Source organism: Xanthobacter pseudotagetidis, assembly GCF_043194795.2.
GTDB lineage: Bacteria > Pseudomonadota > Alphaproteobacteria > Rhizobiales > Xanthobacteraceae > Xanthobacter > Xanthobacter tagetidis_A.
In genome coordinates this window covers 3,861,252-4,760,195 of record NZ_CM195534.1, presented here as the reverse complement: position 1 = coordinate 4,760,195, position 898,944 = coordinate 3,861,252, and the positions used below count along the sequence as shown (strand labels likewise).

Sequence of the window (898,944 nt, the reverse complement as noted above, 5' to 3'; positions counted from 1 at the left end):
TCCTGCCGTTCCCCGATCTGCCGCGCTTCTGACGCCGCGGCTTTCCCCTCTTTCGAACTTCGGACGGCGCGGCTCGACCATGGAAACCACGTCTGGCGACACCAGCGGCGACATCATCACCCCCTATGACGAGGCCGGCGTCGCCGACGCGGTGCGGGCCGCGCTCGCCGACGCCAAGACGCTGGAGATCGCCGGCCGCGGCACCTTGCGCGGCCTCGGCCGGCCGATCCAGACCGCGCGCACGCTCGACCTCTCCCAGCTCGCGGGGGTCACGCTCTACGAGCCCGAGGAGCTGGTGCTGTCCGCGCGGCCGGGCACGGCGCGGGCGGAGATCGAGGAGATCCTCGCCGCGCGCGGGCAGATGCTGGCGTTCGAGCCCGCCGACCTCGGTCCGCTGATGGGCGGAGCGCCCTGCGCCGGCACGCTCGGCGGTATGTTCGCGGCGAACCTCGCCGGCCCGCGCCGCATCAGCCACGGCGCGGTGCGCGACCATGCGCTCGGCGCGCGGGCGGTGTCGGGGCGCGCGGAGCCGTTCAAGTCCGGCGGCCGGGTGGTGAAGAACGTCACCGGCTACGACCTGCCGCGGCTCCTGTGCGGCTCGTTCGGCACCCTCGCCGTGCTCACCGAGATCACGCTGAAGGTGCTGCCGCGCCCGCCGGTGGAGGCGAGCCTGCTGGTCGCCGGCCTCTCGCCCGCCCGCGCGACCGAAGCCATGAGCGCCGCCATGGGCTCGTCCTGCGAGGTCTCGGGCGCGGCCTACCTGCCGGAGGCGGTCGCCGCGCGGATGCCGGGCATCGCCGCCGGCAGCGCCGTCTTCCGGCTGGAGGGCGTGGGGCCATCGGTGCGGGCGCGGCGGGAGATGCTGGCGGCGGTGCTCGCCCCGTTCGGCGCCTGCGCGGTGATCGAGGAGGAGGCGTCCGCCGCGCTCTGGCGCGCGGTGCGCGACGCCGCGCCCTTCTGGGGCACCGGCGAGCGCGCGGTCTGGCGCATCTCCACACGGCCCACCGCCGGCCCGCTGCTCGCCGCGGACCTCGCCCGCGACCTCGGCGCCGAGACCTATTGCGACTGGGCGGGCGGCCTCGTCTGGGCGCTCCTGCCCGGCGCCGCGAGCCATGCGGACGCGGTGCGCGCGGCGCTGGCGCCCCACGGCGGCCATGCGACGCTGGTGCGGGCCGAGGCGGCGGAGCGCGCCCGCGTGCCGGTGTTCCAGCCCGAGGCGCCGACGCTGGCGGCGCTCTCGGCGCGGGTGAAGGACAGCTTCGATCCGGCGCGGGTGCTCAATCCCGGCCGCATGCATGCGGGGGTGTGAGATGGCGTCGACCATGGCCAGCGCCGTGACACCCCCCACCCCATCCCTCCCCCACGAGGGGGGAGGGGGAGCGTTGTGCAAGTGGTGGGGCGCGGCGATCCCTTGCGCCGCAGAACCCTCCCCCCCTGTGGGGGAGGGATGGGTGGGGGGTGCCGCCCCCGCGACCTTCCGCGCCCCGACCGCCTCCTCGTGCCACGGCTGAGTCATGCAGACCCACTTCTCCCTCGCCCAGCTCGCCGATCCGCGCGTTTCGGAGGCGAACGACATCCTGCGCAAGTGCGTGCATTGCGGCTTCTGCACCGCCACCTGCCCCACCTACGTGCTGCTCGGCGACGAGCTCGACAGCCCGCGCGGGCGCATCTACCTCATCAAGGACATGCTGGAGGGCGGCCGCGCCGCCACCGAGGAGGAGGTCAGGCACATCGACCGCTGCCTCACCTGCCTGTCCTGCATGACCACCTGCCCCTCGGGCGTGAACTACATGCACCTGGTGGACGGGGCGCGGGTGCATATCGAGACCACCTACCGGCGCCCGTTCGCCGACCGCGTGATCCGCGCTCTGCTGGCGAATGTGCTCCCCTATCCGGCGCGGTTCCGCTTCGCGCTGCTCGGCGCCGCCTTCGGCAAGCCGCTCGCGCCGCTGCTCGAGAAGGTGCCGGGCCTGAAGCCGCTCGCCGCCATGCTGCGCCTCGCCCCCGGCATGCCGCACGGGCCGAGCCGGAGCGAGCTGCCCGGCGCGACGCCGGCCGAAGGGCCGCGCCGGGCGCGGGTGGCGCTGCTGAAGGGCTGCGCCCAGCCGGTGCTGCGCCCCGGCATCGATGAGGCGGCGACGCGCCTCCTCACCCGGCACGGCGTCGAGGTGGTGCGGGTCGCGGGCGAGGGCTGCTGCGGCGCGCTCGTCCACCACATGGGCCGCGAGGAGGAGGCGCTCGACTTCGCGCGCCGCAACGTGGACGCCTGGATCGCCGAGATGGATGGCGAGGGCCTCGATGCCATCGTCGTCACCGCCTCCGGATGCGGCACGCCGATCAAGGACTACGGCCACATGCTGCGGCTCGACCCGGCCTATGCGCAGAAGGCGGCGCGGGTCTCGGCCATCGCCCGCGACGTGACCGAGTTCGTCGCCACCCTCGACCTTCCCGCCGCGCCGACGCCGCTCGGCCGCCGGGTCGCCTATCACGCCGCCTGCTCGCTCCAGCACGGCCAGAAGGTGAAGGCCCCGCCCGCGCTGCTCAGGCGCGTCGGCTTCGAAGTGGCGGAGCCGTTCGAGAGCCACATCTGCTGCGGCTCGGCGGGCACCTACAACATGCTCCAGAGCGACATCGCCGCCGGGCTGAAGGCGCGCAAGGTGGGCCATATGGAGGCGCTCAATCCCGACATCATCGCCGCCGGCAACATCGGCTGCATGACCCAGATCGGCTCGGGCACCCATATCCCGGTGGTCCACACGGTGGAACTGCTGGACTGGGCCACCGGCGGTCCGGCGCCGGAAGGCGTCGCGGACGGCGGCGCGGCGGCGCGGGCGGCCTGACCATGCGCGCGGCCGCGACATTCTTGCCATTTCGATGGAAGCCATGTTCCGTCCGGACAATAGATGTCGCCGCGTGCGGTGTTTTCCGCCGGCGGGGGTTCGGCTAGAGCACGCGCCGATCGGCTCGCACCGCAAGCTGACCGGATAACGCGTTCTCTATCCTTAAGTTAGAGGGCGGGACGGGAACCCTCTCCCCGACGGGGAGAGGGCAGGGTGAGGGGACGTCGGCCGGGCATGGACGCGCCCGGCTGCCTCGGCTCCGAACCCTCACCCCACCCCTGTCCCCCGGGAGAGGGGGCAACGCCGGGCCATGGGACGCCTCCTTCCCGGTGGGGAGAGGGCGCAACGGGGCTCAAGCGGGCGTGCGAAGCGCGCTCCGGCAGGCGAGGAATTCAGGAGCCGATCATGCCCCACGCCTTCGACCTCACGCTCTACCTCGTCACCGATCCGCGTCAGGTGGCCGCGCGCGGTCTCGCGGCGACGGTCGAGGCGGCCGTGGCCGGCGGCGCGACCCTGGTGCAGCTGCGGGACCCCGACGCCCATGGCCGCGACCTGGTCGCGCAGGCGCGCGCGCTGAGGGCGCTGCTCGCCCCGCGCGGCATTGCGCTGATCGTCAATGACCGGGTGGATGTCGCCCATGCCGCCGGCGCGGACGGGGTGCATCTCGGCCAGGATGACCTGTCGCCCCAGGCGGCGCGCGCCATCCTCGGGCCGGATGCCATCGTCGGCCTCTCGGTCGGCACGCCCGCCGAGTTCGCGTCCTCGGACCTCTCCGGCGTCGACTATCTCGGCGTCGGCCCGGTGCGCGCCACCGGCACCAAGGCCGATGCCGGCGCCGCCATCGGGCCCGAGGGCGTCGCCGCGGTGCGCCGGCTCACCGCGCTTCCCATCGTCGGCATCGGCGGCATCGACGCGGCCATCGCCGGCGCGGTGATCGGCGCCGGGGCGGACGGCGTCGCCGTGGTGTCCGCCGTCTGCGCCGCCGCCGATCCAAAGGCCGCCGCCGAGGCTCTGCGGGCCGCCATTTCCGCCGCCCGGGCCGGCGGATGATCGCCCGCCGCGGGCGGCGCCTGGCCGGGCGGCCCGCCGGCCCTCACGCGGCGCAGGCGGCGCCGCGGCCCGAGGCGATCTCGCCTTTCATCGCCGCGATGACGGCGCCATAGTCGCGCGCGCCGAAGATGGCGCTGCCGGCGACGAAGGTGTCCGCGCCCGCCGCCGCGATGGCGGCGACGTTCTCCACCTTCACGCCCCCGTCCACCTCCAGGCGGACGTCGCGGCCCGAGGCGTCGATCAGCGCCCGGATGCGGGCGAGCTTGCCGAGCGCGCCGGGAATGAAGGCCTGCCCACCGAAGCCGGGATTGACCGACATGACCAGCACCAGGTCGAGCTGGTCCAGCGTGTGGTCCAGGACCGAGAGCGGCGTCGCCGGATTGAGCACGAGGCCCGCCTTCACGCCCCGGGAGCGGATGAGCTGGAGCGAGCGGTCCACATGCTCGGACGCTTCCGGATGGAACGAGATCAGGTCCGCGCCGGCCTCCGCGAACGCCTCGATCATGGCGTCCACCGGCTTCACCATCAGGTGCACGTCGACGGGGGCCGCCGTGAGCGGCCGCAGGGATTTGAGCACCAGCGGGCCGATGGTGAGGTTGGGCACATAGTGGTTGTCCATCACGTCGAAATGGATCCACTGCGCCCCCGCCGCCAGCACGGCCTCCACCTCGGCGCCGAGCCGGGCGAAGTCCGCCGAGAGGATGGAGGGGGCGATCACTGGATCGAGCCGGGCCATGGTGCTTCTCCTGGGGTCTTGGTCCCGGGGGACCGTCATGCCCGGGCGCGTCCCGGGCATCCGTGCCGTGCCGCTTGCGCGGCGTGGGCGGTCCGGCGCCCGGCCGCCTGGCGTTCATGGCCGGGCCATGACGGCGCGCGGGCCGTGGCCTTCCGCAAGCCACCTGGATCGGTGCTCCATCTGGCTTAGTGCACCACCTGGCTGAGCGATCCGGAGGCGTAGCGCCTCGCCATGTCGTCGAGGTCGATCGGCCTGACCTTCTCCGCCTGTCCCGCGGCGCCGAACGCCTCGAAGCGGGCGATGCAGACCTTCCGCGCCTCCTCCATGGCGGCGGCGAGGAACTTGCGCGGGTCGAACTCGGAGCCGCTCTTCGCCGCCACCCGGCGCATGCCGGCGGTCATGGCGAGGCGGATGTCGGTGTCGATGTTCACCTTGCGCACGCCGTGGCGGATGCCCTCCTGGATCTCCTCCACCGGCACGCCGTAGGTCTCCTTGATGTCGCCGCCATGGGCGCGGATCTCCTCCAGCAGCTCCTGCGGCACGGACGACGAGCCGTGCATCACCAGATGGGTCGTCGGAATGCGCTGGTGGATCGCCTTGACGCGGTCGATGGCGAGGATGTCGCCGGTGGGCTTGCGGGTGAACTTGTAGGCGCCGTGGGAGGTGCCGATGGCGATGGCGAGCGCGTCGCACTGGGTCGCCTTCACGAACGCGGCCGCCTCGTCCGGGTCGGTGAGCAGCTTGTCGCGGGAGAGCGCGCCCTCGGCGCCATGGCCGTCCTCGGCCTCGCCTTGGCCGGTCTCCAGCGAGCCGAGGCAGCCGAGCTCGCCCTCCACCGAGACGCCCACGGCGTGCGCCAGCTCGGCGACGCGCGCGGTCACCTGGACGTTGTAGGCATAGTCCGCCGGGGTCTTGCCGTCCTCCTGCAGCGAGCCGTCCATCATCACCGAGGAGAAGCCGGAGCGGATGGCGCCGATGCACACGGCGGGGGAGGCGCCGTGGTCCTGGTGCATCACCACCGGGATCTCGGGATAGGCCTCCACCGCGGCGGCGACGAGGTGGCGCAGGAACGGCTCGCCGGCATATTTGCGCGCGCCCGCCGAGCCCTGGAGGATCACCGGCGCGGCGGCGGCGCGGGCCGCGTCCATGATCGCCTTGATCTGCTCCATGTTGTTCACGTTGAAGGCCGGCAGGCCGTAGGAATGCTCCGCCGCATGGTCGAGCAGCTGGCGCATGGAGACGAGGGGCATCGGTTCTTCCTCCTTGGGGTCGCGTGCCGTGTCGGCGCAGCGCGCGTTTCCGCCCGCTGTCGTGGTCTCCCTCTCCCGCTCGCGGGGGAGGGCCGGGGAGGGGGAAAGGGCGCTTGCCGTCTCCCTGCGGCGGCTTGGTCCTGGCGGGCCGGTCCCCTCCCAACCCTTCCCCGCAAGCGGGAGAGGGCTTGGCGCAATGTCCTGGCCGGCCGCGCCCCCTCTCCCCGACGGGGAGAGGGGGCATCCAGGCAAGAGGCGACGCGCTCATCCCAGCGCCCGCTTCACGGCCTCGACGATCTTCTCAACCGTCAGGCCGAACAGCGGCCACAGCTCCTTTTCGGGGGCGCTCTCGCCGAAGCGGTCGATGCCGAGGGCGATGAGGCCGTCGCCGCGGGTGCCGCACAGGCCGCGCCAGCCGCGCGTGACGCCGGCCTCCACCGTCACCACCGGCACGCCGCGCGGGAACAAGGCGGCGCGCGCGGTCTCCGGCAGCGCCTCGAAGCGCTCGCGGCAGGGCATGGAGACGATGCGGGTGGCGATGCCCTTCACCTCCAGCTCTTCGGCGGCGGCCACCGCGAGGCCCACCTCCGAGCCGGTGGCGACCAGGACGCAGCGCACGCAGCCCTCGCCCTCGCGCAGCACATAGGCGCCGTCGGCGATGGCGGCGGCCTGAGCGGCCGTGCGGGGCTGGCCGGGCAGGTTCTGGCGCGACAGGATGAGGGCGGACGGCCCGTCCCGGCGCTCCAGCGCGGCGCGCCAGGCCTCCAGCGTCTCCACCGCGTCGCACGGGCGCCAGACGTCGAGATTGGGGATCAGGCGCAGGCTCTCCACATGCTCCACCGGCTGGTGCGTCGGCCCGTCCTCGCCGAGGCCGATGGAATCGTGGGTGAGCACGTAGACCACCCGCTGGCCCATGAGCGCGCTCATGCGGATGGCGTTGCGGGCATAGTCGGAGAACACCAGGAAGGTGGCGGCGAAGGGGATGAAGCCGCCGTGCAGCGCCACCCCGTTGGCGATCGCCGCCATGGCGAACTCGCGCACGCCGTAGAGCACCTGGTTGCCGGCCGGATCGCGCGTCACCGGCCGGGAGCCGGGATAAAGGGTGAGGTTGGAGTGGGCGAGGTCCGCCGAGCCGCCGAGCAGCTCGGGCACGATCGGCGCGAGGGCGGCGAGCGCCTGCTGGCTCGCCTTGCGGGAGGCGATGGTCTCGCGCTTCTCCATGGCGGCGTCGCGCGCCGCCGCGAACACGCTCGCGAAGCCCTCCGCGAGGTCGCCCGACAGCCGGCGGCGGAGCTCCGCCGCCTCGGCCGGATAGGCGCGCTCATGGGCGGCAAGGCGCGCCTCCCAGGTCGCCTGGCGCGCGGCGCCGGCCTTGCGGGCATCCCACTGGGCATAGACCTCGGCGGGCACCTCGAACGGCGCGTGGTCCCAGCCCATGGCGGCGCGGGCGCGGGCGATCTCGTCCGCCCCGAGCGGGGCGCCGTGGGTGTCCTGGTGGCCCTGCTTGGTCGGTGCGCCGCGGCCGATGGTGGTGCGGCAGCACACGAGGGACGGCCTGCCGGTTTCGGCCAGCGCGGCGGCGATGGCGGCGTCGATGGCGGCGGGGTCGTGGCCGTCGACGCGGATCACCTGCCAGCCATAGGCCGCGAAGCGCGCCGGGGTGTCGTCGGCGAACCACTCCTCCACCTTGCCGTCGATGGAGATGCCGTTGTCGTCCCAGAACGCGACCAGCTTGCCGAGGCCGAGCCGGCCGGCGAGCGAGCACGCCTCGTGGCTGATGCCCTCCATGAGGCAGCCGTCGCCCAGGAACACGAAGGTGCGGTGATCGACGATGGCCAGCCCCGGCCGGTTGAACTGGGCGGCCAGCGTCGTCTCGGCGAGCGCCATGCCGACCGCGTTGGCGAGGCCCTGGCCGAGCGGCCCGGTGGTGGTCTCCACCCCCGGCGTCAGGCCGTGTTCCGGGTGGCCGGGCGTGCGCGAATGGAGCTGGCGGAAGCGCTTCAGCTCCGCGACCGGCAGGTCGTAGCCGGTCAGGTGCAGCAGCGCGTACAGCAGCATGGAGCCGTGGCCGTTCGAGAGCACGAAGCGGTCGCGGTCGGGCCAATGGGGATCGGCGGGATTGTGCCGCAGATGACCGCGCCAGAGCGCGGCGGCGATCTCCGCCATGCCGAGCGGGGCGCCGGGATGGCCGGACTTCGCCGCCTCCACCGCGTCCATGGCGAGCGCGCGCAGAGCGGCGGTGACGGGCCAGCCGAGCGCGCCCGGCGCGCGGTCGACGGCGGGGGGCGGGGCGGCGAGGGCCTCGGCGCTCGATGCGGTCATGGCGTTCCTCCTCCTGTAGGTCCGTGCGGGGGAGGGACACCCCCACCCCTGCCCCACCCCGCAAGGGGGAGGGGTTCTCGTTGCGCTGTGGTCTTCCCTCCCCCTTGCGGGGAGGGGCGAGGGGGTAGGGGTGCCGCGACGCCGGGCGCGCGCGACGTGCTCGCCTCACCCCGCCCGGTGCTTCCGGTCCATGAGCTTCAGGATCAAAGGCGTGAGCAGGAGCTGCATGGCGAGGTCCTGCTTGTTGCCGGGGATGACGATGGAGTTCGCCCGCGACATGAAGCTGTTCTGGATCATCGACAGCAGGTACGGGAAGTCGATCCCGCGCGGGTTCTTGAAGCGGATCACCACCATGGACTCGTCCGGCGTCGGTATCCACCGCGCCACGAACGGGTTCGACGTGTCCACCGTGGGCACGCGCTGGAAGTTGATGTCGGTCTCGGTGAATTGCGGGCAGATGTAGCGCACATAGTCCGGCATGCGCCGCAGGATGGTCTCGGTGACGTCTTCGGTGGAATAGCCGCGCGTCGCCTTGTCCCGGTGGATCTTCTGGATCCATTCGAGATTGATCACCGGCACCACGCCGATCTTCAGGTCCGCGTGCCGGGCGACGTCCACGCCCTCGGTGACGGAGGCCCCGTGCAGGCCCTCGTAGAACAGGAGGTCGGTGCCGGCCTCGATGTCGCGCCAGTCGGTGAAGCGGCCGGGCTCGGCGCCGTAGAGCTTCGCCTCCTCGGCGTCGTGGATGTAGTGGCGGGTGCGGCCGGTGCCGCCGGCGCCGTAGTCGGCGAACAGCGCCTCCAGCTCGGGGAGGAGGTTGGTCTGCGGCGAGAAATGGCTGAAGTGGCTGTTGCCCTTCGTGCCCTCCTCGGCCATGAGCGCGCGCATCTCGAAGCGGTCGTAGCGGTGGAAGCTGTCGCCCTCCACGAAGGCGGCCTTCACGCCCTCGCGGCGGAAGATCTGCTCGAAGGTGCGCTTCACCGACGTGGTGCCGGCGCCGGACGAGCCGGTGACGGCGATGATGGGGTGCCGGACGGACATGGGGCTCTCCTTCCGGCTCAGATGAACAGGCCGCGCCGCGCGAACAGCGGCGCGCGGTCGGCCTCGCCCGCGGGGGCGCGGTGATAGCGCACCACGCGCTCCACCTTGTCCTTCGAGCCGAACACCAGCGGCGTGCGCTGGTGGACGGCCCCGGCGGTCAGGTCGAGGATGGCGGTGCCGCCGTCGCTCGCCGCGCCGCCCGCCTGCTCCATCAGGAAGGCGACCGGGAAGGCCTCGTAGATGAGGCGAAGCCGGCCCTGGCCGTAGCCCTTCCGGGCGTCGCCCGGGTAGAGATAGACCCCGCCGCGGCGGAAGATGCGGTGCGCGTCCGCCACCATGGAGGCGACCCAGCGCATGTTGAAGTCGCGCTCGCGCGGGCCTTCGCGGCCGGAGATGCAGTCGTCCACATAGAGCCGCACCGGCGCATCCCAGTGGCGGTAGTTGGACATGTTGACCGCGAACTCCGCCGTGCCCTGGGGCACCCGCGCCGCCGGGTCGGCGAGGCGGAAGACGCCGTCGGCGTCGAGCACGAACTGCCAGGTGCCGGCGCCCACCGTGAGCATCAGCGCCACGTGCGGGCCGTAGATCACATAGCCGGCCGCCAGCAGGCTGCGCCCGTTCTGGAGGAAGGCGGCGGGGGCGGCGCCGTCGATGCCCTCCGGGCACGGCAGGACCGCGAAGATGGTGCCCACGGAGAGGCAGGTGTCGATGTTGGACGAGCCGTCCAGCGGGTCGAGCGCCACCAGCAGCGGCGCGCCGGCCTTCAGCGGCACCGGCAGCTCGTCCTCCTCCGAGGCCACCGCCGCCACGGGCGCGGCATGGAGCGCGGCGATGATCAGCTCGTCGGCGATCACGTCCAGCGCCTTCTGCCCCTCGCCCGCCTCGCCCGCCGACAGCGTCGCCCCGAGATCGCCGCCGAGCGGCCCCTCGGCGATGCGCCGGGCCAGCGCCGTGCAGCCCCGCGCCAGCGCGGCGATGGTCGAGGCGACATCCTGGCGGCGGGCATCCTCGCCGGCCCAGTCGTCGAGCGCGGCGGCGAGCGTGATGCCCCGGCACAGGCCGGGCGCGGCACGGGTCTGGGCGGTCTTCTCCAGCATGGCGGTCTCCCTGAGGGTTGTCCTCCGCGCGGCCCGTTCGGCGGGCCGTCGTGGTGTTCGGGCGACGGCCCGCCGGGCGGCGGATCGTCGGGGATCTGGCGGCCGGGCTCAGCCCGGCGCGGCCGGCGCATCGATGCCGCCCGCGAACACGCGGCTCGCGCGCACGTCCTCGGCGCGGATCGCGGCGAGGACGGCGCGGTCCACGCTGCCCGCCTGCTCGAACAGGCGCAGCGACTGGCGCAGGCGCATGCGGTCGAAGGCGTTGCGGATGGACCGGGCGTTGGCGAAATTGGGCTGGCTCCGGCGCAGCCGCACATAGTCGGCGAGCGCGGCCTCGGCCTCGGCCTCGAAGGCGTAGCCGGCACCCTCGGCCATGGCCTTGGCGATCCGGACCAGCTCATCGTCGGCATAGTCCGGGAAGTCGATATGGTGGGCGATGCGCGAGCGGAAGCCGGGGTTGCTCTCGAAGAAGCGGTCCATGCGGTCCTTGTAGCCGGCGAGGATCACCACCAGGTCGTCGCGCTGGTTCTCCATCACCTGGAGCAGGATCTCGATCGCCTCCTGGCCGTAGTCGCGCTCGTTCTCCGGCCGGTAGAGGTAGTAGGCCTCGTCGATGAACAGCACGCCGCCCATGGCCTTCTTGAGGATGTCCTTGGTCTTGGGCGCGGTGTGGCCGATATACTGGCCGACCAGGTCGTCGCGCGTCACCGAGACCAGGTGCCCGCGCCGCACGTAGCCGAGCCGGTGGAGGATGCCGGCCATCTTCAGGGCGACCGTGGTCTTGCCGGTGCCGGGATTGCCGGTGAACGCCATGTGGAGCGTCGGCGCGCCGGAGGCGAGGCCGACCATCTCGCGCGCGCGGCTCACCACCAGATGCGCGGCGATCTCGCGGATGCGGCGCTTCACGGGCTTCAGGCCGATCAGGTCGCGCTCCAGCTCCTCCAGGAACTGCGGCACCTCGCTCTGGGTGAAGAGAGCGCCGAGGTCGAGCCCTGCCGGCGCAACGCTTGCCGGCGCCGCAGCGGTCGGAGCGGAAAGGGTTGCGGTGGACATGGCTCGAACCTCGGCAAGGTTGCGCGGTGGGAACAGCCGCGCGGGTGAAGCTCTCGAAACCGCGGATGCCTGGACTGCTGCGCGCAGTCCCGCATCCCTTGGGCGTCATGGCCGGGCTCGTCCCGGCCATCCGTGCCATCCGACCGGGCGCAGCCCTCGCAACGGGGCGCCAGCGGCCCGGCGTGGATGCCCGGCACAGGGCCGGGCATGACGCCCTTTCCTGATCATGCACCGGCGCCGGCGCGGTGGCGCAGGGCGTAGCGCTGGGTGCGGCCGTCCCACTCGGTGCGGTCGAGGTGAAAGCCCCGCTCCTCGGCCGGCCGCTGGACGATGAAGGAGAGGCGCACCGTCTCCCAGCCGCGGGTGGAATCGAAGGCGTTCACGCGCACATAGGCTGCTGGGTGCGCCGCCTTGCAGGCCTCGATCTCGCCCATCACGCCGGCGGCGTCGGCGAGGTCGAACATGGGCGGGCCCCACATCTCCCAATAGGTGTTGCGCGGGTGGGGATCGTCGGTGTGCTCCACCGAGACCGCCCAGCCGCGGTCGAGGCAGTGCTGCACCTGGGCCGCGACCTGCGCCGTGGAGAGGTCCGGCAGGAACGAGAAGGTGCCCTGGGTGATGCGCATGGTGTCCTCCTCAGGCGACGGACGCGGTGGGGACGAAGTCGGACGTGTCGGTGGAGGCGTAGTCGAAGGTGACCTCGCCCCAGGTGTCGAGCGCGGCGCGCAGCGGCCTGCACCATTTGGCGGCCTCGATCAGGATCTCCGGGCCTTCCTTGGCGATGTCGCGGCCCTCGTTGCGGGCCAGAACCATGGCCTCGAGCGCGACGCGGTTGGCGGTGGCGCCGGCCTGGATGCCGTCCGGATGGCCGATGGTGCCGCCGCCGAACTGCAGCACCACGTCGTCGCCGAACAGGTCGATGAGCTGGTGCATCTGGCCGGCATGGATGCCGCCCGAGGCGACCGGCATCACCTTGCGCAGACCCGCCCATTCCTGGTCGAAGAAGAGACCGCGGGTGTAGTCGGTCTTGGTCGTCATCTCGCGGCAGACGTTGTAGTAGCCCTGCACGGTCATGGGGTCGCCTTCCAGCTTGCCCACGGCGGTGCCCGCGTGCAGGTGGTCGACACCGGCGAGGCGCAGCCACTTGGCGATGACGCGGAACGAGATGCCGTGGCCCTTCTGGCGCGTGTAGGTGCCGTGCCCGGCGCGGTGCATGTGCAGCACCATGTCGTTCTCGCGGCACCAGTTGGAGATCGACTGGATCGCGGTCCAGCCGACGATCAGGTCCACCATGACGATGCAGGAGCCGAGCTCGCGCGCGAGCTCCGCGCGGCGGTACATCTCCTCCATGGTGCCGGCGGTGATGTTGAGGTAGTGCCCCTTCACCTCGCCGGTCTCGGCCTGGGCCTTGTTCACCGCCTCCATGCAGTAGAGGAAGCGGTCGCGCCAGTGCATGAAGGGTTGCGAGTTGATGTTCTCGTCGTCCTTCACGAAGTCGAGGCCGCCCTTCAGCGCTTCGTAGACCACGCGGCCGTAGTTCTTGCCGGAGAGGCCGAGCTTCGGCTTGGTGGTGGCGCCGAGCAGCGGGCGGCCGAACTTGTCGAGGCGCTCGCGCTCCACGACGATGCCGGTGGGCGGGCCGCGGAAGGTCTTCACGTAGGCGACGGGGAGGCGCATGTCCTCCAGCCGGCAGGCCTTCAGCGGCTTGAACGAGAACACGTTGCCGATGATCGAGGCGGTCAGGTTGGCGATGGAGCCTTCCTCGAACAGGTCGAGGTCGTAGGCGACCCAGCAGAAATACTGGCCGCTCTGCCCCGGCACCGGCTCCACCTTGTAGGCCTTGGCGCGGTAGGCGTCGGCGGCGGTGAGACGGTCGGTCCACACCACGGTCCAGGTGGCGGTGGAGCTTTCGCCGGCGACCGCGGCGGCGGCCTCCACCGGGTCGACGCCCGCCTGCGGGGTGACGCGGAACAGCGCCAGGACGTCGGTGTCCTTCGGCTGGTAGTCGCCGTCCCAATAGCCCATCTGGGCGTATTTGAGCACGCCGGCGGCGTATCTCTTCTTGGCGTCCTTGATCTGCCCGATGGCGGCGTCGGCACCCATGACGGAGGCCCTCCCTCGTCGTTGCTGTCTTGTTGGACGAAGGTTGCAGGGCGCAGGTCTTCAGGTAAATTTCAATGATGTGAACTCTTGCTTCAGGAAATCTGAACTTGCCCGTCCACTGGACCCTCCGCCAGCTCAAGATCGTGGCCCTGGCCGCGCGCTCCGGTTCCTACGCCAAAGCCGCGCAGGACATGGGTTTGAGCCCGCCCGCGGTGACCGCGCAGATGAAGCAGCTGGAGGAAGGGCTCGGCCTTCCCCTGTTCGAGCGCCGCGACGGGCGGCTGCGACCGACTGCCGCTGGCCGGGAGCTGGTCGCCGCTTTTGGCCGGGTGGAGCTGGCGCTCGCGGAGGCGGAGCGCTCCATCGAGGCGATCCGCAAGCCCGGCGAGGGCTCGGTGGTGGTGGGCGTGGTCTCCACCGCGAAGTACTTCGCCCCCATGGCGCTCGCCGCCTTCCGCGCGCGCCAGCCGCGGATCGAGCTGAAGCTGGTGGTGGGCAACCGCGAGGACATCGTCGCCGGGCTCGAAAGCCTGGAGCTGGACCTCGCCGTCATGGGCCGCCCGCCGGCGGCGCTGGAGGCGGAGACGCTGGTGATCGGCGACCATCCCCATCTCATCATCGCCCCGCCGGGGCACCGCCTCACGGCACGGCGGCTGAAGCCCGCGAACCTCACCCGCGAGCCGTTCCTCATGCGCGAGGAGGGCTCGGGCACGCGCATGCTGATGGCGCGCCTGTTCGAGGAGCGCGGCGCCAAGCACCCGCCGCGCGCCATGGAGATCGGCTCCAACGAGACCATCAAGCAGGCGGTGATGGCGGGGCTCGGCCTCGCCTTCATCTCCGCCCACACGGTGGCGGCGGAGCTGGCGGACGGGCGCCTGGTGGCGCTCGACGTGGAAGGCCTGCCCATCGTGCGGCAGTGGCTCTGCGTGCGGGCGAAGGAGAAGCGCCTGATGCCGGCGGCGCTGGCGCTGATGGAGTTCCTGGCGCGCGAGGGCGGCACCTTCCTGCCCAAGGTGCCGTAGGACCGCCGGTTGCGAGAGGAAGCCACACGGCGCTGCGGGAAAACCCTCTCCCCGCGGGGGAGAGGGCAGGGTGAGGGGGGTGCGGCGGTCGCCCATTGGCGGCGAGCCCCTCACCCCCCGCCCTCTCCCTCAGGGAGAGGGAGCCCGCTTATGTCCGGCCACCAACGGGCGCGCGCCACGTGGCGCTTCGGGAGAACCCTCTCCCCGTGGGGGAGAGGGTAGGGCGGGGGGTGAACGCGGCGGGAGAAGGGGCGCCCTCAGCCGGGGTCGACGATGGCCCGGCCCGCCGCGTCGAAGAACGGGAACGGCCCGGGATAGGCGCCGATCTGGCTCACATGGCTCACCAGCCGCCCGCCCGCCCACAGGTGGAGCGCCAGGGCCGGCGGCTCCATGTGGAAGGTGGCGGGGCCGTCCGGGGCCAGGTCGAGGCTCACCACATGGGCCGGGGCGGGGGCGATGGTGGCGGCGACGCCGGCGAACGTCGTGGTGATCGCCCGGTGGACGTGGCCGCAGGCGAGCCCCACCACCTGCGGATGGCGGCGGATGACGGCCTCCAGCGCCGCGCCGTCGCGCAGGTTCTGCGCGTCCATGTGGGCGATGCCGGTGAGGAAGGGCGGATGGTGGCCGAACAGCAGCGTCGGACGCTCCGGCGCCTGCGACAGCGCGGCGTCGAGGAAGGCGAGGCCCTCCGCGCCGAGCTCCCCATGGGGGGCGCCCGCGACCGAGGTATCGAGCATCAACAGGCGCAGCGGGAACGCGTCATCGACATGGTTCGCCCGCGGCCCGCCGGCGCGCGCGGCCACCTCCGGGAAGGCGGCCAGCAGCCCGGCGCTGGAATCGTGATTGCCGGGAATGGGCAGCACCGGCATGGGCAGGCGCGCGGCGAGCGCGCGGAAGCGGGCATATTCCGCGGGCAGGTCGAAGTCCGTCAGGTCGCCGGTCACCACCACCACGTCCGGGCGCGGATCGAGCGCCAGGATGTGCGCCACCGCCGCCTCCATGTGGCGGGCGGTGTCCACCCGGCCGTAGGCGAGCGCGCCCTCGGGGCGGATATGGGTGTCGGTGAGCTGGGCGATGAGCATCGGGGTCACGCGAGGCTGAAGCGGTTGGGATCGAGGGCGAGGCCGAGCAGCATGCCCGGCGCGAGGTCGAGGTCGGGCGGCGTCTCCACCACCACGCGGGCGCCGTCCGGGCTCAAGAGCGTCACCTTCTGGCGCGCGCCCTGGAACTGCGCCTGCTCCACCTTGAGCACCAGCCCCGCGGCCGGATCGGGGACCAGGGAGGCCGCTTCCGGGCGGAACAGCAGCGCCGCCGCCGGATTGTCCGGCGCGTCGAGCGCCGGGGACAGCTCCATGACACCCGCCGCGCATTCGAAGCGTCCGTCGCGCACCACGCCCTCGATGCGGTTGGTGGTGCCGACGAAGGAGGCGACGAAGGCATCCGCCGGCTGCTCGTAGACCTCGCGCGGGGTGCCGAGCTGGGCGATGGCGCCCTCGCGCATGACGGCGATGCGGTCGCCGAGCGCCAGCGCCTCGGCCTGGTCGTGGGTGACGTAGACCGCGGTGATGGAGAGGCGGCGCAGCAGCGCGTCGATCTCGCCGCGCAGGTGCTCGCGCAGCGCCGCGTCGAGCGCCGCCATGGGCTCGTCGAGCAGGATCGCCTTGGGCCGCACGGCGAGCGCGCGGGCGAGCGCCACGCGCTGGCGCTGGCCGCCGGAGAGCTGGGTGACGCGCCGCTCGGCCAGCGCCTCGATGCGCATCATCTCCAGCACCGCGCGGGCCATGCGCTCGCGCTCGGCGCGCCCGACGCCGCGCACCCTGAGGCCGTAGGCGACGTTCTCCAGCACGTTCATGTTGGGAAACAGGGCGTAGGACTGGAACACCATGCCCACGTTGCGCCTCTCGATGGGAAGGGTGGTCACCTCCGTGCCGTCGAACAGCACCCGCCCGCCCGCGTCCGGGCTCTCCAGCCCGGCGATGATGCGCAGCAATGTGGTCTTGCCGCAGCCCGAGGGGCCGAGCAGCACCAGCGTCTCTCCCGCCGCCACCGCAAGATCGAGCGGGGCGAGGGCGCGGGTGCCGTCGGCGAAGGTCTTGCCGCAGGCGGACAGGGTCACGGCGGCGCCGGTGCGGCTGGTCATGGCCGGGCTCCTTTGGCGGCGGCGGCGGGCAGCGCGCGCCCGAACATCTGCAGCGCCACCAGCAGCGGCACGATGAGGACGAAGAAGATGAGCGTGTAGGCGCTGGCGATCTCCAGCCGCATGGAGGCGTAGCTGTCGGCGAGGCCCACGGGCAGGGTCTTGGTCAGCGGCGTGTGCAGCATCCAGGTCAGGTTGAACTCGCCGATGGAGAGCGTCACCACCATCAGCGCGCCGGCGAGGATGCCGCCCTTCGCATTGGGCACCACCACGTGGAAGAAGCGCTGCAGCGGCGTCGCGCCGAGCGAGGCCGCGCCCTCCTCCAGCGCCCTGATGTCCACCGCCGCGAGCACCGCCATCACCGCGCGCAGCATGAAGGGCAGCGTGTAGAGCACGTGGCCGACGAGGATGAAGAGCGGGCTCATGCGGAACTCGCGGATGCCGCCATAAGCGAGGATCAAGGCGAGGGCGAGCGCGAGGCCGGGGATGGCCACCGGCAGCGTCACCACCTCCTCGACCAGGCGCGAGAGCCGCGAGGGCTTGCGCGCCAGCGCCCAGGCGGCGGGCACGCCCAGCGCCAGCGTCACCGCCAGCGTGCCCAGCGCAATGGCGATGGAAAGGCCGATGGTGCCCGAATAGAGCGCCAGCACCTCGCCGATCCAGCGCAGCGTGAGGCCGGAGCGCAGGCCCTGGAAGTAGCTGGCGGTCACGCCCGCCAGCATGGAGGCGAGCGCCGGCACCAGCAGGAAGGCGGCGCAGGCGAGCGTCACCAGGAGCTGAAGCAGGAAAGTGAGGCGGTGCGGGATCATGGCGCTACCCCGCCGCCGCGACGCCGGAGCCGGCCATGTTGCGGGTGAGCGCCAGCACGCCCCAGGTGATGAGGCCGAGCGCCAGGGAGAGCGACGCCGCGGTGGCGAAGTTCGCGTTGAGGGTGAACTCGGTGTAGATCGTCATCGCCAGCACGTCGATGCGGGTGGCGAGCGTGAAGGCGGTGCCGAACGCGCCCATGGCGGTGGCGAAGGCGATGGCGCCGGAGGCGATCAGCGCCGGCGACAGGCCGGGCAGCGTCACGTCGCGCAGCACCGCGAGCCGGCTCGCGCCCAGCGAGCGGGCGGCCTCCTCCAGCGCCGGATCGAGCTTCTCCGCCGCCGCCATCAGCGTCACCAGCACGCGCGGCAGGGAGAAGTAGAGATAGCCCGCGAACAGGCCCGCCATGGAATAGGCGAAGACGATCCTCTCCATCCCGAGCGACTGGGAGAAGGCGCCGAGCAGTCCCTGCCGGCCGGCGAGCAGGATGATCATGAAGCCCACCACCACGCCGGGAAAGGCGAGCGGCAAGGTGAGCGCGGACACCAGCAGCGCCCGGCCGGGAAAGCGCGTGCGCGCCAGGAACAGCGCCACCACGGCGCCGAGCGCGAGGGTCGCGAGCGTCACGCCCGCCGACAAAGCGAGGGTCGCGGCCAGGGTCCGGGCATGGCGCGGATTGGCGAGGATGGCGAGATACTCCGCCGCCCCGTTCGGCCCCGATCCCGCCACCAGCACCAGCTCCGCCATGGGCAGCACGAAGAACGCCGCCGCGAACGCGAACAGCGGCGCGAGGAAGAGGACGGCGAGGCGGTCGGCGCTGCGCATGGCTGAGGTCCGGTCGGGTGAGGTCTCCCCTCCCCCTTGCGGGGAGGGGCGGGGGAGGGGGTGTCGCATCGCCGGGACATCCGCCGGGGCGGTCACACCCTTTGGCTCGTCGGCTTCGTGGCCCTCTGGTGCTGGTCGCATCGCCGGGACATCCGCCGGGGCGGTCACACCCCCCACCGCCGGGGCGGTCACACCCCCCACCCTGTCCCTCCCCCACAAGGGGGGAGGGGATCGCGTTGGGCCACGCCTTACTTCACCTCGTTGAGATAGGCCTCGGCGAAGCCCTTCTGGGCCTGCTCCATCTTGGCGTAGTCCACCGGCTTGGCGCGGGCGTAGTCGGCGGCCGGCAGGAAGCGCTCGGCCACGTCCTTCGGCAGCTCGATGGCGCGCGCCGGGCGCAGATAGGCCTTCGCCCACATGGCCTGGCCCCTGTCGGAGAGCACGTAGTCGAGAACCTTCTTCGCCGCCTCGGGGTGGGGCGCGTTCTTCACCATGGTCATCACGTAGGGCACCACCACCGTGCCCTCGCAGGGGACGACGAACTGGAAGTTGCCCATGTCCGAATAGCGGGCGCGGTAGGCGTTGAAGTCGTAGTCGAACAGGATCGGGATCTCGCCGGAGAGCACGCGGGCGTACGAGGTCTGCTTCGGCACGATCGGCTGGTTCGCCTGCAGCTTCTTGAAGAAGGCGATGCCCGGCTTGAAGTCGTCGAGCGTGCCGCCCATGGCGCCGTTCACCGCCACCGCGCCCACATAGCCGACGAAGGCGGAGGTCGGGTCGAGATAGCCGACGAGGCCCTTGTATTCCGGCTTCAGCAGGTCCGACCAGCAGGCCGGCACCGGGGTCTTGCCGAGCGCGTCCTTGTTCACGAACAGGCCGAGCGTGCCGGAATGGATGGTGAACCAGTGTCCCTCGGGGTCCTTGAGGCCCGTGGGAATCTCGGCGAAGCCCTTGGGCTCGTAGGCCTGGGTGACGCCGGCCTCCTTCGCCTTGATGCCGAAGGTGACGCCGAGATAGGCGACGTCCGCCACCGGGCTCGCCTTCTCGGCGATGATCTGGGTCAGCGACTGGCCGGAATTCTTGTTGTCCTGCGGCACCTCGATGCCGGTGTCGGCCTTGATGGCCTTCAGCATGGAGCCCCAGTCGGCCCATTCCGGCGGGCAGTTGTAGCAGATGGCGTCGGCCGCGCGGGCGGGGGCGGCGGCGCAGAGCGCGGCCGCGAGCGCGCCGGCGAGAAGCACGGAATTCATCAGGCGAGGCATGTGCTTGGTCCTCATTCGGATGGCGTTTCAGGAGACGCGGATTGAGACGGACGCGCATCGTCTTGCCGGCGCGCGGGCGCGCCGGGGGAAGCGTCCGGGGCCGCCGCGAGCGTGCCGCCGGGACGCAGCTCGAAGGGCAGCCGCTCCAGGGTCGGCGCGGCCGCTCCGTCCAGCAACTCGAAGATCTTCTCCACCGCCCGCTCGCCCATGCGGCGGGTCGGCGTGTCGACGGTGGCGAGCGCCGGGAACGCGGCGCCGGCGAGGGCGATGCCGTCGAAGCCCGCCACCGAGACGTCCTCGGGCACCCTGAGCCCGAGGACGCGCAGCGCCCCCATCACCGAGAGCGCGAGCAGATCGTTGGAGCACAAGGCGGCGGTGGGCCGGCCGGGGGGGCCGAACACGCCGGCGATCGCCGCGCCGTGGCCGGCGGGGTCGGCGAGATAGTCGAGCTCCAGCGGCGGCTCGGGGGCGAGCCCCGCCGCCTCCATGGCCGCAAGATAGCCGAGATAGCGCGTGCGGGCGCGGTCCGAGGTGGCGAAGCGGCCGGCCAGATAGACCAGGCGGCGGTGGCCCTGCGCGATCATCGCCTGGGCGAGGGTGAAGGTGGCGCCGGCATTGTCCACAGAGACCGCGGCGCGCTCGGCCCGGCGCGGCTCGTTGTAGACCAGAACGTAGGGGATGCCCTCGGCGTCGAGGCGGTCGAGGGTGGGGTTGTCGTCGGCGTCGGCGACCGTGAGCACGAGGCCGGCGACGCTCTGCGCCACCAGCGTCTCCACCACCTCCGGCTCGCGGGCGGCGTCGTAGTCGGTGGCGGTGAGCAGCAGGGTATGGTGGCGCCGGCGCGCCTCGGCCTCCATGCCGGCGACGGAGGCGGCGAACACCGGGTTGGTGAGGCTCGGGATCACCACGCCGAGGGTGCGCGTGCGCAGGGTCTTCAGCGAGCGGCCGATCTCGCTGGGGCGGAAGCCCAGTTCCTCGACCGCCGCGCGCACCCGCGCCTCCACCTCCGCGCTGGTGCGGGCCGAGCCGTTGATGACCCGGCTCACCGTGGCGATGGAGCAGCCGGCGCGCTCGGCGACGGTGCGGATGGTGACGACGCGCGACAATGGCATCTCCTCCGACGCACCTGTCGGCGCGTCGATCCCTGTCGTCCGGAAACGCTGAGAACGGGAGCCCTGGCGGACCTGAAACCGTTTTCACGGCTGTTCTAGGGGCCGCGTGCAACGCGCGTATGACAGGGAGCGGGAGGCGTGCCGGCAGAAAAGGAAACGGCGGGCGCCGAAGCGCCCGCCGCGGGGAAGGGAAGATCAGGGCGGCGAGTTTCCCTTCCTTCCTGGAGCCTCGGCGGAGCCGAGGCGATCGGGGCTCAGCCGCGCGAGCGGGGCCGGGAGCCGGGGCCGGGCGCGCCGGTAGGGACCGGTCCCGGCGGAGGCGGCGGCATCAGCAGCGGCTCGATGTGGGCAAGGCGGGAAAGCTGGTCCGGGGTGAGGCGGCCCTTCAGGGCCTCGACCGCGGCGGCGAGCTTGCCGCCGGCCTCTCCATTGGCCTTGGCACGGGCGGCGACGTCCGCCGACCAGGCGAGCGGCGCCGGCGGGTCCTTGGCATCCTCGGGCGGCGGCGGCGCCATCACCGCCTGGAGGGCGTCGGTGTAGGCGCGCCAGATGTCCAGCTGGTCGGCGCGGATTCCCACCGCGGTCTCGGCGACCGTGAGCGTGCGGGCGAGCCGAAGCGGGTCGGGCGGACCCATGAAGGGTCCCATCGGAGGCTCCCGGGGCGGCCCGCCGAACGGCGGCCCCATGCCCACGTCGAAGCGCGGGCCCGTCGGCGGCTCGCCGGGCGGCCCGCGCCGGTCATGAGGCGCGCCCATCGGCGCGCCGGCCACGGGCCGGTCGAGCCAGGCGACCTTGACCGGCCGTCCGGGCGCGGGCGAGGTTTCCGTCTGCGGCAGACGGTCCTGGATCTTGTCGGCCGGGCCACTCGCTCCGATCGCCGCCGGGACGGCAAGGGCGAGAAGGCCTCCGGCGAGCAGAGCGGCCTTGAGCATGGGGCGCGACATGGCGGTGTCCTTCTGGACGGTTTCGATGGCGCCACCATCGCCCGGCCATGTTGCCTCCCTAGGTCGCGTTGTATCTGAAGTTCGCGTCGTCACGGCAATTTGTATCCCAATGTTGCCGCGCGGGCCGGAGAAACCGGCGGTCACAGGCCAGGTGTCCTCGCGCGTGCAAGCGCGCTCTATGTGGTCGGCGAAGGAGCAAGAGGCGCGTGGAAGGCGGTCCCCATATTCTCGTCGTCGACGACGATCAGGAAATCCGCCGGCTGCTGGGGCGCTATCTGGTGGCCCAGGGCTTCCGCGTTTCCTTGGCCGCGAGCGGGCGGGAGATGGAGGAACTGCTCGCCACCCACCGCATCGAGTTCGTCGTGCTCGACCTGATGCTGCCGGACGCCTCGGGGCTCGACCTGTGCCGGGCGCTGCGCGCCCGCTCTTCGGTGCCCATCATCCTGCTCACGGCGCTGAAGGAGGACGTGGACCGCATCATCGGCCTGGAGATCGGCGCCGACGACTATCTCGGCAAGCCGTTCAACCCGCGCGAGCTGGTGGCCCGCATCCGCGCCGTGCTGCGCCGGACTGCCGGAGCGGAAGCGGAACGCAAGCCCGCCGAGGTCCGCGCATTCCGCTTCGCCGGCTTCCGCGCCGAGCCGCAGACCCGCACCGTCACGGACCCGGCCGGCGCCGAGGTGCCGCTGACGGGCGCCGAGTTCGACCTGCTGATGGCGTTCCTGGAGCGGCCGGGGCGCATCCTCTCGCGCGACCAATTGCTCGACATCACCCGTGGGCGCGAGGCCGGGCCGTTCGACCGGTCGGTGGACGTCCTCGTCAGCCGCCTGCGGCGCAAGCTCGGCGACAGCACCTTCCACATGCTTAAGACCCTGCGCAACGGCGGCTACCAGTTCTCGGTGAAGGTCGACGCGGAGGAGGAGGCGTGAAGCTCTTCCGGTCGCTCCGCGCCCAGGTCTCGGGCCTGCTTGTGCTGGCCATGCTGGCGGTGGTGCTGGTGGCGAACGGGGCATCCTTCTTCCTCGTCGGGCCGCCGGGACCACCCCCGGACGCCGCGGTCGACCTGGCGGCGCGGCTCGCCTTCACCGCCGACCTCGCCGCGCGGCTGCCGGATATCAAGGAGGCCGGCGGCCGGGACAGGAGCATCCGGCCCGACCCGCCGGAAGGGCGCCTGGAACCGGAGGCGACGCGCCGGCTGGCCGAGGCGATGGCGCGCATCGGCGCCCGCTACGAGGTTCGGGTGATCCTGCCGGAGGGCGGCGGCCTGCCCGTGGTGGCGCTCGCCTTGCCTGGGCGCCGCTGGCTGGTGGAGCGCGGCGGCATGATGCCGGTCTTCGGTCCGGGACCGGGTCCCGGACCGGCATCGCCGCGCTTCACGCTCGGAATCGCCACCTGGATCGCGCTCATGGGCGCCGGCACCACCCTCGCGGTGGTGCTCTCCGTGCGGCGCCTCATGAAGCCGCTGGCGCTGATCGAGGAGGCGGCGGCGCGCATCGGCCCGGACGGCGAGCCGCCGGTCCTGCCGGAGGAGGGGCCGGCGGAGGTGCGCGCCGCGGCCGCCGCCATCAACCGCCTGTCGGCGCGCCTCAAGGGCGCCATGGACAGCCGCATGCGCATCGTCGCCGGGGCGGCGCACGATCTGCGGACCCCGCTCACCCGCATGCGCCTGCGGGCCGAGTTCATCGCCGACGAGGAGGAGCGGGTCCAGTGGCTCGCCGACCTCGCCGAGCTCGACCGCATCGCCGACAGCGCCATCCGCCTGGTCCGCGAGGAGGTGGAGGGCGCGCCCGAGGAGCAGGTGCGGCTCGATCGCCTCGCCCGCGCGGTGGTCGACGAGGCGCGCGAGATGGGCCTTCCGGCGCGCCTCGTGGCGGCCGAGGGGGCGCTGGTGTCCGGCCGGCCCCTCTCGCTGCGGCGCGCGGTGCGGAACCTGGTGGTGAACGCGGCCACCCATGGCGCGGGCGCGCGGGTGGCGGTGCAGCGTGCCGGCGATTTGGCGGTGCTCGCCATCGAGGATGACGGGCCGGGGATTCCCGACGCGCTCATGGGGCAGGTGTTCGAGCCCTTCTTCCGCGTCGACCCGGCGCGGCAGGCCAGGATCGGCGGCGCCGGGCTCGGGCTCGCCATCGCCCACGAGATCGTCACCCGCCATCACGGGCGCCTGACCCTCACCAACCGGCCGGGGGGCGGGCTGCTCCAGCGGGTGGAGCTGCCGCTCGCCGGGACGGACGAGGCGTAGGCGCGATCGCGCTTCAGGGCCACTCCCGACGCTCGAGGTGCGCGAGGAGCGTGTGTGCAGGGAGATGCCGTCATAGCCGGGCTTATCCAGGCCATCCGCGCTCCGCGGCGTGGCGTGGACATCGCGAGCGTGGCGCGAGCGGCACGGCGTGGATGCCCGGCAGGAGGCCGGGCACGACGGCGCGAAGCGCGCCTCCCGCATGACAGAGCGGAATGCCGTCTCGCCGCGCCGGCCCTGATTGTCGGTCCGTCCCCGGCGTCGTCCACAGGGCGCCGTGACAGCGCCGCGCGCCTGCGCTAGAGCACGCGCCGATCAGCTTGCGCTGCAAGCTGGTCGGATAACGCGTTCTCTATCCTTAAGTTAGAGGGCGATTCGCCGATCAGATTGTTTCAATTTGATCGGATCGCGCTCTAGGACCTGCGACCCCTTGCGAGGAGAGCGCCCATGGCCGCCGAGGACATCGCCCGCATCATCGCCGTCGAGATCGGCGCGCGGTCCGCCCAGGTGACCGCTGCCGTGGGGCTGATCGACGAGGGCGCCACCGTCCCCTTCATCGCCCGCTACCGCAAGGAGGCGACCGGCGGCCTCGACGACACCCAGCTGCGCACCCTGGAGGAGCGCCTCGCCTACCTGCGCGAGCTGGAGAGCCGCCGCGCCAGCGTGCTGTCCTCCATCGAGGGCCAGGGCAAGCTCACCGAGGATCTGAGGGCGAAGATCGCGGCCGCCGCCACCAAGGCGGAGCTGGAGGACCTCTACCTCCCCTACAAGCCCAAGCGCCGCACCAAGGCGGAGATCGCCCGCGAGAAGGGGCTCGGGCCTCTCGCCGAGGCGATCCTGGCGGATCGCTCGATCGTCCCGGCCGAGCGCGCGGCCGCCTTCCTCACCGATCAGGTGGCGGACATCAAGGCGGCCCTCGACGGCGCCCGCGACATCCTGGTGGAGACCTTCGCCGAGAATGCCGAGCTGGTGGGCCGCTTGCGCGCGCACCTGAAGGCCAATGCCGTGCTCAAGGCGAAGGTCGCGGAGGGCAAGGAGGAAGCGGGCGCCAAGTTCCGCGATTATTTCGACCATTCGGAGAAGTGGGCCACCGCTCCCAGCCACCGCGTGCTCGCCATGCTGCGCGGGCGCAACGAGGAGATGCTGACCCTCGACCTCGTGGTGGACGAGGACGCGACCACCCCGGTCAAGCCCGCCGAGCGCATCGTCGCCCAGGCCTACGACATTCCCCTCGCCAATGGCGCGCCGGCGGACGGCTTCCTGCTGGATGTGGCGCGCTGGGCGTGGCGGGTGAAGCTCTCGCTGCACCTCACCGTCGAGCTGATGGGCGAGATGCGCGAGCGCGCCGAGGAAGAGGCCATCCGCGTCTTCGCCCGCAACCTCAAGGACCTGCTGCTGGCGGCGCCGGCCGGCTCGCGCGCCACCATGGGCCTCGACCCGGGCATCCGCACCGGCGTGAAGGTGGCGGTGGTCGATGGCACCGGAAAGCTCATCGCCACGAGCACCGTCTATCCCTTCCAGCCGCGCAACGACGTGCAGGGAGCGATGGCGGAGCTGGCGAGCCTCATCCGTCGCCACCATGTGGAGCTGATCGCCATCGGCAACGGCACGGCGAGCCGCGAGACCGACAAGCTCGCCGCCGACCTCCTCGCCGCCCTGCCGCCGGACGCCGATGGCAGGAAGCCCATCAAGGTGGTGGTGAGCGAGGCCGGCGCCTCGGTCTATTCCGCATCCGCCACCGCCGCCGCCGAGATGCCGGACATCGACGTGTCGCTGCGCGGCGCCGTCTCCATCGCCCGCCGGCTCCAGGACCCGCTGGCGGAGCTGGTGAAGATCGAGCCCAAGGCCATCGGCGTCGGCCAGTATCAGCACGACGTGGACCAGGCGCGCCTCGCCAAGGCCCTCGACGCGGTGGTCGAGGACGCGGTGAACGCGGTCGGCGTCGATCTCAACACCGCCTCCGCCTCCCTGCTCGCCCGCGTCTCGGGCCTCGGCGCCTCGCTCGCCGAGGCCATCGTCGCCCACCGCAACGCGGTCGGCGCGTTCAAGACTCGCAAGGAATTGCTGAAGGTCGCCCGCCTCGGCCCGCGCACCTTCGAGCTGGCGGCCGGCTTCCTGCGCATCCCGGACGGCGCCGAGCCGCTGGACGCCTCCGCCGTGCATCCGGAGGCCTACGAGGTGGCCAAGAAGATCGTCGCCGCCTGCGGGCGCGACGTGCGCCAGCTCATGGGCGACACGGCGGCGCTCAAGGCGCTGGACCCGCGCGCCTTCGTCGACGAGCGCTTCGGCCTGCCCACCGTGCGCGACATCCTCACCGAGCTGGAGAAGCCCGGCCGCGACCCGCGCCCGGCCTTCAAGACCGCCACGTTCGCGGACGGGGTGCACGAGATGAGCGACCTCAGGCCCGGCATGGTGCTGGAAGGCACCGTGACCAACGTCGCCGCCTTCGGCGCCTTCGTGGACATCGGCGTGCACCAGGACGGGCTGGTGCACGTCTCGGCGCTCGCCGACCGCTTCGTGAAGGACCCGCACGAGGTGGTGAAAGCGGGCGACGTGGTGAAGGTGCGCGTGCTGGAGGTGGACGTGAAGCGGAAGCGCATCGCCTTGTCCATGCGCAAGGACGACGGCGCGGCGCGGCCTCCGGGCGGGCGCGGCGACGCGCCCCGCAGCGACGACGGACCCCGCGGGCCCCGGCCGGGCGGGGGACCGTCTGGCCGCGGTCAGGACTCCGGCAAGGGCGGCAGGCCGGGTGCCGGCCAGGGGGCCTTCGGCGCAGCGCTGGCCGAGGCCATGCGGCGCAAGGGCCAATAGCGCCCCTCCACGGGACGCGATGCCGCGTCCCGCGCGCCATTCCGGCGGCGCGCGGGAAGTGCTAGCCTTGAAAAAAGAGCACAGGAGGCGGCGCGCATCATGAGGCTGCACCGGCACATGCGGGGCGTCGTCGGCCTGCTGGCGGCCTATGGCCTCGTGGCGCAGGCGTTCGTGCTGGCGCTTGCCCTGGGCGCCAGTGCCGCATCCTCAGCCGCCCCGACGCTGTGCATGCCGTCCCGCGTCGTCGCGGGCGACAGTGGCGTGCCGTCGAACGACGCCGCGCACCTGCCCGATTGCTGCGTGGTCGGGAACTGCGGCGTGGCCGGGGCGCTCAATGGATCTCCCGCGCCTGCCACGGCGGCCCCCGTCGCCTTCGTGCCGGCCGACTACGGGCGTGCGGGCCGTGCCGACGCGCCCCGCGGATCGCGCCTGGGCGCGTGGCAGGCCCGGGCACCGCCCGTCGCCTGATCTCCTGCATTCCTTTTGATCGAGGCGGCGCCCCGCGGGTCGCCTGCTCGCCGCCTGTCCATGGCGGCCCGTCGGCGTCGCGCGCCGGCTCCTCTTTCGCCGGCCGGCCGCACCGCGGCCGGGGCAAGACCAATCCTCAAGGAGACCGTTCCATGATGCTGTTCCGTCGCTCCCGCACTCCTTTGGCCAAGGCTGGCCGTCCGGCCTTCGGCTCGTTCGAGGAAAAGCTCGCGCTCGCGGTGTTCGCCGCGGCGCTCGCCCTGTTCACCGCGCAGGGCGCCCGCGCCGACGAGGTGAAGATCGGCAATCTGTCCATCGACGATCCCTTCACCCGCGCCACGCCCGACGGCGCCAAGGTGGGAGCGGGCTACATGGTGGTGAAGAACAAGGGCGCCACCGCCGACCGCCTGATCGCCGCGACCGCCGATGTCGCCGGCCGGGCGGAGATCCACGAGATGGCCATGAGCAACGGCGTCATGACCATGCGGCCGCAGCCGAACGGCGTCGCCGTTCCGGCCAACGGCGAGGTGGCGCTGAAGCCGGGCGGCTACCACATCATGTTCCTGGACCTGAAGGCGCCCATCGCGCTCGACAAGCCGGTGACGGGCACGCTCACCTTCGAGAAGGCGGGCACGGTGAGCGTGACCTACAAGGTGGTCCCGGTGGGCGCGTCCTCCGCGGGTGGCGGCCATTCCGGCGGCCACGGCAAGTAGCCCCGGAGCCATGCGCCAGCCGACCTGAGCGCGCGCCGGAAATGGCGCCTGATCAGAAGCGTGCGGTGCCAAACAAAAAGGGAGGCCGCGCGCCTCCCTTCCCGGGCGATCCGCGATCGTGCCCGTCCGGATCGTGCCCGTCCGGATCGTGCCCGAACGGCTCAGCGCCGGGCGCGCACCCGGACCGGAGCCGGACGGAGCCGCGCGAGCGGGGCGCGGCGGCCCTTCGGCGGCTGGTCGTCGTCCCCCATCAGCATCACGGCAAAGCCCATCTGCACGCTGCCGAAAGTGATGCCGAGCGCGCAGGTGAGCACGGCAAGCGCCAACAGCCCGTCGGGCGAGCCGCGCATCAGCGCGCCGAGATGGAACACGTCGAAGGCGGCGAGCACGCCGACGAACATGGCGGCGACACCGATGCCGATGGCGGCATGGCGCAGAAGAAAGCGGACGAGAACGGGCATGGCCACAAGCCCTCCACTCCGGCGACGCGAGCGGCAGCCACCGCGCGCCAGCGCGCATCAGGTTCGTCAAATCGTCTCATGGGCCGGTCGGGCCGGCAATAGCTCCCTCATGGTCAATGCGTCGCATTCACACTCTTGCATGCGCGCCGAACCGGCACACCTTTAGGAGAGGCCGCCGCGCCTTGAGCGAACGCAAGGCGCGCCGTGCCCGCCGGTCCATGGTCGAGGCGCGGCGAAACCGCCGAGACGGCAGGAGCGTTTCCCGTTTCGAAGCCGTCGGGCCGATGCGCCGGGGATTTTGTCGGATGCCTGGAGGTTCACAAATGCCGAATGCGGACAAAGCCAATCGCCTGGTGCTGGTGTGCGACGGCGCGAGGGCGCTCCTTCTGGCCGACAGCGGCATCGCGCCGAAGCCGCGGCTCAAGGTGCTGGAGACCATCAGCGCGCCGAGCGCGCCCACCGCGCAGCTTGGCACCGACCGTCCGGGCCGCGTGCATGAATCGAAGGGCGCCGCCCGCAGCGCGGTCGAGATCACCGATCTCCATGCGCTCGCCGAAGCCGAGTTCCTGCGCGGCCTTGCCGGCCGGCTCTCGGAACTGGTGCAGGGCGGCGCGGGCCGCATTCTCATCGTCGCGCCCCCCAAGGCGCTCGGCACCCTGCGCGAGGCCCTGAGCGCGCAGGTCAAGGCCGTGGTGGACGGGGAAATGGCCAAGGACCTCGTGAAGATGCCGATCGACGAGATCGAGCGCCACATCGCCGCCTGAGGGATTGAAAGGCACGGCGACGGACAGCAAAGCGCCAACCGTGAGTGGGGAGCATGCCATGGCGTCTGGCGTTTCCGGATCGGCGTCCTGGCCGCTGCGCCTCGCCGTCTGCGCCGTGCTGGTGGCCGGGGTGGCGGCGCTCGGTTCGGCGGCGACGGCGCCGGAAATCCCAACGTGGTACCGGGGCCTCGCCAAGCCGTTCTGGACGCCGCCCAACTGGCTCTTTCCCATCGCCTGGACCACGCTCTACGCGCTCATGGGCGTGGCGCTGTTCCGCCTGTGGGGCCGCCCGCCCGGCACGCCGGGATGGCGGCGCGCCATCGGCCTGTTCCTGGCGCAGCTGGCGCTCAACGCGGCGTGGTCGCCGGTATTCTTCGCGCTCCATGCCCCGGTGCCTGCGCTGGCGATCGTGCTGGCGCTGGTCGCCGTGCTGGCGCTCGCTTTCAGGGCGGCGCTGAGGGTGGACCGGATCGCGGGCTGGCTGCTGCTGCCCTATCTTGCCTGGGTGTGCTACGCATCCACGCTCAATGCCGCCATCACGGTCATGAACTGACGATCGCGCCCCCCCCCCCGGCAAGCGCCGCGCAGGTGCCTCATGCTCCACTGGTCCATCTATCTCTTCATCCCCTTCGCGCTGTTCCTGGTCGCGGGGGTGCTGCTGCTCGGCCTCTTCAACTTCGCCTCCGGCGGCTCGCCGCAGCGCTCGCAGACGCTCATGCGCCTGCGCGTGCTGTTCCAGTTCCTGGCGCTGGTGCTGGTGATGATCACCATCTACGCCATGCGGCATTGAGGCCGGGGCCATGGTGAAGCTGAACAAGATCTACACCCGCACCGGCGACGACGGCACCACCGGGCTCGGCACCGGCGCGCGGGTGCGCAAGTACGATCTGCGGGTCGCCGCCTACGGCGCGGTCGACGAGGCCAATGCCGCCATCGGCATCGCCCGGCTGCACCTTGCGGGCGAGCCGGCGCTCGCGCGCATGCTGGAGCGGGTGCAGAACGACCTGTTCGATCTCGGCGCCGATCTGTGCACGCCGCCGGACGACACCGACGCGGTGGGCGCCGCGCTGCGCATCGTCCCGTCCCAGGTGGCGCGCCTGGAGGCCGACATCGACACGCTCAACGCGGAGCTTTCGCCGCTGACCTCGTTCGTGCTGCCCGGCGGCAGCGCGGCCTCGGCCTACCTGCATCTGGCGCGCACCATCTGCCGGCGGGCGGAGCGGGACATGGTGGAGCTCTCCCACTCCGCCCCCAATGCCGTCGGCGCCCCGGCCATCGCCTATGTGAACCGGCTGTCCGACCTTCTGTTCGTGGCCGGCCGCTACGCCAACGATCGCGGCAAGGGCGACGTGCTCTGGGTGCCGGGGGCGAGCCGGTAGCGTCCGGCGGCGGCGCGTGCCCGGCGGCAAGGGCCTTGGCGCCGCGACCGCGCTTCCGGTAGATTGCGGCGAGATGGGTCTTCAGGGCGCGGTGCCGCAGCCCGCCGGGATAAGCCGCGCCGATGTTCGTTCCCCTGCACGACACGAATCCGCTCGAGCACGTGGTGCGTCCCTACGTCACATGGGCGCTCATCGGCGTGAACCTGTTCGTGTTCCTCGCGTTGCAGCACGGCGGCTTCGGCGAGGTGAGCGAGGCGGGGGTGCTCGCCTACGGCACCATTCCCGCGGTGGTGACGGGGGCGGCGGTTCTGCCCGAAGGCTATGAGCGCCTGCCGGCCGAGCTCACGCTTCTCACCTACATGTTCCTGCATGCCGGCTGGCTGCACCTGATCGGCAACATGGCCTTCCTGTGGGTGTTCGGCGACAACGTCGAGGATGCGCTCGGCCATGCGCGCTTCCTCGCCTTCTATCTTCTTTGCGGCATCGTCGCCGGCGCCGTGCACGTGTTCGCCCAGCCCGGCTCGGAGGCCCCGCTCATCGGCGCCTCGGGGGCGGTGGCGGGCGTGATCGCCGCCTATCTGGTGCTTCACCCCCATGTGCGCCTGTGGGCGCTGGTGTTCATGAAGCTGCCGCTCAGGGTGCCGGCCTTCTGGGTCATCGGCCTTTGGATCGCGCTCCAGGTCTACCAGGTGGTGGTCGCGGCGGACGAGGAGACCGCCTGGTGGGCCCATATCGGCGGATTCGTCGCCGGAGCGCTGCTGGTGGTGATCATGCGCCGGCCGGGCGTGGCGCTGTTCGACCGCGATCCCTCGGGCGTGCCGACGCCGCGCGGCATGCGGGAAGGCGAGCGTTGACACTCATTCTAGCCGCTCCTACGTTGCCGGCCCCAAGGTTTTGCTGCATTGCAGGGAGCCTTGAGGACACGAGGGTTCCGCCCTGGAGCGCGGGTCCCTCGGATGCCGGAGCGACTGCCGGCGTCCGATGGTCCGGCCCGCCCCTCCCCAAGACCAGACGACCGCCCCCGGCGCGCCGATGCCGGACGAGCGGACGCGTGGCCTGGGGCGCGGTGCCCGCGGCGGGCCGGAACGCCCGCAAACTAGACGCGGCGGGCACAAAGCCCGCAGGCATATGTTCGGCGCATGCACGCAGCCGGACCTCAGGTCGGGAGATGGGGAGCACGCCTCGATGAAGATCCTTGTGCCCGTGAAGCGGGTGGTGGATTACAACGTAAAGGTCCGGGTGAAGTCGGACGGGTCGGGCGTGGAGCTCGCCAACGTCAAGATGTCCATGAACCCGTTCGACGAGATCGCCGTGGAAGAGGCGCTGCGCCTCAAGGAAGCCGGCAAGGCCACCGAGGTGGTGGTGGTCTCCATCGGTCCGGCCCAGGCCTCCGAAACCCTGCGCACCGCGCTCGCCATGGGCGCCGACCGCGGCATCCTGGTGAAGGTGGACGGCGTGGTCGAGCCGCTGGCGGTGGCCAAGATCCTCAAGGGCGTGGTGGGCGAAGAGGCCCCCGGCCTCGTCATCCTCGGCAAGCAGGCGATCGACGACGACTGCAACCAGACCGGCCAGATGCTCGCCGCCCTGCTGGGCTGGCCCCAGGGCACCTTCGCCTCCAAGGTGGTGGTGGAGGACGGCGGCTTCGCCGTGACCCGCGAGATCGACGGCGGCCTCCAGACCGTGACCCTGAAGGGCCCGGCGATCGTCACCACCGATCTGCGCCTCAACGAGCCGCGCTACGCCTCGCTGCCCAACATCATGAAGGCCAAGAAGAAGCCCATCGACGAGAAGGCGCCCGACGCCTACGGCGTCGACGTCGCCCCGCGCCTCACGGTGCTCAAGACCGCCGAGCCCGCGGGCCGCAAGGCGGGCGTGAAGGTGGGCTCGGTTGCCGAGCTGGTGGCGAAGCTCAAGGACGAGGCGGGGGTGATCTGATGGCGACCTTGCTCATCGCCGAACACGACAATTCGGCTCTCAACGGCGTCACCGCCAAGGCCCTCACCGCCGCGAGCGCGCTCGGCGCGCCGGTCCATGTCCTGGTCGCCGGCCAGGGCGCGAAGGCGGCGGCGGATGCCGCGGCCAAGCTCTCCGGCGTGGAGAAGGTGCTGCTCGCGGACGACGCGCTCTATGCTCACCGGCTCGCCGAGCCGCTGGCGGCGCTGATCGTGTCGCTCGCGGGCTCCGGCTCCTACGACGCCATCGTCGGCCCCTCCACCGCCATGGTGAAGAACGTGCTGCCGCGCGTCGCCGCCCTGCTGGACGTGATGCAGATCTCCGACATCATCAAGGTGGACGCGCCCGACACGTTCGAGCGGCCGATCTATGCCGGCAACGCGATCCAGACCGTGAAGTCGGGCGACGCCAAGAAGGTGATCACCGTGCGCACGGCCTCCTTCGCGGCGACGCCGGAAGGCGGCGCGGCGCCGGTGGAGGCGGTCTCGGCCGCCGCCGACCCGGCGGTGTCCACCTTCGTCGAGGAGAGCATCGCCGCCTCGGACCGTCCGGAGCTGACGGCGGCGAAGATCATCGTCTCGGGCGGCCGCGCGGTCGGCTCGCGCGAGAAGTTCGCGGAGCTGATCGAGCCGCTGGCGGACGCGCTCGGCGCGGCGGTCGGCGCCTCGCGCGCGGCGGTGGACGCCGGCTACGCGCCGAACGACTGGCAGGTGGGCCAGACCGGCAAGGTGGTGGCGCCCGAGCTCTACATCGCCCTCGGCATCTCCGGCGCGATCCAGCATCTCGCCGGCATGAAGGACAGCAAGGTCATCGTCGCCGTCAACAAGGACGAGGAGGCCCCCATCTTCCAGGTGGCCGACTACGGCCTCGTCGGCGACATCAACACCGTGATCCCCGAGCTGAAGGCGGAAATCGCCAAGGTTAAGGGTTAGGATCATTCTGGCTGCGGCCGGCGGTTTCGGCCGGCCGCAGCTTCGGGGACGCCCGCCCCGGTCACCGGCAACAAGGCAGAACGAGAGAACCATGCCGCTCGAGATCAAGAAGGTCGGGGTCATCGGCGCAGGCCAGATGGGCAACGGCATCGCGCATGTCTGCGCGCTGGCGGGCTACGACGTGGCGCTCAACGACGCCGATCCGGACCGTATCCGCTCCGGCCTCGCCACCATCAACGGCAACATGGCCAAGCAGGTGTCCAAGGGCACCGTCTCGGAGGAGGACCGCCAGCAGGCCCTCGGCCGCATCGCCGCCGCCGACAGGATCGAGGACCTCGGCGACTGCGACCTCGTGATCGAATCCGCCACCGAGCGCGAGGAGGTGAAGCGCAAGATCTTCTCCTCGCTCTGCCCGGTGGTGAAGCCGGAGGCGCTGCTCGCCTCCAACACCTCCTCCATCTCCATCACCCGCCTCGCCGCCGCCACCGACCGGCCGGAGCGCTTCATCGGCATTCACTTCATGAATCCGGTGCCGCTGATGGAGCTGGTGGAGCTGGTGCGCGGCATCGCCACCGACGACGACACGTTCGAAAGCTCGAAGCAGTTCGTCACCCGCCTGCACAAGACCTACGCGGTGGCGGAGGACTTCCCGGCCTTCATCGTCAACCGCATCCTGCTGCCGATGATCAACGAGGCCATCTACACGCTCTATGAGGGCGTGGGCTCGGTGGACTCGATCGACCGCGCCATGAAGCTCGGCGCCAACCATCCCATGGGGCCGCTTCAGCTCGCCGACTTCATCGGCCTCGACACCTGCCTCGCAGTGATGCAGGTGCTGCACGAGGGCCTCGCGGATTCCAAGTACCGCCCGTGCCCGCTGCTGGTGAAGTATGTCGAGGCCGGCTGGCTCGGCCGCAAGACCCAGCGCGGCTTCTACGACTATCGCGGCGAGAAGCCGGTTCCCACCCGCTGAGCCTTGAGCCCGCGCCCGCGGGCTGCGATCGGAACGCGCGAAAGCCCTGTCCTCCGGCCGGAGGACAGGGCTTCTTGCATTCCCGGCTTTCGCATTCGTGGGACGGCCCCGGTCCCCAGGCTTTACTCCGCCGCCGCGCCGAGCGGGGCCGGCTTCACCCAGCGCAGCACCGGGGTGCGGGCGGCGCGGGTCTCGTCGAGGCGCCGGCGCGGGGCGTGGTAAGGCGCGCCGAGGAAGCGCGCCGTGTCGCCCGCCTTCGCCGCCATGGCGAGGTCGCGCAGGGTGGCGATGAACAAATCGAGCGCGGCCTTGGATTCGCTCTCGGTCGGCTCGATCAGCATCGCCCCGTGCACCACCAGCGGGAAATAGACCGTCATGGGGTGGTAGCCCTCGTCGATCAGCGCCTTGGCGACGTCGAGCGTCGAGATGTCGGTGCCGGCGAGCCAGGTGTCGTCGAACAGCGCCTCGTGCATGGCCGGGCGGTCCGGGAACGGCACGCTCATGAGGTCCTTGAGGCTGGCGCGGATGTAGTTGGCCGAGAGCACCGCGTCCTCGGAGGCCTGGCGCATTCCGTCCGCCCCGTGGGAGAGCATCCAGGCGAGCGCGCGCACGAACATGCCCATCTGGCCGTGGAACGCGCTCATGCGGCCGAGCGCGCCTTCGGCGCCGGCCGCTCCCCCGTCCTCCACCAGGGTCAGCGCGCCGTCGCGCGCCGCCACGCACGGCACCGGCGCGAACGGCGCCAGCGCCGGGGAGAGCACCACCGGCCCGGCCCCCGGCCCGCCGCCGCCGTGCGGGGTCGAGAAGGTCTTGTGCAGGTTGATGTGCATGGCGTCGACGCCCAGGTCGCCGATGCGCACCTTGCCGAGGATGGCGTTGAAGTTCGCCCCATCCGCATAGAAGTAGGCGCCGGCGGCGTGCACCGCCGCGGCGATCTTCACCACGTCCGGCTCGAACAGGCCGCAGGTGTTGGGATTGGTGAGCATCAGCGCCGCCACCTCGGGCGAGAGCGCCGCCTTCACCGCCTCCACGTCCACCGTTCCGTCGGCGCGGGCGGGGATCGCGCGCACCTCGTAGCCGATCAAAGCGGCGGTGGCGGGATTGGTGCCGTGGGCGCTCTCGGGAACCACGACGATGTGGCGATGGCCCTGGCCGGCGGCCATGTGGGCGGCCTTGATCGCCATCATGCCGCACAATTCGCCATGGGCGCCGGCCTTGGGCGGCAGCGCCACGGCGGCCATGCCGGTGAGCTCCAGCAGATAGCGCGACAACTCCGCCATCAGAGCGAGCGCACCCTGGACGGTGGAGACCGGCTGCAGCGGATGCAGATCGGCGAAGCCGGCAAGGCGCGCCATCTTCTCGTTGAGGCGCGGATTGTGCTTCATGGTGCACGAGCCGAGCGGGAACAGGCCGCTGTCGATGCCGTAGTTCATGCGCGAGAGGCGCACGTAATGGCGCATGGCCTCGGGCTCGGACAGGCCCGGCAGATCGGGCGCCACCTTGCGCTCCAGGCCGCCCAGGCGGGCGCGGAACTCCGGCGGCTCGGGGATGTCGACGCCGGTCACCTCGGCGCGGCCGATCTCGAAGATCAGGCCCTCCTCCAGGTCCAGGCCCCGGTTGCCGGTGAAGGTGGCGGGCGCCTGCGAGGCGCTCCCGGTGGTTGGGGCAGTGGCGCCCCGGCCTTCGCGGTTCATGCCAGCACCTTGTCGAATGAGCGGACCATGGCGGCTGCGCGCACGCCGATTCCCTCTCCCGCTTGCGGGGGAGGGCTAGGGAGGGGGAAGAACAGGGGAGGGCTAGGGAGGGGGAAGAACAGGGCAGAGCTAGGGAGGGGGAAGACTATCGAAACGGCGTCGGCGCCGCCGTGGGGATGGCGCCATGCCCCCACCCCGACCCTCCCCCGCAAGCGGGAGAGGGAGGCCGCGCTGCCAGCGCTCGGAAGGATCCGGTTCATGCCAGCACCTCCTTCAGCGCGGCGGCGAAAGCAGCGCGGTCGTCCTCGGTCGTGGTCTCGGTGGCGGCGACGAGGATCAGGTCGTCGAGGCCCGCCTTCGGCGCGAGGCGCGAGTACGGCACGCCGCCCAGCACGCCCTTCCGCGCCAGCTTCTCGATCACGTCCGCCGCCTTGCCCGGCACGCGGATGGTGAACTCGTTGAAGAACGTCGCATTCAGCACCTCCACCCCCGGCACCGCCACGAGGCGGTCGGCGAGGTCGCAGGCGCTGGCATGGTTGAGGCGGGCGAGCCGCGTCAGCCCCTCGCGACCGAGCAGCGACAGGTGGATGGTGAAGGCGAGCGCGCAGAGGCCTGAATTGGTGCAGATGTTGGAGGTCGCCTTCTCGCGGCGGATATGCTGCTCGCGGGTGGAGAGCGTGAGCACGAAGCCGCGCCGGCCCTCCGCGTCCACGGTCTCGCCGGCGAGGCGGCCGGGCATCTGGCGGATGAATTTCGGCCGGGTGGCGAACAGGCCCACATACGGGCCGCCGAAGTTCAGCGCGTTGCCGATGGACTGGCCCTCGCCGACGACGATGTCGGCGCCCTGGGCGCCCGGCGGCTCGACGAGGCCGAGCGACACTGCTTCCGTGAACACCGCGATCAGCAGCGCCCCCTTCTCGTGCGCCCTGGCGGCGATGGGCTTGAGGTCGACGAGGTTGCCGAACACGTCCGGCGACTGCACGACGATGCAGGACACGGTCTCGTCGATGGCCGACAGCAGGTCCTCCCCGCCCGCCGGCACCGGCGCCAGCGCCGTCACCTCGTCTTCGGCATAGCGCGAGACGGTCTCGATGGTGGCGCGATAGTGCGGATGGAGGTTGCCGGCCAGCACCGCCTTGCGCCGCCGGGTGACCCGGTGGGCCATGAGCACCGCCTCGGCGGCCGCGGTGGAGCCGTCATACATGGAGGCGTTCGCCACCTCCATGCCGGTCAGTTCGGCCACCTGGGTCTGGAACTCGAACAGGTATTGCAGCGTGCCCTGGGCGATCTCGGGCTGATACGGCGTGTAGGAGGTGAGGAACTCCGAGCGCTGGATCAGGTGGTCGACGCTCGCCGGCACGTGATGGCGATAGGCTCCCGCGCCGACGAAGAACGGCACCGATCCCGCCGGCACGTTCTTCGCGGCGAGGCGTGCGAGCTGCCGCTCCACCTCCAGCTCGCCTTTCGCACGCGGCAGGTCGGGAAGCTCGGTCTCGCGCTTGTCCTTCGGAATGTCGGCGAACAGCACGTCCACGGACGCGATGCCGATCCGCGCCATCATCTCGGCGCGGTCGTCGGCGGTCAAAGGCAGATAGCGCATGATGCGTCTTTCTCGATCGAACGGGGCCGGCGGGGGCGCGCCGGCCTCAGCCCAGCGTCTCCAGGAAGGCCTTGTAGGCGTCGGCGTCCATGAGGGCGTCGAGCTCGGACGGGTCGGCGAGCCTCAGCTTCAGGAACCAGCCCTGGCCCTCGGCGTCGGTGTTGACGAGGCCGGGATTGCCCTCCAGCTCCGCGTTCACCTCCACCACCTCGCCGGAGAGGGGGGCATAGACCTCGCTCGCGGCCTTCACGCTCTCGACGACGGCGGCCTCCTTGCCCTTCTCCACCGTCTTGCCGATGTCGGGCAGCTCCACGAACACCACGTCGCCGAGCTGGCTCTGGGCGTAGTCGGAGATGCCGACCACCGCCACCGCGCCGTCGAGGCGGATGTATTCGTGGTCCTTGGTGTAGCGCACGCTGGTCATGTCTTGAGGCCCCCGGTTCAGGATTTGCGGTGGTAGCGCGTCGGCACGAAGGGCAGGGCGACGACCGAGGCGGGAAGCGCCTTGCCGCGCACCAGGACCTCCAGCGCCGTGCCCGGCGCGGCATAGGCCGGCGGCACGTAGCCCATGGCGATCGGCGCGTTGAGGCTCGGCGCGTGGCCGCCCGAGGTCACGGTGCCGACCACGGTGCCAGCGGCGGCGATCTCGGCCCCCTCGCGCGCCGGCTGGCGGCCCTCGATCCTCAGGCCGACGCGGATGCGGCCCGTGCCCTCGGCAAGCTCGCGCTGGATGCGCGCGGCGCCGGGAAAGCCGCCCTCCAGCCGCCGGCGCTTCTGGATCGACCAGGTGAGCGCGGCCTCGACGGGGGAAGTGGACAGGTCGATGTCGTGCCCGTAGAGGCACAGCCCCGCCTCCAGCCGCAGGCTGTCGCGGGCGCCGAGGCCGATGGTCTTGACCTCCGGCTCGGCCATGAGGCGTGCCCAGAGAATGGGCGCCTCCAGCGCCGGCAGCGAGATCTCGAAGCCGTCCTCGCCGGTGTAGCCGGAGCGCGACACCTGCATGGGGAAGTCGTCCACCAGCAGCACGCTTGCTTCCATGAAGCCGAGCAGCAGCGCGTCGGGGCAGTGGCGCTCCATCACCATGGCGGCCTCGGGCCCCTGGAGGGCGATGAGGGCGCGGTCCTCCACCACGTCGAGGCGCACGGAGGAGGGCAGGCGCGCGGCGATGTGGGCGAAGTCCACTTCCTTGCGGGCGGCGTTCACCACCAGCAGCAGGCGCCCGTCATTCTCGTGGCCCGCCGGACGGGTGACCATGAGGTCGTCGATGATGCCGCCGTCGTCGGCGGTGAGCTGGGAATAGCGCTGGCGGCCCTCGGCGAGGTTCAGGATGTCGGCCGGGACCAGCGCCTCGAGTGCGCGGGCGGTGGCGGCGTGGTCGCGCCCCTGCAGGATCGCCTGGCCCATGTGGGAGACGTCGAACAGGCCCGCATGCTCGCGGGTCCAGTTGTGCTCGGCGATGATGCCGTCGGCATACTGCACCGGCATCTCGTAGCCGGCGAACGGCACCATGCGGGCACCGAGCTCGATGTGTTCGAGGTGAAGCGGGGTCTTCTGGAGGGGACCCGCATTTTCGTCCGGCTGCGCCATAACAGGCTCCCGACAGGATGCGCCAATCTGGCGGCCCCGTGTCCGGGTCCGCGCGGCGCCCCCTCTGTCCGGGAAACCTGAGAGATTTCGCCTCGCCTCGTGGAAGGGCGCGGCTTACTCCTTCGGTGAGCGCGAAATCCCGCTCGCGCGGGGGGCGCTGCTTTCCAGAGGCTCGTCCCCCTGCGGCCCTTTTGCCTGAGCGGTTCCGGGGCGGTTGCGCCTTCGGCGCCGGCCGCGCCCCGAAAGGCCGCCGGTCTCTCCCGCAGGGATCGTCCGATGGCCGCGCCACCCCTGAAAGGCGAGTCGCACGGCCGAGGCGCAGCATAGGCGATAAGGCGGGGGCGTCAATGAGCCGGGGCGGGGGCAGCCCGACGCCGTCCGCCGTCCGGGAGCAACACGCGCCGCCTTTCTGTGTCATTCTCGGTCAAGTCGCCTGATTTGGAAGGCGCTGCGGTGGCGCCAACGTAGTTATCCGCGCGCCCGTGGCATCAAGCGGATAGGGACATGGACATGAGGAAATCTTCGTCTTTGAGGCTGTGATTCTGGTTGCAATTCTATTCACGGAATGGCTCCTTCCCCGGCGCGGGGTTCGAAGTGGTCGAACGGGATAGAGATTCAGCATGCGCCTGAGCCGTATTCTTCTCATGTTCCTCTGCGTCGTATCGGCGCCCGCGCTCGCCGCCGAGCGCACCATGATCGTCCTCGATGCCTCCGGCTCCATGTGGGGCGCCATCGACGGCAGGCCGAAGCTGGAGATCGCCCGGCAGGCGCTCAAGCAGACGCTGGCCAAGCTTCCGCCCACCGCCGAGGTCGGGCTCATGGCCTACGGCCACCGGGAGAAGGGCAACTGCGCGGACATCGAGCTGGTGGTTTCCCCGGCGGCGGGCAGCGGCGCGGCCATCGCGGCCGCCGCGGACAAGATGCGCTTCCTGGGCAAGACCCCGCTCACCGAGAGCGTCCGCCAGGCCGCCGCGGCGTTGCGCTCGACCGAGGACAAGGCGACCGTCATCCTTATCACCGACGGCGTGGAGACCTGCCAGGCGGACCCGTGCGCGCTGGCGGCCGAGCTGGAGAAGACCGGGGTCGACTTCACCGCCCATGTGGTCGGCTTCGGGCTGACCCGGGAGGAGGGGCGGCAGGTGGCCTGCCTCGCCGAGCGGACCGGCGGGCGCTACATCCGCGCCGGCAACGAGGCGGAGCTGAAGGACGCCCTCGCGCAGACGGTCGCCGCGCCGCCCGCGCCGAAGACCACCGCGCCGAAGACCGCCGCGACCCAGGCGAGCGTGAGCGTGCCGCAGGCGACCATATCCACCCCGGCCAAGCCCGGCATCGGCGCGGGCTTTCTGGTGAAGTGGACCGGCCCGGCCGCCACCAACGACTATGTGGATCTCGTGCCGGCCGGCACGAAGGAGATCGGCGGGGAGCTGTCCTACGCCTATGTGGAGAAGGGCAAGGACGCGGAGCTGCGCGCGCCGGGCACGCCCGGGACGTACGACATCCGCTATGTCTGGAACGGCCCCGACAAGCGCCGGGTCCTGGCGACCGGCAAGGTCGAGGTCGTCGACAGCAAGGTGGCGCTGGTCGCGCCGGCCAGCGTGCCCGCGGGCTCGGCGTTCGAGGTCACCTGGAAGGGACCCGGGCAGGCGCGCGACTATGTGGACCTCGTCCCCGCCGGCCATAAGGAGGCGGCGGGCGAGATCGCCTATGCCTATACCGAGCAGGGCAACCCCGCGACGCTCAGGGCGCCGGGCGACGTCGGGAAGTACGCCCTGCGCTATGTCCTGGAGGCCGCCGGCGGCCGCCAGGTCCTCGTCACCGTGCCGCTGGAGGTGACGGCCGCCTCGGCCGCGCTCGCCTTCCCGCCGAAGGCGCCGGCCGGCTCCGCGCTCACGGTGAACTGGCGCGGGCCGAAGGGCGCCGGCGACTATGTGGACCTCGTCCCGGCCGGCCACAAGGAAACGTCGGGCGAGACCGCCTATGCCTATGTGGACCAGTCGGAGGACGGCGAGACCGTGGAGCTGCGGCTGCCGGTGAAGCCCGGCGCCTACGTGATCCGCTACGTGCTGGAGGGGGCGGGTGGCCGCCGCGAGCTGGCGCGCGTGCCGTTCACCGTGGAGGAGGTGGCGCCCGCGACCCTGACGGCACCGGCGCACGTCGCGCCCGACGCAGCCATCGCGGTCGAATGGTCGGGGCCGAATGGCGACGGCGACTATGTGGACCTCGTTCCCGCCGGCAAGGCCGAGACCAGCGATGAGCTGTCCTACGCCTATACCCGTCACACCGACGGCAAGACCGCCTCCCTCACCGCGCCTGGGACGCCGGGGCGCTACGAGATCCGCTATGTCCTGCAGGGGGTGGATGCGCGGCGGGTGATCGTCCGCATTCCGGTGGAGGTGCGCTGAGCGGCCCATCGGGCGGGCGCGGCCTGCCCGCCCGATTGGGGTGCCCATCGGCCCCGCCTCTGATATATGCCCCCTCCGATCGAGGCTTCAGACGAAGGGGCGCAACCCATGGCGAACGTCACCGCTTTTCCCGACAAGGCCACCATCGCCAAAGAGACCGCGCGCATGCTGATCGAGGTGGAGGCGGTGCGCTTCTCCTCGGGCGAGCCCTTCATCTTCACCTCGGGCTGGGCGAGCCCGGTCTATGTGGACTGCCGGCGCCTGATCTCCTTCCCGCGCGTGCGCCAGACGCTGGTGGACTTCGGCATCTCGACCATCTTCCGCGAGGCCGGCTACGAGAAGTTCGACGCGGTGGCGGGCGGCGAGACCGCGGGCATCCCGTTCGCCGCCTGGGTGGCGGACCGCCTCATGCTGCCCATGCAGTACGTGCGCAAGAAGCCCAAGGGCTTCGGCCGCAACGCCCAGATCGAGGGCCATATCGAGGAGGGCCAGCGGGTGCTGCTGGTGGAGGACCTCACCACCGACGGCAAGAGCAAGGTCCTGTTCGTGAACGCGCTCCGCAACGCCGGCGCCGAGTGCGGCCACTGCTTCGTGTTCTTCTATTACGACATCTTCGCCGAATCGGCCGGCATCCTGAAGGACGCCGGCCTCACGCTGCACCGCCTCGCCACCTGGTGGGACGTGCTGGCGCAGGTGAAAGAGATGAACACCTTCCCCACCGAGCAGGTGGCTCAGATCGAGGCGTTCCTCCACGATCCCCACGCCTGGTCGAAGGCCCACGGCGGCGCCGCGACCACCGGAGAATGAGCGCCACGTGATGGACCTCTACGCCCTGCTGCGGCCGGCGCTCGGCCTCGTCTCCCCGGAGCGCGCCCACGAGCTGGCGCTGGCGGCGCTGAAGCGCGGGCTGGTGCCGCCGGCGCCCCAGGGCGGCGACGACCCGATCCTGGCGACCACGGTCTGGGGCCTCCGCTTCCCCAACCCGGTCGGGCTCGCCGCCGGCTTCGACAAGGATGCGTCTGCGGTGGACGCCATCCTCGGCCTCGGCTTCGGCTTCGTGGAGGCGGGCACGGTGACGCCCCGCCCGCAGCCGGGCAACCCGAAGCCGCGCCTGTTCCGCCTGGACGACGACGAGGGGGTCATCAACCGCTTCGGCTTCAACTCGCAGGGGCTCGACCCGTTCGTGCGCCGGCTGAAGGCGCGCCGCGCCGCCGGCCGGCCGGGTATCGTCGGGGCGAATGTCGGGAAGAACAAGGAAACGGAGGACGCCGTCGACGACTATTCGGCGGGCATCGCGGCCACCTGCCGGCTTTCGGACTATCTCGTCTGCAACATCTCCTCGCCCAACACGCCGGGCCTGCGCTCGCTCCAGGCCAGGGTGGAGATGGAGACGCTGATCGCCCGCGCCATCGCGGTCCGGGACGCCGCCGTCGCCGATCCCGCCGCCCGCCCGCCGCTCCTGGTGAAGGTGGCGCCGGACCTTGACGATCAAGGGCTTTCAGACGTGGCGGAGGTGGCCTTGGAGACCAGGGTGGACGGCCTCATCATGGGCAACACCACGCTCTCGCGCCCCGGCTCGCTGAAGAGCCGGTTCAAGGGCGAGACCGGCGGCCTGTCGGGCAGGCCGCTGTTTTCCCTTTCCACGGAGCGGCTTGCCGCGCTTTACCGGCTTACCGGAGGCCGCATTCCTCTGGTCGGGGTGGGCGGCATCGCCTCTGGCGCGGACGCCTATGCCAAGATCCGCGCCGGGGCGAGCCTGGTCCAGCTCTATTCGGCCCTGGTGTTCGGCGGCCCGTGCCTGGTGGCGCGGGTCAAGGCCGATCTTGCCAAGCACCTGAAGAGAGATGGATTTTCCTCAGTCGCCGCCGCGGTGGGTGCCGACGCCCGGTGAGGCGGCCTCCGCCTTCAGCAGGTCGCGGATCTCGGTCAGCAGCACCTCGGTGGCGGTGGGCGGAGGCGGTGGGGCCGCCGCGGCGCTCGCCGCCTGCTGCCGGCGCAGATGGTTGATGCCCCGGACCAGCAGGAACAGGATCGCCGCGACGATCAGGAAGTTGATGGCGATGGTGATGAAGGAGCCGTAGGCCAGCACCGCGCCCTGCTTCTTGGCGTCGGCGAGGTTCTCCGCCGTGACCGTCGAGGACAGCGGGATATAATAGTTGGAGAAGTCCAGGCCGCCGGTGACGGCGCCGATGACAGGCATGAAGATGTCGCCCACCAGAGAGGAGACGATGTTGCCGAAGGCGGCGCCGATGATGACGCCGACCGCGAGGTCGACGACATTGCCCTTCACCGCGAAATCCCTGAATTCCTTCAGCATGTTTGTCAGCATGGACCACCTCCGTGTCGCCTCGGCGCGGGTCCCCGGATGGGCGGCCGATGCCTGGCTGGAGCCGCGATTCACCGGCTCCCCGGCGCCAGCTTAGCCTGAATGCGGCGGGAAGACGCCCCGGGGGCGCGACTTATCGTGCGCGTGACGCTTTCATGACTTTGAGCGCGCCCCTGCCTATGTTAGGGAGTGCCGCCCTCGTCCGCGGGGGCGGGCCTTCGGGCTCGATGGAAACGACCCTTCACGGGCCCAACGACCCTTCACGGGCTCTCTTGGCCGATATGACGGGCAGCATGGCGAAACCGGCGAGAATGGCGGAACGGCAGACCAGCTTCGGGTATGAGGATCTCCTCGCGTGCGGACGTGGCGAGCTGTTCGGGGCCGGGAACGCGCAATTGCCGCTGCCGCCCATGCTCATGTTCGACCGCATCTCCGAGATCTCGGAAACCGGCGGCGAATTCGGCAAGGGCATGGTGCGCGCGGAGCTGGACGTCAATCCGGACCTCTGGTTCTTCCCCTGCCACTTCAAGGGCGACCCGGTCATGCCCGGCTGCCTCGGGCTCGATGCCCTGTGGCAGATGGTGGGCTTCTTCCTCGGCTGGCTCGGCTCGCCCGGGCGGGGGCGGGCGCTCGGGCTCGGCGAGCTCAAGTTCTCGGGCCAGGTGCTGCCCAGCATGAAGAAGGTGGTCTACGGGGTGGACCTCAAGCGCGTCATGCGTTCCAAGCTGGTGCTCGGCATCGCCGACGGCTGGCTCGAGGCCGACGGCACCGTGATCTACCGGGCCAAGGACCTCAAGGTCGGCCTCTTCCAGACGGACATGGCCCCGGGGTCGGCAGGGGCCTGACAAGGCCTCGCCACGATCCCACGCCATAACGTCTCAAAAGCAATGGGGGACGGGTGACATGCGCCGCGTCGTCGTAACCGGGATGGGCATCGTCTCGTCCATCGGCAATTCCACGCAGGAGGTGCTCGCCAGCCTGCGCGAGGCCAAGAGCGGCATCTCCTTCGCGGACGACTACGCCAGGCTCGGCTTCCGCTCGCAGGTCCACGGCGCTCCGACGCTCAATGCGGAAGAGGTGGTGGACCGGCGCGCCATGCGCTTCCACGGCGGCGGCACCGCCTGGAACCACGTGGCCATGGACCAGGCGATCCGCGACGCGGGGCTGGAGCCGGCCGAGATCTCCAACGAGCGCACCGGCCTCGTCATGGGCTCGGGCGGCTCGTCCACCAAGACCATCGTCGACGCCGCCGACATCACCCGCGAGAAGGGGCCGAAGCGCGTCGGCCCGTTCGCGGTGCCGAAGGCCATGGGCTCCACCGCCTCGGCGACGCTCTCCACCTGGTTCAAGATCAAGGGCCTGAGCTATTCCATCTCGGCCGCCTGCGCGACCACCAACATCTGCATCGGCAACGCCTACGAGCTGATCCAGTACGGCAAGCAGGACATGATCTTCGCCGGCGGCTGCGAGGACCTGCACTGGACGCTCTCGGTGCTGTTCGACGGCATGGGCGCCATGTCCTCGGCCTATAATGATCGCCCGGCCATGGCCTCGCGCGCCTATGACAAGAACCGGGATGGCTTCGTCATCTCCGGCGGCGCCGGCGTGCTGGTGCTGGAGGAGCTGGAGCACGCCAAGGCGCGCGGCGCCCGCATCTATGCCGAGGTCGCCGGCTATGGCGCCACGTCCGACGGCGCCGACATGGTGGCGCCCTCGGGCGAGGGCGCGGCGCGGGCCATGAAGCTTTCCATGGCGGGCATCAAGGCCCCCATCGACTACATCAACCCGCATGCCACCTCGACCCCCATCGGCGACCTGAAGGAGATCGAGGCCATCCGCGAGGTGTTCGGCGCCAAGTGCCCGCCCATCTCGGCGACCAAGTCGCTCACCGGCCACTCCCAGGGCGCCACCGGCGTGCACGAGGCCATCTACTCCATCCTCATGATGCAGAACGGCTTCATCTGCGAGAGCGCCAACATCGAGGAGATGGACCCGGCCTTCGCCGACATGCCCATCGTGCGCGAGCGGGTGGACAATGCCAGCCTCGGCCACGTGCTCTCCAACGGCTTCGGCTTTGGCGGCACCAATGCCTGCCTGGTGCTGAAGCACATCGACGCATGAGCGCGGGCGAGGGACGTTTAGCGGTGGTGGCGCCACCCGGCGAGGTGTGCGAAGGGCGCCGACGAAGCTGCTCTAAGGGTGGGCGATGCAGGATGTGATGAAAGGCAAGCGTGGTCTGGTGATGGGCGTCGCCAACGACCACTCCATCGCCTGGGGCATCGCCAAGGCGCTGGCGTCGCAGGGCGCCGAGCTCGCCTTCACCTATCAGGGCGAGGGCATGGCGAAGCGCGTGCGCCCGCTGGCCCAGGGCCTCGGCTCCGACTTCCTGATGCCCTGCGACGTGGAGGACCTCGCCAGCGTCGACCAGGTGTTCGCGACCCTCAAGGAGAAGTGGGGCTCCATCGACTTCCTGGTGCATGCAGTCGCCTTCTCCGACAAGTCGGAGCTGAAGGGGCGCTATGCCGACACCAGCCGGGAGAACTTCTCCCGCACCATGGTGATCTCCTGCTTCTCATTCACGGAGGTCGCCAAGCGTGCCGCGGCGCTGATGCCGAACGGCGGCTCGCTGATCACGTTGACCTATGGCGGCTCCACGCGGGTGATGCCAAACTACAACGTGATGGGCGTCGCCAAGGCGGCGCTTGAGGCCTCGGTGCGCTATCTCGCGGCCGATTATGGTCCCTCCGCCATCCGGGTGAACGCGATCTCCGCCGGCCCGGTGCGCACGCTGGCAGGCGCCGGCATCGCCGACGCGCGGCTGATGTTCAACTACCAGAAGCGCCACGCCCCGCTGCGCCGCACGGTGAGCATCGAGGAGGTGGGCGGCGCGGCGCTCTATCTCCTATCGGACCTGTCCACCGGCGTCACCGGCGAGGTCCACTTCGTCGATTCCGGCTACAACATCATCTCGATGCCGCATCCCGACGTGCTCAAGACCCAGGAGGACGCGGAAGCGAAGCTCGCGGGGGAAACCCCTGGCGAGGCCGCCGAGTAGGCTGCAAGGAGGCCCTCGCGATGTCCGGCGATGACCGAAATGCCGGGCCTTCGCGCCGGTTCCTGCTGCAATCCGCCGCCGCGGTCCTGGCTGCCGGGCTGCCCGCCGTAGCCCGCGCGCAGGCCGTGGTGCCGCGCCCGCTGACGCCGGAGGCCGCGGCCAAGCTCAATGCCCTGCCGGGCAAGGCCGTTCTCGGCGCGCCCGGAACTCCGCCCCGCATCACCGAGCTGGTGGATTTCAACGCCGCTGACTGGCGTCGCTCGGCGCTCGACATGCGCGAGCTGCTCGCGGCCGACGCGCGGCTCGCCTACGCGGTGGTCCAGGCGCCGCGCTTCGATGTCCGCTCCCTGGAAGCGGCGCGGGTGGCTCTCGCGGTGCTCGGCAAGGGGCTCGGGCCGTTCGAGACCTTCTATCTCGATCTGGCGGAAGGCACGGGGCCGATCGACGGCGTGGTGGCGCTGGCCGCGGCCCAGCGCGCCGAGCTCGACCGCTCTCAGGTGTTCAACCTCTCGATCCAGCCGCAACACACCGAAGACCTTTCGCGGGCGGCGGCGCTCGCCTCCGCGCTCGGCATCATCGACACGCCCGTCTATGTGATCGGCGGGCAGGTGTTCGCGGGCTATCTCGATCTCGCCCGCAAGCGCGCTCTGCTTTCCACTGCGAAACCTTGAGCGGCGCGCCAGTCTCTGCTTAAGGAGTGGATATTCCCTCCGTCAGTCCTGATTCCATCTCGGATGCCCGGCGAGCTGTTCCATGTCCTCCGTCCTGGTCGCCCTGATCGTCTTTCTGTCGCTGTTCGGGGGCGCCATGCTCGGCATGTGGGTCGCGCGACGGCTCGCCGAGCACCATCTCGCCAAGGAAACGCAGGATGCGGTGAAGCTTGGCGTCGGCATGGTGGTGGCGGTATCGTCGCTCATTCTCGGTCTGATGACGGCATCGGTGAAGGGCAATTTCGACGCCACCTCCCGCGACGTGCAGCAGTTCGCGACCTATCTCATCACCCTCGACGGCACCCTGCGCGACTACGGACCGCCAGCCGAGCCCGCGCGCGCCGCGCTCCTCGGCTTCACGCGCCACCTTTTGGCGGCGTCCTGGCAAATCACCGATCCGCTCGCGGACGGGCGGCCCAAAGTCGTGCTGGACAAGCCGGACCCCTGGGCGCAGGTCGCGTTCTCCGGCGTCATCAAGGCGATCCGGGCGCTGGCGCCGGGCACGCCGCTCGAAGTCGACCTGAAGGCGGAGGCGCTCGAACGCGGTCGCACGCTCTCCGTGCTGCGGTGGACCGTGATCGAGGAGAGCGTGACCACGGTGCCGCCCATCTTCACGGCGGTGCTGATCGTCTGGCTCACGCTCATCTTCATGAGCTTCGGCTTGTTCGCGCCGGTGAACCGGGTGTCGGTCGTCGCCTTCATGCTCTGCGCCGTGTGCCTTGCCGGGGCGATCTTCCTCATCCTGGAGATGAGCTCGCCGTTCGACGGGCTGATCTATGTCTCGCCCGCCTCCATGGAGCATGCGCTGGCGCAGATGATGAAGCCGGCATAGGCCGGTGCCCGCCGCTCAGCCCTTCCTGCGACCGGTTGCCTTGCGCGGGCCGTCGGGCAGCGGCGCGGCGGCGGCGGCGAAGCCGCCCCAGGGATCGGCTGCGGCAAGCCGCGCCGGCGCGTTCGCCACCGTGAAGTAGGCCGGGCCGATGGCGGGGCCGAGCTCGTCCCACGCCAGCGGCATGGAGACCGCCGCGCCCGCCCGCGCGCGCGGCGAGTAGGGCGCGACGGCGGTGGCGCCGCGCTGGTTGCGCAGATAGTCGATGAGGATGCGTCCGCGCCGCTTGGCCATGGCGATGGTGGCCACATAGCGTTCCGGGCTGTCCGCCGCCATGGCGTCGGCGATCATCTTCGTGAAGGCCTTGGCCTGCGGCCATTTCGCCTTCGGCGCCAGCGGGGCGACCACGTGCAGGCCCTTGCCGCCGGTGGTCTTCACGAACGGCACGAGGCCGGCCTGCCTCAGGCGCTCCGCCACCTCGGCGGCGGCGGCGAGGGTGGCCTCCCACGGCACGCCTTCCCCCGGATCGAGGTCCATGACGATGCGGTCCGGCGCCTCCCAGTCCGTGAGCGCCGACCCCCAGGGATGGATCTCCAGCGCCGCCGCCTGGACAAGGCCGAGAAGGCCGTCGAGGCGGTCGATGCTCACCAGCGGGCTGCCGGACGGGTCCTTGGGGTCGCGCACCGGCACGATGGCGCGGCGCGCGCCCTGCCACAGGTGCTTCTGGAAGAAGCGCTCGCCGTCGATGCCCTCCGGGCAGCGCACCAGCGCCAGTGGCCGGCCGGTCAGATGGGGCGCGGCGCGGGGGTAGGCCTCGGCCCAGTAGTCGGCGAGGCCCTGCTTGGTGACGCCGGCGTCGGGCCAGTAGATCCGGTCGGGATGGGTGAGGGCGATGGCCGCGCGGCGCGGCGCCCTGTTGTCGGTCTCGGTCGGCATCTCGCGCACCACCTCGCTTGCCGGCTTGTCGTCGCGCAGCCCCCGGAAGGCGGCGTGGCGCAGGTTGCCGTCGGCCGTGAAGCCGCGGAACTCCACCTCCGCCACCAGTTGCGGATCGACGAAGCGCACGCCGCGCGCCGCCTCAGGCGCCAGGGGCACGGCAAACGGGCTCCTCGCCACCGCCAGGGCGGAAAGGGTGCGGAAGAGCGCGCGCGCCATGGCGGCGGAAAAGCCTGTGCCGACCCGCCCCACGGGCGCCAGCCGCCCGTTCTCGTAGACGCCGAGGACCAGCGCGCCGATGGCGTCCTTCGCCACCGAGGAGAGGGTGAAGCCCGCCACCACGAATTCCTGCCGCGCCGTGCACTTGGTCTTGATCCAGTCGCGCGAGCGCCCCGACCGGTAGCGGCCGTCCGCGCGCTTGGAGACGACGCCCTCCAGCGACAGGCGGCAGGCATGGGCGAGCACGGTGGCGCCGTCGTCGGCGAAATGGGCGCTGAAGCGCAGGACCGGCGCGGCCTCCTTGAGCAGGGCCTCAAGCAGGCTCTTGCGCGCCGTGAGCGGGACGTCGCCGAGGTCCGCGCCGTCGAGATGGATCAGGTCGAAGGCGTAGAGCACCAAGCGGTCGGCGCGGCTCTCGGACAGGTCCTGCTGGAGGGCGGAGAAGTCGGACGCGCCCGAGCCGGTCTCCGCCACCACCTCGCCGTCGATGAGCGCGGCGCGCACGGGCAGGCGGGCGAGGGCTTCCCTCAAGGCTGGACCGAAGCGGTCGGTCCAGTCGAGCCCGCCGCGGGTGAGGAGCCGCGCCTTGCCGTCTTTGATGCGGGCGAGGACGCGGTAGCCGTCGAACTTGATCTCGTGGACATAGGCGTTCCCCTTCGGCGGGGCGGCGGCGAGGGTCGCCAGCATGGGCGGGACGAAATCCGGCAGCGGGCCGGGCTTCGCGCCCGGCAGGGCGAGCGGGTCCGCGCCGGGCGGTGGTGCCGTGACGGCATCGGCCGCGGCCGTCCGCTTGGGCCGCGCCCTGGTCTTCGTGGGGGATGCGGGCGCCGGGTGAGCTTCCGGCTTCTGCTTTCGCTTGGCCGCCGGCGTCGCCTTCGGCTCGGAAGCCGGATCACCGATCGGCCCGCCGGTCCTGGAGGACCAGCCCGGCGCCTCGCCTTCAACCGCCTCGATCGGGCGGCCGGTCGTCACCGAGAGCGGCTCGCGCTCCACCAGCGGCGGCGCGTCCGGCGCGCGCGCCTGCGCATCCTCGCCCTTGATGAGCAGCCAGTTGACGCGCTTCTCCCGCGTCCGCGGCGCCATGCGCACCAGATGCCAGCGGCCCTTGAGCTTGTCGCCGTGGAGGGCGAATTCCAGGTGGCCCTTCTTCAGTCCCGCATGGGGATCGCCGATCGGGCTCCAGGTGCCGCGATCCCAGACGATGACGGTGCCGCCGCCATATTCGCCCCTTGGGATCGTCCCCTCGAAATCCCGGTAGTCCAGCGGATGGTCCTCCACCTCCACGGCGAGGCGCTTGTCCGCCGGGTCGAGGCTGGGCCCGCGCGTCACCGCCCAGCTCTTCAGCACCCCGTCGAGCTCCAGGCGGAGATCGTAATGGAGCCGCCGGGCCGCGTGCTTCTGGATCACGTAGGCGGCGCCCTTCGCCTTGCCCGCCGCGCCGCGCGGCTCCGGGGTGCGGGAGAAGTCGCGCTTCCTGCGGTAGGTGGCGAGCGGCATGGCTCAGCCCGCCTTGCGCCGGGGCTTTGAGGTGGAGCCCTTTGCGGCGGCCCCCTTTGCGGCGGCCTTGCCCTTGGCGCGCGCAGGCGCGGCCTTCCTGCTCCCCTTGGCGGCGGGCTTGCCGCCGGTGGCCTTGGCGCTGCGGCGGAGCGCGTCCATGAGGTCGATCACCTTGCCGCCGGACGCCGCCCGGGCGCGCTTCAGCGGCTTGCCCGCCTGCTTCGCCTTCACCAGCTCGGCCAAGGCGGCCTCGTAGCGGTCCTCGAAGCCGGCCGGGTCGAAGCGGCCGCGCTTGGTGTCGATGATGTGCCGGGCGAGGTCGAGCATCTCGCCCTTCGCCTTCATCTGCGGGACGTCGGAGAAGGCGTCCGCGGCGGAGCGGACCTCGTAGTCGAAGTTCAGCAGGGTGGCGATCAGCCCCTCGTCCTGCGGCCGCACCAGCACCACCCGGAAGCGCCGGAACAGCACCGCATGGGCGAGCGCCGCCGTCCTGGCCTTGCGCAGGCCCTCGCGCAGCGCCACGAACGCCGCCTGGGCGCCGGCGTCGGCGGGGGCGAGGTAATAGGAGCGGTCGAGATAGATCTCCTCCACCTGGTCGCAGGGCAGGAAGCCGGTCACGTCCAGCGTCTTGTCGCTCTCGGGGACGGCGGCCGCCACCTCCTCCGGCTCCAGGGTCACATGGCGCCCGTCGGCGATCTCGTAGCCCTTCACCTGGTCTTCCGCCGGCACGGCGTCACCGGTAATGGAATCCACGAATTCGCGCCTCACGCGATGGCCGGTGGCGCGGTTCAGGGTGTGGAAGGCGATGCGCTCGGAGGTGGAGACGGCGGTGAAGAGCGCCACAGGGCAGGTGAAGGCGCCGATCCTGAGGACACCCTTCCATTGCGCGCGCGGTGCCATCTCGCCCCTCCGCCCCTATCGCCCCTCCGGGGCGCAAAACGCCGCCCGCCCTGCTTTCGTTCCCAAGCTGTCACGCCAGCCCCGCCTCTGCCAGCGCCGCCTGCTGCCGCGCGGCGAGGGCGGCCGGATCGAAATCGCCGATGGCCGCCTCGAACAGCCGGTGGAAATTGAGCTCCGCCTTCAGGTGCAGGAACACGGCGCCGAGGCCGATGGCGGCGCGGTCCATGAACACGAATTCGCGCGGCACCGTCACCGGACCGAGCGCCTTGAGCGCGGTATGGACCTGGAACGCCTCGCGGCGCCCGTACTGGCCCGGCGCGACGCCGTCGGCGATGGTGCGCACCCGGTCGTCCATCAGCGGGCCGTAGATGAAGCGCGCCCAGATGTTGAGGACGTCGATGACCTCCCGCCCGAGGCCCCTGAAGCCCCAGGTCTCGTAGGCGCCGACGATGCGCGCCTCGTCCCCCGCCATCAGGCCGCGATAGAGCTCCACCACGCCGGCGACGAAGCGCGGCGGGAAGATGCGGATGCAGCCATAGTCCAGCAGGTTGATCCCGGCGGGACGGTCCTGGTCCCGGAACACGGTGTAGTTGCCGAGATGGGGATCGCCGTGGATCACGCCGAAGCGGCTGAACGGCACCCACCAGGCGGCGAACATCGCCTCGGCGAGGCGGTTGCGCGTCTCCAGCGGGTCGTCCACGAAGGCCAGGATGCGCTCGCCCTCCAGCCATTGCAGGGTCAGCAGACGCCCGGTGGACAGGTCGGCGCGCACCCGCGGCACCCGGACCCGCGGCTCGTCGGCGAGCATGGCGGCGTAGAGCGCGGCGTGCTTCGCCTCGCGGCGATAGTCCAGCTCCTCGCGCACCCGCGCGCCGATCTCGACCGCGATCTCGCGGGTGTCGATCACCGCGCTCAGGCGCCGGTGGAGCGAGAACAGGAGGTCGAGCTGGGCGAGGTCCGCCTCCACCGCCGCCTGCATGTCGGGATACTGGAGCTTCGCGGCCACCTCCTGGCCGTCGAGGGTGGTGGCGCGGTGGACCTGGCCGAGCGAGGCGGCCGCGGCCGGCTGGTGCGAGAAGGCGGCGAACCGGCTTTCCCAGTCGCGGCCAAGCTCGGCGCTCATGCGCCGCTTCACGAACGACCAGCCCATGGGTGGGGCGTCGGCCTGAAGTTTCTGCAGCTCGGCGGCATATTCGGGCGGCAGCAGGTCCGGCACGGTGGCCATGAGCTGCGCCACCTTCATGAGCGGGCCCTTGAGGCCGCCGAGCGCCGCGGCGAGCGCGGCCGCGTTGGCTCCGCTCTCGCCGCCGACGAGCCGGCTCGACGCCATGCGGGCGGCGACGCCCCCCATTCCCGCGCCCACCCGCGCATAGCGCAGCGCGCGGGCGGAGAAGCGGTTCCTCTCCTGGTCGCTCATGTGTGCGGACAATCCTCGTTCACCCGTTTCCCGTCAGGTGGGGTCGCGGCGCCCTGAAGTCCAGGTGAGCGCGAGCAGCACCAGCAGCGCGAGCGGGGTCAGCATGTCGGTGTAGAGGATGGGCCCGGCATTGCCGCTCGCGAGATTGCCGGTCTTGGCGATCTGCACCAGATGGCCCACCGCCGCGCCGCCGAGGAAGCCGGCGCTCACCACGGCGACCGCCGCCCGGAAGCCCCAGCTGCGGTAGAAGGCGCCGATCACGCCTGCGAGGCCGATGCCGAGATTGGCGACGCCCACCTCGAACTGGAACGGGCTCGTGGCCCAGCCGATGGATTGCGCCGACTGGACGGGAAAGGCGATGTGGCCGAGCGCGGCCCACAGCCCCATCAGCCCCACCGGGAACAGGCAGATGCCTGCCGCGAGGCGTTCCGCCCAGAGCGCGGCGGGGCGCGGCGCCGGAGCCTTCAAGGCGGTGAGGAGGGCGAACAGGAGGGCCGCGCCCCAGCTCAGGATGGGAACCCAGAACACCATGGCCGTCTCCTCGGACCGCGCGCCCTGGGGGCGGGCCGGGAGCCACGGTGCCAGAAGGCGGCGGCGCGCGGAAGGCCCCGATGCGCCTGTCCCGGGCGCGGATCAGCGCGGCTCGACGCCGTCGCGGATGGCGCGCAGCCGCGGGTAGAGCTCGGGGAAGCTGTCGAGCGGCGTCACGCCCACCATCCGCATGTAGCCGGTGGTGCCGAAGCGCATCCACTGGACCACCTTCACGGGAGCGCCGGTGCGCATGTCCACGCCCTTGGCCATCACCTCGTAGCCCATGTGGTTGGCGAGCCGCAGCGGCTCGGCGCGCTCGACCTGGATGTCCTTCACGCCGGGTGTGCCGGCCAGCGTGCGCACCGCGAAGCGGCCGCGCTCGTCCTCGCGCGGCGCGCCGCCGGCCACCGTCACCACGAAATAGGGCTGCTCGGCGCCGTCCACCACATTCTTCGGCCCGTCGGTGAGGATCACGGTGGAGCCGCCCAGCGTGCGCACCACCCGGAAGCCGGCGAGGTCGTTGAGGGTGTAGGGCAGCGCCTCCACCTGCTCGCGGGCGGAGCGGAAGGCGAGGGTGGAAAGCGCCGCCCGCACGGTGGCGTCGGGATAGGCCACAGCCGCGCTCTCGGGCACCTGGAAGGTCACCAGCGCGGTGAGCATGTCGTTGCCGGCGAGCAGCACCCACTTGCGCAGCGTCACGGCGCCGGCGGCCTGGGTGCCGGTGACGAGAATGCCCTTGGCGCCGGTCACGGGGAAGTTCACGCGGGTCTCGACCTTGATGCCCTTCTCGGCCAGCGCCGCGTCGGTGAAGCTGGCCTCCAGCTGCGGGAACGCCTCGGCCGGCATGTCGACCAGCAGCAGCGCGGCGTTCTTGTCGCGGTCCTCGAAGCCGGAGAATGTGCGTCCCTCGCTCATGCCCTCCGGCGGCACGAGGCCGATGATGGAGCCGCGCGGAAACTCCACCTCGGCGGCGGCGGCACCGGACAGCGCCGCGGAGAAGGCGAAGAGCACGGCGGCAAGGGCAAGGCGCATCAGGCAGGCTCCGCTGGGGACCGGACCGGGGGCCGGGACATTCGGCTTTTGTGGTTCAAAGGGGGCCGAAGCGTGACGAATCAAGCGGAAACCGTCACCCGGCGCAAGGTGAGGTTGATGCGCCCGCCGCCGTCGAGAAGGCTGGATGAGCCGGCGATCACCCGGTCGACGCCATGGAAGGCGAGCCGGCTCGCGCCGCCGAGGCGCAGCACGTCGCCGGACGAAAGGCGCGCCGAGCGGGTGGGATCGGTGCGCGCGGCGCCGCCGATGCGGAACACGGCGGTATCGCCCAGCGAGACGGACAGCACCGGCGCCGTGAGGTCGTCCTCGTCCCGGTCCTGGTGCAGGCCCATCCGTGCGCCGGCGTCATAGACGTTGACGAGGCAGGCCTCCGGCGGCGGCGCGCCCGCCGCATGGGCCGCCCACAGGGCGAGGAGCGAAGCGGGCATGTCCGGCCAGGGCCGGCGGGTGTCCGGATGGAAGGACTGGTAGCGGTATCCGGTCTCGTCCGACACCCAGCCGAGCGGACCGCAATTGGTCATCCGCACCGAGAACGGCTTGCCGGTGCGCGGCATGCGCGGGGTGAAGAGCGGCGCCTGAGCGATCACGGCACGGATGTCGGCAACCAGCTGTTCCTGCGCCGCCCGGTCGAGCGCGTCGCGGAACCACAGGCATCCCGGTGCAATCTCCAGGCTGTGGTCAGAAGCTTGCATCAGAGACATCGGCGATATCCATGTCCGTGAGGGGTATTCGAACGGTCCAAGCCGTCCCTCTATCATGGTGCCATTGCCGCGAAATCGCGGCAAACTTCTGTCGAATAGCGTTCGTCATACTTGAGCATGGCCGCGGTCTGGAACTTTTTCTTCGCTCGGCTGTCCTTGTCTTCAGGTGGGCAGCCAAGAGGAGTTTGGATTATGAGACATGGCAAGGCTCTCGGCCTTTCGTTGTTTCTGCTGGCCGCCGGCACCGGCGGCGCGCTGGCTCAGGCGACCATCGTCACTCCCGTCCAGCGGGAATACATCACCGCCTACGTGGCGCAGAACCCGGTTCCGGCCGCCACGTACGGGTCCGACTACGACCCGGTCGTGGGCTCCGTGGTTCCCGAAACCGTGGTCCTGAACCAGTTCGTGGTGCGCCAGGAGCAGAACGGCAACTGGGACGGCGGCCAGGACGCGGTGCGCTCCATGCTGTACTTCGTCACCCCCGCCGCGCAGACCGTGCTCGTGGAGCCCGGCTCGCGCCGCGTCGTGTACGTGGTGCAGTAGGCCTCCCCCTAACTTTTGTCGGCAGAACGCGGTATCCGGTCAGCTTGCCGCTGCAAGCTGGCCGGCGCGTTTTCGGTGCGCGCCACGAACGGGAGGTCTCATGGCGCCGCACGGAAAATTCTACTGGAACGAGCTTCTGACCGACGACGTGGAGAAGGCCAAGGCCTTCTACGGCGCGACGCTGGGCTGGAGCTTCGCCGAGATGCCGATGGAAAGCGGCGGCACCTACTTCATCGCCATGCTGGGCGACGAGGCGGTGGCCGGGATTATGGACAAGACCGACATCGTGCCGCCTTCGGTGCCGCCGCACTGGTTCAGCTACATCAATGTGGACGACCTGCCGGCGCGCCTCAAGCTGCTGGAGGCGGAGGGCGGGCGCATCCTGCGGGCGCCGTTCGAGGTTCCGGGGGTCGGAGCGTTCGCCATCGTCATGGACGCCACCGGCGCCCCGCTCGGCTGGATGAGCGCGCAGGACGCCTGAGGCGGAGCGGGAGCGGGTCCGCCCGTGCCCGGGCTTGCCGTCATCCCCCGCCTTGTGCGGGGGGCCACCCTGCGGCAGGGCCGGCGCCCTCCGTCCCAGGCGCGCGGCGCGGCCCGGTGGATGCCCCGGACGAGCCGGGGCATGACGGAGGAACCCCGAGGCGGATGATGCAGCCGTGGACCGCGGCGGCGGGCGAGCCATGGCCCGGCAGCCTCCGGCCGCGCGTCAGGCCGCGAGGTCGTCGAGGCGCACCCGCCGCACGCCGGCCGCGGCCATGTCGGCCCAGGCCTTGTCCAGCGAGCCGTCGAGGTCGATGGCGCGGCAGCAGTCCTCCACCACATGGGTCGAGAAGCCGTGCCGCGCCGCATCCACCGCCGACCAGGCGACGCAGAAGTCGGTGGCGAGGCCGGCCAGATAGACCGTGTCGATCCCCCTGTCCTTCAGGTAGCCGGAGAGCCCGGTGGGGGTGGTGCGGTCGGCCTCGTAGAAGGTGGAATAGCTGTCGATGGCGGCGTGCACGCCCTTGCGGATGATCAGCTGGGCGTGGGGGATGTCCACATGGGCGGAGAAGCGCGCCCCCGGCGTGTCCTGGACGCAGTGGTCCGGCCACAGCACCTGCGGGCCGTAGGGCAAGGCGATGGTGTCATAGGGCGCGCGGCCGGGATGGCTGGAGGCGAAGGAGGCGTGGCCCTGCGGATGCCAGTCCTGGGTCAGCACCACGTTGCGGAAGCTGGCGGCCGCGCGGTTGCACAGGCCCAGAACCTCGTGGCCGCCCGGCACGGCGAGCGCGCCGCCGGGCAGGAAGTCCACCTGCAGGTCCACCACCACGAGGACGGAGCGCGGGTCGGAGCCCGGGGCACGGCCCCTCGGGTGGCGGTCGGTCATGGCGTTCTCCTCGCAGCAATGTGAAAAACGACGGAAGCGGCGCAGTGGACGCCTTGCGGCGCCAAAAGGCCCCCCCTATATGCGCCTTCGATCGTCGTTTTCGCGACGAACCCCAATTTCGTAAAGGGGGCCGGCGGATCGCCGCGGGAGGGGCCCGTGGGTATCCCCAGCGGACGCCGAAAGGGTCCGGCCGGTCTGCCGGCAAGGAGAAACTATATGGCCAAGATCATCGGCATCGACCTCGGCACCACCAATTCCTGCGTCGCGGTGATGGAGGGGGCCACCCCCAAAGTCATCGAGAACGCCGAGGGCGCGCGCACCACGCCCTCCATCGTCGCCTTCACGGAGGACGGCGAGCGTCTGGTCGGCCAGCCCGCCAAGCGCCAGTCCGTCACCAATCCCGAGCGCACCTTCTTCGCGGTGAAGCGCCTCATCGGCCGCCGCTACGACGACCCGACCGTCGAGAAGGACAAGAAGCTCGTGCCCTATTCCATCGTGCGCGCCGACAATGGCGACGCCTGGGTGGAGGCGGACGGCAAGAAGTATTCCCCCTCGCAGATCTCTGCCTTCATCCTCCAGAAGATGAAGGAGACCGCCGAGGCGTTCCTGGGCGAGAAGGTGGAGAAGGCGGTCATCACCGTCCCGGCCTACTTCAACGACGCCCAGCGCCAGGCCACCAAGGACGCGGGCAAGATCGCCGGCCTCGACGTGCTGCGCATCATCAACGAGCCCACCGCGGCGGCGCTCGCCTACGGCCTCGAGAAGAAGAATTCCGGCACCATCGCGGTCTATGACCTCGGCGGCGGCACGTTCGACGTGTCGGTGCTGGAGATCGGCGACGGCGTGTTCGAGGTGAAGTCCACCAACGGCGACACGTTCCTCGGCGGCGAGGACTTCGACATGCGCCTGGTGAACTACCTGGCGGATGAGTTCAAGAAGGAGCAGGGCATCGACCTGCGCAACGACAAGCTCGCGCTCCAGCGCCTCAAGGAGGCCGCCGAGAAGGCGAAGATCGAGCTGTCCAGCGCGACCCAGACCGAGATCAACCTGCCCTTCATCACAGCGGACGCCTCCGGTCCGAAGCATCTCACCATGAAGCTCACCCGCGCCAAGTTCGAGGCGCTGGTGGACGACCTGATCCAGAAGACCGTCGAGCCCTGTCGGCTCGCGCTCAAGGATGCCGGCCTCACCGCCGGGCAGATCGACGAGGTGGTCCTGGTCGGCGGCATGACCCGCATGCCCAAGGTGCAGGAAGTGGTGAAGCAGTTCTTCGGCAAGGAGCCTCACAAGGGCGTCAACCCGGACGAGGTGGTCGCCATCGGCGCCGCCATCCAGGCGGGCGTGCTCCAGGGCGACGTGAAGGACGTGCTGCTGCTCGACGTGACCCCGCTGTCGCTGGGCATCGAGACGCTGGGCGGCGTGTTCACCCGCCTCATCGACCGCAACACCACCATCCCCACCAAGAAGAGCCAGGTGTTCTCGACGGCGGAGGACGGCCAGACCGCGGTGACCATCCGCGTGTTTCAGGGCGAGCGCGAGATGGCGGCGGACAACAAGCTCCTCGCCCAGTTCGACCTCATGGGCCTGCCGCCGGCGCCGCGCGGCGTGCCGCAGGTGGAGGTGACGTTCGACATCGACGCCAACGGCATCGTCAACGTCTCCGCCAAGGACAAGGGCACCGGCAAGGAGCAGCAGATCCGCATCCAGGCGTCGGGCGGCCTCTCCGAGGGCGACATCGACAAGATGGTGAAGGACGCCGAGGCCCACGCGGCCGAGGACAAGAAGCGCCGCGCCGCGGTGGAGGCGAAGAACCACGCCGAGGCGCTCATCCACTCCACCGAGAAGGCCCTCGCCGAGCACGGCGAGAAGGTCGGCGCGGCGGAGAAGGGCGCCATCGAGGCGGTCGTGGCGGATCTCAAGGGCGTGATGGAGGGCGGCGACGCCGAGGCCATCACGGCCAAGACCAACGCCCTGGCCCAGGCCTCCCTCAAGCTCGGCGAGGCCATGTACGCGGCCCAGCAGGGCGGCGAGGCCGGCGCCTCCAAGCCGGCGGACGACGTGGTGGACGCCGAGTTCACCGAGGTCGACGACGACAAGAAGAAGTCGGCGTGACGCGATGCAAGGCGCGCCGCTCTTCCCTGGCGGGACGGGCGGCGCGCACGATTGTTTTGACGGGGTGGGTGCGCTGAGATCGTTGGCTTCGACGTGGCCCGATTCCCGCAGTCGCCCTCCGGCTTGACCGGAGGGCCCATTTCCCTGGCGTGGCGGATGGATGCTCCGGTCGAGCCGGAGCATGACGGCTTAAACCTGAAAGGACGCTCCCTTTCGCGGGACCGGCGGCGGGTGAAGACGCAAGATGGCGAAGCGCGATTATTACGAAACCCTGGGCTGCGACCGCGGCGCCGATGAGACGGTGCTGAAGACCTCCTACCGCAAGCTGGCCATGAAGTGGCATCCCGACCGCAACCAGGGGGATGCCGAGGCTGAGATCCGCTTCAAGGAGGTCAACGAGGCCTACGAGGTCCTGAAGGACCCGCAGAAGCGCGCCGCCTACGATCGCTTCGGCCATGCCGCGTTCGAGAATGGCGGCGGGGGAGGCCCTTCCGGCTTCGGCGACATGGCGTCCACCTTCGCCGACATCTTCGACGATCTGTTCGGCGGCGGCATGGGCCGCGGGCGCGGCGGCGCCGCCGGTGGCGGGCGCGGGCGCGGCGCGGACCTGCGCTACAACATGGAGATCACGCTCGAAGAGGCGTTCTCCGGCAAGACCGCGCAGATCAAGATACCCACCTCCGTCACCTGCGAGGCCTGCTCGGGCTCCGGCGCCAAGCCCGGCACCCAGCCCAAGGCCTGCCGCACCTGCGGCGGCGCGGGCAAGATCCGCCACGCCCAGGGCTTCTTCACCCTGGAGCGCACCTGCCCCACCTGTCAGGGCCGCGGCAGCGTGATCGAGGACCCCTGCGGCGCCTGCGGCGGCGCCGGCCGGGTGACGCGCGAGCGCACCCTGTCGGTGCAGATCCCGGCAGGCGTCGAGGACGGCACCCGCATCCGCCTCGGCGGCGAGGGCGAGGCCGGCGTGCGCGGCGGCGCGGCCGGCGACCTCTACATCTTCCTGTCCATCGAGCCGCACGCCTTCTTCCAGCGCGAGGGGGCCGACCTCTATTGCCGCGTGCCCATCTCCATGGTCACGGCGGCGCTGGGCGGCCAGGTGGAGGTGCCCACCATCGACGGCGACAAGACCAAGGTGAAGATCCCCGAGGGCACCCAGTCGCAGAAGCGTTTCCGCCTCTCCGGCAAGGGCATGCCGATCCTGCGCACGCGCTCCCACGGCGACATGTATGTCCAGGTGGTGGTGGAGACGCCGCAGAAGCTCACCAAGCGCCAGAAGGAACTGCTCGCCGAGTTCGACAAGGAGAGCTCCGGCGAGACCCATCCGGAATCCGCCGGCTTCTTCTCGAAGGTGAAGGAGTTCTTCCAGGGCGCGCCCGGCGAGGGCGCCTGAGGCGCATCGTTTGCCCTGCCCCAGCGACAGCCTCGGGGAGGCGGTCGGGGACATGTCCGGGAGCGGCTATTCCGTTACGACGCCTTTGCCGGTGGGGCGAGGGAGATGTGCTTCGGCCGCCAGCCCAGCTTGACCCCCACTGGTTTCCCGTCTAATCGCCTGCCATCCCCCCGGGGGCGCCGAGGTATCCATGCTTCATTCTCACGACCAGCGCAGGGCGAGCCGCAAGCTGACGCTCGGGAAGCCGCCGCTGAAGGACGAGGTCCGCTTCCTCCAGTCGTGGTTCCAGAACCCGCTCAAGACCGGCGCGGTCTCGCCCTCCGGACCGGCGCTGGCGAAGATGATGGCGCGCTATCTCGACCCGTCCCACGATGGTCCGGTGATCGAGCTCGGCCCGGGCACCGGGCCGGTGACGAAGGCGCTGCTGGAGCGCGGGTTCGCGCCCGAGCGGCTCTATCTCATCGAGTACAACCCCGATTTCTGCGCCCTGCTGCGCCTGCGCTATCCCGGCGTCACGGTGATCCAGGGCGATGCCTACGCGCTCGGCAGGACGCTGGCCGGCAAGCTGCCGGGACCGGCGGTGGGGACCATCTCCTCGCTGCCGCTGTTCACCATGCCGCAGCCCGAGCGCCATCGCATGGTCAACGAGGCGTTCGACCTCTGCCAGCCCGGCGCGCCGTTCGTGCAGTTCACCTATGCGGTGGTCTCGCCGGTGCCGCTGCTGCCGGGCAAGATCGAGGGCGAGGTCTCCCCGCGCGTGTGGCGCAACCTGCCGCCCGCCCGCGTGTGGGCCTATCACCGCCCGTGAGGGCGAGCGCGCGGCCCCATCCTCTCGCCCGCGCGGCGGGGTGCCGGCCGTGACGCGCTTTGTCTATCTCACCCATCCCCAGGTCCGGGTCGATCCGGCGGTGCCGGTGCCCGAATGGGGCCTCTCCGAGATCGGCGCGGCGCGCACCCGCGCCTTCGCCGCCCAGCCGGGGCTCGCGGCCTTCCGGCGCGTCGTCGCCTCCACCGAGGTCAAGGCCAAGGAGGCGGCGCAGATCCTCGCCGGCGCGCTCGGTATCGTGGTCGAGGTGCGCGGCGGCATGCACGAGAACGACCGTTCCGCCACCGGCTATCTGCCCGAGCCCGAGTTCCAGGCGGTGGCGGACGCCTTCTTCGCCAATCCGGAGGTGAGCGTGCGCGGCTGGGAGACGGCAGCGGACGCGCAGGCGCGCATCGTCGGCGCGGTTCAGGCGGCGCTCGCCGCGGCGCCGGGCGTGCCGACCCTGTTCGTCGGTCATGGCGGGGTGGGGACCTTGCTTCTGTGCCACCTGGCGGGCTACCCCATTTCCCGGGTCCACGATCAGCCGCCCGTGGGCGGCGGCGGCTGGTACGCGGCCGATGCCGGCGCGCCGCCCCGCGGCTGGCGTACCATGGAGGAGGGGCTGAGCCCGTGAGCGACGCTGAAATCTCTCCCCGCGACCGCCTGATCGTGGCGCTGGACTTCCCCAATGTCGCCGCCGCCGAGGCCCTGGTCTGGCAGCTGGGCGACGACGTGGCCTTCTACAAGATCGGCCTCGAGCTCACCATCGCCGGCGGCCTCGACTTCGCGTCCGAGCTCATCAAGTCCGGCAAGAAGGTGTTCCTGGACCTCAAGCTGCACGATATCGGCAACACGGTCGAGAAGGCCACCGCCGCCGCCGCCGAGCGCGGCGTCAGCCTGCTCACGGTCCATGCCTATCCGCAGACCCTGAAGGCGGCGGCCAAGGGCGCGCAGGGCAGCGCGCTGAAGGTGCTGGGCGTCACCGTCCTCACCTCCTATGACGATGCCGACCTCGCCGCCGCCGGCTATGCCGCCGGGGTGGAGGAGATGGTGCGCCGGCGCGCGGCGAGCGCGCGCGAGGCCGGCGTCGCCGGCGTCATCTGCGCGCCCACGGACGCGGCCATGGTGCGCGCGATCGTCGGTCCGGCGGGCCTGGTGGTCACGCCCGGCGTGCGCCCGGCGGGCGCCGACGTGGGCGACCAGAAGCGCATCGCCACGCCCGCCGATGCGCGGCGCGCGGGCGCGGACATGATCGTGGTGGGCCGGCCAGTGACGGCGGCAGCCGACCCGTTGGCGGCGGCGCGGGAGATCGTTGCGGAGCTGGCCGGCGCTTGAGCGGCAAGAAGGGGGGCGAAGGGATGGCGAAGGGCTACTGGTTCTTGAACCTCGACGTGGTCAACCCGGTCGATTTCATCACCTATCGCGACGCGAACCTCGATTACGCGCAGCGCCACCACACTCCGTTCCTCGTGCGCGGCGGCGACTTCGAGCAGATGGAGGGCATCAAGCGCCACCGCAACGTGCTGGTGGAGTTCCCCTCCTTCGAGGCGGCGGTCGCCGCCCATTCCTCGCCCGAATACGCGCCGATCGCCAAGCTGCGCGGTTCGACCGCCATCTGCGACCTGGCTGCGGTGGAGGGGTTCGACGGGCCGCAGCCTTCGCCCGCGCCGCCGAAGCCTGTGGCCGGCCGCCCGCTCGGCTACTGGATGGTGCGGATCGATGTGAGCGATCCGGAGCGCTACAAGGACTATGCGGCGGCGGTGGCCGAGCCGTTCGCCGCGTACGGCGCCTGGTTCGTGGTGCGGGGCGGGCGCAACGCGCTGCTGGAGGGCAAGGGCCGCCAGCGCTACGTGGTGCTGGCCTTCACCGACGTGGAGACGGCGCGCGCCTGCTACTTCTCGCTCGGCTATCAGCGCGCCCTCGCCATCCGCAAGGAGGCCGCGGAGGCGGACTTCGTCATCATCTCCGGCTTCACCGGCCGCGAGACCTTCTCCGCCTGACGGACGGCGCGCCCGTCCCGCAAAACCCGGAGCACCAGTCCTTGTCCGATCTGCGCATCGTCATCTCGGGGGCCGGCGGCCGCATGGGCCGCGCCCTGATCTCGGCCATCCTCGACACGCCCGGCCTCGCCTTGGCCGGGGCGCTGGAATATGCCGGCAGCAGCCATCTGGGCGAGGATGCCGGCCTCATGGCCGGCGGCCGGGCCACCGGCGTGAAGGTGACGAGCGTCGATGGGGACCTGCCCTCAGCCGACGTGGTGGTGGACTTCTCCACCCCGGCGGCCTCGGCCGGGCTCGCCCGGCGCCTCGCTGCCGCCGGCACTCCGCTGGTGATCGGCACCACCGGCTTCTCGTCCGAGGACGTTGCGGCGCTTCGCGAGGCGGCGGGCGCCATCGCCATCGTCAAGTCCGGCAATATGAGCCTCGGCGTGAACCTGCTCGCGGCCCTGACCCGGCGGGTGGCGCAGACCCTGGACGAGAGCTTCGACATCGAGATCGTCGAGATGCACCACAACAAGAAGGTCGACGCGCCCTCCGGCACCGCGCTGCTGCTCGGCGAGGCGGCGGCCGAGGGCCGCGGCCGCGATCTGGACGACTGTTCCGATCGCGGCCGCGACGGCGTCACCGGCGCCCGCAAGGCCGGCAATATCGGCTTCGCAAGCCTGCGCGGCGGCTCGGTGGTGGGCGAGCATGTGGTGATCTTCGCCGGCCCCTACGAGCGCATCGAGCTCGCCCACAAGGCGGAGGACCGCCAGATCTTCGCCCGCGGCGCGCTCGCCGCGGCGCGCTGGGTCAAGGGCCGTCCGCCAGGCCTCTATTCCATGGCCGACGTGCTCGGCCTCGCCGATTTCTGAGGAGCAAGAAAAAGATGTCCGACCGCGTCCTCGTCCTCGTCCGTCACGGGCAGAGCGAGTGGAACCTCAAGAACCTGTTCACCGGCTGGCGTGACCCCGGCCTCACCGAGCAGGGGGTCGCCGAGGCGAAGCGCGCCGGCGCGCTGCTGAAGGCCGAGGGCCTGGCGTTCGACGTCGCCTTCACCTCGGCGCTCACCCGCGCGCAGAACACCTGTCAGCTGGTGCTGGGCGAGATGGGCCTCGACAGACTGAAGACCATCCGCGACCAGGCGCTGAACGAGCGTGACTACGGCGACCTCTCCGGCCTCAACAAGGACGATGCCCGCGCCAAGTGGGGCGAGGAGCAGGTGCATGTCTGGCGCCGCTCCTACGACGTGCCGCCCCCTGGCGGCGAGAGCCTGCGCGACACGGTGGCGCGCACGCTGCCCTTCTACATCCAGGAGATCCTGCCCTGCGTGCTGCGCGGCGAGAAGACCCTGGTGGCGGCCCACGGCAACTCGCTGCGGGCGCTGGTGATGGTTCTGGAGCGCCTGTCGCCCGAGGGCATCATGAAGCGCGAGCTCGCCACCGGCGCGCCGATCCTCTACCGCCTCGCCGCCGATTCCACGGTGATCGAGCACCGCGACCTGATCGCCTGAGGCGGGTAAAGGGCGCGGTCTGGCTCTCCGGCAGTTCGGAACTGGTGGCGACGGTGCGTCATGACGGCGCGCCCGCGGCGGCGCCGGACGGCGGGGCGCCGCATCCGGGGGAGCACAAGGTGCTGCGGTCGGGAGGCGGGATATCAGGCGCCTTCGCAGACATCGCCGCTATCGACGGCAGCCTCGAGGCGCGGGCGCGCATCAGCGGCGGGACGGTCATCGTCTCTCTCGTCCCGCGGGCCGACGCCGCCACGCCGCCGGCGAAGTAGCGCGGGCGAAGCCGGCCGTCCCGACGCCTCGTCTCAGGAACTGCGGACCGATATCTTGGGCGGCGGATGTCTTCATTTGGAAATACGCTTGCTATGCGTTCTGTTTACGCTTCGACAACCAAATGTTCATCGCCCATTAAGAGAAGTAAAAACTCTTTTCTCTCCGCCCTTTAGAAAATTTTCATGCGCTGCTGTCACGCTCATTCCGGGTTGGGAACGAGTAACAGGTGGCGTACCGATGACCGATGCCTATCGGGCCAGAGTTAAATACGTGATCGGGCCGGACGGGGGACCGCTGACCATTGCGGATCTGCCGCCGCCGGATACGCGACGCTGGGTCATCCGTCGCAAGGCGGAAGTGGTGGCGGCCGTGCGCGGCGGCTTGCTTTCCCTGGAGGAAGCGTGCAAGCGCTACACGCTCACCGTGGATGAATTCCTTTCCTGGCAGGCTTCCATCGACCGTCACGGCCTTCCGGGCCTGCGCACCACGCGCATCCAGCACTACCGGCAGTAGGCGACGCGCTCCAGCGCCGCGGCGATGAAGGCGCGGAGCACCTCGCCCCCGGCCTCGGGCGATCCCACATTCTCGATCACCAGGTCCGGCGCCACCTCGGCGTCCGGCGCATGGGCGAGGCGCTCGGCGATCTGCGCCGCGCTTTCGCGCCCGCGCCGGGCCAGCCGCGCCGCCCGCACCTCGGCAGGGGCTGTGACCAGCACCACCCGCACCCGCGCGAAGCGTTCCCGCGCCAGCGGCAGGCTGGCGCGCGAGCCGTTGGCCACCACCACGCCGCCGTCGCGGATCATCGCTGCCACCTCCGGCCCCAGCGCATAGCCGAGCCCGTGGGCGCGCCAGGAGAGCGGGAAGCACCCCGCCGCGCGGCCGGCCTCGAACTCCGCCTCGTCAAGCCTGCCATGGGCCTCGCCCTCGCCCGGCGGGCGGGTGACCAGGCGGCGCGCGAACAGCACCCGCCGCTCGCCTGACAGGCGCGAGCGCGCCACGTCGATCAGCGTGTCCTTGCCGGCCCCCGAGGGGCCGACCACCAGCACCAGCGTGCCGGGACCGATCGGCGGCCCGCTTGCTTCGGTTCGGTCCGTTCCTGGCATGCTCATGCCACCCTGATCCCCTCGCGGCGGACCTCGCGCGCCACCGGCATGTCGCCGACGAGCCGCACGCGGACGAGGTCGGCGCGCTGGCCCGCGGCGATCTCGCCGCGGTCGTCGAGGCCGGTGGCGCGCGCCGGGGTGCGGCTCACCATGCGCACCGCCTCGGGCAAGGCGATGGATGCCACCCGACGCGGCAGCTCGAAGGCGGCCCACAGCAGGCTGGAGGGCACGTAGTCCGACGAGAGGATGTCGAGCATGCCCTCGCGCGCCAGCGCCTCGGCGGCGACGTTGCCGGTGTGGGAGCCGCCGCGCACCAGGTTGGGCGCGCCCATCAGCACGCGCACGCCGGCGGCGTGGGAGAGCTTCGCCGCCTCATGGGTGGTGGGGAACTCGGCCAGCGCCACGCCCTCGTCGACCGCCTGCGCCACATGGTCGGCGGTGGCGTCGTCGTGGCTCGCCAGCACGCAGCCATGGGCATGGGCGAGCGCGACGAGCCCCTGGCGGTTGGCGCTCGCATAGCGCTCCTGGAAGGCGAGGCGGTGGGCGATGATCTCGTCCATCTCCTGCGGGCTGATGCCGCCCTTCTGCATGTAGTAGCTGGCGAACTGCTCCACCGAGGCGAACTGCCGCTGGCCCGGCGTGTGGTCCATGAGCGAGATCAGGCCGACGGGCGCGATCTTCATGACGGCGGCGGCGTCGTCCACCACGGTCTGCGTCGGCACCTCGCAGCGCAGGTGGATCAGATGGTCGGCGCGCAGCACCCCGGCCGCGCGCGCCTCGCCGAGCGCCGCCACCACCCGCGGCAGGTCGCCGTCGAGGCTGGAGACGCCCCTGTCCGGCCAGATGCGCAGGCTGTCGAACACCGTGGTGATGCCGGAGGCGGCGATCTGCGCGTCATGGGCCATGGCGGCGGCGAGCGGGTTCCAGCGCACCTTGGGGCGGGGCGAGAGGTGGCCTTCGACGTGGTCGGTGTGCAATTCGACGAGGCCGGGCAGGAGGAAGTCGCCCTCCAGGTCCTGCGCGCCCGAGGGAACGGCGCCCGTGCCGACGGCGACGATGCGCCCGTGCTCGATGGCGACGTGGCCGTGGACCACCTCGTTCGCGAGCACGAGGCGGGCGTTGGCGAGCACCTGTTGCGTCATGTCGTCCCCGTCTGGTCTGGAGCAGGCGCTGCGGCCATGTGGACCGTGCGGTCGGCGACCGCGGCGCGCGTCTCGGCGTCGTGGAAGATGCCGAGGATGGCGCAGCCCTCCCGTCGGCGTTCGCGGATAAGCTCCACCACCACGGCGCGGTTCTCGGCGTCGAGGGAGGCGGTGGGCTCGTCGAGCAGCAGCAGCTTCTGGGCGCCGAGGAAGCCGCGCGCCACGTTCACCCGCTGCTGCTCGCCGCCGGAGAAGGTGGCGGGCGGCAGGCCCCACAGGCGCTCCGGCAGATTGAGGCGCGCCAGCATGGCGCCGGCGCGCGCCTTGGCCTCGCGGTCGTCCGTCCCGGCCGCGCGCAGCGGCGCGGCGACGATGTCGAGCGCCGACACGCGCGGGATCACGCGCAGGAACTGGCTCACATGGGCCATGCGCTCGTGCCTCAGGCGCAGCACCAGGCGCGGCGCGGCGCCCGCCATCTCGGCGAAGCCGGCGCCGTCGGCGATGCGCACCGAGCCGTTCGCGATCCGGTAGGCGCCGTAGATCATCTTCAGCACCGAGCTCTTGCCCGCCCCCGACGGCCCGCCGAGCGCCACGCACTCGCCGGCGCCCACCATGAAGGAGAGGCCGGCGACCGCCGGCAGCCGGGCGCCGCCCTTCAGGTGCAGGGTGAAGGTCTTGGCGAGGTCTTCCACCGCCAGCAGGGGCGGGTGTGCCGGTTCGGCGCGGGCGGTCATGGCGTCAGCACCGAGGATACGAGGAGCTGGGTGTAGGGCGCCTGCGGGTCGTCCAGCACCTGGTCGGCCAGCCCCTCCTCGATCACCCGTCCGTGGCGCATGACGATGATGCGGTGGGCCAGCAGGCGCGCCACCGCGAGGTCGTGGGTGACGATCGCCACCGCCAGCCCCATCTCCTCCACCAGCGCGCGGATGAGGTCGAGCAGGCGCGCCTGCACCGAGACATCGAGGCCGGAGGTGGGCTCGTCCATGAAGACGAGGCGGGGCCGGCTGACGAGGCTGCGGGCGATCTGGAGCCGCTGGCGCATGCCGCCGGAGAAGGAGCGGGGGTCCTCGTCCATGCGGGCGGGATCGATCTCCACGCGGGCGAGGAAGTCCGCCGCCTCGGCGCGGATGGCGCCGTAGTTGCGCCAGCCGGTGGCCATCAGCCGCTCGCCCACGTTTCCGCCCGCGGAGACCGCCATGCGCAGCCCGTCCTCGGCGCGCTGGCGCACGAAGCCGAAATCGGTGCGCATGAGGAGGCGCCGCTCCGCCTCGGGCATCAGCGCAAGGTCGGCGAGCACGCCGTGGCGGCGGCGATAGAGCACGCGCCCCGCGCTCGGCGCGTGCGCGCCGGAGAGCAGGCCGAGCAGCGTCGACTTGCCGGAGCCGGATTCGCCGACGATGGCCAGCACCTCGCCCTCGTGCAGCGCGAGGTCGACGCCCCGGCAGCCGATGCGGGCGCCATAGTCGCGGCCGAGCCCCTCGGCGACGAGAAGGGGTTCGTCGGCGGTCATGGCGCGTCCCATCCGGTGGCCCTGCCGCGCCGGCTTGCCTCTCCCTCAGCCGCGACGCTCGCCACCGGGCCACCCTCCCCCCTTGCGGGGGAGGGCAGGGTGGGGGGTGGGGCCTCAGCGGTTGGCGCGGCGACGGGATCGGCGGCGGCCTCACCCCCCACCCCAACCCTCCCCTGCAAGGTGGGAGGGGGTGCGTCGCTCAGGGTGGCGGGAGCGCCCAGTTCGCCCACATGCCCGGCCTCGCGACGGCTCGCGCAGTGGTCGGTGTCGGAGCACACGAACATGCGCCTGCCGGCGTCGTCGAGGATCACCTCGTCGAGATAGGCGCCGGTCGCCCCGCACAGCGCGCAGGGCGAGGAGAAGCGCTGCACCTGGAACGGGTGGTCCTCGAAATCCAGCGAGCGCACCGCCGTGTGCGGCGGGATGGCGTAGATGCGCTGCTCGCGCCCGGCGCCGAACAGCTGCAGCGCCGGGGAGCGGTCCATCTTCGGGTTGTCGAACTTCGGGATCGGCGAGGGGTCCATCACGTAGCGGCCCGCCACCTCCACCGGATAGGCATAGGTGGTGGCGATGTGGCCGTGGCGGGCGATGTCCTCGTAGAGCTTCACGTGCATCAGCCCGTAGTCGGCGAGCGCGTGCATGCGCCGGGTCTCGCGCTCGCGCGGCTCCAGGAAGCGCAGCGGCTCGGGGATCGGCACCTGGTAGACCACCACCTGACCCTCCCGGAGCGGCGTCTCGGGCAGGCGATGGCGGGTCTGGATCACGCTCGCCTCGCGGGTGCGCGTGGTGGTGGCGACGCCCGCCGTGGCGGCGAAGAAGGCGCGGATGGAGACCGCGTTGGTGGTGTCGTCGGCGCCCTGGTCGATCACCTTCAGCACGTCGTCGGCGCCGAGGATGGCGGCCGTCACCTGCACCCCGCCGGTGCCCCAGCCATAGGGCATGGGCATCTCGCGGCTGGCGAACGGCACCTGATAGCCGGGAATGGCGATCGCCTTGAGGATCGCCCGCCGGATCATGCGCTTGGTCTGCTCGTCGAGGTAGGCGAAGTTGTAGGAGAAGGCCGGCAGGCTCATGGCTCGTCCTCCCCGGCTGGCGCGGCGGCCGCATGCTCGGCGCGCATGCGGCGGATCAGCTCCAGCTCGGCCTGGAAGTCCACGTAGTGCGGCAGCTTCAGGTGCTCCAGGAAGCCGGTCGCCTGCACGTTGTCGGCGTGGGCGAGCACGAACTCCTCGTCCTGCGCCGGGGCGCGGCGCTCCTCGCCCAGCTCTCCGGCGCGCAGCGCGCGGTCCATGAGCGCCATGGCGATGGCCCTGCGCTCGCTCTGGCCGAAGGCGAGGCCGTAGCCGCGGGTGAACTGCGGCGGCGTGGTCGGCGAGCCTTTGAACTGGTTCACGCTCTGGCACTCGGTGAGGGCGATGTCGCCGAGCGGCACCTCGAAGCCCAGCTCCTCCGCGAACATCGACACCTCCACCGCGCCGAAGCGGATCTCACCGACGAAGGGGTGGGTGCGTCCATAGCCGCGCTGGCTGGAGTAAGCGAGCGACAGCAGGAAGCCCTCGTCGCCCCGTGCCAGCGCCTGCAGGCGCAGGGCCCGGTCGGCGGGAAAGGCGAGCGGCGCGCGGGTGAGGTCGGCGGGTGGCGTGCCGTCGTCGGCGGGCGCGGGCTCGATGAGGCCGTCGGCGGCGATGAGGTCGGTGACGCGCGGCATGGGGGTGGACGCTCGGTCCGGGAAACCCTCCCCCCTTGTGGGGGAGGGCAGGGTGGGGGGTGTCCCACCCATGGCCGTTGGGGCAGCGGCGGCTTGACCCCCCTCCCCATTCCTCCCCCACAAGAAGGGAGGGGGCGCGTCCTGAGTGGGAGGGGGCGCCTCGTGCGGCGGCGCTGCGTCGCCGGCGCGCGTCATGAGCCGCGGATCCAGCAGGCGGTGGGTGTAGTCGAAAGTGGGGCCGAGCACCTGGCCGCCCGGCACGTCCTTGAAGGTGGCGGAGACGCGCCGCTCCGCCGCCATGGCGCCGGTGTTCACCGGCACGCTGGCGCCGAAGCGGGGCAGGGTCGCGCGGAAGGCGCGGGCAAGGAACACCGCCTCGATCAGGTCGCCGCGTGCCTGCTTCAGGGCCAGGGCCGCCAGCTCGCGGTCATAGAGCGAGCCTTCCGCCATCACCCGGTCCACCGCAAGCGCGAGCTGCTCGGAAATCTGGTCGAGCCCGATCTCGGGCACGGCCGGATCGCCGCGCCGCCGGTCGTCGAGCAGCGCGTGCGCGGCGCGGATGGCCTTCTCCCCGCCCTTTGCCGCCACATACATCAGCCGCCCTCCACGAGCCGCACAGAGCGCGGCAGCGCCGCGATCCGTCCCGGCGCCGTGAGCACGATGTCGACGCCCAGCGGGAAAAGGCACCCGTTGGCGGCAAGGCGCGCGGAAAAGTCCGCCGGCAGGGGCGACGCGCCGAAGTGGCGCCGGCCGGGGATGCCGGGGCCTTCCAGCTGCAGCGGGCCTTCCTTCAACTCGTCCATCGCGACGATCAGCGTCGCCGACCGGTCGGGATAGTCCGGCTCGCCTTGGGCGAAGGCGGCGAGGTTGGGCAGGTTCGCGCCGTCGCGCAGCAGGGCGAAGCTGGCGGCCGCGGGGTCGGCGGCGATCGGCGCGCCGGTGTGGAAGGCGAGGAAGCCGCGCACGTCATCGCTCGCCGCCAGCGGCGGGTCGAGGAACAGCGGGGTCTCGAAATCCGCCAGCGTCAGAGCGAGCGCCGCCAGCTCGGGCGTGAGCGGCGCGGGCGGGGCGAGCGGAGCGGAAAAAGCGAAGACGCGTCCCGGCTCGGCCATGGCCGCCATGAGCGCGCGGAAGGCGCGCTGGGTCTGGTGCACAGGGTCGGAAAAGCCGGGCGCGAGAAGGGCGGCGGCGGACATCAGTCCTCCCCCCGCGCCAGCGTGAAGAAGTCCACCTTGGTGGCGGCGGTGCGCGCCCCGCGCTCGGCCGCTTCCAGCGCCAGGCGCCCGGCGAGCGGCGCCAGCGCAGCCTCCACCGCGTCGCGACGGGCGGTGTCGTGCCACAGCGCGTCGAGGATGGCGGCGGCGCGGGTCTCCTCCGGCGCCCGGCCGAGCCGGTAGCCGAAGCCGGTGGCGCCACCCTCCAGACGCACCGCCGCGCGGGTGGCCGTGGCCTCTCCGAGATTGAACGGCGCGCCGTCGCCGCCGATACGCCCGCGCACCATGACGAGACCGATCTCCGGCGTGCGCAGGTCCTCCACCGCCGGCACTGGCGCGAGGCGTGCCAGCGCGGCATCGAGCTCCGCGCGCCGGGCACGGGCAAGAAGGCCCATCACGGCCTTGCGGCGCCGGGCGGCATCGGGCGGGGAGGCGTGGTCCGGCATGGCGTTCATGAGGCGGCGGCCCTGACGGCGGCGGCGCGGGAAGCGTCGCAAAAGGTGTACATGATTTGTATAGTGTTCTATACAAATGTACAAGGCCGTCTGGGGAGCCATCGATGTCGGAGACGCCGCGCAGCCTGCACGCCGAAGGTCACGCTCCTGTGACGGAGGAGGCGGCCGGCGTGGAAAGGGGCAGCGGCATCACGCTGTGGCGCCAGATCGCCGAGCGCATCGAGCAGGAGATCGCCACCGGCGAGCGCGCCGCCGGGGCGCGGCTGCCGGTGGAGACCGAGCTTGCCGCCACCTTCGGGGTCAACCGCCACACCTTGCGCCGGGCGCTCGCTTATCTCACCGAGCGCGGCCTGATCGAGGCGACCGCCGGGCGCGGCACGTTCGTCAAGGAGCCGCCGCTGCGCTATCCGATCGGCCCGCGCACGCGCTTCTCGGAGATCGTCGCGGCGGGCGGGCGAGAGCCGTTCGGCCGTTTCCTGGGCTCGGCCGTGGAGCCGGCGGATGCGGAGGTGGCGCGCGAGCTGGGGCTCGCCGAGGGCACGCCGGTGCTGCGCATCGAGAGCGCCCACGAGGCGGACGGGGTGCCCATGTCGGTGGGCTCGTCCTGGTTCCCGCACGGGCGCTGCCGCGACCTCGACCTGGTCTATGCCGCCACCGGCTCGCTCACCCGCGCGCTCGCCACCCTCGGCATCGCCGACTACCGGCGGCGGGAGACGCGCGTCACCGCCCGCCCGGCGACGCCGCAGGAAAGCGATCTGCTGAGCCTGCCGCCCGGCCGCGCGGTGATGGTGCTGGAGCGGCTCGACACCGAGCTGAGCGGCGCACCGCTCCAGTTCGGCCGCTCCTCCTTCGCCGCCGACCGGGTGCAGCTGATCCTCAAGCCCTGAGCGCGGACTTTGCCTCCTCCCCGCGCGCGGGCTACATCGCAAGCGGGCTGGCGTCGTCGCGCACGGCCTCAGCGCGGAGGACATCATGGCGGAGACGGCGGACGGACGGACCTATGACGACGTGAACGAGAGCGTGCACGCGTCCACCGGCATCGTCGCCGCGCCCCACCATCTGGCGGCTGAGGCGGGCCGTGACGTGCTGGCCGAGGGCGGCAACGCCGTCGAGGCGGCGCTTGCCGCGGCCGCCGCCATCGCCGTGGTCTACCCCCACATGAACCATCTGGGCGGCGACGGCTTCTGGCTGGTGCGCGAGCCGTCCGGCAAGGCGCGCTACATCGAGGCCTGCGGCTTCGCCGCCGGCGGCGCCACCATCTCCCATTACCGAGATCTCGGCTATGACGCGTTGCCGACGCGCGGGCCGCTCGCCGCGCTGACCGTGCCCGGCGCGGTCTCCGGCTGGGCCGCCGCCGGGGCCATTGCCCGCGCCCATGGCGGTCGCATGAGCCTGCCGCGCCTGCTGGAGCGGGCGGTCCACCATGCCCGCGAGGGCGTTCCGGTGTCGGCATCGCAGGCGCGCCTTTCGGCCGAGAAGAAGGCGGAGCTGGAGAACGTGCCGGGCTTCGCGGACGCCTTCCTGCCGGGCGGCAAGGTGCCGGAGGCGGGGACGATCCAGCGCCAGGCGCGGCTCGCCGACACGCTGGACCATCTCGGCCGCGCCGGGCTGCGCGACTTCTACGAGGGCGACGTCTCGCGCGAGCTGGCGGCGGACCTGGAGCGCATCGGCAGCCCGCTCCGGCGCTCCGACCTTGCCGCTTTTGCCGCCGTCGAGCGGGCGCCGCTGAAGGTGAAGGTGGACGCCGCCACGGTCTACAACGCGCCGCCGCCCACCCAGGGCCTCGCCTCGCTTTTGATCCTGGCGTTGTTCTCCCGGCTTGGGGTGAAGCGGGCGGAGGGCTTCGAGCACCTGCACGGCCTGATCGAGAGCACCAAGCGCGCCTTCATGATCCGCGACAGGGTGGTGTGCGACTTCGACCATGTGCCGGAGGACCTCGCCGCCATCCTCGCCGACGCGCGGCTCGACCAAGAGGCCGCCGCCATCGATGCGCGCCGGGCGCTGCCCTGGCCGCGGCCGGCGAAGAAGGGCGACACCATCTGGCTCGGCGCCGCCGACAAGAGCGGGCTCGCGGTATCCTACATCCAGTCCATCTTCTTCGAGTTCGGCTCGGGCTGCGTCCTGCCGGCGACCGGCGTGCTGATGCAGAACCGCGGCGCCAGCTTCTCGCTCGATCCCAAGGCGCTCAACCCCTTGAAGCCGGGGCGCCGGCCGTTCCACACGCTGAACCCGGCGCTCGCCGTGCGGGGCGATGGCCGGGTGATGGCCTACGGCACCATGGGCGGCGAAGGCCAGCCGCAGACCCAAGCCGCGGTATTCTCGCGCCATGCCCTGTTCGGCGTGCCGCTGGGCGAGGCCATCGCCCGGCCGCGCTGGCTGCTCGGGCGCACTTGGGGGAGCACGGTCACCAACCTGCGGCTGGAGAGCCGGTTCGACCCCGAGGTGGTGGACGCGCTGGCGCGCGCCGGCCACGATCTGGAGGTGCTGGGCGAGCCGTTCTCGGACACCATGGGCCATGCGGGCGCGGTGGTCATCCACACCGACGGCCACCTGGAAGGCGCGCACGACCCGCGCGCCGACGGCGGCGCGGCGGGGGTGTAGCTCGCCGGGAAACGCCGGCCTGGACGGGCGGGCGACAGGGAGCATGGCCGTGATCCGACGTCGAACTCTCGTGGCCGGTGCCGCCGGCCTGCTGCTCGGGGCGGCGGGCCTGAGGCCCCGCTCCGCCTCCGCACAGCCGGCGACGCCCACCGCCGGGGCGGTGCAGATGACGCCCGACCGGGTGCTGAACCAGAACGCCGTCCCGGTGTTCGGCTATCGGGTGGTGAAGGTCCACCCGCACGATCCTTCTTCCTATACCGAGGGGCTGGTGAGGGTCGGCGGATCGATCTTCGAGGGCACCGGCCTCTACGGCCGCTCGCGCCTGCTGGAATGGGACCTCGAGAGCGGGCGCGTCCTGCGCCGGCTCGACCTCGATCCCAACTATTTCGGCGAGGGCGTCACCGTGCTCGACGGGCGCGTCTACCAGCTCACCTATCTGGACAACCGGGCCTTCGTCTACGACCAGGCGACGTTCCGCAAGGTCGACCAGCTCGACTACGGCACCCAGGGCTGGGGTCTGACCCATGACGGCGCCCACCTGATCATGAGCAACGGCTCGTCCATGATCGAGTACCGGGACCCGAAGACCTTCAAGCGGCTGCACCGCTTCTTCGTGTCCGACGCCGTGGCGCCGGTGGGCTTCCTCAACGAACTGGAATTCGCGCGCGGCCGGCTCTACGCCAATGTCTGGCAGACGCCCTACATCGCCGTCATCGATCCCACCGCCGGCAAGCTGGCCGGATGGATCGATCTCAGCGGCCTCAACCCGGACCCCAGGTCGCTGAAATATCCCTATGTCCTGAACGGCATCGCCTTCGACGAGGCGAGCGGCAACCTGCTGGTCACCGGCAAGTGCTGGCCCCATGTGTGGGAGATCGCCTTGGTGCCGCGGGGACAATGACCCCTCGATGGCAAGGGGCGCTCCCGGCCGGAACCGGGAGCGCCCCGCAACAAAGGTGGGATCGAAGTCATCCGGCCATGTCAGCGGCCGGCGCGGGGATCAGCGGATCGTTCCGCCGCCGTGCCGCGTCGATCCGGTTCAGCGCTGCCGCTCGTCGCGGCGCTCGCCGTGCTGACCCTGCTGGCCGCCCTGCTGCTGGCCGCTGTGCTGCGGGTTGCCGTGCTGGCCGCCGTGCTGACCGCCCTTCTGGTTCTGGCCCGGCATCTGCGACTGCTGCTGGTCGCTCTTGTGCTGGTCGCTCCGGCCCGGATTCTGCGGCTTCTGGCCGGGCGTCTGCTGGTGGCGTTGATCCTGATCGCGATTGGTCATGACCTGGTTCCTCCAACCAGCCCCGCCCGCTTAACGTCCAGGCTGCGGGAAGGTTCCGGCGGGGCGGCTCCGACAGGACCGGCGCGGCGTCGCAAAAAGCAAAGGCCCGGCGCTGGGGCCGGGCCTTGACAGGGGGGGCGCTCTGGAGAAGGGGCCGCTCAGGCCGCCTCTTCCGCTTCCATGTCGCCGTCGAGGTCGGCCTCCTCGGCCGCCTTGGCGGGACCGCGGCGCGGGCCCTTGAGCAGGTTCTGCTCGATCAGCTTCACCGCCTCGGTCTCGGTGATGTTCTGCACCGCCGACAGCTCGCGCGCCATCCGGTCGAGCGCGGCTTCATAGAGCTGGCGCTCGGAGTAGGACTGCTCGGGCTGGGCGTCGGAGCGGTAGAGGTCGCGAACCACCTCGGAGATGGCAACGAGATCGCCGGAATTGATCTTTGCTTCGTATTCCTGCGCGCGGCGGCTCCACATGGTGCGCTTGATGCGGGCGCGGCCCTGCAGGGTCTCCAGCGACTTCTCGACGATGTTGGTCTCGGAGAGCTTACGCATGCCGACGTTGGCGATCTTGGACAGGGGTACCCGCAGCGTCATCTTGTCCTTTTCAAACGAGATCACGAAAAGCTCGAGCTTGAACCCGGCGACTTCCTGTTCCTCGATGGCCATGATGCGGCCCACGCCGTGCGACGGGTAAACGATATGCTCGCCCGTCTTGAACCCGAGACGGGCCTGCGCGCTCTTCTTCGTCGACATGCTCTGTGCACTCCTGATCCGGCCCAGAGATATGAAGCCCAGGGCCGAACCTGTTGGCGCGGCGTTCGCCCGGTCCGGTTACCGGGGCGAGGCGCGCCTTGCGCTGCGGACTAGGATCGCGGCCGGAACGCCCGTCGATCCCATGATCCAGTCGATGGCGACGGAAAGCCGTCATGCCGAGCCGGTATTACCGGCGGGCACGCAAATTCTCGCCCCTGTGTTCCCGAGAATGCGCCACTGGCGGGCACGATGCGGCTGAGGTGGAAGCAATCGACTGTAAAGGTTCATATATCACAATTTTCATCAGAATCAAAGCATCCGACTTGTAAACCTTACCGGACGACATCTTACCCAACGATAGATGGGTGCGGCTGCGCCCAGGCGCAACCTCAAGCGCGCCGGGGCCGACGCGCCTGGTGGCGCGGCGCATCGGCGCAGGCTGCCAGTGGCATATAAGGATTTCTTTATATCATTATTGCCGCTGGCCTGCGTCCGTGCTAGAGGCTGCGCGCCCGGAGCGCATCGCGGCCCGGCGGATGACGCGGCCTTGCGCGGCGCGGCCTTGGCGGTCCCGGCATGGCCTGGCGGTCTCAGCGGAGAGGATCCATGAGCAACGATTACGTGGTCAAAGACATCAACCTCGCCGATTGGGGCCGCAAGGAGCTCGACATCGCCGAGATCGAGATGCCCGGCCTCATGGCCACCCGCGCCGAGTACGGCCCTTCGCAGCCGCTCAAGGGCGCCCGCATCGCCGGCTCGCTGCACATGACGATCCAGACCGGCGTGCTGATCGAGACCCTGAAGGCGCTCGGCGCCGACGTGCGCTGGGCCTCGTGCAACATCTACTCCACCCAGGACCACGCGGCCGCCGCCATCGCCGCCGCCGGCACCCCGGTGTTCGCCGTGAAGGGCGAGACCCTGGAGGAATACTGGGAGTACACCCACCGCATCTTCGAGTGGGCCGACGGCGGCGCCCCCAACATGATCCTCGACGACGGCGGCGACGCCACCCTCCTGGTCCACCTCGGCAAGCGCGCGGAGGAAGGCGACACCGCGTTCCTCGACGGCGCCACCAACGAGGAGGAGGAAGTCCTCTTCGCCGCCATCAAGCGCCGCCTCAAGCACAAGCCCGGCTGGTACTCCAAGCTCGCCAAGTCGATCCAGGGCGTGACCGAGGAGACCACCACGGGCGTGCACCGCCTCTACGAGATGCAGAAGAAGGGCATTCTTCTGTGGCCCGCCATCAACGTGAACGACAGCGTCACCAAGTCGAAGTTCGACAATCTCTACGGCTGCCGCGAATCGCTGGTGGACGGCATCCGCCGCGGCACCGACGTGATGATGGCCGGCAAGATCGCCATGGTCGCCGGCTTCGGCGATGTGGGCAAGGGCTCGGCCGCCTCGCTGCGCAACGCCGGCTGCCGGGTGATGGTCTCCGAGATCGATCCCATCTGCGCCCTCCAGGCGGCGATGGAAGGCTATGAGGTGACGACCATGGAGGATGCCGCGCCGCGCGCCGACATCTTCGTGACCGCCACCGGCAATCTCGACGTGATCACCGTCGATCACATGCGGGCCATGAAGGACCGCGCGATCGTGTGCAACATCGGCCACTTCGACAGCGAGATCCAGGTCGCGGCGCTGAAGAACTTCAAGTGGCACAATGTGAAGCCGCAAGTGGACGAGGTGGAGTTCACCGACGGCAAGCGCATCATCCTGCTCTCCGAAGGCCGCCTCGTGAACCTCGGCAACGCCACCGGCCATCCGAGCTTCGTGATGTCGGCGTCGTTCACCAACCAGACGCTGGCGCAGATCGAGCTGTTCACCAAGCCCGGCCAGTACGAGAAGAAGGTCTACACGCTGCCCAAGACGCTCGACGAGAAGGTGGCGGCGCTGCACCTCGACAAGATCGGCGTGAAGCTCACCAAGCTCTCGGACCAGCAGTCGGCCTATATCGGCGTCGGCAAGCAGGGCCCCTTCAAGCCCGAGCACTACCGCTACTGATCCGTTCCGAGCGGGGGAACGCGAGAGGGCCGGCCGTGAGGCCGGCCCTTTTCGTTTGGGGCGACCCGGGGGGCGACGGTAGGGGAAGCAGGGCGCGGCATGGGAGCACGCGGCGGAACGGAAAAGCCGGCGGTCCCCTGCCCAAGCCGCCGTCATCCCCCGGCTCGTCCGGGGCATCCACCCCGCCGTCTGCGGGTGGCCCTGAAAATGAAGCCCTGGACCGGCCGCTGTGTGGATTCCCCGGACAATCCGGGGGATGGCGGCGGGTGGGAGGGCGAGCATGGGAAAAGACCCTACGTCAGCCAAGAAAACCGCCGCCATGCTTCGGCTTGACCGAAGCATCCATCCGCCTCCCGGCGCTGCGCCTGGCCGGACGGGTCCTCGCGTCGAGCCGGAGGGCGACGGTGGGTGGGGATGGCGGCGGTCTCCGCGCACCCGATCCCCCGCCGCCCCATCCCGCGCATTGTCTTCCCTCGCGATCAGAGCTAGGTGTTAGCGGATCTGGCGTGGTGACGCTGGGGAATGTGCTGCGGGGGCTGCCTTGGCAAGTTCGGAGCGAGGGTCCCGGGACGCCCGGCGTGCGGACCGTTGCCGGCGGCGTCGCCCCGTCCGTGTCGTCCCGCCGGGCATCCGGCGCCGCGCCCGACCGGCGCGCTGAAGGGCCGCCCCGCGCCATGCTCGCCAGCCTCCGGGACCGCACGCGCGTTGTGCCTTTCGCGGCCGAGATCGGCGCCCTCGGCGTCGTGTTCGGCGATATCGGCACCAGCCCGCTCTACGCGCTCAAGCAGGGCGTGCTGGCGGTGGGCGGCACCAATTTCCTCGCCACCGACGTGCTGGGCCTGCTCTCGCTCATCACCTGGAGCATCATCCTCTCCGTCACGGTAAAATACGTGATGCTGGTGCTGCGCGCGGACAATGACGGCGAGGGCGGCATCCTCGCCTTGGTGACGCTGCTCGACCTGCACCGCTCGGCCATCGGCCTCAGGTGGTATCTTCTGGCGGCCGGCCTCCTGGGCGCCGCCATGCTGATCGGCGACGGCGTGCTCACCCCGGCCATCTCCGTGCTCTCCGCCATCGAGGGCCTGCAGGTGATCGAGCCGGAGCTGGAGCACTGGGTGGTGGCGCTGACCGTGCTGGTGCTGGCCGCGGTGTTCCTCTCCCAGCGGCTCGGCACCGAGCGCATCGCGTCCTTCTTCGGGCCGATCATGCTGGCATGGTTCGGCTCGCTGGCGGCGCTCGGCATCCACGGCATCGCCCAGGCGCCGCAGGTGCTGGCCGGGCTCGACCCGCGCCACGGCATCGTGCTGATGCTGGATCATCCCGGCCTTGCGGGCGTGATCCTCGGCGCCTGCTTCCTCGCCATCACCGGCGGCGAGGCGCTCTATGCGGACCTTGGCCATTTCGGCCGCAAGGTGATCGCGCGCGCCTGGCTCGCCATCGCCATGCCCGCGCTGCTGCTCAATTACTACGGCCAGGGCGCAATCCTGCTGGTGGACCCCAACGCCGCCCGCAATCCGTTCTACGACCTGTCGCCGGACTGGTTCGACGTGCCGCTGCTGTTCCTCGCCACCGCCGCCACCGTGATCGCTTCGCAGGCCATCATCACCGGCGTGTTCTCGCTGGCGAAGCAGGCCATCGAGCTCGGCTACCTGCCGCCCATGCGCATCCGCTACACGTCCGAGCACAACGAGCAGCACATCTATGTGGGGCGCCTGAACTGGCTCTTGATGATCGCCTGCATCGCCGTGGTGCTGGGCTTCGAGGCGTCCGAGAAGCTCGCCTCCGCCTATGGCATCGCCGTCGCCTTCGCCATGGTGACGACCACCATCCTGTTCATCGCCCAGGTGCACCGCGCCTGGAACTGGCCCGCGCCGGCGGTATGGGCCATGGCGGTGGCCATGCTGGCGGTGGACCTCTCGTTCGCCGCCGCCAACATGACCAAGATCCACGACGGCGGCTGGCTGCCGCTCTCCATCGCCGCGCTCATCATCCTCGTCATGGTGAGCTGGCGGCGCGGCCTGGAGGGGGTGGTGGCGCAGCAGGTGCGCTTCACCGAGCCCCTGGACGGCTTCGTCTCCCGCAAGGACCGTTCCGGCGACGTGGAAAGCCCCCGCACGGCCATCTTCCTGTCGCGCGCCGGCGCCATGACGCCGGTGGCGCTCTCGCGGCTGTCGGAGCTGCTGAAGATCCGCTTCGACAAGTCGGTGATCGTCTCCGTGTGGATCGCCTCGCGCCCGCGCGTGTCGGTGGAGGACCGGGTCAAGGTCACCACCATGGATGCGAGCTTCGTGCGGGTGGACCTGCGGTTCGGATACATGCAGCAGATCGACGTGCCCTCCGTGCTCGGTCCGGCCCTTTCGGCGCGCGGCATCGACCCGGAGGCGGCGGTCTACGTGATCGGTCACGAGCGCATCATCCCGCCCGACGAGGTGACGCGGCCCAAGGACGTGCTGGCGCACGCCTTCGCCTTCCTGGCCCGCAACGCCGAGCGCTCGGTGGACCGCTTCGGGCTGCCACGCGCGCGCACGGTGGAGATCGGCTATCCGGTCAAGCTTTAGGTCGCATTTCGGCTGGAACGGGGCAGGAGGCTGAAGGCCGATGTCCCTTCCTCGCCGGCATTGGAACAAGGAAAAGCTTTCACCTCATGCGAAAACCGTGCTGAGGTGCCGGGAGCCCGGGGGCGGCAATGGGCGGTCCTTCTTAAAGGGAGCGTCCTAAATCAATGGGGTTCGAGGGCGATCTGCCGGAGGAAGGCGCGCGGCCGCGGCCAGCGCCGGTAGAGGTCGTGCTCTGCGGGGGGAACGGTGGCGCATGGGACTGAAAGAGGGAGTTTCGAAAGCGTGGGCTTTTCTGCGTGATCGCGTCGGCCTGCATGGCCTCGGGTTTATCGCCAGTCTGGCCGTCATCGCGTTCGCGGCGGTCGTGCTCTACAACATGTTGCACGATCTCAAGCTGTCGGACGTCACGGACGCGCTGAAGGAGAAGAACCCGGCGCATGTGGTGGCCGCCTTCTTCCTGGTCGCCGGCGCCTATGTGACCCTCACCTTCTACGACTGGTTCGCGCTCAGGACCATCGGCAAGGACCACGTGCCCTACCGCATCGCCGCGCTGTCGGGGTTCTGCTCCTACTCCATCGGCCACAATGTGGGCTTCACCGTCTTCACCGGCGGCTCGGTGCGCTACCGCATCTATTCGGCCTGGGGGCTCGGCGCCATCGATGTCGCGAAGATCTGCTTCGTGGCCGGCCTCACCTTCTGGCTCGGCAACATCGCCGTGCTCGGCCTTGGCATCACCATCCATCCGGAAGCGGCCACGGCGGTGGACCGGCTGCCGCCGGCGCTCAACCGTGCCATCGGCATCGGCGCCTTGTGCCTGCTCGTGGGCTATGTGGCCTGGGTGTCCGCCCGCCCGCGCACCATCGGCCGCTCCTCCTGGTTCGTGACCCTGCCCAAGGGCCGCTCGACCCTGGTGCAGATCGGCATCGGCATCCTCGATCTGTCGCTGTGCGCGGCGGCCATGTACATGCTGATGCCAGCCGAGCCCTATATCGACCCGATCTCGCTGGCGGTGATCTTCGTCACCGCCACGCTGCTCGGGTTCGCGAGCCATGCGCCGGGCGGTCTCGGGGTTTTCGACGCGGCGCTTCTGGTGGCCCTGCCGCAGTTCGACAAGGGCGAACTGGTGGGCGCGCTGCTGATCTTCCGGCTGTTCTACTACATCGTGCCGTTCGCGCTTTCGCTGACGCTGCTCGGGCTGCGCGAGCTGACCCTGCGCGGCGTCGGCGCGCCCGCCGGCGCGGGCGAGCCCGGCGAGGCTGCATCGCCCGGCCTCGGCGTCGCGCCGCCTGCCCGCGAGGCTCCGCCAACGGCGGGGCCGGCCAACGACCGCGCCGTGGCCAAATAGGAGCGTGCGGCCAAACTCGCCCGGAAGGCTGCCCGGTGGCTCAGCGCGGCACGGCCATGGCCGGAGCGCCGCCGCCGAGGCCCGGCAGGCCGAGGGCCCCGCCGAGCTTGCCCTTGGGCACCTTCACCACCTGGGCTCCGGCGGGCAGCGTGAACAGCTTCGGGTCCTGCGGCGCGCGAGCCAGCTCGGTGACCTCGTAGATGGTGGACTTCTTCCCATCCACCTCGACCTCGGTGCGCAGGGCGATGCCGTCGGCGGTGATGCAGGCATAGGTGGTGGCGCTGGTGAGGTTGGCTTGCGGGTCCACCTGCCACACGTCGCAGGTCTCGCCCGCAGCCTGCGACTGTCCCACCTTGGTCCCGCTGCCGGCGAGCGCGCCCACCGAATATTCCTTGGGGATGTCTATCTCCATCGCCATGTTCGGGACGCTGGGCAGCATCATCACCATCTTGCGGGCGTTGAGGTCGATGAGCCCGAGGATCGGCGTCGGCACGTTGGGGTTGGTCATCTCCACCCGCATGCGCGACTGGCTGTGGGCGAGCGAGAGCGTGCCGCCCCGCTTCATGCTGGCCGTCAGCGCGAAGTCGACGCTCGGCATGGGCAGCGGGTCCGCCAGCGCCGGGCCGCACAGGGCCGCTGCCGACAAGGCGGCGCCGGCGAGCGCCGCGACGTTGCGCGCGGGCAGAACGGGAGCGGGCAGGAGCATGGGCCTTGTTCCTCAGGTTCGGCCGTTCATAGCAGATGATGGCGGCGGATCATCCCCTTCGCGGGCGGTCGTCCGGATCACATCCGGTTGCCCGAATGATAGGTTCATTTCGGAAGGCAAGCTGGGGGTGCGGTCGCTGGCGGCCCTTGAATGCCGCATGCAGGGGCGCCGCGTCGGCGCCGGCATGGGGCGCGGTCAATGCCGGGTGGGCGCAACGCCACTTCCAAGACCTCTCCGCGGTTTGGCGGCGTGGCGGCTTTGTCGTAATGGCTTCGTTAAGGCGCACCAGCATGGCCGATCAAGGCTTGGCGCAGCGATTCGCCGCACCGGGCGAGGGGCAAAGGACGGAAAGGTCATGGCCGGGGAGGAAGGCGCCAGCACCGCGCGGCCGGGCAAGCGGGAGCGGGGAGGGTGATGAGGCGGCTGTGGTCTCTCCTCCATGGGCAGGCTGCGGAGCGGCCTGCTGGCGGGCGCGTGCTCGCCTGGGGCCTGTTCGCCCTGGCGCTCCTGTGTGCGCTCGGCATCAGTTTTCAGCTCATGAACCCGGTGCTCGCGCTCGCCATAGGCGCGGTGCTGGTGGCGCTCGCGGCGCTGGTTCCCTCCACGCCGCTGCCGCCCGCGAGCGAAACCCTCTTCGAGCCGCTGCTTCCGGCAGAGCCGGCCGCGATCCGCGACCGGCGCGTGGAAGCGCTCGTCTCGGCCCTGCCGGAGCCGGCGCTCCTGCTCACCCCGGAGGGCGAGATCGTCACCGCCAACGCCCGTGTCGCCCTTGCCATCGGCCCGGCGCGGGTGGGCGATCCCCTCTCCTTCCTGGTGCGGGTGCCGGAGGTGCTCGACGCGGTGCGTGCCGCCGCCAGGGATGGCTTGCCGCGCCGCGTGGAATTCGCCGAGCGGGTACCGCTCGACCGCTGGCTGGAAGCCCATGTGGTGCCTTTGCACCTCGAACCCGGAGCGGAGGCGCGCGGCGGGCCGGACGCGGTGCTGCTCACCTTCCGCGATCTCACCCAGCAGCGCCGGGTGGAGCAGATGCGCGCCGACTTCGTCGCCAACGCCAGCCATGAGCTGCGCACGCCGCTCGCCTCGCTCTCCGGCTTCATCGAGACGCTCCAGGGCCCGGCGCGCAACGATCAGGCGGCACGCGAGCGCTTCCTCGCCATCATGGCGGCGCAGGCGCGGCGCATGTCGCGCCTGATCGACGACCTGCTCTCGCTCTCCCGCATCGAACTCAATGCCCATGTGCGGCCGGAGACGCCGGTGGAGCTGGGCGCCATCCTCGCCCATGTGCGCGACACGCTGTCGCCGCTCGCCAGGGATCGCGGCGTCGCCATCGAGATCGTCAAGGACGCGCCCGAGGTGAGCGTGCGTGGCGACCGCGACGAACTGATCCGCCTGTTCGAGAACCTGGTGGAGAATGCGCTCAAATATGGCGCCGACGGCAAGAGGGTGACGGTGAGCCTCGCTCTGGAGGGGCCGCCCGCCGCGCCGTCCGCCGTTGTGGCGGTGCGCGACTACGGTCCCGGCATCCCGCCCGAGGACCTGCCGCGCCTTACCGAGCGGTTCTATAGGGTGGACGTGGCGGCGAGCCGGGAGCAGGGAGGTACCGGCCTCGGCCTGGCCATCGTCAAGCACATCGTGGTGCGCCATCGCGGCCGGCTGTCCATCGACAGCGTGCCCGGCGAGGGGGCGGTTTTCGTGGTGCGTTTGGACGCTTTGCCGGAAAAGGAAAAAAGTGTAGACTTATCCGTCAGTTGAGCTGTCATCTCTGTGTCACCGGTGCGTCATAGAACCTTGGCGCGCGGGGGCTATGACTCCCCGGCCCAATGTTGCGTCGCGGCCGCAAGCCGTAAGGGCGCTGCGAAATTGGCAAGGAGAGATATCGTGAAGCTCACCACCGCTCTCGGCGCGATCGCCGTGGCCACCCTCATGGCCGGCTCCGCCCAGGCCGTCGACTTCAACGGCGCAGGCGCCTCCTTCCCGGCCCCCGTCTACCAGTCGTGGGGCGCGAAGTATAAGGAGAAGACCGGCAACGCCCTGAACTACCAGTCCATCGGCTCGGGCGGCGGTCAGAACCAGATCATCAACCGCACTGTGGACTTCGGCGCCTCCGACGCCGTGGTGCCGAGCGAGAAGCTCGCCGCCAACAAGCTGCTCCAGTTCCCGACCGTGATCGGCTCCGTGGTCGCCACCGTCAACCTCGACGGCGTCGAGACCAAGAAGCTGAAGCTCACCGGCCCGATCCTCGCCGACATCTATCTCGGCAAGATCACCAAGTGGGACGATGCCGCGATCACCAAGCTGAACCCCGACATCAAGCTGCCCTCGCAGGCGATCGTGCCGGTGTACCGCTCGGATTCCTCGGGCACCACCGCCATCTTCACCGGCTACCTCAACGAGGTCAGCGCGGACTGGAAGTCCAAGGTCGGCTCCGCCACCTCGGTCCAGTGGCCCGTCGGCGCCGGCGCCAAGGGCAATGAGGGCGTCACCGGCACCGTCAAGAACACCAAGGGCGGCATCGGCTACGTGGAGTACATCTACGCCTCCGCCAACAACCTGATCGTGACGCAGCTGCAGAACAAGGCTGGCAAGTTCGTGGCCCCCGAGGTCGCCGGCTTCCAGGCCGCTGCCGCCTCCGCCGACTGGAAGGGCGCGAAGGACTTCGCCGCTTCCATGATCAACGCCCCGGCCGAAAACGCCTGGCCGATCGTCTCCCCGACCTACGTCCTCCTCCCGAAGGACCCGAAGAACATCGAGGCCTCGCGCGAGACCATGAAGTTCTTCCTGTGGGCCTACACCAAGGAAGGCGCCGAGATCGCCGAGAAGCTGCACTACATCCCGCTGCCCGCGGACGTGGTGAAGCAGGTCGAGGAGGCCTTCAAGGCCGAGATCAAGACTCCGGACGGCAAGCCGGTCCTCTGATCTGACAGGTTGCGGCGCCTCGTCCCTCCGGGCGGGGCGCCCGCCATCTCCGGCTCGGCCGGACAGCACGGAATACCGGGCCGCGCTCAAGGCGCCGGCTCGCCGATACATCTGATTGACGTAACCGGTTGACGCGGGGCGTGAACCGGCGAGGGTTGGCCGGCAGGGCCGCCGCATCGGACACTTCAGCCGCTCGGCGCGGCGCGCGGGGGAAAGGCATCCGAATGGACGCGACGATGGACACGATGGGGTCCGGCCAGATTGAGCCCATCACCAAGGCCAAGGCGACCGGTGCGGTCTCCGACCCGATCTTCATCGGCCTTTTGTGGGCGAGCGGCATCTTCGTCCTGATCCTGCTCGGCCTGATCATCGCCCAGCTGTTCCTCGGCGGGCTGCCGGCGCTGCGCCATTTCGGTCTCGACTTCATCTGGACCGCCAGCTGGAACCCGGTGACCGAGAATTACGGCGCCCTGGTCATGATCTACGGCACGCTGTTCAGCGCCGTGATCGCGGTCGTGGTGGCGCTGCCCTTGTCGTTCGGCATTGCCTTCTTCCTCACCGAAATCTGCCCGCAGGCGCTGAAGCGCCCGATCGGCGTCGCTGTGCAGCTGCTCGCTGCCGTGCCCTCCATCATCTACGGCATGTGGGGCTTCTTCATCATCGTCCCGCTGATGGCGGCCTACGTGCAGCCGCCGCTGATCGAGACGCTCGGCCAGCTGCCGGTGCTCGGCCTCCTGTTCGCGGGCCCGCCGCTGGGCTCGGGCATGCTGACCGCCGGCCTGATCCTCGCCGTGATGATCCTGCCCTTCATCACCGCCATGTTCGTCGAGACCCTGGAATCGGTCCCGCCCATGCTGAAGGAATCGGCCTACGGCGTCGGCGGCACAACCTACGAGGTCTACAAGAACGTCTCCATTCCCTATGGCCGCACCGCCATGGTGGGCGCCATCATGCTCGGGCTCGGCCGCGCGCTGGGAGAGACCATGGCGGTCACCTTCGTGATCGGCAACGCGACGCGCCTGTCCGCCTCGCTGTTCGCGCCCGGCGCGACCATCGCCTCCACCATCGCCAACGAGTTCCCGGAGGCGCCGATCGGCTCGCTCAAGCTCACCTCGCTGCTGCAGCTCGGCTTCATCCTGTTCGTGATCTCGTTCATCGTGCTTGCCCTGTCCCGTGCGCTCGTGCGCTCGCGGCTCGACTGAGGGGAACCCTGAAGCCATGGCCTCTCTCGCCGCCCGCCGCGCCAAGGACACCACCGTCAAGGCGATATCCACCATCTTCGCGATGTTCGCCATCTTCCTGCTGGGCTGGATCCTGTGGACCCTGCTCGCCCGCGGGCTTCCGGCCCTGAGCCTCGGGGTGTTCACCAACGTGACCATGCCGCCGGGCCAGAACGGCGGCCTCGCCAACGCCATCGTCGGCTCGCTGATCCAGATCGCCATCGCCATGGCCATCGGCGGACCGATCGGCATCTTCGCCGGCACCTTCCTGGCGGAGAACGGCAAGGGCACGAAGATCGGCGCCGCCGCCCGCTTCGTGAACGATATCCTGCTCTCTGCGCCCTCGATCCTGGTGGGCCTGTTCATCTATGGCTTCCTGGTGGTGCCGTTCGGCGGCTTCTCCGGCTGGGCCGGCGCGCTGGCGCTGGCGATCCTGGTGATCCCGGTGGTGGTGCGCACCACCGAGGACATGCTGAACCTCGTGCCGGTGGGCCTGCGCGAGGCCGCGTTCGCGCTCGGCGCGCCGCAGTGGAAGGTGGTGATGCTCGTGACCTGGCGCGCCGCCAAGGCCGGCATCGTCACCGGCGTCCTGCTCGCCATCGCCCGGGCGGCGGGCGAGACGGCGCCGCTGCTCTTCACCTCGCTCGGCAACAATTCCTGGTCCCTGGACCTCTCCAAGCCCATGGCCAGCCTGCCGATCGCCATCTACCAGTATGCCGGCAGCCCGTTCGACGACTGGGTGGCGCTCGCCTGGGCCGGCGCGCTCATCATCACGGTGGGCGTGCTGGTGCTGAACGTTCTCGCCCGCCTGTTCCTGGCGCGCACGAAATAGCCTCCGCTCCGGGGCCGGGCGCCCGCCGCGCCGCCCGGCCCTGGAACGGAAAGACCCAAGGAATCGCTCGCGGCCGGGACGCAAGCCGGGCGCTTCAGGATCCAAGTGAGGCTCAGATGAACTCTGCCGTCGATCCCACCTTCAATCTCGCCTCGGCCGTCGCCGCCAAGCCCGACGCCCCGCAGGCGCCCGCCAAGATCAAGGTGCAGAACCTGCAATTCTACTACGGGCAGAACCATGCCCTGAAGAACATCAACTTCGAGATTCCCGAGAAGCGCGTGACCGCGATGATCGGACCGTCGGGCTGCGGCAAGTCCACGCTGCTGCGCGTGTTCAACCGCATGTACGACCTCTATCCCGGCCAGCGCGCGGACGGCCAGGTGATGTTCGATGGCGTGAACATCGTCGGCAAGGAACTGGACGCCACCATCGTGCGCACCCGCATCGGCATGGTGTTCCAGAAGCCCACCCCGTTCCCCATGTCGATCTACGACAACATCGCCTTCGGCGTGAAGCTGCACGAGCGCCTCTCCAAGGCGCAGATGGACGAGCGCGTGGAATGGTGCCTGCGCAAGGCCGCGATCTGGGACGAGACCAAGGACCGCCTGCACACCTCGGCGCTCGGCATGTCCGGCGGCCAGCAGCAGCGCCTGTGCATCGCCCGCACCATCGCGGTGAAGCCCGAGGTGATCCTGCTCGACGAGCCCACCTCGGCGCTGGACCCGATCTCCACCTCGAAGATCGAGGACCTGATCGACGAGCTGAAGCGCGAGTTCACCATCGTCATCGTGACCCACAACATGCAGCAGGCGGCGCGCTGCGCGGACATCACCGCCTTCTTCTATCTCGGCGAGCTGATCGAGGTGGCGCCTTCGGACGTGATCTTCACCAATCCGAAGGAGATCAAGACCCGCGACTACATCACCGGCCGCTTCGGCTGAGCGCGCAAGGAACATCGAGATGCCCGAGCATACCGTTTCCTCCTTCGACGCCGAGCTGAAGGAGCTCGGCCGCAAGGTGGTCGAGATGGGCGGCCAGGCCGAGCGCCTGGTGGCCGACAGCGTCACCTCCCTGATCCGTCGCGACGCCGCCCTGGCGCAGCGCGTGGTGCTCCTGGACGCCACTTGCGACCAGATGCAGCGCGAGATCGAGGAGAAGGCCATCCTCGTCATCGCCAAGCGCCAGCCGGTGGCCGGCGACCTGCGCGAGGTGGTGGCCTCGATCCGCATCGCCAACGACCTGGAGCGCATCGGCGACCTCGCCAAGAACGTCGCCAAGCGCGTGATCGCCATCGAGGGCGAGTATCATCCTCAGAAGCTGGTGCGCGGGGTGGAGCACATCTCCGACCTGGTGCTGGAGCAACTGAAGGAAGTGCTCGACGCCTATGCCGGCCACAACGAGGCCAAGGCGGTCGAAGTGTGGGGCCGCGACGGCGCCATCGACACCATGTACACCTCGCTGTTCCGCGAGCTCCTCACCTACATGATGGAAGACCCGCGCAACATCTCGGTCTGCACGCATCTTCTGTTTTGCGCGAAGAACATCGAGCGCATCGGCGACCACGCCACCAACGTGGCGGAGATCGTCTACTACATGGTCACCGGCCAGAACCTGCCGGAGAGCCGCCCCAAGGCGGACGCCTCCAGCGAGACCACGGTGGCCTTCCCCGGACGGACCGTCCAGGGCTGAAGCCGGGAGCGCCGGGCGGTCCCGCGCGGGCCGCAGGCGCTTCCTTTCGAGGCGCGGCGCCGGGCCACTCGGCTCCTGCGCCTGTTGATGACAGTCGGATGAGAGACCCGTGCCGGCGCGTATCCTGATCGTCGAGGACGAGGAACCGTTGACCCTCCTGCTCCGCTACAACCTGGAGTCGGAGGGCTATGGCGTCGAGGCCGTCGCCCGCGGCGACGAGGCGGAAACCCGCCTGCGCGAGAGCGTGCCGGATCTGGTCATCCTCGACTGGATGCTGCCTGGCCTCTCCGGCATCGAATTGTGCCGGCGCCTCAGGACCCGCCCGGAAACCGAGCGCCTGCCAGTGATCATGCTCACAGCCCGCGGCGAGGAGACCGAGCGCGTGCGCGGCCTCTCCACCGGGGCGGACGACTATGTGGTGAAGCCGTTCTCGGTACCCGAGTTGCTCGCCCGCGTGCGCGCGCTGCTGCGCCGGGCCAAGCCGGAGCATGTGGCGACGCTGCTGCGCGCCGGCGACATCGAGCTCGACCGCGAGACCCACCGCGTCCACCGCTCCGGCCGCGAGGTGCATCTCGGGCCGACCGAGTTCCGGCTGCTGGAATTCCTGATGCAGAGCCCCGGCCGTGTGTTCTCGCGCGAGCAACTGCTCGACGGCGTGTGGGGCCAGGACGTCTATATCGACGAACGCACCGTGGACGTCCATGTGGGCCGCCTGCGCAAGGCGATCAACCGCGGCCGCCAGTCGGACCCCATCCGCACCGTGCGCGGGGCCGGCTATTCCTTCAACGAGATGTTCGCGCGGGCGCACTGAGCGCTACGCTGATAGCCGGCCGCCGTGCCGGAAGGCCGCGAATGCTCCGGTCGAGCCGGAGCGTGACGGTGTTGCTGTTGGATGACGCCGGCCTGCCTCACCCCCGTCGCCCTCCGGCTCGACCGGAGGGCCCATGCCAGTGCCGGGCAGCGCGCGCGCCCCGTCTTTTCAGGCGAGGTAGGCGAGGCGCCGGTCGCGCCGGCGGTCCTGCACCGGCTGGTAGGCGATGCGCGCGTGATGGGCGCAATAGGGCAGGCCCTGCTTGGACTTGCCGCCGCAGAAGTAGAAGCCGTCCGTGCCCGGCTCGCCCATGGGCCAGCGGCAGGTGCTCTCGGTCAGGTTCATGATGGTGCAGCGCTGGCCGATCGGTACCACGTTGTCCGCGGACTGGGGAGCCGGGGCGGGAGCCTCTTCCGCCATCTGCTCCAGTTCGGGGGCGAGCGCCGTGGCGCCGTGGGTCAGGGGACGCTGCGGACGCGCGTCGCGCCGCGGCTCGGCCTCGCGCGCCGGCTTGCGCGGGCGCGCCGCCGTGGGGGCGGTCTTGGCCCGGCCCGAAAGGCCGAGGCGGTGCACCTTGCCGATCACCGCATTGCGAGTCACCTCGCCCAGCTCCGCGGCGATCTGGCTCGCGGAAAGGCCGTCTCCCCAAAGCTTCTTCAAAAGCTCGACGCGCTCGTCGGTCCAGCTCATGGCTCGTCTCCCATCTGCCGCATCTCGAGTGGCGCCGGAATAAGGGCGCCGGACGCTGTGCCGCGGCGCCGCCCGGAAAAGCCGGACTCCTCCCGCGAGCCCCCGCGCGACATTGCGCGGGAGTCGGCCACAATCACCGTCCCGAGGAAGAGTGGCGCACGATATGTCGTGGCCAACTGAAAATTAACCTACAATATGCACGCCCCCGGCGACAGAGTCCCGATTCGGCGCCCGGGTCGTTTTCCCCAGGTCGTTGCACGCGGGACTCACCTTCCTGTGGATCGTCAAGGCCGAAAGGGCACTCTGGCGGCCTGTGTAGGCGCGGCGGCGATGTTGACCTCGCGCGCGCGATCATTAGTATTGCGAAAATTGTCGGGCCGCCCCCGGTTGGGCGGCCCTTTTTAATTTCCGGCCGCCTGCGAGCCGGCTCAGGGGAAGCTCCACCCGCACGGGTCTTGAAGGCAACGTCTCGAACGAAACGGGGTCTGGAAGGCACGGGCGGCGGGTCAGCCCCCCGCACTGGAGGAAGTCGTGATCTCCGCCGTCCTGCCGACCTATGCGCGCATCGACCTCGAATTCGAACGGGGAGAGGGCTCGTGGCTCGTCACGACGGGCGGGCGACGCTTCCTCGACTTCACCGCCGGCATCGCGGTGAACATCCTCGGCCATGCCCATCCTGGCCTCGCGGCCACGCTCGCCGAGCAGGCGGGCAAGCTGTGGCACGTCTCCAACCTGTTCCGCATTCCCGGTGGCGAGCGCCTCGCCGAGCGCCTCACCGCCGTGACCTTCGCCGACACGGTGTTCTTCACCAATTCCGGCGCCGAGGCGCTGGAGTGCGCCATCAAGATGGCGCGCAAGTATCATTACGCGTCGGGCCATCCGGAGAAGAACCGCATCCTCACCTTCGAGGGCGCCTTCCACGGCCGCACCCTGGCGACGCTCGCCGCCGGCGGCAGCGCCAAGTACCTCGAAGGCTTCGGGCCGGACCTTCCCGGCTTCGACCAGGTGCCGTTCGGCGACCTCGACGCGGTGCGCGCGGCGATCACGCCTCAGACCGGCGCCATCCTGGTGGAGCCGGTGCAGGGCGAGGGCGGCGTGCGGGTGCCCCCGCATGCTTTCCTCAAGGGCCTGCGCGCGCTCTGCGACGAGCACGGCCTGCTGCTGGTGCTGGACGAAGTGCAGTCCGGCGTCGGCCGCACCGGGCGCCTGTTCGCCCACGAATGGGCCGGCATCACGCCCGACATCATGGCGGTGGCGAAGGGCATCGGTGGCGGCTTCCCCATGGGGGCTTGCCTCGCCACCGAGGAGGCGGCCAAGGGCATGACGCTCGGCACCCACGGTTCCACCTTCGGCGGCAATCCGCTCGCCATGGCGGTGGGCAACGCGGTGCTCGACCACGTGCTCGCCGACGGCTTCCTCGACCACGTGAACAAGGTCGCCGGTCGCTTCGCCCAGCGCCTCGCGGAGGTCAAGGACCGGCATCCCGCCATCATCGCCGAGGTGCGCGGCCAGGGCCTGCTCATGGGCCTGAAGGCCAATGTGCCCGCCGGCGACCTGGTGGTGGCCCTGCGCGAGGAGGGGCTGCTCGCCCCCGGCGCGGGCGACAATGTGGTCCGTCTCTTGCCTCCGCTCACTGTGAGCGAGGAGGAGGCGATGCTGGCGGCCGACAAGATCGAGGCCGCCTGCGTCAGGCTCGAGAAGAGCTTCGCTCCGGCGAGGGGGGCGGCGGAATGAAGGCTGGGGCGAAGGCCAAGGGCATGGCTGCGGGCGGTAAGGCCAACGGCCACGGCAAGGCCAACGGCAAGGCGCTTGCGGCGCCGGACGGCGTGCGCCATTTCCTCGACTTGTCGGACATTCCCGCCGGCGAGCTCAGGCGCGTGCTGGAGCTCTCCAAGGACCTCAAGGCGCGCCGCCGCGCCGGCGACGAGGCGCGCCCGCTCGCCGGCAAGTCGCTCGCCATGGTGTTCGACAAGCCCTCCACCCGGACCCGCGTTTCGTTCGACCTCGCCATGCGCCAGCTCGGCGGCGAGACCATCATGCTCACGGGCCAGGAGATGCAGCTCGGGCGCGGCGAGTCCATAGCCGACACCGCCCGCGTGCTATCGCGCTTCGTCGACGCCATCATGATCCGCATCCTGGAGCACGGCGACCTGATGGAACTGGCGGAGTATGCCACCGTCCCTGTCATCAACGGTCTCACCCGGCTGTCGCATCCCTGCCAGGTGATGGCGGATGTGATGACCTTCGAGGAGCACCGCGGCCCGATCACCGGCCGCCAGGTGGCCTGGACGGGCGATTTCAACAATGTGCTCGCGTCCTGGATCCATGCCGCCGAGCGCTTCGACTTCGCGATGAAGGTGGCGACCCCCAAGGAACTGCCGCCCAGCCCGGCGATCAAGGACTTCGTCAAGCGCACCAAGGCGAAGGTCACCTTCATGCGTGACCCGGAGGAAGCGGTGGAAGGCGTGGACTGCGTCCTCACCGACACTTGGGTCTCCATGGGCGACGAGGAGGCCGAGCGCCTGCGCCACAATTTGCTGAAGCCCTATCAGGTCAACGCCAAGCTCATGGCGCGCGCCCACAAGGACGCCATCTTCATGCACTGCCTGCCCGCCCACCGCGGCGAGGAAGTGACCGACGAAGTGATGGACGGGCCGCAGTCTGTGGTGTTCGATGAGGCCGAGAATCGGTTGCACGCGCAGAAGGGCATCCTCGCCTGGTGCTTTGACGCGGCCGGCAGGTGAGCTCGGGGTGAGGTCTCGTCATGGGTGCTGATCGGTCTCGGGACGCCTCGGGCGTGGCGACGGACGACATCATCACCCCGTTCCAGGTGGACGCGCTGGATTTGCGCGGCCGCGCCGTGCGGCTCGGACCGACCCTCGACGCGGTTCTGGCGCACCACGATTATCCGCCGGCGGTGAAGCGCGTGGTGGGCGAGGCGGTGACGCTCGCCGTGCTGCTCGGCTCGTCGCTGAAGTTCGAGGGCCGCTTCATCCTCCAAACCCAGACCGACGGGCCGGTGGACATGGTGGTGGCGGACTTCGTGAGCCCGGACAAGATCCGCGCCTATGCCCGCTACGACAAGGAGGCGCTCGCCGAGGCGGAGACCCGCAACGCCACCTCGCCAGCGGCGCTGCTGGGCAAGGGTCACCTCGCCATGACCATTGACCAGGGCATCTCCGCCAACCGCTACCAGGGCGTGGTGGCGCTGGACGGCTCGGGGCTCGAGGCGGCGGCGCACGAATACTTCATGCAGTCCGAGCAGATCCCCACCCGCGTGCGCCTCGCCGTGGGCGAGGAGGTGCGCGCCGGCGGTGCTGCCTCCTCGTGGCGCGCCGGCGGCCTGCTCGCCCAGTTCCTGCCGCAGGACGCCAGCCGCGCCCGCATGGCCGACCTGCCGGGCGGTGACGCGCCCGAGGGCGCCGAGCCCCACGCTTTGGCCGAGGACGACGCCTGGGTGGAGGCGCGTTCGCTCGTGGGCACGCTGGAGGACGTGGAACTGATCGACCGCGACCTCTCCAGCGAGCGCCTGCTCTACCGCCTGTTCCATGAACGCGGCGTGCGCGTGTTCGACACCCTGGCGGTGGCTGCCCACTGCTCCTGCTCACGCGAGCGGGTGTCCGGCGTGCTCGCTTCCTTCACCCGCGACGAGCGGCGCGACATGATCCAGGACGACGGCAAGGTGAGCGTCACCTGCGAGTTCTGCGGCCGTGTCTACGGCTTTTCCGCCGAAGAGGTCCTGGGCGGATCGGACTCCTGAGCCAGCCGCCGCGACCGAGGCCTGACGGCTGCGGGTGCCCGGAGGGGGAGGGGTGGCAACCAGGGATTGAATCGGCCGCCGGATCGCCGGTGTTTCGGGCACATGCCACGGAGCCGGCAGCGGAATTCCCTCTGGCGTCGGCGCCGGGCAGCAGGCACCATTCGCAGGCTGCTTCGTCGTGCCGAGGGTAGATGAGTCGATGATGCGGGGCCGGGACGATCATCGAGACGCCGACGCCTCGTCTACGGCGAGCGAGCCCCGGCTGACGCCGCTGGGCGGGGAGTTTGCCGATCCCGCCCTGGAGCGGCGGTTCCGCTTCGACCGCTTCGCGGATCTCCGCCGCAACGCGCGCCTTCTGTTCGCGCTGTCGACCGTGCTCAACACCGCTTTCCTCTTGAGCGACTGGCGTTTCGCCGGCACGGACCATTTCTATGTCGCCGTCACGGCGCGCCTTGTGGTGGTGGCGGTTTCGCTCCTCTGCCTGGCGCTGGCGCAGGCCGCCGTCACCGTGCGTGCCATCTACACCATCTCCATCCTGTGGCAGTGGGTGACGGCGGCGGGCGTCGCCGTGCTCGTCAGCTCGCGTAGCGACCTTGCCCTGTTCGTGGTCCTGCTGCTGCCCACGGTATTCTACCTGACGGTGCCGCTGCCCTTCGCCTGGACGGTGATCGGCGGTGTCGGCGCCAGCGTCCTGCTGCTCGCGGGCTACATCGATCCGGCCGCGGGGTGGCGCCTGGCCACCGGACTTGCGCTCGCGCTCGCGGTGCTCAACTGGGCGCTGCTGCTCATGGTCCTGCGAGCCAACCGGCTGGACCGGCGCCAGTGGGCCGCGATCCAGGCCGAGCGCCGCGCCAATGAGCGTCTCACCGAGAGCGAGAACGTCCTGGAGAAGACGTTTCAGGCGGTGCCGGTGCCTCTGGTGGTCACGACCCTGAAGGACGGACGCGTCCTGCGCTACAACGACGTCGCGGCGCGTTTCTACGGCGCCCCTGCGAGCGAGCATGTGGGCACCAGCATCCTGAGGGTCTACGACGATCCCAGCGTGCGCGCGCGTCTCGTGCGCCAGCTGGAGGAGGAAGGGTCCCTGAGCGGGTTCGAAACCCGCATCCGGCTGGAGGACGGAAGCGTCCGCGATGTGCTGCTCGCTGCCCGGCTGACCGAGATGGAGGGCGCGCCCTGCATCGTCGCTGCTGTGATCGACCTTTCGGAGCGGCTTGCGGCCGAGCAGAAGGCGCGCCACGCCGCGTCGCACGACGCCCTCACCGGCCTGCCCAACCGGGCCGCGTTCCAGGAGCACCTGGAGCGCGCGTTCAAGGAGCGGCGGCTCGAGCAGGGCGTGTGCCTGCTGATGGTGGACCTCGACGGGCTTAAGGACGTCAACGACACGCTGGGGCATGATGCCGGCGACGTGCTGATCATGGAGACCGCGCACCGCCTGTCCCTCGTGGTGGGCGAGCGGGCGACGCTGGCACGCTTCGGGGGTGACGAGTTCGTGGTGCTGCTGCGCGCCCGCGAGGCGCTCGCCGCCGGCCAGCGCCTGGCCCAGGCCATCATCTCCGACCTGCGCCGGCCGGTGCAGCACGAAGGGCGCCAGCTTTCCACCCGCGCCAGCATCGGCATCGCCGCCTGCCCCGAGCACGACTGCGCGCCGGCGGAGCTGATGAAGGATGCCGACCTCGCCCTCTACACCGCCAAGCAGCAGGGCCGGAACCGCTGCGTGGTCTATGCGCCTGCCATGCGCCACGCGGTGTCCGAGCGCGTCGCCCTCTCGCGCGACATCGGGGCCGCTCTCGCCCACGATCAGATCGTGCCGTATTACCAGCCCAAGATATGCCTCGGCACGGGACGCCTGATCGGCTTCGAGGCCCTGGTCCGCTGGCAGCGCGATGCCCAGACGGTGCTCGCTCCGGCGGCCTTCAGCCTTGCCATGGAAGATGCCGAGCTGGCGTTCATGATCGGCGAGCGCATGGCGCGGCGCGTGGCGGCGGACGTGCGAGGCTGGTTGGAGGCGGGCCATGGCATCGGCCGGGTGGCGCTCAACGTCTCGCCCGCCCAGTTCACCCACCGAGAGCTCGGCACTGCGCTGCTGCGCCATTTCCACGCTGCGGGGGTGGAAGCGCACCATTTCGACGTGGAGATCACGGAGACGGTGTTCCTGGGGCGCAATTCCGACTTCGTGGCGCCGATCCTCGACGAGCTCTACCGCGCCGGGGTGCGCATCGCGCTCGACGATTTCGGCACCGGCTATGCCGGCTTCACGCACCTGAAGCAGCTTCCCATCGACACCATCAAGATCGACCAGAGCTTCGTGAAGGACATCGAGCAGGACGCGTTCGACACCGCCATCGTCTGCGCGGTGATCGAGCTCGGGCGCAATCTCGGCATGCGGGTGGTGGCCGAGGGCGTGGAGACCGTCGGTCAGGCACGCTTCCTCAAGGCGCGCGGCTGCGAGTTCGCACAAGGCTATCTGTTCGCGCGCCCCATGCCCGCCACCGGCGTGTCGGCGTTCCTGCGCGCGGAGTGTTCCGAGACGGCCGCCGCGCGCCTCGCCCTCATCGCCTGAGGGTCGGTCGATTGTCGCGACTGCGACAGGGCTTCCATCGCCCGAAATTCTGAAAATTTATTATTTTCAATTACTTGACCTTTTCTGGTCCAGCGGCCCCGATCTTGCTCGACCGCTCCGGTCCTCGGAACTCGGTCCGCGTGGTCTCTACCGTGCCGCGGTTCCTGGCTCCGTCATCGGGGGAGGTGTCGATCGATATCTCCCTTCGGCCGGACGGCAGACGCTGCGCTCCTCCGCATTCAGTGCAAGAGCGATCGCGTAGTCCTGTCGGACGGCTTCGACTCCGGTCACGCCGTGCAGAGGCCGCAGCGGCCCGGCGGCGTGCGGACGATTCCCCGCATGTCGGCGCGGGGAAGGGGGAGGACGTCCGGGGGGAAGGCGGGGGGCGGCTCACGCGGCCTCCCGCCGGACCGGCAAGCCGTCAGACATTCGTCGCAGGTGCGCCGCCGCTACCCGTGGCCGCAACCCGTTGAAGATGCGGCATTGTGACGTCGCAAATGGGGAATGTTCACGACTGCCGGCGGCCCTAAGCCAAATAAACAAGCAATATCAATATAAGCCCAATTAATAGGCTGGCGTGCTGCTACGATGAGCACGACATGCGAATAAATCTAAATCAAAGTGTCCGTAATCAGACAAAAGCCGACGGAGGGAGCGCACTGGGGTGACGGAGGCCGTGCCATGATCGAGGACAAGACCCTCTCTTCCGCGCGTGATGTCGGCGCCCTTGCGAACGCCCAGGCGGGCGCCTGCTCCAGCGCCACGTCTTCCGGTGGTCACGTGCCGCTGGTCGCCCTGAGCGACGTCGCGCTGACCGGCATCTATGAGATCTCGAAGATCCTGACCGCGCCGAACCGGCTTGAGACGACCCTCGCCAGCGTGGTCAACCTGCTTTCCTCCTTCATGCAGATGCGGCACGGCGTGATTTCCCTGCTCGCCGACGACGGCATTCCCGACATCACGGTGGGCGTGGGCTGGAACGAAGGCACGGACGATCGTTATCGCGCCCGCCTGCCGGAAAAGGCCATCGGCCAGATCGTCGCCACCGCGGTGCCGCTGGTGGCGGAGAACGTGGCGAGCCATCCCGCCTTCAGTCCCGCCGACGCCATGGCGCTCGGGGCCACCGACGAGGTGCGCGTCTCCTTCATCGGCGTGCCGATCCGCGTCGGCGGCCGGGTGATCGGTACCTTGACCATCGACCGGGTCTGGGACGGGCGCTCCGTGTTCCGGCTCGATTCCGACGTGCGCTTCCTCACCATGATCGCCAACCTGATCGCCCAGACCGTGCAACTGCACCGGGTGGTGACGCGCGACCGCGAGCGCCTGATGGCCGAGAGCGGGCGCCTGCAGAAGGAATTGTCGGCATTGAAGCCGGCGGTGCGCGAGCGCCGCAAGGTGCTGGTGGACGGCATCATCGGCGAGAGCCCGGAGATCCGCCAGCTGCTCGACAAGATCATGATCGTGGCGAAGTCGCACTCCCCGGTGCTGCTGCGTGGCGAGAGCGGCACCGGCAAGGAGCTCATCGCCAAGGCGATCCACGAGCTTTCAAGCCGCGCCAAGGGGCCGTTCGTCAAGGTCAATTGCGCGGCCCTGCCCGAGAGCGTGCTGGAGAGCGAGCTGTTCGGCCACGAGAAGGGCGCCTTCACCGGCGCGGTCGGCGCGCGCAAGGGCCGCTTCGAGCTGGCCGACAAGGGCACGCTGTTCCTCGACGAGATCGGCGAGATCTCGCCTGCCTTCCAGGCCAAGCTCCTGCGCGTGCTTCAGGAGCAGGAGTTCGAGCGGGTCGGCGGCTCCCAGACCATCAAGGTGAACGTGCGCGTGGTGGCCGCCACCAACAAGAATCTGGAGGAGGCGGTCTCCAAGAACGAGTTCCGCGCCGACCTCTATTACCGCATCACCGTGATCCCGATCCTCGTGCCCTCGCTGCGCGACCGGCGCTCGGACATCCCGCTCCTGGCGGGGGAGTTCCTCGGCCGCTTCAACAAGGACAACGACCGCGAGTTGTCGTTCGGGCGCGACGCGCTCGAGGTGCTGATGGGCTGCGGCTTTCCCGGCAACGTGCGCGAGCTCGAGAATTGCGTGCAGCGCACCGCCACCTTGGCGCAGGGCGCCTCCATCGGTGCGTCCGACTTCGCCTGCGCCCAGAACGAATGCCTGTCCGCGCTGCTGTGGAAGAGCGCGCCGCCGCCGGCCTCGCGCCGGCCTATCGACATTCCGCTGCCGGTGGTGGCCCGGCCCGGTGTCCGTCCGGCGCCCATCGAGCCCGGCGAGGCCGCACCGCTGCCTTCCGACTCCGGCGCGGCGGTTGTGCGCCTGCCGATGCCTGCCGCCGCGGCGCTTCCAGGCGCGCCGGCGGGAGATGGAGACGCGGGCGAGCGCGAGCGCCTCGTGGATGCCATGGAGCGTGCCGGCTGGGTGCAGGCCAAGGCCGCGCGCCTGCTCGGCCTCACGCCGCGCCAGATCGGCTACGCGCTGAAGAAGCACGACATCGAGATCAAGCGCTTCTGAGCGGGGCGGCTGTTCGCGCCGTCATCTCCTGACTTGTCCGGGGGGGGGGGCGTCGCGGCCTGGCTGCGACTGGCCCTTCAAGAGCGGGACGGCCCCCATGGGGGAATGCCTCGGACCAGCCGGGGCCTAATGGCAAGAGAGCCGATCACCGGCTCCGGCTCTCGGCCTTCTGCTGTCGCACTTGCGACACCGTGTCGGGGCCGCGACAGCGCCACTTTCCCGCAGCTGCACCGTTTTTGTTTTAAAATCAACTAATTACAGTCTGGCACGAGGCTTGAAAGAGGATCTTGTCCGCCATCTTCTGCACATGCGGGGAAAGCCAATGGCCTACAAGATCGTCGCCTCCCAATGCACCGTCTGCGGCGCCTGCGAGTTCGAGTGCCCCAACGCCGCCATCTCGCTCAAGGGCGACATGTACATCATCGATCCGAAGAAGTGCACCGAGTGCGAGGGCGCGTTCGACACGCCCCAGTGCGCCGCCGTGTGCCCGGTCGAGAAGACCTGCATCCCCGCCTGAGCGGAATACCGCACGCCTGAGCCGGCCCGAGCGCGGGCCCGGTCCGGTGCGGGCAAATGGCAGGTTCGGGCAAGTACAGGTCCAGTTGAACGGAGGATCGGATGGCCGCGGTACAAGAGACGATCGAGCAGGTCCGCCTCATCGACGTCGATCAGTACAAATACGGTTTCGAGACCCTGGTGGATACCGACAAGGCGCCGAAGGGCCTCTCGGAGGACATCATCCGCTTCATCTCGGCCAAGAAGAACGAGCCGGACTGGATGCTCAAATGGCGCCTCGACGCCTATGCGCGCTGGCTCACCATGCAGGAGCCCGACTGGGCCCGCGTCGCCTATCCGGCGATCGACTACCAGGACCTCTATTACTATTCCGCGCCCAAGAAGGGCGGCAACGGGCCGAAGTCGCTGGACGAGGTCGACCCGGAAATTCTGAAGACCTACGAGAAGCTTGGCATTCCCCTGCGCGAGCAGGAGATTCTCGCCGGCGTCGAGCGCCCGGAGGGCGAGCAGCGCAAGATCGCCGTCGACGCGGTGTTCGACAGCGTGTCGGTGGCCACCACCTTCAAGGAGGAGCTGAAGGCGGCCGGCGTCATCTTCATGCCCATCTCCGAGGCCCTGCACGAGCATCCTGAGCTGGTGCGGAAATATCTGGGCACCGTAGTGCCCACTACCGACAATTATTTCGCGACGCTGAACAGCGCGGTCTTCTCCGACGGCTCCTTCGTCTACATCCCCAAGGGCGTGCGCTGCCCGATGGAGCTGTCGACCTACTTCCGCATCAACGAGAAGAACACCGGCCAGTTCGAGCGCACCCTCATCATCGCCGACGAGGGCTCGTACGTGAGCTACCTTGAGGGCTGCACCGCGCCCATGCGCGACGAGAACCAGCTGCACGCCGCCGTGGTCGAGCTGGTCTGCATGGATGATGCGGAAATCAAGTATTCGACCGTCCAGAACTGGTATCCGGGCGACGCCGAGGGCCGGGGCGGCATCTACAACTTCGTCACTAAGCGCGGCGACTGCCGGGGCAGGAATTCCAAGATCTCCTGGACCCAGGTGGAAACTGGCTCCGCCATCACCTGGAAGTATCCGAGCTGCATCCTGCGCGGCGACAATTCGAGCGGCGAGTTCTACTCCATCGCCATCTCGAACGGCCGCCAGCAGGTGGATTCCGGCACCAAGATGATCCATCTGGGCAAGAACACCACCAGCCGGATCATTTCGAAAGGCATCTCGGCGGGCAAGTCGCAGAACACCTATCGCGGCCTCGTCTCGGCCCACCGCAAGGCCACCGGCGCGCGCAATTTCACCAACTGCGATTCCCTGCTGATCGGCGACCAGTGCGGCGCGCACACCGTGCCCTACATCGAGACCAAGAATCCGCAGGCGCAGTTCGAGCACGAGGCCACCACCTCGAAGATTTCCGAGGACATGCTGTTCTACGCCATGCAGCGCGGCCTCAGCCAGGAAGAAGCGGTGGCCCTCGTGGTGAACGGCTTCGTGCGCGACGTGCTCCAGCAGCTGCCCATGGAGTTCGCCGTGGAGGCGCAGAAGCTCATCTCCATCAGCCTCGAAGGCAGCGTCGGCTGACCCCGGCGCCCCATTCCCGACAGAGGATCACCGACATGACCCCCCTGCTCGAAATCGAAGACCTGCACGCCGAGATCGAAGGGGGACGCAAGATCCTCAACGGCCTTTCGCTGACCGTGAATCCGGGCGAGGTTCACGCCATCATGGGTCCGAACGGGGCCGGCAAGTCCACGCTGTCCTACGTGCTGTCCGGCAAGCCGGGCTATGTCATCACGGGTGGCTCGATCAAGCTCGCCGGGGCGGAGCTGTCCGAGCTCGCGCCCGACGAGCGCGCCGCGCTGGGCCTGTTCCTCGCCTTCCAGTATCCGCTGGAGATTCCCGGCGTCTCCACCATGGCGTTCCTGCATGCGGCCGTGAACGCGCAGAAGAAGAAGCGCGGCGAGCAGGAGATGACCTCTCCGGAGCTGCTGAAGCGCGTGCGCGAGATCGGCAAGAGCCTCGACATCAATGCCGAGATGCTGCGCCGGCCGCTCAATGTGGGCTTCTCCGGCGGCGAGAAGAAGCGTAACGAGACCCTGCAGATGATGCTGCTGGAGCCGAAGCTCTGCGTGCTCGACGAGACCGATTCCGGCCTCGACATCGACGCGCTCAAGGTGGTCTCGAACGGTGTGAACGCTTTACGCTCGCCGGAGCGCTCCATGGTGGTCATCACCCATTATCAGCGCCTGCTCGACTATATCGTGCCGGACGTGGTGCATGTGCTGGCGGCGGGACGCATCGTCCATACCGGCGGCAAGGAGCTGGCGCTGGAATTGGAGGCCACCGGCTACGCCCAGTTCCAGAACGAGGCGGCCTGAGCCATGGCCGCCGCCGTCCACCTCATGAAGACCCCGGCGGAGCTGACGCTGGCGGAGACCTTCGCTGCCGCTGAGGGCCGCCTGCCGGGCACGGCTGAGATCATCGGCGTCCGCGCCGCGGCATTCGCGCAATTCGCGGCGCGCGGGCTGCCGCACCGGCGGGTGGAGGCCTGGCGCTATACTGATCTGCGCACCCTCATGCGCGAGGCCGCCCCGCTTGCCGCGCCGCCGGACGCGGAGGTCAAAGCGCACGCCGAGGACAAAGGCGCGCTGTTTGCCGGCGTCGATGCGCGCCGGCTCTATGTGGTGAACGGCGTGTTCGTCCCCGAGCTCTCTGACCTTGGCCCCGAGCCGGGCCTTTCCATCCGTTCCATGGCCTCCGCCTTGGCGGAGGGAGATCCGCTGATCATCGCCCATCTCGGTCAGGTGGTGCCCTCGGATGACGCGGTGCTGGCGCTCAACACCGCGCTCATGGGCGACGGCGTGGTGATCCACGTATCGAAGGGCGCGGCGCTGGCGCGGCCGATCCACATCGTCCACGTGGCCGACCTTTCCGCTCCGGCGGCGCTGGTCGTGCGCTCGCTGCTTGTGGCGGAGGAGGAGGCGATCGTCAGCCTGCTCGAGACCCACGAGGGGCCGGACGAGGTGGCTTATCAGGTGAACGGCGCGCTGGAGATCGTCGCCGGCGACGGCGCCAAGGTCTCGCGCGTGAAGGTCACCGCCGAGGGCGCGGGCGCGCTCCACATCGCGAGCCTCAATGCTCGCGTGGGTGCCGAAGCGGCCTTCAGCGAGGCCGGCTTCGTGCTGGGCGGCGCGGTGGTACGCAATCAGATCGCCATCCGCCTCGACGGCGCCGGCACGGTGGCGCATGTCTCCGGCGCGAGCCTGCTCTCGGGCCGCCAGCACGCCGACACCACGCTCGCCATGGAGCACGCGGCGCCGCGCTGCGAGAGTCGCGAGGCGTTCCGCGCCGTGCTCGACGGCGACGCCCGCGACGTGTTCCAGGGCCGCATCAGCGTGCGCCAGGCGGCGCAGAAGACCGACGCCCGCATGATGAGCCGCGCCTTGCTGCTCTCCGACAAGGCGGAGGCGAATGCCAAGCCGGAGCTGGAGATCTTCGCCGACGACGTGCAATGCGGCCATGGCTGCACCGCCGGCGCACTCGACGCCAACCTGAAGTTCTATCTCATGGCTCGCGGCATCCCCGAGAAGGAGGCCGAGGCGCTGCTCATCGAGGCGTTCGTGGGCGAGGTGGTGGACCAGATCGACGATGAGGCCGTGCGCGACGCGCTCATGGGCGCCATGCGCGCCTTCCTGATGGCGCGGCCATGAACAGCCCGGTGGTCCTGCCTCCGGGCGCCCTCGCGCTCCACCCGGCTGTCGCCGATGGCGGCTACGACGTGGAGCGGATCCGCAAGGACTTCCCCATCCTCGACATGGAGGTCTACGGGAAGAAGCTGGTCTATCTCGACAACGGCGCCTCGGCCCAGAAGCCGCTCGCGGTGCTGGACCGCATGCGGTTCGCCGAGACGCGCGAATACGCCAACGTGCATCGCGGCTTGCATTATCTCGCCAATGCCGCTTCCGAGGCCTATGAGGGCGCGCGCGAGAGCGTGCGGCGCTTCCTCAATGCCGGCCGGCCGGAGGAGATCATCTTCACCCGCTCCGCCACCGAGGCCATCAACCTCGTCGCCGCCACCTGGGGCCGCGCGAACATCGGCGCGGGCGACGAGATCGTCCTCTCCATCATGGAGCACCACGCCAACATCGTGCCCTGGCACTTCCTGCGGGAGGAGAAGGGCGCGGTGCTGAAATGGACGCCCGTGGACGAGGACGGCAACTTCCTGATCGAGGAATTCGAGAAGCTCCTCACCGACCGCACCAAGCTCGTCGCCATCACCCAGATGTCCAACGTGCTCGGCACCACCGTCCCGGTGAAGGAGGTGGTGAAGATCGCCCATGCCCGCGGCATCCCGGTGCTGGTGGACGGCTCGCAGGGGGCAGTGCATCTCGACGTGGACGTGCAGGACCTCGACTGCGAGTTCTATGTCGTCACCGGCCACAAGCTCTATGGCCCCACCGGCATCGGCGCGCTCTACGGCAGGTACGACCTGCTCGCCGCCATGCCGCCCTTCAACGGCGGCGGCGAGATGATCCGCACCGTCACGCGCGACACCGTCACCTACGGCGATCCGCCCCATCGCTTCGAGGCCGGCACGCCGCCCATCGTCCAGGCCATCGGCCTCGGCGCGGCGGTGGACTACATCGCCTCCATCGGCAAGGCGCGCATCCGCGCCCACGAGAGCGCGCTCACAGCCTACGCGCACGAGCGGCTCGGCGAGCTCAACACGCTGCGCATCATCGGCCGGGCGAAGGAGAAGGGCGCCATCGTCTCGTTCGAGATGGCCGGCGGCCACGCCCATGACTTCGCCACCGTGATCGACCGCGCCGGCATCGCCGTGCGCGCCGGCACCCATTGCGCCATGCCGCTATTGGAGCGCTTCGGCGTCACCGCCACCTGCCGCGCCTCGTTCGCGCTCTACAGCACGCGCGAGGAGGTGGACGCGCTGGTGGCGGCGCTTCGGAAGGCGCAGGACCTGTTCGGCTGAGGATAGGGGAAGCGCCCGTCCTCCGGGTTCTGCGCGTGCCGTCGATTCCTGGCGCGCCGTCGCCCTGCGGCTCGACCGGAGGGCCCAAGCGGCGGCGGCGTCAAGCGCAAAGCACGGCGATCTCCGGCACTTATGCGCTGCGCAGGGATGCTCCGGTCAAGCCGGAGCATGACGGCGGTTGGGTGCGCCCACCCGGCCTCAGGCCGCCAGCGCCGTGGAGGCGTCGCGGCGGATGCGCTCGACCATGGAGCGCAGGCCGTTGGAGCGCTGGGGCGTCAGGTGCTCCTTGAGGCCCAGCTCGGCGAAGAAGGCGAGGGCGTCGGCGGCGAGGATCTCGCGCGCCGGGGCGCCGGAGAAGCGCGCCAGCAGGATCGCCACCAGGCCGCGCACGATGTGCGCGTCGCTGTCGCCGACGAAGGTCAGGACCGGCCCCGCGCCGGCATCCCGAACCTCGGTGAACAGCCACACTTGGCTGGCGCAGCCCTGCACCTTTGTGACCTCCGTGCGCAGCGCGTCCGGCATGGGCGGCAGCGCGCGGCCGAGCTCGATCACATAGCGGTAGCGGTCGTCCCACTGGTCGAGCAGCGTGAAGTTCTCGGCGATGTCCGCCACCGGCGGCAAGGAGGCGGTGCAGGGGCCGGTGGTGCTCGATGCTGTCATGGTCGCTTTCCCCGGATGCGCGGGCGGCGCGCGAGAATCCGGGATCAGCCAAGCAAGCTCCATACCGTCGCCGCGCAATCCGGCGCGACCTACGTAAATATCCGGAGTTACGCCATTTCTTCTTTAGGACGCGGCGCGCACATCTTGTCCCGTTTCGGACAGGGCCCCGCGGCTCCTGTCCCGCCGCAGCGCCGGGATGTCGGGTTCTGAACATGCCCGCGGAAAGCTGCTGTGGTCTCCTATCTCATTACATTTGAACGATTTTCAAGAACAAAAAATCGTGGCACGCGGGTTGCTTAAGTCCTTCTCGGGTGCTCCGCGACCGCCGGCGCGCCCTGGTGGGGAGAGGAAGATCCGCACCTGCGCCGCGGTCCGGGGACGATCAGGATTTTGCCCGCGCAAGGTTAGCCGCGCCGGGCGCGCATCAGGTCTAAGGAGAGCAAGATGTCGCTGAGACAGATCGCGTTTTACGGGAAGGGGGGCATCGGCAAGTCGACGACGTCCCAGAACACTTTGGCCGCGCTTGCGCAGATGGGTCACAAGATCCTGATCGTGGGCTGCGACCCGAAGGCGGATTCGACCCGCCTGATCCTGCACGCCAAGGCGCAGGACACCATCCTCTCGCTGGCGGCGAACGCCGGCTCGGTGGAGGACCTGGAGATCGAGGACGTGATGAAGGTCGGCTTCATGGACATCAAGTGCGTGGAGTCCGGCGGTCCGGAGCCGGGGGTCGGCTGCGCGGGCCGGGGCGTGATCACCTCGATCAACTTCCTTGAGGAGAACGGCGCCTACGAGGACATCGACTACGTGTCCTACGACGTGCTGGGCGACGTGGTGTGCGGCGGGTTCGCGATGCCGATCCGCGAGAACAAGGCGCAGGAGATCTACATCGTCATGTCCGGCGAGATGATGGCCATGTACGCGGCCAACAACATCTCGAAGGGCATCCTGAAGTATGCGAACTCCGGCGGCGTGCGCCTGGGCGGGCTGGTGTGCAACGAGCGCCAGACCGACAAGGAGCTGGAACTGGCGGAAGCGCTGGCGGCGAAGCTCGGCACCAAGCTGATCTACTTCGTGCCGCGCGACAACATCGTGCAGCACGCGGAGCTGCGGCGCATGACGGTGATCGAGTATGCGCCGGAGAGCCAGCAGGCGCAGCACTACCGCAACCTTGCGGAGCGGGTCCACAACAACGGCGGCAAGGGCATCATCCCGACGCCGATCACCATGGACGAGCTCGAGGACATGCTGATGGAGCACGGCATCATGAAGGCCGTGGACGAGAGCGAGGTCGGAAAAACCGCCGCTGAGCTCGCCGTCTGACACCTGAACGGCCGGCCCCCGACGGGCCGGCCCACGCCCTCTAAAGCGAGAGATCCAAGATGAGCCTGGCTCAGTCCCAGAGCGTCGCCGAGATCAAGGCGCGCAACAAGGAAATCATCGACGAGGTCTTGAAGGTTTACCCTGAGAAGACCGCCAAGCGCCGCGCCAAGCACCTCAACGTGCATGAGAGCGGCAAGTCGGACTGCGGCGTGAAGTCCAACATCAAGTCCATCCCGGGCGTGATGACCATCCGCGGCTGCGCCTATGCCGGCTCGAAGGGCGTGGTGTGGGGTCCGATCAAGGACATGATCCACATCTCCCACGGCCCGGTAGGCTGCGGCCAGTATTCGTGGGCCGCACGGCGCAACTACTATATCGGCACGACCGGCATCGACACCTTCGTGACGATGCAGTTCACGTCGGACTTCCAGGAGAAGGACATCGTCTTCGGCGGCGACAAGAAGCTCGCCAAGATCATGGACGAGATCCAGGAGCTGTTCCCGCTGAACAACGGCATCACGGTGCAGTCCGAATGTCCGATCGGCCTGATCGGCGACGACATCGAGGCGGTCTCCAAGGCGAAGTCCAAGGAGTATGACGGCAAGACCATCGTGCCGGTGCGCTGCGAGGGCTTCCGCGGCGTGTCCCAATCGCTGGGCCATCATATCGCCAACGACGCCATCCGCGACTGGATCTTCGACAAGATCCCCGCCGACGCGGCGCCGCGCTTCGAGCCCTCGCCGTACGACGTCGCCATCATCGGCGACTACAACATCGGCGGCGACGCCTGGTCCTCGCGCATCCTGCTCGAGGAGATGGGCCTGCGCGTGGTGGCGCAGTGGTCGGGCGACGGCTCGCTCGCGGAGCTGGAGGCCACCCCGAAGGCCAAGCTCAACGTGCTGCACTGCTACCGCTCGATGAACTACATCTCGCGCCACATGGAAGAGAAGTACGGAATCCCGTGGTGCGAATACAACTTCTTCGGTCCCTCCAAGATCGCGGAGTCGCTGCGCAAGATCGCCAGCTACTTCGACGACAAGATCAAGGAGGGCGCGGAGCGCGTCATCGCCAAGTACCAGCCGCTTATGGACGCGGTGATCGCCAAGTATCGTCCGCGCCTCGAAGGCAAGACCGTGATGCTGTACGTGGGCGGCCTGCGCCCCCGTCACGTCATCGGCGCCTACGAGGACCTGGGCATGGAAGTGGTCGGGACGGGCTACGAGTTCGCCCATAACGACGACTACCAGCGCACGGCCCAGCACTACGTCAAGGATGGCACCATCATCTATGACGACGTGACGGGCTACGAGTTCGAGAAGTTCGTCGAGAAGATCCAGCCGGATCTGGTCGGCTCGGGCATCAAGGAAAAGTACGTCTTCCAGAAGATGGGCGTGCCGTTCCGCCAGATGCATTCCTGGGACTATTCCGGCCCCTACCATGGCTATGACGGCTTCGCGATCTTCGCGCGCGACATGGACATGGCCATCAACAACCCGATCTGGAAGATGACGCAGGCGCCCTGGAAGGCGGCGCCCAAGCCCACCCTCCTGGCGGCGGAATGAACCTTCCGCCGCGCGGCCCCCGCCCACGGGCGGGGGCCAGCGGGGCGGACCTTCAGGCTTCGAATATCAAAGGGGTTCGTCATGCCTCAAAGCGCTGACAACGTGCTCGATCACTTCGAGCTCTTCCGTGGTCCCGAGTACCAGCAGATGCTGGCCAACAAGAAGAAGATGTTCGAGAACCCCCGCGATCCGGCCGAAGTCGAGCGCGTGCGGGAATGGGCCAAGACGCCCGAATACAAGGAGCTGAACTTCGCCCGCGAGGCGCTCACGGTGAACCCCGCCAAGGCCTGCCAGCCGCTGGGCGCGGTGTTCGTGGCGGTGGGTTTCGAGGGCACGATCCCGTTCGTGCACGGCTCGCAGGGCTGCGTCGCCTACTATCGCTCGCACCTCTCGCGGCACTTCAAGGAGCCCTCCTCCTGCGTGTCCTCGTCCATGACCGAGGATGCGGCGGTGTTCGGCGGCCTCAACAACATGATCGACGGCCTGGCCAATACCTATTCGATGTACAAGCCGAAGATGATCGCCGTCTCCACCACCTGCATGGCGGAAGTGATCGGCGACGACCTCAACGCCTTCATCAAGACGTCCAAGGAGAAGGGCTCGGTCCCGGCCGAGTTCGACGTGCCCTTCGCCCACACGCCGGCCTTCGTCGGCAGCCATGTCACCGGCTACGACAATGCGCTCAAGGGCATCCTGGAGCACTTCTGGGACGGCAAGGCCGGCACTGCGCCGAAGCTGGAGCGCCAGCCCAACGAGAGCATCAACTTCATCGGCGGGTTCGACGGCTACACGGTGGGCAACACCCGCGAGGTGAAGCGCATCTTCAACCTCTTCGGCGTCGACCACACCATCCTGGTGGATAATTCCGAGGTGTTCGACACGCCCACCGACGGCGAGTTCCGCATGTATGACGGCGGCACCACGCTGGAGGAAGCGGCGAACGCGGTCCACGCCAAGGGCACCATCTCCATGCAGGAATACTGCACCGAGAAGACCCTGCCCATGATCGCCAATCACGGTCAGCAGGTGGTGGCGCTGAACCACCCCGTGGGCGTCGGCGGCACCGACCGCTTCCTCATGGAGATCTCCCGCCTCACCGGCAAGGAAATCCCCGAGGAGCTGGCCCGCGAGCGCGGCCGCCTGGTGGACGCCATCGCCGACTCCAACGCCCACATCCACGGCAAGAAGTTCGCCATCTACGGCGATCCGGACCTGTGCCTGGGCCTCGCCGGCTTCCTGCTGGAGCTCGGCGCCGAGCCAACCCACGTCCTTGCCACCAACGGCAACCAGAAGTGGGCGGACAAGGTGCAGGCCCTGTTCGACACCTCGCCGTTCGGCGCCAACTGCAAGGCGTATCCCGGCAAGGACCTGTGGCACATGCGCTCGCTGCTGTTCACGGAGCCGGTCGACTTCCTGATCGGCAACACCTACGGCAAGTATCTCGAGCGCGACACCGGCACGCCGCTGATCCGCATCGGCTTCCCGGTGTTCGACCGCCACCACCACCATCGCCGGCCGGTGTGGGGCTATCAGGGCGGCATGAACGTGCTGATCACGATCCTCGACAAGATCTTCGACGAGATCGACCGCAACACGAACGTGCCGTCCAAGACCGACTACAGCTTCGACATCATCCGCTGATCGAGGCTCCTTGAAGAACGCCCGGGCCGTGCGCCCGGGCGATCCCCCACGGAGAGACCATCCGCCGACCCCGGCCCGCGCGCCGCGGGCGCGACCGACAGACATCCGCGCGCAGCCACCCGTCCGCACGACGCCAACAGCTCGATGAAGGAGTGAGACCCATGAGTTCGCTCTCGGCCACAATCCAAGAGGTCTTCAACGAGCCCGGCTGCGCGAAGAACCAGAACAAGTCCGAGGCCGAGAAGAAGAAGGGCTGCACGAAGCAATTGCAGCCCGGCGGCGCGGCCGGCGGCTGCGCCTTCGACGGCGCGAAGATCGCGCTCCAGCCCTTCACCGACGTCGCCCACCTGGTGCACGGCCCGATTGCCTGCGAGGGCAATTCCTGGGACAATCGCGGCGCCAAGTCCTCCGGCTCGAACCTCTGGCGCACCTCCTTTACCACCGACATCAACGAGACCGACGTGGTGTTCGGCGGCGAGAAGCGCCTGTTCAAGTCGATCCGGGAGATCATCGAGAAGTACGACCCGCCGGCGATCTTCGTCTACCAGACCTGCGTGCCCGCCATGATCGGCGACGACATCGACGCGGTCTGCAAGGCAGCGAAGGAGAAGTTCGGCAAGCCGGTGATCCCGGTGAACTCGCCCGGCTTCGTGGGGCCGAAGAACCTCGGCAACAAGCTCGCGGGCGAAGCCATCCTCGACCATGTCATCGGCACCGAGGAGCCGGAATACACCACCCCCTACGACATCAACATCATCGGCGAATACAATCTTTCCGGCGAATTGTGGCAGATCAAGCCGCTGCTGGACGAGCTCGGCATCCGCATCCTCGCCTGCATCTCCGGAGACGGCAAGTACAAGGACGTGGCCTCCTCGCACCGCGCCAAGGCGGCGATGATGGTGTGCTCCAAGGCCATGATCAACGTCGCCCGCAAGATGGAGGAGCGCTACGGCATCCCGTTCTTCGAGGGCTCCTTCTACGGCATCGAGGATTCGTCGGATTCCCTGCGCGAGATCGCCCGCATGCTGATCGAGCGGGGCGCCGACGCGGAGCTGATGGAGCGCACCGAGGCGCTCATCGCCCGTGAGGAGAAGAAGGCCTGGGACGCGATCGCCAAGTTCAAGCCGCGCTTCAAGGGCAAGAAGGTGCTGCTGATCACCGGCGGCGTGAAGTCCTGGTCGGTGGTGGCGGCGCTCCAGGAGGCCGGCCTCGACCTCGTCGGCACCTCGGTGAAGAAGTCCACCAAGGAGGACAAGGAGCGCATCAAGGAGCTGATGGGCCAGGACGCCCACATGATCGAGGACATGACGCCTCGTGAAATGTACAAGATGCTCAAGGACGCGAAGGCCGACATCATGCTGTCCGGCGGCCGCTCGCAGTTCATCGCGCTGAAGGCCGCCATGCCCTGGCTGGACATCAACCAGGAGCGCCACCACGCCTATATGGGCTATGTGGGCATGGTGAAGCTGGTCGAGGAGATCGACAAAGCGCTCTACAATCCGGTGTGGGAGCAGGTGCGCAAGCCCGCCCCCTGGGACAATCCCGACAACACCTGGCAGGCGCGCGCGCTTGCCGAGATGGAGGCGGAGGCTGCCGCGCTCGCCGCCGACCCGGTGAAGGCGGAAGCCGCCCGCCGGGCGAAGAAAATCTGCAACTGCAAGAGCGTCGACCTCGGCACCATCGAGGGCGCGGTCAAGGCCCATGCGCTCACCACGGTGGAAGGCGTGCGCACGCACACCAACGCCTCCGGCGGGTGCGGGGCCTGCAGCGGGCGGGTCGAGGAGATCTTGGAGGCACTGGGCGTTGTCGCCGCCCCGCCTCCCGCGCAGGCTGCCCCGCTTGCGTCCGAGATCGCGCCCGATCCGCTCGCTGCGGAATTGAAGCGCCGCGCCCGGAAGGCCTGCGGCTGCAAGAGCGTCAGCGTCGGCGCCATCGAGGACCTGGTGCGCGAGAAGGGCCTGAAGAACATCGCCGAGGTGCGGGCGGCCACTGAGGCCAATACCGGCTGCGGCAATTGCAAGGAACGTATCGAGAGCCTGCTCGATGACCTGCTCTCTCCCGCCCTCGAAGCGGCGGAGTAGGGCCATGGCCATCGTCACGGTCCCCAAGAAGTCCTGCGCGGTGAACCCGCTGAAGATGAGCCAGCCGATCGGCGGCGCGCTCGCCTTCATGGGGGTGAGGAAGTCAATGCCGCTGCTTCACGGCTCGCAGGGCTGCACCTCGTTCGGCCTTGTCCTCTTCGTGCGCCACTTCAAGGAAGCAATCCCCATGCAGACCACCGCCATGAGCGAGGTGGCGACCGTGCTGGGTGGCTACGAGAACGTGGAGCAGGCGATCCTCAACATCTACAACCGAACCAAGCCGGAGATGATCGGCATCTGCTCCACCGGCGTCACCGAGACCAAGGGCGACGACGTGGACGGCTACATCAAGCTGATCCGCGAAAAGCACCCGCAGTTCGCCGACTTCCCGATGGTCTATGTCTCCACGCCCGACTTCAAGGACGCGTTCCAGGACGGCTGGGAGAAGACGGTGGCCAAGATGGTCGAGGTGCTGGTGAGGCCGGCGGCCGACAAGGCGAAGGACAAGAGCCGGGTCACCGTGCTGCCCGGCTGCCATCTCACCCCCGGCGACCTCGACGAGCTGCGCACCATCATCGAGGATTTCGGGCTGAAGCCGTCCTTCCTGCCGGACCTCGCCTCCTCGCTCGACGGACACATTCCCGAAGACTTCTCGCCCACCACCATCGGCGGCATCGGCGTCGAGGAGATCGCCACCTTGGGCGAGGCGGCCCACACCATCTGCATCGGCGCGCAGATGCGCCGCGCGGGCGAGGCGATGGAGAAGAAGACCGGCGTGCCCTTCACGCTGTTCGAGCGCCTGTGCGGGCTGGAGCCCAACGACGCCTTCATCATGCACCTGTCGAAGATCTCCGGCCGGCCGGTGCCGCTGAAGTATCGCCGCCAGCGCGGCCAATTGGTGGACGCGATGCTGGACGGCCACTTCCATCTCGGCGGCCGCAAGGTCGCCATGGGAGCGGAGCCGGATTTGCTCTACGACGTGGGCTCGTTCCTGCACGAAATGGGCGGGCACCTGCTCTCCGTCGTCACCACCACCCAGTCGCCGGTGCTGGAGCGCCTGCCCACCGACGAGGTGCTGATCGGCGACCTGGAGGACCTGGAGACACGGGCAAAGGAGCGCGGCTGCGACCTGCTCCTCACCCACTCCCACGGCCGCCAGGCCGCGGCACGCCTCCACATCCCGTTCTACCGCATCGGCATTCCCATGTTCGACCGCCTCGGCGCGGGGCACCTGCTCTCGGTGGGCTATCGCGGCACCCGCGACCTCGTCTTCCACATGGCGAACCTGGTGATGGCCGACCACGAGGAGAACCACGAGCCGACCCCGGATACCTGGGCCGGCGGCGACGCGCACGGTCACGCCGCCGCGCACACCTCCCACTAGTCGAGCGTGAAGGGGACGAGCTTATGAAAGTCGCTTTCGCAACCCAGGACCTCAAGCGCGTGGACGCGCATTTCGGCTGGGCCAAGAACATCGCCATCTACGAGATCGGGCCGGACGGCCATCACTTCGTCGAGGCCATCGAGTTCGACGGCGACCTCAAGGAGGACGGCAACGAGGACAAGCTCGCCCCGAAGATCGAGGCGATCAAGGACTGTGCCATCCTCTATGTGGCCGCCATCGGCGGCTCCGGCGCCGCCCGGGTGGTGGCCAACAACATCCACCCCATGAAGGTCGCCCAGCCCGAGGACATTTCCGACCTGATCGGCAAGCTGGAAGGGGTGCTCAAGGGCAACCCGCCGCCCTGGCTGCGCAAGGTGATGGGCAAGGGCCAGGAGCGCAGCTTCGACTTCGACGAGGAATGAGGAAGACACCATGTCCGACGCGCCGGTTATCGATAAGGACGCTGCCCGGGAAGCCGCCATCGAGGCGGCCAAGGAGCATCCCTTCGTCAAGGAGCTGATCAAGATCTGGCGCGCGCAGGATTCGCACGGCGCCTGGGAGGGCAAGGCGGACCTGGAACTGCTCGAGCCCTATATCGTCGACAAGGAGGCGCGCCGCGCGTTGCCCATCATCGGCGATCCCGATCCGGACACAATCTGGCGCATGGAGCTGTTCTTCAACGCCGTGTGCCTGTCCATCGAGAAGGCCACCGGCGTGATGATCTCGCCCATGCTGAAGATGAGCCACGAGGGCTTCGGCCGCATGGTGCTCATCGGTGGCCGGCTGATCGTCGTCAACAAGCAGCTGCGCGACGTGCACCGCTACGGCTTCGACAATCTCGCGAAGCTGGCCGAGGAAGGCGAGAAGTTCGTCAAGTCGGGCATCGAGATGATCGAGAAGTTCCCGACGGTCGCCAATTACTGATTTGTTCTAGGAAAAGGTGCCCCATGAGCGATGTGGAAGCCCTCAAGGCCGAGCTGAAGAAGCTCTCCGCCAAGGCCACGCAGTCCAAGATGGACCTGCATGACCTGTCCGAGGAGCTGCCGATCAACTGGCAGCAGATCATGGACGTGGCGAAGAAGGCCCATGACGCCTTCGCCGAGCTGGAGCAGAAGCGCGCCCAGCTGAAGAGCCTGGAAGCGGCCTGACCGGTCGGGCCCGGCCGTCGCGGTCCGGCCCGGCCCGCCTCGATCCTGAACGCAAGTCCCCACGGCGGTCCGGACTGGAGCGGACCACCGAAGGCAGAGCTTTGGAAAAGGCTGAAGACCCATGTCAAACGAAACCCGCGACGGGCGCGCCTGGCAGCCCGATTACTTGTTGGACATCGACAAGAACAAGTGCATCGGCTGCGGCCGCTGCTACAAGGTCTGCGGCCGCGACGTGATGATCCTGAAAGGGATCAACGAGGACGGCGACCTCGTCATGCTCGACGACGACGAGGACGACGAGATCGAGAAGAAGGTCATGGCCATGAATGACAGTGGTGCCTGCATCGGCTGCGGTGCCTGCGCCCGCGTCTGCCCGGCCAACTGCCAGATCCACGGCCCGGACCGCGCCGCCGCCTGAGGAGGGAGCCATGGTCGCCGCCGACGTCTATCGCGCCTTGATGGACACGCCGACCGCCTCGGCGTGCGACCCGTTCGACCGACACGTGGTGGCCGCCATCCTGTCGCTGGCGCTCGCCGAAGCAGACGCCGGCGGCAGCGCGCTCGCCGGGCTCGGGATGGAGCGCGGAGCGCTTCTTGCGCTGGTGGGCGAGATGTTTCCCGAGAAGGTCGGATACATCGCCGAACGGGTGCGGGAAGATGCGGTGGACGTGGACGAGGAGGAGCGCAACATCCGCGACATCCTCGCTATGTACGCGTCGAGCGCCGGCAGCCTGGAGCGGGGGCTGGTCTGCCTGATCGCCCGTCGCGCTCGCGCGCCCCATCATCTGTGGCAGGACCTCGGTCTCAGAAACCGCGGCGAGCTCTCGGAGCTGATGGCGCGCCACTTCGCGCCGCTCAAGCGCAAGAATTCCAACGACATGAAGTGGAAGAAGTTCCTCTACCGCATGGTCTGCGGCTCGGCCGGCTTCACGCTGTGCACCGCGCCGGTGTGCGCCGAGTGCGACGACTTCCACGCCTGCTTCGGCGCCGAGGACGGCGAATCGCGCCTTGCCATCGCCCGCAACGGCGCCGCTCTCGGTCTCGCCGCACCCCAGGTCGCCTACGCGGCCCAGGTCGCCCACGCCCCCGAGCGGTGAGGGGCGCGGCGGAGTACATGTCCGGGATTATTCGATGCCCTGCTCGCGCGCCTTCCACATGGCGGCGATGCGGAAGCGCTCGTTGATCGCGGCCGGGCTCTTCAGGATCTCCGCCTCCGCCTGCTTGAAGGCCTCGAGCACGGCCTCCGCCTCGCCCTGCGTCAGCGGCACCCGGCCGGCGATGTGGGTCGCCTCCGGCATCGCCTCCCAGATCCTGCTGCGGTTGGGATGCTGCTTCACCTCGATCAGCTCGAAGGCTTCGAGCTGGCCGTCGAGCAGGATGGCGAGGCCGGCCACTTCGAGCCTGCGGCCGTCCTGCGTGGTCTTGATCAATGTCGGCATGGGCTTGGCTCCTGTCAGGCGGCGATCGGCGTGTCGTCGGCGAGGCCCCATTCGGCGAACGAGCCGTCATAGACCGCCGCTGGCCGGCCGATGAGGTGGAGCGCCAGCGCCAGCACGCAGGAGATGGTGCCCGAGGCGCAGGTGGCGACGACCGGCCGGTCGATATCCACCCCCGCCGCCGCGAAGCGCGCGCGGATCGCCTCCGGGCCGGCGAAGGCCCCGGTCTCGGTGATGAAGTCGCCCCAGGGCACGTTGAGGCTGCTCGGAATGTGCCCGGGCTTCTTCACCGGGAACACGTCCTCCTGGCTGCCGTCGAACTTGGCGGGGCCCCGCGCGTCCAGCACCTGCTCGGCACCGGTAAGGAGGTTGGCCTTCATGTCGGCGAGCGAGCGCACCAGTTCGGGACGGAACGCGGCCTCGAACGCGGCCGGCTCGGGCCGCACCGGCGCCATCTCGGCCGGCTTCTTCTCCGCCTGCCACTTGGCGTAGCCGCCGTCGAGCAGTGCCACGTTGTCGTGGCCGAATACCCTGAACATCCACCAAACCCGCGCCGCCGCCGAGCCGCCGAACAGACGGTCGTAGACGATCACCCGGTCGGCATTGGAGATGCCGAGCAGACCCACCTTCTTCGCGAACTCCGCCGGCGACGGCAGCATGTGGGGCAGGGGGCTCGACTTGTCGGCGATGTTGTCGATGTCGAAATGCACCGAGCCGGGCAGGTGGCGGCCGCGATACTGGGTGCGGCCGTCGAGATTGGTCGAGGCATGGTGCCAGGTGCAGTCCAGGATCTTCACGGCGGGATCGCCGAGGTGATCCGCCAGCCAGTCGGTGCTGACGAGGGTGCCGAGGTCGGCCGTGGCCATGGGCTGGATCTCCTGTCGAATGTCCGACAGCCGCGCGCGCCGGCAGGCGTCGTGCCAGCCCGCGGGTCTGCCGTGAACGCCTGCGCTCAGAACACCTTGGGCATGGAATAGCCGGGCCGCGGATGGGCGTCGTAATAGTCCGGGCGCTCCGGCCAGCCGCCGTCGGTGTCGACCTTCAGGCTCACCACCCGGGTAGGGGCGCCGGGCGAGCAGGAGACCTCGGCGAGCTTGATCTCGCGTGGGCCGGGGCCGACGGAGAAGTCCGCCACCGTGGTGCCGTCCGCCTTGCGGGCGCGGGCGAAGCCGGGCGTGCCGACGCTGTTGGCCGTCACCGGATTGGCGACAAAGGCCGGAGCCTCGAACCCGTCGGCAGAGGGACCGAAGGCGGGTGAGGCGAAGGTGAAGGTGGCGAGCACGGCGCTGCGATCCACCGCGTGGTCGGCCGACACCGGGCGGGCCACCGAATAGATGGTGAGGGTCCCACCGTCGAGCAGCGCCTTGATCTCGTCCAGCGAGGATTGGGCGAATTCCGACGTCACGTTCATTGCAAACTCCTATGGGATCGGGCGTCGGAGCGTGCGGATCAAAAATCGTGCCAAGAGATTACTGGGGGAGAACAAGCAATTCCGGAGGAGAATCGGCGTTGGAACGCCTTGCTCCAGGCCTGGCGGCCACCGGGAGCGACGCCGGGCCGCGCGGAAAGACAGGGCGGCCCCGTCGAACTCGCGCGATTCTTGCACGGCCAGTCTGGAACTGTTCGCCTTTCAGGAAAGAGCCATGCTGGAGACGGCCATCATCGGCGGCGGGCTTTCGGGGCTGGCGCTCGCGCGCCAGCTCGCGCGGCGCGCCCAGCCTTTCCGTCTGTTCGAGGCAAGAAGCCGCCTCGGCGGACGCATTCTCACGGCACGCTGCGCCACCACGGGGGCGATGCTGGACCTTGGTCCCACCTGGTTCTGGCCCGACACGCAGCCGCTCATGGCGCGCCTGGTGTCGGATCTCGCCCTGTCGCGGGTCGAACAGAACGACGGCGGTGTGACGCTCCACCTCAACGAGGCCGACAAGACGCCGAAGCGGATCGAGGGCCAGACCTTCCACGATGGCGCGTTTCGGCTCGCCGGGGGGATGGCGGGGCTGGCCGAGGGGCTGGCGCGCGAGATCGGGCCGGAGCCCCTCACGCTGGGCCATGCGCTGACCGGCGTGCGCGATGCCGGCGATCATCTGGTTCTGACCTTCCGCGCCGATGAGGCCGAAGTGGAGGTTCTCGCCCGCCGCGCGGTGCTGTGCCTTCCGCCGCGGCTCATCGCCGCCAGCGTCGTCTTCGAGCCCGCGCTCGATCCCGAGACCATCGAGGCCATGGAGAACACGCCCACCTGGATGGCGGCCCAGGCCAAGGTGGCCATCGGCTATGCGGACGCCTCCTGGCGCGCGGCGGGCCTCACCGGCAACGCCTTCGTCACCCACGAGCAGGCGGTGCTGGGCGAGATCTACGACGCGAGCGGTGAGGGCGGCGCGCCCGCGGCGCTCGCCGGCTTCCTCGCCCTCGGCCCGCAGACGCGGGAGGCGTTCGAGGCCGGCCTTCCCATGCTGATCTCAAGCCAGATGACGCAGGTGTTCGGCCTGCCGCTGGAGGCGGGCGAACCGCACTACCAGGATTGGGCGCGGGCGCCCTTCACCGCCACCGCGCGCGACCTTGCCGAGCCGCAGGCCGAGCATATCGCGGTCTCCCACCCGCTGCTGCGCCGGTCGCTGATGACGGGAAAGCTGCACCTCGCCGGCTCCGAGACCGCCACCACCGCCGCCGGCTACCTGGAAGGCGCGCTCGACGCGGCCCGCCGGGCGGAGCGCGCGCTCGCCCGCGCTGGCCTGGAGGCCGCGCCCGGTCGCGCCGAGGGCCTTTCGGGGGCAGACCTCAACGGCGCGAGCCTTGCCGCGTTCGGGGCATGGGTCGCGGGGCAGACCGAGGCCGCGTTCGACGACTACCGCGTGCGCCTGGTGCGCAGCCTCTCCGCCCAAGAGCGCGACCAGCTCACCCAGTGGGCCGCGCTCGGCGCCATGGAGGAGCTGTTCCGGCGGGCGCTGGCGCGGCTGGAGGCGGCGGCGCTCGATCTTGCCGGCGTGCCGGTCGAGGAGGGGCGCTCGGGCCTCATGGCTGCGGTGCAGGCGCCCTTCGGCGAGCTGCTGCGGCGCTTCATGGACGATGTCGCGGCGTTCAACCGCGCCTCGTGCGCGCTGTCGAACTTCCCGGAGGAGCACCATCTGTCGAAGGCCTATGAGCAGGCGATCCTGCGCGACATCGCCGCCGCGTGGCGCGAATTCCTGCTTGCCGCCAATGGCGCCCTCCTGGCGCGGACGGCGGGCGCCGCTGAGCGGGCGGGGCTGGCCGCCCGCTCAGCGGTCCAATGACGATGGCCGCCGCGAACGCCGATCCCGCGCCCGAGCCGGGCCGCCCATCGAACGAGGACACCATGGCTGCCGACATCGCCTATGCCATCTGCGCCCTGAGCGACATTCCGAGCCAGAAGGCGCGCGGCTTCCAGCTGGTGCGCCTGGACGAGACCGGCAAGGAGGTGCCCTGGAGTATCTTCGTCGTGCGCTGGGGCCGCCAGGTGTTCGGCTATGCCAACAAGTGCCCGCACGACGGGGTCAATCTCGACTGGGAGCGCAACCAGTTCCTGGACCCGAACGGCATCCGGATCATGTGCGGCAAGCACGGCGCGCTGTTCGAGCTCGGCACCGGCATGTGCCTGGAGGGACCGTGCAAGGGCCGCGCCCTCACCCCGGTGGCGCTGGAGGTGCTGGACGGCGACATCTGCGTCACCGGCGTGACGTTGGCGGAGGACGAGCCGGCGGCGTCGTTCTGCGACGACGAGGAGGCGTGAGGACCTGCGGCCTGAGAGGACGGCGTGAGGGGCTCGTCGCGCCCCTCTGCCGGCGGCGCCTGCGGATCAGACGGGGCGGTTCTCGTTGCGGTTCTTCACCGGCTCCATCACCGAGACGCCCTTCTCGAAGCTGATGGGCTCGTAGTCGGCGCTCCAGTCCAGCGCGGAATCGAGCACGTAGTCCAGCTTGCCGGCGGTATCGAGCTTCTTGATGTCGTTCTTGTCGATGCCCATGAGGTCGAGCATCTCCTTCCACACCGTCGACTCGTCACAGGGCAGCACGTAGAAGGTCAGCCCGCCGTGCGCCACCTTGTATTTCGCCAGAAGGTCGATGTTGTTGCAGAAGATGAAGTACTTGCCGTCCGGCCCGAGCAGCGGGCCGAGCACCTTCGTTACGTCGTCCAGATAAGCGAAGTTGTGCAGGTAGCCGGCCATCACCGGAATGGTGCCGGCGCCTTCGGGGGCGACGGTGAGCACCTGCTCCATGCAGTAGTCCGGCGGGCGCTTCTCGTCGGCGAGCTGGGCTTGGAACTTCAGGGCGATGTCGCCGCGAAAGCCGAAACGCTCGCCTTTGGTGGTGGGGCTCTTCAGAACCGCATTGAGAAGGCGACCCTCCTGGTCCAGCTTGCCCAGGGCGGTCTTCTCGATGGTCGTCATAGGGGGTCTCCGGGGATTGCGCTCAGCCGCGCCCGAAGGCGCCGCACGGCGCTTCATGCAAAGCCCCTGCCGCTTGCCCGCTGCGCCAGGTGGACAGGACGCCGCGCCGCCTGGGCGGACCCGTGCATCCGGCGCGCTCCGGTGCCGGAGAGCGGCGAGGTATGGAAAAATATTAGCTGATACAATTGTTTGGGCGGACAGAGCTGCGGTGGCGGGGCGCGCCGGCCTGCCGCGCCGGCTGTGGGAATGCGACCGCCCGAGCGTGGGCTTGCGACATCGCTCCCGATCCTGTCCGAAACCGGACACGCGTCGCAAACGCAACATCCGCGGCGCGGAAAACCATTATATTCTAAAGCATTATAGTCTGGCACAGCTCTTGCCAGTTGAAGCTCGACCCGTTTTCTCAGTGAAGGTCGAGCGATGATCAATCTGACGGACAGCGCCTTGAACGCCGTTCGCAGCGCCATCTCCGGAGCCGACAAGCCGGTGGGCGGCCTGCGCATCATGGTCGAGGCCGGCGGATGCGCCGGCTACAAATACATGATGGGCCTCGTGAACGACGCCGACCCGGACGACACGGTGATCGAGCGCGACGGGGTGAAGGTGTTCGTGGACAACAAGAGCCACGAGCTGCTCGCCGGCACGGTCATCGACTTCGTGGTGGCGCTCGAAGGCTCGGGCTTCACCTTCGAGAACCCCAACGCCACGTCGAGCTGCTCCTGCGGCAAGTCGTTCGGCTGACGGCCTTTCGGCCCCACCCCGCACCCGAAAAGAGGACCGAGATGCTGCAGGAAACCGAACAGCGCGCCCCCGCGCCCCGTGCCGAGACCGACCGCCTGGCGCTGATCCAGGAGGTGATCGAGGAGATCCGCCCTAACCTCAAGCGCGATGGCGGCGACTGCGTCCTCATCAATGTCGAGGGCTCGAAGGTGTTCGTGAAGCTCACCGGGGCCTGCGTGTTCTGCAAGCTCGCCAGCGCCACCATGGAGGGCATCCAGGCCAAGCTCATCGAGCGGCTCGGCGAGTTCGTGCGCCTCGTGCCCGTGGCCGGTCCCGCGGCGCCGATCAAGGTCGCCCAGTAGCGGCGGGCCTTCGGGCCTCAACAGGGAGGCGTCGTCCCGTGCGGCCGGTCTATCTCGACAACAACGCGACGACGCGCACCGATCCGGAAGTGGTGGCGGCCATGCTGCCCTACTTCTCGGACGAGTTCGGCAACGCCTCCTCCACCCATGCCTTCGGCGCCAACGTGGCCGAGGCGGTGAAGGGCGCGCGCAAGGGTCTCGCCGCGCTGCTCGGCGCAGCCTTCGACCATGAGGTGGTCTTCACCTCCGGCGGCACGGAATCCGACAATGCCGCATTGCTCTCGGCGCTGGACGCAATGGAGGCCGAGGGGCGCAGCGAGATCGTGACGACGCAGGTGGAGCACCAGGCCATCCTGGCGCCGGCGGCGCATCTGCAGAAGACCCGCGGCGTGAAGGTCCACTATGTCGGCGTCGACGCCGCCGGGCGCCTCGATCTCGACGCCTACAGGGCCGCGCTCGGCCCGCGCACCGCGCTCGTCTCGGTGATGTGGGCCAACAACGAGACCGGCACGCTCTTCCCGGTGGCGATGCTCGCCGACATGGCGAAGGCCGCCGGCGCCCTGTTCCATACCGATGCGGTGCAGGCGGTGGGCAAGGTGCCCATGGACGTGAAGGCCACGGCCATCGACATGCTGTCGCTGTCCGGCCACAAGCTGCATGGCCCGAAGGGCATCGGCGCGCTCTATGTGCGGAAGGGTGTGAAGTTCAAGCCGCTGATCCGCGGCGGCCACCAGGAGCGCGGGCGCCGCGGTGGCACCGAGAACGTGCCGGCCATCGTCGGCCTGGGCAAGGCGGCCGAGCTGGCGCTCGCTCATCTTTCCGACGAGGGCACGCGGGTGCGCGGCCTGCGCGACCGGCTGGAGCAGGGCCTCCTCCAGCGCATCGAAGGATGCCGGGTGAACGGCGACGGCGAGAACCGCTTGCCCAACACTGCGAACCTCGCCTTCGACTACCTGGACGGCGAGGCGGTCCTGAACCGGCTCGACCGCGCCGGCATCGCCGCCTCCACGGGTTCCGCCTGCACCTCCGGCTCAACAGAGCCCTCCCATGTGCTCAAGGCCATGAACCTGCCCGCCAAGGCGCTCCACGGCGCGCTGCGCCTGTCCCTGTCGCGCGAGAATGCCGGCGCCGACGTGGACCTTGTGCTGGAGGCGCTGCCCGGCATCGTCGCCGCGCTCAGGGAGATGTCGCCCGCCTGGCAGGCGCGCCAGCCGGAGCCCGCCGCCCATGGCTGATCCCGTCTTTCCCCGACATCGCGCCGTCCGCCGGCGGCGGCGTGCGACCCTTCATCCAGGAGCCCCCTCATGAAAGTCATGATCCGCCGTTCTCCCGAGACCGGCCTGTCCATCTATGTCCCCAAGAAGGACCTGGAGGAGCCCATCGTGGAGTTCGAGCACGAGACCCTGTGGGGAGGCTGGATCAAGATCGCCAACGGCTGGGTGCTCGACCTGCCGGAGATGGCGCCGGGCACCAGCCTGCCCATCACCGTCAACGCCAAGAAGCGCGGCAGCGAGGAGGAGTGACGATGAACGCCCCGGTCTCGACGGCGGATATCCTCAGGCTCGCGGACGCAGAGGCGGTCATCGCCAAGGCGGCCGCCGGGCTCGATGCGGGCGCGGTGGTGCCCTATCTCGGCCCCGGTGTCGCCGCGCTCGGGGCGACGAGCGTGCCCATGACGCCGGAGGCGCTCGCCGCCTTCTTCGGCACCAAGGTGGCGCTGCCGAAGCGCGCCAAGGGCAATGCCTGGGCCTCGGCCCAGCACATCGAGAGCACCAGGCACCGCAACACCGTCTCCGCTTTGATGGCGGAGGCGTTCGCGACCCCGGTGCCGCCGACCGCGCTCCACGCCTATCTTGCCGGCCTCAAGCTGCCGATGATCGTCGACACCTGGTACGACGGCGCCATGCGCGCGGCGCTGGCCGATCGCGCCGATTGGGGCGAGGTGCAGGGCATCACCCGCGCCGGCATCGGCGAGGACCGCTGGTACCGCTTCTACGACGCGGCCGGCACCGAGACCGACAAGACGGTCGCGCCGTCCTGGACGACCTTGCTCTACAAGCCCCACGGCGGCGCGGTGCCGGCGAAGAACTTCCTCATCTCCGATGCGGACTATGTGGAGGTCCTGACCGAGATCGACATCCAGACGCCGATTCCGGACATCGTCAAGGACCGCCGCACCGAGCGGGGCTTCCTGTTCCTCGGCTGCCGGTTCCACGACCAGCTCCTGCGCAACTACGCGCGGCAGATCATCAAGCGCTCCGGCGGCCCGAACTACGCCGTGGTGGACCCGGAGGCGCTGACGAAGAACGAGATGCGCTTCCTGTTCGGCCACGGCATTATCCCCGTGGCGGTGCCGCTCGCCCGGGCGACGGAGATCCTGATCGCCGCCTGACGGCTCCAGCCCCATTGCGCCTTCCCAGCGCCGGCGACCTCCCATGGAGGCCCGCCGGCGTTCGGATTCGGCGCGGCGCATTGATCAAGATCAAGAGACGCGCCGAAAGATCTGTTCCGGGGCCGCGAACATGTAACCTTTCCAACATGTCGGCGGCGTTCCGGTTTGTCCCGTGTGCGCAACGCGACAGCGCAGACTGGTCGATAACTGGCTGATACTAATGAGATAATTTCATTTCGCGCGGGTGGCACGCCGGTTGCTCACGTCTCCTCAGGATGACTGGATCCTGCTCGACACGAGGAGCACCAAACATGGACGCGACGACTGAGCATGTGGGAGACGCCGTCGGGACCGCCGTCGACATGGACGACCTGATGCAGAAGATGGCCGAGCACAAGGGCTGCGGCACGTCCGGCGGCTCGGGCAAGGCGAGCTGCGGCTCGGGCGCGGGCGAGAACGACCTGCCGACCGAGATCTGGGAGAAGGTGAAGAACCATCCCTGCTATTCCGAGGAGGCCCACCACCACTACGCCCGTATGCACGTGGCCGTGGCGCCAGCTTGCAACATCCAGTGCAACTACTGCAATCGCAAGTATGACTGCGCCAACGAGAGCCGGCCGGGCGTGGTCTCCGAAAAGCTGACCCCCGAGCAGGCGGCGAAGAAGGTGCTGGCGGTGGCCTCCACCATCCCGCAGATGACCGTGCTCGGCATCGCCGGCCCCGGCGACCCGCTGGCGAACCCCGAGAAGACCTTCAAGACCTTCGAGCTGATCTCGAAGACTGCCCCCGACATCAAGCTCTGTCTGTCCACCAACGGCCTGGCCCTGCCCGATCACGTGGACACCATCGCCAGCTACAATGTCGACCACGTCACCATCACCATCAACATGGTGGACCCCGAGGTCGGCGCGCAGATCTATCCGTGGATCTTCTGGAAGCACAAGCGCTACACCGGCTACGAGGCGGCCAAGATCCTCACCGATCGCCAGCTCCAGGGCCTGGAGATGCTCACCGAGCGCGGCATCCTGTGCAAGATCAACTCGGTGATGATCCCCGGCATCAACGACCAGCACTTGGTCGAGGTGAACAAGGCCGTGAAGTCGCGCGGCGCGTTCCTGCACAACATCATGCCGCTGATCTCCTCGCCCGAGCACGGCACCGTGTTCGGCCTCAACGGCCAGCGCGGCCCGTCCGCCCAGGAGCTGAAGGCCCTGCAGGACAGCTGCGAGGGCGAGATGAACATGATGCGCCACTGCCGCCAGTGCCGCGCCGACGCGGTGGGGCTCTTGGGCGAGGACCGCTCCGCCGAGTTCACCACCGACAAGATCATGGCGATGGAAGTGAACTACGACATGGAGGGCCGCAAGGCCTACCAGGCCATGGTCGAGGAGGAGCGCGTCGCCAAGGTGGCGGCGAAGCAGGAGGAATTGGAGACCCTCGCCGGCGAGCAGAGCGACATCAAGCTGCTGATCGCGGTCGCCACCAAGGGTTCCGGCCTCATCAACGAGCACTTCGGCCACGCCAAGGAGTTCCAGGTCTACGAGCTCTCGACCGCCGGCGCGAAGTTCGTCGGCCATCGCCGCGTCGACCTCTACTGCCAGGGCGGCTACGGCGACGAGGACTCTCTCGAGACCGTGATCCGCGCCATCAATGACTGCCATGCGGTGTTCGTCGCCAAGATCGGCGGCTGCCCGAAGGCGGACCTGCAGAAGGCCGGCATCGACCCCGTGGACCAGTATGCCCACGAATTCATCGAGAAGAGCGCCATCACCTGGTTCAAGGACTACCTGGACAAGGTGAAGAGCGGCGAGATCGAGCACACCGTGCGCGGTGACGCGGAGATCCGCCAGGGCGCGCTCATCAGCGCGGCCTGAGGCGAAGACAAGGATCACATTCCATGACCCTCAAGATCATCGCCTCCCAGTGCACCTCCTGCTCAGCCTGCGAGCCGGAGTGCCCGAACGTCGCCATCTCCGAGAAGAACGGCACGTTCGTGATCGATCCGAAGAAGTGCACCGAGTGCCTCGGCCACTTCGACGAGCCGCAGTGCGCCGCCGTCTGTCCGGTGGACAACACCTGCGTCATCGACAACGCCTATCCGCGCTACCAGCTTCCGGCCTGAGGAGGAGACGATGAACTTTACCATCACCCCCAAGGCCGAGAAGTTCATGCGGCTCATGGTGATGTCCGACGGCGGGCCGGGGGCGGGCTTTCGCCTCGCCGTCTCGCCGGGCGGCTGCTCGGGCCTCAACGCCGACATCTGCGTGCTGCGCGAGCCCATGCCGGGCGACGCGGTGGTGCAGAAGGGCGCGGTGAAGCTGTTCCTCCCAGCCGAGAGCCGCATCCTGCTCGACGGCGTGACGGTGGACTTCACCGACACCGCCGCCAAGACCGGCCTCGTGTTCCATGATCCCAAGGCAACCACCTGCGCCTCCCACGGCCAGGCGCTGCCCGCGGGCCTGTGAGGAACGGGGCGACCATGGCCGCGCGCCCGCATCAGAGCGAGCCGTCCGCCTTCGCGGAAGACGGCCTGCTGGCGAGCGCGCTCCTGGGCGGGGGCCTGCCGGAGGAGGCCAACTGGCACCTCTGGCAGGCGGGCCTGTCCTATCACCTCGGCGAGGTGGCCGAGGCGCACTTGAGGCAGGCGGAGGCCATCGCGCCGGGCCATGCCGCGGTGCTCATCGGCCTCTATCGCTTCTATTTCTACAAGGGCCGGCTCGCCGAATGCCTGGAGGTGGCGCGCATCTGCCTCGCCAAGGCCCAGCGCGAGACCAACCTGCCGGCGGACTGGCGCGACGTGGCGCCGGAGGACGCGCTGTTCGGCCGCTACGAGGAGCTGATGCCGCGTTTCTTCCTCTTCACGCTCAAGGGCTACGCCTATCTCAACATGCGGCTCGGCAACCTCGATGAGGGCCGGGCGGCGGCGGAGAAGCTGCTTCAGCTCGACCCCACCGACAAGATCGGCGCGAGGCTCCTCATCGACGTCCTGAACCGCGCGGGTGAGGGCGATGACTGACGAGATCGACGAGGCCATCGACTGGCGCGGCCAGGAAATCCAATGCGGCGCCTGCATCCACGACGCCATGCGCGCGGAAGGCCGGTGCCGGCTGAGGCACGCCTGCGTCAACGACCGCTATGCGCGGCGCATCGACCGGTTCTTCAGCTGGAATCCCGAACTGGCGAACACGTACGTTCATCACGAGCATTTCGAGGTGCGCGCCATCGCCGCCAAGCATGCGGACGTGTTCCTCCTGCCGCCGCTGCTCGACGATCCCGAGGAGACGGTGCGATGGAACGCGGCGCGGCGCCTGCCCAAGCGCTTGATCCTGCGCCTGCGCCACGACCCGCACCGGGAGGTGCGCATCCGCATCGCATCGCTGCTGGACGACGCCGAGCTGGTGCCCATGCTGGCGGACCCCGATTACTACGTGCGCATCGTGGTCGCGCGCCGCGTCGCGCCGCCGCTGCTCTCCCGGTTGATGGACGATGCGGAGGTGGAGGTGCGCCGGGTCGTGGCTCAGCGCCTGCCGGCCGAATGGCTGCTCCGCATGGCGGACGACACCGCCGCGAGCGTGCGCCTGGAGGCGGCGCAACGCCTCGCGCCTGACCTCCTGGCGCGCCTGAAGGCCGATCCCGACTGGCGCGTGCGCTACGAGGTGGCGAGCCGCGTGCCCGCCGGCCTGCTCGGCGACCTCGTCGACGACAAGGACGTCATGGTGCGGGAGATGGCGCGTTCGCGCGGGGCCGTCGGCGACGAAGGCGCGGAACTCATGAGGGAGATGCCGAGATGAGCAACATCGTCCGCGACAGCGAGGTGGTGGAGATCACGGAGCCGCCATACTTCTCCTTCGGCGAGAAGGTGAAGGCCAAGCGTACCATCCGCAACGACGGCACCTATGCCGGCAAGGAGATCGGCGAGATCCTCGCGAAGAAGGGCGAGGAAGGATACGTGGTCTCCATCGGCACGTTTCTCCAGCAATTCTACATCTACGGCGTCGAATTCATGGAGAGCGGCAACCGCGTCGGCATGAAGAAGAAGGAGCTCGACCCGGTCATCAGCCGCGACGAGGACATCGATTTGCCCCTGCCGAGCGTCGGAGGGCTGGCGCGATGATGTTCGAGCCGCGTACCCCCAAGTATCAGTGGGGCCAGAGGGTCAAGACCCTGATCGAGCTGCGCAACGACGGCGGCTATCCGGACGTGCCGGAGGACGCGCTGCTGGCGGCCGAGGGCACCACCGGCGAGATCGTCCAGGTGGGCATGCACACCGACAGCAACACGCCGATCTATCTGGTCGAGTTCACTGAACGCCTCGTGGTCGGCTGCCTCGAGGAAGAGATCGAGCCGGTGTGATGGGAGCGAGCCATGGCGGCGACGATGCTCGGCATGTCCATGGGCGGCAAGGCCCAGCCGAACGATCTCGACAAGCGCCGCGTGGAACGGGCGCTGAAGACGCGGCGGCGCTACCGCTACGTGGAGCCGGCGGTGCTGCCGGTGCCCGGCGGCTACCGGATCGAGAGCGCCTGCTGCTCGCGCAACATCGATCCGGATGGCGGCATCGTCGATATCGCGCTGCTGCTGTTCGACGAGGAGCAGGGCCAATGGGACCTGTTCCGCAAGGACCACGGCAAGGGGCTGTGGGAATGGGATTGCCGGCATCTGCGGCTGTCCGCCGTGCTCGACGTTCTGACCTTCGACGAGCACCGCAAGTTCTGGCAGTGAGCCCGCTCCCGCGGGCGCCTTGAGGGAGTTGAAGCCATGGCGCTGAACGAGGACGATCTTGGCGTGATCGCCGGCATGCTGGCGGCGCCGCCGGCGGACGGGCAGGTCTTCCCGGCCCTGCGCGCGCGCTTTCCCGGCTTCACCTTCACGCGCTGCGACGCTTCCGACGTGGCGGAGACGCCGTTCCGCACCATCGGCGCCTACGACCTGCACCTGATGGACGCCCGCGACCACTGCGTCCAGCTCACCGACGATCCCGCGCGGGCCACCGGCCTCGTGCTCGCCAGAAGGAGCGATGCGCCATGAGCGAGCCTGCGGTGATGGGCGACGATCTCGATGAAGCCCCGGGCTTGCCCGAGGGCCGTTTCATTCCGCTCTCCGACCCGGACGTGACGACGGCCGAGCTTGCCGCCATCGACGCGGTAATCCGCTCGCCGCGCCTGTCCGCGGGTCCGGTGATGGAGGCGTTCGAGGCCTCCTTCGCCGCCTATGTGGGGCGCGCCTACGCCGTCGCCGTGCCCTCGGGCACGCTCGGCTTGCTCCTGGCGCTGAAGGCCTACGGCATCGGCCCGGGCGACGAGGTGGTGTGCTCGGCCTATTCCTTCCGCGAGACCACGCATGCGGTGACGCTCGCCGGCGCGCGGCCGGTGTTCGCCGACATCGACTACTGGGCCGGAACGCTGGTGCCGGAGAAGGCGGCGCTTAAGATCACCGACAGGACGAAGGCCATCGTCGCCGCCAACGCCAACGGCCATCCCGCCGCCTGGGACCCGCTGCGCGTGCTCGCCGAGGAGCGCGGGCTGATTCTGATCGAGGATTCCACCGAGGCCATCGGCTCGCGCTACAAGGACCGGCTCGTCGGCTCGTTCGGCGACGTCGCGGTATTCGACTTCTCCCAGCCCGGCCCCCTGGTGTGCGGCGAGGGAGGCATGGTGGTGACCGACGACGTGGACATCGCCATGGCGATGCGCCGCCTGCGCTCCCACCGGCTGGAGGAGCGCTCTTCCGTGGTGGTCTCCATGAACGCGCCTTACCAGGCGCCGATCAGCGACCTCACCGCCGCCTTGGGCCTCGCGCAATTGAACCGGATCGACGAGATCCTGGAGCGCCGGCGCCTCACCGAGCAGCTCTATTACCAGTATGTGCAGTCGTTCGAGGGCATCAAGGACCCCTATGTGGGGCCGGACGTCACCGAGGTGCACTGGTTCCTCTATCTGGTCCATCTCGGCACGCGGTTCTCGAAATCGAGCCGCGACGCCATCGTCGAGGACCTCGGCGTCGAGCGCGTGCAGGCGGCCGCCTACGCCAACCCGCTGCACTTGCAGCGGCACTATTTCGACCTCGGATATCGCAAGGGCGACCTGCTGGTCACCGAGAAGGTGGCCGACCGGGCGGTGGCGCTGCCGTTCCATGCCCACCTCGCCGAGGACGAGATCGAGTTCATCGTCGCGACGATGAAGGACGCCTCGGTGAACGTGGGGGCAGGCGCCGCCATCTACTGAGGCTTCACGGAGCCGACCAAAACGGCAAGTCAAGCCAAGAAGATCGATACAACGGAGCAGGACAATGTCCACGGTTACTGTCACGGTTCTTCCCGCCAGCAAGAGCATCGAGGTGCCTGAGGGCACCAATCTTTGGGCCGCCATCCGCGAGGTGGTGCCGACCCTGCCCGAGCAGAGTCCGGAGAATTGCGGCGACGCGGCGCACATCTTCGTGCTGGAGGGCCGCAAGGGCATCTCTAAGACCACGCGCGAGGAGAACGAGAAGCTCGACACCATCGTCGGCGTCGGCTCGAAGTCCCGCATCGCCTGCTACGCGCAGGTGCTGGGCACCGAGAACGTGAAGGTGGAGCTGCTCGGCGAGTTCTCCGGTTTCTGACGCCCCCAATGCGGGGAGGCGCGGAGCGCCTCTCCCGCTCACCCGACGGAGTGACCCATGGACGCCCAGACGACGGAAATCCAGACCGCGGAAACCAAGGTTCTCGTCCACGCCCGCTTCGCGCCCGATGCCACGGTGGTGGAGATCGGCGAGCGCCCGTCCGGGCTGACGCCGCAGGAATGGTTCTTCTACCTGCGCGAGAAGTCCGACCCGTCCTATTTCCAGCCGCTGTCCGGCGGGCGCGGCGTGTTCCGCATTCCCCGCGCGGAGTTCGACGCGCTGAAGACGGCGGTCTCCACCGGCGTCGCCTGATGATCCGCCCTCAGCCGGCCGCCGCCGGCTGGGGCGCCGCGCCGCCCAGGCGGGAGGGGTCGTAGCCCTCCTCCTTCAGCACGCGGATCACAGCCGGCCGGCCCAGCAGCCGCCGGTAATGGGCCAGCAGCGGCGCCGGCAGCGCGATGCCGGTCTTGTCGGCCCAGAACTCGGCATAGAACAGCACCGCGTCGGCGACGCTGAAGGCGCCGGCGACGAAGTCGCGGCCATCCATCTGGCGCGCCAGGACCGCGAACCCCTTCTCGACGATCAGCCGGCCAAGCGCCTTCACGCTCTCCTGCTCCGACTGCGCACGCGAGAAGGTGGGCGTGGTGAACAGGCGCGCAAAGCCGTGGCCGTGGATCGTGCCCGCCACATGGCTCATCGTCTCGATGGCGCGGGTCTCCCCTTCCAGGTCCTGCGGCCACAATCGCCCACGGCCCCGCGCGCGGCCGAGCCAATAGGCGATGGCCACCAGCTCCGTGAGCGCGCTGCCGTCCGGACGCACCAAGGCGGGAATGGTGCCCTTGGGATTGATGGCGAGATAGCCCGGCTTGAAGTTGTCGCCCGCCGGCAGGTTGACGACGTGGGCCTCGAAGATCTCGTCCAGCTCCTCCAGGATGATGTGGATGCCGGTCGAGCACGAGCCCGGTGTCATGTAGAACTTCATCGCCGCCATGGGACGCCCCTGTGCGCGCGGCCCCTGCGGCCCGCGTCGGCATGCTTCATGCAAATATCGGGACAATCTGTGTTTTCGCGCCTTTGCGCGGACAAGGCGCGCGGTCGCCGTCGCGTTTGCGACAGGCGGGCGGATGCCGGAGGCGAAAGCGGACGCTCCGCCGAACCGAGGGAAGGGGGCCATGACATCGTCCGGCATCGAGGTCTTCGCCATCTGCGAGGCGGAGAGCATTCCACCCGGCGGCGCGCAGGCCTTCAGCCTGTCGCGGCTCAGCCATGACGGCGAGGCGCGGCCCTTCCGGATCGTGGTGGTACGCGTGCGCCCGCGCGAGTTCGTGGGCTACGTCAATGCCTGCCCGCACGGGAAGGTGTGGCTCAATATCGGCGATGGCACCTTCTTCACGCCCGACAAGGCCCATCTCAGGTGCGGCCGCCACGGGGCGAAATTCGACATCGCGAGCGGCCTGTGCCTGGAAGGCCCGTGCGCGGGCGCGAGCCTGGAGCCGATCCCGCTCGCCCTCATGGGATCGGACGTATGCCTGTGCGGCATCGCGCTCGTCGAGGACGACAGCGCGAGCGGCTATGACGGGCACGACGAGACCATGGAAATCATGATCCACCCAGGCTGAGGCGAATGGCTTCCATGTCTTCTTCTTCGGGCAGTGCTTTGTCGATGGCCGATCTGGCCTGCAGGGCCGCCGATTGCCGCTATTTCCTGTCCTACACGGGGGTGCGGCTGCCCTTCAACCTGGTCAGCCCCATCCCCGAGGAGGGGCTTGGCCATCGCAACACCTATATCCGCGCCTATTACGACGACGCCGGCCGGCTGACGGGGTTCGAGAAGGTGGTCTATGGCGAGGTGGAGCTGACCCACAGCTACGGCTATCACGCCAACGGCGTGCTGCGCCGCGCGGTGGTGGCGATGCTGGACGAGGAGCCGTCCGAGCTGATCTACGACGAGGCGGGCCGCCTCGTCGGCGGCGGCTGAGGGGGGCCGTCATGACGGTCGCCCAGCTCCTGGAGGCGCTCGCCAAGCTGCCGCCCGAGGCGGTGGTGCTGATGGAGAGCGATGGCGGGCTCTCGCTGGTGAGCGCGCTCGATTTCGTCGCCGCCCAGGGTCCGGGCGCGCCGGCGGAGGTCATCCTCCTGCCGAACATGGAGGAATAGCGGTGCATCCGGCACCGCGGGAAGGATTGGCATGAGCGAGGCGGTTCAGGAGATCAGCATGTTCGAGCGCCTCGGCGGTGTGGCGGTCATCGACCGTCTGGTCGAGGCCTTCTACGACCGCATGGATCGCCTGCCGGAGGCGGAAGGCATCCGCGCCATGCATCCGGACGACCTCGGCCCCATCAAGCAGGTGCTGAAGCGCTATCTCACGGAATGGACCGGCGGGCCGGCGCTCTACACGCCGCAGAAGGGCCATCCGCGCCTACGCCAGCGCCACCTGGGCTTTCCCATCGGCAACGCCGAGCGCGACGCGTGGCTCCTGTGCATGCGCGGCGCGCTTGACGAAACGGTCGCCGACGCGGCGGCGCGGGACGCCATGTATGCGACCCTCGCCAAGCTCGCCGACTGGATGCGCAACACGGCCGGCAATCCGCACGACGCCGGCCACCGGCCGGGCGGCTGATCGATTCATTCAAGGATTTGCACGAACGTCCCGGTGTCGCGCCCGAGGGCGGCGGCGCTTGCTTGCGCGCCGCCACGGCCGGGTCGTTCCGCCTGACATGTCCCGCAACTCCCGGCGGCCGGGCATGACGGTGGTCGATACGGTTCCGCCATCCGTTGCTTTCACTGGGCCGGGGCGAGAATCCCCTTCTCGGCCAGCAGCGCCTGGAGCTCGCCGGCCTTGAACATCTCGCGCACGATATCGCAGCCGCCGACGAACTCGCCCTTCACATAGAGTTGGGGAATGGTCGGCCAGTTCGAGAATTCCTTGATGCCCTCGCGCACATAGGGGTCGGAGAGCACGTCGAAGCTCGCGAACGGCACCCCCGCCTGCGTCAGCACCTGCACCACGGCGCCGGAGAAGCCGCACTGCGGGGCGGCGGGAACCCCCTTCATGAACAGCACCACGTCGGCGCCGTCGATGATGGACTTGATGCGGTCACTGGTGCTCGCCATGGCAATGCTCCTTGAAAAATCCTGTTGCGGATAAAGACGGGTCCCGCCGACGACCCGGGTCAGGCGGGCGCGATGGTCTCCAAGGCGAGGGCGTGGAGAACGCCGCCCATGTTTCCCTTCAGCGCCGCATAGACCATCTGGTGCTGCTGCACCCGGCTCTTGCCCTTGAAGGCCTGCGAGGTGATGCGCGCGGCATAGTGGTCGCCGTCGCCGGCAAGGTCCACGATCACCACCTCGGCGTCCGGAAACGCCGCCTTCACGAGTTCCTCGATGTCGGCTGCCGCCATGGCCATTCGCTGTGTCTCCCTCAAGATTGCGCTGGCTCATGCAAGGTCGAAACCAACTGGGGCATCCGCGGCGGCGCCGTGGCTTCTTGGCCCGGATGGCGCTCCGCTCGAGGCCGGCGGCAGGGTTGAGCCGGCCGCGGGTGTCGGACATGCGACAGGCGCGGAGGCGCGCTGTCGAAGATGCGACGCGCGCACTGAAAGCGTTCGCTACCGCCGGAAACAGCGCTGGGGCGACGCTCGGCAGCGGGAAGAAGCAAAACGGCCCGGCTCTTGCTTCTCGGCATCAGCCCAGTCGAGGAGCGCACATGAGCGACACGAGACAGGGGAGCCGGCGCGGGCCGCTTCCGCCCTTCGCCGTCATCCTCGGCACAAACGAGATCGCGTCCGCCGTGGCGGTCCACCTGTTCTGGGCCGGCCACGGGGTGGTGCTGTCGCACGATCCCATGCCGCCGGTGATCCGCCGTCGCATGGCGTTCCACGATGCCCTCTACGATGACGCGGCCAACGTCGCCGGGGTGGTGGCCGGCCGGGCGGAGACCAGCATTGAGGTCCGCGACCGGCTGACCGCCGGGGCGGGGGTGACGGTGACCGAGCTGGGCCTGCTCGACCTCATCGTCATCGGCGCCATCGACATCCTCGTCGACGCCCGCATGCACAAGTACGAGGTGACGCCGGACCTGCGGCGCCTCGGCCGTCTGGCGGTCGGCGTCGGGCCGGGCTTCTCCAGCGGCTTCAACTGCGACGTGGCGGTGGAAACCCGGCCTGGCCTCGCCGGCCGCGTGATCGCGCACGGCTCCACCGAGCCGCCGGACGGGGTGCCTTCGAGCCTTGGCGGCCAGCTCGCGGCCCGCTTCGCGCGCGCGGAGGTGGCGGGGCGCTGGCATACGGCGATCGAGATCGGCACACGGGTCTACAAGGATTTCATCGTCGGCTATCTGGGCGGGACGCCGGTGCGCGCGCCGTTCGATGGCTTCGTGCGCGGCGTGGCGCGTGACGGGACCGAGGTGCCGCAGGGCGTGAAGCTGCTGGAGATCGACCCGCGCGGGCGCACCGCCAGCTGGACCGGCATCGACGCGCGCGCCGGCGCCATCGCCAAGGGCGTCGTGCGCGCGCTCGCCCGTCACAAGGCGGCGCGGCGCCTGTCGACCCCACAGGTGCATCTCATCAAATGAGCAGGGGCAACGCCGCCGGGCAGCCACTGATCGAGCTGCGCTTCTCGCCGGACACGATCAATTTCGGCGACCTGCCGGAGGAGATCGACGCCTTGCTCCAGCAGGGCGTGGTCGCCTACCGCAAGGACCGGGCGGCCGCCGAGGCCTTGTTTCGCAAGGCGCTGGACGCGGCGCCGCAGGCCCTGCCGGTCTATTTCTGCCTCTACAAGATCCACACCTACCAGGGCAATCTCGACGAGGCCCTGAGCGCCGCCCGGCGCGGGCTGGAAGAGGCGGCCCGCCAGGCCGGCTGGAGGTCCGACTGGCGCGCCTGGACGCCCGGGCCGCTCGCCGCCGACGGCGCCGCGCGCTTCGCGCTCTACACGCTGAAGGCGCTGGCCTTCATCCACCTGCGCCGCGAGGAGCCCGACGCCGCCGCCGAGATGCTCCGCGCGCTGAGGGTGCTCGATCCCTCGGGCGCGGTGGGCTGGCCGGTGGTGGCCGAGCTGGCCGAGGGGCTGCGCTGAGGCCGCGATCCCGCCGATCCTGCGTCATCCGGTCCCGTATCCGCCGCATGGCATCGTGCTTGCAACGTTTTCGGCACGAGACCGGAGGCGTCGCAGTGTCCTGCCCCGTTGGGATGGCAGGCGCCGCCACGACCGCTCCGGAGCCCATGGACCGGCCCTCGCGGGCGCCTCGCGGCGCCAGAAAGGCTGCAGGATATGACGGAACTCGACATCGCCACGATGGCTCCCGACACGCAAGCCCCAGACACGCAGGCCATGACCGAGCGCGTGATCGCCGCGCTGCGCACGGTGCACGACCCCGAGATCCCGGTGAACATCTACGATCTCGGCCTGATCTATCGGCTGGACTGGCTGAGCGAGAGCTCGGTGGAGATCGATATGACCCTCACCGCGCCGGGCTGCCCGGTGGCGGGGCAGATGCTCACCTGGGTGGAGGAGGCGGTGCGCACGCTGCCCGAGATTGCCGAGGTGAAGGTCAATCTGGTCTTCGACCCGCCTTGGGATCGCTCCCGCATGTCGGAAGAGGTGCAGCTGGAGCTCGGGCTCCTGTAAAGCGGGGGACTTGGCATCGATCATCCCGGCGTCGCCTGCCGTTATATGCAGATTTATATTACGTCTCATGGCACCCAACATGCATGAGATCAGTGTTCGCCAAAGTGGCGCGCGACGGCGCCGGGCGAACGCCAACCCATGAGGGCTGCCATGATCGAACTGACTGCGAGTGACGCCCAGACCTTCTGCGCCTATCGGGCGGACCCCTCCGAGGCGCCCAAGGGCGCCGTTGTGATCCTGCCCGAGGCGGGGGACCGCGAGGACGGCATGCGCAAGATCGCCGACGGCTTCGCCGCCGAAGGCTATGTGGCGGTCGCGCCGGCGCTGGCGCCGGACGCCGACACCGCCTGGTCGCTCTCCGCCGTCCAGGCGACGGTGGACGCGGTGAAGGATGCGGGCAAGGTGGCGGTCGTCGGCTATGACCGTGGCGGCTATCTCGCCTTCCTCGCCGCCAACGAGGTGAAGGGCATCGCCTGCGCCATCGGCTATTATGGCGACGGCGTCTCCGGCACCCAGCGCGGCAAGTGCAAGGTGCCGACCCTGATGCATTTCGGCGAGGCGGACGAGGTGATCCCGCTGGAAGAGGTGACGCAGTTCCGTTTCGTTCGTCCGGACGTGAGCGCCTTCACCTATCCCGGCGCCGGTCACGGCTTCGCCACGGAGGGCGCGCCCGGCTACGACGCCGAGGTCGCCGGCATGGCGCAGGCGCGGACCCTGAACTGGATCGCGCAATATGTGCAGGGCCAGCCGCCCGTGACCATGAAGAATGCCGGCGCCTATGCGCTCGCGAAGACCGACAAGAAGGGCAAGAAGAAGGACGCCGACATGGGCCCGCCCATGGACTGACGGGGGGCATGGACTGACGGGGGCGGGCGCCGGACGCGGAGGGCCGTGGCATGAGCGTGATCGAGCACGATTTCGGCGCCGAGAAGCGCCGCAAGGAACGGCGCTTCCGCACCCTGCTCAGCCTCGATGCCCTGCACGAGCAGAACGTGCGGGCCAATCCGCTGCCCTATCTGGAACGCGCCAGCGAGCGCATCTTCCAGCTGGAGCGCGCCTTGTTCGAGGCTGCGCTCGCCGGCCGCCCCGATGCCGGCGCGCCCGGCCCGGAGCCGGGGACGCTGGTGGTCGAGGCGGGTGAATATGCCCGCCTCAGGGCCTGCCATGCCGCGGTCGAGCAGGCGCTCGCGGCGCTGTGCTCCGACGCGGAGGAGGACGGCGCGCCCTGACCGCCTGTCCGGAAATCGACGCGCCGCCGCGCCGCATGTGGCATTCGCGACGCGTGCCGCCGGACTTTCCATGCTCGCGCCCTTGGCAAGCTCCTTGCTGCGTCCGGCGCGAGAGCGGGACATCGCAGTCCCGGCAGCCGGGGAGGCGCTTGATGTCGAGCGGGTATTTCGTGGATTGGGACGGCAACGTGCGCAGCGTGGATGACCCCGGCGGCGGCTATCTGTGCGAGGCCGACCTGCCGGCGCGCTACGTGGCGATCACCACGAAGACCGGCGCGCTGGTGCACGAGGCGACGTTCTATAAGAGCCTCGCCGACATCGAGAAGGCGGGCATCAAGGCCGGCCTCGTGCCGGGATCGCACCCCTGGGGACGCAAGCAGGACGGCTTCTGAGGCGCGCGGGGAAGGGACCGATGGTCCCGCCCGGCGCCGGCTGCTGGAGGAGAAGGGACCATGCTGCCCACCACCATCCTCGTGGACGAGACGCCCCGCTGCGTGGTGCGTCCCAACGACACCAAGGCGCTGAACCGGTTCCTGCGCAATGCGCGGCCCTATCTTCTGGGCGACCTGGCGGATGGGGCCATCACCCATCGCCAGGCGAGCGAGGCCGAGCTTTCCCGCTGGCGCAGCGCCCTCGCTTTGCACGAGGCCTGGGGCGGGGCGGACGAGGATTTCTTCGGCGTGCCGCTTTAGAGCCCGCGCCGATCGGCTTGCAACGCAAACTGGTCGGATAACGCGTTCTCTATCATTGAGTTAGAGGGCACTTCACCGATCAAATTGATTCAATTGGATCGGATCGCGCGCTAGAGCATTGCGCTGCCTACCTCACTCCGCCGCCGGCCGTTCGTCGTTCGCCGCAACCGGCAGCGCCGGCGTTGGCTCAGGGGGCGCCTCGAACTCCAGCTGCTCCAGCCGCGTGCCGCGGCGGGCGATCTTGTCGGCCGAGACGAGAACCTTCGCAACGTCGTCGCCCGCCTGGGCGAAATGCCTGCCGAGGTCGCCGACGCGCTCGCGCAGGCGCGCCACGTCCTCCACCAGCGCCCCGACCTCGGCGCGGATGCGGTCCGCCTGCTCGCGCATGCGCGCATCCTTGGCGATCGCCTGCACCATCTGCACGGCCAGCATGAGCAAGGAGGGGGAGACCAGCACCACGCGGCGGCGGAACGCCTCCTGCACCACGGCGTCGAAATGCTCGTGGATCTCGCCATAGACCGATTCGGAGGGCACGAAGACAAGGGCGATGTCCTGCGTCTCCCCCGGCACGAGGTAGCGCTCGGCGACGTCGCCCACGTGCTTCATCAGGTCCGCCCGCAGGCGCTGGGCGGCGGCCTTGCGCGCTTCCGTCGTCGTCGCCTCGCGGAACTGGGTGACGCCTTCCAGCGGGAACTTGGCGTCGATCAGCAGCGGGCGCGGGTCGCCGGGCAGGAACACGGCGCAGTCCGGCCGCCGGCCGCTGGCGAGGGTGTGCTGGAAGGCGAAGCTATCCTTGGGCAGGCCGTCGGCGACGATCGCCTCCATGCGCGCCTGCCCGAACGCCCCGCGCGCCTGCTTGTTGGCGAGCGTCTGGCGCAATGACAGCACCTGGGAGGAGAGGTCGGAAAGGCTCTTCTCCGCCTGCTCCACCAGAGCGAGGCGCTCGGCGAGCCGGGCGAGGCTCTCGTGCGTCGCGCGGGCGGCGGAGGACATGCTCTCGCCGAGCCGGTGCGAGGTGGCGTCGAGGCGCTCTGCCACGGCGCGGGCGAGCTCCCCCTGGCGGTGGGCCAGCACCTCGCCCATGGATTGGACCCGCCCCGCCGTCTCCGCCTGGATGCGGGCCAGCTCGCGCATGCGCCGCTCCAGCTCCAGCGCCCGCACGGCATCCTCCGCATGGGCGACGGCGCGCGCGCGGGATTGTCGCCACAGGGCGAAGAGGAGGAGAACGAACAGCACAGCCACCACCGCCGCGCCGGCGGCGAGCGCCTCGGCAGGGGTCACGGCACGGCCGGCAAGGACGAAGAGCACGTCGGACATGATCTCTTCTACTGCATCATGAAGCGTGAACAAAGTGCGAACATATTGACCATCCGCACGGCATCGCTTATCTGCCGCTTATGTCCATCCGGCCCATCCTCATCCTTCCCGAGCCCAAGCTGCGCGCCATCTCCAAGCCGATCGAGAAGATCGACGGCGAGGTGCGCAAGCTGGTGGAGGACATGTTCGAGACCATGTACGACGCCCCCGGCATCGGCCTCGCGGCGATCCAGGTGGGCGTGGAGCGGCGCGTCGTCACCATCGACACCGCGCGCGAGGGCGAGGACAAGAAGCCCATCGCCCTGATCAATCCAGAGATCGTCGCCGCCTCGGACGAATTGTCGGTGTACAGCGAGGGCTGCCTCTCCATCCCCGAATATTACGAGGAGGTTGAGCGCCCGGCCCGGGTGGCGATCCGGTTCATGGATCTTGAGGGCAAGCTGCGCGAGATGGAGGCGGACGGGCTGTTCGCCACCTGCGTCCAGCACGAGATCGACCACCTGAACGGCGTGCTGTTCATCGATCACCTCTCGAAGCTGAAGCGCGACCGCGTCATCAAGAAGTTCACCAAGCAGGCGAAGCGCGAAGCCGAAGGCTGAGCCGGCGCCCCGCCGCCCGTCGCCGCCGCTTCCGGCCATAACGGACGAGACCTGAATGCGCATCGTCTTCATGGGCACGCCCGATTTCGCCGTGCCCACTCTCACCGAGATCGTCGCGCGCGGCCACGACGTGGTGGCGGTCTATACCCGCGCGCCGGCGCCGGCCGGGCGGCGCGGGCTCGACCTCACGCCCTCGCCCGTGCACCGCATCGCCGAGGGCTTCGGCATTCCCGTCCGCACCCCGCGCTCCCTGCGGAGCGAGGAGGAACTGGCCGCCTTCCGCGACCTCGCGCCGGAGGTGGCGGTGGTGGTGGCCTACGGCATGATCCTGCCGCAGGCGATCCTCGACGTTCCCGAGCTGGGCTGCCTCAACCTGCACGGATCGCTGCTGCCGCGCTGGCGTGGGGCGGCGCCGATCCAGCGCGCCATCATGGCGGGCGACGCCGAGACCGGCGTCGCGGTGATGCGCATGGAGGCGGGGCTCGACACCGGGCCGGTGGGCCTCGTGGAGCGCATCCCCATCGGGCCCGACATGACCGCGGGCGACCTGCACGACCGCATGATGCTGGTGGGCGCCGACCTGATGGCGCGTGCGCTCGCGGCGCTGGAGCGCGGCGCGCTCATCTTCACGCCCCAGAAGGCGGAGGGCGTCGCCTATGCCGCCAAGATTGAGAAGGCCGAGACCCGCATCGACTGGTCCCGCCCCGCGCGCGAGGTGCACGATCGCATCCGCGGCCTCTCGCCCTTTCCCGGCGCCTGGTTCCCCCTGGGCGCGGAGGAGGCGCGGGTGAAGGTGCTGCGCTCAACCCTCTCCGAGGGCGCCGGCGAGCCGGGCACGGTGCTGGACGAGGCGCTGACCATCGCCTGCGGCGAGGGGGCGGTACGGCTCCTGGAGGTGCAGAAGGCGGGCAAGCAGCCGGCCGGCGCCCAGGCCTTCCTGTCCGGCAACAAGGTGCCGCCGGGAACGCGGCTCGCTTGACGCGCCGCCGCCCGCCGCGTCCCATCGGTCATGCCCCGCTACAAGCTCACCATCGAATATGACGGCACCCCGTTCTGCGGCTGGCAGGTCCAGGCCGGCCAGCCGACCGTGCAGGGCGTGCTCATGGAGGCATTCGCGCGTTTCTGCGGCGAGGAGGTGACCGTCTCCGGCGCCGGCCGCACCGATGCCGGCGTCCATGCCACCGGCCAGGTGGCGCATGTGGACCTGTCGCGGGACTGGCGGCCCGACCAGGTGCGCGACGCCATGACGGCGCAGCTGCGCCCCCATCCGGTGGCGGTGCTGGCGGCGGAGAAGGTGCCGGGCGACTTCGACGCCCGCTTCTCAGCCGTGAAGCGGCACTATCTCTACCGCCTCGTGAACCGCCGCCCCGACCTCGCGCTCGACCGCGATCGGGCCTGGCGGGTGCCGAAGCGTCTCGATGCCGCCCGCATGCACGAAGCGGCGCAGCGGCTCCTGGGAAAGCACGATTTTTCCACCTTCCGCGCCGCCGAGTGCCAGGCCGCCTCGCCGGTGAAGACGCTGGACCTTCTGGATGTGGCGCGGGAGGGCGATGCCATCCGCATCACCACCTCGGCCCGCTCGTTCCTGCACCACCAGGTGCGCTCCATGGTGGGCTCGCTGGTGCGGGTGGGGGAGGGCGTGTGGAGCCCGGACGACCTGGAGGCGGCGCTCAAGGCCGCCGACCGCCGGCGCTGCGGCCCCATGGCGCCGGCCTGCGGCCTCTATCTGGTCGGCGTCGACTACCGCATGGACGAGGCGCAGGCCGGCTGAGGCCCACGTCAAAAGGGCGCCGCGGCCAAGGCCGGGCGCCCCAATGTGCTCATGATCGGCTCACGCTCATCGCCAACCGGAGTGGCGACGGCGAGGGCTCAGATGGCGGCGTTGATCCACTGCACCAGCTTCGCCTTGGGGGCGGCGCCCACCTGGCGGGAGGCGATCTTGCCGTCCTTGAACAGCAGCAGGGTCGGGATCGACATGATGCCGTACTTGGACGCGGTGTTGGGATTCTCGTCCACGTTCAGCTTCACGATGCGGACCTTCTCGCCCAACTCGCCGGAGACCTCGTCCAGGATCGGCGCCACCATGCGGCAGGGGCCGCACCACTCCGCCCAGAAGTCGACAATCACCGGCGCGGACGACTTGAGCACGTCCTCGTCGAAGCTCTGATCGGAAACCTTTTCCACGGCCATGGCATACCTCGTAGGCGGCGAAGGGGCGAAATACCCGATGTTGATGCCGAACGTAGGGAGGCGCTCCCCATCCCGTCAAGGCACGTCACGCCGAGGTGAGCCCCAAAAGGCGGGAAAGCGCCGCATCGAGCACGGCCTGCGGCACCTCGATCACGACCGGGCCGGCGGTATAGACGAGGCGGGCGGCGATGGTCTGCCCCGGCATCGCCCGGCCGAGGACGGCGGCATAGGCGGCCAGCTGGGCGATGTAGGCCGGCTCAACCGCCGCAAGGCTTTCCGGGGGATTGCGGTCGGTCTTGAAGTCGGCGAGCAGCACCCGCCCGGGCGCCGGCACGAGCCGGTCGATCCGGCCGTTGACGGACAGGCGCGTGCCGTCGGCGGCGGTCAGGACGCCGACCACGGGCACCTCGGGCAGGCCGTCGCCGCCGAACAGGTCCGCGAGCGGCGCATGACGCAGGACGACCAGCGCTTCGTCCAGGATTTCGGCATGGTCGTCGTCCCGGGAGAGGCGGGGGGCGGCGTGGGCGAGGAAGCGCAGCCCCGCCTGCTCGCGCACGGCGTCGGCGACGGCGGGCAGCGCCGCCAGCAACCGGTGGACGAGATCGCCCCGGACCAGCGCCGACAGGGCGGGTGATTCGCGTTCCTTCCCAGGGCCTTGCAGCGCCGGCCTGGCTGCGGTCCGGGACGGCCGCAGGGGGCGTGGGGCGGCTTCCGGCGGCGGCGGGCCGAAGCGCGGGAGCGCCTGCGGCGCCGGCGCCTCCGCGGGTCCCTCGGCGGCATCGGCGCGGCCGAGGCCGGGCCCCCGGCGCCAGCGCAGCACCGTTCCCTCGAAGCCAAGTGCCTGGACTTCCTCGGCTTCATCGACCAGCGCATCCCGCACGAGGTCGTACCAGCACCCCTCCGGCCGGGCATGGGCCTTGCCCTTGGCCGGCTGGCGCGTCTCCGCCCCGCACACCACGAGCGCGTCCTCGGCGCGGGTCAAGGCGACGTACAGGAGGCGGTGAAGCTCCTCCTGGTCCCGTCCAAGTGCGCGAGTCCTGGCCGAGTCCAGTACCGGCGTATCCTCGGCCTTGCGCGGCGCCAGAATCGGGATCGGCGCGCCGCCCCCCGCGGGCAGCTTCAGGAAGCCGCCCTCGGTCCTCGGCTTCGGCATGTCGACCGTGTCGGCGAGGATGACCAGCGGCGCCTCCAGTCCCTTGGCGCCGTGGACGGTCATGACGCGCACCTCGTCGCGGGCGCCCTCCATGTCGCGCTTCACCTCGGCGCCGCCGCGCCGCAGGAAGGCGAGGAAGCCGGGCAGGCTCGCCGCCTCCCACTGCTCGTAGGTCCGGGCCAGCGTCATGAATTCCGAGATCGCGTCCGCCGCCTCCGGGCCGAGCCGGGCGAGGAAGGCGCGCCGGCCGCCGTCGCGGCCGAGCACGCCGGCATAGAAGTCGAACGGGCGCAGCGTCAGCGCCTCGCCGCGCCAGCGCGCGAGGCGCTCCAGCGCGGCCGTGAGCCGCGGATCGCCGCCGGCGCGGGCCGTGAGCGCGTCCATCAGGCGCCCCTGCCGGCCGGGGCACCAGGCCATCAGGTCGTCGTCGGTGAAGCCGAACAGCGGGCTCTTCAGAACGGTGGCGAGCGCGAGATCGTCCTCGGGCGAGAGCAGAGCGTCGGCGAGCGCCATCAGGTCCATGGCGGCGATGTGCTGCGCCACCACCAGGCGGTCCGCCCCGGCGACGGCGACGCGGGGGTCGCCCAGCTCCTTCAGCGCCCGGATCACCGCCTCGAAGATCTTGCCGCGCCGGCGCACCAGGATCAGCACGTCGCCGGCCTTCAGCGGCCGGCCGCCACGCGAGGGCACGCCGACGCCCGCCGCCACCGCCGCCTGCACGAAGCGGGCGATGCGGACCGCGAGCGCGTTCACCGGGTCGTCGGCGGGCACTTGGTCGAGCGGCCGGCGCCAGTCGTCCACCTCGGGCCTCGGCGCGGGCGTGGTGGTGGGCCACACCTCCATCAGAGCCGGCGCCCCGGCGCGGATGGGCGCGTGGGCGGGAGCGACGTTCTCCAGCGTCAGGCCGCGATGGGCGGCCTCGCTCCTGAACACCGCGTCCACCGCCTCCAGCACGCCGGGCGCGGAGCGGAAGGAGTGCGGCAGCTCCACCCGCGCGAACCGCTCGCTCCCGGCCTTGCGCTCGAACGTGGACCGCATGCCGCCGAACGCCGCCGGCTCCGCCCCCTGGAACGAGAAGATGGACTGCTTCTCGTCCCCCACCACGAACACGGTGCGGGTGACGTCCTCGCGCGCGCCGGCGCCGGAGAAGAAGTCGGAGGTCAGCCCCTCCACCACCTTCCATTGCGCCGGGCTCGTGTCCTGCGCCTCGTCCACGAGGATGTGGTCGATGCCCTGGTCGAGCTTGAAATGGACGAAGGAGGCCGGCACCGCATTCAGCAGGCCGGAGGCCTTCTGGATCAGGTCGTCGAAGTCGAGCAGGCCGCGCGCCGCCTTCTCCGCCTGGTAGCGTGCGCAGATGCGGGCACCGAGCGCGTGGGCGGAAAGCGTGCGCTCCAGCGCCAGCGCGCCGCGCAGCTCCTCCTGGAGCGCGGCGAGGCGGGCCTGCTCGTCGGCGAGCTGCCGGGCGAGGTCCGGCTCGGCGGCGGCCGCCGCCTTGGTGAGGAGCGCGGCGCGCGGCTCGCCCTTGTCGGTGAAGAACACGTCCAGATAGGCGGCCAGCGCCTCGGCGTCGGTCTCCGCCTCGGCCGCCGCCAGCAGGGTGGCGGCGCGCTTCCTGTCATTGGCGCTGCCCGCCGCGTCGATGGCCCCGGCCGCGCCCCTCCAGGCGCCGCGCGGCAGGTGCGGGCTCTCCAGCATGGCGGCGCGCACGCCCTCGCTGGAGGTTCCGGCGGGCAGGCCGAGCGCGGCGGCGAGGCCGGCGCGGCGGCTGGCCTCGGTCGGCCCCAGGGCCTCGATGCCGGCGCGGTGCGCCACGGCGGCCTCCAGCATCGCCGTCAGGCTGGCGTCGGACATCTCCGCCATGAGGCGGAACAAGGCGCGGCCGAGCGGCCCCTCGGGATCGGCCGCCGCCTCCATCACCAGGTCGGCGCGCAGCCGGCCCATGATCTCGGCGCGGCCGGCATCGTCCAGCTCGCGGAAACCGGCCGCGACCTCGGCCTCGAATGGGAAGCGATGCAGCAGCGCGCCGCAGAAGGCGTGGATGGTCTGGATCTTGAGCCCGCCCGGCGTCTCCAGCGCCGCCGCGAACAGGCGCCGCGCCCGCGCCCGGAGCGCCGCCGTCACCGGGCCGCCATGGGCGGCGGCGATGGCGGCATCGAGCCCCGCATCGTCGAGGCGGACCCATTCGCCGAGGATCTTCAGCACCCGGTTCGCCATGTTGGCGGCGGCGGCCTTGGTGTAGGTCAGGCACAGGATGCGCCCCGGCGGCGTGCCGGCGAGCAAGAGCCGGATCACCCGGCGCGCCAGCACGTGGGTCTTGCCCGAGCCGGCATTGGCCGAGACCCAGGCGGAATGCGCCGGCCGCGAGGCCAGCTCCTGGCGGCGCGTCGCCTCGGCGAGCGGGCCGCGCGCGCCGTCCTGCGCCTCGGAGCCGGGCGGGGGCGCGCTCATTCGTCCTCCTCCCCGCCCAGCGCCCATTCGCGCACCCGGGCGAGATGGTCGTAGTCGCCGAACCGCCCGCGCCACTGCGGCGCGGCGAGCGAGCGGTAGCCCTGCGCCGGGTCGTCGAAGGCGGCGAGCAGGCCCGTCAGGCCGGCGAGGGCGTCGTCCGCAAGCTCCGCCGCGCCCTTTCTGCCGGTGACGGGCTTCACCTCGCCGCCCGCGGCGCCGCCCTTCAGCTCCACATAGGCCAGCTCGCCCACCTCGGCCGCCGGCACGTCCCTGAAGGCGCCCTTGCGCACCATGGCCGCCTCCAGGGGCAGCTGGGGCGAGAGCGAGGCCGCCTGCCGGGCGGTGGGGGCGGTGCCGGTCTTGAAGTCGAGGATGTCGGCGCGCCCGTCCGCGCGCAGCTCGATGCGGTCGGCGCGGGCGGCGAGCTCGAACGGGCCGGCGGGAAGATCGAGCGTCAGCGCGCCGGATGTCTCCGCCACCACCCGGTCGAGCGCCGGCCTGCGCTCGCGCTCCAGCGCCACCAGGAAGGCGGCGGCGCGCTCGAAGCGCGCCCACCACAAGGCATGCTCGGCGCCGAACGCCTCCAGCGGGCGGAACGCGGCGCGGCCGTGGTCGAGGAGGCGTGCCAGCGCGTCGGGCGGCAGCTCGCGCGGGAAGTCGCGGGCGAAATTGCCCACCGCCTCATGCAGCGCGCTGCCGCGCTCGGCGCCGCCCGGCGCCGCGTCCAGCGGGTCGAGCGGCGCGAGGCCGAGCACGTGGCGGGCATAGATGGAATAGGGATCGCGCAGCAGCGTCTCGATCTCCGTCACCGTCAGGCGGCGCGGGCGCAAGGCCAGCGGCGGCGCGGGCGCGGGGCGGGAGAGGCGCGGCACCGGCGGGGCGACGTCGAGGGCGGCGGCGGCCACGCGCCAGCGCGCGCCGCGCGCCAGCGCCTCTTCCCAGAGCGCGGCGCCGGCGACCGTGCGCAGGCGCTGCACGAAGCGCGAGGGCACGCTCTGCGCGCCCGCGACCTTGGCGGCATAGGTGAGCACCACGTCCTTGGCGGCGAAGCCCTGGACGAAATCGTGCGCCGACAGGCCGATGCGCCGCTCCGGCAGATCGAGCCCCAGCTCCGCGCGCATGGGGCGGCTGAGCCAGGGGTCGGTCTCCGGCAGGGCCGGCCAGGTGCCCTCCACCAGGCCGCCGAGGATCATGCGGTCGAAGGCGAGCAGGCGCGCCTCCAGCGGGCCGAGGATACGCAGGCGCTCCGGACCCCGCGCGAGCGGGCGCACCATGGTGTCGCCGAGCAGGGTGACGGCGGCATCCGCATAATCGGCGAGCGTGAGGTCCGGCCCGTCCGCCGCGCCGTCGGCGATCTCGACGAAGGCGGCGGCGAGCGCGGTCTCGGCGGGGTCGTCGGCATCGGGGTTGAGCGGGCCGGCCACCGCCTCGACGGCGGCGCGGTGGGCGGCGACGAGGTCCGCGAACGGCTGCGGCTCCCGTCCGGCGCGCGCCAGGAGCGGCGCCAGCGCGTCCGCGAGGCGGCGGGCGAGGTCCTTGGCCGGCGCAAGGCGCGCGGCGCCCACCCGGCGGCGCGGATCGCGCGGATGGAGCGTGCCCTGGTCGAAGGCGTCCAGCGCGGCGATGAGGCCTGCGGCGCCGGGGCTCGGGCGCGGGCCGCGCAGCACCGCCAGCTCCAGCGCGGAGAGCGCCTCGGCCTTGGCGTCCGGATCGAGCCCGAGCGTGGCGCGCGGATGGGACAGGAGCGCGAACAGCGGCACCGGCGCGAGGTCCGCCGCCGCGGCGTCGGCCACCAGCCGGGCGAGGCGCCCGAGCGCGGTCTCGCCGAGCGGCGTGCCGGCGGAATCGTCGACCACGACGCCGAACCGCTCCAGCTCGGCGGCGACCCGCCGGGCGAGATCGCGGTCGGGGGTGACGAGGGCGGCGGTCTCGCCGGGCCGCTCCAGGGCGTCGCGCAGGAGGAGGGCGATCGCCAATGCCTCCTCGCGCGGGTCCTGCGCCTCCACCACGCTGACGCCGGCCATGGCCTCGGCCCGCGCCGCCGGCGGCAGGCGCGCGTCGAGGCGCGCCCAGGCGTCGGAGGTCTCCGCCTGCCGCAGCGCCTCGCTGGCGAGCAACTCGCGGGCGGGGCGCGCGGGCGCGGCGAGCGGGATCACGTCGGCGCGCCCGATCTCCAGGAATCCGAGCAGGCGCGCGAGGCCGTACTGGGGATGGTCCGGCGCCCCGTCCCCGGCCCTGGCGAGGCAGGCGAAGGCGGCATCCTCCGCCATCCGGTCGAGGCCGGGCAGCACCACGGCGCCGCGCGGCAGGCGCGAGATCGCCTTCAGGAGCCGGGCGGTGGCCGGCAGCGAGCCGGTGGAGCCGGCGGCGATGACCGGGCCGGCGTCCGCGCCCAGCGCCTGAAGCCGGCCCGCCTCCGCATCCACCAGCGCGTCGCGGCGCTGGGCCGGCTCCACCATGCCCTTTTCGGCGAGATGGGCGGAAAGGCCGGCGCGGGCGATGCGCAGGAAGTCGAGGCTCAGCTCGAAATAGGGGTCGTGCTCGCGCGGCACCAGGGCCTTGAGGCGCTCGGGCGCGATGCCGGCGGTGGTGAGGTCGTCGAACAGGTGCGCCAGCGCGTCGGCGAGCGCGAAGGTGGCCGCCGGCCCCGCCGCCACCGCCGCCTGGCCCGCCCCTGCCGCCAGCGCCGCGCGCCAGCGCGCCACCAGAGCGGCCAGCGCGATGCGCCGGGCGGTGGGGCTCATGGCGTGGGGCGCGGCGAGCAAAGGCGCGTCCTCGGAGAAGGCGAGCGCGTCCTCGTCCACGTCGCCCAGCGGCACGATGCGCGGCAGCAGCAGCGCCTCCCGGCCGGAGGCCGCGAGCAGCGCGTCGGCGAACGCGCGGCAGGCGCGCCGGGTGGGCAGGAACACGGTGGCGCGGGCGAGCGCCAGGGGATCGCCGCGCGGGGCGAAGCCGTCCACCACCGCGCCGTCCATGAGGCCGTGCGCCAGCGCCGGCAGGAAGTCGGCGGAGGGGGGAAGGGTCAGCACCCGGGCCATCGGCGCCGCGCCTCCGCTCAGTCGCTCGAGCGCCGGATCGCCTCCTCGGCGAGGGCGATGGCGTCGGGCGTGCCCACATGCATCCAGACGCCTTCCAGGCGGATGCCGCTGAGGCGCCCCGCGGCGGCGGCGGCGTCGAACACGCGGTTGAGGGAGAAGCGCTCCTCCTTCATGCCGGCGAACAGGTCCGGCGAGAGGATCGCGGCCCCGGCATAGACGAAGGGCGAGACCATGCGCTCGCCGCGCCGCGCGAGCCGGCCGCCGGTGTCCATGGTGAAGTCGCCGAGCCCGTCATAGCCGATGGAGAGCGCGCTCGGCGCCACCAGCAGCAGCGCGTCCATGCGCGCGGGATCGAAGGTGTCGGCGAGGCGCGGGATGTTGGGCTTCAGGCCCTCGATCCAGATGGTGTCGGAATTGATGGCGAGGAACGGCTGGTCGCCGATCAGCGCCAGCGCCCGCACTACGGCGCCGCCGGTCTCCAGCAGCGCGTCGCGCTCGTCCGAGACGACGATGCGCGGCGGCCCCTGACGGGTGGCGAGGTGCGCCTCCATCAGGTCGGCGTGATGGTGCACGTTGACGATGGCGGTGCCGATGCCGGCCTCCGCGACCCGGTCGAGCACGCGGTCGAGCAGGGCCCGTCCGGCGACCTTCAGCAGCGGCTTCGGCATGGTGTCGGTGAGCGGGCGCATGCGCGTGCCGAGGCCGGCGGCGAGCACCATGGCGGTATCGATGCGCGTCACGGGATGAGGTCCCCTCACTGGGTCGGGTCTTTGCCTGCGTCCGTCGTCTGGTCGGCGCCGCCGGTCCGGGTGAGGTCCTTCGCCGGCAGCACCGCCTCGTACCAGGTCTTGAGCGACCTGAGGTCCGGATGACCGAGGCTGCGCGCCAGGTAGCCCCGGATTCGCGGCAGGTGCCTCAGGTAATGGGGCTTCCCGTCGCGCCGATCAAGCCGGGTGAAGATGCCGAGGACCTTGCTCGCCCGCTGCGCCCCCATGGTGGCGTAGGAGCGGGCGAAGCCGCGGGTGTCGAAGTCCGGGTCCTGGGCCCGGCGCTGCTTCACATAGTGGCTGACGAGGTGCAGCTCCAGCGCCTCCGGCACGTCGACGCGCGCGTCCTGGGTGAGCGAGACCACGTCATAGGCGGCGGGGCCGAGCACCGCGTCCTGGAAGTCGATGAGCCCCACCTTGCGCAGGCCCTCGCGCTCTTCCATCCAGATCAGGTTCGGCGAGTGGTAGTCGCGCAGCACCCAGGTCTTCGGCTCGGCCAGCACCGGCACCAGCGCGCCGCGCCACAGGAGGCGGAACTCCTCGCGCACCACCGCGTCCACCGGCATGCCGCGGAACGGCAGGTACCAGTCGAGCATCAGGTCCAGCTCGGCGAGGAAGGCCTCCTTGTCGTAGGACGCGAGCGCGTGGTCGATGCGCGGCACCACGGGCAGGAGGTCCGGCAGCACGCGCCCGTGCAGCTCGGCCAGGACCTCGATGGCGGCCTCGTAGCGTTCCCTGATCGGCGCGGGCGGGGTGCCTTCGACCACGCCCTCCCGGCCGAGGTCCTCGATCACCAGCAGCCCGGCGTCGAGGTCCGCCGCTTCGATGGCGGGGGCCGACAGGCCCTGGGAGATCAGCGCCCGGTCCATGGCGACGAACGGCTTCACGTCCTCGGCGAGGTGGACGAGACGGCTGTAGGAAAGGCCGCGCGCCACCGGCGGGCCGTCCGGCCTCTGGGGGGCGTTCATGAGGATGGCGCGGCGCTCCGGCAGCACCAGCTGGGTGTAGGAGCGCGCCGAGGCATCGCCCTGGAGGAACCGCCATTCGGCCTCGCGGAAGCCGCTCGCCTGCGCCAGATCCTCGGCGATGGCGAGCCGGCGCAGGCGCTCGCCGAACGCGCCGCGGGCGGCGAGACGCGCGCGCCGCGCCTCCGGGCCGAGGTCGGGCGCCGGCTCGATGGTGATGTCGAGGCGCTCGGGCGCGAGCCGGCCGCCGGCGCGATCGGCCCATTCCACCAGCAGGAAGGCGTCGTCGCCGATCTCGTCCCAGCCGATCTCGTCCAGTTCCTCGTCGGAGGAGATGCGGTAGAGGTCGGCGTGCACCACGCGGCCGCGCGGCAGGTCGTAGCCGAGGATGATGGGAAAGGTCGGGCTCGGCACCTCCATGTGGCGCTCGCCCGCGAAGGCGCGCACGATGGCGCGCGCGAGCTCCGTCTTGCCGGCGCCGAGGTCGCCCGAGAGCGTGATCGTGTCCTTCACCCCGAACCAGGCGGCAAGGAACGCGCCGAGGCGCGCGACCGCCGCGACGTCCGGAAGATCGACCTCGTAGACATTGGGCCGGCCGGGGACACGGTGGAAGCGCGTGCTCATTCCGCGGCCTCTCCCGCGGCGTCCGGGCGCGCCGCGCCGCGCGTGGGGAACAGGCAGGCCGCCAGCGTGCCGCGCCCGCCCGCCGCCTTCACGCTGACCGAGCCGCCGTGCAGCTCCACGAACGAGCGCACGATGGCGAGGCCCAGCCCGACGCCCCGGTGGCGCGGGCCGGCGCTGCGGCTCTCGAAGCGGTCGAACAGCGTCTTCTCCACCTCCGCCGGCACGCCCGGGCCCTCGTCGCGCACGCTGAGCACCAGGCCGTCCGGCCGCCGCTCGGCGCAGAGCGTCACGCGCGCGCCCTCGGGCGAGACGGCGATGGCGTTGGCGAGCAGGTTGAACAGGATCTGGCGCACCCGCCGCGCGTCGGCGGTGAAGCGGCCGACATCGGCGGGCGCGGTCACCACGAGGCGCACCTTGGCCTCCTCCGCGAGCGCGCGCACCGCCTCGGCCGCGCCGGCGAGGGCCTCCGCCACGTCCACCTCGGCGAAGTCCAGCTCCATGGCGCCGGCATCGATGGCGGCGAGGTCGATCAGGTCGTCGATGAGCGCCCGCAGGGCGTCGGAGGACTGGCGCATATGGTCGAGATAGTCGCGCTGGCGCGTGCTGAGCGGGCCGGCGATGCCTTCGCGCAGCATGTCGGCATAGCCCACCAGCGTGTTGAGCGGCGTGCGCAGGTGATAGGAGACGTGGCCGACGAAGGCGTTCTTCAGCTTGTCCGCCGCCTCCAGAGCCTCGTTGCGCTCCACCAGCGCCCGCTCGCGCTCGGCGCGGGCGCGCTCGATCTGCGCGCTGTCGGTGACGTCCCGGAAGGTGACCATGGTGCCGCCGTCCGGCAACGGCTGGGCGCTGCCGTCCAGGACCCGCGCGTCGGGGCGCTCGATGCGGAAGCTCAGCGGCTCGCGCCGCTCGATCGCGGTGATCACGCCGCGGATGCGCGAGAAGGCCCGGCTCTCCCCGTGCAGCGGCCGGCACATGGCGGCCACGGTATCGATGTGGGGCTTTTCGCCCAGCACCTGGGCGTCCAGCGACCAGAGGGTCATGAACGCCTCGTTGTAGAGGTCGAGCCGCCCGTCCGAGCCGAACACCGCCACCGCCTCGGCGAGGCCGTCCAGCGTCTCGCCCTGGATGCGGATCAGGCTGTTGTAGCGGCTCTCCAGCGCCATGTGCTCGGAAAGGTCGTCGAACAGGTAGGTGACGCCGCCCTCGGCGTTGGGGGTGATGACGACCCGCAGCATCTGCCCGCCCGGCAGGTGCCAGAAGTCGTTGATCGGCTCGATGGCGCGGTAGGCCTCCTTCAGCTGGGTCCGCCAGGCGCTGAAGTTCGCCTGCTCGGGCACCTTCCGGCGCGCGCGAAGATCGGCCAGGATCTCGCCGTCGGAAGGCCGCTGGTCCAGGAAGGCGGGGGCGAGGTCGAACAGGCGCTCGTAGGCGGCGTTGTGGAACACGAGCCGCTCGTCGGCGCCGAAGATCGCCACCGCCGTGGTGAGCTGGTCGAGGGTGCGCCGGTGGGCGGCGATGGTGCGCGCGGTCTCGGCGCGGGCGGCCTCGGTCTCGGTGGCGTCGACGGCGCAGCCCGAGGTGCCGAACGGGCCGGAAACCTCCAGCACGTCGAGCTGGCAGCGCCGGCCCTCCGCCACTGCCTTCACCCGGCCGCGATAGGTCCCCGTGTCCCGCAGGGCCGCGGACGCTAAGGCGCGCGCCTTGTCATCCAGCAGGTCGAGGCCGGAGGCCTGCGCGGCGTCTGGCGTCGCGGCGCCGACCATGCGCAGGAAGGCGGCGTTGGCAAAATCGAGCGTGCCGTCCGGCCGGCGCTGCCAGACCGGCGTCGGCAGGGCGTCGAGCAGCGCCTTCAGCCCCCCCTCGGACGGCGCGGCGTCCGCCAGGGCGCGCAGCAGCAGCACGCCGGCGCCCGCGAGCGCATGGCCCTCCAGCGCGAGCGGGCGGCCGTCCGCAGCCGCGAGGGTCCGCGCGACATGCGCCGGCCCGGCGGCGGCGCGCAGGGCCGCGAGCGCGGCTTCGGCCTCCGCCGCCGCCTCGGCGCCGAGGAGCGGGGCGAAGGAGGGCTGCTCCAGGCCGAGACCTTCCGGCGCCTCGTCCGGCGCCGACCAGACCAAAGCATGGGGCGCATCGCCCGAGAGCAGGGCCTTCAGCGTGCGCAGCTGGGCGCGCGCCCGCGCCGCGGCGGCGCTGTCCTCGCGGGCCCGCGCCTCGGCCCGCGCCAGCGCCAGACGGCTGCGCCGGCGCAGCCCCAAGGCCACGAGAACGCCGACGAGGACGCCGGCGCCCGCGCCGGCCGCAAGCCACGCGATCCCGTGGGCCGGCGGCACCCATCGGGAGAGCAGCTCAGGCGCAAGACCCTGCGCCGCGGCCTCGGCCGGCGCGGCGGCGAGGCCGGCGAGAAGGGCGGCGGCGCGGCCGCATGGGATTGAAGGGGCGCCGGGCAGACGGCGCCGGGTCGCTTCGGACGCGGGTGGTGGGTTGGCGGCCCGGGGCTTCCGGCCGGTGTCCGGGCCGGTGTTCGGACTGCGCGGTTGCCGCGTGCGCCCCGCCATCAGACCCGGTGTCCTTTCCTCGACGGCGGGCGCGCCGATGGCGCCGCGCGAATCACCGTCCGACTGTAACGGACCCCCCGCCGGCATTGAAGTGGGATGGGCATTGGGTGGTGGGTGCGTTTGAAATCCCGTCGTTGGTCCGGGAACACCACGAACCCTCTCCCGCTCGCGGGGGAGGGCAGGGAGGGGGAAATCCTCGCCGGCAGGCCGGACACCGGTGAATCGCCCGCAGCTTGCTCCCTCCCCAACCCTCCTCGCAAGCGGGAGAGGGAGCAACGCCAGCTCTCAGTTTCCAACCGACCCACGACCGGGCCTTGGCATGCGGGGCGCCGGCGCCGGCGCGTCGGTCATCGCCCTGTCGCCCCGCGCGGTTCCATTTGGGTCCCGCTGTGCCATAGTCGGCGTCAACAGTCGCCGGCGGCTGCCGTTCACAACAGCGGTTCACCGCGCAGGTCCTGATCGATCGGCGTGGATCGCATTCCAGGGAAAGCGGGGAGAGCCCATGGCGCGCGTGGTGGATCCATTCCTGAAGGTATCTTCGCCCCGCATCTTCCTCGTGCGGATCATCGTCTTCCTGCTGCTGTGCGCGGCGCTCGCCGCCGTGCTGCACCGGCAGATCCTCGAAGCCTTCATGAACAATCCCGGCCTCAACGGGGTGATCTTCGGCGTGCTCGCGGTGGGCATCATCCACGCTGTCCGGCAGGTGGCGCGGCTGTTTCCCGAGGTGGACTGGGTCAACTCCTTCCGCCTCGCCGATCCGGGCCTCGCGGTCTCGCGGCCGCCGACTTTGCTCGCGCCCATGGCTTCGCTGCTCGGCGACAGGATCGGCCGCATGGCGATCTCCCAGTCCACCATGCGCTCGATCCTCGATTCCATCGGCACCCGCCTCGACGAGAGCCGGGAGCTGGCGCGCTACCTCACCGGCCTGCTGGTGTTCCTCGGCCTGCTCGGCACCTTCTGGGGCCTCTTGGAAACCGTCTCCTCCATCGGCGCGGTGATCGGCGCGCTGCAGGTGGGCCCCGATTCCGGCTCGGTGTTCGAGGACCTGAAGACCGGCCTCGCCGCGCCGCTCGGCGGCATGGGCATCGCCTTCTCGTCCTCGCTGTTCGGCCTGTCGGGCTCGCTGGTGCTGGGCTTCCTCGACCTGCAGGCCGGCCAGGCGCAGAACCGCTTCTACACCGACCTCGAGGACTGGCTCTCCACCACCGTGCGCGACCTCGACCAGGCGCCGGTGCCCGCCCGCGAGGCGGCGCGCGCGCCGGAGCGCCTGCCCCCCGCCGCCGAGCGTGCCGCCGCGCCCGCGAGCCCGCCGCCGCCGTTCGCGTTGCTGCCGCCGCCGGCGCCCATCGACATGGATCCGCTCATCGCCGCCATGGGCCGGCTGGAGAAGACCATGACCGAGGCCGGCTCGCAGCGCGTCACCACCGCCATGGCGCAGCTCGCCGAGAGCCTCCAGGGCCTCGTCACCCACATGCGCGCCGAGCAGGCGCTGCTGAAGCAGATGATCGAGGCCCAGGGCGGCCAGCAGGAGGAAGTGCGCCGTCTCGTCGAGCGCATCGACGCCGCCTCCGCCGAAGCGCGGCGGAGGGTCTGACGCCATGGCCCTCGGACGGCGCGGCGCGCGCGAGCGCGGCATCGACTACTGGCCCGGCTTCGTGGACGCCTTGTCGACGCTGCTGCTGGTGTTCATCTTCCTGCTGTCGGTGTTCATGCTCACGCAGTTCTTCCTGACCCAGGAGATGTCGGGCAAGGACAACGTGCTCCAGCGCCTGCAGGCGCAGATCCGCCAGCTGACCGAGTTGCTCTCGCTGGAGCGCGCCAGCGGCCAGAACATGGAGGGCGAGCTCTCCGCCCTGCGCGCCGGCCTGGAGGCCGCGCAGGGCGAGCGCGACGCGCTCCAGCGCGCCCAGGCGAGCGCTCCGGCCGCCCCCGACGCCGGCCGCGAGGACGCGCTCCGGCGCGAGCGCGACGCCGGCCTCGACGCCGCCGCCCGCGCCGCCGACCAGATCGCGCTCCTCAACCAGCAGATCGCCGCCTTGCGCCGGCAGATGGCGGCGCTGGAGGAGGCGCTCGGCGCCTCCGAGAAGCGCGACCAGGAGAGCCAGGCGCGCATCGCCGACCTCGGCCGCCGCCTCAACGTGGCTTTGGCCCAGCGGGTGCAGGAGCTGACCCGCTTCCGCTCGGAGTTCTTCGGCCGCCTGCGCGAGATCCTCGGCAACCGGCCGGACATCCGCGTGGTGGGCGACCGCTTCGTGTTCCAGTCCGAGGTGTTTTTCGATCCCGGCTCGGCGGTGCCCAAGCCCGAGGCGCTGCCGCAGCTCGACAAGCTCGCCTCGGCGATCCTGGAACTGGAGAAGAACATCCCGCCCGACATCGACTGGGCGCTGCGCATCGACGGGCATACCGACAACCGGCCCATCGCCACGGCGCAGTTCCCCTCCAACTGGGAGCTGTCGGCGGCGCGCGCCATCGCGGTGGTGCAGTATCTCATCAGCCGCGGCGTCAGCCCGCGCCACCTGATCGCCGCCGGCTTCGGCGAATACCAGCCCCTCGACACCGGCACCTCCGACGAGGCCCGCGCCCGCAACCGCCGCATCGAGCTGAAGCTGACCGAGCGGTGAGCCCTTCCGCCGAGGGTGGCTGAGCCTTAAGCTGGGACCATGAAGAAGATGCTGGAACTTCTGGTGGAGCGCCTGCCGGACTGGCCCGAGAAGGCCCAGGAGGAGGCGCTGCGCCGGCTTGCGGAGATCGAGCGGGCGCAGGTTCCGCCCTATCGGCTGACGTCGGCGGAGCGGACGGCGGTGGACGAGGCCCTGGCCGAGGTGGAGGCCGGCGACTTTGTCGGCGACGCCGAGATCCGGGCGCTGTTCGACCGTTACACCTCCTGACGCGCCGGCGGTGAGCGTCCATGGCGCGCCGGCTGCTTTTCAGCCGTAAGGCCTCGGTCGACCTGCGCTCGATCCTCCAGTTCATCGCCAGGGAACGCCCCGAGGCCGCTCGGCGCGTGATCGGCGCCATTGAACGCGCTGTCTGGATTCTGGTGGACCATCCCGAGAGCCGCCGGGCCACGGACCGCCCCGGCGTGCGCGTCCTCACGGTTCCGCGCCTGCCGTTCCGGGTGTTCTATCTCCTGGAGCGCGATGCGGTCACAATCCTTCCACGTGCGGCACACGGCCCGCCGATCCTGAGCCCGCTGCCATGACCTACGCCCTCGACGACGCCCGCCCGGATCTCCTGCCGCAGATGATCGACCTGTGGGTCGCGAGCTGGGCCAGGGCCATGCCGGAGATCGACTTCGAGGCGCGCCGCCCCTGGATCGTCGAGCATCTGGGAAAGCTCGCGGCGGGCGGGGCGCGCGTGCGGATCGCGCGCGAGCCGGCGACCGGCGCGCTCGCCGGCTTCGTCGTCATCCACCCCGGCACCGGCTATCTCGACCAATTGGTGGTCGGCCCGGACTTCTGGGGCCGGGGCGCGGCCGAGGCGCTGATGGCCGAGGCGCGGGCGATCTCGCCCACCCTGGTCGCCCTCGACGTGAACCGGGACAATCCCCGCGCCGTGCGCTTCTACCAGAAGATCGGCCTTGCCATCGTCGCCGAGGGCGAAAACCCGCTCTCCGGCCGGCGCACCTTCCGCATGGAATGGCGGCCGTGACGGCCGCGCGGCCGCGCCTTACGTGGTCTGGCTGAACTGGAGCGTGGCGAGGCGGGCATAGAGCCCGCCCTTGGCCACCAGCTCCGCATGGGTGCCCTCGTCGACGATGCGCCCATCCTCCATAACCAGGATGCGGTCGGCGGACAGCACGGTCGCGAGCCGGTGGGCGATGACGAGGCTGGTGCGCCCGGCCATGGAATGCTCCAGCGCGGTCTGCACCAGCTTCTCGCTCTCCGCGTCGAGGGCGCTCGTCGCCTCGTCCAGCAGCAGGATCGGCGCCTCCCGCAGGATGGCGCGGGCGATGACGATGCGCTGGCGCTGGCCGCCGGAGAGGGTGACGCCGCGCTCGCCCACCGGCGTGTCCCAGCCCTGCGGCAGCTTGGCCGTGAACTCGTCCACCAGGGCGGCGCGGCCGGCTGCCTCCACCTCGGCGTCGCTGGCCTGCGGGCGGCCGAGGCGGATGTTGGCGCGCACCGTGTCGGCGAAGATCACCGCCTCCTGCGGCACCAGCGCCATCTGCCGGCGCACCGCCTCGGGGTCGCAGCGGCGGATGTCGTCCTCGCCCAGCAGGATGCGGCCGCCCTGCGGGTCGTAGAAGCGCTCCAGCAGCTGGAACACCGTGCTCTTGCCGCCCCCCGACGGACCCACCAGCGCCACCCGCTCGCCGGGGCGGATCGCGAACGAGACGCCGCGCAGCGCCCGCGTATGGGGGCGGGTGGGGTAGGCGAAACTCACCTCGTCGAAGCGGATGGCGCCGGAGACCCGCGCCGGCAGCGCCAGCGGCTGGGCGGGCGCCTTCACCTGCGGCTCGGCCTTGAGCAGCTCGCCGATGCGCTCGGCGGCGCCGGCGGCGGCGGAGACCTCGCCCCAGGTCTCGGACAGGTTGCCGAGCGAGGCGGCGGCGAGCACCGCATAGAGCACGAACTGCGACAGCTCGCCCGAGGTCATGGTGCCGTTCAGCACCGACTGGGCGCCCGCCCACAGCACCGCGACGATGCTGGCGAACACCAGGAAGATGGCGATGCCGGTCAGCCAGGCGCGCGAGCGCGAGGCGGCGAGCGCGGCACCGTAGGCGCGCTCCACCTCGTCCTCGAAGCGGGCGCGCGCGGCGCCCTCGGCGCTGGAGGACTGGAGCGCGCGCATGGCGGAGACCGCCTCCGCCGCATAGGCCGAGGCGTCCGCGAGCGTGTCCTGGGCGAGGCGCGACAGCCGGCGCACCTTGCGGCCCGAGGCCATGAGCGGCAGGACGATGACCGGGATCGCCACCAAGACGAGGCCCGACAGGCGCGGGCTCGTCACCACCATCATCGCCACGCCGCCGAGGCACAGGACGAGGTTGCGCAGGGCGGTGGAGGCCGAGGCGCCCACCGCCGACTTGATCTGCGTGGTGTCGGCGGTGAGGCGCGAGGTGAGCTCGCCCGCGCGGGCCTGGTCGTAGAAGGCGCCATCGAGGGAGACGAGGCGCGCGAAAACAGCGGTGCGCAGGTCCGCCACCACGCGTTCGCCGAGCGTGGTAACAAGGTAGTATCGGGCGGCCGAGGCCGCGGCGAGCACCGCAACCACCGCCACCAGCACCGCGAAATAGCGGTCGATCATGCCCTGGTGGTCGACGGCGAAGCCGAAGTCGATCATGCGCCGCACCGCCACCGGCAGCGCCAGGGTCGCGAGCGCCGCCGTCAGGATCGCGGCGAGCGCCGCCGCCATGCGGCCGCGGCAGCGCGACACGTAGGGCCAGAGGCCGGCGAGCGGCTTCAGGTCGCGCCGCGCCTTGGGCGCTGCGGGGGCGGGGGCTTCGGGCTCGCGCGCGCCGGGCGCGAGATCGGTGGAGAGGCCGGCTTGTGTCAAAGCATGCACTCGGCTATAGACCCGCCACTTCCGGCAGGAACCGAAATTGAGCGTCGCGGCGCCCTGTGAAGGGGCACGACGCGGCGAAAAGGATTGAACCGATGAAGAGCGACATCCATCCCGACTATCACTTCATCAAGGTGGTGATGACGGACGGCTCGGAGTACACGACCCGGTCGACCTACGGCAAGGAGGGCGACACCCTCCAGCTCGACATCGATCCGCGCACCCACCCGGCCTGGACCGGCGGCAGCCAGCAGATCATGGACCGCGGCGGCCGCGTTTCGCGCTTCAAGAACAAGTTCGGCGCGCTTCTCAAGAAGTGAGCCGGCAGGCCCGCCTGCGCGCGCACGCCGCAGGCAGCCGCCTCCGGCGCGGGTCAAGCTAAGCGTCCTCGCTGCCGACCAGTCGGAGCCGCGGGCGGCCGGAGGGCCGCCGTCGCGGCTCTTTGCGTTGGGACAGGGCGTGCTGGGACGGGGCGTGCTGGGACGCGGCGCCCGCAGAGGCGCCGGCGATGGCGTCCTGGGCCGCGAGCGCCCGCCGCAAGCCGGAAAGGCGCGCGGCATCGGCCTGAAAGGCGGCGGGCCACAAGGCGGCTCCGGCGGGGCAGGGGGACAGCCGATCCATCTCGCGCCGGGCGGCGGGCGCGCCGAGGTCGCCCTCGCGCACCGCCCGCAGAAGCAAGGCCGCGAGCGCCGTTTCCTCGACCAGGCGCGAGAATGCGGCGCGCATGCCGCCATGCGGGTCCGGCCCGGTGTCGGCCGCGCCGGCTGGAGCGCCGAGGCGCGCCAGCGTCCGCCGCGCCTCGGCGGCGGCGTGCAGCACGTCGGCGACGAGCCGCGCCAGCCGGTCCGCCTCCTCCCGTGTCGGTCCCGAACGTCCCATGGTCCTTCGCCAGCCCTGCCGCCGGCCAGGGCGCCGGCAGCGATGGCGCAGGCATGCGCCGGGGCACGGCCGGGGTAAAGGCGGCGGGCGGCGAAATAGCGGGGATTGCGGGGGCGGCGCTGCGCGCAGGAGGTGTGCGCCGCAAAGAAGAGCCGCCTTTCGGCGGCTCTATAGTCTGACAGGGAGAGTTGCCAGATGTCCGGGAGAATCACCTTCGTCGGACAGAAGCGATTATGGGCGGCGAAAATTAACGGGAGATTAACGGCTTGGGGATAAAACCCCCGCCCCCGCGCGCGCTGCCGTACCGCGCTGCCGCTCCTGTCCGCATGCCGCCGCCCGCCGGGCCCGTGTCAGAACTTGAAGGCCGCGTTCGCCGCGTCCAGCGACGCCTTCTTGCGGGCGAGCGTCTCCTCCAGGCGTACGATCTCCGCCTTCAGCTGGCCGATGCGCGTCTCGATCTCGGCCACCGAGAGCCGGGACAGGTCGCCGCCGGCCAGGGGCTCGGCAGGGGGAGCGGGACGGTCTTCCTCCATGATCGCCTCCTTCGGATGTCCGGCGCGTCGGCCTGAGCGCCCGCCATTGTGCCGCGACCGCCGGGCCGAGGAAAACCCCGGCCATGCTGCTGTCGCTCGTTCACGGGTTCGTGAGCGGGCGGTGCCCATCCTGCGGCCATGGCGCGCGGCTGCCTATGGGAAAGGCGAAAAAGGGATTCCCGCCGCGGTCCGTCCCGCTTAAGGTGCCGGTCCAAGGACGCACGTCCGCCCCCGGCGCCGGGGGCGGCGCGTCATCGGACGGGGAAGCCGGCCCGGCTCGGGCGGGCTGCCTTGCTTCGGTCCAACCGCGTGGATACAGCACACGCTTCGGCCGGCCGAGTGCGCACCTGTGCGCCTTCGGCCGCGTCTCCATCCGCCGGCGGGTGCTGGCCCGCGGCGGCGGATGGCCGCGCAAGGAGGAAGCGGCCCGGTTCCCGATCGCCGAAGGCGCGGTCGGCCAGGCGCTTCGAGCACGCGGTCCGCCAGGCGCTTCACGGCTGGTGCGGCCCGAAGACTGGTCCGGCCCGTCCGGACGGCGGGTGCGGAGGCCCGGATTTGCAGGTTTTCCTTGTCGTCCTGCTGGCGATCGCCGCTTTGTTTGCCGCGCCCGGCGATGCCCGGGCGGTGGACGCCGTCGCCGTGCGCCTCGACGCGAACCTGATCGACCTGCTGCCCGCGGTGCAGCGCCAGACCACCGACAGCGACCGCATCCAGCTTTCCACCGCCCCCGATTCGGAGGGCGTGGTCCGCCGCATCGAGGTGCGCAGCGCCGACGGGCGCAGCCAGGTGGACTGGATCGCCTTCGCGCTCACCAACAACACCGACGAGCAGGTGGACCGCCTCATCGTCGCGCCCTACTACCGCATGGTGGGCTCGGGCCTGTTCTGGCCGGACCTCGGCAACCGGCGCCTGATCTCGCTCACCCCCAGCCAGGGCTTCAAGCCGGAGCGGCAGGCCTCGCCCGACGCGGACGTGTTCCTGGTGACGCTCGATCCCGGCTCCACGGTGACGTTCGTCGCCGAGCTCGGCGGGCCGAACCTGCCGCAGCTCTACATGTGGAAGCCCGACGCCTACAAGGACCGGGTCAACGCCTTCACGCTCTACCACGGCATCGTCATCGGCATCGCCGGCCTGCTGGCGCTGTTCCTCACCATCCTGTTCGTGGTGAAGGGCTCCGTCATGTTCCCGGCGGCAGCGGCGCTCGCCTGGGCGGTGCTGGGCTATATCGGCCTCGACTTCGCGTTCTGGTCGAAGGTGTTCGGCCTCTCGCCCATCGCCGAGCAGTTCTGGCGCGCGGCGGGCGAGGCGATCCTCACCGCGACGCTGCTGGTGTTCCTGTTCGCCTATCTCAACCTCAACCGCTGGCACGTGCGCTACGTGCACGTGGCCGCCGGCTGGCTGACCTTCCTCGCGGCGCTGGTGGTGCTCGCCATCCTCGACGCGCCGGTGGCCGCCGGCATCGCCCGCCTGTCGCTGCTGGCGGTGGCGGTGGCGGGCCTCGCGGTGGTGGTCTGGCTCTCCCAGCACGGCTACGACCGCGCGGTCCTGATCATCCCCACCTGGTCGCTGCTGGTGGTGTGGGTGCTGATGGCGGGCCTCACGGTGGCCGGCATCGTCACAAACGACCTCGCCGCGGCGGCGCTCTCCGGCGGCCTGGTGCTGATCGTCATGCTGATCGGCTTCACGGTGATGCAGCACGCCTTCGCCGGCATCGGCGGGGTGCAGGGCTCGGCCTCGGAGCTGGAGCGCCGCGCGCTGGCGCTCGCCGGCTCCGGCCTGATGGTGTGGGACTGGGACGTGGACACGGACCGCATCTACACCTCGCCCGAGGCGGAGGAGGCGCTCGGCCTCAAGCGCCATTCGCTGGAGACCGAGGCGGCGGGCTGGCTGGAGGTGCTCCACCCCGCCGACCGCGACCGCTTCCGCGCCACGCTCGACGGCATCATCGACCAGCGGCGCGGGCGCATCGACCAGGACTTCCGCCTCCGGGCCATCGACGGCCACTACCTCACCTTCAACCTCAAGGCCCGCCCGGTGGTGGGCGCCGACGGCGAGGTGGTGCGCTGCATCGGCACGCTGACCGACGTCACCGGCGCGCGCATCGCCGCCGAGCGCCTGCTGCACGACGCGGTGCGCGACAACCTCACCGGTCTGCCCAACGGCGAATTGTTCCTCGACCGGCTGGAGCAGGCGCTCACCTTCGCCAAGCTGGACGAGAAGGTGAAGCCCACCGTGATGGTGATCGACCTCGACCGGTTCAAGGAGGTCAACGTCAAGGTGGGCATGGCCATGGCCGATTCCATCCTGCTGACGGTGGCGCGGCGCCTCATGCGCCTGATGAAGCCGCAGGACACGCTGGCCCGCATGTCCGGCGACCAGTTCGGCCTCATCCTCATGTCCGAGCGCGACCCCGAGCGCATCACCACCTTCGCCGACACGCTGCGCCGCTCGCTGCGCGCGCCCATCACCTTCGCCGACAAGGAGGTGTTCGTGACCGCCTCCATCGGCCTCGTGCTCTCCGGGCCGGAGGTGGGCAAGCGCGACGAGGTGCTGAAGGACGCCGAGCTGGCCATGTACTACGCCAAGCGCATCGGCGGCGACCGCATCGAGGTGTTCCGCCCGGCCATGCGCCAGCAGAAGATCGACCGCGTGGTGCTGGAGGCGGAACTGCGCCAGGCGCTCACGAAGAACGAGATCTCGGTGCGCTACCAGCCGGTGGTGCGCCTGGAGGACCGGGCCATCGGCGGCTTCGAGGCGTTCGTGCGCTGGAACCATCCGCGCCTCGGCGAGCTGGCGGCATCGGAATTCTGGCGCCTCGCCGAGGAGACCGGCCTGGTGCTCGACCTCGGCCTGTTCGTGCTCGACCGCGCCGCGCGCCAGCTCGGCCAGTGGCAGCGCATGCTGCGCGTCGACCCGCCGCTGTTCATGCACGTCAACGTCTCCTCGCGCCAGCTGCTGCGGCACGATCTGATCCAGGACCTCAAGTCCGTGCTCGCCCGCAACGCGGTGGCGGTAGGCTCGCTGAAGCTGGAGGTGGCCGAGAGCCTGGTGATGGAGAACCCCGAATACGCCGCCGTGGTGCTGGCGCGCATGCGCGAGCTGGGGGCGGGCCTGTGCCTCTCCGACTTCGGCGCCGGCTATTCCTCGCTGCCCTATCTCCAGCGCTTCCCGGTGGACGCCATCAAGATCGACCAGAGCTTCGTGCGCGACAGCGCCAAGGGACCGGCGCGGGCGGCGCGGCCGATCATCGTCGGCTCGCTGGTGGATCTGGCCCACGACCTCGGCATGGACGTGATCGCCTCGGGCCTCGAGCGCGAGCAGGAGGCGGTGGAGATGGCGGAGCTGGGCTGCGCCTACGCCCAGGGCCTCGTCTTCGGCGAGCCCTTCACCGCCGAGGAATGCCGCGCCTTGATCGAGCCGGCGCCGGTGGAGCCGAAGAAGCGGCGGGCGGCGGCGGAATAGCCGCGGCACCCCCGCGATTCCGCCCGCCCTCGGTCGGACCGGCCGGCGAAAGAAGTCCGCAGCTCAAGAGGGCGGGGGGGCAAGAGGGCCAGGCTTCACCGGGCCGGCCGCTCGGCGGCCGCGCCGGAACAGCCCGCTCACGCGGCCCGCTCCGGCCTTGGCACTTGAGGCAGTCCGCTCACGCGGCCTGTTGCGCTGTCTTCCTCTGAAACAGCCCGCTCACGCGGCCCGCTCCGGCCTTGGCACTTGAAGCATCCCGCTCACGCGGCCTGCTTCTTGGGCTGCACTTCCGCCGTGTAGGCATCCATCAGCTGGTGGGTGATGCCGGTGGGGGTGAAGGTCCAGTCGGCGATCGAGCCGACCGGGGTCACCTCGGCGGCCGTGCCGGTGATGAAGCACTCCGAGAAGCCCGAAAGCTCCTCCGGCTTGATGTGCCGCTCCACCACCTCCAGGCCGTGGCGGCGCGCGAGGTCGATCACGGTGCGGCGGGTGATGCCGTCGAGGAAGCAGTCCGGCGTCGGCGTGTGGATGACGCCGTCCTTGACGAAGAACAGGTTGGCGCCGGTGCACTCGGCGACGAGGCCGCGATAGTCCAGCATCATCGCGTCGGCATAGCCGCGCCGCTCGGCCCGGTGCTTGGAGATGGTGCAGATCATGTAGAGGCCGGCCGCCTTGGCGCGGCAGGGAATGGTGGCCGGATCGGGCCGGCGCCACTCCGACAGATCGAGCCTGAGGCCCTTCTGGCGCTGCTCGGGGTCGAAATAGCTCGGCCATTCCCACACGCCGACGGCGAGGTGGATCTTGTTGTTCTGCGCCGAGACGCCCATCATCTCGCTGCCGCGCCAGGCCACCGGGCGCACATAGGCGTTGGTGAGGCCGTTCTTCTCCAGCGTCAGGCGCTTGGCGGCGTCGATCTCGGAGATGGTGTAGGGGATCGTGAAGTCCAGCATCTCCGCCGACAGGCGCAGGCGCTCGGAATGCTCCGACGACTTGAAGATCTCGCCGCCATAGGCGCGCTCGCCCTCGAACACGGTGCTCGCATAGTGCAGGCCGTGGGAGAGCACGTGCAGCTGGGCATCGCGCCAGGGCACCAGGACCCCGTCGTACCAGATGTAGCCGTCACGTTGGTCGAAGGGGACAGACGCCACGCTCATGATGAACACTCCTCCTCGGCGCGGAAAACGCGCCGCCTCCCCACCGGACCGCATTTGCTTTGCAGCGGTGCCACATGGAGATATCTTTACGCCCGCTAAGGAAGCTGGCAACACCGCGAAAGGATCGAACGTCTGCGATACCGTCGGCGACCGATCATTTCGCGAAACCGAGTTCCTGCGTAACGATCACACCGAAAAAAGTCAACATGGCTGACATAAACATTCTCGCCGCCCATCCCGCCCAAGCCGAGCGCGCCGCCCCGGCCGAGCGCGGCGACGAGGCGCCGCTGGTGGATCTGATCGAGCTTTTCTTCTTCGCCTACAGGGATTTCGTGGGCGACCCCGACGAGATTCTGGCGCCCATCGGCTTCGGCCGCGCCCACCATCGCGTTGTCCATTTCGTGAACCGGCACCCCGGCATGCGCGTCACCGACCTGCTGGACATCCTGCGGATCACCAAGCAGAGCCTCGGCCGGGTGCTCAGGGAGCTGGTGGACGAGGGCTTCGTGGAGAGCCGCGCCGGCGCCTCGGACCGGCGCCAGCGGCTGCTGTTCCCGACCCCCAAGGGGGAGACGCTGGCGCGCCAGTTCACCGAGATCCAGAGCCGGCGCATCGCGCGCGCGCTCGATGCCTGTGGGCCGAACGGGCGCGAGGGGGCCTACCGCTTCCTTCTCGCCATGATCAACCCCGATGATCGCGCCGCCGTGGAGCGGCTGATCCAGCGCGCCGACCGGGCGCGGCGCGCCTGAGGCCGGCCGTCCGCGCGCATAGACCAGACGACACCCCGCGCGCGGCGCGGGCGCCGGGAGCATCTGCATGTCCGAGACCAGCACCGTCCTCTCCGCCCAGGCGCGCCTGCCGGACGATGCGCCCCATCTCCTGGTGGTGGACGACGACAGCCGCATCCGCACCCTGCTCATGCGCTTCCTGAGCGAGAACGGCTACCGGGTCACCACCGCCGCTTCCGCCGCCGAGGCGCGCGGGCGGCTCGACGGGCTCGCCTTCGACCTCCTGGTGCTCGACGTGATGATGCCGGGCGAGAGCGGCGTTGACCTCGCCCGCTCGCTGCGCGCCACCTCCAGCGTGCCGATCCTGATGCTCACCGCCCGATCGGAGATCCAGGACCGCATCAACGGCCTGGAGGCCGGCGTCGACGATTATCTCGGCAAGCCGTTCGAGCCGCGCGAGCTGCTGCTGCGCATCGGCTCGATCCTGAAGCGTGCCGCCCCGCCGCCGCAGAAGGCCATCGAGAGCGTGAAGTTCGGCGACTTCACCTTCCATCTCGACCGCGGCGAGCTGACCCGCGCGGGCGAGGTGGTGCGCATCACCGAGCGCGAGCGCGACATGCTGCGCACGCTCGCCACCGAGCCCGGCGAAACGGTGCCGCGCCTGGCGCTGGCGGGCGGCGGCGCCATCTCCGAGCGCGCCGTGGACGTGCAGGTGAACCGCCTCCGCCGCAAGATCGAGCGCGATCCCGCCAATCCCGCCCACCTGCAGACCGTGCGCGGCATCGGCTATCGCCTGGTGGTGACCCCTTGAGCACCACCGACATGGGCCTCGGGGCCCTCAAGAGCCTCGGCGCCCGGCTCACGGAGGCCAACGCGAAGTTTTCCGCGTGGCTCAACCGGGTGATGCCGAAGGGGCTCTATCCGCGCTCGCTGCTCATCATCGTCACCCCCATGGTGATCCTCCAGTCGGTGGTCGCGTTCGTGTTCATGGAGCGCCACTACAACACCGTCACGCGCCGGCTCTCGGCCTCGGTGAGCCAGGACATCTCGGCGGTGGTGGCGCTCTACAAGGTGCTGCCGCCGGACCGGGACCACGCCGTCCTGCGCCGCATCGCCTGGCGCAACCTGCTGCTGAACGTCGAGGTGCTGCCGCCCGACCCGCTGCCGCCGCAGGGGCCGAAGCCGTTCTTCTCGATCCTCGACAGCGCGCTCTCGCGCGAGATCGGCAAGCGCGTCAGCCAGCCGTTCTGGATCGACACCGTGGGCCGCTCGGACCTGATCGACGTGCGCATCCAGATGGACGACGCGGTGCTGCGCATCTTCGCCCCGCGGAGCGCCGCCTACGCCTCCAACTCGCACATCTTCCTGTTGTGGATGGTCGGCACCTCGCTGGTGCTGCTCACCGTCGCCATCCTGTTCCTGCGCAACCAGATCCGGCCGATCGAGAACCTCGCCGACGCGGCCGAGGCGTTCGGCAAGGGGCGGGACGTGGAGAACTTCCGCCCCTGGGGCGCGCGCGAGGTGCGCCGGGCGGCGATCGCCTTCCTGGAGATGAAGCGGCGCATCGAGCGCCAGATCGAGCAGCGCACCACCATGCTCGCGGGCGTCTCCCACGACATGCGCACCATCCTCACGCGCTTCAAGCTGGAGCTCGCCTTCCTGCCCGAGGGCCCGGAGGTGGACGCGCTCAGGAAGGACGTGGACGAGCTCCAGGGCATGCTGGAGGCCTACCTCGCCTTCGCCCGCGGCGATCCCGGCGAGCAGACGCAGCTCACCGACATGAGCCAGCTGATCGAGGACCTGCGCCTCAATGCCGAGCGCGACGGCGCGACGGCGCGGGCGAGCTTCATGGGGCCGCCGCTGGTGGAGGTGAAGGCCGAGCAGCTCAAGCGCTGCATCGGCAATCTCGTCGGCAACGCCGTGCGCTACGCCAAGACGCTGGAGATCACCGGCACGCGCGACGCGCGCTGGCTCCTGGTCGGCGTCGACGACGACGGGCCGGGCATTCCGGAGGAGATGCGCGAGGAGGTGTTCCGCCCCTTTCTGCGCCTCGACGACGCGCGCAACCAGGACGCGTCCGGCACCGGCCTCGGCCTGTCCATCGCCCGCGACATCGCCCGCGCCCATGGCGGCGACGTGACCTTGTCCGACAGCCCGCTCGGCGGGCTCAGGGCGACGCTGCGGCTGCCGGTCTGATCGCGCCTCACCCCGCCGGCGGGGTGGCGGCCCCGTCGCCCGCCGTCGCCCGGTCGCGCTCGGCCAGCGCGGCCTCCAGCTCGGCGATGCGGGCGCGCATGGCGTGGACCGACGGGGCGAGATCGGCGGCCGTGTAGCGCGGCGTGATGTGCTGCGGGCAGTTCCAGTCGAACGCCTCGACCGAGATGACGAAGACCCGCTCCACGCGCGCCTTGTAGGCGGCATCGCTCAGCAAGGCGACGAAGTCCGGGTCCGCGCCGGCCTCCACCGCGCGCATCCGCCCGAGCAGCTTCAGGCGGGCGCGGCGCGCATAGTCCATGAAGAACAGCGCGACGCGACCGTCGGCGCTGGCGTTGCCGAGGCTCACATACTGCCGGTTGCCGCGGAAGTCGGCGAAGCCGATGGTGGCCGGATCGATGATCCTCACGAAGCCCGGCGGGCCGCCGCGATGCTGCATGTAGGGCCAGCCGGTCTCGGTGACGCTCGCGAGATAGAAGCTGTCGCGCGCGGCGATGAAGGCGGCCTCCGGCTCGCCCAGGCGGTCCGGTCCGTCGGCGCCGAGCCGCCCCGCGAGGGCCTCGCGGCTGCCATTGGCCGCCTGCGCGGCGCGCACGGCGGGCGTGAAGACGGTTTCCAGGAAGCGTGCTGTCATCGCAGAAGCTCCTCGGGCAGGTCGGCCAGCATCAGGCGGAAGGGCTCCGGGGAGCCGAGGGCGCGGGAGACGACCAGGCTGCCGTGGATCATCATCACGGCGCGCATGGCGCGGCGGCGGGCGATCCCGGGCGGGTGGCCGGCCTCGGCCGCGAGCGCGGCGAAGGCGCCGACGGTGCGCTCCAGCGCCCCCTTGAGGCGGTCCGCGAACGGGCCGTCCTCCAGCCCGCGTGGCGCCAGCATGTTCAAGAGGCAGGACCGGCCGCCGCCGGCATAGAAGCGCTCGAGGCCCGCCAGCGCCGCGTCGAGCCGCGCGCGCGGGGCGCCCGGTCCCTCGAGGGGGGCGAGCACCTGGGCCTGAAACCCGCGCCCGGAGGCATCGAGCACCTGCTCGGCCATCTGCTGCTTGCCGCCCGGAAAGCGGTGATAGAGGCTCGCCTTCTTGAGGCCGGCCTCCTGCGCCAGCCGCTCCAGCGAGGCGCCGGAGAAGCCGGTCTGCCGGAACACCTCCGCCAGCCGCGCCAGCAGCGCGGCGTCATCCGTGGTCTGGGGCCGTGCCATCGTCCCATCTTTTCCGAACGTTCGTTCTGGAACTATCTGCCACCAATCCCGCCGCCCTGCAAGCGGGCGCGGCGGCGCCGGCGGCAGGGGTCCCATGCGCGCGATGCAGGATCGCGCGGCGCCGCGCCCCGAACCGGACGCCGTCGCGGCTCAGAACAGGCGGCCGCCGTCCGGCACCTTCACGGAGGGCGAGATCAGCACCACGGCGCCGTCCGCATCCGGAAAGCCGAGGGTGAGCACCTGCGACATGAATGGGCCGATCTGGCGCGGCGGGAAGTTCACCACCGCCGCCACCTGCCGGCCCACGAGCTGCTCGGGCGTGTAGTGCACGGTGATCTGCGCCGAGGAGCGCCTGGTGCCGATCTCGGGGCCGAAGTCGATGGTGAGCTTGAAGGCCGGCTTGCGCGCCTGCGGAAACGGCTCGGCGGCGACGATGGTGCCGACGCGGATGTCCACCTTCAGGAAGTCGTCGAAGGAGATGGTCCCGCCCGCTGTGTCCTCGTCCGCCATCCTCGCCTCCCGGATTGAAGGCCGCGAATAAGGCGTCCCGCGGCAGCCGGGTCAAGGGGCGGCCCTTCTTCCGTCGCGCTCCCGAACCCCTCACCCCACCCCTCTCCCCGCCGGGGAGAGGGAGCCCATCTCGGGCGCGGAGACCCCTCTCCCCGGCGGGGAGAGGGCAGGGTGAGGGGGAAGCCGCCGGACGTCCCGCCCGCCCGCTCACTCCAGCGCCAGGATGACCCCCTCGTTCGGACGCAGCGCCAGGGCGCCGTCCGCCCTCTCCCCCTCCCGGTCGCAGAAGGTGGAGAGCAGCACTTCGCCCTTCGGCCCGCCGTCCGGAAGGGCGAGCAAGAGCTGGTCGCCGCCGAGATTGAGCGCCACCAGCAGGTGCTCGCCCTCGGCCTCGCGGACATAAGCGAGCAGGTCGCCCTCCGCGCCGAGGCTGCGATAGCTCCCGCGCGCCAGCGCCGGCCGCGACCGGCGCAGCGCCAGCAGGGCGCGGGTAAGGGTGAGCATGGAGAACGGGCTCGCTTTCTCCACTTGGACGTTCACCTCGGTGAAGTCCGCCGCCAGCGGCAGCCAGGGCTCCACCGTCGAGAAGCCGGCGAACGGGCCGCCGTCCCACTGCATGGGCGTGCGCGCGCCGTCGCGTCCCAGGCCGAGGCCGGGCACGCGCTTTTCCCATGGGTCCATCACCCGACCGGGCGGAATCTCCACCTGCGCCATGCCGATCTCGTCGCCGTAATAAAGCGTCGGCGTGCCGCGCAGGGTCAGGAGCAGCATGGCCGCCACCCGTGCCTGGTTGGGTCCGACGCGGCCGGCGACGCGCGGGCGGTCGTGGTTGGAGAGCACCCAGTTGGGCCAGGCGCCCTCGGGCAGGCTCGCCTCGTAGCGCGCGATCAGGTCGTCGAGGGCGCGGGCCGTCCACGGCGCCTCGATCAGCGCGAAGTTGAACGGCAGGTGCACCCCGCCGCCGTGCTTGCCGTGATAGGCGGCGAGGCGGTCGAACGGCAGGTAGGCCTCGCCGATCAGCAGGCGCTCGGGAAACGCGTCAGCCACCTCCCGCATGCCGGCGATCACGCTGTGGACTTCCGGCGTGTCGGCGGTGTGGAGCGCGCGCAGCCGGCGATAGGGGTTCATTCCCTCCCGAAAATCGGGGTCCGGCGGGTTGTCGCGAAAGCCCTCGTCCTTCATCACGTGCCACAGCGCGTCGATGCGCAGCCCGTCCACCCCGCGCGCGAACCAGAAGCGCATCACCTCGTGCATCGCCGCCGCCACCGCCGGGTTGCGCCAGTTGAGGTCCGGCTGCTCGGGCAGGAAGGCGTGGTAGTAATATTGCCCGCTCGCCGCATCGCGCGTCCAGGCGCTGCCGCCGAACTCGGAGAGCCAGTTGTTGGGCGGCCCGCCGTCCGGCGCCGGATCGCGGAAGATGTACCAGTCGCGCCTGGCGCTTGTGGGGGAGCCGAGCGCCTCGCGGAACCAGGGGTGCCGGTCCGACGTGTGGTTCGGCACGAAGTCGAGGATCACCTTCAGCCCGAGGGAATGCGCCGCCGCGGCCAGCGCGTCGAAGTCGGCGAGCGTGCCGAACAGCGGGTCCACGTCCGTATGGTCGGCGACGTCGTAGCCGAAGTCGGCCATGGGCGAGGGATAGAAGGGCGAGATCCAGATCGCCGCGACGCCGAGCTCGGCGAGATAGGGCAGGCGCCGGGCGATGCCGGAAAGGTCGCCGACGCCGTCGCCGTCCGTGTCCTGGAACGAGCGCGGATAGATCTGGTAAATGACGCCGTCCCGCCACCACATGGGCCTCTCCCGGACTCTTTTCGTCCCATCATGGGTTCGCGCTCGCGCAGGCGGGAACCTTGCCGCCGCGCGAGCGTTGGCTCGGCAGTAGCCGGCGCCCGGCGCGCCGGCCGCGTCATCCGTTCCCGCCCCGTCCCGCCAGGAGCTGCCCGATCTTGCCAGCCCCGTTCCTCCGCCCGCCTCTCCGCTCAGCGCCCATCCCTTCCCGCGAGGAGCAGCGCGCCCCGGCCAGCTTCAGCGGAAGGGGGCGCGATCATGGCTGATCCCGTCACCGCCGGCGACGACCCGCTCTGGTACAAGGACGCGATCATCTACCAGCTGCACGTGAAGTCGTTCTTCGATGCCAACGACGACGGCATCGGCGATTTCAAGGGGCTGATCTCGCGCCTCGATTATATCGCCGCGCTCGGCGCCACCGCGGTCTGGCTGCTGCCCTTCTACCCCTCGCCGCGGCGCGACGACGGCTACGACATCTCGCTCTACGAGGGCGTCTCGCCGGACTACGGCACCATGGACGAGGCGCGCCGCTTCATCGCCGAAGCCCATGCGCGGGGGCTTCGCGTCATCACCGAGCTGGTCATCAACCACACGAGCGATCAGCATCCCTGGTTCCAGGCGGCGCGGCGCGCGCCCAAGGGCAGCCCCGAGCGCGACCTCTACGTCTGGGCCGACAACGACGCCGGCTATCCCGGCGTTCCCATCGTCTTCTGCGACGTGGAGCCCTCCAACTGGACCTATGACGCGGTGGCCGGCCAGTATTACTGGCACCGCTTCTACGCCCACCAGCCGGACCTCAACTTCGACAATCCGCAGGTGCTGGAGCGCGTTCTGTCCATCATGCGCTTCTGGCTCGACCTCGGCGTCGACGGACTGCGGCTCGACGCGGTGCCCTACCTCGTGGAGCGCGAGGGGACGGACTGCGCCAACCTGCCGGAGACCCACGCCGTCCTCCACAAGATCCGCGCCCATCTCGACGCCCACTATCAGGGCCGCATGCTGCTCGCCGAGGCGAACCTGTGGCCCGAGGACACGCAGCAGTATTTCGGCGCCGACGCGGACGAGTGCCACATGGCGTTCCACTTCCCGCTGATGCCGCGCATGTACATGGCGATCGCCAAGGAGGACCGCTTCCCGATCACCGACATCCTGCGCCAGACGCCGGAGATTCCGCCCACCTGTCAGTGGGCCATCTTCTTGCGCAACCACGACGAGCTGACGCTGGAGACCGTCACCGACGCCGAGCGCGACTATCTGTGGAACGTCTATGCGGCGGAGCGGCGGGCGCGCATCAATCTCGGCATCCGCCGCCGCCTCGCGCCGCTGATGGAGCGCGACCGGCGCCGCATCGAGCTGATGAACGCGCTGCTGCTCACCATGCCCGGAACGCCGGTGATCTATTACGGCGACGAGATCGGCATGGGCGACAATATCCACCTGGGCGACCGGGACGGGGTGCGCACCCCCATGCAGTGGTCGCCCGACCGCAACGGCGGCTTCTCCAAGGCGGACCCGGAAAAGCTGGTGCTGCCGGTGATCCAGGACCCGCTCTACGGCTTTTCCGCGCGCAATGTGGAAGCCCAGCAGCGCGACCCCTCCTCGCTGCTCAACTGGATGCGGCGGGTGCTGGCGGTGCGCAAGCAGCACCGCGCCTTCGGGCGCGGCACGTTCCATGCGCTCTACCCCGCCAACCGGCGCATCCTCGCCTTCGTGCGCGCCTACGGCGACGAGCGCATCCTGTGCGTCGCCAACCTCTCGCGCACGCTCCAGGCGGTGGAGCTGGACCTGTCCGAGTTCGAGCGCCGGGTCCCGGTGGACCTCATGGGCGGCACGCCTTTGCCGCCCATCGGCCGCGCGCCCTATGTGCTGACCCTGCCGCCCTACGGCTTCTATGCCTTCGCCCTCTCCGCCGAGGCGGCGGAGCCCGACTGGCGCGCCGGGGCGAGCGAGCAGCTGCCCGAGTTCGCCACCCTCGTGGTGCGCGGCGGCCTCATGGACGCGCTCTCCGACCGGCACCGCGCCACGCTGGAGGTGGAGTGCCTGCCGCCCTATCTGGCGCGCCGCTCCTGGTTCCCGCTCCAGGACACGCCGGCGGGCGCCGCGCGCGGCGCGGCGCTGCCGCAGGCGCGGATCGCCTGGGTGGCGGTGCTTCCGAGCGCCCGGCGCCCGGTGGCGCTGACCGAGATCGAGGCCCGGCGCGACGGGCGCACGGAACGCTTCCTGCTGCCGCTCGCCGTGGTGTGGGAGGACGAGGCGCCGCCGGCGCTGGTGCCGCAGCTGGCGCTGGCGCGGGTGCGCCATGGCCGGCGTGTCGGCTACCTCACCGACGGGGTGGCGCTGGAGCGCTTCGCCCACGGCGTCGTCCGCGCGGTGCGCGAGAGCGGAAGCCTCGCGCTGCCGGACGGCAGCGCGCTGGTGTTCTCGGCGACGCCGGGCCTCGGCGCGGCCGCGCCGGACCAGGACGAGCCCTCCGAGATCGTGGAGATCGAGGAGCCGAGCGGAACCCTCGCCGCCGCCGGGGACGTGGCGGTGCGCCTGTTCCGCCGCGCCGATCCGGCGCGCGGCACCCAGGCGGAGATGGCGCGCCGTCTCACGGAGGCCGGCTATCCCCATATGCCCCCTCTGCTGGGAACCGTGCTGAGGTGCCGCCCGGACGGCACCGCGACGCCGGTGCTGCTGATCTCCCGCCGGGTGCGCCACCAGGGCAACGGCTTCGCGTTCGTCGCCAACCAGCTGCGCCGGGCGCTCGACGAGGCGGCGGGCGCGGGCGAGGCGGGGCGCCGGCGCTTCGACGAGGAGGTTTCGGGTCTCGTCCCCTTCCTGCGCGGCATCGGCCGGCGGCTCGCCGAGGCCCATGTCCTGCTCGATCCGGCCGCTTCGGGCGGTCCGGTGGCGGCGGCGGGCGAGACGGAGGCGGAGGCCTGGGCGCTGCGCGCCATGCGGGCGGCGGATCGCGCCGGCGAGCTGCTGGCGCGGACGCCGGAAGGGGCGGCCGCCATCGCGCGCCGTCCGGAGGTGGCGGGCCGCATCGCCGAGCGGGGCGCCGCGGCCCTGGGATCGCCGGTGTTCCCGATCCATGGCCGCTTCGGCCTCGACCGGGTCCTGGTGGCGGCGGGCGAGGCGGTTCTGGTGGGCTTCCAGGGCGCGCGCTCCGACATCGTCGCGGCGGCGCCGCCCGGCGCCCTGCCGGCCGACAGCCCCTGGCAGGACGTGGCGGCCCTCCTTGCCTCCCTGGAGCTGGCAGCCGCCGCCGTGTCCGGCGAGGGGGAGGGAATGGCGGGCCTCGACCGGGCGACGCGGCGCGAGCTGCTCGACCAGTTCCGCGCCCGCGCCGAGCGGGCCGGTATCGCCGGCTATCTGGAGGCCGCGCCCGGCCGCCGGCTCGACCGCCCGCTGCTCGACCTGCTGCTGCTCGGCGCTCTGCTGGACGCCCTGGAGCACGGCGCGGCCGCCTCCGCTCCGGCGGCGGCCGCGCTGGGACGGCGCATCCTGGAGATCGCATCGCGCCTCGCCGACGGACGCAGCGAGGAGGCGGACGCGGAGGCGGCGCCCGAGCCCTCGTAGGGGGCAGGGGGCGGGCGGATGCGCCGAAACGGAGCGTCCTGGCGGCGCCCGGCCTCGCTTGCCGCGCCGTCCCGGCGGGGGCGGGGAACGTCCGCATCCATCGCGCGGGCTGGCCTGGGCAAGGCGGGCGGTTGCGCAGCTGTGGGTATTCGCCTTTGCGCGCATGGATGGCGCAGCCTGGTCGCGCGCCACGTCGAGAGCTTCCTCAGTAGAGCGGCGGCAATGCGATAGTACCTCCGAATCAGCGCTCCATAGCAAAGTGTCCGGTATCCTGCTCTTCCTTTCTACGCATGGAAGGGTTGTCAGAATCCAGTTCTCGGTCCGGGCAATCGCGACTAGGATAACATCGGGATGTCATCTGCCCCGCGTGCGGCAGAGCGATCGTTTCCAAGATGAACAACGGCCGCGTCGGGGGGCGCGACAAGGACGGGATAGGCGAGAGTGGGCGTCAGGTATGCCGAAGAGGCTGGATGTTATCGCGTGGAGAGGGCTCCCGCCGCTGGAGCGGTGACGCTCGGATGCGGGGCGGGAGGACCGGCGCAGGCGGCGACGCGTGCCGTCGTCCGGCGCGGCTGCCGCCCATGAGCCAGCTCTTCAAGATAGACCCCTTTGCGGGGACCGAGGATGCCGAGGGGCCGCTGCCGCTGGGCGCGCCGACCCTCGCGGGCCTCGGCACCGCCGTGTTTCCCACGCCGCTGCTGTGGCGCGACGGGCTCGCCAGCGTGCCGCGCGCGCTCTACCGGCTGCGCTTCCACAAGGGCTTCCCGCTCGAGGCGGCGATCCCGCTCGCGGGCTATCTCGCCGATATCGGCATCAGCCATGTCTGCGCCTCCCCCCTGCTGCGCGCGCGGCCGGGCCGGTGGCAGGGCGCGAACGTGGTGGATTTTTCCGCCATCGATCCGGACCTCGGCGGCGCCCGCTCCCTGGAGCGCCTCGCGGGCGCCCTGCGCCGGGCGCAGGTCGGCCTGCTGATGGACCTCGCCCCGGGCCACATGGGCATCGGCGGCGCCGACAACGAGGCCTGGCTCGACCTCCTGGAATGGGGGCGCGACAGCGCCTTCGCGTCGTGGTTCGACGTGGACTGGCGCGCCGGCGACATCGACCTGCGCAACAAGGTGCTGGCGCCGTTCCTGGACCGTCCCTACTGGGAGGCGATCTGCGACGGCAGCCTGAGCCTCGTTTATGACGCAGGCCTCGCCGGCTTCGTGGCGCGCCACCAGGAGCACGTCTTCCCCATCTGCCCCACGGACTGGGCGACGATCCTGGAGCAGGCCGACACGCCGGCATTCGCCGGCATGCGTGACCTGTTCCGCTCGCTCTCCGGGGTGCGGCCGGACCGGGAGGAGCTGCGGTCCGCCAAGTACCGCCTCCTCGCCCTCGCGGAGACCGAGGAGGGCGTGCGCGCCATGCGCGGCGTCCTGTCCGGCTTCGACGGGCGCGCCGCGGACGGGCGTGCCCGCCTCGACCGGCTGCTGGAGAAGCAGAACTATCGCCTCGCCTGGTGGCGCACCGCGAACGACGACCTCAACTTCCGCCGCTTCGTGGAGACGCCCGGCCTCATCGGCCTGAGGCTCGAGCGGACGGACGTGTTCGAGGCGGTGCACGCTTATGCCTTCCAGCTCTATGCCGACGGGCTGCTGGACGGCTTCCGCGCGGTCGGTCTCGACCTCATGGCCGACCCCGCCGCCTATGCCCGGCGCCTCACGCTGAAGCTGCGCGACCTCTCCGCGCGCCGCCCGCAGGAGGCGCTGCCGCCCGTGGGCTGCGTCGGCCTGCCGCCGGAGCTGCTCGCCGACCGGCGCCCGGCCGGCGCTTCGGCGCCCGCGCCCGAGACCGCCCCCGGCGAGGACGCCATGGCGGAGGCGATCTCGCTGGCGATGCACGACGCGCTGGCGGCCCCCGCGCTCAGCGAGCTCTGGGGCAGCCTGTCCGGCGACCGGCAGCCGTTCGAGGCGGTGCGCGACCATTGCCGCCGCACCCTTCTGGAGGAGACCTTCAGCGCCGAGCTGCAGGCCGCCGCGCGCGCGCTCCACGACGTGGCGCGCGGCGCGCCCGAGGGGCGCGACGTCACCTTCGCGGCCCTGAAGCGCATCGCCCACGAGCTGGCGGTCGCCTTTCCCGCCCGGCGCGCGTTCGGCGACATGGACGGCCGCACCGCCGAGGACGCCGCCCTCTACGCCGCCGCCTTCGCCGGTGCGCGGCGAACCATCTCCCCCGTCGATCTGCCGGTGGTGGACCTGGTGGAGCGCTGGCTCGGCGGCGAGGCGCCGCGCGCGGTGCCGGACTTCGCCCAGAGCGGCGCCCGCGCCCATGCCATCGCCCGCTTCCAGCAGCTCACCGCGAGCCTCGACCGCGCGGTCGATGAGGGGATGCTGGGCGAGCGCTATGCCCGCCTGCTCTCGCGGGTCGAGCGCGGCGCCGACCCGGCGCTGATCGGCCTGCGCGCCGCCGCCGTCCACGCGCGCGTCGGCGCGCTCGGGGAGGCCTGGCCGGCGGCGCCCGTCGTCACCGCCGGCACCGGGCACAAGCGCGGCGAGGATGCGCGCATGCGCCTCGCCGTGCTCTCCGAGGTGCCGGGCGAGTGGGAGACGCTGCTGCGCCAGCTGATGGAAGCGGCCGAGGCCCTGCGCACCCGCACCGAGGCGGGCCCGTGCCCGCTGCCGGCGGACGAGGCGCTGCTCTATCAGGGGCTCGTCGCCGCATGGCCGCTGACCCTGCGGCTCGACGACGCCCCGGCCCTCGCCGATCTCAAGGCGCGGGCGGCGCGCTGGTTCCCCGATGCGGTGCGGCGCGCGCGGCGCGGCACCCGGCCGCTGTTCGGCGACGAGGCCTACGAGGCCGGCTGCGCGCGCTTCCTCGACGCCCTCTTCGACGCCGCCGAGGCGGCTCCCCTGCGCCGGCTGCTGGCGGACTTCGTGGAGCGGATCTCGCTCGCCAGCGTCATCAACGGCTATACCCAGGCGGTGCTGAAATGCACCCTGCCGGGCATTCCCGACTTCCACCAGGGCACGGAATTCTGGGACTTCGCGCTGGACGACCCGGACAATCTGCGCGCGGTGGACTTTCCCGCCCGCACCTCCGCCCTCGGCTCGGGCCTGGCCGCCGAGGTTCTGCTCGGCACGTGGCCGGACGGACGCGCCAAGCAGGCGCTCATCGCCCGGCTGCTGCGCCTGCGCGCCGCCGAGCCGGCCCTGTTCGCCAAGGGCAGCTACGAGCCGCTCCACATCGAGGGCATGCGGGAGGGAAGCGGCTTCGCCTTCCTGCGCCGCCACCAGGGCAAGGTGGCGATCGTGGCGGTGACGCGCCTTGCCGCGCATCTGGTCGGGCCCGATCCGATGCCGCCGCGCGTGCCGACGGTGCGCTGGGGCGATACCGGCTTCGTGCTGCCAGAGGGGCTTGGCGACGCGTTCCGCGACGCCATCACCGGCCGCCGCGCCGAAGCGAACATGGGGCGGCTGGAGTTCGGCGACCTGTTCGCGGCCTTCCCGGCGGCGGTGCTGACGCCGCTTGCCTAAGGGTTGGAACCGGGCGCGGCGCGGCCGCGTTCATTTCCGAGAGTGTGCCCGCGCATCGGGCGCGCATGGCGGGGCGCGGGCGGCCCAATCCGCGCCGCCCCGGCTTGCGCCATTTCAGCCCGCGCCGCCATGACCGGAGACCAGCCGTGACCCGTTCCCCCTCCACCGAGAAGGCCCGCGCCGAGAAGGCGCAGATCGACCGGGAGCTCGACCTGGCGCTGGAGCAGAGCTTCCCGGCGAGCGACCCGCCCTCGCCCGTCCGCGACGCGTCGGCCGAGAAGGCCGCCGACGCCGAGGAGGATGCCGCCGCGCGCGCGGAGGCCGGGCGCCGCGACCGGCAGCTCGATGAGGCGCTGGAGGAGACCTTCCCCGCCAGCGACGCGCCCGCCGTCACCCAGCCCTATGGCGGCGAGACGCCCAAGACCTGAACGCCCAAGACCTGAATGCTCAAGACCTGAGCCTCACCCGGCCCGGGCCCGGACGCCCCGCTCACGGCCGCGGCTTCTGGGCGCGCGGGCGGCCGGGGCCGTCCTCGGGCGCGGGGATGAACTCGTCGTGGTCCATGGGGATGAGGTCGAACCGGCCGCGCCGCCAGGCGTCCTTGGCCTGGTCGATGCGGTCGAGGTCGGACGAGACGAAGTTCCACCAGATGTAGCGCGGCCCCTCCATGGGCTCGCCGCCGAGCACCATCACCCGCGCCGGCTCCAGCGCCTTGACGGAGGTGGCGACGCCGCGCCGGATCACCAGCATCTGGCCCGCCGGAAAGCGGGTTCCGTCCACCTCCACCGCGCCGCCCAAGGTGAAGAGCGCGCGGTCCTCGTGCGTGGGGTCGATGGGCAGCCGCGCGCCGGGCGCCATCTGCGCCTCCACATAGAAGGAGGGCGAGGCGAGGGGTACCGGCGAGGTGGCGCCGAAGGCCGAGCCCAGCACCACGCGGGCGCGCAGGCCGCCATCCTCCACCACCGGCAGCGCCTCGGTGCCGGAATGGTGGAAGCCGGGGGCGCATTCCTCGTCGTCCCTCGGCAGCGCGACCCAGCTCTGGATGCCGAACAGCGGCCCCCCGCGCGCCTTCACCGTGGCGTCGTGGCGCTCGGAATGGACGATGCCGCGCCCGGCGGTCATGAGGTTCACCGCGCCCGGCTCGATCACCCGCTCGGTGCCGAGGCTGTCGCGATGGATCATGGAGCCCTCGAACAGGTAGGTCACGGTCGAGAGCCCGATATGGGGATGCGGGCGCACGTCCTCCGCCTGGCGGGCGTCGAAGCGCACCGGCCCCATGCGGTCGAAGAAGATGAAGGGTCCGATCATCTGCCCCTCGACGGACGGCAGCACGCGCGCCACCTCCATGCCGCCGATGTCGCGGGCGCGGGGGATGATCACGGTCTCCACGGCGGCGCAGCTCGCCGCGTCTCCGGGCACGGGGTCGGGGCAGGGAACGAAGCTCAAGGCAAACCTCCTCGCGGACGCGCCGCGGGCAGAGCCTACCGCGTCCGGACGGCGGGCGCGGCATGCGCCCCCATCAACATGAAGTCATCGTCCAGGCGCAAGGCTCCTGCGCGAACGGCGATGGCGGCAGCCTTGCCAGCCGGGTGCGCCTGGACCACAAGCGTGGCGGCGGATCGCGCGCCGGCGCCGCGGGCGGCCGGCAGGCGTGACCGGGGCAAGGAGAACCGCATCGTGCTCGACATCCAGCAGCAGACCTATATCGAGGCGCGGCTTGCCAATGAGGGGCCGAGCCCCGCGCTGGCCTATTTCTTCTGGCTGTTCCTCGGCATCGTCTCCGCGCACCGCTTCTATCTCGGCCGCACGGGCACGGCGATCCTCCAGATCGTCTCCTATTTCTTCGTGATCGGCGTCTTCTGGTTCCTGCTGGATGCCTTCCTGCTGCCGGGCCTGGTGCGCGAGCGCCAGAACGAAGTCCGGCGCCGCCTCGCGGCCGAGCTCCTGGGCCAGAGCGCGCCGGTGGCGCCGCGGGCGTGAGCCGCGCTCCGGGCGCGTCCTCAGGCGTGCCCGGCCTCCGATGAGAGCATGCCGGGGTCGATGCCGAGCTTGCGCAAAGCGAGGTCGTATTTCGTCTCCGTGCTGCCGCCGAACACCAGGTCGAAGTCGGCCGCGCAATGGAGCCAGCCATTGGCCTGGATCTCCATCTCCAGCTGCCCCGGCGCCCAGCCGGCATAGCCGAGCGCCAGCACCGCGCTCTTCGGCCCGTGGCCGCCGGCGATGGCCTTGAGGATGTCGAGCGTCGCCGTCAGGCAGATGTCGTCGTCGATGGGCAGGGTGGAATTCTCGATGAAATAGTCCGCCGAGTGCAGCACGAAGCCGCGCCCGGTCTCCACCGGGCCGCCGCGCAGCACCCGGATCCCCTCCGCGCGCTTGGGCAGCAGGATGCGGTCCGAGGCCGGCACCACGTCCAGCTGCACCAGAAGCTCGGCGAAGTCGATGTGGCTCGCCGGCTGGTTGACGACGATGCCCATGGCGCCCTCCGCCGAGTGGGCGCACAGATAGATGAGCGTGCGGGCGAACTGCTCGTCGCGCATGGCCGGCATGGCGATGAGCATCTGGCCGTCGAGGAAGTTCGGATCCCCTTCCGACGATCCGGGCCTGGAGATATCGATCATGGGGGAAGGCTACCGTGCCGCGCCCCTTTTGGGAATGCGCCACGTCCGCCATGTGTGCTTCCACGCGCGCTTCGCGCGGGGCCCGGGGCCTTCCGGCGCCGTCCGCGGGCGGCGGCGTCACGGGCTTGTGCTCACGGCGCCTTTGCGCGTGGCGCCGGAAGAGGCTACGCCGCTTGGCCATGATCTGCGCAGGCCTCCGCCCGTCCCGCTCCGTGCTTCCGGCGCTCGGCGCCGTGCTGGCGGCGCTGCTTCCGCTTCCCGCCGCGGCAGGCGAGAGCGCGCCGGTGGCGGTGCAGGGCGCCGAGGTGCGGCTGATCGCCGGATCGGTCACCGGCGAGGTGGCCCAGGCGGGCCTGGACGTCAGGCTCGCGCCGCACTGGAAGACCTACTGGCGCTATCCGGGCGATGCCGGCGTGCCGCCGCAGATCGACTGGGCCGGCTCCCACAACGTGCTCGGGGTGGAGATGGCGTGGCCGGCGCCGCGTCGCTTCGCCGACGGGGCGGGGGTCTATTCCATCGGCTACAAGGGCAACGTGCTGTTTCCGCTGGCGGTGCGGCTCGCCGATCCGAAGGCGCCGGCGCGGCTCCATCTCAAGCTCGATTTCGCCGTCTGCGAGGCGCTGTGCCTGCCGGCCCAGGCGGAATTCTCGCTCGTCATCGACGGCAAGGACGCGGCCGGCGTCGATGCCCGCATCGCCCAGGCGCGCGCATTGGTGCCCCAGGCGGCGGCGCTCGGCGGCGCCGAGGCGCCGGCGGTGACCTCGGTCGCCCTCGACCGCTCCAAGAGCCCCGCCGAGCTGGTGGTGGAGGCCCGCGTCGCCAACCCCAAGGCCGACCTCTTCGTGGAAGGGCCGGACCCGCGCTGGGCGCTGCCGCTGCCGCAGAAGACCGCGTTGCCCGACGGCAAGGCGCGCTTCGTGCTGGCGGTGGACGGTCTGCCGCCCAATGCCGGCATCGAGGGCGCGCGCCTCACCTTCACGCTCGTGGACGCGCCGCGGTCGGTGGCCGTGGAGCACGTGATCCCGCCGCCCTGAGCGCCGGTGCCGCAACGGATGTCGGCGCTTTCCTCCTCCGGAAAACTACGTATTGTCGCGCGGCGGCCGAACCCGCCGCAATCCATCGGAGCGCCCCATGCCCATCTCGGTCGGTGATACCCTTCCTTCCGCCACCTTTCGCCTGATGACGGCCGACGGCCCGGTGCCGAAGAGCGGCGACGAGATCTTCAAGGGCAAGAAGGTCGTGCTGTTCGCGGTGCCCGGCGCCTTCACGCCCACCTGCCACAAGAACCACCTGCCGGGCTATCTGGCCGAGGCCGAGGCCATCAAGGCCAAGGGCGTCGACACCATCGCCGTGGTGTCGGTGAACGACCCCTTCGTCATGGGCGCCTGGGAGAAGGCGACCGGCGCGGACGGCAAGATCGTGTTCCTGGCCGATCCCGACGCCGCCTTCGCCAAGGCGCTCGACCTCACCTTCGACGGCTCGGCCGCCGGCCTCGGCGTGCGCTCCAAGCGCTTCGCGATGCTGGTGGAGGACGGGGTGGTGAAGGTGCTGAACATCGAGGACGTGCCCTCCAAGGCCGACGTCTCCAGCGCCGCCGCCATGCTCGGCGCGCTCTGAGGCGCGGTCCGGCTCAGGGGCGGCTGCGCGAGACGCCTCGCCGACCCGCGCCGGAGGGCCGGGCGCCATAGGCGATGACCCGCCGGGCTTTCAGGCGCTCACCGCCTCCGCTCTCACTACCGTCATCCCCCGGCCTGTCCGGGGGCCACGCGGCGGTTGGGCCGGCGCTTCATTTTCGACCGCCCGCAGGCGGCAGGGTGGATGCGCCGGACAAGCCGGGGCATGACGGTGCTTTTCCGGTTGCCTTGGTGCCACTGCCGCCGCCGCCCCACCCCCCGCCGTCGCCCTCCGGCTCGACCGGTGGGTCCAGGAACGTCGGCCGCGGACGCCACCCCAGGCGCATGGATGCTCCGATCAAGTCGGAGCATGACGGCGGTTTGGGTTTCAGCGTCCTGTCATTTCTGTCACCGCCGTCATCCCCCGGCTTGTCCGGGGGATCCACGTCGCGGACGGGAGGGCGGTTTCGGCGTTTCGCGCGGCCGGCACGGGGCTGGCGTGGATGCCCCGGACAAGCCGGGGCATGACGGCGCGCAAGGGCGGCGGCGCCGGGGCGGGCCGACCCTCAGGCGATGATGTCGGGGAACAGCTCGTCCTCGACCTGGCTGATGCGGTCCTTCAGCTGCAGCTTGCGCTTCTTCAGCCGCTGCACCTGGAGCACGTCGGAACCCGCCACCGCGGTCAGCGCCTCGATCGCCGCGTCGAGATCGCGATGCTCCTGCCTGAGGCGCTCCAGAAGGGCCTTGAGGTCCCGCTCCTGCTCACGATCATCCTGGCTCGTCATGCCCTCATCCGTCGCCCAGCGGCGCATCGCCGCATCCTGATACCTTTGACGGCGGTGCGCCGACTCGACCGGGCGCCGCACCCTGGAAGTCTTCCCGACTATGGCACGGGCGTGCCGCACCGCAAGGCGGCGCTTCGTCCGGGGGTGGGATCAGGCCGCCGGCAGGCTCTCGCCGCCCTCGACGATGCGCCCGTCCACCACCCGGACCTGCCGGTCGGCGCGCGCCGCCAAGGCGAGATCGTGGGTGACGATCACCACCGCCCGCCGCTCCGCGTCCACCAGATGGCGCAGGATGGCGAACACCTGCTCGGTGGAGTGGGTGTCGAGGTTGCCGGTGGGCTCGTCGGCGAGCAGCACGGCGGGGTCGTTGGCGAGCGCGCGGGCGATGGCGACGCGCTGGCGCTGGCCGCCGGAGAGCTGGTCCGGGCGCTTGCCCGCATGGGCTTCGAGGCCGAGCGCCGCCAGCAGCGCCAGGCCACGCGCCGCCATGGCCTCGCCCTTCAGCCGGCCGAGCGCGCGCATGGGCAGCAGCACGTTCTCCAGCGCCGTGAACTCCGGCAGCAGGAAGTGGAACTGGAACACGAAGCCGAGCTTCTCCAGCCGGATCGCGGCGCGCGCGTCCTCGGAGAGCCGGCTCGTCGCCTGCCCCTCCACATAGACCTCGCCGGTGGTGGGCAGGTCCAGCAGGCCGAGCAGATAGAGCAGCGACGACTTGCCGGAGCCGGAGGGCCCGGTGATGGCCATGAAGGTGCCGGGCGCGACCGAAAGGCTGGCTTCCGAGATCAGCGTCGCCGGCACCTCGCCGGCGATCACCCGGCCGAGATTCTCGGCGCGGATCAGAGGCGGCGCGCTCACGAGGCGCCCCTGATGATGTCCACCGGCTGGAGCGAGGCGGCCTTGCGCGCCGGCAGGTAGGCCGCGACCAGCGAGGCCGAGAGCGCCACCGCCCCGGCGAGCGCGTAATGGAGCGGCGAATAATGGATCGGCAGGTGGGTGGCATCCATGAACGGGCTCTTGATCGCCACCTGCCCCATGGCGAGGGAGAGGGCGTAGCCGAGGGCGAAGCCGAGCGCCGTGCCGGTCAGTCCGATCACCAGCCCCTCCAGCACGAAGATGGCGCGCACCAGGGCCTCGGTGAGGCCGAGCGACTTCAGGATGGCGATGTCGCGCGTCTTCTCGTGGGTGATGGTGGAGATGATGTTGTAGGTGCCGAACGAGGCCACCAGCAGGATCGCGCCCACCACCATGTACATGATGAGGTTGCGGATCTCGAAGGCGGAGAGCAGGTCCTCGTGCGCCTCCTGCCAGGACACCGACTTGTAGCCGGTCTCCGCCTCGATCCGCGCGGCGATCTCGCGCGCCGCCATCACGTCCTGCGCCTTCACGCGGATCTCGTTCACGAGCCCGGTCTGGCCGGCGAGGATCTGCGCCGTCTTCACCAGCACATAGGCCTGGCTGTCGTCGGCGGAGGCGACGCCGGTGTGGGAGAAGGCGACCACGGTGCACAGCAGCACCTGGCCGCTGCCGCCGGTGACCGACACCACGTTGCCCACCCGCGCGCCGATCTTGCCCGCGAGGCCGTCGCCGAGAATGATGGCGTTGGAGGCGCGGTAGAGGTCGGCGAGCGTGCCCTCGCGGATCTGCGTCGGCAGCTTGGACACCTCGCCCTCGCGCTTGGGGTCGATGCCGATCACGCTCGCGGTGCGGTCGCGGCCGGCGAAGCGCACCACCGCCTTGGCCTGCACCGAGGGCGCCACCGCCCCGTCCACCCAGCCCGAGATGGCGGCCATGATGGCGTAGGGGTTCTTGATGCCGGGCCGGATCGCCTTGGTGGTGAGGCCCTGGATGACGGCGGCGTCATAGGCCTCCTCGGCCGGCTGCGGCGAGGGATTGCGCCGCTCGTCGCTGACGAGGATGTGGGGCAGCGCGTCCACCAGCTGGGTGATGAAGTCGCGCTGCGAGCCCTCCATCAGCGCCGCCATCATCACCGAGAAGCCGACGCCGGTGGCGACGCCCAGGACGCCCACCAGCGTCTGCCGCGCCCGGCTGCGCACGTGGGTGAGGGCGATGGAGAGCGCGAGGCCGGCGCGGCCGCTCACGGCGCCGCCCCCTTCGGCGCGCCCTCCGTGCCGGTGGCCGCGCCCTGGTCGAGGATCGTGCGGCCGAGCACGCGCACCCGCTCGCCGTTGCGCATGTCGCCGGTGGCGGGGCTCGCCACCAGGTCCCCTTCCTTCAGCCCGGCCAGTACCTCCACCATGCGCGTGCCGCGCAGGCCGAGCCTCAGCTCGGTGCGCGCGAGGCGCCGCCCCTCGACGCGGAAGGCGACGTCGCCGATCAGCGCCTCGCCGGGCACCAGCAGCACGTTGTCGTGCTCGGCGACGACGATGTTCGCCTCCACGCTCATGCCGATCGAGAGCGGCGTGTCGTCGGGCAGCGAGAGGTAGACGCGGAAGGTCTTGTTGACCGGGTCGCCCTTGGGGGTGATCTCGGCAACCGTGGCGTCCAGCAGCTGGTCCTTGTAGCCGTCGTTGCGCAGCAGCACCTTCTGGCCCACCTTCACGCGCGGGATGTCGTCCTCGTTCACGTCGGCGACGATGCGCAGCGGCTTCGGCTCGCCGATCCAGAACAGGGTGGTGTCGCCGGTGGTGGCCAGCACCTCGCCGACCTCGCCGTCCTTGCGCAGCACCACGCCGTCCATGGGCGCGCGCAGCTTCAGCTCCTCGATCCGCTGCTTCTGCGCCTCGACGCGCGCCTCGTACTCGCGCAGCTGGGTCAGCACCTGCTCGTAGGTGGTCTGGCTCGCCACCTGCCGGTCCATGAGGCTCTTGGCGCGGGCGACATCGCCTTCGAGCCGGGCGCGGCGCGCCTCCATCTCGGCGAGCGTCGCCTGCTCCACGCTATCGTCGAGCTGGGCGAGCACGTCGCCCTGCTTCACCCGCCGGCCCTCGCAGTCGCAGATGGAGACGATGCGCTGGCGCTGGAGCGTCGACACCTTGGCCCAGCGGCGCGGCTCCACCACGCCGGTGGCATAGACGATCTCCGCCGCCGTGCCGCGCCGCACCTCCACCGCCCTCACTTCCGTCAGGTGGGTGAAGCGCCACGCCGCCACGCCCGCCGCGGCGACGAGGAGGACCAGCAGCACGCGAAGCCAGCTCCGGGCTTTCATGGGGTGGCGATGCTCCGCATTGGGTTCCTTCCTCAGAGCACGCGCCGTTCAGCTTGCAACGCAAGCTGAACGGACAACGCGTTCTCTATCATCAAGTGAGAGCGCGATTTACCGATCAAATTGATGCAATTTGATCGGATCGCGCTCTAGGGGGACGTCCAGAAGAAAGGTTCGAACCTCGGGTCTGTCCTTGCGCTCGCGCAATGGAGGAATTCGGCCATATCCCCCTTCAGGGATTGTGAAGGGCTTTGCTTGCTAATCGAAGATATGGGCGAAGGCACGTTTCGGTTTGAAACGAGATGCAACGGCTCCGGAGGTGCGGCATGGCCATGAGCGACCAGGAGAAGGCCGCCCGCGCGGAAGGCGCGCTGCTCGCCGCCGCCGCCCCGGACGTGGCGCGCGCCGCGCGCGCCTGGCTCGACCGGCTGGCGCACGAGCGCCGCCTCTCGCCCAAGACGCGCGAGGCCTATGCCCGCGACCTGTCCGTGGTGCTGGCGCGCCTCCGGGAGCATCTCGGCGCGCCGCCGCGCCTTGCCGAGCTTGCCGCCCTCGGGCCGGCGGACGTGCGCGCGGTGCTGGCCGCGCGCCGCGCCGACGGGGTGGCGCCGCGCACCCTGGTGCGCCTGCTCGCCGCCGCCCGCTCCTTTGCCCGCCACCTGGAGCGGGAAGGGGAGGGGCGGGTCGGCGCGCTCGCCGCCGTGCGCGCGCCCAAGGTGGGCAAGACCCTGCCGAAGCCGGTGAGCGTGGACGCCGCCCGCGCGCTCGCCGACCCCGCGACCCGCGCCGGGGAGGACCGCGCGCCCTGGGTCCTCGCCCGCGACGCCGCCGTGCTGGCGCTGCTCTACGGCGCGGGCCTGCGCATCTCGGAGGCGCTCTCCCTTACCCCGGCCATGATCGAGGGCGACGCGGACCAGGTCACCATCCTCGGCAAGGGCGGCAAGGCGCGCATGGTGCCGCTGATCGCCCCGGTGCGGGCGGCGATCGCCGACTACGCGGCGCTGTGCCCCTATGTCCTGGCGAAGGACGGCCCGCTGTTCCGGGGCGCCAAGGGGGCGAAGCTCTCGCCGCGCATCGTCCAGGCGGCGGTGGAGCGCATGCGCGGCGCCCTCGGCCTGCCGGCGAGCGCGACCCCCCATGCCCTGCGCCACTCCTTCGCGACCCACCTTCTGGCGCGCGGGGGCGACCTGCGCTCGATCCAGGAGCTGCTCGGCCACGCCTCGCTCTCCACCACCCAGATCTACACCCAGGTGGACCAGGCGGCGCTGATGACCGCCTACAAGGCGGCCCACCCGCGGGCGTGAGGAGAGCTGCCGGCGGGGGCGCGTGACGGCGACAGCGCCGCGGCCTGGAGCGCGCGCCGCCCAGCCGCCACCGCGGTTGAGCGGAAAGCGCGCTCTTTTTCTTGAAGCCAGAGGGCAATTCACCGGTCAAATCGAGCCGATTTGATCAGATCGCGCTCCAGTGTGCGAACAAGGCGGTCCCAAGCCGCCTCATCACCCGGCCGCCGCCTCACCCCATCCGCTCGAACCACTCCTCCTCGCTGATCACCTCCACCCCGAGCCCGCGCGCCTTCTCCAGCTTCGAGCCGGCGCCCGGCCCGGCCACCACCAGATCGGTCTTGGCGGAGACGGAGCCGGCCACCTTCGCGCCCAGGCGCTCGGCCATGGCCTTCGCCTCGTCGCGGGTCATGCGCTCCAGCGATCCGGTGAAGACCACGGTCTTGCCCGCCACAGGGCTTTGCGCCGCCACCTGCTCCAAAGGCTGGGGCTCCACCTGCGCCAGCAGCGCCGCCACCACGTCGCGGTTCTTCGGCTCGGCGAAGAATTCCACCACCGCCTCGGCCACCACGGCGCCGATGCCGTCGATGGCGGTCATCTCGGCCCAGGCCTCGTTGCCCTTGGGGTGCTCCTCCCCCGGCATGACCGCCGCGAGCGCCCCGTCGCGCAGGGCCTCCACGGTGCCGTAATGGCGCATCAGGCGCCGGGCGTTGGTCTCGCCCACATGGCGGATGCCGAGCGCGAACACGAAGCGGTCCACGGCGACGCGCCGCCGCGCCTCGATGCCGGCGAACAGGTTCCGGACCGAGGTCCTGCCCCAGCCGTCGCGGTTCTCCAGCCGCTGGAGGCCCTCGGCGTTGCGCGCCTCGAGCGTGAAGATGTCGGCGGGGGAGCGGATGAGGTTCCATTCATGGAGCGCGGCCACCTGCTTCTCCCCCAGCCCCTCGATGTCGAAGGCGTTGCGGGAGACGAAGTGGCGCAGCCGCTCCACCGCCTGCGCCGGGCAGATGAGGCCGCCGGTGCAGCGCCGCACCGCGTCCTCCTTGCCGGTCCTCGGGTCCACCTCGCGCACCGCGTGGGAGCCGCAGGCGGGGCAGGTGTGGGGGAAAAGGTAGGGCTTCGTGCCCGGCGGGCGATGCTCGACGAGCACCCGCACCACCTGCGGGATCACGTCGCCCGCCCGCTGCACCACCACCGTGTCGCCGACGCGGATGTCCTTGCGGGCGATCTCGTCCTCGTTGTGGAGCGTGGCCGAGGAGACCACCACCCCGCCGACCGTGACGGGGCGCAGCTTCGCCACCGGGGTGAGCGCCCCGGTGCGCCCCACCTGGATCTCGATCTCGTCGAGCACGGTGGTCGCCTGCTGGGCCGGGAACTTGTGCGCCAGCGCCCAGCGCGGCGAGCGCGAGACGAAGCCGAGCCTTCTCTGCAGGTCGAGCCGGTCCACCTTGTAGACCACGCCGTCGATGTCGTAGCCGAGCAGCGCCCGCTCCTGCTCGATCCGGCGGTAGTGGGCGATCAGCTCCGCCGCATTGGTGGCGCGGATGGTGAGCGGGTTGGTGGGAAAGCCCCAGCGCGCGAACGCCTCCACCATGCCGAGCTGGGTGTCCGCCGGCAGGAAGGAGGCCTCGCCCCAGGCATAGGCGAAGAAGTTCAGCGGCCGGGCGGCGGTGATCGACGGGTCGAGCTGGCGCAGCGAGCCGGCGGCGGCGTTGCGGGGGTTGGCGAAGACCTTTTCGCCCGCTTCCGCCTGCCGGGCATTGAGGGCCGCGAAGTCGGCGGCGGACATGTAGACCTCGCCGCGCACCTCCAGCACGTCCGGGACGGGATCTTGCGGGACTTGCGCGGGATCGGCCGGGATCTGGGCGGGAATGACGGCAATGGTGCGGACGTTGGCGGTCACGTCCTCGCCCTCCTGCCCGTCGCCGCGGGTGGCGGCCACCGCGAGGCGGCCGTTCTCGTAGCGCAACGAGCACGACAGCCCGTCGATCTTGGGCTCGCAGGTGAACGCCAGCTCGTCCTCGTCCTTGAGGTTCAGGAACCGGCGGACGCGCGCGACGAACTCCTCAACCTCCTGATCGGAAAAGGCATTCGCCAGCGAGAGCATGGGGATCGCATGGGTCACCTTGCCGAACTTCTCGGAGGGGGCGGCGCCCACGGTCTCCGACAGGCTGCCCTCGCCCTTCAGCTCCGGGAAGCGGGCCTCGATGTCCTCGTAGCGGCGGCGCAGGAGGTCGTATTCCGCGTCGCTGATCTCCGGCTCATCCTTTTGATAATAAAGGGAATCGTGGCGGCGAATCTCGTCCGCCAGCGCCGCGTGCTCGTTCGCGGCCTCGGACATCGTCAGCGCCGCCACGGCAACGGAGCGCGAGGCGGGGGCGGGTTGGGGCGCGGTCATGGCAGGTCCTCTGGTCCCCCTATGTGGCAAAGCCGGCCCGCCCCGGCAACTCGCTCCAGGCCGCCATCCTCCGCGAAAGTCCGGGCTGCAACGGCGTCGCTATTTTGTAAGATGTCCAAGCTAGGGCTAAGACACGATTCTTTCGCGCCGCGGCCCGGAAGGGCGGGCCAGACAGCCCGGGAGTCGGTACCAAGGGGGCAGGAATGCGCAGGATTATCAATATCTTCAGCGCGCTCGTCGCGGGCGGCATCCTCGCCGCTGGCCCGGCCTCGGCCCAGCCGGCGGACGACGCCGCCCTGATCGCGCGCGGCGCGTATCTCGCCAAGGCCGGCGACTGCATGCCCTGCCACTCGGCCGATCCCAAGTCGAAGCCCTTTGCCGGCGGGCTCGGGCTCAACACGCCGTTCGGCGTGATCTTCTCGCCCAACATCACCTCCGACCGCTCGACCGGCATCGGCGATTGGACCTACGACCAGTTCGTGAACGCGGTGCGCAACGGCATCCGCGCCGACGGCGCCTATCTCTACCCGGCCATGCCGTTCGACGCCTATACCGGCATCTCGGACGACGACATGAAGGCGCTGTGGGCCTATGTGCGGCAGATCCCGCCGATCCCCAACACGCCGCCGGAGAACGGCCTCGCCTTTCCCTTCAATGTCCGCCTCGGCATGCTGGCCTGGCGCGAATTGTTCTTCGACGAGAAGCGCTTCGCCCCCACAGCCGGCAAGAGCGAGGCGTGGAACCGCGGCGCCTACCTTGCCACCGCGCTCGGCCACTGCTCGGACTGCCACACCCCGCGCAACCTGATGGGCGCCACCAAGGCCAAGCACCTGTTCCAGGGCGCCGAGATCGACGGCTTCTGGGCTCCCGACATCGACACCGCGTCGCTGAAGAAGAACGGCTGGACCGACGACAGCCTCTCCGCCTTCTTCAAGAGCGGCTCGGCCACCGGCAAGACCTCGGTGTTCGGGCCGATGGCGGAGGTGGTGCACGATTCGCTCACCTTCCTCACCGACGCCGACCGCACCGCGCTCGTCACCTACCTGCTCGACGCCCCGCCGCCGCCGGACCGCCCGGCGCCGCAGGCGGCCTCGCCGCTGTCGCCGGCCGCCTATGCGCGCGGCTCGACGCTCTATGTGGACAATTGCATCGCCTGCCACCTCGACAAGGGCCTTGGGCGCGCCGGCACCATCCCGCCGCTCGCCGGCAACCCGGCCGTGGTGGCGGCCGAGCCCTACAATGTGATCATGGCGGTGCTCGGCGGCCTGCCGCCTGGCGGCACCTACGGGTCCATGCCCTCCTTCGCCGGCCGGCTCGACGACAGCCAGATCGCCGACCTCGCCAACTACGTGCGCACCTCCTGGGGCAATGCGGCGCCGGCCAACGTGACGGCCGGCATGGTCGCCGCCTGGCGCGCCACCGCCCACGTGCCGGACTACGGCACCCAGGCGGCCTCCGCCTTCTCCTGCCCGGACGTGGGCGGCGCGCCCGGCGCCGACGGCCCCGACCCGAAGGCGGTGGCCGCGCTCTCGTCCATGATGGCGGGGGGGCAGCGCTCCATCCCCATGATGGTGGACACCTACAAGGCCACCAATGCCGACGCCGGCAACGGCACCATCGTCGACGCGCTCACCGCCGCCTATTGCCCGGTGGTGGCCAAGAGCAAGGCGCCGGACTGGCAGAAGTACGCGGAGCTGCGCCGCTTCACGCTCCAGGCGGCGATGGAGGTGTCGCGCCGCACGGTGTCGGGCCCGGTGGACAGCCAGCCCATCATCTGGGCGCTGCCGGTGGGCGCCTCGCTGGTGGTGAAGGAGCCGGCCTCGCTCGCCGCGGCGCTGGCCTGCCCGGCGGACGACGGCAAGGCGGTGCCGGCCGACCTCTCGGCCGCCGCCGCGAAGGCGCTGGGCAAGCCCAAGCCGCCGGTCTCGGGATCGACCGCCTCCTCGCTCGCCACCACGCTTGCGGCGCAGGCACCGACGGCCAAGCGCGCCGACGTGGCGAACGCGCTCATCGTCGCCTATTGCCGCGTCGTGGCGGCGCTGCCGGCGACGTCGGTGGCGGAGCAGAACGCGCTGCTCAACGGCTTCGGCCAGCAGGTGGTGCAGGCGCTCCAGCTCCTGCCGCCGCCGAAGGTGGCGGCCGCCGCGCCCAAGTCCGGCAAGAAGTGAGCGCCGGCAAGACGTGAGCGCCGGCAAGACGTGAGAACCGGCAAGACGTGAGCGGCGGGGGCGCGCTCCGCGAGGCCTCAAACCGCCGTCATGCCCCGGCTCGTCCGGGGCATCCACCCGGCGGCGTGCCCCGCGCGCCGCAATCAGACGCCCGCCCAGCGGCGAAGTGAATCCCCCGGACAAGCCGGGGGATGACGGCAGGACCGATAGTGCACGGCGGGGGAAGCCAGCAGCGCGGCAGGGCAGGGCAAGGCAAGCGCGGCCGGCGGAGGGCATCACTTGCCCCGGCGGGGCGCCTTTTCGGACGCCAGGGAGCGGCGCAGGGCCTCGGTGATGTCGACGACGTTGCCGCCGGCGGCGGGCGCGGCTTCGGCCCTTGCCGCGGGCGCCTTGCGCGGGCGCCGCGCGGCGCGCTTTCGCGCCGCGATCAGGTCCAGGAGGCGGTCCTGCACCGGGTCCTTCACCAGCTGGTCGGACCAATCCAGCATCTGGCCGGAAATGAGCTTGCCGATCAGCGCCATGGCGTCGCGCGACGGGGCAGGGGCCCCCGCGAGGTCGGCGAAATAGGCGTCCTCTGGCCGCACCTCGTTGCCGAAATGCAGGGTCCACAGCACCATGCCCCGGCCCTCGGGCCGCAGCAGCACCGCGCGCTCGCGGCCATAGAGCACGAGGCGGGAGACCGCGGCGGTGGCGGTGGCCGCCATGGCGTCGCGGATGACGCAGAACGCCTCCTCGCCCACCGTGTCGGCCGGGGTCAGGAAATGGGGCCGGTCGTACCAGATCCAGCCGATGCTGCCGGCGTCGACGAAGCGCTCGATATCGATGGTGCGGGTGCTTTCAAGCCGCACGGCGTCGAGGTCGGCGTCCTCGAGCGTGACGTAGGCGTCCTCGTCCACCGGGTAGCCCTTGACCGTGTCGTCCTCGTCCACCGGCTTTCCGGTCACGGCGTCGACGTAGCGGGCCGCGACGCGGTCGCCGGTCTTGCGGTTGACGGTGTGGAAGCGAACCTGGCCGGCGCCGCTGGTGGCGGGCGTCATGGCCACGGGGCAGGTGACGAGGGAGAGCTTGAGATACCCGGTCCAGAAGGCGCGCGCCGCCATGGTGTGACCCTCCGTCCCTCGGGCCGCGCGGCGCGCGGGCCGCCGGCCCCGATACGTGAGCCCCGCCGCCGGGGCAGGCCCTTTGATCGTCAACGGGTTACAGGAGGGCTGGTTCCGCGCTCAGCGGCGCTCGTTCAGCTCCGCCTCGTCGAGGGCGCGCGCTTCGTCCGCCAGCATGATGGGGATGCCGTCGCGGATGGGATAGGCGAGGCGGGCCGGGCGGGAGATCAGCTCCTGGCGCGCGCGGTCGTATTCCAGCGGCGCCTTGGTGAGCGGGCAGACCAGGATTTCCAGGAGCTTGGGGTCCACGTCCTGGCCGGAGCGCGGGGGAATGGCCATGTGTCTCAACCTTGGTCCTGCAGCCGTGAGGCGGGTCGCCGGCACCATAGCCGCCGCGCGCCCGCCCTTCACGCGGTTTTTTCGCCGCCCGAGCCCGGGATGAATCTCCCGCGCGGTGGATGCCGCGGCATGGGGGGAGAGATCCGGCGGGGCCAGGGCGGCTTCAGCCCTTCAGGAGCGCCCCCAGCTCGCCCACGAACCGGTCCGCTTCCGCCGCCGTCAGGCACAGCGGCGGTCGCACCTTCAGGGTGTGGCCGAGCGGGCCGGCGGCGCCGATGAGGATGCCCCGTTCGCGCAGGCCGTTGATGAGGCGGCCCGCCGCCTCGGGGTCGGCGCGGCCGTCCGCCGCCGAGACGATGTCGATGCCGAGATAGAGCCCGGCGCCGCGCACCTCGCCGATGGCCGGGCAGGCGGGGCGCAGCGCCGCCAGTCGCTCGGCGATATGCGCGCCCACCGCCCGCGCATTCTCCATCAGGCCATCCTCGGCGAGCGCGTCGAGCACCGCGCGCCCGGCGGCGCAGGCCACCGGATTGCCGCCGAAGGTGTTGAAATAGCCGAAGGCGCCGGCGAACTGCGCCAGCAGGTCCGGCCGCGTCACCACCCCGCCGAGGGCGATGCCGTTGCCCATGGGCTTGCCCAGGGTGACGATGTCGGGCACCACGCCATGGCGCGCGAAGCCCCACATGTGGGTGCCGGTGCGGCCGAAGCCCGGCTGCACCTCGTCGGCGATGAACAGCCCGCCCGCCCGCCGCGCCGCCGCCACCGCCGACGCCAGCAGGCCCGGCGGGTCGGCATGGACCCCGTCGGAGGAGAAGATGGTGTCCACCAGCAGCGCCGCGAAGGCATGCCCGTCGGCCTCCAGCGCGGCGACGGCGTCGGCGACGGCGTGGGCGAAGCCGCCCGCCACGTCCGCTCCGTAATGAGCGGGATGGGGTGGCGGCACGGCGCGCACGAAGGCCGGTGGCCCGCCTTTCTTGTAGGAGGAGGGCGAGACCTCGGTCACGGCGGCGGTGTTGCCGTGATAGGCCGTCTCGGTGACCACCACGCCGATGCCGGAGGTCGCGAGCCGGGCGAGGCGCAGGGCGAGGTCGTTGCTCTCCGATCCGGTGCAGGTGAGGGCGACCTGGGTGAGCGGCGCCGGGAAGTGCGCGAGCAGCCGCTCGGCATAGTGGTCGACCACGTCGATGATATAGCGCGAATGGATGTTGAGGCGGCCCACCTGGTCGCGCACCGCCTCCACCACCTTCGGGTGGCCATGCCCCACCGAGGGGACGTTGTTGTAGAGGTCGAGATATTGCGTCCCGTCCGAGGCGGTCAGCGTCGCTCCGCGCGCGCCCACCACATGCAGCGGCCGGTCGTAGAACAGAACCGAGGTGGCGCCGAAGCTGCGCCGGCGGCGCGTCACCATCTGGTCCAGCGCTGCGGGCAGCGCCGCGCCGCCCCCTGGCGCGAAGGCGTTGAGGGCGAGGATTTCCTTCTTCCCGTTCGATCCCATGGCCTTCGTCTCCGGGCCTTCTTCTCCAGGCCCACCTTTTTGGCCGGGGCCTTCCTCAGCCGTGCCGGCCGAGGAAGGCCTCCGCGAGGGCGAGCGTTCCGTGCGTGTAGGGGATGCCCATGGCCTGCGCGGTCGGCGTCTCGGCGTGGGAGGCGATCCAGGCGGTGAGGAGGATGCGCCGGAGCATCACGTAGAGGTCGAGCTGGCCGTCCGCCTCGGCCCCGAGCGGGGCCTGCGCGCGGTAGCCGTCGAGCCAGGCCGCGCGCAGCGCCGGCACGTAGGGCTCGTGCTCGATGAAGGAGATGGCGGCGGCGAAGTCGTAGAGGAACCAGGAGAAGCCGCAGTCGTCGAAGTCGATGAGCGCGAGCCGGTCGCCCTCCACCAGCAGGTTGGCGAGGCGCAGGTCCGCATGGATGAGGCCGAAATTCTCCGGCGCCTCCAAGGGCGCGAGCCGGCGCTGGAGCACCTGCGCCGTGCGCTCCAGCAGCGCGCGGCCCGGCGCGTCGAGCCCGAGGCCGGCGCGGAAGTCGCCCCAGAGCGGCGCCGCGCCGAGCGTGCTCTCGAAGTTCCACACCTTGCGGGAAAAGCCCTCCGGCCGCGCCCAGCGCCGGGAATGGGCGTGGAGGCGCGCATGGATGGCGCCGAGCTCGCGGAACCAGCCGTCCAGCCGGTCGCTCTCCTGCGGCTCCCGGCCGGGGAAGAACTCGAACGCCACCACGTGGCGCGTGGTGGAGCCGTCCGTCAGGTCGGCGATGAGCCCGCCGTCCTTCAGCGGCACCGGTCGCGGCGTCGCGACCACGCCCTCGGCCCTGAGCGCGGCGATCCAGGCGAGCTCGGAGGCGATCTCGGCGCGGGTGTGGTAGCCCGGCCGGTGGACGCGGAACACGAGGTCGCCCTGCCCGGTGCCGGTGGCGCGGAAGGTGGCGTTCTCGGAGATGGTGAGCAGCTCCAGCCGCGTGTCCGGCGCCACGTCCCACAGGGGCAGCGCCGCGCCGAGCCCGTGCTGGACGCGCGCCAGGAAGGCGTCGTCATACAGCACGGCCGGCCTCCGGGCGGGGCGTGCCGTTCCGTTTCCGCGCGGGGGTCCGCGTGTCCATCCTCGCTCCTTCACAAGATCGGTCCGGCGATGCACTCTTGGGCATGCCCAATATCGCGCCAGAGCGCGGGGCTGCACAAGAACCGGCCGGCGGGAAAGAGGAGCATCGCATGCTGAAGGCGCTCGAGGGGCGGACGGTGGTGGTCACGGGCGGCAGCAAGGGCATCGGCAAGGGCATCGCCCGCCGCTTCGGCGCCGCCGGGCTCAACGTGCTGGTGGTGGCGCGCCGCCTTGCCGACGCCGAGGCGGCGGCGGCGGAGATCGGCCCCAACGCCTCCGCCTTCGCCGCCGACGTGGCCGACCGGGCGGGGTGCGATGCCTTCGCCGCCGCGGCGCTGGAGCGCTACGGGCGGCTCGACATCCTGTGCGCCAATGCCGGCATCTTCCCGGCCGCCCGGCTCGACGCCATGACGGACGAGGACTTCGACCGGGTGATCGGCACCAACCTGAAGGGCACCTTCCATTCGGTGGCGGCGGTGCTGCCGGCCATGAAGGCGGCGCGCTGGGGGCGCATCGTCGTCACCTCCTCCATCACCGGGCCGATCACCGGCTATCCCGGCTGGGCGCACTACGGCGCCTCGAAGGCCGGGCAACTGGGCTTCATCCGCACCGCCTGCCTGGAACTGGCGCCGTTCGGCATCACCGTGAACGCGGTGCTGCCCGGCAACATCCGCACCGAGGGCCTCGACGGGCTCGGCGCCGACTATCTGGAGAAGATGGAGGCTTCCATCCCGCTGAAGCGGCTCGGCAGCGTCGACGACATCGCCAACGCCGCCTTGTTCTTCGCCTCCGAGGAGGCGGCCTACATCACCGGCCAGACGCTGGTGATCGACGGCGGGCAGGTGCTGCCGGAATCCCTCATGGCGCTGGAGGAGATGGGGAGCGCGGGGTAGGGGGAAGCCGCAAGGGCAAAAGCACGCCCGATGCGGCCAGTGTTCTTCATCGCGGCGGAGATGACGGAAGCCTGACAGTGATATCCCCGGCCAATAACGCTCCCGCCGAAGGCTGCTCAACCAAGTCGGTGGCTGCGGTTCCGGGCAAGCCGAAAGGCGTGGCGGACTGGGCGGGACCGCCGAGGCCAACGGCGCGCGGCTGTGGTTCCTGCTGGACTATGGGGCGGTGTCCGACATCGCTGCGGCGGGCGTCTTCACATGGTCGCTGATGGACAGCGAGGACGACGGCAAGGTGAACCTCGGCAAGCGCGCCGCCGATGCCTGGGAGTGCGTGAACCAGTGCGTGAACGCCAACGGCGGGTGAAGGGGCGGGGGCAGGCTAACACCGCGTAAGTCCCGAACCGCTGCTCCTCAGCCGCCGTCATGCTCCGGCTTGACCGGAGCATCCACGCCCGCCTTCCAGCATCGCGTCCGGCCGCAGGATGGGCCCTCCGATCAAGTCGGAGGGCGACGGCGGTGAGAGGGGCCAGGACGGTGAAGAAGAGCCTGCGACAGCCCGCCCAACCGTCATGCTCCGGCTCGGTCGGGGCATCCACGCCCGCCTTCCAGCATCGCGCCTGGCCGCAGGATGGGCCCTCCGATCAAGTCGGAGGGCGACGGCGGCGAGAGGGGCAGGACGGTGGAGAAGAGCCTGCGACAGCCCGCCCAACCGTCATGCCCCGGCTCGGTCGGGGCATCCGCGTCCGCCTTCCAGCATCGCGCCCGGCCGCAGGATGGGCCCTCCGATCAAGTCGGAGGGCGACGGCGGCGAGAGGGGCAGGACGGTGGAGAAGAGCCTGCCGCAGCCCACCCAACCGTCATGCCCCGGCTCGGCCGGAGCATCCACGCGCCGCCGCTTGTCCAGCGTTCAGAAGCGGCGCGCCCCGGCTGCGGGCCGTGGCTGGCCGGGTCGAGCCCGGCCATGACAGGGTGGAGGCGGTCCGCGTTCTCCGAATGGCACCTGCTTCCGCCGGGGCCATGACGGTGCCTCAGCAGATTCGTGGCAGCTGGTCGCCCACCAGCATGTCCACCACCCGGGCGCCGCCGAACCGCGTCTCCATGACCACGCGGCCCGGCCGCCCGTCGCTCACCCGCCCGATCGCCGCCGCGTCCCGGCCCAGGGGATGCGCGCGCAGCGCGGCGAGGGCCGCCTCGGCGTCCTCGGGCGGCACCACGGCCACCAGCTTGCCCTCGTTGGCGAGATAGAGCGGGTCGAGGCCCAATATCTCGCAGAAGCCGGTCACCTCGGGGCGGATGGGAAGGTCCAGCTCGCGCACGGCGATGCCCACCCGGCTCGCCTCGGCGAGCTCGTTCAGCACCGCGGCGACGCCGCCGCGCGTCGCGTCGCGCATCATGCGCACGCCGGGGGCGGCGGCGATCAGGTCGGCGATCAGGCCGTGGAGCGCCGCGCAGTCGCTCGCGATGGCGGTCTCCAGCGCCAGGTCCCCGCGCGCATTGAGGATGGCGGCGCCGTGGTCGCCCAGCAGACCGTTCACCAGCACCACGTCGCCCGGCCGCGCCTTGTCGATGCCCATGTGGAGCCCGGCGCGCACCACGCCGATGCCGGTGGTGGTGACGAACAGCTTGTCGCACGCCCCGCGCGCCACCACCTTGGTGTCGCCGGTGGCGATGGCAATCCCCGCCGCTTGCGCCGCCCGCGCCATGGAGGCGGCGACGCGGCGCAGCACCTCCACCTGAAGCCCCTCCTCGACGATCACCGCGCAGGAGAGCGCCACCGGCACCGCCCCGCCCACGGCGAGGTCGTTGACGGTGCCGCATACGGCGAGCGTGCCGATGTCGCCGCCGGGGAAGAACAGCGGGTCCACCACGAAGCCGTCGGTGGTGAAGGCGAGCCGGTCGCCCTTCGCGGCGAGCGCGGCCAGGTCGAAGCGCGCCTGGTCCTCCGCCGCCGGCAAGGCGCCGTCCGTCGCCGCGAAGGCGGAGCGGAACACGCCGTCGATGAGGTCGCGCATGGCGCTGCCGCCGCCGCCATGGGCCAGCGTCACGCGCTCCGGCAACGCGCGGCGGGCGGGGGCGAACGGCGCGCTCACGCCGCCGCCCCCCGCACGCCGCCATACTGGTAATAGGCGGCGCAGGAGCCTTCCGAGGAGACCATGAGCGCGCCGAGCGGGGTTTCCGGCGTGCAGCCGGTGCCGAATTCCGGGCAGGCCCAGGGCTTCACCGCGCCGGTGAGCACCTCGCCGCAGCGGCACTGCGCCGGGTCCGCCACCTGTGCCTCGGCGAGGGCGAAGCGCTTCTCGGCGTCGAAGGCGGCGTAGGCTTCGCGCAGCCGCACGCCGGAGCCGGCGATGGCGCCGAGCCCGCGCCACTCGAAGCTCTCGCGCGGCTCGTAGACTTCGTTCACCGCCTTCAGCGCCGCCGGGTTGCCGGCGTCCGGCACCACGCGGGCGTACTGGTTCTCGATCCGCGCGCGCCCCGCCTCCATCTGCCGCAGCACCATCAGCAGGGACTGCAGCAGGTCGATGGGCTCGAAGCCCGCCACCACCAGCGGCTTGCCGAACTCCTCGGCGATGAAGCGGTAGGGCGCGGTGCCGATCACCATGGAGACGTGCCCCGGCCCGATGAAGCCGTCGATGCCGAAGTCCGGCTGCTCCAGGAGCGCCCGCAGGGTGGGGATGATGGTGATGTGGTTGCAGAACAGGGAGAAGTTGGAGGCGCCCTCGCGCGCGGCCCTGAGCACGGTGAGCGCCGTGGAGGGCATGGTGGTCTCGAAGCCGAGGCCGAAGAACACCACCTCGCGCTCCGGATTCCTCTTCGCCAGCGCCAGCGCGTCGAGCGGCGAATAGACCATGCGCACGTCCGCCCCCTCGGCCTTGGCCTGGAGCAGGCTCTTCCTGGAGCCCGGAACGCGCATGGCGTCGCCGAAGGTGGCGAAGATCACCTCGCCGCGCTCGGCGATGGCGACGCAGTCGTCCACCCGCCCCATGGGCAGCACGCACACCGGGCAGCCGGGGCCGTGCACGAACTCCACGAGGTCCGGCAGGAGCCCCTCGAGCCCGTAGCGGAAGATGGCGTGGGTGTGCCCGCCGCACACCTCCATGACCGCGAGCGGCTTCTCGCGCCCACGCTCCAGGCGTGCGCACACGGCGCCGATCTCCTTCACCAGAGCGGCGGCGAGGGCGGGATCGCGGAATTCGTCCACGTAGCGCATGGCGCGTCTCCTCACATGGTCGCTTGATGGTCGAGGCCGAGGCGCAGGGCCTCCATCTCGGCCTCCGCCTCGCCGATCTCGGTGAGCACCTTCAGGGTGGCGGCGGCCTCGTCCTCGTCGATGACGCTCATGGCGAAGCCCACATGCACCAGCACCCAGGCGCCCACGAGGTCGTCGAGCGGCCGGCCGGGCGCGGCGACGCAGGCGACATCCACCGCCCGCCGCACGCCGGAGACGTCGACGGTGCAGAGCATGGCATCGGCGTCGGCGACGGCGACGATCTGTCCGGGAATGCCGAGGCACATGGTCTGGCTCCTAGAGGGTCTTCAAACGGCGTGCTCCCTCTCCCGCGTGCGGGGAGGGCCGGGGAGGGGGCATGGCCGGGCGGCGCGCTCCGGGAAAGAGGGCGCGCCTGCAGTCGAGGTCGCTTTCCCCCTCCCAACCCTCCCCCGCACGCGGGAGAGGGCTTTCGCGCGGGGCTTCGGGAGGCAACGTCATCCATCGTTCCCGCCCCTCAATGCGATTTCGCGAAGGCGCCGCCGCGGGCGATGCCGTAGCGGTCGAGCTTGGCCCGCAGGCCGACGCGAGAGAGCCCCAGCTCCTCGGCGGCGCGGCTCTTGTTCCAGCGGCAGCGCACCAGCGTCTCCATCAGGATGGTCGCCTCCATGCGCTCCACGCGGTCCTTCAGCGGGCCGGTATCCGGCATGGCGATCGCGGCGGCCTCGCGGGTGGCGGCGGCGGCGTCGCGCACCACGTGGGGCGAGAGCAGGTCGGCCGAGAGCAGGTCGGCGCGCGCCAGAACCAGCATGCGCGTCACCTCGTTCTGCAGTTCGCGCACGTTGCCGGGCCAGTCATAGGCCTGCATGCAGGCCAGCGCCTCCTCGGTGAAGCCCCTGGCCTTCTTGCCGTGCTGGGTGGCGAGCGCGTCGAGCAGGCTCTGCGCCAGCACCGGCACGTCGTCGCGTCGCTCGCGCAGCGGCGGCAGGGTCAGCACCATGGCGCACAGGCGGTAATAGAGGTCCTCGCGGAAGCGGCCGCGCGCCACCTCGCCGTTGAGGTCGCGGTGGGTGGCGGCGATCACGCGCACGTTGACGCGCTTCGCCTCGTTGGAGCCCACCGGGCGGATCTCGCCCTCCTGCAGGAAGCGCAGCAGCTTTACCTGGAAGGCGGGCGAGACGTCGCCGATCTCGTCCAGCAGGATGGTGCCGCCGTCCGCCTGGTCGAGCAGGCCGACGCGGGTGACGTGGGCGCCGGTGAAGGAGCCCTTCTTGTGGCCGAACAGCTCGGATTCCAGCAGTTCGTCCGGGATCGCCCCGCAATTCACCGCGAAGAACGGCTTGTCGGAGCGCAGCGAGGAATAGTGGATGGCGCGCGCCAGCAGCTCCTTGCCGGTGCCGGTCTCGCCGGTGACGAGGACCGGCACGTCGAAGGTCGCCACCTGGGCGGCCCTGAGGCACGCCTCGCTCAGCGGGCTGCCGGGCGTGCGCACCAGAGCGTCGAAATGGAAGCTCCGCGCCACCTCGGCCCGGCGCGCGGCGATGCGCGCCTCCGCCGCCGGCAGCGATAGCTTCATCTCCAGGCTCAGCCGCTCGTGCTCGCGCTGGAGGCGGAACAGGTGCGCGGCGTTGCGGGCGGCCAGCAGCAACTGGTCCGGATGCCAGGGCTTGGTGATGAACTGGTAGATGCCGGCCTCGTTGATGGCGCCGATCATGTCCTCGGGCTCGGTATAGCCGGTGACGATGATGCGCAGGATGTCGGGCCAGCGCTCGCGCACCTCGGTGAGCAAGGCGACGCCGGAGGTCTTCGGCATGCGCTGGTCGCAGAAGATCACCTGGATCCATTCCTGCTCCAGGATGCGCCGCGCCTCCTCCGCGCCGGAGGCGGTGAAGACGTCGAACTCCTCCTCCAGCACACGCGCGATCACCTCCACCGAGCGCGGCTCGTCGTCCACCACCAGGATCGCGGGGCAGCGCGTCATCGCGCGCCTCCCGCCGCGCGGAGCGCGCCGGCTTTCGCTTCGGCCGCCGCCGCGAGCCGGGCGAGGCGGGCGGCGCGGGCCTCCTCCAGCCAGCCGAGCCAGGGGGCAAGGCCCCCTTCGGCGCGGCTCGACACCTGGAGGATCGTCGCCTGCGGGTTGATGCGGCCGATGTTGCGCGCCAGCACCTCGGGGTTCGAATCCACATAAGGCGCGAGGTCGGCCTTGGTGATGAGGACGAGGTCCGCGCTCTCGAAGATGTCGGGATATTTCAGCGGCTTGTCGTCGCCCTCGGTGACCGACACCAGCGTCACGCGGTGGGTCTCGCCGAGGTCGAAGTCGGCGGGGCAGACGAGGTTGCCCACATTCTCGATGAACAGCACGCCGCCGGGCGGCAGGGGCAGCCTGTCGAGCGCGTGGCCGACCATGTGGGCGTCGAGGTGGCAGCCCTTGCCGGTGTTGATCTGCACCGCCGGGGTGCCGGTCTCGCGGATGCGGCGGGCGTCGTTGTCGGTCTGCTGGTCGCCCTCGATGACGGCGGCGGGCAGGCGGCCGGCGAGCGCCCTCAGCGTCTCCACCAGCAGCGTGGTCTTGCCGGCGCCGGGGCCGGAGAGCAGGTTGAGCGCGAACACGCCGCCCTCGGCGAGGCGGGCGCGGTTCCTCGCGGCCAGCGCCTCGTTCTTGGCGAGGATCGAGGTCTCGATCTCCACCATGCGCGCCTGGGAGAGGCCCGGCGCATGGGCGCGGGCGGGGCCGGCGCCATAGTCCAGCGTGCGGGGCTCGCCGCGATGCACATGGTCGTGTGCGTGGGCATGGGTATGGCCGTGGTCATGGTTGTGATCGTGGACGTGCGTGGAGCCGTCCGCGTGGGTGTGGGCGTGCCCGTGGCTGTGCGGATGCCCATGGTCGTGGTGATGGCCATGCCCGTGCGCATGATCGTGCGCATGGTCGTGATCGCGGGCGAGCGTCTGCTTGCTCTGCCCGTCGGAGAGGGTGGCGCCGTCACCGCCGCAGCCGCAAACCGTGCACATCAGGTGACCTCCAGGTCCTTGATCTTCATCTCCGTGCCGCCGTTCGGCACCAGCCGCTCGCCGCCGCAGCGCGGGCAGGGGGCGAGGCGGTGCGCCAGCGGCACGGTCTCGCAGCAGTCGAAGCACCAGCCGGTGCCCTCCTCCTCCAGCACTACCAGCTCGGCGCCCTCGGCGGGCGATCCGGCCATGACGATGTCGAAGCCGAAGCGCAGCGCCTCCACCTCGACGCCGGCGAAGCGGCCGATGGCGAGGCGCACCCGCGCCACCTTCGAGAAGCGCTCGCGGACGGCGGCCTCCTCGATCGCGCTGCGCAGGCTCTCGCACAGGGCCATCTCATGCATGGGCCGCCTCCGCCGGAAGGAAGGCGACAGGGACGCACGGATTGACCGCCGACACCAGCAGCGGCGCGAGCCGGGCGCCCTCGGCCCCGGCGGGCAGGGTCGCGAGCGCGCGCTCCAGCAGGCCGCCGGGGGCGAGGTTCCAGGCGCTGGGCGAGACCACGCGATAGGCGGCGACGCGCCCCGCCTGAAGGCGCGCGCCATGGGCCAGCAGCCCGCGCGCCGCATAAGCGAGGCCGACGCCCGCGGGGGCGGGAAGCTCCGGCTCCGGCGCGCCGGCGAGCGCGAGGAGGCAGTCGGCCAGCCGGGCGATGAGGCGGGCGAACAGGGTCGGTCCTTCAGCGGCTAGCAAGGCGCGGCACAGGGGGGTGCCCGCGAGGCGCGCCAGCGCGCCGGTCTCGAAATGGAGAGCGGGCTGTCCAGCGCAGATGAGGTCCCCCTCTCCCGCTTGCGGGGGAGAGATGGGGAGGGGGCCCGGGGGGGAGATGGGGAGGGGGCCAGCCCCGGCATCAGCTTCGCGCGGCGCGCGGGCGGACGAGGCCCTTTCCCCCTCCCAACCCTCCCCCGCAAGCGGGAGAGGGCCTCGCGCGCCGGGCTCCGGGTGCCGGGCGTCTGCCCCGTCCGGCTGGTCGCCGCGCGCCCCCTCCCCCCTTGCGGGGGAAGGCAGGGTGGGGGGTGTCGCGCCCGAAGAGGTCAGGGCGGCAAGGGAGGCCGAGGCAGCTTCACCCCCCACCCCGTCCCTTCCCCACAGGGGAGGAGGGGGCGCGTCGGGGGAGGTGTCTATCATCGTGGCCAGCACCTGCGGCGTGAGGAGCGGCAGTCCGGCGCGGCCGAAGGCGGGATCGGTCTCGTGGCGCAGGCGGGCGAGGAGGCGGACGGTTTCGGTTTCACCGGCCGCGAGCCAAGCGTCCAGCTCCGCGGGAGAGAAGGCGCAGAGCTCGCCGGCGTCCCCCGCCAGAGCGCGCGCCAGGGCCGGGGCACCGTCCGGCCGGGCGAGGAGGCCGAGGCTCGCGCGGTCGGGCGCGGCGCCGAGCGCCTGCGGCCAGTCCACCAGCATGGCGCGGGCATGGTCGCGGGCGCGCTCGCGCGCCGCCGCCTGCGCCGGAGCGTCCCGCTCCGCGGGGAGGCCCAAGGCGGCGGCGGCGGCGCGGGCGTGGGCGGCGCCGCAGAGGTTGAAGATGAGGGGCGCGAGCCGCGCCGCCTCGCCGGGCGAGCGGCCGACCAGCACCCGCGCCGGGTCCGCCGTCATCCGCCGCGCCATGCGCCATCCCCCGCCCGCAACGGCCGGCGCGATGGCGATGGAGGCGAGCACGGCGGGCGCGTGGATCATGGCGTGCCGGCCTCCGGCGCATCGGTGCGGGGGCCGAAGATCATGGCGCGGCGGGACAGTTCGGCGGGCGCGGCGGCAGGCGGTGGCGGCCCCTCCGCGCCGTCCTCCTCCGCCTGCGCCTGCGCCAGCTCGGTCTCGCGGCGGCGGCGGATCTCGCTTTCGCGCGTGCCGTCCGCGCGGTTGGCGGGATCGAGCAGAGCCGGGATCACGGCGACGGCGGTCTCCACCGCCTGCAGCATGGAGGTGAAGCCGAACATGGGCGAGAACAGCGAGCAGGCCCGGTAGGGCCCGGTCTCCGGCCGGTCGGCGGCGAGGAATTCGTAGCCGCCGGAGGGAAAGGCCACCATGCTCTTCTCGCCGGTCTTCGCGCCGGACCAGTCCTCGTCCGGCCCCGGCAGCAGGATCAGGTTCATGAACCAGGGCGTCACCAGCACGCCGAGCCCGCGCCCCTCATGCGTCCGGAAGCCCACGGCCTTCACCCCGAGCGTCTCGTTGACGAACGGCACGCCCTTCATCTTGCCGGCATGGATCTCGCGGAACGCCGCCTCGAAGCGGGCCGGCGCCTCGGCCACCAGGGCCGCGAGGCGCGGGTCAATCTCGGGTACCGCCGGCGCGGGCGCGGCCTCCGGAGGCACGCCGGGATCGAGCACCATGAACTGGGTGCGCTCGCCGTCGCACACCGGGCAGCGCCAGTCATCGGGCAGCGCCGCGAACGGCGTGCCCGGCGGCACGTCCCAGGTGTCGCAGCCCCGGGCCGGGTCGTAGACGTGCCAGCAGATCTTGCACTCCAGCCGGGCGGTGGGGGCGAGGCGGGCGTTGTCGCCCATGTAGGAGCCCTCGAAGCCGCGATGGAGGGCGAGGTTCGCGGTGCCGCTCATGGCGCGCCTCACGAGATCGCCGCCAGCACCTCGGCGAGGCGCTCGGCGGAATCGGCGATGTCCTCTGGCGCGGCCAGCGCCACCTCCGGCACGTCGGAGACCTCGATGGTGTCGAGGATCAGCATGTCGGTGGAATTGTAGTAGCGCACGCGCCAGACATCGCGCGTCGCGGTGGCGTCGATGCGGCAGTTGCCGTAGCCGCGCGAGAGGATGGTGGTCGCCCCCTCGCCCAGCGTCCGCTCGATCAGCGCCAGGTCTTCCGGCGTGTGCGGCAGCAGCGAGAGGTTGATGACGTGCGGCGCCGCGCCCGGCGCCCGCGCGCCTGAGCGGTGGGCGATCTCCACCAGCAGCGGCGGGGCGTTGAAGATGCCGGGCATGGGCGCTTCCAGCGCCTTCAGGTCGATGTCCCAGCGTGGCGGGAAGGCGCGCAGCAGCGCCCCCTTCGGGAACGCGCCCACCTCCACCCGCTCGGCGCCGTCGGCGGCGCGCAGCCGCCAGACGCCGGCGAAGGTCGCCTCCTGGATCTCCACGGCGCGGCCCTCGCCGGCGACCTTCACCGCCACCTCGCCCTCGCCCAGGGTCTCGTTCACCAGCGCCCGGTTGGCGGCGTCCAGATGGGCGAGCGGGACGGTGGCGGTGGTGCCGGGCGTCCAGTCGCGCAGCGCCGCGAGGATGTCGGCGACCGCCTTGAGCGCGGGGGCGAAGCGGGCGCGGTCCTCCACCTCCGGCAGGTGGGCCGAGAAGGTGCGCATGCCCGAGGGCAGCGGCATGTATTCGAGGCCGTCGTCGGCGCCGAGCTGGCTGCCGGGGCCGAAGCCGACCGGCGGCTGGGTGGCGAAGGGGCTGGAGGGCATCGCTCGGTCCTCAGTGGGTCGCGGGGGCGGGCGTGTCGAGGACGGCGCCGAGCCGGGCGAGATAGTCGTCCCAGTCGCGCATGCGGGCGACCGAGCCGATGGCCTCGCCGCGCCGCACCACCACGAGGGCGGGCACGGCGAGCTGGAGCCTGTCGCGCAGCGCCGCCTCCAACTTCGGCCCGGCCACCGCGCCGCCGATGCGCTCGGCGCCGCCCAGGGCGGCGATCAGCTCCGGCAGCACCACGGCGATGTCGGGGGTCTCCAGGTGCGCCTTGCCGTAGGCGGGCAGGAACAGGACATGGTCGCGCCCGTCGAGGCCGGCCAGGGCGTCGTCGGTCTCGGCCAGGGCATAGCCGCGATCCTCGATCAGCCGCCGCACCAGCGGGTGGAGGGCGGTACCGGCGGCCGCGCGGGGCGCGGGGGTGTCGAGGGTGGTCATCAGGCTTCCTTTCGGCCGGCGGCGAAGGCGGCGGCGAGATGGGGCGGCAGCGCGGGCTCGCGCGCCGCGAGGTCGGCGAAGGCGGCGTCGATCGCGGCGGCGTCGGCGGTGCCCGCCATCAGCGCCGCGACGCCTTCGAGCGCGGCGGCGACGAGGCGGGCCTCCTCGGCGTCCATGAGCCGGCGCGCGGCGCCCTGGAACACGAGGACGTGGTCGCCCGGCGCCGCCTCGGGCACCAGGGACAGGTCGATGGCCGCGACGCGCCCGGCGGCGTCGGCGCAGCGGGCCGAAAGGCCGTCCGCCGAGACCACGCGCATGGGGGTGCCGATGCACATGGCCGGCTCAGCCGCGCGCGCCGGCGAGGACGCGGGGATCGCCGATGCGGCACGCCTCCTCGGGCGAGGGGCGGCCGGCCTCGTAGGGCGCGCGGGCGACCGCTTCCGTGATGAGGGCGTCGCGGCCCGGCGCCGGGCGCGGCGCGGGATGGATGGCGAAGTCGCGCGCCAGCACGGCCAGCACCTCGGCCGCCGCCTCCGGCACCCTGGCGGCGACGATGTCGGTGAGGCCGCCGCCGTAATCGTCCAGCAGCGCCGGCTGCACGCCCACCAGCACCATGCGGCGCGGCGAGCGCCCGCGCAGCGCCAGGAGCGCGAGGATCTCCTGGAAGCCGGTCTGGTGCAGGCTCACCTTGCGGGCGGCGAGCACGGCGGGCACGTCGGCGTCGGCGAGGATGTGGAGGGTGCCGGGCGCGAGGCCGTAATCCACCGCGTCGACGATCACGACGCCGTCGGCCTCCTCCAGATAGGGCAGGAGGTAGAGGCCCTGGGTGCCGCCGTCGAGCAGGCTGACGCGGTCGGGAAAGTCGTGGCTGGCGTGGAGCGCCTCGATCACCCGGACGCCGAAGCCCTCGTCGGCCCACAGGATGTTGCCGATGCCGAGCACGAGTATGCGCTCGCCGTCCATGGGCGCTCTCCTCCCTCACGCTTCCTCCGGCGGTCTGCCGCCGCCTGTCTGGAACAGCTCAATTCAAGGAGCGTGCCACAAGCGGAATCGGGCTCCGGGCCGAGCGCAAGGCTTTGACTTCGGCTGCACGCCTTCCACGCCGGCAGCCCGGCAACTCCGTCAAATTTGGAAGAATATTAATCGAAATCCGGAAAAAATGGAAAGTATCCGGTCAAATGGTGCCCAGGTTCCCGGTCGCTGAGCGCCCGGCGCGAACGCCCCCGGCTTCGCCTTGCCGCACCCGTCCGCGGCGGCGGCATCCTCATCCATTCAATCTTTGCCGTGCAACGCATTCCTGCTGCATCGCGAGCCGCGCCTGGATCGATGGGGCTGCGATCCGGTGAGCGGGCGCGGGATTTGTATGCAAAGTGGCATCCGGTGGCGCCGGGCGCGGATCCCGCGCCCGCTGCCGCGATGGCCGGTGCGGGGCTGATGGCCGCCTCAGCGGCCGCTCCACGCCGGCTTGCCCTTCTCCAGGAAGGCGCGCACGCCCTCCTGGAAGTCGGCGCTGCCATAGGCGGCGCGCACCAGGTCCTCGCCCTCGGCGCGGCGAGGAGGCGGCGTCGCCCGAAGGCGCGGTGCGGGTGCGATGTGGCCATCCGGCTTCATATGTGACAGTATGGCGACGGCTCTGGGGGCGGGGTGGCGCGGCGGCGCGGCGGACGGGCCCGATCGCAATCGGCCCGGAGACCCCCCATTGCCTGAGGATTGTCTGCCGTTCGTGCGCGGCATCCTGCGCGTTGCGCTCTATGCCGGCATCACCGCCTTCCTGTTCCTGCTCATGTACATCGATGCCGTGACCACCGGCACGTTCGGCGAGACGTCGCTGGTGGAGATCGCGCAGTCGGTCATCCTCTTCGTCATCACCGCGATCTTCGTCTCGTGCGCGCTCAGGGTTTCCGCGCTGACCCGGTCCGCCTGGCTGCTCGCCACCTTCGCCGCCGCCTCGCTGATCCGCGAGAATGACATCTGGCTCGACATGCTGCATGAGGAGGGCTGGCAGATTCTGGCCACGCCCGTCATCGCCGCGGGCCTGTTCTACACCTGGCGCCACCGCGCGGCCTTCCTGGCCGAGCAGCGGGTGTTCACGGAGAGCATGTCGTTCGGCCTGTTCGTCAGCGCGCTGATGACGACCTATGTGTTCTCCCGCCTGTTCGGCATGGGCCGCTTCTGGCGGTCCGTGATGCAGGACGACTATCTGCGCCCCATCAAGGACATGAGCGAGGAATGCCTGGAGCTGTTCGGCTATGGCCTGATGCTGTGCGCGGCGATCGAGTTCATCGCCTTGGCGCGGCGGCTCGCGGCGGAGGCCCGCGCCGCCTGAGGCGACGGCCGGCCGGGGCATGCACGCCCGGCCGGCCCGCGGCTCATTCCGGATCGTCGTCCTTGAAGGAGCGGTAGCCGCTGGTCATGGCCGAGACCATGGACTGGCGGGACATGATGTCCTCGCGGATCACCGAGTAGACGTGGATGATGACGAACAGGATGATCACCCACATGCCGAGATGGTGCAGCGTGTGCACCTGCATGGAGCCGCCGAGCAGCGGGATCACCCAGCCGAACATCACGTCCTGCCACGAGCCCGGCCCGGCGCCTTCCGAATAGAGGGCGAAGCCGGTGACGATCATGAAGGCGAGGCCCACCACCATCACCCAGAACATGAAGAACTGGGCCAGCGGGTTGTGGCCCACGAACTTCAGGGGCCGCGGCTTCAGGAACGCGTACCACTGGATCTCGGTGAAGAAGCCGCGCCAGAAGTCCGATCGCCAGAAGCGGAAGGTGAACAGCTCGCGCGACCACTGGTTGCCCACGAACGCCCAGGCGATGCGGCCGAGGAACGCCACGGCGAGGATGTAGCCGGCCGAGAAATGCACGAACCGGATGGTGCCCATCAGATAGTGGGAACTCGCCTCGCCCGACAGCGTCGGGAAGGGCGAGCCGATGAAGTAGCCGGTCACGCACAGCACGACGATGGAGAGCGCGTTCACCCAGTGCCACAGGCGCACCGGCGCCTCGTAGACATAGACGGTGGTGAGTCTGCGCCCACCCGCCGCCGCGCGGGCGACGGCATCGGCGCCCGGCTTGGGGCGCCCGTTGGGCCGGGCGGGGGGAGCGGCGTCCGCGGAGGGAAGGGTGGCGTCGGTCATCTTCGCCTCCCTTAGCGCACGGTGACGCGGGCGAGTTCCTCGCCCTCGGGGGACATGACGTGGGTGGAGCAGGCGAGGCACGGGTCGAACGAGTGCAGCGTGCGCAGGATCTCCACCGGCTCCTCCGGGCGCTGCATGGGCGTGTTCATGAGGGAGGCCTCGAACGCGCCGATATTGCCCTTGGGATCGCGCGGGCCGCCGTTCCAGGTGGTGGGCACCACGCACTGGTAGTTCTCGATCCGCCCGTCCTTGATCTTGATCCAGTGGCCGAGGCCGCCGCGCGGCGCCGCCACCGTGCCGACCCCCTTGGCCTCCTTGGGCCAGGTCGAGGGGTCCCACTTCTCCATGTTGGCGGTCGCGGTGTCGCCGGCCTTGATGTTGGCGATCAGGGCGTCGAAGTCGTCCAGCATCATCTTGGCGCAGTAATGCGCCTCCAGCGCCCGCGCCAGGGTGCGGCCGATGGTGGAGGGCAGCGCCTGCTTCGCGGTGAGGCTCGTGCCGGCGAGCGCGTTGAAGCGCCCGAGGCTCTCGTCCACCTGGCCCTTCACGTAGTCGACGCCCTGGGCATAAGCGAGGATGTAGCGGGCGAGCGGGCCCACCTCCACCGCATTGCCCTTCCAGCGCGGCGCCTTGATCCAGGAATACTTGGCGTTCTCGTCCACCGCCTCGATGTTGGTGCGGGTGCCCTTGGCGGCGGGGCCGAGCTTGTACTGCGGGTCGGTGACGCCGTCCCACGGGTGCAGGCCCTTGTCGTTGTTGCCCTCACCGTAGGTGTACCAGGAGTGCGCGACGAACTCCTGCACCTGCGCCGGGTCGCGCGGGTCGATGGGATGCACCTCGTTCCAGTTGCCGTTGAGGATGACGCCGCCGGGCAGGCGGTCGGTCTTCTTCTGGCCCTGGATGGCCTCGTAGTCGCCGTAGTCCATGACGTTCTGGCCGGAGATGCCGCCGCCATAGAGCCAGCCCTTGTAGAACGAGGCGATGGCGATCACGTCCGGCACGTAGACGTTCTTCGAGAACTCGAACGCCTCCTGGAGCTTCAGCTTGACGAAGTTCAGCCGCTCCATGTTGAGCGGCGCGCCGGCGGCCATGTCGCCGTTCATGTTGATGGCGCAGGGCACGCCGCCGACGAGGTAGTTCGGATGCGGGTTCTTGCCGCCGAAGATGGTGTGGACCTTGACGATCTCCTTCTGGAAGTCGAGCGCCTCCAGATAGTGCGTCACCGCCATGAGGTCGGCTTCCGGCGGCAGCAGGTAGGCCGGATTGTCCCAGTAGCCGTTCTTGAAGATGCCGAGCTGGCCGCTCTCCACGAACTTCTTCAGCCGGTTCTGCACGTCGCGGAAATAGCCGGCGGAGGCCATGGGGTGGGCCGGCGAGACCATCTGCTGCAGGTCGGAGGTGGCCTTGGGGTCCGCCTTCAGCGCGTTGACCGGGTTCACCCAGTCGAGCGCGTGCAAATGATAGAAGTGGACCACGTGGTCGTGCCACTGCAGCACCTTGGCCATGATCTCGCGGATCAGGAAGGCGTTGTTGGGGATCTTGATGGCGAGCGCGTCCTCCACCGCCCGCACGCTGGTCAGCGCGTGGCAGCCGGTGCACACGCCGCAGATGCGCTCCACGAACGCCCAGGCGTCGCGCGGGTCGCGGCCCTTGAGGATCACTTCCAGCCCGCGCCACATGGTGCCGGTGGAGACCGCGTTGCGGATGACGTTGTTTGAATCCACATTCACCTCGCAGCGCATGTGGCCTTCGATGCGGGTGACCGGATCGACGACGATGCGCTTGCCGGAGGTGTCGAGGGAAAAGCCGTTCGGCGTCTGGATGGTCACTTGTCGCCTCCCAAGGAAACGTTCTTGTGGGCGCCGTTGTCGCTGTTCTTGGCTTGAGCGCGCTTGAGCGCGGAGACCGCGGCATGCGCCGCCACCGCGCCGCCCACGACCCCGGCGGCGACGAGACCCACCTGGTCGGCGTTGGCCTCGACCCCGAAGCCCGAGCCCTTGAGGTCGGCGAGGCGGGCGTACCAGGAGCCCTTGTCCCAGAAGCCATCCTCCGAGCAGCCGATGCAGCCGTGGCCGGCCTGGATCGGGAAGGAGACGCCGTCGTTCCAGCGCACGGTGGAGCAGGCGTTGTAGGTGGTCGGACCCTTGCAGCCGACCTTGTAGAGGCAATAGCCCTTGCGCGCGCCCTCGTCGTCGAAGTGCTCCACATACTGGCCGGCGTCGAAGTGGGGCCGGCGGTAGCACTTGTCGTGGATGCGCTGGGAATAGAACATCAGCGGCCGGCCCTGGCGGTCGAGCGCGGGGAGCTGGTCGAAGGTGAGCATGTAGGTGATGACGCCGGTCATCACCTCGGCGATGGGCGGGCAGCCCGGCACCTTGATGATGGGCTTGTCGAAGATCACCTCGTGCACCGGCGTGGCGCGGGTGGGGTTCGGCCTTGCCGCCTGCACGCAGCCATAGGAGGCGCACGAGCCCCAGGAGATGACGGCCTTGGCGTCCTTCGCCACCTTCTTCAGCTGGTCGACGAACGGCTTGCCGCCGATGATGCAGTACATGCCGTCCTCGTTGAGGGGCGGGTTGCCCTCCACGGCGAGGATGTAGTTGCCTTTGTACTTCTCCATCACCTCGTCGAGGATGGCTTCCGCCTGGTGGCCGGCGGAGGCCATGAGCGTGTCGTCATAGTCGAGCGAGATCATGGAGAGCACCACATCCTTCACCAGGGGATGGGCGGAGCGGATGAAGCTCTCCGAGCAGCAGGTGCATTCCAGGCCGTGGAGCCACAGCACCGGGGTGCGCGGCTTGGTCTCCATGGCATGGGCGATCTGCGGCGCGAACTCCGGCCCGAGGCCGAGCGCGGCGGCGGTGAGCGAGCAGTATTTCAGGAACGAGCGGCGGGTGATGCCCTGCCGCCGCATGACTTCATAGAACGTCTCGAGGGCCATCTGCGGCGTCCCCCCATGGGTTGCGCTTTGCGTTGCGCCCCGGCGCGCGTCGAGGCGCGCGGGGATGGGGAGAGAATGGCAAGCGCCGTGCCAGGGCCGGCGCGCAGGCTGGAAACGTTCTAGGACAAGGGGTTGGGGGCGCGCCTGCGTGTGGGGGGTGGATGGGGTGTGAGCGGTTGGCGGAGGGAGTGGAAAGGGGGTTGTCGAGGTCGGCGGCGGATCAGCCGCTCGCCTCGGGGCAGGTCCGGACGGAAGCGGTTCCAACGCGCCCGGTCTCGGGTCTTGGTCCGACGTCTCGTTTCCATTCCCCGCCGTGCGCCTGCATCCATTGCGGATGGATGCTCCGATCAAGCCGGCGCATGACGGCGGTTATTGGGGCTGTCGCTGGGCGTTTTCTCCACGGCCGCACGCGCTTCCCCGCTGCCGTCGCCTCCCCTCTCCGCTGCCGTCGCCTCCCCTTCCCGCCGTCGCCCTCCGGCTTGACCGGAGGGCCCATCCTGCGGCCGGGCGTGAGGCGCGGAGGTCGCTTGGATGCTCCGGTCAAGCCGGAGCATGACGGCGGTTATTGGGGGCTGTCGCTGGGCGTTTTCTCCACGGCCGCACGCGCTTCCCCCCCGCTGCCGCCCCTCACCGCCGTTGCCTCCCCTCACCGCCGTCGCCCTCCGGCTTGACCGGAGGGCCCATCTGGCGGCCGGGCGCGAGGCGCGGAGGTCGCTTGGATGCTCCGGTCAAGCTGGAGCATGACGGTGGTTTTTGGGGATGCGGTTGGGCTTCTCCGGCCACCTTCGGCCGCTGTCGTCACTCTCACCGCCGTCGCCTCCCCTCACCGCCGTCGCCCTCCGGCTTGGCCGGAGGGCCCATCCTGCGGCCGGGCGCGAGGCGGGGAGGGGGCGTGGATGCTCCGGTCGAGCCGGAGCATGACGGCGGTGAGGTTTTCACGCGTCCCGTTGACCTTTTCACCACTCTTGCCCCTTTCCCGCCGCGCCCTTCGACTGGAGCGGCCGCGCTCCCGCGCCCTGGCCCCCGCAACCGGGCGCAGGGCGCCGCGCCGCTATTCCGCCGCGCGGGGCAGGGCGCCCTTGGCGGCGGCGGCGAAATGGGCCATGGCGGCGGCGACGCCGCCCTTCCGGTGCGGGATGCCGGCGAGCTCCAGCCCCATCTCCACCCCCGCCAGGGCGCCGAGGATGGTGAGGTCGTTGGTGTCGCCCAGATGGCCGATGCGGAACACCTTGCCGGCGAGCCTGGTCAGCCCGGTGCCGAGCGAGATGTCGAACGCCTCCAGCGCCCGGGCGCGGAAGGCGTCGGCGTCGTGCCCGTCCGGCACCAGCACCGCCGTGAGCGAGGAGGAATAATGCTCCGGCACCCGGCACAGCACCTCCAGGCCCCAGGCCTCCACCGCCGCGCGCGTCGCCGCCGCGTGGCGGTCGTGGCGGGCGAACACGTTCTCCAGCCCCTCCTCGTGCAGCATGTCGATGGCGGCGTCGAGCCCGTAGAGCAGGTTGGTGGCCGGCGTGTAGGGGAAGTAGCCGTTGCGGTTGGCGGGCAGCATCTCCTCCCACGACCAGAACAGCTTCGGTAAGCGCGCGGCCCTGGCGGCGGCCAGCGCCTTCTCGCTCACGGCGTTGAAGGACAGGCCCGGCGGCAGCATCAGCCCCTTCTGCGAGCCCGCCACCGTGACGTCGACGCCCCATTCGTCGTGGCGATAGTCGATGGAGGCGAGCGAGGAGATGGTGTCCACCAGCAGCAGCGCCGGATGGTTCGCCTGGTCGATCGCCTTGCGCACCTTGGCGATGGGCGAGACGCAGCCGGTGGAGGTCTCGTTGTGCACCACGCACACCGCCTTGATGGCGTGCGCCTTGTCCTCGGCGAGCGCCGCGCCGATGGCCTCCGGGTCGGCGCCCTGGCGCCAGTCGGAGCCGATGAACACCGGGTCGAGCCCGAGCTTGCCGGCCATGTTGCGCCAGAGCGTGGCGAAATGCCCGGTCTCGTACATCAGCACCCGGTCGCCGGGGGACAGGCAGTTGGCGAGCGCCGCCTCCCACGCGCCCGTGCCCGAGGCGGGATAGATGACAACCGGCGCGCGGGTCTTGAAGATGGTCTTCACATTCTCCAGCACCCGCCGGCCGAGCTTCTGGAACTCCGGCCCGCGATGGTCGAGCACCGGCATGTCCATGGCGCGCAGAATGCGGTCCGGCACCGGGGTCGGGCCGGGGATCTGCAGGAAATGACGGCCCGCGACGCGGGCGGTGTTGGACGGCATGGACGGCCTCCGAATGCGGGGTGGTTCCCTTCTGGCTTGCCAAAATGAATTATGAATGCAAAAAACAGTCAAGAATACTTTTCTGGGGAGCGCTCCGGCGATGGCTGCGACCGTGGCACGGACAATGGCGCCCGGCCTTGAGCGGCGCCTGAAGGCGGAGCTTGCGGGCGAGGTCCTGTTCGACCGCTTCAGCCGGGGACGCTACGCCACCGACGCCTCGGCCTACCAGCAGATGCCCGCCGGTGTCGTCGTGCCGAGGACGCGCGCCGAGGCCGAGCGCGCCGTCGCCATTGCCCTGGAGGAGCTGGTGCCCGTGACCGCCCGCGGCGGCGGCACCTCCCAGTGCGGGCAGACCATCAACACCGGCCTGATCGTCGACTGCTCGCGCCACCTCACCGCCATCCTGGAGCTGGATGTCGCCGGCCGCCGCGCGGTGGTGGAGCCGGGCATCGTGCTCGACGAGCTGAACCGCCAGCTGCGGCCGCACGGCCTGTGGTTCCCGGTGGACGTCTCCACCGCCTCGCGCGCCACCATCGGCGGCATGGTGGGCAACAATTCCTGCGGCGGCCGCTCGCTGCGCTACGGCACCACGCGCGACAACGTGGTCGCCATCGACGCGCTGCTGGCGAGCGGCGCCAAGGCCCGCTTCGGCGCGGTGAAGGGCGACCTCTCGGACCTGCCCGCGACCGCGCCGCTGCGCCCGCTCGCCGAGGCCCTCGCCGCGCTCGGCGTGCGGGAGGCGCACGAGATCGCGGCACGCTTCCCGAAGGTGCAGCGCCGGGTGGGCGGCTACAATCTCGACGCGCTGGTGCCGGCCGCCGAGATCAATCTCGCCCACCTGCTGGTGGGCTCGGAAGGCACGCTCGGCTTCTCCACCGCCATCGAGCTGAAGCTGTGGCCGCTCATGGGCCGGCGGGCGGTGGGGGCGTGCCATTTCGGCTCCTTCCATGCCGCCATGGACGCCGCCCAGCACATCGTGAAGCTCGGCCCCATCGCCGTGGAGCTGGTGGACCGCACGCTGCTGGATCTTGCTTCCGACATCGCCATGTTCCGCCCGACGCTGGAGGCGTTCGTGCGCGGGCGGCCGGAGGCGATCCTGCTGGTGGAGTTCGCCGAGGACGACGCGGAGAACGCCCGCCGCCTGGCGCGCCTCCACGAGCTGATGGGCGACATCGGCCTCGGCTGGGACCAGGCGGGCGCGCATTGGGGCGGGGTGGTGGATGTCATCGAGCCGGGGCTCCAGGCGGCCATCGCCGACCTGCGCACCTCCGGCCTCAACATCATGATGTCCATGAAGGACCAGGGAAAGCCGGTGTCCTTCGTGGAGGATTGCGCGGTGCCGCTGGAGCACCTCGCCGACTACACCGCGCGCCTGACCGACGTGTTCGAGAGGAACGGCACGCGCGGCACCTGGTATGCCCACGCCTCGGTCGGCTGCCTGCACGTGCGCCCGGTGCTGAACCTGCGCCAGGACCTCGACGTGAGGCGCATGCGCGCCATCGCCGAGGAGGCGTTCGCGCTGGTGCGCGCCTACAAGGGCTCGCACTCGGGCGAGCACGGCGACGGCATCGTGCGCTCGGAGTTCCACGAATTCATGTTCGGCGGGCGCCTCGTCGCGGCGTTCGGCGAGGTCAAGCGCGCCTTTGATCCGCGCGGCCTGCTGAACCCTGGCAAGATCGTCGACGCGCCGAGGTTCGACGACCGGACGCTGTTCCGCTACGGGCCGCATTACCACCCCGTCGAGGTGAGGACCCATCTCGACTGGTCCGCCTTTCCCGGCGCCTCCGGCGGGCTCCAGGGCGCGGTGGAGATGTGCAACAACAACGGCGCCTGCCGCAGGCTCTCCGGCGGCACCATGTGCCCCTCCTACCGGGTGACGCGGGACGAGAGGGACGTGACGCGCGGGCGCGCCAACACGCTGCGCCTCGCCCTGTCCGGCCAGCTGGGCGAGGACGCCTTCACTTCCGACGAGATGATGGCGGCGCTGAAGCTGTGCGTCTCCTGCAAGGGCTGCCGCCGCGAGTGCCCGACCGGCGTCGACATGGCGCGCTTCAAGATCGAGGCGCTGGCGGCGCGCGCGGCGCGCTTCGGCCACTCTGTCAGGGACTATCTGGTCGGCTTCCTGCCGCGCTACGCGCCGTTCGCCGCCAGGGTGCCGGCGCTCCTGAACCTGCGCGATGGGGTGCCGGGCCTGGCGAGGCTCGCCGAGCGCATGACGGGATTTGCCGCCGAGCGGGCGCTGCCGCGCTGGCGCCGCGACGTGTTCGACGATGCCGCCTTCGCCTTCGGTCCGGTGGGCGGGCGGCCGGTGATCCTGCTGGCGGACACCTTCAACCGCTATTTCGAGCGCGAGAACCTGGACGCCGCCATCGCCGTGCTCGCCGCCGCCGGCTACCGGGTGGAGATCGCGCGGCCGAAGGACGGCTCCGCCCGCCCGCTGTGCTGCGGGCGCACCTTCCTCTCCATCGGCGCGGTGGAGGAGGCGAAGAAGGAGGCGCGGCGGGTGCTCGACGCGCTCGGCCCGCGGCTGGAGGAAGGGGTGCCGGTGATCGGCCTGGAGCCGAGCTGCCTGCTCTCGTTCCGCGACGAGGTGCCGGCGCTCCTGCCCGGCAAGGCGGCGGACAGGCTCGCCGCCGCCGCGCTGCTGTTCGAGGAGTTCCTCGCCCGCGAGGCCAAAGCCGGCCGGCTCAGGCTCGACCTCGCGCCGGTGGCGCCGCGCGCGCTGCTGCACGGCCACTGCCACCAGAAGAGCTTCGCCGCCATGGGCGCGGTGGAGCAGGCGCTGCGCCTGGTGCCGGGCCTCGCCGTGGAGACGGTGGAGACCAGCTGCTGCGGCATGGCCGGGGCGTTCGGCTACGGCGTGGAGACGGTGGCGGTGTCGAAGGCCATGGGCGAGCTGTCGCTGCTGCCGGCGGTGCGGGCGGCGGACGCGGACACGCTGGTGGTCGCCGACGGCACCTCCTGCCGCCACCAGATCGCCGACGGCACGCCGCATCGCGCGGTGCACGTGGCGCAGGTGCTGGCGCGCGCGGTCGCCGCCGCCAAGGCGCGGCCGGCGCTGAAGGAGGCGGCGGAATAGCCGCGGGGCCCGGCCCGGGCGCGGAATTCGAGGACCGACGGAAAGGCTGCGCTTGCGGGTCCAAGTCGAAACTGCATAATGAATTCAAATGGCGAGAAACGCCGTATCCAAGGAGAGGAAACATGCTCGGGAGACTTGTCTTCGGTAGTGCCCTCACGCTCGGCCTGGCCATGGCGGCCGTCCCGGCCTCGGCGGCCTGGGAGCCGCAGAAATCGGTGGAGATCATCGTCGCGGCCGGCGCTGGCGGCGCCTCCGACCAGATGGCGCGCATGCTCCAGGCGGTGATCCAGAAGCATGAGTTCATCAAGAAGCCGGTGGTGGTGTCGCTGAAGGGCGGCGCCTCCGGGGCCGAGGCGCTCATGGACATGAAGGCCTCCGCCAACGACCCCCACAAGTTCGTCATCGCCTATTCGCTGATCTACACGCTGCCGCTCGCCGCCAAGATCCCCTTCAACTGGCGTGAGCTCAGCCCGGTGGCGATCGTCGCCTTGGATGAGTTCGTGCTGTGGACCAATGCGGAAGGCCCCTACAAGACGGTCAAGGACTTCATCGACGCGGCCAAGGCGGCGAACCCGCCGCTCAAGATCGGCGGCACCGGGTCGAAGCGCGAGGACCACATCATCGTCGCCTTCATGGAGAAGAAGACCGGCGCCAAGTTCGCCTACCTGCCCTACAAGTCGGGCGGTGAGGCGGCGACCCAGCTGGTGGGCAACCACATCGCCGCCAACACCAACAACCCGTCCGAGAACCTCGAAGTGTGGCGCGCCGGCCAGGTGCGGGCGCTGTGCGTGTTCGCCAACGAGCGCATGGGCTACACGGCGAAGGTGACGGCCACCCAGTCCTGGTCCGACATCCCCACCTGCAAGAGCGAGGGGCTGGACGTCTCCTATTCCATGCTGCGCGGCATCTTCCTGCCGCCGGGGGCGAGCGCCGAGCAGATCGCCTGGTACCAGGACCTGTTCAAGAAGATCAGCGCCACGCCCGAGTTCAAGGAATACCTGGAGAAGCAGGCGCTCAAACCGGTGTTCCTGACCGGCGCGGCGATGACCGACTTCCTCGCCAAGGACGAGGCCCTGCACAAGGACCTTATGACCGCCGCGGGCTTCGTCGCCAACTGAACCCGACCCTGGCGGGCCGCGCCCGGTGCGCGCGGCCCGTTCCGTTCCGAGGGGCCTGCCATGAGCCAGGACGAGATCAACGTGACCCAGGGCGCGCCGGACACGGTGCGCATCGCCGAGCCCGATCGTCCGCTCATCGGCTCGCGCCTGGTGGAGGCGGTGGTGATGGCGCTGCTCATCGGCCTCGCCACCGTGCTCGGCTGGGACAATGTGCGCACCGGCATCAGCTGGCAGCCGGACGGGCCGGAGGCGGGATACTTCCCGTTCTACCTTTCCGTCCTGCTCGGCCTCGCCGCGCTCTACGGCCTCGGCGAGACGCTGCTGAAGTCCGCCGCGGGCGAGGCGTTCGTGACCAGGGCCCAGTTCGCCCGCGTGCTCCAGGTGTTCGTGCCCTCGGTGCTGTTCGTTGCCGCGACCCAGTATCTCGGCATCTATGTGGCGAGCTTCGTGCTGGTGGCGGGCTTCATGCGGATCGTCGGCGGCATCTCTTGGTGGAAGTCGCTCGTGACCGCGCTCGTGTTCGCGCTGGTGATCTTCCTGACCTTCGAGGTCGCCTTCAACGTGATCATGCCCAAGGGACCGCTTGAGGCCGCGCTCGGCTTCTGATCCCGCACCGGGCGGCCCTTCGGGCCGCCCGGTCACGAAGATTCAGGTGGCGGCCCTTTGGGCCGCCCGGCCATGAAGATTCAGGCGGCGGCCCTGCGGGTCGCCTCGCCACGACGACGCAAGCATTCGGGGATTTGGGGCATGGAAGCGTTCGACCTGCTGTTCCAGGGCTTCGGCGTGCTGCTGACGCCGGACAAGATCAGCCTGATGATGCTGGGCCTCGTGCTCGGCGTGTTCGTGGGCGTGCTGCCGGGCCTCGGCGGCCCGAACGGGGTCGCGATCCTGCTACCGCTCACCTTCACCATGGACCCGACCTCCGCCATCGTGATGCTGTCCTGCATCTACTGGGGGGCGCTGTTCGGCGGGGCGATCACCTCGATCCTGTTCAACATTCCCGGCGAGGCGTGGAGCGTCGCCACCACATTCGACGGCTATCCCATGGCCCAGCAGGGGAAGGCGGCGGAAGCATTGACCGCGGCCTTCACCTCGTCCTTCATCGGATCGCTGGTGGCGATCCTGCTCATCACCTTCCTGGCGCCGAGCATCGCCAGCTTCGCCCTCAAGTTCGGGCCGCCGGAATTCTTCGCCGTCTACTTCCTCACCTTCTGCTCGTTCGTGGGCCTCGGCCGCGAGAGCCGGCACAAGATCGTCATCTCGCTGTCGCTGGGCTTCCTGCTCGCCGGCATCGGCATGGACACGGTGTCGGGCACGCTGCGCATGACCTTCGGCACCACCGAGCTCTTGCGCGGGGTGAACTTCCTCGTCGCGGTGATCGGCCTGTTCGGGGTCAGCGAGATCCTGCTCACCATGGAGGAGCGCCTCGCCTTGCGCGGCCATGTGGCGAAGATCAGCCCCAAGGTGGTGCTGAAGGTGTGGCTGGACCTGCCGCGCTACTGGCTCACCTTGCTGCGCTCGTCCGTCGTCGGCTGCTGGCTCGGGGTGACGCCGGGCGGGGCGATCGCCGCCTCCTTCATGGGCTACAACCTCGCCAAGCGCTTCTCCCGCAACCCCGAGAGCTTCGGCAAGGGCCGCATCGAGGGCGTGTTCGCGCCCGAGACGGCGGCCCATGCCGCCGGCACCGCCGCGCTCCTGCCCATGCTGGCGCTCGGCATTCCCGGCTCCGGCACCGCGGCGATCCTGCTCGGCGGCCTGATGGTGTGGGGCCTCAATCCCGGCCCGCTGCTGTTCGTGGAGCAGAAGGACTTCGTGTGGGGCCTCATCGCCTCCATGTATCTCGGCAACATCATCGGCCTGTTCCTGGTGCTCTCCACGGTGCCGGTGTTCGCCGCGGTGCTGCGGGTGCCGTTCGCGGCCATCGCGCCGATGATCCTCGTCTCCTGCGCCATCGGCGCCTTCGCCATCCAGAACGCCATGTTCGACGTGTGGATGATGCTGGGCTTCGGCGTGGTGGGCTACGTGTTCAAGAAGATGGACATCCCGCTCGCCCCGCTCACGCTCGCGCTGGTGCTGGGCTCGCGGGCGGAGGATGCGTTCCGCCTCACCATGATCGGCTCGGGCGGCGACTTCCGCGTGTTCTGGTCCAACGGCCTCGTCGGCACCATCATGACGCTGGCGCTGATCATGCTGTTCTGGCCGCTCATCTCCGCGCTGAAGGACCGGCTGATGCCGCGCGGCGCACACCTCCAGGCCCGCTGAGCGGCCATGGACGAGGTCCCCGCCGCCCGCCCGCTGCCCCTGGAAGGGGTGCGGGTGCTCGACGTCAGCCAGGTCATGGCCGGCCCGGTCTGCGCCATGCTGCTGGGCGACCTCGGCGCCGATGTGATCAAGATCGAGCCGCCGGGCACCGGCGACCAGACCCGCTCCGCCATGGGCTTCAAGCTGAAGGGCTCGGACAGCCTCGGCTTCCTCAACATGAACCGCAACAAGCGCTCGGTGGCGCTGAACCTGAAGAGCGAGGCCGGGCGCCGCGCCTTCTATGCGCTCGCCGACGGCGCCGACATCCTGGTGGAGAACTACCGGCCGGGCGTCACCCGCAAGCTCGGCATCGACTACGAGACGCTCGCCGCGCGCAACCCGCAGCTGGTCTACGCCTCCATCTCCGGCTTCGGGCAGTCCGGGCCGTGGGCGGAGCGGCCGGGCTTCGACCTGATGGCGCAGGCCATGTCCGGCGTCATGAGCGTCACCGGCCATCCCGGCATGCCGCCGGTGAAGGCCGGCGTGCCGGTGGCCGACATCGGCTGCGCGCTGTTCGCCACCTATGCCATCCTCTCGGCCTATATCGGCCGCCAGCGCACCGGCATGGGCCAGTTCATCGACGCCAGCCTGTTCGACGCCGCGCTCGCCTTCTCCATCTGGGACGTGTGCGAATACTGGGGCACCGGCGTGGTGCCGGGTCCGGTGGGCACCTCCAACAAGATGAGCGCGCCCTACCAGGCGGTGCGCTCCAAGGACGGCTGGTTCGTCATGGGCGCCACCAACCAGCGCCTGTGGACGCGCCTGTGCGAGGCCATCGGCCGGCCGGAACTGCTCGCCGACCCGCGCTTCGCCGACAATCCGGCGCGCCTCAGGAACCGCGAGGCGCTGATCGCCGCGCTGGAAGAGACCTTCGTCACCCGCAACTCAGAGGAATGGGTTGGGGAATTGCTCGCCATGGGTCTTCCCGCGGGCGCCATGCACACATACCCTGAAGCCTTCGACAGCGAGCACGGGCGGCACAGGGGGATGCGCATGGAGATCGATCACCCGATCGAGGGCAGGGTGCCCAATATCGGCTTTCCGGTGAAGCTCACCGGCACTCCCCAGCAGGTGCGGCGGCATCCCCCGCTGCTCGGCGAGCACACGCGCGAGGTCCTGGCCGAGGCCGGGCTCGACGCGGCGGCGCTCGCGGCGCTGGAGGAGGCCGGCGCGTTCTCGCCGGATGCGGCATGAGCGGCGAGGCAGCAGCCCGCGCGGAGGGAACCACCCGCCTCGCCATCGCCGACGGCGTCGCCCGCATCACCTTCGACCGCCCGGCCGCCCGCAACGCCATGACCTGGCGCATGTATGAGGAGCTGGCCGAGGCCTGCGCCGCCATCGCCGCCGACCCGAGCGTGCGCGTGTGCGTGCTGCGCGGGGCCGGCGGCAAGGCGTTCGTGGCCGGCACCGACATCTCCCAGTTCGACGCCTTCGCCTCCGGCGAGGACGGCATCGCCTACGAGAAGAAGGTGGAGCGCTTCCTCGCCGGCATCGAGCAGCTTTCCGTGCCGACGCTGGCGGTGGTGGAAGGCGTGGCCGCCGGCGGCGGCATGGCGATCGCCAATGCCTGCGACCTGAGGGTGGCGGCGGCGGGCACGCGCTTCGGGGTGCCGATCGCCTCGACGCTGGGAAACTGCCTCTCGGCGGCGAACCTGGCGCGGCTTTCCGCCACCCTGGGGGAGGCCTGGGTGAAGCGCATGCTGCTGCTCGCCGAGATGCCCACCGCCGAGGAGATCGCGCCCACCGGCTATCTCGCCGCGGTGGTGCCGCCCGAGGAGCTGAACGCCAAGGTGCGGGTGCTGTGCGCGGCGCTGAAGAGCCACGCGCCGCTGACCATGGCCGCCACCAGGGCGGCGCTGCTGCGCCTGCGCACCGACCTCACGCCGCGCGACGAGGACCTGGTGCGCGCGGTCTATGGCAGCGCCGACTTCAAGGCCGGGGTGAAGGCCTTCACCCAGAAGCGCAAGGCCGAGTGGGAAGGCCGCTAGGCGGAGGGAAGGGCGGCCGGGCCGGCCGCCGCGCATGTGTCCACCCGTCCACCCGTCCAGCCGTCATGCCCGGGCTTGACCGGGCTTGACCGGGCTTGACCGGGCATCCACGCCACGCCGCTGGAGACGGCGTGGGCGGACACCCTCGGTCCCCGGCTTCGGGCATCGTGCCGGGCCTGTCTCCCGAGGGGCGCCGCGGGCGCCGCGGGCGCGGCGGACGGCGGCGGGGGCTGCGAAGGCGCCCGGCAAAGGCGGGCCTCGGGCAAGTAAGGTTCAAGTAAGAAATGCTTCCTGATCCTTCGGCGCGCAGCTACCGCCGAAGGCGCCGGCGTACCGCTGGCGCGGCGACGGGATGAGATTTTCGCGATCAGGCGCGAATTGGGTTCGACTCTTTGCCATCTCCGTGACAGTCTTCATGTCCACGCGTTGCAGACAAGGAGAGGCACTTCATGTCCATCCAGTCGCACCTTGACGAACTGAAGCGTCGTCACGCGGCCATCCAGCAGGAAATCAACCGGGAGCTTGCCTATCCGGGCTCCGATCCGCTCCGATTGGCGGAACTGAAGCGCAAGAAGCTGGTGCTGAAGGACCAGATCACGCGCACCGCCGCAACGGTCCACTGACCTCCTCAAAACCGGGTATCGATCGGGCGCAGGCTCCGGTCCCTTGCGGGGCTGGCGCATCGCCCGATGTCGCCCGGCCGGAGCACGATCCGGCGCCGGAGCGTGCGCCCCGATCCGCGCGGCGGGCCGGGGCGCTGCGCTATGCCGGCGCCGCATCGTTCAGGAAGAAGCCCACGGAGAGCGCCGCCACCGGCGGCTGCCAGGCGTGGGGGCCGTGATACTCCATGTAGGTCAGGTCGTAGCCCGCCGCCTTCAGCAGGCGCGCATGGGCACGGCCGCTGCGGTCGATGGGGATCTGCGTGTCCTCGATGCCGTGGGAGAGGAAGACCCGCGGCGCCCCCTCCTGCAGGTGCACCGACATGAAGCCGGCGGACGAGACGATGACGTGGGTCACGAACCGCCCGTTGGTGAGCCCGAGCGAGAGCGCGTAGCTGCCGCCGTCTGAATGGCCGGCAAAGGCGATGTGCGCGGGATCGAGCGTGTAGCGGGCGGCGACCTCGGCCAGCGCCTGGTCGAGCCGCTCGCGGTCCGGGCCGTTGCCGGCGATGACGATGTCCCAGGTGGGAAAGAGCGACTGCGGCACCAGCAGCAGGAAGCCGCGCGACACCGCATGCTGCTCCATCATGGGCAGGATCTTCTGCGCGCTGCCGCCGCCGCCGTGGAACAGCACCATCAGCGGGGTGGGGGCGGCCGGGTCGATGCCCTCGGGCACCACCAGCAGCGCGTCGCGCTCGGCGAACAGGCCGAGGTCGTTCCGTCCGGCCGGCAGGGCCGGCCGGGTGCGCGGCGCGTCGGGCGTGAAGGAGAGGCGACCGGCAAGGCCGGGGTCGAGAGCGCCGTCGAGCATCGCGTTTCCCTGGTCGACCGGATACGGAACACCCGATCCATTGCCGCCGCGAGCCGGGACGTCAAGGGCCTGGACGCCATGCCGAGGATTCGCTGCCGGGACTTCCGGGCGGTCCCGCGGCCACAGGCGCCTCAAGCGCCTGCGGTCGTTTCATCCGCCTCCAAAGCGCGGCGCAGGACGACCAGCTGCCGGCGCAGCCCGACCAGCTCGTCCAGGGACAGTCCCGACGCCGCGAACAGGCATCCGGGCACCGTCGCGGCGCGCTCTCGCAGGGCCAGGCCCTGGTCGGTGAGGCGCACCCGCACCACCCGCTCATCCCTGGAATCGCGGGCCCGGACCACATGGCCCATGGCCTCCAGGCGCTTCAGGAGCGGGGTGAGGGTGCTCGATTCGAGCCCCAGCGCCTCGCCGAGCTCCCCCACCGTCCGCTCCCCCTTCTCCCACAGCGCCACCATGGCGAGATACTGCGGATAGGTGAGCCCGAGCGGGTCGAGCAGCGGCTTGTAGAATCGTGTCATGGCATGGCTTGCCGCATAGAGCGCGAAGCACAGGAAGTCGTCGAGCGGGGGGATGGCGGCGGCCCCTTTGGGGCGGTCCGGCGGCTGAGGGTGCGGCATGGCGGAGGGTCCTGTCCGACCCCGCCGTGACGGCGGGAGCGGCATGGTGGATGCGGGCGGGGCCGCGCGGCACCGAAAATAATTATCGCACGATATAATCGCAAGCATTGACACGCGGGTCGCCATCGAATAGAAAAATCGTGTCCGATTAAATCGCTCACGATTATAAACCCGCGAGCGACCCAAGCCAGGAGAAAATCAATGTCCGTCAACGTCCTGTACTCCACCTCCGCCCGCGCCAATGGCGGCCGCGATGGCCGTTCCGCCACCCTCGACGGGGCGCTGGACGTGAAGCTGTCGCGCCCCAAGGAGCTGGGCGGCGCCGGCGCCGAGGGCGTCAATCCCGAGCAGCTGTTCGCCGCCGGCTATGCCGCCTGCTTCCTGAGCGCCATGCAGTTCGTGGCCTCCCAGGGCGGCACCGCCAAGGTGCCGGCGGACGCCACCGTGACCGCCACGGTGGGCATCGGCCCCCGCTCGGAAGGCGGCTTCGGCCTAGAGATCGCCCTCGCGGTGAGCCTGCCCGGCGTCGAGCGCGCCGCCGCCGAGGCGCTGGTGGAGAAGGCGCACCAGGTCTGCCCCTATTCCAACGCCACCCGCGGCAACATCGACGTGAAGCTCTCGGTGGTCTGATCGCGCGGCGCCCCTCCCGACGGAGGGGCGCATGCCCGCGACTTGAAGGACCTCCGGCTTGCCGGCTTGCCGGCTTGAAGGATTGAACACCGCCCCCGGATGCATTCATAATTCCATCGGGCGAAGCAGCCGGCGCACGGGCGCCGCCGCCCGGCGGAGCGTTCGACGGTGTCCGAAGCGGGATTGATCTCACGGCGCAGCCTGCACGACGAGCTCGTGGACCTGCTCCACGGCATGCTGCTGCGGGGCGAGCTGCGCGCCGGCGACAAGATCAACGAGCAGGCGCTGTGCGCGCGCTTCGGCGTCTCCCGCACCCCCTTGCGCGAGGCCTTGAAGGTGCTGGCCTCCTCCGGCCTCGTGGTGCTCTCGCCCAATCGGGGCGCGAGCGTCGCCCGCATCACGCCGCAGGAGGTGGACCAGCTCTTCCCCATCATGGGCGCGCTGGAGGCGCTCGCGGGCGAGATCGCCTGCGCCCGGATCACCGATGCCGGCATCGCCGAGATCCGCCGCATGCACGACGAGATGGTGCGTCATTTCCGCGAGGGCGATCCCGCCGCCTACATGAAGCTCAACCGCGCCATCCACGACGCCTTCTTCGCCGCCGCCGGCAATGCCGAGCTGACCCAGCTCTACCAGACCCTCCTCGTGCGCATCCACGCGGTGCGCTTCACGGCCAAGAAGTCGCCCGAGCGCTGGGCCGAGGCGGTGCGCGACCATGAGGAGATGATGGCGGCGCTGGAGCAGCGCGACGGCCCGCGCCTCGCCGCGGTCCTGAAGGAGCACCTGAAGCACAAGTCGGGCATGGTGCACGAATCGCTCGGCGAGGACGCGCCCGCCGCCGCCGAGTGAGCATGCCGCCCGCACGGCCCGGCGATCCGGTCGCGGCCATCGACACGCCGGCTCTGCTGGTGGACCTCGACGCGCTGGAGGCCAACATCGCCGCCATGGCCGCCTTCGCGCGGCAGGCGGGCCTCGCGCTGCGCCCCCACGCCAAGACCCACAAATGCGTCGAGATCGCCCGCCGCCAGCTGGCCGCCGGCGCGGTGGGCCTGTGCTGCCAGAAGGTCTCGGAGGCCGAGGCGCTGCTGCCGAGCGGGGTCGGCGACCTCCTGGTCTCCAACCACATCGTGGGCGTGGAGAAGCTGGCGCGGCTCGCGGCGCTGGCGCGGCGCGCGCGGGTGACGACGCTCACCGCCGATGCGGCGCACGTCGCCCTGCTCTCGGCGGCGGCCATCGCCCATGGCGTGACCTTCGAGGTGCTGGTGGAGATCGATGCCGGAGACGACCGCATGGGCCTTTGCGCGCAGGATCTCCTGCCGGTGGCGCGGGCGGTGGCGGCCACGCCCGGTCTCGTCTTGCGTGGGCTCCAGGCCTATAGCGGCCCGCTCCAGCATGTGCGCGACGCCGGCGCGCGGGCGGCGGCCGCCGCCGAGACCGCGCGCCGCGCCGCGCGCGCCCGCGCCATCCTCGAGGCGGAAGGGCTGCCGTGCCCGCTCATCACCGGCGGCGGCACCGGCAGCTTCCTGGATGACGGCACGGCTGGCGTGCTCAACGAGATCCAGCCCGGCTCCTACGTCTTCATGGACGCAGACTATGCCCGCAACCGCGACCGGGGCGGCGGGCCCTACAGGCCCTTCGCCCAGAGCCTGTTCGTGCGCACCGCCGTGCTTCGGGCCCGCTCGGACGGCGTGAGCTACGTGGATGCGGGCGCCAAGGCGCTCAATCTCGATTGCGGCATGCCCGAAGTGGCAGGCCGCGGTGACCTTTCATTCACCAAGGCGAGCGACGAGCAGGGGCGGATCGAGGCCGCGGACCCGGCGCTGGCCCCCGCCCTTGGCGAGGCGCTGGACCTCGTTCCTTCCCACTGCGACCCGACCGTGGCGCTCTACGACACAGTGGTCGCCATCCGCCGGGGGCGGGTCGAGGCGCTGTGGCCGGTCGAAGGGCGCGGCGCCCGGACGTAAGCCGTTCCAACGCTTCCCGAAGGGCAAGTAAAGCGTCGGCTGTACTGTTGTCGCCCTCTGAAGTTGTGGGATTACTCGTATGCGCGAGCTCCACAAAATTCCGAAAAGTAAGACAATGTTTAAAGTCCTCGTCGTATTGTGGTCGCAATGGGGCAAGCATGGTTACCTCGCGTTAAATAATCGCCACAGACACGCCGTGTTTGATTTTTCGGGTGTGGCGCTTCGGTTACAGACGCGGGGGGCTGATCTGGTTAGTTATTGCGCCATCGTCGGGGTCGCCTTTGCGGGGCGGGCCGACACCAACAAGAAGGTAACTGTCATGTTCAAGCGTACCCTTCTCGGAGTTTCCGCCCTCGCGCTGATGGCGGCCTCGGCTTCCGCCGCGGATCTCGCGAACCGCTATCCGGTGAAGGCGGCGGTGGTCCCGGTGCAGGTGTTCTCGTGGACCGGCTTCTACATCGGCGGCAACGTGGGCTATGCCTGGGGCAACAGCTCGCTCGACTACACCCCGTTCCTCGGCCCGACCTTCTCCTACGGCCTCGGCAACGCCGACGGCTTCACCGGTGGTCTGCAGGCCGGCTTCAACTACCAGTTCGCGAACAACGTGGTGCTCGGCCTCGAGGCCGACCTCCAGTTCGCCGACATTGGCTCCAACAACCTGCTGATCGGCGGCCCGGTGGGCGGCGCCTTCGCCTCCCAGAGCCTCGACACCTACGGCACCATCCGCGGCCGCATCGGCTACGCCATGGACCGCTTCCTGCCGTACTTCACGGGCGGCGCCGCGTGGGCCAACACCTCCTACACCGGCCCGTTCGGCTGGACCGCGGACAGCACCCACTGGGGCTGGACCGTCGGTGGCGGCCTCGAATACGCCGTCACCAACAACTGGACCGTCAAGGGCGAGTATCAGTATCTCTCCTTCGACGGCGACAGCTTCACCTACCTGAACGGCGACACGGTGAAGACCAACTACGACATGAGCGTCCTGAAGGCCGGCGTGAACTACAAGTTCTGATCGCCTGCAAGGTCCCAGGCTTCAGGGCCCCCGGCATCGCCGGGGGCCCTTTTGCTTTCCGAAGGGTCGGCACACGCCCTCGTGAGCGGTGCCACCACCATGCCACGGCTTTGCCCTTGACCGGCCATCGCCGCGCCGGCTGCGGCTGCCAGCTTGCCCGCCGATCGAACAAGAGGTGGGTCATGAAGCGTGTCGTGCTCGCGGGGGCGGTGCTTTCGGTGCTTTCGGCGGGTCCGGTCCTGGCGGCCGACCTCGGCCGCGCGCCGGCGCCGGTCACGAAGGCACCGGTCGTGGTGCCCGCGCCGGTCTTCTCGTGGACCGGCTTCTATATCGGCGGCAATGCCGGCTATGGCTGGGGCAGCGGCAAGGATACGCTGGACCTCGCCGGGATCAATCCCTCCGGCTGGTCGGCCGGCGGCCAGGTGGGCTTCAACTACCAGTTCGCGAACAATGTGGTCGCCGGCATCGAGGCCGACCTCCAGGGCGGCGACATCTCGGCCTCCACCGGCGGCCTGTCCAGCAGCCTCGACATGCTCGGCACCGTGCGCGGCCGCCTCGGCTACGCCTTCGGACGCGTGCTGCCCTATGTCACCGGCGGCCTCGCTTATGGCAACAACAGCGTCGACAATTTCGGCTGGAGCCAGTCCCAGACCCATGTGGGCTGGACCGCGGGCGCCGGCATCGAATACGCGCTGACCGACCACTGGACCGCCAAGGCCGAGTATCTCTACACCGACCTCGGCTCGAAATATTACGACAATATCGGCGCCGACGCGGGCGTGACCGCCCAGACCGGAAAGATCGGCATCAACTACAAGTTCTGATCCGCCGAAACGTTGCGGGGGGAGGGGGCCGGTTCCGGAAGGGGCCGGCCTTTTCTCCGTTGGAGCACCGGCCGAATCGGCCTGCCGCCCATCGACACGGCGGCGCCGGCGCGGCATAGCGACAGGAATGTCGCTCCTCGTCCGTACCTCGCTCGTCTCGGCCGCGACGCTCGGCTCGCGCGTGCTCGGCTTCGTGCGCGACGCCGCCACCGCCGCCGTTCTCGGCGCGGGTCCGGTGGCGGACGCCCTGGTCGCGGCGCTGGCGCTGCCGCTGCTGGCCCGGCGCCTCTTGGCGGAAGGCGCGTTCAACCTCGCCTTCATCCCCGCCTTGGCGCAGGCGGAGGAGCGCGGCGACGGCGTCGGCGCGGGGCGTGGCCTCGCCAAGGCCGCCTTCGTGCTCCTCTCCGGCGCCCTGCTGGTCGCGGCGGTGCTGGCGGCGCTGTTCATGCGCCAGGTGATCGGCCTGCTGGCGCCCGGCTTCGAGGCCGGCGGCGCGCGCGCCGAGGTGGCGGTGCTGTGCGGGCGCGTCGCCGTGCTCTATCTGCCGCTGTCGGCCATGGCGGCCGTCTTCGGCGGCATCGCCAACCGGGCGCACCGGGTGCTCCTGCCGGCGCTCGCGCCCATGGCGGCCAACCTGACCGTGCTGGCGGTGATCGCGGCGCTGCTCGTCGAAGGGCTGATGGAGAGCGACACCGCCGCCTTCGCCATCGCCGTGGCGACGGTGGCGGCCGGCCTCGCCCAGCTGGCGCTGATGATGGCTTCCGCGCGCGGCTGCCCGCCGGCCCGCTTCCTCGGCGCCACGGCGGACTGGCGCGGCGGGCTCGCGGTGCTGCGGGCGGCCTCGCCGGCGCTGCTGTTCGCGGGCATGAGCCAGTTCCGCCTCATCATCATCATCGCCCTGGTCTCCGCCGTCCCCGGCGCGGTGGCGGCGCTCAACTACGCGCAGCGGCTGATGGATTTGCCGCTTGGCCTCGTGGGTGCGAGCGCGGGCGCGGTGCTGCTGCCGGCGCTGGTGCGCGAGAAGGGCGAAGGGGCATCGGCCGGCAGGGCGCTGGTGGCGGCGCTCGCCTTCGCCCTGCCGGCGGCGGCGGGTCTTGCCGTGCTCGCCGAGCCCATTGTCGTCACCCTGTTCCAGCGCGGCAGCTTCGATGCCGGGGATGCGCGGGCGACGGCGCTGTTCCTCGCCGTGCTCGCGCTCTCGCTGCCGCTCCAGGGGCTGGAGCGCATCCTCGCCGCCGCCGCCTCGGCGGCGGGCCTCGTGGGTGCGGCGGAAGGGATCGCGCTGCTCTCGCTCGCCGTGTGCCTGGGCGCCGGGGCGGCGCTCGGCGCGGCGTTCGGGCCGGCGGGAGCGGCGGGCGGCGCGGCGGTCTCTGCGGGCTGCTCCATTCTTGCCCTGGGCGCGCTCCTGGCCCGGCGCGGGGCGCTGCAGCTTGACCCGGCTCTGTTTCCCGCGGCGGCCGGCATCGCCGGCGCGACGCTCGCCATGGCGCTCGCTGTCCATCTCGGTGCCGCTGCCTGGCCGGCGCCCGAAGGCGCGGGCCTTGCGGCCGCCTTGCGGCTGGGCGCGCTCATCGGCGCGGGGGCGCTCGTCTACGGCGCCTGCCTGCTGCCGCTGCGCGCGCTCCTGAAGCGGCGCGCGAACGCCTGAGCCCCCAAGGCGCGACCGCGCCGGCCTTGCGCCCGGCGCCACCGGCGTTCTATGACGCGCCACGCCCGGACGGGGCGAACGGTTTTGAGGCGGTGTGCCGCCATCGAGGAGGTCGCCATGGCGGCGGTGGTTGAGCGGGTGTTCTCCGGCGTGCAGCCCACGGGCAACCTGCACCTCGGCAATTATCTCGGCGCCATCAAGCGCTTCGTGGAGCTGCAGAAGACCCACGACTGCATCTATTGCGTGGTGGACCTGCACGCCATCACGGTCTGGCAGGACCCCGAGGAGCTGCGTCGCCACATCCGCGAGGTGACGGCCGCCTTCATCGCCTGCGGCATCGATCCCAAGGCGCACATCGTGTTCAACCAGAGCCAGGTCTCCGGCCATGCGGAGCTGGCCTGGATCTTCAACTGCGTCGCCCGCATGGGCTGGCTGAACCGCATGACGCAGTTCAAGGAGAAGGCCGGCAAGGACCGCGAGAATGCGTCCGTGGGCCTGTTCGCCTATCCGGACCTGATGGCCGCCGACATCCTGCTCTACCGCGCCACCCATGTGCCGGTGGGCGAGGACCAGAAGCAGCATCTGGAATTGACGCGCGACATCGCCATGAAGTTCAACAATGACTTCTCGGCCTCGATCGCCGCCAACGGCCATGCGGACGGCTACTTTCCGCTGACCGAGCCGCTGATCGCCGGCCCCGCGACCCGTGTCATGAGCCTGCGTGACGGCGCGAAGAAGATGTCGAAGTCGGACCCTTCCGATTTCTCCCGCATCAACCTCACCGACGACGCCGACGCCATCGCCACCAAGGTGCGCCGGGCCAAGACCGATCCCGAGCCGCTGCCCTCCGAGGAGGAGGGCCTGAAGGGCCGGCCCGAGGCGGACAACCTGGTCGGCATCTTCGCCGCGCTCGCCGACAGTTCGAAGAGCGCGGTGCTGGCGGACTACGGCAACGCTCAGTTCTCCACCTTCAAGGGCGCGCTGGTGGACCTCGCGGTTGCCAAGCTCGGCCCCATCGGCGCCGAGATGCAGCGCCTGATGGGCGACCTCTCCGCCATCGACGCCATCCTTGCCGACGGCGCCGGCCGCGCGCGGGTGATCGCCGACGAGACGATCCGGCAGGTGAAGGATATCGTGGGTCTCGTGCGGTCCTGATCTTTCCGCTGGAGGCGGGCATGGACGACGACGCCTTCACCGACGCGGAGCGCGCCGCGGTCTATCGCTGCATCGAAAGCCGCCGCGACGTGCGCCGGGAGTTCCTGCCCGACGCGATCCCGGACGCCGTGGTCGCGCGCCTGCTCGCCGCCGGCCATGCGGCGCCCTCGGTGGGCTTCCTCCAGCCCTGGAACTTCCTCCTGGTGCGGCAGGCGGAAACCAAACGGGCGCTCCATGCCGCCTTCACCCGCGCCAATGCCGAGGCGGCGGCGCTGTTCGAGGGCGAGCGGGCGGACCTCTACCGGTCGCTGAAGCTCGAAGGGCTGCTGGAGGCGCCGCTGCTCCTGTGCGTCACCTGCGAGCGGAGCCGCGCCGGTCCGGTGGTGCTGGGGCGCACCCACCAGAGCGAGGTGGATGTCTACTCCACCGTCTGCGCGGTGCAGAACATCTGGCTCGCGGCGCGGGCGGAGAATCTCGGCGTCGGCTGGGTGTCGATCCTTTCGCTCGGGGATCTCAGGGCGATCCTCGGCATTCCGGAGCACATCCTGCCGGTGGCGTTGTTGTGCGTCGGCCGGGTCTCCGGTTTCGCCGGCACGCCGGACCTGGAGCGCGCCGGCTGGCGCGAGCGGCTGGCGCTCGACACGCTGGTGTTCGCCGAGCGCTTCGGCACGCCCTGGCGGCCCGGGCCATGAGCGCCGGCGAAATCGGGTGGGCGGTGATTGCCGGCTCTGCTGGAATGCGCCAAGCTCGCTTGAAGGGAGATGCCCTGTGCTGGCGCTCGATGCCCCGTTTCCGTCCTCGCCGACCGCGCGCCGCCCCATGACGGCGAACCCCGCGACGCAGCTGGAGATCGCCGCCAGCGACTACGCCGTGGTGCGCCAGGCCGTGGCGTACATCTCGCTTCACGTGCGCCGCCAGCCGGAGGTGGAGGAGATCGCCCGCGCCGCCGGCGTTTCCCCGCGCGCCCTCACGGACCTGTTCCGCCGCTGGTGCGGCCTCACCCCCAAGGCGTTCCTCCAGGCGGTGACGCTGGACCGCGCCCGGCGCGTCGTCGCCGAGAGCTCCAACGTGCTCGACGCGGCGCTGGAGCTGGGCCTGTCCGGCCCCGGGCGGCTGCACGATCTGTTCGTGGTGCACGAGGCCATGTCGCCGGGCGAGTGGAAGACCGGGGGCGCCGGGCTCCTGATCCGCTACGGTTTCCATCCCTCGCCTTTCGGCATGGCGCTCGCCATGGCGACGCCGCGCGGCCTGTGCGGCCTCGCCTTCGCCGACGCGGGGGAGGAGGCGGCCGCGCTCGACGACATGCGCGCGCGTTGGCCCAACGCCGCCTTCGTCGAGGACCCCGCCGCCACCGCGCCGCTGGTGGCGCGCATATTCTCGGCCCAGGCGTGCCGGGACGACCAGCCGCTGCGCATCGTCTTCATCGGCACCGATTTCGAGATCAGGGTGTGGGAGACGCTGCTGCGCATCCCCATGGGCCGCGCCACCACCTATTCGTCCATAGCCGAGCACGTCGGCAGCCCCAAGGCGGCGCGGGCGGTGGGCGCGGCGGTGGGCAAGAACCCGATCTCCTTCGTGGTCCCCTGCCACCGGGTGCTGGGCAAGAGCGGCGACCTCACCGGCTATCACTGGGGCCTCACCCGCAAGCGCGCCATACTGGGCTGGGAAGCCGGCAAGGTGGCGCCGAAGGCGGGGTGAGGGGAGGGGGGCTCACGCCCGCTGCTTCGCCTTCACATACGCCTTCAGCACGTTCTGCATGCGCGTGAGGTGACCCTTGCCCTTCGCCTCGGCGAAGAAGAAGTCGAACACCTCGGGGTCGAGCTTCAGGTGCACCGAACGCGGCTTGCGCGGCGGTTCAAGCGTGGCTTCCGTCCAGAAGTCAGGGCCGAGGCTTTCGCCCTCGGGAGCGTTCGGATCGTGAAAAAGCTCACCCCTTTCCTTCATCTTCCGGATTTCCGCGAGCGAGGCTCGCTTGATATGAGGATCGCTCATGGCGACCTCCCTTCCATGCGGTGATAAGGCGAATGCCGCCATCCCGCTCCGTGTAAACGACGACGAAACACTCGTCTTCGATCATGCCAATGGAGATTTTGCGCTCTTCGCCGTAGTCCTTGCGGCTGTCGATCCGCGTCAGGATCGGGCCATCGAAAATCAGCGCAGCGTAGAGAATGTCGACAGATCGTTTGCGAACAACGTCCTGTCGCTTGGATTCATCCCATTCGAAGTCCATGGTGAAAAAATCCTCAAATTAAAGGGTTGCATTGGCTGTCTCCATTTCGATTTGAGATTGATTTCACAAAATAAATCAGAGTTTAGCTTGTCTTGGCTGATTGGTGCTGCTTAGGGCGTATCGTTCGTTGATGCGTCTGCGATGCCTTGTGTGTATCTAAAAAGTGTACACTTTGCAACCTCCTCGCGGATGCACTTTTTCTGGTTGCGCCCCCTACCCCACCCACCCCATCAATTCCCGATCCACCACCGCCTCCAGCACCCGCATGCCCTCGGGCGTGGCGTTGAGGCAGGGGATGGCGGCGAACTTCTCGCCGCCATGGTGCAGGAAGATCTCCTTGTTCTCGCCGCCGATCTCCTCCAGCGTCTCCAGGCAGTCCGCCACGAAGCCGGGATTGAAGATGGCGAGGCGCTTCACGCCGCTCTCGGCCAGCGCCTTCACCGTCATGTCGGTGTAGGGCTGGAGCCACTCCTCGCTGCCGAAGCGGGACTGGAAGGTGAGGCGCAGCTTCTCCTCGCTCATGCCGAGGCGGGCGCGCAGCAGGCGGGCGGTCTTCACGCACTGGCAGTGATAGGGGTCGCCCTTCATGAGGTAGGATTTCGGCACGCCGTGGAACGAGGCGAGGATCACCTCCGGCTCGAAGTCGAGCGCGGCGAGGTGCTGCTCCAGCGCGGTGGCCACCTGGTCGATATAGACCGGGTCATCGTGCCAGGGCGGCGCCACGCGGATGACCGGCTGCCAGCGCATGGCCTTCAGCGCGTCGAACGCCTTGTCGCAGACGGTGGCGGTGGTGGCGGCGGAATATTGCGGATAAAGCGGCACGATGAGGATGCGCTCGCATCCCTGTGCCTGGAGCGCGGCGATGCGCTCGGCGATGGGCGGCTTGCCGTAGCGCATGGCCCAGTCGACGACGATGCGCGGGTCGCGCGCCGCGAGGTGCGCGGCGAGCTTCTCGGCCTGGTCGCGGGTGATGGTCTTCAGCGGGCCTTCGTCGCGCTCGGTGTTCCAGATGCTCGCATAGTCCTTGCCCTTGGGGCCGGGACGCTTGGTGAGCACGATGGCGTTGAGCACGAACCACCACACCACGCGGTTGACCTCGATCACCCGCCGGTCGGAGAGGAACTCCTTCAGGTAGGCGCGCATGGACCAGTAGTCCGTGCCCTCGGGGGTGCCCAGATTGACGATCAGCACGCCGATGCGGCCATGGGCGGCCTGCGGGTGGTCCGGCGGAAAGTGGGAGGCGTCGGGCGTGAAGGCGGCTTTTGGGCTCGTGTTCATTGGTCTCACCTCGGCCGGGCGGGGCTACCCCCATTGGGGCAAGGGGATGGGCGCGTCAATGCGCGGTCGCGGACGATACGCAACGGCGCTGCCGGCAGATGCGCGCGCCGTTGCCGCAGGGCGCCCCGGAAGGGGCGGTGCTTGCCGGCGTCGAACGGGTGGTGAGGGATGGTGGGCGCGACAGGGATCGAACCTGTGACCCCTACGATGTCAACGTAGTGCTCTCCCGCTGAGCTACGCGCCCCTCCGCAGGAGCGGCCTCTATATCGGCTCCTTTCGCCGGAGGCAAGGCGGGGGACGAAGCGAGCGGTGGACGGCTTGCGGCGGCTCCGGTTTGCCCCCGGCGGCCACGCGGCGTATTGCTTTGGCCGCAAGGAGGCGTCCCATGTCGCAGGCCCAGCCGACCGTCGATCCCGCCGAGGTCGCGCGCTTCGACGCGCTCGGAGCGCAGTGGTGGGACGAGAAGGGCAAGATGGCGCCGCTCCACGCCATGAACCCGGCCCGGCTCGCCTTCCTGCGCGACGTGCTGGTGCGCCGCTTCGGCCGCGACCCGCGTGCCCTGCGTCCGCTCAAGGGGCTCTCGGTGCTGGACATCGGCTGCGGCGGCGGGCTTCTGAGCGAGCCGCTCGCCCGCATGGGCGCGAAGGTGACGGGCATCGATCCCGCCCCCGGCAACGTGGACGTGGCGCGGGCGCATGCGGCCGAGGCTGGGCTCGACATCGAGTATTTTCCCGTCACCGCCGAGGAGCTGTTGGCGCGCGGCGCCCGCTTCGATGTGGTGGTGGCGCTGGAGGTGGTGGAGCACGTGGCGGACGTGGGGCTGTTCGTGCGCACCGCCGGCGCGCTGGTGGCGGAGGGCGGCGCGCTGGTGCTCTCGACCCTCAACCGCACGCCGAAGAGCTTCGCCCTCGCCATCGTCGGCGCGGAGTACGTGCTGCGCTGGCTGCCGCCGGGCACGCACCGCTGGGAGAAGTTCATCACTCCGGACGAGCTGGAGGCGACGCTGGCCGGCGCCGGCTTCGCGGTGAGCGAGAAGGCCGGCATGGTCTACGACCCGCTGAGGAGCGCCTTCCGCCTGTCGCCGGACACGGACGTGAACTACTTTCTGGTGGCGGAGCGCATTTGAACTGAGTGCAAGTTCAATTCCGATCCTCCGGCACCACAGGCAGCGGAAACACCTCCACCTCGTCCTCGCGCAGGGCCTTCACCTCGTCGGTGGTCGCCTCGCCATAGATGGAGCGGTGCTCCAGCTCGCCATCGTGCATCTTGCGGGCGAGGTCGGCGAAGTCGGCGCCCACATAGTCCGCGTTCGACACCACATGGTCGCGCAGCCGCCGCAGCAAATCGGCAAGCTCGCCCTCCGGGCGGCCCATGAGCGCCATCGGCGTCGCGCTATCGCGGGCCGGCTCGGCGGGGGCGGCCGCAGCCTGAGGCGCGTCGCGGCCCGGCTTGTCGGTGCGGGCGACGGCGGGCGCCATCACCGCCTTCTCCACCGTCGTGGCGTTGCAGCTCGGGCAGGTGACGAGGCCGCGGGCGCGCTGGCTGTCATAGCTGGCGGAGGAGGGGAACCAGCTCTCGAAGGCGTGGCCGCAGGTGCAGTTCAGGGTGTAGCGGATCACGACGAGGCCCCGACCACATGCAGGCGCCCCGCCTGTCCCGGGCTGGCCACCTCGAAGCGCCGCCCGTGGGTGAGCGAGGGGATGCGCGCGCGGGCGGAGGCGACCTCGGCGAGGTCGATCTCGGCGAGGATCACACCCGGATCGGTGCCGCCCTCGGCGATGACGCGGCCCCAGGGGTCGACGATCAGCGAATGGCCGTAGGTGTCGCGGCCGTTCTCGTGGCGTCCGCCCTGGGCGGCAGCCAGCACATAGGCGCCGTTCTCGATGGCGCGGGCGCGCAGCAGCACGTGCCAGTGCGCCTCGCCCGTGGGGCGGGTGAAGGCGGCGGGAACCGTCAGCACCTTCGCGCCGGCCTCCGTCAGCGCCCGGTAGAGCGCCGGGAAGCGCAGGTCGTAGCAGATGGTGAGGCCGAGCGGCACCGCGCCCGCTTCCGCCAGGACGGCGCGCTCGCCGGGACGGTAGGCGGTGGATTCGCGGTAGCTCTCGCCATGGCCCAGATCCACGTCGAACATGTGGATCTTGTCGTAGCGCGCGGTGATCTCGCCGTCCGGATCGATCAGGAAGGCGCGGTTGACGGCCCGGTTCTCCGACACCTTGAGCGCCAGCGAGCCGATGTGCAGGTGAATCTTCAGCTCGCGCGCGGTCTCGCGCAGGGCGGCGAGCGTGATGTCGTCTCCTTCCGCGGCGAGCTTGTCGAACAGCAGCGCGCGATCGAGCTCCATCAGGTTGGTGGTCTCGGGCGTCTGCACATACTGGGCGCCGTCGCGCGCGGCCTCGCGCACCAGAGCGCGCGCCGCCTCGAGGTTGGCGCCGGCTTCGCGTCCGGAGCGCATCTGCACCAGGCCCACCCGCAGGGTGGGCGGCGTGTCGGAAGAGGTCATGCAGCGATCTCTCGATGGGGAGCGGGGCGCTCGCGCCGGCCGCCTTCGCCCCCATGACTAGCGAAATCGGCGCACCGAGTCACGGCGGCCCGCGCCGCGGCCGGGCGCGTCTGCGGTCAGGCCGCCATCAGCGGATCGAGCTTGCCGGCCTCTTCGAGGGCATAGAGATCGTCGCAGCCGCCCACATGGGTGTCGCCGATGAAGATCTGAGGCACCGTGGTGCGCCCGCCGGCCCTGCGGCTCATGTTCTGCTGGCCCTCGGCGTCGGTGGTGACGTCGATCTCAGTGAAGGTCCAGCCTTTGCGGCGCAGCAGCTCCTTCGCCGCATGGCAATAGGGGCAATAGCTCTTGGTGTAGATGACGATCGGTTTCATGGGGCGGTCACAGGGGTCTCGCGATGACGGGACGAATGCCGTCACGAAAGCGTCGCATCATAGGGACTCAGCCCGTTTCCACAACCCGCGCGAAGGTCAGGGCATCCACGCGCGCCGCGCCGGCGCGGCTGAGGGCGCGGGCGCAGGCGTCCAGCGTCGCCCCCGTGGTGTAGACGTCGTCGACGATCACGACCCGCGCTCCCGCCACCAGGGATGCTGCAGTGCGGCGAACGGCGAAGGCGCCGGCCACGTTGGCGCGGCGCTGGGTACGCGAGAGCGCCGTCTGTGACGGCGTGACGCGCGTGCGGGCCAGGAGATCGGCGCGGACCGGCACACCGCTCTCGCGCGCGATGTGCCGCGCCAGCAGCGCCGCCTGGTTGAAGCGTCGCCGCCACAGGCGGAAGGGATGCAGCGGCACCGGCACCAGCATCTGCGCGTCGGCGAGAAGCTCGCCGCCGGCCTGCCGCATCAGCCGCGCCATGGGCCGCGCCAGGTCGAGGCGGTCGGCGTATTTGAGATTGTGGACGAGGTCGCGGGCCACGCCCTCGAACAGCACCGCCGCCCGTGCCCGGTCGAAGGCCGGCGGGTCGGCTGCGGCCGCGGCGGAAAGCATGGCGCCGGTATCGTAGGGAAAGGGCGCGCCGGTGCGCGCGCAATAGGGCCGGGTGACGAAGGCCATAGTGCCCCAGCACTGGCCGCACAGGCCGCCGGCAACGCCAGTGACGCCGCCGCAGGAGATGCAGGTCGGTGGCAGGGCGAGTCCGAGCACCCCGTCCCCCAGCCGGCGCAGGGCCCAGGCGGCGCGCGCGAAGTGCGACGACGACAGGCCCATGGCCCCCCCTCCCACGGCAACCATGAGTGGAACCGGCGCGGCTGTAAAGCCGAAGGCGACGCGGGAGCCGGCCCGGCGGCTCCCGCACCCCGCTCAGTGGGCGAGATGGCGCGGCAGCGCAGCGGCGCCCCAGGCGCGGATCGAGGCCCAGGTGCGGCGGTCGAGCTGGAACCGGTCCACCGGCACCGAGGCGCCGAGCGCCTTCACCCGGCACAGGCCGACGCCGGACCACTGGAAGCCGCACTTCTCCAGCACCCGCCGCGAGGCCGGGTTGACCACCCGCGCGGCGCCGATGAGCTGCGCGGTCGAGGTCTCGGAGAAGGCGTAGTCGATCACGGCGCGCACCGCCTCGGTGGCGACGCCGAGGCCCCAGAACGGCTCGCCGATCCAGTAGCCGATCTCGGGGGCGGGCTCGGGCGGGCGCCGGCCGAACGAGCACATGCCGGCGAAGGCGAGGTCGCCCTCGCGCTTCAGGAACACGGCGAAGGTGGCGGCATCGGGGGCGGCGCCCAGCGTCTCGACGAAGGCGCGGGCATCGGACGCCCGGTACGGATAGGGCAGGTTCGCGGTCATCTCCGCGATCTTGCGGTTGTTGGCGAGCTCCGCGACGGCGGCGACGTCCTCGATGCGCGGGGCGCGGAGCACCAGCCGCTCGGTCTCGAGGACGGGGATACAGCTTTCCGCGAGCGGCGCTCCGGGCGTGGTCTCGATGGTGGTCATGGCGGGCTCCTGTCGACGTCGGGTGCGACAAAACGAAAGACCGGGAAGGCGTGCCGCCTCCCCGGTCTTTCGGGAGCCCAGATGCGCGATGCGCGGTCCTGGTCAGGCTCCCCCCGGTTCGACGACACCGGCGGGACCCTGCATTTTCAGGTCTCGCCGCTTACTCGGCCGCCTCAGCGGCGGCGGGAATGACGGATACGTAGGTTCGGTCGTTGGATTTGGTGCGGAACTCGACCTTGCCTTGCACCAGGGCGAAAAGGGTATGGTCGCGGCCCATGCCCACATTGAGGCCCGGATGCCACTTGGTGCCGCGCTGGCGCACGATGATGTTGCCGGCGATCACGTCCTGGCCGCCGAAGCGCTTCACGCCGAGGCGCTTGCTCTCGGAATCGCGACCGTTACGCGAGGAGCCGCCTGCCTTTTTATGAGCCATCTTGCTCTCCTAAGTCTTGTCTTCAGGCCTCGTCCGCGGCCGTTCGGCCGGCGCGGCCTCTGGGGAATAAGATGCGGCTCAGGCGCCGCGAATCTCGGTGATGCGCACGGTGGTGAGCTCGGCGCGGAAGCCGCGCTTGCGGCGCGAGTTCTGCCGGCGGCGCTTCTTGAAGGCGATGACCTTGTCGCCCCGGCCCTGCTCCACCACCTCGGCGGTCACGGCGGCGCCGTCCACCAGAGGCGCGCCCACGACGACGCTCTCGCCGCCGAGCATGAGCACCGGGAAGGTCACGGAGGCGCCGGCCTCGGCCTCGATCTTGTCAACCGTGATGACGTCGTTGGCGGCGACGCGGTACTGCTTGCCGCCCGTCTTGATGACCGCGAACATTCTTGTCTCGCTCTGTTCCGCCGCGCCTCGAAGGGCGGGCTTCTTCCGGTCGGAAATTTCAAAGGATGCGGGCGCAAGCGCCCACGCGAAGCGGGGTCCTTACCCGAAACGGCGGCGATTGGCAATGCTGCGGCCATCGCCGGTCGTTCGGCAGCCGGGATTTCGGCCTATTTCACATCCACCGGCATGAAGGTGAACGGCTTGGCCGCCTCGAACTGCGCCGCCGCGTTCCCCGCATAGACCTTGCCGCCCGTGAGGGTGAGCTTCTTCACCGGCGCGCCCGGCTTCAGGTCGAGGTCCGCGAGCGGTACCCAGAAGCTGTTGGGACTGGTGGAGCTATCGAAGTAATAGACCTTGTTCTTCTGGTCGCTCACCGTGCGCCAGATGGTCTGGGCGAGATTGGGCGCGCCGGGCATGGTGAAGCCGAGCGGTACGCTCACCGCCCGCATCACGCTCGCCACCGAACCCACCGCCTGGTTCTCGTAGCTCTGGTCCGGCACCGCCGAGATGATGGCGGGCTCGGCCTTGGTGGGCAGCGACTTGATGAAGAAGCTCGCGCGCGCGAACCGGTCGGCGGCCCGGAAGGTGCCGGGCAGGAACACGTCGCCGCCGATCTGCTGCCAGTAGGCGTCGAGGGCGAGCTGCTGGTCGAAGCTCGGCGAATTGGTCATCACCTGGTACTGCCGGCCGTGATGGATCACCAGCTTGCCGCCCAGATACTCGAAGATGGCGCTGTCGCCCGAGGCGTCCGAGATGGCGAGGTGAAGCTGCGCCGCCCGCCCGTTGGGCAGCACGGCGGTGCGCACCACGAAGGTCTCCTTCGAGAGCGCCGCCACCGCCTCGGCGACGGTGGCGAAATTGTCGAGCACGTATTGCGCCCACAGGGCCATCGACAGCACCGGCTTGCCGTCCGCCGCCGGGTATTCCGATTCGGCGAGGTAGAGCAGGTTGGCGACGAGGCCCTGCTCGTTGATGCCGTCCGCGGTTCCCACGTCGTAGCCGGAGGCGATCAGGCTGCCGTACTTCGAGGTCCATTTCGGCGTGTCGCCGCCGGCGGCGCCGGTGCGCGCGATTCCCGCCGGGAACGCCCAGAGATTGGTGCGCATGTCCTCGGCCCAGTCCATGGTCCGGCCGGTGATGTTCACGCCGCCGCTGCCGAGATAGACCGCGCGGGTGCAGGCTTCCGCCTGGCTGATGCCGAGCATGCCGAGCAGCGCAGCGCCCGCGATCCCGCGCAAGGCGCTGGTCCACCTGCTCCTGCGGTCAAGGACGCGGTGGGCCCGGCGATAGATCATGGCGGTTCTCCTCGGCCAAGGGAGCCGACAGACAGCGTCGTGCGCTCCGATCGGCCTGAACACGTGGCGTCCGGATGGGTGCGCCATCACAAGCATAAACCGAAGGCGTCGGGTTTCCATGTCCCGCCCCCGCGCGATTGCTGCGCGGCGCGGAAGGAAGGAAATTTGGCTGTGCGCGGTCGCGAATTTGTCTAATTCGGTGGGACGACAGCCTCACCGTTCGGAAATCGGCGCCCGCGCCTTCGTGGAGACGTTCATGCACGACAAGGAGTCGAAGATGCCGCAAGGCATTCCGGTGATCCGCACCATCGCCATGCCGGCGGACACCAATCCCAACGGCGACATCTTCGGCGGCTGGCTCATGTCGCAGATGGACCTCGCCGCCGGGAACGTGGCGGCGCGCCGGGCGCGCGGCCGCACCGCCACCGTGGCGGTGGAGGCCATGAGCTTCCTCTCCCCCGTGGCGGTGGGCGACGAGGTGAGCCTGTTCGCCAGCATCGTGAAGGAGGGTCGCACCTCGCTGCGCATCGAGGTGGAGGCCTGGCGCCGCGCCCGCGCCAGCGAGGAGACGGTGAAGGTGACCGAGGCGGTGTTCACCTTCGTCGCCATCGACGAGAACGGGCGCCCGCGCCCCCTGCCGCCTGCGGAGTGAGCCGGGCTCAGCCCAGCGCCACCATGTGGTTGTCGTAGCGCGGGCCGCCGGTGCGCCGGGCGACGATGGCGACGCCGTCGCGCGCGGCGGCTATGCGCACCACCTCGCCATAGCCCGAGGTGGCGACGAAGGTGCTGGCCTCCGGTCCCGCCGCGAGGCCGCAGCCGTCGTTCAGCGGCACGAAGCCGAGATAGCGCCCGTCCGCCTGCCACACCGACACCCGCCCGCCGCGCGGGCTGGCGCAGGCGACGAAGCGGCCGGAGCGGTCATAGGCCACCGAGCCCACATAGCCGCGCAGGGCGCGCCACGCGTTCTCCGGCGCGTCGAACGGGGCGAGGGCGCCCGTGGGGCCGATGGAGAACAGGAGCGGGCGTGCCACGCCGTCCTTCAGCAGTTCCTGCGCCGCCACCACCGTGCCGCCGCGCCCGTCGCGGTCCAGGTGGCGCAGGGACAGGCTCGCAAGGTCGGCGGAAAGGCGGCCCTCGCCGATCGCGGCGCCGGTGGCGGGGTCGAGCAGCGTGATGCTCGACCCGGTGGCCTCCGCGTCGCCCGCCTCGGGCGTGTTCGGCTCGACGCCGCCATTGGCGATCATCAGCGCGGCGCCCGAGCGCATGAGATCGTGCGGGCCGTCGCCGCCGCTCGGCCATTCGGCGACGATCCCGAAGCCGGCGTCAGCGCGCCGCACGGCGACGACGCCGCGCCCCATGGTGGGCATCGGGCCGCCGGCCGGCCGCTCGATCTCGTTGGTGAGGAACAGCGCGCCGTCCGGCGTGAAGCGTCCGTGGCCGGAGAAGACACGGCCGGCCCCGGGGGCGAAGCGCGCCGCCTCGCCGCCATGCCGGCGGTCGAAGACGATGGCGACGTGCCCCGGCCGGCGCCCCACCGCCACCGCGAGGGGGCCGGTGGGGCTCGGCTCGATGCCGTGGAGGCGGTCGGGGGAGGCGGCCCGTTCGGCGGCGGCGAAGTCGCCGTCCACCGCCACAGCGGCAAATCCCGCGTCAGTCCCGGCTGTGGTGATCCAGCCGTCCTCGATGGCGTGGTCGAGGGCATGGAGACCACCTGCGAAGGCCCGCCCCGGCAGGGCGGCGAGCGCCCCGGCGGCAAGGAGGGAACGGCGCGAAATTCCTGCCATGGCGCGCCTCAGTCGCCGTCGAGGGCGTTGAAGCCCAGCGAGATGCCGAAATAGGAGGCGATGGGCTTGTAGACCGTGATCTGCGCGCCCTTGAACGCCTTGATGGCGGCCTGGATCGCCGCCGCGCCGGAAGCGGTCTGCGCCGCCGCGCCGAGGTCGGCGGGGAACGCCGCCGCGGCTTGGTCGGCGGCGCCGGCGGCCTTGTTGACCACGAATTGCGGCCGGCTCGGCAATTGCAGCGCGATCGCCCTCAAGAGCGCGTCGGCGCTCTCGATCATGTTTTTGACCACCCGGCCCGAGCGGCCCGAGCGCCAGCTGTCGGCGAGCGCGGGCTTCGCCTCCGCCGGGCCGGAGCCGAGCACCGGCATGATCTTGGTGTCGGTGACCCGCTGGAAGGCACCCGAAAGGTCGGTGAGGATCAGGCCCGGCAGCGCGCCGACGTCCGCGAACAGGGCCGGGTCGCCCTTGCCGGAGACGATGGCGCCGAGCGCGCCCGAGGCCCGGTCGCCCCAGCCGGCGCGGATGTCGGCGGCGATGGCGGCGAGGTTGCCGGCGATGGCGACCCCGAGGGCGCAGCGCCGCGCGGCTTCGTCGCCGGAGACCAGCGCCGCCTCGGCGCCCTGGTCGAACAGCAGCCGCTCCAGGGCCGGCAGGCCCTGCACCGCCGCGCTCGCCTGGGCGAAGCGCGCGGGGGCGAGCCGGTCGGCATCGTCGTCGCCGATCAGGTCCGCCATGGCGCGGGCGATGGCGTTGCGCCGATCGGGGAAGAAGGAGAAGCGGTCGGCCCTGAGCGACAGCGTCACCGGCCCGAAGGTGATGAACTCCACCGCGTTCCAGGCGTCCGCGGCCCTGCCGTAGGCCTCCCTGAGGGCGCCCACGCCCGCCGCCTCCGGCTTGGCGCAGAAGGCGCCCCAGGCGTCCTTCTGGGTGGCGGCGGCGGCGGCCAGCGCGTCATAGCGCGGCAGCAGCCAGGTCTCGATCAGCGGCACCGGATCGAGGCTCGCGGCGGCGGCCGGCACAGCCGGCGCGCCGATGGCGAGAGCCAGCGCGAGCGCGGCGCGGCGGACGAGGGCGAAGGGGCTTTGCTCGGTCATTCCGCGCGGCTCCGGACAATGGACGCGGCCAGCCAGCGGCCCGGCGTCACCTGATCATTATAGCGACGACACATAGGCGATGAGCGCGGCCTTCTCGCGGCCGGACAGCGCGTTGAAGCGCCGCACGGCGCCGGCCCCCTCGCCGCCATGCCAGGCGATGGCCTCGGACACGTCGCGGGCGCGGCCGTCATGCAGCAGGCCGGTGTTGCGGGCGAGCGCATCGGAGAGGCCGGCGAGCGGCGCGGTGCGCCATTCGGACGGGCCGATGCCGGGCTCCTCCATGCCGTCCTTCAGTCTCTCGCCCATGTCGTGGAGCAGGAGGTCCGAGAACAGCCGCGCCCCGTTCGCCCCGGCGCCGATCTCAGGCCGGTGGCAGGTGGCGCAGCCGGTGCCCGCGAACAGGCGCGCGCCCTCCCTGGAGGCCGGCGCGTCCAGCACCCGCACCGGGAGCGAGGCCACATAGGCGACCACGCGGGAGAGGATCGGCTCGCCGATCTCCAGGGCGTTGCCCTCCGGCCCGCGGGAGCCCTCGCCTTGGCCGTGGGGCGCGTCGCGGCATGCGGTCTGGGCGGCCGTGCAGTCGCCCCAGGGCTCGCCGTGGAGGGGATTGGACATGCCGAGGTCGAGGAAGAAGGCCTCGGCCACCTGCTCGCGCAAGGTGGGGTGGGCGGACTTCCAGCCGAAGCGGCCGATCTCCACCCGCCCGTCCGGCCGGGCGACGCGGCGGGCGCGGCCGGAGACCTCGCCGCCGGCGCGCGCCTGCTCGGCCTCCACCGCCAGGATGTCGGCGTCGGCGACGCGCGCCATGGCGCCGCGGCCGTAGAGGTCCGGCGCGACGCGCAGCGACATCCCGCTCGCCGGGGCGAGCGGGCCGTAGCCGAGATCGCTCAACTGGGGATGCCGCGCGCGGCGGCCGTCGGGGAGGGTTTCGTCGCGCGCGCCGAGCACGCCCTCGGCGCGGATGCCCGGCGCGGCGTCGATCTGGAACCTGCGGCCATAGACCGGATCGCCCGCGCCGTCCGGCGTGCCGATCATCAGCACCACGCCGCGGCCTTCCAGGTGGCCCTCGGCATCGAAGCGGGCGGCGGCGCGCCCGTCCCGCGGATGGCAGGAGGCGCAGGAGCGGGCGTCGAACAGCGGCCCGAGCCCGTCGTCGCCGCGCGTGGAGGCGGGCGCGGGCACCCAGAGGCGCTTGAACAGGGCCTTGCCGATCTTGATGTCGAGCGGGTCCAGCGCGCCCGCCGGCTGCGCCAGCAGCAGGAGCCCGAGCGCGCCCGCGGCGGCGAGGAGGCGCCGCGCGTTCATGCGATCCTGAACCAGCCCATGAGGCCGGAATCCATGTGTTCCAGGATGTGGCAGTGGAACACCCAGTTGCCGCTGGTCGCCTTGAAGGCGATCTCCACGGTTTCGTTCGGCTCCACCAGCACCGTGTCGGCGAGATATTGCGGCATCTTCTTCCGCGACGAGGACAGCACGCGGAAGATGTGGCCGTGCAGGTGCATGGGGTGGGGGTGCTTGGTGACGTTGGCGATGGACAGGATGTAGCTCTGCCCGTCCTTGAGCGTGTCCAGCGGCGGTGGCAGGCGCAGATCCGCCCCCGCGCCCCAGGAATTGCGGTTGATGGCCCAGAAGGTCTTGTCGCCGACGCAGACCGATTCGATCAAGGCCTTGGCGAGCGGGTCGTCCGGCGGCAGCGGCGGCGCGACTGCGATGGCGCCGGCCGCCGTCTGAACGAGGAAATCGAGACGCTGCGCCCGCTTGAGGTCCGGCAGCGGCACCTCCTTGGCGATCGGCAGGGCCAGCGGCTTGAACGGGCGCTTCTTCCGGCCCTTGTCCACGGCCACCAACGTGGTGAGCAGATAGGGCTCGGCGGTGCGGTAGTCGTAGATCTTCACCTCGGCGCCGGGCCCAGGCATGCGCACATGCACGTCGAGCCGCTGGGCGGGGCCCATGCGCCAGATGCCGTCCGGCGCCGTGTCGAGCAGGATCGGCGGGATCGCCTGGCCGTCGCAGGCGAGGATCGCCGCCTCCTCGGTGTCGCAGCCGAAATCGATCACGCGGGTGGAATCGGCGACGATGGCACGCACCCGGACGTCGCCATGGGCGGGCGCCTCGATCCGGGGCGGAACCACCGAGCCGTTGGTGGCGCGCACGGTGCCGAAGGTGCCGGCGGTGGAGGCGCCCTCGTTGGTGAACATCTCCATGAACTGGCCGTCCTCGCCGAGGCGCCAGTCCTTCACCACGATCACGTGCTCCAGGTCGAACGGCACCTTGGCCTCGGCCGGATCGTCCACCAGCAGCAGCGCCACCAGGCCCCGGCCCACCTGGCCGGTCTCGTCGCAATGGGGGTGGAAGAAATAGAAGCCGGGATCGGGCAGCGGCACGTCATAGGCGAAGGACGCGCCGGCCGGGATCGGCTCCTGGGTGATGGGCGCGACCCCGTCCGAGAGGTAGGGCACGCGCACGCCGTGCCAGTGGACCGTGGTGGCGCTTGGAAGGGCGTTGGTGAAGTCGACCCTGAGGCGGGTGCCGCGCGGCGCCCGCAGGCGCATCAGCGGCGTGCCGTTATAGGCGCAGAAATGCCGCGTGACCGGCTTGTCCGCTCCGAGCAGGGGCACATCCATCTCGGCGGCGGTCAAGGAAAGGTGCCGCACCGGCGCATCGGCGGGCAGGGTGTCGACGGGGCGCGGCATCTGCCCCGCGGCGGAGGGGGAGAGCGCCAGCGTTCCCGCCGCCGCTCCCCCGAGAACGAATCCCCGCCGCGTGATCATCAGCGCACCCCCGCCGGCCTCACTTCTTCTCGACCTTGCTCGGGTCGTCGAGGCTGTCTGAGCCCTCCATCTTGATCTGGAGCTTGAGCACCGCGACGCCGCGCTCGATGGCATGGGCCTGGGCGACCAGGGCGTCGACGCCGTCCTGGATCAGCTTGTTGCCGGCGGTGTTCCCCTCGGCGAGCATCATGTCGTAATACATCTCGCCGCTGTCACCCAAGTCCTTGATCTTCTTAAGCGCCGCGAGGGCGGCCTCGGACTTGGCGTCGATCTCGTCGGCGACTTTCGGGTCGGCGGCGCGCACCAGGTCGGCGACCGACGCGCCGGTCACCTCGGTGCCGTCCGCCTTCTTGTAGCGGCCGTAATAGACGTCGCGGATGCCGACCTCGTCGAAGTAATGGGAGTTGTGGGTGTTGTCGGAGAAGCAGTCGTGCTCCTCCTCGGTGTCGTGCAGGATGAGGCCGAGCTTCATGCGCTCGCCGGCCAGCTCGCCATAGGAGAGCGAGCCGATGCCGGTGAAGATCACGGCCAGCCCGGCCTTGTCCTTCTTCTTCAGCAGCGCGGCGCGGGCCTTGCCCTTCGGACCCCAGTCCTTCGCCATCTCGTCGAGGTCGGCGACCAGCGTGTCGGTGGCGACCTTCAGGAACTGGGCGCGGCGCTCGCAATTGCCGTGGGTGCAGGCCTTGGTGTCGTAGTCGGTATAGGGCCGCTCGCCGGCGCCCTTCTCGGTGCCGTGCAGGTCCTGGCCCCAGAGCAGGAACTCGACCGCGTGCCAGCCGCTGGTCACGTTGGCCTCGACGCCGCCGGCGGAGTTGAGGTCATGCAGCAGCTTGGGGGTGATCTTGGAGACGTCGATGGTCTTCTTGCCGACGCGGATCGACTTCGAGGCGATGATGTTGGCGGTGTAGAGCGGGTTCTCGTCCGACGTCTCGCCGTACGACTTCTTCTCCACATAGTCGATCAGGCCCTCGTCGAGCGGCCAGGCGTTCACGTTGCCTTCCCACTCGTCGACGATGGGGTTGCCGAAACGGAAGGCCTCGGTCTGCTGGTAGGGCTCGCGCGCCTTGCGCCAGGCATCGCGGGCGGCGTTGAGGGTGTCCGCGCTCGGCGCGGCGATCAAGGCATCGACTTTCGCTTGCAGCTCCTTGGCGGCGAGCGCCGAGCCTTCATACATGACCTGCGCGAGGTCGGCATAATGGACAATCACGTCGCGTGGCTTGGGAGCCTTCGGCGCCTCAGCGACGGCCGGCAAGGCGAAAGCCGAGGCGCCGATGGCCGCGGCAAGGGCGCCAATCATCATGTGGACGCGCATCGACCTGTCTCCTCGAGAAAGCGCGTTTGAGAAAGGGTGGGCGCAATCGGCCCGCGCCGCGACCTTAGGGAGCGCCCCCCGGCGCGGCAAGACAGGCATTCAAGAATAGAATGGTTCCATATTCTGAATTCGCCGGCCAATCCGTGCATTTGAAAGATGAAATGGGCCCGTTTCACCCGGGTGTGTCAAATTATCATCGCGCCGGGGGCGCAGCGATTTCTTCGGCTTGCGAACCGGTGGACGCTGCAGGGAGCGCTTGTCGTCCCCTGCGCATCCCGGCCGACGGATTTACGCCGTGTGAGCGGCTATAAGATGTAATTATTCCAAATCTAATGAATGCCGCCGGCGATGACAGGTCCATCGCCCAGGTGTAGGACTCGAGACAGAAAGAGCGAGTTTTACCGCTCTTACGCAAGGTCAATTTATTCTGCCATTTGGTTTCCATCCGGCGGACGCGAGTATTCCGCCGCTCCCGGCCGAGTTGATGCCCCGGCGCAGGCCGCCGGGCGGTTCGTGGGAGAGCGTTTCGAGGACCTGAGCCATGCTTGCAGCTTTGCTGATCGTGTTCCGGGAGGTGCTGGAGGCCGGGCTCGTGGTGGGCGTGGTGCTGGCGGCCACCGAAGGCATACGCGGCCGCGGCCTCTTCATCACCGGCGGCCTCGTGGCCGGCGTGCTCGGCTCGGGGCTGCTGGCGCTGTTCGCCGACCAGATCTCGGGTCTGTTCGAGGGCTCCGGCCAGGACGTGCTGAACGCCGCCATCCTCTCGGTGGCGGTGGTGATGCTGGTGTGGACCGTGGTCTGGATGGCGAGCCACGGGCGCGAGATGGTGGCCGAGATGAAGGCCGTCGGCCGCGACGTGAAGGAGGGCCGCAAGCCGCTCACCGCGCTCGCCGTGGTGGTGGGCATGGCGGTGCTGCGCGAGGGCGTGGAGATCGTGCTGTTCATGTACGGCATCGTCGCCACCGGCGCGGAGACGGCGCAGGACGTGGCGCTCGGCGCCGGCCTCGGGTTGCTCGGCGGTGCGCTGGTGTCGTTCGTGCTCTATCGCGGGCTCGTGGCGATCCCGCTGAAGCATCTCTTCAAGGTCACCGCCGTCCTTATCACCCTGCTGGCGGCGGGGCTGTCGGCGCAGGTGGTGGGCATCCTGCAGGATGCCGGCTTCATCCAGTCGCTGGCCGATCCGGTGTGGAACTCCGGCTGGCTGCTCGCCGACGACAGCGCCGTGGGACGGGTGCTGCGCACCCTGGTCGGCTATCGCGCCGAGCCCACCGGCATGCAGCTCATCGCCTACGCTTTGACGGTGGCGGTGATCGTGGCGCTCTCGGCGCTGGTCAACGGCCGTATCGCCCGCGCCAAGCCGCAGGCGGCCAAGCCGGCCGGCGCCGCGCGCGCCTGAGCGCGCGTCCAGCCCGGGAAATCGGTCGGATCAGGAGGTCGTGCCCTCGTCGGCATGGCGCATGGCCAGCGGCATGCACCCCGTGGCCAGCAGCGAGCGGTAGCGGCGCCGCGCGTCGGCGGCGGTGCCGTTGTCGGAGATGGCGGCTTCCTGGAGCTCGGCCAGCGCCCAGGGATTGGGCTCCATCGGCAAGGCGGCGATCTCGGGGGCGTTGCGGGTGGTGATGACGACGATGTCCTGCGGCGTCAGTGCCTGCAGCGCATGGGCGGCGAGCTGGCGCTGATAGGCGCGCCGTTCCGGGGCAAGCTGCTCCCAGGGCTCCAGCAGCGGATAGCGCTGCCGGGAAAACGCGTGCATGGCACGCGCCACGCGTTCCACCATGTCCGCCGAGACCATCCCGCCCTCGCACACGAATTCCCAAACCCAGGGCAAGCATGGCGCGCGCCCCTTTCCCGAACGTTGCTTGCGCCCACTTGTTGGCATCATGGTCAATGAAGCCTTAAAAGGGCCTCGCCGTCCCTCGACGCTTGCGAAGGTGTGGTATGGGGGCAACGGCGGCGCGTTGCGCCGGCCCGACCGGTTCCCTGATGGAGCATCCCATGTCCGTGACGCTGAAGGATCTCAAGGTGAAGCTGTTCACCGACGGCGCCGACAAGGCGCAGATCGTCGAGATGGCCAAGCAGTCCTTCATCGCCGGCTTCACCACCAATCCCTCGCTGCTGCGCAAGGCCGGCGTCACCGATTATGCCGCCTATGCCCGCGACCTCGTCGCCGCGGTGCCGGACCGGCACATCTCGTTCGAGGTGATCTCCGACGACATCCCCGAGATGCGCCAGCAGGCGCGCCTGATCGCCACCTGGGGCGAGAACGTCCACGTCAAGCTGCCGGTATGCACCACCCGCGGCGAGGCCTTGTACGACCTCGTGCGCGACCTGGCGCAGGACGGGGTGAAGGTGAACCTCACCGCCATCTTCTCCGAGCCGCAGGTGGAGGCGGGCGTCGCCGCGCTCGCCGGCGGCGCGCCCTCCATCATCTCGGTGTTCGCGGGGCGCCTCGCCGACCTCGGCATCCCCTACGAGCCGGCGGTCACCAAGGCGGTGACGCTCGCCCGCGCCACGCCGAACGTGGAGGTGATCTGGGCCTCCACCCGCGAGGTGTGGAACGTGATCGAGGCCGACCGCATGGGCTGCCATATCATCACCGCCCCGGCAGACGTGCTGAAGAAGCTGCCGGCGCTCGGCACCAAGACCGCCGAGGACCTCGCCCTCGACGCGGTGAAGGCGTTCCGCTCCGACGCGCTCGCGGCCGGCATCACCCTCGACGCCTCAGGCCGCGCCGCGGCGGAGTAGGCCCGGCGCCGCCCGGGCGCCGGCCCATCCTTTTTCCCCGCGACGTTGCGCCGCCGCCACAGGCTGTTAGACTGACCCCAACGCGGACGGCAGCCGCTGCGCCGGTCTGGCAGCGGCGGCAGCCGTGGCAAGGGGACAAGAATGAAGGACGAGGCGCACGGATCCCTCGCGGGGCCGGAGCCGTCTTGCCGCGAGGGGTTCGGCCGGGACCGCGTTCCATCGGAGCGCGGGCTTCAGGACAGCGGTCGCATCGATCGCGGGCAGGCGCCCGACGAACGGAGCCGCGCATCCGAGGCGACGCGCCCCGGCGCGCCGGCGGGTCCCTACGCGGCCATCGATCTCGGCACCAACAATTGCCGCCTCCTGGTGGCGCGCCCGACCCCGCGCAGCTTTCGCGTGGTGGATGCCTTCTCGCGCATCGTGCGCCTGGGCGAGGGCCTCTCCAGCACCCGCCGCCTCAGCCCCGCCGCCATGGACCGCGCGGTCGCCGCGCTCGACATCTGCGCCGGCAAGATGGTGTCGCGCGGTGTCGCCCGCGCCCGCATCATCGCCACCGAGGCCTGCCGGGCGGCGGAGAACGGCGAAGAGTTCCTCGACCGGGTCGAGACCCGCACCGGCCTGAGGCTGGAGGTGGTGGACCGCCGCACCGAGGCGGGGCTCGCCGCCGCCGGTTGCGCGCCGCTCGTCGACCCCCATTGCGACGGCGCTGTCCTGTTCGACATCGGCGGCGGCTCCACCGAGGTGGTGTGGCTGAGCCGCCGCTCCGCCGGCGACGACGGCCCGCCCCGCGCGCGCATCCGCTCCTGGGTGTCGCTGCCGGTGGGCGTGGTCTCGCTCTCCGAGCGCCACGGCGGGGTCAGCGTCTCCTGCGAGATGTTCCGCGCCATGGTGGACGAGGTATGCGCCATGCTGGAGGGCGTGCGCCAGAGCTGGGGCGTGCGCGCGCCCAACCGCATGCACCTCATCGGCACCTCCGGCACGGTGACGACGGTGGCGGGCATCCATCTCGGCCTGTCGCGCTACGACCGCACCCGCGTCGACGGCGCCTGGCTCGGGGTGAAGGACATCTGCGAGGTGGTGGACCGGCTCATGGGCATGAGCTTCGAGGAGCGCGTCTCCAACCCCTGCATCGGCGCCCAGAGGGCCGACCTGGTGCTGGCCGGCTGCGCCATCATGGAAGCGGTGCGCGAGATGTTCCCGGCCGAGCGGCTGCGGGTCGCCGACCGCGGCCTGCGCGAGGGCATGCTGGTGCAGCTCATGCGCGCCGACGGCGTCTGGCGCCGCGCCGGCCGGCCCGAGGGACAGGAGACCTCTGGAGACACGGCGCAGGATTCCTGCTCGTGAGCGGCGAGACACGCGGTCCGGACGGCCGGCCATTGAAGGTGCGCGTCAAGAATGCGCGCCGGCGCACCACCTCGTCCCAGAAGTGGCTCCAGCGCCAGCTCAACGACCCCTATGTGGCCCGCGCCAAGCGCGAGGGCTGGCGCTCGCGCGCCGCCTTCAAGCTGATCGAGATCGACGACAAGGCCAAGCTGCTGCGGCGCGGCCAGCGCATCGTCGACCTCGGCGCCGCGCCCGGCGGCTGGAGCCAGGTGGCGGCGAAGAAGATCGGCCTCGACCAGGGGCAGGGGCGGATCGTCGCCATCGACCTCCTGGAGATCGACCCCATCCCCGGCGTGATCTTCGAGCAGATGGACTTCCTCGCCGACGACGCGCCCGCGCGCCTGCTCAAGCTGCTCGACGGGCCGGCGGATCTCGTCATGTCCGACATGGCGGCCAACACCACCGGCCACAAGAAGACCGACCACCTGCGCATCGTCGGCCTGGTGGAGCTCGCCGCCGACTTCGCCCGCAAGGTGCTGGCGCCGGGCGGGGCATTCCTCGCCAAGGTGTTCCAGGGCGGCACGGAGGGCGCGCTGCTCGCCGACCTCAAGCGCGACTTCGCCCAGGTGCGGCACATCAAGCCGGCCGCGAGCCGCGCCGATTCGGCCGAGCTCTATGTGCTGGCGACCGGCTTCCGGGGCGCTGCGGGCGATCCGGAGCCGGCCGGGGACTGACCCCTCACGGCGTGTTCGGGACCTCGGCGCGCGGGTCCGGCAGGTCCGGCTTCTTGGCCGAGAGCGAGGCGCCGGCGTCCTTCGGCAGCACGATGAAGAACAGGAAGCTCACAGCGCTCACGCTCGCCACCACCAGGAATGCCATGGTGAAGTCGTCCAGCGTCACCATCTTCTCCCCGCGCGCGCCGCGCATCAGCTCCAGCACGAAGCCGGCGAGCGCGACCCCCATGGAGAGCGAGACCTGCTGCGCCACGCTGGCGAAGGAGGTGGCGCGGCTCATCTCCTCCGGCTCGACGTCCGCATAGGTGAGCGCGTTGAGGGCGGTGAACTCCAGCGAGCGCAGGAAGCCGCCGAGCAGCAGCACGCTCATGATCACCCAGTGCGGCGTGCCGGGCGTGAAGACCATGTTCAGGGCGATGAAGCCGGCGCACAGCAGCGAGTTGACCACCAGCACCCGCTTGAAGCCGAGCCGCCGCAGGATCGGCGCGGCGGTGAACTTCATCACCATCGCGCCCGCCGAGGCGGTGAAGGTGAGCAGGCCCGAGGCGAAGGCCGAGAGCCCGAAGGCGAGCTGGAACATCAGCGGCAGCAAGAATGGCATGGCGCCGATGCCGACCCGGAAGAAGCTCGCCCCCACCACGCCGGCGCGGAAGGTGGGGTAGCGCAGCAGCCTCAGGTCGATCACCGCGTGGGGCGTCACCCGGGCGTGGAACCAGTAGAGCACGAGGCTCGCGAGGCCGATGGTCGACACCACGCCGGCGATCCAGGCGGGCACCAGGTGCTGGCCCATCACCGCGAAGCCGAAGACGAGGCCGGCGAGGCCGACGCCGGAGAGCACGAGGCCCTTCAGGTCGAGCGGCGGCACGTCCTCCTCGCGCACGTTCTCGATGAAGCGGGTGGCGAGGAACACGCCCAGCACGCCGATGGGCACGTTGATGAAGAAGATCAGCCGCCAGTCGAAATAGGTGGTGATGAAGCCGCCGAGCGGCGGGCCGAACACCGGCCCGAGCAGCGCCGGGATGGTGAGCCAGGCGAGCGAGGAGACGAGCTCGGTCTTCGGCACCGAACGCAGGATGACGAGCCGGCCGACCGGCACCATCATCGCCCCGCCGAGCCCCTGGACGATGCGGTAGAGCACGAAGTCCAGCAGCGAGGAGGACAGCCCGCACAGGATCGAGCCCAGCGTGAAGATGACGATGGCGGAGCGGAACACCGTGCGCGCGCCGTAGCGGTCGGCCGCCCACCCGCTCGCCGGGATGAACACCGCGAGCGACAGCAGGTAGGAGGTGAGCGCGAGCTTCAGCGCCACCGGGTCCTCGTTGAGGTCGGCGGCGATGGCCGGCAGCGAGGTGGCGATCACCGTCGCGTCCACCTGCTCCATGAACAGGGCGCAGGCGACGATGAGCGGGATCAGCAGGTGCGGCGGCAGAGACAGGCGGGGGGTGAGGCGGGCCATGGCGGCTCCCATCGGGCCGGCCATCCTTAAGCCATTGCCGGCGCGCGTTGAAGAGGGCGAAGCCGCCATCGCGGCGAGGTGAATGCGGCCACGCTCGCCCCTCTCTCCGCCCTCGCCCCTCTCCCGGCGCGGCCTTCTCTACCACCGTGGCCCCTTTCCCCGCCGTCGCCCTCCGACTTGATCGGAGGGCCCATTTCGCGGCCGGGCGTGATACCGGAAGGTGGCCTGGATGCTCCGGTCAAGCCGGAGCATGACGGCGGTTTGGGTTTTCAGCGCCCTGTCGCCCCTGTCACCGGCGTCATCCCCCGGCTTGTGGCTCTTCCCCCGCCGCCGTCCCAACCCGCCGTCGCCCTCCGACTTGATCGGAGGGTCCATTTCGCGGCCGGGCGTGATGCCGGAAGGTGGCCTGGATGCTCCGGTCAAGCCGGAGCATGACGGCGGTTTGGGTTTTCAGCGCCCTGCCGCTCCTGTCATCGGCGTCATCCCCCGGCTTGTGGCTCTTCCCCCCGCCGCCGTCCCAACCCGCCGTCGCCCTCCGACTTGATCGGAGGGCCCATTTCGCGGCCGGGCGTGATGCCGGAAGGTGGCCTGGATGCTCCGGTCAAGCCGGAGCATGACGGCGGTTTGGGTTTTCAGCGCCCTGCCGCCCCTGTCACCGGCGTCATCCCCCGCTTGTCCGGGGATCCACGCAGCTTTGACCGCGGCGCCGGGCCCCGTCCCTTGCGCGCGGGAGAACCGGGCCCATATGCACGTTCGGGCCTCAAAGGAGGGCCTTCGCGCGCCATGGTCTACATTCTCGCCGCTCTGCTTCCGCCGCTCGGCCTGCTGGTGAACGGGCAGCCGATCTCGGCGCTGGTGAACTTGGTGATGATCGTGCCGTGCATCGTGCTCGGGCTGATCTTTCCTCTGTTCTTCCTGGTGCCGTCGGCCCATGCGGTGATCGCGGTGCACATGAAGCGCACCGATCGCCGCCAGCGGGAGATCGTGGATGCCATCGAGCGTCATGGCCCGCCGCCTCCGGGCTGGCGTCCCTGACCGCAGAAACGAACGCGGCGGCCCGAGGGGCCGCCGGTCGGTCGATCGAAGGCGCGCTCCGTGTCGGAGCGCGCTTTTTTCGCCAGCCTCAGAAGAAGCGGCGGGTCGCCTCGCGGTCTTCCTCGGCCGGAGGAGCGGCCTCGCGCAGGCGGATGGTGCTCTCCTCGCGGCGCACGAAATCGGCGAAAGCGTCGAGCGGATCGGGCTCCTCGGCGGCGGGCTCGCCGTGCAGGGCCACGGGCTCCGCCGGGGCGGGGCGCAGGTCGCGCTCCTCCTCGTCCACCGGGATGGCGCGCGAGGAATCGGTGGTGCGGGTCGCCTTGGCGTCCAGCCACGGCAGAGGATAGGGCGAGGCGATGTAGGCGACGCCGTCGTCCTGCTCCCAGGCGACCATGTAGACGGCCTCGTCCGCCGGCATGCCGGGCAGCGAGAACATCTGCGGCATCTCGCGCGCCCGCCCGCTCCAGCCCAAAGTATGAGCCAGCTGGAAGGCCTCGTCGAGGAAGGCGCTCACCGCCGCCAGGCGATCCGCCCGCAGGCCCTGAAGAAAATCCACGTCCAGAAGGTGGCGCAGATAGGCCTCCACGCTGTCCCCCGCAGCCCACTGGGCTCCGGTGGCGAACTGGTAGACATAGACGCGCGGGCTCTCCATTACGCTACTCCGGCTGTTCGTCGCGACATCGCTCGAGGCAGGCAACGGCACCCGAGGCGCCGCGTTCCCGTCTTTGCGACCAGTCTCTTTATATTTCAATGCCGCCGGTTAAGACAGTGTGCCTTGATTGCAGGCGGAAGCCCGCCGGTGGCGTGCGCCTCCGCATACCGCTGCGGCATTTCTTTTCAAAGGGTTATGACGTTCGCGCCGGCGATCATGGTTAATCATCGGTGCATGCGGTGCGGTATGATGCGGCGCCGATGCCTCATGTCGGCTCACGCGAGCGGCTGCGCATCCCGCAGGATCGCCTCCGCGGCAGCGCTCGGCCGGCCGTCCCCGCCGGCGAGCACGAGGCCGGGAAGCAGCGCCGGCGGCGTGCGCCGGCCCTTCAGCGCCCGCACGATCAGCCGGGCCGCCGGCGCTCCCGGCGCGGGAAAGAGCGGGATCAGCTCCACGGCTCCGAAGCGCCCGGTGAGCGCCGCGAGAATCTCCGCCAGCGCCTGTGGCCGGTGGATCAGGCACAGCGTGCCGCCCGCCGCGAGGCAGCGATAGGCGCTCTTCACCCAGCCTTCGAGTAAATCTGACGTTGCGTCATGCGCCAGCGCGCGCCCGCCATGGGGCGAGACATTGTGCGTGGCGCAAGCGTTGTAGGGCGGGTTCATGAGCACGAGGTCGGCGTCCCCCGCCGCCACGTCCGGCGGGCCGGCGGGGCGGCCGAGCGCGGTCACGTCCGCCGGGACCGCGCGACAGCGTGCCGTCAGGCCGTTCGCGGCCGCATTGGCGCGCGCGAGGTCCGCCAGGGTGGGATCGATCTCCACCAGAACCCCCTCCGCCTGCCGGCAGCGGGTGAGGAAGGCGAGCCCCGCCGCGCCGACACCGGCGCCGAGGTCCATCATGCGGCGCGCCGCGGCGGGGGCGGCGGCGGCGAGCAGGATGGCGTCGTGGCCGACCCGGTGGCCGGCCTTCGGCTGCGTCAGCATCAGCCGGCCGCCGAGCACGGCGTCGTGCGTGGTCTCGCCGGGCGTGGGCTCAGCCATGGCGCCCTCAGCCCGCGTCCAGCAGGGCATAGGCCCAGCCGGCATCGGCGAGCAGGCGCCGAGCCCGGGGGGCGTCCTCGTCCACCACCAGCAGGCGGCGCGGCAGGATGCCTATGGAGCCTTCGAGCGCGCTGATATGCGCGTCCGCCACCATGTGGCCGATGTCGGCGGCCTCCAGGAGGGCTTCCATGGCGCCGAGCAGAACGATGTCGTTGGTCCGCGCCAGCTCCTTCATCCTGGCCCTCTCGCCTCGCCCGCCGGCAGGCTTGCGGCGGTGCGCCGCTTGCACCCGACCCCCCGGCGTCCCTATGGTGCGGCAACTTATCGAATGGAGACGGACCCGGCTTTTAGACGATATCGCCCCGCGATGGCGTCCAAAAGCATCCGGCTCTGAGAAAGACAAGCGGGAGCGCATTTTGGCCCTCGTCCTACCGTTCGAGCCCAACGAGCCGTCCATCGAGGCCCTGGTGCGCCTTGTTTCCGCGGACATGAACCGCGTCAACGCGACCATCCTGTCGCGCACCGGCTCCGACGTTGCCATGATCCCGGAGGTGGCGAACCACCTCATCTCCTCCGGTGGCAAGCGGCTGCGCCCCATGCTGACGCTCGCCTGCGCCGCTTTGTGCGGCTACCAGGGGGAGGGCCATGTGAAGCTCGCCGCCGCGGTGGAGTTCATGCATACCGCCACCCTGCTCCATGACGACGTGGTGGACGAGAGCGACATGCGGCGCGGCAAGCTGGCCGCGCGCAAGCTCTGGGGCAACGAGGCGAGCGTGCTGGTGGGCGATTTCCTGCTCGGCCAGGCGTTCAAGATGATGGTCGAGGTGGGCTCCATGCAGTGCCTCGACATCCTCTCCAACGCCGCCTGCGTGATCGCCGAGGGCGAGGTGATGCAGCTCGCCGCCGCCAAGAACACCGCAACTTCAGAGGACGACTACCTCGCCGTGGTGCGGGGCAAGACGGCGGAGCTGTTCGCCGCCGCCTGCGAGGTCGGGGCGGTGCTGGGCCAGCGCTCGAAGACCGAGCTCGGCGCCTGCCGCTCCTACGGCATGAATCTCGGCATCGCCTTCCAGCTGGTGGACGACGCGCTCGACTATGGCGGCAGCCAGGCCAAGCTCGGCAAGAATGTGGGCGACGACTTCCGGGAGGGCAAGATCACCCTGCCGGTGCTGCTCGCCTTCCGGCGTGGCGACGGGCCGGAGCGTGCCTTCTGGCAGAAGTGCCTGGAGAATGGCGAGGTCACGGACGCCCACCTCGCCCAGGCCATCGGCCTGCTCACCAAGCACCGCGCGCTTTCCGACACCCTGGAGCGCGCGCGCCACTACGGCGCCATCGCCAAGGACGCCTTGGCCCTGTTCCCGCCGAGCGCCGCCAAGGACGCGCTGATGGAGGCCGTCGACTTCTGCCTCTCCCGCGCCCATTGACGGGCGGGCGCCCCTCTCCTTTGGGAGAGGAAGCCGCGTCGTCCGGGAGGAGAACCCTCTCCCCGTCGGGGAGAGGGCAGGGTGAGGGGGCGGGACGCCTGTGAAGCTGGCCCCGTCTCGCCCGGCAGTGGAACCCCTCACCCGAGCCCTCTTCCTCGGGGAGAGGAAACAGCGTCGCCTAAAGGGCGATCCCTCTCACCGCAGAGCCAGCCGGTACCTCTGGGGGAATGGCGTGCCGCCCATGTCCACCGGGCCAAGCGGCCGGGCGCAGGGGTGCTTCAGCACGCTCTTGACGATCTCCGGGATCATCGCCGCGCCCACATAGCGCCCGAGGCATTCGTGGTGGCCGAAGCCGAAGTGCAGGTAGGCATGGCTCGCCCGGTCCGGACGGAAGGCGTCGGGCTGCTCCACGAAATCGGGATCGAACATGGCCGAGAGGCTCAAGGGGAGCACGCTGGTGCCCTTGCCGATCACCTTCTCCCGCCCCGTCCCCTGGGCGATGGTCACCGTGGACGCCGCATGGCGGAACATGAAGGCGACGATGGGCGAGAAGCGCAGCGCCTCCCACACATAGCCGGCCACCAGCGCGTCGTCGTCGGCCTGCGCCGCAGCGCGGGCGCCGGCCAGCGCATCGGGGCGGGCGAACAGCTCGGCCAGCGCGTTCACCACCGCCTCGGCGGTGGTCTCGATGGCGCCGATCAAGAGCCCGCCCACATTGATCACCACCCGGTCCATGCCGAAATGGTCGGCCGCCGGCAGGTTGAGGCTGAGGATGCGGGTGAGCATGTCGTCGGGCGCGGTGCCGGCCTTGATCTCGGCGAGGCGCGCCGGGATCAGAACCGCGAACAGCGCCCTGAGCTTGACGCGCGATTCCTCCGCCGCCTGGTGGATGGCGTCGGCATCCGGGCGCCCGTCGAAGGGCAGGTTGTTGAACTGGTCCATCTGGTTGGCATAGGACCACTCGAGCAGATCCTGGTCCGGCCCGTTGATGCCGAAATAGCGCTGGACGACGCGCATGGGCACGAAGCGGGCGAGCTGCGACACCACCTCGATCTCGCAGCCGGCCGCCTCCAGCGCCGCCTCGGCCACCTCGCGGACCATCTCCCGCACGCGCGGCAGGTCGCCGAAGGCAAGGATCGAGCGCATCACCGCCTTGTCGCGGTAGTTGATCTCGGTCTCGTCGAGGGCGAGCATGAACTCGCCCATCTTCGGCTTGTAGAGGTCCACCGTGAACACGCGCGGCATGGAGAGCACCTCCATCACGTCCGCGCGCTTGGCGATCAGCGTCACCTCGCAGGTCTCGTAGATCGGCGCGTGGGCGCGCAGCTCGGCGAAGAAGGCGCGCGGCTCGCTGGCGATGAGGTCGCGGGCGAGCGGCCAGCGCTGCGCGGGCGGCAGCGCAGCCAGCCGGTCGAGATAGGGCGTGTTCGGCTTGACGTCCGCCTCGGCGCGCGCGGTCATCGCGGTCCCTCCAGGATCTTCAGATATTCGATGATGGCGTACCGGTCCCGCGGCTCCAGCCGCGGCTCGGGGAAGGGGTGGCCGGCGTTGGAGTTGCCGGGCAGCGTGGTGTCGAAGCGGAAGGCCTTGGCCTTCTCGGCGGCGGCAAGCTCGTCGTCCGAGGAGACGAAGCCGAGCTTCTTCGGGTCGTAGCGCGTCGCGCCCACATAGAACGCCTTGGGCCGCTCCTCCTCGGGCGAGAGCAGGTCGTAGACGGTCGGCACCGAGCCGTTGTGCAGGAACGGCGCCGTCGCCCAGATGCCGGCGAGCGGGCCGGCCTTGTAGGCGAGCGGCGCGCTCCAGCCCGCCTGCGGCTTGTCGGAGCCGGGGGCGAAGCGCCAGCCGAAATAGGCCTTGCGCGCATCGCCGGTGATGCCGCGGGCGCGCAGGTCGTTCTCCACCATGGCATTGACGGTCAGCAGCAGGATGCCGCCCGCCGGCACAAGCGGCGCGCCGCCGAAGGCGGGGGCGAGCACGCCGGTCTCGGCGGTGCGGCCGGCGAAGTTGGTGAGCATCTTCGGGTCGGTCTTCACCACCTCCTGCGGCACCATGGTCACGGCGAGCCAGCGCCGCCCGCCCTCGGTCTCCTCGGGGGCGGTCAGGCGATAGTCCGGCCCGCCGTGGCAGCCGGCGCAATGGGCCTTGAACAGCCCGGCGCCGGTGGCGGCGAGCATCGGGTCGACGGGGCCGAGCAGGTTCTGGGGATAAGGCGGCGGCTTCAGCGCCGCCGCCCAGTCCTCCAGCTGCTTCAGGTTGTCGATCAGGGCCGCCGAGGAGAAGGCGGCGACATTGCCGCCGGAAAGGTTCGCATGGCCGAACACGCCCAGCACCTCGCCGACATTGCGGCCGATGGGATTGCCGGCGACCCCGTTCCACTGCACGTAGCGCTGGGCCGGCGTGGTCCACAGGAAGGGATAGCTCACCGGCGCGTCGGGGATGCGGAAGTTGGCGTCCTGCTGCAGCGCCTCGGCCGCCACCGCGTTGAGGATGTGGCCGAAGGCGTCGAGCCGGCCGCGCCCGTAGGGATGCGGCGTGTAGGCCGCGGCCTCGATGCGCCGCAGCTCGGTGGCGGTGGCCTCCAGCAGCGGGCGCACCGCCTTCGGCTCCTGCTTCAGGCGCGCGGCGAAGCGGGCGAACTTGGCCGGATCGGCGAGCGTGGCGTCGAGCGCCTTGGACAGGCGCGTCATCAGCATCTGGAAGTCGCCGAGCGCCGCGCCGCCGTCGATCCACACCCGCGCGCCGGGAAGGGTGATCTCGCCGGTGTGGCAGGCGGCGCAGGTCAGGCCCGCCATGGGGCCGGCCGGGCCGCCCGGCGCCGGGTCCCTGGCGAAGCCGACCGGGAGCCGGTCGGGGTTGCGCGGGGTTGCGGCGGGCGAGGGAAGGAAGCCCATGGCGGCGATGTGCCGGTCGTCGAGGAACAGCGCCTCCTTGTCCGGCTGCTCCAGCGCCAGGAGGAAGGCATAGGGCAGCAGCCGCGAGCCCTGGGGCGTGTAGTAGAACGCTTCGCGCATCTCGCCCGACCAGCCCTGGTCGAGGAAGGTCGGCGGCAGGAGCGCCGTCTGCTCGTCCGGCGGCGCCGGCGGGGGCGGCGACGGGCGCGTGAGAAAGAGCTCGACGCCCGCCACCACGGCGCCGACGAGGAGGATGACGGCGATTGCGCCGAAGATCCGTCTGGCCATTTTCGTTGTTCCCCCCAATTCTTCCCCTCGAGGGCGCCGCGGCCAGGGCGGCGCGCGCCGGACATTGCTGCGGCGGGCGTTGCCGCCGGCCGGCCTTCGAGGGCGCGCCCTGCCGCCTGCGGCCGGCAGGCGGGGATACCGCGGTCCCTTGAAGGGCGTGTTGCGCCGCGCGCGGCGGCGGTCGCCCGCGCTTCAGGCGAGCGTGAGGTCGAGGCTCTCGCGCAGGCGCGCCACCAGCTCGCCCTGGCGGCGGGTGTCGCTCTTCTCGTAGAGCGCCTTGAGCTGGCTGCGCACCGTCGACATGGCGACGCCGCGCTGCTCGGCGAAGTCGGCCAGCGAGGCCCCCACCGCCAGCGCCGCCGCCAGAGCCGCCTCGGCGGGGGTAAGCGAGAAGGTGGTGGCGAGGCGCCGTGCCGCGTCCGCAGCACCCCGTCCCGGGGCGCGCACCACCACGGCGATCTGCGAGCGCAAGGTGAGGTTCACCTTGCCCTGAACCTGCGGCAGGGGATGGAGCGAGACCCGGTAGGGCGCCTCGTCGGGGTCCGCGCGCCCGATCTCCATGTGGTCGGCGTGGGCCAGGTCCGCCTCGCCCCGGCGCGCGGCGAGCGCCTGCGCCACCGATTGCGCCAGCTGGCGCGTGGCGCGGGCGTCGCGCAGAGCGAGCTTGCCGGAGCGGATGGCGATCTCGCCGCCCTTCAGCATCTCCTCGCCGGCGCGGTTCACGTGGGCGATGCGCAGGTCGGCGTCGGCCAGGAAGATGCCGGCGTCGACGATGTCGAGCGCGGCGCCGATGTCGTCCACCTTCGCCTTCGCCTCGTCGAGGATGGCGTAATACTCGAACGCCCGCCGCAGATGCGGCACCACGAGCCCCAGCTTCTGCTTCTCCGGCGCCCCGAACGGCCCCTTGGCCCGCCCGCGCATGGCGCAGATGGTGGCCATGACGTCGGCCTCCTGCGCGAAGTAGGAGACCAGCGAATGCTCGATGTCCATGGGCTCCACCACCTCGCGGAACAGCGCCGAGGCGCGGAACTGGTCGGCGTCCACCCCGTCCTCGCCGCAGATCACGCGGCCGGGGTTGGAGAGGATGTAGGACAGGCGCGGGTCCTCGGTCGCGTGGCGGTAGAGGAAGGTCCGGTAGGCCATATGATCGTGGCCCCATACGCGCCAGGTGGGCTTGCGCTGCTGCTTCAGGCTGAACACCGCCAGCTGGCCGACGCGGCCGTCGATGAAGCGGGTGACGCCCTCCAGCAGGATGCCCCATTGCCCGGGGTCCACGCTGTATTCGTAGACATCGTTGAGAAGACGGGAATATTCATCCAGATCGCTCATGACCGCCCCTGTCTGGCGCACGTCGGAGCCCGCTCTCCGAAGTGCTTCATGGTCGAACGTTAGTCAAATACAATTTCAGGCTGCACCGACGGTTGCCCGCCGTCCGCCGCCGGACCTGCGCGACGCGGATGCCGGCGGAGGATGCCGCTTGGGCCCGCATTGCGCAACGGTCCGAAGGTGCGGAGCCCCGGGCACGGGGTCATCCCCCAAATGCATGATGCCCCCGTGGCCGTCCCCGTGCTCGCTTGGTCATGCCGCGCGATGGCGCCCGCTCCAGGGTGGCGCTCCCCGGCGGAGACAGCGATGACGGTGAAGACGAGGCGGGAGACCATGGACCGCGATCCCCTGCGGCCGACCATCAAGGACACCATCGGCGAGCGCGTGCGCTCGCTGGCCTTGGAGGCAGGCGCGCGGCCGCGCGAGAAGGGCTTCTCGCGCCTGTTCCCGCAGCTCGCGGCGCCGGCGCACCGGCTGCCGGAGGGGCCGCGGACCCTCGACGCGCTGATCGGCCTCGCGGAATCGATGGCGGAAGGGGACGTCATCCACCGCGAGCCGCGGCGCAAGTGCGACGGCGACGGCGATCTGCCCGCGGCCTACACCTATCTGACGGAATTCGTGCTCAACGACCTTGTCTGGCAGCGTCGCTCCGCCGTGCCGCCGGCGCGCCCGTCGGAAAGCGCGCCCATGGAGAGCCTGGACCTGCTGGTGAACCGGCGCGCGGGCGTGCTGGAGCTCGAAAGCATCTATGATGCCCCGCGCGATCCGCAGGACGTGCGGCTGATGCTGCTCGGGCGGGTGGCGCCGGCGCCCGCCGGCCGCGCGCGGCCGCCGCGCAAGGCTGCCGCCAACGACCTGCCGCGCCACCCGCGCAGCATCGATCCCGGCCGCGACAGGATCGCCCGCGCGGGCGATCCGCGCAGCGACGCGATGCTGGTGCTGAACCAGCTCCATGTGGCGTTCCTGAAGGCCCACAACCGGCTGGTGCGCGACGGCCTCGGCTTCCAGGAGGCGCGGCTCGCGCTGCGCGAGCGCTACCGCTGGATGGTGATGAACGACCTCCTGCCGCGCCTGTGCGATCCGCAGGCCCTCGACGAGGCGCGGGCACGCCCGGCCGCCGGCGTCCGGGCGCGGGGCTCCATGCCGGCGGAGTTCGCCGCCGCCGCCTTCGTGCTGGCGCCCGCCATGGCGCGATCGAGCTACGACTACAATGCCGGCTATCGCAACGTGGAGCGCGGCGCGCTGGCGACGCGCCTGGTGCTCGGCGCCGCCGGGCGCGGCTATGACGCGCTGCCGGAGCACTGGATCATCGCCTGGGAAGGCTTCCTGCCGCTGGAGGGGCTGGCGCCGCAGCGCGCCCGCGCCATCGACACCCGCATCGCCGGAGCGCCGGTCACGGCGAGCACGCTGGCGCGCCGGCACCTGCTGGAGGGCTACCGGCTCGGCCTGCCCACCGGGCAGGCGGTGGCGGCCCATCTCGGGCTCGGGCCGCTCGCGGGCGAGCGGCTGCTCGCCGCCTTGCCGGAGGCCCAGCGCGACGCCGCCGCTCCGTTCGCCGATGCGACGCCGCTGTGGTTCTACGTCCTCGCCGAGGCCGGGGACCCCGCGGGCCCCGCCGGCGCGCGGCTGGGCCCGGTGGGCAGCCGCATCGTCGCGGCGACGCTTTATGGCCTGCTGGGTCCGGAGCCGCAGGCGTCCGGCGCGCCGGGCCGGCCGTTCGAGCATTTCACCCTGAGCGACCTGATCCTGCTCGCGGCGGACGAGGACCTGTTCGCGGCCTAGGACCGATCGGCATTCACGGCCGGGGCCGCGGCACGGCCTTTCGCCCTGGCGAGCGAAAGGCCCGTTCCGCTACAGCGCGCTCCGATCAGTTGTATCAATTCGATCGGTGAATCGCCCTCTAACTCAAGGATAGAGAACGCGTTGTCCGATCAGCTTGCGTCGCAAGCTGATCGGCGCGTGCTCTAGCGCGCCGCGTTTGGCCCGCCATAGGTCAGCACGAGGAGGGTGATGTCGTCGAACTGCGCCGCGCCCTGGGCGAACCGCTCCACCGCGTCGAGGACGTGGTCGACGAAGACGGTGCCGGCCGTCTCCCGCGCCGCCTCGGTGACCTCGCGCAGCCGGTCCTCGCCGAACGGGTTGTCGGCGGGGTCCGCGGCGTCCGGCAGGCCGTCCGTGAACAGGAACAGGCGGTCGCCCGGCGCAAGCGTGATGCGCTGGGCGCCGAACCGCGCCCGGTCGAGGATGCCGACCGCCATGCCCACCGGCGGCAGGATTTCGGTGGTCCCGTCCCGGCGCAGCACCATCACGTCCAGATGGCCGCAATTGCAGTAGTCGAGCGTCCCGTCCTCGAGGTTCAGGACGGCGCTGAACAGCGTCACGAACATGCTCTCGCTGTTGGTGGCGCAGAGCAGCTCGTTGACGATGCCGATGGCGGTGGCGAGGTCGCTCTCGCGGCGCAGCACGTAGCGCAGCGCGGTCTGGGTGGCGCTCATGAACAGCGCCGCCGGCACGCCCTTTCCGGACACGTCGCCGACGCTCATGACGAGGCGGCCGTCCGGCAGCAGGAACATGTCGTAGAAGTCGCCACCCACCTCCTTGGCGGGCCGCATGCAGGCCTGGATCTCGCCCCGGTGGCCGAGGTCCGCCGGCTCCATCGGCTCAGGCAGCATGGCGCGCTGGATCGCGGTGGCGCTCTCCATCTCCCGCCGGAGCGCCTGGCGCACCATGATCTCCTCGGCGAGGCGGCGGAACGAGGCGGCGAAATTGGCGAGCTCCGGCAGCGGGTTGCGCAGATCGTCCAGGAGCCGCATGTCGAAGTCGTGGCGCTCCAGAGCGTTCAGCGCCGTGGAATAGAAGCCCACCGCCCGGTTGAAGGTCTCGAGCCGGCCGCCGATCTGCCGGAGCGCGGCCTCCAGGAACGGCGGATGGGCGCGGCCGGCCTCCTTCAGCGCCTGGGCGCCGATGCGCACGGCGCGGATCGCGTTCACCGCCTGCACATGGGCGGTGCGCGGCACGCCGGTGAAGGCGGCGACCTCGCCCACCACCGCCGGCCCGTGGACGTCGGCGAGGTGGACGTCGCCGTAGGGCGTGTCGATGAAGACATGCGCCGTGCCCTCGACCAGGAGCAGCGCGAAGTCGCTGGTCTCGCCCCGGCGCAGCAGGAACTCGCCCGGCGCGAAGGCGGCCAGCGCCCCGCCCGCGACCAGATCGGCGAGCGCGTCCAGGGGCAGGGTTCCCATGATCGGATGTCCGCCGACGAGGGCGGCGACGCGGCGTGCCTCGTCGGGCGGGAGCCGCGGCGGCACGCTGTCCTCGGGCGGTGGAAGGTCCGATGCCTGCGTCATGGTTTTGTGCTTACCGTGCCTGAGCGCCGGCGGCAAACGTCGTCTTGGGCCCGCCCGGCCGTTTCGCTGCCTCCGCCCGTCCGCGTTCGCATTGATCTCCGGGCGTATCTGTGTATTTTGCGCCGCAACACTCCCCCATCGAAGCGGGCCCGAGCACGTCGGACCCGCGTTTTTGTGCTGGACGGCCCATGAAGCTGCGCAACATCGCCATCATCGCCCACGTCGACCACGGCAAGACCACGCTGGTGGACGAGCTGCTGAAGCAGTCGGGCTCCTACCGCGAGAACCAGCGGGTGGCCGAGCGCGTGATGGATTCCAACGACCTGGAGAAGGAGCGCGGCATCACCATCCTCGCCAAGGCCACCTCGGTGGTCTGGAAGGATACCCGCATCAACATCGTCGACACCCCCGGCCATGCCGACTTCGGCGGCGAGGTGGAGCGCATCCTGAACATGGTGGACGGAGCCATCGTGCTGGTGGACGCTGCGGAAGGCCCCATGCCGCAGACCAAGTTCGTGGTCGGCAAGGCGCTGAAGATCGGCCTCAAGCCCATCGTCGCCATCAACAAGGTGGACCGCTCCGACGCCCGGCCCACCGAGGTCATCAACGAGGTGTTCGACCTGTTCGCGGCGCTCGACGCCACCGACGAGCAGCTCGACTTCCCGATCCTCTACGGCTCCGGCCGCAGCGGCTGGATGGCCGAGAGCCCGGAAGGCCCCATGGACCAGGGCATGGCGCCCCTGTTCGACCTGGTGCTGAAGCACGTGCCCGCCCCCACCGTCCACGAGGGGCCGTTCCGCATGATCGGCACGCTCCTGGAAGCCAATCCCTTCCTCGGCCGCATGATCACCGGGCGCATCACCTCCGGCGCCATCAAGCCCAACCAGCCCATCAAGGTGCTGGCGCAGGACGGCTCGCTGGTGGAGCAGGGCCGGGTCTCCAAGATCCTCGCCTTCCGCGGCATCGAGCGCCAGCCGATCGAGGAGGGCGTCGCCGGCGACATCGTCGCCATCGCCGGCCTCCAGAAGGGCACGGTGGCCGACACCTTCTGCGCGCTCGACGTGACCGAGCCCATGGCGGCGCAGCCCATCGACCCGCCCACCGTGACCATGACCTTCATCGTCAATGACTCGCCGCTCGCCGGCACCGAGGGCGACAAGGTCACGAGCCGCGTCATCCGCGACCGCCTGCTGCGCGAGGCGGAAGGCAACGTGGCGCTCAAGATCGAGGAATCCAGCGAGAAGGATTCGTTCTTCGTCTCCGGCCGCGGCGAGCTGCAGCTCGCGGTGCTGATCGAGACCATGCGCCGCGAGGGCTTCGAGCTGGCCGTGTCGCGCCCGCGCGTGGTGTTCCAGAAGGACGAGGCCACCGGCGCCGTGCTGGAGCCGATCGAGGAAGTCCTCATCGACGTGGACGAGGAATATTCCGGCACCGTGGTGCAGAAGATGAGCGAGCGCCGCGCCGAGATGGTGGAGATGCGCCCCTCCGGCGGCAACCGCCAGCGCCTGGTGTTCTACGCCCCCACGCGCGGCCTCATTGGCTACCAGTCGGAGCTGCTCACCGACACCCGCGGCACCGCCATCATGAACCGGCTGTTCCACGAATACGCCCCCTACAAGGGCGAGATCGCCGGCCGCATCAACGGCGTGCTGATCGCCAACGAGCCGGGCGAGGCGGTGGCCTACGCGCTGTGGAACCTGGAGGATCGCGGCCCGATGATCATCGAGCCGGGCTGGAAGGTGTACCAGGGCATGCTGGTGGGCATCCACAACCGGGACAACGACCTGGAAGTGAACGTGCTCAAGGGCAAGAAGCTCACCAACATCCGCACCACGTCGAAGGACGAGGCGGTGCGCCTGACCCCGCCGATCCGCATGACGCTGGAGCGCGCGCTGGCCTGGATCCAGGACGACGAGCTGGTGGAGGTGACGCCCAAGTCCATCCGCCTGCGCAAGCGCTTCCTCGACCCCAACGAGCGCAAGCGCAACGAGCGCAAGAGCGTCAGCGAGATGGCCTGAGGGCACGCGCCCGCGCCGCTCGGCCTACGTCTCACGCCTCCGCCTCGAAGGCCCCCGGCACGTGCTCGGCGGCGCCCGAGCGCGCCAGGAGCACCGCGTCGAAGCGCAGGTTCATCCCGTCGAACTCGGGATGGGCGGCGAGGTAGGCCGCGGCCGCGGCGGCGATGCGCCGGCGCTGGCGCGGCAGCACCGCGAAGGCGGCGTCCTCCAGCCCCGCGCGCAGCTTCACCTCGCAGAACACCAGCAGGTCGCCGAGCCGGGCCACGAGGTCGATCTCGCCGGCCTTGGTGCGCACGCGCCGCGCCAGCACCTCGAACCCCCGCGCCTCCAGCAGGACCGCGGCGCGATCCTCCGCCGCGAGCCCGCTGCGATGCGCGGCGCGGCGCTTCTCGGTGCCGTTCGGCGGCGCCTCAGCCACCGCCGTCTCCGGCCGGATCGTCGTCGGCGCCGTCGCGCGAGCGCGCTTCCGACAGGGCCAGCGCGCGGGCGTAGACCTCGCGCTTGGGGCGTCCGGTGAGCGCGACGACCTCGGCCACCGCGTCCTTCACCGAGCCCTGCGACAGGGCCCGCAGCAGCGCCGCGTCCACCGCCGCGTCGTCGGCGGCCTCCTCGCGCGGCGGGCCCACCACCACGACGATCTCGCCCTTCGGCGCCTCGCGGCCGGCATAATGGGCGGCGAGCGCGTCGAGGTCGCCGCGCCGCACCTCCTCGAACGCCTTGGTCAATTCCCGGCAGACGGCGGCGGGCCGCGCGCCGAGCCCGCTGGCGAGGTCGGCGAGGCTCTCGGCGAGGCGCGGGCCGCTCTCGTAGAGCACGAGGCTCGCCGGGATGCGCGCCAGCTCGGCGATGCGCGCGCGCCGCTGGCCGCCCTTGGGCGGCAGGAAGCCGTCGAACAGGAAGCAGTCGGTGGGCAGGCCCGCGACCACCAGCGCCGCCAGCAGCGCCGAGGCGCCGGGGATCGGATGCACCTTGTGGCCGGCCTCCAGCGCCTCCACCACCAGCTTGTAGCCGGGGTCGGACACCAGCGGCGTGCCGGCGTCCGAGACCAGAGCGAGGCGCGCGCCCTGCTCCAGCCGCGCCAGCAGCTTCGGCCGCGCCGAGGCGCCGTTGTGGTCGTGATAGGGCACGAGCTGGGTCTCGATGCCGTAGCGGTCGAGCAGCCGGCGGGTGATGCGCGTGTCCTCGCAGGCGATGGCGTCGGCGCCGGCCAGCGTCTCCAGCGCCCGCACGCTGACGTCGCCGAGATTGCCGATCGGCGTCGCCACCACGTGGAGGCCCGGTGCCAGAGGCGGCACCGGCACGCGCACGCCGGCGATGAGGAAGCTTTTGGGCGCCTCGCCCGTGCGGGCGGAGGCTGAGGACGGAACGCTCATGCGCCGAACATAGACCCGGCCGCGCGGACGGGAAACGGCACGGCGGCGGCGGGCTTTGGAAATGTCCGCGCCGGCCCGCTTTCCCGCCGCCTTTGCCTTCCCCTCGTCAAATTGCCGCCCCAAGGGGTACGAGGTCCTGCGCGGGGGCGCGGGCTGCGGGGAGACAGGCGTTGAGGCAGGACGGGAACGGGACGGCGGGCGCCGTGGCGGAAGGCGGGGTCTCGCGGCGCGCCGTCCTTGCGCGCTGGGCGCGCGCGGGCGGCGGCTTCGGCGCGCTGGGCCTGCTCTCGGCCTGCGCCGGCGGCGATCTCGGCGACGCGCCGCAGGTGGCGCCCGCGCCGCCGCCGACCACGCAGCAGCTCGGCGCCGGCGGCACGCTGGTCGCGCTGCTGCTGCCGCTCGGCGCGCAGGGCAATGCCGGCATCGTCGCCCAGTCCATGAAGAATTCCGCCGAGCTCGCCGTCGCCGAGGCGGGCGGCGCCGACATCCGCCTCATCGTGAAGGACGACCTCGGCACCGCCCAGGGCGCGCGCATGGCGGCCGAGGCGGCGGTGGGCGAGGGGGCGAAGGTCATCATCGGCCCGCTGTTCGCCCATTCGGTGGCCGCGGCGGCGCAGGTGACGCGGCCCCTCGCCATGCCCATGATCGCCTTCTCCACCGACGCGAACGTGGCCGGCAACGGCGTCTTCCTGCTGAGCTTCCTGCCCTCGGGCGACGTGGAGCGCATCGTGCAGTTCGAGGCGTCCCAGGGCCGGCGCTCGTTCGCGGCGCTGCTGCCGGAGAGCGCGTACGGCACGGTGGTGGAAGGCGCGCTCCAGCAGACGGTGGCCTCCGCCGGCGGCCGGGTGGCGGTGATGGAGCGCTTCGGCACCGACCGCGCCAAGATGGGGGAGGTGGCCCGCCGGGTCGCGCCGTCGCTCGCCCAGGCGGACGTGCTGTTCATTCCCGACACGCCCGACCAGGCGCTGCAGATGGTGCAGATGCTCGCCGCCAACGGCGTCGACCTGAAGCGCCTGCGCCTCGCCGGCACCGGCCTGTGGGACGACCAGCGCCTGTTCTCCGATCCGCTGTTCGAGGGCGCGCAGTTCGCCGCGCCCGACCTCTCCGGCTGGCGCGCGTTCTCGGACCGCTTCCGCGCGCGCTTCGGCGCCGAGCCGGTGCGCACCGCGACGCTCTCCTACGACGCGGTCTCGCTCGTCACCGCCGTGGTGCGCGCCACCGGGCCGGACGGCGTGACGGTGGCGGCGCTCTCCAGTCCCTCGGGCTTCTCGGGCGTCGAGGGCACGTTCCGCTTCCGCGCCGACGGCACCATCGAGCGCGGCCTCGCGGTGATGGAGATCAAGGCCGGGGCGGTGCAGGTGGCGAGCCCCGCCCCGCGCTCCTTCGCCCAGCTCTGAGCGGCGCCGTCAGGCGATCCTGAGGTCCGGCCGGGGCAGCATGGAGCCGGTCTCGCGCGCCCGCGCATGCCAGGAGAGCGCCTCCTCGATGACGTGGGGCGTATGGCCGCCGCGGGCATCGGCGCGCGCCACATAGTCCTCCAGCGCGTCGCGATAGAGCGGGTGGGCGCAATTGGCGATGATGAGCCGCGCCCGCTCGCGCGGGGCGAGCTCGCGCAGGTCCGCGAGCCCCTGCTCGGTGATGAGGATGTCCACGTCGTGCTCGGTGTGGTCCACGTGGCTCGCCATGGGCACCACCGAGGAGAGCGCGCCGCCCTTGGCGATGGACTTGGTGACGAACACCGACAGATAGGCGTTGCGCGCGAAGTCGCCCGAGCCGCCGATGCCGTTCATCATCTGCGTGCCGCCCACATGGGTGGAGTTCACGTTGCCGTAGATGTCGAATTCCAGCGCCGTGTTGATGCCGATGATGCCCAGGCGGCGGATGATCTCCGGATGGTTCGAAATCTCCTGCGGGCGCAGGATCAGGCGCGGCTTGTAGTCGGCGATCCTCGGCATCACCTCGTCGTGCTTCTGCTTCGACAGGGTGATGGAGGAGCCGGAGGCGAAGTTCAGCTTGCCGGCGTCGAACAGGTCGAAGGTCGAATCCTGCAGCACCTCCGAATACATGGTGAGGTCGTGGAACGGGCTCTTGATGAAGCCGTGCATCACCGCGTTGGCGATGGTGCCGATGCCGGCCTGGAGCGGCTGCAGGCGCGAGGTCAGCCGGCCGCGCCGCGCCTCGTGCTCCAGGAACTGCATCAGGTGGCCGGCGATGGCCGCGGTCTCGTCGTCCGGCGGCAGCACATTGGAGGCGCTGTCCAGCTTCCGCGTCACCACGATGGCGGCGATCTTCTCCGGCGGGATGGCGATGAAGGGCAGCCCCACGCGGCTCTCGGGCGTCACCACCGGGATCGGTTCGCGGAACGGCCGGCGGGTGGGAATGTAGATGTCGTGCAGCCCCTCCAGCTCCGCCGGCTGGGTGAGGTTGATCTCGACGATCACCTTCTCGGCGAGGATGGCGAAGGTGGCGGAATTGCCCACCGAGGTGGTGGGGATGATGCCGCCGTTCGCGGTGATGCCCACCGCCTCGACCACCGCCACGTCGATGGGGCCGAGCATGTTCGTGCGCAGGTGCTCCACCGTCTCGGAAAGGTGCTGGTCGACGAACATCACCTCGCCGGCATTGATCGCCTTGCGCAGCGCCGGGTCGGACTGGAACGGGATGCGGCGCGAGAGCAGGTGCGCCTCCGCCATCTGCTTGTCGAGGTCGTTGCCGAGCGAGGCGCCGGTGATGAGGGTGATCTTCAGCGGCTCGCCGCGCCCGTGCGCCTGCCTGGCGCGGGTGGCGAGCGCCATGGGCACCGCCTTGGCCTCGCCGGCGCGGGTGAAGCCGCTCATGCCGACGATCATGCCGTCTTGTATGAGGTCCGCTGCCGCCTCCGCGGAAACGATCTTCTCGTGAAGCTGGCCGAGGCGGATGCGGTCGTGCGGCATGGGGACTCCAAGCAGGGTGCTGGCTTTGCGCGTCGCTTGGGCTGTCGCAATAGGAAGCCCGTCGCTCCATAGGATATTCGACTTAAGGCCGTCCCGCCTCACGCATGGATGGCGAGGCGCAGGCCGAACGGCTCCGCCCCGGGTGGATCGGGAAATCGCAAACCCTTGCCGTTCAATGCCCCGCGCGCGGGCCGGAGGCAGGCGCCCGCGCCCGCCCCATGGCCGAGCCCCGCACGGAACGCATGGGCCGTCCGCGCTGAGTGCGCATCGAAGGCATCCCGGCGGCGGTCCGGCCCGGTCAGTCCTCGCCGGGCTTCGCCTTGGGCAGGGGGATGGTGGAGGCCTGGGGCACGGGGGCGGTGTAGTATTTGCGCGCCGCCACGGAGCCGGTGACCGCGGGGCCGTGATCGCTCGGCGCGTAGGACATGGGCGGCGGGCGCTGACCCTCCGGCCCGACGATCCAGCCCGGCGGGAGATTGCCCGGGGGCGCGGCGCCGCGTGCCGGCACGTCGCGTCCCGGCCGCGGCGGCCCGCCATAGAGTGCGCCGGGCGGCGCCATGTCCGGCGCCGGCTGGCGCACCACGTCGGGCGCGGCGACCGGCGCCGCCGGGGGCGGAGCCGCCGGAGCGAGCGGCGGCCGCAGGCTGGCCGGCTCCGGCGCGGCCGCAGGATAGGCGAGCGGCGGATAGGACTGCGCGGGTTCCGGCGCCTTCACGGCGATCAGCGGCGCCGGCAAGGGCCGCGGCGCGGGCTTGCAGATGGCGCGGCCGGAGGTGCGGCGCATCAGGTCCACATGGATGTGGTCGTAGTGGAACACGTTCGAGCCCGGCGCGAGCACGGTGGTGAACAGCTCGCACGCGCCCGCCTGCACCTGGAGCAGGAAGCCGCGCGCGTCGGCCGGCCCGCGCCAGCCGTCCTTCACCGTCACCCAGCGTCCGTCGGCGAAGCGGAAGGCGCCGATGTCGAGGGCGTTGCCGAAGGCGTGCTCCGAGATCTTGGCGTTGGGATCGCCGTTCATGCCGCGGCAGGAATAGGCCGACATGTGGCGGATGGCGGTCACGGGCTGCCCCATCCAGGCCATGGCGGCGGGCTGCACCACCTGCGCGAGCCAGCGGTCGGTCTCGCGGATCACGGGGCAGGCGAGCTTACCGGTGGGCTCCAGCACCACGTTGCCGTCGGCGAAGGCGTTGACCTGGAACGGATGCTCCATGCCGCAGGCGCCGGAGCCGTTGAGCGCGGAGAGCGGCTCCATGAAGGCGGAGGCGACCACGCCCTTCTCGGCAAGGCACTGCTCCTCGGCTTCCGCACGCCAGGCGTCCCGCGTTTCGAAGTCGAAACGACAGCCGGTGAGCAGCCCCGTGAGGACGAGCGAGGCTACGAGAAACAAGGATACGCCGCGCGCCATGGCGGGCATCCTGGCGCAGTGGCGTTGCGAAGGGGTTAAGGGCGGATCGCGCGGGCGGCGGGCGGCGCGGAAATGCACCCGTCGTCTCGCCCACCCCGGGCCTGCGCCCGTGCGGGCGCGCCGAAACGCACATCGGCCAGCTTGCAGGGCAAGCCGGCCGCGGAAGGCGCGCTCCTCATCCAAGCGCAAACGGGCGAGGTCAGTGGGCCTCTCCCGCCGCGATCAGCGGGCGCGGCGGGCGCGCTTTATTCGCCGTCGGTCTCGCGGCGCGCCGGCTCCGCGGGGCCGGGCTCCGCCGCGGGCGTCGGATCACGCTGCTCGAAGGCGGACTGGAGCCGCTCGGCAAGGCGCATCAGGTCGTCCGGCACCTGCTCGCTGGTGTAGCCGTCGAACAGCTGGCGCAGCTCCCGGCCGATGAGGTCCTGGCGCGCGGAGATGTCCCGTCGGTGAGGCGTTCGCATGCCGCCGGTCTCTTTCTGGTTCTGCGTCGTCGCGGAGGTCGTGTCCAAGGGGAAGGCGCGCACCGTTCGCATGGCTCTTCATCAAGGCAGACGCATGCGGAAGCGCACATGTGGCATCCGCAAGCGTGCGTTGCAACAAGGAAAGGCGGCGCGAGCGCCCCGCCTTCGGCAAAACCGGCATGCCGCGGCCGAGCCGGCCCTCATTCGCGGAACAGCCGCGAGGGCTTCGCCTCGTCGTCTCCCGGTTCCGCGTCCCACGGCAGGTGGCCGAAGGCGTCGACATCGGCGCGCTTGACGTCGGCGCCGACGAAGGTCGCCTCCACCTCCCGCAGGAGCCGTCGCTCCTCGTCGACGATCCGCGGCCGGCGCGCGCGCCCGGACAGTGGTCCGCCGGAGCGTGATGACGAGCCTGGCTTGGCCGTCGATGCCCCGATCTCGGTGTGTCGCGGCTCGGTCATGGGGAGGGTCTCCGCGCTTCCATCCGCCGGTCAAACGCGGGCCCGCGGAATTTGTTCCAGTGGAAAACAGAAGCGGATCGACTCCTGCGCCCGCGGCGGCGGCGCAAAAGAAGAGCGGGCCGGGGGCACCGGCCCGCTCATGAAGTCGAACTCAGAGGTTCGGGAACTCTACAGCCAACAAGGTAAACGAAGCCTTCCCAGGCGGAGGCGGCGGGCCAATGAAAAAGGGGCGCCGGAGCGCCCCTTTCATCACCTCCGGCGCACGGCCCTCAGGGGCACTGCACGCGGTACTGGTTGCCGTAGCGGTCCTTGGCCCAGCAGGCGCGCGGCGTGGTCTCGGCGCCGATGATGGCGCCCGTGCCGGCGCCGATGAGGCCGCCCACAAGCGCGCCGGTGCCGGTGCCGGTGGCCGCCGCGCCGATGAGCGCGCCGGTGCCGGCGCCGATGGCCGCGCCGCCGACCGCGCGGTCGGAGCGCGAATATTCGCTGCACCCGGCGAGAGCGAGCGCGAGGGCGCCCGCGATGAGAACCGCTTTCATCCTGATCTCCTGCCCCTTCTTCCGGCCGGGAGGACCGGAAGAGCGTCCGCGCGATTGCATTTGCCCCGCTGGGCGGCCGGCGGACGACGCCGCCCGACGAGGCGATCCGGACGGCCGCCCCCGCGGCACCGGACCTAAGGTCATATACCATGCAGGTTCCCGGCCGGCCCATCCTTGCACCTCATCAAGCGCGAGCGGGGGCTTCGGGTTCCGGCCGGCGTCGATGGTTCAGGGGCTGCGCGCGTGCGGCCGCGCCGGTCCCTGCGGCCTTGGGGAACGGCGGTTCCGCTTGCCATGTCAGGCTGTCCCGCGGCGGTCCGGGGGCGCATGCGCCCGCGAATCACGCCTGGCCGCTGGCCGGAGGAAGTCGGGAGGTGTGGCTTCCCGGTCACGAAATACGGTATTTAAAGACCGCCGCCGAATGCGGTGATTCGTCCCTGGCGCCACTTTCGCGCCCGACCAGCGACAAACCGGCGCCCAAAAGGGAACCGTCGCCGCGAACCCGGCGTTCTACCGCATAGCTCAAGAGAGGTCGTGTTTGATGCAGCCATCCGCCGCGCGCGTGCGCGCCTTCGAACCCCGCCGCGCCACCCTTCTGGATCCGGGAACCCATGCCCTCTTCCTCGATGTGGACGGAACCCTCATCGACATCGCGCCCCATCCCGATGCGGTGCGGGTGCCCGAGGGGCTGGTGGGGCTCCTCGGCAGCCTGTCCACGCGCTTTGGCGGCGCCCTCGCTCTGGTGAGCGGGCGGACCGTGGCCCGGCTCGATGCGCTGTTCGCGCCGCTGGCGCTGCCGGCGGCCGGGGTCCACGGGGCGGAGATCCGGCTTGATGCGGGCGGGCCGGTCACGTCGGCCGTGCCGCCGTTCCCCGAGCGGCTGCGCCAGGGCCTGAACGATCTCGCGCGCCGCTTCGACGGCGTGTTCACGGAAGACAAGACCTGCGCCGTCGCCGTCCACTACCGGGCGGCGCCCGATGCCGGCCCGCTCCTCGGCGCCGAGATCGCCGCTTTGGTGGAGGCTTGCGGGCGCGGCTATGGGGTGCTGGCGGGGCAGATGGTGTTCGAGGTGAAGCCCGAGGAGCACGACAAGGGCTCGGCCGTCGCCGCCTTCCTCACGCAGCCGGCCTTTGCCGGACGCACGCCGGTGTTCGTGGGCGACGACGTCACCGACGAGGCGGGGTTCCTCGCCGCGCGCGCTTATGGCGGAGCGGCGGTGTCGGTCGGCCGGCGGCTGCCCGACGTGGACACGGTCCTGCCCGATGCCGGGGCGGTGCGCGACTGGCTGGCTGGCTTGGCCGCCGGGACGGTTCGGTGATCGGGCTGGCCGAGGAAGCGATGGGGGGCGGCGCGTCCCGCATCGTCGTGGTGTCGAACCGGGTCGCCGTTCCCGACCCGGCGCGGCGCGCCCAGGCCGGCGGCCTGGCGGTGGCGGTGAACGCGGCGCTGAAGGAACGCGGCGGCATCTGGTTCGGCTGGAGCGGGACGATCTCGCCCACGCCCTCGGACCATCCGGCCGTCACCACGCAGAAGCGCATGACCTACGCGGTGATCGACCTGAAGGAGGACGATTACCAGGAGTACTACAACGGCTTCGCCAACCGGGTCCTGTGGCCGATCCTGCACTACCGCGTCGACCTCGCGGAGTTCGCCCAGGCGGACCTGTCCGGCTATATCCGGGTGAACCGGAACTTCGCCGACCACCTCGCCAAGATCATCGGGCCGGACGACGTCCTGTGGATCCACGACTACCACATGATGCCGCTCGCCCAATACCTGCGCGAGCGCGGGCACAGGAACCGGATCGGCTTCTTCCTGCACATCCCCATGCCGCCGCCCGACCTGATCCAGGCCCTGCCGAAGCACGGGGAGATCGTCGGCGCGCTCGCCTATTACGACCTCGTCGGCTTCCAGACCGAGCAGGACAAGGAGAACTTCGCCCGCTATCTCGACACTCGCGGCGGCCAGTCCTCGGCGGACGGTCGCAGCTACGACGTGAGCGGGCGCAGGGTGAAGCTCGGCGCCTTCCCGGTGGCGATCGAGACCGAGGCGTTCGCCCGCCGCGCCCGGCACGCGAGCCGCACCCAGTTCGTGAAGCGCTTCAAGGACAGCCTGTCGGGCCGCAAGCTGATCGTCGGCGTCGACCGGCTCGATTACTCCAAGGGCATCCCGAACCGGCTGGAGGCCTACGAGCGGTTCCTGCGGAGCGCGGACGACTGGCACGACCGGGTCGCCTATGTGCAGATCACGCCCAAGAGCCGCACCGAGGTGCCCGAATATGCGGAGATGGACCGGTTCGTCTCGCGCAAGGCGGGGCAGATCAACGGCCTCTACAGCGACGTGTCGTGGACGCCGCTGCGCTATGTGAACCGCACCTATTCGCGCTCGGAGCTCGCCGGCATCTACCGGGCGGCGAGCGTCGCCATGGTCACCCCTTTGCGCGACGGCATGAACCTCGTGGCCAAGGAGTTCGTCGCCGCCCAGGACCCGGACGATCCCGGCGTGCTGCTGCTGTCGCAGTTCGCCGGCGCCGCGCACGAGCTCTCCGCCGGCGCGCTGATCGTCAATCCGCACGATCTCGACGGCATGGCGCAGGCGCTGCGCCAGGCGCTGGAGATGCCGCTCGCCGAGCGCTCCGGCCGCTACCGGCGCATGATGGCGGTGCTTCAGGCCAACGACATCGACCGCTGGGCCAAGCGCTTCCTCGCCGAGCTGACAGACGACCGGTCCCTTCCCGCCATGTCGCTGCCCGCGGCGGCGGTGCGCACCGTGCGCGGCCGACCGGACTGGCGGCCGGATCCGGCGCCGCGCAAGGCATGACGCGTTCCGCCCGACGTCCGGCGGATCAGCCGGCCCAGCGCGCCTCGGCGAGGATGGGCATCTCCCGCCGGCCGGCGGCGCGGCCGCGGATGGCGATGTCGCTGCCCTCCCGAAGCGGGCCGGGCGGCCGGTCGAGCGTCAGCGCGATCGCGAACCCGCTGGCGCCCGTGGCGCCGGGATAATGCTCGGGCACGTCGGGGCGGTCGATCCGTTCCACGGTGAAGGCCTCCACCGCCGCGCCGTCCACCACGACCGCGAAGGTGTCGATGGGCGCGCCCTCGGCGCCGAACGCCCAGCCCGTCAGGCGCATCGCGCCGCCCTCGATCTCGCACCGGTCGAGATGTCCCGCCCCCAGGGGCGGGAGTGTCGGCGACCATTCGGCCAGCTGCTGCCGCTGCTCCGGCGTGAGAAGGGGAAAGAGGGCATCGATCCGGGCCAGCAGCGGATCGATGCGCCGGCGGAACAGGCGGCTCCCGAGCCAGGACGTGCCGGCGACGTGGCGCGCGTAGCGGCGCCGCAGCCTGGCCGTCCGCGAGAGCAGGGCTGCGTGCGGGATGTCCCCGACGTCGTTGGTGTCGCGGATCTGGAGATAATGCAGGTCCTTCTGCCGCGACAGCAGCGCGGCGCTGGCCTTCAGCCGCTTGCGGTGGAAGAGCTCCTGCCGCGACTTGACCGGATAGTGGCTCAGCCGCACCGGCGCCCAGACCACGTCCTGCGACGCGCCGGGACCGATCTCGGGGCACGCGCGCATCTGCCGCCCATCGGCATGGACAGAGCGCAGCCCGTCCCGGAGCACGAAGGTGTGGGGGGTGATGCAGGCGAGGCCCGCGTCGCGCCGCAGCAGCGTCTTCCCGTGCGGGCTGATCTCGTGGAGCCGCTCGCTGCGGTGCTGGAAGCGCTCCAGCACCGGGCGCGGGCGGAGGCGATCTCGCCCGCGCTGCCATAGGTGCACCAGTCGAGGCCGATGGCGCCGAGGCCGGGGTCGGCGGCGAGGGCGCCGATCCAGCCTTTCAGGTCGAAGCCGGCGCGCGCGGGATAGATGAACTCGCCGGCATCGATGAAGGCCACGAAGTCCGCCCACGCCGGCCAGATTTCGAGCATGCGCGCATAGGCGCGGGGCTGGGGCGCCGACGTGGCGTCGTCCGGGAAGGGGATGCGGGTCAGGAAGCGAGGGTCGAGAGGCTGTCGAGCAGTTCCGACGTGCCGTCCCGGCTCTCGTTGTCGAAGACGAAGATGTGGTCGAAGCCGAGGGCGCGATGGTGCGCGACCCATTCCAGCACATAGGGCGCCTCGTCCCTGACTATGGCGCAGATGGCGATCTTCAAGCCCGGGCTCCGCGCGCGGCGTTCTCGACCGGAAGGCGCCTTCGGGCTCAGTCGAACAGGCTGGAGACCGATTCCTCGTGCGCCGTGCGCGCGATCGCCTCGCCGATGAGGGAGGCGATGGAGACCACGCGGATGTTGCGCGCCACGCGCACCGCCTCGGTGGGCTGGATCGAATCGGTGATCACCAGTTCCTTGAGCTTGGAGGCGGTGATGCGCGCCACCGCGCCGCCCGAAAGCACGCCGTGGGTGATGTAGGCCGTGACTTCCTTGGCGCCGCGGGCGAGCAGCGCCTCGGCGGCGTTCACCAGCGTGCCGCCCGAATCGACGATGTCGTCCACCAGGATGCAGGAGCGGCCTTCCACGTTGCCGATGACGTTCATCACCTCGCTCTCGCCCGGGCGCTCGCGGCGCTTGTCGACGATGGCGAGCTGGGCATCGATGCGCTTGGCCAGCGCGCGGGCGCGCACCACGCCGCCGACGTCGGGCGAGACCACCATGAGGTTCGAGACGTCGAACCGTTCCTTGATGTCGCGCACCATCACCGGGGCGGAATAGAGGTTGTCGGTGGGGATGTCGAAGAAGCCCTGGATCTGCCCGGCGTGCAGGTCCAGCGTCATCACCCGGTCGGCCCCGGCATGGGTGATGAGGTTCGCCACCAGCTTCGCCGAGATGGGGGTGCGCGGGCCGGGTTTGCGGTCCTGGCGCGCATAGCCGAAATAGGGCAGCACGGCCGTGATGCGCTTGGCCGAGGCGCGGCGCAGCGCGTCGATGATGATCAAAAGCTCCATCAGGTGGTCGTTGGCGGGGAACGAGGTGGACTGCACCACGAACACGTCCTGGCCGCGCACGTTCTCCTGGATCTCGACGAAGATCTCCATGTCGGCGAAGCGGCGCACCACCGCCTTGGTGAGCGGGCTGGCGAGGTATGCGGCGATGGCTTCGGCGAGCGCGCGGTTGGAATTGCCGGCGACGAGCTTCATGGGACCGTTCTCGGATGACATTTCGTGCTCCGCCCGACGCGCAGGGCCTCCGTGCTGGAACGTCCAGATAGGCGGGCGGTCGGGCCTTTGTAAAGGCCAAGTCGGCCGGTGGAGTGCCGCGCGGCGCGTGCGCTAGCGCGCGGCGTAGCCGAGCGCCGCGCCCGAGGGCGCCTCGGCGCCGAGGCTCGCGGACCGCTCGGGGGCGGCGGGCGCCGCCGCGGCGATCGCGGCCGATGCCGGCGCGCCCGATCCGCCGAGCGCCTCGGAGAGGCCCGCCATGGTGGTTTCGGCGATCTGGGCGAGGCAGGCGTCGGTGCAGGCGGCCCAGGCGTCGGACCCGCGCGCGGCCGGGACCGCCTGTTCGCCCGAGACGCGCGCGACCCGCTCGCGATCGCGGCCATAGACGTCCCAGACATAGGCGACCGAGGCCTTGCCGCCCTCCTGGTGGACCGAGAGATAGCCCTTGACGCGATAGGGCGCGTCCTGCTGGCGCGAGACCACCTCGACCTTGCGGGCGTCGGCGGCGCTGGACAGCTGCGTCACCAGCCGGTCGAAGCTCTGCGGCGGCGGGCCCTCGATCCGGTCGAAGGCGAGCGCGCCGCCGCCGGAGGACAGGCCGTCGGTCTGGCAGCCGGCGAGCATCAGGCCCGCGCCGAGCAGGCCGGCACCGGCGAACGCCTTGAGGGCGCGGGCATATCCAGCTCCGCTCGACCGCTGCGCCGTCATCCGTCCCCGCTAAGGTTTCATTAACGCCTCAGGGGTAGCGGCAAACGGCGCGGCGGTCCATGGGAACGGTTAAGGAACGTTTAAGATTCCGCCTTCAGCGCGCGCAGGAAGCCCAGAAGGCGCATGGAGCCTTCCGGCCAGGGCCCGAACCCCGCCTCGGCGTTCACGTGGCCGGCATCGCCCGCATCCACCAGCGCCGCGCCCCAGTCGAGGGCGAAGCCCTCCGCCTGGTCGTAGGCGCAATAGGGGTCGGTGCGGCTCGCCACCAGCACCGAGGGGAAGGGCAGGGGATCGGTGGGCACCGGCGCGAAGGAGGCAAGCTCCGGCGCGCGCGCCGCCGCGAGGTCCGGCGGCGCCACCAGGAAGGCGCCCGCCACCTTGCCCTTCGGGAAGGATGGCGCCGCATGCACCACCGTGGGCACGCCCAGGGAATGGGCGACCAGAACCACGGGACGCGTGGCGCGCGCGACCTCCTCCACCAGGCGGGCGGTCCAGGCGTCGCGGTCGGGCGCGTCGAAATCGGCCTGCGCCACGCGCCGGGCGGTGGAGAGCGCGCGCTCCCAGCGGCTCTGCCAGTGGTCGGGGCCGGAGCCCTGCCAGCCCGGCACCAGAAGGATGTCGACGTCGGATGACTTCATGGGCGGCGGTCCTCAGCTTCAGCCGAGCGCGATGGCGGCGATCAGCCGGCCGTAATCGGGTTCCCGCCGGTGGGTGGCGCGGCGATAGGAAAAAAAGCGCTCGGGGTCGGGATAGGTGTCGAGGCCGAGGTCCTCCACATGGCCGACGCCGGCTTCCCTGAGACGCAGGGCGATGAAGCCCGGCAGGTCGAACAGGGCATGGTGCGCGCGGTCGGCCGGGGCGAAGAACTGGACGAAGGCCTTGTCCGCCTCCAGGAAGCGCTGGACGAAGTCCTCGCCCACCTCGTAGCTCGGCTGGCGGATCAGCGGGCCGATGGCGGCGCGGATATTGGCGCGGCGCGCGCCCTGCTGTTCCATCAGCGCCACGGTCGCGGCGATGACGCCGCCGAACGCGCCCTTCCACCCGGCATGGGCGGCGCCCACCACGCCCGCCTCCGGGTCCGCGAACAGCACCGGTCCGCAATCGGCGATGGAGACGGCGGCGGCGATGCCGCGCGTCCTCGTCACCACCGCATCGGCCTTGGGCGCGTCCTCGCGGCTCCAGGGGGCGGTGGCGAGCACGGCGTCGGGCGAATGCACCTGCCAGCAGGCGACGAGGTGGCCGGCCTCCACCCCCAGCGCCTTGGCCATGCGGGCGCGGTTCTCGGCCACGCTCGCGGGGTCGTCGTTCGAGCCCTGGCCGCCATTGAGGCTCTCATAGATGCCGGTGGACACCCCGCCGCGCCGGGTGAAGAAGGCATGGCGGATGCCCGGCAGGCCCTTGAGCGACGGCGCTTCCACATACATCAGCGGACCTCCTCGGCGGGACCGAACGCGACCGGCGCGCCGAGCCCTTCATGGGCGATCACCATAGCCTTGAACAGCGCGCCCATCTGCCCTTCCTTCGTGCCGGCGAGGCGCAGGGCGGCGGCCTCCACCGCCGCCTGCGCCGCCGTGTCCTTGCCGGCCTTCAGCCGCTCGGCGCGCTGGGCGAGGCCGAGGCGCAGCAGGAATTCCCCCTGGCCGACGGGCCCGAAGGCCCGCGCGCCTTCCCCCCGGGCGAGCCGCGCCAGGGCGGAGAAGTCCACATGCGCCGTGAGGTCGGCTTCGCCCGGATCGGCGAGCGGATCGGCGAAAAGGTGCGCCTTGAGCGCCTGGAGCGTGTCGCCATAGCCGCCCGCATGGCCGTAGTCGATGACCAGCGCCGCGCCGCCCGCGCCGGCGATGCGGCGGGCGAGCGCCTGGGCGGGGCCGGGCTCCATGCGCTCCAGCACCGCGCCCTCGGCGGGCGGCCCAAGCGGCGCGGCCAGGGCGGCGGCCTCCGGCGCCGGCATGGGATGGAGCCCGAAGGCGAGCGCGCCGGCGGCGTCGAGCCCGATCCTGCGCGCGTGCCAGCGGCCGGCCTGGAACACGAACTGGTCGATGGGGAGGGCGTCGAAGAACTCGTTGGCGATCACGATGACCGGGCCGTCAGGCACCTCTTCCAGGCGGTCGTGCCAGAGCGGTTCGGCGGCACCGAGGGCGCGGGCCTGGACGGCGCGCAGCGCCGGGCTGGTCTCCACCAGATGCAGCCGGGCGGCGGCGGCGAAGTCCGGCACGAGGCGCGCGGCACGCAGCGCGTCCGCCATCAGCGTGCCGCGGCCGGGGCCGAGCTCCACCAGGCGGAAGGGGGCGGGCGCGCCCATGGCCTGCCACTGCGCCACTGCCCACAGGCCGATCAGCTCGCCGAACATCTGGCTGATCTCGGGCGCGGTGACGAAGTCGCCGGCCGCGCCGAGCGGGTCGCGGGTGATGTAGTAGCCGTATTTCGGATGGCCAAGCGCCAGCGCCATGAAGCGGCGCAGCGGCATCGGCCCCGAGGCGGCGATCTGCGCCCTGATCTCGTCTTCCAGCTCCCGGCTCACGGCGCGGGATGCCTCTTGAGCGCATAGAGGAGGAGCGCGAGGCCGGCCAGAACCACCGGCACCGAGAGCCACATGCCCATGGTGGTGCCGAAGGCGAGGTAGCCGAGCTGGGCGTCGGGCTCGCGGAAGAACTCGCCGGTGATGCGCCCCAGCCCGTAGCCCATGCCGAAGATGCCGGCGGCGACGCCCGGCCGCTTCAGCCCGCCGAGCCGCACCACGAGGATCATCACGAGGAACAGCACCACCCCCTCCAGCGCCGCCTCGTAGAGCTGGCTCGGGTGGCGCGGGATGTTGCCGCCGGTGGGGAAGATCACCGCCCACGGCACGTCGGCGGGCCGGCCCCACAATTCGCTGTTGATGAAGTTGGCGATGCGCCCGAACAGCAGGCCGAGCGGCGCCACCACGCCCGCCACGTCCAAGAGCGAGAGGATGCGGATGCCGCGGGCGCGGGCGAACAGGACCAGGGCGACGATGGTGCCCGCGAGCCCGCCGTGGAACGACATGCCGCCCTTCCACACGGCGACGATGTCCGCCGGGTTGGCGGCGAAATAGGCGGGATTGTAGAACAGGACGTAGCCGAGCCGCCCGCCGAGGATCACGCCCAGCGTCGCCCAGAACAGCGCGTCGTCGAGGTCCTGCGGGCGCATGGGCGCGGTGCCGCCCCAGAGCGCGGGGCGCGAGACGAGCCAGCGGCCGTAGAGCCAGCCCAGCACCAGCCCGGCGATGTAAGCGAGCGCATACCAGCGGATGGCGAGCGGGCCGATATGGACCAGCACCGGATCGATGGCGGGGAAGGGCAAGGCGAGGGTCGGCATCGGCACCCCGGGGCTGCGGCGGCCGCCATGTGGCAAGCCGCGGGCGTCGCCGTCAAGCCGGCCCGGCGCAGGGCAGGGTCCATTCTCCAGCGGCCCCCGCCGCTGGCGGGACGGCGCCGCGCCCTATAGATAGAGCAACGTTCGCAAGGCCCGCGCCCCGCCGCGCCGGGCGCCGGAGATGGTCATGGCTCTCAAGGTCGCGGTCCAGATGGACCATATCGCCCGCATCAACATCGCGGGGGATTCCACCTTCGCGCTGCTGCTGGAGGCGCAGCGGCGCGGCCACGCGCTCTACCACTACACCCCCGAGCGCATGGCCATGCGCGACGGCGTGGTGTTCGCCACCGTCGAGCCGCTCACCGTGAAGGACGAGGCCGGCGCCCACTTCACGCTCGGCGAGAAGGCGCGCGTGCCGCTCGGCGAGATGGACGTGGTGCTGATGCGCCAGGACCCGCCCTTCGACATGGCCTATGTGACGGCGACCCATCTGCTGGAGCGCATCCACCCGAAGACCCTGGTGGTGAACGACCCGGCCCATGTGCGCAACGCGCCGGAGAAGATCTTCGTCACCGAGTTCCCGGAGCTGATGCCGCCGACCCTGATCTCGCGCGACCTCGACGAGATCAAGGCGTTCCGCGCCGAGTTCGGCGACGTGGTGATGAAGCCGCTCTACGGCAATGGCGGCGCCGCCGTGTTCCGGCTCGCCGCCGACGACCTCAATTTCGGCTCGCTCTACGACCTGTTCGCCACCACCTTCCGCGAGCCCTGGGTGATCCAGCGCTTCCTCCCCGCCGTGAAGCACGGCGACAAGCGCATCATCCTGGTGGACGGCGCGGCGGCGGGGGCGGTGAACCGGGTGCCGAGCGAGGGCGACCTTCGCTCCAACATGGTGCGCGGCGGCGCGGCGCGGCCCACCGATCTCACCGATCGCGAGCAGGAGATCTGCGCCCGCATCGGCCCGTCGCTGAAGCGGATGGGGCTGATCTTCGTCGGCATCGACGTGATCGACGGCAACCTCACCGAGATCAACGTCACCTCGCCCACCGGCCTTAGGGCCATCAAGCGCCTGGGCGGCCCGGATATCGCCGCTGAGATCTGGGACAGGATCGAGGACAAGCGCGCGGCGCGCTGATTGCGGAGCATCACCCCATGGCCCAGCCCTTCACCGCCTCGGTTCCCCACAAGCTCGGCAAGGACGAGGCGACACGCCGGCTCCAGTCCGGGCTCACCACGGTCCGCGACCGCTTTTCGAGCCACGTGGAGATCGTCGAGGAGCGCTGGACCGACGGCCACCTCGACTTCCGCGTCGCCGTCATGGGCCAGCACGCCTCCGGCACGCTCGACGTGCTGGACGAGGCGGTGAACCTCTCGGTGGAGCTGCCCTTCTTCCTTTCCATGCTGGCCAACAAGGCCAAGGACCTGGTGATGAAGCAGGGGCAGATCCTGCTGGAGAAGAAGTAGGTCTTCCCCTTTCGCTCCGCCGGCTCCCCCATCCCCACCGTCATCCCCCGGCTTGTCCGGGGGGCCACCCTGCGGCCGGGAGCGCCCTACGCGCCGATGCGACCCGGCCAGCGTCGGCGTGGATGCCCCGGACAAGCCGGGGCATGACGCGGCTGAAAGGGATGACGGTGGGACAGAGGGGACCCGTGTCAGAGAAAAGCCGACCGCCGCTCACACCGCCTTCAGCACCAGAGTGAGCGTGTCGAGGGTGAAGGTGCCGTCGGCCTCGATCTCGAAGTGGCGCTTCACCTCCTGCGGCGCGCCCTCCTGGAGCGAGCGGATGGCGGCGGCGTGGACCGGTCTGGTGCCGATGCGGGTGATCCATGGCCCGTATTCGAGCCGCAGCCGCCGCGGCGTCTCGCTCTCCACGGTGAAGCCCGCGCCGTGCGCGAAGGCGCGCCACTGGCGCGCCGCATAGTCGCGTACGTGGGAGGGGTCGCGCAGCATCTCGACGGTCTGCAGGAAGGTGTCGAGCAGCGCGTCCTCGGCCGCGACCACGTCCATGAACACGCAGAGGCCGCCCGGCTTCAGCATGCGCCGCGCCTCGCGCACGCCCGCCGCCGCGTCCGCCCAGTGGTGGGCGCTGTAGCGCGAGGCGACGATGTCGAAGCTGCCGTCCTCGAACGGCAGGCGCTCGGCGACGCCCTGCGCGGTGGCGATGTTGCCGAGCCCGCGCCTGGCCGCCTGGCCGGCCACCGCCGCCAGCATCTCGGCGGAAAGGTCGTAGGCCACCACCTCCTTCACGTGCGGCGCGGCGGTGAAGCTCACATGCCCCCCGCCGCAGCCGAGGTCGATGAGGCGCGCCGCGCCGTGGCCTTCGAGCAGGCGCGCGAGCGCCTCGAGGTCCTCGCCCTGGGCGTGGACGGCGCTCGCCACATAGGCCTCGGCCTGGGGGCCGAACTGGCGCGCCACCAGGTCCTGGATGGTGGCGGAAGGACTTGAGGACATGGGCCGGCTCCGGTGCGCGCGCGGGGGCGGAATCTGGGGGCGGGATTTCAGCCCGGCCCGGCGCCGGGCGCAAGGCGCCTGGACGCAGGGCTCCTCAGGGAGCCCTGCGGTCGCGGTCCGGGCGGTGGAAGGCCAGCATCACCACCACCGACGACAGGGCGAGCGCCGCCATCAGCAGGAAGCCGTCCGTGAACGAGCCGCGCAGATGCAGCACCCATCCGGTGAGCGCGGGGGCGAGGAAGCCGGCGAGCGCGAAGGCGAAGTCCATGATGCCGAGCGCGGTGGCCGCCCGCTCCGGCACGATGTCGACGTTGACGGCGTAATAGGCCGCGTTCGCCCCCATGGAGGCGGCCACCGCCACCGTGATGCCGGCGATCGCCACCAGGAGGTTGTCGGCGAACGCCACCGGCACCACCGCCAGCGCCGCCACCAATTGGCTGCCGGCGATGACGTAGGAGCGCGCCACCCTGAGGCGCCCGGTGGTCTTCAGCAGGTGGTCCGACAGGAGGCCGAGCGCCCACAGCGCCGCCGCCGCCGCGAGCCACGGCACCACGGTGAAGGCGCCCACCGTGGTCAGCTCCAGCTTGTAGACGCTGTGCAGGTAGCTCGGCAGCCAGCCCATGAAGAAGAACAGGAAATAGCCGAACACGAAGAACGCCCAGTAGTTGGCGAGCAGCGTGCGGTTGGTCAAAAGGGCCCGCAGCACCGCGCGCTCTGGCCAGACGCTCCTCGCCGGCGGCGGGGCGGAGGCGGTTCCGGCGCGGATCTCCGCAAGCTCCGCCGCGTTCACGTGCGGCGACTGCGCCGGGTCGTTCCGGAACAGGAGGAACCACAGCGGCACCCAGGCCACCGACAGCGCGAACAGCACGCCGAAGGTCCAGCGCCAGTCGAGCAGCGCCAGGAGCTGGGTGACGATCGGCCCGCCGATGGCGAGCGCCACCGGCACCGCCAGCAGCGCGTAGCCGTGCGCGCTCGCCTGCTGCGCGGGCGGCAGCCAGCGCGCCAGGGCGCCCGTCATGGCCGGGAAGTTCGGCCCCTCGGAGACGCCGAGCAGCGTGCGCGCCAGATAGAGCGTGAGGAAGCCCGAGGCGACGCCGGTGAGGCCGATGGACAGGCTCCACATGACCGCGGCGATGGTCAGCACCAGGCGCGCGCCGTAGCGGTCCACCGCGAAGCCGCCGATCAGCGTCGTCACCGCATAGCCGATGCCGAAGGCGCCGAGGATGGTGCCGGCATCGAGCTTGGAGAGGCCGAGCTCGGCCTCCATGGCCGGGATGGCATAGGAGATCGCGGCGCGGTCCACATAGTTCACCACCGTGATGATGAAGAGCAGCAGCACCACCACGTAGCGAAACCGCGTCGCCGCCATGCGTCCCTCCCCCGGCACCACCCGCGCACCCTAGGCGCGGTTGGGCGGCGAGGGAATGGGTCACGGATGTTCTCAATTCGTTCTTGCGCCGCCTCGCGTGCTCCGCTAGCCTTCCGCAATCAGGGGCTTCAGGGGGCGCGCATGATCCAGCGCGTGGCGACGGTGGCGTTCGAGGGGGTGGAGGCGCGCCCCGTGGACGTGCAGGTGCACGTGGCCGCGGGCCTGCCGGCCTTCACCATCGTCGGCCTGCCCGACAAGGCGGTGACCGAGGCCAAGGAGCGCGTGCGCGCGGCGCTGATCGCCTCCGGCCTGGCGCTGCCGGCGCGGCGCATCACCATCAATCTCGCCCCCGCGGACCTGCCGAAGGAAGGCTCGCACTATGACCTGCCCATCGCCCTCGGCCTCATGGCCGCCATCGGCGCCATCCCGGCCGATGCGCTCGCGGGCTTCACGGTGGTGGGCGAGCTCGGCCTCGACGGCACGCTCGCGGCGGTGGCCGGGGTGCTGCCCGCCGCCATCGGCGCCAATGCGCGCGGGCACGGGCTCATCTGCCCCGCGCCCTGCGGCGCCGAGGCGGCCTGGGCGAGCCCGGACATGGACATCCTCGCCCCGGTCTCCCTCATCGCCCTCGCCAACCATTTCTCGGGGCGGCAGGTGATGGCGCGCCCCGAGCCGCGCATGGGCGAGCCGGCGCTGGCGCCGCTCGACCTCAGGGACGTGCGCGGCCAGGAGGCGGCGAAGCGCGCGCTGGAGGTGGCCGCGGCCGGCGGGCACAATCTGCTGTTCGTCGGCCCGCCGGGGTCGGGCAAGTCCATGCTCGCCCAGCGTTTGCCCTCGATCCTGCCGCCGCTCTCGCCGGCCGAGATGCTGGACGTGTCCATGATCGCCTCGGTGGCGGGCACGATCGAGAACGGCGCGCTCATGGACCGCCGGCCGTTCCGGGCGCCGCACCATTCCGCCTCCATGGCCGCCATGGTGGGCGGCGGCATCAAGGCGCGGCCGGGCGAGGTCTCGCTCGCCCACAACGGCGTGCTGTTCCTGGACGAGCTGCCCGAGTTCACGCCCCAGGTGCTGGACAGCCTGCGCCAGCCGCTGGAAAGCGGCGAGGTGCTGATCGCGCGCGCCAACCACCGCGTCACCTATCCCGCCCGCTTCCAGCTCATCGCCGCCATGAATCCCTGCCGCTGCGGGCGCGCCGGCGAGCCGGGCTTCACCTGCAAAAGGGGGCCGCGCTGCGCCGACGAGTACCAGGCGCGCCTCTCCGGCCCGTTCCTCGACCGCATCGACATCCATCTGGAGGTGCCCGCGGTCTCGGCCTCGGACCTCGTCCTGCCGGCGCCGGCGGAAGGCTCGCGCGAGGTGGCGGCGCGGGTCGCCATGGCGCGGGATATCCAGGCCGAGCGCTACGGCGCCCTGGGGCGGCCGGACGTGCGCACCAATGCCGAGGCTTCCGGCCCGCTGCTCGACGCGGTGGCCCAGCCGGACGGGCCCGGCGCGGCGCTGCTGAGGGACGCGGCGGACGCCATGCGCCTCAGCGCGCGCGGCTATCACCGGGTGCTGAAGGTGGCGCGCACGCTGGCGGACCTCGACGGCGCGGACGGGGTGGGGCGGCGCCACCTCGCCGAGGCGCTGGCCTATCGCGTCGCCGCCGAGCGCCCGCGCGCGGCGGCGTAAGCGTCCGCAACGGGGCGGTCGTGACGGCCGCCGTTGGGGCCGCCGTTGGGGCCGCCGTTGGGGGCGCCATGAAGGCCGCCTCGGGACGCGGAGCCGCGGCGGGCGGAGCGGATGCGGGCCGGCGCGCCATGGGCGCCGCCCGGGCGCTCACCGACGCGGCGCTCGCCTTCGCCCGCTCACCTGCGCCCGGTCATCAACGCCCGCTCACTGCACCGCGTTGACGGTCAGGCCCTCGAAATAGGTGATCTGCGCCAGGTCGCCGGGCGAGACCTGCTGCAGGTCGCCGAGCACCTTGGGATTGGTGGAGGCCATGGTGCGCACGGTGCCGTCGGGCGCCTCGAAGGTGACGGTGCCGGCGGCCCTGTCGATGCCGACGAAGATGGTCGTGATCGTCACCTTGCGCACGCCGAAATCCTGCGGCCAGCCGGGGAGTCCCGCGTCGAGCACCTCTTCCGCCAGCACCTCGCCCGGCTTGCCCTGGTGCGCCTTGCCGAGCGCGGTCACCTCGCCGGGCAGGACCCGGATGACGAGGTTCTGCCCGACCGGCATGCTCAGCACGTCGGCATAGAGCGCCGGCACCCGCACCGACCAGCGCCGCCCGTTCGGGGTCTCCAGCACCACCCGGCGTGTCGCCGGATCGCCGGAAACGAAGGCGGCGTTGTAGGTGAGGATGTTCACCGGCCCGACGCCGGGCAGCGTCACCGAGGTCACGTTCGCCGGGGTCGGGCGCGGCTGCGCCTGGGCCGGCGCGGCGAACGCGAGAAGGCCGGCCAGCAGCACCGCGGCGGCACGGACGGAAGAGATGCAGCAGGATGTCATCGGGGATGCCCCATGGAGAATGCGGGTATCAGAGCGCCGGTGCCGCGAAGCAGGCAGGACCGCGCCGTGGCACCAGAGCGCGATCCGGGTAAAATTGGAATGGGCTGCCCGGCGAATTGGCCTCTAACGTCAAGGCAAAGAACGTCTTTCCGACCATCCCGCGGGCCGTGCGGCCGGCGCGTGCTCTAGCATTGGCGCCGCCGCGAGGCAACGCGCGCCCGGGGCGGCCGGGCTTCTCCGGCCCGGCGATCGGTGGTGTCTCCGTTTGGATGTCGCCCGGGCCAAGCTCCCCTTTCCGCTTGCGGGGGAGGGTTCCCCGTGGCGCCCGGCGCGGCATTGGGAATTCAAACTGACCCATCACCCGGCGATCCGGTCGGGCGACATGCCCTTGGGTCAGTGCTAGGATGCGCGCTGCCTGGCCCGCATCGCTGGCCGGGCGGAAAGCGCGTTCTCTTCATGGTCGGAGCGCGTCCGCCGCCATCGGTGGAAGAACGGGCGGGGCGGCAGAGATTGTCACACGGGCGTTGGAAAACTATGGTGTTGCTCTCGATCACCCGGCGCAAGGCGGGTCCCGGGACGGGTTCTGAGGGCAGTGCCGGCCGGGGCATGCGGCGGGATATGGGGATGCCCTCGGAAGCGAGGAGAGGCGAAGGGCGCGGGGCCGCGCAGGTCGCCCGCAGCGGCCCGAGGGAGGGGGCGTTGCAATGAAACGCAGCGGACAGAACGAGCCGGGCTTCGATTTCCCCGCCTTGGTGGGGCGCGGGATCGACGTGGCCAAGGAGAGCCTCGCCAAGTGGCCGGGCCTGAAGCCGCCGGCCGGAAGGCTCGGCGAGGGGGCAATGACGCCCGGCGCGCCCTTGTTCGCGCAACCCTGGTTCGGCAAGGACACGGCATTGCCGTTCCTGTCCGACCGCCACGGCGGCGACGCGCCGGTGAAGCCGCTCCTGCCCGACCCGCAGAAGTTCGTGACCGACCTGCGCGCCTATTCCGGCATCCGCCACCGCGAGGCGGTGCCGCTCAAGGACAGCGTGGTGCTCGGCCGCCTCGGCGCGCTGGAGGTGCGGCTCGCCCGCACCGCGCGCGACGTGCGCCGCGCCCAGCGCCTGCGCTACAAGGTGTTCTACGAGGAGATGGCCGCGGTTCCCGACGCCGCCGCCCGCCTCGCGCGCCGCGACATGGACAGCTTCGACACCATCTGCGACCACATCCTGGTGCTCGACCACGAGGCGGGCAAGATGGTGCTCGGGCGCCGCAAGCCCAAGGTGGTCGGCACCTACCGGCTGCTGAAGCAGGACGTGGCCCAGCGCCATGGCGGCTTCTACACCCAGGGCGAGTTCGACGTCTCCGGCATCATCGCCGCCCATCCGGGCCTGCGGTTCCTGGAGCTCGGCCGCTCCTGCGTGCTGAAGCCCTACCGCAACAAGCGCACGGTGGAGCTGCTCTGGCACGGCGTGTGGACCTACATCCTGCGCAACAAGATCGACGTGATGTTCGGCTGCGCCAGCCTCGAGGGCACCGACCCCGACGCGCTCGCGCTGCCGCTCTCCTTCCTCCACCACAACGCCCGCGCGCCCGAGGAATGGCGCGCCCGCGCGGTGGAGCGCCGCTACACCGCCATGGACCGCATGGCCAAGGCCGACATCAATCCCAAGGCCGCGCTCCACGCGCTGCCGCCGCTGATCAAGGGCTACCTGCGGCTCGGCGGCTATGTGGGCGACGGGGCGGTGGTGGACCACCAGTTCGGCACCACCGACGTGCTGATCATGCTTCCGGTCTCGGCGCTGAGCCCGCGCTACGTGGAGCATTTCGGCCCCTCCGCCAACCGCCACGCCATCTGAGGCGGCGCAGTCCGGCCTACCGGCTGCGAGCAGGGGGACCGGGCGCGGCGCGCATGCGCGATCCGGGCGGACCGCCTATGCTGGCGCGGCCCGGAACCGCCGAATCATGATCGAGATCTCGCCCCGCATCCGCATCCCCGAGGAGGAGATCGTCCTCGCCTTCGTGCGCGCCTCCGGGCCCGGCGGGCAGAACGTGAACAAGGTGTCGAGCGCGGTGCAGCTGCGCTTCGACGTCGCCGCCTCCCCGAGCCTGCCGGAGGCGGTGAAGGCGCGCCTTGCCGCGCTCGCCGGCCGGCGCCTGACGCGCGAGGGCGTGCTGGTGATCCAGGCCCAGCGCTTCCGCACCCAGGAGCGCAACCGCGAGGACGCGATCGAGCGCCTCGTCGAGCTGGTGCGCGCCGCGCTCAAGGTGGACCCGCCGCGCCGTCCCACCCGCCCGACCCTCGGCTCCAAGACGCGCCGGCTGGAGGCCAAGGCGCGCCGCGGGGCGGTGAAGAGCCTGAGGCAGGACAAGCCGGGCCAGGAGTGAGCGCGGGTCGCCGCCGACCTGATTCGCCGGATGCATCCGGCCGGAAGGCATCGGCTGCCAGGCGGCAAGTTCAAGGGGCCAAGTTCAAGGGGCCAAGTTCAAGGGGCCAAGTTCAAGGGGCCAAGTTCAAGGGGCATCCGGCTTGGAGGCTTCCGGGCCCTTCCAGCAGCGCGCCATTCCCTCTCCCGCTTGCGGGGGAGGGCCAGGGAGGGGGCAGCACGGCTCGGGCCGGAAGGGCCGCACGGGCCGGCGCGCGGGCAAATCCGAGCCGCAGGAGAGGCTTGAGCCGTGCCGTGGCGTCCTTGCGCGCGGCCTTCCTCAGCCGCCCAGAATTCCTCCCTCCCCAACCCTCCCCGGTTCCCCCTCCCCAACCCTCCCCCGCTCGCGAGACCTCTGCGAAATGACGTGAGCTTTGGGTTGTGATTCACTGCGTGTGAGGGGGATGCGGTGATGGATCAACAGAGCTTCCTTGACGCATTGTTGCCTGCGGGGTTTGGGCGCAATGCGCGGCTCGAGCGGATCAGCGGTCTGCTCGACTGGACGCGGATCGAGGCGCTGGTGGTGGCGGTGCGGCCCGGCGAGACCGGGCGTCCGCCGTACAGCCCGCTGTCGATGTTCAAGGCGCTGCTGCTGCAGCAATGGTACGGCCTGTCCGATCCGGGCCTGGAGGAAGCCCTGCTGGACCGGGTGTCGTTCCGTCGCTTCTGCGGCCTCGCCTTGGATGCCGCCACCCCCGACGAGACGACGCTGTGCCGGTTTCGCAACGCGTTGAAGCAGGCGGGCCTGGGCGAGGCGCTGTTCTGCGAGGTGCTGCGCCAGCTGGAAGCGGCGGGCTTCGTGCTCAAGACCGGCACCCTGATCGACGCCACCCTGGTGCAGAGCGCGGTGCGCCCGCCGCCCTCCCGCTCCACGCCGCGGGAGCAGGAAAGCCGCTCGCCGCAGGACCCGGACGCGAACTGGACCCGGCGGGGGACGGCGCGCACCCTGTTCTTCGGCTACAAGGTCCATATCGGTGTGGACCAGACCTCTGGCCTGGTGAGAAGCCGGGTCCTGACCCCGGCCAAGGTGTATGAGAGCGAGGTCGCCGATCGCCTGATCCTGGGCGACGAACGGGCGGTCTATGCCGACAAGGCCTACGAGAAGAAGGCGCGGCGGCAGGCCCTGAAGGCGCAGGGCATCAAGGACCGCATCCAGCACCGCCGGAACAAGCACCAGAAGGGGCTGCCCCGCTGGCAGGCGGTGCGCAACACGCTGATCGGCCGGGTGCGCTCCGGCGTCGAGCGCACCTTCTCCCAGCTCAAGGGGCGCTACGGCCTGGGGCGGATGCGCTACACCGGCCTGCTCGCCAACGCCTTCCACCTGGACCTGATGCTCATCGCCTTCAACCTCAGGACCCTGACCGGCAAGGCCGCCTGAGCGCCACAGGCGCTCGCCCGAAGCGTCCGCGCACTCCCATCGCTTCGGTGCGCAACACCCTCGGAACACGCCAAACGCTCAATCCCAGCCGTGACGCGATGTTTCGCAGAGGTCTCGCAAGCGGGAGAGGGAGCGCGGCGGCTTTTCGTCTCGGAGGTGTCCCGGTCTCTGAGGCTTCCCGATCTCTGAGGCTTCCCGGTCTCTGGGGCTTCCTGGCCCGCCGGCGCCTGCCGGCTTCCGGCGGCCCGCTCGGGGCTTGCCTACCGTGCCGTCTTCAGCAGCCGGTCCGCGGCGGCGCGGGCCTCGGCGGTCACGGTGGCGCCGGCCAGCATGCGGGCGATCTCCTCGCGCCGGTCGCGGGTGCCGAGCACCGCGACCGAGGTGGTCACCGGCGCGTCGTGATCGGCGGCGCGCGCCGCGTCCTGCGCCGCCCCCTCCCGCGCGCCCTTGGCGATGAGCAGGTGGTGGCGCGCCCGCGCCGCCACCTGGGGGGCATGGGTCACGCACAGCACCTGCACCCTGTCGGCGAGCCGGGCGAGGCGCTGGCCGATGGCGTCCGCCACCGCGCCGCCGACGCCGGTGTCGATCTCGTCGAAGACGAGCGTCGGCGCCGAGCCCTTGTCGGCGAGCACCACCTTCAGCGCCAGCAGGAAGCGGGCGAGCTCGCCGCCCGAGGCCACCTTCATGAGCGGGCCGGGGCGGGTGCCGGGATTGGTGCGCACCCAGAATTCCACCTGGTCGTAGCCGTCGGGGCCGGCGCTCGCGGGGTCGCTCGCGACCTGGGTGATGAAGGCGGCGCGCTCCAGCTTCAGGGGCGCGAGCTCCGCGCCCACCGCCGCGTCGAGGCGCCGGGCGGCGGCGTTGCGGCCCTGCGAGAGCGCGTCGGCGGCAGCGCGGTAGGCGGCCTCGGCGTCGGCGGCGACCTTCTCCAGGCCGGCGAGATAGGTCGCGCTCTGGTCGAGCCGCTCCAATTGGCCGGCGAAGCGGGCGACCACCGCCGGCAGGTCGTCCACGGGCGAGGCGTACTTGCGGCCCGCCGCGCGCAGGGCGAACAGCCGCTCCTCGATGCGCTCCAGCTCCGCCGGCTCGAAGGCGGCGTCCGCCAGCGCGCTCTCCAGGTGGCCGCGCGCCAGCTCCAGGGCGTTGAGCGCCTCGTCGATGGCCGCCACCGCCGGCCGCACCAAGTCCTGCGCCTCGCCGGCGCGCCGCTCCAGACGGCGCACCGCGGCGGCGAGGGCGGGGATGGGCGAGGCGCCGCCCGAGACCGCGTCGAGCGCCTCGGAAAGGTCGCCGGCGATCTTCTCGGACCGCATCATGGCGGCGCGGCGCTCGGCGAGCTGCGTCTCCTCGCCGGCCTTGGGGGCGAGCGCGCCCAGCTCCTCCACCGCGTGGCGGATGAAGTCGGCCTCCTTCTCGGCGGCGACGATGCGCGCGCGCTCGGCGCGGGCGTTCTCCAGCGCCTCGCGCCACAGCCGCCACAGGCTGCCGAGGCCGGCAGAGGCGCCGGAAAGGCCGGCGAAGGCGTCCAGCAGCGCGCGATGGCTCGCGGCATCCACCATGGCGCGGTCGTCGTGCTGGCCGTGCAGCTCGATGAGGCTCGCGCCGATGAGGCGCAGCGTCTGCACGCTGACCTGCTCCTCGTTGATGCTGGCGCGGGTGCGCCCGTCCGCCATCTGGACCCGGCGGATGACGAGCGGGCCCTCGTCCGGCAGATCGGCGCCGGCGAGGATGTCGTGGGCGGGATGGTCGGCGGAAAGGTCGAAGACCAGGGTCACCTGGCCCTTCTGGGCGCCGTGGCGCACCAGGGCGCCGTCGCCGCGCCCGCCGAGGGCGAGCGACACGGCATCCAGCAGGATCGACTTGCCCGCTCCCGTCTCGCCGGTGAGGACGGTAAGCCCGTCCGCAAGGGAGAGATCGAGCTTCTCGATGAGGACGATGTCCCGGATCGAGAGCGAGGAGAGCATGGACCTTTAGCCGAGCCCCATCTTCTTGAATGCCTGGCTGATCCAGGACGCCTTGTTCTCCTGGGGCGTGGCGCCGCCGGCGGAGACCAGCTTGTAGGCGTCCTTGTACCACGGGCTGTCGGGGAAGTTATAGCCCAGAACCGCGGCCGCCGTCTGCGCCTCGCTCACCACGCCGAGCGCCATGTAGCACTCGGTGAGGCGCATGAGCGCCTCCTCCACCTGGCGCGTGGTCTGGTATTGCGTCACCACCACCTTGAAGCGGTTGATGGCGCCGGTGTAGTTGCGCTGCTCCATGTAGTAGCGGCCGATCATCATCTCCTTGCCGGCCAGCTGGTCGCGCGCCACCTCGATCTTCCTCTTCGCCGTGGCGGCGTATTCCGTGTTGGGATACTTGCGCACCACGTCCTCGAGCGCGTCGAGCGCCTGGCGGGTCTTGCGCTGGTCGCGGGTGATGTCGGGAATGTTCTCGTAGAGCGAGGAGGCGACGAGGTATTGGGCGTAGGCCGCGTCCTGCGAGCCGGGATAGAGCGCCACGTAGCGCCGGCCGGAGGCGATGGCCTCGTCGTACTTGCCGGCCTCGAAATAGGAATAGGTGGCCATCAGCAGCCCCTTGCGGGCCCATTCCGAATAGGGATGGGTGCGGTCCACGTCCTCGAATCGCGCCGCGGCCTGGTCGGGCTGCTGCTTGCGCAGCAGGGTCAGGCCCTCGTTGTAGATCTTCTCCGCCGGCTCGTCGGGGGGGAGCACCTCGTCCTTGTCGCTGGCGCAGGCGGACAGGAGCAGCGCGCAGGCGAGCGAGACGGCGCACAAAGCGGCCCTGAGGCCCCCGCGCAACGTGTGAGCTTCGGTCGAAGATGGCATCACGATCCGTTTCCGTGCCGCGCCGTTCGGCTGCTGCGTTTCTATAGAAGCCCGCGGGTTAAGGAAATCGCGTCGCGATCGCCGCCCCCCGGCTCTGCTCTCGGCCTTCGGCCCGCCCGCGCCTCGCCGCAGATGCGGGTAGGGGATTTTTCGGCCGGTATTGTGGCAGCATCCGGCCGGCAAAGCATTTCCTTTGGCGGGGCGTGTCGCCGGGGCCACACCGGCGCGCCCCGGTTATTCGCGCCCCGGTGATTCGCGCCCCGATCATTCGAGCCCCGATCATTCGAGCCCTGGAGGTGATCGCCGGGACCCCGCGGACGAAAGGGGCTCCGGCGGCCTGAGGGGCCGGACCGGACGGGGCGCAAAAGGAACGCCCGGCGGGAGGACCCGCCGGGCGAGGAGGTTCAAGCAAACAAGATCGGGCGCAAGATCGGCGAACGAGATCGGAACGATCAGACGTCCGGCGCGAACACCGGCACCGGCGCGGCGACGCCGAGGTCCACGCCCACCGTGTCGCGCACCGGCCGGGCGGCCTCCTCGACCACGGCGAAGGCCGAGCGGTCGGCCAGCAGCGCGTCCACCACCGCGAAGTTCAGCTTGTGGCCGCCGCGGAACGAGCGGTAGCGGGCCAGCAGCGGCAGGCCGGCGAGGGCCAGGTCGCCCACCGCGTCCAGCGCCTTGTGGCGCACGAACTCGTCGTCGAAGCGCAGGCCCTCGGGATTGATGATGCCGGCGTCGTCGAGGCAGATGGTGTTCTCGAGCGCCGCCCCGCGGGCATAGCCGGCCGAGCGCAGGCGCTCCACGTCCTTGAGGAAGCCGAAGGTGCGGGCGGCGGCCAGCTCGCGGCGGAACACGCCGGGGTTCATGGTGGCTGCGAAGCGCTGGCGGCCGATCATCTCGTGGGAGAAGTCGATCTCGACCTCGAGGCGGAAGCCGGCGTCGTAGGGGAGAAGCTCGCCGAAGGAGGCGCCGTTCTCGACCCGGATGGGCTTGAGGACCTTCAGATACTTGCGGCGGCCGCGCAGCTCGACCACGCCGGCGTCGTCGATGGCGTCCACGAAGTCGGCGGCGCTGCCGTCGAGGATCGGAACCTCGGGGCCGTCGATCTCGACCGTCGCGTTGTCGACGCCGAGGCCGGCGAAGGCGGACAGGAGATGCTCGACGGTGGAGACGAGGATGCCCGAGCGGTCGCCGAGAACGGTGGCGAGGTCGGTGGCCTGGACGGACTTGTGGGAGACGGCGGCCTTGCGGGGCGACTGGTCGGCGAAGGAACGGACGAAGACGATACCGGTATTGGCGCTCGCGGGCTTCAGGGTGATGGTCGCCTCGACCCCGGCGTGGACGCCGGCCCCCTTCAGGGTAATCTCTCGCGCGAGCGTGGTCTGCATCTTCCGCACCGTTCTTCAGGGAACGGGCCACCCGAAGGCTGCCCACTTCCCTCCCCCAAAACATCACCTTGCGTTCCTACTTTCGCCGATCTTTCCCGAATAATTCGGAAACGGCGGAACCGGGAATCGCCCGAGGCGTTGGGTGAACCGTAGTCGGATGAGGCTGCGGCGCCAAATCACGCTTGCTTACCGCCTGTTACCATCGCGGTAATTGAAATTATCATTAAATATCAATGAATTGGAGCCGCGTTGATGGCGCGGCTCCAGGCCTTTGTTACGTCCGTGACGGGCCGGTCAGTTGGCCTGCCGGCGCAGGAAGGCGGGAATCTCCAGCTGCTCGTCCTCGTCGTGGGGCATGGCGCGCTGGGGCACCTCGGCCGCCGGGCGGGGAGCGGGGCGCTTGGCGAACTCGGAGACCGGGTCGCCAGGGCGCTGGGGCAGGGTCGGGCGCTGGTCGCCCATCGGCCGCTCACCCATCGGCCGCTCGCCCATCGGCCGCTCGCCCTGGGGCCGCGGACGGCGTTCGCCGGCGCGCGGGTCCATGGGGCGGTTCTCGGCCGGCGGCGCCATCGGCGGGCGCTGGCCGCGCGGCTCCATCGCGCGGGCCTCGGGACGGCCCTCCGGGGGGCGGCCGGGGGCGCGCATGCTGGGCTGGTCGCGGCGCTGCTGCGGCTCGGCCTCGGGCTCCTCGCGGCGGCCCACATTGGCGAGGCGCTGGAGCAGGCTCATGCGCTTCTTGTCGCCCTGGCCTTCGGCCGGGGCCTCGCCGCGCTGGGCGCGGATCTGGTTCTGGGCCGGAAGCGGCAGCTCCTCCAGGCGCGGCATGCGCGGCGGACGCGGGCGCTGGCCCTGAGGCGGAATGTAGGGGGCGAAGTCGTCCTCCATCGGCGCCGGCGCCGCGGGCGCGGGCTCGGGCTCGATGAAGAAGGACGGCTTCGGCGCCGCCTCGCGGATGGTCACGTCGTCGATGGCGACGGCGCCGCGCTCGGGCATGCGCTCCTGCCGGGGCGGCTCGGGCGCGAAGGCGTCGGGCTGGCCGAGCAGGCCGGCGGTTTCCGTCTCGAGCCCGACCAGGTCCTCGGCCGAGATGGCGGCCACCGCGCTGCGGATCTGCGCCTCGCGGCTCGCCTCAACGGCGGCGCGGCCGGCATTGGACATCTTGCGGCCCTGGAGATCGGGGAAGCGGTCCGCCGGGATCACCTGCTCGGGGATCACCGCCGGATCGATGCCGGTGGCCACCACGCTGACGCGGATGATGCCCTCCAGGCCCTCGTCGAAGGTGGCGCCGAGGATGATGTTGGCGTCCGGGTCCACCTCCTCGCGGATGCGGGTCGCGGCCTCGTCCACCTCGAACAGGGTGAGGTCCTTGCCGCCGGTGATGGAGATCAGCAGGCCGCCGGCGCCGCGCATGGAGGTCTCGTCCAGCAGCGGGTTGGCGATCGCGGCTTCGGCCGCCTGCAGGGCGCGCTTGTCGCCCGAGGCCTCGCCGGTGCCCATCATCGCCTTGCCCATGTCGCGCATCACGGCGCGCACGTCGGCGAAGTCGAGGTTGATGAGGCCTTCCTTCACCATCAGATCGGTGATGCAGGCGACGCCGGAATAGAGCACCTGGTCCGCCATGGCGAAGGCGTCGGCGAAGGTGGTCTTCTCGTTGGCGACCCGGAACAGGTTCTGGTTCGGGATGACGATGAGCGTGTCGACGCTCTTCTGCAGCTCGTTAATGCCGTGCTCGGCCACACGCATGCGGCGGGCGCCCTCGAAGTGGAACGGCTTGGTCACCACGCCGACGCACAGGATGCCGAGCTCGCGCGCGGCCCGCGCCACCACCGGGGCGGCCCCGGTGCCGGTGCCGCCGCCCATGCCGGCGGTGATGAACACCATGTGGGAGCCGGAGAGGTGGTCGCGGATCTCGTCCAGGACCTCCTCGGCGGCGGCGCGGCCGACTTCCGGCTGCGAGCCGGCGCCGAGGCCCTCGGTCACCGCCACGCCCATCTGCACCACGCGCTGCGCCTTGGTCAGCGCCAGCGCCTGGGCGTCGGTGTTCGCCACCACGAACTCGACCCCGTTGAGGCCCGCCTCGATCATGTTGTTGACGGCGTTGCCACCGGCGCCGCCCACGCCGAACACCGTGATCCGCGGACGAAGCTCACGAATGTCGGGCATCTGAAGATTGATCGTCATGCTGTTGCTCCGTCGAACCCGACCCTACGCGGCCCGCGTTTACGAATCGTGCCTGGGTTAATTTCTACGGCACCGTTCGTTAACCATGTCTAAAAGCTGTCCCTCAGCCAGCGTCCCACGCGGCCGAAATATCCCGGCGCCTCGCCGCTGGCGGCCTGCCGGCGGCGCGGCTCGAAATGCTCGAGCCCGGCCACCTGCGGATAGACGAGCAGGCCCGCCGTGACCGCGAAGGCGGCCCCGCGCGCGGCTTCCGGAAGGCGCGACACGCCCAGCGGACGGCCGATGCGCACCTGCGGCCCGACGACGCGGGCGACGAGGTCCGGCAGCCCCTGGAGCTGCGCCGCCCCGCCGGTGAGCACGATGCGCCGGCCGGCGTCGGAGGCGTGGCCCGTCGCCTTCAGGCGGTCGCGAATCAGCTCGACGATCTCCTCGGCGCGCGGGCGCACGATGGTGACGAGGCGCGACTTCGGCACCATGTGCGGCTGGTCGCGCGGCTCGCCGGAGAGCGGCGGCACGGTGAGCATGTCGTGGTCGTCCGAGGACACCGCCACCACGGCGCCGTGCAGCGCCTTCATGCGCTCGGCGTCGGCGAGGCGCGCGGGCAGCCCGCGGGCGACGTCGTTGGTGATGTGCTGGCCGCCGATGGCGATGCCGTCCACGTGGATGCAGTGCCCGCCCTGGACGATGGAGAAGGTGGTGGTGCCGGCCCCCATGTCGATGAGGGTGACGCCCAGCTCCATCTCGTCGTCGGTGAGCGAGGACAGCGCCGCCGCATAGGGCGCGGCCACCATGGCCTCGATGGAGAGGTGGCAGCGCTCGATGCACAGAACGAGGTTCTTCAGCGCCGTGAGGTCGGCGGTGATGACGTGCATGTCGACGCCGAGCTCGCGGCCCAGCATGCCGCACGGCTCGCCGATGCCGCGCCGGCCGTCGAGCGAGTAGCCGACCGGCAGCGCATGCATCACCGCGCGGCCGTCGCCCACCCCGTAGGTGGAGGCGGCCTCCAGCACGCGGCGGATGTCGAATTCCTCGACCGCCGGGGCGGTGAGGCGCACCGCCGCCTCGTAATGCTGCGAGGCGAGGCGCCCGCCGGAGACGCCCACCACCACGGAGGCGATCTGCACCCCGGCGGCGCGCTCGGCCATGTCCACCGCCTGGCGGATGGCGAGCTCGGCCTTCGCCATGTCCACCACCGCGCCGCCCTTGATGCCGTGGGCGCGGGTGTGGCCGATGCCGAGCACGTCCACCGCATGGGTGCGGCGGGTGAGTACGTCGGAGGCGCCGCGCGGCTTCAGGCGGGCGATGGCGCACACCACCTTGCCGGTGCCGATGTCGAGCACGCCGACGATGCCGCTCTTGCGCCGCGGCAGCGGACGCATCTTGGGCGCGAAGCCCTGGGCGAGCCTGTGCCTGCTCATGTGGCGCCTCCCTTCCTCGCCTTGGCCCTGGCCTTGAGCATCTGCGCCCGCGCGTCCGCCGCGGCGTCGGAGAGGCGCACCGCCACGCGGTCGGGAAGGCGCAGGTCGATGATGGTGATGTCGCGGGAGAGGAGCTTCTTCTCCCGGTCGAGGTCGGCGAGCTGCGCGAGGGCGCCTTCGAGCCCGTCCTCCGGCAGCCGGACGTCGATGCCGTTGCGCATCTTCAGCGTCCAGCGCCGCTCGGCGACGAGGATGGCGGCGCGCACCTGGTCGGCGATCACCGGCATGCGCGCCAGCACGTCGACGATCTCGCCCACCTGCCGGTCGGCGCCCTCGCCGACGACGATGGGCAGGTTGATGTAGCGCGGATCGTCCGAATAGGGGGCGATGATGCGCCCGTCGCGGCCGATCACGTTGATCTCGCGGTTGATCTGCCAGAGCGCGAACGGAACCCGCTCGGTGATGGCGATGTCGATGCGGTCGGGATAGAACTTGCGCACGCTCGCCGACTGGATCCAGGGCATGGCCTCGAGGCGCGCGCGGGTCTCGTCGGCGTGGACGAACAGGATCGAGGTGGAGGGCTTGATGCCGGCCGCCTCCAGGATCTCCGCCGGGGTGACGTGGTTCTGCCCCGACAGGTTCACCTGCACCACCTTGAAGCCGGCGATGTTGGCCGCCGCGTCGGCGATGTCGAGGCCGATCTCCTTGGCCTCCTCCACATGGCCGCCGATGACGGTGCCGTAGAGCGAGAAGCCGCCGATCACCGCCACCGTGAGCATGCTGGCGCCGCGCCGGCCGAGGCTGGAGGCGGCGAGGCGAACGGAGAGGCGGCGCAGCAGCAGGGAGAGGCGGCTCGCGGGCCGCGGCTCGGGCGGCAGGCGCTTGTGCCGGTCCGGCGGCACCGGCGCTGGACGCGGCGCCGCGGGCCTCTTCGGCTTCAGCGTTGGAGCGACGCGTCCTCGACCATCCATTTGACCAGCTCGCCGAACGATATGCCCGCATGGGCCGCCATATCGGGCACGAGCGAGGTCTCGGTCATTCCGGGCTGGGTGTTGACTTCGAGGCAGACGAGGCCGGAGAGATCCCCCGTGCGGTCGTCAAATCGGAAGTCGGATCGCGACACCCCCCGGCAGCCGAGAGCTCGGTGCGCCGTCACGCTCAACATCCGCACATGCTGGTAAACTTCAGGTAAAATCCGGGCCGGAAGGATGTGGACCGAGCCGCCCGGTGCGTACTTGCTTTCGTAGTCGTAAAACTTGTGCGCCGACTCGATCTCGATCACGCCGAGGGCGTCCTCGCCCATGACGCCGCAGGTCAGCTCCAGGCCGGGAATGAAGCGCTCCGCCAGCAGGAGCTCGCCATACGACCAGTCGTCCCGGTTGAGCTCCTGGGGCGGGTGGGCCTGGTCCTCGCGCACGATGAAGACGCCGAAGCTCGACCCCTCGCAGATCGGCTTCAGCACGTAAGGCGGCTCCATGACGTGGCCGGCCGCGGCCTCGGCGCGCGAGACCGTGCGCCCCGCCGCCACTGGCACGCCGGCCGCGGCGAGGGTGATTCGCGCCTGCGCCTTGTCCATGGCGAGCGCCGAGGCGAGCACGCCGGAATGGGAATAGGGGATCTGCAGGATCTCCAGGATGCCCTGGATGGTGCCGTCCTCGCCGGGACGGCCGTGGAGCACGTTGAGGGCGCAGTCGGGCTTGAGGCGGGCCAGCACCTCGGCCACGTCGCGGCCGACATCGACGCGGGTGACGCGGTAGCCCTCGCCTTCGAGCGCGGCGGCGCAGGCCGCGCCGGACCTCAGGGACACCTCGCGCTCGGCGGACCAGCCGCCCATCAGCACCGCCACGTGTTTCGCCATCTCGTCTCGTCCTTCATGCGCCGCGCGGGTGCGGCGGTGCCCGATGCGCCGGGCCTGGCATTGCAGGGGCGTGCGGAAGCGCGCCGAAGCCGGAGCCGGCCGGCGGGAGCATTCCACCGCCGAACCCTCTCCAAATCCATAATGGGCCGCGCGCGGTGTTGCCACTGTTCGCCGGCCCGGCCGTGGCCCTGGCCGCGGAGCGCCAAGATTTCCAGGCCCCGCCCCTCCCGCTTCCGGGGCCACCCTTGTGGGGAGGGGCAGGGGTGGGGTGTCCGGAACGCGCGGAAAAAAGCGCCCCTGAAGCCTCGATGTCGCGCGACCCCCACCCCCGCCCCTCCGGGGAGGGGCGGCGGTTCCATGGGATCGGACGGTGTGGAAAGGGCTTCGGCAGCCGGCAACACCACCGTCATGCTGCCGCCAACACCGCCGTCATGCTCCGGCTCGACCGGAGCATCCACGCCCCCTCCCCACCATGCGCCCGGTTGCAAGATGGGCCCTCCGGTCAAGCCGGAGGGCGACGGCGGGACTGCGGAAGCGGCCCGCCCCATCCCAAACCGCCGTCATGCTCCGGCTTGACCGGAGCATCCATGCCCCCTCCCCACCGTGCGCCTGGCCGCAAGATGGGCCCTCCGGTCAAGCCGGAGGGCGACGGCGGGACTGCGGAAGCGGCCCGCCCCATCCCAAACCGCCGTCATGCCCCGGCTCGTCCGGGGCATCCACCCTGCCGCCTGCGGATGGCCCAAAATGCTGCGCCGGACCAGCCGCTGCGTGGATCCCCCGGACAAGCCGGGGGATGACGGTGGTGACAGGAACGGCAGAGCGCTGAAACCCTAACCGCCGTCATGCTCCGGCTTGACCGGAGCATCCACGCCCCGCGGCAGATCGCGTCGCTCGCCTTGTCATGGGCCCTCCGGTCAAGCCGGAGGGCGACGGCGGGACTGCGGAAGCGGCCCGCCCCATCCCAAACCGCCGTCATGCCCCGGCTCGTCCGGAGCATCCACGCCCCGCGGCCGGGCGCGCCGCGCGCCTTGCCATGGGCCCTCCGGTCAAGCCGGAGGGCGACGGCGGGACTGCGGAAGCGGCCCGCCCCATCTCAAACCGCCGTCATGCTCCGGCTCGACCGGAGCATCCACGCCCCGCGGCCGGGCGCGCCGCGCGCCTTGCCATGGGCCCTCCGGTCAAGCCGGAGGGCGACGGCGGGACTGCGGAAGCGGCCCGCCCCATCCCAAACCGCCGTCATGCCCCGGCTCGTCCGGGGCATCCATGCCCCGCGGCAGGGCGCGCCGCGCGCCTACCCCGCTTTCGGCACGCCGATGCGCTTGATCTCCCACTCCAGCGTCACGCCGCTGGTTTCCTTCACGCGCCGGCGCACCTCCTCGCCGAGGCCCTCGATGTCGGCGGCGGTGGCGCCGCCGAGATTGATCAGGAAGTTGGCATGCAGCTCCGAGACCTGCGCGTTGCCGACCACCAGCCCGCGGCAGCCGGCGGCGTCCACCAGCTTCCAGGCGCTGGTGCCGGGCGGGTTCTTGAAGGTGGAGCCGCCGGTGCGGCTCTTGATGGGCTGCGTCGCCTCGCGGCTCTCGGTGATCTTCGCCATCTCGGCGGCGATCACCTCCGCGTCGCCGGTGCGGCCCTCGAAGGTGGCGCGGGTGAAGATCATGTCGTCCGGCACCGACGAATGGCGGTAGGAATAGCCCATGTCGGCGTTGGAGAGCGTGACCTTCTCGCCCTTGCGGGTCACGGTCTCCACCTCGACCACCACGTCCCTGGTCTCGCCGCCATAGGCGCCGCCGTTCATGCGCAGCGCGCCGCCGATGCAGCCGGGAATGCCGCGCAGGAACGAGAAGCCGGCGATGGCGGCATCCCCGGCCGCGCGGGCGACCTTCACGTCCGGCACCGCCGCGCCGGCGGTGATGCGGGTGCCCTCCACCGCGACCTCGGAGAAGCCGCGCCCGAGGCGGATCACCACGCCCGGAATGCCGCCGTCGCGCACGATCAGGTTGGAGCCGAGGCCGATGACGGTCACCGGCACCTCGCCCGGCAGGCGGGCGAGGAAATAGGCGAGGTCGTCCGCGTCCGCCGGCAGGAACAGCGCCTCGGCGGGGCCGCCGACCCGGAACCAGGTGAGGTCCGCCAGCGACACGCCGGCCTGGAGCGACCCGCGCAGGTCGGGCATCGCCTGCTTGAGGTCGGTTGCGAGATCGGAGGCCGCCAAGCTTTGATTGTCCGTCACTTTGGATCGTCCCGTGATGCCGGCCGGCCCGGCGCGTGCGCCCTCGCCGGGATGCGTGCCGGAAGGGCACGGATGCGCCCGGTGCCAGGCGCATCGCGACAGGGCTGCCCTCTCCCACATGCGCGCCGGAAGGGCAAGCGCGGGGCGGCCGGGCTGCTCCCCTCCCCCTTGTGGGGAGGGGTGAGGGGGCGGGGGCGCCGCGACAGCGCCCCTCCCCGCAAGGGGGAGGGGTTTCGCGCCGCCGCCGGCTCGCCGGGCATTGTGAAAACAAGGCTGCACGCGCCGTGCTACTCTTCGCGGGACACCGCGGCCTTGACCCGGAGGATGCCATGACCGACCTCGTCGACGCCGGCCCGCCCGAGGGGCTGCCGGAGGACACCAAGCTCACCCGCACCAAGCTGCGCTGGGCCAAGGAAGGCCGGTTCCTCACCGGCCGCGTGGCGCGGCCCGAGAGCGAGCGCCTGCCGCCGGGCCAGCATCTGGTGAAGGACTGGCCGGTGCTCGACCTCGGCATCCAGCCCATGGTGCCGCCCATGCGCTTCCGGCTCGACGTGTCGGGAGCGGTGGAGAATCAGGTCTCGCTCGACTGGGACGCCTTCCTGGCGCTGCCGCAGAAGAGCTTCGTGAGCGACATCCACTGCGTCACCACCTGGTCGCGCTACGACAATGCCTGGCAGGGGGTCTCCACCCACGACCTGCTCGACCTGGTGATGCCCGCGCCCCATGCGGCGGCGGTGATGCTGCATTCGTTCGACGGCTATTCCACCAACCTGCTGCTGGAGGACTTCGCCGCCGAGGATGCGCTGCTGGCCCATTCCTGGCAGGGCGCGCCGCTCACCCGCGAGCACGGCGGCCCCATGCGGCTCGTGGTGCCGCACCTCTATTTCTGGAAGAGCGCCAAGTGGCTGAAGTCGATCGAGTTCATCGCCGCCGACAAGGCCGGCTTCTGGGAGGAGCGCGGCTACCACATGCGCGGCGACCCCTGGGCCGAGCAGCGCTATTCGGACGACTGAGGGGCGCCCATTCCGGCCTCCCTTTTCGTGCCGTCATGCTCCGGCTTGACCGGAGCATCCATCTTCTGCGTCGCGGGCGTTTCCGGCGTTCCGGCACCCCCACCCCTGCCTCTCCCCCCAAGGGGGAGGGGGTTTTCACGTCGCGGTTGTCGTTGGCGGCTCCCCTCCCCCTTGTGGGAAGGGGCGAGGGGGGAGGGGGTGTCGGGACCTGAGGACATCGCCCCCCGCCTCACTCCTCCGCCTTGTGCGCCGCCGGCGCCGGCATGGCCGGGGCGCCGTGCCCGGCCGGCTCGGCGGCGATCGGGGCCGGGCCGTGCTGGGTCAGCGGCCGGTTGCCGGAGAGCGCGCGCAGCATCACGTAGAACACCGGCGTCAGGAAGATGCCGAAGAACGTCACCCCGATCATGCCGGAGAACACGGCGATGCCCATGGCCTGGCGCATCTCGGCGCCGGCCCCCGCCGACAGCACCAGCGGCACCACGCCCATGATGAAGGCGAGCGAGGTCATGAGGATCGGCCGCAGCCGGAGCCGGCTCGCCTCGATCGCCGCCTGGATGGGCGTCCGCCCGGCGAACTCCAGCTCGCGCGCGAACTCGACGATGAGGATCGCGTTCTTGGCCGACAGCCCCACCAGCACGAACAGGCCGATCTGGGTGAAGACGTTGTTGTCCCCGCCCGAGAGCCATACCCCGGTCATGGCGGCGAACAGCCCCGTCGGCACGATCATGAGGATCGCCAGCGGCAGCATGAGGCTCTCATACTGGGCGGCGAGCACCAGGAACACCAGGAAGATGGCGAGCGGGAACACGTAGATCGCCGAGTTGCCGGCGAGGATCTCCTGGTAGGTCAGCTCGGTCCATTCGAAGTCGAAGCCCTTGGGCAGGGTCTCGCGGGCGATGCGCTCCACCGCCGCCTGGGCCTGGCCGGTGGAGAAGCCCGGCGCCGCGCCGCCGTTCACGTCGGCGGTGAGGAAGCCGTTGTAGCGCATGGCCCGCTCCGGCCCCGCCGCCGCGCGCACCTTCAGCAGCGCCGAGAGCGGGATCATCTCGCCGCTCTGTGCGCGCACCTTCAATTGCCCCACGTCCTCGGCGCGGGCGCGGAACGGCGCGTCGGCCTGGACGCGCACCGTGTAGGTGCGGCCGAACTTGTTGAAGTCGTTGACGTAGGTCGAGCCCAGATAGATCTGCATGGTCTCGAACACGTCGGTCACCGCGACGCCGAGCTGGCGCGCCTTCACGCGGTCGATGTCGGCATAGAGCTGCGGCACGTTCACCTGGTAGGAGGAGAACAGGCCGGCGATCTCGGGCGCCTGCATGGCCTTGCCGAGGAACGCCTTGGTGGCGTCGTCCAGCGCCTTGTAGCCGAGGCCGGCGCGGTCCTCGATCTGCAGCTTGAAGCCGCCGATGGTGCCGAGCCCCGACACCGGCGGCGGCGGGAACATGGCGATCATGGCCTCGGGGATGGCGGCGAACTTCATGTTCAGCGCCAGCGCCAGCGCGTTGCCCGACAGATGCGGGTCGTGGCGCTCCTCGAACGGCTTCAGCGTCACGAAGACGATGCCGGAGTTCGACGAGTTGGTGAAGCCGTTGATGGACAGGCCCGGGAAGGCGATGGCGCTCTCGATGCCCGGCTCCTTGAGGGCGATCTCGCTCATCTTGCGGATCACCTCCTCGGTGCGGTCGAGCGTGGCGCCGTCCGGCAACTGGGCGAAGCCGACCAGATACTGCTTGTCCTGCCCCGGCACGAAGCCGGACGGCACGGCGCGGAACACGCCGACCGTGAGGGCGACGATGACGAGATAGAGGCCCAGCATCACCACGCGCCGCGTGACGATGCGCCCGACGATGCCGCCATAGCCGCGCGAGGCGGCCGAGAAGGCGCGGTTGAAGCCGCTGAAGAACCAGCCGAACAGCGTGTCCATCACCCGCGTCAGACGGTCCTTGGGCGCGTCGTGGCCCTTCAGCAGCAGCGCGGCGAGCGCGGGCGAGAGCGTCAGCGAGTTGATGGCCGAGATCACCGTCGAGATGGCGATGGTGAGCGCGAACTGGCGGTAGAACTGGCCCGTCAGGCCGCTGATGAAGGCGAGCGGCACGAACACCGCCACCAGCACCAACGCGATGGCGATGATGGGGCCCGACACCTCCTGCATGGCCTTGTAGGTGGCGGCGCGCGGGGAGAGACCCTCCTCGATGTTGCGCTCCACGTTCTCCACCACGACGATGGCGTCGTCCACGACGATGCCGATGGCGAGCACGAGGCCGAACAAGGTGAGGGCGTTCACCGAGAAGCCCATCACGTACATCACCGCGAAGGTGCCGACGATGGACACCGGCACGGCGAGCAGCGGGATGATGGAGGCGCGCCAGGTCTGGAGGAACACGATCACCACCAGCACCACCAGCAGCACCGCCTCCAGCAGCGTGTGCACCACCGCGTCGATGGAGGCGCGCACGAACTGGGTGGTGTCGTAGACGATGGCGTAGTCCACGCCCTCGGGCATGTTCTGCTTGATCTCGGCCATCACCCGCTGCACCTCGTCGGCGATGCGGATGGCGTTGGAGCCGGGCGCCTGGAACAGCGGCACCGCCACCGCCTGCTTGTTGTCGAGCAGCGAGCGCAGCGCGTATTCGGCGGCGCCGAGCTCGATGCGGGCGATGTCGCGCAGGCGCACGATCTCGCCGCCGGTGCCGCTCTTCACCACGATCTCGCCGAACTCCTCGACGCTGGCGAGCCGGCCCTGGGCGTTGATGGAGAGCTGGAGGTCGACCCCCGGCTGGGCCGGCGAGGCGCCCACCACGCCGGTGGCCGCCTGCACGTTCTGGGCGCGGATCTCGTTCACCACGTCGGTGGCGGACAGGCCGTGCTCGGCCACCTTCTGCGGGTCGAGCCACACGCGCATGGAATAGTCGCCGGCGCCGAAGATCTGCACCTGCCCGACGCCCTCGATGCGGGCGAGGCGGTCCTTGACGTTGAGCACCGCGTAGTTGCGCAGGTAGGTGGTGTCGTAGCGGTTGTTGGGCGAGAGGATGTGCACCACCATGGTGAGGTCGGGCGACGACTTCACCGTGGTCACGCCGAGGCGGCGCACCTCCTCGGGCAGGCGCGGCTCGGCCTGGGAGATGCGGTTCTGCACCAGCTGCTGGGCCTTGTCCGGATCGGTGCCGAGGCGGAACGTCACCGTCAGCGTCATGATGCCGTCGGTGGTGGCCTGGGAGGACATGTAGAGCATGTCCTCGACGCCGTTGATGGCCTCCTCCAGCGGCGTCGAGACGGTCTCGGCGATGACGATGGGGTTGGCGCCGGGATAGGTGGCGCGCACCACCACCTGGGGCGGCGAGACCTCGGGATATTCCGAGATCGGCATCGCGCGCATGGCGATCAGGCCGGCGAGGAAGATGAGCACCGACAGCACGCCCGCGAAGATCGGGCGGTCGATGAAGAACTTGGACAGGTTCATGGCACCTTCCTCCGTCGGAGGCGGCTGGACGTTGGTTCGGAACGCGGAACGCGAAGGCTCGGCCCGACCGGGCAGGAGCCGCGAAAGGAGATGGGCGAGGGCCGGCCTCCGGCCGGGGGCGGTGGCCATCGGCCAGCCCTCACCCGACCCTCTCCCTGGGGGAGGAGAGGGATTGGGAACTCAGCTCTTTCCCGCCGTCGCCCTCCGGCTTGACCGGAGGGCCCATGCTGGTGGCCGGTATCCCGGCCCCGGGGAATGGATGCTCCGGTCAAGCCGGAGCATGACGGCGCTTCTTTCTGGCGCCGGAGGGGTCTCGCCCTGCCGTCGATCCTTCCCGCCGCCACCGATCCTTCCGACCGTCGCCCCCCGGCTTGACCGGAGGACCCATGCCCGGCCGGGCGTCCTGGGCATCGGCGCCGCTCGCCACCCCTTCCCACAAGGGGGAGGGGAGATGCGCCCGGAGCAGCCGGCGGCCCTATTGTCCCCGCCTCGGGAATGGATGCCCCGGACGCGCCGGGAGCATGACGGCGATGGTTATTTGACGGCGGCGCCGGTCGCGGCCTGCGATACCTGCATGGGCACCGGCTGCGGCGTCACCTCGGCGCCCGGGCGCACGCGGTGGAGGCCGTTGACCACCACCCGCTCGCCGGGCTGGAGGCCCGCGGTGACGACCCTGAGGCCGTCGGCCGCCGGCCCGAGCGTCACCTCGCGCCAGACCGCCTTGTTGTCGGCGCCCACCACGAACACGAACTTCTTGTCCTGGTCGGTGCCCACCGCCCGCTCGCTCACCAGCAGCGCCGGCTCGGGCTTCACCTGCCCCATCTTGAGGCGCACGAACTGCCCCGGGATGAGGATGCCGTCCGCGTTGGCGAACTGGGCGCGCACGCGCACCGTGCCGGTGCGGGCGTCCACCTGGTTGTCGATGAGCTGCATGCGGCCCTCGATGGGGCTGCCGGCGCCGGTGCTCATGAGCACCGGGATGCGCTCGATGCCGCCGTCGGCGCCGCCGAGCGCGGCCAGCGCCTTCAGCACCACGCCTTCGTCGGCCGAGAAGCTGGCATAGATGGGATCCACCGAGACCAGCGAGGTGAGCACCGGCGCGCCTGGGCCGGCGGCCACCAGGTTGCCGACGGTCATCTCCAGGCGGCCGACCCGGCCGGCGACCGGCGCGCGGACCTGGGTGTAGGACAGGTTCAGCTTGGCCGAGCGCAGCTTCGCCTCCGCCGCCCGCAGGGCCGCGCGGGCGGCGCGCTCGGCGTTCACCCGCTCGTCGATGTTCTGCTGGGAGATGGTGCGCGAGTTGATCAGCCGCTCGCCGCGCTCCAGCTCGTTCTTGGCCAGCTCGACCCGCGCCTCGGCGGACGTGACCTGCGCGCTCGCCTCGTCCACCTCGGCCTGGAACGGCTCGGGATCGATGGTGACCAGCAGGTCGCCGGCCTTCACCAGCGCGCCTTCGCGGAAGTGCACCGACTTCACCTGTCCGGCGACGCGAGAGCGCACCTCGACGCGCTCCACCGCCTCCAGGCGGCCGGAGAACTCGTCATAGAGCTGGGTCTGGCGCGGCTCCACCGTCGCCACCGAAACCGGCGGCGGGGGCGGGGCGCTCGCCGAGGCTGCGGCGGGGTCGGCCTTCGCGCCGTGCTCGGGCAGGAGGGTGAGGCTTGTGGCGCCGAGGGCGCCCACGGCGATGCCGAGGAAGAGCAGGCGCTTCAGGGACAAAAGGCGGGTCATGGGTCGTTCCTGGATGCGTTCGGTCAGAGGACGGACAGGGCGGCGGCTTTCCGACGCCCGGTCGCGGATTTGAAGAAGGCGGCGAACAGCGCGGTGAGGCGCGCTTCCCAGGCCGGCGGCGCGGCGGCCTCGCCGTCGAGGCCCTCGGGCCATTCGGTGGGGGCTTCCAGCACCTGGATGGTGGTCGCCACGCCCGCCTTGGCGAGCGCGCGGGCATAGGCGACGCTCTCGTCGCGCAGCGGGTCGTCCTCGGCGCTGACGATCAGCGCCGGGGCAAGGCCGGCGAGCCGGGACGAGGCGAGCGGCGCCGCATAGGGGTGGGACGCCTTGTCGGCGGTGCCGAGATATTTCTGCCAGCCGTCCGCCCACTTGCAGCCGGAAGCGCCGATCTCGGCGTCGCGCCAGGAGGCGGTGGCGAGCGTCGGGTCCAGCATCGGCGAGATGAGGATCTGCCCGGCGAGCGGCGGCTGCTGCTGGTCGCGCGCCATCATGGCGAGGCCGGCGGCGAGGTTGCCGCCCGCCTCGACCCCGGCCACGAACAGCTTCGAGGACTTGCGGGCGATCTCGCCGCGCTGGGCGTAGAGCGCCGCCAGCAGGCCGGCCATGGCGGTCAGCGCGAACGGGAACGGATGCTCGCAGGCGAGCGGATACTCGGCCGAGACCACCACCGCGCCCGCCGCCGCCAGTAGGCGGGCGACGAGGTCGCCGCATTGGCACGACCCCTCGGTGAAGGCGCCGCCGTGCAGGTTGAGCACCAGCGGCGCGCCGGCCGCCGGCCGCCCATAGACCCGCACCGGCACCTCGCCGGACGCGGTGGCGATGCGCCGCTCGGTCCAGGACGGGCAGGAGAGGGGAGATGGGATGGTGCTCATGGTCCTTCGGCCTCGACCCCGCTACGGCAGGGGGGATTTGTGCGATGCACCAAGCTAGTTCCCGCTTTGGATTGGATAAACCGGCTAACTGCGATATCATTATTCACCAATGTGAATAATATGACGAAAATCACAGAGACGGATAGCGTTATGGATCAGCTTGCTGCGATGCGGGCCTTCATGGGGGTGGTGGAGACCGGCAGCTTCACCCGCGCCGCCGAGCGGCTCGCCATGCCCAAGGCGACGCTCACCAAGCACATCCAGCAGCTGGAGGCGCACCTCTCCACGCGGCTGCTCAACCGCACCACCCGCCGCGTCACCGTCACCCCCGACGGCGCCGCCTATTACGAGCGCGCGCTGGCGCTTTTGAACGAGCTGGAGGAGCTGGACGGCTCCATGTCGGCGTCGCAGGCCAACCCGCGCGGGCGGCTGAGGATCGACCTCTCATCCTCGCTGGCCGTCGACGTCCTGATCCCGGCGCTGCCGGATTTCCTCGCCCGCTATCCCGACATCCGCGTCGACGTGGGCTGCACCGACCGGCCGGTGGACCTCCTGGGCGAGAACGTCGATTGCGTGATCCGGGTGGGCGAGATCCGCGACCCGTCGCTGGTCGCGCGGCGCATCGGCCAGATGCCGTTCCTCACCTGCGCGGCGCCGTCCTACATCGCCGCCCACGGCATCCCGCGCCACCCGCGCGACCTCGAGACCGACCATTTCATGATCCGCTATTTCAGCGAGGCGAGCGGGCGCTACTACGACCACGAGTTCCGCCGCAGCGGCGAGGTGGTCGAGGTGGCGGGCCGCTACCGCATCGCCTGCAACGACGGCGTCGCCTACCTCGCCGCCGGGCTCGCCGGGCTCGGCGTGATCCAGGCCCCCGCCTTCATGGTGGGGCCGCACATCGCCAGCGGGGCGCTGGTGGCGGTGCTCGAAGGGTGGGACTTCGAGCCGATGCCGATCCACGTGGTCTACGCGCCGAACCGCCACCTCTCCAACCGGGTGCGGGTGTTCGTGGACTGGGTAGCGGACCGCTTCGCCCGCGCGCAGCTGGCGTGACGGGACCACCCGGGACGACAAGGCGGGACGGCGGCGCGGGACCTGCGCGCCCGGTCCCGTGCCGATCCGGCGTCTATTCCGGCACCATTCCGTTCTGCGCCAGCACCGCGCCGGCCAGATACAGCGATCCCGCGATCAGGACCCGCGGCGGCGGGAATTGCGGATGAAACGACAGTCCGTCCAGCGCCGCGCCCACGTCCGCGGCCACCGAGGACGGGATGCCGAGCGCCTGGGCGGTGGCCGCCACCTCCTCCGGCGACAGGCCCTTGTGATCGCCCGGAACCGGCACCGCCACCGCCGCCCGGGCGAGCCCGGCGAAGGGCGCGAGAAAGCCGCCCACGTCCTTGGTTCCCAGCATCCCGACCACCAGCACCAGCGGCCGGGAATAGCGTTCCTCCAGCTCGCAGACGGCATGGGCCAAGGCCTCGCCGCCGGCGGCGTTGTGACCGCCGTCGAGCCACACCTCCGCCCCCGCCGGGGCACGCGCCACCAGCGGTCCCGCCCCGAGGCGCTGGAGCCGCGCCGGCCAGTCGGCCTTGAGGATGCCCTCCTCGAAGGCGGATGCAGGCAGGGCAAGGCCCGGCACGGTCCGAAGCGCCGCCACGGCGAGGCCGGCATTGGCGATCTGGTGCGGGCCGACGAGGCGCGGCCGCGGCAGGTCGAGCAGGCCGTTCTCGTCCGCATAGGCAAGGCGCCCGGCGTCGTCGGTGATGCTCCAGTGCTGGCCGCCCATGAAGACGGGCGCCCGGGCGCGCGCCGCCGCGCGCTCGATCACCGCCTCCGCCTCGAAGGCCTGGGCGCCCGACACCACCGGGACCAAGCGCTTGATGATGCCCGCCTTCTCGCCGGCGATGGCGGCGAGCGTCGCGCCGAGGAAGTCCACATGGTCGATGGAGACCGGGGTGATGACGCTCACCGCCGGCTGTTCCACCACGTTGGTGGCGTCGAGCCGCCCGCCGAGGCCCACCTCCAGCAGCAGCACGTCCGCCGGCGTCTCGGAAAACAGGATCAGCGCCGCCGCCGTGGTGATCTCGAACAGGGTGATGGGGGCGCCGGCATTCGCCGTCTCCGCCCGCTCCAGCGCCTCGGCGAGCGGGGCGTCCTCCACCAGGCGCCCGGCGAGGCGGATGCGCTCGTTGAAGCGCACCAGATGCGGCGAGGTGTAGACGTGGACGCGCTTTCCCGCCGCCTCCAGGATGGCGCGCATGAAGGCGATGGTGGAGCCCTTGCCGTTGGTGCCCGCCACGTGGATCACCGGCGGCAGGCGCCGCTCGGGATGGCCGAGCGCCGCCATCAGCCGCTCCATGCGCGCGAGCGACAGGTCGATCTTCTTGGGATGCAGCGCGGACAGCCGGTCCAGGATGGAATCCGGCGCCCGCATGGGCTGGGCAAGAGCCATCGTTGTCTTCTTTCGAGGCCCCGCGGCGGCGGGGACCGTCAGGCCGCGGAAGCGGGCGGCGCGGCCTCCGGCGCGGACGGGCGCGGCAGGCGCGCCCTGGGGGGAAGGGCCGGCGCGCGCATGAGCAGCCGGCACAGGCGGCCCAGCGTCTCGCGCATCTGGTGGCGGTGGACCACGAGGTCGATCATGCCATGGTCGCGAAGGTATTCCGCACGCTGGAAGCCCTCCGGCAGCTTCTCGCGGATGGTCTGCTCGATCACGCGCGGGCCGGCAAAGCCCACCAGCGCGCCGGGCTCGGCGATCTGGATGTCGCCCAGCATGGCGTAGGAGGCGGTGACGCCGCCCGTGGTCGGGTTGGTGAGCACGACGATATAGGGCTTCTTCGCCTCGCGCAGCTCCTGGATCGCCACCGTGGTGCGCGGCAGCTGCATGAGCGAGAGGATGCCCTCCTGCATGCGGGCCCCGCCCGAGGCGGCGAACATGATGAAGGGCGTGCCCTTCTGGGCCGCGGTCTGGAGGCCGGTCACCACCGCCTCGCCGGCGGCCATGCCCAGCGAGCCGCCCATGAAGCCGAAGTCCTGCACCGCGATGGTCACCGGCAGCTCCTCGAGCATCCCGGTCGCGACCTTCACCGCGTCCTGGTAGGAGGTCTTGGCGCGGGCGTCCTTCAGCCGGTCCACATAGCGGCGCTCATCGCGGAACTTCAGCGGGTCGATCGCCACCTCGGGGAGCGCGACCTCCTCATAGGCGCCGTCGTCGAAGGTGTTCTTCAGCCGAGTCACCGCGTCCATGCGCATGTGATAGCCGGAGCCGGGGATGACGAACTGGTTCGTCTCCAGGTCCTTGTGGAACACCATCTGCCCGGTCTCCGGGCACTTCACCCAGAGGTTCTCGGGAACCTCGCGCCGCGCCAGGAAGTCGCGGATCTTCGGGCGGACGACGTTGGAAATCCAGTTCACGGGCATCTCCGGCGGATCGGCGCGGCGGCGTGTTGCAGCGCGGCGTGCCACGGCACACCTCTAAAGGCAAGCCGAGCGCGGCGAAAGTGCGGCGTGGACCGCGGCACAGGCTCTACGGTGTCTGGCGGAAGTAGGGCAGGCCCCGCAGGTGCAGGAAGGCGATGGGCAGCGCCATCAGCACCGCCCCGAGCACGAGCGAGCCCGCGAGAAGCCCGTCGGTCAGCACTCCGTCCGCCGCCGCGCGGGCATAGACGCCATAGGCCATGGGATAGAACAGGAGGACCGCGGTGATGGCGCCGGGCGAGAAGCGGCCGCGGGTCCAGATCACCGGCGCCACGTGAAAGAACGTGGCGTTGACGAGCATCAGCGCCGCGAAGACGAGCGGCGCCAGCGGGAAGGTCGCGGCCAGCTGCGCCTGGACGATGCCGAGCACCACCACCACCGAATTGGTGATGTAGAAGTCGCCCCAGTCGACCGGAAGCTTGATGACGGCGCGCGCCCAGTCGCGCCAGTCGAGCATGAATTCCTCGACCATATGGATCGCGTAGGCGGCCAGCGACAGCCACGCCAGTTCGGTCAGCGTCATGATACACCCCCGCTTCAGCCGCCAGAACGGTACCTGAAGCGGGCCGGGCGGAACAGCGTGCCTTCAGCGGCGCACCCCGCGCACCGCGCCGGCCAGCGCGCCGGCGAGCGTCTCCACGGCGGGGAGCGTCTCGGCGGTGGCCTTGCCGTGCGGGTCGAGGCTGGCGCGCACCGCCTCCACCAGGGCCGAGCCCACCACCACGGCATCGGCGCCCTTGGCAATGGCGGCCGCCTGCTCGGGGGTCTTCACGCCGAAGCCCACCGCCACCGGCAGCGCGGTATGGCCCTTGATGCGCTTGACCGCCGCGCCCACCACGTCGGCGTCCGGGGTGGCGGAGCCGGTGATGCCGGTGATGGAGACGTAGTAGACGAACCCGGCCGTGTTCTTCAGCACCGCCGGCAGGCGCTTGTCGTCGGTGGTCGGGGTGGCGAGGCGGATGAAGTCGATGCCGGCGGCGAGCGCCGGCAGGCACAGTTCGTCGTCCTCCTCCGGCGGCAGGTCGACGACGATGAGGCCGTCCACGCCCGCCGCCTTGGCATCCGCCAGGAAGCGGTCGACGCCATAGACGTAGATGGGGTTGAAATACCCCATCAGCACGATCGGGGTGGTCCCGTCGCCCTCCCGGAAGGCCTTCACCATGCCGAGGGTCTTGGCGAGGGTCTGGCCGGCGCGCAGCGCCCGGAGGCCGGCGGCCTGGATCGCGGGCCCGTCCGCCATCGGGTCGGTGAAGGGCACGCCCAGCTCGATCACGTCCGCGCCCGCGCCGGGCAGGGCCTTGAGGATGGCGAGCGAGGTGGCGAGGTCGGGGTCGCCAGCGGTGATGAACGTGACGAGGCCGGGCCGGCCCTCCTTGGCGAGGGCCTTGAAGCGGTCGTCGATGCGGGTCGGGCTGGTGTTCGGGCTAGTCATGAAAGGTCGCCGGATTTTATTGGCCTGCCGCAGGGCAAGCGGGCGCCGCGGGGCGCCGGGGACGGGGCGGCGCGCCGCCAAGGCGGCGCGGTCGGAATGGCGTCAGGACTTCGGGCTGGTGATGGCGCAGTCCGCCGCGGTGGCGCTGACGCCGAACAGGCGCACCTGGTCCTGGCCGGTAACGCCGGGAACGGTCGCGAACAGCGTCGTGGACGAGGTGCCCACCGCCTTGCTGCCGTTCCTGAAGGCGCAGGTGACGACGATCTGGTCGATCACCTGGGAAGAGTTGTTCTTCACCGAGACCGAGATGAAGGCGCCGCCGCTGTCGGAGCGCACCTTGTCGGTCGAGAGGATCAGGCCGGCCGGATCTGCAGCCGCCCCGCCCGCGAAGGCGGCCATGGCGAGGGTCGGGACGGCGGCCGCAAGGCGGAGCTTCGGTCTCATATCTGTGCCCCCAGATGCTCGGCCACCGTGAAGATGTCCTTGTCTCCCCGGCCCGAGAGATTCATCACCATCAGATGATCCTGCGGCCGCTCGGTGGCGAGCTCCAGCACCTTGCCGAGCGCATGCGCGCATTCGAGCGCCGGGATGATGCCTTCGAGCTTCGAGCAGATCTGGAACGCGGCCAGCGCCTCGTCGTCGGTGCAGGTGATGTACTTCACCCGGCCGATATCGTTGAGCCATGCGTGCTCGGGGCCGATGCCGGGATAATCGAGGCCGGCCGAGATGGAATGCGCCTCGGCGATCTGGCCGTCGCCGTCCATCAGCAGGTAGGTGCGGTTGCCGTGCAGCACGCCCGGCCTGCCGCCGGTGATGGAGGCGGCGTGCTGGCCCGAGGCGAGCCCGTGGCCCGCCGCCTCGACGCCGAACATCTCCACCGAAGCATCGTCCAGGAACGGGTGGAACAGCCCCATGGCGTTGGAGCCGCCGCCCACCGCCGCGATCAGGCTATCGGGCAGGCGCCCTTCCATCTCCATGATCTGCGTGCGGGTCTCGCGGCCGATGATGGACTGGAAGTCGCGCACCATCCCCGGATAGGGGTGCGGCCCCGCCACCGTGCCGATGCAGTAGAAGGTGTCGTGCACGTTGGTGACCCAGTCGCGCAGCGCCTCGTTCATGGCGTCCTTGAGGGTCTTGGAGCCGGACTGCACCGGCACCACCTCGGCGCCCAGCATCTTCATGCGGAACACGTTGGGCTTCTGCCGCTCCACGTCGACCGCGCCCATGTAGACGACGCACTTCAGGCCGAAGCGCGCGCAGAGCGTGGCGGTGGCGACGCCGTGCTGGCCGGCGCCGGTCTCGGCGATGATGCGATGCTTGCCCATGCGGCGGGCGAGCATGATCTGGCCGAGCACGTTGTTCACCTTGTGGGAGCCGGTGTGATTCAGCTCCTCGCGCTTGAAATAGATCTTGGCGCCGCCGTCCTTGCCCGCCTTGGCGGCGACCTCGCGCAGATACTCGGTGAGGCGCTCGGCGTAATAGAGCGGGGAGGGGCGGCCGACATAGTGGGCGAGATAGCCGTCCATCTCCGCCTGGAAGGACGGGTCGGCCCTCGCCGCCTCGTAGGCCTTCTCCAGCTCCAGGATCAGCGGCATCAGCGTCTCGGCGACGAAGCGCCCGCCGTGGATGCCGAAATGCCCGCGCTCATCGGGGCCGGTGCGGAAGGAGTTGGGGGCGTTCACGAAATCTCGGCTTTCTCAAGAGGATGCGGTTGACGGGGCTGCACCCTTCATCGCGGCCGCACGGCGCGCCGCTGCGATGAAGGCGAAGATCTTGTCCGGCGACTTGACGCCCGGAGCATCCTCGACCCCCGAGGAGACGTCCACGCCGTCGACCCGCGCCAGCGAAAGGGCTTCGGCCACATTGTCCGCGTCGAGCCCTCCGGAAAGCATGGCGGGGCGGGAAACGTCAAGGCCGGCGAGCAGGCGCCAGTCGAAAGGCCGCCCGTTGCCGCCTGGCAGCGCATCGTCCGGCGCGGGCTTGGCGTCGAACAGCAGACGGTCCGCCACGGCCGCATAGGCCGGAATGGCGGAAAGGTCCTCGCGGCGGGCGATCGGCAGCGCCTTCATGACCGGCCTGCCGAAGCGGGCACGGATGGCGGAGACCCGCTCTGGGCTCTCCTTGCCATGGAGCTGGAGGATGTCGGGGTCGAGGGCCGCCACGAGGGCCGCGAGGGTCGCATCGTCGGCATCGACCGTGAGCGCCACCTTCAGTGCCCGGCCGCGCACCCGCGCCGACAGGGCGGGCAGCTCGGCGACCGTCAGGTGGCGCGGGCTCTTGGGAAAATGCACGAAGCCCACGAGATCGGCGCCTGCCTCCAGTGCCGCCTCGAGTGTCGAGGCAGTCTTGAGGCCGCAGATCTTGATCTCGATGCCCATGGTGTTCCGAAACGTTGTGGCGCGGCCCGGTGAGACGCTGCGCCGGCGCCCCTTCAGGTGGCGAGGCGGGTGAATTGCCCCCCCTTGCGGAAGCGCCAGAGATAGGTGGGTAGCACGGTGGCCAGGGCGGACGGCGCGACGCCGAGGCCCTCAAGCGTGAGGCCCGCCTTCGCCGCCGCCTCGCTCACCACGTTGTCCGAGCGCAGCATCGCCACCTGATCGCGGGTGAGCGGCGCGCCGGGCGCCCAGTCGGTGAGGTAGGCCATGGCATGCGCGAGGCCGAAGGGCAGGTCGATCAGCAGCCGCCTGGCGGCGATCTCGTGCAGCATCAGCTCCATGAGCTCGCGGAAGGTGCGCACCTCCGGCCCGCCCAGCTCGAAGGTGGCGCCGGCCTTGGCCTTGCCGTCGACGGCCGCGAGCACCGCCTGGGCGACGTCGCCCACGAACACCGGCTGGAACCTGGTCGCGCCGCCGCCGATCAGCGGCAGCACGGGGGAGAACTGCGCCATGGCGGCGAAGCGGTTGAAGAACTCATCCTCCTGGCCGAACACCACGGAGGGCCGCATGATCACCGCGTCCGGCGTCAGCTCGCGCACGGCGGTCTCGCCTTCGGCCTTGCTGCGCCCGTAGGCCGAGGGGGAGGTGGCGTCGGCGCCGATCGCCGACATGTGCACCAGCGGCGCGCCCACCGACCTGGCGGCGGCGGCGATGGTGCGGGCGCCGAACACGTGGACCGCATCGAAGCTCTGCCGGCCGCTCTCGGCCAGGACGCCCACCAGATTGACGATCGCCTCCGAGCCCTCCGCCGCGCGGGCGACGCTGTCGGGGAAGCGGACGTTGGCCTGGCTGACCTGAATCTGGCCGACGAAGCCGAGCGGCTGCAGGAAGCCGGCGAGGTCGGGGCGGCGCACGGCGACGCGCACCCGGTAGCCGCGCTTGGCGAGGGCGCGCACCACATGGCGCCCGAGGAAGCCCGAGCCGCCGAACACCGTCACGAGGCTGTCGCTCACCGGACGATCGGTCACCGCCACATCGCTCATGCCACTATCCTCGCTCGCGCGGGGCGCGTGCCCGCTTCGCCTTCAGGCCCAGCACATACGCGAAGGCGCCCTTGGCCGTAAAGCTTTCTCATGGTCGCGCGGCCGGGCGTTCACTCGCGCCCTATATATAGAGAGCGTGTGCCCCAGCCATAAGGCGGCGGGGAGCGGGAAATCGTCGATCGGCGGTCGCCCGTATTGACGCCGTCTCGCTTCCCTCCTATAAGCCCGGCACTTCGCTGGCGGCCAACGCTGCCCGCGTGTTCACCCATTCCAGCGCAGGGCAACGGAGCTGCTAGGGCTCGCATCGCCGTTTGCGCGAAACCACAAGGACGGCCGATGGCCAATACGCCTTCCGCCAAGAAAGCGGCCCGCAAGATCGAGCGCCGCACCGAAGTGAACCGCTCGCGCCGCTCCCGCGTGCGCACCTACCTGCGCAAGCTGGAGGATGCGATCGCGGCCGGCGACGCCACACAGGCCCAGGCCGCGTTCCAGGCCGCCGAGCCGGAGTTGATGCGCGCCGTGACCAAGGGCGTGATCCACAAGAACACGGCCTCCCGCAAGGTGTCCCGCCTCGCTGCCCGGGTGCGCAAGCTTTCCGCGTGAGCGGCAAGTAGATAGATAAGACAATATTTCTGTCTTATGGATGAAGGCCCGAGCGATCGGGCCTTTTTCTTTGCGCGTGCCCGGCAAGCCTTGAGCGCGGCGCGCGGCGATTCGGGTGGCGCGCGCCCTAGGCCGCGGATGCGGTCGCGTCAACTCCACCTTTTCGTGCGGCCAAATTTTGCCGTTGAACCGCCGCTCCAGACCGATCAGGAAAAGAATTGGGCGCTGAACCACTTATGGGCCAAGCGAGAGCGCCGGCTCCGGCGGTCTTCGCGCGGCAGTATCATCCTGCCGACGGGCGGTCGCGGCCCGCTTTCCGTGGCCCGCGCGCGGCGACCTCGAATCTCGTTGGCGGGACAGAGGTTTGCCGACTGACGGAATGCCGAACGTCGCAAAGCGCCCTGCGACGCTTGTGCCCGTTATCCCAAGCGACCGGGAAAGGCGTTGCACCCCCATCGGCCCCTGTGTATGTTCGATCTCACTCCCGGGGCGACACCGGGTCTTCACCGACAGGCCGAAGGTTTTCACGCTCTTCGTGGAAGAGGAGGAGTGTATCATGTTCTATTGCATTGATAACACTCCCGCGTGTGGTGTGCCCTTCCACTGGCGTACTCTGCCTTTGGTCAAAGTTCTGCTCGGATTAGACGAGTAAAGTTTTTCTCCGGCAGCGAAAGAACATAAAATATTCTTGAAATTCTAATGGTCCGCATGGTCTTTTGCACCTGCGGCAGATGGGGCGGCTATGACTTTAGGCACCGAAACGGCACAAGGCGCGGCACCCTTCGCTTCCCTCAAGCCCTTTGTGTGTCTGGTCCCTCCCGCCTTCCGATCCCGTCCCGTGGCCGCGCTGGATGCCGGCCCTTCGTCGGGGTCAGCGGTGGGCGCATGATCGCGCACTGACACCGTCGGCGCCGCTCCGGCGCCTCGCCTCCATCACAACCTCGCGCGATGGCCGCGCAGCCCCAATTTCGGGCGCGACCGGCCGTTGCGCGACAACCAGGGAGCCGCTTCCCCCGCGGCCGGGACCCCTATGTTCAAGTCGCACAATTCCGATGGATCAGAGCCTGGCAAACGCCCCTTCCGTCCCGGCCTCGCCGAGGCGGTGGGCGCGGACGCGGGCGCGAGCCAGTGGGAGCGGGTGCGCCAGCGCCTGCGCGAGGAGTATGGCGAGGAGAAGTTCAGCAGTTGGTTCGTGCGCATGGAGCTGGAGGCGCTCGCGAGCGATCTCGTGCAGCTCTCCGTGCCCACGCGCTTCCTGAAGTCCTGGATCCAGGAGAACTATCTGCCGCGCATCACCGAGCTGTGGGCAGAGGAAAGCGGGGTCACGCGCCGCGTCGACCTGGCGGTGCGCAGCGCGGTGAACCGCACCATTCCGCTCAAGGCCAGCGAGCCCCGCGAGGCGGTGAGCGAGCGCACGGTGGAGCCGCGCGCCGCGGTGGCTGCGCCTGCGCCTGCCGCTGTTCCCGCCGGTGGTGCCGCAAGCCTTGCCGCGCGCGACGTGGCGTCGGGCTCGCCGCTCGATCCGCGCCTCACCTTCGAGACCTTCGTCGTGGGCAAGTCCAACTCCCTCGCCCATGCTGCGGCCCGCCAGGTGGCGGACGCGGCGAGCGGGGCGAGCCCGGTCTTCAATCCGCTCTATCTGCATGCGGCGGTCGGCCTCGGCAAGACGCATCTCCTCCAGGCCGTGGCCTGGGCGGGCGCGCAGAACGGGCGCCGCACCACCTACCTGACGGCCGAGCGCTTCATGTACGGCTTCGTCGCGGCGCTGAAAGCGCATTCGGCGATCGCCTTCAAGGACACGCTGCGCACCATCGACACGCTGGTGATCGACGACCTGCAATTCCTGAAGGGGAACAACCTGCAGCAGGAATTCTGCCACACCCTCAATGCCCTGCTCGATGGCGGACGGCAGGTGATGGTGGCGGCCGACTGTCCGCCCGGCGAGCTGGAGCATCTCGACGAGCGCGTGCGCTCGCGCCTTGCCGGCGGCCTCGTGGTGGAATTGGGCCCGCTGGAGGAGGATCTGCGCCACCAGATCCTGAAGGCCCGCTACCAGACGCTCGCCGAGCAGCACCGCGGCTTCACGGTGCCGGCTGCGGTCCTGGAGTTCCTCGCCCGCTCCGTGGGGCAGAGCGGCCGCGACCTCGACGGCGCGCTCAACAAGCTGCTCGCCTTCAACCAGCTCACCGGCGAGCCGGTGACATTGGAGATGGCCGAGAGCGCGGTGAAGGACCTGGTGCGTCCCTCCGACCCCAAGCGGGTCCGCATCGACGACATCCTGCGCATCGTCGCCAAGCACTACAACGTCTCGCGCGCGGACCTGCTGTCCCAGCGCCGCACCGCCAACGTGGTGAAGCCGCGCCAGATCGCCATGTATCTCGCCAAGGTGCTGACGCTGCGCTCGCTGCCGGAGATCGGCCGGCGCTTTGGTGGCCGTGACCATACCACGGTACTCCACGCGGTGCGCAAGATCGATGGCCTGGTGGCCACGGACCGGGCGTTGGCGGACGAGATCGAGATGCTCAAGCGCCTGGTCCTGGAAGGCTGACCGTCGCGCCGCAGGAAATGCGGGGACGGCGCGTGGGGCGGGTGCGGGTTCTTGTGGATGGGGTCATCCACAGTCCTGTGGAGCGTGCGCGCCCTGGCGCTTGAACGCTGATCGAACGTGATTTTCCATTCCGCCGCCTGTGGAGGGCTGGGCCCTGCACCGGGTGCAGCCTGTGGATGATGCCCGTGGGGCGTCGCGTCTGCCTGTGGACGGATGCGCGCCGGCGCTTCGAATCCTTGTGGATGAAGGCGCCGGGAGGCGTTTCAGCGCACATTTTTTGCTCCTGCCCTTGCTTTGGGCCGGCGCGGGCGGCAATGTCGGCGGCCCGGCGCCCGCCCCAGGGGCGCCCGTCCGCGGCGTGCGCATCGCCGCGAGCGTGAAAATTCCAGAGCGAAGAGTGAACGGGCCAGGGCCATGAAGGTGACCGTCGAGCGCGCCGAGCTTCTCAAGTCGCTCAGCCATGTCCACCGCGTCGTCGAGCGGCGCAACACCATTCCGATCCTCGCCAACGTCCTCATCCGCGCCGGCAAGTCCGGCCTGGAGCTGAAGGCGACCGATCTCGACCTCGAAGTGGTCGAGACCGTGCCGGCCGAGATTGGCCAGGAGGGCGCGACCACCGTTCCCGCCCACGTGCTCTACGACATCGTGCGCAAGCTGCCCGAGGGGGCGCAGGTGCAACTCGAGGTGGGCGGCGAGCGCGGCACGCTGACGGTGCGCGCCGGCCGCGCCCGCTTCCAGCTCCAGACCTTGCCCGAGGCTGACTTCCCGGACCTCGCCGCCGGCGAGTTCTCCCATGCCTTCAAGCTGAAGGCCGCCGACTTCCGGCGCCTCGTGGACAAGACCCAGTTCGCCATCTCCACCGAGGAGACGCGCTATTATCTCAACGGCATCTACCTGCACGTGGCGGAGCCCGCCAAGGGCAAGTCCATGCTGCGGGCGGTGGCCACGGACGGCCACCGTCTCGCCCAGGCGGAGCTGGAGGCGCCGGACGGCGCGATCGGGATTCCCGGCGTGATCGTGCCGCGCAAGACCGTCGCCGAGATCCAGAAGCTGCTGGAGGACAAGGACGCCGAGGTCGCCGTGTCGCTCTCCGCCAGCAAGATCCGCGTCCAGGTCGGGCAGGTGGTGCTGACCTCCAAGCTGATCGACGGCACCTTTCCGGACTATGGCCGGGTGATCCCCCAGGGCAACGACAAGACCCTGTTCGTGGACAAGGGCGACTTCGCCGCCGCGGTTGACCGCGTCTCCACCGTGTCCTCCGAGCGCGGCCGCGCGGTGAAGCTCTCGCTCGCCGACGGCAAGCTGACCTTGTCGGTGACCAACCCGGATTCGGGCAGCGCCACCGAGGAGCTGGAGGTGGACTACGCTTCCGAGCCGCTCGATATCGGCTTCAACTCGCGCTACCTGCTGGACATCACCTCGCAGCTGGAAGGCGACACGGCGGAGCTGAAGCTCGCCGATCCCGGCTCGCCGACGCTGGTGCGCGATTCCACCAAGACCGACGCGCTCTACGTGCTCATGCCCATGCGGGTGTGAGGCTGCGGTGCGCGGCGAAGGGTGAGAGGGCGCGGCGCGTAGCCTGTTGCGCCCGTGGGGTGGCGTGTCCTAACTCTGACCGCCCATGCTCCCCGCCGCGCGAATCCTGAAGCTCCAGCTCACCCGCTTCCGCTCCTATGAAGCGGCGCAGGTCAGCGTCGGCGCCGGCCCCGTCGTGCTCACCGGCCCTAATGGCGCGGGCAAGACGAACGTCCTCGAGGCCATCTCCTTCCTGTCGCCCGGCCGCGGGCTTCGGCGGGCGCAGCTGCCCGATGTGGCCCATGCCGAGGCTGGGGAGGGAACGCCGGCGTCGGGGGGCTGGGCGGTCTCGGCCCTGGTCGAAGGCGCGCTCGGCGAGGCGCGGCTCGGCACCGGCATCGACGGCGGCCCGGACGGCGCCCAGCGCCGCTTCCGCATCGAGGGCGAGACCGTCTCCTCGTCCGCCTTCCTCGACCATCTCAAGGTGGTGTGGCTGACGCCGGAGATGGACGGCCTGTTCCTCGGCCCCCCTTCCGACCGCCGGCGCTATCTCGACCGGCTGGTGCTGGCGGTGGACAGCGCCCATGGCACGCGCGTGAACGCGCTGGAGCGGGCGCTGCGCTCGCGCAACCGCCTGCTGGAGGAGAACGGCGCGCCACGCTTCCTCGACGCGGTGGAGCACGAGACGGCCGAGCTGGCGGTGGCGGTCGCCGCCGCGCGCCTGGAGACGGTGGAGCGCCTCGCCGCCGAGATCGCCGCCCACCGGGACGAAGCCTTGCCCTTTCCCCACGCGGAGATCGCGCTCGACGGGGCGGTGGAGCGACTTGTCGCCGAGCATCGGGCGGCCGGCGCCGAGGACCGCTACCGCGCCCTGCTTGCGGACAATCGCCCCCGCGACCGCGCGGCGGGCCGCACCCTGGAGGGGCCGCATCTCACCGATCTGCTGGTGAGCCACGGCACGAAGCGCCTGCCGGCGGCACGCTGCTCCACCGGCGAGCAGAAATCGCTGATGATCGGCCTCACCCTGTCCCACGCCCGCCTGGTGGCGGCCATGAGCGCGCTCGCGCCGGTGCTGCTGCTGGACGACGTCGCCGCCTATCTGGACGCCGAGCGTCGCGCCGGCCTTTTTGCCGCGCTGGACCGGCTGGGCGCCCAGGTGTGGATGACCGGCGCCGACCCCGCCGCCTTCGCCGCTCTGGAGCAGGCGGAGCGGTTCGTTGTCAGCCCTGGGCGGATCGCGCGGGAAGGATAGCGCGCGGCCGCTCGGGGCCGCTGGCCCTGCCGGTTCTCACAATCCCGCGATGTCCTTTCGTGAAATCCTGTGGCGGCCGCGCCACCCGCGCGGTGGATGCGGGTGCTACGACATTTCGCATCTGCGAAGGCGGCACTGGCCGCGTTTTGCGGCGTTAACCTTAACGCCACCCAAACGCGCTTCAATGTGCGGCGAGAGGGGCGGCGCTGCCGTCCGATGCGTGCTGTGCGCGCGATGGCAAACCCGGAGTTCAGTTGGGCACCATGGTCAGCGATGATCCCATAACCTCCCTGCGTCTTTCCCGCCGCCTTTTCATGCTGGGCGCTCCGCTCGCTCTCGCCGCGTGCCAGACCACGCAGCAGGCGGCGCGTGCGCCGTCCCACCCGGCCTATCTGGTGAGCATGTACGGTCCGGTCGAAGGGGAGCCGCATCCGGTGGACGCGGTCGACCTCGACGAGGTCGATCCCCGGTTCCTGCGCCAGGAAGTGGACTATGACGGCGGCTACGCGCCCGGCACCATCGTCGTCGATATCGACCGGCGCTATCTCTATCTGGTGCAGAAGAACGGCCGTGCCCTGCGCTACGGCGTCGGCGTCGGCAAGCAGGGGTATTCGTTCAAGGGCTGGGCCACCATCCGGCGCAAGGAGAAGTGGCCAGGCTGGACCCCGACCGCCAACATGATCCGCCTCCAACCCGAGCGCTACGGCCCCTATGCCGGCGGCCTGCCCGGCGGCGAGGACAACCCGCTCGGCCCGCGCGCGCTCTATCTCTATGACGGCGACCGCGACACCATGTTCCGCATCCATGGCACCATCGAGCCGTGGAGCATCGGCAAGCAGGTGTCCTCCGGCTGCATCCGCCTGCTGAACCAGGACATCATCGACCTCTACGAGCGCGTGCCGCTCGGCACGCGGGTGATGGTGGTCGGCAGCGGCAGCGCCGGCGCCTGACAACCCCGCTTTCGAACCTGCGCGCCGGGCTGCACGCCGGGCGCGTGATCTCCCGGAGTTGCGCGCTGGACAAGCCTTCCGGCTAATGGTGAGCTTGCGCCAACCAAAAGGCACCTGCGCGCGCCGCCGGTAGGGAGAGATGGTCCAGGCCTCCGTCGTCATCTTCGCGGCCCTCGGCTATATCGGGCTGCTGTTCGCCATCGCGAGCTTCGGAGACCGCATCCGGCCCGCCTCGGCAAGGCGCGCGCCGCGCCCGCTGATCTATTCGCTGTCGCTGGCGGTCTACTGCACCTCCTGGACCTTCTTCGGATCGGTGGGCTTCGCCACCACCCACGGCTTCGACTTCCTCACCATCTATCTCGGCCCGGTCATCGTCATGACCGTGGGCGCGCCGGTGTTCCTGCGCATCGTGCGGCTGGCGAAGGCCCACAACATCACCTCGGTGGCCGATTTCATCGCCGCCCGCTACGGTAAGAACCAGGGCATCGCCGCGCTGGTGGCGCTGGTCGCCATCGTCGGCGCCATCCCCTACATCTCGCTGCAGCTGAAGGCGGTGTCGGCCTCGCTGCTGGCGGTGCTCGGCCATTTCGCGGGCGATGCCTCGCACTTCTCGGTGGTGGGCGACCTGGCGCTGTTCGTCGCCTGCGCCATGGCGGCGTTCGCGGTGCTGTTCGGCACCCGCCACGCCGACGCCACCGAGCACCAGGACGGGCTGATGCTCGCCATCGCCACGGAATCGCTGGTGAAGCTCGCCGCCTTCCTGGCGGTGGGCATCCTCGTCACCTTCTTCCTGTTCGGCGGCCCCGTGGACTTGTGGGACGCGGCGCGCAACGCCCAGGTGGTCGGCCCGTTCGCGCAGGGCCTGTCGCTGGAGAACTGGATCACCATGACGGTGCTCTCCGCGGGCGCCTTCGTGCTGCTTCCGCGCCAGTTCCACGTGGCGGTGGTGGAGAACAAGGGCGAGAGCGAGATCCGCCGCGCGCGCTGGCTGTTCCCGCTCTATCTCGTGCTCATCAACCTGTTCGTGGTGCCGCTGGCGCTCGGCGGCATGACGCTGTTCCCCACCTCCATCGTCGACAGCGACGTCTACGTGCTGGCGGTGCCGCTCTCGGCCGGGATGGAAGGCCTGGCGCTGTTCGCCTTCGTGGGCGGCCTGTCCGCCGCGACCGCCATGGTGATCGTGGAGAGCGTGGCGCTCTCGATCATGATCTCCAACGACCTCGTCATGCCGCTGCTGCTGCGACGCCGCGCCGAGCGGGCGGAGGAGGCCGGCCAGCCGCAGGACATGATGGGCATCGTGCTCCTGGTGCGGCGCACGTCGATCTTCCTCACCTTGCTGCTGGCCTATCTCTATTACCGCACCACCGGCGAGGTGCAGCTGGCGCAGATCGGCCTGCTCTCGTTCGCCGCCATCGCCCAGGTGGGGCCGGCCTTCGCCGCCGGGCTCGTCTGGCAGCGCGCCACCGCCAAGGGCGCCATGGCGGCGATCGTCGCCGGCATCGCCATCTGGGCCTACACGCTGCTCCTGCCGAGCCTCGCCGATGCCGGGCTGATCCCCCGCGGCTTCGTGGAGCACGGGCCGTTCGGGATCGCCTTGCTGCGGCCGACGGCGCTGCTCGGCATCCATGCGGGCTCGCTCGCCCATGGCGTGACCTGGAGCCTCGGCATCAACGCCTTGGTGCTGATCGTCGTCTCCTTCCTCACCCGGCCGAGCCAGATCGAGCGCGTGCAGGCCGGCCTGTTCATGATCCAGAACGCCGACAAGCTGCCGCTGCGCCCGGCGTTCCGGCGCTGGCGCTCGTCGGTGACGGTGGGCGAGGTGATCGCCACCGTCGAGCGCTATCTGGGGGAGGCGCGGGCCAGGGCCGCGTTCGAGAACTTCGCCCGCATGCAGGGCATTCCCCTCGACCTCTCCCGCGAGGCGGACGCCGGCACGGTGCGCTATGCCGAGCACCTGCTCGCCTCGGCGGTGGGCGCGGCCTCCTCGCGGCTCGTCCTGTCGCTGCTGCTCAGGAAGCGCGCGGTCTCCACCAAGGCGGCGCTGAAACTGCTCGACGACGCCTCCGCCGCGATCCAGTACAATCGCGAGCTGCTCCAGAACGCCATCGATCACGTGGGCCAGGGCATCGCCGTGTTCGACAAGGACCTGCGCCTCGTGTGCTGGAACCGGCGGTTCGGCGACATGCTCGATCTGCCTGCGGACTGCTACGCGGTGGGCGTGCCGCTGCACGAGATTCTCGCCAGCGCCCCGGCGGAACGCGAAGGCGCGGTGCTGCGGCCGGAAGAGCGCGTGGCGCGCTACGCCCACGCCAGCACGTCCTTCTCCGAGCGCCTGCACCAGCGCGGCACGGTGATCGAGGCGCGCTCCGATCCCATGCCCGACGGCGGCATCGCCGTGACCTATACCGACATCACCGCCTCGGTGGAGGCCGCGCTGGCGCTGGAGCGTGCCAACGAGACGCTGGAGCGCCGGGTGCGCGAGCGCACCAAGGAGCTGGAGCGCCTCAACCATGCCCTGGAGAGGGCCAAGGCCGAGGCCGACGAGGCCAACATCTCCAAGACGCGGTTCCTCGCCGCCGCGAGCCACGACATCCTGCAGCCGCTCAACGCCGCCCGGCTCTACGTGACCAGCCTCGTGGAGCGCTCGAAGGGACCCGAGGACCAGCGCCTCGCCGGCAATGTCGACGCCTCGCTGGAGGCGGTGGAGGAGATTCTCGGCGCGCTGCTCGACATCTCGCGCCTCGATTCCGGCGCCATGCGGCCGGAGATCGCGCCGTTCCGCATCGCCGACGTGCTGAAGCAGCTGGAGATGGAGTTCGTGCCCCTGGCGCGCGAGAAGGGCATCGACCTCGCCTTCGTGCCCTGCGGGCTTGCGGTGCGCTCGGACCGGCGGCTGCTGCGGCGCCTGTTGCAGAACTTCATCTCCAACGCCATCAAGTACACGCCCAAGGGCAAGGTCCTGGTGGGCTGCCGGCGCCACAGGGGGAAGCTGCGCATCGAGGTCTACGACACCGGCGTCGGCATTCCGAAGTCGAAGCACAAGCTGGTGTTCCAGGAGTTCCAGCGCCTCGACCGCGGCGCCCGCGAGGCGCGCGGCCTCGGGCTCGGCCTGTCCATCGTCGAGCGCATCGCCCGCGTGCTCGACCATCCGGTCGCCATGCGCTCGCAGCCGGGCAAGGGCTCGGTCTTCACCGTCGAGCTGCCGATCGCCGTGCAGGTCCCGGAGGAGGCGCCGGTCCCCGCCGAGCCGGTGCGCGGCGGTGCCCGCCTCGACGGCCTCACCATCCTCGCCATCGACAACGAGCCGGCGATCCTGGAGGGCATGGAGCTGCTGCTCTCGGGCTGGGGATGCGAGGTCATCAAGGCCGCCGACGCGGTGGAGGCGCTGGAACGGGTTCGGGACCTGCGCAAGCAGCCCGACTTCGCGCTGGTGGACTACCACCTGGACGACGGCAACGGCATCGATGCGGTGATGGCGCTGCGCTGGAAGCTCGGCAAGCTGCCGGCGGTGCTGATCACCGCCGACCGCTCCCGCAAGGTGCGCGAGGCGGCCAAGGCGGCCGAGATCACGGTCCTGAACAAGCCGCTGAAGCCCGCCGCTCTGCGCGCGGTGCTGGCGCAGGGACGGCTTGCGCGCACGGCGGCGGAATAGCGGGACGTCTCCGGGCGCGTCCGTCCCGGCTTCGGCTCAGTCGCCCACCACGACCTGCGGCTCGCGGCCGATGAGCTTGGCGAGCTGGCGCAGGCGGCTCATCACCCGCTCGTTGATGAGCGCGGAAAGGTCCTGCGGGACGCCGAGCACCAGCTGATCGCCGTCCACCTTCAGCGGCGTGCGCGGCAGGATGCCGGGCATGGCGGCCGAGAGCAGGTAGGCGACGCGCATGGCCGCGCCGAGGATGCGCGCGCGGTCCAGCATGCCGGTGGAGACCAGCTCCAGGACCCGCGTGCCGTATTCGTCCTCGCCCAGGCCCATGTGGCGGAAATAGACCGCCAGCGCGATGTAGCCGCGTCCGGGATGGTCCACCCCCACGAAGGCGGCATGGGCGATGATGTTGAGGCTCTGCTCGCCGCGATAGTCGGGATGGGCGCGCCAGCCGATGTCCGCCAGCAGGCACGCGGCGCGGCGCAGGCGTGTCTCCTCCTCGCTCTCCTCCAGCACCAGGGACGAAGCGAAGAAGCCGTCGGTCCAGGCCACCAGTTCCTCGCCGTGGCGCGGGGCACGGGAGCGCAGCAGGTTCAGCTCGCCGGCGGCGGCGATGAGGGGGTCCTCCCGCCGCGCCTCGGGGGTGAGCAGCGAATAGAGCAGGCCCTCGCGCACGCCCATGGCCGAGATCACCACCTCGGAAGGGCGGCCGAGCCGCACCACGTTCTCCAGCACCAGCGCGCCATAGGTGAGCAGCGGCCGGCGGGCGTCGGAGACCATGTCGATATGGGCCAGCGCCTCCGGATCGGCGCGGTGGACGATGCGCGAGAAGTCGAGCGCCTCCTTGGCCGGCAGGGTGTAGCCGTGCATCACGTGCAGCGGATAGCCCTTCTGGAACATGTGGAGGCGCGCCAGCGCGCGCCAGGTGCCGCCGACCGCGTAGAAGGTCCGCCCGGCGAGCTGGCTCAGGACGCCGGCCTCGGGCATGGTCTCGCGCACGATCTTCTCGGCCTTGCGCGGCGACTTGGACGAGCGGTCCTCGAGCGCCAGGCCGCCGAGCGGCAGGGTGATGCCGGTGCCGATCTTCTGGCCCTTCACATCCACCAGCTCCAGCGAGCCGCCGCCGAGGTCGCCGACGATTCCGTCCGGCTGGTGCACGCCCGAGACCACGCCGCAGGCGGCGAGCTCCGCCTCGCGCTTGCCGGTGAGCAGCTCGATCGAGACGCCGCAGATGGCCTCGCACTCGGCGATGAAGGCCGGGCCGTTCTGCGCGTCGCGCGCGGCGGCGGTGGCGAGCGCGAGGATGCGGCCGACGCGCATGGCGTCGCAGAGCGCACGGAAGCGCTTGAGCGCCGCGAAGGCGCGTTCCACCGCGTCCTGCGCGAGGCGGCCCGTGGAGAGCACCTCGCGGCCGAGGCCGCACAGGGCCTTCTCGTTGAAGATCGGTGTCGGCGCCCGCGTCAGCCCTTCGTAGACCACGAGGCGCACGGAGTTGGAGCCGATGTCGATCACCGCGATCGGCGGGCCGGAGGCGAGGCGCCCCGGCGCGCCGTGCAGGTCGTCCGGCGCCTCAGCGGCGGACGAGGAGACTGCGCGGCGAAGAATCTTTGAGAGACTTTCCACGTCCAGACAAGCTCGGGTTCGTCATGAAATACTGGTGGGCGTTGAAGCGTTCCTCGCCCGGGCCGGGGACGATGCGCTCGGATGACCCGTCCGGCAACACCCGCCAGCTCTGTTCGTTGTCGATCAGGTTCGCGACCATGATCTGGTCGAGAACCTGCTCATGCACGGTGGGGTTGGTAATGGGGCATAGTGTCTCGACGCGGCGGTCGAGGTTGCGCTGCATGAGGTCCGCCGAGGAGATGTAGACGATCGCCTGCGGGCTCGGCAATCCATGTCCGGCGCCGAAGCAGTAGATGCGCGAGTGCTCCAGGAAGCGCCCGACGATGGACTTCACCCGGATGTTCTCGGAAAGGCCGGGAATGCCGGGCCTGAGGCAGCAGATGCCGCGCACCACGCAGTCAACCTTCACGCCCGCCTGGCTCGCCGCATAGAGCGCGTCGATGATCTCCGGGTCGACAAGCGAGTTGCACTTCAGCCAGATGGCGGCCGGCCGGCCGGCCCGGGCGTGCGCGATCTCCTCGGCGATGTTGCGCATCAGGCGCGGCTTCAGCGTGGTGGGGGATACCGCCATCACGTCCAGCTCGCCCGGCGTGGCATAGCCGGTGATGAAGTTGAAGATGCGCGCCACGTCCTGGGCGATCACCGGGTCGGCGGTGAAGAAGGAGAGGTCGGTGTAGATGCGCGCGGTGATCGGGTGGTAGTTGCCCGTGCCCACATGCACGTAGGTGGCGAGCGCGCCGCCCTCCCGGCGCACCGCCATGGAGAGCTTGCCGTGGGTCTTCAGCTCGATGAAGCCGAACACCACCTGCACGCCGGCGCGCTCCAGGTCGCGCGCCCAGCGGATGTTCGCCTCCTCGTCGAAGCGCGCTTTGAGCTCCACCAGCGCCGTCACCGACTTGCCGGCCTCGGCGGCCTCGGCGAGCGCCTTCACGATCGGGCTGTCGGAGGAGGTGCGGTAGAGGGTCTGCTTGATGGCGACGACGTTGGGGTCGCGGGCGGCCTGGCGAAGGAACTGAACCACCACGTCAAAGGATTCATAAGGGTGGTGAACAATAATGTCCTTCTCACGAATAGCGAGAAAGCAGTCTCCGCCGTGGTCCCGGATGCGTTCGGGAAATCGCGCATTGTAGGGCGGAAACTTGAGGTCCGGCCGATCCACAGAGACGAGCTGCGAGAATTCGTTCATGGCGACCACGCCGTCGATGACGAAGATTTCGTCGTCGTTCACGCCCAGCTCGCGGGCCACGAATGTGCGCAGCTCGTCCGGCATGGCGGCGTCGGCCTCCATTCGGATCACCTCGCCGTAGCGGCGCTGCTTGAGCGCGGTCTCGAACAGGCGGACGAGGTCCTCCGCCTCCTCCTCGATCTCGAGGTCGCTGTCGCGGATGACCCGGAACACGCCCTGCCCCTTCACCGCGTAGCCGGGGAACAGGCGGGTGATGAACAGGCCGATCATCTGCTCCAGCGTGATGAAGCGCGTGGCGCCCGCCTCGTCGGGCAGGCGGATGAAGCGCTCCACCTTGGCGGGCACGCGGATCAGGGCGTTCATGCCCCGCCCATCGCTCTCGCGCACCAGCTGGAGCGCCAGCGAGAAGCCCAGATTGGGGATGAAGGGGAAAGGGTGGGCCGGGTCGATGGCGAGCGGCGTCAGCACCGGGAAGACATGGTTGAGGAAGTGCTTCTCCAGCGCCTCCCGGTCGGCGCCGGTGGCCTCCGCGCCGTCCACCAGCACGATGCCGGCGCCGGCGAGCTCGGTGCGCAGCTCGCGCCAGCGCACCTGCTGGTCGGCGATCAGCTGGGCCGCGCCCGCCATGATCTTCACCAGCTGCTCGGAGGGGGTCAGCCCGTCCGGGCTCGGCGTCTGCACGCCCTCGCGCACCTGCTCCTTCAGGCCGGCGACGCGGACCATGAAGAACTCGTCGAGGTTGTTCGCCGAGATGGACAGGAAGCGCAGCTGCTCCAGCAGCGGGTGGCTGCGGTTGGAGGCCTCCTCCATCACCCGGCGGTTGAAGTGCAGCCAGGAGACCTCGCGGTTGATGAAGCGCTCCGGCGAGGCGGCGAGGGAAATCTCCTCGCGGGCTTCGTCCCCGGCGAATTCCTCCACCTGCGCCAAGGCTGCGACGTCGTTTGCGCTCATGCTGGGTCCCCTTTGCTCGGCCGGACCATGGCCGCCTTGCATGACCACTCTATGACGGCTGGCGGCGTCAGTCCTCGTCTTCGTTTGGCACCAGTTCACCCTGCTCCTTCAGCACCTGCGCGGCGAGCGCGCGCGTCACCGGCCGGGCGGCGGCGAGCGCCGCGGCGTCGATCGCCTCCACCACCCGCTTCGCCCCTGCCACCGAGCGTGGTACCCGCAGCAGGAGGTATTGCACGGTGGCGTCGTCCACCAGGATCTGCCGGTCCGCGAACAGCTTCACCAGCACCGCGGCGAGCAGCGCGTCGTCGGCCGGGGCGATCTCGAACACCGGTACGGTGCGCAGCCGCGAGGCGAGGTCGGCGGTGGCGAGCTTGAGCTGGGCCGGCGGGGTGCGGGCGGTGAGCAGCAGGACGGCATTCTGCTCGCGGGCCAGGTTGAGGAGATGGAATACAGCCGCCTCCTCGAAGCCGCCCGGCTCCAGGTCCTCCAGCACCAGGGCGCCGGTGGCGAGCGCCTCGGGCACGCCGGCCCGGTCGAGCGCCCGCGCCTCGACGATGCGCGCACCCGCCCGCTCGGCGAAGATCGCGGCCAGATGGCTCTTGCCGGCGCCCTCGGGGCCGACGAGGCACACCACCCGCGCCGGCCAGTCGGGGAAGGCGTCGATGAGCGCGAGGGCCGCGGCGTTGCCTGGCGCGGCGAGGAAGTCCTCGCGCCGCAATGCCGGCCGGCCGGGAAGCTGGAGCGGCAGCTGGCGCGGGCGGGACGGGCGGGGCATGGCGCTCAGGGTGCCCCCGCTGGCGGCGGCAGGAGGTCGTCCTCCTCGCCCCGGTAGAGCGTCGAATGCAGGTACTGGCCGATGGCGAACCGCGTCAGCACGCCCACGGCGGCGGTGAGCGGCACCGCCAGCAGCAGCCCGACGAAGCCGAACAGGTAGCCGAAGGCGAACAGGGCGAACATCAGCCACACCGGATGCACGCCGATGCTGTCGCCCACCAGCTTGGGATAGAGCACGTAGCCCTCGATGGTCTGGCCGGCGATGAAGATGGCGACCACGGTGCCGATCATCCCCCAGTCCGGGAAGAACTGCACGATAGCGACGCCGATGGCGAGGATGAAGCCGGTGAGCGATCCCACATATGGAATGAAGGAGATGATCCCCGAGACGATGCCGATCAGCAGGCCGAAATTGAGCCCGACCATGGACAGCGAGACGGCGTAGAAAGTGCCGAGGATGAGGCACACCACCGCCTGTCCGCGCACGAAGCCGGCGATGGCAAGATCCATGGAGCGGGCGAGGTCGTGCACCACCGGGCGGTGCGGGACCGGGACGAGACGGTCCACATAGCCGACCATCGAGTCCCAGTCGCACAGGATGTAGAACATCACCACCGGCGTCACCACCAGCAGCGCGAACATGGAGATCAGCGCCTGCCCGCCGGACCACACCGAGGACAGAAGCCCGAGAAGATAGGTCACGCCCTGGGACATCAGGTCGGAGATCGAGCGCTGCATGTCCGGCAGCCGGTCGCCGACGATGTGGGAGAGCCACTCCCGGTTCTCCTCGGTGACGAGGCCCTGGAGGCGCGTGACGTAGGAGGGCAGGCGCTGGATGAAGTCGAACAGCTGGCTGGACAGCACCGGCAGCAGCACCAGGAAGAACAGCATCACGAAGAACAGCATGATGCCGACGATGACGAGGCTCGACGGCATGCGGCCGATGCCGAGCTTCTCCAGGCGGATCACCACGGGATTGAGGAAATAGGCGAGCACGATGGCGGCGACGAACGGCAGCAGGACGCCGCGCAGCAGCCAGAGGACGAGGATGGCGGCGAGCAGCGCGCCGATCCAGAAGCCCACCTGAACCCTGACGGCCATCGCGCCTCCTTGGGTCATGTGCCGAACCGCATCGATTGTTCCGTATCATATGCCGATACGTCCGGCGCGCGCATCCCCGCGGAATTGCCCGGCGCCGGCTGCCTCGGGACGCGGGCACCCGGCACGGCGGGGCAGATCATTTCGCCATGTGACGCGTCCATTCCGCGAGATAGGCAGCGGCGGAAACGCCCGTCAAGAGACCGACGGCCACCAGGCCGAGCTCCAGAAGCTCCGGAGCCTCGACGCCGAAGCCGGCGCTGGCGAGCACCAGCGCGGCGAAGCAGATCTGCGCCAGCGTGTTGACCTTCGAAACCAGCAGCGGGGCGATCGCCACCGGCCGGCGGAGCACCTGCGAGAGCAGCACCGCGCCGACGATCAGCACGTCGCGCGTCACCACGGCGATGGCGACCCAGCTCGGCACCAAGGCGGTGGCCGCGAGAGCCACGTAGATGGAGACCAGGAGCGCCTTGTCGGCGAGGGGGTCGAGGTAGGCGCCGAGCTCGGTCTGCATGCCGAACTTCTTGGCGATCAGGCCGTCGAGCGCGTCCGAGATGCCCGCCGCCACGAACAGCCAGAAGGCGAGCTGCGCGCGCCCGGAGGCGATCGCCCAGATGACCACCGGCACCAGCAGGATGCGGATGAGGGTGATGATGTTCGGCAGGCTCACGCGGCGCTTCCCGGTTTTTCTCTTGCGGCCAACATAGGGAAGGCGTCGGCTTGGCGGTAGGGCAGGTGGGGCGCCTCAATCCCGGCGGACGGTCATGTTGCCGAAGGTCTGGCGGCTGGGCATGGCCTGGATGCGGTTGATGTTGACGTGGCGCGGCAGGGTGCAGGCGAAGAACACCTGCTCGGCGATGTCCGCCCCGGTCATGGGCTCGGCGCCGGCATAGACCTTCCGGGCGCGCCCCGCGTCACCCTCGAAGCGCACCATGGAGAACTCGGTCTCCACCAGCCCGGGCTCGATATTGGTGACGCGCACGCCGGTGCCGGCCACGTCCGCCCACAGGTTGAGCGAGAACTGCTTCACGAACGCCTTGGTGGCGCCGTAGACGTTGGCGCCGGGATAGGGGAACTCGCCGGCGATGGAGCCGGTGAGCACCACGTGCCCCTGCTTGCGGGCCACCATCGCCGGCAGGCTGGCGCGCACGGTGTAGAGCATGCCGTTGATGTTGGTCTCCACCATGGTATCCCAGTTGGACAGGCTCGCCTGCTGCGCCGGCTCCAGCCCGAGCGCGAGGCCGGCATTGGCGAACACCACGTTGTAGTCGGCGAAGGGGGCCGGCAGGCTTGCGAACGCCGCCTCGGTCGCCGCCGCGTCGCGCACGTCGAGCTCCACCGGCAGGATGTGCTCGCCCAGCTCGTCGCGCAGCGCCTGAAGGCGATCCTTGCGCCGGCCCATCACCACGACGAGGGCGCCGGCGGCGGCAAAGCGGCGCACGGTGGCCTCGCCGATGCCCGAGGTGGCGCCGGTGACGACGACGGTGAGGGAACGGGGGTCGAGCATGGCGGACATCAATGGCTCCTTGGTCGGCGCCTGGGCGGGGTCCGGCCGGCGGATGCTTCGGACGGCGCCCGGCCGGACGCCGCGCGTCGGCTGCGGCCGGTGCGGGAGATGGAGCTGGGATAACGCGCATTAACCACTGCGTCCATCTATGTCAGGATATAGGTAGCAGGGTGGTAATGCGGTCATGCTGATGCCATGATCTCGGAAAAGGGTCATGACCTTGCACCGGAGTGCGGGCGATACGCGCGTGGCGCGTCACGAGCCGAACGTTGTGAATGGCCATGGAAGGGTTCCGATCCCGCCCTCGGGCGGTGGCGGTTCGGAATTGAAGTGGCTAGGGTTGCGGGGAACGTCCGGAGAGTGTGGATGAAGGTGGTCTATCTGGGGGCGGCAGTCGCTTCGGCGGTCGCATTGGGCGGCTGCAGCACCGAGCTTGACGGGTTCGGCGCGAAGCCTTCCGCCATGGACAGCAACCGCGCGATGACGGCGCCGACCGGCGCGGTGGAAAGCTCGTCCGCCCCGGTTCCCGTGTCGGCGGCCGCGACCGGCGCCATCACCACCCGCACCGCCGCCACCGTGCCCCTGACGCCGCCACCCGCCAATCCCGGCGGCACCGCCTATGCTCCGTCCGCCGCCAAGGACCAGATGTCCGGCGCCTGGAACTTCAGCTGGGACAACGGCCGCAACACCTGCCCCTTGACGCTCTCCAACACCCGCGGCCTCAACGGCCTCGCCGCGCAGGCGGACGTGTCCTGCCCGAGCGAGATCTTCATGACCAAGGGCTGGGACATGATGGGGGCCGACCTGGTGCTGCAGAATCACCAGGGCAAGGTCACGGCCCGCCTGCAGCCCGCCGGCCCGAACATGTATGTGGGCACCATCACCGACACCAACCAGAAGGTCGCCCTGGTCCGCTGAGGCGCTCCGCTGAGGCCCCGCGTGAGGCCCCGCGCCCGCGATCCTGACATCCCCCGGCTTTCCGGCCTGCCTCCTGAGGGCTGGCACCCCGCGGCGTCTTCGAGAGATTTCTTTCACGCGCACCGTCATGCGCGGCCTTAATGCCGGGCCTCCACGCCGTGACGGCGGCGCCTCGTTTCGGATATCTGCGCCACGCCGCAGCGCGTGGATGGCCATGACAAGCCCGGCCATGATAAGCCTGCCGTGACAAGCCTGCCATGACGAAGGGCCCGGAACACCGACCCCGGCTGACGATCCGTCCGGGACCCCGGCGGCGCCTCAGTGCGCCTCTTCCCAGTTCCGAGCGGCCCGACCGTCCACCTTCAGCGGCACGGAGAGCTGCACCGCCGGCGCCGGCGCGGTCTCCATCACGTGGCGCACCACGGGCAGGGTCGCCTCGGCCTCGGCCTCGCTCACCTCGAACACCAGCTCGTCGTGCACCTGGAGCAGCATCCGGGCGGATAGCCGCGCCTCGGCGAGCGCGTCCTCCATGCGCACCATGGCGCGGCGGATGATGTCCGCCGCCGTGCCCTGGAGCCGGGCGTTGATGGCCGCGCGCTCGTTGAAGGCGCGGATGGAGGGGTTCTTCGCCGCGATGTCGGGATAGTGGCAGCGCCGGCCGAACAGCGTCTCCACGAAACCGTGCTCGCGGCAGAAGGACTTGGTCTCCTCCATGTAGTCGCGGATGCCGGGGAAGCGCTCGAAATAGCGCTTGATGTACTGCCCGGCCTCCTCGCGCGGGATCGACAGCTGGTTGGCGAGCCCGAACGCCGAGATGCCGTAGATGATGCCGAAATTGATCGCCTTGGCGCGCCGGCGGATCTCCCCCGGCATGTCCTTCACCGGCACGTTGAACATCTCGGACGCGGTCATGGCGTGGATGTCGAGGCCGTCCTGGAATGCCTGCTTGAGCGCGGGAATGTCGGCGATCTCCGCCAGCAGGCGCAACTCGATCTGCGAATAGTCCGCCGAGATGAGGAGATTTCCCTCCTCCGCCACGAAGGCGCGGCGGATGCGCCGGCCCTCCTCGGTGCGCACCGGGATGTTCTGGAGGTTGGGGTCGGACGAGGACAGCCGCCCCGTGGTGGTGGCGGCGAGCGCGTAGGAGGTGTGCACGCGCCGCGTCTGCGGGTGGACATAGTTCGGCAGCGCGTCGGTATAGGTGGAGCGCAGCTTCGCCAGCTGGCGCCATTCGAGGATCTTCTGCGGCAGCTTGTGGCCGGCCTCGGCGAGATCCTCCAGCGCGCTCGCCTTGGTGGACCACATGCCGGTGGCGGTCTTGGTTCCGCCCGGCAGGCCCATCCGGCCGAACAGGATGTCGCCCATCTGCTTGGGCGAGCCCACGTTCAGCCGCTCGCCAGCGAGCTCCGCGATCTCGTCCTCCACCCGCGCCGCGCCCTGGGCGAACTCGGAGGACAGCCGCGCCAGCATGGCCTTGTCGATGGCGATGCCGCGGCTCTCCATGCGCGCCAGGACCGGGATCAGCGGGCGCTCCAGGGACTCGTAGACCGTGGTCCTGCCCTCGGCGGCAAGGCGGGGCTTGAGCACCTGCCACAGGCGCAGCGTCACGTCCGCGTCCTCGGCGGCGTAGTCGGTGGCCGCCTGCAGCTCCACCTTGTCGAAGGTGATCTGGCCCTTGCCCTTGCCCGCCACCTCCGAGAACGCGATCGGCTGATGGCCGAGATGGAGGACCGAAAGCTCGTCCATGCCGTGGCCGTTGCGCCCGGCGTCGAGCGCATAGGACATGCACATGGTGCAGTCGATGGGGGCGACGTCGATGCCGTGGCGCGCCAGCACCAGCTGGTCGTACTTCACGTTGTGGCCGATCTTGAGGACGCCCTTGTCCTCCATCACGCCCTTGAGCGCGGCGATGGCCTCATGGCTCGGGATCTGCCCCGGCAGCAGGCCCTCGCTGAACAGGCCGTCGCCTGCCCCTTGGTGGAGCAGGGGAATGTAGCAGGCCTCGTTGGGCGACAGCGCCAGCGAGACGCCCACGAGGTCCGCCTGCATGGGGTCGAGCGAATTGGTCTCGGTGTCGAAGGCGAGATAGCCCTGGTCCGCCGCCTTGGCGCACCAGGCCTTCAGCTCGGCGATGTCGGTGAGGGTGCGGTAGGCCTTGCGGTCCACCGGCGTCGCGCGTGCCGCCTGGGCGCGGCCGCTCGCCAGCGCGGAGGGGGTCGGCGTGCCCGGCGCGGCCTTCGCCTGCGGCGCGGCGCCCTCCTGCGCTGATGCGCCTTCGGACGGCGCCGCCGCACCCTCGACGCCCGGCTCGGCCCCTGCGGCGGGCTCGAACAGGCCGCCCGAGGGCGCGAGCCGCGGGTCGGCCTCAACCGCGCTTGCCTCGACGCCGTAGGCCTCCGCCACGCGGCGGGTGATGGTGGTGAACTCCATGGCCTTCAGGAAGGCGATCAGGCGCGCGGCGTCCGGCTGCTCCAGCACCAGGTCGTCGAGAGGGACCTCGACCGACACGTCGCGCACCAGCGTCACCAGTTGCTTGGAGATGCGCGCCGCCTCGGCATTGCCGATCAGCGATTCGCGCCTTTTGGGCTGCTTGATCTCGCCGGCGCGGGCGAGGAGGGTTTCCAGGTCGCCATATTCGGCGATCAGCTGGGCGGCGGTCTTGATGCCGATGCCGGGGACGCCCGGCACGTTGTCGGTCGAATCGCCGGCCAGCGCCTGAACGTCGGTCACCTTCTCCGGCGGCACGCCGAAATACTCCAGCACCTCGCCGACGCCGATGCGCCGCTCGGGCCGCGCCCCGCGCCCGCCGCTCTCGCCCGAGGCGGGATCGTACATGGCGACCCTGGGGCCGATGAGCTGCATCAGGTCCTTGTCGGCGGAGACGATGAGCACCTCCGCCCCCGCCTCCACCGCCTGCTCGGCATAGGTGGCGATCAGGTCGTCCGCCTCGTAGCGCGCCTGCTCCACCGGGATCAGGCCGAAGGCGCGCACCGCCTCGCGCATGAGCGGGAACTGCGGGATCAACTCATCGGGCGGGTCTGAGCGGTTGGCCTTGTAGGCGGGGTAGAGCTCCTTGCGGAAGCTGTCCTCCGACTTGTCGAAGATGATGGCGAGGTGGGTCGGCTTGATGCCCACGGCCCCGTCGCGCACGAACTGGAACAGCTTGGTGCAGAACAGCCGCACCGCCCCGGTGGGCAGCCGGTCGGAGCGGAAATTGTACTTCCGGTCCTGGTTGATGGACTGGAAATAGGCGCGGAAGACGAAGGAGGAGCCGTCCACCAGGAACACGCGGTCACCGGGCTGGACGGGTCGGGGCGAAGGAGACATGGGCTTCCGGCGCAAATGGGGATCGACGGCGCGCACGATGCCCGAGGGGCGCGCGGCGAACAAGCCTGCTGGGTAGGCGCGCGGTTCCCCTCCCCCTTGCGGGGAGGGGGGCGCCGCCTTCTAAAGTCCTTGGCCCATGCCGCAGCCATCGCGGCGTCGCGCGACCCCCACCCCCTCGCCCCTCCCCACAAGGGGGAGGGGAACCGGCGCTTGACCTTTGGCGCGCGCGAGTGCTGCTTGTCGGCGCGAAACCCCACCGTTGCGCACGAGGCGAGAATGACCACCGAAGAGCCGCCGCGCATCATGCTGCTCACCGGCGCATCCCGCGGCATCGGACACGCCACGGTGAAACGATTCTCGGCTGCGGGCTGGCGCGTCATCTCCTGCTCGCGCCACGCCTTTCCCGAGCAGTGCCCGTGGGGCGCCGGGCCCGAGGACCACATCCAGGTGGATCTTTCGAGCCCCGTCAGCACCAAGGCGGCCATCGCCGAGATCAAGCGCCGGCTGCCGGACGGCAAGCTGCACGCGCTGGTGAACAACGCCGCCATCTCGCCCAAAGGGGAGGGCGGCTCGCGCCTCGGCACGCTCGATACCGACCTGGAGACCTGGGTCGACGTGTTCCAGGTCAACTTCTTCGCCCCCATCATCCTGGCGCGCGGGCTGGCGGCGGAGCTGGAGAACGCGCAGGGCTCGGTGGTGAACGTCACCTCCATCGCCGGATCGAAGGTGCACCCGTTCGCGGGCGCCGCCTACGCCACCTCCAAGGCGGCGCTGGCGGCGCTGACGCGGGAGATGGCATCCGACTTCGGTCGGCGCGGCATCCGCGTGAACTCCATCGCCCCCGGCGAGATCGACACCGCCATCCTGTCGCCGGGCACCGAGAAGATCGTCGCCCAGATTCCCATGCAGCGCCTCGGCACGCCGGACGAGGTGGCGAAGATCATCTACGTGCTGTGCACGGAGACCTCGTCCTACCTCAACGGGGCGGAGATCCACATCAATGGCGGCCAGCACGTCTGAGGCCGCCGCCGGGGCATGAGTCCGTCGGCTCCGCAGAATTAATAGCTTGTTAACCAAGCTTCTTGCGGGCAGGGGATGCCGTAATTGGCCCCCACATAATCCCATCGTCGTCAAATTCGCGCCCGCTTCTCCGGGCTTCCTTGCCGCGTGCCATAGATGCACGCCCCTCAGGCGGGGTTTGTTTCAGCTTTGTAAAAGTCTGTAACGAGTTCTGCTTGAAATGCGCCGTTTATATTGATGGAGCGTGGCTATGACGATCACCATCAACCTCCCGATCTTCCCGCTCCGCCGGGAGATCGCGGCCCTCAAGCGGCGCCTCGGCCGCAGCCCGTCGAACGCGCCGGCCACCGGCTCTTCCGCCCCGGGCCGCCGGGAGGCGCGCTATTCGCTCGACGGGTTCGAGTTCGACGTCGCCGCTCTGGCGCAGCCGCCCCGGGGCTCGCGCTCCGTCCGCTGAGCGCCCTGCGCGGGCGCGCCGCATGCGGCGCGTCATTCCTGCCGGCGCCGTTTGTGGCGCCGCGCGCCGTCATCCGATAAGGTCCGCCGCCAACACGAACGGATCGTGGCGCCAAGACGGCGCCAAGACGATGACGGACCGACCATGACGGACCCCACCCCCGACACCTTCCGCGACGCGCCCCCCGCCGGCGGGGCGGCCGAGACCCACTTCGGCTACCGTACCGTGCCGCTGGAGGAGAAGCAGTCGCTGGTGGACGACGTGTTCCACAAGGTGGCGCGCCGCTACGACATCATGAACGACCTCATGTCCGGCGGCCTCCACCGGGTGTGGAAGGACGCGCTCCTCTCCAAGGTGCGCCCGCCCCAGAGCGCGCGGGCGTTCCGCCTGCTCGACCTCGCCGGCGGCACCGGGGACGTCTCCTTCCGCGTGGTGGAGGCCGGCGGGCCGGGCACCACCGCCGTGGTCGCGGACATCAATGCCGAGATGCTGGCGGTCGGCCGCGAGCGGGCGGAAAAGCGCGGGCTCGCCGAGCGGGTCGAGTTCGCCGAGGCCAATGCCGAGGCGCTGCCCTTCCCGGACCGCAGCTTCGACGCCGTCACCATCGCCTTCGGCATCCGCAACGTGCCGCGCATCCCGGTCGCGCTCGCCGAGATGCGGCGCGTGCTGAAGCCGGGCGGTCGCGCCTTCGTGCTCGAATTTTCCAAGGTGGACGTGCCGGGACTGGACACAGTCTACGACGCCTATTCCTTCCGCGTCATCCCGGCGCTCGGGCGCGTGGTGGCGGGGGATGCGGAGCCTTATCAGTATCTCGTGGAATCCATCCGCCGCTTCCCCACCGCCGAGGCGTTCGCGCAGCTGATGCGGGCAGCAGGGTTCTCCCGCGTCGACTTCATGCGCATGACCGGCGGCGTGGTCGCCCTCCATTGGGGCTTCCGCATCTGATGGGCCGCCGCGAAGGGCTTGCGTCGTGATCTTCGTCCTCGCCGATGCCGCCCGCCTCGCCCGCGCCGGCTACGTGCTTGCGCGCGAGGGCGTGCTTTCGCTCATGCCGATCGAGCCGGCGCCGCCGCTGGCGCGCCCGTTCCTGCGCCTCGCCCGGATGATCGCCCGGCGCGACGCCGGCAGCCGCGCGGCCCGATTCTCGGCCGCCTTGTCGCGGCTCGGGCCGTCCTATGTGAAGCTCGGCCAGTTCCTCGCCACCCGTCCGGACGTGGTGGGCGCCGCGGTGGCGCGGGACCTGGAGGTGCTCCAGGACCGCATGCCGGTGTTCGGACAGGACGTGGCCGAGGCGACCGTCGCCGCCGCCTTCGAGCGGCCGCTTAGCGAGGTGTTCCCCGTGTTCGGTCCGGCAGTGGCCGCCGCCTCCATCGCCGAGGTCCACAAGGCCGAGGTGCGGGACGAGGACGGGACGAGGCGGGACGTGGCGGTGAAGATCCTGCGTCCCGGCATCGAGCGCCGCTTCGGCGCCGACATGGCGAGCTTCGCCCGCCTCGCCCAGTTCGCCGAGGAGAACTTCCCCGAGGCTCGGCGCCTCCGGCTTGTGGCGGTGGTGGAGACGCTCGCCCGCTCGGTGTCCATGGAGATGGACCTGCGCCTTGAGGCCGCCGCCTATGCGGAGCTGGCGGAGAATACCCGCGAGGATGCGGAGATTCATGTGCCGCGGGTGGACTGGGACCGCTCCGGCCGCGAGGTGCTCACCACCGAGTGGATCGACGGCATCAAGCTCTCCGACAAGGACGCGCTGATGGCGGCGGGGCACGACCTGAAGGCCATCGCCCGCATCGTCATGCAGTCCTTCCTGCGCCAGGCCATGCGCGACGGCTTCTTCCACGCCGACATGCACCCCGGCAACCTGTTCGTCGATGCCCAGGGCCGGCTGGTGGTGGTGGACTGCGGCATCATGGGGAGGCTCGGGCTCAAGGAGCGGCGCTTCCTGGCCGAGATTCTCTACGGCTTCATCACCCGCAACTGGCGCCGCACCGCCGAGGTGCATTTCGAGGCGGGATACGTGCCCGCGCACCATTCGGTGGATGATTTCGCGCTCGCCATCCGCGCCATCGGCGAGCCCATCCACTCGCGCCGCGCCGATCAGATCTCCATGGCCCGCCTTTTGGCGCTGCTGCTGGAAGTGACGGCGCTGTTCGACATGCGCACCCGTCCCGAGCTGATCCTGCTGCAGAAGACCATGGTGGTGGTGGAGGGCGTCGCCCGCTCGCTCGACCCGAAGCTCGACATGTGGAGCACCTCCGCTCCGGTGGTGGAGGAGTGGATCGCCGCCAATCTCGGTCCCGTGGGGCGCCTCCAGCAGGCCGGCGCCGGCATCGGCGAGGTGGGCCGCTTCGCCGCCGACATCCCGGCCCTCCTCTCGCGCACCGCCCGCGTCGTGGAGCAGATGGACGAGGCGACGCGCGACGGCCTGCATCTGTCGCCCTCGACGCTCGACGGCATCGGCCGCGCCGAAGCCAGGCGGGCCTTCTGGGGCAACCTCGCGCTCTGGGCCATCGCCGCCGGGCTGCTGCTGAACTGGCTGCGGTAAGCTTATCCGGGTGACCTCACCGGGAGGTCTCCCCGGGCGACCTCGCTCCACGGCGGCGATTGGGCTAGGATGATTGAATTGCAATCATCGCGGAGGGAGGCGATGGCCAGCATCACCATCCGCAACCTCGACGACGAGACCAAGCGCAGGCTGAAGCAGCAGGCGGCGCGCCACAACCGTTCCATGGAGGAGGAGGCGCGGCAGTTGCTGCGCAGCGCGCTCGAGCTTCAGCCACGCAGGAGCGGCGGGCTGGCCAACGCGATCCGCCGTATCGTCGATCCCATCGGTGGGGTCGAGCTGGCGTTGCCGGTGCGTCTCGAGACGCGAGAGCCTCCGGATTTCAGCGGCCCGGAGTACGATCGATGATCGTGCTCGACACCAACGTCGTTTCCGAGCTGATGAAGCCCGTATTCGACAGCAAGGTGTTCACGTGGGTCGAACGCCTGCCTGTGGAGACTGTATTCTGCACGGCGATTACAAAAAGCGGAGATTCTCTACGGGGTCGAGATCCTTCCCGACGGGCGGCGCAAGCGCGAGCTGCGCGACGCGGTCGCTGCCGTTTTCGAGCGCGAGCTGCGCGGCCGGATACCGCCCTTCGACGATCGGGCTGCCGACCAGTTCGCCGTCCTGCTTGCGGCCCGCAAGAGATCCGGGCGGCCGATGTCGCTGCCTGATGCGCAGATCGGCGCCATCGTCCTGGCGAACCACATGACGTTGGCCACGCGAAATGTCGCTGATTTCTCTCCCAGCGGCCTCACCCTCGTCGACCCCTGGCAGGACACGCCCTGATGCTCGCCGAAAAACGCATCCTCCTCGTCATCGGCGGCGGCATCGCCGCCTATAAGTGCCTGGAGCTCATCCGGCGGCTGAAGGAGCGCGGCGCCAGGGTGCGCGCCATCCTCACCAAGGCGGCGCAGGAGTTCGTCACGCCGCTGTCGGTGGGCGCCATCACCGGCGAGCGGGTGTTCACCGATCTGTTCGACCTCACCGCCGAGCACGACATCGGCCATATCCGCCTGTCGCGCGAGGCCGACCTGGTGGTGGTGGCGCCCGCCACCGCGGACCTCATCGCCAAGATGGCGAACGGCTTCGCCGACGACCTCGCGTCGACCGCCCTCATCGCCACCGACAAGCCGGTGCTCGTCGCCCCCGCCATGAACCCGCGCATGTGGGGCCACCCGGCGACGCGGCGCAATGTGGCGCGTCTGAAGGAGGATGGCGTGCTGACCATCGGTCCCAATTCCGGCGCCATGGCCGAGCGGGACGAGTTCGGCGCCGGCCGCATGGCCGAGCCCATGGAGATCCTCGGCGCCATCGAGGAGGTGCTGAGCCCGCAGCAGCAGATCCTCAAGGGCCGGCGGATGCTCGTCACTTCCGGGCCGACCCATGAGCCCATCGATCCGGTGCGCTTCATCGCCAACCGTTCGTCCGGCAAGCAGGGGCATGCCATCGCCGCCGCCGCCCGCGCGGCGGGGGCCGAGGTGGTGCTGATCTCCGGCCCCGCCGAGGTGGCGGACCCGCAGGGCGTCCGGACGCTGCACGTGGAGAGCGCGCGGCAGATGATGGCGGCGGTGGAGGAGAACCTGCCGGTGGACTGCGCCATCTTCGCCGCCGCCGTCGCCGACTGGCGGGTGGCGGACGCCTCCGAGCAGAAGATCAAGAAGGGCGCGGGCGGCGCGCCCACGCTCCATCTGGTGGAGAATCCGGACATCCTCGCCGCGATCGCCCGGCATCACACCCTGCGCCCCCGCCTCGTGGTCGGGTTCGCTGCCGAGACCGAGCAGGTGGTGGCGCACGCCAAGGCCAAGCGCGAGAAGAAGGGCTGCGACTGGATCGTGGCCAACGACGTCTCGCCCGCCACCGGCATCATGGGCGGCGACCTGAACACCGTGCACCTCGTCTCCGCCGACGGGGTGGAGGACTGGCCTTCCGCCTCCAAGGCCGAGGTGGCGCGGCGCCTCGTGGCGCGCATCGCCGCCGCGCTCGGGGAGGCGGCACGGTGAGCGCGCCGGTCCTGCGCCTCCAGCGCCTGCCCCACGGCGCCGACCTGCCGCTGCCCCATTATGCGAGCGCCGATGCGGCCGGTCTCGATCTGGTCGCCGCCGTGCCTGCCGATGCGCCCCTGGTGCTGGCGCCGGGCGCCTTCGCGGCGGTGCCGACAGGGCTCGCCATGGCGCTGCCGCGCGGCTTCGAGGGGCAGGTGCGCCCGCGCTCGGGCCTGGCGCTGAAGTTCGGCGTCACGGTGCTGAACGCGCCCGGGACGGTGGATGCCGACTATCGCGGGGAGGTGAGGGTGATCCTCATCAATCACGGTCCTGCCGCGTTCACCGTCGAGCGGGGGATGCGCATCGCCCAGCTGGTGGTGGCGCCGGTCGCGCAAATAACGCTGGAAGATTCCGGGGATTTGGGCCAAACTGCACGTGGAGCCGGTGGTTTCGGGTCGACGGGGATCGGCGGCGCCTGAATTCTCAACAAGTCACAGTGCCATGCCGCGTTTATCCGACAAGAGCCTTCTCGCCATTGCCGCCGTGGTGGACGTCGCCGTCCATGCCCGCGGCACGCCGGTTGCCGCCAAGGCGCTGGCCGCGCGCCATGGCCTGCCGCCGCGCCGGCTGGAGCCGGTGCTCCAGGCGCTGGTCCACGCCGGAGTCCTGAAGGGCGTGCGCGGTCCGCGCGGCGGCTACGAGCTTGCCCGCGAGCGCCGCCGCGTTTCCGTCGCCGAGATCGTGCGGGTGGCGGAAGGCGCGGAGGAGGAGCGGGAGATCGTGCTGCCGCCCCTCGTCACCGAGGTGGTGCAGCCCGCCGTCGCCGCGGCCGAGGAGACCTTCGACGCCGCGCTCGACGGCGTGACGCTGGAGGACCTCTGCCGCGCCGCCGACCGCAACGGCCACGGCTCCGAGAACGACCGCATAGATTTCGCCATCTAAAGGACGGGTGCCGCGCCACGCGCCCCCGAACCACAAGAACAGGAGAAACCCCCATGGCTGATGCCGCCGTGAAAGTCGTTCCCAATGCGGGGCCGCGTCCCGGGCGGGGCCGGGTCTATGACTCCATCACCGAGACCGTCGGCAACACGCCGCTGGTGCGCCTGAAGCGCCTGCCGCAGCTGCGCGGCGCCAAGGCGGAGATCCTCGCCAAGCTCGAATTCTTCAACCCCATCGCCTCGGTCAAGGACCGCATCGGCGTCGCCATGATCGACGCCATGGAGGCGGCCGGCGCCATCGACCAGGACACGGTGCTGGTGGAGCCGACCTCCGGCAACACCGGCATCGCGCTCGCTTTCGTCGCCGCATCGCGCGGCTACCGCCTGATCCTGGTGATGCCGGAGAGCATGTCGGTGGAGCGGCGCAAGATGCTGGCGCTGCTGGGCGCCGAGCTGGTGCTGACCCCGGCGAGCCTCGGCATGAAGGGCGCGGTCTCGCGCGCCGAGCAGCTGCTTCGCGAGCTGCCGAAGGCGGCGATGCCGCAGCAGTTCAAGAACAAGGCGAACCCCGAGGTGCACCGCCGCACCACGGCGGAGGAGATCTGGAACGACACCGACGGCAAGGTGGATGCGGTGGTGGCCGGGGTCGGCACCGGCGGCACCATCACCGGCATCGGCCAGGTGCTGAAGGCGCGCAAGCCGTCGCTGCGCATGATCGCGGTGGAGCCGGAGGACAGCCCGGTGCTGTCCGGCGGCCAGCCGGGGCCCCACAAGATCCAGGGCATCGGCGCCGGTTTCGTGCCGGAAGTGCTTGATCGCGCAGTGATCGACGAGGTGGTGACGGTCGGCAACCAGACCGCCTTCGACACCGCCCGCGCGCTGGCGCGCTACGAGGGCATTCCCGGCGGCATCTCCTCCGGCGCGGCCGTCGCCGCGGCGCTGGAGGTGGCGGTGCGGGACGACATGGCCGGAAAGACCATCGTCGCCATCGTCCCGTCCTTCGCCGAGCGCTACCTGTCGACCGCCCTGTTCGAGGGGCTCTGACGCTCCGGCCGCGGGGCGCGCACACCAAAGCGTGAAGGCCTTGGGCTGACCTCCCGGCAACGGGAGCGGTTACTTTCGCGTGCGCGAAAGGACGCTGCTTCCGCCATGCCCTTGACCCGCCGCCGCTTTCTCGAACTTGCCCCTGGCGCGGCGCTGGCCGCGCTGCCGACGGCGTCGTCCGCCCAGCCGTCCGTTCCGCTGGCGCGGGTGATCCCGTCCAGCGGCGAGGCGGTCCCCGCGGTCGGGCTCGGGACCTGGATCACCTTCAATGTCGGCGATGATCCCGTCCTGCGCGGCGAGTGCGCAGAGGTGATGTCGGCATTCTTCGCCGCCGGCGGGACCATCATCGATTCCTCGCCCATGTACGGCTCGTCCCAGCCGGTGGTCGGCTACGGCCTCGCGCAGCTGAAGCCGCAGCGCCTGTTCACGGCCGAGAAGGTCTGGACCAGCGGCGCGAGCGCCGGCGCGGCGCAGATCGAGCGCTCGCGCCAGCTCTGGGGCGTGCCGCGGTTCGACCTCCTCCAGGTGCACAATCTTTTGGACTGGCAGGTCCAGCTGCCACGGCTCCAGGCCATGAAGTCGGCCGGGCAGGTGCGGTATGTGGGCATCACCACATCGGAGGGCCGGCGCCACGCCGAGCTTGAGCGCATCATGCGCGGGCAGCGGCTCGACTTCGTGCAGTTGAGCTACAACGTTCTCGACCGAGAGGCGGAGGCGCGCCTGCTGCCGCTCGCCGCCGAACGGGGCATCGCCGTGCTCGTCAACCGCCCGTTCCGCCAGGGCGCGCTGACCCGCGCGCTGGCCCGCGCGCCGCTGCCGGGATGGGCGGGGGAGATCGGCGCGACCAGCTGGGCGCAGGCGCTGCTGAAGTTCATCCTCGCCCACCCGGCTGTGACCGCGGCGATCCCCGCCACCACCCGCGTCGACCATGTGCGGGAGAACCTCGCTGCCGCCTCCGGACCTCTGCCCGACCGGGCGCTACGCGAGCGCATGTCGGCATATGTCAGGGCGCTGTGATGGGCGAGTGGTGGACCTACAGTCCCGAGGATTTCCTGATGTTCTCGCCGCGCGCCTACTGGCGCATGTTCGCGCTCGCCAACGGCGCGTTCTGGCCGCTGCCGCTCGCGGGACCGGCGCTCGCGCTGGCTGCCGGGCTCCTCTGCCTGCGGGCGGGGGGCAAGCGGTTCGCGCTCGCCATGCTCGCGGTGCTATGGGCGTTCGTCGGCTGGGCGTTCCTGTGGAACCGCTACGCAGTCATCAACTGGGCGGTGTTCTATATCGCGCCGCTGTTCGCGCTTCAGGCCATGCTGCTGGCCCTTGCGGCGAGCGGCCCGGCCGCACCGCACCCGCCGGCGCCGCGGCGGGTGGTCGGCGGGGTCCTGGTGGCGCTCGCCGCCGCCTATCCTCTGTTCGCGCCCCTGGCGGGACGTCCGCTGTCGGAGGCGGAGGTGTTCGGGTCGGCGCCCGACCCCAGCGCCATCGGCACGCTGGGCGTCCTGCTGCTCGCCGGCGGCCGGGCGGTGCTGTGGCCGGTTCCGGTGCTGTGGTGCTTGTTCAGCGCCGCAACGCTGTGGACGCTCGGCACCGCGCAGAGCGCCCTTCCCTTCGCGGCCGCGGTGGCCGCCCTCGCCGCCGCGCTGTTCCGGCGCGGCGGCCCGGCGCGGAGCTGAGCGGCGCCCGTCAGCCGCGCGCGAGGTCGGACAGCAGGCTCGCCGCCAGGGTGAGCTTGGAGAGGCTGAGGCCGGTGGCGGCGATGTCCTTCACCGTCGCCCGCATCCGCTCCACCTCGGTGCGGCGCGCGGACACATAGGCCTCGACCGCCTCCTCGCCGGCGCCGCCGGTGGCCAGCATCTCCACCGTCGCCCGGCGCAGGAAGGTCTCGATCTCGCCCAGCGCGCGGTCGAGGGCGAGGCGGTCGTAATAGTCGGTGGTGGCGATGATGCGCGCCTGGGTGACGAGGTCGTCCACGGCGAAGTAGCGGCCGGCGGCGTAGAAGGTAGAGGCGGCATCGGTGATCGCGCGTCCCGTCGCCTGCGCCACCAAAGCGATGTCGGTGGCGGCCGCGAGCGCGGGCATCAGCACCAGGCGCCGGGCGAGGCCGGCCGGCACCTCCTTCGCCTCCAGCTCGCCGGAGCGCAGGGCGCGGCGCTCGCGCCAGGCTTCCGGCAGGCTCTCCTCGATGGTGTCCACCACCGCGGCGATGCCGTCCGCATACTGCGCCACCACCGCTTCGGCGCCGTCGGCGAACGAGGCGTTGCGCAGGAACCAGACGATGCGGCCGACCAGGAGGTCCTGCACGCTGGTGTAGAGGTCGAGCTGGATCGCGCCCTCCACCTTGTTGTCCAGGGCATCGATGGCGGCCGTCAGCTCCGGCAGGCGGTAGACGTCGCGCACCGTGACGTAGGCGCGCGCCACCGCGCCGGCATCGGCGCCGGTCTGGTCGGCGATGCGGGCGAAGGCGGTGGGCCCGCCCTCGTTGATGAGCCCGTTGGCGAGCCGGGTGGCGATGATGTCGCGCCTGAGGCGATGGTGCTCCACCGCCTCGGGGAAGCGCCGCTCGATGGCGTCCGGGAAATAGGCGGAGAGCTCGCGGGCGAAATAGGGATCGTCCAGCGCCGGGCAGGCGAGCAGGTCCTCGTGCAGCGTGAGCTTGGCATAAGCGAGCAGCACCGCCAGCTCCGGCCGGGTGAGCGCCTCCCCGCGCGAGCGGCGGTCGGACAGCTCCATGTCCGAGGGCAGGAACTCCACCGCCCGGTCGAGGTCGCCGCGCAGCTCCAGCATCTGCATCAGGCGCTGGTCGAAGGCCAGCTCGCCGACGCCGCGCCGCTCGGCCAGCGAGAGCGCCAATGTCTGGCGGTAGTTGTTGACGAGCACGAGCCCCGCCACGTCGTCGGCCATCTCCTTCAGGAGCGCGGCGCGGTCGGGCCGGGTGAGGGCGCCCTGCTCCAGCGGCAGAGCGAGCGCGATCTTGATGTTCACCTCCACGTCGGAGGTGTTCACGCCGGCCGAATTGTCGATGGCGTCGGTGTTGAGCCGCACCCCGCGCCGCGCCGCCTCGATGCGCGCGCGCTGGGTCATGCCGAGGTTCGCGCCCTCGCCGACCACCCGCGCGCCGAGGTCGCTCGCGGCGATGCGCACCGCGTCGTTGGCGCGGTCGCCGGCCTGGATGTCGGTCTCGGCGGAGGCGCGCACATAGGTGCCGATGCCGCCGAAGAACAGGAGGTCCACCTTGGCCTTGAGGATGGCGTTGATGAGCTCGGCCGGCGCCATCTCCTCCCGGTCGACGCGCAGCAGCGCCCGCACCTGAGGCGACAGCGGGACGCTCTTGGCCGAGCGCGCGAACACGCCGCCGCCGGGCGAGATCAGGCTGGCATCGTAGTCGGCCCAGGAGGAGCGCGGCAGGTCGAACAGCCGCTGGCGCTCGGCATGGGCGCGGGCGGGGTCGGCGGGGTCCGGATCGAGGAAGACGTGGCGGTGGTCGAAGGCCGCCACCAGCTTGATGGCGGACGACAGCAGCATGCCGTTGCCGAACACGTCGCCCGACATGTCGCCGACGCCCGCAACCGTGACAGGCGTGGTCTGGATGTCGATGTCCAGCTCGCGGAAGTGGCGCTTCACCGCCTCCCAGGCGCCGCGGGCGGTGATGCCCATGGCCTTGTGGTCGTAGCCCACCGAGCCGCCGGACGCGAAGGCGTCGTCGAGCCAGAAGCCGTGCCGCGCCGAGATGGCGTTGGCGGTGTCGGAGAAGGTGGCGGTGCCCTTGTCGGCGGCGACCACCAGATAGGGATCGTCGCCGTCGAGCCGCACCGTGTCGGCCGGGTGCACGACGGCGCCGCCCTTCAGGTTGTCGGTGATGTCGAGCAGCGCGGAGACGAACACCTCGTAGGCGGCCGTGCCCTCGGCCATCACCGCCTCGCGCGGGCCGGCCGGCAGGCGCTTCGGCACGAAGCCGCCCTTGGCGCCCACCGGCACGATGACCGCGTTCTTCACCTGCTGCGCCTTGACGAGGCCGAGCACCTCGGTGCGGAAGTCCTGCGGCCGGTCGGACCACCTGAGGCCGCCGCGCGCCACCGGGCCGAAGCGCAGGTGCACGCCCTCGACGCGCGGCGAATAGACGAACACCTCGTAGAGCGGGCGCGGCAGCGGCAGGCCCTCCACCTCGGCGCTCTTGAACTTGATGGATATCGCCTCCCGCTCGCGGCCCTCCGCGTCGCGCTGGTAGAAGGTGGTGCGGATGGCCGCGTCCACGAGGTTCACGAACCGGCGCAGGATGCGGTCGTCGTCGAGGCTGGAGACCTTGGCGAGCTCGGCGTCGATGGCCGCGCGCAGCGGCGCCTCGCGCGCCGCCCGCGCCTCGGGCGCGCCGTCGAGCGCCGGGTCGAAGCGGGCGTGGAACAGCGCCACGATGTGGCGGGCCAGCGGCTCGTGGGCGGCGAGCGCCGTCCACAGATAGTCCTGCGAGAACGGGATGCCGGCCTGGCGCAGATAGCGGCCGAGCGCGCGCACGAGGGCCGCCTCGCGCCAGCTCAGCTCGGCGTCGAGCACCAGGGTGTTGAAGCCGTCATTCTCCGCCGCGCCGCGCAGCACCGCGTTCAGGCAGTCCTCCAGCCGCGCGGGCGATGCGGCCATGGAGATGGCGCCGCCGTCGGCGCGCTCCAGCGACATGTCGTGCAGCCAGGAGCGCGCCATGCCAGGGCCCGCCGGCTCGATGCGGTAGGTGCGCTCGTTGATGGCCTTCAGGCCCATGTTCTCCAGCATCGGCACGCGGGTGGACAGCGGCAGCGGCTGGCCGAAGGACAGCAGGCGCAGGGAGATGCGCCCGGCCCCGTCCTCGGGGCGGCGGTAGAAGTCGATGGCGATCGGCCGCTCGTCCGACATCCGCTCCAGGAGGTCGATGTGGGAGAGGGCGGTGTCGATGTCGTAGGCGGCGACGTAGCCGGGGCCGAAGGCGTCGGCATAGCGGGCGGTGAGCGCGTCGGCGGCCTCCGGCGCGTGGCGCCCGGCGATCGCCGCGCCGAGCTTTTCGCCCCACGACATGACGAGGCTCGAAACCTCGGCCTCCAGTCCGGCGCGGTCCACCTGCGGGATGCGGCCGACGCGGCGGCCGATGATGAAGTGCACGCGGGTCAGCGGCACGTCCGGCAGGAACACCGGCGTGAAGGTGGAGACGTGGCCGTCATAGGCGGCGGCGAGCAGCGCGCCCACCGCCTCGCGCACCGCTGAATCGTAGCGGTCGCGCGGCAGGTAGACGAGCACGGACGCGAAGCGGTCGAACGGATCGAGGCGCGGCAGCACGCGCACGCGCGGCCGGTCATAGAGCGAGAGGATGTCGCTGGCATAGGCCAGCAGCGTGTCGGCGTCGATCTGGAACAGGTCGTCGCGCGGATAGGTCTCCAGCGCGGTGGAGAGCGACTTGCCGGAATGGCTCTGCGGATCGAGCCCGGCGCGCTTGAGCACCGCCTCGGCCTTCAGGCGCAGATAGGGAATCTCGCGCACCGAGTGGGTGTAGGCGGTGGAGGTGAGCAGGCCGATGACGCGGAGCTCTCCGGAAAGCCGGCCTTTCTCGTCGTGGATCTTGATGCCCACATAGTCCATGAAGGCGCGGCGGTGCACCCGCGAGCGCAGGCTCGCCTTGGTGAACAGCAGCGGCTGGGGACCTTCCAGGAAGGCGCGCACCTCGGGCGTCGTCACCACCGGGTCGGCGCCGAGGCGCAGCTCGTGGACGGACGGGTCGCGCAGCACGCCGAGCCCGCTGTCGGGGACGGCGACGAGGCCGCCGTCGGCGGCGAGGTCGTAGCGCCGCACGCCGAGGAAGATGAAATTGTCGTCGGTGAGCCAGTCCACGAGGTCGGCCGCCTCCTCGCGCGCGTCCTCGTCGTAGCTGTGCTTCTCCTTCTTGAGGCTCTTGCCGAGCGCGCGCACCTGCTTGCGCATGGCCTGGAAGTCCTCGTTGATGGCCCGCACGTCGGCCAGCGTCTGCTCCAGGGCGCCCTTCAGGTCCGCCCGCGCGGCGGCGCCGAGCGCCCGCACGTGCAGATGGATCAGGCTCTCGTGGCGCTCCCCCTCGTCCTTGCGGGCCTTGCCGGACTGGAGGGTGACGGCGCCGTCCTTGCCGCGCTCCAGATGCAGGATGGGATGGGCGACCAGCGTCAGCTCGACGCCCCGGTCGGCGAGCTCGCCGGCGAGCGAGTCGAACAGGAAGGCCATGTCGTCGTTCACGGTCTCGATCACCGTGACGGCGCCGCCCAGCGCCTCGGGATTGAACACCCGCACATCCGTGGCGCCGGGCGCGGCGACGCGCGCCAGCACGTGCGCCCAGGCGTCGCGCACCAGAACGGCGAGGGCGGAGGCCGGCAGGGGGGCGATGTCCTCCGGCGCGGGGGCGCCGAGGAACAGGTCCACGAAGGCGTCGGGGACCGGCGGCCTGGCGCCGCCGAGAAGCTCGCGCACCCGGTCGGCGCGGGCCTGGGCGTCGATGTCGGTGCCGGCGGCTTGAAATTCGCGGACGTTCATGGCCATTCCCCCTGAGGCTGCCGCCACCCTTGGGGAGGGGTGCGCGGTCGACCCGTCCTTCGGACCCCCGAAGGTGGTCAGCATGTGGTGCGTCACCGCGACGCGAAGATGACGAGGCAAGGCTGATGGCTACGAAAATGCGTGCATCCGGCCGCAAGGGCCAGGAAAACAAGAGCGGCGCCGAAAAAACGCGCACGCCCGAAAAGAAGGCGCCCGCCGGCAAGCCGGCGAAGGCGCCCCGCGCGGCGGCGGCGCAGGCCGCCGGGGCCCCGGCCAAGGCCGTGAAGTCCACCGCGAAGCCGGCCGCCAAGGCCGCTCCCAAGGCCGCTCCTAGCCCCGGCCCCAGATCCGCCGCCGCGCGTGGACGCGACGACCTGCCGGCGATCGCGCTCGGGCTCGCGCCGGCGGAGCTCGACGTGCCGACCCAGGCCTATTTCGACAAGTGTGTGGAGAAGATCGGCTTCGTCCCCAACGTGCTCGCCGCCTATGCGTTCGACATGGCGAAGCTGTCGGCGTTCTCGGCCATGTACAACGATCTCATGCTGGCGCCCTCGGGCCTGTCGAAGCTGGAGCGCGAGATGATCGCGGTGGCGGTCTCGAGCGTGAACCGCTGCTATTACTGCCTCACGGCGCATGGCGCGGCGGTGCGCCAGCTCTCGGGCGACCCGATCCTCGGCGAGCAGATGGTGATGAACTATCGCGCCGCCCGGCTCGATGCCCGCCAGCGGGCGATGCTCGACTTCGCGGTCAAGCTCACCGAGCGCCCGCACGAGGTGGAGGAGGCGGACCGCGACGGCCTGCGCCGCGTCGGCCTCTCCGAGCGCGACATCTGGGACGTGGCCGCCGTGACCGCGTTCTTCAACATGTCGAACCGCATCGCCGCCGCCACCGACATGCGCCCGAACGAGGCCTACCACGCCCAGGCGCGCACGCCGGCGGCCTGAGCGGCCCGGTCTGCGGCGGGGCGGTCGGGTGCCGCGCCCCGTCTCGGCGCCCGGAAGTGGCGGCGCTGTACAGGATCGAAGGTAGCCTATACCTTCGATCCTAAAAAAAATTCATAAGGCAGCCGTGGAATTTCAGGGTGTCGCGGGCGGGTGGTTAGACTAAGGCAGCATGACTTCCAGAATTGCTTCATGCGGCCCGACCGCCTATTGACGTCGGCACGGCGCACCGTGCTACGGTGCGCCGCAATCAGAAGCGCGCCGCTCAAGGTGCCGATCCAGGGATGAGTGCCGTGCGCGCGAGAGCTGCCGGCCGGAACAGCGAGGGCGTACCGCGATCATGGACACTGTCTCAGACGTGCCCTACATCGTTGAAGCAGCAGGTCTCACCAAAGAATTCAAAGGATTTGCGGCGGTCAAGAACGTCGACCTGCGGATTCGACGCCACACCATCCACGCCCTGATCGGGCCCAATGGTGCCGGCAAGACCACCTGCTTCAACCTCATCACCAAGTTCCTGGAGCCGACGCGCGGGACCATCCGCCTGAACGGGCGCGACATCACGCGCACGCCGCCGGCGGACGTGGCGCGGCTCGGCATGGTGCGCTCGTTCCAGATCTCCGCGACCTTCCCGCACCTGAGCGTGCTCGACAACGTGCGCATCGCGCTGCAGCGGCCGATGGGCAACTCGTTCCATTTCTGGAAGTCCGAGAGCGCGCTCGACGGCCTGAACGACCGCGCCATGGCGCTGCTCGCCGACGTCGACCTCACCTCCTATGCCAACCATCTGGCGGTGGAGCTGCCCTACGGCCGCAAGCGCGCGCTGGAGATCGCCACCACGCTGGCGCTCGACCCGGAGATGCTGCTGCTCGACGAGCCGACCTCGGGCATGGGCCGCGAGGACATCGCCCGCACGGCGGAGCTCATCAAGCGCGTGTCCAAGAACCGCACCATCCTGATGGTGGAGCACAACCTTTCCGTGGTGGCAGACCTGTCCGACATGATCACCGTCCTGGCGCGCGGCGAGATCCTCACCGAGGGGCCCTATGCGGAGGTGTCGAAGAACCCGCAGGTGATCGAGGCCTACATGGGCACGGGCGGAGCGCACTGACGATGGCCACCGACGCAACCGCCCTTCTCGACGTCAAGGACCTGCACGGCTACTACGGCGAGAGCCATGTGCTGCACGGCATGACCTTCGAGGTCCATCCCGGCGAGGTGGTGACGCTGCTCGGGCGCAACGGCGCCGGCAAGACCACCACCATGCGCGCCATCATGGGGCTGCTGCGCAAGCGCGCCGGCTCGATCCGCTACGAGGGCACCGAGACGGTCGGGCTTCCGCCCAACAAGATCGCCCGCCTCGGCATCGCCATCTGCCCGGAGGAGCGGGGCATCTTCTCCTCTCTGTCGGTGCGCGAGAACCTGCTGCTGCCGCCGGTGGTGCTGCCGGGCGGCCTCAGCGTCGACGAGATCCACGAGCTGTTCCCGCGGCTCGAGGAGCGCCGCAACAGCCAGGGCACCAAGCTCTCGGGCGGCGAGCAGCAGATGCTGGCGATCGCGCGCATCCTGCGCACCGGCGCCAAGCTGCTGCTGCTCGACGAGCCGACCGAGGGCCTCGCGCCGGTGATCGTCCAGCATATCGGCGAGATCATCCGGACCCTGAAGCAGAAGGGTTTCACCGTGCTGCTCGTGGAGCAGAACTTCCATTTCGCCTCGACCGTCGCCGACCGCCACTACGTGGTGGAGCACGGCCGGGTGGTGGACATGGTGGAAAATGACAAGATCGCGGAAAACGCGGCGCGTCTTGAAGCTTTCCTCGGCGTCTGAGCCGGGCTTCCTTGCACAATCATGCCGGCGGTCAGCCGGCGGGAGGAGATAAGATGCGTCTTGCAGCCATTTTCCTGGCGGCCAGCTGCCTTGCCGGCGCCGGCGCCGCTTACGCGGCCGATCCCATTCCCGTGAAGATCGGCGTGCTCAACGACCAGTCCAGCCTCTATGCCGACCTCGGCGGGCAAGGCTCGGTCTGGGCCGCCAAGAAGGCGGTCGAGGACTTTGGCGCCGCCGCCAAGGGCCTGAAGGTGGACGTGATCTTCGCCGACCACCAGAACAAGGCGGACGTGGGCACCTCGGTGGCCCGCCAGTGGTATGACGTGGACGGCGTCGACGTGATCGTCGACACCCCGAACTCCGGCGTCGCGCTCGCGGTCTCCGGCGTCACCAAGGAGAAGAACAAGGTCTTCATCAATTCCGGCGCGGCGACCTCCGACCTCACCGGCAAGGCCTGCACCCCCAACACGGTGCACTGGACCTACGACACCTGGGCGCTCGCCAACGGCACCGGCAAGGCGATCGTGAAGACCGGCGGCAACACCTGGTTCTTCCTCACCGCCGACTACGCCTTCGGCCACGCGCTGGAGCGTGACACCGAGGCGGTCGTGCTCGCCAACGGCGGCAAGGTGGTCGGCAAGGTGCGCGTGCCGCTCAACAACGCCGACTTCTCCTCCTTCCTGCTGCAGGCGCAGTCGTCGAAGGCGAAGATCATCGGCCTCGCCAATGCCGGCGGCGACACCATCAACTCCATCAAGCAGGCGGCCGAGTACGGCATCGTCGCGGGCGGCCAGAACCTCGCCGGCCTCCTCATCTTCCTCACCGACGTGCACTCGCTCGGCCTCAAGACGGCGCAGGGCCTGAACCTGACCGCCGCCTGGTACTGGGACCAGACCGACGCCAACCGCAAGTTCGCCGACGAGTTCGCCAAGGCCAACGGCGGCAAGCGGCCGACCATGGTCCAGGCGGGCGTCTATTCGGGCGTGCTGCACTATCTGAAGGCGGTCGAGGCGCTGAAGTCCGCCAAGGACGGCGCCGCGGTGGTGGCGGAGATGAAGAAGCTGCCCACGGACGACCCGCTGTTCGGCAAGGGCGAGGTGCGCGCCGACGGTCGCCACATCCATCCCATGTATCTCTACCAGGTGAAGACCCCGGCCGAGTCGAAGGGCCCGTGGGACTACTACACCCTGAAGGCGACCATCCCGGCCAACGAGGCGTTCCGCCCGCTGTCCGAAAGCGAGTGCCCGCTCGTCAAGAAGGGCTGATCCCCTTTGTCCCGGGCCGGCCTTCCAAGGCCGGCCCGCCTTTCCTGAAGAGACGCTCGCGATGTTCGAACTCCTCGGCATTCCGCCTCAGGCGCTGTTCGGCCAGCTTCTGCTGGGCCTGATCAACGGCGCGTTCTACGCCATGCTGAGCCTCGGGCTCGCGGTGATCTTCGGCCTGCTCAACGTCATCAACTTCACCCACGGCGCGCAGTACATGATGGGCGCGTTCGGGGCGTGGATGCTGCTGAACTATCTCGGCATTCCCTTCTGGGGGGCGCTGGTGCTCTCGCCGCTGATCGTCGCCATCATCGGCATGGTGATCGAGCGAACGCTGCTGAGAAGGCTCTACCATCTCGACCATCTCTACGGCCTGCTGCTCACCTTCGGCCTCGCCCTCATCATCGAGGGCCTGTTCCGGCGGCAGTACGGCTCGTCCGGCCTTCCCTATGACAACCCGCTGCCGGGCGGCACCAATCTCGGCTTCATGTTCCTGCCCAACTATCGCGGCTTCGTGGTGGTGGCCTCCCTCGTGGTGTGCCTCGTGACCTGGTACGTGATCGAGCGCACCAAGCTCGGCTCCTACCTGCGCGCCGCCACCGAGCGGCCGGACCTTGTGCAGGCGTTCGGCATCGACGTGCCGCGCATGATCACGCTCACCTACGGCTTCGGCGTCGGCCTCGCCGCGCTCGCCGGCGTGCTCGCGGCGCCCGCCTACCAGGTGAGCCCCACCATGGGCTCGAACCTCATCATCGTCGTGTTCGCGGTGGTGGTGATCGGCGGCATGGGCTCGATCATGGGCGCCATCGTCACCGGCTTCGGCCTCGGCATCGTCGAGGGCCTCACCAAGGTGTTCTACCCCGAGGCCTCTTCCACAGTGATCTTCGTCATCATGGCCCTCGTGCTCATGGTGAAGCCCGCCGGCCTCTTCGGCACGGCCAAGTGAGGGCGTCGAGATGAGCTCTACCCCTGCCACCGCCGCGCCCGCCGCCACCGCCCGGAGCCCCAGCTCCGGCCTGCTCGCCGTGTTCGGCATCGCCGCCGTCGCGGTGATGCTGGTGGCGCCCTTCGGCGTCTATCCCGTGTTCCTGATGAAGGTGATGTGCTTCGCGCTGTTCGCGTGCGCCTTCAACCTGCTGCTCGGCTATACCGGGCTCCTGTCGTTCGGCCACGCCATGTTCTTCGGCGGCTCGGCCTATATCTGCGCCCACACCATCAAGGTGCTGGGCTTCTCGCCCGAGCTCGGCATCCTCGCCGGCGTCGCCTTCGCCGCGTTCCTCGGGCTGCTCGCCGGCCTGCTCGCCATCCGCCGCCAGGGCATCTATTTCGCCATGGTGACGCTGGCGCTGGCGCAGATGTTCTTCTTCTTCTGCCTCCAGGCGCCGTTCACCGGCGGCGAGGACGGGCTTCAGGGCGTGCCGCGCCGGCCGCTGTTCGGGCTGATCGACATCACCAAGGACATCAACCTCTATTACGTGGTGCTGGCGATCTTCGTGTTCGGGTTCCTGGTGATCTACCGCACCATCCACTCGCCGTTCGGGCAGGTGCTGAAGGCGATCCGCGAGAACGAGCCGCGGGCGATCTCGCTCGGCTACCGGGCGAACCAGTACAAGCTGCTCGCCTTCGTGCTCTCGGCCGCGCTCACCGGGCTTGCCGGCTCCACCAAGGTGCTGGTGTTCCAGCTCGCCTCGCTCACCGACGTCGCCTGGCAGATGTCCGGCGAGGTGGTGCTGATGACGCTGGTGGGCGGCATGGGCACCATCCTCGGCCCGATCGTCGGCGCCGCCATCATCGTCACCATGCAGAACTACCTCGCCGGCCTCGGCGAGTGGGTGCTGGTGATCCAGGGCGCCATCTTCGTCGCCGCCGTGTCGCTGTTCCGCCGCGGCATCGTCGGCGAGATCATCGCCATCGTCAGCTACTACAAGAGCGGCAAGCAGCAGCCCTGAGGCGCAGGGCAGGGGGGCGGACAGAGCCCCGCCACCGGGACCGGGGACGCGTCCCCCCTTCCCCCCTGGGCCGGCAGGCGTCGCCGGCCTCCGGCAGGTGCGGCTCGCGGACGCCCTCGCGCTCCGGCCGCGTGACTCTTTTCGTGCGATGCGCTCTGCTGCGACCCCACCGGGACCTTCTGCGCGTCGGCCTCGGCTGGCAGGACGCTTCAGAGGCCACCTTATGAGTCCGACCCATCGCCCGCGCCCGTTCCCGCGCCCATCCTTGCGCGTGGCCCTCGCCGCGCCCGGTCTGGCGCTTGGCCTGGCGCTCGCCGCCTGCGGGCAGAACGGCGCGCAGGTCTTCTCCGGCTACGTGGAGGGCGACCTGCTCTTCGTCGGCCCGGAGGAGGCCGGCCGGCTCACCGCGCTCGACGTCAGCGAGGGCGACAAGGTGACGGCGGGGGAGGTTCTGGCGCGGGTTGAGGAGGACCTCCAGCAGGCCGAGGTGCGGGCCGCCGAGGCGCAGATGAAGCAAGCGCAGGCGCAGCTGGAGAATGCCCGCTCGCCGCTCCAGCGCCCGGAGGAGATCGCCATCCTGGAGGCGTCGGAGATGCGCGCCAGCGCGGCGCTCGACCTCTCGCGCATTGAGCTCGCCCGGCAGAAGCAGCTGGTGCCGAAGGGCGCCTCGTCCCAGGCCAATCTCGACGCCGCCCAGCACGATTACGACGAGAAGCAGGCGGCCCTCGACGAGGCGCGCCGGCGCATCTCCGCCGCCCGCATCGCCTCGCGCGTCCAGGAGATCGACGCCGCCGAGCAGGCCGCCGATGCCGCCAAGGCGCAGCTGGAGGCGGCGCGCATCCGCCTCGCCCGCCGCACCCTGAAGACGCCGCGGGACGGCGCGGTGCAGACCGTCTACTACCGCGTCGGCGAGCTGGTGCCGGAAGGCCGCCCGGTGGTCTCGGTGCTGCCCCCGAGCCTCGTCAAGGTGCGCTTCTTCGTGCCCGAGGCGATGCTGCCCAAGGTGGCGCTCGGCCAGGAGATCGACGTCACCTGCGACGGCTGCCCGCCGATGAAGGCCAGGGTGTCCTTCATCTCCGACGCGGCGGAATATACTCCGCCCGTCATCTACAGCCGCGAGGAGCGCGCCAAGCTGGTCTATCTCGTGGAGGCGCGGCCCACCGACCCGGCCGCCGCCCGTCCCGGCCAGCCGGTGAGCGTGACGCTGGGGCCGAAGCCGTGAGCGTGCCGGCGGCCGACGTCGCCATCGAGGTGGAGGGCCTCAGCAAGCGGTTCGGCGCCAACCTGGTGGTGGACAGCCTCACCATGACGGTGAAGCGCGGCCAGATCTACGGCTTCCTCGGCCCCAACGGCTCGGGCAAGACCACCACCATCCGCATGCTGTGCGGCCTGCTGACGCCCGACGCCGGGCGCGGCACCTGCCTCGGCATGGACATCCTGACCCAGGGCCGGGAGATCCGCGCCCATGTGGGCTACATGACGCAGCGCTTCTCGCTCTACCAGGACCTCTCGGTGAAGGAGAACCTGGAGTTCGTCGCCCGCCTCTACGGGGTGCCGAAGCCGGAGGCCGCCGCCCAGGCGGCGCTGGAGCGGCTCGGCCTCAAGGGGCGCGGGCGCCAGCTCGCAGGCGAGCTGTCGGGCGGCTGGAAGCAGCGCCTCGCGCTCGGCGCCTGCATCCTGCCGGAGCCGGACCTGCTGCTGCTCGACGAGCCCACCGCCGGCGTCGACCCGCAGGCGCGGCGCGAGTTCTGGGCGCAGATCCACGCGCTGGCCGCCGAGGGGCTGACGGTGCTGGTCTCCACCCACTACATGGACGAGGCCGAGCGCTGCCACGAGATCGCCTACATCGCCTATGGCCGCCTGCTGGCGCAGGGCACGGTGGCGAGCGTGATCGCCGCCTCGGGCCTCCACACCTACACCGTGGACGTGAAGGGAGAGGGGGCGCGCGCGGCGAGCCAGCGCATCGCCGATCTGTCGCAGAAGCTCACCGCGGCGCTGGGCGTCGACATGGTGGCGCCGTTCGGCACCTCGCTCCACATCTCCGGCCGCGACGCCGCGGCGCTGGAGGCCGCCATCGCCCCGTTCCGCGCCGAGCCGCACCTGGTCTGGCGCAAGGATGAGCCGACGCTGGAGGACGTCTTCATCGACCTCATGCGCGGCAAGGATGCGCGGCGATGACGGCGCGCACCGGCATCGCCGGCTTCCTCGGCCGGGTCACGGCCATGATCGTGAAGGAATACATCCAGCTCACGCGGGACCGGGTGACCTTCGCCACCATGATCATGATCCCGCTGCTGCAGCTGGTGCTGTTCGGCTACGCCATCAACACCACGCCACGGCATCTGCCCACCGCCGTATTCTCGCACGAGAACACCGATGTCTCGCGGGCGATCCTCGCCGCGCTGCGGAACACCGCCTTCTTCGCCTTCGTGCGCGAGGCGCGCAGCGCCGAGGAGGCCGAGCACCTGGTGCGGGCGGGCGAGGTGCTGTTCTTCGTCGAGATCCCGGCCGGCTTCGAGCGCAGCCTCCGGCGCGGCGACCGGCCGCAGATCCTGGTGGCGGCGGACGCCACCGACCCGGTCGGCTCGGCCAACGCGCTGGCCGCGCTCTCGGGGGTGGTCGGCACCGCGCTGGCGCGCGAGCGCTTCGTCGGCGCCATCGCCCAGGAGGCGCAGGGGCGCGAGGCCACGAGCCAGGACGCGTTCGAGATCGTGCAGCACCGGCGCTACAACCCCGCCGGCACCAGCCAGCTCAACATCGTGCCGGGCCTGCTCGGCACCATCCTCACCATGACCATGCTGATCTTCACCGCGCTCTCGGTGACGCGCGAGATCGAGCGCGGCACCATGGAGAGCCTGCTCGCCATGCCGATCCACCCGGTGGAGATCATGCTGGGCAAGATCATCCCCTACGTGATGGTGGGCATCCTCCAGGCGGTGCTGATCCTCGGGGCGGGCATCCTGCTGTTCTCCGTGCCGGTGGAGGGCAGCGTCATCGTGCTCTCGGCGGCGACGCTGCTGTTCATCACCGCCAACCTCTCCATCGGCTACACCTTCTCCACCCTGGCGCAGAACCAGCTCCAGGCGGTGCAGATGTCGTTCATGTTCTTCCTGCCCTCGATCCTGCTGTCGGGCTTCATGTTCCCGTTCTCGGGCATGCCGGAATGGGCGCAGTGGATCGGCGAGGGGCTGCCGCTCACCCATTATCTGCGCATGGTGCGCGGCATCCTGCTGAAGGGCTCCGGGCTTCCCGACCTGGTGCGCGACGGCGCGGCGCTGTTCGCGCTGATGCTGCTCGCCATGGGCATCGCGGTCGCCCGCTTCCGCCAGACGCTGGACTGACGCCGCGCGGGGCGCCAGGGCGCTTCCCTGTGGTCAAGATTGGAATCGTGATAGGCTGACACGACCGAAGGGATGATTCCCGGCGGGGTCCAGGGGCTGGACTGCGGAGGCGCAATTGCCGCGCGGCAAGATGTCGCCAAGCTGTCGGGACAAAGTCGGGGCTGCCGAGCATGAATATTTTCGGACAGCGGAGAGGCATGTCTCCTGAGCCGGGGCAAGTTCGCCCGACATCGAAGTATGTCCGAAGAACAATCGTCACAAAGTCGTAGCGAAACCGCGACGCGCCGCCGCAGTGCGCATGCGCCACGCGGCCTCACGTACCTTTGACCTGTATCAAGGTGAAAATGGGGCCGCCGCGCATGGTGCGGCCAGGGTTCCAGCGGCCGAGATTCCATTGCTGCGGAGCGAGGGGTTCTGCAATGTCAACCATACAAGATCCGATCCAGGCCCCGGCCAAGTCGATGACGTTCGGAGAGATCGTGGCGCTGGTGGGCTTCTCCGCCTTCGCCTTTCTCTCGATCATCATCGCGGCCAAGGCGTACACGCCTGAGTACGCCTTCCACGCCTATTTGTTCGCGGCGGCGAGCATCGCCAGCGTGTTCGCCATCGGCAACCGCTACATGAACCGCCCGGCCGGACCGGTGCCGCAGTTCATCGACGGCAAGCCGAACTACAATTTCGACGTGGTGAAGGTGGGGACCATCTTCGCCGTGGTGTGGGGCATCGCCGGCTTCCTGGTGGGCGTGATCGCCGCGCTCCAGCTCGCCTTCCCCATGTTCAACTTCGACCTGCCCTGGATTTCCTTCGGGCGGCTGCGGCCGCTGCACACCTCGGCGGTGATCTTCGCCTTCGGCGGCAACGTCCTGATCGCCACCTCCTTCTATGTGGTGCAGCGCACCTCGCGCGCCCGGCTCGCCGGCGACCTCGCGCCCTGGTTCGTGGTGCTGGGCTACAACTTCTTCATCGTCATCGCCGGCACCGGCTATCTGCTCGGCATCACCCAGAGCAAGGAATACGCCGAGCCCGAGTGGTATTCGGACCTGTTCCTGACGGTGATATGGGTCACCTACTTCCTGGTGTTCCTGATCACGGTGCTGAAGCGGACCGAGCCGCACATCTACGTGGCGAACTGGTTCTACTTCGCCTTCATCATCACCATCGCGGTCCTGCACCTCGGCAACAACGCGACGATCCCGATCTCGCTGTTCTCGTCGAAGTCCTACATCCTGTGGTCGGGCGTGCAGGACGCCATGTTCCAGTGGTGGTATGGCCATAACGCGGTTGGCTTCTTCCTGACCGCCGGCTTCCTCGCCTTGATGTACTACTTCATCCCGAAGCGGGCGGACCGGCCGGTCTATTCCTACCGGCTGTCCATCGTCCACTTCTGGGCGCTGATCTTCATCTACATCTGGGCCGGCCCGCACCACCTGCACTACACGGCGCTGCCGGACTGGGCGCAGACGCTGGGCATGACCTTCTCGGTGATCCTGTGGATGCCCTCCTGGGGCGGCATGATCAACGGCCTGATGACGCTTTCGGGCGCCTGGGACAAGCTGCGCACCGACCCGGTCATCCGCATGATGGTGGTGGCGGTCGCCTTCTACGGCATGTCGACCTTCGAGGGTCCGATGATGTCGGTGAAGGCGGTGAACTCGCTCAGCCACTACACCGAGTGGACCATCGGCCACGTGCATTCCGGCGCGCTCGGCTGGGTCGCCTACATCTCGTTCGGCGCCATCTACTGCCTGGTGCCCTGGCTCTGGCACAAGAGGGAGATGTACTCCGTGAAGGCGATCTCCTGGCACTTCTGGGTCTCCACCCTCGGCATCGTGCTCTACATCTCGTCCATGTGGGTGGCGGGCATCCTCCAGGGCCTGATGTGGCGCGCCTACACCAAGCTCGGGTTCCTGGAGTACTCGTTCATCGAGACGGTGGAGGCCATGCACCCGCTCTACGTGATCCGGGCGGCGGGCGGCATCCTGTTCCTCGCCGGCGCCCTCATCATGGCGTGGAACGTCTGGAAGACCATCACCATGCCCGAAGCCGCCGCCGAGCCCAAGCTCGCGCTGGCGCCGGCGGAATGACGGAGGCAGACATGGCGTCCCAAGGAACCTCCACCGGCACCTCGATCTGGTCCAAGCACCAGATCTTCGAGAAGCACTCCTACTGGCTGATGCTGGGCATCCTGGTGATGATCTCCATCGGCGGCCTGGTGGAGATCGCCCCGCTCTTCTACCTGAAGAGCACCATCGAGAAGGTGGAGGGCATGCGGCCCTACACCCCGCTGGAGCTCGCCGGGCGCAACATCTATGTGCGGGAGGGCTGCTACAACTGCCACTCGCAGATGATCCGCCCGCTGCGCGACGAGGTGGAGCGCTACGGCCACTACTCGCTGGCGGCCGAGAGCATGTACGACCGCCCGTTCCAGTGGGGCTCCAAGCGCACGGGACCGGACCTCGCCCGCGTCGGCGGCAAGTATTCGGACCTGTGGCACCTGGAGCACCTGAACAATCCGCGCGCGGTGGTGCCGGCCTCGATCATGCCGTCCTACCCCTGGCTGGCGCAGACCCGCCTGAACGCCAAGCACATCGCGGAAGACATGCGGGTGCAGCAGATTCTCGGCGTGCCCTACACGGACGAGATGATCGAGAAGGCGCAGCAGGACCTGAAGACCCAGGCCACCGGCGACGCCGAGGACGCGGACGGCCTGGAGAAGCGCTACCCCAAGGCGCAGGTGCGGGACTTCGACGCCAATCCTGGCACCCTCACGGAGGCGGACGCGCTGATCGCCTACCTGCAGATGCTGGGCACGCTCGTGGACTTCAAGCTCTACGACAACAAGGCCAACGTGAGGTGAGCCATGAGCGATACCTATAACGCCCTCGCCGCCTTCGCCCAGACCTGGGGCCTCGTCCTGTTCGTCGCCGCCTTCGCGGCGGTGGTGGCCTACGTCTTCTGGCCGTCGAAGAAGCGCAAGAAAGACTTCGACGACGCCGCCCAAATTCCTCTCAAGGAGGATTGATCCGGTGAGCACGACACACGATCACCATGGTTCCGTGGACCCGGCCACGGGCGTCTCCACCACCGGGCACGAGTGGGATGGCATCTCGGAGCTGAACAACCCGCTGCCGCGCTGGTGGCTGTGGGTGTGGTACGCCACCATCGTCTGGGCGGTGGGCTACTGGCTGCTGTTCCCCGCCTGGCCGCTGATCTCCGGCGCGACCCCCGGCCTTCTGGGCTGGAACTCGCGTTCCTCGGTGCAGATCCAGATCGCCGACCTCAACGCGCTGCGCGCGGAGAGCGCGGCCCAGCTCGCCAACGCCTCGCTGGAGCAGATCGAGCAGACGCCGGCGCTTCTGAACCTTGCCCGGGCGCAGGGGCGCGTCGCTTTCGCCGACAATTGCGCGCCCTGCCACGGCGCAGGCGGCGGCGGCGCCACCGGCTATCCCAACCTCAATGACGACGACTGGCTGTGGGGCGGGTCGCTGCCCCAGATCCAGCAGACCATCGAGCACGGCATCCGCTCCGCCGATCCCGACGCGCACCAGGGCAACATGCCCGCCTTCGGCAAGGACGGCATCCTCCAGAGGCCGGAAATCTCGGCGGTGGCGGACTATGTGCGGGTGCTCGCCGGCCTCCAGAAGCCGGGCGCCGACGAGGCCAAGGGCAAGGAGGTCTTCGCCGCCAACTGCGCCGCCTGCCACGGCGACGACGGCAAGGGCAACCAGGAGCTGGGCGCGCCGAACCTCACCGACGGCATCTGGCTCTATGGCTCCGACAAGGCGACCATCGAGCAGGGCATCGTCAACGGTCGCGGCAACGTGATGCCGGCGTGGCACGCGCGTCTCGATCCCACCACCATCAAGGCGCTCACCGTCTACGTCCACTCGCTGGGCGGCGGACGCTGAGCGCCGGTGCCGGCCGGGCCGCAGGGCCCGGGCGGCATTCGGGGGGGGCGCGGCTGGAGCATGCCGCACGCGGCGCTTTCGCCAGGGGCGAAAACGGATGTCAAAAGGTCGCGCGACCAATCGTGGCGCGACGAGATGGCGGCCTGACCGGGACAACATTCTGGTTCATGAATGTTGGAAGAGCCTCAAGGTCTCGGGGTCGTTTCCGGTCGGGTTCCGCCGGTGTCCGCAAGGACATCGGCGAGGCTTTTGGAGCGGTCGTCCCAGGGGGCACGGAGGGCGGCCCGGCCGCGCATGACGGCCAGGATGCGGATCGTGACTGTCCGCAGGTCCACCATGGCACCGCTCCGGCCGATGCGCGGCGGGAGCCAAATTCGGCGATCGACGAAATGACGGCCCTGTCAACCAAGCCCACCCAGAAGAGCGCGACCGAGGTCGCGGTGCTCAAGCAGCCCGCGTCGGACGTGGACGACATTCCGCTCTACGAGGCACGCAAGCAGATCTATCCCCAGAGCGTCCATGGGCGGTTCCGCACCATCAAGTGGATCGTGCTCATCGTCACGCTCGGCATCTACTACTTCCTGCCGTTCGTGCGTTGGGACCGCGGGCCCGACGCGCCCAGCCAGGCGGTGCTGATCGACTTCCCCAACCGGCGCTTCTACTTCTTCTTCCTGGAGATCTGGCCGCAGGAGTTCTACTACGTCGCCGGCCTGCTGATCCTCGCCGCCCTGATCCTGTTCCTGATGAACGCGGTCGCCGGGCGCGTGTGGTGCGGCTACATGTGCCCGCAGACGGTGTGGACCGACCTGTTCATGGCGGTGGAGCGCCTGATCGAGGGCGACCGGCGCGAGCGCATCCGCTCGGACGCGGCGCCGTGGACGCTCGACAAGTTCGCCCACAAGACGCTCAAGCACTCGGTCTGGCTGCTGATCGCATGGTGGACCGGCGGCGCCTGGGTGCTCTACTTCGCCGATGCGCCGACCCTGGTGGTGGAGCTCGCCACCTTCCAGGCGCCGGCGATCGCCTACATGTCCATCGGCGTGCTCACCTTCACCACCTACGCGCTCGCCGGCCACATGCGCGAGCAGGTGTGCACCTACATGTGCCCGTGGCCGCGCATCCAGGCGGCGCTGACGGACGAATACGCGCTCAACGTCACCTACCTCTACGACCGCGGCGAGCCGCGCGCCTCGGTGAAGAAGGCGGCGGTGGCGCGCGCCCACGGCGACAAGGCCGGCGACTGCATCGACTGCGACCAGTGCGTCGCCGTGTGCCCGACCGGGGTCGACATCCGCAACGGGCTGCAGCTCGCCTGCATCCAGTGCGGCCTGTGCATCGACGCCTGCAACAACGTGATGGCGAAGGTCGGCCGCCCCGGCAACCTCATCACCTATGAGAGCGAGGCGAACCTGGAGGCGCGCATCGCCGGCAAGCCGTTCGTCCAGCGCATCATCCGGGCCCGCACGCTGCTCTACGTGGCGCTCATCGTGCTCGCCTGCGGCCTGATGCTGACGGCGCTGGTCGGTCGCTCCACCGAGGGCGTCGCGGCGATCCACGACCGCAACCCGCTGTTCGTGCGCCTGTCCGACGGCGCGATCCGCAACGCCTACACGGTGCGCCTCACCAACAAGCAGCTCGCCGAGCGCACGTTCGCGCTCTCGGTGGAGGGCCTGCCGGGCGCGACGCTGGAGGTGATCGGCGACGAGGCCGACCAGCTCGTGGTGGGCCCCGACCAGACGCGCGAGCTGCGCGTGCTGGTGACCACCCGCGACAAGCTGCCGCCCGGCGCCTCGCTGCCCATCACGTTCGTGCTGAGCGACAAGCACGCGGCCCTGGGCGCCAAGGTCGCAGATCACTTCATCGGGCCTTGAGGAGGGCTTATGAGGAAGCAGGCCATGACGGCAGACCTGGGGCGCGGCCGGCGCCCCCGCGAGATCACCGGCCGCACAGTGCTGTTCGCGCTCCTCGCCTTCTTCGCCGTCGTGATCGGCGTCAACGTGGTGATGGCGCGCCTCGCGGTCTCCACCTTCGCCGGGGTCGAGACCGAAAGCTCCTACAAGGCCGGCCTCGCCTTCAAGGGCGAGGTGGCGGCGGCGGAGCGGCAGGAGGCGCGGCACTGGACCGTGGACGTGGGCCTCAATTCGGCGGGCGAGGACCGCACGGTGCTGGTGCGCGCCACCGATGCCGCCGGCCGGCCGCTCACCGGCCTCGTTGCCGACGGGCGCTTCGCCCATCCCACCGACGGGCGGCGCGACGTGGAGCTCGACCTCGAGCCGCTGGGCGAGGGGCGCTACCGCGCCAAGGCGGAGGCAGGACCGGGCCAGTGGGATCTGGTGATTGATTTCTCGCAAGGCGGCGAGCGGGCCTTCCGGTCCAAGAATCGGGTGCAGCTTCCGTAAGCCCCCGAGGGCGAGCCGGCCCCGAGCCGTGATCCCGAGGGAGCGTCGAGACTGTCGGACGGCACGTCCAGTCACCGGCCGTCCGGGCCTTGGAGTACGATAGGACGGCCGGTTCGTCGCGCCGGCGCGCTATCGTACTCCATCTCTATTTCCCGGCGGCGGGTGCGCATGCAACGCTTCCACCGGGCCGGCCGCCGCAGGCGCGGGCCGCACGTGCAGGAAGGATGCCCGCAGTGGGTATGTCCCAGGCCGCCGACTACTCGATGTTCGTCGCCAAGGGGGAGGACGGCCTTCCCCAGATGAGCCTCGCCGTCGACGGCATCGACTGCGCCGCCTGCATCGGCGACATCGAGAACGGCGTCAGGGCGCTGCCCGGCGTGGTGCGCGCCCGCCTCAACTACTCCACCCATCGCCTCACCGTCGCCTTCGAGGAGGGCGCATCGCCCGCCGAGGTGGTGGGGCGCCTGGAGGCGCTCGGCTATCGCGCCCACCCGTTCGCCGGCCGCGCCGAGGAGAGCGAGGCGCGGCACGCGCAATGGCTGCTGCGCTGCCTCGGGGTGGCGGGCTTCGCGGCCATGAACATCATGCTGCTGTCGGTCTCGGTGTGGTCCGGCAACGTCACCGACATCACCCCCGAGACGCGCGACTTCTTCCACTGGATCTCGGCGCTCATCGCCCTGCCGGCGGCGGCCTATGCCGGCCAGCCCTTCTTCCAGAGCGCCATGCGGGCGCTGCGCACGCGCTCGCTGAACATGGACGTGCCGATCTCCATCGGCGTCATCCTCGCCCTCGGCATGAGCGTGGTGGAGACCGCGCTGAGCCAGGAGCACGCTTATTTCGACAGCGCCATCATGCTGCTGTTCTTCCTGCTGGCGGGCCGCTACCTCGACCACGAGGCGCGCCGGCGCACGCGGGCGGTGGCGGGCAACGTCGCCGCGCTGCGCGGCGAGATGGCCCAGCGCCTGGACGCGGACGGCAGCCCGGTCCGGGTGCCGGTCCAGGCGCTGAAGCCGGGCGACCTCATCCTGGTCGCCGCCGGCGAGCGGGTGGGCGCGGACGGCACCGTGGTGTCCGGCACGTCCGCGGTCGACGAGGCGCTGGTGACGGGCGAGACCCTGCCGCGGGCGCTGAAGGCGGGCGACCAGGTCTATGCCGGCAGCCTGAACGGCGCCGGCGCCGTCACCGTGCGCGTCACCGCCGGCGGCGAGAACACGCTGGTGGACGACGTGCAGCGCCTGCTCGACGGCGCGCTCGCCGCCAAGAACCGCTATGTGCGCCTCGCCGACCGGGTGTCGCGCCTCTACGCGCCCGTGGTGCACCTCACCGCGCTCCTGTCCGCCATCGGCTGGCTCGCCTTCGGCGCCGGGCTGCACCAGGCGGTGATGATCGCCGTCGCGGTGCTCATCATCACCTGCCCCTGCGCGCTGGCGCTGGCGGTTCCGGCGGTCCAGGTGACCGCCACCGGACGCCTGTTCCGCGCCGGGCTGCTGGTGAATGCCGGCGACATGCTGGAGCGCCTCGCCGGGGTCGACACCGTGGTGTTCGACAAGACCGGCACGCTGACCCTGCCCGACCCCGCCTTGCGCCTTCCGGCCGGCGCGGACCCCGCGCTTCTCGGCCTCGCCGGCCGGCTCGCGAGCGCGAGCCGCCATCCGCTCGCCCGCGTGGTGGCGGCGCATGCGGACGGCCCGCCGCTCGCCGACGTGCGCGAGGACAGCGGGGAGGGCGTGCGCGCCATGGCGGACGGCGTCGAGGCGCGTCTCGGCAGCCTCGCCTTCTGCGGCGCCCAGGCGCCCGCCGACCTGCCTGCCACCTGCTCGCTCATCGCCGTCCGCCACGGGGCGCGCACCCTGGTCATGGGCGTCGACCAGGAGCTTCGGCCCGACGCCAAGCCGGTGGTCGACGCGCTCAAGGCGCGCGGCCTCGATGTCATGATCTTCTCCGGCGACCGGCCGGCGGCGGTGGCGCCGGTGGCCTGCGCGCTCGGCATCGCCCGCTTCGAGGCCGGCATGAAGCCGGCCGACAAGATCGCCGCGCTCGACCGGCTCAAGGCCGCGGGCCGCAGCGTGCTGATGGTGGGCGACGGGTTCAACGACGCCCCCGCGCTCGCCGCCGCCGCCGTCTCCCTCTCGCCCGCCACCGGCGCGGCGGTGACGCAGGCGCATGCGGATGCCGTGTTCCTCGGCCGGCGCCTGCTGCCGGTGCTGACGGCGGTGGACGGGGCGCGCGTGGCGGCACGGCTGATGCGCCAGAACCTCGCGCTCGCCGTTCTCTACAATGTGATCGCGGTGCCGCTGGCCATCGCCGGGCTGGTGACGCCGCTCGTGGCCGCGCTCGCCATGTCCGGCTCCTCCATCCTCGTCACGCTGAACGCCTTGCGTGCGGCGCGGCCAGGCCGCAAGGATGAGGCCACCGACGCCACGGCCCTCGAGGAGGTGCCCGCATGAACGTGCTCGTCTATCTCGTTCCGCTCGCGCTGATGCTCGGCCTCGGCGGCCTCGCCGCCTTCCTGTGGAGCCTGAGGAGCGGCCAGTACGAAGACCTCGACGGGGCCGCGGTGCGGGTCCTGTCCGACGACGATCTGCCAAAATGAGACCGGCCGCAGGCGCCGCCCAGCCGCGCGCGGGCATGCTGGTCTGCGTCTGCGACCCGCAGCTTGACGCGCCCGCCAACGACAATGCCCGCGGACCGGCGGGCATCCTGCCGCTGGCGCTCGGCTTCGCCTTCGCGGTGCTGGCGCAGACGGTGGCCTCCGCGGCGCTGCCGCTGGCGGGCGCGCAGCTCGCCCCGCGCGCGGGGCTTGCGACGGTGCCGTTCGCCGCCATGCTGCTGGGCGCCGCGCTCGCCTCCTTTCCGGCATCGTTCCTGCGCGACGCCTTCGGCCGGCGCACCGGCTTCGCGCTCGGCGCCTCGCTGGGCATCGCCGGCGGCGTGCTGCTCGCCGTCGCGCTGGTGCAGCGCCAGTTCGCCTGGGCCTGCCTCGGCGCGCTGTGGCTGGGCATGGCGCAGGGCTTCTCCTTCTTCTACCGGCACGAGGCCGCCGCCGCCTCGGGCCGCCCGGCCGCCGCCACCGCCGGCGTGCTGGCCGGCGGGCTGCTGGCCGCGGTGGCCGGGCCGACGCTGGCGACGGTCGCGGAAGACCTGGTCGCCCCCTTCTTTCTGGTGGGCGCGGCGGTGCTCGCGGCGCTCGCCCACACCGCCTCGCTGGGCGTCGCGGTGCGCCTCGCGCCCGATCCGCTGCCGGTGTTCCGCGCCAAGGAATGCGTGCCGCTCTCGGCCATCGTCGTGCCGACCGCGCTCGGCGCCCTCGCCTGGTTCGGCATGAACGCGGTGATGTCCGGCGCGCCGCTCGGGCTCGTGGGCTGCGGCATCGGCGAGGCGGCGGTGTTCGGCTTCATCGCCCTGCACGTGGCGGCCATGTACGCGCCCGCCGTGCCGCTGGCGCTCGCCGGCGACCGGGTGCCGCCCTACGTCCTCGCCGGGCTCGGCGTGGCGCTGGTGGCGCTCGCGGTGCCGCTCAACCTGATGCGCACGCCGGAAGCGATCACGGCGGCCCTGGTGATGGTGGGCGCCGGCTGGTCGGTGGCGACCGTGGGCGCGACCTCCGCCATCTACGCGGCCGGGCCGCCGGGCCGTCTTGCCTTGGCGCTGCACGACGGCGGCCTGTTCCTCGCCGCCATCCTCGGCGCCCTCGCCGGCGGCCTCCTGGCCTGACGCCGGGGGCGGCTTGCGGTGTGGCGCCCGTCGCTATCGTGGCATCGGCTCCGGTCTGCGACCGGCGTCAGGTGGGCTTGCTCAAGCGCCGGGCGGGCTTGACCAAGGTCCCGTGAGTCGAACTCGCAGGCCCTTGGTATAAGCTGGCCCCGATCCGAAGGGCGCTCCGCCGCCCGCCCCAGCGAGGCGCCCGATGCCCCATCCCTTCTCCCTGTCCGGGCAGACCGCCCTCGTCACCGGCTCGGCCGCCGGGCTCGGCTTCGAGATCGCGGCGGCGCTGGCGCAGGCCGGCGCCCACGTGCTGGTCAACGGGCGCGACGCGGACCGCCTTTCGGCCGCCGTCACAGCCATCATGCGCAAGGGCGGCCATGCGGAGCCGTTCCTGCTCGACGTGTTCGACGCCGAAGCGGTGACGGCGCGCATGGTGGGGGCGCCGCCGATCCACATCCTGGTCAACAATGCCGGCGCGCGCGACCGCCGCGGCTTCCTCGACATGGAGACGGCGGACTTCCGGGCCCTGATCGAGCTCGACCTGATCGCTCCCGCGCACCTGACCCGCGCGGTGGCGCGCGCCATGGCGCAGCGCGGCGAGGGCGGGCGCATCATCAACATCACCTCCATCGCCGGGCCGCTCTCGCGCGCCGGTGACGCCGCCTACACCACCGCCAAGGGCGGCCTGGAGGCGCTCACCCGGGCGCTGGCGGCGGACCTCGGTCCGCACGCCATCACCGTGAACGCCATCGCGCCGGGCTATTTCCTCACCGAGCCCAATGCGGAGCTGGCGCGCGACCAGGCGGTGGGCGAATGGCTCTCGCGGCGCACCTCGCTCGGGCGCTGGGGGCGGCCTGACGAGATCGCCGGGGCGGCGGTGTTCCTCGCCTCGCCCGCGGCCTCCTACGTCACCGGCCACGTCCTGGCGGTGGACGGCGGCTACCTCGCCCACTTCTGAGGCGCTCGCCCGGCCGTCGACCCCGCGGCTCAGCGCATCCAGAAGCGCGGCAGCACCAGCACCAGCACGGTGAGGATCTCGAGCCGTCCCAGCATCATGGTGAGGGTGAGCAGCCAGATGGCCGGGTCGGGCAGGCCGCCGAAGTTGGAGGACGGCCCCACCACGGGGCCGAGCCCCGGCCCCACATTGGCGAGGCAGGCGATGGAGGCCGAGAAGGCGGTGACGATGTCGAGCCCCATGAGGTTGAGGCCGATGCCCGCCACCAGGAAGGTGAAGATGTAGAGGAACACGAAGCCCAGCACCGAGGACACCACGTCGTCCGACACCGGCGCTCCGCCATAGCGCACCGGGAACACGCCGTTGCGGAACGCGACGCGCTTCAGGTGCTGGCGGATGGCCTTGCCGGTGATGGCGATGCGCAGCGCCTTGAGCCCGCCCGAGGTGGAGCCGGTGCAGCCGCCGAGGAACATCACCACGAAGAAGATCGCGTCCGAGAGCGGGCCCCAATTGGTGTAGTCCACCGCCATGAGGCCGGTGGTGGTCATGAGCGAGACTACGGTGAACAGGGCCCCGCGCAGCGCGGTCTCGCCGGAGGCGATGCCCTGGAACACCTGCTGGACGAACGACAGCGCGGTGAAGAACACGATCAGGCCGAGGAACACCCGGACCTCGGAATGGGTGATGAAGCGCCGCGCGTCGCCTGAGAGCGCCCGCACATAGAGCGGGAAGGGCAGGGCGCCGACGATCATGAAGACGATGGCCACATAGTCCACCGCCGGGTTCTTGAACACGCTGAGCGAATAGTCGGAATTGGCGAAGCCGCCGGTGGAGAGCGTCGACATGGCGAGCGTCACCGCGTCGAACAGGTCGAGCCCGGCGATCGCGTAGGCGATCGCGCACAGGAGCGTGAGCAGCAGGTAGGCGGTGAGCAGCCCCTTGGCCACCGCGCCGGCGCGCGGCAGGAACTTCTCCGACTTGTCGGAGGATTCCATGCGGAACAGCTGCATGCCGCCGATGGACAGCACCGGCAGGACGGCGATGGCGATGGCGATGATGCCGACGCCGCCGAACCAGTGCAGCAGCGCCCGCCACAGCAGGATGCCCGGCGCCTGGGCATCGAGGCCCGACATGGTGCTGGCGCCGGTGGTGGTGAGGCCGCTCATGGCCTCGAACATCGCCTTCGTGAAGGTGAGCTGCGAGGGGCCCCACATGAGCGGCAGCGCCGCGAACAGCGTCAGCACGATCCAGACGCTGGTGGTGAGCAGGAACGCCTGGCGCAAATCGAGCTTCTGCACCTTGCGCTCGCGTCCCGACATCCACAGAAGGACGCCGACGAAGATGGTGACGGCCGACGCGCCGATGAAGGCATTCTGGCCGCCCGAGCGGGTCGCGAAGTCCACCAGCGCCGGCAGCAGCATGCTGCCGCCGAGGATGGAGAGCAGGATGCCCAGCGTCGCCGCCACCGGGCGCAGGTTCAGCGTCGAGAGCGCCTGCGCCTCGACGGAGGGAATGCGGGCGGACTGCATCGGGCCCCGCTCCTGGATGGTCAGTTGAGCACCCGCCGCATGTCCGGCACGTCGAGCGAGAACGCCGGCACCTCCACCGAGAACGCCTCGCCGCCCTCGGTGACCATGTCGTAGCGCCCGCTCATGATGCCGGTGGCGGTGGTGAGCGGCACGCCGCTGGTATATTCGAACCGTCCGCCGGGTGGCAGCACCGGCTGCTCGCCCACCACGCCCGGCCCGTGCACCTCCTCGGTGCGGCCGTTGGCGTCGGTGATGGTCCAGTGGCGCGCCTTCAGCTGGACCGTCTCGGTGCCGAGATTGGTGACCTCGATGGTGTAGGCCCAGAAATAGCGCCCCTGGTCCGGCTCCGAGCGCTCGGCCACGTAGCGCGGCGTCGCTGTCACCTGGATCTGGCGCGTGGTCGCCCGGTACATCCCCGCCTCATCCCCCTGGCACGCGGGCATCCGCCCCGCCTGGCGACAGTGGACCGGCGGCCGCCCGGGCGCAATACGCCCGGGCGGCGTCTCAGAGCGCGGCGATGGCGGCCTTCAGGTCGTCGATCAGGTCGTCGGCATGCTCCAGCCCCACCGAGAGCCGAAGCAGGCCGTCCGAGATGCCCATCTCGGCCCGCGCCTCGGGAGTGAATCGCTGGTGGGTGGTGGTGGCGGGATGGGTGATGAGGCTCTTGGCGTCGCCCAGATTGTTGGAGATGCGGATCAGCCTGAGCGCGTTGGCGAAGCGGAACGCCCCCTCCTTGCCGCCCTCCACCACGAAGGTCACCAGCGTGCCGCCGCCGGACATCTGCCTGCGGGCGAGCGCGGCCTGCGGATGGTCGTCGCGGCCGGGATAGATCACCTTGGCGATCTTCGCCTCGCCCGCCAGCGCGTCGGCGATCCTGCCGGCGCTCGCCTGCATGCGCTCGACCCGCAGCGCCAGGGTCTCCAGGCCCTTCAGCATCACCCAGGCGTTGAACGGCGAGATCGAGGGGCCGGTCTGGCGCAGGAAGGTCTGCAGGTGCTCGGTCATGAACTGCTGCGAGGACAGGATGATGCCGCCGAGGCAGCGGCCCTGGCCGTCCACGTGCTTGGTGGTGGAATAGACGACGATGTCGGCGCCGAGCTTGAACGGGTGCTGGAGCAGCGGGGTGGCGAACACGTTGTCCACCACGAGGCGCGCGCCCGCCGCGTGGGCGATCCCGGCCACCGCTTCGATGTCGATGATGTCCAGCGTCGGGTTGGTGGGGCTCTCCAGGAACAGCACCTTGGTGTTGGGCCTGACCCCGGCGCGCCAGGCGTCGAGGTCGCAGCCGTCCACCAGCGTGGTCTCGACACCGTAGCGCGGCAGGAAGTCCTCCAGGATCCAGCGGCAGGAGCCGAACAGCGCCCGGGCGGCGAGCACGTGGTCGCCGGCGGAGAGCTGGCACAGCAGCGCGGCATTGACCGCCGCCATGCCGGAGGCGGTGGCGCGCGCGGCTTCCGCCCCTTCGAGCAGCGCCATGCGCTCCTCGAACATGGCGGTGGTGGGATTGGAATAGCGCGAATAGACGAAGCCGGGGTCCTCGCCCTTGAAGCGCGCCTCGCACGCCTCGGCCGTGTCGTAGACGAAGCCCTGGGTGAGGTAGAGCGCCTCGGAGGTCTCGCCGAACGGCGAGCGCGTGGTCCCCGCGTGCACGAGGCGGGTCTCCGGATGGAGGCTCGCCGGGTCCTTGGGGACGAAGCTGGACGAGGGTTTGGACGCCACCGACATGTCTGCCTCCACGGCAGGCCGGGAGCGTAGACGGGGCGGAAGGCTTGCGCGCGACCTCAAAGTCGCGGCAGATGCCGTGCGCCGCACCGCTCGTCCCCGGCCTTTTAGCTCAAAGTTGTTTAACGTGGCTGCAAGCCGGCCGGCCCAAATTCACCACGAACGGGACCGAGATAAGGTGGGGGCGGCCTTGGCGTCAAGGGATTTGTTCGTTAGATCGAACGAATGAGACCGGGAAAACGGATAAGGGGGCGACCGTGGCCGAGCTTTCCAAGCCAGGGATCCTTCCCGCCGAGGCGATCTCGGCGCTGGTGACTCAAGGCGCCATCGCGACCAAGCGGCCGCTGGACGCCGATCAGATCCAGCCGGCGAGCCTCGACCTGCGGCTGGGCCGAACCGCATGGCGCATCCGCGCGAGCTTCCTGCCGGGCGCCGGGCGCACGGTGAAGGAACGCTTGTCGGAACTCGCTCTGCACGAGCTGGACCTCGGCTCCGGCGCGGTTCTGGAGACCGGCTGCGTCTATCTCGTCAAGCTGTCCGAGCAGCTGAAGCTGCCGTTCGATCTCGCGGCGGCCGCGAACCCCAAGAGCTCCACCGGGCGGCTCGACGTGTTCGTGCGCGTCATCACCGACGGGGCGCGGGCGTTCGACACCATTCCGGCGGGCTATTCCGGCCCGCTCTACCTGGAGATTTCGCCGCGCACCTTCCCGATCCTGGTGCGCACCGGCTCGCGCTTGTCGCAGGTGCGGTTCCGCCGCGGCGTCGCCCGCCTGTCCGACCTGGAGCTGCTCAACCTCCAGGAAAGCGAGCGGCTGGTGGACGCGGCGTCGCCGGACGTGGCCGCGGGGGGCATCGCGCTCGGGGTCGACCTCGCGGGCGAGGCGCTGTCCGGCTTCCAGGGCTTCCGCGCCAAGCGCCATACCGGCGTCGTCGACGTGGACAAAGCCGGGCTGCTGGACGTGGAGGATTTCTGGGAGCCGATCCGCGTGCGCCGCGACGGCGGCACGCCGAGCCTGGTGCTCGATCCCGACGCCTTCTACATCCTCGCCTCGCGCGAGGCGGTGCACGTGCCGGCGGACTATGCCGCCGAGATGGTGCCGTTCGACCCGCTGGTGGGCGAGTTCCGGGTGCATTATGCCGGCTTCTTCGACCCCGGCTTCGGCAGCGCGGTCGCCGGCGGCGTCGGCGCGCGGGCGGTGCTGGAGGTGCGCTCGCGCGAGGTGCCGTTCATCCTGGAGCACGGCCAGACCGTGGGGCGGCTCGTCTATGAGCGCATGGCGGGGCGGCCGAAGCGGCTCTACGGCGTCGATCTCAAGTCCCACTATCAGGGCCAGGGGCTCAAGCTCTCCAAGCACTTCAAGCCGTTCGCCGGGCCCGACGACGGGGCATGAGCCGCCCGGCGCGGGCGCCGGGCGGCAAGGCGCGTTCCCCGTGTGGCGGAGAACGGCAGGTCCGGCCGGATGACCCCCGCGGATCCGGCCGGCGCGTGCCCGGAGCTTTTGCTCAGAGCTTCTCGAGACAGGCGACGGCCGCCTCGGCGGCGGGGCGCGCGTTGCCCATGGACAGGGCGCCGGCCGTGACGAGGCCGCGCACCTTCTCGGTGACGAAGCCGCGCTTGTCGGCGGCGGCGGCGAAGCCCGAGGCGGTCGCCTGGTAGACGGCGCTGGCCTGCGCGTCGAGGCCGGCGGCGCACGCGTCGGCGGCCGCCTTGTCGGCGAGGGCCGGGGTGCCGGCCATGCCGAGCGTCGCGAGGGCGAGCAGTGTCAGGGGGAGCTTGGTCTTCACTCTCTCGTCTCCTTCGGTTGAACGGTGTCTCAGCGCACGCCGACGCGGTTCACGGGGCCGCCGAGATTGGCCGGGGCGACTCCCGGTCCCGGCGCGACGCCAACGCCGGGCGCGCCGACGCCGGGCACACAGCCCACCGGATATCCCGGCCGAGCGCAATAGACCGCCGCGCGGGCGGCGGGCGCCGCCGGACGCGCCACGCAGCCCTTGGGCACGCCGACCGTCTTGCAATAGACCACCGCGTTGGCGGGCTGCGGCGCCGCGCCGAGGAACAGGGCGGCGGCCGCGCCGGCCAGCGCGAGATGCGCGATCTTGATCATGGCTTCTTCCTCCTTGGGCGCCGATGGGCGCCGAGGCCCGCACGCCCCTCGGCATGCCGTGAGGGCGGGCCGGGGGCCGGATACCGACATTGCACGCAGGACGAATCGGGGCAGACCCATCCAGCCGCTGCACTATGGGGCGCCCCCCGGTGGGGCCAATGGCGAACATTTGCTGCATCTGCCGCAGGGCCATTCCGGCCGCCGCCCGGTCGGTAGCGCGGGCGGGCCGGATGGCGCGTTCTCCTTGCTCGGCGCGCGAAGGGAGATTCTCGGAGCAAACGGATTCAATTTGCCCCGATCGCGCTCTAGAATGATCCGACAGGAACGGCGCTTGCCGCCATGCAAGACGGACCGCGCGGCATGCCCCAGCCGACCGGGGCCATGCTCGCCCCCTCCACCGACGCAGCCGAAGGATGGCCGGACTGGCTCGCGGACGGAGCGGGGCCGGGGGCTTGCGCAGCGGTGAAGGCCCATCCGGGTTTCGCGGCCGCCATGCGGGCGTCCGCGCGGGGCACGGTGGAATCCTACGACAACCACCCCCTGCTCAACCGCGTGCTCAGCGACCGGGGGCGGCTGATGTTCAGCTTCCTCGCCCTCTATCTCGATGCCTTGCCGGAGGGCGGCGGCATCACGGCGGCGCGCATGACCGCCTTGTGCCAGGAGACGCGGCTGTGCAGCCACGGGCGGGCCAAGGCCCTGCTCGCCCTCATGCGCTGGAGCGGCTATCTCGCGCCCGCCGAGGGCACGGGCGACCGGCGCGAGCGCCCGCTGGCGCCCACCGAGCGCATGTGGGGCTCGTTCCGCGAGCGCTGGCGCGGTCACTTCATGGCCATGCGCTCGCTTGGCGGCGTGGGCGGCGATGCGGCGGCGGCGCTGGACGGGCTCGGCTTCTGCCGCGCGCTGGCGCTGGCCTTCGGCGAGGCGTTCCGCCACGGCTTCCGCATGCTGGAGCATGCCCCGGCCCTCATCCCCTTCGCCGACCGCGACGGCGGCGTGGTGATCCTGTTCGCCCTGCTGGTGGCGGCGGACCAGGACCGGCCGCCGCCCACGGTGGCGGAGCTCGCGCGCCGCTTCCACCTCTCGCGCACCCATGTGCTGCAGGTGATCCGCGACGCCATGGAGGCGGGCCTGGTGGCGCGCGAGGCGGGCCCGCCGGGCGAGCATCCGGGCTACGGCCTTTCGCCGGCGGGACGCGCCGCGGCGGCGGACTTCTTCGCCGCCTCGTTCGCGCTGCTGGACTGCACGGCGCGGCGGGCCTTCGCGCCCTGCGGGCAGGCGCCGGAGGACGCGCCCACGGTCGCCCGCAAGATCTGAGCGCGGCCGGCAGGCCGCCCGTCGGGCCGTGGCGCGTTTCTCAGGGTCTCGCGGCCTGAGGGGCGCCTCCGCCGACGGCCAGCGCCCGCGCCCGGTTCCAGGGCGCCTGGTCGGAGAGCGCGATGCGCAGCTCGGCGAGCGGGCGCAGCACCGCGTCCGAATAGGCGAGATAGTCGGCCACCAGCGGCAGCGCCTGCTTCACCTGGGGATCGTCGGCGAGCGCGAGCACCATGGAAACCGCCGCTTCCACCGCCGGGGCGGCGGCCGCGTCCTGGTCGGCGCTGGCCTCGCCCAGCGCCAAGGCGAGGGCGTTGAGGGTGCGGGAGCGCGCGGTCTCGGCGAGCGAGACCACCTCCGCCTGCGGCGCCGCGAGGGCCAGGCGCTGGGTCACGTCCTCCAGCAGCGCGAGATAGGTCATCAGCACGTCGAGGGTGGAGGCGATGTTGACCACGTCGCCCGCGGAATGGCCGAACACCTGCTCGGCGCCGAGCTGCGGCACGCGCAGGTCGAGCTGGCGCACCTCGCGCGCCAGCGGCGCCATGCTGACGCGCTGGCCCTGGGCCCGCGGCCACCAGCTGGCGAAGCTGTCGCGGCAGCGCTTCAGCAGCGCGCGCACCTCCGGACGGAACTGGTCGGTGAGATAGACCGGCAGCACGGCGTAGGAGACGACGAGCGCGATGCCGGCGCCGATCACGGTTTCGTAGATGCGCGCGATCATGCCCTGCGGCCCGAGCCCGGCGATCAGATGCAGCCCGAGGATCACCGCGAAGCCGGTGGCGGCGGAGGCGACGTCGTAGCGGTCCTTCTGGGTGACGATGCCGATCATCTGGGCGAACACGCACAGCGCCGCCAGCAGCCAGACATGGGCGTCGAGCACCAGGAACAGGCCCATGCCCAGCGCCACGCCGATCAGCGTGCCCACGGTGCGGTAGCGCACGCGCATATAGGTCTCGCCGACGCTGTTCCCGAGCACGAACATCACCGTCATGGTGGCCCAGTAGGCGTGCTCCAGGTGGAAGGCGAGGTCGAGCGCGGTGGTGATGGTGGTGGCGACCAGGCCCTGGCATGCCACCTTGAGCGGGGCCGAGAACACGCGACGGCCGTCCCGGCCGGGGACGAGCAGGGGAACCGGCGCCGGCGGGGGCGGCAGGTCCTCGTCCGGGTGCGGCGGCGGGAACGGCGCGGTCTCCTGCGCGGCGATGCCCGTGACCACCAAGGAGAGGCGCTCGAAGGCCGTCACCGCGCGCATCAGCGCGAAGCGCGCGACCGGTTCGAGGCGGGGATCGAAGGCCGCCGCCCTGAGCTCCTCGATGGCGCGCTCGAACCGCTCCTCCGCCTTGTCGTCGATGCGGTCGAGCACTTCCAGGCGGCGGGCGATGTGGTCCGCGGCGTTGGCGAACGGGCCCCGCCAGTCGGGCGTGTTGCGTCCGGAGGCGGGGATGCAGCTCGCCAGCAGCAGCACCGCGACGCGAAGCCGGTAGATCTTGGCCCTGAGCTGCTCGAAATCCAGGCGCGCGCCGGGGTCCTCGGCGGAGGCGTTGGCGAGCGCGTTCCACACCCGCGCCCGCGCGGCGCCCACCTCGGGCCCGAGATCGGCGGGGAAGGGTCGGCCCGCCCGCACCGCCTCCGACATCTCGCGCAGATAGGCGGCGAGCATCTCCTCCACCTGGTGGGCGGAGTTCACGAACGCCTTCACCGCCGAGGGCCGCCAGGGGGAGAGCCGCAGGGCCACCATCACCGCCGCCCCCTGGCAGAAGGCGAGCAGGAAATAGAGCGCGTCGGCCCGTGTCGGCGCGAGGATGGTGCCCACCGTCGCCACCACGATCAGCGACAGGCCGAGCCGCTGCCCGTCCATGCCCGAGCGGCGCAGCACCAGAGCGAGGAAGGAGAGCGGCACCAGCAGCAGCTTCTGCACCATCTCGTTGGCGGGCCCTTCCCCCGGGCCGACCGCGATCAGCGTCAGGAGGAATGCCATGGCGAGCGCGAAGATGCGCCCCATGGTGCGCGCCTCGGTGCGCCGGCTGGCGGCCGGGGTGAAGGTGACGAGCACCAGCGCGCCGGCGCCCGCCATCAGCGGAAACGACACGTCGAGCCCGAGGTCGAAGGCGCGCGAGGTGGACACGCCGAGGGTGATGACGATGACGAAGGCGACCGCGAGCTGGAGCGCGCGGGTGGTGTCGATGCCGCCGGGATCGTGGATCGAGAGCCATCGCGCGACCCGGCTGGCGTAGGGGCCGCCGACGGGGGCCTCGCTGGTGCCGGGGGCGGGGGCGGTGGGATCGCTCATGGAGTGCGCGCTCGGGCTCGGGCCGGACGGCGCACCAAGTCATGCTTCGCGCGAGGTGTCCAGAGGCTGGGCCCGTGGGACCGCCGGCCGCTCGCTTGTTGCAGGCGCGGATTGGCTCTAGAAGGAAGCCGCCGGTTCGCGCATCCGGTGCCGCGCCAGGCGGTCGAGACCCCGCCCATCGGATGGTTCATGCCCGAGACGCTTTGCCCGTTCCAGAACATCGCCTTCGTGGCGAGCGCGACGCCGGAGGCGGAGACCGCGCGGCTGACGCTGTCGGAGCGATATGGCGCCGCGGGCGAGGACGAGGCGGACGTGATCGTCGCCCTTGGCGGCGACGGCCTCATGCTCCAGACGCTTCACCGCTTCCGCGACCGCGACATCCCCATCTACGGCATGAACCGCGGCACGGTCGGATTCCTCCTGAACACCTACCGTGAGGACGGGCTGAAGGATCGCCTCGCCAGGGCGGAGCGGGTGCGCATCCATCCCCTCATCATGGAGGCGGTGGACGCGGCCGGGGTGCGCCACCGCGCGCCGGCCTTCAACGAGGTGTCCCTGCTGCGCCAGACCTTCCAGGCGGCGAAGCTGCGCATCTCCATCGACGGCCGGGTGCGGCTCGACGAGCTGATCTGCGACGGCATCATCGTCGCCACGCCGGCGGGCTCCACCGCCTACAACCTGTCCGCCCACGGCCCCATTCTCCCGCTCGGCACGCCGCTCCTGGCGCTCACCCCGATCTCGCCGTTCCGGCCGCGGCGCTGGCGCGGCGCGCTGGTGCCCGACCACGCCCGCATCGACATCGCCGTGCTGGAGGCGGAGAAGCGCAGCGTGAGCGCGGTGGCGGACCACCAGGAGGTGCGCGACATCATCGCCGTTTCCGCGCGCCTCGATCGCACGTCGTCCGTGGATATGCTGTTCGACCCCGATCACGGGCTCGACGAGCGCATCCTGCGCGAGCAATTCGTGTATTAGCGGCAGCACCGGCTCGACATGGTCTTCTCGTCCGTCACCTTCCTCTATTATTTCCTGCCGGCCTTCCTGCTGTGCTACTTCCTCGCGCGCGGCACGCGGACACGCAACTTTGTCCTGCTGGTCTTCTCGCTGGTCTTCTACGCCTGGGGCGGGCTCGCGAACGTCGCCGTTCTCGCGGTCTCGATCGTCGCCAACTACCTGCTGGCGCTGATGATCGACGCGCGCTCGGAGCGCTGGCGCCTGAAGGCGCTGGGGCTCGCGGTGGCGGTCAATCTCGCCGGCCTCATCGTCTTCAAATATGCCGGCTTCCTGGCGCAGAACCTCAACCTGCTGCTCGCGCCCGCCGGAATCGCCTTGCCGGTGGTGCACCTGGAGCTGCCGCTCGGCATCTCCTTCTTCACCTTCCACGCCATCTCCTACCTGGTCGATGTCTACCGCCGCCGGGTGAGCGCCAACGCGCGCTTCGAGGAGATCGCGGTCTACATCACCATGTTCCCGCAGCTGGTGGCGGGCCCGATCGTGCGCTACTCCACCATCAACCGGCGCATCGCCGCGCGGCGCACCACGCTCGGCCGCGTCTCGGCGGGCCTGCGCATCTTCGTCATCGGCCTCAGCTGGAAGGTGCTGATCGCCGACGAGGTGGCGCCGGTGGTCGCGGCCGTGTTCGATTCCCAGGCCGGGGCGGCGCCGAACCTGTTCGAGGCGTGGATCGGCCTGCTGGCCTATGCGCTGCAAATCTATTTCGACTTCGGCGGCTATTCCAACATGGCCATCGGGCTCGCGCTCGCCATGGGGCTGAAGTTCCCGCGCAACTTCAACCTGCCTTACGGGTCGCGCTCCATCACCGACTTCTGGCGCCGCTGGCACATGAGCCTGTCGAGCTGGTTCCGGGACTATCTCTACATCCCGCTCGGCGGCAACCGGCGCGGCCACCTGCGCACCGCCGTGAACCTGTGGACCGTCTTCCTTCTGTGCGGCCTGTGGCACGGGGCGAGCTGGAACTTCGTGATCTGGGGCATCCATCACGGCACCTTCCTGGTGCTGGAGCGCACCCGCTTCGGTGCCGTTCTCGCCCGGGCGCCGCGCGTCGTCTCCCATGCTTATGTGCTGCTGGTGATGCTCACCGGCTGGGTGTGGTTCCGCGCCGACGATCTGCCGCGCGCCGGCGGCATGTTCGCCGGCCTCGTCGGGCTGAACGGGGTGGGCGCCATATCGGCCGGCATCGTCACCACGCTGCAGCTGAGCACCATCGTCGTCATGATCCTGGGCTGGCCGCTCGCCATGTTCGGCTGGCCGCGGCCGGGCGGGCGGCGCCTGCCGGAGCGGACGCGGCTCGCGCTCTACGGCGCCGCCGACACGGCGATGATGGCGGTGCTGTTCTTGCTGTGCGTCATCTCGGTCGGGGCGGCGGCCTACAGCCCCTTTCTCTATTTCCGGTTCTAGGGGAGGTCCGTGCCATGCCGCTGCTGATGGCCTTCCGCCGCTACTGGGCGATCGTCTTCTTCGCGGTGCTGACGCTGCCGACCATCGGCCTGCTGACGCCCGACCTTCCGGCGCCCATGCGCACCGTCATCGCGCCCGAGGCGCGTTGGTGGACCAAGGCGACCGAGCGCCTCGATCCCTACATCAACAACGTCTTCGGCTTCCGCGGCGCGGTGCTGTCGGCCCACAACACCTATGAGAAGTGGATCGGCGGCAGCGGCAGCGCGCGGGTGATCAGCGGCGAAGGCGGCGCGCTGTTCCTCGGCGAGAACCAGGCGCTGGAGCAGTCCATCGGCCAGCTCGTGCGGCCGCAGAAAGTGGAGATGGCGGTGGATCTCGGCGCGCGGCTCGATGCCGAGATGCGCCGGCTCGGCGGGCGCTTCGTCTTCATCATCCCGCCCAACGGCCACACCGCGAACTTCGACCTGCTGCCGGCCTATGCCCGCCACCACAAGCGCACGCCCACCGAATACGACCTCGTCGCCGAGGGGCTGAAGACGCGCGGCGTGCCGTTTGTCGACCTGCGGCCCCTGATCGAGGCCGGCAAGGCCGGCGGGCCGGTCTATTACATCCTCGATACCCACTGGAACCAGCGCGGCGCGCTGATCGCCTTCAACGCCGCCATGGCTGCCGTCGGCCGGCCCGATCTGGAGATCGCCGCGAAGGACGCCATCGGCGCGCCCCGTCCCCGCCTCCAGGGCGATCTCCTGCGCATGAAGGGCGAGACCCGGTCCGACACGCCGGATGTCCTTTATCCTCCGAAGGCGCCCTATGCCGGCGCTACCGACGGCCTCAAGCCGCTCGCCGGCATGGTGAAGGAGAACTCCGCGCGCGACACCGGCGAGAGCGCCACCGGCCGCGACCCGTTCGTCTCCCACGGCTTCGAGACCGGCCATGACGGCCCGCGGATCATGGTGATCGGCGACAGCTTCACCCAGCATTTCTGGGACGGCTACCTCGCCGCCCGCGCCTCCGCCTTCCTGTGGATGCACCACCGGCTCTGCCGCTTCGACTGGGAGGCGATCCAGCGCTTCAAGCCGGACATCCTGGTCTATGCGCCTACCGAGCGCTTCCTGCCGTGCGCCGGCCAGCCGGGCGCGAAGTAGCGCGCCTCCGGCGGCGCCTGGCGCTCACTCCGCCGCGCGCTTCGCCCTGAGGGCCTCCACCATGCCGGGCAGGCTGGCGCGGCTCGGGCGCGGGCGCTCCACCAGGTGCTCGATGGCGGAATAGTCGAGATAGCCGCAGCGGGCGAGCGACTGCACGCGGGCGGCGTCGAAGCGCCCGTCGACGATGGCGGCGTCGTCGATGAACACGCCGACCACCTCGCCGATTACCATGTACTGGTCCGCCTTCCGCCCGTCGCGGCCCTTGAGCTGGATCGTCTCCACATGGACGCATTCGAGCGCGGCGGGGGCGGCGGCGACGCGCGGCGGCTTCACCAGCCGGGACGGCGCCTTGGCGAGGCCCGTGAGGTCGAACTCGCTCACGTCCGGCGGCACCGCCGCCGAGGAGACGTTCACCTCGTCGATCAGGCCGGCGATGGCGAGCGAGCATACGAACTCGCCGGTGGCCTCGACGTTGGCCACCGAATCCTTGCGCGAGGTGGAGGAGAACATGACCAGCGCCGGGTCGTCGCCGATCATGTTGAAGAAGGAATAGGGGGCGAGGTTGGCGACGCCCTCCGGCGACAGGCTGGAGATCCAGCCGATGGGGCGCGGGGCGATGATGGCCTTGAGCGGCGAATGGGGCAGGCCGTGATCGTTCTTTGCGGGCTCGTAGAACATGGGGGCCTCGGCAGGAAGGGGGTGGCGCGCGGCGGTCCGGCGCGGACGGGGGCGCACGATCCTAGAGCGCGATCTGATCAAATTGAAACAGTTTGATCGGTGAGCAGCCCTCTAACTTTAAGCGGGAGAACGCGTTTTCCGCTCAGCTTGCGGCGCAGGCCGGACCGTACCGCGCTCCGGAGCATTCTCGCGCGAGGCGCGTGCCGGCTCCAAGGACCGGTTCCAATGGAAGGCACATGCCCGGAACAAAAAAAGGCCGTTGCGACACTGTCGCAACGGCCCACGGGAGGAAGCGTCTCGCCGCGCGGCGCGGCCTCAGGAGGCCTTGAGGCTCACCACGGCGGCCTCGGTCAGCTCCGGCAGTGCGTCGCGCAGCCTGTCGCGCAGCACCTTGCCGCGGTCGCTCTTCGGCAGGCTCTCGGCGAGGTAGATCTTCTTCGGCACCTTGGGCAGCGGCAGGCGGGCGCGCAGATAGGCGGCGATCTGGTCGCCGGTGACATCCGGGGTCTTCGGCACGACCACGCACACCACCTCTTCCCCATAGATGGGGTCCGGGACGCCGAGGGCCGCGCCCTCCAGCACCAGGTCGGAAGCCATGAGGATGTTGTCGATCTCCACCGGGGCGATGTTCATGCCGCCGCGGATGATGAGGTCCTTGGTGCGGCCGGTGACGGTGATGAAGCCTTCCGCGTCGCGCACCGCGAGGTCGCCGGTCTTGATCCTGAGGCCGCGCACCGGCTCGATGGTGCCGTCCTCGCGCAGGGTGCCGAGCGCGGTCTGCGGGCCGCCGATGGTGACCTCGCCCTCGACCCCCACCGGGCACTCCTTGCCCTCGCCGTCGACGATGACGAACTCCTGGTGCTTGGCGGGCAGGCCCACGGTGCCGAGCTTGGCCTTGTAGTGGCGGTTGCCGCAGATCCAGCCCGCCTCCGACATGCCGTAGAGCTGGAGCAGCTTGATGCCGTACATGGTCTCGAACTTCACCCACTGCTCGGCGCTCAGCGGCGCGGTGGAGCACGTCATGAGGCGCAGGGTGGGGATGTCGTCGGCGGTGTAGCCGAGCGGCTTGTTGAGCAGCATGTTCAGCACGGTGGGAACGCCGGCCGAGAAGGTGATGCCGTACTTCTGGATCCACTCGAAGAAGCGCGAGTGCGAGAAGCGCTTGGCGATGTGGAGCGTGGTGCCCCTCTGCAGGAACGGCATCAGCGACAGGACCTGGGCCGAATTCCAGCCGAAGGAACGGTATTCCAGCGTCCGGTCGTCCTCGGTGAGCCCCAGCATGTCGAGCGTGGAGAGGCCGCTCAGCCAGTAGGCGGCGTGGTCGTAGACCACCGCCTTCGGCCGGTCGGTGGTCCCGGACGTGCAGAAGATCCCGGCCATGTCGGTCGGGCCGTAGCCGTCGGGCAGCGTCGCCGGATCGACGCGCGCCGGAAGGCTGCGGAAGAAGTCGTCGGCCGGATCGCCGGCGCCGTCCTTCTTCCAGGCGCCGAAGCGGATGGTCGGTCCGTCGCCGGCGATGGCGGCGTAGTCGAGGCCGTTCTGGTAGAGCACCGCCTTGGGCTTCAGCAGCGCGGCGAAGTCGCCGATATATTCGTTGTTCAGCTCGATGTTGAGCGGGCACGCCACGGCGCCGATGCGCCAGGTGCCGAGCCAGATCAGGAGCTTCTCCAGGCACTCGTCGGAGAGCAGGAGCACCTTGTCGCCCTTGCCGACGCCGAGCGCCACGAGCTTGGCGGCGATGCGGTCGGTGAGGTCGGCCAGCGCGCCGAAGGTGATGGCGCTGTCCTGGTCGAGGTCGACGATGGCGAGCCGGTCCGGGTCGCGGTCGCGATAGCGTGCCAGAAGCACCGGCACGGACGCGAAGGGGATATCCAGCTGGTGGCCGCTGAAGATGTCGTCCATGGGGGGCCTCCCGCGCCCGAGAATGTCGCCGCACTCGCAATTGGTTTGGAGAAGCGGGCGGCGCGGCCCAGTCCGCCGCGCCGCCCGCCTCCCGAGGCGACGGGTGCGGCTGAGCCGCGCCCGTCCCCGATCCCGGTTTCCGTGGCCTGGACCGGCTCAGTGGCCGGTCTTGGCCAGCAGCTCGGTCCAGCCGCTCATGCGGGCCTGGACCTTGGTGATCTGGTCGCGCGAGAGGAAGTCCTCGAGCTTGACCTTGGAGACCGGATACTGGGGCCGCAGGAAGTCCTCCTCGTAGCCGTAGGGCACGGTGGCATCGATGCCCATGCCGCCCTCGTAGGAGGTGTTGGTGGCGGTCCATTCCTTGTCGCCGGCGGTCATGCGCTCGGCCGGCATGAAGGTCTGGCCGCGCCCGCCGGGGGTGGGATTGAGGATGTCCGTGCGCGGGTTCACGCGGGTGGTAATGCACCACATGATCTCGTCCATGGAGTAGATGTTGGTGTCCTCGCTGACCGCGATGGCCACCCGCATGCCCTGGGAGGTGGAGAGCAGCGCCGAGAGGAAGTTGCGCTGCCAGCCCTCCTCGATGCGGTTGCGCTTCTTCACCTGGATGATGACGCCGCCCCAGTCGGTCATGCAGTAGGGGATGTTCACGTCCTGCACGATGCCGGGCTGGAGCCGGTTGCACAGCTCGAACATGGCCGCCTCGCGGATCGAGGTGTCGATGTTGTGCTCGTCCAGCGTATGGGCGCCCAGGGCGAACACGATCGGCTTCGATTCCGGCTTGCGGGTGGTGATGCCGGTGACGTGGAAGGTGGGGGCGCGATAGGCCTTGCCCATGTAGCCCGCCCACTCGGGATGGAAGTGGTGGCGGCCCTGGGTCTGGTCGGCCTCCGCCTCGGCGGTCTCGAAGCGCTTGTCGCGCGGGTCGATATAGCCCTCGATCACGATCTCGGCGTCGGCGAGCGCGTAGGCGTCCACGGTGCGGGCCTTGACGAGGCGCACCGGGAAGCCCTGCGCGGCGCCGGCGACGCCAATCTCGTCGCAGCCATAGGGCAGGATCACATAGTCGAACGCGGCGCCGGCCAGCAGGGTGCAGGCGGCGGGCACGCCGAAGCAGAAGGTGAGCGGCACGCGCTCATTCTTGCGGTAGGCCTCGCTGACCACCTGCCACATGTGGGAGCCGGGCGAGATCTGGAACGTGCCCACATTGCCCCAACGAAAATTCATGCGGTTGTAGCCGACGTCCGTGCCGCCGCCGAAGGCGGCGCCGGTGACGCAGCGGATGCCCGAGCCGATGGTCATCTCGCTTTCCAGCTCGGTGTGCCGGATCGCCACCAGGAACGGGTTCACGTCGTCCGGATTTTCGATCACCACCTCCTGGCAGGGCGCGTCCGCCTGGGCGATCTCCACCGGCGGCAGCGGGTGGGAGAGGGCATAAGCCAGCTTCTGGGTGCGCTCCTTGTCGGAGGCCCAGCCGAACATCCGGTTCACGGCGCTGATGTCGCCGAACAGGTTGGTGAGCAGGCGGTGGTTCGGCTTGCCCTTCACATTGTTGAAGAGCACCGGGCAGGCGCCGTCCATGAGCTTCTGGAGGCCGGTGAGCTCCAGGTCCGGATTGACCTCCTTGTCGGTCACCACCAGGTCGCCCTGCCGCTCGAGCCACGCAAGCGTCCCGCGCAGGTCCAAAAGGTGCCGGTTGGGGTGGTCCTGGATGCTGGCGGCGTCGCCGGTCGGCTTGTGGGCGATGGTCATGAGCGGCTCCTGATTGATTTGGTAATTTAGCGCGTATTTACGCGTACTCGTAACTCAGCTCTGTGGCTCTAGTGAACGCTTCCGGCGGAACCGGCGCATTGAAATTTCTTCATAGCCCAATGAGCTAATGTGCATTATCGGTAATTTAGTGTGTCAAATCGCCACTCTCCAGTTCATTGGCCAGATAAAATGTATTCAACCTTCGGCTGGACCTATCATGAATTTAGGTATAGGTATGCGATAAATAAGATTTACCAACGGGAAGGCACGCATGGGAGCGGTTCGAACAGGGCTTCAGGTGGTTGCGGGCACGAACGGTCCTGATCAGCAGGCGGCCGTGCGGATCGCCGGGCTGAGCTATCGCCTGCTGGACAGGCAGAAGCGCCAGCTCCAGATTCTCGACCATGTGGACCTGACCCTGAAGGAGGCGGAGTTCGTCTCCATCGTCGGCCCTTCGGGATGCGGCAAGAGCACCCTGCTCAACTTCATCGCCGGCCTGACGCCGGTGCAGAGCGGCGCCGTCGAGGTGTTCGGCGCCCCGCCCGGCGGCGAGGCGGCCCCGATCGGCTACGTGTTCCAGCAGCATGCGCTGCTGCCGTGGCGCAACGTGCTCCAGAACACGGTCATCAGCCTCGAGGTGAAGGGCGTCGCCAAGGCCGAGCGCGAGCAGCGCGCCCGCGAGATGCTGGGCGTGATGGGCCTCGACGGCTTCGAGGACCATTTCCCGCGCGAGATCTCCGGCGGCATGCGCCAGCGCGTCTCGCTCGCCCGCACGCTGGTGGACAATCCGCGCCTCATCCTCATGGACGAGCCGTTCGGGGCGTTGGATGCCCAGACCAAGCTGCTGATCCAGGAAATGTTCCTCAAATACTGGGAGGAGCATAGGAAGAGCGTGCTGTTCATCACCCATGACCTCGGCGAGGCGATCGCGCTCGCCGACCGGGTGCTGGTGATGAGCGCGCGCCCGGGCCGCATCCTCGCCGAGTACGAGGTGGGCATCCCGCGCCCGCGCACCCTCGACCAGGTGCGCCACATGGCGCGCTTCACCGAGCTGCACGACGCCATCTGGGAGGATCTGCGCGGCGAGGCGCTCAAGGCCATGCAGGGGAGGGCTTGATGGACCAGGACAACTCGCGTCAGGTGGCCATCCTCAAGGTGGTGCTGCTGATCGTCATCGTCGGCGGCTGGGAGCTCTCGGCCCGCCTCGGCATCATCCCGGTGTTCTGGACCTCCAGCCCGTCGCTGATCGCGTCTGCCTTCTGGGAGTCCCTGAAGGAGAACGAGATCACCTACCACACCTACATCACCATGCAGGAGGCGCTCGCCGGCCTTGCCGCCGGCGCGGTGGTGGGCGTGCTGCTCGGGCTGGTGCTGGGCGTGAGCCGGGTGCTCGGGGCGGCGCTGGAGCCGTTCGTGATCGCCATGAACAGCCTGCCGCGCGTGGCGCTGGCGCCGCTGATCGTGATGTTCGTCGGCATCGGCTTCGCCTCGAAGTTCCTGCTCGCCTTCTCGCTCGTGGTGGTGCCGATCATGCTGAACACCTACGAGGGCATCAAGGCGGCGGACCCGCAGCTCATCAACATGATGCGGGTGATCCACGCCAAGCGCTACCAGGTGTTCTACAAGGTGCTGCTGCCCAATTGCGTGCCGTGGATCTTCTCGGCGCTCCGGGTCTCCATCTCCTTCGCCATCATCGGCGCCATCGTCGGCGAGTTCATCTCCGCCCGCGCCGGCATCGGCTACATGATCGACAGCGCCGCCGGCGCCTTCGACACCACCGGCATGATCATGCCGCTCATCGTGCTGATGGTGCTCGCCTTCAGCATCGACCGCGCGTTCGTCGCCACCTCGAACCGTCTTCTGCGGTGGCGCGACGAGGCCCTGCACTGAGCCGGCACCGGCCCGCTCCCGCGGGCCGGCCGGATCGGGCGCCGGGGCGCCAGACCAACCGACCAAGCAAGATCAAACCTTGAGGGACAACGCCATGATTGGGGAACACACCCGGCGCCGGTTCGCCGCCCTTGCCATCGCCGCGCTCGGCCTCGCCGCCGCGGTGCCCGCCTCCGCCCAGGAGACCAAGCTCAACATCGGCATCTCGGTGAAGTCGATCTTCGGCCTGCCGCTGGTGGTGGCGCGCGACAAGGGCTTCTTCAAGGACGAGGGCCTCGACGTCACGCTCGAATACTTCGCCGGCGGCCCGCCGGCCACCGCCGCGCTCATGGGCGGCTCGCTCCAGTTCCTCAACGGGGCGCTGGAGAACAACGTGAAGACGGCCAAGGCGAACCAGCCGATCGTCACGATCATGAACATCCAGTCGAACTATGCCGGCGCGATCATCATGCGCAAGGACCTCGCCGACAAGCTCGGCCGCGCGCCCAAGGTCGAGGACCTCAAGGGCCTGCGGATCGGCACGCTCTCGCGCGGCGGCTTCACCGACGTGTCCACGCGCTACATCCTGAAGACCGCCGGCATCGACCCGGAGAAGGACGCGACGCTGGTGCCGATCCGCGGCGCCGACCGCCAGCTCGCCGCCGGCAAGGCGGGGGAGATCGACGCCGCCATGGTGACCGAGCCGTGGGGCCCGATCGCGGTGGAGGGCCTCGGCGAGTGGGTCTATGTGGTGAACACCACCGTGGGCCAGGGTCCGAAGCTGTTCCAGGACATGGGCTACGTGGTGCTGCAGACCACCCGCGACTATCTCGCCAAGAACCGCCCGATCGCCGAGAAGGTGGTGCGGGCCATCGTCAAGGCGCAGAAGTTCATCGCCGACCCGAAGAATGTCGACGAGGTGACCAAGATCGCGCTGAAGGAGTATGGCGACAGCCAGCCCAAGGCGATGCGCATCTCGGTCGAGACCCAGGCCAAGACCTACGTCCCCTACATGAACGAGGCGATGATCGGCAAGACCATGGACCTGCTGGTGCCGAACGGCCTCATCAAGGAGCCGGCCCCCGCCTACAAGGACGTGGTGGACGCCTCCTTCGAGCCGCTGTGGAAGGACTACGGCCCCGCCAAGTAAGGCACGGCTGGCGATCGGCCGGGCCCCCGGAGCGGGGGCTCGGCGCATAAGAGCTGCAAGGCGCCCATCGGCGCTCCTGGGCCGCCGTCTCCGGTTTCGGAGCGGCGGCCTTTTTTCATCGCGCTCTAACTTCATGGGAGAGAACGCGTTATCCGTTCAGCCTGCAATGCGGGCTGACCGGCGCGTGCTCTGGCGGCTCAGCCGACGACCGGCACCTGGCGCTCCACCTCGATCCCGTCCGCGTCGAGGCGGCAGACGAGGCCGATCGCCTCCACGCCGAGCGCCCGCGCCTTGTCGAAGGCGGCGCCGTAGTGGGGATCGAGGTCACGCGCGAAGCCGATCTGCCGCGCCGAGCCGATCTGGCTCAGATAGACCATCACCGCCCGGCTGCCCGTCTGCGCCATGTCCCCCAGCTCGACGAGATGCTTGGCGCCGCGTGCCGTCACGCAGTCAGGGAACTCCGCCTGGCCCGGCCGGCGCATGAGGTGGACGTTCTTCACCTCCACGAGGCATGGCGGGCGGGCGTCGTCCTCCAGCAGGATGTCGATGCGGCTGTTGCGGCCGTATTTCACTTCGCGGCGCAGGCGCTGGTAGCCGGACAGTTCCGGCACGAGGCCGCCCGCGATGGCCTCCGCCACAAGGCGGTTGGGATGCATGGTGTTGACGCCCACCCATTCCGGGCCGGCGCCGAAATCGGCCTCCACCAGCTCCCAGCCGAACGGCAGCTTGCGCCCCGGCGCGGTGGCGGGGGAGAGCAGGACGCGCGCGCCTGGCGTCATGAGCCCCAGCATGGCGCCGGAATTGGCGACGTGGACCGTCACCTCGGTTCCGTCCTCCAGCGCCACGTCGGCGAGGAAGCGCTTGTAGCGGCGCAGGAGCCGCGCCGGCACGAGGGGCGAAGGGAAGCGCATCGCCGGCCCTCAGGCCTTGCCGTCGCTTCGGCCGTCGAGGCGGATCAGCGTCTGGGTGCCGCTGGCGCAGTGGATGCGGGTCCCGCCGGCCTCCGCATGGACGTCCACCCGCACCACGGTGAGGGTGCGCCCCGCGCGCAGGACCACGCCCTCCGCCACCAGCCGATCGCCCTTGCCGGGCGCCATGATGTTGATCTTGTACTCCACCGTCAGCACCGTCGCGTCGGCCGGGAACAGCGAGAAGGCGGCATAGCCGCCGGCCACGTCGGCGATAGCGCCCATGGCGCCGCCGTGGAAGAAGCCATGCTGCTGCGTCACCTTGGCGTCGAACGGCAGGATCACCTCGACCCGGCCCGGGGCGACGGTGCCGAGCGTGGCGCCCATCGTCGCCATGAAGGGCTGGCGCGCGAAGCTGTCGCGCACGCGCGGCTCGAAGCCGGGGTCGGCAGGAACGAATGTGGCGGGGCGCGCGGCGGCATCGGCCATCGGGGCGGGCTCTCCAGGAACGGGGAGGAAGGGGCCGCGAGGATAGCGCATCTCCCGCGCCGCGCAGCCCGCCCCGGCGCGGGAGATGGACGCAGGCGCGCCGTTGACTTCGCCCCCCGCCCGCGCCTCAGTGGTCGATGCGCGAACCGGGGGGACGGCGCCATGAGCTACGCCTATCTGTTCATCGCCATCGTCGCCGAGGTGGTGGCGACCTCGGCGCTCAAGTCGGCCGAGGGCTTCACCCGGCTCTGGCCTTCGGTGATCGTGGTTCTCGGCTACGGCACCGCCTTCTATTTCCTGTCGCTCACGCTCCGGGACATCCCGGTCGGCATCGCCTATGCGATCTGGTCCGGGGTGGGCATCGTGCTCGTGGCCGGCTTCGCCTGGGTGTTTTACCGTCAGGCGCTGGATCTGGCGGGGCTTGTCGGGCTCGGCCTCATCATCGCCGGCGTGCTGGTGGTGAACCTGCTCTCGAAGACCGCCGCCCACTGAGGGCGCGAAGGGGCGCGGAGCGCCGCGCCCCGTGCTTCACGAGCCGGCCAGCTCCGGCTCGGCGCTCTCCGCGTCGGCGGGCAGGAACAGGTCGAACATGCGACCGGTGGCGAGCCTTTGGGCCTGGAGCACGGCGCCGGCGACGCCCTGCGCATCCGCCGCCACCTCGCGCGCCAGCGACAAAGCGGTGGGGAAAGGCGCGGCGAGCGAGGCCACCACCTCGTCGGAATCGAAGCTCAGGTCGGCGTCGAACTTGCGGGCGATCTGCTGCATGCGCCGGTTCTGCGCCAGGCAGTTGAGGCAGAGCGTGCGGATGCCGCGGTTGCGGGCGGTGAGGATGACGCGCTCCAAGAGAAGCGTGCCGAGCCCGTGATTCTGGTAGTCGGGCTCGACGCTGAAGGCGGCCTCGGCCTCGCCCGGCAGCACGTCGCCCATGGGATAGAGCTCGGCGGCGGCGCGCAGCACGCCATCGACGAAGCAGCCGTGCACTATCGCGCCGGAACGGAAGGCGCGGGATGCATAGCGCGTGACGAATTCATCGGATACGGCCGAGCCGAACCGAAACCGGCGGCTCTCCACATCGAGGCGCAGGAGGTGATCGCGGAAGATCTCCGCCTCTCCCGCCCACAGCTTGCGGATGATGCCCGGTGCGACCTGATCGGTCATGGTGGTCTCCACGTTTGGCGTCGTCATCCGGCGCGAGCGGTTTGCTCTCTGCCGGCGGCTCCTCGCCAACGACACCCTGGCCGCGGCGCATGCGCCTCGGCTTCCTCGGATGCCCCCGGGGTTCCTCCGCGGCCGAACTTAGGTGCGTTGCAATAAAGGTCAAGAGAGTTGACCTGAATCAACGAGTGGAAACCCCGGTGCTGACTCTGTGAATCTTACATACAGAATTGATTTATATGTAAAAATTCCATGCCATGCGCGGGGCGCGGCTCTGCTGCGTCGCACAATCGTGGCTTGGCCCTCATTCGGCCGCGATCCGCCGGAGGGCGAATCGGGCGCGCCGCCGGTCGCAGGGCCCAGCCTTGCCGCACCGGCGGGGGTCCTCTAAGACGCCCCCAGCCTTTGAACATCAGGACTCCCGCTTCGCGGGCGCGAGCAGCCATGGCCAAGACCGACAAGCCGAACGACAACAAGCTGAAAGCGCGCCTGCCGCGCGGCCTCGCCGACCGCACCGGCGCCGAGCTGTCCGCCACCCGCGCCATGCTGGAGAAGATCCGCGCCGTCTACGAGCTTTACGGCTTCGAGGCGCTGGAGACCCCGGCGTTCGAATATACCGACGCGCTGGGCAAGTTCCTGCCCGACCAGGACCGGCCCAACGAGGGCGTGTTCTCGTTCCAGGACGATGACGAGCAGTGGCTGTCGCTGCGCTACGACCTCACCGCCCCGCTCGCCCGCTACGTGGCGGAGAACTTCGACAAGCTGCCCAAGCCCTACCGCTCCTGGCGCGCGGGCTATGTCTACCGCAACGAGAAGCCGGGGCCGGGGCGGTTCCGCCAGTTCATGCAGTTCGACGCCGACACGGTGGGCGCGCCCTCGGTCGCCGCCGACGCCGAGATCTGCATGATGGCCGCCGACACGCTGGAGGCGGTGGGCATCCCGCGCGGCGCCTATGTGGTGCGGGTCAACAATCGCAAGGTGCTCGACGGGGTGCTGGAGGCCATCGGCCTCGGCGGCGAGGATAATTTCGGCCGCCGCCTGATCGTGCTGCGCGCCGTGGACAAGTTCGACAAGTTCGGCATTCCCGGCGTGAAGCTGCTGCTGGGCGCCGGTCGCAAGGACGAGAGCGGCGACTTCACCAAGGGCGCCGGCCTCACCGATGCCCAGGCGAGCCTCGTGCTCGCCATGCTGGACGGCGGCATCTCGGCGACGCCCGCGGGCGTCAGCTTCGAGATGGAGGGGCGCGACATCGAGATGGTGGCGCGCCTCGTCTCCAGCGCCGTCTTCAAGGAGGGCATGGACGAGCTGGCGGAGATCGCCGCTCTGGTCGCGGCCGCCGGCTATGGCGACCGCGTGAAGGTCGACCCCTCCGTGGTGCGCGGGCTCGAATATTACACCGGCCCGGTCTACGAGGCCGAGCTCACCTTCGAGATCACCGACGAGGACGGCCGCCCGGTGCGCTTCGGCTCGGTGGCGGGCGGTGGGCGCTATGACGGCCTCGTGGCCCGCTTCCGCGGCGAGAAGGTGCCTGCCACCGGCTTCTCCATCGGCGTCTCGCGGCTGCTCGCCGCGCTGGCGGCCCTCGGCAAGCTCGATGCGGCAGCCGAGATCGGCCCGGTGGTGGTGCTCGCCATGGACAAGGAGCCGGCGCGCATCGCCGACTACATGAGGATGGTGGCGGACCTGCGCGCCAACGGCATCCGTGCCGAGATGTATCTCGGCGGCGCCGGCATGAAGGCGCAGATGAAGTATGCCGACCGCCGCGGCGCCCCGGCGGTGGTGATACAGGGCTCCAACGAGAAGGCGGCCGGCGAGGTCCAGATCAAGGACCTGGTGGAGGGCGCGCGGATTGCCGCCTCCATCGCCGACAATGCCGAGTACCGCGCCGCTCGCCCGGCCCAGCTGGCGGTGCCCGAGGCGGAGATGGTGGCCGCCATCCGCGACATCCTGGAGCGGCGGGCCGAGGGCACGCTGGGGTTGGCGGACTGAGGGCAACGTCGGCGCCAGCCGCGCTTTCCTCCGGATGCTCCGGCTTGACCGGAGCATCCATGCGCGGCCGATGGCGATGCGGCAGGCGGCCCTTGGGCCCTCCGGTCAAGCCGGAGGGCGACGGCGGGAATGCCGAAGCGGCCCGCCCCATCCCGAACCGCCGTCATGCCCCGGCTTGACCGGAGCATCCATGGGCCGCCGAGATCAGGCCGCGCCTTGCGTCGCTCGCGAGCGCCTGGGCCCTCCGGTCAAGCCGGAGAGCGACGGGGACGCGAGAGTGGATGGCTCTGGGGGCAAGGCGCCAGCCAGCCCCCAAATGCTGCACCGCCATGTGTTCGGTCACGATTCCGTGCTATCGGCACATCCGCGACACATTCTGCCCGCGCGGAGAAGCCCTCTCATGTTCCCCACGCCCAAGCCCGTCCTCGTGCCCAACACCTATGCGTACGAATCCGAGCCCATGGTGAAGCCGACCGGCTTCCGTGAATATGACGCGCGCTGGCTGTTCCAGAAGGAAATCAACCTCATGGGCGTGCAGGCCCTCGGCATGGGCCTCGGCACGCTCATGCACGAGATGGGCGTGCGCCCCGAGATCGTCACCGGGCACGATTTCCGCTCCTATTCCTCCTCCATCAAGCTGGCGCTGGTCTCCGGCCTCATGGCGGCGGGGGTGAAGGTGCACGACATCGGCCTCGCCATGTCGCCCATGGCCTATTTCGCCCAGTTCGCGCTCGACGTGCCGGCGGTGGCGATGGTGACCGCTTCCCACAACGACAATGGCTGGACCGGCGTGAAGATGGGCGTGAACCGCCCGCTGACCTTCGGCCCCGACGAGATGACCCGCCTGAAGGAGATCGTGCTCGGCGCCAAGTTCGACCTGAAGGGCGGCGGCGCCTACCACTTCGTGGAGAATTTCCCGGAGGTCTACATCAAGGACCTCACCGACCGGCCGAAGCTGAAGCACCCGATCAAGGTCATCGCCGCCTGCGGCAACGGCACCGCCGGCGCCTTCGCCCCGCGCATCCTGGAGGCGCTGGGGGCGCAGGTGATCCCGCTCGACTGCGAGCTCGACCACACCTTCCCGAAATACAACCCCAACCCCGAGGACATGGAGATGCTCCATGCCATGCGCGACGCGGTGCTGGAGCACAAGGCGGACCTGGCGCTCGGCTTCGACGGCGACGGCGACCGCTGCGGCGTGGTGGACGACGCCGGCGAGGAGATCTTCGCCGACAAGATGGGGGTGATGCTCGCCCGCGATCTCGCCAAGCTCCATCCCGGCGCGACCTTTGTGGTGGACGTGAAGTCCACCGGCCTGTTCGCCACCGACCCGGAGCTGATCAAGCTCGGCGTGAAGGCCGACTACTGGAAGACCGGCCACTCCTACATGAAGCGCCGGGTGAACGAGACCGGCGCGCTGGTGGGCTTCGAGAAGAGCGGCCACTACTTCTTCAACAAGCCGGTGGGCCGCGGCTATGACGACGGCCTCGTCAGCGCCATCGCCGTGCTCGACATGATGGACCGCAACCCCGGCAAGAAGCTCTCGCAGCTGCGCGAGGCGCTCCCCAAGACCTGGTCCTCGCCCACCATGAGCCCCCACTGCGCCGACGAGGCGAAGTATGGCATCGTCGCCCAGGTGGTGAAGTATTACGAGGACCTCGCCGCCAAGGGCGCGCTCGTCACCGGCCAGAAGATCCGCGACATCGTCACGGTGAACGGCGTGCGCGTCACCTGCGAGGACGGCTCGTGGGGCCTGGTGCGCGCCTCCTCCAACAAGCCCGAGCTTGTGGTGGTGGTGGAGAGCCCGGTCTCCGAGGCGCGCATGCGCGAGATGTTCGCCGAGGTGGACGGCGTGCTGCGCACCCACCCGGAAGTGGGCGCCTACAACCAGACCATCTGAGGGAAGCGGTCGCCGTGCTGCGCGCCGGCGGCCGTCCTTTCCGGCACCGGCCTTTCCCACCGTCGCCCTCCGGCTTGACCGGAGGGCCTATCCTGCGGCCGGGCGCGAGGCGGCGAGGGGGCTTGGCCTGGGGCCGTAGGAGGCTGGAGACCACGCAAGGCGCGGCCCGGCATCCGAGGCGCGTGGATGCTCCGGTCAAGCCGGAGCATGACGGCAGTGAGGCTTTCCCGCGCGCCGTCCCCCTTTTCCCCCACCGTCGCCCCTTTTCCCCACCGTCGCCCCTTTCTCACCGCCGTCGCCCTCCGGCTTGACCGGAGGGCCTATCCTGCGGCCGGGCGCGAGGCGGCGAGGGGGCTTGGCCTGGGGCCGTAGGAGGCTGGAGACCACGCAAGGCGCGGCCCGGCATCCGAGGCGCCTGGATGCTCCGGTCAAGCCGGAGCATGACGGTTGGGACATGTGCGCGCGCCGGCAGGCCGGCACGCGCTCTCAGGCGCCGGCGTCGAGGGCCTCGACGATGGCGGTGCCCATCGCGCTGGTGCTGATCGACGGCGTGCCCTTGGGGGCGATGTCGGCGGTGCGCTTGCCGGCGTCGAGCACGGCGGCGATCGCCTTTTCGATGCGGTCCGCCACCTCGCCCTGGCCCAGCGAATAGCGCAGGGCCATGGCCAGCGAGCCGATCATGGCGATGGGGTTGGCGATGCCCTTGCCGGCGATGTCGGGCGCCGAGCCGTGCACCGGCTCGTACATGGACGCGCGCCGGCCGGCCGCGTCGGCCGCGCCGAGCGAGGCCGAGGGCAGCATGCCGATGGAGCCGGTGAGCATGGCGGCGAGGTCGGACAGGATGTCGCCGAACAGGTTGTCGGTGACGATCACGTCGTACTGCTTGGGCCAGCGCACAAGCTGCATGGCGAGGCTGTCGGCGAGCTGGTGGTCCAGCTCCACGTCCTTGTAGGCGCGGGCGTGCAGCTGGGTGACCACTTCCTTCCAGAGCACGCCGGACTTCATCACGTTGTGCTTCTCGGACGAGGTCACCTTGTTGCGCCGGGTGCGGGCGAGCTCGAAGGCGACCGCCGCGATGCGCTCGATCTCGAACGTGTCGTACACCTGGGTGTCGATGGCGCGCTTCTGGCCGTTGCCGAGGTCGGTGATGGTCTTCGGCTCGCCGAAATAGACGCCGCCGGTCAGCTCGCGCACGATCAGGATGTCGAGCCCCTCCACCACTTCGGGCTTCAGCGAGGAGGCCTCCGCCAGCGCCGGATAGCAGATGGCGGGGCGCAGGTTCGCGAACAGCTCCAGGTCCTTGCGCAGGCGCAGCAGGCCGGCCTCCGGGCGCACGTCATAGCCCACGTCCGCCCACTTCGGGCCGCCGACGGCGCCGAAGATCACCGCGTCGGCGGCCTTGGCGAGCGCCATGTCGGCCTCGGAGATCGAAGCGCCGTGCGCGTCGTAGGCGGCGCCGCCCACGAGCCCTTCCTCGATGGCGAAGGAGGCGAGGCCGGCCTTCTCCAGCCAGGCGATGACCCGCTTCACCTCCTCCATCACCTCGGGGCCGATGCCGTCGCCGGCGAGCAGGAGCAGCTTGTGGGTGGCCATGGCGGGTATCCTCGTATCCTTGGGGTCGATGCGGCGTCGTGCCGTCTTCGTGGGGCGTCCGTCCTGAGGGCGGGGTGGGGCGGCGCGGGAGCCCGCGCCGGCGGAAAGGCGCTTCGGCTCTAAGGCGTCGCCGCCGCGAGCGCAAGGGTGCCGCAGGGGTCAGGGCGGGAGAACCCTCTCCCTGGGGGAGAGGGAGCACCAACGCTGGTGTAAGGGCGCCTTATGGGGCAAGGGCCGCGCCGGCCCGGCCGCATCATGCCTGCTTCACGAAGGCGGCGAAGGCGTCCTGGTAGTCCTTGTGCCAGCGCGAGAGCGGTGGGCGGTTCTCGATGATGTCGCCGGCGGCCCAGGCGATGCGCTTCTCGTCCAGGGCGCGCGGCACGTCGTTGTCCGGGCACAGGATGTAGAAGTCGCCCGCCTCCAGCCGCTCCAGCATGAAGGCGACGGTCTGGTCGGCCGTCCAGGCGCCCGCCGGCTTCTCGGCGCGCCCGCCGCCGGCGAGCGGCGTGAACACGAAGCCGGGAATGAAGAGATGGGCCGAGACCGGGCTTCCCGGCGTGTTGCGCAGCTCGTGCTCCAGCGCCTCGGTGAAAGCCTTCAGCCCGGCCTTCGAGACGTTGTAGGCGGGGTCGCCCGGCGGCGTGGTGATGCCCTGCTTGGAGCCGGTGTTGACGATCAGGCCCGGCCGGCCGCGCGCCAGCATCTTCGGTCCGAACACCCGCGCGCCGTGGATGACGCCCCACAGGTTGACGGCCATCACCTTCTCCCAGTTCGCGAGCGGGCCGAACAAGGCGCTGCCGGGCTGCACGCCGGCATTGTTCATGAGGAGGTCCGTGCCGCCGAAGCGGGCGGCGACCTCCGCTTCCAGGCGCTCGATGTCGGCGAGGCGGGAGACGTCGGTCGCGACCGCGAGAACGTCCGCGGCCCCGCCTCGGGCAAGGCCGGAGACGTCGGCGGCGGCGGCCTCCAGCTTCTCGCCGGGAAGGTCGGCGATGACCACCTTCAGGCCGCGCTCGGCGAAATGCCGGGCGGCGGCAAGGCCGATGCCGGACGCGCCGCCGGTGACGACGGCCACGGCGCCGGATGACAAAGCGGGATGGGACATGGCGCTACTCCGTGCAGGATGGCTCAGCGCCGCGTGGCCACATAGGCGCCGCCGACGATGAGCAGGCAGGCAACGGCAAGCGACCATGTGGGGGCGGCAAAGCCCGTCAGGACCAGTAACAAGGTGGAGAGCACCGGCGCCGCATAGGAGGCGACGCCGAGCAGGCGCACGTCGCCCTTCTTCATGCCGATGTCCCAGGCGTAGAAGGCGATGCCCACCGGGCCGATGCCCAGCGCCGCCACCGCCGCCCATTCGCCGATGCCGGAGGGCCACACGGTCTCCTCCCAGGCGAGGTGGCACGCCCCCGCGAGCAGAGCGGTGACGAGGCAGAAGCCGGCCACCGCCTCGGTCGGCACGTCGGCGAAGCGGCGGGAGAGCACCGAATAGGACGACCAGATGAAGGCGCAGGCGAGGGCGGCGAGATAGCCCGGCGCATAGCGCGCCTCGATGCCGCCGAAGCCGCCCTTGCCCATCAGCAGGACCACGGTGCCGGCGAAGCCCATGAGGGCGCCGACGACGTGGACCCGCCTCAGCCCGCCGCCCGGCAGCAGCGCCGAGAGCAGGACGATGAGCAGCGGCCACAGATAGGAGATCAGCCCCGCCTCGGCCGGCGGCGCCCATTTCAGCGCCAGGAAATAGAGGAAGTGGTAGCCGAACAGGCCGCCCACCCCATGGAGAAAAGCGAGCGGGCGCTGCGCCAGCACGCCGAGCCCCGGTCCCCGGAGCGCCGCGCCGAGCCCCACCAGGCCGCCGAGCGCGAAGGTGAGCGCGGTGAGCAGGAACGGCGGCACCTGGCCGGTGGCTGCGGTGAGCAGCGCCAGCGTCGCCCACAGGGCGATGGCGGCAAGGCCGATGCGCGTCGCGCTCGCGGAGGACATGTCAGGCTCTGGGGCGTCAGGGGCCGAGGAGGTCGATGAGCGGCGGGATCAGCGGCGCGTCGGCGGGCGGCATGTCGAGCTCGCGCAGCTTGCCGGCGCGCACCCATCTCAGCGCCTGGTGCTCCTTGCGCTGGACCGCGCCGTCCCAGCGCCGGCAGACCCACAGCGGCATCAGCAGGTGGAAGGTCTCGTAGCCGTGGCTCGCGAAGGTGAGGGGGGCGAGGCACGCCTCCTTCACGGTGATGCCCAGCTCTTCCGAAAGCTCGCGGATCAGCGTCTCCTCCGGCCGTTCGCCGGGCTCCACCTTGCCGCCGGGAAACTCCCACAGCCCCGCCAGCGCCTTGCCCTCCGGCCGCTGGGCCACCAGCACGCGGTTGTCCGCATCCACCAGCGCGCAGGCGACGACGAGAGTGAGCTTCACGAGCGGTAGTCCCCGTTGATCGCCACGTATTCCTTGGTGAGGTCGCAGGTGAGCACGGTGTCGGAGCCGCGGCCGAGGCCGATCTCCACGGTGAGGTCGATGACGTCGTTCTTCATGTAGTCCGACACCGCCGCCTCGTCATAGGCGGGGTCGCGCGCGCCGGCGTGGGCGACGCGGATGGCGCCGAAGGAGATGGAGAGCAGGTCGCGCTCGGCCGGCTCGCCGGCCTTGCCCACCGCCATCACCACGCGGCCCCAGTTCGCGTCCTCGCCCGCCACGGCGGTCTTCACCAGCGGCGAGTTGGCGATCGACATGGCGATGCGCCGCGCCGACTTGTTGGAGGCGGCGCCGTTCACGTGCACCCGCACCAGCTTGCGGGCGCCCTCGCCGTCGCGCGCCACCTGCTCGGCGAGGTCCGCCATCACCGCCCGGAGCGTGCGGCGGAAGGCCCGCAGGCGCGGGTCGGTGGGGTCCTTCGCCGGGCGCACGCCGCGCGCCTTGGCGGCGCCGGTGGCGAACGCGAGCAGCGTGTCGGAGGTGGAGGTGTCGCCGTCGATGGTGACGGCGTTGAAGGTGGTCTTCACCGCCTTGTCGAGCATGGCCTGCAGCACGCCGGCGGCGAGCGGGGCGTCGGTGAAGATGAAGGAAAGCATGGTCGCCATGTCCGGCGCGATCATGCCGGCGCCCTTGGCGATGCCGGAGATGGTGACCGGCACGTCGTCGATCAGCACCTTGGCGGTGGCGAGCTTCGGGAACGTGTCGGTGGTCATGATGGCGCGGGCGGCGTCCTCCCACGGCCCGTTCGACAGGCGCGCGGCGGTGGCCTCCAGCACACCGGCGAACTTGGTCGCGTCCAGCGGCTCGCCGATCACGCCGGTGGAGGCGAGGAACACCTCGTTCGGCTTGCAGCCGAGCGCCTTGGCGGCGATCTCGGCGGTGAGCTTCGTCGCCTCGCGGCCCTTCTTGCCGGTGAAGGCATTGGCGTTGCCGGAGTTCACCACCAGTCCGGTGGCCTTGCCCCGCTTGAGCAGCTCGCGGCACCATTCCACCGGCGCCGACGGGCAGCGCGAGCGGGTGGTGACGCCGGCCACCGTCGTGCCGGGCGTGAACGCCATCAGGAGCACATCCGTGCGGCCCTTGTAGCGGATGCCGGCCTCGGCGGTGGCGAAGGCGACGCCGGGCACGGGCGGCACCTCGGGCAGGCTCTTGGGCGCGAGGGGAGAGACGGTGGTGGACATGATGGCTCCCGGGATCGGCGGCGTCGCGCCACCCTGCGCAGCGGCCGGGCCGGCGGGCGACGGCGAGGGTGTGCCGCAGGATCGGGGCGGGCGCAAGGGCGGGCACAAGGGCAGGCGCGAGAGCGGCCGCTTCGGGCGCCCCACGGCACGGAGCGGTTCCATCCGGCGAGACGTTCCTTTCCCGCCGCGCGAAGCATCCTTGTCGGGTCGCGCATTGATGGCGCGGCCGGGGCGGTCTAGTGATCGCGGCGCCAGAACGAGACCCGCGACCCAGGAAACGCCCGAGCCGGATATGCCCGAGACCAAGACGCCCGCCGCCGCGACAGCCGCCACGATGACCGACCGGGACATCCTGATCGCCTTGTTCGAGAGCGCGCTCGCCGCCGCGCTCCCCGAGGGCAAGTTCAAGCGCCGCCTTCCGGAACCGCCGAAAGGCCGGACCATCGTCATCGGCGCCGGCAAGGCCTCGGCCCGCATGGCGCGCGCCTTCGAAGAGGAGTGGGGACGGCCCTGCGAGGGGTTGATCGTCACCCGCTACGGCCATGGCTGCGAGACCAGGCACATCGAGATCGTGGAGGCCGCCCACCCGGTGCCGGACCAGGCGGGGCTCGACGCGGCGCGGCGCATCCTGGAGATCGCCCGCTCGGCGGGGCCGGACGACCTCGTGGTCTGCCTCATGTCCGGCGGCGCGTCCGCGCTCCTCACCTTGCCGGCGGACGGGCTGACGCTGGAGGACAAGCAGGCGCTCAACCGCGCGCTGCTGAAGTCCGGCGCGCCCATCGGCGTCATGAACAAGGTGAGGAAGTCGGTCTCCGCCATCAAGGGCGGCCGGCTCGCCGCCGCCATCGCCCCGGCGCGGTGCGTGACCTATCTCATCTCCGACGTGCCGGGCGACGACCCCGGCGCCATCGGCTCCGGCCCCACCATTCCCGAGGCGTCCGACCCCGAGGCGGTGCTCGGGCTGCTCAAGGCCTGGAAGGTGGAGGTGGACCGGACGATGGAACAGGTGATCCGCGCCAACCGGGTGGCGGGCGATGCCATCCCCGGCCAAGAGGTGCACATGATCGCCACCCCGCTGATGGCCCTCGAGGCCGCAGCCGTGAAGGCGCGGACGCTGGGCATCGCGCCGATGATCCTCGGCGACGCCATCGAGGGCGAGGCGCGGGAGGCGGGCATCGTGTTCGCCGGCATCGCTGCCTCGGCGGCGCGCCACGGCCTGCCGGCGGCGGCGCCGTGCGTGCTGCTCTCGGGCGGCGAGACCACCGTCACCGTGCGTGGCAAGGGGCGCGGCGGGCGCTCGGTGGAGTTCCTGCTCTCGCTGGCGGTGGCGCTGAAAGGGATTCCCGGGGTCTCGGCCGTCTCCTGCGACACCGACGGGGTCGACGGCACCGAGGACAATGCGGGGGCCTGGTTCGACGCCGCCATCCTGGCTGAGGCCGAGGCGAAGGGAATGAACGCCGAGACCTTCCTCGCCAACAATGACGGCTACAGCTTCTTCTCCGCCCTCGACCGGCTGGTGGTGACAGGGCCGACGCTCACCAACGTCAACGATTTCCGCGCCATCCTGGTGCGGTAGGACCGCGCCGAGGTGCCGGCCGGACGCCGTGCTCAGGGAACGTCATGCCCCCGGCTCGTCCGGGGCATCCACCCAGCCGCTCGCCTTGCGTTCGCAAGCCAAGAGCCAGCCCAGCCGGGCCGTCATCGCCCGGACGAGCCGGGGGATGACGGCGCCGCAGGGGCCCGCGCCTCAGATCCGCACGTTCTCGGCGAGGAAGTCCACGAACGCGCGGATGCGGGCCGAGAGCGGCCCGGCGCCGCCCACATGCACCGCATGCACCTCGGACAGGTCGCCGGGGTTGAGATGCTCCAGCACCGGCACGAGGAGGCCCTGCGCCACCTCGGCGCGGACCTGGAACTCGGACACCCGCACCAGCCCGAGCCCGGCCAAGGCCAGCGCCTTGATGGCCTCGCCGTCGCTCACCAGCGCATTGCCGTCCGGCGGCACGGTGACGATGCCGCCGGCGCCGTCCAGGAACGGCCATCCCTCGACGATGCGGGTGAAGCAGAAGCGCAGCCGGTTGTGGCGCTCCAACTCCCGCGGGGTGCGCGGCATGCCGTGGCGGTCGATGTAGGCGGGTGACGCCACCACGATGTTGCGGCTCTCGCCGAGCTTCTTCGCCACGAGCCGTGAATCGCGCATGGGCCCGACGCGGATGGCGACATCGGCGCGCTCCTCCATCAGGTCGACCACCGTGTCGGTGAGCGCCACGTCCACGCTCATCTCCGGGTGACGGTCGAGAAAGGCGGGCAGAAGCGGCAGCAGGTACGCCATGCCGAAATGCACCGAGGCGTTGACCCGGAGCCGGCCGCGCGGGGCCGCGCCGGCGGCCGCCTCCTGCTCGGCGGCGCCGATCTCGTCGAGGATGCGCGCGGCCCGGGCGTAGAAGGCGGCGCCTTCCGGAGTGAGCTGGAGCTTGCGGGTGGAGCGGTTGAGAAGCCGCACGCCGAGCCGCCGCTCCAGGCGGGCGATCAGTTTCGACACCGCCGAGGGGGTCATGCGCGCGCGGCGCGCGGCGGCCGAGAAGCCGCCCTCTTCCACCACGCGCGCGAACACCTCCATCTCGCCCGAGCGGTTGATGTCCTGGGCCATTGGTGATCTCAATTCATGAATGATGTGATCGGCGGCATGCTAGTTCACGGTCGCCGCGCGGTCCATGTTGCACCGCACATCATCCCTTCGCGGACCACGGACCGAACCACCATGCCCGTCGCACTCTATGCGCTCGCCGCCGGCGCCTTCGGCATCGGCGTCACCGAATTCGTCATCATGGGCCTGCTGCTGGAGGTGGGCGCCGACCTCGGCGTCTCCATCTCCTCGGCCGGCCTGCTCATCTCCGGCTATGCGCTGGGCGTGGTGGTGGGGGCGCCGCTGCTCACCGGCCTCACCGCGCGTTGGCCGCGCAAGAGCGTGCTCGTGGGCCTCATGGTGGTGTTCACCCTCGGCAACCTCGCCTGCGCGCTGGCGCCGAGCTATGGCTGGCTGATGGCGGCGCGGGTGCTCACCTCGTTCGCCCACGCCACCTTCTTCGGCGTCGGCTCGGTGGTGGCCACCGGCCTCGTGCCGGCCAACAAGAAAGCCTCGGCCATCGCCATCATGTTCACCGGCCTCACGGTGGCGAACATCCTCGGCGTGCCGTTCGGCACCTGGCTCGGCCAGATGGCGGGCTGGCGCGCGACCTTCTGGGCCGTGACCCTGATCGGCGTCGCCGCGGTGGCGGTGATCGCGCTCCTGGTGCCGCAGGACCGTCAGGCGCCGGAAGCCACACGCCTTGCCGACGATCTCAAGGTGCTGCGCCGCCCGGCGCTGCTGCTGGGGCTCGCCACCACGGTGCTGAGCTGGGTCGGCGTGTTCGCCGCCTTCACCTATATCGCGCCCATGCTCACCCGCCTGTCGGGCTTCTCCGACGGGGCGGTCTCGCCGATCTTGCTGGTGTTCGGCGCCGGCCTCGTGGTGGGCAACCTCGCCGGCGGGCGTCTCGCCGACCGGTGGCTGGTGCCGACCGTGTTCGGCTCGCTGGCGGTGCTCTCTGTGGTGCTGTTCGCCATGACGGCCGGCATCCGCCACCCGGCGAGCGCGGTGGTCTTCGTCGGCGTGCTGGGCGCCGCCGCCTTCGCCACCGTGGCGCCGCTGCAAATGTGGGTGCTGGAGAAGGCGAAGGGGGCCGGGCAGTCGCTGGCCTCGTCCTTCAACATCGCCGCCTTCAACCTCGGCAACGCGCTGGGCGCGGCGCTGGGCGGGCTCGTGATCGACCACGGGCCGGGCCTGTGGGCGCTGACCCTGGTAGCCGGCATCGTGCCGCTGCTGGCGCTCCTGACCGCCTACGGCGCGGTGCGGGTGGAGGCGGCGGGCGCCGGCGCGCCGGCGCTCACACCCTCGGGACGATGATGAGGCGTTCCACGAGCTTGCCGCCCACCAGATGGGACGCGACGATCTCGTCGATGTCCTCGGGGGAGCGCGGCTGGTACCAGACGCCCTGGGGATAGACCACCATGATCGGCCCCGCCTGGCAGAAGGACAGGCAGCCCGAGGCGGTCATGGCGATGTCGCGCCGGCCGGTGGCCTCGATCTTCTTGCCGAGGCGCTCCCAGAGGGGCTGGGCGCCGTTGGCGCCGCAGGAGCCGCGCGGATGCTGCGGCGGGCGCTGGGTGAAGCAGCAGAAGACGTGGTGCGTGTAGACCTGGGGGATCTCCAGCGCCTCGTCGGCGGCATCGGCGGTCAGGCTGTCGGTCATGGAGGCTCGCGCGGCATCAGGGACGATGCTGGAATGATTCAAGTCCCGTGCCGCCCGCGCGAAATCAAGTTTATCTTTAAATTTCAGTGTTTTGCAAAATAACGGCCAATGGCGCGTATGCGACATCCGTCGCTCGTCCGGCGCAAACACGACAGCCGGCCCCGCGCCGCCGGACGCGCGAAGGGGGACCCGGAAGCCGAAGCAGTGACAGCGGCGGGAGCGGGGGCAAGGCCGACCGCTTCGCTTCGGCGGGCGCTCCGGGCCGGGACGCGCCGCTCCGCGTCATCCCGGCCGCCGCCCTTCTCCGTGCGGGAGAAGGGCGGCGGAAAGGCCTCAGGTGATGTATTGGGCGCCGTTCACCGTCATGGTGGAGCCGGTGATGAAGCCGGCGTCGTCCGCGGCAAGGAACACCACCACGCGGGCGATGTCCTCCGGCTCGCCGAGGCGGCCCACCGGGATGGTGGCGACGATCTTGGCCAGAGCCTCCGCCGGCACAGCGCGCACCATCTCGGTGGCGATGTAGCCGGGGGCGATGGCGTTGACCGTGATGCCCATCCGCGCCGTCTCCTGGGCGAGCGCCTTGACGAAGCCGATCTCGCCGGCCTTGGCGGCGGAATAGTTGGTCTGGCCGAACTGGCCCTTCTGCCCGTTGATGGAGGAGATGCAGACGATGCGGCCGAACTTGCGGTCGCGCATGCCCTCGATCACGTTGCGGGTCATGTTGAAGGCGGAGTTGAGGTTGGTGTTGATCACCGCGCTCCACTGCTCCAGCGACATCTTGTGGAGCTGGCCGTCGCGGGTGATGCCCGCATTGTTCACCAGCACCTCCACCGGGCCGACCTCGGCCTCCACCTTGGCGATGCCGGCCTTGCAGGCCTCGAAGTCGGACACGTCCCACTTGAAGGCGGGGATGCCGGTCTTCTCGGTGAAGGCTTTGGCGGCCTCCTCGTTGCCCGCGAAGTTCGCCGCCACCTTGTAGCCGGCGGCCTTCAGCGCGATCGAGATCGCCTCACCGATGCCGCGGGTGCCGCCCGTGACCAATGCGACGCGCCCCATTGTCTCCTCCTCACCTCTGTTGGCCCGACCTGAAGACAAACCACCAGCCTTCCGAAGCGGATCGGACCACGTCCGGAAGTTGTCTAAGCAATGCTCACTGAAGTTTCGAGCATTCGGAGCCGCGACCTTGCGGCGCGGCCCCGAGCCTCGTTCGCGCCCGGGCGATCAATCCCGCTCGAGGCACATGGCGATGCCCATGCCGCCGCCGATGCACAGGGTGGCAAGGCCCTTCTTGGCGTCCCGCTTCTGCATCTCGTGCAGGAGGGTGACGAGGATGCGCGCGCCGGAGGCGCCGATGGGATGGCCGATGGCGATGGCGCCGCCGTTGACGTTCACCTTCGAGGTATCCCAGCCGAGGCCCTTGTTGACCGCGATGGCCTGGGCGGCGAACGCCTCGTTGGCCTCGACGAGGTCGAGGTCGGCGGCGGTCCAGCCCGCCTTCTCCAGGGCCAGCTTCGAGGCCGGGATCGGGCCGGTGCCCATCACCGACGGGTCGACGCCCGCCTGCGCCCAAGAGGCGATGCGCGCCAGCGGCTTCAGGCCCTTGGCCTTGGCGGCCTCGGCGCTCATCAGCACCACGGCGGCGGCGCCGTCATTGATGCCGGAGGCGTTGCCGGCGGTGACCGTGCCGTCCTTCACGAACGCCGGGCGCAGCTTCGTCATGGCGTCCATGGTGGCGCCGTGGCGGATGTATTCGTCCTGGTCGACGACCACGTCGCCCTTCTTGGAGGCGATGGTGACGGGGACGATCTCGTCCTTGAACTTGCCCGCCTTCTGGGCCGCCTCGGCCTTGTTCTGGGAGGCGACGGCGAACTCGTCCTGCTCCTGGCGGGTGATCTGGAACTCCTTGGCCACGTTCTCGGCGGTGTTGCCCATGTGGTAGCCGTTGAAGGCGTCCCACAGGCCGTCCTTGATCATGGTGTCCACGAATTCGAGGCCGCCCATGCGCTGGCCGTTGCGCAGGTGCGCGGCGTGGTTGGACTGGCTCATGGATTCCTGGCCGCCGGCGACCACGATCTCGCTGTCGCCGTTGGCGATGGCCTGGGCGCCGAGCGCCACGGAGCGCAGGCCGGAGCCGCACACCATGTTCACCTCCCACGCCGGGCTGGTGATCGGCACACCGGCCTTCAGGGAGGCCTGGCGGCCCGGATTCTGGCCCTGCGCGGCGGTGAGCACCTGGCCGAGGATGACCTCGCTCACGGCCTCGGCCGGCACGCCCGCGCGCTCCAGCGCCGCCTTGATCGCGATCGCGCCAAGCTCGTGCGCGGGAAGCGATCCCAGTCCGCCATTGAACGAACCGACCGGGGTGCGCGCCGCACTGACGATGACGACGTCGTCCTTCATGGTGCTCTCTCCTGGGCCTTGGCGGCCTTGGCCTGCCTGTCGCGGCGTGCGCTCCGGCGCCACCGCGTTCGGATGCTAAAGTGGTTATGCCGCCGGCATTGTGTCAATGACCCATGTCAAGGCAACCCGCGAGCTGGAGTTGCCTTTACGTGAGCCGTTGGAGCCGTGCTCCGGCCACGCGCGCGCCATGCGGCGCGACGCGCTGCACATTCCATGCGCGCGGCGCACACAAATTGGTAGCTCTATGTTTGGAAAGGCCCTAACGTGGGTCACCCCAAGGAAAACGGATGACCGGACAATGGCAAAATCGCAAGAGCCAGTCACCATTAAGAAATACGCCAACCGCCGTCTCTACAACACCGGCACGAGCACCTATGTGACTCTCGAAGACCTCGCCAACATGGTGAAGGATGGCGAGGATTTCGTAGTATACGATGCCAAGAACGGCGATGACATCACCCATTCGGTGCTGACGCAGATCATCTTCGAGCAGGAAAACAAGGGCCAGAACCTTCTGCCCATCACCTTCCTGCGCCAGATCATCCGATTTTACGGCGACAGCATGCAGATGCTGGTGCCGCGCTACCTGGAAGCGTCCATCGACAGCTTCACCAAGGACCAGGAAAAGTTCCGCGACCACGTGACGAAGACGCTCACGGGCACGACGCCTTTCGTCGGCCTTGACGACCACGTGCGCCGCAACATGGAGATGTTCGAGCGCGCCTTCCACATGTTCCTGCCGTTTCCCAAGACGGAAACCGGGGAAGGGGCGCCGGCTGCGGGCGCCGTCGGCAGCAGCCCGCCCGCGCCGAGCCCGGCTCCGGCCCCCGAGCCGCGCCCGGATGAGTTCGACGCCATCCGCCGGCAGATGGCGGAAATGCAGGCCAAGCTCGACCAGCTCATGAAGAAGCCCGAAGGCGAGGGCGAAGGCGGCGCTTCGCAGACCTGAAGATCTGGGCCGCGCGACCGCCGTTGCTGCGTCGGTTCCTTGGCCGGTGGTCCACCTTCTGCGTCGCGGGAACCGCGGCGCAGCGGCGATGGCCCCCGCGGATAGCGAGACGTGCCGGGATGGCGCGAGAGCGTCCTATGCGTTCTCGCGTGGCGCGATGGCGAAGTCGCGCTGGGCGACGCGCACCGAGATCGAGAACCCGGCCACCACGTCGAACAGCATGATGCACAGCAGCAGGGCGAACACCGAATTGCCCGCCTGCGGCACCAGCAGGAACTCCGCGAGGCCGATGGCGAACAGCAGCATCGACAGCATGTGATCGATGATCGAGCGCGAGGTGATGCGCGTCGACTTCAGGACCTCGAAGAACAGCACCACCAGGCTGAAGGCGATGAACGCCTCGGCAAGGCTGATGTCCCATTTCGCTCCGGACAGCATCTCGACCATGGTGAGCGAGGTGTCCCAGTCGAGGCCGGGCGTGAGGAAAGCGAGGATGTTGAAGATCGCCAGCGGGATGATGAGCAGCGGAATCGGCGTCAGCATCACATTCTCCTCGACCGGACCTGCCTGCGGCCGGCCGCGCCGCGGCTGCCGATGGGGTCTCAAATCGTGCCAGGAAAGTCACCGCCACCGGTGAAAGGGCGGCAACGGAGAAAACGCTACGCGGACCTCATCCGGAACAGGCCGGACGGGCGGCCGGCGCGTTCCCCGTCCCGCAGCGAGGATACTGCCCGCGCCCCATTTCAATCTCATGTCCCTCGGCGCCGCGGTCCCGGGGCGCGCAGGCGAATCGGCCGCGCGCCGGGGGGCGAAGCACCAGGCCGGCCGCGCTGCGCGGCCGGCGCCCGCTCAGGCCTCGGCCTTGGGCTTCAGGATCTGCCGGCCCTTGTACATGCCGGTCTTCAGGTCCAGGTGGTGCGGACGGCGCAGCTCGCCGGAATCCTTGTCTTCAACGTAGGTCGGCTGCTTCAGCGCGTCGGCGGAGCGGCGCATGCCGCGACGCGACGGCGAAGTCTTTCTCTTGGGGACGGCCATGTCCTAAACTCCTCAAGGCGAGCCTTCTGCCCGCTGCGGTGGTTCGCGCAGGTTATGCCAAACCAGCGATCGAATTGAAGGCGCGCCTTATACAGTCTCTTTGGCGGGAGCGGAAGCCCCGCGCCGGCTGAATCGCCACGCCGCGCCGACGCGGCCCTTCGCCCAGGTCACGATCATGTTGCGGCCGGGGCCTTGTATTGCCAATCGAGGTAAGCGAGGGTGCGCCGCGCTCGCCCCGGCGGGACTTTTTCTTGGCTGGCGCCGCGCCGCCACGGAAAAGCTCCATCCGCCCGCGATGGATGGGCGCAGGCGGCCCCTCCGGGGCCGTTCGAGGGGCACACCCACTTTCCGAGGAAACCGGACCCATGAAGCGTTCCGCCCAAACCGCCGCTCTCGCGCTTGCCCTCGTTGCGGCGACGGGCACGGCCGTCTTCGCCCAGGCCACCGCCACGCCGCCGGCCACCGCTCCGGCTGCCGCCGCGCCCGCGCCCGGCGGCGATCCCGTCCTGGTGACGGTGAACGGCGCCCCGATCCGTGCCAGCGACCTCGCGCTCGCGGCCGAGGAAATCGGCCCCAACGTGCCGCCCGAGCTCCAGGGCCCCCAGCGCCTCGAATATGTCCTGTCCTACCTCACGGACCTGACGCTGCTCTCGCAGGCCGCCGCGGCTGAAAAGCTGGACCAGACGCCCGAGTACAAGCAGCGCATGGCCTATGCCCGCACCAAGGCCCTGGTGGACGCGCTGCTGACCGAGGCGGCGAAGAAGGCCATCACCGCCGAGGAGAAGCGCAAGACCTACGAGGAGTTCGTCAAGCAGCGCAAGCCCGAGACCGAGGTGCACGCGCGCCACATCCTGGTGGACGACGAGGCCAAGGCCAAGGAGATCGCCAAGAAGGCGAAGGCCGGCGCCGACTTCGCCAAGCTCGCCAAGGAGAACTCGAAGGATTCGAGCGAGGACGGCGGCGACCTCGGCTACTTCACCAAGGAGCAGATGGTTCCCGAATTCGCCGAGGTCGCCTTCAAGCTCGACAAGGGCCAGGTCTCCGACCCGGTGAAGACCCAGTTCGGCTGGCACGTCATCAAGGTCGAGGACAAGCGCGAGAGCGCGGTGCCGCCGTTCGAGCAGGTGGAGAACGAGATCGAGCGCTTCCTGGTGCAGAAGTCCCAGGCCGAGCTGGTCACCAAGCTGCGCGCCGAAGGCAAGGTGGAGAAGACCGCCGCGCCCGCAGCTCCGGCCGCTCCTGCGGCCCCCGCGGCCCCGGCCGCGCCGGCGCCGACCAAGCCCTGAGCAGGCCGCCGCGGGGCCTCGCCGCGCGGCAATAGATGACACGCCGGTCCGGACCGTCCGGGCCGGCGTTTTCGTCTGCGCCGCGGCGCGTGCCTCAGCCCTGCGGCACCAGCTCTGCCAGCACCGCGCGCACGTCGTCCGGGATCGGCACGGGCCGCTGGGTGGCGCGGTCCACATAGACATGGACGAAGGTGCCCTGCGCGGCGCAGCTGCCGTCCTCGCCCTGGAACAGGGCGATGTCGTAGCGCACCGAGGAGGTGCCGAGCTTCGCCACCCTGAGGCCGGCGATCACCGGCGCCGGGAAGTTGAGGCTGCGGAAGTAGGTGCAGCGCGTCTCCACCACGAGGCCGATCACCGGGCTGGTCGCCGGGTCGAGCACCCCGGCGCGGATCAGGCGCTCGTTCACCACCGTGTCGAAATAGGCATAATAGACCACGTTGTTCACGTGGCCGTAGACGTCCACGTCCGCCCACCGCGTGGTCAGCGGCAGCAAATGGGTGAAGTCCGCGCGCGTGAAGGGGCTCTCCCGTCCGCCCGATGCGCCCTGTCCGCTCATCGTCTCTCCCTCGTCACCCGAAGTCGTCCGAAGGCCGCGTCCCGCGGGAGCGCGGCCGCTCCCGCAATACGTCGCCGGGCGGCCGGGCTCAAGGCCGGCGCGTCGCCTTCGGGGCGAGCGCGTCGGCGAGGCTCATGCGGGCGGAACCGGGCTTGAGCGGCTTCTGCTGGCTCGCATGAGGCGTCCAGCCGGACAGCCACAGGATCTCGAATGTGGCTCGCACGCGCCCGTCCGGATCGGCGAAGCGCTGCTGGTAGATCTCGGCCGCGCGCAGCAGCGTGGCGCGCTTGAGGGGCACGCGGCGGCGCTCGGCGAGCGCGTTGGTGGCGCCCATGCGGCGCAGGTCGTCGAACAGGGCGAAGGGCGAGCCATAGCGCACCACCACCTTGTCCACGTCCGTCACCGGCAGCGCGAAGCCCGCTCTCTGGAGCAGGCCTCCGAGGTCGCGCACGTCCGCGAACGGGGCGACGCGCGGCGAGAGGCCGCCGGTGGTCTCGCTCTCCGCCTCGGCGAAGGCCTGGCGCAGCTCCGCGAGCGAGCGCCCGCCGAGCATGGCGGCGAGGAACAGCCCGTCCGGCCTCAAGGCGCGGCGCACCTGGGCGAACACGCCCGGCAGGTCGTTCACCCAGTGCAGCGCCAGCAGCGAGACCGCGAGGTCGAGCCGCTCGCCGGCGAAGGGCAGCGCCTCGGGGTCCGCCACCACGTCGCCGGGAGCGAGGCCGGCGGCGATCGGGGCGGCGCGCAGCACCCGTCCCACCGCCGGATGGTCCGCGAGGGCACGGACGGCGGCATCGGTCGGGGTGGCGAGGTCGAGCGTCGTCTCGAAGCGCCGGCTCACCGCGCCAAGCCGGTCGGCGAGGTCCTCGGCGGCGCGGTCGAGCAGGAAGGTCGCCGGCCCGATCGCGCCGGCGCGCGCCAGCCGCCGGCGCAGCAGCGCACGGTCGAACAGGCGCGGACCGGCTTCGGCGGGCGGGGCCGGCGCGGAGAGGGACGCGGAGGCATCGTCGGTCATGCCCCCGCATATAGGCGCTCCGCGCTGCCGGCGCATCATGGGGCATGTCGGCGGTCCGCCGCCGCCCTCAGCCCGGCTCGTCGGGACACAGGGCCAGCGTGACCGGGTCGGCGTCCGCCGGGATCATCCCGCCCATGGGGCGGCAGCGCCCGTTTATGCAGATACGCCAGTCGGCGGTGGCGCCCGAGCGGCGCAGCACCACCTCCTTCAGGGGCATCGCCTGCGGGCGGGCGACGTAGCGACCGCCTTCCATGACCGCGCCCTCGGGCGGCTCCATGCCGGCGCCGGAGCCCTCCACCCGCATCTCCACCACCACGAGGCCATCGGGCGTGGCGCGCCAGTCCTCCTGCCATTCGCTCTTCTGCACCGAGTGGGTCCAGGCAAGCGTGAACGCGGCGCCGAGGCGCACCACCGCGCCGCCGGCGACCAGGCAGGCGAGCGCGCCCACGGACGGCTCAGGCCGCCGCCGCGCGGGCGGCGCGGGTGCGCCAATAGTGCCAGCCGAGCAGCAGAGCGGCGGCGAGGAAGCCCACCTCGTCGGTCAGCCGCAAGGACAGGATCAGCAGCGCCGCCGCTCCGAACGCGATCAGGCGCTCCAGCACGTTCAGCGGGCCGAGCAAATAGCCGGTGGCGGCGCCCGCCCACAGGACGATGGCAATCACCGCCTTCACGAACACATAGACCACCGCCGGCCAGAAGCCGATGGCCGCCGCCATGGGATCGCCGTCCTGGAGCATGAGCGCCGGCGCGTAGACCGCCATGAAGGGCACCACATAGCCGGCGAGCGCGATGCGCGTCGCGATCCAGCCGATGGTCTGCCCGGACGCGCCGGCGATGGGCGCCGCCGCGAAGGCCGCGAGCGCCACCGGCGGGGTCAGGTCCGCCATGATGCCGAAATAGAACACGAACATGTGGGAGACGATGAGCGGCACGCCGAGCTCCAGCAGCGCCGGCCCGGCGATCGAGGCGGTAATGATGTAGTTGGGAATGGTCGGCAGCCCCATGCCCAGGATCAGGCAGGCGATCATGGTGAGGATGAGCGACAGGAACAGCGAGCTCTTGCCCACCTCCACCACGAAGGTCGCGAAGGTGGTGGCGACGCCGGTCAGCGTGAAGATGCCGATCATGGTGCCGACCAGGGCGCAGGCGATGCCCACCGGCAGCGCGTTGCGGGCGCCGTCCGCCATGCTCTCCAGGCTGATGCGCAGCGTCTCGCGCCCGCCCTTGATAAAGAACAGCAGCACGACGAGCGCTAGCACCGCGAAGGCGACGCCGTTGATGCCGTATTCCAGGAAGCTCGCCGCGGCGAGGCCGAGCGCAATCCAGAACGCGACCCGCAGGCCGTAGGGGCCGATCAGCCGTGCAATCGGCGTGCCGAGCACGATGAGGGCGGTGAGGGCGAGGCCGACGGTGCCGGCGAACAGCGGCGTGTAGCCGGAGAACAGCAGCCACACCAGCGCCGCCAGCGGCAGTAGCAGGTACCAGCGCGTGACCAGCGCCTTCAGCGCGTCCGGGCATTCCGCCTTGGGCAGGCCGAGCAGGCCGTATTTGCCGGCCTCCAGGTGCACCATGGCGAACACGGTGAAGAAATAGAGGAAGGCCGGGATTACCGCCGCGGTGGCGATGTCGGCATAGGGAACGTCGATGGTCTCGGCCATGATGAAGGCGACTGCGCCCATTACCGGCGGCATGATCTGCCCGCCCATGGAGGCGGTGGCTTCCACTGCGCCGGCGAAGGCGGGCCGGTAGCCGAACTTCTTCATCAGCGGGATGGTGAAGGCGCCCGTGGTCACCACGTTGGCGACGCCCGAGCCGTTGATGGTGCCCATGAGCGCCGAGGAGATGACCGACACCTTGGCCGGGCCACCCCTGGTGTGGCCCACCGTGCCCATGGCGAAGTCGTTGAACAGCTGGATCATCCCCGCGCGCTCCAGGAAGGCGCCGAACAGGATGAACAGGAAGATGAAGGAGGACGACACATAGGTGGGCGTGCCGTAGATGCCCTCGGTGCCGAGGAACATCTGGTCCACCACCTGCACGAAGTCGAACGAGCGGTGATCGAGCGGCGGCGGTAGGTACTGCCCGAACAGCCCGTAGAGGATGAAGACCCCGCAGATGATCGGCAGCGAGGCGCCCATGAGCCGCCGCGAGCCCTCGAACACCAGCGCGACCGCGAGCACGCCGACGACGACGTCCATGGTGCTGGGGTCGCCCGCCCGCACGATCAGGTCGGCATAGAACACCCAGTGATAGAGGCCGACCACGAAGGACAGGATGCCGAGCCCCCACAGCGCCAGGCGTTCGGTGCCGCTCTTGTGGTTGGCGGCGATGGCGAACACCACCAGCAGCAGGAAGCCCACATGCACCGAGCGCACGATCTGGCTCGCGAGCGGGCTCCAGGCGGCGGTGATGATCTGGAAGGCGGAGAAGGCCACGGCGATCCAGAACACCGCCCGGCCCCAGGCGCCCGGTCCCCAGGTGAGGTCGAGCAGGGCGTCGTCCACCACCACCGCCGCGCCGTGGTTCGGAGCGTTGATGTCGTGGCTGACGGGGGGGATCGTGTCGGGGGTGTGGAGCGATGAGGTCATGAGCGGGCCAAGGCGCTGAAGGTCGGTGAGGCGGCGGCGCGCGCCGGGATGGAGGCGGTGCGGACGGGGCCTGCCGAAACGGCGCCCGCGACCCGTTCGAGAGCAAGCCCGCAGCCCGTGCCGGCTTGGTCGCCGGGCGACCTGCCCGGCATGGCCGCTCAGGCCGCGCGGCGCGCCCGTGCCGGGGGGCGGGGCGGGGAGGGCGCCCCCATCCCGCCCGCCGCGGCGCGCCGGTCGCGCCTCAGGGCGTCACGCCCTTTTCCTTGAAGTACTTCTCGGCGCCGGGATGGAACGGCACCGGCGAGCCCTTCATGGCGTTCTCGACCTTGATGCTCTTGGCCGCCGCATGCGCCGCCGCCAGCTCGGGCAGATTCTCGTAGATCGCCTTGGTGATGGCGTAGACCTCGTCGTCCTTGAGGTCGGCGCGGGTGACGAGGAAGTTCGGCACCGCGGCGGTGGCAACGTCCGCGTCCTGGCCCTCATAGGTCTTGGCCGGGATGGTGGCCTTCAGATACGGCGCGCCGATCTTGTCGATCACCGCGCCCGGCACCTCCACCACCACGATCGGCACGGAGTTCGCGAGGTCCTTGATGGAGGCGACGCCGAGGCCGGCGGACTGGAGCGTCGCGTCGAGCTGGCGGTTCTTCATCAGCTCGACCGACTCCGCGAACGGCAGATACTCGATCTTGCCGAGGTCCTCGTACTTGATGCCGGCGGCGTTCAGGATGGCGCGGGCGTTGAGCTCGGTGCCCGAGCGCGGCGCACCCACCGACAGGCGCTTGCCCTTCAGGTCGGCGATGGTCTTGATGCCGGAATCCTTCGAGGCGACGATCTGGATGTAGTTGGGATAGATGCCGCCGAGCGCCCGCACCTTGGTGAGGGGCGCCTTGAAGCCGGCCTCTTCCTTGCCCGCCGCGCCGTCGGCGAGGCTGTCGGCGAGGGTGAAGGCCACCTCGCCCTTGCCCTGCTGGATCAGATTGAGGTTCTCGACCGACGCCTTGGTGGCCTGCACCGAGGGCCGCGCCCCGGGCACCTTCTCGCCGATGACCTTGGAGATGGCGACGCCGAGCGGATAGTACACGCCCGAGGTGCCGCCCGTGAGGACGTTCACGAATTCCGCATTGGCGGCGACGGGCGCGAGTGCGATGGCCCCGGCGAGCGTCGCCATTACGAGCTTTTTCATTGGCGTCCCTTCCTGCTGATGTGGTTGGCGAGAAGCTACCTGCTTGCCTCACAAAGGCCAGCAGCTTTTTCCTTTCCCGCGACTAAAGTCTATGTGTTTGCCCTCGAAAACGCGAACCATCCGGTGCAGGCGGGCGGACCTGCACCGGATGGTTTTAGTCCACCGGGTTGCCGATGGGGAAGAGATCATTCCGGCTCGATGCCGGCGGCCTTGGTGATCTCGGCCCATTTCTTGGTCTCCGCCGCCACCAGCTTGGCGAGGCCTTCCGGCGTCGAGGAATTGGGTTCGATGCCGGCATTGAGCAGCGCCGTCTGGACGCTCTGGTCGCCCATGGCCTGGACCATCGCCTTGTTGAGCGTGGCGATCACCGGAGCCGGCGTCTTGGCCGGCACGAAGGCCGCGAACCAGGCGGTGAGCTCGTAGCCGGCGATGCCCGCCTCGCGCATGGTGGGCAGCTCGGGCGCGAGCTTGGAGCGTTCCGCGCTCGACACGCCGAGGGCCTTCAGCTTGCCGGCGCGCGCCTGCGGCAGGGTGGTGGAGATGTCGGCGAACATCACCTGGATCTGTCCGCCGAGCAGGTCGCTCACCGCCTGCGGGTTGCTCTTGTAGGGCACGTAGAGGATGTCCACGCCCGCGCCGGTCTTCAGCATCTCCACCGCGAGGCGCGAGGAGGTGGAGCCGGCGCCGAAGGAGAGCTTGCCGGGGTTCGCCTTGGCGTAGGCGACGAAGTCCTGCGTGGTCGCGGCCGGCACGGACGGGTTCACCACCAGCGCGAGCGTGATGGTGCCGAGCGTGGTGACGGGCTCGAAATCCTTGATGTGGTCGTAGGAGAGCTTCTTGTAGAGCGCCTGGTTGGAGGCGTGCGTGGAGTTCGAGGTGATCAGCACGCTGTAGCCGTCCGGCGCCGAGCGGGCGACGTTGCTGGCGGCGATCTGGCCGGTGGCGCCGGGCAGGTTCTCCACCACCACCGGCTGGCCGAGGATGGACGACACCTTCTCGCCCAGCACGCGGGCGAGCGTGTCGGTGGCGCTGCCGGCCGAAAACGGCACGACGAAGCGGATCGGCCGGCTCGGATAGGCCTCCTGCGCCGCCGCCGGAGTGGCGGATGCGAGGAGCGGCGCGGCCGCGAGCGCGGCCAGGGCCGCGAGGATCAGGCGGCGCGGCGGCGTGGGGACGGGGGTCGTCTTGCTCATGGCGGTTCTCATGGCGGTTCTCCCGGAATGTCAGGGTCTTGGTGTTGCCGGGGCGGCCGTGGCCGCCGCCGGAGGCGCGAGCGCCCGGACGAGGTCCGCGGGCACGCGGACCTCCAGGGCGAGGAGCAGGAAGGACAGCGACTTGCCGTGCCCGTCGAGGCCGAGCGAGGCGTTCACCCCGCCGTCCAGCACGTCGTCGAGCACGAAGTTGAAGGCGGCGAGGTTCGGCAGGTCGTAGCGCAGCACCCGGCTCGGCCGGCGGGCGGCGAACAGCGCTGCGACCCGCTCGGCCGTCACCTGCGCGGCGATCAGCGGGACGGCCTCGGGCGTGCGGCAGACGAGCGCGAGGTTCAGCCGGTTGCCCTTGTCGCCCGCCCGCGCATGGGCGAGGAGCCGCAGAGGCACGCGCGCCTCGGCCGGGGCCGGCGGCGCGGCCGTGTCGGGGACGGCCTGTGGGCTCATGGCGCGGCCTCCGGGCCGAGCAGCGACATCTTGGGCGCGACGAGGTCGCGCTCCACCAGGCAGGAGGCGCTGGCGAGCCGCGGCGTCAGGTGCCGCCGCACGCCTGCCCCGCCTGCCGGGCCGGCGCAATAGAGCGCCTCCACCTCGTCGAGCAGCAGCGACAGCGCGGCGGCGTCCGTGCTCTGGGCGGAAAAGCGCAGGCGCACATCCTCGGCGCGGCTCTCGGGAAAGGCGGCGGCCAGCGTCGCCCCGGCCGTGTCGTTGAACAGGCTGGCGATGCCGACGGCGTCCACCCGCACGGCGAGGCCCGGGGCGCGCCGCGCGAGGCGCGCGAGAACCACGTCCGCCGCGAGCCGCGCGCGGCCGGCGGCGCCGGGGCCGGCATAGGATATCTCGGCTTCGGCGAGGACGCCCGCTTCCACGCAGACGGTGGCCTTGAGGGTCTCGGGTCTCGGGCGCCCCCGCGCGCCCGAGACCCGCACCCGGTCGGCCCCCACCTCCGCGACCCGGACGCCGGTGACGTCCAGGACCACGTCGGGTGTGAGATAGGCGGCGGGATCGTGGATCTCGTAGAGGATCTGCTCGGTCACCGTGAAGCGGTCGATGCGCCCGCCGGTGCCGGGCGGCTTGCCGATGACGAAGGTTCCGTCGGCGGCGATCTCGGCCACCGGAAACCCTACTTCGTCGAGGCCGGGCACGTCCTTGATGCCGGGATCGGCGAAATAGCCGCCGCTCACCTGGCTGCCGCACTCCAGCAGGTGGCCGGCGAGCGTGCCGGCGGCCAGAAGGTCCCAGTCGTCGTCGCGCCAGCCGAAGGCGTGCATCAGCGGCCCTAGCGCGAGGGCGGGATCGGCCACCCGGCCGGTGACGACGATGTCGGCGCCGGCGTCGAGCGCGTCGGCGATGGGACGGGCGCCGAGATAGGCGTCGGCCGAGACCGGGGCCGACAGGCCGGCGAGGATGCGCCCACCCACCTCACGCGCGGCGAAACCTTCGGGATCGAGGCGCCCGGCGAGGTTCGCCCCGTCCACCACGGCGATCACCGGCGCATGGCCGAGCGTGCGGGCCATGGCGGCGACGCGGCGCGCGGCGGCCGTCGGATTGGCGGCGCCGAAATTGCCGACGATACGGATGCCGGACTTCAGGCACCGATCGAGAACCGGCGCCAGGAAGCCTTCGAGCGCGGGACTGTAGCCCGCCTCCGGATCGCGCCGGCGCGCGAGCTGGCACAAAGCGAGGGTGCGCTCGGCAAGGGTCTCGAATATCAGGAAGCGCGGGCCGTCGAGGGTGGACAGCATCTCCACCACCGGCACGGCGGCGTCGCGCCGGTCGCCGGCGAACCCGGCCCCGCTGCCGATGCGCACGATCCCGCTCGCGCCTGCTCCCGCTCCCATGCGTCTCCCCGATGTCACGCCCGTCTGGCGCGGGCATGGGGAGAGGCTAGACAGCGGCAATTCATCAAGTCAAATAGCTAAATACGATAAATTATTAGGTTAGAATTATGAATATCACCGTCCGCCAATTGGAGGTGTTCGCCGCCGCCGCCCGCGCGCCGAGCTTCACCGAGGCTGCCGGCCAGCTCGGCATCTCGCAGCCGGCGCTGAGCGAGACCATCCGGCGCATCGAGCAGGAGCTGGGCCTGCGCCTGTTCGAGCGCACCACCCGCAAGGTGGCGCTCACCGCCGACGGGCGCGCGCTCGCCGGCCTCGCCGAGGAGGTGGTGCGCGACGTGCGCTCGGGGCTGAAGGATCTGGCCGAACGCGGCGCCCGGCGCCCGCGCATCGCCATCGCGCTCCTGCCCTCGGTCGCCGCGGCGATCCTGCCGCAGGCGGTGGCGGGGCTCCGGGCACACTATCCGGAGGCGGAGGTCTCGGTGTTCGACGTGCTGCACGAGCGCGCCGCCGCTCTGGTGGAGGAGGGCGTCGCCGACGTGGCGGTGACCATGCGGCCCGCCGGCGACGCGCTCGCCTTCGAGCCGCTGGGCTCCGACCGCGTGCACCTGCTGATGCCGAAGGGCCACCCGCTCGCCGGCCGCAACCCCCTGCCCTGGGCGGCGCTGGCGCCATTCCCGTTCGTGGCGCTCGCCCGCACCACCTCGGTGCGTCGCATGGTGGACAATGCCATGGCGGCGGCCGACCTCGCGCTCGCGCCGCGCTACGAGGTGGAGCAGATCCCCTCCGCCGTGGCGCTGGTGGCGGCGGGGCTCGGCATCACCGCCTTGCCCGAGCTCACCTTCGCCATGTTCCCCCGCAAGGGCGTCGCCGTGCGCCCGCTCCAGGCACCGGTGGTGGCGCGCGGGCTCGGCCTCATCACCCGCGCGGGGCGCGAGCTTCCGCCTGCCGCGACGGCGCTTGCCGCCGCGGTGCGCGCGGCGTTTCGCTCCGCCGGCATCGAGCGCGCCGGCGCGCCGTGACCGTCCGCCCCACGTTCCGTTGAGGCCTCGTCCCCGCCGCGCCGGTGCCTTCGCCTTGCTTAGCGGGAGAAGGGGGCACCGTGCCGCCCTTGGGCGCGCGCTTGCCAGCCGGGCCGCGGGACGGCAATGTCAGGCTGGAAGGACATTCATAGGTTGCATGCCGGCGCGCGCTCTCGCCGTGCGGAAGCCATGGGGAACGGGTAGATCATGGACATGGACGCTGGGAAAGCCGCAGCCGGCGCACGTGACGCGGCCGCTTTGCCGGAGCTTCGGCTGGGGTCCCTCAGCCGCCGGTCGTTCCTCATGGGCTCCGCCCTCGGGCTCGGCGCGCTCTCGCTCGCCGGCTGCGCCGACGGCCTGAGCCTCGCCGAGGCGGAGAAGCTCTATGGGCCGCTGCCCAACGAGAAGTTTCCGATCCCGGCGACGGACATCAGCAAGGTCAACCCGAAATACTTCCGCCGCACGGTGAAGTACGAGACCAAGGAAGCGCCGGGCACGATCATCGTCGATCCCGGCAACTACTATGTCTACCGCATCGAGGATGAGGGCACCGCCACCCGCTACGGCGCCAATGTCGGCCGGGCCGGCTTTCTGTGGCACGGCGACGCCTATGTGGGGCGCAAGGGCGAATGGGCCACCTGGACCCCGCCCAAGGAGATGATCCAGCGCCAGCCGGAGGTCGCCAAGTATGCGGGCGGCATGCCGGGCGGCCTCGAGAACCCGCTCGGCGCCCGCACGCTGTATCTCTACCAGGACGGAAAATACACGCTCTACACGATCTATGCGAGCAGCGACCCGGAATCGATCGGCTCCGGCATCACCAGCGGCTGCGTCGGTCTTCTGAGCCAGGACATGATCGACCTCTACGACCGCACGCCGGTCAAGACCAAGGTGGTCGTGCTGCCAGCGTAGCCTTGGGCGACCGCATCGCCCGTCACGACAGTTACGCTGCGTCCCATCCCCCGCCGGCCGGCGCCGCAGCGCATCGACACGCCAAGGGCGATCGGTTTAGGGAGCATGGGGTTCCTCGCTTCGCTGGCATAGTCAGCGGCCGGGACTCGCGTCATAGTTGAGCTCTCTGGGGAGGGGGCTCCACATGCGACGCATCACCGTGGGATTGCTCGCGGCTGGCTTGGCTGGCTGCGCACCAACGCTGCTGCCGACGCCGATCGACGATCTCGTTCCGGTGGACGTGATCGTGAATACGGTGAAGTGCGAGATCGCGATGGTGGTCACGAACTTCGAGACCCAGAAGCAGGGACGCCTTGTTCCGCTGGGTCAGCCCTTCACGGTCACCTTGAAGCTGAAGACCGTGAACAAGGCCAATGTGAGCGTCGAAGCGGGCGGCGATCTCTCGATTCTCGCCCTGAACAGCTTTGTGCCGTCGCTGACGCTGGGGGCCGGCATCGAGCCCACCGCCACCGTCGACACCACAACCAAGCTCACCGTTCTCGGAACTGCCGACGACATCAGCATCTGCCGCCGCGCGGCCGCGGAGGACAGCATCCTCTCGAACGGCATCGGCTATTTCGCCTATGTGGATGCGCTCGCCCGCAACATAAACCAGGTGGTGGCGGGCAACCCGAAGATGATCACGGACAAAGTCATCTATGATGCGACGTTCGGCGTGACCGTGAGCGGCAGGGGCTCGCTGAAATACGGCTTCGTGCCATTGGCCGTCACGGGCAAGACCGAGGCGAGCTCGAGCCGGACCCAGCAGGTGACGATCGAGTTCGACAACTGGAAGGCGCCGCCCCCGGCAGCGGAGAGCGCCGGAAGCGCGAGCGCTGCGCCGAAGCCGCCGCAGCGCTGCGCCGGAGGCAATTGCCCGGGGGGCGCGGCGCCGGCCTCTGCCGACGAACCCATTCTGATGGAGACCATTCGCAAGCTGCAGCAGAGGGACAGCGCGCCGACGAATTAGGCAGCAGAAGGGCCCCGGCGTCCACTCACCCCTCCAGCTCCTCCTTCAGGATCTCCAGGCGCAGCCATTCCTCCTCGGCGGCGTCCAGCTCCCCCTGCGCCTTCGCCAAGGCGGCCGAGGTCTTCTCGAACTTGCCGGGATCGCGGGCATAGAGGCTCGGGTCCTCCAGGAGGGCGGACAGCTTTCCCATCTCCGCCTTCAGCTTGTCCATGGCGGCGGGCAGGGATTTCAGCGCGTGCTGCTCGTGGAAGGAGAGGCGGCGCCTCGCCTCCTTCGGCGCGTCGTCCCTGGCGCCGACGCGCGCCTTCTCCCGCTCCGGCGCGCCCTTGGTCGCGGCCGCCTTGGCCTGCACCCCGTGGCCGCGCTGGGCCACCATGTCGGCATAGCCGCCGGCATATTCGCGGAAGGAGCCGTCGCCTTCCGCCGCGATCACGCTCGACACCGTGCGATCGAGGAAGTCGCGGTCGTGGGAGACCAGGATCACGGTGCCGGGGAAGTCCGCCACCATCTCCTGGAGCAAATCGAGGGTCTCGAGGTCGAGGTCGTTGGTGGGCTCGTCCAGCACCAGCAGGTTCGCCGGCATGGCGAGCGCGCGCGCCAGCATCAGGCGGCCGCGCTCGCCGCCCGACAGCACCGACAGCGGCGCGTTGGCCTGCTCGGGGGTGAAGAGGAAGTCCTTCAGATACCCCATCACGTGCTTCGGCACCCCGCCCACCATCACCTGGTCCGATCCGCCGCCGGTGAGCGCGTCGCGCAGGGTGGTCGTGGGATCGAGCGCGGCGCGCTTCTGGTCCAGCGAGGCGATATCCAGGTTGGTGCCGAGCCTCACCGTGCCGGTGTCGGGTTCGAGCGCGCCGGTGAGCATCTTCAGCAGCGTGGTCTTGCCGGCGCCGTTGGGGCCGACGATGCCGATGCGGTCGCCGCGCAGGATGCGGGTGGAGAAGTCCTTCACCACCGGGACGCCGCCATAGGATTTCGAGATGCCCTTCGCCTCTATCACCAGCTTGCCGGAGGCCTCAGCCTCGGTGACGGCCAGCTTCACGTTGCCGGTGGCCCGGCGCTCCTCGCGGCGGTCCTTGCGCATGGAATGCAGCAGGCCGAGCCTGCGCACGTTGCGCTTGCGCCGCGCGGTGACGCCGTAGCGCAGCCAGTCGAGCTCGGCGACGATCTTGCGGTCGAGCTTGTGGCGCTCCAGTTCCTCCTGCTCCAGCACCCCGTCGCGCCAGGCCTCGAAGGCGCCGAAGCCCTGGTCGAGCCGACGCGTCGCGCCGCGGTCGAGCCAGACCGTGGCGCGCGAGAGGTTCTCGAGGAAGCGCCGGTCGTGGCTGATGAGCACGATGGCGGACTTCAGGCCCTTCAGCTCGGCTTCCAGCCACTCGATGGCCGGCAGGTCCAGGTGGTTGGTGGGCTCGTCCAGCAGCAGCACGTCCGGCTCGGGGGCGATGACGCGGGCAAGTGCCGCGCGCCGCGCCTCGCCGCCGGAGAGGATCGCGGGGTTCTCCTCGCCGGTGAGGCCGAGCGCCTGGAGCAGATAGGCAGCGCGATAGGCGTCGTCGCCGGGCGCAAGGCCGGCCTCGACGTAAGCGAGCGTGGTGGGAAAGCCGGTGAAGTCGGGCTCCTGCGGCAAATATCGCACGGTGGCGCCGGGCTGGAAGAAGCGCGAGCCGGCGTCGGGCTCGACCAGGCCGGCGGCGATCTTCAGCAGCGTCGACTTGCCGGAGCCGTTGCGCCCCACGAGGGCGAGCCGCTCGCCGGCGGAGACGGAAAGCTCCGCCCCGTCGAGCAGAGGCATGGCGCCGTAGCGCAGGTGGATGTCCTGGAGCAGGATGAGGGGTGGGGCCATGGGGCCCCGCTTATCGTGCCGCGGCGCGGAAGGCAAAGGGGTGGCGTGCGCCCCGCTTGGCCGCTGCTCGCTCTCCCCCCCTTGCCCGGGCCCACTCCCCCTTGTGGGGCAGGGCAGGGTGGGGGCGCTCCGTGAATGGGGAGGGCTCCGCCACAAGGGGAGGTGCGGTGCGCAAAACCGCGCCCTTGCATCGCCCGCGTCGCGGCGCCATGTAGCAGGGGACGGCGCCCGGCGCCGATGGAGGCACCCATGACCCAGACCACGGGCCGCATTTTCGACGAGATGGCCCGCCTCGTGAACGACGCCGCCGGCGTCGCCCAGGGCGTCCGTCGCGAGGCCGAGACGGTGATGAAGGCCCAGATGGAGCGCTTCCTGCGCGACATGGACCTCGTCAAGCGCGAGGAGTTCGAGGCCGTGAAGGACATGGCCGCCAAGGCGCGCGAGGAGAACGAGGCGCTTGCCGCCCGCATCGCGCTGCTGGAGGAGCGGCTCGCCACGCGCTCGTCCGCCGCCGACGAACTGGAAGGCTGAGCGCCCGGCACGGGCGATCGGGCGCGGGGGATGACGCAGACGGCACCCACAATCTGTCGTAGCCCCGCAATGATTCCCCGCGATATACTGATTTTCGTGGCGATTCGTAGCCGGTTCGTCGCGCCGGGGCGCGACGGGGCGTAGCCTTGCCACGGCGGGCCGGTCCGCCGGCGCGCCTTGACGGCACGCCGCGCCGCGCATGCCTCCCCGGGCCTGAGTTGCCGCCCGTGCCGCGTTCGACCCTCTCCGCGTTCCTCACACCGCGAGGTCGAGGCCATGTCTCTCATCGACATCGAAGCCGATGCGCCGGCGAACCCCGTGGACCTCGTGGAGCGGCTCGCCGCCGTCCATGACTGGTCCTTCGAGCGCTCCGACGAGGACGAGATCACCCTTTCGCTCTCCAGCCGCTGGACGGACTGCCATGTCTCGTTCCAGTGGATGGACGAGCTGGAATCGCTGCATCTCGCCTGCGCCTTCGACTTCAAGGTGCCGGAGGGGCGCCGCAACGAGGTGCTGAAGCTCCTGGCGCTGGTGAACGAGCAGATGTGGCTCGGCCATTTCGACCTGTGGTCCCAGGAAGGGGTCATCATGTTCCGCCACGCGCTGCCGCTCTCGGGCGGGGCGACGGCGTCGAGCCGCCAGTGCGAGGCCATCGTCGATGCCGCGCTCGACGCGGTGGAGCGGTATTATCCCGCGTTCCAGTTCGTGGTCTGGGCCGGCAAGAGCGCCCGCGAGGCCATGGACACCGCCTTGTTCGACACGGTCGGCGAGGCCTGAGACGGGGCATCCGCCTTTCGTCGCTGGGCCCAGCCGCCGCAATTCGTGCGCTTGCCCTCCGGCTCGACCGGAGGGCCCATGCCAAGCTCATCCTTCCGCCTTGCGCTGGAGGCGCTCGACGATGCCGCGGGCGATGATGGTGGCGACGCCGATGAAGGTGAGCACCGAGGCCGCGGCGAACGCCCCCGCCACGTTGTAGTCGTGGTACAGCAGCTCCACCTGGAGCGGCAGCGTGTTGGTGACGCCGCGGATGTTGCCCGACACCACCGAGACCGCGCCGAACTCCCCCATCACCCGCGCGTTGCACAGGATGGCGCCGTAGATGAGCGCCCAGCGGATGTTCGGCAGCGTCACCGTGAGGAAGGTGCGCAGCCCCGAGGCGCCGAGCGAGAGCGCCGCCTCCTCCTCGTCCGTTCCCTGCGCCTGCATCAGCGGGATCAGCTCGCGCGCCACATAGGGCGCGGTGACGAACATGGAGGCGAGGAAGATCGCCGGCAGCGCGAACATGATCTTGATGCCCGCCGCCTCCAGCATCGGCCCGAACAGGCCCTGCGCGCCGTAGACGAAGAGGTAGGCGACGCCAGCGACGATGGGGGAGACCGAATAGGGCACGTCGATCAGCGCGATCAGGAGGCTGCGGCCGGGAAAGTCGAACTTGCCCACCGCCCAGGCGGCGGCGATGCCGAAGGCGATGTTGACCGGCACCACCACCAGCGCCACCAGCACCGTGAGGAAGATGGCGTGCAGCGTCGCCGGATCGGCGAGCTTGCCCACATAGGCCGAAAATCCGCCCGAGAAGGCATTGGTGAAGATCACCGCCAGCGGCCCGCCCACCATCAGCGCGGTGACGAGGCACACGAGGGCGATCAGCGGCCCCTTGAAGGCCGGATGTCCGCCCACCGGGCGGCTGGCGCGCCCGGCGCCGTGGTGCTGCTCGCGCGCCATGGCTCAGTCGACCCCCGCGCGGCGCACGTGCCAGGCCTGGATGGTGTTGGTTGTGACCAGCAGCACGAAGGCCGCGGCGAGCATCACGGTGGAGATCGCGGCCGCCGCCGGATAGTCGAACTCCTCCAGGCGGATGAAGGTGAGCAGGGCGACGATCTCGGTCTTCATGGGCTGGTTGCCGGCGATGAAGATCACGGCGCCGAACTCGCCGAGGCTGCGCGCGAAGGCGAGCGAGCAGCCGGCGAGGAAGGCGGGGAAGATGGCCGGGAAGATCACCCGCCGGGCGATGTCGAGGTCGCTGGCACCGAGCGAGCGCGCCGCCTCCTCCACGTCATCGGCAAGATCCTCGATCACCGGCTGCAGGGTGCGCACCACGAAGGGCAGGCTGGTGAAGGCCATGGCGATGGCGATGCCGAGCGGCGTGTACGCCACCTGGAGGCCGAGTTCGGCCAGCGGCGCGCCGAACCAGCCGTTCTTCGCGAACAGCGCGGTGAGCGCGAGGCCGGCCACCGCCGTGGGCAGGGCGAAGGGGATGTCCACCACCGCGTCGAGGATGCGCTTGCCGGGAAACTCGTAGCGCGCCAGCACCCAGGCGAAGGCGAGCCCGTAGACCGCGTTGAAGAGCGTCGCCCACAAAGCGGTGGTGAGCGTCACCGAGATCGCCGAGAGCGTGCGCGCGCTGGTGATGATGGCGACGAACCGCTCGGGCCCGATCTCGGCAGCCTTGAGCATCAGGGCGGCCAGGGGCAGCAGCACGATCGTCCCCAGATAGAGGACGGTGGTGCCGAGCGCGAGGGAGAAGCCGGGAAGAGCGCGGCGACGCATGGACCTTCAGGGGCTTGGAACGGGATGGAGGCGGCGGCCGGCGGCGAGCCGGACGCCGCCGCATGGGCGACCGGGGCGTGGATGCCCGGGACAAGCCCGGGCATGACGGCGTGACGCGCGGCCGGCGACGCTTGACGCTCGGGTCGGCGCTCAGCGCTTCTCGAACAGCTGGTCGAGCTTGGCGCCGGAGGCGAGGTGCTCCTTGTTGATCCTGTCCCAGCCGCCGAACGCCTCCTCGACGGTGACGAGGCGCACCGGCGGGAACTGCTCCTTGTAGTGCGAGACCACCTCGGGATTGTGCACCCGGTTGTGGAACTTCGCGAGGATGTCCTGGCCTTCCGGGGTGTAGAGGAAGTCGAGATAGGCGGTGGCGGTGGCGCGCGAGCCGCGCTTGTCCACCACCTTGTCGACCGCCGCCACGGGGAACTCGGCGAGCAGGCTCACTTCCGGCACCACCACCTGGAACTTGCCGGGATACTGGTCGCGGATGCCGTTGGTCTCGGCCTCGAAGGTGATGAGCACATCGCCCACCTCGCGCTCGACGAAGGTGGTGGTGGCGGCGCGTCCGCCGGTGTCGAACACCGGCACGTTCGCGAACAGCTTGCGCACGAAGGCGTCGGCCTTCTCTTCCGAGCCGAGCTTCTCCTTCGCGAAGGCGTAGGCGGCCAGGTAGGTGTAGCGCGCGTTGCCCGAGGTCTTGGGGTTCGGGAACACGAGCTTCACGTCGTCGCGCACCAGGTCGTCCCAGTTGCGGATGTTCTTGGGGTTGCCGGCGCGCACCAGGAAGGCGGGCAGGGAATAATAGGGCGAGGCGTTGTTGGGCAGGCGCTTCTGCCAGTCGGCGGCGACCAGATTGCCCTTGTCGTGCAGCACCTGGACGTCGGTCACCTGGTTGAAGGTCACCACGTCCGCCTCCAGCCCCTCGATGATGGCGCGCGCCTGGCGCGAGGAGCCGGCATGCGACTGGTTGACGGTCAGGTCCTGCCCGGTCTTCGCCTTCCACTGCTTCACGAAGGCGGTGTTCACCGCCTGATAGAGCTCGCGGGAGATGTCGTAGGAGACGTTGAGGATGGTGCTCGGGCCGGCGGCCTGCTGGGCCGACGCGGGCAAGGCGGCAGCGGCGGCGAGGGCGGCGGCGAGGAGAAGGCGTCGCATGGTGGGGGTCCTTGGCGCGCACGGCGCGAGTTCGGAAGGGATGCCGCGCGTCCCTCCGGCCCCGCCGGAGCGGCTGCGAGGTGGAGGGGAACGCGGCCGGGCGGCTGCTCCAACTAATTCACATAATTTATACGTTTTAATGTCAATTAAAACAATAAATGCACGGTATATTCTATTCGTCAATCCTTTGGCGCGAATTATGCGTACGCCGCATCCGGTCCCGGATTAGCCGACCTTCCGTCCGGCGCCGTCCGGCACTAGAACCGGTGCCGGCGCGTTCCGGGCGCCCCGTTCTTCGATCTTCAAACCCTTGAGGCCTTCCATGTCCGAGCGCGCGCTGTCCTCCCTCACCGGTCCCGTCGTGCTGGTCGGGGCGGGCAAGATGGGCGGGGCGATGCTGGAGGGCTGGCTCAAGCTCGGCCTGCCGGCGCGCCTCGCCGTGGCCGTCGATCCGCACCTGCCGGCCGAGCCGACGGCGGCGCTTGCCGCCAAGGGCGTGCAGGTGAACCCGCCGAAGGACGCCATCGCCACGCCCAGCGTCCTGCTGCTGGCCGTGAAGCCGCAGGTGGCGCCCGAGGTGCTGCCCCAGGTGGCGCCGCTGGTGGGGCCGGGCACGCTGGTGGTCTCGGTGATGGCCGGGCGCACCCTCGGCTTCATCGCCGGCGCCATGCCGGCGGGCACCGCCATCGTCCGCGCCATCCCCAACACCCCGGCCGCCATCGGCCGCGGCGTCTCGGTGGCGGTGGCGAACGGCGCGGTGACGGCGGAAGGCCGCGCGCTCGCGGGCGCGCTGCTGGGCGCCATCGGCATCGTCGAATGGGTCGAGGACGAGGACCTCATGGACGCGGCCACCGCCGTCTCCGGCTCCGGCCCGGCCTATGCCTTCCTGCTCGCCGAGGCGCTGGCCGAGGCGGGCGCCAAAGCCGGCCTGCCGGCGGACCTGTCGGCGCGCATCGCCCGCGCCACGGTCTCCGGCGCCGGCGCGCTCATGGACCAGTCGGACCTGCCGGCGGCCACCCTGCGCCAGAACGTGACCTCGCCCGGCGGCACCACGGCTGCCGCGCTCGCGGTGCTGATGGACGAAAAGGCCGGCTTCGGCCCGCTGCTGACCGATGCGGTGGCCGCCGCCACCCGCCGCGGCAAGGAGCTCGCCGGCTGAGGCCGGGGGGAACGCGCAGACCCCTCACCCCGAGGGAGGGGGAGAAGCGGCAAGGAAGGGCAGGACACCGGTTGGCCTGCCGCCGCGATTGCGCGCTAGACTGCGCGCCGCCCGTCGCCGCGCCGGGCGCGCATGGGACGCAGCCGATGACTTCTGAGACCAGCCGCGAGGCCTGCCTCCACGCCTTCCTCCAGCTTCTGGCGGAACAGCCCTACGGCGCGATCGACCTCGCCGCCGTCGCCGCCCGCGCGGGCGTGCCGCTCGCCGAGATGCGCGCCGCCTTCGCCTCGCGCGCGGACCTGCTCGCCGCCTTCTTCCGCGCCACCGACCGCCGCGTGCTCGCCGAAGGCGGCCCGGACAGCGACGATCTCGCCGGCGAGGGGCCGAAGGAGCGCCTGTTCGAGGTGCTGATGCGCCGGCTCGACGCGCTGGAGCCCCACAAGGAGGCCGTGCGCAGCCTGGTCCGCTCCGCCCGGCGCGATCCGGGGCTGGCGCTGGCGGTCCTGCGCCTGTCCGAGCGCTCGCAGCGCTGGATGCTGGCGGCGGCCGGCATCGGCTGCACCGGGCTTGCGGGATCGGTGCGGGCGAAGGGGCTGGCGCTGCTGTTCGCGCGCATCGTCGGCATCTGGCTCGACGACGAGGAGGAGGGCCTCTCGCGCACCATGGCGGCGCTCGACCGGGAGCTGGACACCGGCGCCAAGCTGCTGGGCATGCTCGACGACCTCGCCTTCATCGCCGTGCCGGGGCGCAAGCGGCGCCCGCGCGGCGCCGAGGCCGAAGCCGAGGCGGCGCCGCCCGCCTGAGAGCCCGTCAGAGCAGGCCGATGGAGATCCACGGCACGGCGGCGATCACGATCAGGCCGATGAACAGCGCCACGAGGTACGGCCAGATGGCGCTGAGCGCCTCGTCGGGCGAGACTTGGCCGATCTTGCAGGCGAGGTAGAAGCCGATGCCGATCGGCGGCGTCATCAGGCCGATGTTCATGGCCGTGACGATCACCATGGAATAGTGGATGTCGTTGATCCCGAGCTTGCGGGCGATGGGATACATCAGCGGCGCCATGAGTACGATGGCGGGCAGGCCTTCCAGGATGCAGCCCAGCACCAGGAACACCAGGATGCTCACCGCCAGGAAGCCCCACGCCCCGCCGGGGAGCGAGCCCATGAAGGAGGCGAGGTCGTTGGCGATGCCGGCCTGGGTGATGGCCCACGCCATGGCGACCGCGCAGGCGAGGATGACCAGGATCGCCCCGGTGAGCGCCGCCGTCTCCACCAGCATGCCGTAGAAGGCGCGCAGGCTGATGCCGCCATAGAGCACCATGCCGACGATGAGGGCGTAGACCACCGCGAAGGTCGATACCTCGGTGGCGGTGGCCGCACCGCTCGACACCGCGCTGCGGATGAAGAAGGGCAGCAGCAGCGCCGGCGCCGCCACCAGCATGGTCTTGACGATCAGCCCGGCGGGTGCGCGCCTGACGCCCTCCATGTCCTCGTGGCGCGCCTTGAAGCGGGCGAGCGCGGCAAGGGCGACGAGCAGCACCATCGCCACCACGAAGCCGGACGTGAACAGCGCGGCGATGGACACGCCCGCCACCGAGCCGAGCACGATCAGGACGATGGAGGGCGGCACCGTGTCCGCCATGGCCGCTCCGGTGGCGAGCAGCGCGATCATCTCCTTCGGCTTGTGGCCGCGCCGCTTCATCTCCGGGAACAGGGCCGGCGCCACGGTTGCCATGTCCGAGACCTTCGAGCCCGAGATGCCCGAGACAACGAACAGCGAGCCCAGCAGCACGTAGGACATGCCGGCCTTCACATGGCCGAGCAGGGAGGCGAGGAAGTCGACGATCGCCTTGCCCATGCCGGTGTGGTCGAGCACGCAGCCGAGCAGCACGAACACCGGCACCGACAGCAGCACCAGCGACGACATGCCCTCGTCCATGCGGCCGATCATCACCAGCAGCGGCACGTGGGTGGAGAAGGCGAGATAGCAGATGGTGCCAATGCCGAAGCAGAAGGCGATGGGCACGCCCGCCACCAGGCACGCCGCCACGAAGCCCACCAGGAACAGCAGGATCGTCACGTTGCCGGCCTTGATGAGCGCCGGCGCGGCGAGCCACAGGGCGCCGAGCGCCGCGGCGACGACGGCGAGCGAGATCAGGATGTCGATGAGCTTCGAGCGCCGGACCGCATGCGCCACCGCCAGCGCCGCCATGCCACAGATGCCCACCGGCAGCGCCGCGGCGCGGAACGAGCCGGCGATGCCGAGCGCCGGCAGGGTGATGTAGGCCTCCTCCGACGCGTAGTCGTAGGCGGGATAGGCGAGCGCGAGCAGGAAGGCGGCCACCAGCAGCAGCGCCAGCGTATCCACGAAGCGCTGCAGGCGCTCGGGCATGGCGCGCACGAACAAAGTGAGGCGCAGGTGCTCGTTGCGGTCGATGGCCACCAGCGAGCCCAGCATGGCGAGCCAGATGAAGGCGATGGAGGCGACCTCGTCGCCCCAGATGATGGGCAGATGCAGCAGATAGCGCGACAGCGCGTTGGCGAGCAGCTGGAGCACCACCACCATCAGCAGGGCGGCGGCGAGCGCCTCCACCGGCCGCATGAAGCGCGAGCCCGCGCGGGGGGCGTCGCTGTCGGCGACCAGCGGCAGGATTTCGTCGGCTGCGGCCATGGCGGAGGTCCTGAATTGGAAAACGCTTGTCGCCCCCCGCCGTGGGGAGGTGTTGGCACCGATTCCCCTCTCCCGCTTGCGGGGGAGGGGCGCAGGGCAAGGGTCAACGGGAACCCCTCCCCCTTGTGGGGAGGGGCAGGGGAGGGGGCGTCAGCGCACAGCGGAGCTGACGCCCCTCGGCACGCTCAGGAGAGCGGGCCGGTATACTTCTCCAGCGTCGCCCAGGCCTCGTCGCCGTACTTGCCCTTCCACTCGGCGTAGAAGCCGGCCTTGCGCAGCTGCTCGCGGAAGCTGTCGACCTTCGGCTCGTTGAAGGCGAGGCCCTTCTCCGCCAGCTCCTTGCGCAGGGTGGCGTTGAGCTCGACCACGTCGGCGCGCTCCTTGACGCCGGCGGCGTTCACGTTCTTGGCGACGATGGCGCGCAGGTCCTCCGGCAGGCGCTCGAACGCGCGCCGGTTGGCGAGGAACCAGAAGCCGTCCCACATGTGGTTGGTGAGCGAGCAGTACTTCTGCACCTCGTAGAGCTTCGCCGTCGAGATGATGGCGAGCGGGTTCTCCTGGGCGTCCACGGCGCCGGTCTGCAGCGCGGTGTAGACCTCGGAGAAGTTGAGCGAGGCCGGGGCGCTGTCGAACGCCTTGAACATGGAGGTCCACAGCGGCGACACCGGCACGCGGATCTTCAGGCCCTTGAGGTCGGCGGCGGTCTGGATCGGCTTGGTGGAGGTGGTGATCTGGCGGAAGCCGTTGTCCCAGATCTTGTCCATGGCGACGATGCCGGACTTGGCGATCTGCCCGCGCACATAGGCGCCGAGCTCGCCGTCCATGGCCTTCCACACCGCGGCATAGTCCGGGAAGGCGAAGCCGATGCCGCTGATGGAGGCGTTCGGCACCAGGGTGGAGAGGATCAGCGGCGAGAGGGTGAAGAACTCGATGCCGCCCGAGCGCAGCTGGCTCAGCATGTCGGTGTCGCCGCCGAGCTGGCTGGAGGGGAACACCTTGATCTCGACCCGCCCGTTCGTCTCCTTCTTGATGGCTTCCACCATCTCGTTGGCACGAATGTTCATGGGGTGCGTGACGGGCAGGTTGTTGGCGTACTTGTAGCTGAATTCGGCGGCCTGGGCGCGGGCGACGTGCGGCGCGGCGATGCCGGCCACCAGAGCGCTCGCGGCGCTCGCCTTCAAAAGGGTGCGACGGGTCAGCGACATCCTAGGGCTCTCCTCCTGACAGGGTCCATCCGGACCACATTATCATTTACGGTCCATGATATGGACCTTGGTTCATGTCCCAATGCTGGCCCGCTTGTGGCGGTTAGGCAAGGGAGATATGGTCTCGCGCCGAACGGTTTGGCCGATCGGCGACAAGAAATCAAGAACTAGGTCCACATGCTGGATCACCATATGCTGGATCGCAGGGAGCAGACGTGGACACGGGTATGCGAACGGGCCGGGCGAAAGGCCTGGCTGGCGAGAGCAAAGCCGCAAAGGCCGGGGCAGTAAAGCCCGCGGTTGTGCGGCCCGCCGCGCCGCGCGCCGCAGACGAGCCCGGTGCAGGGGGCACGCAGTCCATCGAGCGCGCTATCGCGGTGCTGCTGCTGGTCGGCCGCGCCGGGCCCGAAGGGGGCCGTCTGTCCGACATCGTCGAGCGGTCCGGCCTGCCCAAGCCCACCGTGCGGCGGGTGCTGCTGGCGCTGGTGCGGGCGGGCCTGGTGGACCAGGACGAAGCAAGCCGGCGCTATCACATCGGGCCGGAGGCCTATGTGCTGGGCACCCTGGCGTCGGCGCGATACGGCATCCATGCGCTCTCGCTCGGCGCGCTCTCGCGCATCGCCAGGGAGAGCGGCGACTGCGCCTTCCTCACCGTGCCGCGGGATATCTTCGCCGTATGCCTGCACCGGGAGGAGGGCACCTATCCCATCCGCACCCACGTGCTCCAGGCGGGCGACCGGCATCCGCTCGGCGTCGGCGCGGGCAGCCTCGCGCTCCTCGCGGCGCTGCCGGACACGGAGGTGGAGCGCGTCCTCGCCGCCAATGCGCAGGCGCTCGCCGCGCACTACCCCGGCTATGCGCCCGAGCGCCTTCGGCAGGGGGTGAGCGAGGCACGCCGGCTCGGCTACGCGCTCAATCCGGGGCTCTATGTCTCCGGCTCCTGGGGCATCGGCGTCGCGGTGATGGATGCGGAGGGGCGCCCGGCGGGCGCGCTCTCCATCGCTGCCATCGATACGCGGCTCACGGCGGAGCGCCAGCCGGAGCTCGCGGCCCTGCTGCTGCGTGAGGCCCACGCTCTCGAAGCCGCGCTCGGCGCGGCGGCCAGGAGCCGCGGCCCCGTCAGGGCGGCGACGGTGCGCGCCACGGCCAAGGCCGCGTCGGCATGAGCCGACGCCCCGAATTCGTCAGCGCCCGCGCACCCGCGCCTGGCGCTACCTCATCCCTGGAGACCCTCAGATGACAGCCACGGCTCCCGGCACACCCCGCGGCGGCCTCGCCCGTGTCAGCAACCGGGTGATGAACCTTGCCCATTTCCTGCGCCAGGCCGGCCGGCGCTTCCCGCGCGAGATCGGCTTCGTGCACGGCGCCCATCACATGAGCTGGGGCGAGATGGACGCGCGGGTGGACGCCATGGCGGCGGCGCTCGCGGCCAAGGGCGTCGCCAAGGGTGATCGCATCCTGGTGCAGTCGAAGAATTGCCTCGAAATGTTCGAGAGCATGTTCGTCGCCTTCCGCCTGGGCGCGGTGTGGGTGCCGACCAATTTCCGCCAGACCCCCTCCGAGGTCGCCTATCTCGCTTCCGCCTCCGGGGCGCGGGCGATGATCTGCCACGCCGATTTTCCCGAGCACGTGGCGGCGGCGCGGGCCGAGGCGCCGACGATCGATATCCTCGTCGCCATCGGTGCGGCCGATTTCGGGCCGGACTACAACGCCGTGCTCGCGCCTTATCTCGGGACCAGCTTCCGCGACGCGGACGTGGAGCGGGATGACCCGTGCTGGTTCTTCTTCACCTCCGGCACCACCGGGCGGCCCAAGGCGGCGGTGCTCACCCACGGCCAGATGGCGTTCGTGGTCACCAACCATCTGTGCGACCTGATGCCCGGCACCACCCACGCGGACGCCTCGCTGGTGGTGGCGCCGCTCTCCCATGGGGCGGGCGTGCACCAACTGGTGCAGGTGGCGCGCGCGGCCAAGACCATCCTCCTGCCATCCGAGCGCTTCGACGGCACCGAGGCGTGGCGACTGGTGGAGGAATGGGGCGTCACCAACCTCTTCACCGTGCCCACCATCACCAAGCTGATGGCGGAGCACCCGGCGGTGGACCAGTTCGACCACTCCAGCCTGCGCTACGTGATCTATGCCGGCGCGCCCATGTACCGGGAGGACCAGAAGTTCGCGCTGAAGAAGCTCGGCAAGGTTCTGGTGCAGTATTTCGGCCTCGGCGAGGTCACCGGCAACATCACCGTGCTGCCCTGCGCCCTGCACGAGGCCGAGGACGGCCCGCAGGTGAAGCTCGGCACCTGCGGCCATGAGCGCACCGGCATGCAGGTCCAGATCCAGGACGAGGAAGGCACCGAGGTCGCGCCCCTCGCCACCGGCGAGATCTGCGTGGCCGGCCCGGCGGTGTTCGCCGGCTACTACGACAACCCCGAGGCCAATGCGAAGTCATTCCGCGACGGCTGGTTCCGCACCGGCGACCTCGGCCACATGGACGCGGAGGGCTTCGTCTACATCACCGGTCGCGCTTCCGACATGTACATATCCGGCGGCTCGAACGTCTATCCGCGCGAGGTGGAGGAGCAGGTGCTCACCCATCCGGCGGTGGCGGAGGTGGCGATCCTTGGCGTGCCGGACCCCATGTGGGGCGAGGTGGGCGTCGCGGTGTGCGTGCTGCGCGACGGCGCGCGCCTCACCGAAGAGGAGCTGATCCAGTTCCTGGACGGCAAGGTCGCCCGCTACAAGCTGCCCCGCAAGGTGTTCTTCTGGGGCGAGCTGCCCAAGTCCGCCTACGGCAAGATCACCAAGAAGATGGTGCGCGAGGAGATCGAGGCCCGCGGGCTGCTGGAACCGCAGGCCTCGGCGCGGGCGGGCTGAGGGCGGCACGCGGCGCAAAAGCCTTCTCCCGCTTCGGGGGAGGGGGCGAACGGTGGAGCCGGCGCGCGTAGCGAACAAGCGACACAGAACAGGGAGAAGCATCGTGTCTCAGGCAGGAAGCGTGATCGTGACGGGCGGAGCCTCGGGCATCGGGCTTGCGGTGGTTGAGGCGCTCATCGCCGAGGGCTGGCGCGTGGTGGCCGCCGACGTGGTCCAGGACAGCCTCGACACCGCGCGCGCCGCGCTCGCCGCCCACGGGGACAAGGTGCGCTTCGCCCGCGTCAACGTCACCGACGAGGCGGAGGTCGCCAACCTGGTTAAGGACGTGGAGGCGGATTTCGGTCCGCTCATGGGGGTGGTGAACTCCGCCGGCATCGCCGCCGATATCCCGGCGCTCGAGACCACGCCCGAGCTGTTCCGCAAGATCCTCGACGTGAACGTGGTGGGCTCGTTCCTGGTGGCGCGCGAGGCGGCGAAGGCGATGGCCCCGCGCAAGGCCGGCTCCATCGTCAACATCGCCTCGGTCTCCGGCATGCGCGGCAACCTCGGCCGCACCGCCTACGGCTCCTCGAAGGGGGCGGTGATCCAGCTCACCCAGATCCTGGCGGTGGAGTTCGCCCCGCTCGGCATCCGCGTCAACTCCATCTCGCCCGGCCCCATCGAGACGCCCATGGTGAAGGCGCTCCACACCGCCGAGGCGCGCGCCGGCTGGATGCAGACGGTGCCCATGCGCCGCTATGCCAGCCCCGCCGAGGTGGCTGGCGCCATCGCCTTCCTGCTCGACGAGGCGAAGTCCTCCTTCGTCACCGGCCAGAACATCGCCGTGGACGGGGGCTTCGCGGCCGGTGGCCTGATCGGGCTGTAGGACCGGCGCGCGCTCGCGCTTCCTCCGCTCGTGGGTCCAAGGCATGAACCCGATGCGTGATACTCGACGTTCCGTAACGTTCCGGGCATTGTCTGCCGGCGGGCAGAACGGAGAGAGTCGTTTTGGATCAACTAGATACCTCCACCATCCCTATCCATGACTTGGCGGTGATCGGTGGCGGGATCAATGGCTGCGGCATCGCGCGCGATGCCGCCGGCCGCGGCCTGAAGGTGGTTCTGTTCGAGAAGGGCGACCTTGCGTCCGGCACCTCCTCGGCCTCCACCAAGCTCATCCATGGCGGGCTCCGGTATCTGGAGCAGGGCGAGTTCCGTCTGGTTCGCGAGGCGCTGGCCGAGCGCGAGGTACTGTGGACCATCGCCCCGCACGTGGTGCGGCCCCTGCGCTTCGTTCTGCCCCACCATGACGGGCTGAGGCCGGCCTGGAAGCTGCGCCTCGGCCTGTTCTTCTACGATCTTCTGGGCGGGCGCCGGCTACTGCCGCGCAGCGCCGCCGTGACGCTGGCGGGCGGCCCGCTGGGCGCGCCGCTGAAGCCGGAATACCAGCGCGGCTTCGAGTATTCCGACTGCTTCGTCGACGATGCGCGCCTCGTGACGCTGACCGCCCGGGACGCGGCCGACCGCGGCGCGGACATCTTCACCCGGACCGAGGTGGTGGCCGCGCGGCGCGAGGGCGACCTCTGGCGGCTCACCGCGGCGCGGGGCGGCCGGCGCGGGCAGGTGCTGGCGCGCGCGTTGGTCGATGCGGCCGGCCCCTGGGCGGGCGATGTCCTGGGGGCGCTTCAGCTCGACGCCGCGGCCCGGCTGCGCCTCGTGCAGGGCAGCCATATCGTGGTGCCCAGGCTCTACGCGCACGAGCGCGCCTACATCTTCCAGAATGCGGACGGGCGCATCGTCTTCGCCATTCCCTACGAGGGCGATTTCACCCTCATAGGCACCACCGACCGCGATTTCTCCGGCCGGCCGGAAGAGGCACGCGCCAGCCCCGAGGAGATCGCCTATCTGTGCGCGGCGGCGAGCGAATACTTCGCCGCGCCGATCATGCCCTCCGATGTGGTGTGGAGCTATGCCGGCGTGCGCGCGCTCCAGGACGACGGCGCGGGCGCGGCGCAGGACGCCTCGCGCGATTATGTGCTCGCCCTCGATGCCCCGGCCGGGGCGGCGCCGCTGCTCGCCGTGCTCGGCGGCAAGATCACTACCCATCGGCGCCTCGCCGAGGCTGCGCTCGACAAGCTCGCCGGCCACCTTCCCATGACCGCGGGCTCCTGGACCGGGACGGCGGCTCTGCCCGGGGGCGACTTCCCCATCGCCGAGTTCGACACGGTGCAGATGCTGCTGCGCACGCGCTTTCCGTTCCTCGACAAGCGGATCGCGCGCCGCATTTTCCGCGCCTACGGCACGCGGGCCTTCCGCATCATCGGCGATGCGCGCACGCTGGACGATCTCGGGCCGTGGTTCGGTCCCGATTTGTGCCGGCGCGAGGTGGATCACCTGATGGACCGGGAATGGGCCATGAGCGCGCAGGACATCTTGTGGCGGCGCACCAAGCTCGGCCTGCGCATGACGCCCGCGGACGCGGCTGCGCTTGGCGCCTATATGGACACCCGCAGCAGCGGCGTGGCCGTCTGAGGATCGTCGTTCGGAGGTCGACGCTTTCCGGTCTCGGCTCAGGGGATCACGGGGAGGGATTGAGGATGCGGGTTTCTGCCGGAAAGTGGGCGCCGCGGGGGGGCGGGCGCGGCGCGGGCTGGCGTGCGCGCCTTGTCGCGGGGGTCTTTGTCGCCGGGCTCCTTGTCGCCGCGCTTCCCGCCGGGCCGGCGCGCGCCGATGCCGCCATGGCCGCGCGCGCGGCGGCGCTGGGGCCGCAGATCGAGGCCTACGCCATCGCGGGGATGAAGGGCTTCGACGTGCCGGGCGCGGCGATCGCCGTGATGGTGGACGGCAAGGTCGCCTACACCAGGGCGCTCGGCGTGCGCGCCAAGAGCGACACCCGCCCGGTGGACGCCGGGACGGTGTTCCAGATCGGCTCCACCACCAAGGCCTTCCTCGCCGCCACCATGGCCATCGCCGTGGACCGGAAGGCGTTGAAGTGGGACGATGCCATCGTCGACCGGCATCCGGGCTTCGCGCTCAAGGACCCGTGGGTGACGCGCGAGATGCGGGTGTTCGACATCATTGCACAGCGTTCGGGCCTCACCCCCTATGCGCACGATTTCATGACCATGCTCGGCTATGGGCCACAGGCGCTCGTCGCCTCGCTGCGCCATGCCGAGCCCGTCACCTCGTTCCGCTCCAGCTTCGCCTACACCAACATCACCCATCTGGTGGCGGGCGACATCGTCGCCGGCGCGCTCAAGGGCGCCGACTGGAACGCGGTGGCGAAAAAGGAGATCGTCGAGCCCCTCGGCATGGCCTCCACCAGCTTCACCGCCGAGGCCATCGCCGCCGCGCCCAACCATGCGGTGGGCCACCGCTTTGAGCTCGGCGGGGCGGTGGAGGTGCCGTTTGATCCCGTCTTTCCGTATTCGCTGGGCGGGGCAGGGGACATCAATTCCAGCCTCGACGACATGACGCGCTGGCTCGCCTTCCAGATGGCGGGCGGCGTGTTCGGGGACAAGCGCCTGGTCTCGGAGGAGAACCTCAAGGTGACGCGCATGGCGCGCGTCGCCATGAGCGACGTCTCGACCTACGACACGGGCATGGTGACGACGCAGACCGCCAACGGACGCGTTATCTGGCACAATGGTGGCACGATCGGCTTCGGCGCCCATCTCGGCTTCGCGCCGGAGCACGGGGTCGGCGTGGTGGTGCTCTCCAACGCCCAGAACAACGGATTTCCCGACGCGCTCGCCTTCTGGATCTACGGCAAGATGCTCGGCGATGCCGACCTCGACCCGATGAAGGACGCACTCGAGCGGGCAAAGGCACAGGCGGAGACGGCGCAGGCCCGCTTCGTGCCGCCGAAGGCGCCGCGTCCGTCCGGCGACCTCGCCGCGCTCGCGGGCACCTATCGCGGCCCGGTGCTCGGCGCGGCCACGCTGCGGGCGGAGGCCGGCGCGCTGGTGCTGGCGCTGGAGGAAACGGGCGCCCAGGTGCGGCTCGATCCCTTCGACGGCATGGTCTTCACCGCGCGCCTCCTGCCCACAGGGCGCTTCGCCGACGTGGTGAGGCTCAACGGCGACACGCCGCTCGGCTTCGCCCAGTTCGAGGCCGGCGGCGACGGCAGGCTCGGCGCGCTGGTGTTCTCGATCGAGGACCAGACCGTGCGGCTGGAGAAGGAATAGGGCGGAGCGGCTCCATCGCCGCGACCCCGCTGTGGGGTGTTGCTTGCCGCTGGGGTTTGGCGCGGACGGTGTGTTCCGGGAAGCGTCGTCATGGCCGGGCTTGCGCCGGCCATCCACGCTCGGCACCGTGGCGCACACTTGCGGAAACGGGGCGCTGGCGGTTCGGCGTGGATGGCCGTCACAAGGCCGGGCATGACGGCGCGCGGATCGAGGCTTCACCCGTCGCTCGGGGCCCCTCGCTCAAGCCCCGGCGGCGGGCAGGAGGCCGGCGCGCTTCAGGCGGACGATGGCGAGGTCCAGCGCCGAGAGGAAGGCCGAGCGCTCGCGCGGCGAGAACGGCTTCGGCCCGCCGGTGATGGCACCCTGGGAGCGCAGGTCCTCGAACAGGTTCCGGGTGGCGAGCGCCATGCCGATGGAATCGGGTGTGAAAGGCTTGCCGGACGGGGCGATCACGTCCGCTCCTGCCTTCACGCAGCGGGCCGCCAGCGGAATGTCGGCGGTGACCACCACGTCGCCCCGCCGGGCGCGCGCGGCGATGAAGTCGTCCGCCGCGTCGGGGCCGGCCGGCACTACCGCGCGGTGCACCAGCGGATCGCGCGGCACGGCGATGGGCGCGTTCGCCACCACGATCACCGGCACCAGATGGCGCAGCGCCACCTTGTAGGCCTCCTGCTTCACCGGGCAGGCATCGGCATCGATGAACAGGCGGATGCCTTCCGCAGCGGCGGCCGGGGGCGCGGGATCGGTGCTCTCCATGCCCCTGTCTTGGCAAAGGCGCGGGCGCGGTGCAAGGCAGGCGGCGAGCAGCCTCGCCGCGCCGGTGCCTCAGCGCAGCTTGCGGCGCTCGACCGAGAGATCCGCGAGCAGGCTCTCGATGCGCTCCGCATTGCCGCCGAGGTCGTGCTCGCCGTAGCGCGAGGCCGAGCGGGCATCCACCCGCGCGCCCTTGGGGGTCGAGCGGATGCGGATCACCACGTCGGACCGGAAGCCCATGATGGGCGAGGTGGACACCGCCTCGATGCGCCCGTCGCGTCGCGCCCCCCGGGGCGGCGTGGCGTCGATGATGCGCCAGCGCCGCTTCTGGATCAGCCCCAGCAGCGCGTTGAACGCCTCCTCGGGCGTCGCGTTGAGGTCCTGCGGCTTGATGCCGGGATAGGCCGCGCGCTGGGCACCGGGCGGGCTGGTGGGCTGGTAGGCGACCGGGTTCGCCTCGCGCGGGCGGGCCAGGGCCAGCGCATGGAAGCGCGGCGGATCCTCGATATCGGTGGTGATGTCCGTGAGGCGCGGCAGCATCAGGCCGCGCGCCAGCACCGCCGCCGGACCCGCCACCAGCAGGAAGGCGATGGCGACGCTCGCCATGGCCTTGCCGATGCCGCGCCAGCCGCTTTCCCAGATGATGAAGAAGGCCACCGTGCCGAGAACGCCGCCGGCGAGGGCGAGGCCGAGCCCCACCAGCAGGGTCGTCACAGCGGGACGGAACTCCAGCAGGCCGAACCGGTAGAGCGCCGCCGCAAGGACGATCACCGGCACCGAGAATATGACGAGCCGGAAGCTCCACTGCGCGAGCGGAGACTGGCGCTCCTCCTGGTAGAGCCGGCGTTTGATCATCGCGTCCCTGCATCTGGCGGCGTCCGGGCGCCCGGACGATGCCGCCTCCGAGCCAAGGTTTTGCGCGCCGGGGCGGCCACTTGGCAAGTCCTCTCGACAAGTCCTCTCGACAAGCCCGCAGGCCTCCCGCCCGCGGGCTTGCGCTCACCGGGGGAGCAGTGCCGGCAGATCGTCGATGCTGTCCACCACCACGTCGGCATCCCGGTAGAGGTGTTCCACAGGCGCGGGACCCGAACGCACAAGGATGAAGCGCGCGCCCGCCCCGCGCGCCGCGGCGAGGTCGTGGGCGCTGTCGCCCACCACCGCCATGGCATCGGGCGCATGGCCGAGCGCCTCGGCCGCCGCCAGAACCATGCCCGGCGACGGCTTGGAGCCGAAGCCGGAATCGTAGCCGTGCACCAGGGACAGGAACGGTGTGAGGCCGAGCGCAGCGGCCTGCTGGCGCGCGTTCGCCTCGGCGTCGTTGGTGACGATGGCGAGGTCGATGCCCTGGCGGTGGAGGTTCTCCAGAACCGTCCTTGGCCGGCCGATCGCCGTGAGGTGCCTGAGGCCGGCTTCGGCGAAGAGCTGGTCCACGAGGCCCAGGAAATCCGCGCTCGCGTCCCGGCCCAGAGTCTGAGCCCAGAGGGCTCCATAGTGGGCGGAGGAGCCCGCCACCAAAGGCGAGGTGGGCAGGAAGCGCTGTTCGGCGGGCAGAAAGTGGCTCACCGCCTGCAGACGCGCCATGGCGGCGGCATCGCCGTCCGCGAGGGTGCGGATGACGTATCCGGCGGCAGGACCCCAGGTTCGGTCGAAATCCACCAGGGTGCCGTCCTTGTCGAACAGCAACGCCTTCAGGTCCTGCATGGTCGCGCTCTCCGCCTCGGCTCGCGCCGCGCGCGTGTCCGCGTATGGAATAACCCACCGTCCGTGGTTCGTGTAGCGTAGAGGAAGCAATTTGCCGGTGGCCATTCTGCCGCTTCCGTGGCAGTGACCCGCCCTCGCTCCGCCCGCCGTCCGGTCGGCGGCACGGCGGCGCGGGGCCCGCGGGATGCAGTTCGTGTGCGGGGGAAACGGATCGCCGTTTTCCACCGTTGTGGTCTTCATGGATCGGCTTCAGGTTTTCCGCATGGCGCCAGCGACATCGCGATATCCCGGCGGCTTTCGCCGCGCCGCCGCGCTTCGGGTGGTGCTGGCCGGGGTGCTGGTCTGCGCCGGTGCGGGAGGCGCTCCGGCCCAGTCGCCGGCACCCCTGCCACCCGTGAAGCCGCGTCCGCCCGCCGCCGCGCCCGCGGATCCGTACGCCGCGCCGCGCGCTGCGGCCGCGGTGGGGCAGGCGGCCCGGCCGCGCCAGCCGGCCGCCGTCGCTCCGTTGCCGCGTCCGCGCCCCCCGGGGCTCCTGGAGCTTGATGCCGAAGCCGAGCGCCAGCGGCAGGCGAGCGTCGCGCCGGCGCCGCCACCCGAGCCGCCGCCGTTCGCCTTTCCGTCCCTGTTCGGGCCCCCGCCGGCGCCGGCCAGCTTGGCGGATCCGCCATCGGCACCCGCGGCTCCCGAGTCGGCGCCCCTGCCGCCCCCGCCGCCGGGTGCCGGCACGCCGCCGCCGGCCCGGCCAGCCCGCCTTCCCCCAGCTTGCACCGCCTTGGTCCAGTCGGGCGCCATCGCCGCCGAGATCGACGCGGATTTCGTGCCCAAGCCCGGTTGCGGCCTCTCCGAGCCGGTGCGGCTGACCGCCATCCGCCTCGGGGATGGGCGCATGGCGGCGCTGAAGCCGGCCGCCATCCTGCGCTGCGAGACGGTGCTGGCGGTGGCGGCGTGGGTGCGCGAGGACATCGCCCCGGCGGTCGCCGCCCTCGGCACCAAGGTGGAGGCGGTGAAGGTCGCAGCCTCCTATGATTGCCGTTCGCGGAACCGCGTGTTCGGCGCGCGCATGAGCGAGCACGGCTATGGTAACGCGCTCGACGTGGGCGGCTTCGAGGTCGCCGATCGGCGCAAGCTGGAGGTGGAGGGCGGCGGCTTTCCGCTCAGCCTGCGCAACCTGATGAAGGACAGCGCGTGCCGGCGCTTCTCCACGGTGCTCGGGCCGGGCTCGGACGGCTATCACGAGGATCACATTCACGTGGACATCGCCCAGCGCCGCAACGACTTCAAGCTCTGCCGGTGGGAGACCGCCGATAAGCCCAAGGTGGCGGCGCCCGTGCCCCAGCCCAAGCCCGCGGACGGGGCGCAGTCGCCAGCCGCACCGTCCGCACAGGGACAGGCCGCCGTGGCGCCGGTAGACGGTGGCAATGACGCGAAGGTGGCGCGGGAGCCGGCGACCATCGCTCCTTCCCCGGCGAAGGACGCCGCAGGCGAGGGCGCGGCCGGCTCGCCCGCCAAGGGACAGGCGGGGGCCAGACCAGGGGGTGGCAAGTCCCAGGCCGCGCCTGCGACCGGCGCCAAGTCGACTGGCGCCAAGTCGACTGGCGCCAAGTCGTCCGGTGCCAAGTCGTCCGGTGCCAAGTCGTCCGGTGCCAAGTCGTCCGGTGCTGAGCCTGCCACCGGCGCCAAGCCGCCCGCAGGCACGTCATCAGAGGGCAAGTCCGGCGGCGGGAAGACGGGCGGAGACAAGAGCGGCTGACGCAGTCGCCCGCAGCTTGGGGCAGTCCCATGCCGGCCGCTGGTGGCGGAGGCGCCGGCCAGGACGTTCCTGTCGCGATGCAGCCTGAAAGGGCTGCTTGCAGCGCGTGCGGTTGGCGCCGTGCTGCTCCCGTCCCCATTCTTCCGGCGGTTCGGGTGGCGCCGGCCTTGGGGCCACGAACGGTGCGGGAGCTGCACCTGAAACGAAAAAGGGCGCAGCCGATGCTGCGCCCTTAACTTTCGCTTCCGCCGGGTTGGATCAGAGAACCACCACGTCGGCACCGACCGGGGCGCGGTTGTAGAGGTCGATCACGTCCTCGTTCAGCATGCGGATGCAGCCGGAGGAGATGGCCTGACCGAGCAGCTCGGGCTGGTTCGTGCCGTGGATGCGGAACAGGGTGTCGCGGCTACCCTGGTAGAGGTAGAGCGCGCGGGCGCCCATGGGGTTGTGCGGCCCCGGGCCCACATAGGCGGGCAGACCGGAAATGCGCTGGTGGATTTCCGGAGTGGGGGTCCAGCTCGGCCATTCGGCCTTGCGGCCCACCTTGGCCTGACCACGGAACGCCAGGCTCTCCTCGCCCACGGTCACGCCGTAGCGGATCGCCTTGCCGTCCTTCTCAACCAGGTAGAGATACTTGTTGGGCGTGTCGACGACGATGGTGCCCGGCTTCTTGTTGGAAGGATAGTCGACGAAATGCCGGGCGAGCCGGCCTTCCGGCCGCACCTTCGCGTAGGGAGCGGAGGCCAGAAGCTGCTTGTCGCGCGGCTTCAGAACCGATTCCGGCGTGGGAGACATTGTTTCCGACACGCAGCCGCTGAGCATCACGCCGAGCAGAAGTGCCCCAACCGCCCGCCAAATCATCTGTGCCTCTTTATGTCTGTTCCTCCCCGCGGAGGAATCAAAAGGATCGAGAAATCAATTAACCCAAGCCTTCCCGCTCTTGAAGGGGATGCCGTTGGGTCGGCTGCGTCTTCTCAATCAGCGTTGCAGAAATGCCGCACGGCTTAGGTTTTATGCAAAGAATTCGCGAATCCTCAAGCATTTGGCGTCTTGATCGTGGAATGACCTCGTGGGGGCCGCAGCGATTGCACAGTTTTGACGCAGTCGATGGCCATCTAGGTGAGGTCTTGCAGTAAGCGCCTCAGGTTTCGAGGCGTCGGATCAGGAGAGGGACATGTCGACCGAACAGCCGTCGCAAGGGCTCAGCCAGCGTAGCGAGGCCGAACTGAAGCGGGCGCAGCAGCAGCAGGTGCCGCAGTGGGGCGCGATCGGGATTTCCGCCGTGGCCGCCGCCGCGCATCAGAGCAGCGAGAAGCGCGCCGCCGACACCAAGGACGCGGAAAAGCGCATCGTAACCCTTCGCGACATCGAGTATTTCGCCGCCTGATCAGGCGTGTGAACCGCCATATGCCCGAGGCGGCCCGGCCGCTGCGCGGGCATGATCGGACGGAGGCGAAGCGTGCGCGGGGGCGCCGCCAGCCGATTTCCTCCGGACCGGGAGCGAGCTAGTAAGAAGCGCTCCCTGCGGCCCGAGGTCCAGCCATGCTCACAGCCTATCTTCCGGCGAACGGAAGCCTCAACGCGGTCGTCGTGCCCGATGCCGCCGCGCTGCCGCAGGGATTCGTCTGGCTCGATCTGGTCTCCCCCACCGAGGGCGAGGACAAGATCATCGAGCAGGCGCTCGGCATCGAGGTTCCGACCCGCGAGGAGATGGGGGAGATCGAGCAGTCGAGCCGCCTCTATTCGGAAGGTGGCGCGCGCTACATGACCGCCTCGGTCCTCTGCGGCGCCGAGACCGAGGCGCCCTTCGTCGCCGCCATCAGCTTCATCCTCGCCGGCAGCCGGCTGGTGACCGTGCGGTATGGCGATCCGCGGCCCTTCACCACCGTGAAGCACCGGCTCGGCAAGGCCTGCGCCCCGACCATCGACGGCGAGAGCGTGCTGGTCCAACTCCTCGACGCGGTGGTGGACCGGGCGGCGGACGTGCTGGAGCAGATCGGCGCCGACGTCGAGCGCATCTCGCACAACATCTTCCGGCGCGAGCACGGCGGGCGGGAGAGCGCCAACCAGCGCTACCGCGCCATCCTGTCCCACATCGGCCGCAAGGAGGGCCTCGTCTCCTCCGCCCGCGAGAGCCTCGCCTCGCTGCAGCGCCTGCTCTCCTTCCTCGGCACCGAGACCGACGGCGCGTCGGTGACCAAGGACCACCGCGCCTCCATCAAGTCCATGAGCCGCGACGTGTCCGGCCTCTCGGACTACGCCGCCTTCATCGGCGACAAGCTGCAGTTCCTGCTGGACGCCACCATCGGCATGGTGGGGCTGGAGCAGAACAACATCATCAAGATCTTCGCCGTGATCACCGTGGTGCTCATGCCGCCAACCCTGATCGGCGCCATCTACGGCATGAACTTCAAGGACATGCCCGAGCTGGACTGGGGCCTGGGCTATCCCATGGCGCTCGGGCTGATGCTGTGCTCGGCCATCTTCCCCTATCTCTTCTTCAAGTGGCGCGGCTGGCTCTGAGGGCGGCGAGACGCCCGGCATCCTCCCGCATTAGACTTGGCCGCGCGGCCGAGGATTCGCGAAGGCCGCCGGGGAGGCGGCGCATCCATGGCCAAGCGTGATCAGACGAGCTTCGCCTGCCAGGCCTGCGGGGCGGTCTATACCCGCTGGCAAGGCAAGTGCGACGCCTGCGGCGCCTGGAACACCATTGCCGAGGAGGCTGCGGCCGTGGCGCAGGCTGTGCCCGCGGCCCAGCGCGCCGGCCGCAAGGGGCGGGCGGTCGCGCTCGAGAGCCTGGAGGGCGCGGGCAAGCCGGCGCCGCGCCTCGTCTGTGGCATCGGCGAGCTGGACCGGGTGGCGGGCGGCGGCTTCGTGCCCGGCTCGGTGCTGCTGATCGGCGGCGACCCCGGCATCGGCAAGTCGACCCTGCTGGTCCAGGCCTCCGCCGCGCTCGCCCGGCGCGGGCTCAAGGTGGTCTACGTCTCCGGCGAGGAGGCGGTGGATCAGGTGCGCCTGCGCGCCCAGCGGCTCGGTCTCGCCCAGTCGCCGGTCGGCCTCGCCGCCGAGACCAACGCCGAGAACATCATCGCCACGCTGGCCGCCGGGCCGCCGGTGCACCTGGCGGTGATCGATTCGATCCAGACCATGTGGTCCGACAGCGTCGAATCTGCCCCCGGCACGGTGACGCAGGTGCGCACCTCGGCCCAGCTCCTGGTGCGCTACGCCAAGCAGACCGGGGCGTGCGTGATCCTCGTCGGCCACGTCACCAAGGATGGCCAGATCGCCGGCCCGCGCGTGGTGGAGCACATGGTGGACGCGGTGTTCTCCTTCGAGGGCGACGGCGGCCACCAGTTCCGCATCCTCAGGGCGCAGAAGAACCGCTTTGGTCCCACCGACGAGATCGGCGTGTTCGAGATGACCGGCGCCGGCCTCTCCGAGGTGCCGAACCCCTCCGAGCTGTTCCTCTCCAACCGCGACGCCGGCGCACCCGGCACCGCGGTGTTCGCCGGCATGGAGGGCACGAGGCCGGTGCTGGTGGAGATCCAGGCGCTGGTCGCCCCGTCCTCGCTCGGCACGCCGCGCCGCGCCGTGGTGGGCTGGGACCCGGCACGCCTGTCCATGGTTCTGGCGGTGCTGGACGCGCGCTGCGGCGTCCGTCTCGGCGGCCATGACGTCTATCTCAACGTCGCCGGGGGCTTCCGCATCGCCGAGCCGGCGGCGGACCTCGCGGTGGCGGCGGCCCTGGTCTCGGCGCTCACCGGGGCCCCTCTGCCGGCGGATGCCGTCTATTTCGGCGAGGCGAGCCTTACCGGGGCGGTGCGCCCGGTGGCCCAGGGACCGGCGCGCCTCAAGGAGGCCGCCAAGCTCGGCTTCGCCCAGGCGGTGGCGCCGACGGGCGGCGCCGAAGGGGTCGACGGCATCGCCGTGACGCCGGTCGGCTCGCTGGCGGCCCTGGTGGCGCAGATCGCGGCCCGCGCGCCGCGCCGTGCTCCCATGCGCGAGGCGCAGGACAGCGGCGGCCGGCCGGGGCTTCCCCAGCGGCCGGCGCGCGCCGATCCGGAGGCGGGGCAGGGATACGAAAGCGAAGGACAGATCGGGAGATGACGCGGCCGGCCGCGCGGGCTATATGACCCGCGCGGCTCGTCCTTTCGGGGGGCGTGAGGTCGTGTCCCGCGTGGGCGCCTTCGGGGTCCGCGCCCACCACGGATCATAGCACCGATGCCTGTGACCTTGCTGGACATCATTGTTATCTCGGTGATGCTGCTTTCGGGCATCCTCGCGATGGTTCGCGGGCTGCTGCGCGAAGTCTTCAGCATCCTGTCCTGGGTCGTCGCTGCCGGCGTAACCCTTTATTTCTATAAGTCGACCTTGCCTTTCGTGAAGCCCTACATCACGCAGGACATGGCCGCGACCGCGACGACAGTCGCAATCCTGTTCCTCGGCACGCTGCTGATCGCCTCCATCATCACCGCCCGGATCTCGGACATGGTGCTCGACAGCCGGATCGGCCCGGTCGACCGCTCGCTCGGATTCCTGTTCGGCCTTGCGCGCGGCCTTCTCGTCATGGTGGTTGCGTTCATGTTCTTCAACTGGCTTGTCCCGGCGAAGAGCCAGCCGCCGTGGGTTCTGGACGCCAAATCGCGCCCGGCGCTGCAAAGTGCGGGGGATTGGCTCATGGCCCAGTTGCCGGACGACCCTGAAAACACCATTTTGAATAAGCTTAAGAAGTCGCCCGCCGGCGACGAGGGCGACGCGCCTGCCGCGCCGGCCGCCCCGAATGCGCCGGCTCCCTCGGGAGGCGGGCGCAACTAGGGCGCATTCCCTTCGCCCGCGTGCGGGGAGGGACGGCCCGGGATTCTGGGCACGGGGCGCGTCCGGCCGGATTTCTGCGATCCGGCCGCGCCGGCCTCGCCGTGGGGCACCACGATGGCAGCGGGACCTGTCCGGCTGCCGAACGATGCGCGGCGCCGGCCGAGGGCCGCGGAGGTTTGGAATGGACGCGCGATACGAGGCGGCGTCGGACGGGGCGGACCATGTGTCCGCGTCCTATCCGGCGCGTTCGGATTTGGATCTCGACCTGAATGGCGACCGCCTGCGCGAGGAGTGCGGCGTTTTCGGCATCTACAACCATCCCGAGGCGGCGGCCATCACCGTCATCGGCCTGCATGCGCTCCAGCACCGGGGCCAGGAGGCGGCGGGCATCGTCTCCTACGATGGACGGCGCTTCCATTCCGAGCGGCGGCTCGGCCTCGTGGGCGACACCTTCTCCGATTCCCGCGTCATCGCCCGCCTGCCGGGCGACATGGCGGTGGGCCATGTGCGCTATTCCACCACCGGCGAGACCCTGCTGCGCAACGTGCAGCCCTTGTTCGCCGAGCTCGATGCCGGCGGCTTCGCGGTGGGCCACAACGGCAACCTCACCAACGGCCTCACGCTGCGCCGCCAGTTGGTGCGCGAGGGCGCCATCACCCAGTCCACCACCGACACCGAGGTGATCCTCCACCTCGTGGCGCGCTCCAAGAAGCCGCGCTTCATCGACCGCTTCATCGACGCCATCCGGGCGCTGGAAGGCGCCTATTCCCTGGTGGCGCTCACCAACAAGAAGCTGATCGGCGCCCGCGACCCGCTCGGCATCCGACCGCTGGTGCTGGGCTCGCTCGACGGCGCGCCGATCCTCGCCTCGGAGACCTGCGCCCTCGACATCATCGGCGCGCGCTACGTGCGCGACGTGGAGAACGGCGAGGTGATCGTCATCGACGAGGACGGGGTCACCTCCTACAAGCCGTTTCCCGCCATGGCGCCGCGGCCCTGCATCTTCGAGTACATCTATTTCGCCCGCCCCGATTCGGTGGTGGGCGGGCGCTCCGTCTACCAGGTGCGCAAGACCATGGGGCAGGTGCTGGCGCAGGAGAGCCCGGCCAATGCCGAAGTGATCGTGCCGGTGCCGGATTCCGGCGTCCCGGCGGCGATCGGCTTCTCCCAGTTCTCCGGCATCCCCTACGAGCTGGGCATCATCCGCAACCATTATGTGGGGCGCACCTTCATCCAGCCGACCCAGTCGGTGCGGGACCAGGGCGTGCGCATGAAGCACTCGGCCAACCGCTCGGTGGTGGAGGGCAAGAGCATCGTGCTGGTGGACGACAGCCTGGTGCGCGGCACCACCTCGGTGAAGATCGTGCAGATGATGCGCGACGCCGGCGCCAAGGAGGTGCATTTCCGCATCGCCTCGCCGCCCATCACCCACCCCGACTATTACGGCATCGACACGCCGGACCGGGACAAGCTGCTCGCGGCGACCCACGACCTCGAAGGCATGCGGCGCTATATCGGCGCCGATTCGCTCGCCTTCCTGTCGGTGAACGGCGTCTACCGGGCCATGGGCTTCGAGGCGCGCGACCCGGCGCGGCCGCAATTCACCGACCACTGCTTCACCGGCGACTATCCGACGCCGCTCACCGACCGTTCCAGCCAGGTCTCTTCCCAGCAGCTGTCTTTGCTGGCCGAGGCGAGCTGAGCCTTGGTGGAGCTCACCACCTGGCACCGCGGCCGCCTCATCGACCACGTGCAGCTGGTGGTGGGCGACCTGGAGGCTTGCCGGCGCTTCTACGGCGTCGTGTTCGAAGTGCTCGGCATGCCCGTGGTGGACGGGGACGGTTATTTCTTCGCTGACGAGCTGTTCGTGAGCGCGGGCGCGCCCACCACCGGGCGAGCGCACCTCGCCTTCCAGGCGAAGGACCGCGCGGCGGTGGACCGGTTCCATGCCGCCGCGCTCGCCGCCGGCGGGCGCGACAACGGCGCCCCTGGCGTGCGCGGCTATCATCCCGATTATTACGCTGCCTTCGTGCTCGATCCCGAGGGCAACAACATCGAGGCGGTCTATCACGGACCCGCCCGCCGCTCGGCGCCCAGCGTCGAGATCACGGCGGACGGCTGACGGCCGCCCACAGCGCGAGGTAGACGTGCCCGACCGGCCGCTTTCCGAGAAGATCGCCCTCGTCACCGGCGCCACGCGCGGCATCGGCGCCGCCACCGCGGTGGCGCTCGCCGCTGCCGGTGCCCACGTGATCGCCACCGGCCGCACCGAAGGGGCGCTGGAGGAGCTGGACGACGCCATCAAGGCGGTGGGCGGCAGCGCCACGCTGGTGCCGCTCGACATGAAGGACTTCGACGGCATCGACCGGCTCGGCGGCGCGCTCTACGAGCGCTATGGCCGGCTCGATGTGTTCGTCGGCAATGCCGGCGTGCTCGGCCCTCTGACCCCACTCGGCCACGTCTTTCCCAGGGACTGGGACGACATCGTCGCCGTGAACCTCACCGCCAACTGGCGCTGCGTGCGCTCGTTCGACCCGCTGCTGCGCCTGTCCACCACGCCGCGCGCGGTGTTCGTCTCCTCCGGCGCGGCGCACAAGGCGCGCGCCTATTGGGGGCCGTATGCCATCACCAAGGCCGGGCTCGAGGTGCTCGCCCGCACCTGGGCGGCCGAGCACGTGAACGCCAACCTCAAGGTCAACCTGTTCAATCCCGGACCCATCGCTACCCGCATGCGGGCCAAGGCGTTCCCGGGCGAGGACCCGGCCTCGCTGCCGACCGCGGAGGCGGCGGCCGCCGCCATCGTGCCGCTGTGCCTGCCGGCGTGCGAGGAGACGGGGCGCCTCTACGACTTCCCGACCGGGCGCTTCCTCGACTTCCAGATGCCGGCTTGAGGCCCACACCGCGAAATTCCGCACTGCGATTTTGAAGCGGCCGGGCCGCCATGCCATGATCCCGCGAGCACGGGGGCAGGCATGGCGCCGATGAGGGACACGGGCACCGAGGTGGTCTCGCTGGCGCGCGGGCTCGCCATATTACGGGCCTTCCGGGCCATCGACGCGCCGCTCGGCAACACCGAGATCGCCCAGCGCACCGGTCTTCCCAAGGCGACCGTGGCGCGGCTCGCTTATACGCTCTGCGCCATGGGGTATCTGCGGCAGGTGAGCCCGCATGCCCAGTATCATCTCGGGGACAAGGTCTCGACGCTGGGCTACGCGGTGCTGCGCGCGCTTCCCGTGCGGCAGGTGGCCGGCCCGCTGATGCAGGCCATGGCCGACAGGCACGAGATGTCGGTCGCGCTCGGCATCGGCGACGGGCCGGACATGATCTACCTGCACGTCTGCTCCGGCCCCGAGACCATCGCCATGCGGCTGCCGGTCGGCGCGCTGGTGCCCATCGTCAGCTCGGCCATGGGCCGCGCCTACATGTGGGCGCTGCCGCCGCAGGCGCGGGAGGCGCATATGGCGGCGATCCGGGCGGCGGCCGGAGCGTCGGCGGATGCGGCCGAGGAGGGGTTGCGCGCCGCCTTTGCCGAGGTGGAGCGCCGCGGCTTCGCGGTGTCGTTCGGCGACTGGCGGCGGGAGGTCTACGGCGTCGGCGTGCCGGTCTGGCTGGATCGCGGCGAGACCGTGCTGGGGCTCAATTGCGGCACCCGGCGGCGGGACCTCGACCCGGCCCGGTTCCAGGACCAGATCGGGCCGGAGCTGATGGCGATGGCGAGCGAGATCGGCCATCGCATGGACCAGCTCGGCGCAAGCGTCTGGGGCGACTGAGCGTTCCATGAGCGACCAGACCGGAGAAAATCCCGCCTCGTCCCGTCCCGGCGATCCCGCGGCGGCGCCGCGCGAACGCGTGCGCCAGCGCCGCCGGAGCGGCGTGGTCGCCCAGGACCGGGATTTCGTGAACGCGCTGGCGCGCGGCCTTGTCGTCCTGGAGGCGTTCGGCGCCAGTTCCTCCGTCTGGCTCGGGGGCGCGGAGGTCGCCGAAAGGGTCGGCCTGCCGAAGCCCACCACCTCCCGGCTGCTGCAGGCGCTGGCCGGCCTCGGCTACCTGCACTACGCGCCGCGCCGGCGGCAGTACCGCATCGGCGCTGCCGCGCTGGCGCTGGGCTTCGCCGCGCGCGAGCCGTTCAGCCTCGCCGATCTGGTGCGGCCCTACCTGAAGCAGCTGGCGGACACCTTCGCGGTCCATGCCTCGCTCGCCGCGCGCGACCGACTCGACGTGATCGAGCTCGAGGTGTGCCACTCCCTCAACACCCTGGTGACGCTGCGCCTGGAGGTGGGCTCGCGCATCCCGCTCGCCGGCACCGCCACCGGCCACGCGCTCATCGCGCCGCTGGCGGAGGCGGAGCTGGACTATCTCCTGGGCCTGCTGCGCGAGCGCCACGCCAAGCACTGGGACAGCCTTCTCGCCAGCATCGAGACCGGGCGGCGCGAGGTGGCCGCGCAGGGCTTCACGACCGCATCCGCCAGCTGGAACACCGACATCAACGGCGTGGCGGTGCCGCTGGTGGCGCCGGGCGGCAGTCAGGTCTACGCGCTCGCCTGCGGGGCCCCGGCGCGGCATCTGCCGGCCTCGAAGCAGCGCCGGATCGGCGAGCGCCTGGTGGAGATCGCCCGCGAGATCGAGCAGCGCCTGCTGGAGGGGGATGTCCTGGCGTCTCGCGACGAAAAATAAAATTCCGTTCCGCATAGCGGACAAATTCTCGACTCCTCCCCCAAACTCCGCTACCCGTCCCGATGGGTCACACAGCGAGCCGGGGAGGGCGCCGCATGGCGCTGGATCAGGAAACCTTCACGCTCCTCAAGGACGCCGTCCGCCGCTTCGTGGACGAGCGGCTGATCCCGGCCGAGGCGGCGGTGGCGGAGAGCGATGCCATCGATCCCGCCATCCTCGCCCAGATGCGCGAACTGGGGCTCTATGGCCTCTCCATCCCCGAGCAATGGGGCGGCCTCGGCCTCTCCATGGCCGAGGAGGTGGAGATCGTCATGGAGCTCTGCCGCGCCTCCCCCGCCTTCCGCTCGGCGGTGGGAACCAATATCGGCATCGGCTCGCAGGCGATCGTGCTGGCGGGCACCGAGGCGCAGCGCGCGCGCTACCTGCCGCGCCTCGCCAGCGGCGAGCTCGTCGCCTCGTTCGCCCTGACCGAGCCCGATGCCGGTTCCGACGCCGCCTCCCTGCGCACCCGCGCGGTCAAGCGCGACGACGGCAGCTGGGTCATCAACGGCGCCAAGCGCTACATCACCAACGCGCCCGAGGCCGGGCTCTTCACCGTCATGGCCCGCACCTCGGATACCCCCGGGGCGGGCGGCATCTCCTGCTTCCTGGTGGAGCGCGCGGCCCCCGGCCTCTCGCTCGGGCCGTGGGACCGCAAGATGGGCCAGCGCGGGGCACACACCTGCGACGTGCTGTTCGAGGATTGCGTGGTGCCGGCCGATGCGCTCGTGGGCGCCGAGGGGCAGGGCTTCCGCGTCGCCATGCGGGTGCTCGACAAGGGACGCCTGCACATCTCGGCGGTCTGCGTCGGCGCGGCGACGCGGCTCATCGAGCTGGGCGCGGCCTATGCCCGCGAGCGCCAGCAGTTCGGCCGGCCGATCGCCGAGTTCCAGCTGGTCCAGGCGCTGCTCGCCGACAGCTATGCGGAGACCTATGCCGCCCGCGCCATGGTGCTCGACGCCGCGCGCCGGCGGGATGCGGGCGAGACCGTCACCATCGAGGCGTCGGCCTGCAAGATGTTCGCCTCCGAGATGGTCGGCCGGGTCGCCGACCGCGCGGTGCAGATCCACGGCGGCGCCGGCTACATGGCCGACTATGCGGTGGAGCGCTTCTTCCGCGACGTGCGGCTGTTCCGCCTCTACGAGGGCACCACCCAGATCCAGCAGCTCATCATCGCCCGCGAGCTGCTGAACAAGGCCAGGAACTGACGCGCGGCACCCGCGCAGGGAGAAACGGATGACCGACGCCTTTATCTGCGATTTCGCGCGCACGCCCATCGGCCGCTATGCCGGCGCCCTGAAGGACGTGCGGGCGGACGACCTGGCCGCCCATCCCATCCGCGTCCTCGCGGCGCGCAATCCGGGGGTCGACTGGGAGGCGCTGGACGACGTGGTGTTCGGCTGCGCCAACCAGGCGGGCGAGGACAATCGCGACGTCGCCCGCATGGCGGCCCTTCTGGCCGGCCTGCCGGTGAGCGCGCCGGGCACCACCGTCAACCGCCTGTGCGGCTCGGGGCTCGATGCGGTGGGCATCGGCGCCCGCGCCATCATGACCGGCGACGCGGACCTCGTGATCGCCGGCGGGGTCGAGAGCATGACCCGCGCGCCCTTCGTCATGGGCAAGGCGGGCGAGGCGTTCGCGCGCCAGAACGAGATCTACGACACCACCATCGGCTGGCGCTTCGTCAATCCGCTGATGAAGGCGCAGTACGGCGTCGATTCCATGCCGGAGACCGGCGAGAACGTGGCCGCCGACTTCCAGGTCTCGCGCGCCGATCAGGACCTGTTCGCCTACCGCTCGCAGCAACGCACCAAGGCGGCCCAGGCGGCGGGCTTCTTCGCCCGCGAGATCGCGCCCATCGAGATCAAGGGCAAGAAGGGCGCCGTCGTCCGCGTGGAGGCCGACGAGCACCCGCGCGGCGACACCACCCTGGAGCAGCTCGCCGCGCTCAAGGCGCCGTTCCGCAAGGAGGGGGGCACGGTCACCGCCGGCAACGCCTCCGGCGTCAATGACGGGGCGGGCGCGCTGATCCTCGCCTCGGCCGAGGCGGCGAAGAAATACGGCCTCACCCCGCGCGCCCGCGTGGTATCGGTGGTGCAGGCGGGCGTGCCGCCGCGCATCATGGGCATCGGCCCGGCGCCGGCCACCACCAAGCTCCTGGCGAAGAACCGGCTCGCGCTCGCCGACATCGACGTGATCGAGCTCAACGAGGCGTTCGCCTCCCAGGCCCTGGCGGTGCTGCGCCAGCTCGGCCTGCCGGACGACGCCGAGCATGTGAACCCGCACGGCGGCGCCATCGCGCTCGGCCATCCGCTCGGCATGTCCGGCGCCCGCCTCGCCATGACGGCGGTGAGCGCGCTGGAGACGCGGGGGCAGAAGCGGGCGGTGGCCACCATGTGCATCGGCGTCGGCCAGGGCATCGCCGCCCTCATCGAGCGGGTGTGAGCATGGCGACGACCCCTCCCGTGCGCATCGAGCGCCACGGCGCGGTGGCGGTGGTGGTGATCGACCATGCGCCGGTGAACGCGCTCTCGAAGGGCGTGCGCGACGGCCTCGCCGCCGCGGCGGCCTCGCTCGCGGCGGACCCGGGCGTCGCCGCCGTGGTGCTGAGCGGCGGTCCTGGCCGCTTCGTCGCCGGCGCCGACATCCGCGAGATGAACCTGCCGCCGGATGAGCCTTTCGTGCCCGACGTGATCGCGGCGTTCGAGGCGCTGGACAAGCCCGTGGTCGCCGCCATCGACGGGCCGGCGCTGGGCGGCGGCTGCGAACTGGCGCTCGGCTGCGACCTGAGGCTCGCCAGCCCGAAGGCGCTGGTGGGCCTCACCGAGACCCGGCTCGGCATCATTCCCGGCGCCGGCGGCACCCAGCGCCTGCCGCGCCTCGTCGGCATCGCCGAGGCCATCGCCATGATCAGCGAGGGCCGCATCCTCAAGGCGCAGGACGCGCTGGCCCTGGGCATCGTGGACGAGGTGGTGGAGGGGGACCTTCTCGCTGCCGCCATCGCCCGCGCGCCCCATGCGCCCAAGCGGCGGCTCTCGCAGTGCGCCGTGCCCGCGGGCGATCCGGCGCGCGAGGCGGCGGCGGCCGCCGCCGCGCTCAAGGGCGCCAAGGGCGTGCCCGCCATCGCCGAGGCGGTGCGCGTGGTGCGCGCGAGCCGCACCGCGGCCTTCGCGGACGCCATGGCGGATGAGCGCGCCACCTTCCTGCGCCTGCGCGAGAGCGACACGGCGAAGGCGCTGCGCCATCTCTTCTTCGCCGAGCGCGAGGCCGGCAAGGTGCCGGGCCTCGACGGCGCCAAGGCGCGCCCCATCGCGCAGGCGGCCGTGATCGGCGCCGGCACCATGGGCGCCGGCATCGCCGTGGCGCTGGCCGATGCCGGCGTGCCCGTGATGCTGGTGGAGCGCGACGCCGAAGCCGCCGCGGCCGGCATCGCGCGCGTGCGCGAGCTCTATGAGCGGCCGGTGAGGAGCGGGCGCCTCACGCAGGCGGAGGCGGACAGGCGCCTCGCCGCCATCGGCGCCACCGCCGACTGGCAGGCGCTGGCCCAGGCCGACCTGGTGATCGAGGCGGCGTTCGAGGACATGGCGGTGAAGGAGGACATCTTCCGCCGGCTCGATCGGGTGGCGAAGCCCGGCGCGGTGCTGGCCAGCAACACCTCCTATCTCGACCTCGACGCCATCGCCGCCGCGACCGCGCGCCCGCAGGACGTGGTGGGGCTGCATTTCTTCGCCCCCGCCAACGTCATGCGGCTGCTGGAGGTGGTGCGCGGCAAAGCGAGCGCGCCCGACGCGCTCGCCACCGCGCTCGCCTTGGCGAAGCGCATGGGCAAGCAGCCGGTGGTGGCCGGCAATTGCGACGGCTTCATCGGCAACCGCATCTATGCCGTCTACCGGCGGCACGCGGAATACATGGTGGAGGACGGGGCATCGCCGCAGGAGGTGGACGCGGCCCTGGAGGCATACGGCTTCGCCATGGGCGTGTTCGCGGTCTCCGACTTGTCCGGCCTCGACATCGCCTTTGCCATGCGCCAGCGCCGGGCGGCCTCCCGCGATCCTGCGGAGCGCTACGTGGTGGTCGCCGACCGGCTGGTGGAGGCGGGCCGGCTCGGCCGCAAGACCGGCGCCGGCTGGTATGCCTACGACGCGGCGGGCGCGAAGTCCGTCGATCCCGCCGTCTCCGGGATCGTCGCCGCGGCGCGGGCGGGGAAGGGGATTGCGCCCCGCGCCTTCACGCCCGATCAAATCCAGCGCCGGCTGCTGGCGGCGATGGCGAACGAGGCCGCCAAGGCGCTGGAGGATGGCATCGCCTTGCGGGCCTCCGACATCGACCTCGTCTTCGTCAACGGCTACGGCTTCCCGCGGCTCAAGGGCGGGCCCATGTTCGCGGCCGACGCGATGGGCCTTGGCGCGGTGCTCGCGGAGGTCGAGGCCGCCCACGCGTCCGGCGGCGCGGGATCTGAGCCGGCGCCGCTGCTGGTGGAGCTGGCGCGAAGCGGCCGCGGCTTCGCGGACTGGAAGGGCTGACGGGGCATCGCGCCCGCCGCGTCGGCGGGCGCACATTTGGCGTTGCCTCGCGGGCGCGAATGGGCATGTTGCGGGGCAGCGAATTGGCCCCGGGTGGCTGTCACGACCGCTCCTCGGCCGCGATGGCGTGGAGAGGCGGGACGACGATGACGGTTTCGATTGAGGCGCCCGAGCTCAGCACGGTCGCGCCCGGCATCCTCAGGGTCGAGGTGCCCTTGCCCTTCCCGCCGCGCGAGGTGAGCGCCTGGCTGCTCTCGGGCGACGACGGCTGGACGCTGATCGATTCGGGCGTGGACGACGCGCCGACGCGGGACATCTTCACCCGCGTGCTGGCCGACCCGCGGCTCGGCGGAGCGCCGGTGGCGCGGCTGCTCGTCACCCATTTCCATCCGGACCACATCGGCCTCGCCGGCTTCCTGCATCAGGCGACCGGCGCCGAGCTGCACATGAGCCGGACCGAATGGCTCCAGGCCAACGTGTTCCTGCGCGAGGACGCGGACGCCGAGATGGCGGCCCTGATCGCCCATTGCCGGCGCGCCGGGGCGCCGCAGGACTTCCTCGACTTCCTGCCGAAGCGCGGCATGCTCTACCCGAAATGGGTCGGCACCCTGCCGCGCCGCTACATGCGCCTCGCCGAGGGCGACGTGCTCGAAATGGCGGGCACGCAGTGGCGGGTGATGATCGGCGAGGGGCACGCGCCGGAGATGGTGTGCCTGCATTCGCCCGAGCGCGGCCTGCTGATCGCGGCCGACCAGATCCTCGGCCACATCTCGCCCCATATCGGCGTGCAGCCGGCGGACCCGCGCGCCGACAACCTCGCGGCGTTCCTGCGCTCGCTCGCCACGTTCGAGGCGCTGCCGGCGGCGACGCATGTGCTGCCGTCCCACGGCGCGCCGTTCGACGGGCTCCATGCGCGCATCGCCGTGCTCAAGGCCCACCATGCGGAACGGCTCGACCGGCTGATGGCGTTCTGCGCCGAGCCGCGCACCGCCATGGACACGCTTCAGGTGCTGTTCCGCCCGCTGCCCCTGGAGCAGACCGGCTTCGGCCTCAGCGAGGCGCTGGCGCACCTGCGCCACCTGGTGTTCAAGGGCGCGCTGGTTGAGGGCGAAGACGGCGGGGTCTGGACCTTCGTGCGCGCCTGACCGTCACAGGCCGAGGCGGGCCGCCTCCGGCGCCGCGTCCGCGAACGCCGCGGCCTCCGCCAGCGCATGGCCGTAGAGGATGAGGCAGGGCCCTTCCGCCCCTTGCGCGACCGCCTGCTCCACCGCTTCGGCCAGGGTGCCGAGCCGGGCCGGGACGATCCTCTCCTGCGGCCGCGTCACCGAGAACACCGCCACCGCCGGGGTCGAGAGGTCGGCACCCGCCGCGGCGAGGTTCGCCACCAGGTCGGGCAGAGTGCGGCGGGGCATGTAGACCACGGTGGTGGCGGCCGGGTCGGAGAGCGCCTTGAAGTCGAGGTCCTTCGGCAGCTTGCCATCGCGCGCGTGGGCGGTGACGAACTGCAGCCGCCGCGCATGGTCGCGGTGGGTGAGGGAGGCCACCAGCCGGCTCGCCGCGCCCTGGGGCGAGGAGATGCCCGGCACCACCTCCACCTCGACGCCGGCGGCGCGGCAATGGGCGATCTCCTCGCCGGCGCGGCCGAAGATCATCGCCTCCCCGCCCTTGAGGCGCACCACCCGGCGGCCCTCCTTGGCGAGGTCCACCATCAGGGCGTTGATGTCGTCCTGCTTGCAGGAGGGGCCGTAGCCGGTCTTGCCCACCAGCATCTTGCGCGCCTCGCGGCGGGCGAAGTCGAGGATGGCCGGGGAGACCAGGTCGTCATAGAGCACCACCTCGGCCGATTGCAGCGCCCGCACCGCCTTGAGCGTGAGCAGCTCCGGGTCGCCCGGCCCCGCGCCCACCAGCACCACCGAGCCGCGGTGGGGCGCGGCGTCGGCCTTGATGCCGGCGAGCAGCGCGTCGCGGTCGGCCTCGGTCGGCGCGCGGTTCGGCTCCAGCAGCGCGCGGGCGGCGAAGCGCTCCCAGAAGGCGCGGCGGGCGGAGAACGGCAGATCGAGGGCAGAGACGGCGCGGCGCCAGGCCTTGGCCGCCTCCGCCCAGGCGCGGAAGCCGGCCGGCATCAGCGCCTCGATCTTGGCGCGCACCGCCTGCCCGAACACCGGGGCGGCGCCGTCGGTGGAGATGCCCACCACCAGCGGCGAGCGGTTGACGATGGCGCCGAAGGAGAAGTCGCAGAAGTCCGGCTTGTCCACCACGTTCGCCGGCACGCCGGCGGCGCGGGCGGCGGCGGAAAAGCGCTCCGCCTCCTCATCGTTCTCCGCGTCGCAGACGGCGAGCGCGGCGCCTTCGATGTCGTCGGCGTGCCAGGGCCGCACGTGGATCGCCACCGGCCCCGCCGGCGCCGAGCCCGCAAGGCGCCACATGTCCTCGCAGACGTGGGGGGCGACCACCTCGACGCGCGCGCCGGCGGCCGACAGAAGCTCGGCCTTCCAGACCGCCGGCTCGCCGCCGCCCGCCACCAGCACGCGCCGGCCGTGAAGCCCGAAGAACACCGGCAGCCGCGCCAGCGGCTCCATGCGGGCATGCGCCGTCTGCCGCGGGGCGCGGGGGGCGGAATCGGTGGGGCCGGCCTCGGCCATGGGTCAGCGCGCTCCTTGCGGCGGCGCGCCTCCGCAGGGGACCGCGCCGCGCCGTGTCTTCAACCGGCAATCTAGGGTGCGCGCCCGGCGTCTTCAACGCAATGTCGGGGCGGGGTGGAACGGCCTGCCTCCCCTTGCGGGGGAGGGGGCGCGGACCGCTTCCGGCCGTCGCCCCCTTTCCCCACCGTCGCCTCTTGTCCCCACCGTCGCCTCTAGCCCCGCCGTCGCCCCTTGCCCCGCCGTCGCCTCTAGCCCCGCCGTCGCCCTCCGACTTGATCGGAGGGCCCATCTTGCGGCCGGGCGCGGCGCGGGGAGGTGGCGTGGATGCTCCGGTCAAGCCGGAGCATGACGGCGGTTTATACCGGGTGTGTCGGGGCTTCCCCGGCTGCCTTGCGCCGCCTCCGAGCGCGCGGACCGCTCCCGGCCGTCGCCCCTTTGTCCCCACCGTCGCCCCTTTGTCCCCACCGTCGCCTTTTGCCCCGCCGTCGCCCTCCGACTTGACCGGAGGGCCCATCTTGCGGCCGGGCGCGGCGCGGGGAGGTGGCGCGGATGCTCCGGTCAAGCCGGAGCATGACGGCGGCTTATGCCGGGTGTGTCGGGGCTTCCCCGGCTGCCTCGCGCCGCCTCCGAGCGCGCGAACCGCTCCCACGAGGGGGAGGGGAGCGACCGGAGGGATCGCGCCCTCAGGCCGTGCGCCGCCTCCGCGCGCACGCTGCCGCGGCGCGGCCGCTGCGTCTCGGGCCTATCCCCCGCTCACTCCTCGACCTGGGCCTCCGCCACCGCCACGGCGGTCATGTTGACGATGCCGCGCGCCGTCACCGAGGGCCCGAGGATGTGCGCCGGCTTCGCCGTGCCCATGAGGATCGGGCCGACCGGGAGCGCGTCGCCCAGCACCTTGATCATGTTGTAGGCGATGTCGGCGGCGTCGAGGTCGGGCATCACCAGCACGTTGGCGACGCCTTCGAGGCGCGAGTTCGGCAGTGAGCGCTTGCGGATGTCCTCCACCAGCGCGGCGTCCGCCTGCATCTCGCCGTCCACCTCCAGCATCGGCGCGCGCTCGCGCAGCAGCTCGACCGCCATGCGCACGCGCTTGGCCGAGAGCGTCTCGTGGCTGCCGAAATTGGAGTGCGAGAGCAGCGCGACGCGCGGCTCCAGGCCGAACCGGCGCACATGGGCGGCGGCGAGCACCGTCATCTCGGCGAGGTCGGCGGCCGAGGGCTCGGTCTGGATCTGGGTGTCGCAGATGAAGAAGTTGCCCTTGGGCGTGATGAGCAGCGACATGGCCGCCAGCTCCTTCACCCCCGGCGCCAGGCCGATGATGTCGCGCACCTGCCGCAGGTGGCGGGTGAAGCGGCCCTCGATGCCGCACAGCATGGCATCGGCCACGCCGCGATGCACCGCCAGGGCGGCGATCACGGTGGGGTGGGTGCGCACCAGGGTGCGCGCCGCGTCGGGCGTCACCCCGCGCCGGCCCGCCACATCCATGTAGGTGCGCACGAACTCGCGGTAGCGCGGGTCGTCCTCGGGATTGATGATCTCGAAGTCCGTGCCCGGCCGGACCGACAGGCCGAAGCGCTTGACGCGGCTTTCCACCACGCTCGGCCGGCCGACGACGATGGGCTTGGCGATGCCTTCCTCCACCACCGCCTGGACGGCGCGCAGCACGCGCTCGTCCTCGCCCTCGGCATAGATCACGCGCTTCATGGACTGCTTCGCGCGGGCGAACAGCGGCCGCATGATGAAGCCGGAGCGGAACACGAAATAGTCGAGCTTGTCCTCGTAGGCCTCGAAGTCGGTGATGGGCCGGGTGGCGATGCCGGTCGCCATGGCCGCCTTCGCCACCGCCGGCGCGATGCGCAGGATCAGGCGCGGGTCGAACGGCGAGGGGATGAGCGAATCGGCGCCGAAGGCCCGGGTCTCGCCGCCATAGGCGCGCGCCACCACGTCGGACGGGGTCTCGCGGGCGAGCGCGGCGATCGCCTCCACCGCCGCCATCTTCATCTCGGCGTTGATGTCGGTGGCGCCCACGTCCAGCGCCCCGCGGAAGATGTAGGGGAAGCACAGGACGTTGTTGACCTGGTTCGGGAAGTCCGAGCGGCCGGTGCAGATCATGGCGTCGGGACGCGCCGCGCGGGCCTCCTCGGGCATGATCTCGGGCGAGGGGTTGGCCAAGGCGAGGATGAGCGGCTTGTCCGCCATCTTCTTCACCATCTCCGGCTTCAGCACGCCGCCGGCGGAGAGGCCGAGGAAGATGTGGGCGCCCTCGATCACCTCGTCGAGGGTGCGCTTGTCGGTCTTCTGGGCATAGACCTCCTTGTAGGGGTCCATGAGGGTGTTGCGGCCGTCATAGACCACGCCCTCGATGTCGGTGACCCAGATGTTCTCCTTCTTCGCGCCCAGCGTGACGAGAAGGTTGAGGCAGGCGAGCGCCGCCGCCCCGGCACCCGAGGTGACGATCTTCAGGTCGCCGATCTTGCGATTGCCCACCTCCAGCGCGTTGCGCACCGCGGCGCCGACGATGATGGCGGTGCCGTGCTGGTCGTCGTGGAACACCGGGATCTTCATGCGCTCGCGCAGGCGCTTCTCCACCTCGAAGCACTCGGGCGCCTTGATGTCTTCCAGGTTGATGCCGCCGAAGGTCGGCTCCAGGGCGCTGATCACCTCGACCATGCGGTCGACGGTCTCGGCGTCGATCTCGATGTCGAACACGTCGATGCCGGCGAACTTCTTGAACAGGACCGCCTTGCCCTCCATCACCGGCTTGCCGGCGAGCGGGCCGATATTGCCGAGGCCGAGCACCGCGGTGCCGTTGGAGACAACACCGACGAGGTTGGCGCGGATGGTCAGCTCGGCGGCCTGGAGCGGATCGGCGGCGATGGCCTCGCAGGCGGCGGCAACACCCGGGGAATAAGCGAGCGCGAGGTCGCGCTGGTTGCCCAGCGGCTTGGTGGCCTGGATCTCAAGCTTACCGGGCTTCGGCAGCCGGTGATACACCAGCGCGCCGGAGCGCAGATCCTCGGAAATGTTCGACGCCATACCTTCCCCCGTTCGTGTCTTTCCGCTCGCCACCGGTGCGGCGGGAAAGTAGCCGCCACGCTTGCCGATGTCACGGCTCGCGCGCGTTTTCGTCATGCTGCACCGCGGGGAAGCGGGGGCGCGGGCGCGCCGCCGACCGCGCAGAGAGAGGCGCCTTCCGGCACCGAGATGGGCTATGGTGGCCGGGCGCGACGCGTCGCCGCGCACCATGATGCGCGCGCCGCGGGTGCACGCGCCATGGGCCTGCTCTTCAGCCGCCGGCTCCGGGGCCGGGGGTCTCGCAGCCGGAGGTTCTCTTAAATGGGCAAGAAGCTGGCCATCGGCCTCGTCGCCGTCGTCCTGCTGGGGATCGCGGGCTATTTCGGCGTGCGCGCGGTCGGCGAGCGCTCCGCCCGCGCCGAGGTCGAGCGTGCCTTCGAGGAGATCCGGCGCCGGGGCGCCACCGCGCGCTTCGCCGAGGCGAGCGTGGACCCGGCGGCAAGGGCGATCGTCCTGACCGGCATCGAAGTGGGCGCCGCCGATGCCGGCGCCACGGTCAGGATCGGCCGGCTCACGGCCACCGGCGCCCAGCCGCCGCGCGACAACTACGCCGAGGCCGAGGCGCTCGACCTCGAAGGGGTCGAGATCACGCTGACCGGTTCCGCGGCCTTCGGCGGCACGCTCGTCTACGCCATTCCCAAGGTGATGATCGACCGCTACCGCGGTCCCGTGGTGCCCGTGGCCGCCCCGGCCGGGGAGGCCGGGCCGTTCGGCGCCGCGCGCTTCGCGCTGCGCCAGTTCGCCGCCACCAGCGCCGCCAAGATCACCATTCCCGCCATGACGCTGCGTCATCAGCCGGCCGCGGCCGGCGCGGTGCCGATCGAAGCCACCTACGAGGGGATCGCCGCCGAGCAGGTCGCCGCCGGCAAGGTGCGCAGCCTGCTCATCGACAAGCTGGCCTTCTCCGGCCCGGACGAGGTGCCGGCCCGGGATGGGCTGGGGGGCGCCGCTCCCGCCGGCGGCGCGCGGCAGGCGGGCGAGCTCAGCGGCATCGTCGCCGCGCGCATCGACACCGCCCCCTTCCTCGCCGTGCTTGCCGGCGCCGCGCCGGGCGCCGCGCCGGACGACTACCAGGCGATCTACGGCAAGGTCGTGACCGGCCCCTACAAGGTCAGGCACCATGACGGCAGCACCGCGGGCGCCGATTCCCTGCTTCTGGAGCACGTGGGCATCAAGCCTTCCGCCATCGCCCTCGACCGGCTGCTCGAACTCGACGCGCTTTCCCGCAAGGGGCCAGATCTCTCGGTCGCCGAGCTCGGCGAGCTGGTGGAGGAGACCCGGCGCATCATCGACGGCCTCGCCTTCCGCACCTTTTCCATGACCGGCCTCACCGCCGCCAGCGCGGACGAGAAATTGCGCATCGCCGCCGTGCGGCTCGACGGCTTCGCGGCGGGCGTGCTCGACACCTTCGAGCTCGAAGGCCTCGACGGCACCGATGCCGACAAGCGCGCCGTCAAGGCGGGCCAGCTGGTGGTGCGGCGCCTCGATCTGAAGGCGCTCGCGGACCTGGCGCGGGATGCCGACGCGCCGACGCCCGTGGGCCTGCTCGGCCTGTTCAAGGTGGTGTCGGGGATCGAGGCCTCCGCCATCGAGGTGCCCTATGACGGCGAGAACGGGTCGGCGCCGGGCCAGGCGCTGCGCATCGGCGCGCTGACGCTCGGCTGGGGCAGCGTGCTCGGCGAGCTGCCGACCACCGTGCGTTTCGAGATGAAGGACGTCAGCGGGCCGATCAGCGCCGCCGACGGCGAGCCCTTCGTCTACCTCGCCAATGCCGGCATCACCTCGGCGACGATGAGCACGGCGCTCAACATCGCCTATGACCCCGCGAGCGGCGACCTCCAGATCGGGCCTTTGGGCGCGCGGCTCGAGAAGGCCTTCTCGGTGTCGCTCGACACCAGCATCGGCAACGTGCCCAAGGAGGCGTTCGCGGATGCCGCGGCCGCCTTCGGCGCGCTCGGCGACATCACCGCGCGGCCGCTCAAGCTGAAGGTCGAGAATCTCGGCCTCGTGGAGCTGATGCTCCAGCAGCTCGCCGAGGCCGCCGGCGTGACCCCGGACGAGATCCGCAACGATCTCGCGGCGCAGGTGGACGAGATCGCCGCGGTGCTGGCGCAGGTCAATCCCGACGTGGTCGCGGTGGCCGACGCGGTGAAGGGCTTCCTCGCCGCGCCGCGCACCCTGACGATCCAGGCGACGCCCAAGCCGGACACGCCGCTCCTGCCGCTGTTCCTCGCCGACGCGCCGTTCGGCGCGCTCTCCGCCTTCAGCCTGTCGGCGACCGCCGGCCCCTGAGGGCCGCGCCCGGCGGTGCGCGGATGCCGGGTTCCGCCCCACCCAATTGGGTGATGTGCGGGCCATGGTGCCATGCCAGGTTGCGTCAGCAGAGATGTCCCTTGAGGGGATGAATCGATGGCTGGTGCGGCCCGGGAGTTGATCATGGCGTTCCTACCCTTCCGCCTCCCGGGCTTCGGCTTCCGGGTGAAGACGCCCGTGTTCGGCGCGCTCGACGCCTCCAAGACCGTGCGCGAGGCAGCGGTCAATGCCGGGCCGGTGCAGCTCGATCCCAACGTCACCCTCACCAATGCCGACGGCACCGGCTTCGGCGGCGGGCGGCTCACGGTCGCCATCGCCGGCGCCACCGCGGCCGACAGCTTCTCCATCAAGGAGACCGGCGGCATCACGGTGTCGGGGAACGAGGTCTATTACCAGGGCGCGCGCATCGGCACCGTGACCTCGAGCGGGGCCGGCGGCAGCGCGCTCACCGTCGCCTTCGATGCCGGCCCGGTGAGCAACAGCGCGGCGACCGCGCTCGCCCGCGCGGTGAGCTATTCCTCCACCGCCGACGCGCCGGGCAGCGCCGCGCGGGCCGTCACCTTCCTGGCGGTGGATGCGGAGAACACCAGGGGCCCGGGCAAGATCAACCTGAAGATCGCCGCCGACCGCGACGCGCCGGTGGTGTCGGACCTTGACGCCCATGTGACCCGCACGCCGGAGGAGGCGCGCACGCCCAAGGCGGTGGACGCGGACGTGACGGTGCGCAACCCGGACGGCACGGGCTTTTCCGCCGGATCGCTCAGCGTGCATCTCGACGGGGCGACCTCGGGCGACGACCTGACGCTGGCGAACGGGCCGTTCCGCATCCAGGGCACGAAGGTGTATCTGGGCGCGACCCAGGTGGCCAACATCACCTCGAGCGGGCAGGACGGCAAGGACCTGACCATCAAGTTCAAGGGCGCGGCGAAGATTTCCGACGCGCAGATGGCGCAGCTGGTGGAGCAGGTGGCGCACAGCACGTCGGATGCCGCGCCGCCCGAAGGCGAGCGCGCGCTGACCTTCACGCTGACCGACAAGGAAGGCGACGTCACCCGCGCCTCCGTGGGCCTCACGGTGGTGGAGCCCAACCGCGCGCCGGTCGCCACCGCCGACGCGGCGACCACCGCGGAGGACACGCCGCTGGCGATCGCCGTCGCCGACCTGCTGGCGAACGACGCGGACATCGACGGCGACACGCTCTCGGTGACCGGCGTCGGCGGCGCAGTCGGCGGAACCGTTGCGCTGGATGACGGCGAGATCACCTTCACGCCGGATGCGGACTTCAACGGCGCCGCCTCCTTCACCTACACGGTGTCGGACGGCAATGGCGGGACCGACACGGCGACGGTCAACGTCACCGTCTGGCCGGTGAACGACGCGCCGCTGGTCAGCTCCGACGCCACGGCGACCTTTGCGGAGAACGGCACCGGCACCGCCTATCAGATTGCCGCGAGCGACGTGGAGGGCGATGCGCTCACCTACACGCTCTCGGGCGCGGATGCGGACCTGTTCACGGTGGATGCGGACGGCAAGGTGACCTTCAAGGCCGCCCCCGACTTCGAGGCGCCAGCGGATGCGGGCGGCGACAATGTCTACGACATCGGGGTCGAAGCGAACGACGGCACCACCACCACCCGCAAAGCGGTGGCGATCACGGTGACGGACGTGGCAGAGAACGCCATCCCCCGCATCGTCGCAGTGTACGATCCGGCCGTGACCTCGGTTGAAGCGGCGCGGGTCGGCAATGGATACAGCGCCGATTCTCAGTTTTCGCCGGACGGCACCAAGGTGCTGTTCCGGTCCCATGCCAGCAATCTTGTAGAAGGCGACACAAACGGGGACTACGACGTCTTTGTGAAGGATCTTGGAACCGGCGCGGTGACGCTGGTGAATTCCTCCAGCTCCGGGACGCCCGGTAACGCCTGGAGCGCCGGCTACCAGTTCTCTCCGGACGGCACCAAGGTGCTGTTCTCGTCCGCCGCCAGCAACATCGTAGAGGGTGACGCCAACGGAGCCCAAGACGTCTTTGTGAAGGATCTTGAGACCGGCGCGGTGACGTTGGTCAGTTCCTCCGGCGCCGGTGCGCCGGGCAATAGTAACAGCTATGGCCATCAGTTCTCACCGGATGGCTCCAAGGTCCTTTTCCAGTCCTATGCCAGCGATTTGGTGGAGGGTGACACCAACGGATTCCAAGACGTTTTCGTGAAGGACCTTGAGACAGGGGCGGTGACGCTGGTGAGTTCGTCCAGTTCCGGCGTGCCAGGCAATGAATGGAGCAACGGGTACCGGTTCTCGCCGGACGGCACCAAGGTGCTGTTCGAGTCCTATGCGGCCAACCTGGTCGAGGGCGACACCAACGGGACCACCGACGTCTTCGTGAAGGACCTGGAGACGGGAGCGTTGACGCTGGTGAGTTCCTCTGGCTCCGGGACGCCGGGCAACGGCTTCAGTTATGAGGCCCGGTTTTCGCCGGACGGCACCAAAGTGCTGTTCCAATCTTCTGCCAGCAATCTTGTTGAAGGCGATACCAATGGGCGCGACGATGTCTTCGTGAAGGATTTAGAGACGGGTGCGGTGACGCTGGTGAATTCGTCCAGCTCTGGCTCACCAGGCAATGGCTACAGCTACGGCTATCAGTTCTTTTCGGATGGTGCGAAGGTGCTGTTTTCTTCCACGGCCAGCAATCTGGTGGAAGGTGACGCCAACGGGGTCGACGACGTCTTCGTGAAAGACCTTGAGAGCGGTGCGGTGGCCCTGGTGAATTCGTCCAGCTCCGGCACGGCAGGCAACGGTAGGAGCTATGGATACCAGTTCTCACCAGACGGGACCAAGGTGCTGTTCGTGTCGGCTGCCGGCAATCTGGTGGAAGGTGACGCCAATGGAACCGACGATGTCTTCGTGAAGGACCTTCAGACCGGCGCAGTGACGCTGGTGAGTTCGTCCAATGCTGGCGCGCCAGGCAATGGCTGGAGCAGCGGCGTTCAGTTTTCACCAGACGGCACCAAGGTATTGTTCGAGTCCAGCTCAACAAATCTAGTGGATAGCGAATCCAACAGAATCCAAAATATATTTGTAAAGGATCTAAATTCTGGTGAAGTGACGTTAGTCAACTCGTCCAGCTCTGGTGAGCCGGGCAGCGATATGGCCAGTCAATTTAAATTTTCGCCGGACGGCACCAAGGTCCTATTCGTGTCCCGCGCCAGCAACCTGGTGGATGGCGACACGAACGAAACCTACGACGTCTTCGTGAAGGACCTTGCCACGGGCGAACTCACCCTCGTCTCGGCCAGTGCGGACTACGGCAAGCCCCTCGGCCTGTCCGGCTTCCTCACCTTCGAGGACGATGACGCCGCCGACATCCACACCGTGAGCGTCACGCCGGCGGACGGCACCATCGGCACCCTTGTCGCCACCGTCGTGCCGGTGGCGGATGGGCCGGACCGGGTGGAGTATGTCTACCAGGCGGACCGCGACGCCTTCCTCGATCTCCAGGTCGGGGAGACCAAGACGGAAACCTTCACCCTCCTGATCGACGACGGGAACGGCGGCACGGTCTCGCATGACGTGGTGGTGACGCTGGCCGGCACCAACCGCGCGCCGGACGCGGCCGATGACGCCTTGGCGGTGGATCAGGACTACGAAGTGGTGTTCGGGAGCGGCGGCGGCAGCGCCGGCTCGGGCGGCGGCGGCGACCGCATCGCTTTGCCTGCCGGCACCAGCTATTTCAGCCTGGCGTCGCTGCTGGGCAACGACACGGACCCGAACGGCGACCTTCTCACGATCACCGGTGTCGGCGGCGCCGTGAACGGCGTCGTCACCCTCGACGACCAGGGCCGCATCCATTTCCTGCCCGACGACGGCTTCTATGGCGCGGCCTCCTTCACCTACACGGTCGCGGACGGCCGCGGCGGCACCGACACCGCCACCGTGACGCTCGACGTCATCAAGGCGAACACGGCGCCCACCGATCTCGTGCTCTCCAATGCCACCGTGGTGGAGAACCTCGCGGGCGAGACGGTCGGCGTGCTGAGCGCCACCGATCCGGATGGGGATGCGCTTAGCTATTCCATCCAGCCGGGGGGCGACGGCGCGCTGTTCACCCTCGAAGGCAATGAACTGCGGGTGGGCAATCAGAGGCTCGACTTTGAGGCGGCAGCGACGCGCTCCGTCACCGTGCGCGCCACCGATTCCAAGGGCGCCTACACCGAAGAGACCTTCACCATCGACGTGCTGGACCGGCCGGAGACCGTGCTCACCACCGGCACCGACGTGTTCGAGGGCACGGCGGCGGATGAGCAGGTGTTTGCAAACCAAAATACCCTCAATCCCCAAGACCAGCTTTCGGGCGGAGACGGCTACGATATTCTGTTCGTCGATGCGTGGGACGGTGTCGTGAATCTCGCGACGCCGTCGGCCTTCTCTGGCTTCGAAGAGGTGCGGCTGGGCGGCTTTTGGGGTGGCCTGCGGCTTCGGGATGGAACAGACATTCGTGTCGTCAACACCGGTTGGGACAATTCAATCTATCTCTCCACCGGCCGGGAAAACATCAGCGGCGGCGCGGGCTCGGAACGTTTCGAAGCGGATCGCGCCGCGGAGCTTTCCGATGGCGATGTCCTGGACGGGGGAGGAGGAAGCGATTCCTTACGGCTGTCCGGCGGGGGTACTTTCGACCTGACGGTGCCTGACATCCGCAACATTGAAGTCCTGTATATCGACTCATCGACCACCGTGCGCGCGGAAGACGAAGCTCTCTCCGGCTTTCTGGATATATACGGATCGGCCGGCGCCCTGGTCGTCACCGGTGCCGACAGCCTCGACCTTTCCGGCAAGACACTCCACACCGTTTCTGTCACCAGCGACAATGCGTCGGGCACGGTCTTCACCATCGACCGTGCGGCGAACAGCTTCCTTATCCAGGGCGGGTCGGGTAACGACACGCTGGTCGCGAACGGCTTCGCCTACACGGACGAGCAGCGGGCGCTGATCTTCGCCACCACGTCCATCGAAACCATCCAGGACAGCAGCGGAACGCATCCAGGGGCGCGAGACGCGGGAGCCCTTTCCCTCACCCTCGCCAGCGACACCGTCTTTGCCAGCGCTAGCGATCTCACCGTCTACGGCACGGCCGAGACGCTCAGTCCCGGCGATGCGCTCGCCGCCGGCGAGGGGGACGACACGCTGGTGCTCGCCGGCACCGGCACGTTCGATCTTTCCACGCTCGCCGAATTCAGCGGCTTCGAGGAGGTGCAGCTTGTCAATGACTTCGATAGTTCCAATTCCAGTCTTATCCTGCGCGATGGCGCCGACCTCACCGTAACCGGCGGCGCCCACTTCACGTCCTTCTATCTTTCGACCGGCGCTGAGAAAATCTTCGGCGGCAACGGCGGAAACACGTTCTATACGGCGGCACCGGAGGATCTGACAGCCGCCGATGAACTCCACGGTGGTACGGGATCCGATACCCTCTATCTGAGCGGTTACGGGACGACCTACGACCTGCGCGGCATGCAGATCGAGGGAATTGAGCAACTGGGGATTGCAGGTGGGACCGTGATCGTCGACAGTGACGTGCTGGCCTCCGTCACATCCATATACAGCTATGACGGAGGCACCCTCAGCACGCCAGACGCGGAACTCGATCTGAGGGGCGTCGATATGGATCGGGTCTTCGGCGGGGTCACAATCCTGAGCACCAACGCCACCGGCACCACTTTCACAATCGACAACGCTGATATCGCATGGTTTGTCGATGGCGGCGACGGTGTCGACACCCTGGTCGTGTCCGGCCTCAGCCTCACGGACAGCCAGCGTCGGTCCACTTTCACCTACCGCTCCATCGAGATCATCCGCGACGCCAGCGGCGTCTATGGCGATGAGACTGCCAATACGCTCGTCGGCACCGCCGCCGCCGAGATTGTCAGCGGCGGTGGCGGCGCGGACGTGCTAACGGGCGGAGCGGGGGCGGATACGTTCGTGCTCGCCACCGCGGCCGGGGCGCGGATCACCGACTTCAACGCGGTGGGCGGGCTGGTGGCCGACGACGACATCCTCGACATCGGCGCGCTGATCTCGGCCTCCAGCTTCGTCGCGGGCGACGACCTCGCGGACTTCGTGTGGTTCGAGGACGCCGACGGCGACGCCGGCACCTCCGGCGCCTACCTCATGTACGACGCGGACGGCGCCGGCGCCGGGGCGGCGGTGCAGCACACCCAGCTCGACGGGCTGAATGCGGGGGACACGCTGCACCTCGCCTATAACGGCGCCACCTCGGACCTGATGGTCATCCTCTGAGCGGGGGGAGGATGGGGGGAAGGCGAGGCGGGGAAGCCCCGCTTTGCTTGCCTCGCCTTTCCTACCCGGCCCGGAAGGTGCGACGCAGCTGGTCGGCGAGCGGCTTCATGAGATAGGACAAGGGCGTGCGCTCCTGGGTGGCGAGGTGCGCCTCCACCGGCATGCCGGCCACGAGGTCGAGCCCGCCGAGGCGCGCGAGCGCCGCGGGATCGGGCACGATCTCCACCACGTAGTAGCTCGCGCCCGTGCGCTGGTCCCGGGTGACGTCGGCGGACACGCGCGTCACCGTGCCGTCGATCTCCGGCGTCGTCTCCTGCTGGAACGCGCTGAAGCGCAGGCGCGCCGGCTGGCCGGTGCGGACCTGGTCGATGTCGGTGGGCTCCACCTGCGCGTTGACCACCAGCAGGTCGTCCCGCGGCACGATCTTCATCACCTTGTCGCCGGCCGCCACGTAGCTCTTCAGGGTGTGCACGGCGAGCTCGTGCACCGTGCCGGCGCTCGGCGCCCGCACGTCGAGCCGCGAGAGCTGGTCGAGCGCGGCGACGCGGCGCTCCTGGAGCTCGGAGAGCTTGCCCTCCGCCTCGCGCAGCTCGCCCAGCGCGTCGCCCCGCATCTTCTGGTCGATGGCGAGGATCTGCAGGCTGATCTCGGCGATCCGGCCGCGCGCGGCGGCGCTGGAGGCGCGCAGCTGGCCCAGCTCGCCCTCGATGCGGGCGGCCTCGCGGCGCACCGCCGTGGCGCGGCTGATGGAGACCAGCTTCTTGTCCGCCAGTTCCTCCATGGAGGCGAGCTCCACATGGACCAGGGCGATCTCCTTCTCCTTGGCCGCCGATTGCAGCTCCAGCCCCTTCACCTGCTCGTGCAGCTGGTTGATCTGCTCGGAGAGCTGCGACTTCTGCCCTTCCCTCATCTCCTCCCGCGCCCGGAGCAGGCTCGTCTCCCCCGCCCAGACGGAAGCGAGGACGGGGCTTAGCTGATGCTCGGGGGGAAGGTGCGGCTGCGCGGCCATGGCGGCGGCGAGGCCCGCCTCCACCTTGAGCCGGGCGATGCGGGCCAGAAGCTCGTCGATCTGCTGGGTGACGATGGCGAGGTTGGCCTTGGCGAGGGTGTCGTCGAAGCGCAGCAGCAGGTCGCCGGCCTTCACGCTGCCGCCCTCCGCCACCGCGATCTCGGCGACGGTGCCGCCGATGGGCGGCTCGATCGACTTGACGCTGCCCTGGAGCGTCATGGCGCCGCCAGCGATCACCGCGCCGGACAAGGGCGCCAGCGCCGCCCATGCGCCGCCGCCCACCAGGAAGACCGCCACCACGGCGCCGCCGATCGCGAGGTCGCGGCGGGCGCGCTGGAGCGGGCTGGGCGAACGCGGAACCGGCTGCTGCTCCGCGCTCATGGCCGGCCTCCCGCGAGCGGCACGAGCGTGGGCGCGGCGGCGGCCTCGCCATCCCCTCCGGCGCCCTGACGGCCGAGGATCTCGTCGCGCGGCCCGAAGGCGGCGAGGCGGCCGTCGCGGATCGTCGCCACATGGCTCGCGGCGCGGATCACGCTGGCGCGGTGGGCCGCGACCACGACGATGCCGCCGCGCGCCTTCACCCGCTCGATCGCCGCCAGCAGCGCCGCCTCGCCCTCGGCGTCGAGGTGGGCGTTGGGCTCGTCGAGGATGACCAGGAACGGCGCCCCGTAGAGCGCGCGGGCGAGGGCGACCCGCTGGCGCTGGCCGGCGGAGAGGGCGAGGCCGGCCTCGCCGATCCGCGTGTCGTAGCCCGACGGCAGGCGCAGGATGAGGTCGTGGACGCCGGCCTCCCGGCCCGCCGCGATCACCGCCTCGGAATCGCGGTCGGCGTCGAAGCGGGCGATGTTCTCCGCCACCGTGCCGTCCAGCAGGGCCACGTCCTGGGGCAGATAGCCGAGATGGCGGCCGAGCCGGTCCGGCTCCCACTGGTCGAGGCGCGCGCCGTCGAGCCGCACCGCGCCCGCCGCCGGCGCCCACAGGCCGGCGAGCACCTTGAGCAGGCAGGTCTTGCCGGCGCCGGACTTGCCGACGAGGGCCAGCGCCTCGCTCGCGTTGAGGGTGAAGGCGACGCCCTGGAGGATCGGCCGCGCGCCTCCCGGCGCGCCGACGGCAACCGCCTCCAGGTCCAGCCGCTCGACCGGCGCCGGCAGCGCGGTGCGCTCGGTGGCCCGGTCCGCGCGCAGGGCCGCCAGCCGGGGCGCGAGGCGGCGCCAGGCCTCGCGGGCGGCGAGGTAGCCCTTCCAGTGGGCGGCCGCCAGCTCCACCGGCGCCAGCGCCCGGCCCATGAGGATGGAGGCGGCGATCATCACGCCGCCGGTCGCGTCGCCGCGCAGCACCAAAAGGGCGCCGATGCCGAGCAGCAGCGATTGCAGCAGTGCCCGGAAGGCGCGCGACAGCGCCGCGAGGTTGACCGAGGACACCGCGAGCCGCTCGTGCCCGGCGCGGCTCTCCTGGTCCAGCTGCGCGAAGCGCGCGCGCATGTTGCCGACCATGCCCAAGGCGTGGGCCGCCTCGGCGCCGCGCCGCGCGCCCTCGATGAAGCCGGCGCGGCGGGCGGCGACCTCGGTCGCGGCCTTCACGCGGGCCTGCGAGCGCGCCTCGCCGGCCAGCGCCAGGCCGACGATGACGACGGCGCCCGCCAGCGCCGTGAAGCCCAGCCAGGGATGCAGTAGGAAGCACAGGCCGACGAACAGCGGCACGAACGGGGCGTCGAACAGCACCGTCGGACCGGGACCGGACAGGAAGCCGCGCACCTGGTCGAGGTCGCGCAAGGTGGCGGCGAACTCCCCCGGCGCGCCGAGGCGCGCGGTGCGGTGCAGCCCATCCGCGAACAGCTCCGGCGCGAGGCGCTCCTCCACCGTCGCGCCGAGGCGCGCGAGCAGGCGTCCGCGCGCGGCGTCGATCACGCCCTGCACGGCATAGGCGGCGATCACCAGCCCCGTCAGCGCCGCCAGCGTCGGCAGCGAGCGCGAGGGCAGGGCGCGGTCGTAGACCTGGAGCATGTAGATCGCCCCGGCCAGCATCAGGATGTTGACCGCCACCGAGAACAGGCCGATGCCGGCGACGAGCGGGGCAAGATCGCGCAGGCTGAGCGCCGCCGCGCCCCGCCCGCCTTCTCCCATTCCGCCCCGGGCGCGCCGCGTCATGACCCGCCCCGCGCGGGAGCGGTGCCCAAGGGGAGAAAGGAGGCGCCCGGATCATCCATGGCCGCACCCGCCATCAGCCGATCCGCGCCAGGAACCTCAACCTGGATTGCCATGGGGGAAGGCTTGCATGGCCGCCAAGCGCCCGCATCACCCAATTGGGTGGGGTCGCGTCAGGCCGGGCGGCCATGTCATTGCGGCCCGGCGGCGCGCCGGCGTTCGAGCGCGCCGGTCGTGGGATCGCGGGCGCATGCACCGCCTCAGCGGAACAGATCCGCGAGCAGAGGCGCCGCGCCGGCAAGGAGGAAGGCCGCTCCCAGGGCGACGGCGATCACGCCCGCCGCCTTCGACAGGATGGCGCCATGCGGCAGCAGCTTCTCGGCCGCCACATAGATGGCGAGGGCGGCGGTCCAGCGCAGGTCCATCATGGACACCACCAGCATCAGCAGCATCAGCGCCCAGCAGCAGCCGACGCAATAGAGGCCGTGGCGGAAGCCCATCACCATGCTGCCGAGATAGCCCTCGCGCCATTCCGAGAGGATGAAGCCGGACGGGGAGCGGCAGTGGGTGAGGCAGGCCTGCTTGACGCTGGTGAGCTGGTAGAGCCCGGCCAGCACCAGCACGCCGCCGCTGAGCAGGCCGCTGCTGAGCGCCATGTCCGGCCCCACCAGACCGGCATTGGCCATCAGCCAGTGGCCGGCCGCGCCGGCGAGGCTGAAGCCGCCCCACACCGCGAGATAGCCGAGCACGAACACCAGCGTCGGCACGTAGGGATCGCGCCGGGCGCGCCGGCGCTTGGCGATGGTGGCGAAGGCATCGATCATGGGGGCGGCGGAGGGCAGCATCATCGCCACCATCATGGCGTTCCACATGAGGAAGGCGTTGGCGAAGTCCGCGGCGGACCAGGGCCGCGCGCACAATTGGGCGAGGAAGGTCGGGTCGATCGCCTCCATGCCGGCGGTGATCGCCCAGGAGCCGAGCCAGGCGGAGAGCGTGACGAAGGCGAGGGCCGCGGCGATGACGGCGCGTTCGGGGAGGGTGAGCATCGCGCGCCCCGCCTCACTGCTGGTCGAGCGGGCGGCGCCAGGTGAAGGCGCCCGGCCCCTTGTGCTCGAACGGGATGTGCTTGGCCGAATAGGACGACCAGTCCCACTTGAACCCGAAGGCGTCGAGCACGTTCTTGCGCGCCTGGCCGACCGTGATGTCGCCGGGGCCCACCTCCGGCCGGGGGGCGTTGGAGATCTTGCAGACCTGGGCGTTGGGCACCATGAGATCGCGATACGGGCCGCCCTCGCCGTCGATCATTCCGGGCACCACCACCTTCCAGGTCTCGGCGTCGAAGGTCAGCTCGATCGGCACGAACATGACACCGAGCTGGCGGATGGTGAGGTCGCGCCAGGCGGCGAAGTGGCCGCCCACCTGGCCGGTGAAGATCAGCTCCAGCGCGTGGCGCTGCGCCGGGGTGGCGCGGTCGTCCAGCAGGAAGCCGAAATTGCGGTTGCGCTCCAGGACGCCGCCCTCGAAATGGCCCACCAGGATGCCGACGAGGCCGTCGAGCGGCACGTCGCCGTAATGGCCCTCGCGGATGATCCAGGTGAGCACGCCCTCGCAGATGCCCGACGTGGGGTTGGCGCCGAACACGCAGGGGCAGCCCACCGCGCAGCTGCACAGGTCGAACCAGTCGCCGGCGATCCGCCATTGCGGGATGCGTTCACGCTCCTCGGTCATCGGTCCTGCTCCTTTCCGTCCTGGCCGGGCCTGCCGCCGGTCATGACAATCGGTTGATTGGGTGTGGATTGACTTGAATAAAAGGATCGCGCGCCGGCGACCGCCTGCTCCTCGCGCGATGGGTCAGAAGGTTGCGGGGGTGTTGACCCACAGGATGCGGGCGACGCTCGCGCCGACGTTGCGGTAGCCGTGGGGCAGGTTCGAGGGGAAGAAGAAGGAATCGCCGCCCTTGACCACGTACATCTTGGCCCCGACCTGAAGCTCCACCTCGCCCTCCAGCACGTAGCCGACCTCCTGGCCGTCATGGACGATGGTGCCCTCCGAGCCCCCGCCCACGGCGATGATGTGGATGTTGGCGTCCATGAGCGCCGTCTCGCGGTCGCTGATGAGGCATTCGAGGGTCACGCCGTGGCCCGGCCGCACCGAGCTGACCGAGATGTGCGGGCGATCCTGCGGATGGGACACCACGTGGTCGTCGCTGAGCGGCGGCGCGAGCAGGCTGGCGATATTGGTCTCCAGCACGCGCACCATGGCGTGCAGCGTGTGGAGCGAGGGCACCGCCTGGTCGCGCTCGATCTTCGAGAGCATGCTCACGGAGATGCCGACCTGCTCCGCCAGCTCGGCCAGGGTCATGCCCTTCACCTTGCGGGCATGGCGCAGCTTGACGCCGATGGGCGGGGCTTCCCTCACCTCGGACGGCGGGCGTCCGGGCGCAACCTTGGCGCTGTTCTTCCTCGAGGTCTGCCCGCGCGCGCTCATGGTGCGATCCGTCCGTCGGCTGGGTGTCCGGCGACCGGCGCCGGACCGCGTAATGCCTCATTATACCAGTCCCTCAGGATGGCGGCGTAGAGGGCTGTCGCCTCGTCGATGCGATCGACGAGGCAATATTCGTCGGTCTGGTGGGCGAGATCCGGCTCGCCCGGTCCGAGGATCATGGCGGGCGGCGCGCCGAGGGCGGCGGCGAGCACCGAGCCGTCGGTGAAGTAGCACACGCCCTGGGGCGCGATGCTCGCGCCCGCGATGTCGCGCGCGAGCGCGCAGACGCGGCGCACCCAGGGGTGCTCGGGCGAGGTCCAGACGGCGGGCAGGTCCAGCAGCGTCGAAAGCCGCGTCTCGGCGCCCAGGAAGGCGGACATCTGCGCGCGGAGCGCGTCGTGGGACTGTCCCGGAAGCGTGCGGATGTCGAGGCTGACCACCGCGCGGTCCGGGACCGAGTTGATGTTGATGCCGCCGTGGAAGGCGCCGACGCTGAGCGTCGGCGCGCCGAGCACCGGATGGCGCGCGTGGTTGAAGTCGAAGTCCTGGAGCCGCATCACCAGCTCGGCGGCCTTCACCACCGCGTTCACGCCGTTCTGCGGCATGGAGCCGTGGGCGGTGACGCCCTCGGCCGCCGCCTCCAGCCAGAGCGCCCCCTTGTGGCCGACCAGGGGGACGTTGGCGGTGGGCTCGCCGATCAGCAGCGCATCCGCCCGGCCGGGCAGCCCCGATGCCTCGACCACCGCGCGCGCCCCGTCGCAGCCGGTCTCCTCGCCCGCCGTGATGACGAGGGCGAGGCCGTTCTCCCCGTCGCCCCGGCCGCCGTAGTCCCGCGCCGCGGCGACGAAGGCGGCGACGCCGCTCTTCATGTCGCTGGACCCGCGACCGTAGAGGCGCCCTCCGATGATGGCGCCGCCGAACGGATCGACGCTCCAGGCCCGCGAGCCGAGCGGCACCGTGTCCACGTGGCCGGTGAAGGCGAGAACATGCCCGGTGCCGCCCGCTTGCGCCACCAGGCTCGACCGGCCCGGCCCCAGCGGCACCTCGGCGCAGCGGAAGCCCATCGGCTCCAGCTCCGCGCGCAGGAGGCCGATGGCCCGCGCCTCGTTGCCGGGCGGGTTGACGGTATCGATCCGCACCAGGGCGCGGGTCAGTTCGACGGCATAGGAATTGGTCACGACGCGATCACCATGTCTTCTCATTGCGCCGCCCGCGCGAAGGCGCGGACGGGTCGTTCATCCGAAATAGGCCCGCTTCACGTCCTCGTCGGCGGCAAGCGCGGCGCTGGTCCCGGAGGCGGTGACCCGCCCCTGGGAGAGCACATAGCCGGCGTGCGAGATGGCGAGCGTCTGGCGCACGTTCTGCTCGATCAGGAACACGCTCGCGCCCTCGGCATTGAGCCTGTGGATGATGGCGAAGCTCTCCTTCACGAACAGCGGCGAGAGGCCGAGCGAGGGCTCGTCGATCACCAGGAGACGCGGCTCCGCCACCACGCCGCGGCCGATGGAGACCATGGCCTGCTCGCCTCCCGAGAGCGTGCCCGCCATCTGCGCGCGCCGTTCCGCGAGACGCGGGAAGAGGGCGTAGACCCGGTCGAGCCCGCGCGAGAGCCGTCCGCCCTTGGCGTAGGCGCCGAGGCGCAGGTTCTCCTCCACCGTCAGCTTCGGGAACATGCGCCGCCCCTCGGGGATGCAGGCGATGCCGGCGCCGACGATGCGGTGCGTCGGCCAGCCCGCGATGTCCGCGCCCTCGAACAGGATGCGGCCGGCGCGGGCCGGGGTCAGGCCCATGATGGCGCGCACCAGGGTGGACTTGCCGGCGCCGTTGGCGCCCAGCAGGCAGGTCACGGCGCCGGCCCCGATGTCGATGTCGACGTCGGCGAGCACGTCGGCATGGTCGTAGCCGGAGCGGATGCCGCGCAATGAGAGGATGGCGCTCATTCGTCCCCCAGATAGGCGCGCTGGACCAGCGGGTCGGCGACGACCGCGCGGTACGGCCCCTCGCAGACCTTGCGGCCGAAGTTGAACACCACGCACCGGTCGGTGACGCGCTCGATGGTGGCCATGTCGTGCTCGACGATGACGATGGCGAGGTCGCTCATCCCGGCGCGGACGGCGAGGATGTCGTCCATCAGGCGGCGGGTCTCCTCGTGGGTCATGCCGGCGGAAGGCTCGTCGAGCAGCAGCAGGCGCGGGCTGGCCATCAGGGCGCGGCAGACCTCGATGCGCCGGCGCTGGATCATCGGCAGGCCGGCGGTCGCCTGGAGCGGGTCGCGGGCCAGCTCCGGGTCGAACCGCTCCAGCAGCGCGCGGACGTGGGCCAGCTGCGCGTCCATCTCGCGCGCCAGCGCCCGCCTGCGGAACAGGGCGTGGAAGATCCCCCGGTCGAGGTTCTTGCCGTTGCCCAGCACCACGTTCTCGAACACCGACAGATCGAGGCATAGGCGCGAGCGCTGGAAAGTGCGGGCGATGCCCTTCTCGTAGACCTTCTGCGCCGAGGCGGCGGTCAGGTCCTCGCCCGCGAACCGGACCGTGCCGCCGTGGGGCGCGAAGATGCCGGTGACGACGTTGAAGAAGGTGGTCTTGCCGGAGCCGTTGGGGCCGATGAGCCCCAGCACCTCGCCGGACCGGACCGTCACGTCCACGCCGTCGAGGGCGACGATGCCGCCGAACCGCCGCGAGAGGCCCTCGGCTTCGAGCAGCGCGGTCATCGGGCCGCCCCCGCCGAGAGCCGCGCGCCGCGCGGGATCAGCCCCTGCGGGCGGAACAGCAGCACCAGCACCACCAGCGCCGAGAAGATGAGGAAGCGGTATTCCTGAAGCACCTGGAGCTTCTCCGGCACCAGCACCACCACCAGGCAGGCGACCAGCGTGCCCCAGTGGTTGCCGAGCCCGCCAAGGAGCACGATGGAGATCAGGATCAGCGAGTCCTCGAGCGTGAAGTTGGACGGGGCGATGAAGCCCGCCATGAAGGCATAGAGCGCGCCTGAGAGCCCGGCGAGCACGCTGCCGAACACGAAGGCGATCGCCTTCCACACCGCGGGGCGGATGCCGAAGCAGGCGGCCGCGGTCTCGTCGGCGCGCACCATGTCGAGGGTCAGGCCGGCCCAGGAGCGTTCCAGCCGCTGCGCCAGCACCAGGGAGGCGGCGAGCAGCGCCAGCGCCGCCACCAGGTAGACCGCGTATTGCGACACGTCGTACCCGAGCATCTCGAACGGGCGGTTCGGCCGCCAGCCGAAGATGTCGATGCCGCGCACCTGGAGGCCCTGGGGGCCGCCGAGGGCGTCGTTCACCTCCAGGAAGCCCTTGAACAGCATGGCGAAGGCGATGGTGACCACGGCCGCGTAGTGGCCGCGCGCCCGGCACAGAGGCAGCACCAGGACCGCCCCCATCGCGCCCGCCACCAGCGCCGCGAAGGGAAAGGCGAGGATGTGCGGCAGGCCCGACTGCACCACCATCGCCGCCGCATACGCCCCGGCCCCGTAGAGCGAGGCGCCGGCGAAGTTGACGACGCCCGCATCCCCGGTCTGCACGTTGAGGCCGATGCAGACGGTGGCGGTGAGCAGCACGCTCGCCAGCATGAGCAGGTTGAAATGGTCGTCGAGGAACACGAACGCCACGGCCAGGGCGGCGACGATCGCCGCCGCGCCCATGACACCCTCGTGGGCGGTGAAGGCCGTCGCCAGCGGGCGGGCGAGCGCCGGGCGGCGCAGCAGCCAGCCGAGCGCGAGCGCGAGCGCGCCTGTCGCGGCCACCTCCCACTGGTGCTCGCCCTTCAGCAGCAGCACCACCCATGCGGCGCTCGCGGCGATGGCGCCGAGGCCCACCGCGCGCGGATGTCTTGCGAGAAGCTCCGGCATGGTCAGACCCTCTCGCTCGGGGCTTCGGCGAGCAGGCCCGTGGGCCGCCACGTCATGATGAGGATCACCACCGCGAAGGTGAACACGTCGCGGTAGGCGCTGGGGATGGGCAGGGCGACGGTGCCGATGGTCTGGAGCGCGGCGAACAGGAATCCGCCAAGGAGCGCGCCGTAGAAGTTGCCCATGCCGCCGATGATGGCGGCCGAGAAACCGGCGACGCCGAGGAACAGGCCCATGCCGAAATTGATCTCGTTGTAGTAGAGCCCGTTCATCACGCCGGCCACGGCGGCGAGCGCCGAGCCGAGCGCGAAGGTGCCGAGCACCACCAGGTCGAAATTGACGCCCATCAGGCGGGCGGTCTCCGAATCCTGCGCCACCGCCTTCATGGCGAGGCCGTAGCGGGTGCGGTTGATGAAGACGTGCACGGCGATGATCACCACGAGCCCCGCCGCCAGCAGGATGAGGCTGTCATAGCGCAGGCTGACGGCGCCGAGCTCCATGCTGCCCGAGGGCAGCAGGCGCGGGAACGGCTTGGGGTTGGCCCCGTCCGGATAGAACAGGCGCACCGCCTCGCGCAGCAGCGTCCCGGCCATCAGCGTGATGAGCAGCACGTTGAGGGCGGGCGCTTGCCTCAGCGGCAGCACCAGCACCCGGGCGATGAGGATGCCGAGCAGCGCGGTCACGAGGATCGCCCCGGCGAGCGCCAGGGCGATCACCGCGAAGGAGCTGGCGGCGATGCCCGACGCGCTGAGCGCGGCGGCCACGGTATAGGCCGCGAACGCACCCACCATGAGCACGTCGCCGTGCGAGAACTTGATGACGTCGAGGACGCCGAAGAACAGGGTGAAGCCAACCGCCACGAGGGCGTACATCATGCCCAGCATCAGGCTGTTGGTGACGTGCTGGCTCAGCGCCGCCATGTCCATGGAGAAACCGGCTCCGGTGTGAATGCGGGAAGGGTCGGGGCGCCGCCCCCCGCGGGGGGCGGCGGCAGGCTCACGGGCGCTTCTTCAGCTTGCGCTGGCCGGTGGCGTATTCCGATTGCTCCCAGGGAATCCACTTGCCGTCCTGGACGATGTAGGTGGTGATGAGCGCCAGCTCGTTCTGGCCGTCCTTGTCGAAGGTGATCGGGCCGACGATGGAGGCGGCGTCCTTCACGTCCATCAGCGCCTTGACCACAGCCTTGCGGTTGGGGCCGACCTTCTCGATGGTGTCGAGGAGCAGGTTCATGGCGGCGAAGGAGAACGGGCCCCAGATTTCCGGCGGCTCCTTGAAGCCGGCCTTCTCGTACTCGGCCATGAAGAACCGGCCGCCCGGCAGCTTGGCGATCGGTACGCCGGCATGGAAGGCGAGGGCGCCCTCGGCGAGCGGGCCGAGCGTGGCCGCGAAGGTGTCGGAGACGATGCCCGAGGCGCCCTCGAACTGCACGTCGCCGAGGCCGAGCTTGTCCATCTGCGAGCGGATGCGGATGCCGAGCGGGGCGAGGCCGGCGAAGTAGATCACGTCCGGGTTCAGCGCCTTGATCTGGGTGAGCTCGGCGGTGAAGTCCTGCTGGTCCGAGGAGACGCCGAAGCTGCCGAGGATCTTGCCGCCGGCATCGGTGATGAACTTGGTGAAATACTTGTTGTGGCCCTTGCCGTAGTCGGTGGTGTCGTGGATCACGGCCCAGGTCTTGAAGCCCTGCTGCGTCATGAACTTCGACGCGGTGAATTCCTGGCTGAGCATGGTGCCGTTGACGCGGAAGACCTCGTCGAAGTCGTTGCCGCTGGTGATCTCGGGCAGCACCGCGCCCCAGACGATCGCGGGCAGGCCGAACTCGTGGAACACGTTCACGGTGCCCATGGCGACGGCCGAGCAATAGTGCGCCACGGCGCCGATGATCTTCTTGTCGGTCGCCGCCTTGGTGGCCACCTGGATGCCCACGTTCGGCTTGCACTCGTCGTCCAGCGCCACGAGGTTGTAGGTGTATTTCGCCTTGGGGTCCTGGTTGCGCAGGGCGACCGCGAGGCTCGCGGAGTTGCGCGCGCCGATGCCGATGGCGGAGACGCCGCCCGTGAGCGGGCCGATGAAGGCGACGGACACCTCGTCCTTCGCCTGGACCTGGGAGGCGCCGAGCGCAAGGCAGGCGACGGCGCACGCGGCTGCCCGTCGCAGCCGGTCGAGAGCTACGTTCATTGTTCCGATCCTCTGGAAAAGGTGCCCCGTTGGACGGGGTCTGGAAGAACCGGATGTGAGGATAGACAATCATTTTCATAAAAGTCAAACGACTTGAATAAAATTTTCATGGACCGTGGATCATGTAGCTTCAAGCCTTTGCGAGGCCATGTGCCCACATGCGCGGCGGCGAGGCCGGCGGCCGCTGTTGCGCCGCAATGCGATCTCTGGGACAAAGGCGCGTCCGACCATGTCGCGTGGGAGAGACCGCTCGGGCGCCTGCCGCCGGGGCGGCGCCGACGGAGCAAGCGCCCCAGGAAACTCTCAGGCAGAAGGACCGCGCGGCAGGACGATCTGGAGAGAGGCGCTGGCGGGACAATCTCCCGCGGGGCGCCCACCGAAGGGGAAATCTTCCGCCAGGAGCCGCGCGCTCCCGGCGGCGGATTAAGCTCTCAGGTGCCGGGACAGATGGGGCTCGCCGGGGCGCTTCGGCGCTCCTCCTGTCCCCGTGCGCTTCGAGAGGAAGCCATGTCCCATCTCGCCGTCATCGGCGCCGGCATCACCGGCGTCACCACCGCCTATGCGCTCGCCCGCAATGGCCACCGCGTCAGCGTCATCGAGCGCGAGCGCTATCCCGCCATGGACACGTCGTTCGCCAATGGCGGCCAGCTGTCGGCCAGCAATGCCGAGGTGTGGAACCACGCCTCGACCATCGCCAAGGGCCTCAAATGGATGGTGCGCAGGGACGCGCCGCTGCTGCTGAACCCGATGCCGTCCTGGCACAAGTATTCCTGGATCGCGGAGTTCCTCGGCGAGATCCGCAACTACCGCGCCAACACGGTCGCGACCGCGCGGCTCGCGGTCCTGGCACGGCGCCTGCTGATCGAGACCGCCGCGCGCGAGAACATCGACTTCGACCTGGAGCAGCGCGGCATCCTCCACGTCTACCGCGACCGCGCCGGCTTCGAGCATGCGGGCCGGGTCAACGCGCTCCTGGCCGAAGGCGGGCTGGAGCGCCGCGCTGTGACGCCGGAGGAGATGCGCGCCATCGAGCCGGCGCTGGAAGGCGCGTTCCATGGCGGCTTCTACACCCCCTCGGACGCCACGGGCGACATCCACAGGTTCACGCGCGGCCTCGCCCATGCCTGCCGCAGGCAGGGCGTCGCATTCCTGCACGAGGCGAAGGTGGAGGCGGTCACGGCCGATGGGGCGGGCGTGCGCATCCGCTGGTCCCAGGCCGGCCCGCAGGCGGGCGCCGCCGAGGTGCTGGAGGCGGACGGCGTGGTGATCTGCGCCGGCATCGCCAGCCGCGCCCTCGCCGCGCAGCTCGGCGACCGGGTGAACATCTATCCGGTGAAGGGCTATTCCATCACCGTTCATCTCGACGACGCGGAAAGCCAGGCCGGGGCACCGTGGGTGAGCCTCCTGGACGACGCCACCAAGATCGTCACCAGCCGGCTCGGGCGCGAGCGCTTCCGCGTCGCCGGCACCGCCGAGTTCGCGGGCGAGAACCGGGACATCCGCGCGGAGCGCATCGCCCCGCTGGTGCGCTGGGTGCGCACGCTGTTCCCGGGCGTCGGCACCGGGCGCATCCAGCCCTGGGCCGGGCTGCGGCCGATGACGCCGTCCATGATGCCGCGCGTCGGACCGGGCCGCCGGCCGGGCGTCTGGTACAACACCGGCCATGGCCATCTCGGCTGGACGCTCTCGGCCGGCACCGCGCACCTGATCGCAGAGGCCATCGGCGCGGCGCGCTGAAGGCGGCGCGGCCTCGGCGCTCACCCCATGCGGCACGCGCCTGCGCGCGCCGCACCGAGGCCACCGCTGCGCTTTCTGGCCGGTCATGGCAAGCGCGGGGGCGCCGCAGCCGGAGGGGCAGGCCCGGCGCGCTCGTCTTCGAGGCGGCGCGGTGGGGACGGCCCCGATGGGCCGCCACTCCGCCTCGCGGCTCCAAAATCGCATCGATTTCAGGGGGATAAGTGGTGGGCGCACTAGGGCTCGAACCTAGGACCCGCTGATTAAGAGTCAGCTGCTCTACCAACTGAGCTATGCGCCCGTTCCGGGTGGCCCCGGAAGGAGGCGTCCGTTTAGCAAAACGCCCCCGCCCTTACAAGAGCGGAGGCGCACTTTTTTGCCGGTCGTCGGATCGGTCCAGCCGGCACGGCGACGGTACGCCGCCGCGCCGCAAGGCTCACTCCTTGAAGGCCTCCTCACGGGTCTTCTGCACCGAGGGCAGCAGCACCATCACCAGCGCGACGACGGCGAGGATCAGCAGCACCGCCGAGATCGGGCGGGTGAGGAACACCATCGGGTCGCCGCGCGAGATCAGCATGGCGCGCCGCAGGTACTCCTCCAGCATCGGCCCGATGACGAAGCCCAGCAGCATGGGCGCGGGCTCGCAGTCGAGCTTCACCAGCGCGTAGCCCAGCACCCCGAACAGCGCCATCGAGTAGACGTCGAAGGCGTTGTTGTTCACCGAGTACACGCCGATGCAGCAGAAGGCGATGATGGCCGGGAACAGCAGGTGGTAGGGCACGGTCAGCAGGCGCACCCACATGCCGATCAGCGGCAGGTTGAGCAGCACCAGCATGGCGTTGCCGACCCACATGGAGGCGATGATGCCCCAGAACAGGTCCGGCTTCTCCGTCACCACGTTCGGCCCCGGCGTGATGCCCTGGATGATGAGCGCGCCGATCATGAGCGCCATCACCGGGTTCGACGGGATGCCCAGCGTCAGCATGGGGATGAACGAGGTCTGGGCGCCGGCATTGTTGGCGCTTTCCGGACCGGCGACGCCGGCGATGGCGCCCTTGCCGAACTCCTTCGGGGTCTTCGAGACCTTCTTCTCGATGGAGTAGGAGGCGAACGAGGACAGCATGGCGCCGCCGCCCGGCAGGATGCCGAGCACCGAGCCGACCGCGGTGCCGCGCAGCACCGGGGCGATGATCGCCTTGAACTCGTCCTTGGTGAGCAGGAGGCCCTTCACCTTGGCGGCGACCAGCGAGCGGCCGTGCTCGTCCTCCAGGTTGCGGATGATCTCGCCGATGCCGAACATGCCCATGGCGACGGCGACGAAGTCGAAGCCGTCGGCCAGTTCCTGCATGTCGAAGGTGAAGCGCGGGGTGCCGGTGTAGATGTCCTGGCCCGACAGGCCGAGCAGCAGGCCGAGGACGATCATCGCCAGCGCCTTGACGATGGAGCCGGAGGCGAGCGTCACCGAGGCGACGAGGCCCAGCACCATCAGCGAGAAGTATTCCGCCGGGCCGAACTGCAGCGCGAGGTTGGCGAGCGGCGGGGCGAACAGCGCCAGCAGCAGGGTGGCGACCGAGCCGGCGAAGAACGAGCCCAGCGCGGCGGTGGCGAGCGCCGCCCCAGCGCGGCCCTTCTTGGCCATCTGATGGCCGTCGATGGCCGTCACCACCGAGGATGATTCGCCCGGCAGGTTGATGAGGATCGCCGTGGTGGAGCCGCCATACTGCGCGCCGTAATAGATGCCGGCGAGCATGATGAGGGCGGAGACCGGCGGCAGGCCGAAGGTGATCGGCAGCAGCATGGCGATGGTGGCGAGCGGGCCGAGGCCGGGCAGCACGCCGATCAGCGTCCCCAGAAGCACGCCGATGAAGCAGTAGAAAAGGTTCTGGAGCGAGAGCGCGACCGAGAAGCCGAGCTCGAGATTGCTGAGAAGTTCCATGGCGCGCTCCTCAGTATCCGCCGAGCCAGGGGCCGATGAGCTGCAGCGGCAGGCCGAGCCCCTTGATGAAGACCGCCCAGCAGAAGACCGTCAGGATCACGGTGTTGATGATCGCCGACTGGAAACGGAACTTCTGGCTCGCCAGCGTGGAGGCGAAGACCGAGATCGCGAGCGCGGGCACGAAGCCGAGCGGGCGCATGGCGAAGCCGAAGAAGACGATCGCGCCGGTGAGGATGATCAGCGCCCGCCAAGCGATGCCGGAGGGACTTTCCCCGGTGGTGCGCAGGCCGTTCACCAGCACCACCGCGCCCAGGAAGGCGAGGGTGCCAGACAGCACCATGGGAAAGTAGCCCGGACCCATGCGGCTCGATGTGCCGAAGGGCAGGTCGAGCGCCTGCCACGCGAACAGCGCCGCAAGGGCAATGAAGAGGAGTCCCGCAAGGACATCCTTGGGATTTCGCACCAAACTCATAGCCTCCCCTCAGCCACTGGTCGTTCTTGTGATCTTGGGGGCGATGTTGCCCCATGTCCGCGACGTGACGCCGACGCGACGATCACATGCATAAACAATGCGGCTCCCGAGCGCGAGCCCGGAAGCCGCATGACTAAGCGTCAATCTGCAAAGACGCCCGCCGCCTCGATGATCGGCTTCCACTGGGCGATCTGGTCTTGCAGGAACTTCTCGTGGACGGCCGGGCTGCGGCGGTCCTTGGGCTCCGGCTCGGTGCCGAGGTCGGCCATGCGGGCGATCACCTTGGGGTCGTCGAGCGCGGCGTCGAGGGCCTTGTTGAGCTTCTCGACCACGTCCTTCGGCGTGCCCTTGGGGGCGTAGATGCCGTGCCACACCGCCACCTCGACCGGCAGGCCGCCCTCGGCCGTGGTCGGGATGTCGGGCAGCGACTTCACCCGCTCCTTGGTGGTCACCGCATAGGGCTTCACCTTGCCGCCCTTGATCTGCCCGGTGGTGTTGGTGGTCTGGTCGCAGAGCAGGTCGATCTGGCCGCCGACCAGGTCGTTCATGGCCGGGCCCGTGCCGGGATAGGGCACGGTGGTCATGGGCGTGCCGACCTTGGACATGAACAGCATGCCGCACAGGTGCGAGGCCGAGCCGACGCCGGCATTGCCGTAGGTGACCTTGTCCTTGTTGGCCTTCACGTAGTCGACCAGCTCCTTGTAGGTCTTCGGCTCGAAGCCGTTCTTGCCGATGATGGTCATCGGCACGGCGGTGACGAGGCCGACCTCCTCGAAATCGCTGCCGGGCTTGTAGGGCAGCTTGCGGTAGAGCGTGGCCGAGGTCGCCTGGCCGATGTGGTGGAGCAGGATCGTGTAGCCGTCGGGCGCGGCCTTCGCCACCTGGCCCGCGCCGCGGGTGCCGCCGGCACCGCCCACATTCTCCACCAGCACCTGCTGGCCGAGGGTGCGCGACATGCTCTCCGCGATCAGGCGCGCCACGGTGTCCGTGGGGCCGCCAGCGGTGAAGGGCACCACCATGGTGACGGGCCGGGTGGGATAGGTCTGGGCGCCGGCTGCGGACGACAGTCCGACGGCGGCGGCGAGGGCGAGCGCCGCTTTGAAGATGCGCATGGTGTCCTCCTCAACTCCCCTGGGAGCGTTCTGGGCCGTTGCCGGCTACAGCCTTTGAAACGGGCGCGGTGGCGAGCGTCAAGTCTTGCGCCACGCAACGGAGCAAGTTTTGCAGTGCAGCATTGTGTGCGCAGCAGAAGAAAACGGGCTGATCGCCACCTTGGCGTGTGTAGAGCGGCCAAAGACCGGTCAAACGTCGCGGGATTGCGGACTTTTGCCTGTTTACGCGCCAGACAGGCCGCGCGGAAAAGACCACGAACGTTGGACGCCCGGCGACGGGGGAGGAGTGATGCCGGCAGCCGGCGCGAACGGCTCTCGGGGCAAGCCGTCCGCGATGCGCCCTCCGTGACCGGCGCGAGCCGGACGGTGGCTGCGCGCGGCGGCGGCCCCTGCCGGTCCCGGGGAGACGGGCAGGGGCGCGTTGCCGGTCAGCCTGCCGCGCTCTGCGGGTTGAGCGTCTGGCGCTTCATCTGCAGCTTGTTGAGGGCGGTGATGTAGGCCTGCGCCGAGGCGACCAGCGTGTCAGGGTCGGCCGCACGGGCGGTCACGGCCTTGCCGTTCTCCTCCAGCCGCACCGACACCTCCGCCTGCGCGTCGGTGCCCTCGGTGACCGCGTGGACCTGGTAGAGGTCGAGCTTCACATTGTGGGGCACCAGGGCCTTGATGGCGTTGAAGGTGGCGTCCACGGGCCCGTTGCCCTCGGCCTCCTCGGTCCGCACCTCGCCGTCCACCGACATCTTCATGGTGGCGCGCTGCGGCCCGCGGGTGCCGGCGATCACCGACAGGGAGATGAGCTTGATGCGGTCGTGGGCGGCGGCGATGCCCTGGTCCACCAGCGCCTCGATGTCCTCGTCGTAGACCACTTTCTTGCGGTCGGCGAGGTCCTTGAAGCGGGCGAAGGCGTCGTTCAGGGCGTTCTCGCCCAGATCGTAGCCCATGGTCTTCAGCTTGTCGCGGAACGCCGCGCGCCCGGAGTGCTTGCCCATCACCAGGGAGGTCTTGGAGACGCCGACGCTCTCCGGCGTCATGATCTCGTAGGTCTGGGTGTGCTTGAGCATGCCGTCCTGGTGGATGCCGCTCTCATGGGCGAAGGCGTTCCGGCCGACGATGGCCTTGTTGTACTGCACCGGGAACGAGGTCACCGCCGACACCAGCTTGGAGGCGCGGGTCAGCATGGTGGCATCGATGCCGGTGCGATAGGGGAGCACGTCGGCGCGGGTGTTGATCGCCATGACGATCTCCTCCAGCGCCGCATTGCCAGCGCGCTCGCCGATGCCGTTGACCGTGCACTCGATCTGCCGCGCACCGCCGGCGAGGCCGGCCAGCGAGTTGGCGACCGCCATGCCGAGATCGTTGTGGCAGTGCACCGAGAACACCGCCTTGTCGGAGTTCGGCACCCGCTCGATCACGGTGCGGAACAGCCGCTCATACTCGGCCGGGGTGGTGTAGCCCACGGTGTCGGGGATGTTGATGGTGGAGGCGCCGGCCTTGATCGCCGCCTCCACGCAGCGGCACAGGAAGTCGATCTCGGTGCGGGTGCCGTCCTCGGACGACCACTCCACGTCCTCCACGTGGTTGCGGGCGCGGGTGACCGAGGCGACGATCATCTCCAGCACCTGCCCGGGCTCCTTCTGGAGCTTGTACTTCATGTGCACCGGCGAGGTGGAGAGGAAGGTGTGGATGCGCCCGCGCCGCGCGTGCTTCACCGCCTCGGCGCAGCGGTCGATGTCGTTCAGCGCGGCGCGCGACAGGCCGGCGATGGTGGCGTTCTTCGTGCGGCGGGCGATCTCCGCGACGCTCTCGAAGTCGCCGATGGAGGCGATGGGAAAGCCGGCCTCGATAACGTCCACGCCCATCTCGTCGAGCAGGTCCGCGACCTCCAGCTTCTCCTCGAAGGTCATGGAGGCGCCGGGGCACTGCTCGCCGTCGCGCAAGGTGGTGTCGAAGATGATGACCCGGTCCGCCTTGCTCTGGGGCGCGGGTACGGGGGGCGTGGTGGTGTCGGTCATCGCTGCGGTCCTTCTGGCGATCCGGCGGGCCGCCCATCGGCGGGGCGAGGCATGGTGCGGATCATAAGCCGAATGGGGCGCCGGGTCTTCCCGGCGGCGGCGTCAACCCCTGAGTGCCCAGGCGCATGCCCGGCCGGCCCTCAGGGGCGGCTAAGGAGAAGAAGCGCGCGCAGAATGAGAGCGTTGCCCGGAAACCGATCGGTCCGGGGGGCAGAAGCGGCGGTCTTGGTCGTGCGGGACGACACGGGGGCGCTCTACTCTTCGCTCAGATGCTTGGAAGGCCGCTCATACCGGAGTGAAGGCCGAAGCGCAAGGGTCGCGGCCGCCGCCTACCGCCCCGTGGCGAACGAATTCGCAACCCGCGCGGCATAGGCTCCCCTCAACGCGGCCGGGCGGCGATGCCGGGTCCTGCACGCAGGGCTTCAGAGGATCGACCGAACCGGCGCGCCGTCCGGCACGTTCGAACTGGGGAATGACGATGGTATTCGAATTGTCCTTGGGCTTTGTCATGATCATCCTTGCGATGATGCTTCATCTCGGGGCGACGATTCTGATCGTGCGCACGGTCCGCCCGCTTGAAGTTCTGATCAAGTCCTCGCCTTATGTTTTTATTGCCGCCACATTGATGCTGACGAATTTGATCTTTTTCGTAACCCATCTCATCGGCGTGGCCCTGTGGGCGCTCGTTTATCTGTATCTGAACCTGGCCGCTGACTTCTCGTCCGCGTTCTATTCCGCCTTCATCATGAACACGACGCTGGGGCTGGGCCTGATCAACGCGGAGATCGGGACGCGCCTGCTGGCTCCGCTCACGGCGTCCAGCGGAATCATGATGATCGGCTGGTCGACCGCCGTGTACATCTATGTGGTCCAGTCGTATCTGCCGCATATCGCGCGCCACGATTAGGGGCGGCGTCGAAGGGTGCCGGCCGCGCCCTTCGGGATCGGGTGCGGCGTGCAACCGTTTTCATTGCGCCGCACACAACCATCGACGATCCAGCAAACCGGCGGTATAGCTTGCTTCCAAGAGGAGCCGCCGCCCTTTGCTGTCCGTCGTCATCCCCACCCACAATTCCGAGCGCCGCCTGGTGCCCGTGCTGTCCGCTTTGGTCCAGGGCGTGACCGCCGGCGTGCTGCGCGACGTGACGCTTGTGGACAACGGCTCGACCGACGGCACCGCCACCATCGCCGACGGCGCCGGCTGCGCCTTCCTCCAGTCGGTGGGCGACCTCGGCGTGCGGCTGCGCCAGGGGGCGGCCGCCTCGCGCGGGCGCTGGCTGATGTTCCTCACCGACCAGTCGTTCCTGGAGGAGGGCTGGGCGCGGGAGGTGGCGCATTTCATCGAGGCCGCCGAGCGGCGCGGCCAGGCCGAGCGGATCGCCGCCACTTTCCGCCTGGCGGTGGACGGCTACGGCTTCGGGCCGCGCATCGGCGAGGCGGTGGCGGCGGCGCGGCTCGCGCTGCTCGGCCTGCCGAAGCCGGGGCAGGGGCTCATCATCTCCCGGCGGCACTATGACCGGCTCGGCGGCCACCCCTCCGGCGTCAAGGCGGAGCAACGGTTCCTGGCGCGCATCGGCCGGCGCCGCATTCATGTGCTGCGCGCCCGCATCCTGCTCGACGCCGGCTTGGGTGAGGACGAAGGTGCTTTCCACCCCAAATAAGCCCCAGTGTCGGATAAGGTCTTGGCGCGGCCGCGGCGATAGGGCTTGATCTGCCCGCGGCGGAGTGCCGAGGGAGGGGTCCATGGTGCTGGGGCGTCGTCTCGTTCGCGTCGGGTTTGCGTTCGTCCTGGCTCTCTCTTCGGCGGCGGCGCTCGCCCAGACCCCGCCACACCGGCCGCCGGTGCGGCCCGATGCGCCCGCCCCGCTGCCGCGGCCCCAGCCGGCGCCCGCCGCCCAGGCGCCGGCTCCGGCCGCGCCGGTCCGGCCGGCCTCGGCCAAGACCTTCCAGCGCGCGGACCTCTCCACCAATGCGCGGCGCTACGAGCGCTTCCTGCGGCGCGGCGCGGCGCCGCTGGCGCAGCCGCTCGACAGGGTGCGCCGCGACGCGGATGCCGCCTACCAGCGCAACGACGCGCGCGGCGCCGCCCAGCTCTATGCCGCCGTGGTGGTGGCGAGCCCGGACGACGCGACCTCCTGGATGCGGCTCGCCCGCGCGCTCGCGGCCATCAAGCCCACCGAGAAGGAAAGCGCCTTCACCTTCGCCGACAACGCGCTCGGCGCCGCCTATATCGCCTACCGCCGCGCCGGAACGGCGGCCCAGGAGGGCGACGCGCTCGCCTTCATCGCCCGCATCGATGCGAGCCGCGGCACCTGGCGCTCGGCCATCGACACCATGAAGGCGGCGCTCGATCTGCGCGACAATGCGGGCGACCGCGCCTTCTTCGAGAAGCTGAAGGAGGAGCACGGCTTCCGCATGCTCGACTATACGGTCGAATCGGACGCCGCCGCGCCGCGGGCCTGCCTCCAGTTCTCCGAGGACCTGAAGCCTGCCACCGACTTCTCCGCCTTCGTCCTGGTGGAGGGCATGGACAAGCCTGCCGTCACCGCCGAGGAGCGGCAGCTGTGCGTGGAGGGCCTGAAGCACGGCGAGCACTACGAGCTGCGCGTGCGCCCCGGCGTTCCCGCCGCCATCGGCGAGACCACCCGCAAGGGCGCCGAGCTCTCCATCTATGTGCGCGACCGCCGTCCCTCCGCCCGCTTCGGCGGCCGCAACTACGTGCTGCCCAGCGTCGGCCAGAAGGGCATTCCCGTCACCACCGTCAACACCAAGGCGGTGAAGGTCTCCATCCTGCGCATCGGCGACCGCGGCCTCGTGCCCACCGCGCTCGACGGCGAGTTCCGGCAGGCGATCGAATATTATGTGCGCGAGCGCCTGAAGGAGGGCGCGGCGATCCCGGTGTTCGACGGCATCCTGGAGGTGGACAACCCGCTGAACGGCGAGGTGACGACCGCCATCCCCGTCACCGAGGCGCTCGGCCAGCTCCAGAGCGGCGTCTATGTGATGACCGCCGCGCCGGACCCCGCGCCGACCTCGTCGGAGGACGGCGACTACGAGACCGTCTCCACCCAGTGGTTCATCGTCTCCGACCTCGGCCTCACGGCGGTGTCGGCGCGCGACGGCGTGCACGTGATGGTGCGCTCGCTCGGCGGCGCCGAGCCGGTGGCGGGGGTCGAGGTGCGCCTCGTCGCCAAGTCCAACGAGGTGCTCGGCACCCGCACCACCGACGCGAGCGGCCTCGCCCGCTTCGATCCCGGCCTCGCGCGCGGGCCGGCGGGCCTGGAGCCAGAGGTGGTGGTGGCGCAGACGAAGGCGGGCGACTACGCCTTCCTGTCGCTCAAGGACCAGGGCTTCGACCTCACCGACCGCGGCGTCGCCGGGCGCGAGGCGCCGGGGCCGCTCGACGCCTTCCTCGCCGCCGAGCGCGGCGTCTACCGCTCGGGCGAGAGCGTGCATCTCACCGCTCTGCTGCGCGACGCCAAGGGCGATGCCGCCCCCGGCCTGCCCATCACGCTGGTGCTCCAGCGCCCCGACGGCGTCGAGGACCGGCGCCTCGTCTCCGAGGATGGCGGGGCGGGCGGGCGCACGGTGGACCTGCCGCTGCTCAAGGGCGCCATGACCGGCACGTGGCGCGTCAAGGCGTTCAGCGATCCCAAGGCGGCGCCCATCGGCGAGACCACCTTCCTCTTGGAGGATTACGTTCCCGACCGGGTGGAGTTCGAGCTCTCCACCGCCGCCACGGCGGTGCCGCGCGCCGGCTCGGTGGAGGTGCTGCTGAACGGGCGCTATCTGTTCGGCGCCCCCGCCGCTTTGCTCGACGTGGAGGCGGAGAGCGAGCTGCGGCTCGCGGCCGGCGGCCGCAAGGGCTTCACCGGCTTCCAGTTCGGCAATTCCGAGGACGAGGTGCTGGCGGACCGCAACCCGGCCCCCGACGCCCCGCGCACGGATGCCAACGGGCGCGCCAGCATCCGCCTCGGCGCCGGCACCCTGCCGCGCACCGACCGGCCGCTGGAGATCGAGGCCATCGTGCGCCTCGTGGAGGCGGGAGGGCGCGCGGTGCAGCGCACGCTCACCATCCCGGTCGCCCCCGCCGGCAGCCAGATCGGCGTGAAGCCGCTGTTCGACGCCCGCGTGCGCGAGGGCGAGCCGGCGGCGTTCGAGGTGGTGGTGGCCGCTGCCGACGACAAGCCGCGCGCCGCGAGCGGGCTCACCTGGCGTCTGTCGCGCCTGGAGACGCGCTACCAGTGGTACAAGGTGGACGGCGCCTGGCAGTACGAGCCGGTGAAGATCGTCACCCGCGTCGGCGAGGGCCGCTTCGACGTGGCGGCGGACGCGCCCGCCCGGCTCCAGCTGCCCACCGATTTCGGCCGCTACCGGCTCGACGTGACCGGGCCGGGCCTGCCGCTGACCTCGCTGCCGTTCGAGGCCGGATACGGCGGCGGCGCCAGCGCCGACACGCCCGACCGCCTGGAGCTGACGCTTGGGGCGGACGCCTATGCCGCCGGCGACACGCTGGAGGCCACCATCACCGCCCGCGCCCCCGGCGCCGCCACCGTCATGGTCATGAACGAAGGCGTGCTGGCGACCCGTACCCTGAAGGTGGAGAAGGGCGCCAACAAGGTGGCGTTCAAGGTGGAGCCCGGCTGGACCCCCGGCGCCTACGTGGTCGCCTTCTATCATCGCCCGCTGGACGTGGCGGCCGGCCGCATGCCGGGCCGCGCCATCGGCCTCGGCTGGTTCTCGGTCGACCGCTCTGCCCGCACCCTCGGCGTGGAGCTGGGCGGCCCGGCGGAGATCCGCCCGGAGACCGCGCTCGACATCCCCGTCACCGTCACCGGCCTCAAGCCCGGCGAAAAGGCCTATGTGACGCTGGCGGCGGTGGACGTGGGCATCCTCAACCTCACCGGCTACAAGCCGCCGAACCCCGACGCCGCGATCCTCGGCCAGAGGCGCCTCGCGCCCGAGATCCGCGACCTCTACGGGGCGCTGATCGACGGCATGCGCGCCAATGCCGGGCGCCTGCGCTCCGGCGGCGACGGCGGCGAGGAACTGACGCTTGCGAGCCCGCCCACCCAGCCGCCGCTGGCCCTGTTCTCCGGCATCGTCACGGTGGGGCCGGACGGCAAGGCTGCCGTCTCCTTCCCCATCCCCGCCTTCGACGGCACCGCGCGGCTGATGGCCATCGCCTGGAGCGCGGACAAGCTCGGCCACGCCGCCCGCGACGTGCTGGTGCGGGACAAGGTGGTGCTGCTGCCGACCCTGCCGCGCTTCCTCGCCAACGGCGACCGCGGATCGATCCATCTCGACGTGACGCCGATCTCCGCCCCGGCGGGCGACTACCGCCTGGAGGTGACGGGCTCGGGGGCGGTGGCGACGCCGGTGCCCGGCCCGACGCTGAAGCTCGCCGCCGGCGAGCGCCAGTCCGTCCGCCTGCCGGTGGAGGGCAAGGCGGTGGGCGCGGGCGAGGTGGCGGTGCGCCTCGTCGGCCAGGGCATCGAGATCCGCCGCACCTATGCGGTGAACGTGCGCCCGGCCTATCCGGAGATCGAGCGGCGCACGGTGCGCACCCTCGCCCCCGGCGAGAGCATCACGGTCAACGCGGCCCTGGTGCAGGACCTCGTGCCGGGAACCGGATCGGTGGCGGTGAGCGCCGCCCCGCTCTCCACCATCGACGTGCCGGCGCTGCTCTCGGCGCTCGACCGCTACCCCTATGGCTGCTCCGAGCAGATCACCAGCCGCGCGCTGCCGCTGCTCTATTTCAACGAGCTCGCCCAGCTCGCCGGCAAGGACACCGACCCCGGCGCCGAGGACCGCATCCGTGACGCCGTCGCCCGCGTGCTGTCGCGCCAGGGCTCGGACGGCTCGTTCGGCCTGTGGGCGCCGGGCGGCAGCGACACCTGGCTCGACGCCTACGTGACCGACTTCCTCGGCCGCGCGCGCGAGAAGGGCTATGCGGTGCCGGATATCGCCTTCCGCCTCGCGCTCGACCGGCTGCGCAACGTCGTCAATCTCGCCGGCGCCCGGTTCGACGACGCCAGCGAAGGCCTTGCCTATGCGCTCTACGTGCTGGCCCGCAACGGCCGCGCGCCGCTCGGCGACCTGCGCTACCTCGCCGACGCGCGGCTCTCCGACATCTCCTCGCCGCTCTCGCAGGGCCAGGTGGGCGCCGCCCTCGCCTTGCTCGGCGACCGCACCCGCGCCGAGCGGGTGCTGAAGGTGGCGCTCGACGGCCTGCCGACGGCGGCCGCCGCGCCCGAGGCCGGCCGCGCCGACTTCGGCTCAGCCCTGCGCGATGCCGCCGCGCTCGCCGTCCTGGCGCGCGAGGCGGACCTGCCGCGCCTCGCCGACGTCGCCCTCAACCGGGTGGACGTGGCGCGCACCCTCACCGCCCGCACCTCCACCCAGGAGAACGCCTGGCTGCTGCTCGCCGCCCGCGCGCTCGCCGCCAGCGCCTCCGGCATGGCGATCGAGGCGAACGGCTCCCCCCGGCGCGGCGCCTATGGGCGCACGCTCTCGCGCCAGGAGCTGGAGCAGGGGCCGCTGACGCTGCGCAATGCCGGTCCAGAGCCGGTGAAGGTGGTGGTCGCCATCAACGGCGCGCCGGCCCAGCCCGAGCCGCCCACCGCCCACGGCTTCGCCCTGGAGCGGCGCTACTACACGCCGGACGGCAAGCCGGCCGATCCCTCCAAGGCGGTTCAGAACCAGCGCTTCGTGGTGGTGCTGAAGGCCAAGGAGGACGACACGGTGCTCGCCGACGTGCTGCTGGTGGACTATCTGCCCGCCGGCTTCGAGATCGAGAACCCGAACCTCCTCTCCGGCGAGGCGGACGCGTTCGCCTGGCTCGGCGAGACCAGCGAGGCGGGCCATCTCGAATTCCGCGACGACCGCTTCGTCGCCTCGGTCACCCGGCAGGAGGACGATGCGCCGTTCACGGTCGCCTACATGGTGCGGGCGGTGGCGCCGGGCCGCTACGCTCATCCCCCGGCGATGATCGAGGACATGTACCGCCCCGACCGCTTCGCCCGCACCGCCGCCGGCACCCTGGAGGTCGCGCCCGCGCGATGAGCGAGGAGACGCCGCGCGATCCGCTCCAGGCGGGGCCGGGGTCGGCGCCCGCCGAAGACGCGGCCGTCGCGGGCTCCAGTCCCCATCCGCGCCGCGCCGTGCGCGCCGCCGGCTGGGCGGCGATCCTCGCGGCGTTCCTCACCGGCGGCGCCTATGCGGGCCTCGCCGGGCTCGGGAGCGGCGGACCGCTGGCCGACCCGGAGGTCTCGCGCGAGGTGGTGGACCGCGCCGGGGCGCTGCTGCGCCCGTTCGCGCTGAAGGACGGGCGCTGGCGCCTCGATGCGCGGGCCGAGGACGTGGATCCGCGCTTCCTCGCCATGCTGTTCGCCTATGAGGACAAGCGCTTCCGGGAGCATGGCGGGGCCGATCCGCTGGCGCTCGGGCGTGCCGCCCTCCAGGCGCTGGGAACGGGCCGCGTGGTCTCGGGCGGCTCCACCCTCACCATGCAGGTGGCGCGCCTCACCGATCCGCCGCACGCCCGCACGCTCTCGGCCAAGCTGCGGCAGATGGCGCGGGCGCGCGCCATCGAGCGCCACCGCACCAAGGACGAAATCCTCTCGCTCTATCTCACGCTCGCACCCTATGGCGGCAATATCGAGGGGGTGCGGGCGGCTTCCCTCACCTATTTCGGCAAGGAGCCGCGCCGCCTCACCCTCGGCGAGGCGGCGCTCCTGGTGGCGCTGCCCCAGTCGCCCGAGGCGCGCCGGCCGGACCGCAATCCCGACGCCGCCCGCGCCGCCCGCGACCGGGTGCTCGACCGCCTCCTCGCCCAGGGCGCGCTCAAGGCCGACGAGGTGCGCCTCGCCAAGATCGAGCCGGTGCCGCGCGCCCGCCTGCCGCTGCCGCAGCGCGCCCCGCACCTGGCCGAGCAGATGGCGGCGGAGCGCCCCGCCGTCCGCCGCCACGCGCTGACCCTGGAGCGCGACCTCCAGGCGCGCCTGGAGGACCTCGTGCGCGAGCGCACGGCGGCCCTCGGGCGCGGGCTCTCCGCCGCCTTGCTGGTGGTGGACAACGCCAGCGCCGAGGTGCGCGCCTATGTGGGCGGCGCCGATTTCTCGGACGCGAGCCGGGCCGGCGCGGTGGATCTCGCCCGCGCGGTGCGCTCGCCGGGCTCGACGCTGAAGCCCTTCATCTATGCGCTCGCCTTCGACGACGGCATCGCCCATCCGCAGACGCTGATCGAGGACGCCCCCGCGCGCTTCGGCGCCTGGCGGCCGGAGAATTTCGACCTCACCTATCAGGGCGTCCTGCCGGTGAGGAAGGCGCTGCAATTGTCGCTGAACGTGCCGGCGGTGCGCCTGCTGGAGGCCGTGGGGCCGCAGCGGCTCGCCACCCGCCTCAAGGAGGCCGGCGCGCGGCTGGAGTTGCCCGAAGGGGCCGCGCCCAGCCTGCCCATGGGGCTCGGCGGCGTCGGCATCCGCCTCACCGATCTCGCCATGCTTTATTCCGCCTTGGCGCGGGGCGGGCAGGCGCAGCCGCTCAGGCTGCGCGCCGAGGGCGCGGTCGCCGGTCCCGCCAGGCCGCCGCGGGCGCTGGTGGGCGAGGTGGCGGCCTGGTACGTGGCGACGAGCCTCCTCGGCACGCCGGCGCCCGACAATGCGCTTGGCGGGCGGATCGCCTTCAAGACCGGCACCTCCTACGGCTATCGCGACGCCTGGGCGGTGGGCTTCGACGGCCGCCGGACGGTGGCGGTGTGGGTGGGGCGGCCCGACGGGCGGCCGGTGGCCGACCTCACCGGCCGCAACGCGGCGGCCCCGCTCCTGTTCGACGCCTTCGCCCGCATCGTGCGCATGCCGGCCCCGCTGGGCGCGGCGCCGCAGGGGGCGCTGATGGCGGTCAACGCCCGCCTGCCGCCGCCGCAGCGGCGCTTCGGCGCCGACGGCGCGGCCGACCGCTTCGCCGTGATCTACCCGCCCGACGGCGCGCGGCTGGAGGCGGCGGCGGACGCGGACGGGGCGGACGAAGCCGGCCTCGTCATCAAGGTGGAGGGCGGCGCCCTGCCGCTGACCGTGCTGGCGGACGGGCGGCCGGTCGCCCGCTCGCAGGACCGGCGCACGGTGTTCTGGACCCCGCCCGGCCGCGGCTTCGTGCGCCTCACCGTGATCGACGCCACCGGCCGCGCGGACAGCGTGACGGTGCGGGTGGAATAGGACCGGCGCGCTGCGGCGCCTTCCGGGCCGCCTACGATTGCTTTTTGGCCCGCCCGCGCTGGGCCGACCGACCGGAGAACGCAAAAAAAAACCGCCGCGCCGGTAAGGCGGGCGGTTTGGAGGCCCCGGGAGGGGTCGGGAGGAAAGGATGGGGTTTCAGGACGGCAACGCCATCGCCCCTTCACGCCGCGCAGCGCTCGAACTCTATCGCTCGCACGCATGCCGGCACAGAAACCGAAGATGCGGAAAACGAGATCACATGGCGGGACTTAGGGCGGGACCAGCCCGAACGTCCCCTTGTCCGCGCGAAACTCGAGCCGGTCGGCGCCCTGCGTCGACCGGCCTTGAACTTTGACCCTTCGGCCCTCACATCCGCTCCGTCTCCCGCCAGGGTGCGATCAACGGATGGCGGCCGTCGTGATCAGCGGCCGCGAGCGACGACCTGGGGAATGTCCTCGCGGACGAGACCCATCTGGGCGAGCTCGGTGTTGCTCAGGCGGCTCAGATAGTCGTAGCGGTCGGCCATGCGGCGCGCATCGGCGACAGCCGCGAAGAAGTTGGACACGGCCGCGGCAAAACGCCCGAAGAAGCCGGTATCGCGCAGGCCATTGGCAGTGATCGTGGTCATTTTTCCCTCCATTCGATGAGGTGAATATAAGGCCATCGCGTGCGCTGCAACATGGCCGATTGTGCATAGCACCAATGCGAATGCCGTATACCAGCGCGGGTAAGGGAGGGACGCGAATTGGCTCTGGACCGGCGGCGGCGAATTGCGTATAGAGCGCGCCTGCCCGCGCTGGCGGGGCGCCAGCCGCCTCCGTCCCGCGCCGCCGCCGCCCGCTCCGAGGCGGATTGGTGGGGGATAGTTCAACGGTAGAACAGCGGACTCTGACTCCGTTAATCTAGGTTCGAATCCTAGTCCCCCAGCCAAGCAGTTTCCTCTCCTAGAGATTTTGGCGCGTACGGTGATTCCTGCGACGGTGTCGTGGGTTAGCCGGGCGTTGGCGCGACCGCAGACCCGATAGGGGTGATCACGCGCGATTCCTGGGGCGGATATCTCGGTCCGTCTGAGGCCGGGCCTTTCCGAGTTCCGGCCGCATCGTCTTCGGGCGTTGAGGCAGAGACGGGCGTCACCCGTGAGGTCCCATGCTCATCAGGTTTTTTTGGAAGACGTTGGTGGATCAGGCGCCGAGGATGCGCTGCTCCTGCGCGGCCCAGTCGTGGGGCAGCGCTGCGGCCAGGCTGGTGACCGTCAGGTCGGCAGGCGCGTCGCCATCGGCGATGGCCTTGATGAGCTTCGGCGAGAGGCAGGCTAGATAAGCGGTGATGGTTTTCCTTGTCCCATCCGCCATTCATGGCGAGCTTGTTGTCGGCCAGCACATAGGCGCGCTGAACCGCCCCGGGTTTGCGGGAGGCTCCAACTCCTGAGAAGGTGGAGGCATGACGGGCAAGAGGAACAAGTTCTCCCCCGATGTGCGCGAGCGGGCGGTGCGGCTAGAGCATATCGACATTCATCGCAGCCAGATCATGGCTGCGGCGATGTGGATGAAGCCGGTGAAGTGGATTGTCCTGCGGTCATATCTGGTCGCGAAGCGTCGGAAGTGCTTGAGGCGGTTGAAGCAGCGCTCGATCCGGTTGCGCCGCCTGTAAGCCATGACATCGTGGGCGATGAGCACCTTGCGGGTGCGGTTGGAAGGGATCACCGCCGTCGCGCCGATGCCGGTCACGATCTTGCGGAAGGCATTGCTGTCATAGGCCTTGTCGGCGAGCACGGCGCCACCGACCCGGCCCTCCACCAGGGCTGGAGCGGCGGTGACATCGCCTTTCTGGCCGGCCGTGACGATGAAGCGCAAGGGCCGCCCCAGCGCGTCGGCCAGCATGTGGATCTTGGTGGTCAATCCCCCTCGGGAACGCCCCAGCGCCTGATCCTTGGCCCCCCTTTTCCGCTCGCGGCCTGCTGGTGGGCGCGGACGATGGTTGAGTCGATCATCAGATAGCGGTTGTCGTGATCGGCTGTCAGAGCCTCGAACACGCGCTCCCAGACCCCGGCGTGGCACCAGCGGCTGAAGCGCTTGTGGATGCTCTTCCAGCGGCCATAGCGCTCGGGCAGGTCGCACCAGTGCGCGCCGGACCGTAGAACCCAAAGACACCCGTTGACGAACAAGCGGTTATCCGAGCCCGTCCGCCCGGGATCCGTCGCCTTGCCGGGCAACAGCGGCGCGATCTTCTCCCATTGAGCGTCGCTCAATTCATACCGTTTCGCGGCCATGCCGGGGCTCCGTGCGGAAAACACGGTTCCCTATGAATCAGCATTTCAGCGCGCTGGGAATCCTGAATGTCGATCCCGCCTAGGGCGGGATCACATGTGTGAGTTGAACCGCCCCATTGCGGTGTTCCCTGCCCGGCTCTCGATTCCAGACGTTGCAGGCACACTCACCGCGTCCAGGTGGCCAGTCCCTCATCGTTCAGATAGTCGATGCGCATCGACTTGAGCGCGCCGCCACGCCCCTCAAAACGGACCGAGGAGAGCGAACCGTAGGGCGCATTCTCGCTGCGGGGCGCGATCGAGAAAACGTCGCCGTCCCAATGGGTCATCGGCATTGTGATGGCAGCGGGACCCAAGGTGAGGACAAGGCCGTTCTCGCCTTGGGAGATCCGCGCCGGGCCGAAATACGGGCTGTCATAGGTGCCGACATAATCCGCCAGCGGGCGCGCCGGTGCCGGGCGCGCCGGGGCGGTCTCGCCGACGAGATCGCCCACCGGAGCGTAGTTCTGCATCAGCAGCGGATGCATGAGCGCGTACCAGTCGCGGGTCGGCGCACCGTACTGGGCGATGTCGAGGAAATGGCCGGTGATGGCCTCCGCCGCGCCCACCGGCCCGGCATTGGTCAGGACGATGATGGCGAGGCGGGCGGAAGGCAGGAACTGCACGTTGGTGGCGGCGCCGGTCACGAAGGCCCCGGAGTGGCTCATGTCTGGCCGGCCATTGGCATTGACCGACACGTTGAAGCCGAAGCCGTAGAAGCCCGAGCGCGAGCCGATTGTGCCCGCGGGTGCGCTGAATGCCTGAGCGCGCAGGGCCGGCAGCAGAGCGGCGGGCGAGATCATCTCGCGGCCATCGTGCTGACCGTTCGCCAGTATCAGCTTCGCCCATTCGGCGAGGTCGGTCACGTTGGAGGTCACGCCACCAGCAGGAGACTGCTGGTCCGGATCGCGCTTGAGGCCTGCCACGAAGCGGCCGTTCTCCAGCGTGTGCAAGGTTGCCCGGTTCTCTCGCGCCAGGAAGTCGGCATAGCGCGAGCTGGTGGAGGTCATTCCGAGCGGGCCGTATAGCGCCTCCTGCGCGAGGTCGGCCCATGGCTTGCCGGCAGCCGCCGCGACGGCCTTGGCACCCGTGGTGAAGCCGAAATTGGCGTAGTTGTAGCTGACGCGGAACGGATCGAGCGGCAACATCCTCAGCCGTTCGAGAATGGTCTTCCGATCGAAGCCGATGTCTTCCAGCGTGTCTCCCGCCGCGTGCGGCAGGCCGGAGCGATGAGAATAAAAATCGCCCACTGTGCCGTTTGCGGTCACATAGGCGTCCCCGACGGCGAAGGTCGGAAGGTGCCGGATGATCCTGTCGTCCCACTTCACCTTGCCGGCGGTCACCTGCGTGGCGGCAATGGTGGCGGCGATGGGTTTCGACATCGAGGCGATCTGGAAGACAGTAGCGGTGTCGACCTTGGTATTCTTGCCCAGCTCGCGCACGCCGAACCCGCGCGCAAATACTGTCTTTCCATTGTGAACCACGGCCACGGCCGCGCCGGGAACGCCGCTGCGTTTCAGCACGTTTTCGATCTCTTCGGGCAGGTCCGCCAATGCCCTTGCGAACCCATCCCCGGCCAGCGGTACAACGTCTTCGGGCGGAATGGCGCCGAGTGTCAGCGGCACGGTCTGCGTCTGCGCTTGCGCCGGCACGGAAATTGCCGAGCCGAGAAGCAGCACGGCGGAGATCGAAAGGCAGCTAAATCTTGGTCGCGCCGCTGATCCCGCCATTTGCGCTGGTCTCCGTAAAGCGGCTTGCCGAAGAGCCGCGCAAGGATCGGCTAAACTGTAGGCGCGTCCGGCGGATCGATATACCCTCCGGAACTGACCTCTCGGCGGCAGGCTATCGCGCCGCTCGCGACCACCGCAATCGTCCACCCGTCTCACGGCCAGGCATAGAGTGCCGACAACATGACCGATCGTTCTGCTCCCGACGGCGAAGACGATGCAGGACCCAGGATGAATGCCGGACTCTATCGGCTGCGGCGCGTGTCGACGACCGATTTCGATCCGGGTGACCGGTTCGATGCGTGGCGCGAGGCCGCTTACACCATTGCCGATCTCGATGTGCCCCGTGCCGGCGAGGTAGAACTATTCGGCACCAAATATGCCGTGCACGGCGCGAGAGGCAATTTTGCCAGCCATGCGGGATCGATGCACCGCACCGTCATCACGCCGGCAACACGGCTCAGTGGCGCCCTCGATGCCATTATCATCTCGCTGATGGCGGAGGGCAGCGTTGGGCTCGAGAGCCCCCGGCGGCGAGCAACCGATCAGGCCGACCGGCCGTCTCGTCGCCTATGATGCGACGAAGGCGATGCGCTACCACTGGAGCGTCGGCAAGGAAATCTACGTGGTGCTCCCCCGGGCCAAGGCGCTGGAAGCCTTCGGCGGTGAACTGCCCGGCCTCGTGCTGCCGCTCGATACCATCCCGCTCGGGGTGATGGTTCGCGACCACATGGCGGCGTTGGACCTGCAGGCGGAGCACCTCGACCGCAAGGAAATGGCGATTGCGCTCGACGCGCTGCTTACCTTGGCGCTGCTTCTGCTCCAGCGCATCGGGCGCGGCCTCAGCGACCGGGACGAGCCGGATCCGAACGCGCTTTTCCTTGCCGCCAAGCGCTATATTCACGCGAACTACAACGTATTCGACCTGTCACCGGAAGCGATCGCCCGTGCGGTCGGCTGCTCGCGAGCGACCCTGTACAGAGCTTTCACGCATAACGACGCAACCATCATGGACACGGTTCGCGACGTCCGACTCGCCATGTCGCGCAGGCTGATAGAGGCCGGCACGGGACGCAGCATATCCGTCATCGCTTATGATTGCGGTTTCAAGGACGCTTCATCGTTCGGAAAGCTGTTTCGTCGCCGATTTGGCGTCTCACCCAGCGTATGGCGCGAGCAGTTCAGCTGAGCCCGCGCGGCCGGCGGTGTGGCGGGCCGACCTAAGGTCCGAGTGGTTCAGGCGTCTCAACATTGGTCGTGATGTATCAGCGAGCCGTGGATGGCGAGAAAGCTGTTGCGGGTCACGTGACCCTCATGCTTCTCCAAAGATCAGAGGTTGCGGGATACGTGCGACGCCAGGGGCTCAGGCCGCTCAGGCACGCCGGAGGATGCAGACGATGCCGGCTGTTGCGACGCCCCCGATGAAAACGCCGCGATTGACCGTGCGACTGCTCAGAGCGACGGCGCTGTCGACCTTCCTCGGCATGGGGATGACGATCCTCACCGGCCCCGTCCATGCCGCGAACTTCAATGTCGGCAGCGATGCGGATTTGCGCAGCGCAATCAGCGGCGCCGGCAATCGAGGAGCCTTGGGCGGTATTCGACACCACCATCGAGGGCTGGCCCTATTCGCATGAGGCAAACTACGTCTATTTGGACGGGCCGCCAATCATCCTCACCGCGCTGCCCGATGAGCGCTGGCGTGTTTATCTCCGGCCGAGCTCTGAGCAGTCCGACCTGGAGGAGGATGCGACGGGCACCCTCGGTCGGTACGTACCAGATGCGCGTTTCGCGGCGGTGGCGAACCCGACGCGCTTCCGCTGCCACACCAAGGTGGCGGAGAAGTACCGTTCCGGACGCCTGCTGCTCGCGGGGGATGCGGCGCATACCTGCAGCCCGATCCAGGGTCACGGCATGGATAGCGGCCTGCAGGACGCCGTCAATCTCGCCTGGAAGCTGGCACTGGTCTGCAAAGGTTTTTGTTCTGACACGCTGCTGGACAGCTATGAGGCCGAACGTCGCCCGGTTGCGCAGAAATTCACCGCTTCGGGAGATGAAGCCGATCACGCCCAGGTCCTGAAGAGCCCGGATGATCGTCGCGCGCGTGATGCCTTCATCCGCGAGATTTTCGCCAACCCGGCCACGCGCTACCAGGAAGCCGTCGCCGAGGCCGAGTTGAATATCGACTACGGCGCGTCACCTATCGTGATGGGTGCACGGAGCGACGCGCTCGCCCCTGGCCAGCTTTGGCCGAGCGATATCGAAATCCGGTCCGCCGAGGGGATACCTGCCGTGTTCGATGCCGGCGCCCATCCTATGGGGCATATCGCCATCGTCATCGGTGGCGACAAGGCGGAGCCGGACGAACTGAGCGGTCTCCCTGGCATCCTCGAAGCCTACGCCGGAATCCCTATTCTGGAGGCCAGCTTCCTGCTCGCTACGGCCACGGCTCGTGGATTTGCCCGCATCGACCGGACGATCGCGGAGAGACTAGGCGTCAGTGGTGTCGCGCTCTTCGTGGTTCGTCCCGATGGATATCTCGGCCTGCGCGCCGATCAGCACCACGGAGAGGCGCTGGCTGCGTATGCAGACCGGCTCGGCTCGCCTGCGACGCGGGCCTAGGAGCGACAGGCATGGGTGAATTCGAGGTTCTCGCTGCGCTTTATCTGCCCTGATCCAATGACCGGGTGCTTTTGGCAGTGCAGGCAGGTTCGCAAAATGCCGTGCGTCCGGTTCGAACTTTGACACTGCGAATAGTCGGTTGATGCTTGCCCGTCCGGTTTTCGGAGCGGGGGGCGGGCAGAAGCTGTCTCTAACGGTTTGTCTTATGATCCTAGTGCGACAACCGATCGCCAGTGACGGTGTAGAGCCGAGGTGTCCCCGCTGTTAAGAATGGGCATAGCATCCCGCAGTTCTTCATCGCTCCAGTCCCACCAATGAAGTTCCAAAGTCTCGCGATGTCCGCCTCGCCGAAGCGTTTTCGGATTATCTTGGCCAGGTTGCCGCCAATGACGGCGTAGGGCTCCAAATCCTTCGTCACGAGCGCCCAGCGTTCCGATGACCGCGCCGTCCCCAATCGCGATCCCAGGCATGACGATAGCCTCGGAGCCTATCCAGACATCGTTGCCGATCACCGTGTCGCCCGCCCTTGTATCCGTTCTCCGCCCCGGCGAAGGCCGCTGGTCCTCTCGATGGCCGGAACGAACTTCAAGCTGGACTAGCCAGGAGGGGCAACGTCAGACCGGTACGCCTCAGACTGCCTCGTCAGCCAAAATTCGTTTTGAAAATCAATCAATTGATGCGACTGCACAACCCGCGGGGGCGATCCGCCTCCCAGCCCGCGCCGTTCCGCCCGCGTCAGGCGCCCGAGTGCCTTGCCGGCGGCCGCACCGTGCCGCACTCCCGGAAGGCGCGCACGGCGCAGCCGGCGCAGATGTCGGGGTCGAGCTTGGGGTGGATCGCCGCCAGCGCCTCGGCCTTCGAATCGAACACGTGGTCCCGCCCGAGGTGGTCCTCGAAGCCGGTCCGCCGCCACAGCGAGCGCACGTCCTGGCGCGGCTGGTGGAAATAGAGGTCGCCGCCGAGCTGGCGGCGGGCGAACAGCTCGTGCTCCCACACGTCGGAGCCGGCGAGGTCGATGAAGTTCATGCTCTTCACCATGACCAGCATGTGCTTCTGCCCGCCCGAGCGCATCTCGTGGAGGCGGCGGGTGACGTAGCCGGCGGCGCCGAAATAGACCGAGCCCTCGATGCGCACCAGCTTGAGCTGCGGGCATTCGCGCCCCACCCCGCCGATCTCCTCCACCGGCTTGAAGGTGCGCCGCTCGGTGCTGGGGTCGGGCGCCAGGGTGCGCACCGCCGGGTGGGCGGTACGGTTGAGGTAGAGCAGCAGCGACAAGGCGCTGCCGATGATGATCGCCTGCTGGAACGGCAGGAACAGCATGCCGCCGAAGGTCACGAGCGCGACGCCGAGATCGGCGCGGTGGAACCGCGCCAGCCGGCGGAATCCGCCCACGTCCACCAGCCCGTAGGCGATGTAGACCAGCAGCGCGCCGATGGCGGCCATGGGCAGGCGCTCCAGCAGCGGCCGGGAGACGAAGGCGAGCGCCACCAGGAACAGCGACGACAGCACCGCCGCCATGGGCGTCTTCGCGCCCGCGAGGTAGTTCGGCAGCGAGCGGTTCAGCGAGCCGCACGAGACGTAGGAGGAGAAGAAGCTGCCGGCGATGTTGGACAGGCCCTGGCCGACGAATTCCCGGTCGACGTCCAGGTGCTGGCCCGAGCGCTGGGCGATGGCCTTGGCGATGGACACCGACTGGCCGAGCGCGACGATGGAGAGCGCCCCGGCGATGGAGATGAACTGCGGCAGCATGGTCGGCTCGATCCACGGCACCGAGAAGGGCGGCAGCACCGAGGGAATGTCGCCGATGCGCGCCACCTTCTGCCAGGCGGGAAACAGCGCCAGCAGCTCGGCCGCGCCGAAGCCGGCCATGATGCCCATCAGCATGTAGGGCAGGCGGCGCGAGATCTTCGCCAGCGCGAAGCTGACGAGAAGCGTGGTGGCGCCCACCAGCAAGGCGCTGATGTTGATCTGGTCGAGGTGCGCGGCGAGCTTGGTCAGAAGGCCGATGACGCCGCCGCCGGCCTCGATGGCGATGCCGAGGAAGTCGGGCAGGGCATAGAGGCCGATCAGGATCGCGGCGCCGCTGGTGAAGCCGATCAGCACCGCCGGGGAGATGAAGTCCGCCACCCAGCCGAGCTTGAAGCCGCCGACAGCCAGCTGCATCAGGCCGACCAGCGCCGTGACCGCGAGCGCGAAGGCGATGTATTGCGCCGAGCCCGGAATGGCGAGCGGGCTGAGGGCCGCGAACAGCGCCAGGGAATTGGCGTTGGTGGGGCCCGAGACCACGTGGCGGCTCGACCCGAACACGGCGGCGACGATGCAAGGCACCACGGCGGTGTAGATGCCATACTCCGGCGGCAGGCCGGCGAGCGTGCCGAAGGCGATGCCCTGGGGCAGCGAGAGCACCGCGCCGAGCAGGCCCGCCAGCACGTCGGCCCGCAGCGTCGCCCCGGTGAGGGGAAAGTTCAGCACCGGGAACTTGCCTGCCGACAGGAACGCCATCAGGCGCGGCCGTAATAGAGGGTGACGGTGTGCTTCGCCTCGGCGAAGAACAGCCAGCGCTCGACCAGCAGCCCCGCGAGCTGGCTCGCTGCCGCCAGCACCGACACGGCCGCCGCCGCCGGGCCGCCACGCAGGAGGAGGGCGATCACGAGCAGCGCGCCGGGCAGCGCGAAGGCGAGGACGACGGCGATCATCCGCAGCCGCGCGGCGTGCTTGCGGGCGACGCGGTAGCCCATCTCCTTCAGGAGATAGTTGTCCTCCGTGTGCGGCCATTCCACCGAGCGCACGGTGCCGCCCTTGAGGCCGGTGGCGGAATTCAGCGTCGCCGGCATGCCGAGCGCGTCGTTGTGGCGCCAGACCACGACCTTGAGCACCCAGGCGAGCGCGGTGAAGACGAGCGCGGCGGCAAGCCAGGGCAACGAGGGGCGGCCGAACACCTGCGTCAGCGCGTTGAGGAGCACGAGGCCGCTGGTGGCGGCGAACATCAGGTAGGCCGGCAGCGTGAAGCCGCTGTGCCACTGGGCGATCGGCTTCAGCGAGGCATAGATCATCGCCGTCGAGCACACGGTGACGACGGCGCAGGCCGCCGCCAGCAGCCCGCAGACGACGATCCAGGCGCCGGATTGTCCCATCACCGCCCATCCGAGCGCCAGGAGGCCCGCCGGCACGAAGGTGACGACGGCGGCCACGCCCTCGCGCGAGAGCCAGGAGGAGCGCCACTGCGAGAAGGCGCGCCACGCCCGCTCCGGCCGGCCGAGATGGCCGGTGGACGAGAGCAGCCCGCCGCCGATCAGCACGAAGGCGAGGCCGAAGCTCACGAGGCCCGGCACCAGCGCCGGCGGCGTCGCGCCGCTGGCGGCCAGCAGCCCGAGCAGGGCGAGCAGCCCGTAGCCGGCGCCGGTGGCGGTGGTGAAGACGATGACGGAATAAGCGGGATGCATGGCTCGGCCTGTCCTCAGCGCGACAGCACGCGGTCGACCCAGCCGAAGAAGCCGCCGGCATCGCCGACGCTCTCCAGCGCGGGGGCCGCCACCTTCGGGCCGTGGCCGGTATTGGCGCGCGGCGGCAGATAGCGGTTGGTGGGGGCGTAGCCCAGTTCCGGCATCAGCTCGGTGCCGCCGCGGGCGGCCACCAGCTGCGAGACGGGGGAGCTCGGGTCGCCCAGGTCGCCGAAGTGGCGCGCCCCCGGCGGGCAGGCGGCGACGCAGGCCGGCACCCGGTCCTCTTCCTTGAGGTTCTCGTTGTAGATGCGGTCGACGCAGAGCGTGCACTTCTTCATCACGCCCACGTCCAGGTCGAACTCGCGCGCGCCATAGGGGCAGGCCCAGCTGCACAGCTTGCAGCCGATGCACTTGTCCTCGTCCACCAGCACGATGCCGTCGGCGGTGCGCTTGTAGGAGGCGCCGGTGGGACAGACGGTGACGCAGGCCGGCGTCTCGCAATGCAGGCACGAGCGCGGGAAATGCACCGTGCGGCTCGCCCCGTCCACCGCGTGCTCATAGGTGTGGACGCGGTTGAACCATACGCCGTCCGCCGTGCCGCCATAGGGGTTCCGGTCGGTGAGCGGGGCCATGTGCCCCCCGGTGTTCCACTCCTTGCATGAGGTGACGCAGGCCTGGCAGCCGACGCAGGTGTCGAGGTCGATGACGAGGCCGAGGCTCTTCTCGGTCTTGGCGGGCAGGCAGGTCATCGCGCCGCCTCCTTGAACTGGGCGCCGAAGCGGAGCGTGTCCGGCGCGGGCTGAAGGTTGGGCGGCAGGGGCAGCCGGGCGAACTGCGGCTCGGTGAAGCCGGCTTCCTCGGGCAGGCACTTGCGCAGCCGCACGCGCAGATCGAACCAGGCCGCCTGGCCGGTGATGGGGTCGGAGTTGGAATAGCGCTTGCCGTTCACGTCCGGCGGCAAGAGGTCGCCGATGGCGTGGTTGAGCAGGAAGCCGCGGTTGCTCTCGGCCGCGTCGTCCTTCAGCGCCCAGGCGCCGCGGCGCTTGCCGATGGCGTTCCAGGTCCACACGGTGGCCTTCTCCACCCCGTCCACGAGGCGGATCTGGCCCTTCACGCGGCCGTTGATGCTCTCGATCCAGACCCAGTCGTCGTCGGCGAGCCCCAGCTCGGCGGCGAGCTGGCGGTTCACGAACAGCCGGTTCTGGCTGGTGATCTGGCGCAGCCACGCATTCTGCGAGCCCCAGGAATGGTACATGTGCATGGGGCGCTGGGTGAGGGCGTGGATGGGATAGTCGGCGGTGGCGATGGCCGCCTCCTCCAGCGGCGCGTACCAGAAGGGCAGGGGGTCGAAATACGCTTCGATCCGCGCGCGGTCGCCCGGCGGCGGCACCACCGGCCCGTGCCCGCGCGCGGCGAGGCGGAAGCGCTGGAGCGGCTCGGAATAGAGCTGGAACACGATCGGGTCGGCCTTCGGCACGAAGCCCATATGGACGGCGAAATCGAGGTAGGAGCGGTTCGCCATCTTGTAGTAGCGCTGGTCCGGCGACAGCTCGTGGTGCCAGAAGCCGCCATTCTCGATGTAGCGGTCGAGCTGGCCCTCATTGGCCTCGCCGCGGCCGATCTTCTCGCCCTGCGTGCCGCGCCAGCCCGCCAGCGGTCCGACGCCGGGCGCGCGCTCGTGGTGGACGATGTAGTCGGCATAGTCCTTGTACTTGGCCGCGCCGTCCTCGTTCACGAAGCCGGGCAGGCCGAGCCGCGCGCCGAGCTCGATCAGCACGCTCTGGAACGGGCGCACGTCCCGGTCGGGCGTGACGACGGGATGGCGGATGGCGTCGCCCGGCCCGTCCGCATGGCTGATGGGGCGGTCGAGCAGGCTGATGCAGTCGTGCCGCTCCAGATAGGTGGTGTCGGGCAGCACCAGGTCCGCATAGGGCACGGTCTCGGAGAAATAGGCGTCCGAATAGATGATGAAGGGGATGCGGTAGGCGCCGTCCTCGTCCTTGTCGGTCAGCATGGCGATGGTCTCGTCGGTGTTCATCGACGAGTTCCAGGCCATGTTGGCCATGTACATCATCAGCGTGTCGATCCGGTAGGGATCGCCCTTCCAGGCATTGCGGATCACCATGTGCATCATGCCGTGGGCGGCGAGCGGGGCGTCCCAGGAATAGGCCTTGTCGATCCGCACCGGGCCGCCGTCCGCGTCCACGAGCAGGTCTTCGGGGCCGGAGACGAAGCCGAGCGGCATGCCGGAAAGCGGCGTCATGGGCCTGCCGCCGTCCTTGCCGGCGGGCTTGGGGCCGGGCGGGATCGGCTTCGGGAACGGCGGCTTGAAGCGCCAGCCGCCGGGCACGTCCACCGAGCCCAGCAGCACCTGCAGCACATGGATCGCGCGGCAGGTCTGGAAGCCGTTGGAGTGGGCGGAGATGCCGCGCATGGCGTGCATGGCGATGGGCCGGCCGGTCATGGTCTCGTGGCGGCGGCCGGCGGTGTCGGTCCAGGCGACCGGCAGCTCGATCGCCTCGTCGAACGCGACGTGCGCCAGCTCGGCGGCGATGCGGCGGATGGTATCCGCCGGCACGCCGCAGCGCGCGGCGGCGGCCTCGGGGGCGTAGGAGGGATCGAGATAGCGCTCGGCGAACAGCTGGAACACCGGCGTCGCGGTGCGCCCCTCCACCTCGAAGGTGCCCGACAAGGCCGGGCTGAGGCCGGGGTCGTCGGCGGGCGTGGGGCCGCCGGTCGCCTTGTCCCAGGCGAGGATGCGGCCTTCGGCGTCGCGCAGGAGGAGACCGTCCTCGGCGGTGCCGGGCGCCTTGATGACCAGCGCCGGGGCGTTGGTGTGGCGGGCGAGATAGGGCACGTCGATCCGCCCCGCCCGCAGCAGCTCGTGGATCAGCGCCATGACGAACAGGCCGTCGGTGCCGGGGCGGATGCCCACCCACTCGTCGGCGATGGCGTTGTAGCCGGTGCGCGCCGGATTGACCGAGACGAACTTCGCCCCGCGCGCCTTCAGCTTGCCGAGGCCGATCTTGATGGGGTTGGAATCGTGGTCCTCGGCGACGCCGAACAGCAGGAAGTACTTGGCGTGCTCCCAGTCCGGCTCGCCGAACTCCCAGAATGCCCCGCCCACGGTGTAGAGGCCGCCCACCGCCATGTTGACGGAGCAGAAGCCGCCATGGGCGGCGAAGTTGGGGGTGCCGAACTTCGCCGCCCACCAGCCGGTGAGCGACTGGGACTGGTCGCGCCCGGTGAAGAAGGCGAGCTTCTTGGGGTCGGTCGCGCGGATGTTTCCGAGCCGCTCGGCGGCGATGGCGAGCGCCTCCTCCCACTCGATCTCGCGGAACTCGCCGGAGCCGCGCTCGCCGGTGCGCAGCAGCGGCTTCTTCAGCCGTGCCGGGCTGTAATGCTGCATGATGCCGGCGCTGCCCTTGCCGCACAGCACGCCGCGATTGACCGGGTGGTCCTTGTTGCCGTTGATGTAGCGGACCTTGCCGTCCCGCAGGTGCACCTCGATGCCGCAGCGGCAGGCGCACATGTAGCAGGTGGTCTTGGCGACCTCGTCGCCGATCTTCGGCGAGGTCTCCACATGGTCCGGCTCGGCGGGCGCATGGGGGTGGGGCAGGGGCCGCTGCGTGGGCGCGGAATTCGCCCCTCGATAACCGTTGTGCATCATGTGAAATAGATGGACCCCGCCGCGCGGCGGGGTCCAATAGATGTTTTAGATCAATTCCATCTTGCAATGAGATTGATCGCGACGCCCGGGCGGAACCGCAAGGCCGCGTCAGCGCAGCGGGAAGCCGAGCGCCTGGAGCACGCCGGCGAGCCGGTCGCGCCCGCTCAGCGACTGGGGGCCGCGCACCCGGTTGAGGGCGGTGGAGGTCCAGCCCACCTCGGCCATGCCCTCCGCCTTCTGGAACGCGGTGAGCGTCGCGTCATAGTCCGCCACCGCGGCGGCGGGCAGGCGCGCATCGTAGCGCTCGCGGTGGAGCACCAGGGCCTGCGGCAGGCGCGGCTTCACCCGCGCCGGGCGCGCGGGGTCGGGATGGCCGACGCTGAGGCCGAACACCGCCATCACGTGCGGCGGCAGGCCCAGCAGCTCGGCCACCTCCTGCGGATGGTTGCGCAGCGCGCCGATATAGCAGCTGCCGAGCCCGAGGGATTCCAGCGCCACCACCGCGTTCTGCGCCGCGAGCGCGGCGTCGATCACCCCGACCAGCAGCATCTCCAGATAATCGAGCCCTTCCGTGGGCGCCGCGTCTCGGCGGCCGAGCTCCGCCAGCCGCGCGAGGTCGGCGAGCCAGACCATCACCAGCGGCGCCTGCGCCACATGCGCCTGGCCGCCGGCGAGCCGGGAGAGCGCGTGCCGGGTCTCGGCATTCTCCACCGCCACGATGCTGAAGGTCTGCAGGTTCGAGGAGGACGCGGCGGACTGGGCGGCCGCCGCCAGGGTCTCGACGGTGCCGGGGGGCAGGGGGCGGTCGGCGAAGGCGCGGACGGTGCGGTGCGCCAGCAGCCCGGCGATGACGGCGTTCAGCCGGATGTCGGCCGGTCCGCCGGCGGCGCCATAGCGGGCCTGGAGCAGGGATGTGGCGTCGGAAGCGGCAGGCGCGGCGGAAGGCGTGGACAAGGGGCATGCTCCTTATCGTTCGCGAAGAGCGGGCGATCTCGTCCGGCCCGAACGACGGCACGGCCGCGCGCCGGTCGGCGGACCGACGGCAAAGGTACAGCCCGGCCCCGCCCGGCCCAAGTGGTGCGGACGGATCAGCGGTGCATATATAAGAAGATACGGAGGCGGGGTGGTCCTTCACGGCAGGCCGGTTTCGTGACGGCGGCGCGCCGGCGCGAAACCGGAAGGCTGCGAGCTGTGGCTGCCTCGCCCCAGGTAGACATCCGGTGGGAGCCTGTGCATGTTAGCGCCGCCCTCGCCGGGGCGGCCGCAGGAGGGCCGGACGGCGGGATCGGCGTGGAGGTTCGCGTGGTGGATGTCGAGGCGCGCAAGAGACAGGTCCTGGAAGTCATCGCGGAAGAGGCCTCCGTCGACCCGGCCGTCGTGGACGAGAACACCACCGTTTCCGACCTTGGAATCGGCTCGCTCGACCTGGTGGAGCTGATCTTCAAGATCGAGGACCGGTTCCAGATCGAGGTCCCCTCGGAAGGGCCTCTGGAGACCACCGACGTGCCGGTGTTCACCCTGGTCGACCATGTGATCAAGCTCGTCGACGCCAAGGCCGGACGGGCCTCCGCTTCGTCCGCCGGCTGATCGCGAAGCGGGACATTTCCATGAGCCGGCGCGTCGTCATCACGGGCCTTGGGGCGATCTCGTCCATCGGCGCGAACGTCGCCGAGCACCTTGCGAGCCTGAAGGCGGGCAAGGTCGGCATCGGCCCGACCCGCCTCATGGACGGTGCGCAATTGCGCGTGAAGTGCTTCGCCGAGGCCGCCGACTTCAATCCCGACGCCTTTCTCGAGCCGCGCCAGCGCGGTCTCATGGACCGCAATTCCGAGCTCGCTCTGGGGGCCGCCCGCGAGGCGGTGGCGGCGGCCGGCGACGCGCTCGAAGGCGTGGCGCCCGAGAAGGCGGGCGTGATCTACGGCGCGTCCGTCGGCTTCCAGTCCATCGAGGACGGCTATCAGCGGCTCAATGCCACGCCGCCCGGGCGCCCGCATCCCTTCACCGTGCCGCGCTCCATGCCGTCCTCCTCGGCGAGCCAGATCTCCATGGCGCACAGGGTGCTGGGGCCGTCCTTCGCGGTGGCCTCCGCCTGTTCTTCGGCGAGCCACGCCATCGGCCTGTCGTTCCATATGATCCGCTCGGGGCTTCTCGACGTGGCGCTCACCGGCGGCAGCGAGGCGCCCCACACGCTCGGCTTCCTCAAGGCCTGGGAGGCGCTGCGGGTGCTGAGCCCGGACGGCTGCCGCCCGTTCTCCGCCGACCGCAACGGCCTCGTGCTCGGCGAGGCGGGCGGCGTGGTGGTGCTGGAGGAGATGGAGCGCGCGCGGGGTCGCGGCGCCGAGATCCTGGCCGAGGTGGTTGGCTTCGGCATGAGCGCCGACGGCAACGACCTCACCGCCCCCGACGGCACCAGCACCGCGCGCGCCATGCGCCTCGCCTTGGCGGATGCCGGCATCGCCCCCGAGGCGATCGACTATGTGAGCGCCCACGGCACCGGCACGGTGCTCAACGACAAGACCGAGGCCGCCGCCCTGCGCGCCGTCTTCGGCGAGCGGCTCGCCAAGGTGCCGGTCTCCTCCACCAAGTCCATGCACGGCCACTGCCTCGGCGCGGCGGGCGCTTTGGGCGTGCTCGCCACGGTGCTCGCCATGCGCGAGGGCTTCGTGCCGCCGACCATGGGCTACCGGGTGCCGGACCCGGACTGCGCCATCGACTGCGTGCCCAACGCCGCGCGCGACCACGCGGTGGACCACGCCCTGGTCAACGCCTTCGCCTTCGGCGGCCTCAACGCCGTGCTGGCGCTCAAGGCCTGGCATTGACCCCAGCGCTGTTCGAGGTCGACTTCCGGCGCCCGCTCCTGGTGGCGCGCTTTTCCGCGCCCCAGCGCATGCTCTCCTGGTCCATCAGCAGGCCCGGCTTCGTCACCGCCCACGCGGTGGCGATGCTGGAGGTGCGGGACGGCGACCTCGCCCCGGACGTGGACCCGCGCGCGCTTCTGGCCGACCGCCTTGCCGCGGAGGGGCTTCAGGAGGCGGTGGGGCTGATGACGTCCCGCGACATCGCCCGCCACCACCGGGCGACGCGGCGGGTGGACGGCGTCGGCGCCGGGGCGCTGGTCACGCTCGGGCTCAACAATGGCGAGCGCGTGGGCATGCGCGTGCCGTCGCGGCTGCCGGAGCGGGTGGGCACGGTGAACATCCTGGCCGCGCTCTCGGTGCCGCTCACGAATGCGGCGCTGGCGGAGGCGCTGTCCATCGCCGTCGAGGCGCGCACGGTGGCGATCCTGGAGGCCGGCTACCACCGGGAGGGGCAGGACGCGCCGGTCACGGGCACCGGCACCGACTGCGTGGTGGTGAGCGCGCCGGCCGCCGTGCCGGGAACGGCGCCGCACGAATATGCCGGCCTGCACACCGCGGCTGGCGAGGCGCTCGGCGCCGCCGTGCTGTCGGCGACGCGGGAGGCGGCGGCCCAATGGATCAGGGACCAGTCCGCCTCCTGAGCGGCCCGCCCCTCAGCCGATGGTGAGGCGGATCTCGCCCACATTGTCGACGCCGCCTTCCAGCACGTCGCTGCGGGCGATGGCGCCGACGCCGGCGGGCGTTCCGGCGAAGATCAGGTCGCCGGGCGCGAGCCGGAACAGGGTGGAGAGGATCGCGATCATCTCCGGCACCTTCCAGATCATCTGGTTGAGGTTTCCGTCCTGGCGCGTCTCGCCGTTGACCTTCAGGAAGATGCGGCCCTGGTCCGGATGGCCGCAGATGCCGGTGGGCACGATGGCGCTGCAGGGGGCCGATTCCTCGAACGCCTTGGCCACCTCCCACGGGCGGCCGAGCTTCTTGGCCTCGGCCTGGAGGTCGCGGCGGGTGAGGTCGAGGCCCACCGCATAGCCGAACACGTGGTCGAGGGCGCGGGCGACCGGGATGTCCTCGCCGCCTTCCTTCAGCGCCACCACCAGCTCCACCTCGTGGTGCACGTCCGTCGAGCCCTTGGGATAGGGGATGGTGGCGCCCGAATGCACCAGCGTGTCCGGGTTCTTCTGGAAGAAGAAGGGCGGCTCCTTGGAGGGGTCGTGGCCCATCTCGATGGCGTGGTCGGCGAAGTTGCGGCCGACGCAGTAGATGCGGTGGACTGGGAACAAAGCGTCGCTGCCGACGATGGGCAGGGTCGGAACCGCGGCGGGCGAGAAGGCATAAGCGGGCATGGGAGGCTCCGGCGGATGGTCGCCCCTCCATAGGCCTCGCCGCCGCGGGAGGAAAGGGCGGCGGCATCACGAACCGCGGCAGCCCGGCGCCGGGCGGAAAAAGGAGAGCCGGGCCGCATGGCCCGGCTCTCCCAACGTTATTCGGCGGCCACCCCGGTGCCGATCTGGCAGGCGACGCCGGTGCCGCCGAGCCCGCAATAGCCGTGCGGGTTCTTGGCCAGATACTGCTGGTGGTAGTCCTCGGCGAAGTAGAACGGGCCGGCCGCGGCGATCTCCGTGGTGACGGGCCCGAAGCCCTTCGCCTTCAGCGCCGCCGCGTAGGCGGACTTCGCCGCCTCGGCACGGGCGAGGTCGGCGGGATCGTCCAGATAGATGCCCGAGCGGTACTGGGTGCCGATGTCGTTGCCCTGGCGCATGCCCTGCGTGGGATCGTGGGCCTCGAAGAACACCTTCAGCAGCTGGTCGAGCGACACCGCGGCGGGATCGTAGACCACCAGCACGCCCTCGGTGTGGCCGGTGCGGCCGGAGCACACCTCCTCATAGGTTGGGTTCGGCGTGTGGCCGGCGATGTAGCCGGCCGCCGTCACGAACACGCCCGGCACCTGCCAGAACTTGCGCTCCGCGCCCCAGAAGCAGCCGAGGGCGAACACGGCGCTCTTCAGGCCCGCGGGATAGGGGCCCTTCAGCGGATGGCCATTCACGAAATGGTCGCGCGCCGTGGGAATGGCGGCCTCGCGTCCCTGCAGCGCCTCCTCACGGGTGGGAAGCTCCGGCGACTTGCGGAAAAAGAGCATGGCACGGCTCCTCGCGCGCAGCGCCCCGTGCCCGGAAGCGGGGCAGGGCGGTTCGGCGCATCATGAGACAGGACCTGCGGCGCGGCCATCGCAAAGGCAAGGGACCAGATGGCCGGCCAGGACCCCAGATATGGGGAGCCCGGCGCGATTGTGCGAGGGGGAGGGATCAGCCGACCTCGAAGCGCGAGCGCTCGCGCACCCGGCCGAGGGTCATCAGCACGATGCCGAGGACCAGCAGCAGCAGGAAGGCCGGCGCCGACAGCACCGAGGTGAGCACGTTCTCCCAAAGCGCCGGGGACTTCGCCCGCGCCCAGGATTCGAGCGCCGCGAGGCTGCCGGGGGCGAGGGCGTACCAGGCGTCACCCGCCGACATCAGCAGCAGCGAGGAGGCGGCGATCGAGCGCGTGCCGTCGACGATGAGGGCGACGAAGCCGGCGGCCAGCAGCCAGAAGCCGGTGAAGCGCAGGAAGAAGCGGATCATGAGCGAAGGCTGGTCCCTCGGGTTGCGCCGCGGGCGCCATGTCCCGCCGCCGGTCCTGCCCCTTATGTCATGGCCGGCGCCGCGCATGTAGCCCCCGGCGCGCGCGGCCGGCCAGCGCTGCGCGTCGGGATTGGCGGCGGGCCCGGTCGCACGCACCGCCAAACCTGGAATTGGTGCATCTCCGTGCGATGCCCCTTGAAGGGCGGCGCCGGGTTTGCTTCCATCAGGGCATGAGCACGGGCCTGATCGAAATCCGCAGGGCGAAGCCCGCCGACGCGACGGCGGTCGCGGCGGTGCATGACGCGGCGTGGCGCGCGGCCTATCGCGGCCTGATCCCCGGCCTCGAGCTCGAGCGCATGGTGGAGCGGCGCGGCCCCAAATGGTGGGACGCCGCGATCCGGCGCGGCAGCCGCATCTCGGTGCTCCTGGTGGGCGACGACGTCGCCGGCTATGTGAATTATGGCGGCAACCGCGCCAAGAGCCTGCCGTTCGGCGGCGAGATCTACGAGATCTACCTCCAGCCGCTGTACCAGGGGCTCGGCTTCGGCCAGCGCCTGTTCGCGGCGGCGCGGCGCGACCTGGCGCTCGCCCGGCTCGAGGGCCTCGTGGTCTGGGCGCTGGCCGACAACGAGAACGCGGTCGGCTTCTACAAGGCCCTGGGAGGGCAACCGGTCGCATCCTCCACGGAGCAGTTCGGCACGAAATCGCTGGACAAGGTGGCCTTCGCTTGGCAGCGGTAGCCCCGCATGGGCGCGGGCGCCGATCCTGCCCGGGGGCGGCGCCATGCGCCGATCAGCTAGCTTTGCAAGCGGCGCGCCGCGTGCTCTAGCTCATGCGCTCCTGGAGCGCGATCCGGGCGGATTGAGCCAATCTGCCCGGGCCATCGCCCTCTGAATTTCAGGGAGACCGCGCGTTCCGACCGGCCGGACATGCCAGCCGTGCGGCGTGCGATCTCGGCCCAAATGCGAGTGTGACATGCGCATCGATGCGATCCCGATCGGCAAGAACCCGCCCGAGGACGTCAACGTGGTGATCGAGGTTCCGATCGGCGGCGAGCCCATCAAGTACGAGATGGACAAGGCGGCGGGCACCCTGTTCGTCGACCGCTTCCTCTATACCGCCATGCGCTATCCGGGAAATTACGGCTTCATCCCGCACACCCTCTCGGGCGACGGCGACCCGTGCGACGTGCTGGTGGCCAACACCCGCGCCATCGTGCCCGGCGCCTATATCAGCGCGCGCCCGGTGGGCGTGCTGCTGATGGAGGACGAGAGCGGCCTGGACGAGAAGATCATCGCCGTGCCGTCGCACAAGCTCACCAAGCGCTACGATCGCGTGCAGAACTATTCCGACCTGCCGGACATCACGCTGAAGCAGATCGAGCACTTCTTCGAGCACTACAAGGACCTGGAGCCCAACAAGTGGGTCAAGATCGTGCGCTGGGGCGATGCCGCCGAGGCGCAGAAGCTGATCCTGGAAGGCATCGAGCGGGCGAAGCAGGAGGGCTGAGCCGGCCTGCCGCGAAATGACGTAACGGGAGACGACGCAGGGCGCCGCCTCCCGCCACCCCCAGCCCCCCAGCCGGGGACCTCAGGCCGCGACATCGGCCTTCGGTCGGGGTGCGGGCGCCTCAAGGGACGCCCGCGAAAGCAGCGCGCGGATCTCCGGCACGCAGGAGCCGCAATTGGTGCCCGCCTTGAGGGCGCGGCCGACCGCCTCGACATCGGCGCAGCCGGAGCCGATGGCGGCCTCGATCTCCCCCTTCGACACGCCGAAGCAGGCGCACACCAATGGTCCGCTTGCCGCCCCGTGGCCGGCGCGCCGGCCCGCCAGCAGCACGCGGCGGTCCTCCGGCGAGACCGGATCGGCGCCGAGGAGGCCCTTCAGCGCGTCGGCGTTCGGCCGTGTTCCGGCGGGAGCGACGAACAGAGCGGCGGCCAGCCGGCCCGCGGCGTCGAACGCCGCCGCCCGATAGGCGCCGCCGGCGGCGTCGGTCATCTCGATGATGTCGCCGCCGCCCATGCCGCGGAACCAGGACGCCCACGCCTCGGGCCCGACCGTGCCGGAGAGGCGCCAGGCGAAGCCGCCCGCGAGCGCCGCGCGGGCCCACCAGACGCCTTCCGGCGGCGCCAGCTCCGACCGCGCCAGCAACACGCCCTCGAAGGGCGCCGGCACCGGCGCGAGCGACACCGGCGTGGCCTTGGAATCCGGCTGGCCGGAGAAGGGATCGGTGCGCGCCTGCACCACCTGGCCGATGGGGCCGTGGGACGCGTTGGCGAAGCTCCAGTGGATGGGGGCGAAGGCGGTGCCCGCCGGCTGGCGCGGATCGGCGCGCACCTCCAGCACGGTTTCCCCCTCCGCGCTCGTCACGCGCGCGAGGCCGCCATGGGCGAGGCCGAGCCGCGCCGCGTCGTCCGGATGGACGGCGACGAACGGCGCCGGCTCGTGGGAGGACAGGCGCGGCGAGAGGCCGGTGCGGGTCATGGTGTGCCACTGGTCGCGCAGGCGCCCGGTGTTGAGGAGCAGCGGCAGGCCCTCCGCCCCCTGCGGCGGCGCCACCGGCGCCGGCACCACGAAGCGGGCGCGGCGGTCGCCGGTGAAGAAGCCGCCGTCGGCGAACATCCGCGCGGTCCCGGCTGCCGTGTCCGCGGGCACCGGCCATTGCACTGGCTTCAGCGCGTCATAGGCGGCGTCGGACAGCGTCGCGAGGCCGGAGATGTCGAAGTCGCGGGTGCCGCCATTCTCGAAGCCGGAGAGCGCGGCGTGCTCGCGGAAGATGGCCGCGGGCGAGGTCCAGGCGAAGGCATCGCCGAAGCCGAGCCGACGCGCCACCTCGGCGAGCGGCCACCAGCCGTGGCGGACCTCGCCGGGCAGGGGCAGGAAGGCGCGCTGGCGCGAGATGCGGCGCTCGGAATTGGTGACGGTGCCGTCCTTCTCGCCCCAGGCGGCGGCGGGCAGCACCACGTGCGGGCGGCAGGCCGAGGTGTCGTTGGCGGCGACGTTCTCCGACAGGACGAACAGGTCGAGCCCCTCCAGCGCCGCGCGCACCGCGCCCGCCCGGGGCAGGCTGACGGCGGGGTTGGTGCCCATGACCCACAGCGCCCGGATCTCGCCGCGGCCGATGGCGGCGAACATGTCCACGGCCTTCAGCCCCTCGCGCTCCGCCATGCGCGGCGCGGACCAGAAGCGGCGCACAAGGTCCACCTCGGCGGGGGAAAATCCCATGTGGGCGGCGAGCTGGTTGGCGAGCCCGCCCACCTCGCGCCCGCCCATGGCGTTGGGCTGGCCGGTGAGGGAGAAGGGGCCCATCCCCTCGCGGCCGATGCGCCCGGTGGCGAGGTGGCAGTTGAGGATCGCGCCCACCTTGTCGGTGCCCTGGGCCGATTGGTTGACCCCCTGCGAATAGCAGGTGACCGCCTTTTCGGTGGCGGCGAACAGGCGGAAGAAGGCGGCCACGTCCGCCGCGTCGAGGCCGCAGCCGCGCGCGGTGGCGGTCGCATTGGGCGCGAGCGCGCGCGCCGCCGCGAGGGCTTCGGGAAAGCCCTGCGTGTGCCGGTCGAGGAAGGCGGCGTCGAGCCGTCCGGCATCGGCGAGGTGGACCAGAAGGCCGGAAAACAGGATCGCGTCGGTGCCGTGCGCGAGCGGCAGCACCATGTCCGCCTCGGCGGCGGTCTCGGTGCCGCGCGGATCGATGACGACGATCCTGGTGCCGCGCTTCGCCCGCGCCGCTTCCATGCGGCGGAACAGCACCGGATGGCAGAAGGCGGCGTTGGAGCCCACCAGCACGATCAGGTCCGCCGCCTCCAGGTCCTCGTAGCAGCCGGGCACGGTGTCGGAGCCGAAAGCGCGCTTGTGGCCGGCGACCGAGGAGGCCATGCAGAGCCGGGAATTGGTGTCCACATGGGCGGTGCCGAGGAAGCCCTTCGCCAGCTTGTTGGCGACGTAATAGTCCTCGGTCAGCAACTGGCCCGACAGGTAGAAGGCGACCGCGCCCGGACCGTGGCGGTCGATGACGGCGGCGAGGCCGCTGGCCACCCGGTCGAGCGCGGCGTCCCAATCGGTGCGCGCCAGGGGGCCGTCGCCGGCGCGCATCAGGGGATGGAGCAGGCGGGTGCCGAGCCCCAGCGTCTCGCCCAGCGCCGCGCCCTTGGAGCAGAGCCGGCCGAGATTGGCGGGATGGGCCTTGTCGCCTTCCACATGGGCGCCGCCGGCCCCGTCCGGCGCCACCGCGACGCCGCAGCCGACGCCGCAATAGGGGCAGGTGGAGTTCACCGAAGGGGGCGAGGTGAGGGGGCCGTTCATGCCGGTCTTGCCTGAGGCTTGGCCCTGATCGATCCATGCAGGGCGTCGTTTAACACCAGACCTGTCATCCCCCGGCGTGCCCGGGTGATCCACGCCGTGACCGGACCCGGCCTTCACGCGCACAGCTTGCGGCCGGGTGGATGCCCCGGACAAGCCGGGGCATGACGGCGCGCGGATGAGAGCGGGCTGCAGTCCGGAGATGAGGCATCGCATCCCCCATCAGTAGACGTCCGCCTGGAAGCGCCCGGCCTTCTTCAGGTCGGCGAGGAAGGTCGCCGCCGCATGCGGGCCGAGCCCGCCATGGGCCGCCGCCACGTCGGCGAGCGCGCTCTCCACGTCCTTGGCCATGCGCTTGGCGTCGCCGCAGATGTAGAAGTGGGCGCCCGCGTTCAGCCAGTCCCAGAGCTCGGCGCCGGCGGCGCGGATCCGGTCCTGGACGTAGACCTTCTGCGCGCCGTCCCGCGACCAGGCGGTGTCGAGCCGGGTGAGCACGCCCTGCGCCTGGAAGGCGGACAACTCCTCCTCGTAGAAGAAGTCCGTGTCGCGCCGCTGGTGGCCGAAGAACAGCCAGTTCGGGCCCGGCGCATTGGTCGCGGCCCGCTCGTGGAGGAAGGCGCGGAACGGGGCGATGCCGGTGCCCGGCCCCACCATGATGACGCCCTTCGCCGGGTCCTGCGGCAGGCCGAAGCCATGGGCCTTCTGGATATAGGCCTTGAGCTTGGTGCCCTCGGGGATGCGCTCGCCCAGGAAGCTGGAGGCCACGCCCAGCCGCTCCCGGCCGAAGGCCTCATAGCGCACCTTGTCCACGGTCAGCGACAGGCGGCCCGGCGTCGCCGCGGGGCTGGAGGAGATGGAGTAGAGGCGCGGCTGGAGCGGCTCCAGGGCCTCGACGAAGGCTTCCGGATCGGGCCTTATGCCGGGGAACTTCTCCAGCGCCGCCAGGACGTCGAGGCGCGCGGCGTCGCCGTCCGGGTCCTCGCCGGCGGCGAGGCGCTTGGCCGTCTCCTTGCGGGCGCCGCCGACCAGATAGGAGACGAGCTGGAACAGCGCGTCGGGCGGCGACTTCAGGCACGCCTCGTGGGTCAGCACCTCGCGCAGGGTCTTGCCGGCGATCGGGAAGTCTTCCGGCGCGTGGATCGCCGCGATCACCCGGTCCACGAGGGCCGGATCGTTGGCCGGGAAGATGCCGAAGCTGTCGCCCGCCACATAGTCGAGCCCCGAGCCTTCGAGATCGAAGTCGATGTGGAAGGTCTCCTTCTCCGAGCCCTCCCTGTTGAGCTGGCGCCGGCCGAGGAAGGTGACGGTGCCGGGATTGTCGCGCGTGCCGAGAGGTGCGGGCGCGGCCTCGGTCTTGGGCGCGGCCGCAGCGGGGGCGGCGGGCGCCGTGGCGGCGCCTTCGCCCTCGGTGAGCTGCTTGAGCATGCGCAGCGTCTCCTTGCCCCCGGGGGCGCAGAGATTGAGCTTCGGCTCGGCGCCCGCCGCGATGGCGGCGGCGTAGGTCTCGCAGACATAGCCGCACTGGCCGCAATCCTGCTGCGCCATGGCCGCCATCAGCCGGCGCGGCAGCGCCTTGCCTTCGGCGAGCGCCATGCGCTCGGCCATGGGCATGGCGGGATCGTGCCAGGGCGCGCCATCGTCCTCCGGCGCGTCGGCGGCCTTCAGCTCCGGCATCAAGGCGGCGGCGTCGCCGGCCGAGAGCGCGGTGGCGCCGGCCGGCGCCTCGCCGCTGAAGATGCCGGCGAAGAAGCCGTTCAGCCAGGCGCGCTGTTCCGGCGTGAAGGGCGCGCTTTCGGGCAGGAAGGGCACGAGGGGCGGTCGGCTCTGGAGGCTCATGGCGCGACCTCCCGGTCGGCGAGGGTCACGAGGGTGCCGGCATCGAGCCGGCGGGAGAACTGGGCGAAGGTCTCGCCGTCCTCGCGGTGGGCGAGCCAGGCCTTCAGCAGGCCCTCGACCACGCGCGGGGCGTCCTCGGCCTTCACGTCGCGCTTCAGCTCGGTGGCGATGGCGGCATCGGCGCCGAAGCCGCCGCCCACCAGGAGGTGGAAGCCGTCCACCGTGTCGCCGTCGTCGTTGATCGGCACGCGGGCACCGATCAGGCCGATGTCGCCGATATAATGCTGGGCGCAGGAATTGTGGCAGCCGGTGACGTGGATGTTCACCGGCGCGTCGAGCGTGACGCGGCCTTCGCAATGGGCCTGGATGGCGCGGGCGGTGCCCTTGGTGTCGGCGGCGGCGAAGCGGCAGCCCTTCGAGCCGGTGCAGGCGACGAGGCCGGCCTGGAGGGGGCTCGCCTCGACGCTCAGGCCGAGCGCCGCGACGGCCGCCTTCGCCGCCTCGATCGCGGCATCGGGGATGCCGGAGATCAGCAGGTTCTGCCAGACCGTGAGGCGGATGTCGCCGTCGCCGTGGCGGGCGGCGATGTCGGCGAGGCCGCGCATCTGGGACACGCTCATGCGGCCCACCGGCAGGCCGACGCCGAGATAGCTCAGCCCCGCCTGCTTCTGCGGGTGGACGCCGAGATGGGCGAGGCGGTCCGGCTCGGCGCGCGGCGCCACCGCCTCGGCCGGCACGCGGGTGAGGGGGGCGCCGAGCTTCTCCTCCACCTTCGCCAGGAAGCCGTCGAAGCCCATGGCGTCGAGCACATATTTCAGCCGCGCCTTCTTGCGGTCGGAGCGGTCGCCGGTGTCGATGAAGACCCGCACGATGGCGGCGGCCACCCGTGTGGCGTCCTCCGGGCGCACGATCGCCCCGGTGTCGCGGGCGAAATCCCGGTGGCCGGTGATGCCGCCGAGCGCGAGGCGATACCAGACGCCGGGGGCGACGCCGAAGCCGTCCTTCACCTCGATGGCCTGGAAGCCGATGTCGTTGGTGTCCTCCAGCGCGCCGATGCGGCCGGCGCCGTCGAAGGCGACGTTGAACTTGCGCGGCAGGCCGTACATGTCGCGGGCGTTCAGGATGTAGTGGTGCCATTCGCGGGCGTGGGGCCGGGTGTCGAGCAGCTCCTGCGGGTCGATGCCGGCGGTGGGCGTGCCGGTGACGTTGCGGATGTTGTCGGCGCCCGAGCCCTTGGCGGTGAGGCCGAGATCCACCAGCCCTTCCAGCACCGCGACGGCGGCGGTGGCCGCGATCTCGCGGATCTGCAGGTTGGCGCGGGTGGTCACGTCGGTGTAGCCGCCGCCGTGGGCCTCGGCGATCCCGGCGACGCCGCGCAGCTGCCAGTGGGTGAGGATGCCGCCGGGAATGCGCAGGCGGCACATGTAGCTGTCCTGCGCCGGGGCGACATAGAACAGGCCGTGATACTTCCAGCGCAGCATGTCCTGGCCCTTGGGGAATTGGCCATCGCGCGCGTAAGCCTTGATCTTGTCGTAGGAATCGAGGCCCAGCTCCTCGCGCTTGGCCTTCTCCTCGGGGGTGAGCCTGCGCCCCTCCGCCTCCTGTCGCGCCATGGCGCGGTGGCTGGCGGCGTCCGGGCCGGTGGGCTCGGCGGCGGGGGCCGGGGCGCCGGCCGGCGCGAGGCCACGCCCGGCGCGGGCCGCCTGCGCGCCGGAGACGAAGCCCTCCAGGTAGCGCTTCTGATCGAGGCTGAAATCTCCGCCCATTGTCCTGCTCTTTTCCGTTCTCTTGCGGTGTTCGCCCGGTCGCCCCTCAGGCGGCCGCCGGCATGGGGCGGCCGAAGGCCAGCTCCGCGCGCAAGGGGCCGATGGGTGTGCGATCCGTGATCAGTTGAAGGTAATATTTTCCGTCCGCCGTATCGCCGAACAGCACCGCCCCCGCGAGGACGCCGTCGCGGATCACCAGCCGGCGGTAGAGGCCGAGGCGGCGGTCGGCGAGGACGATCTCCTCGGCGCCGTCGCCGCCGATGACGTCGCCGGCCGAGAACACGTGGACGCCGGAGACCTTGAGATTGGTGGAGACCACCGAGCCCTCGTAGCGCGCGTCCTCCCCCGCGAGGCGGCGGGCGAGGACGGCCGCCTGCTCGTAGGCCGGGGCGACGAGGCCGTAGGTGACGCCGCGATGCTCGCAGCATTCGCCGATGGCGAAGATCGCCGGATCGCTGGTGGCGAGCCGGTCGTCCACCTTGACGCCGCGCCCCACCTCCAGGCCGGCGGCGCGGGCGAGGTCGCCATTGGGGGCGACGCCGCAGGCCACCACCAGCAGGTCGGCGGGCAGGGTGCGCCCATCCTTCAGCTTCAGCCCCTCGACGCGGCCGTCGCCGCCGACGGCCGCGCTGAAGGCGGACAGCTCCACCTTCACGCCGCGCGCCTCCACCGCCTGCCGCAGCAGAGCGGCGGCGGGGGCGTCGAGCTGGCGCTCCATCAGCCGGTCCATGAGGTGGACGAGCGTGGTGTCGACCCCGGCGCCGGCGAGGCCCGCGGCGGCTTCGAGGCCGAGCAGGCCGCCGCCGATCACCACCGCGCGGGTACCGGCGATGCGGGCGGCGGCGAGCAGCGCCGTCACGTCGGCAAGGTCGCGGAAGGCGTGGACGCCGGGAAGGTCCATGCCCGGCAGCGGCAGGCGGATCGGATGCGAGCCGGTGGCGAGCACCAGCTGCGCGTAGGGCAGGCGCCGCCCGTCCGCCAGCGCCACCGCGCGCGCGGCCCGGTCGATGGCGGCGACGGCGGTGCCGTATTGCAGCGTCACGCCCCTGTCCCGCCACCATCGGGCGGGCCGCATCTGCGCCTCCTCGGCGCCCATGCGGCCGGCCAGGACCTCGGAGAGCAGCACCCGGTTGTAGGCGAGGTGCGGCTCGGCGCCGATCACGCACACCGCATGGCGCCCGAGCGCGCGGGTGCTCAGCTCCTCGCAGAGCTTCGCTGCGGCCATGCCGTTGCCGATGATGAGGAGCGGCGCGCCCATGGGGGTGGGGTTTCCTCGGGTCTTTGGCGGCGCCGGGCAAGCCGGAACGCCGTGCGGATCGGAAAGGGCCGGGGTGGCGGGTCCGCCTCCCCGGGGGGAAGGCCCCGGCGCGCGGCCGGGGCCGGCGGCTCAGGCGGCCTCGACGAAGCGGTGGCGCTCGTGGAGGAACTTCAGCACCGCCTCGCGGGCCTTGAGGTAGGTGGCGTTGGTCACCAGGTCGAGGCGCTTGCGCGGACGGGCGAGCTTCACCTCCAGCACCTCGCCGATGCGGGCGGAGGGGCCGTTGGTCATCATCACGATGCGGTCGGAAAGCAGCACCGCCTCGTCCACGTCGTGGGTGATCATGAGGATGGTGTTGCCGAGGCTCGCGTGGATCTGCATCACGCTGTCCTGGAGGTGGGCGCGGGTCAGCGCGTCGAGGGCGCCGAACGGCTCGTCGAGCAGCAGCACCTTCGGCTCCATGGCGAGCGCGCGGGCGATGCCGACGCGCTGCTTCATGCCGCCGGAGATCTCCGAGGGGCGCTTGTCCTTGGCATGGCCCATCTGCACCAGGTCGAGATTGTGCAGGGTCCAGCTGTGGCGCTCGGCCTTCGAGCGGGTGCCGGAGAACACCTTGTCCACCGCCAGGCGCACGTTCTCGTAGACCGTGAGCCAGGGCAGCAGCGAGTGGTTCTGGAACACGACCGCGCGGTCCGGGCCGGGCGCGTTCACCTCCCGCCCGTCGAGGATCACGCCGCCGGCGGTGGCGCCGGTGAGGCCGGCGACGATGTTGAGCAAGGTGGACTTGCCGCAGCCCGAATGGCCGATGATGGAGACGTACTCGCCCTTCTCGATGTCGAGCGTCACCTCCTTCAGCACGTTGGTGGAGGCGGACCCGCGGGTGAACGTCTTGTCGATGTGATCGAGCTTCAGATAGGCGCCCATGTCGGCCTCCTCAGGAAGCGGCGGTGCCGCGGGTGACGAAGGCGCCGATGGCGGCAATGATGCGGTCGAGCACGAAGCCGACGATGCCGACATAGATGAGCGCCACGATGATGTCGCCGATGAGCGACGAGTTCCAGGCATCCCAGATGAAGAAGCCGATGCCGACGCCGCCGATCAGCATCTCCGCCGCGATGATCGCCAGCCAGGAGAGGCCGATGCCGATGCGAAGACCGGTGAAGATGTAGGGTGCCGCCGCCGGGATCATGATCTTCAGGAAGAATTCGATCGGATTGAGCCGCAGCACCGCGGCGACGTTGCGGTAATCCTGCGGGATGTTGCGGATGCCGACCGCGGTGTTGATGATGATCGGCCAGATGGCGGTGATGAAGATCACGAACACGGCGGCCGGCTGGCCGTCGCGGAAGGCGGCGAGCGAGAGCGGCAGCCAGGCCAGCGGCGGCACCGTGCGCAGCACCTGGAACAGCGGGTCGAGCCCGCGCATGGCCCAGGTGGACTGGCCGATGAGGGTGCCGAGCGCGACACCCACCACGGCGGCGAGGCTGTAGCCCACCGCCACACGCTGGAGCGAGGCGAGGATGTGCCAGAACAGGCCCTTGTCGAGGCCGCCCCGGTCGTAGAACGGATCGGCGATCAGCTCCCAGGAATTCTGGATGATGGACGAGGGCGGCGGCAGCGAGGCGCCGGGGGCGCTGCACAGCATCTCCCACAGCGCCACCAGGAAGGCGAGCACCAGGAAGGGCGGGATCACGTTCGCCGCGACCATCTTGAGATAGGCCAGTAGCTTTTCGCCCGCCGGAGCGCGCTTCGGCGCTGGGAGCGCGACCACGGCGGCGGGGGCCACGGCGGCCGGCGCCCCCTCGTGCAGTTTGCGGACGGTCATGTTCATCGGGCTCGCTCCGTGTGGCGGCGATCAGGGTGCGGCCGCCCCCCGCGCGGGGGGCGGCCCGGCGGTCACGCGATGCGCTTGATGTCGAGGGTGGCGAGATAGGCGCCGGGGTTCTCGGGATCGAACACCTTGCCGTCGAAGAAAGTCTCCTTGCCGCGCGAGGTGGAGGTGGGGATCTCCGCCGCCGGCACCGACAGGGCCTTGGCCGCCTCGCGCCACAGGTCCTCGCGGTTCACCTTGGCGATCAGCGCCTTGGCGTCGTAGTCGGGCTCGAACTTGCCCCAGCGCTGGTCCTCGGTGATGAACCACAGATCGTGGCTCTGCCAGGGGTAGGACGCGTAGTCCTGCCAGTACTTCATCCACACCGGGCTCTTCTCGACGATCCGGCCGGTGCCGTAGTCGAAGCGGCCCTTCATGCGGTCGATGACGTCGGCGGGCGGCACGTTGATCCACTGGCGCTTGGCGCAGATCCTGGCGACCTCCTCGCGGTTCTCCATCTTGTCGCACCACATCTGCGCCTCCATCACCGCCTTCAGCAGCGCCATGGCCGCCTTGGGGTTCTTGTCGACGTAGGCGGCGCGCATGCCGAAGGCCTTCTCGGGATGGTCCTTCCAGAGCTCGCCGGTGTTGATCGCGGTGTAGCCGATCTTCTGGTTGATGAGCTGGGCGTTCCACGGCTCGCAGACGCAGAAGCAGTCCATGGTGCCCACCTTCATGTTGGCCACCATCTGGGCCGGCGGGACGACGATGGTCTCGATGTCCTTGTCGGGGTCGATGCCACCGGAGGCGAGCCAGTAGCGGATCCACAGGTCGTGGGTGCCGCCCGGGAAGGTCATGGCGGCCTTCACCGGCTTGCCGGAGGCCTTCTTCTTCTCCAGCGCCTCCTTGAACGGCTTGGTGTCGAGGCCGATCTTGAGGTCGATATATTCCTGGCCCACCGAGATGCACTGGCTGTTCAGGTTCAGCCGGGAGAGGATGTACATCGGCGTCGGCACGTTGTTCTGCGTCACCTTGCCGGCGGAGATCAAATACGGCATCGGCGTGAGGATGTGGGCGCCGTCGATGCCGTTGCCCTCGGAGCCGAGCACGAGGTTGTCGCGCGTGGTGCCCCAGGAGGCCTGCTTGGCGACGTTCACATCGGTCATGCCGTACTTGTCGAACAGTCCCTTCTCCTTGGCGACGAACAGCGGCGCCGCGTCGGTGAGGGCGATGAAGCCCAGCGTCGCCTTGGTGGTCTCCGGCGCCTCGGAGGCATAGGCCGCCGGCACGCCGCCGGGGAATGCCATGCGAATGCTCTCGAACAGGGCGGCCGTGCCGAGCGCCGCGGCGGAGCCTTTCAGCAACGAGCGGCGGGACACGCCGTCATCGGCGGAAACGGAACCGGACTTCACCTTCACGTCGTCGCTCATTTCTTTCCCCTCTGGATGGGCTGGCGATCGCAGGACCCGAAACGAAAAAAGCCGCGGACAGCGCGACGGCCTTCGGCCATCGGTGTCAGCGGCTCTGCTGCGGGTCCCGTCATTGGGACGAATTGGGCGGCGCAGTCGTCGTTGACCGCGCTCGGCACTCAATATTCAAAAGGCGTGCCAAACGAGCGGTCAGCCTAAGTATTTGGAATTCATCAATTCCATGAATGATGAAATCTTAGGCGCGAATGAATGTTGCATTCTTTTGCGGCGCACCCTGGCGCCATCTGCCGCGCTATTGTGCGCCGCGCAACGGCGGGAGAAGCGCGGCCGGGGGCTTTTTCGCCCTGTTTTCCGCCGTCATGCCTCCGCCTGACGGAAGGTCCCCCGCGGGGGACGGGCGTCACCCGGCCCGCTCGTCCCGCGCCCGCGCCGCCTCCACCAGCCGGAACAGGCGCTCCGGCGTCGCCGGCAGGGTATCGATCTCGATACCGAGCGGGGCGAGCGCGTCGGAGATCGCGTTGGCGATGGCCGCCGGGGCGCCGATGGTGCCGCCCTCGCCCATGCCGCGGAAGCCGCCGAGATTGTTCGGCAGGTCGGCCTCGATATGGACGATGCCGATGTCCGGCATGTTGGTGGCGACCGGCACCAGGTAGTCGGCGAGGCTCGCGGTCAGCAGCTGGCCCGCCTCGTCGTGCACCACCTCCTCCAGCAGCGCCGCGCCGATGCCCTGCGCCACCGCGCCGTGCACCTGCCCCTCGACGATCAGGGGGTTGATGATGCGCCCGCAATCCTCCGCCACGACGAAATGGGTGACGGTGACGCCGAACGTGTCGCGGTCCACCTCCACCATGGCGAGGTGGGTGGAGGCGCAGGCCGTGCCGAGATAGGGATCGTAGGTCTCCTCGGCGACGAGGTCCTCGCGCTGGTCGTAGGGGATGCGGCCCATCTGCGAGTAGACCGCCCGCGCCACCTCCTTGAAGGTCATGGTGGCGTTGGACGTGCGGGCGCGGATGAGGCCGTTTTCGGCCTCCAGGTCCTCCATCGGCACGTCCATGAGGTGGGCGGCGGCCTTCAGCACCTTGGTCTTCACCACGCGGGCGCTCTTGGTGGCGGCGCCGCCGCCGAGCACCGCCGAGCGGCTGGCATAGGTGCCGGTGCCCATGGGCACCAGGGCGCTGTCACCGTGCTGGATCTCCACGTCCTCGAACCGGCAGCCCAATTCGTCGGCGACGATCTGGGCCAGCGTCGTCTCCAGGCCCTGGCCATGGGAGGAGATGCCGAACGCCGCCGTCACCGCGCCGGTGGCGTCGATGCGGATGGACGCGGTCTCGGTGCCGGTGTTGATGGGCATGCCCGGCGCCACCGCGATGCGCGAGCCGATGCCGGTCAATTCCGCGTAGCTCGCGAGGCCGATGCCCACCCAGCGGCCCTCGGCGCGGGCGGCATCGCGCGCCTTCACCAGCGCCGGATAGTCCGCGCACGCCCCTTCCAGGCACTCCTGGAACGCCGACTTGTCCCAGATGATGCCGGAGCCGGTGCGATAGGGAAATTCCTCCGCCGTGACGAGGTTGCGCCGCCGGATCTCCGCAGGGTCCAGGCCGACCCTGCGCGCGGCCATGTCGATCAGCCGCTCCATGGCGAAGGTGGAGGAGGGCCGCCCGACGCCGCGATAGGGCCCGGTGGGCGGCTTCGGCGTGAGCACGCCGCGCACCCGGCCGCGATAATGCTGCATGCGATAGGGGCCGGGCAGGAAGCTCACCACCTGCACCGGCTCCAGCGCCCCGGTCCAGGGATAGACGGAGTAGGCGCCGATATCGCCGATCACGTCCGCCCGGAGGCCGATGAGCCGGCCTTCGGCGTCCACCGCCAGCTCGGCGTCGATCAACTCGTCGAACGCCTGGCTCATGGCGGTGAGGTCCTCCATGCGGTCGGCGGTGAACTTGATCGGGCGCTCCAGCTTCTTCGCCAGCACGCAGACCAGCATCTCCTCGTGGTTGAGCGAGCCCTTGCCGCCGAAGCTGCCGCCCACGTCCGGCGCCACCACGCGCAGCCGGTTGCCGGGGAGGTCGAGGCACTCGGCGAGCACGTCGCGGACGATGCCGGGGATGTTCGATGAGGTGTGGAGCGTGAGCGCGCGCTTGCGCCTGTCCCACTCGGCGAGATAGCAGCGGTTCTCCATCGGCACGGGCGTCTTGCGCGTCATGCGGAAGCGCGCGCGCACGGTGACAGGCGCCTCGGCGATGGCCGCGTCCACGTCGCCGCGCTGGAACTGGCGGGCGATGATGACGTTGCTGCCCGCCTCCTCGTGGAGGAGCGGCGCGCCGGGCTCCACCGCGTCCACCTGCCTTATGGCGAACGGCAGGGGCTCGTAGGCGATGGCGATCTGCTCCAGCGCGTCCTCGGCGGCGTAGCGGCTCTCCGCCACCACCGCCACCACCGGCTCGCCGGTGTAGCGCACCTTGCCGTCCGCCAGCGGGCGGATGGGAGTCGCGTAGTAGCCGTCCATGCGCGAGGTGGGGATGGCGGGGCGGATGTCGCCCTCGATGTCGCGCGCATCGAAGATGGCGACGACGCCGGGGATGGAGAACGCCTCGCCCACGTCGATGGAGAGGATGCGGGCATGCGGCTGGTCCGAGCGGCGCACCGCCACGTGCAGCATGCCGGGCAGGGCGATGTCGTCCACGTAGCGTCCCGATCCCGTGAGCAGGCGCGGGTCCTCGGTGCGCTTGATGCGCTGGCCGACGAGCTTGGGGCGCAGCTCGACCGAGGCATCGACGCTTTTCGCCGGACCGCTCACTTCAGCGGCCCCCGCTCGCGCGCCAGCTCGCGCACGGCATTCACGATGTGCTCGTAGCCGGTGCATCGACAGATGTTGCCGGAGAGCGCCTCGCGGATCTCCGCGTCGCTCTCCAGCGGATGGTGCCGCAGCATGTCGGTGATGGTCATGAGGAAGCCGGGCGTGCAGAAGCCGCACTGGAGCGCGTGGTTGCTGCGGAAGGCCTCCTGGACCCGGCCGAGCCGGTCCATGGCGCCGAGGCTCTCCACGGTCTCGATGGCGGCGCCGTCGAGCTGCACCGCCAGCAGCAGGCAGGAGCGGGCGCTGCGCCCGTCGAGCAGGATGGTGCAGGCGCCGCACACGCCGTGCTCGCAGCCCACATGGGTGCCGGTGAGGCCGATCTCCTGGCGCAGGAAGTCGGACAGCAGCAGCCGCGGGTCGACCGCGCGGGTGTGGGCCATGCCGTTGACGGTGACGGTGATGGTGATCTCGGTGCGCGCGTTCACTGGGCCGTCTCCCTGGCGCGGGACCAGGCGTCGGCGAGGGCGCGGCGGGCGAGCGCGCCGACCAGGTGCCGGCGGTAGTCGGCCGATGCGTTGAGGTCGGAATTGGGCGAGACCGCCGCCCGCAGCAGCTCGACGGCGCCGTCGATGGCGCGGTCGTCCAGGGCGGTGCCTTCGAGCGCGCCTTCCACGCCGTCCATGCGCGCGGGCATCTCGCCCACCCCCATGGTGGCGACGCGCACGTTGCGGGCGACGCCGCCCTGCCGCTCCAGGACCACGGCGACGCTGGCGAGCGCATAGTCGCCGTGGCGGCGCGCGAACTCCTCGAAGCCCCAGCCGGCGCCGGGCGGCACGGCGTCGACCGCGATGGCGGTGACCATCTCGTCCGGCTCCAGCGCCGTGACCAGCGATCCGACGAAGAAGTCGCGCGCCGGAACGGTGCGACGGCCGCGCGCGGAGGCGATGTGGATCAGGCCGTCGAGCAGCAGCGCCATCATCGGCATCTCGGCCGCCGGGTCGGCATGGCAGACGCTGCCGCAGAAGGTGCCGCGGTTGCGCACGGTGAGGTGCGCCACGTGCTTCATGGCGTGGTGCAGCACCGGCGCGTGCCGCTCCACCAGCGGGTCCTCCGCCGTCATGCGGTGCCGCACCAGCGCGCCCAGCGTGAGCCTGCCGTCCGCGAGCGCGATCTTATCGAGCCCGGCGATATGGTTGATGTCCACCAGCACCGAGGGCTTCACCAGGCGGAAATTGATCATGGGCATGAGGCTCTGCCCGCCGGCCAGCACCTTGCCGTCGCCCCCCGCGCGCGCCAGAATCTCCGCCGCATGGGCGATGGTCTCGGCGCGGACATAGTCGAACCGGGCAGGCTTCATGCGTCGGGTTCCGGCATCTGCGCTTTCATTCCAGAGTTACTTGCATTATTGAACTATGTTAGAGGGTGTCAAGCCGCCGGCCCGCTTCCCGCAGTGGGCCTGCATGCGGAATCCACGGAGGAATTCGCCGCGATGAAGATCAGAGCCGCCGTCCTGCGCCAGATGGGCGCGGAGCATCCCTACGCCAAGAGCGAGCCCCTCAAGATCGAGGAACTGGAGCTGGATCGGCCCGGCCCCGGCGAGGTGCTGGTGAAGATCGGCGCCGCCGGGCTGTGCCATTCGGACCTCTCGGTCATCAACGGCTCGCGCCCCCGGCCCATGCCCATGGCCATCGGCCACGAGGCCGCCGGCACGGTGGTGGAAGTGGGCGAGGGCGTCGAGGATCTGGTGCCCGGCGACCACGTGGTGATGGTGTTCATGCCGAGCTGCGGCCACTGCCTGCCGTGCGCGGAGGGCCGTCCGGCTTTGTGCGAGCCCGGCGCGGTGGCGAACGGCAAGGGGCGGCTGCTCACCGGCGCCATCCGCCTGCACCTGTGCGGGCACGACCATTCCGAGATCCATCACCATCTCGGCTGCTCCGCCTTCGCCGACCACGCGGTGGTCTCGCGCCGCTCGCTGGTGAAGATCGACCAGGACATTCCGCTGCCCATCGCCGCGCTGTTCGGCTGCGCGGTGCTCACCGGCGTCGGCGCGGTCATCAACACGGCGCGGGTGCAGCCGGGCGAGAGCGTCGCCGTGATCGGCCTCGGCGGCGTCGGCCTCGCCGCCGTGCTGGGCGCCATCGCCGCAGGGGCGACCAAGGTGGTGGCGGTGGACCTCTCGCCGGAGAAGCTCGAGCTTGCCAAGGCGCTCGGCGCCACCGCCACGGTGGACGCGCGCGCCCCCGACGCGGTGGAGCAGGTGCGCGCCCATGCGGGCGGCGCCGGGGCCGACTTCGCCTTCGAGTTCGCCGGCTCGGCGCGGGCGCTGGAGAACGCCTACAAGATGACCAAGCGCGGCGGCACCACGGTCACCGCCGGACTGCCGCCGCCCGAGGCGACGCTGCCGGTGAACATCGTCAGCCTGGTGGCGGAGGAGCGCACGGTGAAGGGCAGCTATATCGGCACCTGCGTGCCGGTACGCGACCTGCCGCGCTACGTGGACCTCTACAAGTCCGGCCGCCTGCCGGTGGACAAGCTGATGAGCGGCGCCATCCGGCTCGACGAGATCAACGAAGGCTTCGACCGGCTGCACGACGGCTCGGTGGTGCGCCTGGTGGTGGATTTCGCCGGCTGAGGCCGGCGCCGCGAACGGGAGACGACCTTCATGGACATGACCGGCGAGCAGCGCATTCCGGCCCCGCGGGAAGCCGTGTGGCGGGCGCTGAACGACCCCGAGGTGCTCAAGGCCTGCATTCCCGGCTGCCAGGAGCTGAACAAGCTCTCGGACACCGAGATGACCGCCACCGTGGTGCTGAAGGTGGGGCCGGTGAGCGCGCGCTTCTCCGGCGCGGTGACGCTGCTCGACCTCGACCCGCCCAAGAGCTACCGCATCTCGGGCGAGGGGCAGGGCGGCGTCGCCGGCTTCGCCAAGGGCGACGCCAGGGTGAGCCTGGAGGAGGACGGCGCCGAGACCATCCTGCGCTACGAGGTGGAGGCGCAGGTGGGCGGCAAGCTCGCCCAATTGGGCGCGCGCCTCATCGACGCCACCGCCAAGCAGATGTCCGGCGCCTTCTTCAAGCGCTTCGCGCAGGAGGTGCTGGCCCGGCAGGCCCAGGACGCTGCGCCGAATCAAGCTGCTCCGAATCAAGCCACACCGAATGAGGCCGCGCCCCAGGCGGCTCCTGCTGCCGCGGCTTCGGCTGCTGCCGCGATCCCGCCCGGGCCGGCGGCCGCGTCCGGCGCTCCGGCGCAGCCGCCGCGCGCCGCTCCCCCGGCCGCGCCCGCGTCCGGGCCGCTGCGGCCGCTGGCGATCGGCGTGCTCATGGGCGCCTTCGCCGTCGCCGGGTTCCTGTTCGGCGGCATGTCGCAGGCGGCGGGCGGGGGCTTTCCGGTCTCCGGCGAGTTCTTGCTCGCGGTGCTGCTGATCGTCGTCGCCGCCATCGGCTACCTGTTCGGCCGGCTCGACGGCCGGCGCGGCTGAGCGCGCCGGCTACCTGAACCAGGCGCCGGACCGCACAGCTGCGAGGATGGTCAGGCCGTAGGCGACCAGCGCCACGGCCAGCGCCGCGAACAGCGCCGGAAGCGAGCCGGTGAGCGCGAGCGCGAGCCAGCCCCCGCCCAGCGCCAGCGCGACGCGCAGGAAGCCGCTCGCCAGCGGCCAGAACAGCCGTCCCGCGCCCTGCGAGGCGAAATAGAGCGCCATGCCGAGGCCGAAGAAGCCGTAGGCCGGCCCGACGATCCGCAGATACTGGCTGCCGGCGGCGATCATGGCCGGGTCGTCGCTGAACAGCGACAGCCACGCCTGAGGCCACAGCGCCGCGGCGATGCCGATGGCCTCGGTGACGAGGAAGGCGAGGCCGCCGCCGAGGAGCGCGATGGACAGCGCCCGGTCGCCGCGCCCGGCGCCGATATTGGTGCCCACCAGCGCCACCAGCGGCGCGCCGATGCCGAAGATGAGCGGGATCAGCAGGTATTCGAGCCGCGCGCCGGTGCCGAACCCGGCCACCGCCTCGACCCCGGCCGCCGCGGCGACGAGGGCGGTGGCGCCGGCGATGGTGAGATTGGTCTGGATGGAAGCGATGGCGGAGACCGCGCCGACCTTCAGGATGCCCTTCATCAGCGCCCAGCGCAGGCGCACCCACTTGAAGCGTGCCGGATTGCGCCCGGAGGCGACGCGCCAGGCCATGGCGAGCGTGCCCACGGCGTAGAACAGCGTCAGCGCCACCCCGCCCCCGGCGACGCCGAGGCCGGGGATGGGGCCGAGCCCGAAGATCAGCACCGGCGAGGCCGGGACCAGGAACGTGACGCCGGCGCAGATGACGATGGCGGGAAAGAGCATGTCCCCCGTGCCGCGGATGACGCTGGCGAGCGCGTTCATCACCCACACGAAGACGATGCCCGCGAACACCGTGTTGGAATAGACGAGGGCCGCCTCCAGGGCGCCGCCGGTGCCGCCGAGCGCGGTGTAGATGGGGCGCCCGAACAGCAGGAAGACGAGCGAGAAGGCGGCGCCCAGGCCGGCGTTGATGACCACGGCGTGGAGCACCAGCGCGTCCGCCTCCTCGCGCCGTCCGGCGCCCAGCGCCCGGGCGACGGCGGAGGAGATGCCGCCGCCCATGGCGCCGGCGGAGATCATGGTCATGAGCATCACCGGCGGAAACACGAGCGCCATGCCGGCGAGCGCGTCGGTGCCGAGGTGCGAGATCCACCAGGTCTCGATCAGCCCGGTGGCCGCCTGCGCCACCATGATGAGCATGTTGGGCCATGCCATGGACAGCAGCAGCGGCAGCATGGGCGCCTCCACCAGGCGCCGGGTGCGGCCTTCGAGCGGCTGGGCGGCTGCCGCGCGCGTGGAGGCGGTCGCATCGGTCATGGCTGGGGCCTTTCGTGACGGCTCAGGCGGCTTCGAGGGCAAGGGCGATGCCCTGGCCGCCGCCGATGCACAAGGTGACCATGCCCCGGCGGATGCCGTCGCGCCGCATGCCGTGCAGCAGCCGCGTCACCAGCACCGCGCCGGTGGCGCCGATGGGATGGCCGTGCGCCACCGCGCCGCCCTCCACGTTGACGATCGCCTCCGGCAGGCCGAGCGTGCGCGCCACGGCCAGCGGCACGGCGGCGAACGCCTCGTTGATCTCGATCCGCTCGATATCGCCCAGCGTCCATCCGGCACGGGCCAGCGCCTTGCGCACGGCCGGCACCGGGCCGAGGCCGAACAGGCCCGGCTCCACCGCCGCGACGCCGTGGCCTGCCAGCCGGCCGAGCGGCGCGAGGCCGTTGGCATCGGCGAAGCCCCGGCTCGACACCACCATGGCCGCCGCGCCGCTGTTCAGGCCCGGCGCGTTGCCGGCGGTGATGGTGCCGTCTGGCCGGAAGGCGGGCTTCAGCCGGGCGAGCACATCCAGGGTGGTCTCCGGGCGCGGCGCCTCGTCGGCCTCGAAGCTTTCCACTCCCTTGCGGCCCTTCACCTCCATGGCGACGATCTCGTCCGCGAACCGGCCCGCCGCCTGGGCGGCGGCGAACCGCTCCTGCGAGCGCGCGGCGAAGGCGTCCTGATCGGCGCGGGTGATCTGCATCTGCGCCACGAGGTCCTCGGTGTGCCAGCCGGAATGGGCGCCGGAGAAGGCGTCGTTGAGGCCGTCGGTCAGCATGCTGTCGAGGATGGTGGCCGGACCCATGCGATAGCCCCAGCGCCCGCCGTCCATGAGGTACGGCGCGCGGTCCATGTTCTCCATGCCGCCGGCCACCGCGGCCGCGATGTCGCCGGCGCCGATCTCCTGGGCGGCGGTGAGGATCGCCTGCGCCCCGGAGCCGCACACGCGGTTGACGGTCATGGCCGGCACCGAGACCGGAAGGCCGCCGCCGATCGCCGCTTGGCGTGCCGGGTTCATGCGGTTGCCGGCCTGGATCACGTTGCCCATGATCACCGACCCGATGCCTTCGGCGGCGAGGCCGGCGCGGCGCAAGGTCTCGCGCACCACCACGGCGCCAAGCTCGGTGGCGGGGATGCCCTTCAGCGATCCGTTATAGGCGCCGATGGCGGTGCGTACCGGCTGCGTGATGAGGATGTCGGAGGCGGTCATCGGAAGGTCTCCTTGGTTGCGCGTGCGAGGGGCCTCAGGCGACGGGAAGGGCGCCGGCCTGCGGGCGGTCCGCGAACTGGGCGGCGACCTCGGGCAGGAGCGATCCCTGGTGCGCGCTGGCGGCGTCGAGGCGGGCGAGCTCTTCGCCGGAGAGCGCAAGCGCGAGCGCGGCGAGGTTGCTCTTCAGCTGGTCGAGCGTGCGCGGCCCGAGCAGAGGCACGCTGGGATGGCGCGCCGCCCACGCGATGGCCACCTGGTCCGGCGCCACGCCGCGGGCGCCGGCGATGTCGAGCACGGTGTCGACGACCGCGGAGCGCTGGGCCGTGTTCTCGGCCTGGAACACGCGTCCGCCGAGCGCTTCGGCGCGTCCGGTCTCGCCGCGCCGGTACTTGCCGGTGAGCACGCCGCCGCCGAGCGGCGACCAGGTGACGATGCCGAGCCCGAGCGCGCGGGCGGCGGGAAAGAGGTCGGCCTCGGGTGCGCGATGGACCAGGGAATGCTCGAACTGGGCGGCGGCGATGGGCGCCGCGCGGCCCATCTCGGCGAGCGTCGCCGCTCGGGCGAGGCGCCAGGCGGGAAAGTTGGACAGGCCGCCGAACAGGATCTTGCCGGCGCGGGCGAGGTCGTCGAGGCCGCGCACGATCTCCTCGGCCGGCGTCACGCCGTCCGGATGGTGGACCCAGAGCAGGTCCACGCGATCCGTCCTGAGGCGCCTGAGGCTCGCCTCGATCGAGGCGATCATCGCCTTGCGGCTGTTGCCGGTGACCAGCCGGTCCGCGCCCGCTGCGGCGCCGTTCGCGAACTTGGTGGCGAGCACGAACCGCTCCCGGCGGCCGTCGAGCAGGGTGCCGAGAATCTCCTCCGACTGGCCGAACTGGTAGACATCGGCCGTGTCGATGAAGTTTCCACCCGCCTCGTCGTAGGCATTGAGGATCGCGGCGCCGGTCGCGGCGTCGGCGCCGTAGCCCCAGCCGGTCCCGAAGGTCGCGGTGCCGAGGGCGAGCTTCGAGACCATCAGGCCGGTGCGTCCGAAGGGGATGTGGTCCATGTGTCTGCTTCCACTGGTCCGGGCGTGCGGCGGAGCGGCAGGCCGGCGGTGATGACGGGGGCGGCCCGCCCGGCCCCGAGGCCGCGCGGGCTTGCGAACTGAAGGCGGGCATATACCCGCAAAGCCGTTCGAAACGATGCGTCAGAGGGCTTCGAGGGCCTCTCGCAGCACTTCCAGCTTCTCCGGGCCGAGGCGTTCCTCCACTTTCTTCTGGCAGGCCTGCCAGAGCGGCGTCGCTGCTGCGAGCGTCGCCGTTCCGGCCTCGGTCAGGGAGACCACCGCCTCCCGCTGGTCCTTTCCGCGCGCCGATTTGACGAGCTTCATCCGCTCCAGCACCCGCACGTTGCGGCCGATGGTCGAGCGGTCGAGCCCGGCCGAGGCGCCAAGCTCGGTCAGGCTCATGTTCTTGGCCGCGATTCGGCGCAGCAGCCCGTATTGGGCGACGTTGATCCCGGACGGCGCCAGGCCCTCGTCGTAGAACGCCGAGATCTTCCGTGTCGCCATCCGCATGCGGGCGCAATAACAGGGCGATGTCATGGATGCGGGTATATGCCCGATAACCGCGCTTGTCCAGTCGGCGCGAGGATGTTTCGGCTGAACGCAGCGATCGCCGGCCTGCTCGCGCTCCGCCGGGTGGCCGCGTCCCGCACGCCACCCGGGCCGTCGCCTCAGCCGGGGCGGGTCGCCAGCAGCCGCAGCGCGTTGAGCGTCACCAGCACCGTCGCGCCGGTGTCGGCGAGGATGGCCGGCCAGAGGCCGGTGATGCCGGCGATGGTGGTCACCAGGAACACCGCCTTGAGGCCGAGGGCGATGGCGATGTTCTGGTGGATGTTGCCCATGGTGCGGCGGGAGAGGTCGATCATCGCCGCCACGTCCGTCACCCGGCCGTGCAGAACGGCGGCGCCCGCCGTCTCCAGCGCCACGTCGGTGCCGCCGCCCATGGCGATGCCGATGTCGGCGGCGGCGAGCGCCGGGGCATCGTTGATGCCGTCGCCCACGTTCGCCACCACGGCGCCTTCGCGCTTCAGCGCGCCGACGGCGTCGAGCTTGTCCTGCGGCAGCAGCTCGGCGCGCACCTCGATGCCGAGCGCCGCGCCGATGGCCTCGGCGGTGCGCCGGTTGTCGCCGGTGAGCATGAGGGTGCGGATGCCCTGCGCGGCGAGCGCGCGGATGCCGTCGGCGGCGTCGGGGCGCGGCTCGTCGCGCATGGCGATGACGCCGGCGACGGCGCCGTCCGCCACCACCACCGAGCAGGTCTTGCCCTCGCCGTTGAGGCCGGCGATGCGCGCCTCCAGCTCCGGGCCGAGCGGCGCCAGCGCGGCGGCGGCGCGGGGCGAGACCAGGAACACCTCCCGGCCGTCCACCAGGCCCGAGACGCCCTTGCCGCCCAAGGCCTTCGCCGCCTCCGCGGCGACCGGGGCGATGCCCTCGGCCTCGGCGCGGGAGAGGATGGCGTGGGCCAGCGGATGGCTCGATCCCGACTCCAGCGCGGCGGCGAGCGCCAGCACCTCCGCCTGCGGCCGCGCGGCGGCGAGGATGTCCGTCACCTGCGGCTTGCCCTCGGTGAGGGTGCCGGTCTTGTCGAAGCACACGGCGGTGACCTTGCGCGCCGTCTCCAGCACCGCGCCGCCCTTCATCAGCAGCCCGCGCCGGGCGCCGGCCGCGAGGCCCGAGGCGATGGCGGCGGGGGTGGAGATGACGAGCGCGCACGGGCAGCCGATCAGCAGGATGGCGAGGCCCTTGTAGATCCATTCGTCCCAGCTGCCGCCGAAGGCGAGCGGCGGCACCACGGCCACCAGCGCCGCCACCGCGACCACCGCCGGGGTGTAGTAGCGCGAGAAGCTGTCGATGAAGCGCTCGGTCGGCGCGCGCGCCTCCTGCGCCTCCTCCACCAGGCGGACCACGCGGGCGATGGTGTTGTCCTGCGCCGCCGCGGTGACGCGGATGCGCAGCGCCGCCTCGCCGTTCACCGTGCCGGCGAACACGGTGGCGCCGGGCGCCTTCGCCACCGGCGCGCTCTCGCCCGTGACCGGGCTCTCGTCGACCCCGCTCTCGCCGGACAGGACCACGCCGTCGGCGGCGATGCGCTCGCCGGGACGGACCAGGACGACTTCGCCCAGGACGAGGCTGTCCGCCGGGACTTCGACGGTGGTCGTCCCGCGCTCCAGCAAAGCGGTCTTGGGCACCAGCGCCGCCAGCGCGCGGATGCCGGCGCGGGCGCGGCCGGCGGCAACCCCTTCCAAAAGCTCGCCCACCAGGAACAGGAACACCACCGCCGCCGCTTCCTCCGCGGCACCGATGATCACCGCGCCCACCGCGGCGATGGTCATCAGCATTTCGATGGTGAATGGCATTCCATTACCCGCCGCGGCGATGGCGCGGCGGGCGATCGGCACGAGGCCCACCAGCATGGCGACGATGAAGATCCAGTCCTTCACAGCCGGCAGCAGGAACCCGGCGCCGAACGCCGCTGCCAGAGCCGCCCCGCTCGCCAGCGTCAGGCGCGCCTTGGCGGTGCTCCACCAGCGCCCGTCCACCGGCGCGGCATGCGCATCGCCGCCGGGCGGGTGGGCATCGCCAGCCGCCGCCGTGGCGGCGGCCGGAGGCGTCGCGCCATGGTCGTGGCCGTGATGATCGTGCCCGCAGCAGGCGCCGGCGCCGTGCTGGGCCTCCACCGGGGCGCCGGCGGCGGGGAGGGGGGCAAGCGTGTAGCCCATGGGCGCGAGGCGCCGCGTCAGCGCCGTGAGGTCGAGCCCCTCCGCGTGCCGCACCGAGACCGTGCCGGCCGCCACCGATACGCTGATCTCGGTGATGCCTTCCACCCGCTGGCCCGCGCCCTCGATCTTGGCGGCGCAGGACGCGCAGTCCATGCCCGTGACGCGGAACCGGCTGAGAACCTGCGGAGCGTTCATCCTGCGGCCTTTCTGCTCGCCCTTCCATTCATTCGGCCGGCACCCTAAATGCTCTAGCGACTAGAGGAGCAAGCCCCATGTCCAACCGCACGGCGCGAGCGGCGCACCCAGGCAGAGCGAAGGGGCCACCGGATGCGCTCCTGAGCATCGGCGCGGCGGCGCAGGCGAGCGGCGTGAAGGTGCCCACCATCCGCTTCTACGAGGAGGCCGGCCTCCTGCCGCCGCTGCCCCGCACCGAGGGGAACCGTCGCCTCTACGGGGCGGACGCGGTGAAGCGCCTGGTCTTCATCCGCCATGCGCGCGAGCTGGGCTTCGAGCTCGATGCCATCCGCACGCTGCTGCATCTCCAGGACCTGCCGGACCAGTCCTGCGCCGAGGCCGATGCGATCGCCGGGGCGCGGCTTGTGGAGGTGCGCCGGCGCATCTCGGCGCTCAAGGCGCTGGAGGCGGAGCTCAAGCAGATGGTCCATGCCTGCGCGCATGGACGCGTGGCCGACTGCCGGGTGATCGAGACGCTGGCCGACCATGGCCAGTGCCGCTTTCACGAAACCGGCGCAGCCGCAGGCGCAAGGACCAGCGGGCAGGGCAGGTCCGGGCGCCGGACGCGGGGCTGAGCGCGTTCCGAAGCCGGCGGCTGCGGGCGAAGAGGCGCTATTCCGGCAGGGTGCGGCCCAGCTTGCGCGCGGCGTCCTTCAGGTGGGGCACCAGGGTCAGCGCCTTGTCCAGGGTGAAGCGCGGCAGGGGGCCATGGCAGGCCACGGCCGCCACCACGCCGCCCTTGGCGTCCTTCACCGGAACGGCGATGGCGACGAGACCCTCCAGGAATTCCTGCTCGTCCATGCTGTAGCCGTCGGCGGCAATGCGCTCCAGCTCGGATTCCAGCGCCGCGACGCTGGTGAGCGTGTTGGGCGTATGCGCCTTGAGGTGCAGCGTCTCGATGATGCGCCGGCGCTGCGACGGGCGCATGGTGGCGAGGAAGAGCTTGCCGCTGGCGGTGCAGTGCATGGGCACCCGCGAGCCGACGTCCAGGTGCATGCGCAGCGGCCAGCTCGCCTCCACGCGATCGAGATAGATCGCCTCGCTGCCGGCGCGGGTGACGAAGTTGCAGGTCTCGCCCGCGACCTCGACCAAGGCTTCAAGGATGCTGCGGCGCTCCGAGCTCACGGTGTTGCGCAGCATGTCGAAGCCCATGCGCAGGAAGCGCGGGCCGATGGCGAAGCGGCGGCCATCGGGCTCGCGCACCAGATAGTTCTCCGCCTCCAGCTTCTGGCAGAGCCGGTGCACGGTCGGCTTCGGCAACGGCAGGCGCGCGCACAGATCGGGGACGCTCAAGGCGACCTCGGAGCGCGCCACCTCGCTCAGGAGATCGAGCGCCCGCAGCATCGCCGAGGCGTTGTCCCGCTCCTCGATCCGCGGCGCCGGCACTTCTGCCGCCTCCGCCTCGGGGAGGCCGGCCTGAAGCTCATCCGCTTTGCGCGCCGCTCGTCTCTGCGCCATGTCCGCCGCTGCCATCCGCCGTCTGCGATCCGCTTCCCGGCCACCCTTATCGGCTTGAGGAGGCAAGTCAAATGCAGCCGGGTCCGGTGCAGGTGCAGCATGAAGTCTTCTGCGGCGCACAACAAAAATCTCATTTAATGAGCTATTGTAGCTCAAAATATGATTTGACTCGTCTCATCCCTTCGTCGCATCGTCAGTCCCGCAGAGAGGAAACTGCCAATGCAAGGCGAGGAAACCTTCGACTTCGTCGTCATCGGCGCGGGGTCGTCCGGATGCGTCCTGGCCAACCGCCTGAGCGAGGACGGCAAAAGCCGCGTGGCTCTGGTGGAGGCCGGACCGAAAGACAGCAATCCCTGGATTCACGTGCCGATCGGCTACGGGAAGACCATGTGGAACGACCGCCTGAACTGGCGGTTCCACACCGAGCCGGAGCCCACCATGGGCGGCCGGCGCATCTACTGGCCGCGCGGGCGCGTGCTCGGCGGCTGCTCGTCCATCAACGGTCTCATCGTCATCCGCGGCCAGAAGGAAGACTATGACGGCTGGGCCCAGGGCGGCGCCGACGGCTGGTCCTTCGACGACGTGCTGCCCTATTTCGTGAAGCTCGAGGACAATGCCCACTTCGCCGGCGATCCGCTGCACGGCACCGGCGGGCCGGTGACGGTGAGCTCTATCCCGCGCAAGCACGAGTTGATCGAGGTCATCAAGCAAAGCGCCAGGAAGCTCGGCGTGCCCGAGACCGAAGACTTCAACGGCGCCGACCAGGAGGGCGTCGGCTATTATCAGCTGACCACCCGCAACGGCCTGCGCGTGAGCGCGGCCAAGGCCTATCTCGCCCCCGCCGCCGGCCGCTCCAACCTCAGCATCCTCACCGAGACGCAGGCGCGCCGCGTGCTGTTCGAGAATGGCCGCGCCGTCGGCGTCGAGGTGAGCGTGGGCGGTCAGGTCAAGGCGCTGAAGGCGCGTCGCGGGGTGGTCCTGTCGGCGGGCGCGGTGCAGTCGCCGCAGCTGCTGATGCTCTCGGGCATCGGGCCGGCGGAGCACCTGCGCGCCAACGGCATCGGCGTCTACGTGGACAGCCCCGGCGTCGGCGGCAACCTGCAGGATCACCTGCAGCTGCGCCTGCTCTATCGCTGCACCAGGCCCATCACCACCAACGACGCGCTGAATTCCATTGTCGGCCGTTTGCGCATGGGCCTCGAATACGCCCTGTTCCGGGGCGGCCCGCTCGCCATCGGCATCAACCAGGGCGGCCTCTTCACCAGGGTGCTGCCGGAATCGAAGACCCCCGACATCCAGTTCCACATCGGCACGCTCTCCGCCGACATGGCGGGCGGCAAGGTGCACGATTATTCCGGCTTCACGCTCTCGGTGTGCCAGCTGCGGCCGGAGAGCACCGGCGCGGTGCGCCTCGGCTCCGCCGATCCGCTCGACGCGCCGAAGATCACCGCCAACTATCTCGCCACCGAGACAGACCGCCGCTGCGCGGTGGAGGGCATGAAGTTCGCCCGCCGCCTCGCCGCCACGGCGCCCTTCGCCGACTACGTGGCGGAAGAGAAGCTGCCGGGACCGGGCGTCACCGACGACGACGGCCTGCTCGCCTTCGCCCGCGAATACGGCGCCACCATCTTCCACCCGGTCGGCACCTGCCGCATCGGGCGGGAGGATGACCGCGAGGCGGTGGTGGACCCGCGCCTGCGCGTGCGCGGCGTCGACGGCCTGTGGGTGGTGGACTGCTCCGTGATGCCGCGGCTCGTGTCCGGCAACACCAACATTCCCGCGATCATGATCGGAGAAAAAGCCGCCGACATGATCCGCGAGGACACGCTGAACAACAGCATCGGGCGAGACAACGCCCAGAATTCGATCAATGATGGGAGGACACAACAATGGCTGGGCAAGCGGGAGCTTCAAGTCGTGAACTGAGGCGGGTGGTCGGCGCCAGCGTCATCGGCGCGACCATCGAATGGTACGACTTTTTCCTTTACGGCATCGTCGCCGGCATCGTGTTCAACAAGCTGTACTTTCCGGCCGACGATCCGGTGATCTCGATCCTTCTGGCCTACACCACGTTCGCCATCGGCTTCGTGGCGCGTCCGGTGGGCGGGCTTATCTTCGGCCATTTCGGCGACAAGCTCGGCCGCAAGAGCATGCTCATCATCACGCTGATGATCATGGGCGTCGCGACCGTCGCCATCGGCCTGCTGCCGACCTACGCTCAGATCGGCATCGCCGCGCCGATCCTGCTGCTGATCCTGCGCATCGCCCAGGGCATCGGCATCGGCGGCGAGTGGGGCGGCGCGGTGCTCATGGCGTATGAATACGCGCCCGAGAACAAGCGCGGCTTCTTCGCCTCCATCCCGCAGATCGGCCTCGCGCTCGGCCTGTGCCTCGCCTCCGGCGTCACCGCCATCGTCTCCATGCTGCCGGAAGAGCAGTTCATGAGCTGGGGCTGGCGCGTCGGCTTCATCGGCTCGATCATTCTGGTCTTCGTCGGCATGTACATCCGCCTGAAGGTGCACGAGACGCCGGAGTTCGAGCAGGTGAAGGCCGCCAACAAGGCGCAGGCCATCCCGTTCGTGACGATGATCAAGGAGTATCCGCGCAACATCCTGCTCGGCATGGGCGTGCGCTACATCGACGGCGTGTTCTTCAACGTCTTCGCGGTGTTCTCCATCGTCTATCTCGCGAACTACGTGAAGGTTCCGCGCACCACGGCGCTGTGGCTGGTGACGCTCGCCGCCTTCGTGATGGTGTTCACCATCCCGATGTTCGGCAAGCTCTCCGACAAATGGGGCCGCCCGCGGACCTACGCCATCGGCTCGCTGCTGCTGGCCCTGGTCGCGTTCCCGGCCTTCTGGCTGTTCTCGACCGGCTCGCTGCCGTTGATCGCGCTCGGCATCGTGGTGCCGTTCGGGGTGCTCTACGCCATGTGCTACGGGCCTGAAGCGGCCCTGTTCTCGGACCTGTTCGACGCCCGGGTGCGCTACACCGGCATCTCGTTCGTCTACCAGTTCTCGGGAATCTTCGCGAGCGGCATCACCCCGATCATCGCCACCTACCTGCTCGCCCGCGGCGACGGGCAGCCCTGGCAGGTCGCCGGCTACGTGGTGTTCGCCGCTTTGGTGTCCATGCTTTCGGCCATGGCCATCAAGGCTCCGGCGCCACGCGCGTCGGACATCGCGCAGCGCTCATCGGCGGAAGCCGCGCGCCAGCCCGCACAGTAGCGCTTGTCCGGATCGGAGGCGGCGCGCGGCCGCCGCCTCCTTCTCCCCATTCGTTTCCGAGAGGATTGCTCCGTCATGAAGATGACCACCGAAGAGGCGTTCATCAAAGTCCTGCAGGCGCACGGCATCAACGAGGCTTTCGGCATCATCGGCTCCGCCATGATGCCGGTGTCCGACCTGTTCCCGAAGGCCGGCATCCGCTTCTGGGACTGCGCCCACGAGACCAATGCCGGCCTGATCTGCGACGGCTACACGCGCGCCACCGGGCGCATGGCCATGGCCATCGCCCAGAACGGCCCGGGCGTGACCGGCTTCGTCACCGCCATGAAGACCGCCTACTGGAACCACACCCCCATGCTGCTGGTGACGCCCCAGGCGGCCAACAAGACCATCGGCCAGGGCGGATTCCAGGAAGTCTCGCAGATGGCCATGTTCCAGGACATGGTCTGCTACCAGGAAGAGGTGCGCGACCCCTCCCGCGTGGCCGAGGTGCTCAACCGCGTGATCGAGAAGGCCTGGCGCGCCAGCGCGCCCGCCCAGATCAACGTGCCGCGCGATTTCTGGACCCAGGTGATCGACATCGAGCTGCCGCAGATCGTGCGCCTCGAGCGCCCCGCGGGCGGCCGCCAGGCCATCGCCGAGGCGGCCCGCCTGTTGTCCGAGGCCAAGTTCCCCGTGGTGCTGAACGGCGCCGGCGTGGTGATCGGCGACGCCATCGGCGAGGCCATGGCGCTCGCCGAGCGCCTCGAGGCCCCGGTCTGCTCCGGCTACCAGCACAACGACGCCGCCCCCGGCAACCATCCGCTCTCGGTCGGGCCGCTCGGCTACAATGGCTCGAAGGCCGCCATGGAGCTGATCGCCAAGGCTGACGTGGTGCTGGCGCTCGGCACCCGCCTCAATCCCTTCTCCACGCTGCCCGGCTACGGCATCGACTACTGGCCGCGCGGGGCCAAGATCATCCAGGTCGACATCAACCCGGACCGCATCGGCCTCACCAAGAAGATCACGGTCGGCATCTGCGGCGACGCCAAGGAAGTGGCGAGCCAGATCCTGGCGCAGCTCGCTCCCGGCGCCGGCAATGCCGGGCGCGAGGAGCGCCGCGCGCTGATCCACCAGACGCGCTCGCGCTGGCTCCAGCAGCTCGCCTCCATGGACCACGAGGACGACGACCCCGGCACCCGCTGGAACGAGGAGGCCCGCGCCCGCGACAGCCACCGCATGTCGCCGCGCCAGGCCTGGCGGGCGATCCAGTCGGCGTTGCCGAAGAACGTCATCATGTCCACGGACATCGGCAACAACTGCGCCATCGGCAACGCCTATCCGAGCTTCGAGGATGGTCGGAAGTATCTCGCGCCCGGCATGTTCGGGCCGTGCGGCTACGCCTTTCCGGCCATCATCGGCGCCAAGATTGGCTGCCCCGACGTGCCAGTGTTCGGCTTCGCCGGCGACGGCGCGTTCGGCATCTCCATCAACGAGATGACCTCCATCGGCCGCGAGGAGTGGCCGGCCGTGACCATGGTGGTGTTCCGCAACTTCCAGTGGGGCGCGGAGAAGCGCAACACGACGCTCTGGTACGACAACAACTTCGTCGGCACCGAGCTCGACCCGAAGCTTTCCTACGCCAAGATCGCCGAAGGCTGCGGCTTCAAGGGCGTGAGGGTCGAGACCGTGGAGAGCCTGAAGGAGGCCATCCACACCGCGGCCGAGGACCAGAAGAAGGGCGTCACCACCTTCATCGAGGTGGTGCTGAACCAGGAGCTGGGCGAGCCGTTCCGTCGCGACGCCATGAAGAAGCCGGTCCCGGTGGCCGGCATCGAGCGGTCCGACATGCGCCAGCAGCTCGCGCGCTGACCCCAGTTCGGGCGGGGCGCGCGTCCCGCCCGATCCTTCGTGTCTACCGGGAGGTCCGCCATGCTTGCCCTCGACCGGATCATCGCCGCCGCCCGCGCCGCCCCCCGCGCCATCGTCCTGCCGGAGGGCGCGGACCCGCGCATCGCCGCCGCGGCGCGGCGCGCGGTGCGCGAGGGCATTGCCCGGCCCGTCCTCCTCGGCCCCATGGCCGAGGTGATGGCGGCCCTCGGCGGGGATGCGCGGGGCATCGCCGTCGAGGATCCCGCGACCTCGCCGCATCTCCAGGCCTATGCCGAGGAACTGTACCTGCTGCGCCACGACAAGGGCATGGACCTCGCTGCCGCGCACCGGCGCATCCGCGAGCCGCTGGCCTTCGCCGCCATGATGGTGCGCATGGGCGATGCCGACGGCACGGTGGGAGGCGCCGTCGCCACCACGGCCGAGACCGTGCGCGCGGCGCTCCAGATCATCGGCCTCGCGCCCGAGGCGAGGCTCGTCTCCAGCTTCTTCCTGATGCTCCTGTGCGAGGATCACCACGTCCAGAAGGGCGCCTATGTGTTCGCCGACTGCGGGCTGGTGATCGATCCCGACGCGGAGGAGCTCGCCGACATCGCCCGCGCCTCGGCGGATTCCTTCACCGCGTTGACCGGCGAGCGGGCGAAGGTCGCCATGCTCTCCTTCTCCACCGCCGGCAGCGCGCGCCATGCGCGGGTCGACAAGGTGGTGGAGGCGGCCCGGATCGCCCGCGCGGCGCGCCCGGATCTCGTCATCGAGGGCGAGCTGCAGTTCGACGCCGCCTTCGTCGCCGCCGTGGGCGCGGCCAAGGCGCCGGGCTCGGCGATCCGGGGCGACGCCAACGTGTTCGTCTTCCCGAACCTCGACGCGGCCAATATCGGCTACAAGATCGCCCAGCGCATCGGCGGCGCGCGGGCCATCGGCCCGGTGCTCCAGGGGCTCGCCAAGCCCGCCAACGATCTCTCGCGCGGCTGCTCGGAGGAGGATGCGTTCCACATGATCGCGCTCACCTGCGCGCAGGCCTCCGCGCGCTTCGCCGCCGGCGCGGAAGGGTGCCCCGCGTCGCTGCCCGGCGCGGCGGGCGCCGCCTGGCCGGCGACGTCGGCTGCACCGCTGCCTCCGGCGCCGTTCAGCGAGCCGGACGCCCGTCGACCCCCGGCCTGACCATCCGTGGCGCGGGCCGATCACGTTTGCGCGAAGCGGGGGCGTGGCCGATGGGGAAGGAGGGGCACGGCCCCAGGCGGCTCAGTTTCCGAGCCCGAGCAAGGGCTGGGCGTCCGCATAGGCCTCGCGCCAATAAGCGAGGCTCTGGTCGTCGAGGCGCGGCAGCGGCGCCGGCTTCATCATCGGCCCGGTGCTCGCCGCCGAGGCCAGCAGCGCGGTCAGGAGGATGAGCGGCAGAACCAGCTTCCTCAAGGTGTCATCGGGATACATCGCGCGTCACGTTTCTTGCCAGCCCGCCAGTCGGGGCCCCGGCACGGAGCCCGCTTCGCGCCGGTGCGGGCCGCTCCGAAGGGCAGGCGCGTCCCGGCGCTTCCGTTGAGGCACGATTTTTATCCCAGTTCCAATCGGCCGCCAAAGCGACCAGAGGACGCTGCTGCAGCGATTAGGGTATTATAATACTAGGACATCCACAATATACGTCCCGCGCCGATGCTGGATCGGGGCTCCGGCTCAACCGGCCGGCAGCCCGCCCGCCGCTGCATCCCGCTCCATCACCCGCTTCATGGCGGCGATCAAAGCCAGCATGCGCGGCTGGCCCTCCTGCGCCTTGCGGTAGACGAGGCAGACGGGCGGCACCTCGGGCCGCGGCACCACCGGGATCTCCTGAAGCCGCGCGGCCATGCCCATGCCGTCATAGAGCGAGCGCAGCATCGCGCCGACGCCGTGCCCGTCGGCCACCAGCATCATGTTGGTGGCCGGATGCACCGACATGACCTTGGGCACCGGCGGCACCAGCCCCTCGGCGAGGAAGCGGGTCTCGATGGCGCCGCCGATCAGGCTCGGCGGCCGCGGCAGCACCCAGTCGCAGCCGGCGAGCTCCTCCCAACGGTGCGGCACCATCTGGCCGCGCCCGGCCACCACCAGCAGGTCGTCGCGGAACAGGCGCAGGTGGGAGAACGGCGCCGGCGGCCGGTTGGGCAGCGGATACATGGAGACCACCACGTCGAGATCGCCGCGGTCGAGCGCGTCGAGCAGCCCCGGCACCGCGCCCTCGGTGATGCTCGCGGGGCGGTCGCCCAGCGCCTTCAGCCAGCGCGGCAGCAGCACCAGCGCCACCACCGAGGTGGCGCCGACGCGCAGCGGAGGGTCGAGCGCGGCACGGGCGGTGGTCCGCGCATTGGTCAGCTCCGCCAGCATCACCTGCGCGGCCGAGATCAGGCGCGTGCCGGCCGCCGTGGCCAAGAGGCCGCCGCTGCCGCGCTCATAGAGCGCCACCCCGAAGCCGTCCTCGATCTCGCGCAGGGTCTTGCTGAGCGCCGGCTGGCTCACGCCCAGCTCCTGCGCCGCCCGGCGCAGGCTGCCGGCGCGCGCCAAGGTCACCAGGAATTCGAGGTCGCGAAACCGGAGGCGGCCGAAGCGGTGATCAAGAATCATGATCGGATGATATCAACTTATAACTTTTCGGACTATCCCGCCTTCCCTTAGCCTCCCCTTCGGGTGGAAACGAAAAACAACCCGAAGGGCAGCGATATTTCCATGAAGACAGGCCCCCTGAAGGGCCTGCGCGTGCTCGACCTGTCGACCGTGTTCGCCGGCCCGCTCTGCGCGGCGCTGCTGGGCGACTACGGCGCCGACATCCTGAAGGTCGAGATGCCAGGCTCCGGCGATCCCCTGCGCGCCTTGCCGCCCCACAAGGACGGCATCTCGCTCTGGTCGAAGGTCACCAACCGCAACAAGCGCACCATCAGCCTCGACCTGCGGCAGGCGCGGGCGAAGGAGATTCTCGCGCCCATCATCGCCGCCCAGGACGTGGTGATCGAGAACTTCCGGCCTGGCACGCTGGACCGCTGGGGGCTGACCGGGGCGTGGATGCACGCGCTCAACCCGCGCCTGACGATCCTGCGCATCTCGGGCTTCGGGCAGGACGGTCCCTACCGGGACCGGCCGGGATTTGCCCGGGCGTTCGAGGCCCTGTGCGGCTTCACCCACCTGTGCGGAGAGGCGGACGGGCCGCCGCTGCATCTCGGCTTTCCGGTCTCCGACGCCGTGGGCGGCCTGTTCGGCGCGCTCGGCGTGCTGGCGGCGCTGTTCGAGCTCGCCCAGTCGCCCGACCGGCCGGGACAGGAGATCGACTGCTCCATGTCCGAGGCGATGCTGCGGGCGATGGACTTCGTGATCATCCAGCAGGATCAGCTGGGCCAGTCCCCGCGCCGCTCCGGCAACATCAACACCTATGCCGCCCCGAGCAGCATCTTCGAGACCGCCGACGGCCAGTGGGTGTCGGTGCCGGCCTCCTCGCAGAACCTGTTCGAGCGCCTGTGCGAGGCCATCGGCCGGCCCGAGCTGAAGAGCGACCCGCGCTTCGCCACCAACCCGGACCGGGTGCGCCATCGCGGCGAGATCAACGGCATCGTCGCCGACACGCTGCGGGCGCTGCCCTTCGCCGAGCTGGAGCGCCGGCTCGACGCCCACGGCATCGCTTTTGCGCCGGTGAACGACGCCAAGGCGGTGATGGAGAATCCCCAGTTCGTCGCCCGTGGCGCCATCGTCACGGTGCCGGACCGCGAATTGGGCCAGGTGCGCATGCAGGGCGTGGTGCCGCGATTTTCGCGCACGCCCGGCGGCGTCCAGCACGCGGGCGAGGCGCCCGGCTTCCACACGGAGGAGGTGCTGCGCGAACTCGGCTTCGGCCGGGACGACATACAAGAACTAAAGAATAGGGGGGTGATCTGATGCACCGCTTTCTCTTGACCCTCGCCTTCGCGGCGATGCTTCCGTTCCAGCAGGCATGGGCCGACGCCAAGCCCCTGCGCATCCTGGTGGGCTTCCCGCCCGGCCAGGCCACCGACATGGTGGCGCGTATCCTCGCCGAGAAGCTCCAGGCAAAGCTCGACCGGCCGGTGGTGGTGGAAAACAAGCCGGGGCAGGGCGGCAGCCTCGCTTTGTCCCAGCTCTCCCGCGCCGAGCCGGACGGCTCGCAGATGGTCTTGGGCGCGCTCGCTTCCTATGTCGCCAATCCGCACATCTACAAGTCGGTGAGCTACGACACGCTGACCGATTTCACGCCCGTCGCGCTGGTGGCCGATCTGCCCATGGTGCTGATCGTCAATCCCCAGGTGCCGGCCAAGACGCTGGCGGAGCTGGTCGCCTACGCCAAGGCCAATCCCGGCAAGCTGTCCCATTCCTCGTCCGGCATCGGCACGCTGTCCCACCTCGGCATGGAGCACCTGAAGCGCGCGGCCGGGGTCGACATTCTTCATGTGCCGTATCCGGGCAGCGGTCCGGCGATGCTGGACCTTGCGGGCGGGCGCATCGATGTCGCCATGGATACCCTGGCGGTGGCCATGCCGCAGGTGGAAGCCGGCAAGGCACGGCTGATCGCAGTGTGCACCGAGAAGCGGCTGGCGTTCCTGCCGGACGTGCCGACCATCGCCGAGCTGGGCTATCCCGGCTTCCACGCCTCGGCGTGGCTCGGCACCGTGTTCCCCAAGGGCACGCCCCAGGCGGCCGTGACGCAGATGAGCGATGCGCTGATGGAGATTCTCAAGGACCCGGACGTGCGCAAGCGCTTCAATTCCATCGGCGCGGTGCCGTGGCCCCTGCCGTCGGCGGAGTTCGCGGCGTTCCTCGCGAAGGAATATGCGCGCTGGGGCGAGCTCATCCGCGTCTCCGGCATCCCGCGCCAATGACGGGTGAGGCGGCCCGGCGAGAGCATCGCCGGGCCGCCTCACGCGGCGTCGAAGGCGCTACGGCTGAAACAGCTCGGGCGCGACTTCGGACAGCGCGCCGCGCGTCGCCGCCATCGCCCTCAGGGCGACCTCGGCCGGATCGCTCGCCCGGCAATGGGCGTTGAAGACCTCGACCGAATAGCAGCCCGCATATCCCGTGGCCCTAACGCGCCGCACGAACTCCGCCATCGGCGAGAGGCCCTCGCCCGGAAACAGGCGGTAGTGCCGCGCGATGTCGATGAAGGGCAGGGCGCTGCGCGCAAAGTCCGACAGCTCCACCAGGAAGATCTTGCTCCCGTCGATGTCCGACAGCGCGGCGAGGGGCGTATCGAGGATGAAGCTGTGAAATGAGTCCAGCAGCAGCCCGACCTGGGGATGGTCGGCCGCCCGCACCACCGCCCACCCGTCTTCGAAGCTGCGCACATGCCGGCCCCAGGCGATGGGCTCGTAGGCGATCCTGACGCCGCGCGCGGCGGCAAGGTCGCCGAGCCGGGCGAGGTCGTCCACCATCCGCGCGCGGTCGGCGCTCGCATCCTCGGACGTGTTGGAGGCGACGACCAGAAGCTCCGCCCCGAGCAGCGCCATCTGGTCCATCATCTGCGCGGCAATGCCGCTCTTGTGCGCGCGCTCCTGCGGCGGCGCGCCTTCATAATTGCGCAACGCCTGATAGGCGCTGACCCCAAGCCCGCATGCACGCAGCTGCGTCACGGCGGCATCCGGACCGTCGGGGTGCTCGAACAGGTCCTTGGGCCAGAACTCGGTGGCGCCAAAGCCCGCCGCCGCCATGGCGCGCAGCTTGCCGTCGAGCGCGCCGCCGAAGGTGGAGGTGGTCATGCCGAGCCGCGGCAGGCGGGGCGGGCGGCTGTCGCGGTGGCTCACGGCAGGATCCCCGCGCTTCGGTATCGGGCGAACAGGCGCGCGAACATCTCTCCGGTGTCGACCACCTCGTGGAAACCGTGGCGGTGCGCCTTGACGAGGGAGGGAACAACGTCCCAGGCGAGGCCGAACACGTTGTTCTGCGCGAAATGCCAGTCCGCCAGCTGGTCCAGCGGCAGGGGCTTGAGGCCGCGGCGCGCGGCGAGCCGCTCCCAGACCGGCCCCTTGTCCGCCATGTAGGCGGGCAGGTCGGTGATCCGCACCGGCCCCGGCCGCAGGCCGAAGGTCTCGGCGATCAGGGGCCACACGTCGCGCCAGCGGAAGACGTCGCCGTTGCCGATGTTGAAGGCATTGTTCGCGCAGCTCTCCTCGGACGCGGCCCACAGCATGGCGGAGGTGACGAGGTCGATGTCGGCGCATCCCGTCACGGCATCGAACGCGTCCTGGGAGCCGGGAAACCAGAGGTCGTCCCCCATCTCCTTCAGCAGGCTGGCGAAGGTTCCGAGCATGAGGACGAGGTTGCTCGGACTGCCGGTGGCGAAGGCGCACAGGAAATGCGGGCGGATGGTCGACCAGGTCCAGCCGGAGCGCGCGCAGCGGCGGATCAGGTCCTCCTGCTGGCGCAAGTAGAAGCTCGAATCCGCGTGCGCCGGGTCGTCCTCCCGCGCGGGAATGCGCACGGGACCGACATGGGTTCCGTACCATTTCAGTCCATGCATCAGCTGCACATGCCGCAGATGCGGGGCGCCGTCCGCCAGCGCGTCCAGGAGGTTGGCGAGCATCTCGCCGTTGACGTCGACGTCGATGCCGTAGCCCTTGGAGAGCTCGCGGGCGCAGAAGAAGACATGGGTGATGTCGGCCAAGGCGCTGGCGTGCGCGAGGCAGTGGTCGTGCGCCTTCAGGTCAAGCGACACGTGCGCCGAGCCGGCCACCGCGGGCGGCCGGCGGGACAGGGTGGTCAGCTGCCACCCCGGCGTTTCGGCGACCCGCCGGCAGAGGTTCTCGCCGAGCAGGCCGGAGGCGCCGACCACCAGGGCGCGCCGCGGCGCCTCCGGCCGGATCGCCGTGGCCGAGGCAGCGGTGGCGTCCCGCTTCCGATGCGGGGCGGCGAGGGTCGAGACGACGTCCGCCATGGCTCACGCTCCGACCGGGTCGGGATCGTAGTTGGGCATCGGCCCGGCGATGGGCGGCATGTCCCAGCTGCCCGCGGTCATGCGGGCGGCGTCGGCGGAGACCGCCGCGTCGATCACCGTCGGCCCGCCGGCGCGCAGCGCCTCGGTGATCGCCGCGCCGAGATCGGCGGGTCCTTCCGCCCGCACGCCCTGCGCGCCCATGGCACGCGCTAGAGCGGCAAAGTCGGTGCTTCGGAGGTCGCCGGTGCGCATGTTGCGGAAGCGCGTCAGGAACTCGGCTTGGGGGCCGAGGAAGCCGCGCTGCAGGTCGCGGATGGAGACGTAGCCGCAATTGTTCCACACCACCCAGACGATGGGCAGCTCGTATTCCACAGCGGTGGCGATCGCGCTCGCATGCATGAGCATGCCGCCATCGCCCACCACCGCGACCACGGGGCGATCCGGCATGGCGAACTGGGCGCCGATGGCGCCGCCCACGCCGAAGCCCATGGTCGCTCCGCCGCCCGATTGCAGGAAGCGCCCGCCGCGCCGCATGGGCATCTGCTGGACGCACCAGGAATGGTGCGCGCCGATGTCGGACAGGAGCACGGTGTGATCCGGCACCGCGGCGGCGATCTCCGCCACCACGCGGGCCGGATGCATGGGCGCGCGCTCCTCGCTCGCGGCCTGTCCGCGCACGTCCGCCTGCCAGCGCGCCTTCCAGGATTGCGCTCGCGCGCGCCAGGCGCGGCGGGCGGGGCTGTCGGCGAGGGGACGGGCCTGGGCGCGCTCGCGCAACAGGCGGCAGAACAGCGCCGCGTCGGCCACCACGCCGAGGCTGGTGGGATAGTTGCGGCCCAGCGCGGCGGGGTCGCAATCCACGTGGATCAGGCGCGCCGGCGGGAAATCGTGGGTCACGCCGGGGTGCCAGCTGCTGGTGCCGCGGTCGCCGAAGCGGGTGCCGATGGCGAGCACGAGGTCCGCCTCGCGGGCGGCCCGGTTGGCGGGATAGACGCCGTCGCGTCCCGTCGGCCCGAGATGGAGCGCCTCGTCGTCGGGCAGGACGCCCTTGCCCTGGGGCGTGGTGGCGGCCGACACGCCTAGCACCCGCACGAGTGCCGCGAGTTCGGCGCCGGCGCCGCCGGTGAGGCAGCCGTGACCGGCCAGGATCAGCGGGCGCTCGGACGCCTCCAGGAGATCGAGCGCCCGGTCGAGCGTCTCCGGCGGCGGCGCCGATCGGACGTCCACGCCCCCACGCCAGGCCTGCATGTCGGGCGTGGCGGCGGGCGCGGTCTCCAGGAACACGTTGAACGGCACGTCGAGATGCACTGGTCCCGGCCGTCCCGCCAGCATGGTCCCGAAGGCGTGGCGCATCATGGCGGGCAGCATGTCGGGCCGCGTCGCCTGATAGCTGCGCTTCACGTAGGGGCGCATGGCGGAGACGAAATCCGCCTGGTGGTGGTGGCCGAACTCCTGGAACGGCCCCTTGTTGAACTGCTGGGTGGGGATGTTGCCGGTGATGGCGAGCACGGCGGAGGAATCGAACATGGCATTGGCGATGGCCATCTGGATGTTCACCGAGCCCGGACCACACGAGGTGAAGGTGGCGCCGGGACGGCCGGTGAGCCGGTAATGGGCGTCCGCCGCGAAGCCCGCGATCTGCTCGTTGTGCACGGTGACGGTGGCGATGCGGTCGGACCGCGTCCGGGCCGCCTCCATCAGGCCGACGATGCCGTGGCCGCAGAGGCCGAAAAGATAGGGCACCTGCTCGGCGATCAGGTGCTCGACGATGATCTCCGCGCCATTGCGCTCTGCCAGATTGAGGTCAGCCATGGGCGCGCTCCCCGGATGTGTCTTGTTCGGACGATGACGAAAGTTCCGCCGCGCGCGCCGCCAGCGCATCCAGCGAGAAGAACACCTCGGCGCCGGCGGCTTCCAGGTGCTTGCGCTTGGAATGCAGCGTCCCGGCCTCGCCGAAGGTGAGGGCGCCGGCATGCCCCATGGCGACGCCCTGCTTGCTCTCGCGGCCCGCGAGCAGCGCCACAACCGGTTTCGCGAAGCTTTGGCGGACGAGGGCGTCGGCGAACTCCTCCTCCTCGGTGCCGCCGACCTCGCCCACGAGCAGGATGCCGCGGGTGGCGGGGTCCGCGGCCAAGGGCGCCACGAGGTCGGCGAAGCGCACGCCCTTCACCACCTCGCCGCCGACGCCGATCCAGATGCTCTGGCCGAGGCCCCGTGCGGCGAGCCGGTAGCCCACTTCATAGGACAGCGTCCCGCTCTTGGTGAGCATCGCCCAGTCGCCGGGGTGAAGCGAGATGTCCGGCAGGAAGCCGAGCTTGGCGATTCCCGGCCGCGCCATGCCTGGGGTCGACGGTCCGATCCAGACCGCGCCTTCCGCATCGGCTATGGCCTTCAGCTTGAGGGCGTCGTGCACCGGCACGCCCTCGGCGATGGTCACCACCACGCCGATGCCGGCGGCGATCGCCTCACTGGCGGCGTCGAGCACGTCTTCCGGCGGCACCATGACCACCGAGGCGCGGGCGCCGGTGGCGGCCACCGCTTCGCCGCAGGTGGCGAACACCGGCACCGGCATCTCGTCGATGCCGCCGGCGCGGGCCGAGGTTCCGCCGGCGATGTTCGTGCCGTAGGCGCGCATGAGCGCGGCATGGCGGCGACCCATGCGGCCGGTGATGCCCTGGATGATGACCGGCGTCGACCGGTCGATGGCGAACAGATCGGAAATCATGGGCGGGAGACCGCAATCACGTGCTGGAGGGCCTGGTCGAGATCGGCATAGGTGGCGAGGTCGGGTCGCACCGCCGCGAGATGCGCGCGCGCGGCGGCCTCGCCGGGACCGACGAGCCTTGCGACGACGGGAATGTCGGGTCGCGGAAACCGCGCCAGGGCCTGGGTAAGCAGGCGGGCGAACTCGGAAAGGTCGGTGATGCCGGCGAAGATGTTGACGAACAGCACCTTGAGCCCCGGCTTGGCGGCGAGCCAGTCGAGCACCCGGATCAGGCGATCCGGACGCCCGCGCATCTGCCCCGTGCGCAGGTCGCAGAAATTGAGCGGCCGCCCGCCCCGCGCCGTCAGCTCGTCGATCAGCATCATGGAAAGGCCGGCGCCGGTGGTGACGAGGCCGATGGCGCCGTCGGGATCGAGATCGATGAAGTCGAAGCCCTCGTTCATCTTGCGCCACACGTCTGGATAGACCTCGGGGCGCGCCTCGACGAAGCGCCGGATCTCGCTCTGCCGCGAGATGGCGTTCGCGTCCACGACCACCTTGGCATCGCCGGCGACGGCGCGCCCGGCGTCCAGAAACAGCGGGTTGATCTCCGCGAGCAGCAGCTCGCGCGCGAAGAACAGCTCGGCGAGAGCCGGCGCCACCGTCCGCAGGGCAGCCGCGCTCTGCGGCTCCAGTCGTGCGGCGAGCCGGTCGATCGCCTGTCCGACCGCTTCGGGGTCGGCGGCGCAGACCTCGGTGAGCAGCGCACCGGCATTCCGCGCGGCCGCCTCCACGTCCATGCCTCCCGTGTCGCTGAAGGACAGCCGCGCCGCGCCCGCGGCGGGGTCCACCATCAAGGAGAGATAGGCCTCGACGCCGCTGGCTGCCTGCTCCACCAGGCAGGCATGCACCACATGGCCCAGCAGCGGCTGGTCGAGCAGGCGGGCAAGCGCCTGGTCGACCTCCTGCGGCGTGGCGCAGAAGACCACGCCTCCGGCCTTGCCCCGCCCACCCGCCGGCACCTGGGCCTTCACGAGCCAGGGGCCGTCGCCGGGAAGAGCGGGATGCGCCCCGCCGGTGACGACGGTGCCCTCCGGAATGGGAATGCCGCTGGCCTCGAACAAGGCCTTGCCGTCGCATTCGATCAGCAACATGTCCTGGTCCTCAATGATTGATGACGACGAAGCGCTCTTCCGTCATGTCGCGGATGGCGTAGCGCGGACCCTCGCGGCCGGAGCCGCTGTCCTTGACCCCGCCGTAGGGCGCCTGGTCCGAGCGCCAGGTGGAGGAGCCGTTCAGGATCACCCCGCCGACCCTGAGCGCGCGCGCCAGCTTCATGCCCACGGCGAGCGAGGCGGTGAAGACGCCGGCCTGGAGCCCGTAGCGCCCGCGGTTGATCCACGAGACCGGCTCGGCGAGGTCGTCATAGGCGACGAGGTTCAGCACCGGGCCGAACACCTCCTCGTCGAAGGTCGGCCCGCACGCCGCGTCGAGCCGCAGCACCGTCGGCTCGACCAGCGCGCCGGTGCGTCCGCCGCCGCGCAGGACCTCGGCTCCGGCCTTCGTAGCGGCCGCGATCCGCGCGGCGATGGCCTCGGCCGCCGACACGGAGATCACGGGACCGACGTCGGTCGCCTCGTCGAGGGGATTTCCGGCCTTCAGGCGGTCCACCTGCGCGAGCACCATCGCCGTGAAGCGATCGAACACCGGCCGCGCGACGCATACGTTCTGCACCGAGATGCAGCTCTGGCCGGCGAGGCGCATGGCGTTTGACGCGCACAGGCCGGCGGCGGCCTCGAGGTCCGCGTCGGCGTGGACGATGGTGAAGCCGTTGCCGCCAAGCTCCAGCACCACCGGCTTCAGCGGCACGGCGGCGCGGATGCGCGCGCCGACGGCGGTCGAGCCGGTGAAGGAGACGGCGTCGATGCCGTGCGCTTCCACCAGAAGGCGGCCGGCGGCGTCGCCGTAGATGGTGTTCAGCCAGCCGTCCGGGAGCTCGGCCTCGCGCAAGGCGTCCACCAGCGCCGCGACGGTGGCCGACGCCTGGGGCGCCGGCTTGAGCACCACCGCATTGCCGGCCGCAAGGGCCGGTCCCACCTTGTGGCAGACGAGGTTGAGCGGGGCATTGTAGGGCGTGATGGCCGCGATCACCCCAAGCGGGAAGCGCAGCACCACGCCGAGCTTGCCTGCGCCGATGTCGGTCGCGTCCATGGGAATGTGGGCGCCTTCGATGCGCACCGCCTCCTCGGCGCACAGCTCCAGCGTCTCCGGGCAGCGCGCCACCTCGCGGCGGGCGTCGCGGATCGGCTTGCCAGTCTCCTGGGCCATGGTGAGCGCAAGGCTCTCGGCGCGGGCCCTGACGGCTTCCGCGGCGCGCCGCAGCAGCACGGCCCGTGCGCGGGCCGGCGTCGCCGCCACCTGGGGCGCGGCGGCTCGCGCGGCCGCGACCGCTGCCTCGACCTCGCGCGGGCCCGCCTGCGCCACCTCGGCGAAAGGGGTCTGGCGATAGGGGTCCACGGTCTCGAACACGCCCTCGCCTTCGGTGGGGCGGCCTCCGATCAAGGCGCGCACCCGCCGAACGCCCCCGAGAGGAGCCGGATCTGGCGCTGAAGCTTCCGGCATGGGATCACTCCGCCGGCATGGCGAAGCCCGCCGCCTCGGCTGGGCTGGGCATGCGATGGCCGGGCGCGCTGTAGTTCAGCAGGTCGTCGCCGAAGGTGGTCGCCTCCATGATCTTCTTGCCGATCAGGTCGCGCAGCGTCTCGGAGGTGCCGCCGCCGAGCGAGCCGTAGCGCGCGCCGCGATAGAAGCGCGAGACCGCATATTCGTCGGTGAAGCCGACGCCGCCATGCAGCTGGATCGCCTCGCTGGTGACGCGCACCGACATCTCGTTGCAGGTGATCTTCGCCACCGCCGACAGGAAGGGATCGGGGAACGGATTGGCGCTGGCGCAGGCGCGGTAGAGCAAAGCGCGGCCAGCCTCGATCTCGCGGTACATGTCGGCGAGCTTCCAGCGCACGCCCTGGAAGTCGCCCACCGCCTTGCCGAACACCGTGCGGTCGCGCACGTAGCGGCACGCCTCCTCGAATGCCCCCTCGGCGAGCCCGAGCGAGATGGAGGGGTTGAGGCAGCGCTGGGTGTTGAAGGCGGACAGGAGCTTGCGGAACCCGTCCTCGCGGATGGCGAGGTTCTCGATCGGCAGTTCGCATTCGTTGAACTGCACCTCGTGGAGATTCTCCCCGCCCATGGTGTGGAAGGTACCGGTGACCTCGAAGCCGGGCGTTCCGGGCTCCACCAGGACGCAGCCGATGCCCTCCCGGCCCGGCCGTCCGTCGATGCGGGTGAAGACCACGAACATTCCCGCTTCCGGCGCGCGGCTGATCAGGGTCTTCACGCCGTTGAGCACCACCTTGTCGCCGATCACGCGCGCATTGGTGCGGTAGTTGGCGACATCGGTTCCGGCATGAGGCTCGGTCATGCAGATGGCGAGGATGCACTCGCCGGTCACCACCTTCGGCAGGATGCGCTCGCGGATGGACTTCGGGGCGTAGTGGGCGATCACCCGCGTTTGGACGCCGGCCTCGCCGAGCGCCGCCATGGCCGTGACGTAGCAGCCCTTGGCGATCTCCTCGAGCACCAGGGCGCTGTCGAAGACCGAGAGGCCGAGACCGCCATATTCCTGCGGGACGGACATGCCCAGCACGCCGATCTCGGCGAGCTTGCGGATATTGTCCCAGGGGAAGGTGCCGTCCATGTACCGCTGCGCATTCGGCTTGAACTCCGACTGGACGAGGTCCCGCACCGTCGAGACCATCTGCCTTTGTTCGTCACTGAGGTTCGGATGCATGTGGGGGTCCTTGTGCGCCTGGACGTTCTATTCGGCGGCCCATCGGATGAATCGGAGAGCTCAGCCGGTCTTTGGGGTCGCATGATAAAAACGCTCATCATCCAGATGTGCCTGCTGTCTGAGTTTTTATCATTGAGCGAAGATTTCCATTGTATATAAATAGTTTGTCGGCGTTTCCGGGGCGCCACAAGTCATTTTTCCTCCCGCCACCACGTGAGTGAAACTCATGAGCAGACCGCATCGCCGGCTTTTGCCCCTGAACCAGCTTCGGGCGTTCGAGGCGGCGGCGCGCCATTGCAGCTTCACCAAGGCAGCGGAAGAGCTCGGCGTCACGCAGGGCGCGGTGAGCCGGCATATCCGCGCCTTGGAGCTGCGGCTCGGCTTCCCGCTCTTCACCCGCACCGCGCAGGGGCTCCAGCTCAGCCATGGCAGCCGGGTCTTCGCCCAGTCGCTGGAGGACGCCTACGCGCGCATTGCCCGGGCCACCGACAACCTCATCGCCACCCACACCCATTCCGTGCTCACCGTGCGCGGCTACACCACCTTCTTCATCCGCTGGCTGATCCCGCGGCTGCCGGAGTTCCAGCGGCGCCACCCGGAGATCGAGGTACGCCTGGTGGCGGCATCAGGTCCGGTGGATTTCGACCGTGACGCGGTCGACGTGGGCATCCGCTACGGCCGCGGACAATGGCCTCATTGGAACTGCGACCTCCTCTTCCTCGACGAACTGTCGCCCATCTGCAGCCCGGACTATTTCGCGCAGCGCGACGGCTCGTCACCGCAGGCGCTGCTGCGCGGGTCGACGCTGCTGCACCACAATCTGCGCCCGTCCGACTGGGCCGAATGGTGCCGCTGCGCGAACCTTGCCGAGGAGCAGAGGGACAACCTCTATTTCGAGGACCTCAGCATCGTTTACGAATGCGCGCGGGCCAATCTCGGCATCGCCATCGGCCAGCGCTCATACGTGGAAGATGACCTGCGCAGCGGCAGGCTGGTGGAGCCTTTCGGAACGGTGCTGCGGCGCGATCTCGGCTACTACCTCGTCACCCCGCGCGAGCGGGCCGACGCGCCCAAGATCCAGGTGTTCCGTGCTTGGCTCGCCGAGACGTCGCGCCGCTCCGCCGATGCCGTTCCTCAGGTGGAGGCCTCATCCCCGAGCTTGTAGAGGTAATCCGTGTCGAGCGGCTCCAGCGTGGACAGGTCGATCCCTTCCTGCTCCAGCACGTGGCGGGCGATGCGGAACATGTCGGTCCCGGTGGGGATGCCGCAATACTGGGCCACGTGCAGCAGCAGCTCGCGCAGCTGCGGCAGCGGCACCTTCGTGCGCACCAGGGCATTGTGGAAGTGGTGCTCGAATTCCTTCATCTGCCCCGAGGCGGCAAGCATGGCGAGATTGATCAGGCTGAGCTGCTGCTGCGGAATGATGTTGCGCGACCAGGTGCCGGCCCAATTGATGTTGGTGACGTACATCTGCCAGGCGCGGTCAAACTCGGTCGTATTCTGCAGATTGCGATCGACCCAATCGGCGCCCAGAACATCGCGACGGGTCTGCGTCCCCCGCTCCGACAGCAGCGACTTCATCTATTTCCTCCCGATGACGCCGATTCCCGGCGCGACTTCTTAATTTTCGGCGGCGTGCGGCATTGTGAGCCGGGGGACGCCGCCGATGCAACGCTGATCCGCGATGAAGGCCGCCTGGCGCGCCTCTGTGGCGTCGGTCTGCCGCCTCAGTTCACGCTCGCCCCGGAGATCTTGACCATTTCCGCCCAGCGGCTGGTCTCGGTCTTGACGAAGGCGGCGAACTCCGCGCGCGCGTTTCCGGCGGCCTGGGTCCCAAGTTCGAGGAAGCGCTCCTTGATCGCCGGCTCCGCCAGGATCTTGCGTACCTCGGCGGAGAGCTTGTCCAGGATCGGCTCCGGCACGCCCTTCGGCGCGAACAGGCCCTGCCAGGAGATGCCGACGAAGCCGGGAATGGTCTCGGCCATCGTCGGCACGTCGGGAAGGGTCGGCCAGCGCTCCGGGCTGGTCACGGCCAGCGCGCGCAGCTTGCCGGCCTTCACCTGCGCCAGCGCGGTCGGCATGTTGTCGAAGCTCAGCTGGACGTGCCCGGCGGTGAGGTCCACGGTCATCGGCCCGCTGCCCTTGTAGGGCACGTGGGTCATCGAGGTGCCGGTCACGGTCTTGAAGCGCTCGGCCAGGAGGTGGACCGAGGTTCCCACCCCGGTCGAGCCATAGCTGTACTGGTTCGGGTTGGCGCGCAGCAGCGCGATCAGCTCGGCGACCGTGGTGGCCGGCACGCTGGGGTTGACCACCAGCATGTTGGGGCCGATGGCCACCAGCGAGATCGGCTCGAAATCGCGGATGTTGTCGTAGCGCAGGTTCTTGTAGAGCGAGGCGTTGATGGCGTTCGAGCTCACGGTCCCCATGAGGAGCGTGTACCCGTCCGCCGGCGCGCGCGCCGCCGCTTCCGCGCCGAGGGTGCCGCCGGCGCCGACGACATTGTCCACCACCACCTGCTGGCCCCAGTCGCGGGTCATGGACTGGGCGATGAGGCGCGCCACCATGTCGGTGACGCCGCCGGGGGAGAGCGGCACGATGAGACGGATCGGCCGGGTGGGGTAGGCGTCCTCCGCGTGCGCGGCGGAGCCGATGAGCAGCGTCGCCGTCGCCAGGGCGGCCGCGGACTTCGCGAGCCAGGAGCGGATCATGTTTCCTCCGATGCTTCTTCGCGGGCTCGTGTCGTGGCCCTCGGTTGTCGCGGCAGGCCGCGCTGCGGCCGGCTCTGCGTGCGCCGACTGTGCGCGCGTCCCGGAGCCGCTTCAAACGACCTTTGCGGCCGGCGGGACATGAGAAATTGTAATGGAGAACCTGCGGCTATATCGGCGATGGCGGCCTTTCGCCGATGCCCGCCGAAGGGATGGCCCGTCGTAGCCGGTGGCGCCGCTAGGTGCTAACAATCAGGCCAAAGCGAAAGCTGCGCGTTCCAGCGGGACGGGTACCGGCCTCTTAATCGAAGCGCTGGCGCAATGGCGCGTCACCTGGGGAGGATTGCATGCTGCGTGTCACCATGGCGGGACTGATGGTCCTGGCTTCGCTTCAGCAGGCGCTTGCCTGCACCGCGGTCGACATCGTCGCCGCCGACAGGACCGTCATCGCCGGACGCACCATGGAGTGGGCGTTCGACATGAAGTGGACGCTCAAGAGCCTGCCGAAGGGGACCGAGCTGCCCCTGACGGCGCCGGCCGACCTCGGCTTGCCACCGGTGAAGGTCGCGACGAAGCAGGCGGTGGTGGGCATCAGCGCTGAGATCATTCCCGGCGGCGCGATCCTGGAAGGCCAGAACGCCGCCGGCCTCGGCATGAGCGGGAATTTCCTGCCCGGATTCACCGAGTACCAGACGGTGACCAAGGCGGACAAAAGCTACGTCTCCATCCTCGGCTTCGGCGCCTGGGCGCTCGGGATGCACGCGAGCGTCGCCGAGGTGCGCGCGGCGCTGCCGGGCATCAAGGTGTGGGCGGACCCCTCGCTGCCGAGCGGTCCGACGCCGCCGACCATCCACATGGTGTTCACCGACCGCACCGGGGCCGGCATCGTGGTGGAATATGTGGGCGGCGAACTGCGCATCCACGACAATGTCGCCCACGTGCTGACCAACGCGCCGACCTACGACTGGCATCTGACCAACCTGCGCAACTATCTGAACCTGTCCACGGTCGGCGTGTCAGAGCGGAACGTGGGCACGGCGAACGTGACGGCCATCGGCCAGGGCGGCGGCCTGCTCGGCATGCCCGGCGACTATTCTCCGCCGGCGCGCTTCGTGCGCGCGGCCTTCCTGCGCCACTTCATCACCCCGCCCAAGACCGGGGCCGAGGCGCGGCAGGCGATCGGTCACATCCTCAACACGGTCGACATCCCGATCGGCATCGCGCAGAGCAAGGCGGACGGCCAGCTCATCTCCGACTACACCCAGTGGGTGGCGATCAAGGACCTGACCAACAACACGCTGACGATCACCGACTATGCCCATCGGCTCACCTACCTGACGATCGATCTCGCCCCGATCTTCGCGCAGACCGCGCCGAGCGCGAAGCTGGTGAACGACTTGCCGTATCCGACCGCCATCGACGGAACCTCGGCGCTGAGGAACTGAGCTGCCGTAACGCGCCGCCGAACGGCGCGCCGGGCCGGCTGGTCCGGCGAGCTGTCCGGTGTTCCGGTCTTGGTCGGGACCCGCGCCGGCGCGCTTGAAGCATGCACCGCTTCCGACGGGCGCGGCATCCGATGCCGCAGGATGGTCGGCCTGGGTGCCCGTGCCGGGGGCGAAAGCGGGGCTTGAAGCGCTCTCTCGTCAGACAGGAAGCCCTGAGATCACGCAGGGGCAGTTGGCGAGAGAGGCGCCCGGACCATCAGTTGCGCGCGGATCGGTCCGACCCCAGCACCGTGTGCCAACGCGTGATCTCGGCGGCGAGCTTCGCCTTCAGCGCCGCCGGCGTCACCTCGCCGGGCGGCACCACCAGGGCCCCCAGTTCCTTGAAGCGCTCCTTGACCTGCGGGTCCTCAAGGGCCGCGAGCAGCGACTTCTGCAGCTTCTCCACCACCGGAGCGGGGGTGCCCTTGGGCGCATAGAGGCCATGCCAGATGGACAGGCTGAGGTCGGGCACGCCGGACTCCGCCGCGCTCGGCACCTGCGGCAGCGTGGGCAGGCGGGTGGCGGTGGTGGTGGCGTAGACCTTCACCTTGTCGGCGCGGATGTAGCTCGTGGTGTTGGTGGTCTGGTCGCACATGAAGTCCACCTGGCCGCCGATGAGGTCGATCATGGCCGGCCCGGTGCCCTTGTAGGGCACCGTGGTCACGTCGAGGCCGGTGAGGTTCATGAACAGCATGCCGCACAGATGCGAGGCAGTGCCGGGGCCGGCATTGGCATAGGTGATCTTGTCCTTGTTCTTGCGCGCGTAATCGATCAGCTCGGCGAGCGTCTTCGGCGGCAGATCGGGGCGCGAGACCATGGTCATGGGCACGTCCGCGATCAGGCCGATGGGCTCGAAGGCAGCCTGGGAATCATATGGCGCGTTCGGATAGAGGGTGGGCGCGGTCGCCTGGCCGATATGATTGAGCAGCAGCGTGTAGCCGTTGGGATCGGCCTTCGCCACGCGCCCGGCGCCCAGCGTGCCGCCCGCGCCGGAGATATTCTCCACCACGATCCTGCCGCCGAGATTGCGGCTCATGGCGTCGGCGACGAGCCGGGCGACGGTGTCCGTCGGTCCCCCTGCGGCGTAGGGCACCACCATGGTGATGGCGCGGTCGGGAAACGTCTGCGCGCTGGCGCCGGTGGCAAGCGTGAGCACGGCGGCCGAGGCGGCGGCCGCCCCGAGCAGAAACCTCTTCATCTCTTCCTCCCCGGGCCGAGCCCGACTTTATCTGCCGTCTGTCATGCAGGGCCGGCTGGCAGGAGCCGCCCCCTTGTCCGGTTCAGCGGGTGGCCGCTGCATCCTGGCCGTCGTTGGCGCGACGGGTGTCATCCGAGAATTGGGTCTTGCCGAAAAGCGCATCCCAGGCCGCCCCCTCGGGCTTCGCCTTGTTGCGCTCGTGGCGCTCCTTCAGCACCGCGAGGCCGCGCTGCACCGCCGGGCGCGCGCGCACGGCGCCATACCAGCGCAGGACGTTGGGGAAGTCCTCCAGCGCCTGCCCCTGCCAGTCGTGGGCGCGCAGCCAGGGATAGACCGCCATGTCGGCGAGAGAATAATCACCGGCGAGGTACTCCACCTCGCCGAGCCTGCGGTCCAGCACGCGGTAGATGCGCGCCGCCTCCGAGGTGTAGCGCTCCACGGCATAGGGGATGGTTTCCGGCGCATAGCGGCGGAAGTGGTGCGCCTGCCCCAGCATCGGGCCGACGCCCGCCATCTGGAACATTAGCCACTGGATCACGTCGTAGCGGGCCCGCAGTTCCTGCGGCATGAAGCGGAAGCCGCTCTTCTCCGCCAGATACATCATGATCGCGCCCGACTCGAACAGCGCGTAGGGCGCCCCGCCAGGTCCGTCCCGGTCGACGAGAGCCGGGATCTTGTTGTTCGGGCTGATCTTCAGAAAGTCCGGCGCGAACTGCTCGCCCTTGCCGATATGGACCGGCACGACATTGTAGTCCCACCCCAGCTCCTCGAGCTGGATGGTGACCTTGTAACCGTTGGGCGTGGTCCAGAAATAGAGGTCGAGCACGACAAGTCTCCCGTCCACGAGACGCTAGAAAGGGGACACCACGGCGTCCAAGACGTTCGAGGTTCGGTTCGATAGGCGTTGCGACTTGGAGCGGCGCCCCGAAGCCCATCAGGTCTTGGCGCGACTTGAAGCAGACCTCGCGGATATTGGACCTGCCCGGCCGACGGCTTTCATAAGCGGGGCAACCGCTCGTCCCGGGACAGCCCATCAGGAGCCGAGGAATGGATCAGCGCCCGCCCATGCTTACCGGCTACAAGGTGATCGACATCACGCAGTTCGTCGCCGGTCCGACCTGCACGCGGCTGCTCGCGGAGATGGGCGCCGACGTGGTGAAGGTAGAGCTCGCCCCGTTCGGCGACCGGGCGCGGGCGCAGGGTCTCAAGGCGCAGGCCGCAGCCAGGGGAGCGGCCAAGGGAGCGGCGCCCCACTCCACCTATTTCTTCCAGCACAACCACTCCAAGCGCTGCATCGCGCTCGACTTCAAGCACCCTGAGGGGCGCGCGCTGCTGCGCACGATGATCGCCCAGGCGGACGTGGTGGTGGAGAACTTCGCCCCCGGCGTGATGGCGCGCGCGGGGCTGTCCTACGAGGACCTGAAGGCGATCAATCCGCGCATCGTCATGTGCTCGATTTCGCTCGCGGGCCAGAGCGGGCCGCTCGCCGACAAGCCGGGCTACGACTATATGGGCCAGGCCTATGCGGGCATCACCGGCCTGGTGGGCGATCCGGACGGCAGCCCGGCCATGATCACCATGGCGATCGGCGACGTCTCTACCGGGGTCTCGGCGGCGCTCTCTGTGGTGGCGGCGCTGCTCCACCGCGAGCGCACCGGCGAGGGCCAGCACGTGGAGGCGACGCTGGTCGACACCTACTTCCACATGCACGAGGCGAGCGTGCCGCGCATCGCGCTGCGCGGCGGCGCCTATGAGCCGAAGCGCACCGGCTCGCAGCATCCGGACGGCGGCCCCACCGGCATCTTCCGCTGCGGCGACGGCCGCTACATCACGCTGATGTCCCTCGCCCACCAGTGGCCGCAACTGGTCGCGGCCATGGGTCGGCCGGAACTGCTCAAGGACGAGCGCTTTGCCTCCGCCAGCCTGCGCAAGGCGAACAACGATGCGCTGAAGGACATCCTCGAAGACTGGCTCGCCGGCGTGGGCACCCGCGAGGAGTGTCTCGCCGCGCTGGAGAAGGAGCGCGTGCCGGCCGCTCCGGTGCTCACCCTCAGCGAGGTGGTGGCGCAGCCCCATCTGAAGGCGCGCGGCACGGTTCGGCGCGTCCACGACCCGGCGATCGGCAGCTTCGACGTGCCCGGCATGCCCATGCGCTTCTCCGCCTGGTCCGCGGACGACGGCCCGAAGGCCGGCCGGCTGGGCGAGCATAACGAGGAGGTCCTGAAGGCGTTCGGCCTCACCGGCGCCGAGATCGCGCGGCTCTATGCCGAGCAGGTCCTGGTGCGCGACGCGACCCTCGACGAGGCCTCGCGAGAGGCGGGGTAGGTCCCTCAGCCGCTCGCATCCTTGTCGCTGTTGCGCTTCAGCCGCTCGGCGGCGTTGAAGATGGCGCGCACCAGCGCCGAGCGGTCGTCGTAGCGCCGTGCCAGACACACGCCCGTCACCGCGCCCTCGTCCGCCAGCGGGCGGAACGTCACGCCGTCGAACTTCAGCCGCTCCAGCGATGCTGGGAGGATCGACACGCCGAGGCCGGCGGCGACGAGGCCCATCATGGTCGGCGTCGCGCTTGCCTCCTGCCGCACGTGGGGAGCGAAGCCGCCATTGCGGCACAGATCGATCACCTGCTGGTAGAGCCCGGTGCCGATGCCGCGGGCGTAGAGCACGAACGGCTCCCCGGCCAGCGCCGACATGGGCAGCGCGCCTCGCTTGCGGGCGAGCGGATGGTCCGAGCGCATCACCGCCATCAGCGGCTCCCGGCACAGCTCGGTGAGTGCCAGAGCCTGCGGCGTCGGCTCCAGAGGACGCACGAAGCCGACATCGAGGCGGCCCTCCAGCAGCGCGTCCACCTGCTGGAAGGTCGGCAGTTCCTTCAGGTCCAGATGCACGTCCGGATGGGCGTTGCGGAAGGTGTAGATGAGGCGCTGGAAGTCGGTGACGAAGGGCGCCGAGCCGAAGAAGCCGACGCGCAGCTCGCCGGCCTCGCCCCGGTGCACCCGCTCCGCCATGGCGGCGGCCTGGTCCACGCGCGCCAGCACCACCTTCGCCTCGGCGAGGAACAGCTTCCCCGCATCGGTGAGCGCGACGCGGCGGTTGGTGCGCTCGAGCAGGCGCGCGCCGAGGATGCGCTCGAGGGCGAGGATTTGCTGGCTCAAGGGCGGCTGCGAAATGCCGAGGCGTTCGGCGGCGCGCCCGAAATGCAGGTCCTCCGCGACAGCGACGAAATAGCGGAGGTGGCGAAGCTCGATGCTCATGCACGAGACATCTAGCAGGTCCGCGCCGCGGTTCGTAGCCGCCTCAGCTACCCTTTGAAGTCGCCCGGCATATCAAACGGGACGCGCCGGATATTGGACACCCGGACACGCAGACGAGAGGTTCGGGGCTCCCCATCGAACGCGGCCTCTCCTCCATGCTGAAGCCATCGCCGGACCAAGACGATACCACCCCGCAGGCGGCGCAGGGCCGCATCCTTTCGGGCGTGCGGGTGCTCGATCTCTCGCGCTTCCTGTCGGGACCGCAGACGACGCTGTTCCTTGCCGCGCTCGGCGCCGAGGTGATCCGCATCGATGACCCGGCCAAGGGCGACCCTACCTTCGACGCCCCGCCCTATCTCGGCACCGCCGGCGTGTCCTTCAAGCGCGCCGCGCCGGAGGACGTGGGCATCGCCTATCTCAAGCGCTCGCGCGGCAAGAAGTCGGCGAGCCTCGATCTGAAGTCGAAGGAGGGGCGCGAGCTGTTCCTGCGGCTGGTGGAGAAGGCGGACGTGGTGGTGGAGAACTTCCGCGTCGGCGTCACCGAGCGGCTCGGCATCACCTACGAGACGCTGAAGGCGCGCAACCCGCGCATCATCCATTGCGCCATCACCGGCTACGGCTCCACCGGGCCGGAGCGCCACCGCAAGGCATTCGACCTGATGGTGCAGGCGGCGAGCGGGTTCATGAGCATCACCGGCGCACCGGACGGCGCGCCGAGCAAGACCGGCTCGCCGCTCTCCGATGGCATCGCCGGCACTTTCGCCTTCGCCTCCGTGCTTGGGGCGCTCTATCAGCGCGAACGTACGGGCGCCGGCCAGTTCATCGACGTGTCGATGACCGACTGCCTGGTCTCGCTGATGTTCGACGAGCCGTTCGACTGCTACGGCACGCTCGGCCTGCCGCTTCGGCAGGGCAACCGCATCACCCGGTTCTCCCCGTTCAACACCTATCCGACACGCGACGGCATGGTGGCGATCGGTGCCGGCACCGAGGAGGACTGGCGCGCATTGCTCGCCGTGATGGGCCGGGACGACTTGCTGCAGTGCCCGGACCATATGAGCCGGGGCTGGCGCATCGCCAACAACGATAGGGTGGACGCCATGGTGCGTGCCTGGACCGAGGCCCGCGACACCGCCGAGGCGGTTGCGGCGCTTGACGCGCGCGAGATTCCCTGCGGGCCGATCCGCCGCATCGACGAGGTGGCGTCCTGGCCGCACATGATCGCCCGGCGGATGCTGGAGCCGCTCGTCAATCCGCTCGCCCCGCAGGCGGGCGGGGCGGTGGCGCCGGCCTTCCCGGTGAAGTTCTCGCAGGCGGAGACCAGCTACACCGAGCAGGCGCCGCTGCCGCGCTTCCACAACAGCGAGGTGTTCGCCGACATCCTCGGCCTGCCCCCCGAGGAACTGGCGCGGCTGTCGCAGGCAGGCGTGATCTAGCCCGGCGCGCCCGCCCCGGAACCCACTGACAACAGGAGGATGCCCATGGGCAAGGTGATTGATTTCTATTGGGATCTCGGCAGCACGAACAGCTATTTCGCGCTCCATCTCATCAAGCCGATCGCCGCCAGGCACGGCGCCAAGGTTGTGCCGCACCCCTTCAATCTCGGCTACGTTTTCCGGAAAGAGAACTACGTGCTGATGGAGGAGCCGAAGGCGAAGCTGCGCGCCCGCAAGGCCGACCTGATGCGCTGGGCGAAGAAGTACGATCTGCCCTTCTCCATGCCGACCAAGTTCCCCATGAAGACCAGCCCGGCCTTGCGCGGCGCGCTCGCCATGCGGCGCTTCGACAAGGAATGGGCGTTCATGGAGAAGATCTTCGCCGCCTATTGGGAGCGCAACGACGCCTCCGTGGGCGAGCTTGACGGGCTTCTGCCCATCGCCGCGGAGCTCGGCGTCGACACGGCGGCGTTCGCGGCGCTGGTGGAGAGCGAGGAGATCCGCGACCAGCTGATCGCCGAGACCGACGGCGGCATCGCCCGCGGCGCGTTCGGGGTGCCGATGTTCTTCGTCGGCGATGAGATGTTCTGGGGCAAGGATCGGATGGAGTTCATCGACGACGAGCTGACCTCGCCTAGCCCGCCGCGGGTGCGCCGCTCGCAGGCCGCCGCTGCAACCTGAGGAGATGGTCACGCGCCCTATCGCCTGCGAGAGCGAACGGGGCGCTGTGGCCGCTGTTAAGTCGGCGTGGCCGGCACGAAGACGGGCGCCCTCCACCGTGCCTCAGGCATAGAGGTGGCACGCAACCTTGTGGTCCGGTGCGATGGACCGCAGCGCGGGCCGGTCTTCGTGGCAGTGCGGCATCGCGCGGGGACAGCGCCCGGCGAAGCGGCAGCCCGGCGGCAGGTCGATCGGGCTCGGAACCTGGCCCTCGAGCGGCGCGGCCTGCTTACGGTCCGACGGCGTCTCCGCCGGCACGGAAGCCAGCAGCGCCGCCGTATAGGGATGCTTCGGCGCGGCGAACAGCCGGTCCGCATCGGCGATCTCGACGATCGAGCCGAGATACATCACCGCGACCCGGTCGGACACGTGGCGGACCACCGCCAGATCGTGCGAGATGAACAGGTAGGCCATCCCCAGGCGCGCCTTGAGGTCCTTCAGCAGGTTGAGAATCTGCGCCTGCACCGACACGTCGAGGGCCGACACCGCCTCGTCGCACACGACCAGGGCCGGCTCCAGGGCGATGGCGCGGGCGATGGCGATGCGCTGGCGCTGGCCGCCGGAGAATTCGTGTGGGTAGCGGCCGGCATGGGCGGGGTCCAGCCCGACCAGGGCGAGCAGGCGCCGTGCCGCTTCGCCGCGGTCCTCGCGGGTGCCCACTCCGAAGGCCAGCAGCGGCTCGGCGATCGCCTCGCCGACGCTCATGCGCGCATTGAGCGAGCCGAACGGGTTCTGGAACACGATCTGCATGTGCCGCCGCAGCGCCTTCAGCCGGCGCTTCGAGGCCCCCGTCACGAGCTCGCCATCGAGGGCGACCAGCCCCGCGTCCGGCTCGATGAGGCGCAGCACCAGGCGTCCCAGCGTGGACTTGCCGCAGCCCGATTCCCCGACCAGGCCCAGCGTCTCCCCCGGGGCGATCTCGAACGAGATGTTGTCCACCGCCTGCACGCTGCGCCCCTTGGCCCAGGGCAGGACGGCGTCGTCGAGATCGAAGCGCTTGGACAGCCCCTCGACGCTCAGCAGCGGCGCTCCCGAGCGCGCCGGACGGAGCGTCTGCATGCCCGTGTCCTGGCTCACGGCCGCCTCCGTCGGTTCGTGCGTCGCCGCATCGGCAATCCCGGTCACGTCGCCGCCCCCAGCTCTGGTGCCGCCACCGGCGCGCTCAGGCCGGCATGGAGCCAGCAGGCCACGCGGCTGCTGCCCTGGACGAACTCGGGCGGGGTCTGCCCGCAGATCTCCATGGCCTGCGGGCAGCGGTCGCGGAAGGTGCAGCCGACGGCCGACGCGCCGCCGCGCGGGATTCCACCCGGAATGGCGCTGAGCGTCTCGACCCGGTCGCCGATGCGCGGCACCGAGGCCATGAGCCCCCGCGAATAGGGATGCAGCGGCCCCGCGAAGAAGGTCTGCGCGTCGGCGACCTCCGCGAGCCGGCCCGCATACATCACCGCCACCCGGTCGGCCATCTCGGCCACCACGCCGAGATTGTGCGTCACCAGGATGATCGCCATGTGGGTCTCGTCGCGCAGCCGGCGCAGAAGCGCCAGGATCTGGGCCTGGATGGTGACGTCGAGCGCCGTGGTCGGCTCGTCGGCGATCAGCAGGCGGGGCCGGCAGGCCAGCGCCTGGGCGATCATCGCCCGCTGGCACATGCCGCCGGAAATCTGGTTGGGATAGGCATCGTACCGCCGCGCGGCATCGGCCATACCGACCTGCTCCAGCAGCTTGATCGCCTCGTCGCGAGCCGCGCGCCGGGACAGGCCGCGGTGGATGCGGAGCGCCTCCGCGATCTGGAAGCCGATGGTGAAGACTGGATTGAGGCTCGCCATCGGCTCCTGGAAGATCATGGAGATCTGGTCGCCGCGCAGCGCCCGCAGCTCGCTCGGGCTCATGGCGGCGATGTCGCGTCCCTCGAACCGGATGTGGCCGCCGACGAGGCGTCCCGGCGGCTCGCGCACGAGACGCAGGATCGAGCGCGACAGGACGCTCTTGCCCGACCCTGACTCGCCGACGACCGCCAGGATCTCGCCCCGATCCAGCGTCAGGCTCACGCCGTCGACCGCCCTCACGCTGCCCGCGCCGGTGCCGAAATGAACCGCGAGATTCTCGATTGCGAGAAGCGGCCGGGTCATGCCGGATCTCCCTGCCGCCGCATGAGCGGGTCGAGCAGGTCGCGAAGCCCGTCACCCAGCAGGTTGACGCCGAGCACCGCAAAGGCCAGCCCGACAGCCGGGAAGATCGTCTGGCTGGGCGCGGTCATCAGCGTCGCGCGTGCTTCGGACAGCAGGTTGCCCCAGCTCGGCGCGGGCGGCGGCACCCCGACGCCGAGGAAGCCCAGCGTGGCTTCGGCCACCATCGCGTAGGCGAAGACGACGGTGGCCTGCACCATCACCGGCGCGAGGATGTTGGGCAGCACATGGCGGACCAGGATCCGCAGATCGGAAACGCCGCACGCGCGCGCCGCCTCGACATAGTCGCGGCGCGATTCCGCGAGCGCCGGAGCCCGGGCGACCCGCAGCACGCGGGGCATGTACACCACCGAGAGGGTGACGACGACATTGGTCATCGACGCGCCGAAGGCGGCGACGATGCCGAGCGCCAGGAGAATGGACGGGAAAGCCATCAGCGTATCGGCGACCCGGCTGATGACGATGTCCACCCAGCCGCGATAGTAGCCCGCCAGGAGGCCCAGGGCCGTCCCGACGATCAGGCAGGCGAGGGCGACCATGGTGCAGATCGACAGCGACAGGCGCGCGCCGTAGGCGAAGCGCGCGAACAGGTCGCGGCCGAGCTTGTCGGCGCCGAAGGGGTGCTGCCAGGACATCGGCGCGTTGCGGGCGAGCGGATTGATGGTGAACGGGTCGCCGAACGGCAGCACCGGCGCCAGGAGCGCGATCAGGACGACGACGCCGAGCATCACCGCGCCGGCGACCACCAGCTCATTGCGGCCCGCGGCCGCGAGGGCAGAGGAGCGAGCGGTCGTCATTTGTAGCGGATCCTGGGATCAAGAACGGCGTAGACGAGATCGACGGCGAGATTGACGAAGATGTAGATCGTCACCGAGACCAGCAGGCAGCCCTGGATGACCGGATAGTCCCGCGCCGAAATGGCGCTCATCATCAGTCCGCCGATGCCGGGAATGGCGAATATCGCCTCGATCACAACGGCGCCGCGGAACACCGCGCCGAGATTGATCCCGATGACGGTGATGACCGGGATCATCGCCGCCTTGAGCACGTGGACGCCGACCACCCGCTGCTCGCTCAGCCCCTTGGCGCGCGCCGAAAGGACGAACTCCTGCCCGAGATTCTCGATGATCGAGGCCCGGGTCATGCGGGCGGTCACCGCGGTCATGAGATAGCCCAGCGCGAACGCGGGCATGATCATGTGCAGCGCCCATTGGTAGGGGGAGGTGGAGAAGCTGACATAGCCGAGGGACGGCAGGAGCCCGAGCTGGACGGTGAAGAGGATCACCAGGAGCAGGCCGACGACGAAGTCCGGGACCGACAGCCCGAGCAGGCTGACCACCATCGCCACGCGGTCGCTCAGACGGTTCTGGCGCACGCCCGCGATGATCCCGAGCGGCACCCCCAGCAGGATCGAGATCGACAGCGCCAGTACCGCCAGGCCCGCGGTGCGCGGCAGGCGCTCGCTGATCATCTGGGTGACCGGGAGGTTCCAGTTGATCGATTTTCCGAGGTCGCCGGTAGCCGCGCGCACGAGCCAGCGCTGGTACTGCACCGGCAGGGGCTCATTCAGCCCCATCTCCTCCCGCGCCTTGTCGAGCTCAGCCGGGGTCGCGTAGCTGCCAAGAATCTGGCTCGCCGGGTCGCCGGGCGCCAGGTGCGAGATCAGGAACACCAGCATGCTGGCGAGGAACAGGGTGGGAATGGCCCCGAGCAGCCGCCGGATCGCGTAGCGCAGCAGCATCTCAGCCGTCCCTTCCAGGACGGGAACGGCGCGCGGAGGGCGGCGTCAGATCGGATCGCCGGTTCCTGCCGGAGCGGTCACCCACAGCACCCGTGCCGGCGCGCCGGAAATATTGCGCAGGCGATGCTCTTCGTTGGCATCGAAGCAGAATCCGTCGCCCGCCTGCAGCCGCGCGACGACGCCGGAGACCTCCAGCGTCACTTCCCCCTCGACCACCACGCCCGCCTTCACCCCCGGATAGCGGTAGGTCTCCTCCCCGGTTCCCCCGCCGGGCGGGATCGCCAGCGCGAAGATCGACAGCTTGGTGTTGCCGCTCGGGGTGATGAGCTCCTTGACCATGCGGCTGGAGCCGAGGTTGCGGATCGCCCGATCGCCGGCCCGCCGCACGAATGCCGGCGTTGCTTCCGCCTCGGTCTCCTCGGCGCCGAAGAACGCGCCGATTCCGAGCCCGAGGGCCTGGCGCACCTTGGTCAGCGTCCGCATCGACGGGCTCGCCCTGTCCCGCTCGATCTGGCTGAGCGTGCCGGGCGAGATCTCGGCCGCCCGCGCAAGCTCGTTCAGGGACAGTCCGCGCTCGGCACGCAGGAGCTTGATGCGGGCACCGATCCCCTCGTCCCGTTCCGAGGCCTTGACCGGCTGTTCCTGCGTTCTCATGGGTCGGCTTCCACTCCCCCGATCCTGTCAATTGGCGCGCAAGCATCGAGACCGGCCGCATCAGAACTGCACTCGCCGCGTCGCGGGCGTGCCGTGCGCGTCCTCGAACGCGGCGATCTCACTCAGTCCGATGATCTCGTTATAGTCGCGGAAACCGGCCATCTCCACTGGAGGATTGGCGGCACCGCCGCTGTCGCGGATATGGACGAGGATGGCGCGAATAGCCGGGATCGCCGCAAAGATGGTCTGGCCGGGATAGACCGCGAGGCGGTAGCCCATCGCGGCGAGTTCGGTGCGGCCGACCGCAGGCGTGCGCCCGCTGGCGGAGGCATTGTACTGCAGCGGACAGTCAAACCGCCGGCCGACCGCGGCCAGTTCTTCCAGGGTGCGTGGCGCCTCCACGAAGATGACGTCCGCGCCGGCCTCCCGATAGAGCGCCGCCCGGTCGAGCGCGGCCTCGAACCCTTCGATGGCGATGGCATCCGTGCGGGCGATGATCACCAGATCCGGGTCGCGCCGCGAATCGACGGCGGCGCGGACCTTGCCCACCATCTCCGCGGCCGGAACCACAGCCTTTCCTCCGAGATGGCCGCACCTCTTGGGCGAGACCTGGTCCTCGATCTGGAGCGCCGCGACGCCCGCCCGCTCATATTCGCGCACCGTGCGCCGCATGTTGACCGGGCCGCCATAGCCGGTGTCCGCATCCGCGATCACCGGAAGCCCCCCGGCGGCATCGACGATGCGCGCCGCGTTGTCCACCATCTCGCTCATGGTCAGCAGGCCAACGTCGGCCATGCCGAGGCGGACGGCGCTGGTCGAATCGCCGCTCATATAGACCGTCTCGAAGCCGGCTTCCGCCACGAGGCGGGCAGCGAGCGCATCGGCGACGCCGGGGGACGGCACCGCCCGGTCTCCCGCCAGAAGGACACGCAGCCTTGCGGCCGCCGTTCCGCCGCTCATTTTCCAATCCCCACGTTCCAGAACCGGGACAGGCCGAGGGCATTCGGCTTGTAGCCGCTCATGCGGACGGACTGCGCGTTGAGGAAGGAGACATTGAAGAGAACGATCGCGGGAATATCGTCCATGACGATATCTTGCGCTTCCGCATACAATTTCTTGCGCGTGTCCTGGGACATGGACGCCCGCGCCGTCTCGACGACCTTGTCGTACGCCGGATTGTTGTAGGCGTTCACGGCGGATGAGGAGTGGAGGCGCTGGAAATAGACCTGATCGGGATCCATGCGACCAGAAATCGATGTCATGCCGAAGTTGTATGTGGGCTTCTTGGCGTAGACGATCGACATCACACCGGCAGAATCGACCGGGTGGACCTCGATCTTGATCCCCGCCTGCCCCAGCATCTGTTGCAAGACGAGAGCCGCATTGAGGGAATATTCGGTCGAATTCGACACGTGGATGGTCAGCGTCTCGCCCCGGTAGGCCGTCTTCGCAAGAAGCGCCTTGGCGGCGCTGAGGTCGTACTTATGCCGCACGGCCATGGAGGGGGTGAACCAGGCCCGAAGCTCGGGATGCAGGAAGGCGTTGTTGACTCCGCCGTGTCCGGCGACCGAGGCTTCCATGAGCGTCTTGTAGTCGATGCTCGAGGCCACCGCCTTGCGGAAGTTGAGGTCATTGGTCGGCGCGACCGTGACGCCGAGCCAGAGCACCAGGGATTCGAAGCTCGGCTCCTCCATCTGCTTCGCGGCCCGCGACGCGGCCAGACGTTCGAAGTCGTTGACGTCGAGGAGCAGCGCGAAGTCCAGCTCGCCGGTCTCAAGCGCGGTGGCCCGGGCCGAGGACACGGGTACGACGCGGAACTCGATCTCGTCGACCTGCGCCTCGCGTCGGCCGCCCAGGCCTGTCGGCCCGTCGAAGCTGGTGTCGACGGAGTAGTTGTCGAATTTCTTCACCCGCAGCAGCCGGCCGGGCTGGTACTCGACCCACGCGAACGGTCCGGTTCCGATGGGCTTCGAGATGGTGCCGCCCTGGGCCTTGTCGAGGTCCTTCGGCATGATGTAGCCGCCGAACGGGCCGGCGAGCGTCGCCGGAAGGCTGGGGGAGGGGTCCTTCAGCACGATCTCGACCGTGCGCGGGTCGATGACGTTGACCGCCTTTATGCCGGAATAGCTGCCCTTGCTCGGCGACACCTCCTTCAGGCGCTCGACCGACCATTTCACGTCGTCGGCGTCCAATGTCTTGCCGTTGTGGAAGACGACGTTCTCGCGCAGGTGGAACACGTAGCGCCCGCCGTCGTCGAGCACGTCCCAGGACTTCGCCAGCTGCGGGATGACCTCATAATTCTCGTCGAAGGTGACGAGGTTCTCGACCACGTGCTTCATCACCATGTGGGTGACCATGGCGCGCGACATCTGCGCATCGGGAATCGGCAGGTCCTGGTGGACGCCGACGAGCAGGCGCTTGCCCGCCTGCGCCCAGCCCCGCGTCGGCACGATGGCCGTCGCCGCAAGGAGGCCAGCCGCGCCTTTGAGGACGTCGCGCCGGCGCATGCGCCCGGCGCGCGAGAGACGCTCACCAATCAGGTCTTTCATGGGTCACCCATTTGGTATGCCGAACGTTTGTCAGCTCTGGAAAGGCGAAAATCTTTCTTTCAAGCCAATTTTGAGATCGTTGGCCGTGAAACCATATTGCAAACAGCGCATAGCCATACGATAAAAGAAACGGTTGCGGGTCAAGCCTCAAAAATAGACATGCCGCTATCGGCGGCAGGAAGGGCTGAGATGGCTGATGTTCCAGCTCCGTCAGATCGCTCGTGGTGGCTGGAAGAAGCGTTGTCCAGCGAGCCCGACAGCACGCGGACGCCGGCGCTCAGGGGCCATCGCAATGTGGACGTGGCGATTGTCGGCGGCGGCTTTGCTGGCCTCTGGACCGCATTGAAGCTCAAAAAACGGGCGCCTGCGCTTTCCATCGCCATCATCGAGCGCGACATCTGCGGGGGCGGCGCGAGCGGCAAGAATGGCGGCAAGGTCGCCGGCTACTGGACCGCGCTCGGGCGGGTCTCCGAGGCCTACGGCGCAGAAGCGGCTCTGGAGCTGGCCCGGCTCGGCACGCTGGCCCAGGACGAAATCCGCGCCTTCTGCGCCGAACGCGATGTTTGGTGGCACGAACGGGGCGCCGTCGTCGTCGCCACCTCGGCCCGGGAGGAGGAAAGTCTGGAGGCGGCCCTGGAGACCGCCACCAGCCTGGGCGTCCCCCAGAGCGTGCGCCGCCTGAGCGCGCAGGAGGCCCAGGCCTTGTGCCGGATTCCGCGCGCCCGCATGACGATCCACTATGCCGAGGGCGCGACCGTTCAACCGGCGCGGCTCGCCCGGGCGCTGCGGTGCGCTGCGCTCGCCAGCGGCGTGGCGATATTCGAGCACACGGCGATGACGGCCCTGTCCTCCGGTTCGCCAAACGCGATCGAGACCCCGTCCGGCACCATCACGGCCACCCACGTCGTCCTGGCGACCAACACCGAGTTGTCCCGCCACCCCCTGGCACGCGATTATCTTTCGGTCTTCTCCAGCTATGTTGTCGCCACCGCGCCGTGCCCCGAGGCCCTAGCCGCCATCTGGCCGTCGGATGCGGGCTATGCCGATGCCGCGATGTTCCTGCACTATTTCCGCAAGACCGACGACGGGCGCGTGATCATGGGCAGCGGCTCCGGTCCGGTCGCCGCCTGGGGCGATCCCAATGCGGCCTCGAACACCCACGATTTGGCTAGCGTCGCGCGCGCGGCGGCCGGCATCGCCCACCTGCTGCCCGACTTGAAGGTGCCGATCGCGGCGAGCTGGGGCGGCGGCATCGACGTCGCCTCGGACCGCCTGCCGTTCGTGCGCACCGTTCCGGGACGCCAGGTGCATCTGGCGGCCGGCCTTTCCGGCCATGGCGTCAACCCGACCGCCCTCGTCGCCGAGACGCTGGCCTCGCGCATTCTCGGCGACGAGGATGCCTGGAGCCGATCGATCATCGCCAGCCGGACGCTGCCGAAGCTTCCGCCGGAGCCGTTCCGCACCCTTGGCGGACGCGCGGTCCGCTGGGGCATCCTGTCGTGCGAGGCCGCTGAAAGGCAGGAGCGCCAGCCACCCGCTCAAGCGCGCCTTCTCGCTGCTTTGCCCAAGCTCATGGGCCTCAGGGTCGGCGTGCGATGAGTTCCGCTTCCCGCGAAAGGCAGGCCGATGCGTGAGACGCCCCGCACCCTGTTCCAGAAGATCTGGGATGCCCATACGGTCGCCACTGACGACGACGGTTCGGCTCTTCTCTATATCGACCGGCACTATCTTCAGGACGGCTCGCCGCGAAAGTTCACGCTGCTGGCGGACCGCGGCCTGCCGGTGCGCCGGCCCGATCTCACCTTCGCCGTGCACGACCATTACGCGCCGACCCTCGGCGGCCGGCTCGCCGACGTGGCGGACGCCGACGCGCGCCAGCTCCTCACGGACCTGTCCCGCCACGCGCGCGAGAACGGGATCGAGATCTTCGAGCTCGGGGACCGGCGGCAGGGCATCATCCATGTCGTTGGGCCCGAGCTTGGGATCAGCCTGCCGGGAACGACGATAATCTCCAGCGATTCCCACACGCCCACGCATGGCGGGCTCGGCGCGTTCGCCATCGGCGCGGGAGCGGGAGAGTGCGCCGGCGTGCTCGCCACCCAGTGCTGCTGGGTCGCGCGGCCGAAGACGATGCGCGTCACCGTCGGCGGCCGGCTGCCGCAGGGCACCAGCGCCAAGGATCTGGCGCTGGCGGTGCTGGCGCGGATCGGCGCCGGCGGGGCGGCCGGCCATGCGGTCGAATTCGCCGGCGAGGCGATCGCCGCGCTTGGCGTGTCCGGGCGCCTCACCTTGTGCAACATGATCGTGGAATCGGGCGCGAGGACCGGGCTCATCGCGCCGGACGAGACCATCTATGCCTATCTCGAAGGCCGGCCCTACGCCCCCGCCGGGGATGCCTTCGATCAGGCGGTGGCCCGCTGGAGCCGGCTGCCGACCGATCCCGATGCCGTCTTCGACCGCGAGCTCGGCATCGACGCCGCGACCCTGGGCCCGATGATCACCTGGGGAACCAGCCCCGATCAGGTGGTGCCAGTGGGCGACCGCGTGCCCGATCCTGCGAAGGCCGCAGGCGCGGACCAGGCCGCCGTCTGGCGCGCGGCGCAGGAATACATGGGGCTCGCGCCCGGCACGCCGCTGGAGGGGCTGAAGGTCGATCGCGTGTTCATCGGCTCCTGCACCAACGCCCGCCTGGAGGACCTGCGCGAAGCCGCCGCCGTGGTGCGAGGGCGCAAGGCCAAGATCCGCGCCTGGGTGGTTCCCGGCTCCACTGCCGTGCGCGCGGCGGCCGAGGCGGAGGGGTTGGACAGGGTGTTCGAGGAGGCCGGGTTCGAGTGGCGCCAATCGAGTTGCTCCATGTGCGTCACCCAGAACGGCGACAAGGCGGAACCTGGCGAGCGGTGTGTCTCCACCACCAACCGCAACTTCGTCGGGCGCCAGGGGGCGGGTGCCCGCACCCATCTGGCGAGCCCCGCTTTGGCGGCGGCAGCCGCCGTCACCGGCGCCATCACCGACGTGCGTCGTCTGATGGACGGAGCGATCTGATGACCCCCATCGTCCGGCTGACCGCGATCGCCGTCCCGCTGCCAACCGCCAATATGGACACCGACCAGATCTTTCCGGCGCGCTATATGAGCCGGTCCCGGAGCGGCGGCTTCGGCGATCTGGCATTTCGCGATCACCGCTTCGCCGCGGACGGCGCGCTCAGGTCCGATTTCGTGCTCAATCAGGCGGTCTATGAGGGCGCCCAGGTCCTCGTCGCCGGCAAGAATTTCGCCTGTGGCTCCGCGCGCGAGCAGGCCGTCCATGCGCTGCTCGACTATGGTTTCCGGGCGGTGATCGCGGTCAGCCTCGGCGACATCTTCGCCTCCAGCGCGCCGGAGAATGGCCTTCTCGCGGTGGCGGTCGGCTCCGAGGCGGCCGCGGCGATCCAGCAGCGCCTTGCGGTGGCGCCGGGCCTCGCCCTCAGCATAGATCTCGACCAGCGTAGGATCGAGGTGCCCGGCCTCGCCCCTGTCCTGTTCGCGATCTCGGAGCGGCATCGGGAGATGCTCATGCGCGGTCTCGATCCGCTGAGCCAGCTGCTGCAGATGGAACCCCGCATCGCCGCCTTCGAAGCGGCACACGACACCGCGATGCCGGGCTGAGGTTCCCGCCGGGCCAGGTTACACATTCGATGTCGGGCAGAATGACGATCCAGGAACGCACTCAGGGGATGGTTTTGGATCACCACCCTTCGGGCTTCCTCCTCTCGGAATGGCACCATGACCATAGCGGCGGCTGACCTGCGCCAGCTATAGACAGAGGCATCCAAGATGCAGGCCTTGCGGCAGGCCGATGGGGAAGCCCACGTTCCCTCGTCGGTCTGACACAGGACACCCAATCCGGCTTGCTCGATATTCCGACTGCCGGTAGGCCAGGAAAGATCGCCGGCCATGATGACCCGAAGGGAGAGAGGCCTCTCCACGGCAAACATCAAGGCCGAGTTAGCCTCTATTTTTCATTGGCTTAAATGGCGCGCCGGGGAAGATTCGAACTCCCGACCCCCAGATTCGTAGTCTGGTGCTCTATCCAGCTGAGCTACCGGCGCATTTTCCCGCGGCGTCGGCTGAGGGCCGGACGGGGGAGGTGACCCTCCCCGGGGATCGCAGCGGCCTGCGCTGCGAGGACCCGTCAGCTACTCCTTTTCCCCGACCCTGGCAAGGCAAAAGACGCCGAATGTCCCCGCGCCCAGCACGGCAGCCGCGGACTGTGGAAAACCGGAGAGACGGTCGGCGCCACCCATAGCGCAACATCGGCCACGCCGGTGGCCATCCCGCGGCTTGTGGTGTCTCCCGAATCCGGGTCGGTTTCCATTCGCGCGTCGGGAGGCCGCCTGACAGGGCCGACGCGGAGCCCCCACCGGGAAACAGGCGAGAAGGGCGATGGACCGGCCGTCGATGCCGGAAACCGTCCGCGCATTCCTGCTCAGGCGCCAGCCAGGAGCGCGCCCCGGATTGCAGGAACAGGGGTGGCTGGGCCGTGTTGGGCAAGGACCTCGACGGGGCAGATCATCCGCTCACGCTCGCAGGCGCTCGCTGCGGTGCCGGGGATGATCCGGCTGGTCCGGAATCACGATCCTGAATGCGGTGCCGATCTCGCGGTCCACCAGCCGGATCTCGCCGCCATGGGCGCGCACGAGCTCCTCGGCGATGGGCAGCCCTAGCCCTGTCCCGCCCCTGCGGGCCGAAGCGACGAAGGCCTCGAACAGGTGCTCGCGCCGCGCCGCTGGGATGCCGGGGCCGGTGTCGGCGATCTCGATCTCCGTCCCGGTCGGCATGCGCCGGGCGGAGAGGATGATCTGGTCGCGCGCGGGGTCGTTGGGGGCACGCGCTTCCAGCGCCTGCAAGGCGTTGCGGCAGATGTTGAGGATCACGCGGAAGAGCTGCTCCGGGTCCGCGTCGGCCACCGCGCCATCCGCGATCCGGGTCTTCCAGGCAATGGACGAGCCGGGACCCAGCCCCAGAGTGTCGCGCACTTCCTCGAAAAGCTGGGCGAGCGGCACGTCGCGTCGATCGGGCAGGGGCTCCCGCGCCCGGCCATAGGAGAGCGTCTGCTCGCAATAGGCAACGGCGCGGTCGAGGGCCGCGATGAGCTTCGGGGCGAACCGCTGGACGGTCGGGTCCGGCAGGCCGGCGAGACGATCGGAGAGCAGCTGCGCCGAGGCCAGGAGATTGCGCAGATCATGATTGATCTTGGAAACCGCGAGGCCGAGGGCGGCGAGGTGGCTCTTCTGATGGAGTGTCTGGGACAGACCGCGCTGAAGCTCCTCCAGCGCCTCCTCGGCGGTGCCGATCTCGTCCGAGCGCCCGCTCGGCACGATGATGCGCGAGGCGTCCTCCGGGTTCTCGCGGAAGGCAGACATGCGCTCCGTGAGGCGCCGCATGGGCCGCACGAACAGCCAGTTCAGCGAGAAGTAGACCAGGATGCCAGCGGCCACCGCCACCAGCAGCGAGGTGAACAGCACCGTGGCCGCAAAGCCCAGCATGGCCCGCCGCAGCGGTGTCTCCGACAGCACGATCTCGATGAAATCGGCGCCCGGCGGCGGGTCGCCGACGAGGCGCAGGTAGCGTCCGTTGGGCGCGAGCAGCGTGTCGGCGGCGTCGCGCACCATCGTCCAGAGACCGCCCGTGCGCATGTCGATATGAACGTCCGCCTCGGGCGGCATGTCGGACATGGCGAGCAGGCGCCGCGTGTCCTCCTTCTTCACCACGATCACCTTGGCGCCGACGCTGGCCAGGAGGTCGTGGGTGAGATCCGCGGGGATGCGGTCCTGGGGTGCCGCGTCCAGCACCAAGGCGGCGGTGCGCGCTGCGGCGAGCCGGTCGGAGAGCCAGGCGGTGCGGTAGTTGGCTATGGTGGGGACGAGCACGGCGACTTCCGCCACCGCCACCACGCCCACGGTGAGGGCGAGAAGCTTGGCGGACAAGCCGAAGCCCCAGCGCCTGTGCGGCGCCGGAACGGCCTTGGCCCTCTCGCTCGCAATCCTGAACATGCCTTCTTTACGGCGGACAAAACCCCTGCGGATCTTCAGGCCGACGCCCTGATAATCGATTAGGTGAGAATAGGTATCATCTGCGCCCGCCGCTAGAGCCGGCTGCCGGAAGGGTAAATTGTACGCGAGATGGGCGGGCGCAGCCCGGAGAGGCCTTCTTCTCAGGACTCAAGGAAGCTGCGGAGCAGGTGCGGCCGGGCCCCTCGGATCGGAAAGGAGCCTCGCGGCAACCTATTCCTCCTCACCGAAGCGGTCCGCCACCAAGGCTTCCAGGGCGTCCAGAACCGTGCCGGCCTCGGGGCCGCGGGCGGTAACGGTGATCGCGGTTCCCGGCCCCGCGGCCAGCATCATCAGGCCCATGATGGAGGTGCCGCCCACCGCCTCGCCGTTCCGGCAGACGCTCACCGAGGCGTCGAAACGCTCCACCAGCTGCACGAATTTCGCGGAGGCCCTGGCGTGCAGGCCGCGCTTGTTCAGGATCGGCAGGCAGCGCGAGAGCGTCCCAGGCGCCAGCGGATGGCCGCACGCTACGGCGGGGTCGTCGCCCTCCGATTGCGCGCAACTGCCAAAATCATTTGCCGGCAAGGACACGGCTCGCGACATTGATGTACTTCCTGCCCGCTTCCTGGGCGCAGTTGACGGCCTCCGCGAGCGGCATCTCGCCCCTGACCTTGGCGAGCTTCACCAGCATCGGCAGGTTGATGCCCGCCACCACTTCCACGTCCGGAGAATTCATCACCGAAATGGCGAGGTTGGAGGGCGTGCCGCCGAACATGTCGGTGAGGATCACCACGCCGTCGCCGCTCTGCGCCTTGGCCACGGCGTCGATGATGTCATGGCGACGCCGCTCCATGTCGTCGTCGGGACCGATGGTCACCGTTTCGATCTGGGCCTGCGGTCCCATCACATGCTCCAGCGCGGAGCAGAATTCGACGGCGAGGCGGCCATGGGTGACGAGGACAAGACCGATCATATTTCCTCCGCCTTCACCCCCATGAAGGCCTCCCGCAGCGCGGGAGCGACATATTCAGAGCGGCTCAAAAAATACGCAAGGGGTGCAGCGCACAAAAGCACATTTAGTTTTGGTAATCCGCGCTCGAAAGCAGGGCTGCGAGCAGAAGCGAAGCCTCCTCCGCCGTGCCGGCCGAAATGCGCTGCAGCACGCATCCGCGAATTGAACCGATTAATGCCTCTTTTTCCGGCATGCGCATTGTTTGCGCGTCCGGCTGGAGGTCCACCTGACAGGCAAGCGCCACCGACGGGCGATGGGGCAGGCGGCGGATGCCGAGGCCACGCACCTCGATCAGGCCGGCGAGCAGCGGCGGCGGTCGCGCCGTGAGGACGCCGTCCTCCAGCTCCAGAACCACCCGGTCGTCCGCCACAAGCTCCGCGAGCGGAAGGCTGCGCGGGGCATCGAGGATCAGCTTCAGGGCGAGGGTCGACTTACCGGCGCCGGAAGGGCCGAGGATAAGGACGCCCTTGCCGTCGACGGCGACGCAGGTGCCATGCATGGTCAGCGGCGCTTGCGGGGCCGGGGCGGCGGCAGGCTCGCCGGGAGCGGCCACGGCTTCAGACCTTGGGCAGGCGCACCACGAAGCGCGCGCCCTCGATTTTCGGCGCGCCGGCCGCGTCGGTGCCCATGCGGTTCTCGGCCCAGATCTTTCCGCCGTGCGCTTCCACGATCTGCTTGGAGATGGACAGGCCGAGCCCCGAATTCTGGCCGAAGCCCTGGTGCGGCCGATCCGTGTAGAAGCGCTCGAAGATGCGCGCCAGCGCGTCCGGCCGGATGCCCGGTCCGTCGTCGTCCACGAGGATCTGCGCGCCGTCCTTGAGGCGCCGGCAGGTGACGCGCACCGTCGCGCCGCGCGGCGAGAAGGAGCGCGCGTTGGAAACCAGGTTGTCCACCACCTGGCCGAGGCGCGAGGCGTGGCCCGCGACCTCGAAGTCTGCCGGCGCGCCGGGACCGCGCTCGAAGGCGAGGGTGACGCCGACGCCGTCGTCGCTGCGCACGTCCTGGGCCATGCCGACGACGGTCTCGAGCAGCTGCTTGAGGTCTACCGCCACCGCCTCCTGGCGCTGGAGCTCGGCATCGAGGCGGCTGGCGTCGGAGATGTCGGTAATCAGCCGGTCGAGGCGCTTCACGTCGTGCTGGATCACCTCCATGAGCCGGCCGCGCGAGGTGTCGCTCTTCGCCAGCGGCAGGGTCTCCACCGCGCTGCGCAGGGAGGTGAGGGGGTTCTTCAGCTCATGCGCCACGTCGGCGGCGAAGCTCTCGATCGCCTCGATGCGGTTGTAGAGTGCGCCCGTCATGTCGCGCAGTGCCCGCGATAGATGGCCGATCTCGTCCGAACGGGTGGAGAAGTCCGGGATCTCCACCCGCGTCTTGATGCGGCGCCGTACCCGCTCGGCGGCGGCGGCGAGCTTGCGCACCGGGTCGGCGATGGTGCCGGCGAGCAGCACGGAGAGCAGCACCATCACCGCCGCGGCGACCAGGAACACCCGCACGATGACGAAGCGCTCGGCGCGCACCGCCTCGTCGATCTCACCGCCCTGCGTGGAGAGCATCAGCACGCCGAGGATGGCGCGGAAGCGCTGGATCGGCACCGCCACAGAGATCACCACCCGGCCGCGGTCGTCCACGCGCACCTCGGCATCCTTCACGCCGACGGCGGCGGCGGCGACTTCCGGATAATTCTTTCCGGCCTGGGGGCCGAGCTCCTTGTAGAGCGGCAGGTCGCCGCGTCCGAACCAGAGCTGGACCGCGCGCCAGGCGCGCTCGAACACGTTGGGCGAGGGGCCCGCCGGATCGGGCAGATCGTAGCGCAGGATTTCCCCACGGGAATAGAGCGAGCGGGAATCGAGCAGCAATTGCCCGTCGCGGTCGTAGATGCGCGCGCGGGTGCCGGTCGGCCCCACCAGGCGGCGCAGCACCGGGGCGACGCGCTCCGGATTGATGGGGAACTCGAAGCTGGAGAAGCCCTCCTCCGAAGGCCCGTAGCTCTCGCCCGCCTGGAGCTCCAGCAGCCGCTCGGGGTCGAGGGTGATGGCATTGGTCTCGACCTGCGCCGACGAGGCGATGGCGGCGGCGATGATCTCACCCTGCACCATCAGGCTCTGCACGCGGGCGTCGATGAGGCCGGCGCGGAACTCCGACAGATAGAGGATGCCCGACACCAGCGCGCACAGCCCGGCGAGATTGAGCAGGACAATGCGGCGGGTGAGGGAGGAGAAGCTCTTGAAGGCGACGAAGCGCCGGGCGCGTCCAATGGCCCCCACGACGCCGCCGCGCGCCGGGCGCGCATCGGCAGCGGCCGGTGCCTCGCCCGGTTCGCCATCGCCCGGCGCAGGCGACGTCACGTCGGCGTCCAGGGCGCGCGCCTCGGCCGCCACGTCAGGCTCGTCATCGGCAGCGCCGGAGCGCGGCGCGATGCGCTGGGGAGCGCTCATTCCTTGAAGCGGTAGCCCACGCCGTAGAGGGTTTCGATCATCTCGAAGCTGTCGTCCACGGACTTGAACTTCTTGCGCAGCCGCTTGATGTGGCTGTCGATGGTGCGGTCGTCCACATAGACCTGGTCGTCATAGGCCGCGTCCATGAGGGCGTTGCGGCTCTTGACCACGCCGGGGCGCTGGGCCAGCGCCTGCAGGATCAGGAACTCGGTGACGGTGAGCGTCACCGGCTCGCCCTTCCAGGTGCAGGTGTGGCGCTCGGGGTCCATGCGCAGGTTGCCGCGCTCCAGCACCTTGGCGCTGTCCACCTCGCGCGGGACCGAGCCGTCCTTGGCGCCGACGCGGCGCAGCACCGCCTTCACGCGCTCCACCAGCAGGCGCTGGGAGAACGGCTTCTTGATGAAGTCGTCGGCGCCCATCTTGAGGCCGAACAACTCGTCGATCTCCTCATCCTTGGAGGTGAGGAAAATCACCGGCATGTCGGTCTTCTGGCGCAGGCGCCGCAGCAGCTCCATGCCGTCCATGCGGGGCATCTTGATGTCCAGGATGGCGAGATCCGGCGGGTTGGTCTTGAAGCCGTCGAGCGCCGAGGCGCCGTCCGTGTAGGTGTCGATGCGATACCCTTCCGCCTCCAGTGCGATGGACACGGAGGTGAGGATGTTGCGGTCGTCGTCGACGAGGGCGATGGTGGGCATGACACCTCTTTTGTATACCGTCCGGAGCTTCAGCCGTCCGAACCGGCCGCCTTGCAGCACGGCCTCGTGCGGTGAACCCGGTTCGCGTGGCCGAAATGTGACACGCAAGCGGTGAGGTGGAATAAATAGCGGGATTCTCGGTGAACGCCAAATTGTGGCGGAGGCGCCCGCGCCAATCACCCACCCATCATCCACACGGGCTCGGCTTCCCGCGAGCGGCCCGAGCGGGCGTGAAGCAGCACGACAAAGATTGGAATTGAAGCAAATCCAATCGAGGGCGGCGCAGTCCGTGCGCTCCTTTCGCGACAATCCTTGCGGGAGAACGGCCGGCGCGTGGGGGCGCCGTCGCGGCAGCCGGGCTGCGCCATTGGCCGCAGGCACTGCGCGCTTGCGTCCCGATCGGGCGGATGGACATGTTCCGCCGTCCAAAGGGAGACCCACCATGAGCGATACCGCCGCCGCCGCCGTCCGCCGGCTCATCCGTGAAGCCCGCTTCGGGGCGCTCGGCACCCTGGAGGAGAACGGCGCGCCCTATGCCTCGCTGGTGGCGGTGGCGACCGACGATGCCGGCCGGCCGACGTTCCTCATCTCCCGCCTTGCCAGGCACACCAAGAACATCGCCCGCGACACCCGCATCTCGCTCCTGGTGTCCGCTGCCGGTGTCGCCGATCCCATGAACTCGCCGCGGGCGAGCCTCCTCGGCCGCATCGTGCCCGCGGGCGAGGATGCTCGCCCGCGCTTCCTGGCGCGGCACGCGGACGCGGCGGGATACGCCGATTTCGCCGACTTCGCCTTCTACCGCATGGAGGTGGACGAGGCGCATCTGGTCGAGGGATTCGGGCGCATCATCGACGTGCCGGGGACGAAGCTGCTGACCGACTGGAGCACGGCCTCGGACCTGAAGGCCGCCGCCGAAGGCGTCATCTCACACATGAACTCCGACCACGCCGACGCGGTGGCGCTCTATGCCACGCGGCTCCTCGGCGCGCCCGAGGGCGACTGGCGGATGCTGGCGATTGATCCGGAAGGCTGCGAGCTCGCCATGGGCGATCGGGTGCGCCGGCTCGACTTCGCCGAGCATTGCACCAGTTCTGCTGCGGTGCGGAAGGAGTTGGTGCGCCTTGTGGGCGAAGCGCGCCGCGACAACGCGACCGTCATCTAAACGTTTGAATGGCATTTTCTTGATGCCTGGATCGCTCTAGTCTTGAGTGCGCTCCATACTGGATGCAGAAGACATCCGGACGGAGCTAAGCCGGCATATTGCCGCTGGGAAACTTAAGGAGGGCCGTTCGTGCTCGAAACTGGACATCGCAACAGTGCATGCGGCGCCGAGGCCTTTGGCCTGCGCAATCTCGCCGGGGTTCACTGGAACCTGCAGGCGCCCGAGCTCTATGAGCATGCGCTCGCGAAGAACGAAGCCAAGCTCTCCTCCGGCGGCGCGCTGATGGCGGAGACCGGTGTCCACACCGGCCGCAGCCCCAAGGACAAGTTCGTGGTGCGCGATGCGTCCACGGAAGGCGAGGTATGGTGGGACAATAATGGCGCCATCACCCCCGCGCAGTTCGAAACCCTCTACCAGGACTTCCTGAAGGCCGCCGAGGGCAAGGAGCTGTTCGCGCAGGACCTCTATGGCGGCGCCGATCCCTCCTGCCGCATCAAGGCGCGCGTCTACACCGAATACGCTTGGCACTCGCTGTTCATCCGCACCATGCTGCGCCGGCCCGAGCGGGCCGAGCTCGACGGCTACGTGCCCGACATGACCATCATCGACCTGCCGACCTTCAAGGCGGATCCCTCCCGGCACGGCGTTCGCTCCGAGACCATCATCGCCGTCGACTTCACCCGCGGCATCGTGCTGATCGGCTCCTCGTCCTATGCGGGCGAGATGAAGAAATCGGTCTTCACCTTCCTCAACTACCTGCTGCCCAAGAAGGGCGTCATGCCGATGCACTGCTCGGCGAACGTGGGCAAGGCGGGCGACGTCTGCCTGTTCTTCGGCCTCTCCGGCACCGGCAAGACCACGCTCTCGGCCGATCCGAAGCGCACCCTCCTGGGCGATGACGAGCACGGCTGGAGCCCCGAGGGCGTGTTCAACTTCGAGGGTGGCTGCTACGCCAAGACCATCCGTCTCTCCAAGGAAGCCGAGCCCGAGATCTTCGCCGCCTCCAACCGTTTCGGCACGGTGCTGGAGAACGTGATCCTCGATCCGGTCTCGCGTGTTCCCGACTTCGATGACGGGCGCCTCACAGAGAACACCCGCTCCTGCTATCCGCTGGACTTCATCCCCAACGCGAGCCCCACCGGCCGCGCGGGCATGCCCAAGAACCTGGTGATGCTGACCTGCGACGCCTTCGGCGTGCTGCCGCCCATCGCCAAGCTCACGCCGGCGCAGGCCATGTACCATTTCCTCTCCGGCTACACCGCCAAGGTCGCCGGCACCGAGAAGGGCGTTAAGGACCCGGAGGCCACCTTCTCGACCTGCTTCGGCGCCCCGTTCATGCCGCGCCATCCGTCGGTCTACGGCAACCTGCTGCGCGACCTCATTGCCAAGCACGGCGTCGACTGCTGGCTGGTGAACACGGGGTGGACCGGCGGCAAGTTCGGCGTCGGCCGGCGCATGCCCATCAAGGTCACGCGCACGCTCCTCACCGGCGCGCTGGACGGCTCGCTGAAGGACGTGTCCTACCGCACCGATCCCTATTTCGGCTTCGCGGTGCCGACCTCGGTGCCCGGCATCGAGCCGCACATCCTCTATCCGTCCAAGACCTGGGCGGACAAGGCGGACTTCGACGCCACCGCGCGCAAGCTCGTCGCCATGTTCCAGGAGAACTTCGGCAAGTTCGAGAAGCACGTGGACGCGGCGGTGCTGGAAGCCCAGCCGCAGGTGCGCCTCGCCGCCGAGTGAAGCGCGGCGCCATCGTGAGACCAGCGGCGGGGCGGCTTCGGCCGCCCCGTTCGCGTTCTGGGAGCCCTTACGCCCGCGGACCGAGGATGATGACCGCCGCGCCGGCGAGGCACAGCGCCGCGCCGATGGCGTCGAAGCGGTCGGGGCGCACGCCCTCCACGCTCCACATCCAAGCCAGCGAGGCGAGGATATAGACGCCGCCATAGGCCGCGAACGCGCGTCCGGCGGCCTCCGCCTCCACCTGCGTCAGCGCCAGCGCGAACACCACAAGGCTCGCCATGCCAGGCAGCAGCCACCACGGCGAGCCGCCCACGCGCACCACGTGCCAGAAGGCGAAGCAGCCGGCGATCTCGGTCAGGGCGGCAACCAGAAAGGCGGGGAGCGTCACGGGCATCACCTCAGCATGGTCGGCTTGACCCACCAGGACGGCTCGGCCGTCTTCACGCGGCGCGCGAGCGCAGCAGCGGTCCGGCAATCGGCGGTAAGAGCGAAAACGGTGGCGCCCGAGCCGGACATGCGCACGAGGGTGGCCTGCGGCCCGGCGGCGAGCAGCACCTTTGCCGCGCCGATGGCGGGCGCGAGGGCGAGCGCCGGCGGCTCCAGATCGTTCGGCAAAGCACGGATGGCGGCGAGCAGTGCCTCTGCATCGCCGGGAAAGGCGTCGGGATGGTCGGGGCCGGGCAGCACCGCGCCCGGCGCGAGCCCGAGCCCCTTGAAGACCGGAGCGGTCGGCACCGCCGCGCCGCAATTGACGAGGACGCAGGCAAGCGCGGGAATGCGCAGCGGCGCGGAAAGCATCTCTCCCCGCCCGCGCATGATGCGGGCACGCGGATCGAGACAGGCCGGCACATCGGACCCCACCTCCTGCGCGGCCGCGAACAGGCGCGGGTCGTCGGTCGGAAGGTCGTTGAGCTGCGCCAGCAGCCGCAGCGCCGCCGCCGCGTCCGCCGAGCCGCCGCCGAGACCGGCAGCCACCGGCAGGCGCTTTTCCAGCAGAAATCCGCCAAGCCGTGCGCCCGGCACTTGCGCGGCGAATTCCGTCGCTGCGCGCAAGACCAGATTGTCCGCGGCCGGCCCCGCCGCCGGGGCGGTCCGCCCCGTCACGCCGAGGCCGAGCGGCGCATCCGGATCGAGGTGGAGGAGATCGCCCGTCCCGGCGAACACCACCAGGCTGACGAGATCGTGAAACCCATCCGCGCGCCGCCCCAGGACGCGCAAGGTGAGGTTGATCTTGGCCGGAGCGCGCGCTGTCAGTCGGTGCATGAAGGGCTTATGCCGCTCCGCCGTGAGCGCGGCAAGCTGCGGCCGCCGCCGCTAAGGCCTCGGCGGCACCTGCGTTCCCCGCCCGACAGTGCCCGCCCGCGGGGTTGACCGCGCTTGCAGCGCACCAGGAAAGCCGCCATCCTCCCGCCATCTGGCGCGGCTAACGGTTCGCAGCGCAGGCCGCGCGTCGACATTCGGGATATCGCTGGTGAAGCCTTTCCGCGCCCTCTCCTCCGTTCTTCTTCTGGCCGGATGCGCCACCTTCTTCGGCGCGCTGCAACCAACGCCCGGATCGGCCCAGCCCTCGGACAGCGAGGTCACGCTTCCCGGCAGCTACCTCGCCGCCCGCTTCGCCACCGTGGAGCGGGAATCGGAGGTGGCGGCGTTCTACCTGCGGAACCTGCTCAAGCTCGACAAGGGCAACGAGGAGATCATCGAGCGCACCATGCTCGCCTCGCTCTTGGGCGGGCAGGTCGACGACGCCATGAAGTATGCCGACAAGATCGTGAAGGTGGACCGCACCCACCGCTTCGCGCGCTTCCTGCTCTCCGTGCGCGCCATCAAGCGCGGCCAATACCAGACTGCCCGCACCAACCTCTCGCTGGCGGTGAGCGGCCCGATCGATGACGTGACCGCGATGCTGCTGGCGCCGTGGCTCGCCTCGGCGACGCAGCGAACCGGCGTCGATCTCGTGGACCGCATCAGCACCACGCTCCTGGCCGCCTGGGCGACCTACGGGTCGGGCAACCCCAAGACCGGCGTCGAGCTGATCGACCGCCTCCAGGGGCCGGTCTGGTATGGCCAGTTCAAGGACCTGCACGCCGGGCTCATCCTCGACGCGGCGGGTCTCAAGAAGGAGGCCGGCGTCCGGCTCGAGGCGGCGGTGAAGAGCGAGCCGCTGACGGTGCGTGCCGTCGACGCCCATGTGCGCTGGGCCTCGCGCAATCTCGGCACCGCGGCGACGCTGGAGACCTACCAGGAGTTCGACCGGCGCTATTCCGGCGACCCCCTGGTCAAGTACATGATGGGCGAGCTGAGGAGCGGAAAGGCGATGCCGCCGCTCGTGCGCACGCCCCAGGAGGGCGCCGCCGAGGTGCTGTTCGGCCTCGCCGGCGTGCTGAGCCGGCAGGGGCTGGAAGACTATGCGCTCGCCTATCTCCAGCTCGCCATCTGGCTCTATCCCGATCATCCCATGGCCAGCATATCGCTCGCCGGCCTCTACGAGCTCATGCGCCAGCCGGCCAAGGCCATCGAGCTGTTCGCCTCCGTGCCTTCGAACTCGCCCCTGAAGGGGGATGCGGAGGTGCGCCTCGCCGTCAATCTCGACGCCGCCGACAATGCCACCGAAGCGCTCCGGCACCTGGGCAAGTTCATCGCCGCCCACCCGCAGGATCTCGACGCCGTCGTCGCCCTGGGGCGGATCCAGAACAATCGCAAGATGTTCGCCGAATGCGCAGTGACCTACAGCAAGGCCATAGCCCTGCTGCCCTCGCCCGGCGCCGGCAGCTGGCCGCTCTTCTATTCGCGCGGCATCTGCAACGAGCGCTCGAAGAACTGGCCGCAGGCCGAGGCCGACTTCCTGAAGGCGCTGGAGCTCAATCCCGAGCAGCCCCACGTGCTCAACTATCTCGGCTATTCCTGGGTCGACCAGGGGATCAACCTCGACAAGGGCCTCGAGATGATCCGCCGCGCGGCCAATCTGCGGCCGGACGACGGCGCGATCATCGACAGCCTGGGCTGGGCCTATTACCGGCTGGGCCGCTACGACGAGGCGGTGGCGGAGCTGGAGCGCGCCGTGATGCGCATGCCGCAGGACCCGGTGGTCAACGACCATCTGGGCGATGCCTACTGGCAGGTGGGGCGGCGCCTGGAGGCCGGGTTCCAGTGGAACCACGCGCGCGACCTCAAGCCGGAACCCGATCAGCTCGAGAAGATCGTGAAGAAGATCGAGAAGGGCCTCGACGCCGTGGAGCCGGCCGCGCCGCCGCCGGTGCGCAAGGCCGAGGACCAGAAGGAGAAGGGCGGCTGAGGGCCGAGCGCGGCCCGGCTCCCGCCTTCAGGCGAAATCTTCCTTCAGGCGAAATCTTTCGGATCGCCCGCCGGCGGCGCGCATGGCGCCGCCCGTAGGCTGTTGTCCGGTGGGCCCATCAACGACCCTTCGGTGGGCAGGCTTGGCCGGCGGGGCTCGGGCGTGGCCTTCATGGCGTGCCATCGCCCTGGATGCCATCGCCATGGCGACCGCGGACAGGCCTTTGCTGACCGCGGACGGTTTCCGCCGCCGCCGGCTCCGGGGGATCAGCGGGGCAGGGTGGTCGCGCCCATCAGCGCCTTGTCGATGGCATGGGCGGCCTGGCGGCCCTCGCGGATGGCCCACACGACGAGGGACTGGCCGCGCCGCATGTCGCCCGCCGCGTAGAGCTTGGGCACCGAGGTGAGGTAGCTCTCGTCGTCCGCCTGAAGATTGCCGCGCTTGTCGAGCGCCGCGCCGGACTGGTCGAGCAGGCCCGCCTTCAGTGGCCCGGCGAAGCCGATGGCGAGGAAGACGAGATCGGCGCGCAGCACGAACTCCGTGCCCGGGATAGGCTGGCGCTTGGCGTCCACCCGCGCGCACTTCACCCCCGTCACCCGGCCGTTGCGGCCCTCCACGCCCAGCGTCGCGCAGGCGAACTCGCGCTCGGCCCCTTCCGCCTGGGAGGAGGAGGTGCGGAACTTGGTGGGCCAGTAGGGCCACACCGCCAGCTTGTCCTCCTTGGCCGGCGGCACCGGGCGGATGTCGAGCTGGGTCACCGAGAGCGCGCCCTGGCGGAAGGCCGTGCCGACGCAGTCGGAGGCGGTGTCGCCGCCGCCTACGACGACCACATGCTTGCCGGCGGCGAGGATCGGCAGCTCGTCGATCCGCTCGCCGCCCTCGCGGCGGTTGGACTGCACGAGATAGGGCATGGCGAAGTGCGCGCCCTCCAGCTCCTGCCCGGGCAGGCCGGGATCGCGCGGCGCCTCGGCGCCGCCGGCGAGCAGCACCGCATCGTGCCGGTCGAGAAGCTCCTGGGTGGAGGTGGTGACGCCCACGTTCACGCCGTAATGGAAGGTGACGCCCTCGGCCTCCATCTGCTTCACCCGGCGGTCGATGTGGTGCTTCTCCATCTTGAAGTCGGGGATGCCGTAGCGCAGCAGGCCGCCGGCCTTGGGCTCGCGCTCATAGACGTGCACGTCATGGCCGGCGCGGGCGAGCTGCTGGGCTGCCGCCATGCCCGCCGGGCCGGAGCCGACCACGCCCACGCTCCTGCCGGTCTTCACCGCCGCCGGCTCGGGCTTGATCCAGCCCATCTTCCACGCCTTGTCGGCGAGGGCCTGCTCGACGGTCTTGATGGTGACCGGCATGTCCTCGAGGTTCAGCGTGCAGGCCTCCTCGCAAGGGGCGGGGCACACGCGGCCGGTGAACTCTGGAAAGTTGTTGGTGGAATGGAGGTTGGCAACCGCAGCCTCCCAGTCCTCGTTGTAGACGAGGTCGTTCCAGTCCGGGATCTGGTTGTGGATCGGGCAGCCGTTCGGCCCGTGGCAGAAGGGGATGCCGCAATCCATGCAGCGCGCCGCCTGATTCTGCACCTCGGCATCGGGCAGCGGCAGCGTGAACTCGCGGAAATGGCGGATGCGGTCGGAAGCGGGCTGATACTTCTGCTCGCGCCGATCGATCTCCAGAAAACCCGTGACCTTACCCATGCGAACCTCGTCGAAGGAGCCGATCCGCGCCGCGCGCCTGATGCTCCATTACAAGAATTGTTCCAGCTTGAGGACTCGGAATTCGTGTGCCTTCCGGCATGCATGACCGAGGCCCGGGGAGATCGCGCCCCATGGAGGGCGGGACGCGTCGCGAACCCTCTCCCCGGCGGGGAGAAGGCAGGGTGAGGGGAGGGCGCGGCCGGTCAGTCGCCTGCATGATCTGGACCTGACGCCCCTCACCCCATCCCTCTCCCCGCCGGGGAGAGGGAGCGCCCAGGTCCCGCGTGACGCGGGGACATGCTGGCTTTCACCTCATTCCGCCGCCGCGAGGCCGCGCAGTTTCTCCATGTCGCGCAAGGCGCGCCGGTACTCCACCGGCATCACCTTGACGAACTTGGAGCGATAGTCGGCCCAGTTGTCGAGGATCTGCTGGGCGCGCGCCGAGCCGGTGTGGTGCAGGTGCTTGGCGATGAGCTGGTGCAGGCGCTCCTCGTCGTGGCGCGACATGTCCCCCTGCACGTCGATGCGGCCCTTGAACTCCAGGTCGCCGCCGTGGTGGTGGAGGCGCTCCAGAAGGTCCTCCTCCTCCTCCACCGGCTCCAGGTCGACCATGGAGAGGTTGCAGCGCTTCTTGAAGGTGTTGTCCTCGTCCAGGACATAGGCGACGCCGCCGGACATGCCGGCCGCGAAGTTGCGCCCCGTGGGGCCGATCACCACCACGACGCCGCCGGTCATGTACTCGCAGCCATGGTCGCCGGTGCCTTCAACCACGGCGATTGCCCCCGAATTGCGCACTGCGAAGCGCTCGCCAGCGATGCCGCGGAAATAGCACTCGCCGTCGATGGCGCCATACATCACCGTGTTGCCGACGATGATGGACTGCTCGGGCACGATCGCCGCGTTCTCCGGCGGCCGCACGATGATGCGCCCACCCGAGAGGCCCTTGCCCACATAGTCGTTGCCTTCGCCGATGAGGTCGAAGGTGACGCCGGCCGCGAGGAAAGCGCCGAACGACTGTCCGGCGGTGCCGCGCAGCGTGACGTGGATGGTGTCGTCGGGCAGGCCCTGGTGGCCGTAGCGCTTGGCCACAGCGCCCGACAGCATGGCGCCCGCCGAGCGATCCACCGAGCGGATCGGTGTCTCGATCTCCACGCGCTCGCCCCGTTCCAGGGCGGGCTTCGCCTTCTCGATCAGGGTGCGGTCGAGCACCTTCTCGATCGGGTGGTGCTGGCGCTCGGAGTGGCGGATGCCCACGTCCGCCGGCACGTCGGGCTTGGCGAACAGCTTGGAGAAGTCGAGGCCCTTGGCCTTCCAGTGGTCGATGGCCTCGCGCTGGTCGAGCACGTCGACCCGGCCCACCAGTTCCTCGATCTTGCGGAAGCCGAGCGAGGCCATGATCTCGCGCACCTCTTCAGCGACGAAGAAGAAGTAGTTGATCACGTGCTCGGGCGTGCCCTTGAAGCGCTTGCGCAGCACCGGGTCCTGGGTGGCGACGCCCACCGGGCAGGTGTTGAGGTGGCACTTGCGCATCATGATGCAGCCGGCCGAGATCAGCGGCGCGGTGGAGAAGCCGAACTCGTCGGCGCCGAGCAGCGCGCCGATGATGACGTCGCGCCCGGTGCGGAAGCCGCCGTCCACCTGGAGCGCGACGCGCGAGCGCAGCCGGTTCGCCACCAGCGTCTGCTGCGTCTCGGCGAGGCCCATCTCCCAGGGCGAGCCGGCATGCTTGATGGAGGTGAGGGGGGAGGCGCCGGTGCCGCCCTCGAAGCCGGAGATGGTGATGTGGTCGGCGCGCGCCTTGGCGACGCCGGCCGCGACCGTTCCGACGCCGACCTCCGAGACCAGCTTCACCGACACGTCCGCATCGGGGTTCACGTTCTTGAGGTCGTAGATGAGCTGCGCCAGGTCCTCGATGGAATAGATGTCATGGTGCGGCGGCGGCGAGATGAGGCCGACGCCGGGGGTGGAGTGGCGCACCTTGGCGATCACCGCGTCCACCTTGTGGCCGGGCAGCTGGCCGCCTTCGCCGGGCTTCGCGCCCTGCGCCACCTTGATCTGCATGACGTCGGAATTGACGAGGTATTCCGCGCTCACGCCGAACCGGCCCGAGGCCACCTGCTTGATGGCCGAGCGCATGCTGTCGCCGTTGGGCAAAGGCACGAAGCGTTCCGCCTCCTCGCCGCCCTCGCCGGTGTTCGACTTGCCGCCGATCCGGTTCATGGCGATGGCGAGCGTGGTGTGCGCCTCGCGCGAGATGGAGCCGAACGACATGGCGCCGGTGACGAAGCGCTTCACGATTTCGGAAGCCGGCTCCACCTCGGTGATGTCGATGGGCTCGTGCCCGATCTCCTTCGCCTCGCGGATGCGGAACAGCGAGCGCACCGTCAAGAGACGGCGGTCCTGCGCGCCCACCATGTCGGCGAACGCGCGGTACTTGTCCTTGGCGTCGCCGCGCACCGCGTGCTGGAGGGTGGCCACCGTCTCCGGCGTCCAGGCATGGTCCTCGCCGCGCATGCGGTAGGCGTATTCGCCGCCCACGTCGAGCGAGAGCCGGTAGACCGGGGCGTCGGAGAACGCGAGCTGGTGGCGCCGGACCGTCTCCTCGGCGATCTCGGCGAGGCCGACGCCCTCGATGGTGGTGGCGGTGCCGAAGAAGTACTTCTCCACCAGCTCGGAGGAGAGGCCGACCGCGTCGAAGATCTGCGCGCCGCAATAGGACTGGTAGGTGGAGATGCCCATCTTGGACATCACCTTGAGCAGCCCCTTGTCCACCGACTTGATGAAGCGCTTGACGATCTCCTTGTCGTCCACCTCCTCCGGGATCTCGTCGCGCATGTCGACGAGGGTCTCGAAGGCGAGATAGGGGTTGATCGCTTCGGCGCCATACCCGGCGAGGCAGGCGAAGTGATGAATCTCGCGCGCCTCGCCGGTCTCGATCACGAGGCCAACCGAGGTGCGCAGGCCCTTGCGGATCAGGTGGTGGTGCACCGCCGCCGTGGCGAGAAGCGCCGGGATCGGGATGCGGTCAGGCCCGGTCATGCGATCGGACAGGATGATGATGTTGTAGCCGCCGTGCACCGCCGCCTCGGCGCGCTCGCACAGGTGCTCCACCGCCACCGCCATGCCGGCGGCGCCCTTCTCGGCGCCGTAGGTGATGTCGAGGGTGCGGGTGTCGAACCGCTCCTCCATGAAGCCGATGGAGCGGATCTTCTCCAGGTCCTCGTTGGTGAGGATGGGCTGGCGCACTTCCAGGCGCTTGCGCTTGGCGGTGCCCTCCAGGTCGAAGATGTTCGGCCGCGGCCCGATGAAGGAGACGAGGCTCATCACCAGCTCCTCGCGGATCGGGTCGATGGGCGGGTTCGTCACCTGGGCGAAGTTCTGCTGGAAATAGGTGAACAGCGACTTCGACTTGTCGGAGAGCACCGAGATCGGCGTGTCGGTGCCCATGGAGCCCACCGCCTCCTGGCCGGTGATGGCCATGGGCGCCATGAGCAGCTTCAGGTCTTCCTGGGTGTAGCCGAACGCCTGCTGGCGATCGAGCAGCGACACGTCGGTGCGCACCTCGCGCGCCTCCACGGGGCGCAGGTCCTCCAGCACCAGTTGGGTGTGCTTCAGCCACTCCTTGTAGGGATTGGCGCGGGCGAGCTCGGTCTTGATCTCCTCGTCGGGGACGAGGCGGCCTTCTTCCAGGTCCACCAGCAGCATCTTGCCGGGCTGGAGGCGCCACTTGGTGACGATCTTCTCCTCGGGGAGGGTGAGAACCCCCATCTCGGAGGCGAGGACGATGGTGTCGTCGCTCGTGACCATGTAGCGGGCCGGGCGCAGGCCGTTGCGGTCCAGCGTCGCGACGATCTGGCGGCCGTCGGTGGCGACGATGGCGGCCGGGCCGTCCCACGGCTCCATGAGCGAGGCGTGATACTCGTAGAAGGCGCGCCGCTCCTCGTCCATGAGCGGGTTGCCCGCCCAGGCTTCCGGCACCAGCATCATCGCCGCGTGGGGCAGCGAGTAGCCGCCCTGGACCAGGAATTCGAGCGCGTTGTCGAAGCACGCGGTGTCCGACTGGCCCTCATAGGAGATGGGCCAGAGCTTGGAGATGTCGGAGCCGAACAGCTCGGAATCCACCGAGGCCTGCCGCGCCGCCATCCAGTTGACGTTGCCGCGCAGGGTGTTGATCTCGCCGTTGTGCGCCACCATGCGGTAGGGGTGGGCCAGCGGCCAGGCCGGGAAGGTGTTGGTGGAGAAGCGCTGGTGCACGAGGGCGAGCGCGCTCTCGAAGTCCGGGTCAGAGAGGTCCGGATAATAGGCGCCCAGCTGGTCGGCCAGGAACATGCCCTTGTAGACCAGCGTGCGGCAGGACAGCGACACCGGGTAATAGCCCTTCGTCGCCGGATCGTTGGCGCCATAGACCGCGTTCGAGATCACCTTGCGGGTGACGAACAGGCGGCGCTCGAATGCGTCCTCGTCCAGCGACAGGTCGCCCAGGCCGACGAACACCTGGGCGTGCTCCGGCTCGGTCGGCAGCACGCTCACGCCGAGCGAGGAATTGTCGGTGGGCACGTCCCGCCAGCCGATGAGGGCAAGGCCCTCCTCGGCGAGCACCCGCTCGTAGGTCGTGCGCACGATCTCCTGGCCCTTGGGATCGCGCGGCAGGAAGATGTGGCCGACCGCGTACTTGCCGGGCTCGGGCAAGGTGAAGCCGAGGCGCGCGGCCTCCTTCAGGAAGAACTTGTGCGGGATCTGCACCAGCATGCCGGCGCCGTCGCCGGCGCGCGGGTCGGCGCCCACCGCGCCGCGATGCTCCAGGTTGAGCAGGATCTTGATGCCGTCCTCGACGATGCGGTGGGACTTCCTGCCCTTGATGTCGGCGATGAAGCCGACGCCGCAGGCGTCGCGCTCCTGCGCCGGATCGAACAGGCCGAAGGGTGCCGGTCGGCCGATCATCGCCGCGCCTTTCACGGCGGCGGCGCCCTGAGCCACGCTCCCGTTCCGGCCTTCATCGCGATGCATCGATGCCATCTTCATCCCTCTCCTCAACCGGCGCGAAGCTCCCGCCCCGCGCGCCCGCGCGGACGCTGGTGGAGATGCCCCCTCCCACGCCGCATTGCAACTTCCACGCCACCCGCGCGGAAAAGCACCCGCTCGTTCGAGCGTGCGCTTGATGGTCCGGCTGCGGCACGGGGGATAGGGCAGTACGACTTCCCTATCCAGTGGACCATGACAGAAAAACGGCGCGCTCACAAGCACCCGGCGGGGGCCTCGGCGCGCCGAATGATCAATTGTTGCGCACGCGGCCCCCAAGACGAAAGAACGGTACGGCACGAGCGTCCCTGCGCGCAACGCCGTTTCAACGCTTCCCGCGGCGCCGGAGGCATGGGGGGCGGGGCGGCTGTTACATGGCGGCGGCTTGCGGCCCGATTGCGGTCCCATCGATGCCGCATTGAGCCGCTGTAGTCGGTCCTGTTCGCGGTCCTGCGTCGCCGAAAAGCCAGGATTCCACCCGGAACAGCGCGCCCACAGCGAAGGTCGTCCATGCCGAAGGCTCCGATCCGCCCGACCGCCCTTTTCCTTGCCCTCGCGGCGTCGCTCGCCCTCGCGGCGCCGGCGGGAGCGCAGGTCTACTATCCTGGTCCCGTGCCCGGACCCTATGTCGTCCCGCCCCGTCCCGGCTATGTGATGCTGCCCCCGTGGGAGGTGCGCAACATCGTCCGCGGCATGGGCTACTGGCGCATCTCCCAGCCGCAGCTTTCGGGCCGCATCTACACCGTCGCCGCGGTCGACGAGGAGGGGCCGGTGGTGCTGCGGATCGACGGCTTCACCGGCCGGGTGATCGCGGCGCGCAACCTCACCGGCGGCCCGCCGCCTTATGTGCCGCCGCCTGCCGCGCAGGCCCCGCGCGCCGCGCCGAAGCCGCCCAAGGTCGCCGCCCGTCCGCCCGCCGCCGCGCCGCTGCCGCCGCCGAAGCCGCCCGAGCTGTTGGAGGCCACCGCGCCGGCGGCGCCGCCGGTCCCGGCGCCGGGCGCACCGGCCGGCGCGCCTGCCTCCGGCAGCCCCGTGGCCTCGGCGCCCCCGGTGGCGCCGAGCGCCGCTGCGACGCCGGACGGCGCCGGCGGCAAGCCGTCGGCGGCGGCACCCGCCTCGGATCAGGCCCGGCCGGCATCGGCCGGCGCGGCCGCGCCGGCGGACGGCAAGGCACCTGACAAGGCGGCCGCCGCGCCGACCGCCGATTCCCCCGCGCCGCCGGCCAAGGGGCCGACCAAGGAGCCGACCAAGGGCATCGGCGCGGGCACGGCGACGCCAGGCGCTGCCGCAGCCGGCACCGCCTCGGTGCTGTCGCGGCCGGTCGCCACGGCGCAGTAGGGCGGAAGGTTCGGAAAGGACGGCGGCGCGAGGCCGCGGTCAGAACAGGTAGACTGCCGCCACCAGCCCCAGCACCACCACGGCCAGGAGGCCGAGGGTGACGAGGCCGAGCCGCTTCTCGATGAACTCCCGCGCGCGCGGGCCGAAATGGTGCAGCAGCGCCGCCAGGATGTAGAAGCGCGCGCCGCGGGTGATGACCGAGAGCACCACGAACCAGAACAGGTTGTAGTCGGCGAAGCCCGAGGTGATCGTCACCAGCTTGTAGGGGATGGGGGTCAGCCCCTTCAGCAGGATCACCCAGTGGCCATAGTGGGCATAGGCGGCGCGGAACTGCTCCACCTTGTCGCCGTAGCCGTAGAGGTTGATGAGGAACTTGCCCACGCTGTCGTAGAGCAGCGCGCCGATGGCGTAGCCGACGAGGCCGCCCAGCACCGAGCCGATGGTGGCGATGGCGGCATAGCGCCAGGCCTTGTCGGGGCGCGCCAGGGTCATGGGAACCTGGAGCACGTCCGGCGGCACCGGGAAGACGGAACTCTCCGCGAACGCGACCGCCGCCAGGGCCCAGGGCGCCGAGGGCTTGGCCGAATAGGCGATCACCCAGTCGTAGAGCTTGCGGAGCATGCCGGCGCCTTGCTGTGCGTTGCAACAACGGGCCCTTCGCTTAGGCTCTGAATCCCTGTGAGTAAAGGCGTGCCGCCAATCATTCGGAGCTGTGTCCGGCTGGCCACAGACACGCTGGGCGGCGCCGTGTAAGAGGGCGCGCGTCGCGGCTGTGTGTTTCGGTTGATTCGCGTTCGTTTCGAAATGCGGGCGAAACGGAGCGCGGGCATTCAGGCCGCGCTGGGCGGATGCGCAGGGATGAACGGGAGCCAACGGACCCGTTCAGCATCCGTCGGGCTTAACCGGATTAGAACCCAGACACGGGCAGCATGCTGCGCTCTCCGGGCGGGGACGGTTCGGAGCGGTCCGGATGACGAGGTCAGGGGTTTGAGATGATCAAGCGAATTGTTGTATTTGCTGTGCTCGTGATGGGTTACGTGCTCACGGGGATGGCGCTGAACGCGGGCCAGGCGGATCGCGGCCCCATCACCGTCGAGGCGGCTGTCGACTGATCCCGCCATCCGCTGGCGGCTGCCGCCGGCGGACTTGGCCGCGCCGGAGCGCGGGGCCGAAATCCTTCCTTAATCACTTCCGGAAATTTACGCCGCCTCGCGCGGAACCCGCGCCGGGGATCGCGCCCCGTTGCGTCCGATGGACGGGCGCGCAGGCGCCCGTCGTCCCCGCGCCGCGCGTGGAGGCAGGAGGGCGCCGAGGCGGCGGCCGCGACACCCGCGAGCGGTCGTGCACGAGCGGTCTTGGCCGATGGCGGCTCTCAGCTTGAAGGCCGGGGCCGGGAGCCAGGCCGATCCCCTCGCCGCATGCGGGAGGGGGCGTCCGGTTCGGGCCGATCTCGATCCGCCGCTCGACGCGGCGCGACGCCTCAGTGCGGCTTGCCGGCGGGCAGGTCGGCGGCGGTCAGGGGCGGGTTGGCGAGATGCGCGCCGAGCCCGGCCACGGCGGCGCGCTGGCGCACCAGGGCCAGCACCGTGTCGAGGGTGGGGGTGGGCATGTCGAGCATGCGCCCCATCTCCTGCACCACGCTCACCAGCGGGTCGATCTCCATGGGCCGGTCGCGCTCCAGGTCCTGGAGCATGGAGGTCTTGTGCGCCCCCACGGCGCCGGCGCCGTTGATGCGGCGCTCCACGTCGACCCGGAACCGGATGCCCAGCTTTTCGGCGATGGCCTGCGCCTCCAGCATCATGGCGCGCGCGACGGCGCGGGTGCCGGGATCGGCGGCGATCACCTCGAGCGTGGCGTGGGTGAGGGCGCTGATGGGGTTGAAGCACAGGTTGCCCCACAGCTTCAGCCACAGCTCGTCGCGGATGTTGGGCATCACCGGCGCGCGCAGGCCGGCGCTCTCCATCAGCTCGGACAGCGCCTTGACCCGCGGGGTCACCTCGCCCGAGGGCTCGCCGAGGGGAAACTTGTCGCCGTAGATGTGCTGGATCACGCCCGGGGCCACCACCTCGGTGGCGGGGTAGACGATGCAGCCGAGCGCCCGCTCAGGCCGCAGCACCTCCCACTGGCGGCCGGCGGGGTCGATGGTCTCCAGCGTGCGGTTCTCCAGCGCTCCGCCGTGCTTGTAGAAATACCAGTAGGGGACGCCGTTCACGGCGGTGACGACCGAGGTGTCGTTGCCCAGGAGCGGGCGCATCTTCTCCACCACGCCCGGCACCGAATGGGCCTTCAGGGCGATGATGACATAGTCCTGCGGGCCGAGCTCGGTCGGATCGTCGGTGGCGCGCACCTTGGCGACGCGCTCCTCGCCGTTGATGAGCAGCTTCACGCCGTTGGTCTGCATGGCTTCCAGGTGGCCGCCGCGCGCGACGAGGCTGACCTTCGCGCCGGCGCGGGCCAGCTCCACGCCGAGATAGCCGCCGATGGCGCCGGCACCGTAGATGCACACCTTCATGGCCCGTTCCTCCTCAGATTTCTCGCATTGTGTATTTTGTATGCCAATAACGCAGACAAGCCGATGCCCAGTCATTCTTATTGCCAGCATAACAATGGAAATTAATTCCGTAACGTGGAAATTTGTCACAGGATGGACGCGCCAGGGGTTGGGCCTAACCTGGACTGGAGGGGTGCCGGCAGAATCGCTCGACGGTGGTCGGCCGCACGGAGAAAGAAGGCGCCGCCCCGCGGGGCGTTCAGGACCGCAGCAGGCGCCGGCCTAGGGAGGTTCCATGCCCGACAGTGACCTCGCGCCCCGGCGCCGTGGCCGGCCGGCCTCGTCCGGCGGGGAGGGCGGTCCGGAAGTCCAGTCGCTCGACCGCGCCATCACGCTCCTGCGCGTCATCTCCGAGGAGGACGGCATGCCGCTCGCCGACATCGCGCGGGCGGCCGATCTCCCGGTCTCGACGGCGCACCGGCTGCTGGCGACGCTGGAGCGGCGCCAGCTGGTGGCCCATGACCTGTCGACCGGGCTCTGGACCGTCGGGCTTGGCCTGTTCCGCGTGGGGTCGGCGTATCTGCGCATCCGCAAGCTGCCGGACATCGGCCGGCCGGTGATCCGCAAGCTGCTGCACGAGGTGGAGGAGACGGTGAACCTCTCCATGTTCGACGGCATGGAGCTGGTGGTGGTGGCCCAGGCGGAGGCGCATGCGCCGGTGCGCGCCTTCTTCCGGCTCGGCGTGCGGCTGCCGTTGCACGCCACGGCGGCCGGCAAGTGCGTGCTGGCGGCGGCAAGCCCGGGCTTCCGCGGCGCCTGCCTGGCGCAGATGCGGTTCGAGCCCTTCACGGTGCGCACGCGCCGTTCCGAGCGTGACCTCATGGACGACGTCGTGCGCATCGCCGAGCGCGGCTACGCGGTGGACGACGAGGAGCACGCGGCCGGCATGAAGGCGGTGGCGGCGCCGATCCTCAACGAATGGCGCGAGCCGCTCGGCGCGGTCTCGGTCGCCGCGCCGGCGGTGCGCATGAGCGAGGATCGCATCGCCCGCATCGGCCGCCGGGTGATAGCCGCGGCAGATCAGATGACCCGGCTCTATTCCGGCGCGGACGAGGTGGTTCCCCCGGAATTCGCCGCCCATCGCTGACCGGGAAGGCGCCGACGGTAAGGAGTTGTCGTCATATTTTTTGGCATACAATATTTTACATCTAAAATTATATGTTCAGACGACCAAATCCGGAATTGCAAATTCCAATTGACACGGTTGACATACAATATACTCTTTCCAGGCTAGACCTTGAGGTCTGCCAAAAAATGTAACGATCATAATAAGTTACGTTTTGATCCGCGGGCGCTGACATCGCGGACGATCCGGGAGGAAAGACCAAATGAATTTGTCACTTGCATCGACAATTCGGAAAAGCGTGGCCGCCGCGGCCGTTGCCGCTGTGATGGCGCCGCTGGGCGCCTTGGCGTGGGAGCCGAGCAAGACCGTCGAGTTCATCGTGCCCGCGGGCACCGGCGGCGGCGCCGACCAGATGGCGCGGATGATCCAGGGCATCATTCAGAAGAACAATCTGATGAACCAGTCCCTGGTGGTCATCAACAAGTCCGGCGGCGCGGGCGCCGAGGGCTTCCTCGACGTGAAGGGGTCCGCCAACAACCCCCACAAGATCATCATTTCCCTGTCGAATCTCTTCACCACGCCGCTCGCCACCGGCGTGCCGTTCAAGTGGGACGACATGACCCCGGTCGCCATGCTGGCGCTCGACGAGTTCATCCTGTGGGTGAACGCCAAGGCGCCCTATGACGACGTGAAGGGCTTCCTCGCCGCCATGGCGGCCGCTCCCGCCGACGCGCCGTTCAAGATGGGCGGCACCGGCTCCAAGCAGGAAGACCAGATCATCACCGCCGCCATCGAGCAGAAAACCGGCAAGAAGTTCATCTACGTGCCGTACAAGGGCGGCGGCGACGTCGCGGCGCAGCTGGTGGGCGGCCACGTGACCTCCTCGGTCAACAATCCCATCGAGGCGGTGTCGCAGTGGCGCGCGGGCGAGCTGAAGCCGCTGTGCGTGTTCGACGAGAAGCGCCTGCCCTACAAGGAGCCGGTCACCGGCAACAAGTCCTGGGGCGACATCCCGACCTGCAAGGAGTCGGGCCTCGACATCGAATACCTGATGCTGCGCGGCATCTTCATGCCGCCGAAGGCCAGCAAGGAGCAGGTCGAGTATTTCGTGAACCTGTTCAAGAAGGTGCGTGAGACTCCCGAATGGAAGGAGTTCATGCAGAAGGGGGCCTTCAACACCACCGCGCTCACGGGTCCCGAGTATACGGCCTGGCTCGGCAAGGCCGCGGCCACCCACAAGACCCTGATGGAGAACGCGGGGTTCGTGGCCAAGTAGGCCGTCCGGCCCGGCCGGACAGGCCGGCCGACAAAGCATGGAGAAGTAAACGTGGCCAGATGAGCGTGGCGACGTGACGGTTCCGGCTCCGCGGCTTGTGCCGCGGAGCCCCCGTCCCCCCCATGCGCCAAGGCCTCCGGAAAAGCCCGGCCGCGCGCCGGATGAGCGAGCCAAGGACGCGCCCCGATGACCGATCATGCACATGGCGATCACGCCACCGATTCCAACGAGAAGACAGTCACCAACCGCACCATGGACGTGGTGGTGGCCCTCGCCTTCATGGGCCTCGCCGCGCTCGTGATGTCCGACAGCTGGCGCATCGGCGCCCGCTGGGCGAGCGACGGCCCGCAGGCCGGCTACTTCCCCTTCTATGTGGGGGCGATGATGTTCATCGCCAGCGCCGGCACCCTCGCCGGCGCGCTGTTCACCAAGCATCCCGACCTCGGCAACTTCGTCGACCGAAGCCAGCTGAAGTCGGTGCTGCAGGTGCTGGTGCCCACCGCCATCTACGTGGCCCTGATCTTCGTCCTGGGCATCTACGTCTCGTCGGCGGTGTTCATCGCCTTCTTCATGTGGTGGCTCGGCAAGTATCCGGTGGCGAAGATCCTGCCGGTGGCGATCGGCGTGCCGCTGATGCTGTTCATGATGTTCGAGGTCTGGTTCCTGGTGCCGCTCCCCAAGGGGCCGCTCGAGACCGCCCTCGGCTACTGATCTCGCGCGTCCGGCCGACGGACGCGCAGCGGCCCCGAGAGGACGCCGCCGCTCCCCACCGGAGTCGCCCCCCGCCAAGGGGCCGCGCACCGCCTCGGGAGAGCCAAGTTCACCCGCGCCGTCCTGGCTCAGCCGGGCGCATCAAGGGTGGCCCGAACCCTGGATCGAACACGCGCACGCCGAAGGCGCGCATAAGCGCCAAAGCGTTTGGGAGGAAGCCCGTGGAAGCGCTCTCGTCACTCATCGGAGGGTTCAGCGTCCTCGCTGACCCAATGAACATCGTCTACATGTTCGTCGGCATCACGCTCGGCGTCCTGATCGGCGTCCTGCCCGGTCTCGGCGGCGCCAACGGGGTCGCGATCCTCCTGCCGCTCACCTTCTCGATGACGCCGGTCTCGGCCATCATCATGCTCTCCTCCATCTATTGGGGAGCGCTGTTCGGCGGCGCCATCACCTCGATCCTGTTCAACATTCCGGGCGAGCCCTGGAGCGTGGCGACCACGTTCGACGGGCATCCCATGGCCCAGAAGGGCAAGGCCGGCGAGGCGCTCACCGGCGCCTTCACCGGCTCCTTCATCGGCGCCTTCTTCGCGGTGCTTCTGATCACCTTCCTCGCGCCGGTGATCGCCAAGTTCGCGCTGCAGTTCGGCCCGGCCGAGTTCTTCGCGGTCTATCTCCTGACCTTCTGCTCGTTCGTGGGCATGGGCAAGGAGCCGCCGTTCAAGGTCATCGCCGCCATGATGCTCGGCTTCGCCCTCGCGGCGGTGGGCATCGACACGGTGACCGGCCAGCTGCGCATGACCTTCGGGAACATGGAGCTGCTGCGCGGCTTCGACTTCCTGGTGGCGGTGATCGGCCTGTTCGGCGTCGGCGAGATCCTGCTCACCATGGAGGAAGGCCTCGCCTTCAAGGGCAAGAGCGCCGCCATCAACGCCCGCGTGGTGTTCCAGACCTGGGCCAAGCTGCCGAGATACTGGGTGGGCTGCCTGCGCTCGGCCATCGTCGGCTGCTGGATGGGCGTGACCCCCGGCGGGGCGACGCCCGCCTCCTTCATGAGCTACGGCCTCGCCAAGAAATTCTCGAAGAACGGCCGCAACTTCGGCAAGGGCGAGCTGGAGGGCGTGGTGATGCCCGAGGTGGCGGCGCACGCCGCCGGCACCTCGGCGCTGCTGCCCATGCTCACCCTCGGCATTCCCGGCTCGCCCACCGCGGCGGTGCTGCTGGGCGGCCTCTTGATCTGGGGCCTCCAGCCCGGTCCGCTCCTGTTCGTGGAGCAGAAGGACTTCGTGTGGGGCCTCATCGCCTCGATCTATCTCGGCAACATCGCCGGGCTGCTCGTGGTGCTCACGACCGTGCCGATCTTCGCGGCCATCCTGCGCATCCCGTTCTCGGTCATCGCCCCGATCATCCTCGTGATCTGCGCGGTGGGCGCCTACACGGTGCACAATGCCGGCTTCGACATCGCCGTGATGCTGATCTTCGGCGTAATTGGCTACCTGTTCAAGAAGCTGAACTATCCGCTGGCGCCGCTGGTGCTGGCGCTGGTGCTCGGCGACATGGCGGAGAGCTCGTTCCGCCAGGCCATGCTGGTGTCCCAGGGCGACCTCGCCATCTTCTGGTCCAACCCGCTGGTGGGCTCCATCGTCACCCTGGCGCTGGTGATGCTGTTCTGGCCGGTCATCGGCGCGGTGATGCAGCGCCTGCGTCCGGGCGGCCAGAAGCCGGCCGCAGCCGAGTGAGGAGGGCGACCCGGCCGGCGCCGCCGGCCGGGTCCTCCACCGCCATGTTGCTGCAGTGCGGAACCTTTTCCCGGCGTCCCGCCATTGCATCCCTGACTTGAATACAATACACAGTATTTCACCGACGGCATCCGCCCGGAAGAGGCGGCGCGAAGGAGGAGGAACGAAAGGCCGTGCATCAGGTTGCTGAGCCACCGAAGCTGAACGTGGAGCCGCTCGAGGCCGCCACGAGCCTCAGGATGCTCGCCTACGAGGCGCTGAAGCGCGCCATCACGGAGATGGACATCTACGGCTCCGCCAAGGAGTTCCGGCTCGACGAGCGCCAGCTCTCCGAGGATCTCGGGGTCAGCCGCACGCCGATCCGCGAGGCGATGACGGTGCTGGAGCAGGAGGGCTTCGTGCGCTCGGTGCCGCGGCGCGGCATCTTCGTGGTGCGCAAGACCAAGCGCGAGATCCTCGACCTCATCGTCGTCTGGGCGGCGCTGGAGAGCATGGCGGCCCGGCTCGCGGCGGTCTCGGCGTCCGCCGCCGACGTCAAGGGCCTGCGGCGCCTCTTCAACGACTTCAGGGAAGAGACCGCCGCCGAGCAGATGAACGAGTACTCCAAGGCCAACATCGCCTTCCATCAGGCGATCCTGCGCATGGGCGGCTGCCGGCTCATCGTCGACATGACCGGCAACCTGTTCCTGCACATGCGGGCCATCCGCGCGGTCTCGATCCGCCAGGAGAACCGGTTCGAGATCTCCATGCGCGAGCACACGGCGATCATCGACGCCCTGGAGGCGCGCGACGCCGACCTCGCCGAGCGCCTCGTGCGCGAGCACGCCATGGGGCTCGCCGCCCACGTGGAGAAGCACGGGATGTTTCCCGGATGAGCGGGGCGCGGATGGACACGGGAACAATGAGAAAGAGACGCCGAACCACAAGAGCGCGCATTGGGAACGCAGGGCCCGCAAGGGCCGGAGCCTGCGCCGGGAACCCGGCCAGCTGAACCTGTAGCCGAAACGCAAGAGACAAGATTTCCGGGAGACAGCGGATGTCCGCCATCGCAAAGACCATCGAAGCCGACGCCGCAGCCGAGCAGGAGCTGACCGACGGCTTCCACCTCGTCATCGACGCGCTGAAGCTCAACGGCATCGACACCATCTACGGCGTGCCGGGCATTCCGATCACCGACCTCGGGCGCTTCGCCCAGGCGGCCGGCATCCGCGTCATCTCCTTCCGCCACGAGCAGAATGCGGGCAACGCCGCCGCCATCGCCGGCTTCCTCACCAAGAAGCCGGGCGTGTGCCTCACCGTCTCGGCGCCGGGCTTCCTCAACGGCCTGACCGCGCTCGCCAACGCCACCACCAACTGCTTCCCCATGATCCTCATCTCGGGCTCGTCCGAGCGCGAGATCGTCGACCTGCAGCAGGGCGACTATGAGGAGATGGACCAGCTCGCCATCGCCAAGCCGCTGTGCAAGGCCGCCTTCCGGGTGCTGCACGCGGCCGACATCGGCATCGGCGTCGCCCGCGCCATCCGCGCGGCGGTGTCCGGGCGCCCGGGCGGCGTCTATCTCGACCTGCCCGCCAAGCTGTTCGGCCAGGTGATGGACGCGTCCGAGGGCGAGCGCTCCCTCGTCAAGGTGATCGACGCCGCCCCGGCGCAGATCCCCGCCCCCGAGGCGGTGGACCGCGCGGTGGCGCTGCTGAAGGGGGCCAAGAAGCCGCTCGTCATCCTCGGCAAGGGCGCCGCCTATTCCCAGGCGGACGAGGAAATCCGGAATTTCGTCGAGAAGACCGGCATCCCCTTCCTGCCCATGAGCATGGCCAAGGGCATCCTGCCCGATACCCATCCCCAGTCGGCGGGCGCCGCGCGCTCGCTGGTGCTGAAGGAGGCGGACGTGGTGATGCTGGTCGGGGCGCGCCTCAACTGGCTCCTGTCCCACGGCAAGGGCAAGACCTGGGGCCCTGCCGGCAGCCAGAAGTTCATTCAGATCGACATCGAGCCGCGGGAGATGGACTCGAACATCGAGATCGCCGCCCCGATCGTCGCCGACATCGGCTCGGCCATGGCGGCCCTCAACGCCAAGGTCGGCGGCTGGGCCGGCGCGCCCAAGGAGTGGCTCGCGACCGTCGCCGAGAAGAAGGACGCGAACATCGCCAAGATGGCGCCGCGCCTCATGAAGAACTCGGCGCCCATGGACTTCCACGCGGCGCTCGGCGCGCTGCGCACCATCATCAAGGAGCGTCCCGACGCGATCCTCGTGAACGAGGGCGCCAACACGCTCGACCTCGCCCGCGGCATCATCGACATGTACCAGCCGCGCAAGCGCCTGGACGTCGGCACCTGGGGCGTCATGGGCATCGGCATGGGCTTCGCCATCGGCGCGGCGGTGGAGACCGGCAAGCCGGTGCTCGCGGTGGAGGGCGACTCGGCGTTCGGCTTCTCCGGCATGGAGGTGGAGACCATCTGCCGCTACGGCCTGCCGGTCACGATCGTCATCTTCAACAACAACGGCATCTATCGCGGCACCGACACCGACCCGAATGGGCGCGATCCCGGCACCACGGTGTTCGTGAAGGACGCCCGCTACGACAAGATGATGGAGGCGTTCGGCGGCGTCGGCGTGAACGTCACCACCCCGGACGAGCTGTCGCGTGCCGTGAACGCGGCGATGGACAGCGGCAAGCCCACCCTCATCAACGCGGTGATCGACCCCACCGCCGGCAGCGAGAGCGGCAACATCGGCAGCCTCAACCCGCAGAGCGTGGTGAAGCGCAAGAAGTGAGACCGGCCGGCGGCCCGCCTCACGCGGGTCCGCCCCTGGAAGGCCGGAGCGGGTCCGGGGCCGCGCCCCGCGCCCGCAGGTGCAAGACAGGCGGGGGAGGGGCCAGCCTTTCTCCCGCCGGGCGGAAACCCAGAGCCGACGTCCTCAGGAGCGGGTGACCGAACCAAGCCAGTGAAGTGAGAGAAGACGATGGGCAAGGCATTGGAGGGAGTCCGCATCCTGGACTTCACCCACGTTCAGTCGGGACCGAGCTGCACCCAGCTGCTCGCCTGGTTCGGCGCGGACGTGATCAAGGTGGAGCGTCCCGGCGAGGGCGACGTGACGCGCGGCCAGCTGCGGGACGTGGCCGGCGCGGACAGCCTCTATTTCACCATGCTCAACGCCAACAAGCGCTCCATCACCCTCGACACCAAGAACCCGCAGGGCAAGGCGGTGCTGGAAGAGCTGGTGAAGAAGTGCGACGTGCTGGTGGAGAATTTCGCCCCCGGGGCGCTGGAGCGCATGGGCCTCGGCTGGAAGCGGCTCAGCGAGATCAATCCGCGCCTCATCCTCGCCTCGGTGAAGGGCTTCGGCCCCGGCCCGTTCGAGGACTGCAAGGTCTATGAGAACGTCGCCCAGTGCGCGGGCGGCGCCGCCTCCACCACCGGCTTCCGCGACGGCCTGCCCATGGTGAGCGCGGCGCAGATCGGCGACTCGGGCACCGGCCTTCACCTCGCCCTCGGCATCGTCACCGCGCTCTACCAGCGCGAGCACACCGGGCGCGGCCAGAAGGTCATGTGCGCCATGCAGGACGCGGTGCTGAACCTGTGCCGGGTGAAGCTGCGCGACCAGCAGCGCCTCGCCAACGGCCCGCTGCGCGAATACAGCCAGTATGGCGAGGGCGTGCCGTTCGGCGACACGGTGCCGCGCGCGGGCAACGATTCCGGCGGCGGCCAGCCGGGCCGCATCCTCAGGTGCAAGGGCTGGGAGAACGATCCCAACGCCTACATCTACTTCATCACCCAAGGCCCGGTCTGGGAGAAGATCTGCGACGTCATCCACGAGCCCGGGTGGAAGACCGATCCCAATTACGCGACCCCCGCGGCACGGCTGCCGCATCTCAACGAGATCTTCACCCGCATCGAGGCGTGGACCATGGCCCACACCAAGTACGAGGCCATGGAGATCCTCAACACCTACGACATCCCCTGCGGCCCGATCCTCTCCATGAAGGAGATCGCCGAGGACAAGTCGCTCTACGCCACCGGCACGCTGGTGGAGGTGGAGCACCCGGCCCGCGGCCGCTACGTGACCGTGGGCAACCCGATCAAGCTCTCCGACAACGACGTGCCCGTCGCGCGGGCGCCGCTGCTCGGCGAGCACACCAACGAGATTCTCGGCGAGGTGCTGGGGCTCGATGCGGAATCCATCGCGATCATCAAGCAGTCCGGCGCCCTCGGGGCGCCCCTGCGCGAGGCCGCGGAGTAGACCAACGCCTCGGCGGGCGGCGCCTGAGGCGCTCCCGCCGCCCGCACGGCGCCCCGGCGCCGGCGGGAGCCGGCCGGACTGGAAGAGTGGAAGCGATGACCTCGGCCCAGGAACACGTTCAGGTGGACCACGTTCAGGTGGACCATGCTCAGCTGCTGGACGCCCTCGGCGACGCCGTCGTCGTGTGCGACGGGGCGGGCGCGATCATCTTCTGGAACCGCGCCGCCGAGCGCATGTTCGGCTTTACCAGGGCGGAGGCGCTCGGCGCCTCGCTCGACATCATCATCCCCGAGCGCCAGCGCAAGCGGCACTGGGACGGCTATTTCGAGACCATGCGCACCGGCGTTACGCGCTACGGCAGCGCGCTCCTGCGCGTCCCGGCCCTGCACAAGGACGGGCATGCCCTTTCCATCGCCTTCACGGTCGCCCTGCTGTCCGGCGCGGACGGCAAGGCGACCAGCATCGTCTCCATGATCCGGGACGAGACGGAGCGGTGGAAAGAGGAGCGCGCGCTTCAACGCCGCGTGGCGGAGCTGGAGGCGAAGGCCGGCCAGACGCCGCACCCACAATAGCCGGAGGAAACCGGCAGCTCGCGGCCGGCGGCGCTCCGCCGGCCCTCAGGTTTTGCGCGGGAGCGGGCGCCTGCCCCGCCCGCGCAGGGTTTAGGCAACGCTTGAAAGGGAACCAAACATGTCGAAGCCATTGGAAGGCATCAAGATCATCGACTTCACCCACGTCCAGGCCGGCCCCGCCTGCACCCAGCTCCTGGCCTGGTTCGGCGCCGACGTGATCAAGGTGGAGCGCCCCGGCTCCGGCGACGTGACGCGCAACCAGCTGCGCGACATCTCGAACGCCGACGCGCTCTACTTCACCATGCTGAACTCCAACAAGCGCTCGCTCACCCTCGACACCAAGACCCAGGAGGGCAAGGACGTCCTCACCAAGCTCATCAAGGAGAGCGACGTCCTGGTGGAGAATTTCGGCCCCGGCGCGCTCGACCGCATGGGTTTCTCGTGGGAGCGCATCAAGGAGCTCAACCCGGGCATGATCGTCGCCTCGGTGAAGGGCTTCTCCGACGGCCACCACTACGAGGACCTGAAGGTGTACGAGAACGTCGCCCAGTGCGCGGGCGGCGCCGCCTCCACCACCGGCTTCTGGGACGGCCCGCCCACCGTGTCGGCCGCGGCGCTTGGTGATTCCAACACCGGCATGCACCTCGCCATCGGCATCCTCACCGCGCTGCACCAGCGCAACAAGACCGGCAAGGGCCAGAAGGTCGCCGTGTCCATGCAGGATGCGGTCATCAACCTCTGCCGCGTCAAGCTGCGCGACCAGCAGCGCCTCGACCGCGTGGGCTACCTGGAGGAGTATCCGCAGTACCCGCACGGCACGTTCTCGGACGTGGTGCCGCGCGGCGGCAATGCCGGCGGCGGCGGCCAGCCGGGCTGGGTGCTGAAGTGCAAGGGCTGGGAGACCGATCCCAACGCCTACATTTACTTCACCGTGCAGGAGCAGGCCTGGGCCAAGGTCGCCGAGGCCATCGGCAAGCCGGAGTGGAAGGACGACCCGGCCTACAGCACCGCCCGCGCCCGCCAGGACAAGATCTTCGACATCTTCGCCGTCATCGAGGCGTGGCTGGCCGACAAGACCAAGTTCGAGGCGGTGGACATCCTGCGCAAGTTCGACATCCCCTGCGCCCCGGTGCTCACCATGAAGGAGATCGCCGAGGACAAGTCGCTGCGCGAGAGCGGCACCATCGTCGAGGTGGACCACAAGCAGCGCGGCAAGTACCTGACCGTCGGCAGCCCGATCAAGTTCTCGGACATGAGCGTCGAGATCACCGGCTCGCCGCTGCTCGGCGAGCACACCGACGAGGTGCTGTCGGAGCTCGGCTATTCGGCCGAGCAGATCAAGTCCATGCACAACAACCGCGTGGTGTGAGCGCGCGTCGCTCCTAGGCGAGCCACCCCCCTCTCCCGCTTGCGGGGGAGGGTGGGGGAGGGGGCATGCCCTCCCCGCTCACGCCTCGACCGACAGGGGCTCCGGTCGTTCCGGCCGGCCCCCTCCCAACCCTCCCCCGCGAGCGGGGGAGGGCTTTGGCGTGGCGCCCGATCATTCCGTTGCGAGCCTGTTCCGGCGCTGAGCGCCCGTCCGGCCGCCCATCCCGCCGCCCCTGAGGGGCAGGCTTCCCAGTCCCATCCGCCGAGAGCGTCACGCCTGCGGCTTTTCCGGCGCCGTGCCGCATGGGCGCGGCCGCCCGTTCGCCTGCTCGCTGCGACTTGCGCCGCGGAATGCGCCCGCAAGCGGCGCGCCGGGGCCGTGCCGCGGCCCTCGACGAGGAAGGACCCCCAAGATGAATATTCACGAGTACCAGGCCAAGGCGCTCCTGAAGAAATATGGCGCTCCGGTCTCGCGCGGTGTGCCGGTGCTGAAGGTCGAGGACGCGGAAGCGGCCGCGAAGGAGCTGGGCGGCCCGCTCTGGGTCGTGAAGTCCCAGATCCACGCCGGCGGCCGCGGCAAGGGCAAGTTCAAGGAGCCCGAGGCCGGCGAGAAGGGCGGCGTGCGCCTCGCCAAGTCCATCGACGAGGTCAAGCAGTTCGTCGCCCAGATGCTGGGCCGGACGCTGGTCACCATCCAGACCGGGCCGTCCGGCAAGCAGGTGAACCGCCTCTACCTCGAGGACGGCTCCGACATCGAGAAGGAATTCTACCTCTCGCTGCTCGTCGATCGCGCCACCTCCCGCGTCGCCTTCGTGGTGTCCACCGAGGGCGGCATGGATATCGAGGAGGTGGCCCATGCCACGCCCGAGAAGATCGTCACCTTCTCGGTGGACCCGGTCACCGGCGTGCAGGGCTTCCACGGCCGCAAGGTGGCCGACGCCCTCGGCCTGTCCGGCGATCTCGCCAAGCAGGCCGGCAAGCTGGTGGAGGTGCTCTACAAGGCCTTCACCGACACCGACATGGCCATGCTCGAGATCAACCCGCTGATCGTCACCAAGGACGGCCAGCTGAAGGTTCTCGACGCCAAGGTGACGTTCGATTCCAACGCCATGTTCCGTCATCCCGAGCTCGCCGAGCTGCGCGATCTGACGGAAGAGGACGCCAAGGAGATCGAGGCGTCCAAGTACGACCTCGCCTACATCGCCCTCGACGGCACCATCGGCTGCATGGTGAACGGCGCCGGCCTCGCCATGGCGACGCTCGACATCATCAAGCTCTACGGCGAGGAGCCGGCGAACTTCCTCGACGTGGGCGGCGGCGCCAACGAGGAGAAGGTCACGGCGGCCTTCAAGATCATCACCGCCGACCCGAACGTGAAGGGCATCCTGGTCAACATCTTCGGCGGCATCATGAAGTGCGACGTCATCGCCAACGGCGTTCTGGCCGCGGTGAAGGCGGTGGGCCTCAAGGTGCCGCTGGTGGTGCGCCTCGAAGGCACCAACGTTGAGGAAGGCAAGAAGATCATCCGCGAGTCCGGGCTGAACGTGATCCCGGCGGACGATCTGGACGATGCGGCGCAGAAGATCGTGGCCGCGGTGAAGAAGGAAGCTGCGTGATGTCCGTGCTCATCAACAAGGACACCAAGGTCATCACCCAGGGCTTCACCGGCAAGAACGGCACGTTCCACGCCGAGCAGGCCATCATCTACGGGACCAGGATGGTCGGCGGCACCTCGCCCGGCAAGGGCGGCTCCACCCATCTCGGCCTGCCGGTGTTCGACACCGTCATCGAGGCCAAGGAGAAGACCGGCGCCGACGCCTCGGTGATCTACGTGCCGCCTCCGGGGGCCGCCGACGCGATCCTGGAGGCCATCGACGCCGAGATCCCGCTCATCGTCTGCATCACCGAGGGCATCCCGGTGATGGACATGGTGAAGGTGAAGCGGGCGCTGTCCGGCTCGAAGTCGCGCCTCATCGGTCCCAACTGCCCGGGCATCGTCACGGCGGGGGAGAGCAAGATCGGCATCATGCCGGCCAACATCTTCAAGAAGGGCTCGGTGGGCATCGTCTCGCGCTCGGGGACGCTGACCTACGAGGCGGTGTTCCAGACCTCTCAGGAGGGCCTGGGCCAGACCTCGGCGGTGGGCATCGGCGGCGACCCGGTGAAGGGCACGGAGTTCATCGACGTGCTGGAGATGTTCCTGGCCGACCCGGCGACCACGTCGATCGTGATGATCGGCGAGATCGGCGGCTCTGCGGAGGAGGACGCGGCGCAGTTCCTGGCGGATGAAGCCAAGAAGGGGCGCAAGAAGCCGATGGTTGGCTTCATCGCCGGCCGCACGGCGCCTCCCGGGCGGCGGATGGGCCATGCGGGGGCGATCATCTCCGGCGGCAAGGGCGGCGCCGAGGACAAGATCGCCGCAATGGAGGCGGCCGGCATCACCGTGTCCCCCTCCCCCGCCCGCCTCGGCAAGACCCTGGTGGACGTGCTCAAGGGCTGAGCCGCGCGGCAGCCCCCTCGCCCCGCCCCTCTTGCTCCGGGAGAGGGGCGCGGTCCGGGCGCGACGCGGAACCCTCTCCCTGAGGGAGAGGGGAGGGTGAGGGGGACGGCGGCCGGGCTGCAGGCCATGCCATAGGCCGCCGGGCGGAACCCCTCGCCCCAACCCTCTCCCTGAGGGAGAGGGCGCACGGTGCGCGCAGAGGCGCCTCCGGAAACAATCGCAAAAGGAAACCCCATGACCACATGGCTGCGCTTCTCACACCAGGGCGCGACGAAGATCGGCACCCTCGACGGCGACACCATCGCCGTGCACGAGGGCTGCATGTTCGCCGGCGCCACGCCCACCGGCGCCACCCTCGCGCTCGCCGACGTCACGCTGGAGGCGCCGTGCGCGCCGTCCAAGATCGTGGCGCTGTGGAACAACTTCCACGAGCTCGCCGCCAAGCTGAAGGTGGCCGAGCCGGCCGAGCCGCTGTGGCTGCTGAAGGCGACCACCTCGGTCGCCGCCCCCGGTGCGATCGTGCGCAAGCCGGCGAGCTATGACGGCAAGACGGTCTATGAGGGCGAGCTCGGCATCGTCATCGGCAAGAGCCTCGCCGATGCCTCGGAGGCGGAGGCGGCCGCCGGCATCTTCGGCTACACGGTGGTGAACGACATCACCGCCGCCGACATCCTCAACCGCGACCCCACCTTCCCGCAGTGGGCGCGGGCCAAGGGGGTGGACGGCTACGGCCCGTTCGGCCCCTGGATCGCCACCGGCTTCGACCCCGCGGCCGCGCGGGTGCGCACCATCCTGAACGGGCAGGAGCGGCAGAACTATGCGCTCGCGGACATGATCTTCGCGCCCGCGCGGCTCGTGGCGATGCTGTCGCGGGAGATGACGCTGAACCCCGGCGACCTCATCGCCTGCGGCACCTCGGTGGGCGTGGGCGCCATGAAGGAACCCACCAACACCATCGCGGTCGAGATCGCCGGCATCGGCACGCTCACCAACACCTTCGTGCAGTGACGGGGAGGGCGGTCGGGGCCTTCAGGCATCGGCGTCGCCGCAGCCGCCCTCATGCCCGGCCTTGTGCCGGGCATCCATGTCGAACCGTTGATCTATCTTGCGAAAGCTCGTCCCGGCCGATCCGCATGGATGGCCGGGACGAGCCCGGCCATGACGCCTGCAAGGACCGGAGGGGGATATCTGCATCCGCCCGCGTCCGTTCGGGGAGGGCGGTCAGGACCTGACCGCCCGCACGCCCCAGATCAGGATGCAGGCGCCGACGAAGCCGGCAAACAGGTAGCCGAGCCAGCCGCCGAAGCTCACGCCGACGAGGCTGAACAGGAAGCTCGCCACCGCCGCGCCGATGATGCCGAGCAGGATGTTCATGAAGATGCCGGTGTCGCTCTTCATGAACATGGAGGCGAACCATCCGGCAAAGCCGCCGATGATGATGGCGGCGATCCAACCCACTTGTGCGTCTTCCATGGCGTTCCTCTGCTGCTGGCGCCCGCGAAGGGGCTGCGCAGGGGAAACGACGCAGGACGCCAACGGTTCCGGTCACGTTTGCCGGGGCATGGCGCGCAGCAAAAAGGCCGCCCGGGGGCGGCCTTTTCGGGAAGCCGGGCGCGTCAGGCGCCGGCCGTCACTTCTTCAGCGCCGCCTGCGCCGCCGCGAGGCGGGCGATCGGCACGCGGAACGGCGAGCAGGAGACATAATCGAGCCCCACCTCGTGGCAGAACGCCACCGAGGCCGGGTCGCCGCCATGCTCGCCGCAGATGCCGAGCTTGATGTCCGGACGCGACTTGCGCCCGCGCTCGACGCCGATCTTCACCAGCTCGCCGACGCCGTCCACGTCGATGGAGACGAACGGGTCCACCTCCAGGATGCCCTTCTGCACATAGGGGCCGAGGAAGGTGCCGGCGTCGTCGCGCGAGACGCCGAAGCAGGTCTGGGTCAGGTCGTTGGTGCCGAAGGAGAAGAACTCGGCGCCCTTGGCGATCTCCTCGGCGCGCAAGGCGGCGCGGGGCAGTTCGATCATGGTGCCCACCTGGAAGGTGAGCTTCGCCCCGGTCTCCTTCTCCACCGCCGCGGCGGTGTCGCGGATCACCTTGTCGACGATGTCGAACTCGGCCTTGGTGGCGATGAGGGGCACCATCACCTCGGGCACCACCGCCTCGCCGGTCTTCTTGGCGGCGATGACCGCCGCCTCGAAGATGGCGCGCGCCTGCATCTCGGCGATCTCGGGGAAGGCGATGGCGATGCGGCAGCCGCGGAACCCGAGCATCGGGTTGACCTCGTGCAGCTCCTTGTAGCGGCGCTCCACGCGCTCGATGTCGACGCCGAGGCTCTTGGCCACCTCCGCCGTCTCCTCGGCCGTGTGGGGCAGGAACTCGTGCAGCGGCGGGTCGAGCAGGCGGATGGTGACCGGCAGGCCCTTCATGATCTCGAACAGCTCGACGAAGTCGTCCCGCTGCATGGGCAGGAGCTTGGCGAGGGCCGAGCGGCGGCCGGCCTCGTCGTCGGCGAGGATCATCTCGCGCACGGCGAGGATGCGGCCGGCGTCGAAGAACATGTGCTCGGTGCGCGAGAGGCCGATGCCCTCGGCGCCGAACGAGCGCGCCATGCGGGCGTCCGCCGGGGTCTCGGCATTGGCGCGGACCTTGAGCTTGCGCACCTTGTCGGCCCAGCCCATGAGGGTCGCGAACTCGCCCGACAATTCGGGCTGGAGCATCGGCACCTCGCCCTTCAGCACCTGGCCGGTGCCGCCGTCGATGGTGATGGTGTCGCCCTTCCTGAAGGTCTCGCCGGCCACGGTGAGCGTCTGCGCCTTGTAGTCGATGCGCAGCGCGCCGGCGCCGGAGACGCAGGGCTTGCCCATGCCGCGCGCCACCACGGCGGCGTGCGAGGTCATGCCGCCGCGCGAGGTGAGGATGCCCTGGGCGGCGTGCATGCCGTGGATGTCCTCGGGCGAGGTCTCCACGCGCACCAGGATGACCTTGAGGCCCTTCTCCTTCATGGCCTCGGCCTCGTCGGCCGAGAACACGATGGCGCCCGCCGCCGCGCCGGGCGAGGCGGGCAGGCCGGTGGCGATCACCTTGCGCTCGGCCTTGGGATCGATGGCGGGGTGCAGCAGCTGGTCCAGCGCCGCGGGATCGACGCGGCCGACCGCCTCCTGCTCGCTGATGAGCCCCTCGCTCGCCAGCTCCACGGCGATGCGCAGCGCCGCCTTGGCGGTGCGCTTGCCGGAGCGGGTCTGGAGCATCCAGAGCTTGCCCTTCTCCACCGTGAACTCGAGGTCCTGCATGTCGCGGTAGTGGTTCTCCAGCGCGTTCGAGATGCGCTCGAAATCCTTGAACGCGTCCGGGAGCGCCGCCTCCATGGAGGGCTTGTCGGAGCCGGCGGCCTTGCGCGCGGTCTCGGTGAGGTCCTGCGGGGTGCGGATGCCCGCCACCACGTCCTCGCCCTGGGCGTTCACCAGGAACTCGCCATAGAGCGCCTTCTCGCCGGTGGAGGGGTTGCGGGTGAAGGCGACGCCGGTGGCCGAGGTCTCGCCCATGTTGCCGAACACCATGGACTGCACGTTCACCGCAGTGCCCCAGCTCTCCGGAATGGAGTGCAGGCGGCGGTAGGTGATGGCGCGCGCGTTCATCCAGGAGCCGAACACGGCGCCGATGGCGCCCCAGAGCTGCTCGTGCGGGTCCTGCGGGAACGGCTTGCCGAGCTCGGCCTGGACCTTCTTCTTGTACTCGACCACGAGGGCCGCCCAGTCATCGGCGGAAAGGTCGGTGTCGAGGGTGAGGCCGTGCTGGAGCTTGTAGTGCTCCAGGATCTCCTCGAAATGGTGGTGCTCCACGCCCAGAACCACGTCCGAATACATGGTGATGAAGCGCCGGTAGCTGTCATAGGCGAAGCGCCGGTCGGCGAGCTTGGCCACCGCCTCCACGGTCTCGTCGTTGAGGCCGAGGTTCAGCACCGTGTCCATCATGCCGGGCATGGAGGCGCGGGCGCCGGAGCGCACCGAGACCAGGAGCGGGTTCGTGGGATCGCCGAACGACTTGCCGGTGAGCTGGCCGACCTGGGCCAGCGCTTTCTCCACGTCGCCCTTCAGCTCGGCGGGATAGGTCTCGCCGTGCGCGTAATAATAGGTGCACACCTCGGTGGTGATGGTGAAGCCGGGGGGCACGGGCAGGCCGAGATTGGACATCTCGGCGAGGTTCGCGCCCTTGCCGCCGAGGAGGTTCTTCATGTCGGCTTTGCCCTCGGCCTTGCCATCGCCGAAGGTGTAGACCCATTTCGTCATGTGCTGGTCCCTTTGAAGGGTGGGGCAGGTCGCGATGGGCCGATGGTTTAGCTCGCAGCGCAGCACGCATCAACTGGAGGAAAGAATCTCCCATCGTTCGGATGCGCGGCATCGCGGCGCGCCGGGGCGGGCGCGCCGGTTTTCGGACTTGGCATGCCGCAACGGAAGATCCATCGCGACCTGCCGCCGTCTCGCTCCTGCCGTCAAGGGCCGGACGAGCCGCGGCATGAGGGTGGTGAAAGGCGTCACAGGGCGCTGACGACCCTCGCCGCCGTCATGCTCCGACGTGATCGGAGCAGCCACGCGCCCTCACCGCCTTGCGCCTGCTCGCAGGATCAGCCCTCCGATCGCGTCCGAGGGCGACGTGCGCCTGCGGGTCCGCGCCGCCCTCAGCGGATGATGCCCGAGAGCCCCACGACGATCAGGTAGACCGCGACGATGACGTTCAGCAGCCGGGGAAAGAGCAGGATCAGGATTCCCGCCACCAGCGCCACCCAAGGCTGAACCAACACCAGGTTGATGGACATGTCGTGCTCTTTCCGTGGTTGGGCGGCGCCGTCCGTGGCGGCACGCCCCGAGGGGGCAGGAGGTCACAGCCGGGCATCGTCTGCAACAGGGGAGCGGCCGCCCGCGCCGGCCATCCCCAGGCATGGACGCGCCGGCCTCTACCCGCGTTCCTTCACGCTGGTGTGACGGCGGCCGCGTTGCGCCGCGGCGGGGAGCCGCCACAATCGCTTGACGCTCCGACATCCCTGCCGACAGGACGCCGCCGCCCATGCGATCCTTCCGTCTCCCCTGCCGGCCGCTGGCCGCGCCGCTTCTCGCGCTCGCCGTGGCCACGGCCGGGCTGGCCTCGGGCGTGACCGGTGCCGCGGCACAGCCCGAGAAATGCCCGCGCATGGTGGCCGCCGCCGCGCCCCTGCGCGTCGCCGCGCTCGGCCCGGGCACGGGTGCGCAGTCACCGGTCCTGCGCCTCGCCCAGATGAGCACGCGGGAAGCGAGCGCGCAGGCGAGCGGGAATGTGCGCCTGTCCTTCATCGGCCACGCCACGTTCCTGATCGAGAGCCCGGCCGGCGTGACCATCGCCACCGACTACAACGACTATGTGCGCCCGGCCATCGTGCCCGACGTCGTCACCATGAACCGGGCGCACGACACCCACTACACCGACATGCCGGAGGCCGGCATCGCCCATGTGCTGCGCGGCTGGAACCCGGACGGCGGGCCGGTCAACCACGAGCTGACGCTCGACGACGTGTGGATCCGCAACGTGCCCACCAACATAAGGCGCGGCTCCGGCACGCTCTATGACGGCAATTCCATGTTCGTGTTCGAGGTGGCGGGGGTGTGCATCGCCCATCTCGGCCACCTGCACCACCTGCTCACCCCGGAGCACGTCGAGGCGCTGGGGCGCATCGACGTGGTGCTGGCGCCGGTGGACGGCTCCTACACGCTGGACCTGGAAGGCATGGTGGAGGTGCTCAAGGAGATCGGCGCGCCGCTGGTCATCCCCATGCACTATTTCAGCAGCTGGGGGCTGGAGCGGTTCCTCACCCGGCTCGGCCAGGGCTACAAGATCGAGCGCTCGGCCGAGCCGACGGTGCTGCTCTCGCGCGAGAGCCTGCCCAGGGAGCCCACCGTCCTCGTCCTGCCGGGCCGGTGAGGCCCGCCGGCGATGCGGGACGGCCTCAATGCTTGTCGCTGGAGAGCTTGTCCGACCAGGCGAGCAGCAGGCTCGATCCCACGAACACCACGTGGATGATCACCAGCCACATGAGCGTGTTCTCGCTCATGCCGCCCTTGTCGAGGTTCATGAACGCCTTCAGGAGCTGGATCGCGGAGATGGCGACGATGGAGGCGAGCAGCTTCTGCTTGAGGCCCGTGAAGTCCACCCGCGTCATCCATTCCGGCCAGTCGGGGTGGCCGGCGGGGTCGATCTTGGAGACGAAGTTCTCGTAGCCGGAGAAGATCACGATCACGACGAGGTTGCAGGTCAGCGTCAGGTCCACCAGGGCCAGCACGCCGAGGATGATATCGCTCTCGCTCGCCGATATCGCGCCCTCGATGAAATGGAGCAGCTCGGCGCCGAACTTGAACAGCAGCACCAGCATGGCCACGACGAGGCCGACATAGAACGGCGCCAGGATCCACCGGCTGCGGAACAGAACCGATTCGATCGCACGCTCGATCATCTTCCTGACCCCGTCCCCGTCGCGCCGGCGCATGATGCGCCGCACCCTTCGGCGAAGGGGTGCCATGGCGCGCGGCGGACGGCAAGCGGGACCTCGCGCCGCATGGGCGCCGGCGGAACCGGCTACTCCTTCACCGCCCCGGTCATGGAGGAGACGTAGTAGTCCACGAAGAAGGAATAGAGGATCACCACCGGCAGCGAGCCGATCAGCGCGCCGGCCATGAGCGAGCCCCACTCATAGACGTCCGAGCGCACCAGCTCGGTGAGGACGCCCACCGGCACGGTCTTGTTCTCGGACGACTGGATGAAGGTGAGGGCGTAGATGAACTCGTTCCACGACAGGGTGAACGAGAAGATGCCGGCCGAGATCAGGCCCGGCACCGAAAGCGGCAGCAGCACCTTGATGAGGATCTGCCAGCGCGAGGCGCCGTCCACCAGCGCGCATTCCTCCAGCTCGAACGGGATCGAGCGGAAATAGCCCATCAGCAGCCAGGTGGAGAACGGCACCAGGAAGGTGGGGTAGGTGAGGATGAGCGCCAGCTTGGTGTCGTAGATGCCGATGCCGAACACCATGATGGCGAGCGGGATGAACAGGATCGAGGGCGGCACCAGATAGGCGAGGAAGATGCCGAGCCCCACCCAGCGCGAACCGTGGAAGCGCAGCCGCTCGATGGCGTAGGCGGCGAACACCGAGGTGACCAGCGAGATGAAGGTCGCCGCCACCGAGATGAAGACCGTGTTCCACAGCCAGGCCGGATAGGAGGTCTCGAACAGGAGATACCTGATGTGGTCGAGCGTCGGCTCCACCACCCAGAGCGGCGAATAGTTGTTGTAGTCGGTGAGCTGGAAGTTCGGCTTCACCGCCGTGATCGCCATCCAGTAGAACGGGAACAGCAGCACGAACACGAAGATCAGCAGCGGCAGGAACACCGTCACGATCCGCCGCGGCAGGCTGTCCAGATAGCTCATGCCGGTGGAATTGTCGGTGAGATGGTCGGTGGTCGACAGGCTCATCGGGCGATCCTCGGCAGGAATGGGGCGCGTCGCGCCTGGTCGCGCAGGCCGGAAAGGAGTGGCGTGGCTCTCCCCATCAGTCCCCGCCCCCCTGCTGCCACTTGCGGCGCTGCAGGCCGAAATAGCTGAACAGGATCGCCGCCAGCAGGAACGGGATCATCGCCACCGCGATCGCCGCGCCCTCGCCCAGCTGCCCGCCGGGAATGGCGCGCTGGAAGGAGAGGGTGGCCATCAGGTGGGTGGAGTTGAGCGGCCCGCCGCGGGTCAGCACGTAGATGAGCTGGAAGTCGGTGAAGGTGAACAGCACCGAGAAGGTCATCACCACGGCGATGATCGGCGAGAGCATGGGCAAGGTGATGAAGCGGAAGCGCTGCCAGCTGGAGGCGCCGTCCAGGGTCGCCGCCTCGTGCAGCGAGGGCGGGATGGTCTGCAGGCCCGCGAGCAGCGAGATGGCGACGAAGGGGATGCCGCGCCAGACATTGGCCGCGATCACCGAGGCCCGCGCATTCGTCACGTCGCCGAGGAAGTTGATCGGGGCGTCGATCAGCCCCATGCGGATCAGCGCCCAGGAGATGATCGAATACTGGCTGTCGAAGATCCACCAGAAGGCGATCGCCGAGAGCACGGTGGGCACCACCCACGGCAGCAGCACCACGGCGCGGAAGAAGGCCTTGAACGGCAGGTGCTGGTTCAGCAGCAGCGCCAGCCACAGGCCGAGGGCGAACTTCAGGATCGAGGCGGCGATGGTGTAGAGCAGGGTGTTGAACACCACCAGCCAGAACAGGCTGTCGTCGAACAGGAGCTGGTAGTTCTCGAGGCCGATGAACACGCCCGGCCGGCCGATGCGGGTGTCGGTGAAGCCGAGCCATACCCCGAGCCCGAGCGGGTAGGTGAGGAAGAACAGCAGCACCGCCGCCGCCGGCAGCATGAACAGGAGCCCGAGCACGTGCCGCCCCTGGCCGATGCCGCTCCAGAAGGAGCGCCGGGCAGGCGGCGCGGCGCGCGCCTCGGATGCGGTGGTGACGGCCATGCGTTCCTCTCCTGAAACCAGCCTGCGTCTCCCTTTCCCCGCCGGGGAGAGGGTCGGGGTGAGGGGAGGGGGCGCCGGTATGGAGCCCGTGGTGGGGAAAGCGCGAGCCGGCGTTCCCCCTCACCCTGCCCTCTCCCCGCCGGGGAGAGGGTTCGCGTCGCGCTGCCGGCAGGGGTGCCTGCCACCTCCGCCGTTCTCGCCACTCCCTCTCCCGCTTGCGGGGGAGGGCTGGGGAGGGGGCCTGCTGGCGCGCTGTCGATGGGCAGTGGCTTTCCCGCGCGGCCACCCCTCCCGGCGTTCCCTTCGCCTCTCGGCGCCGCTTTCCCCCTCCCAACCCTCCCCCGCAAGCGGGAGAGGGCTTTCAGGGGAGCGCCCGCCTCAGCGGTAGATGCGCTCGGCGCGGGACTGGGCGCGCTTGGCGGCTTCCTCCGGCGTGCGCTGGCCGGTGGCGGCTTCCGCCACCATGTCCACCACGATCCAGTCCGCCATGGCGGCGGCCGACTGCGGACCGAGCGGGCCGGCATAGCCGTTCGGCCGCAGCGTCTCCGAGGCCTTGGCATAGGCGGCGTGGATCGGCTTGGAGGTCCAGACCGGGTTCGAGGCGAACGCCTTCAGCGTCTGGCAGCAATAGGCGCTCGCGCCCTGGAGCCAGGCATTGTACTGCGGGGCGTCGAACATGAAGGCGAGGTAGGCCTGCGCCGCCTTCGGATACTTGGTGTACTTGAAGATGCCGGCGGTGGTGGTCTGGTGCAGCTCCACCGGCTGGCCCACGGGCCCCACCGGGAAGTTGGTGGACTTCATGTCCGCCGCCATGTCGGCGAGCTTGGGGTCGTTCGCCGCCGCATAGTAGATCGACACGCCGTTGGCGGTGACCGACAGGTCGCCGGCGATGAAGGCGCGGTTGTTGTTGACGTCGAGCCAGCTCTCGGTGCCGGGGATGAAGGTCTTGTAGAGCTCGGCCACGTAGCGCAGCGCCGCCACCGTCTCGGGCGAGTTGATGACGACCTTGCCCTCCTCGCTCACCATCTTGCCGCCGTGGCTCCACAGCACCCAGTGGGTGAAGTTGTTGCCGTCGCCCACCCCGTGGCCGAGCGTGAAGCCCATGGGGTGGCCTTTGGCCTTCAGCGCCTTGCCGAGCTCCAGCAGGCCTTTGGTGTCCTTCGGGAATTCGGAGAAGCCGGCGTCCTTCACCCAGCTGTCGCGATAGACCACGGCATTGCCGATGGTGGCGAGCGGCACGCCGACGAAGCGGTCCTTCACCTTCGCGTACACTTCGTTGCCGGGATAGAAGCCGCCATAGGTCTTGGCGAGACCGTTCGCGAGGTCAGTCACGTCGAGCAGCTTGTCGGGATACTGCTGGGCATCGTCGAACCACACCCAGACGATGTCGGGGCCGGAGCCGACATTGGCGGCCACCGCCGCCTTCGGGCGGATGTCCTCCCAGCTCTCCTTGTCAATGCGCACCTCGACGCCGGTGGCCTCGGTGAACTTCTTGGTGTTGGCGATCCAGGCATCCTCCTCGCCCTTCACGAACGGCGCCCAGCGCAGCAGGCGCAGGGAGGCGCCGGGCTCGGGCTCGAACTTCGGCACCTGCGCGGACGCCGGCACGGAGCCCAGGAAGGGCGAGGCGAGGGAGCCGGCGGCAAGGCCGGCGCCGCCCAGAAGGACGTCGCGTCTGGAAATGGTCATCTCGTTTCCTCCCGTCTTGCTCGGTTGTCCGGCGGGGCCGCCCTGTTGGCGCGGGCGGTCTTTTCGCCGGGGTACGCTTCAGAAATGCGGTGTCAGAGCCTCTTTCCCGATGCCTCGTCGAAGAGGTGGGTGAGGCCGTCCTGGGGGGTGATGCGGATGGTCTCTCCGGGGGTGAAGGCGAGGCGCTCGCGGAACAGGCAGGTGACCTCCTGGCCCGGCGATGCGTCGCCCGCGCCGAGGCGCGCCACCACCAGGATCTCCGACCCCGTCGGCTCGGTCACCACCACCTGCGCCGGCACGCCGGCGGGATCGAGGCGCACGTGCTCGGGCCTGAGCCCGTAGATCACGCTTTGCCCGTCGGAAAGGCCCGCCGCCGCCGGCAGCGGCACGTCGACGCCGCTGTCCGTCACCAGGCGCGGATCGGCGCCGAGCTGCACCTTGCCCTTGATGAAGTTCATCGCCGGCGAGCCGATGAAGCCGGCCACGAACTGGTTCGCCGGCCGGTCGTAGAGCTCGAGCGGCGCCCCCATCTGCTCGACGATGCCGTCGTGCATCACCACGATCTTGTCGGCCATGGTCATGGCCTCGATCTGGTCGTGGGTGACGTAGACCGTGGTGGTCTTCAGGCGCTGGTGCAGCTCCTTGATCTCGGTGCGCATCTGCACGCGCAGCTTGGCGTCGAGGTTGGAGAGCGGCTCGTCGAACAGGAACACCTGCGGGTCGCGCACGATGGCGCGGCCCATGGCGACGCGCTGGCGCTGGCCGCCGGAGAGCTGGCGCGGATAGCGGTCGAGCAGCTTCGTCAGGCCGAGGATCTGCGCCGCGCGGTCGACCCGCGCCTTGATCTCCGCCTTCGGCGCCTTCCGCAGCTTCAGGGAGAAGCCCATGTTGTCGGCGACGCTCATGTGGGGATAGAGCGCGTAGTTCTGGAACACCATGGCGATGTCCCGTTCCTTCGGCGGCACCTCGTTGATGACGCGGTCGCCGATCAGGATCTCGCCGGCGGTGATGTTCTCCAGCCCCGCGATCATGCGCAGAAGGGTGGACTTACCGCACCCCGACGGGCCCACCAGAACCACGAACTCGCCGTCGCGGATGTCGACGTCGACGCCGTGGATCACCTGCGTCGCGCCATACGCCTTCTTCACACCGCGAATATCGACGGTCGCCATCGTGGGTCCTCTCCCCTGAACGCGGCGCCGCCACCTGCCGGCAGGCCGCGATCTTGTCCGGTCCCACCTGTTCAATCCGGTGCGGATGAACCCCGTGTGACCTCGCGCCTCTTGCGGGCGCGGCGCGATCATGGTGCGAGGACAGGTCCGGATCAAGAGCAAATTAAAACGTTTGAACCCCGTTGAAACGAGGCGGCGGGGGGCCTAAGCCTCGCCTCTGCTTCTCTCGCCTGCCGTTGCAATCGGGATGGCCAGAGGTTCTCTTGTCCTAAAGTCTAGCTCCCTCCCGCCCGTCTCATTCCAGCGAGATCCCCCATGAGCGATGCCGCGCGCCCTGCGCTTGTTCTTACCGGTCCCGTCATGGAGAACGTGGTCGAGCGACAGCTCGCCGCGCGCTTCAATCTCATCCCCCTCGACCAGCTCGACGCGGCGCGCGCGCCGGCGGTGCGCGCCATCGCCACCAAGGGCAAGGTGAAGGTGGACGATGCGCTGCTGGCGCGCCTGCCGAAGGTGGAGATCGTCGCCAATTTCGGCGTCGGCTACGACACCGTGGACGCGGCCGCGGCGGCGGCGCGGGGCGTGGTCGTCACCAACACGCCGGACGTGCTCAACGAGGAGGTCGCCGACCTCACCCTCGGCCTGCTGCTCGCCACCGTGCGCGAGATACCGCAGGCGGACCGGTTCGTACGCGCGGGCGGCTGGGCCAGAAGCGCGTTCCCGCTCGGCCCCACCCTGCGCGGGCGCACCGTGGGCCTGATCGGCATGGGCCGCATCGGCCAGGCCATCGCCAAGCGGCTCGACGCCTTCTCGGTGCCGGTGGTCTACCACTCCCGCCGGGCGCAGCCGAGCGTGCCCTACAGGCACTATGGCGACCTTCTCGCCATGGCGCGGGACGTGGACGTGATCGTCGTGATCGTCCCCGGCGGCCCGGCCACCCGGCACATGGTGGACGCCGCCGTGCTGGAGGCGCTGGGGCCGGATGGCATCCTCATCAATGTCGCGCGCGGCACGGTGGTGGACGAGGCGGCGCTGCTGAAGGCGCTCCAGGACCGCACCATCCTGTCCGCCGGCCTCGACGTGTTTCAGAACGAGCCGCACGTGCCCGAGGGCTTCTTCGCGCTCGACAACGTGGTGCTGCTGCCGCACGTGGGCTCGGCCACCCACCACACGCGCGGCGCCATGGGCCAGCTGGTGGTGGACAACCTGATCTCCTGGTTCGACGGCAAGGGGCCGATCACCCCCGTGGCCGAGACACCCTGGCCGCGCGGCTAGAGCACGATCCGGAGCAGATCGACCCAATTTGCCCGGTGGGCCGCACTCCGGCTTGAAGCGGGCGGCGGCGGTACGGCAGGGCATGCGCGCGCCACGACGCCGCGCGTTCCCGACGGCGGCAGGTGAGAAGGGCGGCGGGGCTGTGCTAGCCTTGCCGCCGATCTCTAGCGAGGGGCCGTCATGCGCCATCTTTCATCGTCTCCCGCACGCGTGCGTGCGCGGCTGGCCATCGCCGGGCTCGCTCTCGCGCTGTCGTCCGCGCTCGCTGGCGCCGCCCCCGAGGGGAACGGACCTGGAGCGCTCGGGCCTGTGGCGCAGAAGCAACAGCCGGCGGCGCGGCTCGACCCCGGCCTGCGGGAGGCGGCGGAGCAGAAGGCCGGCGCCTATGTGCTCTCGAGCGCCGATGGCGAGCGCAAGTGCCCGATCATGCTGAAGGCCGAGGCGGCGGCAGGCGGCCTTGCGGTGCAGATCGACCGCGCCGCCTGCGAGGCGGCGATCGCCTTCTCCGTCCAGGTCGCCGGCTGGCTTCCGGACGCGTCCGGCGCGCTGCGCCTCGTCAACGCCCAGGGGCGGACCGTGGCCGAGTTCACCGAGGCGACGGGCGGCAGCTATGAAGCGCTGCGCGAGGGGGATGGGGTCTATTTCCTCATTAATCCCAGCATAGCCGACGTGCCCGAGGCGACGCAGGCCGAGGTGCTGGGCGACTGGGACCTGGCTTCCAGTCCCGGGGCGCCGCTGTGCCGCTGGAGCCTCACCGAGACCCCTGCCCCCAAGGGCGGATTCCTGCTGAAGGTGGCATCCGGCTGTGACGCCTCGGTCGCGCGCCTCGCCGCCGCCTCCTGGCGGCTCGACGGCGGCAACATCCTGGTCTCGGGGACGGGTGGCGGCGCTGCGATTCGATTCGCCCGGCAGGAGGACGGCTCATGGGCGCGCGTTCCGGAGCGGGGGCGCCCGCTTCTGATGAGCCGTCCCTGAGCCGGATCCGTCGCCGGCTCCGCTTACTGCAAGCCGGGTTGTACCGCCCATTAACGCGTTTTGGGATTGGCGTTGCGAAATCGCAACACAGAAATCCTTCATTCATGCGGGTTTGCCTAGAAAGGCGGCAATTGCTGCCTTAATTTTCGCGTTGGCCTCCGGGAGCGGACCTGATTTTTATCATTCCAGATTTCTGCGGGGGTTCCCTTATGAAAAAGCTTGCTGTCATCGCTTCCTCCATGCTTTTCGCCGGCGCGGCCGCTGCGGCCGACATGTCCGTGCCCGTGAAGGCCGTGGCCCCGCCCCCGCCGCCCGCCTGGGACGTTGCGTTCGGTGTCACCCTGACCTCCGACTACGTGTTCCGCGGCATCAGCCAGACCAACAACAACCCGGCCGTGCAGGGCTATGTTGAGCTGCAGCTGCTGGACTGGTTCTACATCAACGTGTGGGCGTCCAACCAGAACTGGGCTGAGAACTTCCTCGGCCCGAACGGCAGCAGCTCGCTGGAAGTCGACTTCTCGGGCGGCCTGCGCCACACCTGGGGCGCCTTCACCCTCGACGTCGGCGGCATCTATTACACCTTCCCCGGCAACACCGACATCTTCGGTGTCAGCCCGGACGACTTCAACTATTGGGAAATCTACGCGAAGCCCAGCTACGCTCTGACCGACTGGTTGTCCGTCGGCCTCGCCCTGAACTGGACGAGCGACATGTACGCCACCAGCACGGACGGCACCGCGCTGTCGATCAACGCCAAGGCGTCGACCGCTTCGCTCGCCGGCAGCGCCTTCGGTGCCTACCTTTCGGGTGAGTTCGGCCATCAGTGGCTCGACTCCGGCACCTTCAGCTACGTCCCGCCGTTCGGCGTGTTCGCGGTCGGCATCTCCGGCTATAACTGGTGGAACGTCGGCGTCGGCCTGACCTACAAGGCCGCGACCCTCGACCTGCGCTACTCCGGTTCGGACCTGAACGAGTTCGAGTGCGCCACGCTGATCGGCAAGAACACCGCCTGCGGCGACAAGTTCATCGCGAGCCTGTCCTTCGCGACCTCGTTCAACCAGCTCAAGTGATCCCGATCACCTGACGCATCAGGCTCCAGAGAAGGGCGTCGCACTCCGGTGCGGCGCCCTTTTCGTTTGCCGGCATGGCTGCGGGAGAGCGGCGGCTGCGGGAGCGCGGCCGGCCGCAGGCGGAAGCGGGGATCGGTGCCCCGCGTTCCGTCATCCCGAGCCTCGGGTCCGCCGATGCAGGCGCGCGGGCGCGGCCGTGCGGCGCATCGCGCTTCAGGGGGGCGTGCCCTTCAGGAGGGCTTGCCTTTCAAGGGGCTTGCCCTTCAGGGGTCTTGCCCTTCGCGCGCCGCGCGCGGGCCGGCTCTTTGGGGCGGGGCGCTTCATCCTCCACGCCGAGGATGTCGCCCCACTTGGCGTGCGCGAACACGCGTTCGGCGCTGATGGCGAGCTTGCGCATCACCGTCTCCACCACCGCCACCTCGGAAGAGGTGATCTCCTCGAACAGCATGTCGTTCACCCGCCGCACCACCGGGGCGACCCGCACCACGGCCTTCTCGCCCTCCGGAGAGAGCGAGACCCGCACGCTGCGGCGGTCGCTCTCGTCCTGGCGCTTGGCGAGCAGCCCCATCTCGATCATGCGGCCGACCTCGGTGGTCACGTGCGGCGCGGCAAGGCGGATGTGGTCGGCGAGGTCGCGTATGGCGACGCCCTCCTCTCCCTGGCGGTAGGCGGTGCCCATGAGAACCGCGAACTGGCTCGGGGTCAGGCCCAGCACCTTGCCGAAGATGGCGCGGCACTTCAGCAGCCCCTCGAGCGCCATCACCATGGCGTAGATGGATTCGCGGAAGGCGCGGTCGCTGTCGCCGCGCAGGAACTCGGTCCGCGAGACCGTGACAGGAGGCCGGAACGCGCCGGCGGACTTTCCGCGGCCTGGGGGCGACATGGCTGATCTAGGCTCCGTTCTCCGCCACATGCGGGTGGTCATCCTCCTTTAGGAACCACATGCCCCGCCGTCCATAGCCGGGCCAAAAAACATCTCCCGAGCCGCGTTGACATGTACAATATTATATCTAATTTGTACATATTGTCTGACATTGAGACACCATCTCCAGCCGGGTGTCCCGGCGGGAGGCGGCGGCCCGGACAGGGGCCGAGGCCGAGCCGAGTTCCGAAATCGACACCAACGATCCGAGCCCGCGCGCCGGGCCGCCGCTTCCAGGGAATGAAACCATGACCGTCACGCTTCAGACGACCGCAGCCGCCGCAGGGGGCCTGCGCACCGGCGCCGACTTTCTGGCGCAGCTGAAGGCCTCTCCCCGCACCGTTTATCTCGATGGAGAAAAGGTCAGCGATCCCACCACCCATCCCGCCTTCCGCGAGGGCGCGCGGCAGATCGCGAACCTGTTCGATTTCGCCGCCGCGCCGCAGAATCGCGACCTCATGACGTTCGAGGTGCCCGAGACCGGCGCCCGCGCCCTGCGCTGCTACCAGATCCCGAAGACGGTGGACGATCTGCGCCTCAAGCGCCTCGCCTCCGAGGCCTGGGCCGAGCAGACCTTCGGCCTCATGGGCCGCTCGCCCGACCATGTGGCGAACTTCTTCGTCGGCTATGCCGCCAAGCCCTCGGTCTTCGCCAGGCACGGCCAGCAATGGGCCGACAACGTGGTGAAGTTCTACGAGTACGCCCGCGACAACCATCTCTATATCGCCTACGCCATCGTCCCGCCGCAGATCGACCGCTCCAAGCCGGCCCACAAGCAGGCCGATCCGCATCTTTATGCGGGCGTGGTGCGCGAGGTGGAGGGCGGCATCATCGTCTCCGGAGGCCAGCAGCTCGCCACCGGCGGCGTCTATGCGGACTATCTCCAGCTGGCCTGCATCCACCCGCTCCAGGCCGGCGACGAGGACTATGCCATCAACGTCGCCATCCCCATGGATGCGGAGGGGCTCAAGCTCTATTCGCGCCGGCCGTTCGCGAATGTGGCCGACAATTCCTTCGACTATCCGCTGTCCACCCGCTTCGACGAGGCCGACTGCTTCGTGGTGCTGGACGAGGTGTTCGTGCCGTGGAAGCACGTCTTCATCTATCGCAACATCGAGCTGAACCGCGACCAGTGGTGGCTCACCCCGTCCCACACCTACGGCAACCACCAGGCGCAGACGCGCTACGGCACCAAGCTGCGCTTCCTGATGGGCCTCGCCAAGCGCATGAACGAGGCCACCGGCAACGAGGGGGTGCCGCCGGTGCAGGTGGCCATGGGCGAGATCGCGGCGCTGGCTTCCATCGTCGAGGGCATGCTGCTGGCCCAGGAGGCCAAGGCCACCATCGACGACGAGGGCGTGGTGTGGCCCTCCAAGGCCATGCTCTACGCGGTGATGGCGCTGCAGTCGGAGATCAACCCGCGGATGATCGACGTGATCCGCGAGATCACCGGCGCGGCCATGATCACGCTGCCCTCGTCGGTGAGGGACTTCGAGAGCGCCGAGACCGCCCCCGACGTGGAGCGCTTCTATCGTTCGGCCAATCTCGACGCGCGCCAGCGCGTGGCGCTGATGCGCCTCGCCTGGGACTTCATCGGCACCGAGTTCGGCAACCGCCACCAGCAGTACGAGAAGTTCTACGGCGGCGCGTCCTTCATCGTGAAGACCAACATGTTCAGGAACTACGACTTCCAGCGCGCCGGCGCCCTGGTGGACCGGGCGCTGAGCCTGCCGCCGGTGGGCCGCGACTGACGCCCGGTTACATCTCCCCGCCGTCGCCCTCCGGCTTGACCGGAGGGCGGACGTGGGGGGGCGTCCGAGCGGTGTGTCCTGCCGCAGCGCGTGGATGCTCCGGTCAAGCCAGAGCATGACGGCGGTTTGGGATATGCCGCGCCGGCTGATTCCTCCTCGCCGTCGCCCTCCGGCTTGACCGGAGGGCCCATGCCGTGGCCGGGCGGGGTGTCCTGCCGCAGCACGTGGATGCCCCGGTCAAGCCGGAGCATGACGGTGGTTTGGGATATGCCGCGCCGGCTGATTCTTCCCCGCCGTCGCCCTCCGGCTTGACCGGAGGGCCCATGCCGTGGCCGGGCGGGGTGTCCTGCCGCAGCACGTGGATGCTCCGGTCAAGCCGGAGCATGACGGTGGTTGGGACGCGCCGCGCGGGGGTGCTTTTTCCCCGCGCCCTCCACTCACTCCTGGAGCGCCTCCTCGCGGGTGGTGCGGATGGCGGGGACGATCAGCACCACCAGCAGCGCCAGCGACGCGATCAGGAAGCCGAGGCTGATGGGCTGGGTGAGGAAGATCGAGGAATTGCCGCGCGAGATCAGCATCGCCCGGCGCAGATTCTCCTCCATCATCGGGCCGAGGATGAAGCCGAGGATCAGCGGCGCCGGCTCGCAGTCGAGCTTTACGAACGCGTAGCCGAGCACGGCCAGCGCGCCCATCAGGTAGATGTCGAACACGCTGTTGCTGCTGGAATAGGCGCCGATCACGCAGAACAGCAGGATGGCCGGGAACAGCAGCCGGTAGGGCACCTTCAGCAGGCGGATCCACAGGCCCACCATCGGCAGGTTCAGGACCAGCAGCATCAGGTTGCCCACCCACATGGAGGCGATCAGGCCCCAGAACAGGCCGGGCCGCTCGCTCATCACCGTCGGCCCCGGCGCGATGCCCTGGATCATCATGGCGCCGATCATGAGCGCCATCGTCGGGTTCGAGGGAATGCCGAGCGTGATCATGGGGATGAAGGAGGTCTGCGCGCCGGCATTGTTGGCCGATTCCGGCCCCGCAACACCGCGGATGTCGCCGTGGCCGAAATTGCGCGGCGGCTTCGCCACCTTTTTCTCCAGCATGTAGGAGGCGAAGGAGGCGAGCAGCGCGCCGCCCCCCGGCAGCACGCCGAGGATGGCGCCGAGGCCGGTGCCGCGCAGGATGGCGGGGGTGGATATCTTCAGGTCGTGCAGGCTCGGCAGCACCCGGCCGATGCGCTGGGCGGTTACGCTGCGGTCCTGCTCCGTCTCCAGGTTGCAGGCCACCTCGGCGATGCCGAACAGAGCCATCGAGAGGGCGATGAAGCCGATGCCGTCGCGCAGTTCCGGGAAGCCCAGGTCGTAGCGCGAGGTGCCGGAATTCACGTCCGTGCCCACGAGGCCGAGCAAGAGACCCAGCAGCACCATGCCGATGGCCTTGATGAGCGAGCCACGCGCCAGCACCACGGCGGCGATGAGGCCGAACACCATGAGTGAGAGGTATTCAGCCGGCCCGAACTCCAGCGCCAGGTCCGACAGCACCGGCGCGAAATAGGCGATGGCGATGGTGGAGACGCAGCCGGCGAAGAACGAGCCGATGGCGGCGATGCCGAGCGCCGGCCCGGCGCGTCCGGTGCGGGCCATGCGATAGCCGTCGATGGCGGTCACCACGGAGGAGGATTCGCCGGGGATGTTGACCAGGATCGCCGTGGTGGAGCCGCCATACTGGGCGCCGTAATAAATGCCGGCGAGCATGATCAGCGCCGAGTCCGGCGGCAGCGTGAAGGTGATGGGCAAGAGCATCGCCACGCTCGCCACCGGGCCGAGGCCTGGCAGCACGCCCACCAGCGTGCCGAGCAGCACGCCGATGAAGCAGTAGGCGATGTTGGCGAGGGTGAGCGCGACCGAGAAGCCGAGCTCCAGATTGGCGAGGGTGTCCATGTCAGCCTCCGGAGCGCTAGAAGGACGGCCAGACGGGCAGCGGCAGGCCGAGCAGCGTCACGAACAGCAGCACCGCGCCGACAGACAGCCCCGCCGCGAGCAGCAGCGCTTCCCTGAGCCGGAACTCGGGGCTCGACAGGCTGCCCGCGAGCACCAGGACCACGGCCGAGACCATGAGGCCCAGCGGCCGCAGCATGATCCCGAACAGCACCATGGCCGCGAGCAGCGACAGAAGCGGGCGCAGGCGCACGCGCGGCAGCCCGTCGCCTTCGACGATGAGGCTGCGCGCCATCACCGCGAGCCCGACTGCGGCCAGCAGCACGCCCAGCACCAGGGGGAAGAAGCCGGCCCCCATGCGCGCCGGGGTGCCCTGGGCATAGCTGGTGGCGGCCACCGCCGCGAAAGCGGTGCCGAAGCCGGCGAACAGGACGCCTGCAAGGAAGTCCTTCGTGGATGCGATGCGCATGGTTCCCCTCATCTCTTCGCGCACGAGGAAGCCCGAAGGGAGCCGCAACCGCGTTTCGCACGGGCGATCGGTCGGCGCGGCGGCCGAATGCGGCAGCTGTCCTGCGGGTGTCGCCGCTTGTCTCGCGCGGCGATCATCCTCGGCGGGTCTCTGGATCGGTCGGTCGGGCCGCGGCCGGCTCTTCGGTCGGTCCGCGCAAGTGTCCGCCCGCCGCAGGACGGCGGGCGGCGGACGAAATCAGGCCACCTCGTAGCCGAGGATCGCCTTGATCTCGAGGAAGTCCTCGAGGCCGTAGATGCCGGCCTCGCGGCCGTTGCCGGACTGCTTGTAGCCGCCGAACGGGGCCTCCACGTCCTGCAGCTTCCCGTGCGGGGCGCCGTTGAGGTAGATGCGTCCCGCGCGCAGCTCCATGCCGACCGCGCGCGCCTCCTCCAACGAGCCCGCCCACACATAGCCGGCGAGGCCGTAGATGGTGCCGTTGGCGATCTCGATCGCGTCGGCCCTGTCCTTGTAGGGCAGGATCGACAGCACCGGGCCGAAGATCTCCTGCTGGGCGATGGTCATGGCCGGCGTCACGTCGGAGAACACGGTCGGCTTCACGTAATAGCCGCGGTTGAGACCGGCGGGGCGGCCGAGGCCGCCGGCGGCGAGCGTCGCGCCCTCCTCGATGCCGATGCGGATCAGGTTCTGCACCCGGTCGAACTGCGCTTCGCTCACCAGCGGGCCGAGGCGCGTGCCATCGGCCAGCGGGTCGCCCACCACCACGCCTTCCGCGGTGCGCTTCGCGATCGCGGTCGCCTCGGCGAGCTGGTCCTGGTGGATCAGCATGCGGGTGGGCGCCTGGCACGACTGTCCGGTGTTGGTGAAGGCGCGCAGCGTGCCGGCCGAGACCGCCGCCTCCAGGTCCGCGCTCGGCAGGATGATGTTGGCGGACTTGCCGCCCAGCTCCTGGTGCACGCGCTTGACCGTGTCGGCCGCCGCCTTCGCCACCAGGATGCCGGCCCGCGTCGAGCCGGTGAAGGACACCATGTCGATGTCGGGATGGCGCGAGATCGCCTCGCCCACCGTCGGCCCGTCGCCGTTGACGAGGTTGAACACGCCCTTGGGCACGCCCGCCTCATGCAGGATCTCGGTGAGGATGATGGTGCTCAGCGGCGCCATCTCGGAGGGCTTCACCACGCAGGTGCAGCCGGCCGCGAGCGAGGGCGCGAACTTCGACGCCACCTGGTTGATGGGCCAGTTCCACGGCGTGATGAAGCCGCACACGCCGATCGGCTCGCGCACGATCTTCGTGGTGCCGCCGAGCATGTGGCCGAAATCGTAGTCCTTCAGGACCTTGGCGGCCTCCTTGAAGTGCTCCAGCGTGGTGTTGGTCTGCACCTGCATGGCGAACCAGAGCGGCGAGCCCATCTCGGCGGTGATGGCGCCGGCGAGGTCGTCCATGCGGGTCTCGAACACCGCGATGATGCGGTGCAGGAGGGCGAGGCGCTCCTCCTTGGTGGTCTTCGAGAAGGTCGTGAACGCGGCGCGGGCGGCCTTCACCGCCCGGTCGACGTCCTCCGCGCCGCCCATGCTGATCTGGCCTGCCGGCTCCTCGGTCGCCGGGTTTATGACGTCGAACAGCCGAGGCGCGACCGGGTCGACCCATTCGCCGTTGATGTAGAATTTGGTGTTGTTGCTCATCGCGCTGATGCTCCTCGTCGTTCGAGGCCCCCGGCCCTTGGGCCGGGGGAGGGTCTGTTCGGAAGTCAGGCGCCGCGGGAGAGCGGCGGATTGGCATAGCCCGGCGTGACGTGGACATCGAGCAGGTAGGGCTTGCCGGCGCGCACGGCGGCAAGGCCGCGCTTGATGGCCTCCTCAAGCTCCGCGACCGTCTTGATGGGGCCTTCGGCCTCCACGCCCTGGCACCGCGCCATGCCCGCGAGGTCCACCACCGGCTCGTCCATGCGCTGGCCGATCCAGCGGTTCTCCGGCGGGCGGCTGCGCGCCTTGGCGACCGCTTCCTGGTGGATCTCGTCGTTGAAGTTGGAGCGGTTGTTGGAGACGATGAACAGCGCCGGGATGCCGTAGTGGGCGGCGGTCCACAACGCGGTGACGCCCTGCAGGAAGTCGCCGTCGCCCAGCACCGACACCACCGGGCGGGCCTCGTCCTTGAGCGCCAGCGCGACGCCGACCGTGAGACCGGGGCCGGCCGCAAGGCCCGCGCCGCCGTCATGGCCCATGAAGTCGTAGGGGTCGCGGAAGTGGTAGGCGTCGCCCGCCCAGCCGATGGTGACGTGGGCAAGGGTGAAGGTCTCCTCGCCCCGGGCCTTGGCGAGCGCGATCTCGATGTCGCGCGGGGCAAGCTCGGTGGCGGCGCCGGCGCTGTAGGCCGGCACCGGATAAGTGTTGCGGCTCGTGCCGTCCCACTTCGCCTTGCCGGCGAGCTTGCGCTCCAGCAGCGCCAGCACGTCCTCCACCACCTCGTCGGCGCCGGCGGCGATCGGCACGTCCACCGGCGGGAGCGCGAAATAGTCCATGCTCCAGCCGCGGTGCAGCGACGCGTCGAGCGTCACGTGGGCGATCTTGGCCGGATAGCTCTCGGTTGAGCGGGTCATCTGCAGCAGGAAGCCGTTGAGGTCCACCCAGTCGAAGGAGACGATCACGTCCGCCTTGCGCACGATCTCCTTGGCGGTGGGGCTCAGCCAGTAGAAGGGCGGCACCACGTGCAGGCCGTGCGCGGTCGGGAACACGGAACGCTCGCGGATCGAGGTCATCACCGAGGCGCCCGACAGCTCGGCGAGGCGCACGCGGCGGTCCCAGGCGACCTGGTCGCGGCCGGCGCGGCCGAACAGGATGAGCGGGTTCTCGGCCTTGGCGAGCATCTCGGCCACGGTCTCGATGTCGGCCGCATTGGCGCGCGGCGTGGCGGCGGGCTGATAGCGCGCGGTGGTGGGGATCGCCACCGGCTCGTCGAGCTTCTGCTCCTGGAGGCCGGCGTCGAGGCAGATATAGACCGGCGCGGTGGGCTGGGCGTTGGTGAGCTGGTTGCCGCGCAGGAAGGCCTCGACGATGCCGTGCGGCGAGCGCGGCTCGTCATCCCACTTGATGTAGTCGCGCAGGAGCGCGCCCTGGTCCTTGGCGGTGTGGATCCAGTCGATCCAGGGGCGGCGCTTCTCGGGCGCGACCGGGCCGGTGGCGCCCACCACGATCATCGGCGCGCGGTCGCACCAGGCGTTGAAGATGCCCATGGAGCCGTGCAGCAGGCCGACGTTCGAGTGCAGCACGCAGGCCATGGCCTTGCCGGTCACCTTGGCATAGCCGTGGGCGATCGAGACCACGTGGTCCTCGTTGAGGCACAGCAGCATCTGCGGCGCCTCGTTGCCCAGATAGTTCACGAGGCTGTCGTGGAACCCGCGATAGCTCGCGCCGGGATTGAGCGAGATGTAGGGGATGTCCAGCTCGCGCAGCATGCGGGCGGCGACGTCGCTGCCCCACTCGGCGTTGTTGGTGGGCGTGACCTTCGGGCGTTCGATGTTCTTCATTCGCTCGTCTTTCTGGACTGGAAGAGGGTGCAATGGACGGGCCAAGCGGCTGACCGCGCGGGCTATCGGGGCGGCAGGCCGGCGGGGGCCGGCAGGCGCAGGGTGGACAAGGCGGTGGAGGGGCCGACCGGTGCCGCTTTGCGCAGCAGATGCGGCCCGAGGCTGCCGAGGGACGGGCAGCCCAGCAGCGCGAGCGTGGTGCGCAGCTCCTCGCCGAGGAGCGCGATGAGGCGCGCGACGCCGGCTTCGCCGCCGGCCGCCAGCGCCGCGCCCTGCGCCTTGCCGAGGCCGACGAGGTCGGCGCCCAGCGCCCGCGCCTTGGCGATGTCGGTGCCGCGCAGGAAGCCGCCGTCGACGAAGACGCGGGCGCGGCCGGCGACCGCGTCACAGATGTCTCCCAGCTGGTCGAGGGCCGCCACCGCATGATCGAGCTGGCGCCCGCCATGGTTGGAGGCATAGACCACGTCGACCCCGTGTTCGGCGCACAGCCGGGCGTCCTCGGCGTCGAGCACGCCCTTGACGATGAGCGGCAGGCGGGTGCGGGACTTGAGCCAGGCGATGGTGTCGAACGAGAGCTGCGCCTGCTCCTCGGCGATCTGCACGTCCTTGCGGTCACCGAGATTGGCGCGGTCCACCGCCTGGGCGGAGGAGTAGCGGTTGACGAGGTCGCGCTCGCGCCGGCCGTAGACCGCGGCGTCCACGGTCAGGCAGAGGGCGGCGCAGCCGGCGGCCTCGGCGCGCGCCACGGTCTCGTCGAGCCAGTCGCGGCCGCCGCGCATGTAGAGCTGGAGCACCAGGATGGCGCCGGGGGCGCTCGCGCGCACCTCTTCCAGGGTGGGCTGGGCCATGATGCTCATGAACATGGGCACGCCGGCCGCTTCCGCGGCGCGGGCGCAGGCCGCGGCGGCCTGCGGATCGAACAGGCGCAGCGATCCCACGGGGGCGAGAAAGAGCGGTAGCGCAATGGGGGTGCCGAGGAAGTCGGCGCCGAGATCGATGCGGGAGACGTCGCGCAGCACCCGGGGCACGAAGGCGAGGCTATCGAGCGCGCGGCGGTTGCGGCACAGGCTGGTCTCCGATTCGGCGCCGCCGGTGAGATAGTCCCAGACCGGCGCGTCGAGCGCGGCATGGGCGCGCTGGAACAACTCGGCGACGGTACGGGGGCGATCCAGCATTGCCATGGGGGCCTTGAACGGGAAATCGAGAGCTGGAGCCTGCCAAGAGGCTACATGTTGAATGTATTTACGTTAAGATTGTCAGACAAAGCTGTCAACGGCATGGGCGCTCAATTTTTGTGCGGGCCATCGGCGGCGGCAACCGGGTGCTTCGGTCGAGCGGAGCATGACGGCAGCGGCAGGCTTCAGCGCCCTGTCGCTCCTTTCACCGCCGTCATTCCCCCGGCTTGTCCGGTGGATCCACGCGGCGGCCGGTCCGGCGCTTCATCTTTCGGCCGCCCACAGGCGGCAGGGTGGATGCCCGGACGAGCCGGGGCATGACAGCGGCTTTCTTGGCTGGCATGGGGCATTTCCCTGCCGCCGCCACCCCACCCCGCCGTCGCTCTCCGGCTTGACCGAAGGCCCATGGACGGCGGCGGCGTGCCCAGCCGCCAGCGGATGGATGCTCCGGTCGAGCCGGAGCATGAAGGCGGTGGGGAGACGGGCGAGGAAAGCGGGGTGGGGGCGGCCTGTCCCCCCAAGGCTTGGGCGCCGGGCGATCACGCGCGGGACGCCACCTTGTCGGGCTCGGGCGTGGCCTCGAAGGCGTGGCGGGCGGCGAGGTGCGCCTGCGCGACGTGGCGCACCGCGGCCGCGCGCGCGGCTTCGGGATCAGCCTTCTCGACCGCCTCGAGGATGGCCTTCATCTCCGCATGGCTCTGCCTGCCCCGTCCAGGCAGCGACATGGAGCGGGCGCGCAGGAAGTTGATGCGCGCGAGCAGGCCCTGGAGCGTCTCCTCGATGATGCGGTTGCCGCACACCCGGGTGATCTCGCGGTAGAAGTCGGCGGTGGAGGCGACCCGGCCGGCGGCATCGTCGCCGCGCACCGCCTTGGCGAAGGCGGACAGGGCGCCCGCCATGGCCTTGATGTCCGCGGGCGTCGCGTTGCGGGCGCACAAGGCGGCGGCCTCGCCTTCCAGCAGCGCGCGCACCTGGTAGATCTCGCCGGCGTGCTCAAGGGTGAGCACCGGCACCTGCGGCCCGCGGTTGGGGATGATGGAGACGAGCCGCTCGGCCTCCAGGCTCCTCAGCGCCTCGCGCACCGAGGGGCGCGAGACCCCGAGCATCTCGCACAGGTCCACCTCCACCAGCCGGTCGCCGGGCTTGAAGATGCCGGCGATGATGGCGGAGCGCAGCTTCTCCACCGCCTGTTGCTGGACGGTTTTCGGCAGGACGCGCAGGTCGGAAGGTCGCACGGTTCAACCTCGGCCAAGCTGGCGCGGACCATGGCGCCGGAACACGGTATAGGTCGCCTTGAACCAGTCGTTGGCCGCAAGGCGCGCCCGCCATTCCGTCCCGCGGGCCTTCTCGCGCTCCGGCGCGGCGAGGGCACGCGAATCGGCAAGATAATGCAATGCCAGATGGGTATAGGGCTCGGGAACCCCATCGGCAACGCGCATGCGCCGCACCATCAGCCAATCCTTGTTCGCCATCAGGAGCGGGATGTGCTCGGTCTCGTACCAGGCGTCGAACTCGGCCTGGGCCTGCGCCGGCACGTTGAACGAGACCGCGTAGAGGACCGGCGCGTCGATGGGATCGAAGGCGCCGGGCTGCACCCGCTCGAAGGTCTCGTCGGCGAGATAGCGGGTGAAGCCGGTCACGTTCTTCAGCATCCAGGCGGTGAGCTCGGAGGGCTGCTCCTTCACCACCTTGTAGGCGGGCGTGGACATGACGCCGAGATGCGCCATCTCGTAGACCGCGAGATAGCCCTTGCCGTCCTCGCGCGCGTAGCGCTGGGCGCTGACGAAGCCCGGGCAGGCCATGCGGATCGGGATGTGCTCCTCGTCGTACCAGCGATGGAACTTGTCCTCGAAGCTGGGGCCGGGCGCCATTTCGGAGAAGAGGATCGACGGCGCTTTCGTTTGCATCACTGATCTTCCGATTGACAAATTGTCTGACAAAGTCATAGTCGCGCGACCGCTGAAGTCAAGCCTTCGAGAGATCCGCATGCAGCTCAATGTGCGCCGAACCATCGTCACCGTCGAAGATCGCAACGAGAGCGAGGGGCGCAAGTCCGCCGCGCCGGTGCGCAAGGTGGCGGTGGTCGCGATCGTCGAAAATCCGCTGGCCGGGAAGGGCTATGTGGAGGATCTGAAGCCGCTGATCGAGGCCAGCGTGCCGCTCGGCCAGTTCGTCGCCAAGCTCGCCGTCGAGGCGCTCGGCCCCCATTCCGCCCAGAGCTACGGCAAGGCCGGCATCGTCGGTCTCGCCGGCGAGCAGGAGCACGCCAACGCGCTGCTCACCACGGTGTTCGCCAACCCGATCCGCGACGCCATCGGCGGCGGCGATGCCTGGATATCGTCCATGACCAAGGTGGCCGCGCCCGGCACCATGATCGACGTGCCCATGAACCACAAGGACGACGTCTACGTCCGCTCCCACTATGACGGCATGTCGCTGGTGGTGCCGGACGGGCCGCAGCCGGACGAGGTGGCGATCATCTTCTGCCTCGCCAGCGGCGGGCGGCTGAACGCGCGCGTGGGCGGGCTGACGCACGACGAGGTGGTGGCGCGCAAGGCCGAGGCGTCCGCCTGAGCGGGGAGGGGGCTGTCATGCGCACCGCGATCGTCAATCTCGGCCGGATCGTCACCGGCGACCTGTCGGCCCCGGTGACATCGGGCGACGGCATCCTCATGGCGGACGGCCGGATCGAGGCGGTGGGCACGCTCGGCGCCGCCGCGGTCGAGGCCTGCGACGTGGTGATCGACGCCGATGGCGCCACCGCCATTCCAGGCCTGATCGATTCCCACGTCCACATCACCTTCGGCGACTACACCCCGCGCCAGAAGACTGTGGGCTTCCTGGAAAGCTACGTCCATGGCGGGGTGACAACCGCCATCAGCGCCTCCGAGGTGCACGTGCCCGGACGGCCCAAGGACGTGGCGGGCGTGAAGGCGCTCGCGGTCGCGGCGATGAAGTGCTTCGAGACCTACCGGCCGGGCGGCATGCGGGTCCATGCCGGCTCGCTGATCCTGGAGCCGGGCCTCACGGAGGCGGACTTCGCCGAGCTGGCGAAGCTCGGCGTGTGGATGGTGAAGGCCGGCTTCGGGGCCTTCGCCACGCCCTACGAGTACGCCCCCCTGGTGGCGATGGCGCGGGCGCACGGCATGGTCTCCATGGTGCACACCGGCGGCTCGTCCATCCCTGGTTCGTCGGGCATCTGGGCCGACCACGTGCTGAAGATCGCGCCCGACGTGTCCTACCACGTGAATGGCGGCCCCACCGCCATTCCGGATGCCGACTTCCCGCGCCTCGTGGGCGAATCGGACGTCGCCATGCAGGTGTGCACCGCCGGCAACCTGCGCACCACGCTCCTGGTCGCCAAGCTGCTCGCCGAGGCCGGGCGCCTCGACCGCCTTCTGGTCGCCACCGACACGCCCACGGGCAGCGGGATCATGCCGCTCGGCATGTTCTACACCTTGAGCCATCTCGCCTCGCTCGGCGGCATGGAGCCGGAGATCGCCATCGCCGCGGCCACCGGCAACAACGCCCGCGTCTACCAGCTGAACAGCGGCATCATCGCGCCAGGCCGGGATGCCGACGTGGTGGTGATCGACGCCTGCGCCGGCGGCTCACGGAACGATGCCCTCGCCGGGCTCGTGAACGGCGATGTTCCCGCCGTGGGCGCGGTGGTCACCGCCGGCGTGCCGCGCGTGGTCGGCCGCTCGCGCAACACGCCCGAGACCATGAAGAAGGTGAGGGTGGCCAGGAACACCGTGCCCCAGGACTTCGGCGCCGCCGCGCACTGAGGACGAGCGGCGCGGGCGACTGCGCCGCCCGGCGTTCCGCGACGGCCTGTCTTCATGCGGTCCGTCATGACCCGGCTTGCACAGGGGGCATCCACTGTGCCCCCTGCTCCTTGCCAAACGGGAGGCCGCTCCCCGCCGCCGCATGGACCCTCCGGACAAGCCGGGGGATGACGGCGGGGCGCGTGGCGGGATGCCGCTTTCGTCGCGAGCCGTCCCCCCCACGACCTCGCCTTCATCTGCCCTGCCGCTCCCGGCCCACTGACCCCGAATGGGGCAGATTGCGCCTTCGCGTTGGCGCGGAACGCGGCGAATGCTGAAAAATTTAGCTTCGATCCGTAGGCATATTGACATCGGCCGGGCGTGCGCATGAAGATTGTCTGACGTTCATATTTTCAGATAACCAGAGGGACCAACACATGAACTGGAAATATGCCCTCGCGCTGCTGCCGGCGCTGCTGGCTCCCGCCGCTGCCGGGGCGCAGGACTTTCCCACCAAGCCCGTGACCCTGGTGGTGCCGTACTCGCCCGGCGGGTCGTCCGACATCATGGGCCGCAGCATCGCGCAGAAGCTCACGGACATGTGGAAGCAGCCGGTGGTGGTAGAGAACAAGCCCGGCGCCACCACCACCGTCGGCGCCGCCTACACCGCCAAGCAGCCGGCGGACGGCTACACCATGATGGTCGCGCCGCCGCCCTTCATCATCACCCAGCACGTCTATCCGGACCTGCCCTACACCACGGCGAGCTTCGAGCCGGTGTCGCTGATCGCCTACTACCCGCTGGTGCTGGTGGTGAACGCGAACCTGCCGATCCACAGCCTGAAGGATCTGGTGGAGTATGCGAAGAAGAATCCCGGCCTCACCTATCCCTCGCCGGGCGCCGGCACGACCCCGCATCTGATCGGCGAGATGCTGGCCCAGAAGGAGAAGATCGACCTCGTCCACGTGCCGTACAAGAGCGGCGGGCAGGGCGTGGTGGATCTCGTGGCCGGCCGGCTCCAGTTCTATGCCGGCGTGCCGACCGAGGTGATGCCGAACATCAAGGCCGGCAAGCTGCGGCCGATCGCGGTGCTGGCCCCGACCCGGTCCGCCCAGCTGCCGGACGTGCCGACCTCCACGGAAGCCGGCTTCCCGTTCCTGCAGGCGCAGTCCTGGACCTCGATAGTGGTGCCGAAGGGCACCCCCAAGGCGGTGGTCGACAAGATGAGCGCCGACATCGCCAAGATCACCGCCGATCCCGAGCTGCGCGCGCGCATGGAGCCTCAGGGCGCCGTGTTCGTGGGCTCGACCCCGGCGGAGCTCGCGGAGTTCTACAAGGGCGAGGACGCGCGCTTCGGACCGCTGGTGAAGGCCATCGGCCTGAAGCCCGAGAAATGACCGCGCCGGCCTCCCCGCCCCGCGGGCGCGCAGCGCCCGTGCGGGCCGGGAGGCCGGTTCCGGTGCCTGACGCATCCGCCTGAGATGGTCCGCGCGCCCCCCGGCCGGGGGCCGGCGGCTTCGCATTGCCCGAACGAGGGCGGTTCGCATCGTGGGCGACCTCCAAAGTCAATCCAGGGAACCGACCATGCTGAAGACCCTCGTTCGCGCCGCCGCGCCGCTCGCCGCGCTCGCGCTCCTTGCCACGGCGCCGGCCGCCTCGGCCGAGGACTGGCCCAACAGGCCGGTGCACCTGATCGTCCCCTTCGCGCCCGGCGGCGTCACCGACATCGCGGCGCGGGTGGTGGGCGCCAAGCTCACCGAGATCTGGGGCCAGCAGGTGGTGGTGGAGAACCGGCCCGGCGCCGGCGGCACCATCGGCGTCGACGCGGCGGTGCGGTCGGCGCCCGACGGCTACACGCTGCTGATGGCCACCAACGGCGAGATCACCATCAATCCCGCGCTCTACAAGAACCTGACCCACGATCCGCAGGCGGATCTCATCCCCATCGCCATGGTCACCAATACGCCGCTGCTCTGGGCCGCGAACGTGAACGCGCCCTACGGCTCGCTGGTGGAGTTCATCGCCGCCGCGAAGGCCAAGCCCGGCGACATCGCCTATTCCTCGCCCGGCGCCGGCACCATGAACCACCTCACCGCCGAGTGGTTCGCCATGATCACCGGCACCAAGCTGCTGCACGTGCCCTACAAGGGCGGCGCGCCGGCGGCCGCCGCCATCGCCGGCGGCGAGGTGCCGGTGAGCGTGCTCGCGGTCTCCTCGGCGCTGCCGCACGTGAAGTCCGGCAAGGTGAAGGTGCTCGGCATGACCACCAAGGACCGCACCAAGCTTGCCCCCGACTGGCCCTCCGCCAGCGAGGCCGGGATCGCCGATTTCGACGCCTCGATCTGGGTCGGCCTGTTCGCGCCCAAGGGCACGCCCGCCGACATCGTTGCCAAGGTGGCGAAGGACCTGAAGGCGGCGCTCGCCGATCCCGCCGTGGTGGCGCGCCTCAACACCGCCGGCGCCGAGGCGGCGGGGATCGACGGCGAGGCCTTCCTCGCCCGCATCAGGGCCGACACCGCGCGCTATGCGAAGATCATCAAGGCGGCCGGGATCGAGATCAACTGACCGCCAGGCGCCCCGGCGGCTGCGCCGGGGCGCGGTTTAAGCCGTTCCCATGCCCCGGCGGCTGCGCCGGGGCGCGGTTTCGGCCATTTCCATGCCCCGGCGGCAGCGCCGGGGCACGGTTTCAGGGCGTCAGGCGGCGATCTCGGGCTGCGGCAGCCCGGCGCCGGCGAGGTCCCTGAAGCGCGCGAGGGTGTGCCGCGCCCAGTGGGCGGAATCGTAGCGGCGCACCTGCTCCAGCATCGCCGCCAGCCGCTCGCCTTGCTCCTCGGGCGACATGTCGAGCGCCTGGTCGATGGCCGAATCCATGTTGCGGTTGGAGTAGGGGTTGGCCATCACCGCCGTTGGCAGCTCCACCGCCGCGCCGGTGAATTCGGACAGCACCAGCGCCCCGGACTTCATGTCGGCGCGGGCCGCCACATATTCCTTGGCGACGAGGTTGAGCCCATCGCGCAGCGGCGTGATCCAGCACACATCGGCGCAGCGATAATAGGCGACCAGCTCCTCGAACGGGATCGCCGAGGTGAACAGCACCAGAGGCTGCCAGGAGAAGGTGGCATACCTGCCGCTGATCCGGCCGGCGATCTGCTCGATCTCGCGCTGCACGGTCCGGTAGGCCGCCATGCCCGCATTGGCGGACACCGAGGTGACCATGAGCTGGACGTTCTCGCGCAGCTCCGGGCGCCGCCCCAGCAGCCGCTCATAGGCGAGCAGCAGGTCACGCGTGCCCTTGGTGTAGTCCGAGCGGCCCACCGAGACGATGAACTTCCGACCGCCGAGCGCGGCGCGGATATCCGCCTCGCGGGCGTGGGTCGAGGGGTTCCGGCACAGCTCGTCGATGAAGCCGGCATTGGTGCCCACAGGCAGCGCCTCGATGGCGATCTCGCGCCCCTCATAGCCGATGCGGGTGGGAACCTGCGGCACCGAGAGCGCCATGCCATAGGGCGAGAGGCCGTCGCCCACCGGCACCTCCTCGATCATCTCCACCTTCTTCAGGCTGCGCGCGGTGGAGACGAAGTTCATGGCGTAGCGCGGCACGTGGAAGCCCACGAGGTCGCAGGCGAGCAGGCTCTCGATGATCTCCGCCCGCCAGGGCAGGATGTTGAACATGCTCGGCTCCGGGAAGGGCGTGTGGTGGAAGAACGCCACCTTCACGTCCGGCCGGAACTGCTTCACGTAGCGCGGCACGAGCCACAGATTGTAGTCGTGGACCCAGACCACCGCATTCTCCGCCGCCTCCGCCACCGCGGCCTCGGCGAACAGCCAGTTCACCTCCCGGAAGGTCTCCCAGTCCACCGGATCGTAATTGTACTTCTCCGGAAAGGAATGGAGGATCGGCCAGAGCGCCTCCTTCGAGGTGACGTGGTAGAAGCTGCGCACCTGGTGGGCGGTGAGAGGCAGGCGCGAGACGTTGTAGCTGCCGTACGAATCCTCGATCCGCACCACCCGCTCGAAGCGCTTCTGCGCCTTCGGGTCCACCTGCTTCCAGGCGACCCACGCGGCCTGATCGACGGCGCCGAAGAAGCTCTTCAGGGTCGGCACGATGCCGTTCGGGCTGGCATGCTCCCGGTAGGTGGTCTTACCGTCCTCCACCACCTCCTCGTAGGGCTGCCGGTGGTAGACGATCACGAGGTCGGATTTCTTCATTTCGCTCCCCCTTCCATGAAGCCGAGACGCGCGAGCGCGTCGGCGATCCCGGCGGCGCCGGGAAGCCGGCTGAGATAGACGTTGGGCCGGTCCGCGACCGCGCGGACGAGGGCGGGCTCGGAATTGCCCACGGCGACGCCGGCATAGGGCGTGCGGAACAGGGACAGGTCGTTCATCGTGTCGCCCGCGCACAGCACCGCGTCGGGCGCGACGGCGAGGTGCGCGACCAGCCGCACCAGCGTCGGCCCCTTGGAGACGCCGCGCGGCAGCACGTCGAAGAAGGTGTCCGCGGAGGTGAGGCAGTCGAAGCCGGCCGCCTCGACCTTCTCCCGCGCGCTCGGGCGCAGGACGCCGGGGTCGTAGAGATAGCTCATGCGGTAGCGGAATTCCGTGGGCTGCGGCGTCAGGCCGGGCTCCTCCTCCAGCATCGCACGCACCCGAGCCCCGGCATCGTCCCAGGCCTCGGCGATGGGCCGCTCCAGCTCGGTCAGCGGGTGGAGGCCGGGCCCGCCGGCGACGGTGGTGCCCACGTCGCCGACGACGAAGTCGGGGCGTGGCACGCCGCGCGCGGCCAGATCGCGCACGAAGGGCAGGTCGCGGCCGGTGACGAACACCAGGGTGAGGTCCTGCCGGTGGGCCTCGATCCACCGGTAGAGATCCGCGCGCTGGGCGTCGCTGCCGCCGAGGAAGGTGCCGTCGAGGTCGGTCGCGAGAACGAGCGGCCCGCCTGCACGCCGCATCAGGACTGCTCCTGGACGCGGGCGGGGAGCGCATCCGCGGCGCCGGGCGGGCGCGGCAGGTCGAGCGCGATGCCGCGCGGCTCCGCCCGCAGCGGCCGGTCGAGCAAAGCGGCCATGGCCTCGCCGATGGGCATGCCCTCCATCACCGCGCGCACGGCCTCGCAGATCGGCATGTCGACGCCGAGCCGGCGCGCGAGGTCGGTGACGGAGACCGCGTTCTCCACTCCCTCGACCACCACCGGCCGTCCGTCGAACATGTCGGCCGGGGTGCGGCCCATGGCGAGGCCCATGCCGTAGCGCATGTTGCGCGACTGCTCGGACGAGCAGGTCAAGGTGAGGTCGCCCACGCCGGCGAGGCCGGCGACGGTCTCGCGCTGGCCGCCGAGGGCCTCGCACAGGGCGGCGATCTCGGCCAGCCCGCGGGTGATGACGGCGGCACGCGTGTTGGCGCCGAAGCCGAGGCCGCTCGCCATGCCGCTCGCGAGCGCCAGCACGTTCTTCACCGCCCCGCCCACCTCGACGCCGGTCACGTCCTGGCTCACGTAGGGCCGGAAGGCCTGGCTGGCGAGCGTCACGGCGACGCGCGCGGCGAGCGAGGCCTCGCCTTCGGCGCCCACGTCGCGCGAGGCGACGGTGACGGCGGTGGGGTGGCCGGCGGCCACCTCATGGGCGAAGGTCGGCCCCGAGAGCACGGCGATGGGCGATCCCGGCAGCTCGCGCGCCGCCACCGCCTCGAGCAGAAGGCCGGTGCCGCGCTCGATGCCCTTGGCGCAGATGACGATTGGCACGCCGCCCGGCAGCACGTCGGCCAGGCTGCGGCAGGCGGCGCGGAAATGCTGGGACGGCACCACCAGGAGGATCGCGTCCGCCATGCGGGCCGCATCGGCGAGGACGCAGGTGGCGCGGATGGCGCCGGGCAGGCGCACGCCGGGCAGGAAGGTGCCGTTGACGCCGGTGCGCGCGATCGCCTCGGCGACGTCCGGCTCGCGCGCCCACAAGGTCACGCCACGGGCGGCGCGGACGGCGGTCACGGCGAGCGCGGTGCCCCAGGCGCCGGCGCCGATGACAGCGAGACGCGCGAAGGCGCGACGGTCCCGGGGAGGCCAGTTGTCCGGATGATGCATCATGGGCGGTCCATCTCTCCTGTTTCATCCGCCGCGGGGCGTGGGCCGCCGCGGATCGGTGTGCGGGGCCGGCCGGCGGCCCGCAGGGAGGGGAGAACGACTGGAGGCCCGATCCACCCGCCGTGCGGGAGGATCGCGGAGGCCATTGCCATCAATAACCTGGACACAGGCCGGCACGGGCATGCCGGCCCCAAGGTGATGCAGAGACGTCTTGCTTTATCCCTGCGCCCGGCCCGACAAGACTGCAATCAAGCGCGATCACATCGAAGCACAATGTGCTTCGCATGGGCCAATTGATGAAGTCATTCCCCCGGCGGTGCGATAATCAGCACTGGTGACGCTGCAACACACAGGCGCCAGAAGACGCGGCAGCGGCGCGAACAGAGGCTCGTAGCCTCCAGTAGGTCGCGATATCTACCGCATCGCTCGCGGAAAGTCCAGTCCGTGGCGAAATTGGGGCTTCAGCCCGGCGGCACGGCGCCCGGTCCCGCCCGTTTCCTGGGCGAGGGGCAGCCCCCGGCGCGGCGGTCCTGCCGCGCGCGTGTCAGATCAGCTTGAGGCCCTTCAGGCTCGCATGGCCTTCCTTGCCGACGATGATGTGGTCGTGGACCTCGATGCCCAAGGGCTTCGCCACGTCGATGATCTTGCGCGTCATGTCGATGTCGGCGCGCGAGGGCGTCGGGTCGCCCGAAGGGTGGTTGTGGCACACCCGAAGCGGCTTCATAACATGATGAAATTGATTTAATTTTTCCAGAACCATGAGTGAGTGGTGCCGGGGAGTGGGGTATGTCTGCAATGCTCGATCGTGATCATCACGAGCAATCATCGACATGCTCGTTGACGCGCTGTGAAGCACGGCATTGAACCCTGTTCCTTTCGTCCCACGCTTCAAGCGCGTCGATCGGATAGAGGACGGCCTTGCCGATTTTAACGAACGACGGGCCAATTTTCATGGCACGCCAATTTCGAAGTGTTCCTACGGACACGCCTCCGCGATAGCGCTCGCTAACCTCTTCGGGCGTGAAAAATTTGGTCTCGGACATACTGCCTCCTGCGAGAGGCGGCGCGCCAGCGTTGCACCGCCGATCATGGCGTAATTGTCGAGCGCGAGGTGTTTCCTCTGAGCGTGGCCGTCATTTAGGATCACCGACGGTCTTGGCAGTCTCCGGCGGCTCACGCTGTTGCACGGGTATCGATGCAACAAGAGCAGGCGAGGAGGGAAGGCCTTTTCGAAAGGCGTAGGTAGGAGGGCTATCTGCGGATAAAAATAGGTGGGTGCACTACCGGATTCAGCGCGCCGGTTATCTTCGATGGCAGGGATCGACCGTTGCTCTCCGAAGGCGGAGGCCACACGCTCGAATCGTGTCGGGTGCGCCATTGCAATCAGGGATTGCTTCGGCGATTGGGCGAAAAGTTCGCATCCAAAGAGCGCACTACCTTGCCAAGGTTGGGGTCGAGGGCTCGAATCCCTTCGCCCGCTCCAGTTTTATCAGTAAAATCAAAAGCTTAAGTTGCGCTGCGAAATCGGCCCATCTTGGTTACGTGGGCATGCGCACCACCGACGTTTCCCACTTCAAGATCAGATAGATTGCTTTTCGAAGGCACAAACAACATATTATATTCGTGTATGTAATATTATTATAATAAATAACTGTTATTTCGGCTGACTCCCTATTCCGCATCGTCGTTGGCGCATTGAGAATTTCAAACGCTTCATCGGCCGCCGGCCCATCCTCGCCGCGGGCAACTCGGACGGTGACCTCCAGATGCTGCAATGGACGACGTTGAACGAGGGCCCGCGCCTTGGCCTCATCGTCCACTAACCGACGGGGAGCACGGGTGGGCATACGATCGCGAAGCCCTGTCGGCCGGCTCGACAAGGCGCTGGACGAGGCGCCCCGGCGCGGCTGGACCGTGATCGACCTGAAGCGCGACTGGAAGACCATCCATCTATCCAGCCAAGGGATGAAGAACACCGGATGGCTGTCTCATTATCGTGCCGAGCTTGATCGTTGCAGCATAAGGCCGAAGTGTTGGCTGTTGTCGCGCAGGAACGTGCCGGAGAGGCGGCGGATCTCGACGTCATCCATCGACGATAAGGATGTGGCCTTCGAGGAACACTGCGGCTTAGACAAAACGCAAATCATGTACTCGATACCATGGGGTTCGTTCGGCCGAGATGGGGGCTTGCCCCTCTGCTCCATGGTGACGACGCGCGTCGGGCTCAGGCCGTGGCGTTCTCGTAGATGTCCTCTTCCTGCGCATTGTGCATGCGCACCAGCGCCTCGATGGATTCCACCATGCGCTGCGCGTCGCGGATGAGGTAGCGGTCCGTATCGGCGGCGGACAGGTTCTCCGCGAGGCGGCTCAGCAGACGCGCGAGATGGAGGATCTCGCGATGGGCGCGGCTCATGGCGGCGAGGCTGTCGCCGTCGTGCAGGGCGGCACGCAGCTGCGGATAGACGTTGTCCTCGTCCAGCCGTTCGTGAGCCGTGATCCTGGCGGTCACCAGCGCGCTGGCTTCCCGGATGAGGGAAACGGCGGCAGCGCCGGTTGTGTCGTCCAGGGCATCGGCGATCTCCCGCATCCGGTCGAGGGGCGCCTCCAGCTCGCGGTGGCCCTGCTGAAGGGCCAGGGTGACGTCCGGCTCAAGTGCGCGATGGCCGAGGCCGCGGCTCGCCGTCAGGGCGCGCAGGGCGTTGAGGATGACGGCCACATCAATGGCCTCCTGGGTCAGGGCGCCGGCCACCGGCGGCAGCCAGCCGAAAGCCGCCGCGATCATGGCGACGCCGGAGAGCCCCATGCCGACGCCAATGCTCTGCAGGGCGATGCGCCGCGTGCGCCTCGCGATGGCGACCGCGTCCGACACCCGGTCCAGCCGGTCCACGAGGATGACGGCGTCCGCGGCCTCGGATGAGGCGCTCGCGCCGCGCGCGCCCATGGCGATGCCCACGCCGGCGGCGGCCAGGGCCGGGGCATCGTTGATGCCGTCGCCGACCATCAAAGTGGGGTTGAGCCGCTGCTCCACCGCAACGGCCTCCAGCTTGTCGCCGGGGCTGCGGTTGGCGAGGACGCAATCGAGGTCCAGCGCGGCGCCGATGGTCTCCGCCGCCTCCGCATTGTCGCCGGTCAGCATGACGATGCGCGCCACCCCCGCGGCCCGCAGGGACTGGATCGCGCGCGGCGTCTCCAGCCGCAGCTCGTCAGCGAGCAGTATGGCGCCCTTCACCTTCCCGTCCACGGACACGAAGACGCTGAGTGCCGACCGCCATGCCGCCCGCCTCAGCGCCCGCAGCGCCCACGGCTCGGGCTGGCGGGTGCCGCAGACGAGATCGTGGGAGCCCGCCTTTACCAGACGTCCGCCGACACGGCCCTCCAGGCCGGATCCCATGGTCTCGCGCACCGCCTCCGGCGGGTCGAGCGCGATGCCCCTCCCGCGGGCCGCCGAGACGATGGCTGCCGCCACCACATGGTGCGAGGCCTGCTCCAGAGAGGCCGCGAGGCGCAGGATCTCGTCCGGGCTCTCGCCGGGCGCCACCTCCACCGCGACGAGACGGGCGCCGCCCACCGTCAGCGTGCCGGTCTTGTCGAGCACCACGGTGTGGGTGCGGGCCAGAGCCTCCAGGGCTGCGCCTCCCTTCACCAGAATGCCGAGCCGCGCCGCCCGCGCGACACCGGCGATGAACGCCACCGGGGCGGCCAGGATCAACGGGCACGGTGTCGAGGCCACCAGCACGGCGAGGGCCCGCACTTCGTCGCCGGACAGTGCCCAGGCGAGCCCCGCGAGGATCAGGGTCGCCGGCAGCAGCAGCAGGGCATAGCGGTCGGCGAGGCGGATGAAGGGGGACTTGGCGGTCTGCGCGGCCGTCACCATCCGGACGATGCCCGCATAGGTGCTGTCGCCGGCGGCGGCGGTGGCGCGGATCTCGAATGTCTCGCCGGCATTTATGGTGCCGCTGAACACCGGCGCGCCGCCCGCCTTGCCCACCGGCATGGGCTCACCGGTCAGGGCCGCCTCATCCACCGTGGCGGTGCCGGCCGCGAGGAGGCCGTCCACCGGGATGACCTCGCCGGCATGCACCACCAGCAGATCGCCGCACGCGACGGTGTCGACGGGGATATCGGCGATGGCGTCGCCATCGCGGCGGTGGGCGATGCGGGGCGCGCGATCGACCAGCGACCGCAAGTCCCGCTCCGCCCGTGCGACGGCGATGTCCTCCAGCAGGTTCCCGCCGGCATACATCACGGCGACGACCGAACCGGCAAGGCTCTCGCCGAGCGCGAGCGCCCCGCTCATGGACAGCAGCGCCACCGCGTCGACGCCCATGCGCCCGGCGGCGAGATCCCTCGCGATGGAGACGGCGAGCCAGACGATGACAGGGAGTGTGCCGCCGGTCCAGATCCAGGCAGCCAGCGCCGCGTCCCCGAGCCACCAGGCTGCAACGCCACCGATGAGGCCAAGCAGGGCACCCCCCGCAAGGCTCCGGCGCAGAACACGCTCGCCAAGGAAACGTCCCATCCGTGCCCCGTGCCGACGCACACCCAGCCGAAGAGGAGGTTAATCCGATGATCCGGCACGCACCATGGCGCTGTGGCCGCAGTCCTTCGATATGCGGACGGGCTGACGATGTCCTGACGTGACCCATCCTTCGCACGCATCGGGGGCGCCCCCTTTCGGCATGCGCGCGCAGCTTTGCCCGTCAGGCTTTGGTCAGCCGCGATGGTTAAGAGACGTGCTGGCGGGATGGCGTTGGTCCATCGCGTCCCGCAGCATGAGGAAAACCCGATGATCCGCAGACTTTTCGTCGCTGCCGCGGCCTTGAGCCTTGCCTCCTCCACGGCTCTCGCCAGCCCGACCTGCACCAGGGAGCCGCAGGACAAGTGGCTCAGCGAAGAGGCCATGAAGCAAAAGATCAGCCAGATGGGCTTCAAGAACATCAAGGTGTTCAAGAAGACCAGCTCGGGATGCTACGAAATCTATGGATACAATGCCGATAGACGCAAGGCAGAAGTCTACTTCAATCCTGTGACCGGCGAGATCGTCGAGAACAACGTGGACTGAACCATGGCCATGCTGCCCTCTCGATCCGAAGCATCGGCGCGCGCCGCCGCGCACGTCCGCTATACGGTTCCGGTGTGGGATCCGCTGGTGCGGATCTTCCACTGGACGGTGGTGCTCGGCGTCGTGCTCAACAGTTTCGTGCTGGAAGACGGCAAAGCGCTCCACCGCTACGTGGGCTACGCCGTCGCTGCCCTGCTTGCCGTTCGCGTGGTGTGGGGCTTCATCGGCACCGTTCATGCCCGGTTCCGCGATTTCGTTCCGTCCCCGCGGACCTTCGCCGACCATCTGCGCGCGGTGCTCGACCGGCGTGACCGACGCTATGTCGGCCACAATCCCGCCGGGGCGGTGATGATGCTCCTCCTCATGGCTCTGCTCGCCGCCACCTGCCTCACCGGCTGGATGCAGACCCTCGATGCCTTCTGGGGCAAGGAGTGGGTGGAGGAGGCCCATGAGATCGCCGCCAACCTCATTCTCGCCATGGCAGCGGTGCACGTGCTCGCCGCCATTGCAGAAAGCTTGGCACACCGGGAAAATCTGGTGCTCGCCATGATCACGGGGCGCAAGCGCCGCGCCCGCGGAACGGATGTCGACCATGCGGGTTCTGCTCGCGGAGGATAACCCCCGGCTCGCGATCCTGATCGCGGAGGGCCTGGAGGCCGAGGGCTTCGTGCTCGACCGCTTCGCCTCCTTGAGCGTCGCCTGGGAAAGCATGGCGGTGACGCCTTACGACCTCCTGCTCATCGACCTCGGCATGCCCGACGGCGACGGTGTGGATTTCATCCGCGCCGTCCGGCGGACGGGGAGCGGCGCTCCCATCCTGGTGATCACGGCCCGCAATGGTCTCGGCGACCGGGTGGGCGGCCTTGATTCGGGAGCCGACGACTATCTGGTGAAGCCGTTCGACATGGCGGAGCTGGCGGCGCGCTGCCGCGCTTTGCTGCGCCGCCCCGGGGGGTGCCTCGGCATCGTCCTGAGCCTGAGAAACCTCGATTTCGATACCGTGGCGCGCGAGGTGCGCGTCGGCGGCCGCGTGATCCACGTGCCGCCGCGGGAGCGGGACCTGCTGGAACGCCTGATGCGGCGGGCCGGGCATGTGGTGAGCAAGACCAGCCTCGAAGAGGCCATGTACGCCCTTTCGTCCGAGGTTACGCCCAACGCTCTGGAGGCGGCGGCCTCGCGCCTGCGCCGGCGCCTTGGCGCCGCCGGAGCGGACGTGATCCTGCACACCGCCCACGGCGTCGGCTACATGCTGGTGCCGGCACCGCATCCCGCCGATGCCGGCGCGGAACGGGAAGCCCCATGACCGCGAGCCGCCCGCCCGTCGTGCCGCGCAGCCTCTTCTTTCGCCTCTCGGTGCGCCTCGCTCTGGTGGGGCTCGTCTTCCTGGTGGTCGAGCTGCTCGTCGTCGTGCGGATGTATGTCAACAATCCCAACGAGCTCGACCACCTGCTCGTGACCGCGGAGGCGGACCGGATCGCCCGGGAGATCCCGCAGATGAGGGGGGCCGCCGGCAACCCGGTTTCGGAAGACCTGCAATATCCGCTCGCCTCCGGCACACGGCGGGCCTTCCTGATCCACGAGCGCGGCGGCGCGGTGGTGGCGCGGTTCGACGACGCCAGCCTGAAGATCGCCGACGAGCCGCCCCTGTCGTTCCTGGTCATCCGGACCCAGCGCGAGAGCTGGGACAGCCGCTTCCTGCTTACCGGCACCCGCCGCGTCGAGGTCGGACGGCATCCCTACTGGATCACGGTGGCCATCGCCGGCGAGGGCTTCCGGCCGTTCGTGCCGGTCATCTTCAACGAGATCCGCTTCCACGTGATCTTGCCGCTCATCCTGCTCTCGCTCATGTTCCTCCTGTTCAATTTCAGCGTGGTGCGCACCACGCTGAAGCCGCTCGAGACCACCATCGCCGCCATCGACCGGATTGATCCGGCCCAGGTGTCCACGCGGATCGCGGCGGAGCCCTCCCTGCGGGAGGTGCAGGCGCTGGTGACGGCGGTCAACGCCATGCTGGCGCGCATCGAGCGCTCCGTGTGCGCCCTGAGGGATTTCGCAGGGGATGCGGCCCATGAGCTGCGCACCCCGCTCGCCATCATGATGCTGAGCATCGGCAAGCTGCCGGACAGCGTCGAGAAGGCAAAGCTCGTGGCCGACGCGCAGCGCATGAAACGCCTTGTAGACCAGATGCTCGACATGTCGCACGCGACCGCATTGGAACTCGCGCCGGATGCCCAGGCCGATCTCGGCGCCATCGCCCGCGAGGTGGTGGCCGAGCTGACGCCGCTCGCGGTCATGCGCGGTCGAACCATCGCCTTTCGGGACGCGGGAGCGGCGCGCGTGCACGGCCACGGCGACGCCATCAGCCGGGCGTTGCGGAACCTTGTGGAAAATGCTTTGGCCCACACGCCGGCGGGCACCGCCGTCGAGGTGACTACGGGCCCTGGGGGCCAGTGCGCGGTGCGCGACCATGGCCCCGGCATCCCCCCGGAGCGGCGCGGCGACGTGCTGGAACGCTTTCGGCGCCTGGACAAAAGTGCTTCGGACGGGGCGGGGCTGGGCCTCGCGATCGTCTCCACCACCATGGAGCTGCACAACGGCGATGTCCGGATTGAGGACGCACCCGGCGGCGGGGCGCTCATGCGTCTTATCTTCCCGCGCGGGTGAGCCTCAACGCATTGGCGAAGAGCTCCCCGAGTTCGGCCCATCGTCAGGCTTTTGTCAGAGCGCTCATGCTATCGAGCTGTCGATGAGCCGTTGTTCTGATGAAAGCTGATATCCAGTCAGGAGATTGATCGTGAAATTCTCCCGAAGCCTCCTCGTTGCCAGCGCGATTGCTGGCCTCATGCTCCCCGCACTATGCGCCGTTGCCGCTACATCTGAGACAGAAACTGTTATCAACGGACTGGACTACGGCCCACTCGCCAAGTTCGTCGGGACCTGGAAGACTCAGGACGACGAAGGATTGGACGTGGCTCCCGGCCGGGAAGGTTCCGAAGTGGGTAAAGGAGGCGGTGCTGCTTCGCCTTATTACGAGACCATACGATTCACGCCAGCTGGCGATGCCACAAACGCGAGCAGCCAGCATCTGACGGCAATTTTTTATCACCAGATGGTTTTCCGCAAGAGCGACAAGAAACAGTTTCACGACCAAGTCGGGTATCTCATTTACGACAAGGCAAATCAGACAATATATAACTCGTTTTGCATCCCCAGGGCTGTGTGCGTTGTGGCAACGGGAAAGCCGGATACCACGCTTACCCTGACGGCCCAGAACGTGGGCATCGGCCAATCAGACTATATGGCAGCGAACGACAAGACGGAAAAATTCACTGTCACTTATGAGCTGTCTGGAAATACCATGCAATACACGCAGGAAACGATCCTGCATGTGTATGGTAAGCCATTCACCCATACCGATATCAGCACGCTCACGCGGGTCAAAGAGTAAGAGACGGACGGTCTCATACGACCTTTCCTGATATCAGCCTGCCGCCCGAATTTGGCGTACCGGCACTGTCTGCCGAAGGACTTGAGAGATTGCGGAGTCGCTTAGTCGAGCGCAGCCGCGAAATTCGTGCCGCCGATCGCGGCGCCCTGCGACTCGATGTCGTTGCCGCAGGGCGCTCGCGCGGATCGGACACCGGAAGATCGCGGAGCCGGTCTTCTCAATCGCTTCCACCGCCTGGACCGAAGCCGGCCCGACGGTGCCGGGCCGAGGCTCGCCATCGTTTCCACCATCATGACACTGCACGGCGGAGCCGTGCGCGTCGAGGACGCCCCCGGCCGCGGTGTGCGCATCCGCCTCGTTTTTCCGAAGACGGATCGGTGACACGAGCCTGAACGCATGCATTGCGAGTGTGCCGAGGCCCCTCACCGCATGTCGAAGAGTTCCTGGTGGAAGCGCTTATCCACCGGGAAGCCCTCGGTGGCGAAATCGGCCCGCAGCGCCGCCCCGAAGCCGGCCGGGCCGCAGAACCAGATGCTGGCCTCCCGCCAGTCCGGCACCGCCTCGCGGATGCGGGCGCCGGTCAGTCGGCCATCGCGCGCGTCGATCAGCAGATGCAATTGTACCTGGGCAGCTCTGGCATCCTCGGCGAGCTTTGCAAGCGCCACCTCGTCCACATCGCTGGTAGTGTGGAACAGATCGGCGACCTGGCCCTCCGGCCAGTCGGGCGCCTCGCCGCGCAAGGCCATGTGCTTCATGCGCGCGATGAACGGCGTGATACCGATGCCGCCACCGATCCAGATCTGGCTGCGGCAATCGTCGTCGAAGGTGAAGCAGCCATATGGCCCCTCCACCCGCACCTCCTGGCCCACCTTGAGCCGCTCCTTTAGCCCCCTGGTGTGGTCGCCCAGTTCCTTGGTCACGAAGGTGATCCGCGGATGGTCCGGGTGCCAGCCGGAGGCGATGGTGTAGGGATGCGCGCCTTCGGAGGCATCCGACATGGCGAAGGCGAATTGTCCGGGACGGTGGCCCGGCCAGCCGGCGGGCACGTCGATGACGGTCTCGAGCGCCTTCACGCCCGGATAATAGGTGAGTTCGGCGATGCGTCCCTTCACCTGCCGCGCTGCGCCGACGTGGCGCAGCAGCACCACCCCGGCCGAGAAGGTGCCGCCGGCCAGCAGCACCGCCATCGCGGCGCCGAGCGGCGTCATCCAGTCGGCGAAGGTCAGGAGCACCACCGAGTGGAACATCAGCACCAGATAAGCGAGCGCCAGCAGGCGATGGGTCTTGTAGAACCAGCGGTAGGGAAAGGCCCGGACCAGCGCCAGCGCGATCAGCGCCACAACTGCATAGAAAGCCCATTCGCCCACTCCCTCGGCGGTGCCGCGCAGGCTTGAGAAGGCGGCCTCCACCTGGTTTCCGATGGGCGGGCGGTCCCCACGGGCGGGCCGCTCCAGAAAGCCCCAGCCCACGGCCCACTTCGGCCCCTGCGTCCACAGCCAGTGGATGATAGCGACGATGAGCGCCGTGATGCCGAGCCATTTGTGGAGCCGGTACATCTTGTCGAGGCCGCCCATCCAACGCTCGGGCCAACGCGGACGCAGCGCCAGCATCATCGCCACGCTCATGAGCGCGATGGCGAGCACGCCCGTGTACTGCACGGCGGCCGCCCGTATCGCGAAGAACCCGGCTGACTGGAACACCCCGGGCTCAGCCGCGACCCACAGCAGCGATACGACGGCGAGGATGCCAACAAGGACCTGCTTGATGTGTCTCATGTCTCCCGTTCCCTTTCACACCCCGACGGTTCTGCATTGATCCTGAGCGGGCACCTCCATCGGGAAGAACACCCGGAAACGGCAGCGGCCGCATTGAGAGGACGCAAGGGAATGGACCCGGGGGCAGGATTGCGCCGCCAGTCCATGCGGCATGGTTGGTCACGGCCATGTCGACACCACCTCTCCGTCGCTCCCGACGAACAGCGCGGCGAGGCCGAGCCGGCGGGCGAGGGCCGGGCCGTCCTGCGCACCGCGCACCAACAGAGCCGTCGCCCAGGCATCGGCGGCCATACAGGTGTCGCTGAGCACGGTGACGGCGGCGAGGTCGTTCTCCAATGGCGCGCCGCGAGAGGGGTCCATGGTGTGGGAGAGCCTCCTGCCCGCCACCTCCACCTGATGGCGATAGCTGCCCGAGGTGGCGACGGCGGCACCGGACAGCTCCAGCACCCCGAGGACTTCCCGCACGCCCAGGGCCGGTGTCTCGTGGGCGACCGCCCAGGGTCGGCCATCCGGCTTCGTGCCCGCCGCGCGCATCTCCCCGTCGACGCCCACGAGCCAGGAGGACAGGCCCGCCTCCGTCATCTCCCGCGCCAGCTCGTCCACGCCGAAGCCCTTGGCGATGCCGGACAGATCGAGCCGCAGCGGCGCCAGCCGGCGCGCGCGGCAGCCTGCCGGATCGAGCTGCAGGGTCTTCGGCGGCTCGAAGGAGGGACGCCCCGCAAGCGCAGCGATGCGTCCGCCGTCGGGCACGCGCGTGCCGCACCCGAAGCCCCAGGCCTGGACCAGATCGCCCACGCCGATGTCGAACGCGCCCCCCGACAGGCGGCCGATCTCGAGAGCCGCAGCGAGCACGCCCATCAGCTCGCAGGGAATGGCCACCCAGGTGCCGAGGGGGGCGGCGTTGAGCTGCTCCAGGTCGGAATCCGGCCGCCAGGTGGACATCTGGCGCTCGACACGGTCGAGGGCGCCCTGAAGGCGGCGGGTGAGCGCCACCTCGTCCACGCCGCCTGCGGCGAAAAACACCGCCGACCAGCGCGCGCCCATGGCGGGGCCGCTCAGGGCGTGGCGGCGGAGCTCCGGCGCGCCTTGAGCTGAATCAGTAGACATCTTCGACATAGCGTCCACACGACTTGAGGGTGGGAAGGTCGAGCCCGAGCGGGCGCACCACCGGATCGAGCGCACGGGTGACGGCCTCGGCCATGTCGCGGCCGCCGCACACCAGGATCTGCGCGCCCTGCCGCACCAGCTCGCGCAGGCGGGGCGCGTCGGCGGCGATGCGATCCTGCACATAGGCGCCCCCTTCCGGGTCGCGCGAGAAGGCGGTGCGCAGCGAGGTGAGGCGCTTTTCCGCCAGATGCTGCGCCAGCTCGTGCGCGTAGAGGAAGTCGGACGCGGCGCTGCGCCCGCCCCAATACAGATGCACGGGCCGCCCCGCCGCATTGGCGCGCACGAAGCCGGCGAGCGGGCCGATGCCGGCCCCGGCACCGATGAGGATGAGCGGCGCGCGGCCTTGCGCCGGACGGAAGGCCGGATTCTCGCGAATGAAGGCGTTGATGGTGCCGCCGGGCGCGAGGCCATGCAGGAAGGTGGAGCACAGCCCGCCGGCGCGCAGGCGAACGCAGATCTCCAGCACCCCATCGCGGGTGGACGAGGCGAGCGAATAAAAGCGCGGCATGGCATCCCCCGGCGGCACGATGCCCACGAGGTCTCCCGCCTCGAAGGCGGGCAGGCGGCCCGGCGCGCCGGTGCGCGGCTCTTGCGGCGCCTGAAAGCGCAGGATCGCCACCGGCGTGCCCACCGCCTCGCCGTACAGCTCGCGCCCGGCGAGGACGAGGGGCGTCGTTTTCGGCGGCTCGGCCACGTGGGAGAGTTCGAGGTCGTGCCCCAGCGCGGCGCCGAGGTCGCGCCCCCATTGGGCGAATTCCTGGGGCGAGCGCCGATCCACCCGCTTCATGGGGAGGAGGCGGGGGCACCCCCTCGCGTCCAGAGCGTCCGCGACTTCCTGGGCGAAGCGGCAGAAACGCGGAAAGTTGCGATCGCCGAACCCGAGCACCGCCGCAGGCGGGCGCCCCGGCAGGCGCGCGAGGCGGGCGAGGAAATGATGGGCCGAGGCGGGAGCCGCGCCCTCGCCATAGGTGGCGGTGAGGACCAGGAGGCGCTGCGCGCCAAGGTGCGCCGCGCTCACCTCGTTCATGGCGGCGGTGTGCACAAGGTGCCCGGCGGCGGTGAGGGCCGCGTGCAGGTTGGTCGCGAAGCCCCAGGTGGAATTGCCCTCGCTGCCCACCAGGATCACGGTGTCGGCGCGCCGCGCGGGGACGTTGGCGGCGATGCGCGGGCGGGCGGCGCGCCGGCGGGCCCACAGCACGAGGCCGGTGGCCGCAAGCACCGGGACCGCCGTCGAGGCGAGGCCCAGCACGAGGGCGAGCATCCAGGCGCCGCGCCCGGTGTGGAGGGTGCGGATGACGTCGTTGACCCGATCCACCATCGTTGCCGGGGTGACGGCGAGGGTGACGCCGGTGGCGGCATCGACCAGGCTCTCGCCCGCGGCGGTGCGGAGGGTGAACACGTCCGTGGGGTCCGAAGGATCGGGGAAGCCGAGCTCGCGCAGGTCCTGAAGCGGCACCGCCTTCAGCGCGGCGAGCGTGCCCACCGGCGCCGGCGTGCCGCCGCTCGGGGTGACGGCGGGGGTGATGGCCGGCGTCTCCAGGATGAGGCCGAAGGTCCCCGCGGACATCCACAGCCCGGTGAGGGACGACAGCAGGAGGCCGGCGACGGCGAGCCGCCCCAGCTCGCCGTGCCAGCGCTGCGCCGGGGTGCCGCGGATGGGCCGCAGCAGCGCCCGTGCGCCGCCGAGCCGGCGGGCGAGCAGCGCCGCGCCGGACACGCTTAGCGCCAGCATGGCTAGCGCGCCGATGCCCGCCGCCGCCCGGCCCGCATCGCCCGCCAGGAAGGAACGGTGGAGATCGGTGATGAAGCGTGTCGTCCTGGAGACCTGGTAGGGGCCCAGCCCCGCGCCGGTGGCCGGATCGACCCGCTCCACGCCCCGCGCGCCGCCGTCGTCGAACGCCACCGTGATGCTGCCATCCGCCCGCTGGCGGATGGCGCTGAGGCCCGGATGGCGCGCGGAGACCTGCGCGGCGAGATCCGCGACACTGGCCGCGAACGGGATCGCGGGCGCCGCGAGGCGGTCGAGCGCCGGCTGCACCGAGAGCGCCGCGCCGGTGACGGCAGTCACGATGAGGCCGAGCGCGAGCACGAGGCCCGGCAGCGCATGAAGGCGGCGAAGCATGGGATGTATCCGGCAGGTTCAGAAAGTGACGGTGAATGACTTCACATAGCCCTTGCCGGGGACGGCCTTGCCCGAGGCGGCGGTCTCGAGCGGCGCGACCACCTCGGAGGGATTGTCCGTCCCGTCCTCGACCGCCGTGTCCACGTGCACCTTGTAGCCGGCGTCGATCATGGCATCGGCGAGGTCGAGGGTGATCTTCAGCGTCTTGCCGGAGCCGATGCTGGCGCCGGTGATGCCGTCGATCTCCGCCGCCCGTCCGCCCGAGGCGCGCTGCCAGTCGGAGAGGTGGCGATAGTATTTCGCCTTGCCGCCGGCCATCCAGAGCGTGCCCTTGTAGGCGCCGGCGGCGTCGGTGACATAAAGCGCCACATAGGCACCGTTGCCGCCGTAAGCCTTCAGCGTGGTCTCGAAGGTGACTTGCCGGGCCTCGGCGAGCACCGGAGTGACGAGGGCGGCGGTGGCCGCCACCGCGGGAAGGAAAAGCTTCATCGGTCTGTTCCTTGGAAAGAGAGAGGAGAGGATCGACTGGCGCTCACTGCACCTCGACCTTCGGGCGGGCCTTGCCCTGGAACAGGCCGTTGTCGGGCACCGGCGCGGCGGGATCGGCCGGACCGGTCTGCTGGACCGCGCCGCGGCGGTCGCCCGTGTCGTTGTCATCGTCGTCATCATCTTCGTCGTCGGCGTGGTGGCTGCGGTCGTGATGCCCATCGCCGCGCGCCCGGTCGCCGTGTTCCCGGTCGTCGCCGGCGAAGCGGAGGGGACCGTCGGCGGCGGAGCCTTCCGGTTCCTGGTGGCGAACATGGACGCCATGGTCCTGGTGCTCGTCCTGCGTCGCGGCCAGGGCGACGCCGAGGCCGGCCGTGGACAGGAGAAGGGCCGTTCCGATCAGGGTGCGTGTCTTCATGGGAGCCTCCCGGCAGGTGTTGACGAGGGCACCTTCGCGCCCGCACCTGACGGCGGCCTGAAACGGATCGGGCCTTGCGTTCAGCTTCCCGTCAGGATCGCGGCGGGGCGGGAAACCGCACCGTGGCGCAAAAGCCGTCCGCCGCACCGGGGATCGGCGAGGCGAGGTCGAGCTCCAGTCCCGCGCCCCGGCAGATGGCGGCGGCGATGGCGAGGCCGAGGCCGGAGCCCGCCGCCTCGGTCGGCCCCCGCTCGAACGGGCGCAGCAGCGCGCCGAGCCGGTCGGCCGGCACCGCCGGGCCAGGGTTGGAAACCTCGAAGCGATCCGGGCTCAGGCGCACCTCGACGGTGGTGTCGGGCGCGCCATGCTTCAGGGCGTTCTCGATGAGGTTACGGGCGAGCACCGCAAAGGCATCCGGGTCGAGATCGCTGGGCGGACCGCCGTCGGGCGGGATCGTCACCACAAGGTCGGCGCCTCGGCCGGTCTGCCGGTCGATATCGGCGACCACATGGCGCAGCACCGGCGCCAGCGGGGCGGGCGTCTCGGCGAGAAGGCCGCCGCCCTCCGCCTTGGCGAGCTGCAGCAGCTTCTCGGACAGGCGCGAGAGGCGACGCAGGGCCCCCGCGATGGCGCGGGCCCGCTCCTGTCCCGGGCCGTCGGGCAGCTCGGCGATGAGGCGCTGGGTCTGGGCCAGCGCCGCTGCGATGGGGGTGCGCAATTCGTGGGCGCTGTTGGCGGCAAAGCCGCGCTCCGCCTCCAGGGCGCCGCGCAGGCGCTCCATCAGCGCGTTCACCGCGGCGGCGACCGGCGCCATCTCCTCCGGCAGGCCGTCCGCCGCCACGGGAGTGAGGTTGCCGCGCCCGCGCGCCGCGATGGCGTGGCGAAAGGCGAGCACCGGCTCGAGGGACAGCCGGACCGTGAGCCAGACAGCGGCCAGCGCGATGGGCACCAAGGCGACAAGCGGCCAGAGCAGCGCCATCACGGCTCGCCGCACCGCCGCGGCGCGGTGGCCGAGATCCTCCGCCGTGGTGACGACGATGGTGCCGCGCACCGCCGCCTCGGTGTAGGTGCGCAGCCGCGCCGTGTCCTGGAACCCGGGCGCGAGGCCGGAGGGAATGTCCATGAGCTCGGCATCGCTGGACTGGAGCAGCACGCGGCCCTCGCCGTCGCGCACCACATAGGTGATGTATTCCCGGTGGGGGCCGACGGGCGCCATGTGCTGCGGGGCGGCGCCGTCCTCACGCGCCAGCAGCTCGGAATAGGCGAGCGGCAGCACCCTCTGGGCCACCTCTTGGAGGGCGCTGTCGAACACCTCGTCGATCTCGCGGCGCAGCACCAGCCCCGCCACCGTCGCCGCGGCGAGCCACAGCGCGGCGACCGAGACCGCCAGCCACAGGCCGAGCCGCCGGCGCAGGCTCCACCGGCGCGGCCCACGGGGGCCGTTCACGCGCCGGCTCCCGGCGTGCCGAGGCGATAGCCCATGCCACGCACGGTCTCGATGACATCGGTGCCGAGCTTCTTGCGCAGGCGGGCGACATAGACCTCGATGGTGTTGCTCTCCACCTCGGCATCGAACGAATAGAGCCGCTCCTCCAGTCGCGGCTTCGACATGAGCTGGTGCGGCCGCTGCACGAACGCCTCGAACAGGGACCATTCCCGGGCGGTGAGCGCCACCGGCTGCCCGGCCCGCCGCACCGAGCGGGCGGCGAGATCCACTTCGAGGTCGCCGAGGGTGACGAGCGGGTTCGGATTGCCCGCATAGCGCCGGCCGACCGCACGGATGCGGGCGGAGAGCTCGAACAGGTCGAACGGCTTCACCAGATAGTCGTCGGCCCCGGCGTCGAGGGCGGCGATGCGATCGGAGATCTGGTCGCGTGCGGTGAGCACGATGACGGGCGTCGCGTCACCCGAAACCCGCAGCCGCTTCAGGAAGTCGAGCCCACGCCCGTCGGGCAGCATCAAATCCAGCAGGATCAGCTCGAAGACGGCAGCACGGATCGCGTCCTCGGCCGCGCCGAGGCGCGCCACCCAATCGGCTGAATGTCCCTCCGCGACGATCTGGTCGCGCACGGCCATGCCCAGGACGGGGTCGTCTTCGACCAGGAGGATGCGCATCTGGTCCCTCGGTGTGCGGCGTGCCAACTTAGCGCGGCGCGTCGCGCGGTGGGCCGGAGAATCCGCAGCGGCGTTCAGCTGGATGTCAGGCGCGCGTGCTCTGTTGTCAACCGGAGGGCGCGAGCGGGAGAGTGCGCGGTGAGACGTTCAGGGTTGGCGGGTGTCCTGCTCGTGGCGGCGTGTCTCGCGGCGGGACCGGCGGCGGCCGGCCGCGACTGCAGCGTGCCCCTCGCCGACTGGCAGCCCCGCGAGGCGCTGCAGAGAAAGCTCGAGGCGGAGGGCTGGACCGTCGTGACCATCCGCTCCGACGACGGCTGCTACAAGGTCTTGGCCACGAATGCCCAGGGCGCGCGCCTGAAGGCCAAATATGACCCCGCCACCCTGGAGCGCGTCCGCCGCCAGCATGAAGATGAGGACGACTGAGATAGCGGATCGGGCCGGCGTCGGCGGGTCGTGCACAGGCTGCTACTGCCCAGGGGAAAAGTCACCATGATCAGACGCTTCCTGTCCTATTCGATCGATGCCGGCGTTCCGCACCGCTCGTTAATGGTTGCCGTCGTCGTCGGCTCGATCCTCAATCTCATCAACCAAGGGGACGCCATTTTCGGCGGCGGCACGATCAGCTGGAGCAAGATCGGGCTGACCTTCCTCGTGCCGTACTGCGTCGCTACCTTCGGGGCTGTCTCCTACCGGATTCGCCAGGAGCGCGTCGTGCCCGCGTCCGCACGCCCCTGTCCCGAGCAGCCTTAATCCCCGCGCTCTGCGATGGGGGCACCGGCCATGCGACTTCCGGGTCCGACCGGCCCGGATGAGGGCATGCCGGCAACTTTCCACAGGCAGCGTCAGCGATCCGTCAGCTTCGTCTGCGAGATTGCGGCCGTGCAGCACAACCTCTTTCCGGAGCGTCCATTTCCTCCTTTCTGGCCTGCGTAGGCTCTAACGCTCTGATCCTGCCACAAACTGCTCCGTTCTCGGCCTTCCCACAAAGAGGCGATCCTTTCCCGATGCCGACCGTTTCGCATGTCGAAAAACACTTCACCGGCTCGGAGATGGTGCGCGATGCCGTCATCGGCATGTCCGATGGCCTCACGGTCCCCTTCGCTCTGGCCGCGGGCCTGTCGGCGGCGGTGAGCGACACCAGCGTGATCGTCACCGCCGGCCTCGCTGAGATCGCCGCCGGCGCGATCGCCATGGGGCTAGGCGGCTATCTCGCGGCGCGCACGGACATGGAGCATTTCAAGGCGGAGAAAGGGCGTGAAGCGTGGGAAATCGAGCACAAGCGCGATTTCGAAATCCGCGAGGTGAGGGAGATCTTCGAAAACTACGGCATCACGGGCGCGCCCCTGAACACCCTGGTCGACGCCATCAGCGCCGATCCCCGGCGCTGGACCGACTTCATGGTGCGCTTCGAGCTCGGCCTCGATGCACCGGATCCGAAGCGCGCCCTGGTGAGCGCCGCTACCATCGCCACCGCCTATCTGGTCGGCGGGTTCATTCCCCTGGCGCCCTACATTGCCCTGCCGAGCATCACCGATGCCTTGAGGATATCCGTCGTCACCACGGGCATCGCCTTGGCCGTCTTTGGAGCGGTGAAAGGTCGCTTCACCGGGGTCAATCCCCTGAAGTCCGCCGCCCAGACGCTGGTGGTGGGCGGTCTCGCGGCTAGCGCTGCGTATTGGCTGGCGCACCTCCTCGGTTAACGAGGAATGAATAACGAACGCGAGCCTCCACCATAGCTAGAAATCTGTTCCAGCAAGGAGTTGGAGGGAGTAATTTTAAAGGGATTCACTTAGCTCATGGCTATGGCGACCCGCATAGTCACCATGGTGCCGCTGATCAGGACCACCTTGTGGCTCCAGTCGAATTGGTGGGCTTCGCCAGCTGCGAAGCCCAGGAGCACGAAAGCCGTGGCCGTCACCGCCGCCTGCGCCCGCCGGGAGATGGTGTACACGGTGAAGCCGTATATGGCTTTGAGTAACTTGCGATCGTCGCCTCCCTTGTCGCTGCGTCGCGACCGGCAGGCGCGGGAAACTTCCAGCGCCACCGTTTAATCTTCGTCCGTCATCCGTGTCAGCATCGTCGACCTTGCCAAAAGCCGACCCGCTATGAATCACGCAAAACACTTGAAACTAAGCTCTAGGTCAACTGGCTAAGACACCTCCATACTCCCTAGTAAACCTAAGCGATCAGAGGTTTGATTTGCCAATTGAACTACGTGATCTGCGTTGGGCTACGGTGACGGCTGGGCACCCTAGCATCAGGCAGGCGGCCGAAGCGTTGAATGTCAGAGAGTCTACGCTCAGCCGCCGCTTGCGCGACTTGGAAAATCGGCTCGGTGCGGATTTGTTCGAGAGAACGGCCAACGGAACGCAGCTCACAGCGACGGGTGAGGAGTTCATCGCGCTAGCACAACACATTCTGGCAGCAACAGATGCGGCGTTTGCACGGATGAAGGCACGCGGACAGGGAGAACGTGGCGAACTCGTTGTTGGCATCTGTTCGGCGCTTTCCGTTGGCAATCTGAGCGTAATACTGGCGGAACACAATCGGCAGCACGATGGGGTGGAAGTGCGCAGCGTCGAGGGCTCGCGCACAGCGTTGCTCACTGAACTTGCCTCAGGTAGCATCGACGTTTTCTTGTCCGCGGCTAGTCCATCTGCTTGGACCGATCCATCCCTGCCACTTTGGAATGAGCAGATCGTTGTTGCGCTTCCAGTGGGCCATCGTCTTTGCTCGAAGGCAGTTGTGCGTGGGGCGGATCTTGCCCGGTCCCGAATCCTGGTCAACCGACGTGATCCTGGGCCCGACTATGAAACACTGCTGCGCGGCCGGCTCGGTGATCGATGCCGCTGCGCCTTCGTCGGCCATGATGTCAGCCTGGATCGCTTGTTGGGGCTTGTCGCAGCAGGTCTCGGGTTGACGCTGGTCTCGGAAGGAGCGACTACGGCTATCCATTCTGGGATCACCTATCGCGAATTGCACGATGACGACGGCCCAGTCCGCATCCGGTTCGCCGCCTATTGGAAAGAGACCAATCGAAACCCCGCGCTGCGCCCCTTCCTCGACCTGCTGCGCGAGCGCTATTCCGATACGGCTCCGTCCTTCTCGTCGGAATGAGCGAACCGCCCGCGCTTGGCTTTGGCAAAACCGCGATCGGTGGCGATGAACCGCTCCAGCATCGGAGCGATCAGCCGAGACGGATCACCGACTGGCTGGCCCGTCTCGCGGGCCAACACCTGCGCATAGGCAACCAGGTCGCGGTGGAGCCCGGCGGGTAATTCCAACGTGACCTTGACCGGCTTGTCGTCCGGAATTGGACCCAGCTTCAGCTTCGTCATGATCAACCTCCGTAGGGTTCCAGGACCAGGTCGCGCGTGACGATGACCCTGACCGGGAAGCCCGGGCGAATCGTCAGCGTCGGTGGCACATTGAGTTGCCGGCGGATGATCTGCTGACCAGCATCGTTGATGGTGTCCTGGCCGCCGTTCCGGATGGCGCGCAACAGGCGATCCTCGTCGTCGACGGCGAGCTCGGCGCCGACGCTGAGAAGAGTGGACAGCGCGGCGGCCTTGGCGAGATCCCACCAGTGATAGTCGACGCCGTCCTCGAGGCCCGCATAGCCCTGGGTGTCGGCGCCGGGCTGGCGCTCCAGCACGATCGAGCGCCCGTTGGGGAAGATCAGCCGGTTCCAGACCAGCAGGACGCGACGCTGGCCGAAGCCGACATCGTTGCTGTACTCGCCAACAATGCGCGTGCCCTGGGGGACGAGGAGGATCCGTCCGGTCGGGCTGTCGTAGATGTGCTGCGTCACCTGGGCGGTGATTTGGCCCGGAAGGTCCGAGCGAATCCCGGTGATGAGCGCGGCCGGGATGACGGCACCGGCCTGCAGGACATAGGGTGAGACCGGCGCCATCACTCGATCCGGTGCGACGGTCCTGCGGTCGACCGCGGCATTGAGGAAGTTGAGCTGTCGGTCCTGCGCGGACGGGGCCGCTGGGAGGCCATTCAAGCTGGCCCCACCTGCCATGCCGGAGGGGCCGGCGAGCGCGGATGCCGTCGCCCCCGATCTCGCCTCGGTCTGGAAGAACACCCGGGAGGTTCGCGCTGCCTCCTGTTCGGCATGGCGGCGCTGCTCCTCCGGATCGACGGTGGCGGCCGGCATGGTCGTCGGGACGACCGGCTGCCCCCGGCGCTGGGCATCGACGATGGGCCGGCCGAGGTCCCCCGGCAAGGGAGGCCCGAGGATGGGACCCGTATAGTCGCGCGGGAGACTGGCGAGACCGTCCGCAGCCGGTCGGTTCTCGGTGGAGTAGAGTTCCCCCGGGGCGTTTCCGGCGGTCCGGGTCTGCAGGGCATAGATGAGCGTTCCGCCCAGCCCCAGGCCGGCGACGAGGCCGACGCCGGCGAGCACCTTGCGGGAGATCCGGGTCACCCGGGGAGGCTCCGCCCGCAGCCGCATGGGCGCGGCGGCCTCCTCGCGCGGACTGACCTGATCGGGCGCTGGGGTGTCGGTCATCAGGCGGGCCTCCCGTCGGTGCGCACGATCCGGACCTTCTGCTGGCGCTCGCCGCTGCCGAGGCGCAGCTCGGCGGCGCCGAACAGGCGGTCGACGATCAGGATGTTCTGGTGGATGCGGCTGTTGACGATCTGCGCCTCGCCTTCGGGGCCGATGACGAAGATGGGCGGCATTTCCCCCTGCACGATGCCGCGCGGGAAGACCACATAGATCCGCCGCCCGTCGTCATACACCTCGTCCGGGCGCCACGGTGGCGTGTCGCCGGTGAGGCCGTAACGATAGTTGCGCGCCTCGATCGCGGGGATGAGCGGAGCCGCGGGAACAGCCTGCCGCTGGGAGGCTGGCGGCTGCGAATAGGCCCAGGCCACCGCCGGCATGTACGGCTTCTCGCCGGAGCGCAGCTCGATCATGTAGGTGCGCCGATCGGTGGTGAGGACGAGGTTGGTGGTGATGTCCGGGCGCGTCGGCTTCACCAGCACGTGGACGCGCCGGGTCGCGCCCGATCCACTCTCGGTGTCGCCGATCACCCAGCGGGCGGTGTCGCCGGCGGCGATGGGCCCCGAGCCGGTCAGGCTCTCGCCGGGCTCGAGGGCGATGTCCGTGATCTGCCCGGGCGCGGCATAGACCTGGTAGAGGGCGCCCTCGCTGAAGGGAAAGATCTGGATGGCGTTGTAATAGCCCTCCTTCTTCGGCTCGACGCGGGCGGCGGCATTGGCGTTCTCGACCCGGGCCGCTGGGGCGCCGACGGCCGCGCCACCCCGGCTCGGGGTCCAGGCCGGCGGGATGTGCAATGGCCGCGGGCGCCCGTCGGCCACGGCGGGAACCGCCGGAAGCGGCGGCACGTCGGCATCGTAGCTGATCTCGGGCGGCTTTTGCGCCGTCGCGCAGCCGGCGAGCGCCGATGCGGACAGGAGCAAGGCCGCCAATACGGGTGTGCGGAAACCTGTGTTTCCGACTTTACGGAACGGCGGCGTCATTGGGCGAGCTCCCGCGACCAGCTGATGGCGTTGACATAGATGCCGAGGGGATTGGCGCGCAGCTTTTCGGCGTCGCGCGGCGCCTGCACGACGATGGTGAGGATGGCGGTCCAGCGCGCGGTGTCGGCCAGCGCCCCGTCCTGATAGCGGCGCTCGCTCCAGGCGATGCGGAAGGAATCGCCAGAGGCACGGATCACGCTGGAGACGTCGACGGCGACCTGCTGCTTGCCCACCTTGGCGAACGGGTCGTTGGACCGGGCGTAGTCGTTGAGCGCCTGGGCGCCGCGATCGGTGGTGAACTGGTAGGCTCTGAGCCAGTTCTCCCGGACGATGACGGGATCTGCCGGCACGCTTCGCACCTGCTCGATGAATCGTGCCAGATGCCAGGCGATCTGCGGATCGCTCGGCCGGAAGTCGGCCCTGGCAGGGGCGACTGTCTGGGCCTGGCCCAGCTTGTCGACTTCGACCACCCACGGCACGACGGTGCCGCGGGCCGATTGCCAGACCAGGGCCGCCGCAAAGCCTCCAGACAGGATCAGGCAGCCGAAGGCCATGAGGCGCCAGTTCTTCGCCTGGACGCGGGCGGAGCCGATCCGCTCGTCCCAGACCTGGGCGGCGCGCTGATACGGTGTCTCCGGCTGCTGGGTCGTGCCGTAGTGGACCGATGGTCGCTTGAAGAGGCTCATGGTCAGTCGCTCCCGGACAGATTGACAGAATGCCCGCCGCCATGGCCGTCGCCGGAGCGCACGGCATGGGCGGCGGTCTGGACGCCGTGGCTCATTTGCTGGGAGCGGCGCATCCGTTTCGCCCAGCCGGGCGGGCCTTCGCGACCGGAGTCGGAAGCGCCCTCACTGACGGCTCCCGCGTCAGCCGCTGGGGAGTTGGGGCCGGCGGGCTCCGACACGGCGCGGGCTCCGGCGTCATAACTGGTGCGAAGCGATGCAGCCGCACGGGAGGCCGCGCGCTTCAGCGGAGAGACCGCAGCCCCGGCGCCTGCGGCAGCGACGCCTCCGAGACCGGAGGCGACCCCGGCGGCCCCGGTCTTTTCGCCGGCACCCTGGCTGTAGGCGGCCGACGCGCCGCCAGCGAGCGCCGCACCACCACGGGCAGCCGCGGCGGTGCCCGACAGGGCCGCCATGCCGCCGCGCAGGGCCATGCTACCCGCGGCGCCCGCGGCCATCATCGCGCCCCCTGCGGCAAGGCCGGTGCCGACCGCGGCGCCGGCGCTGAGCTGCGGGCCGCCGCTCACAAGGCCATTGGCGATGCCGGGACCAAAGATGCCGAGGCCCAGCAGGGACAGCGCGGCGAGCACGATGGCCATGGCCTGGTCGATGGTGGGCGTCGTGCCACCGAACCCGGCGGTGAACTCGGAGAACAGCGTCGAGCCGATGCCGATGATGACGGCGAGCACCAGGACCTTGATGCCGGAGGAGATGATGTTGCCCAGGACCCGTTCCGCCATGAAGGCACTTTTCCCGAACAGGCCGAACGGGATCAGCACGAACCCCGCCAAGGTGGAGAGCTTGAACTCCACGAGGGTCACGAACATCTGGACAGCAAGGATGAAGAAGGCGAGCAGCACCAGGGCCCAGGCCAGCAGCATGACGGCGATCTGGATGAAGTTCTCGAAGAACGAGATCCATCCCATGAGGTCTGAGATGGATTCCAGCAGCGGACGCGCCGCGTCGAGCCCGATCTGCGCCACCCTGCCGGGCCGAAGGAGGTCGGCCGTGCTGAATCCCGTCCCCGACGCCTTGAGCCCGAGGCCGGCGAAGCTCTCGAAGACGATCCGAGCGAGGCTTTGCCAGCTCGAGATCAGATAGGCGAAGACCCCGACGAAGAGGGTCTTCTTGATCAGCCGCGCCAGGATGTCGTCATCTGCGCCCCAGCTCCAGAACAAGGCGGCCAATGTCACGTCGATGACGATGAGCGTGGTGGCGATGAACGCCACCTCGCCACCGAGCAGGCCGAAGCCGGAATCGATGTAGCGGGTGAAGACCTCGAGGAAGTGGTCGATGACCCCGGTTCCGGTCATGGCTCAGGGGCCTCCTGACGGTTGCTTGCCTTCGGCGACAGGAAGCGGGCGCGGTTCTGCGCCCAGGCGGCGAGGCAGCCCGGATCGCGCCCACCGGCCTCGCCAAGCAGGGCGCAACGGTGCAACTCCTCTCGCAACGGATCCGGCTCCGCCCTTCCGGGTGGTCCGGCCAGGTGTGGGGCCGGCGCTTCCCCCTTCCGGGTCATTTCGATCGCCGTGGCCGTGATCACCAAAGCGACGAAGACCACGGCGCCGAGCCTCACGAGCATCCCGGTGTCCATGGCGCTGGCTCAGTTGTTGAACATGCGGGCGTTGCCGGGCTGGTAGCCCGTGCCCGGCGTCAGGAAGCGCCGGCGCTGCTCCCGGCCCTGGTCGGCCGCGGCGGCGCGCTCGGCCTCGGTCAGGGCCTGGGCCCGCCCGTTGGCGGCGAGAAGCGCCGTCAAGTCGGCGAGCTGCTGGGCCTGCAACGCGAGGAGCTGGTTGCCGGCCTGGGTCGCCTGCAGGGCACCGGTCGCGCCCTGGCTCTGGCCGACGAGGGCGTCGAGGGAGGACCGCTGGGTGTCAATATTGGACACGACAGTGGCCTGGACCCGCATGGCGTCCTGAAGCCCCGCCACCGAGGTCTGCCAGCGTTCCTTGGCCTGGGCGATGAGTTGCTGGTCGGAGGCGGTCAGCGCGGCGTTGCCATAGGTGGTCTGGAACGCCCGGTCCACGCTCTGGACGTCATAGGCAATGCGCTGCGCTTGGTTCAGGAGCTGCTGGGTCCGCTGGATCGACTGCTGGATCTGTTGGAGCGAGGAATACGGCAGGGCCGCGAGGTTGCGCGCCTGGTTGATGAGCATCTGGGCCTGGTTCTGCAGGCTGGTGATCTGGTTCTGGATCTGCTGGAGCGCCCGGGCTGCCGTCAGAAGGTTCTGGGCATAATTGTTCGGGTCGAAGACCACATATTGGGCTGCAGCAGGTTCGATCAGCACGGGGGCAAAAGCACCGGCACCCGTGAGAAGCACAGCGCTGATGTGCAGGGCGCGCGACGGGGAGAGGACAGGACGGCTCATGGCAGGGCCTCCGGATCGGAAACGAGATTGACGAGATCGGGAATGAGGTCGGCGGCCCAGGCGAGGCCGCGGGCGGCGAGCCATTCTTCCAGGAAGCGGCCCGGCTCGGCGCGGGCCTCCACCTCGGAAATGAGGGCCTGATCGGATTTCGAGGAGGCCGCGCACAAAGCGAGGGCGATCTCGGACAGACCAAGCTCGAACAGGCGATTGCCGCGCCGCGACTGGCAGTAATAGTCCCGCTTCGGCGTCGCCCTTGCGATCAGTTCGATCTGCCGGTCGTTCAGCCCGAAGCGGCGGTAGATGGCGGCGATCTGCGGTTCGACGGCCCGGTCGTTGGGCAAGAGGAGCCGGGTGTGGCAGCTGTCGATGATCTCCGCCGCGATCCGGCTCTTCTCGATCTGGGCCAGCGATTGGGTAGCGAAGATGACGGATGCATTCTTCTTGCGCAGCGTGACCAGCCATTCGGTGAGCTGCTTCGAGAAGCCCGCATCGCTCAGCGCCAGCCAGCCCTCGTCCACGATGATGAGAGTGGGCCGGCCGCCGAGGCGGTGGGTGATGCGGTGGAAGAGATAGGAGAGCACCGGCGCCGCGGCACCAGTCTCGATGAGGCCCTCGGTCTCATAGACCTGGACCGCGGCCTCGCCGAGCTCTTCGCTCTCTGCATCCAGCAGCCGGCCATAGGGACCGCCCACGCAATAGGGCTGGAGGGCCTGCTTGAGCGGGTTGGACTGGAGAAGAACGGCGAGGCCGGTGAGTGTCCGCTCATGGACCGGCGCCGAGGCGAGCGAGGCCAGCGCCGACCAGAGGTGCTCCTTGACGTCGGGGGTGATCTCGATGTTCTCGCGCGAGAGGATGGACACCAGCCAGTCGGCGGCCCAGGCGCGCTCGGGAACATCCTCGATGCGGGCGAGCGGCTGCAGCGACACGGATGTGATCGAGCCATCGGTGAGGCGGCCACCGAGATCGTGCCAGTTGCCGCGCATGGCCAGGGCGGCGGCGCGGATCGAGCCGCCGAAGTCGAAGGCAAAGACCTGGGACCTAGCGTAGCGTAGGAACTGCAACGCCATCAGCGCCAGCAGCACGGACTTGCCGCTGCCCGTCGGGCCGACCACCAGCGTGTGGCCCACATCTCCCACATGAAGGGAAAACCGGAACGGGGTCGAGCCTGCGGCCTTGCCGAACAGCAAGGGGGGAGCGCCGAAGTGCTCGTCCCGTCCCGGCCCCGCCCACACGGCGCTGAGGGGGATCATGTGGGCGAGATTGAGGGTCGAGACCGGCGGCTGGCGGACATTGCCGTAGAGGTGTCCGGGCAAGGTGCCAAGCCAGGCATCGACCGCATTGATGGTCTCGGTGATGGTGGTGAAGTCGCGGCCCTGGAGGATCTTCTCCACCGCTCGGAGCTTCTCGTCGGCGGCGCGGGGTTCTTCATCCCAGACCGTCACGGTGGCGGTGACGAAGGCGATGCCGGCGAAATCCGCGCCGAGCTCCTGCAGAGCGAGGTCGGCATCCATAGCCTTGTTGTCGGCGTCGCTGTCGACGAGGACCGAGGCCTCGTTGGTGAGGACCTCCTTCAGGATCGCGGCGATGCTCTTGCGCTTGGCGAACCACTGCCGCCGGATCTTGGTCAGCAGTCGGGTCGCGTCTGTCTTGTCGAGCAGGATCGCCCGCGTCGACCATCGGTAGGGGAAGGCGAGCTGGTTGAGCTCATCGAGGATCCCCGGCGTGGTGCTGCTGGGGAAGCCGACGACGGTGAGGATGCGCAGATGGGCTTTGCCCAGCATCGGTGCGAGGCCGCCGGTCAGCGGCTCGTCGGCGAGGAGAGCATCTAGATACATGGGTGTCTCGGGCACACGGACGCGGTGCCGCTTGGTCGAGACGCAGGCGTGCAGGTAGGTCAGGGTCTCGCTGTCATCCAGCCACCGGCATTCCGGCATGGTGCCTTCGAGGAGCTGGAGGACCCGATCTGTGCGGTCGATGAACGACCGCAGGACGTCGTGGGGATCGACGCCGGCCTGCTCCCGGCCCTCGTAAAGCCAGCTCTCGGTGCGCGCGGCATCATCCGCCGGCGGCAGGAAGGCGAAGGTGAGGACATAGCTCGATTCAAAGTGGCGACCGGCCTCCTCGAAATCGGCCTTGCGCTCGGCCTCCACGAGGGCAGCCGCAGCATCCGTGAACACGCTTGAGGGATAGGCTCCTGCGGGATAGCGCTGCGCCTCGACGAAGATGGACCAGCCGGAGCCGAGGCGCCGGAACGCGTTGTTGAGGCGGCCGGCGAAGGCGATGAGCTCGGCGGGCACCGCGCTGTCGAGGTCCGGTCCGCGGAACCGGGCCGAACGCTGGAAGCTGCCGTCCTTGTTGAGGACGACGCCCTCGCCCACCAGCGCGGCCCAGGGCAGATAGTCGGCGAGGCGCGCGGCGGTGCGGCGATATTCGGCAAGGTTCATCATGGGAGGCGCTCACACCGACAGGTGGCTGGAGATGCGCAGGTGGCGCCGGGTGACTTCGACGAACATGGGATCGCGCCGGGCGGCCCACACGGCCGCGAAATGACCGATTGCTCCAAGCGCGACGCCGACAAGCCAGAGGCGCAGGCCGAGGCCGAGGGCCGCCGCCAGCGTGCCGTTAAGAATCGCGATGCTGCGTGGGGCGCCGCCGAGCAGAATGGGTTCGGTCAGCGCGCGATGGACCGGCACGCAATAGCCGGGCAGCTCGGCGGAGGGATCGGTCAGGGAGGTCATCAGATGGTGACCCCGCCGCCGAATGAGAAGAAGGACAGGAAGAAGGAACTGGCGGCGAAGGCGATGCTCAGGCCGAAGACGATCTGGATGAGCCGCCGGAAGCCCCCCGAGGTGTCGCCGAACGCCAGGGTCAGGCCCGTGGTGATGATGATGATCACAGCGATGATCTTGGCGACGGGTCCTTCCACCGAGGTCAGGATCTGCTGCAGCGGCTGCTCCCACGGCATGGAGGAGCCGGAGGCATGGGCAGCGGGCGCCAGCATGGTGCTGGCGAGGACACCCAGGGTTGTCGAAGCAAAGTGACGAAGGCGGCGGGCACTCTGGATCATGAGGGTTCTCCGGGCTGGTGGGAGGTTTCGGCAGGGGTGACGAGGTAGTCGCCGGTTGGCCCGAGCCCCTCGACGCGGGCGAGCTCGGCAAGGCGCCGAGCCGAGCCACGCCCAGTGAGCACCGCGACGAGGTCGATGGTCTCGGCGATGAGGGCGCGGGGCACCGTAACCACGGCTTCCTGGATGAGCTGTTCGAGGCGGCGCAAGGCGCCGATGGCGGTGCCGGCGTGGATGGTGCCGATGCCGCCGGGATGGCCGGTGCCCCAGCACTTGACGAGATCCAGCGCCTCGCTGCCGCGCACCTCCCCAATGGGAACGCGGTCGGGGCGCAGCCGCAGGGACGAGCGGACAAGGTCGGACAGCGTGGCGACGCCATCCTTGGTGCGCAGCGCGACCAGATTGGGCGTCAGGCATTGCAGCTCGCGGGTGTCCTCGATCAGCACGACGCGGTCGGAGGTCTTGGCGACCTCGGCGAGGAGCGCGTTGGTCAGCGTGGTCTTGCCTGTGCTCGTTCCGCCGGCGACAAGGATGTTGCGGCGCTCGGCGACGGCGAGGCGCAGCACCTCAGCTTGTCCCGCTGTCATGATCCCCGCGGCAACATAGGCGTCGAGGCCGAACACGCCGGAGGCTGGCTTGCGGATGGCGAAGGCGGGGCCCGTCGTGATCGGCGGCAGCAGGCCCTCGAACCGCTCCCCGGTTTCCGGCAGCTCGGCGGAGACGCGCGGCGCGTTCGCATGGACCTCCGCACCCACATGGTGGGCGACGAGACGAACGATGCGCTCGCCATCGGCGAAGGAGAGCTGCTCCCCCGTATCGGCGAGGCCCTCGGACAGGCGGTCGACCCACAGGCGCCCGTCCGGGTTGAGCATGACTTCGACGACGGAGCCGTCTTCCAAGAAGCGTCCGATGGCGGGTCCGAGCGCGGTGCGCAGCATGCGTGCACCGCGCTGCGTCGCCTCGGAATTACGATGTGTGGCCCCCATTACGTCCCCCATCGACAGGGGACGCCACCTGCAATCCCCGGATCGGGGATGATTAAGAGAGCCGGAAATCAGGCCGGCTCAACACATTTCGGTCGTCGTAGGGCTGTGGCGTGCAAAGACAGGAGGGCGGCGGAAATGAGGTGTTGATCTGTTCCGACTCACCGTTGACTGGATCCTGATCGAATCACGATCCGCACGTGGTTTTGAGAGCGGCCGCCCTAACACCCCCACGACCTGTTAGGCGGCATTGGTGGAACGTCAGACGGCGAGAACACATCCCGTGTTTCAAGCTGGGCCCCTTGTAACGTTCTCGATGCGTTCCTATCATCAAGGCCAGAATCTTAGGGAGCTCTGGGCGAGATGCGGCAACTGGAGGTGGAGAATAAGCTTCGCGACGTTGTCAGCCGGATCATCCTGCAGGTCGAACTAGCGACGTCCCAGGGGCGGACGGACATCAACCTCGCCTTGGAGGATTCGTTCATCCCCATCCTCAAGTCGGTCTACAACCTCCCCAACCTCATCAATCTGAACCGGAAGCAGAAGAATTTCCCCGGCATCGATCTTGGCGACGATCACGACCGGGTGTGCTTCCAGGTCACCTCGACCACGTCGCTCGACAAAGTAAAGGCCACCATCCGGCAGTTTATGGACCGGGCCTACTACAACAGCTTCGACGAGCTTTTCATCCTGATGCTGACGAAGAAGCAAGCGTCGTACAGCCAAGGCGCGATCACCGACATCCTGAACGGCCAGTTCACCTTCAACTGCAAGAAGCACATCATTGACCTCGCCGATCTCCTCGGCCTGATCGCGGGCCTGAGGCTCACTGCGCAAGAGCGTGTGCTGGAGGAGTTTCAGCGCATCCTTGGCGAAGTCGATGCCTACATCTCCTACAGCTTGGATAGCGTGGCGGCTCCGATCGCCATCACTTCCAATCTCCAGCACATCCGCCTGCCCGATGCGGTCTACGTCGCCGAGCTCACGATCAACGATAAGGACGTCATCGCTCAGGCCCGCAAATCGCTGTCCTACAAGGGTAAGGCTCGGGACAGGAACTCGGTCGTTAGGATGGCTCTGCTCCTCAACGACATGCACACCGATGCTTGGGTCTGCCACAACAACAAGCTGTTCACCTTCCACGATATGGAGGCGAGCGGCCTTATTAGCATCGTGGACGATGGATCAATCGAACGGCTTGACGTCTCGGATCTCGCCGACTCGCTCGAGGTCGACAACGTCAACGTGCTCAGGCAACTCCTCGCCGCTGAGACCCGAGAGCTGCTCAAGACGCGTCACGTCCGAATGCACCCTGTAGACCGCTTCTTCTATTTCGTTGCCGCAGAGGAAGGGCAGACAGAGCGCCGAGAGGCCTGGATCGGAAAACGGAACGCGATCTGACGCGTCTACGAGGTGAAACGGTCGAAGAAGGACCCGACGAAGGTTGCGCATCACCAGCACCTCTCGTTCGAGCTCACTTTCGCGAAGCTGGGGGACGACTGGTACGCGCAGATCGTTCCCAGCTGGTTCTATTCCTTCGACGGCTACCGGCAGTCGAATTGGCATGACGACCTTCTCTCCCAGCAGAAGCGGCTTGAGCACAATATGAGCGTCCGGAACCAAGTGCGCTTTATCGCCTACTTCCTCGCGAACACAGGGGATGACGACGGCCTGAGCTTCCAGTCTCTCCTCGAATTCGACGTCGGGGATGATACCGACGACGTTGCAGACGACGATTTGGCCACCAGCCCCAACGCCGACGGGCAGGATAACGCTGCATGAAGCTCTTGACGCTCGCCGAGCCGCTCCTCGAGTTTGGCACCGGTACCCACATCTGTCCCCGCACCGGTATCGAGCACATGGGCGTCTACGATAAGCGGGACGAGCTGCGCCGGACCGAGTTGCGCATCGGCGTGGTCGGTCGCGGCGAAGGCGTCGATCTCCTCGACGAGTGGCTCGCTCAATGTCGGAACGGCATAGAGCGGAAAAAGGAGTCGCAGCTGCTAAACCTTTTCCGAGGTTTCGGGGGCATCAATCAGAGCTACGGATTCCTCACCCGGCTCATCAACTCGCCCCAGTATACACGTATCCTCCAGAAGTCCGAGATCACCGGCGTGGTAAAGCTGGCGTCTCGTGCTCAGCGCGTGGAACGCGCCGTCGAGCTCTACTATGAGCAGATTCGCTTCCTCGCTGAGAACCGTTCCGTCGATGTCATCGTCTGTGTCATACCCAACGAGATGTTCGACTCGGTCACGTCGTCGAAGGGCGACGAGGATGGCGAAAGCGAAATTGAAACTAACTTCCGCCGCATCCTGAAGGCGAAGTGCATGCACCTCGGCGTCCCCTTGCAGTTGGTCCGTGAGAAGACCATCCTCATCACTAAACAGGCCGGTGAGCAGCAAGATCCGGCCACAAGGGCTTGGAACTTCTGTACAGCCCTTTACTACAAGGGCAATCGAACTATCCCCTGGCGCCTCGTCGAGGACACGGCGAAACTGCGCTCGTGCTATATCGGTATCGGCTTCTATAAGAGCCGAGATGGCGAGACCATATCGTCGAGTCTCGCGCAGGTCTTCGACGAGTTCGGGCATGGAATCATCCTGCGTGGTACCCCTGTCTCTATAGACAAGAAGAACCGACACCCCTACCTGAACGAAGATCAGGCCTACGAGCTTTTGCGCGATGCGCTCGATGAATACGACCGGGCACTCCAGCACATGCCGGCTCGCATCGTGATCCACAAATCGAGCCACTTCCGCGACAGCGAGCGTAAGGGCTTCCTGCGCGCTCTCGATGAGAAGGGCATTCGCTCGAAGGACTTCGTCGCGATCACCGGCACCGACATCCGGCTCTTCGGTGACGGCGACTATCCGCCGAAACGCGGCACGATGCTTGCCATCTCCGAGACCGAGGGAGTGCTTTACACGCGCGGCACCGTTGACTTCTACAAGACCTATCCGGGCGCCTATGTGCCCAAGCCGTTGAGGGTTACTGTCTACGAGCAGGATTCGTCTCTCGAAAGCCTCTGTGAGGAAATCCTCGGCCTCACCAAGATGAACTGGAACAATACCCAGATGGACGGTCGTCTACCGATCACGCTGGAGTGCGCCCGCAAGATCGGCGATATCATGAAATACGTCAGCCCAACAGAGAAGCCGCAGGTTAGTTACAGCTTCTATATGTGACCGCTTCGGACGGAATCAGTCCGTCGGCCAGCGACATCGAGTTTCTGACCGATAATGCCGAAATAGGTTCTTGCGACAACGGCTCGACCTGTTCTCTGCTGGGCTGCGGCGTCTCCAAACACGAGATGACTGACCGCTGAGTAACCGGCGATGGGAGGTGAAGCCGAAGGTCCTCTTTCCGATGAGAAGGCAAGGTCCGCAGGTGGCGCAGGGCAAGCCTATATCCCACACAGCCATAGCGTTAATCACTTTCTCCCTCATGCGCTGGCATCGCTGGGGACCCGACATCATCCGGGATCTCATGCAGGAAGCTCTGTCCCTTCTGCAATCGCTTGCCGAGGGTCTCGACGAAGCCCTCATAGCGCTCCCGCCCCTTGATCTGCGCGGCGGCCTGGGCGTCGGGCGGCAGCGGCGGGGTGATGGTCAGCCAGAAGCGGATGTAGAGTGAGAGCGCATCGGCGGTGACGCGCACGTCGCGCTCGATGCGCTGGACCTGCCGTGACAGGCGATCGAGACGGCGGCTGAAAGCCGCCTCGCGCTGGTCGGCCTCGTCGGGCGACAGGAAGGAGGCCACCGCCGCCTCGACGATGGCCGAGCGGGGGAGCCTCTTGCGGTCGGCGAGCTCGTTGATGCGGCCGATCATCTCCGCCGGCAAAGTCAGGTTCAACCGATCGCGCATGGGATGCCTCCTAGAGGTCGATGCCGTCATGGGGGTCGAGCGCGGCCTGCCGGGCGACGCCGCGCATCCGCTGGCGCAGCACGCGGGCCTGCTGGGCAGTCTCGTCCGGCTCGTCATCGAGGACGATGGCGAACTCGTCCGCCGGTCGCGGCACGGTGGCCTCACTGGCGATGGCAACGTGCTCCGGCAGCTCGGGCTCCCGGCGGAGGCCACTATTGGCCTTGTCCTCGGCCTTCTCGATCTCCGCCACGAGCGCCACGTCGGGCCTCACGGGCGCCAGCGCCGACCATCTGTCGGTGCGGGACGTGCGCGGGATCCTTGCAGGATCAGGTGGCGGCAGGATCCGCTCGGTGAAGCGTCGGTCCTCGAAGTAGCGCGCCTTCTTCGCCCGGACCGGCGGCGCCGCGGCGACCATGACAATCTCGTCGGACGGTGGGAGCTGCATGATCTCGCCAGGCGTGAGCAGTGGGCGCGCCGTCTCCTGCCGGGAGACCATGAGATGCCCGAGCCAGGGGCTCAGCCGGTGGCCGGCGTAGTTGCGCATGGCCCGCATCTCGGTGGCGGTGCCGAGGGCATCGGAGATGCGCTTGGCCGTCCGCTCGTCATTGGCCGCGAACGAGACGCGGACATGGCAGTTGTCGAGGATGGAATTGTTGGCCCCATAGGCCTTCTCGATCTGGTTGAGGGACTGGGCGATGAGGAAGCTCTTGATGCCATAGCCGGCCATGAAGGCGAGGGCTGACTCGAAGAAGTCCAACCGCCCCAGGGCCGGGAACTCGTCGAGCATCATCAGGACGCGATGGCGGCGGTCCCTGGCCTGAAGGTCCTCGGTCAGGCGCCGGCCGATCTGGTTCAGGACGAGACGGATGAGGGGCTTGGTCCGGCTGATGTCGCTGGGCGGAACGACCAGATAAAGCGAGACCGGCCGTTCGTCTGCGATGAGGTCGGCGATGCGCCAGTCGCAGCGCCGGGTGACCTCGGCGACCACGGGGTCGCGGTAGAGGCCGAGGAAGCTCATGGCGGTGCTCAGCACACCGGAGCGTTCATTGTCCGACTTGTTCAGCAATTCCCTTGCGGTCGAAGCCACCACGGGATGTGGCCCCGCTTCGCCGAGATGCGGAGTGGTCATCATGGCCCGGAGCGCGGTCTCGATGGGTCGGCGCGGATCGGAGAGGAAAGCCGCCACCCCGGCAAGGGTCTTGTCCTGCTCGGCGTAGAGCACATGCAGGATCGTCCCGACCAGGAGTGAGTGGCTGGTCTTCTCCCAGTGGTTCCTCTTGTCCAGGGAGCCTTCCGGGTCGACCAGCACGTCGGCGACGTTCTGCACGTCCCGCACTTCCCATTCGCCCTGGCGGATCTCCAGCAGGGGATTGTAAGCGGAGGAGGCGGGATTGGTGGGATCGAACAGCAGGATACGGCCGTGCCGGGCCCGGAAGCCGGCGGTGAGCTGCCAGTTCTCGCCCTTGATGTCGTGGACGATGCAGCTGCCGGGCCAGGTCAGGAGCGTGGGCACGACGAGGCCGACGCCCTTGCCGCTCCGCGTCGGGGCAAAGCACAGCACATGCTCGGGACCATCATGGCGCAGATAGTCCCGGCCGAGCCGGCCGAGCACCACACCGTCGGGACCAATGAGGCCGGCCGCCTTCACCTCGTGCGGCTCGGCCCAGCGCGCTGAGCCATAGGTGGCGACGGCCTTGGCCTCGCGTGCCCGCCACACCGAAAGGGCGATGGCGGCGGCGATAGCGATGAAGCCGCCGGACGCGGCGATGATCGCGCCCCTGCCGAAGATACCGGGGGCATAGGCGTCATAGGAGAACCACCAGGCGAAGAAAGCCGGCGGGAAGTAGACAGGCATGCCGGCGAGCTCGAACCACGGCGGCCCCAGCTGGGCCTGGAAGCCGAGCTGCCAGGCGACGTACTGGGTCGCGCCCCAGGTCGTGGCGAGCACGATCAGGCAAACGACGATGATCTGGCCCCAGAGGATCTTGGTGGCGGACATGAGAGCGCCCCTTTGTGAGCATGGGTAGTAGCTAGAGCCCGAGGTCGCGCTTGCGGCCGAGGCTCCACTCGATGCCGCCACCATCCTTCGCGGTGCCGGTGACATGCTGGCCGAGCTTCTTCTCGATCTCCCGCGACCAGGGGACGAGCTGGAAGCCGAGGCCATCATCGATCATGGCGTAGCGGCCGGAGGCCAAGGTCAGGCGCTGGCGGTAGATGCCGGCGACGTGCTCGCCGGCTGCGGACGTGAGGAGCGGCAGCCCTGTCTCGCCTGAGAGCTGCGCACCCACGGCGTCGAGCTCGCGCCGGCGCAGGGTGGCGAGGAGATCTCGCTGGAGGATGATGCGCTGGCCCTGCCGGCGGGCGAGCCCTTCCGCGACGAGGTGCTCGGCGCGGGCCTGCATCGCCGCTCGCGCCTCGCGTCCGAAGCCACCCAAGGCCAACGCCAGGGGCTCGCGCTCGACGAGGCGGTGATCGAGCCAGGTGGCCCCTCGCGCCGTGACCTGGCGGGTGAGATCGAAGTCGGAGCGGGTGGCGAGCACCAGGGTCGGATGAGCATCGTCGGCGCCGCCAAAGCGGCGGACCTCAACGATGCCGCCGAGAGGTGGCGCATGCGCGAAGGCCTCGACGCCGGGGAAGCGGACATGGTGGGCGCGGCCATCCACACCGTCGATCACGGCATAGGCCTCGCCGGTCAGCTCGTTGTGGAGGCCCTTGTCTACCAGCCGGCCGATGATGGGGGAGGATGTGTCCGGGCCGTCGATCACATAGTCGGCGACACCGCGCTCCCGGCCGCGCTCGGTGAAGGCGCGGTGCATGGTCTTGATGATGTCGCCGCGCAGGCCGAGGTCGCGCAGGTGCCGCTCGGCCTCGAGCCCCACCATCCACTCGCCGGGGCCTGCCGGAGCGGCGAGCCCCATCTTCTCCAGATGCTGGAGCCGGCCGATCATCAGGCGCCGGATCTCGGGATCGGCGGGGCTGGGTGTCTGCGGCCTGAGGTCGAGAGAACCCAGATCGTCCGCCGCGAGCCGGATCTCTCGGTCGAGCCGGGTCCAGCGCTCCGCGGTCACCTCCTGCTCGAGGGCGTTGCGGATCTCATGCTCGGGCTTGCGGCCGAGCTCCAGGGAGACGAGGTCCTCCGCCCGGGAGCGCAGGCCCCGGCTGATATAGTCGCGGGAGATGATGAGGTCGGCGCCGGTCTCATCCACCCCGCGCAGCAGCAGATGGACATGGGGGTTGTCGGTGTTCCAATGGTCCACCGCGACCCAGTCGAGGCGGCTGCCGAGATCGGCCTCCATCTGCCGCACGAGATCGCGGGTGAAGGCCTTGAGGTCGGTCATCTCGCCGGCGTCCTCCGGCGAGACGATGAAGCGGAAATGGTGCCGGTCGTCCTCGCACCGCTCCGCGAAGGCGAGGTCGTCGGCCCGGTCCGAGGCGGCGTCGAACATCACGCCCTTCTCCCCGTCACGGCTCACCCCCTCGCGCTTGAGATAGGTGAGGTGCGCCGACAACGGCGCCGAGCGGAAGGACCGTCCCTTGTGGCGCACGACGCGGGCCTTGACCACGACCCGGCGGGCCGGGCCGAATAGGCGCGAACGGCCGAAGCTGCCGCGGCCCCGGCCGAAGGTCGAGCGGCCGTAGCCGGAACGGCCCGCCCCGCCCGGTGAGGCGCCCGATGTGTGGCCCGCCTTCTGGGCGGCCCGCAGCACCTGGTTGATGAAGCTCTTCGGACGCGGGGCTCTGGTCGAGCGGATGCGGCCGGGCCGGATGCGGATGTCGCTGTCACCCTCGCTCATGGCAGGCCCCTCGGCGGCGCCAAGAAAGGCTCGTGCATGCGGGAAGCTTGTAATCCCTCATGAAAACCGGGCAGCATGCCCGCGACCAACCGCCATGCACGGAAGAATGCAAGCCACGTCAGTGGCTTGGCGCGATCCGGGCATGGGCTTTTATCTCGCCCTCCTAATCGGTCGTGTTTCCACTGTTCTTGCCACCCCGCCCTTTCTATCCAGGAGCGCGCGTCAGGCCCCGAGGGTACGACCGCGGCCATCGAGGCTCCGCTGCCGCCGTTCGGCGAATCGGATTGCGCCGGGTAGCATCCGTGGCGCCTTCCTGCAGGAGGAACTTCTGTAGGAAGGAGTGTGCGGGGGCGACGGTTGGCAACGGCGTGAGCGTGCGCGATCACGGCGGTCCTCCCGCACCCGGAAACGCAACAAAGAGATCCATGGGCTGCGGTGCGAGCCCAGGTGCCGCAGCCGGTGCCGGAGCGTTCGGCGCGCTGCCGATTGGTCTGTTAGTCGCTGCCGCATCGGCCGAATGAGTGTGCTCCAGTCGAGAGACGAACAGTGGTGCGCCACGCCAGGATTGCGGGTCGGAGCCAGGTGCGGCGGCCGTTGGGGCCAGCAGCTCACCACCGCCGAAGGCCGGCGCGAGCATGGCGACATAGGCGCGGGTCTCGGCCGGAAGCGGGCGGCCGGCGAGATACGCCTTGTAGCGCGCCGGCCCCGCATGGTAGGCGGCGAGCAGGCCCGGAGCGCCGTAGCGGTCGTTGAGTTCGCGCAGATAGGCGGCGCCGGCGAGGATGTTGTCGCGCGGATCAAAGGGATCATCACCGAGACGGTGGCGGTGGCGCAGCTCCGCCCAGGTCTCGGGCATGATCTGCATCAGGCCCATCGCCCCCTTCGGGGAGACGGCGGTGGTGTCCACGGCGCTTTCGGCGCGCATGACGGCCCGGATCCAGGCCGCCGGAATGCCGAAGCGCTGTGCAGCCTCGGCAATGGGAGCGCCGAAAGGATCGCTCGCGTCCGGCAGGGAGACGGCAGCTTCCTGGGCGTGCACGCCGGGGGGTGCGATCACGAGGGCGAGCAAGCCGGAAAGGAGAAGGAGGCCCAGTCGCGGGGCGGCCGAGGATCGGCCGGCGGAGGGCTGTCGGTGCGTGACGGACATGGCTCAGTCCCGCTCGCCGCGCTTCGAGGGGCGGCTCCAGTGCAGGCCCCATGTGCTTCGGTCGACGACGGACTGGAACAGGAAGGCACGAATGGGCTGGAGAAAGACCGGATCGTCGATCACCAGGGAGACGTAGTCCCCGGCCTTTTCCCCGATGCGCTTCCAGCCCGCGCCGATCTCCGGCCCATCGTCGTCCAGGAGATGAATGCGGTAGTCCGGCGCATGCTCGGCGTCGGATTGCTCCGCCGGCACGAGGACGATCTCCGCGTCGATGGAGAGGGTGCGGATATGCCCGGCATAGCCGTTCCGGGTACGACTGAACTGACCGATGAGGGACATGGGGTGCTCCTTCGAGGTGCGGTGGGAAGAGATCGGACGCGGCGTCACCGCGTCGGCGCGCGCCAGACGAACCGGCCATCGCCGTCTTCGTCGGTGTAGAGCGGCATGGCCTTGCCGATGACGGCGCTTGCCGGAAGCGGGCCGAAGTAGCGGCCGTCCAGGCTGTCGTCGGCCTGCCAGTTCATGAGGAAGAGCTCGCCGTCGGCGACGACGTGGCAGCCGCTCCAGCTGGGCAGGTCCCGGCCGTGGTGGTCGCGATCCAGGGCCCGTCCCATGGCGATGCCGTCGACGGTGATCTCGCCGCGCAGCCGGCAGACGTGCTGTCCCGGTAGCGCGGCAACCCGCTTCATCAGCGGCACGCCCTCGGCCAGATAGCCACGCGCCGCCAGGAAGCGTCTGAGCCAATCCGGCGCCGCGACGGCGACGAGGTCGGTGACCTCCAGGGCGTCCGCGGGCCCGATGGTGTAGAGGCCCAGAGGCGCGCTCGGCGAGGCGTTCCAGACCAGCTTCAGCGAGGTCGGGACGAACGCCGCGCCGGCGACGCCCATGGTCACGAAGTAGGTCGCCATCACGTAGCCGAAGCGCGTCATGGTCCAGCCCTCCGGCGCAGCAGGAAGGCGCGGTGCTGCTCGACGGTGTAGGCGCGCGGCTCCTGGCCGGCGGTCAGGCGATTGTGGACGTGGCGCCAGTAGTCCGGCGAGACGTGGGCCGGATCGATGCCGCGCGTCTGGATGGCGTCGATCGCCTGCAGCGCGCTCCAGACTTTTGGCCAGCCGCTGACGCGCAGCAGGATCTCCCCACCGGGGCGGACGAAGGACAGGGTCTGGAACGGTGTCCCTTCGTCGACCGCGCGGATGATATCGAGGCGCGAGAGGATGGTGCCATAGTCGTTGGCGGCCCAGCGCACGAAGCAGAAGACCGTGTTCGCCGGAAACCCGAGGACACGCCGGTGGCGGTTGATGATCTCCTCGCAGGTGTGGCGGCCGAAGCGGATCCAGGTCTCGACCCGCTTCTCGACCCAGGTCAGCTCGACGAAGGTGATCAGCGGGCGAGGACCGCTCGGCCGAGGGTCTTCGCACCGGCGGGACGTCGCGGAGCCGGTCATGGGGTGTCTCCTTCGGGAGCAGGCGGGAACTCGCGCGCGAGGAGGTCGCGCAGCATGTCGGCGACGGTGACGCCGCGCTGGAAGGCGGCGATCTTGATGCGGGCGCGCTGGTCGGGGGTGACGTCGATGGTGAGCCGCGCCGTGAAGGCACCATCCGGCGCCTCGCGCCCAGGCCGCGCTTCGGGCGCCTTGATCCAGGTTTCGGCATCACCCGGGCGTGCCGCGAAGCCGCGCCGGCTCATGCGACGATCCTCCCGATGCGCAGCCGGTCGATCTCATCGACGAGGACAGCGATCTCGCGCGCGGCTGGGCTCGCCGCATCGATTTCGAAGGCGAGCCGGCCGGTCTGTGGGGCGTCGGCGAAGGCGACGCGTTGGCCGATGGTGGTGGCGAGCACCGGCGGATCGTGATCGGCCAGCGTCTCGGCGGTCTCACGGGCGATGACGGTGCGGGCGCCGCAGCGGTTCAACAGGAACCGTGCGGCGAGCTGCGGCCGGTAGATGCGCGCTTCCCGCAGCAGCGTCAGCATCTCCGCCGAGGCCCAGCCGTCGAGCGGGGACGGTTGGACCGGGATCAGCACTAGGTCAGACGCCAGCAGCCCCGAGCGCATGAGACTGGCGATGCGGGGCGGCCCGTCGATGATGAGGTGGTCGACATCCCGGGCGAGCTCCGGCGCCTCGCGGTGCAGCGTGTCACGTGCAAGCCCGACCACGCCGAACAGGCGCGGCAGCCCTTCACGGGCGCGCTGCTGCGACCAGTCGAGGGCAGAGCCTTGAGGGTCGGCGTCGATCAGCGTGACGCGCTGGCCATTGCGCGCCCACGCCCCAGCGAGATGCAAGGCGAGCGTCGTCTTGCCGACGCCGCCTTTTTGGTTGGCAAGCATGACGATCATCGCTGGCCTCCGGGCTTGGGTCCGGAAGGAGAGGTCCGAAGGGCGCAAGCATCGAGAGCCGTAGAGTCGTCTTTACGGAAAGACGTATCGGCACTATCCTTTGAAACAGGCGGTAGAGAGGTGTCTTGAGGATCGTTGTCCACATCACGCACGCGCGTCTTAAAGTTAGATTCTATGTTAGACTCTAAGTTAAGGGGGCAATTTCGCTTTTGGCCTCTACGGCTTGACCCCTGTTTTGGTTCCTGATGGCACGTGGGGGCGGTTCCCGATGTCACGTGCCTCAAGGTTCCCGAAGGCACGAAGCTTTCCACAGCTTGTCCACAGGGAACCGCCGGCTCGAACGCGAGCAGAGCGTGGCCGCCGGCATCTGCCTCAAGGAACAGCGTGTATCCGGGGAGCGGCTGACGGCGGATCGCGTCGCGCAGTTCGAAGGCGAAACGCTTGAAGGGTGAGAGGCTGCCCGACTTCTGGTGGAGGTGGCGAAAGTCGAAGCGCCATCCGGCGCGTTGCTTGCCGCCATGCCGGCGCACCACGCGGTAGAGCCAGCGGTCGAGGCCTCCGGTCAGGCTGAAATAGGCCTGGTCGATGGTCAGGATCAGGGCATCGTCCAGCACCGCGCGGTAGAACCAATCCGGCAGGATCAGCTCGATGCCGAGCGGCTTGCCGGAGGCATCGATGCGTTCCTTCCACTCGTTGATCCAGGAGAAGCGATGGCGCCGCCCCTCGGCCGGCTGGCGGATGGACGTGACAACCGTCGTGGACTGGAGGCGGTCGAGCGCCGCCTTGAGGCGTTGGTAGTCGCGCAAAGACACGCCACGCCGGATGAAGGTGAGGATCTCGTAGGGCGTCGCCGCCATCAGGCGTGAGGTCTTGAGGCCCGCGTCCCGTGCCTCCACGATCTGGCTCGCGGCCCAGATCAGGATGTCGGCGTCCCAGATGGTCGCCATGCCGTGGTCCGGCACGGCTTCCACGCGGATCCAGACATTGCCGGCGGAAAAGTCGATGGGGACCGTGCGGTGCGATTTGGAGAGCGAGAAGAACGGGAAGCTCATGAGGTCCTGCGCGTCGCGGGGCGCGAATGCGCCGGGACGCGCGTGGAACAGGTCGAGCTGCCCACGCTCCGGGGAAGGACAGTGGTGCGCCGGCATTGGGAAGTCGCCAGCGGATCAGCGCGCGTAGCGGCCGGCAGAAGCCGGTGGCGTGGGCTCGTGGCGTTTGGCCGGCAGCACGGTGCCACGCGGATCGGAGGTGGAGGTGACGGCGCCGCGCTCGGCCCAGGCCCTGAGGTCGTCGACGGCATAGACGACGCGGCCGCCCAGCTTGCGGTAGGCGGGGCCGGTTCCGTAGGTGCGGTGCTTCTCCAGGGTGCGGGCGGAGAGGCTGAGGAATTCCGCAGCTTCCTTGGTGCGCAGGTAGCGCGGAGGAAGAATGGCGAGATCGGGTCGCATGGATCGGGCCTCCGTGAGGGTCGCTCAGACCGCTGGGGGAGGGCGGTCCGTGACGGTCACGATGGCGAAGCGCGGCTGGCGAGATGCAGTGGGATTTTGGGGGAGCTAAATTCCCACACCGGCTGGGACCTCCGATCGGGCTAGGATCGCCGACGATGACGAAGCAGCTTGCGATAGCCGCCGGCGATCATGTCGCGCGCACCGCGCAGCAGGCCCATGACGGCGTGGCGGGCCGAAGAGGCCTGCCATTCGTCGCGGGACAGCTGGCCGGTGTTGAAGATCACTTCGGCGATCTCCTTTTGGGTTGCTCCCTCGCGATGGCCATCGGCGGCCTGCAGCATGCGGCGAGCCCGTGCCAATTGCTGCGGTGTCAGGCGGGTGTCAGGAGGCACGTTGCGGCCATGCAACGAGGCGAGGAGCCGGGCGACGGCTTCGAGGCGATCGAAGCCCTCAAGGCCGAGCGGCACGATGGCCACAAGCGGCCGACCCGGCGCTGCGTCGGGCGGAAGGACGAGGTGGAGGCGCTGGCCGTTGGCCAGGTCGCGCAGATGGTGAAGCCCGTCATCGGCACGGACGAGATCCGAGCCGTTCAGCAGCGAGAGCACGTCGCTGGAAGAACGAAAGGCCGGCGGCGCGAAGGTGAGGATGACGCTGCTGGTATCGTCCTCTGGCAGCCAGAAGATGTCCGCGTCGGTCGCCCTATGCGCCGGATCGACGGGGAAATCGCAGTCCCCACTTTCGCGCTGCACCTTCCGCCAGCGCTGTCGCAGGAGCATCGGCAGGGCTGAGATCAGCGTAGCTGCGCTGATAGTCCTCGTTGCGCCTCAGCCATTCCCATCCGATGTCGGGGGCGGTCAGCGTGTCGACATAGTCGTAGGTGGACTGTGATCGCCAGCGGGACGTGTCCAGGGACATTGCATTCTCCGACCGTCAGTCTGGGGCAGACTCAGTCGGCTACAATTTCGGCGTGTACAACGCTGCGGAAGCCCCAAATTATGCAACAGCTGTTGCCGTCAGCGCATCACGGCGACGGGTCGCGATGGCCTTCGCGGACGAGCAGGCGGTAGCCGTCCGTCGTCATCCAGCGGGCGCGCGCAAGATGGCTGTCATGGACCCGGCGTGCCCGTTCGGGCTCCTGGGCCGGATCGAGGCCGAACAGAACCGAGACGACCTCGCGCCAGTCTGCACTATCTGTCGCGGCGTCCATGAGGCGCAGATAGAGCTTCATGTGCGTGCGGTCGTAGTCAGTGAGTGTCGAACTCTCCGGTGGCTCGTCGAGAAAGGTCGCGTCTTCCATTGTGCCCCCTGGTCTTTTTTGGTCGCAGCGTTGCTCGGGGGTCGTTCCGCGGCGCGCCAATTTTCTCACGCACTCGAAAATACAATACGCGCCAATCGTCTTCCGGATCAGCAGTCACCCTGTCCTGTCACGAACCAGGAGCACCCCTACACCCTGGCCGGAGTTCAGGAACACGACGCCTTCTCCCTCGAACGCCCGCCGAACCTGATCACGCGTCGTCTCGTACACGTCGAGTCCGCTCTCGGATTCGAGGCGCTTCAACGCAGTCAGCGAGACCCGGGCCTTCTCGGCGAGCGTTTCCTGTGTCCATCCCAGCAACGCACGCGCGGCCCTTGATTGTCGGGCGGTGATCATGAAGATCACCTCCCATTCGGGCCGCAGTGCACGCCAGAACTACGGCTATTTTAGTCGCAGTCCGTGTGGCCGGCTACTCGGATCGGCACGACGCACTTGGATCGGCCCGTGCACTGATGGGTCGTTTCGGTCGGCTTTGGTGGGCCTGGCCCCGCCCGGGGTGTCCGGGCGGGGGTTGCGCGGGGCCTCAGTCCGCGCTGCGCCGGCCGTTGGGGCGGGACCAGATGAGGCTGTAGCCCTCGGCATCCTCGTCCTCGAAGAGGTTGGCGTAGATGGGGGCGTTGAAGCTCGGGTCGTCGAGCTTGAGGCCCAGATAGTCCCGGCCCTCGTTGGAACGCTTGGCCCAGGCCGCCCCGATCTCGGCGCGGCCGACGAAGACCCGGTGGCTGGGAGCGTTCTCGCCGGTGCCCCGGACCTCGGGGACGATGCGCACGCCCCGGGCCTGGACCGAAAGGGTGACGATCTCGCCGCTGAACTCGTTCGCGCCGGTCTTCTTGAAGGTGCCGATGGTCGCCATGTTACGTCTCCTGATTTCTGTCCCGAGCCCGCACCATGCGGCCTCGATGGGGATCAAAGGGCCGGAGGCGATCGACGCCGCACCCCGCCGGGGTCCCCGCCAGCGCTTGCGCAACGGGGTGGCTTGGGGGCCGCAGCGCCAGCGAAGGATGGCAGCCAGGCGACTTTCTTGGTTCGCGCGAGGAATGGGGGATCCGGGGTCCCCGCGCGGCGTGCCGTGTGGGGTGGTCGCCCAGGGGAAGAAAGTCGATCGGCGCCATTGCGGCACAGGCGATCGAGGCGCAGCCGTCGTCTGGCCAGATCCACCCATCGCAGAGGCCGCTTCAGTGCGCTCGGACCGACAGGGATCGATCACGGAGACGTGGCGAGGCTCGCTGTACCGCCCCAAGATCGGCGTGATGCTCACGGCATCGGCTGCTCACCCAGGTCTGGGCACGGCTTGCATCGTCCTCGATGTCCCCGGCCGCTCAGGGGTTCGACTCCTCCCGATGTCCCCGGACGATCGAACGGGACGGCTTCCGGGCAATGCATCGACGGGCCGGTTGCGGGGCGGAGCCGGCTTCGAGCTGAGCTTGAACACCTCGTCGTTGTCCGACGTCGTGGCGATAACGGCAGAGCCGAAGCTGCCTTGTGCCCGCCGCTCCAGCCGAGAAAGAGGGTCAGGCCCTGGTGATGCCCCGCCCGGGCGGTTCGGGCGGGATCAGCGCGGTCAACCGCACGAATGCCACGATGCCCACGGCAATTGCGCCGAGACCTGAGAAGACCAACTGCCAGGTCTCCGACGGCATGGTGTGCTTGACGATGCCATGGGTGGCGGCGTAGCCGGCGACGACAGCGGGAGCGACGAAGGCGAGCACGACGAGGAGCTTCAGCCAGAGCGGCCGTACGACGGCGAGCATGAGCTGACCGATGGCGAATGTCGCGCCGGCGACGATCAGGCCGACGATGATGGCGCCGAGCCAGCCCGCACCGGTGCCATGGGCCCAGCTGCCGGCGGTAACTCCCAAAAAGAACGGCAGGGCAAAGACGGCGAGCGTGAACAGCAGCCAGCAGAGAACGCCGATGGCCGCGAGCGATCCGAGGATGGACAGGACGATCATGATGGTGGTCTCCCGTGCACAAAAAGCTGACGGTCGCGCCTTCCACCACCACCGCGGCGCAGCCAGAATGATAGCCGAGATCGCACCGTTCCGGGAGCGGAGATCGTCGCGATCCCCGCTCACCGTGGCTCGCCCGGTCAGGGGGTGAAGGGGTCGATCTCGCACAGGATCGCGGTGGCATCGCCATCGAATTCGTTGGCGGGCATGACCGAGAGGCTGCCGTCGCCGGCTTCGAAGATGACGATGGCGACCATCAGCGTGGCGGCGAGGCTGAAGGCGAAGGCGTGCGCATCGTTGAGGGACATGGTCCGGCTCCTGTTCCGAGCGGAGGGCCATCCCCCGCTGACAGGCGCCCGACGTGTCGGGCCAAGAGCCGCAGTCACCGCGACGGCGTCAGCCGATGCGGCGGCACGCACCGCGTCGCCGACCCCTTGTGGGTTGATGGCCCGAGGCGATCGGTCCGACCAAGGATACGCGCACAAAAGCGGGGGTGGACCTGCGCGGACAGCGAGACGTATCCGGACGACGCGGTTCAAAGCGTGGGCTTTGCTCGCTACAAGAGGGGGCTTGAGGCCGACACAGCGATGGGGCCCTTGGCCGACCACATGGTGACGAGAGGCATGACCTACGAGGAGTTCAACGCCTTCTGCGCGAGGTTGCCGGCCGCGACCCATGTGGTGCAGTGGGGCGGATCACACGTCTGGAAGGTCGGCGGCAAGGTTTTCGCTATCGGCGGATGGCAGGACGACGAGGCCAGCTTCACCTTCAAGGTCAGCGACATCTCCTATGAGGTGCTCCAGGCGCAGCCGGGCCTACGCCCAGCCCCCTATCTTGCCTCACGCGGCCTGAAGTGGATCCAGCACCACGCGAAGCCAGGCCTCTCGGACGCGGAGCTGTGCGACTACATCCGGCAGTCGCACGCCATCGTCTCACTGGGCCTCTCGAAAAAGATGCGCGCCGAGCTGGGACTTCCATTGGCATAGAGGCGACGTCGCGGCGCGCGGCGGCGTGCGCAGACATTGGCGGAAGGTTGGAGAACGGTGACGCTCATGCGCCACCGAACCGCCAGACCGGGATACCGAGGGTCCTCGCCTTGTCGGCGAGGTTCTGCTGGATGCCGGTGCCGGGGAAGACCATGACGCCGATCGGCAGTACCGCGAGCATCTGGTCGTTGCGCTTGAAGGGCGCGGCGCGGCCGTGCCTGGTCCAGTCGGGCGCAAAGCCGATCTGCGGCACATCGCGGTGGTCGGCCCAGCGAGCGGCGATCTTCTCGGCGCCTTTCGGCGACTTGCCGTGCATCAGCACCATGTCGGAGTGCTTTGCGTGGACCCTGTCGAGGGCGTCCCAGATGAGCCGGTGGTCGTTGAAGTCGAGCCCGCCGGTGAAGGCGACCTTCGGTCCCGGCGGCAGGAGGACCTCCTGTTCGGCGTGCTTCCTCGCCATCAGGAAGTCGCGGCTGTCGATCATCGCCGAGGTCATGGCCTTGTGATTGACCATCGACCCGGTGCGCGGACGCCACGGTGCGCCACTGTGCTGCTCGTAGTGCTCGGCGGCCACGTCGCGCATCAGCTCGAATGCGTCCCGTCGCTTGATGAGAGTCTGCCCTTCGGCGGTGAGGCGTTCCAGTTCGACGGACCTGACTTCGCTGCCATCCTGCTCCTGCTGGGACCGGCGCTGCGCCTGCTCATTGTCGTCGAGTTCGCGTGCGATCCGGCCGATGGCGCGGTGGAAGAGATTGACCGTCGACCAGAGGACATCGGCGAGGTCGGGCTCGAGGCGGGTGTCACTGAACGTGGCGATCAGGGCGTCGAAGATGTCGGCGACGGCGCCGGCGAGATGGTCGTCTTCGGGCAGGGGCCGGGGGTCGGGCTCGTCAGGAAAGGGCCGGTAGCCGTGGAGCTGGAGTTCGGTCAGGACCTGGTCGGTGGGAGACGAGGCGTGGTGCGGTTCGTCGTCGTTCTCGCTCATGGGAGGCTCCGTCGGTTGGACCGCGACCGTTGCGGCCTTCATGGCGCCGGAAGCCCGCGGGCGGGACGGACTGGCAGTCCGAGCGAAGCGAGGGCCTTGATGGCCAAGGCCGGCGATTTTGTTTCGCGATGGAAAGCGCGGGCTTGCCTGCGCGCCGGAAAATCGTCGGCCGCCGCCATTGCCGGGCCGGCCCGGTTGTGGGCCCGATCGCCCTTTCGGAAGGCCACGGCGCGGTCCTCTCCGACGGTGGGACGCATCTGGGCGGCGACGGCGGGCCGTCACCTCGATCCTTTTCCGGCTATGCCACTAGTTCCATGAAGCGCTCGACATCCTGTGGGGCGAGCTGGACCCTTGCTCCGGCCCGAAGCGCATCCATGCCGAGTGCGCGCAGATCCTCGTTGAAGTCCCCGAGCGCCGGCGACAGCACGAGGGCCTCGATCCCGGCTGCGTCCGCCCGCGCGATGAGGCGGTTCCGCGCGCTGTTGCCGGCCGGATCATTGTCGCGCACGATGTAGAGGCGCCTGAGCGTGTCCGGGAACAGGAGCGCTGTAAGATGAGCCGCCGAGAGCGCCGCGGCCATCGCCATGCCAGGCAGGACACAGCGGAGTGAGAGCACGGTCTCGATGCCCTCGCCGGCCGCCATGACATCGCCCGACACACCGAACCGGACCGCATTGCCGAGGAGATCGCCCATGGCCCGCCGCGGCGTGTCGATTGGTGCCTTGCCGAGCCGGATGGGATCAAAGCCGTCGGGGTCGAGCCAAGTGCGGTGTGCTCCGGTGAGCTTGCCATCGAGATCAGTGACGGCGGCGATCATCGCCGGCCTGACCTCGGTAGGCGCTTGCAGTCCGGGCCGGAAGTAGCAGTGCGGGTGAAAACGCAGGCTTCCGGTTTCGTGCAGAGCCGTAATACCGCGGTTGCGCAGATACGTCTCTGCGAGAGTGCCCGAAATGGACTGCGTCATGGCGACGAGCCGGCGTACAGCTTCCGCCGAGCCGGTGGGTGCCGATGCGACGGATTGCCTGGCGGGCATCGTTTCGGGCTCGGTCCGTGGCAAAGCGAGGAAAGCGCGGGCCTCCTCGGAGACGTCCCGGAAGTCGACGAGGCCCAGAGCTTCCCGGATGACGTCGAGGAGATCACCATGCTCTGAGGTCGCGGCATCGGTCCACTTACCGGCTGGGCCTTTCGGAAAGTCTTTGAGCCGCACGAACATGGAGCGGCCCGGCGTGTTGCGGACATCCCCCACGAGCCAGTAATGGCCCTCGCGCCGGCCATTGGAGAGATAGCGGCGGCAGACCGCCTCTGCCCGGTCGGCGAGACGGCGCGCGAGATCACGTGGTGATCCCGACATGATGCGCCTCCAAAAGAAAAGCCCGCCGGGCGCGAAGCCCGGCGGGCCAAAGGAGAGGAGGGAGGACGTTTCAGCTGGCCGCGGCCACGTGGACTGCGGTTCCGGCTTCGTCAGTGTCCGCGAGGTCGTCGCTTTGGCCCATGGCCGTTTCGCCGTCTTTTCCCACCGTCTCTTTACCGGTCGGTTCCGACGCGAGCGTCCCATTGGTCTCGGCGTCCCCCGGCGTGCGCAGCGGCTCGGGCAGCCAGCCGGTTTCGGCGAGCAGCGTCTCCGCCTCGGTCGCCATGTCGCCCTTCTTGAGGTGGGCGATCCGCTCGGCGACGTGCTGGCCCTTCACCTCCGTGACCGCCTGCAGGATGCGGGCTTTGGTGACCCGCCCAAGGAACGTGTCCACGGTCGGCCGCCAGCCCAGGGCCGCCATGTCGAGATCGACCGCCTGGGCGAGGCTGTCGGCATGGGCCAGCGCTCGCGGCCGCCGGTTCCAGGCCTCGTGCACCGCATTCACCGAGAGGCTGGCCACATGGGCGAAGAGGGCGGACCGGCTGTCCGCATCCCAGCCTTCCAGGGCGTCCCACAATTCAGCGGACTCCTTCGGCAAGGCCTTTGCCCACCGCTCGTGCCGGACACGGATCGCTTCGGCCGCGAAGCTGTCATTCAGCCCCGGCGCCTGGGTGCCGAAGCCGACGCTCTTGAAGTCGAGCTCGAGGCAGCTGTCCGAGCCATAGTGATAGAAGGCCTTCAGCACCAAGGCATGGAGTGCCGCGAGGAAGGCCACGTCCGGCTGCTCGCCGAGCGCCTGGCGCAGGCCGAGCGTCCGGTGGGCGGTGAGCTCCGTCATCAGCCGGTCCGAAAGCGGCGACAGGCCGTCATCCTCCTCGGGCTCCGGTGCTTCGGCGTCCGTGGTGACGGGATCCGCATCGTGGCTGTCCGCGGCGACCACACGCCCGCCGTCGCCCGCGCCCAGGTCAGCCTCCGGTTCGGCCGGCGTCTCGTCCTCGCAACGGACATAGCCGCGCTCGACCCGCAGGCTGCCGTCATGGGTGATGCTGACGAAGGCGCCGGCGCGGGCAATGTCGGACGGATCGAAGGCGAGCGGCCGATCCTCCCAGGCTTCGAGCTCGGCCTCCAGCTCGCCGAGGCGGGCGTCGATGTCGTCCGGTAGCTCGTCGTCGTCCTGATACTCCTTCGACAGGCGGTCGACTTCCGCCTGCACGGCATCCCGCTCCATCTGCTCCTCGGCGGTCATGGGAATCGGCTCCCCGCGCAACTGACGCAGGCCGAAGGTGTGGCCATAGGCGAAGTCGGGCGCGACCTCGATCCACTTCCACCCCTCGGCGGCAATCGACTCGGAGGCCGCCTTCAGCTTGTCGGCGACCATCCGGTCCACCAAGGCCACATCCTGCAGCCAGCCGCCATCATCGCCCTGGAAGAGATCACGCAGCACCGTGCCGCCAGCCTCCACATAGGCTTCGACGCCGACGAACCGGATCCGCTTGTCGGAGGCCCGTATGGCGCCTTCGGTCAGCATACGGCGGATCGTATGGGGCTGCTTGTCATAGGCCTGCTGCAGCCGCTCGAACACCTGCTCCTGCCGCGCATGGTCGCCCGACACCGTGAAGGCCATAAGCTGGTCCAATGACATTTCGTCGTTGGCATAGGCGTCCAGCAGCCTGGGCGAGACCGAGGCGAGCTTCAGGCGTTGCTTCACGACGTTCACCGAGACGAAGAAAGCCGCCGCGATCTCCTCCTCGGACTGGCCCTTCTCGCGCAAGGCGAGGAAGGCCCGAAACTGGTCGAGGGGATGGAGCGGCGCGCGCTGGACATTCTCGGCGAGGGAGTCCTCCTCGGCGATGCCATCCTCGCGCACCACGCATGGCACGGGCGCGCTCCTGAAGAGGCGCTTCTGCTTCACCAGCAATTCCAGCGCCCGGTAACGCCGCCCGCCGGCCGGGATCTCGAACAGGCCGGTCTCGACGCCGTCGGCATCGACCACCGGCCGGACGCTCAGGCCCTGGAGGAGGCCGCGCCGGGCGATGTCCTCGGCCAGCTCCTCGATGGAGACGCCGGCTCGCACGTGCCGGACATTCGCCTGGCTGAGCACGAGCTGATGGAACGGAATGTCGCGCGAGGGCGACAGGGTGATCTTCTTCTTCGCGATGGCCATCGGGATGATCTCCGCGACGGGCGGCCGAGAGCCTCTCTCTCAGCCTTGGGCCCGTCACGAAGCGAAGCGCCGCCCTCTCACTCTGGAGGGCGGCGCCGCAAAGCCGACGATCCGGAAACCCGGGAGAACGGAAAGGCACAAAGCCGGAGACACGGCTCTACGTGTCTCCGGCTTTGCGGACATCAGGCTGCACGGTCGAGGAGCTTCTTCGCCCGGGCCTCCAGATCGAGACGTGCGTCCTGGTGGGGCTTGTCCCGCGCCACTGCGGTGATGCCCTGCACGAAGTCGAAGACGCTCTCGGGCTTGCGCCCCTCTTCGGCGAGCACCGTCTCGATGATCCTCGCCGTCTCCGCCTTGGAGAAGCCGCGCTTGCGCAGGAAGTCGCTGCGGTCCTCATCGGTCCGGGCCACGATCTTCTCCCGCGCCGCCTTGATGCCGTTAACGAAGGGGAGGGGAGAGGAGTTGGCGAAGCGGGTCAGCGCAGGCGCCGCTTCGTGGGCGAAGCGGGAGGCGGCGTATTTGGAGTGGCGGATGGTGATCTCCTCGAAATCCTCCACGCCCCAGAGGTTACGGTTCTGGCACACGGCGCGCAGATAGAAGCTGGCGATGCCGAGGGTCTTCGCCCCGACCTCCGAGTTCCAGCAATAGAAGCCGCGGAAGAAGAGGTCGGGTGAGCCGTCCGCCAGCCGACCGGCCTCGATGGGGTTGAGATCGTCCACCAGGAACAGGAAGACGTCCCGGTCCGAGGCATAGAGCGTCGTCGTATCCTTGGCGATGTCCACGCGGGGATTATAGGTGCCGGTCGACCAGTCGAGGACGCCCGGCACCTTCCAGCGGGTGTCCCCGGTGCCATTGCCGGCGATGCGCCGCACGGCTGCGACCAGCTCATGGTCGTAGATCCGGCCATATTCGGGACCAGTGACCGCCCGCAGCTCGACCCGGCCGTCCTCCACTTCCAGCGTCTTCACTTGCTCGGCGCGGTGGGAGGTCAGTCCATACTGCAGGTTGATGCCGGCGAGCGGCGCGGGGAGCTGGCGCAGATAGGCCGCGGGTGCCCCGACGAGACTCGCGAGCTGGCTGAAGCTCCAGTGGGTAGGCGCGACTGGAATGTCCGATCCCGGAAGCATCAGCGCCAGGCGCTCGGCATCGTCACGGCTCGCCTCCACCCGGATCGAGGCGCTCTCCACCGTCCGGGTCCGGCTGCGCTCGGCCCGGCCAAGCACCGCGGCGTGGAGCTCCGACAGGGACAGGTATCGCTCATCGTCGGGCCGGGAGAACCACTCCGAGGACACGCGGCCGATCCGCTCACCGCGGCTCGCATCCACCTTGTAGCCGCCGGCACCAACGGGTGCCACGTCAAGAGTCACTACCTGGGTCATGGGCCGTCTCCATGACGGGCGCCGGAGACCTCTCCTCCGGCCCTCAACCCGTCACGGAAACCCGACCCAACCTCTCACTCTTAAGGGATTCTAACGGGTTTCCCCGCAGAAGGGGGGACCGAGCGCCGCGGGATCGGCCGCCGAGGAAGATCGTGTATGGCCTTCAACTTTGATGCTTCCAGTTTGCCAGATCCCGCAGACGCGCCACGCCGACCGGCTCCTGCGTCAGAAGGGGAACGACGGCATAGCGCCGGGCATGCTGTGTCGCCACGGCATCGATTTCCCGCAGTTCGTTATGCGCCCTTCGGCGCAGCAGCGGGGAATGCGGGTGTGCGGCCGCGACGCTGTTGTTCACGACCCAGGCCCACGGCTCGATACCAGCACGGCGCAGGTCGGATTGAAGATTGGCCGCTTCGAGAACGGGCGTGGTTTCGGCCAGCGTGGCGATGAGCACCTTGGTTTGCTTCGAGTCCTGCAATTGCATCATCGGCGTGGTGAAACGGACGCCCGTATCGCCCATCTGCCGGGTCAATTCGCGGTGGTAGGCGCCGGTGGCGTCCAGCAGGAGCAAGGTGTGCCCGGTGGGGGCGGTGTCCATCACCACGAACTTCTTGCCCGCCTCGCGGATGATGCGGGAGAAGGCTTGGAACACTGCGATCTCCTCGGTGCAGGGAGAGCGCAAGTCTTCTTCCAGGAGGGCGCGGCCTTCGGCGTCGAGATTTGCGCCCTTGGTGTCCAGCACATGCTGGCGGTAACGCTCCGTTTGCTCGCGCGGGTCGATACGGCTGATCGTCAGGTTGGGCAGCGACCCCTCCAGCGTCTCGGCAAGATGTGCGGCCGGATCGGAGGTGGTGAGATGAACGGGCAGCCCTCGGTGAGCCAGTTCAACGGCGAGGGCTGCTGCCAGCGTGGTCTTGCCCACGCCCCCCTTGCCCATCACCATCACCAATCCATGCCCATCGGCCGCGATGTCATCGACCAGTGCGGACAGGTCCGGTGCATCGAGCCTCGCAGGCAGTTCGGTGGCATCGCCGCCGCCCGGATCGGCGGCGTTGACCAGCAGGTGACGCAAGGCATCAAGGCCCACGACGTTGAAGGGTTTGAGAGCGATCTGATCCTGCGGCAGGGTCTTGAGCGCATCCGGCATGGCGGCAAGCGCGGCTTGCTCGCGCCGATAGATCGCCGCGGCCAGGGGATCTTGCTCGGCCTCGCTCTCGGGGAACAGGCCGTTGATGACGAGATATTGCTGCGACAGCCCGATGCCGGCGAGCTCCTCGTGGGTGCGCGCAGCTTCTCTCAGTGTGGCGCGCTGCGCGCGGGCCACCAGAACCAGGCGGGTGCGCTGCGGGTCGGCCAAGGCTTCGACGGCTTCCCTGTATTGGACGCGCTGCTTCTCCAGGCCCGCCAACGGACCGAGGCAGGACGCATCGCCCTTGCCGGTTTCCAAAAAGCCGCTCCATGCACCCGGCAGTTGCAGCAGGCGGATGGTGTGGCCGGTGGGGGCGGTATCAAAAATGATGTGTGCGTAGTCCGTCGTCAGCGCCGAGTCGATCAGCAGCGCCGTGAACTCGTCGAAGGCCGCGATTTCCGTGGTGCAGGCACCGGAGAGTTGTTCCTCGATACCGCGCACGACCGGTTCCGGCAGGATGCCGCGCACCGGACCGACAATGCGATCTCGATAGGCCTGGGCGGCCGCTTGCGGGTCGATTTCCAGCGCCGACAGGTTCGGCACGGCGGCAATCGCGACGATGCGATTGCCAATGGTCTCGCCGAAAACCTGCCCGACATTCGAGGCCGGGTCGGTGCTGACAAGCAGGACGCGCTTGCCTTCGGCCGCCAGTTGAACGGCGGTCGCGCAGGCAATGGATGTCTTGCCGACACCTCCCTTGCCGGTGAAGAAAAGAAAGCGAGGCGGCTGGGCGAGAAACTGCATGGCGGTCTTCTTGAGTTCAGCTGCAGCGGTTGCCGGAGCAGCAACCTTCTTGCGATGGCGATGCGCTGGAGACGGCAATGCCCGCCCAGCGGGCCAGATCGTCACGCGCAGGATAGCGACCTGCCAAAGCCAGCTGACCATCCACCAGCGTCACCGGCAGGGCGGCCTGGCCGGTGCGTTCCAGCAAGCCCTTGACGATGGCGTTATCGGCGAAAGCTGTGGGCTGTTGCGCCAGATTGAAGCGTTCGATCCGCGCGCCGTTGCGGCTGGCCCACTCCACGTCGGCCGCAAACGTTACGAGGTTCTGGTCCACATCCGTACCGCAGACACCCGTGCTGCAGCACATGGCCGGATCGAAGACCTGGATGGTTTTCATGGGGTGCACTCCTTGAAATTGGGGTTGGGCTGCGCGGGGCAACGGTGCAGGGTTCAGGCGGACAAGGTGGGGTCAAGCATGCGGGTCGCGGCGATCATCCCGGCACGCACCAGCAAGTCCTCGGGGATCACCTCATAGCGCTGGCCGCCGACCTCCACCGTGCGGCAATCGTTGTCGCCGCATTCGTTGCAGCAGCGGCTGCTGCCGGCTTGTCCGTCGAGCCAGTGTTCCATGGGCTCGCCGGCAACCAGAATCCGGTTGGATTGCAGCGGGTCCTGGAGGAACGTGGCTTCATCGATTTCCTTCACCTGCAACTCGGGCGTGATGCCCAACGGCTCCAGCGCCCGTCGCAGCGTCTGGACCGCACGCTGGACTTCCTCGCCGGTGCCATGGCAGCGCGGGCAGGTCGTTCCCTGCTCGCTGACCAGGCGTTGCCAGAAAATGGGGAGGCGTTTCATTGAGGTCTCACGGCCTGGCATGAGGTGTCCTTCCAATCCGTCCGTTCTTGTTCAACCTGCGGATTTCATCGGAGCCGCCTCAGTCATCCGCATCGTCCGCGGTTCCGTTCGTCGCGATCACTGCGAGATCCTTCGAGGAGTCGATGGTCTTTTCCCCGGCGGCTCGGCGCTCGCTATATCGGCTGGTGAAGTAATCCGTGCGCCCCCGCAGAAGCAGCGTGAACTTCATCAGCTCTTCCATGACGTCCACCACCCGGTCGTAATAGGAAGACGGCTTCATGCGTCCCGCCTCGTCGAACTCCTGGAAGGCCTTCGCCACCGACGACTGGTTGGGAATGGTCACCATGCGCATCCACCGGCCAAGCACCCGCAGGGTGTTCACCGCGTTGAAGGACTGCGACCCGCCGGAGACCTGCATCACCGCCAGCGTTTTGCCCTGGGTGGGGCGCACCGAGCCGATCTCGAGGGGAATCCAGTCGATCTGGCTCTTGAAGATGGAGGTGATGGTGCCGTGTCGTTCCGGGCTGCACCACACCTGGCCTTCCGACCAGGTCGAGAGCGCGCGCAATTCCTGCACCTTGGGGTGGTCGGCCGGACAGGCATCGGGCTGCGGCAGGCCGGCCGGATCGAAGATGCGGGTGTCGGCGCCCATGCGGGTCAGGAGGCGCGCGGCTTCCTCCACGAGAAGCCGGCTGTAGGAGCGTTCCCGCAGGGACCCGTAGAGCAGCAGGATCCGCGGCGGGTGGGCGAGGTCCGTGCTCGGACGAAGCTTCGCGATATTGGGACTATCGAAATAGGCTTCATCGAGCGCGGGAAGGGTCGACTCGTTCACGTCGGGCATGGGGTGGACGCCTCAGAATGTTGTGTCGGGGCCGGTCCGCGACAGGGCCGCCGCGGTCCAGAATGCTGCCACCAGCAGGGCGCCTCCGGCGGCCATGGCGAAGAGCACGGCGCCGTAGGCGTGGGACTGCGCCCAGATGAGGGCCGCGCCGGCGGGCGCCACTGCGCGGGCCACCATGGCCGGTGCGGTGAGCGCGCCATTCACCGCGCCGTAAGCGTGCCGGGTCAGCATTTCCGGCACGGCGAGCCCGCGCACGATGGTCATGATGCCGTTGGCGCAGCCATAGAGCGCGGTGATGCCGGCCACCAGCGCGAAGCTCGGCGGCAGCAGGGCGAGGGCGAGGATGGCGAGCGGAAAGGCGATGACGGCAAGGCTGCCGATGAGCCGCACCGGAGCGCGCGGTGCAAAGACGGAGATGGCGATCCGCCCTGCCACCTGTGTCGGACCGATGATCGCCATGGCGGCGACGACGCTCGCCGGCGTGAAGCCGCGCTCCAGCAGTAGCGGATAGAGATGGAAGGTGAACGCCGAGAAGGTGGCGGCATAGGCGGTGAAGGCCAGCGCCAGCGCCCAGAAGGCGGGTCGACGTGCCACCCGGCCCATGACCGCGCGCAGAGTTGCCGTTCCTGCCAGCGCCAGCCCTTCGACGGCCAATTGGGGCGCATCGGCCTCCGCCCGGATCACCGCGGCATAGAGCGGCGCGCAGACAACGAGGTTCACGGCGCCGAGGGCGATCAGCGCGCCGCGCCAGCCCACGCTGTCGAGCAAGGCCTGGATCAGGGGGATGAACACCGTGGAGGCGAAGCCGCCCCACAAGGTGAGGGCGGTGATGCCGGCCCGGGCGCCCGCCGTGCCGGCCCGACGGGCCACCACGGCGAAGGCAGGCTCATAGAGGGTCGCCGCCTGGAGCACTCCGACAACTGCCATCAGCAGGTAGAACATCCACAAGTGCTGCACCTGCGACCAGATGGCGAGGCACAGGCCCGCAAGGACGGACCCCGCCGTCATCACCAGCCTGCCATGCCCCTTGTCGATGGCCGCCCCCACCGGAAACGCCGCGACGCCTCCGAGCGCGAGGCCGAGGGTCGCGGCGCCGAACAGTTGCGGCTTCGACCAGCCGAGATCGTGTCCCATGGCCTCGGCGATCATGGGAAAGCTGTAATAGAGCGAGCCCCAGGAGCAGATCTGGCCGATGCCGAGGCAGGTGATGAACAGGCTGCGGCCCGACAGCGGGCGCATGCGCCCCGGGTGGGCGAGCTCGCTGCTCACGCCGCTGGTCACGCCGCGGCGCCGCAGCACGGGATCGTGGAGGCTGGCGGATCCTGCGTGCCGCAGCCGCAGCCGTCCTTTCCTTCCGCCTTCGCCAGGGCATCGTCGGCGCAGCAGACTTCCGCGTCCGGTGCGGTGGGACTTTCAGGAGCGGGCCCGCCGCAGCAGCCGGAGGCGCCGGCGGCCACCGGCGCGGCGCTGCAGACGCCTGTCTCCGGCAGCACCAGATGGACACGCTTCGCTGCGTCGTGATCGCCGGCGATCTCCGCCGCGATGGAGCGGACCTGCTCATAGCCCGTGGCCATGAGGAAGGTGGGCGCGCGGCCATAGGATTTGGAGCCGACGATGTAGAAGCCGGGCTCGGGGTGAGCCAGCTCCGCCGCGCCATGGGGCGGAACCGTGCCGCACGAATGCAGGTTCGGATCGATCAGGGGCGCGAGGGCCGGCGGCGCCTCGACGGCTGGATCGAGGGCAACACGCACCTCGCGCAACAGGTTGAGGTCGGGGCGCAAGCCTGTGGCGACCACGATGCGGTCGAAGTGCCCCGCCCAGGACATCGCGTCAAGGCGCCCGGACACTTCGAGCCCGTCCGCGCCGATGACCACGCGCTCGGCCGCGAACGGCGCAAGGACATCGAGCCGGCCCGCGGCGATGGCCCGTGTCGCAGCGAGGCCCAGGGCGCCGCGCGCCGGCAAGGCATCGTTGAGACCGCCGCCGAGCAGCTTGTCGAGGCGATTGCGGCGCAGCGCCCACGTCACCCGCGTGCCGGGCGCCGTCTCTTCGAGGCGCAGGAGATCCAGCACCACATTGATGGCGGAATGGCCGGAGCCCACCACCAGCACGCGCCGGCCGGCATAGGTGTCGCGCCGGGCGCCCAGCACGTCGGGAATGCCATATTCGACATGCGCCGCAGCGGCCAATTCGCCGGTGACCAGCAGCCCGTCGACGCCCATGGGATTGGGCTGCGTCCAGGTCCCCGAGGCGTCGATGACCGCCCGGGCAAGGGAGCGGTGCTTCCCGCCGCCCGTGTCCCGCCAGCGGATCTCGAACGGAGCGTCGGCGCGCCCCTCAGACGCCATCTTGTCGAGGCCGTGACGGGTGATCGCGGTCACCTCGGCCTCGAACCTCAGGTGGCGCGCAAGGGCCGGATGGCCTGCCAGGGGTTCCAGATAGCGTCGGACGATCTCTCCGCCGAGCGGCAGGGCCTCGGGGTTCGGCGCGCTCCAATCCGTCTCTTCCAGCAGCGCGCGGGCCGCTTCGTCGATGTTGTAGCGCCAGGGCGAGAACATGCGCACATGGCCCCAGGCCTTGAGCGAGGTGCCGGCGCCGGCGCCACGCTCGAGGACGAGGGGCACCAGATCCCGGGCCAGGAGATGGGCGGCTGCAGCAAGCCCCACGGGGCCGGCTCCGATGACGGCGATGGGAAGGCTTCCGGTCATGACAGGGGACTCCAATGATCGATCCATTGATGATCGATGTATGAAGGCAAAAGAATTGGGCTCAGGAGCAGCATGACGTAGAGCTCCTGTCTTCGTCGGCCGGGGCGCCGACCATCTTCCCCGCATCGAGAAGGCACCGGGTCACGTCCATCCAGGCCTCAACCGCCACCTTGAAGGCGGCCCGGCCCTTGTCCGTGAGGGTGTACACGCGACGCTCGCGGCCCGAGACCACCTCGCTCACGGAGGTCACATAGCCGCCGTCCTCGAACTCCCGCAGCACGGGATAGATGGTGCCCTCGGTGGGCGAGCAGCAGCCGTTGGTGGTGGCCTCCACCGCCCGCGCCACGTCGTAGCCATGCATCGGCCTCTGATGCAGCACGCACAGGATGAAGAACTTGGACAGGCTCATCTTGATCGTGCCGTTCCAGTAGGCGCGGCTCAGGAAGTCCGGCCCGGCCTTGGCGGCCGGGGCGAGACGGGAGGAAGCCTCGACATTGGAGCGGGGGGTAGCAGCACGGGACATATCGAGAAGCTATGCATCGACCATCAATGCGTCAAGGCCGCTCCCTGCGGGCGATAGGACCAGCTCTCACAGCACGCGCCGGCCCTCGGCGTCGATCACCACTTCGCCGTCCTCCTTCACGAACGGGCCCTTCTGCGGCGCCGACAGGATGTCCAGCGCGAGCTCGGAGGGGCGGCACAGCCGCACGCCCAGGGGCGTGAACACGAACGGCCGGTTGATGAGGATCGGGTGGGCCATCATGGCGTCGAGCAGATCATCGTCGGTGCGCGCAGGATCGTCGAGGCCGAGCTCCGTATAGGGCGTGCCCTTCTGGCGGATCGCCTCGCGCACGGTGAGGCCGGCGGCCGCGATGGCCTGCGCAACTTCCTCCCGGGTGGGCGGGGTCTTCAGATACTCGACGATCCTCGGCTCGATGCCGGCATTGCGGATCATGGCCAGCGTGTTGCGTGAGGTGCCGCAAGCCGGATTATGCCAGATGGTGACGTCGGGCTGATCGGTCATGGTTCGCCTTCCTGTCTTCAGATGATGGCGTGCCGCACCTTGGCGGACACCCACTCGCTCAGGACCACGCTCGCCAGGATGACGATGAGGATCAGCGTCACCTGGGGCCAGGCGAGCGTGTTGAGCGAGCTTTCGAGGTTGAGTCCGATGCCGCCCGCTCCCACGAGGCCGAGCACGGTGGATTCGCGGATGTTGATGTCCCAGCGGAACACGCTGATCCCGGCGAAGGCGGGCATAATCTGCGGCACGATCCCATAGGCAAGGGTCTGGGCACCCGAGGCGCCGGTGGCGCGGATCGCCTCCACCTGGGTCTCGTCGATCTCCTCGATGGCCTCGTAGAGCAGCTTGCCGATGAAGCCGATGGAGCGCAGCGCGATGGCGACGATGCCGGCCAACACCCCCGGCCCGAGGATCGCCACCAGCAGCAGCGCCCAGATGATCGAATTGATGGAGCGTGAGGCGACGATCACGAGGAGCGCCAGCGGCCGCACAACGGTGGCGCTGGGCGTCGTGTTGCGCGCGGCGAGGAAGGCCACCGGCACCGACAAAGCGATCGCAGCAAGCGTGCCGAGGGTGGCGATATTGAGCGTGTCCCACAAAGGCTTGAGCAGCGCCGGAAAGTAGGACCAGCGCGGCGGGAACATGCGCGCGCCGATGTCCGCGGCCTGGGTGGGGGCATCCCACACGAAAGCCCAGATCGTGCCTTCCGTCATCACCCGCCAGCAGAATACGGTGAAGGCGATCGCAAGAAGCCAGCCGAACCACACGGCGATCTCGCCGCGCGGGGTGTGCCGCTGCCAGGTTCTGCGGCCTTCGGGACGGGCGATGACCGGCATTATTTCACCCGTCCGCGCACGAGGCCGGAGACATATTCGCTCGCCATCACGATGACGATGATGAGAAGGAGGATCGCGGCGGCGCTGTCGAACTCGTAGCGGTCGATGGCGGTGTTCAGCGTCGCGCCGATGCCGCCCCCGCCCACGATGCCGACGACCGCGGACTCGCGGAAGTTGATGTCCAGCCGGTAGAGCGAGAGCCCGAGGAGGCGGGGCGCCACCTGCGGCAGCACCCCGAAGGCGATCAGCGACGGCCAGGGCGCGCCCGTGGCGCGGATCGCCTCCACGGGGGCCGGGTCGATGTCCTCGATGTCCTCCGCCAGCAGCTTGGCGAGGAAGCCGATGGTGGCGAACGACAAGGTGAGGAAGCCGGCGAACGGCCCGAAGCCTACCATGGCCACCAGCAGGATGGCGACGATGATCTCCTGCAGCGAGCGCGACACGGCGATGATGGCTCGGCAGAGAAAATAGACCGCACGCGGGACGACATTGCGGGCGGCACCGATGCCGATGGGCACGGAAAGGGCGATGCCGGCCGCGGTGGAGGTCACCGTCATGGTCAGGCTCTCGATCATGCCCTGGAGGATGTCGTCCCAACGCCGGGAGAAGTTCGGCTCCAGGAAGCCCGAGACGAAGCGCAGGCCGCGCGCCCAGCCGTCCGAGAGGCGCGCCCAATTGAGCTCGACGCTGCCGAGGGCGAGGACCAGATAGAACGCCGCACCGGCAATGAGCGCATAACGCAGCCAGGGATTGGCGATGAGCGGCTGCGGCCGCCAGCGGCGCGCCGGAACGGATGCGACGCTCACAGCGCCCTCGCCAGGGGGGAAGGCGTCGCCTGCGCCCGCACCAGGCGGACCGCATCCTGGGCGGCGGCTTCTTCCACCGCGTCGTCCTCCGCCTCGCGGATGGTGCGCGACCAGTCCTCTTCGCCATAGATGGCGGTGAGGGCAGCGGTGTCGAGCGCATCGGGCGCGCCATCGAACACGATGCGCCCGGCCTTGAGGCCGATGATGCGCTGGACGAACATCTGCGCCAGCGCCACATCGTGGATGTTGACGATGGCCGCCAGTTGCCGCTCGGCACACACCTCGACGATCAGTCGCATGATCTGGCGCGAGGTCTTGGGGTCGAGGCTGGCGGTGGGCTCGTCCACCAGCAGGATGTCGGGCTCCTGCACCAAGGCGCGGGCGATGCCCACGCGCTGGCGCTGGCCGCCGGAAAGCTCATCGGCGCGCTTGTCCACGTGATCGGTGAGGCCGACGCGCTCCAGCACCGCGAAGGCGCGGTCGATGTCGGCCTGCGGAAAGCGCCGCAGGAAGGCCCGCCAGAAGCCGACGTAGCCGAGCCGGCCGGAGAGCACGTTCTCCATGACCGTGAGGCGCTCCACCAGGGCATATTCCTGGAAGATCATGCCCATCCGCCTGCGGGCCTGCCGCAGGGCGGCGCGGCCGAGACGGGTGATCTCGGTGTCCCCAAGGCGGATGGATCCCGACGTGGGCTCCACCAGCCGGTTCACGCAGCGGATGAGGGTCGACTTGCCGGCACCGGAGGGGCCGATGAGTCCCACCACCTCGCCGGCCGGGATGCTGACCGAGACGTCGTCGAGCGCCTTGTCGCCCCGCGCGTACCGCTTCGACAGGCCTGCTATGGTCAGCATCTTCCGACCCCGGCTCACTTGCAGGCGTAGCTGACGCCCATGGCCTCGTCGATCTGCCGCACCACCGCCCAGTGCTCCTTGAAGGAGATGGGGATGAACTTCTCCTGCGGAGGCTCGGCCGCCTTGAACTCCTTCTGAAGCCCCGTGCCCTCCCAGTCGAAGCTGAAGAAGGCCTCCTTCACCTTGGCCGCCAGCTCGGGCTTCAGATTGTAGACGTAGCCGTAGCCGGTGGTGGGAAAGGTCTGCGACTTGTAGATGCTCACCACCTGCTCGGGCTTGATGACGCCGCGCGCGATCATGCGTTTCATCACCGAGTTGGCGACCGCCGCGGCCGGGTAGTCCTTGTTGGCGACGCCGATGATGGAATTGTCGTGCTTGCCGGAGAAGACCGGCTCGAAGTCCTTGCCGGCTTCCATGTGGAACTGCGAGCGCAGCAGCGCGGACGGCGCCTTGTAGCCGGAATTGGAGGTTTCGGAGGTGAAGGCCATCTTCTTTCCCTTGATGTCCTCTACCTTGGCGACGCCGGCCCCGGGATAGGTGATGATCTCCATCTCGTAGCCGTATTCCCCGTCCTTCGACGCCATCATGGTGAAGGGCACGAAACCGGCGCAGGCCACCGCGATGGGGTTGGAGCCGGTGTTGAAGCCCGCCACATGCAGGCGCCCGGCGCGCATGGCTTCGAGCTGCGCAGCATTGGACTGCACGGGGAAGAATTGCACCTTCTTGCCTGTCACCTTGGCGAGGTGGTCGATGAACTCCGCCCAGACCTTGGCATAGACCGCCGGGTCTTCCACGGGCGTGTAGGCGAAGATCAGGGTGTCGGGATCGATCTGCTTCGCAGGATCCGACGGCGTATCGGCGACCATGTCGCCGTTGGCATCGGAAAAGCGCGGGTCGAGCTTGAAGCTTTCGGCGAAAGCCGGGCTCGTTGCGAGGATGCTCGAGACGACGAGCGCAACACGGGCCAGCAACGGGATGGATGCCATGGAACCCTCCGGCGATCAGATCGCGGCAAGTGACGCGGATTTCGGTTTCGGACAGCGGTTAAGGAATCACGCGGGTCATGCGGCCGACCGGGCGGCGTCGGTCGCCCCGGTCGAGGTCGCGCCGATCTGCGCCAGGGCGGCCTTGAGCGCATCGCCATCGAGGCCCTCGGGCAGCGCGAGAAGACGCTCGATCCGTTCTTCGAGCTGGGCATAGGCCGCTTCGAAGGCGCTGCGCCGCACCGCGGCATCACCCGGTTGTGCCGACGGGTCCTGGATGCCCCAATGGGCGGTCGCCGGATGGCCCGGCCATACGGGACAGGCCTCCCCGGCCGCGCTGTCGCACACGGTGATGATGATATCCATCGGCGGCGCGCTGGGTTCCGCGAACACCTGCCAGGTCTTCGAGGACAGGCCTTCCACCGGGTGCCTGCGCTCGGCAAGGAGTGCGAGGCCGTCGGGATTGGGCGCGGTCTTGGGCGCGCTGCCGGCCGAGAAGGCCTTGAACCGGCCTTTGGCTTTCGCGTTCAGGATCGCCTCGGCGAGGATGGACCGGGCGGAATTATGGGTGCAGAGGAAGAGGACGTTCTTCGTGGTCATCGCGTCATCCTGCGGCTGTGGGAGCCCTCGCGCGAAACGGACGGTTCCGTGGAGATCAACCAGGAGATTTTCCGGACGGGCATCAGGCCCGCACCTCGACGACATCATTCGCGGACGTCGACATCAGGTCGTGGTTCCTTGCCCTGCGGCTCCAGGCCTGCGCGGCCATCTGAACCGGGTCCCAGGGGCTGCTCAAGGGCGGTGTGTAACTGAGATCGAGATCGCTGACCTCTTCAACCGTCATCCCATGGTGGATGGCGGCTGCAAATATGTCGATCCGCTTGGAAACCTCGGTGCCGTAAGCGCCGACGATCTGCGCGCCGAGCAGCCGGCTGCTCGTCCGATCGGCGGTCACGCGGATCGTCATTTCCTTGGCGCCCGGATAATAGACCTTGTGGTCCCAGGAGACCGTATCGACCGACAGGGGGGCGAAGCCCGCCGCGGTGGCGTCGCGGTCGTGGAAGCCCGTGCGGGCCACGACGAGGCCGAAGATGCGGACGGATTGGGTGCCGAGGCTGCCTTGGAACTGGCGATCCCCGCCGACGGCATTCTCGCCCGCGACGCGCCCCTGCTTATGCGCTGTCGTGCCCAGAGGCAGGTAGGTGTTCGCACGGGTGATGCGGTGGTAGGTCTCGGCGCAGTCGCCGGCGGCATAGACATGGGGGACGCCCGTCCGCATGCTCCTGTCGACCTGAAGCGCGCCGCGGAAGCCTGGTCGTGCACCGATCGACTGCGCCAGAGCCGTCTCAGGACGGGCCCCCGCGGCGACCAGCACCATGTCGGCGGTCCGGCGGAACCCACCCGGTCCTTCGAGCACAAGCTCGTCCGCCATGTTCGAGATGGAGGAGACCGGCTGCCGCGTGACGACATCGACGCCGTGGGCCTTGAGCTCGCGCGCCACCAGCTCTCCCAGATCTGGGTCGATTGTCGTCATGACGTTCGGCGCCATCTCGACCACCGTGACCGCGATGCCGCGATGCGTCATGGCCTCGGCCATTTCAAGACCGATATAGCCGCCCCCCACGATCACGATCCGCCGGGGCGCCCGGGACGACAGGAACGCGTCGAAGGCGAAGGTGTCGGACATCCAACGCAGCAGGAACACGCCGGGAAGATCAAGGCCGGCAATCGGCGGACGGATCGAGGTCGCGCCGGTCCCCAGGACCAGCGCGTCATAGCGCCGTTCGCTGAAGCCGCGGACGCGGACGGTCCGGCTCGATGGGTCGATCGCCTCCACCGGGCTCTCGAGCAGCAGCTCGATGCCGAGCGCCTCGATGTCGGCGGCCTTGCGGTGCGCCAGATCCGATACCGCGGGGACCTCCCCGCTCAGGAAGTAGGGGATGCCGCAGATGGAGAAGTTCGGAAAGCGGTCCGAGGCGGCGATCGTCACTTCCCAGCCGGGCGCCAGCTCCCTGGCGCGCAAGGCCGCGCTGATCCCGGCATCGCTGGCGCCGACGATGAGCAGGCGAGGCATGATCGAACTCTCCGTTTAGGGCGGATGCGGACAACACCGGTTGATTTGCGAGGAACGCCGCTGGCCGGGCCGGTCGCGGCGCCCATCCTCACTTCGCGGGTTCGCCGCCCGCCTTCGAGACGCTCGGTTGGCCCCGCTCGTACCAGTCCTTGGAGCGGTTCACGATCCAGACCACGGAGAGCATCACCGGCACCTCGATGAGCACGCCGACCACCGTCGCGAGCGCAGCCCCCGATTTGAAGCCGAAGAGGCTGATGGCGGCGGCCACGGCGAGCTCGAAGAAGTTGGAGGCGCCGATGAGCGCGGAGGGTCCCGCCACGCAATGCTCCTCCCCACTGATCCGGTTCAGGAGATAAGCGAGGCCGGAGTTGAAATAGACCTGGATCAGGATCGGCACCGCGAGGAGGGCAATCACCAGCGGCTGGGCGAGAATCTGTTCCCCCTGGAAGGCGAACAGCAGCACCAAGGTGGCGAGCAGCGCCACCAGCGAGAGCGGCTGGAGCACGCCGAGGAGACGATCGAGACCGGCTTGCCCACCAGCCGAAATGATGCGCCCGCGCAGGAACTGCGCTGCGATCACCGGCACGACGATATAGAGCACGACCGACAGGATGAGCGTGTCCCATGGCACGGTGATGGAGGACAGGCCCAGTAGAAGCCCCACCACAGGGGCGAAGGCGACGATCATGATGGCATCGTTGAGCGCCACCTGGGAGAGGGTGAAATGGGGCTCGCCGCGGGTGAGGTTCGACCACACGAACACCATGGCGGTGCAGGGCGCGGCGGCGAGCAGGATGAGGCCGGCGATGTAGCTGTCGATCTGGTCGGCCGGAAGATAGGGCCGGAACAGGTGGCCGATGAACAGCCAGCCGAGGAAGGCCATGGAGAACGGCTTCACCGCCCAGTTGACGAGAAGCGTCACCGAGATGCCGCGCCAGTGCCGGCCCACCTGCTTCAGGGCCGAGAAGTCGATCTTCACCAGCATGGGCACGATCATCAGCCAGATGAGGAGCGCCACGGGCAGGTTCACCCGTGCCACCTCCAGCGAGCCGATGGCCTGGAAGACGGACGGCGCCAGCGCGCCGAGCGCAACGCCGGCGATGATGCACAAGAAGACCCAGATGGTGAGATATCGTTCAAAGATGGACACGGGCGCGTTTCTCCAGCATTGGCTCGCGGGGTCCGTCGCCAGCATGGGCGGACCAGATGACGGCAGGAAGACCCCTCATGCCGCCTGCCCCGACAGCGTGAGGTCGGTCGCCCCTTCCATCCGCCCGATCTCGGCGAGGCTCGCCTTGAGCGAGGCAAGATCGAGCTGCTCGAACGGCAGATTCACGAAGGCGGACATGCGTGTGGCGAGGTGTCGGTAGGTCTGAAGGAAGGCGGCCTTCTGCTCCGCTTCGGTTCCCTTCACGAGGACCGGATCGGGCAGGCCCCAATGCACCCGGAGCGGGTGCCCCGGGAAAGCCGGACAGATTTCGCCAGCCGCGGTGTCACAGGTGGTGATGATGAAATCCATCTCTGGCGCGTCGTCCGCCGCGAAGGCATCCCAGCTCTTGGACGTGAGAGCGGAGGCGTCGTAGCCGAGGGATTGGAGCATGGCGATCGCCATGGGGTGCGGCTTGTGCTTCGGCCGGCTCCCCGCGGAAAAGGCCCTGAATCGCCCACGTCCCTCGCGATTGAGCAGGGCCTCGGCGATGAGCGACCGCGCCGAGTTGGCCGAGCAGACCAGCAGCACGTTGTAGACGCGATTGTTCGCGGCGACGGGACGCAGCTGCGGAAAGGCCGCGGGACCTGTCCCGCAGCGGGGAGAGACCGCAAAGCCCATCTCTGCCATCAACTGGCTCAGGACCGGGCCCGCGGTGGACAGGCTGGCGGCATAGATGATGGACCGCCCCTCACGCCGCGACGTGACGAGGCCGGCACGCTCCAGCAGGCCGAGATGCACCGACATGGTATTGTGCGCCACCGCCAGCAGGCGGGCGATGTCGCCCGCCGGTAGCCCGTAGGGCACATAGCGCAGCAGAAGACGATAGGTCTCGAAGCGCGTGCCTTGGGATAGCGCATCGAAGATCCGCGTCGCGTCTTCCGCATTGAGCTTCGTCTCGTCCATCTCGCCTCACCGTTCGAATGCCGCTCGCGTCAGCCCATGCGCCTCAGGCGCCACCCTTGAAGGTCTTGATCCAATAGTCCTTGACCTGCTGGACCAGAGCGGGCGGCAAGGGAACATAGCCGAGCTCAGACGCGAATTTCTCGCCGTCGCCGAGGGCGAAGCGCCAGAACTCGAAGGCGGCCTGGCTGTTCGCCGGCACCTTGGGCTCGCGGTACATGAGCGCGAAGGTGGTCGCCGCGATGGGGTAGGCATCTGCGGCGGGGGAATCGGTGATGACGACGAAGAAGTCCTTGGCGCTGGCCCAGTCGAAGCTCAGCGCCGCCGCCTGGAACGCCGCCGCGCTGGGCGCGATGAACTTGCCGGCGCGGTTCTGCACGAGGCCGTAGGCCAGCTTCACCTGCACCACATAGGTGTATTCGACATAGCCGATCGAGTTCGGGACCCGCTTGACCTCGCTCGAGACCCCTTCGTTGCCCCGCGCACCATACCCCACCGGCCAGGCGACGGCGCTGCCTTCGCCGACCTGCTGCTTCCACTCCGAGCTCGCCTTGGCAAGGTAGGACACCCAGTTGAACGTGGTCCCCGATCCGTCGGAACGGTGCACCACCACGATCTTCGCGTCGGGGAGCTTGACGTCGGGATTGAGGGCTTTGATGGCGGGATCGGACCAGGTGGTGACCTTGCCGAGATAGATGTCGGCGAGAAGGGCGCCGGTGAAGCGGAGCTGGCCGGGTCCCACGCCGTCCACGTTGAACACCGGTACGACACCGCCGAACACGATGGGGAACTGGCCGAGACCGGACTTCTCCAGTTCCTCGGGCTTGAGCGGCTTGTCGGACGCGCCGAAGTCCACCACGCCGTCCTTGATGCGGTTGATGCCAGATGACGAGCCCACCGACTGGTATCCCACGAGGTGTCCGGTGCGCTCGCGGAACACCTCCGCCCATTTCCAGATGATGGGATAGGCGAAGGTGGAGCCAGCGCCCCGCACCTCCGCGGCGTGCGCCGCAGGCGCGAGCGTCGATAGGGCCGCGAGCGCAGCCGCGGCTGTCCAGGCAAGAATGCGATTCACGGCTGGCCTCCCTTGGGTCCTCGCGACATGTCGCTGGAGACAGATAGCTCCATATGAGTCGTTATGTCGATAGGAGTGGACAGATCGCTATATGGCCTTCGTGTCACTCTTGTGACGCCACGCGCGCCGCCCCTTCCGCTGCGATAGTATAATTGTCGATATTTCGATACCAATAGAATTGATGTGGTGTAGACGCGATTTGCCGGCGAGGTTGAGCGGCGAATTTGCTCGGGCGCTGCAACGAACAATGGGTGTTTCGTCAGGCATTTCAATAAGTCGTATCCGCTGACGCGGGTCTGGTCAGATCGATAAAGCTGCAATAATTCATCGCAGGCCGATGTTATTTACCTGCAAACAATATCGCATAACGCCGAAAATCGGCGAGAAATACATCAAATCAATTTTGATAAAATCTCTGTTGATTCACGCATATCGCTCGATATACACAAATTGTCATGAGATCGTTACACGACTTGCTTAGAGCCCGTGAGGCTAGGCGAGCGTCAGAGGCCCTAGCGGCACTGTCCAGGGAGACGGCATCCTCATGAAGATCATCACTTTCGCGAGCGCCTTCGCGCTGCTCGCCACCGGCGCGGCCTTCAACGGGGCGGCCGCTCAGGCACTGGTCAAGGTCGACGGCTCATCCACGGTGTTCCCCGTGACCGAAGCCATGGCCGAGGAATTCCAGAAGGTGAACAAGGATATCAAGGTGACGGTCGGCATCTCCGGCACCGGCGGCGGCTTCAAAAAGTTCTGCCGCGGAGAGATCGACATCTCCGACGCCTCGCGCCCGATCACCTCCGCCGAGCAGAAGGCCTGCAAGGAGGCCGGCATCGAATATATCGAGCTGCCGGTCGCCCTCGATGCGCTCACGGTCATCGTCCACCCGTCCAACACCTGGGCGAGCGAAATGACAGTCGCGGACCTGAAGAAGATCTGGGAGCCTGAGGCCCAGGGCAAGATCACCAACTGGAAGCAGGTCCGCGACAGCTACCCGGACCGCCCGCTGGTGCTCTACGGCGCGGGTGTCGATTCCGGCACCTACGACTATTTTACCGCCGCCATCGTCGGGAAGGAGCACTCCAGCCGCGGCGACTTCACCGCGTCGGAAGATGACAACGTCCTGGTCCAGGGCGTGGCGGGCGACGCGAACGCCCTCGGCTTCTTCGGTCTCGCCTATTATGAAGAGAACACCGGCAAGCTGAAGGCGGTGAAGATCAAGGTCGATGACGCCGCGCCCGCCGTGGAGCCGTCGGTCGAGAATGCCCGCACCGGCAAGTACCAGCCCCTGTCGCGGCCGATCTTCATCTATGTGAACAAGAAGGCGGCCGAAACCCGCCCGGAGGTGGCGAAGTTCGTCGAGTTCTACCAGGACCCGAAGCACGCGGTCGAGCTGGTCAAGGAAGTGGGCTACGTGCCCCTGCCGGAGAGCGCCCTGAAGGTGTTCCAGGAGCGCTTCAAGAAGCGGGAGATCGGCACCGGCTTCACCGGCTCGAAGGTGGGTGTCTCGGTGGAGGACCTCGTCAAGGAGAAGCTCGTCTACTGACGCGTGGGAGCACGCGCCGACCGGATGAATTCAATCTGATCGGATCCAGCTTTCGGGGGAGGCGCTCCGGCGCCTCCCCTCCCAAGAGGAAGCGAGCTTTATCGAAGCCATGATCACCCAGGGCAGAACAGGACGACCGCGCCTGACGGTCTCACCCGCCTTCCTCGCGCGGCGGCGTGTGGTGGACCGTGTCATGCGCATTGTCCTGTTCCTCAGCGCCGCCCTCTCGGTGCTGGTGACGGCGGGCATCGTCTATGTGCTGCTCTCCGAGAGCATCAAATTCTTCGCGCAGGTCTCCATCGTCGATTTCCTCACCGACACCCAGTGGACGCCGGTATTCCAGGACAAGCATTTCGGCATCATGACGCTGGTGTCGGGCACCCTCATGAGCTCTCTGATCGCGCTCATCGTCGCGATTCCGGCGGGAACCGTGCTTGCCATCTACCTGTCGGAATTCGCCCGCCCGCAGGTGCGCGAGACCATCAAGCCGTTCCTGGAGCTCATCGCCGGCGTGCCCACGGTGGCGTTCGGCTATTTCGCCCTGTTGTTCCTCACGCCCATCTTCCAGACCTTCATTCCGGGCCTCGCGGGCTTCAACCTGCTGGTGCCCGGCATCGTCATGGGCATCATGATCCTGCCCTACATCGTCTCGGTGAGCGAAGACGCCATGCGGGCGGTGCCGGGCGAACTACGGGAAGGCGCCTACGCCCTCGGCTTCACGCGGCTCCAGACGGCAGTGCGGGTGGTGATTCCCGGCGCGTTCTCCGGCGTGACGGCGGCCTACATCCTCGGCATGTCGCGTGCGGTGGGCGAGACCATGGTGGTGGCCATCGCCGGCGGCCAGCAGGCGAAGCTCGCCCTCAATCCCCTGGAGGGGGCCGCGACCATCACCGCCTACATCGTGCAGATTAGCCTCGGCGACGTCCCGCACGAATCCATCGCCTACCTCACCATCTTCGCCGCCGGCATGATGCTGTTCCTCATGACCTTCGCCTTCAACATCGTCGCCTTCTGGCTGCGCCGGAAGTACCGTGAAGTCTATTGAGGGGCATGCCGTGAAGCCGATCGCATCGCCGTCCTCCCACCGCCGCTCCGATGCCGAGATCATCGCCCGGGCGCATCGCTCCGACCGCAACTTCGCGATCCTCGGCCTCGGCGTCCTCGTCGTCTCGATGGTCGTGCTGCTCTCGCTCATCGTGGACTTCATGGTTGATGGGCTCGGCCGCATCGACCTCGACTTCCTCATGAGCTTCCCCTCCCGGCGGGCCTCTGAGGCGGGCATCCTGTCCGCCTGGGTGGGAACGACACTGGTGATGCTCGTCACCGCCGTGCTCGCGGTGCCCCTCGGGGTCGCTGCCGGCCTCTATCTCGAGGAATATGCGCCGCGGAACTGGATCACCCATCTCATCGAGATCAACGTCACCAACCTCGCCGGCGTGCCGTCCATCATCTATGGCCTGCTCGCGCTCGGCCTGTTCGTGCAGAGCTTCGCCATGGGCCAGACCATCCTGGTGGCCGGCATGACGCTGGCGCTCCTGATCCTGCCCATCATCATCGTCGCCACCCGCGAGGCGGTGCGCTCCATTCCCCTCGAGATCCGCGAGGGTGCCTATGCGCTCGGTGCCGACAAGTGGCAGACGGTGAGCGGCTATATCCTGCCGGCGGCGCGTCCCGGCATCCTCACCGGGGCCATCGTCGGCATGTCGCGGGCCATCGGCGAGACGGCGCCCATCATCACCATCGGCGCGCTCACCTTCATCGCCTTCCTGCCACCTCCGCCGGTGCAGGATGCCTTTCCCTTCATCAATTTCGCCTGGCTCAATTCCCCTTTCACGGTGATGCCGATCCAGATGTTCAACTGGGTGTCGCGCCCCCAGGCGGCGTTCCATGTGAACGCCGCCGCCACCGGCCTCATCCTGCTGGCCATGACGCTCCTGATGAATGCGGTGGCCATCTGGCTGCGCTACAAGATCCGCCGGAGCATGCGGTGAAGCTGACTCCCGGCCCTTCGGAGAACGAGATGACAGCCGTGACCACCGCAATGGACGCTTTGGCTGGCAAGGCGCCCGCGCCGTTGCGAGCCTCCGTTCGCAACCTCAATTTCTTCTACGGCGACAATCAGGCGCTCAAGGGCGTGGAGCTTCCCATCGTCGAGGGCAAGGTCACCGCCCTTATCGGCCCCTCGGGCTGCGGGAAGTCCACATTGCTGCGCTGCTTCAACCGCATGCATGATCTTTATCCGGGCAACCGGTATCAGGGCGAGATCATCCTCTATCCGGAGGGGATCAACATCGTTGCGTCGAACGTCGATCCGATGCTCGCGCGCCTGCGCATCGGCATGGTGTTCCAGAAGCCCAACCCATTCCCGAAGTCGGTTTATGAGAACGTGGCGTCGGGCCTCCATATCCGCGGCATCCGAAGCCGCTCGGAGGTGGACGGGCGCGTCGAGGCGGCGCTGCGCCAGGCCGCTCTCTGGGACGAGGTGAAAGACCGCCTGCAGGAATCCGCCTATGGCTTGTCCGGCGGCCAGCAGCAGCGCCTGTGCATCGCCCGGGCCCTCGCTCCCGATCCGGAGCTCATCCTGTTCGACGAGCCGACCTCGGCGCTCGATCCCATCGCCACCGCAAAGATCGAGGAACTGATGGACGAGTTGCGGGGCGCCTACACCATCGTGATCGTCACCCACAACATGCAGCAGGCGGCCCGCATCTCGGATTTCACCGCCTTCATGCATCTCGGCCACATGGTGGAATACGACGTCACCAGCCGCATCTTCACCGCGCCAGCCCAGGAGCGGACCCTGGCCTACGTCACCGGCCGGTACGGCTGAGGAAATCTGGTGCGTGAGATCGACACCGAGGGTCTGCGGGGACCGCGCTAGATTCGGTGTCAGGTTTCAGCAACGATCTTCCCGATGTCGGTAATGTCGTATCCGCCGATGCTCTTGAACTCGTTCTGGAACCGCTCCGAGCGCAGGATCTTGAGCATGGTCGCGACCTCCAGCATGTCGACGTGCTCTTTCTGGACCACGAGGTCGTAGCGCTCCTTCTTCAGCGGGACGAAGTCCACATTCTCCACCTGGCGGGCGACCTTCTCCATTCCCACCGCCACGTCGGCGTCGCCGCGGCCGACCGCGCTCGCCACGGCGAGATGGGATTGGGTCTCGTTGTCGTAGCCCTTGATGCGGCTGCCGTAGAGACCGTTGAGCTTGAGGTTCTCGTCGAGCAGCACCCGCGATCCCGCCCCCTTCTCGCGATTGATCATGGTGATGTCGTCGCGCGCGAAGTCCTGCCACGCCCGGATGTTCTTCGGGTTGCCTTTGGCGACATAGAGGCCCTGCATGCGGTAAGTGACGTTCACCACCACGCAGCGCACGCCCGGCAGCAGGGCGCGGACATAAGGCACGTTGTAGTCGTCGCCCGCGCTGTCCCACAGATGCGCGCTCGCCACCGAGACCTTGCCGTAATAGAGCGAGACGAGGCTGTCATAGCTGCCGATATAGGCCCTGAGCGCCATGACGCCGTGCATGCGCATGAAATTGGACAGGATGTCGAGGATGAGATCCTGGCCGCAGATGACGAAACCGTCGCCGGCGCGGCGCTCCGCTGAGAGGTCGAAATACCGGTTCTCGTCGAAGGCCGGGCGGCCGGCCGGCTCGGGGGAACGTGCGGCCCTGCCGGAGCGCTCAATATAGTCGCGCACGTTGGCCTCGGTGAACCGGATCTTGCGGCCAACCTTGTAGAAGCCGATCCCCCCATTCTTGATCAGGGCATAGATGCCGCTGCGGCTGACGTTGAGCTGCCCGGCCACATCCTCGACGGTCAGAGCGTTGCGCGTCTCCATGGGCGAATCCTGCGTATCACCTCATTCCATTTCATCTAGTTTGGCACAAATTGACACTCCTTAGCCACCACTTGGATTGCGCTTTTCCAGCAAGTGCACTCTTACTCAACGCGATTAATGCAGATAGAGAAGCGACTGAGCCGACACTCCACTCATTTCATCTAATTTCATATCATTTCATGTATAGCGCACGCCTCGGCGCGCGGTCATCGCCGGAGTCCCAATCATGTCGCCCAAATCCATCCCGCTGCCGCCCCAGCCTGCTGCCGACCCTGATGAGCACGATGCCGCCCCTAGCCGGCGGCCGGTGCCGGCCTTCGCCGGCGGTGCCGTCATCGGTTTGCTCGGCGGGCTCATCGGGCTGGGTGGGGCGGAATTCCGTCTGCCGCTGTTGATCGGACCCTATAGGTTCCGCGCGCTCGAAGCCGTCATCCTCAACAAGGCCATGAGCCTGATCGTCGTCGCCACCGCGCTCCCGTTCCGCGCCGCGACGGTGCCATTTGGCGCGATTGCCGATAATTGGGCGATCGTCCTTAATCTATTGGCGGGCAGTCTGCTGGGGGCCTGGCTCGGTGCAAGCTGGGCCACGCGGCTCAGTTCCCGCACCCTCTATCGGGTGCTGGCCGTGCTGCTGGTGCTGATCGCCATCGCCCTCCTGTTCGGCCACGGATCGACGGCGGCGTCCGCGCTGCTATCAGGTCCCTGGTTGATCGGCGCCGGCGTCGTGGCGGGCTTCGTCATCGGCGTGGTGGCCTCGCTCATGGGCGTGGCCGGCGGCGAGCTGCTGATCCCGACGCTGGTGCTCCTCTTCGGCGCCGACATCAAGCTGGCCGGCAGCCTGTCTCTGGCCGTGAGCCTGCCCACCATGATCGTCGCCTTCACCCGCTACAGCCGCGACAACGCCTTCGCCACCGTCGCGCAGAACAAGGTGTTCGTGGCCGTGATGGCGGTGGGCTCCATCGTCGGCACCTTCATCGGCGGGCACCTCCTTGGGCTTGTGCCCGAGCAGGTCCTGCTTCCCATCCTGGCGCTGATCCTCGTCGTCTCATCGCTGAAAGTGTGGCGCCACGGATGAGGGGGAACACGGCCGGCGCGCCCGACGCCGGCCGACGATGCCCGCCGTCAGGCGGGATATTCCTGCGACTTGAAGGTCAGGTGCCGCACACCTTCCGGTGCGTCGGCGATCTTGCGGATGTTGCCCCACGTCTGCTTGTAGTTGGGGATGATGTCCTCGTTCACCCCGGCGGACACCACATTGCCCTGCACGCCAGTCGGGAAACCGAACAGCATGAAGGTCTCCTTCCGCTTCGCCGTGGGGGTCGGATAGGCCATGGCCTGGGTGGAGCCGTTCTCGTTGTAGACCTCTACGAGATCTCCGCCCTTGAGGCCGAGCTCGGCCATGTCCTGCGGGTTCATCTCGATAAAGGGATAGGGCCAGCGGTCCATCACCAGCTCGTTCTCCACATCGAGATAGGCGCTCTGCCAGACGAGGTTCGCCCGCCCGTTGTTGATGAGGAAGGCGAACTTGTCCTTCTCCGCCTGCTTGCCGGGGGCCTGGAGCCCGCGCCATTTGGTTTCCGCGAACACCGCCTTGCCGTCGGGCTTGTTGAACCTGCCGTCGGCGAACAGGCGTTTGGTGCCGACGATTCTGCCGTCCGCAAATGCCGTGGCGGGCTCCTGGAAGCCGTTGGTGCCCATGGTTCGCAGGCGATCATAGGTGACGAACTCGCCTCCTTTTTCATGGCCGTGATAGCCGTCCATGAAGGCGTCTTCCTCGCTCCTCCAGTCGAAGCCCTTGAACTTGTCCGCCGCCTCCGCCTTCCCCATGGCGCGAAGAATGCGCTCCATGTGGTTGGCGATCCGCGCGGCGATGAGGCAGTCGGGCATGGCCTGCCCGGGCGGGTCCATGTAGCGCTCGGTGAGGCGCATGCGGCGCTCGCCGTTCATGGAGGTGAGGTTCATCTCGCCCGAGGTGGCGGCGGGCAGCATCACGTGGGCGGCCTCGCCGATATGGGTCGGCACGATGTCCACGTCGACGCTGAACAGCCCGCCCTTGCGGATGGCGTCCATGATGGCAGCCACCATGGCATCGCGATCGCCGTAGGGGACACTGTTCATGGCATCCTTCACGAGGTCGGTGCGCATCTTGTAGGCGCGCTTGAACGCCATGGCGTTGAGCGTGGTCTTGTAGTGGTCGCAGCCCCAGATGTGATGCACGCCGCCCTTGCCCTCGATGAGCAGCTTGTCCACGTAGGCCGCCGGCCGGCCCACATGGGCGTCGGAGGGACGCGAATAGCCCTCCTGATGGCCGCCCATGCGCACGCAGCCGCCGCCCGGCCGCCCGACATTGCCGGTGGCGAGGGCGAGATTCACCAGGGCCTGGTTGGTGCGGTAGTTGTCGTTGCCCCAGATGAGGCCCTTCTCGTAGGCGAACATGGCGCGCCGGCGCGCTCCGCCGGTCTTGGGCTCGGCGATCCAGGTGATGGCCTTGACGATGTCCGCCTCGCTGAGGCCGGTGGCGCGGGCCGCTTCCGCCACGCTCACCTTGTTGGCTGCCGCCGCTTTCTCGAAGTCCCTGGTGGAGGCGGCGATGAAGGCCTTGTCGAGCCAGCCTTTTTCCACCGCATAGGTGAGCCAGGCGTTGAACAGGATCAGGTCGGTTCCCGAATTCAGCGCGAGATGGAGGACGTTCTCCTTGCCCGCCTCCACCTCGCAGGCATTGACCGTGACGGTGCGGCGCGGATCAACGAGGACGATGCGTGCCTTCGTCACCGGCTCCGAGCCGAACTCGGCCTTCTTCTTGTCGAGGGAGGTTCCGCGCAGGTTCGGGATCCAGTGGTTCAGGAAGTAATTGGTCTGGGTTTCCAGCGCATTGGTGCCCACCGCCACCAGGGTGTCGGCGAGCTCGGCGTCCTCGTAGCAATTGTTGAGCTCGCCCACACCCATGTCGCGCGAGCCATGGACTTCCGAATTGTAGGCCGGGCGATTGTGGATGCGGATGTTCTTCACCTTCATGGCGCCGAAATAGAGCTTGCCGGTGCCCCAGGTGTTCTCGTATCCGCCGCCGGCGCCGCCATGATCGAAGGCGGAGACGAAGAGGCCGTCCTCGCCCTGCTCGGCGATGACCGCCGCCGTCACGCGGGCGACGAGATCGAGCGCGTCATCCCAGCTGGTCGGCTGAAGCTGGCCATAGCGCCAGACCTGGGGATCGGTGAGGCGCTGGAGCTGGGTGTTGCGTTGGCGCGAATAGCTCATCTCGGCGATCCGCGCTCCGCGCACGGAGCCGAGGCCGGAATTCACGACGCACGCCTTGTCGGGCTTGATGACGATGTGCACGTCCCGCCCGTCCTGCTTGACGATATTGTACATGGACGGCGCATACCAGGCCGCGGTCTCCGCCGGCTGCTGCTTGGAGAGGTCTACGCCGAAGGCATTGTCGGAGGGCGCCGTGCCGCCTTCATATCGGGCGTCCCAGCTATAGGCCTTGTAGCCGCAGCCGACGATGCAATAGTGGCAGACGACGTTGTGGACGGTTGCATTGGCCGGGATGATGGGCAATTGGCCGATCTGGCGCTTGTAAGCCATGTCATCCTCCCTCAGAGCACGTTGGAGAGGCGGCCGTAGATGAGTTCGTCCACGCCTTCGGCATGGATGTCGCCCTTCGCGTCCACGCGCAGCACGTATTGCGGCAAGTTCTGCGTCGCCTGGCCCCAGATCTGCTGGCCCCCCTTCTCGCAGTCGAACCGCGAATAATGGCCCGGGCAGTTCAATGTCTTGTCTGCCGTCTTGTACGAAAGCGGAAAGCCCTTGTGGGGGCAGACCGTCGTGAATCCCACGATGTCGCCATCAGGGCCGGCGCCTCCGGGCACGCGGGTTCCCAGCTTTAGCAAGACCCCGGGCGCATCCGCGTCCGGATAGGCCACATCCATCGGGTCGTTGACCTTGAGATCCTTCACATTGGCAAGACGGGTCGCCGGATATCTCACCAGGGCGGCCGAAGGCGGTGTCTTGGCTTCGGCCGGCAGGACGGTGGCGACGGCGGCGCCTGCGGTCGCAAGGCCAGCGCCGGTCAGGAATCGACGGCGGCCGGCATCGGCGAGGATCGAGCATCCCTTCATTGCGGCTCCCTCCCAGGGTGTTTTGGTCCTTCGCGGACGCGATATCCTGTGCAGGAGCTGGGCCAGGAAGCATTCAGAAAGAAAATCAGGTGGTTATCTCGATGCTGAAAGTCTTTGTGTCCGCTGCGCCGAACATGGTGCGCCGCCGTCCGTCCGGAAATCCGAACAAATCGTCAGCCGTCGTTGCTCAGGCCGAGCCGCCGCATCTTTTCCCACAGCGTCGTGCGTCCGACGGCAAGGAGACGGGCGGCGGCGGAGAGCTCGCCGCCGGTCGCCGCCAGGGCGCGGAGGATATGGCGCTTCTCGGCGTCTTGGCGCGCGGCTTCCAGCGAGCCGATCCTGGTTGAGGCGCCGTTGCTTTCGCCAGCGTGTTCGGGAAAGAGATCCCCCGGCATCAGCCAGGGCCCGAGCGCAAGGGCGACAGCACGCTCCATGCGGTTGCGCAGCTCCCGCGCGTTGCCGGGCCAGGGGTGCAGCAACGCCGCCTCTTCGGCAAGCGCACCGATCCCCTTCAGGCTCGTTCCGGGCCGCGTGCCGAATTCGGCAAAGAAGCGTTCCATGAGCCAGGGAATGTCGTCCGGATGCTCCCGCAGAGGCGGCAGGCGGATGCTCACGACGTTGATGCGGTAAAGGAGGTCCTCGCGGAATTGCCCGTTGGCGACGCGCTGGGCGAGGTCGGCATTGGTGGCACACACGATGCGGCCGCGGAAGGCGATCTCCCGCTCGCCGCCGACCCGCTGGAACGTCCGGCCCTCGATCAGCCGCAGGAGCTTGGCCTGCAGATCCAGGCGCAGCTCCCCGATCTCGTCGAGAAAAAGCGTGCCTTCGCCGGCCCGCTCCACATAGCCGAGGTGGCGCTGCGCGGCCCCGGTGAAGGCGCCGCGCTCGTGCCCGAAGAGCTCGCTTTCCATGAGATCGGCCGGGATCGCGGCACAGTTGACGGCGACAAAGGGGGAGGTGGCGCGTCCCGATTGCGCGTGGAGAAACCGGGCGGCGACATCCTTGCCCGTCCCCGTCTCTCCCGTGACGAGCACGTTGGAGGAAAGCCGCGCCACCCGGCAGAGCAGCGCTTCCACCTGTCGGATGGCAGGCGAGATACCGAGCAGGCCGGCGTCAGCGGTGCTCGCCGGCTGCAGGAGGTCGCCGAGCCGCATCAGGAAGTCGTCCATCTCGAAGGGCTTGGTGACGTAATCCGCCGCGCCCGACCGCATCAGGCGCACCGCCTGATCGATGTCACCATGCCCGGTCACGAACAGGAAAGGCGGGGCCTGGGGCAGCTGCACCGCTTCCCGGAATACCGCTTCTCCATCAAGGTCCGGAAGGCGGATGTCGCATACGATGGCCCCGAAACGGGTTCGGCGGATATCCGTCACCGCTTCCCGGCCGGTCCGCCACCACCGCACCTTCATCCCCTCGAGCGCAAGCCGCTGCGCAAGGCTCTCGCCCATGATGGGATCGTCCTCCACGAGGCCGATGACGGGCGCCTCATGCGACATGGGCCATCTCCGGTGTCCGATCGAAAGGGAACAGGAGGCGGATGCGCGTGCCGCCGGCGGCCGGCCTCTCGGCCACGGCCGAGGCGCCGAGGTCGTCGAGGATGCGTCGGGTCGTCCACAAGCCGAGCCCGCCGCCCCAGGGAGGTCCAGCAGATGCCTCGCTTGAGGCCAGAAGGCGCGCCGCGGGTTCCGGCAGGCCGCAGCCCTGGTCCGACACGATCACGTGGAGCTCCCTTGGCTCGATCGATGCCTCCACGACGACCTCGCTGCCCGTCGGAGCCGCGGCGACCGCGTTCAGGAGCAGATTCAGGACGGCTTGACGCACTTGGGTGCTCGGCAGCGGGAGCGAAGCCTTCACGTCGTTCGAGACCTTCAGGGTGACGCCTTTCCGACGCGCCTGCGGGGTCGCCAGCAGCCGCAGGTCGTCGAAGTCGGCCATGGTGAAGTCGCGCGGCGCGTGCTCGGGCCGGTAGAGCGCCAGGGTGGTGCGCACCACGTCACGGATGCCGACGAGACCGCGTTCGATAAGCCCCAGCGAGGATTTGCGGACTGCTGCCTGGTGTCCGTGGGCCTGCAGCGTCGCCACTGCGTTGACGAGCCCGCCCAGGGGGTTGTTGATCTCGTGCGCGAGGGCGGACGCCAGACGCCCCAAGCTGCCGAGCCGATGCTCGTCGGCGAGCTGCCGGGCGAGATCCTCGCGCTCGTCCATGGACGCGACCAGCGCATTGTAGGCGTGGAAGAGACGCGCAAATTCCGCCCCGTTGCGCGCAAGCGCGTCGGAGGGCACGGGCGTTGCCCGCCCCGCGCTCGCCGCACCCAGGTGCCTGGAGAGCGTGCGAACGGGCGCCATCATGCGGGCGACGAGGAACCAGCCGGCCGAAGCGAGCACGAGGGTCAAGATCCCGTTGGTCGCAACCAGGGTGAGGACGATGTCGCGCCGTTCCGCAGCGAGATGGCTGGTGTCGAAGGTGGCGTGAATGATCCCGACGATGCGGCCGGGATAGGAGAGGATGCGTGTCGCGGTGGCCACGCGCGCGCCGGCCTCGAAGCTGAAATCCCGCCCGGTAGCAACAAAAGCGAGATCGGAGGGCAAGCGCGCGCCCACAGGGAAGCGGCGCGGATCGGCCGCCGCGATCACGAGGCCCTCCGCGTCCGTGATCACCGTGCTCCGGGGATGGAGGCTCTTGTTGAGAGCCTGGGCCCGCACGATGGCATCATAGGTTTCCCAAACGTCGTCCCTCAGAATGGCCGGCACGACAGCGGAGGACAGGCCGTCGAGATAGGTCTGTACCAGCGCGCGCAACTGGCGCTCCTGCGTCTCGCCGAGCCGACTGAGGACGCGCTCGGAGAGGATCAGGCCCACGAGCACCATGAGCGCAGCCACCGCCAGAGGCACCTTAAGGGTGAGCGGCCACTGGCGGGGATCGAGGCGCGCGATCATGGAAGCTCATCCAGCGCCGGCGACGAGCGCTGCCTTCGCGGCAATGGGATCGAAGAGGTCCGGCGCCTCGGCGGCGAACCCGTCGAGGCGCAGCATGGAGAGGATCGCCCGGCCATCCTCGTCCGCTTCGATGTGCAAGAAAGCATCCGTCAGCAGGGCGAGCGCCTTCGGGTCGACCGGCTGTCGCGGGGCCGCTATGGGCGGGAACCCGAGCCATTCGGAGCGGCGCAGGATCCTCACCTGCGATGTCAGCTCAGGTTCAATGTCGCCCATCACCTCCAGGACGTAGCCGTCCACCGATCCGGATCGCGCAAGTCCGGAGGCAACGGCGCGGATGACGTTGCGATGCCCGTAGGTGAAGAAGGTGCGTGAAAAGAAGGAGGACGGCTTCCGGTCGTGCTCTGCAAGAAGGGCGCTGGTGACGAGGAAGCCGGAATTGGAATCGGGATCGGAGAAGGCGTGGATGTCGCCCTCGAGATCCTGGAAGTCTTGTGCCTCGCGGTCCCGGTCGACGATCAGGTAGGATTGATAGAGTGGCCGCCCGCGCCACTGCGGAACCGCGACCAGCTGGAGCGCGGCGCGATGGGCGACGAACGGATAACCACAAATCCATGCGGCATCGAGCTGGCCCGAGACAAGCAGCGCGGTGATCTCCTGATAGGTCCGTCGGCTGACGAGTTCGACAGGGCGGCCGGTGGTGCGTTGCAGATAGGTCTGGAGCCGGCCGAGAAGTTCGAGGTCGGAGGTGAGGAAGACAGGCGTCAGGCCGAAGCGAATAACGACCGCGGAAGCTCGGACAGCCGGGGGCGCGAGCACCGCGCCGGCCACGGCGAAAGCTCCCGCAAGCACCGCCCTGCGGTCGATGCGCATACTGGAGCCCATCCTTTCCAGCCTCCCCGATTTGTAGTTCTTCTTAAGTTGAAGATACCCCCTGTAGTGCGGAAGGCAAACGCGCATTCCCGAGATCGCAGGGGCCATCCGGCCGTGAGTTCGCCGATACCGGCGGATCCGATTCGTCATGAAGCCGGGAGCTGCCGCACCGGCTGTATCGGTGTGCGGCCTCGGACTCTGCCAAGCAGCTTGTCGTCGGACGCGAGGGACGAGGCGCCGCCCCTCGATGACGACCTTTCAGGTGCGCGCCATGGTGGGGACCGATCGGCAGGGAAGATACTCGGCGTCCGTTGCGCTTTCTCGCTCGAAGCCGGATGCCCACATCCTCAAAACACAGGATGCACTTTTCTGAGATCAGGTGCATCCATCACGCCGGCTTCATGCACACGCGCGATGATCCAATTTGGACATGGGAGCGGGACATGCGGAATTGGCTTCTGGTGGGTGCTTTGTGCGGCGGTATCTGTTCTCCTGCAGCCGCTTGGTGGGGGATGAGGGCCACATGCAGGTCGCCGCGCTCGCCTACGATCAGCTTACTCCGACCGCCCGTGCGAAGGCCGACGCACTGATCCGCCTCAATCCACAGTATGGGAACTGGGTGGTAGGCTGGCCGCCAGGAAAGGCCGCGCAATACGCCTTCGTGCGGGCATCCGCCTGGGCCGATGACATCAAGGGGCCGGACCTCGGTTTTACGGATGTCGGCGATAGCGCTGGAAAGTCAGAGGCCGGCCGGAACATCGGCTACTACGACAACCTCATGCATAAATACTGGCACTACAAGGACATCGGTTTTTCCACCGATGGGACAGCGATCGAGGAGGGCGATCCGGTGAATGCCGTCACCCAGATCAAGCTGCTCGCGCAGGGGCTCTCGCCGGCATCGGGCCAGCCCGATGAGGTGCGCTCCTATGATCTCGTTTGGCTGCTGCACCTCGTCGGTGATGCGCACCAGCCCCTGCATGCGACAGCGCGGTTCTCACATGCGCACCCCCACGGTGACCAGGGCGGCAATCTTGCAAAAGTGATCCCGGCGACCGGCGAGACGATCACCCTCCACGCCTATTGGGATCGGCTGTTGGGGAGCTATTCCACGCCCCAAGGGGCGATCATGGATGCGATGGTCGACAAGAATACCAAGCTACCTAAGCCCGATCCTGAGCGCGCCGGCGAACTGGACCCCGAGGTCTGGTTTAAGGAAAGCGAGAAGCTCGCCGAGGATGTCGCCTATGCAGAGCCAGTCCGTTCCTGCACCGAGGCATGCACACTGGATCGGCCATATGAGACAAAGGCTCGCGAGACGGCTCGCGTTCAGGCGGCCCTGGCGGCCGCACGCCTCGCAAATCTCATTAATGCAGCGTTGAAGTAGGTATCGCTTTAGTCAACGCGAAGCCGTGCGACCTTGCGTTTGTCGTACCGATGGCGAATCCGCCGGTGGCGTCATGCAGGAAAGGCCGATCGGCTTGATGAGCCCCCGTCACCGGAGAGATCAATCCATAGAATTGATCTCTTAGGTTGCGAATTATCACGACGATCGCGCCCGATTTCTGAGGTTAGGCTAAGAATTCCACGGGATCTTCGCGACAGGTGTTGGAAGCCTTCCCTCCCGCATTCAATCCGTCACGGTAGCTCGGTCCGTACTCTCACTCTAAAGGGGGCCTTGCGGGTCTCCTCGCGTGAAGGGAGTGTGCCGGCAACGAAGTGTCGGCTGGGGAATATTGTCCTTCTCCAGCATCCCTCAAAAATTCCGGTGTTCTTGCATTTCCTCGTCGGCAATGGTCTGAACGACCTTCATGTCCATTTCCGCGACGGGCGACAATCGCGCGACTTCGGCCGCCACCTTGGCCCAATGCCAGAAACCCGACCTGTCTCCCTGAGACCGGCTGCGCGCGGCCAAGCGCTGCGCTTCGTAGTAGGAAAGGCGTCCGTGTCTCTCGATCATCAGCCGCGCATCCTGCTGCCAGCGGCGGCGGAACTGCCTGCGTTTCTCGATCCGACCGGTAAGGGCGCGGAACATTTAGCCTCGCTTTCCTATCTGGGTCGGGAACACGCACAAGGCGCGTCAGATCTGGATGCACCGCCTTTTCCCGCGACTCTTCCCAAGACAGACGTCGCAGGGCCGCCCCACTTCTTCGAACACACAGCGTCGCATGTCGCCGAGCTTGCGTCCTGATAGGCACTCAGAACTTAGTTGATCGAAGCAATTGCAGCGCTCTCTCAAGCCCTTCCTTATTCTGGGCGGCGACCTCGATTGGTCGTGGGGCGACGGTATCACCGATGGATCGTAGATAAGAATTTCCGGTCGTCAGCCAGAGATTACGACGCTCATTATTTTTGATCGCCGTTTCCGCAGCTGTGCGCAGCTTTCTCTTCCTTTCCTCCTGTTGGGCTATTACGCGCGCCTGACGGTCCTCCTCGGCTTGGCATCGCGCCTCTATAGCTCGCTGTTCGTCGGCCGTCTTGCGAGCTAAGTCGTCTGCAATACGTTGTTGACGTCGCTCTTCTGCTTGTCGCTGCAGTTCTTCGTGTCGGCGTTTGCGCTCCGCTTCGGCTAGCTCCTCGCGTCGGCGCCCCTCCTCGCGCTCCTCTTGACGGTTGGCACGTTTCGCGTCGAGCAGAGCGTCCCAGGCAGCGGCGTCAGGCGCCGGTTGCTTTACCCATCGGGTCGATGCGCCCCAACCTTTACCGGGCAATGGCAAGCGAAAGCGGAAATGCTCGTCCCGACCAGGCCAAGCGTGGAGTGCTTCGTCGTGGGAAATCAAGGGGGTAGGGGCTCGCTCTCCGCAAGTCGGGCACTTCTGATCGACGCGCTTTGGCCGGAAGTATACATTTTCACCGTCATCGACCAATGGCCCCAAGGGAAGCCCAATCTTCCTCGATAGAAGCGCGGCGGCTGACAGGATCGGCTCGTACCAACGCCACTCGTCGTGCACCACCTTGACGGGAAGCGTGCGCGGCCGTCGAGGATGCCCGATTAGAAGATGGGTGATCCTGAGGAAGCGAGTTTCGCAGTCTGGACATTCTTCCGGGTAATGCACGAAGGCACCCGGCACGACCTCGGTGTGTTCCTTGCCTTGCCAAGTTTTGTTGCCTTCAAGGATTGGACGGAGCTGATGTGCGAGCGAGTTGGATAGATCGTCTGGTGCGAGCTGGAAACTTGACGACTGATAGCCGCGAAGATGTAGGGCATTCATGCGCAACTGAAGGATCGCGCCCGCAAATTGGTCTGCGCCGACCTGCTTGCCGTCAACAGGGCGAAAGACCGTCGGCAAAAGCGACGGGCCCAGTTCGCCGAGCAGGATTTGTTGCCTCTTGCTCTCGCGTTGCAGCTCGAAGCAAGCAGGAATGGTCCCCTGTAAATTGATATTGTACACCCATCCAGGAATGGTGCGGATGAGCCGAGCGAGTTCGTTCGCCATTCTTACTTGGCGTTCAACGGCGCCGAGCAGATTCCTGACTGCCACGTCCACACTCTCCATCTGTTCGCGGATCGAGGTGCCGTGGACGGGAGCTTGCAAGCCGTCGCCAAAATCGTTGAAGTGGTTATTCCGGCCCTTTAGCCAGAATGCCGAAACCTCTGAAGCTTCGAACCTGTCGTTGCGTGCCCCGGTTCGCCGTCTTGCCTGAGCGGAAAGCTGAACTTCAATCGCGATCTTGATGCTACCACGCACGGCTAGAACATCGGCGCGCCAGCCATTCCCCGAGACCTCAACGTCGGCCTGCCATCCTCCCAGCGACTGAACTGCTCTTGCCGCGGCTGCCTTCAGGGACTCATGTTGATCGGACTCACCGCTGGAAGGGCAGCGATCATAGCCGGATTTGTGCGCAAAATACCGCAGGTCGAGCGGACTGTGGCTGGCATAAGCGGGAGCATCGCAACAGGACATACGTAACCGGCCTCCCGCACCCTTTGAGGCGTGCTGGGCGTGTGACCAATCTTCCTCGGAACAAAGGACGGAAATTACTTCGCGGTCATCGAGCTTGGCCTTCAGTGGCATTCCGGCTCTCGATCGTTGGCGCATGCACGTGCGATGGTTATTGACTTCAAGTGTTACCAGCTCATTTGGACTACCAATGGTTTTGGTCTTAAGCCCTTGTGTCAGGAGATCACGTCCACAGGCCTACCTTGTGTTGAATTCCTGATATGTACAATAGGCGCGCATCCCTTTAGCAGAATTCGACTTTGCAATGGTCGTTCGTTTGATCCGTTGCTGAAGATAATCGCAGACCGCATCGAATTTTTCGATTGGCAATAGTCGCCAGGATGCGCCAAAATTGCTCTCAATGTTCTTGTATATTGCGCCGTGGTTAAATTTTGAAGCGCGCATTCGGTCTGCGCCAGCAAATTTATTATATTTATCAAATAGATATTTCACGTAGCGCGTGGCTTCCTGATCGGAGCCGATCGTCCCGGGCGGCGCATTGATACTGATTGAATGATGAGTGTTGCGTATGGTGACTTGGTGCGCCTGGATAGCCCCCGGGCTGTTGATAGCGATATTGCCGTTGTTCCGGCTGATCGTGATCTGATTGAGATCGTTCAAGAGCATTTTCGCGAATATGAGATCGGTAGGCTTCTCAGCTCGGCCGGCGACACTTTCATGAATGGCCTTGATGTGGCGCAGAACATCGACCGAATAAATATTCGGCTCCTCATCGACGATCTTATGGTGATGTCTGCACAATAGGAGGAGATTGCCAAAGCCGTTCCGGTCTTTGTCGGATTGTGAAGGATCATAGCGAGGACCTCCCGGGCTGCGGGCGGCGATGTGGCAGATTTCGCCAGTGACGGGGCCAGCGGCTTCGACGATCGGCAAGGCACACCCAGGGAATGCGCAAATGTTTCCGGAAAGAGCGAATAGCCGCTTTGTCGTCTTATCCGTAGGTGTCGCCATTCACGCTCCTCTGGCCGCTTTGGCGGCCCGCGCCAGAAAGTTCCGTTTCGATATAATGATCTCCCCGCAGCAGGAAGACAAAGGGCTCGCGTGCAGGGAACGGCATTCCCCAGAAAACGCAGAGCCCGCACTCAGATTGTCAGGATTGGCGCCTTTCCGCCTTTCCGGTCCTCGCTCATCCGACGGTCTTTCACGCGAATCGAGTCCCGAAAAATCGGTCGGCGTGTCACACCAGATGCGATCGTACATCTGCGGCGCTTCTTGAAAATGCAGGGCGCACAGGCATCCGCAAGACGGGCAGCACTCGTCGATTGCCAGATCAGCCTACTCCCACACACCGAGATGTTCGGGAATGGCATCGCGATCATATCCAACAACTTGGAAGGCGTCGGCGTTCTTCACGAGGAACCCATCGCGGCCGGCGCGCCGAAGGATAGGAAGGATGTCGGCCGGCTCGATTGCGAACCACGCATCGCGCACGTGGGTCGAGCCGAAGTGCTGGTGAAGGTGCCGTTCAAGCTGAAACGCGTCGGCCGCTTCGATCCATCCGAGCAGGCGCAGCTCCAGCGGATTGCCGGTCTGGAGGTTGCATTTGCGCGCCTCGATATTCTTCACCTCCCTGATTTTGATCAGAGAGCATCCGTTCTCGTCCTCGCCAATAAAATTGACCGGCACGTGACGCCCCCGAGGACATCAGCGGACCCTGTCGCAGGGGCGTCAGGTGAGCGTGATTCCGCTGACGGAGGGCACTTTGCGCCTGGCCGGTATCGAGATTGCGCTCGTCGGCTGTCGCGGCGAGGTCATGGACGTGAAAGCAGCGGAGGCCGTTAAGCGAACGGTGTGAACGAACAGCATATGAGAAGGCTGCTAACGGTCGGGGAGACCCATACCGGCGATGCGATCGACGGAGTGGAGATCGGAAATCTCGGGCTGTGCCGTGCCGAGGCGGATCGCGCGCGTGCCGCCTAAAGCTCTAGCGGCGCTGGGCAGAAATCGCGGAATATGCAATCTCAGGTAACGGGGAGAATCGCGAAGCTGGGCAGGGGGCATCGCGATCCTGTCCTGTGCGGCGCGCTACGAACGACAATCAAGTGGGTCCGGCACGAAATGTTCGGGTAGGTGACTGCCTATCGGTCAAAAAAGTCTAACGCCTATAATGATCTGCGGATTATGTTACCGCAGCCGGGGTTGGGGGGCGCTGGCAGTGCATATTGAATTTCTAGAAATCGCCAATTTCAGGAAATTATTGTCGACGCGGGTTGACCTTTCAACCACGACCACACTTTTCGTTGGGGCCAACAACAGCGGCAAGACGTCCGCGATGCTTGCTCTGCGACGCTTCCTGTCGCCGCGCCGCTGTCCGTTCGAGATGCACGATTTCACGTTGTGTCATTGGCCTACGATCATCGCCCTGGGCGAGGCATGGATAGCTGCCCGGAACGCGGAGGAAATCGTCGACCTGGTCGTAGATCCGTGGGGCAGCACCTTGCCGACTTTGGACCTATGGCTGCACGTCGAAGCGGGGGAGATGCACCACGTTCGCGACCTTATCCCGACTTTGGATTGGGAGGGGGGAAGACTTGGCGTCCGGCTGCGCTACGAGCCGAAGGACCTTGCGCTTTTGTACAAGGAGTACATGGGTGCGGTGAGCGATGCCGAGACGATGAGGGCGGCAGCCATCGCGGCCGCTGCGGCAGAGAATCCCGACGCCGATCCGCCCGCTATGCCGCCCAAGCTGACAATCTGGCCCGAGAGTCTGATCGATTTCCTGAGCAAGCGTTTGTCGACGCACTTCACCATTCGGGCCTATTCATTGGATCCGGGTCAGCTTGTCGCTCCTGCAAAATCTCTGGCGCGTCCGCAGGTCCTTCCGGGCGGTTCTCGGCCGATCGATGGCGACCCGCTGAGCGGCTTGATCCGCGTTCATGACATACCGGCGCAGAGGGGCTTCGGTGAGGAGCAGCAGGCCGCGGAGGATGATGATGCTCCCGCGGCGGCGAGCGGCAATCGGCTATCCGACCAGCTCAGAAGCTACTACGCCAAGCACCTCGACCCGACGAAGGGACCTGATCCGAAGGACCTTGGCGCGTTGCAGGCGATAGAAGCCGCCCAGGATGCGTTCGACAAGCGGCTGACCGAGAGTTTCAAGGCAGCGTTCACCGAGGTCGAGGGTATGGGCTATCCTGGCGTGACCGATCCGCGCCCGCGCGTTTCGACACGCTTGAAAGCTATCGACGGTCTCAACCACAATGCGGCGATCAGCTTCGAGGTGGACGTCGTTGCCGAGGACGGCGCGACGACGCCCGTGTTGCGGTTGCCCGAGGCAAATAACGGCCTCGGCTATCAAAACCTGATCTCGATGATATTCCGGTTGATGAGCTTTCGTGACGCTTGGATGCGTGTCGGGAAGGCGTCAACCGGCGCGACGGTGACCACGACCGAGCCTCTCCATCTCGTCTTGGTCGAGGAACCGGAAGCGCATTTGCATGCTCAGGTCCAGCAAGTCTTCATCAAGAAGGCTTATGCGGTGCTGCGTGCACACGAGGACCTTGGAGATAGTAAAAAGCTGCGTACCCAATTGGTGGTCAGCACCCACTCGAGTCACGTCGCGCATGAGACGTCGTTCTCGTGCCTGCGGTATTTCCGGCGGCTGCCTGCGGGTATGGCCGCGAAAGTGCCGGTCTCCACCGTTATCAATCTGTCGGAAGTTTTTGGTCCGGGTAGCGAAACCGAGCGTTTCGTGACCCGATATCTTCGGGCACAGCACGCGGATCTGTTTTTCGCAGACGCGGCCATTTTGGTGGAGGGACCGGCGGAACGCATGCTCGTCCCGAATTTCATCCGAGCGCATTACGACGAGCTCAACCAGTGCTACATCACCCTGCTTGAGATCGGAGGAAGCCACGCACATCGTCTCAAGCCCTTGATTGATCACCTCGGCTTGCTGACCCTGATCATCACGGACCTGGATACGCTGGATAAGACGGGCGGCGCTTCCGTCCAACCCGCGAAAGGCGTTGGTCAGAAAACCAATAATGCGACGCTGAAGACATGGGTGCCAAAGCTCGACGACGTCGATGAGCTCATGCGAGCGGATGGCGGCACGAAGACGCTGCATGAGGACGGCGACCCGCTATTCGCTGTGCGCGCCGCGTATCAGATCCCGTTGGGTGTGACGTCGCCGGGTATCGTGGGGCCTGAGGTCGCATATCCGTATACGTTTGAGGACGCGATGGCGTTCGAGAACCTCAGCATTTTCTCTGAACTGGATGGCACCGGCCTGGTCCGTAAGTTTCGCGATGCGATCGCGAATGGTGGCGGGGTGGCCGCGATCGGCGAGCAAATGTACCTCGCCCTCAAGAACGGCAAGAAGGCAGAGTTTGCGCTTGACGTGATGGAGGTTGAGAACTTCGACACGATCATCGTGCCGCGCTACATCGCCGAAGGACTTGAGTGGCTACTCGCACAGCTCAAGAAGAAGCAGGTTGAGATTCTGCCTCTGGTCAAGGGGGCGCCGCCACAGGAAAAGGTCGAGGTTGCCCCGCCGGTCGAAGAACATGTCGTCGCCGAAATCGAAGGGGCCGATACATGAGCGCGGTTGACGACAAATTCGATTCCGAAGCCGACGAGGCGATCCTCGCCTGCTTGAACATTGAGAAGCCAAGGAGCTTCTTTCTCTACGCCGGCGCCGGATCAGGCAAGACCCGGTCGCTCGTTGAGGCGATCCGGACGGTGTGTAAGGAGCAGGGCAGGCGGTTGTCGCTATCTGGTCAGAAGATCGGGGTGATTACCTACACCAACGCCGCCTGCGACGAGATCAAGCAACGGCTCGAGTTCGATCCTCGTGTAGAGGTGTCGACCATTCACGCGTTCGCGTGGTCTCTGATTGCCGGCTACGACGGTGATATTCGGGGGTGGCTGTCGACCCGGCTCCTTGCGGATATCGCAGAGCTGGAGGAAGCACAGGCGAAGGGCCGAGCAAACAGCAAAGCAGCGTCGGACCGCGCTCGCTCGATAGAAAGCAAGCGGCGTCGCCGCGAGAACCTCGCCGAAATTATGCGATTCGTTTACAGCCCCACGGGCGACAACCGCACGCGGGACTCTCTGAGCCACGCAGAGGTCATCGCCATGACCGCCGATTTTCTCGGCGCGAAGCCTGGTTTGCGCCGGCTGCTAGTGACCCGCTTCCCAATCCTGCTTATCGACGAGAGCCAGGATACCAGCCGAAAGCTCATGGACGCGCTGCTCAATGTCGAGGCGGGATACCGCGAAGCCTTTTGCCTGGGACTCTTCGGCGACACGATGCAGCGTATCTACGCCGACGGTAAGGAGCGTTTGGCGGAGGCGATCCCGCAGGCCTGGGCCAAGCCGAGGAAGCGGATGAACCATCGTTGCCCCACACGGGTCATCACGCTCATCAACAAAATTAGACGGGATGAGGATGGCGAGGAACAGCAGCCACGCAGCGATGCTGGAGAGGGCGTTGTTCGGCTGTTCGTCGTCTCGCAGGCGATAGCCGACAAGAGCGCGGCCGAGGCCACCGTCGCTGCACGAATGGCGGAGCTCACGGGCGATCCGAGTTGGGCGGAGGGAGCCGAAGCGATCAAGACGCTGGCGCTGGAGCACCTGATGTCCGCGCGTCGATTTGGCTTCGAACAATTCTTCGAGCCTCTCTACGCGGTCGAGCGCATCCGCACGAGCTTCCTGCAAGGGACGGGCGCGGGCATCGGACTTTTCACCCGCGAGATATTGCCGCTGGTCGCAGCCTTGCGCGCGGGAGATCGATTTGCCGTCGCCGCAGTCGTTCGGCGCACGTCTCCGCTCCTCGAGCGCAAAGCGCTTGAAGCTGCCGGCGAGAAGCAGGTCGACATTCTCAGCAAGGTCAAGGCTGCCTGCGATGGTCTGCTGGCCCTGGTGAACAAGGATGAGAAGCCGACCGCACGCTCGGTTTTGCGCTATGTCGCCGAAACTAACCTCTTCATGATCCCCGAGGTGCTGGTTCCGTTTTCCGCCGCCGATGCCGTCGTCGCGGAAGGCGAGATTGACGCAGACGGCGATGCCGGCGACCAGGAAGAGGAAGTCGATGTCAAAAGCGAGTTGGGCGGTTGGCGGTTGGCACTTGAGGCGCCCTTCGACCAGATCGAGCGATATGATCGCTACGTTCGTGGCGTCTCGCAGTTCGACACGCACCAGGGGGTAAAAGGGCTGGAATTTCCAAGGGTAATGGTTGTCGTTAGCGACGATGAAGCCCGCGGTTTCATGTTCGCCTATGACAAGCTTTTCGAGACGAAGGCGAAGAGTAAGACCGATCTTGAGAATGAAGCGGCCGGGAAGGAGACGACCATCGATCGGACGCGGCGACTGTTCTATGTGACCTGCAGCCGCGCCGAGCAAAGCCTTGCCGTTGTTTACTACACTGCTGATCCGACGCTGGCGCGCGACGCGATGATTCGGCAGGAGTGGTTCGAGCCCGGCGAGATAGAACTAATCGCCTGAGCGGTTCCGTCGGCTTCGACGTTTCTGAGCCGACCCTAGGGCTGGTGTTCCTTCCACTGCCGATGCTGCTCGCGCAGTGCAGCCTCGATGGCGGCGAGCCGGGCGTTGTAATCCAGTCCATTCGGGCTTTTGGCGGCGACCTCGCCGGAGGCGATAACGAGGCGCCACGCGCCGTACTCATGAAAGGGGTTGAGTCCGATGACGTTGCCGAGCGCGCCGTCGCTGGGTTCCGGCGCGGACAACAGCTTGGCGAACGCTGCGATCGCAACGTTCATGTCCCAATCCGAGACGAATAGCACCAGCGCGCATAGCGCTAGTAATGCTGTTGGTGCGCCTTTCCATCGATAGATTTCAGGCTGCCGCTTGCCGAAATCGATGCCGCTATTCGCGGCGACGAAGATGCAAAGCGAGATCGCGGCTTCGTAGTAGGGCTGGAGCTTGGTGACGTCGAACACCTCGCGCCCATGATATTTCTGAGCGAGTTCGCTCGCTTGCCGCCACGTCGCGTCCTCGAACGGTAGCAATCCGCCCTTCACCAGTTCGAACAGATGAAAATGCTCCTCGGTGAACTGCTTTTTTGCGGCGGCTTTCCAGTCGAAGGCGGGCATCGCCGCCTGGGATGGGTGGAACTGCCAGCGCTGGTGATGGGGATGGTGCTGAAGTGCATGGGCCCAAGAGATAGCCTCCAACGGCATCGATACCGTGAAGCGGGTGGCGGATTTGAGATCGAAGAACCACTGCCGCATGTCCCGGATACGACGTTGGTCAAATATGCCTTGCTCGATGCCCTTGCATACCAGGAGCCGTATGGCTCTTGTTTCAGCGCTTTTTTCCGATCCGAAGTTGAGGAGGCTATCTTGGGTCGAACGAGTTTCGTTGTTCCCGTGGAATTCGCAGAATGGATGGTGGGCGTCGCCGCCATTCGGATCGACAAACCTGAAGTGGGCTTGCCGGAGGACTGCCTTGGATGCTCGCGACTTTGCGGGCTGTACGATGTGAGCGCCGAATTTACCGCAGGATGAGCATTGAACGTCTGCGCGGATCGCATCGCCGAACATGCTGAGAAGTTCGGCCCCGTCGCGGTCTTGCGTCGGCTGTGTGCCGGTCATCAGGATCGCGAGTTGGTCGACATCGAGTTCGCGCTCGAACCTCACGGAAAATGCAGTTGCTGGCATTTGCTCCCCAAGCGTATTGATCGTTATGCGTCGGACCAGCGATCGGACGACGCGGCAATCCACTAAATATCAGTATTGCGGTTCCAATCGGCGTCAGTGACGATTTCAAGCATTCCTTCTGCCGCCATCAAGTCTATTGCAAGATTCAGCGCCTCGTTTCCCGCGTCGGTAAACGCTGCTGATTTATGCCGAGCGCTAAGATCAACGCTCAATTCCTCAACGAGGCGAATGATCATGTAAATGTGGAGGGCGTAGGATCGTCTTGCGAGCCCTTCGTCAGTCTCCGGGAAATAGCGGGTCATGTTTGTCGGGCCGGGAAGGCCGTCCAGTTCACCGTCCCACGCGGTCGCGCTTTGGACGATGTCGTGCCGGGACGCATGGGCAGCCGCAGAAAGGTCTCCATAGAGACGGCGGAGCGATTGCTCGAGGGCTGCGACATTCGGGGAGCCGCTGGGCTTTCGCCGGTTTGCACCGACCGCCTTGAGCTGGGCGAGGATCTCGAGCTCCTGGCGCAGCAGCGCGTGGGCCTGTAGATAGCGGGCCTCGGCGATGGCGCGCTCACAGGGCTCAAGGCCGATGATGAAGGCAGCGAACAGCGCATCGCGCTCGAAGGCAGTCTGGCGTCGGCGAGGATGCGATTGATCCTCCCGGCTTCCGGTATCACCATCGCCGGGTTGCGAGCCCAAAGTTCCTGGCATGCGTCCCAGAACGCTTCGATGAAGACCGGAGCGTTCTCGCCGGCGCGTCCCATGTCTCGGTCGAGATCTTCGGAGGCGAACCGCTCGTTGGTGCTCGGCCAATATTCGGCGCTGGCTGCCGCACAGAATCGCGCTTTGAAATGCTCGAAAATGGCCTTCTGTTGCCCTTGTCCGCTGATGCGGTTGATAAGGTCGCGAAAGCCCTCTTGTACGGCGGGCTCTATCGCGCCGGGACTGTCGAACCGCCAATTGCCGTCGAACTGAAGCATCAAGAGCGGACTCTGGCGGCTTTCCGCACGCGGGCGCCGCGCGTGGGCGTGTTCGATGTAATCACGTCGCCCAGGCTGTGAAGCTTGAGGGGCGGATGCGACGGCAGCTTCACGGTGAGTTCAAGCTTGCCGCCGATCGCCTCGACGTAGCTGCGCAACGTCGATAGATACATATCGGCCTGCTTTTCGATCTTCGAGACCGAGGGCTGTTTGATGTTCAAGGCACCGGCGACATCTTCCTGTGCCTTCCCCGCGATCTGCCGCAGCTCGCGCAGACCCTCGACCTCCTGCCGAAGCTCCTGGTAGCGGGCCTCGACCTGCTCCTGCTGGTCGCGGGGCAGCGAAGCGATGACGTCCGTGATGCTGCGTCCCATCGGGCTATCTCTTCTTTACGGATTTCAGGTTTTCCAGATGGTCGGAAAACCGCTTGTCCGCCTTTGCGATAAGCTGCTTGTAAAAGCGCTTCTGACTTCCGCCCGACTTGTCACCTGCTACAAGCAGGATTGCGTTTCGCTCTGGGTCGAAGGCAAAGGCTGTTCGCCACTCGCCATCGGCCGCTGAAAAGCGCATTTCCTTCATGTTGGCGTGCTTCGAGCCCTTCAGCGTATCGACGTAAGGTCGACCAAGTTGCGGCCCGAATTCGGCCAGCAGCTTTGCGAGGGCGAGCATTTCGATGTGCACCTCGTTCGCGAAAGCCTGAAACTCCGCCTCGAAGGCGTCATGCAGTCTGACGTCCCAATCCATATAGCTTCCAAGCTATGTTAAGTCAATGGTGGAGGCCGGCATCAGTTGCCGCCCTCCGGCGCTCCGGCTTGGCGCAGCATGTCACCAATGGGCTGAGAGCCGACACGGCAGCGGGCAATGACACGGTCGAATGAGATCACGCGCCTGCTGCGGCCGCGCTCCGTCGTGCATGTCACCTCACGGTGAAGCGCAATGCGTTCGAGCGCGACCTTTCCTTGAGCCCCGCCGTCTTGGTGGAGCTCGGGGGCGTTGAAGTCGGCAAGCCTGACCTCGATCCAGGTGTTGGGGTCGGCCGTCCTGCCTACGCAAAGGCTGTCGCCATCACCGACATAGCGAACCGTGCCAGAGAACTGCACGCCAGCTTGGGCTGGCAGAGGTGCTTTGCACGGATCTGCATAGGCGGGGACGACCGGGCAGAGGAAAACAAGCATGCCGGCAAGAAGGAGAGGCCGGTGGCTCATGCCGCCGCCTTCATGCGCTTCTTCACAAGCATGGCGCGGACGAACTTGTCCCATTTCGCCATACCGGCGCGCTTTTCTACCATGTAGTGCCAACGGTCGTAGTGCTTGGAGCTGATATCTTGCAAAGCATGGTTCTGGAGGCGATCGCGGATTTCCTTCGAGACGCCCGCCTTGCCGGCCAGCGTCTTGAAGGTCCGGCGCAGGTCGCGGTTCGTGACATAGGGGATCACGCCGCGATCCCGCTGGCGCCACATGAACGAATAGAGCGTGCCATGGCTGACGGGTTTCGACGGGTCTTTGGCCGACGGGAAGAACCAGCCGTATTCGTTGACGTTGATGGATGCGAGCAGTTCAGCCGCCAACTCGGGTACCGGAATGGCATGAGGTAGATCGTTCTTGGTCTTGGACCAGTCGATGACCTTTTCCTTGGCGTCCCATTGGTCGATGTGGAGGCTCGCGATTTCCTCGACCCGCTGGCCGGTCAGCATGATGATCCTGACGGCACGGGTGTAAGGCGGATGAACCGGGGTGTCGGGGCATTCGAGCCAGCGATAGAGCTGGACGAACTCGTCTTCGTCGAGCCAGCGCGTGCCCTGGACCTTGGGTTCGGTCGGAATACCTGCCGCCGGATTGAAGGGGATACGGAAGCGGCGAGATGATTGCTGCCGATAGTCGTTGTCGGACTTCATGCCCCAGCTAAAGGCGGCATGGACATAGGAGCGCACGTGATCGGCCATCGATTTGGCACCGCGATCGTAGATCGGGCGGATCAGTTCGATGATTTCCTCAGTTTCGATCTCGCGAGCGAGGCGGTTGCGCCCGAGTGTGTCGGCGATCTTGTTGAGGCCTTTTTCGCTCTCCTTCCAGGATGATTTCCCCGCGGCCTTGAGCGCGGCAACGTAGCCACCGAACAGATCGGCGATCGTACCAGGCCGCGTGTCGGTCGCGATCTTGATGCTCCGGCCCTTCTGAATGACGTCGGCGAAGTCGCGCTTGTAGATTTCGCGGGCCTGGGCGAGCGGCATCGACGGATAGGCGCCGATCTTCTTCTTGGTACGTTTGCCGTCACGCCATTGCTGCGCCATCCAGTCGGCAGTGACGCGCTTCGGCATGGGCTTGAGAACGAGGACGAGACGGCCTGTGCCGCGACCTTCGCCATCGGCGAGGTTCTCCTGCTTACGGCTGATCTCGACGCGCTTCAGCGCATGTCTGATCGCGGTATCGGTCAGGGCGGGCATGGCGTTTCCTCCTTTCCGGAACTGGGATCGGTCGAGGAGAAACGGGGGCGTTAGCTGGGAGCGGGAGGCCGGTTTCTACCCCTTTTACAACCCCCAATTTGCCGGAGCCGCCCCCTGTGCGCAATGACAAAATTGCGCGAATTTCCTAGTGATTGAACGGATTTGAGCGTGATCCAGCGGGATCAGAATGAGTAAGTGGGATGGTTGTGGCACAGGATGATGGCGGTGGCCGACAGTTCCAGCGCCCGCTTCACCACCTCGCGCGGATAGACCGGGGCATGGTCCACGGTGCCGGTGTTGAGCACCTCGTCGGTGATGAGCTGGTTGCGCTTGTCGAGGAACAGGACCCGCACCTGCTCGCGGTCCTGGAACGCCATGGAGGTCCGGCAATAGTCCAGCACCGCGCTCCAGGACGACAGGGCCGGCCGGCGCTTCACCTGTCCCTTGGCGAGGCGCTGGGCGGCGGCTTCCACCACCTTCAGCTCGGTGATGATGGCCTGCTTCACGCCGGGGATCTCGGCCAGCAGGGCCGACGGCGCGGCGATCACCTCGGCGAAGGAGCCGAAACGGTCCACCAGCGCCTTGGCGAGCGGCTTCACGTCGCGCCGCGGCACGGCCCGGAACAGCACCAGCTCCAGCAGCTCGTAGTCCGCGAGCGCCTGCGCGCCGGCCTCGCGGAAGCGCTCGCGCAGCCGGTCGCGATGCCCGTGGAAGTGGGGGGCCTCGGCGACGCCGTCCTCGGGCTCCTCCACCATGGCGCTTGCCGTCAGGCGATCTGGTAGGGCGGCTTGTGGTAGCCCTTCGGGCTCAGGGTGAAGATCTCCACCCCGGTCTCCGTGACGCCGACCGCATGCTCGAACTGGGCCGAGAGCGAGCGGTCGCGCGTCACCGCGGTCCAGCCGTCCGAGAGCACCTTCACGTGCGGGCGGCCGAGATTGATCATCGGCTCCACGGTGAAGATCATGCCGGGCACCAGCTGCGGGCCTTCCCCGCGCCGGCCCACATGGACGATGTTCGGCTCGTCGTGGAACACCTGGCCCACGCCGTGGCCGCAGAAGTCGCGCACCACGCTCATGTGCTGCGGCTCGACGAACTCCTGGATCGCGGCGCCGATATCGCCCACGTGCCCGCCGGGGCGGATGGCGGCGATGCCGCGCATCATCGACTCGTAGGTGACCTCCAGCAGCCGCTCGGCCCGGCGCGGGATGGCGCCGATGGCGAACATGCGGCTCGAATCCCCGTACCAGCCGTCGAGCACCAGCGTCACGTCCACGTTGACGATGTCGCCCTCGCGCAGCGGGCGGGCATTGGGCATGCCGTGGCAGACCACGTGGTTGAGCGAGGTGCACACCGAATAGCGGTAGCCGCGATACATCAGCGTCGCCGGATAGGCGCCGTTGGCGATGGCGAAGTCGAAGATCAGCTTGTCGATGGCTTCGGTGGTGACGCCGGGCCGCACCAGCTCCGCGACCGCGTCGAGCGCGCGGGCGGTGAGCTGGCCGGCGCGGCGCATGCCCTCGAAGCCCTCGGGGCCGTAAAGCTTGATATGTCCGGTCTTGCGGAGCGGCGCGCTCGCCGCTGCTACGTAGCTCATGGAATCTGGCTCATCGAATTTGGCTCAGCGCATTTGGCTCAGCGATCTTGTCTTGAGGCGCCGGCTGCGGCGCCGACGCTGCGATCTTGCCTCAGATTTAGGCCAGTTGACCGGCAAAGCAAGCGCCGCGCGCGCCTTGCGCCCGCGCGCCGTGCTATGCAAAGCGGGCGCGACGCCGATTCCGCGCGCCGTGCCCGGGTCCATTCATGCCGCCGAAGCCGCGCCCGCCCGCCGTCCCGGCCGCCCCAGAGGGGGCGGAGGCCGCGCCGCGCCGCGGGCGCCCGCCGCTGGCGGCGAAGGGGCTCGGCTTCCGCCGCGAGCGGGCGCTGCTGAAATCCGGCCTGCTGCCGGTGGCGGGCGCCGACGAGGTGGGCCGCGGGCCGCTGGCCGGCCCGGTGGTGGCGGCGGCGGTGATCCTCGATCCGGCACGCGTGCCGCAGGGTCTCGACGATTCCAAGAAGCTGCCCAGGGCGCGGCGCGAGGCGCTCTATCTGGAAATCTGCGCCACCGCGCATGTGGCGGTGAGCCTTGCCCCGCCGGCGCGGATCGACCGGGACAACATCCGCCAGGCGACCCTGTGGGCGCTCGCCCATGCGGTGCGGGCGCTGCCGGTCAAGCCCGCCTTCGTGCTGGTGGACGGCAACGATCCGCCGGTCCTGCCCTGCCCGGTGGAGGCGATCATCGGCGGCGACGGGCTGATCGCCTCCATCGCCGCCGCCTCGATCGTCGCCAAGGTGACGCGCGACCGGCTGATGGCGCAGCTCGGCCTCAGCTTCCCGGACTACGGCTTCGAGCGCCACATGGGCTACGGCACCCCCGAGCACGGCGCCGCCCTGGTCAGGCACGGCCCGTGCATCCACCACCGCCAGTCCTTCGCGCCGGTGCGCGCGCAGCAGCTGAACCTGTTCGAGGCGCCCGAGGACGCCGCCGAATAGTCCCGCGATTTGCCGCCGCTCAGTGGTAGCCCTCGCCCTCGCGCACCTTGCCGCGGAAGATCCAGTAGACGAACACGATGTAGCCGAGCACCACCGGCAGCAGGAAGATCACGCCGAACAGCATGAGGATCTGGCTCGGCGCCGCGGCCGCCGTCTGCCACACGGTGAGGGAGGGCGGCACGAGGTAGGGGAAGGTGGAGATGGCGAGCCCCAGGAAGCCCAGCAGGAACAGTCCCACCGTGCCGAAGAAGGGGAGCATCTCTCGGCCTTCCTTCAGCCAGCGCCACACCAGATAGGCGACGAGCGCGGTGAGGATCGGCACCGGCGCCAGGAAGAAGATGTTGGGCGTGGAGAACCAGCGCACGGCGATGCGGTCGAACGCGAGCGGGGTCCATAGGCTCACCACCGCCATGAAGGCGAGCACCGCATAGAGCAGCGGCAGCGCCTGGGCGCGGGCGCGGTCGGCGACCGCCCCCTCGGTCTTGATGAGGAGCCATGTGGCGCCCAGCAGCGCATAGCCCGCCACCACGCCCAGGCCGCACAGAAGCGCGAACGGGGTCGCCCAGTCGAGCGGGCCGCCGGCGAACTGGCCGTTTGCCACCGTGATGCCCTGCACCAGGCCGCCGAGGATCACGCCCTGGCAGAAGGCCGCTACCAGCGAGCCGCCGGAGAAGGCGAAATTCCACCATTTGCGGCTGGTCGCCGCCACCCACCGGAACTCGAAGGCGACACCACGGAACACCAGCGCCAGCAGCATGAGGATCACCGGCAGATAGAGCGCCGGCATCACCACCGCATAGGCCTGCGGGAAGGCGACCCATAGGCCGCCGCCGCCGAGGATGAGCCAGGTCTCGTTGCCGTCCCAGAATGGCGCCACCGTGTTCATCATGGTGTCGCGCTGCTTCTCCTCCTTGGCGAAGGGGAAGAGGATGCCGATGCCGAGGTCGAAGCCGTCCAGGATCACATACATGATCACGGCGACGCCGATGATGAGGCCCCAGATGACGGGCAGATACCATTCCATGGCGCGCTCCTCTGCCTTTATTCGCCGGGGGTGATCTGGCCCTCGCCGTGGGCGGCGGCCAGGGGACGGGTGGGACGCTCCTTGCGGGGCGGCTCGATCAGCGTGCCGCCGGGGCCCTTCACGATCAGGCGGTTCATGAAATAGAGGCCGGTGGCGAAGACGATGGAATAGACGATCACGAACAGCACCAGCGTCACCGCCACGCTCCAGCCGACCACCGGCGAGATCGCGTCCGCGGTGCGCAGGATGCCCTCGACCACCCACGGCTGGCGCCCCTGCTCGGTGACGATCCAGCCCGACAGGATGGCGATGAAGCCGAGCGGCCAGGCGAGCGAGGCGGGCCACAGGTACCAGCGGGTGTCAAATGCCCTGCGGCGCCAGAGGAGCCACGCCCCCACCCAGCCGAACAGGATCATCACCACCCCCACGCCCACCATGGCGCGGAAGCCGAAGAACGGCCCGATCACCGGCGGCCGGTCCTGCGGCTTGAAGTCCTTCAGGCCCGGGAAGAGGCCGGTGAGGGAATGGGTGATCATCAGCGAGGCGCCGCCGGGGATGGAGATTTCGTAGAGGTTCTTCTCCGCCTTCTCGTCCGGCCAGGCGAACAGCACCAGCGGCGCGGGCTTCGAGCCGTCCCAGTGGGCCTCGATGGCGGCGATCTTGGCCGGCTGGTACTTCGCGGTGTTGAGGCCGTGGGCGTCGCCGACGAAGGCCTGGATCGGTCCGACCACGGCGAGCATGCCGATGGCCATCACCATCATCACCTTCGATTCCTCCAGGAACCGCCCGGCGAGCAGGTAGCGCGCCGCTACCGCCAGAACCACCAGCGAGGTGGTGAGGTAGGCGGCGAGCAGCATGTGCGGCAGGCGGTGCAGGAAGCTCGGGTTGAAGATGATCTCCAGCCAGTCGAGCGGATAGGCGACGCCGTCGCGCATCTCGAACCCGGCCGGGGTCTGCATCCAGCTGTTGGCGGCGAGAATCCAGAACGCGGACATGAAGGTGCCGAACGCCACCACGCAGGTGGCGAGCACGTGCAGCCAGGCGGGCACCCGGTTCCAGCCGAACAGCATGATGCCGAGGAAGGTCGCCTCCAGGAAGAAGGCGGTGAGCACCTCGAAGCCGATCAGCGGCGCCACCACGGAGCCCACCACCTCCGAGAACCGGCTCCAGTTGGTGCCGAACTGGTAGGACAGGACGATGCCCGACACCACGCCCATGGCGAACGAGACCGCGAAGATCTTGGTCCAGTAGCGGGCGAGGCGATGGAACACCTCGCGTCCGGTCTTCAGCCACAGCAGCTCCAGCGTGGCGATGAAGGCCGAGAGGCCGATGGTGAAGCTTGGGAAGATGATGTGGAAGGAGACGGTGAACGCGAACTGGATGCGTGCGAGAGTGACCGGATCGAAATCCATTGCCGGCTCCTTCGTTTTCGCGATGGCCGGGTGTCGCGGGAACAGCGGTCCGGGTGTCGCTCTTGCTCGCGGGATCTCCGCCGCACCCGGCGCGCGGGCCGGCCTCAGGCAGTGCTCCCGACATCTGGCGTCGCCCGCTTCCCGCTGCCGCCCCGACGCAGACGCGGGGCACTCCGATCGGAACCAGCGACGCCTTCGAAACATTCCAATTCTGCTATGAGCGGACCATACCCAAGTCCGGTGGCGGCGTCGATGCCCCAATGGCGGCGCCACCGGCCGCCCGGAGCGCCAGCACGGTGGCGGCAGGGTTTGGTCTGTGCCGGCTGGTCGGCTGCCAACATCTTGCAGAATAATGGAATTTCAAGCGTCAAGGGATGACGCGGAGCGTGCCGCGATCACCGCGCCATGCGGCCGCGGTACAGCTTGCCGCATGCGAAGGGACAGGCGGGCGGGATGTCGCGCCTCAGGCCTCGGCGAGGGCGGCGCGGGCAAAGCCCCGGATGCGCTCGACCATGGACCTCAGGCCGTTGGAGCGCTGCGGCGTCAGGTGGCCCTCGAGGCCGATCCGGCGGAAGATGGCGAGGACGTCGGTCTTGAGGATCGCCTCCGCCGTGCGGCCCGAGGTCAGGGCCAGCAGGACGGCGACCAGCCCGCGCACGATATGGGCATCCGAATCGCCCTCGAACTCCAGCACCGTGCCCCCGGGGCCGTCCTTGCGCCGGCACACCAGCCAGACCTGGCTGGCACAACCCTGCACCTTGTTGGCCTCGGTGCGCTCCGCCTCGGGGAAGGGCGGCAGCGCGCGGCCGAGCTCGATCACGTGGCGATAGCGATCCTCCCAGTCGTCCAGGAGCTCGAAATCGGCGATCAGGTCCTCGGCGTCCATCAGGTGATCCTTGCGGCCATCGGCGCCACTATACCGGCATCGCCGGCCGATGTCCTCAGGCCGGGCGGCGCGGGGGCAGGGGGGCGGAGGCGGGCACCGAGGCCGGCGAGGCAGGGGGCGGGGTCGCCTGGAGGCTGCCGCCGCCGCCCCACACCGGCAGCAGGTCCTGCGGGGTGAGGTGGAGCTGGCCGGCGGACGGCATGCGCGCCGGATCGAGGCCGGAGGCGGTGACGCCGGGCGCGGGTGCCGGCGCGCCGGCGGTCTTGGGGGCATCCGTTTTGGGGGCGTCCGTCGCCGTGGCATCGCCCATGGCCTCGTAGAGCCAGCGCGCGCCCACCTGCGCCTTCTCCTTGAAATGGACCACCATCTGCCCGCCCACGTCGCAGGCCTGGGGCTGCCGGTCGCAGAAGCCGCGGGCATCCGCGATCACCGCCTGAACCAGTCCGAACGCCTCGAACACGCTCACGTCGCGCCCGCTCTCCCCCTTCAGCCCCAGGGGCAGGAGCGCCAGCACAACGGCGAGCAGGAAGCCCATGCGCAACAGGAAGAACATGTCCGCCTCGTCACTGCCCGCGATCCAAGTGCGAGCGTTGAGATCATACCAGAGCCGGCGTGGCGCCGACGGGGGGCGGGCGTGACTTTTAAAGACATCGTTAACGCTGGAGGCAGGTCGCTTCTCGTCGCCTTAGCATTGCTTAAACGGTGCCGGGCAAAGCTGCGGGCCAAGGCGGGGCGCGGCCCGATCGCGGGCGCCGCCGCCGGGGGCAATTTCAGGGGCAAGAGGGGCGCCGTGCCGCTTTTCACCTATGACCGTTCGCTGAGGTTCCGTGCGCCGGCAGGCGCACGGACCGGCCGCATGGCGCGCCTCGCGCGCCTCGGGCGCATCACCGCCGCCGTCCTCGCTGTGCTGGCGCTGGTGGCCGCAGGGAGCGCAGGCGCGGTGTTCCTCGCCGAGGCGGCGGGCCTGGCCTCCGGCGCGCTCGCCGATGCCTTCTTCCTGTTCGGCGCCGCGCTGGTCTGCGCCGCCCTCGCCACCGTGGCGCGTGCCCTCGCGGCATCGGCCGCCCAGGTCGGGCGGCGCGAGGCCGACGACGACGCGCTGCTTGTCACCCGCCACAACCGGCAGGGCGAGGTGCTCGCCGTGGAGCGCATGGAAGGCCCGTTCCGGCACGTTCCGGCGCCGTCGGCCGAAGCCGCCCTCGGCGCCGCCTTCCTCGGCCGCCCTCAGGCCGCCGTCGATCCGGGCGCCGTCCTGCTCGGCCAGGGCGTCTACGAGCGCATCCTGGTGGCCGACCGCCCGTCCTTCCTGTCCGCCCTCGCGCTCGCCGCCCGCGGCGTCCCGGCCACCTGCGACCTCAGGGCGCGCGGGGCGGCGAGCGGTCCGCCGTCCTTCCTGCCGTTCGAGGTCCGGCTCCTACCGGCGCGGCGCGGCGAGGTACGCTGCGTCTGGCGCGAGGCCAGCGCCCACAAGGCGCGGGCGGAGGAGGAGGCGCGCGGGCGCGCCGAGGCCGAGGCCGCGAACGCCGCCAAGAGCCGGTTCCTGGCCGCCATGAGCCATGAGCTGCGCACCCCGCTCAACGCCATCATCGGCTTCTCGGAGATCCTCGCCACCGAGGCAGGCGGGCCGATCGACGATGCCCGCAAGGCGGACTATGCCCGCATCATCCACGACAGCGGCCGGCACCTGCTGGGCCTCGTCAACGACATCCTCGACCTGTCCCGGGTCGAGGCGGGAGCCTACACCCTCGACATCGAGCCGGTGGATGCCGCCGACCTGGTCTCCGGTTGCGTCGAGATGATGCAAGTGGAGGCCGCGCGCCGCACCATCGCGATCCGCACCTCGATCGCCGCGCGGCTGCCGCAGGTGGAGGCCGATCGGCGGGCCTTGCGGCAGATCCTCATCAACCTGATCGCCAACGCCGTGAAGTTCACGCCCGAGGGCGGCCGGGTCCGGGTGGGGCTGCGCATGGAGGCCGACCTGCTTGCCGTGCGCGTGCGCGACAGCGGCCCGGGCATGGGGCCGGAGGAGCTGAAGCGCCTCGGCGAGCCGTTCTTCCAGGCCGGCGACGCCGATCAGCGCGCGCGCGGCTCGGGCCTCGGCCTCGCTGTGGTCAAGGGCCTCGTGGGGCTGCACGGCGGTGCCTTCGAGGTCGAGAGCACGCTCGGCCGCGGCACCTCCGTCACCGTGCGCCTGCCGCTTGCGCCTGCCGCCCGCGCCGAGGCGGCCGCCACCGATGTGGTGGCGCCGTTCGCCCTTCGCGCCGGTCCCGAACAATCCGCCCGGAGAACCGCATGAACGCCCATGGACTTGCGCCCGACATCCATGATCTCGACCAGCGCGCGGGGTTTTCGCCGGAGCACATGGCCCCCGGCGCGTCGCGGCGCCTGAAGACGGCGGACATCGCCGCCGGCGTTCTCCTGGCCGGACTGGGCATCGCGGTGGCGGTGAACGCCCTGGTGTTCCAGGGGCCGGGCGTCGGCGGGTCGATGCCGCCCCGGAGCCCGGCGGCCGGTTCCATGCCGGACAAGCCGAAGGCCCCCAAGGTTGCGGTTGCGACGCCGGCGCCGGTCCCGGCGCCCGCCCATCCGGCGCCGACCGGCGGGGCGACCGACGGCTCGCTCGGCTATCTCGTCATGCGCACCACCGGCGGCCCGCCGCCGGCGCCCACCGCCGCGTCCGGCGGGCCGGCCGCGCGCCCGCAGAACGATTCCGTCCGCCGCCCGCTCGCGGCGGTGGGTTCGGCGCCGGCGCCGGAGGTGACCGGGGCGGTGCGCCCGCCGGCGGAGCTGCCGGCGAACGCGCGCGTGCTCTCGGTGCAGAAGGCGCTCGCCCGGCTCGGCTACGGCCCCATCAAGGTGGACGGGCGCACTGGCACCGAGACCCGCCTCGCCGTCCAGCGCTTCCAGCGCGACCGCAACCTGCCGGCCGACGGGGAGATCTCCGACCGCCTGGTGCGCGAGCTCTCCGCCGTCACCGGCACGGCGGTGAACTGATGCGGCTCAAGAGCGCCATCTTCGTCTCCGCGCTGCTGCGGCGCGCGAGCGTGGAAGGCGCGTTCGCCGTGGTCGCGCGGCGCGGCGCCGAGGAGGCGGGGGCGATCTTCGTCAAGGTGGTGACGCCGGACGGCGCCGCCCTCTATGGCCCCGCGCCCCAGACCGCCTTCGACGAGGCCTATCCCGCCGACCGCAAGTTCGTGGAGCTCGTCCCCCCAGGGCGCCCGGAGACGGAGGCGGACGCGCGCATCGCCCGCGAGCTGAAGTTCGATCCCGACATCTTCGTCGTGGCGATCGAGGACCGCGAGGGCCGCCATTTCCTGGACGTCGTGCCCCTGTGACGGCGGCTTGCCGCCGCGTGCGGTTAATGGCGCGTTAAGGTCTGCGAAACCATAACGGCTCATGAGCGTTCCTGGTGCTGGGACCACGCAGAGGACGAGGGGCATGAGCACGGTCGTACTGTTCAGCGCGGCGAAGCGAAAGCGAGAGGCCGCGCATGTGTCGGAGCCGGCGCCGCTGGCCGGGCCGAAGGTGGTGATCCTGCCGGTGGTGCGCATCGAGCGCCATGACGAGACCGAAGTCGCAGCCCGCGGCGGCGGCCTGACGGGACGCAGCCGCAAGGTCCACTGAGGCGGTCCGCAGGCCTTCGGGAAGGTCGCCGCGCCCGTCGGCGGACGATGCCGTGGTGACCGGTGTCAGCCGGCCTCGCCGCAGCCCGCGGCTTCCAGCTGCTTGCGCACCCCGGCACGCATGCCGCGCTCGCGCACGAACGCCCGCACCATCACCACACCCTCGATCGTGGGCGATACGATCACCAGCCGGTCGGCGGCGGTGATTTCCTCGTCCTCCGGCAGCGCTGCCTTCTGGGCGGCGGTCATGAGGTCGAGCTCGATCACCGCGCCCGCCGCCTGATCGCTGAGCGCGTAGAAGGCGAGCCCCTCCGCCGTGTAGAACGACACCGACGTATAGTCCGAGGTCGCCGGCACGCGGACCTTCACCGGCCGCTGCGAGAGATCGTAGAGGCACACGGCCGAGATGAAGGCCGGGTCCATCATCGGCAGCACCGTTTCCTGCGGCGCGGGGTCGGGCAGCATCACCATCATGTTGCTCTCGGCGAGCTCCGAGAGGCGCGCATAGGCGTTGCGCTCGGCCAGTGCCGGCATGGCGAGGATGGAGATGATGTGGGCGATGCCCGCCAGCACCACCGCCACCGCCGCCGAGAGCAGCAGTCCCGCCGGCCAGCGCGCGATCCGCGCCAGCAGGCCGCTGAGACGGCGCCGCATGGGGCCGGCGTCGGGCAGGCGATCCCTGAGGGCATCGATCACGCTCACGGGCAGGCCTCCTGCACGATGTGCGGCAGCGGCATGGCGTCTCCCGCGCCGGAGGCGAAGGAGAACGGAGCGTCGTACAGCCGGAGCACCACCTTCACCCGGCTGCGCGCGCCGGTGGGCAGCCAGTTGCCGGCGCGGGCGCGTGGCGACAGGAGCACGTCGATGGAGCCCTGGTCGGTGTAGACCGCCTCGGCGCTGGTGAGGCCGTAGCGGCCGGCGTCGTTGGGGATGAGCCGTCCGTCCGCATCCATGAGGGTGAGCGTCCACAGCCGCGCCTGCGGCAGAACGCCGGAGATGCGGGTCACGCACCGCCCGTCGATCGGACGGCCCTCGTCGTCCGTGCTGGCGAGGAAGAGCAGGCCGTCCGCCAGTTCGATGGGCAGCTCGCCGGAGCGGGCGAGGGCGGCGCGGGCATAGGGATCGGCCTTCACCGTGCCGGCGCGCGGCCAGCCTTCCCAGGCGCCGGAGCGCACCACGTCGAGCCCGCGGCTATCGGAGACCGCGAACCACGTCACGCCGAGCCCCAGCACGGTGGCGGCAAGCAGGGTGAAGGCGAGCGGCAGCAGGCGCACCGGACAGGTCCCAAACCGGCGGCCGAACGTGCCGCCGCGCCTTGATAGAGCAAAACCGCCGGCCAGGAAAAGGCGGGCACCGCCGGCGCGGCGGATCGGCGGAGGTGGCTGGAGCCTCCCGCTACCGCCGCTGCCTCAGGACAGGCCGCCGAGGCGCACTGCGAGGTCCGGCGGGAAAGGCGAGGAGCGGCGGGTCTGCCGGTCCACAAGGACCATCACGGTCTCGGCGGTGGCGACGCACTTGCCGTCCTGGAACAGCGCCTGTCCCAGCGTCACCGAGCTGCGGCCGACCTTCAGGACCCGGGTGCCCACCTCCACCTGGCCGGGCCACATCACCTCGGCCCGGAAGTCGAGGACGATCCGGGCGAGCGAGAAGAAGGTCCCGTCCGGCGCCATCGCGTGGTCGCCCGCCCGCAGGAGCTGGGTGCGCCCGGTCTCCAGATAGGTGGAGATCACCGCATTGTTGACGTGGCCGAGCATGTCGGTGTCGCCGAAGCGGATGGTGTCGAAGGCACGTACCGGAAAGCTGTCGAGGGTCGGCAGCGGCGGCTTCTCGCGGTCGGTCAAGGGGCGGCTCCGTCGGCGGGCGGGTGCGGGGAAAGGCGGTCAGGCGGGACGGCCGAGCACGCGCCAGCCGATATCCTTGCGGAAGAAGCCTTCCGGCCAGTCGATCTTGGCGATGGCCCCGTAGGCGCGTTCCCGCGCCTCTGCCAGCGTGCGCCCGCTGCCGGTGACGTTGAGCACCCGCCCGCCGTTGGACACGAGGTTCGCGCCCTTCAGGCGGGTGCCCGCCTGGAACACCAGCACGCCTTCCGCGCTTCCGGCGGCCTCCAGGCCGCCGATAACGCTGCCGGTCTGGTGCGGGCCGGGATAGCCGCGGCTGGCATAGACCACGGTCATGGCCGACAGCGGGAACCAGGACGGCGTGGCCGCGGCGAGCCGCCCGGTGGCGGTGGCGTGGAGCACTTCCAGCAGGTCGCCGGCATAGCGCGGCATCAGCACCTGGCACTCGGGATCGCCGAAGCGGCAATTGTACTCCACCAGCTTCGGCCCCTGGGCTGTGAGCATGAGGCCGGCATAGAGCACGCCGCGATAGGGCGTGCCGGCGGCGACCATGGCCTTGGCGGTGGGCACGAGGATCTCGGCGATCGCCCGCGCCTCCAGCTCCGGCGTCAGCACCGGGGCGGGCGAATAGGCGCCCATGCCGCCGGTGTTGGGGCCGAGGTCGCCGTCATAGGCGCGCTTGTGGTCCTGGGCGCTCCCGAACGGCACCACGGTCTCGCCGTCGACGAGGGCGAACAGGCTCGCCTCCTCGCCCTCCATGAATTCCTCGATCAGCACCTCGGCGCCGCCGCCGGCGAACACCTGGGCGATGGCGTCGGTTGCCTCCTCCACCGTGAGGGCCACCACGACGCCCTTGCCGGCCATGAGGCCGTCCGCCTTCACGACGATGGGTGCGCCCTGCTCCTTGACGTAGCGGTAGGCGGCGTCCGCGTCCGAGAAGCGGGCGAAGGCGGCGGTGGGGATGCCGTTGGCCCTGCACAATTCCTTGGTGAAGAGCTTGGACCCTTCCAGCCGCGCCGCGGCGGCGGTGGGGCCGAAGGCGGGAATGCCGGCGGCGTCGAGCCGGTCCACCAGCCCCGCCACCAGCGGCGCCTCGGGGCCGATCACCACGAAGTCGATGCCGTGGTCGCGGCAGAAGGCGACCAGCGTGTCGTGGGCGGAGAGGGGAATGCCCTCCACGAGGTCCGCATGCTCGGCGATGCCGGGATTGCCCGGCGCGGCATAGAACTGGCCCATGGACGGGCTCTGCGCCAGCTTCCAGGCCAGCGCGTGCTCTCGCCCCCCCGAACCGAGCAGCAAAACATTCATGCCGCGTATTCTCCTTCTTCTTGCCCCATTGGCTATCGGCTCGCGCGCCCGGCGACAACCCCCAAGGCTCTGCGCTCGCCGCATGGGGGGTGTCCCCGCTATGCTCCCCTGAACGCGGTCGAGGCCCTGCGATTCGATGGCAGAACACCAGGATACCCGAATCAACGCACCGGAATGGAGCGTCTCCGAGCTGTCCGCCGCGCTCCGGCGGACGGTGGAGGACGCCTACGGCCATGTGCGGGTGCGCGGGGAGATCTCCGGCTATCGCGGCCCGCATTCCTCGGGCCATGCCTATTTCAGCCTGAAGGACCAGGGTGCGCGACTCGATGCCGTGATCTGGAAAGGCACGTTCGCGCGCCTGAGGCTGAGGCCCGAGGAGGGGCTGGAGGTGGTGGCCACCGGCCGGCTGACCACCTATCCCGGCAAGTCGGGCTACCAGATCGTCATCGAGGCGCTGGAGTTCGCCGGCGCCGGCGCCATCATGGCCATGCTGGAGGAGCGCAAGCAGCGCCTCCAGGCGGAAGGCCTGTTCGACGCCGCCCGCAAGAAGAAGCTGCCCTACCTGCCGCGCGTCATCGGCGTCGTCACCTCGCCCACCGGGGCGGTGATCCGCGACATCCTGCACCGGCTCGCGGATCGCTTTCCGCGCGACGTGGTGGTGTGGCCGGTCAGGGTGCAGGGCGAGACCAGCGCCGCCGAGGTCGCGGCCGCCATCCGCGGCTTCAACGCCTTGCCCGCGGGCGGGCCGGTGCCGCGTCCGGACGTGATCGTGGTGGCGCGCGGCGGCGGCTCGCTGGAGGACCTGCTCGGCTTTTCCGAGGAGATCGTGGTGCGCGCGGCGGCGGAAAGCGCCATCCCGCTGGTTTCGGCGGTGGGGCACGAGACCGACGTGACGCTGATCGACTTCGCCGCCGACCTGCGCGCGCCCACGCCCACCGCCGCCGCCGAGCTGGTGGTGCCGGTGCGCTCGGACCTGATCGCCCAGGTGGAGGGCCTCGGCGCGCGCCTTGCCGCCGCGCCGGTGCGGCTCCAGGAACGGCGCCGCGCCGATCTGCGCGCGCTGTCCCGGCTGCTGCCCACGGCCGAGAGCCTGCTGGAGGCGCCGCGCCAGCGGCTCGACGCCGCCGGCGACCGGTTGCCGCGCGCCCTCGCCGCCAATGCGGTGGCCCACCGCGTGCGTCTCGCGGCGGCGCGGCTTTCCCCGCAGACCCTGCGCACGCGCATGGCGCGCTCGGGCGAGCGCTTCGCGGCGCAGGCGGGCCGGCTCGACATGCTGGGCCGCGCGCGGCGCGCGGCTTTCGGCCTCAGCCGCCGCGGGCTCGGCGATCTCTCGCGCCGTGCCGGCCGGGCCATTGAGGGCATGCTGCGCGCCGAGCGGCGCCAGCTCGCGAGCCTGTCCCAGCTGCTGGAGGCACTGTCCTATCACGGCGTTCTGGCGCGCGGCTTCGCCTTGGTGCGCGACGCGGAAGGCCGGGCGGTGCGCGCCGCCGCCGCCGTGGCGCCGGGCGCGGCGCTGGAGATCGAGTTCGCGGACGGCCGCCTGGCGGCGCGCGCGGAGGGCGGGGTGCCGCCGCGCCCCGAGGCCCCGGCGCGGCGGACCCGCAAGGGCGCCGCCAGGGCCGGCGGCCCCGATCCCGCCGGGCCGACCCTGTTCGACCGCTGAGCCGGAGGCCTTTCCCCGCACCCGGCAAAGCACTATCCTGCGGCGATGCGCTCAGGAGCCATTGCCGTTCAGGTCGACTTGTCCGGACGGGGAATGCGTCTTCGGGCCCCACAGGAGGTGCCCGCCTCGTTCCGGCCGGTCCGCGGCCTGATCGACGCGGCTTTGGGATCGTCCCGCCGTGATGAACCGATTTGAACGTTTTCCGGAGCCGCACGGCGAGGCGGAAGTCCGCTACCTCGACGGCGAGTTCCGGATTCTGCGTCCCGGCAGCTTCGTGCGCTGCGCGGTGACCGGACAGCCGATCGCGCTCGACGAATTGCGCTACTGGAGCGTCGACCTCCAGGAGGCCTATGCCGACCCCGAGGCGGTGCTGACCCGCGTGCGGGCTCTCGCCGGTCGCTGAACGCGCCCCCTGAGCCTCAGTCCGAGCCTATCCGCCGCCGCGCCGCGCCGCCGCTCGGACCTCCGCCTGGGCGATGAGAAGGTCCAGAACGCCTTCGTCGGCCGGACGCAGCGTCACCGGCACCACGTCGATCAGACCCCTTATGGCGGGGAAGGCGGCAAGGCGCGCCGCGTCCTTGGTGGTGGTGACGAGGCCGAGGCCGCGCGCCTTTGCCGCGGCGGCGAGCGCGGCGATCTCCGCTTCGGTGAACGGATGATGGTCGGGAAAGGCGCGCTGCTCGGCGACGTCCAGACCCGCAAGCTCCAGCATCTCGAAGAACTTGCCCGGCCGGCCGATGCCGGCGAAGGCGAGCAGCGGGCGGCCCCGGAGCCGCGCGATCGCCCCAGGCTCTGGCTCAAGCATGGCCTCGATCGCCGCGCGCCCCTCCGCCCGCGCCAGTGCCGCGAGCGCCGGCAGCGTGTCCGGCTCCGGTGCCGGACCCACCACCAGCATCAGGTCGGCGCGGGCCATTTGCGGGGCCAGCGGCGCGCGCAGCGGCCCAGCCGGGAGCACGCGGCCGTTGCCGACGCCGACGCCCCGGTCCACCACCAGCACGGACACGTCCTTGGCGAGGCCCGGGTTCTGGAAGCCGTCGTCCATGACGATGTGGGTCGCACCCTCCGCCACCGCGAGCCGCGCTCCGGCGAGCCGGTCCGCGCCGGCGACGATGGTCGGCGCGCGCCGGGCGAGCAGAAGCGGCTCGTCGCCCACGTCCGCCGCCGTGTGCCGTGCGGGGTCGACCCGCACCGGCATCGCCGCGGTGCCCCCATGGCCGCGCGAGAGCGCGAACGGGCGCCCGCCGCGCAGCGCGATGAATTCGAGCAAAGCGAGCGCGGCCGGCGTCTTGCCGGCGCCGCCCACGGTGGGGTTGCCGACGCAGATCACCGGCACCGGCACGCTGCCGCCGGCCTTGCCCATGCGCCGCAGCGTCTCGGCGCCCACCAGCGCGCCGAACGGAGCGAGCAGGGCGGACGCGAGCCCCGGCGGACGCCACCAGAAAGACGGCGCCTTCGCGATCATCGGTGCTGCAGCCGGATGTGGACGAGATAAGGCTCGATGGCGGCGAGCGTTCGCTCCAGCGCGCCGCCCAGAGCGGCGACGCTCACCTGTGCCACCGCCGCCGCCCGCTCGCGCCGCGCCTTGTCGCGCAGCATCACGAAGGAGAGCCGGGCGAGGTCCTTGACGTCGGCCACCGGCAGCGCGCCTCCGTCGGCGTCGAACCGGGCATAGATGGCGGCGAAATTCCACACGTGCGGGCCGTGCAGCACCACGGCGCCGAGCTTGGCGGCCTCGATGGGGTTCTGCCCGCCATGCTCCACCAGCGAGCCGCCCATGAACACCACCGGCGCGCAGCGGTAGAGGAGCCCCATCTCGCCCATGGTGTCGGCCACGTAGATGTCGGTGTCCGCCGTGGGCACGGCGCCGGCGCTGCGGCGGGCGGTGCGAAGCCCCGCCTCCTCCGCGAGCTCGGCGATCTCCTCGCCGCGCTCGGGGTGGCGCGGGGCGATGATGGTGAGCAACTCGCGCAGCTCCTTGCGCAGCGCCTTGTGGGTCGCCATGGCGAGCACTTCCTCGCCCGCATGGGTCGAGGCGGCGAGCAGCACCGGCCGCGCGCCGATGGCGGCGGAAAGCGCCGCGAGGGCCTGCGGATCGGCGGCCGGCGCTGGCACGTCGAGCTTCAGGTTGCCGCAGACCTCGACCCGAGGCGCGCCCAGGGCGCGGAAGCGCGCGCCATCCTCCTCGCTCTGGGCGAGGCACAGATCGACGCGCGAGAGCAGCGCCCGCGCGCTGCGCGACAGGCGTGCCCATCGCTGGGCGGACTTCGGCGACAGGCGGCCGTTCACCAGGACCACCGGCGTGGCGCGCCGGCCGAGATCGTAGAGCAGGTTCGGCCACAGCTCGGATTCCGCCAGCAGCACGAGGTCCGGTTGCCAGTGGTCGAGGAAGCGCGAGACGAAGGCCCCGGCATCGAGCGGCATGAACTGGTGGATGACGCCCTCCGGCGCGCGCCGGGCCGCGACCTTGCTGGAGGTGAGCGTGCCCGAGGTGAGCAGCACGTTGAAGCGCCGCGCGACCAGCCGCTCGATCAGCGGCATGACGCAGTTCACCTCGCCCACGCTCGCCCCGTGCACCCAGATCAGCGGCCCTTCCGGCCGCTCGGCGCTGGCGATGCCGCGCCGCTCGGGCAAGCGCTCGCGATCCTCCTTGCCCTTGCCCGCCCGGTAGGAGAGCCAGGCCGGCGTCAGCAGCGCCGCGGCGGCGCTGGCGCCCCGGTAGAGGCGCAGGGTCACGGTGAGCGCGCGCGCCTTCATCGGGCCTTTCCGCCGGGTCGGCCCACCAGTTCCTCGGCGCGGGCGGTCACCGCCTCGAGCCGCTCCTGCACCAGCGCGCGCGCTGCCGCAAGCTGGGCGTCGTCGGCGTCGCGCGGCACATGGACCGGCTCTCCCACCACGGCCGCGCCGGGGCCGAAGGGCAGGTTGAGGCTGGCGCGGTCCCAGCTCTTGAGGGTGATGCGGTTGCGCGTGGCCATGGCGAGCGGAAGAATGGGGCAGCCAGAATACCGTGCTATGGTAACGACGCCCAGCCCCGCCTTGCGAGCAATTTTCGGCACGTCGGCGGTCATGGCCACGTTGGTGCCCCGGCGCAATGTCTCCAGCATCTCATAGGTTGCCGAGACCGCGCCCTTCCTGTGGAAGTCGTGGCGGGAGGTGGCCCCCGAGCCGCGGATGGTGCCCACGCCCAGCTTCTCGGCGGCGATGGCGTTGATCTCGGCGTCCGCATGGCGGGAGATCAGCACCTTCGCCTTATGGTGCGGCTTCATGGCGAACGGCGTGAGGAAATGCTGCCCGTGCCAGAAGGTGACGATCACCGGCATCTTCTCGTCGATCACGTCGAAGATGTCGGCGGGCTCGATGACAAACCGCGTGGTGTGGGCCACGAGCTTGAAATAGTTCGCGAAGGTCGTGCCGGCGCCCAGCTGGAACGCGCGGTTGGTCCGGATGCGACGCCACATGTCTCTTGATGCTCACCCTTGGCTCGGGCGGGATGCGGACGGCGCGCCCCGCTCCCGTGCGCTCCATCCGCCCGCCGGGGAGAAGGACTGATCTATTCGCCGTGCGCCTTGCCGGTCTCGGGGTCCAGCAGGCGGTGCAGATGTACCACGAAATAACGCATCATGGCATTGTCCACGGTCTGCTGCGCCTTGGCCTTCCAGGCCGCGGCAGCGCTGGCATAGTCGGGGTAGATCCCAACGATGTCGAGCTTGGAAAGATCCTTGAACTCGTTGCCGTCGATGGCGGTGAGCTCGCCGCCGAACACGAGGTGTGGCAGCTGCTTCTTTGCCGTGGTGCTCATCGTGATGCTCTCGGTGTGGTGCCCCGGACGGGGTGCGGTGAGGAGGCGGCCGGAAGCCCCGTCGCCTCGCGCGCCGCGAGCACCACCGCGTGCAGCGGCAGGCCGGCGCAGAGAAGCGCGCCGTGGCGGGGCACGGGGCGGTTGTAGAGGATCGACGCGCCGCCATAGCTCGTAAGGCGTCCCGCGGCCTCCTCGACGATCAGGTCGGCTGCGGCGAGGTCCCAGTCATGGGCGTTCTCGCCGACGAGCGCGAGGTCGATCTCGCCGCTCGCCACCCGCGCGAGGCGCAGGGCCAGCGAGCGCACGCGCGGCAGGCGGTTCAGCGCCGCCTTGGGACGGAAGGCGTCGAGCGCGGCGGTCGGCCCGGCGACGCGCGCGCCTTCCAGGGCCGGGCGCCGGCTGGCCGTGATCGCCGCGCCATTGAGGGTCGCGCCCCGGCCGCGCACGGCGAGGAACATCTCCTCGCTCGCCGGCGCATAGAGCGCCGCCGCCACCGGCCGCCCCTCCTCCACCAAGGCGGCGGAGACCGCCCAATCGGCGCCGCCGGCCATGAAGGCCCGGGTGCCGTCGATGGGGTCCACGACCCAAAGGCGGCCGGCGCCGAGGCGCGCGCCGGTGTCGGCGCTCTCCTCCGAAAGCCAGCCGGCATCCGGCGCCGCCGCCGCCAGGCGCTCCCGCAGGAAGCCGTCCACCGCCATGTCGGCTGCGGTGACGGGGGAATCGTTCTCCTTGGTCCAGGAGGCAAGGTCGGCGCCGCGCATCTCGCGCGCCATGACGCCCGCCTCAGCCACCGCCTCGACGAGGTGGCGCATCAGGTCGTCCGTGCCGCCGCGGGTGGCTGCGGGGCCGGCGATGCCGGAAGGGTTCGCGCTCATGGGAGCCAAATAGGCGGCGCCGCCGCCGGAGGCAAGGCACCTCTTGCTGCATTGCACACGTCGGGCCGCGGCGAAGGGGCCCGGCTCAGAGCAGCGCGGGAACGATCGTGTCGAGCGCGAGGCCCGCGAACAGGATCAGTCCGGCGTCGCGGTTGGACTTGAAGACGGCGAGGCAGCGCGCCGGGTCGTCGATGTCGAGGGCGCGCACCTGCCAGGCGAGCTGGAGCGCGAAGCCGCCGAGGCCGAGATAGGCGAACGGGCCGGCACCCGCGGCGCTGAGCGCCAGGGCGAACAGCACCACAGTCAGCGTGTAGCACGTGCCCACCACCAGCGCGGACTTGCGGCCGAAATACAAGGCGGTGGAGCGCACGCCGACGATGGCATCGTCCTCCTTGTCCTGGTGGGCATAGATGGTGTCGTAGGCGAACACCCAGACCACGCAACCGGCGAACAGCAGCAGAGCCGGGTCCTCGATCGCCCGGAACACGCTCGCCCAGCCCATCAGCGCGCCCCAGGAGAAGGCGATGCCCAGCACCACCTGGGGGAACGAGGTGATGCGCTTCATGAACGGATAGATCGCCACCACGCCGAGCGAGGCGATGCCGGTGACGATGGCGAAGCGCGGCAGGCAGAGCAGCACCGCGAGCCCAACCAGGCACTGGGCGGCGAGGAAGGCGAAGGCGGCGGGCAGGCTGACGGCGCCGGAGGCGATCGGCCGGTTGCGGGTGCGTGCCACGCGGCCGTCGATCTTGCGGTCGAGGATGTCGTTCCAGGTGCACCCCGCTCCGCGCATGGCGAACGAGCCGATGGCGAACAGCGCCAGCAGGGCGGGCGAGGGGAATGAGCTTCCGGCGGCGATGGCGGCGAGCGCGGTGGACCACCAGCAGGGCAGGAGCAGCAGCCACGTTCCGATCGGCCGGTCGACCCTGGCGAGGTGGAGATAGGGCCGCAGCGCCGCGGGCGCGCGGCTGTCCACCCAATTGCCGCGCGCGGCGTCGGCGATGTGCGGAGCGGCAGGCCCTTCGGTGGAACTCAAGGCGATCCTATTTCTTCATCACGTTGCCGTTGAGCGTGTCGAACACGTTGCCGCCGGCGCCTCCCAGGGAATAGCCGGTGGTGACGCCGAGCGCGCTCGAGATCGACCCCTGCGGCGGCGGCTTGGCCGGTCCGCCGGGCGCGACGCCGCTGGCGGCGGCCTGACACACCTGATCGCGCACGCCGGCGCTCTTCTTCAGGCTGGCGCTGGACGCCTTGATGGCCTCCTCCGGCACTTGGCACCAGTCCTTGTTGTCCACCAGGAACTTGTTCCAGCGGGTTTCGGCCGTGACATAGGCACGGAACAGCGGGCACAGGGTCTGCGGATCTGCCTTGCGCTTGGTGGCCGCGCCGAGAGCCTTGCCGCTGTCCTCAAGCGCCGCGCGCGCCGCCGTCGCGTCGGACTGGCAATCCGCCATCGCGCCCGAGAAGGTGAGCGCGCTGCCGACCCCGGCTGCTGCGATCACGAGCGTCCATCTGTTCATGGAGCTTTGCCCCTTCTTTTGCCGCCCCCAGGGGAACCGTTGATACAGAGACCTTAAAGATTGGGCAACATCACGGCAGGCGCAGGCGGGAATCGGCCGCAAACGCGCATTCCCGCTTGACGGCCCTTGGACGCGCCGGTAGTTTCGCGCAACTTTCGGAAGGGGCCGCGCCGTCATGCGCAATATCGTTATCCTTATCGTAGGTGGGCGCGCCACTGCCGGATCGGCCTGACGGTCGGTCGGAAGACAGGTGGCGCGCGCTTGAGGGGCCTTCGGGCCCCTTCGTCGTTTCTGGAGCCCCGCGTGCGCAGCGCGCCGTCCGGGGCAGTCGGGTTCGGGGCGCCTGGGGCGCCCGCACGGTCGAGCGGCGCCGCGGCGCCCCAAGGAGTTTGAGGCAATGGAAAAGCAGATGACCGGCGCCGAGATGGTGATCCAGGCCTTCGCCGACCAGGGCGTGAGCCACATCTTCGGCTATCCGGGCGGCGCAGTGCTGCCCATCTACGACGCGCTGTTCCACCAGAACGAGATCGAGCACATCCTGGTGCGCCATGAGCAGGCCGCCGTGCACTCGGCCGAGGGCTATGCCCGCTCCTCCGGCAAGGTCGGCGTGGTGCTCGTCACCTCCGGCCCCGGCGCCACCAACGCGGTCACCGGCCTCACCGACGCGCTGATGGATTCGATCCCGATCGTCTGCATCTCCGGCCAGGTGGCGACCCACCTGATCGGCAACGACGCGTTCCAGGAGTGCGACACGGTGGGCATCACCCGCCCGTGCACCAAGCACAACTACCTCGTGCGGGACGTGAACGACCTCGCGCGCGTGCTGCACGAGGCGTTCTATGTGGCGCAGAACGGGCGGCCCGGCCCGGTGGTGGTGGACATCCCGAAGGACGTGCAGTTCGCGACCGGCACCTATATCGGCCGCGACAACATCCAGCACAAGACCTACCGCCCGAAGCTGAACGCCGAGGCGCCGCAGATCGCGGCGGCGGTGGAGATGATCGCCGGCGCCAGGAAGCCGATCTTCTACACCGGCGGCGGCGTCATCAATGCCGGACCGGAGGCGAGCCGGCTGCTGCGCGAGCTGGCGCGCCTCACCGGCGTGCCGGTGACCTCGACCCTCATGGGCCTCGGCGCCTTCCCGGCGGCCTCGCGCCAGTGGCTGGGCATGCTGGGCATGCACGGCACCTACGAAGCCAACATGGCCATGCACGACTGCGACGTGATGGTGTGCATTGGCGCGCGCTTCGACGACCGCATCACCGGACGGCTCGACGCCTTCTCGCCGGGCTCGAAGAAGATCCACATCGACATCGACCCCTCGTCCATCAACAAGAACGTCAAGGTGGACCTGCCGATCATCGGCGATTGCGCCCGCGTGCTCGCCGACATGGTCGCCGCCTGGAAGGCGCGCGATCTCCACGCGGACCGCGCGGCGCTCGACGCCTGGTGGGGCCAGATCGACCGCTGGCGGGCGCGCAACTGCCTCGCCTACCGGGCGTCCGACGAGATCATCAAGCCGCAATACGCCATCGAGCGTCTCTATGCGGCCACCAAGGACAAGGACGTCTACATCACCACCGAGGTGGGCCAGCACCAGATGTGGGCGGCGCAGTTCTTCCGCTTCGAGGAGCCGAACCGCTGGATGACCTCCGGCGGCCTCGGCACCATGGGCTACGGCCTGCCGGCGGCCATCGGCGCGCAGAAGGCGCACCCGGACGCGCTCTGCATCGACATCGCCGGCGAGGCCTCCATCCTCATGAACATGCAGGAGATGTCCACCGCCGTGCAGTTCGACCTGCCGGTGAAGATCTTCATCCTCAACAACAAGTACATGGGCATGGTGCGCCAGTGGCAGGAACTGCTGCATGGCGGGCGCTACTCGCACTCCTACTCGGAGGCGCTGCCGGACTTCGTGAAGCTCGCCGACGCCTATGGCGGCGTGGGCCTGCGGTGCGAGAAGCCGTCCGACCTGGACGCCGCCATCGCCGAGATGATCTCGATCCACAAGCCGGTGATCTTCGACTGCATCGTCGACCAGCAGGAGAACTGCTTCCCCATGATCCCGTCGGGCCGCGCCCACAACGAGATGATCCTCGGCGACATGGCGATCGACCTCGACGCGGCCATCACCGACGAGGGCAAGATGCTGGTGTGAGGGCGCGCCCTTCCTCTTAGCCCCGCGCTCCTCCCCTCTCCCCTTGCGGGAGAGGGGCCCGGGGTGAGGGGAGGCCGCCGGGATGTTCCCCGGCGCCCGGCAAGCAGCCACGCACCCCTCGCCCCAACCCTCTCCCGCAAGGGGAGAGGGAGGCCCTTCCCAGCGCCCCTCTGAACCTTCTATTTCCGAGCCTCCCATGCCCCACACTTCCGAGCCCATCGAGCGCCACACCCTCTCCATCCTGGTGGACAACGAGCCCGGCGTGCTGGCGCGCGTCATCGGCCTGTTCTCCGGCCGCGGCTACAACATCGACAGCCTGACGGTGTCCGAGGTGAGCCATGAGGGGCACCTCTCGCGCATCACCATCGTCACCACCGGCACGCCCATGGTGATCGAGCAGATCAAGAACCAGCTCGACCGGCTGGTGCCGGTGCACCGGGTGCGCGACCTGACCGTGGAGGGCACGGCGCTGGAGCGCGAGCTCGCCATGGTGAAGGTGCGCGGCGTGGGCGAGGCGCGCGGCGAGGCGCTGCGGCTCGCGGAAGCCTTCCGCGCCCGGGTGATCGACGCGACCCGCGAGAGTTTCGTGTTCGAGATCACCGGCAAGTCCGACAAGATCGACCAGTTCGCCTGGCTCATGGAGCCGCTCGGCCTCGTGGAGGTGGCGCGCACCGGCGTGGTGGCCATCTCCCGCGGGCCGGAGGGGATGTGAGGGCTTGCGCTGCCAGTCCGCGGCGGATATACGCCCGGATATCCGGAGAGGGATCCAGATCGGCCATGAAGGTCAAGGTCGCGAAATGGGGCAACAGCGTCGCCGTGCGGCTGCCGAAGGCAGCGGCAGAGGCGCTTCACGCCGTCCCGGGCACCGAGCTGGAATTGACCGTGGAGGGCGGAAGGGCCCACCTGTCGGCCCCCTCTCGCGTGCGGCGCATCGACCTCGAGGATCTCGTCGCCGAGGCGCGCCGGCTGGGTCCCCAGAACGAGCCGAAGTTCGAGGATTGGGGCATTCTTCCCTCCGAATGGCCGGATGAGGACTGGAGCGACATCGCGCCCAAGGATGACGAGCCCTAGGCGATGGTCGCAGCCCAAGACCAATTTCCGGATGCCGGCGATCTCTACTGGCTCGATTTCGGAGAGGCTTCAGGTCACGAGCAATCGGGACGACGGCCGGCGCTCGTGGTGTCTCCGCGGAGCTACAATTCCTCTTCGTCCTTCGTCGTCGTCTGCCCCGTGACCCGGCAGTCGAAGCCCTGGCCCTACAAGGTCCCTCTTGTCGCCAGCTCCGAGATTTCCGGCTTTGTGCTCGTCGATCAGGTGCGTTCGGTCGATCGACGGCTGCGCCTGCGCCGGTTCGGCGGGCGGGCGAGCGACGACAGCTTGAGCGAGGTTCGCTCCGTGCTCGCGTCGATCCTCGGCATTCCCGTCGCTCCCTGATTTCCAGCTTCACCAAGACAAAACGCCCACAAGGAGAAAACCATGCGCGTTTACTACGATCGCGACGCCGACCTGAACCTGATCAAGGGCAAGAAGGTCGCCGTCGTCGGCTATGGCAGCCAGGGCCACGCCCATGCGCTCAACATGCGCGACTCGGGCGTGAAGGAGGTCGTGGTCGCCCTGCGTCCCGGCTCCGCCACCGCCAAGAAGGCCGAGGCCGAGGGCTTCAAGGTCATGAGCCCCGCCGAGGCCGCCAAGTGGGCCGACGTGGTGATGATGCTCACCCCGGACGAGCTGCAGGCCGACATCTACCGCGAGAGCCTCGTGGACAACATGAAGCAGGGCGCGGCGCTGCTGTTCGCCCACGGCCTCAACGTGCACTTCAACCTGATCGAGCCCCGCAAGGACCTCGACGTGCTGATGGTGGCGCCCAAGGGCCCCGGCCACACCGTGCGCTCGGAGTATCAGCGCGGCGGCGGCGTGCCGACCCTGATCGCCATCGCCCAGGACGCCTCGGGCAACGCCCATGACCTCGGCCTGTCCTACGCCTCCGCCATCGGCGGCGGCCGCGCCGGCATCATCGAGACCACCTTCAAGGAAGAGTGCGAGACCGACCTGTTCGGCGAGCAGGTGGTGCTGTGCGGCGGCCTCGTGGAGCTGATCCGCGCCGGCTTCGAGACCCTGGTCGAGGCGGGCTACGCCCCCGAGATGGCCTATTTCGAGTGCCTGCACGAGGTGAAGCTGATCGTCGACCTCATCTATGAGGGCGGCATCGCCAACATGAACTACTCCATCTCCAACACCGCCGAGTACGGCGAATACGTCACCGGCCCGCGCATCATCACCCCCGAGACCAAGGCGGAGATGAAGCGGGTGCTCGCCGACATCCAGTCCGGCAAGTTCACCCGCGACTGGATGCTGGAGAACAAGGTGAGCCAGACCTCGTTCAAGGCCACCCGCGCCCGCGTGAACGCTCATCCCATCGAGGAAGTGGGCGAGAAGCTGCGCGGCATGATGCCCTGGATCAAGGCCAAGGCCCTGGTGGACAAGACCAAGAACTGAACGAGGTTCGATTCCCAGTTCGAGAAGTAATCTTCCCGAACTGGGAAGCCATTTCGTCGTCTATGGTGGTGTGGTTGCGATGATTCGCGGGACATCTCATGGGCGAGACCGACGACCTCGAATGGGACGACAGGAAGGACGAGGCAAACCGCGATTTGCGCGGTTTGCCTCTCCCGCTCGCGGCGCGTCTGTTCGACGGGCGGCCGCGCGTCGATGATGCCTCGCCCAAGTCGCCCAACGGCGAGGTTCGTTTCGAGACATTGGCCGAGTACGACGGGCGTGTGCTATTCTGCGTATGGAAGTGGAACGGCGAGCGGCGCCGCGTCATTTCCCTGAGGATCGCCCATCGGAGTGAACGCCGTGCCTACCAAGAAGCAATTGGAAGAGGCAGACCGTCTCGCAAAGACGGTTGACTGGGCGAAGCTCGATGCCATGAGCGACGAGGAAATCCGTGCGGCCTGGGCCTGGGACAAGGACATGACCTGGCCCACCGACGAGGAACTGGCCGAGTTCGACCTCGTCATCCCCGCGAAGAGCCGCCGCAAGCCGCCGAAGGAAGCGGCGGAGTAGCCTCAAGAGGCGCGCCGGCGCCGTTGGCGATGCCCTGACGGCTTGCCCAGCCTTCAAATCTCAGAGGCCCGATTCGCAGGCGCCTATCGCAGGCGCCGCGCGCGCTGGCGGCAGGGCCGTGCCGGCGGGCGGAATGCCGCCCCACATTCCGGAATGACGCGCAGTCTGGAATGAATAAGAAAAGCCACTTCAGATTAAACATAGAGCAGTTCAAAATTACTTTGTCCTTATAGCACAGGGGCTAGGTCCGGGCAATTCGGATCGCCCCCATATTGAGGCAAGTTTGGGCGTGACTTAATTTTAAGCGCATTCGGTCGTGGCGGCGATCTTCAGATTTCAGCCGCCAGTTCTTACTGACGCGCATAACGAGACGAACAGATGATTGTGAACGTGATTTTCGGCTCCGACGGCGGCGCCACCAAGGGTGTCGCCTCCAAGATCTCCAAGAAGGCCCAGGGCAAGAGCATCGACATCAAGGCCGCCACCAAGGCGGACTTCGAGAATTGCGACCTGCTCATCCTCGGCTCGCCCACCTATGGCGACGGCACGCTCCAGACCGACTGGGAGGAGAACATCGACAAGCTGCGCGAGGCCAACCTCGCCGGCAAGAAGGTGGCCCTGTTCGGCACCGGCGACCAGGCGACCTATCCCGACAGTTTCGTGGACGCCATGGGCATCCTGTTCGACGAGGTGAGCGAGAAGGGCGCCACGGTCATCGGCTTCACCGACACGTCCGGCTACGACTACACCGGCTCCACCGCCGAGCGCGACGGCAAGTTCGTGGGCCTCGCCCTCGACCAGGACGGCCAGTCCGGCATGACCGAAAAGCGAGTGACGGCATGGCTTGCGGGGCTGCTCTAGGCGTGGACCCGCGGGCGGGGGATCGCGCCGGCGATCCCGTCGTCACGCGGATCTTCAACCACAATCTCTACGAATACCGGCGCGGCGTGCGCTGCCTGTTCATGATGACCATGTCGGCCGACGACAGCCGGCAGATCGTCGGCCGCCTGTGCCGCGAATGCATCGCCCACTACGTGCACGACGTGAGCGGCCACAAGGTCAACCTCTTCTTCGGCAACCCCGCCTTCGTGGAGACCACCCGCACGGTCGTGAACAAGCCCCTCACGGCGCTCTCGCCGGAGGAGGACTTCATGCTCGGCACGCTGCTCGGCTACGACCGCGAGCAGCAGTGCAAGCGCTTCCTGGCGCGGCGCTGCGGCGTGCCGCCCGAGGCGGTGGACTGAGCGCGGCGCCGGCCTGCGATCGGAGGTCGCCGGCGCCTCGCTCGAACGTTTCCAATCACGCGCGGCGCGCCGTCCGGGCGCGAGATTTTTGCCGTTCGGCGCTGTATGCTCCTCACCGAGGAGCGCCCCGCCGTGACAGAAGACGCCCGCCATCGCGACCCCCGCCTGTTCCTGCGCATCGACTTTCCAGACGGGCGCAAGCTCGGGCCGGGCAAGATCGCGCTGCTCGAGGCGATCCGCGACCACGGCTCCATCCTCTCCGCTGCCAAGGCCATCGGCATGAGCTACCGGCGCGCCTGGCTGCTGATCGACGAGCTCGACCGCATGTTCGAGGAGAAGGTGATCGTCACCTATCCCGGCCGGCGTGGCGCGGGCACCGAGGTGACCGCCTTCGGCGCGCGGGTGATCGCGCTCTACCGGGCGAGCGAGCGGCAGGCGGCCAAGGCCACCCGTGCGGCGGTGGACGAGCTCAGGGCTTCTCTTGCGGCGGATTTCCGCCCGGAATCACGCGAAGCGGAGGGGGAGCCGGAGACGGCGGCTGGGCCGGGGCGGCAGGCAAAGGCGGGCTGAGGATTTCCGCGCCGGGCGAGGAGAAGCCCGCCGGGCGCGAATCCACCGTCACCGCCTTGATCATCGCCCAGACCGGCGTTCCAGCCTCCAGGCCGAGCCGCTGCACGCTCTCCTGCGTCACCAGGGAATGCAGCTTCGTGTGGGCGAGCGCCACCTCCACGTCCGCGAACGGGCCTTCGGCGCGGGTGATGGCCGAGATGGTGCCGGCGAGGCGATTGGTGACCGACACGTCCATGGGGCGCGAGAGAGAGAGCGACACGTCGCGCGAGCGGATGCGGGCCCGGGCGGGCGCGCCGACCGGGCTGCCCACGAGCGGCACCCTCAGCTCGCCGTCGGCGAACGCCACGGTCGAGAGCTGGAACGCCTCGTCATGCGCCACGACGGTGCACTCGAGAATGGTGCCGATGTCGAAGCGGCCCACCACCGGCAGCAGCTCGGGGCGCGAGAGGACGTCGGAGAGCGGCCCGCAGGCGATCACCTTGCCGTCCGCCAGCGCCGCCACCGCGGTGGACAGGCGCAGCACCTCCTCGATGGAGTGGCTGACATAGAGGATGGGCAGCTTCAGCTCGTCCCGCAGCCGCTCCAGATAGGGCAGGATCTCGCCCTTGCGCATCTCGTCGAGGGAGGCGAGCGGCTCGTCCATCAGCAGCAGGCGCGGCTGGGAGAGCAGCGCCCGGCCGATGGCGACGCGCTGCTTCTCGCCGCCCGACAAGGTGTGTGGGCGCCGCGCCAGGAGGTGGCCGATGCCGAGCATGGCCACCACGGCGTCGAAGGAGATGGTGCGCTCCCGCCGGGTGCGGCGCTCGCCGTAGCGCAGGTTGCCCTCGACGCTCATGTGGGGGAACAGGCGCGCGTCCTGGAACACGTAGCCGGCGTTGCGCTTCTCGATCGGCAGATCGATGCCCTTGTCGCTGTCGAAGAAGGTCTCCCCGTCGACGCGCACGAGGCCCTTGTCCGGCTTCACCGAGCCGGCGACCACCTGGATGATGGTGGTCTTGCCCGAGCCGGAGCGGCCGAAAAGCGCGGTCACGCCCTCGCCGGGCGCGGTGAAATGGGCCTCCAGCGTGAAGCCGGTGGAGCGGGCGAGCGAAACGTCGATCTCGATCATATGCGCCCCAGGGCGATCTTGATGCGGCGGTCCGCCATCTCCGCCAGCACCAGGGCGCCGAGCGCCAGCACCACGGACACCGCGGTGAGGCGCAGCGCCATGGCGTCGCCGTCCGGCATGTGGGTGGCGCTGTAGATGGCGAGCGGGATGGTGCGGGTCTGGCCTTCCACGTTCGACACGAAGGTGATGGTGGCGCCGAACTCGCCCAGTGCCGAGGCGCAGGCGATGAGCGCGCCGGAGAGGATGCCCGGCAGCATCAGCGGCAGCGTCACGGTGAAGAAGGCGTCGAGCCTGGAAGCGCCGAGGGTTCGGGCGGCGGTCTCCAGCCCCTTGTCCACGCCGTCGATGGCGAGGCGCACGGCATTGACCGAGAGCGGGAAGCTCACCACCGCCGCGGCGACCGTGGCGCCGGCGGTGGTGAACATGAGGCTGATGCCGAACCACTCATAGAGGTACTGGCCGAGATAGCCGCGGGTACCGAGGGTGATGAGCAGCAGATAGCCCACCACCACCTTGGGCAGCACCAGCGGCAGATGGATGATGCCGTCGAACAGACCCTTTCCGGGAAAGTCCACCCGCGCGAGAACCCATCCCACGAGGATCGCGGGCGGCATGCTCCAGATCGTGGCCCAGAAGGCCACCTGAAGACTCAGCCGCACGGCGGTCCATTCTTCCGGTGTCAGCAACGTCGTCATCCCGGCCACCCCGGAGCAAATCTTAAGCCGGGCCCGCCCGCTCCGGAAAGCTCCCGGAGCGGCGTGCCCGGCCTCGTCGCGGAACGGGGTGGCTCGGAGCCACCCCGCTTATGCCGCTCAGCGGACGGTGAAGCCGTACTTCTTGTAGATTTCCTTCGCCTCGGGGCTGGTGAGGAAGGCGAAGAATTCCTTGGCGGCGGGGGTGTCCTGGCCCTTCACGAGGGCGAAGGGATATTCCACCGGCGGGTGGCTGTCGGCCGGGAAGACCGCGACCACCTTCACGTTCTTGGCGATGGCGGCGTCGGTGGCATAGACCACGCCGTAGGGCACCTCGCCGCGCTCCACCAGAGCGAGCGCCGCGCGCACGCTCTCGGCGCCGACGATGCGGGGGGCGACCTTGTCCCAGAGGCCGAGACTGGTGAAAGCGGTCTTGGCGTAGATGCCCACCGGCACGCTGTCGGTGAGACCGGTGGCGATGCGCCCGTTCGGACCCAGAAGCGCCCCGATGTCCATGCCCTTGGCGATGGTCACGGGCTTCGCCTTGTCGGCCGGGGCCACCAGAACCAGCGCGTTGCCGATCGGAACCACGCGGGTGTCCTTCAGGGTCAGGCCCTTGCTGTCGGTGTAGTCCATCCACTTGAGGTCGGCCGAGGCGAAGATGCTGGCCGGTGCACCGGCCTCCATCTGCTTGGCGAGCGCGGACGAGGCGGCGAAGGAGAAGCGGACCGCCGGCTTGCCCTTGGCCTCAAAAGCCTTGCCGATGTCCTGGAAGGCGTTGGTCAGGCTGGCGGCGGCGAAGGTGGTGACGGTCGAGGTGGCGCCGGCGGTGTTGGCGGCCGGCTGCTCGGCACGGGCGGATATAGCGAAGGTCGAAGCCAGAATAAGGCCGAGGACCATTCCGCGGCGGTGCTGCACGAATTTCATCATGGCAATGCTCCCGAGTGATATGTCCGTTCATATATAGGATAACGTAACGAGACAATAGCTGCACGCTTCGCTGCGGGCGGCTTGGTCTGCGCTGTGGGGTGGGAATGGCGGCGCAAATCGGGCACAAGGGACCCGGCTGCAATCGGTTGGCTGGCAATCAAGGGGAGCTGGAGCCCATGGACCTGACGCTGGCCGCGAAGCTGTTCGCCGCGCTGTTCGCCATCATGAGCCCGCTCAGCATCGTGCCGATCTTCCTGGCGCTGACCGCCGACCTCGACGCGGCCGACCGGCGCAGCACGCTGATCGCCATGATCGGCACCGTGACCATCGGCTCGCTGGTGTGCGCGCTCGCCGGCCATGCGCTGCTCGGGCTGTTCGGCATCGACGTCGCCCATTTCCGCCTCGCGGGCGGGCTGATCGTGCTGATGATCGCCCTCTCCATGCTGAGCGGCGACGACCATTCCTCACACCAGGGGACGAGCGCGGAGAAGGCGCAGTTCAAGTCCACGTCCAATCCCGGCGTCTACCCGCTCGGCCTGCCGATCGCGCTTGGTCCCGGCACCATGGCGACCATCATCGTCTACGCCCAGCAGCCGGGTGGCGCGCCGGCGGTGGCGGGGTTCTATGCCGGGCTGGTGGGCTACCTGGTGTTCTTCGCCGCGGCGATGGCGCTGGCGCCCTGGCTCGGCTCGCGCCTGTCGCCGACCGCGCTCTCCATCGCCAAGCGCCTGATGGGCATCATCCTCGCGGCCATCGCCATGGAGATGATCGGCGGCGCGCTGGGGGCGATGTTCCCGGGCTGGGTGAAATAAGCCCTCGCGCCCGCCAGGAAGCCGGAGGGCGGTTCAGAAGCCGAGCAGCTTGGTGGCGGCGGCGCCCGGCGCCAGCATGGCGAACGACCACACCATGGCGCTGCCCACATTGGCCACCTGGAACGGCATGTGCCGCATGGCGAGGATGCCCGCCACCAGCGGCACCACCGCGCGCAGCGGGCCGAAGAAGCGGCCGATGGCGACGCCCCAGACGCCAAAGCGCGTGAAGAAGTCCTCGGCGCGCGCCACGAGGTCCGGCCGGCGCGAGAGCGGCCAGAAGGTCTTGGCGCGGTCCTTGTAGTGGTAGCCGAGCCAGTAGGACACCGCGTCGCCGAGCGAGGCGCCGACCACGGCTGCGAGCCAAACCGGCCACAGGCTGAGGCCGCTCGCCTCCACCAGCGCGCCGATGGCCAGCATCAGCACCGTGGCGGGCACCAGGAAGGAGATGAGGGCGAGCGATTCCCCGAAGGCGAGGCCGAACATCACCAGCGGCATGAGATTCGGGTGGTCCTGCAGGAATTTGGTCGTCGCGTCGACCATGGCGGCGGGATCGATCATGTCACCTCTCGACCCCTATGTCGGATGAAGCCTGCGCGCGCGCAAGAGCGTACGTTCGACGCAGGCGCCGAATATTCCGCTAGGGAATGGCGACGAAACGGCGCAGCTGCCATGCTTGACGGCGATCGCGCCCCTTGCGCCTTGAAATCGACACGCCCCTTCGCATATGAAGGGCGCACGCGCTTCGCATATCCGGCCGTTTCGGCCCGAGGAAGCGCAGTCGGGCCGCGTAGCGGAGACCGCTCGGAGCTTTCCAGAAAGCTTGCAGACGCGGCTTTGCCCGATTTCATCCCTGATTGACGGACACCCCAGGCCACGCGGGATGTCGAAGACCCCGCAGCCCCTCGCCGCGCCCCGCATGGGCCGCAGGCGCCTGCTGCCCATGAAAGACAGAGCTTGACCTCTTTTTCGAACCTCGGCCTCGCCGAGCCCATCGTCCGCGCCCTGGAAGAGGCGCACCTTTCCACTCCCACCCCGATCCAGGACCAGGCGATCCCCAAGATCCTCGCCGGCCGCGACCTGATCGGCATTGCCCAGACCGGCACCGGCAAGACTGCCGCCTTCGCCCTTCCCATCCTCGACCGGCTCATCCGCCATCGCCGCAAGAGCGAGCCGAAGGCGGTGCGGGTGCTGGTGCTCTCGCCCACCCGTGAGCTGTCCGGCCAGATCGTCGACAGCTTCGAGAGCTTCGGCCGCCATGCCGGCATCACCGTGGAGCTCGCCATCGGCGGCGTGCCCATGGGCCGCCAGATCCGCGCCCTGGGGCGCGGCGTCGACGTGCTGGTGGCCACCCCCGGCCGCCTGCTCGACCTCGCCGACAACCGCGCGGTGCGGCTCGACCAGGTGGAGGTGCTCGTCCTCGACGAGGCCGACCAGATGCTGGACATGGGCTTCGTCCATGCCATCCGCGCCATCGTCCGCCGCATCCCGCAGAAGCGGCACTCGCTGTTCTTCTCGGCCACCATGCCGCAGGCGATCGCCGAGCTCGCCGGCTCCATGCTGCACGATCCGGTGACGGTCGCGGTGACCCCGGTCGCCAAGACCGCCGACCGCGTCGAGCAGCGCGTGATCCACGTGGACAAGGCCCGCAAGGGCGCGCTGCTCGCCGAGGTGCTCTCCCAGGAGCCCATCGACCGCGCGCTCGTCTTCACCCGCACCAAGCACGGCGCGGACAAGGTGGTGCGCGTGCTCGCCAAGGCCGGTCATCCGGCCGAGGCGATCCACGGCAACAAGTCGCAGAACCAGCGCGACCGCGTGCTCCAGGCGTTCCGCGACGGCGAGATCCGGGTGCTGATCGCCACCGACATCGCCGCCCGGGGCATCGACGTCACCGGCGTCTCGCACGTGGTGAACTACGACCTGCCGAACGTGCCCGAGAGCTATGTCCACCGCATCGGCCGCACCGCGCGCGCTGGCCGCGAGGGCATCGCCATCTCGTTCTGCGACCATGAGGAGCGCGCGTTCCTCAAGTCCATCGAGCGGCTGATCAAGATGCAGATCCCGGCGAGCGACCGGCGCGGCGCCGCCGCCCCGGAGGCGATCGCCGACGTGCCGTCCGAGGAGCGTCCGGCGCGGCCGCAGAATGCCGGCCGCCGCGGTGGTTCTTCCGGCGGTCCGTCGGGCGGACATCGCGGCGAGCGCCAGCGCTTCGGCGAGGGCCAGCCCCAGCGCGAGGGGCGCCCGCCCCGCCGCAACGGCGAGGGGCGCTCCTTCGAGGCGCGCTCCGGCGAGGGCCGCTCCTTCGAGGGGCGCGGCCCCGAACGGCGCGAGGACGGCCGCAAGGACGCCCACAAGCCGCGCAATCCCCACGCCCGGGGCGAGCATCCCCGTGGCGAGCATCCGCGTTCCGAGGACGCCCGCGGCCACGGCGGCGGCCGGCCCGAGCGGTCCGAGGGCCGGGGCCAGCGCGCCGAGCGCGGGCCGGCGTCCGGCACGTCCACCTCCGGCAAGCCTATGGGCGCCATCGGCTTCATGAAGGCGGTGCCCGAGCGCGGGCAGCGGCCCCGCCCAGCCAACGGCGCCGCCAAGGGCGCCGGCAAGGGGCCTGCCCGCCGTCCGGCGCGCTGAGACGAGAACCGGCGCCGCGCGCGGGTGAAATCCACGCGCGGCTCCAAAACGGCTATAGGCCGCACCGCGGTTTTGTGCGAAAAGTCCGCCACTTCCGCGCCCCCGTGCGGCGCATTCGGAGACGACTATATGGCGAAGGAAGAATTGCTGGAGTTCGAAGGAACGGTGACGGAAGTGCTCCCGGACGGGAACTTCCGCGTGCGACTCGACAACGACCATCAGATCCTGGCCTATGCCGCAGGCAAGATGAAGAAGAACCGCATCCGCACCATCGAGGGCGACCGCGTGGTGGTGGAGATGTCGCCGTACGATCTCGATCGCGGCCGCATCAACTTCCGCCACAAGGCCGAGGGCTCCGCCCCGCCGCCCGGCGCGCGCCGCCAGCAGAACTTCCGCCGCCGCTGATCGCGCGCCGCTGCCGGGTGCAGCGGCCGCTGCGAGCCGCCTGGGGCTTTCCGGCCATCGGGTTTCGGCGCCGGCCCTCCGCCGCGCCGCGTTGTTGGGGCAGGGGAGAGGATGCGATGGAACTGCGCCTCGCCAAGGTCGCGCTGGTGGCTGCGCTGGCCGCCTTCGCGCTCATCGTCGCCTACGACAACATCGTCGACTACGATTCCAACTACCAGTTCGTGCGCCATGTGCTGAGCATGGACACGACCTTTCCCGGCAACGCGCTGATGGGCCGGGCCATCATCGACGAGCCGGTGTGGCGTGCCGCCTATGCCGCCATCATCGTCGCCGAGGGGCTGGCCGGGCTCCTGCTCGCAGTCGGCGCCGCGCGAATGGCGCTCAACCTCGCTGCGCCCGCGGCCGCGTTCGAGCGCGCCAAGGGCCTCGCCTATCTCGGCGGCGCGCTCGCCTTCCTGCTCTGGTTCTTCGGCTTCATGGTGGTGGCGGGCGAATACTTCGCCATGTGGCAGTCGCGCGACTGGAACGGCCAGGCCGCCGCCTTCCGCTTCTACACCGCCGTGCTCGGCGTCATGGTGCTTCTCGCCTTGCCCGAGCGCGAGGTGCGGTAGGCCGCCTCCCTCACAGCTTGTTGAGATAGTCCGCGTCGCGCTTGAACATGTCGGTGAGGTGGCGCAGCACCACCTTCACGCGGCCCATGAATTCCAGGTCCTCGTGCACCCCCACATAGACGTCGCGCGTCACCGCCACCTCGTCCGCCAGCACCGGGATGAGGCGCGGGTTTGACTTGGCCGAGAACAGCGGCAGAAGGCCGATGCCGGCCCCGCGCGCCACCGCGTTCTGCTGGGCGTGCATGGAGGTGGAGCGGAAGGCGACGTTCGAGGGCTCCAGCACGTCGAGCAGCCAGTGCACCGGCTGGATCGCCACCAGATCCTCCACATAGTCCACGAAGGTGTGGGACGGCAGGTCGGCGGGGATCTGCGGCAGGCCGCGGCGGCGGATGTAGTCGGGCGCCGCATAGAGGGCGAGGCGGAACTGGCCCATCTTGCGCATCACGAGGCGCTGGCCCGAGAGCGGCACGAACGAGATCGAGATGTCCGCCTCGCGCTTGGTCAGGTTGATGAGGTGGCGCTCGGTCACCAGCTCGACGACGATGCCGGGCTCCTTCTCGGCCAGCTCCGCGAACCGCTCGGCGAGATAGAAGGCGCCGATGCCCTCCATGGAGGCGACGCGCACCCGCCCCGTGGGCGCGCTCGGCGCGGCGCGTATGGATTCCTGGATCTCCCCCGCCTCCAGCTCGATCCGCTCGGCGATGGCGAACAGGCGGTGGCCCTGCTCGGTCAGCACGAAGCCGTCGGGCTTGCGGTCGAACAGCTTGACCGAGAGATCCTTCTCCAGCTCGGCGATGCGGCGCGAGACCGTGGTGTGGTCCACCCGCAGCCGCCGCGCCGCCGGCATCAGCCGGCTCTGACGCGCCAGCTCCAGGAAGTAGGTCAGGTCGTTCCAGTTGAACACGGCGCTTCCGATGATCGGTGGGCGGTCGGCGAAGACGCAGCGTTCTTGATGGCCATCAAACGCTGTCCCGTCAATCGGTAGCGGGGGCGATGCCCGGCAGCGCGGCGAGCTCCGCCAGCGAGCCGACGACGTGGTCCGGCGCGAAGCCGAGCCCTTCGAGCTGGGTGCGCAGCGCCTTGTAGAGCGTCGCCGGGCGGATCGCCCCGGCGCCGATCTCGCGGCCGATCTCGCCCCGCACCGCCGCCGCGGGGGCCCGTTCGATCCGGGCGACGCGGAAGCCGAACCTTTTCGCTCCGGCGATATCGAAGCCGTTGGAGGAGACGAACACCACGTCCGCCGGCCTGACGCCCAGCCGCTCCTCCACGAGGGCGTAGGCGCGCGGGTCGGGCTTGTAGGCGCGCTTCGCATCGACGCTCAGGATGTCGCCGACATGGGGCGCGAGCGGCGAGTTGCCCACGAGCTGCGCCAGCATGGCCGGGCTGCCGTTGGAGAGGATGGCGCGCCGATAGCCGGAGAGCGCCGCGAGCGCCGCCTCGGCCTCGGGATAGGGGGTGAGGCTGTTGTAGGTCGCGGCGATCGCGTCGAGCAGCTCCGGCCGCGCCTCCAGTCCCAGCACGCGGAGGGTGTAGGCGAGGGACTGGCGCGTGACCGCCCAGAAGTCCTCGTAGGCGCCCATCATGGAGCGCAGCCAGCTGTATTCCAGCTGCTTCATGCGCCAGATCTGGGTGATGATCTCGCCATGGCCGGGAAACGCCGCCTCGGTGGCGTCGGCCACCGACTGCACGTCGAAGAGGGTGCCGTAGGCATCGAAGACGAAGGCCTTGGTCATCGCGGGCTCCGGGGAAGGGGACGTGCCGGAGAGCCTATGGCCCGCGGGCCGCCACGCCCAGCCGCATTTGCGCGAACGTGCGTGCAAAATCACGCGCCGGCGCGCGGGGCAGGGGGGCAGTGGGTGGGGAACCGATGCCGCATTCCCCCTCATCCGGCGCGCGCCACCTTTTCCCACGAGGGGAGAAGGGAATTTCGCCTGCCTCAGGCCGACATCAGCTCGTCCACCCCGCCCGGCTTCAGCGCCAGCAGCTTGCCGCCGAGATCCTCGAACACCTGCTCGCGGCAGGTGAAGACCAGGATCTGCACGTTCCGCGCCGCCATGTTGAGGATGTCGAACATGCGCTTGATGCGGTCGTCGTCGGAGAAGACCAGCGCGTCGTCGAGGATCACGGTCGCCGGCTCGCCGCGCTCCACCAGCATCTCGGCGAAGGCGAGGCGCACCAGGACCGCGATCTGTTCCTGGGTGCCGAGGCTCAGGTGCTCGAACGCCTCCCGGTGCGCGCCCTCGCGCTCGACGCCGGTGATCCTGAGGTTCTCGTCGAAGTGGATGCGCGCGCCGGGGAAGAGGATGCGCAGATAGGGCTCCACGCGCTTCAGCACCGGCGAGAGATAGCGCTCCTTGGCCTGCGCCTCCGCCTCGCGCAGGGTGCGGGCCAGGAGTGTCAGCACCTGCGCCTCGCGCGCGAAGCGGGCGCGTTCGGCCTCGCACAGCTCCAGCTCGCGCGCCTTGAGGGCGATCGCCTCGTCGAGGCCGGCCGCCTCCGACACCTCGAGGCGCGACTTGAGGCCGGCGATCTCCTCCTGGAGGGCCGAGCGCTTCTCGCGGCGCTCGGCCAGCGCCTGCTCCAGGCGGACGATGCGCGCCTCAAGCTGGGGCAGGGTCTCCTCGGTGCGCTGGTCCGAGAGCGCGGCGATGGCCGCCTCCTGCCGCGCCAGCGCGGCGCGGGCGGTGGCGATGGCGGCCTCCAGCGCCGCGTCGTCGGCGGTCGCGCAGGCGCTCTCCAGGGCGGCGCGCAGGCGCGCGGCGCGCTGCTCCGCCTGCTCATGGCGCGCCGACAGGGTGGCGAGATCGGCCTGGAGCCGGGCCAGCTCCTCCTCCGGCCCCGTGAGCGCGGCGCGGCCGGCCTGGCTGGCGGCGCGGGCAGAAAGGACGTCGGCCTGGGCCGCGCGCAGCGCCGCCTCGGCGTCGTCCCGCGACGGCAGGGCGCCGCCGCCGGCCTCGCGGGTGAGGATCGCGCGCAGGCCGGCGATGTGGTCGGCGAGCGCCTGCGCGCCGGCGGCGCGGCCCTCGCTCGCGGGGGCATGCAGGCTCACCTCGCTGCGGGCGAACTCCGCCTCCTTCATGAGGCGATCGCGCAAAGCGTGCTGGGCCTCAGCCTCGGCGGGAGAGGCGACGCCCGCGCCCGCCAGCGCCGCCTTGAGCCGCGCCGCCGCCTCCTGCGCCCGGCGCAGCAGCAGGTCGCGGTCCTTGATGGCGGGGGCGACGGTGATGCGGCCGCGCTCGGGGATGTCCAGCGTCACCGCCTCCACCGCGCGCACGGTGGTCGTGCCCGGCGCCAGCGGCCGGCCGTCCAGGGCGAGGCCGGCGCGCCGGGCATCGGGAATGTCGAGGGTGATGAGGGTCGCCGCCGCGCCGAGCCGGGCCTCGGCCGCCGCGGCCTCGGTCTCGGCCTTGCGGATGGCGGCGAGCGCCGCTTCGCCCACCGCGATCGCCTCCGCCTTGCGGCGCGCCTCGCTGGCGCGGGCCTCGGCGGCCTCGGCCCTGGCGAGCCGGCCTTCCAGCTCGCGGATGCGGGCCGCGCGCTCGACGGCAGCGGCGATGGCCTGGGCGGCGAGCGCGCTATCCTCCGCGGCGCCCACCGCCGCCTCGGCCGCGCGCACCTCCTGGCGCAGGGCGTCCATGCGCGCGCGCGCCGCCTCCTGCGCCTGCCGCGCCGCCTCAAGGCGCGCGCCGGAGGCGGCGAGGGCCTCCGTCTCGGCGCCGGCGTCCTCGCGCAGGCGCCGGCGCTCCGCGACGGCGGCATCGGCGGCGGCGAGGTCGCGCCGCCGGAGCTCCACCGCATGGACGGCGCCGGCGATGCGCGCCTCCAGCTCCGAGAGCCGGGCGTGCCGCGCGCGGGCCTCGGCGAGCTCCTCCGCGTCCTGCCGGTCGCGGGCGGGGGCGGAGAGGCGGCCGAGCCGCTCCTGCGCCGCCTCCAGCGCCTCCAGGGTCTTGGAGAGGTCCTCGCGGCGGGCGGCGAGCGCGGCGATCTCGGCGGCGAGCGCCTCGACGGCCTCGACGGCCTTGCCATAGGCGCCGCGCGGCTTGCCGGCCTTGGTGAGGAGGTCGTCACGCTGCTCCTCGATGGCCTGGGGCAGAGCGAGGCCGCGCTTTCCGCCGAGCACGGCGCCCACCTCGCTCTCCAGCGCGACGTGCAGGCTGGAGCGGGCGGTCTCCGGCAGCGCGAGGTCGGCGAAGGACAGGCCCTGCTTCACCCACAGCACGCTCCACATGCCGAGCGTGCCGGCCTTGGCGCCGGTCTTGCCCGGCTCCTCGAAGCGCAGCAGCGCGCGCAGGGCGTCCTCGGCGGCGTCTCCCTCCAGCGTGCGGCCGTCCGGGCAGTCGAGCCGGGCGAAGGGCTTCTTGAGGAAGCGCTTGGTGATGCGGTAGAGGCCGCCGTCCACCTCGAACGCCAGCTCCACCACCGGCGCGGCCTGGTTGCGGTCGTTCTGGAGCGCGACGATCTGCTGCGCCTTCGAGGCGTGGCGCTCGAACAGCGCGGCATGGAGCGCGTCGAGCAGGGTGGACTTGCCCATCTCGTTGGCGCCCACCACCACGCTCAGTCCGTCGCCGATGCCGTCGAGGCGCGCCGGGGCGGTGAACTTCTTGAACTGGTTGACGGCGAGCGAGCGGAGCTTCATCGCCGTCCCGCCTCCAGCTTCATGTGCTCCACATAGAGCTTCTGGAGCGCCTCCGCCGCCAGCGCCCCCTCGGCGCCGCCGGCGGCCGCCAGCGCGCGCAGCTCCTCCGCCGCCGTACGCACGAAGCCGCCGCGGTCGATGCGGTCGAGGTCCTCCGCCGTGGGGCTCGGGAACAGGCGCCGCTCGTCGACGCGCAGGAAGCGCAGCGCCGCCGAGACGCCGTCGACGATCTCGGCCTCGAAGGCGCTGCGGTCCTGGAGCGAGAGCGCGCCCTCCACCTCGAGGTGCACCAGCACCCGGTCGAGGGCGCCGCCGAGCGCGCGCAGGCGGGCGGCGAGCTGGTCGATGTCGGCGCGTCCGTTGAGCCGGGCGCTGAGCGGGAGCCAGCGGAACTGGCCGGTCTCGAACGGGGTGACGGCCGGTTCCGCGTCCGGCCCCTCGATCTCCATCAGCAGCGCCCTGCCGGCCTCGACGTCGAAGGCGTCCGGCTCGGGCGTGCCGCTGTACCAGCAGCGCGGGCCGATCCTCTGCTGGCGGTGCCAGTCGCCGAGGGCGAGATAGGCGAGGCCCGCCGCCTGCGGCCTGAGGGGCGAGATGTAGTTGGGCTGGTCGGTGCCCTCCGGTCCGAAGCCGGTGACCGAGCCGTGCGCGAGGCCGATGCGGATCGCCCCCCCGGGGGTCGGCGCCGCGTCCATCCAGGCGGTGGGGTCGCTGAGCGTGTGGCGGTGGAACAGCGGCGCCGGCAGCAGCCAGGCGCCGTCCCCGAGCGCCACCGGCGCGCGCGAAAGGTGGGCATGGACGTTGTCGGGCAGGCCGCGGCGCACCAGCTGGTCCCAGAGCCCGTTCGGCCGGTGCGGGTCGTGGTTGGCGGGAATGAGATGCCACCGGATGCCGGGGAAGTTCCGCATCCGCTCCAGCGGCTGGTTGAGCGAGCGGGTGGAGAGCGCTTCCATGTCGTAGACGTCGCCAGCCACCAGCACATGGCCCGCCCCCAGCGCCTTCGCCTCGCCGCCGATGCGGGCGATGGCGGCAAGCCGCGCCTCCTGGACCACGCCCATGGTGGCGCCGTCGAGGAAGCGGAAGACCTTGCCGATCTGCCAGTCGGACGTATGGATCAGCCTGATGGGCACAGGGCTCCCCGGGAACGGGCGAGGGATTCGCGGCGATCCTAGAGCGCGCGCCCGCCGGATGGAACCGAGGCCGGAGCCAAGACGTGGCTCCGCCCCGGACGATTGCGGTGGCCGCCGCATTTTGGACGCGGTTGCCTGTCAGCGCGGTCCCGTCCATGCCCGCCACCGATCCCTCGCCCCGCCGCTCCGGCCGCAATCCCCTCATCCGGGGCCTGGTGGTCCTGTTCCGCATCGTCGCCGGCGCCGTCATCGTGCTCGACGAGCTGGTGCGGCCGCTCTACCGGCCGCTGCTGCGGTGGATCGCCGGGCTGCGGCTGATGCAGGCGCTGGAGGGCTGGGTGTCGGGCCTTTCGCCCTACGTGGTGCTGGTGCTGATCGGCGTGCCCTATGTGGTGGTGGAGCCGCTGAAGTTCCTGGCGCTGCTCAGGATCGCCGACGGCCACGTGAAGACCGGCACCATCGCCTTCCTCCTGGCGCACCTGATCTCGTTCGTGCTGATCGAGCGCATCTTCACCGCCGGGCGGGCGCAGCTGATGACCCTGCGGCCGGTCGCCTGGATGGTGACGACCGCCGCCTCGGTGCGCGATGCCATCGCCGCCTTCGTCCATCTGGGCCGCATCAAGGCCCGGATGCGGGCGCTGGTCCGCTGGGTGCGCATGCAACTGCGCTGAGGGCGGTCCTCGGGCCGGGCATCCCGCCCGTCACCGGCGGCGCAAATTCCCCGCCAGCGGGAACGGGAGACGCCTCTGCGCGTTCCGGCCTTGCGGACGACGAGGCGCGGCCATGCCGCGCACCCCGCCAGCCCATCATGAGGAATGCGATCATGACCACCACCGTCAAGGAGCGCCGGCAGGCCGCCCTGCGCACCCCCACCGATCTCGGCGCCAATGCCACGAAGGACATCGCCGGCGCCCTCACGGGGCTGCTCGCCGACATGTTCGCGCTCTATCTGAAGACCAAGAACTTCCACTGGCACATGTCCGGCCCGCACTTCCGCGACGACCATCTGATGCTCGACGAGCAGGCCGACCAGATCTTCGCCACCACCGACGACATGGCCGAGCGCGCGCGCAAGGTGGGCGGCACGACGCTGCGCTCCATCGGCCACATCCACCGCATCCAGCGCCTCGCCGACAACGACGCGGACTTCGTCACCGCCGAGGACATGCTGGCCGAGCTGATGGAGGACAACAAGAGCATGGTCGGCTACCTGCGCGAGGTCCACGACGTGTGCGACGCGTTCAACGACGTGGCGACCGCGAGCCTGATCGAGAACTGGATCGACGAGGCCGAGCGCCGGGTGTGGTTCCTCTACGAGTCCACCCGCGCCCGCTGAGGGCCTGTTTGGAACGGCCCAGAACGTCGCCTTTCGCGGCGCCGCGCATCCACGCAACCGCCATGGCCGGGCTTGCACCGGCCATGGCGGGGAGCCCGGGCCGGACCCAGTCTTGATTTTCCAAGCAGGCTCTGACGCATCCGGCGGCGGGCGCGGCTCAGGCCATGGTCTTCAGCTCCGCCGCCAGCGCCTCGACGAACAGGCGCACCTTCGCCGGCACCATGCGGCGGGTGGGATAGACCGCCCAGATGCCGAGCGGCTCCGGCACCGCATCGGCGAGCGGGAGCACAGCCAGGGTGCCCGCCTCCAGGTCCGGCCCCACATTCCAGAGCGAGAGCATGGCGATGCCGAGGCCGCCGCGGCAGGCGGCGTGGAGCGCGTCGATGGAATTGGCGGTGAAGCGTCCCGCCACCCGGACGCGGCTGACCTCCCGGCCGCCGCCGAAGCTCCAGTGGGTGGCCCCGCTCATGGTCAGGCACTCGTGATGGTGCAGCTCGGCCAGCGCCTGCGCCGCGCCGCGGCGGGCGATGTAGGCGGGCGCGGCCACCAGCACGCGCGGGCTGTCGTGCAGTCGCCGCCCCACCAGCGCGCTGTCGGCGGGCGCGGCGATGCGGATGGCGAGGTCGATGCCCTCGGCGACGATGTCCAGAACCCCGTCGGTGAGCTGCAGGTCCACCTGGACCTTCGGATGCGCCAGCATGAAGCGCGCGGTGAGCGGCGCCAGAACGCGGCGGCCGAAGGCGAACGAGGTGGTGACGCGCAGGAGGCCGCGCGCCTCCGCGTCGCTGCCGCGCACGCTGGCCCGGGCGGCGGCCTCGTCCTCCAGCATGGCGCGGGCGTGCGGCAGGAGCGCCTGGCCTTCCTCGGTGAGCGAGAAGGCGCGCGTGGTGCGATGGGCGAGCCGCACTCCGAGGTCGCGCTCCAGGGCGGCCAGCAGCCGGCTGGCCGTCATGGGCGAGAGGCGCAGCCGGCGGGCGCCGGCGGCGAGGCTGCCGGCCGAGGCGGTCTCCACCATCAGCGCCAAAGCGGTGAGATCGAGCATATCGATTTCCGATATATCGGTGCATCAATGGAAGGGATTATATCCCAAGTCGCGTGAACCTATCTTCCGGTCGTCGTCGCGGCAGGCGCCGATGCCCGGGCGGCATCCGGCGCAAGGCCTGCGGCCGGGAGATGGACATGTCAGCGCAGAATCCGGCGCCGGCGGGCGCGAAGGCGGCCGGCCCCGCCCTCACCTTCGCCATGGCGGCCGCGGCGGGCCTCGCGGTCGCCAACATCTATTACAACCAGCCCATGCTGGCGCAGATCGAGCAGGAGCTGCCGGGCGCGCTCGGCGGCGCCATCCCCACCGCCACCCAGCTCGGATACGCGCTCGGCCTGTTCCTGCTGGTGCCGCTGGGCGACCTCGTGGAGCGGCGGCGCCTCATCGTGGTTCAGTTCGCGCTGCTCGCGGCGGCGCTGGTGCTGGCGGCGAGCGCGCCGAGCGCGGCGGTGCTGGCGCTCGGCTCGCTCCTGGTCGGGCTCGGCGCGACGGTGGCGCAGCAGATCGTGCCGCTGGCCGCGCATCTTGCCGCCCCCGAGCGGCGCGGCGCCACGGTGGGCACGGTGATGGCGGGGCTGCTCTCCGGCATCCTGCTCAGCCGCACGCTCGCGGGCTTCGTCGCCACCCATGGCGGCTGGCGCGAGATGTTCTGGCTGGCCGTGCCGCTCTCGCTCGCCATGGCGGGCGTGATGGCGCTGGTGCTGCCGCGCAGCGCGCCCGACACGCGGATGGGCTACGGGCGCCTCATCGGCTCCATCGCCGACCTGTGGCGCGCGTTCCCGGCGCTCCGGCTCGCGGCGGTGACGCAGGCGCTGATCTTCGCCGCCTTCTCGGTGTTCTGGACCATTCTCGCCTTCCGCCTGGAGGCGCCCGCGTTCGGGCTCGGTGCCGATGTCGCCGGCCTGTTCGGGCTGATCGGCGCGGTGGGCATCCTGGCGGCGCCGCTCGCCGGGCGCTTCGCCGACCGCCACGGGCCGACCGGCGCGGTGCTGATGGGCACGGCGGTGGCGCTCGCCGCCTGGATCGTGCTCGGCGCGTGGGGCACGCTCGCCGGGCTGGTGCTCGGCTGCATCCTCCTGGATTTCGGCATGCAGAGCGCGCTGGTGGCGCACCAGCACATCGTCTACGCGCTGAAGCCGGAGGCGCGGGCGCGGCTCAACACCGCCTTCATGGGCGTCATGTTCCTGGGCGGCGCCGCCGGCTCCGGCCTCGGGACGCTCGCCTGGAGCGTCGGCGGCTGGGCGCTGGTGAGCGGGCTCGGCATCGGCTTCGCGCTGGCGGCGGCGCTGCTCCAGGGGCTCGCCTGGCGCGCGCGCCTCAGCCGCGCCGGCGGACGGCCGTGGGCGTTTCGCCGAAACGGCGGCGGAACTGGCGGTTGAAGGTGGAGAGGTCGCGGAAGCCGACCTCGAAGGCGAGGTCGGCGATGCGCCGGTGGGCGTGGCGCGGGTCCTCGATCAGCCGCCGCACCCGCTCCAGGCGCAGGCGCGTCACGTAGACGGAGAAGCTCTCCCCGTCCTCCTCGAACAGAAGCTGCACGTAGCGCGTACTGATGCCGAGCCGCGCCGCCACCGAGACGGCCGAGAGGTTGGGGCGATCGAGGGCCGCGTGGACCTGCTCCCGCGCCGCCGCGCGCCGCGCGGCCCGCACGCCGGACGGCTCGCTCCCGCGCCGTTCCGCGGCCGGGCTCAGCGCCAGCGCTGCGAGCTCGGCGAGATGGTCGGAGGCGAGCCGGCGCGCCTCCGCGAGCGGCGGCAGGCCGGCGACGAGCCCGGCGTAGCCGAACAGCATCTCCACGATCGGATCGGTGCGCTGGAGCGGCCGCAGGTGAACGTCGTCGGTTCGCGGCAGCAGGCGGGCGAGGCGGGGGCGCGAGATCTGGATGGTCCAGAAGTCCGCCTGCATCCCCACTTCCATGGCGAGCCGGTCGCCGAGGTTCAGCGCCGCGACGTCGCCCGGCTTCAGGTCGATGTCCGGCCGGCCCGGGGCGGCCAGGCGGAACCTGGTGGCGAGGCGGGAGATGGCGATGTCGTCGTTGCCGTCCGCGAGCAGCAGCGCGCTGCGGCTCGAGGTGAGCGCGCTCGATGTCCCGCGCGCGACGGTCACGTCGGGCAGCCGCAGGAGGTCGACCTCGATCCTGAGGCGGTCCTGCGGATCGGGCTCGATGTCGAGCCCGATCATGGTGCGCGCGAAATGCTCGCGCACGAACGCCATGCGGATGTTTTCGGGCACCTCCTCGGTGCGGAAGCGCAGTCGCGTGGCGGCGTCGGTGTCTGTCATCGGCGTCCCGGCGGGCGGCCCATGCCGCAGCGCAATGTGGAAGGATCGCAGGCGGTCGCTTCGGCCGTCAATATCATTGTAATATAACACCTTGATCGGTGATGCAGATGCGCAACGGCGTGCCGGCGACGCGGCCGAGTGCGCGCAATGCCCAGCATCAGTTCGCGCACCACCGAGCATCCGCCGGCCGAACCCCTACTGTCGCGCTCAACTTCTTCGGGAATCGAGACTCTGGCGATGATGAGATCACTGTTGGCCGGCGTGGCGCTCCTGGCCTTTGCCGCATGCCCCGCCCGCGCGGCGGAGCCGGGCGCCGTGCCGGCCTTCTCCTGGACCGGCTTCCATGCCGGCGCCAGCGCCGGCTACGCCTGGGGCGAGGCGGGCCGGCTGGCGCAGGTGGAGATCGGCGACGATTTCATCCCCGGCTATCCCGTGCGTTCGATCTTCCATGGCGTTCCGGTCGGTCCCGAAGGGTGGTTCGGCGCCATTCAGGCCGGCTACAACTACCAGCTCGCGAACGGCACGGTGCTGGGCTTCGAGGCGGACGTCGCCATCGGCCAGCTGGGCGAGAGCGTGCCCTATGCCTACGACACGCCCGACACCCGCCTCAGGGGCGAGGTCGCGGCCAGCGTCAATGCGTTCGGCACGGCGCGGGTGCGGATCGGCCAGGCGTTCGGCCGCTTCCTGCCCTATGTGACGGGCGGCCTCGCCTGGGGGCGGGTGGCGATGAGCAACAACGGTTCGCTGCTCTGGGCCAACGATTTCGACTCGCCCCCCACCTACCACGCGGTCGGCTATTCGAGCGCGGCCCGCTCCACCGCGCTCGGCTGGACGCTCGGCGCCGGTGCCGAATATGCGCTGGCCGATCGCTGGTCGGTGAAAGCGGAGTATCTCTATCTAGACCTCGGCGGCGCCGACTTTGCGGCGATGTACGGCGATACGGACGATACGCTTTTCTACCCCTCCAGCGGCCGCGCGGACGTGCATCTGCACACGGTGCGGATGGGCATCAACTATCGGTTCTGAACCGGGCGCCGCCGGGTCCGCAGTCCCGGCGGCATCCGTTCCTGGAGCGCCTTGGCCTCAGGGGGAGCGGGGCGCTCCAGGTCAATCTTGCGGCGCGCCCCGTCCCCCGCGCGGGCGTGGCGGCGTCAGCCCGGCTGCCGGCGATAGGCGCCCGGGCTCTTGCCGGTCCATTTTCGGAAGGCGCGGTGGAACGCGCTCGGCTCGGAGAAGCCGAGCTCGGCGGCGATCTCGCCCACCCCGCGCCCGCCGGCCGCGAGCCATTCCAGGGCGAGGGAGCGGCGCGCCTCCTCCTTGATGTCGCGATAGGTCCGTCCCTCCGCCTTCAGCCGGCGCCGGAGCGTGAGCTCGGACAGGCGCAGGCGGGCGGCGATCTCGCGCATGCCGGGCCAGGCGGCGGGCGGCACGGCGCGCAGATGCGCGCGCACCCGGGCGGCGAGGCCGGCATCGTGGCGGTAGCGCACCAGGATGTTGGCGGGCGCCCGGCGCAGGAACTCGGCCAGCGCCTTCTCGTCGCGCCGGGCCGGCAGCCTCAGGAAGGCGGCGTCGAAGGCGAGCACGCTCGCCGGCTGGGAGAAGCGCACGGGGGCGCCGAAGAACAGGCGGTAGTCCGGCCCGTGCGCCGGGCGCGGGGCGCGGAAGTCCACCCCGCGCAGCGGGATGCGCCGGCCCACCAGCCAGCAGGTGATGCCGTGCACGATCACCCAGAATGTGCGGTAGGCGAAGGCGGAGCGCGCCGGTCCCTCGTCCTCCAGCACGATCCGGGCGAGCCCGTCCTCCACCACGAGGCGGCCATGGGGCGCGTCGAGCACGAGGCGCAGGAAGCGCAGCGCGCGCCGCAGAGCCTGCTCCAGCGTCGCCGCATGGAGGATCGCCTGGCACAGCATGGCGAAGCTGCCGGCACGCATGGGCCGCGCGCCCATGCCGAAATACTCGTCGTCCAGCGCCCGCGCGATCTCGCGCCACAGCGCGCCGTACTGCTCCGCCGAGACCGAGGCGCCGACGGCGGCGGGAATGCCGGCGCGCGTCAGCAGCGGCGCCACGGGCAGGCCGGCGCGGCGCACGCTCGCGAGCGCGTCCTCCACGAAGCCGGCCGAGATCATGCGCCGTTCCATCGGTCCCCCACAGCTCGCGCGACATGGCAAAATCAATCAATAAATTATGCCGATTGGGTCATCGCATGCCATATGAAAGGGCGGCTAGATCGCCGCGCATGCGGGGCGGGCGAACCCCGCGCGGCGGTTCACGGCCAATGGGAGGGCCAGGCCCATGCAGATCAGGGATCACGTCTTTCTCGTCACCGGCGCCGGCTCGGGGCTCGGCGCGGCGGTGGCGCGCATGCTGGTGGGCGCGGGCGGCCGGGTGGTGATCGTCGACGTGAACGCCGAGGCCGGCGCGGCGGTCGCAGCCGAGCTGGGCGATGCGGCCCGCTTCCAGCGCGCGGACGTGACCAGCGAGGCCGACGGCATCGCCGCCGTCGCGCTCGCCCGCGCGGCGTTCGGCCATGTCCATGGCCTTGTCAACTGCGCCGGCATCGCCCCCGGCGAGAAGGTGGTGGGGCGCGAGGGACCGCACCGGCTCGACAGCTTCGCCCGCGCGGTCGCCATCAACCTCGTCGGCACCTTCAACATGCTGCGCCTCGCGGCGGACGCCATCGTCAAGGAAGAGCCCGACGCCGAGGGCGAGCGCGGGGTGATCGTCAACACCGCCTCCATCGCCGCTTTTGACGGGCAGATCGGCCAGGCGGCCTATGCCGCTTCCAAGGGCGGCGTCGCCGCGCTCACCTTGCCGGTGGCGCGCGAGTTGGCGCGCTTCGGCGTGCGGGTCGTCACCATCGCGCCCGGCATCTTCGAGACGCCGATGATGGCCGGCCTGCCGCAGGACGTGCAGGACAGCCTGGGCAAGACGGTGCCGTTCCCGCCCCGCCTCGGCCGGCCGCCGGAATATGCCGCCATGGTGCGGCACATCCTGGAAAACACCATGCTGAACGGCGAGGTGATCCGCCTCGACGGCGCGCTGCGCATGCCGCCGCGCTGAGCAGGCGCACGGGATGGTCCGCGCGTCATCCCCCGCCTCGTGCGGGGGATCCTCCCGGCGGCGAGGCGGATGCCGGGGGACGGTGGAGCGGGCGGCGCGGTGGATGCCCCGGACGAGCCGGGGCATGACGGAAGCTTGAAGGCCCGGGACCCGGCAGGGGCACGACCGCCTTTCGTCTGGTCTGAAATTCAGGGAGGACTATGCAATGAGCGCATCTGATCCCATCGTCATCGTCGGCGCCGCCCGCACCCCCATGGGCGGCTTCCAGGGCGACCTCAAGGACGTCGCCGCACCGGCGCTCGGCGCCGCCGCCATCGCCGCCGCGCTGTCGCGCGCCGGCGTCGCGCCCGAGCAGGTGGAGGAGGTGGTGTTCGGCTGCGTGCTGCCCGCCGGCCTCGGCCAGGCGCCGGCGCGCCAGGCGGCGCTGGGCGCGGGTCTGCCGCTCTCCACCGGCGCCACCACCGTGAACAAGATGTGCGGCTCCGGCATGAAGGCGGCCATGTTTGCCCACGACCTCCTCGCCGCGGGCTCCGCCTCGGTCGCGGTGGCCGGCGGCATGGAGAGCATGACCAACGCGCCCTATCTGCTGGACCGCGCCCGCGGCGGCTACCGCATGGGCCACGGCAAGGTCATCGACCACATGTTCTTCGACGGGCTGGAGGACGCCTACGACAAGGGCCGCCTCATGGGCACCTTCGCCGAGGATTGCGCGCAGGCCTACCAGTTCACCCGCGAGGCGCAGGACGCGTTCGCCATCGCCTCCCTCACCAAGGCGCAGAAGGCGATCACGACCGGCGCGTTCGAGGCCGAGATCGTCCCGGTGAGCGTGAAGGCCGGCAAGGCCGAGCGCGTGGTCGCCACCGACGAGCAGCCGCCCAAGGCCAAGCTCGACAAGATCCCGACCCTGAAGCCCGCCTTCCGCGACGGCGGCACGGTGACGGCGGCGAACTCCTCATCCATCTCCGACGGCGCGGCGGCGCTGGTGCTCATGCGCCGCTCGGAGGCCGAGAAGCGCGGGCTCACCCCGCTCGCCGCCATCGTCGGCCATTCCACCCACGCCCAGGCGCCGAACCTGTTCACCACCGCCCCCATCGGCGCGGTGCGCACGCTCGCCGAGAAGACCGGCTGGGACCTGAAGGACGTGGACCTGTTCGAGATCAACGAGGCGTTCGCCGTGGTGCCCATGGCGGCCATGCGCGACCTCGGCCTGCCCGAGGACAAGGTGAACGTGCATGGCGGCGCCTGCGCGCTCGGCCATCCCATCGGCGCCTCCGGCGCGCGGGTGATGGTGACGCTGCTGGCGGCGCTGGAGCGCTACGGCCTGAAGCGCGGCATCGCCTCGCTGTGCATCGGCGGCGGCGAGGCCACCGCGGTCGCCATCGAGCGCCTGCAATAGGGCAGGGCGTGCGGGCTGTGCCTTTGGAGCGAGTGGGCGAACCGCCGAGCAGTTTGGCGGGTGTCTCCATGTGAATGTCGCCCCGACCATGCTCCCTCCCCCGCACGCGGGAGAGGGTTCCACGTGGCGCCGAGCCCAACGTCGGGCCTTCAAACGGAGCTACCACTGCAACTTGGTTCAATTCGCTCGGATCGCGCTCAGCGGATGCCGGCGCGCAGGAACGCCTGGATGAACTGGCGCTGGAAGATCAGGAACGCCACCATCAGCGGCGCCACCACCATCAGCGTCGCGGCGCTGATGGTGGAGATGTCGACCCCGCTCTCCGGCGCGCCGAACAGCGACAGGCCCACCGTGAGCGGGCGCGTCGCCGGCGCGTTGGTGACGATCAGCGGCCACAGGAAGTTGTTCCAGTGGGTCGCCACCGACACCAGGGCATAGGCGAGATAGACCGGCCGCGCGGCCGGCACATAGACACGCCACAGCACGCCCAGGAGCGAGCAGCCCTCCACCCGCGCCGCCTCCTCCAGCTCCAGGGGCACCGACTTGAACGCCTGCCGCAGCAGGAAGATGCCGAACGCGCTGGCGATGTAGGGCAGGCCCATGCCGGCGATGCTGTCGATCAGGCCGAGCCGCGCCGCCATGGCGTAGTTCTCGACGATCAGCACCTCCGGCAGGATGAAGAGCTGGAGCAGCACCAGCACGAACAGCGCCTCCCGCCCCGGGAAGCTGAAGCGCGCGAAGGCGTAGCCGGCGAGCGTGCACAGGAGAAGCTGGCCGGCGAGGGTGAAGCTCACCAGCGCCAGCGTGTTGAGCGCGTAGGTGGGCCAGGGCGCGGCGGCCCATGCGGCGCGGTAGTTCTCCAGCGTGAAGGGCGCGTCGAGCGAGAAGTCGAGCGCCTGTCCCGGCGCGTGCACCGAGGCCCAGGCGGCGAACAGCAGCGGCGCGATCCAGGCGAGCGCCAGCAGCCACGCGCCCGCCGCCTCCAGAGCGTCGCCGAAGTGGATCGGCCGTCCCGCCTTGGCGCGCGTCATCGGTAGTGGATCCTCTTGTCGAGCACGGCGAACTGGAACACCGCCGCCGCCCCGAGCACCGCCAGAACCAGCACCGTCAGGGCGGCGGCGTGGGCGCGGTCGAAATAGGAGAAGGCCATCTCCCAGATCCAGTAGAGGACGAGCTTGGTGGCGTTGTTCGGCCCGCCCTTGGTGAGGATGAACAGGTGGTCGATCAGCTTCACCGAGTTGATGAGCGCGTTGATGAAGACGAAGGCCGTGGTGGGCATGAGCAGCGGCAGCAGCACCCGGCGCAGATAGGTCAGGCGCCCCGCGCCCTCCACCAGCGCCGCTTCCTTGAGGTCCGGCGGGATGGTCTGGAGCGCGGCGAGGTAGAAGATCATGAAGAAGCCCGCCTCCTTCCACACCGTGACGACGATCACCGCCCCGAGCGCGGTCTGGGGCTGGCCGAGCCAGTTGACCGGCGGCAGGCCGAAGAGGCCGGTGACGCTGTCGATGACGCCGAGGCCGGGGGTGTAGAAGAACAGCCACAGGTTCGCGGCGGCGATCATGGGCAGGATGGTGGGGGTGAAGTAGGCTCCGCGCACGAAGCCGCGCAGCGGCAATTGCCGGTCCGCCCACAGCGCCATCAGGAGCGCGAGCGCGATCGAGACCGGGATGGTGACGCCGGCATAGACGAGGGTGTTGCCGAGCACGGTCCAGAAGGTGGGGTCGGCGAGGAGGTCGGCATAGTTCTCGGCGCCGTTGAACACCGAGGGCCGGCGCGCGGTGCCGCGCGAATGGACGCTGGCGATCAGCGTCGTCGCCGTGGGCAGGAACGCGAACAGGGTGAGCAGGATCAGAGCGGGCGCGAGCAGCATCCAGCCGTAGAGCGCATGGAGGCGCCGCTGCCGGGAGGCGATGGGATCAAGCGCGCGGGCGGTGGACATGGGCTTGCTGGGGTGCTCCGGCGGTGGGTCTGGGAACGACGCGGAACCCTCCCCCGCGTGCGGGGGAGGGCAGGGAGGGGGAACCTTCTGCGCTTGCCCGGCGGTGGGGATGGGGACGGCGTCCCTTGCCCCCTCCCCAACCCTCCCCCGCAAGCGAGACCTCTGCGAAATGACGTGAGCTTTGGGTTGTGATTCACTGCGTGTGAGGGGGATGCGGTGATGGATCAACAGAGCTTCCTTGACGCATTGTTGCCTGCGGGGTTTGGGCGCAATGCGCGGCTCGAGCGGATCAGCGGTCTGCTCGACTGGACGCGGATCGAGGCGCTGGTGGTGGCGGTGCGGCCCGGCGAGACCGGGCGTCCGCCGTACAGCCCGCTGTCGATGTTCAAGGCGCTGCTGCTGCAGCAATGGTACGGCCTGTCCGATCCGGGCCTGGAGGAAGCCCTGCTGGACCGGGTGTCGTTCCGTCGCTTCTGCGGCCTCGCCTTGGATGCCGCCACCCCCGACGAGACGACGCTGTGCCGGTTTCGCAACGCGTTGAAGCAGGCGGGCCTGGGCGAGGCGCTGTTCTGCGAGGTGCTGCGCCAGCTGGAAGCGGCGGGCTTCGTGCTCAAGACCGGCACCCTGATCGACGCCACCCTGGTGCAGAGCGCGGTGCGCCCGCCGCCCTCCCGCTCCACGCCGCGGGAGCAGGAAAGCCGCTCGCCGCAGGACCCGGACGCGAACTGGACCCGGCGGGGGACGGCGCGCACCCTGTTCTTCGGCTACAAGGTCCATATCGGTGTGGACCAGACCTCTGGCCTGGTGAGAAGCCGGGTCCTGACCCCGGCCAAGGTGTATGAGAGCGAGGTCGCCGATCGCCTGATCCTGGGCGACGAACGGGCGGTCTATGCCGACAAGGCCTACGAGAAGAAGGCGCGGCGGCAGGCCCTGAAGGCGCAGGGCATCAAGGACCGCATCCAGCACCGCCGGAACAAGCACCAGAAGGGGCTGCCCCGCTGGCAGGCGGTGCGCAACACGCTGATCGGCCGGGTGCGCTCCGGCGTCGAGCGCACCTTCTCCCAGCTCAAGGGGCGCTACGGCCTGGGGCGGATGCGCTACACCGGCCTGCTCGCCAACGCCTTCCACCTGGACCTGATGCTCATCGCCTTCAACCTCAGGACCCTGACCGGCAAGGCCGCCTGAGCGCCACAGGCGCTCGCCCGAAGCGTCCGCGCACTCCCATCGCTTCGGTGCGCAACACCCTCGGAACACGCCAAACGCTCAATCCCAGCCGTGACGCGATGTTTCGCAGAGGTCTCGCAAGCGGGAGAGGGAGTTTGGCCGGTGCCCGCCACCAAGTCCGGGCCGGGCGCCTGCTTCGTCATTCCTCACCTCCGTCATCCCTCACTCCCGTCATGCCCCGGCTTGTCCGGGGCATCCACGCCGCCGCCTGCGCGGCGTTTCGGCAAGGCAGAGGCGGGCCGCCGGGTGGATCCCCCGGACAAGCCGGGGGATGACGCTGCGAAGGGAAGGAGAGGGGCGGCGTCTTCGCCGCCTCCCCATCCCTCGCCTGCCAGCCCCCTTCCTAGCCCTCCCCCGCAAGCGGGAGAGGGAGAGATGTCGCGCTAGCGGGGAAGGGGCCGGGCCCCGGCTCAGCGCTTGAAGGGCTTGAGCAGCTGGTTGGCGGTGGCCTGGGCCTCCTTCAGCGCGTCGGCCGGGCTCTTGGCGCCGGTCAGCGCCGCCTGGATGGCGTTGTTGAGCGCCTCGCGCACCCGCGCCGTCTCCCAGGTGGAGAACTCGGCGATCGCGACCTTGAGCTGGTCGCGCGCCACCAGAGCCTGCGGGAAGTCCTTGCCGTAGGCCTTCAGCTTCTCGGTCTCGTAGGAGGCCGGGCTCACGCCCACATAGCCGGTGGCGATGGACCACTCGGCCGCGCGCTCGGGCGCCGTCATGTAGCGGATCAGCTTGAGGGACGCGGCGCGCTCGGCCTCGGTGGCGTTGCGGAACAGGTAGAAGTTGCCGCCGCCGGTGGGCGAGCCGGGCTGCTTGTGGGCCGGCAGCTCGGCGACGCCGAAGTCGAACTTCGCCTCCTTCCTCACCGCCGTGAGGTTGCCGGTGGTGTGCCACATCATGGCGGTCTGGCCCTGCACGAACGCCTGGCGCAGGGTGCCCCACTCGACGATGCCGGCGGGCGAGATCTTGTGTTCGCTGGAAAGCGACTTCCAGAATGAGAGCGCCTCGATCACCGCCGGGTCGTCGAAGGCGACGCTGGCGCCGTCCTTGCTCATCAGCTCCTTGCCGTTCTGGATCGCGAAGCACTGGAACATCCAGTAGGGATAGCCGGTGGACGGCACCATGAGGCCATAGCGGCCGTCCTTGGCGAGCGTCTTGCCGGCCGCCACCATCTCGTCCCAGGTCTTCGGCGGCGCGTTCGGGTCGAGCCCGGCCTCGCGGAACATGTCCTTGTTGTAGAACATGACGATGGTGGAGCGCTGGAACGGGATGCCCCAGGTCTTGCCGTCGATGCGCCCGTTCGCCATCAGCGCCGGATAGAAGCTGTCGAGCCAGGCCTTCTCCTCGGCGCTCTTCACCACGTCTTCGAACGGGACGATCAGCTCCTGCTCGATCAGGTCGTAGGCGTCGATGGAGAACAGCACCGAGAGCTGGGCCGGCTGGCCGCTCTTGAGCGCCGAGAGCGCCCGCACGCGGGTGTCGTCGTAATTGCCGGCATAGACCGCCTTCACGGCGACGTCGGGGTTCTCCTTCTGGAAGCCCTCGATCATGCCGTCGATCACCTTGGTGAGCGGCCCGCCCACGGCGATCGGGTAGAACATCGTAAGCTCGGTCTTGGCGAGCGCCGGGACCGCGGCGGCGACGAGGCTCGCCGCCGTGGCGGCGGCGGTGAAGAAGCGTCTCATGGTCAGTGTCCTTCTGGCCTTGGGGGAACGCGTACGCGGGTGGAAAACGGGGCTCACACCGCCGCGCGGGCGATGGGGCCGGCGGCCGTCGCCGGCAGGTCGGGGCAGGGCTCGGCCGGGACGCGCCGGCCGCCGTCGCGATCGAACCAATGGGTGGCGGCGGGGTCCCAGGCGAGCGAGACGGCGGTGCCGGGCGCGGGCTCGTTCCGGCCCGGCAGGCGGGCGACGACCTGCGCGCCGTCGGCGAGCCGCAGATAGGCGAAGGTCTCCGCGCCCAGGAACTCGCTCGCCTCCACCGCCGCCGGCAGGAGGCCGGCGTCGGGCGGCGCCAGCCGCAGCGCCTCCGCGCGCACGCCGGCCATGAGGCGCGCCGGCGCATGGCCGGCCGGCACCAGCGCCGCCGGGAGCGAGGTCGCCGGGATCAGCGTCATGGGCGGGGTGCCGACGAAGCCGGCGGCGAAGGCGGTCGTCGGCGCCTCGTAGAGATCGGCGGGCGCGCCCTGCTGCTCGATGCGCCCCTCGCGCATGAGGATCACCTGGTCGGCCATGCCCATGGCCTCGGTCTGGTCGTGGGTGACGTAGATCACCGTCATGCCCAGCCGGCGCTGCAGCGCGCGGATGTCCTGGCGCACCGCGTGGCGCAGCTTGGCGTCGAGGTTGGAGAGCGGCTCGTCCATCAGGCAGAGCGGATGGTCGGCGACGATGGCGCGGGCGAGGGCCACGCGCTGGCGCTGGCCGCCGGAGAGCTGGGCCGGCTTGCGCGCGCCGAGGCCCTCCAGCCCGGTGAGGGTGAGCGCCTCCTTCAGCTTCAGCGCCCGCTCGGCCCTCGGCACCCGGCGCACCTTGAGGCCGAAGACGATGTTCTCCTCCACCGACAGGTGCGGGAACAGCGCATAGGACTGGAACACCACCGACAGGCCCCGCGCCGAGGGGGGAAGGGCGGTCACGTCGCGCCCGCCGATCTCGACCCGGCCGCGGTCGGGCGTCTCCAGGCCGGCGATGAGGCGCAGGGTGGTGGACTTGCCGCAGCCGGACGGCCCGAGCATCACGGTGAAGCCGCCGCGCGGGATGGCGATGGAGATATCCTCCACGCCGCCGCCACCGGGGAAGCGGCGCGTCACGCCGTCGAGGCGCACGAAGGCGGGGCCGGGCGCGCTCATCCGAGGACCCCCGTGGCGACGCGCAGGCGCCGGCCGCCATCCTCGGCGGCAAACAACGGCGCGAACTCGGGCGGCGGCGGCGCGTCCAGCGCCACGAGGTCGATGTCGGCGAGCCGGCCGCCGCGCGCGGGCGCCGGCCGGCCGAGCTTGCTCACGTCCGCCACCAGGATCGAGCGGCGGCAACTGCCGAGCATGGCGGCGCGCACCAGCACCTCGGCGCGGTCGAAGTCCACCAGCGTGCCGTCCGGCTCGATGCCGCCGACGCCGAACACGCACACGTCGACGCGGTAGTCGCCGAACATCTCCTCCACGTGCGGGCCGAGCATGTCGCGGTCCGGCAGCCGCACGGCGCCGCCCGGCAGGATGATGCGGTTCGAGCGCGCGACGCTGAGCGCCATGGCGACGTTGAGATTGTTGGTGACGACGGTGAGGTCGGCGTGCCCCTGCATGGCGAGGGCGACGAACTCGGGCGTGGTGCCGATGCCGAATGAGACCGAGGCGCCGTTCGGGATCATCCCCGCCACCAGCGCGCCGATGGCCTGCTTGGCGAGCGGGTGGATGATGCGGCGCGAGTCGTAGGGCAGGTTGACGCGCGGCGCCTCCACATATTCCGCCCCGCCCCGGCGCCGGCGCAGCAGGTTGGCGTCGCACAGGGTGTTGATGTCGCGCCTTATGGTCTGCGGGGTCACCGCGAAATGCTCGGCCAGCATCTCGATGCTGAGGAAGCCGCCGTTCCGGGCGAGGTCGACGATGCCGTGCTGGCGCGGTGTGATGTTCATTCCCGTCCGTCGCGATGTTCGTTCGAACATTGGCGCGACCGTAGGCGGGCTCGTTGAAGCTGGAGCGTCAGTTCCGTGACGTTCGAATGAACCCCGGCTGGCGCGCGCGCCCGGATGCGGCGCGCCTCAGCGCTGGGCCTCGCGCAGGATGTCCTCGATCACCGGCGCGACGCCGGCGCGGAAGGCGCGCACCGCGTCGCGCACGATCGGGGCGAGATCTTCCGGCGTCTGCGTGCCGTACACGTAGCGGCGGATGGCGAGGTAGAAGATGCGCCCGTGCAGGCCCCAGAACAGCTCTGCCTCGCGCTCCCCGACCGGCACCTCCTGCGGAGGCGGCAGCTTCAGCTCGGCGCGCAGCTCGGCGCAGGCGGGCAGGATGATCTGGTCGCGCACGATGGCGAGGTAGCGGCTGGTGATGTCGAACGACTTCAGCCCCGAGAAGGCGAAGATGCGGACCCAATGATAGTCGAACACCCGCTCCACATATTCGAGGTAGAACTGGGTGAGCCGCGCCTCCAGCGGGCGCGCGCGGTCGGTGACGAGCGGCGCCCAGCTCGCCTGCCAGCGGCTGAGATAGACGTGCTCGTAGACCCGCTCGATGAGGGCTTCCTTGCTCGGGATGTAGCGGTAGATGGCCGAGTGGGTGATGCCCATGCGCTTCGCCAGCTCGCGCGTCTGCCCCTCGAAGCCGCGCTCGGCGAAGAAGCGCACCGCCTCCTCGATGATGGCCTGCTCGCGGTCGGCGGCGCGCATGTGGCGCCGGGGCGGACGCGCGGCGCCGGACCGGGCGGGCTTCTCGGGCAATGGCTTCACCGCGTCTCTCGTCGTTGAACCGCACCAGGGGCGCGCCGCGCCACGCCCTGCGATAGCGCAACCCGGCGCCCGGACCAAGGGGGCGGCCCTTCGCGCGGCGGGGGAAGAGGCGTCGCGGCGCGTTTTCAGGCGGGTTCAGGCGGGCAGGGAAACCGGGCGCCGCCCCGTCCGTTCGCGCCCCCTCTCCCCTTGCGGGAGAGAGCGGGGTGGGTGAGGACGCCGGGCCGGGAACAGGCGGGAGCAGCCGCAAGATTTGGTCATGAAAAACGTTATACCCAATTGAATATAACGATATTCTTCTTCCGTAGAAACAAGCCCCTTGCGCACCGCAGCAAGCTTTTCCGCAGATGTCCCGCAAATCCGGTTGACAAGGCCGGGGCGGCGGCGCCATGTTGTGACCAAGTGGTCACAAATAGGCTGCGGGTTCTGGGAGAAGCGCCGTGAAGGCTCGCGCTTTCGCATATGTGCGTCCGCGCACGCTGGAGGAGGCCCACGCCGCATTCGCGGCGGCGGAGGGCGACGCCAGCTTCATTTCCGGCGGCCAGAGCCTCGCTCCCGCGCTCGCCATGCGCCTCCAGGCGCCGCAGGTGCTGGTGGACCTCGCCGGCGTCGACGACCTGCGCGGCGTCCGCCTGGACGGCGACGTGCTGCGCATCGGCGCGCTCACCCGCCACGCCGACGCCCTCGCCGATCCCCTCATCCGCCGCCATGCGCCGCTGCTGGCCGCCGCCGCCCCGTTCGTGGCCCACCCGGCGATCCGCAATCGCGGCACGCTCGGCGGCAGCGTCGCGCTCGCCGATCCCGCCTCCGAGTTCCCGGCCATGATGCTGGCCATGAACGCGGAGATGGAGATTTCCGGCGACGACGGCCTGCGGCGCGTTCCGGCCGACGAATACTTCCTCGACCTCTACCAGACCGCCATCGCCCCCGGCGAAATCCTGGTGGCGCTCCATGTGCCCGCCGCCGGGCCGCGCCAGTGCTGGGCCTTCGACGAGATGGCGCGGCGCCGGGGCGACTACGCCATGGTGGGCGGCGGGGCGATGGCCCAGCGCGACGGCGATGTCCTGCGCGCGGTCCGCATCGCCCTGTTCTCGGTCGGGCCGACGCCGGTGCGCGCCAGGGGCGCCGAGGCGGCGCTGGAGGGGCGCGCGGCCGATGCCGCCGTGATCGCCGAGGCCCAGCGGGCGCTCGATGCCGACATCGATCCCATGGACGACACCGAGATCCCCGCCGCCATGCGGCGCCACCTCGCCCGCGTGCTGCTGGGGCGGCTGATCCGCAAGCTGGAGGCGGGCGCATGAACATGCTGGCATCCGACCTCGTCCCGCTCACCCTCGCCGTCAACGGCGCGCCGGTCGCCCGCATGGTGGCGCCGCGCACCACGCTCGCCGATTTCCTGCGTGCCGAGCTGGAGCTGACCGCCACCCACGTGGGCTGCGAGATGGGCGCCTGCGGCGCCTGCCTGGTGCTGCTCGACGGCGTGCCGGTGCATTCCTGCCTCGTGTTCGCGGTGCAGGCGGAGGGGCAGAAGGTGGAGACCGTGGAGGGCCTCGTCGCGCGCGGCGCGCTGGCGCGGCTCCAGGCGGCGTTCCATGAGCGCAATGCGCTCCAGTGCGGCTTCTGCACCCCCGGCATGCTGGTGAACGCGTTCGCGCTCCTGGAGCGCGGCGGCGTGCCGGAGCGCGAGGAGATTCGCGACGCCATTTCCGGCAATTACTGCCGCTGCACCGGCTACGAGGCGATCGTCGACGCCATCGAGGCGGCGGCCCGGCAGGCGGCGGCGGAGTCCGCCGATGCGGAGGGCGCGCGATGAACGCTCCCACCGCCTTCGACCGGCCCGACCGCTTGGGCGGCGCGCCCTCGCGCGCCGAGGCGGGCCGGCATGTGGGCCCCCATGTGGGCCCCCATGTGGGCGCGCCCCTGCCGCGTCCGAACGCCAAGCGGCTGCTGGCCGGGCGCGGCGCCTATGTGACCGACCTGAAGCTGCCGCGCATGCTGCACGCGGCCTTCGTGCGCTCGCCCTTCGCCCATGCCCGCATCGTCCGCATCGACGTGGCGGCGGCGCGCGCCATGCCCGGCGTGGCGCTGGTGGCGACGGGCGCGGACCTGGCGAAGCTCTGCACGCCGTGGGTCGGCACGCTCGACCATTTCAAGGGCATGAAGTCCGCCCCGCAGCTGCCGCTGCCGCTGGAGCGCGTCACCTGGAGCGGGCAGGCGGTGGTGGCGGTGGTGGCCGAGAGCCGCGCCGCCGCCGAGGACGCCGCCGAGCTGGTGGAGGTCGAATACGAGGAGCTGCCGGTGCTGGCCGACCTCGACGCGGCGCTCGCCCCCGACGCGCCCCGCATCGTCCCGGAATTCGCCGACAACCTGTGCTTCCGCAGCGTGGTGGAGACGGGCGAGGTGGACGAGATCTTCGCCGCCGCCGCCCACGTGGTGGAGGTGGACATGGCCTTCGGCCGCCACACCGGCGTGACCCTGGAGCCGCGGGCGCTGATCGCCGACTACGACGCCAGCGAAAACCGCCTCACGGTGCACCACGCCACCCAGACGCCGTTCCAGTTCCAGGACCTCTATGCCCGCCATTACGGCCTGCCCGAGGCCCGCGTGCGGGTGGTGGCGCCGGACGTGGGCGGCTCGTTCGGCATCAAGCTCCACGTCTATCACGAGGACATGGCGGTCATCGGCCTCGCCATGCTGGCGGGCCGGCCGGTGAAGTACGTGGCCGACCGCCTGGAGGCGTTCGTCTCCGACATCCACGCCCGCGACCACCGGGTGCGCGCCAAGGCGGCGCTCGATGCGGACGGGCGCCTGCTCGCCATCGCCGCCGAGGACGAGACCGCCATCGGCCCGTTCTCCACCTATCCCCGCACCAGCGCGGTGGAGGGCAACCAGGTGATCCGCCTGATCGGCGCGCCCTACCGGCTGGAGGCCTATCGCGGCGACCTGAGGGTGGTGTTCCAGAACAAGACCCAGACCAGCCAGTACCGCGCGGTGGGCCACCCCATCGCCTGCGCCGTCACCGAGCACCTGATGGACCGGGCGGCCGCGCGCCTCGGCCTCGACCCGTTCGACATCCGCGCCCGCAACCTGATCCCGGACGACGCCTATCCCTGCGCCTCCGCGACCGGCTACCGGTTCGAGAAGCTCTCGCACGAGGCCTGCCTCGCCAGGCTGAAGGCGCTCATGGACCATGACCGCCTGCGCGCCGATCAGGCGGCGGCGCGCGCGCGCGGCGTCCACCGCGGCATCGGCATCGCCGCGTTCGTGGAGATCACCAACCCGACGCCGGCCTTCTACGGCGTCGGCGGCGCCCGCATCTCGGCGCAGGACGGGGCGGTGATCGCGGTGACGCCCTCCGGCGAGGTACGCTGCACCATCTCCGTCACCGAGCAGGGGCAGGGCACGGAGGCGATCATCGGCCAGATCGTCGCCGACTATCTCGGCGTGCCGCAGGAGGTGGTACGCGTCATCACCGGCGACACCGAGACGACGCCCCACGGCGGCGCCACCTGGGCCTGCCGCGGCGCCGGCATCGGCGGCGAGACCGCGCTCCAGGCGGCGAAGAAACTGAAGGCCAACGTGCTGAAGGTGGCCGCCGCCATCCTCCAGGCCCGGCCCGGCGACCTCGACCTCGTGGACGGCCAGGTGGTGGAGGCGGCCGGCGGCGCGGCGCGGCTCTCCCTCGCCGAGGTGGCGCGCATCGCCTTCTTCCGCTCCGACACGCTGCCGCCGGGCACCGACGCCCAGCTCACCGTGGCGCATCACTACGCGCCCTCGGGCTATCCCTTCGCCTTCACCAACGGCGTCCACGGCTGCCATGTGGAGGTGGATGCCGAGACCGGCCTCGTGAAGATCCTCAAGCACTTCGTGGTGGAGGATTGCGGCCGCGTCATCAACCCGCTTCTGGTGGAGGAGCAGGTGCGCGGCGGCGTGGTGCAGGGCCTCGGCGCCGCCTTCTTCGAGGAATGCCGCTACGACGGGAACGGTCAGCTCGTGAACGGCTCGCTCGCCGACTATCTGGTGCCCATGGCGTGCGAGATGCCGGACATCGTCATCGCCCACATGGAGACGCCGACCCTCGACACGGAGCTCGGCGCCAAGGGCTGCGGCGAGGCGGGCACCGCCGCCTCCGCCGCCGCCGCCCTCAACGCCGTGAACGACGCGCTGGCGCCGCTCGGCGCGGTGCTGACCCAGATCCCCATGACCCCCGCGCGCATCCTGAAGGCGCTCGGGGCCTTTTGACCAGAACCATAAAAGCCACTCGGGAGGATGACATGACAGGACCCTTCGAGCATCCCTTATCGAGCGTATCCCGCCGTGCCGTGCTCGCCGGCATGGGCGCCGGCGTCGGCCTTCTCGCCGCGCCCGCCATCGTCCGCGCCCAGGCGGACACCATCCGCATCGGCTTCCCCACCCCGCTCACCGGCCCGTTCGGCGCCGAGGCGAAGGACCAGGTGAAGAGCGCCGAGCTGGCGGTGAAGCTCGCCAACGACAAAGGCGGCATCGCCGGCCGCAAGGTCGAGCTTCTGGTGCGCGACGACAAGCTGAACGCCGGCGAGGCGGCGACCCGAACCCTCGAGCTGATCGAGAAGGACAAGGTGCACGCCGTGGTCGGCGCCCTGTCCAGCGCGGTGCAGCTGGCGGTGAACGAGGTGACGCGCGCCCGCAAGGTGATCTACGTCTCCATCAGCCAGTCCGACACCATCAACGAGGTGAAGGACTTCTCGCGCTACACCTTCCACGAGGCGCTCAACCCGCACATGACCACCGCCGCGGTGGCGCGCGTGACCTTCAAGAAGGGATCGAAGGTCGCCTTCCTGGTGGCGGACTATGCCTACGGCCACGAGATGCTGCGCGGCTTCAAGCGCGCGGCGGGCGAGCTCGGCGCCGAGGTGGTGGGAGAGATCCTGCACCCGCTCGGCACGCCCGATTACTCCACTCTCATGCCGCGCCTGCGCGCCATGAAGCCGGACATCCTGGCGATCTGCAACTTCGGCCGCGACCAGGCCAACGCCATCAAGCAGGCCAACGATTTCGGCATGAACAAGCAGATGCAGATCGTGGTCCCGGTGCTGCTTCACAACCAGCGCATCGCGGTGGCGCCCGAGGTGTTCGAGGGCGTGATCGGCGGCGCCAACTACTACTGGCAGCTGGAATCCACCCTGCCCAGCGCCAAGCGCTTCAACGACGCCTATAAGGCCGTCTATGACGGCGCCGTGCCCACCGACTACGGCGCCTATGGCTTCACCGGCGTCTCGTCGCTGCTGCTGGCCATGGAGAAGGCCGGCGGCACCGACACCGAGAAGGTGGTCGATGCGCTGGCGAGCCTCAAGTACGACGTGGCCAAGGGCCCGCAATACTACCGCGCCTGCGACCACCAGTCGGTGCAGTCGGTGCTGGTGCTGAAGTCCAAGGCCAAGGCGGCGATGACGAGCCCGGTGGACCTGTTCGACATCGTCGCCAACGAGCCCGGCTCGGAGCTGATGCTGCGCACCTGCGCGGAGCTGGGCTTCCCCACCTGAGGGGAGAGCGCGCCAGATTGCCGGCGCTTCCGCAGGGGGCGTGAGGCAATCCCTTCTCCCCTTGCGGGAGAAGGTGGCTCGCGGCGCAGCCGCGAGACGGATGAGGGGCGCGCAGCGCTTCGGAGCGGCGGCGCGACCCCTCGCCCCCGGCCCCTCTCCCGCAAGGGGAGAGGGGAGAGCGCCAAGGCCCCGCCCCGCAAGGGGAGAGGGGAGAGTGCATCGCCCACGCCGAAAGAAGCCCGATGGATCTCGAACTCATCCTCATGCAGCTGTTCTCGGGCCTCGCGCTCGGGGCGATCCTGGTGATGGTGGCCCTCGGCCTCACCATCGTCTTCGGCATGCTCGGCATCGTGAACTTCGCCCATGGCGCGCTGTTCATGGTGGGCGCCTATGCCGGCCTTTGGATCGCCGCGCAGACCGGCAGCTTCTGGTGGGCGCTGATCGTCGCGCCGATCGCCATCGGCGTGCTCGGCATGGCGATCGAGCGCTTCCTCATCCGCCCGCTCTACGGCCGCTCGCCGGACGACCCGCTGCTGCTCACCTTCGGCCTCGGCTACGTGCTGGTGGAGAGCGTGCGCATCACCTTCGGCACCGACGGCATCCCGTTCTCGGCCCCCGAGGCGCTCCAGGGCGTGGTCGACCTCGGGGTGGGATATTTCCCGCTCTACCGCCTGTTCGTGGTGGGCGTGGTGGCGCTCGTCCTCCTCCTGCTCTGGGTGGCGCTGGAGAAGACCCGCTTCGGCCTCATCGTGCGGGCCGGCGCGCGCGATCCGCTGATCATGAAGGTGCTGGGCGTTGACGTGGGGCGCCTGTGGCTCCTGGTGTTCGGCCTCGGCGTCGGCCTCACCGCGCTCGGCGGCGTGCTCGCCGCGCCCATGCGCAACGTCAGCCCCGAGATGGGCACGCTGGTGCTGGCGGAAGCCTTCGTCGTCACCGTGATCGGCGGCATGGGCTCGCTGCTCGGCGCGGTGGTGGCCGGCCTGCTGGTCGGCATAGCCGTGAGCATGACCGCGCTGTTCGCGCCCGAGATGGCGACCATCGTCATGTTCGCCTTGATGGCCTTGATCCTCCTCGTGCGTCCGCAGGGCCTGTTCGGCCGGCCCGGCGTCGGCGCGTGAGGAGGCGGCGCGTGTCCGGAGACCCCACCATGACCACCACCGATCTCGCGGCGCCCGCGCTCGCCGCCGGGGCCCCGCGCTCCGCCGGCCTCGCGCTCGACCGATGGCGCGTGCCGTTCACGCTCGCCGTGCTGTGCGTGCTGCCCTTCGTCCTGCCGTCCCAGGCGCTGGCGGTGAACGTGCTGATCTACGGGCTGTTCACCGTCGGCTTCAACCTGCTGTTCGGCTATACCGGGCTGCTCTCCTTCGGCCATGCCGCCTTCTTCGGCGCCGGCGCCTATCTCACCGGCATGTCGATCGTCCATTTCGGCTTCGGCTGGTTCCCCGCCATGCTCACCGGCGTCGTCGGGGCGAGCCTTCTGTCGGCGGTGATCGGCGCGCTCTCCATCCGCACCCGCGGCATCTATTTCTGCATGGTCACGCTGGCGCTCGCCCAGCTGGTCTACTACCTCGCGCTCCAGGCCTCGGGCTGGACCGGCGGCGAGAACGGCCTGCGCGGCTTCACCGTGGCGCGCGCGGGCCTGCCCGGCGGCTTTTCGGTGAACCTGCTGGACCCGCTTCAGAAATACTATTTCCTCATGGTGTTCGCGGCGCTCGCCTTGTGGTTCGTCTCGCGGGTGCTGAACTCGCCCTTCGGCGCCGCCATCGAGGCGGTGCGCGAGAACGAGACGCGGGCGCGCGCCTGCGGCTTCGACGTGGAGCGCACCAAGCTGCTCGCCTTCATCCTCTCCGGCGCGGTGTGCGGGCTCGCCGGCACGCTCTCGGCGCTGCACCTGTCCATCGTGCCGCTCGACGCGCTCAGCGTGCACACCTCCTCCATCGTCGTCATGATGACCATGCTGGGCGGCGCCGGCTCCTTCTTCGGGCCGTTCGTGGGCGCGCTGGTGTTCCTGCTGATCGAGGACGTGGCCTCGCTGTGGACCTCCCACTGGCAGCTCATCGTCGGCATCGTCTTCATCGCCTTCGTGCTGTTCATGCCGAAGGGCATCTGGGGCAGCCTGATCGCGCTCGCGCGCCGCGAGGGGAGGGCGTCGCGATGACCGCCATCATGAGCGTCAAGGACGTGGGCCGCTCGTTCGGCGGCTTCGTCGCCCTCGCCGGCATCACGGCGGAGTTCGAGCGCAACAAGGTGACGGCGGTGATCGGCCCCAACGGCGCCGGCAAGAGCACATTCTTCAACGTGCTCTCCGGCGTGCTCGCCCCCTCCACCGGATCGATCCGCTTCAAGGGGCAGGAGCTGAAGGGGCAGAAGCAGCACCGCTTCGCCCATCTCGGCATCGCCCGCTCCTACCAGATCACCAACCTGTTCCCGCATCTGTCGGTGGCGGAGAACGTGCGCGTCGCGGCGCAGGCGCTCCGCACCCGCTACGACATCCTGCGCCACCGCGAGAGCTACGCCGAGCTGCCGGAAAAGGCCGAGGCGGCGCTGGCCCAGGTGGGGCTCTCCCACCGCCGCGGCCGGCGCGCGCGCGACCTCGCCCACGGCGAGCAGCGGGCGCTGGAGATCGCCATCGCCCTGGTGGCCGATCCCGAATTGCTGCTGCTCGACGAGCCCACCGCCGGCATGGGCCCGGAGGAGACCAAGGAGATGGTGGCGCTGATCGAGCGGCTCGCCGCCGCGCGCACCATCCTCCTGGTCGAGCACAAGATGAAGATGATCCTCGGCCTGTCCGACCGCATCCTGGTGCTGCATCACGGCCGGCTCATCGCCGACGGCACGCCGGCCGCGGTGCAGTCCGACCCCGAGGTCCGGCGCGTCTATCTGGGGCAGAACGATGGCTATGCTTGAGGTCGAAAATCTCAACGCCTGGTACGGCCCGAGCCATGTGGTGCACGACCTCTCCTTCGCCGTGGAGGCGGGCGAGATCGTCGCGCTGGTCGGCCGCAACGGCGCCGGCAAGACCTCGACGCTGCGCGCCATCATGGGCCTGATGCCGCGCGCCGAGGGCCGCGTGGCGTTCGACGGCACGAGCCTCCTGCCGCTCGGCGCCCACGCCCGCTTCCGGCTCGGCCTCGGCTACGTGCCGGAGGACCGGCGCATCGTGCCCGGGCTGACCGTGCGCGAGAACCTGGAGCTCGGCCTCGTCGCCGCCGGCCGCGCCGACGCGGGCGCCGCCATCGACGAGATCGCCAAGAGCTTCCCCCGCCTGAAGGAGCGCCTCCACCAGCAGGGCACCACCATGTCCGGCGGCGAGCAGCAGATGCTCGCCATCGCCCGCGCCATCATCTCGAAGCCGAAGATGGTGCTGCTGGACGAGCCCTCCGAGGGCATCATGCCGGTGCTGGTGGAGGAGATGGGCGCCCTGTTCCGGACCCTGCGCGACCAGGGCACCACGCTGCTGCTGGTGGAGCAGAACGTGGAGTGGGCGCTGAAGCTCGCGGGGCGCGCCATCATCATCGACCAGGGCGAGAAGGTGCACGAATCGAGCGCCGCCGCCTTGCTCGCCGACAAGGACATCCAGGACCGCTACTGCGCGGTGTGAGCCCCCGAGGCTTGTCCTCAGGCGCGGCCGTCGTGCCCGGGCTTGACCCGGGCATCCACGCCTTGCGGCGGGGCGCAGGCGTCGGAAGCGCGGCGCGTGCCCTCTCAAGAAGAAGGAGCATCCCATGGAGATCACCGGCGAATACCGCATCGCCGCCCCGCGCGACGTGGTCTGGCGGGCGGTGCTCGACCCGCAGGTGCTCGCCGCCTGCATCCCCGGCTGCAAGGAGCTGGAGCAGGCGGGGGAGGGCGCCTACGCCGCCAAGGTGCAGCTGAAGGTGGGGCCGGTCTCGGCCACCTTCGCCGGCACGGTGGAGCTTTCCGACCTCGACCCGCCCGCCTCGTGCCGCATCGTCGGCCAGGGCAATGGCGGCATCGCCGGCTTCGCCAAGGGCGAGGCGAAGGTGACGCTCGCCGAGGACGGTGACGCGACGGTGCTCGCTTACGTTGCCGACGCCCAGATCGGCGGCAAGCTCGCCTCCCTGGGCGGGCGGCTGATCCAGGCGACGGCGAAGAAGCTCTCCGACCAGTTCTTCTCCAGCTTCGCCGCCCGGGTCGGGGCGGGGGAGACGGCGCCGCCGCCGCCGGGCTGAGGCGTCCTACGCCGCCTGGACCAGCCGGGACTGGACCAGGCGGGACGTGCGTCGGAACAGGCGGGATCAGGGGCTGGTCGTCCCGCCCTTTCCCTCAGGCGCGCCCCACCCCCGCGCGCTGCGCGCGCCGGGCCGCTCCGCCTGTGTCGGCGGTGGGATGAAAGGCGGAAACCTGCGCCAGCTCGCGCTCGACGAAGTCGCCCAGATGCTCGGCGGCGGCGCTCAGCGCCATCGGCCTTCGGTGCAGCACCAGCTCGATCGCCGGCAGGTCCGGCAGCCCGTCCGCGGGGCCGGGGCACCGCATCCCCGGCTGCACGGCGCAGCGCGGAAACACCGACACCGCAAGGCCCGCGAACACCGCCGCCTGAAGCCCGGCAAGGCTTTCGCTGAACGAGGTGATGGTCCATCGCCGCCCCGCCCGCCCCAGCGCCTCCAGCGCCCGCTGGCGGTAGACGCTGCCCGGCGGCAGCACCGCGAGCGGCACCACCTCCTCCGCCTCCGGGCGGTCGTGAAGCCCCGCGACCCAGGTCAGCGGCTCCCGGCGCACCACCGTGCCGGTCTTCAGGTCCGGCTGCAGCGTGGCGATGACGAGGTCCAATTCATCGCGCAGCATCGCCTCGTACAGATGAACGCTCCGCATGCACCGCATCTCGATCTCCACATGCGGATGCGCCCGCGCGAACCGGCGCAGGAGCTGCGGCAGGAGATAGGCGGCGTAGAGGTCGGGCACGCCGAGCGTGACGGTGCCGCGAATGTCCGGCGCGCCGAAGCGCGCCCGGGCCTCGTCGTTGAGGCGCATGATCGCGCGGGCATATTCGAGGAACACCTCGCCCTCCGAGGTGAGCTTCAGATGCCGGCGATCGAGGTCGAACAGGGGACGCCCCAGCGCCTCTTCCAGCCGCTTGATCTGCTGGGTGACGGCCGGCTGCGTGCGCCCGACCACGCGCCCCGCCGAAGTGAGGCCGCCCGTATCCACGATGGCGAGGAAGGTACGGACCAGCGCGATGTCGAGGTCGGGGATCATGATCATAAGGATTGCGAATGCCGAGGATTAACACAATAGATTTCGGCTAATCGCGAGGCGGATGTACCGTTCCTCCGTCTACCTCGTTGTCGCGTCGGGTCGCAGGGTCACGCCAAGGCATAACGCCAAATCCTGCGACCACCTACAGACTTACGGTCAGGAAGCTGGCTGCAGATTCGCAGCCGCTGCCAGTCGCGCATAAATATTCCGGGCAACATCACGCAAGGTGAACTTGTGGATGGCAAAGATCCGGAGTGGGAGGAACGCCAGATGGATCTTTCACGACGCCAGTTTCTCTACGCCAGCGGCGCATGTGTTGCGGCGGGAGCGCCGTTTTGCGGCGCCGCCCTCGCGGCCGATCCGAAGTATCCGGCGCGGCCGATCGAGATGATCGTGCCCTGGGGGCCGGGCGGCGGCGCGGACCAGCTCGCCCGCCAGGTCGGCAAGCTCGCCGAGCCGATGCTGGGCCAGGGCATGCCGGTCGTGAACGTACCCGGCGGCACCGGCGCCACCGGCATGGCGAAGCTCCTCGCCGCCCCGGCGGACGGCTATTCCGCGGCCATCTACATCGCCGACGCCCACGCACTCCTGGCCGGGCCCAACCCGCGCTGGCAGCTCTCCGACATCACGCCCGCGGCGGTGATGATCCAGGCCCCGTCCTTCATCTTCGTGGCCCAGGACAGCCGGTTCAAGACCTGGGCCGACTTCGAGAAGGAGGCCCGCGCCAATCCCAGCAAGCTCAAGGTGGCGACGCTGGGCTTCGACAGCGTCGACGACTTCTCGCTGAGCTATCTGGCCGGCAAGGGCATCAAGGTGGTGCAGGTGCCCTTCTCCAAGCCGAGCGAGCGCTACATCTCGATCCTCGGCGGCCATGCCGATGCGCTCTACGAGCAGGCTGGCGACGTCGGCAGCTTCCTCAACAGCAAGCAGATGCGGCCGCTGCTGGTGTTCGGCAAGGAGCGCTTCCCCGACTTCAAGGACATCCCGTGCACCTATGAGCTCGGCTACCAGGTGGCGCTGCCCCAGTTCCGGGCGGTGGTGCTGCGCGCGGGCACGCCGGCGGCGGCGCTGGCGGACTTCGACCAGGTGATGGGCAAGGTGGCGGCGAGCGCGGAATACAAGAAGTTCCTCAAGGACCAGATCGCCGATCCCAACAGCTACCTGCCGGCGAGCCAGTCTTCCGCCTTTCTGACCCAGCAGCTCGCCGAGATGAAGGCGCTCGCGAAGCCCTCCTGAGCGCGGCCGCGTCCCGGCCGCGCCGGCCGGGACGCCCAGCCCCTCGGGGGATTCCAAAGCTCCATCCCAAATCCGCGTCGAGGAGGGTCGCATGACCGCGCTCGCGATGAAGAGCCGTGTCTCGGCTGCACTGCCCTATGTTCTGCTTGTGGTCATCGCGGTCGTGCTCTGGCGCCTCGCGGACCATATCGAGGTCGCCGCGCGTCCCGGCCAGCTCGGTCCCGACTTCTGGCCCAAGGTCGCCATCGGCCTGATGGGTATCGTCGCCCTGGTCGAGCTGGTGCGGGCGATCGTCTCGCCCAACCACCGGGAGGCGCATGGCATCGCCGACCAGCTCGAGGCCGCCGAGCCCCTGGCCGACGCCGACGAGCTGGAGGACCGCAGCCTGCCCCTGCTGCTGGGCGGGATGGCCATGTGCGGCACCTATGCGCTGTCGCTCGGCATCATCGGCTTCCCGCTCGCCACCTTCTTCTTCCTCGCGGGCTTCATGTATCTCGGCCGGTTCCGCCGGCACACCATGATCTGGATATCCGCCTTCATCGGCACGGCGGTGCTGAGCGTGCTGTTCCTGAAGGTGGTCTACGTCTCGCTGCCGCGCGGCATGCCGCCGTTCGACATGGTCACCGACTTCATCGTCAGCCTGCACTGAATCCCGCGCAGCGGACCCTGAGAAGGCGTTTCATATGCTCGATACTCTCACCCAGCTCGGCGCAGGCTTTCTGGCCTGCTTCACGCCGGTCCACATGCTGATGCTGCTCGTCGGCCTCGTCGTCGGCCTGCTGGTGGGCATCCTGCCGGGGCTCACGCTGGTGATGGGCGTGGTGCTGTTCCTGCCCTTCACCTACCAGATGGATGTCACGGCGGCGATCATCCTCCTGACGGCGATGTACGTCTCCGGCACCTACGGCGGCGCCTTCACCTCGATCCTGTTCCGCATTCCCGGCGAGCCGATCCACGTGCCGCTGCTGTGGGACGGCTATGCCATGGCGAAGAAAGGCCAGCCGGCCAAGGCGTTGGGCTGGACGCTGATCGCCGCGCTCATCGGCGGGCTGATCTCGGCGGCGGTCATGGTGGTGCTCACCAAGCCTGTGGCGCAGTTCGCGCTGAAGTTCTCGTCTCCGGAATACTTCGCCATCGTCCTGCTGGGCCTCGCGAGCGTGATCTCGCTCGGCAAGGGCTCCTTGTCATCCGCGCTGATCAGCCTGTCGGTGGGCCTGCTGGTCGCCAGCGTCGGCACGGATGCCATCTACGGCTCCTACCGCTTCACGTTCGGAACGCCGATCCTCGCCGACGGCATCGAGTTCCTGGTGGTCATGGTCGGTGCCTACGGCGTCGCGGAGGTGCTGGCGCGGCTGGAGCTCGGCTTCTCCTCCGCGCCGCTCAAGGGGGTGAGCGACACGCGCACCCAATTGCCGAGCCTCAAGGAGATTTCGGGGCTGAAGGGCATGCTGCTGCGCTCGACCGTGCTCGGCCACGTGGTCGGCATCATCCCGGGCGCGGGCGCGACCATCGCCTCGTTCGTGAGCTACGGCGTCGAGAGCCAGTTCGGCCGCCAGCGGGGCCGCATGGGCTCCGGCGTGCCCGAGGGCATCGTCGCGCCGCAGTGCGCGGCCACCGCCTCGGTGGGCGGGGCGCTGATCCCGCTCCTGGCGCTCGGCATCCCCGGCAGCGGCGCCACCGCGGCCATCCTCGGCGCCTTCATGCTGCACGGCGTGCAGCCCGGCCCGCAGGTGATGATGACCTCGCCGGCCATGGTCTACACCATCTTCGCCTCGCTCTTCGTCGGCATCGCCGCCATGTGCGTGCTCGGCTACTTCGCCATCCGGCCGCTGGTGAAGATCATGGACTTCCCGGAGGCGGTGGTCTCCGCCTTCGTCATGGTGTTCTGCTTCATCGGCGCCCTGTCGATCCGCTCCAACGTCACCGACCTGTGGCTGATGCTCGGCTTCGGCGTGGTCGGCTACCTGTTCGAGCGCATGCGCTTTCCCATCGCGCCCATGGTGCTGGGCGTGATCCTCGGCCCGCTCGCCGAGGAGGCGTTCATGAACTCCATGATCTCGTTCCAGAACGACTGGACGGTGTTCTTCACCCGCCCGATCTCCGGCTCGGTCCTGGTGCTCGTGGCGCTGACGCTGCTGCTGCCCGTGATCGGCACCCTCATCCCCCGCAGGCGCCCCGCGCCCGCCGAATAGGGGCGCCGGCGACGGCTGTCGCCAGGCCCCGACGCTTCAGGCGCTCCCCGAGGGCGCGTGCAGGCAGCCGATGGCGGCCGGCATCGAGGAACAACGCAAGGAGGAAGTGAATGTCACAGGCCGTCATCATGCCGCTCGATGTGGCGGACGACGCGATCGCCGCGGTCGAGCGCACCATGCGCGCCGCCCGCCGGGCGCAGGAGAGCTTCGCCGACGTCAGCCAGGAGCGGGCCGACGAGGCGGTGCGCGCGCTCGCCTGGGCGATCTACGAGCCGGGCCGCGCGCGCGAGCTGGCCGAGCTGGCGGTGGAGGACACCGGCCTCGGCAACGTGCCCGACAAGATCACCAAGAACCAGCGCAAGACCTTCGGCACCCTGCGCGACCTCCTGCGCGGCCGCTCGGTGGGGGTGATCGAGGAGGACCACGCCAGGGGCATCGTCAAATATGCCAAGCCCATGGGGGTGATCGGCGCGGTGACGCCCTCCACCAATCCCGCGGCGACGCCCGCGAACAAGGCGATGATGGCGCTCAAGGGCCGCAACGCCATCGTCATCGCCCCGTCTCCCCTCGGCTACCGCACCACCGCGCGGGTGGTGGAGATGATGCGCGCCGAGCTGGCCCGCATCGGGCTGCCGGAAGACCTGGTGCAGGTGCTGCCCGAGCCGGTGACGAAGGAGAGCACCACGGCGCTGATGCGCATGGCCGACCTCGTGGTCGTCACCGGATCGCAGGACAATGTGCGGCGCGCCTATTCGTCCGGCACGCCGGCCATCGGGGTCGGCGCGGGCAACGTGCCGGTGATCATCGACGCCAGCGCCGATCTCGCCGACGCCGCCCGCAAGATCTGCGCCTCGAAGATCTTCGACAATTCCACCTCGTGCTCGTCCGAGAATGCCGTCGTCATCCTCGACGAGGTCTACGACGCGGCAATCGCCGCGCTGGAGGAGGCCGGCGGCTTCATGTGCGCGCCGGACGAGAAAGAGCGCGTGCGCACCAGCCTGTGGGCCGGCGGCAAGCTGAACCGCAGCCTCATCGCCCGCGATGCACCGATCCTCGCGGAGGCCTTCGGCCTGCCCGATGCCGCCAAGGCGGCGAAGTTCTTCATGGTGGAGGAGGCTGGCATCGGCCGGGATCATCCCTTCTCCGGCGAGAAGCTCTCATTGGTGCTGACGGTCTACCGGGCGCGCGACTTCAAGGACGCCAAGCGCCTGGTGCGGGACATCCTCGACCATCAGGGCCGCGGCCACTCGCTCGGCATCCACACCACGCAGATGGACCATGCCCGTGAGCTGGCGGAGGACCTCGACGTGGTGCGGGTGCTGGTCAACTTCGCCCACACCTTCGGCAATGGGGGCGGCTTCGATTCCGGCCTCGGCTTCACCCTCTCCATGGGCTGCGGCTCCTGGCAGAAGAACTCGATCTCCGAGAATCTCAGCTTTCGCCATTTCCTGAACATCACCCATCTCGTGACGGTGATCCCGGAGGACAAGCCCTCCGAGGAGGAGCTGTTCGGACCCTTCTGGGCAAAGTACGGCAAGTGAGGGCCGCGCCATGAACCTCGTCGAACAGGCCGCGAAGGCCCTCGTGCTCGCGCCGGCGGGCATCCCGATCCCGCGCGGCTTCCTGTGTCGCACGCCGCCGGAGGCGGCGGACGCCTGCCGCGAGATCGGTCCCTGCGTGGTCAAGGCGCAGGTGCCGACCGGCAAGCGCGGCAAGGCCGGCGGCATCAAGGTTGCGACGACGCCCGATGCCGCGACCGCTGCCACCGAGACGATCCTTGGCATGTCCATAGACGGCCACAAGGTCGAAAGCGTGCTGGTGGAGGCCTGCGCCGAGATCGCGCGCGAATTCTACGCCGCCGTGCTCTCCGATTTCGCGAGCCGGCGTCCGCTGGTGCTGTTCTCCACCGAAGGCGGCATGGACATCGAGGAGGTGGCGGCCGCGCGGCCGGACGCGCTGCGGCGCGCGATCGTCGATCCCGAGGCAGGCTTCAGCCGCGAGGATGCCGCCGCTTTGGTGCGCGGCCTCGATCTCGGCCCCGCGCACGGCCAGGTGGTGGACATCCTCGCCCGGCTCTACACCGCCTATGTGGCGAGCGATGCCGAGCTGCTGGAGATCAATCCGCTGGCGGTGCTCGGCGACGGGCGCGTGGTGGCGCTCGACTGCAAGTTCACGCTCGACGATTCCGCCGCCTTCCGCCAGCCGGAGCTGGCCGCCGCCGCGGCTAGCGATCCCGCCACCGAGCTGGAGCGGCGCGCCGCCAGCGCCGGGCTGAAGTTCATCCAGCTCGACGGAAACGTGGGCGTGCTCGCCAACGGCGCTGGGCTGACCATGACCACCATGGATGCCATCGCCCATTTCGGCGGCCGGCCGGCGAATTTCCTGGAGATCGGCGGCGAGGCCTACACCAAGGCGGAGACCGCGCTCGACCTCGTGCTCTCCAATCCCGGCGTGAAGAGCTTGGTGGTGAACTTCTGCGGCGCCTTCGCGCGCACGGACGTGATGGCCGAGGGCGTGGTGAAGGCGTGGGAGACCCTGCGGCCGACCTTGCCGGTCTATTTCTCGATCCACGGCACGGGCGAGGACGAGGCGGTGCGCCTGGTGCGCGAGCGCCTCGGCATCGAGCCGTTCGATTTCATGGAAGATGCGGTGAAGGCCGCGGTGGAGGCAGCCCGATGATCATCTTTCGCAAGCACCACCGCGTGCTCGTCCAGGGCCTCACCGGCAAGCAGGGCTCGTTCTGGGCCGAGAAGATGATGGGGCAGGGCACCCGCATCGTCGCCGGCGTCAATCCCAAGCGGGCCGGCGAGACCCATCTCGGCGTGCCGCTCTTCGCCAGCGCCCGCGAGGCGGCGCGGACGGAGCCGTTCGACGTGGCGGTGATGTTCATCCCGCCCGCGGCGGCGCGGGAGGCCGCGCTCGACGCCATCGATGCCGGCGCCGGGCTCCTCGTGGTGCTCACCGAGCACATCCCGGCGCACGACGTGATGGCCATGCACCGCGCCGCGGCCCGCAGCGGCACCCGCATCGTCGGTCCCAACACCGCCGGGCTGGTGACGCCGGGCGAGGGGTTCGTCGGCATCATGCCGGGCCACAACCCGAACATCTTCCGGCCCGGCCGCATCGGCGTGATCTCGCGCAGCGGCAGCCTCGGCACGCTGGTCTGCCTCAACCTGACCCGCGCGGGCCTCGGCCAGTCGGCCTTCCTCGGAATCGGCGGCGATCCGATGATCGGCACCACCACCCGCGACGCGCTCCAGGCCCTCGACAAGGACCCGGGCACCGACGCGGTGGTGATGGTCGGCGAGATCGGCGGCGCCATGGAGGAGAAGGCGGCCGAATATGCCGCCGGCATGCAGAAGCCGGTGGTCGCCTTCATCGCCGGGCGCGCCTCGCCGCCCGGCAAGAAGATGGGCCATGCGGGCGCGATCGTCACCGGCAGCGCCGGCGGCTATCCCGCCAAGCGCGCGGCGCTGGAGGCGGCGGGCATCACGGTTGTCGATACCCCCTCGCAACTGACCGACACGCTCACCGCCCGGCTCGCGGCGAGCGAGCCGCGGGCCATGGCGGCGACCTGAGCGGGGGGAGGCGCGGCCGGCCGTCCTGCGAGGGTCGGCTGCGTCTGCCCGCCGGGTCGAGAGTGAAGGCCGGGGCGGCTGCGCGGAGCGCTCAGGGCTCGATGCGCTCGATGATGGTCGCGGTGCCGATGCCGCCGCCGCAGCACATGGATTGCAGGCCGAAGCGGCCCCCGCGACGCTCCAGTTCGCCGATCAGCAGCGTCATCAGCCGCGCCCCGGTGGAGCCCAGCGGATGGCCCATGGCGATGGCGCCGCCGTTCACGTTCACGCGCGAGAGGTCGGGCCCGATCTCCTTGATCCAGGCGCCGAGCACCGATGCAAACGCCTCGTTGATCTCGAACAGGTCGATGTCGTCGAGCGCGAGCCCGGAGCGGGCCAGGATGCCGCGGGTGGCGGGGATCGGCCCTGTCAGCATGATCTCGGGATCGACGCCGACGACCAGTTGCGCATGGACGCGGGCGCGGGGCATGAGCCCCAGAGCGCGCGCCTTGCCGGCGCTCATCAGCAGGAGCGCGGCCGCGCCGTCCGAGACCTGGCTGGCATTGCCCGCCGTGACACGTCCCTCGGGCCGGAAGGACGGCTTCAGCGTGGCGAGCTTCTCCACGCTCGACCCAGGCCGCACGCCCTCGTCGCGCGTCAGCGTCACGCCGTCGGCGCCCGCGACCGGGATCATGTCGGCGCCAAAGCGTCCCGCCTCCTGCGCCGCGGCGGCGCGGCGGTGGCTCTCGACGGAGATCTCGTCCAGATAGGTGCGGTCGAGGCCCCAGCGCTCGGCGATGCGCTCGGCCGCCTCGCCCATGCTGGGCATGGAGAAGCGCTCCACCAGTTCCTTTGGGTAGCGCGACCCGTAGCGCGTGTCGTCGTTGCCGCCGCGGGTGGCGGACATGACCTCGACGCCGCCGGCCACCACCACGTCGCAGACGTTCGAGCGGATCAGCGTGTCGGCGAAATGCACCGCCTGCTGCGAGGAGCCGCACGCGCGCTGCACCGTGGTGCCCGGAACCGTCACTGGCATGCCTGCCATGAGCAGCGCGGTGCGCGCCACGTTGCCGGCCTGCATGCCGACCTGGGTGGCGCAGCCGGCCACCACGTCGTCTACCAGCGCCGGATCGAGGCCCGTGCGCTTGATGAGGCGGGAGAAGACGTGGCCGAGCAGGGCCGCAGCATGCCATTCGCGCAGGGTGCCGTCGCGGCGCCCGACCGGCGTGCGGATGGCATCGATGATGACCGGTTCGCGGTCGCCGACCTCGTGAAACCTCATCTCGTCATCCCTCATCCTGCCGCGTCGCCCGCGCCCGCCTGAGGCGGTTCTCCACATTCACCTGTTCCGCCGCGTCCATGGCGCTCGCGCGGTCGGATCGATCGCTGGTGCGCACCATGCGCTTGACCGCCGCGACCAGCTCGGCGGGATGTCCGACAAGCTCGGCCGCCCGGCGCGTGGTCTCAGCCACAGCGTCTGCCCCCGGAGGCAGCACCACGAGGCCCGGAATCTGCGCCTCGGCCGCCGTGAAGATCCGTCCGTTGGCGAGCAGGTCGAACGCCACCAGGGGACCGGCGCGCCGCACGATGCCGGGCACCACCAGCGCCGGCACGACGGCATGGCGCATCTCGGGGAAGCCGAGCCGGGCGTCGGCGGCGCAGACCGCGACGTCGCACGCGAGCGCCAGGGCGCATCCGGCCCCGAGCGCGAAGCCGTGGACCTCGGCGATCACCGGCTTGTCGATCTCGCCCGGCGCGTCGAGCAGGCGCCGCATGCGGTGCGCGTGGGAGGCGGCCTCGAAGGCCTCCGTGATGCGCGCCGTCTCCTTGAGGTCGGCGCCGGCGGAAAATCCGGCGCCGGTTCCGGCCAGAACCACGACCCGTATCTCGGGATCGGCGCCGGCGTCCTCGATCGCCTGCGTGAGGGCGGCGACGAGCGCGCCATCGAGCGCGTTGCGCGCCTGCGGCCGGTCGAGCACGAGACGGCGAATGCCATCCCCGTCCTCAACGCGCAGCCTGTCATCAACCGGCATCTCTTCCTCCAGCCGCGGCCCCGCATGAGGCCCGGCGAACACCTGCCGCAGGCTCGTCGCGAGCCCGCGGCAGCGTTCAGCCCCTCACTTGATGGGGTTCTGCACGTCGACCTTGGAGTAGACCTCCTCCCACAGGAGGCGTTTGAACGTCGCCGCGTCACGGCCGTTCTTCTCCAAGAGCCCGCGCCACTTGTCGGCGAGGCGGGTCAGCTCGGCGGCGATCTTCTGGGGGTCCTTCACGCCGACCTTGGCGCCCTTCTCGACCGCAGTGGCCGTGTACTTCTTGGCAAAATCCTGGACAAACGCGCCGAATTCGGCGTCGCCCTTATAGAATTTCGTGCCCTTCTTCGTGTACTCCGTCACGACGTCCTCGTCCTCGCGGATGTAGTTGAAGATCGAGTCCGTGACGAGCTGGGGCAGGTTCTGGACGATCGCCTTGCGCTGGTCGACGCTCAGGGCATTCCACTTGTCGATGCGCAGGTCGAACAGAGCGGCGCCGAGGAAGCCGCCGAGCGGGTCGAGGAGCACGAACTTCGCCGCCTCGCCATAGGAACGGGCCTTCTGGGCGGCGATCGAATGAAGCGCGCAGTCGATGATGCCGCGATCCAGCGCCTCGTAGCCTTCGTCGGGGCTGACGTTCACCGGCACCGCGCCGAGCGCCCGGGCGAGGTCCGCATAGGCGGAGATGCCGCGCACGCGCTTGCCCTTGAAGTCCGAGAGCTTCTTCAGCTCCGTGCGGCAGTGGTAGACATAGGGCGTCAGCGCGTAGGTGGCGAGGAAGCGGGTGTTGAACTTCTTGAACTCGTCCGTGCATTGCGGGCAGTTGAACAGCTCGAGCTCGTTCAGCACCGCGGTCATGACGAGAGGCTCGTCGTTGAGCAGGCTGAACTCGGCCAGGAAATTGTCCACCGGCATCTCGGTGGGAATGTAGGCGCCGACGAAATAGCCCGCATCGGCGATGCCGTCGCGGACGCCGCCGGGAATGTCCTTGCCCGAGAGCAGGGACGATCCGAAATGGTACTCGAACTTCAGCGTGCCCTTCGAATCCCGCTCCACGTCCTGGAAGTAGCGCACCAGCACCGGGTTGGTGATGTGCTTTGGATTGAGGTAGTTGGCGTAGACGATCTTGACGGGATCCGCGGCGAGCACCGGCGTCGCGAGCAACGGGGCGGCGCCGCAGGCCGCGGCCAGTCCGGCGGCGAAGAGTGTGTGTTTCATCTTGGATCCTCCCAGTTTTATTTTTTCACTTCATGATATTAGGCAAGAAAAGCGAGATTTGCGGGAAGGCGATCAGCAGGATCAGCGTGATGATGTCGGTGACGATGAACCACATCACCCCCTTGAAGATCGTCTCCAAGGGCACGGATTTGCCGACCACGCTCTTGATGACGAAGACGTTGAGGCCGACGGGCGGCGTCACCAGGCCGATCTCCAGGTACTTGATGACGAGGACGCCGAACCAGATGAGATCGAGGCGGGCGGCTTCCAGCACCGGCAGCATGATCGGCAGGGTCAGCAGCATGATGCCGATGGAATCCAGGAACATGCCGAGGATGATGTAGACCACCGAGGCGCCGACGATGATGTAGAGCCAGTGCAGTTCCATGCCGTCGACCACGTGGGCCACGTAAGCCGGCAGGCCGGACACCGCCATGAAGCGCGAGAGCAGGAAGCCGCCGAGCGCGATGAACAGGATGGTGGCGGTGGAGTTCACCGATTCCACCACCGATTCCTTGATCACGCGCCAGTTCAGGGTGCCGCGCAGCGCGACGATGACGAAGGTCATGAACGCGCCGCCGGCCGCGGCTTCGGTCGCGGTGAAGATGCCCACATACATGCTGCCGATCACCGCCAGCACCAGCACCGGAAGCGGCCACACGGCCGCCAGTACCTTCCAGCGGTCTGCCCAGCTCACCTCCTCCTCCACCGGCGGGGCGAGGGACGGATTGAGCTTGCAGCGGATCGCGATCATGGTCGCGAACATGATCGCCGAGAGGATGCCGGGGATGACGCCCGCCACCAGCGCCTGGCTCACCGAGACCTCGGCGAAGATGGCGTAGAGCACCATGAGGATGCTGGGCGGAATGAGCGAGCCGAGCGTGCCGGCGGCCGCCACCGCGCCGGTGGCAAGGCCGGGGTCGTAGCGGTAGCGCAGCATCTCGGGGATCGCGATGCGCCCCATGGCCGATGCGGTGGCGACGCTGGAGCCGGAGGCGGCGGCGAACATGGCGCAGGCGGCGGTGCTCGCCACCGCGAGTCCGCCCGGAAGGGCGCTCAGCCACAATCGCGCGGCCTTGTAGAGGCTCTGGGTGAGGCCGCCGTGATAGGCCACCGTGCCCATGAGGATGAACATGGGCACCGCCGACAGCGACCAGTGGGCGATGAAGTTGTAGGGTTGCTCGGCGAGCACGCTCAGCGCCGCGGCCGGTCCGCGGATGACCAGCATTCCCACCACCGACACCGAGGCCAGCGCGAAGGCGATCGGCACGCGCACGGCTAGCATCAGCAGCAGAATTGCGATTGCGAGAATGCCGACGGTGATCGATGACATGGCTGGCCCTTGAAGACGTCGGTTCGAGAAAAGGCGGCAGGATGCGCGGCGTCAGTCGACGTCGATGGCGTGGCCATGGCGGGCGCTGCCCTGAGCCGGCTTGCCGGAGACGGCGGCGCGCGCTTCCTCCGCCGCGTTGAGCAGGAGATAGAGCGCGAGCACCAGCGCGCCGGCCACCACCAGCCAGCGCGTCGGCCAGATGGTGACGATCACGGTGCCGACCGCGTATTCGCCGGCCCGCGTCATGGCGAGCGCCTTGAAGTAGGTCGCGTAGCAGAACACGAGCGTTCCGGCGGCGCAGGCGAGATAGACCACGGCGTCCAGCGAAGCCACGATGCGCGGCGGCAGCCAGCCGGTGAACAGCTCGATGATGACGTGCCCCTTCTCGCGCTGCACGCAGGCGAGCGGCAGGAATGTGACAGCGACCATGAAGTAGTTGGCGGTCAGCTCCTGGCTGCCGGGCACGGTGCCGTTGAACAGGCCGCGCATTCCGGCGTCGCCGACGACGATCACCATCATCAGCACGATGCTCACGCCAGCGGCGAGCAGCAGCACATTCGCGATCGGATCGAGGATCCTGCGCGCCAATCCCATGGGTCCCTCCCGGGTGCGCCGGCTGTGCCGGTCGCATCTTCGTTGACTCGAACTATAGCAAAGGCTTGATCCAGATCAATACAATTTGTCCAGATTGATACTTAGAGCGGTGGTAATAATCTGGAAATGGCTGCCGGCTCGGCGCACGCCGCGGTGCGGTTCACGCAGGCACGGCATTCTTGGACAGGCCGGCCATCAGCTGAGGCCCGTTGCGGACAATGAAATCCGTCGTGATACTCCCGGTCCGAAAGTCCGGATGGGCGAGCACCGCGCGCAGGAAGGCGAGATTGCACCCCACGCCATCGATACACGTCGCCGCCAACGCGTCGTCGAGGCGGCGGCGCGCCGCCTCGCGGTCGGCGCCCCAGGCGATCACCTTGGCGATCATGGGATCGTAGAAGGGCGTGATCTGGTCGCCGGAACGCACCCCTGAGTCGATGCGCACGCCGGGCTGCGGCGCGGGCAGATCGAGCCGCGCCAGCCGCCCGGGCGTGGGCAGGAAGCCGCGCTCGGGCGCCTCGGCGTAGATGCGGGCTTCGATGGCGTGGCCGTCCGCCTGCGGCGCATCGGGGATCGCCGCCGAAAGGTCCTCGCCGGCCGCCTGGCGCAGCTGGAGCGCCACCAGATCGAGGCCCGTCACCATCTCGGTCACCGGGTGTTCCACCTGGATGCGGGTGTTCATCTCCAGGAAATAGAAGCGGCCGGTCACGGCATCGACGATGAACTCGACCGTACCCGCGCCGAGATAGCCGACCCGCTCCGCGAGCCGGGCGGCCGCATCCCTCAGTCCGCGCGCGACGCCGTCGGGCAGGTTCGTGGCGGGGCTCTCCTCGATCACCTTCTGGAAGCGGCGCTGCACCGAGCAGTCCCGTTCGGGAAAGGCGACGGCGCGGCCGGGCGCGGTGCCGAACACCTGCACCTCCACATGGCGTGCCGCGGCGACGAAATGTTCGAGATAGACGCCGTCGTCGCCGAAGCTGCGGGCCGCCTGCTCGCGGGCGCGCTCCACGGCGGCGGCGAGGTCGCCGGCGGCGTCCATCCGGCGCATGCCGATGCCGCCGCCGCCGCCGGTGGCCTTGACCAGCAGGGGGAAGCCGACGGCGGCGGCGCGGGCAATCAGGTCCTGGCTTGTCTCATCCGTCAGCCGTCCCGATCCCGGCAGCACCGGAACGCCGGCCTCCTCGGCGCGGGCGCGGGCGCGTCCCTTGTCACCCATCTCGGCGATGATGGCGTCGCCGGGGCCCACGAAGACGAGGCCCGCGTCCGCGACCTTCCGCGCGAAGGCGGCGTTCTCCGAAAGGAATCCGTATCCGGGGTGGATCGCCGCGGCGCCGGTGGCGCGCGCGGCGGCGAGAATGGCATCGGCGTCGAGATAGCTCTGCCGCGCCGGGGCGGGGCCGATATGCACCGCCGCATCCGCCAGCGCCACGTGCAGCGCGTCGCGGTCGGCGTCGGAATAGACGGCGATGCTTCTCAGCCCGAGGCTGCGGCAGGCGCGCGCGATGCGGCAGGCGATCTCGCCGCGATTGGCGATGAGGACGCTCTTCATCGACCCCTTTCCCGGTTTGGCGAACGTGTGGGCCCGTGGCGCAGGCACGGGAGCGGAAGCCGCGTTCTCCGTCTCAACGCGGGAGCGGAAACGCGAGGGTGGCCGTGCCCTGGAACACGCGCCGCCCCTCGACCTCGCCGACGATGGCGAGATCGCAGCAGGGAACGCCCGCCCGCATCTCCTTCGCCGTCACCTCGACGGTCATCACCACCACGTCGCCCGGCCGCACCGGATTGAGGAAGCGGCCTTCGATGTCGCGCACGAACGCGCCGGGGCCGCCGAGCGCGCAGGCGCTGCGCCCGGCGATGGCCATGGTGAGCATGCCGTGGGCGATGACGCCGCCGAGCCCGGCCTCCTGGGCGTAGGCCTGGTCGAAATGGATGCGGTTGAAGTCGCCGGAGGCGCCCGCATACATCACCAGCTGGCGGGTGGTGACGGCATCGCTCGAAAGCGTGTGCCGCTCCCCCACCGTCAGTTCGTCGAAGCGCCGCCGCATCGCCCCGCGCCTCAGCGCTGGAGGGTCGAGTCGAAGGTCTCGTTCAGCACCGCCTGGCCGACGATCTGCGCCGTGCGGTCATGGCCGGCATGGAGCACGTGGGTCTCCAGGTCGCGCAGGTAGCGGGCGAGCGGATACTCGTCGAACAGCGCCGTCGAGCCGACCGCGTGGATCAGCTTGTGCGACAGCTCGAAGGCGACGTGGGCCGCCGTGGACTTGGCGCTCATGGAGAGCAGCTCCGCCTCCACCACCGAGCGGGTCTTGAAGGCGCGGATGGCATCGTGGAAGATCGCGCCGGCCGCATCGAGGGCGATGCGCATCTCGCCCATGCGCATCTGGATCAGCTCCGCCTTCCCGCGCCCGCGCTCGATCAGGTACTGGCGGCACCATTCGTACATGCCCTCGGTGGTGCCGAGATAGTTGGCGGTGAAGCCGAGATGGAACCGGCCCTGCCAGCGCCCGCGCGGATAGGCGCCGGGCTCGCCCAGCACATGGCTGTCGGGAATGAACACGTTGTCGAGGGTGATGATCGGGCTTGCCGCGGCGCGCATGCCGTTGGGCCGGTACCAGTCGTTGTCGATCGTCACACCGTCCATGCCGGGTTCGACGATGAGCATCTGGTGGTTGTCGAGATAGTTGTTCACGCCCTCGATGGCGGCGAAGATGATGGCGAAGCTCATCATCGGCCCATTGGTGGCGTAGTTCTTCTCGCCGTTTAGGATGAAGCCGCCGTCCACCCGCTTGGCGGAGGTGTTCATCATGTACATGTGCTTGCGCTTGGCCTCGGAGCCGACGAAGCCGGTCAGCGTCGGGCGCGCGAACATGGGCTCGATGAAGCGCTCGCGCTGCTCAGGCGTGCCGAGGTCGTGCACCGCCCAGGCGGTGTGGTTCTGCACCTGGTAGCAATGGGCCGTGGAACTGCACCCGCGCGCGATCACGCGCAGCGCCTGCAGGTAGGTGGAGGGATCGTTCGTGGTGAGGTTCGAGCCCTTGCCGCCCATCTCCTTGGGCAGCGTCGTGGTCAGCCAGCCGCGGGAGAAGAGCGCCTCGATGTTCTCGCGCGGCATGTCGCAATTGGCGTCATAGCTCGCGCCGCGCGGGCGGAACTCACCGATGGCGAGGGCTTCCAGCTCCTTGATGTCGTCGCGCTCCAGCGCCTCGACGGGATCGATCATCGTCTCCTCCACTTCGTTCGGATTGTTCTTGGCTGTTGGCTCCGGCGGCGGCATCAGCCGCGCCGCGTCTCCGGGCCGCCGCTGGCATAGACCACCTGCCCGTTGACGAAGCCCGCCTCGTCCGAGCACAGGAAGCAGACGAGGTTCGCCACGTCGCGCGGCACGCCCACGCGGCCGATGGCGATGGTCTTGGCCCGCATCTGGCGATAGGCCTCAGGCTCGTGGCCGAGCCGGCGGGCGGTGATCTGCGTCATCTCGGTGTCGATGAAGCCGGGGGCCACCGCATTCACGTTGATGTTGAAGCGCCCGAGTTCCAGGGCGAGCGTGCGCGTGAAGCCCTGGAGGCCCGCTTTGGCGGTGGAATAGTTCACCTGCCCGCGATTGCCGAGGGCGGAGGTGGAGGAGACGTTGCAGATCTTGCCGTAGTTCTGCGGCACCATGTGGCGCTGGGCGGCGCGGGTGCACAGGAAGGCGCCGCGCAGATGGACCCCCATGACGAGGTCCCATTCCTCGTCCTCCATCTTGTGGATCAGGTTGTCGCGGGTGACGCCGGCATTGTTCACCAGCACGTCGACGCCGCCGAGCCGCTGCGCCACCTCGTCCACCATGGCGTCCACCCGCTCGCGCACCGCGACGTCGCAGGCGATGCCCACCGCCTGGGTGCCGTAGGCTGCGGCGATCTTCGCCGCCGTGGCCTCGGCGGCCGCAGCATCGAGATCGACGATCGCCACCGCGGCGCCGTCCTCGGCGAACCGTTCCGCCGTCGCCCGGCCGATGCCGCGCGCCGAGCCGGTGACGATCACCCGCCGCCCGGAAAAACGCTTCTCCCCCATCGCGAGCCTCTCCCGTCGGGCACCGCTCCGCAGGTCGGCGGATGCGGCGTCTCCTTTATTGTTGAGCTATTCTGAGCACGTTCAAATTATATTGTCACCAATAATATGGTGATAATAGGCCCGATTGATGCGATGAGATGGTAACAATATCGCCGCGCCTCGATCGCGCTTCCGGCGCCCGTCCGCTCAGGCCGATGCCGGCTGGGCCGGCGCGGGCGCGGCGAGCCCCAGGCGGTCCAGCGCATCGGCGCGCAGCTTGAATTTCTGCACCTTGCCGGTCCCGGAGGTCAGCGGCAGCGCGTCGATGGAGAACACGCGGGCCGGCATCTTGTAGGAGGCGATCTGCGGCTTCAGGAAGCCGAGCAGGTCGGCCTCCTGCGCGGTCGTGCCGGCGGCGGGAACCACGAAGGCGACGCCCACCTCGCCGTGCTGCGTGTCCGGAACGCCGACGATGGCGCAGACTTCCACCGCCGGATGGCGCTGCAGCACGTATTCCACCTCTGCCGGGGAGACGTTGAAGCCGCGCGACTTGTAGGTGTCGCCCAGCCGGCCGAGCAGCGTCACGCGGCCGGTGTCGTCCTGGCGCCCCCAGTCGCCGGTGCGCAGCCAGCCGTCGGGGGTGAGCGCGCGGGCGGTTTCCTCCGACTTCTTGTAGTAGCCGAGCATGATGGAATAGCCGCGCACCCAGATCTCGCCCGGCTCGCCCGCCGGCATGGGGGCGAGCGTCTTCGGGTCGACGATGGCCACCTCCAGGTCCGGCAGCGGCCAGCCCTGGGTGGCGTGGCGCACATCGCGCGGATCGTCCCAGCGGTTGCGGGTGACGACCGTGGTGGTCTCGGTCATGCCGTAGCCGGTGATGGTGCCGGGCACGCCCAGTTCGTCCTCCACCTGGGCGAGGATGTCGGGGTCGATGCTGAGCGTGTAGGCGAGCCGCAGGGACGACGTGTCGGTCGTGCGGAACTCCTTATGCGCCAGGAGCTGGCGCAGGATCGGTGGCAGCACGTGCATGCCGGTGACCTTCTCCCGCGCGATCGCGGCGAGGCAGGCGCCGGCGTCGAACTGCTCACCCAGAACCACCTTGGCGCCGCGGACCCAATAGGGGGCGATGCCGTTCATGGTGGCCATGGAGCCGAACATGGGGATGGCCAGATAGAGGCAGTCCTCGGCGGTCAGATCGACCCGGATGCCGATGTCCCAGGCCTTGCGCCATAGGCAGTGGGAGATCATCGCGCCCTTGGGCAAAGCGGTGGTGCCGGAGCTGTAGGAGATGATGGCGGGGGAGGCGGGATCAGCCGCTAATCTCGGCATTTCGTGCCTATTCTCGCCGAGTCCGGTTCCGCCGAGTCCGGTCCAGGTTATGGCTCCGGCATAGCCGCGGGTCGTCTCCTCGCAGACCACGACGAAATCCAGCATCGGCAGCGCTGCGCCGGCAATGGCGCCGGGCGTTCCCGCGCGCAGGCCGGGGCAAAGTTCCGCCAGCGTTTCGAGGAAGTCCGGGCCGTCCCCCGCATCGGCCACGACCACCGCACGGCAGTCCGACTGGCCGAGCTGGTAGGCGATCTCGTCGCGCCGCAGCCGGGTGTTGAGCATCACGCAGACCAGTCCCATCTGCGCCGCGCCAAGCCAGGACCAGACGAATTCCGGCCGGTTCGGCATCAGGATTCCGACTTTGTCGCCCGCCTTCAGTCCCAGCGCGGCGAATCGCCGGGAAGCGGCGTCCGCCTCCCGGCGGAGGTCGGCGAAGGAGAAGCGCCGGTCGCGGAACACCAGCGCATCGCGCGCGCCGAAAAGCTCCTCCAGCAGCGCCAGGGCCTGCGCATAGGTCGCGTCGCGGAACGGATTGCTCATGGTTGATTCCTTCCCTTCTGTCGGCGCGGCTCGCTTGGTGGAGTGGCGCGCCAATTGCTTGATTCGGGTCGAAGCGCCGGCGCGCGGGGCCGGGCGCAGGCGGGGGCGGCATGCGACTGCGCCATTCTCCCGCGCGGGGTGGGACGCGGACGCCGCGCCCGCGAGGCTGCCCGGCTCCGGAACATCCCTGTATCAATGTAGCCGTCAGATGAGTTACATTGGCGCCAATATTGATCGTCGATCGGAGCACCCGAACGCCATGACTGACGCCGCCGGCGCGGGGGTATGGACACCCGACATTTCGAAGTTCGAAGGCCCTCGCTACCTCGCGCTGGCGAGTGCCATCGCCGAGGCCATCGACAGCGGCGAGCTGCCGCTCGGCGCCCAGCTTCCGCCGCAGCGTGACCTCGCCGAGCAGCTCGGCGTGACGGTCGGCACGGTGGGGCGCGCCTACAACATCATGAAGCGGCGCCAGCTGGTCTCCGGCGAGGTCGGGCGCGGCACGTTCGTGTGCCGCGGCGTTGAGGCCACCATTCCCAACTATTTGCCCGAGCGCATGCCCGGCACCATCGATTTCGCGTGCTACCGCTCGCCGGTCGCGGGCCTGTCCGAGGAGCTGGCGAAGGCCATGGCGCACGCCACCGCGCGCGCGGCCCTCATGCCGTTGCACAAGTATCCGCCCGCCGAGGGCCTGCTGACCCACCGCACCGCCGGCGCGCAGTGGATCCGCCGCTCCGGCCTCCAGGTGACGCCCGACCGCGTGGTCGCCTGCGGCGGCGGCCAGCAGGCGCTGCTGGTGGCGATCAGCGCCACGGTCGGCCCCGGCGAAACGCTGCTGTCCGAGGCGCTCACCTATTCCGGCGTCAATTCCCTCGGCGCGCTGCTCGGGCGCCGCCTGGCGCCGGTGGCCATCGATTGCGAAGGCATCGTTCCCGAGGCGCTGGAAGAGGCGGTCGCCGCCACCGGCGGGCGCTGCCTCTATCTCCAGCCCACGGTCCACAACCCGACCGCGGCCATGATGTCCGAGAAGCGCCGCCAGCGCATCGCCGACCTCGCGCGCCGGTTCGATCTGGTGCTGATCGAGGACGACGCGGCGATCAGCGGCATGACCGAGCGGCCGCTGCCGATCGCCCATTTCGCGCCGGAGCGCACCATCTATCTCAGCTCGTTCGGCAAGAGCGTCACGCCGGCCCTGCGCGTCGCCTACATGGCGAGCCCGCCGGCTCTGTGCGAGCGGCTGGTCCACACCCTCCACGCGCTGATGCTCGCCAACGCGCCGCTGCCGCTGGAGATCGCCGGGGCGATGATCGCGGACGGCTCGGCCGACGCCATCGCCCGCCACAACCTTGCGGAGCTGCGCGCTCGCCACGAGGCGGCGCTGAAGCTGCTGGAGGGCTGGAAGGTGTCGAGCCACCCGGCGGCGTTCTTCCAGTGGCTGCACCTGCCGGCCCACTGGCGGGCGGCGGAATTCTGCGAGGCGGCCCATCGCGAGGGAGTCTCGGTGGTGCCGTCGGAGAACTTCACCATCGGTGGCGCGACGCCGCCCCGGGCGTTCCGCATCTCCGTCAATCCGGCGCAGAAGACGAGCGTGCTCGCCAAGGGCCTCGATATCCTCACCCGCCTCGCCCGCGAGCGCCCGCAGCCGCGCATGGCCGTGGTCTAGGCCGCGCGGGAAGGGCCAAGGCGGCGGCGCGGGCAGCCGGCTCGGCCGGGCGCTCATGCCTGCGGCTCCGGCGCGCCGACATGGCCGTGCAGCGCGATCTCCCAGTCCAGATAGGCGCGCATGCCGGCGAGGCCCCGCCGATAGGGCGGCTCCACCACGTCGTCGGCGGCCGCGCCCTCCGGCAGGCCTTCGGCCACAGGCAGGCCGGCCGCGCGCCATGCGGGAACGCCGCCGTCCAGCACCTGGACCTGCGCGAAGCCGAGGCGCGCCAGGGTGCGGGCGGCGAGGATGGATTGCGCCGGCTCGGCGGAGGCGAGCACCACCGCCCGGCCTTGGGGCAGCCCCGGCGCAAGCACCTCCAGCGAGCCGCGCGGCAACCAGAGCGCGCCGGGCAGGTGGCTCGCCATCAATTCGCGGCTCGATCCCACGTCCACCACCACCGGCCGGGCCTGCGGGGGGGCTTCCAGGCGGCCGGCGAGGATCGCCGCATCGATGAAGGCGGTGGCGGCGCGCGCCGCCGCAAAGCCCAGAGGCGCGGGCCGCGGGCGGCCATTCTCCTCGCTGCGGCTAGAGGCGCGCCAGGCGGGCATGCCGCCGGCGAGCACGTGCACGCGGGGAAAGCCCATGCGCCGATACCAATAGGCCGCGAGCAAGGCGCGGGCGTCGCCATCGTCCACGAACACCATGTCGGCGCCCGGCACGGCGATGAAATCGTCCGCCCGCTGCACCGCCTGCCCGCCGGGTGTGAACGCGGCGCCGGCGATGTGCCCGGCGGCGAAGGCTTCCTTCGTCCGCACGTCCAGGATGCGCGCCCCCGCCGAGGGATGCGCGAGCAGCGCCGCGAGCTCCGCGGGCGGAAGCAGGCTCACGCCGGCGTCGCGCGCGAGCGCCTCGGCGCGGGCGGCGGCATGTTCGCAACTGGTGGGGGAGGGGGGCGCCGTCGGGGCCTCGCCGTGCGCCAGGGCGCGGCCGGCCAGCCGCCAGCCCATGGTGCCGTTCTCAAGCGCGAACACCGCGCGCGCGCCCAGCAGCGCCAGAGTGGCGGTGCCGATGATGGAGCGGGTGCGGCCGGCGCAATTGACCACGACCGTGTCGCAGTCCGCCTCCAGGTCCGCGAGCCGGAGCGCCAGCTCGAAGCCGGGCGCCGAGCAGGCCGCGGGAATGTGCGCGTCGACGAACTCTTCCGCCGTGCGCACGTCCCAGACGGCGATGCGCGCGCCAGCCGCGCGGCGGGCATCGAGCGCCGCCGCATCGAGATGGCGCACCCCGTCCTCGGCCAGGACACGCTCGCCGAAGGCCTTGCACGGCACGTTGACGCCGGTGGCCGGCACGCCGCCCAAAGCGCGCCAGCCGTCGAGGCCGCCGTCGAGCACGCTTACGCGCGTGTAGCCGAACGACCGGAGGTCGTCCGCCGCCAGCCAGGCGCGCCGGTCGTCCCCGCCATCGTCATAGAGCAGCACAGGCGTGGTGCGGGCGGGCACCAGCTCTTCCATGCGGAATTCGAGCCGGCGGCGCGGCAGCGACGTGGCGCCGGGGATATGGCCGCGCTCGAAGGCGCCGTGCTCGCGCACGTCGAGCAGCGCCCAGTCGCGGCATGGCCAAGTGTGGCGCGGATCGGCCAGTGCCGCGGCGAAGGCGTCCGCCGTCATCAGCGGCGCGGTGGCGATGGCGTCCATCGCTCAGCTCGCCGGGGCGGCGCGATAGACCATCACCCGCCGGTGGCGGTAGACCGGCGCGCCGGAGGCATCGCGGCCATCGATCTCCTGGATCAGCAGCTCCATGGCGCCGGAGCGCGCCTGCTTCTCCTCGACGCCGACGAAGGTGATGCGGCAGGTGAGGACGTCGCCCACCACGATCGGCCGCACATAATGGAAGCCCTGCTCACCCGCGAGCACGCGCCGCCGGTCGAGGGGGCGCGTCCATGGCGGCTCCTCGGGCGCGAGAAAGGAGACCGGGAAGGTGGGTGGCGCGATGATGCCGGCATAGCCCTGCGCCCGCGCCGCATCGGCGTCGCGGTACACGGGGTTGGGCTCGCCGATGGCGTCGGCGAAGCGCCGCACGGCACCCTTCTCCACCTCGACGACGTAGGGGGCGCTGCGGCTGCCGATGAGCGAGCGGTCGATCTCGACGGTCACGGCGGTCTCCCTCAGGTCTTCTTCCACTGGCTGTTCTCGCGTCCCAGGATGGCGGCCGCGATCATGTTCTTGTGGATCTGCATGGTGCCGCCATAGATCGAGCCGCCGCGCACCTCGGCATAGCGGTGGGCGAGGGGATATTCCTTGGTGTAGCCGTTGGCCCCGAGCACCTGGATGGCGTCGTCGCAGATCTCCTTCGCCGCCTTGGCGGTGAACACCTTGGCGATCGAGGTCTCCAGCGGCGCGGGCAGGCCCGTGGCCTGCGCGGTCGAGGCGGCGCGCATGACCAGGAGGTGGGCCGCGTCGAGCTTCACCCGCATGTCGGCCAGCATCCACTGGATGCCCTGGAAATCGCAGATCTCGCGGCCGAACTGGCGCCGCTCCTTGGAGTAAGCGAGCGCATACTCGTAGGCCGCGCGGGCCGAGCCCAGCATGCGCGCCATGCTGCCGAGGCGCTCGGCGTTGTAGACGCTGATCAGCTTGCCGAAGGCGCCGCCGTCGAGCAGCACGTTCTCCTTCGGCACCCGGCACTCGTCGAAATAGAGCTCGAACAGGAGCTCGTCCGCCATGTTGAGCGTGCCGCTCGAATGGCGGAAGCCGGGCGCATCGTGGGGGACGATCACCGCGCCGATGTCGGAGGCCTTCCCCGAGGAGCCGAAGCGGCAATAGACGAGCGTGAACTCGTTGATGTTCACGAAGCTGACGAACTGCTTGGAGCCGTTGAGGACCACGTGGTCGCCCTCGATGCGGGCGCGGGTCTTCAGGGCGGTGGCGGCCGAGCCGGCCTCGGGCTCGGTGATGCCGATGGAGATGCCGATCTCGCCGCGGCACAAAGGCTCGACGAAGCGCGTGCGCTGGTCGGGCGTGCCGTATTCCGCGACGGCGCCGATCGCGCCGGTGGAGGTGCGGTGGCTGAGGCCGCCGACGATGGGCGCGCAAGCCTGGAGCGTCTGGATCACCAGCAGCGTGTCGAGCAGTGGCAGGCCGAGGCCGCCATGCTCGGGCGGCAGGTTGAGGCCGAGAAGCCCCTGCTCGGCCATGGCGCGGCGCAGCCGGCGCACGCCCTCGACGCTGGTGTCGGCCACCAGCGGGGCGAGCTTGCGCTCACAGGCGCCCTTGGCGGCGTCCATGAGCTCCTTCTGGCGATTGGTCAGCTGAAAATCCATCCCGGCCCTCTTCCTGCCCTGCTGGCGCGCCTTTCCAGAGGGCGCACCAAAATGTATCTATTTTTATCGTCACATTGTGTCTTGAACGTTACCCTACATCAAGGCAAATTTGAGCGGATCGCGGGATTGTACCCCGCCATCCAACACAGAACGGGAGGACATGTCCCATGCCGCGCTTCGACGCCGTACCGGAGGATGACTTCAAGCGCGGCATGCGCCGCCTCGCCGCCGCCGTGAACGTGGTCTCGACCCTGGACGGGGGGCGCCCCGCCGGACTGATCGCCACCGCGGTGTGCTCGGTGAGCGCCGGGCCGCCGAGCCTGCTCGTGTGCGTCAACCGGGGCACCCGCGCCCACGGGCTCATCGTCGAGGCCGGCGTGTTCTGCGTGAACGTGCTCGCCGCCGACCAGATGCCGTTCGCCCGGCAGTTCCTGGCGCGCGACCCGGCCGAGCGGTTCGCCTCCTGCCGCTGGTCCACCCTCGCCACCGGCTCGCCGGCGCTCGACGAGGCGATGACCAATTTCGATTGCGAGGTGTCGTCCCAGTTCAGTTCTGGAACCCACGACATCCTCGTCGGCCATGTGGTGGCCATGCGGCAGCGGGAGAGCGGCAATCCCCTGCTCTATTTCGAGGGCGACTACCGCCACATCGGCCAAGGCGAGAGTGCCTGAGCGCGCTCAGTCCTCGACGACCGCCACGGTCTGGCCCTCGTCCACGCCGTCGCCCGCGGCCACCAGGATGCGGGCGACGCGGCCGGTGCGGGGGGCGACGAGGGGGATCTCCATCTTCATCGATTCGACCACCACCAGCGTGTCGCACGCCACCACGGCGGCGCCCTCCGCCGCCGCCACCTCGAACACCACGCCGGTTACGCTCGACACCACATCATGCTGCGCCATGGACCCGTTTCCCGCCTGTCTGTGTGGGTTCGCCCGGCCGAAAATTACCGAGACGATATGATGACAATATGATATAAATGAATTGATATTTGAAGTAACAATATAACCAATTCGCCGCGAAAGACGGCGGCGGCCCGCACGGGCCGCATGCGAGACGGGAGCGAAGCCGGCCCACATGGACGAGGACACGCTGAAGGAACTCGAAGCGCGCCGCGCGGCCGCGCGCGCCATGGGCGGCGCTGCCGCGCTCGCTAAGCTGAAGGCCGCGGGCAAGCTCGATACGCGGGCGCGGGTGGAGCAGCTGCTCGACCCCGGCTCGTTCCGCGAGATCGGCCTGCTCGCCCGCAGCCAGCACGGCGCGCTCAAGGCCCGCACGCCAGCGGACGGCCTCGTCGCCGGCTGGGGTACCATCGATGGGCGCGAGGTCTACGTGGCCTCCGAGGACGCCTCGGTGATCGCCGGGACGCGTGGCCGCGTCGCCGAGGCGAAGAGCCAGCGTGTGCGCGATCTCGCCTTGCGCCACCGCCGCCCCTTCATCGCGCTGATGGAGGCCGGCGCCGGCCGCTTCCAGGAAAACAACGGCGCCATCGCCGCCGGCCTCGGGGCCCGCTTCAAGGAGCATTTCCAGCTCTCCGGCCGGGTGCCCCAGGTGGCGGCGGTGATGGGCGCGTGCTTCGGCGGGCCGTCCTTCACGGCGCTGCAGTCCGATTTCGTCACCATCGTCGCCGGCTCCGGCTTCATGGGCATGTCGGGGCCGCCGGTGGTGAAGGTGGGCATCGGCAAGGAAGTCTCGGCCGAGGACATCGGCGGAGCGGAGAAGAGCGCCGCCGTCACCGGCCAGGCGGACCATCTGGCGCAGAGCGACGCCGAGGCGCTGGCGGCGATCCGCACCTTCCTCTCCTTCCTGCCCTCCAGTTGCGATGCGATGCCGCCCGACGCCGCGCCGCGGCCGGCCGCCTGCGACACGCCCGAGGGTGCGGCCAGGCTCACCACGATCGTCTCCGACAACCACCGCCGCGCCTACGACATGGAGGAACTGATCCGCCTCCTCGTCGACGGCGGCGAGATGTTCCACTACCGCCAGAACTACGGGCCGAGCCTCGTCACCGCGTTCGCCCGCATGGACGGGCACGCGGTGGGCATCCTCGCCAACAACCCCATGAGGATGGCCGGCGCCATCGACGAGAAGGGCATCCAGAAGGCGCGCAAGTTCGTCGACACGTGCGATGCCTTCCACATCCCGCTGGTGTTCCTGGTGGACTGCCCCGGCTTCATGGTCGGCCCGGAGATCGAGAACCAGCGGATGGTCTCGCTCGCCTCGCGCTTCCTCAACAGCGTCATCGGCGCGAGCGTGCCCAAGGCGACCATCGTCCTGCGCAAGGCGGTGGGCCTCGCCTATCTAGCCATGGGCGGGCGGGTGATGGCGCCGGACGCCCTCGTCGCCTGGCCCACCGCGCAGTTCGACGTGATGGGCCCGGCGGCCGGCGTCGAGCTCACCTACGGCAAGGAGATCGCGAAGGCGGCGGACCCGGTCGCGCGGCGCCGTGAGTTGCTCGCCGGCGCGGAGGCGCAGGCCTCGGCCTATCTCGCCGCCGAGATGGCGCTGATCGACGACGTCATCACGCCGGCGGAGACCCGCGGCGTGATCCTCGACGTCCTCGCCCGCACGCGCTCCGGGCGCGTGCCCTCCTTCAAGCACCGTATCGATCCATGAGGCCGGATACCATGAGGCAGTCGCTGCCCGCATCCTGGGACATGGAGACCGACGTGCTGGTGGTGGGGTTCGGCGCCGCGGGCGCCGTCGCCGCCATCGAGGCCGCCGACCGCGGCGCGCGCACCGTGCTGATCGAGAAGATGGCGTTTCCCGGCGGGCTGTCCGTGGTCTCCGCCGGCGGCATCCGCGTGAGCGCCGACCGCGCGACGGCGCTCGCTTATCTCGAAGCCACCTGTGGTGGCCGCACCCCGCAAGACATGCTGGAGGCGCTCGCCGCCGGCATGGTGGAGGTGGAAGGCTATATGCGCGGGCTTGCCCGGCTCAGCGGCGCGAAGGTCCGCGTCACGCCGGCGCTCGGCAATTATCCGCTGCCCGGATACGAGGCGCTCGGCTACTGCGAGGTTGAGGCGGTGCCGGCGCTGGAGGAGCGCACTTCATTCCCCGAGGCGGGCGCGGTGAAGAACGGCACGCGCCTCTTCAAGGTGCTCGCCGATAACGTCGCGGCCCGTCCGGTGGAGGTGCTGATGTCGACCCCGGCGCGCCGCCTCCTCACCGACGGCCACGGCGCGGTGATCGGCCTCCTCGCCGAGCGCGACGGCCGGCCGTTCGCCATCCGCGCCCATGGCGGCGTGATCCTCGCCTGCGGCGGGTTCGAGGCCGATGCGGAGATGCAGCGGCAGTATTTCCAGAAGGGCGCCGTGCTCACCGGCTCGTTCCGCGGCAATACCGGCGACGGCATCCGCATGGCCCAGGCGGTGGGCGCCGACCTCTGGCACATGTGGCACTATCACGGCCCCTACGGCCTCGTGCATCCGGATCCGGACTATCCGTTCGGCCTCTATCTCAAGGCGGTGCCCATGTGGACGCCGGCGCTCAGCGGGGCGGGGGCGCTCGGCGCCGCCACCCTCGGCACCGATCCGGCGCCGGGCAGGGCCTCGGAGAAGGTCCTGCCCCGCCTCGCCTGGATCCTGGTGGACCAGGCCGGCCGTCGCTTCATGGACGAATATCCGCCCTATCCCGGCGATACCGGCGTGCGCCCGTTCGACGCCTTCGACCCGAAGCGGCAGGGCTTTCCGCGCGATCCTGCCTTCCTGATCTTCGACGAGGCTGGCCGGCGCATGTATCCGCTGGGACGCTCGGTCCATAACGACCCGCACCCGCACCTCGCCTGGAGCGCGGACAATGCGCGCGAGATCGAGGACGGCATCTTCCAGCGCGCCGAGAGCCTCGACGCGCTCGCGGCGCTGATGGGCGTGCCCGCTGCCGAGCTGCGCGCCACGGTGGAGGCCTGGAACGCCGCCGTCGCCGCCGGCCGCGACGCGGCCTTCGGGCGCCTGCCGGAGACCATGGCGCCGATCGGCGCGCCGCCGTTCTATTTCGGGCGGGTGCGGCCGGTGGTCATCAACACCCAGGGCGGGCCGCGCCACGACGTGCGCCAGCGCGTGCTGGACCCGTTCGGCGCGCCGATCCCCGGCCTCTATGCGGCCGGCGAACTGGGCAGCCTGTTCGGCCACATCTATATGAGCGGCGGCAACCTCGCCGAATGCGTCATCGGCGGGCGCATTGCCGGCCGGCAGGCGGCGGAGGCGCGCTCGCGCGCGCTCCAGCCTCAGACGCTCGCGCCTCAGACGTAGCAGGGGCCTTCGATGAGGGGGTGGGCGGCGAGGAAGGCCTCATCCACCTCGATGCCGAGGCCCGGCCCCTCGCGGCAGGTCACGGTGCCCTCGGGCGTGAGCGCGTAGGGCAGGCCGCAGACCTCGTCGCGGAACGGATTGTGGTGGGCGACGTCGCCCTCGAAATAGCCGGGATTGTCCACCGCGCACATGAGGTGGAGCGTCGCCACCATGTTGATGCCGGTGGCCGAGGTGTGCGGGTTCACCGACAGCTTCCAGGCCGAGGCGAGGATGGCGATGCGGTGGCACTCGGTGATGCCTCCGGCCTTGGACAGGTCCGGCTGCACGAAGGTGACGGCGCCGTCCGCGATCAGCCGGGTGAACTCGTAGCGGGTATAATGGTTCTCGCCCGCCGCCAGCGGCACCCGGCCGAGCTTCGCGAGGTCCTGGTAGCTGCGATAGTCCTGCGGCGGGAACGGCTCCTCGAACCAGCCCACGTTCGCCGCCTCGTAGGCCGGCATCACCCGGCGCGCATGGTCGGGGGTGCAGCCGGTGTTGCCGTCCACCAGGATGTCCACGTCCGGTCCCACGGCGGCGCGCACCGCCTCCACGCGGGCGATGTCGCGGCCGGGGACGTCGCCGCCGCGCAGCTTCAGCGCCTTGTAGCCCTGGGCGACGTAGGCGGCGGCCTCCTCGGCCAGCGCCTTGGGGTTCTGCCAGCCGAGCGAGATGCCGCCGGCATAGGCCTTGATCGGCTTCGGCGCGCCGCCGAGCAGGCGGTGGATCGGCTGGCCCATCGCCTTGCCGCGGATGTCCCAGAGCGCGATGTCGAGGCCGCTCAGCGCCAGGGCGGCGGCGGCGCCCATGCCGTGGCTCGCCAGCTGCATGCGGTAGACCTTCTGCCACACGCCGACCACGTCGAGGGCGTCCATGCCGAGCACGAGCTCCGACAGGGTGGTGTCGATGAGCTTCGCCACCGCGCCGGGGCAGCGGCCATGGTGGGCCTCGCCCCAGCCCACCACGCCCGCGTCGGTCTCGACCCGCACCAGCACGGCGTCGCGCTTCACGGCGCGGCCGATGCCGAGGGTGACGTTCTTGCCCTCCGGCACGCGGAAGGAGATGGGGACGGCTTTGATGGAGGCGATGCGCATGGTCGGTCTCGGGCTCGGTCGTTCGCCCGCTCTCAGGCGGCGGGCTTGCGGTAGGCGGGATTGACGAGGTTCTTCGGTTCCTCGCCCTTGAGGATGCGCAGCACCTCCTCCGCCGCGCCGATGCTCATGGCGCGCATGGAGGTGGCGGTGATGCCGGCGCCGTGGGGCGTCATGATGAGGTTCGGCAAAGCGAAGAGCGGGCTGTCGGGCGGCACCGGGTGCACGTCGTAGACATCGGTGGCGGCGCCGGCGATGCGGCCCGCTTTCAAAGCCGCGATCAAAGCGGCGGTGTCGACGATCGGACCGCGTGCCGGGTTCACGAGAACGGCGTCCGGCTTCATGCGGGCGATGAGGTCGGCGCCGACGAGGCCAGTGGTCTCCGGCGTGAGCGGGCAGGCGATGACGATGGCGTCCGACTGCGCGAACAGCTCGTCGAGGCCGACCGGCGTAACGCCCGCGGGCGCCTTGCCGGAGCGCGAGGCGCCCAGCACGCGCATGCCGAAGCCGGCGGTGGCGATGGCCGCGACCCGCTGGCCGATGGCGCCGAGGCCGACGATGCCGAGCGTGGTGGCGCCGATCTCCTGCGTGCCGTCCGCGAGGCTGCGCGCCGGGTTCCAGCCGTCCGCCCTGAGGCGGGCGTCCATGCGCGCCAGCGGCCGGCGCAGGGCGAACAGGGCGGCGAAGACGTACTCGGCGACGGTCTGGGTGTTGCTGCCCGGCAGGTTGGCGACCGGAATGCCGCGCGCGGTGGCCTCGGCGACGGGGATGAAGTCCAGCCCCACGCCGTGCCGCACCACGCCCTTCACGCGCGGGGCGCCGTCGAACACGCCGGACGGCAGCTTGGCGCGCACGATCACCGCGTCCGCCGCGCGCACGCCGGCGCGCAGGGTGTCGTCGGCGGTGTCCGGCCCCACGACGATCTCGGCATGGGGCGCCAGCAGCGCCGCGCCGTCGGGATGGAGCGCGTTGGTGGCGAACACCACCGGCCGCGAGTCACTGGCCATAGGGAGCCCCCTCGGCGATCGGGTTGGGGAGGGTGCCGAGGCCCTCGACGCTGGCGCGCACCACCGAGCCGGGCCTCAGCCAGGCCGGAGGCGAGCGCATGCCGGCGACGCCGGCCGGCGTGCCGGTGGCGATCACGTCGCCGGGCTCCAGCGGATGGTCGTGCGACAGGCGCGCCACGAGGTCGGCCACGTCGAAGACGAGGTTCGAGGACACGCCCTCCTGCAGCCGCACGCCGTCCACCTCCAGGCTCAAGGCGAGCCGGTGCGGGTCGCCGATCTCGTCGGCGGTGGCGAGGAACGGGCCGAGCGGGCCGAAGGTGGGCAGGTTCTTGCCGCGGGTGAAACCGCCGTCGCGCTTGATCATCTCGCTGGCGCTGATGTCGTTGAACACGGCATAGGCGGCCACATGGTCCAGCGCGTCCGCACGGCTCACCTTGTGCGCGGGGCGGCCGATGACGGCGGCGATCTCCACCTCGTAGGTGCAGCCGCCGATGTCCGGCGGCAGCAGGATCGGCGCGCCGGGGCCGACCACGGTGGAGGGCTGCTTCATGAACAGCACCGGCTCCACCGGCGCCGCCATGCCGCGTTCCTCAAGGGCGTCGCGATAGTTGAAGGCGAGGGCGTAGATGCGCGCGGGCACGAAGGGGGCGAGAAGCTCTACCGCCGAAAGGGGCAGGCGCGCCGCCTCGGCGAGGCCGTGGGCGGCGATGCGCGCGGCCGCCGCGCGCAGGTCGCCGCGGACGAGGGTTGCCATGGCCGGCACGTTCCCCACGAGCGCGCCGGCCATGGCCGGGTGGGCGAGGTCGTAGACCTGATCGCCCGCGCCCGCGCCATCGCCCACCAGAACGCCGGCGCGCGCCGTTCCATCCTTCAGGAAGGTGACGAAGCGCATCGCCTCAGCCCACCCGGTAGCGGTCGATGACCGAGCGGTCGATCTCGATGCCGAGGCCCGGGCCGGTGGGGATCTTCACCCGGCCCCGCTCCTGCACGATCGGCTCCTTCGCCAGATGGTCGCGGAACGGGTTCTCGCACTGCTCGAACTCCAAGAGCGGCTCGAACGGGAACAGGCTCGGCGGCTGGTCGGCGAGCGAGCCGAGGAAGTGCAGGGTGGCGGCGATGCCCACCGCCGAGCCCCAGGCGTGGGGCACGCACTCGACGCCGTGGGTGGAGGCGAGCGCGGCGATCTTCTTGCACTCGGAGAGGCCGCCGGCGGCGCACACGTCCGGCTGCACGATGTCCATGGCCTTGCGCACGATGGCGTCGCGGAAGCCCCAGCGGGTGAACTCGTTCTCGCCGCCGGCCACCGCCATGTCGAGGGCGCGGGCGACCTCCACGTAGCCGTCGATGTCCTCGGGCGAGATCGGCTCCTCGAACCACTCGATGTCGAGTTCCTCGAGCTTGCGGCCGAGGCGGATGGCGACCGGCACCGAGAAGGCGTGGTTGGCGTCCACCATCAGGCGGATGTCGGGACCGACCGCGTCGCGGACCGCCTTCACGCGCCCGTAGTCCTTGTGGATGTTGCCGAGGCCGATCTTCATCTTGACGGCCTTGAAGCCCTCTTCCACATAGCCCACGGCCTCCTCCACCGCCTCCTCGACGAGGCGGTCGAAGTCGATGAAGTAGAGGCCGGTGGCGTAGCAGTCCACCTCGGTGCGGAAGGCGCCGCCGAGCAGCTTGTGCACCGGCTTGCCGCAGCTCTTGCCGACAATGTCCCAGAGCGCGATGTCGATGCCGCTGATGGCGGCGATGGACATGCCCTTGTTCCCGTAGTCCTTGATGCGGTTGTAGAGGTCTTCCCAGATCACCTCCACGTCGAACGGGTCACGGCCGACGATGCGCGGGCCGAACTGGGTCTCGATGAAGGCCTTCGCCACGGCGGAAGGACCGTAGCACTCGCCCCAGCCGACAATGCCGTCGGCGGTCTCGATCTCCACGAGGCAGGTGCCGCGCGTCTTGTAGAGCCAGCCCCGCGAGGAGGTGAAGGGCTTCTCCACGGGGGACGACATCACGTGGGCCTTGACGGACTTGATGACGCTCACGACGCGCTCTTTCTGCTGGCAGCGGACGGGAAGGGGCAGGGGGCGGGGAGCGCGAGTCCTGCCGGGACACGTATCTGCGGGCCGGCGCGCGGCCGGCCCGGACCCTTAGGGAGGACGGTCAGTCCTTGCCCTTGAACACCTGGGTCGCGACGGCGTTCAGCGACTTCTGGACGTCGTTGACTTCCTTGTCGAGGGCGTCGCCGGTGAGGTCGTCCACCAGCACGCCGTTCTCGGCGGCGAAGGTCTTGAAGCGCGGGTCCTGGATCGACTTGCGGAACGCGTCGACGAGGGTCTTGCGCACCGCCGGGGGCATGTTCGCCGGGCCCACCACATAGGCCATCTGCACCACCGGGCCGTAGGGGAACACGTCGAAGCCCTTCTCCTTCATGGTCGGCACGTCGGGGAAGACGTCGAGGCGCTCATTGGCGAACACGGCGATGGGCTTCACCTGGCCGGCCTTGATCTGGCTGATGCTCTCCGACGGCTTCAGCACGCCCGCATCCACCTGACCGCCGGCGAGGTCGACGATGACCTTGGAGCCGCCGGGATAGGGCACGTTCACATAGTCGACGCCCGCGGCCTTGGCGGTCATGGTCGCGAAGATGTGGTTGATGTTGTAGCTGCCCGGCGTGCCGATGGTGACCTTGCCCGGGTTCGCCTTCATCTTCGCCACGAAGGCGTCGATGTCCTTGGGGCCGTCGGTGTTCACCAGCAGCATCAGCGGGTCGCTGGAGATGCGGGCGATGCCGGAGAACTGGTCGTTGCGCAGCGGCGTCTTGCCCTGGGCGATCATGGACAGGGTGGACGAGGTGCCCATGCCCAGCGTGTAGCCGTCCGGCGCGGCGCTGGCGACGCGGCCCATGCCGATGGTGCCGGTGCCGCCGGGCACGTTGTCGACGATGATGTTGATGCCGTTCTCGGCCAGAATCGGGGCCAGCTTGCGCGCCGCGATGTCGTTGGAGCCGCCCGCGTTCCACGGCACGATCAGCCGCACCTCGCGCGAGGGGAACTTGTCCTGGGCCGCTGCCGGCGCGGCCGCAAGAATCATGGCGGCCGCAGCGGCCGACGCGACGCGAAGGAACATGGCGCTTCTCCCGTTTGTGTTATTTGTTATAACAAACGACATGTGATGGACTTGTCAACGGTGTTCTGGAATGGTCCGGTGATCGGAAGGAGGCGCCCTTGAACCTTGCCGACCAGAACCTCTCCCGGATCGCCCGCGAGCCGCTGTGGGACCGCGCCCATGCCCAGCTGCGCGAGGCGCTGCTGGCGGGGCGCTTCGAGCCCGGCAGCGCGCTGGTGCTGCGCCAGCTGGCGGAGACATTCGGCACCTCCATCACGCCGGTGCGCGATGCGGTGTCGCGGCTCGTGGCGCAGGGCGTCCTGGACCAGGGACCGCGCAATTCCGCCCTGGTCCCGGACCTGAGGTCCAGCGCGCTGACGGACCTCATGGTGGTGCGGACGGAGTTGGAGGGGCGGGCCACGCGCGAGGCGGCCCTGAAGGCCGGCGCCGCCGACATCGACGCGCTGGAGGCGCTGCTGGCGGACATGCGCCGCATGATCGAGAAGCGCCGGCTCGACACCTATCTCGACATCCACCGGCGCTTCCATTTCGGCATCTATGCCCTGGCTGGAATTCCGATCCTGCTGGAGATGATCGAGAATCTGTGGCTGCGCTGCGGGCCGATCCTGTCCTTCGTGGTGCCGGAATACGTGGTCTCGCTGAAGGGAACGGACCACCACCGAGCGGCGCTCGACGCCATCCGCCTGAAGGATGGCGCGCATGCCGAGGCCGAGATCGTGGCGGACATCGAGGAGGCCGGAGCCTATCTGCTCAGCCTCGCCGACGCGACCGGCCGCATCCGGCGCCCCGGCCAGGGCGCGGAGCATGGCGCCCTGCGCCGCGGGGGCGCGCGATCCGCGCGCCCGGTTACGGCGGGTGATCCCCTCTGACCGGCTCCCCGCGGCGGCGGGCGGGCGGCGGAATGGCGGAGGGGCGCCGCCTCAGCCCTCGGCTCCGATCACCACGGGAAGCTGCGGGGTCTCGTCGACCCTGAGGCTGAACAGGTCCGGCCGCGCATAGTGGCCGACCGGATCGAAATCGAGCCGCGCGCCGAGCAGGTCGTCGAGGTCGATCTCGGCGGTGAGGATGCCTTCCTCGTCCACCAGCGGGCCGGCGAGCACCTCGCCGAGCGGGCCGACGATCACCGAGCGGCCGTGCATCATCCATTCGCCCGGCCCGGCGTCGATGCGGCTCGCATAGTCCTCGGGGAAGTCCGAGCGGCGCATCACCTGGCAGGCGCTGATGACGAAGCAGCGGCCCTCCATCGCCACATGGCGCATGGTGGGGATCCAGGTCTCGCGGTCGTCGGCGGTTGGCGCGGCCCAGATCTCGACGCCCTTGGCGTAGTAGGCGGCGCGCATCAGCGGCATGTAGTGCTCCCAGCAGATGGCGCCGCCGAGCTTGCCGAGCGGGGTGTCCACCACGGTCAGCGTCGAGCCGTCGCCGAAGCCCCACACGAGCCGCTCGGCGCCGGTCGGCATCACCTTGCGGTGCTTGCCGAGCAGGCCCTGCGGGCCGAGATAGAGCGCCGTGCAGTAGAGCGTGCCGCCGTCGCGCTCCATCACCCCGACCACGGCGTGGATGTCATACGCGGCGCAGGCGGCAGCCAGCTGGTCCACCTCGGGGCCCGGGACGGCGATCGAGCCGCGCACGTAGCGGGCGAAGTCGGCCCGGCCCTCGGAGGTGCGCCGGCCGACGCAGCAGCCGAAGTCCAGCCCCTTCGGATAGCCGCCGATGAAGGCTTCCGGGAACACCGCCAGCTTGGCGCCGGCGGCGGCCGCCTCGGCGATCAGCGCCACCGTGCGCGCGGTCGCGGCCGCGCCGTCGAAGGGAACCGTCGCGGCCTGGACTGCGGCCACCTTGATCTTGGGCATCTCGCTCATTCCTTGCTGGGGATCGTGCCGCCGCCCTCCCAGAGCGGGCGGTCGAGGTCGAACAGGTCGCGGGTGCGGGTGTAGGCCGAGGCGCCGTGCATGCGCCCGACGAGGTCGAGGGCCGCGGCGTCCACGCGCGGCCGCTCGGGATCGCCCGTCAGCACCCGGCGGGCATAGTGCGCGTGCAGCACCTCGCCCACCGCCAGGAGCTGGCCGGGGCCGGTCTCCAGCAGATGCGTCAGGCGGCACTCGAAGGCGACCGGCGCGGTGGCGATGCGCGGCGGGGGGACGGCGAGGCTCGGCACGGTCTCAAGCCCGGCGAGCGCGGTCTCGTCCACCTCCGGCGGCGCGTCGACGCAGGTCTGGTTCATCGCCTCCGCGAGCGCGAACGGCACGAGGTTGACGACGAACGCGCCGGTGGCGCGGATGTTGGCCGCGGTGTCCTTCGGCCGGCCCGGGCGCGCCAGGATGCCGAGCGCCACCACCGGCCGATCGGCGCCGAACATGTTGAAGAAGGAATAGGGGGCGGCGTTCACCACGCCGTCCGCGCTTACGGTGACCACCCAGGCGATGGGGCGCGGCATGATGGTGGAGGCCATGAGCCGGTAGCGCTCCTCCGCGGACATGTCGGAGAAGTCGAAATGGCGGGTCGCGCAGACGCGGGCCGGAAGTGCCGCTGTGTCGGTCATCTCAGTCCTGCTTCGCCCCGCCTCGGCTGGCGAGGCGGGGCGGCATGCCGGTGGCGCTCGAACGCCCATGGGGCGCGCCACCGGCTGCACGGGTGGGAAGGCCAGGCGCTCAGGCGCGCAGGATCTTCACGCTCTTGACGTCGAAGCCCCCGGCCGCGATCTCCTTGTCCACCTCCGCGGCGATCGCCGTGTTGACGAACTTCGGCACGTCGGGCAGGCGCGGCAGCAGCTTCTGCTCGTAGCCCCACTTGCCCAGGGTCTCGATCTGGGCGATCTGCGCCGGCGAGAGCGCCACCTTGATGTCGGTGAAGGTCTTGGCGCTCCAGGCCGGATCGTAGCTGGAGGCCTTCTGCAGCACCGCCTCGGGGATGTTCTTGGCGGGCTCGAGAGAGCGGAACCAGCTGTTGACCAGGTCATTGTTCTGCGAGGCGAAGTACAGCGCCTGCGCGTTCGCCATCAGCAGGCGCTTCAGCGCATCCGGCTTCTGCTGGAAGAAGCGGTTGTTGGCCGAGAGCACGATCACCGGGCTGAGGTTCTCGGAGATCACCGCGGCGTGGCCGGTGCTCTCGAAATAGCTCACGAACGGGTCGTAGGTGAAGAAGGCGTCGATGCGCTGGGCGCCGACCGCGTCGGCGAGCTCGGCCGGGCCGACATTCACGAACGTCATGTCCTTGCCGGGCACCAGGCCGGCCCTCAGCACCGCGTCCTGCGCGTTCTGGAAGGCGGTGATGCCGAAGGTGCCGAATACCTGCTTGCCCTTGAGGTCCTCAAGCTTGGTGATGCCGGACTTCTTGGTGGCGAGCACCGCCGAGCGGAAGCGCGCCTGCGAGGAGACGGTGGTCACCGGCGCGCCGATGGCCATGGTGGTCACGGCGGCGAAGTCGGAGAGCGTGCCCACGTCGCCGGCGCCGGAGACCAGCGCCTCGGTGATGGCGGGCGAGGCGGCGAGCTGGATCATCTCCATCTTGAGGCCGTTGCGGGCCGGGATGTCGGTGCGCATCAGCACGTGGGCGATCTGGGCCGACACGGTGGTCGTGTTGAACCAGCACATGCGGACCACGTCGGCTTCCTGCGCCCGCAGGATCGAGGGGGCGGCGAGCGGGAGGGAGGCGGCGAGGCCAGCGGCGAGCTGGCCGAAGCGGCGGCGCGAGATTCCTGAGGTCACGGACTATTCCCCTTTCTGCCATTCCGGCTTGAGCGTTTCCCACAGGTCGTTGACCGTGGAGACGAACCATGGGTCGGACCGCATCTCGGCCGTGCGCGGCCGGGGAAGCGGCACGAGAACCTCCTCGCGCACGCGGCCGGGCCGCGGGCTCATCACCACCACGCGGTCGGCGAGGAACACCGCCTCGTCGATGCCGTGGGTGACGAAGATCACGGTCTTGCCGGCGTCGGAGGAGATGCGGGCGATCTCCTCCTGGAGCAGCACGCGGGTCTGCGCGTCGAGGGCGCCGAACGGCTCGTCCATGAGCAGGATGTCCGGATCGGGCGCGAGCGCGCGGGCAATGGCGGCGCGCTGCTTCATGCCGCCCGACATCTCGTGCGGATACTTGTTCTCGAACCCGGTGAGATGGACCGTGGCGACCAAGGCGCGGGCGATCTCCGCCCGCTGCGCCTTCGGCATGCCCTTGGCCTTCAGCCCGAACTCGATGTTCTGCTGCACCGTCATCCAGCCGAACAGCGCGTAGTCCTGGAACACGACGGTGCGCGAGGGGCCGGGCTTGGTGATCGGCCGGCCGTCCTGGAGGATCTGCCCGCTGGTGGCGGCCTGGAAGCCGGCGACGATGCCGAGCAAGGTGGACTTGCCGCAGCCCGAGGGGCCGAGCAGCGAGATGAACTCGCCGCGGCGGATCTTCAGCGTCACCCCGTCGAGGGCGATGACGGCATTGTCCTGGCCCTTGGTGCCGTAGACCTTGCCGACGTTGCGGATGTCGATCTGGATGTCGGCCGGATCGGCGTGCATGGCGTGGCCCTGGAACGGCGTGGAGGCGAGTGCGGCGGTCGCGGCCATGGCGGGGCTCCTCAATTGCGCTCGGAGGGTGCCCAGGCGTTCACCTTCCGCTCGATCCGCTCCAGCACCGCCGACATGGCGAAGCCGACCAGGCCGATGGTGACCATGCCCGCCACCACATTGTTGATCTGGAACAGCATGCGGGACTGCTGGATCAGGTAGCCGAGGCCGGTCTGGGCGGCGATCAGCTCGGCGGTGACGACACACATCCAGCCGACGCCCAGCGCGATGCGCAGGCCCGGCAGGATGATGGGCAGGGAGGCGGGGATCAGCACGTCCCAGAACAGCTGCCAGGGCTTCGCGCCCAGGCACAGTGCCGCGTTCATCTGGTTGCGGTCGAGGCTGCGCACCGCGGTGTAGGTGGCGACGAAGGCGGGGAAGAATGCGCCGAGGAAGACCAGGAAGTAGGAGGCTGCGTCGCCCAGGCCGAACCACAGGATGGTGATCGGGATCCAGGCCAAAGGCGGGATCGGCCGCAGCGCCTCCACCACCGGGCGCACATAATCGGAGATCGTGCGCCACCAGCCGCAGACGAGGCCGAGCGCCAGCCCGGCGATGCAGGCGAGCAGGAAGCCGACGGCCACCCGCTGGAGGCTGGCGCCGAGATGAATCCAGAGCGATCCGTCGACAGCGAGCTCCCACAGCGCCTGCGCCACGGCGATCGGCGAGGGAAGCAGGAAGTCGTCGATGATGCCGAGGCTCGACAGCGCCTGCCAGACGCCGAAGAAGGCGGCGAGACCCAGGCCGGCGCGCACCGACCGGTTGGCCAGGAGCCGCGTCAGGGGTGGCGTGGACGAGGCCCTGCGGGCGGCGGGCGCGGCCATCAAGGCGCCCGCGTCGGCTTTCGCTTCCATGGGGGCATTCTCCTTCACGCTGCTGGCCGGGGTGGCGCTCGAGCAATTGGGCATGCCTGGAACGCTATTTATGTCGGAAATTTCCGTCAATCTCTAAGACTGGGAAAATTGACGAATGATCGTGCAATAGCCTCTCGTAATTCGAGCAGATGGACGATTCGGCGCCCACATTTTGTGCGTCATCGAATAATTATATCGGCTAAAACCGACATTAGACGCCGCTCGCGAGATCGGCCATGTTCCACCTATCGGCAAGGGGCGACGGCGTGACGGACGACATCGAAGAGAAGCTGGCGCGGATCGGCATCACCGGCACGCTCTACAAGCTCTATCTGACCTCGGTCGGGCTCGGCGCCGCGTCCATCACCGACGTCGCGGCGCAGGCCGGCCTCGCGCGCACCACCGCGCACGACGCGCTCGCCAAGCTGGAGGAGGAGGGGCTCGTCCGGTTTGTCGACAACGGCAAGCGCCGCTTCGTGGTGGCGCAGGACCCCGGCGTGCTGCTGGAGCGCATCGAGGCGCGCCGGCAGATGATCGAGGACGTGATGCCGGTGCTGCGCTCCATGTATCACCACGAGACCGGCAAGCCGAACGTGCGCTTCCACCCGGGGCCTGAGGGCATCCGCACCACGCTGTGGGACACGCTCTCGGGAAACGCCAAGGTGCTGCGCGCGACGCTCTCGATGAAGGAGCTGATGGCCGAGCCGGGCCTCGATGAAATGGAGCGCTATCTCACCGAGCGCGCGCGCCGGGGTACCTGGCTGCACGTGATCCGCTCGGAGGAGCGGGACATCGCGCCGATCTGGCCGTCGAGCCGCGAGCAGCGGCGCGAGCTGCGCTACGCGCCGCCAGCCTACACGCTGGCGATGACGTGCTTCATCTACGGCAACAAGGTCGCGCTCATCTCCTCCGCGCGGGAGAGCTACGGCATGATCATCGACAGCGCGGAGTTCGCCGCCTTCCAGGCCTCCATGTTCGATGCCATGTGGAGCCTGAGCACGCCGACGCCGACGCAGCCTTAGGCGCGATCCGGCCGAATTGAGTCAATTGGATCGGATCATGCCCTAGAAATCGTCGCCGACGCCGATCCAGATCAGCTCCGCCGTCTCCCGTCCCGGATTGCGCCAGGAATGGAACATGTCGCTGCGGAAATAGGCGGTGTCGCCCGGGGTCAGGTGGTGGACCCGGCTGTGGTCGATGGTGATCTCGAACTCGCCGGCGATCACCACGAGAAACTCCTCGCCTTCATGGCGATAGGCGCCGTTGGAATGGACGCCGGGCTCGACGAACCAGCGCTTGCACGCCATCGTCGCGCGAACCATGTTCAGCCGCTCCATGCGCACGCCGAGCCCCAGGCGCGGCAGCGGCTCGCCGTGGTCGCGGGTCACGAACTCCCGGTCGGGCATCGGCTCGGATGCGGCCACGCCCATGAGCTTGTTGAGGGTGACGCCGTAGAACCGCGCGAGCTTCTTGAGCAGCGGCATGTCCATGCCGAGGGAGGTCCGCTCGATGGAGGCGAGCACGGACGGGTCCATGCCCACCTCTTCCGCCACGACGCGGATGGTGAGCCGTCGCGCCAGGCGCAGCATGCGCAGATTTGCGCCCACCTCGGATGTGGACGCTTCCTCGTCCGCCTCGCGGACGGGGTCGGGCGAGGCAACGGCCTGGGCCGCGAGCGCCGCCTTGATCTCGGCGATCTTCATCCCCTCGACCGTGCGCATGCGCTTGATCGCCAGGGCGATCTGAAGGTCAGCCTCCCGGTAGGTGCGCCGGCCGCTCTCGGTATAGGTGGGGCGCAGCAGGTCCTGCTGCTCCCAAACTCTTATTGTAGAGGCTGAAACGCCCGCATGTCGCGAAATATCGGATATCTGGAGCGAGCCAGGGTCCTTGTTGTCCAGCATGAAAGGCTTCTGCTCATTGAGAAATGAATGACAGGAAGCCTATCCGGATCAGCGCTGCCGCGCAACGCGGGAAACCTCTAATATAGGAGCTTCCGGAGTCGTGTCCCGCACGCCGACAGAAGGTGCGTGCGGACGGCGCGCACCCAGCTCAGCGCCACCGGTTCACCAGCCAAAGCGCCGCCCAGGCGCCGAGCAGGGTGATGGCCATCTGTCCAGCCAGCGCGATGGACATCTGAGGCCCTTTCGCGGCGGCCAGCGACGAGGAGCCATCCATGAACGGCAGGAGAAGCGTCACCATCACCATGCCGCCGAGAGGGGCGACCACAAAGGCGCCGAGCAACGAGACGACGATGTTCACGATCCAGCCGACCACACCCCGTTTCCTGATCCAGGCCTCGCGGATCGCGACCGCCAGTGTCCCGCCAAGGACCGCCGCCGCGATCACCATCGCCCCGCCGACGCTGTCCCGAGGAATGGCGCCGGTCCATTGCAGAAGCAGGATGCCGATCACGGCAATCAGCACGACATAGGTCATGAGGTTGGCTCCCGCTGTGCGGATAGGCATCGCAAGCGTGGCTGCCGCAGCATCCCCGGCAGCCGCCGGGGCATCGCTTCTTGCGCTTGGTCGGGCGGCATGGACGTCCTTCCGCAGCCTCACGACAGGGACTCTGCCGGCCGGAGATCCGGCGGTCGTGGCGCGTGACGCTACAGCGTTGCCCGGATCGGTTGCAAGGCCGCGTTGAGGGCTCCGGACAGGCGGGGCGCCACGGTTGAGCGGGCACCACCGCGCCTGCTTCCATCAGACCAGGGCCGCGCATTCTGCCGCGTGCAGGGGCCGCGGGGGGATTTCCTCGTCACGGGCGGCGTGCGCGCGATGCCTGAACGCAGCGGTCGGCCGGCCCCGCCCATGCCCTGACAGGGTGGACGCAGCCGGGCGGCGCAGCGCAGCCGGGGAGGTTCAGTCGACCTTGATCCCGGCCGAATCGACGATCGTCTTCCAGGCGACGACCTGATCGGCGAGCGCGGCCTCGAAATCCTGTGGCGAGCCCGACTTCACATACATGCCGAGCTTGTCGATGCTGTTGCGCGCCTCTTCGGCCTTCATGCCTTCGTTCACCGCCGCATTGAGCTTGTCGACGATCGCCCGGGGGGTGCCGGCGGGCGCCAGAAGCCCGAACAGGATCTCGGTGGGGAAGCCCTCAAGCCCGACCTCCTTCAGGGTCGGAATCTCGGGCAGCTCCGGCCAGCGCGCGGCGCTGGTCACCGCGAGCGCCCTCAGGGCGTTGTCCTTGATGTGCGCCAGCAGTGTCGACTTGTTGTTGAACACCACCTGGATGTGGCCGCCGAGCGCATCGTTGATCGCTGGCGCGCCGCCTTTGTACGGGATGAAGAGCAGGTCGGTGCCGGTCTTGATCTTGATGAACTCGCCGACGATGTGCGTGTAGATCCCCGTCGGCGCGCCGAAGCGCAGGGCGCCGGGGTTCTTCTTGGCGTAAGCGACGAACTCCGCGAAGGTCTTCGCCGGCACGCCCGGCGCGATCACCATGGCCATGGAATCGGTGCAGATCGCGGCGACGGGCGTGAAGGACTTGAGCGGCTCGTAGCCGGGGTCCTTGTAGAGCGCGCCCACCAGCGCATTCACGTTGGTGCCGCCGACCAGCAGCGTGTAGCCGTTGGGCGCGGCCTGCGCCACCGCCTTGGCGCCGATGCGGCCACCGGCGCCGCCGATGTTCTCGATGATCACGGTGGCGCCGAGCTGCTTCTGGAGCGCCTGGGCCACCAGCCGGCCGGCGACATCGGTCGGTCCGCCGGCGGGGAACGGCACGACGATCTTGATCGGCCGGTCCGGAAACTCCGCCCTGGCGGCGATCCCGGTCATGGGCAGGATGGCGGCGGCGACCACCAGGGTCGACCGCAGCATTCTCATCATCCCGGACCGGGCACGGCCCTCCGCCGCCGGCTGGCGCTGCGATATTCTCAGCATGGCTCGTTTCTTCCCTGCGAACGTTGATTGGTCTTGTCGTTGACGTGATGCTGCGGCGGGCGCCGCGATCAGGCGGATTTCCTGGCGTGTTCCGCCGACACCGGGCGCGTCTCGCCGGTCTCGACCATGGTGCGGGTGGCATCGACCGAGGCGTAGACCCAGAAGATCTTCAGCGGCTTCTCGCTCGATCCATTGCGGAAGCGGTGCGGCAGGTTGCAGGGGATCCAGGTGGTGTCCATCGGCTTGACCGGATGGACCTCCTCGCCCACCTCGGCGAAGCCTTCGCCCTCGAGGACGAGAACCGTCTCCTCGCAGTCGTGATAGTGCCACGGGATGGCCGAGCCCGGACCGATCATCGTCATGCCGGTGAGCATCTGCTGCGAGCCGGTCGCGCGGGTGACCAGAGGAATGGTCCGGTTGCCGCCGCCGCGATCGACGCTCGGCATCTGGTCCGGCCGCATGAGCGACGCCTTGAGGTCAGGTTTGGCGGCTGCGGCGGTCATGGGACAATCCTCGAATTCGGCACATCGGACCCGCGGATGCGGTGGCCGTGCCTGCAATCCATCACCCGGCCATCGATAACGCAAATATCAAATTACGATTATTCATCATGCCGGTTGAGCATGGGTCCGGGCTCGCCGCGGCGCCATGCCGTCTTCGTCTGACGGGCCATAACACATTGATATTTCGAGCCCTCCGAGAAACGAAGTAAAAGTGGGTGCCAATCGAGGACCTGCCCCTTGACCCATGCCTCTGAAACTCCGGCGCGGCCGATCCTTGCGCAGGCGGAAGCCGCAATTCGCCTGGTGCGCATGGACCTGTTTCCGGTCGCCATGCCGCTCGCCCGGCCGATGAAGATGTCCGGCGTCACCATCCGCCATGCGGAGAACCTGTTCGTGCGCCTCGAAGCTGCGGACGGGAGCATCGGCTGGGGCGAGGCGGCGTCCGCGCCGACCATGACCGGCGAAACCCTGTGGGGCATGACGGCCGCGGCCGAACTGATCTGGGACGCCCTCAAGGGATGCGACGCGCGCCTTCTTGGAGAGGCCCTGCGCCGGATCGAGAACGGCATCTACGGCAATCCGAGCGCCAAGTCCGCCGTCGAGATGGCGTTGCTCGACCTGCTCGGAAAGGCGCGCGGCATCAGCGTCGGCGACATCCTGGGCACGCGCTTGCGCGACACGCTCGAACCCATGTGGATGCTGGGAAACGCCACGCCGAAGGCCGATGCCGCCGAGGCGCGCGCGAAGTACGAGAAGGGCTATCGCTTCTTCAAGCTGAAGGTCGGCACCAAGGCCATCGAGAACGACATCGCCGCCGTCCTCGGCGTCCGGGACGCGATCGGGCCGGACGCCAGATTGTGCGCCGATGCCAATGGCGGGCTTTCCCTTGTCGCCGCGCGCCGCCTGATCGAGGAGACCCGGCAGGCCAGGCTGTTCTACCTGGAGCAGCCGCTGCCCGCGCCCGCCCTCGGCGATCTTGCGCAGCTCAACCGGCTCGGCGTCGTGCCCATCGGCATCGACGAGGGCATCCATTCGTCCGCCGACATCGAGGCGCACGCCGCGCGCGGCGCCGCGGCGGGGATCTCCCTCAAGCTGATCAAGCTCGGCGGCATGATCGCGACGCTGGAATGCGCCGCCCGCGCCATCGAGCTGGGGCTCGCCATAAATGTCGCGGCGAAGGTCGCCGAATCCAGTCTCGCGTCCGCCGCGGCGTCGCATGTGGCGGCAGCCATCACGAATTTCGACTGGGGGCTGAGCCTCACCCAGGTCTATCTTGAGCACGATCCGGTCCTGGACTCGCTCCCGTTCGCCGACGGCGCCGTGCCGGTGCCGCGCGGCCCCGGTCTCGGCGTCACCGTCGACGAGGACGCGCTACGGGCCTTTCAGGTCCCCGTCCCCCGCTAGAGCCCGCGCCGCCCTATTTCCTCGCCGCGCTGCGGAACAGGCGCCGACGGTCGAGGTCCGACATGATCTGCGTCACGGCCTCCTTGACGATCTGCGAGGACCGCGACAGCCGGCGCGTGCGCGAATAAGCGAGCGCGAGCCGGCGGAAGAGGCCCTTGGGGCCGATCGAGTGCAGGGTGACGTCTCCGCTCTTGGCGTCATCGTAGAGGATCGAGCGCGGCAGGATGGTGGTGCCGATGCCCTGGCGCACCATCAGGCGGATGGTCTCGATGGAATTGAGCTCGAGCATCACGGTCACCAGCGGCCCCTTGTGGCCGAGCAGGTTGTCGATGATGGTGCGGATGCCCAGCGACATGATGAGCGGCGTGGTGGCGAGCTCGTCGAAGGAGATAGGGCCCTTCTTGCGCAAGCCGCGCGCCGCGACGAACATCATCTCCTCCGACACCAGGTGCTCGATGACCAGGCGCCGCGTCGGCGCCGGCTCGGTCAGCACCGCGAGGTCGAGGCGGCCCTCGTCGAGCCACTCCATCAATTGCTGGCTGTAGGCCTCGCTGATGGTGAGATCGATGCGCGGAAAGTCGGTCCGCAGCGTCGACACCAGGTCGGGCGCGACCTGGGTGCAGATGGTCGGGACGAGGCCGAGGGCCATGCTGCCGCCGGGGCTGCCGGCGGAGCCGCGCACGGCGTCCTTCGCGCGCTGGACCTCGCGCAGGATGGTCCGCGCATGCTCGAACAGCTCCCGCCCCTGATCGGTCAGATGGATGCCGCGGCTCTCGCGGATCAGCAATTGCGCGCCGAGCTCGTCCTCGAGCTGGCGCACCTGCCGGCTGAGCGCCGGCTGCGCCACGTTCAGGTGCTGCGCCGCGCGCGTGATGCTGCCCAGCTCGGCGATCTTGGCGAAATAGTTCAAGGCCCTGAAATCCAAGGAGGTCCCCTCATTGCGCGGCATGGCAAGGCATGCCGAAATTGTATTTAGTATCGCGGCCATATCAGGAATAGGTCTTTCTCCGCAGGCGGTCCACCGATGGACCCTTCGAGCGGAGTTTTTCGATGTTCTTTCTCAATCCGGTGGAGCGGCTGGTTGCCGAGGTTCATTATCAGCTTCCGGACAAGTGGCGGAAGAAGAGCCGGACCGCCTGGTCCGATCCCAACCGCGCCAATGCCGAGGTGGACAGCTTTCTCGAAGGTCCCTCTTTTGATCGCGACGGCAATCTCTACTTCGTGGATATTCCCTTCGGCCGCGTCTTCAAGCTGGCGCCGGACGGAAGCTGCGATCTCGTGTGCCAGTACGACGGCTGGCCGAATGGGTTGAAGATCCACAAGGACGGCCGCATCTTCATCTGCGACTACAAGGCCGGCCTGATCCTGCTCGACGAGAAGCGCGGCGTGGTCGAGCCGCTGCTGGCCTCGCGCAACAGCGAGGCGTGGAAGGGGCTGAACGACCTCGTGTTCGCCGCCGACGGGACGCTCTACTTCACCGACCAGGGCCAGACCGGCATGCACGATCCCACCGGCCGCCTGTTCCGGCTCGACCCGGACGGCAAGCTCGACATGCTGCTGGGCACGATCCCGAGCCCCAACGGCCTCGCGCTCAACATGAAGGAGAACCGCCTGTTCCTCTCGGTCACGCGGCAGAACGCGGTGTGGCGCTGCCCGATCATGACCGACGGGACCATGTCAAAGGTCGGCACCTACATCCAGCTCTCGGGCGGCCACGGCGGGCCGGACGGCATGGCGCTGGACGAGGAGGACGCGGTGATCGTCTGCCAGCTCGGCGTCGGCGTGTGGCGCTTCGATTCCGACGGCATGCCGACCCACCTCATCACCGGGCGCGTGGGCCATCACCTCACCAACGTCTGCTACGGCGGCAAGGACAACAAGACGCTGTTCATCACCGAGGCGGACACCGGCACCATCCTCAAGGTGGACATGCCGGTCGCCGGCAAGACCATGTACTCCCACGCCTGAGCGCGGGCCCGCCCGCCAGGGCGGCGGGCCGCGCCCGCCGCCCCTTCCTCTCCTCTCCCCTCGCGATGAAGCCACACCCATGATCGTCTCCGTCAATCCGTACACCGGCGAGGAAATCGCGCGCTTTCCGGAGCACTCCGAGGCCGAGGTCGACGCTGCGCTCGCCCGGGCGGCGCAGGCCCAGCGGACCTGGCGCACGACCTCGTTCGCCGAGCGCGCCCAGCTCGTGACGGCGATCGGGCGGGTGCTGCGGAGCCGGAAGGCGGCGTTCGGACAGCTCATCACCGCGGAAATGGGCAAGCCGATCGCGGAGGCTGAGGCGGAAGTGGAGAAGTGCGCGCTGAACTGCGACTTCTACGCCGGGCATGCCGCGGCGTTCCTCGAGGATGACGTGATCGCGACCAACGCGACCGACAGCCGCGTGGTGTTCGGTCCGCTCGGCGTGGTGCTCGCGGTGATGCCGTGGAACTATCCGTTCTGGCAGTATTTCCGCTTCGCCGCCCCGGCCTTCATGGCCGGCAACGGCGCGGTGCTGAAGCACGCCAACAACGTGCCCCAGTGCGCCAATGCCATCGCCGACATCGTCGCGGAAGCAGGCGCGCCGGCCGGCCTGCACCAGACCCTGCTCATCCCCTCCTCCAAGGTCGAGCGGCTGATCTTCGACGACCGCATCGCCGCCGTCACGCTCACGGGCTCGACGGAGGTCGGCGCCATCGTCGCCGCCCAGGCGGGCAAGGCGCTGAAGAAGCAGGTGCTGGAGCTGGGCGGCTCCGACCCTTTCATCGTGCTCGCCGATGCCGACGTCGCCGCCGCGGCCGAGGTCGCCGTGAAGGCGCGCTTCATCAATGTGGGCCAGAGCTGCGTCAACGCCAAGCGCTTCATCGTCGAGGACGCGGTGGCGGACGCGTTCGTCGACGCCTTCTGCGCCAATGTGGCGAAGCTGAAGATCGGCGATCCCATGGAGCCCGGCACGAACATCGGGCCCATGGCGCGCGCCGACTTGCGGGCGACGCTGCACGACCAGGTCCAGCGCTCCGTTGCGGCGGGGGCGACCCTGCGCGCCGGTGGCGCGTTCGTCGGTGGTCCCGGCTTCGTGTATGCGCCGACCATCCTCGATCATGTGACGCCGGAGATGGCGGCGTTCAACGAGGAGACGTTCGGCCCCGCGGCGGCGATCATCCGCGTCCCGTCACCCGAGGCGGCGATCGCGCGCGCCAACGACACCGAGTTCGGGCTCGGCGCCGCGCTCTGGAGCCGCGACACGCAGAAGGCGGCGGCATATGCGCGCCAGATCGATGCCGGCGCCGTCTTCATCAATGGCATGGTGGCGTCCGATCCGCGGCTTCCGTTCGGCGGCATCAAGCGGTCCGGGTATGGCCGGGAGCTCGGCTCCTACGGCATCCGCGAGTTCACGAACGCCAAGACCGTCTGGACCGGCCCCGCACGGTGAGCGGGCGCGGCACGCCATAGGCGGGCAGGACTCAGGCGTCCTCGCCCCTGAACGGCGCATCGCCCAGCCCCGGAATCGGGCCGCGCCGCAGTTCGGCGACCCGCAGGTAGAGCGTGGAGCGGGCGATGCCAAGGCGCTTGGCCGCCTTCGACAGGTTGCCGCCACAGGCCTCGATGGCGGCGCTGATGGCGGCCAGCTCCAGGGCCTTCAGATCACCCGAGGCCGCAAGGGCGGCGGGCTGGCCGCGGTCACGGATTTCCGGCGGCAGATCGGCGACATCGACGACGTGGCCATCCAGCATGGTCAGGAGCATGTCGGCCATGTTGCGCAGCTCGCGCACATTGCCGGGCCAGTCGTAGGCCCCCAGGGCGTCGGTGGCGGCATCGGTGAAGCGCGGCGCCGGCCGGCCCATGCGCCGGGCCGCGCCCCGCACGAAATGATCCAGCAGCAGCAGGGCATCCTCGCCCCGCTCGCGCAGCGGCGGAATGCGCAGGCGCAGGGCGGCGATGCGATAGAACAGATCCTTGCGGAAGCGCCCCGCCGCCACCTCGCCGGAAAGGTCGCGGTTGGTCATCGAGACGAGGCTCAGGCCCACCCGCCGCCCCGTGTGGCCGCCGACGCGGTAGACCACGCCGTCCTCCAGCACGCGCAGCAGATAGGATTGCAGCTCCAGCGGCATCTCGCCGATCTCGTCGAGGCAGAGCAGGCCGCCGTCCGCCGCCTCCACCTTGCCCGGCTTGCCGGTGGCGTCGGCGCCGGTGAAGGCGCCCTTCTCGTAGCCGAACAGCTCGCTGGCGATGAGATCGCGCGGCAGGCCGCCGCAATTGAGCGGCACGAAAGGTCCGGCGGGCGCGCGCACGCCGTGGATGGCGCGGGCGAACACCTCCTTGCCGACGCCGGTCTCGCCCTCCAGCAGGATGGGCAGGCCGCTCTCGGCCATGCGGCGGGCCTTGGCCTTCACCTCCTCCATCACCGGGCTGCTGCCGATGATGGCGTCGAAGCCGAGCGGCTCCAGCTCCCGGCCGGGATCGCGCGGGGCGGCCTCGCGCTGGGCAGGCCTGGGCCGGCGGGGGGCGTGGAGCACCACCACGCCGCCGATCTCCTCGCCGTCCTCGCGCACGATCTCGACGCTGGCGCCGGGCAGAAGCTCGGCGATGCGCGCCGCCCAGGCGTCCGGCGTCGCGTCCTTGAGCGCCGCGAGGCGGCCGTCGGCGATCAGGCGGTCGCTGCGCCGCGCCACCTCCTTCAGCGCCCGGTCGGTGGAATAGATCAGCGCGCCGGAGCGGCCGAAGGCGAGGATCTCCTCGGTGAGCCAGAGCGAGCGCTTGGAGAGGAAATGGCGCAGCACCTGCTCGTGCTCCATCTCCATGCGCCGGCCCAGCACCGCCTCGATCTGGTGGGCGAGGGCCACCGCGTGGGCGAGGTTCTGCGGGTTGAAGGTGTCGGTGGAGCCGGAAATGTCCACCGCGCCGATGATCTCCCCATCGAACGGGTGGCGCACGGGGGCCGCCGCGCAGGTCCAGCGCTGGACGGGGGCGCAGAAATGCTCGGCGGCATGAATCTGCACCGGGCGCCCGCAGGCGAGCGCGGTGCCGATGGCGTTGGTGCCGATCTCCGCCTCGCACCACAGGCCGCCCTGCTGGAGCTTCACCTCCTGCCCGGTATCGAGGGCGCGGGCATCGCCCTCCGCCTCCAGGATGGCGCCGTCGGGGTCCGAGAGGATCAGCATGGACCGGGCGTCGGAGAGAAGGTGGCGCGCCTCCTCCATGGCCGGGCGTGCGGCGGTGACGAGGCGGTTGTTCTGCCGGCGGCGCCGAAACAGCTCCGCGTCGCTCATGAGGGGAGCGGCCGCGCGGTCGGCGGTGATGAGATGGAGGCGGGAGCGCTGCCAGGACGCCATCACCGCCGGGCGGATGACGGCGGAGGCGGCGCCGTCCTGGTGAAACTGCTCCCAGGCGCGCGCGATCTCGCGATGTGGCACCAGCTCTGCCCTCCGGGCCGGGCGGCGCGGCGTCCCCGTTTCAGCGCCGCCTGAGCCATTGGCCGGCGGGTCAGCCCGGCCGGTGGCCGAAGCGCCCGCAGGCGGGTTCACTCCCTGAAATGCCGCGTTCTGACCGCCGACATCGAGGCCGGCGGCGGCGGCTTTGGCGGCAGGATACGCGCAAGCCCGCCTCCCTTGCAAGTGGCGCGGGCCTCAGCGCGCCAGTCGTTTGCCTGAAATGACCGGCTGCAGACAACAAGTGTCCGGAAATCGGACAGTTCAAAACTGAATTATTACATGTCGCAATGCACAAACATTCGGAGAATCATTGAATTTATACAGTGGAACGCGACTGGCACGCATCCTGCCCCTCTTGCTGCGAGCCGGCACCGAAAAGCCAAGGCCGGCAAGACAGGGAGGAAACGAGCGTGAACGTTCCCGTGGGAAATCTGCGCAGCGTCCAGGTGCTCGGCATCGATGCCGGCGGCACCATGACGGATACCTTCTTCGTGGACCAGGACGGCGACTTCGTCGTCGGCAAGGCCCAGTCCACGCCGCAGAACGAGGCCCTCGGCCTCATCGCCTCGTCCGAGGACGGGCTCGCCAACTGGGGCATGTCGCTCCACGAGGCGCTCGCCCAGCTCCAGACCGGCGTCTATTCCGGCACCGCGATGCTCAATCGCGTGGTCCAGCGCAAGGGGCTGCGCTGCGGCCTCATCGTCAACCGCGGCATGGAGGACTTCCACCGCATGGGCCGGGCGGTGCAGAGCCACCTCGGCTACGCCTATGAGGACCGCATCCACCTCAACACCCACCGCTACGACCCGCCGCTCGTCCCGCGCCAGCTGACCCGTGGCGTCGTCGAGCGCACGGACATGATGGGGACGCAGGTGATCCCGCTGCGCGAGGCGAGCGCCCGCGAGGCGGCCCGCGAGCTGATCGCCTCCGACGTGGAGGGCATCGTCATCTCGCTGCTCCACTCCTACAAGAACCCGGTCAACGAGCGCCGCGTGCGCGACATCGTGATCGAGGAGGTGGAGAAGAGCGGCAAGACCATCCCGGTCTTCGCCTCCGCCGATTACTATCCGGTGCGCAAGGAAACCCACCGCACCAACACCACCATCCTCGAAGGCTACGCCGCCGAGCCCTCGCGCCAGACGCTCTCCAAGATCTCCAACGCCTTCAAGGAGCGCGGCACCAAGTTCGACTTCCGCGTGATGGCGACCCATGGCGGCACCATCTCCTGGAAGGCGAAGGAGCTGGCCCGCACTATCGTCTCCGGCCCCATCGGCGGGGTGATCGGCGCGAAGTATCTGGGCGAGGTGCTGGGCTACAAGAACATCGCCTGCTCGGACATCGGCGGCACCTCGTTCGACGTGGCCCTCATCACCCAGGGCGAGATGACCATCAAGAACGACCCGGACATGGCCCGGCTGGTGCTGTCGCTGCCGCTGGTGGCGATGGATTCCGTGGGCGCCGGCGCGGGCTCGTTCATCCGCCTCGATCCCTACACGAAGGCCATCAAGCTCGGTCCCGACTCCGCCGGCTACCGGGTGGGCGTGTGCTGGAAGGACAGCGGCATCGAGACGGTGACCATCTCCGACTGCCACATGGTGCTCGGCTATCTGAACCCCGACAACTTCCTCGGCGGCGCGGTGAAGCTCGACCGGCAGCGCTCGGTGGATGCCATCAAGGTGCAGATCGCCGACAAGCTCGGCCTGTCGGTGGAGGATGCGGCGGCGGGCATCATCGAGCTCCTGGACAGCGACCTGCGCGACTACCTGCGCTCCATGATCTCCGGCAAGGGCTACTCGCCGGCGAGCTTCGTGTGCTTCTCCTACGGCGGCGCCGGGCCGGTGCACACCTATGGCTATACGGAAGGCCTCGGCTTCGAGGACGTGATCGTGCCCGCCTGGGCAGCCGGCTTCTCCGCCTTCGGCTGCGCGGCGGCGGACTTCGAGTATCGCTACGACAAGTCCCTCGACATCAACATGCCGCCGGACGCTCCGGAGGCGGACAAGGTCAAGGCGGCTGAGACCCTTCAGGCGGCGTGGGAGGAACTCACCCGCAACGTGCTGGAGGAGTTCAAGCTGAACGGCTACTCGGCCGACCAGGTGACGCTCCAGCCCGGCTACCGCATGCAGTATCGCGGGCAGCTCAACGACCTGGAGATCGAGAGCCCCATCGCCACCGCCGGCACCGCCGGCGACTGGGACCAGCTCACCGACGCGTTCAACGCCACCTATGGCCGTGTCTATGCGGCGTCCGCCCGCTCGCCGGAGCTGGGATACTCGGTCACGGGCGCCATCATGCGCGGCATGGTGCCGATCCCGAAGCCCCGCATCCCCAAGGAGCCGGAAGAGGGCGAGACCCCGCCGGAGGACGCGAAGATCGGCACCCGCAAGTTCTACCGCAAGAAGACGTGGGTGGACGCGCAGCTCTACAAGATGGAGGCGCTGCGTCCCGGAAACCGCGTCATGGGCCCCGCCATCATCGAATCCGACGCCACCACCTTCGTGGTGCCCGACGGCTTCGAGACCTGGCTCGACGGCCACCGGCTGTTCCACCTGAAGGAGGTGTGAGGGGCGGGGACGGACCTTTTCCGGCCCGCGGGACCGACCGCCCTCAGGGTGAGCGCCACAGCTCCCTCTCCCGCAAGCGGGAGAGGGCTTTCGACAGCGCTTGTCAGGCCGCCACGGCTTTCGAAGCCAGGGCCTGCCGGCACCGAGGAAACAAACCCAAAGGAATCAAACCCATGAACGTCAACGTCAAGCAAGCCAGCCTTGAGGGCGCCACCCGCGGCATCGTCCGCGGCGGCGAGACGCTCAAAGAGCATCGCGACCGCCTCATGGCGGCCACCAAGGCCACCGGGCACTATGCCGGCCTGAAGACGCTCGATCTGCGCGAGAGCGAGCCCATCCTCTACAACAAGCTGTTCTCGCGCCTGCGCGCCGGCGTGGTGGATGCCCGCGAGACCGCCAAGAAGATCGCCGCCTCGCCCATCGTGGAGCAGGAGGGCGAGCTGTGCTTCACCCTCTACAATGCGGCGGGCGACAGCCTGCTCACCTCCACCGGCATCATCATCCATGTGGGCACCATGGGTGCCGCCATCAAATACATGATCGAGAACAATTGGGAGGCCAATCCGGGCGTCAAGGACAAGGACATCTTCTGCAACAACGACTCGCTGATCGGGAACGTCCATCCCTGCGACATCCACACCATCGTGCCCATCTTCTGGGAAGGCGAGCTGATCGGCTGGGTGGGCGGCGTCACCCACGTCATCGACACCGGCGCGGTGGGGCCGGGCTCCATGGCCACCGGACAGGTGCAGCGCTTCGGCGACGGCTATTCCATCACCTGCCGCAAGGTGGGCGAGAACGACACGCTGTTCCGCGACTGGCTGCACGAGAGCCAGCGCATGGTGCGCACCACCCGCTACTGGATGCTGGACGAGCGCACCCGCATCGCCGGCTGCCACATGATCCGCAAGCTGGTGGAGGAGGTGGTCGCGGAAGAGGGCATCGAGGCCTACTGGAAGTTCGCCTACGAGGCGGTGGAGCATGGCCGGCTGGGCCTCCAGGCCCGCATCAAGGCCATGACCATCCCCGGCACCTACCGGCAGGTGGGCTTCGTGGATGTGCCCTACGCCCATGAGGACGTGCGGGTGCCGTCCGACTTCGCCAAGCTCGACACCATCATGCACGCCCCCTGCGAGATGACCATCCGCAAGGACGGCACCTGGCGGCTCGACTTCGAAGGCTCCAGCCGCTGGGGCTGGCACACCTACAATGCCCACCAGGTGAGCTTCACCTCGGGCATCTGGGTGATGATGACCCAGACCCTCATCCCTTCCGAGATGATCAATGACGGCGCCGCCTACGGCACCGAGTTCCGCCTGCCCAAGGGCACCTGGATGAACCCGGACGACCGCCGCGTCGCCTTCTCCTATTCGTGGCACTTCCTGGTCTCGGCCTGGACGGCGCTATGGCGCGGCCTGTCGCGCTCCTATTTCGGCCGCGGCTATCTGGAGGAGGTGAACGCGGGCAACGCCAACACCTCCAACTGGCTCCAGGGCGGCGGCTTCAACCAGTACGACGAGATCCACGCCGTGAACTCGTTCGAGTGCGCCGCCAACGGCACGGGCGCCACCGCGGTGCAGGACGGCCTTTCCCACGCCGCCGCCATCTGGAATCCGGAAGGCGACATGGGCGACATGGAGATCTGGGAGCTGGCCGAGCCCCTCGTCTATCTCGGCCGGCAGATCAAGGCTTCCTCGGGCGGCTCCGGCAAGTATCGCGGCGGCTGCGGCTTCGAGAGCCTGCGCATGGTCTGGAACGCCAAGGACTGGACCATGTTCTTCATGGGCAACGGCCACATCTCCTCCGACTGGGGGCTGATGGGCGGCTATCCGGCGGCCTCCGGCTATCGCTTCGCCGCCCACAAGACCGGGCTGAAGGAGCTGATCGCCTCCGGCGCCGACATCCCGCTCGGCGGCGACACCGACCCGGAGAACCCCACCTGGGATGCGATGCTGCCCAAGGCGCAGATCAAGCGCGACAAGCAGGCCATCACCACCGAGGAGATGTTCTCCGACTACGACCTCTACCTCAACTACATGCGCGGCGGCCCCGGCTTCGGCGATCCGCTCGACCGCGAGCCGCAGGCGGTGGCCGACGACATCAACGGCGGCTACGTGCTGGAGCGCCTCGCCGGCGACGTCTACGGCGTGTTGGTGAGGAAGGGGCCGGACGGCCTCGTCACGGTGGACGAGGCGGCGACCAAGGCGGTGCGGGCGCAGATCCGCAAGGACCGCATCGCCAAGTCCGTCCCGACCCGCGAGTGGATGAAAAGCGAGCGCGAGAAGATCCTCGCCAAGGACGCGGGCACCCAGGTGCGCCAGATGTTCGCCGCCTCCTTCAAGCTGGGGCCGAGGTTCGAGCAGCAGTTCCGCAGCTTCTGGGACCTGCCCGAGAGCTGGGTTCTGACCGAGGAGGAGATCGGCGTGCCCACCTACGGCTCGCGCTACTCCATGGACATCTCCGAGCTGCCGGACGTGACCACTGTGCAGTTCGTGGAGGAGTGAGGCAGGCGCGCGCTCATCTGCACCACCGTCATGGCCGGGCTTGACCCGGCCATCCACCCCGGGCGGCCAGGTGCATCGCTTTCCAAGAGCGAGCAGGCGGCGGCACGTGGATGCCCGGGTCAAGCCCGGGCATGACGAAATCCGGAAAATCCCAGAACCAATCAGGAGGAAACCATGTCCTATACCCGCGCCAAGATCGTCGATCTCGTCGAAGGCAAGATCGATCCCGACACGCTGCACCAGATGCTCTCCACGCCGAAGGACCCGGAGCGCTTCGTCACCTACGTGGAGATCCTGCAGGAGCGCGTGCCGTGGGATGACAAGATCATCCTGCCGCTCGGCCCGAAGCTCTTCATCGTGCAGCAGAAGGTCTCGAAGAAGTGGACCGTGCGCTGCGAATGCGGCCACGACTTCTGCGACTGGAAGGACAATTGGAAGCTCCATGCCCGCGTCCATGTCCGCGACACGCCGCAGAAGATGGAGGAGATCTATCCCCGCCTCATGGCGCCGACGCCCACCTGGCAGGTGATCCGGGAATATTTCTGCCCCGAGTGCGGCACGCTCCACGACGTGGAGGCGCCCACCCCCTGGTATCCGGTGATCCACGACTTCGAGCCGGACATCGACGCCTTCTACACCGAATGGCTCGGCCTGCCGGTGCCGGAACGCGCGGCGGCGTAAGGCAAGCCGCGCCGGGCCGGGGCCTCGAAAGGGGCGCCCGGCCCATCGCCCGCTCCCGGCTCGGGAGCTGGAATCACGACACGCCCCCATGCGCCGATCCATGGGGCCGCTGCCTAGCGCCCCGGCGCCTCGACCGCTTCCGCTTCCGGCATGGGGCGCGGCGGCTTGCCGGCGATCCAGTGCTCCAGAACCGCGATGGCGCGGCGCGCATCCATGGTGCGCGCGAGGTCGAGGGTCGTCATGCCGCCGGCGTCGCGCTCGCCCGGATCGGCGCCGTAGATCAGGAGCAGGCTGGCGATTTCCGCGCGGTCGAACATCGCGGCCGTCATGAGCGCCGTCCGCCCGCCGGGCACAGGCGCCGCATTGCGCGCCCCATAGACGACGAGATGCTTGGCGATGGCTAGGTTGCCGGTGAAGGCGACCGCCGCCAGAGGCGTCTGCTGGCGATCGTTCGCAAGGTTGGGGTCGGCGCCATGGGCGAGCAGCGTCAGCACTGCCGGCTCGTTGCCGTTGTAGGCCGCCAGCATCAGCAGCCCGTCGCCCTTGTCGTTGCGCAGATTGCAGGGGAGGCCCCGGTCCAGCAGCTGCGCGAGCACGGCGGCATCCCCGGAGCGCGCCAGGTCGAAGACCTGCGCTGCATAGGCGACGACCTCGTCGTCGATCGCATCGGCAGTGAGCTGCGGTTCCATCGGCGCTTCCCTTGTCCGGTATGGGCCGATCCGCGTCGGCCACCTCGGCGCCCCGGGCATCGGGCGCGGAGCAGTGTGGGCAAAACTCGAAAATAAATCTACTATTTTAGAGCTTATACCCATTCCATGCCGCAGAACCCCTGTCCTCGGCAGCGCGGGCACCGAGGGGCCCTTCACGGGCATGTAGATTTTTTAGTCTGATTTTCACGTCAGCGATATGCGCGGAATGCCAGTCTGCGCCTTTTAAAATCACATTCAGAGCCCGGTGCCTATCCTTTAGCCGATTCGGCCGTTTTGAAGGGGTCGCGCTGCGGGCGACAGGGTTTGCGCATTTTGAAAATGCTGTAACTTTATAGTCATTCATCTCGCCTTTGGGGATCGTCGGCCTGTCGGCCCGGTGTCCGGAGCGCGAGCCTTCGACCGGGAGGTGGCACGGGAAGACTGCATTGAAACGGACCGCCTCCACGCCGCTTCCGACAGGCGGCGTGGCGCCGCGCAGGCTCAGGCCTGCGGGCACGGCACGGAAGGCCGAGCGCCGGCCTCCCCAACTTCAAACCAGGCATGCCGGAGCAGCCGGTGGCCGATCTCAGCCGGGTGCCCGAGCCGGAACGGACTCGGGGCGCCGTTGCGTCCAACGAGAAACCACCTTTCCAGAAAGGGTTGAACACATGATTCACGCTCGACATCTGGGACGCATTCTCGTGGGGGCAATGCTTGCCGCGTCCCTTGCGTCCCCGCTGCCCGCCAGAGCGGCCACACCGCCCGACACGGTCGTGCTCGCCATGGCGCTGGACGACATCATCAGCCTCGATCCCGCGCTCGCGCTCGAGATCACGTCCGGCGAGATCATGGGCAACACCTATGACCGCCTCGTGCGGTATTCCATCGGTGATCCCAACAAGATCATCGGCGACGTCGCGGAGAGCTGGACCGTCGGGCCGGACGGCAAGACCTTTACCTTCAAGATCAAGCCCGGCCTCAAGTTCGCCTCCGGCAATCCGCTCACCGCCGAGGACGTCGCCTTCTCCTTCGAGCGCACCGTGAAGCTCGGTCGCAACCCGGCCTTCCTCATCACCCAGCTCGGCCTCACCCCGGACAACGTGGCCGAGAGCGCCAAGGCGATGCCGGACGGAACGTTTCGGCTGGTGACCGACAAGGTCTACGCCCCGAGCTTCGTGCTCAACAGCCTCACGGTGAACTGCGCTTCCGTGGTGGACAAGAAGCTGGTGCTGGCGAACCAGAAGAACAACGATTTCGGCCTCGACTGGATGAAGACCAACTATGCCGGCTCCGGCCCCATGAAGCTGCGCGAGTGGCGCGCCGGCGAGGTGGTCGTGCTGGAGCGCAACGACAAGTACTACGGCGAGAAGTCGAAGCCCGCGCGCGTGATCTACCGCAACGTGAAGGAGAGCGCGACCCAGCGCCTGATGCTCGAGGCCGGCGACGTCGACATCGCCCGCAACCTGGAGCCCGGCGATCTGGAGGCGATCGCCAAGGACGCCAAGCTCAAGATCAAGAGCGAGGTCAACGGCACGCTTTATTATATCAGCCTCAACATGCGCAATCCGATCCTCGCCAAGCCCGAGGTCCGGGAAGCGATGAAGTATCTCGTGGACTACGACGCCATCGCCGCCACCCTCATCAAGGGCATCGGCGTCATCCACCAGGACTTCCTGCCCATGGGCCTGCCCGGCGCCACCGGCAACAAGCCCTTCAAGCTGGACGTGGAGAAGGCGCGGGAGCTGCTCGCCAAGGCCGGCCACCCCGAAGGCTTCGCCCTGACCTTCGACGTGCGCAACACCCAGCCGGTGACGGGCATCGCCGAATCCTTCCAGCAGGCGGCCGCAAAGGCCGGAATCAAGATCGACATCATTCCCGGCGACGGCAAGCAGACGCTGTCCAAGTACCGGGCCCGCAAGCATGATCTCTATATCGGCGAGTGGAGCCTGAAGTACTGGGACCCCCACTCCAATGCCGACGCCTTCGCGAGCAATCCCGATCCGAGCGAGAACACGCGCTACAAGAACCTGACCTGGCGCAATGCCTGGGACAACCAGGAGGTCACGGCGCTGACCGCGGCGGCGCTCAGGGAGACCAACCCGCAGACGCGCGTGGAGATGTACGGCAAGATCCTGAAGACGTTCCAGGAGGACAGCCCGTTCATCATGCTCTACCAGATGCAGGAAACGGCGGCGCTGCGGAAGAACGTCGACAATTTCATCCTCGGCCCGGTGCCGTACACCAACTTCGTCTATCTCGTGACCAAGAGCTGATCCGATGCGGGATGCTCTCTTGCGCATGGTCTCGCGCGAGGGCAAGGCCGGGCACCTCGGTGCCCGGCTCTTCGCCCTGTGCCTTGCGGCGGCCAGGATGCTGCTGGTGGTGGCGACCACCTTCCTCGGCCTCCTGGCCGTCACCTTCTTCATCGGCCGGGTGATCCCGGTCGATCCGGTCCTGTTCATCGCCGGCGACAACGCATCGAGCGAGGTGATGGAGCGCATTCGCGAGGACATGGGCTTCAACAAGTCGCTGGCCGAGCAGTTCGTCATCTATGTCCGCCACGCGGCGAGCGGCGATCTCGGCGAATCCATCCTCACCAACCGCCAGGTCGTCGACGACATCAAGCGGGTGTTTCCGGCCACCATCGAACTCGCCACCCTGGCGACGCTGATCGGGGCGCTGGTCGGCATTCCGCTCGGCGTCATCGGCGCCGTGAATGCCGGGCGCCTGCCGGACCAGATCGTGCGCGTGGTGGCGCTCATCGGCCATTCGGTGCCCATCTTCTGGCTCGGGCTGCTCGGCCTGCTGGTGTTCTATGCCCAGCTCGGCTGGGTGGCGGGTCCGGGCCGGGTCAACGTGGCGTTCGAATACACCTTCCAGCCGATCACCGGCTTCTACGTGGTGGATGCCATCATGCAGGGAGACTGGGCCGCTTTGCGTTCCATCCTCTCCCACATGATCCTGCCGGCCTCCCTGCTCGGCTATTACTCCATGGCCTACATCTGCCGCATGACGCGCAGCTTCATGCTGAGCGAGCTGGAGCAGGAATACGTGATCGCCGCCCGCGCCAAGGGCCTGTCGGAGCGGCGCATCGTCTGGGGGCATGCCCTGCGCAGCGCCGCGGTGCCGCTGGTGACGGTGATCGCGCTCTCCTACGCGGTGCTGCTGGAGGGCGCGGTGCTCACGGAGACGGTGTTCTCCTGGCCCGGCCTCGGCCTCTACATCACCAACTCGCTCCAGGCGGCGGACATGAACGCGGTGCTCGGCGGCACGCTCGTCGTCGGTGTCGTGTTCGTGGGCATCAACCTGCTCTCCGATCTGCTCTACAGGTCGCTGGATCCGAGGACGAAATGAGCGACGTGATTGAAGTCTTGCGGCTGCGGCCGCCAGCCGAGCCCGTGGAATCCCGCCTCAAGGCGCGCCTGAAGCGGGCGGGGGAGACCTGGCACAGCTTTGCGCGCAACCGCCTCGCGCTCGCGGGCCTCGTCATCATCGGCCTGCTGGTGGTCCTGGCGCTCTTCGCCGGGGTGCTCGCGCCCTATTCGCCCTATTCGGGCGACCTTCAGACATCGCGCCTGCTCCCGCCCGGCATGGCCCACTGGATGGGCACCGACGACCAGGGCCGCGACATCCTTTCCCGCATCATCTACGGGTCGCGGGTGACGCTGAGCGTGGTGGTGCTCGTCGCCGTCATCGCGGCGCCGCTCGGCCTGCTGGTGGGCACGGTCGCGGGCTATGCAGGCGGCATCGTCGATGGCGCGCTGATGCGCATCACCGACATCTTCCTCGCCTTCCCGAAGCTGGTGCTGGCGCTGGCGCTGACGGCGGCCCTGGGGCCGGGGATCGAGAATGCGATCATCGCCATCGCGCTCACCTCCTGGCCGCCTTACGCCCGCATCGCCCGCGCCGAGACGCTGACGGTGCGCCGCTCGGACTACATCGCGGCGGTCGAGCTCATGGGCGCCTCGCGCTGGCGCATCGTCACGCGGCACATCATGCCCATGTGCATCTCCTCGGTGATCGTGCGGGTGACGCTGGACATGTCGGGCATCATCCTCACCGCCGCGGGCCTCGGCTTCCTCGGCCTCGGCGCGCAGCCGCCGATCCCGGAATGGGGCGCCATGATCGCCGGCGGCCGGCGGTTCATCCTCGACCAGTGGTGGGTCGCCGCCATGCCGGGCTTCGCCATCCTCGTCGTCAGCCTCGGCTTCAACCTGGTGGGCGACGGCCTGCGCGATGCCCTCGATCCCAAGGGAAGCCCGCGATGAGCGACCTTCTGACCGTCGAGGACCTGAAGGTGAGCTTCACGTCCCGCGCCGGAGTGAACGCCGCCGTGCGCGGCGTCTCGTTCACCCTCGGCCGTGAGCGGCTCGGCATCGTCGGCGAATCCGGCTCCGGCAAGTCGCAGACGGGGCGCGCCATCATGGGGCTGACGCCGCCGCACGCGAGCGTCACCGCCGGGAAGCTGGAGTTCGACGGCATCGACCTCATGGCCTGCCCGCCGGCCCTGCGCCGCTCGCTGCGCGGCAGCCGCCTCGCCATGATCCTCCAGGACCCGAAATACTCGCTGAACCCGGTGATGACCATCGGCCGGCAGATCGTCGAGGTGCTGCGCGTCCATGAGCGCCTGCCGGCGCGCGCGGCGCGCGAGCGCGCGCTGGACATGCTGGAGGCGGTCCAGATCCGCGATCCGGGGCGCGTTTTCGATCTCTATCCGCACGAGGTCTCCGGCGGCATGGGGCAGCGCGCCATGATCGCCATGATGCTGGTGGCGGGCCCGCAACTTCTGATTGCGGACGAGCCCACCTCGGCGCTCGACGTGACCGTGCAGCTGGAGGTGCTCGCCATCCTCGACAAGCTGGTGTCGGGGCGTGGCATGGGCCTGATCTTCATCTCCCACGATCTGCGTCTCGTCTCCTCGTTCTGCGACCGCGTTCTGGTGATGTATGCGGGGCGGGTGGTGGAGGAGATCCGAGGCGGGCGGCTCGAGCAGGCGGTCCATCCCTACACGCGCGGGCTCATCAGCTGCGCGCCGCGGATCGGCGGGCCGCGTCCGCTGCCGGTGCTCGATCGCAATGCGGGATGGGTGGCATGAAGCACGCAATCGAGATCCGCGACCTGAGCGTGGTGTATGACGGGTTCAAGGCGCTGAAGTCGGTGAGCCTCGCGGTGGAGCCGGGCGAGTCCTTCGGCCTCGTGGGCGAATCCGGCTCGGGCAAGTCCACGCTGCTGCGCGCCATCGCCGGCCTCGCGCCGGTCGCGGGCGGAACCATCCTGCTCAAGCATCACTATCTCGCCGGCCGGCGCGACAAGGCCACCCTGCGCGACGTGCAGATGGTATTCCAAGACCCCTACGGCTCGCTGCACCCACGCCAGACGGTGGACCGGGCGCTTTCGGAGCCGCTGGTGATCCACGGCATCGACAATGCCGAGGTCCGCATCCGCCGCGCGCTCGACGAGGTCGGGCTCGGCCAGGGATTCCGGTTCCGCTATCCGCACCAGCTCTCGGGCGGCCAGCGCCAGCGGGTCGCCATCGCGCGGGCGCTGATCCTGGAGCCGTCCATCCTGCTGCTGGACGAGCCCACCTCGGCGCTCGACGCCTCGGTGCAGGCCGAGGTCCTGAACCTCCTCGATCAGGTGCGCGAGGATCGCCGGCTGACCTTCCTGATGGTCAGCCATGATCTGGCCGTGGTCACCCACATGTGCGACCGCCTGATGGTGATGCACAACGGCGCCGAGGTGGAGACGCTCTCCCGCGCGCAGCTCGCCGCGCGCACGGTGAGCGCCGCCTATACCGCAAGGCTCCTGGCCGCCAGCGAGGGCTTCCGCCGCGCCTGAACCCCGGCGGTCCGGTCCCCGGGGGGCGCCCGCTCGGCGCCCTGCGCACGCGAAAAAAGGCCCGCGCGGCTTGCGCCACGCGGGCCAGTCGAAGGGGGGTTGCATAGTCCAGACCGCCCCCTTTCTCGTCCCGCCGGCCGGACCGGCCGAACCGCTCACTCGGGCGCGGGCATCGGCATGGGCACATAGGCATCCATCAGCGCCGCCACGCCTTTCGCCTGCAGGTCGCCCTTCGCGAGGCCGGCGCGCACGCCCTCGCGGTCCTCGGCGCCGTTGTGCTGGGCAAGCCGGAAGATGGTCCTCACCGCGCTGACCTCGATGCGGAAGCCGATGATGGCCGGCAGCAGGCGCTCCAGGTAGGCGTCGACGTCGCGCACGTTCCAGCCGCTGCCGGCCGGCTCCATCTCGTCGCAGCTGCGCACGATCAGCTGCTTGAGCGCGTCGTGCTCCGCGATCGGCCGCAAGGTCCCGGTGAACACCGCCGCGGCATAGAACCAGGTCGGCGCGCGCGGGCTGGTGGTGTACCAGGACGGAGACCCATAGGTGCTCGGCGACACGAAGGAGACCACCACCTGCGGCTCGTCCTGCAGGATGTCGCATTGCGTGTTCTTGCGCGCGAAATGGCTCAGCAGCACGAAGCGGCCGTCGGCATCGCGCTCGATGAGGAACGGAACATGGCTCACCTCCGGCTGCGGCGCGGCGGTGACCATGGTCCCGAACGGGAACTGCCGCACCAGCCGCAAGGCGGCTTCATCCTCGTCCAAGCGGAAATACTCGGGAATGTACATGTCGGGTCCTCGGCTGGCCGGCGCCCACGGGAACGATGACCGGCGCCGCCCGAGCCCGGGCCGGCGCCGCGCGCGCCTCACGCGGTCGCGCCCGCCTTCGCCGCGGCCTCGGCGGCCGCGTTCTGCATGACGCCGGCGACCGCCATGTAGGTCTCGGTCCAAGCCGCCTCCAGCT

General features: G+C 69.8%; 822 protein-coding genes, 4 tRNA genes, 6 pseudogenes and 4 riboswitches (2 of these 836 running past the window's edge). Of the genes and pseudogenes, 381 read left to right on the top strand and 451 right to left on the bottom strand.

What is annotated here, in order from left to right; genetic code table 11:
• The 4 genes from V5F67_RS21810 to thiE form a co-directional block, all read left to right on the top strand.
• Positions 1–32: the 3' portion of an FAD-linked oxidase C-terminal domain-containing protein gene (locus V5F67_RS21810; protein WP_394018212.1), read on the top strand. Its footprint begins 1,465 nt before the window's first position; only the last 32 of its 1,497 coding nucleotides appear in the window; the start codon falls outside the window, past its left edge; the stop codon is at positions 30–32.
• Between the two features lie 47 nt (positions 33–79).
• A complete protein-coding gene (gene glcE / locus V5F67_RS21805; protein WP_394018210.1) occupies positions 80–1,309 on the top strand; it encodes a glycolate oxidase subunit GlcE in 1,230 nt (409 codons plus the stop codon).
• Between the two features lie 205 nt (positions 1,310–1,514).
• Positions 1,515–2,840 carry a glycolate oxidase subunit GlcF gene (gene glcF / locus V5F67_RS21800; RefSeq protein ID WP_394018208.1) on the top strand — a complete coding sequence of 442 codons (1,326 nt, stop codon included), beginning with the start codon at positions 1,515–1,517 and terminating at the stop codon, positions 2,838–2,840.
• Positions 2,841–3,245: 405 nt separating this feature from the next.
• A complete protein-coding gene (gene thiE / locus V5F67_RS21795) occupies positions 3,246–3,890 on the top strand; it encodes a thiamine phosphate synthase (protein ID WP_394018206.1) in 645 nt (214 codons plus the stop codon).
• 43 nt (positions 3,891–3,933) lie between these two features.
• Here thiE and rpe read toward each other — a convergent pair whose 3' ends face one another.
• The 8 genes from rpe to V5F67_RS21755 all read right to left on the bottom strand — a co-directional run bounded on the left by rpe (position 3,934) and on the right by V5F67_RS21755 (position 13,492).
• Positions 3,934–4,626 (bottom strand): ribulose-phosphate 3-epimerase, encoded by a 693-nt coding sequence (rpe, locus tag V5F67_RS21790; RefSeq protein ID WP_394018204.1) that lies wholly within the window; start codon positions 4,624–4,626, stop codon positions 3,934–3,936.
• 185 nt (positions 4,627–4,811) lie between these two features.
• Positions 4,812–5,876 carry a class II fructose-bisphosphate aldolase gene (gene fba / locus V5F67_RS21785; RefSeq protein ID WP_394018202.1) on the bottom strand — a complete coding sequence of 355 codons (1,065 nt, stop codon included), beginning with the start codon at positions 5,874–5,876 and terminating at the stop codon, positions 4,812–4,814.
• A 264-nt stretch (positions 5,877–6,140) separates the two neighbouring features.
• Positions 6,141–8,198, bottom strand: coding sequence for a transketolase (gene tkt, locus V5F67_RS21780; protein ID WP_394018200.1), 2,058 nt, complete (start codon positions 8,196–8,198; stop codon positions 6,141–6,143).
• A 165-nt stretch (positions 8,199–8,363) separates the two neighbouring features.
• Complete coding sequence (locus tag V5F67_RS21775; RefSeq protein WP_394018198.1) at positions 8,364–9,239, bottom strand: phosphoribulokinase; 876 nt, start codon at positions 9,237–9,239, stop codon at positions 8,364–8,366.
• A gap of 17 nt (positions 9,240–9,256) precedes the next feature.
• Positions 9,257–10,336, bottom strand: coding sequence for a class 1 fructose-bisphosphatase (locus V5F67_RS21770; protein WP_394018196.1), 1,080 nt, complete (start codon positions 10,334–10,336; stop codon positions 9,257–9,259).
• Between the two features lie 108 nt (positions 10,337–10,444).
• Positions 10,445–11,389, bottom strand: a complete 945-nt coding sequence (gene cbbX / locus V5F67_RS21765; protein ID WP_394018194.1) for a CbbX protein — start codon at positions 11,387–11,389, stop codon at positions 10,445–10,447.
• 224 nt (positions 11,390–11,613) lie between these two features.
• On the bottom strand, positions 11,614–12,015 hold the full coding sequence (locus V5F67_RS21760; RefSeq protein ID WP_394018192.1) for a ribulose bisphosphate carboxylase small subunit: 402 nt from the start codon (positions 12,013–12,015) through the stop codon (positions 11,614–11,616).
• A gap of 10 nt (positions 12,016–12,025) precedes the next feature.
• Positions 12,026–13,492: a form I ribulose bisphosphate carboxylase large subunit gene (locus tag V5F67_RS21755; protein WP_394018190.1), complete on the bottom strand. Its 1,467-nt coding sequence runs from the start codon at positions 13,490–13,492 to the stop codon at positions 12,026–12,028.
• 107 nt (positions 13,493–13,599) lie between these two features.
• Here V5F67_RS21755 and V5F67_RS21750 point away from each other — a divergent pair, with 107 nt between their 5' ends.
• Positions 13,600–14,514, top strand: a complete 915-nt coding sequence (locus tag V5F67_RS21750) for a LysR family transcriptional regulator (RefSeq protein ID WP_394018188.1) — start codon at positions 13,600–13,602, stop codon at positions 14,512–14,514.
• A gap of 257 nt (positions 14,515–14,771) precedes the next feature.
• On the opposite strand, the gene V5F67_RS21745 is transcribed toward V5F67_RS21750, so the two are convergent.
• The 7 genes from V5F67_RS21745 to V5F67_RS21715 all read right to left on the bottom strand — a co-directional run bounded on the left by V5F67_RS21745 (position 14,772) and on the right by V5F67_RS21715 (position 21,601).
• Positions 14,772–15,596 carry a phosphodiesterase gene (locus V5F67_RS21745; protein WP_394018266.1) on the bottom strand — a complete coding sequence of 275 codons (825 nt, stop codon included), beginning with the start codon at positions 15,594–15,596 and terminating at the stop codon, positions 14,772–14,774.
• A gap of 5 nt (positions 15,597–15,601) precedes the next feature.
• A complete protein-coding gene (locus tag V5F67_RS21740; RefSeq protein WP_394018186.1) occupies positions 15,602–16,654 on the bottom strand; it encodes an ABC transporter ATP-binding protein in 1,053 nt (350 codons plus the stop codon).
• Positions 16,651–17,460, bottom strand: coding sequence for an ABC transporter permease (locus V5F67_RS21735; RefSeq protein WP_394018184.1), 810 nt, complete (start codon positions 17,458–17,460; stop codon positions 16,651–16,653). Before V5F67_RS21735 ends, V5F67_RS21740 begins: the two co-directional genes overlap by 4 nt.
• 4 nt (positions 17,461–17,464) lie before the next feature.
• Entirely contained in the window at positions 17,465–18,283 is an 819-nt protein-coding gene (locus tag V5F67_RS21730; protein WP_394018182.1) for an ABC transporter permease, read from the bottom strand.
• Between the two features lie 248 nt (positions 18,284–18,531).
• Positions 18,532–19,533, bottom strand: a complete 1,002-nt coding sequence (locus V5F67_RS21725; protein ID WP_394018264.1) for an ABC transporter substrate-binding protein — start codon at positions 19,531–19,533, stop codon at positions 18,532–18,534.
• Positions 19,534–19,556: 23 nt separating this feature from the next.
• Positions 19,557–20,651, bottom strand: coding sequence for a LacI family DNA-binding transcriptional regulator (locus V5F67_RS21720; protein WP_394018180.1), 1,095 nt, complete (start codon positions 20,649–20,651; stop codon positions 19,557–19,559).
• 260 nt (positions 20,652–20,911) lie between these two features.
• The gene (locus V5F67_RS21715) at positions 20,912–21,601 is read right to left on the bottom strand and encodes a hypothetical protein (protein WP_394018178.1); all 690 of its coding nucleotides are present in this window, start codon (positions 21,599–21,601) and stop codon (positions 20,912–20,914) included.
• A 206-nt stretch (positions 21,602–21,807) separates the two neighbouring features.
• On the opposite strand from V5F67_RS21715, the gene V5F67_RS21710 reads away from it, so the two are divergent.
• The 5 genes from V5F67_RS21710 (at position 21,808) to V5F67_RS21690 (ending at position 27,829) form a co-directional block, all read left to right on the top strand.
• Positions 21,808–22,530 carry a response regulator gene (locus V5F67_RS21710; RefSeq protein ID WP_394018176.1) on the top strand — a complete coding sequence of 241 codons (723 nt, stop codon included), beginning with the start codon at positions 21,808–21,810 and terminating at the stop codon, positions 22,528–22,530.
• Positions 22,527–23,840 carry an ATP-binding protein gene (locus V5F67_RS21705; RefSeq protein WP_394018174.1) on the top strand — a complete coding sequence of 438 codons (1,314 nt, stop codon included), beginning with the start codon at positions 22,527–22,529 and terminating at the stop codon, positions 23,838–23,840. Before V5F67_RS21710 ends, V5F67_RS21705 begins: the two co-directional genes overlap by 4 nt.
• Before the next feature lie 444 nt (positions 23,841–24,284).
• A complete protein-coding gene (locus tag V5F67_RS21700) occupies positions 24,285–26,648 on the top strand; it encodes a Tex family protein (RefSeq protein WP_394018172.1) in 2,364 nt (787 codons plus the stop codon).
• 99 nt (positions 26,649–26,747) lie between these two features.
• Entirely contained in the window at positions 26,748–27,116 is a 369-nt protein-coding gene (locus V5F67_RS21695; protein WP_394018170.1) for a hypothetical protein, read from the top strand.
• A 152-nt stretch (positions 27,117–27,268) separates the two neighbouring features.
• The gene (locus V5F67_RS21690; protein WP_394018168.1) at positions 27,269–27,829 is read left to right on the top strand and encodes a copper chaperone PCu(A)C; all 561 of its coding nucleotides are present in this window, start codon (positions 27,269–27,271) and stop codon (positions 27,827–27,829) included.
• Between the two features lie 161 nt (positions 27,830–27,990).
• Here the strand turns inward: V5F67_RS21690 and V5F67_RS21685 are convergent, their stop codons facing one another.
• The gene (locus V5F67_RS21685) at positions 27,991–28,290 is read right to left on the bottom strand and encodes a hypothetical protein (protein ID WP_394018166.1); all 300 of its coding nucleotides are present in this window, start codon (positions 28,288–28,290) and stop codon (positions 27,991–27,993) included.
• 182 nt (positions 28,291–28,472) lie between these two features.
• On the opposite strand from V5F67_RS21685, the gene V5F67_RS21680 reads away from it, so the two are divergent.
• The 8 genes from V5F67_RS21680 to V5F67_RS21645 all read left to right on the top strand — a co-directional run bounded on the left by V5F67_RS21680 (position 28,473) and on the right by V5F67_RS21645 (position 34,291).
• Positions 28,473–29,054, top strand: coding sequence for a host attachment protein (locus V5F67_RS21680; protein ID WP_394018164.1), 582 nt, complete (start codon positions 28,473–28,475; stop codon positions 29,052–29,054).
• 58 nt (positions 29,055–29,112) lie between these two features.
• Entirely contained in the window at positions 29,113–29,607 is a 495-nt protein-coding gene (locus V5F67_RS21675; RefSeq protein ID WP_394018162.1) for a TspO/MBR family protein, read from the top strand.
• Positions 29,608–29,649: 42 nt separating this feature from the next.
• Positions 29,650–29,844 carry a twin transmembrane helix small protein gene (locus V5F67_RS21670; RefSeq protein WP_394018160.1) on the top strand — a complete coding sequence of 65 codons (195 nt, stop codon included), beginning with the start codon at positions 29,650–29,652 and terminating at the stop codon, positions 29,842–29,844.
• Positions 29,845–29,854: 10 nt separating this feature from the next.
• Positions 29,855–30,433: a cob(I)yrinic acid a,c-diamide adenosyltransferase gene (locus V5F67_RS21665; protein ID WP_394018158.1), complete on the top strand. Its 579-nt coding sequence runs from the start codon at positions 29,855–29,857 to the stop codon at positions 30,431–30,433.
• Positions 30,434–30,555: 122 nt separating this feature from the next.
• Positions 30,556–31,287, top strand: a complete 732-nt coding sequence (locus tag V5F67_RS21660; protein WP_394018156.1) for a rhomboid family intramembrane serine protease — start codon at positions 30,556–30,558, stop codon at positions 31,285–31,287.
• Positions 31,288–31,618: 331 nt separating this feature from the next.
• The gene (locus V5F67_RS21655; protein ID WP_394018154.1) at positions 31,619–32,368 is read left to right on the top strand and encodes an electron transfer flavoprotein subunit beta/FixA family protein; all 750 of its coding nucleotides are present in this window, start codon (positions 31,619–31,621) and stop codon (positions 32,366–32,368) included.
• On the top strand, positions 32,368–33,318 hold the full coding sequence (locus V5F67_RS21650) for an electron transfer flavoprotein subunit alpha/FixB family protein (protein ID WP_394018152.1): 951 nt from the start codon (positions 32,368–32,370) through the stop codon (positions 33,316–33,318). The genes V5F67_RS21655 and V5F67_RS21650 overlap by 1 nt, the downstream gene beginning before the upstream one ends.
• A gap of 91 nt (positions 33,319–33,409) precedes the next feature.
• A complete protein-coding gene (locus tag V5F67_RS21645; protein WP_394018150.1) occupies positions 33,410–34,291 on the top strand; it encodes a 3-hydroxybutyryl-CoA dehydrogenase in 882 nt (293 codons plus the stop codon).
• Between the two features lie 122 nt (positions 34,292–34,413).
• Here V5F67_RS21645 and gcvPB read toward each other — a convergent pair whose 3' ends face one another.
• The 4 genes from gcvPB to gcvT form a co-directional block, all read right to left on the bottom strand.
• The gene (gcvPB, locus tag V5F67_RS21640; RefSeq protein ID WP_394018148.1) at positions 34,414–35,985 is read right to left on the bottom strand and encodes an aminomethyl-transferring glycine dehydrogenase subunit GcvPB; all 1,572 of its coding nucleotides are present in this window, start codon (positions 35,983–35,985) and stop codon (positions 34,414–34,416) included.
• Positions 35,986–36,241: 256 nt separating this feature from the next.
• Positions 36,242–37,585 (bottom strand): aminomethyl-transferring glycine dehydrogenase subunit GcvPA, encoded by a 1,344-nt coding sequence (gene gcvPA / locus V5F67_RS21635; RefSeq protein WP_394018146.1) that lies wholly within the window; start codon positions 37,583–37,585, stop codon positions 36,242–36,244.
• 46 nt (positions 37,586–37,631) lie between these two features.
• Positions 37,632–38,009, bottom strand: coding sequence for a glycine cleavage system protein GcvH (gene gcvH, locus V5F67_RS21630; RefSeq protein ID WP_394018144.1), 378 nt, complete (start codon positions 38,007–38,009; stop codon positions 37,632–37,634).
• Between the two features lie 17 nt (positions 38,010–38,026).
• Positions 38,027–39,172 (bottom strand): glycine cleavage system aminomethyltransferase GcvT, encoded by a 1,146-nt coding sequence (gene gcvT / locus V5F67_RS21625; protein ID WP_394018142.1) that lies wholly within the window; start codon positions 39,170–39,172, stop codon positions 38,027–38,029.
• A gap of 61 nt (positions 39,173–39,233) precedes the next feature.
• A riboswitch (glycine riboswitch) is annotated at positions 39,234–39,343 on the bottom strand.
• Positions 39,344–39,345: 2 nt separating this feature from the next.
• A riboswitch (glycine riboswitch) is annotated at positions 39,346–39,445 on the bottom strand.
• A 347-nt stretch (positions 39,446–39,792) separates the two neighbouring features.
• Here gcvT and V5F67_RS21620 point away from each other — a divergent pair.
• From V5F67_RS21620 to V5F67_RS21610, 3 genes are all read left to right on the top strand, one after another.
• Entirely contained in the window at positions 39,793–41,574 is a 1,782-nt protein-coding gene (locus V5F67_RS21620; protein ID WP_394018140.1) for a VWA domain-containing protein, read from the top strand.
• Between the two features lie 108 nt (positions 41,575–41,682).
• Positions 41,683–42,381: an orotate phosphoribosyltransferase gene (locus V5F67_RS21615; RefSeq protein WP_394018138.1), complete on the top strand. Its 699-nt coding sequence runs from the start codon at positions 41,683–41,685 to the stop codon at positions 42,379–42,381.
• Positions 42,382–42,391: 10 nt separating this feature from the next.
• Complete coding sequence (locus V5F67_RS21610; protein WP_394018136.1) at positions 42,392–43,465, top strand: quinone-dependent dihydroorotate dehydrogenase; 1,074 nt, start codon at positions 42,392–42,394, stop codon at positions 43,463–43,465.
• Here the strand turns inward: V5F67_RS21610 and mscL are convergent.
• Positions 43,430–43,891: a large conductance mechanosensitive channel protein MscL gene (gene mscL, locus V5F67_RS21605; protein WP_394018262.1), complete on the bottom strand. Its 462-nt coding sequence runs from the start codon at positions 43,889–43,891 to the stop codon at positions 43,430–43,432. The two genes, V5F67_RS21610 and mscL, sit on opposite strands and share 36 nt — an antisense overlap.
• 320 nt (positions 43,892–44,211) lie before the next feature.
• Here mscL and fabA point away from each other — a divergent pair, with 320 nt between their 5' ends.
• The 5 genes from fabA (at position 44,212) to V5F67_RS21580 (ending at position 48,497) form a co-directional block, all read left to right on the top strand.
• Positions 44,212–44,745, top strand: coding sequence for a 3-hydroxyacyl-[acyl-carrier-protein] dehydratase FabA (fabA, locus tag V5F67_RS21600; RefSeq protein ID WP_394018134.1), 534 nt, complete (start codon positions 44,212–44,214; stop codon positions 44,743–44,745).
• 58 nt (positions 44,746–44,803) lie between these two features.
• Entirely contained in the window at positions 44,804–46,021 is a 1,218-nt protein-coding gene (fabB, locus tag V5F67_RS21595; RefSeq protein ID WP_394018132.1) for a beta-ketoacyl-ACP synthase I, read from the top strand.
• Between the two features lie 85 nt (positions 46,022–46,106).
• Positions 46,107–46,955, top strand: coding sequence for an enoyl-ACP reductase FabI (gene fabI, locus V5F67_RS21590; protein WP_394018130.1), 849 nt, complete (start codon positions 46,107–46,109; stop codon positions 46,953–46,955).
• Positions 46,956–46,975: 20 nt separating this feature from the next.
• Entirely contained in the window at positions 46,976–47,626 is a 651-nt protein-coding gene (locus V5F67_RS21585; protein ID WP_394018128.1) for a DsbA family protein, read from the top strand.
• An 82-nt stretch (positions 47,627–47,708) separates the two neighbouring features.
• Positions 47,709–48,497, top strand: coding sequence for a bestrophin-like domain (locus tag V5F67_RS21580; RefSeq protein ID WP_394018126.1), 789 nt, complete (start codon positions 47,709–47,711; stop codon positions 48,495–48,497).
• Positions 48,498–48,512: 15 nt separating this feature from the next.
• On the opposite strand, the gene ligD is transcribed toward V5F67_RS21580, so the two are convergent.
• From ligD to V5F67_RS21550, 6 genes are all read right to left on the bottom strand, one after another.
• Positions 48,513–51,146 carry a DNA ligase D gene (ligD, locus tag V5F67_RS21575; RefSeq protein ID WP_394018124.1) on the bottom strand — a complete coding sequence of 878 codons (2,634 nt, stop codon included), beginning with the start codon at positions 51,144–51,146 and terminating at the stop codon, positions 48,513–48,515.
• 3 nt (positions 51,147–51,149) lie between these two features.
• Positions 51,150–52,046 carry a non-homologous end joining protein Ku gene (gene ku, locus V5F67_RS21570; protein WP_394018122.1) on the bottom strand — a complete coding sequence of 299 codons (897 nt, stop codon included), beginning with the start codon at positions 52,044–52,046 and terminating at the stop codon, positions 51,150–51,152.
• A gap of 70 nt (positions 52,047–52,116) precedes the next feature.
• Positions 52,117–53,463: an ABC1 kinase family protein gene (locus V5F67_RS21565; RefSeq protein ID WP_394018120.1), complete on the bottom strand. Its 1,347-nt coding sequence runs from the start codon at positions 53,461–53,463 to the stop codon at positions 52,117–52,119.
• Positions 53,464–53,496: 33 nt separating this feature from the next.
• On the bottom strand, positions 53,497–53,994 hold the full coding sequence (locus V5F67_RS21560) for a DUF6790 family protein (RefSeq protein ID WP_394018118.1): 498 nt from the start codon (positions 53,992–53,994) through the stop codon (positions 53,497–53,499).
• A gap of 102 nt (positions 53,995–54,096) precedes the next feature.
• Positions 54,097–55,026 carry a hypothetical protein gene (locus V5F67_RS21555; protein WP_394018116.1) on the bottom strand — a complete coding sequence of 310 codons (930 nt, stop codon included), beginning with the start codon at positions 55,024–55,026 and terminating at the stop codon, positions 54,097–54,099.
• 80 nt (positions 55,027–55,106) lie between these two features.
• Entirely contained in the window at positions 55,107–55,739 is a 633-nt protein-coding gene (locus V5F67_RS21550; protein ID WP_394018114.1) for an alpha-ketoglutarate-dependent dioxygenase AlkB, read from the bottom strand.
• Between the two features lie 201 nt (positions 55,740–55,940).
• Here V5F67_RS21550 and V5F67_RS21545 point away from each other — a divergent pair, with 201 nt between their 5' ends.
• Together V5F67_RS21545 and V5F67_RS21540 are read left to right on the top strand one after the other, a co-directional pair.
• Positions 55,941–56,291 carry a hypothetical protein gene (locus V5F67_RS21545; RefSeq protein WP_394018112.1) on the top strand — a complete coding sequence of 117 codons (351 nt, stop codon included), beginning with the start codon at positions 55,941–55,943 and terminating at the stop codon, positions 56,289–56,291.
• Positions 56,292–56,391: 100 nt separating this feature from the next.
• Positions 56,392–56,772 (top strand): VOC family protein, encoded by a 381-nt coding sequence (locus V5F67_RS21540; RefSeq protein WP_394018110.1) that lies wholly within the window; start codon positions 56,392–56,394, stop codon positions 56,770–56,772.
• Between the two features lie 225 nt (positions 56,773–56,997).
• Here the strand turns inward: V5F67_RS21540 and pncA are convergent, their stop codons facing one another.
• The gene (pncA, locus tag V5F67_RS21535; RefSeq protein WP_394018108.1) at positions 56,998–57,657 is read right to left on the bottom strand and encodes a bifunctional nicotinamidase/pyrazinamidase; all 660 of its coding nucleotides are present in this window, start codon (positions 57,655–57,657) and stop codon (positions 56,998–57,000) included.
• A 216-nt stretch (positions 57,658–57,873) separates the two neighbouring features.
• On the opposite strand from pncA, the gene dnaK reads away from it, so the two are divergent.
• The 10 genes from dnaK (at position 57,874) to sciP (ending at position 66,239) form a co-directional block, all read left to right on the top strand.
• A complete protein-coding gene (dnaK, locus tag V5F67_RS21530; RefSeq protein ID WP_394018106.1) occupies positions 57,874–59,769 on the top strand; it encodes a molecular chaperone DnaK in 1,896 nt (631 codons plus the stop codon).
• A 244-nt stretch (positions 59,770–60,013) separates the two neighbouring features.
• Positions 60,014–61,159 carry a molecular chaperone DnaJ gene (gene dnaJ / locus V5F67_RS21525; protein WP_394018104.1) on the top strand — a complete coding sequence of 382 codons (1,146 nt, stop codon included), beginning with the start codon at positions 60,014–60,016 and terminating at the stop codon, positions 61,157–61,159.
• A 190-nt stretch (positions 61,160–61,349) separates the two neighbouring features.
• Positions 61,350–61,967 (top strand): class I SAM-dependent methyltransferase, encoded by a 618-nt coding sequence (locus tag V5F67_RS21520; RefSeq protein WP_394018102.1) that lies wholly within the window; start codon positions 61,350–61,352, stop codon positions 61,965–61,967.
• Between the two features lie 49 nt (positions 61,968–62,016).
• Complete coding sequence (locus V5F67_RS21515) at positions 62,017–62,598, top strand: histidine phosphatase family protein (protein ID WP_394018100.1); 582 nt, start codon at positions 62,017–62,019, stop codon at positions 62,596–62,598.
• Entirely contained in the window at positions 62,595–63,299 is a 705-nt protein-coding gene (gene pyrF / locus V5F67_RS21510) for an orotidine-5'-phosphate decarboxylase (protein WP_394018098.1), read from the top strand. The genes V5F67_RS21515 and pyrF overlap by 4 nt, the downstream gene beginning before the upstream one ends.
• Entirely contained in the window at positions 63,296–63,964 is a 669-nt protein-coding gene (locus V5F67_RS21505) for a DUF1330 domain-containing protein (RefSeq protein ID WP_394018096.1), read from the top strand. The genes pyrF and V5F67_RS21505 overlap by 4 nt, the downstream gene beginning before the upstream one ends.
• Before the next feature lie 41 nt (positions 63,965–64,005).
• Complete coding sequence (gene dapB / locus V5F67_RS21500; RefSeq protein ID WP_394018094.1) at positions 64,006–64,818, top strand: 4-hydroxy-tetrahydrodipicolinate reductase; 813 nt, start codon at positions 64,006–64,008, stop codon at positions 64,816–64,818.
• 14 nt (positions 64,819–64,832) lie between these two features.
• On the top strand, positions 64,833–65,456 hold the full coding sequence (locus tag V5F67_RS21495) for a 2,3-bisphosphoglycerate-dependent phosphoglycerate mutase (protein WP_394018092.1): 624 nt from the start codon (positions 64,833–64,835) through the stop codon (positions 65,454–65,456).
• A 44-nt stretch (positions 65,457–65,500) separates the two neighbouring features.
• Entirely contained in the window at positions 65,501–65,725 is a 225-nt protein-coding gene (locus V5F67_RS21490) for a hypothetical protein (protein WP_394018090.1), read from the top strand.
• A gap of 238 nt (positions 65,726–65,963) precedes the next feature.
• The gene (gene sciP / locus V5F67_RS21485; protein ID WP_121622632.1) at positions 65,964–66,239 is read left to right on the top strand and encodes a CtrA inhibitor SciP; all 276 of its coding nucleotides are present in this window, start codon (positions 65,964–65,966) and stop codon (positions 66,237–66,239) included.
• Here the strand turns inward: sciP and phnN are convergent.
• The 8 genes and pseudogenes from phnN to phnG form a co-directional block, all read right to left on the bottom strand.
• Entirely contained in the window at positions 66,227–66,835 is a 609-nt protein-coding gene (phnN, locus tag V5F67_RS21480; RefSeq protein WP_394018088.1) for a phosphonate metabolism protein/1,5-bisphosphokinase (PRPP-forming) PhnN, read from the bottom strand. The genes sciP and phnN overlap by 13 nt on opposite strands.
• Positions 66,832–67,971, bottom strand: coding sequence for an alpha-D-ribose 1-methylphosphonate 5-triphosphate diphosphatase (locus tag V5F67_RS21475; RefSeq protein WP_394018086.1), 1,140 nt, complete (start codon positions 67,969–67,971; stop codon positions 66,832–66,834). Before V5F67_RS21475 ends, phnN begins: the two co-directional genes overlap by 4 nt.
• A complete protein-coding gene (gene phnL / locus V5F67_RS21470; protein ID WP_394018084.1) occupies positions 67,968–68,705 on the bottom strand; it encodes a phosphonate C-P lyase system protein PhnL in 738 nt (245 codons plus the stop codon). Before phnL ends, V5F67_RS21475 begins: the two co-directional genes overlap by 4 nt.
• Positions 68,702–69,481: a phosphonate C-P lyase system protein PhnK gene (gene phnK / locus V5F67_RS21465; protein ID WP_394018082.1), complete on the bottom strand. Its 780-nt coding sequence runs from the start codon at positions 69,479–69,481 to the stop codon at positions 68,702–68,704. Before phnK ends, phnL begins: the two co-directional genes overlap by 4 nt.
• 206 nt (positions 69,482–69,687) lie before the next feature.
• Positions 69,688–70,554, bottom strand: a pseudogene (locus tag V5F67_RS21460) (alpha-D-ribose 1-methylphosphonate 5-phosphate C-P-lyase PhnJ); the annotation flags it as partial.
• Positions 70,551–71,783: a carbon-phosphorus lyase complex subunit gene (locus tag V5F67_RS21455; protein ID WP_394018080.1), complete on the bottom strand. Its 1,233-nt coding sequence runs from the start codon at positions 71,781–71,783 to the stop codon at positions 70,551–70,553. The gene V5F67_RS21455 and the pseudogene V5F67_RS21460, both read right to left, overlap by 4 nt.
• Positions 71,783–72,385: a phosphonate C-P lyase system protein PhnH gene (gene phnH / locus V5F67_RS21450; protein ID WP_394018079.1), complete on the bottom strand. Its 603-nt coding sequence runs from the start codon at positions 72,383–72,385 to the stop codon at positions 71,783–71,785. The genes V5F67_RS21455 and phnH overlap by 1 nt, the downstream gene beginning before the upstream one ends.
• The gene (gene phnG, locus V5F67_RS21445; RefSeq protein WP_394018077.1) at positions 72,385–72,858 is read right to left on the bottom strand and encodes a phosphonate C-P lyase system protein PhnG; all 474 of its coding nucleotides are present in this window, start codon (positions 72,856–72,858) and stop codon (positions 72,385–72,387) included. The genes phnH and phnG overlap by 1 nt, the downstream gene beginning before the upstream one ends.
• A gap of 104 nt (positions 72,859–72,962) precedes the next feature.
• Here phnG and phnF point away from each other — a divergent pair, with 104 nt between their 5' ends.
• The 3 genes from phnF (at position 72,963) to V5F67_RS21430 (ending at position 76,360) form a co-directional block, all read left to right on the top strand.
• Entirely contained in the window at positions 72,963–73,745 is a 783-nt protein-coding gene (gene phnF / locus V5F67_RS21440; protein WP_394018075.1) for a phosphonate metabolism transcriptional regulator PhnF, read from the top strand.
• Between the two features lie 85 nt (positions 73,746–73,830).
• The gene (locus tag V5F67_RS21435) at positions 73,831–75,459 is read left to right on the top strand and encodes a gamma-glutamyltransferase family protein (RefSeq protein WP_394018073.1); all 1,629 of its coding nucleotides are present in this window, start codon (positions 73,831–73,833) and stop codon (positions 75,457–75,459) included.
• A 49-nt stretch (positions 75,460–75,508) separates the two neighbouring features.
• Positions 75,509–76,360: a glutaminyl-peptide cyclotransferase gene (locus tag V5F67_RS21430; RefSeq protein ID WP_394018071.1), complete on the top strand. Its 852-nt coding sequence runs from the start codon at positions 75,509–75,511 to the stop codon at positions 76,358–76,360.
• 138 nt (positions 76,361–76,498) lie between these two features.
• On the opposite strand, the gene V5F67_RS21425 is transcribed toward V5F67_RS21430, so the two are convergent.
• Both V5F67_RS21425 and V5F67_RS21420 read right to left on the bottom strand, forming a co-directional pair.
• Positions 76,499–76,729, bottom strand: a complete 231-nt coding sequence (locus V5F67_RS21425; protein ID WP_394018069.1) for a hypothetical protein — start codon at positions 76,727–76,729, stop codon at positions 76,499–76,501.
• 158 nt (positions 76,730–76,887) lie between these two features.
• On the bottom strand, positions 76,888–77,475 hold the full coding sequence (locus tag V5F67_RS21420; RefSeq protein WP_394018067.1) for a CarD family transcriptional regulator: 588 nt from the start codon (positions 77,473–77,475) through the stop codon (positions 76,888–76,890).
• Between the two features lie 606 nt (positions 77,476–78,081).
• On the opposite strand from V5F67_RS21420, the gene ahcY reads away from it, so the two are divergent.
• The 3 genes from ahcY (at position 78,082) to V5F67_RS21405 (ending at position 83,382) form a co-directional block, all read left to right on the top strand.
• Complete coding sequence (gene ahcY / locus V5F67_RS21415; RefSeq protein WP_394018065.1) at positions 78,082–79,479, top strand: adenosylhomocysteinase; 1,398 nt, start codon at positions 78,082–78,084, stop codon at positions 79,477–79,479.
• A 674-nt stretch (positions 79,480–80,153) separates the two neighbouring features.
• Positions 80,154–82,037: a potassium transporter Kup gene (locus V5F67_RS21410; protein WP_394018063.1), complete on the top strand. Its 1,884-nt coding sequence runs from the start codon at positions 80,154–80,156 to the stop codon at positions 82,035–82,037.
• Positions 82,038–82,290: 253 nt separating this feature from the next.
• Positions 82,291–83,382, top strand: coding sequence for a putative bifunctional lysylphosphatidylglycerol flippase/synthetase (locus V5F67_RS21405; RefSeq protein WP_394018061.1), 1,092 nt, complete (start codon positions 82,291–82,293; stop codon positions 83,380–83,382).
• Positions 83,383–83,422: 40 nt separating this feature from the next.
• Here the strand turns inward: V5F67_RS21405 and V5F67_RS21400 are convergent, their stop codons facing one another.
• Positions 83,423–84,088 carry a hypothetical protein gene (locus V5F67_RS21400; RefSeq protein WP_394018059.1) on the bottom strand — a complete coding sequence of 222 codons (666 nt, stop codon included), beginning with the start codon at positions 84,086–84,088 and terminating at the stop codon, positions 83,423–83,425.
• Positions 84,089–84,502: 414 nt separating this feature from the next.
• On the opposite strand from V5F67_RS21400, the gene V5F67_RS21395 reads away from it, so the two are divergent.
• The 7 genes from V5F67_RS21395 (at position 84,503) to phoB (ending at position 91,556) form a co-directional block, all read left to right on the top strand.
• Positions 84,503–85,840 carry an ATP-binding protein gene (locus V5F67_RS21395; RefSeq protein ID WP_394018057.1) on the top strand — a complete coding sequence of 446 codons (1,338 nt, stop codon included), beginning with the start codon at positions 84,503–84,505 and terminating at the stop codon, positions 85,838–85,840.
• A 126-nt stretch (positions 85,841–85,966) separates the two neighbouring features.
• A complete protein-coding gene (pstS, locus tag V5F67_RS21390) occupies positions 85,967–87,004 on the top strand; it encodes a phosphate ABC transporter substrate-binding protein PstS (RefSeq protein ID WP_394018055.1) in 1,038 nt (345 codons plus the stop codon).
• A gap of 224 nt (positions 87,005–87,228) precedes the next feature.
• Positions 87,229–88,206: a phosphate ABC transporter permease subunit PstC gene (gene pstC, locus V5F67_RS21385; protein ID WP_394018053.1), complete on the top strand. Its 978-nt coding sequence runs from the start codon at positions 87,229–87,231 to the stop codon at positions 88,204–88,206.
• Between the two features lie 16 nt (positions 88,207–88,222).
• On the top strand, positions 88,223–89,056 hold the full coding sequence (pstA, locus tag V5F67_RS21380; RefSeq protein WP_394018051.1) for a phosphate ABC transporter permease PstA: 834 nt from the start codon (positions 88,223–88,225) through the stop codon (positions 89,054–89,056).
• A 116-nt stretch (positions 89,057–89,172) separates the two neighbouring features.
• On the top strand, positions 89,173–89,997 hold the full coding sequence (gene pstB / locus V5F67_RS21375) for a phosphate ABC transporter ATP-binding protein PstB (protein ID WP_394018049.1): 825 nt from the start codon (positions 89,173–89,175) through the stop codon (positions 89,995–89,997).
• 19 nt (positions 89,998–90,016) lie between these two features.
• Complete coding sequence (phoU, locus tag V5F67_RS21370) at positions 90,017–90,745, top strand: phosphate signaling complex protein PhoU (RefSeq protein ID WP_394018047.1); 729 nt, start codon at positions 90,017–90,019, stop codon at positions 90,743–90,745.
• A 109-nt stretch (positions 90,746–90,854) separates the two neighbouring features.
• Positions 90,855–91,556 carry a phosphate regulon transcriptional regulator PhoB gene (gene phoB / locus V5F67_RS21365; RefSeq protein ID WP_394018045.1) on the top strand — a complete coding sequence of 234 codons (702 nt, stop codon included), beginning with the start codon at positions 90,855–90,857 and terminating at the stop codon, positions 91,554–91,556.
• Between the two features lie 168 nt (positions 91,557–91,724).
• Here the strand turns inward: phoB and V5F67_RS21360 are convergent, their stop codons facing one another.
• Positions 91,725–92,246, bottom strand: a complete 522-nt coding sequence (locus V5F67_RS21360; protein ID WP_394018043.1) for a GcrA family cell cycle regulator — start codon at positions 92,244–92,246, stop codon at positions 91,725–91,727.
• A gap of 531 nt (positions 92,247–92,777) precedes the next feature.
• Here V5F67_RS21360 and V5F67_RS21355 point away from each other — a divergent pair.
• The 10 genes from V5F67_RS21355 (at position 92,778) to V5F67_RS21310 (ending at position 106,589) form a co-directional block, all read left to right on the top strand.
• Positions 92,778–93,980 (top strand): aspartate aminotransferase family protein, encoded by a 1,203-nt coding sequence (locus V5F67_RS21355; protein ID WP_394018041.1) that lies wholly within the window; start codon positions 92,778–92,780, stop codon positions 93,978–93,980.
• Between the two features lie 23 nt (positions 93,981–94,003).
• The gene (argF, locus tag V5F67_RS21350; RefSeq protein ID WP_394018039.1) at positions 94,004–94,990 is read left to right on the top strand and encodes an ornithine carbamoyltransferase; all 987 of its coding nucleotides are present in this window, start codon (positions 94,004–94,006) and stop codon (positions 94,988–94,990) included.
• A 20-nt stretch (positions 94,991–95,010) separates the two neighbouring features.
• On the top strand, positions 95,011–96,006 hold the full coding sequence (locus tag V5F67_RS21345; protein ID WP_394018037.1) for an Hsp33 family molecular chaperone: 996 nt from the start codon (positions 95,011–95,013) through the stop codon (positions 96,004–96,006).
• Between the two features lie 199 nt (positions 96,007–96,205).
• Complete coding sequence (locus V5F67_RS21340; RefSeq protein WP_394018035.1) at positions 96,206–98,569, top strand: putative bifunctional diguanylate cyclase/phosphodiesterase; 2,364 nt, start codon at positions 96,206–96,208, stop codon at positions 98,567–98,569.
• A gap of 681 nt (positions 98,570–99,250) precedes the next feature.
• Positions 99,251–101,077: a nif-specific transcriptional activator NifA gene (gene nifA / locus V5F67_RS21335; RefSeq protein ID WP_394018033.1), complete on the top strand. Its 1,827-nt coding sequence runs from the start codon at positions 99,251–99,253 to the stop codon at positions 101,075–101,077.
• 322 nt (positions 101,078–101,399) lie between these two features.
• Positions 101,400–101,594, top strand: a complete 195-nt coding sequence (locus tag V5F67_RS21330; RefSeq protein WP_394018031.1) for a 4Fe-4S binding protein — start codon at positions 101,400–101,402, stop codon at positions 101,592–101,594.
• Positions 101,595–101,695: 101 nt separating this feature from the next.
• Positions 101,696–103,183, top strand: coding sequence for a Fe-S cluster assembly protein SufB (sufB, locus tag V5F67_RS21325; protein ID WP_394018029.1), 1,488 nt, complete (start codon positions 101,696–101,698; stop codon positions 103,181–103,183).
• Positions 103,184–103,218: 35 nt separating this feature from the next.
• Positions 103,219–103,980 carry a Fe-S cluster assembly ATPase SufC gene (gene sufC / locus V5F67_RS21320; RefSeq protein WP_394018027.1) on the top strand — a complete coding sequence of 254 codons (762 nt, stop codon included), beginning with the start codon at positions 103,219–103,221 and terminating at the stop codon, positions 103,978–103,980.
• A gap of 3 nt (positions 103,981–103,983) precedes the next feature.
• Positions 103,984–105,312 carry a Fe-S cluster assembly protein SufD gene (gene sufD, locus V5F67_RS21315; protein ID WP_394018025.1) on the top strand — a complete coding sequence of 443 codons (1,329 nt, stop codon included), beginning with the start codon at positions 103,984–103,986 and terminating at the stop codon, positions 105,310–105,312.
• Positions 105,309–106,589, top strand: coding sequence for a cysteine desulfurase (locus tag V5F67_RS21310; RefSeq protein WP_394018023.1), 1,281 nt, complete (start codon positions 105,309–105,311; stop codon positions 106,587–106,589). Before sufD ends, V5F67_RS21310 begins: the two co-directional genes overlap by 4 nt.
• Before the next feature lie 198 nt (positions 106,590–106,787).
• Here the strand turns inward: V5F67_RS21310 and V5F67_RS21305 are convergent, their stop codons facing one another.
• A complete protein-coding gene (locus V5F67_RS21305; RefSeq protein ID WP_394018021.1) occupies positions 106,788–107,249 on the bottom strand; it encodes a SufE family protein in 462 nt (153 codons plus the stop codon).
• Between the two features lie 444 nt (positions 107,250–107,693).
• On the opposite strand from V5F67_RS21305, the gene nifH reads away from it, so the two are divergent.
• From nifH to V5F67_RS21255, 10 genes are all read left to right on the top strand, one after another.
• On the top strand, positions 107,694–108,572 hold the full coding sequence (nifH, locus tag V5F67_RS21300; protein WP_394018019.1) for a nitrogenase iron protein: 879 nt from the start codon (positions 107,694–107,696) through the stop codon (positions 108,570–108,572).
• Positions 108,573–108,631: 59 nt separating this feature from the next.
• Positions 108,632–110,134 (top strand): nitrogenase molybdenum-iron protein alpha chain, encoded by a 1,503-nt coding sequence (gene nifD / locus V5F67_RS21295; RefSeq protein ID WP_394018017.1) that lies wholly within the window; start codon positions 108,632–108,634, stop codon positions 110,132–110,134.
• An 81-nt stretch (positions 110,135–110,215) separates the two neighbouring features.
• On the top strand, positions 110,216–111,775 hold the full coding sequence (nifK, locus tag V5F67_RS21290) for a nitrogenase molybdenum-iron protein subunit beta (RefSeq protein WP_394018015.1): 1,560 nt from the start codon (positions 110,216–110,218) through the stop codon (positions 111,773–111,775).
• Positions 111,776–111,936: 161 nt separating this feature from the next.
• Entirely contained in the window at positions 111,937–113,856 is a 1,920-nt protein-coding gene (gene nifE, locus V5F67_RS21285; RefSeq protein WP_394018013.1) for a nitrogenase iron-molybdenum cofactor biosynthesis protein NifE, read from the top strand.
• A 4-nt stretch (positions 113,857–113,860) separates the two neighbouring features.
• Complete coding sequence (gene nifN / locus V5F67_RS21280) at positions 113,861–115,240, top strand: nitrogenase iron-molybdenum cofactor biosynthesis protein NifN (protein ID WP_394018011.1); 1,380 nt, start codon at positions 113,861–113,863, stop codon at positions 115,238–115,240.
• Positions 115,241–115,263: 23 nt separating this feature from the next.
• On the top strand, positions 115,264–115,662 hold the full coding sequence (gene nifX, locus V5F67_RS21275; RefSeq protein WP_394018009.1) for a nitrogen fixation protein NifX: 399 nt from the start codon (positions 115,264–115,266) through the stop codon (positions 115,660–115,662).
• A 10-nt stretch (positions 115,663–115,672) separates the two neighbouring features.
• Positions 115,673–116,164 carry a NifX-associated nitrogen fixation protein gene (locus tag V5F67_RS21270; protein ID WP_394018008.1) on the top strand — a complete coding sequence of 164 codons (492 nt, stop codon included), beginning with the start codon at positions 115,673–115,675 and terminating at the stop codon, positions 116,162–116,164.
• Positions 116,165–116,187: 23 nt separating this feature from the next.
• Positions 116,188–116,388: a CCE_0567 family metalloprotein gene (locus tag V5F67_RS21265; protein WP_394018007.1), complete on the top strand. Its 201-nt coding sequence runs from the start codon at positions 116,188–116,190 to the stop codon at positions 116,386–116,388.
• Positions 116,389–116,509: 121 nt separating this feature from the next.
• Positions 116,510–116,806, top strand: coding sequence for a ferredoxin III, nif-specific (gene fdxB, locus V5F67_RS21260; protein WP_394018006.1), 297 nt, complete (start codon positions 116,510–116,512; stop codon positions 116,804–116,806).
• Between the two features lie 10 nt (positions 116,807–116,816).
• A complete protein-coding gene (locus V5F67_RS21255; RefSeq protein WP_394018005.1) occupies positions 116,817–117,485 on the top strand; it encodes a nitrogen fixation protein NifQ in 669 nt (222 codons plus the stop codon).
• 27 nt (positions 117,486–117,512) lie between these two features.
• Here V5F67_RS21255 and V5F67_RS21250 read toward each other — a convergent pair whose 3' ends face one another.
• The 3 genes from V5F67_RS21250 to V5F67_RS21240 all read right to left on the bottom strand — a co-directional run bounded on the left by V5F67_RS21250 (position 117,513) and on the right by V5F67_RS21240 (position 119,235).
• Positions 117,513–117,827, bottom strand: a complete 315-nt coding sequence (locus V5F67_RS21250) for a hypothetical protein (protein WP_394018004.1) — start codon at positions 117,825–117,827, stop codon at positions 117,513–117,515.
• 14 nt (positions 117,828–117,841) lie between these two features.
• Positions 117,842–118,690 (bottom strand): sulfurtransferase, encoded by an 849-nt coding sequence (locus V5F67_RS21245; protein WP_394018003.1) that lies wholly within the window; start codon positions 118,688–118,690, stop codon positions 117,842–117,844.
• An 86-nt stretch (positions 118,691–118,776) separates the two neighbouring features.
• Positions 118,777–119,235, bottom strand: coding sequence for a hypothetical protein (locus V5F67_RS21240; protein WP_394018002.1), 459 nt, complete (start codon positions 119,233–119,235; stop codon positions 118,777–118,779).
• A gap of 232 nt (positions 119,236–119,467) precedes the next feature.
• On the opposite strand from V5F67_RS21240, the gene V5F67_RS21235 reads away from it, so the two are divergent.
• Complete coding sequence (locus V5F67_RS21235) at positions 119,468–121,093, top strand: flavin monoamine oxidase family protein (RefSeq protein ID WP_394018001.1); 1,626 nt, start codon at positions 119,468–119,470, stop codon at positions 121,091–121,093.
• A gap of 62 nt (positions 121,094–121,155) precedes the next feature.
• Positions 121,156–121,569: a Rieske (2Fe-2S) protein gene (locus V5F67_RS21230; protein ID WP_394018000.1), complete on the top strand. Its 414-nt coding sequence runs from the start codon at positions 121,156–121,158 to the stop codon at positions 121,567–121,569.
• Positions 121,570–121,635: 66 nt separating this feature from the next.
• Here the strand turns inward: V5F67_RS21230 and V5F67_RS21225 are convergent, their stop codons facing one another.
• Positions 121,636–122,226, bottom strand: coding sequence for a hypothetical protein (locus tag V5F67_RS21225; RefSeq protein ID WP_394017999.1), 591 nt, complete (start codon positions 122,224–122,226; stop codon positions 121,636–121,638).
• A 420-nt stretch (positions 122,227–122,646) separates the two neighbouring features.
• On the opposite strand from V5F67_RS21225, the gene V5F67_RS21220 reads away from it, so the two are divergent.
• From V5F67_RS21220 to V5F67_RS21140, 17 genes are all read left to right on the top strand, one after another.
• Positions 122,647–122,967 carry an iron-sulfur cluster assembly accessory protein gene (locus tag V5F67_RS21220; RefSeq protein WP_394017998.1) on the top strand — a complete coding sequence of 107 codons (321 nt, stop codon included), beginning with the start codon at positions 122,647–122,649 and terminating at the stop codon, positions 122,965–122,967.
• Between the two features lie 41 nt (positions 122,968–123,008).
• Positions 123,009–123,308, top strand: coding sequence for a NifU family protein (locus V5F67_RS21215; protein ID WP_394017997.1), 300 nt, complete (start codon positions 123,009–123,011; stop codon positions 123,306–123,308).
• Positions 123,309–123,346: 38 nt separating this feature from the next.
• Complete coding sequence (gene nifS / locus V5F67_RS21210) at positions 123,347–124,543, top strand: cysteine desulfurase NifS (RefSeq protein ID WP_394017996.1); 1,197 nt, start codon at positions 123,347–123,349, stop codon at positions 124,541–124,543.
• Between the two features lie 69 nt (positions 124,544–124,612).
• Complete coding sequence (gene nifT / locus V5F67_RS21205; protein WP_394017995.1) at positions 124,613–124,831, top strand: putative nitrogen fixation protein NifT; 219 nt, start codon at positions 124,613–124,615, stop codon at positions 124,829–124,831.
• A 2-nt stretch (positions 124,832–124,833) separates the two neighbouring features.
• Positions 124,834–125,700, top strand: coding sequence for an SIR2 family NAD-dependent protein deacylase (locus V5F67_RS21200; RefSeq protein ID WP_394017994.1), 867 nt, complete (start codon positions 124,834–124,836; stop codon positions 125,698–125,700).
• Positions 125,701–126,062: 362 nt separating this feature from the next.
• Positions 126,063–127,574, top strand: a complete 1,512-nt coding sequence (nifB, locus tag V5F67_RS21195) for a nitrogenase cofactor biosynthesis protein NifB (RefSeq protein ID WP_394018260.1) — start codon at positions 126,063–126,065, stop codon at positions 127,572–127,574.
• A 23-nt stretch (positions 127,575–127,597) separates the two neighbouring features.
• Entirely contained in the window at positions 127,598–127,822 is a 225-nt protein-coding gene (locus tag V5F67_RS21190) for a 4Fe-4S binding protein (RefSeq protein ID WP_394017993.1), read from the top strand.
• 10 nt (positions 127,823–127,832) lie between these two features.
• Complete coding sequence (locus tag V5F67_RS21185; protein WP_394017992.1) at positions 127,833–128,165, top strand: HesB/IscA family protein; 333 nt, start codon at positions 127,833–127,835, stop codon at positions 128,163–128,165.
• 14 nt (positions 128,166–128,179) lie between these two features.
• Positions 128,180–128,716, top strand: a complete 537-nt coding sequence (locus V5F67_RS21180; RefSeq protein WP_394017991.1) for a tetratricopeptide repeat protein — start codon at positions 128,180–128,182, stop codon at positions 128,714–128,716.
• Positions 128,709–129,491 (top strand): 4Fe4S-binding leucine-rich repeat protein, encoded by a 783-nt coding sequence (locus tag V5F67_RS21175; RefSeq protein ID WP_394017990.1) that lies wholly within the window; start codon positions 128,709–128,711, stop codon positions 129,489–129,491. The genes V5F67_RS21180 and V5F67_RS21175 overlap by 8 nt, the downstream gene beginning before the upstream one ends.
• Entirely contained in the window at positions 129,488–129,814 is a 327-nt protein-coding gene (locus V5F67_RS21170; protein ID WP_394017989.1) for a nitrogen fixation protein NifZ, read from the top strand. The genes V5F67_RS21175 and V5F67_RS21170 overlap by 4 nt, the downstream gene beginning before the upstream one ends.
• A complete protein-coding gene (locus V5F67_RS21165) occupies positions 129,814–130,053 on the top strand; it encodes a nitrogen fixation protein NifZ (protein ID WP_394018258.1) in 240 nt (79 codons plus the stop codon). The genes V5F67_RS21170 and V5F67_RS21165 overlap by 1 nt, the downstream gene beginning before the upstream one ends.
• A gap of 12 nt (positions 130,054–130,065) precedes the next feature.
• Positions 130,066–130,422, top strand: a complete 357-nt coding sequence (locus V5F67_RS21160; RefSeq protein ID WP_394017988.1) for a DUF3024 domain-containing protein — start codon at positions 130,066–130,068, stop codon at positions 130,420–130,422.
• Between the two features lie 36 nt (positions 130,423–130,458).
• The gene (locus V5F67_RS21155; protein ID WP_394017987.1) at positions 130,459–130,728 is read left to right on the top strand and encodes a DUF6129 family protein; all 270 of its coding nucleotides are present in this window, start codon (positions 130,459–130,461) and stop codon (positions 130,726–130,728) included.
• The gene (locus V5F67_RS21150; protein WP_394017986.1) at positions 130,725–131,924 is read left to right on the top strand and encodes a DegT/DnrJ/EryC1/StrS family aminotransferase; all 1,200 of its coding nucleotides are present in this window, start codon (positions 130,725–130,727) and stop codon (positions 131,922–131,924) included. Before V5F67_RS21155 ends, V5F67_RS21150 begins: the two co-directional genes overlap by 4 nt.
• 64 nt (positions 131,925–131,988) lie before the next feature.
• Positions 131,989–132,300 carry a ferredoxin gene (locus V5F67_RS21145; protein ID WP_394017985.1) on the top strand — a complete coding sequence of 104 codons (312 nt, stop codon included), beginning with the start codon at positions 131,989–131,991 and terminating at the stop codon, positions 132,298–132,300.
• 57 nt (positions 132,301–132,357) lie between these two features.
• Complete coding sequence (locus V5F67_RS21140; protein WP_394017984.1) at positions 132,358–132,612, top strand: hypothetical protein; 255 nt, start codon at positions 132,358–132,360, stop codon at positions 132,610–132,612.
• A gap of 10 nt (positions 132,613–132,622) precedes the next feature.
• Here the strand turns inward: V5F67_RS21140 and V5F67_RS21135 are convergent, their stop codons facing one another.
• Complete coding sequence (locus V5F67_RS21135; protein ID WP_394018256.1) at positions 132,623–133,282, bottom strand: glutathione S-transferase family protein; 660 nt, start codon at positions 133,280–133,282, stop codon at positions 132,623–132,625.
• A gap of 190 nt (positions 133,283–133,472) precedes the next feature.
• On the opposite strand from V5F67_RS21135, the gene V5F67_RS21130 reads away from it, so the two are divergent.
• Genes V5F67_RS21130 through V5F67_RS21115 form a run of 4 tightly spaced genes read left to right on the top strand, consistent with a single transcriptional unit; the run spans position 133,473 to position 134,920 of the window.
• Positions 133,473–133,919, top strand: coding sequence for a Rieske (2Fe-2S) protein (locus V5F67_RS21130; RefSeq protein ID WP_394017983.1), 447 nt, complete (start codon positions 133,473–133,475; stop codon positions 133,917–133,919).
• Positions 133,920–133,933: 14 nt separating this feature from the next.
• Positions 133,934–134,278, top strand: coding sequence for a DUF6156 family protein (locus V5F67_RS21125; RefSeq protein ID WP_394017982.1), 345 nt, complete (start codon positions 133,934–133,936; stop codon positions 134,276–134,278).
• Positions 134,279–134,289: 11 nt separating this feature from the next.
• A complete protein-coding gene (locus V5F67_RS21120; protein ID WP_394017981.1) occupies positions 134,290–134,457 on the top strand; it encodes a hypothetical protein in 168 nt (55 codons plus the stop codon).
• Positions 134,458–134,488: 31 nt separating this feature from the next.
• Positions 134,489–134,920 (top strand): group II truncated hemoglobin, encoded by a 432-nt coding sequence (locus tag V5F67_RS21115; RefSeq protein ID WP_394017980.1) that lies wholly within the window; start codon positions 134,489–134,491, stop codon positions 134,918–134,920.
• Positions 134,921–135,081: 161 nt separating this feature from the next.
• Here the strand turns inward: V5F67_RS21115 and grxD are convergent, their stop codons facing one another.
• Complete coding sequence (gene grxD / locus V5F67_RS21110) at positions 135,082–135,414, bottom strand: Grx4 family monothiol glutaredoxin (RefSeq protein ID WP_394017979.1); 333 nt, start codon at positions 135,412–135,414, stop codon at positions 135,082–135,084.
• A 59-nt stretch (positions 135,415–135,473) separates the two neighbouring features.
• Complete coding sequence (locus tag V5F67_RS21105; RefSeq protein ID WP_394017978.1) at positions 135,474–135,707, bottom strand: BolA/IbaG family iron-sulfur metabolism protein; 234 nt, start codon at positions 135,705–135,707, stop codon at positions 135,474–135,476.
• A 299-nt stretch (positions 135,708–136,006) separates the two neighbouring features.
• On the opposite strand from V5F67_RS21105, the gene V5F67_RS21100 reads away from it, so the two are divergent.
• The 7 genes from V5F67_RS21100 to V5F67_RS21070 all read left to right on the top strand — a co-directional run bounded on the left by V5F67_RS21100 (position 136,007) and on the right by V5F67_RS21070 (position 139,852).
• Positions 136,007–136,873, top strand: a complete 867-nt coding sequence (locus V5F67_RS21100) for a xanthine dehydrogenase (RefSeq protein WP_394017977.1) — start codon at positions 136,007–136,009, stop codon at positions 136,871–136,873.
• Complete coding sequence (locus V5F67_RS21095; RefSeq protein WP_394017976.1) at positions 136,870–137,379, top strand: hypothetical protein; 510 nt, start codon at positions 136,870–136,872, stop codon at positions 137,377–137,379. Before V5F67_RS21100 ends, V5F67_RS21095 begins: the two co-directional genes overlap by 4 nt.
• Positions 137,380–137,574: 195 nt before the next feature.
• Positions 137,575–137,931 carry an iron-sulfur cluster assembly protein gene (locus V5F67_RS21090; RefSeq protein ID WP_394017975.1) on the top strand — a complete coding sequence of 119 codons (357 nt, stop codon included), beginning with the start codon at positions 137,575–137,577 and terminating at the stop codon, positions 137,929–137,931.
• Between the two features lie 150 nt (positions 137,932–138,081).
• Positions 138,082–138,777, top strand: coding sequence for a dienelactone hydrolase family protein (locus V5F67_RS21085; RefSeq protein ID WP_394017974.1), 696 nt, complete (start codon positions 138,082–138,084; stop codon positions 138,775–138,777).
• A gap of 50 nt (positions 138,778–138,827) precedes the next feature.
• A complete protein-coding gene (locus V5F67_RS21080; protein ID WP_394017973.1) occupies positions 138,828–139,160 on the top strand; it encodes a hypothetical protein in 333 nt (110 codons plus the stop codon).
• A 152-nt stretch (positions 139,161–139,312) separates the two neighbouring features.
• Complete coding sequence (locus V5F67_RS21075) at positions 139,313–139,552, top strand: hypothetical protein (protein ID WP_394017972.1); 240 nt, start codon at positions 139,313–139,315, stop codon at positions 139,550–139,552.
• 60 nt (positions 139,553–139,612) lie between these two features.
• Complete coding sequence (locus V5F67_RS21070; RefSeq protein ID WP_394017971.1) at positions 139,613–139,852, top strand: hypothetical protein; 240 nt, start codon at positions 139,613–139,615, stop codon at positions 139,850–139,852.
• 132 nt (positions 139,853–139,984) lie between these two features.
• On the opposite strand, the gene V5F67_RS21065 is transcribed toward V5F67_RS21070, so the two are convergent.
• On the bottom strand, positions 139,985–141,169 hold the full coding sequence (locus V5F67_RS21065; protein ID WP_394017970.1) for a DNA recombination protein RmuC: 1,185 nt from the start codon (positions 141,167–141,169) through the stop codon (positions 139,985–139,987).
• An 80-nt stretch (positions 141,170–141,249) separates the two neighbouring features.
• Here V5F67_RS21065 and def point away from each other — a divergent pair, with 80 nt between their 5' ends.
• The 3 genes from def to truA are packed head-to-tail and all read left to right on the top strand — an operon-like array spanning position 141,250 to position 143,539.
• Positions 141,250–141,768, top strand: coding sequence for a peptide deformylase (def, locus tag V5F67_RS21060; protein ID WP_394017969.1), 519 nt, complete (start codon positions 141,250–141,252; stop codon positions 141,766–141,768).
• 55 nt (positions 141,769–141,823) lie between these two features.
• Positions 141,824–142,747 (top strand): methionyl-tRNA formyltransferase, encoded by a 924-nt coding sequence (fmt, locus tag V5F67_RS21055; protein ID WP_394017968.1) that lies wholly within the window; start codon positions 141,824–141,826, stop codon positions 142,745–142,747.
• A gap of 30 nt (positions 142,748–142,777) precedes the next feature.
• Positions 142,778–143,539 carry a tRNA pseudouridine(38-40) synthase TruA gene (gene truA / locus V5F67_RS21050; protein WP_394017967.1) on the top strand — a complete coding sequence of 254 codons (762 nt, stop codon included), beginning with the start codon at positions 142,778–142,780 and terminating at the stop codon, positions 143,537–143,539.
• Positions 143,540–143,637: 98 nt separating this feature from the next.
• Here the strand turns inward: truA and trxA are convergent, their stop codons facing one another.
• The 6 genes from trxA to V5F67_RS21020 form a co-directional block, all read right to left on the bottom strand.
• Positions 143,638–143,958 (bottom strand): thioredoxin, encoded by a 321-nt coding sequence (gene trxA / locus V5F67_RS21045; protein WP_394017966.1) that lies wholly within the window; start codon positions 143,956–143,958, stop codon positions 143,638–143,640.
• Between the two features lie 85 nt (positions 143,959–144,043).
• Positions 144,044–147,562, bottom strand: a complete 3,519-nt coding sequence (addA, locus tag V5F67_RS21040; protein WP_394017965.1) for a double-strand break repair helicase AddA — start codon at positions 147,560–147,562, stop codon at positions 144,044–144,046.
• Positions 147,559–150,600, bottom strand: a complete 3,042-nt coding sequence (addB, locus tag V5F67_RS21035) for a double-strand break repair protein AddB (RefSeq protein WP_394017964.1) — start codon at positions 150,598–150,600, stop codon at positions 147,559–147,561. Before addB ends, addA begins: the two co-directional genes overlap by 4 nt.
• A gap of 17 nt (positions 150,601–150,617) precedes the next feature.
• Positions 150,618–151,319 (bottom strand): nucleotidyltransferase family protein, encoded by a 702-nt coding sequence (locus tag V5F67_RS21030; protein WP_394018254.1) that lies wholly within the window; start codon positions 151,317–151,319, stop codon positions 150,618–150,620.
• Between the two features lie 35 nt (positions 151,320–151,354).
• Positions 151,355–152,956, bottom strand: coding sequence for a tRNA (adenosine(37)-N6)-threonylcarbamoyltransferase complex ATPase subunit type 1 TsaE (gene tsaE / locus V5F67_RS21025; protein ID WP_394017963.1), 1,602 nt, complete (start codon positions 152,954–152,956; stop codon positions 151,355–151,357).
• The gene (locus V5F67_RS21020) at positions 152,953–155,214 is read right to left on the bottom strand and encodes a PAS domain-containing sensor histidine kinase (protein WP_394017962.1); all 2,262 of its coding nucleotides are present in this window, start codon (positions 155,212–155,214) and stop codon (positions 152,953–152,955) included. The genes tsaE and V5F67_RS21020 overlap by 4 nt, the downstream gene beginning before the upstream one ends.
• 796 nt (positions 155,215–156,010) lie before the next feature.
• Between V5F67_RS21020 and V5F67_RS21015 the strand changes: the two genes are divergently transcribed.
• From V5F67_RS21015 to V5F67_RS20995, 5 genes are read left to right on the top strand one after another with little or no spacing between them, the layout of a single operon-like run.
• Entirely contained in the window at positions 156,011–157,102 is a 1,092-nt protein-coding gene (locus V5F67_RS21015; protein WP_394017961.1) for a flagellar motor protein MotA, read from the top strand.
• Between the two features lie 4 nt (positions 157,103–157,106).
• The gene (locus tag V5F67_RS21010; protein WP_394017960.1) at positions 157,107–158,129 is read left to right on the top strand and encodes a peptidoglycan -binding protein; all 1,023 of its coding nucleotides are present in this window, start codon (positions 157,107–157,109) and stop codon (positions 158,127–158,129) included.
• A 39-nt stretch (positions 158,130–158,168) separates the two neighbouring features.
• Positions 158,169–158,396: a hypothetical protein gene (locus V5F67_RS21005; RefSeq protein WP_394017959.1), complete on the top strand. Its 228-nt coding sequence runs from the start codon at positions 158,169–158,171 to the stop codon at positions 158,394–158,396.
• 20 nt (positions 158,397–158,416) lie between these two features.
• Positions 158,417–158,710: a type II toxin-antitoxin system RelE/ParE family toxin gene (locus V5F67_RS21000; protein WP_394017958.1), complete on the top strand. Its 294-nt coding sequence runs from the start codon at positions 158,417–158,419 to the stop codon at positions 158,708–158,710.
• Positions 158,707–159,159 (top strand): GNAT family N-acetyltransferase, encoded by a 453-nt coding sequence (locus V5F67_RS20995; RefSeq protein WP_394017957.1) that lies wholly within the window; start codon positions 158,707–158,709, stop codon positions 159,157–159,159. The genes V5F67_RS21000 and V5F67_RS20995 overlap by 4 nt, the downstream gene beginning before the upstream one ends.
• Positions 159,160–159,177: 18 nt before the next feature.
• Here V5F67_RS20995 and V5F67_RS20990 read toward each other — a convergent pair whose 3' ends face one another.
• Positions 159,178–161,004, bottom strand: coding sequence for an ABC transporter transmembrane domain-containing protein (locus V5F67_RS20990; RefSeq protein WP_394017956.1), 1,827 nt, complete (start codon positions 161,002–161,004; stop codon positions 159,178–159,180).
• 101 nt (positions 161,005–161,105) lie between these two features.
• Here V5F67_RS20990 and rpmE point away from each other — a divergent pair, with 101 nt between their 5' ends.
• A complete protein-coding gene (gene rpmE, locus V5F67_RS20985; protein WP_121621499.1) occupies positions 161,106–161,330 on the top strand; it encodes a 50S ribosomal protein L31 in 225 nt (74 codons plus the stop codon).
• A gap of 58 nt (positions 161,331–161,388) precedes the next feature.
• On the opposite strand, the gene V5F67_RS20980 is transcribed toward rpmE, so the two are convergent.
• Positions 161,389–161,889, bottom strand: coding sequence for a hypothetical protein (locus tag V5F67_RS20980; protein ID WP_394017955.1), 501 nt, complete (start codon positions 161,887–161,889; stop codon positions 161,389–161,391).
• A gap of 350 nt (positions 161,890–162,239) precedes the next feature.
• A complete protein-coding gene (locus V5F67_RS20975; RefSeq protein WP_394017954.1) occupies positions 162,240–162,422 on the bottom strand; it encodes a DUF1192 domain-containing protein in 183 nt (60 codons plus the stop codon).
• Positions 162,423–162,977: 555 nt separating this feature from the next.
• Between V5F67_RS20975 and V5F67_RS20970 the strand changes: the two genes are divergently transcribed.
• On the top strand, positions 162,978–165,884 hold the full coding sequence (locus V5F67_RS20970; protein ID WP_394017953.1) for an EAL domain-containing protein: 2,907 nt from the start codon (positions 162,978–162,980) through the stop codon (positions 165,882–165,884).
• A gap of 260 nt (positions 165,885–166,144) precedes the next feature.
• Here the strand turns inward: V5F67_RS20970 and V5F67_RS20965 are convergent, their stop codons facing one another.
• On the bottom strand, positions 166,145–167,032 hold the full coding sequence (locus V5F67_RS20965; RefSeq protein ID WP_394018252.1) for a branched-chain amino acid aminotransferase: 888 nt from the start codon (positions 167,030–167,032) through the stop codon (positions 166,145–166,147).
• A gap of 212 nt (positions 167,033–167,244) precedes the next feature.
• Between V5F67_RS20965 and V5F67_RS20960 the strand changes: the two genes are divergently transcribed.
• The 3 genes from V5F67_RS20960 (at position 167,245) to V5F67_RS20950 (ending at position 169,962) form a co-directional block, all read left to right on the top strand.
• Entirely contained in the window at positions 167,245–167,787 is a 543-nt protein-coding gene (locus tag V5F67_RS20960) for a MarR family winged helix-turn-helix transcriptional regulator (RefSeq protein ID WP_394017952.1), read from the top strand.
• Between the two features lie 67 nt (positions 167,788–167,854).
• Positions 167,855–168,577: a response regulator gene (locus V5F67_RS20955; RefSeq protein WP_394017951.1), complete on the top strand. Its 723-nt coding sequence runs from the start codon at positions 167,855–167,857 to the stop codon at positions 168,575–168,577.
• A complete protein-coding gene (locus V5F67_RS20950; protein WP_394017950.1) occupies positions 168,574–169,962 on the top strand; it encodes an ATP-binding protein in 1,389 nt (462 codons plus the stop codon). Before V5F67_RS20955 ends, V5F67_RS20950 begins: the two co-directional genes overlap by 4 nt.
• A gap of 7 nt (positions 169,963–169,969) precedes the next feature.
• Here V5F67_RS20950 and V5F67_RS20945 read toward each other — a convergent pair whose 3' ends face one another.
• The 4 genes from V5F67_RS20945 to V5F67_RS20930 all read right to left on the bottom strand — a co-directional run bounded on the left by V5F67_RS20945 (position 169,970) and on the right by V5F67_RS20930 (position 173,472).
• Entirely contained in the window at positions 169,970–170,614 is a 645-nt protein-coding gene (locus V5F67_RS20945; protein WP_394017949.1) for a pyridoxamine 5'-phosphate oxidase family protein, read from the bottom strand.
• Positions 170,611–171,174, bottom strand: a complete 564-nt coding sequence (locus tag V5F67_RS20940) for a TetR/AcrR family transcriptional regulator (RefSeq protein ID WP_394017948.1) — start codon at positions 171,172–171,174, stop codon at positions 170,611–170,613. Before V5F67_RS20940 ends, V5F67_RS20945 begins: the two co-directional genes overlap by 4 nt.
• Positions 171,175–171,324: 150 nt before the next feature.
• On the bottom strand, positions 171,325–171,684 hold the full coding sequence (locus tag V5F67_RS20935; RefSeq protein WP_394017947.1) for a tRNA-binding protein: 360 nt from the start codon (positions 171,682–171,684) through the stop codon (positions 171,325–171,327).
• 207 nt (positions 171,685–171,891) lie between these two features.
• The gene (locus tag V5F67_RS20930; protein WP_394017946.1) at positions 171,892–173,472 is read right to left on the bottom strand and encodes an alpha-amylase family glycosyl hydrolase; all 1,581 of its coding nucleotides are present in this window, start codon (positions 173,470–173,472) and stop codon (positions 171,892–171,894) included.
• A gap of 255 nt (positions 173,473–173,727) precedes the next feature.
• Here V5F67_RS20930 and treS point away from each other — a divergent pair, with 255 nt between their 5' ends.
• From treS to V5F67_RS20915, 3 genes are all read left to right on the top strand, one after another.
• Complete coding sequence (treS, locus tag V5F67_RS20925; RefSeq protein ID WP_394017945.1) at positions 173,728–177,033, top strand: maltose alpha-D-glucosyltransferase; 3,306 nt, start codon at positions 173,728–173,730, stop codon at positions 177,031–177,033.
• Positions 177,034–177,614: 581 nt separating this feature from the next.
• On the top strand, positions 177,615–180,548 hold the full coding sequence (gene treY, locus V5F67_RS20920) for a malto-oligosyltrehalose synthase (protein WP_394017944.1): 2,934 nt from the start codon (positions 177,615–177,617) through the stop codon (positions 180,546–180,548).
• Positions 180,549–180,694: 146 nt separating this feature from the next.
• Entirely contained in the window at positions 180,695–180,976 is a 282-nt protein-coding gene (locus tag V5F67_RS20915) for a hypothetical protein (RefSeq protein ID WP_394017943.1), read from the top strand.
• A gap of 61 nt (positions 180,977–181,037) precedes the next feature.
• Here V5F67_RS20915 and V5F67_RS20910 read toward each other — a convergent pair whose 3' ends face one another.
• Positions 181,038–181,994 carry a pirin family protein gene (locus tag V5F67_RS20910; protein WP_394017942.1) on the bottom strand — a complete coding sequence of 319 codons (957 nt, stop codon included), beginning with the start codon at positions 181,992–181,994 and terminating at the stop codon, positions 181,038–181,040.
• 162 nt (positions 181,995–182,156) lie between these two features.
• Here V5F67_RS20910 and V5F67_RS20905 point away from each other — a divergent pair, with 162 nt between their 5' ends.
• Positions 182,157–182,528: a TM2 domain-containing protein gene (locus V5F67_RS20905; protein WP_394017941.1), complete on the top strand. Its 372-nt coding sequence runs from the start codon at positions 182,157–182,159 to the stop codon at positions 182,526–182,528.
• Positions 182,529–182,548: 20 nt separating this feature from the next.
• Here V5F67_RS20905 and V5F67_RS20900 read toward each other — a convergent pair whose 3' ends face one another.
• Positions 182,549–183,166 carry a YqgE/AlgH family protein gene (locus V5F67_RS20900; RefSeq protein ID WP_394017940.1) on the bottom strand — a complete coding sequence of 206 codons (618 nt, stop codon included), beginning with the start codon at positions 183,164–183,166 and terminating at the stop codon, positions 182,549–182,551.
• 179 nt (positions 183,167–183,345) lie between these two features.
• Here V5F67_RS20900 and V5F67_RS20895 point away from each other — a divergent pair, with 179 nt between their 5' ends.
• Both V5F67_RS20895 and V5F67_RS20890 read left to right on the top strand, forming a co-directional pair.
• Complete coding sequence (locus V5F67_RS20895) at positions 183,346–184,200, top strand: protein-disulfide reductase DsbD domain-containing protein (RefSeq protein WP_394018250.1); 855 nt, start codon at positions 183,346–183,348, stop codon at positions 184,198–184,200.
• Between the two features lie 97 nt (positions 184,201–184,297).
• Positions 184,298–184,783 (top strand): peroxiredoxin, encoded by a 486-nt coding sequence (locus tag V5F67_RS20890; protein ID WP_394017939.1) that lies wholly within the window; start codon positions 184,298–184,300, stop codon positions 184,781–184,783.
• 562 nt (positions 184,784–185,345) lie between these two features.
• Here V5F67_RS20890 and V5F67_RS20885 read toward each other — a convergent pair.
• The 4 genes from V5F67_RS20885 to V5F67_RS20870 form a co-directional block, all read right to left on the bottom strand.
• Positions 185,346–185,564, bottom strand: a complete 219-nt coding sequence (locus tag V5F67_RS20885) for a YdcH family protein (protein WP_394017938.1) — start codon at positions 185,562–185,564, stop codon at positions 185,346–185,348.
• Positions 185,565–185,714: 150 nt separating this feature from the next.
• Positions 185,715–186,419: an ABC transporter ATP-binding protein gene (locus V5F67_RS20880; protein ID WP_394017937.1), complete on the bottom strand. Its 705-nt coding sequence runs from the start codon at positions 186,417–186,419 to the stop codon at positions 185,715–185,717.
• Complete coding sequence (locus V5F67_RS20875; protein WP_394017936.1) at positions 186,416–187,663, bottom strand: ABC transporter permease; 1,248 nt, start codon at positions 187,661–187,663, stop codon at positions 186,416–186,418. Before V5F67_RS20875 ends, V5F67_RS20880 begins: the two co-directional genes overlap by 4 nt.
• Positions 187,660–188,730, bottom strand: coding sequence for an efflux RND transporter periplasmic adaptor subunit (locus tag V5F67_RS20870; protein WP_394017935.1), 1,071 nt, complete (start codon positions 188,728–188,730; stop codon positions 187,660–187,662). Before V5F67_RS20870 ends, V5F67_RS20875 begins: the two co-directional genes overlap by 4 nt.
• Positions 188,731–189,053: 323 nt before the next feature.
• On the opposite strand from V5F67_RS20870, the gene V5F67_RS20865 reads away from it, so the two are divergent.
• Positions 189,054–190,031: a tyrosine recombinase XerC gene (locus tag V5F67_RS20865; RefSeq protein ID WP_394017934.1), complete on the top strand. Its 978-nt coding sequence runs from the start codon at positions 189,054–189,056 to the stop codon at positions 190,029–190,031.
• A gap of 208 nt (positions 190,032–190,239) precedes the next feature.
• Here the strand turns inward: V5F67_RS20865 and ligA are convergent, their stop codons facing one another.
• A complete protein-coding gene (gene ligA / locus V5F67_RS20860; RefSeq protein WP_394017933.1) occupies positions 190,240–192,405 on the bottom strand; it encodes an NAD-dependent DNA ligase LigA in 2,166 nt (721 codons plus the stop codon).
• 203 nt (positions 192,406–192,608) lie between these two features.
• Here ligA and V5F67_RS20855 point away from each other — a divergent pair, with 203 nt between their 5' ends.
• Positions 192,609–194,573 carry a c-type cytochrome gene (locus V5F67_RS20855; RefSeq protein ID WP_394017932.1) on the top strand — a complete coding sequence of 655 codons (1,965 nt, stop codon included), beginning with the start codon at positions 192,609–192,611 and terminating at the stop codon, positions 194,571–194,573.
• A gap of 275 nt (positions 194,574–194,848) precedes the next feature.
• On the opposite strand, the gene ku (V5F67_RS20850) is transcribed toward V5F67_RS20855, so the two are convergent.
• The 4 genes from ku (V5F67_RS20850) to V5F67_RS20835 form a co-directional block, all read right to left on the bottom strand.
• Positions 194,849–195,673 carry a non-homologous end joining protein Ku gene (gene ku / locus V5F67_RS20850; RefSeq protein WP_394017931.1) on the bottom strand — a complete coding sequence of 275 codons (825 nt, stop codon included), beginning with the start codon at positions 195,671–195,673 and terminating at the stop codon, positions 194,849–194,851.
• A gap of 120 nt (positions 195,674–195,793) precedes the next feature.
• Positions 195,794–196,012 (bottom strand): Trm112 family protein, encoded by a 219-nt coding sequence (locus V5F67_RS20845; protein ID WP_394017930.1) that lies wholly within the window; start codon positions 196,010–196,012, stop codon positions 195,794–195,796.
• Between the two features lie 163 nt (positions 196,013–196,175).
• Positions 196,176–197,507 carry an aspartate aminotransferase family protein gene (locus tag V5F67_RS20840; RefSeq protein ID WP_394017929.1) on the bottom strand — a complete coding sequence of 444 codons (1,332 nt, stop codon included), beginning with the start codon at positions 197,505–197,507 and terminating at the stop codon, positions 196,176–196,178.
• A gap of 55 nt (positions 197,508–197,562) precedes the next feature.
• The gene (locus tag V5F67_RS20835; protein WP_394017928.1) at positions 197,563–198,546 is read right to left on the bottom strand and encodes a phosphotransferase enzyme family protein; all 984 of its coding nucleotides are present in this window, start codon (positions 198,544–198,546) and stop codon (positions 197,563–197,565) included.
• Between the two features lie 167 nt (positions 198,547–198,713).
• Here V5F67_RS20835 and fabG point away from each other — a divergent pair, with 167 nt between their 5' ends.
• Positions 198,714–199,496, top strand: a complete 783-nt coding sequence (gene fabG, locus V5F67_RS20830; protein ID WP_394017927.1) for a 3-oxoacyl-ACP reductase FabG — start codon at positions 198,714–198,716, stop codon at positions 199,494–199,496.
• A gap of 226 nt (positions 199,497–199,722) precedes the next feature.
• Positions 199,723–199,860, top strand: a complete 138-nt coding sequence (locus V5F67_RS20825; protein ID WP_394017926.1) for a hypothetical protein — start codon at positions 199,723–199,725, stop codon at positions 199,858–199,860.
• Between the two features lie 664 nt (positions 199,861–200,524).
• On the opposite strand, the gene hypE is transcribed toward V5F67_RS20825, so the two are convergent.
• The 13 genes from hypE to V5F67_RS20760 form a co-directional block, all read right to left on the bottom strand.
• Entirely contained in the window at positions 200,525–201,586 is a 1,062-nt protein-coding gene (gene hypE, locus V5F67_RS20820) for a hydrogenase expression/formation protein HypE (RefSeq protein WP_394017925.1), read from the bottom strand.
• Positions 201,583–202,707 carry a hydrogenase formation protein HypD gene (gene hypD / locus V5F67_RS20815; protein WP_394017924.1) on the bottom strand — a complete coding sequence of 375 codons (1,125 nt, stop codon included), beginning with the start codon at positions 202,705–202,707 and terminating at the stop codon, positions 201,583–201,585. Before hypD ends, hypE begins: the two co-directional genes overlap by 4 nt.
• Positions 202,708–202,718: 11 nt before the next feature.
• Positions 202,719–203,012, bottom strand: coding sequence for a HypC/HybG/HupF family hydrogenase formation chaperone (locus tag V5F67_RS20810; RefSeq protein WP_394017923.1), 294 nt, complete (start codon positions 203,010–203,012; stop codon positions 202,719–202,721).
• A 209-nt stretch (positions 203,013–203,221) separates the two neighbouring features.
• Entirely contained in the window at positions 203,222–204,685 is a 1,464-nt protein-coding gene (locus V5F67_RS20805) for a sigma-54-dependent transcriptional regulator (RefSeq protein WP_394017922.1), read from the bottom strand.
• Positions 204,682–205,713 carry a hydrogenase nickel incorporation protein HypB gene (hypB, locus tag V5F67_RS20800; RefSeq protein WP_394017921.1) on the bottom strand — a complete coding sequence of 344 codons (1,032 nt, stop codon included), beginning with the start codon at positions 205,711–205,713 and terminating at the stop codon, positions 204,682–204,684. Before hypB ends, V5F67_RS20805 begins: the two co-directional genes overlap by 4 nt.
• Complete coding sequence (locus V5F67_RS20795; RefSeq protein WP_394017920.1) at positions 205,713–206,054, bottom strand: hydrogenase maturation nickel metallochaperone HypA/HybF; 342 nt, start codon at positions 206,052–206,054, stop codon at positions 205,713–205,715. Before V5F67_RS20795 ends, hypB begins: the two co-directional genes overlap by 1 nt.
• Complete coding sequence (locus V5F67_RS20790; RefSeq protein WP_394017919.1) at positions 206,047–207,381, bottom strand: nickel-dependent hydrogenase large subunit; 1,335 nt, start codon at positions 207,379–207,381, stop codon at positions 206,047–206,049. Before V5F67_RS20790 ends, V5F67_RS20795 begins: the two co-directional genes overlap by 8 nt.
• The gene (gene hybE / locus V5F67_RS20785; protein WP_394017918.1) at positions 207,378–208,259 is read right to left on the bottom strand and encodes a [NiFe]-hydrogenase assembly chaperone HybE; all 882 of its coding nucleotides are present in this window, start codon (positions 208,257–208,259) and stop codon (positions 207,378–207,380) included. Before hybE ends, V5F67_RS20790 begins: the two co-directional genes overlap by 4 nt.
• 8 nt (positions 208,260–208,267) lie before the next feature.
• Positions 208,268–209,113, bottom strand: a complete 846-nt coding sequence (locus V5F67_RS20780; RefSeq protein ID WP_394017917.1) for a hydrogenase expression/formation protein — start codon at positions 209,111–209,113, stop codon at positions 208,268–208,270.
• 10 nt (positions 209,114–209,123) lie between these two features.
• Positions 209,124–209,552: a thioredoxin domain-containing protein gene (locus tag V5F67_RS20775; RefSeq protein WP_394017916.1), complete on the bottom strand. Its 429-nt coding sequence runs from the start codon at positions 209,550–209,552 to the stop codon at positions 209,124–209,126.
• A complete protein-coding gene (locus V5F67_RS20770) occupies positions 209,552–209,887 on the bottom strand; it encodes a HypC/HybG/HupF family hydrogenase formation chaperone (RefSeq protein ID WP_394017915.1) in 336 nt (111 codons plus the stop codon). The genes V5F67_RS20775 and V5F67_RS20770 overlap by 1 nt, the downstream gene beginning before the upstream one ends.
• Before the next feature lie 7 nt (positions 209,888–209,894).
• On the bottom strand, positions 209,895–210,515 hold the full coding sequence (locus V5F67_RS20765) for a HyaD/HybD family hydrogenase maturation endopeptidase (protein WP_394017914.1): 621 nt from the start codon (positions 210,513–210,515) through the stop codon (positions 209,895–209,897).
• Positions 210,516–210,995: 480 nt separating this feature from the next.
• Positions 210,996–211,163 carry a hypothetical protein gene (locus tag V5F67_RS20760; protein WP_394017913.1) on the bottom strand — a complete coding sequence of 56 codons (168 nt, stop codon included), beginning with the start codon at positions 211,161–211,163 and terminating at the stop codon, positions 210,996–210,998.
• Between the two features lie 88 nt (positions 211,164–211,251).
• On the opposite strand from V5F67_RS20760, the gene V5F67_RS20755 reads away from it, so the two are divergent.
• The gene (locus tag V5F67_RS20755) at positions 211,252–211,878 is read left to right on the top strand and encodes a hypothetical protein (RefSeq protein ID WP_394017912.1); all 627 of its coding nucleotides are present in this window, start codon (positions 211,252–211,254) and stop codon (positions 211,876–211,878) included.
• A 43-nt stretch (positions 211,879–211,921) separates the two neighbouring features.
• Here the strand turns inward: V5F67_RS20755 and cybH are convergent, their stop codons facing one another.
• The 4 genes from cybH to V5F67_RS20735 form a co-directional block, all read right to left on the bottom strand.
• A complete protein-coding gene (gene cybH / locus V5F67_RS20750; protein ID WP_394017911.1) occupies positions 211,922–212,701 on the bottom strand; it encodes a Ni/Fe-hydrogenase, b-type cytochrome subunit in 780 nt (259 codons plus the stop codon).
• 11 nt (positions 212,702–212,712) lie between these two features.
• A complete protein-coding gene (locus V5F67_RS20745; RefSeq protein ID WP_394017910.1) occupies positions 212,713–214,530 on the bottom strand; it encodes a nickel-dependent hydrogenase large subunit in 1,818 nt (605 codons plus the stop codon).
• Positions 214,527–215,642: a hydrogenase small subunit gene (locus V5F67_RS20740; protein WP_394017909.1), complete on the bottom strand. Its 1,116-nt coding sequence runs from the start codon at positions 215,640–215,642 to the stop codon at positions 214,527–214,529. Before V5F67_RS20740 ends, V5F67_RS20745 begins: the two co-directional genes overlap by 4 nt.
• A gap of 1,051 nt (positions 215,643–216,693) precedes the next feature.
• The gene (locus V5F67_RS20735) at positions 216,694–217,902 is read right to left on the bottom strand and encodes a pyridoxal-phosphate-dependent aminotransferase family protein (protein WP_394017908.1); all 1,209 of its coding nucleotides are present in this window, start codon (positions 217,900–217,902) and stop codon (positions 216,694–216,696) included.
• 100 nt (positions 217,903–218,002) lie between these two features.
• Here V5F67_RS20735 and V5F67_RS20730 point away from each other — a divergent pair, with 100 nt between their 5' ends.
• The 7 genes from V5F67_RS20730 (at position 218,003) to V5F67_RS20700 (ending at position 227,011) form a co-directional block, all read left to right on the top strand.
• Positions 218,003–220,981 carry an FAD-binding and (Fe-S)-binding domain-containing protein gene (locus V5F67_RS20730; protein ID WP_394017907.1) on the top strand — a complete coding sequence of 993 codons (2,979 nt, stop codon included), beginning with the start codon at positions 218,003–218,005 and terminating at the stop codon, positions 220,979–220,981.
• Between the two features lie 122 nt (positions 220,982–221,103).
• A complete protein-coding gene (locus V5F67_RS20725) occupies positions 221,104–222,099 on the top strand; it encodes a Bug family tripartite tricarboxylate transporter substrate binding protein (RefSeq protein WP_394017906.1) in 996 nt (331 codons plus the stop codon).
• A gap of 60 nt (positions 222,100–222,159) precedes the next feature.
• Positions 222,160–222,705, top strand: a complete 546-nt coding sequence (locus tag V5F67_RS20720) for a tripartite tricarboxylate transporter TctB family protein (protein WP_394017905.1) — start codon at positions 222,160–222,162, stop codon at positions 222,703–222,705.
• Between the two features lie 141 nt (positions 222,706–222,846).
• Positions 222,847–224,361 carry a tripartite tricarboxylate transporter permease gene (locus tag V5F67_RS20715; RefSeq protein WP_394017904.1) on the top strand — a complete coding sequence of 505 codons (1,515 nt, stop codon included), beginning with the start codon at positions 222,847–222,849 and terminating at the stop codon, positions 224,359–224,361.
• Positions 224,362–224,367: 6 nt separating this feature from the next.
• Positions 224,368–225,594: a CaiB/BaiF CoA transferase family protein gene (locus V5F67_RS20710; protein WP_394017903.1), complete on the top strand. Its 1,227-nt coding sequence runs from the start codon at positions 224,368–224,370 to the stop codon at positions 225,592–225,594.
• On the top strand, positions 225,591–226,388 hold the full coding sequence (locus tag V5F67_RS20705) for an enoyl-CoA hydratase (RefSeq protein ID WP_394017902.1): 798 nt from the start codon (positions 225,591–225,593) through the stop codon (positions 226,386–226,388). Before V5F67_RS20710 ends, V5F67_RS20705 begins: the two co-directional genes overlap by 4 nt.
• Positions 226,389–226,837: 449 nt before the next feature.
• Entirely contained in the window at positions 226,838–227,011 is a 174-nt protein-coding gene (locus V5F67_RS20700) for a YdcH family protein (RefSeq protein WP_394017901.1), read from the top strand.
• A gap of 139 nt (positions 227,012–227,150) precedes the next feature.
• On the opposite strand, the gene V5F67_RS20695 is transcribed toward V5F67_RS20700, so the two are convergent.
• Positions 227,151–227,858: an alpha/beta hydrolase gene (locus V5F67_RS20695; protein ID WP_394017900.1), complete on the bottom strand. Its 708-nt coding sequence runs from the start codon at positions 227,856–227,858 to the stop codon at positions 227,151–227,153.
• A gap of 131 nt (positions 227,859–227,989) precedes the next feature.
• The gene (locus V5F67_RS20690) at positions 227,990–228,475 is read right to left on the bottom strand and encodes a MarR family winged helix-turn-helix transcriptional regulator (RefSeq protein WP_394017899.1); all 486 of its coding nucleotides are present in this window, start codon (positions 228,473–228,475) and stop codon (positions 227,990–227,992) included.
• 201 nt (positions 228,476–228,676) lie between these two features.
• Here V5F67_RS20690 and V5F67_RS20685 point away from each other — a divergent pair, with 201 nt between their 5' ends.
• The 9 genes from V5F67_RS20685 to V5F67_RS20645 all read left to right on the top strand — a co-directional run bounded on the left by V5F67_RS20685 (position 228,677) and on the right by V5F67_RS20645 (position 237,409).
• On the top strand, positions 228,677–229,105 hold the full coding sequence (locus V5F67_RS20685) for an organic hydroperoxide resistance protein (RefSeq protein WP_394017898.1): 429 nt from the start codon (positions 228,677–228,679) through the stop codon (positions 229,103–229,105).
• A gap of 183 nt (positions 229,106–229,288) precedes the next feature.
• Entirely contained in the window at positions 229,289–229,954 is a 666-nt protein-coding gene (locus V5F67_RS20680; RefSeq protein WP_394017897.1) for a GntR family transcriptional regulator, read from the top strand.
• Between the two features lie 2 nt (positions 229,955–229,956).
• On the top strand, positions 229,957–231,069 hold the full coding sequence (locus V5F67_RS20675; protein WP_394017896.1) for an alanine racemase: 1,113 nt from the start codon (positions 229,957–229,959) through the stop codon (positions 231,067–231,069).
• 319 nt (positions 231,070–231,388) lie between these two features.
• Positions 231,389–232,084 (top strand): outer membrane protein, encoded by a 696-nt coding sequence (locus tag V5F67_RS20670; protein WP_394017895.1) that lies wholly within the window; start codon positions 231,389–231,391, stop codon positions 232,082–232,084.
• A 182-nt stretch (positions 232,085–232,266) separates the two neighbouring features.
• Positions 232,267–232,908 (top strand): outer membrane protein, encoded by a 642-nt coding sequence (locus V5F67_RS20665; RefSeq protein WP_394017894.1) that lies wholly within the window; start codon positions 232,267–232,269, stop codon positions 232,906–232,908.
• Positions 232,909–233,035: 127 nt separating this feature from the next.
• Positions 233,036–234,556 carry a lipid II flippase MurJ gene (locus tag V5F67_RS20660; protein WP_394017893.1) on the top strand — a complete coding sequence of 507 codons (1,521 nt, stop codon included), beginning with the start codon at positions 233,036–233,038 and terminating at the stop codon, positions 234,554–234,556.
• Between the two features lie 117 nt (positions 234,557–234,673).
• On the top strand, positions 234,674–235,711 hold the full coding sequence (gene trpS / locus V5F67_RS20655) for a tryptophan--tRNA ligase (RefSeq protein ID WP_394017892.1): 1,038 nt from the start codon (positions 234,674–234,676) through the stop codon (positions 235,709–235,711).
• A gap of 20 nt (positions 235,712–235,731) precedes the next feature.
• Positions 235,732–236,403: a 5,6-dimethylbenzimidazole synthase gene (bluB, locus tag V5F67_RS20650; protein WP_394017891.1), complete on the top strand. Its 672-nt coding sequence runs from the start codon at positions 235,732–235,734 to the stop codon at positions 236,401–236,403.
• 127 nt (positions 236,404–236,530) lie between these two features.
• Positions 236,531–237,409 carry a methylated-DNA--[protein]-cysteine S-methyltransferase gene (locus V5F67_RS20645; RefSeq protein WP_394018248.1) on the top strand — a complete coding sequence of 293 codons (879 nt, stop codon included), beginning with the start codon at positions 236,531–236,533 and terminating at the stop codon, positions 237,407–237,409.
• Positions 237,410–237,421: 12 nt separating this feature from the next.
• Here V5F67_RS20645 and V5F67_RS20640 read toward each other — a convergent pair whose 3' ends face one another.
• The 4 genes from V5F67_RS20640 to V5F67_RS20625 form a co-directional block, all read right to left on the bottom strand.
• Positions 237,422–237,655: a hypothetical protein gene (locus V5F67_RS20640; RefSeq protein ID WP_394017890.1), complete on the bottom strand. Its 234-nt coding sequence runs from the start codon at positions 237,653–237,655 to the stop codon at positions 237,422–237,424.
• A complete protein-coding gene (locus V5F67_RS20635) occupies positions 237,639–237,941 on the bottom strand; it encodes a BrnT family toxin (RefSeq protein ID WP_394017889.1) in 303 nt (100 codons plus the stop codon). The genes V5F67_RS20640 and V5F67_RS20635 overlap by 17 nt, the downstream gene beginning before the upstream one ends.
• A gap of 213 nt (positions 237,942–238,154) precedes the next feature.
• Positions 238,155–239,219 (bottom strand): ferrochelatase, encoded by a 1,065-nt coding sequence (hemH, locus tag V5F67_RS20630; protein ID WP_394017888.1) that lies wholly within the window; start codon positions 239,217–239,219, stop codon positions 238,155–238,157.
• A gap of 169 nt (positions 239,220–239,388) precedes the next feature.
• Positions 239,389–239,463 (bottom strand) — tRNA-Val (locus tag V5F67_RS20625).
• Between the two features lie 141 nt (positions 239,464–239,604).
• On the opposite strand from V5F67_RS20625, the gene ubiG reads away from it, so the two are divergent.
• Positions 239,605–240,345, top strand: coding sequence for a bifunctional 2-polyprenyl-6-hydroxyphenol methylase/3-demethylubiquinol 3-O-methyltransferase UbiG (ubiG, locus tag V5F67_RS20620; RefSeq protein ID WP_394017887.1), 741 nt, complete (start codon positions 239,605–239,607; stop codon positions 240,343–240,345).
• Positions 240,346–240,358: 13 nt separating this feature from the next.
• On the opposite strand, the gene V5F67_RS20615 is transcribed toward ubiG, so the two are convergent.
• From V5F67_RS20615 to V5F67_RS20580, 8 genes and pseudogenes are all read right to left on the bottom strand, one after another.
• Positions 240,359–240,838 carry a DUF1178 family protein gene (locus V5F67_RS20615; RefSeq protein ID WP_394017886.1) on the bottom strand — a complete coding sequence of 160 codons (480 nt, stop codon included), beginning with the start codon at positions 240,836–240,838 and terminating at the stop codon, positions 240,359–240,361.
• Complete coding sequence (locus V5F67_RS20610) at positions 240,835–241,719, bottom strand: carbon-nitrogen hydrolase family protein (RefSeq protein WP_394017885.1); 885 nt, start codon at positions 241,717–241,719, stop codon at positions 240,835–240,837. Before V5F67_RS20610 ends, V5F67_RS20615 begins: the two co-directional genes overlap by 4 nt.
• Positions 241,720–241,835: 116 nt before the next feature.
• Positions 241,836–242,093 (bottom strand): glutaredoxin 3, encoded by a 258-nt coding sequence (gene grxC, locus V5F67_RS20605; RefSeq protein ID WP_394017884.1) that lies wholly within the window; start codon positions 242,091–242,093, stop codon positions 241,836–241,838.
• A 67-nt stretch (positions 242,094–242,160) separates the two neighbouring features.
• Positions 242,161–242,925 carry a ComF family protein gene (locus tag V5F67_RS20600; protein WP_394017883.1) on the bottom strand — a complete coding sequence of 255 codons (765 nt, stop codon included), beginning with the start codon at positions 242,923–242,925 and terminating at the stop codon, positions 242,161–242,163.
• Between the two features lie 93 nt (positions 242,926–243,018).
• On the bottom strand, positions 243,019–243,645 hold the full coding sequence (locus V5F67_RS20595) for a GNAT family N-acetyltransferase (protein ID WP_394017882.1): 627 nt from the start codon (positions 243,643–243,645) through the stop codon (positions 243,019–243,021).
• 160 nt (positions 243,646–243,805) lie between these two features.
• Positions 243,806–244,078, bottom strand: a complete 273-nt coding sequence (rpmA, locus tag V5F67_RS20590) for a 50S ribosomal protein L27 (RefSeq protein WP_394017881.1) — start codon at positions 244,076–244,078, stop codon at positions 243,806–243,808.
• Positions 244,079–244,168: 90 nt separating this feature from the next.
• Positions 244,169–244,465, bottom strand: a pseudogene (rplU, locus tag V5F67_RS20585) (50S ribosomal protein L21); the annotation flags it as partial.
• A gap of 167 nt (positions 244,466–244,632) precedes the next feature.
• On the bottom strand, positions 244,633–245,670 hold the full coding sequence (locus V5F67_RS20580; RefSeq protein ID WP_394018246.1) for a linear amide C-N hydrolase: 1,038 nt from the start codon (positions 245,668–245,670) through the stop codon (positions 244,633–244,635).
• Between the two features lie 346 nt (positions 245,671–246,016).
• Between V5F67_RS20580 and V5F67_RS20575 the strand changes: the two genes are divergently transcribed.
• The gene (locus tag V5F67_RS20575) at positions 246,017–246,412 is read left to right on the top strand and encodes an acyl-CoA thioesterase (RefSeq protein WP_394017880.1); all 396 of its coding nucleotides are present in this window, start codon (positions 246,017–246,019) and stop codon (positions 246,410–246,412) included.
• 7 nt (positions 246,413–246,419) lie between these two features.
• Here V5F67_RS20575 and V5F67_RS20570 read toward each other — a convergent pair whose 3' ends face one another.
• The 5 genes from V5F67_RS20570 to V5F67_RS20550 are packed head-to-tail and all read right to left on the bottom strand — an operon-like array spanning position 246,420 to position 252,721.
• Positions 246,420–247,544 (bottom strand): DUF1513 domain-containing protein, encoded by a 1,125-nt coding sequence (locus V5F67_RS20570; protein ID WP_394017879.1) that lies wholly within the window; start codon positions 247,542–247,544, stop codon positions 246,420–246,422.
• 8 nt (positions 247,545–247,552) lie between these two features.
• Positions 247,553–248,638, bottom strand: coding sequence for an imelysin family protein (locus V5F67_RS20565; RefSeq protein ID WP_394017878.1), 1,086 nt, complete (start codon positions 248,636–248,638; stop codon positions 247,553–247,555).
• Between the two features lie 57 nt (positions 248,639–248,695).
• Positions 248,696–249,943, bottom strand: a complete 1,248-nt coding sequence (locus tag V5F67_RS20560) for a di-heme oxidoredictase family protein (protein WP_394017877.1) — start codon at positions 249,941–249,943, stop codon at positions 248,696–248,698.
• A complete protein-coding gene (locus V5F67_RS20555) occupies positions 249,940–251,409 on the bottom strand; it encodes a multicopper oxidase family protein (protein WP_394017876.1) in 1,470 nt (489 codons plus the stop codon). The genes V5F67_RS20560 and V5F67_RS20555 overlap by 4 nt, the downstream gene beginning before the upstream one ends.
• Before the next feature lie 19 nt (positions 251,410–251,428).
• Positions 251,429–252,721, bottom strand: a complete 1,293-nt coding sequence (locus V5F67_RS20550; protein ID WP_394017875.1) for an imelysin family protein — start codon at positions 252,719–252,721, stop codon at positions 251,429–251,431.
• Between the two features lie 541 nt (positions 252,722–253,262).
• Between V5F67_RS20550 and V5F67_RS20545 the strand changes: the two genes are divergently transcribed.
• Complete coding sequence (locus V5F67_RS20545; RefSeq protein WP_394017874.1) at positions 253,263–254,117, top strand: FTR1 family iron permease; 855 nt, start codon at positions 253,263–253,265, stop codon at positions 254,115–254,117.
• A gap of 30 nt (positions 254,118–254,147) precedes the next feature.
• On the opposite strand, the gene V5F67_RS20540 is transcribed toward V5F67_RS20545, so the two are convergent.
• Positions 254,148–254,474: a hypothetical protein gene (locus V5F67_RS20540; RefSeq protein WP_394017873.1), complete on the bottom strand. Its 327-nt coding sequence runs from the start codon at positions 254,472–254,474 to the stop codon at positions 254,148–254,150.
• A 242-nt stretch (positions 254,475–254,716) separates the two neighbouring features.
• On the opposite strand from V5F67_RS20540, the gene V5F67_RS20535 reads away from it, so the two are divergent.
• The 3 genes from V5F67_RS20535 (at position 254,717) to V5F67_RS20525 (ending at position 257,523) form a co-directional block, all read left to right on the top strand.
• Positions 254,717–255,466: a transaldolase family protein gene (locus V5F67_RS20535; protein WP_394017872.1), complete on the top strand. Its 750-nt coding sequence runs from the start codon at positions 254,717–254,719 to the stop codon at positions 255,464–255,466.
• A 141-nt stretch (positions 255,467–255,607) separates the two neighbouring features.
• Positions 255,608–256,810, top strand: a complete 1,203-nt coding sequence (locus tag V5F67_RS20530; protein ID WP_394017871.1) for a Ppx/GppA phosphatase family protein — start codon at positions 255,608–255,610, stop codon at positions 256,808–256,810.
• A complete protein-coding gene (locus V5F67_RS20525) occupies positions 256,807–257,523 on the top strand; it encodes an RlmE family RNA methyltransferase (RefSeq protein WP_394017870.1) in 717 nt (238 codons plus the stop codon). Before V5F67_RS20530 ends, V5F67_RS20525 begins: the two co-directional genes overlap by 4 nt.
• A 4-nt stretch (positions 257,524–257,527) precedes the next feature.
• Here V5F67_RS20525 and V5F67_RS20520 read toward each other — a convergent pair whose 3' ends face one another.
• Positions 257,528–258,979: an MFS transporter gene (locus V5F67_RS20520; RefSeq protein WP_394017869.1), complete on the bottom strand. Its 1,452-nt coding sequence runs from the start codon at positions 258,977–258,979 to the stop codon at positions 257,528–257,530.
• A gap of 783 nt (positions 258,980–259,762) precedes the next feature.
• Between V5F67_RS20520 and V5F67_RS20515 the strand changes: the two genes are divergently transcribed.
• On the top strand, positions 259,763–260,014 hold the full coding sequence (locus V5F67_RS20515) for a hypothetical protein (RefSeq protein ID WP_394017868.1): 252 nt from the start codon (positions 259,763–259,765) through the stop codon (positions 260,012–260,014).
• An 88-nt stretch (positions 260,015–260,102) separates the two neighbouring features.
• Here V5F67_RS20515 and V5F67_RS20510 read toward each other — a convergent pair whose 3' ends face one another.
• The 3 genes from V5F67_RS20510 to V5F67_RS20500 all read right to left on the bottom strand — a co-directional run bounded on the left by V5F67_RS20510 (position 260,103) and on the right by V5F67_RS20500 (position 261,938).
• Positions 260,103–260,666, bottom strand: coding sequence for a hypothetical protein (locus tag V5F67_RS20510; protein WP_394017867.1), 564 nt, complete (start codon positions 260,664–260,666; stop codon positions 260,103–260,105).
• Between the two features lie 275 nt (positions 260,667–260,941).
• Positions 260,942–261,703 carry a tRNA1(Val) (adenine(37)-N6)-methyltransferase gene (locus V5F67_RS20505; protein ID WP_394017866.1) on the bottom strand — a complete coding sequence of 254 codons (762 nt, stop codon included), beginning with the start codon at positions 261,701–261,703 and terminating at the stop codon, positions 260,942–260,944.
• Positions 261,704–261,710: 7 nt separating this feature from the next.
• The gene (locus tag V5F67_RS20500) at positions 261,711–261,938 is read right to left on the bottom strand and encodes a putative signal transducing protein (protein ID WP_394017865.1); all 228 of its coding nucleotides are present in this window, start codon (positions 261,936–261,938) and stop codon (positions 261,711–261,713) included.
• A gap of 181 nt (positions 261,939–262,119) precedes the next feature.
• Here V5F67_RS20500 and V5F67_RS20495 point away from each other — a divergent pair, with 181 nt between their 5' ends.
• Positions 262,120–263,127 carry a polyprenyl synthetase family protein gene (locus tag V5F67_RS20495; protein ID WP_394017864.1) on the top strand — a complete coding sequence of 336 codons (1,008 nt, stop codon included), beginning with the start codon at positions 262,120–262,122 and terminating at the stop codon, positions 263,125–263,127.
• A gap of 195 nt (positions 263,128–263,322) precedes the next feature.
• Here the strand turns inward: V5F67_RS20495 and V5F67_RS20490 are convergent, their stop codons facing one another.
• The 3 genes from V5F67_RS20490 to V5F67_RS20480 all read right to left on the bottom strand — a co-directional run bounded on the left by V5F67_RS20490 (position 263,323) and on the right by V5F67_RS20480 (position 267,635).
• Positions 263,323–264,588, bottom strand: a complete 1,266-nt coding sequence (locus V5F67_RS20490) for a cytochrome P450 (protein WP_394017863.1) — start codon at positions 264,586–264,588, stop codon at positions 263,323–263,325.
• Positions 264,585–266,306 (bottom strand): di-heme-cytochrome C peroxidase, encoded by a 1,722-nt coding sequence (locus tag V5F67_RS20485; RefSeq protein ID WP_394017862.1) that lies wholly within the window; start codon positions 266,304–266,306, stop codon positions 264,585–264,587. The genes V5F67_RS20490 and V5F67_RS20485 overlap by 4 nt, the downstream gene beginning before the upstream one ends.
• Positions 266,307–266,498: 192 nt before the next feature.
• Positions 266,499–267,635, bottom strand: a complete 1,137-nt coding sequence (locus V5F67_RS20480; RefSeq protein ID WP_394017861.1) for a helix-turn-helix transcriptional regulator — start codon at positions 267,633–267,635, stop codon at positions 266,499–266,501.
• A gap of 303 nt (positions 267,636–267,938) precedes the next feature.
• On the opposite strand from V5F67_RS20480, the gene V5F67_RS20475 reads away from it, so the two are divergent.
• Positions 267,939–269,414: a peroxidase family protein gene (locus tag V5F67_RS20475; RefSeq protein ID WP_394017860.1), complete on the top strand. Its 1,476-nt coding sequence runs from the start codon at positions 267,939–267,941 to the stop codon at positions 269,412–269,414.
• 182 nt (positions 269,415–269,596) lie between these two features.
• On the opposite strand, the gene V5F67_RS20470 is transcribed toward V5F67_RS20475, so the two are convergent.
• Positions 269,597–270,979 carry a PP2C family protein-serine/threonine phosphatase gene (locus V5F67_RS20470; protein ID WP_394017859.1) on the bottom strand — a complete coding sequence of 461 codons (1,383 nt, stop codon included), beginning with the start codon at positions 270,977–270,979 and terminating at the stop codon, positions 269,597–269,599.
• Between the two features lie 188 nt (positions 270,980–271,167).
• On the opposite strand from V5F67_RS20470, the gene typA reads away from it, so the two are divergent.
• Positions 271,168–272,997 carry a translational GTPase TypA gene (gene typA / locus V5F67_RS20465; protein WP_394017858.1) on the top strand — a complete coding sequence of 610 codons (1,830 nt, stop codon included), beginning with the start codon at positions 271,168–271,170 and terminating at the stop codon, positions 272,995–272,997.
• A gap of 31 nt (positions 272,998–273,028) precedes the next feature.
• On the opposite strand, the gene V5F67_RS20460 is transcribed toward typA, so the two are convergent.
• Positions 273,029–273,415, bottom strand: coding sequence for a YraN family protein (locus tag V5F67_RS20460; RefSeq protein ID WP_394017857.1), 387 nt, complete (start codon positions 273,413–273,415; stop codon positions 273,029–273,031).
• Positions 273,408–274,370 carry a 16S rRNA (cytidine(1402)-2'-O)-methyltransferase gene (rsmI, locus tag V5F67_RS20455; protein ID WP_394017856.1) on the bottom strand — a complete coding sequence of 321 codons (963 nt, stop codon included), beginning with the start codon at positions 274,368–274,370 and terminating at the stop codon, positions 273,408–273,410. Before rsmI ends, V5F67_RS20460 begins: the two co-directional genes overlap by 8 nt.
• A 170-nt stretch (positions 274,371–274,540) precedes the next feature.
• On the opposite strand from rsmI, the gene V5F67_RS20450 reads away from it, so the two are divergent.
• Positions 274,541–275,767: a penicillin-binding protein activator gene (locus tag V5F67_RS20450; protein WP_394017855.1), complete on the top strand. Its 1,227-nt coding sequence runs from the start codon at positions 274,541–274,543 to the stop codon at positions 275,765–275,767.
• Between the two features lie 9 nt (positions 275,768–275,776).
• On the opposite strand, the gene scpC is transcribed toward V5F67_RS20450, so the two are convergent.
• The 5 genes from scpC to V5F67_RS20425 form a co-directional block, all read right to left on the bottom strand.
• Positions 275,777–277,303, bottom strand: a complete 1,527-nt coding sequence (gene scpC, locus V5F67_RS20445) for a succinyl-CoA:acetate CoA-transferase ScpC (protein ID WP_394017854.1) — start codon at positions 277,301–277,303, stop codon at positions 275,777–275,779.
• A 298-nt stretch (positions 277,304–277,601) separates the two neighbouring features.
• Positions 277,602–278,708, bottom strand: a complete 1,107-nt coding sequence (locus V5F67_RS20440; protein WP_509210588.1) for an extensin family protein — start codon at positions 278,706–278,708, stop codon at positions 277,602–277,604.
• Positions 278,709–278,953: 245 nt separating this feature from the next.
• Complete coding sequence (locus V5F67_RS20435) at positions 278,954–279,169, bottom strand: NepR family anti-sigma factor (protein ID WP_394017852.1); 216 nt, start codon at positions 279,167–279,169, stop codon at positions 278,954–278,956.
• 200 nt (positions 279,170–279,369) lie between these two features.
• The gene (locus V5F67_RS20430) at positions 279,370–279,627 is read right to left on the bottom strand and encodes a hypothetical protein (protein ID WP_394017851.1); all 258 of its coding nucleotides are present in this window, start codon (positions 279,625–279,627) and stop codon (positions 279,370–279,372) included.
• Positions 279,628–279,896: 269 nt separating this feature from the next.
• Positions 279,897–280,166 carry a YMGG-like glycine zipper-containing protein gene (locus tag V5F67_RS20425; RefSeq protein ID WP_394017850.1) on the bottom strand — a complete coding sequence of 90 codons (270 nt, stop codon included), beginning with the start codon at positions 280,164–280,166 and terminating at the stop codon, positions 279,897–279,899.
• Positions 280,167–280,707: 541 nt separating this feature from the next.
• Between V5F67_RS20425 and otsB the strand changes: the two genes are divergently transcribed.
• Both otsB and otsA read left to right on the top strand, forming a co-directional pair.
• Positions 280,708–281,484: a trehalose-phosphatase gene (gene otsB, locus V5F67_RS20420; protein ID WP_394017849.1), complete on the top strand. Its 777-nt coding sequence runs from the start codon at positions 280,708–280,710 to the stop codon at positions 281,482–281,484.
• A gap of 20 nt (positions 281,485–281,504) precedes the next feature.
• Positions 281,505–282,986, top strand: a complete 1,482-nt coding sequence (otsA, locus tag V5F67_RS20415; RefSeq protein ID WP_394018244.1) for an alpha,alpha-trehalose-phosphate synthase (UDP-forming) — start codon at positions 281,505–281,507, stop codon at positions 282,984–282,986.
• Between the two features lie 25 nt (positions 282,987–283,011).
• Here the strand turns inward: otsA and V5F67_RS20410 are convergent, their stop codons facing one another.
• The 8 genes from V5F67_RS20410 to lgt form a co-directional block, all read right to left on the bottom strand.
• A complete protein-coding gene (locus V5F67_RS20410) occupies positions 283,012–283,938 on the bottom strand; it encodes a hypothetical protein (RefSeq protein ID WP_394017848.1) in 927 nt (308 codons plus the stop codon).
• 208 nt (positions 283,939–284,146) lie between these two features.
• Positions 284,147–284,311, bottom strand: a complete 165-nt coding sequence (locus V5F67_RS20405; protein WP_394017847.1) for a glycosyltransferase family 2 protein — start codon at positions 284,309–284,311, stop codon at positions 284,147–284,149.
• Between the two features lie 47 nt (positions 284,312–284,358).
• Positions 284,359–285,312, bottom strand: a complete 954-nt coding sequence (locus V5F67_RS20400; protein WP_394017846.1) for a ribose-phosphate pyrophosphokinase — start codon at positions 285,310–285,312, stop codon at positions 284,359–284,361.
• A 111-nt stretch (positions 285,313–285,423) separates the two neighbouring features.
• The gene (locus V5F67_RS20395) at positions 285,424–286,017 is read right to left on the bottom strand and encodes a hypothetical protein (protein WP_394017845.1); all 594 of its coding nucleotides are present in this window, start codon (positions 286,015–286,017) and stop codon (positions 285,424–285,426) included.
• An 80-nt stretch (positions 286,018–286,097) separates the two neighbouring features.
• A complete protein-coding gene (locus tag V5F67_RS20390) occupies positions 286,098–286,655 on the bottom strand; it encodes an RBBP9/YdeN family alpha/beta hydrolase (RefSeq protein WP_394017844.1) in 558 nt (185 codons plus the stop codon).
• An 18-nt stretch (positions 286,656–286,673) separates the two neighbouring features.
• Entirely contained in the window at positions 286,674–287,441 is a 768-nt protein-coding gene (gene pgeF, locus V5F67_RS20385; RefSeq protein WP_394017843.1) for a peptidoglycan editing factor PgeF, read from the bottom strand.
• Positions 287,441–288,538, bottom strand: coding sequence for a class I SAM-dependent methyltransferase (locus V5F67_RS20380; protein WP_394017842.1), 1,098 nt, complete (start codon positions 288,536–288,538; stop codon positions 287,441–287,443). The genes pgeF and V5F67_RS20380 overlap by 1 nt, the downstream gene beginning before the upstream one ends.
• Positions 288,535–289,353, bottom strand: a complete 819-nt coding sequence (gene lgt, locus V5F67_RS20375; protein WP_394017841.1) for a prolipoprotein diacylglyceryl transferase — start codon at positions 289,351–289,353, stop codon at positions 288,535–288,537. Before lgt ends, V5F67_RS20380 begins: the two co-directional genes overlap by 4 nt.
• Before the next feature lie 184 nt (positions 289,354–289,537).
• Between lgt and gshB the strand changes: the two genes are divergently transcribed.
• Positions 289,538–290,485: a glutathione synthase gene (gene gshB / locus V5F67_RS20370; protein ID WP_394017840.1), complete on the top strand. Its 948-nt coding sequence runs from the start codon at positions 289,538–289,540 to the stop codon at positions 290,483–290,485.
• 17 nt (positions 290,486–290,502) lie between these two features.
• Positions 290,503–290,814 (top strand): polyhydroxyalkanoic acid system family protein, encoded by a 312-nt coding sequence (locus tag V5F67_RS20365; RefSeq protein ID WP_394017839.1) that lies wholly within the window; start codon positions 290,503–290,505, stop codon positions 290,812–290,814.
• Between the two features lie 210 nt (positions 290,815–291,024).
• On the opposite strand, the gene V5F67_RS20360 is transcribed toward V5F67_RS20365, so the two are convergent.
• Complete coding sequence (locus V5F67_RS20360; protein WP_394017838.1) at positions 291,025–291,801, bottom strand: class I SAM-dependent methyltransferase; 777 nt, start codon at positions 291,799–291,801, stop codon at positions 291,025–291,027.
• Positions 291,802–291,895: 94 nt separating this feature from the next.
• A complete protein-coding gene (locus tag V5F67_RS20355) occupies positions 291,896–293,170 on the bottom strand; it encodes an MFS transporter (protein WP_394017837.1) in 1,275 nt (424 codons plus the stop codon).
• A 141-nt stretch (positions 293,171–293,311) separates the two neighbouring features.
• Here V5F67_RS20355 and V5F67_RS20350 point away from each other — a divergent pair, with 141 nt between their 5' ends.
• On the top strand, positions 293,312–294,844 hold the full coding sequence (locus V5F67_RS20350; protein ID WP_394017836.1) for a YifB family Mg chelatase-like AAA ATPase: 1,533 nt from the start codon (positions 293,312–293,314) through the stop codon (positions 294,842–294,844).
• 204 nt (positions 294,845–295,048) lie between these two features.
• Here V5F67_RS20350 and V5F67_RS20345 read toward each other — a convergent pair whose 3' ends face one another.
• A complete protein-coding gene (locus V5F67_RS20345) occupies positions 295,049–295,663 on the bottom strand; it encodes a hypothetical protein (protein ID WP_394017835.1) in 615 nt (204 codons plus the stop codon).
• 932 nt (positions 295,664–296,595) lie between these two features.
• Between V5F67_RS20345 and olsB the strand changes: the two genes are divergently transcribed.
• From olsB to V5F67_RS20330, 3 genes are all read left to right on the top strand, one after another.
• Positions 296,596–297,501, top strand: coding sequence for a l-ornithine N(alpha)-acyltransferase (gene olsB, locus V5F67_RS20340; protein WP_394018242.1), 906 nt, complete (start codon positions 296,596–296,598; stop codon positions 297,499–297,501).
• Positions 297,502–297,607: 106 nt separating this feature from the next.
• A complete protein-coding gene (gene arfB, locus V5F67_RS20335; protein ID WP_394017834.1) occupies positions 297,608–298,030 on the top strand; it encodes an alternative ribosome rescue aminoacyl-tRNA hydrolase ArfB in 423 nt (140 codons plus the stop codon).
• 450 nt (positions 298,031–298,480) lie between these two features.
• Positions 298,481–299,446 (top strand): IS5 family transposase, encoded by a 966-nt coding sequence (locus V5F67_RS20330; RefSeq protein WP_509210584.1) that lies wholly within the window; start codon positions 298,481–298,483, stop codon positions 299,444–299,446.
• A 260-nt stretch (positions 299,447–299,706) separates the two neighbouring features.
• Here the strand turns inward: V5F67_RS20330 and recN are convergent, their stop codons facing one another.
• The 8 genes from recN to murB form a co-directional block, all read right to left on the bottom strand.
• Positions 299,707–301,410, bottom strand: a complete 1,704-nt coding sequence (gene recN / locus V5F67_RS20325; protein WP_394022249.1) for a DNA repair protein RecN — start codon at positions 301,408–301,410, stop codon at positions 299,707–299,709.
• Between the two features lie 6 nt (positions 301,411–301,416).
• Positions 301,417–302,271 (bottom strand): outer membrane protein assembly factor BamD, encoded by an 855-nt coding sequence (locus V5F67_RS20320; protein ID WP_394022248.1) that lies wholly within the window; start codon positions 302,269–302,271, stop codon positions 301,417–301,419.
• A 452-nt stretch (positions 302,272–302,723) separates the two neighbouring features.
• Positions 302,724–303,659, bottom strand: coding sequence for a UDP-3-O-acyl-N-acetylglucosamine deacetylase (gene lpxC, locus V5F67_RS20315; protein WP_394022247.1), 936 nt, complete (start codon positions 303,657–303,659; stop codon positions 302,724–302,726).
• Positions 303,660–303,953: 294 nt separating this feature from the next.
• Positions 303,954–305,840 (bottom strand): cell division protein FtsZ, encoded by a 1,887-nt coding sequence (ftsZ, locus tag V5F67_RS20310; protein ID WP_394022246.1) that lies wholly within the window; start codon positions 305,838–305,840, stop codon positions 303,954–303,956.
• 89 nt (positions 305,841–305,929) lie between these two features.
• The gene (gene ftsA / locus V5F67_RS20305) at positions 305,930–307,258 is read right to left on the bottom strand and encodes a cell division protein FtsA (RefSeq protein ID WP_394022245.1); all 1,329 of its coding nucleotides are present in this window, start codon (positions 307,256–307,258) and stop codon (positions 305,930–305,932) included.
• Positions 307,255–308,229: a cell division protein FtsQ/DivIB gene (locus V5F67_RS20300; RefSeq protein ID WP_394022244.1), complete on the bottom strand. Its 975-nt coding sequence runs from the start codon at positions 308,227–308,229 to the stop codon at positions 307,255–307,257. Before V5F67_RS20300 ends, ftsA begins: the two co-directional genes overlap by 4 nt.
• On the bottom strand, positions 308,196–309,116 hold the full coding sequence (locus V5F67_RS20295; RefSeq protein ID WP_394022243.1) for a D-alanine--D-alanine ligase: 921 nt from the start codon (positions 309,114–309,116) through the stop codon (positions 308,196–308,198). Before V5F67_RS20295 ends, V5F67_RS20300 begins: the two co-directional genes overlap by 34 nt.
• 1,291 nt (positions 309,117–310,407) lie before the next feature.
• Positions 310,408–311,331, bottom strand: a complete 924-nt coding sequence (gene murB / locus V5F67_RS20290) for a UDP-N-acetylmuramate dehydrogenase (protein WP_394020437.1) — start codon at positions 311,329–311,331, stop codon at positions 310,408–310,410.
• Between the two features lie 347 nt (positions 311,332–311,678).
• Between murB and V5F67_RS20285 the strand changes: the two genes are divergently transcribed.
• Positions 311,679–312,362 carry a sulfite oxidase-like oxidoreductase gene (locus V5F67_RS20285; protein WP_394020419.1) on the top strand — a complete coding sequence of 228 codons (684 nt, stop codon included), beginning with the start codon at positions 311,679–311,681 and terminating at the stop codon, positions 312,360–312,362.
• Between the two features lie 229 nt (positions 312,363–312,591).
• Here the strand turns inward: V5F67_RS20285 and V5F67_RS20280 are convergent, their stop codons facing one another.
• From V5F67_RS20280 to V5F67_RS20270, 3 genes are all read right to left on the bottom strand, one after another.
• A complete protein-coding gene (locus V5F67_RS20280; RefSeq protein WP_394020417.1) occupies positions 312,592–315,819 on the bottom strand; it encodes an efflux RND transporter permease subunit in 3,228 nt (1,075 codons plus the stop codon).
• A 534-nt stretch (positions 315,820–316,353) separates the two neighbouring features.
• Positions 316,354–317,550 (bottom strand): efflux RND transporter periplasmic adaptor subunit, encoded by a 1,197-nt coding sequence (locus tag V5F67_RS20275; protein ID WP_394020415.1) that lies wholly within the window; start codon positions 317,548–317,550, stop codon positions 316,354–316,356.
• Positions 317,551–317,573: 23 nt separating this feature from the next.
• Positions 317,574–318,422 (bottom strand): alpha/beta hydrolase, encoded by an 849-nt coding sequence (locus V5F67_RS20270; protein WP_394020413.1) that lies wholly within the window; start codon positions 318,420–318,422, stop codon positions 317,574–317,576.
• Between the two features lie 150 nt (positions 318,423–318,572).
• Here V5F67_RS20270 and V5F67_RS20265 point away from each other — a divergent pair, with 150 nt between their 5' ends.
• Complete coding sequence (locus V5F67_RS20265; RefSeq protein WP_394020411.1) at positions 318,573–319,478, top strand: LysR family transcriptional regulator; 906 nt, start codon at positions 318,573–318,575, stop codon at positions 319,476–319,478.
• Between the two features lie 73 nt (positions 319,479–319,551).
• On the opposite strand, the gene V5F67_RS20260 is transcribed toward V5F67_RS20265, so the two are convergent.
• The 8 genes from V5F67_RS20260 to V5F67_RS20225 form a co-directional block, all read right to left on the bottom strand.
• Positions 319,552–320,877 carry a bifunctional folylpolyglutamate synthase/dihydrofolate synthase gene (locus V5F67_RS20260; RefSeq protein WP_394020409.1) on the bottom strand — a complete coding sequence of 442 codons (1,326 nt, stop codon included), beginning with the start codon at positions 320,875–320,877 and terminating at the stop codon, positions 319,552–319,554.
• Between the two features lie 38 nt (positions 320,878–320,915).
• The gene (gene accD, locus V5F67_RS20255; protein ID WP_394020407.1) at positions 320,916–321,836 is read right to left on the bottom strand and encodes an acetyl-CoA carboxylase, carboxyltransferase subunit beta; all 921 of its coding nucleotides are present in this window, start codon (positions 321,834–321,836) and stop codon (positions 320,916–320,918) included.
• A gap of 112 nt (positions 321,837–321,948) precedes the next feature.
• Positions 321,949–322,422: an HXXEE domain-containing protein gene (locus V5F67_RS20250; RefSeq protein ID WP_394020405.1), complete on the bottom strand. Its 474-nt coding sequence runs from the start codon at positions 322,420–322,422 to the stop codon at positions 321,949–321,951.
• Between the two features lie 63 nt (positions 322,423–322,485).
• Positions 322,486–323,331, bottom strand: coding sequence for a tryptophan synthase subunit alpha (gene trpA / locus V5F67_RS20245; protein ID WP_394020403.1), 846 nt, complete (start codon positions 323,329–323,331; stop codon positions 322,486–322,488).
• A 102-nt stretch (positions 323,332–323,433) separates the two neighbouring features.
• A complete protein-coding gene (locus V5F67_RS20240; RefSeq protein ID WP_394020401.1) occupies positions 323,434–323,775 on the bottom strand; it encodes a hypothetical protein in 342 nt (113 codons plus the stop codon).
• Entirely contained in the window at positions 323,772–325,013 is a 1,242-nt protein-coding gene (trpB, locus tag V5F67_RS20235) for a tryptophan synthase subunit beta (RefSeq protein ID WP_394020399.1), read from the bottom strand. Before trpB ends, V5F67_RS20240 begins: the two co-directional genes overlap by 4 nt.
• Positions 325,014–325,028: 15 nt before the next feature.
• Positions 325,029–325,709, bottom strand: a complete 681-nt coding sequence (locus tag V5F67_RS20230) for a phosphoribosylanthranilate isomerase (RefSeq protein ID WP_394020397.1) — start codon at positions 325,707–325,709, stop codon at positions 325,029–325,031.
• A 53-nt stretch (positions 325,710–325,762) separates the two neighbouring features.
• Positions 325,763–326,749: a complex I NDUFA9 subunit family protein gene (locus V5F67_RS20225; RefSeq protein ID WP_394020395.1), complete on the bottom strand. Its 987-nt coding sequence runs from the start codon at positions 326,747–326,749 to the stop codon at positions 325,763–325,765.
• Between the two features lie 336 nt (positions 326,750–327,085).
• Between V5F67_RS20225 and rpsT the strand changes: the two genes are divergently transcribed.
• The 6 genes from rpsT (at position 327,086) to V5F67_RS20195 (ending at position 337,269) form a co-directional block, all read left to right on the top strand.
• Positions 327,086–327,352, top strand: coding sequence for a 30S ribosomal protein S20 (gene rpsT / locus V5F67_RS20220; RefSeq protein WP_394020393.1), 267 nt, complete (start codon positions 327,086–327,088; stop codon positions 327,350–327,352).
• Positions 327,353–328,382: 1,030 nt separating this feature from the next.
• Entirely contained in the window at positions 328,383–329,900 is a 1,518-nt protein-coding gene (gene dnaA / locus V5F67_RS20215) for a chromosomal replication initiator protein DnaA (protein ID WP_394020391.1), read from the top strand.
• 414 nt (positions 329,901–330,314) lie between these two features.
• Positions 330,315–331,436 carry a DNA polymerase III subunit beta gene (gene dnaN / locus V5F67_RS20210; RefSeq protein ID WP_394020389.1) on the top strand — a complete coding sequence of 374 codons (1,122 nt, stop codon included), beginning with the start codon at positions 330,315–330,317 and terminating at the stop codon, positions 331,434–331,436.
• Between the two features lie 85 nt (positions 331,437–331,521).
• Positions 331,522–332,667 carry a DNA replication/repair protein RecF gene (gene recF, locus V5F67_RS20205; RefSeq protein ID WP_394020387.1) on the top strand — a complete coding sequence of 382 codons (1,146 nt, stop codon included), beginning with the start codon at positions 331,522–331,524 and terminating at the stop codon, positions 332,665–332,667.
• Between the two features lie 314 nt (positions 332,668–332,981).
• Positions 332,982–333,617: a L,D-transpeptidase gene (locus V5F67_RS20200; RefSeq protein WP_394020385.1), complete on the top strand. Its 636-nt coding sequence runs from the start codon at positions 332,982–332,984 to the stop codon at positions 333,615–333,617.
• Positions 333,618–333,756: 139 nt separating this feature from the next.
• Positions 333,757–337,269 carry a PAS domain-containing hybrid sensor histidine kinase/response regulator gene (locus V5F67_RS20195; RefSeq protein ID WP_394020383.1) on the top strand — a complete coding sequence of 1,171 codons (3,513 nt, stop codon included), beginning with the start codon at positions 333,757–333,759 and terminating at the stop codon, positions 337,267–337,269.
• 36 nt (positions 337,270–337,305) lie between these two features.
• On the opposite strand, the gene ppx is transcribed toward V5F67_RS20195, so the two are convergent.
• The 6 genes from ppx to V5F67_RS20165 all read right to left on the bottom strand — a co-directional run bounded on the left by ppx (position 337,306) and on the right by V5F67_RS20165 (position 344,408).
• Entirely contained in the window at positions 337,306–338,817 is a 1,512-nt protein-coding gene (gene ppx, locus V5F67_RS20190; RefSeq protein ID WP_394020435.1) for an exopolyphosphatase, read from the bottom strand.
• Between the two features lie 13 nt (positions 338,818–338,830).
• Positions 338,831–341,062, bottom strand: a complete 2,232-nt coding sequence (locus tag V5F67_RS20185; RefSeq protein WP_394020381.1) for an RNA degradosome polyphosphate kinase — start codon at positions 341,060–341,062, stop codon at positions 338,831–338,833.
• A gap of 25 nt (positions 341,063–341,087) precedes the next feature.
• Complete coding sequence (locus tag V5F67_RS20180) at positions 341,088–341,795, bottom strand: P-loop NTPase family protein (RefSeq protein WP_394020379.1); 708 nt, start codon at positions 341,793–341,795, stop codon at positions 341,088–341,090.
• A gap of 5 nt (positions 341,796–341,800) precedes the next feature.
• A complete protein-coding gene (locus V5F67_RS20175) occupies positions 341,801–342,895 on the bottom strand; it encodes an AI-2E family transporter (protein WP_394020377.1) in 1,095 nt (364 codons plus the stop codon).
• A 136-nt stretch (positions 342,896–343,031) separates the two neighbouring features.
• On the bottom strand, positions 343,032–343,562 hold the full coding sequence (locus V5F67_RS20170) for a CDP-alcohol phosphatidyltransferase family protein (RefSeq protein WP_394020375.1): 531 nt from the start codon (positions 343,560–343,562) through the stop codon (positions 343,032–343,034).
• Positions 343,563–343,637: 75 nt separating this feature from the next.
• Positions 343,638–344,408, bottom strand: a complete 771-nt coding sequence (locus tag V5F67_RS20165; protein ID WP_394020373.1) for an SDR family NAD(P)-dependent oxidoreductase — start codon at positions 344,406–344,408, stop codon at positions 343,638–343,640.
• A gap of 357 nt (positions 344,409–344,765) precedes the next feature.
• Here V5F67_RS20165 and V5F67_RS20160 point away from each other — a divergent pair, with 357 nt between their 5' ends.
• Positions 344,766–345,317, top strand: a complete 552-nt coding sequence (locus V5F67_RS20160) for a protease inhibitor Inh/omp19 family protein (RefSeq protein ID WP_394020371.1) — start codon at positions 344,766–344,768, stop codon at positions 345,315–345,317.
• A gap of 318 nt (positions 345,318–345,635) precedes the next feature.
• On the opposite strand, the gene polA is transcribed toward V5F67_RS20160, so the two are convergent.
• Entirely contained in the window at positions 345,636–348,644 is a 3,009-nt protein-coding gene (gene polA / locus V5F67_RS20155) for a DNA polymerase I (protein WP_394020369.1), read from the bottom strand.
• 303 nt (positions 348,645–348,947) lie between these two features.
• Between polA and V5F67_RS20150 the strand changes: the two genes are divergently transcribed.
• The 5 genes from V5F67_RS20150 (at position 348,948) to V5F67_RS20130 (ending at position 353,026) form a co-directional block, all read left to right on the top strand.
• On the top strand, positions 348,948–349,664 hold the full coding sequence (locus V5F67_RS20150) for an SDR family NAD(P)-dependent oxidoreductase (protein ID WP_394020433.1): 717 nt from the start codon (positions 348,948–348,950) through the stop codon (positions 349,662–349,664).
• Between the two features lie 250 nt (positions 349,665–349,914).
• A complete protein-coding gene (locus tag V5F67_RS20145) occupies positions 349,915–350,121 on the top strand; it encodes a hypothetical protein (RefSeq protein ID WP_394020367.1) in 207 nt (68 codons plus the stop codon).
• Between the two features lie 144 nt (positions 350,122–350,265).
• Positions 350,266–351,066 carry a bifunctional demethylmenaquinone methyltransferase/2-methoxy-6-polyprenyl-1,4-benzoquinol methylase UbiE gene (ubiE, locus tag V5F67_RS20140; protein WP_394020365.1) on the top strand — a complete coding sequence of 267 codons (801 nt, stop codon included), beginning with the start codon at positions 350,266–350,268 and terminating at the stop codon, positions 351,064–351,066.
• 25 nt (positions 351,067–351,091) lie between these two features.
• Complete coding sequence (gene ubiB, locus V5F67_RS20135; RefSeq protein WP_394020363.1) at positions 351,092–352,660, top strand: 2-polyprenylphenol 6-hydroxylase; 1,569 nt, start codon at positions 351,092–351,094, stop codon at positions 352,658–352,660.
• 102 nt (positions 352,661–352,762) lie between these two features.
• Positions 352,763–353,026 (top strand): FitA-like ribbon-helix-helix domain-containing protein, encoded by a 264-nt coding sequence (locus V5F67_RS20130; RefSeq protein ID WP_394020361.1) that lies wholly within the window; start codon positions 352,763–352,765, stop codon positions 353,024–353,026.
• A gap of 108 nt (positions 353,027–353,134) precedes the next feature.
• Here V5F67_RS20130 and V5F67_RS20125 read toward each other — a convergent pair whose 3' ends face one another.
• Positions 353,135–353,368, bottom strand: a complete 234-nt coding sequence (locus tag V5F67_RS20125; RefSeq protein ID WP_394020359.1) for a hypothetical protein — start codon at positions 353,366–353,368, stop codon at positions 353,135–353,137.
• Positions 353,369–353,448: 80 nt separating this feature from the next.
• Between V5F67_RS20125 and coaBC the strand changes: the two genes are divergently transcribed.
• The 6 genes from coaBC to V5F67_RS20095 all read left to right on the top strand — a co-directional run bounded on the left by coaBC (position 353,449) and on the right by V5F67_RS20095 (position 358,297).
• Positions 353,449–354,663 carry a bifunctional phosphopantothenoylcysteine decarboxylase/phosphopantothenate--cysteine ligase CoaBC gene (coaBC, locus tag V5F67_RS20120; RefSeq protein ID WP_394020357.1) on the top strand — a complete coding sequence of 405 codons (1,215 nt, stop codon included), beginning with the start codon at positions 353,449–353,451 and terminating at the stop codon, positions 354,661–354,663.
• Positions 354,660–355,124 carry a dUTP diphosphatase gene (gene dut, locus V5F67_RS20115; protein ID WP_394020355.1) on the top strand — a complete coding sequence of 155 codons (465 nt, stop codon included), beginning with the start codon at positions 354,660–354,662 and terminating at the stop codon, positions 355,122–355,124. Before coaBC ends, dut begins: the two co-directional genes overlap by 4 nt.
• 22 nt (positions 355,125–355,146) lie before the next feature.
• Positions 355,147–355,587, top strand: a complete 441-nt coding sequence (locus V5F67_RS20110) for an RrF2 family transcriptional regulator (RefSeq protein WP_121621469.1) — start codon at positions 355,147–355,149, stop codon at positions 355,585–355,587.
• 53 nt (positions 355,588–355,640) lie between these two features.
• Positions 355,641–356,627 (top strand): cysteine synthase A, encoded by a 987-nt coding sequence (gene cysK, locus V5F67_RS20105; protein ID WP_394020353.1) that lies wholly within the window; start codon positions 355,641–355,643, stop codon positions 356,625–356,627.
• Between the two features lie 105 nt (positions 356,628–356,732).
• Positions 356,733–357,644: an aldo/keto reductase gene (locus V5F67_RS20100; protein WP_394020351.1), complete on the top strand. Its 912-nt coding sequence runs from the start codon at positions 356,733–356,735 to the stop codon at positions 357,642–357,644.
• A complete protein-coding gene (locus V5F67_RS20095; protein ID WP_394020349.1) occupies positions 357,644–358,297 on the top strand; it encodes a DUF6064 family protein in 654 nt (217 codons plus the stop codon). The genes V5F67_RS20100 and V5F67_RS20095 overlap by 1 nt, the downstream gene beginning before the upstream one ends.
• A gap of 10 nt (positions 358,298–358,307) precedes the next feature.
• Here the strand turns inward: V5F67_RS20095 and V5F67_RS20090 are convergent, their stop codons facing one another.
• Complete coding sequence (locus V5F67_RS20090) at positions 358,308–363,140, bottom strand: NAD-glutamate dehydrogenase (protein WP_394020347.1); 4,833 nt, start codon at positions 363,138–363,140, stop codon at positions 358,308–358,310.
• Positions 363,141–363,514: 374 nt separating this feature from the next.
• Here V5F67_RS20090 and V5F67_RS20085 point away from each other — a divergent pair, with 374 nt between their 5' ends.
• The 19 genes from V5F67_RS20085 (at position 363,515) to V5F67_RS19995 (ending at position 383,430) form a co-directional block, all read left to right on the top strand.
• The gene (locus V5F67_RS20085; protein ID WP_394020431.1) at positions 363,515–364,084 is read left to right on the top strand and encodes a peroxidase-related enzyme; all 570 of its coding nucleotides are present in this window, start codon (positions 363,515–363,517) and stop codon (positions 364,082–364,084) included.
• A 337-nt stretch (positions 364,085–364,421) separates the two neighbouring features.
• Complete coding sequence (locus tag V5F67_RS20080) at positions 364,422–365,192, top strand: ABC transporter ATP-binding protein (RefSeq protein ID WP_394020345.1); 771 nt, start codon at positions 364,422–364,424, stop codon at positions 365,190–365,192.
• 2 nt (positions 365,193–365,194) lie between these two features.
• On the top strand, positions 365,195–365,908 hold the full coding sequence (locus V5F67_RS20075) for an ABC transporter ATP-binding protein (RefSeq protein ID WP_394020343.1): 714 nt from the start codon (positions 365,195–365,197) through the stop codon (positions 365,906–365,908).
• 53 nt (positions 365,909–365,961) lie between these two features.
• A complete protein-coding gene (locus V5F67_RS20070) occupies positions 365,962–367,173 on the top strand; it encodes an ABC transporter substrate-binding protein (RefSeq protein ID WP_394020342.1) in 1,212 nt (403 codons plus the stop codon).
• Between the two features lie 61 nt (positions 367,174–367,234).
• A complete protein-coding gene (locus V5F67_RS20065; protein WP_394020340.1) occupies positions 367,235–368,116 on the top strand; it encodes a branched-chain amino acid ABC transporter permease in 882 nt (293 codons plus the stop codon).
• A gap of 10 nt (positions 368,117–368,126) precedes the next feature.
• Positions 368,127–369,119 carry a branched-chain amino acid ABC transporter permease gene (locus V5F67_RS20060; protein WP_394020338.1) on the top strand — a complete coding sequence of 331 codons (993 nt, stop codon included), beginning with the start codon at positions 368,127–368,129 and terminating at the stop codon, positions 369,117–369,119.
• Positions 369,120–369,342: 223 nt separating this feature from the next.
• Entirely contained in the window at positions 369,343–370,341 is a 999-nt protein-coding gene (locus V5F67_RS20055; RefSeq protein ID WP_394020336.1) for an HlyD family secretion protein, read from the top strand.
• Entirely contained in the window at positions 370,338–371,297 is a 960-nt protein-coding gene (locus V5F67_RS20050; RefSeq protein ID WP_394020334.1) for an ABC transporter ATP-binding protein, read from the top strand. Before V5F67_RS20055 ends, V5F67_RS20050 begins: the two co-directional genes overlap by 4 nt.
• A complete protein-coding gene (locus V5F67_RS20045; RefSeq protein WP_394020332.1) occupies positions 371,294–372,460 on the top strand; it encodes an ABC transporter permease in 1,167 nt (388 codons plus the stop codon). Before V5F67_RS20050 ends, V5F67_RS20045 begins: the two co-directional genes overlap by 4 nt.
• Positions 372,461–372,879: 419 nt before the next feature.
• A complete protein-coding gene (gene ccoN / locus V5F67_RS20040) occupies positions 372,880–374,544 on the top strand; it encodes a cytochrome-c oxidase, cbb3-type subunit I (protein ID WP_394020330.1) in 1,665 nt (554 codons plus the stop codon).
• A gap of 11 nt (positions 374,545–374,555) precedes the next feature.
• Positions 374,556–375,317 carry a cytochrome-c oxidase, cbb3-type subunit II gene (gene ccoO / locus V5F67_RS20035; RefSeq protein ID WP_394020328.1) on the top strand — a complete coding sequence of 254 codons (762 nt, stop codon included), beginning with the start codon at positions 374,556–374,558 and terminating at the stop codon, positions 375,315–375,317.
• A gap of 3 nt (positions 375,318–375,320) precedes the next feature.
• Positions 375,321–375,482: a cbb3-type cytochrome c oxidase subunit 3 gene (locus tag V5F67_RS20030; protein ID WP_394020326.1), complete on the top strand. Its 162-nt coding sequence runs from the start codon at positions 375,321–375,323 to the stop codon at positions 375,480–375,482.
• Between the two features lie 4 nt (positions 375,483–375,486).
• Complete coding sequence (gene ccoP, locus V5F67_RS20025; RefSeq protein WP_394020324.1) at positions 375,487–376,368, top strand: cytochrome-c oxidase, cbb3-type subunit III; 882 nt, start codon at positions 375,487–375,489, stop codon at positions 376,366–376,368.
• A gap of 389 nt (positions 376,369–376,757) precedes the next feature.
• Entirely contained in the window at positions 376,758–378,239 is a 1,482-nt protein-coding gene (gene ccoG, locus V5F67_RS20020) for a cytochrome c oxidase accessory protein CcoG (RefSeq protein ID WP_394020322.1), read from the top strand.
• Between the two features lie 24 nt (positions 378,240–378,263).
• Entirely contained in the window at positions 378,264–378,767 is a 504-nt protein-coding gene (locus V5F67_RS20015) for a FixH family protein (protein ID WP_394020320.1), read from the top strand.
• A 239-nt stretch (positions 378,768–379,006) separates the two neighbouring features.
• Entirely contained in the window at positions 379,007–381,214 is a 2,208-nt protein-coding gene (locus V5F67_RS20010; RefSeq protein WP_394020429.1) for a heavy metal translocating P-type ATPase, read from the top strand.
• Positions 381,211–381,360, top strand: coding sequence for a cbb3-type cytochrome oxidase assembly protein CcoS (ccoS, locus tag V5F67_RS20005; RefSeq protein ID WP_394020318.1), 150 nt, complete (start codon positions 381,211–381,213; stop codon positions 381,358–381,360). The genes V5F67_RS20010 and ccoS overlap by 4 nt, the downstream gene beginning before the upstream one ends.
• Entirely contained in the window at positions 381,357–382,481 is a 1,125-nt protein-coding gene (locus V5F67_RS20000) for an MFS transporter (RefSeq protein WP_394020316.1), read from the top strand. Before ccoS ends, V5F67_RS20000 begins: the two co-directional genes overlap by 4 nt.
• A gap of 193 nt (positions 382,482–382,674) precedes the next feature.
• Positions 382,675–383,430 carry an SDR family oxidoreductase gene (locus V5F67_RS19995; RefSeq protein ID WP_394020314.1) on the top strand — a complete coding sequence of 252 codons (756 nt, stop codon included), beginning with the start codon at positions 382,675–382,677 and terminating at the stop codon, positions 383,428–383,430.
• A 29-nt stretch (positions 383,431–383,459) separates the two neighbouring features.
• Here V5F67_RS19995 and V5F67_RS19990 read toward each other — a convergent pair whose 3' ends face one another.
• The 3 genes from V5F67_RS19990 to V5F67_RS19980 form a co-directional block, all read right to left on the bottom strand.
• The gene (locus tag V5F67_RS19990) at positions 383,460–384,956 is read right to left on the bottom strand and encodes a TrkH family potassium uptake protein (RefSeq protein WP_394020312.1); all 1,497 of its coding nucleotides are present in this window, start codon (positions 384,954–384,956) and stop codon (positions 383,460–383,462) included.
• A 20-nt stretch (positions 384,957–384,976) separates the two neighbouring features.
• Positions 384,977–385,369, bottom strand: a complete 393-nt coding sequence (apaG, locus tag V5F67_RS19985; protein ID WP_394020427.1) for a Co2+/Mg2+ efflux facilitator ApaG/CorD — start codon at positions 385,367–385,369, stop codon at positions 384,977–384,979.
• A gap of 91 nt (positions 385,370–385,460) precedes the next feature.
• The gene (locus tag V5F67_RS19980; protein ID WP_394020310.1) at positions 385,461–386,681 is read right to left on the bottom strand and encodes an O-succinylhomoserine sulfhydrylase; all 1,221 of its coding nucleotides are present in this window, start codon (positions 386,679–386,681) and stop codon (positions 385,461–385,463) included.
• Between the two features lie 84 nt (positions 386,682–386,765).
• Positions 386,766–386,848, bottom strand: a riboswitch (SAM riboswitch).
• 87 nt (positions 386,849–386,935) lie between these two features.
• Here V5F67_RS19980 and V5F67_RS19975 point away from each other — a divergent pair.
• The gene (locus V5F67_RS19975) at positions 386,936–388,069 is read left to right on the top strand and encodes a 2'-deoxycytidine 5'-triphosphate deaminase (RefSeq protein ID WP_394020309.1); all 1,134 of its coding nucleotides are present in this window, start codon (positions 386,936–386,938) and stop codon (positions 388,067–388,069) included.
• A gap of 112 nt (positions 388,070–388,181) precedes the next feature.
• Here the strand turns inward: V5F67_RS19975 and V5F67_RS19970 are convergent, their stop codons facing one another.
• Together V5F67_RS19970 and V5F67_RS19965 are read right to left on the bottom strand one after the other, a co-directional pair.
• Positions 388,182–388,463 (bottom strand): hypothetical protein, encoded by a 282-nt coding sequence (locus V5F67_RS19970; protein ID WP_394020307.1) that lies wholly within the window; start codon positions 388,461–388,463, stop codon positions 388,182–388,184.
• 29 nt (positions 388,464–388,492) lie between these two features.
• The gene (locus V5F67_RS19965) at positions 388,493–388,783 is read right to left on the bottom strand and encodes a hypothetical protein (RefSeq protein ID WP_394020305.1); all 291 of its coding nucleotides are present in this window, start codon (positions 388,781–388,783) and stop codon (positions 388,493–388,495) included.
• 360 nt (positions 388,784–389,143) lie between these two features.
• On the opposite strand from V5F67_RS19965, the gene V5F67_RS19960 reads away from it, so the two are divergent.
• Positions 389,144–390,097 carry a MarR family transcriptional regulator gene (locus tag V5F67_RS19960; protein ID WP_394020303.1) on the top strand — a complete coding sequence of 318 codons (954 nt, stop codon included), beginning with the start codon at positions 389,144–389,146 and terminating at the stop codon, positions 390,095–390,097.
• A 40-nt stretch (positions 390,098–390,137) separates the two neighbouring features.
• On the opposite strand, the gene V5F67_RS19955 is transcribed toward V5F67_RS19960, so the two are convergent.
• Positions 390,138–392,384, bottom strand: a complete 2,247-nt coding sequence (locus V5F67_RS19955; protein WP_394020301.1) for an FUSC family protein — start codon at positions 392,382–392,384, stop codon at positions 390,138–390,140.
• A gap of 189 nt (positions 392,385–392,573) precedes the next feature.
• On the opposite strand from V5F67_RS19955, the gene V5F67_RS19950 reads away from it, so the two are divergent.
• From V5F67_RS19950 to V5F67_RS19940, 3 genes are read left to right on the top strand one after another with little or no spacing between them, the layout of a single operon-like run.
• Complete coding sequence (locus V5F67_RS19950; RefSeq protein WP_394020299.1) at positions 392,574–393,356, top strand: NAD kinase; 783 nt, start codon at positions 392,574–392,576, stop codon at positions 393,354–393,356.
• Between the two features lie 18 nt (positions 393,357–393,374).
• Complete coding sequence (locus tag V5F67_RS19945) at positions 393,375–394,799, top strand: MBOAT family O-acyltransferase (RefSeq protein ID WP_394020297.1); 1,425 nt, start codon at positions 393,375–393,377, stop codon at positions 394,797–394,799.
• A gap of 14 nt (positions 394,800–394,813) precedes the next feature.
• Entirely contained in the window at positions 394,814–395,944 is a 1,131-nt protein-coding gene (locus V5F67_RS19940; protein WP_394020295.1) for an alginate O-acetyltransferase AlgX-related protein, read from the top strand.
• 24 nt (positions 395,945–395,968) lie between these two features.
• Here the strand turns inward: V5F67_RS19940 and V5F67_RS19935 are convergent, their stop codons facing one another.
• The 3 genes from V5F67_RS19935 to V5F67_RS19925 all read right to left on the bottom strand — a co-directional run bounded on the left by V5F67_RS19935 (position 395,969) and on the right by V5F67_RS19925 (position 400,276).
• Complete coding sequence (locus V5F67_RS19935) at positions 395,969–396,622, bottom strand: flavin reductase family protein (protein ID WP_394020294.1); 654 nt, start codon at positions 396,620–396,622, stop codon at positions 395,969–395,971.
• A 315-nt stretch (positions 396,623–396,937) separates the two neighbouring features.
• Positions 396,938–398,524 (bottom strand): class I adenylate-forming enzyme family protein, encoded by a 1,587-nt coding sequence (locus V5F67_RS19930; RefSeq protein ID WP_394020292.1) that lies wholly within the window; start codon positions 398,522–398,524, stop codon positions 396,938–396,940.
• Between the two features lie 156 nt (positions 398,525–398,680).
• Positions 398,681–400,276: a UbiD family decarboxylase gene (locus V5F67_RS19925; RefSeq protein ID WP_394020290.1), complete on the bottom strand. Its 1,596-nt coding sequence runs from the start codon at positions 400,274–400,276 to the stop codon at positions 398,681–398,683.
• A 271-nt stretch (positions 400,277–400,547) separates the two neighbouring features.
• On the opposite strand from V5F67_RS19925, the gene V5F67_RS19920 reads away from it, so the two are divergent.
• The 3 genes from V5F67_RS19920 (at position 400,548) to V5F67_RS19910 (ending at position 403,295) form a co-directional block, all read left to right on the top strand.
• Complete coding sequence (locus tag V5F67_RS19920) at positions 400,548–401,393, top strand: ABC transporter ATP-binding protein (protein ID WP_394020288.1); 846 nt, start codon at positions 400,548–400,550, stop codon at positions 401,391–401,393.
• Entirely contained in the window at positions 401,393–402,166 is a 774-nt protein-coding gene (locus tag V5F67_RS19915; RefSeq protein ID WP_394020287.1) for an ABC transporter permease, read from the top strand. Before V5F67_RS19920 ends, V5F67_RS19915 begins: the two co-directional genes overlap by 1 nt.
• Positions 402,167–402,260: 94 nt before the next feature.
• On the top strand, positions 402,261–403,295 hold the full coding sequence (locus tag V5F67_RS19910; protein ID WP_394020285.1) for an ABC transporter substrate-binding protein: 1,035 nt from the start codon (positions 402,261–402,263) through the stop codon (positions 403,293–403,295).
• Between the two features lie 197 nt (positions 403,296–403,492).
• Here the strand turns inward: V5F67_RS19910 and sfsA are convergent, their stop codons facing one another.
• Positions 403,493–404,206 (bottom strand): DNA/RNA nuclease SfsA, encoded by a 714-nt coding sequence (gene sfsA, locus V5F67_RS19905; RefSeq protein ID WP_394020283.1) that lies wholly within the window; start codon positions 404,204–404,206, stop codon positions 403,493–403,495.
• A 9-nt stretch (positions 404,207–404,215) separates the two neighbouring features.
• Positions 404,216–404,692 carry a PaaI family thioesterase gene (locus tag V5F67_RS19900; protein WP_394020281.1) on the bottom strand — a complete coding sequence of 159 codons (477 nt, stop codon included), beginning with the start codon at positions 404,690–404,692 and terminating at the stop codon, positions 404,216–404,218.
• Between the two features lie 162 nt (positions 404,693–404,854).
• Between V5F67_RS19900 and V5F67_RS19895 the strand changes: the two genes are divergently transcribed.
• A complete protein-coding gene (locus V5F67_RS19895) occupies positions 404,855–405,184 on the top strand; it encodes a DMT family transporter (RefSeq protein ID WP_394020279.1) in 330 nt (109 codons plus the stop codon).
• 36 nt (positions 405,185–405,220) lie between these two features.
• On the opposite strand, the gene V5F67_RS19890 is transcribed toward V5F67_RS19895, so the two are convergent.
• Complete coding sequence (locus tag V5F67_RS19890) at positions 405,221–405,850, bottom strand: GNAT family N-acetyltransferase (protein WP_394020277.1); 630 nt, start codon at positions 405,848–405,850, stop codon at positions 405,221–405,223.
• 441 nt (positions 405,851–406,291) lie between these two features.
• On the opposite strand from V5F67_RS19890, the gene hisS reads away from it, so the two are divergent.
• Both hisS and V5F67_RS19880 read left to right on the top strand, forming a co-directional pair.
• Positions 406,292–407,836, top strand: coding sequence for a histidine--tRNA ligase (hisS, locus tag V5F67_RS19885; RefSeq protein ID WP_394020275.1), 1,545 nt, complete (start codon positions 406,292–406,294; stop codon positions 407,834–407,836).
• 400 nt (positions 407,837–408,236) lie between these two features.
• The gene (locus tag V5F67_RS19880; RefSeq protein WP_394020273.1) at positions 408,237–409,736 is read left to right on the top strand and encodes a phosphomannomutase/phosphoglucomutase; all 1,500 of its coding nucleotides are present in this window, start codon (positions 408,237–408,239) and stop codon (positions 409,734–409,736) included.
• Between the two features lie 486 nt (positions 409,737–410,222).
• Here V5F67_RS19880 and leuB read toward each other — a convergent pair whose 3' ends face one another.
• The 5 genes from leuB to argJ form a co-directional block, all read right to left on the bottom strand.
• Entirely contained in the window at positions 410,223–411,329 is a 1,107-nt protein-coding gene (gene leuB, locus V5F67_RS19875; RefSeq protein WP_394020271.1) for a 3-isopropylmalate dehydrogenase, read from the bottom strand.
• Positions 411,330–411,582: 253 nt separating this feature from the next.
• Positions 411,583–412,434 carry an SDR family NAD(P)-dependent oxidoreductase gene (locus V5F67_RS19870; RefSeq protein WP_394020269.1) on the bottom strand — a complete coding sequence of 284 codons (852 nt, stop codon included), beginning with the start codon at positions 412,432–412,434 and terminating at the stop codon, positions 411,583–411,585.
• A 23-nt stretch (positions 412,435–412,457) separates the two neighbouring features.
• Entirely contained in the window at positions 412,458–413,312 is an 855-nt protein-coding gene (yddG, locus tag V5F67_RS19865; protein WP_394020267.1) for an aromatic amino acid exporter YddG, read from the bottom strand.
• 16 nt (positions 413,313–413,328) lie between these two features.
• Positions 413,329–413,733 carry a (deoxy)nucleoside triphosphate pyrophosphohydrolase gene (locus V5F67_RS19860; protein ID WP_394020265.1) on the bottom strand — a complete coding sequence of 135 codons (405 nt, stop codon included), beginning with the start codon at positions 413,731–413,733 and terminating at the stop codon, positions 413,329–413,331.
• Positions 413,730–414,971 (bottom strand): bifunctional glutamate N-acetyltransferase/amino-acid acetyltransferase ArgJ, encoded by a 1,242-nt coding sequence (argJ, locus tag V5F67_RS19855; protein ID WP_394020263.1) that lies wholly within the window; start codon positions 414,969–414,971, stop codon positions 413,730–413,732. The genes V5F67_RS19860 and argJ overlap by 4 nt, the downstream gene beginning before the upstream one ends.
• Positions 414,972–415,263: 292 nt before the next feature.
• Here argJ and V5F67_RS19850 point away from each other — a divergent pair, with 292 nt between their 5' ends.
• Positions 415,264–416,547 carry a glycerate kinase type-2 family protein gene (locus tag V5F67_RS19850; RefSeq protein WP_394020261.1) on the top strand — a complete coding sequence of 428 codons (1,284 nt, stop codon included), beginning with the start codon at positions 415,264–415,266 and terminating at the stop codon, positions 416,545–416,547.
• Between the two features lie 171 nt (positions 416,548–416,718).
• On the opposite strand, the gene V5F67_RS19845 is transcribed toward V5F67_RS19850, so the two are convergent.
• Entirely contained in the window at positions 416,719–417,621 is a 903-nt protein-coding gene (locus V5F67_RS19845) for a LysR family transcriptional regulator (protein WP_394020259.1), read from the bottom strand.
• Positions 417,622–417,732: 111 nt separating this feature from the next.
• Between V5F67_RS19845 and V5F67_RS19840 the strand changes: the two genes are divergently transcribed.
• Positions 417,733–418,917, top strand: a complete 1,185-nt coding sequence (locus V5F67_RS19840; RefSeq protein WP_394020257.1) for an MFS transporter — start codon at positions 417,733–417,735, stop codon at positions 418,915–418,917.
• On the opposite strand, the gene V5F67_RS19835 is transcribed toward V5F67_RS19840, so the two are convergent.
• From V5F67_RS19835 to V5F67_RS19825, 3 genes are all read right to left on the bottom strand, one after another.
• A complete protein-coding gene (locus tag V5F67_RS19835; protein ID WP_394020255.1) occupies positions 418,898–419,263 on the bottom strand; it encodes a (2Fe-2S) ferredoxin domain-containing protein in 366 nt (121 codons plus the stop codon). The genes V5F67_RS19840 and V5F67_RS19835 overlap by 20 nt on opposite strands.
• A 333-nt stretch (positions 419,264–419,596) precedes the next feature.
• A complete protein-coding gene (gene phbB, locus V5F67_RS19830; RefSeq protein WP_394020253.1) occupies positions 419,597–420,319 on the bottom strand; it encodes an acetoacetyl-CoA reductase in 723 nt (240 codons plus the stop codon).
• A gap of 165 nt (positions 420,320–420,484) precedes the next feature.
• Complete coding sequence (locus V5F67_RS19825; protein WP_394020251.1) at positions 420,485–421,663, bottom strand: acetyl-CoA C-acetyltransferase; 1,179 nt, start codon at positions 421,661–421,663, stop codon at positions 420,485–420,487.
• A gap of 298 nt (positions 421,664–421,961) precedes the next feature.
• Here V5F67_RS19825 and phaR point away from each other — a divergent pair, with 298 nt between their 5' ends.
• On the top strand, positions 421,962–422,612 hold the full coding sequence (gene phaR / locus V5F67_RS19820; protein ID WP_394020425.1) for a polyhydroxyalkanoate synthesis repressor PhaR: 651 nt from the start codon (positions 421,962–421,964) through the stop codon (positions 422,610–422,612).
• A gap of 135 nt (positions 422,613–422,747) precedes the next feature.
• Here the strand turns inward: phaR and V5F67_RS19815 are convergent, their stop codons facing one another.
• Together V5F67_RS19815 and rpmF are read right to left on the bottom strand one after the other, a co-directional pair.
• Complete coding sequence (locus V5F67_RS19815) at positions 422,748–423,155, bottom strand: hypothetical protein (RefSeq protein ID WP_394020249.1); 408 nt, start codon at positions 423,153–423,155, stop codon at positions 422,748–422,750.
• 306 nt (positions 423,156–423,461) lie between these two features.
• A complete protein-coding gene (rpmF, locus tag V5F67_RS19810) occupies positions 423,462–423,647 on the bottom strand; it encodes a 50S ribosomal protein L32 (RefSeq protein ID WP_394020247.1) in 186 nt (61 codons plus the stop codon).
• A 365-nt stretch (positions 423,648–424,012) separates the two neighbouring features.
• Here rpmF and V5F67_RS19805 point away from each other — a divergent pair, with 365 nt between their 5' ends.
• Positions 424,013–424,933, top strand: coding sequence for a peptidylprolyl isomerase (locus V5F67_RS19805; RefSeq protein WP_394020245.1), 921 nt, complete (start codon positions 424,013–424,015; stop codon positions 424,931–424,933).
• Positions 424,934–425,027: 94 nt separating this feature from the next.
• On the opposite strand, the gene V5F67_RS19800 is transcribed toward V5F67_RS19805, so the two are convergent.
• From V5F67_RS19800 to V5F67_RS19765, 8 genes are all read right to left on the bottom strand, one after another.
• Entirely contained in the window at positions 425,028–425,489 is a 462-nt protein-coding gene (locus V5F67_RS19800; protein ID WP_394020243.1) for an acyl-CoA thioesterase, read from the bottom strand.
• Positions 425,490–425,577: 88 nt separating this feature from the next.
• On the bottom strand, positions 425,578–426,501 hold the full coding sequence (locus V5F67_RS19795) for a methyltransferase domain-containing protein (RefSeq protein ID WP_394020241.1): 924 nt from the start codon (positions 426,499–426,501) through the stop codon (positions 425,578–425,580).
• Positions 426,502–426,568: 67 nt separating this feature from the next.
• The gene (locus V5F67_RS19790; protein WP_394020239.1) at positions 426,569–426,949 is read right to left on the bottom strand and encodes a DUF1850 domain-containing protein; all 381 of its coding nucleotides are present in this window, start codon (positions 426,947–426,949) and stop codon (positions 426,569–426,571) included.
• A 7-nt stretch (positions 426,950–426,956) separates the two neighbouring features.
• The gene (locus V5F67_RS19785) at positions 426,957–429,089 is read right to left on the bottom strand and encodes a TRAP transporter permease (RefSeq protein WP_394020237.1); all 2,133 of its coding nucleotides are present in this window, start codon (positions 429,087–429,089) and stop codon (positions 426,957–426,959) included.
• Between the two features lie 241 nt (positions 429,090–429,330).
• Positions 429,331–430,272 (bottom strand): TAXI family TRAP transporter solute-binding subunit, encoded by a 942-nt coding sequence (locus V5F67_RS19780; RefSeq protein ID WP_394020235.1) that lies wholly within the window; start codon positions 430,270–430,272, stop codon positions 429,331–429,333.
• A gap of 185 nt (positions 430,273–430,457) precedes the next feature.
• Complete coding sequence (locus tag V5F67_RS19775; protein ID WP_394020233.1) at positions 430,458–431,465, bottom strand: Bug family tripartite tricarboxylate transporter substrate binding protein; 1,008 nt, start codon at positions 431,463–431,465, stop codon at positions 430,458–430,460.
• A gap of 30 nt (positions 431,466–431,495) precedes the next feature.
• A complete protein-coding gene (locus V5F67_RS19770; RefSeq protein WP_394020231.1) occupies positions 431,496–431,927 on the bottom strand; it encodes an AtuA-related protein in 432 nt (143 codons plus the stop codon).
• Positions 431,924–433,321, bottom strand: a complete 1,398-nt coding sequence (locus V5F67_RS19765; RefSeq protein WP_394020229.1) for an acyclic terpene utilization AtuA family protein — start codon at positions 433,319–433,321, stop codon at positions 431,924–431,926. Before V5F67_RS19765 ends, V5F67_RS19770 begins: the two co-directional genes overlap by 4 nt.
• A gap of 107 nt (positions 433,322–433,428) precedes the next feature.
• On the opposite strand from V5F67_RS19765, the gene V5F67_RS19760 reads away from it, so the two are divergent.
• From V5F67_RS19760 to V5F67_RS19750, 3 genes are all read left to right on the top strand, one after another.
• Complete coding sequence (locus V5F67_RS19760; protein ID WP_394020227.1) at positions 433,429–434,340, top strand: LysR family transcriptional regulator; 912 nt, start codon at positions 433,429–433,431, stop codon at positions 434,338–434,340.
• Between the two features lie 207 nt (positions 434,341–434,547).
• Positions 434,548–435,252: a L,D-transpeptidase gene (locus V5F67_RS19755; RefSeq protein ID WP_394020225.1), complete on the top strand. Its 705-nt coding sequence runs from the start codon at positions 434,548–434,550 to the stop codon at positions 435,250–435,252.
• 184 nt (positions 435,253–435,436) lie between these two features.
• Complete coding sequence (locus V5F67_RS19750; RefSeq protein ID WP_394020223.1) at positions 435,437–436,261, top strand: hypothetical protein; 825 nt, start codon at positions 435,437–435,439, stop codon at positions 436,259–436,261.
• Positions 436,262–436,286: 25 nt separating this feature from the next.
• On the opposite strand, the gene V5F67_RS19745 is transcribed toward V5F67_RS19750, so the two are convergent.
• A complete protein-coding gene (locus tag V5F67_RS19745) occupies positions 436,287–438,104 on the bottom strand; it encodes an ABC-F family ATP-binding cassette domain-containing protein (RefSeq protein WP_394020221.1) in 1,818 nt (605 codons plus the stop codon).
• 249 nt (positions 438,105–438,353) lie between these two features.
• Here V5F67_RS19745 and V5F67_RS19740 point away from each other — a divergent pair, with 249 nt between their 5' ends.
• Both V5F67_RS19740 and V5F67_RS19735 read left to right on the top strand, forming a co-directional pair.
• Complete coding sequence (locus V5F67_RS19740; protein WP_394020219.1) at positions 438,354–438,635, top strand: accessory factor UbiK family protein; 282 nt, start codon at positions 438,354–438,356, stop codon at positions 438,633–438,635.
• 276 nt (positions 438,636–438,911) lie between these two features.
• Positions 438,912–439,412: a type III secretion system chaperone family protein gene (locus V5F67_RS19735; RefSeq protein WP_394020217.1), complete on the top strand. Its 501-nt coding sequence runs from the start codon at positions 438,912–438,914 to the stop codon at positions 439,410–439,412.
• Between the two features lie 87 nt (positions 439,413–439,499).
• Here the strand turns inward: V5F67_RS19735 and cysW are convergent, their stop codons facing one another.
• The 3 genes from cysW to cysP form a co-directional block, all read right to left on the bottom strand.
• A complete protein-coding gene (gene cysW / locus V5F67_RS19730; RefSeq protein ID WP_394020215.1) occupies positions 439,500–440,357 on the bottom strand; it encodes a sulfate ABC transporter permease subunit CysW in 858 nt (285 codons plus the stop codon).
• 3 nt (positions 440,358–440,360) lie between these two features.
• Positions 440,361–441,182 carry a sulfate ABC transporter permease subunit CysT gene (cysT, locus tag V5F67_RS19725; RefSeq protein ID WP_394020213.1) on the bottom strand — a complete coding sequence of 274 codons (822 nt, stop codon included), beginning with the start codon at positions 441,180–441,182 and terminating at the stop codon, positions 440,361–440,363.
• Positions 441,183–441,332: 150 nt separating this feature from the next.
• Entirely contained in the window at positions 441,333–442,337 is a 1,005-nt protein-coding gene (cysP, locus tag V5F67_RS19720; protein ID WP_394020211.1) for a thiosulfate ABC transporter substrate-binding protein CysP, read from the bottom strand.
• A gap of 322 nt (positions 442,338–442,659) precedes the next feature.
• Here cysP and proC point away from each other — a divergent pair, with 322 nt between their 5' ends.
• Positions 442,660–443,496 carry a pyrroline-5-carboxylate reductase gene (proC, locus tag V5F67_RS19715; RefSeq protein WP_394020209.1) on the top strand — a complete coding sequence of 279 codons (837 nt, stop codon included), beginning with the start codon at positions 442,660–442,662 and terminating at the stop codon, positions 443,494–443,496.
• Positions 443,497–443,642: 146 nt separating this feature from the next.
• Positions 443,643–444,299, top strand: a complete 657-nt coding sequence (locus V5F67_RS19710) for a TetR/AcrR family transcriptional regulator (RefSeq protein WP_394020207.1) — start codon at positions 443,643–443,645, stop codon at positions 444,297–444,299.
• Positions 444,300–444,306: 7 nt separating this feature from the next.
• Here V5F67_RS19710 and V5F67_RS19705 read toward each other — a convergent pair whose 3' ends face one another.
• Positions 444,307–446,166 carry a TRAP transporter large permease gene (locus V5F67_RS19705; RefSeq protein ID WP_394020205.1) on the bottom strand — a complete coding sequence of 620 codons (1,860 nt, stop codon included), beginning with the start codon at positions 446,164–446,166 and terminating at the stop codon, positions 444,307–444,309.
• Positions 446,167–446,351: 185 nt separating this feature from the next.
• Positions 446,352–447,371 (bottom strand): TRAP transporter substrate-binding protein, encoded by a 1,020-nt coding sequence (locus V5F67_RS19700; protein ID WP_394020203.1) that lies wholly within the window; start codon positions 447,369–447,371, stop codon positions 446,352–446,354.
• Positions 447,372–447,748: 377 nt separating this feature from the next.
• On the opposite strand from V5F67_RS19700, the gene V5F67_RS19695 reads away from it, so the two are divergent.
• The 5 genes from V5F67_RS19695 (at position 447,749) to V5F67_RS19675 (ending at position 454,411) form a co-directional block, all read left to right on the top strand.
• Positions 447,749–448,537: an IclR family transcriptional regulator gene (locus V5F67_RS19695; protein ID WP_394020201.1), complete on the top strand. Its 789-nt coding sequence runs from the start codon at positions 447,749–447,751 to the stop codon at positions 448,535–448,537.
• Positions 448,538–448,607: 70 nt separating this feature from the next.
• Positions 448,608–450,245: an acyl-CoA synthetase gene (locus V5F67_RS19690; RefSeq protein ID WP_394020199.1), complete on the top strand. Its 1,638-nt coding sequence runs from the start codon at positions 448,608–448,610 to the stop codon at positions 450,243–450,245.
• 103 nt (positions 450,246–450,348) lie between these two features.
• A complete protein-coding gene (locus tag V5F67_RS19685; protein ID WP_394020197.1) occupies positions 450,349–451,110 on the top strand; it encodes an SDR family NAD(P)-dependent oxidoreductase in 762 nt (253 codons plus the stop codon).
• 122 nt (positions 451,111–451,232) lie between these two features.
• Positions 451,233–452,756, top strand: coding sequence for a glycerol-3-phosphate dehydrogenase (locus tag V5F67_RS19680; RefSeq protein ID WP_394020195.1), 1,524 nt, complete (start codon positions 451,233–451,235; stop codon positions 452,754–452,756).
• A 206-nt stretch (positions 452,757–452,962) separates the two neighbouring features.
• Positions 452,963–454,411, top strand: a complete 1,449-nt coding sequence (locus V5F67_RS19675; protein ID WP_394020193.1) for a serine hydrolase — start codon at positions 452,963–452,965, stop codon at positions 454,409–454,411.
• Positions 454,412–454,651: 240 nt separating this feature from the next.
• Here the strand turns inward: V5F67_RS19675 and V5F67_RS19670 are convergent, their stop codons facing one another.
• The 3 genes from V5F67_RS19670 to V5F67_RS19660 all read right to left on the bottom strand — a co-directional run bounded on the left by V5F67_RS19670 (position 454,652) and on the right by V5F67_RS19660 (position 456,865).
• Complete coding sequence (locus V5F67_RS19670) at positions 454,652–455,167, bottom strand: YaiI/YqxD family protein (RefSeq protein ID WP_394020191.1); 516 nt, start codon at positions 455,165–455,167, stop codon at positions 454,652–454,654.
• Between the two features lie 69 nt (positions 455,168–455,236).
• Entirely contained in the window at positions 455,237–456,019 is a 783-nt protein-coding gene (locus tag V5F67_RS19665) for a DUF1499 domain-containing protein (RefSeq protein WP_394020189.1), read from the bottom strand.
• A 144-nt stretch (positions 456,020–456,163) separates the two neighbouring features.
• Positions 456,164–456,865, bottom strand: a complete 702-nt coding sequence (locus V5F67_RS19660; RefSeq protein ID WP_394020187.1) for an HAD family hydrolase — start codon at positions 456,863–456,865, stop codon at positions 456,164–456,166.
• Between the two features lie 772 nt (positions 456,866–457,637).
• Here V5F67_RS19660 and V5F67_RS19655 point away from each other — a divergent pair.
• On the top strand, positions 457,638–458,615 hold the full coding sequence (locus tag V5F67_RS19655; RefSeq protein ID WP_394020185.1) for an extensin family protein: 978 nt from the start codon (positions 457,638–457,640) through the stop codon (positions 458,613–458,615).
• Between the two features lie 258 nt (positions 458,616–458,873).
• On the opposite strand, the gene V5F67_RS19650 is transcribed toward V5F67_RS19655, so the two are convergent.
• Positions 458,874–459,476 (bottom strand): L,D-transpeptidase, encoded by a 603-nt coding sequence (locus V5F67_RS19650; RefSeq protein ID WP_394020183.1) that lies wholly within the window; start codon positions 459,474–459,476, stop codon positions 458,874–458,876.
• A gap of 313 nt (positions 459,477–459,789) precedes the next feature.
• On the opposite strand from V5F67_RS19650, the gene V5F67_RS19645 reads away from it, so the two are divergent.
• The 13 genes from V5F67_RS19645 to V5F67_RS19585 all read left to right on the top strand — a co-directional run bounded on the left by V5F67_RS19645 (position 459,790) and on the right by V5F67_RS19585 (position 473,811).
• Positions 459,790–460,002, top strand: a complete 213-nt coding sequence (locus V5F67_RS19645) for a hypothetical protein (protein ID WP_394020181.1) — start codon at positions 459,790–459,792, stop codon at positions 460,000–460,002.
• A gap of 155 nt (positions 460,003–460,157) precedes the next feature.
• Positions 460,158–461,138 carry a magnesium transporter CorA family protein gene (locus V5F67_RS19640; RefSeq protein WP_394020179.1) on the top strand — a complete coding sequence of 327 codons (981 nt, stop codon included), beginning with the start codon at positions 460,158–460,160 and terminating at the stop codon, positions 461,136–461,138.
• Positions 461,139–461,225: 87 nt separating this feature from the next.
• A complete protein-coding gene (gene radA / locus V5F67_RS19635) occupies positions 461,226–462,722 on the top strand; it encodes a DNA repair protein RadA (RefSeq protein WP_394020177.1) in 1,497 nt (498 codons plus the stop codon).
• A 114-nt stretch (positions 462,723–462,836) separates the two neighbouring features.
• Complete coding sequence (locus V5F67_RS19630; protein WP_394020175.1) at positions 462,837–463,430, top strand: CvpA family protein; 594 nt, start codon at positions 462,837–462,839, stop codon at positions 463,428–463,430.
• Positions 463,431–463,611: 181 nt separating this feature from the next.
• Positions 463,612–465,132, top strand: a complete 1,521-nt coding sequence (purF, locus tag V5F67_RS19625; protein WP_394020173.1) for an amidophosphoribosyltransferase — start codon at positions 463,612–463,614, stop codon at positions 465,130–465,132.
• 6 nt (positions 465,133–465,138) lie between these two features.
• Positions 465,139–465,552: a VOC family protein gene (locus V5F67_RS19620; protein ID WP_394020423.1), complete on the top strand. Its 414-nt coding sequence runs from the start codon at positions 465,139–465,141 to the stop codon at positions 465,550–465,552.
• Between the two features lie 25 nt (positions 465,553–465,577).
• A complete protein-coding gene (locus V5F67_RS19615; protein WP_394020171.1) occupies positions 465,578–466,321 on the top strand; it encodes an SDR family NAD(P)-dependent oxidoreductase in 744 nt (247 codons plus the stop codon).
• Positions 466,322–466,402: 81 nt separating this feature from the next.
• Positions 466,403–467,200: an IclR family transcriptional regulator gene (locus tag V5F67_RS19610; protein WP_394020169.1), complete on the top strand. Its 798-nt coding sequence runs from the start codon at positions 466,403–466,405 to the stop codon at positions 467,198–467,200.
• Positions 467,201–467,207: 7 nt separating this feature from the next.
• Positions 467,208–468,104: an IclR family transcriptional regulator gene (locus tag V5F67_RS19605; RefSeq protein ID WP_394020167.1), complete on the top strand. Its 897-nt coding sequence runs from the start codon at positions 467,208–467,210 to the stop codon at positions 468,102–468,104.
• A gap of 95 nt (positions 468,105–468,199) precedes the next feature.
• A complete protein-coding gene (locus V5F67_RS19600) occupies positions 468,200–469,351 on the top strand; it encodes an acyl-CoA dehydrogenase family protein (RefSeq protein ID WP_394020165.1) in 1,152 nt (383 codons plus the stop codon).
• Positions 469,352–469,379: 28 nt separating this feature from the next.
• Positions 469,380–470,588, top strand: coding sequence for a 3-oxoadipyl-CoA thiolase (gene pcaF / locus V5F67_RS19595; RefSeq protein ID WP_394020163.1), 1,209 nt, complete (start codon positions 469,380–469,382; stop codon positions 470,586–470,588).
• Positions 470,589–470,590: 2 nt separating this feature from the next.
• Positions 470,591–472,666, top strand: coding sequence for a 3-hydroxyacyl-CoA dehydrogenase NAD-binding domain-containing protein (locus V5F67_RS19590; protein WP_394020161.1), 2,076 nt, complete (start codon positions 470,591–470,593; stop codon positions 472,664–472,666).
• A gap of 146 nt (positions 472,667–472,812) precedes the next feature.
• Positions 472,813–473,811, top strand: coding sequence for an MBL fold metallo-hydrolase (locus tag V5F67_RS19585; RefSeq protein WP_394020159.1), 999 nt, complete (start codon positions 472,813–472,815; stop codon positions 473,809–473,811).
• A 3-nt stretch (positions 473,812–473,814) separates the two neighbouring features.
• Here V5F67_RS19585 and cysG read toward each other — a convergent pair whose 3' ends face one another.
• Both cysG and V5F67_RS19575 read right to left on the bottom strand, forming a co-directional pair.
• A complete protein-coding gene (gene cysG, locus V5F67_RS19580) occupies positions 473,815–475,308 on the bottom strand; it encodes a siroheme synthase CysG (RefSeq protein WP_394020157.1) in 1,494 nt (497 codons plus the stop codon).
• Positions 475,309–476,061: 753 nt separating this feature from the next.
• Positions 476,062–478,344 (bottom strand): NADP-dependent malic enzyme, encoded by a 2,283-nt coding sequence (locus tag V5F67_RS19575; RefSeq protein ID WP_394020155.1) that lies wholly within the window; start codon positions 478,342–478,344, stop codon positions 476,062–476,064.
• A gap of 300 nt (positions 478,345–478,644) precedes the next feature.
• On the opposite strand from V5F67_RS19575, the gene V5F67_RS19570 reads away from it, so the two are divergent.
• Together V5F67_RS19570 and V5F67_RS19565 are read left to right on the top strand one after the other, a co-directional pair.
• The gene (locus V5F67_RS19570) at positions 478,645–480,675 is read left to right on the top strand and encodes an aq_1923 C-terminal domain (RefSeq protein WP_394020153.1); all 2,031 of its coding nucleotides are present in this window, start codon (positions 478,645–478,647) and stop codon (positions 480,673–480,675) included.
• A 144-nt stretch (positions 480,676–480,819) separates the two neighbouring features.
• Positions 480,820–486,987, top strand: coding sequence for a tandem-95 repeat protein (locus V5F67_RS19565; protein WP_394020151.1), 6,168 nt, complete (start codon positions 480,820–480,822; stop codon positions 486,985–486,987).
• Between the two features lie 61 nt (positions 486,988–487,048).
• Here V5F67_RS19565 and V5F67_RS19560 read toward each other — a convergent pair whose 3' ends face one another.
• From V5F67_RS19560 to V5F67_RS19510, 11 genes are all read right to left on the bottom strand, one after another.
• On the bottom strand, positions 487,049–488,377 hold the full coding sequence (locus V5F67_RS19560; protein ID WP_394020149.1) for an HlyD family type I secretion periplasmic adaptor subunit: 1,329 nt from the start codon (positions 488,375–488,377) through the stop codon (positions 487,049–487,051).
• Positions 488,374–490,119, bottom strand: coding sequence for a type I secretion system permease/ATPase (locus V5F67_RS19555; RefSeq protein WP_394020147.1), 1,746 nt, complete (start codon positions 490,117–490,119; stop codon positions 488,374–488,376). The genes V5F67_RS19560 and V5F67_RS19555 overlap by 4 nt, the downstream gene beginning before the upstream one ends.
• Positions 490,120–490,400: 281 nt before the next feature.
• Positions 490,401–491,186: a DUF2182 domain-containing protein gene (locus tag V5F67_RS19550; protein ID WP_394020145.1), complete on the bottom strand. Its 786-nt coding sequence runs from the start codon at positions 491,184–491,186 to the stop codon at positions 490,401–490,403.
• 13 nt (positions 491,187–491,199) lie between these two features.
• Positions 491,200–491,868, bottom strand: coding sequence for a DUF1326 domain-containing protein (locus V5F67_RS19545; protein WP_394020143.1), 669 nt, complete (start codon positions 491,866–491,868; stop codon positions 491,200–491,202).
• Positions 491,869–491,991: 123 nt separating this feature from the next.
• Positions 491,992–492,627, bottom strand: coding sequence for a cupin domain-containing protein (locus tag V5F67_RS19540; protein ID WP_394020141.1), 636 nt, complete (start codon positions 492,625–492,627; stop codon positions 491,992–491,994).
• Entirely contained in the window at positions 492,624–493,802 is a 1,179-nt protein-coding gene (locus V5F67_RS19535; RefSeq protein ID WP_394020139.1) for a M20 family metallopeptidase, read from the bottom strand. The genes V5F67_RS19540 and V5F67_RS19535 overlap by 4 nt, the downstream gene beginning before the upstream one ends.
• A gap of 57 nt (positions 493,803–493,859) precedes the next feature.
• Entirely contained in the window at positions 493,860–494,564 is a 705-nt protein-coding gene (locus V5F67_RS19530; RefSeq protein WP_394020137.1) for an ABC transporter ATP-binding protein, read from the bottom strand.
• Positions 494,561–495,334, bottom strand: coding sequence for an ABC transporter ATP-binding protein (locus V5F67_RS19525; protein WP_394020135.1), 774 nt, complete (start codon positions 495,332–495,334; stop codon positions 494,561–494,563). Before V5F67_RS19525 ends, V5F67_RS19530 begins: the two co-directional genes overlap by 4 nt.
• Positions 495,331–496,482: a branched-chain amino acid ABC transporter permease gene (locus V5F67_RS19520; RefSeq protein WP_394020133.1), complete on the bottom strand. Its 1,152-nt coding sequence runs from the start codon at positions 496,480–496,482 to the stop codon at positions 495,331–495,333. Before V5F67_RS19520 ends, V5F67_RS19525 begins: the two co-directional genes overlap by 4 nt.
• A gap of 2 nt (positions 496,483–496,484) precedes the next feature.
• Positions 496,485–497,408: a branched-chain amino acid ABC transporter permease gene (locus V5F67_RS19515; protein ID WP_394020131.1), complete on the bottom strand. Its 924-nt coding sequence runs from the start codon at positions 497,406–497,408 to the stop codon at positions 496,485–496,487.
• 70 nt (positions 497,409–497,478) lie between these two features.
• Entirely contained in the window at positions 497,479–498,657 is a 1,179-nt protein-coding gene (locus tag V5F67_RS19510) for a branched-chain amino acid ABC transporter substrate-binding protein (protein ID WP_394020129.1), read from the bottom strand.
• A gap of 227 nt (positions 498,658–498,884) precedes the next feature.
• Positions 498,885–498,986: riboswitch (glycine riboswitch) on the top strand.
• A gap of 118 nt (positions 498,987–499,104) precedes the next feature.
• Here V5F67_RS19510 and V5F67_RS19505 point away from each other — a divergent pair.
• Positions 499,105–500,394: a D-amino acid dehydrogenase gene (locus tag V5F67_RS19505; protein WP_394020421.1), complete on the top strand. Its 1,290-nt coding sequence runs from the start codon at positions 499,105–499,107 to the stop codon at positions 500,392–500,394.
• A 222-nt stretch (positions 500,395–500,616) separates the two neighbouring features.
• Here V5F67_RS19505 and V5F67_RS19500 read toward each other — a convergent pair.
• From V5F67_RS19500 to V5F67_RS19480, 5 genes are all read right to left on the bottom strand, one after another.
• Positions 500,617–500,692 (bottom strand) — tRNA-Lys (locus V5F67_RS19500).
• A gap of 135 nt (positions 500,693–500,827) precedes the next feature.
• The gene (locus V5F67_RS19495) at positions 500,828–502,327 is read right to left on the bottom strand and encodes a tripartite tricarboxylate transporter permease (protein ID WP_394020127.1); all 1,500 of its coding nucleotides are present in this window, start codon (positions 502,325–502,327) and stop codon (positions 500,828–500,830) included.
• A gap of 10 nt (positions 502,328–502,337) precedes the next feature.
• Complete coding sequence (locus V5F67_RS19490) at positions 502,338–502,799, bottom strand: tripartite tricarboxylate transporter TctB family protein (RefSeq protein ID WP_394020125.1); 462 nt, start codon at positions 502,797–502,799, stop codon at positions 502,338–502,340.
• A gap of 140 nt (positions 502,800–502,939) precedes the next feature.
• Positions 502,940–503,911, bottom strand: coding sequence for a tripartite tricarboxylate transporter substrate-binding protein (locus tag V5F67_RS19485; protein WP_394020123.1), 972 nt, complete (start codon positions 503,909–503,911; stop codon positions 502,940–502,942).
• A gap of 428 nt (positions 503,912–504,339) precedes the next feature.
• Complete coding sequence (locus V5F67_RS19480) at positions 504,340–505,920, bottom strand: 2-isopropylmalate synthase (protein WP_394020121.1); 1,581 nt, start codon at positions 505,918–505,920, stop codon at positions 504,340–504,342.
• A 472-nt stretch (positions 505,921–506,392) separates the two neighbouring features.
• On the opposite strand from V5F67_RS19480, the gene V5F67_RS19475 reads away from it, so the two are divergent.
• From V5F67_RS19475 to pbpC, 4 genes are all read left to right on the top strand, one after another.
• Positions 506,393–506,827, top strand: coding sequence for a hypothetical protein (locus V5F67_RS19475; RefSeq protein WP_394020119.1), 435 nt, complete (start codon positions 506,393–506,395; stop codon positions 506,825–506,827).
• Positions 506,828–506,963: 136 nt separating this feature from the next.
• The gene (locus V5F67_RS19470; RefSeq protein ID WP_394020117.1) at positions 506,964–507,581 is read left to right on the top strand and encodes a glycosyltransferase; all 618 of its coding nucleotides are present in this window, start codon (positions 506,964–506,966) and stop codon (positions 507,579–507,581) included.
• Between the two features lie 82 nt (positions 507,582–507,663).
• Positions 507,664–512,985, top strand: coding sequence for an alpha-2-macroglobulin (locus tag V5F67_RS19465; RefSeq protein WP_394020115.1), 5,322 nt, complete (start codon positions 507,664–507,666; stop codon positions 512,983–512,985).
• Complete coding sequence (pbpC, locus tag V5F67_RS19460; RefSeq protein ID WP_394020113.1) at positions 512,982–515,135, top strand: penicillin-binding protein 1C; 2,154 nt, start codon at positions 512,982–512,984, stop codon at positions 515,133–515,135. Before V5F67_RS19465 ends, pbpC begins: the two co-directional genes overlap by 4 nt.
• A gap of 421 nt (positions 515,136–515,556) precedes the next feature.
• Here pbpC and V5F67_RS19455 read toward each other — a convergent pair whose 3' ends face one another.
• The gene (locus tag V5F67_RS19455; protein ID WP_394020111.1) at positions 515,557–515,763 is read right to left on the bottom strand and encodes a DUF1127 domain-containing protein; all 207 of its coding nucleotides are present in this window, start codon (positions 515,761–515,763) and stop codon (positions 515,557–515,559) included.
• Between the two features lie 228 nt (positions 515,764–515,991).
• On the opposite strand from V5F67_RS19455, the gene V5F67_RS19450 reads away from it, so the two are divergent.
• Positions 515,992–516,065: transfer RNA gene (locus V5F67_RS19450), tRNA-Gln, on the top strand.
• A gap of 251 nt (positions 516,066–516,316) precedes the next feature.
• On the opposite strand, the gene V5F67_RS19445 is transcribed toward V5F67_RS19450, so the two are convergent.
• From V5F67_RS19445 to V5F67_RS19435, 3 genes and pseudogenes are all read right to left on the bottom strand, one after another.
• On the bottom strand, positions 516,317–516,487 hold the full coding sequence (locus V5F67_RS19445; protein ID WP_394020109.1) for a hypothetical protein: 171 nt from the start codon (positions 516,485–516,487) through the stop codon (positions 516,317–516,319).
• A gap of 159 nt (positions 516,488–516,646) precedes the next feature.
• A pseudogene (locus tag V5F67_RS19440) lies at positions 516,647–517,404 on the bottom strand (IS5 family transposase).
• 164 nt (positions 517,405–517,568) lie between these two features.
• A complete protein-coding gene (locus V5F67_RS19435) occupies positions 517,569–519,119 on the bottom strand; it encodes a serine hydrolase (protein WP_394021800.1) in 1,551 nt (516 codons plus the stop codon).
• 231 nt (positions 519,120–519,350) lie between these two features.
• Between V5F67_RS19435 and V5F67_RS19430 the strand changes: the two genes are divergently transcribed.
• From V5F67_RS19430 to V5F67_RS19420, 3 genes are all read left to right on the top strand, one after another.
• The gene (locus V5F67_RS19430; protein WP_394021801.1) at positions 519,351–519,743 is read left to right on the top strand and encodes a hypothetical protein; all 393 of its coding nucleotides are present in this window, start codon (positions 519,351–519,353) and stop codon (positions 519,741–519,743) included.
• Positions 519,679–520,356: a helix-turn-helix transcriptional regulator gene (locus V5F67_RS19425; RefSeq protein WP_394021802.1), complete on the top strand. Its 678-nt coding sequence runs from the start codon at positions 519,679–519,681 to the stop codon at positions 520,354–520,356. Before V5F67_RS19430 ends, V5F67_RS19425 begins: the two co-directional genes overlap by 65 nt.
• A gap of 341 nt (positions 520,357–520,697) precedes the next feature.
• The gene (locus V5F67_RS19420; RefSeq protein ID WP_394021803.1) at positions 520,698–521,789 is read left to right on the top strand and encodes an FAD-dependent monooxygenase; all 1,092 of its coding nucleotides are present in this window, start codon (positions 520,698–520,700) and stop codon (positions 521,787–521,789) included.
• Between the two features lie 203 nt (positions 521,790–521,992).
• On the opposite strand, the pseudogene V5F67_RS19415 reads toward V5F67_RS19420, so the two are convergent.
• The 6 genes and pseudogenes from V5F67_RS19415 to V5F67_RS19390 all read right to left on the bottom strand — a co-directional run.
• Positions 521,993–522,341, bottom strand: a pseudogene (locus V5F67_RS19415) (DapH/DapD/GlmU-related protein); the annotation flags it as partial.
• 183 nt (positions 522,342–522,524) lie between these two features.
• Positions 522,525–524,291 (bottom strand): SulP family inorganic anion transporter, encoded by a 1,767-nt coding sequence (locus V5F67_RS19410; protein WP_394021804.1) that lies wholly within the window; start codon positions 524,289–524,291, stop codon positions 522,525–522,527.
• A complete protein-coding gene (locus V5F67_RS19405; protein ID WP_394021805.1) occupies positions 524,291–525,232 on the bottom strand; it encodes a dimethyl sulfoxide reductase anchor subunit family protein in 942 nt (313 codons plus the stop codon). Before V5F67_RS19405 ends, V5F67_RS19410 begins: the two co-directional genes overlap by 1 nt.
• A 14-nt stretch (positions 525,233–525,246) precedes the next feature.
• Positions 525,247–525,981, bottom strand: coding sequence for a 4Fe-4S dicluster domain-containing protein (locus tag V5F67_RS19400; protein ID WP_394021806.1), 735 nt, complete (start codon positions 525,979–525,981; stop codon positions 525,247–525,249).
• Positions 525,978–528,902: a molybdopterin oxidoreductase family protein gene (locus tag V5F67_RS19395; protein ID WP_394021807.1), complete on the bottom strand. Its 2,925-nt coding sequence runs from the start codon at positions 528,900–528,902 to the stop codon at positions 525,978–525,980. Before V5F67_RS19395 ends, V5F67_RS19400 begins: the two co-directional genes overlap by 4 nt.
• Positions 528,903–529,010: 108 nt before the next feature.
• Positions 529,011–529,856 carry an NADPH-dependent oxidoreductase gene (locus tag V5F67_RS19390; protein ID WP_394021808.1) on the bottom strand — a complete coding sequence of 282 codons (846 nt, stop codon included), beginning with the start codon at positions 529,854–529,856 and terminating at the stop codon, positions 529,011–529,013.
• Positions 529,857–530,204: 348 nt separating this feature from the next.
• Here V5F67_RS19390 and V5F67_RS19385 point away from each other — a divergent pair, with 348 nt between their 5' ends.
• From V5F67_RS19385 to V5F67_RS19375, 3 genes are read left to right on the top strand one after another with little or no spacing between them, the layout of a single operon-like run.
• Complete coding sequence (locus tag V5F67_RS19385; protein WP_394021809.1) at positions 530,205–530,489, top strand: acyl carrier protein; 285 nt, start codon at positions 530,205–530,207, stop codon at positions 530,487–530,489.
• A gap of 20 nt (positions 530,490–530,509) precedes the next feature.
• Positions 530,510–531,721: a beta-ketoacyl-[acyl-carrier-protein] synthase family protein gene (locus V5F67_RS19380; RefSeq protein ID WP_394021810.1), complete on the top strand. Its 1,212-nt coding sequence runs from the start codon at positions 530,510–530,512 to the stop codon at positions 531,719–531,721.
• Positions 531,718–532,401, top strand: coding sequence for an adenosylcobinamide amidohydrolase (locus tag V5F67_RS19375; protein ID WP_394021811.1), 684 nt, complete (start codon positions 531,718–531,720; stop codon positions 532,399–532,401). Before V5F67_RS19380 ends, V5F67_RS19375 begins: the two co-directional genes overlap by 4 nt.
• A gap of 12 nt (positions 532,402–532,413) precedes the next feature.
• Here the strand turns inward: V5F67_RS19375 and V5F67_RS19370 are convergent, their stop codons facing one another.
• From V5F67_RS19370 to V5F67_RS19360, 3 genes are all read right to left on the bottom strand, one after another.
• Entirely contained in the window at positions 532,414–533,103 is a 690-nt protein-coding gene (locus tag V5F67_RS19370; protein WP_394021812.1) for a fumarylacetoacetate hydrolase family protein, read from the bottom strand.
• 137 nt (positions 533,104–533,240) lie between these two features.
• The gene (msrA, locus tag V5F67_RS19365; protein ID WP_394021813.1) at positions 533,241–533,897 is read right to left on the bottom strand and encodes a peptide-methionine (S)-S-oxide reductase MsrA; all 657 of its coding nucleotides are present in this window, start codon (positions 533,895–533,897) and stop codon (positions 533,241–533,243) included.
• A 166-nt stretch (positions 533,898–534,063) separates the two neighbouring features.
• Positions 534,064–534,378, bottom strand: coding sequence for a hypothetical protein (locus V5F67_RS19360; RefSeq protein ID WP_394021814.1), 315 nt, complete (start codon positions 534,376–534,378; stop codon positions 534,064–534,066).
• Positions 534,379–534,608: 230 nt separating this feature from the next.
• On the opposite strand from V5F67_RS19360, the gene V5F67_RS19355 reads away from it, so the two are divergent.
• Complete coding sequence (locus V5F67_RS19355) at positions 534,609–535,118, top strand: GNAT family N-acetyltransferase (RefSeq protein WP_394021815.1); 510 nt, start codon at positions 534,609–534,611, stop codon at positions 535,116–535,118.
• 235 nt (positions 535,119–535,353) lie between these two features.
• Complete coding sequence (gene ppa, locus V5F67_RS19350) at positions 535,354–535,887, top strand: inorganic diphosphatase (protein ID WP_394021816.1); 534 nt, start codon at positions 535,354–535,356, stop codon at positions 535,885–535,887.
• Between the two features lie 81 nt (positions 535,888–535,968).
• Here the strand turns inward: ppa and V5F67_RS19345 are convergent, their stop codons facing one another.
• From V5F67_RS19345 to V5F67_RS19300, 10 genes are all read right to left on the bottom strand, one after another.
• Positions 535,969–538,680, bottom strand: coding sequence for a nitrate reductase (locus V5F67_RS19345; RefSeq protein WP_394021817.1), 2,712 nt, complete (start codon positions 538,678–538,680; stop codon positions 535,969–535,971).
• A 219-nt stretch (positions 538,681–538,899) separates the two neighbouring features.
• Positions 538,900–540,513 carry a sulfite reductase subunit alpha gene (locus tag V5F67_RS19340; protein ID WP_394021818.1) on the bottom strand — a complete coding sequence of 538 codons (1,614 nt, stop codon included), beginning with the start codon at positions 540,511–540,513 and terminating at the stop codon, positions 538,900–538,902.
• Positions 540,510–542,279, bottom strand: a complete 1,770-nt coding sequence (locus V5F67_RS19335; RefSeq protein WP_394021819.1) for a NirA family protein — start codon at positions 542,277–542,279, stop codon at positions 540,510–540,512. Before V5F67_RS19335 ends, V5F67_RS19340 begins: the two co-directional genes overlap by 4 nt.
• A gap of 46 nt (positions 542,280–542,325) precedes the next feature.
• Positions 542,326–543,537 (bottom strand): NAD(P)/FAD-dependent oxidoreductase, encoded by a 1,212-nt coding sequence (locus tag V5F67_RS19330; protein ID WP_394021820.1) that lies wholly within the window; start codon positions 543,535–543,537, stop codon positions 542,326–542,328.
• Positions 543,538–543,666: 129 nt separating this feature from the next.
• Complete coding sequence (locus V5F67_RS19325) at positions 543,667–544,461, bottom strand: ABC transporter ATP-binding protein (RefSeq protein ID WP_394021821.1); 795 nt, start codon at positions 544,459–544,461, stop codon at positions 543,667–543,669.
• Between the two features lie 10 nt (positions 544,462–544,471).
• Entirely contained in the window at positions 544,472–545,368 is an 897-nt protein-coding gene (ntrB, locus tag V5F67_RS19320) for a nitrate ABC transporter permease (protein ID WP_394021822.1), read from the bottom strand.
• Positions 545,369–545,433: 65 nt separating this feature from the next.
• A complete protein-coding gene (locus V5F67_RS19315) occupies positions 545,434–546,777 on the bottom strand; it encodes a CmpA/NrtA family ABC transporter substrate-binding protein (RefSeq protein WP_394021823.1) in 1,344 nt (447 codons plus the stop codon).
• A 400-nt stretch (positions 546,778–547,177) separates the two neighbouring features.
• On the bottom strand, positions 547,178–549,574 hold the full coding sequence (locus V5F67_RS19310) for a xanthine dehydrogenase family protein molybdopterin-binding subunit (protein WP_394021824.1): 2,397 nt from the start codon (positions 549,572–549,574) through the stop codon (positions 547,178–547,180).
• Positions 549,571–550,059 (bottom strand): (2Fe-2S)-binding protein, encoded by a 489-nt coding sequence (locus V5F67_RS19305; RefSeq protein ID WP_394021825.1) that lies wholly within the window; start codon positions 550,057–550,059, stop codon positions 549,571–549,573. Before V5F67_RS19305 ends, V5F67_RS19310 begins: the two co-directional genes overlap by 4 nt.
• Complete coding sequence (locus tag V5F67_RS19300) at positions 550,056–550,931, bottom strand: FAD binding domain-containing protein (protein ID WP_394021826.1); 876 nt, start codon at positions 550,929–550,931, stop codon at positions 550,056–550,058. Before V5F67_RS19300 ends, V5F67_RS19305 begins: the two co-directional genes overlap by 4 nt.
• A 132-nt stretch (positions 550,932–551,063) precedes the next feature.
• On the opposite strand from V5F67_RS19300, the gene V5F67_RS19295 reads away from it, so the two are divergent.
• Both V5F67_RS19295 and V5F67_RS19290 read left to right on the top strand, forming a co-directional pair.
• Positions 551,064–552,206 carry a zinc-dependent alcohol dehydrogenase family protein gene (locus V5F67_RS19295; protein ID WP_394021827.1) on the top strand — a complete coding sequence of 381 codons (1,143 nt, stop codon included), beginning with the start codon at positions 551,064–551,066 and terminating at the stop codon, positions 552,204–552,206.
• Positions 552,207–552,236: 30 nt separating this feature from the next.
• Complete coding sequence (locus tag V5F67_RS19290; protein WP_394021828.1) at positions 552,237–553,052, top strand: SRPBCC family protein; 816 nt, start codon at positions 552,237–552,239, stop codon at positions 553,050–553,052.
• Between the two features lie 9 nt (positions 553,053–553,061).
• On the opposite strand, the gene V5F67_RS19285 is transcribed toward V5F67_RS19290, so the two are convergent.
• The 5 genes from V5F67_RS19285 to V5F67_RS19265 all read right to left on the bottom strand — a co-directional run bounded on the left by V5F67_RS19285 (position 553,062) and on the right by V5F67_RS19265 (position 559,611).
• On the bottom strand, positions 553,062–554,444 hold the full coding sequence (locus V5F67_RS19285; RefSeq protein ID WP_394021829.1) for an MATE family efflux transporter: 1,383 nt from the start codon (positions 554,442–554,444) through the stop codon (positions 553,062–553,064).
• A 22-nt stretch (positions 554,445–554,466) separates the two neighbouring features.
• A complete protein-coding gene (locus tag V5F67_RS19280) occupies positions 554,467–555,651 on the bottom strand; it encodes a thiolase family protein (protein WP_394021830.1) in 1,185 nt (394 codons plus the stop codon).
• Between the two features lie 34 nt (positions 555,652–555,685).
• Positions 555,686–556,699, bottom strand: coding sequence for an aldo/keto reductase (locus tag V5F67_RS19275; RefSeq protein ID WP_394021831.1), 1,014 nt, complete (start codon positions 556,697–556,699; stop codon positions 555,686–555,688).
• A gap of 141 nt (positions 556,700–556,840) precedes the next feature.
• Positions 556,841–557,209 carry a MarR family winged helix-turn-helix transcriptional regulator gene (locus V5F67_RS19270; protein WP_394021832.1) on the bottom strand — a complete coding sequence of 123 codons (369 nt, stop codon included), beginning with the start codon at positions 557,207–557,209 and terminating at the stop codon, positions 556,841–556,843.
• Positions 557,210–557,367: 158 nt separating this feature from the next.
• Positions 557,368–559,611: a heavy metal translocating P-type ATPase gene (locus V5F67_RS19265; protein WP_394021833.1), complete on the bottom strand. Its 2,244-nt coding sequence runs from the start codon at positions 559,609–559,611 to the stop codon at positions 557,368–557,370.
• 77 nt (positions 559,612–559,688) lie between these two features.
• Between V5F67_RS19265 and V5F67_RS19260 the strand changes: the two genes are divergently transcribed.
• A complete protein-coding gene (locus V5F67_RS19260) occupies positions 559,689–560,225 on the top strand; it encodes a MerR family transcriptional regulator (RefSeq protein WP_394021834.1) in 537 nt (178 codons plus the stop codon).
• A gap of 37 nt (positions 560,226–560,262) precedes the next feature.
• Here the strand turns inward: V5F67_RS19260 and V5F67_RS19255 are convergent, their stop codons facing one another.
• Positions 560,263–561,108, bottom strand: coding sequence for an IclR family transcriptional regulator (locus V5F67_RS19255; protein WP_394021835.1), 846 nt, complete (start codon positions 561,106–561,108; stop codon positions 560,263–560,265).
• A 219-nt stretch (positions 561,109–561,327) separates the two neighbouring features.
• Between V5F67_RS19255 and V5F67_RS19250 the strand changes: the two genes are divergently transcribed.
• From V5F67_RS19250 to pta, 4 genes are all read left to right on the top strand, one after another.
• Positions 561,328–563,034 carry a GMC family oxidoreductase gene (locus V5F67_RS19250; protein ID WP_394021836.1) on the top strand — a complete coding sequence of 569 codons (1,707 nt, stop codon included), beginning with the start codon at positions 561,328–561,330 and terminating at the stop codon, positions 563,032–563,034.
• Complete coding sequence (locus V5F67_RS19245) at positions 562,998–564,335, top strand: MFS transporter (protein ID WP_394021837.1); 1,338 nt, start codon at positions 562,998–563,000, stop codon at positions 564,333–564,335. The genes V5F67_RS19250 and V5F67_RS19245 overlap by 37 nt, the downstream gene beginning before the upstream one ends.
• A gap of 75 nt (positions 564,336–564,410) precedes the next feature.
• Complete coding sequence (xsc, locus tag V5F67_RS19240) at positions 564,411–566,186, top strand: sulfoacetaldehyde acetyltransferase (RefSeq protein ID WP_394021838.1); 1,776 nt, start codon at positions 564,411–564,413, stop codon at positions 566,184–566,186.
• Positions 566,187–566,246: 60 nt separating this feature from the next.
• Positions 566,247–567,365 (top strand): phosphate acetyltransferase, encoded by a 1,119-nt coding sequence (gene pta / locus V5F67_RS19235; RefSeq protein WP_394021839.1) that lies wholly within the window; start codon positions 566,247–566,249, stop codon positions 567,363–567,365.
• Positions 567,366–567,446: 81 nt separating this feature from the next.
• Here the strand turns inward: pta and V5F67_RS19230 are convergent, their stop codons facing one another.
• The gene (locus tag V5F67_RS19230) at positions 567,447–567,635 is read right to left on the bottom strand and encodes a hypothetical protein (RefSeq protein ID WP_394021840.1); all 189 of its coding nucleotides are present in this window, start codon (positions 567,633–567,635) and stop codon (positions 567,447–567,449) included.
• A gap of 240 nt (positions 567,636–567,875) precedes the next feature.
• A complete protein-coding gene (locus V5F67_RS19225) occupies positions 567,876–568,799 on the bottom strand; it encodes a LysR family transcriptional regulator (RefSeq protein ID WP_394021841.1) in 924 nt (307 codons plus the stop codon).
• 102 nt (positions 568,800–568,901) lie between these two features.
• Between V5F67_RS19225 and V5F67_RS19220 the strand changes: the two genes are divergently transcribed.
• Both V5F67_RS19220 and V5F67_RS19215 read left to right on the top strand, forming a co-directional pair.
• Complete coding sequence (locus V5F67_RS19220; protein ID WP_394021842.1) at positions 568,902–570,098, top strand: CaiB/BaiF CoA transferase family protein; 1,197 nt, start codon at positions 568,902–568,904, stop codon at positions 570,096–570,098.
• Complete coding sequence (locus tag V5F67_RS19215; protein WP_394021843.1) at positions 570,098–571,054, top strand: Bug family tripartite tricarboxylate transporter substrate binding protein; 957 nt, start codon at positions 570,098–570,100, stop codon at positions 571,052–571,054. The genes V5F67_RS19220 and V5F67_RS19215 overlap by 1 nt, the downstream gene beginning before the upstream one ends.
• Before the next feature lie 57 nt (positions 571,055–571,111).
• Here V5F67_RS19215 and V5F67_RS19210 read toward each other — a convergent pair whose 3' ends face one another.
• From V5F67_RS19210 to V5F67_RS19180, 7 genes are all read right to left on the bottom strand, one after another.
• A complete protein-coding gene (locus V5F67_RS19210; RefSeq protein ID WP_394021844.1) occupies positions 571,112–571,972 on the bottom strand; it encodes a sugar phosphate isomerase/epimerase family protein in 861 nt (286 codons plus the stop codon).
• Complete coding sequence (locus V5F67_RS19205) at positions 571,969–573,102, bottom strand: SDR family oxidoreductase (protein WP_394021845.1); 1,134 nt, start codon at positions 573,100–573,102, stop codon at positions 571,969–571,971. Before V5F67_RS19205 ends, V5F67_RS19210 begins: the two co-directional genes overlap by 4 nt.
• 3 nt (positions 573,103–573,105) lie before the next feature.
• Positions 573,106–574,914, bottom strand: coding sequence for a thiamine pyrophosphate-binding protein (locus tag V5F67_RS19200; RefSeq protein WP_394021846.1), 1,809 nt, complete (start codon positions 574,912–574,914; stop codon positions 573,106–573,108).
• Entirely contained in the window at positions 574,907–575,827 is a 921-nt protein-coding gene (locus tag V5F67_RS19195; RefSeq protein WP_394021847.1) for a succinate--CoA ligase subunit alpha, read from the bottom strand. Before V5F67_RS19195 ends, V5F67_RS19200 begins: the two co-directional genes overlap by 8 nt.
• Positions 575,824–576,960, bottom strand: a complete 1,137-nt coding sequence (locus V5F67_RS19190; protein ID WP_394021848.1) for an ATP-grasp domain-containing protein — start codon at positions 576,958–576,960, stop codon at positions 575,824–575,826. Before V5F67_RS19190 ends, V5F67_RS19195 begins: the two co-directional genes overlap by 4 nt.
• Before the next feature lie 10 nt (positions 576,961–576,970).
• On the bottom strand, positions 576,971–578,368 hold the full coding sequence (locus V5F67_RS19185; protein WP_394021849.1) for an aldehyde dehydrogenase family protein: 1,398 nt from the start codon (positions 578,366–578,368) through the stop codon (positions 576,971–576,973).
• 64 nt (positions 578,369–578,432) lie between these two features.
• Positions 578,433–579,653, bottom strand: coding sequence for an acyl-CoA dehydrogenase family protein (locus V5F67_RS19180; protein ID WP_394021850.1), 1,221 nt, complete (start codon positions 579,651–579,653; stop codon positions 578,433–578,435).
• A 226-nt stretch (positions 579,654–579,879) separates the two neighbouring features.
• Here V5F67_RS19180 and gcvA point away from each other — a divergent pair, with 226 nt between their 5' ends.
• A complete protein-coding gene (gcvA, locus tag V5F67_RS19175; RefSeq protein ID WP_394021851.1) occupies positions 579,880–580,818 on the top strand; it encodes a transcriptional regulator GcvA in 939 nt (312 codons plus the stop codon).
• Here the strand turns inward: gcvA and V5F67_RS19170 are convergent.
• Together V5F67_RS19170 and V5F67_RS19165 are read right to left on the bottom strand one after the other, a co-directional pair.
• On the bottom strand, positions 580,788–581,234 hold the full coding sequence (locus tag V5F67_RS19170) for a carboxymuconolactone decarboxylase family protein (RefSeq protein WP_394021852.1): 447 nt from the start codon (positions 581,232–581,234) through the stop codon (positions 580,788–580,790). The genes gcvA and V5F67_RS19170 overlap by 31 nt on opposite strands.
• 146 nt (positions 581,235–581,380) lie before the next feature.
• Positions 581,381–582,361 (bottom strand): Bug family tripartite tricarboxylate transporter substrate binding protein, encoded by a 981-nt coding sequence (locus V5F67_RS19165; RefSeq protein WP_394021853.1) that lies wholly within the window; start codon positions 582,359–582,361, stop codon positions 581,381–581,383.
• A 344-nt stretch (positions 582,362–582,705) separates the two neighbouring features.
• Here V5F67_RS19165 and V5F67_RS19160 point away from each other — a divergent pair, with 344 nt between their 5' ends.
• Entirely contained in the window at positions 582,706–583,803 is a 1,098-nt protein-coding gene (locus V5F67_RS19160; RefSeq protein WP_394021854.1) for a choloylglycine hydrolase family protein, read from the top strand.
• Between the two features lie 256 nt (positions 583,804–584,059).
• Here the strand turns inward: V5F67_RS19160 and V5F67_RS19155 are convergent, their stop codons facing one another.
• The gene (locus V5F67_RS19155; RefSeq protein WP_394021855.1) at positions 584,060–585,040 is read right to left on the bottom strand and encodes a tripartite tricarboxylate transporter substrate-binding protein; all 981 of its coding nucleotides are present in this window, start codon (positions 585,038–585,040) and stop codon (positions 584,060–584,062) included.
• An 82-nt stretch (positions 585,041–585,122) separates the two neighbouring features.
• A complete protein-coding gene (locus tag V5F67_RS19150) occupies positions 585,123–585,866 on the bottom strand; it encodes a glutathione S-transferase N-terminal domain-containing protein (RefSeq protein WP_394021856.1) in 744 nt (247 codons plus the stop codon).
• Positions 585,867–586,087: 221 nt separating this feature from the next.
• On the opposite strand from V5F67_RS19150, the gene V5F67_RS19145 reads away from it, so the two are divergent.
• Positions 586,088–587,365, top strand: a complete 1,278-nt coding sequence (locus V5F67_RS19145; protein ID WP_394021857.1) for a CaiB/BaiF CoA transferase family protein — start codon at positions 586,088–586,090, stop codon at positions 587,363–587,365.
• A 5-nt stretch (positions 587,366–587,370) separates the two neighbouring features.
• Here V5F67_RS19145 and V5F67_RS19140 read toward each other — a convergent pair whose 3' ends face one another.
• Positions 587,371–588,291, bottom strand: coding sequence for a LysR substrate-binding domain-containing protein (locus tag V5F67_RS19140; RefSeq protein ID WP_394021858.1), 921 nt, complete (start codon positions 588,289–588,291; stop codon positions 587,371–587,373).
• Positions 588,292–588,446: 155 nt separating this feature from the next.
• Here V5F67_RS19140 and V5F67_RS19135 point away from each other — a divergent pair, with 155 nt between their 5' ends.
• Positions 588,447–589,727 (top strand): CaiB/BaiF CoA transferase family protein, encoded by a 1,281-nt coding sequence (locus V5F67_RS19135; RefSeq protein ID WP_394021859.1) that lies wholly within the window; start codon positions 588,447–588,449, stop codon positions 589,725–589,727.
• Positions 589,728–589,772: 45 nt separating this feature from the next.
• Positions 589,773–590,408 carry a 2-hydroxychromene-2-carboxylate isomerase gene (locus tag V5F67_RS19130; protein ID WP_394021860.1) on the top strand — a complete coding sequence of 212 codons (636 nt, stop codon included), beginning with the start codon at positions 589,773–589,775 and terminating at the stop codon, positions 590,406–590,408.
• A 102-nt stretch (positions 590,409–590,510) separates the two neighbouring features.
• Here the strand turns inward: V5F67_RS19130 and V5F67_RS19125 are convergent, their stop codons facing one another.
• From V5F67_RS19125 to V5F67_RS19095, 7 genes are all read right to left on the bottom strand, one after another.
• Positions 590,511–591,506 (bottom strand): ABC transporter ATP-binding protein, encoded by a 996-nt coding sequence (locus tag V5F67_RS19125; protein WP_394021883.1) that lies wholly within the window; start codon positions 591,504–591,506, stop codon positions 590,511–590,513.
• A gap of 62 nt (positions 591,507–591,568) precedes the next feature.
• Entirely contained in the window at positions 591,569–592,576 is a 1,008-nt protein-coding gene (locus V5F67_RS19120; RefSeq protein ID WP_394021861.1) for an ABC transporter ATP-binding protein, read from the bottom strand.
• The gene (locus tag V5F67_RS19115) at positions 592,573–593,430 is read right to left on the bottom strand and encodes an ABC transporter permease (RefSeq protein WP_394021862.1); all 858 of its coding nucleotides are present in this window, start codon (positions 593,428–593,430) and stop codon (positions 592,573–592,575) included. The genes V5F67_RS19120 and V5F67_RS19115 overlap by 4 nt, the downstream gene beginning before the upstream one ends.
• Positions 593,427–594,374 (bottom strand): ABC transporter permease, encoded by a 948-nt coding sequence (locus V5F67_RS19110; protein WP_394021863.1) that lies wholly within the window; start codon positions 594,372–594,374, stop codon positions 593,427–593,429. Before V5F67_RS19110 ends, V5F67_RS19115 begins: the two co-directional genes overlap by 4 nt.
• 45 nt (positions 594,375–594,419) lie before the next feature.
• Positions 594,420–595,028 (bottom strand): cupin domain-containing protein, encoded by a 609-nt coding sequence (locus V5F67_RS19105; protein WP_394021864.1) that lies wholly within the window; start codon positions 595,026–595,028, stop codon positions 594,420–594,422.
• Positions 595,029–595,088: 60 nt separating this feature from the next.
• Complete coding sequence (locus tag V5F67_RS19100; protein ID WP_394021865.1) at positions 595,089–595,988, bottom strand: isocitrate lyase/PEP mutase family protein; 900 nt, start codon at positions 595,986–595,988, stop codon at positions 595,089–595,091.
• The gene (locus tag V5F67_RS19095; protein ID WP_394021866.1) at positions 595,985–597,577 is read right to left on the bottom strand and encodes an ABC transporter substrate-binding protein; all 1,593 of its coding nucleotides are present in this window, start codon (positions 597,575–597,577) and stop codon (positions 595,985–595,987) included. The genes V5F67_RS19100 and V5F67_RS19095 overlap by 4 nt, the downstream gene beginning before the upstream one ends.
• Positions 597,578–597,766: 189 nt before the next feature.
• On the opposite strand from V5F67_RS19095, the gene V5F67_RS19090 reads away from it, so the two are divergent.
• The 3 genes from V5F67_RS19090 to leuD are packed head-to-tail and all read left to right on the top strand — an operon-like array spanning position 597,767 to position 601,221.
• Positions 597,767–599,176 carry an NAD(P)/FAD-dependent oxidoreductase gene (locus tag V5F67_RS19090; RefSeq protein WP_394021867.1) on the top strand — a complete coding sequence of 470 codons (1,410 nt, stop codon included), beginning with the start codon at positions 597,767–597,769 and terminating at the stop codon, positions 599,174–599,176.
• A gap of 27 nt (positions 599,177–599,203) precedes the next feature.
• Positions 599,204–600,619 (top strand): 3-isopropylmalate dehydratase large subunit, encoded by a 1,416-nt coding sequence (gene leuC / locus V5F67_RS19085; protein WP_394021868.1) that lies wholly within the window; start codon positions 599,204–599,206, stop codon positions 600,617–600,619.
• Entirely contained in the window at positions 600,619–601,221 is a 603-nt protein-coding gene (gene leuD / locus V5F67_RS19080) for a 3-isopropylmalate dehydratase small subunit (protein ID WP_394021869.1), read from the top strand. The genes leuC and leuD overlap by 1 nt, the downstream gene beginning before the upstream one ends.
• A 366-nt stretch (positions 601,222–601,587) precedes the next feature.
• Here leuD and V5F67_RS19075 read toward each other — a convergent pair.
• The 7 genes from V5F67_RS19075 to V5F67_RS19045 form a co-directional block, all read right to left on the bottom strand.
• Positions 601,588–601,664, bottom strand: a tRNA-Arg gene (locus V5F67_RS19075).
• A 468-nt stretch (positions 601,665–602,132) separates the two neighbouring features.
• Positions 602,133–603,608 (bottom strand): ATP-binding protein, encoded by a 1,476-nt coding sequence (locus V5F67_RS19070; RefSeq protein ID WP_445328688.1) that lies wholly within the window; start codon positions 603,606–603,608, stop codon positions 602,133–602,135.
• 231 nt (positions 603,609–603,839) lie between these two features.
• Positions 603,840–604,121 carry an HPr family phosphocarrier protein gene (locus V5F67_RS19065; protein ID WP_509210666.1) on the bottom strand — a complete coding sequence of 94 codons (282 nt, stop codon included), beginning with the start codon at positions 604,119–604,121 and terminating at the stop codon, positions 603,840–603,842.
• Positions 604,122–604,179: 58 nt separating this feature from the next.
• Positions 604,180–604,581 (bottom strand): PTS sugar transporter subunit IIA, encoded by a 402-nt coding sequence (locus tag V5F67_RS19060; RefSeq protein WP_394021872.1) that lies wholly within the window; start codon positions 604,579–604,581, stop codon positions 604,180–604,182.
• A gap of 103 nt (positions 604,582–604,684) precedes the next feature.
• The gene (locus V5F67_RS19055; protein ID WP_394021873.1) at positions 604,685–605,173 is read right to left on the bottom strand and encodes an HPr kinase/phosphorylase; all 489 of its coding nucleotides are present in this window, start codon (positions 605,171–605,173) and stop codon (positions 604,685–604,687) included.
• 4 nt (positions 605,174–605,177) lie between these two features.
• On the bottom strand, positions 605,178–607,055 hold the full coding sequence (locus tag V5F67_RS19050) for a sensor histidine kinase (protein WP_394021874.1): 1,878 nt from the start codon (positions 607,053–607,055) through the stop codon (positions 605,178–605,180).
• Positions 607,052–607,750: a response regulator transcription factor gene (locus V5F67_RS19045; RefSeq protein WP_394021875.1), complete on the bottom strand. Its 699-nt coding sequence runs from the start codon at positions 607,748–607,750 to the stop codon at positions 607,052–607,054. The genes V5F67_RS19050 and V5F67_RS19045 overlap by 4 nt, the downstream gene beginning before the upstream one ends.
• Before the next feature lie 442 nt (positions 607,751–608,192).
• Here V5F67_RS19045 and V5F67_RS19040 point away from each other — a divergent pair, with 442 nt between their 5' ends.
• Together V5F67_RS19040 and V5F67_RS19035 are read left to right on the top strand one after the other, a co-directional pair.
• A complete protein-coding gene (locus V5F67_RS19040; RefSeq protein WP_394021876.1) occupies positions 608,193–608,912 on the top strand; it encodes a HugZ family pyridoxamine 5'-phosphate oxidase in 720 nt (239 codons plus the stop codon).
• A 129-nt stretch (positions 608,913–609,041) separates the two neighbouring features.
• A complete protein-coding gene (locus tag V5F67_RS19035; protein WP_394021877.1) occupies positions 609,042–610,655 on the top strand; it encodes a phosphoenolpyruvate carboxykinase in 1,614 nt (537 codons plus the stop codon).
• Between the two features lie 67 nt (positions 610,656–610,722).
• On the opposite strand, the gene V5F67_RS19030 is transcribed toward V5F67_RS19035, so the two are convergent.
• Positions 610,723–611,049 (bottom strand): YnfA family protein, encoded by a 327-nt coding sequence (locus tag V5F67_RS19030; RefSeq protein ID WP_394021878.1) that lies wholly within the window; start codon positions 611,047–611,049, stop codon positions 610,723–610,725.
• Positions 611,049–611,918 carry a 4-(cytidine 5'-diphospho)-2-C-methyl-D-erythritol kinase gene (locus tag V5F67_RS19025; RefSeq protein ID WP_394021879.1) on the bottom strand — a complete coding sequence of 290 codons (870 nt, stop codon included), beginning with the start codon at positions 611,916–611,918 and terminating at the stop codon, positions 611,049–611,051. The genes V5F67_RS19030 and V5F67_RS19025 overlap by 1 nt, the downstream gene beginning before the upstream one ends.
• A gap of 208 nt (positions 611,919–612,126) precedes the next feature.
• Between V5F67_RS19025 and V5F67_RS19020 the strand changes: the two genes are divergently transcribed.
• Positions 612,127–613,947, top strand: coding sequence for a tetratricopeptide repeat protein (locus tag V5F67_RS19020; RefSeq protein ID WP_394021880.1), 1,821 nt, complete (start codon positions 612,127–612,129; stop codon positions 613,945–613,947).
• 266 nt (positions 613,948–614,213) lie between these two features.
• Here the strand turns inward: V5F67_RS19020 and V5F67_RS19015 are convergent, their stop codons facing one another.
• Together V5F67_RS19015 and gltB are read right to left on the bottom strand one after the other, a co-directional pair.
• Complete coding sequence (locus V5F67_RS19015) at positions 614,214–615,635, bottom strand: glutamate synthase subunit beta (RefSeq protein ID WP_394021881.1); 1,422 nt, start codon at positions 615,633–615,635, stop codon at positions 614,214–614,216.
• A 312-nt stretch (positions 615,636–615,947) separates the two neighbouring features.
• Positions 615,948–620,657, bottom strand: coding sequence for a glutamate synthase large subunit (gltB, locus tag V5F67_RS19010; RefSeq protein ID WP_394021882.1), 4,710 nt, complete (start codon positions 620,655–620,657; stop codon positions 615,948–615,950).
• Between the two features lie 507 nt (positions 620,658–621,164).
• On the opposite strand from gltB, the gene V5F67_RS19005 reads away from it, so the two are divergent.
• Positions 621,165–621,992 (top strand): hypothetical protein, encoded by an 828-nt coding sequence (locus tag V5F67_RS19005; RefSeq protein WP_509210587.1) that lies wholly within the window; start codon positions 621,165–621,167, stop codon positions 621,990–621,992.
• Positions 621,993–622,031: 39 nt separating this feature from the next.
• On the opposite strand, the gene V5F67_RS19000 is transcribed toward V5F67_RS19005, so the two are convergent.
• Positions 622,032–622,613: a YqaA family protein gene (locus tag V5F67_RS19000; RefSeq protein ID WP_394022229.1), complete on the bottom strand. Its 582-nt coding sequence runs from the start codon at positions 622,611–622,613 to the stop codon at positions 622,032–622,034.
• An 859-nt stretch (positions 622,614–623,472) separates the two neighbouring features.
• Positions 623,473–624,504, bottom strand: coding sequence for a 2-dehydropantoate 2-reductase (locus tag V5F67_RS18995; protein ID WP_394022228.1), 1,032 nt, complete (start codon positions 624,502–624,504; stop codon positions 623,473–623,475).
• A 274-nt stretch (positions 624,505–624,778) separates the two neighbouring features.
• Here V5F67_RS18995 and V5F67_RS18990 point away from each other — a divergent pair, with 274 nt between their 5' ends.
• The 12 genes from V5F67_RS18990 to V5F67_RS18935 all read left to right on the top strand — a co-directional run bounded on the left by V5F67_RS18990 (position 624,779) and on the right by V5F67_RS18935 (position 639,023).
• Positions 624,779–625,630, top strand: coding sequence for an IclR family transcriptional regulator (locus V5F67_RS18990; RefSeq protein WP_394022227.1), 852 nt, complete (start codon positions 624,779–624,781; stop codon positions 625,628–625,630).
• 241 nt (positions 625,631–625,871) lie between these two features.
• A complete protein-coding gene (locus V5F67_RS18985) occupies positions 625,872–626,885 on the top strand; it encodes a Bug family tripartite tricarboxylate transporter substrate binding protein (RefSeq protein ID WP_394022226.1) in 1,014 nt (337 codons plus the stop codon).
• A gap of 186 nt (positions 626,886–627,071) precedes the next feature.
• On the top strand, positions 627,072–627,596 hold the full coding sequence (locus V5F67_RS18980) for a tripartite tricarboxylate transporter TctB family protein (protein ID WP_394022225.1): 525 nt from the start codon (positions 627,072–627,074) through the stop codon (positions 627,594–627,596).
• 272 nt (positions 627,597–627,868) lie between these two features.
• Positions 627,869–629,335 (top strand): tripartite tricarboxylate transporter permease, encoded by a 1,467-nt coding sequence (locus tag V5F67_RS18975; RefSeq protein WP_394022224.1) that lies wholly within the window; start codon positions 627,869–627,871, stop codon positions 629,333–629,335.
• A 239-nt stretch (positions 629,336–629,574) separates the two neighbouring features.
• A complete protein-coding gene (locus tag V5F67_RS18970; protein ID WP_394022230.1) occupies positions 629,575–630,210 on the top strand; it encodes a GntR family transcriptional regulator in 636 nt (211 codons plus the stop codon).
• 161 nt (positions 630,211–630,371) lie between these two features.
• Positions 630,372–632,108: an oxalyl-CoA decarboxylase gene (oxc, locus tag V5F67_RS18965; protein ID WP_394022223.1), complete on the top strand. Its 1,737-nt coding sequence runs from the start codon at positions 630,372–630,374 to the stop codon at positions 632,106–632,108.
• A 189-nt stretch (positions 632,109–632,297) separates the two neighbouring features.
• Positions 632,298–633,575 carry a formyl-CoA transferase gene (frc, locus tag V5F67_RS18960; RefSeq protein WP_394022222.1) on the top strand — a complete coding sequence of 426 codons (1,278 nt, stop codon included), beginning with the start codon at positions 632,298–632,300 and terminating at the stop codon, positions 633,573–633,575.
• Between the two features lie 95 nt (positions 633,576–633,670).
• The gene (locus V5F67_RS18955) at positions 633,671–634,147 is read left to right on the top strand and encodes a PAS domain S-box protein (RefSeq protein WP_394022221.1); all 477 of its coding nucleotides are present in this window, start codon (positions 633,671–633,673) and stop codon (positions 634,145–634,147) included.
• Positions 634,148–634,265: 118 nt separating this feature from the next.
• On the top strand, positions 634,266–635,516 hold the full coding sequence (gene frc, locus V5F67_RS18950; protein ID WP_394022220.1) for a formyl-CoA transferase: 1,251 nt from the start codon (positions 634,266–634,268) through the stop codon (positions 635,514–635,516).
• Between the two features lie 412 nt (positions 635,517–635,928).
• Positions 635,929–637,131, top strand: a complete 1,203-nt coding sequence (sucC, locus tag V5F67_RS18945; RefSeq protein ID WP_509210586.1) for an ADP-forming succinate--CoA ligase subunit beta — start codon at positions 635,929–635,931, stop codon at positions 637,129–637,131.
• Positions 637,131–638,015 (top strand): succinate--CoA ligase subunit alpha, encoded by an 885-nt coding sequence (gene sucD / locus V5F67_RS18940; protein ID WP_394022260.1) that lies wholly within the window; start codon positions 637,131–637,133, stop codon positions 638,013–638,015. Before sucC (V5F67_RS18945) ends, sucD (V5F67_RS18940) begins: the two co-directional genes overlap by 1 nt.
• A gap of 234 nt (positions 638,016–638,249) precedes the next feature.
• Entirely contained in the window at positions 638,250–639,023 is a 774-nt protein-coding gene (locus V5F67_RS18935) for a fumarylacetoacetate hydrolase family protein (RefSeq protein ID WP_394020736.1), read from the top strand.
• 213 nt (positions 639,024–639,236) lie between these two features.
• Here V5F67_RS18935 and V5F67_RS18930 read toward each other — a convergent pair whose 3' ends face one another.
• The 3 genes from V5F67_RS18930 to V5F67_RS18920 form a co-directional block, all read right to left on the bottom strand.
• The gene (locus V5F67_RS18930) at positions 639,237–639,488 is read right to left on the bottom strand and encodes a GlsB/YeaQ/YmgE family stress response membrane protein (protein ID WP_394020737.1); all 252 of its coding nucleotides are present in this window, start codon (positions 639,486–639,488) and stop codon (positions 639,237–639,239) included.
• 157 nt (positions 639,489–639,645) lie between these two features.
• The gene (ppdK, locus tag V5F67_RS18925; protein ID WP_394020738.1) at positions 639,646–642,303 is read right to left on the bottom strand and encodes a pyruvate, phosphate dikinase; all 2,658 of its coding nucleotides are present in this window, start codon (positions 642,301–642,303) and stop codon (positions 639,646–639,648) included.
• Between the two features lie 389 nt (positions 642,304–642,692).
• Complete coding sequence (locus V5F67_RS18920; RefSeq protein ID WP_394020739.1) at positions 642,693–642,830, bottom strand: DUF3096 domain-containing protein; 138 nt, start codon at positions 642,828–642,830, stop codon at positions 642,693–642,695.
• Positions 642,831–643,078: 248 nt separating this feature from the next.
• Here V5F67_RS18920 and V5F67_RS18915 point away from each other — a divergent pair, with 248 nt between their 5' ends.
• Entirely contained in the window at positions 643,079–643,966 is an 888-nt protein-coding gene (locus V5F67_RS18915) for an MBL fold metallo-hydrolase (protein WP_394020740.1), read from the top strand.
• A 25-nt stretch (positions 643,967–643,991) separates the two neighbouring features.
• On the opposite strand, the gene V5F67_RS18910 is transcribed toward V5F67_RS18915, so the two are convergent.
• The 5 genes from V5F67_RS18910 to V5F67_RS18890 form a co-directional block, all read right to left on the bottom strand.
• Positions 643,992–644,495, bottom strand: a complete 504-nt coding sequence (locus V5F67_RS18910) for a TIGR00645 family protein (protein WP_394020741.1) — start codon at positions 644,493–644,495, stop codon at positions 643,992–643,994.
• A 122-nt stretch (positions 644,496–644,617) separates the two neighbouring features.
• A complete protein-coding gene (locus V5F67_RS18905) occupies positions 644,618–645,508 on the bottom strand; it encodes a carbohydrate ABC transporter permease (RefSeq protein WP_394020742.1) in 891 nt (296 codons plus the stop codon).
• A 76-nt stretch (positions 645,509–645,584) separates the two neighbouring features.
• Positions 645,585–646,436 carry a carbohydrate ABC transporter permease gene (locus V5F67_RS18900; protein WP_394020915.1) on the bottom strand — a complete coding sequence of 284 codons (852 nt, stop codon included), beginning with the start codon at positions 646,434–646,436 and terminating at the stop codon, positions 645,585–645,587.
• 480 nt (positions 646,437–646,916) lie between these two features.
• Complete coding sequence (locus V5F67_RS18895) at positions 646,917–648,227, bottom strand: ABC transporter substrate-binding protein (RefSeq protein ID WP_394020743.1); 1,311 nt, start codon at positions 648,225–648,227, stop codon at positions 646,917–646,919.
• Between the two features lie 92 nt (positions 648,228–648,319).
• Positions 648,320–649,399: an ABC transporter ATP-binding protein gene (locus V5F67_RS18890; protein WP_394020744.1), complete on the bottom strand. Its 1,080-nt coding sequence runs from the start codon at positions 649,397–649,399 to the stop codon at positions 648,320–648,322.
• A gap of 315 nt (positions 649,400–649,714) precedes the next feature.
• Between V5F67_RS18890 and V5F67_RS18885 the strand changes: the two genes are divergently transcribed.
• The 3 genes from V5F67_RS18885 to V5F67_RS18875 all read left to right on the top strand — a co-directional run bounded on the left by V5F67_RS18885 (position 649,715) and on the right by V5F67_RS18875 (position 652,716).
• A complete protein-coding gene (locus tag V5F67_RS18885; protein WP_394020745.1) occupies positions 649,715–650,671 on the top strand; it encodes a 2-hydroxyacid dehydrogenase in 957 nt (318 codons plus the stop codon).
• A 180-nt stretch (positions 650,672–650,851) separates the two neighbouring features.
• A complete protein-coding gene (locus tag V5F67_RS18880) occupies positions 650,852–651,646 on the top strand; it encodes a protease inhibitor Inh/omp19 family protein (protein ID WP_394020746.1) in 795 nt (264 codons plus the stop codon).
• Positions 651,647–651,855: 209 nt separating this feature from the next.
• Positions 651,856–652,716 (top strand): TorF family putative porin, encoded by an 861-nt coding sequence (locus V5F67_RS18875; RefSeq protein ID WP_394020747.1) that lies wholly within the window; start codon positions 651,856–651,858, stop codon positions 652,714–652,716.
• Positions 652,717–652,963: 247 nt separating this feature from the next.
• Here V5F67_RS18875 and V5F67_RS18870 read toward each other — a convergent pair whose 3' ends face one another.
• On the bottom strand, positions 652,964–653,599 hold the full coding sequence (locus tag V5F67_RS18870; protein WP_394020748.1) for a MarR family winged helix-turn-helix transcriptional regulator: 636 nt from the start codon (positions 653,597–653,599) through the stop codon (positions 652,964–652,966).
• Between the two features lie 287 nt (positions 653,600–653,886).
• Here V5F67_RS18870 and V5F67_RS18865 point away from each other — a divergent pair, with 287 nt between their 5' ends.
• Positions 653,887–655,389, top strand: a complete 1,503-nt coding sequence (locus V5F67_RS18865; RefSeq protein WP_394020749.1) for a 4-hydroxyphenylacetate 3-hydroxylase family protein — start codon at positions 653,887–653,889, stop codon at positions 655,387–655,389.
• 437 nt (positions 655,390–655,826) lie between these two features.
• On the opposite strand, the gene V5F67_RS18860 is transcribed toward V5F67_RS18865, so the two are convergent.
• The 7 genes from V5F67_RS18860 to V5F67_RS18830 all read right to left on the bottom strand — a co-directional run bounded on the left by V5F67_RS18860 (position 655,827) and on the right by V5F67_RS18830 (position 664,398).
• Positions 655,827–657,326, bottom strand: a complete 1,500-nt coding sequence (locus V5F67_RS18860) for a tripartite tricarboxylate transporter permease (protein ID WP_394020750.1) — start codon at positions 657,324–657,326, stop codon at positions 655,827–655,829.
• A gap of 16 nt (positions 657,327–657,342) precedes the next feature.
• Complete coding sequence (locus tag V5F67_RS18855) at positions 657,343–657,792, bottom strand: tripartite tricarboxylate transporter TctB family protein (protein ID WP_394020751.1); 450 nt, start codon at positions 657,790–657,792, stop codon at positions 657,343–657,345.
• Positions 657,793–658,029: 237 nt separating this feature from the next.
• Complete coding sequence (locus tag V5F67_RS18850) at positions 658,030–659,475, bottom strand: aldehyde dehydrogenase family protein (protein WP_394020752.1); 1,446 nt, start codon at positions 659,473–659,475, stop codon at positions 658,030–658,032.
• 65 nt (positions 659,476–659,540) lie between these two features.
• Positions 659,541–661,316 (bottom strand): thiamine pyrophosphate-binding protein, encoded by a 1,776-nt coding sequence (locus tag V5F67_RS18845; RefSeq protein ID WP_394020753.1) that lies wholly within the window; start codon positions 661,314–661,316, stop codon positions 659,541–659,543.
• Positions 661,317–661,378: 62 nt separating this feature from the next.
• Positions 661,379–662,497: an alpha-hydroxy acid oxidase gene (locus V5F67_RS18840; RefSeq protein WP_394020754.1), complete on the bottom strand. Its 1,119-nt coding sequence runs from the start codon at positions 662,495–662,497 to the stop codon at positions 661,379–661,381.
• A gap of 533 nt (positions 662,498–663,030) precedes the next feature.
• A complete protein-coding gene (locus V5F67_RS18835) occupies positions 663,031–663,726 on the bottom strand; it encodes a GntR family transcriptional regulator (RefSeq protein ID WP_394020755.1) in 696 nt (231 codons plus the stop codon).
• A 3-nt stretch (positions 663,727–663,729) separates the two neighbouring features.
• The gene (locus V5F67_RS18830) at positions 663,730–664,398 is read right to left on the bottom strand and encodes a DUF4286 family protein (RefSeq protein WP_394020756.1); all 669 of its coding nucleotides are present in this window, start codon (positions 664,396–664,398) and stop codon (positions 663,730–663,732) included.
• Positions 664,399–664,477: 79 nt separating this feature from the next.
• Between V5F67_RS18830 and V5F67_RS18825 the strand changes: the two genes are divergently transcribed.
• From V5F67_RS18825 to V5F67_RS18810, 4 genes are all read left to right on the top strand, one after another.
• A complete protein-coding gene (locus V5F67_RS18825) occupies positions 664,478–665,065 on the top strand; it encodes an amino acid synthesis family protein (protein WP_394020757.1) in 588 nt (195 codons plus the stop codon).
• A 17-nt stretch (positions 665,066–665,082) separates the two neighbouring features.
• Positions 665,083–666,279 (top strand): amidohydrolase family protein, encoded by a 1,197-nt coding sequence (locus V5F67_RS18820; protein ID WP_394020758.1) that lies wholly within the window; start codon positions 665,083–665,085, stop codon positions 666,277–666,279.
• Between the two features lie 416 nt (positions 666,280–666,695).
• Entirely contained in the window at positions 666,696–667,655 is a 960-nt protein-coding gene (locus V5F67_RS18815; RefSeq protein ID WP_394020759.1) for a Bug family tripartite tricarboxylate transporter substrate binding protein, read from the top strand.
• Between the two features lie 187 nt (positions 667,656–667,842).
• The gene (locus V5F67_RS18810; RefSeq protein WP_394020760.1) at positions 667,843–668,823 is read left to right on the top strand and encodes a Bug family tripartite tricarboxylate transporter substrate binding protein; all 981 of its coding nucleotides are present in this window, start codon (positions 667,843–667,845) and stop codon (positions 668,821–668,823) included.
• Positions 668,824–668,952: 129 nt separating this feature from the next.
• Here the strand turns inward: V5F67_RS18810 and ggpS are convergent, their stop codons facing one another.
• The 5 genes and pseudogenes from ggpS to V5F67_RS18785 form a co-directional block, all read right to left on the bottom strand.
• On the bottom strand, positions 668,953–670,467 hold the full coding sequence (gene ggpS / locus V5F67_RS18805; protein ID WP_394020761.1) for a glucosylglycerol-phosphate synthase: 1,515 nt from the start codon (positions 670,465–670,467) through the stop codon (positions 668,953–668,955).
• A complete protein-coding gene (locus V5F67_RS18800; protein WP_394020762.1) occupies positions 670,464–671,207 on the bottom strand; it encodes an HAD family hydrolase in 744 nt (247 codons plus the stop codon). Before V5F67_RS18800 ends, ggpS begins: the two co-directional genes overlap by 4 nt.
• Positions 671,207–672,334: an NAD(P)H-dependent glycerol-3-phosphate dehydrogenase gene (locus tag V5F67_RS18795; RefSeq protein WP_394020763.1), complete on the bottom strand. Its 1,128-nt coding sequence runs from the start codon at positions 672,332–672,334 to the stop codon at positions 671,207–671,209. The genes V5F67_RS18800 and V5F67_RS18795 overlap by 1 nt, the downstream gene beginning before the upstream one ends.
• 541 nt (positions 672,335–672,875) lie before the next feature.
• Positions 672,876–673,034: pseudogene (locus V5F67_RS18790) on the bottom strand (JAB domain-containing protein); the annotation flags it as partial.
• A 109-nt stretch (positions 673,035–673,143) separates the two neighbouring features.
• Complete coding sequence (locus V5F67_RS18785) at positions 673,144–673,374, bottom strand: helix-turn-helix transcriptional regulator (protein ID WP_394020764.1); 231 nt, start codon at positions 673,372–673,374, stop codon at positions 673,144–673,146.
• Between the two features lie 666 nt (positions 673,375–674,040).
• Between V5F67_RS18785 and V5F67_RS18780 the strand changes: the two are divergent.
• Positions 674,041–674,281 (top strand): annotated as a pseudogene (locus V5F67_RS18780) (haloacid dehalogenase-like hydrolase); the annotation flags it as partial.
• Between the two features lie 274 nt (positions 674,282–674,555).
• Here the strand turns inward: V5F67_RS18780 and V5F67_RS18775 are convergent.
• Complete coding sequence (locus tag V5F67_RS18775) at positions 674,556–676,850, bottom strand: heavy metal translocating P-type ATPase (protein ID WP_394020765.1); 2,295 nt, start codon at positions 676,848–676,850, stop codon at positions 674,556–674,558.
• Positions 676,851–677,051: 201 nt separating this feature from the next.
• On the opposite strand from V5F67_RS18775, the gene V5F67_RS18770 reads away from it, so the two are divergent.
• From V5F67_RS18770 to V5F67_RS18750, 5 genes are all read left to right on the top strand, one after another.
• The gene (locus tag V5F67_RS18770; RefSeq protein ID WP_509210585.1) at positions 677,052–677,393 is read left to right on the top strand and encodes a PepSY domain-containing protein; all 342 of its coding nucleotides are present in this window, start codon (positions 677,052–677,054) and stop codon (positions 677,391–677,393) included.
• A gap of 3 nt (positions 677,394–677,396) precedes the next feature.
• Positions 677,397–678,011 (top strand): cytochrome b/b6 domain-containing protein, encoded by a 615-nt coding sequence (locus tag V5F67_RS18765; RefSeq protein WP_394020767.1) that lies wholly within the window; start codon positions 677,397–677,399, stop codon positions 678,009–678,011.
• Positions 677,986–678,696, top strand: a complete 711-nt coding sequence (locus V5F67_RS18760; protein ID WP_394020768.1) for a response regulator transcription factor — start codon at positions 677,986–677,988, stop codon at positions 678,694–678,696. The genes V5F67_RS18765 and V5F67_RS18760 overlap by 26 nt, the downstream gene beginning before the upstream one ends.
• Positions 678,693–680,057, top strand: a complete 1,365-nt coding sequence (locus tag V5F67_RS18755; RefSeq protein WP_394020769.1) for a sensor histidine kinase — start codon at positions 678,693–678,695, stop codon at positions 680,055–680,057. The genes V5F67_RS18760 and V5F67_RS18755 overlap by 4 nt, the downstream gene beginning before the upstream one ends.
• 124 nt (positions 680,058–680,181) lie before the next feature.
• Positions 680,182–680,841, top strand: coding sequence for a heme-binding beta-barrel domain-containing protein (locus tag V5F67_RS18750; RefSeq protein WP_394020770.1), 660 nt, complete (start codon positions 680,182–680,184; stop codon positions 680,839–680,841).
• A gap of 422 nt (positions 680,842–681,263) precedes the next feature.
• Here V5F67_RS18750 and V5F67_RS18745 read toward each other — a convergent pair whose 3' ends face one another.
• The 7 genes from V5F67_RS18745 to V5F67_RS18715 all read right to left on the bottom strand — a co-directional run bounded on the left by V5F67_RS18745 (position 681,264) and on the right by V5F67_RS18715 (position 688,924).
• Complete coding sequence (locus tag V5F67_RS18745) at positions 681,264–682,616, bottom strand: ferredoxin reductase family protein (protein ID WP_394020771.1); 1,353 nt, start codon at positions 682,614–682,616, stop codon at positions 681,264–681,266.
• 159 nt (positions 682,617–682,775) lie between these two features.
• A complete protein-coding gene (locus tag V5F67_RS18740) occupies positions 682,776–683,732 on the bottom strand; it encodes an FAD:protein FMN transferase (protein WP_394020772.1) in 957 nt (318 codons plus the stop codon).
• The gene (locus V5F67_RS18735) at positions 683,713–685,905 is read right to left on the bottom strand and encodes a PepSY domain-containing protein (RefSeq protein WP_394020773.1); all 2,193 of its coding nucleotides are present in this window, start codon (positions 685,903–685,905) and stop codon (positions 683,713–683,715) included. Before V5F67_RS18735 ends, V5F67_RS18740 begins: the two co-directional genes overlap by 20 nt.
• Positions 685,906–685,923: 18 nt before the next feature.
• Positions 685,924–686,394, bottom strand: coding sequence for a DUF2271 domain-containing protein (locus V5F67_RS18730; RefSeq protein ID WP_394020774.1), 471 nt, complete (start codon positions 686,392–686,394; stop codon positions 685,924–685,926).
• Positions 686,395–686,437: 43 nt separating this feature from the next.
• Entirely contained in the window at positions 686,438–686,809 is a 372-nt protein-coding gene (locus V5F67_RS18725) for a hypothetical protein (RefSeq protein ID WP_394020775.1), read from the bottom strand.
• A gap of 91 nt (positions 686,810–686,900) precedes the next feature.
• Complete coding sequence (locus V5F67_RS18720; RefSeq protein WP_394020776.1) at positions 686,901–688,256, bottom strand: ATP-binding protein; 1,356 nt, start codon at positions 688,254–688,256, stop codon at positions 686,901–686,903.
• Positions 688,253–688,924, bottom strand: a complete 672-nt coding sequence (locus V5F67_RS18715; RefSeq protein WP_394020777.1) for a response regulator — start codon at positions 688,922–688,924, stop codon at positions 688,253–688,255. The genes V5F67_RS18720 and V5F67_RS18715 overlap by 4 nt, the downstream gene beginning before the upstream one ends.
• A 138-nt stretch (positions 688,925–689,062) precedes the next feature.
• On the opposite strand from V5F67_RS18715, the gene V5F67_RS18710 reads away from it, so the two are divergent.
• The 3 genes from V5F67_RS18710 to V5F67_RS18700 all read left to right on the top strand — a co-directional run bounded on the left by V5F67_RS18710 (position 689,063) and on the right by V5F67_RS18700 (position 690,624).
• Positions 689,063–689,347 (top strand): PepSY domain-containing protein, encoded by a 285-nt coding sequence (locus V5F67_RS18710; protein ID WP_394020778.1) that lies wholly within the window; start codon positions 689,063–689,065, stop codon positions 689,345–689,347.
• Between the two features lie 66 nt (positions 689,348–689,413).
• Positions 689,414–689,674: a nitrate/nitrite transporter NrtS gene (gene nrtS / locus V5F67_RS18705; RefSeq protein ID WP_394020779.1), complete on the top strand. Its 261-nt coding sequence runs from the start codon at positions 689,414–689,416 to the stop codon at positions 689,672–689,674.
• Between the two features lie 254 nt (positions 689,675–689,928).
• Positions 689,929–690,624 carry a VIT1/CCC1 transporter family protein gene (locus V5F67_RS18700; protein ID WP_394020780.1) on the top strand — a complete coding sequence of 232 codons (696 nt, stop codon included), beginning with the start codon at positions 689,929–689,931 and terminating at the stop codon, positions 690,622–690,624.
• A gap of 89 nt (positions 690,625–690,713) precedes the next feature.
• Here V5F67_RS18700 and V5F67_RS18695 read toward each other — a convergent pair whose 3' ends face one another.
• Complete coding sequence (locus tag V5F67_RS18695) at positions 690,714–690,968, bottom strand: hypothetical protein (RefSeq protein ID WP_394020781.1); 255 nt, start codon at positions 690,966–690,968, stop codon at positions 690,714–690,716.
• A gap of 155 nt (positions 690,969–691,123) precedes the next feature.
• On the opposite strand from V5F67_RS18695, the gene V5F67_RS18690 reads away from it, so the two are divergent.
• Complete coding sequence (locus tag V5F67_RS18690; protein ID WP_394020782.1) at positions 691,124–692,041, top strand: LysR family transcriptional regulator; 918 nt, start codon at positions 691,124–691,126, stop codon at positions 692,039–692,041.
• On the opposite strand, the gene V5F67_RS18685 is transcribed toward V5F67_RS18690, so the two are convergent.
• The 11 genes from V5F67_RS18685 to trbB are packed head-to-tail and all read right to left on the bottom strand — an operon-like array spanning position 692,005 to position 701,557.
• Positions 692,005–692,262: a DUF2274 domain-containing protein gene (locus tag V5F67_RS18685; RefSeq protein ID WP_394020783.1), complete on the bottom strand. Its 258-nt coding sequence runs from the start codon at positions 692,260–692,262 to the stop codon at positions 692,005–692,007. The genes V5F67_RS18690 and V5F67_RS18685 overlap by 37 nt on opposite strands.
• Before the next feature lie 2 nt (positions 692,263–692,264).
• Complete coding sequence (locus V5F67_RS18680) at positions 692,265–693,440, bottom strand: TraB/TrbI/VirB10 family type IV secretion system protein (RefSeq protein WP_394020784.1); 1,176 nt, start codon at positions 693,438–693,440, stop codon at positions 692,265–692,267.
• Complete coding sequence (gene trbG, locus V5F67_RS18675; protein ID WP_394020785.1) at positions 693,440–694,417, bottom strand: P-type conjugative transfer protein TrbG; 978 nt, start codon at positions 694,415–694,417, stop codon at positions 693,440–693,442. The genes V5F67_RS18680 and trbG overlap by 1 nt, the downstream gene beginning before the upstream one ends.
• Positions 694,414–695,103, bottom strand: a complete 690-nt coding sequence (gene trbF / locus V5F67_RS18670; protein ID WP_394020786.1) for a conjugal transfer protein TrbF — start codon at positions 695,101–695,103, stop codon at positions 694,414–694,416. Before trbF ends, trbG begins: the two co-directional genes overlap by 4 nt.
• A 2-nt stretch (positions 695,104–695,105) precedes the next feature.
• On the bottom strand, positions 695,106–696,452 hold the full coding sequence (gene trbL, locus V5F67_RS18665) for a P-type conjugative transfer protein TrbL (RefSeq protein ID WP_394020787.1): 1,347 nt from the start codon (positions 696,450–696,452) through the stop codon (positions 695,106–695,108).
• Complete coding sequence (trbK-alt, locus tag V5F67_RS18660) at positions 696,449–696,733, bottom strand: putative entry exclusion protein TrbK-alt (RefSeq protein ID WP_394020788.1); 285 nt, start codon at positions 696,731–696,733, stop codon at positions 696,449–696,451. Before trbK-alt ends, trbL begins: the two co-directional genes overlap by 4 nt.
• A 9-nt stretch (positions 696,734–696,742) precedes the next feature.
• The gene (trbJ, locus tag V5F67_RS18655; protein ID WP_394020789.1) at positions 696,743–697,507 is read right to left on the bottom strand and encodes a P-type conjugative transfer protein TrbJ; all 765 of its coding nucleotides are present in this window, start codon (positions 697,505–697,507) and stop codon (positions 696,743–696,745) included.
• Positions 697,504–699,954, bottom strand: a complete 2,451-nt coding sequence (gene trbE, locus V5F67_RS18650) for a conjugal transfer protein TrbE (protein ID WP_394020790.1) — start codon at positions 699,952–699,954, stop codon at positions 697,504–697,506. Before trbE ends, trbJ begins: the two co-directional genes overlap by 4 nt.
• Before the next feature lie 9 nt (positions 699,955–699,963).
• The gene (locus V5F67_RS18645; protein WP_394020791.1) at positions 699,964–700,245 is read right to left on the bottom strand and encodes a VirB3 family type IV secretion system protein; all 282 of its coding nucleotides are present in this window, start codon (positions 700,243–700,245) and stop codon (positions 699,964–699,966) included.
• The gene (locus V5F67_RS18640) at positions 700,245–700,574 is read right to left on the bottom strand and encodes a TrbC/VirB2 family type IV secretion system protein (RefSeq protein WP_394020792.1); all 330 of its coding nucleotides are present in this window, start codon (positions 700,572–700,574) and stop codon (positions 700,245–700,247) included. Before V5F67_RS18640 ends, V5F67_RS18645 begins: the two co-directional genes overlap by 1 nt.
• Positions 700,571–701,557 carry a P-type conjugative transfer ATPase TrbB gene (gene trbB, locus V5F67_RS18635; protein WP_394020793.1) on the bottom strand — a complete coding sequence of 329 codons (987 nt, stop codon included), beginning with the start codon at positions 701,555–701,557 and terminating at the stop codon, positions 700,571–700,573. Before trbB ends, V5F67_RS18640 begins: the two co-directional genes overlap by 4 nt.
• Before the next feature lie 360 nt (positions 701,558–701,917).
• Here trbB and V5F67_RS18630 point away from each other — a divergent pair, with 360 nt between their 5' ends.
• From V5F67_RS18630 to V5F67_RS18620, 3 genes are read left to right on the top strand one after another with little or no spacing between them, the layout of a single operon-like run.
• A complete protein-coding gene (locus V5F67_RS18630; RefSeq protein WP_394020794.1) occupies positions 701,918–702,955 on the top strand; it encodes an SMEK domain-containing protein in 1,038 nt (345 codons plus the stop codon).
• Positions 702,956–702,967: 12 nt separating this feature from the next.
• The gene (locus V5F67_RS18625; RefSeq protein ID WP_394020795.1) at positions 702,968–703,336 is read left to right on the top strand and encodes a hypothetical protein; all 369 of its coding nucleotides are present in this window, start codon (positions 702,968–702,970) and stop codon (positions 703,334–703,336) included.
• Positions 703,333–704,739 (top strand): argonaute/piwi family protein, encoded by a 1,407-nt coding sequence (locus V5F67_RS18620; protein ID WP_394020796.1) that lies wholly within the window; start codon positions 703,333–703,335, stop codon positions 704,737–704,739. The genes V5F67_RS18625 and V5F67_RS18620 overlap by 4 nt, the downstream gene beginning before the upstream one ends.
• Before the next feature lie 241 nt (positions 704,740–704,980).
• On the opposite strand, the gene V5F67_RS18615 is transcribed toward V5F67_RS18620, so the two are convergent.
• The 18 genes from V5F67_RS18615 to V5F67_RS18530 form a co-directional block, all read right to left on the bottom strand.
• The gene (locus tag V5F67_RS18615; RefSeq protein WP_394020797.1) at positions 704,981–705,418 is read right to left on the bottom strand and encodes a ribbon-helix-helix protein, CopG family; all 438 of its coding nucleotides are present in this window, start codon (positions 705,416–705,418) and stop codon (positions 704,981–704,983) included.
• A 10-nt stretch (positions 705,419–705,428) separates the two neighbouring features.
• Positions 705,429–707,417 (bottom strand): conjugal transfer protein TraG, encoded by a 1,989-nt coding sequence (locus V5F67_RS18610; RefSeq protein ID WP_394020798.1) that lies wholly within the window; start codon positions 707,415–707,417, stop codon positions 705,429–705,431.
• A 31-nt stretch (positions 707,418–707,448) separates the two neighbouring features.
• Positions 707,449–709,212 carry a relaxase/mobilization nuclease domain-containing protein gene (locus tag V5F67_RS18605; protein WP_394020799.1) on the bottom strand — a complete coding sequence of 588 codons (1,764 nt, stop codon included), beginning with the start codon at positions 709,210–709,212 and terminating at the stop codon, positions 707,449–707,451.
• 382 nt (positions 709,213–709,594) lie between these two features.
• Positions 709,595–710,359, bottom strand: coding sequence for a lytic transglycosylase domain-containing protein (locus tag V5F67_RS18600; RefSeq protein ID WP_394020800.1), 765 nt, complete (start codon positions 710,357–710,359; stop codon positions 709,595–709,597).
• Between the two features lie 3 nt (positions 710,360–710,362).
• Positions 710,363–710,698: a DUF736 domain-containing protein gene (locus V5F67_RS18595; RefSeq protein ID WP_394020801.1), complete on the bottom strand. Its 336-nt coding sequence runs from the start codon at positions 710,696–710,698 to the stop codon at positions 710,363–710,365.
• Between the two features lie 44 nt (positions 710,699–710,742).
• A complete protein-coding gene (locus V5F67_RS18590) occupies positions 710,743–711,288 on the bottom strand; it encodes a S26 family signal peptidase (RefSeq protein WP_394020802.1) in 546 nt (181 codons plus the stop codon).
• Complete coding sequence (locus tag V5F67_RS18585; protein WP_394020803.1) at positions 711,285–711,803, bottom strand: DUF2840 domain-containing protein; 519 nt, start codon at positions 711,801–711,803, stop codon at positions 711,285–711,287. The genes V5F67_RS18590 and V5F67_RS18585 overlap by 4 nt, the downstream gene beginning before the upstream one ends.
• Positions 711,800–712,045 (bottom strand): ribbon-helix-helix protein, encoded by a 246-nt coding sequence (locus V5F67_RS18580; RefSeq protein ID WP_394020804.1) that lies wholly within the window; start codon positions 712,043–712,045, stop codon positions 711,800–711,802. The genes V5F67_RS18585 and V5F67_RS18580 overlap by 4 nt, the downstream gene beginning before the upstream one ends.
• A complete protein-coding gene (gene parA / locus V5F67_RS18575) occupies positions 712,042–712,695 on the bottom strand; it encodes a ParA family partition ATPase (RefSeq protein ID WP_394020805.1) in 654 nt (217 codons plus the stop codon). The genes V5F67_RS18580 and parA overlap by 4 nt, the downstream gene beginning before the upstream one ends.
• The gene (locus V5F67_RS18570; protein WP_394020806.1) at positions 712,692–713,843 is read right to left on the bottom strand and encodes a replication initiator protein A; all 1,152 of its coding nucleotides are present in this window, start codon (positions 713,841–713,843) and stop codon (positions 712,692–712,694) included. Before V5F67_RS18570 ends, parA begins: the two co-directional genes overlap by 4 nt.
• Before the next feature lie 18 nt (positions 713,844–713,861).
• A complete protein-coding gene (locus V5F67_RS18565; RefSeq protein ID WP_394020807.1) occupies positions 713,862–714,143 on the bottom strand; it encodes a helix-turn-helix transcriptional regulator in 282 nt (93 codons plus the stop codon).
• Positions 714,144–714,283: 140 nt separating this feature from the next.
• Positions 714,284–714,919 (bottom strand): DUF2285 domain-containing protein, encoded by a 636-nt coding sequence (locus V5F67_RS18560; protein ID WP_394020808.1) that lies wholly within the window; start codon positions 714,917–714,919, stop codon positions 714,284–714,286.
• Complete coding sequence (locus tag V5F67_RS18555) at positions 714,843–715,058, bottom strand: transcriptional regulator domain-containing protein (RefSeq protein ID WP_394020809.1); 216 nt, start codon at positions 715,056–715,058, stop codon at positions 714,843–714,845. The genes V5F67_RS18560 and V5F67_RS18555 overlap by 77 nt, the downstream gene beginning before the upstream one ends.
• Positions 715,059–715,164: 106 nt before the next feature.
• Positions 715,165–715,440, bottom strand: coding sequence for a DNA -binding domain-containing protein (locus V5F67_RS18550; RefSeq protein WP_394020810.1), 276 nt, complete (start codon positions 715,438–715,440; stop codon positions 715,165–715,167).
• A 114-nt stretch (positions 715,441–715,554) separates the two neighbouring features.
• Positions 715,555–715,794, bottom strand: a complete 240-nt coding sequence (locus V5F67_RS18545) for a helix-turn-helix domain-containing protein (protein WP_394020811.1) — start codon at positions 715,792–715,794, stop codon at positions 715,555–715,557.
• Between the two features lie 187 nt (positions 715,795–715,981).
• Positions 715,982–716,311 (bottom strand): DUF736 domain-containing protein, encoded by a 330-nt coding sequence (locus V5F67_RS18540; protein ID WP_394009019.1) that lies wholly within the window; start codon positions 716,309–716,311, stop codon positions 715,982–715,984.
• A gap of 658 nt (positions 716,312–716,969) precedes the next feature.
• Positions 716,970–717,410, bottom strand: coding sequence for a hypothetical protein (locus V5F67_RS18535; RefSeq protein WP_394020812.1), 441 nt, complete (start codon positions 717,408–717,410; stop codon positions 716,970–716,972).
• A 137-nt stretch (positions 717,411–717,547) separates the two neighbouring features.
• Positions 717,548–717,715, bottom strand: coding sequence for a hypothetical protein (locus V5F67_RS18530; protein WP_394020813.1), 168 nt, complete (start codon positions 717,713–717,715; stop codon positions 717,548–717,550).
• Between the two features lie 315 nt (positions 717,716–718,030).
• Between V5F67_RS18530 and V5F67_RS18525 the strand changes: the two genes are divergently transcribed.
• The gene (locus V5F67_RS18525) at positions 718,031–718,393 is read left to right on the top strand and encodes an MmcQ/YjbR family DNA-binding protein (protein WP_394020814.1); all 363 of its coding nucleotides are present in this window, start codon (positions 718,031–718,033) and stop codon (positions 718,391–718,393) included.
• Positions 718,394–718,457: 64 nt separating this feature from the next.
• On the opposite strand, the gene V5F67_RS18520 is transcribed toward V5F67_RS18525, so the two are convergent.
• The 21 genes from V5F67_RS18520 to pstS (V5F67_RS18420) form a co-directional block, all read right to left on the bottom strand.
• On the bottom strand, positions 718,458–719,420 hold the full coding sequence (locus V5F67_RS18520) for an SLOG family protein (protein ID WP_445328600.1): 963 nt from the start codon (positions 719,418–719,420) through the stop codon (positions 718,458–718,460).
• A gap of 256 nt (positions 719,421–719,676) precedes the next feature.
• The gene (locus tag V5F67_RS18515) at positions 719,677–720,729 is read right to left on the bottom strand and encodes a DUF7146 domain-containing protein (RefSeq protein ID WP_394020816.1); all 1,053 of its coding nucleotides are present in this window, start codon (positions 720,727–720,729) and stop codon (positions 719,677–719,679) included.
• Positions 720,730–720,799: 70 nt separating this feature from the next.
• Complete coding sequence (locus V5F67_RS18510) at positions 720,800–722,893, bottom strand: ParB/RepB/Spo0J family partition protein (protein WP_394020817.1); 2,094 nt, start codon at positions 722,891–722,893, stop codon at positions 720,800–720,802.
• 182 nt (positions 722,894–723,075) lie between these two features.
• Positions 723,076–724,272: a DUF932 domain-containing protein gene (locus tag V5F67_RS18505; protein ID WP_394020818.1), complete on the bottom strand. Its 1,197-nt coding sequence runs from the start codon at positions 724,270–724,272 to the stop codon at positions 723,076–723,078.
• Positions 724,273–724,435: 163 nt separating this feature from the next.
• The gene (gene arsA / locus V5F67_RS18500) at positions 724,436–726,205 is read right to left on the bottom strand and encodes an arsenical pump-driving ATPase (protein ID WP_394020819.1); all 1,770 of its coding nucleotides are present in this window, start codon (positions 726,203–726,205) and stop codon (positions 724,436–724,438) included.
• A gap of 16 nt (positions 726,206–726,221) precedes the next feature.
• Complete coding sequence (gene arsD / locus V5F67_RS18495; protein WP_394020820.1) at positions 726,222–726,581, bottom strand: arsenite efflux transporter metallochaperone ArsD; 360 nt, start codon at positions 726,579–726,581, stop codon at positions 726,222–726,224.
• A gap of 53 nt (positions 726,582–726,634) precedes the next feature.
• Positions 726,635–727,039, bottom strand: coding sequence for a DUF2703 domain-containing protein (locus tag V5F67_RS18490; protein WP_394020821.1), 405 nt, complete (start codon positions 727,037–727,039; stop codon positions 726,635–726,637).
• 79 nt (positions 727,040–727,118) lie between these two features.
• On the bottom strand, positions 727,119–727,880 hold the full coding sequence (arsH, locus tag V5F67_RS18485) for an arsenical resistance protein ArsH (protein ID WP_394020822.1): 762 nt from the start codon (positions 727,878–727,880) through the stop codon (positions 727,119–727,121).
• 12 nt (positions 727,881–727,892) lie between these two features.
• Positions 727,893–729,149: an MFS transporter gene (locus tag V5F67_RS18480; protein ID WP_394020823.1), complete on the bottom strand. Its 1,257-nt coding sequence runs from the start codon at positions 729,147–729,149 to the stop codon at positions 727,893–727,895.
• A gap of 8 nt (positions 729,150–729,157) precedes the next feature.
• A complete protein-coding gene (locus tag V5F67_RS18475; RefSeq protein ID WP_394020824.1) occupies positions 729,158–730,588 on the bottom strand; it encodes an NAD(P)-binding domain-containing protein in 1,431 nt (476 codons plus the stop codon).
• A 61-nt stretch (positions 730,589–730,649) separates the two neighbouring features.
• Positions 730,650–731,111 carry a PadR family transcriptional regulator gene (locus tag V5F67_RS18470; protein WP_394020825.1) on the bottom strand — a complete coding sequence of 154 codons (462 nt, stop codon included), beginning with the start codon at positions 731,109–731,111 and terminating at the stop codon, positions 730,650–730,652.
• A 66-nt stretch (positions 731,112–731,177) separates the two neighbouring features.
• A complete protein-coding gene (gene arsC, locus V5F67_RS18465; protein ID WP_394020826.1) occupies positions 731,178–731,612 on the bottom strand; it encodes an arsenate reductase (glutaredoxin) in 435 nt (144 codons plus the stop codon).
• 17 nt (positions 731,613–731,629) lie between these two features.
• Positions 731,630–732,448, bottom strand: coding sequence for a phosphonate ABC transporter, permease protein PhnE (gene phnE / locus V5F67_RS18460; protein WP_394020827.1), 819 nt, complete (start codon positions 732,446–732,448; stop codon positions 731,630–731,632).
• A complete protein-coding gene (phnE, locus tag V5F67_RS18455; RefSeq protein ID WP_394020828.1) occupies positions 732,448–733,254 on the bottom strand; it encodes a phosphonate ABC transporter, permease protein PhnE in 807 nt (268 codons plus the stop codon). Before phnE (V5F67_RS18455) ends, phnE (V5F67_RS18460) begins: the two co-directional genes overlap by 1 nt.
• On the bottom strand, positions 733,251–734,105 hold the full coding sequence (gene phnC, locus V5F67_RS18450) for a phosphonate ABC transporter ATP-binding protein (RefSeq protein WP_394020829.1): 855 nt from the start codon (positions 734,103–734,105) through the stop codon (positions 733,251–733,253). The genes phnE (V5F67_RS18455) and phnC overlap by 4 nt, the downstream gene beginning before the upstream one ends.
• 14 nt (positions 734,106–734,119) lie before the next feature.
• Entirely contained in the window at positions 734,120–735,091 is a 972-nt protein-coding gene (gene phnD, locus V5F67_RS18445; RefSeq protein ID WP_394020830.1) for a phosphate/phosphite/phosphonate ABC transporter substrate-binding protein, read from the bottom strand.
• A 75-nt stretch (positions 735,092–735,166) separates the two neighbouring features.
• The gene (locus tag V5F67_RS18440) at positions 735,167–735,688 is read right to left on the bottom strand and encodes an arsenate reductase ArsC (RefSeq protein WP_394020916.1); all 522 of its coding nucleotides are present in this window, start codon (positions 735,686–735,688) and stop codon (positions 735,167–735,169) included.
• 82 nt (positions 735,689–735,770) lie between these two features.
• The gene (locus V5F67_RS18435; protein ID WP_394020831.1) at positions 735,771–737,162 is read right to left on the bottom strand and encodes an FAD-dependent oxidoreductase; all 1,392 of its coding nucleotides are present in this window, start codon (positions 737,160–737,162) and stop codon (positions 735,771–735,773) included.
• Positions 737,163–737,250: 88 nt separating this feature from the next.
• Positions 737,251–738,312, bottom strand: a complete 1,062-nt coding sequence (gene arsB / locus V5F67_RS18430) for an ACR3 family arsenite efflux transporter (protein ID WP_394020832.1) — start codon at positions 738,310–738,312, stop codon at positions 737,251–737,253.
• Positions 738,313–738,387: 75 nt separating this feature from the next.
• On the bottom strand, positions 738,388–739,275 hold the full coding sequence (locus tag V5F67_RS18425) for an arsenate reductase/protein-tyrosine-phosphatase family protein (protein ID WP_394020833.1): 888 nt from the start codon (positions 739,273–739,275) through the stop codon (positions 738,388–738,390).
• Positions 739,276–739,318: 43 nt separating this feature from the next.
• Positions 739,319–740,347, bottom strand: coding sequence for a phosphate ABC transporter substrate-binding protein PstS (pstS, locus tag V5F67_RS18420; RefSeq protein ID WP_394020834.1), 1,029 nt, complete (start codon positions 740,345–740,347; stop codon positions 739,319–739,321).
• Positions 740,348–740,891: 544 nt separating this feature from the next.
• On the opposite strand from pstS (V5F67_RS18420), the gene V5F67_RS18415 reads away from it, so the two are divergent.
• From V5F67_RS18415 to pstB (V5F67_RS18400), 4 genes are all read left to right on the top strand, one after another.
• Complete coding sequence (locus V5F67_RS18415; RefSeq protein ID WP_394020835.1) at positions 740,892–741,893, top strand: PstS family phosphate ABC transporter substrate-binding protein; 1,002 nt, start codon at positions 740,892–740,894, stop codon at positions 741,891–741,893.
• Positions 741,894–742,086: 193 nt separating this feature from the next.
• Positions 742,087–742,938, top strand: a complete 852-nt coding sequence (gene pstC / locus V5F67_RS18410) for a phosphate ABC transporter permease subunit PstC (RefSeq protein ID WP_394020836.1) — start codon at positions 742,087–742,089, stop codon at positions 742,936–742,938.
• Between the two features lie 10 nt (positions 742,939–742,948).
• Positions 742,949–743,884, top strand: coding sequence for a phosphate ABC transporter permease PstA (pstA, locus tag V5F67_RS18405; RefSeq protein ID WP_394020837.1), 936 nt, complete (start codon positions 742,949–742,951; stop codon positions 743,882–743,884).
• 29 nt (positions 743,885–743,913) lie between these two features.
• On the top strand, positions 743,914–744,723 hold the full coding sequence (gene pstB, locus V5F67_RS18400) for a phosphate ABC transporter ATP-binding protein PstB (RefSeq protein ID WP_394020838.1): 810 nt from the start codon (positions 743,914–743,916) through the stop codon (positions 744,721–744,723).
• Between the two features lie 59 nt (positions 744,724–744,782).
• Here pstB (V5F67_RS18400) and V5F67_RS18395 read toward each other — a convergent pair whose 3' ends face one another.
• Entirely contained in the window at positions 744,783–745,736 is a 954-nt protein-coding gene (locus V5F67_RS18395) for a helix-turn-helix transcriptional regulator (protein ID WP_394020839.1), read from the bottom strand.
• Positions 745,737–745,962: 226 nt separating this feature from the next.
• Between V5F67_RS18395 and V5F67_RS18390 the strand changes: the two genes are divergently transcribed.
• Positions 745,963–746,811 carry a sulfite exporter TauE/SafE family protein gene (locus V5F67_RS18390; RefSeq protein WP_394020840.1) on the top strand — a complete coding sequence of 283 codons (849 nt, stop codon included), beginning with the start codon at positions 745,963–745,965 and terminating at the stop codon, positions 746,809–746,811.
• Positions 746,812–746,858: 47 nt separating this feature from the next.
• On the opposite strand, the gene V5F67_RS18385 is transcribed toward V5F67_RS18390, so the two are convergent.
• The 5 genes from V5F67_RS18385 to V5F67_RS18365 form a co-directional block, all read right to left on the bottom strand.
• Positions 746,859–749,321 carry an arsenate reductase (azurin) large subunit gene (locus tag V5F67_RS18385; RefSeq protein WP_394020841.1) on the bottom strand — a complete coding sequence of 821 codons (2,463 nt, stop codon included), beginning with the start codon at positions 749,319–749,321 and terminating at the stop codon, positions 746,859–746,861.
• 11 nt (positions 749,322–749,332) lie between these two features.
• Positions 749,333–749,854, bottom strand: a complete 522-nt coding sequence (locus V5F67_RS18380; protein ID WP_394020842.1) for an arsenate reductase (azurin) small subunit — start codon at positions 749,852–749,854, stop codon at positions 749,333–749,335.
• 173 nt (positions 749,855–750,027) lie between these two features.
• Entirely contained in the window at positions 750,028–751,350 is a 1,323-nt protein-coding gene (locus V5F67_RS18375; RefSeq protein ID WP_394020843.1) for a sigma-54-dependent transcriptional regulator, read from the bottom strand.
• The gene (locus tag V5F67_RS18370; RefSeq protein ID WP_394020845.1) at positions 751,340–752,791 is read right to left on the bottom strand and encodes an ATP-binding protein; all 1,452 of its coding nucleotides are present in this window, start codon (positions 752,789–752,791) and stop codon (positions 751,340–751,342) included. The genes V5F67_RS18375 and V5F67_RS18370 overlap by 11 nt, the downstream gene beginning before the upstream one ends.
• Before the next feature lie 6 nt (positions 752,792–752,797).
• Positions 752,798–753,661: a substrate-binding domain-containing protein gene (locus V5F67_RS18365; RefSeq protein ID WP_394020846.1), complete on the bottom strand. Its 864-nt coding sequence runs from the start codon at positions 753,659–753,661 to the stop codon at positions 752,798–752,800.
• A gap of 523 nt (positions 753,662–754,184) precedes the next feature.
• On the opposite strand from V5F67_RS18365, the gene V5F67_RS18360 reads away from it, so the two are divergent.
• Complete coding sequence (locus V5F67_RS18360; protein ID WP_394020847.1) at positions 754,185–755,048, top strand: S1/P1 nuclease; 864 nt, start codon at positions 754,185–754,187, stop codon at positions 755,046–755,048.
• A 369-nt stretch (positions 755,049–755,417) separates the two neighbouring features.
• Here V5F67_RS18360 and V5F67_RS18355 read toward each other — a convergent pair whose 3' ends face one another.
• The 4 genes from V5F67_RS18355 to V5F67_RS18340 all read right to left on the bottom strand — a co-directional run bounded on the left by V5F67_RS18355 (position 755,418) and on the right by V5F67_RS18340 (position 759,249).
• Complete coding sequence (locus V5F67_RS18355; RefSeq protein WP_394020848.1) at positions 755,418–755,696, bottom strand: hypothetical protein; 279 nt, start codon at positions 755,694–755,696, stop codon at positions 755,418–755,420.
• Between the two features lie 163 nt (positions 755,697–755,859).
• Positions 755,860–757,677, bottom strand: coding sequence for a competence protein CoiA family protein (locus V5F67_RS18350; protein WP_394020849.1), 1,818 nt, complete (start codon positions 757,675–757,677; stop codon positions 755,860–755,862).
• Positions 757,678–757,800: 123 nt separating this feature from the next.
• Entirely contained in the window at positions 757,801–758,574 is a 774-nt protein-coding gene (locus V5F67_RS18345; RefSeq protein ID WP_394020850.1) for an HNH endonuclease, read from the bottom strand.
• Between the two features lie 324 nt (positions 758,575–758,898).
• The gene (locus tag V5F67_RS18340) at positions 758,899–759,249 is read right to left on the bottom strand and encodes a GIY-YIG nuclease family protein (RefSeq protein ID WP_394020851.1); all 351 of its coding nucleotides are present in this window, start codon (positions 759,247–759,249) and stop codon (positions 758,899–758,901) included.
• 46 nt (positions 759,250–759,295) lie between these two features.
• Between V5F67_RS18340 and V5F67_RS18335 the strand changes: the two genes are divergently transcribed.
• The 3 genes from V5F67_RS18335 (at position 759,296) to V5F67_RS18325 (ending at position 764,070) form a co-directional block, all read left to right on the top strand.
• Entirely contained in the window at positions 759,296–759,418 is a 123-nt protein-coding gene (locus V5F67_RS18335) for a hypothetical protein (RefSeq protein ID WP_394020852.1), read from the top strand.
• Positions 759,419–759,778: 360 nt separating this feature from the next.
• On the top strand, positions 759,779–762,166 hold the full coding sequence (locus tag V5F67_RS18330; RefSeq protein WP_394020853.1) for an AAA family ATPase: 2,388 nt from the start codon (positions 759,779–759,781) through the stop codon (positions 762,164–762,166).
• Complete coding sequence (locus tag V5F67_RS18325; RefSeq protein ID WP_394020854.1) at positions 762,163–764,070, top strand: UvrD-helicase domain-containing protein; 1,908 nt, start codon at positions 762,163–762,165, stop codon at positions 764,068–764,070. Before V5F67_RS18330 ends, V5F67_RS18325 begins: the two co-directional genes overlap by 4 nt.
• 35 nt (positions 764,071–764,105) lie before the next feature.
• Here V5F67_RS18325 and V5F67_RS18320 read toward each other — a convergent pair whose 3' ends face one another.
• The 8 genes from V5F67_RS18320 to map form a co-directional block, all read right to left on the bottom strand.
• Positions 764,106–765,245: a hypothetical protein gene (locus V5F67_RS18320; protein WP_394020855.1), complete on the bottom strand. Its 1,140-nt coding sequence runs from the start codon at positions 765,243–765,245 to the stop codon at positions 764,106–764,108.
• 62 nt (positions 765,246–765,307) lie between these two features.
• A complete protein-coding gene (locus tag V5F67_RS18315) occupies positions 765,308–765,943 on the bottom strand; it encodes a hypothetical protein (protein ID WP_394020856.1) in 636 nt (211 codons plus the stop codon).
• Between the two features lie 268 nt (positions 765,944–766,211).
• On the bottom strand, positions 766,212–766,586 hold the full coding sequence (locus V5F67_RS18310) for an XRE family transcriptional regulator (RefSeq protein ID WP_394020857.1): 375 nt from the start codon (positions 766,584–766,586) through the stop codon (positions 766,212–766,214).
• A gap of 4 nt (positions 766,587–766,590) precedes the next feature.
• On the bottom strand, positions 766,591–766,956 hold the full coding sequence (locus V5F67_RS18305) for a type II toxin-antitoxin system RelE/ParE family toxin (protein WP_394020858.1): 366 nt from the start codon (positions 766,954–766,956) through the stop codon (positions 766,591–766,593).
• Between the two features lie 41 nt (positions 766,957–766,997).
• The gene (locus V5F67_RS18300; protein WP_394020859.1) at positions 766,998–767,417 is read right to left on the bottom strand and encodes a thermonuclease family protein; all 420 of its coding nucleotides are present in this window, start codon (positions 767,415–767,417) and stop codon (positions 766,998–767,000) included.
• Entirely contained in the window at positions 767,414–768,655 is a 1,242-nt protein-coding gene (locus V5F67_RS18295; RefSeq protein ID WP_394020860.1) for a tyrosine-type recombinase/integrase, read from the bottom strand. The genes V5F67_RS18300 and V5F67_RS18295 overlap by 4 nt, the downstream gene beginning before the upstream one ends.
• Positions 768,656–768,837: 182 nt before the next feature.
• Entirely contained in the window at positions 768,838–769,410 is a 573-nt protein-coding gene (locus tag V5F67_RS18290; RefSeq protein WP_394020861.1) for a JAB domain-containing protein, read from the bottom strand.
• An 11-nt stretch (positions 769,411–769,421) separates the two neighbouring features.
• On the bottom strand, positions 769,422–770,249 hold the full coding sequence (gene map / locus V5F67_RS18285; protein WP_394020862.1) for a type I methionyl aminopeptidase: 828 nt from the start codon (positions 770,247–770,249) through the stop codon (positions 769,422–769,424).
• A gap of 206 nt (positions 770,250–770,455) precedes the next feature.
• Between map and rnhB the strand changes: the two genes are divergently transcribed.
• Positions 770,456–771,184: a ribonuclease HII gene (gene rnhB, locus V5F67_RS18280; protein ID WP_394020863.1), complete on the top strand. Its 729-nt coding sequence runs from the start codon at positions 770,456–770,458 to the stop codon at positions 771,182–771,184.
• Positions 771,185–771,203: 19 nt separating this feature from the next.
• On the opposite strand, the gene cydB is transcribed toward rnhB, so the two are convergent.
• The 4 genes from cydB to V5F67_RS18260 all read right to left on the bottom strand — a co-directional run bounded on the left by cydB (position 771,204) and on the right by V5F67_RS18260 (position 775,059).
• Positions 771,204–772,208: a cytochrome d ubiquinol oxidase subunit II gene (gene cydB, locus V5F67_RS18275; protein ID WP_394020864.1), complete on the bottom strand. Its 1,005-nt coding sequence runs from the start codon at positions 772,206–772,208 to the stop codon at positions 771,204–771,206.
• Between the two features lie 17 nt (positions 772,209–772,225).
• Entirely contained in the window at positions 772,226–773,620 is a 1,395-nt protein-coding gene (locus V5F67_RS18270; RefSeq protein WP_394020865.1) for a cytochrome ubiquinol oxidase subunit I, read from the bottom strand.
• A 463-nt stretch (positions 773,621–774,083) separates the two neighbouring features.
• Positions 774,084–774,506, bottom strand: coding sequence for a SufE family protein (locus V5F67_RS18265; protein WP_394020866.1), 423 nt, complete (start codon positions 774,504–774,506; stop codon positions 774,084–774,086).
• Between the two features lie 55 nt (positions 774,507–774,561).
• Entirely contained in the window at positions 774,562–775,059 is a 498-nt protein-coding gene (locus tag V5F67_RS18260) for a DUF5330 domain-containing protein (RefSeq protein WP_394020867.1), read from the bottom strand.
• 303 nt (positions 775,060–775,362) lie between these two features.
• On the opposite strand from V5F67_RS18260, the gene V5F67_RS18255 reads away from it, so the two are divergent.
• From V5F67_RS18255 to V5F67_RS18240, 4 genes are all read left to right on the top strand, one after another.
• Positions 775,363–776,802: a sensor histidine kinase gene (locus V5F67_RS18255; protein WP_394020868.1), complete on the top strand. Its 1,440-nt coding sequence runs from the start codon at positions 775,363–775,365 to the stop codon at positions 776,800–776,802.
• Positions 776,799–777,500, top strand: coding sequence for a peptidoglycan-binding domain-containing protein (locus V5F67_RS18250; RefSeq protein ID WP_394020869.1), 702 nt, complete (start codon positions 776,799–776,801; stop codon positions 777,498–777,500). The genes V5F67_RS18255 and V5F67_RS18250 overlap by 4 nt, the downstream gene beginning before the upstream one ends.
• Positions 777,500–777,841 carry a DUF1491 family protein gene (locus V5F67_RS18245; RefSeq protein WP_394020870.1) on the top strand — a complete coding sequence of 114 codons (342 nt, stop codon included), beginning with the start codon at positions 777,500–777,502 and terminating at the stop codon, positions 777,839–777,841. Before V5F67_RS18250 ends, V5F67_RS18245 begins: the two co-directional genes overlap by 1 nt.
• Positions 777,842–777,944: 103 nt before the next feature.
• Positions 777,945–778,130 (top strand): hypothetical protein, encoded by a 186-nt coding sequence (locus V5F67_RS18240; RefSeq protein WP_394020871.1) that lies wholly within the window; start codon positions 777,945–777,947, stop codon positions 778,128–778,130.
• A gap of 65 nt (positions 778,131–778,195) precedes the next feature.
• On the opposite strand, the gene V5F67_RS18235 is transcribed toward V5F67_RS18240, so the two are convergent.
• The 4 genes from V5F67_RS18235 to purD form a co-directional block, all read right to left on the bottom strand.
• A complete protein-coding gene (locus tag V5F67_RS18235; protein ID WP_394020872.1) occupies positions 778,196–778,831 on the bottom strand; it encodes a DUF1254 domain-containing protein in 636 nt (211 codons plus the stop codon).
• Positions 778,828–779,403 carry a DUF1214 domain-containing protein gene (locus V5F67_RS18230; RefSeq protein WP_394020873.1) on the bottom strand — a complete coding sequence of 192 codons (576 nt, stop codon included), beginning with the start codon at positions 779,401–779,403 and terminating at the stop codon, positions 778,828–778,830. Before V5F67_RS18230 ends, V5F67_RS18235 begins: the two co-directional genes overlap by 4 nt.
• A 135-nt stretch (positions 779,404–779,538) precedes the next feature.
• The gene (locus V5F67_RS18225) at positions 779,539–779,970 is read right to left on the bottom strand and encodes an acyl-CoA thioesterase (protein ID WP_394020874.1); all 432 of its coding nucleotides are present in this window, start codon (positions 779,968–779,970) and stop codon (positions 779,539–779,541) included.
• Positions 779,971–780,009: 39 nt separating this feature from the next.
• Positions 780,010–781,275, bottom strand: coding sequence for a phosphoribosylamine--glycine ligase (gene purD, locus V5F67_RS18220; RefSeq protein WP_394020875.1), 1,266 nt, complete (start codon positions 781,273–781,275; stop codon positions 780,010–780,012).
• Between the two features lie 136 nt (positions 781,276–781,411).
• Here purD and xseA point away from each other — a divergent pair, with 136 nt between their 5' ends.
• Together xseA and V5F67_RS18210 are read left to right on the top strand one after the other, a co-directional pair.
• Positions 781,412–782,938: an exodeoxyribonuclease VII large subunit gene (gene xseA / locus V5F67_RS18215; RefSeq protein ID WP_394020876.1), complete on the top strand. Its 1,527-nt coding sequence runs from the start codon at positions 781,412–781,414 to the stop codon at positions 782,936–782,938.
• A gap of 181 nt (positions 782,939–783,119) precedes the next feature.
• Positions 783,120–783,341, top strand: a complete 222-nt coding sequence (locus V5F67_RS18210; RefSeq protein ID WP_394020877.1) for a DUF2093 domain-containing protein — start codon at positions 783,120–783,122, stop codon at positions 783,339–783,341.
• A 27-nt stretch (positions 783,342–783,368) separates the two neighbouring features.
• Here V5F67_RS18210 and lpxK read toward each other — a convergent pair whose 3' ends face one another.
• From lpxK to V5F67_RS18175, 7 genes are all read right to left on the bottom strand, one after another.
• Entirely contained in the window at positions 783,369–784,400 is a 1,032-nt protein-coding gene (gene lpxK, locus V5F67_RS18205) for a tetraacyldisaccharide 4'-kinase (protein WP_394020878.1), read from the bottom strand.
• Positions 784,397–785,692, bottom strand: a complete 1,296-nt coding sequence (locus V5F67_RS18200) for a 3-deoxy-D-manno-octulosonic acid transferase (RefSeq protein ID WP_394020879.1) — start codon at positions 785,690–785,692, stop codon at positions 784,397–784,399. Before V5F67_RS18200 ends, lpxK begins: the two co-directional genes overlap by 4 nt.
• Entirely contained in the window at positions 785,689–786,393 is a 705-nt protein-coding gene (locus tag V5F67_RS18195; protein ID WP_394020880.1) for a lysophospholipid acyltransferase family protein, read from the bottom strand. Before V5F67_RS18195 ends, V5F67_RS18200 begins: the two co-directional genes overlap by 4 nt.
• Positions 786,394–786,485: 92 nt before the next feature.
• A complete protein-coding gene (locus tag V5F67_RS18190) occupies positions 786,486–786,734 on the bottom strand; it encodes a DUF4170 domain-containing protein (RefSeq protein ID WP_394020881.1) in 249 nt (82 codons plus the stop codon).
• Positions 786,731–787,609 carry a 3'(2'),5'-bisphosphate nucleotidase CysQ gene (locus tag V5F67_RS18185; RefSeq protein WP_394020882.1) on the bottom strand — a complete coding sequence of 293 codons (879 nt, stop codon included), beginning with the start codon at positions 787,607–787,609 and terminating at the stop codon, positions 786,731–786,733. Before V5F67_RS18185 ends, V5F67_RS18190 begins: the two co-directional genes overlap by 4 nt.
• 85 nt (positions 787,610–787,694) lie before the next feature.
• On the bottom strand, positions 787,695–788,645 hold the full coding sequence (gene ubiA / locus V5F67_RS18180) for a 4-hydroxybenzoate octaprenyltransferase (protein ID WP_394020883.1): 951 nt from the start codon (positions 788,643–788,645) through the stop codon (positions 787,695–787,697).
• Between the two features lie 7 nt (positions 788,646–788,652).
• A complete protein-coding gene (locus V5F67_RS18175; protein ID WP_394020884.1) occupies positions 788,653–789,129 on the bottom strand; it encodes a hypothetical protein in 477 nt (158 codons plus the stop codon).
• A gap of 397 nt (positions 789,130–789,526) precedes the next feature.
• On the opposite strand from V5F67_RS18175, the gene V5F67_RS18170 reads away from it, so the two are divergent.
• The 10 genes from V5F67_RS18170 (at position 789,527) to V5F67_RS18125 (ending at position 796,167) form a co-directional block, all read left to right on the top strand.
• Positions 789,527–791,287: an acetolactate synthase 3 large subunit gene (locus tag V5F67_RS18170; protein WP_394020885.1), complete on the top strand. Its 1,761-nt coding sequence runs from the start codon at positions 789,527–789,529 to the stop codon at positions 791,285–791,287.
• A gap of 196 nt (positions 791,288–791,483) precedes the next feature.
• Complete coding sequence (ilvN, locus tag V5F67_RS18165; protein ID WP_348830545.1) at positions 791,484–791,999, top strand: acetolactate synthase small subunit; 516 nt, start codon at positions 791,484–791,486, stop codon at positions 791,997–791,999.
• A gap of 65 nt (positions 792,000–792,064) precedes the next feature.
• Complete coding sequence (locus V5F67_RS18160; RefSeq protein ID WP_394020886.1) at positions 792,065–792,358, top strand: AbrB/MazE/SpoVT family DNA-binding domain-containing protein; 294 nt, start codon at positions 792,065–792,067, stop codon at positions 792,356–792,358.
• Between the two features lie 3 nt (positions 792,359–792,361).
• Complete coding sequence (locus V5F67_RS18155) at positions 792,362–792,721, top strand: type II toxin-antitoxin system PemK/MazF family toxin (RefSeq protein ID WP_394020887.1); 360 nt, start codon at positions 792,362–792,364, stop codon at positions 792,719–792,721.
• A 42-nt stretch (positions 792,722–792,763) separates the two neighbouring features.
• Positions 792,764–793,783, top strand: a complete 1,020-nt coding sequence (gene ilvC / locus V5F67_RS18150; RefSeq protein ID WP_394020888.1) for a ketol-acid reductoisomerase — start codon at positions 792,764–792,766, stop codon at positions 793,781–793,783.
• 98 nt (positions 793,784–793,881) lie between these two features.
• Positions 793,882–794,196: a BrnT family toxin gene (locus V5F67_RS18145; RefSeq protein ID WP_394020889.1), complete on the top strand. Its 315-nt coding sequence runs from the start codon at positions 793,882–793,884 to the stop codon at positions 794,194–794,196.
• Between the two features lie 19 nt (positions 794,197–794,215).
• On the top strand, positions 794,216–794,353 hold the full coding sequence (locus V5F67_RS18140) for a hypothetical protein (RefSeq protein WP_394020890.1): 138 nt from the start codon (positions 794,216–794,218) through the stop codon (positions 794,351–794,353).
• A gap of 378 nt (positions 794,354–794,731) precedes the next feature.
• Positions 794,732–795,214 carry a flavodoxin FldA gene (gene fldA, locus V5F67_RS18135; protein WP_394020891.1) on the top strand — a complete coding sequence of 161 codons (483 nt, stop codon included), beginning with the start codon at positions 794,732–794,734 and terminating at the stop codon, positions 795,212–795,214.
• 2 nt (positions 795,215–795,216) lie between these two features.
• The gene (locus V5F67_RS18130) at positions 795,217–795,597 is read left to right on the top strand and encodes a DUF2023 family protein (protein ID WP_394020892.1); all 381 of its coding nucleotides are present in this window, start codon (positions 795,217–795,219) and stop codon (positions 795,595–795,597) included.
• Between the two features lie 132 nt (positions 795,598–795,729).
• Positions 795,730–796,167 carry a winged helix-turn-helix domain-containing protein gene (locus V5F67_RS18125; protein ID WP_394020893.1) on the top strand — a complete coding sequence of 146 codons (438 nt, stop codon included), beginning with the start codon at positions 795,730–795,732 and terminating at the stop codon, positions 796,165–796,167.
• Here V5F67_RS18125 and modC read toward each other — a convergent pair.
• The 3 genes from modC to modA form a co-directional block, all read right to left on the bottom strand.
• Positions 796,067–797,272: a molybdenum ABC transporter ATP-binding protein gene (gene modC / locus V5F67_RS18120; RefSeq protein WP_394020917.1), complete on the bottom strand. Its 1,206-nt coding sequence runs from the start codon at positions 797,270–797,272 to the stop codon at positions 796,067–796,069. The two genes, V5F67_RS18125 and modC, sit on opposite strands and share 101 nt — an antisense overlap.
• The gene (gene modB, locus V5F67_RS18115; RefSeq protein WP_394020894.1) at positions 797,272–797,970 is read right to left on the bottom strand and encodes a molybdate ABC transporter permease subunit; all 699 of its coding nucleotides are present in this window, start codon (positions 797,968–797,970) and stop codon (positions 797,272–797,274) included. Before modB ends, modC begins: the two co-directional genes overlap by 1 nt.
• Before the next feature lie 117 nt (positions 797,971–798,087).
• Positions 798,088–798,897 carry a molybdate ABC transporter substrate-binding protein gene (modA, locus tag V5F67_RS18110; protein WP_394020895.1) on the bottom strand — a complete coding sequence of 270 codons (810 nt, stop codon included), beginning with the start codon at positions 798,895–798,897 and terminating at the stop codon, positions 798,088–798,090.
• A 176-nt stretch (positions 798,898–799,073) separates the two neighbouring features.
• Between modA and V5F67_RS18105 the strand changes: the two genes are divergently transcribed.
• Complete coding sequence (locus V5F67_RS18105) at positions 799,074–799,709, top strand: MarC family protein (RefSeq protein WP_394020896.1); 636 nt, start codon at positions 799,074–799,076, stop codon at positions 799,707–799,709.
• A 33-nt stretch (positions 799,710–799,742) separates the two neighbouring features.
• Here V5F67_RS18105 and V5F67_RS18100 read toward each other — a convergent pair whose 3' ends face one another.
• Positions 799,743–800,267, bottom strand: coding sequence for a DedA family protein (locus tag V5F67_RS18100; protein WP_394020897.1), 525 nt, complete (start codon positions 800,265–800,267; stop codon positions 799,743–799,745).
• 396 nt (positions 800,268–800,663) lie between these two features.
• On the opposite strand from V5F67_RS18100, the gene V5F67_RS18095 reads away from it, so the two are divergent.
• The 3 genes from V5F67_RS18095 to V5F67_RS18085 all read left to right on the top strand — a co-directional run bounded on the left by V5F67_RS18095 (position 800,664) and on the right by V5F67_RS18085 (position 803,350).
• Positions 800,664–802,334 (top strand): DEAD/DEAH box helicase, encoded by a 1,671-nt coding sequence (locus V5F67_RS18095; RefSeq protein WP_394020898.1) that lies wholly within the window; start codon positions 800,664–800,666, stop codon positions 802,332–802,334.
• A 129-nt stretch (positions 802,335–802,463) separates the two neighbouring features.
• Entirely contained in the window at positions 802,464–802,739 is a 276-nt protein-coding gene (gene infA, locus V5F67_RS18090) for a translation initiation factor IF-1 (RefSeq protein ID WP_188578066.1), read from the top strand.
• A 116-nt stretch (positions 802,740–802,855) separates the two neighbouring features.
• Complete coding sequence (locus V5F67_RS18085) at positions 802,856–803,350, top strand: DUF2165 family protein (protein ID WP_394020899.1); 495 nt, start codon at positions 802,856–802,858, stop codon at positions 803,348–803,350.
• Between the two features lie 10 nt (positions 803,351–803,360).
• On the opposite strand, the gene V5F67_RS18080 is transcribed toward V5F67_RS18085, so the two are convergent.
• The 4 genes from V5F67_RS18080 to V5F67_RS18065 all read right to left on the bottom strand — a co-directional run bounded on the left by V5F67_RS18080 (position 803,361) and on the right by V5F67_RS18065 (position 809,116).
• Positions 803,361–804,254, bottom strand: a complete 894-nt coding sequence (locus tag V5F67_RS18080) for a LysR family transcriptional regulator (RefSeq protein ID WP_394020900.1) — start codon at positions 804,252–804,254, stop codon at positions 803,361–803,363.
• A gap of 70 nt (positions 804,255–804,324) precedes the next feature.
• The gene (locus V5F67_RS18075; protein ID WP_394020901.1) at positions 804,325–805,083 is read right to left on the bottom strand and encodes a haloacid dehalogenase type II; all 759 of its coding nucleotides are present in this window, start codon (positions 805,081–805,083) and stop codon (positions 804,325–804,327) included.
• 203 nt (positions 805,084–805,286) lie between these two features.
• Positions 805,287–807,986 carry an AAA family ATPase gene (locus tag V5F67_RS18070; protein WP_394020902.1) on the bottom strand — a complete coding sequence of 900 codons (2,700 nt, stop codon included), beginning with the start codon at positions 807,984–807,986 and terminating at the stop codon, positions 805,287–805,289.
• Complete coding sequence (locus V5F67_RS18065; RefSeq protein ID WP_394020903.1) at positions 807,983–809,116, bottom strand: metallophosphoesterase family protein; 1,134 nt, start codon at positions 809,114–809,116, stop codon at positions 807,983–807,985. Before V5F67_RS18065 ends, V5F67_RS18070 begins: the two co-directional genes overlap by 4 nt.
• Before the next feature lie 155 nt (positions 809,117–809,271).
• Between V5F67_RS18065 and V5F67_RS18060 the strand changes: the two genes are divergently transcribed.
• The gene (locus V5F67_RS18060; RefSeq protein ID WP_394020904.1) at positions 809,272–809,787 is read left to right on the top strand and encodes a hypothetical protein; all 516 of its coding nucleotides are present in this window, start codon (positions 809,272–809,274) and stop codon (positions 809,785–809,787) included.
• A gap of 152 nt (positions 809,788–809,939) precedes the next feature.
• A complete protein-coding gene (locus tag V5F67_RS18055) occupies positions 809,940–810,452 on the top strand; it encodes a Dps family protein (protein WP_394020905.1) in 513 nt (170 codons plus the stop codon).
• 157 nt (positions 810,453–810,609) lie between these two features.
• Here V5F67_RS18055 and V5F67_RS18050 read toward each other — a convergent pair whose 3' ends face one another.
• Positions 810,610–811,494: a LysR family transcriptional regulator gene (locus V5F67_RS18050; RefSeq protein ID WP_394020906.1), complete on the bottom strand. Its 885-nt coding sequence runs from the start codon at positions 811,492–811,494 to the stop codon at positions 810,610–810,612.
• A gap of 131 nt (positions 811,495–811,625) precedes the next feature.
• On the opposite strand from V5F67_RS18050, the gene V5F67_RS18045 reads away from it, so the two are divergent.
• On the top strand, positions 811,626–812,873 hold the full coding sequence (locus V5F67_RS18045; protein WP_394020907.1) for an MFS transporter: 1,248 nt from the start codon (positions 811,626–811,628) through the stop codon (positions 812,871–812,873).
• Here the strand turns inward: V5F67_RS18045 and V5F67_RS18040 are convergent.
• A complete protein-coding gene (locus tag V5F67_RS18040; protein WP_394020908.1) occupies positions 812,812–813,771 on the bottom strand; it encodes a helix-turn-helix transcriptional regulator in 960 nt (319 codons plus the stop codon). The two genes, V5F67_RS18045 and V5F67_RS18040, sit on opposite strands and share 62 nt — an antisense overlap.
• 237 nt (positions 813,772–814,008) lie before the next feature.
• On the opposite strand from V5F67_RS18040, the gene V5F67_RS18035 reads away from it, so the two are divergent.
• The gene (locus V5F67_RS18035) at positions 814,009–814,797 is read left to right on the top strand and encodes an outer membrane protein (protein ID WP_394020909.1); all 789 of its coding nucleotides are present in this window, start codon (positions 814,009–814,011) and stop codon (positions 814,795–814,797) included.
• Between the two features lie 125 nt (positions 814,798–814,922).
• Here the strand turns inward: V5F67_RS18035 and V5F67_RS18030 are convergent, their stop codons facing one another.
• Positions 814,923–815,909: an AraC family transcriptional regulator gene (locus tag V5F67_RS18030; RefSeq protein ID WP_394020910.1), complete on the bottom strand. Its 987-nt coding sequence runs from the start codon at positions 815,907–815,909 to the stop codon at positions 814,923–814,925.
• 154 nt (positions 815,910–816,063) lie between these two features.
• On the opposite strand from V5F67_RS18030, the gene V5F67_RS18025 reads away from it, so the two are divergent.
• Together V5F67_RS18025 and V5F67_RS18020 are read left to right on the top strand one after the other, a co-directional pair.
• Positions 816,064–816,831: a 3-hydroxyacyl-CoA dehydrogenase gene (locus tag V5F67_RS18025; RefSeq protein ID WP_394020911.1), complete on the top strand. Its 768-nt coding sequence runs from the start codon at positions 816,064–816,066 to the stop codon at positions 816,829–816,831.
• A 205-nt stretch (positions 816,832–817,036) separates the two neighbouring features.
• The gene (locus V5F67_RS18020) at positions 817,037–818,227 is read left to right on the top strand and encodes an acetyl-CoA C-acetyltransferase (RefSeq protein ID WP_394020912.1); all 1,191 of its coding nucleotides are present in this window, start codon (positions 817,037–817,039) and stop codon (positions 818,225–818,227) included.
• Positions 818,228–818,424: 197 nt separating this feature from the next.
• Here the strand turns inward: V5F67_RS18020 and V5F67_RS18015 are convergent, their stop codons facing one another.
• Both V5F67_RS18015 and V5F67_RS18010 read right to left on the bottom strand, forming a co-directional pair.
• Positions 818,425–819,258 (bottom strand): carbohydrate ABC transporter permease, encoded by an 834-nt coding sequence (locus tag V5F67_RS18015; protein WP_394020913.1) that lies wholly within the window; start codon positions 819,256–819,258, stop codon positions 818,425–818,427.
• The gene (locus V5F67_RS18010) at positions 819,255–820,166 is read right to left on the bottom strand and encodes a carbohydrate ABC transporter permease (RefSeq protein WP_394020914.1); all 912 of its coding nucleotides are present in this window, start codon (positions 820,164–820,166) and stop codon (positions 819,255–819,257) included. Before V5F67_RS18010 ends, V5F67_RS18015 begins: the two co-directional genes overlap by 4 nt.
• Positions 820,167–820,385: 219 nt before the next feature.
• On the opposite strand from V5F67_RS18010, the gene V5F67_RS18005 reads away from it, so the two are divergent.
• Positions 820,386–821,351, top strand: coding sequence for an IS5 family transposase (locus V5F67_RS18005; RefSeq protein ID WP_509210584.1), 966 nt, complete (start codon positions 820,386–820,388; stop codon positions 821,349–821,351).
• Positions 821,352–821,800: 449 nt separating this feature from the next.
• Here V5F67_RS18005 and V5F67_RS18000 read toward each other — a convergent pair whose 3' ends face one another.
• From V5F67_RS18000 to V5F67_RS17985, 4 genes are all read right to left on the bottom strand, one after another.
• Positions 821,801–823,066: an ABC transporter substrate-binding protein gene (locus V5F67_RS18000; RefSeq protein ID WP_394021590.1), complete on the bottom strand. Its 1,266-nt coding sequence runs from the start codon at positions 823,064–823,066 to the stop codon at positions 821,801–821,803.
• Between the two features lie 53 nt (positions 823,067–823,119).
• A complete protein-coding gene (locus tag V5F67_RS17995; RefSeq protein WP_394021591.1) occupies positions 823,120–824,226 on the bottom strand; it encodes an ABC transporter ATP-binding protein in 1,107 nt (368 codons plus the stop codon).
• Positions 824,223–825,005: a DeoR/GlpR family DNA-binding transcription regulator gene (locus tag V5F67_RS17990; protein WP_394021592.1), complete on the bottom strand. Its 783-nt coding sequence runs from the start codon at positions 825,003–825,005 to the stop codon at positions 824,223–824,225. The genes V5F67_RS17995 and V5F67_RS17990 overlap by 4 nt, the downstream gene beginning before the upstream one ends.
• Before the next feature lie 126 nt (positions 825,006–825,131).
• Entirely contained in the window at positions 825,132–825,758 is a 627-nt protein-coding gene (locus tag V5F67_RS17985) for a TetR/AcrR family transcriptional regulator (RefSeq protein WP_394021699.1), read from the bottom strand.
• A gap of 500 nt (positions 825,759–826,258) precedes the next feature.
• On the opposite strand from V5F67_RS17985, the gene V5F67_RS17980 reads away from it, so the two are divergent.
• From V5F67_RS17980 to V5F67_RS17940, 9 genes are all read left to right on the top strand, one after another.
• Positions 826,259–827,119, top strand: a complete 861-nt coding sequence (locus tag V5F67_RS17980) for an FAD binding domain-containing protein (RefSeq protein WP_394021593.1) — start codon at positions 826,259–826,261, stop codon at positions 827,117–827,119.
• On the top strand, positions 827,116–827,631 hold the full coding sequence (locus tag V5F67_RS17975; RefSeq protein WP_394021594.1) for a (2Fe-2S)-binding protein: 516 nt from the start codon (positions 827,116–827,118) through the stop codon (positions 827,629–827,631). The genes V5F67_RS17980 and V5F67_RS17975 overlap by 4 nt, the downstream gene beginning before the upstream one ends.
• Positions 827,628–830,060 carry a xanthine dehydrogenase family protein molybdopterin-binding subunit gene (locus V5F67_RS17970; RefSeq protein WP_394021595.1) on the top strand — a complete coding sequence of 811 codons (2,433 nt, stop codon included), beginning with the start codon at positions 827,628–827,630 and terminating at the stop codon, positions 830,058–830,060. The genes V5F67_RS17975 and V5F67_RS17970 overlap by 4 nt, the downstream gene beginning before the upstream one ends.
• A gap of 32 nt (positions 830,061–830,092) precedes the next feature.
• Positions 830,093–831,340 (top strand): ABC transporter substrate-binding protein, encoded by a 1,248-nt coding sequence (locus V5F67_RS17965; protein WP_394021596.1) that lies wholly within the window; start codon positions 830,093–830,095, stop codon positions 831,338–831,340.
• Between the two features lie 242 nt (positions 831,341–831,582).
• Positions 831,583–832,458 (top strand): branched-chain amino acid ABC transporter permease, encoded by an 876-nt coding sequence (locus V5F67_RS17960; RefSeq protein WP_394021597.1) that lies wholly within the window; start codon positions 831,583–831,585, stop codon positions 832,456–832,458.
• A 29-nt stretch (positions 832,459–832,487) separates the two neighbouring features.
• Positions 832,488–833,498 (top strand): branched-chain amino acid ABC transporter permease, encoded by a 1,011-nt coding sequence (locus V5F67_RS17955; protein WP_394021700.1) that lies wholly within the window; start codon positions 832,488–832,490, stop codon positions 833,496–833,498.
• Positions 833,495–834,247 (top strand): ABC transporter ATP-binding protein, encoded by a 753-nt coding sequence (locus V5F67_RS17950; RefSeq protein ID WP_394021598.1) that lies wholly within the window; start codon positions 833,495–833,497, stop codon positions 834,245–834,247. The genes V5F67_RS17955 and V5F67_RS17950 overlap by 4 nt, the downstream gene beginning before the upstream one ends.
• Positions 834,240–834,941 (top strand): ABC transporter ATP-binding protein, encoded by a 702-nt coding sequence (locus V5F67_RS17945; protein ID WP_394021599.1) that lies wholly within the window; start codon positions 834,240–834,242, stop codon positions 834,939–834,941. The genes V5F67_RS17950 and V5F67_RS17945 overlap by 8 nt, the downstream gene beginning before the upstream one ends.
• 124 nt (positions 834,942–835,065) lie before the next feature.
• A complete protein-coding gene (locus tag V5F67_RS17940; RefSeq protein ID WP_394021600.1) occupies positions 835,066–835,533 on the top strand; it encodes an SRPBCC family protein in 468 nt (155 codons plus the stop codon).
• A gap of 94 nt (positions 835,534–835,627) precedes the next feature.
• Here the strand turns inward: V5F67_RS17940 and V5F67_RS17935 are convergent, their stop codons facing one another.
• Positions 835,628–836,563, bottom strand: a complete 936-nt coding sequence (locus V5F67_RS17935; protein WP_394021601.1) for a LysR substrate-binding domain-containing protein — start codon at positions 836,561–836,563, stop codon at positions 835,628–835,630.
• 264 nt (positions 836,564–836,827) lie between these two features.
• Between V5F67_RS17935 and V5F67_RS17930 the strand changes: the two genes are divergently transcribed.
• The 6 genes from V5F67_RS17930 to sucD (V5F67_RS17905) all read left to right on the top strand — a co-directional run bounded on the left by V5F67_RS17930 (position 836,828) and on the right by sucD (V5F67_RS17905) (position 843,563).
• Complete coding sequence (locus V5F67_RS17930; protein WP_394021602.1) at positions 836,828–837,793, top strand: tripartite tricarboxylate transporter substrate binding protein; 966 nt, start codon at positions 836,828–836,830, stop codon at positions 837,791–837,793.
• Between the two features lie 91 nt (positions 837,794–837,884).
• Positions 837,885–838,442, top strand: coding sequence for a tripartite tricarboxylate transporter TctB family protein (locus V5F67_RS17925; protein WP_394021603.1), 558 nt, complete (start codon positions 837,885–837,887; stop codon positions 838,440–838,442).
• Between the two features lie 34 nt (positions 838,443–838,476).
• Positions 838,477–839,985 (top strand): tripartite tricarboxylate transporter permease, encoded by a 1,509-nt coding sequence (locus V5F67_RS17920; RefSeq protein ID WP_394021604.1) that lies wholly within the window; start codon positions 838,477–838,479, stop codon positions 839,983–839,985.
• A 128-nt stretch (positions 839,986–840,113) separates the two neighbouring features.
• Complete coding sequence (gene sauS, locus V5F67_RS17915) at positions 840,114–841,526, top strand: acylating sulfoacetaldehyde dehydrogenase (protein ID WP_394021701.1); 1,413 nt, start codon at positions 840,114–840,116, stop codon at positions 841,524–841,526.
• Positions 841,527–841,536: 10 nt separating this feature from the next.
• Entirely contained in the window at positions 841,537–842,664 is a 1,128-nt protein-coding gene (gene sucC, locus V5F67_RS17910; protein ID WP_394021605.1) for an ADP-forming succinate--CoA ligase subunit beta, read from the top strand.
• Positions 842,661–843,563, top strand: a complete 903-nt coding sequence (gene sucD / locus V5F67_RS17905) for a succinate--CoA ligase subunit alpha (protein ID WP_394021606.1) — start codon at positions 842,661–842,663, stop codon at positions 843,561–843,563. The genes sucC (V5F67_RS17910) and sucD (V5F67_RS17905) overlap by 4 nt, the downstream gene beginning before the upstream one ends.
• Positions 843,564–843,654: 91 nt before the next feature.
• On the opposite strand, the gene V5F67_RS17900 is transcribed toward sucD (V5F67_RS17905), so the two are convergent.
• The 10 genes from V5F67_RS17900 to V5F67_RS17855 form a co-directional block, all read right to left on the bottom strand.
• A complete protein-coding gene (locus tag V5F67_RS17900; protein WP_394021607.1) occupies positions 843,655–844,824 on the bottom strand; it encodes a thiolase family protein in 1,170 nt (389 codons plus the stop codon).
• 4 nt (positions 844,825–844,828) lie between these two features.
• The gene (locus V5F67_RS17895; protein WP_394021608.1) at positions 844,829–845,575 is read right to left on the bottom strand and encodes an enoyl-CoA hydratase/isomerase family protein; all 747 of its coding nucleotides are present in this window, start codon (positions 845,573–845,575) and stop codon (positions 844,829–844,831) included.
• Between the two features lie 84 nt (positions 845,576–845,659).
• Positions 845,660–846,793 (bottom strand): C4-dicarboxylate TRAP transporter substrate-binding protein, encoded by a 1,134-nt coding sequence (locus V5F67_RS17890; protein WP_394021609.1) that lies wholly within the window; start codon positions 846,791–846,793, stop codon positions 845,660–845,662.
• A gap of 25 nt (positions 846,794–846,818) precedes the next feature.
• Positions 846,819–848,126 carry a TRAP transporter large permease gene (locus V5F67_RS17885; protein ID WP_394021610.1) on the bottom strand — a complete coding sequence of 436 codons (1,308 nt, stop codon included), beginning with the start codon at positions 848,124–848,126 and terminating at the stop codon, positions 846,819–846,821.
• Positions 848,127–848,177: 51 nt separating this feature from the next.
• Positions 848,178–848,720, bottom strand: coding sequence for a TRAP transporter small permease (locus tag V5F67_RS17880; protein ID WP_394021611.1), 543 nt, complete (start codon positions 848,718–848,720; stop codon positions 848,178–848,180).
• 160 nt (positions 848,721–848,880) lie between these two features.
• Complete coding sequence (locus V5F67_RS17875) at positions 848,881–850,269, bottom strand: acetyl-CoA carboxylase biotin carboxylase subunit (protein WP_394021612.1); 1,389 nt, start codon at positions 850,267–850,269, stop codon at positions 848,881–848,883.
• Positions 850,270–850,342: 73 nt separating this feature from the next.
• Positions 850,343–850,765, bottom strand: coding sequence for a MaoC family dehydratase (locus tag V5F67_RS17870; protein ID WP_394021613.1), 423 nt, complete (start codon positions 850,763–850,765; stop codon positions 850,343–850,345).
• An 11-nt stretch (positions 850,766–850,776) separates the two neighbouring features.
• The gene (locus V5F67_RS17865; protein ID WP_394021614.1) at positions 850,777–851,940 is read right to left on the bottom strand and encodes an acyl-CoA dehydrogenase family protein; all 1,164 of its coding nucleotides are present in this window, start codon (positions 851,938–851,940) and stop codon (positions 850,777–850,779) included.
• Positions 851,941–851,993: 53 nt separating this feature from the next.
• The gene (locus V5F67_RS17860; protein WP_394021615.1) at positions 851,994–852,773 is read right to left on the bottom strand and encodes an SDR family NAD(P)-dependent oxidoreductase; all 780 of its coding nucleotides are present in this window, start codon (positions 852,771–852,773) and stop codon (positions 851,994–851,996) included.
• 186 nt (positions 852,774–852,959) lie between these two features.
• A complete protein-coding gene (locus V5F67_RS17855; protein WP_394021616.1) occupies positions 852,960–854,621 on the bottom strand; it encodes a class I adenylate-forming enzyme family protein in 1,662 nt (553 codons plus the stop codon).
• Between the two features lie 259 nt (positions 854,622–854,880).
• Between V5F67_RS17855 and V5F67_RS17850 the strand changes: the two genes are divergently transcribed.
• Positions 854,881–856,284 (top strand): aminotransferase-like domain-containing protein, encoded by a 1,404-nt coding sequence (locus tag V5F67_RS17850; protein WP_394021617.1) that lies wholly within the window; start codon positions 854,881–854,883, stop codon positions 856,282–856,284.
• A gap of 53 nt (positions 856,285–856,337) precedes the next feature.
• On the opposite strand, the gene V5F67_RS17845 is transcribed toward V5F67_RS17850, so the two are convergent.
• The 3 genes from V5F67_RS17845 to V5F67_RS17835 are packed head-to-tail and all read right to left on the bottom strand — an operon-like array spanning position 856,338 to position 859,585.
• Entirely contained in the window at positions 856,338–857,960 is a 1,623-nt protein-coding gene (locus V5F67_RS17845; RefSeq protein ID WP_394021618.1) for a rhodanese-like domain-containing protein, read from the bottom strand.
• A gap of 3 nt (positions 857,961–857,963) precedes the next feature.
• On the bottom strand, positions 857,964–858,419 hold the full coding sequence (locus tag V5F67_RS17840; RefSeq protein WP_394021619.1) for an FAS1-like dehydratase domain-containing protein: 456 nt from the start codon (positions 858,417–858,419) through the stop codon (positions 857,964–857,966).
• 11 nt (positions 858,420–858,430) lie between these two features.
• Positions 858,431–859,585, bottom strand: a complete 1,155-nt coding sequence (locus tag V5F67_RS17835; RefSeq protein ID WP_394021620.1) for an acyl-CoA dehydrogenase family protein — start codon at positions 859,583–859,585, stop codon at positions 858,431–858,433.
• A gap of 167 nt (positions 859,586–859,752) precedes the next feature.
• Here V5F67_RS17835 and V5F67_RS17830 point away from each other — a divergent pair, with 167 nt between their 5' ends.
• Entirely contained in the window at positions 859,753–860,256 is a 504-nt protein-coding gene (locus V5F67_RS17830) for a flavin reductase (RefSeq protein WP_394021621.1), read from the top strand.
• A gap of 6 nt (positions 860,257–860,262) precedes the next feature.
• On the opposite strand, the gene V5F67_RS17825 is transcribed toward V5F67_RS17830, so the two are convergent.
• The gene (locus tag V5F67_RS17825) at positions 860,263–860,484 is read right to left on the bottom strand and encodes an acyl-CoA carboxylase biotin carboxyl carrier protein subunit (protein WP_394021622.1); all 222 of its coding nucleotides are present in this window, start codon (positions 860,482–860,484) and stop codon (positions 860,263–860,265) included.
• 175 nt (positions 860,485–860,659) lie between these two features.
• On the opposite strand from V5F67_RS17825, the gene V5F67_RS17820 reads away from it, so the two are divergent.
• Positions 860,660–862,198: an acyl-CoA carboxylase subunit beta gene (locus V5F67_RS17820; RefSeq protein ID WP_394021623.1), complete on the top strand. Its 1,539-nt coding sequence runs from the start codon at positions 860,660–860,662 to the stop codon at positions 862,196–862,198.
• Between the two features lie 11 nt (positions 862,199–862,209).
• Complete coding sequence (locus V5F67_RS17815) at positions 862,210–863,832, top strand: FAD-dependent oxidoreductase (protein WP_394021624.1); 1,623 nt, start codon at positions 862,210–862,212, stop codon at positions 863,830–863,832.
• Here V5F67_RS17815 and V5F67_RS17810 read toward each other — a convergent pair.
• The 5 genes from V5F67_RS17810 to V5F67_RS17790 all read right to left on the bottom strand — a co-directional run bounded on the left by V5F67_RS17810 (position 863,823) and on the right by V5F67_RS17790 (position 869,089).
• Positions 863,823–864,962, bottom strand: coding sequence for a mandelate racemase/muconate lactonizing enzyme family protein (locus V5F67_RS17810; RefSeq protein WP_394021625.1), 1,140 nt, complete (start codon positions 864,960–864,962; stop codon positions 863,823–863,825). The two genes, V5F67_RS17815 and V5F67_RS17810, sit on opposite strands and share 10 nt — an antisense overlap.
• Before the next feature lie 32 nt (positions 864,963–864,994).
• A complete protein-coding gene (locus V5F67_RS17805) occupies positions 864,995–865,966 on the bottom strand; it encodes a hydroxyacid dehydrogenase (protein ID WP_394021626.1) in 972 nt (323 codons plus the stop codon).
• Entirely contained in the window at positions 865,956–866,858 is a 903-nt protein-coding gene (locus V5F67_RS17800; RefSeq protein WP_394021627.1) for a fumarylacetoacetate hydrolase family protein, read from the bottom strand. Before V5F67_RS17800 ends, V5F67_RS17805 begins: the two co-directional genes overlap by 11 nt.
• A gap of 4 nt (positions 866,859–866,862) precedes the next feature.
• A complete protein-coding gene (locus V5F67_RS17795; RefSeq protein ID WP_394021628.1) occupies positions 866,863–868,005 on the bottom strand; it encodes a mandelate racemase/muconate lactonizing enzyme family protein in 1,143 nt (380 codons plus the stop codon).
• Between the two features lie 118 nt (positions 868,006–868,123).
• Positions 868,124–869,089: a tripartite tricarboxylate transporter substrate binding protein gene (locus tag V5F67_RS17790; protein ID WP_394021629.1), complete on the bottom strand. Its 966-nt coding sequence runs from the start codon at positions 869,087–869,089 to the stop codon at positions 868,124–868,126.
• 98 nt (positions 869,090–869,187) lie between these two features.
• Here V5F67_RS17790 and V5F67_RS17785 point away from each other — a divergent pair, with 98 nt between their 5' ends.
• Entirely contained in the window at positions 869,188–869,958 is a 771-nt protein-coding gene (locus tag V5F67_RS17785; RefSeq protein ID WP_394021630.1) for a GntR family transcriptional regulator, read from the top strand.
• A gap of 51 nt (positions 869,959–870,009) precedes the next feature.
• Here the strand turns inward: V5F67_RS17785 and V5F67_RS17780 are convergent, their stop codons facing one another.
• The 5 genes from V5F67_RS17780 to V5F67_RS17760 all read right to left on the bottom strand — a co-directional run bounded on the left by V5F67_RS17780 (position 870,010) and on the right by V5F67_RS17760 (position 874,496).
• On the bottom strand, positions 870,010–870,942 hold the full coding sequence (locus V5F67_RS17780) for a carbon-nitrogen hydrolase family protein (RefSeq protein ID WP_394021631.1): 933 nt from the start codon (positions 870,940–870,942) through the stop codon (positions 870,010–870,012).
• Between the two features lie 5 nt (positions 870,943–870,947).
• Positions 870,948–871,631, bottom strand: coding sequence for a flavin reductase family protein (locus tag V5F67_RS17775; protein WP_394021632.1), 684 nt, complete (start codon positions 871,629–871,631; stop codon positions 870,948–870,950).
• Positions 871,632–871,740: 109 nt separating this feature from the next.
• A complete protein-coding gene (locus tag V5F67_RS17770; protein ID WP_394021633.1) occupies positions 871,741–872,796 on the bottom strand; it encodes an ABC transporter substrate-binding protein in 1,056 nt (351 codons plus the stop codon).
• Between the two features lie 3 nt (positions 872,797–872,799).
• Complete coding sequence (locus V5F67_RS17765) at positions 872,800–873,642, bottom strand: ABC transporter ATP-binding protein (protein WP_394021634.1); 843 nt, start codon at positions 873,640–873,642, stop codon at positions 872,800–872,802.
• Positions 873,643–873,653: 11 nt separating this feature from the next.
• Entirely contained in the window at positions 873,654–874,496 is an 843-nt protein-coding gene (locus V5F67_RS17760; protein ID WP_394021635.1) for an ABC transporter permease, read from the bottom strand.
• 236 nt (positions 874,497–874,732) lie between these two features.
• Between V5F67_RS17760 and V5F67_RS17755 the strand changes: the two genes are divergently transcribed.
• Entirely contained in the window at positions 874,733–875,518 is a 786-nt protein-coding gene (locus V5F67_RS17755) for a TrmB family transcriptional regulator (protein ID WP_394021636.1), read from the top strand.
• A 42-nt stretch (positions 875,519–875,560) separates the two neighbouring features.
• Here V5F67_RS17755 and V5F67_RS17750 read toward each other — a convergent pair whose 3' ends face one another.
• From V5F67_RS17750 to V5F67_RS17735, 4 genes are all read right to left on the bottom strand, one after another.
• The gene (locus tag V5F67_RS17750; RefSeq protein ID WP_394021637.1) at positions 875,561–876,397 is read right to left on the bottom strand and encodes a MerR family transcriptional regulator; all 837 of its coding nucleotides are present in this window, start codon (positions 876,395–876,397) and stop codon (positions 875,561–875,563) included.
• 148 nt (positions 876,398–876,545) lie between these two features.
• Positions 876,546–876,932: a hypothetical protein gene (locus tag V5F67_RS17745; RefSeq protein WP_394021638.1), complete on the bottom strand. Its 387-nt coding sequence runs from the start codon at positions 876,930–876,932 to the stop codon at positions 876,546–876,548.
• Positions 876,933–877,355: 423 nt separating this feature from the next.
• On the bottom strand, positions 877,356–878,318 hold the full coding sequence (locus V5F67_RS17740; RefSeq protein ID WP_394021639.1) for a Bug family tripartite tricarboxylate transporter substrate binding protein: 963 nt from the start codon (positions 878,316–878,318) through the stop codon (positions 877,356–877,358).
• A gap of 131 nt (positions 878,319–878,449) precedes the next feature.
• Positions 878,450–878,884, bottom strand: coding sequence for a cupin domain-containing protein (locus V5F67_RS17735; RefSeq protein WP_394021640.1), 435 nt, complete (start codon positions 878,882–878,884; stop codon positions 878,450–878,452).
• A 237-nt stretch (positions 878,885–879,121) separates the two neighbouring features.
• Here V5F67_RS17735 and V5F67_RS17730 point away from each other — a divergent pair, with 237 nt between their 5' ends.
• Positions 879,122–880,288 (top strand): mandelate racemase/muconate lactonizing enzyme family protein, encoded by a 1,167-nt coding sequence (locus tag V5F67_RS17730; protein WP_394021641.1) that lies wholly within the window; start codon positions 879,122–879,124, stop codon positions 880,286–880,288.
• A 13-nt stretch (positions 880,289–880,301) separates the two neighbouring features.
• Here V5F67_RS17730 and V5F67_RS17725 read toward each other — a convergent pair whose 3' ends face one another.
• A complete protein-coding gene (locus V5F67_RS17725; protein ID WP_394021642.1) occupies positions 880,302–881,213 on the bottom strand; it encodes a LysR family transcriptional regulator in 912 nt (303 codons plus the stop codon).
• Positions 881,214–881,338: 125 nt separating this feature from the next.
• Here V5F67_RS17725 and V5F67_RS17720 point away from each other — a divergent pair, with 125 nt between their 5' ends.
• Together V5F67_RS17720 and V5F67_RS17715 are read left to right on the top strand one after the other, a co-directional pair.
• Positions 881,339–882,256 (top strand): SMP-30/gluconolactonase/LRE family protein, encoded by a 918-nt coding sequence (locus V5F67_RS17720; RefSeq protein WP_394021643.1) that lies wholly within the window; start codon positions 881,339–881,341, stop codon positions 882,254–882,256.
• Positions 882,257–882,335: 79 nt separating this feature from the next.
• Positions 882,336–883,706 carry an NAD-dependent succinate-semialdehyde dehydrogenase gene (locus V5F67_RS17715; RefSeq protein ID WP_394021644.1) on the top strand — a complete coding sequence of 457 codons (1,371 nt, stop codon included), beginning with the start codon at positions 882,336–882,338 and terminating at the stop codon, positions 883,704–883,706.
• 31 nt (positions 883,707–883,737) lie between these two features.
• Here the strand turns inward: V5F67_RS17715 and V5F67_RS17710 are convergent, their stop codons facing one another.
• Complete coding sequence (locus V5F67_RS17710) at positions 883,738–885,687, bottom strand: sigma-54-dependent Fis family transcriptional regulator (protein WP_394021645.1); 1,950 nt, start codon at positions 885,685–885,687, stop codon at positions 883,738–883,740.
• A gap of 428 nt (positions 885,688–886,115) precedes the next feature.
• On the opposite strand from V5F67_RS17710, the gene V5F67_RS17705 reads away from it, so the two are divergent.
• The 3 genes from V5F67_RS17705 to V5F67_RS17695 all read left to right on the top strand — a co-directional run bounded on the left by V5F67_RS17705 (position 886,116) and on the right by V5F67_RS17695 (position 891,454).
• Positions 886,116–888,269, top strand: a complete 2,154-nt coding sequence (locus V5F67_RS17705) for a hydantoinase/oxoprolinase family protein (RefSeq protein WP_394021646.1) — start codon at positions 886,116–886,118, stop codon at positions 888,267–888,269.
• Between the two features lie 173 nt (positions 888,270–888,442).
• On the top strand, positions 888,443–890,773 hold the full coding sequence (locus tag V5F67_RS17700) for a hydantoinase B/oxoprolinase family protein (protein ID WP_394021647.1): 2,331 nt from the start codon (positions 888,443–888,445) through the stop codon (positions 890,771–890,773).
• 174 nt (positions 890,774–890,947) lie between these two features.
• Positions 890,948–891,454 (top strand): acetone carboxylase subunit gamma, encoded by a 507-nt coding sequence (locus V5F67_RS17695; RefSeq protein ID WP_394021648.1) that lies wholly within the window; start codon positions 890,948–890,950, stop codon positions 891,452–891,454.
• Positions 891,455–891,567: 113 nt separating this feature from the next.
• Here V5F67_RS17695 and V5F67_RS17690 read toward each other — a convergent pair whose 3' ends face one another.
• Positions 891,568–892,143, bottom strand: coding sequence for an ankyrin repeat domain-containing protein (locus tag V5F67_RS17690; RefSeq protein WP_394021649.1), 576 nt, complete (start codon positions 892,141–892,143; stop codon positions 891,568–891,570).
• A 668-nt stretch (positions 892,144–892,811) separates the two neighbouring features.
• On the opposite strand from V5F67_RS17690, the gene V5F67_RS17685 reads away from it, so the two are divergent.
• From V5F67_RS17685 to V5F67_RS17665, 5 genes are read left to right on the top strand one after another with little or no spacing between them, the layout of a single operon-like run.
• Positions 892,812–894,416: an ABC transporter substrate-binding protein gene (locus V5F67_RS17685; protein WP_394021650.1), complete on the top strand. Its 1,605-nt coding sequence runs from the start codon at positions 892,812–892,814 to the stop codon at positions 894,414–894,416.
• A gap of 4 nt (positions 894,417–894,420) precedes the next feature.
• Positions 894,421–895,497, top strand: a complete 1,077-nt coding sequence (locus V5F67_RS17680) for an ABC transporter permease (protein ID WP_394021651.1) — start codon at positions 894,421–894,423, stop codon at positions 895,495–895,497.
• Positions 895,494–896,411, top strand: coding sequence for a nickel transporter permease (nikC, locus tag V5F67_RS17675; protein ID WP_394021652.1), 918 nt, complete (start codon positions 895,494–895,496; stop codon positions 896,409–896,411). Before V5F67_RS17680 ends, nikC begins: the two co-directional genes overlap by 4 nt.
• A complete protein-coding gene (locus V5F67_RS17670) occupies positions 896,408–897,238 on the top strand; it encodes an ABC transporter ATP-binding protein (protein WP_394021653.1) in 831 nt (276 codons plus the stop codon). Before nikC ends, V5F67_RS17670 begins: the two co-directional genes overlap by 4 nt.
• Positions 897,235–897,981, top strand: coding sequence for an ABC transporter ATP-binding protein (locus tag V5F67_RS17665; protein WP_394021654.1), 747 nt, complete (start codon positions 897,235–897,237; stop codon positions 897,979–897,981). The genes V5F67_RS17670 and V5F67_RS17665 overlap by 4 nt, the downstream gene beginning before the upstream one ends.
• Before the next feature lie 155 nt (positions 897,982–898,136).
• On the opposite strand, the gene V5F67_RS17660 is transcribed toward V5F67_RS17665, so the two are convergent.
• Together V5F67_RS17660 and V5F67_RS17655 are read right to left on the bottom strand one after the other, a co-directional pair.
• Positions 898,137–898,769 carry an FMN-binding negative transcriptional regulator gene (locus V5F67_RS17660; RefSeq protein WP_394021655.1) on the bottom strand — a complete coding sequence of 211 codons (633 nt, stop codon included), beginning with the start codon at positions 898,767–898,769 and terminating at the stop codon, positions 898,137–898,139.
• 77 nt (positions 898,770–898,846) lie between these two features.
• Positions 898,847–898,944: the 3' end of a globin family protein gene (locus tag V5F67_RS17655; RefSeq protein ID WP_394021656.1), read on the bottom strand. 337 nt of this gene lie beyond the right edge of the window; only the last 98 of its 435 coding nucleotides appear in the window; its start codon lies beyond the right edge, outside the window — the gene reads right to left on this strand; it ends in the stop codon at positions 898,847–898,849.

Excerpts from the sequence above, each read along its gene's own strand:
- glcE (WP_394018210.1), top strand. The coding sequence starts at position 80 with ATGGAAACCACGTCTGGCGACACCAGCGGCGACATCATCACCCCCTAT.
- glcF (WP_394018208.1), top strand. The coding sequence starts at position 1,515 with ATGCAGACCCACTTCTCCCTCGCCCAGCTCGCCGATCCGCGCGTTTCG.
- thiE (WP_394018206.1), top strand. The coding sequence starts at position 3,246 with ATGCCCCACGCCTTCGACCTCACGCTCTACCTCGTCACCGATCCGCGT.
- rpe (WP_394018204.1), bottom strand. The coding sequence starts at position 4,626 with ATGGCCCGGCTCGATCCAGTGATCGCCCCCTCCATCCTCTCGGCGGAC.
- fba (WP_394018202.1), bottom strand. The coding sequence starts at position 5,876 with ATGCCCCTCGTCTCCATGCGCCAGCTGCTCGACCATGCGGCGGAGCAT.
- tkt (WP_394018200.1), bottom strand. The coding sequence starts at position 8,198 with ATGACCGCATCGAGCGCCGAGGCCCTCGCCGCCCCGCCCCCCGCCGTC.
- V5F67_RS21775 (WP_394018198.1), bottom strand. The coding sequence starts at position 9,239 with ATGTCCGTCCGGCACCCCATCATCGCCGTCACCGGCTCGTCCGGCGCC.
- V5F67_RS21770 (WP_394018196.1), bottom strand. The coding sequence starts at position 10,336 with ATGCTGGAGAAGACCGCCCAGACCCGTGCCGCGCCCGGCCTGTGCCGG.
- cbbX (WP_394018194.1), bottom strand. The coding sequence starts at position 11,389 with ATGTCCACCGCAACCCTTTCCGCTCCGACCGCTGCGGCGCCGGCAAGC.
- V5F67_RS21760 (WP_394018192.1), bottom strand. The coding sequence starts at position 12,015 with ATGCGCATCACCCAGGGCACCTTCTCGTTCCTGCCGGACCTCTCCACG.
- V5F67_RS21755 (WP_394018190.1), bottom strand. The coding sequence starts at position 13,492 with ATGGGTGCCGACGCCGCCATCGGGCAGATCAAGGACGCCAAGAAGAGA.
- V5F67_RS21745 (WP_394018266.1), bottom strand. The coding sequence starts at position 15,596 with ATGCTCATCGCCCAGCTCACCGACACCCATATCCGCCCCGAGGGCGCG.
- V5F67_RS21740 (WP_394018186.1), bottom strand. The coding sequence starts at position 16,654 with ATGACCAGCCGCACCGGCGCCGCCGTGACCCTGTCCGCCTGCGGCAAG.
- V5F67_RS21735 (WP_394018184.1), bottom strand. The coding sequence starts at position 17,460 with ATGATCCCGCACCGCCTCACTTTCCTGCTTCAGCTCCTGGTGACGCTC.
- V5F67_RS21730 (WP_394018182.1), bottom strand. The coding sequence starts at position 18,283 with ATGCGCAGCGCCGACCGCCTCGCCGTCCTCTTCCTCGCGCCGCTGTTC.
- V5F67_RS21725 (WP_394018264.1), bottom strand. The coding sequence starts at position 19,533 with ATGAATTCCGTGCTTCTCGCCGGCGCGCTCGCGGCCGCGCTCTGCGCC.
- V5F67_RS21715 (WP_394018178.1), bottom strand. The coding sequence starts at position 21,601 with ATGTCGCGCCCCATGCTCAAGGCCGCTCTGCTCGCCGGAGGCCTTCTC.
- V5F67_RS21700 (WP_394018172.1), top strand. The coding sequence starts at position 24,285 with ATGGCCGCCGAGGACATCGCCCGCATCATCGCCGTCGAGATCGGCGCG.
- V5F67_RS21695 (WP_394018170.1), top strand. The coding sequence starts at position 26,748 with ATGAGGCTGCACCGGCACATGCGGGGCGTCGTCGGCCTGCTGGCGGCC.
- V5F67_RS21690 (WP_394018168.1), top strand. The coding sequence starts at position 27,269 with ATGATGCTGTTCCGTCGCTCCCGCACTCCTTTGGCCAAGGCTGGCCGT.
- V5F67_RS21685 (WP_394018166.1), bottom strand. The coding sequence starts at position 28,290 with ATGCCCGTTCTCGTCCGCTTTCTTCTGCGCCATGCCGCCATCGGCATC.
- V5F67_RS21675 (WP_394018162.1), top strand. The coding sequence starts at position 29,113 with ATGGCGTCTGGCGTTTCCGGATCGGCGTCCTGGCCGCTGCGCCTCGCC.
- V5F67_RS21670 (WP_394018160.1), top strand. The coding sequence starts at position 29,650 with ATGCTCCACTGGTCCATCTATCTCTTCATCCCCTTCGCGCTGTTCCTG.
- V5F67_RS21665 (WP_394018158.1), top strand. The coding sequence starts at position 29,855 with ATGGTGAAGCTGAACAAGATCTACACCCGCACCGGCGACGACGGCACC.
- V5F67_RS21660 (WP_394018156.1), top strand. The coding sequence starts at position 30,556 with ATGTTCGTTCCCCTGCACGACACGAATCCGCTCGAGCACGTGGTGCGT.
- V5F67_RS21655 (WP_394018154.1), top strand. The coding sequence starts at position 31,619 with ATGAAGATCCTTGTGCCCGTGAAGCGGGTGGTGGATTACAACGTAAAG.
- V5F67_RS21650 (WP_394018152.1), top strand. The coding sequence starts at position 32,368 with ATGGCGACCTTGCTCATCGCCGAACACGACAATTCGGCTCTCAACGGC.
- V5F67_RS21645 (WP_394018150.1), top strand. The coding sequence starts at position 33,410 with ATGCCGCTCGAGATCAAGAAGGTCGGGGTCATCGGCGCAGGCCAGATG.
- gcvPB (WP_394018148.1), bottom strand. The coding sequence starts at position 35,985 with ATGAACCGCGAAGGCCGGGGCGCCACTGCCCCAACCACCGGGAGCGCC.
- gcvPA (WP_394018146.1), bottom strand. The coding sequence starts at position 37,585 with ATGCGCTATCTGCCTTTGACCGCCGACGACCGCGCCGAGATGATGGCG.
- gcvH (WP_394018144.1), bottom strand. The coding sequence starts at position 38,009 with ATGACCAGCGTGCGCTACACCAAGGACCACGAATACATCCGCCTCGAC.
- gcvT (WP_394018142.1), bottom strand. The coding sequence starts at position 39,172 with ATGGCGCAGCCGGACGAAAATGCGGGTCCCCTCCAGAAGACCCCGCTT.
- V5F67_RS21620 (WP_394018140.1), top strand. The coding sequence starts at position 39,793 with ATGCGCCTGAGCCGTATTCTTCTCATGTTCCTCTGCGTCGTATCGGCG.
- V5F67_RS21615 (WP_394018138.1), top strand. The coding sequence starts at position 41,683 with ATGGCGAACGTCACCGCTTTTCCCGACAAGGCCACCATCGCCAAAGAG.
- V5F67_RS21610 (WP_394018136.1), top strand. The coding sequence starts at position 42,392 with ATGGACCTCTACGCCCTGCTGCGGCCGGCGCTCGGCCTCGTCTCCCCG.
- mscL (WP_394018262.1), bottom strand. The coding sequence starts at position 43,891 with ATGCTGAAGGAATTCAGGGATTTCGCGGTGAAGGGCAATGTCGTCGAC.
- fabA (WP_394018134.1), top strand. The coding sequence starts at position 44,212 with ATGGCGGAACGGCAGACCAGCTTCGGGTATGAGGATCTCCTCGCGTGC.
- fabB (WP_394018132.1), top strand. The coding sequence starts at position 44,804 with ATGCGCCGCGTCGTCGTAACCGGGATGGGCATCGTCTCGTCCATCGGC.
- fabI (WP_394018130.1), top strand. The coding sequence starts at position 46,107 with ATGCAGGATGTGATGAAAGGCAAGCGTGGTCTGGTGATGGGCGTCGCC.
- V5F67_RS21585 (WP_394018128.1), top strand. The coding sequence starts at position 46,976 with ATGTCCGGCGATGACCGAAATGCCGGGCCTTCGCGCCGGTTCCTGCTG.
- V5F67_RS21580 (WP_394018126.1), top strand. The coding sequence starts at position 47,709 with ATGTCCTCCGTCCTGGTCGCCCTGATCGTCTTTCTGTCGCTGTTCGGG.
- ligD (WP_394018124.1), bottom strand. The coding sequence starts at position 51,146 with ATGCCGCTCGCCACCTACCGCAGGAAGCGCGACTTCTCCCGCACCCCG.
- ku (WP_394018122.1), bottom strand. The coding sequence starts at position 52,046 with ATGGCACCGCGCGCGCAATGGAAGGGTGTCCTCAGGATCGGCGCCTTC.
- V5F67_RS21565 (WP_394018120.1), bottom strand. The coding sequence starts at position 53,463 with ATGAGCGACCAGGAGAGGAACCGCTTCTCCGCCCGCGCGCTGCGCTAT.
- V5F67_RS21560 (WP_394018118.1), bottom strand. The coding sequence starts at position 53,994 with ATGGTGTTCTGGGTTCCCATCCTGAGCTGGGGCGCGGCCCTCCTGTTC.
- V5F67_RS21555 (WP_394018116.1), bottom strand. The coding sequence starts at position 55,026 with ATGCGCCTTGCCCTTGCCGCCGTGCTCTTCGCCTTCTCCGCGGCGCTG.
- V5F67_RS21550 (WP_394018114.1), bottom strand. The coding sequence starts at position 55,739 with ATGCAAGCTTCTGACCACAGCCTGGAGATTGCACCGGGATGCCTGTGG.
- V5F67_RS21545 (WP_394018112.1), top strand. The coding sequence starts at position 55,941 with ATGAGACATGGCAAGGCTCTCGGCCTTTCGTTGTTTCTGCTGGCCGCC.
- V5F67_RS21540 (WP_394018110.1), top strand. The coding sequence starts at position 56,392 with ATGGCGCCGCACGGAAAATTCTACTGGAACGAGCTTCTGACCGACGAC.
- pncA (WP_394018108.1), bottom strand. The coding sequence starts at position 57,657 with ATGACCGACCGCCACCCGAGGGGCCGTGCCCCGGGCTCCGACCCGCGC.
- dnaK (WP_394018106.1), top strand. The coding sequence starts at position 57,874 with ATGGCCAAGATCATCGGCATCGACCTCGGCACCACCAATTCCTGCGTC.
- dnaJ (WP_394018104.1), top strand. The coding sequence starts at position 60,014 with ATGGCGAAGCGCGATTATTACGAAACCCTGGGCTGCGACCGCGGCGCC.
- V5F67_RS21520 (WP_394018102.1), top strand. The coding sequence starts at position 61,350 with ATGCTTCATTCTCACGACCAGCGCAGGGCGAGCCGCAAGCTGACGCTC.
- V5F67_RS21495 (WP_394018092.1), top strand. The coding sequence starts at position 64,833 with ATGTCCGACCGCGTCCTCGTCCTCGTCCGTCACGGGCAGAGCGAGTGG.
- sciP (WP_121622632.1), top strand. The coding sequence starts at position 65,964 with ATGACCGATGCCTATCGGGCCAGAGTTAAATACGTGATCGGGCCGGAC.
- phnN (WP_394018088.1), bottom strand. The coding sequence starts at position 66,835 with ATGAGCATGCCAGGAACGGACCGAACCGAAGCAAGCGGGCCGCCGATC.
- V5F67_RS21475 (WP_394018086.1), bottom strand. The coding sequence starts at position 67,971 with ATGACGCAACAGGTGCTCGCCAACGCCCGCCTCGTGCTCGCGAACGAG.
- phnL (WP_394018084.1), bottom strand. The coding sequence starts at position 68,705 with ATGACCGCCCGCGCCGAACCGGCACACCCGCCCCTGCTGGCGGTGGAA.
- phnK (WP_394018082.1), bottom strand. The coding sequence starts at position 69,481 with ATGACCGCCGACGAACCCCTTCTCGTCGCCGAGGGGCTCGGCCGCGAC.
- V5F67_RS21455 (WP_394018080.1), bottom strand. The coding sequence starts at position 71,783 with ATGTATGTGGCGGCAAAGGGCGGGGAGAAGGCCATCCGCGCCGCGCAC.
- phnH (WP_394018079.1), bottom strand. The coding sequence starts at position 72,385 with ATGTCCGCCGCCGCCCTTCTCGCGCCCGGCTTTTCCGACCCTGTGCAC.
- phnG (WP_394018077.1), bottom strand. The coding sequence starts at position 72,858 with ATGAACGCCATGCCGGACCACGCCTCCCCGCCCGATGCCGCCCGGCGC.
- phnF (WP_394018075.1), top strand. The coding sequence starts at position 72,963 with ATGTCGGAGACGCCGCGCAGCCTGCACGCCGAAGGTCACGCTCCTGTG.
- V5F67_RS21435 (WP_394018073.1), top strand. The coding sequence starts at position 73,831 with ATGGCGGAGACGGCGGACGGACGGACCTATGACGACGTGAACGAGAGC.
- V5F67_RS21425 (WP_394018069.1), bottom strand. The coding sequence starts at position 76,729 with ATGACCAATCGCGATCAGGATCAACGCCACCAGCAGACGCCCGGCCAG.
- V5F67_RS21420 (WP_394018067.1), bottom strand. The coding sequence starts at position 77,475 with ATGTCGACGAAGAAGAGCGCGCAGGCCCGTCTCGGGTTCAAGACGGGC.
- ahcY (WP_394018065.1), top strand. The coding sequence starts at position 78,082 with ATGAGCAACGATTACGTGGTCAAAGACATCAACCTCGCCGATTGGGGC.
- V5F67_RS21410 (WP_394018063.1), top strand. The coding sequence starts at position 80,154 with ATGCTCGCCAGCCTCCGGGACCGCACGCGCGTTGTGCCTTTCGCGGCC.
- V5F67_RS21405 (WP_394018061.1), top strand. The coding sequence starts at position 82,291 with ATGGGACTGAAAGAGGGAGTTTCGAAAGCGTGGGCTTTTCTGCGTGAT.
- V5F67_RS21400 (WP_394018059.1), bottom strand. The coding sequence starts at position 84,088 with ATGCTCCTGCCCGCTCCCGTTCTGCCCGCGCGCAACGTCGCGGCGCTC.
- V5F67_RS21395 (WP_394018057.1), top strand. The coding sequence starts at position 84,503 with ATGAGGCGGCTGTGGTCTCTCCTCCATGGGCAGGCTGCGGAGCGGCCT.
- pstC (WP_394018053.1), top strand. The coding sequence starts at position 87,229 with ATGGACGCGACGATGGACACGATGGGGTCCGGCCAGATTGAGCCCATC.
- pstA (WP_394018051.1), top strand. The coding sequence starts at position 88,223 with ATGGCCTCTCTCGCCGCCCGCCGCGCCAAGGACACCACCGTCAAGGCG.
- pstB (WP_394018049.1), top strand. The coding sequence starts at position 89,173 with ATGAACTCTGCCGTCGATCCCACCTTCAATCTCGCCTCGGCCGTCGCC.
- phoU (WP_394018047.1), top strand. The coding sequence starts at position 90,017 with ATGCCCGAGCATACCGTTTCCTCCTTCGACGCCGAGCTGAAGGAGCTC.
- V5F67_RS21360 (WP_394018043.1), bottom strand. The coding sequence starts at position 92,246 with ATGAGCTGGACCGACGAGCGCGTCGAGCTTTTGAAGAAGCTTTGGGGA.
- argF (WP_394018039.1), top strand. The coding sequence starts at position 94,004 with ATGGCTGCGGGCGGTAAGGCCAACGGCCACGGCAAGGCCAACGGCAAG.
- V5F67_RS21345 (WP_394018037.1), top strand. The coding sequence starts at position 95,011 with ATGGGTGCTGATCGGTCTCGGGACGCCTCGGGCGTGGCGACGGACGAC.
- V5F67_RS21340 (WP_394018035.1), top strand. The coding sequence starts at position 96,206 with ATGATGCGGGGCCGGGACGATCATCGAGACGCCGACGCCTCGTCTACG.
- nifA (WP_394018033.1), top strand. The coding sequence starts at position 99,251 with ATGATCGAGGACAAGACCCTCTCTTCCGCGCGTGATGTCGGCGCCCTT.
- V5F67_RS21330 (WP_394018031.1), top strand. The coding sequence starts at position 101,400 with ATGGCCTACAAGATCGTCGCCTCCCAATGCACCGTCTGCGGCGCCTGC.
- sufB (WP_394018029.1), top strand. The coding sequence starts at position 101,696 with ATGGCCGCGGTACAAGAGACGATCGAGCAGGTCCGCCTCATCGACGTC.
- sufC (WP_394018027.1), top strand. The coding sequence starts at position 103,219 with ATGACCCCCCTGCTCGAAATCGAAGACCTGCACGCCGAGATCGAAGGG.
- sufD (WP_394018025.1), top strand. The coding sequence starts at position 103,984 with ATGGCCGCCGCCGTCCACCTCATGAAGACCCCGGCGGAGCTGACGCTG.
- V5F67_RS21310 (WP_394018023.1), top strand. The coding sequence starts at position 105,309 with ATGAACAGCCCGGTGGTCCTGCCTCCGGGCGCCCTCGCGCTCCACCCG.
- V5F67_RS21305 (WP_394018021.1), bottom strand. The coding sequence starts at position 107,249 with ATGACAGCATCGAGCACCACCGGCCCCTGCACCGCCTCCTTGCCGCCG.
- nifH (WP_394018019.1), top strand. The coding sequence starts at position 107,694 with ATGTCGCTGAGACAGATCGCGTTTTACGGGAAGGGGGGCATCGGCAAG.
- nifD (WP_394018017.1), top strand. The coding sequence starts at position 108,632 with ATGAGCCTGGCTCAGTCCCAGAGCGTCGCCGAGATCAAGGCGCGCAAC.
- nifK (WP_394018015.1), top strand. The coding sequence starts at position 110,216 with ATGCCTCAAAGCGCTGACAACGTGCTCGATCACTTCGAGCTCTTCCGT.
- nifE (WP_394018013.1), top strand. The coding sequence starts at position 111,937 with ATGAGTTCGCTCTCGGCCACAATCCAAGAGGTCTTCAACGAGCCCGGC.
- nifN (WP_394018011.1), top strand. The coding sequence starts at position 113,861 with ATGGCCATCGTCACGGTCCCCAAGAAGTCCTGCGCGGTGAACCCGCTG.
- nifX (WP_394018009.1), top strand. The coding sequence starts at position 115,264 with ATGAAAGTCGCTTTCGCAACCCAGGACCTCAAGCGCGTGGACGCGCAT.
- V5F67_RS21270 (WP_394018008.1), top strand. The coding sequence starts at position 115,673 with ATGTCCGACGCGCCGGTTATCGATAAGGACGCTGCCCGGGAAGCCGCC.
- V5F67_RS21265 (WP_394018007.1), top strand. The coding sequence starts at position 116,188 with ATGAGCGATGTGGAAGCCCTCAAGGCCGAGCTGAAGAAGCTCTCCGCC.
- fdxB (WP_394018006.1), top strand. The coding sequence starts at position 116,510 with ATGTCAAACGAAACCCGCGACGGGCGCGCCTGGCAGCCCGATTACTTG.
- V5F67_RS21255 (WP_394018005.1), top strand. The coding sequence starts at position 116,817 with ATGGTCGCCGCCGACGTCTATCGCGCCTTGATGGACACGCCGACCGCC.
- V5F67_RS21250 (WP_394018004.1), bottom strand. The coding sequence starts at position 117,827 with ATGCCGACATTGATCAAGACCACGCAGGACGGCCGCAGGCTCGAAGTG.
- V5F67_RS21245 (WP_394018003.1), bottom strand. The coding sequence starts at position 118,690 with ATGGCCACGGCCGACCTCGGCACCCTCGTCAGCACCGACTGGCTGGCG.
- V5F67_RS21240 (WP_394018002.1), bottom strand. The coding sequence starts at position 119,235 with ATGAACGTGACGTCGGAATTCGCCCAATCCTCGCTGGACGAGATCAAG.
- V5F67_RS21235 (WP_394018001.1), top strand. The coding sequence starts at position 119,468 with ATGCTGGAGACGGCCATCATCGGCGGCGGGCTTTCGGGGCTGGCGCTC.
- V5F67_RS21230 (WP_394018000.1), top strand. The coding sequence starts at position 121,156 with ATGGCTGCCGACATCGCCTATGCCATCTGCGCCCTGAGCGACATTCCG.
- V5F67_RS21225 (WP_394017999.1), bottom strand. The coding sequence starts at position 122,226 with ATGACGACCATCGAGAAGACCGCCCTGGGCAAGCTGGACCAGGAGGGT.
- V5F67_RS21220 (WP_394017998.1), top strand. The coding sequence starts at position 122,647 with ATGATCAATCTGACGGACAGCGCCTTGAACGCCGTTCGCAGCGCCATC.
- V5F67_RS21215 (WP_394017997.1), top strand. The coding sequence starts at position 123,009 with ATGCTGCAGGAAACCGAACAGCGCGCCCCCGCGCCCCGTGCCGAGACC.
- nifT (WP_394017995.1), top strand. The coding sequence starts at position 124,613 with ATGAAAGTCATGATCCGCCGTTCTCCCGAGACCGGCCTGTCCATCTAT.
- V5F67_RS21200 (WP_394017994.1), top strand. The coding sequence starts at position 124,834 with ATGAACGCCCCGGTCTCGACGGCGGATATCCTCAGGCTCGCGGACGCA.
- nifB (WP_394018260.1), top strand. The coding sequence starts at position 126,063 with ATGGACGACCTGATGCAGAAGATGGCCGAGCACAAGGGCTGCGGCACG.
- V5F67_RS21190 (WP_394017993.1), top strand. The coding sequence starts at position 127,598 with ATGACCCTCAAGATCATCGCCTCCCAGTGCACCTCCTGCTCAGCCTGC.
- V5F67_RS21185 (WP_394017992.1), top strand. The coding sequence starts at position 127,833 with ATGAACTTTACCATCACCCCCAAGGCCGAGAAGTTCATGCGGCTCATG.
- V5F67_RS21180 (WP_394017991.1), top strand. The coding sequence starts at position 128,180 with ATGGCCGCGCGCCCGCATCAGAGCGAGCCGTCCGCCTTCGCGGAAGAC.
- V5F67_RS21175 (WP_394017990.1), top strand. The coding sequence starts at position 128,709 with ATGACTGACGAGATCGACGAGGCCATCGACTGGCGCGGCCAGGAAATC.
- V5F67_RS21170 (WP_394017989.1), top strand. The coding sequence starts at position 129,488 with ATGAGCAACATCGTCCGCGACAGCGAGGTGGTGGAGATCACGGAGCCG.
- V5F67_RS21165 (WP_394018258.1), top strand. The coding sequence starts at position 129,814 with ATGTTCGAGCCGCGTACCCCCAAGTATCAGTGGGGCCAGAGGGTCAAG.
- V5F67_RS21160 (WP_394017988.1), top strand. The coding sequence starts at position 130,066 with ATGGCGGCGACGATGCTCGGCATGTCCATGGGCGGCAAGGCCCAGCCG.
- V5F67_RS21155 (WP_394017987.1), top strand. The coding sequence starts at position 130,459 with ATGGCGCTGAACGAGGACGATCTTGGCGTGATCGCCGGCATGCTGGCG.
- V5F67_RS21150 (WP_394017986.1), top strand. The coding sequence starts at position 130,725 with ATGAGCGAGCCTGCGGTGATGGGCGACGATCTCGATGAAGCCCCGGGC.
- V5F67_RS21145 (WP_394017985.1), top strand. The coding sequence starts at position 131,989 with ATGTCCACGGTTACTGTCACGGTTCTTCCCGCCAGCAAGAGCATCGAG.
- V5F67_RS21140 (WP_394017984.1), top strand. The coding sequence starts at position 132,358 with ATGGACGCCCAGACGACGGAAATCCAGACCGCGGAAACCAAGGTTCTC.
- V5F67_RS21135 (WP_394018256.1), bottom strand. The coding sequence starts at position 133,282 with ATGAAGTTCTACATGACACCGGGCTCGTGCTCGACCGGCATCCACATC.
- V5F67_RS21130 (WP_394017983.1), top strand. The coding sequence starts at position 133,473 with ATGACATCGTCCGGCATCGAGGTCTTCGCCATCTGCGAGGCGGAGAGC.
- V5F67_RS21125 (WP_394017982.1), top strand. The coding sequence starts at position 133,934 with ATGTCTTCTTCTTCGGGCAGTGCTTTGTCGATGGCCGATCTGGCCTGC.
- V5F67_RS21120 (WP_394017981.1), top strand. The coding sequence starts at position 134,290 with ATGACGGTCGCCCAGCTCCTGGAGGCGCTCGCCAAGCTGCCGCCCGAG.
- V5F67_RS21115 (WP_394017980.1), top strand. The coding sequence starts at position 134,489 with ATGAGCGAGGCGGTTCAGGAGATCAGCATGTTCGAGCGCCTCGGCGGT.
- grxD (WP_394017979.1), bottom strand. The coding sequence starts at position 135,414 with ATGGCGAGCACCAGTGACCGCATCAAGTCCATCATCGACGGCGCCGAC.
- V5F67_RS21105 (WP_394017978.1), bottom strand. The coding sequence starts at position 135,707 with ATGGCCATGGCGGCAGCCGACATCGAGGAACTCGTGAAGGCGGCGTTT.
- V5F67_RS21100 (WP_394017977.1), top strand. The coding sequence starts at position 136,007 with ATGAGCGACACGAGACAGGGGAGCCGGCGCGGGCCGCTTCCGCCCTTC.
- V5F67_RS21095 (WP_394017976.1), top strand. The coding sequence starts at position 136,870 with ATGAGCAGGGGCAACGCCGCCGGGCAGCCACTGATCGAGCTGCGCTTC.
- V5F67_RS21090 (WP_394017975.1), top strand. The coding sequence starts at position 137,575 with ATGACGGAACTCGACATCGCCACGATGGCTCCCGACACGCAAGCCCCA.
- V5F67_RS21085 (WP_394017974.1), top strand. The coding sequence starts at position 138,082 with ATGATCGAACTGACTGCGAGTGACGCCCAGACCTTCTGCGCCTATCGG.
- V5F67_RS21080 (WP_394017973.1), top strand. The coding sequence starts at position 138,828 with ATGAGCGTGATCGAGCACGATTTCGGCGCCGAGAAGCGCCGCAAGGAA.
- V5F67_RS21075 (WP_394017972.1), top strand. The coding sequence starts at position 139,313 with ATGTCGAGCGGGTATTTCGTGGATTGGGACGGCAACGTGCGCAGCGTG.
- V5F67_RS21070 (WP_394017971.1), top strand. The coding sequence starts at position 139,613 with ATGCTGCCCACCACCATCCTCGTGGACGAGACGCCCCGCTGCGTGGTG.
- V5F67_RS21065 (WP_394017970.1), bottom strand. The coding sequence starts at position 141,169 with ATGTCCGACGTGCTCTTCGTCCTTGCCGGCCGTGCCGTGACCCCTGCC.
- def (WP_394017969.1), top strand. The coding sequence starts at position 141,250 with ATGTCCATCCGGCCCATCCTCATCCTTCCCGAGCCCAAGCTGCGCGCC.
- fmt (WP_394017968.1), top strand. The coding sequence starts at position 141,824 with ATGCGCATCGTCTTCATGGGCACGCCCGATTTCGCCGTGCCCACTCTC.
- truA (WP_394017967.1), top strand. The coding sequence starts at position 142,778 with ATGCCCCGCTACAAGCTCACCATCGAATATGACGGCACCCCGTTCTGC.
- trxA (WP_394017966.1), bottom strand. The coding sequence starts at position 143,958 with ATGGCCGTGGAAAAGGTTTCCGATCAGAGCTTCGACGAGGACGTGCTC.
- addA (WP_394017965.1), bottom strand. The coding sequence starts at position 147,562 with ATGAGCGCGCCCCCGCCCGGCTCCGAGGCGCAGGACGGCGCGCGCGGC.
- addB (WP_394017964.1), bottom strand. The coding sequence starts at position 150,600 with ATGGCCCGGGTGCTGACCCTTCCCCCCTCCGCCGACTTCCTGCCGGCG.
- V5F67_RS21030 (WP_394018254.1), bottom strand. The coding sequence starts at position 151,319 with ATGGTGCTCGCCGCCGGCCTCGGCACGCGCATGCGCCCGCTCACCGAC.
- tsaE (WP_394017963.1), bottom strand. The coding sequence starts at position 152,956 with ATGAGCACGCGCTTCCACCGTGTCCCCGGCCGGCCCAATGTCTACGAG.
- V5F67_RS21015 (WP_394017961.1), top strand. The coding sequence starts at position 156,011 with ATGGCGCGCGTGGTGGATCCATTCCTGAAGGTATCTTCGCCCCGCATC.
- V5F67_RS21010 (WP_394017960.1), top strand. The coding sequence starts at position 157,107 with ATGGCCCTCGGACGGCGCGGCGCGCGCGAGCGCGGCATCGACTACTGG.
- V5F67_RS21005 (WP_394017959.1), top strand. The coding sequence starts at position 158,169 with ATGAAGAAGATGCTGGAACTTCTGGTGGAGCGCCTGCCGGACTGGCCC.
- V5F67_RS21000 (WP_394017958.1), top strand. The coding sequence starts at position 158,417 with ATGGCGCGCCGGCTGCTTTTCAGCCGTAAGGCCTCGGTCGACCTGCGC.
- V5F67_RS20995 (WP_394017957.1), top strand. The coding sequence starts at position 158,707 with ATGACCTACGCCCTCGACGACGCCCGCCCGGATCTCCTGCCGCAGATG.
- rpmE (WP_121621499.1), top strand. The coding sequence starts at position 161,106 with ATGAAGAGCGACATCCATCCCGACTATCACTTCATCAAGGTGGTGATG.
- V5F67_RS20980 (WP_394017955.1), bottom strand. The coding sequence starts at position 161,889 with ATGGGACGTTCGGGACCGACACGGGAGGAGGCGGACCGGCTGGCGCGG.
- V5F67_RS20975 (WP_394017954.1), bottom strand. The coding sequence starts at position 162,422 with ATGGAGGAAGACCGTCCCGCTCCCCCTGCCGAGCCCCTGGCCGGCGGC.
- V5F67_RS20960 (WP_394017952.1), top strand. The coding sequence starts at position 167,245 with ATGGCTGACATAAACATTCTCGCCGCCCATCCCGCCCAAGCCGAGCGC.
- V5F67_RS20955 (WP_394017951.1), top strand. The coding sequence starts at position 167,855 with ATGTCCGAGACCAGCACCGTCCTCTCCGCCCAGGCGCGCCTGCCGGAC.
- V5F67_RS20945 (WP_394017949.1), bottom strand. The coding sequence starts at position 170,614 with ATGACAGCACGCTTCCTGGAAACCGTCTTCACGCCCGCCGTGCGCGCC.
- V5F67_RS20940 (WP_394017948.1), bottom strand. The coding sequence starts at position 171,174 with ATGGCACGGCCCCAGACCACGGATGACGCCGCGCTGCTGGCGCGGCTG.
- V5F67_RS20935 (WP_394017947.1), bottom strand. The coding sequence starts at position 171,684 with ATGGCGGACGAGGACACAGCGGGCGGGACCATCTCCTTCGACGACTTC.
- V5F67_RS20930 (WP_394017946.1), bottom strand. The coding sequence starts at position 173,472 with ATGTGGTGGCGGGACGGCGTCATTTACCAGATCTATCCGCGCTCGTTC.
- treS (WP_394017945.1), top strand. The coding sequence starts at position 173,728 with ATGGCTGATCCCGTCACCGCCGGCGACGACCCGCTCTGGTACAAGGAC.
- treY (WP_394017944.1), top strand. The coding sequence starts at position 177,615 with ATGAGCCAGCTCTTCAAGATAGACCCCTTTGCGGGGACCGAGGATGCC.
- V5F67_RS20900 (WP_394017940.1), bottom strand. The coding sequence starts at position 183,166 with ATGATCGATATCTCCAGGCCCGGATCGTCGGAAGGGGATCCGAACTTC.
- V5F67_RS20895 (WP_394018250.1), top strand. The coding sequence starts at position 183,346 with ATGATCTGCGCAGGCCTCCGCCCGTCCCGCTCCGTGCTTCCGGCGCTC.
- V5F67_RS20890 (WP_394017939.1), top strand. The coding sequence starts at position 184,298 with ATGCCCATCTCGGTCGGTGATACCCTTCCTTCCGCCACCTTTCGCCTG.
- V5F67_RS20885 (WP_394017938.1), bottom strand. The coding sequence starts at position 185,564 with ATGACGAGCCAGGATGATCGTGAGCAGGAGCGGGACCTCAAGGCCCTT.
- V5F67_RS20870 (WP_394017935.1), bottom strand. The coding sequence starts at position 188,730 with ATGAAAGCCCGGAGCTGGCTTCGCGTGCTGCTGGTCCTCCTCGTCGCC.
- V5F67_RS20865 (WP_394017934.1), top strand. The coding sequence starts at position 189,054 with ATGGCCATGAGCGACCAGGAGAAGGCCGCCCGCGCGGAAGGCGCGCTG.
- ligA (WP_394017933.1), bottom strand. The coding sequence starts at position 192,405 with ATGACCGCGCCCCAACCCGCCCCCGCCTCGCGCTCCGTTGCCGTGGCG.
- V5F67_RS20855 (WP_394017932.1), top strand. The coding sequence starts at position 192,609 with ATGCGCAGGATTATCAATATCTTCAGCGCGCTCGTCGCGGGCGGCATC.
- ku (WP_394017931.1), bottom strand. The coding sequence starts at position 195,673 with ATGGCGGCGCGCGCCTTCTGGACCGGGTATCTCAAGCTCTCCCTCGTC.
- V5F67_RS20845 (WP_394017930.1), bottom strand. The coding sequence starts at position 196,012 with ATGGCCATTCCCCCGCGCTCCGGCCAGGACGTGGACCCCAAGCTCCTG.
- V5F67_RS20840 (WP_394017929.1), bottom strand. The coding sequence starts at position 197,507 with ATGGGATCGAACGGGAAGAAGGAAATCCTCGCCCTCAACGCCTTCGCG.
- fabG (WP_394017927.1), top strand. The coding sequence starts at position 198,714 with ATGCTGAAGGCGCTCGAGGGGCGGACGGTGGTGGTCACGGGCGGCAGC.
- hypD (WP_394017924.1), bottom strand. The coding sequence starts at position 202,707 with ATGCGCTACGTGGACGAATTCCGCGATCCCGCCCTCGCCGCCGCTCTG.
- V5F67_RS20810 (WP_394017923.1), bottom strand. The coding sequence starts at position 203,012 with ATGTGCCTCGGCATTCCCGGACAGATCGTCGCCGTCGCCGACGCCGAT.
- V5F67_RS20805 (WP_394017922.1), bottom strand. The coding sequence starts at position 204,685 with ATGACGCGCTGCCCCGCGATCCTGGTGGTGGACGACGAGCCGCGCTCG.
- hypB (WP_394017921.1), bottom strand. The coding sequence starts at position 205,713 with ATGTGCACGGTTTGCGGCTGCGGCGGTGACGGCGCCACCCTCTCCGAC.
- V5F67_RS20795 (WP_394017920.1), bottom strand. The coding sequence starts at position 206,054 with ATGCATGAGATGGCCCTGTGCGAGAGCCTGCGCAGCGCGATCGAGGAG.
- V5F67_RS20790 (WP_394017919.1), bottom strand. The coding sequence starts at position 207,381 with ATGATCCACGCGCCCGCCGTGCTCGCCTCCATCGCCATCGCGCCGGCC.
- hybE (WP_394017918.1), bottom strand. The coding sequence starts at position 208,259 with ATGAGCGGCACCGCGAACCTCGCCCTCCATCGCGGCTTCGAGGGCTCC.
- V5F67_RS20780 (WP_394017917.1), bottom strand. The coding sequence starts at position 209,113 with ATGCCCTCCAGCCCCTTCGCCACCCAGCCGCCGGTCGGCTTCGGCCCC.
- V5F67_RS20775 (WP_394017916.1), bottom strand. The coding sequence starts at position 209,552 with ATGACCACCCTCGACACCCCCGCGCCCCGCGCGGCCGCCGGTACCGCC.
- V5F67_RS20770 (WP_394017915.1), bottom strand. The coding sequence starts at position 209,887 with ATGTGCATCGGCACCCCCATGCGCGTGGTCTCGGCGGACGGCCTTTCG.
- V5F67_RS20765 (WP_394017914.1), bottom strand. The coding sequence starts at position 210,515 with ATGGACGGCGAGCGCATACTCGTGCTCGGCATCGGCAACATCCTGTGG.
- V5F67_RS20760 (WP_394017913.1), bottom strand. The coding sequence starts at position 211,163 with ATGAAGCCGGATGGCCACATCGCACCCGCACCGCGCCTTCGGGCGACG.
- cybH (WP_394017911.1), bottom strand. The coding sequence starts at position 212,701 with ATGACCGACGCCACCCTTCCCTCCGCGGACGCCGCTCCCCCCGCCCGG.
- V5F67_RS20740 (WP_394017909.1), bottom strand. The coding sequence starts at position 215,642 with ATGGCCCTCGAGACGTTCTATGAAGTCATGCGGCGGCAGGGCATCACC.
- V5F67_RS20735 (WP_394017908.1), bottom strand. The coding sequence starts at position 217,902 with ATGCCGTCCAACACCGCCCGCGTCGCGGGCCGTCATTTCCTGCAGATC.
- V5F67_RS20730 (WP_394017907.1), top strand. The coding sequence starts at position 218,003 with ATGGCTGCGACCGTGGCACGGACAATGGCGCCCGGCCTTGAGCGGCGC.
- V5F67_RS20725 (WP_394017906.1), top strand. The coding sequence starts at position 221,104 with ATGCTCGGGAGACTTGTCTTCGGTAGTGCCCTCACGCTCGGCCTGGCC.
- V5F67_RS20720 (WP_394017905.1), top strand. The coding sequence starts at position 222,160 with ATGAGCCAGGACGAGATCAACGTGACCCAGGGCGCGCCGGACACGGTG.
- V5F67_RS20715 (WP_394017904.1), top strand. The coding sequence starts at position 222,847 with ATGGAAGCGTTCGACCTGCTGTTCCAGGGCTTCGGCGTGCTGCTGACG.
- V5F67_RS20710 (WP_394017903.1), top strand. The coding sequence starts at position 224,368 with ATGGACGAGGTCCCCGCCGCCCGCCCGCTGCCCCTGGAAGGGGTGCGG.
- V5F67_RS20705 (WP_394017902.1), top strand. The coding sequence starts at position 225,591 with ATGAGCGGCGAGGCAGCAGCCCGCGCGGAGGGAACCACCCGCCTCGCC.
- V5F67_RS20700 (WP_394017901.1), top strand. The coding sequence starts at position 226,838 with ATGTCCATCCAGTCGCACCTTGACGAACTGAAGCGTCGTCACGCGGCC.
- V5F67_RS20695 (WP_394017900.1), bottom strand. The coding sequence starts at position 227,858 with ATGCTCGACGGCGCTCTCGACCCCGGCCTTGCCGGTCGCCTCTCCTTC.
- V5F67_RS20690 (WP_394017899.1), bottom strand. The coding sequence starts at position 228,475 with ATGCCGCACCCTCAGCCGCCGGACCGCCCCAAAGGGGCCGCCGCCATC.
- V5F67_RS20685 (WP_394017898.1), top strand. The coding sequence starts at position 228,677 with ATGTCCGTCAACGTCCTGTACTCCACCTCCGCCCGCGCCAATGGCGGC.
- V5F67_RS20675 (WP_394017896.1), top strand. The coding sequence starts at position 229,957 with ATGCCGCCCGCACGGCCCGGCGATCCGGTCGCGGCCATCGACACGCCG.
- V5F67_RS20670 (WP_394017895.1), top strand. The coding sequence starts at position 231,389 with ATGTTCAAGCGTACCCTTCTCGGAGTTTCCGCCCTCGCGCTGATGGCG.
- V5F67_RS20665 (WP_394017894.1), top strand. The coding sequence starts at position 232,267 with ATGAAGCGTGTCGTGCTCGCGGGGGCGGTGCTTTCGGTGCTTTCGGCG.
- V5F67_RS20660 (WP_394017893.1), top strand. The coding sequence starts at position 233,036 with ATGTCGCTCCTCGTCCGTACCTCGCTCGTCTCGGCCGCGACGCTCGGC.
- trpS (WP_394017892.1), top strand. The coding sequence starts at position 234,674 with ATGGCGGCGGTGGTTGAGCGGGTGTTCTCCGGCGTGCAGCCCACGGGC.
- bluB (WP_394017891.1), top strand. The coding sequence starts at position 235,732 with ATGGACGACGACGCCTTCACCGACGCGGAGCGCGCCGCGGTCTATCGC.
- V5F67_RS20645 (WP_394018248.1), top strand. The coding sequence starts at position 236,531 with ATGACGGCGAACCCCGCGACGCAGCTGGAGATCGCCGCCAGCGACTAC.
- V5F67_RS20640 (WP_394017890.1), bottom strand. The coding sequence starts at position 237,655 with ATGAAGGAAAGGGGTGAGCTTTTTCACGATCCGAACGCTCCCGAGGGC.
- V5F67_RS20635 (WP_394017889.1), bottom strand. The coding sequence starts at position 237,941 with ATGGACTTCGAATGGGATGAATCCAAGCGACAGGACGTTGTTCGCAAA.
- hemH (WP_394017888.1), bottom strand. The coding sequence starts at position 239,219 with ATGAACACGAGCCCAAAAGCCGCCTTCACGCCCGACGCCTCCCACTTT.
- ubiG (WP_394017887.1), top strand. The coding sequence starts at position 239,605 with ATGTCGCAGGCCCAGCCGACCGTCGATCCCGCCGAGGTCGCGCGCTTC.
- V5F67_RS20610 (WP_394017885.1), bottom strand. The coding sequence starts at position 241,719 with ATGACCTCTTCCGACACGCCGCCCACCCTGCGGGTGGGCCTGGTGCAG.
- grxC (WP_394017884.1), bottom strand. The coding sequence starts at position 242,093 with ATGAAACCGATCGTCATCTACACCAAGAGCTATTGCCCCTATTGCCAT.
- V5F67_RS20600 (WP_394017883.1), bottom strand. The coding sequence starts at position 242,925 with ATGGGCCTGTCGTCGTCGCACTTCGCGCGCGCCGCCTGGGCCCTGCGC.
- V5F67_RS20595 (WP_394017882.1), bottom strand. The coding sequence starts at position 243,645 with ATGACCACCATCGAGACCACGCCCGGAGCGCCGCTCGCGGAAAGCTGT.
- rpmA (WP_394017881.1), bottom strand. The coding sequence starts at position 244,078 with ATGGCTCATAAAAAGGCAGGCGGCTCCTCGCGTAACGGTCGCGATTCC.
- V5F67_RS20580 (WP_394018246.1), bottom strand. The coding sequence starts at position 245,670 with ATGCTCGGCATCAGCCAGGCGGAAGCCTGCACCCGCGCGGTCTATCTC.
- V5F67_RS20575 (WP_394017880.1), top strand. The coding sequence starts at position 246,017 with ATGCACGACAAGGAGTCGAAGATGCCGCAAGGCATTCCGGTGATCCGC.
- V5F67_RS20570 (WP_394017879.1), bottom strand. The coding sequence starts at position 247,544 with ATGGCAGGAATTTCGCGCCGTTCCCTCCTTGCCGCCGGGGCGCTCGCC.
- V5F67_RS20565 (WP_394017878.1), bottom strand. The coding sequence starts at position 248,638 with ATGACCGAGCAAAGCCCCTTCGCCCTCGTCCGCCGCGCCGCGCTCGCG.
- V5F67_RS20560 (WP_394017877.1), bottom strand. The coding sequence starts at position 249,943 with ATGAACGCGCGGCGCCTCCTCGCCGCCGCGGGCGCGCTCGGGCTCCTG.
- V5F67_RS20555 (WP_394017876.1), bottom strand. The coding sequence starts at position 251,409 with ATGATCACGCGGCGGGGATTCGTTCTCGGGGGAGCGGCGGCGGGAACG.
- V5F67_RS20550 (WP_394017875.1), bottom strand. The coding sequence starts at position 252,721 with ATGCGCGTCCACATGATGATTGGCGCCCTTGCCGCGGCCATCGGCGCC.
- V5F67_RS20545 (WP_394017874.1), top strand. The coding sequence starts at position 253,263 with ATGCTTGCAGCTTTGCTGATCGTGTTCCGGGAGGTGCTGGAGGCCGGG.
- V5F67_RS20540 (WP_394017873.1), bottom strand. The coding sequence starts at position 254,474 with ATGCACGCGTTTTCCCGGCAGCGCTATCCGCTGCTGGAGCCCTGGGAG.
- V5F67_RS20535 (WP_394017872.1), top strand. The coding sequence starts at position 254,717 with ATGTCCGTGACGCTGAAGGATCTCAAGGTGAAGCTGTTCACCGACGGC.
- V5F67_RS20530 (WP_394017871.1), top strand. The coding sequence starts at position 255,608 with ATGAAGGACGAGGCGCACGGATCCCTCGCGGGGCCGGAGCCGTCTTGC.
- V5F67_RS20520 (WP_394017869.1), bottom strand. The coding sequence starts at position 258,979 with ATGGCCCGCCTCACCCCCCGCCTGTCTCTGCCGCCGCACCTGCTGATC.
- V5F67_RS20515 (WP_394017868.1), top strand. The coding sequence starts at position 259,763 with ATGGTCTACATTCTCGCCGCTCTGCTTCCGCCGCTCGGCCTGCTGGTG.
- V5F67_RS20510 (WP_394017867.1), bottom strand. The coding sequence starts at position 260,666 with ATGGAGAGCCCGCGCGTCTATGTCTACCAGTTCGCCACCGGAGCCCAG.
- V5F67_RS20505 (WP_394017866.1), bottom strand. The coding sequence starts at position 261,703 with ATGGCTGAGCCCACGCCCGGCGAGACCACGCACGACGCCGTGCTCGGC.
- V5F67_RS20500 (WP_394017865.1), bottom strand. The coding sequence starts at position 261,938 with ATGAAGGAGCTGGCGCGGACCAACGACATCGTTCTGCTCGGCGCCATG.
- V5F67_RS20490 (WP_394017863.1), bottom strand. The coding sequence starts at position 264,588 with ATGACCGCGCGCGCCGAGGCGGACGTCAAGCCGAACACGCCCTATCTC.
- V5F67_RS20485 (WP_394017862.1), bottom strand. The coding sequence starts at position 266,306 with ATGGCCAGACGGATCTTCGGCGCAATCGCCGTCATCCTCCTCGTCGGC.
- V5F67_RS20480 (WP_394017861.1), bottom strand. The coding sequence starts at position 267,635 with ATGAGCGATCTGGATGAATATTCCCGTCTTCTCAACGATGTCTACGAA.
- V5F67_RS20475 (WP_394017860.1), top strand. The coding sequence starts at position 267,939 with ATGACGGTGAAGACGAGGCGGGAGACCATGGACCGCGATCCCCTGCGG.
- V5F67_RS20470 (WP_394017859.1), bottom strand. The coding sequence starts at position 270,979 with ATGACGCAGGCATCGGACCTTCCACCGCCCGAGGACAGCGTGCCGCCG.
- typA (WP_394017858.1), top strand. The coding sequence starts at position 271,168 with ATGAAGCTGCGCAACATCGCCATCATCGCCCACGTCGACCACGGCAAG.
- rsmI (WP_394017856.1), bottom strand. The coding sequence starts at position 274,370 with ATGAGCGTTCCGTCCTCAGCCTCCGCCCGCACGGGCGAGGCGCCCAAA.
- scpC (WP_394017854.1), bottom strand. The coding sequence starts at position 277,303 with ATGCCGCACGACCGCATCCGCCTCGGCCAGCTTCACGAGAAGATCGTT.
- V5F67_RS20440 (WP_509210588.1), bottom strand. The coding sequence starts at position 278,708 with ATGGCGCGCGGCGTATCCTTGTTTCTCGTAGCCTCGCTCGTCCTCACG.
- V5F67_RS20435 (WP_394017852.1), bottom strand. The coding sequence starts at position 279,169 with ATGCGAACGCCTCACCGACGGGACATCTCCGCGCGCCAGGACCTCATC.
- V5F67_RS20430 (WP_394017851.1), bottom strand. The coding sequence starts at position 279,627 with ATGACCGAGCCGCGACACACCGAGATCGGGGCATCGACGGCCAAGCCA.
- V5F67_RS20425 (WP_394017850.1), bottom strand. The coding sequence starts at position 280,166 with ATGAAAGCGGTTCTCATCGCGGGCGCCCTCGCGCTCGCTCTCGCCGGG.
- otsB (WP_394017849.1), top strand. The coding sequence starts at position 280,708 with ATGCAGCCATCCGCCGCGCGCGTGCGCGCCTTCGAACCCCGCCGCGCC.
- otsA (WP_394018244.1), top strand. The coding sequence starts at position 281,505 with ATGGGGGGCGGCGCGTCCCGCATCGTCGTGGTGTCGAACCGGGTCGCC.
- V5F67_RS20400 (WP_394017846.1), bottom strand. The coding sequence starts at position 285,312 with ATGTCATCCGAGAACGGTCCCATGAAGCTCGTCGCCGGCAATTCCAAC.
- V5F67_RS20395 (WP_394017845.1), bottom strand. The coding sequence starts at position 286,017 with ATGACGGCGCAGCGGTCGAGCGGAGCTGGATATGCCCGCGCCCTCAAG.
- V5F67_RS20390 (WP_394017844.1), bottom strand. The coding sequence starts at position 286,655 with ATGAAGTCATCCGACGTCGACATCCTTCTGGTGCCGGGCTGGCAGGGC.
- pgeF (WP_394017843.1), bottom strand. The coding sequence starts at position 287,441 with ATGTATGTGGAAGCGCCGTCGCTCAAGGGCCTGCCGGGCATCCGCCAT.
- lgt (WP_394017841.1), bottom strand. The coding sequence starts at position 289,353 with ATGCCGACCCTCGCCTTGCCCTTCCCCGCCATCGATCCGGTGCTGGTC.
- gshB (WP_394017840.1), top strand. The coding sequence starts at position 289,538 with ATGGCTCTCAAGGTCGCGGTCCAGATGGACCATATCGCCCGCATCAAC.
- V5F67_RS20365 (WP_394017839.1), top strand. The coding sequence starts at position 290,503 with ATGGCCCAGCCCTTCACCGCCTCGGTTCCCCACAAGCTCGGCAAGGAC.
- V5F67_RS20360 (WP_394017838.1), bottom strand. The coding sequence starts at position 291,801 with ATGTCCTCAAGTCCTTCCGCCACCATCCAGGACCTGGTGGCGCGCCAG.
- V5F67_RS20355 (WP_394017837.1), bottom strand. The coding sequence starts at position 293,170 with ATGGCGGCGACGCGGTTTCGCTACGTGGTGGTGCTGCTGCTCTTCATC.
- V5F67_RS20350 (WP_394017836.1), top strand. The coding sequence starts at position 293,312 with ATGATCCAGCGCGTGGCGACGGTGGCGTTCGAGGGGGTGGAGGCGCGC.
- V5F67_RS20345 (WP_394017835.1), bottom strand. The coding sequence starts at position 295,663 with ATGACATCCTGCTGCATCTCTTCCGTCCGTGCCGCCGCGGTGCTGCTG.
- arfB (WP_394017834.1), top strand. The coding sequence starts at position 297,608 with ATGATCGAGATCTCGCCCCGCATCCGCATCCCCGAGGAGGAGATCGTC.
- V5F67_RS20330 (WP_509210584.1), top strand. The coding sequence starts at position 298,481 with ATGGATCAACAGAGCTTCCTTGACGCATTGTTGCCTGCGGGGTTTGGG.
- recN (WP_394022249.1), bottom strand. The coding sequence starts at position 301,410 with ATGCTCTCCTCGCTCTCGATCCGGGACATCGTCCTCATCGAGAAGCTC.
- V5F67_RS20320 (WP_394022248.1), bottom strand. The coding sequence starts at position 302,271 with ATGCCATCTTCGACCGAAGCTCACACGTTGCGCGGGGGCCTCAGGGCC.
- lpxC (WP_394022247.1), bottom strand. The coding sequence starts at position 303,659 with ATGCAGACCACGCTCGCGCGAGAGATTACCCTGAAGGGGGCCGGCGTC.
- ftsZ (WP_394022246.1), bottom strand. The coding sequence starts at position 305,840 with ATGACGATCAATCTTCAGATGCCCGACATTCGTGAGCTTCGTCCGCGG.
- ftsA (WP_394022245.1), bottom strand. The coding sequence starts at position 307,258 with ATGAGCAGGCACAGGCTCGCCCAGGGCTTCGCGCCCAAGATGCGTCCG.
- V5F67_RS20300 (WP_394022244.1), bottom strand. The coding sequence starts at position 308,229 with ATGGATGGTCGAGGACGCGTCGCTCCAACGCTGAAGCCGAAGAGGCCC.
- V5F67_RS20295 (WP_394022243.1), bottom strand. The coding sequence starts at position 309,116 with ATGGCGAAACACGTGGCGGTGCTGATGGGCGGCTGGTCCGCCGAGCGC.
- V5F67_RS20285 (WP_394020419.1), top strand. The coding sequence starts at position 311,679 with ATGACCGACCTCGTCGACGCCGGCCCGCCCGAGGGGCTGCCGGAGGAC.
- V5F67_RS20280 (WP_394020417.1), bottom strand. The coding sequence starts at position 315,819 with ATGAACCTGTCCAAGTTCTTCATCGACCGCCCGATCTTCGCGGGCGTG.
- V5F67_RS20275 (WP_394020415.1), bottom strand. The coding sequence starts at position 317,550 with ATGACCCGCCTTTTGTCCCTGAAGCGCCTGCTCTTCCTCGGCATCGCC.
- V5F67_RS20270 (WP_394020413.1), bottom strand. The coding sequence starts at position 318,422 with ATGAGCACCATCCCATCTCCCCTCTCCTGCCCGTCCTGGACCGAGCGG.
- V5F67_RS20265 (WP_394020411.1), top strand. The coding sequence starts at position 318,573 with ATGGATCAGCTTGCTGCGATGCGGGCCTTCATGGGGGTGGTGGAGACC.
- V5F67_RS20260 (WP_394020409.1), bottom strand. The coding sequence starts at position 320,877 with ATGGCTCTTGCCCAGCCCATGCGGGCGCCGGATTCCATCCTGGACCGG.
- V5F67_RS20250 (WP_394020405.1), bottom strand. The coding sequence starts at position 322,422 with ATGACGCTGACCGAACTGGCGTGGCTGTCGCTGGCCGCCTACGCGATC.
- trpA (WP_394020403.1), bottom strand. The coding sequence starts at position 323,331 with ATGACTAGCCCGAACACCAGCCCGACCCGCATCGACGACCGCTTCAAG.
- V5F67_RS20240 (WP_394020401.1), bottom strand. The coding sequence starts at position 323,775 with ATGAGACCGAAGCTCCGCCTTGCGGCCGCCGTCCCGACCCTCGCCATG.
- V5F67_RS20230 (WP_394020397.1), bottom strand. The coding sequence starts at position 325,709 with ATGGGCATCGAGATCAAGATCTGCGGCCTCAAGACTGCCTCGACACTC.
- V5F67_RS20225 (WP_394020395.1), bottom strand. The coding sequence starts at position 326,749 with ATGAGCGATGTGGCGGTGACCGATCGTCCGGTGAGCGACAGCCTCGTG.
- rpsT (WP_394020393.1), top strand. The coding sequence starts at position 327,086 with ATGGCCAATACGCCTTCCGCCAAGAAAGCGGCCCGCAAGATCGAGCGC.
- dnaA (WP_394020391.1), top strand. The coding sequence starts at position 328,383 with ATGTTCAAGTCGCACAATTCCGATGGATCAGAGCCTGGCAAACGCCCC.
- dnaN (WP_394020389.1), top strand. The coding sequence starts at position 330,315 with ATGAAGGTGACCGTCGAGCGCGCCGAGCTTCTCAAGTCGCTCAGCCAT.
- recF (WP_394020387.1), top strand. The coding sequence starts at position 331,522 with ATGCTCCCCGCCGCGCGAATCCTGAAGCTCCAGCTCACCCGCTTCCGC.
- V5F67_RS20200 (WP_394020385.1), top strand. The coding sequence starts at position 332,982 with ATGCTGGGCGCTCCGCTCGCTCTCGCCGCGTGCCAGACCACGCAGCAG.
- V5F67_RS20195 (WP_394020383.1), top strand. The coding sequence starts at position 333,757 with ATGGTCCAGGCCTCCGTCGTCATCTTCGCGGCCCTCGGCTATATCGGG.
- V5F67_RS20185 (WP_394020381.1), bottom strand. The coding sequence starts at position 341,062 with ATGCAAGGCGGCCATGGTCCGGCCGAGCAAAGGGGACCCAGCATGAGC.
- V5F67_RS20180 (WP_394020379.1), bottom strand. The coding sequence starts at position 341,795 with ATGCCCCGCCCGTCCCGCCCGCGCCAGCTGCCGCTCCAGCTTCCCGGC.
- V5F67_RS20175 (WP_394020377.1), bottom strand. The coding sequence starts at position 342,895 with ATGGCCGTCAGGGTTCAGGTGGGCTTCTGGATCGGCGCGCTGCTCGCC.
- V5F67_RS20165 (WP_394020373.1), bottom strand. The coding sequence starts at position 344,408 with ATGTCCGCCATGCTCGACCCCCGTTCCCTCACCGTCGTCGTCACCGGC.
- V5F67_RS20160 (WP_394020371.1), top strand. The coding sequence starts at position 344,766 with ATGAAGGTGGTCTATCTGGGGGCGGCAGTCGCTTCGGCGGTCGCATTG.
- polA (WP_394020369.1), bottom strand. The coding sequence starts at position 348,644 with ATGTCTCCTTCGCCCCGACCCGTCCAGCCCGGTGACCGCGTGTTCCTG.
- V5F67_RS20150 (WP_394020433.1), top strand. The coding sequence starts at position 348,948 with ATGCTGCTCACCGGCGCATCCCGCGGCATCGGACACGCCACGGTGAAA.
- V5F67_RS20145 (WP_394020367.1), top strand. The coding sequence starts at position 349,915 with ATGACGATCACCATCAACCTCCCGATCTTCCCGCTCCGCCGGGAGATC.
- ubiE (WP_394020365.1), top strand. The coding sequence starts at position 350,266 with ATGACGGACCCCACCCCCGACACCTTCCGCGACGCGCCCCCCGCCGGC.
- V5F67_RS20130 (WP_394020361.1), top strand. The coding sequence starts at position 352,763 with ATGGCCAGCATCACCATCCGCAACCTCGACGACGAGACCAAGCGCAGG.
- coaBC (WP_394020357.1), top strand. The coding sequence starts at position 353,449 with ATGCTCGCCGAAAAACGCATCCTCCTCGTCATCGGCGGCGGCATCGCC.
- V5F67_RS20110 (WP_121621469.1), top strand. The coding sequence starts at position 355,147 with ATGCCGCGTTTATCCGACAAGAGCCTTCTCGCCATTGCCGCCGTGGTG.
- cysK (WP_394020353.1), top strand. The coding sequence starts at position 355,641 with ATGGCTGATGCCGCCGTGAAAGTCGTTCCCAATGCGGGGCCGCGTCCC.
- V5F67_RS20100 (WP_394020351.1), top strand. The coding sequence starts at position 356,733 with ATGCCCTTGACCCGCCGCCGCTTTCTCGAACTTGCCCCTGGCGCGGCG.
- V5F67_RS20095 (WP_394020349.1), top strand. The coding sequence starts at position 357,644 with ATGGGCGAGTGGTGGACCTACAGTCCCGAGGATTTCCTGATGTTCTCG.
- V5F67_RS20090 (WP_394020347.1), bottom strand. The coding sequence starts at position 363,140 with ATGAACGTCCGCGAATTTCAAGCCGCCGGCACCGACATCGACGCCCAG.
- V5F67_RS20080 (WP_394020345.1), top strand. The coding sequence starts at position 364,422 with ATGGACACTGTCTCAGACGTGCCCTACATCGTTGAAGCAGCAGGTCTC.
- V5F67_RS20075 (WP_394020343.1), top strand. The coding sequence starts at position 365,195 with ATGGCCACCGACGCAACCGCCCTTCTCGACGTCAAGGACCTGCACGGC.
- V5F67_RS20070 (WP_394020342.1), top strand. The coding sequence starts at position 365,962 with ATGCGTCTTGCAGCCATTTTCCTGGCGGCCAGCTGCCTTGCCGGCGCC.
- V5F67_RS20065 (WP_394020340.1), top strand. The coding sequence starts at position 367,235 with ATGTTCGAACTCCTCGGCATTCCGCCTCAGGCGCTGTTCGGCCAGCTT.
- V5F67_RS20060 (WP_394020338.1), top strand. The coding sequence starts at position 368,127 with ATGAGCTCTACCCCTGCCACCGCCGCGCCCGCCGCCACCGCCCGGAGC.
- V5F67_RS20055 (WP_394020336.1), top strand. The coding sequence starts at position 369,343 with ATGAGTCCGACCCATCGCCCGCGCCCGTTCCCGCGCCCATCCTTGCGC.
- V5F67_RS20045 (WP_394020332.1), top strand. The coding sequence starts at position 371,294 with ATGACGGCGCGCACCGGCATCGCCGGCTTCCTCGGCCGGGTCACGGCC.
- ccoN (WP_394020330.1), top strand. The coding sequence starts at position 372,880 with ATGTCAACCATACAAGATCCGATCCAGGCCCCGGCCAAGTCGATGACG.
- ccoO (WP_394020328.1), top strand. The coding sequence starts at position 374,556 with ATGGCGTCCCAAGGAACCTCCACCGGCACCTCGATCTGGTCCAAGCAC.
- V5F67_RS20030 (WP_394020326.1), top strand. The coding sequence starts at position 375,321 with ATGAGCGATACCTATAACGCCCTCGCCGCCTTCGCCCAGACCTGGGGC.
- ccoG (WP_394020322.1), top strand. The coding sequence starts at position 376,758 with ATGACGGCCCTGTCAACCAAGCCCACCCAGAAGAGCGCGACCGAGGTC.
- V5F67_RS20015 (WP_394020320.1), top strand. The coding sequence starts at position 378,264 with ATGACGGCAGACCTGGGGCGCGGCCGGCGCCCCCGCGAGATCACCGGC.
- V5F67_RS20010 (WP_394020429.1), top strand. The coding sequence starts at position 379,007 with ATGTCCCAGGCCGCCGACTACTCGATGTTCGTCGCCAAGGGGGAGGAC.
- ccoS (WP_394020318.1), top strand. The coding sequence starts at position 381,211 with ATGAACGTGCTCGTCTATCTCGTTCCGCTCGCGCTGATGCTCGGCCTC.
- V5F67_RS20000 (WP_394020316.1), top strand. The coding sequence starts at position 381,357 with ATGAGACCGGCCGCAGGCGCCGCCCAGCCGCGCGCGGGCATGCTGGTC.
- V5F67_RS19995 (WP_394020314.1), top strand. The coding sequence starts at position 382,675 with ATGCCCCATCCCTTCTCCCTGTCCGGGCAGACCGCCCTCGTCACCGGC.
- V5F67_RS19990 (WP_394020312.1), bottom strand. The coding sequence starts at position 384,956 with ATGCAGTCCGCCCGCATTCCCTCCGTCGAGGCGCAGGCGCTCTCGACG.
- apaG (WP_394020427.1), bottom strand. The coding sequence starts at position 385,369 with ATGTACCGGGCGACCACGCGCCAGATCCAGGTGACAGCGACGCCGCGC.
- V5F67_RS19980 (WP_394020310.1), bottom strand. The coding sequence starts at position 386,681 with ATGTCGGTGGCGTCCAAACCCTCGTCCAGCTTCGTCCCCAAGGACCCG.
- V5F67_RS19965 (WP_394020305.1), bottom strand. The coding sequence starts at position 388,783 with ATGATCAAGATCGCGCATCTCGCGCTGGCCGGCGCGGCCGCCGCCCTG.
- V5F67_RS19960 (WP_394020303.1), top strand. The coding sequence starts at position 389,144 with ATGCCCCAGCCGACCGGGGCCATGCTCGCCCCCTCCACCGACGCAGCC.
- V5F67_RS19955 (WP_394020301.1), bottom strand. The coding sequence starts at position 392,384 with ATGAGCGATCCCACCGCCCCCGCCCCCGGCACCAGCGAGGCCCCCGTC.
- V5F67_RS19950 (WP_394020299.1), top strand. The coding sequence starts at position 392,574 with ATGCCCGAGACGCTTTGCCCGTTCCAGAACATCGCCTTCGTGGCGAGC.
- V5F67_RS19945 (WP_394020297.1), top strand. The coding sequence starts at position 393,375 with ATGGTCTTCTCGTCCGTCACCTTCCTCTATTATTTCCTGCCGGCCTTC.
- V5F67_RS19940 (WP_394020295.1), top strand. The coding sequence starts at position 394,814 with ATGCCGCTGCTGATGGCCTTCCGCCGCTACTGGGCGATCGTCTTCTTC.
- V5F67_RS19935 (WP_394020294.1), bottom strand. The coding sequence starts at position 396,622 with ATGTTCTACGAGCCCGCAAAGAACGATCACGGCCTGCCCCATTCGCCG.
- V5F67_RS19930 (WP_394020292.1), bottom strand. The coding sequence starts at position 398,524 with ATGGACGACATCTTCAGCGGCCACCAGCTGGATATCCCCTTCGCGTCC.
- V5F67_RS19925 (WP_394020290.1), bottom strand. The coding sequence starts at position 400,276 with ATGACCATCGCCCACAAGCCGACCGGCGACGCCGCCAGCATCCAGGAC.
- V5F67_RS19920 (WP_394020288.1), top strand. The coding sequence starts at position 400,548 with ATGGGAGCGGTTCGAACAGGGCTTCAGGTGGTTGCGGGCACGAACGGT.
- V5F67_RS19915 (WP_394020287.1), top strand. The coding sequence starts at position 401,393 with ATGGACCAGGACAACTCGCGTCAGGTGGCCATCCTCAAGGTGGTGCTG.
- V5F67_RS19910 (WP_394020285.1), top strand. The coding sequence starts at position 402,261 with ATGATTGGGGAACACACCCGGCGCCGGTTCGCCGCCCTTGCCATCGCC.
- sfsA (WP_394020283.1), bottom strand. The coding sequence starts at position 404,206 with ATGCGCTTCCCTTCGCCCCTCGTGCCGGCGCGGCTCCTGCGCCGCTAC.
- V5F67_RS19900 (WP_394020281.1), bottom strand. The coding sequence starts at position 404,692 with ATGGCCGATGCCGCCGCGCGCCCCGCCACATTCGTTCCTGCCGACCCC.
- V5F67_RS19895 (WP_394020279.1), top strand. The coding sequence starts at position 404,855 with ATGAGCTACGCCTATCTGTTCATCGCCATCGTCGCCGAGGTGGTGGCG.
- V5F67_RS19890 (WP_394020277.1), bottom strand. The coding sequence starts at position 405,850 with ATGACCGATCAGGTCGCACCGGGCATCATCCGCAAGCTGTGGGCGGGA.
- hisS (WP_394020275.1), top strand. The coding sequence starts at position 406,292 with ATGGCCAAGACCGACAAGCCGAACGACAACAAGCTGAAAGCGCGCCTG.
- V5F67_RS19880 (WP_394020273.1), top strand. The coding sequence starts at position 408,237 with ATGTTCCCCACGCCCAAGCCCGTCCTCGTGCCCAACACCTATGCGTAC.
- leuB (WP_394020271.1), bottom strand. The coding sequence starts at position 411,329 with ATGGCCACCCACAAGCTGCTCCTGCTCGCCGGCGACGGCATCGGCCCC.
- V5F67_RS19870 (WP_394020269.1), bottom strand. The coding sequence starts at position 412,434 with ATGTCCCATCCCGCTTTGTCATCCGGCGCCGTGGCCGTCGTCACCGGC.
- yddG (WP_394020267.1), bottom strand. The coding sequence starts at position 413,312 with ATGTCCTCCGCGAGCGCGACGCGCATCGGCCTTGCCGCCATCGCCCTG.
- argJ (WP_394020263.1), bottom strand. The coding sequence starts at position 414,971 with ATGTCCACCACCGTCTCTCCCCTCGCGCCCAAGAGCCTGCCCGAGGTG.
- V5F67_RS19850 (WP_394020261.1), top strand. The coding sequence starts at position 415,264 with ATGCCCGAGACCAAGACGCCCGCCGCCGCGACAGCCGCCACGATGACC.
- V5F67_RS19845 (WP_394020259.1), bottom strand. The coding sequence starts at position 417,621 with ATGGCCCAGGACATCAACCGCTCGGGCGAGATGGAGGTGTTCGCGCGC.
- V5F67_RS19840 (WP_394020257.1), top strand. The coding sequence starts at position 417,733 with ATGCCCGTCGCACTCTATGCGCTCGCCGCCGGCGCCTTCGGCATCGGC.
- V5F67_RS19835 (WP_394020255.1), bottom strand. The coding sequence starts at position 419,263 with ATGACCGACAGCCTGACCGCCGATGCCGCCGACGAGGCGCTGGAGATC.
- phbB (WP_394020253.1), bottom strand. The coding sequence starts at position 420,319 with ATGGGGCGCGTCGCATTGGTCACGGGCGGCACCCGCGGCATCGGTGAG.
- V5F67_RS19825 (WP_394020251.1), bottom strand. The coding sequence starts at position 421,663 with ATGAAGGACGACGTCGTCATCGTCAGTGCGGCGCGCACCCCGGTCGGT.
- phaR (WP_394020425.1), top strand. The coding sequence starts at position 421,962 with ATGGCAAAATCGCAAGAGCCAGTCACCATTAAGAAATACGCCAACCGC.
- V5F67_RS19815 (WP_394020249.1), bottom strand. The coding sequence starts at position 423,155 with ATGCTGACGCCGATTCCGCTGCTCATCATCCCGCTGGCGATCTTCAAC.
- rpmF (WP_394020247.1), bottom strand. The coding sequence starts at position 423,647 with ATGGCCGTCCCCAAGAGAAAGACTTCGCCGTCGCGTCGCGGCATGCGC.
- V5F67_RS19805 (WP_394020245.1), top strand. The coding sequence starts at position 424,013 with ATGAAGCGTTCCGCCCAAACCGCCGCTCTCGCGCTTGCCCTCGTTGCG.
- V5F67_RS19800 (WP_394020243.1), bottom strand. The coding sequence starts at position 425,489 with ATGAGCGGACAGGGCGCATCGGGCGGACGGGAGAGCCCCTTCACGCGC.
- V5F67_RS19795 (WP_394020241.1), bottom strand. The coding sequence starts at position 426,501 with ATGACCGACGATGCCTCCGCGTCCCTCTCCGCGCCGGCCCCGCCCGCC.
- V5F67_RS19785 (WP_394020237.1), bottom strand. The coding sequence starts at position 429,089 with ATGACCTCATCGCTCCACACCCCCGACACGATCCCCCCCGTCAGCCAC.
- V5F67_RS19780 (WP_394020235.1), bottom strand. The coding sequence starts at position 430,272 with ATGAAAAAGCTCGTAATGGCGACGCTCGCCGGGGCCATCGCACTCGCG.
- V5F67_RS19775 (WP_394020233.1), bottom strand. The coding sequence starts at position 431,465 with ATGAGCAAGACGACCCCCGTCCCCACGCCGCCGCGCCGCCTGATCCTC.
- V5F67_RS19770 (WP_394020231.1), bottom strand. The coding sequence starts at position 431,927 with ATGAGCCCACAGGCCGTCCCCGACACGGCCGCGCCGCCGGCCCCGGCC.
- V5F67_RS19765 (WP_394020229.1), bottom strand. The coding sequence starts at position 433,321 with ATGGGAGCGGGAGCAGGCGCGAGCGGGATCGTGCGCATCGGCAGCGGG.
- V5F67_RS19760 (WP_394020227.1), top strand. The coding sequence starts at position 433,429 with ATGAATATCACCGTCCGCCAATTGGAGGTGTTCGCCGCCGCCGCCCGC.
- V5F67_RS19755 (WP_394020225.1), top strand. The coding sequence starts at position 434,548 with ATGGACATGGACGCTGGGAAAGCCGCAGCCGGCGCACGTGACGCGGCC.
- V5F67_RS19750 (WP_394020223.1), top strand. The coding sequence starts at position 435,437 with ATGCGACGCATCACCGTGGGATTGCTCGCGGCTGGCTTGGCTGGCTGC.
- V5F67_RS19745 (WP_394020221.1), bottom strand. The coding sequence starts at position 438,104 with ATGGCCCCACCCCTCATCCTGCTCCAGGACATCCACCTGCGCTACGGC.
- V5F67_RS19740 (WP_394020219.1), top strand. The coding sequence starts at position 438,354 with ATGACCCAGACCACGGGCCGCATTTTCGACGAGATGGCCCGCCTCGTG.
- V5F67_RS19735 (WP_394020217.1), top strand. The coding sequence starts at position 438,912 with ATGTCTCTCATCGACATCGAAGCCGATGCGCCGGCGAACCCCGTGGAC.
- cysW (WP_394020215.1), bottom strand. The coding sequence starts at position 440,357 with ATGGCGCGCGAGCAGCACCACGGCGCCGGGCGCGCCAGCCGCCCGGTG.
- cysT (WP_394020213.1), bottom strand. The coding sequence starts at position 441,182 with ATGCGTCGCCGCGCTCTTCCCGGCTTCTCCCTCGCGCTCGGCACCACC.
- cysP (WP_394020211.1), bottom strand. The coding sequence starts at position 442,337 with ATGCGACGCCTTCTCCTCGCCGCCGCCCTCGCCGCCGCTGCCGCCTTG.
- proC (WP_394020209.1), top strand. The coding sequence starts at position 442,660 with ATGTCCGAGCGCGCGCTGTCCTCCCTCACCGGTCCCGTCGTGCTGGTC.
- V5F67_RS19710 (WP_394020207.1), top strand. The coding sequence starts at position 443,643 with ATGACTTCTGAGACCAGCCGCGAGGCCTGCCTCCACGCCTTCCTCCAG.
- V5F67_RS19705 (WP_394020205.1), bottom strand. The coding sequence starts at position 446,166 with ATGGCCGCAGCCGACGAAATCCTGCCGCTGGTCGCCGACAGCGACGCC.
- V5F67_RS19700 (WP_394020203.1), bottom strand. The coding sequence starts at position 447,371 with ATGTCGCTGACCCGTCGCACCCTTTTGAAGGCGAGCGCCGCGAGCGCT.
- V5F67_RS19690 (WP_394020199.1), top strand. The coding sequence starts at position 448,608 with ATGACAGCCACGGCTCCCGGCACACCCCGCGGCGGCCTCGCCCGTGTC.
- V5F67_RS19675 (WP_394020193.1), top strand. The coding sequence starts at position 452,963 with ATGGCCGCGCGCGCGGCGGCGCTGGGGCCGCAGATCGAGGCCTACGCC.
- V5F67_RS19670 (WP_394020191.1), bottom strand. The coding sequence starts at position 455,167 with ATGGAGAGCACCGATCCCGCGCCCCCGGCCGCCGCTGCGGAAGGCATC.
- V5F67_RS19665 (WP_394020189.1), bottom strand. The coding sequence starts at position 456,019 with ATGATCAAACGCCGGCTCTACCAGGAGGAGCGCCAGTCTCCGCTCGCG.
- V5F67_RS19660 (WP_394020187.1), bottom strand. The coding sequence starts at position 456,865 with ATGCAGGACCTGAAGGCGTTGCTGTTCGACAAGGACGGCACCCTGGTG.
- V5F67_RS19650 (WP_394020183.1), bottom strand. The coding sequence starts at position 459,476 with ATGATTTGGCGGGCGGTTGGGGCACTTCTGCTCGGCGTGATGCTCAGC.
- V5F67_RS19645 (WP_394020181.1), top strand. The coding sequence starts at position 459,790 with ATGTCGACCGAACAGCCGTCGCAAGGGCTCAGCCAGCGTAGCGAGGCC.
- V5F67_RS19640 (WP_394020179.1), top strand. The coding sequence starts at position 460,158 with ATGCTCACAGCCTATCTTCCGGCGAACGGAAGCCTCAACGCGGTCGTC.
- radA (WP_394020177.1), top strand. The coding sequence starts at position 461,226 with ATGGCCAAGCGTGATCAGACGAGCTTCGCCTGCCAGGCCTGCGGGGCG.
- V5F67_RS19630 (WP_394020175.1), top strand. The coding sequence starts at position 462,837 with ATGCCTGTGACCTTGCTGGACATCATTGTTATCTCGGTGATGCTGCTT.
- purF (WP_394020173.1), top strand. The coding sequence starts at position 463,612 with ATGGACGCGCGATACGAGGCGGCGTCGGACGGGGCGGACCATGTGTCC.
- V5F67_RS19610 (WP_394020169.1), top strand. The coding sequence starts at position 466,403 with ATGGCGCCGATGAGGGACACGGGCACCGAGGTGGTCTCGCTGGCGCGC.
- V5F67_RS19605 (WP_394020167.1), top strand. The coding sequence starts at position 467,208 with ATGAGCGACCAGACCGGAGAAAATCCCGCCTCGTCCCGTCCCGGCGAT.
- V5F67_RS19600 (WP_394020165.1), top strand. The coding sequence starts at position 468,200 with ATGGCGCTGGATCAGGAAACCTTCACGCTCCTCAAGGACGCCGTCCGC.
- pcaF (WP_394020163.1), top strand. The coding sequence starts at position 469,380 with ATGACCGACGCCTTTATCTGCGATTTCGCGCGCACGCCCATCGGCCGC.
- V5F67_RS19590 (WP_394020161.1), top strand. The coding sequence starts at position 470,591 with ATGGCGACGACCCCTCCCGTGCGCATCGAGCGCCACGGCGCGGTGGCG.
- V5F67_RS19585 (WP_394020159.1), top strand. The coding sequence starts at position 472,813 with ATGACGGTTTCGATTGAGGCGCCCGAGCTCAGCACGGTCGCGCCCGGC.
- cysG (WP_394020157.1), bottom strand. The coding sequence starts at position 475,308 with ATGGCCGAGGCCGGCCCCACCGATTCCGCCCCCCGCGCCCCGCGGCAG.
- V5F67_RS19575 (WP_394020155.1), bottom strand. The coding sequence starts at position 478,344 with ATGGCGTCGAACATTTCCGAGGATCTGCGCTCCGGCGCGCTGGTGTAT.
- V5F67_RS19570 (WP_394020153.1), top strand. The coding sequence starts at position 478,645 with ATGGGCAAGAAGCTGGCCATCGGCCTCGTCGCCGTCGTCCTGCTGGGG.
- V5F67_RS19565 (WP_394020151.1), top strand. The coding sequence starts at position 480,820 with ATGGCGTTCCTACCCTTCCGCCTCCCGGGCTTCGGCTTCCGGGTGAAG.
- V5F67_RS19560 (WP_394020149.1), bottom strand. The coding sequence starts at position 488,377 with ATGAGCGCGGAGCAGCAGCCGGTTCCGCGTTCGCCCAGCCCGCTCCAG.
- V5F67_RS19555 (WP_394020147.1), bottom strand. The coding sequence starts at position 490,119 with ATGGGAGAAGGCGGGCGGGGCGCGGCGGCGCTCAGCCTGCGCGATCTT.
- V5F67_RS19550 (WP_394020145.1), bottom strand. The coding sequence starts at position 491,186 with ATGCTCACCCTCCCCGAACGCGCCGTCATCGCCGCGGCCCTCGCCTTC.
- V5F67_RS19545 (WP_394020143.1), bottom strand. The coding sequence starts at position 491,868 with ATGACCGAGGAGCGTGAACGCATCCCGCAATGGCGGATCGCCGGCGAC.
- V5F67_RS19540 (WP_394020141.1), bottom strand. The coding sequence starts at position 492,627 with ATGAGCGCGCGCGGGCAGACCTCGAGGAAGAACAGCGCCAAGGTTGCG.
- V5F67_RS19530 (WP_394020137.1), bottom strand. The coding sequence starts at position 494,564 with ATGAGCGCCATCCTCTCATTGCGCGGCATCCGCTCCGGCTACGACCAT.
- V5F67_RS19525 (WP_394020135.1), bottom strand. The coding sequence starts at position 495,334 with ATGACCGCGCTGCTCGAAGCCGAGGGCCTCTCGCGGCGGTTCGGCGGC.
- V5F67_RS19520 (WP_394020133.1), bottom strand. The coding sequence starts at position 496,482 with ATGCCGGAGCTTCTCGCAAGACATCCGCGCGCGGTGGGCCTCGGCGCC.
- V5F67_RS19515 (WP_394020131.1), bottom strand. The coding sequence starts at position 497,408 with ATGGACATGGCGGCGCTGAGCCAGCACGTCACCAACAGCCTGATGCTG.
- V5F67_RS19510 (WP_394020129.1), bottom strand. The coding sequence starts at position 498,657 with ATGAACGTAGCTCTCGACCGGCTGCGACGGGCAGCCGCGTGCGCCGTC.
- V5F67_RS19505 (WP_394020421.1), top strand. The coding sequence starts at position 499,105 with ATGGGGCTCGCCGGGGCGCTTCGGCGCTCCTCCTGTCCCCGTGCGCTT.
- V5F67_RS19495 (WP_394020127.1), bottom strand. The coding sequence starts at position 502,327 with ATGGAACTTCTCAGCAATCTCGAGCTCGGCTTCTCGGTCGCGCTCTCG.
- V5F67_RS19490 (WP_394020125.1), bottom strand. The coding sequence starts at position 502,799 with ATGAGTTTGGTGCGAAATCCCAAGGATGTCCTTGCGGGACTCCTCTTC.
- V5F67_RS19485 (WP_394020123.1), bottom strand. The coding sequence starts at position 503,911 with ATGCGCATCTTCAAAGCGGCGCTCGCCCTCGCCGCCGCCGTCGGACTG.
- V5F67_RS19480 (WP_394020121.1), bottom strand. The coding sequence starts at position 505,920 with ATGACCGACACCACCACGCCCCCCGTACCCGCGCCCCAGAGCAAGGCG.
- V5F67_RS19475 (WP_394020119.1), top strand. The coding sequence starts at position 506,393 with ATGACGATGGTATTCGAATTGTCCTTGGGCTTTGTCATGATCATCCTT.
- V5F67_RS19465 (WP_394020115.1), top strand. The coding sequence starts at position 507,664 with ATGGTGCTGGGGCGTCGTCTCGTTCGCGTCGGGTTTGCGTTCGTCCTG.
- pbpC (WP_394020113.1), top strand. The coding sequence starts at position 512,982 with ATGAGCGAGGAGACGCCGCGCGATCCGCTCCAGGCGGGGCCGGGGTCG.
- V5F67_RS19455 (WP_394020111.1), bottom strand. The coding sequence starts at position 515,763 with ATGACCACGATCACTGCCAATGGCCTGCGCGATACCGGCTTCTTCGGG.
- V5F67_RS19445 (WP_394020109.1), bottom strand. The coding sequence starts at position 516,487 with ATGGCGGATGGGACAAGGAAAACCATCACCGCTTATCTAGCCTGCCTC.
- V5F67_RS19430 (WP_394021801.1), top strand. The coding sequence starts at position 519,351 with ATGACCGATCGTTCTGCTCCCGACGGCGAAGACGATGCAGGACCCAGG.
- V5F67_RS19420 (WP_394021803.1), top strand. The coding sequence starts at position 520,698 with ATGTCGGCAGCGATGCGGATTTGCGCAGCGCAATCAGCGGCGCCGGCA.
- V5F67_RS19410 (WP_394021804.1), bottom strand. The coding sequence starts at position 524,291 with ATGGCGTTCCTGTCGGCAGGCAAGTTCCCGGTGCTGAACTTTCCCCTC.
- V5F67_RS19405 (WP_394021805.1), bottom strand. The coding sequence starts at position 525,232 with ATGCATCCCGCTTATTCCGTCATCGTCTTCACCACCGCCACCGGCGCC.
- V5F67_RS19400 (WP_394021806.1), bottom strand. The coding sequence starts at position 525,981 with ATGACCTGCCTGCCCGCCAAGACCGAGAAGAGCCTCGGCCTCGTCATC.
- V5F67_RS19395 (WP_394021807.1), bottom strand. The coding sequence starts at position 528,902 with ATGATGCACAACGGTTATCGAGGGGCGAATTCCGCGCCCACGCAGCGG.
- V5F67_RS19380 (WP_394021810.1), top strand. The coding sequence starts at position 530,510 with ATGAGCCGGCGCGTCGTCATCACGGGCCTTGGGGCGATCTCGTCCATC.
- V5F67_RS19370 (WP_394021812.1), bottom strand. The coding sequence starts at position 533,103 with ATGCCCGCTTATGCCTTCTCGCCCGCCGCGGTTCCGACCCTGCCCATC.
- msrA (WP_394021813.1), bottom strand. The coding sequence starts at position 533,897 with ATGCTCTTTTTCCGCAAGTCGCCGGAGCTTCCCACCCGTGAGGAGGCG.
- V5F67_RS19360 (WP_394021814.1), bottom strand. The coding sequence starts at position 534,378 with ATGATCCGCTTCTTCCTGCGCTTCACCGGCTTCTGGCTGCTGGCCGCC.
- V5F67_RS19355 (WP_394021815.1), top strand. The coding sequence starts at position 534,609 with ATGAGCACGGGCCTGATCGAAATCCGCAGGGCGAAGCCCGCCGACGCG.
- ppa (WP_394021816.1), top strand. The coding sequence starts at position 535,354 with ATGCGCATCGATGCGATCCCGATCGGCAAGAACCCGCCCGAGGACGTC.
- V5F67_RS19345 (WP_394021817.1), bottom strand. The coding sequence starts at position 538,680 with ATGAACGGCCCCCTCACCTCGCCCCCTTCGGTGAACTCCACCTGCCCC.
- V5F67_RS19340 (WP_394021818.1), bottom strand. The coding sequence starts at position 540,513 with ATGAGCCTCCAGAGCCGACCGCCCCTCGTGCCCTTCCTGCCCGAAAGC.
- V5F67_RS19335 (WP_394021819.1), bottom strand. The coding sequence starts at position 542,279 with ATGGGCGGAGATTTCAGCCTCGATCAGAAGCGCTACCTGGAGGGCTTC.
- V5F67_RS19330 (WP_394021820.1), bottom strand. The coding sequence starts at position 543,537 with ATGGGCGCGCCGCTCCTCATCATCGGCAACGGCATGGCCGCAGCGAAG.
- V5F67_RS19325 (WP_394021821.1), bottom strand. The coding sequence starts at position 544,461 with ATGGGCGCCTATCTGAAGCTCGATCACATCGACAAGACGTTCACCCGC.
- ntrB (WP_394021822.1), bottom strand. The coding sequence starts at position 545,368 with ATGAACATGACCGTCCGCAAACTGCACGAGGGGGCGCCGGCCGCCGTG.
- V5F67_RS19315 (WP_394021823.1), bottom strand. The coding sequence starts at position 546,777 with ATGAGCGACGACGTGAAGGTGAAGTCCGGTTCCGTTTCCGCCGATGAC.
- V5F67_RS19300 (WP_394021826.1), bottom strand. The coding sequence starts at position 550,931 with ATGAAGCCTGCCCGGTTCGACTATGTCCGCGCCGAGACCATCGCCCAT.
- V5F67_RS19295 (WP_394021827.1), top strand. The coding sequence starts at position 551,064 with ATGAAGATCAGAGCCGCCGTCCTGCGCCAGATGGGCGCGGAGCATCCC.
- V5F67_RS19290 (WP_394021828.1), top strand. The coding sequence starts at position 552,237 with ATGGACATGACCGGCGAGCAGCGCATTCCGGCCCCGCGGGAAGCCGTG.
- V5F67_RS19285 (WP_394021829.1), bottom strand. The coding sequence starts at position 554,444 with ATGACCGATGCGACCGCCTCCACGCGCGCGGCAGCCGCCCAGCCGCTC.
- V5F67_RS19280 (WP_394021830.1), bottom strand. The coding sequence starts at position 555,651 with ATGACCGCCTCCGACATCCTCATCACGCAGCCGGTACGCACCGCCATC.
- V5F67_RS19275 (WP_394021831.1), bottom strand. The coding sequence starts at position 556,699 with ATGGACCACATCCCCTTCGGACGCACCGGCCTGATGGTCTCGAAGCTC.
- V5F67_RS19270 (WP_394021832.1), bottom strand. The coding sequence starts at position 557,209 with ATGCGGATGGCGACACGGAAGATCTCGGCGTTCTACGACGAGGGCCTG.
- V5F67_RS19265 (WP_394021833.1), bottom strand. The coding sequence starts at position 559,611 with ATGAACGCTCCGCAGGTTCTCAGCCGGTTCCGCGTCACGGGCATGGAC.
- V5F67_RS19260 (WP_394021834.1), top strand. The coding sequence starts at position 559,689 with ATGTCCAACCGCACGGCGCGAGCGGCGCACCCAGGCAGAGCGAAGGGG.
- V5F67_RS19255 (WP_394021835.1), bottom strand. The coding sequence starts at position 561,108 with ATGGCGCAGAGACGAGCGGCGCGCAAAGCGGATGAGCTTCAGGCCGGC.
- V5F67_RS19250 (WP_394021836.1), top strand. The coding sequence starts at position 561,328 with ATGCAAGGCGAGGAAACCTTCGACTTCGTCGTCATCGGCGCGGGGTCG.
- V5F67_RS19245 (WP_394021837.1), top strand. The coding sequence starts at position 562,998 with ATGGCTGGGCAAGCGGGAGCTTCAAGTCGTGAACTGAGGCGGGTGGTC.
- xsc (WP_394021838.1), top strand. The coding sequence starts at position 564,411 with ATGAAGATGACCACCGAAGAGGCGTTCATCAAAGTCCTGCAGGCGCAC.
- pta (WP_394021839.1), top strand. The coding sequence starts at position 566,247 with ATGCTTGCCCTCGACCGGATCATCGCCGCCGCCCGCGCCGCCCCCCGC.
- V5F67_RS19230 (WP_394021840.1), bottom strand. The coding sequence starts at position 567,635 with ATGTATCCCGATGACACCTTGAGGAAGCTGGTTCTGCCGCTCATCCTC.
- V5F67_RS19225 (WP_394021841.1), bottom strand. The coding sequence starts at position 568,799 with ATGATTCTTGATCACCGCTTCGGCCGCCTCCGGTTTCGCGACCTCGAA.
- V5F67_RS19220 (WP_394021842.1), top strand. The coding sequence starts at position 568,902 with ATGAAGACAGGCCCCCTGAAGGGCCTGCGCGTGCTCGACCTGTCGACC.
- V5F67_RS19215 (WP_394021843.1), top strand. The coding sequence starts at position 570,098 with ATGCACCGCTTTCTCTTGACCCTCGCCTTCGCGGCGATGCTTCCGTTC.
- V5F67_RS19205 (WP_394021845.1), bottom strand. The coding sequence starts at position 573,102 with ATGGCGGACGTCGTCTCGACCCTCGCCGCCCCGCATCGGAAGCGGGAC.
- V5F67_RS19200 (WP_394021846.1), bottom strand. The coding sequence starts at position 574,914 with ATGGCTGACCTCAATCTGGCAGAGCGCAATGGCGCGGAGATCATCGTC.
- V5F67_RS19195 (WP_394021847.1), bottom strand. The coding sequence starts at position 575,827 with ATGATTTCCGATCTGTTCGCCATCGACCGGTCGACGCCGGTCATCATC.
- V5F67_RS19190 (WP_394021848.1), bottom strand. The coding sequence starts at position 576,960 with ATGTTGCTGATCGAATGCGACGGCAAGGCCTTGTTCGAGGCCAGCGGC.
- V5F67_RS19180 (WP_394021850.1), bottom strand. The coding sequence starts at position 579,653 with ATGCATCCGAACCTCAGTGACGAACAAAGGCAGATGGTCTCGACGGTG.
- gcvA (WP_394021851.1), top strand. The coding sequence starts at position 579,880 with ATGAGCAGACCGCATCGCCGGCTTTTGCCCCTGAACCAGCTTCGGGCG.
- V5F67_RS19170 (WP_394021852.1), bottom strand. The coding sequence starts at position 581,234 with ATGAAGTCGCTGCTGTCGGAGCGGGGGACGCAGACCCGTCGCGATGTT.
- V5F67_RS19165 (WP_394021853.1), bottom strand. The coding sequence starts at position 582,361 with ATGATCCGCTCCTGGCTCGCGAAGTCCGCGGCCGCCCTGGCGACGGCG.
- V5F67_RS19160 (WP_394021854.1), top strand. The coding sequence starts at position 582,706 with ATGCTGCGTGTCACCATGGCGGGACTGATGGTCCTGGCTTCGCTTCAG.
- V5F67_RS19155 (WP_394021855.1), bottom strand. The coding sequence starts at position 585,040 with ATGAAGAGGTTTCTGCTCGGGGCGGCCGCCGCCTCGGCCGCCGTGCTC.
- V5F67_RS19145 (WP_394021857.1), top strand. The coding sequence starts at position 586,088 with ATGGATCAGCGCCCGCCCATGCTTACCGGCTACAAGGTGATCGACATC.
- V5F67_RS19140 (WP_394021858.1), bottom strand. The coding sequence starts at position 588,291 with ATGAGCATCGAGCTTCGCCACCTCCGCTATTTCGTCGCTGTCGCGGAG.
- V5F67_RS19135 (WP_394021859.1), top strand. The coding sequence starts at position 588,447 with ATGCTGAAGCCATCGCCGGACCAAGACGATACCACCCCGCAGGCGGCG.
- V5F67_RS19130 (WP_394021860.1), top strand. The coding sequence starts at position 589,773 with ATGGGCAAGGTGATTGATTTCTATTGGGATCTCGGCAGCACGAACAGC.
- V5F67_RS19125 (WP_394021883.1), bottom strand. The coding sequence starts at position 591,506 with ATGCAGACGCTCCGTCCGGCGCGCTCGGGAGCGCCGCTGCTGAGCGTC.
- V5F67_RS19120 (WP_394021861.1), bottom strand. The coding sequence starts at position 592,576 with ATGACCCGGCCGCTTCTCGCAATCGAGAATCTCGCGGTTCATTTCGGC.
- V5F67_RS19115 (WP_394021862.1), bottom strand. The coding sequence starts at position 593,430 with ATGACGACCGCTCGCTCCTCTGCCCTCGCGGCCGCGGGCCGCAATGAG.
- V5F67_RS19110 (WP_394021863.1), bottom strand. The coding sequence starts at position 594,374 with ATGCTGCTGCGCTACGCGATCCGGCGGCTGCTCGGGGCCATTCCCACC.
- V5F67_RS19105 (WP_394021864.1), bottom strand. The coding sequence starts at position 595,028 with ATGAGAACGCAGGAACAGCCGGTCAAGGCCTCGGAACGGGACGAGGGG.
- V5F67_RS19100 (WP_394021865.1), bottom strand. The coding sequence starts at position 595,988 with ATGAGCGGCGGAACGGCGGCCGCAAGGCTGCGTGTCCTTCTGGCGGGA.
- V5F67_RS19095 (WP_394021866.1), bottom strand. The coding sequence starts at position 597,577 with ATGAAAGACCTGATTGGTGAGCGTCTCTCGCGCGCCGGGCGCATGCGC.
- V5F67_RS19090 (WP_394021867.1), top strand. The coding sequence starts at position 597,767 with ATGGCTGATGTTCCAGCTCCGTCAGATCGCTCGTGGTGGCTGGAAGAA.
- leuC (WP_394021868.1), top strand. The coding sequence starts at position 599,204 with ATGCGTGAGACGCCCCGCACCCTGTTCCAGAAGATCTGGGATGCCCAT.
- leuD (WP_394021869.1), top strand. The coding sequence starts at position 600,619 with ATGACCCCCATCGTCCGGCTGACCGCGATCGCCGTCCCGCTGCCAACC.
- V5F67_RS19070 (WP_445328688.1), bottom strand. The coding sequence starts at position 603,608 with ATGTTCAGGATTGCGAGCGAGAGGGCCAAGGCCGTTCCGGCGCCGCAC.
- V5F67_RS19060 (WP_394021872.1), bottom strand. The coding sequence starts at position 604,581 with ATGATCGGTCTTGTCCTCGTCACCCATGGCCGCCTCGCCGTCGAATTC.
- V5F67_RS19050 (WP_394021874.1), bottom strand. The coding sequence starts at position 607,055 with ATGAGCGCTCCCCAGCGCATCGCGCCGCGCTCCGGCGCTGCCGATGAC.
- V5F67_RS19045 (WP_394021875.1), bottom strand. The coding sequence starts at position 607,750 with ATGCCCACCATCGCCCTCGTCGACGACGACCGCAACATCCTCACCTCC.
- V5F67_RS19040 (WP_394021876.1), top strand. The coding sequence starts at position 608,193 with ATGAGCGATACCGCCGCCGCCGCCGTCCGCCGGCTCATCCGTGAAGCC.
- V5F67_RS19030 (WP_394021878.1), bottom strand. The coding sequence starts at position 611,049 with ATGCCCGTGACGCTCCCCGCCTTTCTGGTTGCCGCCCTGACCGAGATC.
- V5F67_RS19025 (WP_394021879.1), bottom strand. The coding sequence starts at position 611,918 with ATGCACCGACTGACAGCGCGCGCTCCGGCCAAGATCAACCTCACCTTG.
- V5F67_RS19015 (WP_394021881.1), bottom strand. The coding sequence starts at position 615,635 with ATGGGTAAGGTCACGGGTTTTCTGGAGATCGATCGGCGCGAGCAGAAG.
- gltB (WP_394021882.1), bottom strand. The coding sequence starts at position 620,657 with ATGAAGATGGCATCGATGCATCGCGATGAAGGCCGGAACGGGAGCGTG.
- V5F67_RS19005 (WP_509210587.1), top strand. The coding sequence starts at position 621,165 with ATGCCGAAGGCTCCGATCCGCCCGACCGCCCTTTTCCTTGCCCTCGCG.
- V5F67_RS19000 (WP_394022229.1), bottom strand. The coding sequence starts at position 622,613 with ATGCTCCGCAAGCTCTACGACTGGGTGATCGCCTATTCGGCCAAGCCC.
- V5F67_RS18995 (WP_394022228.1), bottom strand. The coding sequence starts at position 624,504 with ATGAAGGTGTGCATCTACGGTGCCGGCGCCATCGGCGGCTATCTCGGC.
- V5F67_RS18990 (WP_394022227.1), top strand. The coding sequence starts at position 624,779 with ATGCCCGACAGTGACCTCGCGCCCCGGCGCCGTGGCCGGCCGGCCTCG.
- V5F67_RS18985 (WP_394022226.1), top strand. The coding sequence starts at position 625,872 with ATGAATTTGTCACTTGCATCGACAATTCGGAAAAGCGTGGCCGCCGCG.
- V5F67_RS18980 (WP_394022225.1), top strand. The coding sequence starts at position 627,072 with ATGACCGATCATGCACATGGCGATCACGCCACCGATTCCAACGAGAAG.
- V5F67_RS18975 (WP_394022224.1), top strand. The coding sequence starts at position 627,869 with ATGAACATCGTCTACATGTTCGTCGGCATCACGCTCGGCGTCCTGATC.
- V5F67_RS18970 (WP_394022230.1), top strand. The coding sequence starts at position 629,575 with ATGCTCGCCTACGAGGCGCTGAAGCGCGCCATCACGGAGATGGACATC.
- oxc (WP_394022223.1), top strand. The coding sequence starts at position 630,372 with ATGTCCGCCATCGCAAAGACCATCGAAGCCGACGCCGCAGCCGAGCAG.
- frc (WP_394022222.1), top strand. The coding sequence starts at position 632,298 with ATGGGCAAGGCATTGGAGGGAGTCCGCATCCTGGACTTCACCCACGTT.
- V5F67_RS18955 (WP_394022221.1), top strand. The coding sequence starts at position 633,671 with ATGACCTCGGCCCAGGAACACGTTCAGGTGGACCACGTTCAGGTGGAC.
- frc (WP_394022220.1), top strand. The coding sequence starts at position 634,266 with ATGTCGAAGCCATTGGAAGGCATCAAGATCATCGACTTCACCCACGTC.
- sucC (WP_509210586.1), top strand. The coding sequence starts at position 635,929 with ATGAATATTCACGAGTACCAGGCCAAGGCGCTCCTGAAGAAATATGGC.
- sucD (WP_394022260.1), top strand. The coding sequence starts at position 637,131 with ATGTCCGTGCTCATCAACAAGGACACCAAGGTCATCACCCAGGGCTTC.
- V5F67_RS18935 (WP_394020736.1), top strand. The coding sequence starts at position 638,250 with ATGACCACATGGCTGCGCTTCTCACACCAGGGCGCGACGAAGATCGGC.
- V5F67_RS18930 (WP_394020737.1), bottom strand. The coding sequence starts at position 639,488 with ATGGAAGACGCACAAGTGGGTTGGATCGCCGCCATCATCATCGGCGGC.
- ppdK (WP_394020738.1), bottom strand. The coding sequence starts at position 642,303 with ATGACGAAATGGGTCTACACCTTCGGCGATGGCAAGGCCGAGGGCAAA.
- V5F67_RS18920 (WP_394020739.1), bottom strand. The coding sequence starts at position 642,830 with ATGTCCATCAACCTGGTGTTGGTTCAGCCTTGGGTGGCGCTGGTGGCG.
- V5F67_RS18915 (WP_394020740.1), top strand. The coding sequence starts at position 643,079 with ATGCGATCCTTCCGTCTCCCCTGCCGGCCGCTGGCCGCGCCGCTTCTC.
- V5F67_RS18910 (WP_394020741.1), bottom strand. The coding sequence starts at position 644,495 with ATGATCGAGCGTGCGATCGAATCGGTTCTGTTCCGCAGCCGGTGGATC.
- V5F67_RS18905 (WP_394020742.1), bottom strand. The coding sequence starts at position 645,508 with ATGAGCCTGTCGACCACCGACCATCTCACCGACAATTCCACCGGCATG.
- V5F67_RS18900 (WP_394020915.1), bottom strand. The coding sequence starts at position 646,436 with ATGCTGCCGGCGGCGGCGGTGCTGCTGTTCTTCCTCACCTACCCGCTC.
- V5F67_RS18895 (WP_394020743.1), bottom strand. The coding sequence starts at position 648,227 with ATGACCATTTCCAGACGCGACGTCCTTCTGGGCGGCGCCGGCCTTGCC.
- V5F67_RS18890 (WP_394020744.1), bottom strand. The coding sequence starts at position 649,399 with ATGGCGACCGTCGATATTCGCGGTGTGAAGAAGGCGTATGGCGCGACG.
- V5F67_RS18885 (WP_394020745.1), top strand. The coding sequence starts at position 649,715 with ATGAGCGATGCCGCGCGCCCTGCGCTTGTTCTTACCGGTCCCGTCATG.
- V5F67_RS18880 (WP_394020746.1), top strand. The coding sequence starts at position 650,852 with ATGCGCCATCTTTCATCGTCTCCCGCACGCGTGCGTGCGCGGCTGGCC.
- V5F67_RS18875 (WP_394020747.1), top strand. The coding sequence starts at position 651,856 with ATGAAAAAGCTTGCTGTCATCGCTTCCTCCATGCTTTTCGCCGGCGCG.
- V5F67_RS18870 (WP_394020748.1), bottom strand. The coding sequence starts at position 653,599 with ATGTCGCCCCCAGGCCGCGGAAAGTCCGCCGGCGCGTTCCGGCCTCCT.
- V5F67_RS18865 (WP_394020749.1), top strand. The coding sequence starts at position 653,887 with ATGACCGTCACGCTTCAGACGACCGCAGCCGCCGCAGGGGGCCTGCGC.
- V5F67_RS18860 (WP_394020750.1), bottom strand. The coding sequence starts at position 657,326 with ATGGACACCCTCGCCAATCTGGAGCTCGGCTTCTCGGTCGCGCTCACC.
- V5F67_RS18855 (WP_394020751.1), bottom strand. The coding sequence starts at position 657,792 with ATGCGCATCGCATCCACGAAGGACTTCCTTGCAGGCGTCCTGTTCGCC.
- V5F67_RS18850 (WP_394020752.1), bottom strand. The coding sequence starts at position 659,475 with ATGAGCAACAACACCAAATTCTACATCAACGGCGAATGGGTCGACCCG.
- V5F67_RS18845 (WP_394020753.1), bottom strand. The coding sequence starts at position 661,316 with ATGAAGAACATCGAACGCCCGAAGGTCACGCCCACCAACAACGCCGAG.
- V5F67_RS18840 (WP_394020754.1), bottom strand. The coding sequence starts at position 662,497 with ATGGCAATGCTGGATCGCCCCCGTACCGTCGCCGAGTTGTTCCAGCGC.
- V5F67_RS18830 (WP_394020756.1), bottom strand. The coding sequence starts at position 664,398 with ATGCAAACGAAAGCGCCGTCGATCCTCTTCTCCGAAATGGCGCCCGGC.
- V5F67_RS18825 (WP_394020757.1), top strand. The coding sequence starts at position 664,478 with ATGCAGCTCAATGTGCGCCGAACCATCGTCACCGTCGAAGATCGCAAC.
- V5F67_RS18820 (WP_394020758.1), top strand. The coding sequence starts at position 665,083 with ATGCGCACCGCGATCGTCAATCTCGGCCGGATCGTCACCGGCGACCTG.
- V5F67_RS18815 (WP_394020759.1), top strand. The coding sequence starts at position 666,696 with ATGAACTGGAAATATGCCCTCGCGCTGCTGCCGGCGCTGCTGGCTCCC.
- V5F67_RS18810 (WP_394020760.1), top strand. The coding sequence starts at position 667,843 with ATGCTGAAGACCCTCGTTCGCGCCGCCGCGCCGCTCGCCGCGCTCGCG.
- ggpS (WP_394020761.1), bottom strand. The coding sequence starts at position 670,467 with ATGAAGAAATCCGACCTCGTGATCGTCTACCACCGGCAGCCCTACGAG.
- V5F67_RS18800 (WP_394020762.1), bottom strand. The coding sequence starts at position 671,207 with ATGCGGCGTGCAGGCGGGCCGCTCGTTCTCGCGACCGACCTCGACGGC.
- V5F67_RS18795 (WP_394020763.1), bottom strand. The coding sequence starts at position 672,334 with ATGATGCATCATCCGGACAACTGGCCTCCCCGGGACCGTCGCGCCTTC.
- V5F67_RS18785 (WP_394020764.1), bottom strand. The coding sequence starts at position 673,374 with ATGTCCGAGACCAAATTTTTCACGCCCGAAGAGGTTAGCGAGCGCTAT.
- V5F67_RS18775 (WP_394020765.1), bottom strand. The coding sequence starts at position 676,850 with ATGGGACGTTTCCTTGGCGAGCGTGTTCTGCGCCGGAGCCTTGCGGGG.
- V5F67_RS18770 (WP_509210585.1), top strand. The coding sequence starts at position 677,052 with ATGGTTAAGAGACGTGCTGGCGGGATGGCGTTGGTCCATCGCGTCCCG.
- V5F67_RS18765 (WP_394020767.1), top strand. The coding sequence starts at position 677,397 with ATGGCCATGCTGCCCTCTCGATCCGAAGCATCGGCGCGCGCCGCCGCG.
- V5F67_RS18760 (WP_394020768.1), top strand. The coding sequence starts at position 677,986 with ATGCGGGTTCTGCTCGCGGAGGATAACCCCCGGCTCGCGATCCTGATC.
- V5F67_RS18755 (WP_394020769.1), top strand. The coding sequence starts at position 678,693 with ATGACCGCGAGCCGCCCGCCCGTCGTGCCGCGCAGCCTCTTCTTTCGC.
- V5F67_RS18745 (WP_394020771.1), bottom strand. The coding sequence starts at position 682,616 with ATGAGACACATCAAGCAGGTCCTTGTTGGCATCCTCGCCGTCGTATCG.
- V5F67_RS18740 (WP_394020772.1), bottom strand. The coding sequence starts at position 683,732 with ATGTCGAAGATGTCTACTGATTCAGCTCAAGGCGCGCCGGAGCTCCGC.
- V5F67_RS18735 (WP_394020773.1), bottom strand. The coding sequence starts at position 685,905 with ATGCTTCGCCGCCTTCATGCGCTGCCGGGCCTCGTGCTCGCGCTCGGC.
- V5F67_RS18730 (WP_394020774.1), bottom strand. The coding sequence starts at position 686,394 with ATGAAGCTTTTCCTTCCCGCGGTGGCGGCCACCGCCGCCCTCGTCACT.
- V5F67_RS18725 (WP_394020775.1), bottom strand. The coding sequence starts at position 686,809 with ATGAAGACACGCACCCTGATCGGAACGGCCCTTCTCCTGTCCACGGCC.
- V5F67_RS18715 (WP_394020777.1), bottom strand. The coding sequence starts at position 688,924 with ATGCGCATCCTCCTGGTCGAAGACGACCCCGTCCTGGGCATGGCCGTG.
- nrtS (WP_394020779.1), top strand. The coding sequence starts at position 689,414 with ATGATCAGACGCTTCCTGTCCTATTCGATCGATGCCGGCGTTCCGCAC.
- V5F67_RS18700 (WP_394020780.1), top strand. The coding sequence starts at position 689,929 with ATGCCGACCGTTTCGCATGTCGAAAAACACTTCACCGGCTCGGAGATG.
- V5F67_RS18685 (WP_394020783.1), bottom strand. The coding sequence starts at position 692,262 with ATGACGAAGCTGAAGCTGGGTCCAATTCCGGACGACAAGCCGGTCAAG.
- V5F67_RS18680 (WP_394020784.1), bottom strand. The coding sequence starts at position 693,440 with ATGACCGACACCCCAGCGCCCGATCAGGTCAGTCCGCGCGAGGAGGCC.
- trbG (WP_394020785.1), bottom strand. The coding sequence starts at position 694,417 with ATGACGCCGCCGTTCCGTAAAGTCGGAAACACAGGTTTCCGCACACCC.
- trbF (WP_394020786.1), bottom strand. The coding sequence starts at position 695,103 with ATGAGCCTCTTCAAGCGACCATCGGTCCACTACGGCACGACCCAGCAG.
- trbL (WP_394020787.1), bottom strand. The coding sequence starts at position 696,452 with ATGACCGGAACCGGGGTCATCGACCACTTCCTCGAGGTCTTCACCCGC.
- trbK-alt (WP_394020788.1), bottom strand. The coding sequence starts at position 696,733 with ATGGACACCGGGATGCTCGTGAGGCTCGGCGCCGTGGTCTTCGTCGCT.
- trbJ (WP_394020789.1), bottom strand. The coding sequence starts at position 697,507 with ATGAGCCGTCCTGTCCTCTCCCCGTCGCGCGCCCTGCACATCAGCGCT.
- trbE (WP_394020790.1), bottom strand. The coding sequence starts at position 699,954 with ATGATGAACCTTGCCGAATATCGCCGCACCGCCGCGCGCCTCGCCGAC.
- V5F67_RS18645 (WP_394020791.1), bottom strand. The coding sequence starts at position 700,245 with ATGACCTCCCTGACCGATCCCTCCGCCGAGCTGCCCGGCTATTGCGTG.
- V5F67_RS18640 (WP_394020792.1), bottom strand. The coding sequence starts at position 700,574 with ATGATCCAGAGTGCCCGCCGCCTTCGTCACTTTGCTTCGACAACCCTG.
- trbB (WP_394020793.1), bottom strand. The coding sequence starts at position 701,557 with ATGGGGGCCACACATCGTAATTCCGAGGCGACGCAGCGCGGTGCACGC.
- V5F67_RS18630 (WP_394020794.1), top strand. The coding sequence starts at position 701,918 with ATGCGGCAACTGGAGGTGGAGAATAAGCTTCGCGACGTTGTCAGCCGG.
- V5F67_RS18620 (WP_394020796.1), top strand. The coding sequence starts at position 703,333 with ATGAAGCTCTTGACGCTCGCCGAGCCGCTCCTCGAGTTTGGCACCGGT.
- V5F67_RS18615 (WP_394020797.1), bottom strand. The coding sequence starts at position 705,418 with ATGCGCGATCGGTTGAACCTGACTTTGCCGGCGGAGATGATCGGCCGC.
- V5F67_RS18610 (WP_394020798.1), bottom strand. The coding sequence starts at position 707,417 with ATGTCCGCCACCAAGATCCTCTGGGGCCAGATCATCGTCGTTTGCCTG.
- V5F67_RS18605 (WP_394020799.1), bottom strand. The coding sequence starts at position 709,212 with ATGAGCGAGGGTGACAGCGACATCCGCATCCGGCCCGGCCGCATCCGC.
- V5F67_RS18600 (WP_394020800.1), bottom strand. The coding sequence starts at position 710,359 with ATGTCCGTCACGCACCGACAGCCCTCCGCCGGCCGATCCTCGGCCGCC.
- V5F67_RS18595 (WP_394020801.1), bottom strand. The coding sequence starts at position 710,698 with ATGTCCCTCATCGGTCAGTTCAGTCGTACCCGGAACGGCTATGCCGGG.
- V5F67_RS18590 (WP_394020802.1), bottom strand. The coding sequence starts at position 711,288 with ATGACGCGCTTCGGCTACGTGATGGCGACCTACTTCGTGACCATGGGC.
- V5F67_RS18585 (WP_394020803.1), bottom strand. The coding sequence starts at position 711,803 with ATGACCGGCTCCGCGACGTCCCGCCGGTGCGAAGACCCTCGGCCGAGC.
- V5F67_RS18580 (WP_394020804.1), bottom strand. The coding sequence starts at position 712,045 with ATGAGCCGGCGCGGCTTCGCGGCACGCCCGGGTGATGCCGAAACCTGG.
- parA (WP_394020805.1), bottom strand. The coding sequence starts at position 712,695 with ATGATCGTCATGCTTGCCAACCAAAAAGGCGGCGTCGGCAAGACGACG.
- V5F67_RS18570 (WP_394020806.1), bottom strand. The coding sequence starts at position 713,843 with ATGCCGGCGCACCACTGTCCTTCCCCGGAGCGTGGGCAGCTCGACCTG.
- V5F67_RS18565 (WP_394020807.1), bottom strand. The coding sequence starts at position 714,143 with ATGCGACCCGATCTCGCCATTCTTCCTCCGCGCTACCTGCGCACCAAG.
- V5F67_RS18560 (WP_394020808.1), bottom strand. The coding sequence starts at position 714,919 with ATGCTCCTGCGACAGCGCTGGCGGAAGGTGCAGCGCGAAAGTGGGGAC.
- V5F67_RS18555 (WP_394020809.1), bottom strand. The coding sequence starts at position 715,058 with ATGTCCCTGGACACGTCCCGCTGGCGATCACAGTCCACCTACGACTAT.
- V5F67_RS18550 (WP_394020810.1), bottom strand. The coding sequence starts at position 715,440 with ATGGAAGACGCGACCTTTCTCGACGAGCCACCGGAGAGTTCGACACTC.
- V5F67_RS18545 (WP_394020811.1), bottom strand. The coding sequence starts at position 715,794 with ATGATCACCGCCCGACAATCAAGGGCCGCGCGTGCGTTGCTGGGATGG.
- V5F67_RS18540 (WP_394009019.1), bottom strand. The coding sequence starts at position 716,311 with ATGGCGACCATCGGCACCTTCAAGAAGACCGGCGCGAACGAGTTCAGC.
- V5F67_RS18535 (WP_394020812.1), bottom strand. The coding sequence starts at position 717,410 with ATGATCGTCCTGTCCATCCTCGGATCGCTCGCGGCCATCGGCGTTCTC.
- V5F67_RS18530 (WP_394020813.1), bottom strand. The coding sequence starts at position 717,715 with ATGTCCCTCAACGATGCGCACGCCTTCGCCTTCAGCCTCGCCGCCACG.
- V5F67_RS18525 (WP_394020814.1), top strand. The coding sequence starts at position 718,031 with ATGACCTACGAGGAGTTCAACGCCTTCTGCGCGAGGTTGCCGGCCGCG.
- V5F67_RS18520 (WP_445328600.1), bottom strand. The coding sequence starts at position 719,420 with ATGAAGGCCGCAACGGTCGCGGTCCAACCGACGGAGCCTCCCATGAGC.
- V5F67_RS18515 (WP_394020816.1), bottom strand. The coding sequence starts at position 720,729 with ATGTCGGGATCACCACGTGATCTCGCGCGCCGTCTCGCCGACCGGGCA.
- V5F67_RS18510 (WP_394020817.1), bottom strand. The coding sequence starts at position 722,893 with ATGGCCATCGCGAAGAAGAAGATCACCCTGTCGCCCTCGCGCGACATT.
- V5F67_RS18505 (WP_394020818.1), bottom strand. The coding sequence starts at position 724,272 with ATGACCCAGGTAGTGACTCTTGACGTGGCACCCGTTGGTGCCGGCGGC.
- arsA (WP_394020819.1), bottom strand. The coding sequence starts at position 726,205 with ATGCAGTTTCTCGCCCAGCCGCCTCGCTTTCTTTTCTTCACCGGCAAG.
- arsD (WP_394020820.1), bottom strand. The coding sequence starts at position 726,581 with ATGAAAACCATCCAGGTCTTCGATCCGGCCATGTGCTGCAGCACGGGT.
- V5F67_RS18490 (WP_394020821.1), bottom strand. The coding sequence starts at position 727,039 with ATGAAACGCCTCCCCATTTTCTGGCAACGCCTGGTCAGCGAGCAGGGA.
- arsH (WP_394020822.1), bottom strand. The coding sequence starts at position 727,880 with ATGCCCGACGTGAACGAGTCGACCCTTCCCGCGCTCGATGAAGCCTAT.
- V5F67_RS18475 (WP_394020824.1), bottom strand. The coding sequence starts at position 730,588 with ATGACCGGAAGCCTTCCCATCGCCGTCATCGGAGCCGGCCCCGTGGGG.
- V5F67_RS18470 (WP_394020825.1), bottom strand. The coding sequence starts at position 731,111 with ATGTCCCGTGCTGCTACCCCCCGCTCCAATGTCGAGGCTTCCTCCCGT.
- arsC (WP_394020826.1), bottom strand. The coding sequence starts at position 731,612 with ATGACCGATCAGCCCGACGTCACCATCTGGCATAATCCGGCTTGCGGC.
- phnE (WP_394020827.1), bottom strand. The coding sequence starts at position 732,448 with ATGCCGGTCATCGCCCGTCCCGAAGGCCGCAGAACCTGGCAGCGGCAC.
- phnC (WP_394020829.1), bottom strand. The coding sequence starts at position 734,105 with ATGCTGACCATAGCAGGCCTGTCGAAGCGGTACGCGCGGGGCGACAAG.
- phnD (WP_394020830.1), bottom strand. The coding sequence starts at position 735,091 with ATGGCATCCATCCCGTTGCTGGCCCGTGTTGCGCTCGTCGTCTCGAGC.
- V5F67_RS18440 (WP_394020916.1), bottom strand. The coding sequence starts at position 735,688 with ATGACCACGAAGAACGTCCTCTTCCTCTGCACCCATAATTCCGCCCGG.
- V5F67_RS18435 (WP_394020831.1), bottom strand. The coding sequence starts at position 737,162 with ATGCCTCGCCTGCTCATCGTCGGCGCCAGCGATGCCGGGATCAGCGCG.
- V5F67_RS18425 (WP_394020833.1), bottom strand. The coding sequence starts at position 739,275 with ATGGACGAGACGAAGCTCAATGCGGAAGACGCGACGCGGATCTTCGAT.
- V5F67_RS18415 (WP_394020835.1), top strand. The coding sequence starts at position 740,892 with ATGAAGATCATCACTTTCGCGAGCGCCTTCGCGCTGCTCGCCACCGGC.
- pstC (WP_394020836.1), top strand. The coding sequence starts at position 742,087 with ATGCGCATTGTCCTGTTCCTCAGCGCCGCCCTCTCGGTGCTGGTGACG.
- pstB (WP_394020838.1), top strand. The coding sequence starts at position 743,914 with ATGACAGCCGTGACCACCGCAATGGACGCTTTGGCTGGCAAGGCGCCC.
- V5F67_RS18395 (WP_394020839.1), bottom strand. The coding sequence starts at position 745,736 with ATGGAGACGCGCAACGCTCTGACCGTCGAGGATGTGGCCGGGCAGCTC.
- V5F67_RS18390 (WP_394020840.1), top strand. The coding sequence starts at position 745,963 with ATGTCGCCCAAATCCATCCCGCTGCCGCCCCAGCCTGCTGCCGACCCT.
- V5F67_RS18385 (WP_394020841.1), bottom strand. The coding sequence starts at position 749,321 with ATGGCTTACAAGCGCCAGATCGGCCAATTGCCCATCATCCCGGCCAAT.
- V5F67_RS18380 (WP_394020842.1), bottom strand. The coding sequence starts at position 749,854 with ATGAAGGGATGCTCGATCCTCGCCGATGCCGGCCGCCGTCGATTCCTG.
- V5F67_RS18375 (WP_394020843.1), bottom strand. The coding sequence starts at position 751,350 with ATGTCGCATGAGGCGCCCGTCATCGGCCTCGTGGAGGACGATCCCATC.
- V5F67_RS18370 (WP_394020845.1), bottom strand. The coding sequence starts at position 752,791 with ATGATCGCGCGCCTCGATCCCCGCCAGTGGCCGCTCACCCTTAAGGTG.
- V5F67_RS18365 (WP_394020846.1), bottom strand. The coding sequence starts at position 753,661 with ATGCGCATCGACCGCAGGGCGGTGCTTGCGGGAGCTTTCGCCGTGGCC.
- V5F67_RS18360 (WP_394020847.1), top strand. The coding sequence starts at position 754,185 with ATGCAGGTCGCCGCGCTCGCCTACGATCAGCTTACTCCGACCGCCCGT.
- V5F67_RS18355 (WP_394020848.1), bottom strand. The coding sequence starts at position 755,696 with ATGTTCCGCGCCCTTACCGGTCGGATCGAGAAACGCAGGCAGTTCCGC.
- V5F67_RS18350 (WP_394020849.1), bottom strand. The coding sequence starts at position 757,677 with ATGCCACTGAAGGCCAAGCTCGATGACCGCGAAGTAATTTCCGTCCTT.
- V5F67_RS18345 (WP_394020850.1), bottom strand. The coding sequence starts at position 758,574 with ATGGCGACACCTACGGATAAGACGACAAAGCGGCTATTCGCTCTTTCC.
- V5F67_RS18325 (WP_394020854.1), top strand. The coding sequence starts at position 762,163 with ATGAGCGCGGTTGACGACAAATTCGATTCCGAAGCCGACGAGGCGATC.
- V5F67_RS18320 (WP_394020855.1), bottom strand. The coding sequence starts at position 765,245 with ATGCCAGCAACTGCATTTTCCGTGAGGTTCGAGCGCGAACTCGATGTC.
- V5F67_RS18315 (WP_394020856.1), bottom strand. The coding sequence starts at position 765,943 with ATGCCAGGAACTTTGGGCTCGCAACCCGGCGATGGTGATACCGGAAGC.
- V5F67_RS18310 (WP_394020857.1), bottom strand. The coding sequence starts at position 766,586 with ATGGGACGCAGCATCACGGACGTCATCGCTTCGCTGCCCCGCGACCAG.
- V5F67_RS18305 (WP_394020858.1), bottom strand. The coding sequence starts at position 766,956 with ATGGATTGGGACGTCAGACTGCATGACGCCTTCGAGGCGGAGTTTCAG.
- V5F67_RS18300 (WP_394020859.1), bottom strand. The coding sequence starts at position 767,417 with ATGAGCCACCGGCCTCTCCTTCTTGCCGGCATGCTTGTTTTCCTCTGC.
- V5F67_RS18295 (WP_394020860.1), bottom strand. The coding sequence starts at position 768,655 with ATGCCCGCCCTGACCGATACCGCGATCAGACATGCGCTGAAGCGCGTC.
- V5F67_RS18290 (WP_394020861.1), bottom strand. The coding sequence starts at position 769,410 with ATGGTGGAGGAGCCCGAGGACGGCGTCGCCGAGGCCCCCCACTTCCAC.
- map (WP_394020862.1), bottom strand. The coding sequence starts at position 770,249 with ATGAGCTACGTAGCAGCGGCGAGCGCGCCGCTCCGCAAGACCGGACAT.
- rnhB (WP_394020863.1), top strand. The coding sequence starts at position 770,456 with ATGCCGCCGAAGCCGCGCCCGCCCGCCGTCCCGGCCGCCCCAGAGGGG.
- cydB (WP_394020864.1), bottom strand. The coding sequence starts at position 772,208 with ATGGAATGGTATCTGCCCGTCATCTGGGGCCTCATCATCGGCGTCGCC.
- V5F67_RS18270 (WP_394020865.1), bottom strand. The coding sequence starts at position 773,620 with ATGGATTTCGATCCGGTCACTCTCGCACGCATCCAGTTCGCGTTCACC.
- V5F67_RS18265 (WP_394020866.1), bottom strand. The coding sequence starts at position 774,506 with ATGGACGCCGAGGACCTGATCGCCGATTTCGAGCTCCTGGACGACTGG.
- V5F67_RS18260 (WP_394020867.1), bottom strand. The coding sequence starts at position 775,059 with ATGTTCTTCCTGTTGCGCATGGGCTTCCTGCTCGCCGTTGTGCTGGCG.
- V5F67_RS18255 (WP_394020868.1), top strand. The coding sequence starts at position 775,363 with ATGGCGCGCCTCGCGCGCCTCGGGCGCATCACCGCCGCCGTCCTCGCT.
- V5F67_RS18250 (WP_394020869.1), top strand. The coding sequence starts at position 776,799 with ATGAACGCCCATGGACTTGCGCCCGACATCCATGATCTCGACCAGCGC.
- V5F67_RS18245 (WP_394020870.1), top strand. The coding sequence starts at position 777,500 with ATGCGGCTCAAGAGCGCCATCTTCGTCTCCGCGCTGCTGCGGCGCGCG.
- V5F67_RS18240 (WP_394020871.1), top strand. The coding sequence starts at position 777,945 with ATGAGCACGGTCGTACTGTTCAGCGCGGCGAAGCGAAAGCGAGAGGCC.
- purD (WP_394020875.1), bottom strand. The coding sequence starts at position 781,275 with ATGAATGTTTTGCTGCTCGGTTCGGGGGGGCGAGAGCACGCGCTGGCC.
- xseA (WP_394020876.1), top strand. The coding sequence starts at position 781,412 with ATGGCAGAACACCAGGATACCCGAATCAACGCACCGGAATGGAGCGTC.
- V5F67_RS18210 (WP_394020877.1), top strand. The coding sequence starts at position 783,120 with ATGAACCGATTTGAACGTTTTCCGGAGCCGCACGGCGAGGCGGAAGTC.
- lpxK (WP_394020878.1), bottom strand. The coding sequence starts at position 784,400 with ATGATCGCGAAGGCGCCGTCTTTCTGGTGGCGTCCGCCGGGGCTCGCG.
- V5F67_RS18200 (WP_394020879.1), bottom strand. The coding sequence starts at position 785,692 with ATGAAGGCGCGCGCGCTCACCGTGACCCTGCGCCTCTACCGGGGCGCC.
- V5F67_RS18195 (WP_394020880.1), bottom strand. The coding sequence starts at position 786,393 with ATGTGGCGTCGCATCCGGACCAACCGCGCGTTCCAGCTGGGCGCCGGC.
- V5F67_RS18190 (WP_394020881.1), bottom strand. The coding sequence starts at position 786,734 with ATGAGCACCACGGCAAAGAAGCAGCTGCCACACCTCGTGTTCGGCGGC.
- V5F67_RS18185 (WP_394020882.1), bottom strand. The coding sequence starts at position 787,609 with ATGAGCGCGAACCCTTCCGGCATCGCCGGCCCCGCAGCCACCCGCGGC.
- V5F67_RS18175 (WP_394020884.1), bottom strand. The coding sequence starts at position 789,129 with ATGAACAGATGGACGCTCGTGATCGCAGCAGCCGGGGTCGGCAGCGCG.
- V5F67_RS18170 (WP_394020885.1), top strand. The coding sequence starts at position 789,527 with ATGGAAAAGCAGATGACCGGCGCCGAGATGGTGATCCAGGCCTTCGCC.
- ilvN (WP_348830545.1), top strand. The coding sequence starts at position 791,484 with ATGCCCCACACTTCCGAGCCCATCGAGCGCCACACCCTCTCCATCCTG.
- V5F67_RS18160 (WP_394020886.1), top strand. The coding sequence starts at position 792,065 with ATGAAGGTCAAGGTCGCGAAATGGGGCAACAGCGTCGCCGTGCGGCTG.
- V5F67_RS18155 (WP_394020887.1), top strand. The coding sequence starts at position 792,362 with ATGGTCGCAGCCCAAGACCAATTTCCGGATGCCGGCGATCTCTACTGG.
- ilvC (WP_394020888.1), top strand. The coding sequence starts at position 792,764 with ATGCGCGTTTACTACGATCGCGACGCCGACCTGAACCTGATCAAGGGC.
- V5F67_RS18145 (WP_394020889.1), top strand. The coding sequence starts at position 793,882 with ATGGGCGAGACCGACGACCTCGAATGGGACGACAGGAAGGACGAGGCA.
- V5F67_RS18140 (WP_394020890.1), top strand. The coding sequence starts at position 794,216 with ATGAGCGACGAGGAAATCCGTGCGGCCTGGGCCTGGGACAAGGACATG.
- fldA (WP_394020891.1), top strand. The coding sequence starts at position 794,732 with ATGATTGTGAACGTGATTTTCGGCTCCGACGGCGGCGCCACCAAGGGT.
- modB (WP_394020894.1), bottom strand. The coding sequence starts at position 797,970 with ATGACGACGTTGCTGACACCGGAAGAATGGACCGCCGTGCGGCTGAGT.
- modA (WP_394020895.1), bottom strand. The coding sequence starts at position 798,897 with ATGATGAAATTCGTGCAGCACCGCCGCGGAATGGTCCTCGGCCTTATT.
- V5F67_RS18105 (WP_394020896.1), top strand. The coding sequence starts at position 799,074 with ATGGACCTGACGCTGGCCGCGAAGCTGTTCGCCGCGCTGTTCGCCATC.
- V5F67_RS18100 (WP_394020897.1), bottom strand. The coding sequence starts at position 800,267 with ATGATCGATCCCGCCGCCATGGTCGACGCGACGACCAAATTCCTGCAG.
- infA (WP_188578066.1), top strand. The coding sequence starts at position 802,464 with ATGGCGAAGGAAGAATTGCTGGAGTTCGAAGGAACGGTGACGGAAGTG.
- V5F67_RS18085 (WP_394020899.1), top strand. The coding sequence starts at position 802,856 with ATGGAACTGCGCCTCGCCAAGGTCGCGCTGGTGGCTGCGCTGGCCGCC.
- V5F67_RS18075 (WP_394020901.1), bottom strand. The coding sequence starts at position 805,083 with ATGACCAAGGCCTTCGTCTTCGATGCCTACGGCACCCTCTTCGACGTG.
- V5F67_RS18070 (WP_394020902.1), bottom strand. The coding sequence starts at position 807,986 with ATGAAGCTCCGCTCGCTCGCCGTCAACCAGTTCAAGAAGTTCACCGCC.
- V5F67_RS18060 (WP_394020904.1), top strand. The coding sequence starts at position 809,272 with ATGCCCGCCACCGATCCCTCGCCCCGCCGCTCCGGCCGCAATCCCCTC.
- V5F67_RS18055 (WP_394020905.1), top strand. The coding sequence starts at position 809,940 with ATGACCACCACCGTCAAGGAGCGCCGGCAGGCCGCCCTGCGCACCCCC.
- V5F67_RS18050 (WP_394020906.1), bottom strand. The coding sequence starts at position 811,494 with ATGCTCGATCTCACCGCTTTGGCGCTGATGGTGGAGACCGCCTCGGCC.
- V5F67_RS18045 (WP_394020907.1), top strand. The coding sequence starts at position 811,626 with ATGGACATGTCAGCGCAGAATCCGGCGCCGGCGGGCGCGAAGGCGGCC.
- V5F67_RS18040 (WP_394020908.1), bottom strand. The coding sequence starts at position 813,771 with ATGACAGACACCGACGCCGCCACGCGACTGCGCTTCCGCACCGAGGAG.
- V5F67_RS18035 (WP_394020909.1), top strand. The coding sequence starts at position 814,009 with ATGATGAGATCACTGTTGGCCGGCGTGGCGCTCCTGGCCTTTGCCGCA.
- V5F67_RS18030 (WP_394020910.1), bottom strand. The coding sequence starts at position 815,909 with ATGGAACGGCGCATGATCTCGGCCGGCTTCGTGGAGGACGCGCTCGCG.
- V5F67_RS18025 (WP_394020911.1), top strand. The coding sequence starts at position 816,064 with ATGCAGATCAGGGATCACGTCTTTCTCGTCACCGGCGCCGGCTCGGGG.
- V5F67_RS18020 (WP_394020912.1), top strand. The coding sequence starts at position 817,037 with ATGAGCGCATCTGATCCCATCGTCATCGTCGGCGCCGCCCGCACCCCC.
- V5F67_RS18015 (WP_394020913.1), bottom strand. The coding sequence starts at position 819,258 with ATGACGCGCGCCAAGGCGGGACGGCCGATCCACTTCGGCGACGCTCTG.
- V5F67_RS18010 (WP_394020914.1), bottom strand. The coding sequence starts at position 820,166 with ATGTCCACCGCCCGCGCGCTTGATCCCATCGCCTCCCGGCAGCGGCGC.
- V5F67_RS18005 (WP_509210584.1), top strand. The coding sequence starts at position 820,386 with ATGGATCAACAGAGCTTCCTTGACGCATTGTTGCCTGCGGGGTTTGGG.
- V5F67_RS18000 (WP_394021590.1), bottom strand. The coding sequence starts at position 823,066 with ATGAGACGCTTCTTCACCGCCGCCGCCACGGCGGCGAGCCTCGTCGCC.
- V5F67_RS17995 (WP_394021591.1), bottom strand. The coding sequence starts at position 824,226 with ATGAGCGCGCCCGGCCCCGCCTTCGTGCGCCTCGACGGCGTGACGCGC.
- V5F67_RS17990 (WP_394021592.1), bottom strand. The coding sequence starts at position 825,005 with ATGAACATCACACCGCGCCAGCACGGCATCGTCGACCTCGCCCGGAAC.
- V5F67_RS17985 (WP_394021699.1), bottom strand. The coding sequence starts at position 825,758 with ATGCGCGCCGCCGACCGCGAGCAGGCCATCATCGAGGAGGCGGTGCGC.
- V5F67_RS17975 (WP_394021594.1), top strand. The coding sequence starts at position 827,116 with ATGAACATGCTGGCATCCGACCTCGTCCCGCTCACCCTCGCCGTCAAC.
- V5F67_RS17970 (WP_394021595.1), top strand. The coding sequence starts at position 827,628 with ATGAACGCTCCCACCGCCTTCGACCGGCCCGACCGCTTGGGCGGCGCG.
- V5F67_RS17965 (WP_394021596.1), top strand. The coding sequence starts at position 830,093 with ATGACAGGACCCTTCGAGCATCCCTTATCGAGCGTATCCCGCCGTGCC.
- V5F67_RS17960 (WP_394021597.1), top strand. The coding sequence starts at position 831,583 with ATGGATCTCGAACTCATCCTCATGCAGCTGTTCTCGGGCCTCGCGCTC.
- V5F67_RS17955 (WP_394021700.1), top strand. The coding sequence starts at position 832,488 with ATGACCACCACCGATCTCGCGGCGCCCGCGCTCGCCGCCGGGGCCCCG.
- V5F67_RS17950 (WP_394021598.1), top strand. The coding sequence starts at position 833,495 with ATGACCGCCATCATGAGCGTCAAGGACGTGGGCCGCTCGTTCGGCGGC.
- V5F67_RS17945 (WP_394021599.1), top strand. The coding sequence starts at position 834,240 with ATGCTTGAGGTCGAAAATCTCAACGCCTGGTACGGCCCGAGCCATGTG.
- V5F67_RS17940 (WP_394021600.1), top strand. The coding sequence starts at position 835,066 with ATGGAGATCACCGGCGAATACCGCATCGCCGCCCCGCGCGACGTGGTC.
- V5F67_RS17935 (WP_394021601.1), bottom strand. The coding sequence starts at position 836,563 with ATGATCATGATCCCCGACCTCGACATCGCGCTGGTCCGTACCTTCCTC.
- V5F67_RS17930 (WP_394021602.1), top strand. The coding sequence starts at position 836,828 with ATGGATCTTTCACGACGCCAGTTTCTCTACGCCAGCGGCGCATGTGTT.
- V5F67_RS17925 (WP_394021603.1), top strand. The coding sequence starts at position 837,885 with ATGACCGCGCTCGCGATGAAGAGCCGTGTCTCGGCTGCACTGCCCTAT.
- V5F67_RS17920 (WP_394021604.1), top strand. The coding sequence starts at position 838,477 with ATGCTCGATACTCTCACCCAGCTCGGCGCAGGCTTTCTGGCCTGCTTC.
- sauS (WP_394021701.1), top strand. The coding sequence starts at position 840,114 with ATGCCGCTCGATGTGGCGGACGACGCGATCGCCGCGGTCGAGCGCACC.
- sucC (WP_394021605.1), top strand. The coding sequence starts at position 841,537 with ATGAACCTCGTCGAACAGGCCGCGAAGGCCCTCGTGCTCGCGCCGGCG.
- sucD (WP_394021606.1), top strand. The coding sequence starts at position 842,661 with ATGATCATCTTTCGCAAGCACCACCGCGTGCTCGTCCAGGGCCTCACC.
- V5F67_RS17900 (WP_394021607.1), bottom strand. The coding sequence starts at position 844,824 with ATGAGGTTTCACGAGGTCGGCGACCGCGAACCGGTCATCATCGATGCC.
- V5F67_RS17895 (WP_394021608.1), bottom strand. The coding sequence starts at position 845,575 with ATGCCGGTTGATGACAGGCTGCGCGTTGAGGACGGGGATGGCATTCGC.
- V5F67_RS17890 (WP_394021609.1), bottom strand. The coding sequence starts at position 846,793 with ATGAAACACACACTCTTCGCCGCCGGACTGGCCGCGGCCTGCGGCGCC.
- V5F67_RS17885 (WP_394021610.1), bottom strand. The coding sequence starts at position 848,126 with ATGTCATCGATCACCGTCGGCATTCTCGCAATCGCAATTCTGCTGCTG.
- V5F67_RS17880 (WP_394021611.1), bottom strand. The coding sequence starts at position 848,720 with ATGGGATTGGCGCGCAGGATCCTCGATCCGATCGCGAATGTGCTGCTG.
- V5F67_RS17875 (WP_394021612.1), bottom strand. The coding sequence starts at position 850,269 with ATGAAGAGCGTCCTCATCGCCAATCGCGGCGAGATCGCCTGCCGCATC.
- V5F67_RS17870 (WP_394021613.1), bottom strand. The coding sequence starts at position 850,765 with ATGCGGCGGCGCTTCGACGAACTGACGGTGGGGGAGCGGCACACGCTT.
- V5F67_RS17865 (WP_394021614.1), bottom strand. The coding sequence starts at position 851,940 with ATGATCGATCCCGTCGAGGCGCTGGAGCGCGACGACATCAAGGAGCTG.
- V5F67_RS17860 (WP_394021615.1), bottom strand. The coding sequence starts at position 852,773 with ATGGGGGAGAAGCGTTTTTCCGGGCGGCGGGTGATCGTCACCGGCTCG.
- V5F67_RS17855 (WP_394021616.1), bottom strand. The coding sequence starts at position 854,621 with ATGAGCAATCCGTTCCGCGACGCGACCTATGCGCAGGCCCTGGCGCTG.
- V5F67_RS17850 (WP_394021617.1), top strand. The coding sequence starts at position 854,881 with ATGACTGACGCCGCCGGCGCGGGGGTATGGACACCCGACATTTCGAAG.
- V5F67_RS17845 (WP_394021618.1), bottom strand. The coding sequence starts at position 857,960 with ATGGACGCCATCGCCACCGCGCCGCTGATGACGGCGGACGCCTTCGCC.
- V5F67_RS17835 (WP_394021620.1), bottom strand. The coding sequence starts at position 859,585 with ATGGATTTTCAGCTGACCAATCGCCAGAAGGAGCTCATGGACGCCGCC.
- V5F67_RS17830 (WP_394021621.1), top strand. The coding sequence starts at position 859,753 with ATGCCGCGCTTCGACGCCGTACCGGAGGATGACTTCAAGCGCGGCATG.
- V5F67_RS17825 (WP_394021622.1), bottom strand. The coding sequence starts at position 860,484 with ATGGCGCAGCATGATGTGGTGTCGAGCGTAACCGGCGTGGTGTTCGAG.
- V5F67_RS17820 (WP_394021623.1), top strand. The coding sequence starts at position 860,660 with ATGGACGAGGACACGCTGAAGGAACTCGAAGCGCGCCGCGCGGCCGCG.
- V5F67_RS17815 (WP_394021624.1), top strand. The coding sequence starts at position 862,210 with ATGAGGCAGTCGCTGCCCGCATCCTGGGACATGGAGACCGACGTGCTG.
- V5F67_RS17810 (WP_394021625.1), bottom strand. The coding sequence starts at position 864,962 with ATGCGCATCGCCTCCATCAAAGCCGTCCCCATCTCCTTCCGCGTGCCG.
- V5F67_RS17805 (WP_394021626.1), bottom strand. The coding sequence starts at position 865,966 with ATGGCCAGTGACTCGCGGCCGGTGGTGTTCGCCACCAACGCGCTCCAT.
- V5F67_RS17800 (WP_394021627.1), bottom strand. The coding sequence starts at position 866,858 with ATGCGCTTCGTCACCTTCCTGAAGGATGGAACGGCGCGCGCCGGCGTT.
- V5F67_RS17790 (WP_394021629.1), bottom strand. The coding sequence starts at position 869,089 with ATGTTCCTTCGCGTCGCGTCGGCCGCTGCGGCCGCCATGATTCTTGCG.
- V5F67_RS17780 (WP_394021631.1), bottom strand. The coding sequence starts at position 870,942 with ATGCCCAAGATCAAGGTGGCCGCAGTCCAGGCCGCGACGGTTCCCTTC.
- V5F67_RS17775 (WP_394021632.1), bottom strand. The coding sequence starts at position 871,631 with ATGACCGACACAGCGGCACTTCCGGCCCGCGTCTGCGCGACCCGCCAT.
- V5F67_RS17765 (WP_394021634.1), bottom strand. The coding sequence starts at position 873,642 with ATGGCCGCGACCGCCGCACTCGCCTCCACGCCGTTCCAGGGCCACGCC.
- V5F67_RS17760 (WP_394021635.1), bottom strand. The coding sequence starts at position 874,496 with ATGGAAGCGAAAGCCGACGCGGGCGCCTTGATGGCCGCGCCCGCCGCC.
- V5F67_RS17755 (WP_394021636.1), top strand. The coding sequence starts at position 874,733 with ATGTTCCACCTATCGGCAAGGGGCGACGGCGTGACGGACGACATCGAA.
- V5F67_RS17750 (WP_394021637.1), bottom strand. The coding sequence starts at position 876,397 with ATGCTGGACAACAAGGACCCTGGCTCGCTCCAGATATCCGATATTTCG.
- V5F67_RS17745 (WP_394021638.1), bottom strand. The coding sequence starts at position 876,932 with ATGACCTATGTCGTGCTGATTGCCGTGATCGGCATCCTGCTTCTGCAA.
- V5F67_RS17740 (WP_394021639.1), bottom strand. The coding sequence starts at position 878,318 with ATGCTGCGGTCGACCCTGGTGGTCGCCGCCGCCATCCTGCCCATGACC.
- V5F67_RS17735 (WP_394021640.1), bottom strand. The coding sequence starts at position 878,884 with ATGACCGCCGCAGCCGCCAAACCTGACCTCAAGGCGTCGCTCATGCGG.
- V5F67_RS17720 (WP_394021643.1), top strand. The coding sequence starts at position 881,339 with ATGTTCTTTCTCAATCCGGTGGAGCGGCTGGTTGCCGAGGTTCATTAT.
- V5F67_RS17715 (WP_394021644.1), top strand. The coding sequence starts at position 882,336 with ATGATCGTCTCCGTCAATCCGTACACCGGCGAGGAAATCGCGCGCTTT.
- V5F67_RS17700 (WP_394021647.1), top strand. The coding sequence starts at position 888,443 with ATGAACGTCAACGTCAAGCAAGCCAGCCTTGAGGGCGCCACCCGCGGC.
- V5F67_RS17695 (WP_394021648.1), top strand. The coding sequence starts at position 890,948 with ATGTCCTATACCCGCGCCAAGATCGTCGATCTCGTCGAAGGCAAGATC.
- V5F67_RS17690 (WP_394021649.1), bottom strand. The coding sequence starts at position 892,143 with ATGGAACCGCAGCTCACTGCCGATGCGATCGACGACGAGGTCGTCGCC.
- V5F67_RS17685 (WP_394021650.1), top strand. The coding sequence starts at position 892,812 with ATGATTCACGCTCGACATCTGGGACGCATTCTCGTGGGGGCAATGCTT.
- V5F67_RS17680 (WP_394021651.1), top strand. The coding sequence starts at position 894,421 with ATGCGGGATGCTCTCTTGCGCATGGTCTCGCGCGAGGGCAAGGCCGGG.
- nikC (WP_394021652.1), top strand. The coding sequence starts at position 895,494 with ATGAGCGACGTGATTGAAGTCTTGCGGCTGCGGCCGCCAGCCGAGCCC.
- V5F67_RS17670 (WP_394021653.1), top strand. The coding sequence starts at position 896,408 with ATGAGCGACCTTCTGACCGTCGAGGACCTGAAGGTGAGCTTCACGTCC.
- V5F67_RS17665 (WP_394021654.1), top strand. The coding sequence starts at position 897,235 with ATGAAGCACGCAATCGAGATCCGCGACCTGAGCGTGGTGTATGACGGG.
- V5F67_RS17660 (WP_394021655.1), bottom strand. The coding sequence starts at position 898,769 with ATGTACATTCCCGAGTATTTCCGCTTGGACGAGGATGAAGCCGCCTTG.